Below are 904,060 nucleotides of genomic sequence, written 5' to 3'. Positions count from 1 at the left end.
AGTGCGTCGTGGCCCGCTTGCCGTCGAGGAGTCCGGTCGCGGCGAGCGCGAACGCACCCGTCGAGATGGCGGCGAGACGGATGCCTCGGCCGTGCGCCGCTCGCAGGGCGTCGACGACCGGGGCGGGCGGATCCTCTTGATCGGGGTGGCGGTAGCCCGGGATGAACACGGTCTGCGCCCACTCGAGCGCGTCGAGTCCGTCTGCAACGTGGTACGCGAGGCCGTCGCCGCCCGCGACGAGGCCGGGTGCGGCGCCGCACACGCGGACCTCGTAGGGCATGCTGCGGCGGGTCGTGAACACCTGTGCGGGGATGCCGACGTCGAGCGGCTTCGCGCCTTCGAGCACGAGCACGGCGACGCGGTGGGGGCGTGGGGCCACGGTGGCATCCTCTCGATCGGGCCGCGCTCACCGTTCGCGGCCGCTCGGCGGGCGATGGCGACATCCTGATCATCGCAGCATTCACGCCAAGTCAGCACCGCCGACGCCCGATCGAATCGCCTGATTGTGAGGACTTTTCAGGTATGACGTCTTCGACTCCAAATGGCGCCCCCAAACCGGGGGACATTGACGTTTTCGCGCATACCGAGTTCATAGACTCGCTGTGATCCCGAATCGATCCGACGTTTCGTGCACCTCTGCGACGCGACGGACCACACAGCCGAGCGCCCTCGGCCCTACCCCGGAGGACTCCATGAAGCGCACCTTCAGCGCGCTCGCCGTCAGCGTGCTCGCCGCCGGCCTCGCCGTCGCCGGCGCCGCCATGCCCGCATCCGCCGACGGCGAAGCGCCCGCAACGCCCACCGCGACCGTCGAGGCCGGCAACTGCCTCGTCCTGAACGTCGACCTCTCGGACTACGCGGTCGACCCCGGCACCCCCGCCGTCGAGAAGGTGTCGCACACGGACTACATCTACCTGCCGGTCCACGGCAGCGTGCCGCACATCGCGCACAAGGACGAGGGCGACTTCCTCATCTACGACTGGACGCTCTACTACAAGAGCGGCACCCAGGAGCACGTCACCACCGAGCCGAAGAACGCGATCCCCGGCGTCGCCAACACCGTCAGCGTGACGATCGACGGCGCGGTCCACACCGAAGACTTCGGCAGCGACTTCACCGAGTCCTACCAGCTCGACGACAAGTTCGAATCGAACACCTACACGGTCACGGTGACGGCGTTCGGCGAGACCGAACCCGAGGTGTACTCCGGCACCGTCCCCGCGTGCGGCGTCGGCGCCTGGAACGCCGCCGCGACGTTCGACGCCGAAGCGAAGTGCGGCACCGCGACGGTGAACGTCTCGAATGTCGCCCTCTCGGGCGACAAGATCAACGGCACCGTCTCGGTCGTCCCGTACGTCGACGGCACGGCGAAGGCCGAAGACATCCTCGCCCTCGCCGAAGGCGCGACGAAGACGCTCACGTACTCGTTCCCTGAAGACTCGGGCGACCACAAGGTCGTCGTCCGCACGGGCCCCGCGCACGGAGACACGATCCTCGCGCAGACCCTCGTCTCGACCGACTGCATCGGCAACGTCAAGGTGACGGGCAACCTCCAGGTCGGCGGCGCCATCACGGTGACGGGCGACCACTTCCAGCCCGACACCGAGTACACGATCGAGCTGCACTCCGACCCGCAGGTCCTCGGCACCGTCACGACCGACGGCGCCGGCGAGTTCACGCTCCCGACGACGATCCCGGCCGGCACGCCCGCCGGTGACCACGAGGTGGCCGCACTGAGCGACGGCGTGCAGATCTCGGCAGCGCAGGTCACGATCGCGGCCGCAGCCGCCGTCCCCGCCGCGAACACGACGCCCGCCGCGACCAAGGCCGGCCTCGCCGAGACCGGCTTCAACGGCCTGCCGTTCGCGATCGGCGCGCTCGCGCTCGTCGCCGTCGGCGCCGTCGCGGTCGGCGCGAGCCGCGCCAAGCGCGCAGCCCGCACGCGCGGCTGACGCATCCGGTCATTCCCGAAGGGGCCTCGCGGTGATCCGCGGGGCCCTTCGTCGTCCGCCCGGGGCGCGCACCGGACATCCGTCGCGTCGGCATCTGCGACACTGTCGTCATGCCGGATGCCCCACCCGTCCTCGAACTCGACGACGTCGCGTTCCGCCGCGACGGGAAGACGATCCTCGACGCCGTGTCGTTCACTGTGCGCGCGGGCGAGCACTGGGCGCTCCTCGGTCCGAACGGCGCGGGCAAGTCGACGATCCTCGGCCTGTGCGGCGCGCACACGCACCCCACCTCGGGCGCCGTCCAAGTCCTCGGCGACCGCATCGGCCGCGTGGAACTGCAGGCGCTCCGCCGCCGTATCGGGCATGTGGACCCGAGGCATCCGCTCACGAGTCCGCGCACCGTGCGCGAGGTCGTGCTGACGGGCGTGACGGGCACGATCGAACTGCCGCTGCGCTGGGAGCCGACCGCCGACGAACTCGACCGCGTCGATGCGCTCGTCGACCTCCTCGGCCTCACGGCCAGGCGCGATGCCCGCTGGCCGACCCTCTCGCAGGGCGAGCGCGGCCGCGCGCTCATCGCCCGCGCGCTCGTGTCCGACCCCGAGCTCCTCCTCCTCGACGAGCCGTCGACGGGCCTCGACGTCGCCGCGCGCGAGCAGCTGCTCGAGACGATCGACGACCTCGAGCACTCGCATCCCGACCTCGCGTCGATGCTCGTGACCCACCACCTCGAAGAGCTGCCCGCGTCGACGACCCACGCGCTCCTCATCTCGCACGGCCGCATCGTCGCCGCGGGGCCGGTCGACGAGGTCGTCACGACCGAGCACGTCGCGGCCGCGTTCGAGCATCCCATCGTCGTGGGGCGCGAAGACGGACGCTGGTGGGCGCGGGCCGAGCGCCGCCCGCGTCTCGTCGGCGCCGCGGCCGTCACCGCTGGAGCCCGCTCGTGAGCGGCGAACCGCCGGTCTGGGGCGGCGGCGCACTCGACGAAGGCCCTCTGTGGTCGGGACTCATGGCGTGGACCGGGCTCGTGCTCGGCATCGGCGCGATCGCGCTGGCCGTCTTCGCACCGCTCGGCGCGTCGCCCGCGGGCATCGCATGGGTCGCGGGCTTCGGCGTGCTCGCGATCTGGTTCGGGTGGGCGGGGCGGCTCGGTTTGCGTCGGCGCGCCGCGGAGGCTTCGGCTGCGTCGGATGCCTCGCCCGGGCTGGATGCCACGCGGCGTGCGCCGCTCGGCGCGGCCGCGGGGCTCGTGGGGGCCGTCCTCGGCGTGATCGTCGTCGTGCTGATGTTCTACGCGTGGATCGCCGTGACGGCCGCCGACGGCGGCGTGCAGCTGCCGATCCTGCCCGCGTGGCAACCGTCCGTCGAGGCGCCGACGCCGGGCGAGGTCGCCGCGCTCGTGCGCTCGCACTGAACGGACGGCGCTCGACCCCACCCGGTTTGTCGGACATCGGCCCGTTTGTCGGACGTGGAGCACCAGATGTGTCCGACAAAGGGGCCGATGTCCGACAAACCCGGGGAGTGGGTGCGGCGGGAAATGGGGGCGGGGGGGAGAGGGGAAGAGGGCAGGGCTCAGCCGCGGTCGAACGCCGCGATGACGCGCGCGACCGACGTGCCGAGGTTCCACTCGGTCGCGAGGGCTTCGAGCCGCTCGCGCCGCTCGCCATCGATGGGGCGGATGACGTCGTCGACTTCGGGCAGGTCGAGATCGCGCACGACCTCGACGACCTTGGGCGCGACGTCGAGGTAGTCGCCCGCCGCGAGGAGCTTCGCCCGCACGCCGGCAGACATGCCGGGCGCGCCCGACTCGGCCGCCGCACGGATGCCGTCGAGGTCGACGAACGTCTGCAGTAGACCGGCCGCGGTCTTCTCGCCGACGCCCGCAACCCCCGGCAGCCCGTCCGAGGCATCCCCTCGCATCGCGGCGAAGTCGGCGTACTGCTGCGGCAGCACGCCGTACTTGCCGACGACGACCGCGTCGGTCACGAGCTCGAGGTTGCTCATGCCGCGCGCCGTGTAGACGACCCGCACACCCGCGGCATCGTCGACGAGTTGGAAGAGGTCGCGGTCGCCCGTGACGACGTCGACGGGCGCGGATGCCCCGGTCGCGAGCGTGCCGATGACGTCGTCGGCCTCGTGCTCGGCCTTGCCGACGATCGGCACTCCGGCGAGCGCGAGCGTCTCGCGGATCATGGGGATCTGCGCTTCGAGCGGGTCGGGCACCTCTTCGACGTCGGGTGCGGGGCCCGCGACGACCTCGGCGACGCGGTGCGCCTTGTAGCTCGGGATGAGGTCGACCCGCCACGCCGGACGCCAGTCGTCGTCCCAGCAGGCGACGATACGGGTCGACTCGAACTCGGTCGTGAGCCGCGCGATCATGTCGAGGAGCCCCCGCACGGCGTTCACGGGCGTGCCGTCGGCCCGGCGGATCTTGTCGGGGATGCCGTAGAACGCGCGGAAGTACAGCGAGGCGGTGTCGAGGAGCATGAGTCGGTCGGCCACGTGCCCATCGTTCCACGAGATGTCGCGACTCACACCTCGGCCGATACGCCTCCGTCGAGCCACGTGACCCGGTCGCGCACGTCGGGCCCCGAGGCGTCCAGCACGCGCTCGGCGGCCTCGCGCGGCTCGCGGAAGTGCGACCACTGGTCGCAGTGCACCGGAACGACGCGGCGGGGACGCAGCAACCCGACGAGTTCGGCCGCGCCCGAGGCATCCATCGTGAACTTCAGACCCCCCGTGATCGGGAACCTCACGGCGCCGATGTGCACGACCGCGACGTCGACGTCGAGCCGCGACGCGGCGTCGCGGAGGCCGTCGTACATGACGGTGTCGCCCGTGACCCAGACGGATGTCTCGGGCGCGTCGCCGACCGAGATCGCGAACCCGATCGCGGCCCCCGCGATGGGCCGCGAGAACTTCGGCCCGTGCCGTGCGGGCGTCGCCGTGACGGTGAGCGGTGGCCGCCCCAGATGCTCCTCGCCCGTCTTGCCGCCCTCGGGCGCGATCTCGGCCGTCTCCCACGGCCGCAGTCCGACGACGTGCTCGAGCCCTGCGAACGCGCGCAGGCGCTTGCCGCCGGGGAACGTCGTGATGACCTCGCCCGCACTCGGGAGCATCGCCTTCCCGGCATCGTCGAGATTGTCGGCGTGCTGGTCGTGGCTGAGGAGCACGACGTCGATGGCGCCGAGCTCGGCGAGCGGCAGGTTCGGGCCCGCGGTCTTGACCGACGAGGTGCCCCAGCCGAACGAGTACTTCCGCCCCGGCGGATCGAACGTCGGGTCGACCAGGAGCCGCCAACCCGCCAGCTCGATGAGAAGCGTCGGTCCGCCGATGTGGGTGAGGATCGGGCGATCGGCCATGGCGCGATCGTACGACGATGCCCCGCCCGGGCGATAGACCCGGACGAGGCATCCGTCATGCGTTTCTCGCGCGCGACGCTCAGCGGTAGCTGTAGAAGCCCTCGCCCGTCGCGACGCCGAGCTTGCCCTGGTCGAGGTACTGCTCCTTGACGAGCTTCGCGAACGCCTGCTGCTTGGGGCCGCCCATCGCCGACACGTTGTACGCGGTCGTGAGGCCGACGACGTCGAAGATCTGGAACGGGCCGAGGGGTGCGCCCGTGCCGATGCGCCAGGTCTTGTCGACCGTGGCGGGGTCGGCGATGCCGTCGACGAGGAGGTCGCCGGCCGCGCCGAGGAGCGGCACGAGGAGCGAGTTCAGCACGTAGCCGGCCTTCTCCTTCTTGATCTCGATGGGCTCCATGCCGGTCGAGCGGGCGAACTCGACGACCTGCTCGTACACCTCGGGCGAGGTCTCGGACGTGCCCATGATCTCGGCGGTGTTCATCGCCCACACGCGGTTCGCGTAGTGGAGGGCGAGGAAGCGGTCGGGGCGGCCGGTCGCGGGGGCGAGCATCGACGGGAGGAGGGTCGACGAGTTGGTCGCGAAGACGGTGCGCTCGGGGGCGACGGCGGCGAGCTTCGTGTAGGTGTCGATCTTGATCTGCGGCTGCTCGGGCACGGCCTCGATGACGAGGTCGGCGTCCTTCACGGCGTCGGCGAGGTCGCTCGAGAGGCGGATGCGCGTGAGCGCCTCGTCGGCCTTGCCGTCGGCGGCGCCCGGCACCTCGACCTTGTAGACGGCGGCGAGCTTCGCGAAGCGCGCTTTCGCGGCTTCGATGGCGGCGTCGTCGATGTCCCACGCGACGACGGGGTGGCCGTGGTACGCGGTCTGGAACGCGATCTGGGAGCCGAGGACGCCCGTGCCGAGGACAGTGACGTTGGTGAGTGCGGTCATGTGTGGGTCTTTCTGGTTCGGGTTCGGGTTCGGGTTCGGGTGGACGGGGGGCGGATGTCTCAGGCCGACGTGTTGCGCGGACGCGCGCCCGTCGGGGTCGACGTGAACCGCGCAAGGTCGTGCGCGAAACGGGCGACCTCTTCGTCGGTCCAGTCGTGGAGCACGTCGTCGACGACGTGCTGGAGGATGTCGATGCCGTCGTTGTAGGCGGCCCGGCCCGCTTCGGTGAGCTGGAGCGGCCGGCCGCGGCCGGCCCCCGCTCCCTGAGCCGGACGAAGGGCATCGCCTTCATCCGCCTTCTCGCACACGATGCCGAGGTTGACGAGGTTCGCGAGTTGCCTCGACACCGTCGAGCGGTTGAGCCGGAATGTCGACGCGATGTCGACGGCACGGGCGCCGTCGTGATCGGCGATGTAGGCGAGGATCGACTGGTCGGTCATGCTCAGCTTCACGCGCGCGGTGCGGGCGTCGGCGATGCCGCGACGAGAGATGACGATGAGGTCGCGGAGGATGCCTGAGGCGTCGGCGCCCCGCCTTGAGAGGCCCATCATCGAACCCGCTTACGTTGCATAATGCAACGGTACGCCTACGTGTTGCCTTTCGCAACTGTTGCAGCAGACTAGCGTGGAGCCATGGCGATCGCGACCGCGTTCCGGGCGTCGACCCGGCTGCCGCTCCTGCAGATCCTGAAAGCGGCCGCCGCGACGATCGCCGCCTGGCTCATCGCCGGTTGGCTCATCCCCGGCCCGCTCCCCGTGTTCGCCGCCATCGCCGCCCTCCTCGTCGTGCAGCCGAGCGTCAACCAGTCCTTCGGCAAAGCCGTCGAACGAAGCGTCGGCGTCGTCCTCGGCGTCGTCGTCGCGAGCCTCCTTGCACTCGTGTTCGGCACGGCCTACTGGGTCGTGCTCGTCGCCGTCGTCGCCGCCATGCTCATCGCGTGGGCACTCCGCATGACCCCCGGCACCTCGAACCAGGTCGCCATCAGCGCCATGCTCGTCCTCGCGCTCGGCGGCGCCACCCCCGGGTACCCGGTGCAGCGCATCCTCGAGACGCTCATCGGCGCCGTCATCGGCATCATCGTCAACGTGCTCATCGTGCCGCCCGTCGCGATCGAACCCGCCCGACGCGATCTCGCGCTGCTCGGCGGCGAGCTCGCCGCCTCCCTCGAACGCCTCGCGAACGCACTCGAACAGCCGAGCTCCCCGCCGACCTGCAGGCGCTCCTCATCGAAGCACGCCTCATGCGTCCCATGCGCGACAAGGCCGATGCGTCGATCGCCGCGGGCGAGGAATCGCTCACCTTGAACCCCCGCCGGGGCGCGCACCGCGGCGAACTCGCCGACCAACGCGCCCTCCTCTCGAAGCTCAGCCCCATCGTCACCCAGGTCGTCGGCATGACGCGCGCCGCCGTCGACCTCTACGACCCCTCGCTCCACGAAGAGCCGACCGTCGCCGCGATCGCCGAACAGTTGCGCCGAGCCGCCCACGACGTGCGGCTCGCCGTGCACCTCGCGGACGTCGACCCCGAACCGATGACGTCGGCCATCCCCGCGCTCACGTCGCCGCTCGTCATCGCGCCGCCGCGGTCGGGCAACTGGATCCTGATCGGCTCGATCACCGAAGACCTGCGGCGCATCCGTGAGGAACTGCTCGACGAGGAGTGAGCAGCGCGGCCGCGCTCGCGTCAGCTCAGCAGGTCGCGAACCGCGAGCCCCACTCGAACCCGCACTCGCGGCAATCGAAGACGGGCGCATCGTCGATCGTGAACGCGTCGCGGTCACCGGATGCCTCGACCTCGAAGTCGAGCGGACCGTAGACGATCGCCCGCACCGACGCAGACCCGCAGCGCGGGCACGGATCGTGCTCGACGCGGGCGATCTGCTCGGTGTTCTCGGGCTTCGACCGGAGCTGCTGGACCATGCCCCGCACGATACGCCGGGCCTCCGACATCGGCGGCAGCCGGCCCCGCGGGTCGCTACCCGACCGACGTGCCGTGCCGATCGACGAACTCGGCCACGCGCGGCGCAAGCCCAGCACCGATCTCGTCGGCCGGCCGCTTCCTGCCCTTGACCTCGAACGAGTGGTTGCCGCCGTCGATCCACTCGAGCACGGCGTTCGCGCCGACACGCGCGACGACCTCGTCGAGTTGCGCGTTCGGCACCGCGAACGGGTCGTTCGTCCCCTGCAGGAACAGCATCGGCAGCCGCACGTCAGGGAGGTGCTCGTCGCGCGGCTTCTCGGGCTTGCCCGGCTGGTGCAGCGGATACCCGAGGAAGACGAGCCCCGCGACATCCAACCCGCGCTCTTCGGCCGCCGCCATCGACGCCATGCGCCCGCCGTACGACTTGCCCGCCGCCCAAACCTGCTCGCCCGGCGCGCCCGCCTCGGCGGCGAGCTCGTGCGCCCGCGCCACGATCGCACGCCACGCGTCGATCGCCTCCTGCGGGCGGCCCGGCATCCGCCGCCCGCGCGCCCGATACGGGAAGTCGAAGCGGATCGTCGCGAAGCCCGCCTCGGCGAGCGCGCGCGAGAACCCCGTCAGGAACGGATGCTCCATGCCCGCGCCTGCGCCGTGCGCGACGACGACCGTGGCCCGCGCGCCCGGAGGGCGCTGGGCGACCGCGGGGATCGCCGTGCCGTCGACGTCGATCGCGAACGGGATCTCCTCGGGGGTGCTCATCGCTCCATCGTGCCGCAGGCGTCAGGCGACGGATGACTCGGGGTCGCTCGACACCCCGCGGGCGAGGAGTTCCCCGAGCGCACCGGTCCCGCCCCGGCGGAACGCCGCCCGCTGCCGGGCGGCCCCCGTGCCGACCTGTCGGAGCCGGGCGAGGTACTCGGCGACCGTGGCAGTGTCGCCCGACGCGTCGAGGTACGGCCCGATCGCGTCCCACAGCCGGTCGAGCACGACGCGCGCCTCGACGAGTCCGCCCTCGACGGGGTCGTACAACCGTGCCCGCAGGCCCGCGTGGGCGGAGTGCATGACGGCCGCCGAGAGCAGTTCGGGCGGGATGTCGACCTCTTCGGGCACCCGCCCTTCGGTCGCGAGCGCCCGCTCGACGAGCGCACGGCAGCATGCCGCGACGAGCAGGGAGTCGGCGGCGTCGAGCTGCGCGTCGGCCATCCGGAACTCGACCGTGGGCAGGTGCTCGCTGAGCCGCACGTTCCACGCGATGAGTTCGACCTCGGCCATGCCGCCGAGTCCGAGGATCCGGCTGATGCGCCGGTCGTAGTCGCGAGAGCTCGCGAACCGCGGCGGCGAGCCCGCCGTCGGCCAGCGTCGGAGCTGCACCGTGCGCCAGCTCTCGTAGCCCGTGTCGTAGCCTCGCCAGAACGGCGAGTTGCCCGTCATCGCCGTGAGCAGGGGAAGCCACGGCCGCACCGAGTTCAGCGCGATGACGCCCGCCTCGCGGTCGGGCACGCCGACGTGCACGTGCAGGCCGCTCATCTGGTGGTCGGCGATGAGCCCGTTCATGTCGCGCACGATGCGCTCGTACCGGGGCTGGTGCGTGATCGACGGGAACGGCAGCGCGTCGGGCGGCGTGCCGACGCCCGCGACGATCACCCCGAGCGAGTCGGCCTCGGCGGCGAGCTTGCGGCGGAACGTCGTGAGCGCATCGCGTGCGACCCCGAGATCGGTGAACACGACCGACGCGTGCTCGATCTGCGATGCGAGGAACTCCTGGTGGGTGATCGCCGCCCACTCCGGATCAGCCGCCATGCCCGCGTAGACCCGCTCCGCGACATCCGCCGGTCTGAGCGTCGCCGGGTCGAGGAACATGAACTCCTCTTCGATCCCGAATGTCGTCCGCATCTGGCCCCCGCTCGTCAGCCGGCTTCGTCTTCCTTTCGAGCCTCAGCGATCGTCGCGGCCCAGTCAACCGGTTGCGTGACGGGGGCGTTACGTGCGGGAGACGTTTGAGGCACGGATGTCTCGGGGTCGCCCCGTCACGGCAGCAGCACGATCTTGCCGCGCACGTGCCCCGTCTCGCTCTGGCGGTGCGCCTCTGCGGCGTCGGCGAGCGGGTAGCGGTGGGCGATCTCGAGGACGAACTCGCCGCGCGCCGCGAGGTCGGCGACGAGTCCGATGGCCTCGTGCCGCCACGCTTGTTCTTCGGCGGTGAGCGGAACGGGGCTTCCGCCGCCCCACGCGCGGATGCCGAAGTCGGCGGCGCGCGCACCCTGGACGATCGTCGCGACCCGGTCGTGGTCGGCGACGAGCGCCTTCGACACCTCGATCGCCTCGTCGGTGCCGACGCCGTCGACGGCGACCGTGATGCCGCCGGGCGCCGCTTCGCGCACCCGCTCCTCGAGGCCGGGGCCGTAGGTCACAGGGATCGCGCCGAGTTCGCGGAGGTGCGCGTGGTTGTGCTCGCTCGCGGTCGCGACGACCTGTGCGCCGACGCGGCGCGCGAGCTGGATCGCGGCCTGGCCGACGGCGCCCGATCCGCCGTGCCAGAGGAGGGTGTCTCCCTCGCCGACGGCGAGGGAGCGGAGGACTTGGTAGGCGGTGCCGACGGGCACGGGGATGGCGGCGGCCTGCTCCCACGAGAGTCCGGCAGGCTTCCGAGTGAGGGATGCCTCGCGCGCGACGATCTCGGTCGCGTACGCGCCTTTCGCGCCCGCCACGATGACCTCGTCGCCGACTTGCCAGCCGTGCGCGCGTGCCTCGTCGCCGACCGCCGAGACGACGCCCGCGGCATCCGTCCCGATTCCACGGTAGCCGTCGAGTTCGGGGCTCGACCGCTTGCCCGACCGCAGCTTCCAATCGATCGGGTTGACGCCGACGGCATGCACGTCGACGACCACTTCGCCCGCCGCGGGCACCGCATAGGGCGTCTCCCGCAGTTCGAGCACTTCGGGCCCGCCGAGTCGGTCGTACTGGATCGCGTGCGGCATCGTCGTCCTCCGTCTTGTGCAGGTGCTGGCTCGTGCGGGGCCCGCATCCGACCCCCCGAGAACCAGCCTAGATTCGGATGCCGCGTGGCGCGCCCCGGTCTACGCTGAACGTCATGCGCGGCACCGCCCAGCGTTCCACCCCGTGGTGGAGGCCCGCACTCGCGGGTCTCGCCGCCGCGCTCGCCGCCGCGGGAGCGGGTCAGCTGACGGCCGCGCTCGTCGCGCCCGAGTCGGGTCCGTTCGAGGTCGTCGGGCAGGCGCTCATCGACCTCGCTCCGAAGTGGGCCAAGGATGCCGCGATCACGCTCTTCGGCACGAGCGACAAGTTGGCGCTCCTCACGGGGATCGCGATCGTCCTGCTCCTCGTCGCCGCGGCGGCGGGCGCGCTCGAGGCTCGGCGTCCGCCGTGGGGACGGGTCGTGTTCGGGGTGCTCGCGTTCGTCGGTGCCGTCGCCGCGACCACGCGTGCCGACTCGGGCCCGCTCGCGATCGTGCCGTCGGCCGTCGCGGGTCTCGTGGGGGTGTTCGCGCTCCAGCTCATCGTTGCGCGGCTGCCCGAGGCATCCGCCGCTCGATCCTCCCCGCCCGATCCCTCGGGTACCGAGTCCACGGGACCCGACCGCCGCCGCTTCCTCGCCTGGCTCGGCGGGACCGCCGCCGTCGGCTTGCTCGCCGCGCTCGGCGCGAGCGCCCTGCAATCCGGGCGTCATGCCGTCGACGCGCTGCGCGCCGCCGTGGTCCTCCCCCGCGCTGCCGCGCGGGCGACGGTTCCTCCCGGGGCGGAGCTGAAGGTCGACGGCATCAGCCCGCTCCTCACGCCCAATGCCGACTTCTACCGGATCGACACCGCGCTTCGCGTGCCGGAGGTCGACCCCGCCACGTGGACGCTCCGCATCCACGGCATGGTCGATCAAGAGGTCATGCTCACGTGGGACGAGTTCCTCGCATTGCCGTTCTCCGAGTCGACGACGACGCTCGCGTGCGTGTCGAACGAGGTCGGCGGCAACCTCATCGGAAACGCCGTGTGGCTCGGCACTCCCGTACGCGACCTGTTGAAGCGCGCCGGACCGAGCAGCGACGCCGACATGGTGCTGTCGCGGAGCATCGACGGCTTCACGGCGGGCACCCCGATCGAGGCGCTCACCGATCCGGGCCGCGAGGCGGTGCTCGCGGTCGGCATGAACGGCGAGCCGCTGCCGCTCGCACACGGCTTCCCGGTGCGGATGGTCGTGCCGGGCCTGTTCGGATACGTGTCGGCGACGAAGTGGCTGACCGAGCTCGAGGTCACGCGCTTCGACAGGGTGCACGCGTATTGGACCGACCGGGGCTGGTCGGAACGCGGCCCCGTGAAGCTGTCGAGCCGCATCGACGTTCCCCGGCAGGGTCAGCAGCCATCGGCCGACCGCGTCGTGCTCGCGGGCGTGGCGTGGTACCAGCACGTCGGCGTGCAGGCCGTCGAGGTGCAGCTCGACGACGGCCCCTGGCGCGAGGCGGAGCTCGCGACGGCGATCTCGGCAGACACGTGGGTCCAGTGGCGCTACGAGTGGACGGATGCTTCGCCCGGCACCCATACCGCGCGCGTGCGCGCCGTCGGCTCCGACGGCCAGGTGCAGACCGCCGAGCGGCGCCCGCCCGCCCCCGACGGCTCGACGGGCCTCGACGAGCGCGCCTTCGACGTCGCGTGATTCCCGCACTCCCCCTTCCGCCTTCCCATCTTCCCGCCTTCCCGCGTTCCCGCCTTCCGGCCTTCCTGCCCTCCCGCCCGTCCACCGCTCCTCCCCACCGCCGCGAGGGCACCGTGATTCCCCCTTCTTCGCCGAGCGAGGCGCACACCCGGGCCGAGCGGGAGAGGCTTCCTATGCGGCGACGGCCGGCACTTCGGCACCGCCCGATGGAGCTTCTTGGTCCCACGCGACACTGCGCCGTCGACCCTTCGGCGCTCCGGCACTTCGGCACCGAGCCGCGAAGACAAAAACGCTCTCTGGGGGTGACCTGGAGGCGGGCAGGGCACCGAAAGGTGAGGGTCGTAGCCGGGTGCCGGGGCGGGGGCGATGCGACCAGGCAACAGGCAACAGGCAGGCAACGGGCAACAGGCAACAGGCAACAGGCAACAGGCAACAGGCAACAGGCAACAGGCAACAGGCAACAGCGGCGCATCCGCCCCTGGCGTCCGTTGACGAAGAGGAATTGCGATCCGGAGGCGATCAAGTGGGCACGACCGAGAAGACGATCAAGATCGATGAGCCGACGGCGAGGCTCGTCGACGATCTCGCATACCTGTTCCGCTCGACGAAGAAGTCGATCGTGCGCGATGCGATGCTCGAGTTCGCGGCTGCTCGACGCCCCGAGCGGGAACTCGCCGCAACGGAAGGGCGCGTGACGATCGACTCGCTCACGTTGCGCGAACGCCTTGCGCTGCGACGACCTGAGCTCCTGCGGGAGTTCGCCCGGAACGACGCGACCGAGGTTCGCGTCTTCGAGCTCGACGTCGCAGACGCCGAGCCCGTCCTCCTGGTCGTCACCGACGTCGTCGCAGGGAACGGGGTCGAGGTCATCCTCGAGGAGGTCGCTCGAGGCATCCTGCTCATGCCGATCGAGGTCATCTCGATGACCCGAATGCGGCTTCGGACGCCCGAACGGCTCCCTGAGCTCTACGCGCGGTCGCGGCCGCTTTGACGGGCTCCTACGGGAGTCGCGGCGTGCGCGGAGGCTCGGTGCGGCGTGAGCCGGTCGCCTCGAAGGCGGCGGCGAGGGTCAGGAGTTCGGTGTCGTCGTAGGCGCGGCCCGCGAAAGTGAGGCCGACGGGCATGCCGATGTCGGACATCGTGCCCATCGGCACCGTCACGGTCGGGATGCCGAGGTGGCGGGGCACGAGGTTGCCGTTGGCGACCCACACGCCGTTGCGCCAGCCCAGGTCGGCAGAGGCCTCGTTGACGTCCATGTCGGCGGGCGCGACGTCGGCGACCGCGGGGAACACGACGGCGTCGAGGCCGAGTGCATCCATCCACTCGTCGAGGTCGACACGGCGGGTCGCTTCGAGCCCCGAAGGCCGCCCTCGAGTTCGGGGATGTCGGTGAACGAGTCGACCGGGTGCCGACGCACGTGCTCGGGGTACTCCGCGATGTCGTCGTCGAAGCCCGTGTACCGGTCGGGCAGGGCACCCTCGGGGTGCGGGAAGATGCGCGCACCGTCGACCTGCGCCAGAGCGTCGAGGGCGGGGTCGCCGTTCGCGCGCAAGAAGTCGTCCCATGCCCACGCCGAGAGGTCGACGATCTCACGGTGCAGGTACTCGGGCGTGACGAGCCCGCGCGTCGCGATCGTCGGCGCGCCCGGACGGTCGCCCTCGTAGTTCGACACGACCGGGAAGCCGACCTCGACGACCACGGCGCCGGCGGCTTCGAGATCGCGGCGTGCGGCCTCCCAGAGTTCGACGACCGACTCACGTGTATCGATGCGCCGACCCGTCGGGCCGCCGATGCCGACGTGGTCACCCGTGCCCGCGAGCGGGTCGGCGTTGACGTACATGCGCGGCACGCCGAACCGCTTGCCCGAGAGCGAAGCGCGTGCGGCCGAGACATCCGCCGGTCGCAACGCCGGGTATGACGCGGGCCGCACCTCGGAGGCTCGGGGCAGCTCGATCCACGGCTGTGCGCGCCAGAAGTCCCCCGCGTCTCGGCATCGTCGGCGACGATGACGTCGAGCACCTCGAGGAGGTCGGCCATTGTGCGGGTGTGCGGGACGACGACGTCCATCGTGGGCACGAGCGGCCAGTTGCCGCGCACCGAGATCACGCCGCGCGACGGCGTGTACGCGCACAGCGCGTTGTTCGAGGCGGGTGCGCGCCCGCTCGACCACGTCTCTTCGCCGAGCCCGAACGCCGCGAACGACGCCGCGGTCGCCGTGCCCGACCCGTTCGACGAGCCCGATCCGAACGCGGCCGTGAGGTACGCGGCGTTGTAGGGCGACTCGGCCCGGCCGTACACGCCGCGCTGCATGCCGCCGTTCGCCATGGGCGGCATGTTCGTGAGTCCGAGGCAGATCGCGCCCGCGGCACGGAGCCGCTCGATCGTGAACGCGTCGCGCTGCGCGACGAGATGCTCGAAAGCGGGGCTGCCCGCTGCGGCGGTGAGCCCCCGCACGAGGTAGCTGTCTTTCGCCGTGTACGGGATGCCGTCGAGGGGGCCGAGCACCTCTCCGCGCGCGCGGCGCGCATCGGAGGCCCGGGCCTCGGCGAGCGCGTCGGGGTTCTCGACCACGAGCGCGTTGAGCGCCGTCCCCGTGCCGGGCCGGTCGTACGCCTCGATTCGGGCGCGGTACGCCTCGACGAGTTCGACGGCGGTCGTCTCACCGCGTTCGAGCGCGGCGCGGAGGTCGGCGATGGACGCCTCGACGACATCGAACCCGCCCGCCGGTCGAGTAGGCCGCGACGAAGGAGCAGCCGCATCGAGACCTTCGCCACCTTGCGTCACCGCGCGACCGCCGGCTGCTGCTGCGTGATGCAGTGGATGCCGCCGCCGCGCGCGAAGATCGGCCGCGAGTCGACCGTGACCGCGCGGCGCCCGGGGTAGACGGCTTCGAGGATCTCTCGGGCGCGCGCATCGGCCTCGGGCTCGCCGAACCCGCACGCGATGATGCCGCCGTTGACGACGAGGTGGTTGACATAGCTCCAGTCGACGTAGCCATCGCGGTCGAGGATCGCATCGGGTGCAGGCAGGTCGATGATCTCGAACCGTCGGCCGGCGGCATCGGTCTGGTCGGCGAGGAGCTCACGGAGCTCGCGCGCGATCTCGTGGTCGGGGTGACGGGGGTTCCGCTGCTCGTGCAGCAGCAGCGTGCCGGGCGACGGAATGGTGGCGACGATGTCGACGTGCCCGTTCGTGCCGAAGTCGTCGTAGTCGCGCGTGAGGCCGCGCGGCAGCCAGATCGTCTTCGTCGTGCCGAGCGTGCGCGCGAACTCGGCCTCGACGCGTGCCTTGTCGGCGAGCGGGTTGCGCCGGGGGTCGAGCTGCACGGTCTCGGTCGCGAGCACCGTGCCCTCGCCGTCGACGTGGATGCCGCCGCCCTCGTTGACGAGGAGGCTCGACACGAGCTCGGCACCGACCTCGCCTGCGACGATGCGCGCGTGCTCGGCCGACTTCTGCCACTGCGACCAGGCGGGAGCGCCCCAGCCGTTGAAGATCCAGTCGACCGCGCCGAGCACGCCGGGCCGATCGTCGTCGACGACGAACGTGGGGCCGTGGTCGCGCATCCAGAACTCGTCGACCTCGGCGACGAGGATCTCGATGTCGCCGCCGAGCATGCGGCGGGCGCGCTCGACCTCGGAAGGGTCGACGACGACCGTGACGGGCTCGAACGCCGCGACGGCGTGGGCCACGGCGGCCCAGGCCGAGTAGCCCTCTTCGCGTTCGGCGGGGTGTTCGCCGAGCGTCAGCCCCTCGCGCGGGAACGCCATCCAGGTGCGCTCGTGGCGCGCGGTCTCTGCGGGCATGCGCCAGGTCATGCGAGCACCTCCGATTCGAGCGGGGCGGATGCCCCGGGGTCGGCTTCGAGGTCGGGCGCGGCGGATGCTCCCGACTCGCCCTCACGGCGAGTCTGCCCGTTCACGGCGTCGGGGCGAAGCATCCGATCGCGATACGGGTTGGTCGTGAGCCAGAGCACCGCATAGATCGCGCCGCCGATGACGGGGGCAAGGAGCGCCGAGAGGTCGGCGCCGCCGAGCGCTTGTGCAATGGGACCGACGTAGAGCGTCGTGTTGGCCATGAGCACTGCGAGCGTCGTGCCGACGACCATCGCGACGATGCCGGGCCAGTACCACCCTCCCGAGTACCAGAACGGGCTGCCGGGGCGCTCGTCGTTGAGGGCGACGCCGTCGTAGCGGTTGCGGCGGAGGAAGATGTCGACGGCGTAGACCGCGACGAGCGGGCCGAGGACGGTGACGCTGAGTTCGAGCGACGCGTTGAGCGTGTCGAGGAAGCTCGGGGCGATGAACACGAACCACCACGCCGCCGCGGTCGCGAGGACACCCGTGACGACGACGGTCGTGGCTCGAGAGAGCTTGACGCCGAGTCCTTGGGCGTAGAGCCCGGTCGAGTAGGCGACGAGCACGTTGTTCGTGATCGACCCGAGCACGACGATGCCGAGGAAGATCGGCGTGAACCACGACGGGACGATCTCGGCGATCGCCGTCTGCGGATCGGTCATGTCGATCGAGGTCGCCGCGACGATGCCGAGGCCGCCGAGGACGACCGACGGGATGAAACCGCCGAGCGCGCTCCACCAGATGACGCCGCGCTTGGGCGTCGAGCGCGGCAGGTATCGCGAGTAGTCGGCGCCGGTGCCCCACGAGAGCGGCCCGGCCGCGATGATCGCGTAGCCGAGGAGGATCGCCGCCCAGTGCTCGCCCGTCTCCATCGGAGCGGGCGTGTACGAGAAGTCGGCCGCGCCGAAGATGAAGACCGCGGCGACCGCGAACGCCGCGGCGAGCGCCGCCGAGAACCAGGGCGCGAGCTTCAGGATGGTCGCGTGGCCGTACACGCTCAGGACGAAACTCAGGACGGCGACGACGCCGAGGACGATCCATTCGGCCCACATCTCGAGCTCGATGCCGAGCAGGGCGAGCATGGCGTTGGCGGCGAGCGTCGCGACGGCGATGTTGATGATCTCGTAGAAGAGACCGATCGCGACGCCGAGTCCGCCGCCGAAGACGCGGTTGCCGCGGATGCCGAACATCGCGCGCATGACGGTGACGCTCGGCGTGCCCGAGGCCGGCCCGCTGACGGAGAGCCAGCCGACCGCGAGCCACCAGACGTTGCCGACGATCGTGATGACGATCGCCTCTTGGACGGAGAGACCGAGGAGCATGAGCACGCCGCCGAGCACGAAGTACAGGTAGATGACGTTGGCGCTCATCCACACCCAGAAGAGCTCGCGCGGACGCCCGTGCCGCTCGGCGTCGGGCACGAAGTCGATGCCGTGCTGTTCGACGTGACCGGCGCGGTCGGTGGTCGGTGCGAGGGTGGCCTCGGCGTCGTTGCTCATGGCGTGCTGCTCTCGGATCGGGGACTCGATCTGTATTGATCATGCGATCAATAATTGAGGTGACGCTACATAGACTGGGGCGCGATGTCAAGACGATCGATCGATCCGGCGGAGCTGCCGACCGAGTCGCCTGCTGAGGCTGCGCTCGCAGCGGCGGTTCAGGTGCGTGCCCGCGCGGCCCGCAAGCCGCCCGAGGTCAGGCGCGCCGAGATCGCGGACGCCGCGCGGTCGCTCGCGCTCGAAGCGGGCCTCGCCGCGATCACCCTGCGCGCCGTCGGCGCGCACGTGGGCGTCGCCCCCGCCCTCGTCGCCCACTACCAGCCCAACATGGATCAGCTCGTCGCCGACACCTTCACGGCGATCGTCGCGGCCGAGCTCGACGAGGTCGACGCGCTCGTGCACGAGCGTCACGACCCGGCCGCGCAGCTCGCCGAGCTCCTCGCGACCGTGCTCGACGACGTCCGCGACGACGTCACGCTCGTGTGGGTCGACGGGTGGGCGATCGGCCGGCGGAACGCGCGGCTCGCGCAGGCGGTCAGAGGCCAGATGGATGCCTGGCAGCGGCTCGTCGAGGGCATCCTTGCTGACGGCGTCGCGGCCGGACGGTTCGAGACCGACGACCCTGCGACGGTCGCCCGCCAGCTCCTCGGCATGCTCGACGGCCTCAACGCGCACGCCCTCGTGCACTGGGGCGAGGAGGCCTACCGGGGGGCGCTCATCGCGCGCGCGGTCGAGGGGATGCTCGGCGTTCCGCGCGGCACCCTCGACGCGCGGCCGGCCGCAGAGTAGCGGCGCGAGACATCCGCTCGATTCGAGACATCCGCTCGCGCGTCAGAGACCGGATGTCGCGTGCTCGCTGAGCCACGCACGCGCGACCTTCACGGGCGCCATCGTGAGCCAGGCCTCGGCGACGAGCTCGACGAGGCGGCCGTCGGCGATGCGGTCGAGGCGCACGAGGATCGCGGGCCAGCCGTCGAAGTGCGGCACGGTGAAAAAGACGTCGGGGTCTTCTTCGATGAGCGCGAGCTTCGTGCCTTCGTCTTCGACGCGCACGCCGAGCACGGGGCCTGGCTGCCCGTCGAGGCCGAGATGCGCGAGGTCGACCTTGCGCAGCGGCCGCTCCCACACGAACCCCTTGTCGTGCACGCGCCAGTGCGGCGACCCGAAACTCACCTTCTCGGCGGTGTCGGGGAAGCTCAGCGCGAGCCGACGGACGCCCTCCCAGTCCATGGCGGCAAGCGTAGTCGCGACGGGCGACAGAGCGGCGGATGTCTCGTGCCACGCGCGTTTCGACGTCGATGTCGGCGGCGGCGGATACGGTGAAGTCGTTCCGGAACCCGACCGGACCGACCCGACAGGAGGCGCCGCATGTTCGTCGTCGACGGCGCCGTGACCACGAGCGCGAGCGACCTCAAGAAGGCCTCGGACTGCGAGTTCGCGTTCCTCCGCGAACTCGACGTGAAGCTCGGGCGCGAAACGCTCTTCGCGAAGGACGACGACGCCATGCTCGCCCGCGCGGGTTCGCTCGGCACAGTCCACGAGCTGCAGATCCTCGAGCGCTACCGCGAGCGATTCGGCGACGGCGTCGTCTCGATCGAGCAGCCCGACGTGCGCGACGTCGAGGCGGTCGCCGCCGCCGTGGCCGAGACGCGGGCGGCACTCGAATCGGGCTCGCCGGTCGTCTACCAGGCGACGTTCGCCACCCGGGGGTTCATCGGCTTCGCCGACTTCCTCGTCCGACGCTCCGACGGCCGCTACCGCGTGCAAGACGCCAAGCTCGCGCGGCACGCCCGCGTCACGGCGCTGCTGCAGCTCGCGGCGTACGCCGAGCAGCTCGATCGGCTCGGCATCCCGTGCGACGACACGGTCGAGCTCCTCCTCGGCGACGGGTCGACGAGCGAGCACCGTCTCGACGACATCCGACCCGTCTACCTGCAGCGCGTCGCGCGCCTGCGGCAGCTCGTCGACGAGCGGGTCGCGGCCGACGGTCCAGTCGAGTGGGGCGACCGCCGGTACGCGCACGACGGCCGCTGCCCGACGTGCGAGCTCGAGGTGCAGGCGCACCGCGATGTGCTCCTCGTCGGGTCGCTGCGCACCACCCAGCGCGAGCCGCTCGCGGCCGCGGGCATCACGACGATCGACGAGCTCGCCGCGTCGCACGGCCCGGTACCCGGCATGATCGATTCGACGATCGATAATCTCCGCGCGCAAGCGCGGCTGCAACTCGAGCACGAGGCCGCACAGGCCGAGGCCGAGGCATCCGGCACCGGCTCGCCCGACGATCCGCCGCTGCCGCCGCCCGTCGAGGTGCGCGAGGCACGCGCCCTGTCGGCCATCCCCGAGCCGAACCCCGGCGACCTGTTCTTCGACTTCGAGGGCGACCCGCTCTACACCGAGGGCGAGGGCGGCGAGTGGAACCTCGACTACCTGTGGGGGTGGGTCGACGAGCGAGATCAGTACACGGCACTGTGGGCCCACTCCTTCGCCGAAGAGCGCGACGCCCTCGTGCGGTTCCTCGAACTCGTGAAGCTGCGTCGTCAGGCGAACCCGGGGCTGCACATCTACCACTACGCGAGCTACGAGCGCACGCACCTGACGTCGATCGCCGCCCGCCACGGCATCGGCGAGCACGACGTCGACCAGCTCCTCGCCGACGGCGTGCTCGTCGACCTCTACCCCATCGTCAAGCGCGGCGTACGGGTCGGCAGCAGGTCGTACTCGATCAAGAAGCTCGAGCCGCTCTACATGGGCACCGAACTGCGCGAGGCCGACGTCAAGTCGGGCGGCGACTCCATCACCGAATACGTCCGCGCACGGCAACTCGGCGAATCGGCCGACCCCGCCGACCTCGAGGAGTCGCGCCGTGTGCTCGACGACCTCGCCGACTACAACCGGTACGACTGCGTCTCCACCCGCCGCCTTCGCGACTGGCTGCTCGAGATCGCACGGCGCGAGCGCGTCGCGCCCGTCCCGAACGACTTCCTCGCCGAAGCATCCGGCAAGGTCTACGAGCCGTCCCCGCTCGCGGTCGAACTGCGTGCGCTCGCGGGGCCCGCAGAGCCGGGCGCTCCGCGCGACGCCGATCATGAAGCGCTCGCGCTCGCCTCCGCCGCGATCGACTACCACGCGCGCGAGTCGAAGAGCTTCTGGTGGGAGCACTTCTTCCGCGCTGATCAACCCGTCGACTCGTGGGAAGACAACCGCGAGGTGCTCATCGTCGATCCCACGCGGTCGCGTGTCGTGCAGCCCTGGTACACCGAAGACCGGTGGACGAAGCCGCGCCGCGAAGTCGAGCTGTCAGGTCGCGTCGCGCCGGGATCGAAACTCGGCGTCGGCTCCGACGTCTTCCTCTTCTACGACTGGCCCGCGCCCATGCCGTCGCAGTCGCGACGGCCCGGCGACCGAGCGTGGACGAACGCCAAGATCATCGAGGCCGACGACGAGCGCGTCGTCGTCGAAGAGAGCGGCGACCCCGATATCGAGTGGACGGCCCTGCCGATGGCGATCGCCCCGGGGCCGCCGCCGCCGACCAAGGCGCTCGCCGAGGCGATCGCGGAGTGGGCGTCGGTCATCCCGCGCACCCACCCCGACCCTCCCGCGAATCCCGCGATGGACGTACTCCGCCGACGACCGCCGCGCATCGTCGACCGCGATCCGCTGGCGCCCGTCACGACCGCTCACGACTACACCGCCGCGGTCGTCGCCTCCGTGCGGCGCCTCGACCGTTCCTATCTCGCGGTGCAGGGCCCGCCCGGCACCGGCAAGACCTATGTCGCCTCCCATGCGATCGCCCGGCTCGTCGCCGACCACGGGTACAAGATCGGCGTCGTCTCGCAGTCGCACGCAGTCGTCGAGAACGTCCTCGACGCCGTCGTCGGAGCCGGGCTCGACGCCGCGCTCGTCGGCAAAGCCTTGAAGTCGGGTGACGACTCCGCCGCGCACCGCTTCACGAGCTTCGCCAAGAAAGACGGCATCGTCGACTTCATCGCCCAGCAGTCCGCCGGGTACGTCGTCGGCGGCACCTCGTGGGACTTCTGCAACGTGCGACGCATCCCGCGCGGGTCGCTCGATCTCCTCGTCATCGACGAAGCGGGGCAGTTCTCGCTCGCGTCGACGATCGCGGTGTCGGTCGCCGCCCGCAACCTGCTGCTCCTCGGCGACCCGCAGCAACTGCCCCAGGTGAGCCAGGCGATCCACCCCGAGCCCGTCGACACGTCGGCACTCGGCTGGATCGCCGACGGCCATGATGTGCTGCCCGACGAGTTCGGCTACTTCCTCGCCGAGAGTCGCCGCATGCATCCTGCGATCTCCGCCCCTGTCTCGAAGCTGTCGTACGAGGGGGCGCTCGAGTCGAACGTCGTCACGTCGCTTCGCGACCTCGAGGGCGTCGCGCCCGGACTCCGCGCCATCCCCGTCGCGCACGAGGGCAACACGACCTACTCACCCGAAGAGGCCGAACAGGTCGTCGAACTCGTCCGCGCGCTCCTCGGCCGACGCTGGACCGACGCGACCGACGGCGACGACGGGCCTCGACAGAAGGCGCCCGCGCCGCTCGCCCAGACCGACCTCATCGTCGTGACCCCGTACAACGCCCAACTCTCGACCGTCCGCGAGGCGCTCGACGCCGCCGGCTACACCGAGGTCCCGGTCGGCACGGTCGACAAGTTCCAGGGGCAGGAGGCCGCCGTCGCGATCATCTCGCTCGCGGCGTCGTCCGCGGCGTCCGCTCCGCGCGGGATCGAGTTCCTGCTCCTCAAGAACCGACTCAACGTCGCGATCTCGCGGGCGAAGTGGGCGGCGTTCCTGCTCTACTCGCCGGGGCTCCTCGACGCGCTCCCGCGCAAGGCCGAAGGCGTCGCACAGCTGAGCGCGTTCATCCGGCTCGTCGGGGCCGACGTGCACACGCCCACGGCGGGGTGAACCGGCTCTCGTCGAGGCGCACCTGCCCCGGAGCATCCGCCGACCACGAGGCATCCGGCACCTGGGAATACCGCACAGGGTACCGACGTAGGGTATTCGCATGACCATCGCTTCCCCCGCGCTCACCCCTGCCCGCATCACGATGTACGGCGCCGACTGGTGCGGCGACTGCCGCCGGTCGAAGGCCCTCCTCGACCGCCGCGGCATCGACTACGACTACGTCGACCTCATCGCGACCCCCGAGGCCGCCGACACCGCGAAGGCCATCTCGGGCCGCACGAACATCCCCGTCGTGATCTTCCCCGACGGCGAGCACTTCACCGAGCCGAGCGACGCCGAGCTCGGCGCGAAGCTCGACGCGTACGCCGAGGCGGCCGCGTAAGCCCAAGCGGCCGCGCAAACCTACGGCGCAGGCGCCTGCCGTGCGCGCGCACGCTCACCCGAGCGCGGGGATGACCTCGCGCTCGAACAGCTCGATTCCGGAACGGTCGTACGCCGCTTCGGGGAAGTAGTGGATCGCGTATCCGAGCCCGGCGTCGCGCGCGGCCGAGAGCCGGTCGACGATCTGCTGCGGAGTGCCGACGAGGGCGCCCGCCTCGGACCGGAACGCGGCGAGGTACCGGGCGGTCCCGTCGGGCCCGAGGTACGGTGCCACGCGCGCCTCGACGGCGGCGAGCCGGCGCTCGACGTCGGCCGCGTCGGTGCCGATGATCGTGTTGAAGTTCGCCGACCGCGTGATCGAGTCGAAGTCGCGCCCGAGGCGGTCGGTGTGACCGCGGAGGATCTCGCTCTTGCGGGCGAATTCCTCGATCCCACCGTAGAAGTTGGTGTAGGACGCGTACTTCGCCGCGATGCGGAGGGTGACCTTCTCGCCGCCGCCCGCGATCCAGATGGGGATGCCGCCGGGCTGCAGGGGCTGCGGCTGCACGATCGCGCCGTCGACCCGGTAGTACTCGCCGTCGAGGGTCGCGCTGCCGGTCGTCCACGCCTGGTGCATGATCTCGACGCCTTCGCGGAGCATCTTGAGTCGGTCGGGCACGTCGGGGAATCCGTAGCCGTAGGCCCGCCATTCGTGCTCGTACCAGCCGCCGCCGATGCCCATCTCGACGCGGCCGCCCGAGATGAGGTCGGCGGTCGCGGCGACTTTGGCGAGGTAGGCGGGGTTGCGGTAGCCCATGCACGTGCACATCTGCCCGATGCGGACGCGCGAGGTCGACGCGGCGAACGCGTTGACGAGCGACCAGGCTTCGTGGGTGGCCTCGGTGGGGCTCGGCACAGGGGTCGTGTGGAAGTGGTCGTAGACCCAGATCGACTCCCACGGGGAGCCGTCGCGGTCCGCCGCGGCGGCGACGCCGTGCATCACCTGCCACTGTTCGGCGGGCGCGATGCCCACGAGGTCGTACCGCCAGCCTTGAGGGACGAACATTCCGAAGCGCATGGTCACCACCCTAGAACGATCATCGGATGTCTCGGGGCCAGCCCTGAGGCATCCGCCGCCCTTCGTCCCTAGCGTCGGGGACATGACCCAGAACACGCTGCACTGCGAATTCCACGATTCGGGGTTCCGCGCGACCGCGATCCGGTCGTGCGGCAGTCGGCTCATCCGCGTCGCGGGGGCCGGGCTCGCGCCCTCCGCCGGCTGGAGCCTCGAACTGACCGCCGCGAACCCCGGTGTCGTCGCCCATCCCGAGAGCCTGTGGCTCGGCCTCACCGAGCATGCCCCGGCCGACGGCCGCGCACGTGTGCGCACGGCCGTCCCGGTCGAGGCCATCATCGAGGACTCCGACGCGACCGAGATCGTCGTGCGGTTCGGCTGGCGCGATCCGATCACGGTGCCCGTGATCGAGACCGACGTGACGATCCCGGCGGGTACGGCGCGGCGCGCCTACGCGAGCGCGTAGCGCAGTTCGGCCATCGCAGGCCCCGCCCAGTCCTCTCCGGGAAGGTCGTCTCCGCGGACGGTGACGACTTTGCCGCCCTTGGCGATGACGAGCAGCGCGAGCTGCGGCAGCAGGTCTCCGGCGCGCGTGCCGTCGGCGAGCGCGTCGCCCGAGCCGTGGTCGGCGGCGAACTCGATCGCGCCGGAGTCGCGATCGAGGGTGCCGTTGACCGAGGTCGTGAAGTCGAACCAGAACCGTTCGACGGCGCCGTCGGCGGCTTCGCGGGCGATCGCGGCGAGGTCGCGTTCGACGCGTCCGGCGCTGCCCTCCGCGAGCGCGTGCAGTTGCGTGACCGCCTCGCCGATGTTGAGCTTCGCGAGCTGCAGTCGCAACGCCTCGTCGATCTCGGCTGCGGTCAGCCGGTCGGAGCCTCCCTGCACCGCGATCACGCGACGTGCGTTGCGGGCCCGGTCGATGAAGAGGCTGAGGAGCGGCTCGGCCGCGAACACGAAGACGGGCACCTTCTCATCTGGGTCGAGCTCGTAGAGCGCGTGGCGCACGACGTCGATGATGCGCTTGGCGTAGAGGTCGAGGAGGGTCTTCTTGCCCTCGTCGCCCGTGAGCCGGCTCGCGCCGCCCTGGCTCGCGGTGCCGCGCTGCGATCCGCGCGGGCGCTCCTCGTTGGGCTCGCGGTTGGTCGCCTCGTCGAGGTTCGAGATGCCCTGCGTGTTGACCTCGATCTTCGCGGCGCGGCTCGTCGGCGTCGCGTGCCAGAGCGCCCACTCGTGCGCCGAGACGGTGACGGCGAATGCTTCCTGGTCTTGGCTCGGCGCCCGCAGGAGCTGGCCGAGCGTGAAGTGCGACCCGACGTGCACGGCGTCGTCGAGTCGGTTCGGGAGGATGAAGACCTCCTCGAAGTCGATCGAGACGAAGATCGCCAACGACCGGGCGAGTCCGCCCCACAGCTGCTGGTCGGCGAGGATCGCGTCGCGGCGGGCGCGGAGCGCCTCGATCTCGGCCGCAGACGCGCCACCCTGTTTGACCTGCTCGATCGCTTCGTCGAACGCGCTCTTGACGGCCACTTCGGCGCGTTCGCGTTCGGCGACGACCGGTGAGGTCGACGCGTAGATCGAGATCGCCGGATGGTGCGCTCCGGCGAGTGCCGCGAAATCGGCGGCAGTGGGCAGCTCGTAGTGAACGCTCATTCGTTCCTCCCCCGGGGAAAGCTCGCGCACCGCGACGGCGGTGTCGCATCCCCCAAGCCTATGAAGGCGGCGACCGTTCCGACAGTCCCAAGGTGATGCATTCGAGACATCCGGATGTCTCGAGACACGCCGCCGCTCAGCGAGCCTCCGTCGGTGCGCCCTCGACGTCGCGCTCCCACGCGCGCACGGCGCGTGCCGCGATGAACGGTGCGCGTTGCTCGCCCCACTCGTCGACGGCCGCGAGTTCGGCCTGCTCCTGCGCGGCGACGAACGCCTCGGCGACGCGCTTGCCCGACTCGCGCTGGAGCCCCGCGCGGTACTCGGCGACGTCCACCCTGGGCGCGACCTCTTCGCGGACGGTGCGCAGCCGCTCGGCGGCGCGCTCGCGCTCGGTCGCGACGGTCGCGTCGTCGACGACGCGCGCGACCTCGTCGTAGGCGGTGGGGGCCATGAGGTTCTGCAGGGTCTTCGTGAGGACGGGCATGAGTTCGACGCACACGAAGAGGAGCGCGATCATGAGGTGGGCGAAGCCCAGCATGGGGTTCCGCTCGCCGATGCGCGAGAGGGCGTCGAGCCGGGCGAGCATGCCCGTCGACTGGTCGGCCGCCGCGTCGTACCGGGCGGACTCGAGGTCGCGAGCGGCGGTGAGCCGGTCGAGGTCGGCCTGGTCCTTCGCGAGCTGCTGCTGCGCCTGCGTCACAGCTGTCGTGGCTCCCGCGGCGATGCGCGCTTCGGCCTGAGCCTTCGCGTCGGCCTCGGCCGCCTTCGCGGCGTCGAGGGCGGCGAGCTTGCCGTCGCGATCGAGCTTCTTCGACTGCGTGATGGGCCCGTCGCCGACGATGCCCGTGCCCTCGGTGCCGTCGAGCTCCGACAGCCAGACCCGGTTGGCCTCGTCGTACGCGGCCTGCGCGGCGGCCGTCGCGGCTTGGGCGGCGACGTAGTCGGGGTCGGCGCCGAGGGCGTCGCGGCCGCCGTCGGCGATCGTCGCCTTCGCTGCGGCGACGCTCGCCTCGAGCGCCGGGATGTCGGCGTAGCGGGCGTCGTTCGCCAGTTCCTCCTCGAACGCCTGCTTGGCCTCGAGCGTCATGACCTCGGTCTCGGCCGTGATCTCGCGGTCGAAGACCTGCAGGGTGAGCGGCGTCGCGACGACGACCCCGATGACGAGGGCGAGCGCGATGCGCGGCAGCGCGAGGAGGATGTTCGCCCAGGCGCGCGGCTGCCGCGGCATGCCGACGACGAGCATGCGGTCGATCGCGAGGATCACGAGCCCCCACAGGACGCCCACCGTGATCGCGACCCAGAGCGGCGCGGTGAGCGCGATCGCGAGGGCGAACGACGCGGAGGCCGCCGAGACGGCCGCGGTCGCGATGAGCACGAGGCCCATGGCGAGGTAGCGCGGGCGCTGCGCGGGCGCGAGTTCGAGGATGTCGGGGCGCGCGCCGCCGAGGGTCGCGAGTTCGTCGCCGAGCCGGCTCATAGGCCCCTCCCACCTGACCAGGACTCGCCACGATACTCCCGACGGCCGACGAGGTCACTGGGGGAGAACCCCGAAGAACCCTGAGGGCGAGGCATCCGGATGTCTCGTGCGTGACGATTCCGGATGCCTCGCGCGTCTCAGATCCCGTCGACCGGGTGGTTCGAGCGGATGACCCGGGTGGGGTCGTACGCCCGCTTGACCTGGCGGAGCTTCGCGAGACGCTCCCCGAAGAACGCCTCGGGGTCGCGCACGCGCTCGGCGAAGTTCAGGTACTCGAGGTCGGCGCGCCACGGGTCGAGCGCGGTGACGAGCCGGTCGACCGATGCGGCGAGGGCGCCGATCTCGCCGGGCGTCGGGATGCCGACGCCGAAGACGAGGTACTCGGCCTCGAAGCCCGCCGTGACGCCCGGCTGCGGGAGCCCGAGACGATCGGCATTGGCCCTGGCGGCATCCGGCTTCACCGCACCGCCGAGGTGCCGGATCTCGGCCGAGAGCAGCGTCGAGCCCGAGCCCGGCCCGGCCGCGCGCACGAACGCGCTCACCGTGTCGGCGGAGAGCTCGATGAGCATGAGCCCGTCTCCGTAGCCCGGCACGGGTGCCGGCGGGTCCATGTGGAGCTGGAGGAGCTCGCTCGTCGCCTGCGGGTGCACCGAGTCGATCGTAGGCCCGAGGGCGCGGAGCGGCGCGAGCAGTTCGTCGGCACGCGCGGGCGACTCGAGGATCGCAGCCTCGACGACGACGTACGACTTGCCCGAGAGGAACGCCGGCAGGTCGGGCAGCGGCGGGAACTGCAGCAGACGACCGACGCTCGTGACCGAGTCGGGCACGGTCGTCGTCCATTCGCGCCACGCCTGGAGCACCTCTTCTGCCCGCTCGAACGGGAAGAACAGTGTGCCCGCGACGATCTGCGGGATTTCGTACAGGCGGAACTCGAACGCCGCGACGACGCCGAAGTCTCCGCCGCCGCCTCGCACGGCCCAGAACAGGTCGGCGTCGCGGTCGGCGTCGATGCGGCGGAGCCGCCCGTCGGCGGTCACGATCTCGATCGCGGTGACGTGGTTCGCGGCGATGCCGTACGCGCGGGCGAGCCACGAGAGGCCGCCGCCGAGGGTGTAGCCGGCGACGCCGACGTCGTGCGAGGAGCCCGAGAGTGCCGTGAGCCCGTACTGCGAGACCGCGGCGACGACGTCGCCCCACTGTGCGCCCGGCTCGACGCGCGCGACGCGCTCGTCGGCGTCGACCGTGACCGCCCGCATCTCGCTCGTGCGGACGAGGATCGCGTCGGAGAGGAGGCCCCGGTCGGTGAGCGGGCCGGCGTTGTGACCGGTGGCCTGGGCTGCGACCGCGAGGCCCGCGGAGCGGGCGATCCGGACGGTGTTGACGAGGTCGTCGGCCGACGCCGCCGTGACGACGGCGACGGGCCGCTGGTCGACGGCGAGGTTCCAGGCGGTGCGGTCGGCGTCGTAGCCCGGGTCGCCGGGGACGGCGAGGCGGCCGTCGAGCTTCGACGCGAGGAGCGCGAGGGTCTCGCGGAGGCTCAGTGTCGTCGGCGTCGGGGTTTCGGGCGCGTACGGTGCGTGCGGCGCGACGGGGGCGACGGAAGTGGCGTCGGGGGAGGCATCCGCGATCGTGTCGGTCGCGATGGGCGCAGGGGTGTTCACGGGGTGGTTCCTTTCCGAGGTACGTCGCCGTCCCGAATGCTTCTGCAGTCCGGAGGCCGCGGATGGTCCGGCGGCTCGAGCAACAGGGTCTATTCCAGGCCGAGCGTGCGCCCCGCAGATCAGTGAGTTCCCGCCGGATGTCTCAGGGCTATCCCGGAATACCTCGGAGGGGACATCCGTTGCCCTTGACGATGTCTGCTTCTTTGCCCCGCCTATCCGTGCTCGACCTCATCCCCGTCCGGAGCGGGCAGTCCTCGGTGCAGGCGATGGCCGCGTCGGTCGCGCTCGCGCAGACCGCCGACCGGCTCGGTTACGAGCGCTACTGGTTCGCCGAGCACCACAACATGCCGGCCGTGGCTTCCACGACTCCACCGGTGCTCATCGCGGCCGCCGCGGCGAAGACTGAGCGCATCCGCGTCGGGTCAGGCGGCGTCATGCTGCCGAACCACGCGCCGCTCGTCGTCGCCGAGCAGTTCGCGGCGCTCGAGGCGCTCGCACCCGGACGCATCGACCTCGGCATCGGCCGCGCGCCCGGCAGCGACCCCGTCATCACGCAGCTCCTGCGCATCTCGGGGCCGACGGCTGACGTCGACCGGTTCCCCGACCACATCGCCGACATCCTGAGCCTGCTCTCGCCCGACGGCGCGACGCTGCGTCTCACGAGCGGGCGCGAGTACCCCATCACGGCGACGCCCGCCGCGACCGAGGTGCCGACCGTGTGGCTGTTGGGGTCGAGCGACTACTCGGCGAAGCTCGCAGCGCAGCTCGGGTTGCCGTATGTCTTCGCGAACCACTTCTCGGGCGAGGGTCTCGAGCGCGCGCTCGACCTCTACCGCACCGAGTATCAGCCGAGCGACGCGCACCCGGATCCGCAGACCTTCCTGACGATCAACGCCGTCGTCGCGCCGACCGCCGACGAGGCCGCGGAGCGTGCGCTCCCCCAGTTGCGGTCGATGGCGCGCTTGCGCTTGGGTCTGCCGATGCGTCCGCTCGAGACCGTCGAAGAGGCGCAGGCCGCTCCCTACGACTCGAACGCCGCCGAGCTCATCGACACGATGCGCAAGCGCTGGGTCATCGGCGACGCGGCGTCGGCTCGCGCGTCGCTCGCCGCGTTCGCGGCACGACACGGCGTCGACGAGGTCATGGTCGCGCCCATCGCGGGTTCGTTCGCGCATGAAGCGGCGGCTGCCTCACCCGGGCGCGTGCAGACGCTCGAACTGCTCGCGGGCTGAGCGCGGTCTTCGACCGCAGACATGACGGATGCCCCGGGGCGCGAGCCCCGAGGCATCCGGTTGCTTTCGGCTCAGGCCGCGAGGCCGAGCCGTCGCAGGTCGTCGTTCGACGCGCGATACTCGTCGCCGTCGGCGAGCGTCGTCTCGCGCGGAACGCGAGCGCCGTTCTGCACGCGCGCTCCGACGCCGATCTCGGCGAACGGGCCGAGCAGGGCGTTGCGGCCGATGATCGCTCCTCGGCCGACGTGCGCGTTGACGCCGATCACGGCGCGCTCGGCGACGATCGCGTCGCGGTCGATCCAGGCCCCGGGACCGATCTCGGCGTTGCGCAGCACCTGCGCGCCCGGGTCGACGTATGCCGTCGGGTGGACGAACGCGGTCGCGTCGACCTTCGCCGTCGTGGCGACGAGCCCTCGGCCGTTCGGGTGCTTGCGGTAGCGCCGCAGCACGCCCGAGTCGTCCTCGAACTCGACGTAGTGGATGCCCACTGTCGTGCCTCCCTCAGGGGCGGGTACATTTCCGCCCGAACATCGGTAAAACACCGCGGGAGGCGTTCGCATTCCCTTGCATCGAACGGCTGCGTCGTATCCGACCCGAACGTGCACAGGTTAGGCTTTCCTAAGCCTTTCGAGGCAAGCACCTGCCCGCGTTCTCGCCCGTCGAGGGATCACCCGCATGTCCAGTCCTCAGCTCGCCGCCGAGCCCGCCGCGCGCGCCTCGACGAGCCCGCTGCTCGAGCTCGTCGACGTGCGCATCCGCCACGACGGCGCCGCAGTGCCGACGCCCGACGGCGTCACGCTCGACATCCGCCCGGGCGAGGTCGTGCTCGTCCTGGGTCCGTCGGGGTGCGGCAAGTCGACCCTCGCGCTCGCGCTCGACGGGCTCATCCCGCACGCGGTGCCCGCCGAGCTCGGCGGCACCGTGCGGGTGGCGGGTCTCGACAGCCGCCACCACTCGGTCGGCGCGCTCAGCGAGCACGTCGCGATGGTGTTCCAAGACCCCGACGCGCAGGTCGTCACGGGCACCCTCCTCGACGAGGTCGCGTTCGGCCCCGAGAACGGGCTCGTGCCCGTCGACGAGGTGCTCGCCCGCGCGGAGCGCGCGTTGAAGCTCGTCGGCCTGTGGGATCGCCGCAGCGAGAACCCCGATCGCCTCTCGGGGGGCGGGCGTCAGCGCCTCGCGATCGCGTGCGCGCTCGCCATGGGCTCCCCCGTGCTCGTGCTCGACGAGCCGACCGCGAACCTCGACCCCGCCGGCATCGACGAGGTGTACGCCGTGCTCCGCGAGCTCGCGAGCGACCGTGACCACGCGATCGTCCTCGTCGAGCACAACCTCGACGCCGCCGTCGACCTCGTCGACCGGGTCGTCGTGCTCGACGCGACGGGCAGGCTCGTGATCGACGGCCCCGTGCGCGAGGTGCTCCGCGAACGCACCGACGAGCTGCTCGAGCTCGGCGTGTGGCTGCCCGTGTCGACGCTCGCCGCGCTGCGGCTGCGCGACGCGGGTGTCGTGCTCGATCCCCTGCCCCTCACGCCCGCCGAGCTCGGCGCTGCGCTCGACGCGCAAGCGAAGCTTCCGGCGCCCGTCACGCAGGCTTCCGTGCAGAGCGCTTCGGATGCCTCGCCGGCGATCCGCGTGCGCGGCCTCTCGGTGCAGCGCGGCGGCAAGCGCGGCCCGACCGTCGTGCACGACGTCGATCTCGACGTCGCCGCAGGCGAGTTCCTCGCGATCGTCGGCACGAACGGCGCGGGCAAGACGAGCCTGCTGCAGGCGATCGCCGGGGTCATCCCGGCGCCGCGCGGCACGATCGACGTGCTCGGGCTCGACCCCACGCGCGCCGACGCGCGCGAGCGCAGCCGCCGCATCGGGTTCGTGTTCCAGAACCCCGAGCACCAGTTCGTCGCGGCGACGGCGGCCGAAGAGCTCGATCTCGGGCTCAAGCTCCAGGGCGTCGACGAGGCCGAGCGGGCCGAACCGATCGAGCGGATGCTCCGCCGCTTCGGACTGTGGGATCTCCGCGACCAGCACCCGTTCCTTCTGTCGGGCGGGCAGAAGCGCCGACTCTCGGTCGGCACGGCGCTCGTCGCGGGCGCTCCCGTGCTCGCGCTGGACGAGCCGACGTTCGGCCAAGACCGCGAGCGCGCGAACGAACTCCTCGACATGCTCTCTGGGCTCAACCGCGAGGGCACGACGGTGCTCGTCGTGACCCACGATCTCCAGCTCGTCGCCGACTACGCGACCCGCACGGCGGTCATGGCGGGCGGCCGCATCCTCGGCGTCAGGCCGACCGCCGAAGTGCTCGCGGGGCCGCTCATCGAACAGGCCGGGCTCCGGCACCCGCCGCTCGCACGGGCGACGCGCGGCCTCGAACGGCACCCCGAGTGGCATGGAGTCACGCGGATGTCGCAACTGCCCGCAACCCAGGGCGGACGCTCGTGAGCGCCGCCGCTTCGACACGCTCAGCGAGCAGGGCGCGCTCGACGAACGAGACCGGCCCCGAGGCATCCGCGACCGTCGACCCGTTCGCCGAGCAGCACGTGCCGGCGCATCGCTTCTTGCACCACCTCAACCCGCTCGCGAAGCTCGCGGGGCCGCTGCCCGTCATGGTCGCGCTCATCTTCACGCGCGGCGTCGCGATCCCGACGGTCATCATCATCGGATGCCTCGCGCTCATCCTCGCGGGCGCACGGCTCGGCCCGAAGGCGGCCGCCCTCCTGCTCCTCGGCACGCCCGTCATCGTCGCGCTGCTGGGCGTGAGCTTCGGCATCTGGGTCGACCCGGCGCGCGTCGACGAGACATCCGCCGCGGCATCCGTCACCCTGCTCGAGGTCGGCGACTGGCGCTTCTCGCTCGCGGCCTACCTCGTAGGCCTCGCGACGAGCCTGCGCATCGCGGCGCTGCTGCTCCTGAGCCTTGTGTCGGGCCTCACGACGACGGGCCCCGAGCTCGTGCGCGCGCTCGTGCAGAACCTGCGCGTGCCGTACCGCATCGGCTACACGGCGCTCGCGGCGCTGCGGTTCGTGCCGCGCTTCGGGCACGAGCTCGAAGTGATCCGCGCCGCCCACCGCGTGCGCGGCACCGACCGCGGCCGCGGGCCGATCGCGTGGGTGCGCCGCACGGTGGGGCTCGCGATCCCGCTGCTCGCGAGCGCGATCCGGCACGCCGAACGCGTCGCCCTCGCGATGGATGCCCGCGCCTTCGGCGCCCACGCGACGCGCACCGAACGCACGATCAGCCGCTGGCGGGCGCGCGACACCGTCTTCGTCATCCTCTTCTGGGCGGCTGCCGCCGCCGTCTACTGGTGGGGCCTCACGTCGGGCATCGGCGGACTCACCCCCGATCGAACGGAGGTCGGCCTGTGACCACGGGCTCTCGCTACAGCACCCGGTTCCTGCTCGCGGTCGCCGCGATCGGCGTCGCCGGCGGGCTGCTCAACATCGGCAACGCCTACTTCTTCAACTTCCTCTCGGCGTCGATCCCTGCGCTCGCGGGGCTCGGCACCGGCATCTATCTGCTGCCGGGCGTCGTCGCGCAGGCCGCGACCCGGCGCGGCGGCGCCGCGATCCTCGCGCTCGGCATCGCGGGCCTCGCGCAGGCCGCGTTCGTCCCCGGCGGCCTCGGCAGCGTCGTGTCGTACCTGCTCATCGGCATCTTCCTCGAGATCCCCTTCGCCATCGCCCGCTATCGCGTGTGGCCGACGTGGCTGCACTACGTCGCGACCCTCGTCGTCGTCGCGTTCTACTCGGTGTTCTGGGGCTTCTACTGGAACATCTTCACGCTCGCGCCGCTCATGCAGATCGCGATCCCCGGTGTGCTCCTCGTCACGCAGCTCGTCTTCACGTGGCTCGGCCTGCTGATCGCCCGGCGCCTCGCGAAGACGGGCGTGCTGCGCGGCATCCGCCGGCCCGACGCCGCGGCCGAGTCATCCTCCGCTCCCTCCGCTCCCGCGACTCCCGCCGCCTGATCCCCTCCCGAAAGCAGTCTGAGCGCACATGTCGAAGCACAACAGCCCCCAGGTCAAACCCGAGCGCACGCGCCCCATCGAGGCCGAGGTGCTCGGCAGCGTGCGCGTGAGCCCGTCGTTCCAGCGCGTGACCGTCGGCGGCGGCGAGATCGCCGACCTCGCCGTGCGCGGGTTCGACCAGTGGTTCCGGCTCTTCCTGCCGCCCGCCGAGGCGCCCGAGCTGCGCCTGCCCGACCGCGACGGACTGAGCGGCTACGCGCAGCTGCTGACCACGCCGAAGGCCGTGCGTCCGACGATGCGCAACTACACGATCCGCGCGCTCCGCCCCGCGGGCGAGCACGGCGGCGCCGAGATCGACATCGACTTCGTGCTGCACGAGAACGCCGACGGGCGACTCGAGGGCGTTGCGGCGCACTGGTCGACGACGTGCCGCCCCGGCGAGCGCGTCGGCATCCTCGATGAGGGCATCGGGTTCGACCCGGCCCCTACCGCCGACCGCTTCCTGCTCGTCGGCGACGAGACCGCGCTCCCCGCGATCGCGGGCGTCTGCGGCTCCCTTCCGGCGGACGCGCAGGGCGTTGCGATCATCGAGATCCCGGATGCCTCGGACGCGCAAGACTTCGCCCGGCCCGACGGCGTCGAGGTGCGGTGGATCCCCGCCCCCACGGCGTGCGCCACGGCTCCCTCGCCTATCGCGAGGCCGTCTCTGCCGCCGCGTCGATCGACGACCCCGCGCGCTGGCACGGCTACGCCGCAGGCGAGGCGGCCCTCGCGACGGGCGTCCGTCGCCTGCTCGTGACGACGCACGGTCTCGCGAAGACCGCCGTGAGCTTCTGCGGGTACTGGCGCCTGCCCAAGGGCGCCCCCGCGATCGACGCCGAGCTCGTCTCGGCGTAGTCCGCTCCTCGCGCACCACCTCACCCACCGGAGTCGCTGTGAAGGTCCCCACCCGCATTCTGCTCACGTGCGCCGCGATCGGCGCGGCGGGCGGCGTACTGCTCGTGCCGGTCAACCTCGTCTCGTCGGTGCTCGCGCCGACGGTCCCCCTCGCCTACGCGGCGATCGCGGGCGTCTACAGCCTGCCCTTCGTGCTCGTGCTGGCGCTCCTCCGCCGCCCGGGCGTCGCCCTGCTCGCGGGACTCATCGCGGGCATCATCAACGCGATCCTGACGCCACAGGGGCCGAGCGCGATCATCACGTGCCTCATGGTCGCGTTCTTCCTCGAGATCCCGTTCGCGATCGGGCTCTACCGGTCGTGGAGGGCGTGGATCTTCTACGTCGGCGCGGGCGTGTTCGCCCTCGTCTACGCGCTCTACTCGATGCTGCGCGCGGGCGGCGAGGCGTGGCCGTGGTGGATGCAGCTCGGCTACCCGGTGCTGTGCGTGGCATCCAACCTCGCCGCCGTGTGGCTCGGGCGCCTGATCGCCGCACGCCTCGAGGCCGCCGGGCTCGCCCGAGGGCTCCGCCCTGCGCGCGACGGCGTCACGGGCGCGCCGTCGGCCTCGTCCGACGCACCCGCCGAGGCCGCCCCCGCCGACTGACGCGCCGGGCTTTCGTGCGCGAATCCCGCTCCGAGGCGGCCCGGTAGGGCACCATGTGGCGCGGAGGTGTTGATCCATGACGATCGTGATGCTCGTCGGCGGGCTCGTCCTGCTGGTCGCAGGAGCCGAGCTCGTCGTCCACTTCGGGACGAAGCTCGCGCGCCGCCTGGGAATCTCGCCGCTCATCGTGGGCCTCACGATCGTCTCGATCGGCACCTCGGCGCCCGAGCTCGCGGTCGGCATCGACGCGATGATCCGCGGCGCCGGCTCGCTCGTGCTCGGGAACATCGCCGGGACGAACATGGTGAACCTCCTGCTCATCCTGGGTCTGTCCGCGGCGATCCGCCCGATCGTGCTGCAGCAGCAGAATCTGCGCCTCGACCTGCCGGCGATGGTGGTCTCCGCGGCACTCCTGGTGCTGCTGTCGCTCGACCGCTCGCTGTCGACGTGGGACGGCCTCATCCTGCTCGCGGTCGCCGTCGTCTACACGTGGCTGCTCTTCGCGGCCGCGCGCCGCCAGTCGAGAGCCGCGTCCCCGAGCGATGTCGGCTCGCGCGCCGTCTCGCCCGACCTCGACGAACCGAGAGACGCCCCGCGGCCGCCGGCCGGCCCGGGACGGCTCGTCGCCGACCTCGGCCTCACGATCGTCGGCATCGCGATCGTCGTCGTGGGCGCCGACCTGCTCGTGCGCGGAGCCGTCGGGATCGCCGAGTCGTTCGGGATCTCCGAGACGCTCATCGGCCTCACGGTCGTCGCCGTCGGCACGTCGCTCCCCGAGCTCGCCACGACCCTCACGGCGACGATCCGGGGCTCGCGGTCGCTCGCGGTGGGCAACCTCATCGGCTCGAGCACGTACAACCTGACGTTCATCCTCGGCACGTCGCTGCTCTTCGGTCCGGCCCAGGTCCCCGTGGAACGCCAGCTCGCCTTCTTCGATCTGCCGCTCATGCTCGCCGTCGTGTTGCTGTGCATCCCGGTGTTCGTCACGGGGCGGGGCATCAGCCGGTGGGAGGGCATCGTCTTCGTCCTCGCCTACGCGGCGTATCTGACCTACCTGATCGCGTTCCGCGGGTGAAACGCCGCGTGCGCCGGCCCCCGAAGGGACCGGCGCACGTTCGTGTCGGCTGGTGAGCGGGATCAGCCGCGGGCGGTGTCGACGATCTCGACGACGAAGAGCAGCGTCTGGCCGCCGAGCCCGTTGTCGCTCGGCGCCTCGCCGTAGCCGAGGGCGGGCGGGATCGTCACGGCGAGCTTCGTGCCGACCTTCTGGCCGACGAGTGCGGCACCGAAGCCGGGGATGACGCCGCCCGTGCCGAACGTCGCGGCCTGGCCGCGCGCGTACGACGAGTCGAACGTCTCCTTCGTGGTCCAGTTGAGGCCGAGGTAGTTGACGGTGACCTGGTCGCCGTTCTGCACGACGTCGCCGTCGCCCGCTTCGATGACCTTGAGCAGCAGGTCGGGCGAGGTCGGCACGTCGGGGATGACGACGGTCGGCTCGGCGTCGCCGTTGAAGGTGATGTCGGGGACGTTCTCGGTCCACTCGCCCGGCGTGGGCAGTGCGGGTGCCGTGTACTCGTCGACGACGTCGGCCACGATGACGACCGTGTCGCCGGGAGCGACGCCGATCGACTCGTTGCCCGCGTCGCCGTAGAGCGAGGCAGCCGGCGCGACGGTCACGGTGCGGGTGCCGAACGGCTGGCACTCGATCGCCGAACGGAACGGGTCGAGGGTCGTCGTGTCGCCGATCGCGAGCATCGCGGGCTGCGAGACGAGCAGGTCGCCGCTCGTGCCGTTGAACATCGTGATGATGATGTTCGCATCGGTGCCCGACTTCGCCTCGTCGCCGTCGCCCTCGATCACGACGCTCGTCTGCAGTTCGTCGGCCGTGAGGGGCTTGTCGAACGTCGCGGTGGGGTTGGCTTCGCCGAAGGCGCCGTCGACCGTGATGGCGTCGCTCAGCGGGCCGGACTTCGAGTCAAAGCAGGGGGCCGGGCCGTCGGTGGGGGCGGGCGTCTCGGATGCCTCGGGGGTGCCGCCGCCGGCGCAGCCGGCGAGGAGCAGGGCGGAGGCGACGGCGAGCGCGACGGGCGCGCCGCGGCGCAGAGCGCGATTCATGCGGGGGATCTCACTTCGATCGAGGAGCAGTACCGCAACAGTCTGCCGCGCATTCATCACGTTTGCCTGAATCATCGCAATCGATCGGCTGTGCGCGGCACAATACCCCCATGGGGGAACAGACGATCGCGCCCGAAACCGTCGACGGCGGTGGCGGGCTGGAAACATCAGAGGGGCTCGACGAGGCGTTGTGGAATCCGGTGGCGGCGGCGGTGCTGCTGCGCACTCGGCCGCAGTTCGACGAGCTCGTGCTCGACGTGTGCGCGGGCACGGGGTCGACGGCGGTGCCGACGGCCGAGCTCGTGGGCATCGGCGGGCTCGTCGACGCCGTCGAGCGCGACGAGTCGCTCGCCGCGGTCGCGCGGGAGCGTGCGGGCGACCGGCTGCCGCAGTTGCGGTTCCACACGGCGGATGCCTCGGAGTGGGACACCATGGGGTACGACCTCGTGCAGTGCGCGCACGGCGTGCCGTTCGACGACGCGGGCGCGGCCGCGGGGCATCTCGTGTCGCGGCTCAAGCCCGGCGGACGCTTCGCGGTCGCGCTGTGGTCGCGCGACGCGTTCGCGCCGCTCCCCGAGATCCTCGAGCGCGTGCTCGCCGAGGCGGTCGGCACCGGCGAGGTTCCGGATGCCTCGGACGGCACGGCCGATGCCGACGAGGCGCAGCCCGAGGCATCCGCCCCGCTCTCGCTCGACACCCCCGGAACCCTCGCCCGCTGGCTGCACGACCTCGGCCTCGTCGACGTGCGCGCCGAGATCGCGCCGCGCCATCTCGAGCTCGACGGAGACCTCGCGTGGACGCTCGTGCGCGGCCGCGCGTGGCACACGCCGCTCGTCGACGCGGGCGGCGACCCGCTCGACGACGGCGCGCTCGACGACCTCCGGGTGCGATACCTCGCGGCCGTGGCGGCGTCGGGCGCGACGCGCGTCGACGCCTCGGCGGTCATCGGGGTCGGGCGACTGCCCGGGTGACGCCCGTCCCCTTCGCCTTCGGCAGGTGTCCGACCGCCCGGTAGACTGACCGCACGGATCGACGGCGCGGTGAGGAGACTGGATGATTTTCAGCCTCGTCGCTTTCGGCGCCCTCTCCCTGATCTCGCCGCTCCTGACGAGACTGCTCGGCCGTCGTGTGTTCCTCGTGCTCGCACTGCTTCCCGCCGCCGTCTTCGTACTGCTGCTCACGTGGATGCCCGCGGTGCTCGCAGGCACGCCCGTCGTCGAGTCGGTGCCGTGGATCCCCGCACTGGACGTCTCGCTGACGTTCCACCTCGACGCGCTTGCGCTGCTCCTCGCCCTCATCGTCACGGGCGTCGGCGCCCTCGTGCTCGCATACTGCACGTGGTACTTCTCCGACGACGAGCCCGCGCTCGGCCGCTTCGCGGCCCTCCTGCTCGCGTTCGCGGGCGTCATGCTCGGGCTCGTGACGAGCGACGACGTGTACGTCATGTTCACGTTCTGGGAGGCGACGAGCGTGCTCTCGTACCTCCTCATCGGGCACTACACGGGCAAGAAAGAGAGCAGGGGTGCAGCCCTGCAGGCGCTCACCGTGACGACGTTCGGCGGGCTCGCGATGCTCGTCGGGCTCGTGCTGTTGTCGGTCGCGGGCGGCACGACGTCGATCGCCGAACTCGTCGCGAACCCCGTGACGGGCGCTGCGGGCGAGTGGGGCATCGCGCTCGTGCTCGTCGGGGCGATCTCGAAGTCGGCGCTCGTGCCGTTCCACTTCTGGCTGCCGGCCGCGATGGCGGCGCCGACGCCCGTGTCGGCGTACCTGCACGCCGCGGCGATGGTGAAGGCGGGCGTCTTCCTCGTCGCGCGGCTCGCGCCGGGCTACGCCGACCTCGCCGTGTGGCATCCGATCGTCATCGCCCTCGGCGCGCTCACGATGCTCGCGGGCGGATGGCGCGCGCTCCGCCAGGTCGACCTGAAGCTCCTGCTCGCGCACGGCACGGTCAGCCAGCTCGGGTTCCTCGTGCTCGTGACCGGGTTCGGCACGCGCGACGCGGCCCTCGCGGGCGTCGCGCTCCTCCTCGCGCACGCGCTCTTCAAGGCCGCGCTCTTCCTCGTCGTCGGGATCGTCGACCATGCGGCAGGCACGCGCGACTGGCGGAAGCTCTCGGGGCTCGGAAGGCGGATGCCCGTCGTCGCGACGATCGGGTTCCTCGCCGCCGGCTCGATGGCGGGCGTGCCGCCCCTCCTCGGCTTCGCCGCGAAGGAGGGGGTCTTCGCGAGCCTCTACGAGGTCGCCTACCCCGCCGAGCCGACCGCGCTGCAGGCGTGGGCGGGCCTCGCGCTCGTCGCGGCGTTCGTCGGGTCGGTGCTGACCGTCGCGTACAGCGTGCGGTTCGTGTGGGGCGCGTTCTTCCGCAAGCGCGGGGTGGCCGACACTCCCCTGCACCGCGAGTCGCCGTGGATCGTCGCAGCCCCGGCCCTCCTCGCTGCCGCAAGCGTCGTCGCAGCCTTCGCCGCACCCGCGATCGAACCGCTCCTCGCGGCCTACGCCGACACGGTCGCGGGCCCCCACGACCTGCACCTGCTCCTCTGGCACGGCTTCGAGCCCGCACTGTGGCTCTCGCTCGCGGTCTACGCGCTCGGCGCACTGCTCGTGTGGGGCCGCGCGCGCGTCGCTCGCCTCCAGGCCGCGATGCCGCACATGATCGACTCGGGCCGCGGCTACCTGCACGTCGTATCGGCCGTCGACCGGTTCGCGGCGAAGGTCACGAACGCCATCCAGCACCAGGGCCTGCCGGGCTACCTCGGCATCATCCTGCTCGTCTTCATCGGCGGGCTCGGACTCTCGGCGATCCTCAACACGACGTGGCCGACCGACATCCGGTTGTGGGACTACGCCTCGCAGCCGTTCCTCGCGATCGTCATGGCCGCGGCCGCGATCGCGGCCGCGTCCGTCAAGCAGCGCATGACGGCGGTGCTCCTCGTGAGCGTCACGGGGTACGGGCTCGTCGTGCTGTTCGGCATGTCGGGCGCGCCCGACCTCGCCCTCACGCAGGCGCTCGTCGAGACGATCGTGCTCGTGGTGTTCGTGCTCGTGCTGCGCCGCCTTCCGAAGAAGATCGCGGCGAAGCATCCGCCCGTGCACAAGACCGTGCGCGTCATCATCGGCGTCGCCTCGGGAGCCGTCATGGCCGTCATCGGGTTCATCGCCCTCGGCGCTCGCATCGAGCCGTCGATCTCCGAGGGCCTGCCCGCGCTCGCCCTCGAGGCGCACGGCAAGAACATCGTCAACGTCATGCTCGTCGACGTCCGCGCGTGGGACACCCTCGGCGAGATCTCGGTGCTCGTCGCGGTCGCGACGGGCGTCGCGAGCCTCCTGTTCGTGTCGGGCCGTACGGGGGGCGCTCCGCGCCTCGAGGCGACGGTCGACCGCCGCGACCGGTTGCGCCCGGTACCCGAGAAGGCGTCGTCGATCCGCGCGGCCCGGCCGAGCCTCGCCGAAGTCGAAGACGAGACCGATGCGGCGGGGGAGGCCGCCGAGACGCGTCAGACCTGGCTCCTCGCGGGCCGCACCCTCTCGCCGACGCGCCGCTCGATCCTCATCGAGGTGCTCGTGCGCCTGCTCTTCCACCCGGCGATCATCGTGTCGGTCTACCTGCTGTTCGTCGGGCACAACGCGCCCGGCGGCGGGTTCGCGGGCGGCCTCCTCGCGGGCCTCGCGCTCGTCGCGCGCTACCTCGCGGGCGGCCGCTACGAGCTCGGCGAAGCCGCCCCCGTCGACGCCGGACACCTGCTCGGCGCAGGGCTCCTGCTCGCGGCCGGCACCGCGACGTCGTCGCTCGTCTTCGGACTCACGGTGTTCGAGTCGAGCTGGTTCGAGGCCGACGTGCCGCTCCTCGGCACCCTCTCGATCGGCACGTCGACGCTCTTCGACATCGGCGTGTACCTCGTCGTCGTGGGGCTCGTGCTCGACATCCTGCGCTCGCTCGGCGCCGAGGTCGACCGGCAGGAAGAAGAGCTCGCCGACGAGGAGGTGACCGCATGACCGCGTCGCTCACCCTGCTGCTCGTGATGGCCGTGCTGTTCGGCGCGGGCGTCACGATCATGCTCGAGCGCAGCCTCACGCGCGTGCTCGTCGGGTTCCTGCTCGTCGGCAACGCCGTCAACATCCTCATCTATCTGATGAGCGGCATGCCCGGGCTCGCCCCCATCCTCTCGCCGGGCGTCGACCCCGACGAGATCTCCGACCCGCTGCCGCAGGCGTTCGTGCTCACCGCGATCGTCATCAACCTCGGCATCACGGCGTTCATGCTCGCGCTCATCTACCGCTCGTGGTGGCTCGCGAAGCTCGGCGACAAGGGTGACGAGGTCGACGACGAACTCGAACTCGCCGAGGACGCAGAAGAGACCGAAGAGCTCTTCCGCACGTCGGAGGCCGACGACCTGGCGGTGCAGGAGGTCGTCGAGGCGAGCGACGAAGAGGACGACGCCGACGAGGCATCCGGCCCCGAGACATCCGACCCCGAGGCGGTGCGCCGATGACGATGGCTTCCCTCGCCCAGGCCCTCGTGCCGCTCGTCGTCCTGCTGCCGCTCCTCGGCGCCGCGACGACCCTGATCCTCGGCCGTCAGCGGCGCGCGCAGATGGCCGTCTCGGCGAGCGTGCTGGGCGCAGTGCTCGTCATCGCGGTGACGCTGCTCATGACGGTGGATGCCTCGGGCGAGGGCGTCGTCGTCGCGGTCGGCGCGTGGCAGCCGCCCTGGGGCATCGTGCTCGTCGTCGACCGGCTGAGCGCGATCATGCTCGTCGTGTCGGCCGTCGTGCTCCTCGGCGTCCTCGTGTACGCCGTCGGGCAGGGCATCGCCGACCAGCACCGCGAGACGCCCGTGTCGATCTTCCACCCGTCGTACCTCATCCTGTCGGCGGGCGTCTTCAACGCGTTCATCGCGGGCGACCTCTTCAACCTCTACGTGGGGTTCGAGATCCTGCTGTCGGCGTCGTACGTGCTCCTGACGCTCGGTGGCACGGGCGAGCGCATCCGCGCGGGCGTGACGTACATCATCGTGAGCCTCGTGTCGTCGCTCTTCTTCCTGTCGGCGATCGCGCTCATCTACGGCGCGACGGGCACGGCGAACATCGCGCAACTGTCGGCGCGGATCGCCGACTTGCCCGACGGTGTGCAGCTCATCCTGCACGTGTTGCTCCTGCTCGCCTTCGGCATCAAGGCGGCCGTGTTCCCGCTGTCGTTCTGGCTGCCCGACTCGTATCCGACGGCGCCCGCACCCGTCACGGCCGTGTTCGCGGGGTTGCTCACGAAGGTCGGCGTCTACGCGATCATCCGCACCGAGACGATCATCTTCAGCGACAGCGACCTGTCGACGCTGCTGCTCGTGATCGGGGGGCTCACGATGCTCGTCGGCATCCTCGGCGCCCTCACGCAGGCCGACATCAAACGACTCCTGTCGTTCACGCTCGTGAGCCACATCGGCTACATGATCTTCGGCATCGGGCTCGCGACGCCGCTCGGCCTCGCGGCGACGATCTTCTACGTCGTGCACCACATCACCGTGCAGACGGCGCTGTTCCTCACGACGGGCCTCATCGAACGCATCGGCGGTTCGACGTCGATCAACCGGCTCGCGGGGCTGCTGAGGGCGTCGCCGCTCCTCGGCGTGCTGTTCTTCATCCCGGCGCTGAATCTCGGCGGCATCCCGCCGCTGTCGGGATTCCTCGGCAAGCTCGGCCTGTTCGTCGCGGGCGGCGAGGCCGCGTCGTCTCCGGATGTCCCGGGCGGGCACGCGTGGCTCATCTGGGCCGTGATCGGGGCGGGCGCGGCGACCTCCCTCATCACCCTCTACGCACTCACGCGCTTCTGGAACATGGCATTCTGGCGCGGTCGCGACGAACTCGACGGGTACCACTCGGTACTGCTCGGGTCGGTGCAGGAGTGGCCAGGGGCGGATGCCTCGGCCTCGACGCCGAACGACACCGAGGCATCCGGACCCGTCGCGACCGCGACGCGCACCGCGACCCGCTCCGCTCCCGTGCTCATGCTCGCCGCGACCGCGGCGCTCGTCGCCGTGACGCTCCTGCTGACCGTGTTCGCAGGGCCGCTCTTCGACCTCGCGGGCCGTGCAGCGGCCGGGCTGGTCGATCCGGTCGTGTACATCGGGCTCGTCTTCCCGGGAGGCATCCGATGAACGCGCGCACGACGACGAGGCTCTCGCGGGCGGAAGGCCACGAGCCCGTCTTCTGGCGCTCGCTGTGGAGGCAGCTGCCGCTCCTCGTCGCACTCGTCGTGCTGTGGATTCTGTTGTGGGATCACGTCGACGTGCTCACGGTCGTCACGGGCATCGCGCTCGCGATCGCCGTCACGCGCGCCCTCTACCTGCCTCCCGTGCTGCTGTCGGGGCGGTTCAATCCGTGGCGAGGGCTGCTCCTCGGCGTCCGCATGGCGTTCGACGTCGTCGTGGCATCCATCCAGGTCGCGCTCACCGCGATCAATCCCTGGTGGAAGCCCATGAACTCGATCATCGCCGTGCAACTGCTCACCCGCAGCGACTTCATCACGACCCTGACGGCCGAGGCGATCTCGGTCGTGCCCGGCACCGTCGTCGTCGACATCGACCGCGAACGCGGCCTCCTCTATTTGCACGCGCTCGGCACGCGCACGCGCGCCGACATCGCCCGGACACGCCGCAACGTCCTCGGCACGGAGGAGCGCATCGTGCTCGCGATCGGCACGCACGAACAGGCCGAGTCGATCCGCGCCGAACGGCGGGCGCGGCGCGCCGCTCAGAAGGGAACCTCATGACCTTCCTGCAGATCGTGAGCATCGCCGCCGGGGCGATGTTCGGCATCGGCGCGCTCGCGGCGATCTGGCGGATCATCCGCGGCCCTTCGATCCTCGACCGGGCGCTTGCGACCGACGTGCTGCTCGCGATCGCCATGTGCGGCCTCGGCGCCGAGATGGCGATCAACCGGCACACCGACACCCTCGTCGTGCTGCTCGTGCTCGCGATGTTCGCGGTCGTCGGCTCGATCTCGATCGCGCGGTTCATGGCGAAGCAGGATGTCTCGTGAACACCGCGTTCGAAGTCTTCGCCGGCCTGCTCATCCTCGTGAGCGGGTTCCTCTCGATGGCCGCCGGGTTCGGCATCGTGCGGTTCCCCGACGTGCTCACGCGCCTGCACGCGGCGACCAAGCCGCAGGTGCTCGGCCTCGCGACCGTGCTCCTCGCGATCTTCGTGCGGAACCCCACGTGGGGGGTCGCGTCGACCGCCGTGCTCATCATGGTCTTTCAGCTGCTCACCCAGCCCATGACGGCGCACATGCTCGGCCGATCGGCGTACCGCACGCTCCACGTGCGCCGCGACTTGCTCATCGAGGACGACCTCGGCCGCGACATCGCCGCGCACGCCGACGACTGAGCGCTGCGCTGCCCGCTCTTCGTTGTTCCGATTCGCCCGCCCAGCCGACCCGTCCGCCTCTCTCCCACCCGCGCGCTCGTGTGAGGACGCCAACCTGGGGAACCGTGGGGCGAGATTGCCCGGTTGCCGTCCTCACGGCGCGACCGGGAAAGGCCGGACGAGCGGAAACGGGCGGGGCTCAGCCGCGCCCGGTGAACTCGGGGCGGCGCTTCTCCTGGAAGGCGGCGAAGCCCTCGCGGTAGTCGGCGGTGTCGCAGAGTGCCGCCTGCGCGCGGTTCTCCTCGGCCATCGAGGCCCAGAGCCCGAGCCGGTCGTCGCGGAGGGCGGCGACGAGCCGCTTCGAGGCGACGAACGCCTGGGTCGCGCCGCGGGCGGCCGTGCGTGCGGCGTCGCGCGTGGCATCCAGCACCCCATCGGCGGGGAAGACGCGCGAGAACAGGCCCGACCTGACCGCCTCGTCGCCAGACATCAGGCGCCCGGTGACGATGAGATCCATCGTCTTGTGCGGCCCGAGCCGCTCGACGAAGAGCGCATGGCCGCCCGAGTCGAGGGTCGCGCCGAGGTTCGCGAACGGCGAGCCGATCTTCGCGGTGTCGGCGACGAAGACGATGTCGCTCGCGATGAGGAGGCCGAGGCCCACGCCGAGGCACGCACCGTGCGCGACCGCGAACGTCGGCACGGGCACGCTCGCGATGCGCTGCAGGAGCGGTTCGACGCGACCGCCGAGGAAGCCGAGCACGTCGTCTTCGCGCGGATCGACGCCCGAGATGTCGCGGCCCGCGCAGAACGCGCGGCCTTCACCGCGCAGCACGACGGCGCGCACGACACCCGTCTCGGCGAACCGCCCGACCTCGGCGTACGCCTCGTCGAGCTCGCCGATCGCGTGCTCGTCGAGCGCGTTGAGCTTCTCAGGGGCGTTGAGCGCGATCTCGGCGACGCCCTCGCCGATGAAGATGTCGATCATGGATGTCCCTTCACGCGGCGCCTGCCGCGATCACACGTCGTAGTCGACGACGATGCGCTCGGTCTTGGGGTGCGACTGGCACGTGAGCACGTACCCCGCCTCGACCTCGTCGGGTTCGAGCGCGTAGTTCTCGCTCATCGAGACGCTGCCGTCGATGACGCGCGCACGGCACGTGCCGCACACGCCGCCCGCGCACGCGAACGGCACGTCGGGCCGCACGCGGAGCGCCGCGTTCAAAATCGACTCGTTCGCCGACACGGGGCTCTCGACCGTCGCCGACTGCCCGTCGAGAGTGAACTCGATGGCGAAGGTCTTCTCGCCCTTCGCCACGACGACGGGCTTGCCGTGCCGCGGTTCGGCGTTCGACGAATCGGTCGTGAAGAGCTCGTACCGCACGTGCGAGGCGGGCACGCCGCGCGCGGCGAGGGTGTCGCGTGCAAGCTGCACGAGCTCGAACGGCCCGCACAGGAACCACTCGTCGACCGTCGCCGGCGGGATGAGCACGTCGAGCATCGTGTCGAGCTTCTCGGCGTCGATGCGGCCCGAGAGGAGCGGCGCCGTGCGCTGCTCGCGCGAGAGCACGTGGTGGAGCGCGACCCGCGTGGGGTAGCGGTCCTTCAGGTCGGCGAGTTCTTCGAGGAACATGACGTCGAGCGTCGACCGGTTCGTGTAGAGCAGGCTGAACTGCGCGTCGGCGCTGCGGGCGAGCACCGTGTGGGCGAGCGCCATGAGCGGCGTGATGCCGCTGCCCGCCGCGATGCCCACGAGGTGCTTGCCGTCGAAGTCGGCGAGGGTCGACGTGAACGTGCCCTGCGGGCTCATGACGTCGATGCGGTCGCCCGCCTTGAGCTCGCTGTTCGCCCACGTCGAGAAGCGTCCGCCGAGGTCGCGCTTGATCGCGACCGACACCGATCCCCGCACGGGCGGCCGGCAGATCGAGTAGCTGCGCCGCAGCTCCTGCCCCTCGATCTCGCGGCGGAGCGCGACGTACTGCCCGGGCAGGTAGTCGTACTCGTCGGCGAGGTCGTCCGGCACCGCGAAGGTCACCTCGACGGAGTCGGCCGTGAGCGGACGCACCTCGGCGACCTCGAGCTCGTGGAACCGTGCGCGACGGCGCTTGGGCGAGGCATCCGCCCCGCCGTCCTCGTCGAGCACGGAAGCGCCCCCGACCGCGCTCTTCAAGAACGCCGCGGCGACGGCGGCGTCGGCCTCGACCGACCCGGGGAGCGGGAGCGTCGTCGATCCCAGGTTGCGAGCAGCCATCACAGCACCTTGAAGTAGTCGAAGGGTTCGAGGCAGGTGCGGCACTCGTAGAGCGCCTTGCACGACGTCGAGCCGAAACGGGCGATCTCTCGTGTGTCGAGCGAGTCGCAGCGGGGGCACTTGACGGCCATCTTGAGCCGGATCGGCCCGGCGTCGCGCGCGGGCGCATGGCCGCTCGGCGCCTGGATGCCGTACGTGCGGAGCTTCTCTTTACCCGTGTCGCTCAGCCAGTCGGTCGTCCACGCGGGCGAGAGCGCCATCTCGACCGAGACCTCGGCGTAGCCCGCGTGCGTGAGCGCGATGAGCACGTCGTCGCGCATCGCGTCCATCGCGGGGCATCCGCTGTAGGTCGGGGTGAGCGTGACGTGCACCGCGCCCGCGGTGTCGATCGTGACGTCGCGCAGCACTCCGAGGTCTTCGATCGTGAGCACGGGGATCTCGGGGTCGGTCACGGTCGCGGCGATGTCCCACGCGCGGCGCGCGTCGGTCGCGAGCGGCACAGGACGGGCGGATGCCTCGAGCTGCAGCGCTGCGTCGAGCGCGTCGACGAGCGCTTCGCCGGTCACCACGACGCTCCCGGGTGCTGGCGGGCCAGCACCTGCATTTCGGCGAGCAGCGGCCCGAGGTGTTCGGTGTGGCGTCCCTCGCGGCCGCCCCCCGCGGCCACGAAGCCCGTCGGTCGGTCGAGACCGGCCTCGGCGAGCACGGCGTCGACCGTGCGGTCGAAGCCGGGGACGAGGGTCGAGGGCAGCGGCGCGTCCCCCTGCGCCGCCAGCCGCTCGACGAGCGGGTCGTCGCGGAACAGCTCGTCCGCGTACGGCCACGTGTCGGCAAGGCCGACGATCATGCGCCCACGCGAGTACTCGGTGCCGCCCGCGAGGCGGAGCACCCACTGCACGGCGTGGTCGAGGTGGTAGTCGACCTCCTTCTGCGCCTTCTCTGCGATCGCCGCGAGGGTCGCGTCGTTCGAGTCGGCGAGCGCGCGGTAGAGCTCGACGAGGTAGGCGGATGCCACGAGCTGACGTGCGATCGTCAGGGCGAAGTCGCCGTTCGGCTGCTCGAAGAGCCATGCGTTGCGCCACTCGGGCTCGTCGCGCCAGTAGGCGAGGTCGTCTTCGCTGCGCCCGTCGAACGTGCCCGCGTAGTGCAGGAGCGATCGGGCGTGCCCGATGAGGTCGAGGCCGATGTTGCCGAGCGCGATGTCCTCTTCGAGCTCGGGCGCGCGGGTGATCCACATGCCGAGCCGTTGGGCGAGCACGAGGGCGTCGTCGCCGAGGCGCATGGCGTAGGCCGAGACATCCGCGGATGCCTGTGCGCCCGCGCCTGCCGCAGCCCCCGTGTACTCTTCGGCGAGGTCGAGGGCGTCGACGGTGACGTCGCCGTGGACGTCGTCTTCGAGGTCTGCGTGACTCACAGGTGCTTCACCCCTTCGCTCTTCGTGTAGTAGACGGCGTGCCGGTAGTTCTTGCCCGCGGGGCTCTCGAAGAACGCGCCCTTGCGGTCGGGGTCGCTCGTCGTGACGGCGTCGGCCGGGACGACCCAGATCGACACGCCCTCGTTGCGACGCGTGTAGAGGTCGCGGGCGTTGCGGATCGCCATCTCGTCGTCGGGCGCGTGGAGCGAGCCGACGTGCACGTGGGAGAGGCCGCGGCCCGCGCGGACGAAGACCTCCCAGAGGGGCCAGGCTTCGCCGCCGACTTCGGTGCTCGATCCGGGAGTGGACATCAGGCGACCTTCCCTTCGGCGCGCTCTGCCTGCTTGCGGGCGTATTCGGCGGCGGCTTCGCGCACCCAGGCGCCGGCTTCGTGCGCTTCGCGGCGGCGGCGGAGCCGCTCGTGGTTGGCGGGGCCGCGGCCGGCGAGCACCTCGTGGAACTCGGTCCAGTCGATGGGGCTCATGTCGTAGGCCTGGCGCTCTTCGTTCCATTTGAGGTTCGGGTCGGGCAGCGTGACGCCCATGACCTCTGCTTGCGGTACGAGCATGCCGACGAATCGCTGGCGCAGTTCGTCGTTCGAGAAGCGCTTGATCTTCCACGCCATCGACTGCGCCGAGTTGGGCGACTCGTCGTCGGGCGGGCCGAACATCATGAGGGCCGGCCAGTACCAGCGGTTCACGGCGGCCTGCGCCATTTCGCGCTGGGCCTCGGTGCCCGCCATGAGCTCGAGGAGGATCTCGAAGCCCTGGCGCTGGTGGAACGACTCCTCCTTGCAGATGCGCACCATGGCTCGCCCGTACGGGCCGTACGAAGCGCGGCAGAGCGGCACCTGGTTGCAGATCGCGGCGCCGTCGACGAGCCAGCCGATCGCGCCCATGTCGGCCCACGTCGGGGTCGTGTAGTTGAAGATCGACGAGTACTTGGCCTTGCCCGAGATGAGCTGCTGCATCATTTCTTCGCGCGAGATGCCGAGCGTCTGGGCGGCCGAGTAGAGGTAGAGGCCGTGGCCGGCCTCGTCTTGCACCTTGGCCATGAGGATGGCCTTGCGCTTGAGGCTGGGCGCCCGCGTGATCCAGTTGCCCTCGGGCTGCATGCCGATGATCTCGGAGTGCCCGTGCTGGCTGATCTGGCGAATGAGCGTCTTGCGGTAGGCGTCGGGCATCCAGTCACGAGGCTCGATGCGCTGATCGCGCTCGATGAGCTCGTCGAACGCCTGCTGCGCCTCTTCATCGCCTACGAGCGTGAGCTCTGCGGGTGCGGTCATCATCGACTCCCTGGGTCTTCCGAAATCGGTATTACCAACCGATCGTTCAGTTAGTATATAGTCGGTTCATCACCTCGGCAATGTCAAGGTGAACTGGAGATCTCAACGAGGAGTCACCGAATGACGGATGCCGCGACCGACCGGTCCACGCACGACGCGCGCGCGTCGGCGAACGACGATGCCGGCGTGGCATCCGTCGCCTCGCGCACTTTGCGCGACTACATGCACCTCGACCGCGCCTCGAACCTGCTCGGCATCGTCGTCGAACAGGCCGAACCCGGCTACGCCGTCGCTTCGATGCGGGTGCGCGAAGACATGACCAACGGCTTCGACATCACCCACGGCGGGCTCGTCTTCACGCTCGCCGACACCGCCTTCGCGCTCGCGTGCAATGAAGACGAACGCATCACCGTCGCCGCCGGCGCCGACATCGCCTTCCTGAAGTCGACCGTCGCTGGTCAGACGCTCACCGCCACCGCCGTCCGCCGCGCCCTCTCGGGCCGCAACGGCCTCTACGACGTGTCGGTCGTCGACGAAACGGGCGACCAGGTCGCCGAGTTCCGCGGCCGCTCGATCACCACCAACCGTTCCCTCTGACCGCTGTTCGAACCGGAGACGAAGATGTCGACGACCACCACCACGACTGCCACGAGCACCGCCACCGCCACGACCGCCGCCGAAGCGCCCGTCGTCGAGGTGCTCGCCGAGGCGACCATCTCGGGCATCGAGGCCCCCAGCCCCGACGAACTCGACGCCGAAGAGCGCCTGAGCCGGGCCGAGATCGAGGCGCTCCAGCTCGAACGACTCCAGCAGACGGTCGCGCACGCCTACGAGAACGTGCCGCTCTACACGAAGAAGTTCGACGACGCAGGCGTGCACCCCCGAGACATCCGCTCGCTCGACGACGTCGCGAAGCTGCCCTTCACGACCAAAGAAGACCTCCGCCAGACCTACCCGTTCGGCATGTTCGCCGTGCCCATGGAGCAGGTCGCGCGCATCCACGCCTCGAGCGGCACGACCGGCCGGCCGACCGTCGTCGGTTACACGGCAGGCGACCTCGACCGCTGGGCGAGCCTCATCGCGCGCTCGCTCCGCGCCGCGGGCGTGCGCCCCGGCATGAAGGTGCACAACGCCTACGGCTACGGCCTTTTCACGGGCGGACTCGGCGCGCACGCGGGCATCGAGAAGCTCGGCGCGACCGTCATCCCCATGTCGGGCGGCCAGACGGCCCGTCAGGTGCAGCTCATCACCGACTTCGAGCCCGACGCGATCATGTGCACGCCGAGCTACCTGCTGACGATCGCCGACGCGATGGTCGAGGCGGGCGTCGACCCGCGGCAGACGTCGCTCAAGGTCGCGATCCTCGGCGCCGAGCCGTGGACGAACGAGATGCGCCGCGAGATCCAGCGCCGCATGAACATCGACGCGGTCGACATCTACGGCCTCAGTGAGGTCATGGGCCCGGGCGTCGGCAGCGAAGCCGTCGAGACGAAGGACGGCCCCCACATCTGGGAAGACCACTTCCTCCCCGAGATCATCGACGAAGACGGGCAGCCGATCGCCGACGGCGAGCGCGGCGAGCTCGTGTTCACGTCGCTCACGAAAGAGGCGTTCCCCGTCATCCGCTACCGCACGCGCGACCTCTCGCGCCTGCTGCCCGGCACCGCGCGCTCCGGCATGCGCCGCATCGAGAAGATCACGGGCCGCAACGACGACATGATCATCCTGCGCGGCGTCAACCTCTTCCCGACGCAGATCGAGGAGATCGTGCTCGGCATCGAGACGCTCACGCCGCACTTCATCCTCGAGCTCACCCGCAAGGGCCGAATGGACTCGCTCACGGTGCGCATCGAACGCCACCCCGAACTCGACATCGAGGTGTGCCAGGCCGCCGCCGAGGTGCTCCAGCAGAAGATCAAGGTGCACATCGGCTCATCGGTCGGCGTCGTGCTCGAAGAGCCCGGCACGCTTCCCCGCAGCGAGGGCAAGTACAAGCGCGTCTACGACCTGCGCGACAAGTGAGCGCGGGGCGAGCGGATGTCTCGAGGGCGCGCCGTGGGCGCGTGGCCGACCGAACGGTCGGTTCGAGTGCGAAACTGGGGCGGATGACTGATCAGCACGCCGCACGCAGAGGCCGCCCCGGTTACGATCAAGACGGGATCCTCGAGATCGCCGTCGCGGCCTTCAACCAGTTCGGCTACGACGCGACCTCGATGGGCGTGCTCGCCGAGCGCCTCGGCCTGTCCAAGTCGGCGATCTACCACCACTTCGCCTCGAAAGACGAGATCCTCGAGCGTGCCCTCGCGGTCGCACTCGACGCCCTCGACGGGGTCATCGACGAGACCGACGCCGCGGGCGGTCGCGCCGCCGACCGGCTCGACCGCGTGCTGCGGGGTGCCGTACGCGTGCTCGTCGAGAAGCTGCCCTACGTCACGCTCCTGCTCCGCGTGCGCGGCAACACCGACGTCGAACGGAGCGCCCTCGAACGCCGGCGCGCGTTCGACCGGCGCGTCACCGCCCTCGTCTCGGAGGCGCAGGCCGAAGGCTCGATCCGCAGCGACATCGACGTGCGCGTGGTCGAGCGGCTCCTCTTCGGCATGATCAACTCGATCGTCGAGTGGTACCGCCCCGGCGGGCGCGAGACCGCCGAGCACCTCGCCGACGACGTCGTCGCCGTCGCCCTCGACGGCCTGCGGATGCCGACCGAGAACCGCATCGAGCAACTGCTCGGTTGAAGCATCCATTCGCCCGCCGTTCGGAATGCCCGGATGCCTCGGCGTGCTGTACTGGAACATGAGCGCCACGACGCATCCGAAACGCATCGGCTTCCTCTCGTTCGGCCACTGGCATCCGTCGCCGCACTCAGGTACCCGCACGGGCCGCGACGCCCTCGTGCAGTCGATCGAGCTCGCGGTCGCCGCCGAAGAGCTCGGCATCGACGGCGCGTTCTTCCGTGTACACCACTTCGCGCGGCAGCTTGCCTCCCCGTTCCCGCTGCTCGCCGCGATCGGCGCTCGCACGAGCCGCATCGAGATCGGCACGGGCGTCATCGACATGCGCTACGAGAACCCCCTCTACATGGCCGAGGATGCCGCGGCCGCCGACCTCATCTCGGCGCACGCCGGAGGCGAAGGCCGACTGCAGCTCGGCGTGAGCCGGGGATCGCCCGAGACCGCCCTCGACGGCGCGCACGCGTTCGGGTACGTGCCGGGCGACGGCGAGACCGACGCCGACCTCGCCCGGGCGAAGACCGAGCTCTTCCGCGCCGCGATCGCGAGCGCGGGCGTCGTCATGTCGAACCCGCAGATGACGGGGCAGTCGCGCCCGCTCGCGATCGAGCCGCAGTCGCCGGGCCTCGTCGACCGCATCTGGTGGGGATCCGGCACGCGCGCAACAGCGAAGTGGACGGCCGAGCAGGGCATGAACCTCATGAGCTCGACCCTCCTCACCGAAGACACGGGCGTGCCGTTCGACGAGCTGCAGGCCGAGCAGATCCAGGTCTTCCGAGATGCCTGGGCCGAGGCCGGATGGGAGCGCACGCCGCGCATCTCGGTCTCGCGGAGCATCCTGCCGATCCGGAACGACGAGGATCGTGCCTTCTTCCAGGGCCGCGGGGCGGGGGATACCGAAGACCAGGTCGGCTTCATCGACGGCGGCATCGCGCGCTTCGGCAAGAGCTACATCGGCGAGCCCGACAAGATCGCCGCCGACCTCGCGAACGACGCCGCCGTGCGCGAGGCCGACACCCTGCTCGTCACTGTGCCGAACCAGCTCGGCGTCGACTACAACGCCGGGCTCCTCGAGGCGATCGCCGAGCACGTCGCGCCCGCGATCGGGTGGGCGCGGAAGGGCTGAGCGCTCGCCGGAGGGCATCCGAGGCATCCGGATGTCTCGCCTGACGCCGCCCGCTCGCCGGTGATGTCGCGCAAACGGTCGTCATTCCGCCGGGATGGCGACCGTTTGCGCGACATCACGGAGGGGGCGGGGCCGGGAGGGGCGGGGCCGGGAGGCAGGCAGGGGCATCCGGCTCTTGAGCGGCGGCGCGTGCTGCGGTAACCTACAACCAAATGGTTGTACGTTCTGAACTCACCGATGCAGAGGTCGACGCGATCTTCCAGGCGCTCGCCGATGCGACTCGCCGCGACATCCTCGCGCGCGTCATCGAGCGCGAGCAGAGCGTCTCGGCGATCGCCGAGCGCTACACGATGAGCTTCGCCGCCGTGCAGAAGCACGTCGCGGTGCTCGAACGCGCCTTGCTCGTCACCAAAGAGCGACGCGGCCGCGAGCAGATCGTGCACGCGCACCCGCAGTCGATCGAGCACGCGCGTCGACTCCTCGACGACTACGAACGACTGTGGCGGAGCCGCATCCACCGAATGCAGGACATCCTCGACGAAGGGAACGCATGATGGCGCACATCAGTTCGGTCAAAGACACCGAAGCCCTCACGCTCACCGTGACGGCGGAGTTCGACGGTCAGACCGTCGAACGGCTGTGGCGGCTCTGGGCTGACCGGGAGCAGCTGCAGCGCTGGTGGGGCCCGCCAGGGTGGCCCGCGACCTTCACGCGCCACGACTTCGACGTGCCCGGCACCTCGATCTACTTCATGCAGGGCCCCGAGGGCGACCGGCACTACGGGTGGTGGCGATTCCACGAGATCGCAATGCCCGAGCGGCTGCGCATCGAAGACGGCTTCGGCGACGCCGAGGGCAACCCCGACCCCGAAATGCCCGAGTCGGGCGAGATGATCGTCGACTTCGAACCGACCGACGCCGGGGCGCGGTTCTCCATCCGGTCGGTGTTCAGTTCCCTCGAGCAGCTCGACGCCCTGATCGAGATGGGCCAGGAGGAGGGCATGAAGCTCGCGCTCGGACAGGTCGACGAGATCCTCGCGGAGGACGCCCAGGTCAGGTGAGCGCGGCGGCCGCGAACGGTGGTGCGCTGCGAGGCATCCGGATGTCTCGAGCGCGCGCAGGCGGCGAGTCGCTCACACCTCCCGGTCGTCCGCGTGCCGCGCGAGCCGCGCCCCGTAGCGGTCGGTGAGCTGCACCATGAGGTCGGGGGTGTCGCGGTCGAGGCCGAAGACGTACTCGGGGAAGTCGAGCTCGCGCTGCCGCTCCCAGATCGCCTCGTGCTCGTTCGGCGGGGCGATGAGCGCCGGCGTGCCGACCGCGACCCAGCCGATCGGCACGGTCGTGCCCTCGGCGAGTTCGGTCTTCAGGTGCACGACCGCGTCGATCCGCACTTCGCTGCCCCGCCCGACGACGGCGCCGTTGAAGACTCGGCTGCCCGTCGCGAGGAACACCTCGGGCTCGACCGTCGCCCCCGACACGTAGGCGTGCGGGCCGACGAGGCAGTGGTCGCCGATCACGGCGGCGTTGCCCGAGACACCGCGGATGACGGCGTTCTCCATGACGACGGTGCCCGCGCCGATGCGCACGGGCCCGCCCTCGGCCGTGATGACCGCGCCGTGCAGCACTTGCACGCGTTCACCGAGCTCGACGTCGCCGCTGATCACCGCACTCGGCGCGACCACCGCGGAGGGGTGCAGCTTGGGGCTCTGGCCCTGGTGTTCGTACAGCATGGTTCACGCTAGCGCGATGCCGCCGTGCGCGCCGCCTCGGCCGCCCGCTCGACCCACTTCGGAATCTCGCCGTAGCGCTGGAACGGCACCAGCCGCCCGGCGGCGCTGTCGTCGATGAGCTGCTGCAACCGCGAATCGCGGGTCGCCTGCTGCTTCGCCGTGTTCACCCAGTGCGTGACGGTGCGCCGGTAGGTCGGGGTCGCCGCGAGCCAGAAAGCGGATGCCGCGGGGTCGGCCGCGAGGGCCGCCGCGTGCTCGAGCGTCAGCTCTTGATCGGGATTCTCGTGCGAGTAGACCCCCGTGCGGTCGGCAGTGCGTCGCTCGAACGCCGCGAGGCCGGCGGGATGCATCCGCCCCTCGGCCGTCAATCGCTCGACGTGCGCGACGTTGACCGCCGACCACGTGCTCGCGCGCTTCCGCGGAGTCCACCGCTGACGTACCGCATCTTCATCGATGCGCTGGGCGACCGAGTCGATCCACCCGAAGCAGAGCGCTTCGGGCACCGCCTGCTCCCAGGTGAGCGCGCGGTGCGGCACGTGCTTCTTGTAGAGGCCCATCCACAGCTCGGTCGCGGTGTCGTGGTTGGCCTCGAGCCACGCGCGGAACTCGTCGGGCCCGTCAAAGAAGATCGCGGGGCGCTCGGGCGAGCCGCCGGGAGTGCCGATCGTCGTCATGCGTCGAGTCTCGCACCGGCCGCCGACATGCATGTCGGCGGGATGGGGCAGGCTGGCTTCGATGACGACGAACGCCCCCGCCTCCGCCGCCGCACCCGGCACCGACACCCGCGCCGCGGCGCTCGCCGCGCTGCGCGAACTCGTCGGCCGCGACGACGTCGACTTCCACGAGGGGCAGTTCGAGGCGATCCAGGCGCTCGTCGAAGGGCGCCGCCGTGCGCTCGTCGTGCAGCGCACGGGGTGGGGCAAGTCGGCCGTCTACTTCGTCTCGACCCTGTTGCTGCGACGTGCGGGCGCGGGCCCGACGGTGCTCGTGTCGCCCCTCCTCGCGCTCATGCGCGACCAGATCGCCGCCGCCGAGCGCGCGGGCGTGCGAGCCGTGTCGATCAACTCGACGAACGCCCACGAGTGGGGCGACGTGCTCCAGAAGCTCGACGCCGACGAGGTCGACGTGCTCCTCGTCTCACCCGAGCGGCTCAACAACCCGTCGTTCCGCGACGAAAGCCTGCCTGCGCTCGTCGCACGCATCGGCATGCTCGTCGTCGACGAGGCGCACTGCATCAGCGACTGGGGGCACGACTTCCGGCCCGACTACCGGCGCCTCCGCGAACTCATCTCGCAGATGCCCGCGGGCGTGCCTGTGCTCGCGACGACCGCGACCGCCAACAGCCGCGTCGTCGCCGACGTCGCCGAGCAGTTGGGCGGCTCCGACGTCCTGACCATCCGCGGGCCGCTCGCGCGCGCGTCGCTGCGGCTCGGGGTGCTGCGCTTGCCGAACTCGGCGAGCCGACTCGCGTGGCTCATCAACCACCTCGACGACCTGCCCGGGTCGGGCATCATCTACACGCTCACGGTCGCCGCCGCCGAAGACACCGCGCGCGTGCTGCGCGAGCGTGGGCACGATGTGCGCGCCTACACCGGCCAGACCGACACCGACGAGCGAGCCGAGTCCGAAGACCTCTTGAAGCGCAACGGCGTCAAGGCGCTCGTGGCGACGAGTGCGCTCGGCATGGGGTTCGACAAGCCCGACCTCGGGTTCGTGCTACACCTCGGGGCTCCGTCGACGCCCGTCGCGTACTACCAGCAGGTCGGCCGTGCCGGCCGCGCGACCGAGAGCGCCGACGTGCTGCTCCTTCCCGGCGTCGAAGACCGCGACATCTGGCACTACTTCGCGACGGCGTCGATGCCCGACGAAGACCGCGCTGCGCGCGTGCTTGCGGCGCTCGCCCCCGACCGGCCGACCTCGACGGTCGCGCTCGAGGCGATGGTCGACATCCGCCGCACGCCCCTCGAACTGCTCCTCAAGGTGCTCGACGTCGACGGCGCCGTCGCGCGTGTGCAGGGCGGATGGGTCGCCACGGGCGAGCCGTGGGCGTACGACGCCGACCGCTACCGGCGCATCGCCGCCGAACGCCTCGCCGAGCAGCAGCACATGCTCGACTACGAGACCACGTCGGCGTGCCGCATGGAGTTCCTGCAGCGCACCCTCGACGACGACACCGCCGCGCCCTGCGGGCGGTGCGACTCGTGCGCCGGCGCCTGGTACCCGACGGCCGTGGCGTCCGATGCATCCGAGGCCGCGAGCGCCGCACTCGACCGCGTGGGCGTGCCGATCGAGCCGCGCAAGCAGTGGCCGACGGGCGCCGACCGCCTCGGCGTCTCGGCGAAGGGCCGCATCGCACCCGGTGAGCAGGCTGCCGAGGGCCGCGCGCTCGCGCGCCTCACCGACCTCGGCTGGGGCGGCACGCTCCGCGAGCTCTTCGCGGCAGGCGCAGCCGACGCGCCCGTGTCGCCGCGCGTGCTCGACGCCTGCGTGCGCGTGCTCGCCGAATGGGGGTGGGCCGAGCGGCCCGTCGCCGTCGCCGCGATGCCGTCGCGGTCGAAGCCGCTTCTCGTCGACTCGCTCGCGCGCGGGCTCGCCCGGGTGGGGCGGCTGCCGTACCTCGGCGCACTCGACTTCCGCGACGGCGGGCCGACCGGCCGGCCCGGCGGCAACAGCGCCTACCGGCTCGCCGGGCTCTGGAACCGGTTCTCCGCAGACGCGCTCGACGTGTCGACCGCATCGGGCCCGATCCTCCTCGTCGACGACCTCGCCGACAGCCGCTGGACCCTCACCGTCGCGGCACGCGAACTCCGCCTCGCGGGGGCATCCGCCGTGCTGCCGTTCGCGCTCGCGCTCAGAGGGTGAACGATCCCTATGAGGTGAACCAGAACGGAAAGAGGAGGTTCGGGAACAAGAAGTACCCGACGCACAAGAACATCAGCACGAGCTCGACGATCGCGATCCAGAGCACGAGCTTCTGTCGGGTGCTGCACGCGAACACGAGGGCGAGCACCGCCAAGACGAAGGTCACGGGGGATCCGAGCGCAGCGAGGACCGTCATGAATATGAAGAGGTAGCCGATGGTGTCGTTCGGGAACTCGAGGAACGTCTGGACGAACACGAGACCGGCGAACCCGAGGATCGCGAGGAGCACCGGGAAGCCTGCGACACCGACGAGCGCGATCGCCCACCCTGCGAGCCGGGGATGCGGGCGCGTCTGCGACGGCCGGTGCTGCACAGGCTGAGGCTGAGGCTGGGGCGGCACGGGCTGGGGCGGCACCGGTTGTGGCTGCGGTTGTTGCGGCGGTGTCTGCATCGTCACGCCGCGAGCATAAGCAATGGGACGGATTCGGACGCTCCGCTCTCCACAGGCACGGCGGCGACTGCTACGCGTTCACACCGCCGCCGGCACGCGCTCCTTCGCGACGAGCGTCAAGACATCGTACGAAGCGACGAGTTCGTCGTGCTGGTTCTTCAGCACGGCGTCCCACCGCACTTCGCCGTACTCGTCGGTCTCGCGCGGAGTGATCTGCTTGGCCGTGAGCTCGACGCGGATCGAGTCGCCGGGCGAGACGGGCGTCACGAACTTGAGGTTCTCGAGGCCCGAGTTGGCGAGCACGGGGCCGGGCGCCGCGTCGACGAAGAGGCCTGCGGCCCACGACACGAGCAGGTAGCCGTGTGCGACGCGTCCGGGGAAGAAGGGGTTCGCGGTCGCGGCCTCTTCGTCCATGTGCGCGTAGAAGGTGTCGCCCGTGAAGTTCGCGAACGTCTCGATGTCGTCGAGGGTGACGGTGCGCGACGGCGAGGCGACCTGGTCGCCGACACGGAGTTCTGCGAGCGACTTACGGAAGGGATGCACGTCGCCCGACAGGTCGTACGGTCGGGCGGATGCCCCGGTGTGCCACACGCCCGTGAGGGCGGTGAGCAGTTCGGGCGAGCCCTGCACGGCCGTGCGCTGCATGAAGTGCTTGACGGCGCGGATGCCGCCGAGCTCTTCGCCGCCGCCCGCGCGGCCGGGGCCGCCGTGCACGAGGTGCGGCACGGGCGAGCCGTGGCCGGTCGAGGTGCGGGCGTCGTCGCGGTCGAGGAAGAGCACGCGTCCGTTGTACGCCGCGATGCGCGAGGCGAGTTCGATCGCGACGGCGGGGTCGTGCGTCGCGACGGATGTCACGAGCGAGCCGCCGCCACGGGCGACGAGGTCGGATGCCTCGGCGAGCGTCGAGTACGAGAGCACGGATGCCACGGGGCCGAACGCTTCGACCTCGTGGACGGCGTCGGCCGAGGCATCCGCGAATCGAAGGAGCATGGGCGTGAGGAACGCGCCGTCAGCGGCTTGGCCTTCGCTGCCGTCGGCGAGGCGCACGGCAGGAAGGTCGGTCGAGCCGATGACGAGGGCGCCGCCCGCGGCCTCGAGCTTCCGCACCTGGGCGAGCACGTCGTCGCGCTGCGCGACCGACGCGAGCGGGCCCATCGTGACGCCTTCGGCGCGCGGGTCGCCGACGACGACGCGTTCGGCGAGGCGCGCGCGCACGGCGTCGACGACGGCGTCGGCGGATGCCTCGGGCACGATCACGCGGCGGATGGCCGTGCACTTCTGCCCCGCCTTGGCGGTCATCTCGACGACGAGCTGCTTGACGTAGGCGTCGAACTCGGGAGTGTCGGGCGTCGCGTCGGGGCCGAGGATCGACGCGTTGATCGAATCGGTCTCGCTCGTGAAGCGCACGCCGCCCGTCTGCACGGCGTCGTGCGAGCGGAGGCGTTCGGCGGTCGACGCCGAACCCGTGAAGGCGACGAGGTCGCCGAGCCGCAGGTGGTCGAAGAGGCCGGGGAGCGATCCCGAGACGAGCTGGAGCGATCCGTCGGGCAGGAGGCCCGACTCGACGAGGATGCGCACGAACGCCTCGGCGAGGTACCCCGTCGGGGTCGCGGGCTTGACGATGCTCGGCACCCCCGCAAGGAACGCGGGCGCGAACTTCTCGAGCGAACCCCACACCGGGAAGTTGAAGGCGTTGATCTGCACGGCGACGCCGGGCAGGCGCGTGTAGATATGCTGCCCGAGGAATGAACCGTCTTTCGAGAGCACCTCGGCGGGGCCGTCGACGAGCACCTGGCCGTTGGGCAGTTCGCGGCGGCCCTTCGACGAGTACGTGAAGAGCACGCCGATGCCGCCGTCGACGTCGACCCACGAGTCGCGCTCCGTCGCCCCCGTGCGAGCCGAGATCGCGTAGAGCTCGGCCTTCCGCTCGGTGAGCACGACGGCCATCTGCTTGAGCAGCACGGCGCGCTGATGGAACGTGAGCTTGCCGAGCGAGGCCTGGCCGACCGTGCGGGCGTAGTCGATCGCTCCCGCGAGGTCGATGCCGTCGGTCGACACGCGCGTGACGAGTTCGCCCGTCGACGCGTCGCGCACGTCGGCGGCGTTCTCGAGCACCGACCCCTCCGCCGAGGCATCCGGCGTCCACCACTCGCCCTGCAGGTAGCTGGGAAGAATTCCGGTCATGGCATGTGTCCCTTCGCGCGTCACTGCGCAGTCCAGTCGTAGAAGCCCTCGCCCGTCTTGCGGCCGAGCTTGCCCTCGGCGACGAGTCGTCGCAGCAGGGCGGGCGGTTCGAAGCGCGGGCCGAGCTGGCTCGCGAGGTACTCGGCAATGCCGAGGCGCACGTCGAGTCCGACGAGGTCGGTGGTCTTGAGCGGCCCGACGGGATGCTTGTAGCCGAGCACCATCGCGGTGTCGATGTCTTCCGCCGACGCGACGCCCTCCTCGAGCATGCGGATCGCCTCGAGTCCGATCGCGACGCCGAGCCGCGACGACGCGAACCCCGGGGCGTCCGTCACCACGATCGGGGTCTTGCCGATGCCCTCGACCCACAGACGCGCGTCGTCGACGAGGACCGGGTCGGTCGCGGTGCCGCGCACGAGCTCGACGAGCGTCGACGCCGGCACGGGGTTGAAGTAGTGCATGCCGAGGAACCGCGACGGCCGAGCCAGCACGGTCGCGAGCTCGTCGATCGAGATCGACGACGTGTTCGACGCGAGCACGGCGTCTTCGCCGAGCACCGCCTCGACGCGGGTCAGCGCGTCGATCTTGAGCGCGAGCTCCTCGGGCACGGCCTCGATCACGAGCCCGGCATCGGCGAAGGCCGAGACCTCCGTCACGCTTTCGAGGCGCGCCTCGATGACGTCGGATGCCTCGTGCGTCGTGCCGCGGGCGACGGATGTCGCGACGGCATCGGTCACACGCGTACGGGCCGCGGCCGCGGCATCCGCATCGCGCTCGACGACCGTGACGTGTGCGCCCGCGACGAGGAACGCGTGCGCGATGCCCGCGCCCATGCGTCCGCCGCCGAGCACGCCCACGCGGGCCGGGACGGGAGGGGATCCCGCCGGTCGAGTAGCGCCCGACGCAGTCGGCCGCGTATCGAGACCTGAAACCGCTTCGCTCATCGCTTGGATCTCCGCTCCAGGAATTCGGTCATGCGCCGCACCTTCTCGGGCGACTCGAACAGTTCGGCCTGCGCCTCGAGGTCGACGCGCGGGTGCTCGGCGCGCGGGGCGCGCACGACGCGCTTCATCGCGATCGTCGCGTCGCGGTCGTTCGCGGCGATGCGGTCGGCGAGCGCGTGCGCTTCGGCGAGCAGGTCTTTGGCAGCATGCACGGCGTTCACGAGCCGGGCCGCGAGCGCTTCGTCGGCGTTCAGCACGCGCCCGGTCAGCAGCAGTTCGAGCGCGAGCGCCTCGCCGACGATCTCCTTCAGTCGCCAGCTCGCGCCGGCCGCCGCGATGATGCCGAGGCCCGTCTCTGGGTTGCCGATCTTGAGCGCGGGCGTCGCGAGTCGCAGGTCGGCCGCGTAGGTGAGTTCGGCGCCGCCGCCGAGCGCGTAGCCGTCGATCGCCGCGATGACGGGCATCGGCAGCTCGTTGATCCGGATGAAGCAGTTGGCGTTGATGCCCGCGAGCGCGTCGGCCGCACGCCGCTCGCGCAGTTGCGCGATGTCGGCGCCCGCCGCGAACGTCGACCCCGCGCCCGTGATGATGAGCGTGCGCGGCTCGACCTCGAGTTCGGCGCACACCTCGTGGAGGGCGTCGACCATCGCCTGGTCGATCGCGTTGCGCTTCTCGGGCCGGTTGAGCGTCACGACGACGCGATCCGCCGCGCGCTCGACGAGGATCGGCGCGGCGGTGTCGTCGTCGGAACGGCGCTCGGCCGAGACATCCGTCATCGTCACACCCGCTCCACGATGATCGCGGCGCCCTGGCCGACGCCGACGCACATGGTCGCGAGGCCGTAGCGCGAGGCTTCGCGCTCGAGGCGACCGAGGAGGGTCACGACGAGTCGCGCCCCCGAAGAGCCGAGCGGATGTCCGAGGGCGATCGCTCCGCCGTCGGCGTTGACCCGCTCGGGGTCGAGCCCGAGGCGGCGCATGCTCGCGAGCGACTGGGTCGCGAAGGCTTCGTTGAGTTCGATCGAGCCGAGGTCGGCGACCGTGAGGCCCGCGCGCGCGAGCGCCTTCTCGGTTGCGGGCACCGGCCCGAGGCCCATGATCTCGGGTGCGAGGCCCGCGCTCGTGCCGACGACGACGCGGGCGCGCGGGGTGAGTCCGTAGCGTTCGACGGCTTCGGCGCTCGCGACGACGATCGCCGACGAGCCGTCGTTGAGCGAGCTCGAGTTGCCCGCGGTGACGACCGAACCGCCGGCGACGACCGGACGGAGCCCGGCGAGCACGTCTGCCGTCGTGCCGGGGCGGGGGCCTTCGTCGATCGTCACGGTGCCGGCCTTCGTCTCGACGCCGACGATCTCGGCGTCGAAGCGACCGGCCTCGATCGCGGCGATCGCGCGCTCGTGCGATCGCACGGCGAACGCGTCGGCGTCTTCGCGCGTGATGCCGTCGACGCGCGCGACCTCTTCGGCCGTCTCGGGCATGGAGAAGGTCGCCTTGTCACGGGCGACGAGGCGGGGGTTCGCGAAGCGCCAACCGATCGACGTGTCGTACTGCTCGCCGGGCTTCGCCCACGACTTCTCGGGCTTGCCCTGCACCCAAGGTGCCCGGGTCATCGACTCGACGCCGCCCGCGACGATGAGGTCGGCGTCGCCCGCGCGGATCGCCTGCGCAGCCATCGTGATGGCCGACATACCCGACGCGCACAGCCGGTTGACCGTGATACCGGGCACCGAATCGGGGAGCCCCGCGAGGAGCACCGACATGCGCGCGACGTTGCGGTTGTCCTCGCCGGCCTGGTTCGCGGCGCCGAGGATGATCTCGTCGATCGCCCCCGCTTCGATCGCGGCCTGATCGAGACCGGCGCGCCGCACGGCTTCGCCGACGACGAGGCTCGCGAGGTCGTCGGGGCGGATGCCCGCGAGTGCGCCGCCGTGGCGACCGACGGGGGTGCGCACCCCTCCGACGAGGTAGGCCTCGGCCATGCCGTCTCCTGACTGCTCTGTCATGCGTTGCGGTAGGTCTGTGCGATCGTCCGAGCCGGCCCGACTTAATTACCGACCGAACGTTCAGATAGTAAGTATGGCAAACGGATGCCTCGAGCGCCAGTCTTCGGCCCGATCCGCGCACCAATCGGGGGCACGGTGCGCGCGACTGAGGGTTAAGCTGTTTACAACAGTCGGGTGATGTTTAATCATAGTCAAATGACCACGAGCAGACCGGCACCCCCACTCTTCGAAACGCCTCCGCTCGACGAGCGAGAACTCGCCGTGCTCGCCGAGATCGACGGGATGCGCCAGGCGCTCCGCTTCAAACTCGGTGAGTCCCGAAGGTGGAACGGTTCGCTGAGACGAACCACGCTCGCCAGGAACATCCAAGGTTCCAACAGCATCGAAGGGTACGACGCGCCACTCGATGACGCAGACGCGGTCGTTCTCGGCGAGGATCCGCTCGACGCAGACACCGAGACTCGGCTCGCCCTCGAGGGGTACCGCACCGCGATGACCTACGTTCTCCAACTCGCCCAGGACGACGACCTCACCGTATCCGCCGACCTGATCAAGAGCCTGCACTTCATGATGACGAGCTACGACCTCAGTGTGCGACCAGGGCGCTGGCGGGCCGGTCCGATCTACGTGCAACGCGAGTACACAGGCGAGATCGTGCACGAAGGCGCCGACCTGTCACAAGTGCCGAAACTCATGTCGGCGCTCGTCGCCCAGCTCGGCGAGGACGACGGACCTGCGCTCATTCGAGCCGCCATGGCCCACCTCAACCTCGTCATGATCCACCCCTTCCGCGACGGCAACGGACGCATGGCGCGTTGCCTCCAAAGCCTCGTCCTGGCGTCCGACGGCGGCAGCCTCTCTCCCGTCTTCCTGAGCATCGAAGAGCACCTCGGCCGCAACACCCAGACCTACTACGACGTCCTCGGCCAGGTCGGCGGTGGATCGTGGCAACCAGATCGGGACGCCCGGCCGTGGATTCGGTTCACGCTCACCGCCCACTTGCGGCAGGCTCAGACCATCCAACGCCGCATCCAGGCGATCGAGCGCGTCTGGGTCGAACTCGAACGGCTCACGCGCGACGAGAAGCTCGCCGAACGCACGATCTACGTACTCGTCGATGCGACGCTCGGGTACCGTGTGCGCCGCGCGACATACATGGCGGCGCTCGCGGAAGCCGACGAAGCGGTCAGCGAACAGACCGCGACCCGTGACCTCGCCGCGCTCGCGGACGCGGGACTCCTGCTCCCTCAGGGCGACAAACGGGGCCGAACCTATATCGCGGGGGACACGCTCCGTTCGATCGCCGACCACGCTCGCCGAACTCGCGCCCCGAAGGACTTCAGCGATCCGTTCGGAACCGGATAGCCGCGCACGCTAGGCTCGCCCTCATGCAATGCCGGTGACGCGCTTCCGACCCCCATTCACGCTCCCGCGCCCTCGCGCGGTCGAACGAAAGCGCTCACACCCATGCACGAACACTCTGAACTCCCCCTGCTCGGACGCACCGCCCTCGTCACGGGCGTCTCCCGTCGCCGCGGCATCGCCTACGCCGTCGCCCGCAAGCTCGCCTCGCTCGGCGCGAACGTGTTCATCCAGCACCACCGGCCGCACGACCTCGATCAGCCGTGGGGCGGCGACGACCTCGACGCCGTGCGCGCGGGCATCCGCGACGCGCTCGCGCCCGGAGCGCGATTCGGCGACCTCGGGATCGACCTCGGGGCGACAGCGCGCGAGTCCGAGGCATCCGAGAGATCCGAGCCCGCCGAACGCCTCATCGAGGCGGCGGCCGCGCTCACCGGGCACCTCGACCTGCTGCTCTGCATCCACGCGCGAAGCGGCGACAGCGGGGGCATCCTCGACCTGACGGGCGCGCTCCTCGACGCGCACTGGGACGTCAACACGCGCTCGACCCTCCTGCTCACCGCCGCATTCGCCCGCAGGATCGCCGGCGTGCCGACGCCGAGCGTCGACGCGGCACCGCGCCGCCCCGGCGAGCGCGGCGAACACGGCGCGAGCGCCGCGACATCCACCGACCGCCCCTTCGCAGCGCCGACCGGTCACGTCGTCTGGATGACGTCGGGGCAGATCCACGGTCCCATGCGCGGCGAGGTGCCCTACGCGACGAGCAAGGCGGCGCTCGCGGGGGTCACCTCGACGGTCGCTGCGGAGCTCCTCGAGATCGGGATCCGGCTGAACACCGTGAACCCGGGGCCGGTGAACACGGGCTACCTCGACCCCGAGACGACCGACCGGCCGCTCGATGCGGCGACCGAGTGGATCGCGACGACGCCGTTCGGCCGCTGGGGCAGGCCCGAGGACACCGCCGAGCTCATCGCGTGGCTCTGCACCGACGCGGGATCGTGGGTCGTGGGCCAGGTGCTCACGAGCGATGGAGGCATCGGCATCTCCTGATCAGCCGACTTTCCCGGATCGCGTGACGTGCGCACCGCCCGCCGCTATGCTCGCGGCCATGCGCCCCCTCCGCCCTGGTCCCGTGCTGCTCGCTGCGCTCGCGCTCGGGGCCCTCGCGGGCGGAACGCTCACGGGGTGCGCGAGCATCGCGGCGGGTCAGGCCGCTGCGTCGACTCGGGCGGCCGGCTCGACGGCGACGGCCGCTCCGGCACCCGATCCGGCGGTGCCGCTCACGTGCGCCGACCTCGTCCCCGAGTCGCTCGTGGCATCCGCTCTCGCACCCGCAAGCGGCACGCCGGCGGCGGCCGCCGAGAGCGACTCCACGCCGCAGCCCGCAGTCCAGCCGAACGCGCTCTTCGACGCCGCCGTGCTCGAGGGGCTCGGCGGGCTCGACTGCTCGTGGCGGCTCGGCGACCCGCAGGCCGCGATCGGCAGCGGTCTCGGCGACTGGTCGTACCTCTCGCTGCGGGTGCTTCCGGGTGCGGCCGATCGGTGGGTGCCGGTGTGGGCGGGGGACGCGCCGTCCGAAGACGTGCGCGACATCGGCGGCGTGGAAGCCTCGACGGCGGCGGGCGAAACGGGCTGGCGCCTGTCGGCTCCCGTGGCCGGCGCGTGGGTGCAGTTCGAGATCACCGCGGCCGGGCTCACCGGCACGGGTTCGAAGTACGCGGGAATCTCCGACGGCACGATGCTCGACCGGCTCGCCGCCGTCGCCGAACCCGTGTTCGCGGCGCTCGAATCGGCGACGCCCGAGCAGGCCGCGTGGCCACGTCTCGAGCTCGCGCCCGTCGAGCCGACGTGCACGGGCGATCTCGACGTGGCGCTGCTCCTCGTGTACCTCGGCTATCCGGCGGACACGGCGGTGAGCTACCGGGCCCGCACCCCCGACGCAGTGGCCGCGTCGCTCGACGACGCGATCCGCGCCGACGCGCGGGTGTTCACCTGCGTGCTCCTCGCCGGCGGCCACGGCGTGAGCGAGATCGCGGTCGCACGCGGGTTCGCCCCCGAATCGGGCGTCCTGGATGCACCCGACGGCGACGTCGCACTCGACCCGCTCGCGCTCCCGCCGGGCGGCGACGCACGCGCCTTCATCGGCCCGGCGATGCCGAACGGCGGCCGCACCCCGGTCTACCTCGCCGCGGGGGGCGACCTCTACGAGATCTGGAGCGACCGCTCGAGCGCGATCGCCGACGGCATCGTCGACGCCCGCTGGTAGGCGGCGATCCGCCGGCGATCCGCGTGGCGCAGACGACGAGAGGACGCGGGCGCCTCGCCGCGCGATGCGCGAGCGAGCGTCCGCGTCCTCTCGGAACGCAGGGTTCGGGTCAGGCCTCGGTCGACTCGTCGGCGTCGGCGGCTGCGACCGGCGCCTCGACGTCGATCGGACCGAGATCGTAGAGCACGGCATCGCCGATCTGCACGTCTTCGAAGTCGACGTCGATCTCGGCGCGGTCGAGGAGCTCGGCCATCCGGCGCTGGCGGTTGCGCGGGATGAGCGTCACGACGCGTCCCGCGGCGCCCGCACGGCCCGTGCGGCCCGAGCGGTGCAGGTACGTCTTGTACTCGTCGGGCGCGTCGGCCTGGATCACGAGGTCGATGTCGTCGACGTGGATGCCTCGTGCCGCGACATCCGTCGCGACGAGCACGTCGACCCGCCCGCTCGTGAGCTGGTGCAGGTTCCGCGTGCGACGCGACTGGTTGAGGTCGCCGTGGAGGGCGACGGCACGGATGCCGGCGTCTTCGAGGTGCTCGGTGAGGTCTTCGGCGAACGCGCGCGTGCGGCTGAAGACGAGGGTCTTGCCGTCGCGGTCGGCGAGCATCGCGACGATGTCGCGCTTGTCGCGGTTGTCGATGACGAACACGCGGTGCTCGATCGTGCCCGACGCCTGGTCTTCACCGGCGACCTCGTGAACGGCGGGGTTCACGAGGAACTCGTCGACGAGCATCGCGACGCCCGAGTCGAGGGTCGCCGAGAAGAGGAGCTTCTGGCCGCCCTCCTTCGTCTCGCGGAGGATGCGCTGCACGGGCTCGAGGAACCCGAGGTCGCACATGTGGTCGGCCTCGTCGAGGACGGTGATCTCGATCTCGGAGAGGTCGAGGTGGCCCTGGCGCACGAGGTCTTCGATGCGGCCCGGGGTGCCGATCACGATGTCGACGCCGCGTCGCAGCGCACCGACCTGGCGGGCCTGGGGGACGCCGCCGTAGACCTGGGTCGTGAAGAGGCCGACCGACTGCGCGATGGGCTGCACCGTACGGTCGATCTGGAGGGCGAGCTCGCGGGTCGGCGCGAGGACGAGCGCGCGCGGAGCGCGGCCCATGACCCGCTTGCCGCCGGCCTTGTCCGAGGCCGACCAGAGCTGCATGAGCCGCTCGACGGTCGGCGCGCCGAACGCGATGGTCTTGCCTGAGCCCGTGCGGCCGCGGCCGAGGACGTCGCGGCCCTCGAGCACCTGCGGAATCGTCGCAGCCTGGATCGGGAACGGCGACTCGGCACCCAGCTCCTTCAGCGCACGCACGATGTTGCCGCCGAGCCCGAGGTCGCCGAAGCCGATGCCCTCGACGGCGTCGGCCTGGATGGCCTCGGCCTCGAGGCGCTCGAGCACGACGTCGTCTTCGGGGTGAAGCGGGGGCGCTCGTCCTTGGCGGGGTAGAACGACGACGGGCGGCGCTCGCTGTCGCGGAAGCCCGGGCGGTCGAAGTCGCGGCGGGGGCGCGGTCGTCACGCTCGAAGCGACGGGGGGCGCGGTCGTCGCGATCGAACGAACGCGGAGCACGGTCGTCACGGTCGTAGCGACGCGGCGCACGGTCATCACGATCGAACGAACGGGGCGCACGGTCGCGATCGCGGTCGAAGTCGCGGCGCGGCGCACGGTCGCGGTCGTTCCGATCGAACGAACGCGGTGCACGGTCACGATCGAAGTCACGGCGCGGAGCGCGGTCGTCGCGGTCGTAACGCCGCCCCGACGAACGGTCGTCACGATCGAACGAACGCGACGCACGGTCGCGGTCGAAGTCGCGTCGGGGAGCGCGGTCGTCACGTTCGAACGAGCGAGGCGCACGGTCATCACGACCCGGACGGTCGGCGCGGTGCGGCGTACGCCCGGTCGCTTCGCGCTGCTCGCGCGACCAACGGGGTGCCTTCTTCGAGGCATCCGCCTCTTCGGGGCGGTAGCCCCGGTGGCCGGCGCTGCGCGAGCCGGGCTTCTGGGCCGACTGCCCGCCGCGCGCGGGCGCGCCGCCGGGACGGTAGGGCTTGCGGCCCTTGGCCCGATTGGGATCGAAGTTCGTGTTCTTGGGCATGCTGAGCTTTCTGGGTTGTTCCGAGTACATGGCAGTACGACCGCGCTCGCGCGCGGCACCTGAGAACCCGGAGCTGACGTAGAGCCGGGGCCGTTCACATACGGTGTGACTATCCGAGGCCCATTCGCCTCGAAACCGGCCCGATGGACTCACAAACCCATCCGCGAAACCTCGCGGTGTCCAGAACCGACCCGTCAACGATAGCGGATGCCCCTGAGAAACCGCCTCGTAACACCGCACGCGTACGCTCGCGGCATGCGTGCAGCCGAGGCATCCGTCACCGTCGCCCTCGAATCGCCCCGCCAGCCCGAGGTCGACGAAATGCTGCGCGGGAGCGAGGCCTATTCCTATTCCCTCTACCCGCCCGAGGCGTGCTTCCTCCTCGATGTCGAGTCGCTCGAACGGCCGGGCGTCGCGTTCTACGTCGCGCGCGGCGACGTCGGCGAGGCGCTCGGCATGGGTGCGCTCGTCGACGGCGTCGACGGCACGGCCGAGCTCAAGCGCATGTTCGTGCACGAGTCGGCGAGAGGGCGTCGCGTGGGCACGTCGATCATCGAGCGCATCGAACAGGATGCCTCGGCGCGCGGCATCCGCCGCATCGTGCTCGAGACGGGCACCCGCCACGACGCCGCCCAGGCGATGTACGCGAAGGCGGGGTACGAGGTCGTGCCGCTCTTCGGCCAGTACGTGGGCGAGGAGTTCAGCGTCTGCATGGCGAAGAATCTGGGGTAGCATCGCTCCACCTCGAAGCCCCGGAGCACCAGTGACCCGAACCCGTCCCTCCGGCGGACGCGGAGGCCGGCGCCGCAGCCGGACGCTCCTCGCCGCAGCCGCGATCGCGGGCGCGCTCGGGGCGACGGCGGCGCTGTCGGGCTTCCACCTGCCGCTCAGCGAGATCGACCCCGGCCCCGCGAAGGCGGCGAGCGAGGTCGCTGGGCCCGAGATCATCGGCATCCGCACGTTCGAGGCGCCCGCGGGCGTCGGCGTCGAGCCCGATCTCGAATACGGGGTGCGCGACGACGGCACGCTTCTGACGCTCGACGTGTGCAGCCCGCCCGGAGCCGCCCTCGGGGTGCCGCTTCCCGCGGTCGTGTCGGTGCACGGCGGCAGCTGGGCGCGCGGCGACAAGGCGAACGCCGACTGGCGGAAGGTCTGCCTGTGGCTCGCGAGCGAGGGTTTCATCGCGGCATCCGTGAACTACCGACTCGTGCCCGACGCGACGTTCCCGGCGCAGATCGACGACGTGTCGCTCGCGGTCGAATGGCTCCGCGAGCCCGCGCAGGCCGAGCGGTTCGGCATCGACCCAGCCCGCATCGGCGTGTTCGGCGGCTCGGCGGGCGGCAACCTCGCGGCGCTGCTCGGCGCACGCGGGGAGGGCGCGACCGACACGGGGGCGCGGGTCGCGGCCGTCGCCGAGCTCTCGGGTCCGGTCATGCTCGATTCGCTCGCGGGGGCGAGCGAGTGGTTGCGGGGCATCAGTGCGGCCTACCTCGGGTGCGGAGTCGACGAGGTCGCCAACGTCTCCGACGGCGGATGCGAGCGAGCGGCGGATGCCTCGGCCACGACCTTCCTCGATGCGAGCGACCCGCCCGTCTTCATCGGGCACGCCGAATCCGAGATCATCCCGCTCGCGCAGTCCCTCGGCTACGCGAACGCGCTCGAGGCCGCGGGCGTACCCGTGGAACTCGCCGTCGTGCCGGGCGACGAACACTCGATCGGCATCCTCGACGAGGCGCTCCGCGCCCGGGTCGCCGCGTTCTTGCACAAACACCTGGGCTGAGGCGCGCGGCAAGCGGGGCGCGGGGTCACACGCACGTGCGTGCTTGCGCGATCTGCTCATCCGACGGGCGGCCGTACGGCTCGATGCCCGAACCCGGGACGTCGTAGCCCATCGCGATCGCCCACGCCGTCGCCCACTTCTCGTGGTCGCCGCCGAAGGCGGGGCCTTCGACGATCTCGTTGCACTCCGTGCGCGAGCCCTGCGCGTGGCCGACCTCGTGCGCGACGAGCGCCTTCGCGTTGATGTCGTCGGCGAACGATTCGGCGACACTGTACGTGAGCTCGACCTTCGCCCACCGGCCGCCGCCCGGCCAGAACGTCGTGAGGCCCGAGTACCACTCGGCGCTCGCTCTGCCGTTGACGACGTCTTCCCACACGAAGTCGAGCGGCACGTCGTGCGCGATCGAGCGGGCGAAGTCTTCGACGGGGCCTCGCTCGGCGTACTCGGGCGCCGCCCGTCGGACGCTCTCGGCGTTGTGGGCGGCCTCGACGCCCGCGAGCGCTTCGGCGAGCGCGATGTAGGAGTCCCGCGAGGCGGGCGCCTGGGTCTTCGCATTCTCGACGAGCGCTTCGGCTTCGTCGAGCCCGAACCGCGATTCGCTCGTCGCGTACGGCAGGGCTGCGAGCCTGGCGTCGGCCGCGGCGAGCGCGGCGTCGAGCAGGTCGGTGCGGGCGTCTTCGACCTCCGCGCGTGCGTCGGCGAGTTCGTCGGCCTCGTCGGACATGCGATCGGTGTCGGCGACGAGGGTCTCGCGGAGTTCAGCGGTCTCGAAGATCTCGGCGAGGCTCACCCAGAACGGGCGGAGCGCGCTCTCGTCGTAGGCGATGGGGTCGGGGAGGTCGAAGTCGGCGTCGGCCGCGAGCGCGTCGACGGCGTCGGTGCCGGCCTTCACACGGTCGAGCGGCTCGCCGTCGCCGAGACCGGGGAGCACCGAGCCCTCGAGCTCGTCGGCGGCTGCGGATTCGCCGCGGGCGCGCGCCGCCTCGCTGCGCAGCGCATCGGATGCCGCATCGGCGGCGTCGATCGTCGGCACGGCGTTCGCGATCGCCTCCTGCCGGATGACGTGGAATCCGTAGCCGGCGCCGAGGTACCACGCGGCCGGGCCGACGATCGCGGCGGCGACGATGCCGATGACGAGCCAGGGCGAACGGCGACGCACGGTCGGCGGGGTCGGCATCGTCGTCGGAGGTTCACGGGTCGGGTCGAGCGTCGGCGCGGGCTGGCGGTCGTCGGACACACGGCTCCTTCGCGTTTGGCAGCGGAGGTCGCCCGCCTTCGATCGGCACGACTGTATCCGTTCCGTCCGACATCGAGAAGCATGCCGGGCCGTCGACACCGGGCGTCGACCCTGCGAGGATCACACCATGCCCATCGCCGCCCTCGCGCTCCCGTCGGGCCTCACCGTTCGGCGGCCGATGCCCACCGACCACCGAGCGGTCGTCACGGTCATCCCCGACTGGTGGGGCCTGCCCGCCGACTCGCGGCTGCCGCTCGTGCTCCCGCGACTGTTCTTCCAGCATTTCGCCGATACCTCCTTCATCGTGGAAGACGACGCGCTCGCCGCGTTCCTCATCGGCTTCCGCTCGCAGTCCGACCCGGCGGTGTCGTACATCCACTTCGTGGGAGTGCGGCCCGATCTCCGCGAGACGGGTCTCGCGCGCACGCTCTACACGGAGTTCTTCGCCGAGGCGCGCGCGGCCGGGTCGACGCGCGTCGAAGCGATCACGGGCCCCGGCAACCGCCGCTCGCAGGCGTTCCACCGGGCGATGGGCTTCACCCTCACGGGTGACGCGGAGTTCGACGGCGTCGTCGCATGGGCCGACTACGACGGTCCCGGCGAGCACCGCGTCGCGTTCACGCGCGCACTCTGAAGGTCACTCGTCGGACGGTCGGCACGAGGGCACCGGGCCGACGCGCGCCACGGGGCATCCGAAACGCGCTCGTCACGCCGATGCGGTGCAATAGAGGCATGAGCGAACCGATCACCGTCTCGATCCGCCGCGAGGTCGACCCCGCGCGCATCTCGGAGGCGACCGCGTGGGTGCAGACGGGCGTGAACCTCGCGAACAAGTACCCGGGCTTCCTCGGGTCGGGGTGGGTGCGAGCGGGCGAGCAGTCGCACGTGTGGCACATGCTCTACCGGTTCGCGAACGAGGAGACCCTCGAGGCGTGGGAGCAGTCCCCCGAGCGCACGTGGTGGCTCTCGACGGGTCAGGCGTTCGTGCAGAGCGAGCGGAGCCGTCGCAGGACCGGCATCGAGGGATGGTTCGACGAGCCGCCGACGGGTTCGATCCCGGTGGTGGATGCCTCGGGCGCGGCCCTCGACGAGACGGCGCCGCCGCCCGCCCCGCCCAGGTGGAAGCAGGCGGTGACGATCTGGCTCGGCTTCTTCCCGGTCAACCTCGTGTTCTCGTACCTGATCTCGCCCGTGCCCGGGTGGGATCTGCTGCCGATCGTCGTGCGCGTGCTCGTGACGACGCTCGTGCTGACGCCCATCATGACGTTCTGGGTGCTGCCGTTCGTGACCCGCTCGCTCAGGAGGTGGCTCGCCCCGCGCGCACCCGGCGCACGATGAGCCAGATCACGAACGCGGCGAGCGCGGCGTAGACGACGAGGTCGAGGTAGCCGAGCCATTGCTCGAGCACGTCGTGCTGTCGCCCGAGCAGCGCGCCGAGGCCGATGAGGAGCGCGTTCCAGACGCCCGAGCCGATCGCCGTGAGCCCGATGAACGACCAGAGCGGCATGCGGTCGGCGCCGGCCGGGATCGAGATGAGGCTGCGAACGCCCGGGATGAGCCGGCCGATGAGCACCGACCACGTCTCGTACTTGTGGAACCACGCGACGCCACGATCGAGGTCGGCGCGGCTCACGAGCCGCGTCCACTCGACGAACCGCACGGCGCGTTCGAGGCCGATCCACCGCCCGAGCCCGTACCAGAGGAGCGCGCCGACGACCGACGCGAGCGTCGACCACAGGATGAGCGGCACGAGACTGAGGTCGCCCGACTGGGTGAGGTAGCCCGCGAACGGCAGGATGACCTCGCTCGGGATGGGCGGGATGAGCACCTCGACGAAGACGAGCACACCCACCCCGACGTCGCCGAGCGCCGTGAGCACATCGGCCGCGAAGCCCGTGAGCCCCGTGAAACCGTGATCCGACACGGGCCCCGACGGGTCGGCGGCGGCTTCGGCGACGGCGTGCGCGATCATCGCGGCTCCCCTCCGCCGATCCTGCGCGAGAGCGTCGCGGCGGCGTCGCGCACGGTCGGCACCACCTCGCCGAGGATGTCGCGCTCCGAGTCATCCGGATACGTCACGGCGACCGCCGCGGCCGGCCAGCCGACGTGGTCGACGACGACCGCCCCGACCGACGCGAGGCCCTGCGTGATCTCGCCGTCCTCGGCGGCCCAGCCGTCGAGGCGCACGCGTTCGAGCACCGACTTCAGTCGCCGGTAGGTCCAGGGTTCGGATGCCTCGCCCGCGCGTGCCGCGAAGGCCGACGCGTCGGGGTAGAGCGCCCGGAGCTGCGCGGGCGGAAGCTCGGCGAGCATCGCACGCCCCGTCGCCGTGAGGTGGGCGGGCAGGCGCACGCCGATGTCGGTGACGAGCGACGGGCGGCGCGGAGCGCGCTCCTCGACGAGGTAGACGACGTCGCGGCCGTGGAGCACCGCGAGGTGGCCGCTCTCGCCGAGGCGGTCGACGAGGGTCGCGACGAGGGGGCGCCCGAGGCGCGCGAGCGGTTGCTGGCGGCTGAACCCCGAGCTGAGTTCGAACGCGGCGACGCCGAGCCCGTAGCGGCGTTCTTCGGGCAGGTGCACGACGAACCCGCGCTCCCGCATGACCTGGAGCAGGTGGTACACGGTGGAGCGCGGCAAGTGCAGGGCGTTCGCGATCGTCGCGGCGGGCACCGGTCCGCGTTGCGAGGCGAGGTGGGCGAGGATCGCGAGCGTCTGGTCGGCGGCGGGCACCTTCGACTTCGTCGTCACCCGAGCCTCCCCTCGCGCATCCACCTCCCGTGAGGGGTCGCTCTGGCACGGTTGCGCCATCGCTCAGCCGTGCCAGAGCGACCCCTCTCGCGGAGATTCTGAGCACAGCATACGGCGTGTCCGGTATTCCGGACGGCGACGCGGCGATCGGCGTTTCCGTGTGCACCGGCGGCGGCTGCAATTGAAGGATGAGCATCACCGAGGCATCCGCACGTCCCGAAACGCTGGGCACCGTCACCGTCGGCACCGGCCCCCTCGCGGTCGACGACGTCGTCGCCGTGGCCCGCCACGGGGCATCCGTCGCCCTCGATCCGACCGCGCTCGCCTCCGTCGCCGAAGGCCGCGCGATCATCGAGGGCCTCGCCGCCGACCCCGAACCGCACTACGGCATCTCGACGGGGTTCGGCGCGCTCGCGACGACCTTCATCGCCGAAGACCGCCGCGCGCAGCTCCAGGCGAGCCTCGTGCGCTCGCACGCCGCGGGGTCGGGCACCGAGGTCGAGACCGAGGTCGTGCGCGCGCTCATGCTCCTGCGCCTCTCGACCCTCATGACGGGGCGGACGGGCGTGCGGCCCATCGTCGCCGAGACCTACGCCGCGATGCTGAACGCCGGGATCGCGCCGATCGTGCGCGAGTACGGGTCGCTCGGCTGCTCGGGCGACCTCGCCCCGCTCGCGCACTGCGCGCTCGCGGCGATGGGCGAGGGCGAGGTGCGGATGCTCACGGCCGGCTCGACGAGCGAGGTGACGGATGCCTCGGCCGCCCTCGCCGCAGCCGGCATCGCGCCGCTCCGCCTCGGCGAGAAGGAAGGCCTCGCCCTCATCAACGGCACCGACGGCATGCTCGGCATGCTCGCCCTCGCGCTCCACGATCTGCGGCGCCTGCTGACGACCGCCGACGTCGCCGCGGCGATGAGCGTCGAAGGGCTCATCGGCACCGACGCCGTGTTCGCCGAAGACCTCCACGCGCTCCGCCCGCAACGCGGCCAAGCACGGTCGGCCGCGAACCTCCGCGCGATGCTCGCCGGATCGCCCATCGTCGCGAGCCACAAGGGCCCCGAGTGCACGCGCGTGCAGGACGCGTACTCGCTGCGCTGCGCCCCCCAGGTGCACGGCGCCGCGCGCGACACGATCGACCACGCGGCATCCGTCGCCGACGCCGAGCTCGCGAGCGCGATCGACAACCCCGTGCTCACCCTCGACGGACGCGTCGAATCGAACGGCAACTTCCACGGGGCTCCCGTCGGGTACGTGCTCGACTTCCTCGCGATCGCCGTCGCCGACGTGGCATCCATGAGCGAACGCCGCACCGACCGGTTCCTCGACAAGGCGCGCAACCAGGGGCTTCCGCCGTTCCTCGCGCACGAGGTCGGAGTCGACTCGGGGCTCATGATCGCCCAGTACACGGCCGCCGGCATCGTGTCTGAGCTCAAGCGCCTCGCCGTGCCCGCGTCGGTCGACTCGATCCCCTCGTCGGCCATGCAGGAGGACCACGTCTCGATGGGCTGGGCCGCCGCACGCAAACTCCGCCGCGCGATCGACGGGCTCGAGCGTGTCATCGCCATCGAGCTTCTGACCGCCGCGCGCGGGCTCGCGCTCCGCGCTCCCCTCGTTCCCGGGGTCGCGACGGGCGCGGTCGTCGCCGCGGTGACGGATGTCTCGGGCGGCCCCGGGCCCGACCGATACGTGTCGCCCGAGATCGAAGCCGTCACCGCAATCGTGCGCTCCGGGCCGTGATCGAGGCCGCGAAACGAGGCGCCCCCGAACTGGGGTGAAGCCCCCGGGGGCGGTTGTGTCCGCTCCCCGGCCGGTGCCAGACTGTGGGAGGTCGACTGAACCCGACGTCGACGAAGGAACCTCGCAATGGCAGCGATCGACGAAGCACGTTTCTCCCGGTTCCGAGCCGTACGCGCTCGGCGCGTGATGATCAGCGTTGCCGCAGGCCTCGGAGCGCTCGCGCTCGTGTTCGGCGGGATCGCGCCCGCGCAGGCCGGCGAGACGGAGCCGACGCCGACCGCCGAGCAGCCGACCGACCCGCCGCCGCCCGATCCACCGATCGACCCGCCTGTCGACCCGCCGACCGACCCACCGGTCGATCCGCCGACCGACCCGCCCGTCGACCCGCCGACCGACCCGCCGGTGGACCCGCCGACAGACCCTCCCGTCGACCCGCCGGTGGACCCGCCGACCGACCCTCCGGCCACGACCCCGCCCGCGACCACGCCGCCGGCCACGACGACTCCGCCCACGACGACACTGACGACCACCCAGCCTCCGAGGCCCACGACCCCGGCCCCCGTCGCGACCGGCAGCACGCGCCTCGTCCTCACGGGCAGCGGACCGTTCCTGCAGATCGGCACGCAGATCAGCCCCGACGTGTCGGCCCTCCTCACCGCCCGTGCCACGGTCGACGCGATCGAAAGCGAACTGCGCGACGCGCAAGCGGATCTGAAGGACGTCCGCGCGCAGCAGGGAAGCGCCCGCACGACCGCCGAGCGGCTCGGCAGCGTCGCCTACACCGCCCGGCTCAAGGCCGGCGAGGCGACCCGCGCATCGATGGCGTCCGCGCGCACGAGCGACGCCGCCATGAACTCGATCGGCGCCGCGTTCGGTGCCGGCAAAGACCTGCTCGCGGGCCTCGCCGGGGTGCAGCGAGTCGCGCAGCTCAGCGGAGACAGCGAGCGGCTCCTCGAGATCGCGGGCGAACTCGACGCGCTCGCCGACGAGGCCGAGGCGAGGGCCGCCGACGCCTGGGCGGAGGTCGACAAGATCCCCGTCGGCGAGAAGCAGAAGGATGTCTCCGACACCGAGACGACGCTCGCGAGCGCCGAAGCCGACCTCAAGGGCCTGCAGGAGAAGGTGCAGAAGGCGAACGTCGCATTCGTCGACTCGCTGCCGCTCGACAACGGGCAGCTGTCCGAGCAGGGCTGGTCGGCACCCGTGCGCGGCCGCGTCACCGACGGCTTCGGCCCGCGGCCGAACAAGCCGCTCGCGTCGGTCAACGAGTTCCACCGCGGCACCGACATCGCCGCGCCGTGCACGTCCGCCGTGTTCGCGGCGACCGCGGGCACGGTTCTGCAAGCGGGCCCCGACGGCGGGTACGGCAACTGGATCCTCCTCGACCACGGGTCGGGCGTGCAGACCGGCTACGCGCACCTCGCGAACGGCGGCATCCTCGTCTCGGTCGGTGAACACGTCGAGGCCGGGCAGGTGATCGGCGCGGTCGGTTCGACCGGACAGTCGACGGGATGCCATCTGCACTTCGAGGTGCGGCTCGGCGGCACCGCGGTCGACTCGTTGCCGTTCCTCGCAGCGCGCGGCGTCGCCGTCGGCTGAGTCGCGTCGAGTCGAATCGGGTCGAGCCACGTTCGGCATGTCCGGAATTCCGGACGCCCGGCCCGAGACATCCGTTGCCGCCCCTTCGCCGCTGCGCGACCATCGGAACATGACCGATGCACCCACCGCCGCGCGCACCGTTCGAGCCGCCCGCGGCTCCAAGCTCACCGCCAAGAGCTGGCAGACCGAGGCGCCGCTGCGCATGCTCATGAACAACCTCGACCCCGAGGTCGCCGAGCGGCCCGAAGACCTCGTCGTCTACGGCGGCACCGGCAAGGCCGCCCGCAACTGGGACGCGTACGACGCGATCGTCCGCACCCTCGAAGACCTCGAGGCCGACGAGACGCTGCTCGTGCAGTCGGGCAAGCCCGTCGGCGTCTTCCGCACGCACGAGTGGGCCCCGCGCGTGCTTATCGCGAACTCGAACCTCGTGGGCGATTGGGCGACGTGGCCCGAGTTCCGCAAGCTCGAGGCCGAAGGGCTCATCATGTACGGCCAGATGACGGCCGGCTCGTGGATCTACATCGGCACGCAGGGCATCCTGCAGGGCACGTACGAGACGTTCGGCGCGGTCGGGCGCAAGCTCGGGCGCGCCGACGGCAGCCTCGCGGGGACGCTGACCCTCACCGCCGGCTGCGGCGGCATGGGCGGCGCCCAGCCGCTCGCCGTGACGATGCACGGCGGTGCGGTGCTCATCGTCGACGTCGACGAGTCCCGCCTCCAGCGCCGCGTCGACCACGGCTACCTCGACGAGATCGCCCCGACGCTCGACGACGCGCTCGAGCGAGTGCTCGCCGCGAAGACTTCGAAGGTCGCACTCTCCGTCGGCGTCGTCGGCAATGCCGCGACGGTCTTCGCGGAGCTCCTCGAGCGCGAAGTGCCGATCGACATCGTGACCGACCAGACGAGCGCGCACGACCCGCTCGCCTATCTGCCCGAGGGCGTCGCGATGGGCGAATGGCAGGATCTCGCGGCGCTCGACGCCGTCGAGTTCACGCGCCTCGCGCGCGCGTCGATCGCGAAGCACGTCGAGGCGATGGTGGGGTTCCAGGCGCGCGGCGCCGAGGTCTTCGACTACGGCAACTCGCTGCGCGCCGAGGCGAAGCTCGGCGGGTTCGAGCACGCGTTCGACTTCCCGGGCTTCGTGCCCGCATACATCCGTCCGCTCTTCGCCGAGGGCAAGGGGCCGTTCCGGTGGGCGGCGCTGTCGGGCGACCCGGCCGACATCGCGGCGACCGACCGTGCGATCGTCGAACTCTTCCCCGAAGATGCGCACTTGAAGCGCTGGATCGAGCAGGCGTCCGAGAAGGTGCACTTCGAGGGACTCCCCGCGCGCATCTGCTGGCTCGGGTACAAAGAGCGCCACCTCGCGGGGCTGAAGTTCAACGAGATGGTCGCGTCGGGCGAGCTGTCCGCGCCCATCGTGATCGGCCGCGACCACCTCGACTCGGGATCGGTCGCCTCGCCCTACCGCGAGACCGAGGCGATGGCGGACGGCTCCGACGCGATCGCCGACTGGCCGCTGCTCAACGCCCTGCTCAATACGGCGTCGGGTGCGACGTGGGTGTCGATCCACCACGGCGGCGGCGTCGGCATCGGACGGTCGATCCACGCGGGCCAGGTGCTCGTCGCCGACGGCACCGACCTCGCAGCCGAGAAGATCGCGCGCGTGCTCGTGAACGACCCCGGCACGGGCGTCATGCGGCACGTCGACGCGGGCTACGAGCGGGCGAAAGAGGTCGCGCGCGAGCGCGGGTTGCGCGTGCCGATGCTCGGCGAGGAGGAATGACGCGGATGTCTCGCCTGCTCGTCAGGGGCATCGGCGAACTCGTCACGAACGACCCGCAGCCAGGCCGCGCGGGTGGCCCGCTCGGGATCGTGAAGGATGCCTCGGTGCTCGTCGTGGACGGACGCATCGCGTGGGTCGACGATGCCGGTGATTCGGCAAGTGATGGCGAAGACGAGATCGACGTGGTCGACGCCGGCGGGCACGCCGTGATCCCCGGGTTCGTCGACTCGCACACGCACCTCGTCTTCGGCGGCGACCGCTCCGCGGAGTTCGAGGCCCGCATGTCGGGAACGGCATATACGGCAGGAGGCATCCGCTCGACCGTCGCGGCGACGCGGGCCGCGTCCGACGACGAGCTGCGCACACGACTCGCCAACTTCGTCGCAGAGCTGTACGCCCAGGGCACGACGACGTTCGAGATCAAGACGGGGTACGGTCTCACCGTCGCCGACGAAGCCCGGCTCGCGCGGCTCGCGCGCGAGGTCACCGACGAGGTCACCTTCCTCGGGGCCCACGTCGTGCCCACTGAGTACGCGCAAGGCGGCCCGCTCGGCGAGGCCGGCCCCGATGCCTACGTCGACCTCGTCGTGGGCGACATGCTCGACGCGTGCGAGCCGTACGCGCGCTGGATCGACGCCTTCTGCGAGCGCGGCGCGTTCACGCCCGCGCAGTCGCGCCGCGTTCTCGAGGCGGGCATCGCGGCGGGCCTCGGCGTTCGCGTGCACGGCAACCAGCTCGGCCCCGGCGAAGGCGTTGCGCTCGCAGTCGAGCTCGACGCGGCATCCGTCGATCACTGCACGTACCTGAGCGACGCGGATGTCTCGGCGCTCGCCGCTTCTCGCACCGTCGCGACGCTCCTGCCGGGCGTCGAGTTCTCGACCCGCCAGCCCTACCCCGACGCGCGACGCCTCCTCGACGCCGGCGCGACGGTCGCCCTCGCGAGCGACTGCAACCCCGGGTCGAGCTTCACGAGTTCGCTGCCGTTCTGCATCGCGGTCGCCGTGCGCGACATGGGGATGACTCCCGCCGAGGCCGTCTGGGCGGCGACGGCCGGCGGCGCCGCAGCCCTCCGACGCGGCGACGTCGGCGTGCTGCGCCCGGGCGCGCGCGCCGATCTCGTGCTGCTCGACGCGCCCTCGTACGTGCACCTGGCCTACCGGCCCGGTGTGCCGCTCGTCGAGCGCGTGTGGAAGGACGGCGCCGCCGTTTAGCGCACCGGAACGTCGACCCGCACGAGTTCGGCGGGCCGCGCCCGGTCTTCGCCCTCGGGCACCCTGCGGCGAGCGCTCCAGCCGATGATGGCGACGTCCGCCCAGTGGTCGACGTCGATGCGGCATTCGGCGACCGCGCACGTCACGAGTTCGACGTGCTCACCCGTGAGGCGCGCGACGAACCCGCTGAACTCAGGGTTGTGCCCGACGAGCATCGCCGTCTCGACGGCGTCGTCGATGCCCTGCACGGTCTCGAGCAGGTGCGAGGTCGTCGTCGCGTAGAGCGTCGGGTCGAGGACGACGGATGCTCCGGGCTCGAGCTCGAACGCGGCGGCGAACGCCTCGGCGGTGGTGCGGGCGCGAAGCGCCGTGCTCGAGAGGATGAGCCCCGGCACGACACCCCGGTCGACGAGCCGCCGACCCATCGCGGGCGCGTCGCGCAGGCCGCGCGCGTTGAGCGGACGGGCGTGGTCGGCGAGCGCCGGATCGCCCCAATCGCTCTTGGCGTGCCGCACGAGGAACAGCGTCTTCATCTCGCCAGCCTGTCACGCGCGTGTGCACAGGGCAACGAGCCCATCAGCGGCGCGGCGCGCCGATCCGCCGCGCGCCGCGGGCCTCGCGCTCGCCCGCTCTGGGCCGAACTCTTCACCGCCGCGGCTCGGTGCCGGAGTGCCGCGCGCTCGAGGAAGCTTCGATCACGGACTGTCCCGTCGCAGCACCTCCAAGGCGCAGTGCCGAAGTGCCGCGCGTCTCGGTGGGAAGCACCCTCGTCGATGGGAAGCACCGTCGTCGGTGGGAAGACCCGTCGCCGGAAGTCGGTCCGCGTCGGCCGCGCCCAGGGCGAACTCGCCCGGCAGGGTCAGCGGAGCGCGAGGCCCGCGGCGAACTCGAGCACGCACAGGGCGGCGAGGCGCACGGTGCGGCCGTCGGGGGCGTCGGCCGTCGCGTCGATCTCGACGAGGTCGGCGCTTCGCACGCGCGGGTCGCGCGCGGCAGCGCGCACGAGGGCGCGGAGTTCCCATGCGGCCAGCCCCCCTGGCACGGACGCCGGGCAGGCGGGCGCGACAGCGCGGTCGCACGCGTCGACGTCGACGTCGAGGTGTACGGGTCCGCCCGCGGCACCGGCGACGGCGAGCGCCTCGGCCATGACGTCGGCGGGCGCTCGCCCGTGCAGTTCGTCGCGGTGGACGACGGTGATCCCGAGGTCTGCTGCGCGCCTCGCGTACGCGGCCGAGTTCGCGAAGTCGGCGATCCCGATCTGCACGATGCGGGCCGGGTCGAGCCCGGCTTCGATGAGCCGTCTCACGGGCGACCCGTTCGAGACGCCGTCGCGCAGGTCGTAGTGGGCGTCGATCGTCACGAGTCCGGCAGTGCCGAGGTCGTCTCCCCAAGCCCCGAGCGCCGTCGCGACCGTGACGGAGTTGTCGCCGCCGAGCGCGATGAGGGAATCGGCGCGCACGAGGGCGGCCGCGACGGCGGCGCGCGTGCGCGCTTCGCCCGCGTCACCGTCGGGCTCGTGGATGTCTCCGGCATCGACGATCGGCACGAGCGCGGCGAGATCGATCGGGCCGGATGCCTCGCCGCGGGCGCCCGAACGATCGGGAACGAGTGCCGGGCTGTACCGGCGAAGGGCCACGCGGAGCGCGGCGGGCGTCTCGTGCGCGTTCGTCGGGGAGAGCGAGGTGCGGTGGGCCGGGACCCCGAGGAGGGCGAGTGCGGCACGTTCTCCCGGTGCGAGGTCGGCGAGTGCGGGCCACGCGCCCGCTCGGGGCCAGAGCGGGTCGTGCGAGAGGGCGGCGTCGGCCATGAAGCCACGCTAGCGAGCGAGGATGCCGCGCACCGAGGCATCCGGACTGCGAAGCGTCTGCGATCCCGGACGATGCGTGCGCATCGATCGCGACGAATCGGGAATGCCGGTGCCGAACGTCCCGTTGTGCTGGACGTAGCGATACCCCCTAGGGGTATCTTCGCGGAAGGGGAGACGATGGGGAAGGACACAGGCGTGGAGGAACACGTGGACCACGACATGCACGCCGGCCACGACATGCACGCCGGACACGACATGCATTCGGCCCACACCGGTCACGGCCTGAGCGCGGGCATGCAGGACCACAGCGCGCACGATCACTCCGCGCACGTCGGCCAGTTCCGCCGCCTGTTCTGGATCATGCTCGTCTTCGCGGTGCCGACCGTCGCGTTCAGCACGATGTTCGCGAGCATTTTCGGCTACCCGCTCCCCGACAACGCCCTCATCGCGTGGATCTCCCCCGTGCTCGGCACGGTCATGTACGTCTGGGGCGGCTCGCCGTTCCTCCGCGGAGCATGGAGCGAACTCAAGGCCCGCAAGCCCGGCATGATGCTCCTCATCGGCCTCGCCATCACCGTCGCGTACTTCGCGTCGCTCGGCGCGAGCCTCGGGCTCCTCCCGCACCACCTTGACTTCTGGTGGGAGCTCGCGCTCCTCATCGTGATCATGCTGCTCGGCCACTGGATCGAGATGAAGTCGATCGCGCAGGCGTCGTCGGCGCTCGACGCCCTCGCGGCGCTCCTGCCCGACGAGGCCGAGCGCGTGGTCGGCGACTCCACCGAGCTCGTCGCGCCCGCCGACCTCCGCCTCGGCGACGTCGTCGTCGTGCGCCCCGGCGGTCGCGTCCCCGCCGACGGCGAGGTCGTCGAGGGCACCGCGGCGGTCGACGAGTCGATGATCACGGGCGAGTCCCGCCCGGTCACGCGCGGCCCCGGCGCCCAGGTCGTCGCGGGCACCGTCGCGACCGACACGGCGATCCGCGTGCGGGTCTCGGCCGTCGGCGACGACACGGCGCTCGCGGGCATCCAGCGGCTCGTCGCCCAAGCGCAGGCCTCGACGTCTCGGGCACAACGCCTCGCCGACCGCGCCGCGGGCTGGCTGTTCTGGTTCGCGCTCGCCGCGGCCCTCGTCACGGCGATCGCCTGGACCCTGCTCGGCAGCCCCGACGACGCCGTGATCCGCACGATCACCGTGCTCGTCATCGCGTGCCCCCACGCCCTCGGTCTCGCCATCCCGCTCGTCGTCCAGATCGCGACCGAACGCGCCGCGAAGGGCGGCGTGCTCGTCACCGACCGGCTCGCGCTCGAGACCATGCGCACCGTCGACGCCGTGCTCTTCGACAAGACCGGCACCCTCACGAAGGGCGAGCCCGTCGTGACCGACGCCGTCGCCGCGCCGGGCTTCGACCCCGACCGGGTGATCGCGCTCGCCGCCGCCGCAGAGACCGACTCGGAGCATCCGCTCGCGAAGGCCATCGTCGCCGACGCCGCACGTCGTCAGCTGACCGTCGCTCCCGCGACCGGCTTCACGGCGTCGCCCGCGCTCGGCGTGCGTGCCGTCGTCGACGGTCGCGTCGTCCAGGTCGGCGGCCCCGGCCTCCTCGCCCAGGAGGGCGCGACGCGAATCGAGGCGTCCGACGGATGGCACGCCCGCGGCGAGACCGTGCTCCACGTGCTCGTCGACGGACAGGTCGCCGGCGCACTCGCCCTCGCCGACGAGATCCGCCCCGAGTCACGCGAAGCCGTCGACGCGCTCCGCGCCGAAGGCGTCGAGGTCGTCATGATCACGGGCGACGCCGAACCCGTCGCCCGCGCGGTCGCAGCGTCGCTCGGCATCGAGCGCGTGTTCGCGGGCGTCCGTTCCGAAGACAAGTCCGCCAAGGTCGCCGAGCTGCAGGCCGAAGGCCGGACGGTCGCGATGGTCGGCGACGGCGTGAACGACGCCCCCGCGCTCGCGCAGGCGGACGTCGGCATCGCGATCGGCGCCGGCACGGATGTCGCGATCGCCTCCGCGGGCGTCGTGCTCGCCTCGAGCGACCCGCGGTCGGTGCTCTCGGTCATCGAGCTCTCGAAGGCCACCTACCGCAAGATGACGCAGAACCTCTGGTGGGCGGCGGGCTACAACCTGCTGTCCGTGCCGCTCGCGGCGGGCGTGCTCGCTCCGATCGGGTTCGTCCTGCCGATGTCGGTCGGCGCGATCCTCATGAGCCTCTCGACGGTCGTCGTGGCGCTCAACGCGCAACTCCTGCGTCGCCTCGACCTCCGCCCCGAGGCATCCGCCCGCCGTGCGCTCGCGCGCACGCGCTGACCGCCTCCGACCATGGGCCGAGTCCGCGCACTAGGCTCAGCCCATGGTGGATGAAACGATCGCCGTGCTCGTCACCGGTGCCGAGCGGCGACTGCTCGAACCCGAGGTGCGGCGCGATCCCGAGGCCCTCGAAGACCTCCTCGACGAGAGCTTCCGCGAGATCGGCAAGAGCGGGCGGCTCTGGACCCGCACCGAACTCGTCGACGTCATGACGGGCGCCGACTCGGTCGACGTGCAGTCGGCCGTCGTCACTGGCGAGCACGCCGAGCTCATCGCCCCCGACGTCGTGCTCTTGACGTACACGCTCGACGCCGACGGCGCGCGCAGCCGCCGCAGCTCGCTGTGGAAGGTCGCGGGCGGACGCCCGCGCATGCTGTTCCACCAGGGCACGCCGCTCGGGCCGTTCGTCGGCTGACGGCAGCTCGGCACGCGAACGCACGGCTCGGACGAGCCTCAGCTCGCGCGCACCTCGATGGGGCTCGCCCCCGGCACCCGGTTGTCGACGCGGAACGCGGCGAACTCCGAGCGGTAGCGCGCTTCGGCGTGCTCGAGGGGCCGCCCCGAGGCATCCTTCGACAGCCGCCGCTCGCGGAGCAGCGGCGCGCCCGCCGCGATGCCGAGCGCTTCGGCGTCGAGCCGGTTCGCCGACACGGCGTCGATCGTGTGCCGTGCGCTCACGAGCGGCACGCCGTGCCGGGCGAGCTCGGCCGACACCGAGCACGTGTCGGTGTCGATGCCGAAGAGGTAGCGGCCGACGTCGGGCACGAACGACGCGCGCTCGATCATGATCGGCACGTCATCGAGGAGCCGCACCCGCACGAGGTCGACGACGACCGCGCCCTCGTCGAGTTCGAGGAGTCCCGCGACGGATGACGCGGCCGCACGCCGCTCGAGCACGAGAGTGCGAGTGCCGGGTGTCTTGCCCTCGGCACGCGCCCACTCGGTGAACGAGCGGAATTCGGCGAGCGATTGCGACGGCACGACCCGCCCCACGACGGGGGGCCGACCGCGCCCGCCGACGACGTAGCCGTCGGCCCGAAGCCCCGACAGCGCGCGACGCACCGGACCGCGCGAGGTGCCGAACTCACGGCACAGCGCCGCCTCGCTCGGCAGCGCCATGCCCGCGGGCCATTCGCCGCGTTCGATGCGGTCGCGCAGCACTGCGCGCACACGCTGCGCCACGGGGGCGGTCGTCAAGGCCATGCGATGACCCTACGAATCGGGGGCGAAGGGTTCGGGGGAGCCCGGGAGACGGTTCGGTGAACGGTCGATGAACGGACGGGGCATCCTCGTCACGATTCGCCGAGGTCACGTTCTCAGCGACCCGATGCGAGAGGAGAGCGCGCTCAGCGCACATCGGTCGCGAGCGCGCGGGTCTGCCGCAGCATCGCGACGAACCCGTCGCGGTCGAGCCGATCGGGCGAGGCGAAGGTGACGGCGGCCGCCCCGACCTTCACGCGTCCGAGGGTCGGCGCGAGCCGGCGCACGAGGTACTCGCCGTCGTCGACGGCGTTGACATAGACGCTGAAGTGCTTGGCCTGCGCCGCGAGCCCGACGAGGAACCAGTCGACGGATGCCCCGCGCGGGCGCTCTTGGCGAATGGCGCCGTAGCCGACGATGTCTTGATCGGTGCCGCCCCAGAACACGCCGCGCCAGAGTGCGCGCTCGAGTCCCGCGAACTCGGGCGCGATGAGCGCGTCGAGTGCTCGGAGCGCCTCACCGGTCGCGCCGCCGACGGACGCGAGCCACGCGTCGACGTCGATCCCGGTGCGTTCCACTGCCACCCCCGATCGGAAGCCTAGCGAGCGGACGCGTCAGCCGGCGACGACCTCGTAGCCCGCCTCCTCGACGGCCTCGGCGACGAGCGCCGGGTCGACGTGCAGTGCGCTCAGCACGCGCACCGTCGAGACGCCGCCCGCGACGAGGTCGACCTCGACGCGCTCGACGCCCGTGACGCCCGACACGTCGGCCGTCACGTGCTTGACGCAGTTGCCGCACGTCATGCCCACGACGGCGTACTCGGCGACGACGAGGTCGCGAGCGGCGGATGCCTCGGCGGCGCCCTGTTCGGTCGCCGAGACGACCGGCGCGCAGCAGGCGCAGGATGCCTCGGCGTCGCCCCCGCGCGCGCTCGCGTCCGCGAGCGGGAGGAGTTTCGTCGGGGCGGGTCCGATGCTGATCGACTGCGTCATGCCCTCCACCATACCCCAGTGGGGTACTAGTCCACGCGGCCTGTTCTCGTTTCAGGAGAGGTGACTACTCGACCGTGGCGTCGGCGGCGGGCGCGCCGCCCGAGACATCCGCCGCCGTGTCGCCGCCCGAGGGAGCGGCACCCGCACGCTTCGCCTTGCGCCGCTCGCGACCGCCCTCGACGAGGTCGTAGAGCACGGGCAGCACGATGAGCGTCAGCAGGGTCGACGACAGCAGGCCGCCGATCACGACGAGCGCGAGCGGCTGCGAGATGAAGCCGCCGTGGCCCGTGATGCCGAGCGCCATCGGCAGGAGCGCGAAGATCGTCGCGAGCGCCGTCATGAGGATCGGGCGGAGACGCCTGGATGCGCCGTGCACGAGCGCGTCGCGCACCGACATGCCTCGGTCGCGGTATTGGTTCACGAGGTCGACGAGCACGATCGCGTTCGTCACGACGATGCCGACGAGCATGAGCACGCCGACGAGCGACGCGACGCCGAGCGGGATCCCCGTGATCACCTGCAGGGCGATCGCGCCCGTCGCTGCGAACGGCACCGACACGAGCAGGAGGAGCGGCTGCAGGAGCGAACGGAACGTCGCGACCATGACGATGTAGACGATGAGGATCGCCGCGAGGAGCGCGAGTCCGAGCTGCGAGAACGACTCGGTCTGGTCGGCCGTGACGCCGCCGATCGCGGCGGTCGTCCCAGCGGGCAGGTCGACCTCGTCGACCGCGGTCGAAACGGCGGCGCTCGCGGTGCCGAGGTCGTCGCCCGACGGGGTCGCCGTCACGGTCGCGCTCCGAAGGCCGCGCACGGTCGTCACGGTCGCGGGCCCGTCCACCTGCTCGACCGTCGCGAGCGTGTCGAGGCGCACGGGGCCCGATCGCGTCGGCACCTCGAGCGCGCTGAGCTCGTCGACGGTCGTCGGCGGGTTCTCGGTCGCGAGGTACACCGTGAGGGTCTTCTCGTCGATGACGACCGAGCCCGCCGGCTGCGGCTGCATCGCCTGCGCCACGAAGCTGCCGAGGGCGACCTCGGAGAAGCCCGCGGCCGCGGCCTCCTCGCGGTTCGCGACGACCGCGATGTATGGGCGCCCCTCGGCGAGGTTCGACGTGACCTGTGTGAGCGAGTCGAGATCGCGGAGCGACGAGACCACCGCGTCGGTCGCGGCCTGGAGGTCTTCGGCGTTCGACGCCGTGATGTCGACCTCGATGTCGTTCGATGCGCCGAAGCCGCTCGACGCCGCGAGGGTCACCTCGCCGACGTCCTCCAGGCCGTCGAGTTCGTCGCGCACCTCGGCCTGGAGCGCCTCCTGGTCGGCGCCCTCCTCGGTCGTGACCGAGTAGGTGATCGTCGACCCGCCGCCCCCGCCGAGCGCGGCCGCGAGTCCGCGTCCGCCCGACCCGATCGAGACCTGCACGGTCTCGATGCCGTCGGTGTCGAGGAGCACGCGTTCGACTGGCTCGGATGCCTCGTCGAGGGCGTCGAGGCTCGAACCCACCGGAAGCTCCTGCGTGACCTGGAACGTGTTCTGCCCCGACGAGCCCAGGAAGTTCGTCTTCATGAACGGCGTGAGCGCGATCGTGCCGCCGAGCACGAGCACCGCGAGAAGCAGCGTCACGACGCCGTGCTTGAGCGTCCACTCGATGATCGGCAGGTACCCCTTCTGCAGCCGCGACGGGTGCTCGAGCTCATCGGCGACGTTCGCTGAGCCCGTCGAAGCGGCCGTCGCCCCGGTCGGCGTCGTCTCGTCGACGAACGCGGCGGACGCGGCATCCGCTTGCTCATCGTGCTTGTGGACCTTCGCGGGCTTCAAGAACCAGTAGGCGAGCACGGGCACGATCGTGAGCGCGACGAGGAGCGACGCGAGGAGCGCGATCGTGACCGTGAGCGAGAACGGGCGGAACAGCTCGCCCGTGACCCCCTCGACGAACGCGACCGGCAAGAACACGGCGACCGTCGTGATCGTCGAGGCCGTGATGGCGCCCGCGACCTCCTTGACGGCACGCACGATCGTGTCGGCCTTGTCGACGCCCGCGACGAGGTGCCGCTTGATGTTCTCGATGACGACGATCGAGTCGTCGACGACGCGCCCGATCGCGATCGTGAGCGCGCCGAGGGTCAGGACGTTGAGCGTGTAGTCGGCGGCCTGCAGCCCGATGAACGTGATGAGCACGGATGTCGGGATGGAGATCGCCGTCACAAGCGTCGCGCGCACCGACAGCAGGAAGATCAGGATGACGATGACGGCGAACGCCAGACCCAGCAGACCCTCGGTCGCGAGCGACTCGATCGACTGCTCGATGTACGGCGCTTGGTCGAACACGGGAGTGAAGGTCGCACCGGGGTTCGTCGTGTCGAGCGACGCTTCGAGGTCGGGCAGCAGGTCTTTCACGGCGTTCGACACTTCGACGGTGTTCGCCGCCGGGAGCTTCGTGACCGAGATCGTCAGGGCCGGGTCGCCGTTCACGCGCGAGATGCTCGTGATCGGGTTGTCGACGAGTTCGACGGTCGCGACGTCGGCGATCGTCGGGGGCTCGGTCGGGGCGGATGCGCCGGGGAGCCCCCCTGGGCCCGCCGACGCGGCACCCGCCGACCCGGAGCCGATGAGCGGAAGCGCCGCAATGTCTTCGACGCTGCCGAGCCGGGACCCCGTCTGCACCGCGAACGTCGAGTCGCCGTCGACGATCGTGCCCGCGGGCACGAGCACGCCGTTCTGCTGCAGCGCGTCGCGGATGGCCGACTGCGAGAGCCCCGCGGCGGCGAAATTCGCCGGGTCAGGCGTGATCGTCACGCGCTGGCCGACGTCGCCGACGAGGCTCGCCTCGCGCACGCCGTCGAGGTCGTTGATCTCGCCGAGGGTCGTGCGCGTGATCTCGTCGGAGAGGGCGCTCACGTCGTCGGCGCCCGTGACGGCGACGGCGATCACGGGGAAGTCGTCGAGCGAGAGCGCGATGACCTGCGGGTCGACGTCGTCGGGCAGCTGGCCCTGGATGCGGTTGACCGCCGACAGCAGCTTCTGCTCGGCGAACGCGAGGTCGGTGCCGTAGGTGAAGCTGGCGGTCACGCGCGAGACGCCCGTCGAGCTCGTCGTCGACGTCGACTCGAGGCCCGTGATGCCCTGGATCGCGGTCTCGATGGGCGTCGAGACATCCGTGTTGACGATGTCGGGCGACGCGCCCGGGTAGCTCGTGACGACCGAGAGCTGCGGGAACGCGATCGAGGGCGCCAGCTCCTGCTTCAGGCTCGTGAGCGCGAGACCGCCGAAGATCGCGACCACGATCGTGACGAGCGCGATGAGGGCGCGGTTCTTCATGCTGAGTTTCGCGAGCAGCGACATGGGTCGATTCTCGCAGGGCGCGTGTATCGGAGAGGTCACGGATAGCTGAATGCCGAGCGGAGTTCGGGCGGACGCGGGCCGGACGACCTGTCCGCACCCGCATCGCGCGCAGATGCTGCGCCGCTCCACCCCGTGGTGGCGATTTCCTGCGTCGACGCGATATGGTGCGAACACGGATGGGGGTGATTCGATGCCTGCGGCGACGACGCGACGCACGGGATTCCTCCGTGCCGCCCTGCTCGCAGCCGGGGCATCGGCCGTCTGGCTCGCGCTGAGTCTCGCGTCGGGCGCGCAGAGCGCCTCGGCCGACGACCACCACGACGGCTCTGGACTCCTCGGCGCCGTCGGCTCCGTGCTCGGCGGCGTCTCGAACACGACGGGCGCACTCGGCGACACCCTCGACGGGGTCGTCGACGAGGTCGTCGCGCCCGTGAACGCCGTGCTCGCACCGGTCGTCGCGGCGGTGCCGGCACCCGTCGCCCCCGTCGTCGATCCCGTGGTCGCGGCCGTTCCCGAGGTCGTCTCGGGCGCCGTCGGCACCGCGAACGCGGTCGTCGGCACGGTCGACGAGGCGGCGGTCGGCATCGTGGGCGTCGTTGCGAACGGCGTGACGGATGTCGCAGGGTCGACGCCCGTCGGTTCGGTTCTCGGGCCGATCGTGGGCACCGTCGGACCCTTGCCCGTCCGCGTGCTTCCCTCGCTCCCCGACGTCCCGCTCGGGCCCGGACTCGACCCGTCGACGCCCGGCGACCCCGGCACTCCGAACCCCGGTTCGCCCGGCTCCGACACCCCGTCCGACCCGACGACGCCCGGCGTCGTGGGCTCCGGCCCTGCCGCGCCGTCCCGCTCTCCGGCAGGCGCCGGCCACGGGGCATCCGGTCTGTCGGGCTCTTCGCGGGGCGCCGAGACATCCGCACCTCCCGGCAACGCCGCGGGCTCGCTCGCGCCCGCCTCCGAACCGCGCGCGGCTGCGCCGCCCGGCACCGCTGCGCCCGCGACCGCGCCCGGTTCAGGCGGCTCGGGCTCGGGTTCAGGCGCCGGCGCCTCGGGCGGTGCCGCGGCTCAGGGCTCCGACGCCGTCCTGGCGTCCCTCAGACTCGACGCGCAGGCGTCGCTCGCGCTCTCCTCGGTCGACGACTCCCTGCCGTCGTCGCCGATCTTCGACACGGACACCACTCCCGACTGAGCGGCCACACCCGCCCGACGGGCCGCGCGTTCCGCGCGCCCGGATGACGGCGGACACGGTCACCGCTCCTCGCCGCGCTCTGCACGCTTCGCGTGCCGCGCGCCCAGGAGCTCCGTTCAAACCAGTCAGGAGAAACGCATCATGAACCTCAAACGAATCGCGCTGAGGGCGCTCTACGCGACCCTCTTCACGGGAGGGCTCACCCTCCTCGGCGCGGGTGCCGCCCACGCCGCGGACACGAGCGGCCAGGACGGCCTCCTCTCGGGCACCCAGGCCCTCCTCTCGATCGACCTGCCGATCACGATCTCGGGCAACGGCATCTCGGTGCTCGGCGACTCGTCGTCGACCGGTTCGACGACCTCCACGGCCTCGACGCCTGCGGCGGCGAGCGCGCCCGGTTCGGGCGCGACGACGAGCGGCAGCGACGGGATCGCATCGGGCACGCAGGCGCTCGTCGATCTGTCGGTGCCGGTCACGGTAGGCGGGAACGCGGTGAGCGTCCTGGGCGACTCCTCGTCCACGGGCGCGTCGAACGCGGTCGGCGACTCGGGAGCCGAACCGGGGGCCGGTGCCGACTCGGGCGACGAGGGCAGCGCCTCGACGTCGGGCGACGACGGCATCCTCGGCGGCACGCAGATCGTGCCGAACGTCGACATCCCGGTGACGGTCGGCGGGAACGCGATCAGCGTGCTCGGCGACTCGTCGTCGACGGGCGCGTCGAACGCGGCCGGCGGCGGTTCCGGCGGCGGTACGGGAGGCAGCGGCCCGTCGACCTCGGGCGACAGCGGGCCGGGACTCCTCGACGGCATCCTCGGCGGCACGCAGCTCGCACCCGCACTCTCCGTGCCCGTCACGGTCGGGGCAATGCGATCTCGGTCGTCGGCGACAGCACGACGGAGAGCCCGTCGAACGTCGTCGACCCGACGGGGCCGACCACGCCGACCGACCCCACCGGGCCGACCGACCCCACCGACCCGACCGACCCCACCGACCCGAGCAGTCCGTCGAACCCGGGCGACGGCGGGTCGACGACGGTCTCGGTCGCGGGGCGCTCGCGATCGGAGGGGCCGCGAGCGCGGGGACGCTCGCCTCGACGGGGCCGGACGTGAGCGCTGCGCCGCTTGCGGGGCTCCTGCTCGTCGCCGGGCTGCTCCTCCTCGGAGCTCGCCGGAACGCGCTGCGTCGGTGACGGGTCGCGAGTGACGGCGGCTCAGGGTCGTCGGGGGACGACGATCCCGGCCACCGCGACGTGGCACGGCTCCGCACGTCCCTAGTGCGTGCGGTCGAGCCGGCGCGATCGCAGGGCGGCGCCGGCGACCGGGGCGGCGGTGGTCCCCCGACCGCCGCCCCGGTGCTCCATCATCCGGGGGAACGAACAAGGGAACAAGGGGATCCGATACTGGGGAAACCGCACCACCGCGGCGGTCCGGGCCGAAAGGTCCGGACCGCCGCTTCGTCCACGCCCACACTCACACGCACACCGCCTCGACCCGACGCCGACGCCGACGCTCGCGCAAGGAAGCCTTGCTGCCCGCCATCAGTTGCCGAAGTGCCGGGGCACCCGCAGGGTCTGCACAGTGACCGAAGGATTCCGAACGACCTTCGACAGGCGGTGCCGAAGTGCCGCTCGTCGCCGGAAGGAAGCCTTTGGCGCGGCGGTCGGACGGAGTCCGCCCGGCGGGCGCATCGGGCTGCCGGGCGGCGCGCGGCCGAGCCCAGGTGCGGCTACACGACCTCGGCGAGGAGCCCCGGCTCGGGCGCGACGGGGGCGCCCGCGAGCGACCGCCACGCGAGCGAGAGCGCCCGCACCGCGGCACCCGTCACGTCTTCGGGATAGCAGATCGGGAGCCGCAGGAACCGCTCGAACGCACCGTCGATGCCGAAGCGCGGCCCCGCCGCGATGATGAGGCCGTGCGCCCGCGCCGCGAGCGCGAGCTGCGAACTGACGGGCGCGCCGAGGCCGACCCACGTGACGATGCCGCCGTCGACGTGCGGCACGTGCCACTCGGGGAACGCGTCGGCGAGGAGCGCCTCGAGCCGGTCGCGGCCCGCTCGCAGCTGTTCGCGGCGGAGGGCGAGGATGTCGTCCATGCGGCCCATGAGCCGCGCGACGACCAGCTGCTCGAGGATGGGCGTGCCGAGATCGCCCGGCGAACGCACTGCGAGGAGCCGCCGGATGAGCGGGCGTTCGGCGCGGATCCAGCCGACGCGCACCCCGCCCCAGACCGTCTTGCCGACCGAGCCGATGAGCACGGCGTCGCCGTAGGCCGCGAACGGCAGCGGCGAGAAGGCGCGGTCGATCGAGAGCTCGGCGGTCGTCTCGTCGGCGACGACGACCGTGCCCTGGCGCGCGGCCGCGTCGAGCACGCGCTCGCGCGTCTGCTCGCTCATCGACCGCCCGGTCGGGTTCTGGAAGTCGGGCATGAGGTACGCCATCGTCGGGTTCGCGTGCCGGAACGCCTGCGCGAGCGCCTCGCCCTCGTCAAGGTCGCCGAACCCGGCGGCGGCAGACCCGGCAGAGCCGGAGCCGCCGGCCCCGGCGTCGTGCGGCGACACTGCGACGGGCACGAGCCGCGCGCCCGCGACCCGGAGCGCCTCGTAGGCGTGCGGGTAGGTCGGAGCCTCGATGACGGCGCGGTCGCCGCGGCCGATGAGCACGCGCGAGAGGAGCGCGATCGCGTGCTGCGCGCCGATCGTGACCATGATCTGGTCGGGCGCGGTCGGAAGGCCTCGGGCGGCGTAGCGGGCGGCGATCGCCTCGCGCAGCTCGGGGATGCCGATGGGGTCGAAACCCGCATCGGGCAAGTGGCGTGGCAGGTCGTCGACGGCTTCGCGCGCGACGTCGGCGAGCCACGGCAGTGCCGTCGGGGCTGCCTTCGAGAAGTCGACGTAGTCGGCCGACGGCGGAGCCGGCAGTACGGCGGGCGCGCCGGGAAGACGCGCGACCGACCCCGATCCGCGCACGCTCGTGAGCAGCCCCTGCTCGCGCAGGTGGCGGTAGGCGGCCGTGACGGTCGTGCGGCTGAGGGCCAGCCGTTCGGCGAGGTCGCGCTCGGCGGGCAGGCGCGTGCCGACGGGCACGCGGCCGTCGAGGATGAGGAGTCGGGTGCGTTCGGCGAGGGCACGGTAGACGGGCTCGGTTCCCCTCCACTCGCCAAGGAGGGTTTCGAACGCGCGGGCGCTCAGCGTGGCATCCGTCATGCAAGCCACTCTACGACGATTGGCTATTTGGAGACAGTCCAATCTTGGGATTGGATTGTGCCCATGCTTCGCCGACTCGCCTCCTTCCAGGATCCCGCGCCGATCCTCGCCCGCCGCCTCGTGCAGCTCTTCGTCGGGCTGCTCCTCTACGGCATCGGCATCGCCCTCATCGTCCGCGCCGCCCTCGGCGTCGCCCCGTGGGACGTGCTGACGCAGGGCATCGCGAAGCAGACCGGCCTCGGCTTCGGCACCATCACGGTCGTCGTCGGTGCCATCGTGCTGCTGCTCTGGCTGCCGCTCCGCCAGCGCTTCGGGTTCGGCACGATCATGAACGTGCTCCTCGTCGGCCCCGCCGCCGACCTCGGCCTGTGGCTCATCCCCGAGGGGCTCGACCTGTGGGCGCGCATCGTCATGCTGCCCGCGGGCATCGTCGTGCTCGCGATCGCGACGGGCCTCTACATCGGCGCCGGCTTCGGCCCGGGCCCGCGCGACGGCCTCATGACGGGCCTGCACGCCCGCACCGGCCTCAAGATCTGGATCGTCCGCACGGGCATCGAACTCGTCGTCCTCGGCACCGGCTGGCTCCTCGGCGGCAACGTCGGCCTCGGCACCGTGCTCTTCGCCGTCGCGGTCGGCCCGCTGTGCGGATGGACCATCCCGCTCTTCGCGATCAAGCGATCCGGCGTTCCGGATGCCTCGCCCGCGCGCCGCACGGACGCAGCCCCCGCGGCGCCCGCGGCACCCGCGACCTGAGCCGCCGCGGCCCCCGGGACCGGGACCCCCGGAGGGCCGCGGCACCTTCCTACAGGTTCGCCTCGGCGTAGACGCGCAGCGCGTCGCGCACGAGCTCGGCGCCCGCCCGGCCGCCGTAGTTCGCTGCGAACCGCGGGTCGGCGACGTACCTCTCGCCGAGGCCGAGCACGTATCCGCGCACGTCGCCGCCGGGCGCCGCGGCGGGCGTGCCGGGGATGCCGCGCAGCCACGCGACGTGCCGTGCGGCGAGCGCCTGCGCGTCCGCGCTGTCGGGTGCGAGCCCCGCCTCTGCGGCGGCGATCCAGTCCCGCCCGAGCTCGGCGCTCCGCGCCTTCCACGAAGTCTGCTCGTCGGCGCTCATGCCGCGCCACCAGCGGTCGCTCCGCGCGTACGCGTCGGCCCCCCAGCGCTCTTCGACCTCCTCTCGGTACTGCGTGTGGTCGAATCCGTCGAACATCTCCTCGGCCATGATCGGCCTCCCTTCGTCGAGTGCGTGCATGGTCCTCTCGACCGAGGCGATCTGCCGCGCGAGCCGCTCGCGCTCCTGCCGGAGCCACGCGAGGTGCCCGGCGAGCGCCGCCGTCTCGGGCTGCTCGCCGGCGAGCACGTCGGCGATCGCGGGGAGCCCGAGCCCGAGGTCACGGAGCAGCAGGATGCGCTGCAGTCGCACGAGTGCGGCGGCGTCGTAGTAGCGGTATCCGTTCGCGCCGACGCGGCTCGGCTTCAGGAGCCCGAGGTCGTCGTAGTGGCGGAGGGTGCGGCTCGTCGTGCCCGCGAGCTTCGCGATCTCCTGAATCGAGTGGTCTGTCACACCACCACGGTAAAGGTTGACGTTGCGTCAAGGTCAAGCTCCGAAACATCCGGAATCGCTCGATTCGCTTGCGGCCCGCGCAAACGCGATATATCGTGACCTCTCAGAAACGCGATATATCGTGATTTGCGGAACAGGTCCGCACACAGGAGGAACCGCACCATGTCCATCGAAAAGTGGGTGATCGCCCCGGGCGAGAGCCGCATCATCGACCTCGAACTCGTCCGTCACCTCAAGGTCAGCCTGCTCGGCGGCAAGGTCGACGTCATCGCCCACGACGAGCCCGGCGCACGCGTCGAGATCACGGGCGTCACGGGCAAAGACCTCGCCGTCTCGATCGACGGCGACCGCCTCGAGATCGACCACCCGCAACTGCGGTGGGACAACTTCCTCGACGTCTTCAAGGGCTTCCGCGACAAGGCGCGCGCCGACGTATCGATCCTCGCGCCCCGCCACGTCGCCTTGAAGCTCGGCGTCGTCACGAGCGACGCCCTCGTCTCGGGCTTCGACGGCGATGCCAAGCTCAACACCGTCTCGGGCGAGCTCGTCGTCGACGACCACGACGGCGACATCGAGCTCGCGAGCGTGTCGGGCGAGATCGCCGTCGGCAACCACCTCGGCCGCGTCAAGGCGCACAGCGTCTCGGGCGACATCGTCGTCTCGGGCGCGATCGTGGGCTTCAACGCCGACACCGTCTCGGGCGACATGATCGTCGACTCGACGACGACCCCCTCGCGCATCGACACCAACACCGTGTCGGGTGCCCTCACCGTGCGCTACGCGCCGGGCGCCGGCGCCCGCTACCGCGTCAACACGGTCGGCGGCACCCTCCTCATCGACGACGTGTCGTACGCGGGACTCCTCGGCAAGGGCTTCGAGCGCACGGTCGGCGAGCTCGCGGGCACGTGGCTAGACCTCGGCGCGAACAGCGTCTCGGGCGCGATCTCGATCATGCAGCGGGTTCCCGCGGGCGCGACGGCGCAGTCGAGCGCTTCGGATGCCTCGGGCTCGCCCGCCGACGAGACGCCCGACGCCGATGCGACCGGCTCCGAGGCATCCGCATGACTCCCCCCGTCTTCGCCCACGGGAGCCTTCGGCTCTACCTGCTCGCGCTCCTGGAAGAGCGCCCGCGCCACGGATACGAGCTCATCCAGGCGCTGTCCGAGCGCTTCGGCGGCACGTACTCGCCGAGCGCCGGCACGATCTACCCGCGCCTCGCGAAGCTCGAAGAAGAGGGCCTCGTCACGAAGATCGCCGACGGCCGCAAGACCGTCTACGAGATCACCGACGCGGGCCGCGCCGAACTCGAGGCGCGCCGCCACGAGCTCGACGCGATCGAAGACGAGGTGACCGACTCGGTTCGTCGTCTCGCCGACGGTGTACGCGCCGAGGTCAACGACGCGATGCGCACGCTGCGGGCCGAGCTCGCGAGCGCCGCGGCCGAGGCCAAGCGTGCCGCGAAGGCGGGGTTCGCCGCCGCGAGCGCTGCCGCGGATGCCGCGGCCGGCGCCCCGGGCGGAACGACCGCGAGTGCTCCGGATGCCTCGGGCCCCGCGCCTGCCGACGGCTCGACCACGACCTTCGCGACCGGCGCCTCGGGTTCGACGACGTTCGTCGGGGCGACCGTCGACCACCACGCCGAGGCGCACCGCGCCGCGCAGGAGCTCGACCTCGTGCTGAACGAGTTCCGCCGCGAGCTCCGCACCGACCTCCGCGCTCGTGCGCGCCGCGACCGGGTGTCGGCTGCGACGGTCGAGCTGCTCCGGGCGCGTCTCGCCGAGGTGCGTTCAACCGTCCTCGCCGACCTCGACCGCTGAGCCGCCGTCGAGCCGCCATGTCGGCGGGTACTGGTGTGCTGCATCCATGACAGACGTGACGCTCGTTCCGTGGTCCGACGACGATCTCGCGACGCTCCGACGTGGCAACACGCCCGAACTCACGGCCTTCCTCGGCGGTCCCGAGAGCGACGATCAGTTGGCGGCGCGGCACGCCCGCTATCTCCGCATGCAGGCCGAGGGCACGGCGCGGATGTTCCGGGTCGCGACGTTCGAGCATCCTGAAGGGATCGGCACGATCGGTTACTGGGACGACGCCCACCACCCGGGGGCCGTCGAGACGGGCTGGTCGATCGAGTCGGCCCACCAGGGTCGGGGCGCCGCGACGGCCGCGGTGCTGGCGATGCTCGCCGATGTGCGGGCCGTTCGCGGAGACGCCGAGGTGCGCGCCTACCCGCGGGTCGCCAACGAGGCGTCCAACGCCATCTGCCGCAAAGCGGGATTCGTCCTCGCCGGTCAGGAGGAGTTCGAGTATCCGAAGGGGCACTTCGAGCGTTCGAACGTGTGGGTCTTCCGACCCGTGCGGTGAACCGCTCGCGTTCAGGCGCGCTCGAGCCGCCCGTCGACGTCGGGCCACGGCACGACGATGTCGTCGGTCGGGATGAGGGCCTTCGCGAAGAGCGCGTTGCGCAGCACGATGCCGCCGGGCGAGAGCTGCGCGATCGAGAGCGCGGTGTCGCCGCCGTCGAGCCGCCACGGCTCGGCGAGTTCGGCGATGCCGCGCTCGATCAGCAGGTCTTCGGCGGCGATGTACTCGGTCGGTGCGCCGACGGGGTGCCCGAGCCGGTTGCGCGGCTGCACCGACGACCAGTCCTCGGTGAGCGCTTCGAGGTAGCCGACGGTCTCGCCGTCGTCGCGTCGGACGGCGATCCAGCCGTCGGCCGAGCGGCCGACGGTCATGCGCTCGGGTCGAAGCCGGAGTCCGTGCCGGCGTCCGAGCCCGTGTCGGGCCTCGTCCCCGGAGGACGCCTGCGGGCGAGCACGATGACCGTGACGATGAGCCCGACGATCACGACCCCTGCGACGATGAAGAGCGGCACAGCCCACTGGCCGACGCCCTGCGCGGAGATGGGCGCGACGCTCACGTCGTCGGACTCGTCGCCCACGACGGGCGCGTCGCCGGTCGCATCGGATGCCTCGTCGCCGGCGTCTGCGTCGTCGTGCGCGGGCTGCTCGGTCCACACGCCGGTCGCGTCGGGGCCGACGCCGAAGTCGATCGTGCCCTCGACGGGGTGGCCGTCGCTCGAGACGACCTTCCACCTCGCCTGGTAGTCGCCCGACAGGTCTGCGGGCAGCGTCGCCGAGACCTCGGGCCGAGCACCACGGTCTCGCCGATCTCGACTTGTTCGCCGTGGTGGTCGACGAGCTCGATGACGCTGCCGACCTCGATGACGTCGTCGGAGAAGGTGAGCTCGATCGCGGCGGGCGCGGCGTCGAACACCTCGCCGTCCGCGGGCGTCGACGCGAGGAGCGAGTCGTGCGCGCTCGCGGGCTGCGCGCCCGTGAGCGCGAGGAACGCGGTCACGACGAGTCCGAAGAACGCAAGGAGCACGTACGGGCGACGGGCGGGCATCGTTCGAACGGAGGCGGTCACCCGCGAAACACTAGCAATCGCGTCTGCTCCGCCGCTGGGAGTGCTCACGACCGGCAATCCGGCCGTTCAGTCGTACCCGAGGATCTCGGGTTGGAACTGGGGTCCGGGATCGCCCTCCCACCACCCCAGGGTGTGGTGGATGTGGCGGTGCATGAGGCCGTAGGCGCCGTCGGCGTCGCCCCCGGCGAGGAGGTCGAGGAGCTCCAGGTGCTCGACCGCCCACTCTCCGAGGCGGTTCGACTCGTGCATGGCCGCGAGGCCGACGAGTCGGGTGCGCGAGCGCAGGTCTTCGACGAGGTCCGTGAGGAGCTCGTTCCCGACCATGCGCGTGAGCGTCAGGTGGAACTCGACGTCGGCGTTGAGGAACGCGCGCAGGTCGCCGCTCTCGGCGCCCGCGACGATCTGCTCTGCGACGTGCCTGAGGTCGGCGAGCCGCTCCTGCGGGAACTGCTGGGCGAGGCGACGCATGGCGGGCGGCTCGAGGAGGCGCCGCACCTCGACGAGTTCGCGGAGCACCTCGTCGCTCACTTCGGTGACGCGGAACCCCTTGTTGCGCACGGGTGCGACGAACCCGCGGCTCTCCAGCTCGAGCATCGCCTCGCGCACGGGCGTCGCCGAGACGGCGAATTGCTGCGCGAGCGTCGGCACGGTCAGGAGCGCGCCAGGGGCGAGCTCGCCCGTGATGATCGCCCGTGAGAGCGCCTGCTCGACCTGCGCGCGCAGGCTCCGCTGCTCGGGTCTGTCCGACTTCATAGCCAAGGGGTCCCCTTCTCGGGCTCCGCGAGGACGGGCGCGACCGCATCGGCGCCGCGAAGTCGGGGGCGACGGGCGGGGGCGAGTCGAGCATTCCTTCGGAACCGGTATCCGAGTTCAACCTATCGGTCGGGGCATGATTCGAGGATGCCGGAAGCGCCGTGCGTTCCGATCATGCCGGCGACTCGAACGGTGACTCCACGAGATGCGAGTACCGTCGAGGAGTGACCCGCTCCCGCCTCGCCGCCGCCTTCGGCGGACCGGTTGGAGCGACGGCGCTCGTCGTCATCGGCCTCGCGTGCCAGGAGGTCGGCGCGTCGATCGCCGTCATCCTCTTCCCGACCGCGGGCCCGCTCGGCATGGTCACCCTCCGACTCGCCTTCTCGGCGATCGTGCTCCTCGCCATCGCACGGCCGCGGCTCACGGGACATCCTGCCCGCGCCTGGCTCACCGTCGCCGGCTTCGGGCTCGTCCTCGCGCTCATGAACGCGCTCTTCTACCTCTCGATCGAGCGCATCCCGCTGGGCGCCGCCGTCACGATCGAAGTGCTCGGGCCGCTCGCGCTGTCGGTCGTCGCGAGCCGACGGGCCTCGGCGTGGCTCTGGGCCGCCCTCGCCGCGGCGGGCGTCGCGCTCCTCGGCCAGGGCAGCTTCGGCCACCTCGACCCGCTCGGCGTCGCCCTCGCCGGGGGCGCCGGAGCGACGTGGGCGGGGTACATCCTCTTGTCGGCCCGCACCGGCAGGAGCTTCCCCGGACTCGACGGACTCGCGATCGCCATGACGATCGGCGCGCTCGCGATCCTCCCGTTCGGCATCGCCGCGACCGGCGCGACCCTCGTGCGCCCCGACGTGCTCGCCCTCGGCGCCGCCGTCGCGCTCCTGTCGTCGACGATCCCCTATGCGCTCGAACTGATCGCGCTCCGGCGCCTGCCGGCCGGCACGTTCGCCGTGCTCATGAGCCTCGCGCCCGCGATGGCCGCGATCGCGGGGCTCGTCCTGCTCGGGCAGGGGTTCACGTGGGTCGGCGCGATCGCCGTCGCACTCGTCGTGGCCGCGTCGATCGGCGCCGTGCGCACGAGAGGCGCGCGCCCCGAGGCATCCTCTACAGCATCGCCATGATCTGGCGGGCGATCATGCGCCCCGCGCGGTTCGCGCCGATCGTCGACGCCTGCGGACCGTAGCCCGCGAGGAAGACGCGCGGGTCGCTCCACACCGCGCCCTGGCCGACGGTCACGCCGCCCGCCTTCTCGCGGAGCTTGAGCGGCGAGAGGTGACGCAGCTCGGGGCGGAAGCCCGTCGCCCAGATGATCGCGTCGGCCTTGACCGTCGAACCGTCGTCGAAGACGACGTGGTCGCCCTCGATGCGCTCGAACATGGGGCGCGCGACGAGCAGGCCACGCTCGATGCCCGCGGCGATGCGGCGGTTCTTCGGCACGCCCGTGCCGCTCACGACCGACGGCAGGGCACGCCCCGATCGGGCGGCCTCGTCTTGCTTCGCGACCGCGGCCGACGCGCCCTCGAGGTCGAGCTCCTGCCGGTCGAGCCAGTCGATCGGGCGGCGGGACACCCATGTGAGCCCGGCCGCGACGTCTTCGAGCTCGAGCATGAAGCCGATCGCCGAGGTGCCGCCGCCCACGACGACGACGTGCTGGTCGCGGAAGTCCTCGGCGTCGACGAAGTCGCTCGTGTGCAGGTGTCGGCCCTGGAACTCGCTCATGCCCGGGTAGAACGGCACGAACGGCGACCCCCACGTGCCCGTCGCATTGACGAGGAAGTGCGTGTGCAGGGTGTGCTGCGGCACGGCGGGCGGCGCGACCTCGGAGAACGTGCGGCGGCGACGGCCGAAGAACCCGCGCGTCTTCTGCTCTTCGATCGGCCTCGGCGACAGGTCTTCGTAGTCGATGCGGAGGTCGGCGCCGTCGTTCTGCACCCTGCGCACCTGCATCGGCCGGTGCACGCGCAGATCGAAGTGCTCCTCGAAGCGCGCATAGTAGTCGGCGACGACCTCTTTCGCGGGAAGTTCGCGGTCGGCGGTGTCGAAGCTGAGCCCGAGTTCGGCCATTCCCGGCAGATCGTTGACGCGGTGCGCGGTGCCGAGCCGCAGCGACGACCAGCGGTGCTGCCAGGCGCCGCCGGGGCCGGGCGCGCGGTCGAGGATCACGAAGTCCTCGTCGGCGACCAGTTCGAACCGTCGCAGATAGAAGGCGACCGACAGTCCGGCCTGGCCGGCGCCGACCACCGTCACCTTCACACGCTCGGGTACGTTCGTCACGCGTCTATCTCATCACCTCCGGGCTGTGAGGACCCCCGACTGTCGGGGCTTCCGGCGGTGCTAAACTCCCAGCCAGGGATTGTCATTTATCAGAACGAGCCGGGTGAGGAGTCTTTCCACCCGGCCAGAAGTCGTAAGGGGGTCACGCATGGGGCGCGGCCGTCAGAAAGCCAAGCACACGAAGGTCGCTCGTGAGCTGAAGTACTTCAGCCCTGAGACCGACTACAACGCGCTTGAGCGCGAACTCACGGGTTCGCAGCACGATCATCTCGAAGACGAGCTGTCGAAGTGGGCGGAGTACACCGCCGACGACGACACCTACGTCCCCGGCGACGGCACCCAGCGCTGACCTTGCTCCCTCCGCGGTCGGCGCGAGCCGGCCCGGTGCGGGACGTGTGCGCGACACGTCAGGCGAGCCATTCCGCCGCGCGCTCGACGAAGTCCTCGAGCTCGGCGAGCGTGCCGCCCGGCGTGATCGCGCGCAGCACGACTTCGTCGACCGTGTCACGGTAGGCGTCGAGGGCGGATGCCTCGGAGATCGTCGCGTCGATCGCCCTGATGCCGAGCCGCTCGAAGTTCGCGGCGTACGCGGGCACGCGCTCGTATCCGGCCGCCTCGGCTTCGAGCGCCGGTCGCGCGGTCTCGTCGACGATCGTGCGCACGTAGAGGATGCCTCGGACGGCACGCTCTTCGTCATCGCTCTCTCCCGACTCGAGCCGTGCTTCGAGCGCATCGCGGTGGAGTTCGGCGACGGCGCCGGCCGCGGTCGCGGGCGTCAGCCAGTTGAGCAGCACCCCGTCGGCGTCGATCGCCGACAGCCGCCGCATCTTCGGCCCGAGGGCGCCCACGACGATGCGTGCGTCGGTGCGGGCGCGGAGCGCCCCGATGCCGGAGCGCACGAGCGCCAGTTGTCCGGTCGGCGCCGACCCCGAGCCGATCCCGAGGGTCAGCCGTTCGGCGGGGATGCCGTCGAGGTCGAGCGTGTCGGCCGGGCGCCGGTCGAGCGGGATGACGCCCGTCGCGACCTCGAGGGTCGTGGTCGCGGCGGCCGCGGCGCGGAGCGCCGAGAGCGAGTCGGTGCCCGGGAGGTCGTTGACCCACAGGGTGCGGAACCCGAGCCGTTCGACACGCGGCGCGAGCGCCCGCACGTCGTCGACGGGCGTCTTCGCGTTCAGCCCGATCGAGACGGGCGCGGCTCCGGCGATCATCGCGTCACGCTCGCCCTCGTCGCCCGGTGCGGCTCAGCCCGCGTACGATCCGACGAGCCGCACGGCTCCGCCGTCGACGCCCTTGGCGCCCTGCTCGAACGCCTCGCGCCCTGAGCCCGACGAAGGAAGCGCCGATGTCGACACCGTGCCGACCTGCCACGCGGGCAGGCCGAGCCCGGCGAGCGCAGCGATCGCGGCGGTCGCGGCGGATGCCGAGACGACGGCGAAGAAGCCGACGCCGAGGTTCCACGTGCCCTCGGTCGATTCGAGGGTCGTGCCCGCGAGGTCGTTGAGCACGCGGAACACGGGCGCGGGCGACCACGTCGAGCGGTCGACCTCGGCCCACGAGCCGCGCGGCAGGACGCGAGCGAGGTTCGCCGCGAGGCCGCCGCCCGTCACGTGCGAGAGCGCGTGCACCGACGTGCCGACGCCCTCGGTCTCGAGGAGCTTCACGAGGGGCCCCGTGTAGAGCCGCGTCGGCTCGAGGAGCGCCTGGCCCCACGACGTGCCGAGGTCTGCCGAGACATCCGTGTATCGAATGCCCTTCTGCGACAGGATGTGCCGGACGAGCGAATAGCCGTTCGAGTGCAGTCCCGACGACTCGATCGCGAGGATCGCATCGCCGTCTTCGACCTTCTCGGCGCCGAGCACACGGCTCGCCTCGACGACGCCCGTCGCCGCACCCGCGACGTCGTAGTCGTCGGCGCCCATGAGGCCCGGGTGCTCGGCCGTCTCGCCGCCGACGAGCGCCGTGCCCGTCTCGGCGCACGCGCGCGCGATGCCCGTGACGATCGCCGCGATGCGGTCGGGCACGACCTTGCCGCACGCGATGTAGTCGGTCATGAAGAGCGGCTTCGCCCCGACCACGACGATGTCGTCGACGACCATGCCGACGAGGTCTTGGCCGATTGTGTCGTGGATGTCGAGCGCCTGCGCGATCGCGATCTTCGTGCCGACGCCGTCGGTCGAGGTCGCAAGCAGCGGACGCTCGTAGCCCTTCAGGGCCGAGACGTCGAAGAGGCCCGCGAAGCCGCCGACCCCGCCGAGCACGCTCGGCCCGTGGGTCGCGGCGACCGCCTCTTTCATGAGTTCGACGGCGAGGTCGCCGGCGGCGGTGTCGACTCCGGCCGCGGCATAGGACGAGTTGGCGCTCACCCGTCAAGGGTACCCGGCGAAACGTCCGCGTTCCTCCGGGCGAAGCGTGCGCTCCGGCGTAGAATCCGAGCATGTCCGGGGGGACGCCGTCGTGGGTGATTCGAGAGAACGCGAGTCAGCCGGTGCTGCTCGCCCTGTATCTGCGTGAGGCGCTCGGCATCGCCTCACCGGTCGATCTGCCGCATCTGCGCGACATCGGGCCCGTCGGCCCGCCGCGGTCGACCGATCTGCAAGACGCCATCGAACGGCAATGGCGCGCGTGGTGGGCGATGACGGTCGAACCCGAGGCGCATCCGTCGCCCGTGCCGCTCGAGCTGCTCGACGCGTACGGCACCGAGATCGCGCTCCCCACGTCGGGTGCCGAAGAGCTCGCGGCGGCCCTCGGCCCGCACGCCGAGGCATCCAGAGCCTGGGCCCAATGGGCCCACGACACCTACCGCACCGTGTCGGCGACCCGTCGCGGCGACTCGTACCGCGCCTACGCGGGCACGATCGCCGAGCACGAACGCGAGGTCGGGCGCCGCGCGCACTCATTCGAGCTCAACGTCGAGGTCGTGCCGCTCGTCGAGCCCGGCGTCTGGTGGATCGGCAGCATGACGGTCGCCGTCACCGACTCCCTCCGGGCCGACGCCGCGGCGTTCGACGAGGCGATCCACCCGATCATCGCGGAGCTCGCGTAGGCGGTCGGCAACCCAGGGGCGGATGCCTCGTGGCACACTCGAACGCATGAGCATCTGGTTCGTCGAGCCCGACGTCGAGTACGCGGCCTCCCGCAACACCGAGACCGCCGTGCGCGCGCTCGGCATCGAGATCACCGGGTCGACCGACGACTCCCTCTTCGGACGCATGCCCGTCGACGGGCGCACGCGCCAGCCGGGCGGCGTGCTGCACGGCGGAGCATCCGTCGTCCTCGCCGAAACCCTCGCGAGCTGGGGCGCGAGCTTCACGGTCGATCCCGAGAAGTTCTACTGCGTCGGCATGGAGATCAACGCCAACCACGTGCGACCCGTCGCCGACGGCTGGGTCACGGGCACCGCGACGCCGCTCAGCCGCGGCCGCACGACGCAGGTGTGGGACATCCGCATCACCGACGACCAGGGGCGTCTCGTGTGCGTGTCGCGCTGCACGATGGCGATCCTCGCGAAGCCCTCTCAGTACTGAGACGCGACCGCGTCGACCGCGTCGGCCAGCGCACCGATCGCGGCCTCGAAGCGGTGCTCGCGCGGCGCTCCGATCCCCACGACGATCGCGGGCGCGGCGGCTCCGACGCTCCCGTCGGCGGCGTAGTCGGCGAGTCCCAGCGTGCGAACGCCTCGCGCGGACGCCTCGGCGACGACCCGTGCTTCGGAGACCCCGCGCGGGAGTTCGAGCAGACACTGGATGCCCGCGGCGAGCCCCGACACGCGAGCGTCCGGCAGCCGCTCCGCGACGACCGCCTCGAATCGTTCGCGGCGGGCGCGGTATCGGGCGCGAAGGCCTCGCACGCTGCGGTCGTACGCGCCCGACGCGAGGAATTCGGCGAGCGCGAGCTGCGAGAGCGCGTCGGTCGAGGCGCCGAGGCGCCGCCGTGCCGCGAGCACGGGGGCGCGGAGCGCGTCGGGTAGAACCCCCACGCGAGGCCCAGCGCGGGTGAGAGCGCCTTGCTCGCCGTGCCGCCGTAGACGGTGTGCTCGGGCGCGTGCGGTTGGAACGCGCCGATGCTGCGGCCGTCGAAGCGGAACTCGCCGTCGTAGTCGTCCTCGACGATGAAGCCGCCCGTGCGGTGCGCCCAGTCGGCGAGCGCGGCGCGGCGCGGCCGCGACAGGGGGACCCCGGTCGGGAACTGGTGCGCGGGCGTGAGGAGCACCGCGTCGACGGGCGGCGTCCTGGCGTCGAGCAGGTCGACGCGGGCGCCGTCGGCGTCGAGCGGCAGGCTGACGAGCTCGAGTCCGGCAGCCTTCAGGATGTCCCGGTGCGACGCGTGCCCGTACGCCTCGACCGCGATGCGGTGCGAGCCGAGGTCGACGAGCGCCCGGCCCACGAGGGCGAGCAGGTCGCCGAATCCTCGGGTCACGACGACGTCGGCCGCGCCCGCGTCCACGCCGCGCGTGCGCGCGAGGTACTCGGCGAGCCGCTCGCGGAGTTCGTGGACGCCCTCGGGGGCTCCATATCCCAGGACGTCCGACGGCGGCCGGGCGAGTGCCCGCCGCACGGCCTCAGCCCAGGCCGATCGCGGGAACGTCGAGCCGTCGGGAATGCCGCCGCGGAGGTCGAGGTCGAACCGCGTCGACCGATCCGCCGGCGTTGACGTTCGCGGCGACGGCCGCTCCCGCACCCACGTGCCCGCGCCGACGCGCGCGTCGAGGCGGCCCTCGGCGACGAGGCGACCGTAGACCTCGGCGACCGTGTTGCGTGCGACGCCGAGGTCGTTCGCGAGCGTACGGCTCGGCGGCAACCGCAGTCCTGCGGGGAGCCGGCCGTCATCGACCGCCGCACGCAGGGTCTCCTCGAGCGACGCGGCCTTCCGTCGCGGATCGAGGTCGACGAGAAGATCCAATCCAGAATTGGCCCAGACATCCGCCATGCCATTGGACGCTACCAGCGCCGCGCCCCGTTCCTACCGTGGAGCCATGACCATCACCGAGAATCCCCTCCAGGCCGCCCCCGAGATCCCCGTCGCACCCGCCCGCCGCCTCGACATCGACGGCGTCGCCCCGCGTTCGTCCGCGCCGTGACCGCCCTCGACGACGCCGCGATCGCCGAAGCCGACCGGGTCGGCATCGAACCGCTCCTCCGCGAACTCGTGCGCCTGCGCGCCTCGCAGCTCAACGGCTGCTCGTACTGCGTCGACCAGCACTCGCGCGACGCGCTCGCCGCCGGCGAGCACGACCAGCGCCTCTTCGCCGTCGCCGTGTGGCGCGAGTCGAACTTCTTCACCCCGCGCGAGCGCGCGGCGTTCGCCCTCACCGACGCCGTCACGCGGCTCTCCGAGACGCACGTGCCCGACGAGGTCTGGCACGAGGCATCCGCTCACTTCACCGACGACGAGCTGGCCGCCCTCCTCGCCCTCCTCGTCTCGATCAACGCCTGGAACGAACTGGCCGTCTCGACCCGCGGCTGGCGACCCAAGCTCCAGGCCTGACCCGCCTGATGAGCCGGCCAGGTGCCGGCGGGCCGCTCACCTGAGCGCCCGTCGGCACCCAGCCGGCTCACACGTGCGCGTGTGGGAGAATCGACGCGGCCCGATCGGGCCGAGCACCCACACCCACGAGGAGCCATCGCTCGCATGTGCGGCATCGTCGGCATCGTCTCAACTGAGCCCGTCAACCAGCAGATCTACGACAGCCTGCTCCTCCTGCAGCACCGCGGGCAGGATTCGACGGGCATCGCGACGGCCGCCGGCCCCGTCTTCCACATGGCGAAGGCGCGCGGGCAGGTCCGCGAGGCGTTCCGCACGCGCGACATGCGATCGCTGCTCGGCAACATCGGCCTCGGGCACGTGCGGTACACGACCAAGGGCGCCGCGGAGCGCGAAGAAGAGGCGCAGCCGTTCTACGTGAACGCGCCGTACGGCATCATCCTCGTCCACAACGGCAACCTCACGAACACACGCGAGCTCTCCGAAGACCTCTTCCGCATCGACCGCCGCCACGTCAACTCGACGAGCGACACCGAGATGCTTCTGAACGTGCTCGCGACCGAGCTGCAAGGCCAGATCGAGGGCCTGTCGCTCGACCCCGACCAGGTGTTCCGCGCCGTCTCCCAGGTGCACGAGCGCGTCGAGGGCTCGTACGCCGTCATCGCGCTCATCGCGGGCCACGGCCTGCTCGCGTTCCGCGACCCGTTCGGCATCCGCCCGCTCATCCTCGGCCGCCGCGAGCGCAACGGCAAAGACGAGTGGATGGTCGCGAGCGAGTCGCTCGTGCTCGAGAACGGCGACTACGAGATCGTCCGCGACGTCGAGCCCGGCGAGGCGATCTTCATCACGCTCGACGGCGAGCTCGTCTCGCGCCAGGTCGCGCGCAACCCGCGCCTCGTGCCGTGCTCGTTCGAGTACGTCTACCTCGCCCGCCCCGACTCGATCATGAACGGCATCTCGGTCTACGAGTCGCGGCTGCGCATGGGCGACCGCCTCGCGCAGACCGTCGCGAAGCACGTGCCGCTCGGCGACATCGACGTCGTCATGCCGATCCCCGACTCGTCGCGCCCGTCTGCCATGCAGGTCGCCCAGCAGCTCGGCATCGAGTACCGCGAGGGCTTCTACAAGAACCGCTACGTCGGCCGCACCTTCATCATGCCCGGCCAGGCGCAGCGCAAGAGCTCGGTGCGTCAGAAGCTCAACGCCATGGGAACCGAGTTCAAGGGCAAGAACATCCTCATCGTCGACGACTCGATCGTGCGCGGCACGACGTCGCAGCAGATCGTGCAGATGGCGCGCGACGCGGGCGCCAACAAGGTGACGTTCACCTCCGCCGCCCCGCCCGTGCGCTTCCCGCACGTATACGGCATCAACATGCCGAGCCGCCAAGAGCTCATCGCGCACGGCCGCACGATCCCCGAGGTCGCGGCAGAGCTCGGCGCCGACCACATGATCTACCAAGAGGTCGCCGACCTGCAGGCCGCGATCACCGAAGGCTCGTCGGTCACCGACCTCGACCTGTCGTGCTTCACGGGCGAATACGTCACGGGCACCGTCACCGAGGAGTACCTCGAGTGGGTGGAGCGGACGCAGCTCAGCTGAGTCTTCGAACCGAAGCGAACGGATGCCCCGTCGACGACGGCTCCCGCCGACGGGCGCTCTCCACAGCCCGCTGAGCGACATCCGGCAGTTTGGGTAGGTTGGAAGACCGTGGCCCGAGCGTCCGACGCGCGTCGCGGGAGGCCAGGGGAGGCAGCGGCATGACCGAACACATCAAGGTCGGGGGCGAGGGCATTTCGGCACTCGTCGACGAGTTGGCCCGCGCGCACGGCGAGATGGGTCGCACGCTCGAAGACCTGCAGACCTCGCTCGATCAGCTGTCGACCCAGTGGAGCGGCGCAGCGCAGCACGCGTACGCACGGGCGCAGGAGCGGTGGAGCGTGTCCATGCAGCACCTGCACGACGAACTCGACCGCGCACGGCACAACACGCAACTCTCGAACGAGGCCTTCGCAGACGCCGCGCGGGCGACGCAGCGACTCTGGAGCGAGTGATGACCGAGAACCACCCCGTCGACCCGCGGCTGGTCGCGTTCCTCTCGAACGAACCCGATGCCTGGCTCGTGACCGACGAGACCGAGACGGTGCACGTCTCCGTCGGCGTCGACGGAACGCTCGCGACCCTCCGGCTGACTCCGTCGTGGTGGCGCCGCGTGCCGTCCGAGGAGGTCGGCTCGGTCATCCTCCGTCTGCGCGGGCAGAGCGCCGGCGCCCGCCTCCGCACGATCTCCGAGCTCGAAGACGATGCGGGCGCCGCGCCCGACGACGACGCGCCTCCCGCGCTCTTCCGCCCGCGTGACGCCGGCACCGAGAACCCGGCAGACCTCACCCGCCGTATGCACGACGTGCTGGCGGCATTCGCCGACCTCGATCGCTACCGACGTGAGGTGACGGCGGCAGCGACCGAAAGCGCCACGCTCACGAGCCCCTCGGGCAACGTGACCCTCGAACTCATCGGCGGGAGGCCGCGTCGACTCGCGATCGATCCCTACAACGTGCAGTTCACCTCCGAGCACGCGCTCGCCGCCGATATCGTCGAGCTCTTCCACCGCGCCGACCGGTGGTTCGCAGACCGCCGGCGCGCGGTCTTCGATGAACTGCCCGCCCTCGCCGACGTCGTTCGTTCGGTTCGCGGCCCCGGCCGCGGCTACTGACCGACAACAGCACCGCACCGATTCCCGACCACCAGAACACGGAGGAACGAGATGAGCTACGCGAGTTACGAGGCCGCGCTCAGAGACCTGAGCGCCGACGCCGTTGCGTGGGACGACCTCGCGGAGGCCTTCTCGGCCGTGAACACCATCCTCGAGGGCTGCGGACTCGCCCGAAGGGAGATGGACGGCGTCGGACACATGGTCGGAGCCGAAGGCAACTACAACTCGGCCCTCAGGACCTTCTCCGACCTGGCGGCGGCCGCGCCCGCCACGTTCACGACCATCGCCCAGAAGCTTCGGGACACCAAGCGCACCTACGAGAACGCCGACGGCTACGCGCAGTGGATGCTCGACCAAGGATGAGCGCGAACCAGAGGTCGATGACCCGGAGCACGAGGAGACGCCATGCATGACTTCGTCAACCCGACCGATGAGACCGCGTTCGCGGACCTGATCTCGAACATCAACAACGGCATCGCCGAAACGCAGAGCTCGCTCGACGAGTGCGCCAAGGACTACAACAACAGAAAAGACCACATCGACTGGTGGCACGCCTTCCTCGACTGGTTCGCCCGGCAGATGGAGAAGGTCGGGCAAGAGCTCGAGAAGGCGATCGCGAAGTTCGTGGAGTTCTGCGAGACGATCGCCGACTACATGAGCCCCGGGAACCCGTTCGCCATGTTCGCCAAGAGCAACGAGTGGGCGACGATCAAGCGGAAGATCACCTCGACGAAGTCGCTCGTGACGAGTGACTACCTCCGGGCCGACGACACGTGGAAGGGCGACCCCGGAGACGGCTACTCCGACCTCGCGGGCAGGCAGCGCATGGCGATGGACACGCTGGCCGGCTACACCGACTCGATGATCTCCTTCCTCTCCGACTACGGGACGAAGATCCTCGACGCCTGGATCGAGTTCGGAGCCACGCTCATCACGTACTTCCTCGACCAGATCGACGCGGGAGCATCGTTCATCACCGCCGACCCCCTCGAGTGGCTCGACGCGGTTCCGAAGATCGTGCAGCTCTGCACCAATCTGGCGCGGACCGCCGTCTCCCTGACCGAGCAGCTGGCCGGGAACTTCACGTCGTCGAACCGGATGTCCCTCCAACTCACTCAGGACATGTCGGACCTGAGCGGATTCCCGACCGGCTCCTGGCCGTCGGCGCAGATCGTATGAACATGTCGGGCGGCATCCGGCCGCGGAAGTCACGAACGCTGCTGGCGGCTGCCGCGACGATCGCGGTGTCGATCGGGCTGAGCGGGTGCAGCCCGGCCACCGACCCGGCGTCCGACTCGGCGCCGACGTTCGACCCGAAGCCTGCAGAACTGAGCGTCGAAACGGCGATCTCGAGGTTCTTCTCCTTCCTGTACGACGCCGGAAGCCCTGAGACCGCACTCGAGCGCACCGACCTCAACGTCGATCTCGCGAGCGACCTCGCCCTGTTCCTGACCGACGACGGGTACTTCAACGTCGAGGACCGCACGAAGCTCCTCGATGTCGAGGACATCTCGGTGACCTCCGACGGTGCGCGCGCGACCGCGACCGTGACCTACGAGGTCGCCGGGACCGAGGTCACGGCACCCATCGAACTCGTCCGCACCGACGAGCCGATGGCGAACACGCAACTCGTGGACTACGCGGTCGTGATCCCGACCGACGCCTTCGGCATCGACGCCACGGGCGCCGAGCTCCTCCCGCCCGACACCGTCTACACGATCGGCGAGTACGACGATGACGTGAGCGCGGTGTTCCGGGCGGCGGTCGGCTGGGCCGCCCCCGACGGCACCCTGCCCCGGATCCCGGCGTTCGGCGGCACGTACCCGCTCACGATCACCGTGCCGGGCGACGGCGGCTTCACCGACACGCTCGTGCTGAAGACGTCGACGTTCTACGGCGGCGACGGGACGGATGGCGTCCTCGAGGCGTTCGCCCACGCCCACGGGTTCTGAACCCGGAGGTTCCGACTCGGCGGACGCGGGAGCGCCCGCAAGCCGCGCGGCTACTCGACCGGGTGCGTGTTCTCGTGCGCGACGATCGCCTGGCCGCCGCGGCGTGAGAGCACGCGGTCGAAGACGAGCGCGACGGCCGCGCCGAACGCGGCTCCGATCGTGCCGAGGCCGAGGAGCAGGAAGCCGAACACCTGTCCGCGGTCGAACTGCGCGTTCTCGGGGAACGCGAACGTCAGGATGAGTGCGATGACCGCGCCGAGGGCGACGCCGAGGAGGATGAACCGGCCGTAGCGGGGAGCCCGCCGTACCGCGACGGTCTCGTCGACGGTGTCGGTCGCGAACTCGGGGGCAGCGGCTTCGGCCGAGACGGCGGATGCCTCGGGCTCGACGGGTTCGGACGATTCGGGGGTGCTCACCCCTCCATTGTCCCATCCCGTTCGAGCCCGAGGCATCCTCACCGGAACGCTCGGCCCGAGCAGGCCGCGCGGGTTACGCGGTCTTGTTGCGGGCGCGGCGCACGAGCACGAACGCGAGCGCCGCGAGCACGATCACGAGGAGCGCGATGCCGGCCCAGACGAGCCATGCGAGCGACGGCGCCGCGCTGATCGGCTCGACCGTCGGGGCGTCGTCATCGGCGGCTTCGACCGTCTCGGTGTCGGCGGCCGGCACGACGAGCGCGCAGTCCGCCGCGAGCGGCAGCGAGAAGGTCACCGGGTCGAGCGCTTCACCCTCGGGATAGGTGCCGAACGCTGCGGCGCCTTCGGCAGTGAGCACGGCAGGGATCGCGGTGCCCGTCACGCCGTCGTCGCCCGACTCGAAGCCGCTCGAGAGGTCGAGTTCGGCGAAGCGCACGCCCTTCGCCTCGATCGGCGCACCCTCCTGCGTCGTGCCGTGCACGTCGAGGGTGAGGAACACGTCGCCCGTGCCCGTGAAGTCGAGGCCGGGGTTCGCGATCGTCGTGTCGAGCGCGCCGTCGTGGCCCGTGAAGTGCACCGAGCCGGGGAAGACGACCGCGCCGCGGCCGGTCTTCGCGTCGTACGACCCCGTGCCTGCCGCGAAGGCGAAGACCGTGCCGTCGTCGGTCGCGCCGTCGGCCACCGTCCACGTGCCGTTCGCGATGCCGCTCTCGAGGTAGGTCAGGAACGACTTCTTGAACCCCCACGAGAGGGTTGCGGCGTCGACGGCACAGCGGTCTGCAGCGGCGACGGTGAACTGCACGCCCTTCGCGACCGAGCCCTGGAAGGTGAGCGTGTGCACGCCCGCCTCGAGGGTCGCGGGGATCGCGCCCGTCCACCTCACGACGCCCGAGGCGTCGGCGACGAGGTCGCGGGCGAGCACGACGGGCGTCGAGTAGACGACGACCTGGATCCCCGTCTCGCCGGGTGCGAAGCCGCCGACCGTGACGGTGACCTGCTCACCCGCGGCGAGCGCGGCGAGCGTCGGCGCGTCGAGCTCGACGCCCGTCGTCGCGGGCGGGGTCGCCGGGACCTCGCGCGGAGCGGCTGAGGCCGACGCCGTGACGACGGTGCCCGTGCTGCCGGCGGGGGCCGCTGCGGGCGAGCCGACGACGGCGGTCACCGGTGCGAGCTGCTGGCCCGCACCGTAGTAGCCCTCGAACGCCGAGACGCCCGACGCGAGCAGGGTCGTGGGGGCGCCCGCGAACCGGGTCGCGCCGCCGACGGAGCTCTTCGACGCGGCACCGAGATCGACGCGGGCGAGGTCGACGCGGCTGCCGTCGACCGACACGTTGAGCACGCCCTCGGTCGCCGAGACGACGCGGAGGGTCGGGTTCGCGAACGTCAGGTCGAGCGCGCCCGCGTGACCCGTGAAGCGCACCGCGCCCGAGTAGTCGGCGGAGCCGCGGCCGGTCGACTGGTCGAACGAGCCGCCCGACTGGCCGAACTGGAACACGCCGCCCGAGCGGGTCGCACCGCCCGAGACGCTCACCTGGCCCTTGGCGATCGAACCCGTGACGTAGTCGACGAACGAGTTCGACACGGCCCAGCTGAGCGAGCCGCCCGCGATGGGAGCGGGCGCCGGCGCCGGGTTCTGCGGGGTGGTCGGGCCGGTCGGGCCGGTCGGCGCGCCGCCGAACGTCAGGAGCGTCGCCGTCTCGAACGGGGCGTAGGTCGCGCCCGAGCCCGGGTAGGTGTAGACGCCGTAGCGGCCGTCCTTCAGCGCACCCGTGAACTCCGAGACATCCAGCGTCGTCTCGAACGTGCCGCCCGCGCCGATCTCGATCGCGCCGGCGGCCGCGCCGCCGACGGTCGCGACGTCGGCGGGGTTCAACGCCCACTTCTGCGTCGCGGTCTTGCGGTTGCCCGACGGGGCGCCCGCGCTCGGCTTCCAGTTCTCGGCGAACGAGCCGAACACGACGTATGCGCCGCCGAACTTGCCCGCGAGCGGGGGACGCTTGCCGTTCGTGTCGGCGCCCGACGGGAGGAAGCCGGCGCCGCGCACGGTCACGGTGTCGCCCTCGGCGTTCAGGCCCGTGGTCTTCGAGACCTGCACGGCGGGCGCGAACGAGACGGGCGTGTAGGTCTCGAACGTCGGCTCCTTGGCGCCGCCCCCCGGGTAGGTGTAGACGCCGTAGCGCCCGTCGGCGAGCATCTTGGCGTACGTCGCGGCGACCTTGAGCTGCGTCGTGAAGGTGCCGTTGTCGGCGATCGCGATGCCGCCCGCTGTCGGGCCGCCGATCGCGGGGATGTCGGCCGCGTGCACGCCCCACTTGACGTCACCCGTCGGCCGAGCGGTCGCGGCGACGCCGGCGCTCGGCTTCCAGTTCTCGGCGAACGCGCCGAACGCGACGTACGCGCCGCTGAACTTGCCGGCGAGCGGCGGGCGGGAGCCGATGGTCGCGGCGGTCGGGGTGAAGCCGACGCCGTTGACGGTCACGGTGTCGTCGAACGGGTCGAGGCCGGCGGTGCGGTCGACGAACACGGCGGGGGCGAACGCGATGGGCTCGAACGTCTCGAACGAGGGCGCCTTCGCGCCGCCGCCCGGGTAGGTGTAGATGCCGAAGTGACCGTCGGCGAGCGCCTTCGCGGCGTCGTACGAGAGCGTGAGCGTGGTCTCGAACGTGCCGTCCTCGTTCACGACGAAACCGCCCTTGGACGGGCCGCCGATCTTCGCGAGGTCTTCGGCGTGCACGCCCCACTTGACGTCGACGGTCGGGCGCGCGGTGCTCGGCGCACCCGTGCTCGGCTTCCAGTTCACGTCGAACGCGCCGAAGGCGACATAGACGCCGCCGAACTTGCCCGCGATCGGCGGGCGGGCCGAGGTCGTGTCGGCGCCGGGCACGAAGCCCGAGCCCGTGACGGTGACGGTCTCGCCGTGGGCGTCGAGGCCGAAGGTCTTCGAGACCGTGATCGTCGGGGTGGCGGAGGGGGCCTCGGCCTCGGCGGCTTCGGCGGCGACGCCGGGAACGCTCGGCACGCCGACGGCCACGGCCGGCGCGAATCCGGATGCCTCGGGCTCGCCCTCTGCGGTCGCCGCGCCTTCCTCGCTCGCTTCGGGCGCTTCGGGTGTCTCGTCGAGGGTCGCTCCGTCGCCTGGCGCTTCGTCGCCGGTCGCTTCGTCGGCGGGCGCTTCCTCCGCGCCTGCCGCGTCTGCGGGCGCTCCGACCGATGCGACGGCGGCGTCGGGCGACGCGATCTCGTCGGCGATCGCGGGCCCGACCGTCGAGAGCGAGCCGCCGAAGGCGACCGCGAGGGTGACGAGCCCGGCGAGCAGGGCTCTGAGTGGGCGAGAGGGCGGGTTCGACGGAGTCTTCACGACGCGGTCCTTCTGGGCATGGGGGTGCCGGCGCGATCGCGGCGGCAGGCGACGGGTGAGAGAGCCGCACCACCGCTCGGGAACGCGTAGTGAGGTGAGGCTTGCCTAAGAACTTAGCATGATCGGCAGCAGTCCTTCGAGGCTCGCGCGCTGCCCCGACGCGTGCACGCGCCCGCTCGCTCTCGCGTCCGACCACGACACGGATCCCGTCGCGAGCGCGAGCCAGGTCGAGGCATCCGTCTCGATGACGTTGGGCGGCGTGCCGCGCGTGTGCTTGGGACCCTCGATGCACTGCACGGCGCCGAAGGGCGGCACGCGCACCTCGACGGTGCCGCCGGGCGCGAGTTCGGCGAGGCGCTGCAGCGTCCAGCGCACGGCGAGCGCGAGGGTCGCACGATCGACGGATGCCTCGTGGTCGCCTCCCGCGACCGTCGCCCGCCACTCGGCGACCGCGGCCGCGCCTTCGCCGTCCGCGATCCGTGCCCGTGCCATGCATCCATCCTCTCCCACCCCTGTGACGCCGGGCGAAGCGGCGACGCACCCTCCGGTACCCTTGAGCGGTGCGCATCCTCGTCCTCGGTTCCGGTGCTCGCGAGCACGCGATCATCCTCTCCCTCCTCTCCGAAGAGGCCGGCCACGAGATCGTCGCCGCCCCCGGCAACGCCGGCATCGCGGCATCCCCCGTGTCGACCGAGCGCGGCAGCGTGACGACCGTCGCGCTCGACCAGAACGACGGCGCCGCCGTCGCCGGCTACGCGATCGAGCACAACGTCGACCTCGTCGTCGTCGGCCCCGAGGCGCCGCTCGTCGCGGGCGTCGCCGACGCCGTGCGCACCCGCGGCATCCCCGTCTTCGGCCCGGGCAAGGCCGCCGCGCAGCTCGAGGGGTCGAAGACCTTCGCGAAGCGCATCATGCAGGCCGCGGGCGTGCCGACGGGCGGCGCAGCCCTCGCCGACACGATCGCCGAGGTCGAGCGCACGCTCGACGAGTTCGGCGCCCCGTACGTCGTGAAGGCCGACGGCCTCGCCGCAGGCAAGGGCGTGCTCGTCACGAGCGACCGCGACGCCGCGATCGCGCACGCGGCGCACTACCTCGCCCGGGGCCCTGTGCTCATCGAGGAGTTCCTCGACGGACAAGAGATCTCGCTCTTCTTCCTCTCCGACGGCGACGACGTGCTGCCGCTCTCGCCGGCGCAAGACTTCAAGCGTCTGCTCGACGGCGACGCCGGCCCCAACACGGGCGGCATGGGCGCGTACTCGCCGCTGCCGTGGCTCGCCGACGCCGCCGACGGGCGAGGCGGCACGTTCGGCTCCGAGGCCGCGTTCGTCGACGAGGTCGCGCGCACGATCGCGCTGCCGACCGTGCGGCAGCTCGCCGAAGAGCAGACGCCGTTCATCGGCCTCCTCTACGCGGGGCTCATCCTCACGTCGAAGGGCCTCCGGGTCATCGAGTTCAACGCACGCTTCGGCGACCCCGAGACGCAGGTCGTGCTGCCGCGGCTCGCGACGCCGCTGTCGGGGCTGCTGCTGGCGGCGTCGACGGGCGAGCTCGGGCCGCTCCCCGCGCCCGAGTTCAATCCGGATGTCGCGGTGACGGTCGTGCTCGCAAGCGAGGGCTACCCCGAGGCGCCGGTCACGGGCCGCGTCATCGAGGGCCTCGACGACGCCGCGGCGGTCGCGGGCGTGCACGTCGCACATGCCGCGACGGCGCTCGGCGAGGCATCCGGGCCCGACGCGACCGACGCGCCGCTCGTCGCGACCGGCGGCCGCGTGCTCAACGTCGTCGCGACCGGCGAAGACTTCGCGGGCGCCCGCGCCCGCGCATACGACGCGCTCTCGCGCATCCGCCTCGAGGGCGGGCAGTACCGCACCGACATCGCGGCGCGCGTCGCGGGCTGACCCGGCCTACGCGGCGCTCGCGCTTTCGGTGCCGTCGACTGCGCCACGGGCGACCCCGCGACGCTTGCGCACGACGAGCACGATCGCGACGACGAGTCCCGCGATGACGACCGCGAGGGCGAGGAACGTCCACGGCACGGCCGCCTGACCCACCTCGATCGTCGACACGTCGAGTGCCCCGGCACCGAGCCCGACCCCTTCCGGGGCGACCGTGAGCGCGCCCGTGATCCAGCCGAGCACGGGCACGCCCGTGATCTCGCGGTGCACCTCGATCGTCGATCCGGGCAGCACCTCGGGCAGCTGCACGTCGGCGGCCGAGACCGCGAGGATGCCGAACGGCCCGGCGATGCGTGCCGCCTCGGTCGCCGTGACACGCGTGTTGCCCGTGTTCGAGAGCCGGTAGTCGACGACGAGCGTGCCCGTGCCGAACGGATTCCACGTGCCGTTGAAGCTCGTGCGCACGTCGGTCACGGTCGCAGCGGGTACGAGCTCGCCCGACACGCGCAGGTGCAGTCGGCTGCCGAGCCGCCGCTCGACGGCGATCGTGCCGGTGCCCGCGCCCGTCTCGGCGAGTGCCGTCACGAGTCCGGCGGAGTGGTCGCCCGGACGGGCGTCGGCGGGCACGTCGATGCGGAACGGCACCTCGGCGGCGGCGCCGGGCTCGAGGTGGACGGTGTCGGAGCCGGGAGCGATCCACGCTCCGGCGTCGACCGAGTCTGCGGCGTTCTGCAGGATGTCGATGTCGCCCGTCGGCGTCGTGAACGTGTCGGCGGCGTAGACCGCGAGATCCAGCGGCACGGTGCCCGTGTTGGTCACGAGCAGGGCGTCGTCGATGACGGCCCCCGGGTCGACGTCGTAGGTGAAGTTCGGGCGCCCGCTGCCGTTGGCGTTGTCGACCGTGCGGACGGTCCAGGCGACGTCGCCGGTCGCGGTCCCGGCGGTCTCGGCGGATGCCGCGGTCGTCACGTGCGAGACGGGCGAGACGGGTGAGCGCACAGCGGACGCACCCGGCGCACCCGCCGACTCGGCGACTGCGGCGGTCGGGGAGACGAACGCGGAAACGGCGAGCGCCGCAGCGACAACGGGCGTGACGGCTGCGGCGAGTACGGGGCGTGACCAGGAGCGGCGGGGCATTGCGGAGCTTTCGAGAGTGTGGAACAGGAACTGCGCGGGCTCGGCGCATCCGGGATGCGCCGAGCCCGCGCAGCGGGTCAGCTCAGCGCCGTGACGGTGAGCTTCGTCTTGTAGGCGCCCGGCGCGGTCGTCTTGGGGATGACGAGCTCGAGGTCGGCCCCGATCGTCGCGTTGCCCGCCGAGGTGCTCGTCGCGAGCACCGACGAGGTCGCGAGACCCGCGCCGCCGAGCTGCTTCGAGGTCACCACGGTGCCCGCGGTCACGCCGGCACCGGCGCCCGAGACGGCCGGCGTCCAGCCGAGGTACTCGCCGCTGAACGTCTTCGCGCCGTCGGCGAAGACGCCGACCTGGCCGGAGATGCTCCACGTGTACGCGGCCTTGCCGCCCGTGCGGGTGTCGGTCACGACGATGTCGTTGAGCTTGCCCGTCGCGCGGAAGACGTCGCCCTGCTGGGCGGCGGTGCCGAGGCTCACGGGAGTGGCGCTCGCGAACGCCCAGCCGAACTCACCCGTGGCGGGGTCGTCGACGACGGGAACCTCGACGCCGATCTCCTGCTCGTTCGGGTTCTCGGGCGTGACCGGAGGGGTCTCGAGCGTGTAGGCGACGTGGATCGGACGCGTGGGCTTGGCCGCATCGCGCGCGCCGCCCGACGAGTACCAGTAGCTCGACTGCCCGGTGAGCTGCTGGAAGTCGACGAAGCTCTGCGGGAACGAACCCCAGAACGCCTCGTTCTGCGTCGTCTTCGCGACCTGCGGGGTGCCCCCGACGACGTTCACCGAGACGCCGAGGAAGTCCGGCGTGACCGTGAAGCCCGTGTCGGAGACAGCCGCGCCTGTGATGTCGGCGAGGACGATCTGGGTGGGGGTGAGCGCCTCCCACTTGGTGAGGTCTTCCATGCTCGCGCCGTAGCCGCCCGCGGTCGCGGTGAGCTGCCCGTTGCCTTCGGCGTCGAGCGTGAGCACGGGGTCGGTGGCCGTCCAGTAGGTGTAGCCGCCGTAGAAGACGACCGTGAACGAACCGTCCCACTCGATCTCGACGTTGCCGTCGGCGTCGACCGTGCCGGTGCCGCCGTCGATGACGACCTCGGTGCCGGTGTTGGACGTGGGGCTGCCGACGTTGACAGCCTTGCCGTTGGCGTCGAGGCACTTGGTGGCCCAGGTCGGTGCGACGAGGGCGCCCGTGGCGTCGGGCTTGACGATCGAGACGTTTCCTTCGCTCGCCGAGTAGAAGCCGTCGGCCTGCGTCCAGGGGCGCGCGGAGCCGCTGTTGCCCGCCGCGCCCGCGCTCAGGAAGTTGCAGCCGCCCGCGTATGCGCCACTGCTCGCTTCGTTGGCGAAGCCCCAGCGAAGCTGCGCGCCGGTGAGTTCGCCCTCCTGGGCGGCCGCCGATGCGGGAGCGGTCGCGACGAGCGCGCCGCCGAGCGAGAGTGCCGCGACCGCAGCGACCGCGGCGAGGCGACGCAGGCGGGGGGCCTTCGTCGATGTTGCAGAGTCCACGTGTGGTTCCTTTCAGGTGGGGTTGACGCCACCCTATCTAAGTTAGGTAAGGCTTGCCTAATTAACTTGGCACTCAGCCTGCGCGCCGCCAGGGCACGATCGGCACGCCCGCGAGATACAGGGCGCACAGCACCGCCACGAGGGTCGCGAGCGTCGCGCCCGCGATGGGCAGGACGACGGATGCCCCGTCGCCGGCACCGATCGGCACGAGCGCGTCGCTCGACCGCAGCACGGTCGCGGACTCGCCCGTCGAGGGCAGCGGCACCTGCGCCGCCTGCTGGACCGCGGCTCCGGTCGCGGACGCCGGTCGGGTTCGGAGCGGGTTGCTGATCGACGATCCGCCGCCGGACCCCGACGACGGAGGCGCGGGCGGCACGATGGCGTTCGCGGCGTCATAGCTCACCCACAGCATGGTCGCGGGCTTCGCGCGGTCGCGTTGACCCCCGTCGTGAGCCAGTACCCCGTCTGCCCCGTGATCTTCTGGAACTGCACGAACGACGAGGGGAACGACCCCCACCACGCCGCGTTGTCGGTCGAGCGCACGACCTGTCCGCTGTCGGGCGGAGCCGTCACGCCGAGGTACTCGGGCACGATCGCGAAGCCGCCGTCGGCGATGCTCGCCCCGCGGAGCTCGGCGAGGACGATCGTGCGGGGAGCGATCGGCTCCCATTTCGACATGTCCTCCATGCTCGTCGCGTACCCGCTGCCCGTGGCCGTCAGCTGCCCGTTGCCGGCCGCGTCGAGACTCAGCACGGGGTTCGACGCGCTCCAGTACGTCATGCCGCCGTAGAAGACGACCGTGAACGACCCCGTCCACCTGATCTGCGCACCGCGCGCAGGGTCGAACGTGCCGACCCCGCCGTCGATGACGACCTGGTTGCCCGTCGTGCTCGTGAACGACGCCGCCGAGACGGGCGCCCCCGACGCGTCGAGACAGCGGTTCTCGAACGATGCGAGCCGCCACTCGCCCGCGGCGTCGGGCTTCTCGACCCGCACACTCCCCTCGGACGCCCGGTAGAAGCCGTCGGCGGCGGTCCAGACGCGTGCGCCGCCCGTGTCGCCCGCCTTGCCCGCGCTCAAGAAGTTGCAGCCGCCCGCGAACGCTCCCGAGCCGGCTTCGCCGTTGAGCCCCCAGCGCAGCTGCGCGTTCGTGATCGTGCGACCCGTCTCGGGCGATGCCGACGGCACGGTCACGACGATGTCGAGTCCGCCCGCACCGGCTCCGTCGTCGTCGGCCGCGAACGCCGCGCCGGCGGGCGCCAGCACGAGCCCGAGTGCGATCGCACCCGCCGCGAGCCTCTCGATCACCCGCGATCGGGTCACGAGCGGTCGCCACCCGTCGTCAGCACCTCGAACGGCACGGTCGGATCGGCGTCGCGAGAACCGATGACGGGCGGGTCGGGCAGGACCGCGGTGGATGCCGCCGCGGCCGCGGCCGAGACATCCGTCGCCGTGCGCCGCCTGCGGCGCTTGACCGCGCGAACGATCGCCGTCACGACGCTCGTGACGACGAGCGCCGCCGCGACGAGGATCGCGAGCGCGAGCACGAGGTAGGGCCATTGCTCCTCGGTCGCGGCGGGTGTCGCCGTCACGAGCCCTTCGGCGGCCGTCGTCGTGACATCCGCCGAGGCGACCGCGCCCGACGCGGCGCCCTCGAGCGTGAGCAGGTGCGTGCCCGCGCGCAGGTCGCTCGGCAGCGACAGCACGCCCGCGACCTCGCCGCCGGCGCCCGCCGTGAGCGGCCCGACCGCGGCGACGCCGTCGTCGAGCACCGCGACGACCTGCTCGCCGGGCGTGAACCCCTTGCCCGTGAACGCGAGCGCGCTGCCCGCCTCGGCCGTCTGGGGGCGCGTGCCCACCCGCACCTCACCGGGCGCCGCAGCGACCGGCGCGGGCGCCGCAGCCCCTCCGGCCGCCTCCCCCGACCCGGGAGCCGCGAACCGGATCGGCGTGAACGTCTCGTTGTTGGCGTTCTTCACGCCGTGGGCGCCGATCGTGATGATGCCGCACGTCTCTTCGCGGCAATCGACCTCGCTCGGCTCGCCGTTGCGGTCGAGCGACGTGAACGTCGCACCGGGGATGACCATGTCGACCGTGAACGACCCGTCGGCCGACATGATCGCCTGCGCCGCGGCCTCGGTGTCGCTTCCGGGGAACGACACGAACCGCTGGAAGCCCTGGTTGTCCTTCGACTCCGAGTCGGGCACGTACCGGTAGTCGCTGCCCGTCTGCCCGCCGTTGCTCGGCCGCCACGACCCGCTCGACGGGTTCTCGACCCACCCGAACAGCACGTAGACGCCGCCGAACCCCTTCGGGATCGACTGGAATCCGCTGCCCGAGATCGTCATCTCGGTCGCGTAGTCGGGGTCGGCGGTCGCCTGCCCCTGCGCGTTCGTCACGGTGATGGATGCCGCGGCCAACGCCGGAGCGGCCGCGAGCGGTGCCGCGACGAGGGCGGCTGCTGCGACCGCGGCGAGCGCGGTACGACGCAGGCGGATGCGGACGGCGTCAGGCATTCGGGGTTCCTTCCAGCAGTCGGGAGTGCGTGCGCACGGGCACGACGACGAGGGCGCCCGAGGCGAGGCGTTCGACCTCGACGGGGTGGCCGTAGACACGCGAGACGAGCTCGCTCGTGAGCACGACGTCGGGGGCATCGGCCGCAATGATGCGGCCGCCGTCGAGCAGGGCGATGCGGTCGGCGTACGCCGCCGCGAGGTTGAGGTCGTGGAGGACGACGACCGCCGCCCCGCCGCCGTCGGCGTGGGCGCGCATGACCGAGAGCACGCGCTCCTGATGGCGGATGTCGAGACTCGCCGTCGGCTCGTCGAGGAGCGCGACCCGGCACGCTTGCGCACGCGAGCGCGCGAAGGCGACGCGTGCGGTCTCCCCACCCGAGAGGGCGGTCGCCGAGCGCGAGGCGAAGGCTTCGACGTCGCCGTCGCGCATCGCGGATGCCACGAGTGCGTCGTCTTCGGATGCCTCGGGCGTGCGCCGCCACGGCGCCCGACCCATGCGTACGACCTCGACGACGGGGTAGCCGAAGGCGAGCGCGTTCTGCTGGAGGAGCACCGAGCGCTCGCGCGCGAGCTCGCCCGCGTGTCTTCCGCGGAGGGGGCGTCCGCCGAGTTCGACGTGCCCCTCGTCGGGCGCCTCGTCGCCCGCGAGGAGCGCGAGGAGGGTCGACTTGCCGGCGCCGTTCGGGCCGACGAGCGCGACGATCTCGCCCGCGTGCAGGTCGAGGTCGACGCCCGCGAGCACGGAACGACCCTCACGCGAGAACGAGACGCCGCGCGCCGCGAGCACGGGGGCGGCGACCACGGTTCCGCCGACCACGGGCGCCGTGCCTTCGCCCGCGCTCATGCCCAGCCTCCCGCCGACCGGCGCGCCCGGCGCAAGAGCCAGAAGAAGAAGGGACCGCCGACGAGCGCCGTGAGCATGCCGATCGGCAGCTCGGCGTACGGCACGGCCGTGCGGGCGAGGAGGTCGGCCGCCGACAGCAGCACGGCGCCGCCGAGGGCGCTCGTGAGCACGAGCGCGCGGTGCGCGGGGCCGAGCACCATTCGCATGAGGTGGGGCACGACGAGCCCGACGAAGCCGATGATGCCGCACATCGCGACGGCCGCACTCGTCAGCACGGCGACGACGACGATCGCCGTGATCCGCACGCGTTCGACGCGCACGCCGAGGTGCTCGGCTTGCCGCTCACCGAGCGCGAGGAGATCGAGCGGGCGCGCGAGGGCGACACACGCGACGATGCCCGCGACGGCGAGCGGCAGCACGATGACGACGTCCTGCCAGCGCGAGCCGTTGAGCGAGCCGAGCTGCCAGAACACGATCTGCTCGCGCTGCTGGGTCGTGCCGAGGAAGGTCAGGAGGGCGATCGCCGCGCCGCCGACGGCGTTGACGGCGATACCCGTGAGCACGAGGGTGACGACCTCGGTGCGGCCGCCGGCGCGCGAGGAGCCGTAGACGACGAACGTCGCGATGAGCCCGCCGACGAAGGCCATGACCGCCGCGGTGAGCGGGCCCGCGAAGCTCCAGCCGAACACGATGACGGCGCACGCGCCGACCGCCGCGCCCGACGAGACCCCGACGATGCCGGGCTCGGCGAGCGGATTGCGGAACACGCCCTGCATCACCGCGCCCGCCGCGGCGAGCGCGGCCCCCACGAGCACTGTGAGCACGACGCGCGGGAAGCGGATGAGCCACAGCGTCGCCTCTGCCGCCGGGTGCTGCGGCGTTGCGAGCACGGGCAGTTCGAGCCAGTGGAGGCCGGCGCCGCCGACGGCGCGGTTCCACGCCTGCGCGAGCGAGCCGAGCACTTCGTCGAGCGGGATCTGCAGCTGACCGGTCGTCGCCGAGACGAGCACGGCGACCACGAGCGCCGCGACGAGGGCCGCGGTCACGAGGGTGACGCGAGACATCCGCCTCCTCGCCGTCCGTTCGCCGGTCTCGCCGACCTTGCCCGCCTCGCCCGTCCCGAGCACCTCGGGCGCGGTCGCCTGGGCGCTCACGACGCGGCGTCCGGCGCGTAGATCGCGACCGCGAGCGCTTCGAGCACGGCAGCCGTCTGCGGCCCGAAGCTCAGGATCTGGGTGTCGTCCATGTCGACGATGCGGCGGTGCTTGCCGGCCTCGGTCTGGGCGACGGCAGGCACGTGCTCGAGGAGCCCGTCGACGCCGTCGACCGATTCGAGGCCCTTCGTCATCATGAGGATGAGGTCGGGGTCGGCCGCGATGAGTCCTTCGTCGGTGATGGGGCGCATGCCCTGCCAGCCGATCTCGGTCGCGACGTCGATGCCGCCGAGGGCATCGATGAGGCTGTCGACGCCCGAGCCCTCGCCGAACATGTAGTAGACGCCGGCCTGGCCGCGGACGTAGAGGAACGCCATCCGGAGCCGCCCGTCGGGGGATTTCGGGGTGATCCCGGCGATCTTGGCGAGCGTCTCGTCGACCGTGGCCGTCGTGCGCTCGACGAGCTTCGCGCCGCGGTCGGGCACGCCGAGGGCGGCCGCGACCTCGTCGACGAGGGTCGGGATGCCGTCGATCGAGCGGTGCGGGTCGACGACGACGACGGGCACGCCCGCGTCGCGCATCTGGAGGATGACGTCCCACGGGCCGAGGCTCGTGTCGGTGATGATGAGGGTCGGCGCGAGCGAGAGGATCGCCTCGGCATTGAGGTCGTGGCCGTTCTCGGTGACGAGCGGCCGGTCGGCGATCTCGGGGTAGCCGCTCGAGATGTCGCGGCCGACGACCTGGTCGCCGAATCCGAGCTCGAAGACGACGCGCGAGAGCGAGCCGTAGATGTCGAGGGCGAGGATGCGCGAGGTGTCGTCGACGGTGACGCTCGTGCCCTGCGTGTCGACGACCGTCGCGGGCAGCTGCTGCTTGCCGTCGGTGATGGGGTGGATCGCCGAGTCGGCCGGCACGGCCGTCGAGGGGCCTTCCCACTCGAGCGGGTTCGCGACGGGCGTGACGTCGTCGATCGACGGCGTGACGGGTCCGGCGCCGCCCGTCACGGCGCTCGAGGACGAGCATCCGGCGAGGGCCGCGGCCGCGGCGAGGGCGACGACGACGAGCAGTGGGCGGCGGGCGACTCCGCGCATGTGGAACCTTTCGAGGGGGTGCGCCCGGCCCGCAGCGGGGGCACGTCACCACGTGAACGCGGGCCGGATCAAGGTAAGGCTAACCTAATTCGGCGAAGGGTGCGAAGGCGGCCGGATGGGACATCCGTAGACTTGGGCCCGTGAACGACGAGACCGAATACCCCGGCTGGACGCACGTCTACTCGGGCAAGGTGCGCGACCTCTACGTGCCGACCGCCCTCCTCGACGACGACGACTCGTGGACGGGCGATCCGCTCCACCTCTCGCCCGTCGTGCTCGTCGTCGCGAGCGACCGGGTGAGCGCGTTCGACCACGTGCTCGAGCCCGCGATCATAGGCAAGGGCGCGGTGCTCACCGAGCTCACCCGCTGGTGGTTCGATCAGTTCCCCGACGTGCCGAACCACCTCGCCTACGCCGAGGACGACCGCTACGAGCTGCCCCCGATCCCGGCCGGGATCGCCGACCGTGCGACCCTGTGCCGGACGCTCGACATGTTCCCGATCGAGTGCGTCGTGCGCGGCTACCTCACGGGCAGCGGCTTCAAGGAGTACCAGGCGACGGGCGCGATCGGCGGCCTCGTGCTGCCCGAGGGCCTCCAGAACGGCGACCGCCTGCCCGGACCGATCTACACGCCCGCGTGGAAGGCGCCCATGGGCGAGCACGACGAGAACATCTCGTACGAGCGCACGGTCGAGCTCGTCGGCGAGGTCGTCGCCGAGCAGCTCCGCGAGCTGTCGCTCGACGTGTTCCGCCGCGCGCAAGAGGTCGCCGAGGCGCGCGGGGTGCTCCTCGCCGACACGAAGTTCGAGTTCGGCGCCGACCGCGAGACGGGCATCGTGACGCTCGCCGACGAGGTGCTCACGAGCGACTCGAGCCGGTACTGGGACATCGAGGCCTACGCGCGCACCGATGCGCCGCTCGACGAGCGGCTCGCGAGCTTCGACAAGCAGATCGTGCGCAACTGGCTCGCCGCCAATTGGGATCAGGATGTCTCGGAGCGGCCGCCTGCGCTCCCCGCCGACGTCGTCGACCGCACCTTCGCCCGCTACCGCGAGCTCCTCGACCGCCTCACGGGCGACGCCGTGTAGCGAGCCCATGGCCGGTCGCCGCACGGGTCGGATCCCGGGTCGCACCACCGTCTCGACCACTCGGGTCGAGTTCTTCACCGACGGAGTGTTCGCGATCGCGGCGACGCTCCTCGTGCTCGAACTGACGACGCACGCGATCGGCGAGGTGTCCTCGAGCGGCGCACTGTGGAGCGCCCTCGTCGGGATGACCGACCAGTTCATCTCGTTCACGGTGAGCTTCCTGCTCCTGTGCCTGCTCTGGTACCGGCATGTGCAGCAGTTCGAGGCGATCGCGCGCCTCGACCTCGGGTCGGTGTGGCTCAACAGCCTCCGGCTGCTGTTCGTCGTGCTCATCCCGTTCACGACGTCGATCAACAGCGAGTACACGGGCATCTGGCTCGGCCGGATGCTGCTGCCGCTGAACTACTTCTTCGCACTGCTGTTCAGCCTGCTGTTCTGGGTGGTCGCGTCGCGCCCGGCGGCAGGGCTGCTGAAGGCGGACGTCACGACCGACGAGGTGCAGCGTGCGACGGTCACGGCGGCGTACCGGCTGGGGATCGGTGCGGTCGCGGTCGTACTGTCGCCGTGGATCGGGTCGTGGGCGTTCCTGGGGTTCGCGTTCGATCCGGTGATCGCGCGGTTCGTGTTCGGGGCGCGGACGAGGCATCCGGATGTCTCGAAGCGTCCCGATGATCCGAAGTATCCGGATGCCTCGGATGGCGCTCCCAGCCCGCCTGAGGCATAATAGTTGTCATGACAACCAATGACCGTCCCGCGACCGGACTCCTCGCCGCCGACACCGGCATGGGCGCCGTCACGCTCCGCGTGGCCGACCTCGACGCGATGATCCGCTACTACCGCGACGGCGTCACCCTCGAACTCCAGAGCCACGAAGGCCCCATCGCGGTCCTCGGCCGCGGCACGACGCCGCTCGTCATCCTCCAGCACGCCCCAGAGCTCAAGCACGCCTCGGCACGCCAGGCCGGGCTCTTCCACACCGCCATCCTCTTCGACACCCGCGAAGCCCTCGCGACGGCGATCTTCTCGGTCGCCTCCCGCTACCCCGGCACCTTCACGGGCAGCGCCGACCACCTCGTGAGCGAGGCGTTCTACTTCACCGACCCCGAGGGCAACGGCGTCGAGCTCTACTTCGACCGCGACCGCTCGGCGTGGAGCTGGACCCACGGGCAGATCGAGATGGCGACGATCTTCCTCGACCCCAACGGCTACCTCCGCGACCACTTGACCGAGGCGGGCGTCGCGTCGGCGCAGGCCGACCCCGCGACCGCGCGCCGCGTCGGCGACGCCGTCGTCGGGCACGTGCACCTGTCGGTCGGGGACATCCCGAGCGCCCGCGAGTTCTACGTGAACCGGCTGGGCTTCGAGACGACGGCCGACTCGTGGCCCGGCGCGCTCTTCGTTTCGGCGGGCGGATACCACCACCACGTGGCGATGAACACGTGGAACAGCGCGGGCGCGGGCAAGCGTCAGCTCGCCCTCGGACTCGGCAAGGTCGAGATCGTCGTGCCGACCGCCGACGACCTCGGCGCCCTCGGCGAGCGCATGCGGCACTACGACGTCGACACGCGCGACGACGGCCGCGCGCTCGCGTTCGACGACCCGTGGTCGAACCTCGTCGAGGTGCGCGCGGCAGCCAGAACCCTTCCGGTGGTCGAGTAGCGACGAAGGAGCGTATCGAGACCGCTTCAGCTGAGCTTGCGGTGCGTCATCTCGACGAAGTCGTCGAACGCCTGCGAGTCGACGGGCAGCGGCGTGAGGTCGGGGCGCTGACGCAGCCCGTCGAGCACGATCGAGAGCTGCCGCTCGCGGAACGGGAGGTACTCGTCGCCGTAACGGCCGAGCGAGCCGAGCATGTCGACGAGGACGTTGAGGTCGACGGCGTTGACGTCGGCGCGGAGCGCGCCCTCGGCCTTCGCACGGTCGAGGATCAGGTTGATCGAGTCCTCGAACTGCACGTCGGGCCGTCCCTCGGGGTCGTTCTCGGCGACGCGGCGCATGAGGTCGGGCAGGTAGGGGATCGAGGCCACCCACGCCGACAGCTTGTCGACGAACTGCACGATCGCGTCCCAGCCCGTCTCGGCGGCGAGCACCTCGACCTCGAAGTCCTGCAGCTGGCCGACGGCGTCGACGTAGAGCTCGCGGTGGAGGGCTTCGCGCGTCGCGAAATGGCGGTAGACGGTGCCGGCGCCGACGCCGGCACGGGTGGCGAGCTCGTCGAGGGGGGCGTCGATGCCTCGTTCCGCGAACAGCCGCTTGGCTTCGGCCAGCAGACGCTCGTGATTGCGACGGGCATCTCGTCGGGTCGAGGTCGCAGAACTCATCCGTCGAGAATACTCTGCGGAAGCGCTCTGCTGCCGAGGGTTGCTCATATGCGCAGAAGAGGAAGTTCGGAGATCTGTATCCGAATCGCCCCGGAATTCCGCGGAAGTGAGCGCCTGTCCCCTTCCGCGTAGGCTGGGCTCCGTGGCGGACAGCGACGGCGTGACCGAGATCCCGACTCAAGACACCCGCGACGAGACCGGCGACGAGCCGGGCGTCAGCGACAACACGCGCCGCATCGAGGCATCCGTCGTCACCGACTTCTCGGATCGCATGAGCTACGGCGGCTACCTCGACCTCGACACCCTGCTCGCGGCGCAGCGGCCCATCTCGCGGCCCGAGCACCACGACGAGCTGCTGTTCATCGTGCAGCACCAGACGACCGAGCTGTGGCTCAAGCTCGTGCTGCACGAGCTGTCGACGGCATGCGAGCTGCTGCGCGAGGACGAACTCGCCCCCGCGCTCAAGTGCATCGCGCGCGTCAAGCACATCCAGCGCACGCTCACCGAGCAGTGGTCGGTGCTCGCGACGCTCACGCCGACCGAGTACGGGCAGTTCCGGCACGTGCTCGGCAACGCGAGCGGGTTCCAGTCGTGGCAGTACCGCGCGGTCGAGTTCGTGCTCGGCAACAAGAACGCCAAGATGCTGAAGGTCTTCGAGTCGGATGCCGCAGCCACCGCCGCGCTCACGCGGGCCCTTGAAGAGCCGAGCCTCTACGACGAGTTCCTGCGGCTGCTCGCGCGCGCCGGGTACCCGATTCCCGCCGACGTCCTCGAACGGGATGTCACGACGGCGTGGACCTTCCGGCAAGACCTCGTGCCGGTGTTCGCGGCGATCTACGCCGATACGGCCCAGCACTGGGCTGCGTACGAGACGTGCGAGGAGCTCGTCGACCTGGAGGACAACTTCCAGCTGTGGCGGTTCCGACATCTGAAGACCGTCGAGCGGATCATCGGCTTCAAGCGCGGCACGGGCGGGTCGAGCGGCGCCGCGTTCCTGCAGCGGGCGCTCGAGCTCACCTTCTTCCCCGAGCTGTACGCCGTGCGCACCGAGATGCCGGGATGAGCCGGATGCCTCCCGCCGACGCTCCTCGCAACGGTGCGCCCGACCTCGGGCCGCTCGCCCGCCGCGTGCGGCGCTCGCTCAACGGCGACCACCCCGGCGAGATCGGCACGATGCTGCCGCCGTTCATCGACCACCATGTGCACCTCATGCTCACGGGCGAGGGCGCGTTCGCGGGCGGCGGCATCGCGGGCGTCGTCGACCTCGGGGCTCCGCCCGAGCTCGTCGCGCGCGTCGCCGATCGGGGCGGGATGCCGCGGCTGCGCTTCGCGGGCGCGTTCCTGACCGCCGACGGCGGCTACCCGACGGGGCGCCCGTGGGCGGCCGAAGGCAGCGTCTGCGGCCTCGGCGCCGGCCACGATGCATCCGAAGCTCCCGACGCGGGCGACGCCGACCACCAGGGCCTCCCCGACGCGATCGTCGCCGCCGTCGAAGAACAGGTGCGATTCGGGGCATCCGTCGTCAAGGTCACGCTGCACGCCGATCACGGGCCGGTGCTCTCGCCCGCCGCCCTCGCCGAACTCGTCGCGACCGCGCACGCCCACGGCCTGCCCGTCGTCGCCCACGTCGAAGGCGCCGGCATGACGGCGCTCGCGCTCGACGCGGGCGTCTACGCCCTCGCCCACGTGCCGTTCACCGAAGCGCTCACCGCCCACGAGATCGCGCGCGCCGCCGCGGCCGGACAAGCCTGGATCTCGACCCTCTGGGTCAACGGGTACGGCGCGGGCGGCGAACAGTTCGACATCGCGTCCGACAACCTCCGGCGCTTCCGCGCCGCGGGCGGCCGGGTGCTCTACGGCACCGACCTCGGCAACGGGGAGCGACCGACGGGCCTCGACCCCGCCGAACTCGCCGCGCTCGCAGGCGTCGGGCTCGAGGCATCCGACCTCATCGCGGCGCTCGCCGACCCGTGGCCGCTCGCCGAGGCATCCGACTGGGCCTTCGGCGGCATCGCGACCTTCGTCGCGGGGCCGCCGCCCGCGACTCTCGACGACGTGCCCGGCTGGCTCGCGAGCGCGCGCGTGCTCGCGACCGAAGACCTGGAGGTGCTCGAACCATGAGCCTCGACCCGCTGCTCGCCTACGCCCGCCGCCAGGACCGCGCCGACGGGCTCGCCCACTACCGCGCGCGGTTCCAGGGCGCCGACTCCGACCTCGTCTACTTCGACGGCAACTCGCTCGGGCGGCCGCCCGTCGCGGCGATCGAGCGCATGCAGCGATTCATGGCCGAGGAGTGGGGCGGACGCCTCATCCGCGGGTGGGACGAATCGTGGCTGCGCATGCCGACCGAGATCGGCGATCGCATCGGCCGCGCCGTGATCTGGGCGAAGCCCGGCGAGACGACGATCGGCGACTCGACGACCGTGCTGCTCTACAAGCTCGCGCGCGCCGCCGTCGACGCGCAGGTCGAACGCGACCCCGCCCGCCGCGAGATCGTCGTCGACACCGACAACTTCCCGACCGACCGCTACGTGCTCGAGGGCATCGCGCGCGAGCGCGGGCTCGACCTGCGGTGGATCGACGCCGACACGTCGGCGGGCGTCCGTCCGGGCCAGCTTCGCGAAGCGGTCGGTCCGCAGACCGCGCTCGTCGTGCTCTCGCACGTCGCGTACCGGTCGGGGTTCATCGCGGATGCGCCCGAGCTCACGCGCATCGCCCACGACGCCGGTGCGCTCATCCTCTGGGACCTCTGTCACTCTGCCGGCTCGGTCGAGGTCAAGGCAGACGAGTGGGGCTTCGACCTCGCCGTCGGCTGCACGTACAAGTACCTCAACGGCGGGCCGGGGTCGCCCGCGTTCGCCTATGTGCGGAGCGACCTGCACACCGTGCTGCGCCAGCCCATCCAGGGATGGTTCGGCGCCGAGGCCCAATTCGACATGGGTCCCGACTACGAGCCCGTGCGAGGCATCCGTCGCTTCCTGTCGGGAACCTCGCCCATCCTCGCGATGCTGCCCATGGACGAGACCCTCGCGATGATCGAAGAGGTCGGCATGCCCGCGATCCGGGCGAAGTCGAAGGCGCTCACGGCGTACGCGATCGAACTGTGGGGCGAATGGCTCGCACCGCTCGGCGTGACGCTCGCCTCCCCGCCGACCCCGCCGAGCGCGGCGGACACGTGACGTTCCACCACGACGCCATGCGGGAGGTCACGGCCCGGCTCTGGCAGCGCGACGTCATCCCCGACTACCGCGACCCCGGGGGGCTCCGCATCGGCCTGTCACCGCTGTCGACGAGTTTCGAAGAGGTGCACCGAGGGTTGGATGCCACGCGGCAGGTCTTGCGCGACGTGCTCGCCGAGCGGGCGGGGCTCGGGTAGCCGCGCGCCTCCTCTCCTCTCCTCTCCTCTCGGAGCTCTACGGTGAGTTCTGCACACCGCGGCAGCGTGCGCAGCACCGTCACGTGCAGAACCCACCGCAGAGCGCAACGCCCGGCTGCTTCGCGCCGACGATCGCGAAACGGCCGCTCCGTCCGGGCGGTAGGGCGCCCGGCCGGAGCGGCCGTTCGGTTCGGTTCGGGTCCGCTCGCGGCTTACGCCGTGACGACCGACCCCGCGTTCGCGAGGCGCGCGCGGTGGTTGACGCGGTGGCCGATCCAGAGCCCGATCGCGATGAGGCCGGCGAGGAGGATGCCGAGGCCGAAGGGCAGGAGCGAGGGGACCGTGCCGCTCGCGCCGGCCTCGAGCTGGGCCGCGCCGTCGACGAGCTGGGCGGTGCCGTCGCTGAGGTCGCCCGAGCCGGCCGCGAGCTCGGCCGAGCCGTCGACGAGCGTGCCCGTGCCCTCGTTGAGGTCGGCGGCGCCCTTCGACAGCGTCGCGAGGCCCGAGGCGAGCGACGAGGCGCCCGCCGAGAGGGAGGTCGTGCCCGTGGCGAGGTTCGTCGCGCCGGCGCTGAGGTTGGCCGATCCCGACTGGAGGCTCTGGACGCCCGAGTTGAGGCTCCACGCGCCGTCGACGAGCGACTGCGTCTTGGTCGCGAGCGAGCCGGCGCCGGCGCTCAGCTCGCCGAGCTTGCCCTTGAGGAACTCGGCGCCGCCCGCGAGTGCAGGTGCGACAGGGTCGCTTGCCAGGTATTTCGTGCCGGGCCACTTGTCGCCGTCACCGGAGGCGAGGATGTTGAGTCCGCCGTACACGAGGCCGGCACCGGCCGACGCGTTGATGAGGCCCTGCGCGAGTTCACCGGCCTTGCTCGTCGGCGCGGCCATGCCGTCCACCTCCTGCTCGAGTCCGTTCGCGAGCGCCTGAATGGTCGCAACCGTCGTGGCGTCGGGCGCCTGCGTCGTGGAGAGACCCGCCACGAGCGCCTTGAGCATCTCTGCGTGTTCCTGAGCCTCGGTCGCCGTCTTTGCAAGCAGTGCGCCGTTCGCCGCGGCCGCCTTGACGTCGTCACTCGTGGCTGCCGCCGCGAGCTCGTCGTTGAGACTCTTCGCGCCGGGGATGAGCTGGTCGACGATGATGCCGTTCGCGCCGACCACACCTGCGGTGAAGTCTCCGGTCTTGGCCGCGAGGTCGGATGCGCCGGCCGCCGCGGCGTTCGCGCCGTCGGCGATCTTCAAGGCACCCTCGTCGTAGAGCTGCTGCGCACCGGCGGCGAGGTTCGCCGCGCCGTCTGCGGCGGAAAGCGCTCCCGCCGCGAGCGACTGCGCGCCGGCGTCGAGCGAGGCGGCGCCCGAGGCGGCGGAGGCGGAACCCGTGACGAGCTTGGTCGCGCCGTCGTTCGCGTCGGAGGCGCCCTTGTCGAGCTTGGCGGCACCGGCCGAGAGGTCTTCGGCACCGGCGGCGAGCTGCCCGGCGCCGTCCGAGACATCCTTCGATCCGTCGTCGACCTGGGTCGTTCCGGCGCTGAGCTTCGCTGCGCCGTCGGCGATCTTCGACGTCGTGACGACGTACAGGAAGACCATCGCGGCGAGGAGCGTGCTGAGCACGATCACGGCGATGCGCATGCCGAGGCCGTGCGCGTGGGTTGATCTCGTCATTGAGCACTCCAGTGGGTGGCCTGCGTGCAGGCGTGGTGAAGGGATGCCACGAGCTGTCGCTGTTCGCCGCGTCGGGTAATGGGGCGTTCTCGAATCTTGTTGTCGAAGAGTCAAGAAGACGCGCACTCGGGAGCGGAGCGAATGTAGCAGCGGGATGTCTCGCTGAAAGAAACCCGACGGAAGTTCGGTATTGACTCGCACACAACAAGCCGCTCCAGGCCGATCCGATTGTGGGATTCCTCCATAAATCTCGGAAGGATAACGCTGAACTCTGCATCGAAATCCCAGGTGGGGCCGCCCTTTCGATACCCCCGAACGAGGGGCGGCCCGCGCCCGGTAGAATCGAGGCATCCCCATCCCCCGACACCGGACGGAGAACCGAAGGTGCCCACCATCGTCGTCGACGTGATGCCCAAGGCCGAACTGCTCGACCCCCAGGGGAAGGCCGTCGCCGGCGCCCTCTCCCGCACCGGCCACGAGGGCATCACCGCCGTCCGCGTCGGCAAGCGCTTCGAGATCACCGTCGACGGGCCGATCGACGACGCCGTCAAGGCGAGCGTCCAGCAGATCGCCGAGGAGATCCTCTCCAACCAGGTGATCGAAGACGTCGTCGCGATCCACTACGAGCAGTCGAACGTCGAGCTCGCCGAGGCCGCCGCCGAGGGCGCCTCGCTCGAAGAGGGCTTCGGCGCCCCCGCCGGAGAGACGCACTGATGCGCATCGGCGTCGTCACCTTCCCGGGCTCGCTCGACGACCGCGACGCCCAGCGCGCCGTCCGCCTCGCGGGCGCCGAGCCCGTCGCGCTCTGGCACGGCTCGCACGACCTCGAGGGCGTCGACGCCCTCGTCCTGCCCGGCGGCTTCAGCTACGGCGATTACCTGCGCTGCGGCGCGATCGCCTCGCTCTCGCCGATCATGACCGAAGTCGTCGCGGCCGCGAACTCGGGGATGCCCGTGCTCGGCATCTGCAACGGCTTCCAGATGCTCGTCGAAGCGCGCCTGCTCGACGGCGGGCTCATCCGCAACGACCACGGCTCGTTCATCTGCCGCGACCAGGTGCTCCGCGTCGAGAACGCGACGACCCCGTGGACGAGCGAGTTCACGGCCGGCCAGAACATCACCATCCCGCTGAAGAACGGCGAGGGCGGCTTCATCGCCTCCGAAGAGACCCTCGACCGGCTCGAGGGCGAGGGCCAGGTCGTGTTCCGCTATGTCGACGTCAACCCCAACGGGTCGCTCCGCGACATCGCGGGCATCTCGAACGCGCGCGGCAACGTCGTCGGCCTCATGCCGCACCCGAGCACGCCGTCGAGCCGGGCTTCGGCCCCGACACCGCCGCGGCCATGCGCTCGGGCGTCGACGGGCTCGCACTCTTCACGAGCGTCATCCGCTCGGCTCTCGTCGAGGCGTAAGGCCGACAGAACGAAGGGGCGCGCCCTCACGGGCGCGCCCCTCGTCTGTTCACCCGGTCAGACGCGACCGAGGTCCTGCCAGGGCCCGTACGGGTCGCCCGGCTGCTGGTTGCGCGTCCACCACTTCGCCTTCCAGAGGTGGCCGTTGTACACGACCGTCTCCCCGCCGACGTAGATCCACGACCGCGTCCAACTCGGGAACACGCCCTGCGACGTCGTCACCGGTGCGCCGACCTCGGCCCACGCGCCCGTCGCCGTCGCGCCAGGGGTCTCGCCCTTGGTCCACCACTGCGCCTGGAACGTACGACCGTCGTAGGTGACGAACTCGCCACCCGTGTAGACGGTCGACGCACTGTACGCCGGCGGCTTCGGCGCGCAGTCGATCGCGTCATAGCCCACCGTGTACACCTGGTAGTGACCCCGTCCGTTCGCGTAGTAGTACGCGGCAGCCGTCGACGATCCGGCCACGATCGACGCATCGGTTGCGCTGAAGATCGCATACACCGCGGCCCCCGGCGCCACCTTGGTGAACTTCTTGTCACCGAACGGCGTCGTCAGACGGATGTCGACCGCGACCTGCTCGCCGTTGACCGCGTAGACCGCGACAGCAGGCTTGTCGTTCACGCACTGCGAGCGGGTCGTCACGGTCGACAGCTTCACACCCGTCGGAGCGGGCGTCACGGTCAACGCGGCCGTCGCGACGCCGTGCGACGTCGATCCGGTGAGCGTCACCTGGTACGCCCCGCGACCACGTCATCGGCGAGCGTCGCCGATCCCGAGACCGCGCCGGAGGCATCCGCCGTCGCCGTGCCGAGCGCGAACCCGCCGGGTTCGAGCGTGGCGGTCACGTCTTCACCGGGCAGGAAACCCGCACCCGTGAAGTCGATCGTGCCGAACTCGGCGATCTCGCCCGCGCCGACCGCCGCCGACACCGGCCCGTAGACGCGGAGCGTCGCGGGGTCGGATGTCGCCTGGCCGGCCAGGTTCGATGCGACGACACGGTATTGCGTGCCGTCGACCGACGTCCCGACGCCCGCCAGGGCGAGCGTCGGCCCGGTCTGGCCGTCGACCGCGACCCATTCGTCGCTGCCGGGCGCCTTCGACTGCCACGCGAGACGCGTCGCCAGGTCGGACGACACGGCCGCTCCGAACTCGGCGTCGCCGCCCGCGAGCACGACCGCGTCGGCCGGACCCGTCGCGATCTCGGGCGCCTGCGGGAGCGCGTCGCACAGGTGCATCGCCGTCACGCCGGGACCGTTGACCGTGACCGACACGCGGCCGATGACCTGCTGGCCGATGCCGATGTTGAGCCGGAAGTCGGAGTTGCCGTTCTCACCGTTCGAGAACTCGGCATCGGGCAGGACGAACGTCGCCGTCTTCCACGTGTTCGTGTTCGTGTTCGTCCAGCGCGGGGAGTCCTTGTAGTTCGGGTTCCCCGTGGTGCCCGCCGAGTCGTAGTGGAGGTTCCACGATCCGGTGCCCTGGTCGAAGTACGTCACGTTGACCGTCGCCGCCCGCGCCCCGTTGCCGGGAGCCGCGTAGAGGTCGTCGACCTGGAAGTACATGTAGTTCGACGTGCCAGTCGTCGTGCGGCCGATGAATCCGCCCCGCTCGGCGGGGACGGTCTTGCCGTCGCCCTCGTCCTTCCACGTGAGGCTCGTTCCCGTGACCTCTGTGCTCAACACGCTGCACATGATCGCGTTGCCGTCGGCCGCGAGCACCGCGAGGACGACCGTGCCGCCCGGCAGCTTCTGCCCGTCGGCCGTCTCGAACTCGAACGAGACCGGGTGCGATCCCGACTCGACCGACTCCGAGACATCCACCACCACGTCATCGCGCACCTGGCCGATCGACGGCACCGTGAGCGAACCCGACGACGGCGTGACCGTGACACCGTCGGGCGCGACCGCCTTCCAGGTCACCGGGGTCTCGCCGAGGCCCGTGCCCGCCGCGCCGATCTCGAGGTCGAGCGAGTCGCCCGCGGTCACCGTCACCGGACCGGTCGGATCGGTCAGACCGATCGCCGGGCGCTGGTACTCCGTGTACGAGGGCGAGGCCGCCTCGGGCGACGCGGCCCACGTCTCGTCGGGCTCGTTCGACAGCGTGAAGTCGAGCGTTCCGCCCTGGACCGCGAACGACTGCGGGAGCGCGGTGTGCTCGTACTCCTGCCCGTCGAGGCGCAGATCGGTCACGTACGCGGCGTCGACCCCGGCGCCCTCGGCGTTGATCCGGATCGTGTTGCCGTTGCCGAGGCTGAGCTTCGCGTGCTCGAAGAGCGGCGCGTGAACGCCGAGGTCGGTCTCACCCGGAGTGATCGGGTAGAGACCGAGCGAAGCCCACACGTACCACGACGACTGCGCGCCGAGGTCGTCGTTTCCGGGGGCGCCGCCGGGGCCGTTCGCGAACAGCTCGGTCTGGATGCGTCGCACCTGCTCCTGCGTCTTCCACGGCTGGCCGAGGGCGTTGTACACCCACGGCACGCCGAAGTTGATCTCGTTGCCCGCCCACATGAACGGCACGTTCGGACCGGCGTTGATCTGCTCGAAGAACGCGTCGAGGCGCTCGATCGTCGGTTCGGCGCCGCCCATCGAGTCGATGAGTCCCTTGAGGTTCTGCGGCACGAGCCAGTTGTACTGCGCCGCATTGCCCTCGGCGTAGCCCGACTGGCCGAAGTTGTTCCCGGTCGGGGGAACGTAGCCGGGGCCTGCCGGGAACGCGCCGAAGTCGTCGCGCGGCGATAGGTAACCCGTCGTCGGGTTGAAGATGTTCTGCCAGTTCTGCGACCGCTGGAGGTACTCCTCACGCGTCTCGTCGTCGCCGAGAAGGCCTGCGAGCTGGGCGATCGTGTAGTCGTCGATCGCCCACTCGAGCGTCTGCGAGGCGCCCTGGAGTCCGTGGTCGCCCGCCGAGTCGGCGTTGTTCGGCTGGTAGCCGAGCTCGACGTAGTCCTCGACGCCGCGCCGCTCGTACCATCCCCACCCGACGGGCGCCGACTGCGTCGCGCCCTTCTCCATGATCTCGAGCGCTGCCGCGAGGTCCATCTTCGAGGTGTCGGCGCCCCAGACCGCGTAGTTCACGTACACGGGCACGGAGTTGTCGCCGTTCATCTGCGAGGTGGTGTCGTTCGCGAGCGGCCAGCGCGGCCACCAACCGCCCTGCTGCTGCGCGTCGCGGAGGAGCGACTCGCCCATCTGCGCCGTCTCATCGGGCAGCAGCAGCGCTTGCAGCTGCACGAGCGAGCGGTAGATGTCCCAGTCCGAGAAGTTCGCGTACTGCGTCTGGCCCGGTTCGAGCGTGCGCACGACGTCGTCGAAGCCGATGTACTGGCCGTCGACGTCGTTGAACGTGTTGGGGTGCAGGAACGAGTGGTAGAGGGCCGTGTAGAACTGCGTGAGGTGCTCGTCCTCGCCGCCGCCGACCGCGACCTTCGAGAGCAGCTGACGCCACTGCTCGCGCGTGTCGGCCGCGACGGGCGCGAGGTCCCATCCGGGGATCTCGGCGGCCATGTTGCGGCGGGCACCGTCGATGCTCACGTACGACATCGACACCTTGGCGGTGACGGTCTGGTCTTCGGCGACGTCGAAGCCGAGGTAGGCGCCCGAGTTGGGGCCATCGGCCGACAGCGCGTCGGCCGTGTTCACCCGGTCGACGTAGGTGCCGTGGGACTGGAACGGCCGGTCGAAGACGATGTCGAAATAGACCGTGTACTCGTTGTCGTTGACGGCGCAGAACCCGCCGGTCGTCGAGTAGCCGGCGACCTCAGAGTCGCCGACGACCTCGACGTGCGTGTTCGCGCGGCTGCCGCCGATGCTCGAGCCAGACTTCACGACGATGCTCGCGAGCTGGTCGGCCGGGAACTCGAACTCGAGGAGGCCCGTGCGGGTCGTGGCGGTGAGGTCGACGTCGACGCCGTTCGCGAGGCCGAGCGAGTAGCTTCCGAGCTCGGCGTGCTCGTCGTCGTGCGAGAAGCCGACCGTGCGGTTGCTCAGGCGGTCGGCGTTGGGCACCTGCCCCGATGCGATGGCGCCGGTGACGGGGAGGATCGGGATGTCGCCGAAGGCGGGGCATCCGACCGACGCGTGGTTGAGGCTGAAGCCCTTGATGGTGTTGGCGTCGTAGTGGTATCCGCCCGGGGCGTTCGGGGTGTCTGGGCTCAGCTGCATCATGCCGAACGGCGCAGCCACGCCGGGGAAGTTGTTCACCTCGCCGACCGATTCGCCACCGTTTCCGGTGCCGATCATCGGGTCGACGTAGGCCGTGGGGTCGGCGACGTACTCGACGTCGCCGTCCTCGGCGGAGGCCGGTGCTTGCGCGAACGCCACCAGTCCCGCCGACAACGCGAGGCTCAGGGTGAGCGCCGTCGCGGCGCGCCCCCGCTCTCGCTGGATTCGTGGTCTCCTCATCGCGTTGATCCCCTTTGATCGAATTGACAACGCTGTCATAACACGCCCTGTCTACCGGACGGGAGAGCCGTGCGCAACGGTTTTCCTGCACTACGGTGTGCCGTATGGGAAGGACCATCCCGGCCATCGCCGGCAGTCATCGAGCGCGAGGGGCGGCGTGAACACGACTCCGAACGGTCCCGACGACCCGCAGAACGCGGCGCGCGCCCGCCCGACCCTCGTCGACGTCGCCGCCGAAGCCGGGGTCGCGTTGAAGACCGCCTCGCGCGTGCTCAACCGAGAGCCCAACGTCACGCCCGAGAAGATCGCGCGGGTGCACGCCGCGATGGCCAAGCTCGGCTACCGCCGCAACGACGCCGCCCGCGCGCTCCGAAGCGGCATCACGGCGAGTGTCGGGCTGCTCGTCGACGACATCTCCGACCCGTTCTCGGCGCGGCTCGCGAGGGCCGTCGAATCGGCGGCCGCCGACCGTCAGAGCCTGCTCATGGTCGCCTCGACGAACTACGACCCCGAACGCCACCGCGAGCTGCTCGGCATGTTCATCAGCCGCCGCCTCGACGGCTTCGTCATCGTTCCGACGCCGACCCGCGACGAAGGACTCGAACACGACGCGACCGGCATCCCCATGGTCTTCGTCGACCGCCCGCCGGTGGGGTTCGACGCCGACGTCGTGCTCGCCGACAACCGCGGCGGGGCCGCGACCGCCGTGCGCCACCTCGTCGAGCTCGGGCACCGCCGCATCGCGTGCCTGAGCCACCCCGCCGACAACTACACGGCGGCCGAACGCACCGAGGGCTTCCGTGCCGGGCTCGACGAAGCGGGCATCGCCTTCGACCCGGCGCTCGCCTACGACGGCGAGCCCGACCCTCGCGCATTCACCGCGGCGTATCGCGCGATGAAGCGCCTCGACGATCCCCCCACCGCGGTCTTCACGACGAACAACCGCACGTCCATCGCGCTCCTCACGGGGCTCGGCGGCCGGCTCGAGGGCGACGCGCTCGTCGGCTTCGACGACTTCGAGCTCGCCGAGGCGATGCATCCGTCGATTTCAGTCATCGCCCAGCACCCGACGGCGATCGGCGAGACGGCCGCCGCGCTCCTGTTCGAACGCATCGACGGCCGCGGAGGTCCGACCGAGCACCGCGTCGTGCCCAGCCGGCTCATCGTGCGCGGTTCGAGCACGCCGCCCATGCGATGAAGATGCGAGCGGATGTCTCCTGCCGCACGCCGACCGCATCGTGCGGCCCGAGGCATCCGCCGCTCAATACTGCAGCAGGCTGTACACCTCGAGCCCGTCGGGCAGCGCTGCGCGCCCGCCGAGGCCTTCGAGCTCGATCGCGACCGAGACGCCGACGACCTCCCACCCGGCGCGCTCGACGAGTCTCGCCGCAGCCCCGACCGTGCCGCCCGTCGCGAGCACGTCGTCGACGATGAGCACGCGCGTGCCGGGCGGCAGCTCGCCCTCGTGCACCTCGAGCGCGGCCGTGCCGTACTCGAGCGCGTACTCCTCCGTGAGCACCTTGCGTGGGAGCTTGCCCGCCTTCCGCACGGGCAGCACGCCCGTTCCGGCGAGCACCGACCCGGCCGCGGCGAGCAGGAACCCGCGCGCCTCGACGCCCGCGAGCACGTCGAACCGTCCGGCGAACGGCAGCGTCAGCGACTCGGACAGCGCGTGGAACGCCGGCCCGTCGGCGAAGACGGGCGTGAGGTCGCGGAACAGGATCCCCGGCTCGGGGAAGTCGGGAATGGTCGCGATGCGCGGCTCGACGATCGCGCGGGCTTCAGAGGCATCCACGCCGCCAGGCTAGCGCCGGCGGCTGAGGCGGGTCTGGATGCCTCGGGGCCGCGCTCTGTGCACGAGTGCGTCAGTGCACGAGCGCGCTCAGTGCACGAGCGCGCTCAGCCAGATCACGAGCAGCCCGAGGCTCGCCGTGACGAGCGCCGAGAGCCCACGCATCCACCACGGGCTCTTCCGCCGGGCGGAGGCGAGCCACCCGATGACCGCGAGGATCGCGACGCCGCTCCACAGCGCGAGGTAGTAGCCGACGTACTCGTCGAGCCAGCCGAGCGCCGAGATCCCCAGGAAGATCGTCGGCACGACCATCGCGATGAGCAGGCCCGCCGAATGCGTGACCGACGCCCACACGGCCCGCCCGATCGTCCGCCAACGCGACGGGGTGTCGGCCCACTCCTCCCGGGCGATCGCGCCGGCGTAGACGTGCGCGAGCCAGAACACGATCACGGTGCCGAGGGTGAAGCCGAGCACTTCGGCGTCGGTGTCGTTCTCCCAGCCGATCGCGATGAGCGCGCTCACGAGGATGACGCCGTAGATCGCCGACTCGCTGCGGTAGGCGCGCAGCACGAGACCGGCGCGTTTGGCGAGCCCCGCCGGCAGGCGCGGGCCCGCGACATCCGGAAGCGTCAGCCCGTCGCGCGGCGCGACTGTCGAGACATCCGGCTCCTGCGAAGCATCCACCGACGAACCTCCCCATCGCCCTCTGCCGCATCGTATCCGCCCGCTGGTAATGTCGCGACTGCGGGCGCTCCGCCTCCGCTCGTCCACGGGTCTTCGGGGGGAACCATGACGAGCACCACTCAGCAGGCACCGACCGCGCAGCGCCCGAACTACACGAGCCTCATCGTGAAGGTCGCGGCGATCGTCGTCGTGACGGTCGCGATCGCGGTCATCCCGCCGCCCGAGGGCGTCGAGTCGAACGGGTTCATCATGCTCGGCGTCTTCGTCGGCACGATCCTCGGGCTCATCCTGCAGCCGCTGCCGACGCCGTCGGTCGCGCTCATCGGGCTCACGGTCGCGATGTTCGTCGGGGCGATGACGCCGGCCGAAGCGCTCGCGGGCTTCTCGAACGCGACGATCTGGCTCATCGTCGCGGCGTTCTTCATCGCCGAGGGCTTCCTGCTCACCGGTCTCGGCCGCCGCCTCGCGCTCTTCTTCATCCGCATCCTCGGCAAGTCGACGCTCGGCCTGTCGTACGGCATGGCGATCACCGACCTCATCCTCGCGCCCGCGACGCCCTCGAACACGGCGCGCCTCGGCGGCGTGCTGTACCCGATCATCGCGTCGCTCAGTCGCGAGGAGAACTCGACCCCCGAGTCGGATGAATCGCGCAGGCGCCTCGGCACCTACCTCGCCTTCACGGCCACCCAGGTGAACGTCGTCACGAGCGCGATGTTCGTGACCGCCATGGCGGGCAACCCGATCGCCGTGCAGGCCGCGGCCGATCAGGGCATCGACATCTCGTGGGGCGTGTGGGCGCTCGCGGGTCTCGTGCCCGGTCTCATCAGCCTCGCCGCCGTGCCGTGGATCATGATGAAACTCTGGCCGCCGACCGTCAAGAAGACGCCCGAGGCGCCCGCGCACGCGCGCGCGGAGCTCGCGAAGATGGGGCGGATGTCCCGGGGCGAGTGGATCATGACGGGCACGTTCCTCCTCCTGCTCGTGCTCTGGATCGGCGGGTCGTCGTGGAACATCAGCGCGACCGCCGCCGCGTTCGCGGGCATCGCGATCCTGCTCGTGACGGGCGTGCTCACGTGGAAGGACATGGCGGCGAACTCCTCGGCGTGGTCGACCCTCATCTTCTTCTCGGTGCTCGTCGCGATGGCCGACCAGCTCAACACGCTCGGCGTCATCTCGTGGGTCGGCGACGGCGTCGCGGACGCGGTCGGCGGACTCAGCTGGATCTGGGCGTTCGTGATCCTCACGCTCGTGTACTTCTACGCGCACTACCTGTTCGCCTCGAACACGGCGCAGATCGTCGCGATGTACGCCGTGTTCCTCGGCGCCGCCGTCGCAACGGGCGCGCCGCCCGTGTTCGCCGCCCTCGTGTTCGGCTTCATCGGCAACCTGTTCGGCGCGCTCACGCACTACGCATCGGGCCCGTCGGCCGTCATCTACGGATCGGGCTACGTGAAGGTGTCGGAGTGGTTCCGCTACGCGTTCATCATGAGCATCGCGCTCATCGTCATCTGGACCATCACGGGCGGCCTCTGGATGTGGGTGCTCGGCCATTGGGCGGGCGCCGAGCCGCCGTTCGGATGAGCCGCGGGCTGAGGCATCCGCTCAGCGCACGAGCCAATCGCTCGCCACCCCTCCGAACTCGACCGGGCGCTCGACCCACGGGTAGTGACCGCACTCGTCGATGAAGACGGCGTCGGCGCCGAGCGCCGAGGCGTATGCCTCAACCGGGCGGAAGCCCGTGAGCAGGTCCTCGCGGCCGCCGATGACGAGGGTCGGCGGAAGTTCGGAGTGGAGCACCCGCTCGGCGGCATCGCTCGGGATGTCCCTGAACCACGCGTTCGAGGCGTCGAGGTGCATCTCGCCGACCTCGGCGTGCGCACGTTCGACGGCGGTCCACGCGGCGTACCCGGCCGGCCCCTCGACGCGCCACGACGTCTGGAACTCGTCCTCGTCGGCGGGGTCTTCGCCCAACATCGAGGCGAGGGCCGCCGCTACCTCGGGCTCGGCGCGTCGCCTCGCGAGCTCCTCGCCGTCGTACGCGGCGCCCGTGAGCCATGTCGCGGGCGGCGTGACGAGGAGCAGCGAGCGGATGCGGCCCGGGTGCTGTGCGACCGTCGCGAGCGCGAGTCGCGTGCCCGCCGAGTGCGCGACGAGGTCGAAGGCCTCGAGCCCGGATGCCTCGGCCACGGCGATCACGTCAGCCGTGTCGTTCCACCACCCGCGCGAGAGGCCGCCCGTCGTGGGCGTGCCGCGCGGATGCACGACCTGCAGCGGCCGGACCTCGCCGACACCGGCGAAGTCGCCGAGGTACTCGACGCCGCGGGCCGGCCCGCCCGTGATGAGCAGCGCCGGCTCGCCGGTCGCCGAGCCGATCGTGTGCGTCGCGATGCGGGTGCCGTCGGGCGAGGTGACGAAGATCGGTTGGGGGGTCTGAGGTTCCACTTCTCCAGCGTACGAGGCGCCCAGGGACCACTCTTGTTCCGACGGATAGCGGAATCCAGCGGTCCCGCGGATCACGAATGGTCCGGGCGTGGAGTTGCCGAGGCATCCGCCTACGAGTTCACGATGAGGTTCACGAGCGCGATCGTGCCGACCACGACGACCGTCGTGCGGAGCACCCAGTCGGGGATGCGCCGCCCGATGCGGGCGCCGATGAGGCCGCCGAGCGTCGCGCCGATGGCGAGCAGGGCGACGGCCCGCCAACTGATGTACTCGTTCGCGACGATGATGAAGAGCGTCGCCGAGACGCCGTTGATGCCGACGATGAGCAGGTTCTTCAGGGCGTTGAGCTTCGTGAGCTCGATCGTCGAGAGCAGGCTCAGCGCGCCCAGCATGATGACGCCGAGGGCCGCTCCGAAGTAGCCGCCGTAGAGGCCGAGCACGAACACCGCGGCGATCATGACGATGCGGTGGCGGAGGTTCATCCCCGCGAGACCGTCGTGACCCGGCGCGCCCGGCACACCCGGCTCGTGGACATCGGGGACCCCGTCTTCGATGACGGCCGTCGCCCCGGTCACCGCCGCGACCACGGCGACCCGACGTTTCGCGATCCACCGCTGCAGCATGGGTGCCACGACGACCATGACGATGCCGAGCCCGACGAGCACGGGCACGATCAGGCTGAACGCCTCGGGCGGCAGCACGAGCAGGAGCAGCCCGCCAGCGAGCCCTCCCGCCGCTCCCGCAGGCAACAGCAGCAACGCGAGGCTCCGCTGCTCGGCGATCTCGCGCCGGAACCCCACGGCTCCCGTGATCGAGCCCGCGACGAGCCCGATGCCGCTCGAGATGTTCGCCGTGAGGGGCGGATACCCGAGCATGATGAGCACGGGGAACGTGACGAGGGTGCCGGAGCCGACGATGACGTTGATCAGGCCGGCCCAGGCGCCTGCGGCGAAGATCGCGAGCGACTCCAGCCACATCTCGTCACCCGGCCCGAGACTCAGGCCTTGCGGTGCGCGTGGTAGTAGGCGAGCAGGGCGCGCGTCGAGGCATCCTGTGCGTCGATCGCCGCCGCATCGCCCTCGACCGCGGGCGCGATCTGCAGGGCGAGCTGCTTGCCGAGCTCGACGCCCCACTGGTCGAACGAGTTCACGCCCCAGACGACGCCCTGCGTGAACGTGATGTGCTCGTAGAGGGCGATGAGCTGGCCGAGCACCGCGGGCGTGAGTGCGGGGGCGAAGATCGACGTCGTCGGCCGGTTGCCGGGGAACGTGCGCGCCGCGACGAGCGCGCCCGTCGTGCCCTCGGCCTCGACCTCTTCGGCGGTCTTGCCGAACGCGAGCGCCTTCGTCTGCGCGAGGAAGTTCGACAGGAACAGGCCGTGCACGTCGCGCCCGCCGTCTTCGAGCGGGTAGGCGGGGTTCGCGAACGCGATGAAGTCGGCCGGGATGAGCCGGGTGCCCTGGTGGATGAGCTGGTAGAACGCGTGCTGGCCGTTCGTGCCGGGCTCGCCCCAGAACACCTCCCCCGTCGAGGTCGTGACGGGCGAGCCGTCCCACCGGACCGACTTGCCGTTCGACTCCATCGTGAGCTGCTGCAGGTAGGCCGCGAAGCGGCTGAGCTGCTGCGCATAGGGCAGCACGGCGTGCGACTGCGCCCCGAGGAAGTTCGAGTACCAGACGTTCAAGAGCCCCATGAGGACGGGCACGTTCTGCGCGAGCGGCGTCGTGCGCACGTGCTCGTCGATCGCGTGGAAGCCCGCGAGCAGGTCGCGGAACACCTCGGGCCCGAACTCGATCGCGAGCGAGAGGCCGATGGCCGAGTCGACCGAGTAGCGGCCGCCGACCCAGTCCCAGAAGCCGAACGCATTGACGGGGTCGATGCCGAACGCGGCGACCTTGTCGAGCGCCGTCGAGACGGCGACGAAGTGGTGGGCGACGGCGTTCGTGCGGTCGGCTTCGTCAGAGGAGATGGCTCCGGATGCCTCGAGCCCGGCCCACAGCCAGTCGCGAGCCAACCGGGCGTTCGTCAGGGTCTCGAGGGTCGTGAACGTCTTCGACGCGACGATGACGAGAGTGGTCTCGGGGTCGAGGTCCTTCGTCTTGTTCGCGAGGTCGAACGGGTCGATGTTCGACACGAAACGCGCCTCGATGTCGGTCGCATACGGCTCGAGGGCCGCCGACACCATCACGGGTCCGAGGTCGGAGCCGCCGATGCCGATGTTGACGATGTGGGTGACCTTCTTGCCGGTCACCCCCGTCCACTCGCCCGAGCGCACGCGGTCGGCGAAGGCCGACATCGCGGCGAGCACGGCCTGCACGTCGGCATCCACCTGCTGTCCGTCGACGACGAGGGCGGGCGTCGCGCCCGGCGGACGCCGTAGGGCGGTGTGCAGCACCGCGCGGTCTTCGGTCGTGTTGATGTGCTCCCCCGCGAGCATCGCCGCATAGCGCTCCGCGACGCCGGTCTCTTCGGCGAGGCGCACGAGGGCGGCGAGGATGTCGTCGGTGACGAGGTTCTTCGACAGATCGACGTGCAGGTCAGCGGCGTCGAGGGTGAACCGGGCGGCCCGGTCGGGGTCGGCGGCGAACCAGCCGCGGAGGTCGGGCGCGAACGAGTCGCGGAGGGCGCTGAGCTCGGCCCAGGCGGCGGTCGCGGTGGCATCGACTGGCGTGGTCACGGCATCACGCTAGAGGATTCGGGGCGCCGCCGCCGCACTCGTGACACACGGTCGCGCGCAGACGCATGTGCGAACGCACCGGCCCGCACCGAGGCATCCGCTCAATCATCGCGGTCGCGACCGCGCAGCACCGCGCGCAGCTTCTCGCGGTTGACGCCCGCGATCGCCGTGAGCGGGATGCCCGCTGGGCACACCTCGACGCACTCGCCGTAGAGCGAGCACGGGCCGAACTCCTCCTCCATGGTCTCGACCATGTCGCGCGCGCGGCGCCCGCGCTCGTACTTCGTCGTCGGCAGCACGCTCAGATGCAAGAGCTTCGCGCCGACGTAGAGGTTCGCCGACCCGTTGGGGCACGCCGCGACGCACGCGCCGCAACCGATGCACGCCGCCATGTCGAGGGCGACCTCGGCGGCCTGGTGCGAGACCTCGTGGCTGTCGGCGTCGGGCGCGGTGCCCGCGTCGATCGAGACGAAGCCGCCCGACTCGACGACCCGGTCGAGCGCCGACCGGTCGACCGCGAGGTCGCGCACGACGGGGTAGGCGGCCGAGCGGAACGGCTCGAGGGTCACCTGCTGGCCGTCGGCGAACGATTTCAGCCGCTGGTGGCACGACGGCGTGTTCGCCTCGGGCCCGTGCGGGCGCCCGTCGACCGTGATGCCGCACGAGCCGCAGATGCCCTCGCGGCAGTCGGAGTCGAACGCGACGGGCGAGTCGCCCTGTTCGACGAGTTCGTCGTTGAGCTTGTCGAGGGCCTCGAGGATCGTGAGCTCGGGCTGCACGTCGTCGACCTCGTAGGCGACGAACCCTCCCGCGGCCGCGGTGTTCTCCTGCCGCCAGATCTTGAGCTTGAGCTTCATCGGTAGTTCCTCGTCTCGGGTCGGACCGATTCGAATGCGAGCGGCTCGTCGTGCCGCACGTACCGCGAGCCGTCGCGCTCCCACGCCGACACGAACGCCCAGTGCGCGTCGTCGCGCGCCGCCTCGCCGTCGGCGAGCTGGTGCTCGACCCGGAAGTGCGCGCCGCACGACTCGTCGCGGTCGAGCGCGTCGAGGCACATGAGCTCGGCCATGTCGAGGTAGTCCGCGATGCGGCCGGCGCGCTCGAGCTCCTGGTTGAACGAACCCGACGAACCCTGCACGCGCAGGTCGGCGTAGAACTCGCGTCTGAGTTCTTGGATGAGCCGGATGCCTTCGGCGAGCCCCTCACCGCTGCGGCTCACGCCGCAATGCGAGTACAGGATGTCTCCGAGCCGCCGGTGGAACCGATCGGGCCCCTGTGTACCGCCGATGTCGACGAGGGCCTGCACACCCGTGCGCGCCTCTTCGGCGAACGCGTGCACGCGCGGGTCGTCGCGTTCGAGGGCGGGCGTGCCGAGGAGCCCCGCGAGGTAGTTCGGGATCGAGTACGGCAGCGTGAACCAGCCGTCGACGCACGCCGAGAGGAGCGAGTTCGCGCCGAGCCGGTTGGCGCCGTGGTACGCCCACCCGGCCTCGCCGCCGACGAAGAGCCCAGGGATGTTCGACATCGCGTCGTAGTCCGACCAGAGGCCGCCCATCGCGAAGTGCGCGCCCGGCGCGATGCGCATCGGCACTTCGAGCGGGTTCTCCCCCGTCGCGTGCTCGTACATCTCGAAGAGGTTGCCGTAGCGCTCGACGATGACGGGCTTGCCGAGCCGCGCGATGGCGTCGCGGAAGTCGAGGTACACGCTGTTCTTCAACGGCCCGACGCCGTGGCCGGACTCGATCTCGTCACGTGCGGCGCGGCTCGCGACGTCGCGCGGCGTGAGGTTGCCGAACGCGGGGTAGCGGCGTTCGAGGTAGTAGTCGCGCTCGTCTTCCGGGATGTCGTTCGCGGGCCGCGGATCCGCGGGAGCGACAGGCACCCAGATGCGGCCGTCGTTTCGGAGCGACTCGCTCATGAGGATGGTCTTCGACTGCCACTCGTTGCCGATCGGCAGTGCCGTGGGGTGGAACTGGATGAACGACGGCGAGGCGAAGAGCGCCCCGCGCCGGTGCGCGCGGAACGCGGCCGTGACGTTCGAGTTCTTCGCGAGCGTCGAGCGGAAGTAGACGTTGCCGTACCCGCCCGTGGTGAGAACGACGGCGTGGGCGGTGTGCGCCTCGATCTTCCCGGTCACGAGGTCGCGCGTGACGATGCCCTGCGCGCGGCCGTCGATGACGATGAGATCGAGCATCTCGCTGCGGGTATGCAGATGGACGGTGCCGGCCTTGACTTGCCTGAGCAGCGCCTGCGACGACGCGACCTGCAACTGCTGGCCGGTCTGCCCGCGCGTGTAGTACGTGCGCGACACCTGCACGCCGCCGAACGAGCGCGTCGCGAGCTGCCCGCCGTACTCGCGGGCGAACGGCGCCCCGATCGCCTCCATGTGGTCGATGACCCGCACGCTCTCCTCGGCGAGACGCCAGACATCCGATTCGCGCGCCCGGTAGTCGCCGCCCTTGACCGTGTCTTTCACGAACCGGGCGAGCGAGTCGTTGTCGACCTTGCGACCGCGTGCCGCGTTGATGCCGCCCTGGGCCGCGACCGAGTGCGCGCGGCGCGGGGCGTCGTGGAAGGTGAACGAGTGCACCTCGTAGCCGAGCTCCCCGAGCGCGGCCGCGGCCCCGCCGCCCGCGAGGCCCGTGCCCACCACGATGATCTTGAACTTGCGGCGGTTGAGCGGCGACACGAGCTTGTAGTGGAGCTTCCGATCGGCCCACGCGAGCTCGGGCGCGACCTCGGTCGGCGCCTTCCCGTCGAGCGTCGGCCCCGCCGTCGAGCGGAGCGAGGCGAGCACCTCGGCCTCGAACTCGGGCCGCACGCGCTCGGGCGGGGCATCCACCTCGGGCGCGCCCGCGTCGCTCTCGGCGACCGCGTCCTCGACGGCGGCGCCGTCGAGCTCCTTGTTGGGGTCGTACCGTTCGTCGATCGCTCCGTCGGCGCGCGCGCCCGTCAGCTTCGACTCGGGCTTCTTCTTGCGCCGGAAGATCACTTGACCACCCCTATGAGCACCGCGAACGGGATCGAGATGTTGCCGATCATGATGACGATCGCGACAATGCCCGAGATCGCGAGCGCGATGGCCCGCAGCCGTTTGCCGGTCGCGCCGAGGTCGTGCGTCGCCGTCCAGAGGCCGTGCGACACGTGGAGCGCGAGCACGACCATCGCGAGGATGTAGAACACCGCGACCCACGGGCGCTGGAAGCTCGCGACGAGGTTCGCGTAGGCCGACCCCGCTTCGAACGAGTCGGATGCCGCGGGCTGCGCGCCGATCGTCAGGTCGAGGATGTGGAAGATCACGAACGCGAGCAGCACGATCCCGGTCACGAGCATCGTGCGGGCGGCGAACGAGCGGAGCGGCAGTCCGCGGCGGCGCACGGGCCCGCGCGCCTTGCGCGCACGCGCCGACAGCACGACAGCCGCCCAGACGTGCGCGACGAGCGAGACCGACAGCACGATGCGCAGCGCCCACAACACGCCCTCGTGCGGCAGCAGCGGGTACAGGACCTCGCGCAGCCAGTGCGCGTACGAGTCGAATGCCTCGGCACCCTGGTAGACCTTCAAGTTGCCGATCATATGCACGAGCACGAACGCGGCGAAGATCACCCCCGTGACGGCCATGATGATCTTGAGCCAGAAGCTCGAGATCCACGGCTTGCGGCTGCGCGTCGCAGCACCACCCGACGACGACGTCGGTGCGGTCGAAACCGCCATGGAGCCCTCCCGTCCCCGAACGAGCGTGCCTTCCACCGGCCAGGACCGGATAGGACTCACTCTAGCCACGGAGGTCTTGATCGCGCATGATGACACCGTGGTCGACGACGGTGTCGGCCCGGTCGAAGGAGCCCCCGATGGTCCACAGCACCCTGCCCGATGTCGAGATCCCGGATGTCTCGGTCTACGACTTCCTCTTCGGAGACCTCGACGAGGCGAGACTCGACACGGTCGCGATCATCGACGGGACGACAGGTGCCGAGACGACCTACCGCACCCTCATCGCCCACATCGACCTGTTCGCGGGCGCGCTCGCCGCGCGCGGCATCGGCGTCGGCGACGTCGTCGCGGTACTGTGCCCGAACGTGCCGGCGTTCGCGACGGTGTTCCACGGCATCCTGCGGGCCGGTGCGACGGCGACCACGATCAACTCCCTCTACACGCCCGAGGAGATCGGCAAGCAGCTCACCGATGCCGGCGCCCGCTGGCTCGTGACCGTGAGTCCCCTCCTGCCGGGCGCCTCGGCCGCGGCAGCGGCCCTCGGCATCCCCGACGAGCAGGTCATCGTGCTCGACGGCGCGGAGGGGCATCCGTCGCTCGCGCAGCTCCTCGGCGAAGGCAACCCGGCCCCCGACGTCTCGTTCGACCCCGCGACCCACCTCGCGGTGCTGCCGTACTCGTCGGGCACCACCGGGCTGCCCAAGGGCGTCATGCTCACCCACCGCAACCTCGTCGCGAACGTCACCCAGAGCCGCGCGGTGATCGGCCTCGCCGAGGGCGACCGCGTGCTCGCGGTGCTGCCGTTCTTCCACATCTACGGCATGACGGTGCTCTTGAACTTCGCGCTCCGCCAGCACGCCGTGCTCGTCACGATGCCGCGCTTCGACCTCGCCGACTTCCTCCGGGTCGTGAGCGTGCACCGGACGACGTGGGTGTTCATCGCCCCGCCCATCGCCGTCGCACTCGCGAAGCATCCGCTCGTCGACGAGTACGACCTCTCGAGCATCAAGGTCGTCTTCTCGGGCGCCGCGCCCCTCGATGCCGCACTCGCCGACCACGTCGCCGCCCGCCTCGGCTGCGCCGTGCGGCAGGGCTACGGGATGACCGAGACGAGCCCCGTCACCCACGTCATCCCGCTCGAGCGCGACGACCTGGACCGCTCCTCGATCGGTGTGCTCCTGCCGAGCACCGAAGCCCGTGTCGTCGACCCCGAGACGGGCGTCGACCACGTGCCCGGCGCAGACGGCGAGCCGAGCGAACCCGGCGAGCTCTGGATCCGCGGCCCGCAGGTCATGGCCGGGTATCTCAACAAGCCCGAGGCGACGGCCGACATGCTCGACGCCGACGGCTGGCTGCACACGGGCGACATCGCGACCGTCACGGGCGAGGGCGTCTTCCGCATCGTCGACCGACTGAAGGAGCTCATCAAGTACAAGGGCTACCAGGTCGCGCCCGCCGTGCTCGAAGCCGTGCTGCTCGGCCACGACGCGATCGCCGACGCGGCCGTCATCGGCGTGCTCGACGACGACGCGCAAGAGGTGCCGAAGGCGTTCGTCGTGCCGCAGCCCGGCGCGACCCTCAGCGAAGACGACGTCATCGCGCACGTCGCCGCCCACGTCGCACCGCACGAGAAGGTGCGTGTCGTCGAGTTCGTCGAGCAGATCCCGAAGTCGTCGTCGGGCAAGATCCTGCGGAAGGACCTCCGCGCGAGGGAGCGCGCCGCGCAGGGCTGAGCGACGCGACCCCCGCGGCGGTGGTCGAGCACGCGGATCATGCCCTCAGCCACGGCCGGTAGACTCGTGTGGTCAGGCATCCGCCCCGCGGCATCCGTTCGCCGCCCTTCTTGGAGCTTCGCCACTCGTGACCATCGAAACCCCCTCCACGACCGCTGCGCCGACGACCCCCGGTCCCGAGGCCGCTCGCCTCGACACCGTCGAGGTCGCCGCCGCGACGCCCGAGAAGGAGCAACCGTACGCCGCGTTGGGATTGAAGCCCGACGAGTACGAGCGCATCCGCAACATCCTCGGTCGCCGCCCGACCTCGGCCGAGCTCGCGATGTACTCGGTCATGTGGAGCGAGCACTGCTCGTACAAGTCCTCGAAGGTGTACCTGCGCCAGTTCGGCAAGAAGGTCACGCCCGAGATGAAGCAGCACCTGATGGTGGGCATGGGCGAGAACGCCGGCGTGCTCGACATCGGCGAGGGTTGGGCCGTCACGTTCAAGATCGAGTCGCACAACCACCCGTCGTACATCGAGCCCTTCCAGGGTGCCGCGACGGGCGTCGGCGGCATCGTCCGCGACATCATCTCGATGGGCGCACGCCCCGTTGCCGTCATGGACGCCCTGCGGTTCGGCGCCATCGACCACCCCGACACGGCGCGCGTCGTGCACGGCGTCGTCGCGGGGATCTCGTTCTACGGCAACTGCCTCGGCCTGCCGAACATCGGCGGCGAGACCTGGTTCGACCCGGTGTACCAGGCGAACCCGCTCGTCAACGCGCTCGCCGTCGGCGTGCTGCGCCACGAAGACCTCCACCTCGCGAACGCCAAGGGCGCCGGCAACAAGGTCGTGCTCTTCGGCGCCCGCACGGGCGGCGACGGCATCGGCGGTGCGTCGATCCTCGCGTCCGACACGTTCGCCGAGGGCGGCCCGACCAAGCGCCCCGCCGTGCAGGTCGGCGACCCGTTCGCCGAGAAGGTGCTCATCGAGTGCTGCCTCGAGCTCTTCCAGCAGGACCTCGTCGAGGGCATCCAAGACCTCGGCGCCGCGGGCATCTCGTGCGCGACCTCCGAGCTCGCCTCCAACGGCGACGGCGGCATGGCGATCGTGCTCGACGACGTGCTGCTCCGCGACCCCACGCTCACTCCTGAAGAGATCCTCATGAGCGAGAGCCAAGAGCGCATGATGGCGATCGTGAAGCCCGAGAAGCTCGAGGGCTTCCTCGAGGTCGTGAAGAAGTGGGACGTCGAGACGAGCGTGCTCGGCGAGGTCACCGACACGGGCCGCCTGAGCATCATGTGGCACGGCCAGGAGATCGTGAACGTCGACCCGCGCACGGTCGCCGTCGACGGCCCCGTCTACGAGCGCCCCGTCGCCTACCCGACGTGGATCGACGCCCTCAACGAAGACACCGCAGCTCGTCTTGCCCGGCCTGCGAGCCCCGAAGAGATCCGCGAGCAGTTCCTCCAGCTCGTCGGCTCGGCGAACCAGGCGGATGCCGCGTGGATCACCTCGCAGTACGACAAGTACGTGCTCGGTAACACGGCGCTCAGCTACCCCGACGACGCGGGCATGATCCGCGTCGACGAGGAGTCGGGCCTCGGCGTCTCGGTCGCGACCGACGCCAACGGCCGCTACTCGTACCTCGACCCGCGCCAGGGCGCGAAGCTCGCCCTCGCCGAGGCGTACCGCAACGTCGCCGTCACGGGCGCCGCGCCGATGGGCGTCTCCGACTGCCTCAACTTCGGCTCGCCCGAGAATCCCGAGGTCATGTGGCAGTTCTCGGAGACGGTCGAGGGCCTGAGCGACGGATGCCTCGAGCTCGGCATTCCCGTCACGGGCGGCAACGTCTCGTTCTACAACCAGACGGGCGACGTGCCCATCCACCCGACGCCCGTGATCGCCGTGCTCGGCGTGATCGACGACGTCGCGCGTCGCCTGCCCTCCGGCTGGCAGGACGACGGCCACAACATCTACCTCCTCGGCGAGACGCTCGCCGAACTCGACGGCTCGGCGTGGGCCGGCGTCGTCCACGGCCACCTCGGCGGGCGCCCGCCGGCCGTCGACCTCGGCCGCGAGAAGGCCCTCGGCGAGCTCCTCGCCGCGGCGGCGATCGACGGCATCGTCGACTCCGCGCACGACCTCTCCGACGGCGGGCTCGCGATCGCCCTCGCCGAGGCGGTCTCGCGCTTCGGCGTCGGCGCGCGCGTCGTGCTCGACGAGCTCGCCGCCGACTCGGGCGTCGACATCGCGACGGCCCTCTTCAGCGAGTCGACGGGTCGCGTCATCGTGACGGTGCCGCGCGAAGACGACGTCCGCTTCCGCGGGCTCTGCGAGGGTCGCGGCTACCCGGTCCGCCGCATCGGCGTGACGGATGCCTCGTCGCAGGCCCTCGAGGTCCAGGGCGTGTTCACCGTGTCGGTCGACGAGCTGCGCGGGGTCAACCGTGCGCCGCTCGCCGATGCGTTCGGCCCCGTCGTCGGGTACTGAGCGACACCGAGACATCCTGAAACGTGGGCGGGGCCTGAGCGAATCGCTCGGGCCCCGCTTCGGTCTCTGCGCCCTGAACGCAGGGCGCTCAGTACTGCATGACGATGCGGCCCTCGACCTTGCCCTCCTCGAGACGCTCGAAGATCGAGTTGATGTCGTCGAGGGTCTCGACCGACGACACCGTCGGGTGGATGAGCCCTCGCGCGTAGAAGTCGATCGCTTCGGCGAGGTCTTGGCGCGTGCCGACGATCGAGCCGCGGATCGTGATGCGCCGGAGCACGACGTCGAAGATCGACGCGGGGAACTCCCCCGGGGAAGGCCCACGAAGACGACGGTTCCGCCTCGGCGGGCCATGCCGATCGCCTGCCCGAAGGCCTCGGTGTGCACGGCTGTGACGAGCACGCCGTGCGCGCCGCCGCCCGTCTGCTCCTGCACGGCCGCGACAGGGTCTTCGGTCGCCGCGTTCACGAGGATCTCGGCGCCGTGCTTCTTCGCGAGGGCGAGCTTCTCGTCGTCGATGTCGACCGCCGCGACGCGCAGGCCCATCGCGATGGCGTACTGCACGGCGATGTGTCCGAGGCCGCCGATGCCCGAGATGACGACCCATTGGCCGGGCCGGGCCTCGGTCTCTTTGAGTCCCTTGTAGACCGTGACGCCCGCGCACAGGATCGGGGCGATCTCGACGGGGTCGACCCCGTCGGGGATGCGGGCGGCGAAGCGCTCGTCGACGAGCATGTATTCGCCGAAGCTGCCGTCGACGAAGTAGCCGCCGTTCTTCTGGTTCGGGCAGAGCGTCTCCCAGCCGGTGCGACAGTATTCGCACACGCCGCACGCGCTCCAGAGCCACGCGTTGCCGACCTTGTCGCCGACGGCGAGCTGGGTGACGCCGGGGCCGACCGCGACGACCTCGCCGTACCCTTCATGGCCGGGGATGAGCGGCAGTTTGGGCTTGACCGGCCAGTCGCCGTTGGCCGCGTGCAGGTCGGTGTGGCAGACGCCCGACGTGATGACCTTCACGAGCGCCTGACCCGGCCCCGGTTCGGGGATCGGCACGTCGGTGACGACGAGCGGCTTGCCGAGCTCGGTGACGACCGCGGCGCGCATGGTTTCGGACATTGTTCCCCCTTCGACGAACGGCCCCTCGGCCGTCTCTTCGACGCTAGTGCTTCGAGTGAGGGACGCAAGTGACCATGGTCCTGCGGGAAGATCGAATGGTGAGCGCATCGGGCAAGCCCAGACAGACCTACTCGACCGACTACGCGGCGGCGCACGGGCGTTTCGCGCTTATCCCCGCGGCGTATGTGTTCCTGATTCGCGCGGACGCGGGCGGCGAGGCCGGGGGCGACGCCGACGTGCCGCGCGTGCTCTTGCAGCGCCGCGCGAACACGGGCTATTACGACGGCTGGTGGGCGGCGTCGGCCGCGGGGCACGTCGACCAGGGGGAGACGATCGTCGCAGCGGCGGCGCGGGAGGCGGCCGAGGAGATCGGCGTCGAGATCGACCCCGCCGAGCTCGAACCGCTCACGGCGATGCAGCGCACGGCACCGACCGGACTCGCCGTCGACGAGCGGCTCGACGTGTTCTTCGCCGCGCGGTCGTGGCGGGGCATCCCGACGCTCCTCGAGGGGAAGGCGAGCGAGCTGCGGTGGTTCCGGCTCGACGATCTCCCCGACGACGTCGTGCACCACGAGCGCGCCGTGCTCGACGCGCTGCGCGAGGGAAGGCTGCAGCCGGTGAGCGCGTTCGGGTTCGATGAGGGCGAAGCGATGGATGCCTCGGGGCGCTTGCCGGCCGCAGGCGGCGACGCCGAGGCATCCGACACCCTCGCCTACGGCACCGCATCGCGAGGCGACGTCGCAGAGCTCATCGCCTTCTGGCTGATCGCGGGCGAGAACGACGCGCGGCCGGTCGACACCCTCGACGCCATCGCGCGCTTGATCGAACGCGACCCCGACGCCGTCATCGTCGCCCGGCGTGACGGCCGAATCGTCGGCACGGTCGTCGCGGGGTACGACGGCTGGCGCGCACATCTCTACCGGCTCGCCGTGCACCCCGATGCGCGGCGCGCGGGCATCGCGCGGGAGCTCATGCGGCTCGCCGAGGAGCGCTTCCGTGCGTTCGGCGTCACGCGCGCCGACGCCATGGTGCTCGAGGGCAACGAGCTCGGGCAGTCGCTCTGGACGTCGCTCGGGTACGCGCCGCAGGCGGAGTGGCGCCGTTGGGTGCGCCCGCTGTGACGGGGCGGCCGGCGCGGACCGCTGCCGTGCGGCTCCGCGCGGCGGCGTGCGCGGTCGGATGCCTCGTGCTCGGCCTCGCCTTGCAAGTGCTCGACCGGTCGGTCGCCGTCGACGTCGCGGGCAGCGTGCTCTACGTGCTGCTCGTGGGTTTCATCGTGGTCGTCGCGGCACCCCGGCCGCCGCCGCTCGCGGTCGCCGCGATCGGCTTCGCCGTCGCCGCGCTCGTCGAACTCGCGCAGCTCACCTCGATTCCTGCGGCGATCGTCGACGCGGTGCCCGTCGCCCGGCTCGTGTTCGGCAGCTCGTTCGATCCGCTCGATCTCGTCGCGTACGCGGCGGGCGCGCTGCTGCTCTGGCCGCTCGCGCGGGCGATCGGGAGCGGAGGCGAGCGGACGCGCGGGACGACGCCTCAGAAGATCAGCACACCGGCGAGGTAGCTGAGCGTCATCGTCGCGATGCCGATGAGGAGCGTCCGCCGCAGCGCCCGCCAGATCGACGCACGCGCAGCCGCCGCGATGATGAAGCTCGTCACGATGAGCGACAGGATGACGGCGACGACGACCGCCCAGCTCTCGATGGCACGCGGGTAGAGAAGCAGCACGGCGAGCGGCAGGGCGGAGCCGACCGCGACCGAGAACGCGTTCCACAGCGCACCCGCGAGCGGGAACCAGCCCGGCGTCGGCTCGTCGATGCCGTGTGCGGTCTTGAGGGTCGCCGCGAGCCCGTCGTGCTCGATCATGCGCTCGGCGACCTCGAGGGCGAGCGGCTCTGGTGCCCCGAGCTCCTCGAAGTGGCCCGCGAGGTCGACGAGATCATCTTCCGGCCCCTCGGCGAGGTCCTTCCGGGCGTCGACGATGAGCGCGCGCTCGGCGTCGCGCGCGGCCGCGAGCTCGGCGTACTTCGCGCCGAAGCCGGCGACCGACGCGGCGACCATCGCCGAGATCGACGCGACGAGGAGGGTGCGGCTCGTCGCCCCGGCTCCCGCGAAGCCTTGCAGCACACCGGCTGCGCCGATGATGCCGTCGTTGGCGGCGACGGCGAAGTCGCGGAACGAGTCGCGGCTGAACCAGTACACGTGATCCCTTCCCGGCGGTCAGTCGTCGCTTGCGGTCGGGTGGGCGAGCAGGTCGACGCGCTCGCGCAGATACGGCTCGAACGGCGCGAGCGCCGACGGGTCGCCCGCGCGCCAGCGCACGAAGACCTCGCCGTCCTGCACGACGACGGGCGAGTCGGCGGATGCCGCGGGCTGAGCGCCTGCCGTCGGCGCGGCGGGGCCGGCGGGGTCGACGGGCTCGCCGGGTTCGGCCGGCTCGAGCAGCCGCCCGTCGAGCGCGACCGGCACGGCGTCGAACACGACGGTCTCGCCCTCGGCGATGCCGCCCTTCACCGCGGCCGCCCGGTAGGCCCGGTGCACTGCGACCGAATTCGCCGTGATCGAGCGGATCGCGGGCTTCTCGGCCCGCACGACGTTGCCGTGCGCCCACAGGCCGCCTTCTTCGTCGAGGGCGAGCACGCCGAGCCGCCAGACCCGGCCCATCGGTCGCAGCCGGGCCGACCGCTTCACTCCGAAGACCCGACGCGCGGGCTCGTACTCGGCGAGCACCTCCGTGCGCGCGTGCGCGGCGTCGAGTGCCGCGACGGCGTCGGCCACGGCCGTGCGCGCCCGCGCGAGCGCGTCGGCGCCCGAGACATCCGCACCGCTCGTCTCCTCGTCGCTCACCGCGACCTCCCGACGAGGTCGAGGAGCGCGAGGCCGTAGGCCTCGGCGGGATCGGGATGCTCGAAGATCAGGATGTCCCCCGCGATCTCGACCTCGACCTCGAACGTGTCGGGCAGCCGCCGGAGCTCGCGGAACGTGCCCCGCAGGAGCTCCCGCAACTGGTCCTCGCGCGGCAGCCACACGGCGTCGCCGAGGGTGAGCGAGTCGAGCGCCCACTCGGTCGTGCCGTTGAACCCGAGGATCGTGCCGCTCGGCGTCGCGTGCGACTCGATCGTCATCTCGCTCACCGTGAACGTGTCGGCCTCGATCTCGGCCTCGACCTCGTCGGGCAGGTCGAGCTGGAACCGGTCGCCCGATTCGGGATGCCACACGAGGCCCGCCTCCTTCAAGGCGACGGCGAGTTCGCGGCTGATCATGCCGACAGGTTACGGGGTGGGCGCCGGTTCGGGCACGAAGACTCGACTCCGCCGATCACCGTCGAACGCGCGCGGGCCCCCACGACGCGGCGACGCCCACGACGACGACTCCCGCGACGACCCAACCCCAGCGGGCCCCGAACACGCCGACCGCGATCAGGACCAGCCCGACCGCGGCCGCGACCCCTGCGACCGCGCGCCGCACGCCCGGCGTCGCCCAGGCGCGCGCGGCGAGGGCGCGAAGCATCCGGGTCACCTCGCGTTCAACCGGCGACCGGCCGGGCATCGAGCGGATGTCTCGCGCCCGTCGCCCAGCGCCGTCGGATAGCAGTTCACCGTCGCACTCGCTTCAGATGCCGTCGGACTCGCGAGCCGCTTCGCCCGACAGTTCCTCGTGGTGGCGGATCACCTCGGCGACGACGAAGTTGAACCACTTCTCGGCGAACGCCGGGTCGAGGTGGGCGTCTTCGGCGAGCGCGCGCAGCCGCGCGATCTGCCGCTTCTCTCGGTCGGGGTCGCTCGGCGGCAGCCCGTGCGTCGCCTTCAGCCGCCCGACCTGCTGCGTGAACTTGAAGCGTTCGGCGAGCAGGTGGATGAGGGCGGCATCGATGTTGTCGATGCTCGAGCGGATGCCGAGAAGCTCGGTCAGCGCCGCTTCGCGGTCGTCGGGGGCGGTCATGCAATCGACCCTAGGCGACCGGATGCCTCAGCGCGGCGTCGCCCGCCGGATGACGATGTAGCCGAGCACCGCGAAGACCACGGCGAGCCCGAGCAGCAGCGTGAACACGCCCCACAGGCCGATCGTCGCGAACCACGAGAACACCGCGGGCCACGACCCGCTGAACGTCAGCGCGGCGACCGTTCCGAGGACGCCGACGATCGCAACCGCGGTGAGCGTCAGCATGCCCTTCATGCGCCAGCGCATGAAGATCGTCGTCGCGGCGGCGCCCACGAACAGCACGAACAGCTGCAGCGCGAACGACGAGAAGAAGTCGAACAGCCAGCCGTTCTGCCCGTACCAGAGCGCGTTGAACATGCCCGCGCCGATGAACCATCCGTTCGTCGCCTTCTCGATCTGCACGAGCGTCGCGATCGCGGCCGCCATCTCGGCGGCGACGAGCACGAACATGAGGCTCATGCCGAGCCAGAAGTCGCGTCTGGTCGACGAGAACCCGAGCGCGAACGAGAAGGTCAGCCCGACGGCCTGCACGCCGACGGCGACGAGGTACCACTGCGGCGAGAGCACCGCCCAGCTGTAGCGGGCGCCCTTGATCGTCTCGGCGGCGGGCGCTCCCGCGCCCTGGATGATGAGCGCGATCGCCAGGGAGACGACGAGCGCGCCGGCGAGGATGAGCCACGGCACGCCGAAGAAGACGGACGGCTTCACGGCGAGCAGGCGCACGATGCGCCAGACGCCGCCGAAGCGCGATCGGGGAGCGCTCACCGAGTCGGCGGCGGCGCTGGCTGCGAGGGCGGTCATGCTGCGACCTCCTGTTCGGTGCGGGCGGATGCCTCGGTGAGGTCGGTGCCCGTGAGATGGATGATGAGCTGCTGGAGCGAGACGGGGGCGAGTTCGAGGCCCGCCTCGGCGGCGCGGACGCGCTCGTCCTGGTCGAGCCGCCCGTCGATCGTGACCGACGCGAGCCCGCCGAGCCCTTCGCGGCCGATGATCGTGCGGCCCTCGACGAACCGCTCGACGGACTGCTTCGGCCCGGCGACCGTCGTGGCCGATCCGCGCACCTCGTCGGCGTCGCGGTCGAGGAGGATCTTGCCCTGGTCGATGAGGATGACGTGTTCGAGGAGGTTCGCGACCTCGTCGATCAGGTGGGTCGAGAGCACGACGGTGCGCGGGTGCTCGGCGTAGTCCTCGAGGAGCCGGTCGTAGAAGATGTGTCGCGCGACGGCGTCGAGGCCGAGGTACGGCTCGTCGAAGAACGTCAGTTCGGCGCGGCTCGCAAGCCCGACGATGACGCCGACGGCGGAGAGCTGACCGCGGGAGAGCTTCTTGATGCGGCGCTTGACCGGCAGTCGGAAGTCGGCGACGAGCCGCTCGGCGAATTCGGCGTCCCAGTTCTCGAAGAACCACGGGGCGGCCTTGAACACGTGGATCGGCGCGAAGTCTTCGGGGTAGCGCTGGGCCTCGGCGATGAAGCAGAGCTTGCGCAGCACGTCGCCGTGCTCGGCGGGCGTGCGGCCGAAGACCTCGAGCTCGCCGCCGTTCGGAAAGATCTGGCCCGTGAGCAGCTGCATGATCGTCGTCTTGCCGGCGCCGTTGCGGCCGAGCAGTCCGTAGATGCGGTGCTCGTCGAGGCTGAAGTCGACGGCGTCGAGGGCCGTGAACGACCCGTAGCGCTTCGTGAGACCCGAGACGCGGGCCACGGTGCGGCTCATGATTCGATCCTTTCTGCGCGTTCCGCGCGGAGGAGCTCGGCGAGCTCCTCGACGCCGATGCCGAGCTTCGCGGCTTCGACGAGGAGTGGTCTGAGGTACTGGGCGGAGAACTCGGCCCGTCGGCGCTCGATGAGCACGGCGCGGGCTCCGGGGGCTACGAACATGCCGATCCCCCGTCTCTTGAGCACGATGCCGTCGTCGACAAGGCGGCTCACCCCCTTCAATGCGGTCGCCGGATTGATGCGATAGAACGCCGCGAACTCGTTGATCGAGGGGATCTGCGCGTCTTCCGCGAGGGCGCCCTCGATGATGTCGTTCTCGATCAGCTCTGCGATCTGCAGGAAGATCGGGCGTGAGTCGTCCATGCCGGCCTTACTTCATCGGTTAGTTACGTGACTAACTAACCACTCAACCGGGTGCCTGTCAACCCCTCAGTTCGCACGCGCCCCGGCCCCGGCCCGTCCCGGCCCCGTTCCCGTCCGGCCCCGCCCCGCCCGCCCCCGTTCCCGTTCCGCCAACGGTGGGCTCTGCAGTCCACGGTGATCCAGACGCCACCGCTGACGGCAGAACCCACCTCGAGCGAGCAGAAGGGACGGTCGGCGTGTGTGGCGGCCGGGTCGGCGAGGAAGGGCGGATGTCTCAGGGCGCGTCAGCGCGCGGCGGAGGCCGGAGCGGCGGATGTCTCGCCCGCACGCCGCCCGAGCTTCAGTCGCCCCTGCGCGAAGAGGATGCCGACGAGGACGAGCACCGCCCCCACGGGCTCATGCCACGAGAGCCGCTCGCCGAGCAGGAGCATCCCGAGCGCGACGCCGACGACGGGCGTGACGTACGTGACGGTCGACGTGCCGGTCGGACCCCAGGCTCTCAGCACATTGATGTTCCAGATGTAGGCGAGGCCCGTGCCGAGGATGCCGAGTGCAAGCAACGACCCCACGATCGGCCAGTCGAGTTCGATCGGCGAGAGCGCGATGAACGGGGTCAGCGCCAGCATGACGACCGCCGACACCCCGATCGAGAGGAACGCGAACGTCGCGGGCGCGATCGGCCGCTGGCTCAGGAACTTCCGCTGGTACCCGAACGTGAAGCCGTAGCAGAGGGTCGCGAGGAGACACGCGAGCTGGCCCGCGAGCGAGCCCGTGAGCCCCGCGATCTGCCACGGCGCGATGACGACGAGCACCCCGAGGATGCCGACGCCGACGCCGAACCATCGGCTCGCGCCGAGCCGCTCGACGCGGAACACGAGGGTCGCCATGAGTGCCGTCATGATCGGCGTCGTCGCGTTGTAGATCGACGCGAGGCTCGACGACACGTACTGCTCCGCCCACGCGAAGCTCAGGTACGGCACGACGCACGTCGTGATCGACACGACGAGGAAGTGCACCCACACGATCGGCTCGCGCGGCAGCACGGGGCCGGGCACGCCGTCGGCGCCCGGCACGCGCGGCCGTGTGACGAGCACGATGAGTCCGAGTGCGATGCCGCCGAGCACGGTGCGCGACCACGCCACCTGTCCGAACGAGACGCCGCCGAGCGCGACCTTCATGAAGAGGAAGCTCGACCCCCACACGAGCCCCATCGCGAGGAACTGCACCCACGTCGAGAGGGCGCGCGAGCGAGGGGTGTATGCCTGGGGCTCGGTCTTCACGGCGGCGCGTTCGCTCACCTCTCGACCCTACGTCGGCGCGGATGGCTCGGCTCGCGGGTTCCGGACACGTTGGCGGGAAGCATCCGGAACTCGGCAGTCGCGCGCCGGGAACGCGCGACCTAGGCTGGCGCCATGAGCCACTTCGACGTCATCGTCCTCGGCGCGGGCCCGGGCGGCTACGTGGCCGCCATCCGCGCCGCACAGCTCGGCCTCTCGGTCGGGGTCATCGAGGAGAAGTACTGGGGCGGGGTGTGCCTCAACGTGGGCTGCATCCCCTCGAAGGCGCTGCTCCGCAACGCGGAGCTCGCGCACATCTTCCACGCCCAGGCCGATCTGTTCGGCATCAAGGGCGAGGCATCCTTCGACTTCGGGGTCGCGTTCGACCGCAGCCGCCAGGTCTCGGAGAAGCACGTCAAGGGCGTGCACTTCCTCATGAAGAAGAACGGCATCACCGAGCTCGACGGACACGGCACCTTCCGCGATGCGAACACGGTCGACGTCGCGAAGCCCGACGGCACGACCGAGACGCATACGTTCGCGAACGCCATCATCGCGACCGGTTCGCGCGTGCGGCTCCTCCCGGGCGTCACGCTCTCGCAGAACGTCGTGACGTACGAGCAGCAGATCCTCGCGCGCGACCTGCCGCGCTCGATCGCGATCGTCGGCGCGGGCGCGATCGGCATGGAGTTCGCGTACGTGCTGCGCAACTACGGCGTCGAGGTCACCGTGATCGAGTTCCTCGACCGCGCGCTGCCGAACGAAGACGTCGAGGTCTCGAAGGAGATCACGCGCCAGTACCGCAACCTCGGCATCCCGATCCTGACCTCGACCCGCGTCGACAGCGTCGTCGACTCCGGGACATCCGTCACCGTGTCGTACACCGCGGCCGACGGCCAACCGGGCGCGCTCACCGTCGACCGCGCACTCATCTCGGTCGGATTCGCGCCCAACGTCGAGGGCTTCGGCCTCGAGGCGACGGGTGTCGCGCTCACCGAGCGCGGGGCGATCGCGATCGACGAGCGCATGCGCACGAACGTTCCGCACATCTACGCGATCGGGGATGTCACGGCCAAGCTCATGCTCGCGCACGTCGCCGAGGCGCAGGGCGTCGTCGCGGCCGAGACGATCGGAGGCGCCGAGACGCTCGAGCTCGGCGACTATCGCATGATGCCGCGGGCGACGTTCTGCCAGCCGCAGGTCGCGTCGTTCGGCCTCACCGAGCAGCAGGCGCGCGACGAGGGCTACGACGTCGTCGTCGCGAAGTTCCCGTTCACGGCGAACGGCAAGGCCAACGGGCTCGGCGAGCCCGTCGGGTTCGTGAAGCTCGTCGCCGATGCGAAGTACCTCGAGCTTCTGGGCGGGCATCTCATCGGTCCGGATGTCTCGGAGCTGCTGCCCGAACTCACGCTCGCGCAGAAGTGGGATCTCGGCGCCCTCGAGCTCGCCCGCAACGTGCACACGCACCCGACGCTCTCGGAGGCGCTGCAGGAAGCGTTCCACGGGCTGACCGGGCACATGATCAACATGTAGGGAGTCCGTATGAACTCGGTGCTCATCGTGCTCGGCGTGGTGCTGCTCGGTGCCGGCGCGATCTGGACCCTCCAGGGCATCGGCGTGCTGCCCGGATCGGTCATGAGCGGTGTCGCGTTCTGGGCGATCGTCGGGCCGATCGTCGCCGTCGTCGGGCTCGCTCTGCTGCTGTGGGGCGTGGTGCGCCTGCGGCGCAAGGCGCGTCAGTAGCGCGGCGCCGTTCCCGCAGCACCGCCCCCCCGACGCTCCACTCCTGCCAGCCGCTCTTGCCTCCCTCGAAGTCGCGCAAATGGTCGCGAAGGGTGCGGGTTGACGACCAATTGCGCGACTTCGCGGTCGACCGGTGGCGGGTTGGCGGAGCCTGGGCTGAGGGGAGACCCGCCGAGGGGCGAGGGAGGCATTCAGGGAACTGTTCAGTCTGCCTGAATAATAGGCGTACAGTGGAGGGGTGACCGACTCTCCCGACCTCGACGCGACCGCCGCGGCCCTACGCGTCCTCGCGCGGCGGCTCGACCGGCGCCTGCGCGCCGAGGCCGGGTTCGCCGACTACAGCCCGAGCCAGCTCGCCGCCATGCGGCATCTGCGCGAAGCCGGCGAGGCCGGGCTCACCTCGTCCGAGCTCGCGCGCCTCGAGGGCGTGCGCCCGCAGTCGATGAGCGCGACGGTCGCCGATCTCGTCGAGGCCGGGCTCGTCGACCGCACGGCCGACCCGAACGACCGGCGCGCGACCCGCTTGAGCCCGAGCGCGCAGGCCGACGCGATCGCCGAGACCGCGCGCGGCGCGAAGGACACGTGGCTCGCGAGCGCCCTCGCCGAGCGGCTCGACGCCGATGAGCAGCGGCGGCTCGCCGACGCCGTCGAGCTGCTCGAACGCGTGCTCGGGCCATAGCGCGCGGCCGAGCCATCCATTCGTCTGAAGCAGACCACACCGATGCAAGAAAGCCGAACAACGTGACCCTCAGCACCATCGACCCCGCCGTCGCCCTCGTCGTCATCGACCTGCAGAAGGGCATCGCGAACCCCGGCCGCCAGACCGCGCACCCCGTGCCCGAGGTCGTCGCGAACGCCGTTCGGCTTGCCGACGCATTCCGCGAGCGCGGGCTGCCCGTCGTGCTCGTGACCGTCACGGGCGGGGCGCCGGGTCGCACCGAAGTCGCCCGGGCGCAGGCCGAGGCCGCTGCCGCGGCCGGCACGACGATCCCCGCGTGGCCCGCCGACTTCGCAGAGCTGTTGCCCGAGCTCGAGGCGTCCGACGAGCGCACCGGCGCGAGCACCGCACCCGACATCCGCATCGTCAAGCGCACGTGGGGGGCGTTCCACGGCACGGCCCTGCACGACGAGCTGCAGGCGCGAGGCGTCACGCAGATCGTGCTCGTCGGCATCGCGACGAGCAAGGGCGTCGAGTCGACGGCGCGCGCGGCGCACGAGCACGGCTACAACGTGACCCTCGCACTCGACGCCATGACCGACTCGAGCGCCGCCGCGCACGAGGGCAGCGTCGCGAACGTGTTCCCCGCCCTCGGCGAGACCGGCACGGTCGACGAGGTCATCGCGCTGCTACCGGCAGGCACGGGCACCGAAGCATCCGCCGCGAAGTGACCCGCACGATCGAACCGGGCACGGGTACGGGCGCGACGCCCGCTCCGGGCGGCAAGCCGTTCCCGGCGCGCTTCGTCGCCCCGCTCCTGTGGGGTGCGGCGCTCAACCCCATCAACACGTCGATCCTCGCGACGGCGCTCGTTGCGATCGCGACGGCGTTCGGCGTCGGGTCGGGTCAGGCCGCGAGCCTCGTCGCGGCGGTCTACGTGACGAGCGCGGTCGCGCAGCCCGCGATGGGCAAGCTCGCGCTCGCGTTCGGCCCGCGCCGCGTGTTCGTGGCAGGGCTCGCGATCGTGGTCGTCGCGGGCGTCATCGGCGCGACGGCGCAATCGTTCGGGTGGCTCATCGTGTCGCGAGTGCTCATCGGGCTCGGTACGGCGGCAGGGTATCCGACGGCCATGACGCTCATCCGCCGTCGGGCCGACAAGGTCGGTTCGGGCATCCCGGGCGCCGTGCTGGGCTCGATGTCGGTCGCCGGACAGGTGACGGCCGCGCTCGGCCTGCCGATCGGCGGCGTACTCGTCGGTGTGTGGGACTGGCGCGCGGTGTTCGCGATCAACATCCCGCTCGGGCTCGTCGGCATCGTGCTCGCGCTCCTCTGGATCCCCCGCGACGAGCCGCTCGACGCCGCCGCACGCGACTTCCGCGAGATCGTGCACAGCCTCGTGCGCACGCTCGACCCGCTCGGCATGGTCCTCTTCGCGGGCGCGATCGTCGCGCTCATCGTGTTCCTCCAGGCCGTGCGCGAACCCGTGTGGTGGGTGCTCGGCATCGCGGTCGTGTCTGCGGCGGCGATGGTGTGGTGGGAGCGTCGGGCGAGTCATCCGTTCATCGACGTCCGCATGCTCGCCGCCAACGGACCGCTCGTGCGCACCTACACGCGCCAGTTCGCGACCCAGATCGCGATGTACCTCGTGCTCTACGGGTATGTGCAGTGGCTCGAACAGGGGCGCGGTCTCTCCGCGAGCGTCGCGGGGCTCATCATGCTGCCGATGACGGGCGTCGGCGCGATCGTATCGGCGTTCATCGCGAAACGCGCGCTCGTGCGCGGGCCGCTCATCGGGTCGGCGGCGGTCGTCGTCGCGGGCGGGCTGTCGCTCCTCTTCGTCGACGGCTCGACGTCGATCGTCGCGCTCGTGCTCCTGAGCCTCGGCTTCGGCGCGGTCACGGGACTCACGGGCGTCGCGAACCAGTCGGCGCTCTATGAGCAGACGGATGCCTCGCGCATCGGCGTCGCCTCGGGGCTCCTTCGCACCTCGACGAACCTCGGCGCGATCGGCGCGGCCGCGGTGCTCGGCTTCGTGTTCCCGGCGGATGCCACGGATGCGGGCCTGCACCAGGTGGCATGGGTCATCGCGGCGATCGGCGCCGCCGTCCTCGCGCTCGTGCTCTTCGACCGGCGGATTCCGCGCAAGGTGCGCTGAGCACGGCGCGCGGGCGGGGCATCCGGATGCCTCGAACGCATGCAGAAAGGGCGGTGGCCCCCGCCACCGCCCCTCTGCGTTCCGACCCGGTCGAGGCAGGCGATTTCCTGCCGGGCCGAAGACTCAGACGAGTGCGCGCACGCTCAGTGCTGCACCGCCTTCTCTGCGCCCACGCCGGTGAGCGACCGGACCTCCATCTCGGCTTCCTTGGCGGGGTCCTCCTTGCCCTTGTCGAGGACCGTGCCGAGCCAGCCGAGGAGGAACGCGAGCGGGATCGAGACGATGCCGGGGTTCGACAGCGGGAAGAACGCGAAGTCGATGTCTTCGGTCTTCAGCATCGAAGTGACCGAGCCCGACACGACCGGCGAGAAGACGATCAGGATGATCGCCGACGCGAGGCCGCCGTACATGCTCCAGAGCGCGCCCTTCGTCGTGAAGCGCTTCCAGAACAGCGAGTAGACGATCGTCGGCAGGTTGGCCGAGGCCGCGACGGCGAAGGCGAGGGCGACGAGGAAGGCCACGTTCTGGCCGTTCGCGCCGATGCCGCCGATGATCGCGACGATGCCGATGATGACGACCGTGCGACGGGCGACCTTGACCTCGGAGCCGGGCTCGGGCTTGCCCTTCTTCACGACCGACGCGTAGATGTCGTGCGCGAAGCTCGCGGCGGCCGTGATCGTGAGTCCGGCGACGACCGCGAGGATCGTCGCGAACGCGATCGCCGAGATGAGGCCGAGGAGCAGCGGTCCGCCGAGTTCGAACGCGAGCAGCGGGGCCGCCGAGTTCGGGCCGCCGGGGGCCGCGGCGATGACCGACGGGCCGACGAGTGCCGCCGCGCCGTAGCCGAGCACGAGCGTGAACACGTAGAAGATGCCGATGAGCCAGATCGCCCAGACGACCGACTTGCGGGCCTCCTTCGCGGTGGGCACCGTGTAGAAGCGCATGAGCACGTGGGGCAGGGCCGCGGTGCCGAGCACGAGCGCGAGGCCGAGCGAGACGAAGTCGATCTTCGAGACATCCGAGACGCCGTACTTGAGGCCCGGGTCGAGGATCGCGGGGTTCTCGGCCACCGCGACCGCCTTGTCGAGGAGCGCCGAGAAGTCGAACCCGTTGATCGCGAGCACCCAGACCGTCATGACGCCGGCGCCGACGATGAGCAGGATCGCCTTGATGATCTGCACCCAGGTCGTGCCCTTCATGCCGCCGATGAGCACGTAGAGGATCATGAGCGCGCCCACGACGGTGATGACGAGCGATTGCCCGAGGGTGTCGGTGATGCCGAGGAGCAGCGACACGAGGCCGCCCGCGCCGGCCATCTGCGCGAGCAGGTAGAAGAAGCACACGACGAGGGTCGTCGTCGCGGCCGCGATGCGGACGGGCTTCTGCTTGAGTCGGAACGACAGCACGTCGGCCATCGTGAAGCGTCCCGTGTTGCGGAGCAGCTCCGCGACGAGGAGCAGTGCGACGAGCCAGGCCACGAGGAAGCCGATCGAGTAGAGGAACCCGTCGTAGCCGGTCACGGCGATCGCCCCCACGATGCCGAGGAAGGATGCCGCCGACAGATAGTCGCCGGCGATCGCGGAACCGTTCTGTCCACCGGTGAACGAACGGCCGGCGGCGTAGTAGTCGGCGGCGGTCTTGTTGTTCCGGCTCGCACGGAACACGATGACCATCGTGATCGCGACGAACGCGGCGAAGATGGCGATGTTGAGCCAGGGCTCGCCGGGCGAAGTGGTCGCGGCTTCGAAGTGCAGCATCAGCGGGTGGCCCCTTCAGTAGCGGCGGATGTCGCGGCGGCGCCTTCACGGGCGCCGGCGACGAACTCGCCCGACTCGATCTCGTCCCGCAGGAGTTCGGCCTGCGGGTCGAGCTTGCGGTTCGCGAAGCTCACGTACCAGGTGGTGACCGCGAACGTCGTGACGACCTGGGCGAGGCCGAGGATCATCGCGAGGTTGACGCTGCCGAACACGCGCGTCGACATGAAGTCGTGCGCGTAGATCGCGAGCAGCACGTAGGCGAGATACCAGACGAGGCAGGCGGCGAGCACCGGGAACACGAAGCCCCGGTGGGTGCGCCGGAGCTTCTGGAACTCCGGCGACTGTTGGACCGCGCGGTAGTCGACGGCTTCGAGCGTCGACCGCTCCGCGTTCAGGGCATCGTTGCCCATGGCGTCTCCTTCGAGGGGGGTCTCGGCGGGGCGGCGGCCTCGCCGCTGCGCGCGCTTCCTTGCGTGCAGTGCACTCATCGTGGCGACGGCGGGGTCGGGCCGCGGGCGGGCGCCGCTCGTCGTCGCCGAACGGTGGGTTCCGTGCGACGAATGGCGAGCGGCGGGCGATGAACGACGGCTACCTTTGGGTGCATGCCCGAGTCGATGCTGCTCGCAGCCGCGGTCGGCGTGGTCGCGGGGGCGCTCGCGGTCGGCGTCGTCGTGCTGCTGCGCCGGCTCGTGCTCGCGAACCGCGACCTCGGCACCGACGAGGAGCGGGCGACGTATCGCACACTGCACCTCGCGTCGCGGGCCGCTGCGCACCTCCGCGGGGGGCTCGAGGAGCCCGAGGCGGCTCGTGCCGTCAAGCATCTGCGCGCGCTGCTCGGCGCGCGGAGCGTCGCACTCGTCGACCTGTCGGGCGGGGTCGCGGTCGACGGCGACGACTCGGTGCGATCGGCGGCCGCCGCGATCGCGGCCGAGGTCGCGCAGTCGGGTCGCCCGCAGGTCCGTCGCGGTCTCGCGACGGGAGACCACGAGACGGATGCCGCGGCCGCACCCGTGCTCGTCGGCAAGCGCCCGGTCGGCGCGGTCGTCGCCTTCGAGCCGACCGTGCGCGCGGGGCTCGTGCGGGCGACGGGCGAGGTCGCCGACTGGGTGGCCGCGCAGGTCGAGCTCGGGGAGCTCGACGCGAGTCGGGCGGCCCTCGCCGAGGCCGAGGTGCGCGCGCTGCGCGCGCAGATCAGCCCGCACTTCATCTACAACTCGCTCAACGCGATCGCGTCGTTCATCAACACCGACCCCGCGCAAGCGCGCGAGCTCGTGCTCGAGTTCGCCGACTTCACGCGGTACTCGTTCCGCCGCCACGGCGACTTCACGACGGTCGCCGAAGAGCTGCGGTCGATCGACAGCTACCTTCGGCTCGAGCGGGCGCGCTTCGGCGACCGGCTCAAGGTCACCCTGCAGATCGCGCCCGAGGTGCTCTCGACGGTCGTGCCGTTCCTGTCGATCCAACCGCTCGTCGAGAACGCCGTACGGCACGGGCTCGAGGGCAAAGAGGGCGGCGGGCGCATCACGATCACGGCGCAAGACCTCGGGGCGCTCGCCGAGCTGTCGGTGGAGGACGACGGCGTCGGCATCGACCCCGAGGTGCTCGGCCGGGTGCTCGCGGGCGGGAACCCCGGAGAGCACGTCGGCCTGCGGAACGTCGACGCGCGGCTCCGGCAGGTCTACGGGGACGAGTTCGGCCTCGTCGTCGAGACGAACGTCGGGGCGGGTACGCTCGTGCGGATGCGCGTGCCGAAGTCGCAGCCGGGCCGCGATCTCGGGCGAGAAGAAGGGAGAGACCGATGATCTCCGTGCTCATCGCCGACGACGAGCAGCCCGCGGTCGACGAACTCGCCTTCCTCCTCCGCCAAGACCCGCGCATCGGAGTCATCCATCTCGCGAACTCGGGGTCCGAGGCGATTCGCCTGCTGACCCGCGAGTCGGTCGACGCCGCCTTCCTCGACATCCACATGCCGGGCCTCAACGGCTTCGACCTCGCCCGTGCGCTGCAGCGGTTCGAGCGGAGCCCCGCGCTCGTGTTCGTGACCGCCGACGAGGAGGGCGCCCTCGAGGCGTTCGACCTCGCCGCCGTCGACTACCTCTTGAAACCCGTGCGCACCGAGCGCCTCCACCGCTCGGTCACGCGCATCGTCGAGGCGCTCAAGGTGCCGACGACGACCGCGCCGACGCCCACGATCCAGCCCGAGGTCATCGCGGTCACGCTCGGCGGGACGACGCGGATGATCCGCCGCGACGACGTGCGGTACGTGCAGGCGCAGGGCGACTACGCGCGCCTCCACACCGAAGAGGCGAGCTACCTCGTGCGCGTGCCGATGGCCGACCTCGAACGGCAGTGGGCCGATGCGGGGTTCGTGCGCATCCACCGGTCGTACCTCGTGGCGCTCGGGCACGTCTCGCGCGTGCGCCTCGGCGGCGACCACGCGAGCGTCTCGGTCGGCGGCGCCGAGCTGCCGGTCAGCCGACGGCTGCTGCCGGGGCTCCGCGAGCGGCTCGACTCGACGACGCTGCGGGCGCGGCCGTGAGCGACGAGGAGAAGCCGGCGGATGTCCCGCCCGCACGCGTGCGGGTGACGGCACCGCGCGCGGGCGCGGCATCCATCGCCTCCGAACCTGCGCCGACGACCGACCCGACCGACATCCACGCCGTCTACGTGCGCTCGCTCATCCGCTCGCAGTTGCGGCTCGCGCTCGCGTGCGCGCTCGCGTTCGTCGGCGCGACGGCCGTGTTCGTCGTCGCGATCGTCGCGACTCCGGCACTCGACGAGACGTTCCTCGCGGGCGTGCCGGTGTCGTGGCTCCTCCTGGGGGTCGGCGTCTACCCGCTCGCCCTCGCGGTCGCGTGGCTGTACGTGCGCGCGGCGACCCGGAACGAGTCGCGCTACCGGTCGCTCGCGGGGGACTCGTGAACGCCGCGATCGGGTATGCGGCGATCGCGGGCGTCGCCGTCGTGTCGGCGCTCATCGGCTTCTACGGACTCCGCGTCTCGCGCACGACGAGCGACTTCTACGTCGCGAGCCGCACGGTGAAGCCGTGGTGGAACGCGTCGGCGATCGGCGGCGAATACCTCTCGGCGGCGTCGTTCCTCGGCGTCGCCGGGCTCATCCTGCTCACGGGGTCGGGTGGCCTGTGGTTCCCGATCGGGTACACGGCGGGCTACCTCATGCTCCTGCTCTTCGTCGCAGCGCCGCTTCGCCGCTCGGGCGCCTACACGATCCCCGACTTCACCGAGGCGAGGCTCGACTCGCGCGGAGCGCGGCGCGTCACGAGCGTCCTCGTCATCGTCGTCGGCTGGTTCTACATCGTGCCGCAGTTGCAGGGCGCGGCCCTCACGGTGCGGATCACGACGGGCCTGCCCGCGTGGGCCGGGTCGGTCGCGGTCGCCATCATCGTCGCCGCCGTCGTCGCGGCGGGCGGCATGCGGTCGATCACGTTCGTGCAGGCGTTCCAGTTCTGGCTCAAGCTCACGGCGCTCGCAGTGCCCGTCGTCGCGCTGCTCATCATCGTGGGCGACGGGTCGCCGACGCCCGCGCTGACCCCCGCCGAGGCGTTCCCCGCCGAGGCCGGCCCCGCGTCGCTCGACGTCTACCGCACGGTCTCGCTCATGGTCGCGCTGCTCCTCGGCACGCTCGGGCTCCCGCACGTGCTCGTGCGGTTCTACACGAATCCGGATGGCCCGGCCGCGCGCCGCACGACCCTCATCGTGCTCGGGCTGCTCACCGTCTTCTACCTGTTCCCGACGGCGTTCGGGTTCCTCGGCCGCGCGTTCGCGCCCGACCTCGCCTCGGCGGGCGAGGCCGATGCGCTCATCATCGTGCTCCCCGACCGGCTCGTGCCGGGCCTGCCGGGGCAGTTGCTCAGCGCGCTCGTCATCGCGGGCGCGTTCGCGGCGTTCCTCTCGACGTCGTCGGGGCTCGTCGTCTCGCTCGCGGGCGTCATCAGCCAAGACCTCCTCGGCGGAAGCGTGCGCGGCTTCCGCATCGCCGCCGTGCTCTCGACCCTCGTGCCGCTCGCCGTCGCGCTTGGCACCTCGTCATCGGGGCTCGCGGGCAGCGTCGGACTCGTCTTCGCGTTCACCGCGTCGACCCTCTGCCCCGTGCTCCTGCTCGGCATCTGGTGGCGCGGGCTCACCGCGCGCGGCGCGATCTCGGGCATGCTCACGGGGGCGGTGCTTTCGGGGAGCGCCATCCTCATCGGGCCGCTGCTCGAGACATCCGCCCCCGCCATCGCAGCCGTGCTGCTGCAGCCCGCGCTCTGGACCGTGCCCATCGCGTTCGCCGTGACCGTCATCGGATCGCGGCTCGACCGCTCCCGCGCTCCGCGCACGGCCGACGCGTTCCTCGCGAAGCTGCACGAGCCCGAGGGGCGGTAGCGGGTCTCGATACGCTCCTTCGTCGCTACTCGACCGACGGGGCGCCGAGCACGACCGCGCGATCGTCCCACGCGGCGAGCCGCGCTTCGAGGCCCGCCCGCACGCCGGGCCACTCCTCGACGAGGATCGAATACACCGCCGTATCGCGCCAGCTGAGGTCGGCCCGGCGACGGTGGTGGCGGAGCACGCCCTCGAACGTCGCACCGAGCTTCTCGATCGCCGCGCGCGAGCGCGCGTTCTGCGAGTCGGCCTGCAGCTTCACGCGGCTGAAGCCGTGGCTGAACGCGAGGTCGAGCAGCAGCAGCTTCGCCTCGGGGTTCACCGCGGTGGCCCACACGCGCGGGTCGTACGCCGTCCACCCGATGTGGGCGCCCTCGTTCGCGAGGTCGAGATCGCCGAGGGTCGTCGTGCCGACGACCGTGCCGGCGTCGGGTCCGCTCGCGAGCCGAATCGTCCACGGCAGTGCGCGCGGCCCGGGTACGAACTGCGACGCCGCGAACGCCTCGAACACCGCGAGGTCGCGCGGAAGCCCTGCCGGCCCGCCGCCGAATCCCGATGCGAACACGTCGGGGTGGGCGATCGCGGCGTACAGCTCAGGCGAATCGGCGGGGTCGAGCGGGCTCAGACGGACGTGTCGGCCGACGAGTTCGTCGGCTGCGGGGCGGGTCGCTGGCATCGTCCAAGTCTTCCACGCCGTCATGTGCGGCCACGGTACGTCAAGGCTCTTCCCCCGGCCCTCTCACCGCCATACGATGACGTGGGCGGAACAGCCGCCAAGGACGGCGGAACAGACGCCGAAGAACGAAAGGCGGGGGCTTATGGCTGGTCTCGACGACATCACCAAGAAGGCTCAGGACTTCATCGAAGAGAACAAGGACAAGGTCGAAGAAGTTCTCAAGAGCGAACAGGCCGAGGACATCAGCGACAAGATCATCGGCAGCGTCGCCGACGCCGCGAACAAGGTCACGGGCGGCAAGTTCGCCGACCAGATCGACGACGTCCGCGAGAACATCGACAAGTCGATCGGCACCGAGTAATCGCACTCGCCGATCCGGTCAAGGCGCCCGCCCGCTCACGATGAGCGCGGCGGGCGCTTCCGTCTTCGGAAGGCGGCATCCATGGCTCGAGACCGGCGGATGCCTCGCCCGCACGCCGACCGGATCAGTCGACGAGGTCGTGCAGTTGCACGATCGCGTCGCGGCCGGCGCCGACGCCGATCGCCGAGATGCGCGAGCCGCTCATCGCCTCGAGCTCGCGCACGTACGCCTGCGCGTTCGCGGGAAGGTCTTCGAACTCGCGCGCGGCCGTGATGTCTTCGGTCCAGCCGGGGAACTCCTCGTAGATCGGCTTCGCGTGGTGGAAGTCCGTCTGCGAGACCGGGAGCTCGTCGAAGCGCTGCCCGTCGACGTCGTAGGCGACCGCGACGGGGATGCGCTCGATGCCCGTCAGCACGTCGAGCTTGGTGAGCACGAAGTCGGTGACGCCGTTGATGCGCGACGCGTAGCGCGCGATCGGCGCGTCGTACCAGCCCGTGCGGCGCTTGCGCCCGGTGGTCGTGCCGAACTCGTGGCCCTGCTCGGTCAGGAAGTCGCCCCACTCGTCGAACAGCTCGGTCGGGAACGGGCCCGCCCCGACGCGCGTCGTGTACGCCTTCACGACCGCGATGACCCGGTCGATCTGGTTCGGTGCGATGCCCGAGCCCGTGACGGCGCCGCCGCTCGTCGCGTTCGACGAGGTCACGAACGGGTAGGTGCCGTGGTCGACGTCGAGCATCGTGGCCTGGCCGCCCTCGAAGAGCACGGTCTCGCCGCGGCCGAGCGCCTGGTGCAACAACAGCGCCGTATCGGTCACCATCGGGCGCAGCCGGTCGACGTAGGCGAGCAGCTCGTCGACGATCTCGTCGACGCCGATCGCGCGACGGTTGTAGACCTTCACGAGCAGGTGGTTCTTCTGGTCGAGGGCGCCCTCGACCTTCTGCCGGAGGATGTTCTCGTCGAAGAGGTCTTGCATGCGGATGCCGACGCGGTTGATCTTGTCGGCGTAGGTCGGGCCGATGCCGCGCCCCGTCGTGCCGATCTGGCGCTTGCCGAGGAAGCGCTCGGTGACCTTGTCGAGCGTGCGGTGGTACTGCGTGATGACGTGGGCGTTCGCCGAGATGCGCAGGCGCGAGACATCCACGCCGCGGCTCGACAGCGCCTCGAGCTCTTCGAAGAGCACCTCGATGTCGACGACGACGCCGTTCGCGATGACGGGCGTGACGCCCGGCGTCAGGATGCCCGACGGCAGGAGGTGCAGCGCGTACTTCTCGTCGCCGACGACGACGGTGTGGCCGGCGTTGTTGCCGCCGTTGAACTTCACGACGTAGTCGAGACGCGGACCGAGCAGGTCGGTCGCCTTGCCCTTTCCTTCGTCTCCCCACTGAGCTCCGACAAGTACGATCGCGGGCATTGGTCAGTCGTCTCCGTTCGAGGCGGCCGCGTCGGGGGCGGCGATCGGGTCGCCGACGGATGCCTCGGTCGAGGCGGATGCCTCGGAGGAGACGTACGTCGGCTCGAACGCGTCGCTCGGCGACACGATCGTGATGAGCTGGGTCGGCGTGAACTCGCTCGCGATGCGGGCGGGAGCCTCGGGGTCGGCGGCGGCGAGCTCGTCGGCGACGGTCGTCGCGCGGTCGTCGAGGCCGAGGGCGACGGCGGCGCGCCGCTGGGCGTCGAGTGCGCGCAGGTAGGCGCGGTTGGGCTCGTCGGCCCAGGGCACGGATGATCCGGGCTCCCACCCGCGCGCGGCGAGTTGCTCGCGAGCGAGATCCGCGGCGACGGTCGCGTACGCGAACGCGTCGAGGGCGCGGCCCTCGGAATCGGCGTGGTCGGCCAATTCGGCCCATGCGAGCGGCGAACCGGGATGCGCCCCCACGACGCGTGCGACGGCGTCGCGTGCGCTCGCGTCGAGGGCCTCGCGCACATCGGGTTCGGCGGGAAGGCCGACCTCGTTCTGTGCTGGTGTTCCGTCTGGAGTCACACTCGATGGTATCAATCGGGGTCGCGGGGGCCAGAAGCGGATACGACGCCCCGCCTCGTCCGCTCGCGCGTGTACCCGCTCGGGGCCGAAAGCGGCGGCCCCTTCCGCAATCGCGCCTCATGCGCGATCATGCAGGAAGGGCCGTGCGCGTCCCGGGGAGGATCGCGCTCGCTCTCGGGGGCCGCAAGGGGGATTGCGTTTTGACCGTTCAACGCACGCATCGAGCACACCGCATCCGTTTCGTCGCCTGGGCCGTCGTGGCGGCCCTCCTCGGCACCGTCGCGGTGTCGATGCCGCTCTCACCGCAGCCGTCGGCCGAGGCCGCCGTGCCGACGCCCACGGGCAACAACGCCGTGATCTCGGTGAAGGTCGGCGGAGACCGGATCCTCGTCGCACAGGTCGAGGGGCTCGAGGGAGTGCAGCTCGGCCTGTACGCGACCGCGACCGCGACCGACCCGGTCGACCCCGACTGGGGCGTCTGCGAATCGGACGCCGACGGGGACTGCAACTTCCTCGTGCCCGACACGCAACGGAACACGAGCGGCACGCAGTGCGTCGGCGCCAATTGCGACCGCCGCTTCTGGGTGAAGCAGATCAGCGCCCCCGCCGGATGGACGATGAACACGGCCCTGCGCACCGGCGACAACGCCGGCGCGGCCTCGACGTCGACGCCCTACCGATTCCAGACGGGCACCCAGCTCCGGGCGGGCAGCACCTACCGCTCGAACATCAACTTCATGCTCGACACGGGCGGCAACAACGACATCGCGTCGGGCGGCGTCTGGCAGAACTCGCGCGTCAACCCGCCCCTCCCCGATCGATGCGGTCTCAACATCGCGCTCATCCTCGACCTCTCGCTCTCGATCGGCACGGGCGCGAACCTCACGGCGCTGAAGAACGCCGCCAACACGTTCGCCGACGCGCTCACCGGCACCCCGAGCCGCATGGCGCTCTTCTCGTTCAGCAACGTGTCGCCGTCGCGCAACACGCAGCCGAACAACCCCGACCTGCTGGCCGTGTCGACGACGGCCGGAGCTGCGGCCTTCAAGGCCCAGTACGCGGGCTGGACGACGACGGGCGCCACGAACTGGGACCAGGGAATGCTCGCCGCCGCACTGTCGGGCAGCCTCCCGAACGGCACGAACCATTACGACGCGGCGATCGTCCTCACCGACGGCAACCCGACCGCGTACGGCAGCCTCGTCGCTCCCAGCCCGTCGAACCCGAACGGCACGGGCGAGGGCGCGCAGACCTACAACCGCCTGCGCGAGATCGAGAACGGCATCTTCTCGGCCAACGCCATCAAAGCCAACGAGACGCGTGTGCTCGCCGTCGGCGTCGGCAGCGGCTCGGCCGGCGCGATCACGGCGCTCAATCTGCAGGCGATCTCGGGCCCCGAGAAGTTCGACCCGGCGCTCGAGAACGTCCAGACGGCCGACTACTTCCAGCTCAGCGACTACTCCGTCGCCGGGCAAGCCTTGCGCGATCTCGTGTTCGCCGCCTGCACGCCCTCGCTCTCGGTCGTCAAGCAGATCGTCCCATCGACCACGACCGGGGAAGACATCACGGGTGCGACGAACGCGGGCGCCGGGTGGACGTTCACGGGCTCCACGGCACCGGGGATCTCGGGCTTCGAGAACCCGCTCACGACGACCGACGACGGAACCGGCGCCGTGAACTTCCCGCTCGAGTTCGACCCGGCGGTGGTCAACGCGGACGTCAACATCGAAGAGACCCAGCAGACCGGGTTCGAACTCGTCACCCAAGGGGGCTCCAACGCCGTCTGCACCGAGAAGTCGCAAGAGTTCCCCGACGGCAGAACCATCCCCGTCACGAACACGACCGGCCCGAACGGGCCGGGGTTCACGTTCAACATGCAGCCCGAGACATCCGTCAGTTGCGTCGTCTACAACCGGGCACCCGACCCCATCGCGGACCTGACCGTCTTCAAGAGCTGGGTGATCAACGGCGAGGAGATCGCCCAGGGGTCGCAGCCCACCGAGATCGGCGCCGTGCTCGTCGCGCTCGACCCGGGCGCGACGGCCGTGCGGAACATCGGCTGGGGCGTGACCCAGACCGGGTACGAGGCCGGCGACAGCGTCGCGCTCGCCGAAGGCGTGTTCTTCGGAGGCGACCTCTGCGTGCTCGACAGCTCCGTCGTGACCGAGGTCAACGGGGAGCCGCCCGCGGTGACCGAGTTCGCGAGCGTGCCGAACGCGATTCCGACGCCCGCCCAGACGGACTACGACGTCACCCTCGTCGCCGGCCGGAACACGGTCTCCGTCGTCAACACCGTGACGTGTCAGAGCGAGCTCATCCTCCTGAAGGAGGTGCAGGGCGGCGACGCCGACCCGAACCTCTGGAACCTCGACGCGATCGAACCGACCGGCGCGCTGCCCGGCCCGAGCGGACTGAGCGGTGCCCGGGCGTTCGTCACGCCGGGCGCGACCTATCAGCTCGCCGAGACGCCCCTCGACCCCGCCGGCGAAGCATCCCTCTACGTGCAGATCGACCGACGCACCCCGCCGTTCCAGGCCAACCCGCTGTCGACCGGCTCGATGTTCTGCGCCCTCGTCGACGCCGACCTCGAACCGATCTCGACGACCGTCGACGGCCTCAACGGCGGCGCGACCGTTCCGATCGGCCAGCGGATGGCGTGCACGGCGATCAACCAGACGGCGACGATGATGCTCCGCAAGGTCGTCGTCAACGACATCGGCGGGACGGGCGTCCCGCCTGACTGGAACCTCGTCGCGACCCCCGTCGGGCCGCTCCCCCTGCCGCCCGGCGTCGGCCCCATCAGCGTGCCGGGCAGCGACGCCGAACTCGGGACGTCGTTCAACGTGCGCCCGGGGATCCAGTACGAGATCACCGAGTCGGTCCCGCCGGAGTCACCGCCCGGCTACATCATGTCCAGCCTCGTGTGCGAGATCCTTCCTCCGCCGATGGGGACGCCGAGGACGATCGAGACCTTGAACCCCCTCGACGCCGACCTCTGCACGTTCACGAACACCTTCGCAGGCAGCACCCTCACCCTCGAGAAGGAGGTCGTCAACGACCACGGCGGCACGGCCGAGCCGACCGACTGGACCCTCACCGCGACGGGCACGCTCCGCACCCTCTCGGGAGTGATGGGAGACCCGGCGATCACGAACGCCGACGTCGACCCGGGCGTGTACACGCTCTCCGAGTCGGGCACCCCGGAGGGGTATGAAGAGGGCACGTGGTCGTGCGACGGCGGCACGCTCGAGGGCGCGACGCTCACGATCGGCGTCGGCGAGGCGGTCACGTGCGTGATCGTCAACGACGACCGACCCCCGGGTGGACGGTGTGGAAGTCGAGCGATCCCCCGACGGGCAGTACGGTGCAGCCCGGCACGACGATCACCTACACGATCCGGGCGTACGACCTCTTCGACGGGTTCCAGCCGCCGTCGGACCTCGTCATCACGGACGACCTCTCGCAGGTGCTCAACCACGCGACCTTCGTCGAGGGGAGCATCGTCGCGAGCCAGGGAACCGCGAGCCTGAGCGGCACGACGTTGACGTGGGAGATTCCCGTGCTCGACGTGAGCGCCGCACTGACCTACCGGGTGACGGTCGACGGCGACGCCCACGGGGTGACGATCCGGAACGTCGTGACGGCACCGGGGTCGGAGGTGTGCGTCGAGCCGCCCGAGCCGCCGCAGCAGCCCGAGCCGCCGAACGAGGAGCCCACGCCCACCCAGCCTGTGCCGTCGGTCGCCCCCGCGGTCGCGGGGCCGGCGGCGAGGTCGGCCGTCGGGTCGACCGGCGTCGTGCGGCTCGCGTCCGCGGTCGTCGCTGCGGCGGCCGAGGAGCTGCCGCCCGAGTGCCTGACGACGACGCACCGAACGCCCGGCGTCCCGCCCGCGGTGACCGGCTTCGCCGCGGTGCCGATCCTCGCGATCGGCCTGCTGATCCTTCTCGCGGGCGCCGCTGCGGTCGCGTTGTCGCGTCGCCGGCAGGCGTGAGTTCCCGTTCGGGATCCGGTTGGGGGGACCGGGTCCCGAACGGTGTCGCGCGTGCGGCGCGCCGCGTCCGAGGCATCCGCCCCGAGCCATCCTGCGCTGTACAATCGCGCCGCTGCGAGCGAATAGGCTGGAAGCCATGTCCAAAGTCTTGACCTCCCTGCCCGTCGGCGAGCGCGTCGGCATCGCCTTCTCGGGAGGTCTCGACACCTCCGTGGCCGTCGCGTGGATGCGCGAGAAGGGTGCCGTGCCCTGCACCTACACGGCTGACTTGGGCCAGCCCGACGAGCCCGACGTCGAGGCCGTCCCGGGCCGCGCGCTCCAGTACGGCGCCGAGCTCTCGCGGCTCGTCGACTGCCGTGCCGCGCTCGTCGAAGAGGGCCTCGTCGCCCTCGCGTGCGGCGCGTTCCACATCCGCTCGGCGGGCAAGACGTACTTCAACACGACCCCCCTCGGCCGCGCGGTCACGGGCACGCTGCTCGTGCGCGCGATGATGGAGGACGGCGTCGACATCTGGGGCGACGGCTCGACCTACAAGGGCAACGACATCGAGCGGTTCTACCGCTACGGCCTCATGGCCAACCCGCGCCTGCGGATCTACAAGCCGTGGCTCGACGCCTCGTTCGTCGAGGAGCTCGGCGGCCGTCAAGAGATGAGCGAGTGGCTGACTGCGCGCGACCTTCCCTACCGAGCGAGCGCCGAGAAGGCGTACTCGACCGACGCGAACATCTGGGGTGCGACGCACGAGGCGAAGGTGCTCGAGGAGCTCAGCGAGGGCATCCCCACGGTCGAGCCGATCATGGGCGTCGCATTCTGGCGCGACGACGTGTCGATCGATGCCGAGGATGTCACGGTGCGGTTCGAGCAGGGCCGCCCGGTCGCGCTCAACGGCGTGGAGTTCACGGATGCCGTCGAGCTCGTGCTCGAGGCGAACCGCATCGGCGGGCGCCACGGCCTCGGCATGAGCGACCAGATCGAGAACCGCATCATCGAGGCGAAGTCGCGCGGCATCTACGAGGCGCCGGGCATGGCGCTGCTGCACATCGCGTACGAGCGGCTGCTGAACGCGATCCACAACGAAGACACGATCGCGAACTACCACCAGGAGGGCCGTCGTCTCGGCCGCCTCATGTACGAGGGCCGGTGGCTCGACCCGCAGTCGCTCATGCTGCGCGAGTCGATCCAGCGCTGGGTGGGTTCGGCCGTGACCGGCGAGGTCACGCTGCGCCTGCGCCGCGGCGACGACTACACGATCCTGAACACGCAGGGCCCGGCGTTCAGCTACCAGCCCGAGAAGCTCTCGATGGAGCGCGTGGGCGACGCGGCCTTCGGCCCCCTCGACCGCATCGGCCAGCTGACCATGCGCAACCTCGACATCGCCGACTCGCGCGCGCGCCTCGAGCAGTACGCGCACCTCGGCATCGTGGGCGGCGCCACGGCGTCGCTCGTCGGCGACCTCGCCGCGGGCGAGGCGGCCGAGATCGCGGCCGGCCCCGACGTCACGAAGGCCGAGGCCGAGTTCGAGGCCGCGACCGACGCGGCGAACGAGGCGGCAGCGTTCGACCTCGGCACCGACTGAGGGTTCGGCGCCCAGAGAGCGCGTGTCGAAGAGCGGGCGGATGATTCATCCGCCCGCTCTTCGCGTCTCTCCCCCCCGGTTTGTCGGACATTCAGCGGTTTGTCGGACACTTGCGCGCGATTTCGTCCGACGAACGAGGCGATGTCCGACAAACCCTGGGAGGGGACCAACCCGGAATGGCGATTTAACTTGCACATGAGTGTGCAAGTTCGTAGACTGAGTACATGCAGACCTCCGCCGGCGCGGGCCGCCGCCCTCGTCGAGATGCGGCAGCCAATCGCGAATCCCTCATCCGAGCCGCAGCGCTCTGCCTCGCCGAGTCGCCCGACGCGTCGCTCGAGCAGATCGCCGCCGCCGCAGGGCTCACCCGCCGAGCCGTCTACGGCCACTTCGCCAACCGTGACGAACTCGTCTTCGCGCTCATCGAACGCGGCACCGAGCGTCTGAACCGGGCCGCCGAACCGTCCGCGACCGAGATCTCGGCGCCCGTCGCGATCGCCCTCCTCGGCGCCCGACTCTGGAGCGTCGTCGGGCACGTGCGGCTGCTCGCGAGCATGGCGCTCACCCAGCCCTACGTCGAGCGGGTCACGATCGCACTCGCACCCGTCCGCGAACACCTCGGCGCCGTCGTCGCGCTGGGCATCGCCGACGGCACCCTGCGCGGCGACCTCCGCCCCGAGCTGCTCGAGCGCCTCGTCGAGGGCTCGGCGATCGCCGTGCTGCTCGAGTCGGCGCGCACCGGCATGCCCGACGCCGAAGGCCGACGGGTGGCGATGCTGTCGATGCTCGCCACTGCGGGCCTGTCGTGGCGCGAGGCGGGCGACCTCATCGATGCCACCCCGGCGCTCCGCGCCCGCGAGAACGACCCGGGCGACCCGGGTCCGTACGACCTGCCGTTCGATGCGCCGTTCTCGGGCGCGCGAACGGACACCGACCAGACCGACAACGGCGCCGGCCCCGAATCGTCCCCCATCGGAGTCCTTTCGTGAAGATCGAACTGCGCGCGGTCCAGAAGGGCCGCGACGGCCAGGCGCTGCCCGCGACCACCGTCGAGTTCGAGTCGGGCCGCGCGACGCTCGCGTGCGCCGAGACCGAGCAGCGACCGACCGTGCTCGGCCTCATCGCCTCGGGGCGCATGAAGCCCGATGCGGGCGAGGTGCTCCTCGACCGCAAGGCCGACCGGCGCGGCATCCGCCGCCGCATCGCCCTCGTCGACGCGCCGAGCGTGTGCGACCCGGCCCCCGACGTCACCGTCGCGGGTGTCGCCGCCGAAGAGCTCATGTTCGCGGGCATCCCGGCCAACCCGATCTCGGTCGCGCACTGGCTCGCAGACCTCGGGCTCGGCCATCTTTCGCGTGTGCCGATCGGCAACGTCGACCCCGAAGAGCGACTGCGCCTGCTCACCGAGCTCGCCGTGCTGCGCGACGACGTCGAGGGGCTCGTGATCGTCGCCCCCGACCGCCACGGAGGCGACCCCATCGTGTGGTGGTCGCTCGCGAAGCGACTCGCCGACCGCGGCTACGCCGTGCTCGTCGTCGCGGGCGACGCATCGGCGGCGGCGATCGGCGCGGCCGACATGCTCGGCCGGTTGGGCGCTGACGAAGCCGCGGTCGCAGGCGACGGGGTCGACGCGGAGACCGGCGACGACGACGAAACACCCGAGAACGAAGACGACGCGGATGCCCCGGCCCAGGGCCGCACGGAAGGAGCACTCGCATGAAGGTTCCCCAGATGATCCTCGCCGAACTCCGTCGGCTCCTCTCGACCAAGATGGGCGCGCTCGCGCTCTTCTCGCTCCTCGGCGTGCCCGTGATCTACGGCGGGCTGTACCTGTGGGCGAACCAGGACCCCTACGCGAAGTTCGCCGACGTGCCCGCCGCGATCGTCGTCGACGACGAGGGTACGCCCGCGACGAAGTACGACGACGCCCGCAACGTGGGCGACGAGGTCGCCGACAAGCTCGTCGAGGACGGCGCGTTCGCGTGGGAGCGGGTCTCGGCGTCGGAGGCTCGCGCAGGGCTGGAAGACTCGACGTTCGACTTCGCGGTGACCTTCCCCGCCGACTTCTCCGACGACCTCGCCTCCGTGTCCACCGACGCGCCCCGGCGCGCGGAGATCCGCCTCACGACGAACGATGCGAACTCGACCCTCGGGTCGTCGATCGGGGCGAGCGCGGTCGAGAAGATCCGCGCGACGGTCGCCGAGACGGTCGGCGAGAAGGCTGCTTCGACCCTCCTCGACTCGATCCAGACGATCCGCGGCAGCCTCGTCACGGCGGCCGACGGCGCGACGCAGCTCGCCGACGGTGCCGACGCCGCACGTTCGGGCACGGGCGAGCTCCGAGACGGCGCCGCGCAGCTCGCCGACGGCAACTCGCAACTGGCCACCGGGACCGCCCAGCTGCGCGACGGGACCGCACAGCTCGCAGACGCCTCGGCGCAGCTCGCCGACGGCGCCGCCCAGGTCGCCGACGGCAACGCGCAGCTCGCGGCGACCGCCGACCGGGTCGGAGCCGCCGTGGGCGATGCGGCGGCACTCGTGCCCCAGGTTCGACAAGACCTCACGACGGCGCTCGCCGACCGCGGCGTCGACCAGGCGACGATCGACGGCCTTCTCGCGCAGTTCGACTCGCTCACCGCGCGGATCGGCGAGGGTGACGCCCGTGTGCAGGAGGTCGTTGGCCAGATCGACGACCTCGCGGCAGGCGCCCGCCAGGTCGCCGACGGCAGCGCGCAGCTCGCCGCGGGCAACCGCACCGCGGCCGACGGCGCCGCACAGGCGGCCGACGGCGCCGCCAAGGCTGCCAGCGGTTCGGCGCAACTCCGGGACGGCCTCGGCTCGCTCGGCGACGGGCTCGACGAGCTCGCGGCAGGCGCCGGCACGCTGCGCGACGGTCTCGCCGACGGCGTCGGGCAGATCCCCGATTCGACGGCCGAGACCCGTGCGGCTCAGGCATCGACGGTTGCCGACCCCATCTCGGTCGCGACGAGCTCGGCCGCGCGAGCCGGCAGCTACGGCGCAGGACTCGCCCCGTTCTTCGCAGCCCTCGCCGCCTGGATCGGCATCTACGCGCTCTTCCTCATCGTGAAGCCCGTCTCGAAGCGCGCCGTCACGGCGCTGCGTTCGCCGCTGCGGGTCACGCTCGCCGGATGGCTCACGCCGGCGCTCCTCGGCGCTGTGCAGATGACCGCGCTCTTCACGGTGCTCGCGGTGACGCTCGGGTTCCCGATGGTGCACCCGATCCTGACGCTCGGCATCATGCTGCTCGCGTCGGCGACGTTCGCGGCGATCCTCTTGTCGCTGAACGTGTGGCTCGGCTCGGTCGGCCAGTTCACGGGGCTCGTGCTCATGGTGCTGCAGCTCGTGACGGCGGGCGGGACGTTCCCGTGGCAGACGTTGCCGGCTCCGCTCGCGTTCCTGCACCACATCCTGCCGATGAGTTATGTCGTCGACGCGATGCGGCAGGTCATGTTCGGCGGCGACCTGTCGAGGGCTGCGGGCGACGCGCTCGTGCTCGCGGGGTTCCTTCTCATCGGGTTCCTGTCGGCCGCCCTCGGCGTCACGCGCATGACCCACTCGCGCACGCTCCGCGACCTGCGGCCGAGCCTCATCGGCTGAGCGGGCGCCCCGCTACAACCATTTCCGCGACTTGAAGATGAAGTAGAGGATGACGGCGAACACGACCATGCCCGCGACCGCGAGCGGATAGCCGAACTCCCAGTGGAGCTCTGGCATGTGGTCGAAGTTCATGCCGTAGATGCCCGCGATGAGCGACGGGGCGAAGATGATCGCCGCCCAGCTCGAGATCTTCTTCGTCTGCTCGCTCTGCGCGATGCTCGTCTCGGTGAGGCGCCTCGCCTCCTCGTTCTGGCGCTGCGCGACGAGGGTCGCGTGCACGGTGAGCGAGTTCTGCAGCACCTGCCTGAACTCGTCGCCGCGCTCGACGATGCGGATGGCGTGGTCGCCGACGTCTCGCAGGTACTGCTGCAGCTCGGCGTCGATGCCGTACTTGTCGAACCCCTTCTGCAGGCCCGCGACGATGTCGATTATCGGCCGGGTGGCGCGCTGGAACTCCATGACCTCGCCCGCGAGGTCGTAGATGCGCTTCGTGACGGCCGGGTCGCCCGAGAAGAGCTGCTCCTCGATCTCGTCGATGTCGTTCTCGAGACCGGCGACGACGGGCTGGTACTCGTCGACGACCTCGTCGAGGATCGCGTAGAGCACGGCCTCGGGGCCCTTCGAGAGCAGCTCGGGCTCGGATTCGAGGCGCTTGCGCACGTGGGCGAGATCGGGCGCCTCGGCGTGCCGGATGGTGACGGCGAAGTCGTGGCCGACGAAGACGTGCACCTCGCCGAACTCGACGGTCTCGGTCGCGTCGAGGTAGCGGGCCGGGCGCAGCACGACGAAGAGGGTGTCGTCGTATCGCTCGAGCTTCGAACGCTGGTGTCCCTGGCGGGCGTCCTCCACGGCGAGGTCGTGGAGCTGGAACTCCTCGGCGACGGCGTCGAGTTCGCCGTCGGTGGGTCGGTAGAGCCCGATCCAGGCGAAGCCGTGGTGGGCGGCGCGCTCCTCGAAGGTCTGCTCGAGGCTCGTCGGGGTGCTCACCCGCTTGCCCGCGCGGTAGATGGCGTTGTCGACGACGGTCACACAGGCAAGTGTGGCTCATCCGAAGGTGAAGCAGTACGCCTCCGCTCCGGCTTCGAGGAACTCGACCTCGACGATCCGGTCGGTGATCGCGCCGTGCTGCCGCACGAGCTGGTACACGTTCTGGTCGCGGAGCACCCCGCGGCCGTTCGCGTCGAGGTCGCTGCCGCGCGTCTCGTCGACGAGGTGGCCGTCGAGGAGCACCTGGAACGGCACCTCGGCGCCGGGGACGCGCGGCCCCATGACGAGGTTGACGTCGCGTCCGCGGAAGCGGAACGCGATGCGTCCGGTCGGTCCGTCGAGCCCGACGGCGTGACGCGCGACCGTCCAGGTCCCCGAGAGCCCCCACTCGTTGAGGGAGAGGTGCGGCACCGAGAACTCGTACGGCAGGTCGAGCGGCGAACGCCCCTCGGCTGCGAACCCCGTCGACTGCCCGTAGCCGAGGTAGGTCTCGGGCGAGCCGAGGTGGACCCAGTCGGCTGCGACCTCGAGTCCCTCGGGGCGGACGTCGACGAGGTCGAGATCGAAGGCGCCCGGGCCCGAACCGGCCTCCGCGCCCGCGTCGACGAGGAGGCGCTGGATCGCCATCTCGGTCATCGCGTACTCGCCCTCGCCGAAGTGGTGGAAGCGGATGCGCCCCTCGGCGTCGGCGAGGTAGACGGCCGGCCAGTAGTGGTTCGCGAACGACTCCCACACGCGGTAGCCGTCGTCGATCGCGACGGGGTACTCGACGCCGAGCGCGCGCGTGCGCGCCTCGACGTTCCTGTGGTCGGACTCGAAGCCGAACTCGGGCGTGTGCACGCCGACGATCGTGAGGCCGTGGTCGCGATACTTGGCGTCCCACGCCTTCACGTACGGTGCGGTGCGAAGCCAGTTGATGCACGTATAGGTCCAGAAGTCGACGAGCACGACGCGGCCGCGCAGGCTCTCGGCCGTGAGCGGCTCGGTATTCAGCCATCCGGTCGCGCCCTCGAACGAGCCGATGCGGCCCTCGTACGGCAGGTCGGCGTCGTCGCCCGCGAGGCGGTGCGCGAGGGAGCGGAAGAGGCCGTAGCGCGGTGATTCGTCGTTCATGGGCGCACCTCGATTCGCGCGAAAACTACTCGCGCCCCGGGGCATCCGCAATCGAGTCGCGAACGGATGTCTCGGCAGGATGTCTCGCCCGCGTGCCCTCAGCGACGGGCGTGCGTGCGCACCCACTCGTGCATGACGATCGCGGCGGCCGCGCCGGCGTTGATCGAGCGCGTCGAGCCGTACTGGGTGATCTCGACATGGAGATCTGCGGCCGCGAGCGCCTCGGCGCTGAGCCCCGGCCCCTCTTGTCCGAAGAGCAGCACGCACCGCTCGGGGAGGGTGATCCCGTCGACGGGCACCGAGCCGTCGAGGTTGTCGACGGCGACGACCGGCAGGTCCTGGGACTTCGCCCACCCGACGAAGTCGGCGATGTCGGGGTGGTACATCACGTGCTGGTAGCGATCGGTGACCATCGCGCCGCGCTTGTTCCAGCGGCGGCGCCCGATGATGTGCACGGTCTCGGCGGCGAACGCGTTCGCGGTGCGCACGATCGAGCCGATGTTCATGTCGTGCTGCCAGTTCTCGATCGCGACGTGGAACGGATGCCTCGTGGTGTCGAGATCGGCGACGATCGCCTCGAGGCGCCAGTACCGGTACCGGTCCACGACGTTGCGAGCGTCGCCGTGCTCGAGGAGCTCGGGGTCGTAGCGCGGGTCGTCGGGCCACTCGTCACGGCCGCCCGGCCACGGGCCGACGCCGTGCGCGGGGGCAGCGTCGCTGTGCTCGTGCTCGCTCTCGTCGCCCTGTTCCACACGACCACGTTACCGATACCCCCGCGCGGGTCTTTTCGGTGGACCGAAAAATGTGTAGGTTTTCGGTATGCCGAAAACCCTCGAAGCGGAACAGGTCGCGCACGAGACATCCGCCCGCCGCGCCACCCCGCGCGCCCTCTGGCTGCTCGGCCCCGCCCTCGTCGCGGGCGTCGCCTACCTCGACCCGGGCAACGTCGCGAGCAACATGACGGCGGGCGCGCAGTACGGGTACCTGCTCGTGTGGGTCGTCGTGCTCGGCAACGCGATGGCGTGGCTCATCCAGTACCTGTCGGCGAAGCTCGGCATCGTGACCGGCCGAAGCCTGCCCGAAGTGCTCGGCACGCGCATCCTCAACACGTGGGGGCGGCGCGCCTACTGGCTGCAGGCCGAGCTCGTCGCCATGGCGACCGACCTCGCCGAGGTGATCGGCGGTGCCGTCGCGCTCAACCTGCTGTTCGGCGTGCCGCTCCTCTACGGCGGACTCATCACGGGCGCGGTGTCGATCGGGCTCCTCGTGCTGCAGTCCAGGCGCGGTCCGCGCACGTTCGAGTTCGTCGTCATGGGCCTTCTGCTGATCATCGCGATCGGGTTCGGCGTCGGCGTCTTCGTCGCACCGCCCGACCCCGGCGGGCTCCTCGCGGGGCTCGTGCCCCGGTTCGAGGACACGAACTCGGTTCTGCTCGCGGCATCCATCCTCGGCGCGACGATCATGCCGCACGCGATCTACGCGCACTCCTCGCTCACGCGCGACCGGTTCGTCACGCGCGACGCGCGCGCGACGAAGCAGCAGCGGGCGGATGCCTCGCCCGGCACCTCGACCGCACTGCCCACCGACACCCTCATCCGCGCGACACGCATCGACGTGTCGGTCGCGATGGCGATCGCGGGCACCGTGAACCTCTGCATCCTGCTGCTCGCGGCCGTGAACCTCGCGGGCGTCGCCGGCACCGACACGCTCGAGGGCGCCTACGCGGCACTCGGAGCGACCCTCGGGCCCGTCATCGCGACGCTCTTCGCCGTCGGCCTCCTCGCGTCGGGCCTCGCGTCGACCTCGGTCGGCGCGTACGCCGGGGCCGAGATCATGGACGGCCTGCTCCATGTCCGCGTGCCGCTCATCGCCCGTCGGCTCGTGACGCTGATCCCCGCGCTCGCGGTGCTCACCCTCGGCTTCGACCCGACCCTCTCGCTCGTGCTCAGCCAGGTCGTCCTGTCGTTCGGCATCCCGTTCGCGCTCGTGCCGCTCGTCGCGCTCACCGCGAAGCGGGGGCTCCTGGGGCGGTGGCGGAATCACTGGGCGACGACCGCGGCAGGGGTCGCGGCATCCGTCTTCCTCATCTCGCTCAACGGCGTGCTGCTCTGGCTCGTGTTCACGGGGGCGTGAGCGCACGACCTCGGTAGCGTTGGGCGCATGAGGATGCTGGCATGCCCACGCTGCGGCGAAGCGGTGCTCATGGACGAACTCGCCTGCCGCGCCTGCGGGGTCGCCGTGGCCTACCACCCGCCGACCGACACGATGGCCGACGTGACGGAACCCTCCGTCGAGATCGACGGGCGCTCATGGGCCGCCTGTTCGCGACGCGACTGGAACTGCAACTGGCTCGCGCCGGCCGACGCCGAAGCCGGGCGCTGCTTCAGCTGCGCGCTCATCCGCACTCGGCCCGAATCCGACGACACGCTCGCGCTCGAGCGTCTCGCCGAGTCGATGCTCGGCGAACGGCGGCTGCTCATCCAGCTGAAGCGGCTCGGCCTCCCGGTCGACCCGTGGCACGAGGTCGAGGGCGGGCTCGGGTTCGACCTGCTGTCGTCGTTCTCGCACAACGAGCCGGTGCCGATCGGCCACGCGAACGGGATCGTCACGATCGACCTCGCCGAGAGCCTCGACGCCCACCGCGAGCGGCTCAGGGTCGCACTCGGCGAGCCCTACCGCACGATGCTCGGGCACTTCCGGCACGAGGTCGGCCACTACTTCGAGTGGATCCTCGTCGAGCGCACCGACCCGTCGCCCTGGATCGACGAGGCCCGCGAGCTCTTCGGCGACGAACAGGCGTCGTACTCCGACGCAATCGCCCGCCACTACAAGGTCGGCGCCCCCGAGGGATGGCAGGAGTCGTTCATCTCCGAGTACGCCACGATGCATCCGTGGGAGGACTTCGCCGAGAGCTTCGCCCACTATCTGCATCTCACCGACACCCTCGAGACGTCGTGGTCTGCCGGGCTCGAGCTTCGGCCCGGGCGCGACGCCTACCCGGGGGCGACGTGGAGCCTCGAGATCCGGGAGCGCTACGGCGCCGACGACCTCCCGCAGCTGCTCGAAGACTGGCGCGCCCTCTCGCTCTTCTTCAACCGGGTCAACCGGTCGATGGGCAAGGACGACCTCTACCCGTTCACGATCACCGAGCCCGTCACGCACAAGCTCGCCTTCGTGCACCGGCTGCTCACGAGCCTTCCCGACCTGCCGGTCGCGCCCGACGGGTTCCGCCGCAGTCGCGTCGCATCCGAGCGCACCGGTGCGGATGCCTCGGCGTCGGCGCCTGCGTCTGCATCGGCGCCGGCATCCGCCTAGCCGCGCGCGACCGCCGCCGGCCGGCCCGAGAACTCGTCGATGCGCGCGGCGGCGATCGAGAGCAGGTTCGACACGAGCGTCACGACGAGGCCCGGCTCCTCGGCGCGGAGCCGGGGCATCCGCTCGACCGGCAGTGCGAAGCACTCCGCCTCGGTGTCGGCGACGACGTCGACGACCCCGTCGACCGCGCCGACGAGCGATCGCTCGCCCACGGGCATCCCCGCCACGAGGGTCGCCGCACGCCGAGCCGGATGCCCCGGGTCGGGCACGAGCGCGCTGAGCCGCCCCGACGTCAGCAGGAACAGCCCGCCGATCGGCTCGCCACGCCGGATGAGCGCCTCGCCGGGCGCGACCGCGCGCGGTTCGAGATACGGGACGAGGCGGTCGAACGCCTCGCCGGACAGTCCCGCGAGCGCCGGATGGTCGCGGAGCGCGATGGACCGGGGCGCCGTCGTCGCACCGCCGAGCAGGTGGTCCTCGCACCACTCGAGGGCGCGGTCGAGGTCGGCGAACCTCTTCACCGACGGGCCGATCGGGTCGTCTCCGACCTGGTCGGGCGCAGCGCTGACGAGCAGGCCGCCGCCCCTCGCGGCGAGGAGGTCGCCGAGGTCGACGACGAGGGGCGCGATCGCCGGGTGCAGGACGTCGACATGGCGCAGATCCACGACGGCGAAGCGCGGTTCGGGCTCGGCGTCGAGGATGCTCCGGACGACGAGTTCGGCGGCGACGAAGTCGAGTTCGCCCTGGAGCTCGGCGACGAAGACCTCGGAGCCTCGCCGCGCGATGACCTCGAGGTCGGCGTCGGGCCGTCGCCGGATCGATCCCGAGCCGGCGAGCGTCGACGTCGACCGCAGCGGCGAAGGGGCATGGGTTCCCGAGCGCAGCGGATGCAGGTCGAGCTCGCTCGAGAGCTGCCGGCACACCGCGACCCCGCGCACGCTGTTGCCGTGCCGATCGAGCGGCGGGGAGAACACCGCGATGCCGAACCGGCCGGGGACGACGGCGATGACTCCGCCCGCGACGCCGCTCTTGGCCGGGAGACCCACCGTGAACTGCCAGTCGCCCGCGCTGTCGTACATGCCGCAGCTGTCCATGACGTTCAGGACGTCACCCACCGTGCGGCGCGACACGACGCGGACGCCCGTGATCGGGTTCACGCCGTCGGCGGCAAGGGTCGCGGCCATGACCCCGAGATCGTGCGCGTCGACGAGCACCGAGCACTGACGCAGGTAGGCGTCGAGTGCGGCTTCAGGATCGCCCCGCAGCGCGCCCGACCCTCGCAGCAGGTGCGCGATCGCCCGATTGCGGTGGGTCGTCTCGCGCTCGGACCGGTAGACGTCTTCGTCGAGTCGCAACGCGCGCCCGGCGAAGCCGCCGAAGACGCCGAGCAGGTCGGCCGCGGACTCGGCGCCGTGGCGCTCGACGACGAGTCCTGTCGTCGTGATCGCACCGGCGTTGATCATGGGGTTCGACGGCATCCCTGTTCCCGGATCGAGCGAGATCTCGTTGAACGCGTCGCCCGTCGGCTCGACCCCTACCCGCGCGAGCACCTCGTCGGGGCCGAGCTCGTCGAGCGCGAGCGCATACGCGAACGGCTTCGAGATCGACTGGATCGTGAACTCCGAGCGCGTGTCGCCGACTTCGTAGACCGCTCCGTCGGCGGTGACGAGGCAGATCCCGAATCGGGATGGATCGGCCTTCGCAAGCTCAGGGATGTAGGTCGCGACGCTGCCCTCGTCGAGTCCCGAGTTCTCGTCGAGGATGCGGCGAAGCAGCGCGACGACCGGGGACTCCTGAGTCACGCCTCCCGCCCGCCCCGGGTGGCGGACAGTGCCCGGTCGACCGCTCGGGCGCGCTCGGGAAGCACTGCCGCCTCCGTGTCGAACCGCACCGGCGCGGACCAGCGTCGGCGGCGGATCCATTTCTCCACCTCGACGACGACCGGGAGCAGCAACGCGAGGCCGATGCTCTCGAGCCATTCGACCGCGGTGAGCGACTGGGTCATGAGACCTCGCTGCAGGAAGGGAAGCTCGGTGGCCAGCACCATGAGGATCGCCGGGATCGACAAGATCTTCAGCGCCGACAGGATGGGGGCGGCGAGGCCGCTGCCCGGGTCGCGGCGGAACACGAGCGCGCTCAGGATCGTCGAGAACCCGAGCACGACGAACGCCATCGTCATCGATGCGCTCGGGCGGTCGACGCTGAGCTCGTCGGGGCCGGCGACGAGCGGGATGAGCGCCGAGAGGAACATGACGGCGCCGAACAGGATCCACCGGACGACCGCCCCCCGGTTGGTGATCGTCACCTTCGGGTCGCGGGGCGGCCGCCGCATGAGGTCGGCATCGCCGGGATCGAACGCGATCACCGCGACCGGCGGGATGCTGATGAAGAAGTTGAGGAACAGCACCATGAGCGGCGTGAGCGCGACGCCCTGGTTGATGTCGAACGCCGTGGCGGTGAGGAAGAGCAGCACGAGCGAGATGAGCTGCGTCATCTGGAAGCGCACGTACGCGACGATCGTGCTGTAGATGCCACGGCCGAGTTCGACCGCGTGCACGAGGGTGCCGAAGTTGTCGTCGGTGAGGATCATCCGCGCGGCCTGCTTGGTGACCTCGCTGCCCGACCCCATCGCGACACCGATGTCGGCCTGCTTGAGCCCGGCCGCATCGTTCACCGCGTCGCCCGTCATGGCGACGACGAGTCCGGTTCGCTGCATCACCCGTGCGAGCCGCAGTTTGTCTTCGGGGTGACACGACCGAAGACGTGCAGGTTCGGCAGGCGCTCGGTGAGCTCTTCGTCGGACAGCTTCGCGAGCTCCGCGCCCGACACCGCGCCCGGCCCGAGGCCGAGGTCCTCGCCGATCGCCTGCGCGGTCACCGCGTGGTCGCCCGTGATCATGCGCACGTCGATGCCGGCGCCGAGGGCGACGGCGACGGCGGCCTTCGCCTCGGGGCGGAGCGGGTCGATGATGCCGACCATCCCGGCGAACGTGAGGCCGTCGGCGAGCGACATCGGGTCGGCGGCCATCGCCGCCTCGTCGCCCGCGTCGAGCACGCGCACGGCGAATGCGAGCACCCGGAGGCCCCGCGCGCCCATGCGCTCGTTCGCGGCCAGGAGCTCGTCGCGAACGTCGGCGATGGGCACGAGGGCGCCGGATGTCGGCGCGGTCGCGCACCGCGCGAGCACGACGTCGGGGCCGCCCTTGACGAGCTCGACGAGCCGCTCCTCGCCGTCGAGGACGATGCGATGGAACGTCGCCATGAACTTGTAGTCGGAGTCGAACGGGATCTCGGCCAGCCGTGGGTAGACCCGGCGGGTCTCCGCGGCATCCACCCCCAGCTTCGCGGAGAGCACGACGAGGGCGGCCTCAGTGGGGTCGCCGACGACAGAGCCGTCGTCGCCGACGAGCGCGTCACTGCACAGCGACATGCCGTATGCGAGGCGCGTGAAGTCGGGCACCGGGACGCCGGCGGCCGAACGGATCGCCCCCTCCTTCGCATAGCCGTTGCCGTCGACCTCGAACCAGGCGCCGTCGGAGTAGATGACCGACACCATCATCTCGTTGAGGGTGAGCGTGCCCGTCTTGTCGCTGTTGATCGCGCTCGTCGCACCGAGCGTCTCGACGTCGGCGAGGTTCTTCACGATCGCCCGCGCGTCGGCGAGTTGCTTCGCCCCCTGCGCCAGGAGCGCCTGGACGAAGGTCGGCAGACCGGTCGGGATCGCCGAGATCGCCATCGCGACGCCGAGCAGCAGCACGTCCTCGACCGAGATCCCGCGGGCGAACCCGACGATGACGATGACGGCGACGGCGGCCCAGGCGAAGATGCCGATCACACGCGTCAACCCGTTGAGCTCGCGCTGCAACGGCGAGACGGTGCGGTCCACCGACGCGAGCATGGTCGCGATCCGGCCCATCTCGGTCTGCATGCCGGTGGCCGTCACGACGACGGCCGCGGTTCCTCGTGTGACCGAGGTGTTCTGGAAGAGCATGTTCGCGCGGTCGCCGAGCGTGACCTCGGGGCCCGTGAGGACTGCGGCGTCTTTGCTGACCGGTGCGCTCTCGCCCGTCAGCGCAGCCTCCTGCACTTCGAGGGTCGCCGATCGGAGGATGCGGCCGTCGGCGGGCACGAGGTCGCCCGCCTCGAGCTGCACGATGTCGCCGGGGACGATCCCGCCGGCCTCGATGACCTCGATCGCGCCGTCGCGCAGCACACGCGACCTCGGCACTTGCAGCTTCGCGAGCGCGTCGACGCTCGCGCGCGCCTTAAGATCCTGACCGGTGCCGAGCACGACGTTGAGCGCGACGAGGACGGCGACGAGGAATCCCGTGGTGAGCTGCGCGATGAGGAAGCTCGCGACCGCCACGACGACGAGCATGATGTTCATCGGGTCGCGCAGCTGGCTCGCCGCGACCGCCCAGACCGACGGCGCGCGATCGCCCTTGATCGCGTTCGGGCCGACCTCGGCGAGCCGACGGGCGGCCTCGGTGCCGCTCAACCCGGTCGATGCATCGCTTCCGAGCTCCGCCGTGACCGCCTGCGCCTCGAGCAAGTACGGTGGGGCGACGCTCTCGACCCCGCCCGTCGCCACTTCCACGCCCGACATACCGCTCCCCCTGGCCGTGCCGTCTTCGCCGCCGTCGACCCCGACCGGAGCGGTGGGGCGGCGGCGAGCACAGTTTCGCACCCGCCGCGCGGCTGCACCAGCATCCCTCGCCGTCGAGTCCGGCCGCGCGGGCGTCATCGAGTTCGTGCGCGAGCCGCTCGTCGCCTAACCTGCTGAGACACACCTCGACGAGGAGGCACGATGACCGGCTGGCGTCTGCGCGAGTTCCACAACGACCACCTCGACGGCATCCTGCATCTGTGGGCGGCCCAGCAGCCGTCGGCGCACGAGCCCGTCTACGGCCTCAGTGAGGTCATCGCCTCGTGCCAGAAAGACCACGCGATCGTCGCGGTGCACGGCGATGACGTCATCGGCGCCGTCGTGGGCCGCGCCGCGCACGATCAGGGCTGGGTCGTGTTCTTCGCGATCGACGACGACTGGCGCGGCCAGGGCATCGGCTCGGCCATGCTCGCGGCGCTCGAGAAGCAGATGTCGCCGCACGGGCTCGTGAAACTCTCGGCGCTGATCCCCGAGAACGAGCACCGCATCGATGCGTTCACCAACCAGGGCTTCGAGCTCAAGCACCAGTTGCGCTACTTCGAGCGGCGCATCCCCGTGCAGCGGCAGGAGCTCTCCTCGCTCGCCGAGCTCGGCGGGCGCCTGCTGCCGCGGGGCCTGTGGGAGTCGGTCTCGGGCATGCGCCGCGAGAAGGAGATCCTCGAGCAGCGGCTCGTGCTGCCGCTCGCGCAGGCCGATCTCGCCGACCGGTACGGCGTCATGCCGCCGCGCGCGGTCGTGTTGTTCGGCCCGCCCGGAACGGGCAAGACGACGTTCGCGAAAGCCATCGCGGCGCGACTCGAGTGGTCGTTCGTCGAGGTGTTCCCGTCGCGGCTCGCGGCCGATCCGCGGGGGCTCGCGGGGGCGCTGCGCGAGACGTTCACGAAGATCGCCGAGCTCGAGCACGCGGTCGTCTTCATCGACGAGGTGGAGGAGATCGCGGCGCAGCGCTCGGGCGAGCCGCCGTCGCCGCTGCAGGGTGTGACGAACGAGCTGCTGAAGATCATCCCGGCGTTCCGCGAGCAGCCGGGCCGTCTGCTGGTCTGCGCGACGAACTTCATCCGCGCGCTCGACAGCGCCTTCTTGCGGCACGGCCGGTTCGACTACGTCATCCCCATCGGCCTGCCCGACGAGGCCGCACGCCTCTCGATCTGGCAGCGGTATGTGCCCGAGCAGGTCGCGGGGCTCGTCGACGTCGCGCTCCTCGTCAAGCGGTCGGCGGGCTTCTCGCCCGCCGACATCGAGTTCGCGGCACGCAGCGCGTCGCAGCGCGCGTTCGAGCAGGCGATCGCGCGCGGCGCGAAGGCTCCGGATGTCTCGGGCGAGCCCGCCGGCCCGACGACCGCCGACTACCTCGAGGCGATCGCGGGCACCCGCACGACGGTGTCGCCCGAGACAGCAGCGGCGTTCCTCGAAGACATCGAGGCGCTCGCGCGGGTCTGATCCGCGCCGCCGGTCGAGGAGCGCCCGATATCCTGGGGCCGATGCCTTCCGCCCCGAGTCCCGCGATCGAGGACTACCTCAAGACGGTCTACTCCCACACCGAGTGGCAGCCCGACCCCATCACCCCGTCGGTCCTCGCGGGCAAGCTCGGGGTCGCCCCGTCGAGTGTGACCGAGATGGTCAAGAAGATGGCCGCGCAGGGGCTCGTGCAACACGTGCCGTACGGCGCCGTGCGTCTGACCGATGCGGGCAGGCTGCGGGCGCTCGCGGTCGTGCGGCGGCACCGGCTCATCGAGACGTGGCTCGTGCGTGAGCTCGGCTACGGGTGGGACCAAGTGCACGACGAGGCCGAGGTGCTCGAGCACGCGGTCTCCGATCGGCTGCTCGAGGCGATCGACGCTCGGCTCGGCAGGCCCGAGCGCGACCCGCACGGCGATGCGATCCCCGCGGCCGACGGCACGATTCCGAGCGAGCCGTTCGTGCTGCTCGCCGATGCGGCGGCCGGCCACGTCGGCCGCGTGCTGCGGATCAGCGACCGCGATCCCGAGATGCTGCGCGAGCTCGACCGGGTCGGCATCGGTCCGGGCAGCGAGGTGCGCATCGAGACATCCGCCGAGACATCCGCCGACGCCGTCTCGCTCTCGACGCCCCGCGCACCCGACAGCTCGCCGTTCGATCTCCCCCGCGAGATCGCCACCGCGGTGTGGGTCACCGCTTAGGTCGAGAGATCCTCGCTTCCCCCTCCCGTTCGCGGCCCGACTGGGGCACGATGGGTGAATGGGAACGGCTTTCGCCACGATCTCTCCGCCGCTCGCCGATCTGCAGTGGGCCCGACTGCTGCGCTACGGCGAGCCCAAGTCCACCGTCGCGGGCGAAACGCTCTTCTCCGCGGGAACGCGCTGGTACGACCTGATCCTCATCGAGGAAGGCGAAGTCACTGTCGTCCGCGAACCGTTCAAGTCGCTCCCCGAGGCGGTGGTCATTTCGTTCGGTCCGCGCCAGTTCGTCGGCGAACTCGGGCTCCTGAACGGCCAGAAGTCGTTCCTCAGCGCCCGGGTGACCGCGCCCGGACGCGTGCGGCGGGTCTCTCACGAATCGCTCCAGCGGCTCATGAGTGAGGATGACGAACTGTGCGACCTCCTCCTCCACGCCTTCTGGAGCCGTCGCGAGATGCTGCGGAACGGACCCGCCAAGTTGACCCTCAAGATCGTGGGGTCGTCGAGGTCACCAGAGACCATGGCCTTACGGCGGTTCGCCGAGCGCATGGAACTCGCCCACGAGTGGGCGGACTCCGACGATCCCGAGAGCGCCGCGAAGGCCGAAGCACACGGCATCACGGTCGCCGACCTTCCCGCGGCGATTGTGCAGGGCGAGAAGGTGCCCCGTGCCAAGCCCGGAGCGATCGCCGAACTGCTAGGCCTCGCATACTCGGCCGAAGAAGAGTCGGGGTTCGATCTCGCCGTCGTCGGCGCGGGCCCTGCCGGACTCGCGGCCGCCATCTACGGGGCATCCGAGGGACTGCGCACCGTGCTCCTCGACGCCGTCGCCCCCGGCGGCCAGTCCGCGGCGACGCTCCGCATCGAGAACTACCTCGGCTTCCCGTTCGGTGTCAGCGGCGGAGAGCTGACCTCGCAAGCGTGCCTGCAGGCCCTCAAGTTCGGCGTGCGCATCAACTCGCCGTGCGAAGCCGTGAGCCTCGTCCAGACGCCCGCCGGGCACGAGATCACCCTCGCCGACGGCGCCGTCGTACGCGCCCGCTCGGTCGTCGTCACGACGGGCGTCACGTACCGCTCGCTCGGCCTCGACCGATGGCACGAGTTCGAGCGCGGAGGCATCCATTACGCGGCCTCGGCCATCGAGCTCCGACAGGTCGTCGGCGCCGACGTCGTCGTCGTCGGCGGTGCGAACTCGGCGGGTCAGGCCTCGCTCGCGCTCGCGGCGAACGGATGTCGCGTGCGCCTCGTCGTCCGCGCGGAGGACCTCGGCGCGCAGATGTCGAGCTACCTCGTCGACCGCATCGTCGACAACCCCCGCATCGACGTGCACACGGGCACGCGCGTCGTCGGGCTCGAGGGCGGCGACTCGCTCGAAGCGGTCGCCCTCGACGGTGCGTTCGCGGGCACGGTCGGATGTCGCGGCCTCTTCTGCTTCATCGGCGCACGCCCCGCGACGGAGTGGCTCGACGCCGAACGCGACGACGACGGGTTCCTGCGGACGGGCGTCGAAGTCGTCGACTCCGCGAGCTCGGCCTGGCAGGCCGTCGGCCGGATGCCGCTGCCCTACGAGACCTCGATCCCCGGCGTCTTCGCCGCGGGCGACGTACGTCGCGGGTCGATGAAGCGGGTCGCGGCGGCCGTCGGCGAGGGGTCGAGTGCGGTCGCGTCGGTGCACCGAGCGCTCGCCGCCCTGCGGGTGCCGGCATGAGCGACCTGACGGCACCCGGCGCGGCGCCGCCGCCCCCGCAGGGCACCGAGTGCCGCGACTGCCTCGCCCTCGACGGGTGGTGGTTCCACCTCCGGCGGTGCGTCGAGTGCGGGCACATCGGCTGCTGCGACTCGTCGCCCATGCAGCACGCGCGCAACCACGCGTACGAGACCGGGCACCGCGTCGCGACGTCGTTCGAACCCGGCGAGGACTGGTTCTGGGACTACTTCGACGACGCCTCCGCGAAGCGGGTGCCGCTCCCGCCGCCCGAGTCCCGCCCCGACGAACAGTCGGTTCCCGGCGGCAATGCGCCGCCGAACTGGCGCGAACTGCTCCGCTGACGCGGTCGCCCACCGCCGTGGTGTCCCCTGAATTGGCGGCACGAGATCGCACCTGACCGGTTCGCAGCCGGGTCATGATGTGAGAGCCCCATCCGGCGCAGCGAGGAGCGCGCCGATGCTTCCCGAAGCTCGAGGAGACCCATGGTCGACGACTATGCCGCCGCCGATACCGTCGCGAACTTCGCTGCCGACCTGCGCACACTGCGGCTCGAAGCAGACAGTCCCACGCTCGCCAAGCTCCAGCACGACACGGACATCTCGCGCACGGTGCTCTCGAGCGCGTTCGGGGGCAAGCAGTTGCCCTCGGCCCGCACCGTCGACCGCATCGTGCGCGCCTGCGGCGGCGACGCCGCCGCGTGGGTGCGCCGCCGTGACGAGCTCGCGGGCCTGCACCGCGTCGAGGAACCGGCCGGCCCCGAGGAGCCGGAGCGCGCCGCAGGCGTCATCCGCGAGGCATCCGTCGCCGACCTGCCTCCCGCGCCTCGCACGGGCATGCGTCGAGCCACCGCCGGCCTCCTCATCGCCGCCGCGTTCCTCGTGGGCTCGGGCGTGAGCGCCGGCGTGAGCACCGCGGTCGCGACCTCCTCGATCGAGCAGGTGCGCGCCGAGGCGAAAGAAGAGGCGCGCAGAGAGCTCACCGAGTCGCCCGTGAACCCGCGCGCACAGATCAACGTGCACAACGGCGTCGACCCGGCCCTGACGCCGTGCGTCAACGACGCCGAGGTCGCGACGAGCTCGCCGCGCACGAACAACACCAAGCTCGAGATCATCTGGTCGAACAAGTGCTACGCGGGCTGGGGCCGCGTGACCCGCTATGACGAGCAGATCTCGGGCAATTCGGTCATGGTCGCGATCTACCCCGAGACCGCCCCCAACGGACCCGATCGCCAGGAGGCGACCGAGCACGGCGTCCAGGGCGCGTACACGACGCTCGTCGTGCGTCCGACGCCGCAGACCCGGCTGTGCACGGTCGGGGCCGTCACGGTCGACGGCGCGAGCATCGACCTCGGCGAGCCGCTCTGCATCTGATCGACGCGGTCTTCGCGGAGCGTTCGGAAATTCCGGATGCGCCGCTTCGGACGATTCCGGAGACGGTTCTCGGTTAGCGTGGGCGCGACGGCGCCTGGGGGGGGCGCCGTCGCTTCCCGAGCGCGACCCCGAGAGGACCTCGCCCCGTTGCCGTTCTTCCCGCGCCGCGGCCGCCCGTCCGACGCCGAAGCCGATGCCGGCCGGCTCCGGGCCGTCTTCTTCGAGCGTCATCCGGGGTTCGACGCGCTGCCGCCCATCGCCGGACGCCTCGAAGACGTCGCGCGCGCCGTCGGATTGCCGCAGTCGTTCCTCGACCGTGAGGCCGTCGAGGGCCGCCTGCGCGACACGTTCCGTGCGCTCGCGGTCGAAGCGGGCCTTCGGGTCGGGGACCGCGGCGTGGGCGACCGCCTCGCGCGCGTGCTCGCCGCGGGCGATCCGCTCTCCGACGACGCACTGTGGGACGCGTTCTTCGCGGGCGGCGCCCGCACCGTCGCAGGCGCGGGGCCGGTCGCGCGTGCGTGCGCCGACGGGCGGCTCGTCGAAGTCACGGTGAGCGCGCTCCGACGCGAGCAACTGCTCGGCGGCGCCGACGCGAGCGCGACGCAGACGGGCGAGGCGGAGCGGGCGGCATCCGCACCGCGCGACGCGCACGACGGCGACCGCGCCCGCCTCCGCGACCTCCTCGACGCCGCCGGATTCGAGCGCGTGAACGCCGACCGGTACCACGGCGCGTTCCGCACTCCCGGGGAGTCGACCCGGCCGCTCTGGGTGGATCTCGGCGCCTCGCTCACGGTCTTCGCACCGTTCGCCGAGTATGAGGGCCACACCATCCCCGACCGCTACCACGACCTGCACGGGGGCCGCTACGACATCGAGGGGCACGCCCCGTTCGCGGTGCTCACCGTCGAACTGCCCTGGGAGATCGAGGAGTCGACGTTCCGCCACGAGGCGCGGGCAATCGCGCTCCAAGCCGAGGCGTGGCGTCGGCACCACGTCCCGCGCCGCCGCCCCGACTGAACCGCAGGCGCCACGCCGAGGCATCCGCCTTCTAGTCTTGACGCATGGGACGACGCGAAGAAGTCGAGTGCTGGCTCACCGACATGGACGGCGTGCTCGTGCACGAGAACCACGCCCTGCCCGGCGCCGCCGAACTGCTGCAGCAGTGGGAGGACGCCGGCACCCCCTACCTCGTGCTCACGAACAACTCGATCTTCACGGCACGCGACCTCTCGGCGCGGCTTCGCACGAGCGGGCTCAACGTGCCCGAGGAGCGCATCTGGACGTCGGCGCTCGCGACGGCCGACTTCCTCAAGCAGCAGCTTCCCGGCGGGTCGGCGTTCGTCATCGGCGAGGCCGGCATCACGACGGCCCTCCACGAGGCCGGCTACATCATGACCGAGACCGCCCCCGACTTCGTCGTCGTCGGCGAGACCCGCAACTACTCGTTCGAGGCGATCACGAAGGCGATCCGGCTCATCGACGCGGGGGCGCGGTTCATCGTCACCAATCCCGATGCGACCGGGCCGAGCGTCGACGGACCGTTGCCCGCGACCGGGGCGATCGCGGCGCTCATCACGAAGGCGACGGGCAAGGAGCCCTACGTCGTCGGCAAGCCGAACCCCATGATGTTCCGCTCGGCGCTCAACAAGATCGGCGCGCACTCCGAGAACACCGCGATGATCGGCGACCGCATGGATACCGACATCGTCGCGGGCATCGAGGCGGGACTGCACACCGTGCTCGTGCTCACGGGCATCAGCGACCGGGCAGAGATCGAGAAGTACCCGTTCCGGCCCGACGAAGTCCTCTCGGGCGTCACCGAGCTCGTCGCCGGGCCGGTCGAGAGCGAGCTGTAAGACCGGTTCCGATCGTCCGCATGGCATCACTAGGATGATTCGACTGCCCGCATCCGAGAGCAGAGGCCTTCCGACCACCCAGGAGCCGACGTGTCCACGCCGAACGACCCGAACCAGCCTGCATCCGCGTACCCGCAGCAGCCGCCCGCCCCGAACCCGGCCTACGGCCAGCCCCCGGCGTACGGGCAGCAGACCGCGTACGGCCGGCCGCAGCAGCCTGCCTACGGTCAGGGGGCCTACGGGCAGCCCCCGTACGGCTATCCCGCGTACCAGCCCGTGCCCACCGACCCCGGGCAGCTGCTCAACATCCTGTCGCTCGTGGCGATCTTCGTCATGCCGATCGCGGGCATCTTCCTCGGGGCGTTCGGCCGCAAGCAGTCCCGCGCGGCCGGCTTCCCCGGCACGATGGGCACGGTCGGCATGTGGGTCAACATCGCGCTCACCGCGCTGTCGGTCCTCTTCATCGTCGTCTGGCTCATCTTCTTCTTCGGGTTCCTTGCGACGGCCGGCACGTTGGCCGGCACGTCGGGCGCCTACTGAGCCACGGCGCCCAGCCCTACACCGGGATCTGGAACTCGCGCTCGCGGTTCCACGGTTCGGTCCAGCCGAGCCGGTCGAAGAGCCCGTCGAGCAGCAACGCCGTGAACCCCCACACGAGGTGCTCCCCGTGCTCCCCTGAGCGAGGAACCCGGGCCCGCGCCACTCGACGCCGTCGCGACGCAGCACCGTGACGCCGCGGTTGGCGGGGTCGAGCAGGTCGGCGACGGGCGTGCGGAAGACGTCGGCAGACTCGGCCTCGTCGACGACGCGAACGGGCGACGGATGCCTCCACCACCCGAGCACGGGCGTCACGAGGTGACTCGAATAGGGCAGCGGCAGCGGGTCGAGCGAGCCGAGCACGTCGACGCCTTCGGGGTCGAGCCCCGTCTCCTCGTGCGCCTCGCGCAGGGCCGCGTCGATCGGCCCGCGGTCGCCGGGGTCGACGCGACCGCCGGGGAACGCGACCTGACCGGCGTGGGAACGCAGCGTCGCCGCGCGGGAGAGCAGGAGCACGTCGAGGTCGCGTGAGACGGCGGCCGCTTGCGCATCGTGGTCGCTCGGGAGCCGGTCGAGCACGCCGAAGAGGATGAGCACGGCCGCCTCGCGGGCCTCGAACCCGTCGGGCAGAGGTGCCCCGGCGGGCGTCCACGGCCCGAGTGCGCCCGACCGCTCGGCGAGCTCCGCGAGCTGCGCCCGCGCGGTCACGGGACTCGCAGGGCTCGCCGGTTGCGCGGTGACGGGGTCGACGTCGGCCATGCTCCGAGGCTACGCCGTTCCGTACGGCGGCGCGGCCGAGGCATCCGTCAACGAAGCACGGATGCCTCGGCGCGGCGCGCGACGACCCGCACGCGATCCGGGCTCACGCCGCGTCGCGTCCCGGGAACCGCAGCGGCGGCACCGGCACGTCGAGGTTCGCCCCGCCGCGGTAGCGGGCGGCGATGTGGGTGTCGGGCAGTCGGTCGCCGCGGCCGAAGAGCGCATCTCGGAGCGAAGTCGGCGCCGAGGCATCCGCTTCGCTCTTGAGACGCCCCCGCTTGCGCAACTCGGGCACGACGAGTTCGGCGAAGTCGCGCGCCGTGTCGAACGAGTGGTACTGGCGCAGGTTGATGCCGTCGACGCCGTCTTCGTCGAGCCAGCGCTCGATCTCGTCGGCCACGACCGTCGGGGTGCCGACGACGTGGAAGCGCTCGCGACGGCCCCCCACGAGCCCGTCGAGGAACTGCCCGACCGTGAGGTGCAGCGGCAGGAACGACGACCGGGTGAGCTCGGTGCCCGACTGCTTGAGCGCCTCGGCGATCGTGAGGTCGCGCGGGGCGACCGTGAGGTCGACGGGCAGGCTCGCGTGCGCGAGGTATCCGTCGACGGACGCGTACTCCTGGTAGAGCCGCCACTTGTCGGCGGCCTCCTCCTCGGTGCGCCCGACCACGACGACGGCGCTCGCGATGAACTTCACGTCGTCGGCCGCGCGACCGTTGCGGACCGCGGCATCCTGCATCGACTGCTTGTTGCGCTGGAACTCCTCGGTCGTGCGGCCGCCCGTGAACACGAGCTCGGCGTGCCGCCCCGCGAACTCGGTGCCCGCGGGCGACCCCGTCGCCTGGAAGAGCACGGGCGTGCGCTGGCGCGACGGGTGCACGATGTGCGGGCCTGCGACGCGGTGGTTCTCGCTCACGTGGTCGATGTAGCGCACCTTCGACGGGTCGGTCGCGATCCGCCGCTCGCGGTCGTACACGACCGCGTCGTCGTCCCACGAGCCCTCCCACAGCTTGTAGAGCACGTCGAGGTACTCGTCGGCGAGCTCGTAGCGGCGGTCGTGCGGGATCTCGCCGTCGAGGCCGAAGTTACGCGCCGCGTTCGGCAGGTAGCTCGTGACGATGTTCCAGCCGAACCGGCCCTTCGTGAGGTGATCGAGCGTCGAGGCGCGCCGCGCGAACGCGAACGGCGGCTCGTACGTCGTCGAGAACGTCACGCCGAACCCGAGCCGCTTCGTGACGGCCGCCATCGCGGGCACGACGAGCAGCGGGTCGAGGTTCGGGCTCTGCAGGCCCTCGCGGAGCGCCGTCTCGGGCCCCTCGCGGAACACGTCGTACGCGCCGATGACGTCGGCGAGGAACACCGCGTCGAAGCCGCCCTCCTCGAGGATCTGCGCGAGCTCGAGCCAGTACTCGATGTCGTCGAACCGGTGCCGGTTGTTGCCCGGCAGCGGCCACAGTCCGTGCGAGATGTGGCTGATGCACGCCATCTCGAACAGGTTGAGGATGAGCTGCTTCTTCTCGGTCATCCCTCGGCCCCGCCTTCGGCGTCGGGCTCGGGCACCGCGTAGATGTTCAGCGCGTCGAACCCGTTGAGGTAGTGGTCGCCGAGCACGCGCTCCTTGTAGACACGCGGGTTGTGCGAGACGACCGTGCGGGCGTTGCGCCAGTGGCGGTCGAGCTGCGCGGACCGCTGCACACCCGACGAGCCGAGCGCGTCGAAGAGCAGGGTGGATGCCTCGAGCGCGGCGTCTGCGGCGACGATCTGCGCCTCGTAGACGGCCACCGCTGCGCGGCGCGACGGCTCCTTGTCGTCGGGGGCCGCGACAGCGGCCACGAGCACGCGGGCGGCGCGTTCTGCGGATGCCTCGGCCGATGCCGCGTAGGCGGCGATCCGACCGACGACCTGCTTGAGCTGCACGTCGTCGCGCGCGACGGGCGCATTGGCGTGGGGGTAGGTGCGCGCACGGCTCGTGACCGCGGCCACGGTGTCGTCGCGCACCGCTCGGGCGATGCCCGCGAGCGCCGAGACGAGGACGAGCTGGTACACCGCCTCCTGTCCGACGAAGCGCTGCTCGAAGGGAATCACGTCTTCGTCGGCCACCGCCACGTCGCGCAGGCGCGTCGTGCCGCTGCCCGTCGCGCGCTGCCCGAACCCGCTCCAGTCGTCGACGAGCTCGAGGCCCTCGGCGTCGCGCGGCACGAGCGCGATGACGGGCTCGCCCGACTCGCCGATCGCGAGCACGCCGACGTGATCGGCGAAGATCGACCCCGTGCTGTAGTACTTCACACCGTTGACCCGGAACGTGCCGTCGACCCGTTCGATGCGGGTGTCGCCCAGGATGCCCGCGCTGCCCGTCTCGCTCCAGGCGCCGCCGATGACGGCGCCCGCCCCGATGCGCTCGAGCCACCGGCGGTCGCGGTCGGCGCCGTCAGTGCTCGCGGCGCCGTTGTCGGCCGCCGTCGCGGCGAGGGCCGCGCCTGCGATCCGGTCCTCGACGAACGCGATGTGGTTGCGCCAGAGCTGCGGCTGGTTCGAGTCGGCCGCGCCGAGGTCGACGAGGATCGCGAAGAACTCGTCGATGCCGAGGCCCGAGCCGCCGAACTCGACGGGGACGCGGAGCGCGCCGAAGCCGGCGGCGGCGAGTTCGCGCACCTCGTCGTAGGGGCGGGTGCCGGCACGCTCGTGCTCGGGCGCGCGCTCGGCGATCGAGGCGAAGATCGGCGCGAAGCGCTCGCGCGCCGCCGCGAGGCGGTCCGATGCCACGGCGTCGGCCCGGGTCATCCGTTCACCTCGACCGTCTCGCCCTCGACCGACGCGACATCGTCTGTTGCGCCGTCGACCGACGCGCTGTCGACCGACGGAGCGCTCAGGCCCTCTGCGGCCCAACCGCCGGGCGCGAACGCGCCGCGGTACTTCGCCGCCGGGTGGCGGTCGTTGAGGCGCGGCTCGCCGAAGATCTGATCGCGGAGCGTGCGGCCCGGCGCGTACTCGGTGCGGGCGAGACCGCGCTCGCGGAGCACCGGGAGGACCTTCTCGATGAACTCGACGAACGAGCCCGGGATGACCCAGTTGACGACGTTGATGCCGTCGACGCCGGCCTCCTGCCACTCGACGAGCTTGTCGGCGATCTGCTCGGGCGTGCCGACGAGGCGCGTCGAACGCGAGATGAGGAAGGCGACGTCGCGGACGAGCGGCTCACGATCGGTGATGGCCTTCGAGACCCACTCACCGAAGCCCTTGGCGGTGTTCGTGTCGACGTCCTTGAGGGGCGTATCGGGGTCGTACGTGCGGCCCGTCTTGTCGACGAGCGCCGAGTGGGCGAGGTAGCCGTCGATCGAGACGTACTTCTCGTACTCGGCGGCCTTCGCCCAGGCCTCCTCTTCGGTGTCGCCGATGACGAACGACAGACCCTGGAAGAACTTGATGTCCTCGGGAAGACGGCCCGCCTCGACCGCCTGACGGCGCGTGTCGTCGATGAGCTGCTTCGCGAGCGCCGGGTTTGGGGCGATGATGAACGTCGCCTCGGCGTGCTTCGCCGCGAATGCGCGGCCCGAGACCGACGAGCCGGCCTGGTAGAGCACGGGCGTGCGCTGCGCCGTCGGCGAAGGCAGGTGCGGGCCCTGCACCGAGTAGCGCTCCGACTCGTGGTTGATCTTGTGGATCTTCGACGGGTCGGAGTAGACCCCGCGCTCGCGGTCTTTCAGGAGCGCACCCTCGTCCCACGAGCCCTCCCACAGCTTGTAGGTGACGTCGACGTACTCCTCGGCCCACGCGTAGCGGTCGGTGTGGTCGGTGAGCCGCGGGAAGCCGAAGTTGCGCGCCCCGTTGTCTTGCAGGCCCGTCACGATGTTCCAGGCGATGCGGCCCTTCGAGATGTGGTCGAGGGTCGAGACCTGGCGGGCGAACTGGTACGGGTGACTCTGTGCGACGTTCGAGGTGAGGGCCAGACCGATGCGCTCGGTGTGCGTCGCGAGCGCCGCGACGAGCGGGATGGGGTCGTTCGACGGGATCTGCAGACCCTCGTTGATGTACACGTCGAAGTCGGCGTCGGCGTCGCCGTACACACCCGTGACGTCGGCGAAGAACAGGGCGTCGAACTTCGCGGCCTCGAGGCGCTTCGCGAGGTCGATCCAGAGCTCGACGTTCTCGAAGTCGACCTGGCCCGCGTCGGGCCGGCGCCACTGGCCGTGGTGGATGTGGGAGTTCGTGTTCATCACGAACGCGTTGAAATGCAGCGGAGTGGTCATGATGCGTTCCTCGGTTCGAATTCGGGGATGGACGAGATGAGCCGGCGGGTGTACTCGTGCGCCGGACGGTGGAAGATCTGGTCGGGCGTGCCGGTCTCGACGACGCGGCCGTCCTTCATGACCTGCACCCGGTGGCTCAGGTGCGCGATGACGCCGAGATCGTGCGAGATGAAGAGGTAGCTGAGTCCGAGCCGGCGCTGCAGGGCGACGAGCAGGTCGAGGATCTGCGCCTGGATCGTGACGTCGAGCGCCGACACCGCTTCGTCGAGCACGATGATGTCGGGTGCCTCTGCGAGCGCCCGCGCGATCGCGATGCGCTGGCGCTGACCGCCCGACAGCCGCAGCGGGAACCGCTGCAGCACGGCGTCGGAGAGGCCCACCTGTTCGAGCAGCTCGCGGATGCGCGCAGCGCGTTCGGCGGCCGTCGGATGCGTCGTGCGCGGCACGGCGTCGAGCAGGATGCGCTCGACGTTCCACCGCGGGTCGAAGCTCGACAACGGGTCTTGCGAGACGACCGAGATGCGCGAGCGCAGCGCCCGCCGCTTGACCTCGGCCAGCTCCGACCACGGCTCGCCGAGCAGCGTCACGGTGCCCGCGTCGGCGTGTTCGAGCGCGAGGGCGATGCGGCCAGTCGTGCTCTTGCCCGACCCCGACTCACCGACGATGCCGAGCGTCTCGCCCCGGTGCAGCACGAACGACACGTCGTCGACGGCCGTCGTGACGGTGCCGTCGGGCGTGCGGAAGCGCTTCGTGATCGCCCGCGCCTCCAGCACGACCGAACCGGGCTCCGAGCCGTCGGGCGACGCGCCGTACGGGGCCGCGCCGTCGGTCGCGGCCGTCTCGCGGTGCGCGGCTGCGAGGAGTTCGGCGCCGCCGGGACTCAACGCCTGGCCGCGCGTCTCCTCGCTCGGCACGGCCGCGATGAGGGCACGCGTGTAGTCCTCCTGCGGGTCGCCGAGCAGCTTCGCCGCCGGGCCCTGCTCGACGACGCGGCCGTGCTGCATGACGAGGATGTGGTCGGCGAGCTGGGCGACGACCGACAGGTCGTGGCTGATGAGGATGATGGATGCACCGCGCCGCTTCGATTCCTCGAGGAGGGCGAGCACCTGGGCCTGCACCGTGACGTCGAGCGCCGTGGTCGGCTCGTCGGCGATGATCACGTCGGGGTCGAGCGCGAGCGCCGAGGCGATGAGCGCACGCTGGCGGAGCCCGCCCGAGAGCTGGTCGGGCCGACGCTTGGCGCGCGACTCGGGCTCGGGCACGCCGACCGCCGCGAGCAGTTCGACGACCTTCGTGCGGCGCGACGCACGGTCGCCCCAGCCGTGGAGTCGCAGGCTCTCGGCGATCTCGTCGCCGACAGGTCGCAGCGGGTCGAGCGAGACCAGTGCGTCTTGCAGGATGAATCCGACTTCCTTGCCCCGGATGCCTCGCCAAACGCGTGCCGGAAGGCTGCGCACGTCGCGTCCGTGGAGCGTGATCGCCTCGGCGTGGACGCGGGCGCCGCGGCCCGTGAGGCCGACGATCGAACGAGCGGTGACCGACTTGCCCGAGCCGGATTCGCCGACGATCGCGACGCATTCGCCCGGCCGAAGGTCGAACGACACATCGTGGACGATGTGGCGGACGCCTGTGGTCGTCTCGAACGCGACGTCGAGGTTCCGCACCCGGAGCCGCGGCTCGGGCGCGCCAGCGGGGTTCGTCTGCACGTGCGACTCGTCGACGGCGCCCGCAGGCGCGTCGGCCGAGACATCCGTCTCGATGATGCTCACGAGCGCTCTCCCTTCTCGAGGAACCGCTGGATGTACTGCCCGAGCGTCGTCGTCGTGAGCGCGAGCACGACGATCACGAGGCCGGGGATCACGGTGAGCCAGCCTGCGACGGTGATGTACTGCCGGCCGGCGTCGAGGAGCGCACCCCACTCGGGAGCCGGCGGCGCGATGCCGAGGCCGAGGAACGACAGGCTCGACGCCCACACGATCGACTGGCCGACCGAGAGCGCGAACACCGCGACGAGCGGACGTACGGCGTTCGGCAGGATGTGCTGGCGCAGGATGCGACCGCGCGAGTGTCCGAGCGCGACGGCCGCCTCGACGTACGGCGCGCCCTTTGCCGAGAGGATCTGCCCGCGCACCATGCGTGCGTAACCCGGTGCCGTGCCGATGCCGACGGCGAGCACGAGCGTGAGCGCCGACGGGCCGAGCACGGCGATGAGGAGGAGCGAGAGGAGCAGCGCCGGGAAGGCGAACGCGACCTCGAGCAGCCATCCGGCCGCCGCCCGCACGGGCCGATTGCCCAGGGCGGCGAGCGCTCCGAGTACGACCGCGAGGCTGAGGCTCACCGCAGCCGCCCCGAGGCCGACGCCGAGCGACGCCGCGGTGCCGTAGACGATGCGGGAGTACAGGTCGCGGCCCGCTTCGTCGGTGCCGAGCCAGTGCCCCGCCTCCGGCGGGAGGAGCGCCGCATCGAGGTCCATCGCGAGCGGGTCGTGCGTCGCGAGGACCTGCGGCGCGATCGCGGCGAGCGCGAAGACCGCCGTCGAGGCGATCGCCGCGTACAGCCCCCAGGGGAGGCGGGCGAGGCGGGCGGACGCGCCGGGCTCGGCGTCGAGCGCAGCGCGGGAGGAGACGGCGGTCATGAGGCCCTCCGGAGTCGCGGGTCGATGATCGCGTAGGCGATGTCGACGAGCAGGTTGGCCAGCACGTAGAAGCCGGCGATGAGCATGACGATGCCGATGACGACGGGCATGTCCTGGCTGTTGACCGCGGTGACGAGCACCTGGCCGATACCGGGCCGTGCGAAGACCGACTCGACGACGACCGCCCCGAGAGCGTCGCGCCGAGCGCCCACCCCGACAGGGTCACCGCCGGCAGGATCGCGTGGCGCAGCACGTGCTTCAGCCGGATGCCGAGGTCGCTCATGCCGCGCATGCGTGCGGTGAGCACGAACGGCGCGTCGAGCGCCCGCTCGAACTCGGTGCGGGTCGCCTGCCCGAGGAACCCCGCGAGCGGGATCGCGAGCGTGAGGGCGGGGAGCACGATCCCGATCGGCGACGTCCCGCCGATCACGGGGAACCAGCCGAGCGTCAACGCGAACACGAGCAGCAGGATGATGCCGAGCCAATAGTGCGGGAGTCCCGCCGAAGCCGTGTCGAAGAAGCCGCCCACGGCGCGCGTCGCGGGGCCGCGGCCGGCCGTGAGCGTCACCCAGAGCACCATGATGATCCACGCGAATGCGATCGCCGTGAGCGAGAGCACGATCGTCGAGCCGAGCTGGTCGGCGATGATCGCGACCACCGGACGGTGCTGCTGGTACGAGTTGCCGAGGTCTCCGACGAGGAGGCCCTTGAGGTAGTTCAGGTACTGCACGACCAGCGGGTCCTGCAGGTGGTACTCGGCATTGATCGGCGCGAGCTCGTCGGCCGTGCGCTCGATCGCCTGACCCGCACGGATGTTGAGGATGACGGTCGCCCGGTCGCCCGGGAGCGACGCCTGTGCGAAGAACGCCGCGGTCGCCGCCCCAGGAGCACGAGTACAGCGCCGACGACCTTTCCGGCGACGAGCCGCAAGGTCGCGAGGCCCCGCCCCGGGGCGGCGATGACGGGCGTCGCCGGCCCCGAGACATCCGTGGGCCCCTCCGCGAGCGGCTGCTCGCGGAGACCGGGCTCACTCGGTGAAGTGCGCGTCATAGAAGGTCGGTCCTCCCTGTGCGTGCTCCTGCCAGACGCCCGCGAGCTTGGGCGAGACGGCGAGCGTGGAGAGACGGTCGTAGACGCCGATCGAGAGCGCGTGCTCGGCGATGTAGTCCTGCGCCTGCGCGTAGAGGGCGTTCTGCGCGTCGACGTCGGCCTCGGAGTCGGCCTGGCTGATGATCGCCTGCAGTTCGGGGTAGTCGGTGAACTGCGCGTTCCAGTAGTTCGGGGCGTCGGCGGTGCCGGCTCCGTAGTTGATGTTCAGGATGCCGCTCGTGACGGCCGTCCAGTAGCCGGGGTAGATGTCGCGCTCCTCGGGCTTGCTGTATGCACCCGCGAAGGCCTCGGCCTGCGGGACCGGGATGAGCTCGACGTCGAAGCCGACCTTCTCGGCCTGCTCCTGGACGCCCTGCAGGATCGACGCGCCGTCGGCGTTGATGATCGACCCGGCGAAGTACGGCAGCACGACCTTGAGAGGCTTGCCGTCCTTCTCGCGGACACCGTCGGCACCCTCGGTCCAGCCGGCCTCGTCGAGGAGCGCCTCGGCCTTGTCGACGTCCTGCGTGTACCAGTCGGCCGCCTTCTGGCTGTAGCCGGGAGTCGTCTGGCTCACGCCGCCGTTGCCCTCGTAGGGGATCACTCCGTGGCCGATGGTCTCGACGATCTGCTCGCGGTCGAGCGAGTACGCGAACGCCTGACGCACCTTCTCGTCGACGAAGACGCCCTGCGCCGTGTTGAACGCGAGCTGCTGCGGGCGGCCCGGCGTGACGTACTTGAGGAGCTCGAACCCGGCGTCGCCGGTGGGGTCCCACTGCACGGCCGGGACGTCGTAGATCGCGTCGAGCTCGCCGCTCTTCAGGGCCGCGACGCGCGTCGTGCCGTCGGGGATGAACTTCCACACGACCTCGTCGACGTACGCGCGGCCCGTGTGCTCGGCGTTCGCGGGCGCCGAGGTGTAGTCGGGGTTGGCCTTCAGGACGATCTCCTGGCCGCGGGTCCAGTGGTCGACGGTGAACGCGCCGCTGCCGATGGGCGAGTTGCAGTTGTCCTCGTCGCTGCGGGTTTCGAGCGCCTGCTTGGACTGGATGCCGAAGTACCCCTGCGTGAGGTTGTCGGCGAGGCGCGGGTACGGTGCCGAAAGGTTCACCTGCACGGTGAGGTCGTCGATCGCCTCGGCCGACTTGTAGTACGGGCCGATCCACGCGAGGGCCGTGCTGTTGCCGCCCTGCACCCAGTAGTCGAAGTTGTAGGCGACGGCCTCGGCGTCGACGGGCGTGCCGTCGGTGAACTTGACGTCGGGCTTGAGCGTGAACGTCCACGTGAGACCGTCTTCGCTCGTCGACCACTTCTCGGCGAGCCACGGGACGACCTCGTGGTTCTCGTCGAGGGAGACGAGGCTGTCGAGCACGTTGTAGCTGAGGTAGGCCTGCTCGATCCATCCGCCGAACACGCAGGCCGGCTCCTGCTGGTGGCCGTAGACGATCGTGCCGCCTTCGACGGTCTTGCCGGTCGCGGCGTCTCCCGCTCCCGACGCGCAGCCGGTCAGCGCCATGAGTGCGACGGCGCTTGCGCCGAGCAGTGCGAGCGTGGTCTGACGGTGGGTCATGGTGGGACGGCTCCTTCATGGATACGCCCCGGCGCCGATCGCGCCGGGTGGGATGTCCCATGCTGGGCCGAGTTCTGCGACTCCGCGAACGCGCCCGTCACAACCGCGCCACATGTGAAAGACGACGCGACCGAGGGTCACAGAGCGTCACCGAACGCGTCGCATGACGTCACGTTCGGTCATCGTGCGACGCGCGGAGGAGACATCCGAATGCCTCGGTGCCCGCGATCTTCGGAACGCGCTCGCGTCAGTCGAGCGCGGCGACCGCGACGCCGACGGCCGCCCAGAACCGCTCGACGTCGATTCCCGTCGCGACGCGAGCGTTCGGCTCGCGCCCGAGCATCGCGTCGAGGTCGGCGACCGTCGCGCCGACCGTGTGCGCGCCCTGAAGCTCGACGGCGAGGTGCGTCGCCGTCGTCGTGACGCAGCCCGGGTCGGCGAGCACGGCGACCGCGACGGGGTCGTGGAGCGGCCCGTCGGGCAGCCCGAACACCTCGTCGTTCTTGCGGCAGAAGTACTCGAGCAGCTCGTCGCCGAAGGCGGCGGTGCGGGTGCCGATCGCGGCGAGGCGCGCACGCACGCCCGGCGTCACGAGCGCGCGGTGCGTGACGTTGAGGCCGACCATCGTGAACGGCACCCCGCTGGCGAGCACGAGATCGAGCGCCTCGGGGTCGACCCATGCGTTGAACTCGGCGTACGGCGTGACGTTGCCGCGCTCGGTCGAGCCGCCCATCCACACGATCTCGCGGATGCGCGGCGCGAGGTCGGGCCGGTCGCGGAGGAGGATCGCGACGTTCGTGATCGGACCGGTCGCGATGAGCGCGACGGGTTCGGATGACCCGGCGAGCACCTCTGCGATGAGCTCGGTCGCGCTCCGCGGATCGAGCTCGAACGCCGGCTCGGGCAGCTCGGGACCGCCGAGGCCGTTCTCGCCGTGGATCCACTCGGCGGTCTGCAGGTCGCGCGCGAGCGGCCCCGCGGCGCCCGCCGCGACGGGCACGCCCGCCACGCCCGCGACCGTGAGCGCGATGCGGGCGTTCCGGCTCGTGTGTTCGAGGGGGACGTTGCCGCCCACGGTCGTCACCGCGAGGAGCTCGAGCGACGGATGTCCCGCCGCGAGCCACAGCGCGAAGACATCGTCGTGCCCGGGGTCGCAGTCGACGACGACGGGGACGCGCGCGCTCATCCTGACGCTCAGGCCGTCGGGCCGGGACCCTGCAGCGTGCCCGTGATGGGTTCGCCGCCCGCGCGGTTCACGAAGCAGTAGAACGTGCGCATTCCGGCCGCCCACTGCTCCTCGGTCACGGGGAACGTCCCCTGCACCTGCAGGTCGGGCGCGCCCGCGGCCGCCGCGACGTCGATGACGCCGGGCGCGCGGCACAGCGTCGCCATCTGCGCGCCGAGGTCGGCTTCGCCCGGGAAGGCCGCCGCCGCGTCGTAGGCGAGCGTGCCGCGGTAGACGAGCTGCGCCGCGTGCGGCGCCGCGCAGTCGACGACCGTGAACTCCTCGGCCCACGGGTCGGTGAAGGGGTCGAGGCACTCGCCGCCGAACAGGGTGTCCCACGCGTGCACCCCCGCGGGCTGCGGTGCGGTGGGCTCGGGCGTCGGCGTCTCGGTCGCGGCATCCGTCGTCGTCGACGCGGGGCTGCCGGTCGGGGAGGCCTTGTCGCCTCCGGTCAACCTGGTGCCGACGTAGAAGAGCCCGGCGAGCACGACGAGGACGACGAGCGCCCCCGCGATCCACAGCAGCGGGCGGGGGAGGCCGCCGCGGCCGGAGCCGCCGCCGTTGCCGCCCGAGCCATTGCTGCCCGAGCCGCCGCTGCCCGAGGCGTCGCCCGAGGACGGTCCGTCGCCCGCCGAACGCCCACGGACGGGGCCCGGGCCGGCCGGGAATCCTCCGGTCGGGGCGTCCGATCCGGCCCGGTTCACGGCGCCGAGCGCCGACGCGCCCGCGAGGGGGACTGCAGCGGGAGTCGGATCGGCGGCACCGAAGAAGACCGCGAAGGGATCGTCGGGGTCGGATGCCCCGGCCTGCGCGTGCCGGCGCGGCTGCTCGAGGAGCGCCGTCGGCGCGGGTTCGCGCTCGTCGAACCACGGATCGTGGTCGGGCGCGCCGAGCGGCGGGAGGTCGAGGGCCGCGGTCGCACCCAAGTCGTCGGCGTGCGTGTCGTCGTCTTCGAACGCGCCGTCGAGCGACCAGGCGCCACCCTCGCCTGCGACCGGGGGCTGCACAGCCGCCGCCGCGGCCGCCAGCGCCGCCGCGGCGGCGGGGTCGACCTTCGGGTCGGGCGCATCGGGGTCGGGAACGAGCCGCCACAGGAAGACCGACTCTTCCCCCTCGTCGTCGAAGTCGTCGTCGGCGAACGGATCGTCGACGGCGGGAGTCGTCTGCGCATCGACGGCCGACCACGCGCGTACGCGCGGGGCGGGGGGAACGTCGACGGGCGCCTCGACCGGACCGCCGACGAGGCCGAGGGCCCCGAACGCCGAGCCGAACTCGTCGTCGGCGCGAACCTCGGCGACCGGCGACTCGAGCACGGGGCCGGCGTCGAAGGCGGGCTGCTCGACATCGAGGCGGTCGTCGAATCCGAAGCCCGAAGGCGGCGTCGGCGTGGGCGGGTCGACCGGTGCCGGAGGAACAGCACGTGGCCCGCCCGCGAGGGCGGCGAGGAGATCGTCGACGGGCTCGGCCGGCGCCACCGCGGCCGGCGGCACGACAGCCGGCGGCATCGCGGCGCCCGGAACCTGCGTGCCGGTCGGCTCGTCGGGCTCGTCCCAGCGAACCGAGGCGAACGCCGGGAACGGCGCACGGGGCCGCTGGAGCACCTCGGACTCCGCCTTGCGCTCGGGCTCCGCTGCGGCGAAGCCGCCGACCGGCTCGGCCGGCACGGTCTCGGGCGCTGCGGCGGGCCCCCGGACCTCGAGTTCGGGCTCTGAGATCGCCGACCAGAGTTCGGCGCCGAAATCGGTCTGGCGGGGTGCCGACGCGGCGCCGCCCTCGGGCAGCGGTGTGAACGACTGTCGGGCGACGGGCGGCGGGGTGAAGCCCTCGAACGGCGACACCTCGGGGTCGGGGTCGGGCGGCAGGAGCGGAGCGGGCTGGAAGGCGGGTGCTTCACTCTGCGCCTCGGCGTAGCGCGAAGCCACCCACGGGTCGAGGGGCTCGGGCTCCGCGACCGGTTCGGCAGGGTACGTCGGCTCCGCGGACGACGCGGGCCGGACGGGCTGCACCGGCTCCATCGCCACGGGCGGCACGGGTTCGAACGACTGCGCCGGCTCCGACGGTCGGGCGGGCGCCGAGAGTTGCGCGAAGGCCGCGCGGATGGCGGCTTCGGAATCGAGCGCGCCGTCGCCCCACGTGAGCGCGAACGGCGCCGTCGGCGTGACCGGCCCGGGCGCGGGCGCGGCGAACGGGTCGTTCGCGGCGACGACGGGCGTCTGCGGCGCCCATTGATCGGGCACCGGTGCCTGCGTCCACGAGAACGACGGCCCCGGAGCGGGAGCGGGCGCGGGCGCGGGATCCGGCTCGGGCGCAGGCGGAGGCGTCCACGCGGCGGGCTCGGGCGCAGGCGGAGGCGTCCACGCCACCGGCTCGGGCTCGGACGTCCAGGTCGGCGCAGGCACCGGGGACGGTGCGGCAGGCGCGTAGCCCGAGACATCCGCCGATCCGACGACGGGCAGCGCCCGCGTCGACGCGTCGGGCTCGACCGGCGCGGGCTTCACGACGGGCTCGGCGAGCGAAAACCAGTCGGCGACCTCCTCATGCCGGCGCACCGGCTCAGGGGCCGGCGCCGGAGCCGCGGCGGGCGGCGTCGTGAACGAGGGCGCGGCCGGGGGCGCGAAGGGGTCGTGCCCCTGCGCGAACGGGTCGGGCGCGTACTGTGGCGCGGCAGGAGCAGGAGCAGCGGGCGCGACCGGCGCAGCGGGCGCCTCGGGCGCCGATGCCCCGAACTGCCCGGCAAGCCAATCGGCGCCGTCGCCGAACCCGTCGCCGAATCCGCCGTCGGCCGCACCGGCCCCGTCGCGCCAGGCCATCAGGCCAGTCCCAGGTCTTCCAGTCCGATGGCGGCGAGGTATGGGACGCCCGCCGCTTCGATGACCTCTTTCGCACCCGTCGCACGGTCGACGACGACCGCGACGGCGACGACCTCGGCGCCGACCTTCTGCAGCGCCTCGATCGCCTTGAGCGGCGAGCCACCGGTCGTCGACGTGTCTTCGAGCACGATGACGCGCTTGCCCTCGAGTTCGGGGCCCTCGACCTGCTTGCCGCGGCCGTGGTCTTTCGGCTCCTTGCGCACGACGAACGCGTCGTACGCGAGGCCGCGCGCGGCGCCCTGGTGCAGGATCGCCGACGCGATGGGGTCGGCGCCCATCGTCATGCCGCCGACCGCGACGACGTCGGGCACGTCGGCGATGAGGTCGAGCATGACCTGGCCGATGAGCGGTGCGACGCGGTGGTCGAGGCTCACCTTGCGGAGGTCGACGTAGTAGGTCGCCTTCTTGCCGCTCGTCAGCGTGAAGTCGCCGTGGAAGACCGCCTCGTTCGAGATGTACTCGATGAGGCGGGCGCGGGCGTCGGCCGGTGCGGTGGGGGTGTCGTGCTCGGTCACGCGGACGAGTTTACGTGTTCGGACTCTCCGAAGAAGGTGTGGATGCCTCGCCGCGCCGTATCCGTCGCCACACCGAATCGTGTCTCCACGGCAGGAGCCTCGCCCAGAATCGCGGCTTGACGACCTCGTCGATCGCGGCGGGCATGTCGATGTGGAAGTCGGCGAGCTCCTCGGCGCCGTGGTGCACGACCCGGTAGAGCGCCGACCCGAAGAGGACGCCGAGGGCGATCGACATGACCGAGACGAGGGCCGCGACGAAGTCCTCCATGCCGCGATCCGACCCGATCGCCTCGGTGAGCCCGACGAGGCCCGCCGCCCCCGGCACGAGCAGCCAGAACGCCGGAAGGAACGCGAGCTGCGCCGGCACCCCGTGCTTGAGCGACCCGATCCACAGCACGACGGGCGTCATGGCGAGCGCGCCGATGAAGCCGCTGATCGTCGATCCGGCGAGCGCCTGCCCGACCGTCTGGCCGACGTACGCGACGGCCAGTGCGAGCAGCAGCCAGCCGAACGTGCGTCCCGGGGCGGAGAAATGAAGGAGGTTGCCGGCGGCGAAGAGGAGCACGCCGACGGCGCCGACCCACCACGGCAGTTGCCCGTCGGCCTCGAGCGGCAGGTACGTCGAGCTGCCGACGCCGACGAGCGTGCCGGCGGCGAGGATGCCGAACGCGAGGAGGGCGAGCTGCACGAGCCCCGTGACGAGGCGGGAGGCGCCCGCGATCATCTGGCCGGCCGCGAGCTCGCGCGTCGCGGTCGTGAGCACGCCGCCCGGCAGGAACGTCGCGAGGGGCGCGATCATGAGCCGGATGGGGTCGCCGATCGCGATGTACGGCGCGACGAGGAACACCGCGAGCGCGCACAGGAACGCGGCGACCACGGGGAACACGAGCTGGATCGTGGGCGAGCGGATGAGCTTGCCGAGCCCGAGGAACGCGCCGAGCACGAACGACACGAGCGCGCCCTGCCAGGTCGGCGCGAGGAGCAGCGCAAGGCCCGTCGTGAGGATCGCGTGGCCGAGCACCCGCACGGGCCAGCGGTACCGCGGGCGCATCGAACCGATCGCGTTCAGGCGCGCAATGCCGTCGACGGGCGCGATCGACCCCGTGCGCGCCTTCGCGACGAGGTCGTAGAGGGCCTGGATCTGGTCGAACCGGAACGACGGGTCGAGCGTCGACCGGAGCGCGACCTTTCCCGTGTCGCCCGACCCCGTCTCCACGAGGATGACGGTCGGCAGCACGACGAAGTCGACATCGGACCGACCGTACGCGCGCGCCACTTCGAGCATGATGTCGCGGATGCGGTCGACCGGCTCCATGGCTGCGTTGAGCCCCTCCGCGAGTCCGAGGAGGAACCGGCGGAGCATCGCGTCGTCGGTCGGGCGGACCGACGCACTCACCCGCGTGGGCGGCCCCGAGGCATCCATCGCATCGTCACACGAAGACGAACGACAGGATGACCCCGACGATGATCGCGACCACGATGTAGATCACGTTCGGGAGCTGGAACGAGTGGTCGATGACGAACTTGCCCATCTTCGTCGTGCCGGTCTGGTCGAACGCGACGGTCGCGACCTGGCTGCCGTTGGCAGGCAGCGTGTAGATGCCCATCGCGGCGGGCCAAAGGCCCACGAGGAGCGACGCCGGCAGGCCGATCGTGATGCCGATCGGCACGATCGCGTTCGTCGCGCTCGACTGGCTCGTCGTGAGCATCGCGACGAGGAAGAGCGCGAGAGCGAACAGCAGAGCGCCGAGGAAGGCGCTCGACCCCGACACGAGGGCGCCGAGCCCGTCGACGATGAGCTGGTTGTTCGCCGCGACGAAGGTGTTCGCGAGCCACGCGATGCCGAAGAGCGCGATCGCGCCGACGATGCCCGCGGGGAACGTCGACTGCTTCGGGACATCCGCCGCTTTCACCTTGCACGTCACGAAGATGAGGGCCGCGATGACGCCCATGACGACCTCGATGATGACGGTGACCGACACGCGCACGGGGTCGCCGTCGTCGTTCGTGCCGATGACGGGGCGAAGCGGCTCGAAGAGGCCGAAGAGCACGATGACGCCCACGCCGAGGAGGAAGATCGACGCCGACAGCACGGCTTGGCGCGGCAGCTTGGCGCCGCCGACCGAGTCGGCCGGGGGCTTGATCTGGCCCGCCGCCAACCGCTTCTGGAACTCGGGGTCGTCCTCGAGGTTCTTGCCGTGGCGCACCATGATCGTCGCCGCGACCGCGAGGCCGATGATCGACGCCGGCCACATGATGAGCAGCAGCTTGCCGAGGTCGACGCCCTCGGGCTGGAGGAGCACGACCATCGACGCCGTCGCCGCCGAGACCGGCGAGCACAGGATGCCGACCTGCGACGCGACCGCCGAGATCGACAGCGCCCGCTCGGGCCGGATCTTCTGCTGGTACGACACGTCGTAGATGACGGGCAGCAGCGGATAGAAGATGTTGCCCGTGCCGGCGCCGACCGTGAAGAGGAACGACATCGCGGGCGCGAGGAACACGACCGACTTCGGCCGGGTGCGGATGACCTTCGCGGCGACCGACACCATCCAATCGATGCCGCCCGCCGCCTGCATGACGGATGCCGCGGTGATGACCGTGATGACGATGAAGACCGCGTCGACGGGGGCGCCGCCCGGCGCCTCCTGGAAGCCGAACACGAGCACCGCGACGCCCACGAGACCCCACACGCCGAGGCCGATGCCGCTCGTGCGCGTGCCCATGAAGATCGCCAGGATGACGACGATCAGTTGCGCGATGAGGATCCAGACGTTGTCGTTCATGCGCTCGGCCCCTTCACGATGGGCGCGGTGCCCTGGAGGATCTTCACGGGGAGCTCGGTCTCGACGATCTTCCCGTCGATCGCTTCGACCCGGAGCGCGAGCGGGTCTTCGACCGGGCTGATCGCCGTGACGAAGTTCACCGCGTCGCCCGAGCGCTCGAAGTGCACCGACTGCAGGTTGCCGACGGCGTAGCCCGTCGCGAGTTCGCCGCTGAGCAGCGACGCGTGGAAGAGCGGCCTCCGTTGGTCTTCGGCGTCGTAGTGCGGACAGAAGCTGCCGTGCAGGAACCCGAGCCCCTCGGGGAGCACCTGCAGCGTGGGGCCGTAGCTGTCGGTCGTGCCGCCCTCGAACCAGCAGATGCCGCCCGCCGAGCCGCCCGTGAACACGACGTTCGAGCCCGGATCCTCCCACATGTCGCGGAGGATCACGTCGAGCCCCTGCCGCTTCCACACGTCGAGCATGTTGGCCGTGTTCCCGCCGCCGACGTGGATGACGTCGAAGCCCCTCACGAACGTTGCGAGGTCGTCGACCGGGCGGTGGAAGAGCGGGAGGTGGTGGGGTGCGCACTTGTCGGAGTCGTACGTCGTGTAGAAGCTCACGATGTAGGCGGTGTCGTCGCCCGTCGCGGTGCCGAGGAAGAGCACCCTCGGGCGCTCCTTGCCGGTCAGCTGCAGGATGTAGTCGTGCGTCGGGTCGGCCCGCCGCTCCATCATCGCTTTGCCTGCGCCTGTTGCCACGACGTGTGCCATGTGCGAGCCCCCCTCGGCTTCCCCCTGATGGTCACGTTAGCGAGGCCGCGGGGTCGATGTCGATGACTTGCGGATGTCTCCGCCCGCGTGCTCTTCGCCGGAGCCCCGCCGCGATCAGTCGGCTCGCTCGTGCTTCACGACCGTGCCGGTCGCAGCGTCGAGGTACAGCTCGAATCGCCCGCCCGCCGCACTGTCGACGATGACCTCCCACACGACGATGCCGCGCTCGGTGCCGAGGTCGAGCTCGCGCACCTCGCCTGGCTCGGTTTCGAGCGCGAGCGCGATCGCCTCGGCGGCCGTGAGCGCAGGCGCCGAGGTCTGCTCGGGGTCGAGTCGCAGCGGCTCCTGGCTCACGATGCGCCCGTCGTCGCGGGCGACGTGGAGTTCGACGCCGCTGCCGTCGGGGCGGATCAGACCGACCTCCCAGACGTCGACGCCCTGTTCCCGGCCCGGCCCGAGTTCGACGACGACGCCGCCCTCGAAGGCGATGGCCGCGGCGACGGCGTCGTGGGCGTCGAGCGGGCCTTCGGCCGACTGGCCGGCGGCGGGCTCGTTCGACGCGTCCGGCGCCTCGGTCTCGGTGACCGCGGGCGGCTCTGCAGCCGTCGGCGACGGCTCGCCCGTTCCCGTGCAGGCGGTGAGGAGCGCGACCGCGGCGACGAGCACGGTGGCCGCGCGCAACGCTGCTGCGGGTACGGCGGAGGTGCGGTGATCGGCGTGCATGACATCCCCCCGGAGTCAGTCGGCGTCGTTCCTGGCGAGCCTATCGAGCGTTCGGTGACGCCGCCAGTGAGCCGTGCAGACGCGAAAAGGCCGCTGCCCCGGGTGTCCCGTCCCGGTGCAGCGGCCTTTGTCGTGTGGGGGCTTCGGCCCCGCATCGCGCGTCAGATGCTGCGCGCGAACTGCTCCTTCGGCTGGCGGCGGTAGCCGTCGCGCGCGGTGACGACGAGCGAGCCGACGACGCCGGCGACGGAGACCGCGCCGAGGAGGATGAGGAAGGGGAGTGCGCTGATCATGGCTGATCCTTTCGAGGAAATCTGTGTCGGTCGGGTGTGACCCCGTCGAGCGACATGCCCCGTTGCGCGTGTTCGACGATGTCATTCTCCCGCTGAAAACCAGTTAGAACAAGCTCACAACTCTTCACTGACGATGTAGCCTGTCTACATGGATGTCCGTCGGCTCGACCTGCTCAGAGAACTCGCCGAACGGGGCAGCGTGACGGCCGTCGCCGACGCCACCGGGCGCACGCCGTCGGCCGTGTCGCAACAGCTCAAGGTGCTCGAACGCGAGGCCGGCATGCCCCTCATCCAGCGCCACGGGCGCGGGGTCGTGCTCACGAGCGCCGGCCATGCACTCGCGCGGAGCGCGACGGAGGTCGCGATCGCGATCGAGCGGGCAGAGGCGCTGTGGGACGACTTCCGCAACCACCCGAGCGGCGAGGTCTCACTGCTCACGTTCCCCACCATCGGGGCGACCCTCCTGCCGCGGGTGCTCATCGACCTCGCGAGCGTGTCGGGGCTCGTCGTGCACGCGACCGACCTCGACCCCGAGCTCGACGTGTTCGCCGATCTCGCGAACGACCACGACATCGTGCTCGCCCATGCCATGCCGGGCGACCTGCCGTGGGGCGGGCGGGGGCTCACGGTCGTGCCGCTCCTCACCGAACCCCTCGACATCGGCCTGCCCGCGAACCACCGCCTCGCGGGCCGCTCGCACGTCACCCCCGAAGACCTCGTCGACGAGACGTGGCTTTCGGTGCCCGAGGGGTTCCCGTTCGAACGGATCCTGCACGCCGTCGAGCAGCAGGGCGGCAAACGCATCCGCGTCGGCCAGCGGTTCAGCGACATGCGCATCGTCGAGGCGTTCATCGAGGCGGGCCTCGGCATCGCGCTCGTGCCGCGCTTCACCTCGGGCGCCGTGCCCGAGGGCATCGTATTGAAGCCTCTCCGCGGCGTGCAGTCGGTGCGTCGCATCGTCGCACTCACCCGTCCTGACGTCGCCGAGCGCCTCGCCGTCCGCACGGTGCTCGACGTGCTCGTGACGAGGGCCGCGCAACTCGGTTCGGGTGCCGCAGGCGCAGAGCCCGGGTCATCCGCCCGCCCTTTCGCCGTTTAGGCTCGCAGGATGAGCGACGACGCCATCCTCTTCGACGTGACCGACGGGCTTGCCCGGATCACCCTCAACCGGCCCGACCGTCTGAACGCCGTCGGCCCCGACGCGATCCACCGCTGGCGCGAGATCGCACGCGAGGTGGCCGCGCGCGACGACATCCGTGCGGTGCTCTTCGACGCCGTCGGGCGCGCGTTCTGCGCGGGCGGCGACGTTCGCGCGATGGCCGAGCTCGCGGCGGCGTCACAGGCTGAAGGCGAGCCGGATGTCTCGGGGCGCGTCGTGACCGAACTCGCCGACGTCATCCACGAGGGCCACAAGCTGCTCCGCGATGCGGCCGTGCCCATCGTCGCCGCCGTGCAGGGAGCGGTGGCCGGCGGCGGCCTCGGGTTCATGCTGACCGCCGACGTGATCGTCGCGTCCGAGGCGGCGATCTTCCAGTGCGGGTACGTCGACATCGGCCTGACGCCCGACTGCGGCGTGAGCTGGCTGCTGCCCGAGGCCGTGGGGCAGCGCCGCGCGCTCGAACTCACGCTCACCTCGAAGCGACTGAACGCCGCCGATGCCCTCGCCGCCGGACTCGTGACCGAGGTCGTGGCGCCCGATGCCCTGGCCGATCGCGCCCTCGAGATCGCGCGCACGTGGGCCGCAGGCCCCGGCCGCGCCTACGGCGAGGCGAAGCGGCTCGTGCGCGCTGCGGCCGAGCGCTCGTACCAGGAGTCCCTCGACGACGAGGCCCGCACGATCGGGCAGGCGTTCGAGTCGCCCGACGCGCAGGCGCGCATCGCGGCGTTCACGCGGCGCTGAGCACGCGCCCCTGAGCCCCTGCCTCCCCCTCGGGTTTGTCGGACATCTCGCTGTTTGTCGGACGAGTTGACCTGGAACTGTCCGACAATCGCGCGGATGTCCGACAAACCGGAGGGAGCATGGCCCTCACTCGTGCTGCGGGAACCCCAGGTTGATGCCGCCGTGGCTCGGGTCGAGCCAGCGCGAGGTGATCGCCTTCTCCTGGGTGTAGAACTCGAACCCGTGCGGGCCGTACGACTTCGAGGTGCCGAAGAGCGAGTCCTTCCAGCCGCCGAACGAGTGGTAGGCGACGGGCACGGGGATGGGCACGTTGATGCCGACCATGCCGACCGTCACCTCGCGCTGGAAGCGGCGCGCGGCGCCGCCGTCGTTCGTGAAGATCGCCGTGCCGTTGCCGTACCGCGAGGCGTTGATGATGCCGAGGCCCTCTTCGTAGCCGTCGACACGCACGACCGACAGCACGGGCCCGAAGATCTCGTCGCGATAGACGGCCGACGAGGTCGGCACCTTGTCGACGAGGGTCGGGCCGAGCCAGAATCCGTCGGGGTCGCCGTCGATCTCGATGCCGCGTCCGTCGACGACGACGTCCGCGCCGTCTTCGAGCGCGACGTCGACGTAGCCGGCGACCTTGTCGCGGTGCTCGCGCGTGATGAGCGGGCCCATGTCGGTACCGCGCGTGCCGTCGCCGGTCTTCAGCCCCGACATCCGTTCGCGCACCTTCGCGACGAGCGCGTCCGCGACCGAGTCGACCGCGAGGACGACGGAGACGGCCATGCAGCGTTCGCCGGCCGAGCCGAAGCCCGCGTTGACGGCCGCGTCGGCGGCGAGGTCGAGGTCGGCGTCGGGCAGCACGAGCATGTGGTTCTTCGCGCCGCCGAGGGCCTGCACGCGCTTGCCGTTCGCCGACGCGGTCTCGTAGATGTACTTCGCGATGGGCGTCGAGCCGACGAACGAGATCGCCCGCACGGTCGGGTGCTCGAGGAGGGCGTCGACCGCGACCTTGTCGCCGTGCACGACGTTGAAGACGCCGTCGGGCAGCCCCGCCTCCTGCATGAGCTTCGCGAGCCAGATCGCGGCCGACGGGTCCTTCTCGCTCGGCTTCAGCACGACGGTGTTGCCCGACGCGATCGCGATCGGGAAGAACCACAGCGGCACCATCGCCGGGAAGTTGAAGGGCGAGATGATGCCGACGACGCCGAGCGGCTGCCGCACCGTGTAGACGTCGATGCCCGTCGACACGTTCTCGGAGTACTCGCCCTTCGTGTAGCCGGGCATCGCGCACGCGAGCTCGACGACCTCGAGACCGCGCGCGATCTCGCCTGCGGCGTCGCCCAGCACCTTGCCGTGCTCGCTCGTGAGGATCGCCGCGAGCTCGGGACTCCGGGCGTTGAGCAGCTCGCGGAACGCGAACATGATCTGCTGGCGCTTCGCGATCGACGTGTCGCGCCAGCTCGCGAACGCGGCCTCGGCGGTCTTCACGGCGAGGTCGACGTCGGCGACGCTCGCGAAGCGCACGTGCTTCTGCACGGTGCCGAGGGCGGGGTTGTAGACGGGACCGGTGCGGTCGGATTCGCCTGAGACGGATGCCCCGCCGATCCAGTGCTCGACGGTCGCGAGTTGCGAGCGGGTCGCCTCGCCCGCGTCGGCGGTGGTCGTGGATGTCTCGGTCATTTCAGCTCTCTCCTTCGAGTGCGGTGGCGAGGACGTCATCGTAGATCGCGATCGCCTGGTCCACCTCATCGTCCGTGACGATGCATGGCGGCACGACGTGGATGCGGTTGTCCTGGATGAACGGCAGCAGCTTCCGTGCGAGCAGCCCCGTCTTGATGCGGCCCATCGCCGCGGGCGACAGCGGCTCACGCGTCTTCGGGTCGGCGACGAGCTCGAGCGCCCAGAACACGCCTTCGCCGCGCACCTCGCCGATGACGGCGTGGCGCTCGGCGAGCTCGTCGAGCGCGGGCCCGATGGCCGTCGCTCCGATCTCGCGCGCGTGCTCGACGACGCCCTCGGACTCCATGGCGTCGAGCGTCGCGACGATGGAGGCCATGGCGAGCGGATGTCCCGAGTACGTGAGTCCGCCGGGGAAGACCCGCTCGTCGAAGAGCGCCGCGATGGGTTCGTCGATGATGACGCCGCCCGCGGGGATGTACCCCGAGTTGACACCCTTCGCGAAGGTGATGAGGTCGGGGCGCACGTCGTAGCCGTCGAACGCGAACCACCGGCCCGTGCGGCCGAAGCCCGCCATGACCTCGTCGAGGATGAGGAGGATGCCGTGCCGGTCGCACAGTTCGCGGACGCCCGCGAGGTAGCCGGGCGGCGGCACGAGGATGCCGGCGGTGCCGGGCACAGTCTCGAGCAGGATCGCGGCGACGGATGTCGGGCCTTCGGCCTCGATGACGCGGCGGAGGTGCCGCAGGGCCCGCTCGCTCTCTTCTTCGGGCGTCGTCGCCCAGAACTCGGAGCGGTAGAGGTAGGGCCCGAAGAAGTGGACGTGGCCACGCGCGAACTCGTTGGGGATGCGCCGCCAGTCGCCCGTCGACACGATCGCCGCACCCGTGTTGCCGTGGTACGAGCGGTAAGTCGAGAGGATCTTGTCGCGGCCCGTCGCGAGGCGCGCGAGCCGGATCGCGTTCTCGTTCGCGTCGGCGCCGCCGTTCGTGAAGAACACGCGCTCGAAGCCTTCAGGGGCGCGCGCCGCGATGCGCTTCGCGGCCTCGCCGCGCGCGAGGTTCACGGTCGACGGCGCGATCGTGGTCAGCAATTCGGCCTGCTCGCGGATGCCCGACACGACGGCCGGATGCTGGTGGCCGATGTTGACGTTCACGAGCTGGCTCGAGAAGTCGAGGTATTCGGTGCCGGCGTGATCCCACACGCGACATCCCGAGCCGCTCGCGATGACGAGCGACGAGGTCTGCGACTGCGCCGACCAGGAGTGGAAGACGTGTTCGCGGTCGAGCTCGCGGGCGAGCTCGTCGGTGTCGGTCATGGTGTTCGGTGCCTGCCTTTCGTCGGTGAAGTCGGCCGGACCGGCCGAGGCCGGGCCGCCGGCCGAGGGGCAAAGCAAGCGCCCCTCGGCCGACGGTCGTTCTAGTTTCCGCCCTCTTGGAGCTCGACCTCGATGGGCGACCAGTCCGCGCCCGTGACATCCAGGTCGGGCTCGTCGGCCTTCAACTCGTCGAGCGCCTTCTGGATCCACTCGTTCGACCACGCGGTCGACGGCGGCTCCTCGGTGATGAGGTGGGCGCCGGTCTCGTTGACGGCCGAGAGCGCGCCCTTCACGGTCTTGTCCCACGCCGCCTCGTCGATGATGCCGATGCCGTCCGGCGAGGGCCAGATGAGCTTGTTGGTCTCGTTGACCATCCAGAGCTCGTGGCTCGGGCCCCAGCCGCTGCCGGCCGCGATCGTGATCTCGGACGCCTGCTCGGGGTTCGCCGCCGCGAACACCCACCCGCGGATGACGGCCTTCAAGAAGCGCACCGTCGTGTCTTGGTACTCCTCGTCGCTCTCGAGCCGCTCGGTGTCGGCCCAGATCGCGTCCTGGAGCATGGCGCCTTCAGTGTCTTCGTACGAGATGACGTTGAAGTCCTCGGGCTGGTACAGCTCGCCCGTGTCGGGGTTCACCGTCTCGAGCACCTGCGCGTATTCGTTGTACGTCATCGCCTGGGCCGCGTCGATGTCGTGCTGCAGGAACGCGTTCATGTTGAAGTCCTGCGTGACGATCGACACGCTCGTCGAGTCGAGCCCTTCGGCGGCCATGGCCGCGAAGATCTCCCACTCGTTGCCGAAGCCCCACGAGCCGATCTTCTTGCCTTCGAAGTCGGCGACCGACTCGATGCCCGAGTCCGCCCAGGACATCTGCAGGGTGCCGGACTTCTGGAAGATCTGCGCGATGTCGGTGAGGTTCGCGCCCTGCTCGATCGAGCCGAGCACCTTGGGCACCCACGCGATCGCGTAGTCGACGTCGCCGTTGGCGAGCGCGTCCTGCGGCACGATGTCGCCGCCCGACGGGATGATTTCGACCTCGAGGCCCTCGTCCTCGAAGAAGCCCTGGTCCTGCGCGGCGAAGTAGCCGGCGAACTGGCCCTGCGGGAGCCACTGGAGCTGGAGCTTCACGGGCGTGAGTTCGCGTTCGCCGCTGCCGCCCTCTCCGGGGCGGGACTCGTTGTCGGCGGCGCAGGCCGTGAACACGAGGGCCGCGGTCGCGGCGATGGCGCCGAGCGTCGCGATGCGGCGCCGTCTGCTGTGGTTCATGTCGATCCTTCCGTGGTGCATTTCTCGGGTCGATGGGGATGGTGCGGGATGGTTCCGTTCTCTGGTGCTGGGATGTTCCGGTGCGGGGTGTTGCGGGGGTCACCGCTTCGGGGCGCGGTGGGGCTGGACGAGCCGCTCGAGGGCGAGCGTCACGAGGTAGAAGAGGAGTCCGAGGGCGATGGATGCCACGACATACGCCCATGCCCGGGCGTACGCGCTCGACGCGGCCGACGTGGAGATGAGGCCGCCGAGACCGCCGCGGGGTCCGCCGAAGTACTCGGCGACGAGGGCCGAGATGACCGCGAGCGACGACGCGATGCGGATGCCCGTGAGGATGAACGGGCGCGCCGTCGGCAGCGTGAGCGTGCGGAGCACCTGGGAGCCCGACGCGGCGTACGCCTTCATGAGGTCGCGGTGCACGGGCGCGGTCTGGCGGAAGCCGCGGAGCGTGTTGACGAAGACGGGCACGAACGAGGCGAGCCCGGCGATCGCCTGCCTGCCGAACTGGCTGTCGGCACCGAACATCGAGTTGAGCACGGGCGCGAGGGCGACGATCGGCACGACCGCGAGCGACGCGACGATTGGGGCCGCCATGAGGTCGATCGCGCGCCAGCGCGCGGCGAGGGCGGCGAGGGCGATGCCGAGGAGCGACCCGACGATGAGGCCGAGGAGTGCGTTCGTGCCGGTGATGAGCATGGCCTGGAAGATCGCCGGGGCGTAGGCGACGAACTCCTCGACGATCGCCGCGGGGCTCGGCAGCAGGTAGTCGGAGACGCCGACGACGCTCACGAGGAACTGCCACACGCCGAGCACGATCGCGCCGACGGCGATGGGTACGACGATCCGCAGGACGACCTCGCGGCGCGAGCGCGCGACGGCGGATGCTCCGGGGCGGGCCGCGAGCACGGCGGTCGTCGTGGCCTGCGCGCTCATCAGCGGGTCTCCACTCCGCGCGCCCCCGCGACGGGCGCCCCGTGCAGCGCTTCGCGCACGGCCGTCACCATCTCGAAGAACGAGCGCTCTTCGCGAAGGGCGTCGTCGCGGGACGCACGCGCGCCGCCCGAGACATCCGCCCCCAGTCGCATGTCGACCACCTGCGCGACGCGACCGGGCCTCGGACTCATGACGACGACCCGGTCTGACAGGAAGACCGCCTCGGGGATCGAGTGCGTCACGAACACGACCGCGGCGCCCGTCTCGCCCGAGATGCGCACGAGTTCGGCCTGCATCTTCTCGCGCGTCATCTCGTCGAGCGCGCCGAACGGCTCGTCCATGAGGAGCAGCCGCGGCCGCTCGGCGAGCGACCGCGCGATCGCGACGCGCTGCTGCATGCCGCCCGACAGCTGGTCGGGGAAGCGGTCGGCGAAGTCGGAGAGTCCCACCATGTCGAGCAGTTCCGCGACGCGGTCGCGGCGGGCGGCGGATGCCACGCCGTGCAACTCGAGCGGAAGGGCGATGTTGCCCGCCACGGTCCGCCACGGCAGCAGGCCCGCCTGCTGGAACGCGATGCCGTACTCCTGATCGAGCCGCGCCTGCTTCGCCGTCTTGCCGAACACCCGGATCGCCCCCGACGTCGGCTCGTCGAGGTCGGCGACGAGGCGCATGAGGGTCGACTTGCCGCATCCCGATGGACCGATGAGCGACACGAACTCGCCCGGCGCGACCGTCAGGTGGATGCCCTCGAGCGCCGTCACGGTGCCCGAGCGGGTGTCGAACGTCTTGTCGACGGCCGCGACCTCGACGGCGTACTCGGCAGCGTTCACTGCAGCATCGGTCACAGGGCCTCCTCGGTGCGTCGGTAGTTCTTCAGGATCTGGCCGAGCAGGGCGACCGATCCGGCGGCCACGAGGCCGAGCACGATGGCGCCGAAGATCGGGCCCCACGCCTTCGCGGGGTCGCCCGACGCCTGCCCGGCGAACTGGATGAGGATGCGCCCGATGCCGCCCTGCAGGCCCGTCGACACCTCTGCGACGACGGCGCCGATGACGGCGTTCGCCGCGCCCAGCCGGAGCGCCGGGAGCAGGTAGGGCACGGCGGCCGGGAAGCGGAGCTTCGTGAGCGTCGACCAGTAGCCCGCCGCGTAGGTCTGCATGAGCTCGGTGTGGATGCGGTCGGGCGACTGCAGACCCTTCAACGCGCCGATCGCGATGGGGAAGAACGCGAGGTAGCTCGCGATGAGGGCGACCGACATCCAGTCCTGCCACTCGAACGCGCCGATCTCGACGCGCGACCCCCAGCTCTTCACGACAGGCGCGAACGCGATGAGCGGCACCGTCTGGCTCAGCACGATCCACGGCAGGAGCCCCCACTCGGCGAGCTTCCACCGCTGCATCCCGAGCGCGAGCCCGATGCCCACGACGAGTCCCACGAGCCATCCGGCCGCCGCGATGCCGAGCGTCGTGAGCGCCGCGAGCACGATCACGAGCCACAGCGGCAACGCCTGCGGCGAGCGCGTGACGGGCTCGGCCATCCGCGTGACCATGTCCCACACGTGCGGCATCGCGAGATCGGTCGTGCGCGGCAGCACCCGGAGGCCGCCGATCACGACACCGTCGGCCGGGCCGAACGCCTTGTACGCTTCCCAGACCGCGACGAGCGCGAGGATGCCGATGACGCCCCACAGCCACGCCGACGCTCGGCGCCTGCTCGTCGCCGTCCGGTCGCGGGAGCCCCGTGACATCCTCAGGCCTTCGCCGTGATCTGCTCGGAGAGCGCCGGGATGACGGTCTCGCCGTAGACCCGCAGCGTCTCTTCTTTGTTGTCGTGCTGGAGGTAGCCGGCGAACTGGTCGACGCCGATCTCGGCGAGCTGCTTGAGCTTCTCGATGTGATCCTCGGCCGTGCCGAGCAGACAGAATCGGTCGACGATCTCGTCGGGCACGAAGTCGACGTGGTCGTTGTCGGCCTTGCCGTGCGTGTTGTAGTCGTAGCCCTTGCGCCCCTCGATGTAGTCGGTGAGGGCCTTCGGCACAGTGCCGTCGGTGCCGTACTTCGACACGATGTCGGCGACGTGGTTGCCGACCATGCCGCCGAACCACCGGCACTGGTCGCGCATGTGCTGCCAGTCGTCGCCGATGTAGAACGGTGCGGCCACGCAGAATTTGATGGCCATGGGGTCGCGGCCCGCCGCTTCCGCGGCATCCCGGACCGTCTTGATCATCCATTTCGCGATGTCGACGTCGGCCAGTTGCAGGATGAATCCATCACCCACCTCGCCCGTGAGCTTGAGCGCGAGCGGACCGTAGGCCGCGACCCACACCTCGAGCTCGCTCCCCTTCGACCACGGGAACTGCAGCGTCGCGCCGTGGTACTCGACGGGCCGCGAGTTGCCGAGCTCGCGGATGACGTGGATCGCCTCGCGGAGCTCGGCCATCGTCGTCGGCTTACCGTTCGTCACGCGCACCGCCGAATCGCCGCGGCCGATGCCGCACACCGTGCGGTTGCCGTACATGTCGTTGAGGGTCGCGAACGTGCTCGCCGTCACCGTCCAGTCGCGGGTGGCCGGGTTCGTGACGAAAGGGCCGACCTTGATCCGCTGCGTCTCGGCGAGGATGCGGCTGTGGATGACGTACGGCTCCTGCCACAGCAAGTGCGAGTCGAACGTCCACACGTGGCTGAAGCCGTGCACCTCGGCGAGCTTCGCGAGCTGGATCGTGCGCGCCGCCGGCGGGTTGGTCTGGAGGACCGCTCCGAATTCCATCTGGTTCCTTCCGGTTCCGGTGGTCGAGTCGCGCGGAGCGCGTATCGAGACCCCGTCAGATCAGGTACTGGCTGAGGCCGCGCTTGAGGTAGCGGCCGTCGCCCTTGGCGCCGAGGTAGGCGCCGCCCTCGACGACGACCTTGCCGCGCGACATGACGACGTCGACATGGCCGTCGATCTCGAAGCCCTCCCACGCCGAGTGGTCCATGTTCATGTGGTGGGTCTTGCCCGTGGGGTGGCCGGCGGCGTCTTCGGGGAAGCCGATCGACGTGTGCCCGTTCGGGTCGTAGACGACGAGGTCGGCGTCGGCGCCCGGCTGGATGACGCCCTTCTTCCCGTAGAGGCCGAACATGCGCGCGGGCGTCGTCGACGTGAGCTCGACCCACCGCTCGAGCGTGATCTCGCCCGTCACGACGCCCTGGTACATGAGGTCCATGCGGTGCTCGATCGAGCCGATGCCGTTCGGGATCTTGCGGAAGTCGCCGAGCCCCAGCTCTTTCTGGTCTTTCATGCAGAACGGGCAGTGGTCGGTCGAGACCATCTGCAGGTCGTTCGTGCGGAGCGCCTGCCACATCGCGTCTTGATGGCGCTCCTCGCGCGAGCGGAGCGGCGTCGAGCACACCCATTTGGCGCCCTCGAAGTGGCCCCACTGGGTGCTCTCGGCGCCGAGCTGCTCTTCGAGCGAGAGGTAGAGGTATTGCGGGCACGTCTCGCCGAACACGTTCTGGCCCGTGTCGCGCGCACCCGCGAGCTGTGCGACGGCCTGCTTGGCCGACACGTGCACGACGTAGAGCGGCGCGCCCGTGAGCTTCGCGAGCATGATCGCCCGGTGGGTCGCCTCTTCTTCCATCTCCCACGCGCGAGCGATGCCGTGGTAGAAGGGGTCGGTCTTGCCCTGCTCGACGAGCTGGGCGGCGAGCACGTCGATCGCGGGCCCGTTCTCGGCGTGCATCATCGTGAGCATGCCCGTGTCGCGCGAGACCTGCATGGCCTTCAAGATCTGCCCGTCGTCGCTGTAGAACACGCCCGGGTAGGCCATGAACATCTTGAAGCTCGTGATGCCCTCGTCGGGCAGCTTCTTCATCGCTTCGAGGGATGCCTCGTTGACGTCGCCGACGATCTGGTGGAAGCCGTAATCGATCGCACAGTTGCCAGCGGCCTTCTCGTGCCACTTCGCGAGGCCGTCTTCGATGCGCTGCCCGTAGGTCTGCACCGCGAAGTCGATGATCGACGTCGTGCCGCCCCACGCGGCAGCGCGCGTTCCGGTCTCGAAGGTGTCGGATGCCTCGGTGCCGCCGAACGGCAGCTCCATGTGCGTGTGGGCGTCGATGCCGCCCGGGATCACGTATTTGCCGGTCGCGTCGACGACGCGGTCGGCGGTGGCCGCGACATCCGACCCCAGCAGTTCGCTGCCGGGCTCGAGGAGCGCGACGATGCGCTCGCCGTCGACGAGGACGTCGACCAGCGCGCGACCGGTGGCGCTCACGACGGTGCCGCCTTGGATGAGGGTGGTGGCCATGTTCGCTCCTTCGCGGTCGTTACGGCTTGGCGATCTGCGTGTACGAGTCGGGCCGGCGGTCGCGGTAGAACTGCCAGTCGTCGCGCATCTGCTGCACCATGTCGAGGTCGAGGTCGCGCACGAGGATCTCCTCGTGCTCACTCGAGCCGCGCTCGCCCACGAAATTGCCGCGCGGGTCGATGACCTGGCTCGTGCCGTAGAAGTCGACGGCGAGGTCGCCGTACTCGTTGTCCTCTCGGCCGACGCGGTTGGGCTGGAGCACGAAGTAGCCGTTCGCGACGGCGGCTGCGGGCCCTTCGACCTCCCAGAGGCGGTTCGAGAGGCCGGGCTTGGTCGCGTTGGGGTTGAAGACCATGTGGGCGTCGGCGAGCCCGAGCTCGCGCCATCCCTCGGGGAAGTGCCGGTCGTAACAGATGTACATGCCGACACGGCCGACGGCCGTCTCGAAGACCGGATAGCCGAGGTTGCCGGGGCGGAAGTAGAACTTCTCCCAGAACCGGTCGAGGTGGGGCAGGTGGTGCTTGCGGTACTTGCCGAGGATGGTGCCGTCGGCGTCGACGAGCACGGCCGTGTTGTAGTACACGCCCGTCTGCGCCTCTTCGTAGATGGGGAGCACGGTGACCATGCCGAGCTCTTTCGCGAGTGCCGCGAAGCGCTGCACGATGGGGCCTTCGGCCGATTCCGCGAAGCGGTAGTACTTCTGGTCCTGCGTGATGCCGAAGTACGGGCCGTAGAAGAGTTCTTGGAACGAGATGACCTCTGCGCCTTGCGCTCTGGCGTCGCGGGCGAACTGCTCGTGCTTGTCGAGCATCGAGTCCTTGTCGCCCGTCCAGGTCGTCTGCGTGATCGCCGCTCGAACGATCGTCATCGTGCCTCCTGAGTCGGTCGGCGTCGTTGCCGTCCGCCCGGTCTGCGAGGTGCTCAGTGCCGGGGGTCGTGAACGCCGAAAGGTGGTGGTGCCGAGGATGGTGCCGAAGGTGCTGCCGAGGGTCCTGCTGAGCCGTTCCGGGTGGGGAAACCCGTTCTGTTATTCTTCGGCTTGAACATTTCCCTTTTGTTTCACTTTGTGACGTTGTGGTTACTCATCCTGTCGCTCACTGTCGCCGGAGGCAATGGTCGTGTCGAGTATTCGTGTGGACATCACCGAACTCGTCGCGCTCGCGGCGTTCGACGACACGACCCCCCGCGGCATCGCGGGGGATCTCGCCCGACTCATCACCGCGGGCGAGCTCCGCCGCGGCGAACGGCTGCCCACCGTGCGCGAGGTCGCGGGCGCCCTCGGCGTGAGCCCCGCGACCGTCTCGCAGGCGTGGCAGGCCCTCGCCGGGGCCGGCCTCATCGCGTCGCGCGGACGCGCGGGGAGCTTCGTGCAAGGGGCTGCCGTCGCGGGACCTGCCGCCCGCATGCGCGGCATGGCCGCACCCGACGATCCCGTCCGGCTCGACCTCTCACGCGGCACGCCTGACCCGCTGCTCCTGCCCGCCCTCGGGCCCGCGCTCTCGCGCGTCTCGGCCCGCGCCGAGACCGGCAGCTATCAGGCCGAACCCGTGCTCCCCGCCCTGCGGGACGTGCTCGCGGCATCCTGGCCCGTCGTCGCCGACCGCCTGGTCGTCGTCGACGGCGCGCTCGACGCGATCTCGCGCACCCTCGAACAGGTCGTGCGCTTCGGCGACCGCGTCGTCGTCGAGCACCCCGGGTTCCCGCCGTTCCTCGACCTCCTCGACCTCCTCGGCGCCGAAGCCGTGCCCGTGACCCTCGACGAGCACGGCATCCGCCCCGAGTCGCTCGCCGCCGCACTCGCGCTCCTGCCCAGCGCCCTGCTCATGCAGCCGCGAGCACAGAATCCCACCGGGGCATCCATGACCCTCGACCGCGCCGACGCCCTCTCACGCGTCATCCTCGACGCGGGTGACGACGTCGCCGACCTCGTCATCATCGAAGACGACCACTCGGGCCTCATCTCGACCGCCCCCGACGCGACCCTCGCCATGTGGCTCCCCGACCGCGTCGTGCACATCCGCAGCTTCTCGAAGTCGCACGGCCCCGACCTGCGCATCGCCGCCGTCGGCGGCCCCGAGACCTCATCGAACGCATCGTCGCGCGACGCATGCTCGGCCCCGGCTGGACGAGCCGGATGCTCCAGACGATCCTGCTCGACCTCCTCACCGACGGCCCCGCCATCGACGCCGTTTCCGAAGCGCGCCGCGCGTACTACACACGCCAGCGGCTGCTCGGCGACGCGCTCCGCGCGCGCGGCGTCGACGTCGCCCACGCCGACGGCATCAACCTCTGGATGCCCGTGCTCAGCGAGCGCTCCGCGCTCGTGCAGCTCGCGGCGTCGGGGATCCGGGTCGCCGGCGGCACGCCGTTCCTCGCCGCGAGCGGCAGCGGGCTTCCGGGCGTGGGCGCGAACAGCGGGGCGGATGCCTCGGGGCGCGCGTCTGCGACATCCCGGCGCCGTGCGCCCCTCCCCCGCGACTTCGTGCGCGTCACCGTCGGCGTCGTGCGCGGCGACTTCGAGCACGTCGCCGACGACCTCGCGCGGGCGGCGCTGCACGTCGCGGCGGGCGGGTACTGACGGCGCGACGGCCTGCACTGCCCGGCACTCTCCGTTCACCGCGGGGGCATACTGTCCCACAGGCAGACGCATCGGGGGAGCGAGCATGGACTTCGGCATCCACTTCTGGAACTACACCTTCTCGGGCGGCGACGCCGCGATCGTGCCCGAGCTGACGGCGACCGCGAAGGCCGCAGACGAGGGCGGTTTCGCGCTCTTCACGGTCATGGACCACTGGTTCCAGATGGAGCGGGTCCAACCGATCACGAACCCCATGCTCGAGGCGTACACGACGCTCGGCTACGTCGCGGGCGTGACCTCACAGATCGAGCTCTCAGCGCTCGTGACGGGTGTGACCTACCGCTATCCGGCGCTCCTCGCGAAGATCGTGTCGACCCTCGACGTGCTCTCGAACGGACGCGCCTGGTACGGCATCGGCGCCGCCTGGTACGAGCGCGAGCACCTCGCCCTCGGCGTGCCCTACCCGCCGCTCGCCGAGCGGTTCGAGCGCCTCGAGGAGGCCATTCAGATCGCCCTGCAGATGTGGAGCGACGACGACGGCCCGTTCGACGGCACGCACTTCCACCTCGCCGAGACCCTTGACTCGCCGCACCCCGTGCGGAAGCCGCACCCGCCGATCCTCATCGGCGGCGGCGGAGAGAAGAAGACCCTCCGGCTCGTCGCGAAGTACGCCGACGCGTGCAACCTCTTCGCCGCGAACGACGACGACCTCGCCCACAAGATCGGCGTCCTGCGCGCGCACTGCGAGCGCGAAGGGCGCGACTTCCGGGACATCCGGATCACCGTGCTCGCGGGCGTCGAGCAGGCGGAGCACCCCGACAAGTTCCTGCGGCAACTCGAGGCGTGGGCCGCGCTCGGGGTATCGCTCGTGTCGTTCCGGTCCAGCCGGCACCCCGTCGACTTCGTCACGAAGTTCGCCGACGAGCAGTTGGAGCGGGCGTCGCAGGTCGGGCGCTGATCGGCTGCCCCGGCCGGCCGCCTACGCTGGAACGATGCGGATCACGGTGCTCGCGGGCGGCGTCGGAGGGGCGCGCTTCGTGCGCGGCCTTCGCGAAGAGGTGCGGCGGCGAACGGAAGCGGGCGGGCCCGGGACGACGCCCGACGAGATCGACGTCATCGTCAATACGGGCGACGACCTCTGGCTCGCAGGCGTCAGACTCATGCCCGACTTCGACTCGCTCCTCTACGCGCTCGCGGGCGTCAACGACACCGAGCGCGGCTGGGGCCGCGCGGGCGAGACCGAGCGGGTCGCCGCCGAGCTCCGCGAGTGGGGCGTCGGCTGGCCCTGGTTCACGCTCGGCGACCTCGACCTCGGCACGCACCTCGCCCGCACCTCGTGGCTCCGCGACGGATTGACGCCGACGGAGGTCGGCGACCGACTGCAGCAGCGGTGGGAGCTCGGCGTGCACCTGCGGCCCGCGACCGACACCGAGGTCGACACCCACGTGCTCGTGCGCGACCCCGAGGCATCCGAAGACCCCGACGCCACCCGCGAGCTGCACTTCCAGGAGTGGTGGACGCGCTACCGCGCGACCCTCCCGGCCATCGCATTCCGCCAGCGGAATATCGATCGAGCGCGACCTGCTCCTGGCGTCGCCGAGGCCATCGAGGGTGCCGACGTCGTACTCCTCGCCCCCTCCAACCCGGTCGTCTCGATCGGCACGATCCTCGCGATTCCCGGCATCCGCGAGGCGCTCGCCGCAACAGGAGCACCCGTCGTCGGCGTCTCGCCGATCATCGGGGGCAAGGTCGTACGCGGCATGGCCGATGCGTGTCTCACCGCGATCGGAGTCGAGACCGACGCTGCCGCAGTCGCGCGCCACTACGGTTCACGTACCGTCGGCGGCATACTCGACGGCTGGCTCGTCGACGAGGCGGATGCCTCGGCCGAGGCCGTGCTCGAGGCATCCGGAATCCCGACCCGGGCCGTCCCGCTCTGGATGCACGACCTCGACCGCTCAGCCGCCCTCGCGGCCGACGCGATCGACCTTGCAGCCACGCTCCGATGATCGGGATCGTCCTCCTCGGCCTCGGCGGCGCACTCGCCTACGGCGTCGGCGACTTCTTCGGCGGCGTGGCCGCAAGAGCGCGCTCGGTGTTCGCATCGACGACCGTCAACTACGTCGCGGCGACCGTTGTGCTCGCCGTCGTCGTCGCTGCCACAGGCGGCTCGTGGTCGCCCGGCGCGATCGCGGCCGGACTCGTGGGCGGCGCCTTCGGGCTCGTGGGCTTCGTCGCCTTCTTCGCGGCGCTCGCGGCCGGGCCCCTCTCGATCGTGTCACCGCTCATCGCCCTGCTGAACTCGGCGGTGCCCGTCGCGGCGACGGTCGTGCTCGGCCAGTCGCTCGGGCCCGTCGCGTGGATCGCGATCTCGATCGCGATCCTCGGCTCGGTGCTCATCGGCATCGAACGTGGCGAGCGCGTCGACGGCGTGCGTCCGCGCACGATCGCGTTCGCCGTGGTCGCCGGGCTCGGGCTGGGCTTCGCGGCCGTCGCCCTCGACCAGGCACCCTCCGACGCGGGCATCATCCCCGTGCTGCTCGACGCCGGCCTCGGTGCGGTCGTGCTGGGGAGCCTCGCGGCGCTCGCCCGCGTGCTCCCGCCGGTGCGCCGCGCGCTCGCGTTCCTCGACGAGCCCGACGAGCACGGCGGCCTCATGGAGTCGGCCGTCGCCGCGGAGGGGGCCGACTCCACGGAGGCGCCGCGCCGCTGGCTGCCGCTCGCGATCGCCGCGGGCGTGCTCACGGCGGTCGCGAACATCTGCCTGATGCTGGGTCTGCTCGCGGGCAACGTCGCCGTCGTCGCCGTGCTCATCAACCTCTACCCGGTCTCGACGATGGTGCTCGCCTGGCTCGTCCTGCGCGAGCGCCTCTCGCCCGTGCAGACCGTCGGCGCCGTGCTCGCGGTCGTCGCATCGGTGCTGCTCGGCACTGGGTGAGCCGCGTACCCTCGGTCCGGTGGAACGGGACGAGACGCGGCGACCCCGAGTCGTCATGATGTGCGGGCCGGGTGGTGCAGGCAAGACCACTTACGCCAAGCGCTTGGAGCGCGAAGGCTGGGCCCGCCTGTCGTTCGAGGTGGAGTTCTGGAATCGCGGTATCAAGACAGTGCCCTCCGCCGGGGTCGTCAGCGAGGTGGCAGCAGACCTGAAGGCGCGCTTGCTGCGCCACGTCGCGACCGGGAACGACGTCGTGCTCGACTTCGGCTTCTGGTTCCGGCGACAACGTGATGAGTACCGCGCATTGCTCGCACCGCACGGCATCGTGCCCGAGACCGTGTACCTCGCGACGAGCCTTGAGACGATCCTGAGCCGGATCGGAGACCGACACGGCAGGCGGGCCGACGATTGGCCGCTCACCGAGCAGACAGCGACGGAGTACTTCGAGCGGTTCGAGCCGCCGACGCCTGAGGAGGGGCCGCTCGACGTGGTCCGCTAGCACCGTCTGGACTGCGAAGACCGCCCCGCGCACGTCGTCCCCCACTGCGCGCGGGGCGGTTCTCGGTCCCCCCGAACCGCTCGCACACGCAGGCTATCGGCGCGGATTCCCACTCGTCGATGGGTACTGCTCCCCATCGGCGCGCTAGCATCGGAGCAGACCACCGACCGGATTTGGCCGGTGCAGTGCGCCCGGGATTGGGCCGCGAGTCCTCGTTCACTTCGAGCCGTCTTCTCGCCTGCCTCCTGGAGCCTTCGTGCCGCACTTCTCTCCTTCCGTCCGCCGATCGGCGACTTCGCATTCCGTCGGTCACCGCGTCACGCGCGTCGCCGCGCCAGCCGCCTTCGCCCTCGCGCTCGTCGCCCTCGCCGGCTGCGCCTCGCCCGCGGCGGACGGCGCCGCCGGCACGGCTCCCCCCGCTGACAGCGACACCGGGACATCCGGTTACCCCATCACCGTCGACAATTGCGGCACCGAGGTGACCTTCGACGCCGCCCCCGAGCGCATCGTCACCGTCAAGTCGTCGACCCTCGAACTGCTGCTCGCGCTCGGCCTCGGCGACAAGGTCGTCGGGTCCGCGTTCAGCGACGGCCCGGTGCCCGACGAATACGCCGCGGCCGCGGCATCCATCGACGTCGTCTCCGACAAAGTGCCCGGGCAGGAGGCGACGCTCGCCCTCGAGCCCGACGCGATCTTCGCGGGCTGGGAGTCGAACTTCTCGGCAGAGGGCGTCGGCGAGCGCGACGGCCTCGAGCGGCTGGGCGTGCACACCTACGTCGCCCCGGCTGCGTGCAAGGCCGCAGGGTACATGCCCGATCCGCTCACGTTCGACGAGGTCTTCCGCGAGTTCGAAGAGGCGGGTGCGATCTTCGGAGCGCCGGATGCCGCGGCCGACCTCGTTGCGACGCAGCGCGCCGCGCTCGACGCCATCGTGCCGAACGACGAGGGCCTCACGGCGCTCTGGTACAGCTCCGGCGATGAAACCCCCTATGTCGGTGCCGGCATCGGGGCGCCGCAGATGATCATGCAGGCCGCGGGGCTCGAGAACATCGCCGCCGACGTGCGCGACACGTGGACGCCCATGAGCTGGGAGGCGATCGTCGCCGCGAACCCCGACGTCATCGTGCTCGTCGACGCCGCATGGAACACCGCCGACCAGAAGGTCGCCAAGCTCGAGTCGAACCCCGCGACGGCCGAGCTGCCCGCGGTGAAGAACAAGCGGTACCTCATCGTCGACTTCCCCGCGAGCGAGGCGGGTGTGCGCAACGTCGGCGCGGCGCAGTCCCTCGTCGACCAGCTGAAGCAGCTGCCGTGAACGTCGGTCGAGCAGCGACGCGGGAGCGCACGGAGAGCCCTCCCCAGGTCTCGATGCGCCGATCCGCGCCTGCTCGGCCGGCGCGCGGCGGCCGCGTCGTCATCGCCGGATGCCTCGGCCTCCTGCTCCTCGCGGCATCCATCGTCATCGCGGTGACGATCGGCCCTGCGGGCCTCTCGCCCGCCGACGTGTTCGCATCGATCGGCGCGCATCTCGGCTTCGGCGACCCGACGCTCGGTCGCCTCGACGATGCGATCGTGTGGGAGCTCCGGATGCCTCGCGTGCTGACCGCTGCGGCGGTCGGTGCGGGTCTCGCGCTCGCGGGCGCGGTCATGCAGGCGGTCACGCGGAACCCGCTGGCCGACCCGTATCTGCTCGGCCTGTCGTCGGGTGCGTCGGTGGGCGCGGTCGTCGTGATCGTGCTCGGCGTCGGCGTGCTCCTGCCCGTCGCAGCGTTCGCGGGCGCACTCGCAGCCCTCGTCGCGACGCTCGGGCTCGCGATCGCGGGCAGCGCCGGGGCCGGGCGCGCGGCCGGCGGCCGCCTCGCCCCGACGACGACCGTGCTCGCGGGCGTCGCCGTGACGAGCGTGTTCGGCGCGATCACGAGCCTCGTCATCTTCTGGAGCGCGACGGGCGACAGCTACCGCGAGATCCTCAACTGGCTGCTCGGCTCGCTCGCGGGCACCGACTGGGTGTCGGTGGCGATCGCGGGCGGCGCGCTCGCGGTCATCGGCGTGCCGCTGCTCGCGAGCGCGCGCACGCTCGACGCGTTCGCGGTCGGAGAGACGGGCGCGACGGCGCTCGGGGTGAACGTCGGCCGGTCGCGCGCGCTGCTCCTCGGTGCCACGGCACTCCTGACCGGCGCGATGGTCGCCGTGAGCGGGTCGATCGGGTTCGTCGGACTCGTGCTGCCGCACGCCGTCCGGTTCATCACAGGCCCCGGCCACCGCGCGCTGCTGCCGCTGTCGGCGCTCGCGGGCGCGATCTTCCTCGTGTGGGCCGACACCGGCGCGCGCACGCTCTTCGACCCGCGCGAACTGCCCGTCGGCATCCTGACCGCCCTCGTCGGCGGGCCGGTGTTCGCGTGGCTCCTCATGCGCACGAGGAAGAGCGCATGAGCCTCGACCTCTCCCGCGTGCGCTTCGACCGTGCCGGCCGCACGATCATCGACGGCGTCGACGCGACGATCCCGGCGGGTGCGCTCACGGCGCTCATCGGCCCGAACGGCGCGGGCAAGTCGACGCTTCTGCACCTCATCGCGGCGATCGAGCGGGCGGATGCCGGTGAGCTCGCCCTCGACGGACGGTCGCTGCCGGACATGCGCCGGCGCGAGCGTGCCAGGGTCGTCGCCCTCTCCGAGCAACAGGCCGAGGTCGACGCACAGCTCACGGTCGAGGCATCCGTGCTCCTCGGACGAACGCCGCACCTAGGCGCGTTCGCGGCGCCGGGTACCGCCGACCACCTGATCGTCGCCCAGTCGCTCGCGGCGGTCGGAGCATCCGAGTTCGCGAGCCGGCCGCTCGACTCGCTCTCGGGCGGCGAACGCCAGCGCGTGACCCTCGCCCGTGCGCTCGCCCAACAGCCGACCCTGCTCCTCGCCGACGAGCCGACGAACCACCTCGACCTCGGCGCGCAGTTCACCGCCCTCGACCTGCTCGCCGCGCTCGCGCGCGACGGGCTCACCGTGGTCGCGGCGCTCCACGATCTGTCGCACGCAGCGGCCTATGCCGACCACGTCGTCGTGCTCGAAGGCGGGCGGGTCGTCGCGGCGGGAGCACCCGTCGACGTGCTGACCGCCGAACTCGTCGAGCGCGTCTACGGCGTCCGCGCCCAGGTGCTGCCGCATCCGGTGACGGGCCGTCCGCTCATCGCGGTCGCGAGTGCCGCTTCCGCGATGCCCGCCGTTCAACACGCCTCCCTCGAGGCATCCGAACGGGCGTAACCTGACCATATGGTCGCGACATCCACCACCCGCGCCGAACAGCTCGATTCGATCGCGCTCGAGTTCCTGCACAACTGGAACCGGGGCCGAAGGCTCATCGCCGTCGACAGCGCCTCGCCCGAACAGGCCGCGCGCTTCGCCGACGACGTCGCCGATACCCTCCGCGAACACGGGCAGACGGTGCTGCGCATCTCGATCGACGACGCCGGCGAACAGGTGCTCCGCGACCTCACGATCGCCCCGTTCCGGGCGGGCACGCTCGCGGGGGCGGAGGACCCCGAGACCGTCCTCGTCGTCGACGGGCGACACGTGCTCGACGGCTCGGCGCACGGCCTCTGGAACTTCCGGATCTGGACCCTCACGGGCGACGAACTCCCGCACGCGGCCGCAGACGTCATCATCGACGCGACCGACGAGGATGCCCCGACGCGGTACTTCTACGACTACTGCAAGATCCCGCCGAGCGCGGGCGACCGGAAGATGCCCTGGCGCAGCTTCCCGTAAGCGCCTGCTGGCCAGCAGGTGCAGGATGGCTCTATGAGCGTCTCTCGCGGAACCGCCGTCACATCCGTCGAAGAACTCGAGGAGATCGTGGGCGTGCCCGTGCCGACCGTCGCTCAGAAGGTCCGCGCGCGCCTGCACGAGGTCGATCGCGCGTGGCTCGCGGCGGCACCGCTCGCGTTCGTCGCGACGTCCGACGAGCACGGCGACCTGGATGTCTCGCCGAAGGGCGACCCCGCCGGATTCGCGCTGGTGCTCGACGACACGACGATCGCGATCCCCCAGCGGCCGGGCAACCGTCGCGTCGACGGCTTCCGAAACATCCTGCGGAACCCGCGAGTCGGACTCATCTTCGTCGTCCCCGGCCGCGGCGACACGCTCCGCATCAACGGGCGCGCGACGATCGTGCGCGACGCGCCCTTCTTCGACGAGATGCTCGTGAAGGGGCACCGCCCGAGCCTCGCGGTCGTCGTCGACGTCGAGGAGGTGTTCTACCACTGCTCGAAGGCGTTCCTCCGCTCCAAGACGTGGGATCCGACCACCTGGACCCCCGACGCCGCTCCGCGGCGAGCCGTCATCGCGAAGGCCGTCGAGCGGCCGGACGACGCGCTCGAGGAGATCGAGGCGTACTACGGGCCGTCGTACGCCGAGCGCATCTACGGGTGAACGCTCCGAGCGCATTTCGCCAGGACGCTTGCCCCCGCGTCGCTTCGCCTGCCAGCATCGGCCCATGACCCGACTCCCTCGGCGCATCGCCGGTATCGGGGGCCGCCTCGCCCTTCCCGTGGCCGCCCTCGCTCTGCTCACCCTCACGTCGTGCGCCTCGCCGAGCGCGAACGCCGACGCCGCCGGAGGCGGTGACTCCGCGCCGCAGACTCCCGACTCGTCCTCGGCGTTCGTCTCGATCGCGATGCCCGATCTCGCTCCGTATCCCGAGGGCGATCCGCCGCTCAGCGATGCCGAGTCGGAGGCCCGACGCCTCGAGACCGCCGACCAGCGCTGGCAGGGCGTGCTTGCGCAATACCCGAGCGCGGTGCGACCGGCCGATCCGTTCGCGGGGTACCTCGACGGTGAAGAGCGTTTCGATCCCCTGAAACAGTGCCTCGAAGCGGCCGGCGTCCAGGTCGACATCGGCTACAGCAGCGATCCCGACGCCCCGCCGAGCGTGGGGTGGTCGACGTCGACGGAGGCCCAGGCGATCGCCGCGTTCACCTGCGACTTGACGCATCCCGTGAGGATCACCGCAGCGGGACCGACCAAGACCCAACTGGGGTGGATCTACGACTACCTCGAGGCTTTCTACGGCCCGTGCCTCGAGGCGAACGGCATCGAGGTGGAGCCGCCGCCCGGCCGTGACGTGTGGGTGGAGGTCTACCCGGGCTATGTCTGGTTCCCCTCGGTCGGCAACGACCCGCGCATCCTCGAGCCCGGCGGAGACCTCGCGCTGCGGAAGGCGTGCCCCGACCCCGACACCTACTTGCAGCAGTTGCGATCGGGGAGCTGACCGCCCGAGCGCGGGCTACGCCCCGCGCGCCCGCAGCCGCGGCGCGAGGTCGCGCGCGAACAGCTCCTGGAACCGGCGCTGGTCTGCGCCAGGCCCGTGGAACACGAGGTGGTTGAAGCCCCAGTCGATGTACTGCCCGATCTGCTCGGCGACCTCGTCAGGGTCGCTGCCGACGATCCAGCGCTTCGCGATCTGCTCGATGGGCAGGGCGTCGGCTGCGCGCTCCATCTCGACGGGGTCGGTGATGGAGTGCTTCTGCTCGGCGCTGAGCGAGAGCGGCGACCAGAAGCGCGTGTTCTCGAGCGCGGCCTCGGTCGTCTCTTCGTACGACAGCTTGATCTCGATCATGCGGTCGATCTGATCGAACGACTTGCCGTCGCCGCGGGCGGCGAGACCCTCCTTCACCGCGGGGATGAGCTCGTCGACGTAGAGCGACGCACCCTTGCCCGACGTGCAGATGAAGCCGTCGCCCGCGCGCCCCGCGTACTTCGCCACGGTCGGCCCGCCGGCCGCGATGTAGACCGGCACCGGGGCATCCGGACGGTCGTAGATCGACGCGTCGTGCGTCGAGTAGTACTCGCCCTCGAAGCTCACCTGGCCCTCGTCACTCCAGAGCGCGCGCATCAGCCGCACCGACTCGCGAAGGCGCGCGAAGCGCTCCTTGAACTCGGGCCAGTCTTGTTCACCCGCGCCGCGGAAGCCCGTCGCGATCTCGTTGAGCGCCTCGCCCGTGCCGAAGCCCGCGATGATGCGGCCTTCGTAGAGCACGCCGAGCGTCGCGAACGCCTGGGCGAGCACGGCCGGGTTGTAGCGGAACGTCGGCGTCATGACGCTCGTGCCGATCTTGATCGTCGAGGTGCGCTCGCCGACCGCGGCCATCCACGCGAGCGAGAACGGCGCGTGGCCGCCGTTGTGCCTCCACGGCTGGAAGTGGTCGCTCGTGAAGACGGACTCGAAGCCGTTCGCCTCGGCCGCGACGGCGATCTCGACGAGCTCGCGCGGCGCGAACTGCTCGGCACTGGCCTTGTATCCGAGGGTGAGGGTCATAGGTTCGATCCTTCCACGCCCCGGCCCTTCCGTGTCCGCGGCTGCTCGCCAGCTCGCTGACGTCGCGCAAATGGCTGTCACTCGGGCCGCATGACGACCATTTGCGCGACCTCGGTGAAGAGGTGGGTGGGAGTGGTGCCGGAGGCGGGCCGCGGTCAGCGAGCGGCGAGGCCGTGGAGCACGGCGGACGTCGCGGGGCCGACGCCGAGCGCACGCGCGTCGGCGAGGGCGGCCGCGGTGTCGACGTCGCGTCGCAGGGTCGGCCAGGCCGACGGGTCGGATGCCTCGAGCTCGACGAATCCGGCGGCGGCGTGCTCGCGCGCCGACTCGTGTCCGAAACGGGGCGCGAACGGCACGCCCGCGCGGGCCGTCGCGAGGGTCGTCCCCGTGCCGTCGGCGTCGCGCACGAAGGCGAGCGGATGCCCCGACGCGGCGTCGAGGGCCGCCGCGAGCTCGTCGGCGCGGAGCGCCGGGAGATCCCCGAGGAGCACGGCGACCGAGACATCCGTGCCGCCCGAGGCATCCGACCGCGCCGCCGCGATGCCGTCGGTGATCGCGACCCCGAGGCCGCGCACGGCGACCTCGAGCACGTGCTCGGCTGCCCCGGCGAGCGCTGGTTCGTCGCCCACGACGAGCACGCGAGAGACGCCGGGCGTCGCGAGCGCGACGGCGACGGTGTCGGTCGCGAACGCGCGCGCGAGCGCCGCACGGGCCGCGGGGTCGAGTTCGGGCGCGAGCCGGGTCTTGGCCCGTGCGGGCGACTTGACGGGGATGACGACGGTCCAGCTCATCGGGTGAGCCTCGGCAGCACTTCGCGCCCGAAGACCTCGAGGAACGCCGCCTGGTCGCGCCCGACGTTGTGGAGGTACACGCGGTCGAACCCGAGGTCGAGGTAGCGCTGGATGCCCGCGCGATGCCGGTCGAGGTCGGCGCCGACGATCATGCGCCCGGCGAAGTCTTCGGGGCGCACCGTGCGGGCGAAGTGCTCGACGTCGTAGGGCGAACGGATGTCTCCCCGCGGAGCGGGCAGCCCGCCGATCGGCCACTCGGTGAGGGCGTTGCGCATGGCCTCTTCGTCGGTCGGCGCCCACGAGAGATGCAACTGGAGCACCTTGGGCATGCGCGACGGATCGCGCCCGGCCTCGCGGGCGCCCTCGGCGAAACGCTGCAGCAGCGCCGCGAGGCGGTCGGCGGGTGCGCCCATCGTGATGAGGCCGTCGGCGACGCGGCCCGCGCGCTTGGCCGTGACCGGGCCGCCGGCCGCGACGAGCACGTCGGGCGCCTGCGCGGGCATCGTCCACAGCCGGGTCGTCTCGAGCTTGAAGAACGGTCCCTGATGACGCATGTCACGGCCGGCGATGGATGCCGCGAACAGGCGTTTGATAAGGTCGACGGCCTCGAACATCCGCGCGATGCGCTCGGGCGGCTCGGGCCAGTACCTGCCCACGACGTGCTCGTTGATCGCCTCGCCCGACCCGATGCCGAGCCAGTGCCGGCCGGGATGCATGGCCGCCAGCGTCGCACTCGCCTGCGCGACGACCGCGGGGTGCATCCGGAACCCCGGCGTCGTCACCCCCGGCCCGAAGTCGCCCGTCGTGCGCGCCGCGATGCCCGCGAGCACGCTCCATACGAACGAGGACTGCCCGTGCGCGGGCAGCCACGGCTGGAAGTGGTCGCTCGCCATGACGCCCGTGAAGCCGTTCGCCTCGGCGAGCGCGGCGAGTTCGACGGCCTCGGCCGGCGGGAACCGTTCGAGCATCGCGGCGTAGCCGATGTGGGCGGGCATGACACCATCCTGCCGCGTGCGCGCGATGCCGTGGGCCCGCGAGCCTCAGTCGTTCGGGCTCAGCGGCCCTTCGGCCTGCGCTTCGTCGAAGCCCGCACGGTACCCCTCGTCGTACGCCTCGTCGGCGCCCTGGCGGAAGAGGTCGCGTTCGGCGGGCCGCTGGATGCTCCGCGCCCCCGGCAGGTCGAGGTCGCCCACGAACCGACCCAGCCCGCGCACGACCGCGACGGGGATGCCGGTCGCCTTGCCCTTCACGAGCTCGGCCGCCGCCGCGATCTCGTCGGCGACGCACGGCATCGTGACGACGAGGGGTTTGCCCGAGGCATCCACCGTTCCTCGCAGGTCCTCGAAGACGTGCACGCCCGCCGCGCCGATCGCGATGTCGGTCTGGCCTTCGCGCCACGGGCGCCCGACGGTGTCGCTGATGATGACGCCGACGCGCTCGCCGGTCAGCGTGCGCAGGCCGAGCGCGAGCGCGCGGGCGGAGGCGTCGGGGTCGACCGGGAGGAGGAGCACCGTCCCCTCGCGCGTGTTCGAGGCATCCACCCCGGCTGCCGCCGCGACGATGCCCTGTCGGTTCTCGACGATCCGCGTGACGCCGCCGGGGTGCTCGCGCGAGGCGACGACACGCACCGTCTCGTCGGTGATGGCCTGTTCGCGATCGGATGCCGCGACCACGCGCCCCTCGGACTTCGACACGATCTTCGACGTGACGACGACGATGTCGCCCTCCCACAGGGGGACGGCACCGCAGATGATCGCCGCCAGGTCGGAGCCCGGCTGGATCTCGCCGAGCCCCTCGACGCCTTCGACGCTGTAGCCCATGCGCCTCCCCTCCAGAGGGACATCATCCCAGGTAGCATCCGGACATGGGGAGCGAACAGCCGGGGTCCGACGAGATCGACGCCGTCGACGGGCGCAGCGAGACCGTCCTCGAGAAGGCCGACCGAAACTGGACCGACATCCTGCAGGAGCTGCGCGCCGTGCAGACGGGCACGCAGATCATCACGGGCTTCCTCCTCGCGGTCGCGTTCCAACCACGATTCGAACAGCTCGAGCCGTACGAACACGGCCTCTACCTCGTGCTCGTCGTGCTCTCGGGGCTCGCGACGGTGCTCGGGCTCGCGCCCGTCATCATGCATCGCCAGCTCTTCGGCCTGAAGCAGAAGGAGCGGCTCGTGCACTCGGCGAACCGCCTGCTCATCGGGCTGCTCGTCGTCGTGTCGTTCCTCGCGGCCGGCGTCACGAGCCTCATCTTCGACGTCGTCGTGGGCCGCACCGCCGGGTTCGTCGCGCTCGGGATCGCGCTCATCGTGCTCGTCGTGTTCTGGACGGTCGTGCCGCGCGCGGGACGGCGCGGGCGCTGACCGTCCGCGTCGGTCGTCGCGAATACGCTTGATGCCATGCGCATCGCCACCTGGAACGTCAATTCGATCCGCACGCGCTTCGGCCGCGTCGTCGACTGGCTCGTGCGCGAAGACGTCGACGTGCTCGTCATGCAGGAGATCAAGTGCAAGCCCGAGCAGTTTCCGTACGCGCCGTTCGAGGCCGCCGGGTACGAGGTCGTCGCGCACGGACTCAACCAGTGGAACGGGGTCGCGATCGCGTCGAGGCATCCGATCACCGACGTCGAGACGCACTTCCCCGGCCAGCCGGGGTTCCTGAAGGGCCATGACGGCCCCGACCTGCCGCTCGAAGCGCGCGCGCTCGGCGCGACCGTCGAAGGTGTGCGCGTGTGGAGCCTGTACGTTCCCAACGGGCGCGCGCTCGGCGACCCGCACCTGACGTACAAGCTCGACTGGCTCGCCGCCCTCACCGACTACACGCGCACGCAGACGACCGAGCATCCCGAGACGCCGTTCGCCCTCATGGGCGACTTCAACATCGCGCCGTTCGACGTCGACAACGGCGACCCGACGGTCGTCGTCGGGCAGACCACGCACGTGTCGCCCGAAGAGCGCGACGCCTACTTCACGCTCCTCAACGCGGGCGTGACCGACGTCGTGCGCGACCGCGTGCCCGAAGGACTCTACACCTACTGGGACTACAAGCAGCTGCGGTTCCCGCGCAACGAGGGGCTCCGCATCGACTTCATCCTGGGTTCGGCGGCGTTCGCCGAAGCGGTGACGGATGCCTCCATCCACCGCAATGAGCGCAAGGGCGACGCTCCGAGCGACCACGTCCCCGTGCTCGTCGACGTCGAACTGCCGACCGACGCAGACGACGAGGACTTCGACCGCCCGATGTTCGTGTAAGCCCGTCCTCAGCCCGCCGCAGGCGGCTGGATGAGGTCCCACGGGGCGCCGTAGAGGTCCTCGAAGATCGCGACGGTGCCGTAGGCCTCGTGGCGCGGCGCCTCCCTGAAGCGCACGCCGGCGCGGAGCATCCGCTCGTACTGCGCACTGAAGTCGTCGGTCTCGAGGAAGAATGCGACGTCGTCGCCCGCCTGCATGCCGACGGCGGCCGAGTTCGCCGAGCCGGCGTCGGCGAGCGCGAGCACCAACCCGGTGCCGCCTTCGGCGGGCCCGACGACGACGCGGCGCCAGCCGTTCTCGAAGGTCTCGTCCTGCCGCACGACGAAGCCGAGGGCGTCGACGAAGAAGGCGAGCGCCTCGTCGTGGTCGCGCACGAGGTAGGTGACGTCGCGGAGGCGCACCCCGGTCACTTCTGCCGTCCGGTGAAGTCCTGCATCGACTTGTAGACGCCGAACCCGTCGCCCACGACGACGTCGAACACACGCGTCGGAAGTGCCGCGCGCAGGAATCGAGAAAGGCGAACACTGCGCGGCAGTTCGAGGAGCGGCTTGCCGTCGAGCATCGCCCGCCAGACCCGGTCGACGACGTAGCCGGGTTCGAGCACAGGCGCGAGGAGCGGCCCGGTCGCGCCCGCGAACATGCCCGTCGAGATGTAGCTCGGCGTGACGGTCGTGACCTTGACGTTCGTGTGCCCGGCCTGTTCGAGCTCGATGCGCACCGAGTCGCTCCACCCGATGACGGCCGCCTTCGACGCCGCGTAGACGGCCATGCGGGGGTTGCCGAGGGTGCCCGCCGCGCTCGCGATGTTGACGATCCGCTTCGCTCGGTAGGGGGCGCCGATCATGTCGGGCAGGAACTCGTGCGCGAGATACATGGGCGCGAGCGCGTTGACGCGCATCGTCTGGCGGGTGTCGTCGCCGTTGTCGGTGTCCCAGAAGTAGCGGTTGCCGCGCACGATGCCCGCGTTGTTGATGAGGATGTCGGGGGCGCCGACCTTGTTGCGCACGCGGTGCGCGTGCTTGGCGATCGATCCCATCTCGGCGACGTCGACGACGTCGGAGGTGATGCGAGTCTGCCCCGCGATGCGGGCGGCGGCGGCTTCGAGGTCGCGCACGGTCGCGTCGAGTGCGTCGCGATCGCGGTCCCACAGGGTGACGGATGCCGCGCCTTCGGCGACGGCCCGCTCGGCGTACATGCGCCCCATACCCGCCGCGGCACCCGTGATGAGCACCCGTGCTCCGCGTGCCGTCTTCGTCATGCCTGCCTCGTCATGCGTTTCATTCTGCCGCCTCGTGTTACGTCGTGGGTCGCCGGATGGCGACGGATGTCTCGGGGCGAACTACCGTCGGGGCATCCCCCTCGACTTTGGAGCAGCCATGTCCGCGACCTCAGGCGCCGCAGCGGCCTCGGTCGAGTTCGCCGCGCTCGGCCGTGCGTTCGCCGCCCCGGACGGCGGCCGCCGGCCCGTGCTGCGCGACCTCGACCTCGTCGTCGAGGCGGGCGAGATCATCGCGATCCTCGGCCCGAGCGGGTGCGGCAAGTCGACGCTCCTCCGCCTCGCGGGCGGCCTCGACCGTCCGACCGCCGGTCGCGTGACGATCGACGGCACGGCCGTCGCCCAGTTCGACGTGCGGTGCGCCGTCGGGTTCCAGGAGCCGCGCCTCCTGCCGTGGCGCTCGGTTTCCGAGAACGTCGCGCTCGGTCTGCCGCGCGGCACGTCCCGCGCCGCGGCACGCGAACAGGTCGACCGTCTGACCGAGCTCGTGGGGCTCGCCGACTTCCGCGGCCACCGTCCGCGTGAGATCTCGGGCGGCATGGCCCAGCGGGCCTCCCTCGCCCGTGCGCTCGCGCGCAACCCCTCGGTGCTCCTCCTCGACGAGCCGTTCGGCGCCCTCGACGCGCTCACGCGGCTCAAGATGCAAGACCTCCTGCTCGACGTGCACGCCGCCGAACCGACGACCGTGCTGCTCGTCACGCACGACGTCGACGAGGCGCTCCAGCTCGCCGACCGCATCATCCTGCTCGGCCAGGAGCCCGACGACGACGAACTCGGCCCCGCCCGTCCGGGCGCGGTCGTGCGGCAGACCGTCGTCGTGCCGGGCCATCGTCCCCGCGACCGCGGCTCCGCCGAACTCGCCGAACTCCGCGGGCGCCTGCTCGACGGGCTCGGCATCGACCGGCACGGTGAGGCCCGAGGCATCCAGCAGGTGCCCGGCGTCCCGGCCTTCCCCTACTGACCCGCCCATCCGATCCGACCCCTCCACCCCCACCCAACGAGGAGCCACGATGACCACCACCCGATCCCTCCGCGCCGCGCTCGTCGCGGGCGCCGCCGCGAGCGCCCTCCTCCTCAGCGGCTGCGTCGCGGGCGAGAACGCCCCGGCCGCCGAGCCCGCGTCGACCGCCGAGGCCGGTGAGGCGGTGTCGCTCGAGGGCCAGACCCTCGCGATCGACTTCGCGACGTACAACCCGCTGAGCCTCATCATCAAGGACCAGGGCTGGCTCGAAGACACGGGCCTCGAGGTCACGTGGGTGCAGTCGGCGGGCTCGAACAAGGCCAACGAGGCGCTCCGCGCCGGTGCCGTCGAGGTCGGCTCGACCGCCGGTTCGGCCGCGCTCCTCGCGCGCTCGAACGGCTCGCCCATCAAGGTCATCGACATCTACTCGCAGCCCGAGTGGGCCGCGCTCGTCGCGCCCGCGGGCTCGTCGATCTCGAGCGTCGAAGACTTGAAGGGCAAGCAGGTCGCGGCGACGAAGGGCACCGACCCGTACTTCTTCCTCCTCCAGTCGCTCGCCGCCGAGGGTCTCTCGCCCGAAGACATCACGGTGCAGAACCTGCAGCACGCCGACGGCTGGGCGGCCCTGCAGAACGGCTCGGTCGACGCGTGGGCGGGCCTCGACCCGATCATGGCCGGTGCCGAAGAGGCCGGTGCGACGCTGTTCTACCGCAACGTCGACTTCAACAGCTACGGCTTCCTGAACGCCCGCGAGGACTTCATCGAGAGCAAGCCCGAGGTCGCGCAGGCCGTCGTCGACGCCTACGAGCACGCTCGTGCGTGGGCGCAGGAGCACCCCGAAGAGACCGCGCAGATCCTCGCCGACGTCGCGGGCCTCGACCTCGCGGTCGCGACGAAGGTCATCACGGAGCGCTCGAACCTCGACGTCGACCACGTCCCCGGCGACGCGCAGGTCAAGGTGCTGAAGAAGATCGGCCCGATCTTCGTCGAGCTCGGCGACGTCGCGACGCAGCAGCAGGTCGACGACGCGCTCGACACGATCATCGAGGACTCGTTCGCCACGAAGGCCGACGCGTCGCGCTTCGAAGGCTGACGACCATGACGGATGTCTCGCCTGACGTGACCTCGGCCGACGCCGAGTTCGCCGCCCCCGTGTCGGTCGGTGCGCTCGGTGCGGCCGCGGCCGGAGCCGCCGGCGCCTCGGGCGTCGATCGGCGCGTCGGCGAGGCATCCGTCACCGCTTCTTCCGCTTCCGACGGCGCGCGCACGCGCCTCGTCGACCGCCGCTGGTTCCGCATCGTCGGCGGCGCTCTCATCCCGATCGTGCTGCTCGCCGTGTGGCAGCTCGTCTCGACGAGCGGCGCGGTGCCCGTGTCGATGCTGCCGAGCCCCGAGATGGTGTGGCTCGCGGCGGTCGACCTCGCCGAGCGCGGCCTCCTCGGGCTCTACGTCGCGATCTCGACGCAACGCGTCTTCATCGGCTTCGCGATCGGCGCCGCGATCGGTCTCGTGCTGGGCGCCGTCGTCGGGCTCTCGAGGCTCGGCGACATCCTCCTCTCTCCGACGCTCGGCGCGATCCGCGCGGTGCCGTCGCTCGCGTGGGTTCCGCTCCTCATCCTGTGGCTCAAGATCGGCGAGGAGTCGAAGATCACGCTCATCGCGATCGGCGCGTTCTTCCCCGTGTACACGATCGTCGCGTCTGCGCTGCGGCACGTCGACCGCCAGCTCATCGAGGCGGGCCGCGCGTTCGGCCTCGGGGGCCTCCGCCTGTTCGGCACCGTGCAGCTGCCCGCCGTCGTGCCGTCGGTCGTCTCCGCGCTGCGCCTCGCGCTCGCGCAGTCGTGGCTGTTCCTCGTCGCCGCCGAGCTCATCGCGAGCTCGATGGGCCTCGGCTTCCTCCTCGTCGATTCGGGCAACAACGGCCGCATCGACCGGATCTTCCTCGCGATCATCCTGCTCGCCGTGCTCGGCAAGCTCAGCGATGCGCTCCTCGGCCTCTTCGAACGCTGGGCCGTGCGCCGCTGGGCGTGACCGCCCGCGTGCGCACCGCGCGTCGCGCTCGGGTGTTACGCCCGTGGTCGGCCGCGCGGCAGAGTCCGCGGCGGCGGGGTTAGCGTCGAAGCATCCCTCGATTCCCGTCCGATCGGAGTGCCGCATGTCCGCCCCCATCACGGCCCTCGGCGGCGACGCGGCGGTCTACCCGCCCGACCCCGCCTTCGCCGCGCAGGCCAACGTCGACGCAGCCTTCGTCGAGGCTGCCGCCGCCGACCCGCTCGCGTTCTGGGCGCGCGAGTCTTCGCTGCTCGAGTGGGCGGAGCCCTGGCAGACCCTGCACACGTGGGAGCCGACGGATGCCTCGGGCACGACGATCCCGAAGGCGACCTGGTTCGCGGGCGGGCAGCTGAACGCCGCGGTGAACGCCGTCGACCGGCACGTCTCGGCAGGACACGGCGACCGCGTCGCGTTCCACTTCGAGGGCGAGCGCGGCGACCGTCGTTCGATCACCTACGCCGAACTCGAGCGCGAGGTGTCGCGCGCGGCGAACGCCCTCGCGGCGCTCGGGGTCGAACAGGGCGACCGCGTCGTGCTCTACCTGCCCGTGCTCATCGAGACCGTCGTCGCGACGCTCGCGGTCGCGCGGCTCGGCGCCGTGCACTCGCTCGTGTTCGGCGGGTTCAGCGCCGAGGCGCTGCGATTCCGCGTCGAAGACACGCGGGCGAAGGTCGTCGTCACGAGCGACGGGCAGTTCCGCCGCGGCACGGCCGTCGGTGTGAAGGCCGCGGTCGATGAAGCCGTCGCGGGGCTCGACCACGTCGAGCACGTCGTCGTCGTGCGCCGCACGGGCGACGAGACGCCCGACACCCCGTTCACCACGGGCCGCGACGTCTGGTGGCACGAGGCGCTGGCAGAGGCATCCGACCGCCATGATGCCCAAGCCTTCGACGCCGAGACCCCGCTCTTCATCATCTACACGTCAGGCACGACCGGGAAGCCCAAGGGCCTCGTGCACACGACCGGCGGGTATCTGACCCATGTCGCAAGCACCTTCCGCTCGGTGTTCGACGCGAAGCCCGATTCCGACGTGTACTGGTGCACGGCCGACCTCGCGTGGGTCACGGCGCACAGCTACGTGCTCTACGGGCCGCTCCTCCACGGCATGACGAGCGTCATCTACGAGGGCACGCCCAACACCCCGCACGCGGGGCGGCACTTCGAGATCATCGAGCGCTACGGCGTCACGACGTACTACACGGCGCCCACCCTCGTGCGGTCGTTCATGAGCTGGTTCCCCGAGGGGCTCGCGGCCGGAGCCGTAAACGTGCCCTCAGGCGGCTGGGACTTCTCGACGATCCGTCTGCTCGGCTCGGTCGGCGAGGCGATCAACCCCGCCGCGTGGGAGTGGTTCCGGGCCGAGATCGGCGTGGGCCGCGCACCGATCGTCGACACGTGGTGGCAGTCCGAGACGGGCGCCGCGGTCATGGCGCCGCTCCCGGGACTCTCGACGCTCAAGCCGGGCTCGTCGCTGCACGCGCTCCCCGGCCTCACGACGCGCGTCGTCGACGACCATGGCGACGACGTCGCCCGCGGCCAGGGCGGCTACCTCGTCATCGACGGCACCTGGCCCGGCATGGCCCGCACGGTGTGGGGCAACCCCGAGCGGTACCGCGACTCGTACTGGGCGCGCTTCGCACACCGCGGCTTCTTCTTCTCGGGCGACGGCGCGCGGCTCGACGCCGACGGCGACGTCTGGCTCCTCGGCCGTGTCGACGACGTCATCAACGTCTCGGGCCACCGGCTTTCGACGATCGAGATCGAGTCGGCGCTCGTCGCGCACCCGTCGGTCGCCGAGGCGGGGGTCGTCGGCGTCTCCGACGACACGACGGGCGAAGCGATCGCGGCGTTCGTCGTCACGGCAGACGGTGCGGAACATCGGGCGGATGTCTCGCCCGAGGCCCTCGCCCGGGCCGCCGCGCTCCGCGCGCACGTCGCCACCGCGATCGGCCCCATCGCGAAGCCGCGCGATCTCGTGTTCGTGAAGGAGCTGCCGAAGACCCGCTCGGGCAAGATCATGCGGCGCCTGCTCGTCGACCTCGCCGAGGGCCGCACGCTCGGCGACACGACCTCGCTGCAGGACTCCACCGTGCCGACGCGCATCGCCGAGGTGCTCGCGGGCTGAGACCCGAAGCCGCTCAGACCCGAAGCCGCTCAGACCCGAAGCCGCTGGAACGCCGAAACGGGCGCCGCCCTGGATTCCCAGATCGGCGCCCGTTCCGAGCTGTGGGGCAGGTCAGGCCTTCTTGGCGTCGTCCTCGACGTCGGCCTCGGCTGCGGCGGCCTCTGCGACGTCGTCGATCGCACCCTCGGCCTCGGCCGCGGCGACCTCGGTCGACTCGACGGCTTCGGCGATCGGGGCGTCGGCGACGACCTCGTCGACCGCGGGAGCGGCGGCGACCGGAGCGACCGCGACTTCGAGTTCTTCGACGTCGTCGAAGTCGTCGTCCGCGTCGGCGGGCAGGGCGGGCTCTTCGTCGGACGACGAGAAGGCGCCGAGGCCGATGAGCAGCGCGAACGCGGCGAGCGAGACGACGATGCCGACGATGCCGGCGCCGAGCACGGCCGCGAAGATCTGCACGGCCGACTGGCTCGCGTAGACGTCGATGACGGTCGTCTCGGTCTGGCTCGTGAGCGCGGTCACGAGGGTCGTGTTGGCCTGCGACGTGAGGAGCGCGCCGACGACGGTGACCGCGGCGGAGCCGACGAGTCCGATGGTCGGGAAGAGGAGCTTGACGGCGGGGGACAGGCTGGATGCAGCCATGGAGGTGCCTCGTTTCGAGTGGGAGGGGGCGGGGTGCTCCGTCGAGGCTAAGCGACGACCCTATGCCTTGGCTATGCCTGTTTCGCGGTACGACCGCGTCACCGCATCACGGCGTCACCGCATCGCGCGGTAGCCGGCCCGCTGCTCGGCGCTCAGATGCTCGGTCGCATACGACAGCATCGTGCGCGGCACCCGGGCCGCATACTCGTCGAGGAAGCCGAGGAGGTCGTCGAGACTCACACGTTTGCCGACCTCGCGGAGCATCCACCCCACGGCCTTGCGGATGAGGTCTTCGCGGTCTCCGACGAGCACCTCGGCGACGGCGAGCGCCGGTCGCGAGTCGCCGGCCTTGATCGCCGCGAAGGTCGCAAGGGTCGCGACGCGGCGCTCCCAGAGGGAGTCGGATGCCGCGAACTCGGCGACGAGTGCCGGCATGACCTCGGGCACGGGTGCGATCTCGTAGAAGATCCCGCCCACGAGGTACTCGGCCGAGGCGTCGACGAGGTCCCAGTTGTCGACGCGCCCGGCGCGGACGTGCGCGAGGTACGCCCGGTGCAGGTCGAGCCTCAGCGCGTCGTCGCGCGTGCGCGGGCGGCCCGCACTGCGGAAGCGATCGACCATGACGACGAGCCCGCACAGCCGGTGCTCGTGCACCGGGCTCTCGAGGAGCACGTCGATCTCGGCCTGCGGCAGGTCGGCGAACCGCTTGGCGACCGCCCGTGTCGCAGGCACCGTCACGCCGAGGAACACGTCGCCCTCGCCGTACTCGCCCGGCCCGGTCTTGAAGAACCCCTGCGAGCCGGCCGCCCGTACGGGGTCGGCGCGCTCGTCGAGCGCGCGGACCACGTCGAGCGCGGTGGGCGCCGAGGCATCCGTCGCTGTCACGTCACCCATTCTGACGACGACCGCCGACAGGCGCACTCGAAGCCCCGCACGCGCACGAACGCGGGATCCCGCTCGGGGATCCCGCGTTCGCGACCGATCATTCCGCGCCTTCGCGCGACTCGTCCTGCTTCACCTGGCGCACCTGCTCGGAGGAGCCGGGCGGCGTCGGGGTGGGCGTCTCCTCGGGGCGAGGGGCCGTGGGGCTGAGGTCGTCGTCGACGGTGTCGGCGACCGGCACGCGGAGGTTCTTCTTGTCGAGCCGCATCGACTCGACGGCCGACGGCGGCGACACGAACTGTGTGACCGACGACGGAGTCAGGAAGCGAGAGGCATCCTGCTTGTCCTGACGCAGCGCGTCGGCGACGTACGAGCCGACCTGCGACGGCGTGAGCGTCGAGTGCCGCTGCTGCCACGCGTCGGCGAGCCCCTGCAGGCGGTCGCTCGCGGCATTGATCGCGCGCTCGCGGTTGCGGATCTCGAGACGCAGCTGCGCGGCCTCCGCGCGAGCCATGTCCTGCAGTTCGGTCTGGGACTGGATCTGCGGGGCGGGCTGGGCCGCGCCGTCCTGTCCGCGAAGACTGGCGCATCCGGCGAGGGCGGCGACGCTCAGCGCTCCCACGAGCACCGCGGCGCTCGTCTTCTTGGCGTTCATGATGACTGCTTCCTTTCGGTATCGGGGGATGTCGCTGACGCTACGGATGCCTCGGGGGCACGTCGTCCGGAGCATCCCTCGTCGCGGCGGCGGAATCGGCGCGCGTTCTCGGCCCGGATGGCGCAGCCGCCCCCAGTGCTGTCCGAAACGGCCTCCGGGCTGGCACGCACGCCGGTTCACTGCGCGGGACGGTGGAAATCCGCGCGATAACCCCGCAGAACGCACGATTCCCGCGTTCTAGCTCAACCAACCGGCGCGGTTCGCCTCTTAGCCTTGATGAACGCGGCGATTCCCGTCGTCGCACCGTCCCGCCGCGCACACGGCGGCCAGACCTCGAGGAACGGAGGTTCCCATGTCGCAGACCAGTGTCGACACCATCGTGGGCGAACCCGAGGTCCTCGAGGACGAGGTCGTCACCGCCGCCACGATCGCCCTCGCCGACGGCGTCGAGCACGACGCATCCTGGCTCGCGCTGAAGGACGCCGCGACGACGCTGCAGTCGCTGCAGGTGAAGGACGGCTCGGTCGCCGAGGATGCCGACCGCGCCGAGGCATCAGCCCTCGTCGACGTCATCGTCGAGTCGGTCGCCGCGCTCGCGCCGCGCTTCCCGCATGACGCCGCGTACCTCGCCGCCCTGCAGGCCGACTTCCGCCGCTGGCAGGCCGAGGGGCTCGGCGTGCCCGATTTCCTCGATTCGCTCGTCGAGTTCCAGCCGCAGCAGCACCGCGTCGACGGCGTCCGCCACCTCGTCGTGTTCCCGATGTACACGCAGAACGGATCGCCCGACCGGCACGTCGAGGCGCTCGTCGTCGAGACGATCTGGCCCGAGTTCATCGCCGAACTCGAAGCGGGCCAGTACGGCAACAAGCTGTTCGTGAGCCTGCGCCTCGTCGACTTCACGCCCGGCTACGACACGAACTCGGCCGTGCTCTTCCCCGAGACCGTCGCGATGCGCGAGATCCCGCCGTTCACGTGGGGCGCGATCTTCCAGGACCGCGAGGCCGCCCGCTACCGCAGGGTCGTGCGCGCGGCATCCGAGATCACGAAGCTGGAACTGCCGGCCGACGCCGCCGCCCTCCTCGACGACCAGGAGCTCGCCGAGCGCACGTTCGTGATGTGGGACATCATCCACGACCGCACCCACATGCGCGGCGACCTGCCGTTCGACCCGTTCATGATCAAGCAGCGCATGCCGTTCTTCCTGTACTCGCTCGAAGAGCTGCGCTGCGACCTCACGGCGTTCCGCGAGTCGGTCAAGATCGAGCGGGATGTCACGGCCGGCCCCGTCGCGCGCGAGCACGCCAAGCTCGTGCAGTACGCCGTCATCTTCGACCGCATCTTCCGCTTCGCGATCACGGGATCGCGCGTGCGCAACTACGACGGCCTCGGCGGGCAGCTGCTGTTCGCGTGGCTCCACAAGCAGCACGTGCTCGAGTGGCGCGACGTCGAGCTGAGCTTCGACTGGACGCGCGTCGCCGACGCCGTCGTCGGCCTCGGCGACGCCATCGACGAGCTCTACTGGGAGTCGATCGACCGCCCGAAGACCGTGCACTGGCTGAAGGCGTACGAACTCGTCTCGTCGGTCGTGACGCCGAACCCCGCGTCGATGTGGGCCGAGGGGCTGCCGCGCGAGGTGCTCGCGGGCCCGCCCAAGGGCTACACCGACCTCGTGATGGACGACGAGTTCCCGCTGTCGATGTTCTTCGAGGCGCTCGACAAGAAGATGAAGCCCGTCATCGAGTCGACGGTGGGCATTACGGGCGCGTCGGCCGTTTGACGACGAGAATGACGGCATGACGGATGTCTCCGACATGAAGGATGTCTCGGGCCGCACGGTCCTCGTCGCGGGCGCGACGAGCGAGTCGGGTCGCGCCGTCGCGAGGGCGCTGCTCGCGGCGGGCGCCCGTGTCGTCGTCGTCGGCAGCGATCCCGCGCGCATCGAGGCGGTCGGAGCCGAACTGCGCGACCTCGGCGACGTCGCCGCCGAAGTCGCCGACCTGACCGAGGAAGACGCCGTGCTCGAACTCGCGATGCGCGTGCACGCGCGCGACGGCGCGATCGACGGCGTCGTGCACCTCGTCGGCGGCTGGCGGGGCGGCGGCGGCATCCCGGGGCAAAGCGACGACGACTACCGGTTCCTCGAGCGGTCGTTCACGGCGCTCCGGCACGTGAGCCGCGCGTTCTGGGGCGACCTCGTCGCGTCGACCGCCGGTCGGATCGCGATCGTGTCGTCGGTCACCGTGCTCGCCCCGTCGGCCGGTGGCGCGAACTACACGGCCGTCAAGGCCGCGAGCGAGTCGTGGATGCGTTCGCTCGCGCAGGGATTCGCGAAGGCGGATGCCTCGGCCGCAGCCGTGATCTTCCGCGTGCAGTCGCTCGCAGGCCTCGAGGATCAGCTCGCGGCGTCGGTCGTCGGGCTCTGGTCGACGGATGCCTCGGGGCCCAACGGGTCGGTCGTGACGCTGTCGGCGCCCACCGGAGGCTGATCCTCCTCGGGTTCAGCGGGCGGCGGAACCGGCGCGCCGTCCTCGGGCGCGTCCGGATGCTCCGGCATGGGACCGCCCTCGGGAAGCTGCGCCGGATCGTCGGGGGCCGGATCCGCAGGCGTGGGCTCGTCGGGGGTCGGCTGCGGTTCCTCGGGTGCCGGGTCTGTCGGGGCGGGGGCTTCGGGGGTCGGCGACGGCACGGGCGTCGGCGCGGGCGTGGGAGTCGGCGCCGGCGTCGGCACAGGGGTGGGCGTCGGCGCGGGCACGGGCGTCGGCGGGTCGGGTTCGGCCGACTCGTCGACGCCGATATCGGCCCCGCCGACACCGGCCTGCTCCGCCGGCGGCTCGTGGTCGACCTCGTCGTTCGGCGTGGCGGGCACAACGCCGACCCACTTTCCGATGACGCCGGGCCCGTCGCCGCCGCCGATTGCCGCCTGGGCGCCGATGCCGACGCCGGCCGCGCACATCGCGACGACCCCGAGCGACGAGACGACGACCGCGGCGCGCGTGCGACGCATCCGTTCGCGATATGCGCGCTGCCTACCCGCAGCGCTCGACATCGAGCTCGACTGCTCGAGACGCGCACCGATGCCCTGAGGGCGCGGTCGTCGTCGAAGTCGGAGCATCCCGGCCACCATAGGCGACTCCGGCGCCCCTCACAAGGGGGTGCGTCTGGTGAAGCGGTCTCGGAAGCGTCCTCCCGCGACTCGGGCGGTCGCGCTGCTCGTCAGCGTCGGGAGTCGAGGAATCGCGCCCAGTCGCCCGACTCCTCCTCCTTGCGCCGACGGGCCTCGATCGCCCCGGCGCGCTTGCCGCGCAGCCCGACGCTGAGCGCCCAGAAGTAGCCCCCGACGCCGACCGCAACCAGGAGCATCCCCGGTGCAGGCGAGATCGCCCCCGTCAGCCCGTAGGCGAGCAGCAGCATTCCGACGCTGAAGACGAACCCGACCCACCACCAACGAGCGCCCGCGAGGACGATGCCTCCGGCGACCGAGCCGCCGACGAACGCCACGAGGAACAGGCCCACGCCGACCGCGGCGAGCACGGCGACCGCCGGGAGGTACCGGTCGACCGACGTCTCCCCGGCGTCCGACATCGCGCTCAAGCCCGCGGTCGCGAGCGCCGCCACGAGGAAGCAGGCGATTCCGACGACCAGCGCCGACGTGTTCGCGAGCTCCCATCTGCGAAGCACGGGGAGGTCTTCGCCGGTTCCACGCCGCTGTTCGAGTTTCAGGACCCGCGACCAGACCGCCATGAGCGACCCCGCGCCGATGAGGCCGACCGTGGAGAGGATCAGCGGGACGAGCACCCAGAGGGGCAGCGCCTCGGCTCCGGCCGAGATCGGGATCAGGCTCGCGAGCATCGCGACGACGAGCACGCACAGGCTCCCGACGGTCGCCCACGCAAGCCCCCGCCGGACGCCGATCGCGCGCCGCATCCAAGGGAGGTCCTTCTTCGGCGACGCAGGGGTCTGCTTCGGGCTCACCCCGACACCCTAACCTTCCGGGCCGACCGCTCGATGTATCGGGCCGGTGACGGGAGCACCGCCGGACGATACGCTCACCGCATGGTGCGTATCCTCATCCGGCTCGCGATCTTCCTCGGCACGGCCGCGCTGGCCCTCTTCATCGCAACTCTCCTGATCCCGGGCTTCCGCGCACAGTTCGGCGGCTTCATCCTCGCCGTCATCGTGTTCGCGGTCGTGCAGACGTTCCTCGCCTGGCTCGTCGAGCAGCTCTTCGCCAAGGCGGCTCCGACCGTCGCGGGCGTCGCGGGGCTGATCTCGACGGCGCTCGCGCTGTGGATCGCGACGTGGTTCCCCGGCGGGCTTCGATTCGACGGGCTCGGCGCGTGGGTGCTCGCAGCCGTCGTCGTCTGGATCCTCACCGCGATCATCACATGGGCGGTCGCGAAGTTCCTGCCGTCGAAGACGACGACGCAGCGCTGATCGACGTTCCACCCCTACGTGCTCTCGCGTCCGCACGATATGATGATTCCCTCATATCGTCATGTCGAGGGAGACGCTCGTGCTGAGCGAACCGAACCGCCCGCTCTACGAGGTCAAGGCCGGCCTCTTCAAAGGCCTCGCGCACCCCATCCGCATCCGCGTACTCGAGGTGCTCTCGGCGCAGCCCGAGGCATCCGTCTCCGAACTCATCGCCGCCACCGGCCTCGAGGCCTCGCACGTCTCGCAGCACCTCGCCGTGCTGCGGCGCAACCGGCTCGTCGAAGCCGAGCGGCGCGCGAGCCTCGTGTACTACCGGCTCGCGTATCCGCAGGTCGCCGACCTGCTCCGCGTCGCGCGCGCGCTCCTCGGCGAGATCCTCGCGACGACCGAGCGACAGCTCGTCGAGCGCGACGGGCTCCCCGAGATCCCTCCGGTTCCGAGCGCGGTGCACGCATGAGCATGGATGGTTCGAAGCGGTCGGATGCCTCCCCCGCGCGCGTCTCGTCGGCGCTCCGCCGCGCGTGGTCGCACACGAGAGACCTGCTGCCCGCGGCATCCGACTACCGCGACCTGAAGCGCACGTGGCGCGGCGACCTCCTCGCGGGCGTGACCGTCGGCATCGTCGCGCTGCCGCTCGCACTCGCGTTCGGGGTGTCGTCGGGCGCGGGCGCCGAGGCGGGGCTCGTGACGGCGATCGTCGCGGGACTCGTCGCGGCCGTGTTCGGCGGATCGAACGTGCAGGTGTCTGGGCCGACAGGGGCGATGGTCGTCGTGCTCGGGCCGATCGTCGCTGCGCACGGCCTCGGCGTGCTCGGCATCGTGTGCCTCATGGCGGGGCTCATCGTGCTCGTCGCGGGCGCCTTGAAGCTCGGACGCGCGGTGACCTACATCCCGTGGCCGGTCATCGAGGGATTCACGCTCGGCATCGCGGTCATCATCTTCTTGCAGCAGGTGCCTGCGGCGATCGGAGTCGCTCCGGGGCCGAGCTCGAACGCGTTCCTCGCCGCGGTCGAGGCCGTGCCGACCGCCCGCTGGCCGGAGCTCGGGTGGACGCTCGCGATCGTCGCCGTCGTCGCGCTTATCATGGTGTTCGCGCCGCGCATCCATCCGCGCTTCCCGGGCTCGATCGTCGCGATCATCGTCGTCACGATCATCGCCGTCGTCGCGGCCCTCCCCGTCGACACGATCGGCAAACTGCCTGCGGGCCTGCCCGCGCCGACCTTCCCAGGCGCCGACTGGGCCGTCGTCGCGAGCCTCGTCGGCCCCGCCGCGGCCGTCGCCGCCCTCGCGGCGATCGAGTCGCTGCTCTCGGCGCGCGTCGCGGCCTCGATCTCCGACACGGGCCCCTACGACGCCGACCGCGAACTCGTCGGCCAGGGGCTCGCGTCGATCGCCGCCGGATTCTTCGGCGGCATGCCCGCGACGGGTGCGATCGCCCGCACGGCCGTCAACGTCCGCTCGGGCGGCCGCACGCGCCTCGCCGCGATCACGCACGCCGTGCTGCTGCTCCTCGTCGTATCGTTCGGGGCGGCCCTCGTCGGAGTCATCCCGCTCGCGGCCCTCTCGGGCGTCCTCATGGTGACGGCCGTCCGCATGGTGTCGACCGCGACCGTCCGAAGCGTCGTCGGCTCCACCCGTGCCGACGCGATCGTTTTCGTCGCGACGGCCCTCATCACCGTGAGCTTCGACCTCATCTACGCCGTCCTGATCGGCATCGCCGCGGCCGCCTTCTTCGCGCTCCGCGCGCTCGCCCGGTCGAGCGGCGTGCATCGCGAAGAGCTCCCCGGTCCCGCCCAGCCCGGCGACGAGCGCATCGCGCTCTTCCGCCTCGAAGGCGCGCTGTTCTTCGGCGCCGCCGAGCGGATGCTCGAACGGGTCGGCGACATCCGCGGCATCGAGGTCGTCATCATCCGGATGTCCCAGCTGCAGATCCTCGACGCCACGGGCGCGCAGGTCGTCACCGAGCTCATCCAGGCGCTCGAGCGACGCGGGGTCACGGTGCTCGTCAAGGGCATCCAGACCCGGCACATGCAGCTCGCCGAGCGGGTCGGCGTCATCAAGTCGCTCCGGCACCACAAGCACCTGTTCGACGATCTCGCCCCCGCCGTCGAGCACGCCCGCAGCCATGTGCGGCGCGCGGCCGAGGCATCCGAAAGCGCCGCCCTCTGACGCTGTCAGAACTTGCGCGTGAAGGGCAGCGGCTTGCGCATCCGGATGAGCAGCAGGATCGGGATGAGCACGTACGGCAGGTTGAACACGAGGAACTTCGTCGCGTTGTGCGTGATGAACTCGGGCTCACCGAAGAACTCGACGCCGAACACGATGATGCCCGTGATCGACGCGATCATCGTCGCGTAGATGACGCTCGGCAGCTGGATCCAGTTCCATCCGCGCAGGATCGACGCGATGAGCAGCACGTAGAAGAACGGGTAGACGAACGCCGAGAGGCCCGTCACGATCCGCATCCACACGGGCGGATGCATGAAGAGCGGGTCGGCGTCGTGCGCATACCACCAGTTCGAGTTGACGAAGAAGTTCGACGACGGGTCGGAGAAGTCGACGCCGAGGGTCGGCACCATGTCGCTGATCATGCTCGTGATCGTGAAGAGCGCGAAGATCACGAGGAAGAAGATGTCGATCGGCCGCTCGCGGAGCGGCAGGTTGACGGGCTTCGTCGGCGTCGTAGGGGTGGTCATGGGTGATGAGCGTAGCGACAGTCGCGACATCCGTCGCGTGACGGATGCCTCGGCCGCGCGCCGCGGCTAGCGTGAAACGCATGTCCGAGGCATCCGAAGCGCTCTCGCCCGTCGTCGACGGCGTCGAGTGGGTGCGTCCGCGCCCGACCCGCGCGCAGATCCGCAACGACGCGGTCCTGGCCGCTGCGATCCTCGTCGGCTCGCTCGTGAGCGCCGTGCTCTTCCGCACGGCCGGTGTCGCGCTCGAGCTGCCGGCGTGGAGCGTGCCCGTCTGGGCCGTCGCGATCGCCCTCCCCCTCGCATTCCGCCGCATCGCGCCCGAGATCGTCGCCCTCGTCGTCGCGGCCGTCTTCATGATCGGCGGGCAGATCGGCGTCGGCGACACGCTCTTCGCCAACATCGCGCTCTTCATGGCCGTGTACTCGGTCGGCGCGTGGGGTCGCAGCCGGCTGCGCGTGCTCGTCGTGCGCACGATCATCGTCGTCGCGATGTTCGGCTGGCTGTTCTGGTGGCTCATCATCTCGTCGAACGCACCCGACTACCTCCCCGACCTCTCGCGCAGCGGCGGACCGTTCTCGCCCTACGTCGCGTTCGCGCTCATCCAGATCCTCACGAACCTGCTCTACTTCGGCGGCGCCTGGTACTTCGGCGACACGGCGTACCGCTCGGCTCGTGAGCGCACCGCGCTCGAGCAGCGCACGCGCGAACTCGCCGACGAACGCGAACGCGCCCGCGAACAGGCGGTCGCGCTCGAACGGCTCCGCATCGCGCGCGAGCTCCACGACGTCGTCGCGCATCACGTCTCGGTCATCGGCGTCCAGGCGGGCGCCGCGCGCCGCGTGCTCGACCGCGACCCGGCGCTCGCGGCCGAGTCGCTCAGTGCGATCGAGCAGAGCGCGCGCGAGGCGGTCGCCGAGCTCCACGGGCTGCTCGGCACGCTGCGCTCCGGAGACTCGGATGCCTCGCCGGCGACGGGTCCGATCGACGCGGCACCGCACGGAGTCGACGAATTGCCCTCGCTCGCGAACGAAGCATCTGCGAACGGCCTGCCGACGGAGTTCTCGGTCGTGGGCGATCCGGTGCCGACGAGCGGGCTCATCGGCGTCACGGCCTACCGGCTCGTTCAGGAGGCGCTCACGAACGTGCGGAAGCACGGCGGCGCCGGGGCGACGGCGGACGTACGTGTGCGGTGGAGCGACGACATCCTCGAGCTCGAAGTGTGCGACACGGGTGTCGGGGCGATCGCGACCGCGGGGCGCGCCGGAGGCGCGGGACTCGGACTCGTCGGCATGCGCGAGCGGGTCGCGGCGGCAGGGGGCGAACTCGAGGCCGGGCCGCGCCGCCGCGGCGGGTACCTCGTACGGGCGAGCCTGCCCCTCCGTCGCAGCGAGGTCGGAGCGTGAGCGACAGCGGTGCGGGCACGGCCGAGCCCCGCGACATCCGCGTGCTCGTCGTCGACGACCAGGCGCTCGTGCGCGCCGGATTCCGCACCATCCTCGACTCGGAGCCCGGCATCGTGGTCGTCGGCGAAGCCGCCGACGGCGAGGCCGCGATCGAGGCCGTCGCACGGCTCGACCCCGACGTCGTGTGCATGGACGTGCAGATGCCCGGCATGGACGGGCTCACCGCGACGAGACGGATCGTCGAGGATGTCGCGGGCGGCACCCGTCCGGCGGTGCTCGTGCTCACGACGTTCAACCGCGAGGACTACCTCTTCCAGGCCCTCGAGGCCGGAGCGAGCGGGTTCCTGCTGAAGAACTCGAGCCCCGAACAGCTCATCGACGCCGTGCAGGTCGTGGCCCGCGGCGACGCGCTCCTCTCACCGGACGTCACCCGCGCCGTGATCGCGGCTGCCGCCGCGGGGCGGTTGCGCGGCGCGGTCGAACCCGCGTCCGCCTCTGCCGATCCGTCGCATGCGGCCCTTCCCGGCCCGAACGAAGGGCGACCTGCGACGGATCGCGGCCCGGGGAGCGCGCCGAGCGCGGTCGATGCGCTCACCGACCGCGAGCGCGAAGTGCTCGAACTCCTCGCGCTCGGCATCTCGAACGCCGAGATCGCCGAGCGCCTCTGGGTCGGCGAGTCGACGGTCAAGACGCACGTGTCGAAGGTGCTGCAGAAGCTCGCGCTCCGCGACCGCGTGCACGCCGTCGTGTTCGCGTACGAGCACGGAGTCGTCCGCCCGGGCGCCTGACGCACCTCGCCTGCCCAGTCGCCCCCCGTCGAACAGGTTCCCCCTGAGCCCACCGGCACTTCGGCGCCCGCGGTGCTGCGTACCGATCCCGCGAGAGAGAACGAGTCAGTCGAGCTCGCGGAGCTGCGCCGTGCGTTCGCTCGGGGTGTCGCCCGTGTTGACGGTCCCGCGCGGCTCGAAGAGGACGATCTCGGTCTCGGCATCGGCACGCGGGCAGTGCTGCACTCCGCGAGGGACCACGAACACCTCGCCGGGCCGGAGCGTCACTTCACGGACCGGGCCGCCGCCGCCGCCGTCGCGCAACTGGATCACGAGCGAGCCCGACACCACGAGGAACAACTCATCGGTGTCGGGATGGCTGTGCCACGTGAACTCGCCCTGCACCTTCGCGACCTTGACGTCGTAGTCGTTGACGCTCACCAGCCTGCGCGGCGACCAGTGCTCCTCGAACGAGTCGAGCGCAGCCCGGATGCTTCGGACGTCGTCTTGATTCGTCATCGCTCCACCTCTTGCTCGACCTCGGCCGCGCCATCGGCCCCGAGCTCGTCGGGCGAGTCGCCGGGCGTCTCGGCGTACTCCCGCGACAGCACACGGTACGAGCGGGTCGCGAACGCGGCGAACGCGATGACGACCATGACGAGCCCCGCGAAGAAGAACACGAGTGCGATCCCGCGCCCTGCGCCGTCGCCGAGCAGCCACCCCCACGCGTCGCGGCCCGCGCCGCTCTCCATGTAGGGGATGATCCAGAACTCGGCGATCGGCGCGATGAGGAACGCCGTGACGGGAGCGGCAGCGGCCTCGAACGCCGCCGCGAACCCGAACACGCGCCCTTGCGTGCGGTACGGTACGACCTTCTGGATGACCGTCTGTTCGGCCGCCTCGATCGCGGGAACGAGGGTCATGTAGAGCCAGATGCCCCCGGCGTAGAGCCACCACCAGTCGCGGATCGTGAAGAACGCGCCGAGCGCGCCCATGACCGCGACGAGCACGAGCATCGTGCGGATGGGGTTCTTGCCGAGGCCGAACTTCGCGACCGCGGCGCCGCCGATGAGGAACCCCGTCGCGCTCACCGCGAGCACGATCCCCAGACCTCGACGGGGAAGAGGATGAGCCCGTAGGGATCCATGAGCGCCATGTAGACGCCGCCGATGAGGTTGTTGAACGTCGAGAAGACGATGAGCGCGAAGAGTCCCTGCGCCGCACGGATCGCCCGGATGCTCCCGCGCAGGTCGAACGCCGACGCGGCGTCGTGGGTGCGCTCGGGCTGCTCTTCGGGGATGCGCACGAACGCGAGGTGCGCGAGCGCGAGAAGGGTGAATGCGATCGCGATGGCCAGCGTCCACCCCATGCCGAGCAACCCGACCGAAAGCCCCGAGAACACGCTCGTGACGATGAACGCGATGCCCTGCACCGTGCCGACGAGGCCGTTCGCGTTCGCATGCCGCTCGACGGGCACGAGCAGGGTCACCGTCGTCGAGAGCGCGATGTTGCGGAGGTTCTCGACGACCCCGCCGACGAGGATGATGCCCGTGAACAGCCAGAACCACGGCCCGCCGATGTCGACGAGCGCCGACTCGGGCTGTGCGAGGTAGATGCCTCCGGCGATCGCGAACGCCGCGAACGTGACGATGCTCGACACGAGCATGACCCGGTGCTTCTTGTACCGGTCGACGAGCGTGCCGAACAGGATGCCGAAGACGGCGACGAGCAGCATGTAGGCGCCGCCGACGATGCCCGTCGCGAGCACCGACCGCGTCTCGAGGTACACCCAGAACGTGAGCGCGAACCAGAGGTAGCTCGTCGTCACGTTGGCGACGAGCGTGTTGACGAGCACCTGGATGAACGTGCGCACCCTGGGAGGGTAACTGCGGCCCCCGACATCCGGTAGTCCGTCGCGCGGCGGAGCCGCGGGCCGCAGCGAAGACCCCCCGCGCGACGGATGACGCCGGCTCGAGGCATCCGTAGCTTGAAGCCATGCTCGAACTCGACCATCTCACCAAGCGCTACGGCGACCGGCTCGCGCTCGACGACGTGAGCTTCACCGTCGGCGACGGCCGCCTCACTGGATTCGTCGGCGGCAACGGCGCCGGCAAGACCACGACCATGCGGATCGCCCTCGGCGTCCTCGCCGCCGACGGCGGAACGGTCTCGATCGACGGCTCGCCCGTCACGACCGCCGACCGCCGACGCTTCGGGTACATGCCCGAAGAGCGCGGCCTCTACCCCAAGATGAAGGTGCTCGAGCAGACGGTCTACCTCGCCCGCCTGCACGGCTGGACGGCCGCCGCCGCCCGCCGCAACGCGACCGAACTCCTCGAACGGCTCGGCCTCGGAGAGCGGCTGAACGACACCGTCGAGTCGCTCTCGCTCGGCAACCAGCAACGCGCGCAGATCGCGGCCGCCCTCGTGCACAAGCCCGAGGTGCTCGTGCTCGACGAGCCGTTCTCGGGGCTCGACCCCATGGCCGTCGACGTCGTGCAGTCGGTGCTCGCCGACGCCGCCGCGGGCGGCGCACCCGTGCTCTTCTCGTCGCACCAGCTCGACGTCGTCGAGCGCATCTGCGACGACCTCGTCATCATCGCGGGCGGGCAGATCCGGGCCGCGGGCTCCCGTGAGGCGCTCCGCGCCGAGCACGGCACCGACCGTTGGGAGCTTCTCACGTCGGGCGACGCGGGCTGGGTGCGAAGCATCCCCGGCATCGAGGTCGTGAGCTTCGACGGCGGATGGGCGCTCTTCGAGGCCGAGACGGATGCCTCCCGCCGGGCGGTGCTCGAAGAAGCCGTCTCGCGCGGCGACGTCGTGAGCTTCACGCGCGAGCAGACCACGCTCGCCCAGATCTTCAAGGAGGTCGTGCGATGAGCACTGCGCTCGAAACCCTCACCGAGCAGCGCGAGCCGCGCTTCACCGAGACCGTCGGCCTCGTCGCCTCGCGCGAGATCATGTCGCGCCTGCGCAGCAAGGCGTTCGTCATCTCGACGCTCGTACTCATGCTCGCCGTCCTCGCGTCGGTCGTCATCGGCTCGCTCGTGAGCGCCAACCAGGAGCCGCCGAAGGTCGCCGTCGTGGGCGGGGCATCCGAAGCGATCTCGGGCGCCTCCCTGCGGATCGAGCCGACGGCCGACCTGGGCGACGCCGCGCAGGCGTTGCACGACGGCGATGTCGACGCGATCATCGCGCCGACGTCGGCGCTCGAGGCATCCGGCCTCTTGAACGACGACTCGCTCACGAGCGCGAGCTCCGCGGATGCCTCGGCCGCCGCCTCTGCCGACGCGTTCGACGTGACCGTGGTCGGCCTCGACCAGGTGCCGCGCGACGTCGTGCAGGCGCTCGCGGTGACGCCGCCGTTCGCGGTGCTCGAGCCGGCTCCCGCCGACCCCATGCTCGCCTACTTCGTCGCCTTCGGGTTCGGCATCGTGTTCTTCTTCTCGGCCATCACGTTCGGGTCGACGATCGCGCAGTCGGTCGTCGAGGAGAAGCAGACCCGCATCATCGAGATCCTGCTGTCGGCGGTTTCGGCGCGGGCGCTCCTCACGGGCAAGGTCGTCGGCAACAGCGTCATGGCGTTCGGGCAGATCATCGTCATCGCGGGGCTCGCGATCCTCGGGCTCGCGGTGACCGGTCAGCGCGTGCTGCTCGGCGGGCTCGGGCCGTCGGTGCTGTGGTTCATCGTGTTCTTCGCGATCGGCTTCGTCATGCTCGCGGCGCTCTTCGCAGCGACGGCGGCGACCGTGTCGCGCGCCGAGGACGTCGGGAACGTGACGACACCCGTGACGATGCTCGTGATGATCCCGTACTTCCTCATCGTGTTCGCGAACGACAACCCCGCGATCCTCACGATCATGAGCTACGTGCCGTTCTCGGCGCCGATCGGGATGCCGGTGCGCATCTTCCTCGAGCAGGCGCAGTGGTGGGAGCCGATCCTGTCGCTCGTGATCCTCGTCGCGACGACGGCGCTCGCGATCGTCGTCGGCGAGCGGATGTATCGCAACTCGCTGTTGAAGACGGGGGCGCGGGTGAAGTTCTCGGAGGCGCTGCGCGGGTAGCGCGCTCGGAGCGTGCTCAGCCGCGGAATGGGAGGATGGTTCGGTGACTTCGCAGCTCCATGACCTCTCGTTCCGCGGCTTCGCCTCAGACAACTACTCGGGCGTGCACCCCGAGGTGCTCGCCGCGATCGCGGCCGCCAACGGCGGGCACCAGATCGCGTACGGCGAAGACGCCTACACCGAGCGTCTGCAAGAGGTGTTCGCACAGCACTTCGGCGAAGGGGGCGAAGCGTTCCCCGTCTTCAACGGCACGGGTGCGAACGTCACCGGCATCCAGTCGATGCTGCCCCGCTGGGGCGCGGTCGTCGCGGCCTCGACGGCGCACATCAACACCGACGAGGGCGGCGCGCCCGAGCGCGTCGCGGGCATCAAGATCCTGAACGTGCCGACCCCCGACGGCAAGCTCACCCCCGAGCTCATCGACCGCGAGGCCTGGGGCTGGGGCGACGAGCACCGCGCGCAGCCGCTCGTCGTGTCGATCACGCAGACGACCGAGCTCGGCACGGCGTACACCGCCGACGAGATCCGGGCGATCGCCGACCACGCGCACGAGCGCGGCATGCGCCTGCACATGGACGGCGCCCGCATCTCGAACGCCGCCGCCTCGCTCGGCCTCCCGCTCCGCGCGTTCACGCGCGACGCCGGGGTCGACGTGCTGAGCTTCGGCGGCACCAAGAACGGTGCGCTCGGCGCCGAGGCGATCGTCGTGCTGAACCCCGAGGCATCCGAAGGCCTGAAGTACCTGCGGAAGCTCAACATGCAGCTCTCGAGCAAGATGCGCTTCGTGTCGGCGCAGCTCATCGCGCTCCTCGAGGGCGACCTGTGGCTGCGGAGCGCGTCGCACGCCAACGCCATGGCGGCACGTCTGCGTGACGCCCTCGAGGCGAGGCTCGCATCGGGCGACCTGCACGGGCTCGGCTTCAGCCAGAAGACGCAGTCGAACGGCATCTTCGCGACCCTGCCGGCGGGCGTCGCCGACACGCTCCGCGCGCGCGGCTTCAAGTTCTACGACTGGGATGCCGCGAAGCACGAGGTGCGCTGGATGTGCTCGTTCGACACGACCGAGCAAGACATCGACGCGTTCGTCGCGGCGATCGGCGAGGAGCTGCGGCGGGTCGCGTGACGGCGACCCCGGGTCATCCGGTTCGGAATACTCCCAGCGCGCATGCGTTTGAATGGAATGAGGTCAACGGAGCCCTGGTTCCGATTCCATTTCGAGAAAGCTCCGCCATGACCCTCGTCACCGAACTCACCTCGCGCAAGGCCGACACCTCGGCTCCCCTCATCGACGCGCTCGTCGAGCGTTGGAGCCCGCGCGCCTACGACCCCGCCGCCGAGATCTCGACCGACACCCTCCGCACGATCTTCGAGGCCGCACGCTGGGCGCCGTCGGCCAACAACGTGCAGCCCTGGCGCTTCATCGTCGCGCGCCGCGGCACGGCCGCCTTCACGAAGATCCACGACGCGCTCATGGGCTTCAACCAGGCGTGGGCCGACTCGGCGGCCGTGCTCGTCGTCAACCTCGCCGAGACCTCCGACGACGAGGGCAAGCAGCGCCCGTGGGCCCGTTACGATCTCGGTCAGGCGGTCGCGCACATGACGGTGCAGGCGCAGCACGAGGGCCTGCACACCCACCAGATGGGCGGCTTCGACGGGGCCCGCATCCACGCCGACTTCGACCTCGCCGAGAACATCGAGGTCGTCTCGATCACGGCGATCGGCGCGCTCGGCGACGTCGACGCCCTCCCGAGGTGCTCCGCGAGCGCGAAGTCGCGCCGCGCGTGCGCAAGGGGCTCGCCGAGCTCGTCATCGTCGGCGAGTAAGTCGACGCGGGCTCCCGCCCGCCTGTGATCCGCGCCCGGCGCGAGACATCCGCCCGCTAGAGGATGTCTCGTGCCGGGCGCGTTCTCGTTCGCGTGCCCTGTGGATAACGATGGGCCGGGACATCCGTCAGCCGGTAGCCTGGGCGGCCACCCGACGTCCGTCCCGCCGCAGGAGATTCACGTGACCGACAACGCCACCGCGTTCGCCCCCGGCTGGTACCCAGACCCGAGCAACGAGAAGCCGCTGCGCTGGTACGACGGCCGGGTGTGGACCCGTCATGTCTCGGTCGAGGGCGGGAGTGCTCCCGCCGTCCGGCCGGAGGGCGGCAAAGCCGACGCTGCCCCGTCGCTCCCCGTCGGCTCGAAGGTCTACACGACCTGGATCTGGGTGCTCGCCGCGCTTCCGCTCGTGTCGTACCCCTTCGCCGCCGTCCTCGACTACGCGGAGCGGTCGGGGGCGGGCTGGCTGCCGTCCGATCTCACCTGGGTGGTCGCGCTCGGCTTCGCGGTCTGGTTCGCGGTCCTCGACTTCCGCGCGCTCGGCGACCTCGGGTACTCGAACCGGTTCTCGTGGGCGTGGGTCATCCTCGCCATCTCCGTCTACCCGATCGGCCGCTCGATCCGCGTCGCCCGTGAGGCCGGCGGGCGCGGCCTCCGGCCGCTGTGGATCACGCTCGCCGGTTTCGCGGTGCTCGTCGCGATCTGGTTCGTGCAGGCGGCGGGCGGCAACACCTACGGGTTCCCGATCTCCATCCACACGTCGCACAGCGTCAGCCACTCCGAGACGGTCACCGTCGGCTGACCTGCGGCGCCTCCGCGTCAGCGCCGGGTCCATGCCGGCGCAGGCTACGGCCGCAGCAGCACCTTGACCGCGCGGCGCTCGTCCATCGCGGCGTACGCCTCGGCGGCTTCGCCGAGCGGTAGCTCGAGGTCGAACACGCGGCCCGGCTGGATCGCCCCGACCGCACGTCGGGCAGCAGCTCTTCGATGTACCCGCGCACGGGCGCGACCCCGCCGTTGACGCCGACGTTCGCGCTGAAGAGCGTGCGGATCGGCAACTCGGGCCCACCGTTCGGCACGCCGACATAGCCGACCATGCCACCGGGTCGGGTCGAACGGATCGCCTGGTCCATCGACTCCTTCGTGCCGACGCACTCGAGCACGAAGTCGGCGCCGATGCCGCCCGTCAGCTCTTGCACCGCGAGCACGCCCGCGTCGCCCCGTTCGGCGACGATGTGGGTGGCGCCGAAGTCGCGCGCGAGCTCTTGGCGCTCGCGGTGGCGGCTCATGGCGATGACGGTGGATGCTCCGAGCCGACGTGCGGCGATGACGGCGCAGAGCCCGACCGCCCCGTCGCCGACGACGGCGACGGACGAACCGGGCGTGACGCCTGCCGAGAGTGCGGCGTGGTGGCCCGTCCCCATGACGTCGGCAAGAGTGAGAAGCCCCGGCACTTCGCGGTCTTCGACGGGGCCGGGCACGACGACGAGCGTGCCGTCGGCGAGCGGCACCCGCACACGCTCGCCCTGGCCGCCGTCTGCGAAGGCGCCCTCGCGGTCGGCGCTGCCCCACCAGCCGCCGTGCAGGCACGACGTCGAGACGCCGTTGCGGCAGTTCACGCACGTGTTGTCGCACACGTAGAACGGGGCGATGACGAAGTCTCCGACCTTCACGATCGTGACGTCGTCTCCGATCGCTTCGACGACGCCGACGAACTCGTGGCCGATGCGCCGCGGAGCGGTCGTCGCGGTGATGCCGCGGTACGGCCACAGGTCGGAGCCGCACACGCACGCGGCCACGACCTTGACGATGGCGTCTCCGCCCGTCGACAGGACGGGGTCGGGCACCTGCTCGACGCGGATGTCGTGGGCGGCGTGGATCACGGTGGCGAGCATGATCCGAGCGTACGCCCGCGGCGGCTACGAGGTCTTCCGCAGCGGCGGAATGACCGTCCGGAGCGACCAGCCGAACAGGATGAACATGACCCCGACGCCCATCGCGAGCAGGGCGAGACCATAGGAGATGACCGAGGTGAAGAGCGAAGCCCGCAGGAACGAGCCGTTCATGACGGTGGCCCGCAGCGGGTCTTCGCGATCGAGCTCGGCGAAGGTCTTGCCGCCCGCCATGTCGAGCGAGTGCGAACGGATGACCTCTGCCTGCACGTAGGCGCTGATCGGGCCGCCCACCTGCTGTCCGGCGAGAATGGGCGCGTCGTCGGAGATGGTGATGTTCTCCGAGCGCAACTCGGCCGACACGAAGATCCACGCCGCGATCGCGACGAGGACCATCGCAATGCCGATGATGACGCCGGCCAGCCCCGTGAGCCGCACGACGCGGACCTGCCCTCGGTTGAGCACCGCCGCGCCGCCGGTCTCGAAGTCGTTCTCCGACATGCTTTCCTCCACCCCTGGAACAGCCGATGGCCCAAATCTAGCGCCAGACACGAGATGTCGGCGGCATTGACGAGAATGGTTCGGTGCTCGGTATCCGATCGTTCTGGGCGGCCCTTCCCGTCGAAGGCAGATGGCTGCTATCGACGGTCGCGATCCAGACGCTCGGGCGCGGTCTGACGCTGCCGTTCACGATCATCTACCTGCACGAGGTACGCGGGTTCGACCTCGCACTGTCGGGCACGCTCATGGCGCTCATCGCGGTCACGGGGCTCGTCGTGACCGGGCCCGGCGGCGCGCTCATCGACCGGTTCGGCGCGAAGCCCGTGCTGCTCGCGGGGCTCACGGCGATGATCGCGGGCTGCACGCTCCTCGCGTTCGCAACCGACCCCGTGACGGCGGGCGTGGCGCTCGTGCTCATCGGCGTCAACTTCGGCGTCTCGTGGCCGGGATTCAACGCCCTCATCGCGTCGGTCGTCGAGGGCGAGGTGCGCCAGCAGTACTTCGGCATCAACTTCGCGCTCGTGAACCTCGGCATCGGCGTCGGCGGCATCGTCGGCGGGTTCTTCGTCGACGTGCACGAGCCCGCGACGTTCGTCGCGATCTTCCTGGTGGATGCCGCGACGAGCCTCATTCCGATGGCGCTCCTGCTCGGGCCGCTGAGGCACGTGCGCACGCACGCGGAGCACGAAGACGACGCGGGCGAGGCATCCGACAAGGCTCCTTCGACCTACCTCGAGATCCTCCGACAGCCCGCGGTGCTGTGGATCACGCTCCTCACGTTCGTCGCCATGTTCATCGGGTACGGGCAGATGGAGGCGGGGTTCCCGGCGTTCGCGCGGCAGGTCTCGGGGGTGTCGACGCAGACCATCGGGTTCGCGTTCGCGGTGAACACCGCGGTCATCGTGCTCGTGCAGTTCCTCGTGCTGAAGGTCATCACGGGCAAGCGCCGCACTCGCGTCATGCAGGTCATGGCGCTCACGTGGGCGGTGTCCTGGCTCGTCCTCGGAGCGACGGGGCTCGTGCCCGACACGGTGGTCGCCGCGATCGGCGTGCTCGCGTTCATGGGCGTCTTCGCCTTCGGAGAGACGATGCTTCAGCCGACCGTGCCTGCGGTGTACAACGACCTCGCGAGCGACCGCGCACGCGGGCGGTACAACGCGATCAACGCCGCGGCGTTCCAGGGCGGGGCGATCACGGGCCCGGTCGCTGCGGGGCTCCTCCTCGGCCACGGGCTCGACGCCTGGTTCATCGCCGCGATGGTGGCCGGCTGCGTCGCGATCGCGGTGCTCGCGCTCGCGCTCGAGCGACGGATCTCGCCGAAGGTGAACGGGGTGACTGCAAGCGAGCCCGAGCCCGCCACCGAGTAGGACCCGTCCACGCTTGCGGACACGCACCGCTCACACGTGCGGTACGAACTCCTGCCACGCCAGGCGCTTCTTGCGCCGAGGATCGAGGACGACGCGGTCGACCCGGTCGAACACGAGTGTGCGGCGGTGCCGTTCCTCGTACTCGGGCCATCCCTCGCCGGGTCGCCCGCTCGCCGCGAATGCCGTCCAGTGCCGTTGCATCCGCCGCCCGACCCCGCGGAACATCCGCCTGCCGCCGAGCACCGTGAGCGCCGTGCCGACGGGGGTGTCGAACTTCTCGAACAGGGCGAAGAGCTCGAGCCCGTGCGTCGCGTCGAGCTCGAGGAGACGCGCGGTGCGCGGGGCCGCGTCGAACCGGTACGCGAACACGGGCGCGTAGCGCGAGTGGCGTTCGGCGACCTTGACGCTCGGGTACCAGAACGTGAAGTCGCCGCCGAAGTCGGCCGCGGCCCGCCGCTCGGGGAGGCCCGGGTAGCGGCGCTTGATGGCCTTGCGCGCCGGCTTCTTCGTGTTGGCGAAGATCGCGCGGATGCGCGGCTTCGTCGTCGGGAGGATGCCGATGCGTCCCTCGAAGAGCGACCCCTCGCGGTCGTTCGTGCCGATGATCAGCGGCACGCGGTGGGCGAGGCCGTCGCGGAAGGCATCGAGCGGCCGATGGGGCAAGAAGTCGCCGTCGATGACGGGTGCGAAGCTGATCGTCCCGGGGTACTCGTCGGGCGTGCGCACCGCGAGGGCCGTCGCGGCCTCGCACAGGAGTTCGGTGTCGGCGGTGCGAAGCATCCGGCCCGCTTCGTCGACCGCCTCGCCTTCGACGTCGTCCTCGTCGACGAGCCGACTGAGCTCTGCGACGTACTCGCGCGCCCACGTCGCCGCCGTCTCGGGCAGGTAGACGGCGTTCGCGGGCGACGACTGCGCGATCGCCCGCGCGAAGAGCCCCTCGGCCGCCGGCACGGTCATGAGGGTCGTGACCGCGTTCGCGCCCGACGACTCGCCGTAGAGCGTCACGCGAGAGGGGTCGCCGCCGAAGGCGCCGATATTGCGGCGCACCCACTCGAGTGCGGCGACCTGGTCGCGGAGGCCGACGTTGACATCGAACGGATGCCCCGGCTGCGCGTATGCGCGGAAGTCGAGCCACCCGAGGGCGCCCAACCGGTAGTTGAACGAGACCGAGACGACGCCGTACGCACGCACGAGCCGCTCGCCCTGGTGCGGATACTCGCGCGACGACCCGACGGTGTACGCGCCGCCGTGGATGAAGACCATGACGGGCCGCAGACCGGTTCGACCGGAGCGCCCGGCACCGCCGCCAGCTGTGCCGCGCTCGTCGGGTGCGATGACGTTGACCGTCAGGCAGTCCTCGCTGCGGGCGAGTCGGTCGGGCGCACCGAGGAACTGCCCGTTGCGGCGCTGCGGCGCGACCGGCCCGAACCGGCTCGCGTCGCGCACGCCGCTCCAGCCGGGTGCGTCGCGCGGAGCGCGGAATCGGCCACGGCCCGCGGTCGACGCGGCGTACGGGATGCCGCGCCAGATCCGTACCCCGCGACGGCGGATGCCGCGCACCGCACCCCGGTCGGTCTCGACGATGAGCGAGCGCGAGGCGTCCGCCCGCGTACCGTCCTCCCGCAGCACGAGCATGGCGGCATCGTAGAGGGTCGAGGTGAACCGCGGACGCGCCCCGCCCGATCAGCCTCGGGCGGGCAACTGCTGCAGCGTCCAGCGGTTGCCGTCGGGATCGGCGAACGACACGAATCGACCCCAATCGAGCTCTTCGACGCCGTCGGCCTCGACGCCGAGCCCCCGCAGATGCGCGAGCGCTTCGTCGGCGTCGGGCACGACGACCTGGATCGTGTTCTGGCGCCCGGGCTCGAGGTCGATGCCGAGCCCTTCGCCGATCGCGATCGAGCAGGCCGACCCCGGCGGCGTCAGCTGCACGAACCGCAGGCCGTCGAACGGCCGTTGGTCGTGGTCGGCGTTGAAGCCGATCTTCACGTAGAAGTCCTTCGCCCGGTCGACGTCGGTCACCGGTACGAAGATGAGCTCGATCTTCCAGTCCATCGCGTCCCCCTCCGCTCAGGGGTCACGCTACGCCGGCCCTCCGACATCGCCCGCAGCGAGCAGCGAAGCCGCGAGCGCGCTATTCGACGATCTCGGCGTCGATCACGTCGTCGTCGGCAGACGTCGCCCCCGAGGCATCCGACCTACCCTGCCCGGCCACGCGCGACACGACGAGCCCCTCGCCGTCGGCCGCGAGCTCGACCATGACGTGGTCGCCGTCGCGCACCGAGCCGTCGAGCAGGGCCCTCGCGAGCCGGTCGTCGATCTCGCGCTGCATGAGCCTGCGGAGCGGCCGTGCGCCATAGAGCGGGTCGTAGCCGCGCTCGGCGAGCCAGGCGCGCGCGTCGGGCGTGACGCCGAGCTCGAGGCGCCGCTCGTGCAGTCGCGCGCTGAGCCGGTCGATGTAGAGGTTCACGATCGACGCGAGCTCGGCTTCGCTGAGCGCCGCGAACACGACGATGTCGTCGAGCCGGTTCAAGAACTCGGGCTTGAACGATTGCCGCACGGTCTGCAGCACCGCTTCCTCTTTCTCGGGCCACGAGAGCGTCGGGTCGACGAGGTACTGCGACCCGAGGTTCGACGTGAGGATGAGGATGACGTTCCGGAAGTCGACCGTGCGCCCCTGCCCGTCGGTGAGACGGCCGTCGTCGAGCACCTGGAGCAGCACGTCGAACACCTCGGGATGCGCCTTCTCGACCTCGTCGAGGAGGATCACCGAGTACGGTCGGCGCCGCACGGCCTCGGTGAGCTGCCCGCCCTGCTCGTACCCGATGTACCCGGGAGGGGCGCCGACGAGGCGCGACACCGAGTGCTTCTCGCCGTACTCCGACATGTCGATGCGCACCATCGCGTGCTCGTCGTCGAAGAGGAACTCGGCGAGCGCCTTCGCGAGCTCGGTCTTGCCGACGCCCGTCGGGCCGAGGAAGAGGAACGACCCGGTGGGGCGGTTGGGGTCGCTGATGCCCGCCCGCGAGCGGCGCACGGCGTCGGCGACGGCCGCGACGGCGGGCTTCTGCCCGATGAGGCGCTTCCCGAGTTCGGCCTCGAGGTGCAGGAGCTTCTCGGTCTCGCCCTGCATGAGCTTGCCGACGGGGATGCCCGTCCAGGCGGCGATGACGGCGGCGATGTCCTCTTCGGTCACCTGCTCGTTGACCATGCGCGGTTCGGCAGGGTCACCAGTGCCGCCTGACTCATCGGCCTGCTCGGCCGCCACGATGTCGCGCTGGAGCTGCGCGATCGTCTCGTACTCGAGCTTGGACGCCTTCGGGTAGTTGCCCTCGCGCAGCGCGAGGTCGCGCTGGGTCGTCGCCTCGTCGAGCTGCTTCTTGAGCTCGCCGACGCGGTTGAGGCCCAGTCGCTCGCGCGCCCAGCGCGCTTCGAGCGTCGCGAGGTCGCGCTCCTTGCCGACGAGCGTTTCGCGAAGCTTCGCGAGCCGCTCCTTCGACGCGTCGTCTTTCTCTTTCTTGAGGGCGAGCTCTTCGAGCTTCATGCGGTCGACCTCGCGCTTGAGCTGGTCGATCTCGACGGGGCTCGAGTCGATCTCCATCTTGAGGCGCGACATGGCCTCGTCGATGAGGTCGATGGCCTTGTCGGGCAGTTGGCGCGCGGTGATGTAGCGGTTCGAGAGGGATGCCGCGGCGACGAGTGCGGCGTCGGTGATCGTGACGCCGTGGTGCGCCTCGTAGCGGCCCTTGAGTCCGCGGAGGATCGCGACGGTGTCTTCGACCGACGGCTCGCCGACGTAGACCTGCTGGAAGCGGCGTTCGAGGGCGGCGTCCTTCTCGATGTACTCGCGGTACTCGTCGAGCGTCGTCGCGCCGATGAGGTGCAGCTCGCCGCGCGCGAGCATGGGCTTCAGCATGTTGGAGGCCGCGACCGAGCCTTCGCCGCCGCCGGCGCCCATGAGGAGGTGCAGCTCGTCGACGAAGGTGATGATCTCGCCCTCGGACTCGTCGATCTCTTTGAGCACGCTCTTCAGCCGCTCCTCGAACTGCCCGCGGTACATCGCGCCCGCGACGAGCGCGGCGATGTCGAGCGAGACGAGCTGCTTCGACTTGAGCGACTCGGCGACGTCGCCCGCGACGATGCGCTGCGCGAGCCCCTCGACGACGGCGGTCTTGCCGACGCCGGGCTCGCCGATGAGCACGGGGTTGTTCTTCGTGCGTCGCGTGAGCACCTGACTGACTCGACGGATTTCGGCATCCCGCCCGATGACGGGGTCGAGCTTGCCCTGCTTCGCGAGGTCGGTGAGGTTCACGCCGAACTGTTCGAGCGCCGACTTCTGCTCGTCTTGCGAGCTCGGCGCGCCCTGCATGTTGGCCACGGATGTCCCTTCTTCAAACTTGAGCCTACAAGACTCAACTTTGCCGATGGCTGGGAGTATTCCGGATGTCCCGCCCGGTCGTTCCCCCGCGGATCACGGTAGACGGATGCCTCGGCGCCCGCCAGTGCTCGGCGCGAACGCCGCCCGGACCTCAGCCGACGATCACGTCGCAGTGCCGCTCGGCCTCGCGCGCGAGGCGCCGGTCGAGTGTCACGAGAGGGATGCCGAGCGCTTCGGCGAGGGCGACGTAGCCGGCGTCGTACGCGGTGAACCGGTGGCGGAGTTCCCAGATGCGGCGGCGGATCGCGTGGGCCGGGTGCCTCGTCACCTCGAGCACTTCGAAGGCCTCGACGGACTCGCGGGCGGCCGACTCGGTGATCGTCCGGTGGAGCGCCTGTCTGCGAAGCCCCGAGAGCACCTCGTAGTCGACGACGGTCGGCGCGTGGAGGTCGGATGCCTCGACGAGTTCGGTGATGCGGTCGCCGATCTTCGACCGCAGCGTGTGGAGGATCGCCGCGGCATCGGCCACCACGGGCCCGCGTGACGCGAGCGGCATCAGCGCGACTCGCGCTCGGCGCGGATGGCGTCGACGATCGCCTGCTTCTCGGCCTCGACCTCTTCGGGGGTCGGCGGCACGCCACCACGACGCTCCAGATTGCGCGCCCGCAGCGCCTGGAGGATCTCGGCGTTCGAGCGGTACTCGACGAGTTTCGCGAGCTCACGGGCGACGTAGTCGGACAGCGTCATGCGCTCGGCGGCGGCCCGGGCCTTGAGCTTGGCGTGGACGTCGTCGGGGAGGTTCCGGACTTGCAGCATGCGCGGCATGCTCGCAGGCTACATGTGCTGCACATGCACGGCAACGATTCCCTGTGGATAACGTGCGCCACGAGGCATCCGTGGAGGAGCCGACTCAGCCCGCCGACTCAGCCCGCCGTCTCAGCCCGCGACCACCTCGTCACCGATCATCGTCGTCGCGTCGACCCCGCCGCCCTCGGCGGGCAGTTCGTAGCGAACGGGCATGCCCGCATGGGCCCGCGCGAACCAGAAGCGCGCGACCGGGGCATCCGCCTCGGGCCCGAACCGCGTCTCGAACCTGAGGCACTCGACCTTGCCGATCGGCAGCGAGAGCTCGGCGCCCGTGACGGTCGTCGTCGTCTCGGGGAACGCCGCATGCTCCTGCAGATCGCGCCAGCTCGACCGCTCGCGCTCGACCTCCCCGTCGACCCCGCCGCCCGGCGCTTCGCGCCACCGCTCGATCGTCGCGCCTTCGTCGTCCCCAGCGTGAAGCGGTTGACCCGAACGAACGACGACCCGTGGGCGGGCTCGACGAGCAGCCTGATGGTGCGCCCGTCGGGACATCCGGCCCTGATCTCGTCCGCCGTGAACGGCGTCGGCAGGAGGCCGGGCCCGAGCACGTACGGATCGTCGACATCGGGGCTCATACCCGTCATTCTCTGCCAACCGCGCGTCCGCCGGAATGGGTTGCGCCGTGCGAGGGTTGTCGTGAAGAAGCAACGCGAGAGGGAGATCATGCCGCTTCAGGGAGAGTACGCGCCGAGCACGTCGGAGTGGGCGCGTGTCCAGGCCGAGAAGTTCGAGGAGACCGCGGGCGGCGAGGCGAACACGCTGCGCGGGCGGCCGATCATCGTGCTCACGACGGTCGGTGCGAAGTCGGGCAAGCTCCGCAAGACCGCGCTCATGCGCGTCGAGCACGACGGCGAGTACGCGGTCGTCGCCTCGCGCGGCGGCGCGCCCGAGCACCCGCAGTGGTACTGGAACCTGCTGAAGAACCCGCACGTCGAACTGCAAGACGGAGCGGAGAAGCACGACTACGTCGCCCGCGAGCTCGAGGGCGCCGAATACGACACGTGGTGGGCGCGCGCCAACGAGACCTGGCCCGACTACGACGGCTACCAGACGAAGACCGAGCGGCGGATCCCCGTGTTCGTGCTCGAGCGCGCGCAGGTGCTGTGACCGAGCCGCTGCGGATCGTCTCGCTCCTCTTCCCGAACGTCACGCAACTGGATCTGACCGGGCCGGCCCAGGTGTTCCGGCATCTGCCCGGCACCGAGCACCACCTCGCGTGGCACACGCTCGACCCCGTGCCGACCGATGCGGGCTTCTCGATCGTGCCGACGACGACGATTCAGGATGCCCCGCAGGCCGACGTGCTGTTCGTCCCCGGCGGTCAAGGCGCGTTCGAGCTGTTCGACGACGCGGTCGCGCTCGACTTCCTGCGTCGGCAGGCGCCCGGCGCCCGGTACGTCACGAGCGTGTGCACAGGCTCGTTCGCGCTCGGCGCCGCGGGTCTCCTCGACGGCAGGCGTGCGACGAGCCACTGGGGCTCGCTGCCGCTGCTCGAGGGTCTCGGCGCGATCCCCGTCGCCGAGCGCGTCGTGCGCGACGGCAACGTCGTGACGGGCGCGGGCGTGTCGAGCGGGATCGACTTCGCGTTGACGCTCGCGGCCGAGATATTCGGGCCGGAGGTCGCAAAAGGCGTGCAGCTCGGCATCGAGTACGACCCGGCGCCGCCGTTCGACGCAGGCGCGCCAGGTCGGCCCGAGGCGAACCCCGCGCAGGTCGAGGCCACCCGTGCGAGCGCCGCTGCAAACCGCGGTCCGCTCGTCGAGAAGGCGGCCGCGCGGCTCGCGGAACGCCGGGCCGCAGCGGAGTCGGCCGGGTAGGTCGGGGCGAGTGGATCGGCTCACAGCCCCCGCATCGTGAACGCCCGCTCGAGCTGCCCGCGCACGGGCGGCACGGCGAGGAGGCGTACGAGCGCATTGCGCGCGCGCAAGCGCGCACCCGCGGCAGGCGCGCCCATCGCCATGTTGAAGGCGGCCTGCCGCATCGCGCGGAGCGCGGCACGCCGTCGTGCGCGCGCGTAGTCGACGAAGGGGTCGGATGCCTCGTGCCCGGCCCGCTCGGACGAGCTCGCCGAGCCTCGGAGGGCCGCGGCGATCGCCCGGTCGAGGTGCAGCGCGTCGAGCCAGCCGAGGTTCATCCCCTGTCCGCCGATGGGGCTCACCTCGTGGGCGGCGTCGCCCACGAGTGCGATGCGTCCGGCGGCGAAGCGGTCGGCGATCCGCTGGCGGGCGGTGAAGGCGGTCGGCTCGGTCATCGAGACGGGGTCGACGGATGTCCCGAGCCGCGCCCGCACGATCGTCGCGAGCGCGGCGGGGTCGAACGCCGCAGGCGGCTTCCGGACGAGCGCGACCCAGCGACGACGCCCGTCGGGGAGCGGGAACGACTCGACGACCCCGGCCCGCTCGAAGTGCAGCAGGGCGAGATCCGGTGAGCCCGTGGCATCCGCAGTGTCGGCCATGACGTACTCGGCACGCCCGCGCTCCGCGTGCCAGCCCGCGCCGATCGCGTCGCGCACGGTGCTCCGCACGCCGTCTGCGCCGACCACGACGGGGGCGTGCACCGCCCGCGGCGGCGCGCCCGCGACATCCGGAACCGCGCGCATCGCCACCTCGACGACCCCGTCGTGCTCGCGCACGCCGACCACCTCGACGCCCCGCCGCAGCGCCTCCGGCGCGAGTGCCGCGAGCCGCGCCTCGAGGAGCGCCTCGGTCTCATGCTGAGGGAGCGCCCGCACGGGCTCGCCGCGGAAGTCGAGCCGCCCGAGCACGCGCCCGTCGCACGTCACCGCGCCCGCACGGATCGGCACCGAGGCATCCCGAACCGCCTCGCCCACCCCTGCTGCGTCGAGCGCTGCGAGGCCCGGCGGGTGGATGCCGATCGCCCGCGTCCGATGCCCCGCCGTCGCACGCCGTTCGAGCACGACGACGTCGTACCCGCGCTGCGCGACGAGGCACGCGAGGAGCAGCCCGACGGCACCGGCGCCGACGATCACGACGTCGTGCCGCTCAGGTGACGCGGAAGCATCCGTCATCGGTCGCCGCCAGGCGACCACACCGCCTCGAGCCGCGACGGGAACGCCCGCCGCGCCCGCCAACCCGGCGGCAGCACCGCAGCGAGCTCCGGTGCCGTGAAGCTGCGCCGGATCGACGTGAGCCCGTCGGCGCGGATGAACGTGCCTTTGAGGAGGTTGCGCTCGAACGGCCAGGTCGCCGCCGCGAACCCCGCGTACCCCCACCGCGACCGGGCGATGTCGCCGTGCACCGCGACGCCGCCGGGCGCGACGAGCCGCTCCGAATCGGCGAGGAGCGCCCCGAACGCATGCCCGTCGAGGTGGTGGAGCACGTGGTTCGAGTGCACGACGTCGAACCGCTCGCCCGCGTCCGCGAGGTCGGCCGACGACGCGGCCCGCACGACGAGCCCCGATACCGAGACCGACCGCGCGAACGCAACCGCGCGCGGGTCGGGGTCGATCGCGACCACCTCGAGCCGCACCCCCTCGCGCGACGCCCAACGCAGCATCCTGAGCGGAAGATCGGCGCCGCCCGTGCCGATGTCGAGCACGCGCGTGAGGCTCGTCCGCGAGAGGCGCGGTCGCACCCAGTCCTCGTACACGTCGCGCTGGCCCGACACGATCGCGTTGACGGTGCCGAAGCGGGCGTAGGTGCGGGCGAGCATTTCGGGGTCGGCCGCGGGGTCGTCCATGAGCTCGACGGCGTCTTCGTCGCGCGCGGAGAGCGTGTGTGACATCCGCCGCCCTGATCGCAATTCAGGAAGAATCTCCGCCTCGCCGGCGTGTCCCGACGCCGGCCCCGGCGTGCCTGCCGATCCTTCCTGAATTGCGTCGCGGGCCTTGCCGGCCAATTCCGTCACCCCCGCACGGTCAGGAGCGCCGACTCGACCGTGAGCCCCGGCCCGAACGCCATCGCCGCGACGCGGTCGCCGTCGTGCGCATCGGCGCGGTCGAGGATGTTCCGCAGCACGAAGAGCACCGTCGCGCTCGACATGTTGCCGAAGTCGCGCAGGGTCTCGCGCGCGGGCTCGAGCTGGGTCTCGCTCAGCACCAGCCGCGCCTCGATCTTGTCGAGGATCGACCGGCCGCCCGGATGGATCGCCCAGTGCTCGATCGCCTGCCCCGAGGCATCCGTCTCGAGCGCCTCGGCGAGCGCGGCATCGCCGTCGAAGAGCGGCTCGAGGGCGCCCGTGATGTGGGCGCCGATGATCTGCGGGATGGCGTTGGAGAGCACCATCTCGAAGCCGTGGTCGCCGATCTTCCACGCCATGTCGGTCTCGCCGTCGGGCGTGACGCGGGTCGCGAAGCGGTCGAGGTCGAACGCACGCTCGCCCGGTTCGAGGGGCCCGGATGTCACGATGCCGGCGCCTGCGCCGTCGGCGAAGAGCGAGGTCGCGACGATCGTGTCGGGGTCGTTCGAGGTGCGCAGGTGCAGCGTGCACAGCTCGACGCTCACGACGAGGACGACGGCGTCGGGGTCGGCCTCGCACAGCTGCTTCGCGAGCCGGAGCGCGGGGATCGACGCGTAGCAGCCCATGAACCCCAGGTGATAGCGCTCGACGCCCGGCCGGAGGCCGAGGTCGCGCGCGATGACGAAGTCGGGGCCGGGTGCGTAGAACCCCGTGCAGCTCACGGTCACGACGTGGGTGACGTCGGATGCCTCGATGCCCGGCGTTGCGGCGATGGCGGCCGCGCCCGCTTCGAGGTAGAGCCTCGTCGCGTGCTCCGCGTACAGGTCGTTGCGCACCTTCGTGCCGGGCGAGAGGAGTTCGCCCGCCGCCTGATCGTAGAAGACGGGCGGCTCGCCCGTGTCTCGGGGCGTGTTCGTCAACTCGTCGACGACCGTGTACCGGCGCTCGATGCCCGACACCCCGAACGAGGTCGTGACGAGTCGCTGACCGAGTCGCGTGAGTCCGGGCTGCGCGGCGAAGACCACGCTCGCCTCGTCCTGCACGAGGATCGTCGCGGGAACCGCCGTGCTGAGCCCTCTGAGCGCGACCGTCACGGGGTCAGCCGAGCAGCTTGGCCTTGGCGGCGGAGAACTCGTCGTCGCTCAGGAGTCCGGCTTCCTTCAGTTGCCCGAGTTTCTGCAGTTCGGCGACGATGTCGACGCCGCCTGCGGCAGCCTGGGGCGGGGGCGCGGGCGCGGCGGCAGCCGCGGCAGCCTGCTGTGCGGCGAGTTGCTGCGCCGCAGCCGCGGCCGCGGCATCCATTTGCGCTTGCTGTTGCTGCGCCTCGAACGCGTGCGCTTGCGCCTCCTGCTGGGCGCGTGCCTGCTGGCTGCGCGCCATGCTCCCGCTCACGGCGCTCGCCGTGCCCGCGACGACCGCGGTGCGCGCGGCGAGCCCCACGAGACCGGGACGGCCCACTCTTCTGAACACCGGCATGACTAGGATTCCTCTCCGTCTTCGGCCTCGGCGAGCACGTCGTTGACGATCTGCGACGGGATGCGCTCGATCTGCAGCACCTGCCCGCCCGACGCGGCGAACCGGTCGGCGAGCTTCTTGGCCCACAGCAGCTCGACGGCGAGGAGCGCCGCGGACGACCCGGCTCGACCGCCTCTGCGAGTTCCGCGAGGTCTTCGTCGCCCACGAGTCCGCTCGCCTCGAGGTCGATGCCCGAGATGTCGAGCTCGTCGCCGAGGTCCTCGAACTCGACGACCTCGAGGTCGCCGCCCGCATGCCGCGTCACGATGAGGGCGTCGAGCACCCGGATCTCCCCTCCCTCGACGAGGTCGCGAACCGCGGCGAGGGTGCCGCGGTCGAGCCGCTCCCCGGAAAGCCCACCACGTAGAGATCGACCGGACCGTACTCGAACTGCGTCATCGTTCCCCCTCCGATACGAGCCAAACCTATTCGCGAGGATTCCTCGCCGCCAGTGGCGATCACCCGCGCGGTGTGACTGAGCCCGCAAGAGGGTGTCGCATGAGCGGTCGCCGGGGCTAGGGTGAGGCCACCGGCGGGGGCCGGCGGAGGTGAGCGGCGATGAGCGATCCCACCCTGTTCGGCACTGGCGCAGGACATCCCGGCGGCGTCCCGCGCAAGGAGCGCAAGGCGATGGGCCGGTCGGCCCGCGAGGCCGTGCCTCTCGAAGCCCAAGGACGGCTCGACCCGGCCGACCGCGACCCCGTCGCCGTACTCGAAGCCCAGGCCGAGACCCGCGTGAAAGAGCTCATCTCGCTCAGGTACGCGCGCATGTCGGCTTCGCCGTTCACGTTCTACCGGGGCGCCGCGATGCTCATGGCGATCGATCTCCGCGCCCACCCCGACAGCGGCGTCACGACCCAGCTCTGCGGCGACGCGCACCTCTCGAACGTCGGCGTGTATGCGTCGCCCGAACGCCGCCTCGTGCTCGACCTCAACGACTTCGACGAGACCGCGACGGGTCCGTTCGAATGGGACGTCAAGCGCATGGCGACGAGCTTCGAGATCGCCGGCCGCAACAACGGGTTCGACGACGACGACCGGGCGCGCATCGTCCGCGAGTTCCTCATCGGCTATTCGGACGCGATCGCCGAGGCCGCGGGGCTGCCCGTCATGGCGGTCCACAGCTCGCACATCGAACTCGAACAAGTGCTCGAGCAGGGTGCGTCGCAACTGTCGGAAGACGACCTCGCGCGGGCCCGAAAGGGGATGGCGAAGACCCGGGCGCGCGACAGCCGCCAAGCGGCTCGGTCGCTCACGGAGCGGATCGAGGGGATGCGCCGATTCCGCTCGGATCCGCCCATCCTCGTGCCGCGGCGCGAACTCGTGGCCCACCTCGGGCTGACCGACGCCGAGGTCGACGCCCGCTTCGAGGGCGTGCTCGAGTCGTACGAGGCGTCCCTCCCGCTCAACCGTCGACGGATCATCTCGAAGTACCACGTCGAGGACGCCGCGATCAAAGTCGTCGGCGTCGGCAGCGTCGGCACGCGCGCGTGGGTCGTGCTGCTGCGCGGGAACGGCAAGAACGACGTGCTCGTGCTGCAGGCGAAGGAGGCGCAGCGCTCGGTGCTCGAGCCACCCGACGGCCCGAGCGCGTACGAGCACCAGGGGCAGCGCGTCGTCGAGGGGCAGCAGGTGATGCAGGCGCTCAGCGACGTGCTGCTGGGCTGGGCGTCGGCGACCGGTCTCGATGGGCAGCCGCGCGATTTCTACGTGCGGCAGTTCCGCGACATGAAGGGCTCGTTCGCGCCCGAGAAGATGGACCCCGTCGCGCTCGGCGTCTACGCCCGCTTCTGCGCGTCCGTGCTCGCACGGGCCCACGCGCGCGCGGGCGACGCGGCCGTCATCCATGGGTACGTCGGCGGCGGCGCTCGGTTCGCCGACGCGCTCGGCGCCTTCGCGACGGCGTACGCCGACCGCAACGGCAGGGATCACGCGGCGCTCCTCGAGGCGATCCGCACCGGCCGCGTCGAGGCGGCGGCCACGGTCTGAGACGCGGCGGATGCCGCGTCAGAAGCTCCCGATCCCTTTGCCTACGACCGTGACGCCGAGCACGAGCAGCAGCGCGGCCATGACCGTCGCATTGTTGTGCACGAGCCATCCGCGGAGCGACTCGAGCGGCCCGGCCATGCGCTCCGATGCCGCGAGGTAGGCGATGACGGGCGCCGCGACCGAGATCGCCGCGAGCACCGTGAAGATCGCGATCACGATCGTCGCCTGGCCCCCGCCGAGCCCGGCCGACCCGATCACGAGCCCCGCGCTCGCGGCGAGCAGGAGATTCTTGGGGTTGACGGCCGAGAGGAGCAGGCCGAGCCCGAGCGCGCGAACGCCCGTCAACTGATCGATCGCGCCCATCCACTTGGGCAGCTCGGGCTCTTCGCCCGCCTTCGGCCGCGACCGCCAGTTCCGCAGCGCGAGCAGCAGCAGGAGTACCCCGAGCACGATCTTGATCCAGCCGACGACGGGCTTCGAGGCATCCGGATCATCCCCAGGGAGCACCGACGCGAGCAGGGTGAAGACGATCGTCGCGGCGAGGATGCCGACGACCCACCCGACGAGGAACCCGAGGCTCGTCCCCTTCGCCTTCGGCGAGAGGAGCAAGAGGATGGCGGCGATGATCGGCAACGGACTGATCGCGATGCCGACGGCGAGCGGCAGGATGTCTCCGATGACGGCGCTCATGTGCTCTGTCCTCCCCCTGCTCCCCGCACGACGATAGGCGCGGGCGCGGACGCGAACACGGAGGCTCACCCCCGCAAGGTGAAAGCCCCCTGACAGCGAGCCGACAACGGCGATATGGTGCACTCAGGGGGAACACGGGGATTCGGGCGCCATCGGCACCGAGGCATCCGGCGACTCGGGGAACCCGGCCGTGCGCAGCCGTCGCCCGGCTCGACTCACGATCGAAGGACACCGAATGAACTTCTGGCAGAGCTTCTGGGACGTCATCTGGTGGACGATCTGGATCTTCGCGTTCATCGCCTACCTCTGGGCGGTCATCGCGATCATCACCGACCTGTTCCGCGACCAGTCGCTGAACGGCTGGTGGAAAGCGGTCTGGATCATCTTCCTGCTGTTCTTCCCGTTCATCACGGCCCTGATCTACCTCATCGCACGCGGCAGCGGCATGGCCGAGCGCGCGCAGAAGGAGGCCCGTCAGGCTCAGCAGGCGACCAACGACTACATCAGGCAGGCCGCGGGCACGTCGGCGAGCCCGTCCGACGAGATCGCAAAGGCCAAGGCGCTGCTCGACTCGGGCACGATCACGGCGCAGGAGTACGACCTCCTGAAGGCAAGGGCGCTCGCGCACCCGAGCAACGTCTGACCGCGTGCGAGCGTGTCTCCGCGCTCGCACATGAGTCGGTGAAGGGGGTCGGATGCGAGGCATCCGGCCCCTTCATCATCTTGCGGATGTCTCCTGACGACCGGATGCCTCGCTTCGCAGCACCTCTTCGCTCTCGCCCGTGAGTCGGCGCACGGTGATCGCGCCGCGATCGGGTTCGAGCAGGAGCGCACGGACGAGGAGCGTCAGCGGCACCGAGAGGATCGCCCCGAGCGGGCCGATCACGAACGTCCAGAACGCGACCGAGAAGAACGTGAGCGTGAGGCTCAGCCCGACGGCGTCGCTCACGAACTTCGGCTGCACGAGCACCTGCAGGGTGACGTTGATGAGGCAGTAGATCGCGATCACGAGGAGCATGAGGGGCCACCCGCCGACGACGAGCGCAAGGAGCGCGGGCGGGACGAGCCCGATGACGAAGCCGATGTTCGGGATGAAGTTCGTCACGAACGCGAGGATCGCCCACACGACCGGGACCGGCACGCCGACCGCCCATAGCAGCAGGCCGTCGAGGACCGCCACGATCGCGCCGAACACCGCGTTGACGACGTAGGACCGTCGCACGCCCGTCAGATATCGGGTCGCGATCGCGTCGCCCCTCGCGCTCGCGAACCGGTGGGCGGATGCCTCGGCCGCCGCCGCCCGCAGCCGCGCCGCGTCGATCGTCATGAAGATGACGTAGGCGAGCACGAAGAAGAACCCCGTTGCGAACCCGAGCACGCGATCGGCGATGCCGGCGGCGACCCCGGCGAGCGTGCCGGGGTCGAGCCATCCGGTCGCCGTCTCGGCGGTGGGCGTCGTGAAGCCGAGGCCCTCGAGCCAGGCGAGCACTCCGTCGGCGGCGGCACGCAGCTCGTCGGCATAGTCGGGCAGCATCCGCACGAACTGCGCGCTCGCGTAGACGAGGAGCACGGCGATGAACGCGAGGATCAGGTACGCGACGACGATGACCACGGTCGACGCGACCCACACCGGCAACCCCCGCCGCTGGAGCGGACGGCGCACAGGCTCGGCGATGACCACGACGACCGCGGCGAGCGCCGCCGGGGCGAGCAGGTCGCGCGCGAACCAGACGCCCGCGAAGACGACGACGGCCGCGGCGAGCGCCACGAGCACCCTCGTGGCGTGGGGGTGCTCCTTCAAGGCGTGCTCCTTCGCGCTCGGCCCGATACCGGCTGCGCCGGACCTCAGGCTCGCCGGTCTCAGCCTCCGACGGTATCGGGCGGTTCGGCGAGTGACGCGATCGCATCGCGGTTGGTCGCAAAGATGCGGCGGTCGGCGAGCAGGCCGAGGGCGTCGAGTCGCTCGCGCGCCTCGGTCCGCACGCGGCTGAACGACACCTCGACCCGCTCCCGTTCGAGCCAGACGAGCAGCGCCTCGAACGCCTCGGCGCCCGTGACGTCGATGTCGGTCACGGCCTCCATATCGACGACGAGGTGGTGCACGGGGCCCTTGCCCGCTTGTTCGGCACCCCGGATCGAGCGCTTCACCGCATCGGTGAAGACGCTGCCGTTGGCGAAGAAGAGCGGTGCCGCGAGCCGTACGACGATCGTGCCGGGAGCGGTCACCTCGCCCCTCGCAACCGGGGCGAGGAGCGAGTCCGTCGGGTCGCCGCCCGCCTCGAGCACGTCGATCGCAGGGTTCGCGGCGCGCTTCGCGAGGTTGACGAGTGCGAGGACGAACGCGACGACGATGCCGGCGATCGACCCGACGAAGAGCGTCGTGAGGAAGCACACCGCCCCGACCGCGAACTCGAACCGGTCGAGTCGCCAGAGTCGGGCGAAGTCGGCGATGCCGAGCAGCGGCAGGATCGCGACGCCCACGATCGCGCCGATGGCCGGCGACGGGATGTCCGCGAGCAACGCCGTGCCGAAGAGCAGGAGGAGCAGGGTTCCGACCGCGAGCACGAGCGACGGCAACTGAGTGCGCGAGCCCGACTGGTCCATGGCCGCGGTGCGCGAGGTCGACGATCCCACCGCGAAACTCGCCGACGCGCCCGCCGCGAGATTGCCGAGCCCGAACGCGAAGAGGTCGCGGTTCGGGCTCGTCGAGTATCCGCGTTTCTCGCCGTACGACCGCGAGACGAGCAGACCCTCGGCGGTCGTCACCATCGTGAGGGCGATCGCCGACGGCACGAGCAGGAGCCAGGTCGACCAGTCGACGATCGGCCAGGTCAGCGCGGGCGGCCCCGCCGGCACCTCGCCCAGCACGTCGACTCCCGACTCGTCGAGGTGCAGCAGGACGACGAGCACGGTCGTCACGAGGAGTACGACGAGCGCCCACGGCACCGCCCGGAGGAAGCGCTTCCCGAGGAGGAGCACTGCGACCGACCCCGCGGCGATCGCGAGCGAGACCGGGTTCGTCGTGCCGAGCCCGGCGATGAGGTCCCCGAGTTTTTCGACGAACTCGCCGCCCGAGTCGATCTTCACTCCGAGCATCTTCGCGATCTGGCTCACGAGGATGTCGAGGGCGAGGCCGCCGACGAACCCCACGAGGATCGGCTTCGACAGGAAGTTCGCAAGGAAGCCCAGCTTGAACACCGCGAGCAGCAGGAACATGGCACCGCACAGCACCGCTTGCGCCATCGCGAGCGTCGCGTAGTCAGTGCTTCCCGCGACGGCGAGCCCGCCGATCGAGCTCGCGACGAGCGCCGCCGCCGCCGCGTCGGGCGACGCGACGAGCTGCCTGCTCGACACCGTGAGGGCGTAGACCACGGTGGGCACGATGAGCGCGTAGAGCCCCGCGGTGGGCGGAAGCCCGGCGATCTGCGCGTAGCCGATGTTCAGCGGGATCGCGATCGCGATGAGGGTGACGCCCGCGACGAGTTCGCGCGCGAGGTTGCGGCGGGTGAGTCCCGCAAGCGGACGGGCGATGGTCACGACGATGCTCCCCCTTCATCGTTTCCCAAGCCAACCACTGCGGCCGCGAGTCATCCGCCCGTCCTCACGCCGGGAGGGTGAGGGAGAGCGCCAGCCCCTTGCCCGACTCCGCTCGGTGAGGCAGCCTCGACAGGGTGGTGCCCGGCGCTGGGCATCAGGGGGAGGGGACCCGAAGTGACCGACAACGATGCGACGCCTACGATCGTCGCCCAGCAGCGCGCACTGCTCGAGAGCCTGCCGTTCGGCGACGACGCCGACTTCGCCGCCGCCGAACGCGGGTTCCTCGGCACGCTCGCGGACCCTGAGATCCGCAACGCCGCGGGCAAGGTCGTGTGGGATGCCTCGACGTACGACTTCCTGGTCGGCGATGCGCCCGACACCGTCAACCCGAGCCTCTGGCGGCAGTCGAAGCTCGTCGCGAAGCACGGCCTCTTCGAGGTGGTGCCCGGGCTCTACCAGGCGCGCGGGCTCGACCTGTCGGTCATGTCGTTCGTCGAGGGCGACACCGGTGTGATCGTCATCGACCCGCTCATCTCGAAGGAGACCGCGGCCGCGGCGGTCGGACTCTACCGCGAGCACCGGGGCGACCGGCCGATCGTCGCGGTCGTATACACGCACTCGCACATCGACCACTTCGGCGGCGTGCAGGGCATCGTCTCCCCCGAAGATGTCACGTCGGGAAAGGTGCAGATCATCGCGCCGGCCGGGATGGTCGGGCACGCCGTCGCCGAGAACGTGTACGCGGGCATCGCGATGGGTCGCCGCTCGGGCTACATGTACGGCGCAGTCCTTCCGCGCGGTCCGAAGGGCGCCGTCGGAGCCGGCCTCGGGCAGACCACGTCGACGGGCGAGGCGACGCTCATCGCACCCACCCTCGACATCTCGACGACGGGCGAGACCCACGCGGTCGACGGGGTCAAGATGATCTTCCAGATGGCGCCCGGCACCGAGGCGCCGGCCGAGATGCACCTGTACTTCCCGCGCTACAAGGCGCTGTGCATGGCCGAGAACGCCACGCACACCCTCCACAACCTGCTCACCTTGCGCGGCGCGCTCGTGCGCGACCCGCACGTGTGGTCGCAGTACCTCACCGAGGCGATCGAGCGGTTCGGCGGCGAGGCCGAGGTGCTCTTCACCTCGCACCACTGGCCCACGTGGGGCAACGCCGAGCTCGTCGAGTTCTTGGGGCTCCAGCGCGACCTCTACGCGTACCTGCACGACCAGACCCTTCGGATGCTGAACCAGGGGCTCACCGGCGCCGAGATCGCCGAAGAGATCGAACTGCCGCCCGCGCTCGAGAACGCGTGGCACGCACGCGGGTACTACGGTTCGGTGAGCCACAACGTCAAGGCGATCTACCAGCGCTACATGGGCTGGTTCGACGGCAACCCGGCGCGACTCTGGCCGCACCCGCCGAAGGCGCAGGCCGAACGCTACGTCGAAGCGATGGGCGGCGTTGACCGTGTCATCGCACTCGCGCAGGCCGCCTTCGACGCGGGCGACTTCCGGTGGGCGGCGACCCTCCTCGACCACGCCGTGTTCGTCGCGCCCGACAGCGCGGCCGTCAAGAGCCTCTACGCCGACACGCTCGAACAGCTCGCGTACGGCGCCGAGAACGGCACCTGGCGGAACTTCTTCCTCTCAGGGGCGACCGAGTTGCGCGAGGGGAACTTCGGCACGCCGACGATCGCCGACGCGCCCCAGATCCTCGCCGAACTCACGCCCGAGCAGCTGTTCGACGCCGTCGCGATCCGCGTCGACGGGCCGCGGGCCTGGGATCTCGACCTCGCCTTCGACCTCACCCTCACCGACCTCGACCGCAGCTTCCGCCTGACACTGCGCAACGGCGTGCTCGTCTACGTCGAGCGCCCGCCCGCCGACGATGCGGCCTTGCACCTCACGCTCTCCAAGCCGCGCCTCCTGGCGCTCGCGGCCGGCGACCTCACCTCACCCGGCGTCGAGGTCGAGGGCGATCTCGACGTGCTGCGTCGGCTGCTCGGAGTGCTCGACGAGGGCGACCCGGCATTCGAGATCGTGCTGCCATAGCCGCCGGGACGAGCCGCCGTCGGGTACGGGCTGAGCCCGCCGTCGGGTTCAGCCCGCGTTCGGAGACGCCGTTGCGAACTGGTCCCGCTGCTGCAGCGCCCCCACATTCCGCAGGAACACGATGATCCAGCTGAAGATGAGGATCGCGGCGACGAGTTCGACGGCGGTCAGGTTGTAGTACCCGACGGCGAAGAACACGGCGAGCACGACGATGACCGCGAGGTAGACGAACCCGAGGATGACGAACGCCTTGGGCATCGCGGGCACGAGTCGCGGCAGCCTGATGACGAGGATCGCGTACGCGACCGCCATGCCCGTCGCGACCGTGTTGTGCACCCAGAAGAAGTCGTCGACGTGGAAGATGCCGACGCACGCGAGGAACACGCCGACGACGACGAGCAGGGTCCGCACCGCGTTGCGGCGCTTGACGTCTTCGGCGGACGAAACCGGCAGGGACGCCGTGCCGTAGCGCGCGATCGTCGTCACGATGACGCCCGCGATCACGAGCGTGAGATTGAACGCGAGCGCCGAGAGGTCGTCGGTCATGCCGAGCGCCGAGAGGTTCTTCTGCCACCACAGCGGGTCGCTCGAACTCAGCATCGCCGCGAGCACCCCCGCGACCAGGAACACCGCGAGCACGAGCGAGAGCAGGCTCGGCGTCATGTTCGCACCGCTCAGGAACGCGACGTAGGCGCTCAGCGCGAGCGTCACGGCCCCGAGCACGACGGCCGGGAACGTGAAGACGACGGCGCCGAGGAAGCTCTGCTCGAGCACGCTCGCGAGCGCGATCCACACGAGCAGGGCGATGACGGCGTGCGCGAGCGCGAGGGCGAGCACGTCGAACCAGTGCAGTCGCGCGCCCGTCACCGCGAACGGGTCGGCGTCGGCACCCGCCCGGTGCACGAGCACGCGAGCGACCGCGAACGAGAGCCCCGCGACGATGCCGCCCGCGATGCCTGCGAACTGCCCGAGCGAGCCTGCGCCCGAGATCGCGAGGTCGTGCCCCCAGAACAGCGGCGTCGCGACGACGAACCCGACGACGAACGCGGCCGTGCCGATCACGAGCGCGAACGACTCGATCGACTCGGCGGATGCGGTGGGACGGGCGATGATCTCCCGCCACGACGACGCCTGGGTCGTGCTCACAGGCTGCCTCCTTCTGCCGTCAGGATTCGGCTTCTACCGTCAGGATTCGGTCGGGTCGAGGACTTCGAGCATCGACCCCTGGACGAACCCGGCCCACTCGTAGGCCGCGCGCAAGTAGTCGTCTCGCTGCTCGTCTTCCTCGGGAGTGCCCTCTTCGCCGATGCCGACTCGCTCGGCGAGGATGAGGCGCAGGTCGGTGAGGAACGTCAGCCACCCCCACGCCTGCACCTGGTCGAGCTCGATCTCGACGAGGCGGTCGCCGCCCTCGACGTTCGTCGCGTCGCGCACCTGCTGCGCCGCCTGGCGCTTGCCGTCGACGAGGCTCTCGCGCGTGTACCGCGTGTAGTCGTGCGCGGCCTCCGCGTCATCGGGGTAGGCGTTGGGCAGCAACCGCCCGAGCGCGGGGTCGTCGTCGGTGCCGAGGAGCAGCACCGAGTCGACCTGGTCGGCGAGCTCCGAGAGCAGCATCGCCTCTTCGGCTTCGAGCACGAGCTTGATGCCGTCGCCGCTCCCGCGCCCGGCGACGATCACAGGCCGACCTTCGACACGGTCGCCTGCAGGCCGTACCCGTGCATGGCCTGCACGTGCCGCTCCATCGCCTCCCGGTTGCCTTCCGCGACGACGGCGCGGCCCTCGTGGTGCACGAGCAGCATGAGCCGTTCGGCCTCGTCGCGCGGGAACCCGAAGTAGCTCTGGAACACGTACGTGACGTAGGTCATGAGGTTGACGGGGTCGTCCCAGACGATGGCGCGCCACGAACCTTCGAGCAGGCGCGCGGTCTGCTCGTCGAGTTCGGTGCGTTCGAGGACGTCGGTCACCTGAACAGCCTGACACGGACGGGTGACCGTCGCTACCTGCGGGTCGACACCGTGACCGTGAACTTGGGGTCGCGGGCGAGCTGCCGCGTCGGACCGACGAGTCGTTCGAGCGCGGGCCGGTAGCGCAGGTGCGAGTTCCACACGGCGACGAGCCTGCCGCCCGGCGCGAGCGCGCGACCGGCGTCGGCGAAGAGGCGTTCGGCGAGCGCGGTCGTGACCGCGGGTCCCGCGTGGAAGGGCGGGTTGAGCACGACGAGGTCGACGGATGCCTCGGGCGCGAACTCGAGTCCGTCGGCGCGGAGCACCTCGACGCGGTCGCCGACGCCGTTGGCTGCGGCCGTCTCGCGCGCCGAGGCGGCGGCGGCTGCGGATTGGTCGGTCGCGACGATGCGCGCGCCCGGCAGGCGGCGGGCGAGTTCGACGGCGACGATGCCGGTGCCGCACGCGAGGTCGACGGCGGACGCGGGAGGTCCGGATGTCTCGAGCGCTCCGGATGTCTCGAGCGCGGCCTCGAGGTTCGCGAGCAGGAACCTCGTGCCGATGTCGACGGATGTCCCCGCGAACACCCCGCCGTGGGCGACGATCTCGATGCCGAGCCCCTCGTCGCGGCTCCGCCGCGGCCACGCGTCGCCCCCGTTCGCCGCTTCGCGGCGCGGGCCCGTCGCGATGAGCACCCGCGACTTCTGGCGCGCATGCGAGACATCCACCCGCTCGAACCACCTCAGCAGCACGTCGTTCATGGCGACCGTCATGTGCTTGAGCCGCCCGCCCGCGACGACGACCGCGTCGGGCGCGGCATGCTCGGCGATGAGTCGGGCCTGCTCGTCGAGCGCGTCGAGCGACCGAGGAAGCCGCAGCAGCACGAGCCGCGCTCCGGCGACCAGCGCAGGGTCGAGCGGGCCGACCTCCACGCGTTCGGCGAGGCCGAGCCGCTCGGCGTTCGCGACGATCGCGCGCTCACCGAGGAGCGCATCCTGGTGGGCGCGCACCGCGAGCCCGTGATCGGATGCCACGGCGAGCGCGAGGGCGCCGTGGGTGTCGCCGATCACGGCGACGGGCGACCCCTCGGTCAGCGCTACGAGTTGCCCGACCGCCTCGTCGAGGATCAGCCGATCCGCCGCATCGAACGCGCGCAGCCCGTCGGCCTCGATGTCGGGCCGGCGGCGGAGCGCGTCGAAGTCCATTCGGGCAGCGTACCGACCGCGCTCCCCGCGCACCTCGCACCGCCATCGCCCTCGCCCTCGCCCTCGCCCTCGCTCCGCGAGGGGACGCTTCGGCACGGTCGCCGACTCCCGACACCGTGCCGAAGCGTCCACTCGCATGACCCCCTGGAGGCATCCAGCCCGGTTTGCTACTCTCGCACCCGCATGCGTGACCGGAACCGAACTCCCCCGCGGGGCCGCCACGGAGCGCCGAAGACCGGCGCACCGGTCGCTCCGCGACCCCGCAGGCGCGCAGCCCGAGGCATCCGGAAGTCCGCGGCGTTCCTTGCGACCGCCGCCGTCTTCGGACTCGTCGCAACCCTCGCGATCGCGCCGAAACCCGCACCGTCCGAGGCGCAGTCCGCCTTCCAGCCCGCCTTCGCGGCCGACGCCGTGCAACGCGTCCACGTCGGCGCCGATGTGCAGGCACCGACCGTCTCGCAGGAGTCCTACGTCGCCGCGACCGGGCCCGAGACCCTCATCCAGGGCGGCACGAACCACGACTGGGCAAAGCTCGTGCTCGTCGACGGCGACTTCCCCGTCACCGACGAGAACGTCACCGTCATCCTGCGCTGGATGCGCCAGGAGAACGGCCCGCCCAACTGGTGGAACCGCAACAACCCGCTCAACAACGGCAACGGATCGGGCGGCGGATCGGGCCTCGGCAGCTACGACACGTTGCAGACCGGCGCGTTCTACGCCGCCGACAGCCTGCGCAAATACTCCTTCTACGACGCCATCGAAGCCGCCCTCGAACGCGGCGACGACGCGAACGCGACCGCCCAGGCGATCTGGGCCTCGCCGTGGGCCGGCAGCCACTACGGCAACGGCACCCACTGGTCGACGGCGCCCGTGCCCGTCGTCGAGGCGCCCGCCGACGCCTGGGGGCGCTGAGCGCTACCGGTTCGGCGCCTGGGGCTGCGCCGGTGCCTGGGGCTGCGCCGTTGCATGCAGCACGTGCGCCATCCATCGCGTCGAGAGTGCGCCGATGAGCACGTCGAACCCGACCGTGATGGCGAAGCCCACGACGAACATGGCGTTCCCGACGGCGAGCTTGGCGTCCTCCGCGACCAAGAACTGCGCGGTCTGCAGCGGAAGTCCGACGAGCACCGCGACCGGAATGTGGATGAGGAGCCCGACGCCGAGTCCTGACCAGAGCACCGTGTGCGGCCGCGCGACCCTGTGCCGCGCGAGCACGGCTGCGCCGCCGAACGCGACGCCGACGAGGAGCCCGGCCCCGAGCAGGAAGACGATGCCGAGGATGACGAGCGCGATCCACGCATCGGGCGTGCCCAGAGACGCGACCGCCGCGATCGGCGTGAACGCCACGACCGCGAGTCCGACGGCCGCTGCCGGGAGCGGGAACGAACCCGCGATCACCGCGCCCTTTCGTTGAAGCAGCAAATCGGCGGTCGGCGCCGCCGACGCGAGCGACTGCGGAATCGGCGTCGGGAACCCCGAGGTCGCGAACCCCGGGGTCGGGGACACCGGCTGCTGTGGGACGACCGGCGACGGCACGACCTGCTGCGGAACCGCCTGCGCACCGCCGACCGCACGCCGCCGCCCGCCAAACGCACCCCAGACGAACGCCCCGAGCCCCGCGCTGACGAGCGTCACGATGACGGTGAAGACGATGATCGCGACGGGGTTTCCGCCGAACGGCAGCGCCGTGTCACCGTCGACCGCTGAGTTCGGGCGAGCGACGGCCCAGATCACTCCGAGTGCGAGCCCGTTGACGACGAGTTGCACCGGGAATCCGACCGCGCTGCCGAGCCAGGTGACGGCGTGCGGCGCGGGTTGCCCCACCCTGCGCAGTGCCCGCGGGCCGGTGATGAGGCCCGCGACGAGCAAGGCCGCGCCGAGCACCGTCGGAACGAGCAGGGCCCACAGGTTGTCGATGAACCACGGGCTGCCGCCGGCGACCCCGACGAGCCCGAGGAACGCGGCTCCGACGGGGCCGCCGAGCACGAGCCCCACGAGCACGAAGAACCCGATCACCCCCAGCACGACGAGTGCCGGCATCGTGCCGACCGTGATGCCGACGACGATGAGTGGCAGCACCCACGCGCCGACGAGTGCGTCGGCGCGTGAAAAGCCGGCGCCGCGCGCGCCGAGGACTGTGCCGGCGACGGCGCCATCAGGTGCGATGCGATGCGGGGCGGGCGAAGTCACGGGCGATCCTCTCGGGCGGTGCACCGAAGTATGCCCGATGCGGCGGTCGCCGCGCTCACGGTCTCCACATAGCTCGGCGGGGCGACCGAGTGTCCGGACTCTGCGGCATCGCCCGCACTGTTGCTGCGTGTCGTGGACACTCGCCACGGAAGCGCGCGTCACCCGCGCTCGAGCGGCCTCCACACGACGACGGAGTTCTCGCGGCGCACGCGTGTGCCCGCCTTGATCGTGACGATGTCGCCGGCGGAGCCGGCCGCGAAGACACGTCGGCCCGGGCGGGCGAGCATCTCGTCGGCGAGGGCCTCTTCGAGCTCGCGCACCCGCTTCTTGAGCGCAGAGACCTCGTCTTCGAGGCCCAATACGCGGCGGATGCCCTCGAGGCTCACGCCCTCGGCCGAGAGCTGCTGGATCTCGCGCAGCTGCACGACGTCGCGCATCGAGTAGCGGCGGCTGCGGCCCGCCGTGCGGGTCGGCGAGACGAGCCCCAGCCGGTCGTACTGGCGCAGGGTCTGCGGGTGCATGCCCGCGAGCTCGGCCGCGACCGAGATGACGAACATCGGGCTCCGCTCGTCGAGCTCCACGGCGCTACTCCGACGCTTTCGCGAGCAGGTCGGCGCGCGGGTCCTCGTCGGGCAGATCGGCGACGAACGCCTCGAGCTTCTTCTTCGCGTCGGCCGAGAGGTGCGACGGCACCGCGATCTGCACGATCGCGAGGAGGTCGCCCGTTCCGCTCTTCGTCTCGACGCCGCGGCCCTTGACGCGGAGCACGCGCCCGCTCGGCGTGCCGGGGGCGACCTTGAGCTTCACGGGCTTGCCGCCCAAAGTCGGCACCTCGATCGTCGCGCCGAGCGCCGCCTCGGCGAACGTCACGGGCACGTTGACCCGCAGGTTCAGGCCGTCGCGCTCGAACACGGGGTGCTTCCGCACCTTGACCGTGAGGATGAGGTCGCCCGCCTCGCCGCCGTCGGGCGAGAGCTGCCCCTTGCCGCGGAGCTTGATCTTCTGCCCGTCGGAGACGCCCGCAGGGATGCGCACGGTGATGGGCTTGCCGTCGGAGGTCTGCAGGGTGACCTGCTCGCCACGGGTCGCGGTGATGAAGTCGAGCGTCGTCGTGGCCGTGACATCCCGACCCGGCGTCGGCCCGCCGAACCCCCGGTATCCGCCCGTCGACTGCCCGAACCGGCCGCTGCCGAAGAGCCCGCCGAGGAGGTCGTCGTAGTCGCCGCCGCCTTGCTGGAACGTGAAGCGCTGCCCGCCGCCGCCCTGGCCGAACATGCCGCCGAAGACATCCTCGAAGCCGCCCGCCCCGGCTCCGCCGGGCGCCGTGAACCGCGCGCCGCCGCCCATCGCGCGCACGGCGTCGTACTCCTTGCGCTGGTCGGCGTCGGAGAGCACCGAGTTGGCCTCGCTGATCTCCTTGAACTTCGCCTCGGCGGCAGCGTCGCCCGGGTTCTGGTCGGGGTGGTACTGCCGCGCGAGCTTGCGGTACGCCTTCTTGATGTCGGCGTCGGATGCGTCTTTGGAGACGCCGAGGGTCTGGTAGAAGTCCTTGTCGAACCAGTCCTGACTGGCCAATCGGCACCTCCTTTCTGAAGTCTCGGTGGTGCGTTCGTTTCAGTGAAGCAGAAGGGCCGGCCCCGAGGCATCCACGATATTGCGGATGCCTCGGGCCGGCCTCATGGGGTCACGCGGGCGTCTTGACGACGACCTTCGCGGCGCGCAGCTGGGTCGAGCCGAGCGCGTAGCCCGTCTCGACGACGTCTGCGACGGTGTCGACCTCGACGTCGGGCGAGGGCTGCTGGAAGATCGCCTCGTGCCGGTTCGGGTCGAACGGCTCGCCGACCTCGCCGAACGAGGTGAGGCCGAGCTTCTCGGCCGCCGCACGCAGCTTCGCCGCGATCGTCGCGAACGCCGTGTCGCCCTCGAGGTCGCCGTGCTTCTCGGCCCGGTCGAGGTCGTCGAGCACGGGCAGGAGCACCGACACGGCCTGGCCGACCGCGCGCTCGCGCTCGAGCTCGCGGTTCGCCTCGGTCCGCTTGCGATAGTTGGCGTACTCGGCCGTCACGCGCTTGAGGTCGGCGAGGTGCTCGTCGGTCGGATCCGCCACCTCGGCCTGCGCGGCGTTCAGGATGTCGTCGACCGTGAGCTCGGTGTCGTCGAGGAGCTCGGCGTCGTCAGCGCCTTCGGCGCCGGATGCCCCGGGGTCGGCCGCCGCGGCGGCCTCGCCCGAGACATCCGCGAGGCCTTCGCCCTCGTCGGGGGTCAGGTCTTCTTCGGAAGCCATCGTTACTTCTTCTCGTCCTCGTCGTCGACGACCTCGGCGTCGACCACGTCCTCGTCGGACGAGTCGTCGGAGGCCGTGCCCGACGCGTTCGCGTCTTCACCCGCCGCGGCCTCGGAGGCCTGCGACGACGCGTAGATCGCCTCGCCGAGCTTGGTCTGCGACTGCGAGAGCTTCTCGAACGCCGACTTCACCGCGTCGTCGTCGTCGCCCGCGAGCGCCGTCTTGAGCGCGTCGACATCGCCCTGGACCTCGTTCTTCACGTCGGCCGGGAGCTTGTCGTCGTTGTCCTTGATGAGCTTCTCGACCGAGTAGGCGAGCTGCTCGGCGCCGTTGCGCTGCTCGGCCGCCTCGCGACGCTTCTTGTCTTCGGCGGCGTGCTCCTCGGCCTCGCGCACCATGCGGTCGATGTCGTCCTTCGGGAGGCTCGAGCCGCCCGAGATCGTCATCGACTGCTCCTTGCCCGTGCCCTTGTCCTTCGCGGACACGTGCACGATGCCGTTGGCGTCGATGTCGAACGTGACCTCGACCTGCGGGATGCCGCGGGGCGCCGGCGCGATGCCCGTGAGCTCGAACGTGCCGAGCGGCTTGTTGTCGCGCGTGAACTCGCGCTCGCCCTGGAAGACCTGGATCGCGACCGACGGCTGGTTGTCGTCGGCGGTCGTGAAGGTCTCGCTGCGCTTGGTCGGGATGGCCGTATTGCGCTCGATGAGCTTCGTCATGATGCCGCCCTTGGTCTCGATGCCGAGGCTCAGGGGGGTGACGTCGATGAGGAGGACGTCCTTGCGCTCGCCCTTCAGAACGCCCGCCTGGAGGGCCGCGCCCACGGCGACGACCTCGTCGGGGTTGACGCCCTTGTTGGGCTCCTTGCCGGTCTCCTTCTTGATGAGGTCGGCGACCGCGGGCATGCGGGTCGAACCGCCGACGAGCACGACGTGCGCGATGTCGGCGAGCTTGACGCCCGCCTCCTTGATGACGTCTTCGAAGGGCTTCTTCGTGCGGTCGAGGAGGTCGCTCGTCATGTTCTCGAACTGGGCGCGCGTGAGCGTCTCGTCGAGGTTGGCGGGGCCGTTCTCGGTGAGCGAGAGGTAGGGGAGCTGGATGCTCGTCGACATGCTCGACGAAAGCTCCTTCTTCGCCTGCTCGGCCGCCTCCTTGAGGCGCTGCTGGGCGATCTTGTCGTTCGAGACGTCGACGCCCGTCGACTCCTTGAAGCGCTTGACGAGCCACTCGACGATGCGCTGGTCCCAGTCGTCGCCGCCGAGGCGGTTGTCGCCGGCCGTTGCGCGCACCTGGATGGTCGAGAAGTCGTCGTCCTTGCCGACCTCGAGGAGGGAGACGTCGAACGTGCCGCCGCCGAGGTCGAAGACGAGGATGAGCTCGTCCTCCTTGCCCTTGTCGAGGCCGTACGCGAGCGCTGCCGCGGTGGGCTCGTTGATGATGCGCAGGACGTTGAGGCCCGCGATCTCGCCGGCCTCCTTCGTGGCCTGGCGCTCTGCGTCGTTGAAGTAGGCGGGAACCGTGATGACGGCGTCGGTCACCGTGTCGCCGAGGTACTGCTCGGCGTCGCGCTTGAGCTTCTGGAGGATGCGCGCCGAGACCTCTTGCGGCGTGTACTTCTTGCCGTCGATCTCGGCGGTCTTCCAGTCGGTGCCCATGTGGCGCTTGACCGACGCGATGGTGCGGTCGACGTTCGTCACGGCCTGGCGCTTGGCGGTCTCACCGACGAGCACCTCGCCGTCCTTCGTGAATGCGACGACCGACGGGGTCGTGCGGAAGCCCTCGGCGTTCGCGATGACGACGGGCTCGCCGCCCTCGAGGACGCTGACGACCGAGTTCGTGGTGCCCAGGTCGATTCCAACTGCACGTGACATGTGTGTGTTTCTCCTTCGATGTCAGAGAAGAGCCGGCCGGATGCCCCGGGGCGGCGTTTCTCGGACTGGTGGCCCGGCGATGCCCGCCCGCGGCCGAAAGTCGATTCGTCGAGACTTGAGCCTCAACGGCTCAAGTGTTCCGCAGGGCTCGAAACGTGTCAAGTCGATTTCTGGAAACTTGAGCGCACTTGACTCAACTCTCAGATGTTGCTCAGCATTCCCGGGCATCCACGTCGCCGCCCCTGGCGCCACGCGGACGACGCTGAGAAGGGTTCGCAATAGTCGCGTAGCCTGAAGCGGATGTCCCGAGCCACCGCCCCCACGACGAGCCCGCGCGTGCGCAGGCCCGACGTGCTGCTCGGCATCGGCATCGCAGCGGTGCTCGCGCTCGTCGCGATCAGGCTGCTCGCGCCGCCCGAGACCGGCGACCTGCTCTCGGACGCCGCGCAGGACTTCGTCACCCTCTCGGCGAGCGTGCTCATCGAGAGCCTGCCGTTCGTCTTCCTCGGCATCCTGCTGTCGATCGGCGTGCAGCTCTTCCTCCCGGCCGACTTCCTGACCCGCAGGCTTCCGCGCAACGGCTTCGCGCGCCGCGCGCTCATCTCCCTTCTCGGCGTGCTGCTGCCGGTGTGCGAGTGCGGCAACGTGCCGCTCGCTCGCGGCCTCATCCAGCGCGGCCTGACGGTCGGGGAGTCGATGACGTTCCTGCTCGCGGCGCCGATCCTGAACCCCATCACGATCATCACGACGTATCAGGCCTTCGGGTGGAGCGACGGCATCCTCGTCTCGCGCATCGCCGGCGGTTTCGTCATCGCGAACCTCGTCGGGTGGGTCTTCAGCCGTCACCCGCAGCCGATGTCGCTCCTCACTCCGAGCTTCCAGGCGGCGTGCGAGCGCGAGCATTCGGATGTCTCGGCCAAGCCCCGCCGGGCGGCGCGCATGTTCGCCGAGGAGACGAGCGCCATGCTCCCGGCCCTCTTCGTGGGGTCGGCGATCGCGGGGTTCATCCAGGTCGCGGTCTCGCGCGAACTTCTCATCGAACTCGGTCAGAACCCCGTCGCGAGCGTGTTCGCGCTCATGCTGCTCGCGTTCGTCGTCGCGATCTGCTCGAACGTCGACGCGTTCTTCGTGCTGTCGTTCGGATCGACGTTCATGCCGGGTGCGATCGTCGCGTTCCTCGTCTTCGGGCCGATGATCGACGTCAAGATGCTCGCGCTCCTGCGAACGACGTTCACCGCCCGCACGCTCGTCGCGCTCACCGCGATCGTCGCGCTCGCGACCGCCGCGCTCGGGTTGGGGGTCAACCTTGTGGCCTAATCTCGTCGCCCGATGGAAGGGCGTCGCGCTGACCCTCGTGGGCGTCGTCGCGACCGTGTGGCTCGCCCTCACCGGGCAGCTCGGGCTCTACATCCACCCGCGCTACTTCGAGTTCACGGCGATCATGGCGGTCATCGGTGGCGTCTTCGCGCTCGCGGCGCTCGCGCTCGCACCGCGCGGGATCGACGACGCGCATGGGCACGGCGACGGGCACGTCGAGCATGAGCACGATCACGACCACGAGACGGATGCCTCGTCCGAGACATCCATCGCTCGCCGCACGCTCGGCGCGATCGCCGCCCTCGTGATCGTGGCCGCCTCGATCGTCGCGCTCCTCGTCTTCCCGCCAGCGACGCTCACCGCGCAGACGGCCGTGCAGCGCGACGTCGACCGCACGAGCGCCGACCTCGCGGGCGATGCGCCGAGCCTCACGGGCGCCGATCCGTCGACCTTCACGATCAAGGACTGGGCGCTCCTCATCCGCCAGGTCGACGATCCCGCAGCGTTCGACGGGCAGACGGCGACGCTCACGGGCTTCGTCGCTCCCGCACCGGGCGACCCCGACGACACGTTTTACGTCGCACGCTTCAAGGTGACGTGCTGCGCGGTCGACGCGCAGCCGATCGGCGTGCCCGTGCACCTGCCGGGCTGGAAGGACCGCTTCGTCGCCGACGACTGGGTCGACGCGACGGGCGGTTTCGCGCGCGACCCGTCGGGCGGCGACGGACTCGTGCTCGTGCCCGACTCGGTCGAGCCGACCGACGAGCCGGAGCAGCCGTATGTCTACTGACCCCGACGGCTGGGACGACGGTGGGGGCTGGGGCGATCCGCGCGAGCCGGTCGACCGGCGCGAGCGCGACGTGCTCCGCGCTACGCGCCGAACGCGCGGATCGGGCACGATGAGTCCCGATACGCCGACCGGGCCGCCGACCGACGTCCGCCGCTTCCGCATCGGGCTCGTCGCGACGATCGGCGTGCTCGCCGCGGCATCCGCAGCCCTCGGCTTCGCGAGCCTCGCGCAGGGACCGAAGCTCGTCGATGCCGCCGTCGACGTGCAACGCGTGACGGCGGTCGCGGGATCGCGCGTCGTGCTCCAACTCAACCAGCGTGTCGACCGCGTCGACGGCGAGGTGCACATCAGCCCCGACGAACCGGCCTCGCTCACGGTCGACGGCGATCGCCTCGTCGTCGAGTTCGCCCGCCCGCTCGCCTACGACGAAGACGTGACCGTCACGGTGGACGGCGTCGTCGGCGTCGCCCAGCCGGCCCCCTCGACGATCTCGTACGCGTTCACGACGGCCGACGAACCGATCTACACCCTCGTGCGCCGCAGCCCGTCGGGCGAACCCGACGTCATCCAGCGCTCGACCACGACCGAGCCCGAACCGACCGAGGTGCTCGACGCGCCGCGCCTGCAGTCCTTCGCGCACGCGGGCGACGTCGTGGTCGCCGTCGCGGTCGAGGACGACGACACGAACTCACTCCGCGTCGCGGGCATCGGCGACGACGTGCAGACCGTCGGGCTGCCCGAACCCGGGGTGGTCCGTGACATCGGCGGCTCCACGACGCATCCGCTCATCGCCTTCACGTTCACGGGCCGAGCCGTGCCGGGCGCGAGCGAGCCGACCTATCGCAACGCGCTCTTCACGCTCGACGTCTCGGGGCAGAACGCGGCGCCCGAACCCGTGCTCGGCGCCGACGGTGCCCCGCTCGAGGTCTCGAGTTGGATCTTCGTGCCCGGCACGACCTCGCTCGTCGTGCGCGACGTCGACGGCGCGCTCTTCGTCGTCGACGCCCTCGGGCTCGCGCCGCCCGCGCCGCTCGGAGCACACAGCGAGCTCCGAGGCATCCTGCCCGGAACGACGACCCTCGTCGTCGCCGACCCCGACCGCGGCACCCTCATCGACCTCGCAACCGGCGAAGGCAGCGACAACGTGCTGCCCCGCGCCGAGCTGCCCGACGAGGCGTACCCGGGCAAAGTGCGCCAGCTCGACGCCGACGGCACGCACGTGCTCGAAGTGCTCCTCACGGTCGACGACGGTGCCGGCGGGGTCGCGGCGCGCTCGCTCCTTGCCCGCGTCGACGCCGCCGGAACCGCCGTGCGCTACGCGACCGGCGACGGCAGCCGACTGCTCGACTGGTGCGTCTCGCCCAACGGGCGCCTCATGTCGGTCGAGACCGCCGCGGTCGGTTCACTGGCCGACGGCTACCCGCACGACCCGTCGCTCGTCGACCGGCTCACGACCGTCGTCGACCTCGCCGACGGCCGCGTCGTGCGCGTGCAGAACGGCGGCTCGTCGGACTGGTGCGGGTGAGGCCTTGCGCCCGATCAACCGCTCGCTTATCGTTTGTCAATATTACTGAGAAACGATAAGAGGAGCTCGGATGTCGGCCACTGAAACCGTAGAGCGCACCGCAGAGCGCACGGGCGTCCGGCGCCGGGCACTCCGCATCCAGCTGGGCAAAGGGCTCATCGGCGTGATCGCCGCATTCGCGATCCTGTTCGACGCGTTGGGCATCTTCTCGATTCTCACCGGCCTCTTCTTCATCAACGCGCTCGCCGGCGACTTCGAATCGCACCAGGCGCTCTCGAGCCTGCCGCAACTCCTCCAGGCCGACCTCCGCGAGGGCGCGACCGCAGACCTCACCGACCTGGGGTTCGGCGTCCGAGTGCTGTGCGCGCTGCCCACGTTCGTGCATCTGCTGACCGTGCTGTCCGCGACGATCCTCGTCACCCGGGCCATCCGGGAGATCGCGTCGGGCGACCCATTCACCTCGCGCGGTATTCGCGCGTGGGCCGGGCTCGGCGTCGTGCTCATCGTCGGAGGAGTACTCCAGGGCGTGCTCGACACCGTCGCCGTCAGAGTGCTCAGCACGCTCGCCCGAGCGATGTCATTCGGCGACGACGCCGGCGGCTGGCCGCTCGGCGGCGACTACTCGGCGGTCGGCATCGATTTCCCCGACTGGCCATGGATCTTCCTCGCGCTCGGCGTGGTCGCAGGCACGATCGCCGTCGCGTTCCGCGAGGGGGCCCGCTTGAAGTCGGAGGCCGACGGTGTCGTCTGACCCGACCGCGGCCGGCGAGCAAGACCACGACCATGACCATCGCATCGTCGTCCACCTCGCGGAGGTGCTCGAGCGACGCGGGATGACACTCACCGAGCTCTCCGAACGGATCGGCGTGACGCTCGCGAACCTTTCGATCCTGAAGACGGGCAAGGCCCGCGCGGTACGGTTCACGACGTTGACGGCGATCTGCGAGGCGCTCGACACGACGCCCGGAGAACTCTTCAGCTACGTAGCGAGCGACGACGTAACGAGCGACGACCTCAGCGCCAGGTCAGATGCCCGAGTGCCACGACATTGACGCGATCCCCGAGAGCCGGACCTCTCGCTGACGCATGTCCACCCACCTGCCTATCAAGAGACCGCCGCCTCCACGAGCGCGAGCAGCGGGCTCGGCACACGGTCGACCGGCAGCACGTCGACGAGCTGCTCGGCGAAGCGCAGCTTGCGGCCGGCCGTCGTGCCCGCGAAGCGGCGGAGTTGCGCCTCGACGGGCCGCTCGCGCTGCGCGGGCTGGTTCTGGAACTTCCGGAACAGGTCGAGCTCGCCCGTCGCGAGGAGCACCTCCTCGACGAGATCGGCGCCGACCGCTCGAATCAATTCGTCCTCCAGGTCGAGCACGCACGCGAAGAAGCCGAGCCGTTCGAGGACCTCGACCTCCGAGACGTCGTGCACGGGGCGTGCGAACACCTCGGCGCCGGGGAACCCGGCCTCGAGGAGCATCCGCACCACTGTCGGCAACTCGCCGACGTCGAAGAGACCGAGCACGCGGGGCAGCGGCGAGCCGGCCGGACCGCCGCGCAACCCGGCGAGCGCGTGCCGCAGATTGGTCACGCCGTCCATCGACACGATCTCGACGCCTGCGGCGTGCAGCGGCCGCCCGAGCCGCACGTCGAGCGCCGCGAGCGCCCGCCGGTCGCTCACCCCTTCGACGAGGACGACCGTGCGCTCTGCGTCGGCAGGCGGCGGCATGCTCCGAACCTACCCGTAGACGCGGGGCCCCGCGCGGCGTAGCATCGCTGGAGCCTCGTGCGGCGTGAGCCCGAGGCATCCGGCATCGAGTGAAGGGAGCGAACGATGAACGCAGTCATTGTCGAGCGCTCAGCAGACACCCTTCACTTCGAGGCCGCACGCTAGACCCGCCCGCTCGGGCGCGCGGTGGCCTCCCCATCAGGAGACACCACACCGTGACATCCACACCCTTCGGCGTCGACGCGTTCGACGCCGCCTCCCTCATGTTCCAGACGCAGGAACCGACCGAGGGCCAACGCTGGTCGACGTGGCCGGCGACCATCCCCACCGAGCGCGGTCCGGAGCCGCGCCCCGACTGGGTCGTGACGAGCGCCGCCGCGATCGACACCGAACTCGGCGTCGTCAAGACCGGCAAAGAGGCCGACCTGCACCTCATCGAACGGGCCGTGCCCGGGACCGGCCCATCGGTCATCCTCGCCGCCAAACGCTACCGCGGCCCCGAGCAGAGCGACTTCCACCGCTCGGCGATCTACACCGAGGGCCGAGGCATCCGCCGCAGCCGTGACGTGCGCGCCGTCGAGAAGTCGACGACGTTCGGCCGTGCGGTCGCGCGCGTCGAGTGGGCGACCGCCGAGTTCGCGGCGCTCTCGCGGCTGTGGTCGCTCGGCGCGCCCGTGCCCTACCCCGTCCAGGTGCACGAGACCGAAGTGCTCATGGAGTTCATCGGCTCGGGTCGCGTCGCCGCGCCCCGGCTCGCGCAAGTGCGAGCGGATGCCTCGGAGCTCTACGACCTCTTCCGGCAGGTCGTCGAGTTCATGCGCCTGCTCGCCCGGGCAGGACTCACTCACGGCGACCTCTCGCCGTACAACCTGCTCGTGCACGAGGGGCGCGTCGTCGCGATCGACCTGCCGCAGGTCGTCGACCTCATCGCGAATCCGAGCGGGTTCGACCTCCTGCATCGCGATTGCGTCAACGTGTGCGCGTGGTTCACGCGGCAGCGGCTCGAGTGCGACGCCGAGGAGCTGTTCGGCGAGCTCGTGGGGGAGGTGGGGTTCTAACGGCGGATGTCCCGGGGCCGACGCCTCCGGCCGCCAGCAGCGATCACTGCGAACACGAGTCCCACCGCGACGAACGCGGTGCCGAGCATCGCGGGCACGGCCGGGTCGGCGCCCGTCGACGGGAGACAGCCGGGCCCGTCGGAGCACGGCGGCTCCGGCGGAGGGGCCGGCGCCGGGTTCACGGTGAGGAGCATGGGTTCACTCGCGACGTCGTCGAAGAACGCGCTCGATGCGACGAGCCGGAACCGGGTGCCCGATGCGGCGAGCGTGCCGTCGACGGTGAGGCTCTCGGCTGCGGCTCCGGGAAGGTCGGCCCACGTCGCACCGCCGTCGGTGCTCGACTGCCAACGGCTTCGCTGCCAGAATCCGTCGGCGGTCGCGCCGAACGTCGCCGTCTGCCCCTCCTCGACCGTGAGATCGCCGGTAGCCGTCACCACGGGCCGGGTGAAGACCAGCACCTGGTTGCTTCCGCCGCTCGTCGCGTAGAGGCGCTGCGCTGCACCGTCGCCCGAGGCGACCACTTCGACCGACTCGACGTTGTCGCCGATCTGGACGCGTTCGCCGACGGGCGGGACCGTCGCGTACGACAGGCCGATGATGCCGCCCGTGAGACAGGCGACGTACGCGCGCGAGCCGTCGGCCGTGCCATCGACCAGACGCGGTCCGCAATCGACGGGAACGATGTTGACCGTGCCGGACCCGTCGCCCGCGAACCCCGCGAGGGAGGTCGGGTCGCCCGAGTTGGCGCTCAGCACCCGGTCGACATCGGGCAGGTAGGCGATGCCCCACGGGAGGTCGCCGGTGACGGTGAACCCGCCGAGCGAGAGCGACCCGTCACCTGCGACGTCGACGGCCTGCACGCCTCCGGCGGGCGTCGGCGCGTACGAGGTGAAGTAGATGCTGGTGCCGTCGTCGCGGGCCGCGACCCCGCGCGAGCCGTTGGGCACGTCGATCGTGCGCGGCGGGGCGAGGGGGTCGGCCGTCGAGAACTGGTACTGCGGGTTGAACAGGGTCGCCGCGTAGACGTACTGACCGGCGGGGTCTTCGGCGAGATCGACGAACCCGCCGCCGCCCGTGATCACTTGCGGCGCCGGTGCACCGCCCGCGATGAGGTCGGCGGCCGAGTACACCCGCACCTCGCCCGGGTTGTAGAAGGACACCCACACTTGGGCGCCGTCGGGCGTCACCTCCACCGCAGTCGGGTTGAACGACGCCTCGGGGCCGAACGTGACGACATCCAGCTCGGCGAACGTGGTCGTGTCGTAGACGCGGAGATCGGCGTCGCCGCCATCGCCGCGCGAGATGACGAAGAGGTAGGCGCCGTCGGGACTGGCGTCGAGATCGATGGGGTATCGACCCGAGGGGATGGAGTCGTAGGTGAGGGCCGGGTCGGCTGCAGCGGGCTCGAGCGCGGCGAAGACGAGCGACGCCACCGCGAATCCCGCGACCACCAGGCCGCTGAGCAGGCGGAGCCGTCGCCTCGAACCGTCAGCCATCGACCCTCCCCGCGCACCGTTGATCACTCGATCGATCGTAGACGAGCTGCGCTCGGGTCTTCACCGGACGGTGACCCCCCGTTCATGTGACCCGTCGGGAGTTCCGCGCGCCGCCGCGCGCGAAGGAGTACAGTCTCCGCAGATCGCCGATGATCGACCGCCTGCCCGAGGCGGCGCGGACCGGCGGATGGCGCGGGCCCCGCGGCATCCGTCACCAGCCGTTCACCCGACCGAATGAGACTGACGACATGACCGCCGCTCCCCCTCCCCCCACCGCCGACAGCGGAGCCATCCGCATCATGGGCCTCGACCTGCAGGGCGACCGCAAGGTGCCCCGCAAGCAGGTCTTCTCGTGGGCGCTGTGGGACTGGGCGACGCAGCCGTTCAACTCGGTCATCCTGACCTTCGTCTTCACGGCGCTCTATCTCACGAGCGACAGCTTCCTCTCGCCGGCGGTCGCGGCTCTGCCCGAAGGCGATCCCGCGAAGGACGCCGGGCTCGCCGATCTCGCGAGCGGGCTCGGCTGGGCCGTCACGATCGCGGGCATCCTGATCGCGATCCTCGCGCCGGTGCTCGGACAGCGGGCGGATGTCACGGGGCGCCGCAAGCTGTGGCTGGGCGGCTCGACGCTCCTGCTCGTCCTCTCGATGTTCGGGCTCTTCTTCGTGCAGGCCGATCCCGCCTACTTCGTGCTCGGTGTCGGCCTCATCGCAGCGGGCAGCGTGTTCAGCGAGATCGCGGGCGTCAACTACAACGCCATGCTCGTGCAGGTGTCGACGCCGAAGACGGTCGGCAAGGTCTCGGGTCTCGGCTGGGGTCTCGGCTACATCGGCGGCATCGTCGCGCTCGTCCTCGTCGTCGTCGCGACGGCGTTCGACTGGTGGGGCATGCCGACCGACGACGGCCTCGCCTATCGCGTGATCGCCGTCGGCTGCGCCGTCTGGGCGATCGTGTTCGCGTGGCCGATCTTCGCGTTCGTGCCCGAGGCGCCGCCCGCCGCACACCGTGAGAAGGTGCCGTTCTTCAAGAGCTACGTCGTGCTCTTCCGCGACATCGTGGGCCTCTGGAAGAACTCGCGCCCGACGTTCTGGTTCCTCCTCGCGAGTGCGGTGTTCCGCGACGGCCTCGCGGGCGTGTTCACGTTCGGTGCGGTGCTCGCGGCGGTCGCGTTCCGCTTCACGTCGAACGAGGTGCTCATCTTCGGCATCGCGGCGAACCTCGTGGCGGGCCTGTCGACGATCCTCGCGGGGCTCTTCGACGACAGGTTCGGCGCCCGCGCGGTCATCATCACGGCGCTCACGGGCCTCGTGGTGGCGGCGCTCGCGGTCTTCTTCCTCCACGACTTCGGCAAGCCCGTGTTCTGGGTGTTCGGCCTCATCCTGTGCCTCTTCGTCGGGCCGGCGCAGGCGGCGTCGCGGTCGTTCCTCGCGCGCGTCACTCCGGCCGGCAAGGAGAGCGAGATCTTCGGCCTCTACGCGACGACGGGTCGTGCGGCGAGCTTCCTCTCGCCGCTCCTCTGGGCGGCGTTCATCGGCATCGCGGGCGCGACGTACTGGGGCATCCTCGGCATCGTCATCGTGCTCGCGGCCGGTCTCGTGCTCATGCTCTTCGTGAAGGTGCCGGCGGCGAACGAGCCTGCGAAGGCGACCTCGTCGGCCGCCGCCGAGTAGGGCCACAATGGGGGCATGAGCGCCCCCGTCCTCCTCGCGGTCTCCCACGGCACGTCGTCGCCCGACGGTCAGGCCGCCGTGCAGGCCCTCGTCGACGCGGCGGCGGCAGCGTTGCAGGGTGTCGTCGTGCAGCTCGGGCACGTCGACGTGCAAGAGCCGGATGTCGCGGCATCGCTCGCCGCGCTCCCCCACGGGTCGCGCGTGGTCGTCGTACCCCTGCTGCTCTCGGCGGGGTACCACGTGCACGTCGATCTGCGAAAGGCGACGGCCGACCATCCCGAGGTGCATCTCGCGCCCGCACTCGGCCCCGATGCGCGTCTCGCGCGCGTACTCGCGGGGCGTCTCGAAGATGCCGGGGCGGATGACTCCCCCCACGGCTCGGATGCGATCGTGCTCGCCGTGGCGGGCTCGTCCGACGACCGCGCGAACGACGACTGCCGTGCGCAGGCGAAGCTATTGGCCGACGAGTTGGGCGTCGACGTGACGATCGGGTTCCTCGCGGCGGCGGAGCCGCGGCTCGCGACGGCCGTGGCGGCGGCGCGTACCGGCGACGGCGGCGCGACTCGGGTCATCGTCTCGAGCTACCTCATGGCGCCGGGCTACTTCCACGACCTCGTGGAGCGCGCGGGTGCCGACGTCGTGACGCGTCCGCTGCTCGACGCGCAGCACGGCATGGCCGAGGCACCGGCCCCCGAGCTCGTCGATCTCGTCGTGCAGCGGTACCTCGACGCCCTCGACGGACCCGTCTCGTCATCTCTGTGACGCCATGCGTCATCCGCGTGTGACGCCGTGTGACCCGCCGTTTCGGCCCGCGTCGCGCGTCGTGACGAGCGCGCCTCGACTCCCCTAGGTTCGGTCGCGCGGCGGTCGGCGTCGCGTCCGGGGGCCCGCCTCCCGCGAACCACGAGGGAGGGTCGGGATGACACTCAGCGACACCGAGGCGCCCACGCCCGCCGAGCGGGCGCGCCCCGAGGCATCCGCTCACACCGCCGCGACCGCGGGGAACCGCGTGCGCCCCGCGCGCCCGTCCGCGAAACCCAATGGCCAATGGAAGGTCGACGGCACCGAACCTCTCAACGCCAACGAGGCGTGGAAGCAGGAGGACGGCGGCCTCGAAGTGCGCGAGCGCATCGAGAATATCTACGCCAAGGGCGGCTTCCAGAGCATCGACCCGACCGACCTGCACGGCCGCTTCCGCTGGTGGGGCCTCTACACGCAGCGCAAGCCCGGCATCGACGGCGGCAAGACCGCGACCCTCGAACCGCACGAGCTCGAAGACGAGTACTTCATGCTGCGCGTCCGCATCGACGGCGGCCAGCTGACGACCGAGCAATTGCGCGTCATCGGCGGCATCTCGCGCGAGTTCGCGCGCGACACGGCCGACCTCACCGACCGCCAGAACATCCAGCTGCACTGGGTGCGGGTCGAGGACATGCCCGAGATCTGGCGGCGCCTCGAGGGCGTCGGCCTCGGCACGACAGAGGCGTGCGGCGACGTGCCCCGAGTCATCCTCGGCTCGCCCGTCGCGGGCATCGCGGCCGACGAGCTCCTCGACCCGACGCCGCAGATCGACGAGATCCAGCAGCGCTACATCGGCGACCCCGAGTTCGCGAACCTGCCGCGCAAGTTCAAGAGCGCGATCACGGGCCACCCGAGCCAAGACGTCGTGCACGAGATCAACGACGTCGCGTTCGTCGCCGTCGAGCACCCCGAACTCGGCATCGGCTACGACCTCTGGGTCGGCGGCGGGCTCTCGACGGCCGCGCACCTCGCCGTGCGCACGGGCACATTCGTCGCACCCGAGCGCGTCGCCGAGGTGTGGGAGGGGGTCATCTCGATCTTCCGCGACTACGGCTACCGGCGCCTCCGCAACCGCGCGCGCCTCAAGTACCTCGTCGCCGACTGGGGCGCCGAGAAGTTCCGCGACATCCTCGAGACCGAGTACCTCGGCGACCGCCTGCCCGACGGGCCGCCTGCGCCGAAGCCGCTCACGCAGGGCGACCACGTCGGCGTCCACCGCCAGAAGGACGGTCGGGCGTACATCGGCGTCACGCCCATCGTCGGCCGCATCTCGGGCACGCTGTTGCTCCAACTCGCCGACCTGCTCGAACGCCGCGGGTCGCAACGCCTGCGCACGACGCCGCACCAGAAGCTCGTGCTGCTCGACCTGCCGGCCGACGAGGTCGAAGAGGTCGTCGCCGAGCTCGACGAGCTTGGGCTGCAGGCCCGGCCGTCGCTCATCCGCCGTGGCACGATCGCGTGCACGGGCATCGAGTTCTGCAAGCTCGCGATCGTCGAGACCAAGCAGACGGCGACGAAGGCCGTCATCGCCCTCGAAGAGCGGCTCGCGGGCATCGACCTGCCGCACCCGATCTCGCTGCACGTCAACGGTTGCCCCAACTCGTGCGCGCGCATCCAGACGGCCGACATCGGGCTCAAGGGCCAGCTGCTGCCCGACGGCGACGGCGGACAGACGCCCGGGTTCCAGGTCCACCTCGGCGGCGGCCTCGCCTCGAAGGACCGCGAAGAGGCGGGCACGGGCCGCACGGTGCGCGGGCTAAAGGTGACCGCGACAGGCCTCGCCGACTACGTCGAGCGGGTCGTGCTGCGCTACCTCGACGAGCGCGACACCGAGGCATCCGAGACGTTCGCCGAGTGGGCGCACCGCGCCGAAGAGGAGGCGCTGCAATGAGCGTCGCCCTCGCCCCGCGTGCGACCGCGAAGCGGTCGCACGACGAGCTACGCGCCCTCGCCGAGCGCGGCGCCGCCGAGCTCTCGAGCCTCGCCACGGGCGAAGCATCCGCCGAGGCCGTCGTCGCGTGGGTCGCGGCGAACTTCGAGACGGATGCCGCGGCCGTCGCCTGCTCGATGGCCGACGCCGTGCTCCCGCACGTGGTCGCGGCGGCGCTCCCCGGTGTCGACGTGCTCTTCCTCGACACGGGCTACCACTTCACCGAGACGCACGTGACACGCGACGAGGTCGCCCGCGCGCTCGACGTGCGCATCGTCGACGTACTGCCCGAGCAGACCGTCGCTCAGCAAGACGCCGAGTTCGGCGCCGAGCTGTTCTCGCGCGACCCGGGCCTCTGCTGCGCGCGCCGGAAGGTCGAGCCGCTGCAAGACGCGCTCGCGGGCTACGAGGTGTGGTTCACGGGCGTCCGCCGCGAAGAGGCGCCGACGCGAACCAACACTCCGCTCGTCGTGTGGGACGACCGCAACGGCCTCGTGAAGGTCAACCCGCTCGCGGCGTGGTCGTTCGAAGACCTGCTCGACTACGCGGGCGAGCACCGTGTGCCCGTGAACCTCCTCATGTCGCACGGGTACCCGTCGATCGGGTGCGAGCCGTGCACGAAGCCCGTCGGCGAGGGCGAAGACCCGCGATCGGGCCGCTGGGCCGGACTCGCGAAGACCGAATGCGGGCTGCACCTGTGAGCGGGGAACGCACCGCCGCGCTCGCCCAGTGCGGCGCGCTCGACGCCCTCGACGTGCTCGAGGCCGAATCGATCCACATCATCCGCGAGGTCGTCGCCGAGTTCGAGCGCCCCGTGCTGCTCTTCTCGGGCGGCAAGGACTCGGTCGTCGTGCTCCACCTCGCGGCGAAGGCGTTCTGGCCCGGCAAGGTGCCCTTCCCCGTGCTGCACGTCGACACGGGCCACAACTTCCCCGAGGTGCTCGCCTTCCGCGACGACACCGTCGCACGCCTGGGCCTCCGTCTCGAGGTCGCCTCGGTGCAGGACTACCTCGACGACGGCCGGCTCCAGGAGCGCCCCGACGGCACCCGCAACCCCCTGCAGACCCTCCCGCTCCTCGACGCGATCGCCGCGGGCCGCCACGACGCCGTCTTCGGCGGTGCCCGCCGCGACGAAGACAAAGCACGCGCGAAGGAGCGCATCATCTCGCTCCGCGACGAGTTCGGCCAGTGGGACCCGCGCAACCAGCGACCCGAGCTCTGGAGCCTCTACAACGGCCGCCACACGCCCGGCCAGCACGTGCGCGCCTTCCCCATCTCGAACTGGACCGAGCTCGACGTGTGGCGCTACATCGAGCGCGAGGGCATCGAGCTTCCCCCGCTCTACTACGCGCACGAGCGCGAGGTGTTCCGCCGCGACGGCATGTGGCGCGCGGTCGGCGAGGTGTCGCAACCGCTTCAGTCGGAGACCGTCGAGCGCCGCGTCGTGCGGTACCGCACGGTCGGCGACATGAGCTGCACGGGCGCCGTCGAGTCCGAGGCATCCGATGTCACCGCCGTCGTCGCCGAGGTCGCCCGCACGACCGTCACCGAACGCGGCGCGACGCGCGCCGACGACCGGCTGAGCGAAGCAGCGATGGAAGACCGCAAGAAGGACGGGTACTTCTGATGACGGATGTCTCCACGAGCGCGCCGCGCGTCGCGACGGGTGTCGGCGGCTCGACCCTCTTCCGGTTCGCGACCGCAGGCTCGGTCGACGACGGCAAGTCGACCCTCGTCGGGCGGCTCCTGCACGACTCGAAGGCGATCCTCGCCGACCAGCTCGAACAGGTCGCCCGCACGTCGAGCGAGCGCGGCTTCGGGCAGGGCACCGGGTTCGACTTCGCCCTCTTGACTGACGGCCTCCGCGCGGAGCGCGAGCAGGGCATCACGATCGATGTGGCCTACCGGTACTTCTCGACGGGCGTGCGCAGCTTCATCCTCGCCGACTGCCCCGGCCACGTGCAGTACACGCGCAACATGGTCACAGGGGCGACCACGGCCGACGCCGTCGTCGTGCTCATCGACGGCCGCAAGGGCGTTCTCGAGCAGACCCGCCGCCATCTCGCGGTCGTCGCGCTCCTGCGCGTGCCGCACGTCATCGTCGCGGTCAACAAGATCGACCTGCTCGGCTACGACGAGCAGGTGTTCGCGGATGTCTCGGGGCAAGTGCGCGAGGTCGCCGCGGGCCTCGGCCTCGTCGACGTGCACGTGCTGCCGGTGTCGGCGCTCGAAGGCGACAACGTCGTCGACCGCTCGCCGAACACCCCCTGGTACGACGGGCCCGCGCTCCTCGAACTGCTCGAAGCGCTGCCCGCGCACGACGAGCTCGAGACCGAGTTCGACGCGTTCCGGCTGCCCGTGCAGCTCGTCATCCGTCCGCAGGGCGGGCTCACGCCCGAGCTTTCGGCCGACCCCGAGGCATCCGAGTCGTTCCGCGACTACCGCGCCTTCGCGGGCCGCGTCGCGAGCGGACGTGTGCGCGTCGGCGACCGGGTCGCCGTGTTCCCGTCGGGCATCGAGACGACCGTCGCTGGGATCGACGTGGCTGGGACATCCGTCGATGAGGCGAGCGCACCGCAATCGATCTCGCTACGCCTCGCCGACGAGGTCGACGCCGCTCGCGGCGCCGTCATCGGCGGCGCCGGCACCCTCCCGGCCGGCCGCCGCGAGATCGACGCCGAACTCTTCCAGCTCGACGGGCGCCCGCTCACCGCCGGCGCACGCGTGCTCGTCAAGCACGGCACGCACACCGTGCAGGCGATCGTCGCGTCGATCGACTCGCGCCGCGACCTCGACACCCTCGCCGACGAGCCCGCGACCCTGCTCGAGACGAACGACATCGGCCGGGCCACCCTGAAACTCGCGGCAGACCTGCCGCTCGAACCGTACGAGGCGAACCGGCACGCCGGCTCGTTCCTCGTCATCCATCCCGCCGACGGCGCCACGCTGGCGGCCGGGATCACCCCCGGCTGAGACATCCGTCGACGCCCGGGCGCACCACCGCTCCACCCTCACCATTCGAATCAAAGGAGGCGACAACCGTGAACATCCGCACCAAGAACACCCGCACCATCCGTACCGCGACGACGATCACCGCTCTGGGGATTGCAGCCATGATGCTCGCAGGCTGCGCCTCCGCTGGGGCCGCCGAGCCGCCCGCGACCGACGCCGCAACTGACGCGACTGCGGGTCTCTCGGTCGACGAGATCCACCTCGGCTACTTCGCGAACGTCACCCACGCGCCCGCACTCGTCGGCATCGAGGAGGGCCTCTTCCAAGAGGCGCTCGGTGACGACGTCACGATCACGACGCAGGTCTTCCCCGCGGGCCCGCCCGCCATCGAGGCGCTCACCGCCGGGGCGATCGACGCGACGTTCGTGGGGCCGAACCCCGCGATCAACACGTTCATCCAGTCGGCCGGGGCCTCCGCCCGCGTCGTCGCGGGAGCCGCGACCGGCGGCGCTGCGCTCGTCGTGCGCGACGGCATCGACAAGCCTGCAGACCTCAAGGGCACCTCGCTCGCGACCCCACAGCTCGGCGGCACGCAAGACGTCGCGCTGCGCAACTGGCTCACCGAACAGGGGCTGAAGAACGACACCTCGGGCGGCGGCGACGTGCATGTCACGCCGACCGAGAACGCGCAGACGCTCACGCTCTTCCAGCAGGGCGACCTCGACGGCGCGTGGCTGCCCGAGCCGTGGGTGTCGCGGCTCATCATCGACGGCGGCGCGCACGTGCTCGTCGACGAGACCGACCTCTGGGAGGACGGCAAGTTCCCGACCACGGTGCTCCTCGTCCGCAAGGACTTCCTCGATGAACACCCCGACGCCGTCGAAGCGCTCGTTGCGGGCAACCTCGCGGCGATCAAGTGGATCGACGACAACCCCGAAGAGGCCCCCGAGGTCATCAACGGCGCGATCGAGAAGGAGACCGGCAAGGCGCTCGCGCCCGAGGTGATCACGCGCGCGCTCGACAACGTGACCTTCACGGCCGACCCGGCCGCGGGCACGTTCAAGACGCTCGTCGACCACGGCATCACGGCCGGCGTGCAGAAGGAGGGCTCGATCAAGGGCCTCTTCGACCTGCGCATCCTCAACAAGCTCCTGGAGGCCGACGGCGGCACGCCCGTCTCGGCCGGCAAGCTCGGCGAGGACTGACCGTCGTGACCGACGACCGTTCCACTGCGCCCGGGTCCGCTTCGGCGGGCCCGGGCGCGGGCGCGCCTGCGTCCGGCGTCTCCGCCGATCGTCTCGGCCCGAGCTTCGACGGGAACACACCGCTCCGGGTGCCCGGCCCGCCCGTCGCGCCCGCCGTCAGCATCCGCTCGGTGTCGAAGCGCTTCGGCGCGGGGCCGCTCGTGCTCGACGGCATCGACCTCGACATCGCTCCCGGTGAGTTCGTCTGCCTCCTCGGTGCGTCAGGCTGCGGCAAGTCGACGCTGCTGAACCTCATCGCGGGTCTCGACCGGCCGACGTCGGGCACGATCGACACGCCCGCCGAAGGCTCGGCCGTCATGTTCCAGGAGTCGGCGCTCATGCCGTGGCTGAGCGCCAAACGCAACGTCGAGCTCGCACTGCGCCTCCGCGGCGTGCCCCGGCGCGAGCGCGGCGAGCTGGCCCTCGCCCTCCTCGACACGGTGAACCTCGCGGATGCCTCGGAGAAGCGGCCGCACGAACTGTCGGGCGGCATGCGTCAGCGCGTCGCGCTCGCGCGCGCCCTCGCACAAGACCGGCCCGTGCTGCTCATGGACGAACCGTTCGCGGCCCTCGACGCCATCACCCGCGACCTCCTCCACGAAGAGCTCGAGCGCGTGTGGAAGGCGACGGGACGCACGATCGTCTTCGTCACCCACAACGTCCGCGAGGCCGCCCGCCTCGGCCAACGCGTCGTCCTGCTCTCGAGCCGACCCGGACGGGTCGCGGGCGAGTGGCGCATCGACACGACCGGTCGGCGCATCGAGTCGCCCGAGGTCGCCGCCCTCTCGGTCGAGATCACCGAGAAGCTGCGCAAGGAGATCCGCCGCAATGCCGCGTAGAGACGTGCTCCACGAACCCACGATCACCGAAGCGGTCGAGCGCGTGCGCGCGGCCGAGACATCCGTCGCCGTTCCGAGCGCTCCCGTCGCGCCGACGCGGTCGACGAATGCCGCAGACGAGCTCCGCACGCTGTCGGCCGGTCTCGACCGGCTGCAGACCGACGGCGAACGCCGGCAGAGCCCCTGGCGCGTGTTCACGACGAGCGTGCTCCCGCCCATCCTCTTCGTCGTCGTGCTCATCGCGATCTGGCAGGCGTACGTCGTCATCGCCCAGCCGCGCCCCGACATCGTGCCGAGTCCGCTGCAGGTCGTCGGCGCGTTCGGCGACGCGTGGGAGGCGGGCCGTCTGCAACTCGCCGTCGCGACGAGCCTCGAGCGCGGCGTGCTGGGCTTCCTCATCGCGATCGCCGTCGGCACGCCGCTCGGTCTGCTGCTCGCGGAGTCGCGCGCGGTGCGCCGTGCCGTCGGCCCCATCGTGTCGGGTCTGCAGGTGCTCCCGTCGGTCGCGTGGGTTCCGGCCGCGATCATCTGGTTCGGGCTGTCGGATGCCACGGTGTACTTCGTCGTCCTGATGGGCGCGATCCCGTCGATCGTGAACGGCCTCGTGTCGGGCGTCGACCAGGTGCCGCCGCAGCTCCGCCGGGTCGGCAAGGTGCTCGGCGCGAAGCCGTGGCAGCTCGCGACGAGCGTCGTGCTGCCCGCCGCCCTGCCCGGCTACCTCGCGGGGCTCAAGCAGGGCTGGGCGTTCTCGTGGCGCTCGCTCATGGCCGCCGAGATCATCGCGACGGGCGGCACGATCGGATTCGGCCTCGGCTCGATGCTCGATCAGAGCCGTGAGCTCGCCGACCTCGCGGGCGTCATCGCGACGATCCTGCTCATCCTCACGATCGGCATCCTCATCGAACTGCTGTTCTTCGGCCCCATCGAACGCCGGATGCTCCGCCGCCGCGGCCTGCTCCAGGCGGTGCCGCGATGAGCGGGCCGAGTCGGCCGGCGGGCCGGGTCATCCTCGTCGGCGCGGGCCCGGGCGACCCAGGGCTGCTGACCGTGCGGGGCCTGCGGGCGATCGAGGCGGCCGACGTCATCGTGGCCGACCGGCTCGGCGCCCGCTCGGTGCTCGACGGCCTCGCGGCCGAACGCGCTGCGGCGGGCGACCCGGCGCTCCGCGCCGAGATCGTCGACGTCGGCAAGCTCCCGGGCCACCACGCCGTGCCGCAAGACGCGATCAACGACCTGCTCGTGCAGCTCGCGCGGCAAGGCAAGCGCGTCGTTCGCCTGAAGGGCGGCGACCCCTACATCTTCGGCCGCGGCGGCGAAGAGCTCGCGTTCTGCCAGGCCGCGGGCGTCGAGGTCGAGGTCGTTCCTGGCATCACGAGCGCCGTGTCGGTGCCCGCGATCGCCGGCATCCCGCTCACCCATCGCGGCCTCGCGACGGCGTTCACGGTCGCGACCGGACACGACCAGATCGCCGACCTCGGGGGCGGCCGCGACCACACCGTCGTGCTCCTCATGGGCATCGGCACCCTCGCGAACTCGGCGATCACCCTCGCCCGCGGCGAACGTGGGGGCGAATGTCCAGTCGCGATCGTCGAAGATGGGTATGGGCCCGCGCAGCGGGTCACGATCGGAACGCTCGACACGATCGCCTCGCAGGCGGCGCGCCGAGGCATCCGTTCACCTGCCGTCGTCGTCGTCGGCGACGTCGTCACCTTGAGCCCGTATGCGCCCGAGGCGCTGTCCACACCCGTTCGAAAGGCAACCGAGCTGTGACCCTGAACCTCCGAGTCGCGATCGTCGGCGCCGGCCCCGCCGGCATCTACGCGGGCAACATCCTGAACAACGCCGTCACCGAGCAGGGCGGCGAAGTCGCAATCGACCTGTACGAGTCGCTGCCCGCGCCGTACGGACTCATCCGCTACGGCGTCGCGCCCGACCACCCCCGCATCAAGGGCATCGTCAACTCGCTGCACGAGATGCTCGACGCGGGGTTCATCCGCCTCATCGCGAACGTCGAGATCGGCCGCGACCTCTCGATCGACGAACTCCACGAGCACTACGACGCCGTCATCCTCGCGACCGGCGCGATCCGCGACGCGGCCCTCGACATCCCCGGTATCGAGCTCGACGGTTCGTACGGCGCGGCCGACTTCGTGAGCTGGTTCGACGGACACCCGGATGTCCCGCGCACCTGGCCGCTCGAAGCGGAATCGGTCGCCGTGCTCGGCAACGGCAACGTCGCGCTCGACATCTCGCGCATCCTGGCGAAGCACGCGGTCGACCTGCGATCGACGGATGTCCCGGCCAACGTCTACGAAGGGCTCGCGGCGTCGCCCGTGACCGACGTGCACGTGTTCGGCCGCCGCGGACCCGCCGAGGTGAAGTTCACGCCCATCGAACTCCGTGAGCTCGGCGAGGTGCCGAACGTCGACATCGTCGTCGCCGACGAGGACTTCGCGCACGTCGACCCGGCGCAGGCGCCGAACAACCAGGTCAAGATCATGCTCCGCACCATGGAGTCGTGGCGCACGCGTCCCTCCACGGGCGCGAGCCGCCGCCTGCACCTGCACTTCTACCACCAGCCCGTCGAGGTGCTCGGCGAAGACGGCAAGGTCGCGGGCATCCGTTTCGAGCGCACGACGCCGCTTCTCGGCGAAGACGGCGTGCCGACGGGCGGCGTCGTCGGCACCGGCGAGTTCCGCGACTACGACGTGCAGGCCGTGTACCGAGCCGTCGGCTACTTCGGCTCGCCCCTCGCGGGCGCGCCGTTCGACGCCGCACGCGGCGTGGTCTCGAACGAGGCCGGCCGCGTGATCGACGAAGACGGCTCGCCGATCCATGGCCTCTATGCGACCGGCTGGATCAAGCGCGGCCCCGTCGGCCTCATCGGCCACACGAAGTCCGACGCCATGGAGACGATCGAGCACCTCGTGGCGGACGCGACGGCCGGCGCCCTTTCGGCTCCCGTCGTCGACGACCCCGACGCTGTGCTCGCCCTCCTCGGCGAGCGCGAGGTCGAGTACACGACCTGGGACGGCTGGCTCGCCCTCGACGCGCACGAGCGCGCCCTCGGCGAGGCCGACGAGTTCCCGCGCGAGCGCGTCAAGGTCGTGCCGCGCGACGAGCAGGTCGCGCACTCACGGTCGGGCGCGCTCGCGGGCTGACGCCACCGTCCGCTGATGCCGGGCTCCGTCGGGGCTCGGCATCAGCCGTTTCGGCGCCGGCTCGATGACGAACTCAGGAACAATCCGGCGACACGCCACTGCGACAAGCGTCGCCGCGGCGAGTCGCCGGTTCCTTCCTGAAAACGTGTCGGCCCGCGAGCCGGGGTGACGGACTCACGGGCCGACGACGGCCCTCATGCGGAGGGCCCCGCAGCCGGATGCCTCGCGCCTACGTGTGCGCGAGCTCCACGGGCACCGGCTTGGGCTCGAACCCTGCCGCAGCCACGCGCTCTGGGTCGTGCCGGAGGCACGAGACGCTGCGCCGCGGGTCGTCGCCCGGGACATCCGGTGCCGTGAGCTCGGGCGTGACCGACGTGCACGCGTCCCACGCGAACGCGCAGCGGTCACGGAACGGGCAGCCGCCGCCGAGCTTCGACAGGTCGGGCGGCGAGCCCGGGATGCCCGTGAGCTCGCGGCGCGCGCCGCGGAGCGGCGGGAACGAGTGGAGCAGCGCCGACGAGTACGGGTGGCGTGGGCGGTGGTAGACGTCGAGCGATGCGGCATCCTCGACGATCTCGCCCGCGTACATGATCGCGATACGGTCGGCGATCTCGATGAGCAGGGACACGTCGTGCGTGATGAAGATGACCGAGAACCCGAGGCGTTCACGCAGCTCGGCGATCTGCTCGACGATCTGCCGCTGCATGACGACATCGAGCGCCGTCGTCGGCTCGTCCATGATGAGCACCTGCGGGTCGAGGGCGAGCGCCATCGCGATCATGACACGCTGACGCATGCCGCCCGATAGCTGGTGGGGGAAGTCACGCAGTCGGTCGGGCGAGATGCCGACGAGCTCCAGCAGCTCGGCGGCACGCTCGAGCGCCTCCTTCTTCGACACCTCGGGCCGGTGCGCGCGGATGCCGTCGGCGATCTGCGCGCCGATGCGGAACACGGGGTTGAGCGAGTTCATCGCACCCTGGAAGACGATCGCGAGATCCTCCCACCGCGACGCGCGGAGCGCGCGGTCGTCGAGCGAGAGCAGGTCGGTCTTCGTGCCGTCGCGGTCGGTGAAGAGCACCTCGCCGCCCGTGATGAGACCCGGCGGGGGCAGCAGCCGTGTCGCCGCGTACGCGAGCGTCGACTTGCCGCAGCCCGACTCGCCCGCAAGCCCCAGCACCTCGCCGCGACCGAGGGTCAGCGACACCTCGCGCAGCACGTGCACGGCGTTGCGGTCGAAGCCGTAGTCGACCGACAGGTTCTTGATCTCGAGCACGGGGTCGACGACCGCGGACGGCGTGTGCGCACCCTGGGGGCTGAGGAGCGTCATGCGCGCGTTCCCTTCGTGACATCCGGGGCTGAGGCGGCGCGCTTCGCGAGCGCGACCGCCGAGGTCGAGGCATCCGTCTTCACCTTGCGTTCCACGGGCGTGAAGCCGATGCGGGGCCGGATGCCTCGCTTGCGCAACTGCCGGGCGTTCATGCCCGTCGACCGAAGCCGCGGGTTCACGAACTCGTCGATGCCGAAGTTGATGAGCGTGAGGGCCATGCCGAGCAGGGCGATGCAGAGCCCCGCGGGGATGAACCACCACCACGCGCCGCGCTGCAGCGCGAGCTGGCTCTGCGCCCAGAAGAGCACCGTGCCCCAGTTCCAGTCGCTGCCCGAGCCGATGCCGATGAACGCGAGCGTGATGAGCGAGAGCACCGCGAACGTGACCGTGCCGACGAATCCCGACGCGATGATCGCCGTCAGGTTCGGCAGGATCTCGGCCGTGATGATGCGCCACGTGCGCTCGCCGTTCGCGCGCGCCGCCTCGATGAAGTCACGTTTCCTGAGCGAGAGCGTCTGCGCACGCAGCACGCGCGCGCCCCACGCCCAACCTGTGACGGCGATGACGACGGCGACCGTGAGACCGCCCGCGCTCGGCAGCTGCCCCGCGATGATGATGATGAGCGGCAGCTGCGGGATGACGAGGAACACGTTCGACAGCGCCGACAGCGTCTCGTCGCCGGCGCCGCCGAGGTAGCCCGCCGCGACGCCCACGATGACGCCGATCGCCGTCGCGAGGATGCCCGCGACGAACCCGACGACCATGACGCCGCGCGTGCCGACGATGAGCTGGCTGAAGATGTCTTGACCCAGGTGGGTCGTGCCCATGAGGTGCTGCCACGAGGGCGGCTGCAGCAGCTCTTCGCTCTGCGCGCTCGGGTCGTACGGCGCGATCCACGGGCCGATGATGGCGATGAGGGTGAAGAACCCGAGGATCGCGAGCCCGGTGACGGCCTTCGCGTTCCGCAAGAACAAGAACTGCTGCCCGCTGCCGCGCTTGCGCTTGACGGCGGCCGCCGCGACGACGCCCGTCTGCGGCGCCTGCGTCGGCGCCTCTGCGGCGCGGGTCTCTTCAACGAGGGTCGGATCGATCGTCATCTCAGCCCTCCTGTCGGGTGCGCGGGTCGAGGATTTCGCTGTCTCGACGGAGTCGAAGTCGGCCGGTCATCTCAGCCCTCCTGTCGGGTGCGCGGGTCGAGGAATGCGTAGACGAAGTCGGCCAGGATGTTGGCCGCGAGCACGGCGATCGTGATCACGAGGAAGCATCCCTGCATGAGGGGGTAGTCCTTCGCGTTGACCGCGTTGAACAGCAGGAAGCCGATGCCCTGGTAGGTGAACACCATCTCCATGATGAGCGTGCCGCCGACGATGAAGCCGAGCGAGAGCGCGAAGCTCGACACCTGCGGCAGGATCGCGTTGCGCGCCGCGTAGCCGAACATCACGCGTCGCTCCGAAAGGCCCTTCGCCTGCGCGACCGTCACATAGTCCTCGGATGACACGGTGACGACCATGTTGCGCATGCCGAGGATCCACCCCGAGATCGAGGAGATCACGATCGTGAGCGCAGGCAGGGTGCCGTAGTAGAGCACGGATGACACGAACTCCCAGTTCCAGGCCGGGATGAGCGAGCGGTCGTAGCTGCCCGACGACGGGAACCAGCCGAGCGTCACCGAGAACGTGAAGATCGCGATGAGGCCGAGCCAGAAGTACGGCACCGCCGAGAAGAACGTCGAGATCGGCAGGAGCGAGTCGGCCCACGTGCCGCGGCGCCAGCCGATGCCCGTGCCGATGAGCGTGCCGACGAAGAAGCTGATGATCGTCGCGATGCCGACGAGGCCGACCGTCCACGGCAGCGCCTGCCCGATGACTTCGGTCACGGGCATCGGGAAGAATGCGAACGAGATGCCGAGGTCGCCGCGGAAGAGCGTTCCCCAGTAGTCGAAGTACTGCTGCAGGAGCGGCTTCTGCTCGTCGAGGCCGAACATCGCGTAGAGCGCGGGCATCGCGTCGGTCGGGATCTTGCCCTGGTTCTTCGCGATGAGCGCCTTGACGGGGTCGCCCGGCATGAGCCGCGGGATGAAGAAGTTGATCGTGACCGCCGCCCACGCGGTGATCAGGTAGAAGACGATGCGCCGGGTCATGAACTTCATGCGACGGCCTCCTCGGCGGTCGCGCGTTCGCCGAACGCCTCGAGGACGTCGGTCACCTTCGGGCGGTCAGGCCGGTCGGAGTAGCCCCAGCACGCGGCCTCGCGCACCTGCCCGTCGGCTCCTTCGCCCACGGCGATCAGCGGCGGCACTTCGGCCCGGCACAGGTCGGTCGCGAAGGGGCAGCGCGGGTTGAAGCGGCATCCGCTCGGCGGTCGCACGAGGCTCGGCGCCTCGCCGCGCGCGCCGTGCGCGCGGGCCTCGAGGTCGTCGGGGTCGGGCGCGCTCCGGACGAGGAGCTGGGTGTACGGATGCTTCGGGTCCTGCGTGACCGACTCGCTGTCGCCCTGCTCGACGATGCGGCCGGCGTACATGACGACTGTGCGGTCGGCGAAGTACCGGGCCGACGCGATGTCGTGGGTGATGTAGAGGATCGCGATCTTGAGGCGATCGCGGAGGTCCTTCAGGAGGTTGAGGATGCCGAGGCGGATCGACACGTCGAGCATCGAGATCGGCTCGTCGGCGAGGAGCACCTCGGGGTTCGCGGCGAGCGCGCGGGCGATCGCGACGCGCTGGCGCTGACCGCCCGAGAGCTCGTGGGGGTACTTGTCGACGTAGCGCTCGGTCGGCGTGAGCTGCACGCGCTCGAGGAGTTCGGTGAGGGCCTGCTCGAGGGCTGCGCCGCGCAAGCGGCCGCGGTGGATGCGGAGGCTGCGGGTGAGGATGTACCGCACGGGGTGCACGGGGTTCAGCGACCCGAACGGGTCCTGGAAGATCATCTGCACGCGGCTCACGTACTGCCGGAACGCGCGGCGGTTCTTGGTCTTGGCGTCCTCCCCGTGGAGAAGGATCTTGCCGCCCGTCACGGGCATGAGCTGGGCGAGGAGGCGGGCGATCGTCGACTTGCCCGAGCCGGACTCTCCGACGAGGGCCACCACGCGGCCGCTGTAGAGCGCGAGGTCGACGTCGTCGACGGCGTGGACGACGCCCTTCGAGCGGATGCCGCCTCGCACGGGGAAGTGCTTCTGCATCCCGACGGCCTCGAGGACGGGGGCGTCCGAGGCTTCGGGAGCGGTGCCGGCTTCGGGTGCCGGGCTTACGGGTGTGGAACTCATGACGTCCTTGTCGGTCTCGCGGTCGGGGGTGCGGCGGGCGGTCGCCCGCCGCACCCCGTTCCAACGCTCTCGCGAGGTTACTTCGTCGGCTCGAGCTTCGACAGGATCAGCGCAGCCTGCGGGCCCGTCGGCTGCGGGTTGGCGTAGGGGTCCTCAGCCGTCGGGAAGCCCGTGTAGTTGGCCGTCGAGTACTGCGCGACCGCCGGACGCTGCCAGATCACGAGGCCGGGAGCGTCGTTCACGAACGCCTCCTGGATCGTCTTCATGGCCGCGGCGCGGGTGTCGTCGTCCGAAGCGCCCTTGAACGCGGCGAGCGCGGCCGTCACGTCGGGGTTGTTGTAGCGCCCGAAGTTCCAGTTCGCGGTCTCGCCGAGCGGCACGTACGACGCGCCGTCCATGATGTTCGAGTAGAGGTTCCACGGCGTGGACCCGTTGTCGACCCAGTGCAGGCTCGCTTGGAAGTTGCCGAACGGGATGGTGTCGTTGAACCACGTGTCCTGCACGATCGGCTCGACCGTGGCCTCGGCGCCGAGCTCCTTGGCGCCCGCCGCGATGATGTCGAGGGCCGACAGGTAGTCGCTCCAACCGGCCGGGTTGGTGAGCACGAACGTGACCTTCTCGCCGTCGGGGTCGAGGAGGGCGCCCGAGCCGTCCCACGTGTAGCCCGCGTCGGTCAGGATCTGCTTGGCCGCGTCGACGTCGACCTCGGTCTCCTGGCCCTGGAACTGCGGGTCGATGAAGGCGTCACCGGTCGGGGTCGGCAGACCCGTGACCGACGTCAGCACGGGCCACACGCCGTAGCCGGCCTTCTTCGAGATCTCGGGCCGGTCCATCGTGAGGTTGAGCGCCTGACGGAACGCGACGTTGTTGAACGGCTTCGTCTCGTTGTTCAGGAACAGGACGTCGACGCCGAAGCCGCCGCCCGCGACCTGGTGGAAGTGCTCCGGGTCCTTCGCGATGAACGTGTTCTCGTAGTCGGGGATGAACGTCCAGCCCCACTGCGCCTCGCCCGTCGTGAGCGCGGTCGTCAGGCCGTTGTTGTCGTTGAAGGTGTCGTAGCGGAGTGCGCCGACCTTCGTCTCGCCGCCCCAGTAGGTCGGGTTCGGCTTCATCGTGACCGACTGCGGCGTGAACTTGTCGAGCAGGAACGGACCGGTGCCGATCATCTCGTCGTCGGTGAACTCGACGGGGTTCGCCTCCTTCGACCAGATGTGCTCGGGCACGATGAGGAGCTTGTAGAGCTTGTCGCGGTTGACGTACTGCGACGTCGTGAAGCCGACGACGACCTTGCCGTCTTCGACCGAGATGTCGCCGTACTGGTCGGGGAAGTCGATGTTCAGCTCGGGGTTGTCCTTGCGGAGCTGGATCGAGAACGCGATGTCGTCGGCGGTGAAGTCTTCGCCGTCGGACCACTTGACGCCCTCGCGCGGCGTGATCGTCGCCTGCGTCGAGTCTTCGTTCCACTCGACCGACTCGGCGAGCCACGGGGTCGGGTCGTCGGTCGGGTGCAGCTCGTTGATCTGCATGAGCGACTCGTAGACCACGAACGCGTAGCCGAGCGAGAGCGATGCCGATCCGGTGGCGAGCGGGTTCTGGTTGGGCGACTGCGGGCCGTTCGGCATACCGACCGTCAGGACCTTGGTGCTCGCCCCTCCGCTGTCGCCCGACGGGCTGGCGCTGCAGCCCGTGAAGGCGAGGCCGGCGGCGACCAGAATGGCGCCGGCGGCGAGGATGCTCTTTCTCATTTCCATGCCTCCTTGCATTTCCGTGTGTGAGCGAGTGCTCGGGTGTTGCCTGCGGTATCGACCGCGTTACTGCCGGGTGAGTGCTCCTTCGCCATCGGCGTCGACCGGGACCGAGAGGGGGAGGTCCCGGCTCGAACGACCGATGTGGAGGGTGTAGCGTCCGCGCGGCAGGCGCCACGCGGAACGTTCGGTGTCCCACACCTCGAACGCGCGGCGCGCGATCTCGATGCGGACGTCGGCGGTGTCGCCTGCGGCGACGTCGGCGACGGTGAAGCCCGCGAGCCAGCGGACCGGGCGGTCGCCGGCGGCTTCGCCGTCGGCCTCGCCGTCGTACGAGAGGTAGGCCTGCACGACTTCGCGGGCGTCGCGGGTCGCGAGGTTGGCGATCGTCGCGGTGACGGCGACGAAGGAGGCTTCGGATGTCTCGGATGCTTCGACCGGCTCTGGGAACTCCACGGATGCCTCGCGGTACTCCCATGCGCCGTACCCGAGGCCGAAGCCGAACTCGCGGGCGGGCGTGAGGCCGAGGCGGTCCCAGCCGCGGTGGCCGACGTGCACGCCTTCGGTGTAGTCGATGTACCCGTTCTCGGGGATGCCGTCGGGCACCGGGACATCCGCGTAGTCCGCCGGAAGCGTCCAGGGAAGGCGGCCGCTCGGCTCGATCTCGCCCGTGATCGCGGCGGCGAGCGCGCCGCCGGCCTCCTGGCCGGGAAGCCACCACCAGAGGACGGCGGGCACTTCGTCGAGCCAGGGGAGGATGACGGGCGCGCCGGCGTTGACGACGACGACCGTGCGGGGGTTGGCGGCGGCGACGCCGCGGACGAGTTCGTTCTGACGGCCGGGAAGGTCGAGGTCGGGGCGATCCCAGCCTTCGGACTCGGTCTCTGGGTTGGTGCCGACGACGACGATCGCGAGGTCTGCGGCGGCGGCGGCTTCGATCGCCTGGTCGAGCTCTTCCTCGACCGTGAGGCCGGGGGCGCGGTAGCGGAAGTGGAGGCGCACGAATCGACCGTACGATTCGCCGTCGATGACCTGGAGGTCGGCGACGACGCGCGCGAGCCGGGGCTCGGCGACGTCGATCGCGGTCTCGACGTTGGCGGGATTCGCATAGCTCGAGTCGAGGATGACCTCGGCGCCGACCTCGCGGTCGGACTCGCTCTGCACGACGCCGTCGATCTCGATGCGATGGGCGCCGACAGGTCCGAGGTCGATGACGTGACGGCCGGATGCCTCGAGCGCGACGTCTGCCGTCAGCCGCACCTTTGCGACCCGATCGTCGGGGATCGCGAACCAGAGGGCTTCGGCGTCGGGCAGGAGCACCGAGTCGATCACGGCGCCGTCGGCGTCGAGGTGGTCGATGCGGAAGCCCGGCTCGCCGTCGGGGGTCGTGACGAGCTCGGTCGGCACGAGCGGCGCCTTGAGCGTCGTCGCGCCGCCGCGGTACAGGTCGACCCGAGCGTCGGGGAAGGCGGCGCGGAGCGCCTCGAGGGGGTGGGAGACGTGCGGCGGGGTGACGAACGCGCTGCCGCCGCCCTGGGTGAAGGGGTCGGCCGCGTTGTGGCCGATGAGGACGATGCGGCGGATGTCCGAGGCATCCGTCACCGGGAGGAGGCCGCCCTCGTTCCGCAGGACGACGGTCGACCGCGCCGCCGCCTCGCGCAGGAGCGCGACGGTCTCGTCGCCCGCGGGGTCTTCGGTCGCGCCGCTCGCGTCGTAGGGGAGCACCTCGCCGGCGACGCCGGTGAGGGCGCCGACCCGCTCGGCGAGGCGCAGGATGCGCACGACCTTCTCGTCGATGACCGATTCGGGCACCTCGCCGTTCTCGACCGCGGCGACGAGGGCTGCGCCCCACGGTCCGCCGGGGCCGGGCATCACGAGGTCGAGGCCCCCGAGCGCCGATTCGGCCGTGTGCTTGGTCGCGAGCCAGTCGCTCACGACGACGCCGTCGAAGCCCCACTCGCCCTTGAGGATGCCGTTGAGCAGCGGGCCGTGGGCGGTCGCGGTGGCCTCGACGCCGTCGCGGGCGAGGCCGTTGTAGGCGGCCATGACGGTCCAGACGCCCGCTTCGACGACGGCTTCGAACGGGGCGAGGTAGACCTCGCGGAGGGTGCGCTCGTCGATGCGGGAGAGGTATTCGGTGCGTGCGGTCTCGGTCTCGTTGCCGATGAAGTGCTTGACCGACGTGCCGATGCCGCCGGCCTGGATGGCGGAGACGAATGCGACTGCGAGGCGGGCGGTGAGGAGCGGGTCTTCGGAGAAGCACTCGAAGTGGCGGCCGCCGACGGGGCTGCGCTGGAGGTTGACGACGGGGGCGAGGACGACGTCGATGCCCTTGCGGCGGGCCTCTGCGGCCATGAGGGCGCCGAGCTCGGCCTGGAGGCGTTCGTCCCACGTCGCGGCGGTCGCGCTCGGCGACGGGAGCTGGGCCGACGGGAGGCCGTCTTCGCCCGTGCCGCGCACGCCGATGGGGCCGTCGGAGACCGTCATCGTGCGGAGGCCGAGTTGCGGGAGTTCGGTGATCGTCCAGGTCGCGGCGCCGGTGAGCAGGCGGACCTTGTCCTCGAGCGAGAGGACCGCTGCGAGCGCGTCGAGGTCTATGGACCGGACGTGTGCGATCCTCTCGGGGGATGCGGTCGTCGTTGCACTCACGCCGTGGCACTCCTGTTCCGGTCTCTTCGTCGAGGTGTCATTGAGGTGACGGCAGTCATCGTGACACACTTACTGACTTGTAAGTAAGTGTGATCGGTAACGGTTCGGTAACGTAGCCTCATGGCGTCGGCACCGTCCGACGTGGAATGCTGCACTCATCCGCAGCGAAGAAGGGAACACCGTGGTGGAGTCAGCGGCGAGCGCACCGAGCGCACCGAGCGAGGCACGCGCCAAGCCCGCCGCCGAACGCGCCCAGCGCCCGCAGGCACGAACGCTCGAACGACGCGAAGCCGTGCTCAAGGCCGCCATGAAGGTGTTCGGCGCGCACGGTTACCACAAGGGCGCCCTCGTCGAAGTGGCCGAAGAGGCCGGCATGACCCACGCGGGCGTCCTGCACCACTTCGGCTCGAAAGAGGGCCTGCTCGTCGCGATGCTCAAGTACCGAGACGGCGAAGAGGCCGCGGGCGTGCCGGCACGGGCGCAGACCGAAGGCCCGGCGTTCCTCAAGCACCTCGTCGACACCGTCGAGGAGAACACGGGCCGCCGCGGCGTCGTCCAGGCGTACACCGTGCTCTCGGGCGAGTCGGTCGCCGACGGGCACCCCGCGCACGACTACTTCCTCGGCCGCACCGAAGGGCTCCGCGCCAAGATCGCGGGCGTCTTCGGCGAGGTCACGGGCTCGACCGACGAACAGGCGCTCCTCGACGCGGCATCCACCCTCATCGCCGTCATGGACGGCCTGCAGTTCCAGTGGCTCCTCGACCCCGACACCGTCGAGATGCCGCGCCTCGTCTCGACCGTCATCGACGAGCTCGTCGCGCGGCTCACTCCCGAGGGCTGAGCGCCGACGGCTTCGCGCTGCCCAGCCGCTCGTCGTGCGCGATGCTCGCCGTCAGCGGCGCGGCCAGGCCTCCACGAAGCGTGCGAGCAAGCGCGCGAATTCGGCGCGCTCGGCTTCGGTGAAGCCTTCGAGCGCGGTCTCGACGGCGGCGCGCCGGCGACCGAGGGTCGCCTTCAGGGCCTCGCGGCCCGCCTCGGTGATGACGAGGATGCTTCTGCGCGCGTCCGTCGGGTCGACCTCTCGCCGCACGTGGCCGACGTCGATCGCCGCTTTCGCGAGGCGGCTCGTGCGGGGCTGATCGACGCCGATGCGGGGCGCGAGGTCGCTGATCGACGACGGTCCGGATGCCTCGAGCGCGGCGAGCAGGCGCAGTGCCGCGTGTCCGCCGCGGGCTCCGGGGCCGTGCGGTGCGCCGAATCCGCCCGGCACGCGTCGGCCGTGGTGCGGACCGCCATGTCGGGTGCCGTCGGGGTCGCGCTCGTCGAAGGCGCCTTCGCGACCCTCGCCGCGGCCCGGCCCGAATGCCCACGGCCCGCGCCCGTCGGTCGACCAGGGTCCGAAAGGTCCGGGGCCACCGCCAGGACCGCCGAACCCGCCGGGCCCGAACCCCACTCGCCCTCCCCTGAGCGCCGCGAGCGCGGTCTCGATCGCGGCGATCGGGTCGGAGCCCGTACCTGTGGGTTCGCCGTGAGGGGCTTGACTCGATCCAGACATACATGTCATCCTACATATACATGTCACATGACATGCAAGAGCCGGAGGCTGCGAGAAGGCCGCGGCTCGAGACATCCGAAAGACCGCGCACCGCGCGCCGGGCGCTCGAAGGCCGAGCGCACCGAGGAAAGGAACCACCCCATGACCACCGAGAACACGAACGAGAACGTCCAGTTCCCCACCGACCGCCGCCCCTTCGGCTTCTGGCTGAAGGCCGTCGACCGCCGGCTCTCCGCCGAGATGGAGGCCCTCTTCGCCTCCGACGGCATCACCCGCCGCGACTGGCGCCTGCTCAACCTGCTCGGCGGCGATGCCGTCGACGAGCGCCTCGCCGAGCGGCTCGCCCGCAAGCCCCGCATCCTCGAGCGCCTCGCCGAGCGCGGCTGGATCGATGCCGAGGCGCCCACGCCGACGCTCACCGACGAGGGCCGCACGGCCCGCGAACGGTTGCTCGACCAGGTGCAGGCGCTCCGCGCCCGCGTCGCCGGCGCCGTGAGCCCCGAGGACTTCCAGACCACCGTCGCCACGCTCGAGAAGATCGCGCGCGAGCTCGGCTGGGACGAGAACGCCAAGCTCCCCCGCGGTCGCCGCGGCGGACGCCGCTTCGGGTACGGCCATCCGCACCGCGGGCACGACCACGACGGCTTCGGCCCGGCGCGCTTCGACCGAGCGGGCTTCGGCCCCCGGCGCGACGAGCGCTGCGCCGACGGCGAGCGCCGACGCGGCGAGCGTCCGGCACGCCCGGGCCGCGAGTTCCGCAAGGGATTCGGCCCCGGCTTCGCCCCTGGCTTCCGCCCCGGCTTCGGCCCGGCCGCCGGCCCCGAGGTGCACGTCCACGTGCACGTCCACGAGGGGCGTCGCCACGGGCGCGGCCACGGCCGCCCGGGTCGCCCCGAGCCGCGCGTCTGACGCGAACACGGCTCAGCACGAGGCATCCGTCTCAGGATCTCGCGCGCTGTTCAGGACGATTCTCCGATTCTCTCCTGAACAGCGTTCGATCTCCTGAATTCCAGACGGGCCGACGGCGATGATCGAACACCGCGACAGGGCGGTCGGCGCAGCCAGCGTCGGCCGCCCTTTCGCGTGCCCGTCGAGCAAACGCGCGGCACCCTCACGACACCTGGTGGATCGCGATCTCCTCGAGGTAGCCCATGATGCCGCCCGTGAGCGAGAACGAGAAGTGCAGCGTCGAACCGAGCGATCCGGTCCAGACCGCGGTCACGGTGGGGTGGTCGCTCGTCGTCGCCGACGACGTCGACGCGAGCCCCCACGGGCCGGTCAGCCGCATGCTCGTCTGGTGTCCGCTGAAGCGCAGGGCGACGAGGTAGACGCCGTCGGCGGGCGCGACGAAGTCGACGTAGCCGATCGAGCGGCTGTTCTCGGCGTAGTCCGAGGCGAGGAAGACGAGGTCGTAGGTCGTGTCCCAACGGCCCGGCTGGAACACGTCGAGGCGCGCGGCCGGGTCCCACGGGCGGCGGGCGCTGAGCGCGACGATCGGGGCGTCCAGCAGGTCGAACGGTCGGCTTTCGCGTTCGCGCAGGAGGTCGCGCCACTGGCTGGGCGAGAGGCGGCCGCCTCTCGTGGGCACGGCGATCTTCGCGTCGCGCAGTTCGGCGAGGGCGGTCGCGGCGAACGCTTCGGATGCGACGGATGCCTCGAGTGCGACGGCATGGTCGAGGGCGGCGGATGTCTCGGGGCCGGCGCCCGCCTCACGCACTGGGTCTTCGTGGATGGTCATGTAGGGTCTCCCTCCAGGCTGCGGCGATGCAGCAGAGATCGCGGCATCGTGTTCGTCTTCCGCTGAGGCCACGGTAGGCAGACCGCTCGCCCCGAGACACCAGGGCCAGCCCTGATGCCAGACCCCCCATCCGGGTCTAGCGTCCGCGGCTAGCCCGCCAGCGCCGCGCCCGGCGTGTGCACGAGGTCGGCGAGCGCGGGCTCGGCGCCGGCCGCGACGAGGCGGTCGCGGAACGCCTGTCGCGCTCGCTCGTAGGGTTCGTCGGAGTCGCGGAGGAGGGCGAGCTGGTTCGTCCACTCGAAGAGTCCCTGCACTTCGAAGGCGAACTGCGCCGGGTCGTCGAGGAACGGGAGTTCGCCCGCTGCGACCCCGAATCGTGCCGAAGCCGCGATGTACCCGTGCCATTCGTCGAGTGCGAGCACGATCGCGTCGCGCACCTCGCCGGGCTTCGCGTGGAAGTCGGCGGCCGCGACCGAGAAGAAGCAGCCGCCGGGGAAGACGCGGTCCTGCGAGTAGGCGACCATGCGGTCGAGGAGGGCGAGCACACGGCGGATGCCTCGGGGCTGCGCGCGTGCGGGTTCGATGACGGTCGCGAGGAACCGCTCGCGGGCGGCCTCGACGGCGGCGAGCTGGAGGCGCTCCTTGCTGCCGAACAGCGTCGCGACGTTCGACTTTCCGACCCCTGCGGCGAGCGCGATGCGCCCGATCGAGAGCTGGTCGAGGCCTTCGAGCGAGGCGAGGTCGACGGCGTGCGCGAGCACGGCTCTGCGGGCGGCATCCCCGCGTGCGCGTCGCCCGTCGGTCCCGTTGTCGATCATGCCCTCGATTTTACGCACGATCGTACGTATAGTGACTGTACGAACGTTCGTATGTATTCTTCGGATGCCTCGGCACGGCGTCCTTCGCACCCTCGATCGGAGCCCCGATGCATCCCGTCGCTTTCGCCGCTCGCACCGCCGCGGCATCCGTCGTCGCCGCAGCCCGCGCCGCCGACCGCGTCTCACCCGCGCTCGCCGCACGCCTCGCGCTCCCGCTCTTCCGGGCGACGGGCCCGCGCTTGCCGGTACGGCCGAGCGAACGCGCCGTCCACGAAGGCGCCCGCCGCTCGACCGTCCGCGTCCGCGGCCTCGACCTCGCCGTCTTCGAGTGGGGCACGGGCGCCGACGTCGTGCTCCTCGTCCACGGCTGGCGCGGCCGCGCCGCTCAATTCGCCCCGATCGTGCGCGAGCTCCGCGCCGAGGGGTTCCGGGTCGTCGCGTTCGACGCGCCCGCCAACGGCGACTCCCCCGGGCGCCGCACCGACCTCCGCGACTGGCTCGCCGCGATCGACGCCCTGCAACTGCGGTACGGACGATTCCATGCGATCGTCGGGCACTCGTTCGGTGCCCTCGCCGCGCTGACCGCCGTACGTGAAGGCATCACCGCGGGCGGCGTCGTCGCGATCGCAGGCGTGTCTCGCGCACGTATGCTCGTCGACGCCTTCGGCGGAGCGTTGCGGCTCTCACCGGCCGCGACCTCGTCGCTCGCGTCGCGGTTCGCGGGGCGCGTGTTCGGCGCCCGCGACGAGGCATCCTTCTGGATGCGATTCGACGCTGCCGCGCACCCATTGCCCGACGACATGCCGCTCCTCCTCGTCCACGACGCTTCCGACCGGGAAATACCCCTCGCCGAGGCCGAGCGGCTGCTCGCGGCGCACGGCGACGCCGCTCGCCTCCTCGTCGTCGAAGGCTCCGGCCACTCGCGCGTGCTCGCCAACGACGCGACGCTCGACGCCGTCACCGCGTTCACGACCGGCGGGCTCGCCGCCCTCGATGCGTCGCGCGGCCGAAGCGACCGTGGGACAGTTGACTCATGGCATCGGGGGGCGCCGGTCTGACCTGGTCGTGGCGGAACTTCGCGGTCGGGATCGTCTTCGGCGCGCCCGCCGCGATCGCCACGGCGATCGACCCGAGCGTCGGGCTGCCCCTCGCGGTCGGCGTGCTCCCCGCGGCGATCCTCGGCATGCGCGGGCCGAGAGCCGAACGCGTGCGGATCATCCTCATCGGGTTCGTGGCGGGCGCCTCCATGTTCGTCGGCTCGCTGCTCGCACCCCTGCCGATCGTCGCGGTTCCGGTCATCTTCGCGCTCTGCGTGCTCGTCGCGGGCGCCTCCGCCGACGCACACCGCCGCCTCGCACCGCTGAACCTCGCACTCGGCTTGCCGCTCGTCGGGGCGGGCCTCTCCGTCTCGAGCCCCGCCTCCGGCGCGTTGACGGGGCTGCTCCTGCTCACCGGTTCGGTCTATGCGTGGCTCGTCTCACTGTTGTGGCCCTCGATCCACGACGACGCGCCCCGACCGCCGCGGCGCCTCGCGCAGCGCGCCGCGATGGTCCGCTACGGCGTCCAGATCGGCCTCGCCGCGGCGGTCGCCGCAGCACTCGGATTCGCGCTCGGCGCCGACCACCCGGGGTGGGGCGTCACGGCGGCGCTCCTCGTGAGCCGACCCGACGAAGCGCTCCTTCACTCACGCGGGCTCGCCCGCTCCATCGCCGTGGTCGCGGGAGCAATCGTCGCGTGCGCCGTCGCCGCGTTCGAGCCGTCGGGGCCGGTGCTCGCGCTCCTCGCCGTCGCGGCCCTCGCAGGTGCGGCCGCGACATCCGGAAGCCGCTGGTACGTGACCGCCTTCTTCTCGACGATCATCGTGCTCTCGCTCCTCGAACTGTCGGGCGAGCACACGTCGTCGTACTGGTTCGCCGAACGCGTCGGGCTCACCCTCGCGGGCGTCGCCCTCGCGTTCGCGGCGGCGTGGATCGCTCCCCGGGTCGGACACGCGCTCCGCGCGCGTCACCGCTCGATCGCGCAGTGACCCCGGGGCATCCGGTCGCCCGGTCGCAGCCGGCGCCGAGGCTCAGTTGCCGGCCGCGCCCGCGTCGGTGACGCCGACGTCGGTGCGGTGGAAGTTCTGGAACGAACGCGACGCCGTCGGCCCGCGCTGCCCCTGATAGCGGTTCGAGTAGCCCGCCGACCCATAGGGCTTCTCCGCCGGCGACGAGAGCCGGAAGAAGCACATCTGGCCGATCTTCATGCCCGGCCACAGTTTGATCGGCAGCGTCGCGACGTTCGACAGCTCGAGGGTCACATGCCCCGTGAAGCCCGGGTCGATGAAGCCCGCCGTCGAGTGCGTGAGGAGGCCGAGCCGACCGAGCGAGCTCTTGCCCTCGAGACGCGCCGCAACGTCGTCTGGGAGGGTGACCGCCTCGAACGTCGACGCGAGCACGAACTCGCCCGGGTGCAGCACGAACGCCTCGTCGGGCGCCACCTCGATGAGGTGCGTCAACTCGGGCTGATCTTCGGCCGGGTCGATGAACGGGTACTTGTGGTTGTCGAACAGCCGGAAGTACCGGTCGAGGCGCACGTCGACGCTCGACGGCTGGAGCATCGACGGATCGGACGGTTCGAGGGCGATGCGCCCCAGCTCGAGCTCGGCACGGATGTCGCGGTCGGAGAGCAGCACGGCAGCCAGCCTAGCGAGCGGGCCGGTGGTCGAGTAGCGAAGCCCCGGTGGCCGAGTAGCGAAGCGTATCGAGACCACCGGCGCCGACAGGGGACGGACCGAGCGGCGGTCCTTCCCCTGCGAGCCGGATGCGCCTCAGCCCAGGTGGTGCTCGAGCTCCGCGGCGACCTGTCGGAACGACGCCTCGACACCCGGCACCCCTTGGATCGGGTTCAGGAGCATCCAGTCGTGGATGAGGCCGATGTACTCGACCGTCGTCGCCGCGACCCCGGCTTCTCGGAGTCTGCGGCCGTAGGCGATGCCCTCGTCGCGCAACGGGTCGTTCTCGTCGACGAGGATGAGTGCGGGAGGGAGCCCCTTGAGCTGTTCGAGGCTCGCCTTGAGCGGCGCCGCGTAGATGTCGTTGCGGGTCGCGTCGGTGGGCGTGTAGGTGTCCCAGCCGAACTTCATGAAGTCCTTGGCGAGGAATCTGCCTTCGGCGAAGTCCTCGTACGACTGGGTGTCGACGTTCGAGTCGAGCGCCGGGAAGAGCAGCACCTGTGTCTTGATGTCCGGCGCGTGCTCGTCGGGGTGATCCTTGACGTAGAGGGACAGTGCGGCGGTGAGGTCGCCGCCGACGCTGTTGCCGACGACCGCCACGCGAGTGGCGTCGAGACCGTTGTCCGTCCCCTCGCGACCGATCCACTTGAGCGCCGCGAGGCACTGGTGCAGCTGAGTGGGGTAGATGGCGTCGGGGATCGGCGTGTACTCCACGAACACCGCCGCGTAGCCGGTGGAGACGACCAGGTCGCGGCTGAGGCCTTGGTGGTTGTTGAAGTCCCCGGCGATCCACACGCCGCCGTGAAGGAACAGGATGACGGGCAGGGCGGCGCTCGCCCCTTCCGGGCGTTGAATGTAGATCATCACGTCGACGCCGTCGACCTCGATGTTCTTCTCCTCGACCGTGATCCCGGAGAGATCGCGGGGCGCGGTGGCCTGCAACCCGGCGAGGGTCGCGCGCACCTGGTCGCCGGGAAGCAGCCAGAACGGCGAGGGATCCTTGTTGAGCTCGGCGAGCATGGGGCGGATGCCCGGGTCGATGCGGGGATCCGTCGCGGCGTCGGGGATCGGTGTTCCAGTGCTCATGAGAGTGGCTCCGTTTCTGCTGAATGACATGCCACCGACCGTAGGCTCGGCCTGCAGGGCCGGGCATCGGTCACCTGACCATCCATTGACCTGGACGGTCGCACTACGAACGGTGCGGCGCGTTGGGTCGACGGATAGCCTGCGCCTGTGGAACTGGTGGGTCGGAGCCAGGAGATCGACATGCTCGAGGGGATGCTCGGCAACGTCGGCACCCGCGGCGCGGCCCTCGTCCTGGTCGGGGAGCCCGGTGTCGGAAAGACAGCGCTCCTCGACCACATCGGCGAACTCGGCCGAAGTTCCGGGCTGACGGTGCTCAGCGCCGCGGGGGTCGAGGCGGAACGACGTCTCCCCTACGCAGGGCTGCAGAGACTCCTGCGGCCGATGCGGAATCGGCTCGACGGCCTGCCGTCGCCGCAGAGGCGCGCGCTTGCCGCGGCGATCAGCGCAGAGGAGCCGGACGCACCGAGGAGTTACATCGTCGCCCTCGCGCTGCTCAACGTTCTCGCCGAGGCGGCTCAGGATGCACCTGTCGTGCTGATCGCCGATGACGCTCACTGGCTCGACTCGGAGACGAACGAGGTGCTGGCCTTCCTCGCGAGGCGGATCGGGGCCGAACCGATCGTTCTGCTCGCGGCCGCGCGAGCGGGAGCTCGCTGCAGCCTCGTGGAAGGGCAGTTGCCGACCCAGACGTTGAACCCGCTGGAAGCCGAGTTCGCGGAGTCGCTGATCGATCAGCTTCCCAACCCCCCTCCTGCGTGGGTGCGCCGCCGCGTCCTTGCTGAAGCGGCGGGGAATCCGCTGGCACTGATCGAGCTCCCATCGGCTGCGACCTCGGGCGGCGTGCTCCCTCTGGGCAGTCCGTGGCTCCCGTTGACCGGACGGCTGGAGGACGCGTACGCCGCCCGGGTCGCGGCCTTGCCCGCCCGCACCCGGACGGTGCTGGAGGTCGCGGCGATCGACGACGCCACGGAGCTCGCCGAGATCCTTCGCGTCGCGAGCAACGTCCACGGAACCGAGATCGGGTCCGCCGATCTCCTTCAGGCGGAGACGGCCCACCTGGTGGTGTCGGCCCCGTCGTCGGTGGAGTTCCGTCACCCGCTCGTGCGCTCCGCCATCTATCAAGGTTTGAGCGACGAACGGCGCCGCGAGCTGCACCGCGAGCTTGCATCCGTTCTGAGCGCCGATTCGGATCGGCGTACCTGGCACCTGGCGGCCGCGGTGAGCGGACTCGACGAGGACGTTGCGCTGGCGCTCGATCGAACAGCGATGCGTGCGCGCCGGCTGGGCCACGTCGAAACGGCGGTCGGCGCGCTCGAACGTGCCGCCGAACTGAGCCCCGCCCTCGACCGGCGTGCCGACCGGCTCCTCGGCGCAGCCGATGCCGCGGTGGAGCTGGGCCGCCCTGAGCTCGTCACGAGACTGACCGAGGCCGCCACCCGCATCGACCTGGACGGCCAGCAGCGTGCACGGCTCGCGTGGATCAGGGCCGCCTTCGACGACGGACTGGGCGATCCGGTCTTCGACGCCGCAGGACTCGCGAACCTCGCAGAGTCGGTCGGTCAGCAAGGACATCCCGACATCGCGATCCGGATCTTGTGGAGTGCGGCTCTGCGGTGTTTCTGGACCGAGCCGGGGGCTGCCGCCCGTGCCCGCATCGTGGAGGTCGCCGAACGCCTGCCGGTGGACCCATTGGACGCCCGGCTGGTCGCCATCCTCGGCTATGCAGCCCCTGTCCTGCGGTCGGCAACGGTCGTCGAGCGCATCGAGCGTCTGCTGGATGGACGACCACTCGATCCGGAGTCGGTCCGCCTCATCGGCAGTGTCGCGGCGCTCGTCGGTCGATTGGACATCGCCGTGACCCAGTCATCGGCGGCGATCTCGGGACTCCGGGAGCACGGGCGCCTGCAACTCCTGGCGCGGGCGCTCGCGGCCCAGGCGTGGGCGGCAGCCCAGACGGCTCAGATCGAAGTGGCGGTGCCGGTGGCGGAGGAATCCAGCAGACTCGCCGAGGAGACCGGTCAGCCCTACCTGCACGCGCTCATGCTCGCGACACAGGCCAAAGTCGCCGCCCTGCAGGGAAACCTCTCCCAGGTGGAGTCGTTCGCCGCCGAAGCGGAACGAATCGCGCTCCCCGTCGGCGCTCGCAACGTGCTCGCGTCGGCGCAGCACGCCAGAGCGATCGCGGCCCTCGGCGAAGGCGACTACGAACAGGCGCTCTCGCGGCTTCTGCGCATCCATCAGCCGACCTCGGAGTCGCACCAGCTCGCGCTCAAGTATCAGACCCTCACCGACATCGCCGATGCCGCCTACCACAGCGGTCGACCCGATTCCGCCCTGCCGGTGCTCGCCGAGATGAAGCGAGTCGCAAGGCTGGCGCCCTCCGACGAGCTTCTCGACTCGATCCGGCTTGCGGCGGCGTTGCTCTCTTCGGACGGCGACACTGACGGACGGTTCTCCGCGGCATTGGCGAACGACTTCTCCCACCGGCCGTTCACCCGGGCTCGCATCGAGCTCGCGTACGGCGAGTGGCTTCGCCGTCAGCGAAGGATCGCCGACTCACGTGAGTACCTTCGGTCCGCACGCGAGACGTTCGACGCTCTCGGCACGAGACCGTTCGGCGAGCGCGCCCGTCGAGAACTCCGAGCCGCCGGCGAGCGGAGCCCCGAGCGGCAACCGTTCGTCGCCGAGATCCTGACGCCGCAGGAGTTGCAAGTCTCCCAGATGGCCGCCGAGGGCCTGACCAACAAGGAGATCGGTGCGCGCCTGTATCTGTCCCACCGGACCGTCGGCGCCCACCTCGCCAGGGTCTACGCGAAGCTCGGGATCGCTTCGCGGGGCCAGTTGCACTCGATGGTCCGCTGAGCCGCGAACCGATCGGCGCCGGTGGTCGAGTAGCGAAGCGTATCGAGACCCCCGCCGCCGAAAGCGGCATCCGGCGGTCGTCTTGTTAGGATGGTCACCGCTGCATCCCTCGGATGTCGCATGCCGACGTAGTTCAATGGCAGAACTTCTGCTTCCCAAGCAGATAGCGCGGGTTCGATTCCCGTCGTCGGCTCCATCTGAATCATCGCCGCTCGCTCGGTCTTCACGCCGTCCCGGTACCCTGACCCTCGTGGACGAACAGGTGCGCAACGATGCGCTCATCGCCGAGGAGTTCGCGCGGTACGACCGCGAGCTGCCCCGGTACGAGGCGCTGCGGGCCGAGGTGCAGGCGGACTTCGAGCGTCGGCTCGAAGAGGCCGGGTTCAAGTACTTCGAGGTGACCACGCGCGTGAAGTCGCGGCACTCGTTCGAGCGGAAGGTGCGACGGGCACCCGACGGTGTGGTGAGGGACCTGCTCGGCGCGCGCGTGATCGCGAACTTCCAGGGCGACCTGCCCGGCATGGAGCGCGTCGTGCGCGAGGCGCTCGTCGTCGACGACGACTCGTGGATCGACAAGGGCGAGCTGCTCGCGCCCGATGCCTTCGGCTACCGTTCGGTGCAGTTCGTGGGGAGCATTCCAGACGATGCGGGCGCGCCGACTCGCTTCGAGGTCGAGGTGCAGTTGCGCACGGCGCTCTCCGATACCTGGTCGGAGCTCGAGCACGACTTCCGCTACAAGTCGCCCCGGCAGTTGCCACGCGACGTCGACCGGCTCTTCGCGCTGTCGGCGGCGCTTCTCGAGCAGGCGGACACCAACCTCGACCAGATCCGTGGCCGCGTCGAGGGTCCGGCTCCTGCCGGTGCGCCGGGCGACGGCGCCGGGGAGAAGGGCTACATCGTCCGATTCATCCAGTACGACGGCGACTCCCGCAGCCTCGACCAATCGCTGACGGCGGCGCTCGACGTGCCGTTCGGGCCCGTCACGGGGGCCGGGCGAGAGCTCCGCAGCGTCGTGCGGGCTGCCGGATGGCGGCAGTACGACGAGCTCGCGGCGGGCTTCGCCGAGTACTCCGAGCTGGGGCGGCGCCTTGCGATCGCGTGTGCGAGCACCGAGCGCGGCATCCTGTTGACCGACGCCGAACCGAACCGTCGGGCGCAGTCGTTCCGGGGCATCGGCACGTACTGGACGGCCCTCGCCGCTGCCCTCCTCGCCGACGCTTCCCTGTTCGAGAGTCGCGTGCCTCCCGGCCGGTTGGGCGAGTACCGGACCGTCGCCGCGTACCTGTTCGAGCATCCGGACGAATCGGCCCTCGAGGTGCGCGCGCGCTACCAACGTCTGGCCGCGCCGGCGGGTTCGCTCGAGGATGCCGCGTTCGGCCCGATCCGGCTCGACTGATCCCCACCTCCGGGCGGCGCGACGGCCGAGAGGCGGCCGCGAGACAGGCGCGAGACAGGCGCGCGACGGCTGGAATACGAAGCGGATGCCCCGGTTTCATCGCCGAGACATCCGCTTGCCGCTCGCGCCTAACCCTGCCGCGTCTTGAACCGGGGGTTGAGGCGGTTGATGACGAAGACCCGGCCGCGGCGGCGCACGACCTGCGATCCGGGTTGGTTCTTCATGGACTTGATCGAGTTGCGGACCTGCATGATGACTCCAATTGTCGAGAACTATTCTCATCAACACCGGGTGGGCCCGCACTATGCCCGGCTGACTACGCTGGCCGGATGGCGGACGATCTCCCGCTCCTCGATCTCGCCGGATTCGAAGAGTCGACCGAGCGTGCCTACGTGCACGTGCTCATGCACGGACGAGCGACCGCGCACGAGGTCGCCGAGCAGTTGCAGGCCGACGACGAGACGGCGTTCCGCAGGCTCGAAGACCTCCGCGGGCTCGGGCTCGTCTCACGTCTCGAAGGCGAGTCCCCGACGTATGCCGCCGTCGACCCGCGCTACGCGCTCCGGACCGTCGTCGACCGACTGAGCGACCAGGCACTCCGCATCCGAGAGGCGATCCCGTCGCTCGGCGAGTACTTCGACGCGGGCACGCCCGAGGATCCGGCCTCGCAGCAGACCGTCGTCCTGAGCGACCCCGACACGGTCGCCGCCTGGTATGCGCGACTCGAGCACCAGGCGACGAAGGAGTTCCTCGCGTTCGACCGCCCGCCGTACGTGTCAGCCTCGTTCGACCCGTTCCAGGCGGCCGTGCTCGCACGCGGTGTGGACTGGCGCTCGATCTACACGATCGAGAGCTTCGACGAGGGCTCGACGTGGGAGGAGGTCGAGCTCCTGGCCGAGCAGGGCGAGCAGTCGCGCATCACCGACGAGCTGCCCCTCAAACTCGTGATCGTCGACGGGTCGACCGCGCTCGTGTCGCTGAGCCTCGACCCCGGTCGCATCGAGGCGCTCATCACGCACGCGCCGCCGCTCGTCGCCGCCCTGCACGAGTTGTTCGAATTCCACTGGGCGCGCGCGGTGCCACTGCCCGGTGCCCGCGAGCAGGTCGCGGGCACGACATCCGCCGCGCCGTTGGCGACTGCGGCCGGGCGGCCGCCGACGCCCGAGGAACGCGCCATCCTGACCCTTATGGCGGTGGGCATGAAGGACGACGCGATCGCCCGTCGACTCGGCGTCTCGGCGCGCACGCTCCGCCGGCGGAGCCAGGAGCTCCTCGCCGAGCTCGGCGCCGGCAATCGGTTCCAAGCGGGCGTCGAAGCCGCGCGGCGCGGCTGGCTGTAGCCTCCGACGCGGCGGAGCGCTCTGCTCAGGGGCGGAATGCGACGGTCGGATGTCGCGGCGTAACAGTCTCGTTTCGCGCCGTGGCCGACTCCGGCCGTTGGCCGATTCCGGCCACCACATGCGGGAATCACTCGCTCACACTGGGACGACCGCCGACCCGTCACGGGCTCGGCGGGCCGGCATCCGCATCGAAGCCAAGGACCCATGTGACCACTCCAACCCCCCTCTTCCGCGCCGTCCGAGCGCGGCGCTCCGGCGTCGCGCTCGGCGCAGCGCTTCTCGTGCTCGCGGCAGGCACGGCCGTCTCGCCGCTCACGGCGATCGCGGCCGCAGCCGACGACCTCCCCGCGACGAGTCCGACTGAACCCGCCGGCCCCGACGCATCCGGGCTCGCGCGCGACGCCTCGGCCTTCGAAGCCGGACGCTACATCGTGACCCTCCGCGACGAGGCCGTCGCCACGTACGCGGGCGGCACGGGATCGTTCGCCGCCACGCGAGCGCGCGACGGCGGCGACCTCGACGCCCGCTCGAAGCGGGCCGTCGCCTACGCCGACCACCTCGCCGACGAGCAGACCGCGGTCGCGGACTCGGTCGGCGCCGAGATCATCAGCTCGTACACGCTCGCGACGAACGGCTTCTCGAGTACGCTCACCGCCGAGCAGGCGGCCGCGCTCGACGCCGACCCGCGCGTCGTCGAGGTCGTGAAGGACGAGCTCCTCCACGTGCAGGAGGCCGTGCCGTCGACCGAGTTCCTCGGACTCTCGGGCGACGGCGGAGTCTGGGACGCCACGGGCGGGTTCGCCTCGGCCGGTGAGGGCGTCGTCGTCGGCGTCATCGATACCGGCATCGCGCCCGAGAACCCCTCGTTCGCCGGCGAGCCGCTCGGCGACACGGCGGGCGCCGACCCCTACCGAGACGGCGACGAGATCGTCTTCGACAAGTCCGACGGCGGCACCTTCCGCGGGGTCTGCGAGACGGGCGAGCAGTTCGCGGCCGACGACTGCTCGACGAAGCTCATCGGCGCGCGCTACTTCCTCGACAACTTCGGCGAAGGCCAGATCGGCCCCGACCGTGCCGAGTACGTCTCGCCGCGCGACGGCAACAGCCACGGCTCGCACACCGCGAGCACGGCCGCGGGCAACCACGGCGTGCACGCGAGCGTCGCAGGCCGAGACCTCGGCGAGATCTCGGGCGTCGCGCCCGCCGCGAAGATCGCGGCCTACAAGGTCTGCTGGTCGGGTCTCACCCACCTCGAAGACGGATGCGCCATGGGCGACCTGCTCGCGGCGATCGACGCCGCGGTGGCCGACGGCGTCGACGTCATCAACTTCTCGATCGGCGGCGGCTCGGCGTACTCGACCGTCTCACTGACCGACCAGGCCTTCCTCCGCGCGGCGGCCGCGGGCATCTTCGTCGCCGCGGCCGCGGGCAACGCCGGCCCCGAGGCATCCACCGCCGACAACGCGGCGCCCTGGATCACGACCGTCGCGGCGTCGACCATCCCGAGCTACGACGCGACCGTGCGACTCGGCGACGGGCGTGCGCTCCTCGGCGGATCGATCACCCTGCCCGCGGCCGGAACGCTCGCCGGACCCCTTGTCGCGGCGTCGGCGATCGCCGTCGGCGGCGCCGAGAGCCCGACCCTGTGCGGACCCGACACGCTCGACCCTGCGGGTGCCGCGGGCAAGATCGTGCTGTGCGAGCGCGGTGTGTTCGACCGCGTCGCGAAGTCGGCCGAAGTGGCCCGGGCGGGCGGCATCGCCATGGTGCTCGTGAACCCCTCGCCGAACTCGATCGACCTCGACACCCACTCGGTGCCGACCGTCCACCTCGACGCCGACTCGTTCGAGGCCGTGACCGCGTACGCCGCGACCGACGGCGCGACGGTCACCCTCGAAGACGGCAACACGACGGGCGGTCCGACGTTCCCGACCCCGCAGGTCGCGGGCTTCTCGTCGCGCGGGCCGATCCTCGCCGACGGCGGAGACATCCTGAAGCCCGACGTCGCCGCGCCCGGCGTCGCGATCCTCGCCGACGGCGCGAACGCCGAGGGCGAAGACCCGACCTTCATGCTCATGTCGGGCACGTCGATGGCCTCCCCGCACATCGCGGGCCTCGCGGCCCTCTACCTCGGCGAGCGCCCGAACGCGTCGCCGGCCGCGATCAAGTCGGCCCTCATGACGACGGCGTACGACACGGTGGATGCCTCGGGGTCGCCCGTCTCGGACCCGTTCGCCCAGGGCGCCGGCCACACCGACCCGCGCCGTTACCTCGAGCCGGGTCTGCTCTTCCTGAACGACCTCGACGACTGGCTGGGGTACGTGCAGGGCCTCGGCGCCGCCGACTTCGGCGTCGCCCCGATCGACCCGTCGAGTCTCAACCTCGCATCGATCTCGATCGGCGCCCTCGCCGGCGTCGAGTCGGTCGAGCGCACGGTGACCTCGACGGCCGCGGGCCGCTTCGAGGCGCAAGCGGTCGACATGCCCGGCGTCGACGTGACCGTCGAGCCGAGCGTGCTCGAATTCGGCGGTGCGGGCGAAGAGGCGACGTACACGGTCACCTTCCGTCGCACGGATGCCGCTCTCGAGGAGTTCACGACGGGTGCGCTGCGCTGGGTCGGCGGCGGCTCGGGTGGCGGCGCCGGCGGCACCGTCACGACGCCGCTCGCGGTGCGCCCCGTGCTGCTCAGCGTCCCGTCACGTGCGACGGGCGAAGGCGTCGACGGTTCGGTCGACATCCCCGTCTCGGCGGGCGCGACGACCGACGTGCCGATCGCGATCGACGGTCTCGTCGAAGGTCGCGTCATGCACGGCGTCGGCACCGCGGGCGGCACGCGCGACCGGCACCTCATCGAGGTCCCGGAGGGCACGACGTACGCCCGCTTCGAGCTCGATGCGGCGGACGATTCGGCCGACCTCGACCTTCGCCTGTACTCGTCCGACGGCGCGGGCGGCGGCTGGCTCATGCGCGAGGCGACCACCCCGAGCGCCGACGAGACGCTCATCGTGCCCGAGATGGGCTCCTCGCGATACGTGCTCGAGGTCGACTTCTTCTCGGGCGAGGGCGACCTCGCCTACGACCTCACGGCGTATCTCGTCGGGGGCGACCCGTCGGTCGGCGGCTTCACCGCCGACCCGAGCGTGCTCTCGATGCGGCTCGGCGAGCCCGCCTCGGTCACGGCCTCGTGGTCGGGTCTGGAGCCCGGATCGCGGTACTTCGGTCGCGTGCACGTCGGCACAGGCTTCGACACGACGAACGTCTTCGTGACGACGCCGGGCGAGCCGACGCCGCCCGATGACGAGGAGTTCACGCTCTCGGTCGCGCCTGAGCGGGTGCGCCCCGGCAAGGGCTTCGTCGTCGAGGCGGCCGGCCTCGATCCCGCCGAGCCCTTCACCGTCACGCTCGACGGCGAGCCGTTCGCGCGCGGCATCGCCGGCGACGACGGCCGGGCGGGGCAGAACCCGATCATGCCTGCCGACACGGCCGCGGGCGTTCACGTCGTCGGGATCGACGCGGAGTCGGGCCATGCCGAGGCATCCATCGAGGTCGCCGACTTCCTCGTCGTCGACACCTACGAATACGTCGAGTACCTCGCCGACGGCACCGCGTCGGCAGCCGCCGAGGTGCAGTTCAGCGGCAACGGCACGGCACGTGTCGTGATCGAGAGCGCAGGCGGCTCGATCGCCCTCGACGAGCGGCTCGAGCTCTCGCACGATCCGATGTTCGACTTCGATGTGCGCCGGAGCTCGGCGGCACGGGTGACGGCGGGCGACTACACGATCCACGTGTGGGCGGTCGCGGTCGACGGCTCGCTGTCGCAGCAGATCGACCACCCGTTCACGGTCGAGGAGACGAAGCCGAGCACGGTCACCATGACCGCGAACGCGGCCGACCCGAACCTCGTCGACATCGTCTACGACAACCAGGTCGGGGCGATCACCCAGGCGACCGTCCGCTACAAGATGTGCTCAGGCCCGGTCGTGTTCGCGACGATCTGGATCGACAAGCCCGTCATCTCGGGCACGTACGACATGACCGCCATGACGGGCGTCGACTTCCTGATCGACGGCGAGGTGCTCGCGTCGTACGCGAACACGGGCTCCGCGCGATGCGCGGACGCCCCGAAGATCACGAACGACTTCTGGGCGATCCTCTCCGACGGAACGCTGAGCCCCGAGATCGTCGGCGACGCGCAGCTTCCGGATGCCTCGAGGTCTCCGAGCATCGCCGGACTGGCCCCGACCGCGGGACTTCTGGACTTCACGTCCGGAGAACCCGCGTCGGACGCGATGCTCGCGGCCGAGCCCGACCCCGAGCACCCCGTGACGCTCACCCACTTCAACCGCTACCCGGCCTACAGCAGCGGGTACGACTTCTCGGTGGGCTACGGGTCGAGCATCTACTCCGGCCAGTTCTACTGGGAGGGCGTGCCGCACGACCGGGTCCTCGAACCCGGGCCTGTGATGGCTCGCACGATCCAGGTCGAGGAGGGCGAGCCGTTCTGGGTGCGCGCGAAGTACGAGGTGATCACTCCCGACAAGCAGATCTCCGCCCACCGGCTCATCCTGACGACTGCGGTGACGCTCGCCGAGCTCGCACCGGTCACCGACCCGGTCGATCCCGGTACGCCCGGCGGTCCCGGCGGTCCCGGCGGTCCCGGACAAGGCGGACCGGTCGGGGGCGGCTCGAACTCGCCCGCTGCGGGCGGTGGCCCGCTCGCGTTCACGGGCGTCGAAGCGGGCGGTCTCATCGCGATCGCCGCGCTCATCCTGGCGTTGGGAGGCGTGGCCGTGACCGCGGGCATGCGCCGCAGGCGCCGAGACGGGCGGAGCTGAGTCCCGGGCGATCCCCGCGACGGCTTCTCTCGCAGGCGACGGCGTCCGACATCCCTGGGGTGGTGTCGGACGCCGTTCCGTCGCGCTTCGACGTCAGCCTTCTGCTGGGGCCTCCGCAGGCGGCGCCTCGGCGGGCGGCGCCGTCGCACACCTCGCGAGGCTCGCCAGATTGGCGTTTGCCTGATCGATCGACCACGGCAGTTCGACGAGCGGCGCCTCCGCGCCGTCTGCGCCCGGGGCCTTCGACGCGATCGAGGCGAGCGCGAACGCCGCCTCGCGCGCGAAGTCGGGACCGGCGGTGGAGCTGTTGAGCGTGAGGACGACGGTGAGTCCGCTGCCGGGGTCGGTGAAGGCCGCCGTCACGGCACCCGCGGTCTCTGTGGAGATGCCTCGAAGCGGGCCGTATTCGAGCCCGCCGACGCCTTCGGAGACCCAGGAGGGCTGGTCGGGGATGTGCTCGGTCGCCCACTGCTCGCGCGCGGTCTTCTCGCCGAGGAGCGACCCGGTGGCGAACGCCTGGCTGATCGTGACCGTATCGTCGAGCGTCGAGATCGCCCCGCCCGCGGCGCCCACGCTTGAACTCGAGAGTCGCGACACGTCGTAGCGGACATCGCACACGGGGTTCCCGTCGGCTCCGGGCGGCTGCAGGTATCCGTCGAGCGACGACGCGTCGGCGACGTCGGTCGGCGAGGGGAGTTCGGTTCCGTCGAGCCCGAGAGGCTCGAACACGTACTGCTCGGCGAGGTCGTTCCAGCTGCGGTTCGTCGCGCGTTCGAGCGCGACGCCGAGGAGCAGCAGCCCGGTGCGCGAATAGGAGTACTTCTCGCCCGGCGTCCCGACGCGGTCGAGGGCCATCCCGTTGGAGATGAGCTCGATCTGCGACCAGACCCGCTCGGGGTTGTGCGCGAAGTGCGTCCGAAGCGACGGGTAGTAGTCGGCGAGCCCCGACGTGTGGCGGCAGAGCTGCTCGAGGGTGATGCCGTCGAGGCCGGGGATACCGTCGACATGCTCTGAGACGGGGTCGGCGAGGCCGACGACCTCTGCGTCGGCGAGACGAAGCAGGATGAGGCACGTCACCTCGCCGGTCACCCCCGCGAGCCGGAAGCTGTCGTCGGGCGCGACCGCGGACGCGTGCTCGTCGAAGCTCTCGGTGCCGGCGACACCGCGCCACTCCCCCGCCCAGGGCGCGTCGATCGCGGCGAGGCCCCCGCTCGCGCCGCTCAGCGCGACGGCGTTCGCGAGCGCCGCGTCGAGCGCATCGGAGACCTCGACCGGGATCGCGGCGTCGGTCCCGCCGAACTGCGCCTCCGGGTCGACGGTGCCGCCGATGCATCCGGTCATCGCGAGCGCTACGGCGACCGCTCCGCTCAGCGCCCCAAGCGCTGCGCTTCGCCTTCGAAGTCGACGACCGTTCCCCCGTCGTTCCACGTGCCCCCCTACGTGTGTGACGCTGTGATCATAACCCGGGGGTTCGGGCGCGCGCATCAGCCTCACGGATGACTCGGGGTCACGTTCCGGTACCGATCTCCCGCTCGGCGCCCGACATGAACCGCTCGACGTTGCGGTCGACGATGATGTCGCTCGGCCGCAGCGGGCGTTCGAGGTACAGGCCCTCGAGGCTCGTGAGCCGGCTGAGCGCGACGTACGTCTGCCCGGGGCTGAACACGCGCTGGCCGAGGTCGACGATCGCGGTGTCGTAGCTCGCGCCCTGCGCCTTGTGGATGGTGACCGCCCACGCGAGCCGCAGCGGGAACTGCGTGAACTCGGCCACCACGTCCTTCTCGAGCCGCTTCTGCACGGGATCCCACGAGTACTTGTACTTCTCCCACGTCGCGGGCTCGACCTCGTGCTCGACCCCGTCGACCTCGACGCGCACCTCGCGTTTGAGCGACGTGACGGTGCCGATCGTGCCATTGACCCAGCGGGGCCCATCGCCGCGCACGGCGGAGTCGTTCCTGAGGAACATCACCTGTGCGCCGATCTTCAGCTCGAGCCGTTCGTCGGCCGGGAACGCCCGCCCGCCGAACTCGCCGTTGACCTCGGCGGGGTTCGCGATCGATTGCCCCGGAAGCCGGTGGAGGTGGGTGCGGTTGATGCGCGTGACGGTGTCGTTTCGCGTCGCGAGGGTGATCGCGCCGTGCTCGGGAAGCGGGCGGCGGGCGCCCGTCGCGTTGAGGGCCCCCGCGATCTCGGCGGTCACCTGGCCGTGCCGGACGGCGTTCAGCATGTGCTTGAACGTGTCGTCGTGCTGACGGTGGACCTCGCCGAGTTCGAAGATGCGAAGGGATGCCTCCTGCCAGACCTTCGCGTCGAAGAACCACATCGACTCGTACGTGTCGGAGAAGTACCGGCGCTCGTCGAGGTCGCCCGGCACGGGCGCCAGTTGATACGGGTCGCCGAAGAGCACGACCTGCACGCCGCCGAACGGCTCGGCCCGGCGCTGCCGCGCCTGGCGGAGCGAGCGATCCATGGCGTCCATGAGGTCGGCGTTCACCATCGACACCTCGTCGATGACGAGGGTGTCCATGGCGTTGAGGAGCTTCTTCACGGCGTCGCTCTGCTCGAGCGCGTGGTCTGCGATCACCCCGATCGGGAGCCGGAAGAGCGAGTGAATGGTCTGGCCGCCCACGTTGAGCGCGGCGACACCCGTCGGCGCGCAGATGACGATCTGTTTCTCGGTATGGAAGTTGAGATGCGTCAGGAGCGTCGACTTGCCGGTGCCCGCGCGCCCCGTGACGAAGACGTGCTCGCGCGTGTGCTCGATCGCGTCGAACACCGCCGCCTGTTCTGCGGTGAGGGTGACGTCCGGCACCGGAACACTGTACCTCGCAGCGGAGACGACAGACCGGATGTCTCACACCGCCGCCATGGGCGTGCAACCCGCTCGCCGGGAGTGCCGACATAGACTGTGCCCGTGGGGAGCCGGGAAGCACGTGTCACGCGAGTGCCCTGGCTTTCCATGCTCGGATGGACGGGGATCGCGGTCCTCCTCGTCGGGGCCTTCTTCGCGGCCCTCGGCACCCTCAATCAGACGCTCTACGGAGCGTCCAACTTCGTCGAGCGCTATCTGAACGCGATCGCGGACGATGAGATCACCGCGGCCGCGGCGACGCCGGGCGTCGCCCTGTCGCCCGACGCGCTTGCCGCGCTCGGACTGCCTCCGAACGTGTCGACCGCGATGCTGCGGTCCGGTGTCGTCGCCGACGGGCCCGCCGACGTGCAGATCGTCTCGAACGAAGCGCACGACGACGGCTCGCACACGGTCGTCGCGAGCTACCGGCTCGGCGAGTCGATCGAGCAGACCACGTTCGAGGTCAGCCCCATCGAGCCGCTCTACGGAGTGCTCAATCGGTGGCGGTTCGCCCAGAGCCCCCTCGCCGTCATCGACGTGACCGCCGCGCACAACCCGTTCTTCACCGTCGGCACCCTCGAGCTCGACGCACGCGCGCTCAAGACGGGCGACGAACTCTCCGCCTTCACACAGACCGCCTCATACCTCGCGATCGCGCCCGCCGCCTACGACTTCACGTACGAGTCCGATCTGCTCGTCGCCGAGCCCGTGCACGTGGTCGCCGGGGCATCCGGCCATGTCGCCGCCGTGGTCGACGCCCAGCCGACGCCCGCCTTCGTCGACCGCGTGCAGACCCAGCTCGACGGGTTCCTCCAGAACTGCGCGACCCAGGTCGTGCTCCAGCCGACCGACTGCCCCTTCGGCATCGAGATCACCGATCGGGTCGTCGGCGACGCGAACTGGTCGATCGCCGCGATGCCGGTCGTCACGCTCGCGGCCGGCGAGACCGCGTTCGAGATGCCCCAGACCGCGGGCGTCGCCCACATCTCGGTCGACCTGCAGTCGCTCTTCGACGGGGAGTTCTACACCGAGGACCGGGACGTCTCGTTCACGGTCGCGCTCGACGCATCCGTGAAGAGCGACGGCTCGATCTCGGTGCAGCTGAAATAGGCGCTATCGCTGCGCATCGCGCGCCGCGATCGCCGCGAGCCGGGCGTTGTACTCCTCGAGTTCGGCGTCGCCCGTGCGGTCGGCGTGCCGATCGCGCCGCTTCGACTCCTTCTCGTCGCTGCGCGACCACTGCACTGCGACCGTGATCGCGAGCGCGACGGTCGGGATCTCGCCGATCGACCACGCGATGCCGCCGCCGAGTTGCTGGTCGACGAGCGCGTCGGTGCCCCACCCCATCGCGCCGTACCAGTCGGCGAGGAGGAGACCCGTGCCCATCATGATCGCGAGCCCGAAGAACGCATGGAACGCCATCGTGCCGAGGAGCAGCACGAGGCGGAACGGATACGGCAGTCGATACGGCACGGGATCGATGCCGATGAGGGACTGGACGAACAGGTAGCCCGTGATGAGGAAGTGCGCGACCATCCACACGTGACCGGTGTGGTCGAGCATCGTCCAGCGGAAGAGCGGCGAGTAGTAGAACACCCAGAGCGACCCCGCGAACAGCACCGCCGCGACGATCGGGTTCGCGAGGATGCTCGCGACCTTCGAGTGCACGGCCAGGAGGATCCATTCGCGGCCGCCGCGCGAACCGTCCTTTCGAGGGTGGATGGCTCGCGCAGCGAGCGTCACGGGCGCGCCCGGCACGAGCAGCACGGGGATCGCCATAGTGAGGAGCATGTGCCCGAACATGTGCGCGGAGAAGAGGTACTGCTCGTAGACGTTGATCCCGCCCGAGGTCACCCACGCGAGGAGCAGCAGCCCGGACACCCACAGCACTGTGCGGTAGACCGGCCACGTGTCGCCGCGGCGGCGCAGCCGCCGCACGCCCGCCAGGTAGAAGAAGATGCCGAACCCGCACGCGAGAAGCCACAGGAGGTCGGGGTTCCACTCGGTGAAGTACCGCGAGATCTCGGGCCACGGGGGCAGCGGCACACCGGTGAGGATCTCGGCCGGCGTGCGGGCGAGCGAACCGACGGCGTCTTCGGAGACGGGCGTCGCCGTGCGGGCGAGCGCGGCCGCCGCGCCCGAGGCGAGGCCCATGAACGCGAGTTCGACGATGACGATGAGCCACAGGGGGCGGCGCGTGACGGCCGGGGCCGCCGGTCGAGTAGCGCCCGACGCAGGAGGACGCGTATCGAGACCCGACGCGACCTGCTGCGACATCCGCCCGATGATGAACCGACGCCAGATCGCGCCGAGCAGCCCGAGCCCCACGAGCGCGAACACCTTGACGACGACGAGCGCGCCGTACGGTGTCAGCAGCTGCGGCCAGTCGCCGATGCGGAGCGCCGCGCTCGCGTATCCAGACACCGCGACGACGATGAACGCGATGAGCGCGACGGTCGAATAGCGCGCGAGCACGACGGGCAGCCGCTTGTCGTCGAGGACGGGCTGGAGCACGACGATCGCGATGAGCCCGCCGAGCCAGACGGCTGCGAACACGAGGTGCAGGCCGAGTGCCGTGACGGCAGCGGCATGCCCCGCGGCGCCCGCTGCGTGCCCCTGCTGGGCGAGCGGCACGAGGCTCGCGACCGCGAGCAGCGTCACGAACACGAGTGCCGTGTGGTTGCGGACGGCGAAGCACAGCACCGTGACGGCCGCCGCGACGAGCGTCGTCGTGAGCCAGGCCTGCCCGAGGGGGATCGCCGTCAGGAACTGCCCGAGCTTCATGCCGAACGCCTCGCCGGCGTCGAGCTGCTCACCCGTCACGTCGAGGAACGTGAAGAGGCCCGTCGCGGCGGCCGCGACGGTCATGACGGCGGCGGATGCCGCGGCCAGGTCGAGGGCGCGGTCGAATTCGCGCTTCTCGGGGCTGAGCGCCCATACCGCGAGCACGAGCGAGCCGATCACGCCCGCAGCCGACACGTTGACGAGGAGCTTCGCGATCGGGAGCCCCCACCGCACGGCGGGGCCGGGGTCTTGGATCAGGAGCGGCGCCGCTCCCCCGCCCACGACGAGGCCCGCGACGACGGCGAAGAGCGCGACGACGAGGAGCGCGGCAGGGCCGAGCACGCGAACGGAGCGGGGCACCGCACCAGCCTAGGCGAGGCATCCGAGGGCCCGTGACGCGCACTCACAGGTTCGCGCGGGCACGACGAAGGGCGGGAGGCCTCGGCCGCCCGCCCCTCCTTCGCGATTACTTCGCGGCAGCCTTGAGCTTCGAGCCGGCCGAGACCTTGACCGAGTGACCGGCCGGGATCTGGATGGTCTCACCGGTCTGCGGGTTGCGGCCCGTGCGGGCAGCGCGCGACGTGCGCTCGACGGCGAGCCAGCCGGGGATCGAGACCTTGGTGTCGGAGCCGACGGCCTCGGCGAGCGCGTCGAAGAGACCGCCGAGCACGGCGTCGACCGTGGCCTGGCTCTGGTTCGTCGACGCGGCGATCTTCGCGACGAGCTCGGTCTTGTTCAGCGACTTGTCAGCCATTGAATGTCCTCCTCGGACGTTCGCTGCGATTGAGCAGCTGTGATTCAGAGAATTCGGGAACGATCGTTCAACCGCCCCCGCGGCCGATCAGGCCGCCTTGAATGTAGCAGAGATCCGCGGAAACACGCGGATTTCCGGGCTGAACGGGGCTCTGTGACCCGGCGTGTCGCGTCTGGTTCGCTCACGGCGAAGCATCCGGAGCACTTCAATCGATCCGAGGCATCCTCGCCGTCTGTCGTGCGCGACCTCGAACCGACCCCGGCGACGACGAAGGGCGCCGGCCGAAGCCGGCGCCCTTCGGACGCTGATGCGTGCTGCTTACCAGCTCGACTTGGTGATGCCGGGCAGCTCGCCACGGTGCGCCATGTCACGGAAGCGGACACGCGAGATGCCGAACTTCGTGAGGACACCGCGGGGGCGGCCGTCGATCGCGTCACGCGAACGCACGCGGATGGGCGATGCGTTGCGGGGGAGCTTCTGGAGGCCGACGCGGGCGGCCTCGCGCGACTCGTCGGTGCCGTTCGGGTCGACGAGCGCCTTCTTCAGCTCGAGGCGCTTGGCCGCGTAGCGGTCGACGATCACCTTGCGCTGCTCGTTGCGCGCGATCTTGCTCTTCTTCGCCATGTCTTAGCGCTCCTCTCGGAAGTCGACGTGCTTGCGCACCACGGGGTCGTACTTCTTGAGCACGAGACGGTCGGGGTTGTTGCGACGGTTCTTGCGGGTCACGTAGGTGTACCCGGTGCCGGCCGTCGAACGGAGCTTGATGATGGGACGGATGTCCTGCTGCTTCGCCATTAGAGCTTCACCCCACGAGCCTGGATGTCCTTGATGACGGCCTCGATGCCACGGGCGTCGATCACCTTGATGCCCTTGGCGGACACGTTCAGGGTGACGTTACGACGAAGCGACGGCACGTAGTAGGTCTTCTTCTGCACGTTCGGGTCGAAGCGGCGCTTCGTCCGGCGGTGCGAGTGCGAGATGTTGTGGCCGAAGCCGGGAACGGCTCCGGTCACCTGGCACACTGCTGCCATTGGTCTTTCCTCCAATACCGAGGGGCGGATGCCCCTCCCAAGGTCTCTTGTCTGCAGGCGAATTCCCCGGTCGCCCGGGTAGATACTGGGGATTCGTCTACGTACCGGGCAGTGGAAGTGCCCGGACAAACCTCGATCTTATCAGATCGGCGGATGTCTCATGTACGCGCGCCCGCGCGGTCGGCGCTACTCCCCGCGGCCTGGAGCCTCGTGCAGTCGGCGCACAACCCGAACACGTCGACGACGTGGGCCGCCGCCGTGAAGCCGTTCTCGGCGGCGATGCGCTGCGCCCACGCCTCGACCTCGTCGGCCGCGATCTCGACCGTGAGCCCGCAGTTGCGGCAGATCAGGTGGTGATGGTGGCCGGTCGTCGAGCACGCACGGTAGAGCGCCTCGCCCTCGGGCGACTGCAGCGAGTCGGCTTCGCCCGTTGCTGCGAGGTCGCCGAGCGCTCGGTAGACCGTCGCGAGCCCGATGGGCGAGCCCGTGCGGTGCAGTTCGGAGTGCAGCGCTTGCGCGCTGATGAACCCGTCGGTGCCGTCGAGGGCTTCGCGCACGGCCTCGCGCTGCCACGTGTTGCGCTTCATGCCCGGATCGCCTCCTCCGCGGTCTCGACGGGAATCGCCCGCCGCCTCAACGGTAGCCGTCGAAGCTGTGCCGCACCCAACGAGATGACGAAGAACAGGGTCGCGGCGATCGCGATCGAGGGCCCGGCGGCGACGGCGAACACGCGGGAGGCGAGCACGCCGAGGATTCCGGATGCCGCGCCGATGACGGGGGCGGCGACGAGCACGCCGCGGAAGCTCGACACGACGAGCCGCGCGGCGGCGGCGGGCGCCGCGATGAGCGCGATCGCGAGGATCGCGCCGACGGCGGGCAGCGCGCTCACGACGGTCGCGGCGGTGAGGGCGAGCACGAGGAGTTCGACGGGCCATTCGCGGAATCCCGCTGCGCGGAACCCGGCGGGATCGAAGGTCGAGAACACGATGCGGGTGCCGAAGGCCGCGACGAGGACGACCGCGATGACGGCGACGGATGCCGCGAGCAGGATGTCTCCGTCGGTGACGGTGAGGATCGAGCCGACGAGGAGCGACTCGGGGTGCACGGGCAGGCCCGGGATGACCGCCTGCAGGATGGCCCCGGCAGCGAAGCCGCCCGTCAGCACGATGCCCGCGGCGACCTGCGGCCCCTGGCGCCGGATGCGGCCGATGCCCGCCATGACCGCGACGATGGCGACCGCGGCGACCGCGGCTCCCGCCGGCACGCTGAACCCGAGCGCGGCGGCGATGACGGCTCCCGGGTAGGTGGCGTGCGTGAGCGCCTGCGCGAAGAACGTGCGGCGCCGCAGCACGACGAGCGCGCCGACGAATCCGGCGCCGGCCCCGATGACGACGGCGGCGAGGAGCGCCCGCTCGAAGAAGCCCATCAGCGCGCCGTCCTCACGCGTCCGGCCGCCCAAGCGACGGCGAGCACGAGCGCGTAGCCGACGACGAAGACGATGACGATCGTCGCGCCGGCCGGCACCTCGATGCCGCCCGAGACCGATACCCCGTAGCCCGTCGCGAGGCCGAGCCAGGCCGCGAGTGCGGCGAAGCCGCCTGCGACGGGGAAGAGCAGCCACAGCCGATCGGTCACGAGCCGCGCGACGGCGCCCGGCATGATGAGCAGGGCGAGCACGAGGAGCGTGCCGACGGTCGACGCCGCAGCGACGACGACGAGCGCGACCGCACAGTTGAGCACGAGGTCGAGGCGGAACGCCGAATCCCCCGCGGCGCGGCTCCCGCGCGCGTCGAAGGCGCGGAACAGCTGCTGTTTGAGGGTGACCACGATCGCCGCGAGTGCGACGAGGCTCACGATGATGAGCGGCACGAGGTCGGCGGGCGGGATCGTGAGCACCCGCCCGAAGAGCAGGGTCTCGAGCTGTCCCGCATAGTCGTTCGAGCGCGAGACGACGATGACGCCGACGCTGAACGTCGCAGTGAGGACGATGGCGATCGCCGCGTCATCCGTCACCGCCGCCGTGCGACCCAGCCACGTGAGCACGAGCGCCGCCGCGAGCGCGGCGATCGCCGCGCCCGGCAGCACGCCCTGCATGCCGCCGACCGCGAGGCCGATCGCGAGGCCCGGGAACACGGCGTGCGTGAGCCCGTCGCTGATGAACTCGAGGCCGCGGAGGTTGACGAGCACGCCGACGACGCCCGCGACGACCGCGAGCACGAGCATGACGCCGAGCGCGCGCGCCATGAACGGCAGCTCGAACGCGCCGAACAGCGCGTCGAAGACCTCCATCAATGCCCCTCGTGGCCGGGCACGACGAGGGTGTGCTCGTCGATCTCGATCTCGTTGCCCTCGAAGCACTCCTGCAGGTTGCCGAGCGTGAGCACATCGGAGACCGGGCCGTGCGCGAGCTGCACGCCGTTCACGAGCACGACCGAGTCGCACACGAGCCGTGCGAGCTCGAGGTCGTGGGTCGAGACGAGCACCGCCACTCCCCGGTGCTTCAGCACGCGCAGCGTGTCGATGAGCGCGTCGCGGTTCTGCTGGTCGAGGCCGTTGAACGGCTCGTCGAGGAGGAGCAGCGACGGTTCGCTCGCGAGCGCCCGCGCGAGGAGTCCGCGCTGACGCTGTCCGCCGGAAAGCTCCCCGAACCGGCGCTTCGCGAGCGAGCCGAGGCCCACGGTCGCGAGGGACTCGCGAACGGCCCGCCGGTCGTCGCGGCCGGGCCACCTGAAGAATCCGAGCTTGCGATAGCGACCCTGCATGACGACCTGCTCGAGACTGATCGGGAACTCGGGGTCGAGTTCGGCCGACTGCGGCAGGAATCCGATCATGCCGACGGCGGCATGCGTCTCGCCGAGGTACTCGACCGTGCCAGCCGTGCGGGGCACGAGCCCGAGCAGCCCGCCGAGGAGCGTCGACTTGCCTGCGCCGTTCGGCCCGATGAGCGCGACGGCCTCACCCGGTTCGATCGCGAACGCCAGCCCACCCACCCCGGCGCCGCCGGGTGGGTGAACTCGGCATCGACGAGCCGCAGGACAGGGGTGCTCCCGGGCCGATCGCTCATGCGGGTCATCCTTGCAGGACGGCGGGCAACGCGGAAGGTTCGACGCCCCAGGACTGCAGAATGCGCGTGACGTTGTGGATCTGGCTGCCGATATAGGTCGCCCCCGGGCTGCCCTCGACTCCGAGCGAGTCGCCGTACAGCGCGTCGTCGCCCGAGAAGACCTCGACGCCCGCCTCGCGCGCGATCGTCTCGGCGGTCTTGGGCGAGATGGATGCCTCGGAGAACACGGCCTTCACGCCCGTGGCCTTGATCTTCGCGACGAGCTCGTCGATCTCGGCGGCGCTCGGCTCGGCGTTGTCGTCGAAGCTCGGGATGACGCTGCCGACGAACGTGATGCCGTACGCCTCGACGAAGTAGGTGAAGGCGTCGTGGTTGGTCACGAGGAGCCGCTTGTCGGCGGGCACCTGGTCGACGTTCTCGCGGATCCAATCGTCGAGCGCGGTGAGCTTGTCGAGGTAGGCGGTCTCGTTCGCCTCGATCTGCGCGGCGTCGATGCCGTCGATCTGCTCGAGGCCAGCGGCGATGTTCTGCACCATGACCTCGGCGAGGGCCGGGTCGGTCCAGATGTGCGGGTTGCCCTCGGCGTGCTCGTGCTCGTGGTCCTCGCCCTCTTCGGCGTGCTCGTCTTCGGCGTGCTCGTCTTCGGCGTGCTCGTCTTCGCCTTCTTCGTGCTCGTGCGTGCCGTGCAGCTCGATGCCCGTGCTCGCGTCGATGAGGTCGCCGCTGAAGCCGGACGCGGAGATCGCGTCGTCGATCCACGTCTCGAGCCCGGCGCCGTTGACGACGAGCGCGTCGGCGCTCGCGAGGGCGCGGAGCTGCGCGGCGGACGGGTCGAACGAGTGCGCGCTCTGGTTGGGCTGGAGCAACTGCGTGAGCGTGCCCTGCTCCCCCAGCAGTTCGCGCGTGAAGTCGCCGACCTGGGTCGTCGTCGCGACGATCGAGGGACCGTCGGATGATTCGGATGCCCCGGGGCCGGCGCAGCCGGCGAGGGCGAGAGCGCTCGTGGTGAACAGAGCGCCGAGGGCGAGGGCGGAGACGCGGAGGGGTCGTCGAGTCAGGGTCACATGGTCAGCCTAGGTTTATTGATAATGATTGTCAAAACCACGAACAAGCGTCACTCGACGACGCATCCGCACCGTTCATCGACCACTCATCGGATGCTCCCTGGCGTGTCGCAGCGTTCGATGAGATGGTGAAGCACGTGGAAACGACGACGTCCCCTATCACGTTGGTGCCGTTCACCCTTGCCGATGCCGAGCGCATCCTCGCCGGAGCGGTCGACCCGCGCGACGGCTGGGAGGGCGGCTACGCCTTCACCGACGAGCCCGAGATGCTCGCCGAGTACGTGCAGGCCGTGCGCGACGGGGGAGACCCCGCGCCGTTCGGCCCGTACCTCGTGCGCCGCTCCGCCGACGAAGCGACGATCGGGGAGTGAACGTCTTCGGCCCCGTCGACGACGACGGCGCCGTCGAGTTCGCCTTCGCCCTCGTGCCCGCCGTCCGCGGACAGGGCCTCGCCGTGCACACCGTCCTCGGCGCGCTCGAGGTGCTGCGTGCGGCCGGCGCGACCGTCGCGCGCGCCGAAGCCGAGATCGCGAACGTCCCCGCCCGCCGTGCACTCGAGCACGCCGGGCTCATCGAGGTCTCGCGCGCGCCCGAATCGGTCGTGTACGAGACGCGGCTGTAGCCGAGGCTGCAGCCCCTACAGCCCGTCGGCCTGCACCCGCTCGCCGGCGCCTGCACCGGCATGAAGCGACGGCGGATTCTCGCCCCGCAGCACCTTGAATGCGCGGTCAAGGTCGGCGATCAGGTCGGAGACATCCTCGATGCCCACCGACAGGCGAAGCAGCCCCGGCCAGATGCCGCCGGCGTCGCGCTCGGCCTGGGAGAGCTTCGAGTGGGTCGTCGTCGGCGGGTGCAGGATGAGCGACCGGACATCGCCGATGTGGGTCATCCGCGTGAAGACCTCGACCGCGTTGTAGACGACCTTCGCCGCCTCCTGACCGCCCGTGAGCGTGAACGCGAAGACCGAGCCCGGCCCCTTCGGGTAATAGCGCTGCGCGAGCGCGTGGTACGGGTTCGACGGCAGGCCGGGGTAGTCGACGCTCGACACCTCGGGCTGGCGGTCGAGCCACTCGGCGACGACCTGCGCGTTCGCGACGTGCCGTTCCATGCGGAGCGAGAGCGTCTCGATGCCCTGCTGCACCTGGTAGGCGTTGAACGGCGAAAAGCTCGTGCCGAGGCGGCCCGCGACGACCGAGCGCGTGAAGGCGAAGTTCGCGAGCGGGCCGAACTTCTCGATCCAGGTCGTCGGGTCGCCCGCGACCATCGGCTTGAAGAGGTGCGGGAACCTCTCGGGATGCTTCGACCAGTCGAAGTTGCCCGCGTCGACCGTGACGCCGCCGATCGTCGAGCCGTGCCCGGCGAGGAACTTGCTCGTCGAGTGCAGCACGATGTCGGCGCCGTACTCGATCGGTCGCAGCAGGTAGGGCGTCGGCACGGTCGAGTCGATCGCGAACGGCAGCCCGTGCGCGTGCGCCGCATTCGCGATGAGCTCGATGTCGATGAGGTCGTTCTTCGGGTTCGGGATCGCCTCGCCGTAGAAGAGCTTCGTGTTCGGCCGCACGCGGCGAGCCCAGTCGTCGGGGTCGTTGGGGTCGTCGACGAACTCGACCTCGATGCCGAACCGGCTGAGGTTGCCGCGGAAGAGCGCCCGCGTGCCCTCGTAGATGCTCGGCGTCGACAGGAAGTGGTCGCCCGCGGCGAGCACGCCGAGCAGGCCCACCGCGATCGCCGCCTGGCCGCTCCCCGCGAGCGTCGCCCCCGCGCCGCGCTCGAGACGCGCGATCGACTGCTCGAGCGCCGCGAGCGTCGGGTTGTTCGTGCGCGAGTAGACGTATCCCGCATCGCTGCCGCCGAACCGGGCCGCCGCCTGGTCGAAGTCGTCGAAGATGAACCCCGCCGTGAGGTAGATCGGCGTGATGCGCGCGCCGTGCGCCGCCTCGCCCTGGTAGCCCGCGTGGAGCTGTTCGGTGTCGAAGCCGAACTCGTGGGCGGGCGCGTCGATGAGCGCGTCGGATTCGAGGGACATGCGGGGCTCTCCTGGTGGTGCGGGGTGCGCGGGCGCGCCGGGGACCGCACCGATGCTATTCGAGCAGCAGGGCGGGTTCCTCGATGATCGCAGCAACATCGGCCAAGAACCGACTCGCGACGTCACCGTCGACCACACGGTGGTCGAACGAGCCGCCGATCGTCGTCACGAAACGCGGCCTGACCTCGCCTTCCACGACCCACGGCTTCTGCTTGATCGTGCCCAGTGCGACGATGCCGACCTCGCCCGGGTTCAGAATCGGAGTGCCCGTGTCCATGCCGAACACGCCGATGTTCGTGATCGTGATCGTGCCGCCCTGCATCTCGGCGGGCTGCGTCTTGCCCTCGCGCGCGACGAGCGTGAGCTGCTCGAGCGCCGTCGCGAGCTCGACGAGCGACATCGCCTGCGCCTCTTTCACGTTCGGCACGATGAGCCCGCGCGGCGTCGCCGCGGCGATGCCGAGGTTCACGAAGTGCTTGACGATGATCTCTTCGTCGGTCCACTGCGCGTTGACGGTCGGGTTGCGGCGAGCCGCCCAGATGACGGCCTTCGCCATCATGAGGAGGGCGACACCTTGACGCCCGCGTAGTCGGGAGAGGCCTTCAGCCGCTTGATGTACTCCATCGTGCGCGTCGCATCGACGTCGACGAAGACCGATACATGCGGCGCGGAGTATGCGCTCTGCACCATGGCGTTCGCGATGGCCTTTCGCACGCCCTTGACGGGGATCCGCGTCTCGCGGCCGGCAGGCGCCTCGGGGGTCTGGATGTTCCGGAACACGCTCGCCTGGCTCGCCTCGCGGATGACGTCGTCGCGCGTGATGTCGCCGATCGGCCCGGTTCCGGTGACCTTCGAGAGGTCGACGCCGAGGTCTTTCGCGAGCTTGCGGATCGGCGGCTTCGCGATCACGGGCACCTGCACGTCGCGCGGTGCCGACGCAGGTGCGGCGAGCGCGGATGTCTCGGTGCCGCCCGCCGAGCCCGTCGAACCGGCCTGCACGGGCGCGGCGGATGCCACGGGCAGGGGCGCGAGGTGCTCGTGCGCGCCGCCCGGAGCGGGGTGCCGCCTCCGGCGGCTCTGCACGGGCCCCGAGCTGCCGTGTCCGACGAGGACGGCACCGGATGCCTCGGGCTCGGCGACTGCGGTCGCGGCCGCCGGTGCGGGGGCGGCAGGCGCACCCGCCGAGACATCCGTCTGGATGACGAGGATGGGCGTGCCGACGTCGACCGTCGTGCCCGCCTCGACGAGCAGCTCGGAGACGACTCCCTCGAACGCGCTCGGCAGCTCGACGAGCGACTTCGCCGTCTCGATCTCGACGAACACCTGGTCGAGGACGATCGTGTCGCCGGGGCGACCTTCCACTCGACGATCTCGGCCTCGGTGAGGCCTTCGCCGACGTCGGGCAGCGGGAACCGGATCTCGCTCATTCGTTCACCCTCTCAACAGGTGCATCCGCGTTCCGGCATACGATCCGGAGCGCTCCGAGCGGGCGCGTCATCAGTACGCTAGCGCCCGGTCGACGGCTTCGAGCACCCGGTCGGGACTCGGCAGGAACTCGGTCTCGAGCGAGGCCGGCGGGAACGGCGTGTCGAAGCCCGACACCCGCAGCACGGGCGCCTCGAGCGCGTAGAACGCCCGCTCGGCGACCGTCGCCGCGATCTCGGACCCGACCGACACGTTGCCGTACGCCTCTTGCGCGACGACGAGCCGTCCCGTTCGCTGCACCGAGTCGAGCAGCGGGCCGTAGTCGATGGGGGAGAGGCTGCGGAGGTCGACGACCTCGAGGCTGCGACCCTCCTCGGCCGCGATCTCGGCCGCCTGCAAAAGCGTCGCGACCATGGCGCCGTGGCCGACGACCGTGACATCCGTTCCCTCGCGCACGACCCGGCTCGCGTGGAGCGGCATCCCCGCGTGGTCGAGATTCACCGGACCCTTCGGCCAGTACCGGCTCTTGGGCTCGAAGTACATCACGGGGTCGTTCGACTCGATCGCCTCGCGGATCATCCAGTACGCGTCGTGCGGGTTCGACGGGCTCACGACCCGAAGGCCCGGGGTGTGCGCGAAGTACGCCTCGGGCTCTCCTGGTGGTGCTCGATCGAGCCGATGTGTCCCCCGTACGGCACCCGGATGACGATCGGCATCGAGATGCGGCCCTCGTGGCGGAGCGTCTGGCGGGCGAGCTGGGTGGTGATCTGGTCGAACGCGGGGAAGATGAACCCGTCGAACTGGATCTCGATCACCGGGCGGTAGCCGCGCATCGCGAGGCCGATCGCCGTGCCCACGATGCCCGACTCGGCGAGCGGCGAGTCGAGCACGCGGCCCTCGCCGAACTCCGCCTGAAGGCCCTCGGTCACACGGAAGACGCCGCCGAGCTTGCCGATGTCCTCGCCCATGAGCAGGACCTTCTCGTCGTCGGCGAGCGCATCGCGCAGGCCCGCGTTGATGGCCTTCGCCATCGACAGCGTGTGCACGCCGCGCACCTCGGGCTCGACCGCCCCTGCCGGCTCCGCCGCCTCGGGCGACTGGGCCGTCGTCGCGTCCGTCACGGGCGCCTCCTCGTCGATGCCGAAGGTGTACGTGTCGAGATCGGTCATGCCGGCTCCTCGTCGAGGCTGCGCTCGAATGCGTCGAGCCACGCGTACTCGGCCTCCATCAAGGGGTGCACCTCGCTGTACACGTGCTCGAAGATCTTCTCGCGCGTCGGCCCCGCGAGGTCGAGCGCCCGACGGCGGACGTCGGATGCGACATCCTGCGCCTCTTCGTCGACCTCGTCGAAGAACGCGGTGGATGCCCCGCGCCCCTCGAGCCACGCGCGGTAGCGCGTGATGGGGTCGCGCGTGGTCCACAGGTCGACCTCGTCCTGCGTGCGGTACTTCGTCGGGTCGTCGGCCGTCGTGTGCGCGCCCATGCGGTACGTCACGGCCTCGATGAACGACGGCCCGAGTCCCGAGCGCGCCTCTTCGAGGGCCGTGCGGCTCACCGCGTAGCTCACGAGCACGTCGTTGCCGTCGATGCGGAGACCCGGCATGCCGAAGCCGCCGCCGCGGAGCGAGATGGGGAGCGGGACTGACGCGAGACCGGCACCGAGATCGCCCACTGGTTGTTCTGCACGAAGAACACCTGCGGCGTCTGGTAGCTCGACGCGAACACGAGCGCCTCGCTCGCGTCGCCCTGCGAGGTCGACCCGTCGCCGAAGTAGACGAGCACCGCGACATCCGACTCGGGGTCGCCCGTCGCCGCCGCTCGATCGAAGCTCACGCCCATCGCGTAGCCCGTCGCGTGCAACGTCTGCGATGCAAGGACGAGCGTGTACAGGTGGAAGTTGCCGTTCTCGGCGGGATCCCACCCGCCGAGCGTCACCCCGCGAAGGAGCGACAGGATGTTCACGGGGTCGAGGCCGCGGATCATGCCGACGATGTGCTCGCGGTACGACGGGAAGATGTGATCCTGCGGGCGGGCCGCACGCGCCGAGCCGACCTGCGCCGCCTCCTGCCCGTGGCTCGGTACCCAGAGCGCGAGCTGGCCCTGTCGCTGCAGGTTGGCGCCCGCGATGTCGACGCGGCGGGAGGTGAGCATGTCGCGGTAGAACTGCTCGAGCTCGGCGTCGGAGAGCGCCTCGACGATCGGCAGGAACTGCTCTGCCTCGGGCGTCGCCTGCAGCCGACCCTCGGGGTCAGCAGCTGCAGTGTCGGCGTGGAGAAATCACGATCAAGGGCGGCCACCGTTCCACGGTACTCGCTGGTCCATGCCGCATTCTTGTGCGTCTCCGACAACCTCGCCCGGGGTGACGAGAGGGACCCTACAGCCGAACTCAGGGTGCGAGCGGTGCCAGCGTTGCGATCAACACGTCGTTCGCGGCCTCGTCACCGACGCTCACGCGGATGCCCGCACCCGCGAAGGGACGCGCCACGACGCCCGCGTTCCAGAGCGCCTCGGCGACCGCGTCGGTGCGGTCGCCCGCGGGCAACCAGACGAAGTTGCCGTGCGCCTCGGGCACCGGCCAGCCCGCCTCGACGAGGGCGGCGCGCAGTCGGTCGCGCCGGTCGGCGATGGCCGAGACGCGTTCGAGCAGCTCTTCTTCGGCGTCGGGTTCGAGCGACGCGAGCGCCGCCGCGGTCGAGGCGGCCGTCACGCTCAGCGGGATGATCGTCGCGCGAGCGGCGTCGAGGATCGGCACCGGTCCGACGGCGTAGCCGACGCGGAGGCCCGCGAGCCCGTAGGCCTTCGAGAAGGTGCGGAGGATGACGAGATTCGGGTAGCGGCCCACGAGGCCGCGGCCGTCGACGGATGTCTCGTCGAAGACGAACTCGACGTACGCCTCGTCGAGCAGCACGAGGAGATCGGCGGGCACACGCGCCATGAACGCCTCGAACTCGGCCGCCGTGACGATCGTGCCCGTCGGATTGTTGGGCGAGCACACGATGACGACGCGCGTGCGATCGGTGATCGCATCGGCGAGCGCGTCGAGGTCGTGCCCGTGGTCGTCGCGGTTCGGGACCTGCACGCTCGTCGCACCCGAGACCGTGACGAGACCCGGGTAGGCCTCGAACGACCGCCATGAGTAGACGACCTCGTCGCCGGGGCCTGCCGCCGCCTGGATGAACGCCGCGAGGAGCGCGACCGACCCGCCTCCGACGATGACCTCGTCGGCGCTCGCGCCGAACCGCTCGGCAAGCTTCTCGCGGAGCGAGAGGGCGGTCGCGTCGGGATACCGGTTGATCGTCGCCGCGGTCGCGGCCACGGCGTCGACCACCGACGGCAGCGGCTCGAAGGGGTTCTCGTTGCTCGACAGCTTGTGGCCGTCGGCAGGCGCCGGCCGCCCCTGGCGGTACGGGGGTAGGGCGGCGATCTCGGGACGCAGGCGCACAGCGCTGCGCGAAGGCTCCGGTGCAGTCACGCCCTCCACCGTACCCCCGCACTCGACGTCGCTTCACCGCGCGCCTGCCGCGCGCCTCCGCCGCTCGGCCCGCCGCTCTGCGAGCATGGCTGCATGCGATTCATCCTGCGCGTCATCGTCGTCGCCCTCGCCCTCTGGCTGACGACCTTCATCGTCGCCGGCGTGAGCGTCGTGCCGTGGGAGCAGACGACCGTGGCGACCGTGCTCACCTACCTGCTCGTCGCCGCCATCTTCGGCATCGTCAACGCGATCGTCGGCGGGTTCATCAGGATCGTCGCGTTCCCCGTCTACGTCATCACGCTCGGCCTCATCTCGTTCATCGTCAACGGGCTCCTGCTCCTGCTCGTCGCGTGGATCAGCACCCAGATCGGCTTCGGCCTGCAGGTCGAGAGCTTCTGGTGGGGCGTACTCGGCGCGCTCGTGCTCGGCCTCATCAGCTGGCTCATCGGGCTCATCGTGCGGCCGTCGAAGGGCTGACGGCCGCCCCCTCTTCATAGCCGAGCGCGATCCCGGGCATCTTGCTGAAGTCGGGGTCGAAAGGCGGCGGATCGATCGCCGGCCCCGGAACCACCGTGTGCCTACGCTCCGCGATGAACTCGATCCGGGTTCCGGGCTCGTCGCCGACGAAATCTTGGACGAGTGCCCTCGCCTCCTGTACCTCGGGACTCTCGCTGCGGTCGGCAAGCGCAGCGGTGTCGGAGTACAACGGCATGCTGTGCGCCGCCACCGGGTCGTACTCGCCATCGGGATCGAGCGCGTTGCGATGCAACTCGATCACGCCGGGCGCATGGACGCCCCGGCCCGCGGTTGCCGGCACGAGATCCTCGGCGTGGGCGAAGTTGACGAGCGGCACCTCCCCGGTGTCGGTCTGGGCGGTCGGCGCTCCGAAGGTCACACCCGCGACGGCGTTGAGCGACGGATCCGAGATGAGGTCGGCGACCGCCGCCCCGCCGCCTGAGAAGCCGACGGCCATGAACCGGTCTTCGGGGCTCCAACCGGACTGCTCGAGCGCCGCTCGCACCGCCCGGGACGCCGCACTCGAGTCGTAGCCGGCGAGCGCGGACATGTCGAACCCGCTGTCGTCGGCGACGTCGGAGACGTCGTTCGTGAAGTCGAGGGGCTGACCGCCGGGCACCATGCTCCAGTCGATCGTTCCGGTGACGTAGACGACGAATCGCTTGTCGTCCCCTTCGCCGTACACCTCGACCACGATCTGAGGGTCGCCGTCGTCGGCCTCAGGCACCCGCTCGGCAAGGTCCTCGAACCCATCGGGCGGCGGAACCGTCGCCGGCTTCGGGGCTGCGGCCGAGCGCACTCCCATCAAGCGGTTCGCGGGCGCACCATCGGCCCGGCGCACCGTGATCGGCGTCTCGACGAACGCCTTGCTCCCGACGAGAGCCGCGGCACCGGCGAGGCCCATGAGGATCGCGGCGTTCTGCGGCGTCTCGGTGCGCTGTCCGAGCAGCACGGCGAGAAGCGGAGGGACCCCGGCCCGAGCGAGCGCGACCTCGTCGACGGCTCCGCTCGCCGATCGAACGAACTCGACGAACCACGGCTGGTTCATGAGCTGAGACTGGGTGGCCTTCGGGTCCCACAGTCCGATCGCGGAAGCTCCCCACAGGATGCCTCCGACGACTGCCGCCTGTTCGGCCCAGAGCGGGAAGGTGTACGCCGCTGTCGCCGCCGCCCAGCGCACCCCGAGATCGAAGATGGACTTGATCGCCCGTTCGGTCGCGCCGTAGTTCTTCGCCGCCTGATCGAGCGCACTGCAGAGGTCCTCGCAATGCCCCGCGACCTTGGTGAGTTTCGACTCGGCGTCTCGTAGCGCCCACGTCGGCTCGTACCCGCCGCTCATCGCCGCCACGACATCGCCGAATCCGTCGTGCTCGAGCCCTCGCCTGATGCGGGCGACCCGATCGCACCAGTCGACGACCGTCGTGCGGATCGCGCCGAGACGGAACGCCTCGGCGAGCAGGTCTTCGTCGGCGACACGCGTGCCGCCGCCGGTCGTGATCGTCAGGTCGTCGCTCATTGGCCGAAAGGAGACCAGGCGGTCGGCTCGGTCGACATCGTCGAGATGCTCGCACGAAGTTCGGCGCGAGCGCAGTCGATCTCCCGCGCACCCTGCGCGAGAGCGCCGCGGAGGCTGTCGAGTTGCGTGTCGTACGTCGCGGATGCGGCGGATCGCCAGTCGAGACGCCCCGCGGCCGGCGGAAGCGCCGGGGCGATCGCGCCCACCTCGTCGGCGAGTGCGTCGAGCATGCGCAGATAGCGCCGGGCGGTCTCCGCGCGCGAGGCCGCTTGTGCACCGGGGGAGCCGGTCGCGAGATGTTGGTCGTCGTGCATACCGCGATCCTCGCGGCCGGGCGCGGAGCGCCGGGGAGGCATCGGACGAGATGGGGAGGATGCCACGAGTGCGCGCGTTGTGGAGGATCGGTCGGCGCCCCGACGGTCAGTCGCCCCGCAGCACCTCGGCGAGCGCGTGCGCCCCGATCCGGCCGACCCGTCCGTCGACGCCGATCGTCGAGACGATGGCGAGCCCGAGGGCCACGGCCCAACCGCGGGCACGCGCCCAGTCCGAGGCATCCGTGTCGCTCGAGACATCCACCGACCGACGGAACGCCGCCCGCCCGACCGCATCGAACGTGAGCCACGCGGTCGCGAGGTCGGTCGCGGGGTCGCCCGACGTGAGGTCGCCGAAGTCGAGCACGGCGGCGAGCCCGCCGGCGCTGTCGAGCAGGAGGTTCGCGGGGTGCAGGTCGCCGTGCACCCACACGGGCGGCCCGGCCCAGACGGGTGCGGCGAGGGCGTCATCCCATACGTCGAGCAACACGGCCCTGTCGGCGGCCGATACGTGCGCCGACACGAACGGCGACGCGAGCCGCTCGCGCGTGACCTCGTCGCGCGTCGCAAGCGGCACCCCGCGGTACGGGTTCACGGGCGCGTCGGCGGGCGCCGACACGCGCAGCGCCGTCGTGAACCCTGCGAGCGCGAGCGCCGCGCCTCCCCGAGCGGCAGTGGCGACGGATGCCGCGTCGCGGCCCTCGAGCCAGGTCAGGATGCTCCACGGGTACGGGTACTCGAACTCGGGCACCCCGGCCCGCACGGGCACGGGCACCGCGACCGGCGAGCGCTCGGCGAGTTCGGGCAACCACCGCTGCTCGCCGGCGACCAGCCGGGCGCCGAGCTCGCGGCGAGGCATCCGGACCGCGTAGTCCGTGCCGAGCTGGAAGACCGCGTTGTCCCACCCGTTCGCGACGAGTTCGACCTCCGCCGCGAGGTCAGGGTGCTGCGAAGCGACGAGCCGCGCGACGAGGTCGGCGTCGACCGGGACATCCGGCGGCGGTGCATCCGTCATTTCGTCACCATAGCTGTGGATTGCCTGCTGTGCTGCGCCCCGATCTGCGCCAGAATACGACCCATGACGCGTGCGGATGCCGAGGGGCCCGCAGCGCAGCCCTTCCGGGTGTCCTTCGTGTGCACCGGCAACATCTGCCGCTCGCCGATGGCGGAGGTCGTGCTGCGCAAGCTCGCCGACGACGCCGGGCTTTCGAATGCGTTGCGCATCGAATCGGCGGCGACCGGCGACTGGCACGTCGGCGAGCGCGCCGACCAACGCACGATCGACGCCCTCGAGCGCGCGGGCTACGACGGCACGCACCATCGGGCCAAGCAGTTCGACCCGCAGGTGTTCGGCGAGCTCGACCTCGTCGTCGCGTTCGACCGCGGCCAGGCGCGCATCCTGCGCAACTGGGCGCGTACGGCGGTCGACCAGCACAAGGTGCGGCTGCTGCTCGAGTTCGACCCCGAACTCGCGCCCCTGCAAGACGTCCCCGACCCCTACTACAGCGACTCAGAAACCTTCGATCGAGTTCTTGGGATGATAGAGCAGTCGACTTCGGCACTCTTTCGGCAACTCGCCCCCGCACTCAGACAAGGAATCCGATGATGTCGCTGCCTCCCCAGCCGCTCAGCCCGCTCGACGGGCGCTACCGCGCGGCGGTCGAGTCCCTCGGCGAGCACCTCTCTGAGGCGGGCCTCAACCGCGCCCGGGTGCAGGTCGAGGTCGAGTGGCTCATCGCCCAGACCGACCGCTCGTTCTTCGGCACCCAGCCGCTCGACGACGCGCAGAAGGCGGCACTCCGCAAGGTCGTGGCCGACTTCGGCCAGGCCGACATCGACGAACTTGCGACCCTCGAGGCGACGACCCGTCACGACGTGAAAGCCGTCGAGTACTACGTGCGCCGCCGGCTCGAAGGCCTCGGCCTCGACGCGATCGCCGAGCTCACGCACTTCGCCGCGACGAGCGAAGACATCAACAATCTCTCGTACGCGATCACCGTCCGCGACGCCGTGCAGCAGGTGTGGCTGCCGAAGCTCCGCGGCGTCATCGAGACGATCGCCGCCCTCGCACGCGAGCACCGCGACGCCGCCATGCTCTCGCGCACGCACGGCCAGCCCGCGACACCGTCGACGATGGGCAAAGAACTGGCCGTCTTCGCGCACCGCCTGCGCCGCATCGAGCGCCAGATCGAGGCGACCGAGTACCTCGGCAAGTTCTCGGGCGCGACCGGCACGTTCTCGGCGCACGTCGTCGCAGCTCCGGATGTCTCGTGGCCCACCGTGTCGCGCGAGTTCGTCGAATCGCTCGGACTCACCTGGAACCCCCTCACGACGCAGATCGAGTCGCACGACTGGCAGGCCGAGCTGTACGGCAAGGTCTCGCACGCGAACCGCGTGCTCCACAACCTCGCGACCGACATCTGGACCTACATCTCACTCGGCTACTTCCGTCAGATCCCCGCCGCGGGTGCGACGGGTTCGTCGACGATGCCGCACAAGGTCAACCCGATCCGCTTCGAGAACGCCGAGGCCAACCTCGAGCTCTCCTCCGCCGTCCTCGACTCGCTCGCCGCGACCCTCGTGACGTCGCGTCTCCAGCGCGACCTCACCGACTCGAGCGCGCAGCGCAACATCGGCGTGGGCTTCGGGCACTCGCTCCTCGCGCTCGACAACATCCAGCGCGGCCTGGGCGAGATCGACCTCGACGAGGCGCTGCTCCTCGACGACCTCGACCACAACTGGGAGGTGCTCGGCGAGGCGATCCAGACGGTCATCCGCGCCGAGGTCGTCGCCGGCCGGTCGACGATCAGCGACCCCTACGCGCTGCTCAAAGAGCTCACGCGGGGCAAGCGGGTCGGCGCCGCCGACCTCGCGGCGTTCGTCTCGTCGTTGGAGATCGGCGACGAGGCGAAGGCTCGTCTGCTCGCGCTCACGCCCGCGACCTACGTCGGCATCGCCGACGACCTCGTCGACGCGCTCGATTGAGCACCTGCCGACCGACGACGGAGGCCGCGGCGATTCGCCGCGGCCTCCGTCTTTCGTCCCGCTCTCGGGTCTAGTGCAGCCCGGGCCGGTCTTCGGTGTGCTCGTCGGGACCGCGTTCGGAGATCTCGGCCTGCTCGGACGCGTCGGGCTTGATCGCCATCTGCAGCAGCGCGAGCACGACGAGCACGACGATGAACACGCCGCCGAGGCCGATGAGCGCGATCGTCCAGTCGCGGGTCGCCATGAGCGCGACGGCTCCGACGAAGATCGCGGCGATCGCGGCGCCGCCGACGTACTCGGCCGGACGGAGGCGGTCTTGGCGGCTCGGCTTGTAGGGCTCCCCGGGCTTGGTCACGACTGCTGCTCCGTTCCGGGCGCGACCGCGGGCTTCGGGGCCTGGCTCCACTTGAGGGAGAGGCCGCCGATGACGAGCAGCACGCCGATGATGACGAGGTAGGCCCCCAGGAGACCGACGATGCTCACGGCGTCGAAGGGGAAGAACAGGAACGCGAGGGCCGCGAGGGCGGTGACGCCACCGGCGGTGATCCAGTCGCGCGAGACCGCGCTGCGGCCGCGCACGCGGAGGCCCGCGACGATCTCGAGGATGCCCGTGACGGCCGCCCACGCGATCACGAGGACGACGAGGAAGGAGAGGCTCGCAGGGGTCGCGAGGGCGAGGATGCCCGCGACGGCGGTGACGACGGCGTTGATCGCGAAGATCGCGCCCGCGAATCGGTCGGTCACGAACCGCAGCGACAGGGCTCCGATGAGCACGCCCGAGACGAGCGCCCACGCGCCGAAGACGAAGAGGCCGAGCGTCGGCGAGTGGTCTTGCACGAACGTGATGACGGCGGCGGGCACGAGGGCCAGCACGCCACGGACGACGGGGACGGCCCAGTACGGCGCGCGTACGACGGCGTCGGCACGGGCAACGGCCACGACGACCTCTTTCACTCTCGCTCGGGAACCGTTCAATCCTACGCGCGGCGCGGCTGGGAGCCCGCCGGGCACGGCGGGAGGGCGGATGCCTCGGGGTGCGCCGTGCGGTCGGCTCGCGCCGCGAGGCATCCGGAACTCAGTCGTCGCCGAGGCGATCGAGCACGCGCGCCGACGCCGACCGGATCGCCTGCAACTCGTCGGCGTCGACGACGTCGAAGAACGTCTCGCGGATGGCTCGGGCGTGGTCTCGCATGGCACCGAGCAGTGTGCGCTTGCCCTCGGCGGTGAGTTCGATCCACGTGCCGCGGCCGTCGGTGTCGCACTCGAGGCGCGTGACCAGCCCACGGGTCTGCATGCGCGTGACCTGGTGCGAGACGCGGCTCTTCTCCCACGCGAGGCGTTCGCCGAGCGCGCCGACGCGGGCGCGGTTGTCGGGCGCCTCGAAGAGCGCGAGGAGCACGGTGTAGTCGGCCTGCGAGATCTGCGCGTCGGCCTGGAGCCGGCGGTCGAGGCGGCGCATGAGCTTGCGGTGCATGCCGAGGAACTGCGCCCACGCCTCCCAATCGGCAGGGGGGATCTGGGAAACCTCGGTCATGCCCGACAGTCTACCGACTGTTTGTTGACACGTCACCTTTCGTGGTTATGATGACGTGTCAACCTTTCGAGTCAGGAGACGCACCCCCATGACCGCTCTCAAGATCGGCATCATCATCGGCAGCACCCGCCCCGGCCGCGTCGGCGACCAGGTCGCGAAATGGGTCCTCGACCAGGCCCGCGCCCACGGCGGCGCCGAGTTCGAGATCGTCGACCTCAAAGACTTCGCCCTCCCGCACCTCGACGAGGCGATCCCGCCGAGCCTCGGCCAGTACGCCAACGAGCACACCAAGGCCTGGGCCGAGAAGGTCGAGGAGTTCGACGGCTACGTCTTCGTCACGCCCGAGTACAACCACTCGACGTCGGGCGCCCTCAAGAACGCGATCGACTTCGTCTACGCCGAGTGGAACAACAAGGCCGCAGGCCTCGTGAGCTACGGCTCGGCGGGCGGCACGCGTGCGGCCGAGCACCTGCGACTCATCCTCGCCGAGATCCAGATCGCGGATGTCCGCCAGCAGGTCTCGTTCTCGCTCATGACCGACTTCGAGAACTACACGGTCTTCACCCCCGCGCCCTACCACGCGCAGGCGATGAAGACCCAGCTCGACCAGCTCGTCGCGTGGGCCGGCGCCCTCCGCACCGTGCGCGAGGAGCAGCAGGTCGCGGCCGCGGCCTGAGCCGGGCTGCACCTACCCCCCTTCCGATCGCGAGTGGGCGGTTCGGCACAGTCAGCGACGCCGTGCACTGTGCCGAAGCGCCCACTCGCGGGTTCGGTGGTGCGTGGTGCGGCTACAGCGCCTTGACCGCCGCGAGCACCTTCGCGAGCGAGTCCTTCGCGTCGCCGAAGAGCAGCGTCGTCTGCGGCTCGTACAAGAGCTCGTTCTCGATGCCCGCGAAGCCCGGCCGCATCGAGCGCTTCAAGAACACGACCTGCTTCGCGTCGCCGACCTCGAGGATCGGCATGCCGTAGATGGGCGAGCCCGGCGTCGTCTTGGCGGCGGGGTTCACGACGTCGTTCGCGCCGACGACGAGCGCGACATCCGTCTGCTTGAACTCGCCGTTGACCTCGCTCATCTCCTTGAGCGACTCGTAGGGCACGTTCGCCTCGGCGAGCAGCACGTTCATGTGCCCGGGCATGCGCCCCGCGACCGGATGGATCGCGTACTCGACCTCGATCCCGCGCGCCTCGAGCGCCTGCTGCAGCTCGGCGACGGTGTGCTGGCCCTGCGCGACCGCGAGGCCGTAGCCGGGCACGATGATCACCTTCTGTGCGTACCCGAGCAGCACCGCGACATCCTCGGCGCTCGACGAGCGCACCGGCCGGTCGGACGCCTCGGTCGACCCCGCCGTCGACCCGCCCTTGAACGCGCCGAAGAGGATGCCCGACACGCTCCGGCCCATCGCCTGCGCCATGGCGCGGGTCAGGATCGTGCCCGATGCGCCGACGAGCGTGCCCGCGATGATGAGCAGCACGTTGCCGAGGACGAAGCCCGACGCGGCGACGGCGAGGCCCGTGAAGGCGTTGAGCAGCGAGATGACGATCGGCACGTCGGCACCGCCGACGGGGAGGACGAGCAGCACGCCGACCGCAAGGCCCAGTACGAGCACCGCCACGGCGGCGAAGAACGGGCCGGATGTCACGACCCACGCGCCTGCCGCGACCGCGACGACGAGCACCCCGACCATGAGCAGCGCGAGGCCCGGGAACACGATCGCCTTGGCCGACAGGATGCCCTGCAGCTTCGAGAACGTGATGACCGATCCGGCGAAGCTGATCGCGCCGATGAGGAGCGTCAGGACGATCGCGAGACGCGTCCACCAGTCCGCCGCGTGGGGGAGTTCGAGCAGCGCGATGAGGGCCGCGGCTCCGCCGCCGACGCCGTTCAGCATCGCGACGAGCTGGGGCATCTGCGTCATCTGCACGCGGCGGGCGATCGGCCACGCGATCGCGGTGCCGACGGCGATCGCCGCGAGGATCCACGGGATGTTCTCGAGGCGCGAGGCGAGGAACACCGTGACGACGGCGATGAGGGCCCCGAGCGCGCCGATGAGGTTGCCGCGACGGGCGGTCTTCGGCGACGACAGGCCACGGAGGGCGAGGATGAAGCAGACGGCGGCGACGAGGTAGAGGAGCGACGAGACGACGGGCGGGAAGAGGGGCATCAGGCGTCGGTTCCCTTCTTCGCGCGACCCTTGAACATCTCGAGCATGCGGTCGGTGACGACGAAGCCGCCGACGAGGTTCGCGGTCGCGAGCACGACGGCGAGCAGGGCGACGGCGAGCACCCACGGGTCGTGCGCCTGACCGGCGACGATGATCGCGCCGATGAGGACGATGCCGTGGATCGCGTTCGTGCCGCTCATGAGCGGCGTGTGGAGCGTGCTCGACACCTTCGAGACGACTTCGAAGCCGACGAACACGGCGAGCACCGTGATCGTCGCGAGTGAGATCGGATCCATCAGGCGCCTTCCTTTCGGGATGCCGCGGCGAGCGCCTCTGCGGTCGGCGCATGTCGCACCTCGCCGCCCGCGGTGAGGCACGCACCGGCGACGACCTCGTCGTCGAAGTCGGGCACGACGGCGCCGTCGACGGTCATGAGCTCGATGAGGTTCGCAACGTTCTTCGCGTAGAGGCGCGACGCATCCGACGGCATCGTCGACGCCGCGTCTTTCATGCCGACGATCGTGATCGCGCCGTCGCCCGACGCGGTCGGCACCGAGACATCCGCCCCCGCGACCGATCCCTCGACGTTGCCGCCCGACTCGGCCGCGAGGTCGACGACGACCGAACCCGGCCGCATCGCGGCGACCATGTCGGTCGTCACGAGCCGCGGCGCCGGGCGCCCCGGGATCGCGGCCGTCGTGATGAGCACGTCGGCGTCGGCGATGTGCGGCGCGAGCAGGCGCCGCTGCAGGGCGGCACGGTCTTCGCCGAGCTCCTTCGCGTATCCGCCCGCGGCGTCGGCCGCGGCGTCGAGGTCGAGGTCGATGAACGTGCCGCCGAGCGAACGCACCTCGTCGGCCGAGGCCGCCCGCACATCGTTGGCCGACACGCGCGCGCCGAGGCGCTTGGCTGTGCCGATCGCCTGCAACCCCGCGACACCGGCGCCGAGCACGAGCACCTTCGCGGGCGGGATCGTGCCCGCCGCCGTCATGTAGAGCGGGAAGAACCGCGGCAGCCGCATGGCGGCCTCGAGCACGCACCGATACCCGGATACGAGCGCCTGGCTCGTGAGGGCGTCCATCGACTGCGCGCGCGAGATGCGGGGCACGAGTTCGAGCGCGAACGCCGTGACGCCCGCCTCGGCGAGCGCCGCCACGGTCTCGAGCTCGGACGCGGGCGAGGCGAGTCCGACCGTGATCGTGCCCGGCTTCAACCCGGCGGCCCATTGCCGGGTGAGCGGGCGCACGTGCGCGAACGCGTCGAGCGAGCCGAGGTCGAGCCCGCCGCTCGGCGCGAGTTCGGCGCCTGCGTCGCGGTACGAGACATCCGAGATGCCGGATGCCTCACCCGCACCCTGCTCGACGACGACTTCGAGACCGAGCCCCGTCAACTGCCTGACCGTCTCAGGCGTCGCGGCCACCCGCCGCTCGCCCTCGCGCCGCTCCTTCGCGATGCCGACCCTCACGCGTGCTCCCTCCGAGCGCGACGGCACCGAGGCGGCGCCGCGACGCGTCCACTTGTGGTTCAGCGTAGGGCCGGCGGCCGACTTCGGCACGGCGGCATGCGGTCAGGCCAGCGTCGACGCCGGCTCCCTCCGCACGACCGCGCCGTCGGCGGCGAGGTCGAAGCCGACCGCACGCACGTTCCGCAGCGTTCCCCACTCCGACTCGAGCGACCCCGCACCGGCGTGCTCGAAGCCCGCGAGGATGCCGAACAGCCCGCCGACGACCGCCTCGGAGACGGCGACCGCCGCGTTCGAGTCGCGGTTGGAGACGCCGCGCTCGGCGACGCGGAAGCGGCCGCCGCCGATCGACTCGACGGCCTGCCCCCACAGCGCGCCCGAGCGGCTGCGGTGGATGCGCGACAGGAACGCCGCCGCGAGGTCGGGTCGGCCGAGCCGCGCGAGCCCGAACGACGTGGAGCCGGGCCATCCGGCGAACGCGCCCGCCGCTCCGTGGTCGGGGCGATCCGAGAACGGCGCGATGGGATCGTCGGGCGAGAGCGCGCGCATCCAATCGCCGTCGAGCAGGTGCTCCTCGACGAACGCGACCATCTCGGCGCGCTGCCGCTCGTCGAGCTCGTCGGCGAGATGGGCGGCCACGAGCTCGAAGTCGAGGCAGTGTCCGATCGGATCGTCGCCCTCGGGGTGCGCGATGCGCCATCGGCCGTCGCCGGCGTACTGGCCGAGCACCGCCGCGGTCAGCCGGTCGGCGTCGTCGCGCAGAGCATGGGCTTCGGATGTCTCGCCGAGCCCCTTGACGAGCGACGCGAGCGAGCGGAGCATCCCCGCATATCCGGCGTTGAACGAGACCACGGCGTCGCGGTAGTTGGGCACGCACTCGAGGAGCTCCCACGCGTCGCGGCCGAGGTCGACGAGGACACCCGCGTCGCCCTCGCGGAACGACACCCGGTCGGTGCGCGCCCGCCCGGCCATCTCGCGCAAGTGGTCGAGCACCGACCGGCCGCGCACCGATTCATCGAGGACGGAGCGGTCGCCCGTGATCCCGACGTAGTGCTCGACGATCGTGAAGAGCGCGTGGTCGTTGGCCGAGTAGTGGTTGCCGACGGGGGTGAGCGAACGGGTGTCGAACGAATGCGACGACTCGTACGGCTGGCCGAGCGCGGCGACGATCCAGGCGCGCACGCCCGCCGGTTCGAGCATCGCGCCGATCCGCGCCCACTCCGACTGGTCCCAGTAGAACGTCGTCGTCGCGCCGAGGCGCGGCCCGCCCGTGAGGAACACCGGCCCGATCGGGCTCACGCCCGTGTTGCGCAGGTAGAGCACCAGGAGGATGCCGTAGTAGTAGCCGAGCTCGAGGCCCTCGTCGGGCGACTCGAACACCGGCAGGTATCCCGAATGGTCGGGGTTGCCCGGCGTGAACGCGTTCGCCCACAGGCGACGCCACGACTCGGCGATCGACGCGAAGCGCGCCTCGAACCGCCGTGCGGCCCAGTCGGCGCGGCGGAGCACCTGCTCCTCGTCGTCGCCGAACTCGAGCACGACGCCGAGGTCGACGCGCTCGCCCGGAGCAAGACGCACACTCCACGTCGCGACGCCGCGCTGGCCCGCGACCTCGATGCGGTCGGGGCGGCGCGAGAACGCGAACGCCGACCGAGCGGGGGAAGCGGAGTCCACCACGACCACCGCTCCGCCCCGCTCGGACGCCGTCCACCGCGTGCCCGCACGCCAATCGGACGTGCGGGCGACCTCGACGCCGTCGACCTCAAGCGCCGCACCGCTGCTCGAGACCGACGCCGACACCCGGTACCGCCTGCCGGGCTCGAGGTGGCGCGTCGAACGCATCGGCTCGCCGCCGACGCGCGCCACGAGGCATCCGGCTACGATCGCGAACTGGAGCGAGTCGGGGTGGTTGCCGTGCGTCAGCAGCACGCCGTCGGCGCTGTCGCGCAGCCGGACCTCGAACGTCAATCGGCCGCCGTCGCCGAGCGCGACCGCCGGAAGCCGCAGCTCGTCGTCGGGCGCGTCGACCCGCCACGGCCCGTCGAATCGCGTCGGCCCCGCGGTCGCGCTCGCGGTGCCGACGTCGCCGACGTCGCCCGTCTGCGCCTCGACCCACGCGAACTCGGCGAGCACAGCCGACGGCCGCACCCGCGAAGGCGAGTCCTGCGAGACATGCGCGGGCAACGCCGTCTCGAGGAGCATCGGGGCGTCCTCCTCGTCGCGCTGGATGCCGGGCACCCGCGGTCTCCCGAGCCGGATGTGCCGCGGGTCGTCCGCGACGAGATGGGACTGGCGGGTCGCGTCGCTCACGGCGTCGGCGCGCACGCGCTCGATCGCGTAGTAGTCGTGGCGATGCCCGTCGTTCCACGGCACCCCGTGCAGCCAGCCCCAGTCGACGTCGCTGTGCGCGATGGGCGCGAGGAGTTCGAGGGAGAGCTCGACCTCGCACGAGGCATCCGTCTCGTTCGTCGCCGAAACACGCTGGAACGCGTCCGTCGCCTCGTAGCCGAGCCGTGTGTCGGTCTCGACGAGCACCCCGCCGACGGTCGCCCGACGACGGACGCCCCACGGCGCCCAGTTGAAGGATTCCGCTTCGGGAATGGACCCGTCGACGCGCAGCACGCCCGTGCGGTAGCCGCCCGCGTACGGCGGCACCGCGAGCCACGAGATCGAGGTGAGATCGGCGTTGACGTGCGCCTGCCCCCACTGATTGCGAAGCGAATGCAGGTGGGCGAGGTCTGCGGCGTCGACCCATTCTGCGGAGAGCCGATCGAGCGAGGGCACTCCGGAAGGCAGCACGGTCATCCCTTCGACGCTCCCGACATGAGGCCGTGGATGAACTCGCGCTGCGTCACGAGGTACCCGACGACGGGGATGATCGCGGCGAGGAACATGATGCCGAAGAGCTGCCCGTAGTCGGTCGAGTAAGTGCCGAGCGACTGGTAGATGCCCGTCGTGATCGTCTGCCCCTGCAGCGGGCCGAGGATGAAGAGCGGGTTCAGGAAGTCGTTCCACACCCACAGTCCGAGGAAGATGCCGACGGTCGCCGTCGCGGGCCGCACGAGGGGCATGACGATCGTCCACCAGATGCGCAGTTCACCCGCGCCGTCGACGCGCGCGGCCTCGATGACCTCGCGCGGCACGGTCCGCAGGAACCCGACGTAGACGAATACCGCGAACGACATATACCCGCCGCCGATGTTCGAGAGGATGAGCCCCGGATAGCTGTTCTGCAGCCCGACGGCGTGCAGCAGACTCACGATGGGCTGGAGCACGACCTGCGGCGGCACCATGAGTCCGAGCGCGAAGACGGCGAGCAGGATGCCTCGCAGCACGGGCGTGCGCTCGGAGATCCAGAAGCTCACGGCCGACGCGAGCGGGATGAGCAGCACGAGCGTGAGCAGCGTGACGACGACCGAGTTGAGCAGGCCCGCCTGCACGAGGTGGTCGGGGCGGTCGAGCGCTGTGACGATGTTGTCGAGCGTGAACGGCGCAGGGAGGCCGAGCGGGTTCGCGAGGATCTGCTCCTGGCTCTTGAATGCGCTCGACAGGGCGAGGTAGATCGGCAGCACGAACGCGAGCGTCACGAGCCAGGCCGCGAGCAAGCGCCCGCCGTTGCGTGCCCGGCGCCGGGCCGAGCCGCGCGCGCCGACCGCGCGCACGCCGCGCGTCGGCGCGGGGTCTTCGAACGTCCTGGCGATGACGGTCGCCTCGCTCGCACTCGGGTCCGTGGAAGCGGCGGAAGCGGCGGAAGCGGCGGAAGCGGCGGATGCCACGGTGGTCTCGGTGCTCACAGGTGCGCCTCCCGTCGGCGAAGGAGTCCGGTGGTGCCGTAGGCGATGACCGCCGTGAGGCCCAGGAGGAAGATGGCGATCGCGCTCGCGTAGCCGAAGCGGTTGCTCGTGAACGCGACGTCGATGAGGTAGAAGGCGACCGACTTCGTCGAGTTCGCGGGGCCGCCGCCGGTCAGCACGGCGATGACGTCGTAGAGCTTCAGGGTCGTGATGAGCCCGAGGGTGACGCTGATCGTCACGCCCGGCGCGATCATCGGGAACGTGACGTTGCGGAAGCGGCTGAACGCCCCGGCGCCGTCGACGCGGGCGGCCTCGTACAGCTCGGCCGGCACCGACTGCAGCGACGCCGTGTAGACCACCGTCGAGAACGCGATCGTCATCCAGCTCACGACGACGCAGATCGAGAGCGTCGCGAGCTCGGGCGTCCCGATCCACGACACGGCCGCGTCGGTGAGGCCGAGGTTCTGCAGGGTGACGTTGAGGAGGCCGTTCTGGGTCAGGATGCTCCGCCAGATGAAGGCGACGATGACGCCCGAGAGCACCTGGGGGATGAACACGAGGGTGCGCATGGCTCGGTAGTTCAGGGTCGAACGGTTGAGGAGCATCGCGAACATGAGCCCGAACGCGTTGGCGACGATCGTCACGAACACGACGACGACGAGCGTGAACCCGAGGCTCCGGAGGAGTCGCTGGTCTTGGAAGAGCTCGAGGTAGTTCGCGAACCCGACGAACGAGCTCGCGGGCTTCAGCGGATTGCGGTCGGTGAAGCTCGTGATGACGCTCTGGATGATCGGATAGATGAGGAACGCGACGTACAGCGCGATCGCGATCCACGCGAGCGGTGCGAGCCCGATCCCGCGGCGGCCGAGACGGAGCGGGCCGCCGGTCCGCCGCGGAGCGGCGAGCTGGGTGGACATGGGGATCCTTTCGGACGGGGTGTGGTGGCGGCTGCGCCGCGGGGGCGGATGAGACATCCGGCCCCGCGGCGCCGCCCGGGTGAAGCGGGTGGGAGCGCCTACTTGCCGGTCGCCGCGTCCCAGTCGGCGTCGAGCTGGGCGAGCTGGCCTGCGACGTCGGTGTTCGAGAAGAACGACTGCGAGAGCGCGTAGAACAGGTCGTTGATGCCCGGCGCGAGCGCGTCGTCGTTGTTGACCCAGCCGAACGACGACACCTTCGTGTTGTCGGCGGTGACGAGGGAGTACGTGTCGGTGTAGAGGTCGCTCACGGTCACGCCGAAGTCCTCGAGGGTGAGGTTCTTCATCATCGGGTAGGCGCCGTCGGTCTCGACGAGGACCGCGAGGTTCTGCGGGTCGAGCGACCAGGCCTGCGCGAACTTCGTCGCGTTCTCGACGTTCTTCGAGTTCGCGCTCACCGACGTCGTGCCGCCGATGTTGAACGGGATGACGACCTTGCCGTCGTCGGTCGGCCACGGGAAGGCGCCGATGTTCGCGGCCTGCTCGGGCGTGAGGTAGCTCGACCCCGTGAACCAGCTGCCCATGGGGTACATGCCGCTCTTGCCGTCGATGAAGTTCTGGTTCGCGGTTGCGAAGTCGACGCTGAGGGCGGCCGGGTCGTACGCGCCCTGCTGCACGAGGTCGACGGCCTTCTGCATCGCATCGGCGAACAGCGGGTCGGCGAAGCTCACCTTGCCGTCGTAGCGCTTCTGGATCCAATCGGGGTCCTGACCGAGCACGTCGGCGCTCGCGAGGCCGACGAGCGACATGCTGCCGGCCCACGGCTCGGCGCCCGCCATCTCGATCGGCGTGACGCCCGCAGCCTTGAGCTTCGCGACGACGTCTTCGAACTCGGACCACGTCGTCGGCACCTCGATGCCGTTGTCGGCGAAGATCTGCTTGTTGTAGAAGACGAGCGGGATGACCTGCGAGTTCGTCGGCGGGATGTAGGTCTGGCCGTCGATGTCGTTGCCGTGCGGCTGGAGGAAGTTCTCCTCGAGCCAGGACCGGTCGAACGGCTGGAGGAGTCCGGCCTCGAGGAAGTCCTTGGGGTTGATCGACGACAGGATGTCGGGGAACTGCCCGCTCGCCTGCAGCTGCTTCGCGTAGGCGTTTCGGTCGGCGTCGGGGCTCACGATCTTGTCGACCTTCACGCCCGGCAGGCCTGCCAGTGCGTTGTCGATCGAGGTGTCCCAGAACGCGGCGTCGAGCGCCGGGGTCTCGAACACCATGAACGTGAGGGCGTCGCCGGCTGCGTCGGTCGGCTCGCTGGTCGAGCACGCGCTCAGCGCGACGGCGGCTCCTGCCGCGAGTGCGACGGCCGAGACGAGGCGCGATCGCTTCATGTTCATCCTCCTTGATGAGCGTTGCCGGATGCTTCGACCCGGCGTCTTCGGTGTGGCGGGGTGCCGACCGGTCCGATGTCTCGAACGATTCGGTCCGGTTCCCGAGTTCGTGGTGCTGTGGGGTTCCACGTCTCTCGGTGCGATTATTCCCAAACGATTGACGTATTAGTGGCGAAGGTAGTTCGAGAAACATCGGATGTCAAGGGAAGGGTGCCGAGGCGCACAAGATCGTGATGCGGAACGTCGGATCATGCGTGTTCGTGCGTGCGAGCGGGGTCGCCGGATCAGCCCGAGATGAGCAGCGACGACGGCCGCGGCGACAGCGTCGCGTCGAGCACGAGACTCGCGGCGCCGATCGCCGCGACATCTTCGCCCGCGGCTGCCGGCGCCAGGCGCACCTCGTGGTGGGTCACCCGATCGGGCGAACCCGCGACCTCGGCGCGGATGACGTCGAACACGAACGGCTCGATCCGCCGCCAGTACGGCCCGCCGAACACGATCTCGTCGACGTCGAGGAGGTTCACGAGCGACACGAGCGACGAGCCGATGAACCCGCCCGCCCGGTGCAGCACGCGAAGCGCGCCCTCGTCGTGCGCGCGAGCCAGTGCGAGCAAGGCGTCGAACGAGGCATCCTGAGCCTGGACGACACCCTCGTCGACCGCCTGCTCGACGAGGTACTGCGGCGTCGCGAGGTGGCCGAGCTGCTCACTTCGGCGAACCCGTGGGAGACCCTCGCGGCGCACGACGAGCGTGCCGCCCTCGCCCGCGTTCCCGGTCGATCCGCGCAGCACCTCACGGTCGAGCACGAGCCCGATGCCGATGCCCGTGCCGAGGTAGAAGAACGCGAAATCCCGCAGTTGCTCGTCGCCCACCCAGAGCTCGGCGACCGCGGCCGCGTTGACGTCCTTCTCGAGCAGCACGGGCAGCCCGGTCGCCGCAGCGAGCGCGTCCCGCAACGGCACGTCCCGCCAGCCCTCGAGGAGCGGCGGGTCGAGTACGAGCCCGCGCTCGGCGTCGATCGGGCCGGGCGACGCGATGCCGATGCCGAGGACGGCGTCGCGGTCGACCCCCGACTCGGCGAGGAGCGCGTCGATCGCCTCGGCCATCCCGTCCACGACCGCGCCCGGGTCGGCCGGCGGCGGCGTGACCGAGCGGCTGTGCGCGACCACCTCCCCGCCGAGGTCGAGGAGCACGTACGTCACGACGGCGGGATCGAGGTGCACGCCGACGGCGAACCGACTCGTCGGGATGAGCCTGAGCAGGGTCGGCGGCTTGCCGCGGCCCTGGATGTACGTACCGGCCTCTTCGATGAGCCCGTCGTCGAGGAGCCTCCGCGACACGTTCGACAGGGTCTGCGACGACAGGCCCGTCGCCGTCGCGAGGTCTGCGCGGCTGATGCCCTCGGGGGTGCGGCGGATGACGTCGAGCACGACGGTCTGGTTGAACGTGCCGACGGCCGGCAGGTTCGTTCCGCGTCGCATTCACCCTCGATTCATCCGATGTGTTGCGTCGAGCGTAGCGCGCGAATCGTCGGATGCCGCGGGGTCGCCGCGTCAGGCGGCCCCGACCCGCTCGGGGTGCAGGATGCCGTCGAGCCATCCGAACGCCCTCGCGTAATACAGCTGGCGCGCGCCGACCTCGCAGTGCTGGCCCGCGCCCTCCGCGACCGTGAACTCGAGGTACGCCTTGGGGCACGTGAGCGCTCCGTAGAGGTCTGGCGCGGTCGTCGTGATGGGGTCGTTCTCGGCGCGGCACACGAGCGTGGGGCACCGGATCTGCTCGGCGTAGCCGACGAGCGTGTATCGACGGGTGTCGCGGAAGTAGTCGGCGTACGTGTCGGCGCCGTTCACGTAGAGGCCGCGGCGGAGCGTCCAGCCTGCGGTCGGCTGTTTCGCGAGGTGCTCGACCATCCGCAGGACCGCGTCGGTCTCGATCTTCTCGACGAGGCCCGTTCCGTCGGGGAAGTCGTCGCGGACGCCCTTCGGCAGGTGACCGGCCGCGGCGAGCGCCATGTCGTAGAACCCGGAGTCGGAGATGCACGCCGCGAGCCGGTGCTCACCGCTCGCGGCCCGCGGCGCGAGGTAGCCGCCGAGGCTCAGGCCGACGAGGGCGATGCGGTCGGGATCGACCGTCGGCTGATCGAGGAGCCAATCGACGACGGGCGCGACGACGTGCTCCCAATCGGGGCGGAGGGTGAGCCCCTGCTCGACGAGCACCGACCCCTGCCCGGGCCCTTCGAACGCGAGCACGTCGTACCCGCGCGCGAGGGCCGCGGCGGCGTTGAAGGAGTAGAGTTCCTCGACCGTGCCGTCGTAGCCGTTGACGAGGATGATCGTCGGACGGCGCATCCCGTCGTCGGCGACTCGGTAGTGGTAGCCCGGCATCGTGATGCCCTCGAACGGGATCTCGACCGGTTCGACGGGCGTCGTGAAGTGCGCGATCGCCCGCCGGAATGCGTCGCGCTGCCGCTCGATGCTGTCGACGAGCCGCGGATCGACGGGCTTCGCGAGGAACACCGAGCCGGCGCTGCGGAAGTACGTCGACGCCCGCAAGAACGCGAGCCGCGCCGTCTCGCGCTGCCCGCTCCGCTCGGCGTCCTCGGCGAGCGCGTACGCCCGCTCGGCGGCCGCCTGCCACTCGTCGTGCCAACTCGTGAGGTCGTCGGCGCGCACGCGTCGTGCGATCTGCGTGCATTCGACCAGGTCGGCGCCGCCGAAGAGGGCAGTGGATGCCGCGCGCAGCGTCTGCGCGTCGAAGAACTCGTTGTCGACCGCGAACCGCGTCGCAGATGCGTCCGTCATGCGTCGAATCTACGACGATTCCTCATGTTCTCGGGCTCCGGGTCGGCCGGCTCCGACTCGAGTCCATGCAGTGCGGAACGGAATGGACGACGCGAGGCACAGCACGATGACGAACGACCCGGCGAGGATCGCGGCCCACAGCCCGCGCGGCTCCGAGAGCGCGAGCGCCCGCCCCCCGATCATCGGGACGGTGAGCGCGACGCCCGCTGCGATCACGAGCGCCACGAGCGCGCCGACGATCCGCGCCCAGACCGCACCACGACCCGAGAGGGCGAATCCGCCCGCGATCGCCGCGACGGCGACTCCGACCGCTCCGCCCCCGAGTCCCTGGGTGAGGAAGTCGACGAGCGCGCCCGGCAACGCGAGCGGGACGACGGCGAACGCGAGCGGCGCGAGCCCGAGCCACCGCCAATGCCGGCGCCCGCCTCGCCGCCGGATCGCCTCGGCGAGTCCGAGCAGCGCGCCGACCACGACACCCGGGAGCAGGATCGCGACGAACGTCCCCACCCAGTCGAAGCGCGATGCAGGTCCCGCGATGAGCATCATGTAGGCCCGGAACCCCGACGCCCACGCGAGGCCGCAGACCGCCCCCACCGCGATCGCCGACGCAAAGGCCGGCGGCGGGTCGCCTCGAACACCGCCGTCTCGCGCGAGCGATGCCTCCGACTCGGCCACCATGACCGGAGCCTACGCCCGCGTGCCCGTCCCGGCTTCCGTGCTGGCACGGAGCCGAGACCTAGGATCGGAGCACGGCCCCGAGCGGCGGTCGTAGTCGACGACGCACGGGGAGGGGCGAGGCCGATGGCGGCGGAGGCACCGGGCACGCAAGCGGGGTCGCAGACGCTCAGCCGAGGCATCCGCGTGCTCGAAGCCCTCGCCGCGGCCGACCGGAACCTGTCGATCGACGAGGTCGCGGCAGCCCTCGGCGTGCACCGCTCGGTCGCGTACCGGCTCGTGCGCACGCTCGAGGACCACGGGCTCGTCGCGCGTGATGCGGCGGGGCGGCTCGCGCTCGGCGCAGGCCTCGCGGCCCTCGCCGCAGGAGTCTCGCGCGACCTGCAGCAGATCGTGCTGCCCGAACTCAACGAGGTCGCGAACGAGCTCGGCATGACGGCGCTCCTCGCCGTGCTCCTCGACGGCGACGAGGCCGTGACGCTCGCGAGCGCGTCGCCGCGCCGGTCGGCTGCGGTCGTCTCGTACCGGCCGGGGCACCGCCATCCCATTACCAGGGGCGGGCCCGGCAAGGCGATCCTGCTCGGGATTCCGGATGCCTCGTGGCCGGCCGACGTGGCCGACGGGCTGCGTGCGGAGATCGCCGAGAGTCGTGCCCGCGGCTACGCCGTGAGCCACGACGAGGTCGTGCCGTCGCTCCGCTCGGTCGCCGTGCCGCTCACCCTGCCCGGACAGCCGCCCGCGGCGCTCGCGGTCATCCACGTGTCGTTCCCGCAGCCCGAAGCCGAGATCGCGGCGCGGCTGCAGGCGGCGGCGGGAAGCATCCGGCGTCTCTCCGGGGCATGACGCGACGTGCACGGCCGCCGTGCGCTCAGCGGGCGGATGCCTCCGCCGCCACCCGCTGCGGCAGCAGCGCGCCGCGGAAGAACGCCGCGAGCTCGTCGGTCGCGGTGAGCGGGAGGACGTGCGCGACGTAGTGGTCGGGCCGCACGACGACGATCGCGCCGTCGCGCGAGATGCCGCGCTCCCCGAAGATGTCGACGCCCGGGTCGGTCGCGAAGACGTGCCACGTGTCGACGAGATCGAACGGTCCGACGCGCGGCAGGAACACCGGCGGCACCACGGCGAGGTCGACGCCCGTGTGCGGCTGCTGGTACACGACCTTGACGTCGAAGACCGACCCGCGCTCCGCGCCATCGGGCGTGTGCACGTTGATCGGCGATTCGGGCGAGTCATCCAGCCAGGTCGCGAAGTCGACGAGCGCGGATGCCTCGGCGCCCGTGCCTGCGGCCGCGGCGTCGGCGAACGCGTAGATGCGCCAGCGCCCGTCGGCGCGGTGCTCGTGCCCGAGGTGCACCGGGTTCGCGTCGCACACGCGGACGACGGGCGCCGACTTGAACCGCTTGCCGAGCGGGAACCCCGTCGCGAGCTCCTGGCGGGCGTCGCCCGACACGATCATCGACGGCGCGTACTCGGTCATGAACCCGCCGGGAACTCGGCCGTGCGCACGTAGAAGTCCTCGAGCTCGCTCGGATCGGCGAACTCCTCGGGCTTCTTCGCCATGAGCGTCGACCACTGCTTGTCGAAGTCGATGAGGTCTTTCGCGACGACCTGGCGTTCGGCCGAATAGGTCGCGAGCAGCGACTCGGGCGCGCGACCGTCGAGCACGTGGCCGAGCTTCCAGCCGATGTTCCAGCCGTCCTGCATCGACACGTTCATGCCCTGCCCGGCCTTCGCGCTGTGCGTGTGGCACGCGTCGCCCGTGATGAACACGCGCGGCGTGCGGGTGCCGAGGGCGTCGAGCGAGACGTCGTCGAAGCGGTCGGTGAGCCGGTGGCCGACCTCGTAGACGCTGTGCCACGGCACGTGCTTCACGTCGAGCGTGTACGGGTGCAAGATCTCGTTCGCCTTCGCGATGATCTGCTCGAGCGTCGTCTGCCGCACGGCGCCGTTGTCGTTCTCGGCGACCTCGCCGAGGTCGACGTACATGCGGAAGAGGTGCCCGCCCTCGCGCGGGATGAGCAGGATGTTGCCCGCCTCCGACTGGATGGAGCATTTCGTGCGGATGTCGGGGAAGTCGGTCACCGCGAGCGTGTCCATGACGCCCCACGCGTGATTGGCCTGGTCGCCCGCGAGCGTGCAGCCGATCGCGGCGCGCACGGCGCTGCGGGCGCCGTCGGCGCCGACCACGTACTTCGCGCGGATCGTGCGGTCGGTGCCGTCTTCCCGCTTGAGTCGCACGAGCACCGGATGTCCCACGCTGTCGCCCTCCGCGACCTCGAGCCCGACGAACTCCCACCCGTAGTCGGGGTGAGGCGAGCGGGGGAGTTCGCGGCGAACTCGGCGAAGTAGTCGAGCACGCGCGCCTGGTTGACGATGAGATGCGGGAACTCGCTGATCCCGGCGGGATCGTCGAGCGTGCGGGCCGCGCGGTGGATGCGGGAGGGGTCGTCGGGGTCGGGCTTCCAGAACGCCATCTCGGTGATGCGGTAGGCCTCGGCGATGATGCGCTCGGCGAAGCCGAACGCCTGGAACGTCTCGACGCTGCGCGCCTGGATGCCGTCGGCCTGTCCGATCACGAGCCGGCCCGGCCGGCGTTCGACGAGTCGCGTGACGACGTTCGGGAACTGCGCGAGCTGCGCCGCCGCGACCATTCCCGCGGGGCCCGAGCCCACGATGAGCACGTCGACCTCGTCGGGCAGTTCGGCGGGGCGGTCGATGCCGACGCCCGCGGCGGGCTCGACCCGCGGGTCGCCCGACACGTAGCCGTGGTGGTGGAACTGCTGCACGAGGTGCTCCTCACATCGTTGTGCGGACTTCCCGACGTTCTATTATCGAACTTGGGATTCTCATATCGTGCGCCGAGTGTACCCGCGGAAGCGCGGTGCCGACAAGGTTGCCGCGGCCGAGACATCCGCGCATCATTGCCGTGAGCAATGCTCATCACTTCGTGAGTTGAGGGGTAGGGACCATGGCGGACCCGTTCGCGATCCTGCTGATCCATTTCAAGGGCGACACCGCCCAGCCGTTCCAGCGATCGTGGTACGAGGAGCTCTTCAGCGAGAAGGGCAAAGGCCAGATGCTCCTCTACGACTGGTTCCTCGACGTCTCGCACGGGCGCGCCGACCTCACCGGCACGAAGGTGTTCGGCTGGTACGAGCTCGACCTCAAGATGGCCGACTACACGGGCAGCGGCGCGAGCCCGGCCGCCCGCCAGGCGCAGCAGGACTTCCTCGCCCTCTGCAAGCAGAAGGCGCGCGACGAAGGCGTAGCCCTCGATGACTACCGCGGAGTCGTCGTCGTGCTCAACACCGGGCGCGACCTCTTCGGCGGTCCGGCCGGCGCCGTCGGCGGCGACGACGGGCAGGACCTCGATGTCTCAGGACTCTCACCCGCGTTCATGGAACAGGAGATGACCCACGTCTTCGGGCTCGACCACTCGAAGCGCGCCGACATGCCCGACGTCGAGTACGGCGACTGGTGGGACGCCATGAGCAACCTCACGCCGTACCTCACGCCGAGTCCGACCCGCACCAACCGCAGCGTGCGGGGCGACGCCGTCTACCCCATCGGGCCCGGCCTCAACGCCGCCAACATGCTCGCGCTCGGATGGTTCGACGAAACCCGACTGTGGAAGCAATCGGGTGAGCGGTTCTCCGAGACCGTCGTGCTGCGGCCGCTCCACCGCCTCGACCTCGGCGGCTGGCTCGCCGCGCAGCTCGACGACCTCGTCGTCGAGTTCCGCGTGCCCGACCGGTGGGACGCCGGCATCCCCGGCCCCGCCGTGCTCGTGCACTACTTCGAGGGCAAGAGCTCGTGGCAGGTCGCCGACGGCAGCGGCCGGCTCGGCTGGGGAGTCGGCAGCAGCCTTCGGCCGGCGGATGCTCCGGGCGACGCCGGCGGTGTCGAGTTCGGCTACGGCGACATCACCGTCACCGCGATCGACCCCGTCGGCCTCACCGCGACCGTGCAACTCGACCGGAGCCCCGCCAAAGTGCCGCAGTACTTCCCCGAATGGTGGCCGACGCGCAAGCGCTGGATCGAGGCGGGCGTCGTCGAGATCGGGTCGTTCTTCGGCACCGGCGTCGAGATCGGTGTCGGCCTCGGAGTCGGAGTCGGCGGGGACGGCGGGGTGCTGTTCACGACCGCGGGCGACGAGACCGTGCTGCACTCGCCGAACTTCGAGATCCCGAAGGTCGGCCTGCGCGTCGACGCAGCGCGACTCGCGGTCGACCTACAGCAGGACTTCGAGATCTGAGCGTCACCCCGCGAGCAGCGCCCGCTCCGAGACATCCGCCTCACGCTCGTCGAACTTCGGAAGTCCGAGGTGATCGCGCAACGTCGTGCCCTCGTACTCGCGGCGGAAGACGCCGCGCCGCTGCAGCTCTGGCACGACGTGGTCGACGAAGATCTCGGCGCCCGACGGGAACGCGTCGGGCATGATGTTGAACCCGTCGCCCGCGCCCGCGAGGAACCACTGCTCGAGCGTGTCGGCGATCTGCTCGGGCGTGCCGACCGCGAGGCGGTGTCCGCTGCGGATGCGCTTGACCAGCTGTCGCGGCGTGAGGTTCTCGCGGCGCGCGAGCGAGAGCTGCGCCTCGAGGAAGCCATGACTCGTGCGGAACGAGTCGTCGGGCTTCGGGAACTTGTCCCACGGGAGGGGCGAATCGAGGTCGAGCTCACGCGCGTCGATGCCGAGCCGGCCCGAGATCTGCGCGTACTCCTGGTCGAACGAGAGATGCGAGTCGAGCTCGTCCCAGCGGCGCTGCGCCTCTTCCTCGGTCGAGCCGATGACGGTCGAGAGGCCGGGCAGGAGGCGCACGTGGTCGGGGTTCCGTCCGAAGCCGGCGGCGCGGGCACGGATGTCGCGGGCGAACGCGATCGCGTCTTCGAGGGTCGTCTGCGCGGTGAAGATCGCGTCGGCCCAGCGTGCGCCGAGGTTCTTGCCGCCTTCGGATGCCCCGGCCTGCACGATCACCGGACGGCCCTGCGGCGTGCGGGGGAGCGTGCCGGCGCCCTCGACCGAGAAGAACTCGCCCTCGTGGTCGATCGGCAGCACCGCATCGGGGGCTCGGTCGATGAGGCCGTCTTCGCCGAGACGCGTCGCCTCCGGCGACCACGACCCCCACAGCCTCGTCACGACGTCGATGAACTCGTCGGCGCGCCGGTAGCGGTCGGAGTGGAATGCCGCACCCGTCTGCCCGAAGTTCCGCGCGGCGGCGTCGCCCGCCGTCGTCACGGCGTTCCAGCCCGCCCGGCCGCCGCTGATGTGGTCGACCGACGCGATGCGGCGCGCGAGGTTGTACGGGTGGTTGTACGACGTCGACGCCGTCGCGATGACGCCGATGCGCTCGGTCGCAGCCGCGACCGCGGTGAGCAGCACGATCGGGTCGAGCTTGCCGCCGCCCGCGCGGCCGCCCTGGTATGCGGGGCCGTCGGCGAGGAAGATGCCGTCGAGCTTGCCGCGCTCCGAGATCTTGGCGATGTTCACGAAGTACTCGACGTCGGTCGTCGCCGTCGGCGGCACCTCGTGGAGGTGGGCGGCGGCCGAGTGGCCGCCGAGTCCGAGGATGTTCATGCCGAGGCTCATCTGGCGGGGGCGTGGGTGGTCATGGTCGTGCACCTTCCGTGGGAATGACGGATGTCTCGTGCGGCTGACCTCCGGCCGCGGCCCGGGTCATCCGCCCACATCGTCCTCCAGACGCACGCACGCCGCTTTGTCGGCGCAATGACACGTAAAAAACCCGGACATATCTCGTAAGCACCCTACATATTCAGTAATCTCCACCGCACAACCTCGATTCCGGGCCACCGTGGTGCTCACGCGAATCGGCGACCATCACCGATGCCGACCCCCGACCACGAGCACGACTCGAGAAGGAGACCCCATGTCCAGGCCCTCCACGCGCGGAAGACGCGTGCTGACCACGGCGGCGATCGCAGTCGCGGCCACCGCACTGCTCGCCTCCTGCGCCTCCGCAGGCGGTGCAGCACCCACCGCTGCGCCCGCAAGCAGCGAACCCGTCGAGGGCGGCACGCTCCGCCTGTCGATCTCGGCCGAACCCGGCTGCCTCGACTCGCACTCGATCTCCGCGACCCAGCAGGCGCTGCTCGGCCGGCTGATCTACGACAACCTGGTCACGCTCGACCGCGACGGGAACCTGGCTCCCTACCTCGCCGAATCGTGGGACATCTCCGAGGACGGTAAGACGTACACCTTCCACCTGCGCGATGACGTCACGTTCAGCGACGGGTCCCCATGGAACGCCGAGGCCCTCGGCCTGAACTTCGAGCACATGCGCGACCCTGCGACCAAGTCGCCGCTCGCAGCCGCCTACATCGCCCCGTACGTCGACGGCACCGTCATCGACGAGTACACCTTCGAGGCCCACCTGGCCTACGCGTACACGCCCTTCCTCTACGGACTGGCACAGTCGTGGGTTGCGATCACCTCGGGCAAGGCGATCCAGGAGTCGCCTGAGACGCTCTGCCAGAACCCGATCGGCTCAGGCCCGTTCGTGCTCGACGACTACAAGCCCGGTCAGAGCATCAGCTACGTGAAGCGCGAGGGCTACCACTGGGCCCCCGAGTGGCTCGGGTACGAGGGCGAAGCGCACCTCGATCGCATCGACTTCACGGTCGTGCCCGAAGAAGTCATCCGATACGAGTCACTCGTGAGCGGGCAGTACGACTTGACCGAGGCGCTCCCGCCCCAGAACGCGGCCGCCATCCAGGCGAACCCCGACTTCGTCTACGAGAACCTCATCCGCACCGGCAGCCCGAGCGTGCTCCACTTCAACACCTCGCGCGCGCCGTTCGACGACATCCGGGTGCGCAAGGCGTTCGTCGCCGCCGTCAACCGCGACGCGATCGCGAACGCGATCGGGTTCGGCACCTACAACGTGAAGGACAACTACCTCTCGTCCAAGACCGTGTACTACGACCCCACGACGGAGGGGAAGCTCGTCTACGACCCCAAGGCCGCGGCGAAACTCCTCGACCAGGCCGGGTGGACCGAGCGCGACGCCGACGGGTTCCGCACCAAGGACGGCACCCGCCTGCAGGTCGTCGTCCCGACGACGCAGTCCGCCACGCCGAGCCCGCTGCTCGTGCAGCTCCAGGGCGAGGTCAAGAAGGTCGGCATCGATCTCGTCATCGACCAGGTCCCGCAGGCGCAGCTCTCCGAGCGACGCTACGCCGGCGACTACGACGCGTTGAGCGGCGTCTGGCACACGAACACGCCCGACATCCTCTTCATCCGCTACCACTCGAGCGAGATCACGGGCGAGCGGATCGGTCAGAACTCGTCGTACCTGAAGGACGCCGAACTCGACGAGCTGCTGCAGAAGACGCGTGAGACACCCGACGGCCCCGAGGCTGCAAAGGCGTACTCGGCCGTGCAGCACCGGCTCCTCGAACTCGTCCCGGGCCTCCCGCTCTACGAGAACCAGAGCCAGTGGGCGTACTCGAAGCGGGTCAAGGGGATCGAAGTCGACACGTCGCACCCGATCCCGGTCTTCACCAACGCCTGGATCGAAGACTGACATGTTCGCCCTCCGCCGGATCGGACTGCGACTCCTCCTCGGGGTGGCCGTCCTGTGGGGTGCCGCGACGCTCACGTTCGTGGCCGTGTTCATCATCCCCGGCGACACCGCATTGCTGATCCTGGGTGGGCCGGACGCCCGGCCCACCCAGGAGGCGATCGCCCAGGTGCGCGCCGACTACCTCCTCGACCAGCCGTTCATCGTCCAGTACTTCCACTACCTCGGGAATCTGCTCCAGGGCGATCTCGGCCAGTCGTACCGGCTCCGCATCCCCGTCGCCGAGGCCATCGGTCAGCAACTCCCGTCGACGGCGGCACTCGCGGGCTTCGCAGCGCTGCTCGCGATCACGCTTACCGTGGCGGTCGCCCTCGCAAGCGCCCAGCGGCGGCCCTGGATCCGCGCGATCGTCTCGTCGGCGGAAGTGTTCCTCGCCTCCGTCCCGAGCTTCGTCGTCGGGTTCGCCCTCCTGATCCTGTTCGCCTTCACCTGGAAACTCCTGCCGTCCAGCGGCACGGCCGGGTTCCCGTCGCTCATCCTCCCGGCGGCGACGCTCGCCCTGATCCTGTTCGGCCCGTTGTCGCAAGTGCTCCGCAACGAGCTCGAAGAAGTCTTGGAGCAGCCGTTCGTCCTCACCGCACGCGCGAGGGGGCTCAGCGACTTCGCGGTCCGGATCCGCCACGCACTCCGCCACGCGGCGATCCCGACCGTGACGATGTCCGGATTCATCGTCGGCGGACTCCTCGGCGGATCCGTCATCACCGAGACCCTCTTCTCCCGCCAGGGGATCGGCGGGCTCATGCTCGCGTCGGTCTACAACAAGGACCTTCCGGTGATCCTCGGCGTCGTGCTGCTCTCGGCGGCCGTCTACGTCGTCGTGAACCTCCTCGTCGACCTCCTCTACACGTCCATCGACCCCAGGGTGGTGACCGCATGACTGCGGAAGGCACGATCGCCTCGATCACCGAGGCCCCCGGCAAGTCCGGCTTCCGAGCCGTCACCGACGCGATCTCCCGATCGCGGCTCCGAGGCATCCGACCGGGTGTCGCGCTCTCGTGGGCGTTCATCGCGACGCTCGCCGTCGCCTCGCTCGCGCCGTCGCTCCTCGCACCCGGCGACCCGCTCGAGGTCGATCCGACGCGCACGTTCATCGCGCCAGGCGCCGCCCATTGGTTCGGAACCGACGAGTCGGGCTCCGACGTGTACACCCGCATCGTGCACGGCGCCGGCGCCTCGCTCGTCATCGGCATCACCGCGACCGTGATCGGCCTCCTGATCGGCATCGCCGTCGGCCTGACCGCCGGGCTCGGAAACCGGCTCGTCGAGGCGTCCATCATGCGCGTGCTCGACGTGACGCTCGCGGTGCCCGAACTGCTCCTCGCGCTCGTCGTGATCGGCATCATCGGCGGCGGCACCATCAACGCCATCCTCGCGATCGGCGCCGGAGGCGTCGCCTACTACGCACGCATCGTGCGGGCGCAGACGCACAAGGTGCGGTCGGCGACCTATGTCGAGGCGGCACGGACACTCGGCTTCTCGCGGTCGAAGGTCGTCTTCCGACACGTCCTCCCGAACGCGATCAAACCCGTGCTGATCCTCGCCACCATCGGGATCGGCGGGGCGATCGGCGCCGGCGCTTCGCTCAGCTTCCTCGGCCTCGGCACGCCCCGCCCGCGCCCGAGTGGGGTGCGATGCTCTCGGTCGGCCGCAACTTCATCTCGAACGCACCCTGGCTGATCCTCATCCCGTCCGCGTTCCTGGTGGCGACCGTGCTCTCGATCACGGTCGTCGGGCGTGACCTCCAGCGCCGCTCGGAGGGGCGGGCATGAGCGGGTCGGCCCTGCTCCGCGTCGAGCACTTGGATGTCTCCTTCGGCGCTGCGCATGCCCGCAAACACGTCGTGAAGGATGTCTCGTTCACGGTCGGCCGCGGCGAATGCCTCGCGCTCGTCGGCGAGTCGGGTTCGGGAAAGTCCGTCACCGCGCGGACGCTCATCGGTCTCACGGGGCAAGGGGCGCAGGTGACGGCCGAGCGCCTCGAGTTCGACGGGCACGACCTCAGGCGGTTCTCGGAGCGCGATTGGCGGCGCACGCGCGGCGCGAAGATCGGATTCGTCCTGCAGGACGCGCTCGCCTCGCTCGATGCGCTCCGCAAGGTCGGCGCCGAGATCGCCGAGCCGCTTCGCGCGCACGCGCGTCTGACCCGACGCGAACGGGACGCGGAAGTGCTCCGGCTCCTCGAGCTCGTCGGCGTGCCCGCCCCCGAGGTCCGGGCCGCACAGTACCCGCACCAGTTGTCGGGCGGTCTGCGCCAGCGCGCCCTCATCGCGTCGGCGATCGCCGTCGATCCGCACTTCCTCATCGCCGACGAGCCGACGACCGCGCTCGACGCGACGATCGCAGCACGGATCATCGGGCTGCTCGGCGAACTCAAGGCCGCCGATCGGGGCATGCTGCTCGTGAGCCACGACCTCGCCGTCGTGGCCGCGCTGGCCGACCGGATCGCGGTCATGCGCCAGGGTGAGATCGTCGAGGAGGGACCGGCCGCCGAGGTTCTCGCCGACCCACGGCACCCGTACACGCGAGATCTCCTCGCCGCAGTGCCGTCGCTCCACCCGCGCGGTGCGCGCCTGTCGCGCGGCCCCGTCATCTCCGTCGACCGACTCCGCGCGGTCCGCCGGGACGGCGACGCGGCGAGGGTCGCGGATGTCTCGTCCGAGGTCGCTCCGACGACCGATGCCGGGGCGTCTTCGCCCGTGATCCGTGCCGAGGGTCTCACGAAGAGCTACGTCGGCCCCGACCGGGTCACCCGCACCGTCGTCGACGGCGTGGGGTTCGAGGTCGCCGCCGGGCGCACGCTCGGCATTGTCGGCGAGTCCGGCTCGGGGAAGACGACGACCGCGCGAATCGTGCTGGGCGTCGAGACCGCCGACGCCGGCCGCGTCTTCTGGAAGGGCACCGATTGGACGCTGCTCCCGGCGGATGCGCGCCGAACGGCTCGCCGAAGCCTCCAGGCCGTCTACCAGGATCCCCTCGCCTCGTTCGACCCTCGCTATACCGTCGGCGCCGTCCTCGGCGAGGCGCTCGAAGCCGCGGAGGTTCCCCGCGGATCCGAGCGAGCGGACCAGGCGGCAGCACTCCTCGACCTCGTCCGGTTGCCGACCGAGCTGCTGAGGCGGCGGCCGATCGAGCTCTCGGGCGGCCAGCGTCAGCGTGTGGCGATCGCCCGCGCGCTCGCCGCGAGCCCCGAGGTGCTCGTGTGCGACGAGCCGGTGTCGGCGCTCGACGTCTCCGTTCAGGCGCAAGTGCTCGATCTGCTCGCCGCTCTGCAGGAGGAGCTGGGACTCACCTACCTCTTCATCTCCCACGATCTCTCGGTCGTGCACCACATCAGCGATTCGCTGATCGTGATGAAGGACGGCGTGATCGTCGAACACGGTGACGCCGACGCGGTCTTCGCAGACCCCCGAGATCCGTACACGCGAGAGCTGCTCGCAGCAGTTCCGAGACTCACCACGATCCCGCTGACGAATGGAGTCCTGACGAGATGACCGACACGATCGCCCCGTCCCTCGCGAGCCAGATCCGGTACACACCCGGCTGGGCGAACGACCGAGCAGCATCGCACAAGCAGCGATTCGCCCGAGCGTTCGAGAGCATCGCTTCAGGCGCCGTCGAGCGCGAGCGCTCTCGGCGGCTCCCGTTCGACGAGATCGAGACGCTTCGAGACGCCGGCTTCACCCGTGCGACGCTTCCGGTCGAGCTCGGCGGGGGCGGGGCGAGCGTCACCGAGCTCTTCGAACTGCTCGCTCATCTGGCCCAGCACGATTCGAACCTGGCGCAGATCTTCCGCTCGCACTTCGCACAGGTGGAGCGGCAGTTGCTCGCACCGACGTCGGACCGGCGTTCACGGGTGCTCGAGCGGATCGCGAACGGCGCGATCTACGGCAACGCCTCGCACGAGCGGAGTTCCGCCAAGGTCGGCACCCTCGGCACGCGGATCAGTCGCAGCGGCGACGAGTTCCGTCTCGACGGCGTGAAGTTCTACAGCACGGGGACGCTTTTCGCCGATTGGGTGTCGGTGTCCGCGGTCGACGACGAAGGTGAGTTCGTCGGGGTCGCCGTCGACACATCGGCGGACGGCGTCACCCGGGTCGACGACTGGAACGGGTTCGGTCAGCGCATGACCGGCAGCGGGACGACGACCTTCGAGGGTGTCCGAGTACCCGAGGCCGATCTGGTGCGGCGGGGTGCCAAGGGCGGTCCGGGCCACGGCGGTGCATTCGTGCAACTCGTGCTGCTGGCCGCCCTCGCCGGCATCGGCCGTGCGGTCGTGAGCGATGCGACGGACTTCGTCGCGTCACGGACCCGGGTGTTCAGCCACGGGAGCGCGTCGACGGCGGCAGGCGATCCGATCATCCAGGAGACCCTCGGCGAGCTCAGCGCGCTCGCATTCCAGGCGGACTCAGCGTTGTTCGCCGCGGTTCAGCGCGTGCAGGAGTCGCACGATCTCCAGGCGGCCGGCGCAGACGACGACGCTGTCGCGGCGATCGTGGCGACGGCGGAAGAGACGACCGCTCACGCGCAACTCGTCGTGATCGACGCAGTGCTCGATGCGACGACCCGGCTGTTCGACGTCGGCGGTGCCTCGGCGACCGACACCGCGCGCGCCTTCGACCGTCACTGGCGCAACGCCCGCACGATCGCTTCGCACAATCCGCACCGGAACAAGGCCCGCATCATCGGGGACTTCCTGCTCAACGGCGGTGCGCTCAGCAACACCTGGCAGACCGGCGAATCAGCCGAGTGAGCGTCGGGCCCGGTCATCGGCCGGGCCCGAGCTGGCGCACGGACACGATCGGAAGTCGGATAATGGGCAGAAGAGTACAGTGCATTTCGAATTGTCCAGTGGAGGCGGCATGACGATCGCATCAGACACCGCGATCGACGCGGCCGAACTCGCACGACTCATCGGCAGTCCGCGCGCCGACGACATCCGCCGCACGATCGGCACGTTGATCGAGGCCGGCGATCTCGTCCCCGGGACCAAGCTCCCGACCATCCGCGATGTCGCAGCCGCGCTCGAAACGAGCGTCGGGGCCGTCGCCGACGCGTGGGCCGAGCTTCGACGGGGTGGACTGCTCGACACGCGACGCCGTGGCGGAACGACCGTGGCCGTCCGGCTCGACCGTTCGTCGGGGTCATCGGCGACGTTCGCCCCATCGACCCCCGCCGTGGTGGATCTCGGCCGCGCGGGCGCCGACCCCGCGCTCCTGCCAGATCTCTCGAGCGCCCTGCTCAGCGCGTCCGCATCCGTCCTCACCGCCCCTGTCCTCGGAATCGCTCCTGCGCTCGGCGCCGCGCTCACGTCCCGCCTCTCCTTCGAGCCCGCGCTCCTGATCGCTGCACCCGGGATGCACTCAGCGATGCACCTCGCCGTCACCGCACTGCTTCCGGTCGGCGGAACCGCCGCGGTCGAGGATCCCACCTGCATCCGCAACCTCGCGATCCTTCGCGGACGGGACGCACGCCTGGCGCTGATCTCCTCCGACGCCGAGGGGCCGTCGCCCGACTCGTTCGCCGCAGCACTCGCGCAGTCGCCGAGCATCGTCACCTTCCAGTCCAACGCCGCCGTCCCCCTCGGTTCCACCTTGACCGAGCGGAGGCGCGACGCACTCGCGGCGTTGCTGCAGGCTTCGGATGTCCGGCCGTGGATCCTCGAGGAGGATCCGGCCGGCGGGTTCGCGTCGTCACCGTCTCTCGCCGAGGTGCTCCCGGACCGAGTCATCCGAGTGATCGACTTCGCCCGCGCCTTCGGACCGGGCCTCCAGACCGCCGTCCTCGCGGGCGCGACTGAGGCGATCGAGGCGATCTCCTCGCTCCAGGCGAGCGAAGGCGCGAAGGGCAACCCGTTTCTTCAGCACACGCTCGCCGTGCTGCTCGGCGACCCCGACGTCGACCTGCTCGTGTCGTCAGCCGCCACGACCTACGACCGGCGCAACCGCGCATTGCTGGAGGCACTTTCCTCGCGCGGCATCGCGGCCGGCGGATCGGGTGGCTCGTTCGCATGGGTGCCGGTCGCCGACGAGCGCGACGCACTGCTCGTCCTCGCGAGCCACGGCATTTCGGCGAGCCCCGGTGCTCGCAGCGGGTTCGGGACCGCAGGTCCTCATGTTCGGATCGCCACGACGCGCCTTCCCGATGACGAAGCCGGCGTCGCGGCCGTTGCGGACGCGCTGGCGTCCGCCGCAGCGCGGCAGTTCGCAGCGGAGGAAGAGTGACCGCGCTCGAAGGTCCGGATCGCTCCCGAGAGACCACCTTCACCCAGTCGCTCGCCCGTCTGTATCCGCTGTCGCGCGAGGTCGTGCCGCGCCTCGCACTGGGTCTTGCGAGCGCCGTCGTCGCGAGCGCGCTCGCCCTCGCGATCCCGCAGGTGCTGCAGTGGATCGTCAACGGCCCGTTGTTCGAGTCGAACGATCCGGCCGGCCTGTGGTGGGGTGTCGGCGTCGTGCTCGCACTGGGTCTGGCTGAGGCGGGGCTGCTCACCGCCCGCCGCCAGCTCGTCCTCGCGCCGGGCACGAAGCTCGAGGCGAAACTGCGGGTGCAGCTCTATGAGCACCTCGCCGAGCTGCCTGTCGCCTTCCACGACGAGTGGGGGAGCGGGCAGCTGCTGTCGCGTTCGATGAGCGACATCCGCCGGTTCCGCCGCTGGATCAGCTTCGGCATGGTGATGATCTGCGTCAACGCCATCACGATCGGCATCGGCACGGCGCTCATGCTCTCGTCGAGCTGGGTGCTCGGCACGATCTACGCGGTCGCGGCGGTGCCCGTGCTCGTCGTGAGCTTCCGCTTCCGTCGCCGCTACCGCATCGCGTCGCGGCGCGCGCAAGACCAGGCGGGCGACCTCGCGACGGTCGTCGAGGAGTCGGTGCGAGGCATCCGGGTGCTCAAGGCCTTCGGGCGCGGGCGCGACGCCCTCGACTCGTTCGCGGCGCGCGCCGACGAACTGCGCGAAACCGAACTCTCGAAGTCGCGGTCGCTGTCGACCGTGTCGATGGTGCTGACGCTCCTGCCCGAGACGGCGCTCGCGGTGTCGCTCGTCGTCGGTGCGTTCCTCGTCGCGTCGGGCGACCTCACGGTGGGCGCGATCGTGGCGTTCTTCGCGACGGCCGCGATCGTCAACGGCCCGCTCGGGCGACTCGGCGAGCAGTTCGCGATGTCGATGGACGCGAAGACCGCCATCGACCGCTACTTCGAGGTGCTCGATGTGCCGAATACGATCCTCGATCCCGCGACACCGGTATCGCCGAAGGCGGCCTCGCGCGCTTCCCGCCTCGAGTTCCAGGGCGTGCGGTTCCGGTACCCCGACGCACCCGCCGACGCGCCCGACCTCCTCGACGGTATCGATCTCGTCGTCGAACCCGGCGAGACGCTCGCGCTCGTCGCACTGACGGGCGGTGGCAAGTCGACGCTCGTCCAACTCGTTCCTCGCCTCTACGACGTCACAGGCGGCCGCGTGCTGATCGACGGCATCGACGTGCGCGACCTCGAACGGCTCGCCCTCCGCAGCCACGTGTCGATCGCGTTCGAAGAGCCGGTGCTGTTCTCGGCATCGGTGCGCGAGAACATCCTCCTCGGCGTACCCGACGCGGGCGACGACGTGCTGCTCCGCGCGCTCGAGGTCGCCGGCGCCGACTTCGTGCACGCGCTCCCCGACGGCGTCGACACGCTGGTCGGCGAAGAGGGCCTGAGCCTCTCGGGTGGCCAGCGGCAGCGGCTCGCGCTCGCGCGTGCGATCGCCGCCGAGCCTCGCGTGCTCGTGCTCGACGACCCGTTGTCGGCGCTCGATGTGCGCACCGAGGCGCTCGTCACCGAGCGGTTGCGGGCGACGCTCCGCGAGACGACGACGATCGTCGTCGCCCACCGCCCCTCGACGGTCGCCCTCGCCGACCGGGTCGCGCTCCTCCACAACGGCCGCATCGCAGCGGTCGGCACGCACGCCGAGCTGCTCGCATCGAACGAGCTGTACCGCTCGGTCCTCGCGCGCCAGTCGCGCGCTCGCGAAGAGCGTTGGAGAGAGTCGGATGTCACGTCCGCGCGCTCGGCGGAACGACGACCGGATGTCTCTGCGCCGTCACCTGCGGGAGCGACCCGATGAGCGGCGTGGCGTTCGAAGACGACATCCTGCTTGAACGGGAGCGTGCCCGGTTCGTGCGGCGTCGCTCGCTGCGGCTCCTCGGCAGCCTGTTGCGGCCGATGCGGTGGCGCTTCGCGCTCATGCTCCTGCTCGTCACGACCGCACAGGGCGCGCGCGCGCTCGGGCCGCTGCTCGTGGCATCCGCCCTCGACGCCGGCCTGCCGACGCTCCTCGGAGGCGACCCGACGCGCGTCCTCGTCGACGGCGGCCTCTACCTCACGGCGGCCGTCGCGGGCGGCGTGCTCACGCTGTGGTTCATCCGGCTCAACGCGCGCATCTCTCAGGCCGTGCTCTTCGATCTCCGGAAGCGCGTCTTCCTCCACACGCAGCGGCTGAGCCTCGAGTTCCACGAGACCTACACGTCGGGGCGCATCATCGCACGGCAGACCTCCGACCTCGACGCCGTGCGCGAGGTGCTCGACTCAGGCGTCAACCAGTTGCTCTCGGGCTTCCTCTATATGGCGTTCATCGCCGCGCTCCTGTTCGTGCTCGACCCCTGGAGCGGGCTCATGCTGCTCGTGACGGCCGTGCCGGTGTGGTTCCTGACGCGCTGGTTCCAGCAGAAGTCGCAACTGCACTATCGGTCGACGCGCGTCGCGTCGGCGAACCTCATCGTGCAGTTCGTCGAGACGATGGCAGGCCACCGCGCAGTGCAGGCGTTCCACCGCGAGAAGCGGAATGCCGCCGAGCACGCCCGCCTCGCCGAGGAGTACCGCATCGCCGACCAGCGTGCGGTCGGGCTCATCGGCGTCTACAACCCGGGGCTCGTGCTCATCGGCAATCTCGCGGTCGCGGGCATTCTCGCCGTCGACGGATACCGGGTCTTCGCGGGCGCGCTGCCGCTCGGCGCGCTCGTCGCGGCGGTGCTCTACGCCAAGCGGTTCTTCACGCCCGTCCAAGACATGGCGCAGTTCTACAACTCGATGCAGTCCTCGGTCGCGGCCCTCGAGAAGATCTCGGGGCTGCTCGAGGAGCAGCCGACGATCCGCCCGCCCCGCCAACCTGTCGCGCTGCCGCGCGCGGCCGGCCGCATCGAGTTCGACGGCGTGCGGTTCGCGTACACGCCGGGCCGAGACATCCTGCCTCGCCTCGACGTCGACATCGCGGCGGGCCAGACGGTCGCGCTCGTCGGCTCGACGGGCGCCGGCAAGTCGACCCTCGCGAAGCTCGTCGCGCGCTTCTATGACGCGAGCGAGGGCGAGGTGCGCCTCGACGGCGTCGACGTGCGCGATCTCGCGTTCGCCGACCTGCGTCGCGCGGTCGTCATGGTGACGCAGGAGGCGTTCCTGTTCAGCGGGTCGATCGCCGACAACATCGCGATCGGGCGACCGGGCGCGACGCTCGACGAGATCCGCGCGGCAGCGCGGGCGGTGGGCGCCGATCGGTTCATCGAGCTGCTGCCCGAGGGGTACGACACCGACGTGAACAAGCGCGGCGGACGGCTATCGGCCGGGCAGCGGCAGCTCGTGTCGTTCGCGCGGGCGTTCCTTGCCGACCCGGCGGTGTTGATACTCGACGAGGCGACGAGTTCGCTCGACCTGCCAAGCGAGGCGCTCGTGCAGCGCGGCCTCGCGAAGCTGCTCCGGGGACGCACGGCGATCATCATCGCCCACCGGCTCTCGACGGTCGAGATCGCCGACCGCGTGCTCGTGCTCGGCGGCGGGCGCGTGCTCGAAGACGGCACTCCTGCCGAGCTCGTCGCGTCGGGCGGAGAGTTCGCAGCGCTCCACGCCGAGTGGGAGGCGTCGACGGTCTGAGCGGGGTCACCCCCGCGGCGTCCACCCGACGGGCCGCACGCCCTCGCCCTGCATCGCGCGTTCGAGGTCGGCCTCGGCCGACCAGCCCTGCGCAGCCCCGACCGCGTCGAACCCGCCGCGCGCGACGCGCAGACCGACGTCTTCGTGGTGCATGCGCGGGCCGCCGCCTCGGCGCACCGATGCGCGCACGCTCCACGCGTCGTCGGCATATCCGCCGCCGCGGAACACGCGGTAGTCGTCGTAGCGCGCGGGGTCGAGGAGGTCCCAGCACCACTCCCAGGCGTTGCCGAGGGTGTCGAAGAGGCCGTTGAGGTTCGGATGCTTCCCGCCGACGTTCTGCGGATGCGTGACGCCGTCGAGGCTCGACCAGGCGACCTCGGCGAGCGGCCCGTAGTGGGCGCCCTTCGAGCCCGCCCGGCAGGCGTACTCCCACTCGGCCTCGGTCGGCAGGCGGTAGCCGTCGGAGTCGACGTGCCACGTGACGTCTTCGCCGTCGTACGTGTAGGCGGGCTCGAGACCTTCCCACTCAGAGGCGGCGTTGCAGAACCGGATCGCGCCGAGCCAGCTGACATCGGTCACGGGACGACGCGGGTGGCGGACTTCGGAGGCGAGACCGTCGAGGCCGACGAGCTCGGCGTACTGCTCTTGCGTGACGGCGAACACGCCGATCTCGAACGCTTCGAGGTCGACCGTGCGGTGGAGCTTCCGCCGGGCGTCGTGCAGCGTGACGCTCCCGGCCGGGATGTGCGCGAGCTCGAGATCCTCCACCCCGCCAGTGTTCCACGGGGCATCCGGGGTCGAGCTACGCGAGCGCGCGCTACGCGCGGTCGCGTGCGCGGCTTCGTGCGAAGCGAGGCATCCGGATCTTGCGACGAGGCTCGTCTGCGTGCAGCACGCCCGCCTGCACGGGGATCGGCGCCGTGAACACCGCGTCGACGACCATCGACCCGTCGCTCGGCCCGACGACGGGGATGGGCGTCGTCGGCGTCGCCGTGGTCGGCGAGACGAGCGCGTGCGCGAGGCGGCGGTGCTCGCGGACGTACGCGGGGATGAGCAGCGCGATCGCCCCGAACCAGGCGAGGGGGTTACTCCAGATGACCCCGACGAAGCCGAAGAGCGCGCCGAGCCAGACCGCCGCCGCGACGCGCATGACGAGCTCGATGACGCCCGTCCAGGTCGGGACAGCCGTGTGCCCGAGCCCCTGCAGCGCTCCGCGCACGACGAACAGGATGCCGAGCGCCCAGTACGTCGCGCCGTTGACGGCGAGCATGTGCGCGGCGTCGGCCACGACCGCCTCGGAACCGTCGCCGACGAAGATCCGCACGATGTCGCCGCCGAAGAAGATGAGCAGCACGCCCTCGATGACTGCGACGACGATCGCGATCCACACCGCCTGCTTGACGCCCCGGCGGATGCGGTCGGGACGACCGCCGCCGTGGTTCTGCGCCGTGAACATCGAGGCCGCGAGGCCGAGGGAGGCGAGGAGGGCGACCGCGAGGTTGTCGACGCGCGCGCCCGTCGTGTACGCGGCGACGGCGTCGGCGCCGAGTTCGTTGAGCTTGACCTGCACGGTGAGGGTGCCGATCGAGATGATCGACGCCATGAACCCCATCGGCAGTCCGAGTCGCAGGTGTTCGACGACGTCGGCGCGGGCGACCTTCAAGTCGGAGCGCTTGAGGTGCAGCACGGGCACCCGACGGCGCACGTACTCGAGGCACAGGACGACCGAGACGCCCTGCGAGATGCCGGTCGCGAGCGCAGCGCCGCCGACGCCCCAGTCGAGGGTCCACACCGCGAGGATGACGAGCCCGATGTTGAGGATGCACGAGAGCGTCAGGAAGACGAGCGGCGTGCGCGAGTCGCCGATGGCGCGGATGATCGCAGACAGGTAGTTGAAGAACATGACGGCGGATGCGCCGAGGAAGCTCACTTGCGCGAACGTGGTCGCTTCGGGGAGGAGCTCGGCGGGCGTCTGCAGCAGTTCGAGTGCGGGGCCTGCGATGAGCGGCGCGACGACCGTGAGGAGGAGGCTCATCGCAGCCGTCAGGAGGGTGCCCGTCGCGACCGAGCGGCGGACGGCGAGCTGGTCGCGCGCGCCGAACCCCTGCGCGGTCGGGATCGCGAAGCCCGACGTCATGCCCCACGCGAAGCCGATGAGGAGGAACAGGAGGCTGCCCGTCGCGCCGACGGCGGCGAGCGAGTTCACGCCGAGGTGCCGGCCGACGACGATCGCGTCGGCGAACTGGTACATCTGCTGCACGACGTTGCCGATGAGCAGAGGCACGGAGAAGGCGAGGATGACGCGCCACGGGGCGCCGGTGGTGAGGGACTTGGCCATGGTCGGGTTTCGGGTCGCGCACGGATCGGGGGATCGGTGTCGCGGGCGGCACCACGAGACATCCTATCGAATCGATTCGAGTGAATCGAGCGCGAGCTTCTGCTCTGTGGATGTCTCGGCCTCGCGCCTGCCGCGACCCGCGTCTCGGCGGGTGTTATCGTGCCTGCATGTCGTGGGGCCGGGCGTACTTCGCCGCGCAGGCGATCGCCGGGCCGTCTGGTGGATCGCGGTGTTCACGGTGCCGTTCGTGCGCGAGGCGACGCTCGGCGGCCTCGACCCGGTGCTCGTCGCGGTCTTCGACGTGCCGCTCTTCGTCGGCGCATCGGCGGTCGCGGCTCTGGCGGCAGCGCGGTCCGCCTTGGCCGCATGGTCCGCTTGGCTCGCAACCGGCTGGACCGGTTTCGTCACTGCGTCGCTCGCCGTCTACGCCGCCGTCACGACCGAAGCGGGCTGGGGCGTCGTCGTCATGGCCGCCGCGACCTTCTGCTCGGCCGTCGCACTCAGTCTCGTGCAACTCGGGCGCGTGCCGACCGAGTGGCTGCTCGTCGGCCCGTTCTCGTTCCGCACGGCGCGCGCCGAGGCATCCGTCGCCGTGCACTTCGTCGCCACCGCCGCCCAGATCGTCGTGTTCTGGGGCTTCTTCCTCGTCGCGATCCCACTCGTCCTCGCCTGGCTCGAGGGCCGCTGGCGGATCGAGCTGCCGGTCGTGACACCGCTCCTCGCCGCGCCGTTCGTCACCGTGCTCGGCTTCGTCGTGCTCGCGCTCGCAAGCGCCCTCGGCATGTGGTCGGCCGTCGCGATGTCGACCCGCGGCGGCGGCACGCCCCTCCCGCGCGCGATGGCGAATCGACTCGTCGTCGCCGGGCCGTACCGATACGTGCGCAACCCGATGGCGCTCGCCGGCATCGTGCAGGGCGCCGCCGTCGGGCTCGTGCTCGGCTCGTGGCTCGTCGTCGCCTACGCGATCGCGGGATCGCTCGTGTGGAACTACGCGATCCGGCCGCACGAAGAAGCCGACCTCGAACGGCGGTTCGGGGAGGACTTCGAGCGCTACCGCGATGCCGTGCGGTGCTGGTGTCCGCGGCTCACGCCCGTGCCGGCGAGCGTCGACTCACACGCGTAGCGAGCGCACTCGGCGGGAAGCGCTCGGCTTGACGCGCTGAGCGGGCGGCGCTCAGCGCCCGACGAGCCCCAGCCCCTGCGCGGCATACCGCTCGCCGTGCACGCCCACACGCTGCGCGAGCGTGTCGAGGTCGGCGAGCTCTTCGGCGGTGAACACGAGATCGGCTGCGCCGAGGTTCTCGGCGATGCGGGTCGTGCTGCGCGATCCTGGGATCGGAACGATCCACGGCTGCTGGGTGAGCAGCCATGCGAGCGCGACCTGCGCGGTCGTCGCGCCCTTGGCCTGCGCGAGCACGGCGACATGGTCGACGAGCGCCTGGTTCGCGGCACGGTTCTCGGCTTCGAAGCGGGGGAGTCGCGCGCGCATGTCGCCGTCGGTGAAGGGCACGGATGCGTCGAGCGTGCCCGTGAGGAATCCGCGCCCGAGCGGGCTGAACGGCACGAACCCGATGCCGAGCTCTGCGAGCGCGGGCAGCACTTCGGGTTCGGGGTCGCGCGTCCACAGCGAATACTCGCTCTGCACCGCGGTCAGCGGGTGCACGGCGTGCGCCCGGCGGATGGTCGCGGCGGATGCCTCTGAGAGGCCGAAGTGGCGCACCTTGCCCTCGGCGACGAGCTCGCCGATCGTGCCGGCGACGTCTTCGATCGGAACGTCGGGGTCGACGCGGTGCTGGTAGAAGAGATCGATCACGTCCGTCCCGAGCCGTGCGAGCGATGCGTCCGCCACCGCCCGGATGTGCTCGGGCCTGCTGTCGAGGCCGCCCGTGTTCTTGCCGTTCTCGATCTTCCAACCGAACTTGGTCGCGATGACGACTCGGTCGCGCACGGGTGCGAGCGCCTCGCCGACGAGCTCTTCGTTGACGAACGGCCCGTACACCTCGGCCGTGTCGAAGAACGTGACGCCGAGGTCGACCGCGGAGCGCAGCACGCCGATCATGTCGTCGCGCGTGCCGGGGTTCGGGCCGTAGCTCTGGGACATCCCCATGCAGCCGAGGCCGATGGCCGAGACTTCGAGTCCTTGTCCGAGCGTTCTCGTCATGTGCTCCATCCTCCCGCTGCGCCGGGACCGGGGGGCGGGTTTCGTCATGCGGGGTCACGTCGGCGGCGAGACATCCGAGGCTCGAACGGCTACCGTTCATGCCATGCAGACTTCCGCACGCAACCGCTTCGAGGGCACGGTCTCGGCCGTCAAGCCCGGCGCCGTCAACGACGAGATCGAGCTCACGCTCGCGGGCGGCGAGCGCCTCTCGGCCGTCGTCACCCACGAGAGCGCCGTTTCACTGGGCCTCGCCGTGGGCGCCGAGGCCGTCGCGCTTGTCAAGGCCCCGTGGATCGTGCTCGTGACGGATGCCGCGGGCTACCGTTTCTCGGCACGCAACCAGTTCTCGGGCGCGGTCATCGCGCTCACGCGCGGTGCGGTCAACACGGTCGTCGACGTGACATCCGGAGATCTCGTCATCTCGGCGGTCGTGACGAACGACAGCGTCGATTCGCTGGGACTCGCCGAGGGGGTCGCTGCGACCGCGATCTTCAAGGCGTCGAACGTCATCCTCGCGACGCGCGCCTGACGTCGTCGCCCCTTCGCGGCGCCCGTTCGCCCCCTCCCGAGGCTTGATCGCCTCTTCCCGAGGCCCGTTCGCCTCTTCCCAGCGCCCGGCCCGAAGTCGTAGTCTCGCCCTGAAGATTCCTCATTTTCTCTGCGACGGGCTCTGCGATGACAACTCCCGACCTCTCGACCCGACGACCGGTCACTGCCCTCCCTACCACGGGCCGACGACGATTCGCCGCGGCATCCGTCGCCGTCCTCGCCCTCGTGACCGCACTCGTCACCGTGCCGAGCGCCGCGCACGCCGACGGCCCGACGACGTTCTCGAACACCGCCTCCATCACCATCCCCGACAACGGGGCCGCGAGTGCGTATCCGTCCCCGATCACGGTGAGCGGATTGACCGGCCCCGTGACGGCGGTCACCGTCACGCTCGCCTCGCTCTCGCACCCGGCCACGGGCGACATCGACGCCCTGCTCGTCTCCCCGACGGGTGAGAACCTCGTGTTCATGTCCGACATCGGCCCGTCGGGCGCGGGGGTGCCCGCCACGAACGCGACCCTCACGTTCTCCGACGCCGCCGGCGGGCCGCTCGCGGGAGGCGGCACGGTGTCGAGCGGCACCTTCCGCCCGACGAACAACGACAGCGGAACCGCCGATGCGTTCCCCGGTCCGGCACCGACGCCGTCGGCGCAGACGACCTTCGCGGGAGCGTTCGCCGGCATCGCGGCCAACGGTGCGTGGTCGCTGTACCTCGTCGACGACGCCGCGGGGGACTCCGGCTCCATCGCGGGCGGCTGGAGCCTCACGATCACGACGGCGGCCGCAGCCGTCGCGACCTCCACCGCCCTGACCTCGTCGGCCAACCCGTCGACGACCGGCTCCTCGGTGACGTTCACCGCGACCGTCACCGCGAACGGCTCGGCCGTGACCTCTGGAGCCGTGCAGTTCAGCGACGGGGCGACGCTGCTCGGCTCGCCCGTCACGGTCAACGCCTCGGGCGTCGCGACGCTCAGCACTTCGGGCCTTGCCGAGGGCACCCACTCGATCGGGGCCGCGTACGGCGGCGCCCCGGGTTCCTCGCGAGCAGCGGCTCGCTCTCGCAGCGCGTCGACAACCCGACGACCGTCAACGGCAGCGCGTTCTGCAACACGGGCGTGCTCACCGTGCCGTCCGCCGGCCCGTCGACTCCCTACCCCTCGAACGTCACCGTGTCGGGTCTGCCGACCTCGCTCTCGAAGGTCACCGCGACCCTCAGCGGCGTCAGCCACAGCTCGCCCATCGACCTCGACATCCTGCTCGTCGGTCCTGCTGGGCAGAACGTCATGCTCCTGAGCGACGCGGGCGGCGGCACACCGGTGGCCAACGCGACCATCACGTTCGACGACGCGGGCGGCGTGCTGGGCGCGCTCGCGACCGGCACGTTCCAGCCGGTCGACTCGGACGCAGAGGGCGCGGATGTCTCACTGCCCGCCCCTGCCCCCGTGCACAGCGGCCTCACCGCCCTCTCGACCTTCGCGGGCACGAACCCGAACGGCACCTGGAGCCTGTTCGTCGTCGACGACGCGACGGGCGACTCGGGGTCGATCGCAGGCGGCTGGTGCCTGACCATCACGAGCCCGCCGCCGGCACCGGCGCCGACCTCGACGGTGCTCGTGTCGAGCGTGAACCCGTCGACTGAGGGTCAATCGGTGACGTTCACCGCGACCGTGGCATCGGCCGGCATACCGGTCGCCGGGGTCGGCTTCGTGCAGTTCGGCGTCGACGGCACGCCCGCAGGCGAAGCCGTGCTCCTCGGATTCGACGGGACGGCGACGCTCACGACGTCGGCGCTCGCGGCCGGATCGCACACGATCACGGCCGATTACGGCGGCAGTCCCGTCACCGGCAGCAGCTCCGGCTCGCTCACCCAGGTCGTCGAGGCGCTCCCGCCGACACCCGCCGCAACCTCGACCGAACTCACCTCGAGCGTGAACCCCTCGACGTTCGGGCAGTCGGTGACGTTCAACGCGACGATCACGAGCTCGGGGTTGCCCGTCTCGGGGGCACCGTCCAGTTCAGCGACGGCGGCGCCCCGCTCGGCTCGCCGACCCCCGTCGCCAACGACGGCACCGCGACGCTCACGGGCTCCGCACTCGCGGTCGGATCGCACACGATCACCGCCGAGTTCAGCGGCACGGCAACCTACGCCGCGAGCGGCGACACTCTCACACAGGTCGTCGAGAACCCGGTGCCGGTCACGACGCCGACCGTGACCAAGGTCACCTCGAGCAAGAACCCCTCGGTCGTCGGCCGGTCGGTGACCTTCACCGCGACGGTGAAGACGACGGGTGCGCCCGGCTCGCCCGTGCGAACCGGGACGGTGCAGTTCCGCGACGGTTCGACCCCGCTCGGCGCGCCCGTCGCGGTGCGGTCGAACGGCACGGCGAGCTTCACGACCTCGGCGCTCTCGGTCGGCCCGCACACGATCGCGGCCGACTACAGCGGCACGGCCGCGCTCACGCCGAGCACGGCGACCCTCGTGCAGCGGGTCGACCCGACCGCCACGACGACCTCGCTCCGGTCGAGCGCGAACCCCTCGACGTTCGGGCGACCCGTGACGTTCACCGCGATCGTCAGAGCAGCGGATGCGCCGGGCTGGGGAGCACCGGGTTCGGCCGGCCTGATCTGGGGCGGCACCGTCGAGTTCTTCGACGGCGCGACCTCACTCGGCAATGTCCCGGTGGGTGCCGGCGGCGCTGCCTCGCTCACGACCGGCGCACTGGGCGTCGGCGTCCACCGCATCACCGCCGTCTACGGCGCGTCGGTCTTCGGCGGCGGCTCCTCAGCGGTGCTCTGGCAGACCGTTGCGAAGACGACCACCGCGACGAAGCTGACGCACAGCCCGACATCCTCGCGCCCCGGCGACCCGGTGACCTTCACCGCGACCGTTACGCCTCGCGGCGGCGGCGCGGTCGGCGGCGGGTTCGTCCAGTTCCGCGACGGAAACAGGATCCTTGCACTGGCGGTCGCGGTCGCGGCCGACGGGAAGGCGACCTTCACGACCTCGGCGCTGGCCGCCGGCAGCCACCGGATCACCGCGTCCTACAGCGGTTCGGCCGGCCTTGCGGCGAGCTCGGCCTCGCTCACGCATTCCGTGACCAAGCCGCCGAAGGCGCCGCCCGCTCCTCCGCGCCCGCCGTGGTGGTGGAGGTGGTGACGCACGGTCTCCGAACATCTGCCACGATGACCCGGTGACCCTCGATCGCATCGCGCTCATCTCGGACGTCCACGGCAACCTCACGGCGCTCGAGGCCGTGCTCGCCGACATCGCGGGTCGAGGCATCCATCGCATCTTCAACCTCGGCGACACGGCCGGGAAGGGTCCGCGCGGCGAAGCCGCCGTGCAGCGCGTGCGGGAGGTGTGCGAGGTCAACGTGCGCGGCAACTGGGACGACTTCCTGCGGACGATCCCCGACGACGGCCCCGAAGAGATGGTGTGGTGGCGCGACGAGCTGTCGCCCGAGTCGGTCGAATGGCTCGGAGCGCTGCCGCTCAGTCACGACCTCGTGGTGAGCGGGCGGCGCATCCGTCTGTTCCACGCGTCGGCACAGAGCCCGCACGTGCGCGTGCACTTCCAACACACGCCCGAGCAGTACGCGGCCATGTTCGAGAACACCGACATGACCGGTTACGACGACCCGCTCCCCGATGTCGTCGGCTACGCGGACATCCACGACGCCTACGTCGAGTCGTTCGAGGGCCGCACGCTCTTCAACATCGGCAGCGTCGGAAATCCGCTCGACGAGCCGACGCCGTCGTACGTGATCCTCGAGGGCCTCGTCGAGGCGGCGGATGCCTCGAAGACGACGGATGTCTCGAAGACGACGGATGTCTCGGCGCGCGCACCGTTCGGCATCCAGTTCGTGCGCGTGCCCTACGACGTCGAGGCCGAGATCGCCGTCGCCGACGCGCTCGGGATGCCGCAGCGCGAGGTGTGGGCGGTCGAGCTGCGCACGGCGATCTACCGGGGCAAGCAAGAAGCGGTCGCACTCGCCCAGTGATGTCGCCGGGTCATCCGGTTACGTGTCTCCAGCGCCCGTGACCGCCGAGGGCTTGCCCATGCCGTACAGCTCGTCGGCCCGCCAGCAGTACCAGGCGAGCACGCTGCGATAGGGGCGGTACCCGTCGCCGATGAGCCGCAGCGCCTTCGCGGTCGGTGCCTGCACCCGCCACCCGAGCCCGTACCCGCGCCTGATGCCCAGGTCGCCGACGGGCAGCACATCGGGGCGCCCGAGGTGCACGAGGGTGAAGATCTGCGCCGTCCACTCGCCGATGCCGCGCACGGTGCTGAGGTTCTCGACGATCTCGTCGTCGGTGCGGCCCGTGAGCACGTCGTCGTCGACGGCGACGCTGCCGTCCATGACCTTTGCCGCCAGATCGAGGACGGATGCCGCCTTCGCCGCCGACAGCCCGACGTGCCGCAGCTCGTCGGGGAGAAGCGCTCGATCCGCTCGGCGCTCACGTCGCCGTCGAGGAGCGCGACGAGCCTGCCGTGAATGGCGTGCGCCGCCGACTCTGCGAGCTGTTGGTAGGTGATCGCGCGCACGAGCGCGGCGAAGTTCGACTCGGACGACTTCGGCAGCGAGATCGGCCCGGTCGCCGCGACGAGCGTCGCGATCACCGGGTCGCGCGCCGCCAGCGCACGCGTGCCTTCGGCGAAGGGGTCGGATGCCTCGGGCTCGCTCACTCGTTCGTTCTAGACGCTCGCACGCCGGGCGGCAAGCGGTTCGACCTCCTGCGGTCGCTCCCACACGATCGCGTACCGCCACAATGCGAGCCGCGTGAACCGGCTGCCGGGCAGCACCCCGCGCGCGATCACGCGCATCTCGGCGTACGTGTGCCGCGGCGGAGTCGTCGGCGCCGTATGCTCCCACACTTCGCGCCGGGCGCTCGTGATGCGGTGGGTGACGATCGCCGGGATCTCCCAAGCGGCATCGCGGATGCCTCGACTGCGCGCCAACCCGATGACGACGAGCGCTCCGCCGGGGGCTGTGAGTTCGGCCATCCGGGCGAGCGCCCCACCGGGGTCGTCGAAGTGGTGCAGGGTCGCGATCGATGCGACGAGGTCGAAGGATGCCTCGGCCAACGGGTACCCCGCGAAGTCGCCGCACACCCACCCGACTGCCGAGCCCGGGGCATCCGCCTGCGCCCGCTCGAGCACGCCTTCGTCGTTGTCGATCGCCGTGACGAACTCGACGACGCGGCTCAACTCGACCGCGAGCAAGCCGTCCCCGGTGCCCACATCGAGGGCGCTCCGCGCCCCCCGCGGCACCCGATCGAGCACGACCCGGTGGTACTCGATGTTGTGGTTCCAGCGCTCTCGTCGGGGCAGGGCATCCATTTCGTCATGCCTGTGCCGGATGCACGCGCACCCGACGCGGGGTGAACGTGATCGTGTACCGGTCGTCTTTGGGTGCGTTGAACGCGTCGAGGCCGAGCCCGTAGTGAGCGAGCAGCCGCTCGAGGAAGACGAGGCCCGTGTCCTCTTCGATCGTCACGTCGCACCGCAGTTCGAGCGTGCGCTGCGTGTTCGCGGGGTCGATCCAGAATAGTGTCGCCTTCGGGTTCCGCCGCAGGTTCTTGAACTTCTGGCGCGAGGCGTGAAGCGAGGTGCGCACGACGTCGGCATCGCCCTCGCGGTCGACCAGCGCCCAGATCGCCGATGTCTGCGGGTACCCACTCGACCCGATCGTCGTGAGGGTCGCGACGCTCGGGCCTTCGGCCAGCGCGCGGAAGTCTTCGGGGATCGTAGGGATCGAAGTCATGTGATTCAGGATGTCACGGTGCCCACTCAATCCCGCTTCGCGTACCGCCGCGCGGCGAGCGTGCCGAAGATCGCGATGAGCGCGATCGACCAGATGAGGGTCGTCAAGACCGGGTGCGCGAGCGGCAGCGGCCCGTCAGGAATGGTTCCGTTGCCGAAGAGGTCGCGCACCGCGGTGATCGCCGCGCTGAACGGGCTCCACTCGGCGATGTCGCGGATCACGGGCGGCATCGTCGCGGTCGGCACGAACGCGTTCGAGAGCATGACGAGCCCGAAGATCGGGGCAGACAGTTGCTGCACGACCTCGACGTTGCGGATCAGGAGGCCCATGTAGATGCCGACCCAGCTGAGGGCGTAACCGAAGAACAGCAGGAGGAGGAACGCGGCCGCGGCCGACCAGACGTCGGTGTGGATGCGCCAGCCGACGAGGACCCCGAGGCCCGACATGACCGCGAGCGAAAGCGCCGAGAGCACGAGCTGGCTCCCTGCCTGGCCGAACGGCACCGCGATGCGCTGCATCGGGAGCGAGCGGAAGCGCTCGGTGACACCGTTCTGCACGTCGAGCGCCGCGGAACCCGCGGCCATGATGAGTCCGGTCCCGGCGACGAGGACGAACGCCGCGGGCACGAGCGCTTCGCGATACGCGGCGGCGTCTCCGCCCGCAGCCAGCGCGCCGCCGAAGACGTACCCGAACAGCAGGACCATCGCGATCGGCCCGACGAGGTTCGCCGCGACGATGGCGGGGTTGCGCTTGAGCGCGAGGAGGTTGCGGTGAACGATCGTCCAGCCGTCGGCGAGCGGCCAGCGGGCCGGGCGCGTCGCGTGAGTCGTGTGCGTTGCGTGCGTTGCGTGCGTTGCATGTTCGGTCGTGGTCATCGCTGGGCTCCCGTCAGGGCGAGGTAGGCCTGGTCGAGGGTGGGTTCGTGCAAGCCGATGTCGGCGACCCGAACCCCTGCGCCCGTGAGCGCGTCGAGGATCACGGGCAGGGTGAGCGTCCCCGCGGAGACGAGGCCCGTGATCGAGGTCTCGTCGGGCGTCGCGTCGACGGCGAGGTCGCGCACGCCGAGCGCTTCGAGCACGGCGGCGGCAGAGACATCCGCCCGCTGCTCTTCGAGCACGACCGTGAGCCGCACGCCGATCCGCTCCTTCAGCGATCTGGGCGTGCCGTCGGCGACGATGCGTCCGGCGTCGAGCAGCACGACGCGATCGGCGAGTCGGTCGGCCTCGTCGAGGTACTGCGTCGTGAGGAAGACGGTGGTGCCGTGGCCGGCGAGCTCTTTCACGGCGTCCCAGATGTCGTTGCGGCTTCGGGGGTCGAGACCGGTCGTCGGTTCGTCGAGGAACAGCACCGAGGGCTGCAGGATCAGGCTCGCGAGGATGTCGAGGCGACGGCGCATGCCGCCCGAGTAGGTGCTGACCGGGCGGTCGGATGCCTCGACGAGGTCGTACTTCTCGAGCAGTTCGTCTGCTCGGGCTCGGGCCGCCGCCTTCGTGAGCCTGCAGAGTCGGCCGATGATGCGGAGGTTCTCGCGCCCGCTCAGCCGCTGGTCGAGCGTCGTCTGCTGCGCCGTCACGCCGATCGCGGCACGCGCCTTCTTCGGCTCGGCGACGACGTCGACCCCGCCGACGTACGCCGTGCCCGCGGTGGGCGCGGCGAGCGTCGACAGCACGCGGACGAGAGTCGACTTGCCCGACCCGTTCGCGCCGAGCAGGCCGAACACGGTGCCGCTCTCGACGGCGAGGTCGATCCCGCGGAGCGCTTCGACGGTCTTCGGACCTCGACCGTAGGTCTTCGTCAGCCCTTCGACTGCGATGGCAGGTGCCTGCATGCCGTTCATACAACTCCTTCAGCGATCAGTGCTCGCGGTACGCTCCAATATACTGAACACGGTGTTCGCAGTAAAATCGTGGGCATCATGGATCAGCTGAGTCGGGAAGGGGGAGCAGTGGAAACCGAAGTCATCTGGAACCGCGAACGTGACATTCGCAAAGGCCCGCGACCGACCCACACCCTCGACGAGATCGCGCGGGCAGCCGTCGCCCTCGGCGACGCCAACGGCATCGAGGGCGTGTCGATCCGCGCGATCGCGTCCGAACTCGGCGCGGGCGCGGCATCCCTCTACCGCTACATCTCGCGCAAGGACGACCTCTTCGACCTCATGGTCGACCAGGTCATCGCGGAGCTCGAGCTCCCCGCGTCACCGTCGGGGAGTGGCGGGCGGATGTCACGCTTATCGCCGAGCGCATCCGCGACGTCTACCGCCGGCACCCCTGGTGCGCCGAACTCGCGCCGCACGCGACCTGGGGCCCCCACACGCAGGACTACATGGAGTTCTTCCTCGCCGCGCTCGAACCCACCGGCCTCGACCCGCGCGAACGGATCGAATTCATCGGACTGCTGAACGCATGGGTCGGCACGATCACCGGACTCGAGCGGCAGCCGGCGGCCGAGGACGCGCTCGCCCGGCTGCACCACTTCGCCTCCATGGCGGCCGACCCCGCGCGGCCGCACCTCGCGCGTGCGATCACGTCGCTCATGCAAGCCGACCCCGCCGCGTCGAGTCCCGATCGACTGTTCGAGCGGGGTCTCGACCGGCTCATCCGCGGAATCGCTGTGCGCTGAGCACTCGCGTTTCAGCGCTCAGCGAGGCGCGCCGGGAGGCGCACGCTCAGCGAAGCGCCATGTTCGGCTCACCGAGCGCGTTGAGCCCGGCGCCCGAGATGTTGCACGTGCCGCCGCGGATCGCGCCGTTGTTGTAGGCCTGGCGCACGCAGTTGCGCAGCGCGAGCTGACCCCAGTAGTTCGGGTGGATCGACTCCTGGATGTAGTAGTTCGTCGTCGCCGTCGAGACGGTGCGGATCTGGTTGATCCACTCGCTCTTGTCGACCGCGCCGGGCGCGCTCCACGACCCGACTCCGGTCTCCTCGATGAGCCCGACGCCCTTCTCGCACAGCCGGTGTCCGTTGAACGCCGACGCCAGGTCGAGGGTCACGACGTTCGTCAGGCCGCTCTGCGTCACCCCGTTGCGCACGGCGCCGTTGATCGCGACGAGGGCAGTGTTGTTCGCCCAGTCGGCGTCGCCGTCCCAGAACCCGCAGCCGCCGGTCGACTGGCGCGTGTACCCCGACTGCGAGTACCGGAAGCCCGACGCGGTCGGGATCGGCGACATGTAGTTCTGCACGACGATCTTGTACTCCGAGTCGGCGTAGCCGGCAGTGACCATCGCCTGCCGCACGTTCTTGAGCGCCTGCGCGACGTTCGCCGTCTGCGTGGCGATGTTCGCCGCCGTGAAGTTCTTCACGACCGACGAGTCGTCGCTGCAGTAGTCCTTCCACCACGACGGCGACGCGAGGAAGTCGGCGACGCAGCTCGTCACGATGTCTTTGAACGCGAAGTCGTTGCCGCCGATCGAGACGACGACCATCGTCACGCGGTGGGTCGCCGCGAAGTTCTGCAGCGCGAGCGCCTGACCCTGGTTCGAGCCCGAGCTGTAGAAGTCGAGGCCCGGCTTGAAGTTGCCGTTCGAGTCGGTGAATGTCGCGGTACGGGCACCCGAGCACGACAAGTTCACCCCGTTGACGCCGTCACCGAGGAAGATCTCGGCCGACTTCGAGCGGTGGCAGCGCGTGATCTGCTCGGCGTTGTTCGTCGCGTTGTCGAAGTACGCGGATGACCCGAGCGCGTCGATGTACTTCTCGCCCTTGTTGCTGTTGCCCGCCCACCGGCCGGCCTCGCCGGCGATGTACGAGTCGCCGAGGCTCACCACGTAGGCGTCGCCGCCCGGCGCCGCATTCGCGGCCGGCGCTGTCACGACTCCCGCGGTCAGCAGGCCCGACATGAGAAGGCCCGCGGTCAGAACGCGGGCGGAACGGCGAGAACGGATGATTCGAAGCGGGCGCATCGACGGACCTTTCGAGAAACCAATAGGGGGTGTTCCTCGCGGGACCGACCAGCCGCTTCGCTCCCTCGCACGTGAAATCTGGCAGACGTGCTGACTCCGGGTCAAGAGGCGTAGCGGTGAATACGTAGCGTCATTTGTCGCCTCGTCGCGTCTCGCGCGACGTTCAGGATGCTTCCCGCGCGAAGCGCCTGAGATTCTCAATGGCGAGGTCGAGCGCCGACTCGAGGTACGCGATCGACCCCGTCGCGAGCAACACCGTGACCCCGCCCTGGATCCCGGCGACGAGAGCGCGGGCATGCGCGTCGGCGTCGACGTCGTCGCCGATGAGGCCCGCTTCCATCAGGCGCGTGATGCCGAGGCGCAGCCGCCGCGTCCACTCGCCGAGCAGTTGGGACGACACGGCTTGCGTGGCAGGCGATCGACCGATCTCCGACACGACGACGCGCATCGGGCAACTGTCGCCCTGCTCGCGGTAGCGCGCGAGCAGGGCGTCGCGCCACGCATTCCACGACTCCCAGTCGCCGAGCTCATCGAGGTGCGGCTCCTGATCGGTCAGCACACGGTCGGCCTCGTGTTGCACGACCGCGAGGAGCAGCTCCTCCTTTCCGCCCGGGAAGTAGTGGAAGATCTGGCTCTTGCTCGTGCGGGTCTTGACGAGCACGTCGTCGAGGGTGACGCCGACTCCCTCTTCGCGGATCAGCTCGGCGGTGCCATCGATGAGGAGGCGGCGCGTCGCGGCACCGCGCGATGTGAGACGAGGTCTTGCCGACGGCGCTGAGGTCACGAGCGCGAGTCTGCCATAACTGGACTTGCCGGTCCAGTTATAAATGATCAGGATGTCCCGCATGGAACTCTCATTGACCGGTCGAGCCGCTCTCGTCACCGGATCCACCCAGGGCATCGGCGCAGCGATCGCGCGCGGACTCGGCTCCGCCGGTGCCTTCGTCGTCGTCCACGGCCGCGACGCCGAACGCGCGAACCGCGTGGCGGCACAGATCGACGCGGACGGTGGACGTGCCGCCGCCGTGGTCGCCGACATCGACGGCGGTCCGGATGCCGTGCGCGCACTCGCGGACGCCGCACTCGAGGCCGCAGGCGGACGCCTCGACATCCTCGTCAACAACGCTGCGCGTCTCTCGGTGCCGACCCCGACGGCGCTCGTCGCCGCCGACGACGTCATGGCCTCGCTCCGCGTGAACATCGCCGCACCGTTCCTGCTCACCGGCATCCTCGCGACCCGCATGGCCGCCGCCGGAAGCGGGGCGATCATCAACCTCGGGTCGATCAGCGGCTTCCGCGGCTCCGCGGGATCAGCGCTGTACTCGATGACCAAGGCCGCCATGCACTCCCTCACGATGTCGTGGGCCGCCGAATACGCCGGCTCGGGCGTCCGCGTGAACGCGGTCGCCCCCGGCCCGACCCACGTCGAGTGGATGGGCGACGCATCCGGTCTTCCCGACTCGCTGCTCGAGCGCATGCCGGCAGGCAGACTCGGCCGCCCCGAAGAGGTCGCCAACTCGGTCATCTGGCTCGCGAGCGACCTCGCAAGCCACGTCCACGGAGCGGTGCTCACTGTCGACGGCGGATACACGGCGGTCTGAGCCCCCGTCGGGGATCGGGGCCGGCGGAGCCTGGGTCCCGCGTGGCGAAGCGCCCGGTCGGACCCTACACCTGCGCCAGATCCGCGAACCGCGAGAAGTGCCCGTGGAACGCCACGGTCACCGTGCGCGTCGGTCCGTTGCGGTGCTTCGCCACGATCAGGTCGGCTTCGCCCGCCCGGGGCTGTCGCGCTCGTAGGCGTCTTCGCGGTGGAGGAGGATGACCATGTCTGCGTCCTGCTCGATCGAGCCCGATTCGCGCAGGTCGCTGATGGCGGGCATCTTGTCGGCGCGCTGTTCGGGGCCGCGGTTGAGCTGCGAGAGCGCGATGACCGGCACCTGGAGCTCCTTCGAGAGGAGCTTCAACGCACGCGAGAACTCGGAGACCTCTTGCTGGCGGCTCTCGACGCGCTTGCCGCTCGTCATGAGCTGCAGGTAGTCGATGACGACCATCTTGAGTCCGACACGCTGTTTGAGGCGGCGGCACTTGGCGCGGATCTCGACGAGCGTCATGTTGGGGGAGTCGTCGATGTAGAGCGGCGCGTCGTTGATGCGGCCGCGGGTCGAGGCGATGGTCGTCCAGTCGCGGGAGTCGACCGTGCCCTTGCGCATGTTCTGGAGGGGCACGGATGCCTCGGCCGAGAGCAGTCGCATGGCGATCTCTGCGCGGCCCATCTCGAGGGAGAAGATGATGGTCGGGAGGTCGTTCGTGATGGCCGCAGCCCGTGCGAAGTCGAGCGCGAGCGTCGACTTGCCCATGGCGGGGCGTGCGGCGACGATGATCATCTGGCCGGGGTGGAAGCCGTTGGTGAGGTCGTCGAGGTCGTGGAACCCCGTCGGCACTCCGGTCAGCTTGCCGTCGGTGTGCTTGGCGGCCTCGATCTCATCGATCGCCTGGGTCACGGCGTCGGTGAGCGGCACGTAGTCTTCGGCCTCGACCGAGCCCGTGACCGAGTAGATCTCGGCCTGCGCGTTGTTGACGAGTTCGACGACCTCGCCCTCGCCCGCGTAGCCCATCTGCACGATGCGCGTGCCGGCCTCGACGAGGCGGCGGAGGAGCGCCCGCTCGGCGACGATCTCGGCGTAGAAGCCGGCGTTCGCCGCGGTCGGCACGAGGCTCGTGAGGGTGTGCAGGTACTCGACGCCGCCGGCCCGCTGCAGCTCGCCCGACTTCGTGAGCTCGTCGGTGACGGCGATGACGTCGGTCGGTTCGCCGTGCGAATACAGCGAGAGGATCGCGTTGAAGATGACTTCGTGCTTGGGCACGTAGAAGTCGACGCCGCGCACCGTTTCGACGACGTCGGCGACGGCGTCTTTCGAGAGCATCATTCCGCCGAGCGCGCTCTGCTCCGCGAGGAGGTCGTGCGGGGGAGTGCGTTCGCCGCGTCGGGAGTCGCCGTCGTCGACCGATTCAGCGAGCCCGATGTGCGCGATCGACAACTCCATGACCTCCGATCAGGTGCCCGGGATTGGGCGCGCGTCGCACCCATGATCAGTGATATCTCAAGCCACTGACACCGAGTGATGACCGGGATTCCGAAGACGGTCGGGGACGACTGATTCACGATAGGGACGGGGCATCCCACAGCACAAGCCGCCCTGTGGATAACTCTGGGGACAACGTGGGCGAAACGCCGTGGATCATGTGCACATCACCTGTGGACAACTGTGGAATTGATGTGAATTACACGGGTTGAATTCAGACTTGATCTGGCATTTTGTGTTTCCACACCTGTGGGGAAAAAGTTCTTCAAAGAATCATCCGGCTGTGTGACGCGCCTGTGTACAACCATCTGGAAAACTCGGGACCCTCACTTGCGGGAAAGCAACGGAAAGGTGTACGGAATCATGCCGGAAAACGACGAGAGCGGCGCCGGGCCGAAGCCCGACGCCGCTCTCGCGTCGTAACAGAGCCGTCACGAGGACGACTCGCGGAGACCTACTTCGCGGCGACCACCTGAAGGGTGATCGTCGCGGTGACGTCCTCGTGGAGGCGAACCGTCGCCTCGTGGTCGCCGACGACCTTGATCGCAGCAGGGATCTCGACCTTGCGCTTGTCGATCTCGCCGAGACCGGCAGCCGCGACGGCAGCCGCGACGTCCGAGGTCTTGACCGAGCCGAACAGGCGGCCGCCGAGGCCGGCCTTGACGGTCAGCTTGACCTTGGTGCCCTCGAGCTTGGCCTTGAGGGCCTGAGCGTCTTCGAGCGAGTGCAGGGCGCGCGCAGCGCGAGCGGCCTTGATCTGGTCGACCTGCTTCTGGCCGCCGCGGGTCCACGGGGTCGCGAAACCCTGCGGGACGAGGTAGTTGCGGGCGTACCCGTTCTTGACCTCGACGACGTCGCCGGCCTCACCGAGACCCGACACTTCGTGCGTGAGAATGACCTTTGCCATGATGGTGCTCCTTAGCGGCCCGAGCCGGAGTAGGGCAGAAGCGCCATCTCGCGCGCGTTCTTCACTGCGCGGGCGATGAGACGCTGCTCCTGCACGGAGACACCGGTGATACGACGGGCGCGGATCTTCCCGCGCTCCGAGATGAACTTCCGAAGGGTCGCGACATCCTTGTAGTCGATGACGCCGACCTTGACGGACTTCGCGGGGGCGGCGTTCTTCGCGCCCTTGCCACCACGAGGCTTGCGGCGGTCGCCGCTGCTCTTTCCAGCCATGGTTCTTTCCTGTCTTGTGAAAACGATTCGTGCGACGGATGTCTCGGGCTGCGAGTCATCCGTTCACCGGCCGTGAGGCCTAGAAGGGCGTGTCGTCCCCGTAGTTGGTGCCGGGCGTGTTCCAGACGTCGCCGCCGCCGGAGGCGGCAGGAGCGCTCGGAGCCCACGCGTCGTCGGACTGGCCGCCCCCGTAGGAGCCACCGCCTCCGCCGACACCGCGGTTGGACTGGGCGCGCGTCACGGACGCGGTGGCGTAGCGCAGGCTCGGCCCGATCTCATCGATCTCGAGCTCGATGCTCGTGCGCTTCTCGCCTTCCTTCGTCTCGTACGAACGCTGCTTCAGCCGCCCGGTAGCGATGACCCGTGAACCCTTGGTGAGCGAACCCGCCACGTGCTCGGCGAATTCACGCCACACGCTTGCGCGGAGGAACAGCGCCTCGCCGTCCTTCCAGTCGTTCGCCTGACGGTCGAACGTCCGAGGAGTGGACGCGATGGTGAAGTTCGCGACCGCCAGCCCGTTCTGCGTGTAGCGCAGCTCGGGGTCGGCGGTGAGGTTGCCCACCACAGTGATGATGGTCTCGCCGGCCATGGGACTTAGGCGTCCTTCTTCGCGGCGGAAGCGGCCTTCTTGGCAGCCTTCGCCTCTTCGGCCTTCTTGAACGCGGCGACCTGGGCGATCGCCTCGTCGGCACGGAGCACCTTGGTGCGCATGACCGCTTCGCTGAGGTTCAGCTGGCGGTCGAGCTCAGCGGTGGTCGCGGGCTCGGCGGTGAAGTCGACGACGGCGTAGATGCCCTCGGCCTTCTTCTTGATCTCGTAGGCCAGCTTGCGACGTCCCCAGATGTCGACCTTGTCGACCGAGCCGCCATCGTTGCGGATGACGTTGAGGAACTTGTCGAGGCTCGGAGCCACGGTGCGCTCGTCGATCTCGGGATCGAGGATGACCATCAGCTCGTACTGGTGCATGACAGACCCACCTCCTTCGGACTCAAACGGCCGCAGTATTTCTGCGGCAGGAGGGTGTACATGCGTCGCACGGCAGAGGACCGGAGAATCCGGGCATGCAGGCAACCTGTCAATGGTAACGGATGTCCCGGTCTGAAGCCATTCGAGGCGGTCCGCCACAGCGCACGCCCAGGCTCACGCCTCGCGCGCAGCCCACCATTCGAGCAGGCGCTCGCGCGCGGCATCGGGGCCGATGGGCCCTTCGTCGAGCCGCACGTCCAACATGAACTTGTACGCCTGCCCCACGACCGGCCCCGGCGCGATCCCGAGCGCCGCCATGATCTCCGCACCGTCGAGCTCGGGCCGCACGGCCGCGAGCTCCTCTTCGGCCGCGAGCACGGCGATGCGCTCTTCGAGGTCGTCGTACGCGAACGCGAGCATGTCGGCCTTGCGCTTGTTGCGGGTCGTCACGTCGGCGCGCGACAGGATGTGCAGCCGCTCGAGCTGGTCGCCCGCGTCGCGCACGTAGCGGCGCACGGCCGAGTCGGTCCACGCGCCCTCGGTGTAGCCGAAGAACCGCAGGTGCAGTTCGATGACCCGGGCGACCGCGTCGACCGTGTCGTTGTCGAACCTCAGCGCGCGCAACCGCTTCTTCGCGAGCTTCGCCCCGACGACGTCGTGGTGGTAGAAGGTGACGGCGCCGCCGGCTTCGTACCGACGGGTCGCCGGTTTGCCGATGTCGTGCAGGAGCGCCGCGAGGCGCACGACGAGATCGGGCGATTCGAGCACGCCGCGCGAGACCTCGTACTCGATGGCCTGCTCGAGCACGCGCAAGCTGTGCTCGTAGACGTCCTTGTGACGGTGGTGCTCGTCGCGCTCGAGGCGCAGCGCGGGCACTTCGGGCAGCACTCGGTCGGCGAGACCGGTGTCGACGAGCATCCGGATGCCTCGCACGGGCGCCGAGGTCGTGAGGAGCTTCGACAGCTCGTCGCGCACGCGCTCCGCCGAGATGCGATCGATCTCCGGGGCGAGCGCCGACATCGCCGCAACGGTCTCGGGATCGACCTCGAACCCGAGCTGCGCGGCGAAGCGCGCCGCCCGCAGCATGCGAAGCGGATCGTCGCCGAACGACTGCTCGGCCGCAGCCGGGGTTCGAAGCACCTGGGCGACGAGGTCTTCGATGCCGCCCGACGGGTCGACGAGTTCGAGCTTCGGCAGCCGGAGGGCCAGCGCGTTCACGGTGAAATCGCGACGGGTGAGATCACCCTCGAGGGTGTCGCCGAAGACGACCTCGGGCTTGCGCGAGTCGCCGTCGTAGGTGTCGGCGCGGTAGGTCGTGATCTCGACGGTCTCGCCCGCGATCTTCGCGCCGATCGTGCCGAACTGGCGGCCGATGTCCCAGTGCGCTTCGGCGATGGGCTTCACGATCGCGAGGATCTCGTCGGGCGTCGCGTCGGTCGTGAAGTCGAGGTCGTTGACAGGCCTCCCGAGGAACGCGTCGCGCACCGGACCGCCGACGAGCGCGAGTTCGTGGCCCGCCGCTTCGAAGGCGGCGGCGAGACGTGAAACGGTCGGTGCAGCCGCGAGCTCAGAGAGGCGGTCGAGGGCCGCGGCGACGTGCTGCATGCCTTCAATGTTAAGCGGCGCGACCTGGGAGGCTTCGGTCGGCGGGCGCCGAGCGAGTCCGCAGCCGTTGCCCCGTAGAATCGCACGCATGTCGGACGAGTCGAACACTGCGCGTCGACTGCGCCGACACCTCGATCGGAGGCGTCTGTTCGTCGGCGCGGTCGTCGCGCTCGGCATCGTCGCGACGGTCGGCACGCCGCTCATCGCGAATGCCGGGGATGTTCCGGCGCGCCTGCGCGCGCTCCAGGGGGCGGATGCCTCGGTGCCGGCGTCTGCAGTGACCGAGTCGTCGAGCGAGGGCGCCGCAACCGACGACGACGCGCCCGCCGGGACCGTCGAAGTCCACGTCGCTCCGGTGCTGGGCGCGACGCTCGATCCCGCGTCGCCCACGGTGCTGCAGGTCGAGATCCGCAACGGCACGGCCGAGACGGTCGGCGCCGGCGTCGTCCATCTGTCGCGCTCCGCTTCGCCGTTGTTGACCTCGCCGGCCGCGCTCGAGTCGTGGCTCTCACCCGATCGGGGCGGAGCGCAGCTCGCGGCGCTCGGCGAGGCATCCTCGCCCGTCCTGCTCGCCGGCACGAGCGCGACCGTTTCGTTCCCGCTTCCCGCCGACTTCCTCGGCGATGCGGCCGGCGCCCCAGTCGCAGGCATCGCAGCCGAGGTCGTCTCGGCCGACGACGGCACGCCGATCGCCGAAGGCCAGGCGGCGTTCGCGCTTTCGACCGCGACGGGCGGCGGTCCCCGCCTCTCCCTCATCGCAGCCATCACGGTCCCGTCGAGACCGAGGGGCTCCTCGACGGGGAGTCGCTCGCGACGCTGACCGGCCCGGTGGGATCGCTGACCCGCCAACTCGATGCGCTCGCCGACCGACCGGTCGCGATCGGCCTCGATCCACGCGTGATCGCCTCGATCCGCGCGCTCGGCACCTCGGCTCCCGAGTCCGCGATCACCTGGCTTTCGCGCCTTCGCGTGATTTCGAACGAAGTCTTCCCGCTCGCCTACGCCGACGCCGATCTCACCGCTCAGACGCAGCTCGGCCTCCCGCCCGCCGCCCCGACGACGTTCGATGACGTACTCGACCCGGCGAACTTCGCGACCGTCCCCGGCGACGTCGAGCCGACCCCGGCGCCGGGGCCCGCGTCGCTCGCGAAGAAGGGCGACGCCGAGGCATCCGACCCGATCGCGACCGAGCCGCCCGCCGAACCGACGGTCGCTCCCGGCGGAGTGCCCACGACGGCCCAGTTGCTCGCCTGGCCGTACACGCGCGCCGACCTCGCCTGGCCCGCGCCCGACACCGTCGCCCCGGTGACCTCGCGGCCCTGCGCGGGGCGGGCTACACGACTACGATCCTCGACGCCGCGAACGTGGAACCGATCAACGGCCAGCCGAACGCCGCTGCCGCCGTCGAGGGCGAGTCCGCGATCGTCGCCGACGCGACCCTGTCGGCCGCGCTCCAGGCCGCTGCCGCGGCGACGTCCGACGCGGAGTGGGGCGAGGCATCCGGTCGCCTCTCCGCCGAACTCGCGCTCCGCGCCGCGGCCGGCGAGACGTCGACGCTCGTCGCGACCTTCGCCCGCGACGCGGGCGTGCAGCCCGCGCGCGTCGGCGCGACGCTCGCCGAGCTCGAGCACTGGCCGTGGTCGCCCCCCGCCAACCTCGCCGGTGCGATCGGCGCACCGCCGACCGACCGCACGCTCGTCGACGGTCATCAGGGCGACGGCCGCCTCGGCGGCATCCGACGCCTCTTCGAGAGCGAGACCTCGCTGACCTCGTTCGCCTCGGTGCTCGACGACCCCGACGTCCTCACCGCGCCCGCGCGGCGCTCGCTGCTCGCGCTTCTCGACGTCGCGTGGATCGAAGACCCCGCGGGCTGGTCGACGGCCGTGGGCGAGCAGCTCACCGAGTGGAACGACGCGCGGAACGCGATCAGCGTCGCGCCGAGCAGCCAGGTCAACGTGCTGTCCGCCGGTGCGAACTTCCCGACGACCGTCGAGAACAAGCTGCCGTACCCGGTGAACGTCGTCGTTCACGCTTCGCCGTCGAACGGCCGCCTCGTCATCGAAGAGGACGTCACCGTCACGGTGCCCGCCGAGTCGCGCACGAACGTGCTCGTCCCGGTGAAGGCCGGTGTCAGCAACGGCAATGTCGTGCTGACGGTCACGCTGTCCTCGCCGACCGGCGTTCCGCTCGGGCAGCCCGTGCAGATCCCCGCGAACGTGCAGGCCGACTGGGAGGGCGTCGGCGCGACGATCCTCGCCGTCGTGCTCGTCCTCTTCTTCGGTATCGGCATCTGGCGCAACATCCGCCGTCGGCGTCGCGAGCGCGCCGAGGCCGCCGCGCAGGGCGCCGACGGGGCGTCTTCGGATGTCTCGAGCGACACGGATGTCTCGACTGCACCTGTGGGCTCCGAGGCATCCGAAGCTCCCGAAACCTCTGAATCTCCCGAAGGCCGGAATGACTGACGACCGCATCGGGCGCGCGAGCGTCTTCCTCGCATCGGGCACCCTCGTCTCGCGCGTGCTCGGCTTCGTGAAGGCGATCGTGCTCGCATCCGCGATCGGCGCCTACGGCTCGGTGAGCGCCGACGCGTTCGCGCTCGCCAACGGCCTGCCGAACACGGTCTACGTGATCGTCGCGGGCGGAGTGCTGAGCGCCGTGCTCGTCCCGCAGATCGTGAAGTCCGCCGCGCACTCCGACGGCGGCAGCGGGTACATCAACAAGCTGCTCACGCTCGCGCTCGTGATCATCGGTGCGGCGACGGTCGTCGCGACGGCGCTCGCGCCCGTCCTCGTCTGGATCTACGGGTCCTCGAAGCCGTCGGCGCTGCCGCTCGCGATCGCCTTCGCGTGGTGGTGCCTGCCACAGATCTTCTTCTACGGGCTCTACACGCTGCTCGGCGAGGTGCTCAACGCCAAGCGCAGCTTCGGCCCGTTCACGTGGGTGCCCGTGCTCAACAACGTCGTCGCGCTCGCGGGTCTCGCGGCCTTCGGCCTCCTCTACGGGTTCGACCCGCACGGCGATCGCACGGCCGGCGACTGGACGACCGGGATGATCGCGCTCCTCGCGGGCACGACGACCCTCGGCATCGTCGCGCAGGCGGTCGTGCTGTTCTGGTTCTGGCGCCGCATCGGCCTGCGCTACCGGCCCGACTTCCAGTGGCGGGGGGTCGGCCTCGGTCACGCCGGTCGGCTCGCCGGGTGGACGTTCGGGATGCTCCTGCTCACGACGCTCGCCGGCATCGTGCAGACCCGGGTGCTCTTCGTCGCGACGGGCCAGGGCGCTTCTGTCGCGGCGGTCGACATCGCCTGGCTCGTCTTCATGTTGCCGCACTCGATCATCGCCGTGTCGATCGCGACCGCGTACTTCACGCGCATGAGCGAGCACGCGCACCGCGGCGAACTCGAGACCGTGCGTGCGGACGTGTCGGGCGCGATCCGCGGGATCTCGCTCATCCTCGTGTTCGCGGCCGTCGTGCTCATGGTCGTGGCGTACCCGTTCGGCGCGGTGTTCCAGCCGTCGTTCCAGGCGGCGTCCGGTATCGGCAACGTCATCATCGCGTTCGTCGTCGGGCTGCCCGCGTTCAGCGCCCTGTTCGTCGTCCAGCGCACGTTCTACGCGCTCGACGACACCCGCACCCCGTTCTTCTTCACGCTGTTCCAGGTCGTCGTGTTCTCGATCCTCGCGTCGCTCTGCCTGCTGCTGCCGGTGCAGTGGATCGGCGTCGGCGTCGCGCTGTCGACGTCGATCGCGGGGGCGGCGCAGCTCGTCGTGGCATCCGTGCTTCTCCGGCGCAAGCTCGGATCCCTCGACGGACGCCGGATCGCGGTCGCGGTCGCGCGCTCGGCCGCGGCGCTCGTGCTGCCCGTGATCGCCGGGGTGCTGCTGCTCAACGCACTCGGCGGAACCACCGAAGGCGGTTACGCGATCTCGGGCGTCCTCGGCGCCGTCACCTCGATGGCCCTCATCGGCGCCGTCATGGCCGTGCTCTACTTCGCGGGCCTCTGGATCCTCCGCTCGCCCGAGCTGCGCGGATTCGCCGAACCGCTCCTCGCGCGGCTCCGCCGCGACTGACGGCACACGCTCGCGGCGAGGCATCCGGCGAGGCATCCACACCCCGCCGAAGGCGCTCAGCCGGGCGGAATACCCGCCGCCTAGACTGTGTTCACCATGTCGTGACATCCGTTCGAATCGCGGGTGCCACATGCACGCAAGGAACGCAGGGAGCAGTGTTGCGCGACATCATCATCATCGGCTCAGGGCCGGCCGGGTTCACGGCCGCCATCTACGCGGCGCGCGCCGAGCTGAAGCCGCTGCTCATCGCGAGCTCCGTCGAGATCGGCGGCGAGCTCATGAACACGACCGAGGTCGAGAACTTCCCGGGCTTCCCCGAGGCGATCATGGGGCCCGACCTCATGACCAAGATGCAGCAGCAGGCCGAACGCTTCGGCACCGAGATCGTCTACGACGACGTCGTGGAGCTCGAGCTCGACGGCCCCGTCAAGCGCGTCAGGCTCGGCAACGGCGGCGTCGAAGAAGCCAAGGCGATCATCTACGCGACCGGTTCGGCGTACCGCAAGCTCGGCCTCCCCGAAGAGGAACCCCTTTCCGGCCACGGTCTCTCGTGGTGTGCGACGTGCGACGGGTTCTTCTTCCGCCAGAAGACGATCGCGGTCGTCGGCGGCGGCGACTCGGCGATGGAGGAGGCGACCTTCCTCACTCGCTTCGCCGACAAGGTCTACGTGATCCACCGTCGCGACGAGCTCAAGGCGTCGAAGATCATGCAGCAGCGCGCGCACGACAACGAGAAGATCGAGTTCATCTGGAACGCCGAGGTCACCGCGATCCACGGCGGCGACCAGGTGAACGGCGTGAGCCTCCGCGACACCGTGACCGGCGAGGTCCGCGGTCTCGACCTCGACGGCCTGTTCGTCGCGATCGGCAACGACCCGCGCACCCACCTCGTGCACGGCAAGCTCGAACTCACCGCCGAGGGCACGATCCGCGTCGACGGCCGTTCGTCGCGCACGAGCGTTCCCGGTGTGTTCGCGGCGGGCGACGTCATCGACCCGTTCTACCGTCAGGCCGTCACGGCCGCCGGTTCGGGCACGGTCGCGGCCCTCGACGCCGAGCACTACCTCGCCGCCCTCGAAGACACGAACTCGCCCGCCGAGGCCGAGCTCGAAGCCGAAGAGCTCGACGAGCTCGCCGCCATCAACAACTGACCGGCACCGAACCTCAGATTTCCCACGAAAGGAGAACCACTATGACTGCACGCGCAGTGACCGAGGCCACCTTCGAGCAGGAGGTGCTGCAGAACGACAAGGCAGTGCTCGTCGACTTCTGGGCCGAGTGGTGCGGCCCGTGTCGCATGGTCAGCCCGATCCTCGACCAGATCGCGGCCGAGCACGCCGACAAGCTCGACATCGTGAAGCTCAACGTCGACGAGAACCCGGGTCTCGCCATGAAGTACCAGATCACCGCGATCCCCGCGATGAAGGTCTTCAAGGCCGGTGAGGTCGTCCAGACCGTCATCGGTGCGAAGCCCAAGCCCGCGCTCGAGGCCGACCTCGCCGCCTACATCGCGTAGTCGGCAGGGGCCCTTCGAAGACCCGTCCGGCGCAAGCCGGGCGGGTCTTCTGCGTACCCGGGCAGGTGTGAATCGCACGCGATTCGAGACATCCAATTCGGATGTCGCGGACTGACGGATGTCTCAGCCGGAGGCATCCGTCATTTCCGCCCGATTCCGGTGATTAGCATGAATACCCAAAGCAGAACGGAAATGATGTGACCACCGACGGCGTCCCGCAGCGGACCGGCAACAACCTCGACCCTTGGTACGCGAACTACGCTGAGCGAGCCGCCGGCTTCGCCGCCTCCGAGGTCCGAGCCCTGTTCGCCGTCGCGTCGCGCCCCGAGGTGGTCTCGCTCGCCGGCGGCATGCCGTTCGTCTCGGCGCTCCCGCAGGAGCTCATCCACTCGTCGATGGAACGCGTCATGCGCGACCAGGGCCCGACCGCGCTGCAGTACGGCGGGGGAGCCGGCATCCCCTCGCTCCGCGAACACATCCTCGACGTCATGGGCCTCGAGGGCATCCGCGGAGCGTCGGTCGACGACGTCGTGACGTCGACCGGTTCGCAGCAGGCACTCGACTTCGTCGCGAAGCTCTTCCTCGACCCTGGCGACGTGGTGCTCGCCGAGGCGCCCTCGTACGTGGGTGCGATGGGCGTGTTCCGCTCGTATCAGGCGTCGGTCGTGCACGTCGCGATGGACGACGAGGGACTCGTGCCCGAAGCGCTCCGCGAGACGATCGCGTACCTCCGCGGCCAGGGCCGACGGATCAAGTTCCTCTACACGATCCCGAACTTCCACAACCCGGCCGGCGTGACGCTCTCGGCAGCGCGACGACCCGAGATCCTCGAGATCTGCCGCCAGAACGAGATCCTCGTTCTCGAAGACAACCCGTACGGACTGCTGCACTTCGACGAGCCCGCACCGAACGCGCTGCGTTCGCTCGACCCCGAGGGCGTCATCTACCTCGGTTCGTTCTCGAAGACGCTCGCTCCGGGATTCCGCGTCGGCTGGGCGCTCGCGCCGCACGCGATCCGCGAGAAGCTCATTCTCGCGGCCGAGTCGGCGATCCTCTCGCCGTCGTCGTTCTCTCAGCTCGTCGTGTCGGAGTACCTCTCGACCGCCGACTGGCGTGGACAGATCGACACGTTCCGCGGCGTGTACCGCGAACGCAAAGACGCCATGATCGAGGCCCTCTCCGAATACCTCCCGCAGTTGTCGTGGACGAACCCCAACGGCGGCTTCTACGTGTGGGTCACGATGCCCGACGTGCTCGACTCGAAGCAGATGCTCCCGCGCGCGGTGCGCGAACTGGTCGCCTACACCCCTGGCACCGCGTTCTTCGCCGATGGACGCGGCCGGCACGCGATGCGACTCTCGTTCTGCTACCCGACGCCTGAAGCGATCCGCCTCGGCGTGCGCCGACTCGCGACCGTCGTGAACGGCGAACTCGACCTCATCGACACGTTCGCCGGCACCGGGTCGCTGCAGTCGCCGACCACGCCCGGCATCGAGCTCGCCCCGCCGTCCGACCTCAAGTAGCCCGCCCCAGCGATCGGAGAAAACCCAGATCATGAGTGATTTCACGGATGCTTCGACCGAGCCTGATGCGAACGTCTCAGGCGCAACACCTGCGCCCGAAGCCACGCCCGAAGCGGGCACCGCGCTCGACATCGTCGTGCTCGCGGGCGGAATCTCGCACGAGCGCGACGTCTCGCTCCGCTCGGGCCGCAAGGTCGTCGACGCGCTCGCGGAGGCCGGCCACAATGTGACCCTTCGCGACCCCGATGCGACGCTGCTCCCGTACCTCGCCGAACACCGCCCCGACGTCCTGTTCCCCGCGCTCCACGGCTCGAGCGGCGAAGACGGGTCGCTCCTCGACCTGCTTGCGGGGCTCGACGTGCCGCACGTCGGGTCCGCCGGCGCGGCCGCCCGTCGTGCCTGGTCGAAGCCCGTCGCGAGTTCGCTCGTCCGCGACGCCGGCATCGCAGTCCCCGCGTCGATCGTGCTCTCGCACGAGTCGTTCCGCGAATTGGGGGCACCGAGCGTGCTCCGCGTCGTGCAGCGCGCACTCGTGGGCGATCTCGTGGTGAAGCCCGCCTCCGGCGGCTCGGCGCAAGGCGTGACGATCGTGGCGTCGCCCGACGACCTGCCCCGTGCAATGGTCGACGCGTTCACCTACGCCGACGTCGCAGTCGTCGAACAGCGGATCTTCGGCACCGAGGTCGCCGTGACCGTGGTCGACTCCGGCGACGGCCCGCAGGCCCTCCCACCTGTCGAGATCGTGCCGACCGACGGTGTGTACAGCTTCCAGGCGCGCTACAACGCAGGGGAGACCACCTTCTTCGCTCCCGCACGCCTCGATGCCGAGGTTTCATCCGCGGTCGCCGAGGCCGCGGTTCTCGCACACCGCACGCTCGGGCTCAGCGACCTCTCGCGCGTGGACTTCATCATCGACAGCGAGGGCCGCCCGTGGTTCCTCGAAGCGAACGTGGTTCCCGGCCTGACCGAGACCTCGCTCGTCCCGCTGGCGATCGAGGCCTCCGACCGGAGCGTCCCCGAGGTGTACGACGCGCTCGTACGGAATGCGGCACGCCGGGGCTGAGACCCCGCACTGCCCGACTCTCGAACGCCCGCCGTTTCACGTGAAACGGCGGGCGTTCTCGGTATGCTCCGAGCATGCCTCGCCCGGCGAGCAAGTCTGAACTCCTCTCGCTGAGCGCATCGAAGTACGACGCGCTCACCCAACTCGTCGCCTCGATGACCGACGATGAGCGCGTCGCGGAGTTCGCGTTCGATGACCGTGATCGCAATGTGCGAGACGTCCTCGTCCACCTCGTCGAGTGGCACCGCATGCTGCTCGCGTGGGCTGCGGCCAATCTGGCCGGGGAGCGGAAGCCCTTCCTCACTGCCCCGTACACGTGGGCAACCTACCAGCGACTCAACGTCGAGTTCCGTGACCGGAATCAAGCCGTCAGCCTGCACGAGGCGCAAGCACTGCTCGAGGACTCGAACACCCGAGCTCTCGCACTCGTCGAGTCGCTCAGCGACGAGGAGCTCTTCACCAAGCGATACTTCGACTGGTCCGGGACGACGAGCGTCGGTTCGTACTGCGTCTCGGCCCTCTCGAGCCACTACGACTGGGCGCTCAAGAAGCTCCGCAAACATCGGAAGACGTACGTTTCGCTGTGAATCGATGCGGAGGGCTCCCCTGCACGGGCGCCGATGCGCCGCTCCGACCTGTGCTCTGCTACGCAGCGAGGTCCCACGGCAGATTGGAACGAGACCGTGCACAGCGACGCTCACCGGCCGGCTTCCCGGCTCGCCCGTCGCTCACGGGTCGGCGTCGCCACGGGCGGCGTCCTACAGCGGGCATCCCAAGCACGCGCGCACCGCGCGCACCGCGCGCGCCCGCGCTTGCGGTTGCGGTTGCGTCCGAGCTTCCGTTGCGATGAGGTGAGCGCTCCCGAGAACCAGACGAGCGCAGCTCATCCCAGCCGCTCCGGACTAGAGTCCCTCGAGCTCCTCACCTAGGTCGGTGAGGATCCGGCGCAGGTCCTGGACCGTCGCGAAGTCGATGTTGATCGTGCCCTTCCGAGCGCCGAGGTTGATCTTGACGCGGGTGTTGAGCCGATCACCGAGGCGACCGGCGAGGTCGTCGAGGAACTCCTGACGCTTCCCCGCCGCGGGCTTCGCCTTCGGCGCCTTCGGAGTGCCCGAAGCGATCGCCTCCGCCTGACGAACGGAGAGGTCCTCGTTCACGATCTTGTCGGCGAGCTTGAGCATGGCCTCGGGGTCGTCGAGCATGAGGACCGCGCGGGCGTGACCGGCACTGAGCACGCCGGCCGCGACTTTCAACTGCACCGACTCGGGCAGCTTCAAGAGGCGGATCGTGTTCGAGATCTGGGGTCGCGAACGCCCGATTCGCGTCGCGAGTTCTTCCTGCGTGATGCCGAAGTCGGAGAGGAGTTGCTGGTACGCCGAGGCCTCTTCGAGGGCGTTCAGCTGGCTGCGGTGCAGGTTCTCGAGCAGCGCATCGCGCAGCATCGATTCGTTCGCGGTGTCCTTGATGACCGCGGGGATCGTGTCGAGGCCTGCCGCCTTCGTCGCGCGCAGTCGACGTTCGCCCATGACGAGCTCGTACTTACCGGGCTCGTCGGGATGCGGGCGCACGACGATCGGCTGCAGCACGCCGAACTCGCGGATGCTGTGCACCAGCTCGGCGAGATCTTCGGCGTCGAAGACCGAGCGGGGCTGCTGGGCGTTCGGGACGATGTCGGCTGGGGAGAGGTGGGCGAGACGAGCGCCCGGAACCGCCAGAAGGCCCTCGGCCGCGACGGCACGTTCGACCACGCCGACTGCGGTCGCCGCCGCGGGAATCGCCGCAGTGCCGGCCCCGGCGTCCGATCCGGGGAAGAACACGTCGACCGGCCGGTTCGGCTTCGCCGCGTCTTCGCCGGTGGGGATCAGTGCGCCGATTCCTCTGCCGAGTCCGGTTCGCTTGGTTGCCATCAGTTGTTCTCCTGGGACTGTCGGGCTCCGCGGCGGGCGATCTCGCCTGCGGCTTCTCGGTACGAAAGCGATCCGGTCGACGAGTAGTCGTATGAAATGACGCTCTGACCATAGCTCGGCGCCTCGGACACTCGGACCGAGCGCGGGATGATCGTTGAGAGCGTCTGCGTCGGGAAGTGGTCGCGCACCTCTTGCGCCACCTGCTGCGCCAGATTCGTACGGGAGTCGTACATCGTGAGCAGGATCGTGCTGAGCTTGAGCACCGGATTGAGGTGCTTCTCGATGAGTTCGATGTTGCTGAGAAGCTGCGACAGACCTTCGAGCGCGTAGTACTCGCACTGGATCGGGATGAGCACCTCCCGCGCGGCCACGAATGCATTGATCGTCAAGAGCCCGAGCGACGGCGGGCAATCGATGAACACGTAGTGGTACGGATCGGTCATCTGCGCGAGATGCGTGTCGAGCGCACGGCGGAGGCGCTGCTCGCGCGCGACGAGCGAGACGAGTTCGATCTCGGCGCCTGCGAGATGAATGGTCGCGGGGACGCAATCCAAGCGCTCGTGCTCCGTGGTCGGCCGAACGACCGCGGCGAGTGGCAGGTCTTGAACGAGGACCTCGTAGACGCTCTGCTGCTCAGACCGGTGGTCTACGCCGAGCGCGGTGGACGCGTTCCCCTGCGGATCGAGGTCGATGACGAGCACCCGAGCACCGGAGCGGGCGAGTGCCGCGGCCAGGTTGACTGCGGTGGTCGTCTTGCCGACGCCGCCCTTCTGGTTCGAAATCGTGAAGATGCGGGTCGCGGCCGGGAGTGGAAGCACGGCTTCTTCAAGGGCGATTCGCCGACGCGTTTCTTCGGCAAGTTCATCGGCCAGGGGAGTTCCTCCGTAGATGTGCGATGTTTCACGTGAAACATCGGCGGGTGATTCAGGATGCGCCGTCGGCGCGATCTGAGTTGGCGGCACTGTTGCGGGTGCCGCACCCGCGGCCCGCAGATCCGACGGCGGTGCGGGAACGAACGAGTCGTCGGCAAGAGCCGGTGAACGCTGCTCGGCGGACAGGGATCCTGGGCCCGTAGGCACCGGAAGCGGGTTCGCGTCGGCGGATTCTGCCTGAGCAGCCTCATCGTGCGCGTTCCTGGTCGAAGCGGGGAGGTCGTCTATGGCCCGGCTGGAGGCCTCCGGATCCGTCGCGATCGCGGACGAGTCAGGATCCGTGCTCGGTTTCACGGGAGACGCGACCCGCGTCTCGTCGAGATTGGTCGGCGCGGCAGTCGCCGCCGAAGCGGACGGAGCATGATCGGACGGGACCGGTGCCGACGGGTGGTGCAACGCGGAGACGGTGTCTGCTGCTGCGTCGCCGACGATCTCTCGGATGATGTCTTCGAGGAGTTGATCGGCTTCGCTGTGGCCGGTACTGGCGACCCACCGACTCTCGATGCTCGATGCGACGCCGTCGAAACCCTCCGAGAGTGCCGCTGCGGTCGCGGCATCCCAATCGATCGCGGCCCGCGATGCGGGAACGGGCTGGGTCGGTTCTTCGTTCAGGGCGGGACTCGAATCAATCACGGGGGTCGGGGGCGGGTTCGGTCGCCACTCCTGGGCGGGTTGCCCGACGCCGGTCGACACCCCATCGGCGAGCTCGACGTGATCGTTCGAGCGCGCAGATTCGGATGACTCGCGGCTCGTCGAGGAGGAGGGCGGTTCGACCGACCGCGCCGCGGAACCAGGGTCCGATGGAACGTCGTCTCCCGCCACAGTTGTGTCGGAGGACGGAGGATCCGACATCGACTCTGCGTCGAACAGTTGCTCGATCGTCACCGATTCTGCGGGTACGTCGGACGACAGCATCGTGGGTTCGGCGGGTGCGGTCGAGTCGGAGTGCGTACGCTTGCGAAACCAACCGCGTCCCCCGCCCTGCGCCATACCGACTCTCCCACCGCACTTCATTGGTGTGCTCGATTCCCGGCAAAATCTGGGAAGCGAACCTGACACACAAGCCTAACCGTGCCGTCCGACTTCGACGATCTCGCAACCCGACACAACCAGAAACACTCACCGGCCGCGGAGCAGGGGAGGAGGCGTTTCACGTGAATCATGCGCTGCATACGGGCCGAGCACGCCGTTTCACGTGAAACATGTGCGGGCCGACCACGTGTCGGTAGCACGACGCCGCACTCGTGCATGCGGTCGCCGTCGCCGACGTCACCGACAGGATTCGGCGTCGGGGGCTCGGGGCACTGCCGGTCGCGGGGCGCCCCGGCGCCGCACTTGAACACGTCTCTTCACCGAACGGCAGCGTTCAGAGCGGATCGGGCAGCCTGCCGTCTCGGATGTTTCACGTGAAACACGTGTACTGCGACGAAGGTGGGTAGCAGACGGACGCTGACGACCAGAACGAACCAGCGCCCCGGAAAGCGCAGCTTTGAGCGAGTCGCATTTCTGCGCTGCCCGACCTGCGCATGACGATGAGGCAATGGCCTCTCGGTCGGACGGTGGACCGGCAGCGGGTCCAACGACAACTCGGGCGACTGCGAGAAGTCAGCCGACCGTCGCGCGGTACACCCTCGTCACCTCGGCGAGGACGCCTTCGCCGAGCACGAGCACTTCACCGTCTCGCACCCGGTACTTCCGGATCGCCTTCTCGGCCGAACCGATCTCGCCGTCGACCCCGGCACCCTTCAGGAGAACCAGTTCGCCGCCGGGGCGGAGGAGGGGAGCGGTGATCGGGATGAGGGTGCGAAGCGCGCTCACGGCGCGTGCGGTCACTTGATCGAACGTTCCGTTGAGTTTCGTATCTTCAGCACGTGCACGTAGGACCTCGACGTTCGACAGGCCGAGTTCGTCGACCTGGCGCTCGAGCCATGCGACGCGACGCTCCATCGGCTCGATGAGCGTCAACGAGACATCCGGTCGGATGATCGCCAGCACGAGCCCGGGTAGTCCGGCACCGGAGCCCACGTCCGCGACGCGGCCCGGCCGAAGCAGCGGAGCCATGAGTGCCGAGTTCAGGACGTGACGGGTCCAGAGTCGCGGCAGCTCGAGCGGCCCGATGAGACCGAGTTCTTCGCCGTGGCGCGCGAGCGCCTCCGTGAAGGCGCGGCCCTGCTCGAGGTGCTCGCCGAAGAGAACGGCGGCGGCGGACGGCTCAGGCTCGAGCTCGAGGTGGTCGGTCATCGTTTCACGTGAAACATCGAGAGCGCGAATGAACGCCGCATCACGCGGAGCGCGTGATGACGGTGTGACGGTCGGCGCCCTCGCCGCGCGATTCGGAGTGGAGACCGCGCTCAGCAACGAGGTCGTGCACGAGCTTGCGCTCGTACGACGACATCGGGGGAGGGCTGCCTCGCTTGCGCCGCCCTCGATGCGCTCTGCGGCGCGGGCCACAAGCGAAGCGAGCTCGTTGCGGCGAGCATCGCGTGAGCCGCCGATGTCGAGGATGAGGCGGGAGAACGCGCCGGTCTTCGTCTGCACCGCGAGGCGCGTGAGCTCCTGGAGCGCACTCACCGTCTCGGGCTTCGAAAGGACGCCGAGGTTCGCGCCGCTGCCGGCGTTCACCGAGAGGTAGGCGCGACCGTTGCGCGCATCGATGTCGATGTCACCGTCGAGGTCGCAGATGTCGAGGAGTTCCTCGATGTAGTCCGCCGCGATGTCGCCCTCTTCCTCGAGCTGTGCGATCGTGCGGTCATCGGCCTGCTGCAGGTCGGTCATGCTCATTTTCCGTTCTGGTTGGGTCGGTTCTGCTGCTTCTTCGCGCGCTGCTTGCTCACGGGCTGCTGGCGCTGCGTGACGATGGGCTTCGCGATGTCCGCGTCGATCGAGCCTGACTGCTTGTCCTCGACGACGAGCTTCCCCTTGCGGGCCAGGCGCTCTTCGCGTGCCTTCGCGGCTTCACTGCCAGGCGTCGGCATGTTGCGGATGACGACGAACTGCTGACCCATGGTCCAGAAGTTCGAGACCAGCCAGTAGAACATGACGCCGAGCGGGAAAGCGACACCCGAGAAGGCGAACACGAGGGGGAGCAGGTACAGCAGGATGCGCTGCTGGCGGAACATGGGGCTCGCCTTGGTCTCGGGCGACATGTTCTTCGAGACGATCTGCAGCTGCGTGATGAACTGCGACGCCGTCATGAGGATGATCATGGTGACGGCGATGACGATGACCTGCCACGGGCCGCCGGCGTTCCAAGCGCCGATGAAGGTCGCCTGGAGCGGGGCGCCGAGGAACTCGGAATTGGCGAACGAGTTCGCGAGCTCCTGCGACAGCGCGCCCACACCCTGCTGGTCATGCTGTGCACCGTTGAGCACCTGGAACAGACCGAAGAAGATCGGCATCTGGAGGAGCAGGGGAAGGCACGACGAAAGCGGGTTGGTACCCGTGCGCTTGTAGAGCTCCATCGTCTCGCGCGACATGGCTTCGCGTGAGAACTGGTCCTTCTTGCCCTTGTACTTGTCCTGGATCTTCTTGAGCTGCGGCGCAACCTCGAGCATCCGGCGCTGGCTCTTGATCTGACGCACAAAGATCGGGATGAGCGCCGCACGCACGACGATCACGAGACCGACGATCGAGAGCACCCACGTGATGCCGCCGTCGGGGTCGAGGCCGATGTTGGTCCAGAGCCAGTGGAACGCGACGAGGATCAGCTCGATGGCCCACTTGATGGGCCAGAGCAGAATACTGAAGATATCGGGCATGACGAACCTGGTTCAGGCCTTTCAGCTGTGAGCGTGAGCGTGGTGCTCGTGGGCGGACGCCTCGGGCGCGGCATCCGATGAAGACGGTGTGGAGGAGACCCACGCGGCGGGAAGCACCCAGCCGAACGGGGTGATGCGATAGCGATCGTGCTTCGCGAGGCGTACGTCGTCGATGCCGCCCGGACTCCACGGGTTGCACCGGAGGATCCGCCACCCGGTGAGGAGCGAGCCGATGAGGAGTCCGCGCTGCTGCACGGAACCGAGTCCGTAGGCCGAGCAACTCGGGTAGTAGCGGCACACGTCGCCGTAGAGCGGCGAGATGAGCTTCCGGTAGCCGCGGATCAGCAGCACCCCGAGGTTGCGCGGGATGAGCCAGACGAACAGCAGGATGTCACGCACCGCGAACCTCGTTCGGTACGGGTGCGTTCGGTGTCGACGAGACATCCGCCCGCCGAGACGCCGACGAGCCGCGTGCGACCCTGGGGTCGCTCGCGGCTCGAAGCAGCTCGGTGCGAAGCGTCGTGAAATCGGCGTCGGCCGCTGAGGGAAGCGCTCGGACGACGAGGTCGAATCCGCATGCGCCGCTTGCAACCGACTCGAACGACACGGCCTTGAGCCTGCGGCGGACGAGATTGCGGGTGACCGCGGTGCCGACCTTCTTGGACACGATGAAGCCGAAGCGCGCGTCGGTACCCGCCTCACGTGAGCGCACATAGCTCACGGTGTGGGCACCGGCGACCTTCGCTCCACGGCGCACGACACTTCGATAGTCGTCGGCGCTCGTGATGCGATTCGCTTTGGCGAGCACCGGTCCGACTACGCGGAGAGTTCGGTACGGCCCTTGGCGCGGCGAGCCGAGAGGATCGCGCGGCCGGCACGCGTACGCATGCGGAGACGGAAGCCGTGCTTCTTGGCACGACGACGGTTGTTGGGCTGGAAGGTGCGCTTGCTCATTTTCTTCTCCGGCGGTTCGAATCTCCTCGCCGGGCGCGTCACAGGTGCGATCGACGGGAAAACAGGGTGCCCCGAGGGGCTACGGTCAACTGATTAAAACTACGGCCTTGCGGTCGCGCGGTCAAACCGGCCGCCGATGAGGAGGCGCGGAACGAACCTGACAGTATCCCAACGACCTGCACATCGCCTGTGGAGCGACACGCCCGGAAAGCGGATCCCGTTCGGGGCATTTGTCGGGGACGCGAGGAGTTCGATACGGTTTGAGACCAGTTATCCCCAGCCTAGACCGCGAAAATCCGCGGATCGTGGTGAAACTGCACACAGGCGGTGGATAACGTTGTGAAACTCTTCGCCCAGGCCGTTCGCTCGATGGGGGATCGATGAACGGCGCATACAGGCACCCAGACGAATGCGGGGAACGATGACGGAACAGCCCATCTCAGAGACATGGGCGACGGTCCTCGAACGACTCTCGGTCGACGAGACCATCACCCCGATGCTCCAGGGCTTTCTGAACCTCGTCGAGCCGAAGGGCATCGGCGGCGGCACGTTCTACCTCGAAGTGCCGAACGACTTCACGGCGAGCATGCTCAACCAGCGCATGCGCGTCCCGCTGCTTCAAGCGATGGGCGCGATCGAGCAGCCGAGCCCGGTCACCTCCTTCTACGTCGTCGTGAACCCCGAGCTCGAGGAGCCGCGAGCGGCGGAGCCGTCGGCTGCGCCTCGCGTTCCGGCCGGCATCGCAGGCATCGGCGGCGGAATCGGGGCGGCGGTTCCGGCCGGCTCAGGCGGCGGGCTCGGCTCCGGCGCTCTCGGCAGCGCGGCGAGCGGGTACGCGGAAGACGCGGTCGAGGCATCCGACTTCTCCCAGGCCCCGCACGCCGCGTTCGAGGCATCCGGTGGCGATCGCCCTCGCGACTCGCGTCTGAACCCGAAGTACTCCTTCGACAGCTTCGTCATCGGCCAGTCGAACCGCTTCGCGCACGCGGCCGCCGTCGCGGTCGCGGAAGCGCCGGCGAAGGCCTACAACCCGCTCTTCATCTACGGCGACTCGGGCCTCGGCAAGACCCACCTCCTGCACGCCATCGGCCACTACGCCATGAGCCTGTACCCGGGCATCCGCGTGCGCTACGTGAGCTCCGAGGAGTTCACGAACGACTTCATCAACTCGATCGCGAACAACCGCGGCTCGCTCTTCCAGCAGCGCTACCGCAACATCGACATCCTGCTGATCGACGACATCCAGTTCCTGCAGGGCAAGGCCGAGACGCAAGAGGCGTTCTTCCACACGTTCAACACGCTGCACGACCACAACAAGCAGGTCGTCATCACGAGCGATGTTCCGCCGAAGCACCTCACGGGCTTCGAGGACCGCATGCGCAGCCGCTTCGAGTGGGGTCTCATCACCGACGTGCAGGCGCCCGACCTCGAGACGCGCATCGCGATCCTCCGCAAGAAGGCGCAGTCCGAGCGCCTGCAGGTGCCCGACGACATCCTGGAGTACATGGCGTCGAAGGTGTCGTCGAACATCCGGGAGCTCGAGGGGACGCTCATCCGCGTGACGGCGTTCGCGAGCCTCAACCGCACGCCCGTCGACATGCCGCTCGTGCAGACGGTCTTGAAGGACCTCATCACCGACGACTCCGACAACGTCGTGTCGCCGGTCGACATCATCACGGCGACGGCCGACTACTTCAAGCTCACGGTCGACGACCTGTACGGCTCGAGCCGCTCGCAAGCCGTCGCAACAGCGCGCCAGATCGCGATGTACCTCTGCCGCGAGCTCACGAGCCTGTCGCTGCCGAAGATCGGGCAGCTCTTCGGCAACCGCGATCACACGACGGTGATGTATGCCAACAAGAAGATCTCGGAGCTCATGAAGGAGCGCCGGTCGATCTACAACCAGGTCATGGAGTTGACCGCGCGCATCAAGCAGAGCGGTCGATACCGCTGATCGGATGTCCCTCCGCGGCCGTCTGCGGCCCCCTGAACGGGGTTCCTCACAATTGTGGAAAAGCTGTGGATTGTTAACGAGCAACCGCCTGGCGGCTGTTGACACGGTCGTCGCGCCTGTGGATGACGGCCTCTGGCGAGAAACGGAGGTCCGGTGCGCCCGATCGCAATTCCACACACTGTCCACAGACGCGAGGGGGTGTGATCGGCATCATTCCGCGGATCTCCTGACACCATCCACAGTTCCCACAACGGTTAACACCGTTAAGAGAAAGAGTTAATGATTCGGGGCGCTCGACAACCTCGAAGTCGGGTTCGGTCGAAACTCATCTGCGCAGAGCGGTGCCGATAGCATGGGGTTCGATTCCGCACCTCCACGAAGGAGAACCGTGAAGTTCCAGGTCAATCGCGACGTCTTCAGTGAGGCCGTGTCGTTCGCCGTCAAGCTGCTTCCGCAGCGCACGACGTTGCCGATCCTCTCGGGCGTCCTCATCCAGGCGAATGCCGACGGTCTCGTGCTCTCCTCCTTCGACTACGAGGTGTCGTCTCAGACCGAGATCCAGGCCGACGTCGAAGAGCCCGGCACGGTGCTCGTCTCTGGCCGGCTCCTCGCCGAGATCGCCGGCCGCCTGCCGAACGCGCCCGTACGGGTCGCGACCGAAGACTCGCGCATCTCGGTCACGTGCGGATCGGCGAGCTTCACCCTCCTGTCGATGCCGGTCGAGGAATACCCGTCGATCCCCGAGATCGGCGAGCAGTCGGGCGTGGTCCCCGCTGACGAGTTCTCGGCTGCGGTCTCGCAGGTCGCCGTTGCCGCGAGCCGCGACGACGTCACTCCGGTCATCACCGGTGTGCAGCTCGAGGTGCGCGAGAACAGCCTGAGCCTCGTCGCGACCGACCGCTACCGCGTGGCGATCCGCGAGATCGAGTGGGACGGAGGCGGCGTCGCATCCGAAGAGGCGCTCACGGCGCTCGTGCCGGCCCGCACCCTGCAAGAGGTCGGCAAGACCTTCGGCCACTCCGGCAACATCGCGATCGCAATCACGAGCCGCGACGACCGCGAGCTCATCGCGTTCAGCGCCGAGAAGAAGACCGTGACGAGCCTCCTCATCAAGGGCAACTTCCCGCCCGTCCGACGGCTGTTCCCCGACACGGTCGACAACTACGCCGTGCTAAACACGGCCGAGCTCATCGAGGCGACCCGCCGTGTCGCCCTCGTGCTCGAGCGCGAAGCCGCGCTCCGCTACTCGTTCTCCCAAGACGGCCTCGTGCTCGAAGCGATCGGCAGCGAGCAGGCGCAGGCGTCCGAGCAGGTCGATGCGATCCTCACGGGCGACGACACCGTCGTCTCGCTGAAGCCCCAGTTCCTCCTCGACGGACTCTCGGCTGTGCCGAGCGAGTTCGTGCGCATCTCGTTCACGAAGACCGAGAACCCGAACAAGCCGGGGCCGGTGCTCGTGACGAGCCAGACATCGCGCGAGCAGGCCGGCGCCGACACGTACCGGTACCTCCTGCAGCCGAACCTGCTCCTGCGCTGAGCTCGGCAGCCGCCGACGTCGGCGCCCGCGGGTAGCGTTGTTCGAGTCGCATCAGGTCGGATGCCGGAACGGAGGTCGCGCATGCACGTCGCCCGACTCTCCCTGACCGACTACCGCAATTACGAGACGGCCGACGTCGAGCTCGGCCCGGGCGCCACGGTCCTCGTCGGCCGCAACGGACAGGGCAAGACGAACCTCGTCGAGGCGATCGGGTACCTCGCGACCCTCGGCTCGCACCGGGTCTCGGGCGACCAGGCCCTCATCAAGGCCGACGCCGAAGCCGCGATCATCCGGGCGGTCCTCGCGCACGGTGAACGCCGGGTCCTCGTCGAACTGCAGCTCAACCGCCAGGGCGCGAACAAGGCGCAGCTCAATCGCGGCGTCGTCAAGCCTCGCGAGATTCCGCGCTACGCGCACTCGGTGCTCTTCGCGCCCGAAGACCTCGCGATCGTGCGGGGCGAACCGTCGGTGCGTCGCCGCCTGCTCGACGAACTCCTCGTGCAGCGCTCTCCGCGGCTCGCGGGCGTCATGTCCGACTATGAGCGGGTCCTCAAGCAGCGCAACTCGCTGCTGAAGAGTGCCCGTGCGCGAGGATTGGCCGCCTCGGCGCTGCCGACCCTCGACATCTGGGATGAGCGGCTCGTGGCGCTCGGTTCCGAGATCATCGACGAACGGCTCGCCCTCGTCGCCGAGCTCGCCGAGCCGCTCGCGGCCGCCTACCGCGGGATCGTCGATGCCGATCACGCGCCCGGGCTGCGCCCGGTGCTGTCGATCGACGGGGCGGATGCGGAAGATGTCGGGGACGCCGACGGGGGAGGTCTCGATACGCGCTCCGCGCTACTCGACCAGCGAGAGGGCGGCACTCCGGATGCCACGTCCGCACGTTTCGCCGCGGCGCTCGCCCGGCTCCGGCCGAAGGAGCTCGAGCGCGGGGTCACCCTCGCGGGGCCGCACCGCGACGATGTGCTCCTGTTGCTGAACGGGCTCCCGGCGAAGGGCTATGCGAGCCACGGCGAGTCCTGGTCGTTCGCCCTCGCCTTGCGGCTCGCTTCTGCCGAACTCCTCCGACAGGATTCGTCGACGGGTGACCCGGTGCTCGTCCTCGACGACGTGTTCGCCGAACTCGACCGGCTCCGCCGGGAGAAGCTCGCCGCCGCCATCGGCGACTACGAACAAGTGCTCGTGACGGCGGCAGTGCTCGAAGATGTCCCTGCGCCGCTCGCAGCGCGCATCGTGCGGATCCACGGCGGCCGGATCGTCGACGATGAGCTCGAAGCATCCGAAGCATCCGAAGCATCCTTCGACGCGAACGGGGCGGCCCATGTCTGAAGCGGCGCGCGTGTACCAGCACTTCCGTGAGATCTTCGGTGATACCCGGCCGCGGCCGCGCTCGTTGCGCGCTGTGCCGCGTACCGGAAGCGAGCCGTTCACTCCCGGCCGCGACCCGCGCGCGCTCGGCGATGCGATCGACCAGCTCTCGACCTCGCTCGGCTGGAGCGGCCCGCTGTCGCAGCACGACCTGCTCGCATCGTGGGCCGAGGTCGCGGGCGAAGAGACCGCGAAGCACACCGAGCCGATCGGCATCGAGGGCGGCGTCCTGCAGGTGAAGTGCGAGTCGACGGCGTGGGCGGCGCAACTCCGGCTCCTTCGCACCGAGCTCGTCACGCGCATCGTGGAGAAGTACCCCGAGGCGGGCGTCGAGACGATCCGCTTCCAAGGGCCCGACGCCCCCACCTGGAAAAGGGGCCCCAGATCGGTTCCAGGCCGCGGTCCGCGCGATACCTACGGCTGAGAGGCGAAAAACGGTCGAGTAGGTCGCGTGATCGCCTGAAACGGCCTGTTTCGAGGCTTTCGGGAGGCGCTGTTTGATAGGATCGACTGTCGCTAGAACGACGGTTTGGAGCCTGATTCACCCATGACAGCGGAACCGACGAAGGCCCAGAGTGCGCCCGAATACGGCGCCGATGCGATCCAGGTACTCGAGGGTCTCGAAGCGGTCCGCAAGCGCCCCGGCATGTACATCGGTTCGACCGGGCCGCGAGGGCTCCACCACCTCGTGTACGAGATCGTCGACAACTCGGTCGACGAGGCGCTTGCAGGCTTCGCAGACGACATCGATGTGACGATCCTCGCCGACGGCGGGGTGCGGGTCATCGACAACGGTCGAGGCATCCCGGTCGGCATCCACAAGACCGAGGGTCGCTCGACCGTCGAGGTCGTGCTCACCGTCCTCCACGCGGGCGGCAAGTTCGGCGGCGGCGGATACGCGGTCTCGGGCGGCCTCCACGGCGTCGGCTCGTCGGTCGTCAACGCGCTCTCGACGAAGCTCGATGTCGAAGTGAAGCGCGAAGGCCACGTCTGGCGCCAGTCCTTCACCGTCGGCGTCCCCGACGCTCCGCTCTCCGAAGACGAGGCGATCCCCGAAGACGAGACCGGCACGACGATCACGTTCTGGCCGAGCCCCGACATCTTCGAGACCGTCGAGTTCGAGTACGAGACGCTCCGCGCACGCTTCCAGCAGATGGCGTTCCTCAACAAGGGCCTCCGCATCACGCTCACCGACCTCCGTCACGCCGACGAGATCGTCGACCCGGCCGACGTCGACAGCCCCGACGACGTGACCGCAGGCCCCCGTACCGACACGTTCATCTACGACCGCGGCCTGGTCGACTACGTCGAGTACCTCAACCGGTCGAAGAAGGCCGACCTCGTCAACGACGAGATCATCTCGTTCGAGTCCGAAGACACCGAGCGCATGATCGCCCTCGAGGTCGCGATGCAGTGGACCACGGCCTACACCGAGTCGGTGCACACGTACGCGAACACGATCAACACGCACGAGGGCGGCACCCACGAAGAGGGCTTCCGCGCCGCGCTCACGACCCTCGTCAACCGGTACGCGCGGGAGAAGGGCATCCTCAAGGAGAAGGACGACAACCTCTCGGGCGACGACGTGCGCGAGGGTCTCACGGCCGTCATCTCGGTCAAGCTCTCCGAGCCGCAGTTCGAGGGCCAGACGAAGACCAAGCTCGGCAACACCGAGGCGAAGTCGTTCGTGCAGCGCGTGACGGGCGATCAGCTCGGCGACTGGTTCGACCGCAACCCGATCCAGGCGCGCGAGATCATCCGCAAGGCGCTGCAGGCGGCGACCGCTCGCATCGCCGCGCGCAAGGCGCGCGAGGCGACGCGCCGTAAGGGCCTCCTCGAGGGCGGCGGCATGCCCGGCAAGCTGAAAGACTGCTCGAGCCGCGACCCGTGGAAGAGCGAGATCTTCCTCGTCGAGGGCGACTCCGCCGGCGGCTCCGCCGTTCAGGGCCGCAACCCCGAGACCCAGGCCATCCTGCCGCTCCGCGGCAAGATCCTGAACGTCGAGCGGGCGCGCCTCGACCGGGCCCTCGCCAACACCGAGATCCAGGCGATGATCACGGCGTTCGGCACGGGCATCGGCGAGGACTTCAACCCCGACAAGGCCAGGTACCACAAGATCGTGCTCATGGCCGACGCCGACGTCGACGGCCAGCACATCACGACGCTGCTGCTCACGCTGCTGTTCCGCTACATGCGCCCGCTCATCGAGATGGGCTACGTGTACCTCGCACAGCCGCCGCTCTATCGCCTCAAGTGGACGAACTCCGACCACGAGTACGTCTACTCCGACCGCGAGCGCGACGCGCTGCTCGAGGCGGGCCAGGCCGCGGGCAAGCGCCTGCAGAAAGAGAACGGCGTCCAGCGCTACAAGGGTCTCGGCGAGATGAACCCCGAAGAGCTGTGGGACACCACGATGAACCCCGAAACCCGCACGCTGCTGCAGGTCACGATGGAGGACGCCGCCGCAGCCGACGAGGTGTTCTCCACTCTCATGGGCGACGACGTCGAGAGCCGCCGGAGCTTCATCCAGAAGAACGCGAAGGACGTGCGCTTCCTCGACATCTGATCGGGCGCACAGGTCGCGCACGCGACATCCGCCCCCCGATCGCCGGCCGCGAGAGACGACGAGACTGACGAAGAATGACTGACGAGAACACGACCGAGCCGAACGGCGAAGACGGCCACATCCACGGGAAGATCGACCAGGTCGATCTGAACCTCGAGATGCAGCGCTCCTACCTCGACTACGCGATGAGCGTGATCGTGGGGCGTGCGCTGCCCGACGTGCGCGACGGCCTGAAGCCCGTGCACCGCCGTGTGATCTACACGATGTACGACGGCGGGTACCGCCCCGACCGTGCGTTCTCGAAGTGCACGCGCGTCATCGGCGATGTCATGGGTCAGTTCCACCCGCACGGCGACTCGTCGGTCTACGACGCGCTCGTGCGACTCGTGCAGCCGTGGTCGCTGCGCTACCCGCTCGCGCTCGGCCAGGGCAACTTCGGCTCGCCGGGCAACGACGGCGCGGCCGCCCACCGATACACCGAGACGAAGATGTCGCCGCTCGCCATGGAGATGGTGCGCGACATCGAAGAAGATACCGTCGACTTCCAAGACAACTACGACGGCCGCACGCAAGAGCCCACGGTCCTCCCGGCGCGGTTCCCGAACCTGCTCGTCAACGGCTCGGTCGGCATCGCGGTCGGCATGGCGACGAACATCCCGCCGCACAACCTGCGCGAGGTCGCCGACGGCGCCCTGTGGGCGCTCGAGCACCCCGACGCGACGCACGAGGAGTTGCAAGAGGCGCTCGTCCAGCGCATCAAGGGTCCCGACTTCCCGACGGGCGCGCAGATCCTCGGCATGAAGGGCATTCAGGATGCCTACCGCACGGGCCGCGGGTCGATCACGATGCGTGCAGTGGTGTCGGTCGAAGAGATCCAGGGTCGCACGTCGCTCGTCGTGACCGAGCTTCCGTATCAGGTGAACCCCGACAACTTGGCGATCAAGATCGCCGAGCTCGTGAAAGACGGCAAGATCGCGGGCATCGCCGACATCCGCGACGAGTCGTCGGCGCGCACGGGGCAGCGCCTCGTGATCGTGCTCAAGCGCGACGCGGTCGCCAAGGTCGTGCTCAACAACCTGTACAAGCACACGTCGCTGCAAGAGAACTTCGGCGCGAACATGCTCGCGATCGTCGACGGCGTGCCGCGCACGCTCTCGATCGACGGGTTCATCGCGCACTGGGTCGACCACCAGGTCGACGTCATCGTGCGCCGCACGCAGTACCGGTTGAACGAGGCCGAGGCGCGCGCACACATCCTCCGCGGCTACCTCAAGGCGCTCGACGCGCTCGACGAGGTCATCGCCCTCATCCGCCGGTCGCCGACGGTCGACGAAGCCCGCGAGGGCCTCATCGCGCTCCTCGACGTCGACGAACTGCAGGCGAAGGCGATCCTTGAGCTCCAGCTGCGGCGCCTCGCGGCGCTCGAGCGTCAGAAGATCATGGATGACGCGGCCGAGCTCGAGCGGAAGATCGCCGACTACAAAGACATCTTGGCGACGCCGTCGCGTCAGCGCACGATCATCGCCGACGAACTCCGTGAGATCGCCGACAAGTTCGGCGACGAGCGCCGCACGCACATCGTGCCGGGCTTCGACGGAGACATGTCGATCGAAGACCTCATCCCTGAAGAAGAGATGGTCGTCACGGTCACGCGCGGCGGGTACGTCAAGCGCACGCGCAGCGACAACTACCGCTCGCAGCACCGCGGCGGCAAGGGCGTCAAGGGCGCACAGCTTCGCGCCGACGACGTCGTCGAGCACTTCTTCGTGACGACGACGCACCACTGGCTCCTGTTCTTCACGAACCAGGGCCGGGTGTACCGGGCGAAGACGTATGAGCTGCAAGAGGGAGGGCGCGACGCGAAGGGCCAGCACGTCGCGAACCTGCTCGAGCTCCAGCCCGATGAGCAGATCGCCGAGATCCTCGACATCCGCGACTACGGGGTGGCGAACTATCTCGTGCTCGCGACGCGCGAGGGACTCGTGAAGAAGACCGAGCTCACGGCGTACGACACGAACCGCTCGCGCGGCGTCATCGCGATCAACCTGCGCGAGGGCGACGAGCTCGTCTCCGCGATGCTCGCCGATGAGGGTGACGAGATCCTCCTCGTCTCCAAGCACGGCATGTCGCTGCGCTTCGAGGCGAACGACGAGGCGCTCCGGCCGATGGGCCGCGCGACGTCGGGTGTGAAGGGCATGTCGTTCCGTGGCGGCGACTCGCTGCTCGAGGCATCCGTCGTCGGGTCTTCCGAGGGTCTCGAGAACGAGGCTTCGGATGTCTCGGGGTCGGCGCCCGAGGCCGACGACGTGCCGGGCCAGAAGGTCAGCCCGACCGACACGTACGTCTTCGTCGTGACCGAGGGCGGGTATGCGAAGCGCACCCGCATCGAGGAGTACCGCCGCCAGCAGCGCGGCGGTCTCGGCATCAAGGTCGCCAAACTCTCCGACGAACGGGGCGTTCTCGCGGGGGCGCTCACCGTCTCCCACAGCGACGAGGTTCTCGTGGTTCTTGCCAGCGGCAAGGTGGTACGCTCTGACGTCGCCGAGGTGCCCGCCAAGGGCCGGGACACGATGGGTGTCGTCTTCGCGAAGTTCGCGCAAGACGACAAGATCATCGCGGTCGCGAAGAACTCCGAACGCAACCTCGTAGAGGAAGCCGACGGAGCCGAGGCGGCCGAACCCGAGGCGGCGAAGACCGCGGAAGAGGAGTGATCGTTCCATGAGCAACGTCGCCGACAAGCTCGCACGCAAGTCGACCCGTAAGCCGCCTGCCAAGCAGGTGCGTCTGCGGCTCGTCTACATCGACTTCTGGTCGGCCGTGAAGCTCTCGTTCCTCGTGGCAGTGTGCCTCGCGGTCGTGAACCTCGTGGCGACGTTCTTGCTCTTCACGGTGCTGAACTCGACCGAGATCTTCGACCAGGTCAACTCGATCGTGCGCGACGTCGCCGGCGCGGGCACCGACCTGACGGCGATCTTCTCGCTCGGGAACGTCATGGGCTTCGCGGTCGTGGGCTCGCTCATCAACCTCGTCGTCACGACCGTGCTCGGCGCGGTCGTCGCGGTGCTGTACAACCTGAGCGTCAAGATCACGGGCGGTCTACTGGTCGGATTCACCAACAACTGACCGGATGCCACGGTGTTCGCGCCGCCCGATTCGACCTCGATTCGGACTTTCGCGATCGGTCGGGTAATCTGTCCTACGGCCCGAAACGGCCAAGACCGATTCCGGGCCCGCACCGGTTCCGGGGATATAGCTCAGGCGGTTAGAGCGCTTCGCTGATAACGAAGAGGTCCGAGGTTCAAGTCCTCGTATCCCCACTCTGTTACAACTCCACATCCCGAGTGCTTCGCACTCGTACGGGGCCTTAGCTCAGTTGGTAGAGCGCCTGCTTTGCAAGCAGGATGTCAGGAGTTCGAATCTCCTAGGCTCCACCCCGTCGCCGAATTACCGCACCGCTCGCAACAGAGTGGTGCGGTGTTGTTTCGGCCGGGGCGTCTCGAGGGGGTCGGGGCGCCGGTCGTCAGTGCGTCACGTGCCGTTCAGGTGTGCGCGGTTCACTGCGATCGAACTTCGAGACGTTTGGGGGAAACGTGGACTCGACTACCGTCGTTTCAGGAATCGCATCGATTCGACCGCAGCGCGCAACGCGCCGGAGGGTCCGTCGGCTGACGGCCGCGATCGTCGCGGCCGCAGCGCTCGTCGGGGGAGCGGTGCTCACGCCATGGGCCGCCGCGGCGGTGTCGCCGGCGGTCGGGGTCATCTCAGACGGCGCGACGCCCGAGATCGCGAGCGTGCCCGACAGTGCGAAGATCGAGTTGGGCACGAGGTTCTCGCCGACGACCGCCGGGACGCTCTCGGGTGTGCAGTTCTACCAGAACGTGTCGAACTCGGGCGTGACGAGCGCGTCGGTCTGGTCGAGCACGGGCGCGCTGCTCGCGCGGGTCTCCGTCAACCCGTCGGCTGCGATCGGCTGGCGCACGGTTCCGGTCGACGTCGACCTCACGGCAGGTGCGACGTACACGGTCAGCGTGTTCGACTCGAACGGAAAGTTCCCCGCGACATCCGGTGCCTTCACACGCGATCAGACGATCAACGGCATCGCGGTGCCGGCGAACGCCGGGGTGTACCGATACGCGAACTCGACTGGGTTCCCCTCCTCGACCGCGGGTGCCGAGGGCTACAGCCTGCTCGTCGACGTCGTGTTCACGAGCGACGCGACCGTCGCACCGCCGAGCCCGACGCCCACGCCGACCCCGACTCCGACTCCCGCACCGGAGCCGGATCCGGGCGATGGCGCCGCGGAGCCCGAGCCGGCGCCGGAACAACCCGACGTCAGCACGTCCTTCGGCCCCGACGGCTCCCACTGGCCGGCCCGTACCCCGCACGCCGACGGCGCCCGCACGGTTCGGGTCGCGGCATCCTGGTCTGCCATCGCGTCGGCGATCACCGCGAATGCGAACTCGACCGATCCGGTCGTCGTCTGCGTCTCGCCCGGAACCATCCCGGGCGGGAACGGTTCGGCCTCGAGCTCGAAGGGGGTGCTGCAGAGCATAGGGAACGCCGCGCGAGCGAGCCGCATTCTTGTCACCCCGTGCGATGGTGTCGGGACGGTCAAGGTCGGGACGGGCGCGGGCGTGGCGTTCGTCGGCGTCCGGGGCGTCTCGATCGTCGGCATCGACTTCTCCGCCCAGCCGGTCATGGTCCGCAACTCCGAGTCGTTCGCGCTCGGCTTCACGGAGGTCCCGACCCTGCTGGTGACGGCGAACGCCGACAACGGCGTCCGCGACGTCGAGATCGTCGAGGTCGTTGCGGGTTCCGAGCAGACGAACGGTGCGACGGGAGACCGGGTCGAGGTCAAGTCGGCGGGCGGATTCGACATCGACGGGCTGCGGTTCGCCGGGTTCTACGCCGCCCCGAACTACAAGCCCAACAAGGCGAGCACGCACATCGACACCCTGCAGTTCGTGACGACGTCGGGCGACGGCACGATCTCGAACGTGACGATCGAGGACTCGGCGCTCTTCCAGTCCTCCGACCAGGGCATCATGGCGGGCGGGAACGTCGGCGGCACGATCCGGCACTCGGCCTTCTTCGGCGGCACGACGGGTCAACTCCGGTACCCGATGTACGCGGGTGGCGACCCCATCACGCTCGCGAACCTCTGGCACGGCGCATGGTCGGGTCTCACCGTGACCGACAGCGTCGTCGCCGGATCGATTTCGCCGGCGTACTCGTTCGCGTCGGTGTCGAACTCGAAGAGCAGCGACGGCGCCCGAGGGTTCGGTCGACTCGGAACGCTCACGCTAGCCGACATCGACGCGCTCGTGCCTGTGCCGTCGCCGGCACGCCTCGCGGCGATCTGGAACTGACCCGCGGTCGGCACTCAGTGCCGAGGCATCCGTCCCAACCCCGGTGACAATCCCTCATGTCCGGCGCTAACGTGGGCAGGTCGGAAAGGGGGCGGCCATGTCGTTCATCACGCGAGGCTTCTCAGGACGTGCACACGATCGCGACCCGCGACTGCCACCCGGCCAGACGCTCGTCGAAGACTGGCCGGTGCTGTCTGCCGGGCCGACACCGCAGATCTCGACCGACGAGTGGTCGTTCAAGGTCAAGACCGAGTCAGGCAGTCACGAGTGGAACTGGGACGAGTTCCAGGCGCTCGGCGTCGAAGACGTCACGGTCGACATCCACTGCGTGACGCACTGGACGAAACTCGGCATGGGGTGGCGGGGCGTGCCGCTCGACAAGGTCTTCGAGAACATCGAAACCTCGCTCGACTATGTCATGGCGCACAGCTATGGCGGGTACACGACGAACGTGCCGCTCGACGAGCTGCTCGACGGGCAGGCGTGGGTCGCGTTCGAAGCCGACGGCGAACCGCTCGATCCCGAGCACGGCGGGCCCGCGCGACTGCTCGTGCCGCACCTGTACTTCTGGAAGAGCGCGAAGTGGGTGCGCGGCCTCGAGATGATGAGCGACGACGAGCCCGGCTTCTGGGAGCAGAACGGCTACAACCTGCACGGCGACCCCTGGAAGGAAGAGCGCTACTGGTGAGCGCGCCGCGTGCCGCGTGGCATACGGCGACGGTCGCCGCAGTGCACCCCGAGACTCCGACCGCGAGGCGGATCGAGTTCGACATCTCGACGTGGCCGGGCAACGATGCGGGCTCGCACCTCGACATCCGGCTGACGGCCGAGGACGGGTATCAGGCGAGCCGGTCCTACTCGATCGCGTCTTCGGGCGCGTCGACGCGCGTCGTGCTCGCGATCGCCGAGGTGCCGGGCGGCGAGGTGTCGCCATTCCTCGTCGAGGGGTTGCAGGTGGGCGACAAGGTCGAGATCCACGGTCCGCTCGGCGCGTTCTTCGTGTGGCGTCCGCCGGGGGCGGCCGATTCGACGGCGGATGTCTCGAGCGCGACGAATGCTTCGGATGCGACGGATGCCTCGGGCGGCGCGCTGCGGCCGGTGCAGCTCATCGCGGGCGGTTCGGGAGTCGTGCCGCTGTACGCGATGGCGATGGCGCATGCGGAGGCAGGGGACCCGACGGCCTTCCGCCTGCTCTACTCGGTGCGGACGCCCGTCGATGTCTTCTTCAAGGAGGAAATCGCGGCGTTCCCGCCGAGCGCGATCGACGTGTCGTTCGCGTACACGCGGAAGGCGCCCGACGGGGACGCCCGGCCGCCCGGCCGACTCACGGCCGACCAGCTCGCGGCGGCGGTCTGGCCGCCCGAGCAGAACCCACGGGTGTTCGTGTGCGGGCCGACGCCGTTCGTCGAGTCGATCGCCGACACGCTGGTCGCGGCGGGGCACGACCCGCGCTCGATACGCACCGAACGGTTCGGAGGGGCATGATGCAACTGCTCGATGGAAACGCGCTCGCGGGCGACCTGGCCGAGGTGTTCGGCGACGACCTCACCGATGTCGAGGCGACGTGCGGCGGCTGCGGCACTGCGGCGATGCTCGCCGAGATCGCCGTGTACGCGTCGGCGATGGGTATGGTCGGCCGGTGCCGACGGTGCGACCGCGTGCTCGTCGTCGCCGTGCACCGCGACGGTCGGGTGTCGGCGAGCCTCGCCGGGATCGGCACGATCGAGCGGATGGAGTGAACAGCGCCGAGCCCGAGGCATCCGCCCCGACACATCCGCGCGCATTCAATGGCATCGTTGACACATGACCTACCTCGCTCGCGACGACCGCTACGACTCGATGCAGTACCGACGGACGGGCCGGTCGGGCCTCGACCTGCCGGCGCTCTCGCTCGGGTACTGGCACAACTTCGGCGACGACCGCCCCTTCGAGACGCAGCGCGCGATCAGCCGCCGTGCGTTCGACCTCGGCATCACCCATCACGATCTCGCGAACAACTACGGACCGCCGTACGGGTCCGCCGAGATCAACTTCGGCCGGCTCATGCGCGAGGACTTCGCGCCGTACCGCGACGAACTGGTCATCTCGACGAAGGCCGGTTGGGACATGTGGCCGGGGCCCTACGGGCAGGGCGGCGGCAGTCGCAAGTACGTGCTCGCGTCGCTCGACCAGTCGCTCACACGGATGGGCCTCGACTACGTCGACATCTTCTACTCGCACCGGCTCGACGCGTCGACCCCGCTCGAGGAGACGATGGGAGCGCTCCACACCGCCGTGCAGCAGGGGAAGGCGCTCTACGTCGGCATCTCGTCGTACGACGCCGAGCGCACCCGGCAGGCGGCCGCGATCCTGCGCGACCTCGGGACGCCGCTCCTCATCCACCAGCCCTCGTACTCGATGCTGAACCGCTGGATCGAGACCGAGGGCCTGCTCGACGCGACCGACGAGCTCGGCGTCGGCGTCATCGGCTTCAGCGCGCTCGCGCAGGGTCTGCTCACGGGCAAGTACCTCGGCGGCGTGCCCGAGGGCTCGCGCGCGATGGCCGGGAAGTCACTCGACCCGACGACGATCACGCCCGACGTCGTCGAACGGCTCAACGGGCTCAACGAGCTCGCCGTCGCACGTGGCCAGTCGCTTTCGCAGCTCGCGCTCGCGTGGGCGCTCCGGGACCCGCGCGTGACCTCGCTCGTCATCGGCGCCTCGAGCGTCGCGCAACTCGACGAGAACGTCGCAGCCCTCGGCAACCTGTCGTTCACGGGCGAGGAGCTCGAAGCGATCGACGACCTCGCCGTCAGCGACGCTCGCGTCGACCTGTGGGCCGGTGCCCGCAAGGGCGAGGTCTGAGCGGTCGCCCGATGGTCGCTACAGACGTTGTGGACATCGACGATGTGAATGCCGACGGTGAGTACGCTGGCCGGATGGACATCCGCATCGCGGCGTACGCGGTCGTCATCGACGACGGGCGCATCCTGCTCGCCCACTGGAACGAGCACGGGCGGTCGGGGTGGACGCTGCCAGGCGGCGGCATCGAGGGCGAGGAGCATCCGATCGAAGCGGTGCGCCGCGAGGTGACCGAGGAGACCGGGTACGTGGCGGAGGTCGACCGGCAGCTCGGGATCGACACGATGGTGATCCCGGTGGCGAAACGACGGACCGGTCAGGCCCCGCTCTACGCGATGCGGGTCGTCTACCGCGCGCACGTCGTCGGCGGTGAGATCCGCAACGAGGTCGGCGGGTCGAGCGACGAAGCGCGCTGGTTCCCGCTGGAAGAGGTGCCGCGGCTCAAGCGCGTCGGGCTCGTCGACATCGCGCTCCGACTGAACGCGGCCGAGCCGGCAGACGGCGTGCCGCCTGCGGCGTAGGGCGAGACATCCCGGCTGAAATGAGGAACGGCCCCGTCCAAAGCGGACGGGGCCGTTCGTCGTCGGGATCCCTGCGGTGCGCATGCGCGTCAGAATCCGCGGAATCGGAGGTTGGCGTCGGTGACGTGCGCGAGGTGCGCGGCGTTCGTCTCGGCCTGGATCCGTCGGGCTTCGGCGACTGCCTCGTGCGTGAGGCGGGCCTGGCCGCGGCGGCCCCAGGCGACGAGGGCGAGCCCGAGTCGGATCGCGGCGCGTTCGTGCGCGAGCCGGGTTCGCTGTCGGACGCGGGTGCTTCCGGCTGAAGCGACTGCGGTGAGTGCGGTGTTCACGGTGTTTCCTTCTTCTTCGAGGGTTGCCGGGCGCGCGGGTGCACGCTCGGCGTGGGTGACGTGACGTGAGCGGATGCCTCGGGGCGCGCGCAGTCCGGACCGGTTCACGTCGTGGAGACGAACGCGGTGAGGAGGTGTGCGCCGGTGAGGCGTGAATCGCGGCCGTGCCGGGCCGCTCAATGGCGGGCGGCAGTGTGCGCGGGGCGCGACGGACAGCGGAGCGCTGCGGACGGATTCACGCGGAGGGGCGACGGGGCGACACGGCGAGCCGTGAGGTCGCGGTCAGCTGACGGATCGAGCGGTCAGCAGGCCGTCATGTCGACCGGGGCGAAGCCGTGGCGAACGGCGGGAATCTTCGGCATCATCGGACTTCTCCTCTCTGGATCGACGGAACCAAGTGACGACAGTAGCGGGGGAGTTGGCGGAACCGCAACCCTTTGGCCGAAAGACATCGCAGATCGGCCGGATTTCAGGGTCTGCACTGAGCGGGGTGTCAGCGGAGGCATCCTCGGAGCGTTCCCTGGGCATGCGAAACGGCCCCTCGCCTGGTGCGAGGGGCCGTTTCGGAAACTCAGGACGCGGCGCCGGCTGTCGGCGGCTCGTCGTCGGCGACCCACAGTTCGTCGTCGGCGCGGAACGTCTGCCAGACGGCGTACGCCACTCCGGCGGCGGCGAGGACGCCGGCGCCGATCGCGAGGTAGGCGCCGAAGCCGCGCTTCTTCTCGGGCGCGATCGCCGCGGCAGTGCGCGGCGACACGCGGGCGACCGCGCGCTGGACGCGGACATCGTTCGCGAGGTCTCCGACCGCGAGGATCGAGCCGAGCGCGGTGCCGAGCGTCTTCTCGGCGGTGTCGCCGGCGGCGCGCGCGAAGCCCTTCGCCTGGTCGAGGCTCGGCCGGACGTACGTCTCATAGCCGGTGCGCACGCGAGGTGCGACCTCTTCGCGCGTGAGGTGGCCGAGCTGGCGGCTGGCCTCTTGCGCGACGCTGTTGGCGTGGGCCAGCACGGTCTGCTGGTTCGACCACAGATCCTCGGCACTCTTGCGCAATTGGTTCAGTTCCTTCTTGCGCTTGCGTGACAGGCTCATCCCCGACCTCCATCGATGTGCAGCGAGTGCTTCCATCTTGCCACCGAACAGCCTGGAAACGGGATGGGAGTCGGATGAAGACGCGCCGACGCCCGAATCCGACATGAGAGAATGGCGGAATGCCGATTCCTACCGCGATCGCGACGCTCAACACCACTCTCGGACCGATCCAGGTCGAACTGTACGGACACCACGCACCGAAGACGGTCGACAACTTCGTCGGCCTCGCCACGGGCGCGAAGGAGTGGACGCACCCCGCCACCGGCAAGAAGAGCACCGACCCGCTCTACGACGGCGTCATCTTCCACCGCATCATCCCCGGCTTCATGATCCAGGGCGGCGACCCGCTCGGTCAGGGCATCGGCGGCCCCGGCTACCAGTTCGACGACGAGATCAACCCAGAGCTCGACTTCACCGAGCCCTATGTGCTCGCCATGGCGAACGCCGGCCGCGACCGCTTCACGGGCGGCGGCACGAACGGCTCGCAGTTCTTCATCACGGTCGCTCCGACGACGTGGCTGCAGGGCAAGCACACGATCTTCGGCAAGGTGACGGATGCCGCGAGCCAGGCGATCATCGACAAGCTCGCCACCGTCGCGACCGACGGCCGTGACAAGCCGCTCGAGGACGTCGTGATCGAGTCGGTCACCGTCGACCCTCGCTGACCAGCGAACGACTGAACGGCCGTGACTGACGCTGCGGGCGACCGCACCGGGTACTGCTATCGACACCCCGATCGGCAGAGCTACATCCTGTGCCAGCGGTGCGGCCGCACCATCTGCCCCGAGTGCCAGACGCAGGGCGCCGTGGGCGTGATCTGCCCCGAGTGCATGAAGGAGCAGCGTGCCTCGGCGCCGCGGACCAAGCCCGCGGTGCTGACGCGCGTGCGTTCGGCCGCAGGGCGCGGAGCGCCTGTCGTGACGTACAGCATCATCGGCGTCACGGTCGCGGTGTATCTGCTGCAGCTCATCCCGGGCCTCGGGGTCACGAATCTGCTGTTCTTCTCGCCGATCGCGGTGAGCGATGTCGCGTTCCAGCCGTGGCGCCTCATCACGACGGTGTTCGTCCACTCGACGGCACTGATCTTCCATGTGCTGTTGAACATGTACACGCTGTGGATCTTCGGCCAGCTGCTCGAGGGCCTGCTCGGGCGGTGGCGATTCCTCGCGCTCTACCTCATCGCCGGGCTCGGCGGCTCGGTCGGCGTGGTGTGGCTCGCGCCCCCGTCGACGCAGGTCGTCGGAGCATCGGGTGCGATCTTCGGCCTCATGGGTGCGTTCCTGGTCATCCAGCGACGCCTCGGCGGCAACAGCACCCAACTGCTCGTGCTGCTCGCGATCAACCTCGTCATCGGGTTCGTGCCCGGGTGGAACATCGCCTGGCAGGCGCATGTCGGCGGACTCGTCGTCGGCGCGCTCGTGGGGCTGATCTACTTCGAGACGCGCAAGCACCACCAGCAGAAGCTGCAGGTGTGGTTGCTTCTCGCGCTCACGGCACTGCTCGTCGTCGCGAGCCTGCGGTACGTGTTCTTCCCGCTCGTGGGCTGAGCGAAGTTATCCACAGGAGTTTCCACACCCTGGGGAGAATCACACGGGTGTCATTCCGAAGAGCCGCGAAATCACGGGGTTCTCGGTTCTCCACAGTGTGTGCACAACTGGGGAAAGTGCCCCTCGAAACGCAAATGAGGCGGATGCTCAGCATCCGCCTCATTCGTCGTCTGTGCGGCCGGTCAACGTCGACCGGTCAACGCCATCTGGTCGTCATGAGGAATCCGATGAACGCGATGCCGAAGCCGATGAGGATGTTCCACTGCCCGAGGTCTGCGACGGGCAGCTGCCCCTGCGAGACGTAGAACACGATGATCCAGGCAAGGCCGAGAAGCATGAACCCGAACATGACGGGCTTGAACCACACGGGATTGGGGGCGCCTTCGCCCGCCGTGCTCTCGGCGCGCTCGGGCCGCTGGTCTTTGGTACGTGCCATGCGCGCAATTCTAACGGAGGCGGAGGGGTACTCACAGCCACGCATCGACACCCGACGCTAGACTCCTGACATGTCCGAGACGCGACCCGAGTCCCGGCGCGTCCGCGAGGAGGCCGACCGCCCGCGGCCGCGCGTGAGCGTCGTCGGCGTCTTCGGCGAGCTGCTCCTCACGGCCGGTGTGCTGATCCTGCTGTTCCTCGGCTGGCAATTGTGGTGGAACGACGCGATCATGGCCGGCCAGCAGTCGAGCGCCGCGGGCGACACCTCCTCACAATGGGCTGAAGCGGACCGCGCCACCCGTCCTCCGACCCCGACCGAGTCGCCCGTCGAGCCGGGCGACCCCGTCGTGGGCGATGCCGTCTACGGCAACGGCGAGACCTTCGCCGTCATGTACGTGCCCCGGTTCGACGCCCCGGGCACGTTCGACTCGGTGCGGAACATCGCCGAAGGCACGGGCAACAATGTGCTCAACAGCTTCGAACAGGGCGTCGGGCACTATCCCGGTACCGCGATGCCCGGTGCAGTCGGCAACTTCGCGATCGCCGCCCACCGCAGCGCCTACGGCGGCGGCATGCACGAGATCGAACAGTTCCAGCTCGGGGACAAGATCTACATCCAGACGAAAGACGGCTGGTACACCTATGCCTTCCGCGACTTCGAGTACGTGACCCCCGACACCGTCGACGTGCTCGCCCCGGTACCCCACCGCCCCGACCTGCAGCCCACCGACCGGATCATCACGCTCACGAGCTGCAACCCGCTCTTTTCCACGGCCGAACGCATCATCGCGTACGGAGTGCTCGAGTCCTGGTCTCCCGGTGCCGGCAACCCGCCCGAAGCGATCGCGGCGGCCGTCGCGAGTTGGGGGAGCCGCTGATGTACGGCGCACTCTGGCGTGTTCTCCCCGGACCCTGGTGGCTGCGGGTCATCCTGCTGCTCGTGCTCGCGGCGGCGCTGGTCTATGCGCTGTTCACGTGGGTGTTCCCCGTCGTCGACCACCTCCTGAACCCGATCGACGTCACGGTCGACTCTTGACGCGCATCCTCGTCGTCGACAACTACGACAGCTTCGTCTACACCCTCGACAGCTACCTGCGAGAGCTCGGCGCCGAGACCGACGTCGTCCGCAACAACGCATTCGAGGCATCCGAAGCCGTGACTCGTATCGCCGAGTACGACGGCGTCCTCATCTCGCCGGGGCCGGGTAAGCCGGCCGACGCGGGCGTCTCGATCGCCGTCGTCGGGGCGGCCCGATCGGTGCATTCGCCGCTCCTCGGCGTCTGCCTCGGGCACCAGGCGATCGCCGAAGCGTTCGGGGCGATCGTGACGCACGCCGACGAGCTCATGCACGGCAAGACCTCGCAGATCACCCACGACGAAAGCCCGCTCTACGCCGGCGTCCCGCAACCGTTCACCGCGACCAGATACCACTCGCTCGCGGTCGTCGACGGCACCCTGCCCGACGACCTGGTCGTCACGAGCCGCACCTCCGGCGGAGTGATCATGGGGATCCGTCATCGCACCGAGGCCATTCACGGCGTGCAGTTCCATCCCGAGTCGGTCCTCACCGAGGGCGGGTACCGCCTGCTCGGCAACTGGCTCGCCGAGACCGGGCTCGCCGGCGCGGCGGAGCGTGCGGCGGGACTCAGCCCGCTCTCGCGCACGAACTGAGCAGAGCGAGCGGATGTCTCAGCCGGTGCCCGTGCAGTAGATGAGCTGCACATCGGAGTGCTGCGGCACCGACCCGCCGCCGGGATTCTGCCGAACGACCGGAGATCCCTGCTTCGCGGGACACGAAGAATCGGGAGTCGACACGGGGTTCAGCTGCAGATCGCTCGCACGAAGGTAGTCGGACGCTGCTGAAAGGGTACGACCCGTGAGGTCGACGAGTGTCACCTCGCCGCTCGAGATATTCAGATCGACCGTCGACCCCGCAGCGACCGACGCGCCCGAAGCCGGCGTCGTACCCAAGATCGTCTCGGCTGGAACGTTCGGCGAATCGACGCGGTTTTCGACACCCGCCACGAGACCGACCTCGGCGAGCTTGGCCTTCGCGGCGTCGATGGTCAGATTCTCGAGCGGAGGAACCGCGACAGGCTGTCGGCCCGTCGAGACGTACACCGTCACCTCGGTGCCGACCTCGACCACTTCGTCGGCGGGCGGATCCGTGCGGATCACCTGGCCCGCTTCGAACGCGTCGTTCGCCTCTTGAGCCTGCGTCGGGACGAGCGAGAGCTGCTCGAGCTGCTCGGACGCGTCTTCCCACGAGGTGCCCTCGAGCGCCGGGATCGCGCGCGCGTTCGATGGAAGGTTGTCGGTCGGCTGCAGGTTGAACGCCCAGTACATGACCGCGACGACGATGACGACGACCGCGATGATGCCCGCCCAGATCCAGACCGCAGGCGGGCGGCGCTGCGTGCGTGACATCGTGTCGTCTTCTGTGAGCTGGCGGAGGGCCAGCTCGGACGTCGAGAGCGAGCCGGTCGCGGCACCGAACAGTGCTGCGGTCGGCTCAGGCTCGTGGTGCACGGGGACGCGACCGGAGGCTGCGACGTCGACGTCGGCGCGGAACTCCGCGGCCGTCTGGTAGCGCTGTGCGCGGTCTTTCACGAGCGCACGCAGCACGACCGTGTCGAGAGCAGGAGAGACGCGCGGGTTGATCGCGCTCGGCTTCGCCGGACGCTCGCTGACGTGCTGGTACGCGACCGCGACGGGCGTGTCGCCGCGGAACGGCGGGCGCCCGGTGAGGAGCTCGAAGAGCACGACACCGGTCGAGTACAGGTCGGTGCGGGCATCCACCGTCTCGCCCTTCGCCTGCTCGGGCGAGAAGTACGACGCGGTACCGAGGATGGCGGTCGTCTGAGCGACGGTCGTGGCCGAGTCGGACACCGCCCGCGCGATGCCGAAGTCCATGACCTTGACCTGACCGGCCGTCGTGATCATGACGTTCCCGGGCTTGATGTCTCGGTGGACGACGCCTGCACGGTGCGAGTACTCGAGGGCCGTGAGGATGCCGTCGATGACGCGGACGGCGGCCTGCGGCTCGAGCGGCCCCTCGCGGATGATGTCTTTGAGAAGGCGACCCTCGACGTACTCCATGACGATGAAGGGCAGTTGCACCTCGTGACCCGACGCATCGACGACGGTCTCCTCGCCGGCGTCGAACACGCGGACGATCGTGGGGTGCGCCATGCGCGCGGCCGACTGCGCCTCCTGGCGGAAACGCATTCGAAACGACGGGTCGGTCGCGAGCTGCGGCTTCAGGAGCTTGATCGCGACCTGCCGGCCGAGGCGGCTGTCGACGCCGACGTGCACGTCGGACATCCCGCCGCGCCCGATGAGTGCGCCCACGCGGTAGCGACCCGCGAGGACACGTCCTTCATCGTTCACGGTATCGATCTCGTCTCGGGTCAGGGGGCGGTGATGTCGAACGTGGAAGTCGGCGACTCGGGCGAGCTCAGCTGACCGCAGAAGTACATGAAGTGCGCGGTGAACTGCTGCCCCGGGGTGTTGCCGATGAGCACCGACACGGCGGTCTGGCCGGGGCCGACCGAGGTCTGCGTCGGGTTCGCGCTGCCCGGAATCGTGCCGCCCGCGACCGTGACCGTATAACCGGAGATCTGCTGTCCGGCCGGGCACTGCTGGCCGTCCCACGTGAGCTGGACGGTCGAGCCGGCGTCGACATCGCCCGACGTCGCGCCTGCGATCTGCGGGCCCGACGCCGGCGCGGCCGGGTTCTCGGGAGCGCCGAGGTAGGTCAGCGTGATCGTCGTTCCGGGGGGGACGGGGCCAGACGGGTTGACGTCGGTGACCGTGTTCGCCTGACCGGGTTCGCTCGCCGGACCGCTCTCTTGGCGGACAGTCGCGAGTCCGAGGCCCTGGATCGCCGCTTCGGCCTCGTCGATGTTCATGCCGAGGTACTTGGTGCGATCGATCTGGATCGTGCTGGCAGTGGTCGGCGGAGCCGTCGTCGGCGTCGTCGGAGCTGCGGTCGTCGCCGTCGTGGCGGTCGTGTTGGTCGCAGTGGACAGGCCCTTCCCGCCGCCGCTCGTCGCGAACGCGATGATCGTGCCGATGAGCACGATCGCGAGGATCGCGATGAGGATGATCAGCGGCCAGGTCCACGGGCTGCGCTTCTTGGGCGCGGTCGTGGTCTCGGCCTCGCCTTCGGCGGCACCGGATGACCCGGGGCCGCTCGCGCTCGGAAGCACGGTCGTCGCGGCGGTCGCCCCCGACTGCGGGAGCAGCATGGTGGCTGCGGTCGCGCCTGCGGCGCCGAGCACCGCGGGAACGGCGGCTGCGGCGGAGTGCACGTCGCCGCGGCGGAGCGCCTGTGCGGCGCGCGCGAGGTGCGCGGCCGATTGCGGGCGGTCGGCGGGGTTCTTCGCGATGCACGCGTAGACGAGGTTGCGGACGGGCTCGGAGACCGTCACGGGAAGCTCGGGCGGTGCCTCGTTGATCTGCGCCATCGCGATCGCGACCTGCGACTCGCCCGTGAACGGGCGGCGGCCCGCGAGGCACTCGTACGCGACGATGCCGAGCGAGTAGATGTCGGTGGTCGGCGAAGCCGGGTGGCCGGAGGCCTGCTCGGGCGAGAGGTACTGCACGGTGCCCATGACCTGGCCGGTCGCCGTGAGCGGCACCTGGTCGGCGATGCGCGCGATGCCGAAGTCGGTGATCTTCACGCGGCCGTCGGGCGTGATGAGCAGGTTGCCGGGCTTGATGTCGCGGTGCACGAGCCCTGCCGCGTGCGCGGCCTGCAGGGCTGCAGCGGTCTGCGCGACGATGTCGAGGACCTTGTCGGTCGACAGGACGTGCTCGCGCTCGAGGATGGTCGAGAGCGCCTCGCCGGGCACGAGCTCCATGACGAGGTAGGCGCTGCCGTCTTCCTCGCCGTAGTCGAACACGTTGGCGATGCCCTCGTGGTTGACGAGTGCGGCGTGGCGGGCCTCGGCGCGGAAGCGCTCGAGGAAGCCCGGGTCGCCCAGGTACTCGTCTTTCAAGATCTTGATCGCGACCTGTCGGCCGATGACGAGGTCGGTCGCCTGCCACACTTCGCCCATGCCGCCGATGGCGATCCGGGACTGCAGCTCGTAGCGCCCTCCGAAGGTGAGCCCCGCGCTCGGTCTCATTTGTTCAGCACCGCCTCTAGTACCTGTTTCGCAATGGGAGCGGCGATGAGATTGCCGTACCCCTCCTGACCAAGTCCCCGCCATCCTCCACGAGCACCGTGATCGCATACTGAGGGTTGTCGGCGGGGGCAAAACCGGTGAACCACAAGGTGTAAGGGTCGTCCTCGCCGTTCTCCGCTGTACCCGTCTTACCGGCCACGCTGACGCCGTCTATTCTTGCATTACTCGCGGCGCCGTTCTCGACGCCGTTCACCATCATCTGCACCATGGTTCTGGCGGTTTGCTCACTGATGGCGCGGCCGAACTCCGATCGCTCGAACTCCTGCAGCGGGCGGAAGTCGGGCGCCGTGATCTCGTCGACGAGATTCGGGTTCATGACGATGCCGCCGTTCGCGATCGCAGCCGACACCATCGCCATCTGCAGCGGTGTGGCGCGGACGTTTCCCTGACCGAACGCGCTGAGCGCGGTCTGAGCGTCGTCGAGGCCGCGCGGGTAGACGCTCGCCGCGGTCTCGTTGGGGATCAGGAACTCCTCGTTGAACCCGAACTTCTCGGCCTGTTCGCGGATGGCGGTGTCGCCGAGTTCGACGCCCAGTTCGGCGAAGGGGATGTTGCAGCTGAGCCGGAGCGCATCGGCGATCGTGACGGTCGCGCCGCCGCCGCACGTGCCGCCGCCCGAGTTGCGGACCACGGAAGACGACCCGGGGAGGGTGTAGCTCGCGAGGTTCGGGAAGGTCGAATCGGGGGTGAACCGGCCCGACTCGAGCGCTGCGGCCGTCACGACGAGCTTGAAGACCGATCCGGGAGGGTTCATGTCGCCGCCCGTCGCGCGGTTGAAGAGCGGGTCGGCAGGGTCGTCGACGAGCGACTGATAGGTCTGCTCGACCTGGTCGCCGTCGTGCACGGCGAGCGTGTTCGGGTCGAACGTGGGCTTCGTCACTATCGCGATGATCCGGCCCGTCGCGGGCTCGGTCACGATCACGGCGCCCGTGTAGTCGCCGAGGGCGTCCCACGCGGCCTGCTGGGCCACGGGGTCGATCGAGACATCCACCGATGCGCCCATCGGATCCTGACCCGAGATGAGCCGATTGAGCTGGTCGAAGAACTGGCTCGACGACTGGCCGCTCAAGTACTCGTTGAGCGATCTCTCGAGCCCCGTCGCCTCGCCGTTGACCGGGATGAACCCGGTGATCGGCGCGTAGAGCGGCCCGTTCGCGTAGATGCGCTGGAAGCGGAAGAAGTCGCCCGACGCCTGCGAGAACGCGATCGGCTCGCCTCCGACGAGGATCGGGCCACGCTCGACCGAGAAGCTCTCGTAGAGCGTGCGCGAGTTGCGCGAGTCGTTCGCGAGGGCGTCGGCCTGGACGTACTGGATGATCGTCGAGGCGACGAAGAGCGAGAGGAACATGAGCGCCGACACGATCGTCACGCGTTTGAGTTCGCGGTTCATGCGTCGACCACCAGCCTCGGGTGGTTCCGGATGGTGTCCGAGAGCCTGAGGAGCAGCGCGACGATGATCCAGTTCGCGACGAGCGAGGACCCGCCGGCGGCGAGGAAGGGCGTCGTGAGGCCGGTGAGCGGGATGACCCGCATGACGCCTCCGACGACGATGAACACCTGCAGGGCGAGCGTGAACGCGAGCCCGACGCCGAGGAGTTTGCCGAAGTCGTCCTGGCCGGCGAAGCCGATGCGGAACCCGCGCGCGACGAACAGCACGTAGAGGGAGAGGATCGCGAAGACGCCCGCGAGGCCGAGCTCCTCGCCGAGCGACGCGATGATGTAGTCGCTCTGCGGCACGGGAGTGAGATCGGGGCGCCCTTCGCCCAGGCCGGTTCCGATGAGCCCGCCGTGCGCGAGCCCGAACAAGCCCTGGACGAGCTGATAACTGCCGCCGAACTCCTGATCGAATCGCTCGGGGCTGAACGGGTCGAGCCAGTTGGCGAAGCGCGCGCCGACGTAGTCGAGCGTCTGGCTCGCGACGAGCGCGCCGCCCACGAAGAGCACGAGGCCGAGCACGACCCACGAGACGCGGCTCGTCGCGACGTAGAGCATGACGAGGAAGAGCCCGAAGTAGAGCAGAGCGGTGCCGAGATCGTGCTGGAACACGATGACCGCCATCGACAGCGCCCACACCACGATGAGCGGACCGAGGTCGCGGGCGCGCGGGAAGCGCATGCCGAGGAAGGACTTGCCGACCATGGACAGCGAGTCGCGGTTGCGCACGAGATAGCCCGCGAAGAACACCGCGAGCGCGATCTTCGCGATCTCGCCCGGCTGGAAGGAGGCGAAGTCGCCGATCCCGATCCACACGCGGGCGCCGCCGACCTCGCGGCCGAGGCCCGGTACGAGCGGAAGGAGCAGCAGCACGATCGCGAAGAAGCCCGCGACGTAGGTGTAGCGGAAGAGCACCCGGTGGTTGCGGATGAGAAGCATCGCGCCGATCGCGCACACGATCGCGATCGCGCTCCACGCGATCTGCCGCACCGCGGCGCTGTCCCACCCGGCGTCGCCCTCGGCGATGTCGATGCGGTAGATCATGGCGATGCCGAGGCCGTTGAGCACGGTCGCGATCGGCAGGAGGAACGGGTCGGCGTCACGTGCGACGAACCGCATGGCGACATGAAGCCCGAAGACGAGGAGCGACAGCCCCGCGCCGAGCAGCACGAGCTGCGTGTCGATCGTGCCGAGCGCGCCGAGCTGCACGAGCACGATCGCGCTCGCGTTGATGAGGCACGCGAAGATCAGCAGCCACAGTTCGAGATTGCGGAGCTTCTGCGGGAGCCGGATGCGCCGGACACCGCCCGTGGGCGGGGAGACCGGGGTGCCGACGGGCGGCGTCTGGGTTCGGCGGTCACTCAAGGGACGCCTCCAGCCGCTGGACGATGCGGTGCGCCTCGGAGAGGGACCCTACCGTGATGGTCTGTTCGACGCGCTGCTGGTCGTAGGTGCGGAGGTCGGCGACGTCGATCTGCGTCTCGGTGTGCAGCTCGCTCAGCGAGATCGGGCCGAGGTCTTGCTGGATCCCCTGGAAGATCGCGACCCGGCCGTTCGACTCTCCGACGTAGAAGCGCGTCTGGGTCCACTGGTAGCCGAGGACGAACGCCGCCACGATCGCGGCGACGAGCGCCACCACCCAGAACCCCCACACGAACCGGCGCCGGCGCCGACGACGGATGTCTTCTTCGATGATCTCGTCGAAGTACTCGGCCGAGTCGGGCTCGAAGTGCGTCTCTTGAACCGGGTGCGGACGGAACGGCGTGAGGAAGATGCCGCGCGAGCGGGCGGGCTCGGGAGTGCCGAACGCGAGCGGAGCCGCAGCGGATCCCACGATGAGCGGCGGCGTGTCGGGTGCCGCGGGCTCGCCGATGTCGACGACGACGACCGTGACGTTGTCGGGCGCGCCGCCGTCGAGCGACGCCTTCACGAGACGGTCGGCGACCTGCTTCGCCCCGGCGTCGGAGGAGAGGATCTCGTGGATCTCGTCGAACGGCACGACGCCCGAGAGTCCGTCGGAGCACAGCAGCCAACGGTCGCCCTCGTGGGTGTCGAGCACCATCGTGTCGATCTCGGGAGAGGACTCGACATCGCCGAGCACGCGCATGAGCACCGAACGCCGGGGGTGCACCATCGCCTCTTCCGCCGTGATGCGTCCGGCATCGACGAGGCGCTGAACGAACGTGTGGTCGGTCGAGATCTGACTCAGTTCGCCCGAGCGCAGCAGGTAGATGCGCGAGTCGCCGATGTGGGCGATGACGACCCGCTCGCCTTCGAGGAGGAGCGCGCTGACGGTCGTGCCCATGCCCGTGAGCTCGGAATGCTCGGCGACGGTCTCGGTGATGCGGCGGTTCGCCGAGAGGAGGGTCTGCTCGAGCTCTGCCGCGGCGACGGGCGGGGATGCGTAGTCGCCGTCGGCCTCGGCGATCCGGTGCGTGGCGATCGCGCTCGCGACGTCGCCGCCCGCGTGGCCGCCCATGCCGTCGGCGACGAAGAAGAGCTGCCGGCCCGCATACCCGCTGTCTTGGTTGTTCGCGCGGATCCGACCGACGTGCGAGACCGCCGCGCTCGCTTTGACCGACGCCATCGGCTACCGCCGCAGCTCGAACGTCGTCGCCCCGACCTTCACCGTCGCGCCGAGCGGGATCGGCGTCGGCACCGTCACGCGGGCGCCGTCGAGGTAGGTGCCGTTCGTGGAGTCGAGGTCTTGGATCATCCAACGTCCGTTCCACAGCATGAGGCGCGCGTGGTGGGTGGACGTGTAGTCGTCGCGGATGATGATCGCCGAGTCGCTCGAACGGCCGATCGTGATCTCGTCGCGGCCGAGCGGGAACTCGGCGCCCGACTTGCCGCCCGACGTGATGACGAGCTTCGTCGCGTTCTCGGTCGACGCGTCGTCGGCGCGTCCGACGGGGCCGCCCAACCCGGCGGAGCCGGCGGGTGCGGAGACCGGCGCGGTCGGCGAGGACGAGACCGGCGAGGAGGGGAAGGCGGATGCCACGGGCGCGGGCGCCGAGGAGGCGGACGCCGACGCCGTGTCGGGGAGCTTGCGCACGCGCTGACCGAAGAGGTCGCTGCGGAGGGCGTACACGATTGCGAAGACGAAGAGCCAGAGGAGGAGGAGGAAGCCGAGCTGCAGGACGAGGAGGGTCAGTTCGCTCACGAGGCCGGCCCCCAGAACCCGCCGAGGTCGTTGCGTCGGGTCGCGGCGCCTGTCTCCGCCTTCGCCTGCGCGAGCACGCGGAAGACGATGCGCGAGTGTCCGATCGTGATGACCGAGTCGGGTTCGAGGATCGCCTCGCCGACCTTCTGGCCGTTCACCTGTGTGCCGTTCGTCGACCCGAGGTCGCGGACTCGGGCGCGCGAGCCGTCCCACTGCACTTCGGCGTGGCGGCGCGAAGTGCCGGTGTCGTCGAGCGTCACGTCGGCCTCGCTGCCGCGGCCGAGCACCGTGCGGCCCTTGATGATCGGGTAGCGCTTTCCGTCGACGTCGAGCACGGGCGTCCACGCGACCGCGCCCTTCACGTTCGACGAGTCGACCTGCACCATGCCGACCGAGAGACTCTCGTCGGGCTGCAGCGTCAGCGAGACGCCCCCCGCGAACTGGAAGCGCTGACCGGCCGCGTGCTTCTGCACGAGGTCGATGAGCTCGTCGGTGAGGGCGGGGCCGAGGCGCACCATCCGCTCATGGTCTTCGGGAGACATCCGCACGACGAAGCGATTGGGCACGAGCACGCGGTCGCGCGAGACGACCGCAGCCTTCGTGTCGATCTCTCGCTTCAAGGCCGCGGTGATCTCGACCGGCTGCAGCCCGAGCGGAAGGTCTTCGCGAACGCGCCGTTGACGGCACGTTCGAGACCTTTCTCGAAGTTGTCCAGTAGGCCCACAGGTCTCCCGATCGCTATCGCTGACTTCGCGACAGAATAGCGTGCAGGACTGTGAACGGAACCGCTCAATCGATCGGCATGGATGAATCTTCTTCATCGATGTCGAGCGACAGGTTCGGGATCGACGCCGTCAAGAGGGTTCCGTCGGCGCGGCGCGTGCCCGTGACATCCCGCATCGTCGGCGCACCCACGATGCGCGGCCCCTGGCCGTCGAGCGGCACCTGCACCGGGGCATCCGCCGAAACCGTCACTTCGACGCCCCGCACCCAGACCTTCGCCGAATCGCCCGCCTCGACCGTGAACGTCATCGAGCCGTGCTCGACCGTGACGCGGACGCGCGTGCCGCGGAGCGTCAGCCGGAACGTCAGGGAGTCCCAGCCGTCGGGCAGGCGCGGGTCGAAGGTGAAGCGCCCGCCGTGGTCGCGGAACCCGCCGAACCCGAACGCGAGCGTCTCCCACACCCCGCCCGTCGACGCGACGTGCACGCCGTCGGACGCGTTGTGGTGCAGATCGGCGAGGTCGACGAACAGCGCCGAGCGGAAGTACCGCAGCGCGAGCTCGTGGTACCCGACCTCGGCGGCGATGATCGACTGCACGACCGCCGACAGCGTCGAGTCGCCCGTCGTCAGCGGGTCGTAGTACTCGAAGTCGGCGAGCTTCTGCTCCATCGAGAAGCGGTCGCCCTGGAGGAACAGGGCGAGCACGACATCGGCCTGCTTGAGCACCTGGAAGCGGTAGATGACGAGCGGGTGGTAGTGAAGCAGGAGCGGGCGCCGGTTGTCGGGCGTGTGCTCGAGGTCCCAGAGCTCCTTCTCGAGGAACGCCGAGTCCTGCGGGTGCACGCCGAGCTTCGCGTCGTACGGGATGTACATGTACGCCGCCGCGCGCCGCCAGCTCGCGACCTCGGCGGGCGTCACGCCCAGCCGCTCGACGAGCTTGCGGTACTCGACCGGGTCGTCGACCTGCAGCCGATCGACGGCGAACGCCGCCTGCTCGAGGTTCGCCCTCGCCATGATGTTCGTGTACAGGTTGTCGTTCACGACGGTCGTGTACTCGTCGGGGCCCGTCACGCCGTGGATGTGGAACACGTCGTCGGCGTTCGTGCGCCAGAAGCCGAGGTCTTCCCACAGGCGCGCGGTCTCGACGAGGATGTCGATCGCGCCGCGCGCGAGGAAGTCGCGGTCGCCCGTCGCCGCGACGTACTGGACGAGCGCATACGAGATGTCGGCGTCGATGTGGTACTGCGCGGTGCCCGCGGCGTAATAGGCGGATGTCTCGAGCCCGTTGATCGTCCGCCAGGGGAACAGGGCGCCGAGCTGGTTCAACTCGGTCGCACGAGCACGGGCGGCGGGAAGCATCCGCTGCCTGAATCGCAGGAGATTGCGGGCCGCGAGCGGCGACGTGTAGCTCAGGAACGGCATCACGTAGACCTCGGAGTCCCAGAAGTAGTGACCGCCGTACCCCGAACCCGACACGCCCTTCGCGGCGACGCCGCCGCCGTCGGTGCGCGCACTCGCCTGCGCGAGCTGGAACAGGTTCCACCGCACCGCCTGCTGCATGACCGGCTGGCCGGCGATCTCGACGTCGGAGCGCTCCCAGAAGTCGTCGAGCCACGCGCGCTGCTGGGCGAAGATCTCGGGCACGCCGACCTCGGCCGCCCGGTCGAGGCTGCGGTCGCAGCGGTCGACGAGTTCGCGCGCCGGCACCTTGCGGGCCGTGTGGTAGCTGACCGCCTTCGTGATGCGGATCGGCTCGCCCTTGCGGCCGCGCACCTTATAGATGTGCTTCGCGAGGTCGTCGCCGATCGTGCCCGATTCCGACCATTCGCTCTTCGTGTCGATCGTGTGCTGCACACCGACCGCGATCGTCATGCCCGAGTTCGTCGTCTGGTAGCCGAGGACGTAGCGGCCGTCTTCGTGCCGCTTCACGCGCGGCTGCAGCACGCGATCGGTGAACGCCTCGGCCTTGCGCGGGTCGAACGACGCGGGTAGCTCTTCGGTCACGCCCGAGCGGTACTCGTCGCGCCCGTCTTGACGGTTGAGGATCTGGCTGGAGATCGTGATCGCGGCGTCCGCGTCGAGCAGCTCGACCTCGTAGTCGAGCAGTGCGAGGTGGCGGTCGGTGAAGCTCGTCATGCGGCGGCTCGTGATGAGCACGCGCTTGCCCGACGGCGTGCGCCACTCGAGCGAGCGGCTGAGCGTGCCCTGGCGGAAGTCGAGGCGCCGCTCGTAGTTCAGGATCTCGGCCTCCGTGACGACGAGCGGCTCGTCGTCGACGTACAGGCGGATGATCTTCGCGTCGGGCGCGTTCACGATCGTCTGCCCCACGCGCGCGAACCCGAACGCCTCTTCCGCGTGGCGGATCGGCCACGTCTCGTGGAACCCGTTGACGAACGTGCCGTGCGCGAAGCCGTCGCGACCCTCCTCGACGTTGCCGCGGAGGCCCAGGTAACCGTTGCCGACCGCGAAGAGCGTCTCGGTGCGGCCCTGGTCGGCCTCGCCGAACTCGGTCTCGATGAGCGACCACTCGTCGAGCGGGAACCGGGTGCGGTTCAGGGGGTCGGTGTCGGCGAACCTCATGCGGTTTCCTTCGGTGTTTCGGCGGATGTCTCTAATGCGCGGGATGTCTCAGCGGCGCGTCTCACGGCGGGGATCAACTCGTCGAGCTCGTCGACCACGACGTCGGCGCCGTGCTTCAGGAGAGCGTCGCGTCCGACTCCGCGGTCGACGCCGACCACGAGTCCGAAGTCGCCCGCGGCCCCCGCCTGCACGCCCGACTCGGCGTCTTCGACGACCGCGCACGCCGTCGTCGGCAGACCGAGGAGCGCGGCTCCGCGCTCGTACGTGTCGGGCGCCGGCTTGCCCGGAATGCCCTCGCGCGCCGCGACCACCCCGTCGACCACGACCGTGAACCGATCGGCGATGCCCGCGGCTTCGAGCACCCCGGGCGCGTTCTTCGAGCTCGACACGACGGCCACGAGACATCCGGCCGCCTGCACCGCGTCGAGGAACGCGATGGACGCCGGATACGCGGCCACCCCTTCTTCTGCGAGGGTCGCGTTGAAGGCCTCGTTCTTGCGGTTGCCGAGTCCGTGGACGGTGTCCTCGTCGGGGCCGTCGCTGACGTCCCCCTCGGGCAGATGGATGTCGCGGCTCTCGAGCAGGGAACGAACGCCGTCGTAGCGGGGCTTGCCGTCGATGTAGGCGAAGTAGTCGGCGTCGGTGTACGGCGCCTTCTTGTGCTCCGCGAGGATCGGGGTGAACAGGCGCGACCACGCGTGCATGTGCACGAGCGCCGTCGGCGTCAGCACGCCGTCGAGGTCGAACAGCCAACCGCGGATACCCGAGAGGTCGAGGTCTGCCGGGCCGGTGGGGGACTGGTTCACAGAGGTGGTCCTCTCGTCGCGTGAGGGCGCCGATACCCCTGGAATCGATGGTAGAGCGGATGACTCGTCGGATGCGAGGAGTCTTCGGGAATGCCTTGAGGCTCGCGGGTGAACCCCGCTCGAATGGCTATTGCTCTCGTGAAATGTTAGTCTCGGTTGGCTGACGCGCACCTGTGCGCAGAAGGCATGCGCAAGTGGCGGAATAGGCAGACGCGCACGGTTCAGGTCCGTGTACCTTCGGGTGTGGGGGTTCAACTCCCCCCTTGCGCACCAGAGGGCGGTTCAGGAAAAGGACGCTCCGAATTCAGGAAAAGGCCCCGGTGGGGGCCTTTTCTCGTTTCTGGGCAGTTCCCGCTCGGTGTCGCGGCGGCAGTTAGACCATGCGGTCGATGCTTGGCGTGGTCGGGAGCTTCGCGAGCCTTCGGATGTCAGAATCCGGGCACGACGAATACCCCGGGGGTTGATCCGGGGTATTCGGTGCGGGCGGGCCCGCGGTTGTTCAGTTCGTTGCGCTGTTGTCGATCAGCGGGTTGGGGTTCCGGTGGAGGCGGACTTTCGAGGGTTTGTTCCTCCGCGCCCTCCTCGGTCGGTTCGGGCCAGTACGACCGCGCAAGGTGAGCGTTCTTCGGGGTGAGCGTGACTCGCGCGGCGAGCCGATGGATGAAGCTGATGATCTTGTCCAGGTTCGACGCGACCATCGCGAGGATCGACGCGATCGTTGCGAACGTGGCACCTCGGCTGAGGCGGAAGCCGGCTTCGGCCAAGTTGAACTTCGCTGCCCGCTTGATGGAATCGTTCTGGCTCTCGACGGAGTTTCTGTGTCCGTACCACTTCGTGTGCTCGGACCCCCGAACTCGTACTTCTGCATGTACTTGTACATCTCCGGGGTGGGGTGGACGACGACGGTCTTCTTCGTGATCGGTTTGATCGGTCGCCCGGTCTTCGGGTCGATCGCCTTGGTGAGCTTCGGGTCGGGGTACATGAACTGGTAGCTGCCATTCGGTCGCCTGCCCCCTTGGGCAGCATGCGCCATACTCTGCGGGCCTCGCGGAGGTGCTCGTAGCGCGCCTCGATCGCACGGATGGCTTCGTCGCATCGCTGCTCGGCGGCGGCTTTGGCTTCGTTCGACGTCAGTGTCTTCTTGAGCGCGTTGAGCTCCTTGCGCTCTCGCCGTTCCTCCGCCTTGCAGTTCTTCTCGAGGTCTCGAAGCTCTTCCGGGAGGTAGTAAGGGTAGAGCGAGCCGTCGACGAGGATCGCCTGAGCCTCGGGGATGGTCGCTTGCACGCCGTGCTGGGTGACCTTGTAGTCGAACACGGGAGTGAAGTCGGCTTCATGCAGCCAGATCTGGAGGTCCATCGGGTCCGAGTTCGGCAGGTACGCGAGGTCGGCCATCAGATGCCACGCAGGGTAGCGGGCGTTCAGGTAGCTTTCGAGCAGTTTCCTCCCCGCGCCCTTGATCATGCCGGGCTTGTGGGTGAGCGTTCGAAGAATCAGGAGCGGAAACGGCGCAGGCTCACCGGGTCGGTTGACGACCATGGTGACGACTTCGGCCTCGAGTCCCCAGCAGCGCTTCGACGTGAAGTCGTCTGCCCCGTGGTCTCCATCGCGCTTGCACCACCCGCGTCCGGCGTTGCGGTGCGTCGTCGCCGCTCCGGGTCCCTGTTGCTGTTGCCGTCAGCCCCCGGAACCGGATAGTACGTTGCGTCCAGCGCGAGGTTGCCGAGGAAGCTCTCTTGCGCGCGCGACGGCATCATCTTGAATGTAGCGTCCAGCAGCGCATCAGAGAGCTTCCGCATCCGCGCTTGTCGTCGGCTCGCGGCCTCGGGATCCCGAGTCTCGAGCACTGCGAGTTGCGTCCCGCATAGTGGTGTAGCGCGGTGGCCGAGCTCGTCGCTGAAGACGTAGACGCGGTCACCGTGTGATCCTTCGAGAAGTCTCTTACCTCCACTCGAAAGGCATCATCACGATGACCGCTCCTCATATTGTCGACCCTGCCGGCCTGCTCGGCGAAGCCCTGACCGACGCGTCCCCGGATCTGATGCGCTCGCTGCTGCAGACGATGATCAACGCGCTCCTGTCTGCCGACGCGGATGCCGTCGTCGGCGCCGAATGGGGCCAACGCAGTCCCGGCCGCCAGGCGCAGCGCAACGGGTACCGGCACCGCGACCTCGACACCCGGGTCGGCACGATCGACGTCGCCGTCCCGAAGCTCCGTTCGGGCACGTACTTCCCGGACTGGCTCCTCGAGCGACGCAAACGCGCGGAGTCCGCCCTGATCACCGTCGTCGCGGACTGCTACCTCGCCGGCGTGTCCACGCGTCGGATGGACAAGCTCGTGAAGAGCCTCGGGATCCACTCGCTGTCCAAGTCACAAGTGTCCAGGATGGCCGCTGACCTCGACGAACACGTCGACCAGTTCCGACACCGGCCCCTCGATGAGGCGGGTCCGTTCACGTTCGTCGCCGCCGACGCGCTCACGATGAAGGTCCGCGAAGGAGGGCGGGTGATCAACGCCGTCGTGCTGATCGCGACCGGCGTCAACGCCGACGGCCGCCGCGAAGTCCTCGGCCTCCGTGTCGCGACCAGTGAGACCGGGCCGGCGTGGAACAGCTTCTTCGCCGACCTCGTCGCCCGCGGCCTGGGCGGAGTCCGCCTCGTCACCAGCGACGCCCACCAAGGGCTGGTGGAGGCGATCAGCGCGAACCTGCCCGGCGCTTCCTGGCAACGCTGCCGCACCCACTACGCCGCGAACCTGATGTCCGTCACACCGAAGAGCATGTGGCCGGCCGTGAAAGCGATGCTGCACTCCGTCTACGACCAACCGGACAAGGACGCCGTCAACGCACAGTTCGACCGACTCCTGGACTACGTCGACGGGAAACTCCCCGACGCGTTCGAGCACCTCGACACTGCACGGGCCGACATCCTCGCGTTCACCGGATTCCCCGAGCCACTCTGGCAGCAGATCTGGTCCAACAACCCGAACGAGCGTCTCAACCGTGAGATCCGCCGCCGCACCGACAGCGTGGGCATCTTCCCGAACCGAGACGCGATCATCCGCCTCGTCGGCGCCGTCCTGGCCGAGCAGACCGACGAATGGGCCGAAGGCCGCCGCTACCTCGGACTCGACATCCTCACCAAGTCCAGACTCACACTCGTCCCCGACACCCGCATCGAGGAGGTGACCGACAGCATCCTCGAACTCAGCGCCTAACCCAACAACACGAAGGATCGAGCGCTACACCATTACCAGGGACTTGACCCACGCATGTCGAAGCCACACCCGAGGATTCTGCAGAGCTACGAGAGTTCTACTGGGTCGTCCGTTCGCAGAAGTTCGATGCAGGATGGTGGCTACCGCGACTGAAACGAGCGCTTCAGCTCGACCCGGAACTCGCGACGGAACGGTACATGATCGGCAAAGAGATCGCGAAAGCCGCTGACCTCGATCCCCGCGCTGCACTCGACGTAACCAGGCTCCTCGTGGGTACACGGCAGGCTCACGCACTTGCCGTGCACGATCTCTCTCTCAACACTGTTCCCATCGTGATTGCCCGCGCCCTTGACGCTCACGACGACCAGCTGAACAGCGATGCGATCGCCTTCATGAACGAACTCGGTGAGTCCGGCTACATCGATCTCGCCCGAAAGGTCGAGGCGGCACGAAATGGAACCATCACGAAGGACGACGTGCCTGACTAGCGTCGCTCGCGCTCTTCGAGCCGCGGAATCACCACACGCCCCTCGGGCCTTCGATGCGGCTTGTCGTTCGCAGTCGCTACGCTCGGATGCGTTCGAGCACGAGGAGTCGATGAGTGCGCCTGGAAGAAATCGCAGCGCCGCAGCGTCTGAGCGGAATCGTTCCCGGCAAGGCCGTGAGCGTCCTTGCGGCGTGGATGCACGGACCGAATGCGGTCGAGCTCACCTACCGGGACGACAGCGGCACCCTCGGCCAGGTAGTCCTCTATCGCGCGGACGAGCCTCGTGTCGAACTGCATCTGGAGACAGGACGACCATTCGATGCCGACGCTCGCGATTTCCGCCTCGCTGCGGAAGCGCAGCGGATCATGCTCGCTGGTCTGCATGACCCGATGCTCGCGGTCGCAACGAGTGACGTGCAGCCATTGCCGCACCAGATCCGTGCGGTGTACGGCGAACTCCTCCCGCGCACACCGCTGAGATTCCTCCTCGCCGACGACCCCGGTGCAGGGAAGACGATCATGGCCGGGCTGTACATAAAGGAACTCATCCTCCGCGACGACGTGCGGACGTGCCTTATCGTTGCGCCGGGCGGGCTCGTCGAGCAGTGGCAAGACGAGCTTGCGCTGAAGTTTGGACTCGAGTTCGAGATCCTCGCGCCGGGTGCCGAAGACACGGTGCCTGGGCGGACGGTCTTCGATCAGAAGCCGTTGCTCATCGCGCGGATGGACCAACTGGCCCGGAACGAGGCTTTGCTCGATCAGCTTGAGCAGTCCGAGTTCGATCTCGTTGTTGTCGACGAGGCCCACCGTATGAGCGCTAGTTGGTTCAGCGGCGAGCTCAAGGCATCGAAACGGTTCCAGCTCGGTGAAGTGCTAAGCGACCGGGCTCGGCACTTCTTGCTGATGACCGCCACGCCGCACAATGGCAAGGAAGAGGACTTCCAGACCTTCCTCTCGCTTCTCGATCGGGATCGGTTCGCGGGGCCTGGCGATCGACAGGCGCAGTCCGGTACCACTGATGGCCTGATGCGACGAATGGTGAAAGAGCGGCTAGTCACCTTCGAGGGACGCCCGCTCTTCCCTGAGCGAATAGCAGAGACCGCCTCGTACCGCCTTTCGCATGACGAGCAGTACCTCTACGAGGAGGTCACGGAGTACGTGCGCAACGGGATGAACCTCGCCGACCGACTCGAGGGCAAACGGAAGAACACTATCGGCTTTGCTCTGACCGTGCTCCAGCGTCGATTGGCGTCGAGCCCAGAGGCGATCTTCCAGTCGTTGCGTCGCCGCGCCGATCGACTCGAACGCCTTCGCGCCGACCTCATCGACGGCATCTTGGACGCGCCGCCAAAGGATACCCCGGCGATCCTGCTTGAAGACGACCCTGATATCGACGAGCTCGATGCCGCCGAACTTGAAGAGGCCGAAGAGGAGCTCGTCGACGCGGCCACCGCGGCTCGCACTGCGGCCGAGCTGGAAACCGAGATTCTCGACCTGCGGCGCCTGACCGAGGTCGCACGACGGCTTCTCGCGAGCCAACAGGATGTCAAGTGGCGCGAGCTGCGAGGCGTGATCGAAGGTCAGGTTCTCGCCCACTCGGACGGTACTCCGCGCAAGCTGATCATCTTCACCGAGCACCGCGACACCCTCAACTACCTCGAGCGTCGAATCGTGCAGTTGCTCGGCAGACGCGACGCGGTCGTCGCGATCCACGGCGCGGTGCCCCGATACGAGAGGCGTCGCATCACAGCGGAGTTCACGTCGAACCCCGAGGTGCAGATCTTGCTTGCAACGGATGCAGCGGGCGAAGGCCTGAACCTCCAAGCCGCGCATCTCATGGTGAACTACGACTTGCCCTGGAACCCGAATCGGATCGAACAACGCTTCGGACGTATTCACCGAATCGGGCAGACCGAGGTTTGTCGGCTTTGGAACCTTGTCGCTGAGGACACTCGCGAAGGCGACGTGTTCATTCGTCTGCTCGACAAGATCGAAGAGCAGCGGGCAGCTTACGACGGCGAGATCTTTAACGTGCTCGGCACCTCGCTCGGTGATCTCTCGTTGACAAAGGTTCTACGGGAGGCGATCCGATACGGAGATCGCCCCGAAGTGAAAGCACGCATGTGGGAGGTCATCGACGAGGGCGTTTCGGCAGGGCTTCGTGAACTCCTCGAGGAGGAAGCCCTGGCGAGTGACGTACTTGCGACGAGCGACCTTGAGACACTCCGTCGTGAGATGGAAGACGCGAAGGCGAAGCGCCTGCAGCCACATTTCATCCGGGATGCCTTCCTTGAGGCATTCGATCGACTCGGCGGCCGAATCGAAAGGCGTGAACGAGGACGATACGAAATCAGTCACGTGCCGGCCGCGGTCCGTGAACGTGCAGGCCGCGCGCCGATCGCTCGACGGTATGAGCGGGTGACTTTCGATGTGTTGACGATCGATCTCCAGGCTGCCCCACGGGCGGAGCTGCTTTCCCCGGGGCATCCTCTGCACGACGCGGTACTCCAACTCGTTGTCGACCAGTTCGGAAACGTGCTCGACCGTGGCACGGTGCTTACCTCGGAAACTGTGGCTGAACCAACTTTGCTGGTCGGCGTTCTGAACGAAGTGAAGGACTCGACGGGTGCTTCAGTGAGCAAGCGTTTCGGCTACTCATTCGTCGACGCCGACGGCGCTACCCGCGAAGCAGGAGCCGCACCCTACCTCGACTTCGCAGCGGCTGAGACTTCGCAGCAGCGGCTTGGCGCGAGTATGTCGTGGCTCTCACAACGCGAGCGAGATGCAGTCTCGTGGGTTATTGCCGAGCAGCTGCCCACATTCGCGAGCGAAGCAACTTCGCGGCGGACAACCGAGTTCACACGCCTCCGTGAGAGAGTTGCGAAGCGGCTGAGCCGAGAGGTGAACCGCCTCTACACCGAGGCACTGAAGGTTGACGCCGACGCCGCGGCTGGCAAGAAGGTGCGAGCCTCGAGCGAGACTTTGCGACGGCGAGCCGAGGAACTCGAACAGCGCCGCGAAAGCCGTATTGCGCTGATCGATCGGCAGCTGACGATGTCGCCGGTGTCACCCAGGATTACCGCGATTGCTCTCGTTATGCCTGCCGAAGAGCCTTCCGGAGTCGCAGATCAGATTGCGTCCGCGGATGCACGTGCGCTGATCGAGCGCCGCGGGGTCGATGCAGTGCTCGCGGCGGAGCGATCGCTCGGTCGCATTCCCGAAGAACAGGCCCACAACAACCCCGGCTTCGACCTTCTGTCCCAGCCCGCCGAGGGCGCGGGCATCCGTATCGAGGTCAAGGCCCGCATCGAGGGTGCCGACACCTTCACCATCACCCGCACCGAGGTGCTCACCGCGCTCAACGCCGCACCCGACCACCGACTCGCCCTCGTGCGCGTCAGCGCAAGCGGCGCGCAGCACGACGAAGTGCGCTACATCGGCAACGCCTTCGAGGGCGTCGAACCAGCCTGGCTCACCGACTTCGATGTCGTCTCCCAGAACCTTTCCTGGAATGACTGGTGGGCACGGGGCACCACGCCGTTCTGAGGCGGAGAGCCCGCCCGCCTCGCTCTGAGGCGAAGATTCTTTCGAATGCCCGCGTGTCGCGCGGCCCGGTGTCGTAGGCCAGCCATACGTTGATCTACTACCCAAAACGCCGCCGGGTGCGACCGGCGGCGTTCTCGGGCCTCGTGGATGAGGCGGAACCTGGAAAGTTCACCCGACTCTAGCGAGACAAGCGGCGATGTGCCCAAACGGACACGCCGAATGTCGAGCAGCGAGGCCCCGACGGCCGGACCGAGTCCGGCGGAAAGGAGCCGATAATGACGCTCTTGGATATCCCGACCCGCACCAGCGCCGTGGAGCACGCGCTCAACGAAGCGCGCTCGCGCATCCAGGTCACACCCGAGGAACTCGACGAGGCGCGTCGACGGCGCGACGCGCTCGCCGCTGCGCTCAAGCGCGAGTTCGGCGGGCGCACCTACGTCAACGGCAGCATCGCTCACGGTGACGCGCTCAACCCCCTGACCGACGTCGACCTCGGCGTCGTGATCCCGGACCCGGACGGTCTCTACGGGCCGGGCCTGCGCGGTCCCGGCGCACTCCAGGAGCGCGCGGCCGCCGCGATCCGCCGCGAACTGAAAGACGAGTACCCAAAGCTGCGAGTAGAGCACCTCAACCGCCGTCGCTCCATCCTCGTGCGGTTTGGTGACCCCGTGACGCCCGGCCAGGCAGACTTCACTGCCGATGTCATCACGGCCATCGACAATCGCACGGGTGCGGGGCTCTACATCCCGAACTACCGCACCTGGGATCGCAGCGACCCCGAACGACACACGGAGATGGTGAAGCAGGCGAACGATGCGAGTCGCTCGACGTTCGCGCGCGGCACCCGGCTCATGAAGCACTGGAACCGCAAGCACGACAAGCCGATCTGCTCGTGGAACATTAAGGCCCTCGCGCTCGGCTGCATCAGCGGGTGGGTGACCATGACGGACTACATCAGCACCTGGCTCAACCACGCCATCGAGCAACTGAGCATCGGCGAGACGCCCGATCCCGCGGGGGTCGCCGGGCCGATCAAGATCAACGAGAAGTTCACCCGGCTCCAGGTCGTCGCCGCGTTCCGGCAAGCGAAGGCCGACCTCGATCTCGCACTCCAATATGAGCGGGAGGGCTACCCGATCCTCGCGCTCAACCAGCTCGCCATCTTCTTCGGCGACGAGGCCGTGATGCCCAAGCCCGACCAGGATGAGGTGAAGCGCGTCGCGCGGGAACGGTGGCGCGGGAAGAACCCGTCGCTCGTGTCCACGCCCGCAGCCACCTCGTCCACGTCCGCCTACGGGGATCGCCTCCCGTGCGCTCGTGGGCGTGCTGATGCCCGATCCTGAGTGGTACGGCGCGGACGCCGCCTGGTTCGTTCCGCTCGAACGCGATGCATTCCGGCTGTTCGGCCGTCGACTCCGAGTGGAGTACGCATGGTTGATATTGCTCGACTCGAACCCCTGCGCGGTCGAGCTGAGCTGCGGAACGTGGATCGGCGCCGGCCTCGGGTCGCCTCGCATTGAAGCGGTGCCGCGACGGCGATATCACCTCGATGGGGTCGATGTCGTGGGACGAACGGAACCAGTTCCAGTCGTCGTCGAGTTTCGGCCTCAGCGGTACTTCCCCGGTGGCGGCGTGCGCGACGGTCGGGACTTCCCGGTGGTATACGCGGGAGCGATGCAGAACTCACCGCACCGCTACGAGGACGGCGCGCTGTGTCTGTACTACCCGGACGATCCTCCCGAACAGCGGTGGACGGCTGACAGGAGTCTCGCCGAACTCATCGTCCTGGCGCAGGATCACCTCTTCCTGGAGGACACCTACGCCGAGACCGGCGAGTGGATCGCGCCCCAGGCGGATCACGGTTTCATCGAGGAAGCAAGGCGCACCGCATGAACTGGCTCCTCTCGCTCTTTCCGCCTGCGCCGATCACCTGGGACGGGATCGCCACGATCGCTGCCGCGATCCTCGCCGCGGGGATCGTCGCGCTCGGCTTCCTCCACGAGCGGCGCCAGCACGCGCGTTCGCGCCGCGCGGAGGCATACGCGGGTGCGCTCCAGGCTGTGAGCGACTACCTCGAAGCGCCGTACCGCGTCCGCCGACGGTCAGGTGCCGTCGCGGATCGGTTCGCGCTCACGGCGCATGTCAGCGAGATCCAGTCGCGCCTCGACTTCTACGCCGCGCACCTCGCGCTCATCGCTCCCAAGGTTCTCGACGCCTACACCGCGCTGGTCGCGGCAGCGAAGGCGGAGGCGGGACCGCAGATGAGCGCAGCATGGAAGGCGCGTCCGACTCGACACGACCGGGACGTGCCGCTCGTGGCGGCGTACCCACATCCCCGCGCCGACGCCGCGCGCACGGCGGTGCTCGCGGCGATGAAGGCTCACCCGTGAGCACTCGCGGCGCACCGGGGCATTCCGGCCGCGTCCGACTCCGCAGGTAGGCTCGAAAGTCGCAGTATGACCAAGTGCGAGAGCGCATCTGAGAGGAATCCAGTGGCAGTCAAGCGCAAGCTGATCGAGGTCTCGATCCCGCTCGACGCGATCAACAAGCAGTCGGCGCGCGAGAAGTCGATCCGCCACGGGCACCCGAGCACCCTGCACCTGTGGTGGGCGCGGCGACCACTGGCGACGGCGCGGGCGGTGCTGTTCGCGCAGCTCGTGGATGACCCCTCGGTGCGCGAAGACGAGTTCCTCGCCGAGGCACGCGAGAAGGGCTACGAAGACCCCGAAGGCTGGGTCGGCCACCGCATCAAGCAGGAGCGCGAGCGCCTGTTCGACCTCATCACGCGCATGGTCGATTGGGACAACCTGGGCGATGAAGCCTTGTTCGACGCTGTGCGCGCCGAGATCATGAAGTCCACGAACGGCAATCCGCCCGCGATCCTCGACCCGTTCGCTGGCGGCGGCACGATCCCGCTGGAGGCGCAGCGCCTTGGGCTGGAGGCTCACGCGAGCGACCTCAACCCCGTTGCGGTGCTCATCAACAAGGCGCTCATCGAGATACCGCCGAAGTTCGCCGGGGGCGAGCCGGTGTTCCCCGGAGCGACAGGAACCCGAACCGACTGGCCGAAGGCAACGGGCCTAGCGGAGGACCTGCGACGGTACGGCGAGTGGATGCGCGACGCGGCGCAAAAGCGCATCGGCCACCTCTATCCGAAGGCGAAGCTCCCCGGTGGTGGGGAAGCGACCGTCATCGCGTGGATTTGGGCGCGCACCGTCACCTGCCCGAACCCGGCGTGCGGCATCGAGATGCCCCTCGTGCGCTCATGGTGGCTCGGCAAGAAGAAGGGCAAGGAAGCCTACGTCGTGCCGCGCGTAGTGGACCGGCGGATCGAGTACGAGATTGGGCACGATCCGAAGCTGGCTCCTGAGAAGGACAACGATGGGTCAGTCGGTCGGACTGGAGCGAAGTGTGTCGCGTGCGGCACCGCGGTCCCACTGAACTACATACGCGAGCAGGGACGGAGTGTGGGTCTCGGCCGTGCGCTCATGGCTACCGTCGCTGAAGGCAATCGTTCGCGCATCTATCTGGAGCCGACGGTGGAGATGGTCACCGCCGCTGAGGTGTCGGAACCTGACGAACTGCCGTCGGGCTCCTTGCCGTCGAATCCGCGCGACTTCAAGACCCCCAACTATGGGATGTTCACATTCGCATCGCTGTTCACGAACCGACAGTTGACGGCCTTGACGACGTTCAGTGATCTTGTTGCTGAAGCTCGTGCTCGTGTGGTGGCTGACGCTCGTTCCGCCGGACTGCCGAGTGGTCTTCGCCTCGAGCAAGGCGGCGACGAGGCAGAAGCCTACGCAGACGCGGTAGCCACCTATCTGTCCTTCCCGATCAGCCGCATGGCAAACAAGCTCTCAGCTATTTGCAGTTGGGACTCCAGCCCAAAGATGGAGTCCGTGCGTGGGCTCTTTGCGCGCCAGGCCATACCGATGGCGTGGGACTATGCTGAGGCAAATCCGTTCGCGGGGTCCGGCGGCGACTTCGCCGAAGATGTCGCGTGGGTTGAGCGAGTATTAGATCGGCTGCCGTCAGGAGAGCCTGCGGAAGCCGTCAACGCGGATGCTGCGGCGCGGTCTTACTCGGGTGTCTTGATCTCGACAGACCCGCCTTACTACGACAACATCGGTTACTCCGATCTGAGCGACTTCTTCTACGTCTGGCTCAGGCGCTCGCTTCGAACTATCCACCCGGATCTGCTTGGCACGATGCTCGTGCCGAAGTCTGAGGAGCTCGTGGCAAATCCCTACAGGCACGGTGGCCCTGATGGCGCTAAGGAGTTCTTCGAGAGCGGGTTTGAACATGTCTTCGCGCATGCGCGAGAGACCGCTACCGATGACTACCCGATTACGGTCTACTACGCCTTCAAGCAGTCGGAGACGGACGATCGCGGCGAGGCATCGACGGGATGGGAAACGATTCTGGGTTCGATGGTGCGCGCGGGATGGACCGTCACAGCGACGTGGCCGGTGCGCTCCGAGTTGGGCAACCGAATGATTGCCTCGGGCACCAATGCTCTCGCATCCTCGGTCGTGCTTGCCCTGCGCCCGCGCCCTGCGGATGCCCCCGTAACTGATCGCCGTGGCTTCATCGCGGCGATGAAGCGCGAGCTTGGCCCGGCGTTGCGGGAGTTGCAGCAGGGCGGGATTGCGCCGGTTGATCTTCCACAGTCAGCCATCGGTCCTGGCATGGCGGTGTTCTCGCGGTACGCGAAGGTCATCGAGTCGGACGGCTCCGAGATGACGGTGCGCTCGGCGCTCACGCGCATCAACGAGGTGCTGGATGAGCTGCTGACTGAGCAGGAAGGCGACTTCGACCCGGCGACCCGGTTCGCTATCGCGTGGTATCGCAGCAATGGCTACGACGCCGGGGCGTTCGGCGACGCCGAGAACCTAGCGCGTGCTCGCGCGACGGCGGTCTCGGCGATGGAGCGAGGCGGCATCCTGAGCGCCCGAGCGGGCAAGGTGCAGCTCTACCGCCCCGTCGACCTGCCCGACGACTACGACGTGACGACCGACCAGCACACCTCGGCATGGGAGGCGCTCCAGCACACGATCCGCATCCAGGAGACCAAGGGCATCCCGGCGGCGGGAGCTTTCCTGCACGAGGCGAGCCGCCGATCCGACGGCGCGGTCGACCTCGACCTCGTGAAGGAGCTGGCGTACCTGCTGTTCCAGGTGGCCGAGAAGAACGGTTGGACGAAGGACGCCATCTCGTTCAACGGCATCGCCACGTCGTGGTCGGAGCTGCTCGACTCTGGGCGGACAGCTGCGCCCGTCAGCACGGCTGCGACGCTCGACTTCGACGCGCTCGACGAGTAGCGCTCGCGCGATGCCGAGACACAGCGACGAGTTGACCCCTGTGACCTACCAGGAGTTCATTTCGCTGTGCCGCCGATATGATCGAGACCAGCTCCTTTGGCTGCTCTACCAGGCGTCTCGGACTTGGAATGGCGAGACGCTTCTTTCGAACGGTCGAGTGAAGAACGTGCTGCCATGGACCGTCGCGGGAACCGCCGCAGTCCTCGTCTGCCGAGGCACCAGCGGTGGTAGGAGGCCTACCTACGCCGACGTGGAGTTGATCTGCAACCGCTTCATGCACCTTGTGCAGCCGGGACTGCTGAATGGCATTGACGATCTCGCCCGCGGACTATCTCGCTACGTCTCGCAACAGGCCCCACATCAGCGGGCAGGCCTCGCCGAGCTATCCCGGCCGGTGGCGCTCTACGCGGAGACCGACTTCCCTGACGGCTATGCGCCGCGTGTCATGGTCGACGGATGGGACGACGATCTGCTGGGAGCATCGGTTGCCCGATTCGTTTCCATCGGGTTCTGTCTCTGGGCGGCGGCGCTGCGCGGAAGCCGGTACCCGTTCCCGTGGGACGAGCGAATGCTCTCCGTTGTCGATGACATGGGCGGGATCGAGGTCTTCAGCGCGGTGACCGAGGCGCAGTTCCTCACGGAGATCGACGTCTTCAAGACCGCTCGGCGGGCTGCGGTCGATGCGCCAGGCGGGACGCCGAACGAGCGGTTCGTCCGCGAGCCGTTCGCCTACAACCCTCTCGTGGCGCGGCCGCTGGTCGGCGGAATCGTGCCAGGCGAGTGGATTGCCCCGTGCGTGCAGATGATTGAGCTGCGAACGTCCGTGCAGGGAGTCCTGTACTCGGGTCTCGAACGCTGGGGGCAGCGGTTCACCGACGACGCTGGGCAGCTCTTTGAGCAGTATGTCGGACGCCAGCTACGACTCATCGAGCACGCTGAGGTGATCCCCGAGATCGTCTATCAGGACGGTCGCAACGCGAAGAAGACCATCGACTGGTTCGTGGTGCTCCCAGAGGCAGTGATCCTGATTGAGTGCAAGAACTCCGTCCCGACGGCGGCAGTGCGCGAAGGTCTCGATGGGTTCGGCGACGCGCACCAGCGGCTCAACAAGGGCATCGAGCAGATCAACAAGACCGTCCAGCTCATCAGGGATGGACAACTGGAGCTGTCATCCATCCCTGCGGATCGTCCGCTGATCGGACTCGTGGTGACGCTCGGCAACTTCGACTTCGCCAACGAGGTCTACATCCGCGCTCAGATGACCCAAGCCAACGTCCCGGTCAGCATCGTCGGGGTCGACTTCATAGAGCAGTTCGTGACGCTGGCTGGTGTGGACTGGCCCGGGTTCATCGGCAAAGCAGCGACTCTTGTGCTGCCGACGAACGTCATTGAGGCACGGAACTGGATCGACGGATTCATGCTGGGCGAGAACCCCATCCTCAAGTCGGCGTTCGAATCGCTTCCTGTCATCGCCGCGCTGGGCGAATCGCTCCCCAATACGTCATCTGATGTGTCCTCGAACTCGCCCGAAGCGTCATCGACCACGCCGCTGTCGCAGGCCCCCGGTAGCCTGGGAAGTCAGGAGGACTTCTAGTGGCGACATCAAATCGTGACCGCATTGGGCGGATGTTCGAGATCCTCGCGGAGGCGCTCGACCCGTTCATTGCGGAGGTGCTGGAGCCGCAGATCGGGGACTCCGATTGGGCGCTGGTCGTCAAGCTCGCCGACGAGGAAAAGGGCATCACCGGCAAGGCATACAGCCGGGAAGACCCTGCCGTGCAGCTTCGGATGCTCACCGAGGGGTTGACGGGCCGCGTGAAGAAGGGCTGGTACCCGTTCAAGGGCACCGTCACCCGTGAGCACGAGGCGTATGCGAGCCTGCTGCGCGAGACTCGGAACCAGTGGGCGCACAACGCCTCCTTCGATGACGATGCGGCGCTGCGTGCGCTCGACTACGCCCGGCTGCTGCTCGCCGCGGTGGGACAGGCGTATGCGGCAGACAAGGTGGACGCGATCCGCCTCGACCTGCGGCGAATCGCCACGGGCAAGCAGGACACGCGGGCGCTGAAGTCCTCGACCGTGGTGCCCGGCGCTTCGGGGCTGGCCCCGTGGCGGCAGGTGCTGAAGCCGCGCGACGAGGTGGCGACGGGCAACTTCCAGTCCAGCGAGTTCGCTGCCGACCTCTATAAGGTTGCCCGCGACCCGGGGGCGACGAGCGGGGAGTATTCCGATCCGGCGCAGTTCTTCGCCCGAACCTATCTCACGGAGGGCCTGCGCGACCTGATCGGCCGCGCGGTGAAGCGGCTGGCCGGGGACACGAACGCCTCGCCCGCGGTGAACCTCCAGACGAACTTCGGTGGCGGCAAGTCGCACTCGATGCTCGCGCTGTGGCACCTGGCCGGCGGTCTGCCGCTCGCCAAGTTCCCGCAGGAGGCGCAGGAGCTGCTGACGGCCAACGGCTACCCGACGGAGGGTGTCACCGCGAGCCGGGTTGCGCTCGTCGGCAACCACTTCGCGCCGCAGGGCGAGACGAAGGACGACAGCACTCGCGTGAACACGCTGTGGGGCGAGCTGGCCTGGCAGCTCGGCGGGCGCGAGGCGTATGAGATCGTGCGGGAGCACGACGAGAAGCGCACCAATCCGGGCGGTGACCTGCATGTGCTGCTGTCGAAGTACGCGCCAGCGGTGATCCTGATTGACGAGTGGGTCGCCTACGCGCGGCAGCTCTACGGCCGTGAGGATCTCGCGGGCGGCACGTTCGACACGCAGTTCACGTTCGCGCAGTCGCTGACCGAGGCGGCGAAGTCGATCCCCGGCGTGCTGCTGGCCATCTCGATCCCTGCCTCGCACGACGGCGACGACAGCGGCGAGGTCGCGGGCGCGGCCGAGGAGGTCGGCGGGTCGAACGGCATGGAGGCGCTGAAGCGGCTTCAGAACGTCGTGCGCCGGGTGGCCGACCAGTGGCGTCCGGCTTCGAGCGACGAGGCGTACCGGATCGTGAAGCAGCGCCTGTTCGAGTCGGAGGACGCGCAGGCGCTCGCGCAGATCGCGGCGACCGCGAAGGCGTTCAGCGACTTCTACCAGGCCAACGCGGGGGAGTTCCCCAAGGAGGCCCGCGACCCGCAGTACGGGCGGCGCATCCAGCAGACGTATCCGCTGCATCCCGAGCTGTTCGACCGGCTCTACGAGGATTGGTCCTCGCTGGAGCGGTTCCAGCGCACCCGCGGCGTGCTGCGTCTGATGAACGCCGTGATCCACGCGCTGTGGGTCGGCGAAGACCAGGGACCACTCATCCTCCCCGGCTCGATCCCGCTGGCGGTCGCCTCGGTGAACGCCGAGCTGACGCAGTACCTCCAGGACTCGTGGAAGGCCGTCATCGACGCTGACGTGGACGGCACGAACTCCGAGCCCGCTCGCATAGACAGCGACAAGCCGGTGCTGGGCCAGCGGTCGGTCACCAAGCGACTGGCCCGCACCGTGTTCTTCGGCGCGGCACCGACCATCGGCACCGCGCACAAGGGTATCGACACGCAGCGGGTATTCATTGGCACCGCGGTGCCCGGCGACGTCGTCGGCAACTTCCACTCCGCGTTGACCCAGCTCGGCGACCGCACGACCTATTACTACTCGTCAGCGGGCAAGCACTGGTATGACACCCAGGCCAACATCACCCGTCGTGCGAAGGACGCCGCCGACGCGCTGCACCCCGAGGACGTGTGGGCCGAGATCGTGAGGCGGCTGCGCGGCGAGGAGCGCGCCCGTTCGGACTTCGCGGGTGTGCACGTCGGCCCGACCGACTCGGGCGACATTCCCGACACCGACCAGGCCCGGCTCGTCATCCTGCATCCGAAGTTCCCGCACCGCCGCAAGAAGGGCGACTCGCCCGCGCATGACTTCGCGCGAGCCGCGACCGAGCGGCGGGGCACCGCGAACCGCGCGAACCGCAACATGGTGGTGTTCCTCGCGCCTGACGAGGAGCGCCTGGCTGAACTCGACCAGGCCGCACGCTCCTTCCTGGCGTGGAAGGAGATCGCGGAGAAGGCGAACGAGCTGAACCTCACACCGCAGCAGCTCGCACAGGCCACCGACAAGCGCGACCAGTTCGGCCGCACCGTCGACGACCGGCTCGCGCTGACCTACCAGTGGGTGCTCAACCCCGTCGCGCCCGATCCCGGCTCGCCGTTCGAGCTGGAGGAGGTCAAGGCTGACGGGCAGGCGGGGACCCTCGCCGAGCGCGTCGCTAAGAAGCTCGGCAGCGCGGGCGCGTACTCCACCCAGCACGCGGCCCGCTCGATCCGCCTTGCGCTCGACATCAAGATTCCGGTCGCGTGGTCGGCAGGGCACATCGCCGTCGGCGACCTCTGGAGTCTGTACGGGCAGTACCCGTACATGCCGCGGCTGCGCTCCCGCGAGGTGCTGATCGATGCGATCGACAACCAGCCGCTGCTTTGGCAGAGCGAGAGCTTCGCCCTCGCGGACGGCTACGACGAGGCCACCGGTCGTTACAGCGGACTCTGGCTGCCAGGCGACACCGGGCGTGCGCCCGTCACCGACGCCACCCTCATCGTCAAGCCTGCCCAGGCCGAAGCACAGCGTGCCGAGGACGTGGCCACGATCGCGACTAGCAGTGTGCCCGAGCCCAGCTCGGGCGATCCAGCAGCCGGGGCGACCGCAGCGTACTCCTCGCTGGGGGAGTGGCAACGCCCGCCCCAGCACCCGCGAAGAAGGCTGCGGCGACCCGCTACGTCGGCAGCGCACCGATCAGCGCGGAACGGTACTCGGCCGACTTTGCCAAGATCGCCACAGAGGTACTCGCCAACCTCGCCGCATCCGGCGCGAAGCTCAGCATCTCGATCTCCGTCGACGCCGTTCATCCCGACGGCTTCACCGAGCAGCAGCTCCGCACCATCCGCGAGAACGCCACCACGCTGAAGTTCACCACCAACGAGTTCGAGTCAGAGTGACGGAAGGAAACCACTCGACTGCCAGGGGTGTTTCGTGGTCGTTAGCCGACTCGTTCGTCCAACGCCGGGATCCCAGGGAACAGACGCTGACGTTCAGCTTCTAGGACTTCTCTGACCAGTTCAGCTTCGGAGACGTCGAATGCTTCGGGTGCGGCAGCTGCCGTCTCGCTCACTGCGGCGAAGTCGGCGAACAGCGCCTTCTTGCGCGCGAGGATCTGAGTGACTCGTGCGTCGACGCCTTCCTCAGAGAGCAGCCGGTGCACCTGGACGGATTGAAGCTGACCCATGCGATGAGCACGAGCGATTGCCTGCCACTCTGTGGTCGGCTTGAGTTGCGGCTCGCAGATCACGACAACGGAAGCCGCTTGGATGTTGAGCCCGACGCCGCCGGCGAGGATCTGGGCTACGAGGACTGCGCCACCCTGCGCGGCGGAGAACTCATCGACGAGGTTCTGGCGTTTCGCAGCAGGCACACCTCCGGTGAGCGGACCGAACACACGGCCGGGGAGTGCCGCCGTGACCGCGTCGAGGACATTCAGGAAGTTCGAGAACACGATGACCTTGCGGTCGTTGTCTTCGGCTTCGCGAACGATCTCGGTCAGTCGCGCAATCTTCTCGGAGTCCCTGCCCGTGAGCATGGTCGCTTGCCGCATCGCCTGGAAGTTCCCGGCATACACGGCGTCGCGGTAGCGCGAAGAATCCGTGGACGACATCGGCAACCACTCATCGACTTCGACGAGGTCGGGAAGCTCGGTGAGCACGTCTTCCTGATTGCGCCGAAGGTACGCCGGCGCCACCTGCTGCCGGAACAGTCTCGGGCGCAGATCAGTGGCATCCACAATGAGATCAGGGCGGAGGTAGCTGACGAGATTCCTGAACTCTTCGACCCGGTTCTCGAGTGGCGTACCGCTCAGGAGCACCGCCCGCTCCGCCGATTCGATCAAGGCCTTGCTCCGGGCCGACCGGAGTGCGCCAGGGTTTTTGATGTAGTGAGCCTCGTCGAAGACGACGCAAGCGAGTTCTTCGACCGATGCCTGGCGGGCCTCGAGCCACGCCAACGACTCGTAGGTCGTCACGGCGATCCCGCCGTTCCGCACCCACGATCGGAGTTCGCCGTCTCGTCCCACCCCGTGGAGTCTGTGCGCACGTAGCGTCGACTTGGACTGGATTTCGCGCATCCAGTTCGTGACGACCGCGGCCGGGCAGACGACGATGCCGTGGTGCGCGCCCTTCGCTCGCAGGTGAGCGAAGACTGCAAGTGCCTCGACGGTCTTGCCGAGGCCCATCTCGTCGCCGATGATGACCTTCCGCTGAACGAGTGCGAACCGTGCACCGAAGCTTTGGTACCCGCGGAGCGAGGCTGTGAGGTGGCTGGCGTCGAGCTCGAACCCGCGCACTGCTTCGACGATCTCTTCGGGAAGGCCACCGGCAACCGCGTCCTCGTCTTCAACAAGGAAGCCGAGTTCGTGCAACATGGCGAAGTAGTCCGCCGGGCGTGCGAGAAAGTCATCCCATGCTGTGGCGGAACCTCGCTGAGGGGCCAGCCCACCGATGAGTCCTGCCCGATTCTTGACGGCCTCGACAGCAGCAATGAAGTCAGCGTGGTCGGAGCCGGCATCCATCACGACCAGGCTCGCAAGATCTGACGGAAGCGCCTTTGCCAAGGGAGTCAGCGCCGCCGCGTGCGCGAGATCCGCGGTCGCGTTCTTCGTCTTCCGGGTCGCGTCCCACGATCTCAGCTGTTCAACGAGCTTTCGGGTCTCCGCGCTCGGGTTCTGAATATCGATGCGCACTGGCATTTCCTCGAAGGTCGCCTGCCAGATCGCGCGAGCCGCTCCCTTGATTCGGTGTGCGCTCGTCGCGCCGATGCCTGGAATCGCCTCCAGGTGCGACGAGTACGTGAAGACATCCTGGACAGTGCGTAACCCGGCCTGCGATAGGAGGTTGGTACGAATTCGTTCACGCGTGGCGTCCTTGAGCCTGTCGATCGGCATATCGGCGACGAGTCGATCGGTCTCTGCACGTCGAAGAGCGGTCCCGGCGTCGACGGCCCGTCGGCGATTATCGTCCTCGAGGGTCAGTGTCCGGTTGATCAGATCGACAGCCGCGGACAAGCCGGCCACCGCAGCACCGGGGAGAAGGCTAAGGGGGGTCTTGCTGAGACGTGCCGAGAATCCAACCCACGGCTCGAGCGCCGAGAACGGTTGAACCGAACTGTGTCCTCGTACGCTGTCATCGATGCGTACGAGCGACTGCGGGACGCCGACCGAGTGTCCCCACGAACGGAACTCGGCGAGATATCGGGCGGATGCGGCGCCCTCGTCCTTGGCCTTTCCTCCGCTGAAGATGCGACGGACCCCAAGAAGTGAGCGCACCTTGAGAAGCGCATCCGGCACGGAAGTGTAGAGAGCGTTCAGCGCGTGTTCTTCGCTCGCCGCCAGCTGGGGAAGCTGGGTCGCGCGCGCGACGAGTCCGAGGTCGGCCGCCCGGCTTTGCCCCAGCGGAAGCACGTTCCACTGCCGCTCTCCCTTGCGATCGACACCGACGATCGATTGGCGCAGACGGGTGAATGCGTCATCTGAACCCGTCTGGACGTTTGCTCGGTCGGCGATGATGAGCGCAGCGTGGCGCGACCATGCGGTGACCTCGGTGACGGTCGCCCGCAGCTGGTCGAGCTCTTCACGGTTCATGGGCGCGGACTCAGGTTCTCGGCATGGGGATCGGGGATGATTCGACGGTACCTGAGGTCGCTGGGTGGGGGCAGTGGAGGCACTCGAAGTGGGGTGGACGAGTTCCGGGGAGATGTCGATGCCCCTCTTGTGTCGCATGAGCCTTGAGCCGAGGGGTAGCAGGACGGTTCGCGAAAGCTCGTGGCCATAGCGGTGCCATCGATGCGACCACACGACTGGCCTTCAAGTTGCGTCCCGCATAGTGGTGTAGCGCGGTGGCCGAGCTCGTCGCTGAAGACGTAGACGCGGTCACCGTGTGATCCTTCGAGAAGTCTCTTACCTCCACTCGAAAGGCATCATCACGATGACCGCTCCTCATATTGTCGACCCTGCCGGCCTGCTCGGCGAAGCCCTGACCGACGCGTCCCCGGATCTGATGCGCTCGCTGCTGCAGACGATGATCAACGCGCTCCTGTCTGCCGACGCGGATGCCGTCGTCGGCGCCGAATGGGGCCAACGCAGTCCCGGCCGCCAGGCGCAGCGCAACGGGTACCGGCACCGCGACCTCGACACCCGGGTCGGCACGATCGACGTCGCCGTCCCGAAGCTCCGTTCGGGCACGTACTTCCCGGACTGGCTCCTCGAGCGACGCAAACGCGCGGAGTCCGCCCTGATCACCGTCGTCGCGGACTGCTACCTCGCCGGCGTGTCCACGCGTCGGATGGACAAGCTCGTGAAGAGCCTCGGGATCCACTCGCTGTCCAAGTCACAAGTGTCCAGGATGGCCGCTGACCTCGACGAACACGTCGACCAGTTCCGACACCGGCCCCTCGATGAGGCGGGTCCGTTCACGTTCGTCGCCGCCGACGCGCTCACGATGAAGGTCCGCGAAGGAGGGCGGGTGATCAACGCCGTCGTGCTGATCGCGACCGGCGTCAACGCCGACGGCCGCCGCGAAGTCCTCGGCCTCCGTGTCGCGACCAGTGAGACCGGGCCGGCGTGGAACAGCTTCTTCGCCGACCTCGTCGCCCGCGGCCTGGGCGGAGTCCGCCTCGTCACCAGCGACGCCCACCAAGGGCTGGTGGAGGCGATCAGCGCGAACCTGCCCGGCGCTTCCTGGCAACGCTGCCGCACCCACTACGCCGCGAACCTGATGTCCGTCACACCGAAGAGCATGTGGCCGGCCGTGAAAGCGATGCTGCACTCCGTCTACGACCAACCGGACAAGGACGCCGTCAACGCACAGTTCGACCGACTCCTGGACTACGTCGACGGGAAACTCCCCGACGCGTTCGAGCACCTCGACACTGCACGGGCCGACATCCTCGCGTTCACCGGATTCCCCGAGCCACTCTGGCAGCAGATCTGGTCCAACAACCCGAACGAGCGTCTCAACCGTGAGATCCGCCGCCGCACCGACAGCGTGGGCATCTTCCCGAACCGAGACGCGATCATCCGCCTCGTCGGCGCCGTCCTGGCCGAGCAGACCGACGAATGGGCCGAAGGCCGCCGCTACCTCGGACTCGACATCCTCACCAAGTCCAGACTCACACTCGTCCCCGACACCCGCATCGAGGAGGTGACCGACAGCATCCTCGAACTCAGCGCCTAACCCAACAACACGAAGGATCGAGCGCTACACCATTACCAGGGACTTGACCGGCCTTCAACAAATCACATATACCAATCCAGGTTGATACATGTGATATATTCGGAGCATGACGCAAGAGCAAGGTGGGCGGACCGAACAGATCAACGTCCCTGTTCCGGCCGAGCGGGTTGGCGAGTTCTTTCGATGGTTCGCCGACTGGCTCGAGCTTCGGGCTGATGGACCGGTTCGCGCAGATTCGCAAGGCCCCAGCAGGGCGGATGCATCCGGCCCGCGCCGGCCTCAGGAAGACGGCGACCTGGTGTCAAGAGGTGCCCAATGGTGGCAACTGCTGACTTCGTCAGAGCGCACGATTTGGAGTATGTGGATTGATGCGTCGCCCGGACTAGTTTCCGCCCACGAAATCGTTGAGCGGCTGGGGCTTCGAGACGCGGACAGTATCCGCGGAAAGATCAACCGGTTCGCGGGAAAGGGCGCATCGGTCGGATTCCCGGTCGGCTGGCAGAGCCACGCGATTGATCCAGACAGTGGAGAGAAGCTCTACGGAATCCGTGACATGAACGAGAAACCGTACGACCCGAAGCCCGGGCTCGCGGCGAAGGAGTACACCACCATTCTTCGCGAAGCGAGGGCGCTAGCCGAAGATCAAGAAACGGATGAGAAGAACCAATGAACGACGACAAGATCTGGTACTCGATCGGTTCCGCCTGGCTTGGACACGGCTTTCCCGACGACAACCTTCCCCTTCTCCGTCGAGTGACGAACTCGATCGCGATCGATCACTACGTGAAGCGCCCGGGAAGGAACTATGTGGAGGCCGTCCGCAAGGACGGCGGTAAGCCGCTGAAGATCTACTACGGCTACACAACGGGATTCGCCTCCGAACAAGACGTCCTTGACTCTGCAGGGGACGTTCACCGGTGGCCGACCTCGAAGACTGGACGCAGCTGGGGGATCACGCACCCCGTGAACAACATCCGCGACTGAGGCGGCGGGCACAGGGCTCAGCGGTTACGCCAGCGCGAGCCCTCTTGGCGGCACTGAGCCCGAGGGGTCACATGCGGGCGAGTAGCTCGGCCTTCTTAGCGGCGAACTCTTCCTCGGTCAGTATCCCCGAGTCACGAAGTGACGCGAGTTTCGTGAGTTGATCGGCAAGATCGGGTTGCGCCGGGGCCGCTTGCTCAAGGGGCGCCGATGTCTCCGCAGGTCGCGTTGGGAACCGGTCCTTCACGATGCCGGCAACGAAGGAGAACGCCTGCTCGGTCACTGTGGGCTTCTCGGCGGGTGCCGTCGCTGCGTTGGCCTCGCCGACGGGCTCGACCGGCTCGACACGCTGGGCGCGGAGCACGGTTTCGAAGTGCTTGAACATGGCATCCGGGAGTTTGATAACTGATCGTCTTCCGTCGAGCCAGTCGACACGGACGATGTGCGACGGGCCGACGGAGTCAAATGTCGCGCCAACCGCCGCTGAGGCGGCCTTGCCAAGCTGGCCTGGAAGCACTGCGCCCGCTACGGCCTTGCTCACGGCGCCCACGGCGCTTCCCTTGCCGTCGGGGGTCGTTTCGGTCCACTCGGCAACGTTCTCAGGTGTGAGCTTGCGAAACTTGAATCCCGCTTGAACGACCAGCGTGCTGCCGACCCGGGTTGAAACGACCGCGTTGAGGTAGTCGCCGCCGACGACACGTCCTGTACCCACCATGGCAGAACTCTAACCGTTGCGAAGAACAGGGACCGCACGCTGATGTCTCCTGAGAACCCCCAGAAGGAGGTAGGCGGACTCGCGCTTGGAGGCCGCGTTTCTCCTGCTCTGACCGGGTAAGGGTGACCCGACGGGTGCGTGTCGGCACGGAGTGCTGAACGCGTGGCGTGTGCACAAGAAGCCTGATCCGACGCCGATCCGACGCATGATTCGAAACTTGACTTGATCAGCGTATTCGAAGCGGCGTGGAATGGATTCCGCGAAAGCGTGGAATCGGCTCTACGGGACGCACTTCTGTCCCGCGCGACTACTAGGCAAGCGCCTTTTCCTGAACACCCCACCAGATGCTTCAGAACGGCCCGGGTCGATGACCCGGGCCGTTCTCGTCTTCAGCGGCGTGCGGTCACGATCGTCGCTGTCGCGGCATCGATTGGATCTCGTCATACGCGGCGATCGTGAGACGACCGATCGTCGACCAATCGAGCGCACCGAGGTCGGGGCGCGCCGGGCGCGGGGTGTCTCGGAGCCACTCCATCGCCCGTTCGAGCGTCTGGGCGGTGAAGGGCCCGTCGTACGTGAACACCCATTCCGACCCGACCTCGCGGGCGAGTTCGGGAATGGCGCCGAGGGCGGGTGCGACGACCGGGCGATCCGCGGACAGCGCGAGGATCGCCGAGCCCGAGTTCTGGATCGTGAGGTACGGGAGCACGACCAGGTTCGCAGCCCGGAGCCAGCGGGCCATCTCGTCTTCTGAGAGCCGGCCCAGGTGCATCCGGATACGAGGTGCGTCTTGGGCTCGTGCCGTGAGATCGTCGGCGATCGCGCGCGTCGGCGCGCCCGCGATGATGAGTTCCGTGCCCGGATCGTCGAGTTCGCTGAACGCTTGCAGGAGCGCCGGAACGTTCTTGTAGGCGCGGATCGCGCCGACATAGGCGATGAGCGTGCGCTCGGGATCGATGCCGAGCGCCTGTCTCGCCTCCTCCGCGGTCTGGTCTACGAGGTAGTCGTCCCGGTAGTGCCCATGCGGGGTGATCTTGACGGGCACGTCGGCGAACTCCGGGAACACCTGCTGCACGGACTGGATCGCGTTCTCGGAGAGCACGAGCACACCGTCGACCTCCTGCCCCCACAGGCGGCGCAGGCGGGCACGCATCTCGGGCGTCGACCGTTCCTCGTGCGCCTCCAGGTTGTGCGCCGTCCAGACCAGTCGCGTCCCCCGCGCCCGCGCGACGCGGAGGCAGGCGCTGAAGGTGAAGAGTCGCCATGCGACCTCCCACGGGCGGTGGCTCGTCAGGAAGAGCAGCTCGGGCCAGTGCATGTGGACGATCTCGGGCCCCTGTAGGAGACGTCGAAGGCTGAACTCCTGGACACGCCACCCGTGCGCCTCTACCTGCTCGTAGAGCCTCGCGTTGTAGGGGTTGGCGCTGCGCGTGCGAAACGCGGGCTCGGCGAGGACGGTCTTGGGTCGTGGCATAGACACCGGCCTTTCATTGAGCTTTCGGGTGGAGCTCCATGGGCCACGTCGACCGCATGGCGCGCACAGCATATCGATGCCGTGCGACCGGTCGGATCCGACGCACCGCATGTCGCCGCGGGATGGCGCTCAGCCGAACCGCGTCAGAATGCGGTCGACCTGTTCGGCGTGGGTCGGCCACGGGAAGTCGGGGAGGGTCGGGCGCAGTGTCGCGTAGCCGTGGAGCGCGATCCTGATGGTGATGGCGTCGGCGAGGAGGTCGGCGCTCGCACCCTCGCCCGCGGTCGCGCGGAGCGCGGCGACGAGCACCTCGAACACCTCGTTCCGGGCGGCGGTCGCGAGGGAGACATCCGAGGGTTCGCGGCGCGTGAAGATGAGCAGGTAGCGGCTCGGCTGCTCCTCGGCGAAGTCGAGGTAGGCGATGCATCCGGCGCGCAGGCGCGCGAGCGGTTCGGACTCCGACGCCACGGCGTGCTCGACCCGCACGCGCAGGTCGTCCGCGGCCGACGCGATGACCGCGTCGACGATCGCGTCGCGCCCGGCGAAGTGCTCGTAGATCGAGGGCGCCGCGATCCCGATCTCGCGGGCGACCGCGCGGAGTGTCACGGATTGCTCGGTGCCGGTGCGTTCGATGAGGTCGGATGCCGCGGCGAGGATCTCTTCTCGCAGCCGCCCGCCCTCGCCGCGCCGATTGTTCCGCCGAGGGGCGGTGGTCTCTGCCATACGTCAACCTTACAGGCGTTAGGGGTTGTGGCGAGTCGTCCGGTTGCTTACCTTACGCTTACAACCTTACGCACGTAAGGCTACAATCGAAGGAAGGAACGCACCTTGACCACCACACTCGCCGTGCTCGCGATCGTCGCGTTCGCGACGCTCGCCGGAACCTCGGCGGCGGCTCATGCGACCGAAACGACCGATGCGAGCAGCGCAACCGAACTGAAGGTCGTCACCGTCAAGAACGACACGCTCCGGACCCTCGTGCTCACCGGCATCGAGGAGCCCGACGGCCTCACGCGCCAACCGCCCATCGGCCACCGGCTCGGACCGGGGAGGCGCACGAGTTCGACATCCTGGCCGATCGCGATGGCGAGTGGGCTCGCGCGAACTACGAGATCGTCACGCTGGGGCCTGGCAGTCACGCGATCGGCACCTTCCAGGTGCACCTCGAGACGAAGGACGCCCCGAGCGACAGCGACTCGGACTACTGGGCCTACAACGACTGCAGCTTCGGCCGCGGGTTCAGCGGTGTGTGCACGGCCAAGATGGACGTCGTCACGGCGACCGAACCCGCCACCCCGCCGACGACCTCGTGTTGGGCGCGGCTCGAGCAGCAGCAAGGTGTCGGCGACGAGCAGCGGGTCGTGGCATCCTGCCCGAGTCTCGCCGACTTCACGAAGGCAGAGGCCCGCTCGAACTGGGACCGCGACGACGTCACGACGGGGTGGTTCACGACCGCCGACCGCGACTACTTCTCGTCGTTCCACCACGTCTTCGAGATCCCGTTCCTGCCGCATCAGGCCGAGATCGCGTACGAGAACGACGGCGCCGGCGTGCGGGTCTACGCGAAGACGCGGCAGTGGCACTACGAGGGAACGACGCTCACAGCGGCCGTGCCTTCTGGGGCATCGGGAGAAGTCGTCTTCGCCGAGCGACGCGGAGACGGGACATCCGTCGAAGTCGGTCGCGCGCCCATCGCAACGAGCGACGATGCATCCGTCTCAGGACTCGCCGTGCTCACCGTGCCGTCCTACACGTTCAGCGCGAACAGCGAGCGCACGGTGATCGCGAGCTTTCAGGCGGCGGATGGCACGGTCCACACGTCGCACAAGGTCGTCGAAGTGCGGTAGCCGCCGTAAGGACTCCGTGAGGAAGTTGACCCCGGGACATCCGCGACTTATGGTTTCGGAGGCCGATACGGCCCACGACCCCCAGGAAGGCAGGTGAGCGCGATGTCGAGTCATAGTCGCCGCGCCACCGTGACGCCTTCGGCGGTCGGCATCTCGATGCACTGATCGTCCGCGAGCGCGCGGTGGCGCAGTGCGCGCGAGCACGCGCGCCCCCTGCGATGCCCCGCACCCGATGGGCCCTGACCCTGCGGGCGTCGCTTCGACGCGAGCAATCGAGGTGAACACCATGGCCCTGATCGACAACGCCGTGTACGTCGGCGGACGACGCACCGAGGAACCCGCCGACCCGGAGCAGACCTGCGAGGTCATGCACGACCGGAGCGGGATGGCCTGGAGCGGGTGGTACCGGCCGACTTCAGAAGAAGTGCGCGCCGTGGCATCCGAATTCTCTTTGCACCCGCTTGCGGTGGAGGACGCGCTCAAAGGCCACCAGCGCGCCAAGCTCGAGCGCTACGACGACACCCTGTTCGTCGTGCTGCGGCCGGCGCGCTACCTCGAGGCGACCGAAGAGGTCGAGGTCGGCGAACTGCACGTGTTCGTCGGACCCGACTTCGTCGTGACGTTCCGGCACGCGGAGTCGCCTGACCTCGCCGCCGTGCGGCGACGGCTCGAGGCATCCCCCGACCTCCTCGCGATGGGACCCGAAGCGGTGCTGTACGCCATCGTCGACGCGGTCGTCGACGGGTACGCGCCCGTCATCCTGGGCCTCGAGAACGACATCGACGAGATCGAGGAGAAGCTCTTCGACGGCGACGAAGGCGTCTCGCGACGCATCTTCGCGCTCTCGCGCGAGGTCATCGACTTCCAGCGGGCGACGAAGCCGCTCGTCGGCATGCTCGAGGCGCTCCTGCGCGGTTCCGACAAGTACCTCGTCGATCCCGAACTGCAGCACCACCTGCGCGACGTGCTCGACCACACGCTGCGGGTCGTCGAGCGGGCGGGCGCGTTCCGCTCGATCCTCGAGAACGCGCTCAACGCGCGCGCCACGTTCGTCGCACAGCAGCAGAACGAGGAGATGCGCGCGATGACCGAGTTCAACCTCGCGCAGAACGAGGAGATCAAGAAGATCACGTCGTGGGCGGCGATCCTGTTCGCGCCGACGCTCGTCGGCACGGTCTACGGGATGAACTTCGACCACATGCCCGAACTGCACTGGGCGTTCGGGTACCCGTTCGCGCTGCTGCTCATGGTGGGCATGGGCGTCGGGCTGTACGGGGTGTTCAAGCGAAAGAGGTGGCTCTGAACGTGCCGGTGTGACTTTCGTCCTTCCCCGTTCGCCCTCCCGCCGCGACACTGGAAGGAGGGCGAACGGAAGGAGCCGTCATGAACGACACCCTGAACGACACCGTCCGCGAGCGGCCCCCGACGCGCCAGCTCGACGAGGCGGAGTGCTGGGAGCGGATCGCTGCGGCGCCCTACGGGCGCATCGCCGCGACGGCGGCGGGCGAGGTCGACATCTTCCCCGTGAACCACGCGGTCGGCGACGGCACGATCGTGTTCCGCACGGCGCCGGGCACCAAGCTGCTCGAGCTCACGATCCGGCATCGGGTCGCGTTCGAGGTCGACGGTGCGTCGGAGACCGAGGCGTTCAGCGTCGTCGTGAAGGGCGACGCCGAGGAGTTCGACCGGCAGGCCGAGGTGTTCGAAGCCGAGCGGCTCGGCGTGACGCCGTGGGCGCCCGAGGAGAAGGACCGCTGGGTGCGGATCATCCCGAGCGAGGTCACGGGGCGCGCGTTCGAGCGGTGAATCGCGCGGCGGCGAGCGGCTCGCCTAGTTGTGCGCAGGCGGCGCCTGCCGCCCGAGCTGGTACACGACCGCCTGCGTGCGGTGCTCGACCCCGAGCTTGCGCATGAGCCCCGACACGTAGTTCTTCACGGTCTTCTCGGCGAGCGAGAGCCGGTCGCCGATCTGCCGGTTCGTGAGCCCTTCGGCGACGAGTGCGAGCACTTGCCGTTCGCGCAGGTTGAGCGAGCCGAAGCGCGGATCGTCGTGCTCGTCGGGTTCGGTCGGCGGCCGCAGGCGCGACGCGACGGTCGGCGAGAGCAGCGAACGGCCGGTGGCCACGCTGCGCACGGCGTCGACGAGTCCGGTTCCGGCGATCGTCTTCAACACGTAGCCGGATGCCCCGGCGAGCACCGCTGCGGTCGCCGCGTCGTCATCGTCGTAGGCGGTGAGCATGAGGCAGCGGATGTCGGGGAAGCGCGAGCGGATGTCCCGGCACAGCGTGATGCCGTCGCCGTCGGGCAGCCGCACGTCGAGCACCGCGACATCGGGTTCGAGCGCCGCGATCCGCGCGAGCGCGCGCTCGGCATTGGGCGCCTCACCGACGACCTCGAGGTCATGCTCGCGGTCGAGGAGCTGCGCGACGCCGCGGCGCACGATCTCGTGGTCGTCGACGAGGAAGACGCGGGTCATCGGGTTGCCCCTTCGTGCGAGGCGGACTCGTCGAACGGTGCGAACCAGGTCGCCGTCGTGCGCCCGGGCTCTGAGTCGATCTCGAACCGGCCGCCCCGGGCCTCTGCGCGGTCGGCGACGTTCGCCAGCCCGCTCCGCGGCACAGCGGCGGGCACGCCGACCCCGTCGTCGTCGACGCGCACCCCGACGCCGCGATCGTCGGAGGTCACCGTGACCCGGATCGCGTTCGCCGACGCGTGCCTCACGGCGTTCGTCAGGAGTTCGCGTGCGGTCGCCGCGACGTCGTCGGCGAGCGATCCGTCGACAGTGAGGTCGACCGGCCCCTCGAACGCCACGGCGATCGGCCGAGGCATCCCGCCGCCGCAGTCGGCCGCGATATCGAGGACGCGATGCCGCAGCGATTCGCCGCTCGCACGTCGCGGCGTCATGGCGAAGATGATCGTGCGGATCTGCAGGATCGTCTCGTCGAGCGTTCCGACGGCCTGGCGGATGCGTGCGGCGAGCCGTTCGTCGTCGACGGACTCGGCGATCGTCTGCAACTCGAGCCCCGTGCCGAACAGCTGCTGGATGACGTGGTCGTGCAGGTCGCGCGCGATACGCGCGCGGTCTTCGACGAGGAGCGCGTGCTGACGCTGCTCGCGCGTCTCTTCGAGGAGACGCGCGTTGGCGATCACGAATCCGGCGGTCGCCGCGAGCGCCGTGACGAGCGACTCATCCTCTTCGGTGAAGTACCCGCGCCGCGCGTTCGAGAGGTAGAGGTTGCCGTAGACCTCGGATCGCACGCGGATCGGCACGCCGAGAAAGGCTTCCATGCGCGGGTGCCCCTCGGGGAAGCCGACCGACCGCGGATGCTCCGAGATGTGGCGCAAACGCACCGGATGCGGGTCGTCGATGAGCGCCCCGAGCACACCTCGGCCCTCGGGGAGATGGCCGATGGCCGAAACATCCGCCTCACTCATGCCCTCGTGGACGAACGATTCGAGTCCGTCGCCGTCGGCCGCGATCACCCCGAGCGCGCCGTACCGCGCGTCGACGAGCTCGACCGCCGCCCGCACGATGCGTTCGAGCACGACGGGAACCTCATCGAGTTCGACGACGGCATGCGTCGCCCGCAGGAGGGCCTGCAGCCGGCCCTCGTCGCGAATCGAGCGATCCGACATCGTGCCTCCGGGTGATGACAGCCGCAGAGTATCACCGCAGGATCGGGGCGGCGGCAGACCCGTGGGACCAACGTCCCGGTCGGATGCCTCGGCGCCGCGGATCGTGGGAATCACAGGCCGAGGGTCGTCCGAGGCCGACGACGTCGAGGTGGTCGAGATGCGAGTGCTCATCGGGATCGATGGCTCCATCGCGAGCCGTGCCGCCATCGCCTGGGGCATCGAACGGGCGCGCGAGGGCGGCGGCGACGTGACGCTCCTCTTCGTCGTCGACGACGAATGGGGGACGGTCGGCGCCTCCGGGCTCGCCGAACTCCGCAGCAGTGCCGCGACCCTCATCGAGCACGAGCTCGTCTCTGCGCGGGCGATCGCCGACGCCGTGCCGGTGCACGCCGAGGTCGCGGTCGGCGCGCCCATGCTGACCCTCGCGATCGAGGCGAAGGACTACGCGGTCGTCGTGATCGGCACGCACAAAGTGGGCGTCTTCAACGGCCTCGCCCTCGGATCGCGCGCCCTGCAACTCGCCGCACTGTCGCCCGTGCCCGTCGCCGTCGTGCCCGCGCAATCGGGCGGGCAGCGCACCGGGATCATCGTCGGGATCGGCGGCGAAGCCGGCGAAGACGTGGTCGTGCGGGCCGCCGCAGCCGAGTCGATCCGGACCGACGAGCCGCTCGTGCTCGTGCGGTCGTTCGCACACTCGGCGGCTGCGGGGGAGTGGCCGCTCGATCGGGCGACCCGGCTCGCCGAATCGCTCGTTTCGCCCGCGGGGGTGTCGCAGCAGCGGTCGGGCGCGGCCCCGGGCGAAGCGCTCGCGGTCATGTCGGGCGAGGCCGTGCTGACGGTCGTCGGCCGGCCGACCGCGGCGGGCGCCCACGGGTACCGGCCGCTCGGCCGGGCGAGCGCCGACCTGCTGATGAACCTCCGCGGACCCGCGCTCATCGTCCCGTTCCAGAACGGGCACGAGCGGGCCGGCGGCGAGGTCTGAGAACGAAAGGGAACGGACATGTTCGAGCGAATCGTGGTCGGCTTCGACGGGTCTCCCGACTCGGACGGCGCGCTCGATTGGGCGGCCGAACACGCGGGGAGCGCGCGTCTGCTGATCGTGCATATCGAGCGCGACCGGGAGAGCGGGAGCGAATACCTCAGTGCGACATCGGAACGCACCGGCCACCGGGTCGAGCTCATCGAGGCGGCCGAGCGGGTGCGCGCGGCGCATCCCTCGTTGCAGGTCGACACCGCGACCGAGATCGGACCCGTCGTCGACGTGCTCCGCTCATACCTCGGGCGCGGCACCCTCGTCGTGGTCGGACGTGACGGCGAGCGGTCTGGCCGTTGGTCGGCGGGCGTTCGGCTCGCCGGCTCGCACACGGGCGGCGCGGTCGCGGTCGTGCCGACGGGCGCCGGCGCAGGGGCCGGCGCGACGCGAACGACGGCCGGCGCCGGTCTCGGCGTCGTCGCGGGCGTCGACGGGTCGCTGCCGGGCGAAGAGGTCGTGAGCGTCGCCGCCGATCTCGCCGAGGCGAAGGGCGAGACGCTCACCCTCGTGCACGCGTGGCTGGCGCCCTCGATGTGGGAGGCCGAGCTCGAAAGCTACGAGGGCGAGTTCGCCGAGTACGAGCAGATGCACCGCGACACGCTCGCCGCGGTCGTCGAGGGTGCCGAGGAGTACGAGGTGACCCCGCAGGCGAAGCTCGTGCACGGGCGGCCGGCGGACGTGCTGCTCGATGCCGCCGAGCAGGCGTCGGCCGTCGTCGTCGGCAGTCACAGCGGGTCCGCGGTCGCCCGGTTCTTGCTCGGATCGGTCAGCCACGAGCTCTTGCTCCGGGCGAAGGTCCCGGTGCTCGTGGTGCTGCCCGACTAGGCAGACCCGACAGAGGGAGTTGAGCGAGATGGAATCACGCAACTGGGTCAGAATCGCCCTGTTGGTGGTGCAGGCGTTCGTCGCCGTCACGGCCGCAGCCGGCGGCGTCGGACTCATGATCGGTGCGCTCGTGCCCGAGACGGCGAGCGTGTTGAATCCGGCTCCCGAGTACCTCGAGGGCTCTCCGTTCGCGAGCTACCTCGTGCCGGGGATCATTCTCGCGCTCGGGCTCGGCGGCGTGCACGTCGCCGCGTTCGTCGCGCTCCTCCGACGCGTCCCGGCGGCCCTCTTCATCGCCGCGGCGACGGGATACGTGACCCTCATTTGGATCTTCGTGCAGATGATCATCATCCCGTTCAGCTTCTTGCAGGCGATGTATTTCGCCGCGGGATGCCTCGAGCTCGGGTTCGTGCTGCTGCTGCTCGGCCTCCTGCCGTGGCGGAAGCCGGGCGGTCAGCAGTTCGAGCGCGCTACCGCGGAAGGCGTCAGCCGACCGCGCGGGTCACGAGTTCTCTGACCCGCGCCTCGACTTCGGGGGTCCAAGCGAGCACGGCGTATCCGACGGGCCAGAGGTCGCCGTCGTCGAGGTTCGCGCGGTCTTCGAACGCGATCGTCGCGTAGCGGGTCTTGAACTTCGACGCCTGCTGCATGAAGACGACCATCTTGCCCTCGGTGTTCGCGAACCCCGGGAACCCGTAGTACGTCTTGGGAAGCAGGCCGGGCGCGACATCCGACACCGCTTTGTAGAAGCCCTCGGCGATCGACTTGTCGCTGCCCTCGAGGCCTGCGATGGCGTCGAGCACCTGCTTCTCGCCGGCGGCGCGGCTCTTGCCCGCCTTCTCCTGGTCGCGCAGTTCCTTCGCGCGCTGCTTGACGGCGGCGCGCTCTTCGGCGCTCAGTCCCTCTGATGTGCCGGTGCCGGCCATGATGTTCCCCTTTCGAGAGTTTCCGGAGTTCGGAAGCCTGACGTCAGGCTATTCGGATGCCTCGGCCGGGCGCTTCTCGATTCCTGCTCGATCGGGTGAGCGCGCATCGCCGACGACGCGGAGCAGCAACTGCTCGACGAGTTCGACGAGGTCGGCGTCGGAAAGTTCGGGGAAGCGGCGGAGCACAGGCCCGAGGTCGAGCGCGAGCCAGAACGCGGCACGTTGAGCGGGAGCGGGAGCGTCGCCGAAGAGCAGTTGCAGCGCGCGTTCGGCGAGAGCGTCGAGCATCGCGGATGCCTCGGGGTCGCGCTGCAGGCTCGGATCGCCGAGGTTCAGCGGGCCCTCGCCTCGGTATGCGGAGACGGTGGCGCGCGCATAGCCGGCGGCCAGGCGTGCGGGGCGAAGGGACGGCTCGACCGTCTCGAGCTCGTCGAGAAGTTCGCGCAGTGGTGTGGTCAGTGCGGTGAGCAGTTCGCGGAGGATCGCGCCCTTGGTCTTGAAGTAGTAGTACACGTTCGCCTTGCGCACGCCCATGGCGTCGGCGATCTCCTGGAGGGAGGTCGCGTCGTACCCCCGCTCGGCGAAGAGCCGCCGGGCGGTCGATAGCACCGTCGCCCGGGTCTGCTCGGCCTGCGAGGCACGTGTGGTCGTCACGCGCGCTATGCTATCTCATTAGCCGCATGGCTAATGAATGGAGAAGCACATGTCCGACCTCGTCCTCGTCACCGGGGGAACCGGTTACATCGCCGGATGGTGCATCGCGACCCTTCTCGACCGCGGATACCGCGTGCGCACGACCGTGCGCACGCTCGAGAAGCGAGACGCCGTGCGGGCTGCGGTGGCCCGCGCCGGGACATCCGTCGACGTCCTCGACGACCGCCTCGAATTCGTCATCGCCGACCTCCTCCACGACCACGGCTGGAGCGATGCGCTCGACGGATGCAGCGGCGTGCTGCACGTGGCATCCCCCCTCACTGCCACACGCGACGAAGACGCCGTGATCCGACCGGCCGTCGACGGCACCCTCCGAGTGCTCCGCGCCGCACGCGATGCCGGCGTGCGCCGAGTCGTCGCGACCTCGAGCTGCGGCGCCGTCTACTACGGTCACCCCGAACGTGCGGAACCCTTCGACGAGACCGACTGGACGGTCGTCGGAGGCGGTCCGATGAGCGCATACGTGAAGTCGAAGGCGCTCGCCGAACGCGAGGCGTGGGACTTCGTCGACCGAGAAGGCGGGGGCCTCGAGCTCGCCGTCGTCAACCCGGCCGGCGTCTTCGGTCCCGCACTCAGCGCCGACGCGACGTCGTCGCTCGGTCTCGTGAAGCGCTTGCTCGATGGCATGCCCGGCATCCCGAACCTCTGGATGGGCATCGTCGACGTGCGCGATGTCGCCGACCTGCACGTCCGCACCCTCGAAGCGCCCGATGCCGCCGGAGAGCGCTTCATCGCCTGGGGCGACGGACCCGTGTCGATGTCGGAGATCGCGGAGGTGCTTCGAAGTCGCCTCGGCGGCGCCGCCGCAAAGGTGCCGACCCGGACACTTCCTGATTGGCTCGTGCGAATGGTCGGCCGGTTCTCGCCCGAGGTCGGCGACCTCGTGCCCCTCCTCGGTCAGCGCCGCACCGCGACGAGTGCGAAGGCGCAGCGCGAGCTCGGATGGCATCCGCGCCCGTGGCAGGACACGATCGTCGACTCGGCGACGAGTCTCGTCGAGTTCGGTCTCGTCGGTCCACGGGATGTCCCGTGATGGAGCGCTCCGACCGGCGACGGGTTTCCGAAGGCGACGCCGATCTGGCATGCTGACATCAGCACTCCGGTGCTGGCGGTGGGGCTCGCCGTACCCAAACCTCGACAGCGCTCGGAAGACCGCGATCGACAACAGTCCCTATCTCGTGAATTCGTCATGCCCGAGATAGGAGAAGCGTGCCCGAAACCCCGCCCACCATCGTCGTCGGCATCGCGCCGCACCAACCCGATGCCGTCGTGCAGCATGCGGCCGCGCTCGCCGCTCGACTCGGCGCCAATCTCGTGTGTGCGAGCGTCGACCTCACGCGGTACACGGTCGAGGAATACACCGACGGCTCGACGCGGTCGATCCCCATCGACCCCGACCAGGCCGACGCGGGCGAGGCTTCCTTCGATCCGGCGCTCGAAGCGCACCTCGGCCACCTGCTGAAAGCGACGGATGTCTCTTGGGAGACGCGTGCGCTCGCCGGCGACCCTGCGCGCGCGCTCGCCCAACTCGCCGACACCGTCGACGCGATGCTCATCGTCGTCGGCACGCGCGAGCCCGGGTTGCGCGGCACATTGCACGAGTTCTTCGGCGGGTCGGTCGCCGCGCACCTGGCGCATCGGCAGCATCGGCCGATCCTCATCGTGCCGCTCGCGCCCGTCGGGTTCGAGGCCGCACTGCCCTGGGAAACCGAGTCGTGAGCGGGCCGATCTCGAGCCGCCCGGCCACGAGCCGCCCGGCCCATCTCCAGTGGCGGCTCCTCGGCCTCGTCGCGCTCGGCGGCGTCATCGGCGCGGGCGTGCGCGAAGCGCTCACCCTCGTGATTCCGCACCTCGGCGTGTTCCCGATCGCGGTGTTCGGCATCAACGTCACGGGCGCCTTCATCCTCGGTGCACTGCTCGAAGCACTCGCGCAGCGCGGCCCCGACGAGGGGCGCCGGCGGGCCGTGCGGCTGTTCGTCGGCACGGGCGTGCTCGGCGGATACACGACGTACAGCACGCTCGCCGTCGACACCGCGCAGCTCCTCCGCGCCGACGACTGGCTGTGGGCCGCCGTGTACGCCCTCGGGACGGTGATCGTCGGGGCCGCGGCGAGCATCGCCGGCATCCTGCTCGTCGCGCGGAGCGCGGGACGGGCGCCGGAGCGGGCCGCAGCCGGCGCACACGCCGGGCCCGAGACATCCGCCCTCGACGACGGGGAGGCCGCATGAGCGACATCCTGCCCCTCGTCATCGCGCCCCTCGCGGGCGGAGTCGGCGCGGCCTTGCGGTTCTTCGTCGACGGCGTCGTGAAGTCGCGATCGCGGATCGCGTTCCCGCTCGGAACGGCGATCATCAACCTCACGGGCTCGTTCGCGCTCGGCCTGCTCGTCGGCTTCGCGAGCGGGCGGGATGCCGCAGGGCTCGTCACGATCGTCGGCGTCGGGCTGCTCGGCGGCTACACGACCTTCAGCACGGCGAGCGTCGAGACCGTGCGCCTCGCGCAAGAGGGACGGTGGCGCGCGGCGCTGTTCAACGGGTTCGGCGTGCTCGTGGCGTGCGTCGCAGCCGCCTTCGGCGGGATCGCGCTCGGACTGTTCCTCTAAGCCCCGTGGGGTCGGCCGAAGCCGAGATCGGTCGGCCCCACGGTTCACCCGACTCGCGCTCCCGGCCGCGGTCAGCCGCGCGCGGCCTGGCCGAGGATGAGGCGGGCGATGTCGCGGTAGAGGTCGTCGGAGCCGCGGCCGGTCGAGAAGTACTCGCCGATGGCCCGCGTCATGACCGGGAAGCGCCGCTGGAGTTCGCCGAGGTCGGGGGGCTGCTGCGCGGGGTCGACGGGCGCCTGCTCTTCGAGGACGTAGCCGACCGTGAAGCGCTCGCCGGCGAGCACGGTCAGTCGCGCGCGCTGGAGTTCGACGCCGTGGGCGACGAGTGTCGACATCGCAGCTTCCGAGAAGTCGGCGCGGCGTAACGCGAGCCGCGCGCCCGAGACGACCCGCGCGCCGTCGCGGTGGCGGAGCAGGGCCGCGCGCAGCGCGGAGAGAGCGGCCAGGAGCCATCCGGCCCAGCCGTCGGCGGACGCCGCCTGGGGGAGCGCGCCGATCGCCTCGTCCATGATCGCGTCGGCGAGGGCGTCGAGCAGTTCGGCCTTGCTCTTGACGTGCCAGTAGAGCGTTGGCGCGCGCACGCCCAGGCGGCTGGCGAGGGTGCGGAGGCTGAGGGCGTCGAGGCCCTCGTCGTCGAGCAGGCGGAGCGCTTCGTCGACGATCTGCTGCCGATCCAACGCCACGGTCGCTCCTCACGTGTGCACTCGAACACTGTTCGATGTATGGTATCTCTCTAACACCGTTAGAGAAGGAGTCGACATGAAGGCCGCAGTCGTCGATCGCGTGGGCGGTATCCCGCGCTACCAGGACTTTCGCGACCCCGAAGTCGGGGAAGGCGAGGTCCTCGTGACCGTCGAGGCGGTCGCCGTCGAGAACGTCGACAAGGCGATCGTCGCCGGCACCCACTACACGTCGGGGCCGTTCCAGGCCGCGCTCCCCGCCATCCCGTGCTTCGACGGCATCGGCCGGCTGCCTGACGGAACGCTCGTCGGCTTCGGCGGCGTCACCCCGCCGTATGGAACGCTCGCCCAGTACGCCGCCGTGCCCGCGACGCACGCGGCGCCGATCCCCGAGGGCATCGAACCGCCCGTCGCCGCGGCCTTGTCGTCGGCGATCAGCGCCATGTGCATGCGTACCGCCGGCGGGCTCGTCGAGGGCGAGACCGTGCTGATCCAAGGGGCGACGGGCGTCGCCGGACGCCTCGCCGTCAAGGTCGCCCGACTCCTCGGCGCCGGACGCATCGTCGCCACCGGGCGCGACGACGATGCCCTCCGCGAGCTGACCGACCTCGGCGTCGACGCCGTCATCAACACGGCGGTCGACGATGCCGACCTCATCGAGGCCTACCGCGAGCACGCCGGCGACGGCTACGACGTGGTCGTCGATTACCTCTGGGGCAGACCGACCGAACTGCTCGTCCGCGCGCTCACGCCCGAGAGCTTCGCGATGCCCAAGCCCACCCGGCTCGTGCAGATCGGCGAATCCGCGGGCGCTTCGCTCCAGCTCTCGGCGGACGCGCTCCGCACCTCGGGCCTCGAGATCTTCGGCGCCTCCCGCAACCTCGCGACGGGCATGGCCGCCGCCTACCAGCAGATCGTCGACTGGGTGCGGAGCGGTGAGCTCGTGATCGACGTCGTCACCATGCCCCTGAGCCGGATCGAGGAGGCCTGGACGCGCACCGACCTGCGCGGGAAGCGGCTCGTCATCGTGCCCGACTGAGCGAGGTCGGATCGAGGAGAGAGGCCTCGGCGGGCGGCGCGGTTGAATGGAATCGGAGCGCTCGTCGCCTGCGCGGCGGTCGCCCCGGTCGGGATCGCGCTCGGCCGAACGATCGGAGGGGAGACGGGAAATGCGCATTGCGGTGATCGGCGGATCCGGCCGCATCGGAGCGCGACTCGTGCAAATCGCCCGAGCGGCCGGCCACGACGCGACCGCGGTGTCACGGCGCACCGGAGTCGACATCGTCACCGGTGCGGGGGTCGACTCCGCGCTCGCCGGAGCCGACGCGGTCGTGGACGTCTCACGATCGCCCTCGATGGTTCCCGCGGACGCGCTCGCCTTCTTCACGGCCGGCACCCGCACATTGCTCGCGGTCGGTGCGGCGGCCGGCGTCGCCCACCATGTCACGCTCTCGGTCGTCGCTGCGAGACGGATGCCAGGCGCGGGGTTCCTGCAGGCGAAGGTCGCTCAAGAGGAGCTCGTGCGGGCGTCGGGACGGCCGTTCACGATCGTCGCCGCGACCCAGTTCTACGAGTTCGCGCCCGGTATCGCCGCCTCGGCCACTCGGGGTGACGAGGTGCGACTGCCCGACGTGCCCGACCAGCCGATCGCCGCCGACGATGTCGCCGCCGAACTGCTCCGAGCGCTCGAGGCCGGGCCGCTCGATGGCACGATCGAAGTCGGCGGACCGGAGGTCCTTCGCCTGCCCGACTTCGTCGGACGTGCGCTCGAGGTCGCGGGCGATTCCCGTCGGATCGTCGTGGACCCCGGCGCCCGCTACTTCGGGGCGTTGCTGACGGGGAACGAACTCCTCCCAGGGCCGGCGGCACGGCACGGTGCGATCCGATTCGCCGAGTGGCTCGCGGCGCACTGACGGAGCGCCGCCCGGGGGTCGACGCTCCGTCAGTGATCAGCGGGCCGCTGCCCTGCACCGATCACACGGGATGCGAGGCGGTCTCGCGTTCGAGCCAGTCGCGGTAGGTGAGGGTCGAAAGCCGGGCATCGGGTCCGGGCAGCAGGTCGCCGTCGCGCAGCCGACTGCCGAAGTAGCGGGCGAGCGGGTCGACCTCGACGGGGCGCACGTGGTCGCCGCGGCCGAACCAGCGCTGCACGAAGTCCGCGAGCGGCGCCCGCTCGGGGCCGGCGACCTCGACGGTGCCCCCGGTCGGCGAGCCGAGCGCCGCCTCGACGACGGCCGCCGCCGTGTCGTCGCCCGCGATGGGCTGCATGAGCGTCTGCACGACCTTCGTGTGCTGCCCATCGAGCGCCGCATCGGCGATGCGGGGGATGAACTCGAAGAACTGCGTCGAGTGCACGATGCTGAACGCCCGGCCCGACCGGCGAATGAGCTGCTCCTGCAGTTGCTTGCCGCGGAAGTATCCGCCCCCGCCCGCCGCGAGCCGATCGGTGCCGACGATCGACAGCGCGACGTGGTGTCGCACACCCGCGGCGGCGCCGTAGGTCAAGAGGTTGAGCGTCTCGGTGTCGAAGTAGTCGAGCGAGCCGGCTTCGTCGAGATAGTCGGAGTTCGAGACATCCACCAGGACGGATGCCCCGTCGAGCGCCTCTGCGAGCCCCGTGCCGGTGTAGGCGTTGACGCCCGTCGCCCGCGACGCGGCGACGACCTCGTGCGGGGTCGCCCGCAACTGCTCGACGACCTTCGAGCCGATGAGGCCCGTGCCGCCGACGACCACGATGCGCATGATCGGCTACTTCGCCGGAGCCGCAGCCGCAGCCGCAGCCGGAGCCGGAGCCGGAGCCGGAGCAGCAGCCGGCGGCGTCGCGGCCGGGCTCGCGAGCCACTCGTCGAACGTGAGCGCCGAAAGCCGCGCGCCAGCACCGGGGCTCAGCTCGTCGCCTGTCAGCACCGTGCCGAAGTACGGCGCGTCGGCGTCGGAGACGACCGGGCGTGCGTCGCCGCGCGCGGCGAGGATGCGGCGCACGAACTCGTCCATGGGGATGCGCTCGGGGCCGCCGATCTCGACGATCCCGCCGACGGCGGGCTCTTCGGCGACGCGTGCGGCGGCCGCCGAGACCTCGGCGGCGGCGATCGGCTGCATGATGCCGGTCGACACACGGGCTGTGCCGTCGACGGTCGCCTCGTCGGCGATGCGCGCCGCGAACTCGAAGAACTGGGTGGCGCGCACGATCGTGTACGGCACGCCGCCGTCTTCGATGAGCCGCTCCTGGGCGACCTTCGCACGCAGGTATCCGCTGTCGGGCAGGCGGTCGGTGCCGACGATCGAGAGTGCGACGTGGTGCGCGACGCCGGCCTCCCGCTCGGCGGCGAGCAGGTTCGAGGTCGAGGTCGTGAAGAAGGCCAGCACATCGTCGTCGGCGAACGACGGCGAGTTCGAGACATCCACGACGACGTCGGCGCCCGCGAGCGCCTCGGCGATCCCTTCGCCCGTGATCGTGTTGACGCCCGAGTTCGGCGACGCCGCGACCGCCTCGTGGCCGTGCTCGACGAGGTGCGCGACGACGCCCGACCCGATGAGGCCCGTGCCTCCGATGACGACGATCTTCATGATGTGCCTTCCGTCTGCGGGCGCGGCCCGTCCGCGTCCTGCAAGCTCAGACCGAGGGGCCGGGCGTTCTGTGACGGTTCCAGCGTGCGAGTTTGTCGGGTGCGGTCTGCACCCACATCGCGGTGATCGATCCCGCCTGGTCGACGTCGAGGCCGACGACGGCGACCGCTTCGCGATCGGGTCGGCGCAAGACGAGTGCGGGCGCACCGTTCGCCTCGGCGGTGTCGAGCGAGGCATCCGGATGTCTCGAAAGCAGCGCCGCGAAGACGTGCGCCGTCTGCGCGCGCCCCGCGGCGACGCCGCCCGCGGCGTCGCCCGAGTCGACGACCATGCGCACCGACGCGCTCACGAGTGCCGCGTACGCGACGTCGTCGGCGGCGCGGAGCGCGGCGAGCAGACGCGACGCGACGCCCTCACGCGACACGGGTCGCCACGGCGCTGAGCTTTGCGGGGTTCATCATCCAGAGCACCTGGTCGATTCCCTGATCGGAGGCGACGACGGTGAGCACCGCGAAGGTCTCGCCTCCTTTCGAGAGCAGCACCGCCGGTTGCCCGTTCGCCTCGGTCGACGTCGTCGCGACACCGTCCCAGAAGTGCGTGTGGAACGCCCGCACGAACTTCGCGACCGTCTCGCGCCCTCGCACGGGGAACTTCGACGCGCGCACCGCGCCGCCGCCGTCGGAGTACGACACGACATCGTCGGCGAGCACGCGCTCGAGGTCGGCGAGGTCGCCCGTCTTCGCGGCCCGCACGAACGCGTCGAGCAGGCGCCGATGCTCGGCGGGCGACGCCGGGCACCGCCGCTCGCCCGCGACGTGCTTTCGGGCACGACTCACGAGCTGCCTCACCGATGCCTCGGTGTGCTGCACGATCTCGGCGATCTGCCCGTACGAGTACGCGAACGCCTCGCGCAGCACGTAGGCGGCGCGTTCGAGCGGCGTGAGCCGTTCGAGCACGACGAGCACCGCGAACCCGAGCGCTTCCGCCCGTTCGGCGCCGAGCAGCGGGTCGGCGCTCGTGTCGACGGGCTCGGGCAGCCACGGCCCGATGTACGTCTCGCGGCGGGACTTCGCCGACTGCAGCACGTTGATCGACAGTCGGGTCGCCGTCGTCGCGAGGAACGCGGCTGGGTCGAGCACGACCGTCCGATCGGTGCCCTGCCATCGCACCCACGTCTCCTGCACGATGTCCTCGGCGTCGGCCGCGGTCCCGAGCATGCGGTACGCGATGCCGAACAGTCGCGGTCGCACGGCGCCGAAGACGGCGACGGCGTCGTCGAGGTTCGCGTGCTGGTTCGCGTGCATGGGCGGTTCCCGTCGGTCGGCGTGCGGGCGCGGCATCCGCCCTGTCAACTGAGACCGGACGCCGCGCCCGAATGTGACACCGTCGACTCGCTTGGCAACTGATGCCAAAAGCGCATCAGTTGTCAAGCGTCCGAGTGGTCAAGCCGCCGCGCTCGCCGGAGCGACCGCGCGCACGGCGTCGGCGACGATCGCCGCGACGGCCTCGGGCTGCGAGACGCTCAGCGCGTGCGAGGCGCCCGGGAGCTCCTGTGCGACCTTCGCGCCGGCGCGCTCCGCGCCCTTGGCCGTGACGGCGGCGGGGATGTTGCGGTCCTCGGCACCCCAGATGTGCCACGACGGGCGGCCCTTCCAGCCCGGGTTCTGCGCCTGCACGGCGTCTCGCAGCGCCTGCTCGGTCACGGGCCGCTGGGTCGCCCCCATGAGGCCCGCGACGTTCACGGGCACGTCGGCGCAGAACTGGGCGCGGAACACATCGCGGCGGATCGTGAACTCGACCCCGCCGGTCGAGACCGGGTGCGGCACGATCGCGTCACCGAGCGTGGAGCCCGGCTCGCTCGCCGAGAGCGCGAACGCGCTGTCGCCCGTGTCGGGCGTGAACGCGGCCACGTAGACGAGCGCGGCGACCTGGTCGTTGTCGGCGGATGCCTCGGTGATGACCATGCCGCCGTACGAGTGGCCGACGAGCACGACCGGCCCGTCGACCGAGGCGATGACGTCGCGCACGTACGCGGCGTCGATCGCGAGGCTGCGGAGCGGGTTGGCGGCGGCGACCGAGCGGATGCCCTCGGCGTAGAGGCGCTCGATGACGCCGTTCCAGCTCGCGGATTCGGCGAAGGCGCCGTGCACGAACACGACGGTCGGCTGCTGTTCTGACATTTGGGGGTCCCCTTTCCGGCGACGCCCGCCGAGTGCGGGCGTGCTCACCAACTCCGACCGCGGTTCACCCGGCGGCGTGACGGGGTCGGGGACGATTCCGCGCCGGAATGCCGGAAACGAGACGGGTGTCCCTGAGGGTGTCACGGCGGCGGGTCGAACGTGGTCGAATGCGGTGGGACGCCCTGCCGACGGGCGTTCGGCAGCCAGCGGGGCGAAGGGGGCGGGCCATGTTCGGGACACCGAGGCACCGGTCGCACGGACACGATCACCGGGGCGATGACGCGCGCGCGGACGGCGGCGAAGCCGTCGACATCGGGAGCACGGATGCCGCGTCGGACGACTTCGAGACGGGGGAATTCGAGCTGTTCCTCGACGGGGACTCGCGCGACGAGTGACGCCGCTCAGGCGACGTGCTCGCCGGGCCCCTCGCCGCCGGCGCGCTCGGCGGCCCTGATGATGCCGCGGAGCACGTCGAGCGAACGCTCGGCGCCCTCGCCCGAGAACCCGAAGAGCTCGCTGATCGCGGGATAGACGTGTGCGGCTCGGGCCTTGAGGGCTTCGCCCTCGGCGGTGAGCGAGATGAGCACCGTACGTTCATCGGCGACGCTACGCGTGCGGCGCACGAGCCCGCGCGCTTCGAGACGCTTCAAGAGCGGGGTCATCGTGCCGTAGTCGGACTGGATGCGGGCGATGAGCGCGCCGACGCTCTGGTCGCCGTGCGCCCAGAGGTTCGCGAGCACGAGGTACTGCGGGTACGTGAGGCCGAGCGGTTCGAGCAGCGGTCGATAGGCCGCGGTGACGGCGCGCGCGGCCGAGTAGAGGTTCCAGCAGACCATGTCGTCGAGCTGGACCGGGTCGGATGCTTCGGATGCTTCGGCGCGCTCCATGCGGAGCATCCTATCAACATCTCGTGAACTATTGACTCGTACACGAGGTAATGCGAACCTTGGGATGACCCGTTCCCCACGTCTCCACACGGAGGTACGTCATGCGGACCCATCAGAAGCCCCCGGCCGACTGGCCGCACCCCAGGCAGCCCCTTCGCGCGTGGCGCGGGCACGAGGCATCCGAGACATCCGTCGCTCGTGAACCGGGCGGCGACCGCCTCGCCGACGCCCTCGCAACCTTCGACGCCGTGCGCCCGCGCCTCTTCGGCATCGCCTACCGGATGCTCGGGAGCGTCGCCGACGCCGAAGACCTCGTGCAAGACGTCTGGATCCGCTGGCAGAACTGCGATCGCGACGAGGTGCGAGAGCCGGCCGCGTTCCTCGCGACGACCGCCACGCGCCTCGCGATCAACGCGCTCACCTCGGCCCGCGCGAGGCGCGAGACCTACATCGGGCCGTGGTTGCCCGAACCCGTCGACACGGGCGCGAACCCCGAGCTCGCGGCCGAGCACGACGAGGCGATCGAGCTCGCGGTGCTGTTCCTCATGGAGAAGCTCACCCCCATGGAGCGCGCCGCCTACGTGCTGCGCGAAGCGTTCGGCTACCCCTACGACCGCATCGCCGAGATCATCGACGCGAGCGAGCAGAACGCGCGGCAGCTCGTGAGCCGAGCCCGCAAGCACCTCGCCGACGAACGACGTGCCCCCGTCGAAGCATCCGGACAGCGTGCCTTCCTCGAAGCCTTCCTCGTCGCCGCGCAATCGGGAGACCTCGCGACCCTCGAAACCCTCCTCGCCGACAACATCGTGAGCTACTCCGACGGCGGCGGCATCGCCCAGGCGGCGCGCATCGCGCTCGTCGGCCGCGACCGCGTCGTGAAGTTCGTCCTCGCGGTCTCGGAGTGGTTCTGGGAGGGCATCGACGTCCGCTGGGTCGAAGCCAACGACCGGTCGGCGCTGCTCCTCTCGGCGTTCGGCGAGCCGTTCGCGCTCTTCACGGTCTCGGCGAGCGAGGACGGCATCGACCGGCTCTTCTGGATGATGAACCCCGTGAAGCTCGGGGCGGTGCTGCCGGTCGACGCGTGACGGGGTGATGAGGGATCGTCACATCGGTCGGGCCCGAGCGGTCGAAGCTCGCGAGGCGTCCGACCGGATGCCTCGATCCGCACCGAAAGGCACGACCATGACCGACCACCTCCTCGAACCCGAAGCCCAGGCGATCGCCGACGCGACGGCCAACCCGCCCTACCTCTACCAGCTCGGCCCCGAGGGCGCCAGAAAGGTGCTCGACGACCTGCAGGCCCAGCCCGTCGACAAGCCCGACGTCGACGACGAGTGGATCACCGTCCCCGCCGAGGTCGGCGACGTGCGTGTGCGCATCGTCAAGCCCGTCGGCGCCGAAGGCCCGCTCCCCGTCGTGCTCTACGTGCACGGCGGCGGCTGGGTGCTCGGCAACGCCGGCACCCACGACCGGCTCGTGCGCGAGCTCGCCGTCGGCGCCGACGCGGCCGTTGTGTTCGTCGAGTACGACCGCTCGCCCGAGGCGCGCTACCCGGTCGCGATCGAACAGGCGTACGCGACGGCGCAGTGGATCACCGAGCACGGGGCATCCAAGGGCCTCGACGCGTCGCGACTCGCGATCGCGGGCGACTCCGTCGGCGGCGACATGGCGACGGTCGTCGCGCTGCTCTCGCTCGAACGCGGCGACGTGCACTTCGTGCACCAGTCGCTCTACTACCCCGTGACCGACGCCGGGCAGGACACCGACAGCTACCGCGAGTTCGCCGACGGCCCGTTCCTCACGGCGGCCAACATGGCGTGGTTCTGGGACAGCTACCTGCCCGACCTCGAGCAGCGTGCGCACTACACCGCCTCGCCATTGCGTGCGACGCGCGAGCAGCTCGCCGGCCTGCCCGAGACCTACCTCATCGTCGACGAGAACGACGTGCTGCGCGACGAGGGCGAGGCGTACGGCAGGCGGCTGCTCGACGCGGGCGTGCGCACGACGAGCATCCGGTACAACGGCATCATCCACGACTTCCTGATGCTGAACCCGTTGCGGCCGACGGCCGCGGTTACGGCGGCGCTCGAGCAGGCCGTGCACGTGCTGCGGAAGGCGTTCGGCACCGCCTGACCGCCGGTGCACGAAGAGCGGGAGCCGCCGCCGGCGGCTCCCGCTCTCTCGTGGCTCGCGGGGTGTCTCACACCGGTGTCCGGCCTCCGGCCGCGAAGTCCCACACCCAGTCGGGGTAGGGCGTTGCCGTACGGCTCACGGCCTCGAGCTCGTCGAGATCCGCGGTCGTGAGCTCGAGCTCGACGGCGGCGACGCTGTCGGCGAGTTGCTCGGGCCGACGCGCCCCGACGAGCACGCTCGTGACCGCGGGGCGGCCGAGCACCCACGCGAGCGCGACCTGCGCGGGGCTCGCGTCGTGGCGCGACGCGACGGATTCGACCGCGTCGACGATGTCCCACGCGCGCGCAGGATCCACGGGAGGGAAGTCGGGATAGCCCGCGGTCGCTCGCCGCGATCCCGGGTCGCTCGCGCCCGAGCGCGAGTACTTGCCCGTCAGGATGCCGCCCGCGAGCGGCGCCCACGCGAAGAGCGACACGCCCTGGTCCGCCGCGAGCGGCGCGATCTCGCGCTCGACGTCGCGGCCGAGGAGGGAGTAGTACGCCTGGTCCGAGACGAACCGGGCGGCGCCGAGCCGCTCCGAGACGCCGAGCGCCTTCATGAGCTGCCAAGCGGCGACGTTCGACGCTCCGACGTAGCGCACCTTGCCCTGCCGCACGAGGTCGTCGAGCGCGGCGAGCGTCTCGTCGATCGGCGTCTCGGCGTCGAAGCTGTGGAGTTGGTACAGGTCGATGCGGTCGGTGCCGAGCCGGCTGAGGCTCGCCTCGACCGCGCGCATGACGTGCAGGCGCGACGCGCCCACGTCGTTCGGGCCGAGGCCCGTGCGGGCGCTGAACTTCGTCGCGAGCACGACGTCATCGCGGCGCGAGCCGAGGGCGCGACCGAGGAAGGTCTCGGACTCGCCGCCCGTGTAGACGTCGGCCGTGTCGAACAGGGTGACGCCGAGGTCGAGCGCGGTGCCGACGACCCGGTCGGTCGCAGTCTGGTCGAGGCCGCCGAGGGCGTCGCCGAGCGGCGTGCCGGCGCCGCCGAAGGTCATCGTGCCGAGACCGATCGTCGAGACGTAGACGCCCGTGCGTCCGAGCATGCGGTACTTCATGTGGTGCCTTTCGTGGTGGTTCGGGGGTATTCGTGCGTGGTCACGCGGCGATCGTCGTGGCGTCGGCGCCCGCGAGCGATGCGGCCTTCCGCACCGCCTCGACGAACGCTTCGGGTGCTTCGCGGGGGAGATTGTGCCCCGCGTGCGGAACCCGCCGGTGCACGTGCGGGCCGGTGAAGTGCACGGCGACATCCGCGGCGTCGCGCGCGGGGAAGTTGCCGTCGGCTTCGCCGTCGAGCGTGACCGTGGGCACGGTGATCGGCGGCAGCTTCGCGAGCGCGGCTTCGTGCCGCAGGTAGTCGGGGGCGCCGTCGACGTGGTTCAGCCGGTGCCGGTACGAGTGGATGACGACGTCGACGAAGTCGGGGTTCGCAAACGCCTCGGCGGCACGGTCGAGTTCGGCGTCGCCGAACCGCCACTCGGGCGAGTTCCGCCGCCAGATCACCTCGGCGATTCCGCGCGGGTCGGCCACCAGGCCGGCTCGCCCGCGTTCGGTCAGGAAGTAGAAGAAGTACCAGAAGCCGGCCTCGAGGTCGGGGGAGAGCGGAGCCATCGACGACCGGATGTCCTGCACGAGGTAGCCGTTGACCAAGACGAGCGCGCTCACGCGCTCGGGGTGCAGGGCCGCGGCGACGCACGCTGCCCGGCCGCCCCAGTCGTAGCCGGCGAGCGTCGCCCGGTCGATGCCGAGGGCGTCGAGCAGGTCGACGACGTCTTGCCCGAGCGCCGCCTGTTGGCCGGTGCGGGGCACCGTGCGGTCGACGAACCGCGTTCCGCCGTGGCCTCGCAGGTGGGGCACGACCACGCGGAATCCGGCGTCGCCGAGAAGCGGCGCCACCTCCACGTACGAGTGGATGTCGTACGGGAAGCCGTGCAGCAGCACGACAGTCGGCCCGGCGGCGGGTCCGGTCTCGAAGTACTCGACGTCGAGCACGCCGGCTCGGATGCGTCGGAGCGGCGCGAGCCGCTCGAGTCGGTCGTTCATGTCGTCGCTCCCGTGTTCTCGCAGGCGGTCGATTCCGTCACGGGCGGCGCCCGCGCAAGCTAGGACACGGCGGATGTCTCGGTTGTGACAGCGTCCGGTGTCTCGGCTCTCCCGCGGTCGCGCGTCTGCGTCCACCGCACGTACACGAGGTCGCGTTCACGGACGATCGGTGCGCACGAAGTCGCGGACGAGCCGCTTCGGGCCGCCGACGACGGCCTGTGCGGCGGCGGCGGCCGCGACCCCGAGGACGAGGGCGACGACGTATCGGATCCAGTCGGAGCCGGGATCGACGAGGAGGCCCCCGGCGTTGAACGACGCATGCACGACGGCGGCGAGCAGGATGCTCCGCCCGAGGAGGTCGCCGACTCCGATGAGGAGCCGCAGCCCGGCGCCCGCGACGAGCAATGCCCCGAGGTCGAGGGCGATCGGCCCGGCGCCCCTCGTGTGCGCCGCGAACGCGAGCGGCGCGTGCAGCCCCGCGAAGAGCAGGGCGGTCGCGAGTGCACCGCGCACGAGCCCCCACGCGGCCGTGAGGCGGCGCTGCACGAAGCCCGTCCAGACGAGCTCTTCGGCGAGGTTCACGATGGCGAGGCCCGTGACGAATTGCACGGCGACGGCCCCGGCGGTCGCGGGGGAGGGTTCGGTCTCCGCGCGGAGCGCGGCGCCGAGGAGCCACACCGCGCCCGGGATGAGGACGAGGCCCGCCACGAGCGCCCATTCGGGTCGCGGTATGCGCGGGATGTCTCGCAGCAGTCGCCGCACAGCTCCGGGTCGGCCGGTGCGGAGGCCGTCGCGACGGGCCAGGACGAGCGCGGGCAGGAGGAGCCCGAACACGAGGGTCGCGAGCACGAACGGCTCGGCGGGCAGGCCCGTCGCGACGGGGATCGAGAGGGCGACCCAGCCGACCGGGAGCGCGATCGCGGTGAAGACCGCGACGGGCCGGAGCGAGGGCACGCGGGCGTTCATGCGACCCTCCTCGACTGCTCGCCCGCGAGCTGCTCGGCGAACGTGCGCGCGAGGTCGAGGGCGCGCTCGGTCGCGGCGGCGCGCCGGGCTTCGACGTCGGCGGCCGCGAGGTTCGGCCGGAACTCGACCGACGAGATGTCGGTGATGCCGGCCCAGCGCAGCCAGTCCTCGAAGTAGGTCTTCTGGAAGTCGTTGCCGAACGCCGATCCGCGACCCTCGCCGTAGACGGCGCTCGTGTAGACGACGGTCGCGGTCTTGCCCGTCACGAGCCCCGAGTAGCCGGCGGCGGGGTCGAACCCGAAGACCATGCCGGGCTGGCTGATCACGTCGATGAACTGCTTGGTGATGTACGGGACGCCCGCATTCCACATGGGGAGGCTGAACAGGTAGTGGTCGGCTGCCGCGAATCGCTCGTAGGCGAGCCGGGCTCGATGCCAGGCGACCTCTTGCGCCCCGACGGGGTCCTCGCCCGCGAAGATGCGCATCTTGGCGCCGGCCCCGTCGGGGCCGAAGTCGGGGAGGCTGCCGTCCCACAGGTCCCATTCGTCGACGACGAGGTCGGGCCGTTCGGCGCGCACGGCGTCGAGGTAGATGCGGGCGAGCGCGAGCGACTCGGAGGCGCCGCCGCGAGGCGAGGAGGACAGGTGGAGGAGGGTGGACATTGGCGGATGCTCCGTTCTTGGGGTCTCTCGCACGCTTTTAGGTGCGTGCGCACGCAATAGTATAACTACGTGCGCGCGCACGCAACTGATAGGGTGGGGAGCATGCCGAGTTCAGCCGAACGCACCTGGGCCGCGATCCTGCGACTCAACGCCCTCGTGCTCCCGCGCCTCGACCGTGCGGTGCTGCACGCGACGGGACTGCCGCTCACCTGGTACGACGTGCTGCTCGAGTTGCACGACGCCGGCGGGCGGCTCACGATGAGCGAACTCGGCGCGCGCGTCGTGCTGAGCCGCACGCGGGTCAGCCGGCTCGTCGACGAGCTCGTCGGGGCCGGGCTCGTCGCGAAGGCGGCGAATCCCGACGACGGGCGCTCCTCGTTCGCGGCGATCACGCCCGAGGGGTCGAAGCGCTTCCGCGAGGCCGCGCGCGTCTACCTCCCCGCGATCGAGGCCGAGCTGGCCCGCATCGACGACGCCGAACTCTCGATCGTCGCCGACGGGCTCGAACGCATCCTCGCCCGAGCGCGCGAAGACTGACCGGCGGGTCGGTTCGACCGGGAGTCAGACCGAGTCGGAATCCGGGTCGCGTCGAGCGCGGATGATCAGCACGGCCACGAACGCGCCGAGCGCGGCCCCGAGCGCGTTGCCCACGATGTCCCTCGGGGACGCAACACGGTCGGGAATCACCGCCTGGACGAGTTCGGCCGCGACCGACATCGCGACCGCGACCCAGAACCCCCGCCAGAACCGTCCGAGCCAGAGCACCGCGAGGAGGCCGAGGGGGAAGAAGAGCACGACGTTCGCCGGGAAGTCGACGAACGACGGACGCACCCACCGCCACCCCAGACCGTCGTGCAGCCACGAGTGGACCGCTTGGAAGACGTCCGCCACCGATGGGACGACGAGGACCGCGAGGGCACCGCCCGCGTAGGCGATGGTCGCGATCGTCAGCGCCCTTCTGCTGACGGCCGTCTGATCGGGTGTCACGGCGGCTCCGTTCGCACGTCGGCTCCGGTCGGGGTGTTCTGTGCGACGCTAGCGCACAATGGGAGCATGGCCGCCGATCTCGAGGAACTGAAGCGCCTCCGGCGCGCTCGCGACCGGATGGACCGCGAGTACGCCGAGCCGCTCGACGTCGAGTCGCTCGCGAAGACGGCGTTCATGTCGACGGCGCACTTCAGCCGCCGCTTCCGCGAGGCCTACGGCGAGACGCCGTACTCGTACCTCATGACCCGCCGCATCGAGCGTGCGACGGCGCTCCTCAGGCGCGGCGACATGACGGTCACCGAGGTGTGCGTCGCCGTCGGCTGTACGAGCCTCGGCTCGTTCTCGGCTCGTTTCACGCAGATCATGGGCGAGAGCCCGAGTTCGTACAAGGCACGTGACTTCAGCGAGCTGCAGGTCGTGCCCGGATGTCAGATGATGCTGCTCACGCGGCGACCGAAATCGCCCGGTGAGGCATCGAGCAGGATCGGAGAAGCGCTCGCCGAGGCATCGTCCTAGTTTGGGCGCATGACCGTTTCGATCCGCACCATCCATGTCATCGTCGACGACCCCGACGCGGCCGTCGAGTTCTACCGCGACGTCCTCGGGCTCACCGTGACGAACGAGGTCGCGTTCGACGGATTCCGCTGGGTCACGCTCGTGACGCCGTCGCAGCCAGACGTGCAGATCGTGCTGTCCGAGCCGCATGCGGGCCGCTCGCAGGAGGACGGCGACGCGATCGCCGCGCTGCTCGCCAAGGGCGCGCTCTCGACGATCAACTTCAGCGCCGACGACCTCGACGCGACGTTCGAACGCGTCGCCGCCGCGCCCGCCGCCGAGGTGCTGCAGGAGCCCGTGAGCCAGCCGTGGGGTGCGCGCGACATCGCCTTCCGGGACCCGGCGGGCAACCACGTCCGCGTCGAGCAGGGTTAGCGCGACCCTCGGGCTCGCGGATGCGCCGACCCGAGGATCGCGGGCTGCCCGCGGACCTTCGGGCCGCCCCTAAACCCTCGGCCTCCCACTGGATCGTCGGGCGTGCGCCCGGGGGATGAGGATCCCATGCCGGTCGGCGGTGCCGAAGTGCCGCCGCCTCGAAGGATCGCCGGCCAAGAGCGCGCCCAGGTCGAAGGGGCTGCGGGGGTCGGTGCCGAAGTGCCGCCCATGTCTGGGGGAAAACCTTCTCCCGGGTCGGTGGAGTCGGTGGATTCGGTGGGTCGGCGGTCCGGGAGATCGGCGGGAGGCCCGAGTGCGGTCAGTCGCGGGCGATCGCGCGGTGCACGGATGCCACGGCGCTCGCGCCCTCGCCCGTCGCGGCGGCGATGCGCTTCATCGAGCCGAGGCGCACGTCGCCTGCGGCGAAGACGCGCGGGATGCTCGTCTCGAACGGCAGCGGACTGCGGCCGAGGACCTCCCAGCGGTCGGCCGCGGCGGGCGCGGCGTTGCGCGACGCCGCGCGAGCGGCTGCGACATCCATATCGGTCAGCAGGAATCCGCTGTCGTCGACCGCGATGTCCGTGAGCCACGACGTGCCGGGTACCGCGCCGACGAAGCAGAACAGTGCGTTGGCGTCGACGTCGAGCGTCGCGCCGGTCTGCGACGACGTGAGCGAGATCGACTCGAGGTGGTCGCCGCCGTGGAGGGCCGAGACATCCGTCGACGTGTGCACGGTGATGCGCTCGTGCGCGACGATGCGGTCGACGAGGTACGACGACATCTTCACCTCGATCGAGTCCCCTCTGACGATGAGCGAGACCGTGCAGCCGAGGTCGGCGAGGAAGAGCGCCGCCTGCCCTGCCGAGTTCGCGCCGCCGACGACCGCGACGGGCTTGCCCGCGCAATCGCGCCCCTCGAGCTCGGTCGTCGCGAAGAAGATGCTGCCGCCTTCGAAATCGTCCCAGCGGTCGAGCGGCAGGCGGCGGTAGCGGGCGCCCGTCGCGACGACGACCGCACGAGCGGTGACGTGCTCACCGCCCGTGAGGTCGATGCGGATGCGGTCGGCCCCGTCGTCAGTCACCGACACGAGCCCTTCGACACCCGTCGGCGCAGAGATCCGCACCCCGAACTTGAGCGCCTGCACGATCCCGAGCTCGGTCAGCTCGGCGCCCGAGAGCCCCGCCGGGAACCCGAGGTAGTTCTCGATGCGCGAGCTCGCGGCGGCCTGACCGCCCGGCGCGAGCGCGTCGAGCACGAGCGTCGACAGTCCCTCGGATGCCCCGTAGATGCCGGCCGCGAGTCCGGCAGGCCCCGCCCCGACGACGACGAGGTCGAAGCGGTCGCCGCCGTCGGCTCCGCCGCGGAAGCGGAGGCCGACGGCGTCGGCGAGGAGCCGCGGCGTCGCTTGCGCGATCGTCGCGCCCTGCGTCACGACGACCGGAAGATCGTCCTCGGCGAGCCCCGTCGCCGCGAGCGCCGCGCGCCCGGCGTCGGTCGAGACATCCAGCCAGCGATGCGGCAACTCCATGCGCGTCGCATAGGTGCGCAACGTCATCGAACTCGCGGATGCCGCCCGCCCGACGATCTCGACCGCGCGACCCGCCGCGTTCATGAGCAGCGCGCGGCGCGCGCGGAACGTGCCGAGCAGCAGGTCGGAGAGCGGGCCGTCGGTCGACATGATCTGCTTGAAGGTCGCGTTCGGCACCCGACACACCCGGCCCGCCTCCGAGATGCGCGCCGTGAGGAGCGACGCCTGCCCCGTGAGCATGCTCATCTCGCCGAGGAACTCGCCCGCCTGCCACTGCGCGACCGTGCGCGCGGGCGATGTGCCCGTCGCCTCGCGGACGATGTCGACTGCCCCGGCCTCCATGACGAAGAAGTCGGGGTCGGTGTCGCCGACCGAGAACAGGTGATCGCCGACCGTGACGTCCTCACTCGCGCCGAGCGCGAGCAGGCGCTGGAACGAGGCGCGATCGAGCACGGGGTTGGCGGCGGTGCCGACGGGCACGCGGAAGGCGGCGGTCACGACGCCGATCCTAGGGGCGGCGGTTCGACCGGGGATAGGGCGGGCGGATGCTTCGGGGTAGACGACTCCCGCGCGAGCGGCCACGCTTGGTGGCGGAGGGGAGTCGCACATGGCGTCGCTGACCGACATCGTCGTGAAGTTCGTCACCCAGGAGATCGACGCGTCGAGTCCGCCGCCGCGGGCCGTCGTGCTCGACGAGGACGGCGGGGTGCTCGGCACCGCCCACTGGGAGCCGGCGCTCGGGATCTACGTCATCGAGGGGCCGATGGCGGTGATCGTCGCGTCGGGCGCAGACGCCGGTGGCGATGACATCGCGGTCGGCGGTGCCGACGAGGCATCCGGAATCCCGCTCGTCAGAGCGGGTGCGCGCGTCGGAACCGCGACGCGCCTCGTCGTGGCCGAGGCCTCCCTCGAGGCCGACGGGCCGAACGGCCTCCCGCGCGCTCCGCGCGTCATCGCCGTGCCGCTGCCGCCGTCGGCCCAGCCCGACCCCGAGGCCGCGCTCGGCGACGGCCCCTGGTCGGACCCCGCCGAAGCCGACACCGTCCTCACCGAAGACGGCCGCCACGTGTGCGTGCATCTGCCGCACCCCGCCCTGCCGGGCGTGTACGTGCGGCTGCCGGGCCGCGACTTCCTCGACCTCCACGTCGTCAGGCCGTCGACGTGCACGGTCGGTTCCGACGTGCTCGTATTCTCGGTCGACGATGACGGCGAGCCCATAGCGGAGTCGCTGCTGACCCTCGACGACTCCGTCGCGAGCACGCGCTACAGTGCCTGGCCCGGCTCGGCGTGGGTCGGCGCGAAATGCGCCGGGGAGTGCCCGGCCGACTGCCCGTGCGAGCTGAGGTACGCGAACGCGTAGTCAGAGCAGGACGAGCACGCCCGCGACCGCCGACAGCGCCGCGAGCACGAGCGCGACCGTGATGAGCACGACGTGCACCGTGTAGAACGCCGTGCGGCGGCCCTCGGCGTCGCGCGCCCGCGGGTCGTTCGCGATGCGGGGATAGAACCGCGGCCACGAGACGACGTTGAAGAGGGCGTTCAGGAACAGGACGACAGCTGCGAAGACGTGCACCCGTCGATCGTAGGCGGATGTCGCTGGGCGCTCGCCGGAGGGACGGCTCCGTTACCCGCCGATGACCGGTTCGGAACGCGGGGACGACGAATGGACCGCGCACGTTGACTTGTCACGGAATGGGCCGGAGACTTCGAGCATGGCTGAACCCGAAGACTCCGAACGGCGCAGCATCGACGAGGTCGTGGAGCGACTCGCCGAGCGGTTCCCCGGAGCCGATCGAGCAGAGATCAAGACCATCGTCGAGGCCGAGTACCTCGGGTTCGAGGGCAAGCGCGTGCGCGACTTCGTTCCGGTGCTCGTCGAGAAGAGCGCCAAGAAGCGGTTGAAGGCGCTCGAGCGCTCCGCGTGATCGGGGTGCGCGACGCATTCGTCGTCGTGCGTCACGGTGACCGGATGCCTCTCGCCGAGGCGTCGCTCGCACCGGGCGATGCCGCGCGCCTCGCCGAGGAGCCCGTGGCGAAGCATCCACGATTCCTGTCGGGGCGTGCCGCGCTCATGCTCGCCGCCTCCCGCTTCGCGGGAGTCGATCCGAGCGACCCCGTGGACCTCCGCATCGACGCCCGGTGTCCCGATTGCGGACGATCCCACGGCCGTCCGACCGTGACGGGCGCTCCGCGCCCCGTCTTCGTGAGCCTCGCCCACGCCGGCGGGCGGGCGTTCGCCGTGGCATCCGCCGTGCCCGTCGGCATCGACACCGAACCCGTCGACGTGCCCGCCGAGCGGCGTGCGGCCGTGGCATCCGCCGTGCGCGACCTCGCCCCGCCGCCTGTCGGCGTCGACCCGCTTGCACACTGGACCCGCATCGAGGCGGTGCTCAAGGCCGACGGACGGGGGCTGCGGGTCGACCCGGGGCGGGTCGTCTTCAAGGGCCGCGGCGCGCGCATCGACGGAGGCGAGCAGCTCTACCGCGTGCGCACCCGTCGCCGCGGCGGGTTCATCGTGTCGGTCGCGCACGCCGGCTAAGCGGCCGGCGGCAGCGGCGGCAGCGCCGCCTGCGCGAGCCACCGGTCGAACAGCGCGTCGAGCGAGGCATCCGTGAAGCTCTGCGCCAACGCGCGGAAGTCGGCCGTCGTCGCCGTCCTGTGCGCGAACCGGTGCGTCCACGCTCGCAGGAGCGTGAAGAACGCGTCGTCGCCGAGCGTCAGCCGCACGTCGTGGAGCAGGCACGCGCCGCGCTTGTAGACGCGGTCGTCGAACATGCGGTCGGCTCCGGGGTCGCCGAGGATCAGGTTCTGCGGGGCCGCACGCAGCCCCGCGTGATGCTGCCGCGCGAGCGCGTCGGCTGTCGGGCCGACGGATCGCTCGGCCCACAGCCACTCGGCGTAGCAGGCGAATCCCTCGTTGAGCCAGATGTCGTGCCAGCCCGCGAGGCCGACGCTGTTGCCGAACCACTGGTGGGCGAGTTCGTGCGCGACGAGCCGCTCTTCAGTGCGGTGCCCGTCGAGCTGGTTCGGCCCGAACGTCGCCATGCCCTGCGATTCGAGAGGGATCTCGAGCGGGTCTTCGGTCACCACGACGGCGTAGCTGCGGAACGGGTACGGCCCGAACAGCTCTTGGAAGACGCCGAGCATGCGCCCGACGGGCTCGAGGTCGTGGAGCACCTGGCGCGCGAGCGGCGCGGGGTAGGCGATGACCCAGTCGACGCCCGCCGAGCGGCGCGGCTCGAGGGTGTAGCGGCCGAGCTGCACGGTCACGAGGTAGGTCGCAGTGGGCTCGTCTTGCTCGAACGTCCAGCTGCCGCGCCCGCCCGTGACCGTGTGGTCGACGAGTTGACCCGTCGCGAGCACGGTGTACGCCTGCTCGGTCGTCACACGGATGCGGTACCGCGCCTTATCGGCCGGGCGGTCGTTGCACGGGAACCACGTCGGCGCGCCCGACGGCTGCGACGCGACGAGCACGCCGTCTTCGAGCTCCTCCCACCCGAGCGTGCCCCAGCGCGTGCGCCGCGGCGCGGGGGAGCCGTCGTAGGCGATCTCGACCGTGAAGTCCTCGCCGGGCTCGATCGGCGCCGACGGGCGGACCACGAGGTGGGTGGCCGTCTGCGAGTACTTCGCGGCGGTGTCGCCCGCGAGCTTCACCCGCTTGGCCTTCAGCCGCACGAGATCGAGGCGGATGCTCCGGAGCAGCGTGTTCGCCCGTCCGCGCACCGTCGCCGTGGCATCCAACCGGTTCGTCGCCACGCGATAGCGCAGGTCGAGGTCGTACTCGGTGACCGAGTACTCGTCGCTGCCCGACTGCGGAAGGTAGTTCCGCGACGACGCCGGCTTGCCGCGGCCCATCAGGCCGTTCGCACGTAGCGGCCGACGACGACGTCGCGCCAGGGGCCGATGGGGTTGCCGCTCCAGCGGCCGCGATCGGGCACGCCTTCTCCGCGCATGACGAGCGACGCAGGGCCGACCGTCGCATGCTCGCCGATGCGGGCCGCGGGCAGGATGACGCTGTGGGGGCCGAGCGTGCCTCCGCGCTCGATGACGACTTCGTCCATGCTCATGATTCGATCATGGAAGAGATGCGTCTGCACCACGCATCCGCGATTGACGGTCGCGGCGTCGCCGAGCGTCACGAGGTCGGCCTCGGGCAGCCAGTAGCTGTCGATCCACACGCCGCGGCCGATCTTCGCGCCGAGACTGCGCAGCCACCAGACGAGCGCGGGCGTGCCCGCCATCGCGTGCGCGAACCAGGGAGCGGCGACCATCTCGGTGAAGGTGTCGGACACCTCGCTCCGCCACACGAACGACGACCACAGCGGGTGTTCGCCCGCTTTGATGCGCCCGATGAGGAGCCACTTCGCGATCGTCGACACGGCGGCCGCCGCGAACCCGGCCGCGAGGAGGATCGGCCCGCTGAGGCCGACGGCGGCCCACGGCCCCCACGCCTCGATGACGGCCGCGAGGGCGAGCAGCACGGCGAGGCCGAGCGCGTTCGTGACGATCACGGGCACGGCGCGCAGCAGCTCCCAGATCGTGCGCGCGACGCGCAGGCGGTAGGGCGGGTCGTAGGTGCGGCTCGCGTCGGCGTCTTGCGCCTGGCGGCGGAGCTTCACGGGCGGGGAGCCGAGCCAGGATGTCCCGGCCTTCGCCTTCCGCGGCGCGACCGACAGCACGGCGACGAGCGAGTCGCGCGGCACCCGGTTGCCGCCGGGCGCCATGCCCGAGTTGCCGACGAACGCGCGCGCGCCGATGTTCGCGCGCGCGAGGCGCACGTAGCCGCCGCCGAGCTCGTAGGAGGCGACGAGCGTGTCGTCGGCGAGGAACGCGCCGTCGCCGACGCTCGTCATCGCGGGAAGGAGCAGCACGGTGGATGCTTCGACGTCGCGCCCGATCTCGGCGCCGAGCATGCGCAGCCACGTCGGGGTGAACAGGCTCGAGTAGAGCGGGAACAGGATCGTGCGAGACAGATCGAGGAGTCGTTCGGTGGCCCACACCTGCCAGCCGACGCGGCTGCGCACGGGGTACACGCCCTCGTCGAGCCCGATGCCGAGGAGCCGCACGAGCACGACGACGAGGCCCGCGAGCACGATGCCCGCGACCGCCGTCGCCGGCACGAGGCCCGCGAGGGCGCCGAGCGCGAACTGGGCGAGGTCGGCCGAGCCCCGCACGAAGAGCGCGAGCACGGCGGCGCCCGCCGCGAACGACACGACGGGGACGAGCGAGACGACCGTCGAGGCGACGCCGTACGCCCACACCCACCGGGTCGCGGCCGGAGGCCGCTCGGCGGGCCACCACGCGTGCGACTTGCCGACGCGGATGGCGGGGGATCCGGCCCAGTTCTGGCCGGCAGGGACGCGGCCGAAGACGGCCGAGCCAGGGGCGACGGTCGCGTTCTTGCCGATGCGGGCGCCCGGCATGAGCGAGCTTCGCGCGCCGACCGACGAGCCCGCGCCGACGCGGATCGCGCCGACCCGCACGACGTCGCCGTCGATCCAGGTGCCCGCGAGGTCGACCTCGGGCTCGATCGACGCGCCCGCGCCGATCTCGAGCATGCCCGTGATGGGCGGCAGGGCGTGCAGGTCGACGCCGGGGCCGATCTTCGCGCCGAGGGCGCGGGCGTAGTAGCTGATCCACGGCGCCCCGGCGAGGCTCGCGGCGCCGATCTGATGGGCGACCTGATCGGCGAGCCAGAGCCTCAGGTGCACGCTCCCGCCGCGCGGGTAGTCGCCCGGGCGGAGCCCGGCGAGCAGGAGCCGCGCGACGACGACCGCGACGGCCATCCGCCCCCACGGCGTCACGAACACGAGGAGCCCCACGACGAGCCACGGGATCGACACCTCGGGCAGCGCGTCGAACCCGCCGAGCGGGCGGAGGATCGCGCTCGCCGTCAGCAGGTAGAGCAGCCAGCGCACGCCGTTCAGGATGAAGAGCGGGACGCCGAGGAGGGTCTGCACGACCTGCATGCGGCGCGGGGTCGGCGGCACCTCGTGGGTCGAGGCGGCGGATGCCTCGGGCGACGCCTCTGCGAGGAAGCCCACCATCGACCCGAACCGCGGGTGCGCGTAGATGTCGGCGACCGTCGCGTCGGGGTGGCGTCGACGCACGAGCGAGACGAGCTGGGCGGCCGCGAGCGACCCGCCGCCGAGGTCGAAGAAGTTGTCGTCGGGGCTCGACGGCGCGATGCCGAGCACGCTCCGCCAGTCGGCGGCGAGGGCTTCGGCGACGGGGTCGTCGCCGACGTCGGTCGGCTCGTCGTCTTCGATGGGCCACGGCAGAGCGGCGCGGTCGACCTTGCCCGACGTGCGGACGGGCAGGTCGTCGACGAGGGCGAGCATCGGCACGAGCGCGGCGGGCAGCTCTTCGCGCAGGCGCGCGATGGCGTCGCGGCGCGAGAACGCCTCGCGGTCGGGGACGGCGAGATACCCGACGAGCACGTCGTTGCCCGCCTCGGATTTGCGCACCGCGACGGCCGCGCCGCCGACGCCCGGCAGGTCTTGCAGTGCGGCCTCGATCTCGCCGAGCTCGATGCGCCGCCCGCCGACCTTCACCTGGTCGTCGGCCCGGCCCTGATAGAAGAGCCCGTCGCGGTCGAAGCGCACGAGGTCGCCGCTGCGGTACGCACGCTCCCACCCGAGCGACGGCATCGGCGCGTACTTCTCGGCGTCCTTCGCGGGGTCGAGGTAGCGCGCCAGCCCGACGCCGCCGATGATGAGCTCACCCGACTCGCCGTCGCCGACGGGGCTCCCGTCGGCATCGACGACCGCGACCTCCCATCCCGCGAGCGGCAGCCCGATGCGCACGGGCTCGCCGGGGTGCATGATCGCGGCGGTCGCGACGACGGTCGCCTCGGTCGGGCCGTACGTGTTCCACACCTCGCGGCCCTCGACCGCGAGGCGGTTCACGAGGTCGGGCGGGCACGCCTCGCCGCCGAAAATGAGCAGCCGCACACTGTCGAGCGCGTCGGCGGGCCACAGCGAGGCGAGCGTCGGCACGGTCGAGACGATCGTGATGCGATTGGCGGCGAGCCACGGCCCGAGGTCCATGCCGCTGCGCACGAGCGAGCGGGGCGCGGGCACGAGGCATGCGCCGTGCCGCCACGCGAGCCACATCTCCTCGCACGACGCGTCGAACGCGACCGAGAGCCCCGCGAGCACGCGGTCGGCGGGCGAGATCGGCTCGTCCTGCAGGAAGAGCTCGGCCTCGGCGTCGACGAACGCGGCCGCCGAGCGGTGGCTCACGGCGACGCCCTTCGGCGTGCCCGTCGAGCCCGACGTGAAGATGATCCACGCGTCGTCCTCGGGCCGGGGCGGGGTCACGAGCGGCAGGTTCGCGGTGCTCGGGTGCGGCATCGCGACGGGAAGGATCTCGGATGCCTCGCGGCCGGCGCCTGCGGCAGCGGGGGAGCCCGAGGCATCCGTCGCATACGGAGCATCCGCGTCGTCCGAGACGTCCGCCCGCCCGTCGTCGTCCGTCGACCACGCGACGTACCCGCCGTCGCCGATGACGCCGCGGACGGCCGCCTCGCCGAAGACGAGCGTCGCGCGCTCCTCGGGGTCGTCGGCGTCGACGGGCACGTACGCCGCACCCGCCGCGATGACGCCGAGGATCGCGACGTACAGGTCGCGCGAGCCCGAACGCATGCGCACGCCGACGCGGTCGCCGCGGCGCACGCCCGCCGCGTGCAGTCTCGCGGCGACCGAGATGACGGCCGCCATGAGCTCGCGGTAGCTGAGCGCGCCGGCGGGATCCTCGATGGCGGACGCATCGGGCGACAGCCGCGCGGACTCGCGCAGGATGTCGAGGAGCGTGCGGGGCGCGGGTGCGTCGGATCGGACGATGACGCCACGGGCTTGGTTCACGGGTACTCCAACTGCGCGACGGACGCCGGAGGGCGCGGAACCGCAACGCTACGACCGGCGGGTTACCCGCCGGTGAACGGTCTTTCGATCAGGCCTCGCCGAGCGCGGTGGCGAGGGCGGCCTTGTTCATGCGCGAGTAGCCGACGACACCGGCGGCCTTGGCGCGCTCGCGCAACTCGCGGAAGGTCGGCTCGGCTGCCGGGGCGGGCGCGGGCGCGGCAGCGGGCGCCGGGTTCGGCTTCGGTGCCGCCTTCGGCGCAGGCTTCGCCTTCGGGGCCGGTGCCGCGACGACGTCTTCCTTGACCGCAGGCGCCGCAGGTCCGGCAGCGGCCTCGGGCGAGGCATCCGTCGGGATCTCGATGCGGTGCAGCACGACCGATTCAAGCTTCCCGGCCTCGAGCGCGGCCGTCTTCTCGGCGCGACGGACCGCCTTGGCCGCGAGCTTCTCGGCTTCCTTGATGCGCTCGCGGAGCACCGCGGCGCGCTCGCGCGAGCGAGCGTCGACCTTCTTCGCGGCCTTCTCGGCGGCGTTGACCGCGCTCTTCGCGTCGGCGATGGCCTTCGCCGCCGCCGCTTCGAGCGCTTTGCGTTCGGCCTTGGCCGCAGCCTTCGCAGCGGCGAGCTTGGCCGCGGCCTTCTCGGTTTTCGCCGCTGCGGCCTTCCTGCTCGCGGCCTTCGTCTTCTTGGAAGCCATCGTCGTCCCCTCCCGCGATCCCCCACGGATCGACCCCAATACCGTAGTCCCCGCGGGTGAACAGGGGCGGGGCGTACAGAATCGGGGTCAGCGCGCGAAGGCCCGGCGCAGCGCCTCGGCCTGCGACCGCCAGAACGACCGCGCGACGCCCGACTTGCGGAACACCGCGTCGAACCCGTGGAAGACGCCCTCGACGACCTCGAGCTCCACGGGCACGCCCGCCTCTCCGAGCCGCGCCGCGTAGGAGACATCCTCGTCATGGAAGAGGTCGAGCATGCCGACCCCGATCCACGCGGGCGGCAGCCCGCCGAGGTCGGCGCGTCGCGCGGGTGCGGCGTAGGGCGAGACATCCGGGCCGCCGGGCGCTTCGCCGAGGTACGACGTCCACGCGTAGCGGTTGCTGCCCGTCGACCACATGCGGTGCCCGCGCGGAGGGGGACCGGCTCGCAGTACGGTGCGGTCGTCGAGCATCGGGTAGACGAGGAGTTGGAACGCGGGCGCGAACTCGCCGCGGTCGTGCGCGAGGAGCGCGAGCGAGGCCGCAAGGCCGCCGCCCGCCGAGGCCCCGCCGATCGCGATGCGCTCGCGGTCGACGGCCCGCGCCTCGGCCTCGCCGAGGAGCCACGCGAGCGCCGCGTAGACGTCGTCGAGGCCGGCAGGAGACGGATGCTCCGGTGCGAGCCGATACCGCGCAGCGACGACGAGGATGCCGAGCTCCCGCGCGAAGCGGATGCTCGACGCTTCGTCCTGCTCGGGCGACCCGATGAGGAAGCCGCCGCCGTGGATCCACAGCAGGGCGGGCGACGAGGCCGCCCGCCCCACCGGGTCGTAGACGCGGAGGCGGATGTCGGGTGCCCCCGCCGGTCCTGGCACGACCACCTCTTCGATGCGCACGTCGTCGGGGGCGGTTCCCGTCGGCGGCGTCGCCCGCATGAGCCGCGTCATGCGCGGACCCATCGTGTAGTTCGGCACGAAGCGTGCCGCGCGGAGGTCGGGGTGGAACGGCGAGGGCTTCGGCATCAGGCCGCCGACCAGCCGCCGTCGGACGCGAGCACGACGCCGTTGATGTTCACGCCGTCGTCGGACAGCAGGAACGTGATCGACGCCGCGAGCGCCTCGGCCTCGGCCGCACCCGGCAGGATCGCCATCGCCGACTGCACGCGCTCGGCGCCGAGGGGCGACGCGAACGTCGCCTCGATGTTCGTGATCGTCGCGCCCGGGGCGACGGCGTTCACGCGCAGGCCGCTCGGGCCGTACATGAACGCCGACGACTTCGTGAGGCCGACGACGGCGTGCTTCGACGCCGTGTAGGCGACACCTGCCGCCGAGCCGCGGAGGGCCGCCTCGGAGGCGGTGTTGACGATCGAGCCCTTGCCCTGGGCGACCATGGTCGGCACGACGGCGCGCATGAGCTTCATGGTGCCGTCGACGTTGACCCGCATGACGCGGGTCCACACGGCGTCCGTGAGTTCGCCGATGGGCGTCATGTCGTCCATGATCCCGGCGATGTTGGCGAGGCCGTCGATGCGGTCGCCCGCGGCTTCGACGATGCGTGCGATGCCGGCGTCGTCGGTGATGTCGGCCGTGAGGGCCACGATCTCGGCGTCCGGGTGCTCGGCGGCGAACTCGTCGAGGCGCTCCTGCGAGACATCCACCGCGACGACGCGGCCGCCCTCGCGCGCGACGCGCGACGCGGTCGCCCGGCCGATGCCCGAGCCGGCACCGGTCACGATGACGGTCTTGCCCGAGAAACGGCCGCCGTCGATGCGCTCGGTCCATTCCTCGATCTCGGGGGCTTCGGGTGCGGATGCTTCTGATGTGGATGCCTCGGGCGCGCTCGCCGAGGCATCCGTCGTCTCGACCGGGGCTTCGACCGTGGCCGACGCGACGACCTCGCCCGAGTTCGCGCGCTCGATGAGGCCGTCGAGGATCTCCTGGCTGAACGAGCCCTTGCTGAGCTTGATGAGGCGCTTGATCGCGAGGCGCTGGACGGGCTTGAAGACGTCGGCGCTCTGGCCGCTCTGGGCGAGCATGTCGCGGAGGACGGGGCCGCCGGCGGGGTGCTCGAGCCAGGTCTTGATCGAGTCGTCGGCGGTGAGGGGGCGAGTGGGGGTGCTCATGCGAGTGGTTCCTTCTCTTTCTGCTGCGACACCGTGGGTGCGGCGTCGACATCGGATGCGTGCGCCGCGTGTTTCGCGGCGAGATATCCGAAGACTGCGGCGGGTCCGATGGTCGAACCCGGACCGGGGTAGGTGCGGCCCATGACCGATGCGGTCGTGTTGCCCGCGGCGTAGAGACCGGGGATGACGCGACCTTCGTCGTCGAGCACGCGGGCGTGCTCGTCGGTGAGCAGCCCGCCCTTCGTGCCGAGATCGCCGGGAACGAGCTTGACCGCCGTGAACGGGCCCTTCTCGAGCGGGCCCAGGTTGGGGTTGGGCTTCACGCGCGGGTCGCTGTAGTACCGGTCGTATGCCGTGCGGCCGCGTCCGAAGTCCTCGTCGACGCCCGTGCGTGCGAACCCGTTGAAGCGGTCGACGGTCGCGCGGAGCGTCGCAGGGTCGGCGCCGATCCGCGTCGCGAGCTCCTCGATCGTCGGCGCGGAGACGACCGTGCCGAGTTCGCGCAGCTTCTTGCCGCCCATGAGGAGTGCCGCGAACATGTACCGCTGCCGGTGGCGCTTGTCGACGACGAGCCACGACGGGTTCGCGGGCGTCGTGCGGTCGCGCTCGAGCAAGTGGTGCCCGAAGTCGATGTAGCTCTCGGACTCGTTGAGGTACCGCTCGCCGCGCTGGTCGACGACGATGCTGAACGGGTCGCTGCGCTCGTTGAGCACGAACAGCGTCTCCCCGTCGGGCAGCGGCACGGAGGCGCCCCACCACGCGTCGTCCATGAGGGCGAGGGCGCCGCCGGCGGCACGGCCGACCTCGATCGCCGTGCCGAGGTCGCCTTCGGCCGCCGACGTGTAGCCGGGGATGCCGTGGTAGCGCTCGCGCCATTCGCTGTTGCGCGCGAAGCCGCCTGCGCCGAGGACGACGGCGCGACGGGCGCGGATGCGGACGGGTCCGTCGGGCGTGCCGACCACGGCGCCGATGACGCGTCCGTCGTCGTCCTTCACGAGCTCGGTGACGGGGGAGTTCAGCAGGATCTCGGTGCCCTGGCTCTTGACGACGAACCCGAGGCTCAGCATGAGCCCGCCGCCCATGCCGACGAGGGTGCGGCCCGTGATCAGGCCGCCGAGCGTGCGGAAGACGAGCTTCGCACCGGCGATGAACCCCGACGGCGTCGACCAGGCGCGGGAGAGCAGCCAGACGTCGCCGTTGCGCATGGGGATGGGGATCGCGTCCTTGATGCGCGAGGTGGCCTTCCAGTCGCCGAGCCGCTTGGCGTCGAACGGCACGACCTCGATGGAGCGCCCGATCTTGCCGCCTGCGCGGTCGGGGTAGTAGTCGGGGTAGTCCTTGCCCGAGATCCACCGCACGCCGTGGCGTTCGAGCAGGTCGACGACGGGGGCGACGGCGTCGACGAACGCCTCGCGTCGGGCTTGCGAGCTGGCCGGCCCGATCGACGTCACAGGGCCGATCGCGGCCTCGAGGTAGGTGAGCGCCTCGTCGCGTGAGTCGGCGATGCCGAGCCTTCGCATGACGGGGTTGTTCGGCATCCACAGTCCGCCGCCGCTGCGCATGGTCGTGCCGCCCCAGCGGTCGGTGCTCTCGACGACGAGCGTGTCGAGGCCCGCGTCGGCGGCGGTGATCGCGGCGGTCAGACCGGCGGCTCCGGAGCCGGCGACGAGCACGTCGACTTCGCGATCCCAGGTTCGGGTCATGGTTCCTCCTTCTACCGGACATCATTGTCCGGTAGTACGCTAACATCCATGCCTGAACAGGGGAAGAGTGTCCCCGGGGAGCGCAAGCCGAACCTCGGGCCGAGTGCCGGGCCGTCCAACCGCAAGGCGCTCATCGCGGCCGCCCGCGAGATCTTCGCCGAGCAGGGGTTCGACGCGCCGCTCAACGCGATCGTCAAGCGCGCGGGCGTCGGCCAGGGCAGCCTCTACCGGCACTTCCCCGACCGGCTCGAACTCGGGCTCGCCGTCTTCGACGAGAACCTCGACGCGCTCGAGGGCGTCGCGGCCGAGCCCGACGCGAGCCTCGCGCGCCTCCTCGACACGATCATCGACCAAGCCCTCGTCTCGACGGGACTCATCGATCTCATCTGGCGCCACCGCCGCGACGAACGCGTCGAGCACATCGGCGCGCGCCTGCGCACCGTCATCGTCGAACTCCTCGAGCGAGATCGCGCGGCGGGCCGCATCGGAGGGCACGTCGGCGCCGCAGACGTCGAGCTCGCGGTCACGATGCTGGCCGACGTCGTCGCGCGGTCAGACCCTGCCGAGCGGCAGATCGTCGCGCGGCGCGCGCGCAACATCTTCCGGGCGGCGTTCGCGCCGCGACCCGATCAGACGGCCGTGAAGAGCGTCGCGACGCGGTCGAGCGCGCCGGGCACGAGCGCGTAGTACGCCCACGTGCCGCGCTTGGTGCGGCTCAGGAACCCGGCCTCGGCGAGGATCTTGAGGTGGTGCGAGACGGTCGGCTGGCTGAGCCCGACCGGTTCGATGAGGTCGCACACGCAGGCTTCACGACCATCGGATGCCGCGACGATCGACAGGAGCCGGAGGCGGGTCGGGTCGGCGAGGGCCTTCATCGTGTGCGCGAGCGTCTCGGCTTCGTCGGCGGGAAGCGGCTCGCGCACGAGGGGCGCGCAGCAGGCGTCGGCGGATGTCTCGGCCGGGCCTGTTGCTCGTGCGCTGATGTCGGTCACCTCGAGGAGGTTCATACATCGAAGATAGTCGATATTGACATCCGTCGATAGATGCGGCGATACTCGGCATATCGAAGTTCGTCGATATTCGTCGATGCCCAGTTCGCACCCGTCATCCCGGAGGCCGTCATGACCCTGCTCGAACTCGCTCCGCGGGTCCCCGTGTCCGACCGGCTCGCGACACTCCCCGTCGTGATCGTCGGCGCCGGTCCCATCGGGCTCGCCGCCGCCGCGAACCTCGTCGAGCGCGGCATCGACTTCGTCGTGCTCGAAGCGGGTGACGACATCGCCGACAGCGTGCGCTCGTGGGGGCACACCCGGCTCTTCTCGCCGTGGAAGCACCTCGTCGACCCCGCGTCGGCACGGCTGCTCGAGGCATCCGCCTCCGGCTGGACCGTGCCCGATCCCGAGCGCGCGCCGTCGGGCGCCGAACTCTTCGAGGAGTACCTGCTGCCGCTCTCGAGCCTCGACGCGATCGCCTCGCGCATCCGCACAGGCGTGGAGGTCGTCGCCGTCAGCCGCGAAGGCATGGACCGCACGCGCACGGCGAATCGCGCGCAGACGCCGTTCGCCGTCCGGCTGCGCAACGAGCACGGCGAGGTCGAAGAGCTCTCGGCCCGCGCGGTCATCGACGCCTCGGGCACCTATCGCACGCCCAACTCGCTCGCGTCGTCGGGACTGTCGCTCCTCGGCCTCGACGAGATCGCGGAGCACGTGCACCCCGCGCTGCCCGACGTGTTCGGGCGCGACCGCGCTGCCTTCGCCGGCAGGCACACGACCGTCGTCGGCGCCGGACACTCGGCCGCCAACACGCTGCTCGCGCTCGTGCGACTCGCCCGCGAGGTGCCCGGCACGCGCGTGACGTGGCTCCTCCGCAACGCGAACGCCGTGCGGGTGTCGTCGTCGGCCGACGACGAGCTCGCCGGCCGTTCGGCACTCGGCGCGCGCGTCGACGCGGCCGTGCGACGGGGCGACATCGAAGTCGTCGACCGGTTCGAGATCGTGCGGGCGCGGAAGGGAGCGGCAGGCGCAGGAGGCGCAGTCGCGGTCGTCGGGCATCGCGCCGGCGAACTCGTCACCCACTCGACCGATGTCGTCGTCAACGCGACGGGCTTCCGCCCCGACCTCGACCTCCTCCGCGAGATCCGCCTCGACCTCGACGACATCGTCGAGGCGCCGCGCCGGCTCGCCCCGCTCATCGACCCGAACCTGCACTCGTGCGGCACGGTCGCCCCGCACGGCTTCGCCGAGCTCACCCATCCCGAGCCCGGCTTCTTCATCGTCGGCATGAAGTCGTACGGCCGTGCGCCGACGTTCCTCCTCGCGACCGGCTATGAGCAAGTGCGGTCCGTCGCGGCCTGGCTCGCGGGCGACATGCGCGCCGCGACGAACGTCGAGCTCGTGCTGCCCGCGACGGGCGTCTGTTCGACCGGCGTCGGCCCCGAGGCATCCGGAAGCTGCTGCCGCTGACCGTGGCGCCCGACCGCGGCGGTCGCGGCGCTCAGGCTCCGAGCAGCAGGAGGGCGTGGTAGACGACGTACACAGGCCAGACGATGGCCTGGAGCAGCCCCAGGATGACGCCCCAGAAGCTGCCGTCGGAGACCGAGATGAAGTAGATCGCCGCGCCGATGTAGGCGAGGAAGAAGAAGAACCCCAGGGCGCCCGAGTTGACGGTCGAGCCGCGATTACCGGATGTCACGGGGGTTCCTTTCAACGATCGGCGCCGTGTCGGCGCTCATGCCATTGTCGCGGGATCGCGCTCGCCGGGGAAGGGCGTCGCGCGGGAATCGTGCGGCCTCGAGCCGCTGGCGCGTCTATAGACTCTCGTCTATGGATTCCGTCGTCGAGGTGCCGCCGATCGCAGTCCTCGCCGACCCGACGCGCGCGCGCATCCTGCGGCTCATCCGCGATTCGGCCGACGGCCGTGCGCTCGTCAGCCGCCTGGCCGAGACGCTCGGGCTGCGCCAGCCGACGGTCAGTCACCACATGAAGGCGCTCCTGGCCGACGGGTTCGTCACGCGCGAGCCCGAAGGGCGCGTGGTCTGGTACTCGATCGCGCCCGATCGGTACGACGCGGTCGTCGCCCTGCTCGGCGACCCCGCCGAGGGCGCCCCCGAGTCCGAGCCCGACGTCGATCGCATCGTCGCCGACCTCGCGGTGCGCTTCCGTGGCGTGTTCGGCGCCGAGACGATCGCCGCGTACGTCGCCGAGAGCCGCGACCTCCTCGCGCAGCACGGCGCGCCGCTCCTTGCGTCGCGGACGGCCGCGTTCGCGGCGAGCCGTCTCGCGGCCGTCGCGCGGAGCGAGGTGCGCACAGTTTCGGATGCTTCGCCGTCGGCACCGCCCGAAGTCCTCTTCGTGTGCGTGCAGAACGCGGGGCGTTCGCAGCTCGCCGCGGCGATCCTGAAGCAGCTCGCGGGCGACCGCGTCGTCGTCCGCACAGCCGGGTCGGAGCCCGCGGCCGACGTGCGCGGGTCGATCGTGACCGCGCTCGATGAGATCGGGGTCGGGATCGGCGGAGAGTTCCCGAAGCCGCTGACCGACGAGGCCGTGCGCGCGGCGGACGTCGTCGTCACGATGGGCTGCGGTGACGCGTGCCCGGTTTACCCGGGCCGCCGGTACCTCGATTGGGATCTCGAAGACCCGGTCGGCAGGCCGGCGGCGACGGTACGAGCCATCCGGGACGACATCGACCGGCGGGTGCGCACGCTCATCGCCGAACTCGGCATCTGACCGACTCGCTTAATCCATAGACACTGATCTATGCTTTAGCCATGACCACCGTCAAGCCCACCGTCCTGTTCGTCTGCGTGCACAACGCCGGCCGCTCGCAGATGGCCGCCGGGTACCTCCGCGCCCTCGCGGGCGACCGCGTCGAGGTGCTCTCGGCCGGCTCCGAGCCGAAGGACGCGATCAACCCCGTCGCTGTCGCGGCCATGGCCGAAGAGGGCATCGACATCGCCGGGTACACCCCGAAGGTGCTGACGGTCGACGCCGTGCGCGAGTCGGATGTCGTGATCACGATGGGGTGCGGTGACGCGTGCCCGATCTTCCCCGGCAAGCGATACGAAGACTGGGAGCTCGACGACCCGGCCGGCCGGTCGATCGACGCCGTACGCCCCATCCGCGATGACATCAAGGCGCGCATCGAGGGGCTCATCGGCGAGATTCTGCCCGCCGGCTCGCGCTGAACCACGGATGCCTCGCCCGAATCGATCGGGCGAGGCATCCGTGTTCCGTCTCAGCCGGTTACGCGGCCGTCTTGCGCCGCGTCACAAGAGCGAACACGACGCCCGCGGCGCCGACGACGAGGCCGCCGACGCCGAGCCAGCGCGCGAGCGGGTCGGACGACGACGCGGCCGAGGCATCCGAGTCGCCCGAGGCATCCGCATCGCCTACCGTTCCCGCTTCATCGGATGCCGAAGCCCCGTGCCCGCCGTGCCCGTCGCCGCCCTCCTCGGCGGCCGTCACGACGACCACCGGCGCGGGGCTCTCGGGCTCCGAGCCGTCGTCGGTCGGCAGGTTGGCCCAGTCGGTCGAGCCGACCTCGCACTCCTGCAGCACGGGGAACGCGAGCGTCTCGCCCGCGGCGTCCTCGGGCAGGCGCACCTGCAGCTCGATCGTGTCGCGGAACCCGTCGGCGAGCGGCGTGACCGCCGTGTAGACGACCTTCGCGTCGCGGTCGACGAGGTTCGCGCCGTGCGAGTCCTTCTTCGGCTCGGGCAGGTCTTCGACGACCTTCTCGATCGTCCAGTTCGGGTTCACGGTCGGCGTCACGCGGTCGACGCCCTCGGGCATCGTGAACGTGAGCCGCGTCGTCGGGCTGCCCTCGCAGCCGTGGCCGACGCTGAACGTGATCACGGTGTACGAGCCCTCGGCGGTGCTCGACGGGGTACCCGTCACGTGCGCCGACGCCGCGAGCGGCGCGCCGAGGGCGAGGAGGAGGCCGCCGCCGAGCGCCGCGGAGGCGGCGACGGTCGTGCGGGTGCGGGTGTTCTTGGTGGCGGGGTGGTTCGTGGTCATGGGGTCTGCTCTCTGCACAGGTGTGCGCGCGGCAGCGTCGGAGAAGCGACGCGCGGTCGGCGCGCTCGAAGGTGAGTGGATGTCGCGGGGCGGCCGTCAGGCGGCCGCGAGCACGAGCGGCGGGCCGCGGTGCCGCCAGGAGAGCAGATGCCGGTCGCGGAGCGACGGGGCGGCACGGTCGAAGGCGTCCGCGCGCGCGGCGAGCGGATGCGGTGCGAGGGTCGCGGTGACGAGGGCGAAGGCGATCCGGATGCCTCGGGCCGCGGCCGCGAGCACCGAAACCGCGTGCACGGTCAGCCAGATGACCCCGATCGTCGCGAGCGCCGCGACCGCGTGGGCGACGAGCATCCACGGGCCGAAGTGGTCGACGTGGTCGGCGGCGTGCAGGCTCGGCGTGCCCATCGTCGGCATGGTCGACGCCCACGACGTGACGGCGGCGTGGTGTTCGTGGAGGGCCGACCCCGAGGCATCCGCCTGCTGCATGACGACCGAACCGGCGCCCGTGCCGGGAACACCCGAGCCGAGCGAATACAGCGTGTGCAGCGCGAGCTGCGCGGCGACCGCCGCGAAACCGGCGCGTGCCAGGCGGAACCGCTTGCCGCCCACGGCGAGAATCGAGAACGGCACCGAGAACGCGAGCGCGAGCGCCACCGCGAGCGGTCCGGGCGCGAGCCCGCCGCCGAGGGTGTGCGCGAGCGACGCGACGAACGTCGCCACACCCGCGACCGCCGCACCCCGGGCGACCCTTGCGCCCCGTTCCTCATGCACGGAGACCAGGGTAACCCGGCGCTCCGCGCCCGCGCGTCCGTGGTCTTCCGTGTGCGGGCGTTCGGATTAGGGACCGAGCGATCCGATCGCGACGACGTTCACCCCGTCAGCACGACGATACGAGGCTCCAGTGGCCGTGACCACGGTGAGCACGGGTCGGATGTCGCTGTCCACGTTCTTCGCGAACGCGAGGAGGGAGGCGGCGCCGACGTCGACGGTCTCGGTGGAAGCGCCGAGCTTCATCTCGAACCCCGCCCACGTCCCGTTCCGGAGTTGGATGATCGCATCGACTTCCCGGCCGGCGGAGTCTCGTGCGTGGGAGACCGCTCCACCGAGGGGCTGCGCGAGGACCCGCAGATCGTGCACGACCTGCGACTCGAACAGCTGACCGGCGTAACCCAGATCCTTGCGCAGTGCTCGTGCGTCGCCGCCGACGAGCGCGAGCGCAAGCGATGGGTCGGAGAGATGCCGCTTCGGCTCCTGGCGGAGCGTCGCCGAGGAACGGAGGTGTGCCGACCACGCGGGTTGGTCCTCGACCACGAAGATTCGCGTGAGTGCGTCGAGGTACTCCCGAACCGCGTCGCGCGACAGTGAGGCTTCGTCGCGGGCGAGTGTGGATATCGACGCCTCGGTGCCGACGTTGCGTGCGAGGGCGCCCATGAGGCGTCGAACCCTTCGAGGGTCGCGAACCTTGCCGGCGTTGTCCACGTCGACGGTTGCGACGGTGTCCACGTAGTCGCGGACGCTGTCGATGGCCGAGTCGTCGTCGAGATCTGCGAGCCCGGGCCATCCGCCGCGAGCGAGGCGCCGGAGGACCCCGTCGAGATCGAGCCGCGAGTTGCCGGCGCGCGGTGCTTCCCCGCCGAGCAGTGCCTCGAGCGAGACGCGCCCATCGGCATCTCCGGATTCATACAGTGACATGGTGCGCATTCGAAGCCGAGCGAAGCGGCCGGCTCCGGAATGGCGGATCGCATCTGCGGCCGGGGCGGTGGATCCGGTGAGGAGGTACTGCCCTCGTTCGCCGGAGTCATCCACGGCGCGGCGGACGGCGTTCCAGAGCTCGGGGTAGAGCTGCCATTCGTCGAGGAGACGGGGGAGTGCCCCCTCGAGGACGAGTGCCGGATCGACGGAGATCTGGCCCGGCACGGAAGGGTCGGTGTCGAGTCGGACGGAGCTCGCTGCGCGTCGGCTCGCAGTCGCGGTCTTCCCGCACGCCTTCGGCCCCTCGATGAGAACCGCGCCTGCCCGCTCGAGGGCGGCGTCCAGTTCGCCGTCAGCGACCCGTCGGATGTACGGCATGGCCTGATCTCCTCTCGAGTCGTCAATCTGCGAGCATCACAGTCGTCAATTCGCGTCAGATGTACCCGTCAATTTATCAGAACTTGAGTCGTCAGTTCGTGAACTCGACAGTCGTCAGTTTGCGAGCAGCCGGGCGCCCCGCTCACGCCATCGTGTCGAGGATCGCCGTCAGGTGCTCGAACGTCGTCCGCGGGTTCACGATCGCGAAGCGCGTGTTCGTGCGGCCCGCGTGGGAGCTCGGCACGACGAACGCGCGCTGTTCGTCGAGCAGCCGCGACGACCAGCGGTCGTAGTCGGCCTTCTCCCACCCGTCGCGCTCGAACACGACGACCGACAGCTGCGGCTGCCGTACGAGGGTGAACCCGTCTCGCCGTTCGATCTCCCGGGCGATGTCATGCGCGAGCGTGATCGACGCCGAGATCGCGTCGCGGTAGGCGGCGGCGCCGTACGTCGCGAGCGAGAACCAGAACGGCAGGCCGCGCGCCCGGCGCGTGAGGTGGGCCGCATAGTCGGACGGGCTCCACTCGGTCGACTCGGTCAGCGTGTCGAGGTACTCGGCGTGCTGCGTGTGCGCGCGGCGCCCGAGCTCGGGGTCGCGGTAGATGAGGGCGCACGCGTCGAACGGCGCGAAGAGCCACTTGTGCGGGTCGACGATGACCGAGTCGGCGGCTTCGACGCCTGCGAAGTACGGCCGCCCGAGCGGCGAGAGCATCGCGGCGAGCCCGTAGGCGCCGTCGATGTGCAGCCAGAAGTCGTAGTCGGCTTTGAGTGTGGCGATCGAGGCGATGTCGTCGACGATGCCGAAGTTCGTCGAGCCTCCGGTCGCGACGACGGCGAAGACGGATGCCCCGTGCTCCTCGAGTGCGGCACGCACGGCCTTGCCTTCGAGCGCGCCCGACGGGCCCGACGGCACGGGCACGACGTCGACGTCCATGATGCGACCGGCGGACGCGATCGAGGAGTGCGCCTCGACCGAGCACACGACCTTCCAGCGTGCGGGCGGTTCGGTGCCGTTCTCAAGACGGTGCGCGCGAGCCGCCTCACGCGCGGCGACGAGCGCAGACAGGTTGCCGAGCGTGCCGCCCTGCACGAACACGCCGCCCGCGCCGGCCGGCAGCCCGAACTCGGATGCGAGCCACGTGAGCACCTCGTTCTCGGCGTGGACGGCGCCCGCGCCCTCGAGCCACGAGCCGCCGTAGAGGGCGCTCGCCGAGACGACGAGGTCGAACGCCGTCGCGGCCTTCGTGGGCGCGAGCGGGATGAACGAGAGGTACTGCGGGTGGTCGGTCGTGATGCACGCGGGCGCGAGCACGTGCTCGAAGATCGACAGGGCACGGTCGGCTCCGAGGCCCTTCTCGGAGATCGTGCGGCCCGCGAGGCGCTGCAGCTCGGCCTCGGTCTCGGGCTTGTCGAGCGGGGTGTCGCTCGAGAGGATCCGGCGGCGCGAGTAGTCGAGCACGAGGTCGACGATGCGCTCGTTCTCGGAGGTCACCTCGTGCATGCGGTCGGCGAGCGGTCGGGCGGATGCCTCTGGCGCCGCGCCTGCGGCGGCGGTCGTCGTGGAATCGGCGGTCACGAGGCATCCTCTCGTTCTGAAGCAAACTCATCCGAGGGTACGCGCAACGCTCCGCACACGATCCGGTTCTCTGTGCAGGTATCCTGCGCATCCTCGATGTGAGCGCAATGAATCTGCGTGAACGGATGCCTCACTCGGCGGATCGTTCCGCGGGGTCGGTCATGTCGCCCGTCTCGGGCGTTCCGGGCACGCGCGAGTAGTGCAGTACGAGCGCTCCGCTCGATCCTGCGAGGGGCGGCGCGTCGAGCGCGAACTTCGCCGGGATCACCCCCTCGCCGAACGCGCGCTTCCCGATGCCGAGCGTGATCGGGTACACCCACAGGTTGAGCCGGTCGACGAGGTCGTACGCGAGGAGGCTCTGCAGGAGGTCGGAGCTGCCGATCACGTGGATCTCGTCGTGCAGCCCCTTGATGCGCTCGACCTCGGCCGCGACGTCGTCGCCGAGTTGCTCGGTTCCCGCCCACGTGAGCTCGAGGGGTGAGCGCGACGCGACGTACTTCGGCACGCGATTGAAGATCTCGGCGATCTCGCCGTCGATCTCGGCCGTCGGCCAGTACCCGGCGAAGATGTCGTAGGTCTTCCGGCCGAGCAGGAGCGCGTCGAGCCGCTGGATGCCCTCGTCGACGCTCGCGCCGACCTCGTCGTCGAACATGGGCGCCTGCCAGCCGCCGAACGGAAACCCGCCCTCGGGGTCTTCGTCGGGCCCGCCGGGCGCTTGGACGACGCCGTCGAGCGTCATGAACAGGTCGACGTGCAGTTTCCCCATGCGCCGGAATCTACGGTCGGGGTGCCCGGCCGTCAAGGCGCGGCGCTCGCGTGGGTGTCGCTGTCAGGAGCGGGGTGCATGCTTGACCCCGTGATCGCCGAGCATGCCGCAGAGTGGGCGCCGACGCATCCGACCGATCTGCGCCAGACCGTCGGGAGCCTGCGCCGCGGTCCGGGCGACCCGTCGTTCATGACGGATGCCTCGGGGTCGATCTGGCGGGCGACGCGCACGTCGTCGGGGCTCGCGACGCTGCGGCTCACGCAACTGCCCGAGGGGCGCGTCCGCGCCGAAGGGTGGGGGCCGGGGGCCGGCGACGTCGTCGCGCAGGCGCCCGAGCTCGTGGGCGAGCGCGACGACACGTCCGACTTCGACCCGATCCTCGACGTGCTGCGCGACGCGCACCGGCGGAATCCCGGCCTCCGCATCCCGCGCACGGCCGCGGTGTTCGAGGCGCTCGTGCCCGCGATCCTCGAGCAGAAGGTCATCACGCTGCAGGCGCACGCGTCGTGGCGACACCTGCTCAACCGGTTCGGCGAGGTCGCGCCCGGGCCGACGCCGCGGCCGATGCGCGTCTCGCCCACTCCCGAGGTGTGGGCGGTCGTGCCGGTGTGGGAATGGCACCGTGCGGGCGTCGACCCGCGTCGCTCCGCGACGATCTCGCACGCCGCGCGGTTCGCGTCGCGCATCGACGAAGCGGCGCGGATGTCTCCCGCCGACGCCGCGGCGAGGCTCACCCATTTCCCGGGCGTCGGCCCGTGGACGGCGGCCGAGGTCGCCCAACGAGCCCTCGGCGACGCCGACGCCGTCTCGGTCGGCGACTACCACCTGGCGAACTACGTCGGCCACGCCCTCGCGGGCCGCGACATGACCGACGACGAGATGCTCGAGGCGCTCGCGCCCTGGGCCGGTCACCGCTACCGGGTCATCCGGTTGCTCGGCGCCGCGGGCCTCCGCGGCCGCCCGCGCCGCGGCCCACGCATGGAGTTCGTCGACCACCGCGCCCGCTGACCGGCCTTTCTCCCGCTTCTCTCTCATTTCCTCCCCTTCCGCTTTCCCGCGAAGTCGCGCAAATGGTCGTTTCCGGAGGCGAATGCCGACACTTTGAGCGACTTCGGCGAGGGGTGGAGGGGGCGGACGCGCCGAGCGGGTGAGCGTAGCGCACGCCCGAGACATCCGCCCCCGAGGCCTCCGCCGCTCGAATACGCTGACGGAATGCCTCGCTTCGACCTGGCGCCCGCGGAGCTGCGGGCGTACCGCCCCGAGATCGCCGAACCCGCCGACTTCGACGAGTTCTGGCGCACGACCCTCGCCGAATCGCGCGCGCTCGCGACCCCGCCGACGCTCACGAAGATCGACTCGCCGCTCACGCTCGTCGACGTCTACGACGTGAAGTTCAGCGGCTTCGGCGGCGACCGCGTCTCGGGCTGGTTCATCGTGCCGGCCGGCGCGACCGCGCCGCTCCCGACGATCGTCGAGTACCTCGGCTACGGCGGAGGCCGCGGGCTCCCGCACGAGCGGCTCGGCTGGGCCGTGGCGGGCTACGCGTGGTTCCTCATGGACACGCGCGGGCAGGGCAGCGGCTGGGGCGCGGGCGGCGACACTCCCGACCCGCACGGCACGGGCGCCTCGAGTCCCGGGTTCATGACGCGAGGCATCCACGACCCCGCCGAGTACTACTACCGGCGTGTCTTCACCGACGCCGCGCTCGCCGTCGACGCCGTCCGCTCGCTCGACGCCGTCGACGAGTCGCGCGTTGCCGTCACGGGCATCAGCCAGGGCGGCGGCATCGCGATCGCCGCCGCAGGGCTCAGCGAGGGGCTCGTCGCCGCGATGCCCGACGTGCCGTTTCTCTGCCACTTCGAGCGCGCGGTCGGCTTCACCGACCGCGACCCGTACAACGAGGTCGTGCGCTACCTGTCGGTGCATCGGGATGCCTCGGAGCGGGTGCTCCGCACCTTGTCGTACTTCGACGGGGCGAACTTCGCGCTCCGCGCGACGGCGCCGGCACTCTTCTCGGTCGCGCTCCTCGACCCGATCTGTCCGCCCTCGACGGTGTACGCGGCCGCGAACCGGTGGGGCGTCGGAGCCGAGGTCGTCGAGTACGCCTTCAACGAGCACGAGGGCGGGCAGGCCGTGCAGTGGCAGCGGCAAGCGGAGTGGCTCGCGGCGCGACTCGCGGCGCCGGTCGAGTAGCGGCGCTCAGCCGCGCGGCAGCGCGAGGATCCGCTCGAACGCGGCGTCGGCGACGGGGTCGACGACCTGCGCCTCGGGGTGCGCGTCGTACCAGTCGATGATCTCGCGGGCGGCGCGGTCGAACGTCATCGTCGTGGTGAACTCGGGGACGAGCGCCTTGACCTTGGAGTTGTCGAACACCATCGAGTTCGACTTGTCGCCGACGAGGCCCGGGCCCCATTCGGGGTGGACGGCCGCGATGGTGTCGCTCGCCACGTGCACCAGTTCGGGTTCGACGCCGGCGGCGGCCCCGAGCCATCCGTAGATCTGGTTCCACGTCGGGGCGTGGTCGCTCGTGATGTGGAAGACGTCGCCGACCGCGACGGGGTTGTGCAGGAGCCCGACGAACGCGACGGCGAAGTCGCGCGCGTCGGTGACCGTCCAGAGGCTCGTGCCGTCGCCGTGGACGACGACGGGCTTGCCGGCGCGCATGCGCGCGATGTCGGTCCAGCCGCCGAGGGTCGGCAGGCGGGTGCGGTCGTAGGTGTGCGAGGGGCGGACGATCGTGGCGGGGAAGCCGCGGTCGCGGTACGCGCCCACGAGGAGGTCTTCGCACGCGATCTTCTCGCGCGAGTACTGCCAATACGGGTTGCGGAGCGGCGTCGACTCGGTCACGGGCAGGCGCGACGGCGGCGTCTGGTAGGCCGACGCCGAACTGATGAAGACGTACTGGCCGACACGGCCCTCGAAGAGCTCGAAGTCGGTCTCGATGTGCCCGGTCGTGAACGCGACGAAGTCGGCGACGACGTCGAAGGCGCCGCCGTCGCGTTCGGCGGCGTCGATCGCCGCACGCGCGGCCGAGGCATCCCGGATGTCGGCGACGACCTCGCGAACGCCTTCGGGCAGCGGCCGCTCGGCCGACGTGCCGCCGCGATTCAACACGGTCACGTCGTGTCCGACGGCGACCGCGCGCTTCACGCACGCCGAACTGATGGTGCCGGTGCCGCCGATGAAGAGGATGCGAGAGCTGCTCATGACGTCATCGTGACACGAAGTGGCAAACGGGTGGAATGTCATTGCCGCCCCGCGCGTTCGCCGTTGGTATGACCACAACACGATTCGGAATCATCGGCGCAGGGCACATCGGCGGCACGCTCGCGAAGGGCCTCGTCGAGCGCGGCCACGAGGTCGTCATCGCCAACTCGCGCGGCCCCGAGACCCTCGCCGAACTCGTCGCAGAGCTCGGCCCGCTGGCTCGCGCCGCGACAGCCGAGGAGGCCGCGGAGGCGGGCGAGGTCGTCATCGTCGCCGTGCCCTTCAAGGACATCGAGGGCGTGCCCGCCGCACCGCTCGCGGGGAAGATCGTCATCGACACGGACAACTACTACTGGGAGCGCGACGGCCACGTCGAAGCCCTCGACGAGGGCCGTGCGACGGTGTCGGGCCTGCTGCAGGAGCATCTCGTCGGCGCGAAGGTCGCGAAGGCGTTCAACAACATCCGGTCGGACGAGATCCTCACGACGGGCGCACCTGCGGGAACGCCCGATCGGCGCGCCCTCGCGACGGCGAGCGACTTCCCCGAGGCGGCCGAGTTCGTGACCGCGCTCTACGACGAGTTCGGGTACGACTCCGTGAACATCGGTCCGCTCTCCGAGAGCTGGCGCGTCGAGCGCGACCGGCCCGCGTACGTCTCGCGGCAGAACGCGCAGGAGCTAGAGGCGAACCTCGCGATCGCGCCGCGCACGATCTGACGGATGTCTCGGGGGCGCCCTGTGCTCAGGGGCCACGCCGGGACGGCTCCTCCACATCCGGTCATCCTGAGGTCTTCTCCACAGTCGTTCTGAAGACTGACGCCGAGGGTCTCGGGCATTCATAGGCTCGCGCCATGAGCGACTGGAGCGCGCAAGCGGCCGAGTACCTGCTGGATGCCTCACGCTGTCCCCGCTGCAACGCGCGGCTCGGCGCGGTGCCCGTGTGCGGCGCCTGCGGCGCCGACCTCCGAGGTGAGGTCGGCGCGGGGCTGTACGCTGCCTCCGAGCGGGCCGCGCACGCGGTGCTCGAGCGGGCGAGACTCGTGGCTGCGGTACCGGTGCTGGTCGCAGATGAGCGAGCCGAGGCGCTCGGATCGCGACGCGTCGTCGAGCGGGCGGATGTCTCGACCGGCCCGTCTGCAGCGTCGGCACCGTCGCGGCCGGCACCGGCCCCCGCAGCGGCAGCGGCAGCGGTTGCGGTGGCGCCGGTGGCGCCGGGTGCCGCCTCGCAGATCAGCGTGCAGTCGGTGCTCGCCGTCGCGGGCGCGGGCTTGCTCGCGATCGCCGCCATCGTCTTCACGTTCTTGAACCCCGACGTCGGATTCGGCATGCGCACGCTCGTGATCGCGCTCGTGACCGCGGGCTTCCTCGGCGGCGCGCTCCTGCTGCAGCGGCGCGGAGTGCAGTTCTCCGCCGAGGCGCTCGGCGCGCTCGGCATGGTCTTCCTCGCCCTCGACGTGCAGGCGTTCACCGAGGCGGGTGCGACCGACGGAGTGCGCTGGGCGCTCGGCGGCGTCGGATCGCTCCTCGCGGCCGGCACGATGGTCGTCGCCGCACGCGCCGCGCGCATCCGCACGTGGCTCTGGCTCGGGCTCGTGTGGCTCGCGCTCGTGCCCGCCATGTTCGGCTACTCGGGCGGCGGCTGGTTCGCGGCCTGGGGGCACGTCGGCGTGGTCGCCGTCGCCGCGCTCGCCATCCACGTCCTCGGATGGTTCGGGCTCGCCTTCGGCTCGGCGCTCCGCGCCGAGCGCGTCACGCTCGGGGTGCTCCAGTTCGCAGCCGTCGGTGTCGTGCTCCTCCAACTCCCGTTCCTGTGGTCGCCGTCGAACGCGCTCGCGGTGCTCGGTCGGGCGGCGCTCCTCGCGATCCTCGCGGTGCTCGCCGTCGTGACCGCGCGGCGCTGGCTCAGGCGCACCTGGAGCGCTTTCGCGGGCGTGCTCGCGGCTGCGGCTGCCGCGCTCGTGCCGTTCGCCTGGGTGAGTCTCACCGAGTCGCCGTGGCTCGTCGCCGTCGTGCCGCTCGCCGCGGGCATCGTGCTCGTGGCGACCGGTTGGGTCCGAAGCTCCGAGTGGGTCGCCGCCGCACAGCTGCGCACGGGCGTGCTCGTCGTGCTGCTCGCTTCGGCGCTGCCCGCCGTCAACATCGCCTTCTTCGCGGGCGGCATCTCACTGCTCGACTCGGTGTTCCGTCCGTACGGCGCCGCACGTCTTCTCGCAAGCGAGTCGGGCGCCGACCTCGGACTCGCGGCCCTGCTCGGCCTCGCCGCGGCATCCGCCGCCGTCATCGGCCACGCGTTCGCCGTTCGCCGCGTCGACCCGGCCGGGCACGCGACATCCCTGCTCACGACTGGCCTCTGGCTGGGTGCGGCTGCGGCCGCGGCGTTCGCCGGCTGGACGGGGATCGGCCCCGTCTGGCGCGTGGTGATCGTGCTGGTCGGCGCCGCCGCGGCGACGCTTCTGGTGCTCGTGCCCGGCTCTCGCGTCGCGCGCGCCGGTGCACGACTGCGTGCACCGTTCGTCGTGTTCGCGCAGGTCGCCGTGGGCCAGGCCGTCTTGCTGTCGTGGATCGACGCCGACCTGACCGTGCCGGTCGGCATTGCAGCGGTCGCCGTGCTGCTCATCGTCGCGCGACCGTTCAGATCGCCGGTCCGCGTCGTCCATCACGCCGTCGCCTACGCGTACGCGCTCGTCGTGCTCGCGACCGCGCTCGACCGCGCCGGACTCGAGCTGATCCCCGTGCTGACCCTCGTGACGAGCGCGGGTGCGTTGTTCGCACTCGCCGCGACGCTCACCCCGCGCGTCGACGCCCGCAACTGGTACGCCGTGCTCGGCGTCACGAGCGTGCCGTTCCTGATAGGCGTGGGCTCGGTGCTCGTCGAGCGCAGCGCCTGGACGGCGCTCTCGACCGGCCTCATCTTCCTGCTCGCGTTCACACTCGTGCTCACCCGCCGAGTGGGGCTCAGCCGACTCGTGCGAGCGGGCGCCGCAGCCCTGCTCGTTCCGGCGCTTTCTGTCGTGGTCGTGAGTCTCGCGGCCGGGTGGTTCGCGCAGTCGGGGTCGCCGATCGCGCTTCCCGTCATCGCCGGGATCGTCGCCGTCGCGGTGCCGGCGACGCCCGCGCTCACCGCGCTGCTCGTACGGCGGGGACGAAGCGAGCAGACCGGTTCGGCCGTGCGAGTCGCGATCGAGTCGTCGTCGCTCGTGACCGCCGTCATAGCCGTGCTCCTCTCGCTCGTACGCGAAGCGTCGGGACTCGGCACGACGACCGCCGTGCTCGTCATCCTCGGCCTCGGCGGTGCCGCGGCGAGCGTGTTCGCCGGTCGGCGCTACGGCTGGTGGGCGGCGGCAGCCGCGTGGACCGGAGCGCTGTGGTGCCTCCTCGCCCTGAACGGCGTCGCCGTACTCGAGCCCTACACGCTTCCGCCCGCACTCGCGGCCGTCGTCGTCGGCGTGATCGCCGTCGCTCGCCGCGGCAGCGGCGGACCGCTCGTCGCGAGCGGCCTGGCGGCGGCGATCGTTCCGTCGGTCGTGCTCGTCGCGACGGGGGCCGCAGGCGCCGAGGTGCGCGTCTGGGCGCTCTTCGCGGCCGCGGCGGTCTTGACCGTCGCGGGCGGATGGCTCGGGGGCCGATGGCTCGCCGACTCGGGTCATATCGCCCGGTTGCGCACGACGGCGCTCGTGGCGGCGATCGGGGCGAGCGCGGCACTGCCGTTCGAGGCGATCCGTTGGGCGAGCGGAGTCGACCTCGCGCCCGGCGTCGCCGACGAGCAGGTCATGCTGCCCGTGCTCGGGATCTCGGTGCTCGCTGCCGCCGTCGCGGCGGTCGCGGGCTCGCTGCTTCGGCGCGGGGGCGAGAGAGGTCTGCGCGACGGTGCCTTCGGCCGGAAGCTCGCGGCCTCCGGATGGACGCTCGCTCCGGCATTCGTGTTCCTCGTGGCCGGTCCGATCTTCGCAGTGCGAGTCCACCCCTTCCCGATCTGGACGCTGTGGGGGCTCATGACCGCCCTCCTCCTCACCTCCCTCGCGAGCGTGGTGCTCGCGCGACGAGGAGCGCCGCTCCGCGGCATCCTCCCGCCGTTCTGGTTCGTCTACGGTGTCGCGTGGATCACGGGCGTCGCAGGATGGAGTGCGCGAGAGCTCCGCGTCGAGGTGTTCTCCCTGCCGCTCGGGCTCGCGGTGCTCGCAGCGGGCATCATCGGGATGGGGGTGCAGCGCGAGGCATCCGCACGCCGTTCGCTCGACTCGTGGCCGCTCGGATTCACTCGATCGTGGTGGCTCCTCGGTCCCGGCATCGCCCTGACCGTCCTGCCGTCGATCCTCGCGACCGGCACCGACCCGCAGCTCTACCGGCCGATCATGGTCATCGGGCTCGCCCTCGTCGCGATCCTCGTGGGTGCCACCCGCAAGCTCGCGGCGCCGTTCATCCTCGGTCTCGCGGTGCTGCCGCTCGAGAACGTCGTCGTGTTCGCCGCCCAACTCGACCGCACGGTCGGTGCGATGCCGTGGTGGATCACGCTCGCGACCGCGGGCGGCGTACTGCTCGCGATCGCCGTCGGCTCCGAGGGGAGGGCGAACCAGGGCCGCGGCGTCGTGGCCCGGATGCGCGAGCTCAGGTAGGCGGGCGCGGCACGCACGCGATGTCGGCAGCGTGTGGTCGACTCGCCGCATGGGTTTCGATGCGCGGTTCCTCGGAGTCGAAGCGGCGATGCCGCGAGTCGGGGCGGCGGATGCCCCGGGCTGCGTCGTGCTCGACTACGTGCACTTCACCGTGGTGCTCGACAGCGCGGCGCGGCTGGCACGGGTCACCGGCGTGAACGTCGACGGCGGCTCGCTCGTCGACCTCGCACGCGGCGACGACTGGGAGCTCGACGAGCGGGTGCCGGCCGACTGGCAAGCGGGGCCCGAGGTGTACCGGGCGAACGACCTCGACCGCGGGCACCTCGTGCGGCGGCGCGACCCCGTGTGGGGTGCGCCCGCCGTCGCCGCACGGGCCAACGCCGACAGCTTCCGGTACCCGAACGCGGCGCCGCAGGCGTCGGGCTTCAACCAGTCGAAAGAGCTCTGGCTCGGACTCGAAGACCACGTGCTCGCCTTCGCCGACGCCGCCGATCTTCGGCTGTCGGTGTTCACGGCGCCCGTGCTCGCGGTGGGCGATCCGCCGTATCGGGGCATCCGCGTGCCGCTCCGGTTCTGGAAGATCGCAGCCTGGCGTCGGGGCGACGCGCTCGCCGCGGCAGGGTTCGTGCTCGACCAGTCGCCCGTCCTCGATCGCGACGAGCTCGATCGCGGGGCGCGGGCGGGCGCGTCCGACCCCGATGTCGGCCGGTCCGACGGCGGCGAGCCCGAGCTCGGGCCGTTCCGCACGTTCCAGGTGCCGATCGCCGACATCGCGGCGCTCACCGGGCTCGTCATGCCCGACCTCGTCGATGCAGATCGATTCCCGCCGACGCTGATCGCCGCAGGCTGGCGCCCGATCGAGGATGCCGGGCAGCTGCTGCTCTGACGGCGCGCACCGGGTGCGCTCGGCGCCTGCGCGCCGTAGCGTGGAACCACGGACGACGGCGTCGGGAGGGGCAATGGCGGTCATCGCGTGGATCGGGCTCGGACACATGGGCGGTCCCATGGCAGGACACCTCGTCGAAGCCGGGCACGAGGTGCGCGGGTTCGACCTCGACGGGACGGCGGTCGCGGCGGCAGCCGCGAGCGGAGTGCGGGCGGCGTCGAGCATCGCCGACGCGGTCGCGGGAGCCGACGCCGTGTTCACGTCGCTGCCGCGCAACGAGCACGTGCGCGAGGTCTACGGAGGCGCGGGCGGTGTGTGGGAGTCCGCACCCGAGCACGCGCTCCTGCTCGACACGTCGACGGTCGACGTCGCGACCTCGAGGTGGTGCCACGACGAGTCATCCGCCCGGGGGTTCGCGTTCGTCGACGCGCCCATCTCGGGCGGCATCGCGGGCGCGAAGGCGGGGTCGCTGACGTTCATGCTCGGCGGCGAGGCATCCGCCGTCGATCGTGCGCGTCCGCTCGTCGAACCGATGGCGGGGCACGTCTTCGACCTCGGTGACCCGACGCTGGGCATCGCCGCGAAGCTCGCGAACAATCTCATGCTCTTCGTCTCGCTCGTCGGCGTCGCCGAGGGGGCCCAGCTCGCGGCGTCGCTCGGGCTCGACCCGCAGCGGTTCTACGAGGTCGCGTCGGTGTCATCGGGGGAGTCGTGGCCCCTCCGCACTTGGTATCCGGCGCCCGGCGTCGTCGACTCGAGCCCTGCCGACCGCAACTACGACGCGACGTTCGCGGTCGCCCTCGCCGAGAAGGATCTCGCCTTCGCCGTGGCGGCGGCCGAGGCATCCGGTCTCCTCACGCCTGCGGCGCGCATCGCGCTCGACCAGTTCCGCACGCTCATCGCCGAGGGCCTCGGCGGCAAGGACGCGAGCCTCGTCGCGAAGTTCCCGTCGCCCGAGGGGCACGTCGCGGGGTACGACCCCGACGCCTGACCCGCGGCGGGTGTCGGCAGTCGTCGCGGATGTCGGCGGCCGGACACCGGCAGCGAGTGCCGACACGGGAGAGGGTCGGCCGACGCCGGGCGGCTCAGCCCGCGTGCTGCACGGCGGCGATCACCTCGGAGAGCCGGTCGCGGAGCGACCCGAGTTGGGCGAGTGACATCCCGAGCTTGTCGACGACCTGGGGCGGGATGCCGAGGGCCTGCTCGCGCAGGCGCCTGCCGGTGTCGGTGAGGGTGACGTCGAGGGCGCGCTCATCGCGCGCGCTGCGCGTGCGGGTGAGGTGGCCCTGCGCCTCGAGGCGCTTCAGGAGCGGCGAGAGGGTCGCGGGTTCGAGTTGGAGCGCGTCGCCGAGGTCGCGCACGGTGCGCGGATCGCGCTCCCAGAGGGCGAGCATGACGAGGTACTGCGGGTGGGTGAGGCCGAGCGGTTCGAGGATCGGCCGGTAGAGGCCGATGACGCCGCGGGCGGCGACGGCGAGGGCGAAGCACACCTGGTTCTCGAGCGCGAGCAGGTCGACGGGCGCTGCGGATGTCTCGGGCGACGCGGATGTCTCGGTGCTCATGCCGTCCATTCTGGCCGATGTGTATGCAAGCAGGCTAATAGTTAGTACACTAACGATATGCCGAGACGTGAAGCGAAGACCCGCACCGCGAAGTCCGCCGGCCGCGGCGGCTACGCGGGGTTCATCGACCGACTGAACGCCAAGCTCCTGCCGTACATCGGCCCGCCGCCCCTCGGCCCGTACGACGAGCCCGTCGTCGACGCCGACCACCCCGCACCCGTGCCGACGTGCCCGCTCTGCGGCGAGCCCATGCCCGACCACGTCATCGATCGGTCGGGGCCGCGCACCCAGTTGCACTGCCCGAGCCGCGCGGCCTGAGGGTCGCGGGGTCTCGAGACGCTTCGCTCCTCGACCACCGCGCTCCGAGGCATCCGCCCGACTCTCCCGGCCGCGCGCGAACGCACGCCGCTCGGTAGGCTCGTTCGCGATCGCGGGCGGAGCTGGAGGTGTTCGACGTGCGGTGGCCCTGGCAGCGAAAGCAGGAGCGGTTCAAGCCGTTCGACCGCTCCGCGCTGCCCGAAGTGCAGCCCGCCCCCTTCGAGGAGATGGTGCACGACGGCCTGCTCATGGCAGAGTCGGCGGCCCGCCTCGCCCTGAAGAACCGCTTCGTCGTGCAGGCGCTCCGCGGCGACGAACCCTACGATCCCGCACGGGCGCGCGCTGCCGCGCGAGAGGTGCTCTACGAACTCATCCGCGAGTCCGACGAGACGAGCGAGCTGTCGGCCGACGAGCGCGAGGCCGCAGCCCATCGCGACGGCCGGTCGAAGCACCAGCACGACTACCACCGCGCCGACGCGCTCAACCTGCGGCGCCGCGAGAAGGTGTACGCCGAGATCTCCAACCGGCTCGCGATGCTCCGTGACGACGACATCTACCTGACTGTGCTGGCCGTCCGGGCGCGCGACGCCGCGTGGGACGAGGTGGGCGCGGTCATCGAGCGCGCGCTCGACCGCGAGTGGCCCGTCATCGAGATCGACGCCGAGTACGAGCTCGCGCGCGACGAGCGTCTGCGCGAGCTGAACGACGACCTCGCACGCGAACTCGGCAAGCACATCGCGAAGCGCGAGATGCGCGACGAGCTCGACGACGCGTGGGGCGGCTGGGGCTGAGCGTCGTCGGCTGGGGCTGAGAAGCCCCGGCCGAGGTTGAGGCGGCCCCGGCCGGGGCTGGAACACGGCGTCTCGTCGGGCAGACGGCCGCGGGTCTTCTCGATCAGCCGAACAGCTTCCGCAACCAGCCGATGATCGTGATGACGATGACCGCGATGATCTGCGCCGGGCGAGGCGGCTGCGGCGGGGCGGGCGGCTGCGGCGGCTGCGGGTTCGAGGTCACGTTGAACCGGTAGTCGGCGTGCGTCGACAGTCCCGCCTCGGTCGTGACCGTCAGGCCGAACACGTGGCTGCCGCGTGCGAGCGAGGCGCCCGACCACTTGCCCGAGGAGGCGTCGGGGCACGGCGTCGACCGCCGATCGATCGTGCACGCGTAGGTTGCGATCGGCGAGCCGTCGGGGCCGGGCGCGGCCGTGAACGACAGTGTGCGGGTGCTCTGGCTCCACGCGAAGCCCGAGATCGTCGGCGGCGTCGGGTCGGGTTCGGGCTCCTCGGGCTCGGGCTCTTCGGGTTCGGCCACGTCGAGGTAGAAGGAGAGGCTCGTGGCCGTCTCGTCGACATGCTCACCCGGGGTGGCGAGCCAGGTCGAGACGCGGTACAGCCCATCGATCTCGTCACCGGGGTAGAGCTCGGCGAGCGGGAGTGCCGCGAATCGCTCGTCGGCATCGAGGAACGTCGCGAGCGCGCCGCAGCGTTCGCCGGGCGGCTGCGGGAAGGTGACGAACTCGATCTTCACGCACAGGTCGCCCGCGTACTCGCCCCAATCGGTCTGGCCGCCGATGAGGTACGGCACGAGCTGGGGCATCGCTTCGACGGTCGAGAGCGGTTCGATGTCACGTGCGAGCGCCGCACGGAACCGGTTGCCTGCCGACGGCAGGAACTCGACGGTCAGCGTCGACGACGCGCGCGTGCCGCCGGCCGCCTGCTGCACCACGAGCGGAATCGTGGTCGCGCCGATGTCGCCGACGTCTCCGATCGCCCGTGCGATGAGCACCCACTCGCCGCTCGGATCGTCGAACGCGGCGGTGACCGTGATCTTGCCGTCGAGCAGCACGAGGGTCGTGACCGGAAGTCCCGTCGCGGGGTCGACGATGCCGAAGTTGGTCGACTCGGCGGTGGAGCCCGCACCCGGGGCGATCCGTGCGACCTCGTAGTTCTGATCGCCGCCGACGGCGACGGGGACCTGCACCGAGATGCCGTGGGCCGAGTACGCGACCGTGCCGGACTGGGTCGGTGCGGGAGCGATCTCGGGCGGCAGGAGCGAGGGCCGCGCGGGGTTCGCGATCTCGAAGTGGCGGGTCGTGCTCGCGCCGAACCGGTCGGTGACCGTCACGTCGACGCCGCGGCTCGTGTCGGCATCGACGGGGAGCGTGTACGCGAGTGCGGCACGGTGCTCGGGGAAGTTCTCGGTGCGCACGGTCGAGCAGCTCATGGGGTCGATCGTGAGGCACGGCAGGTCGAGCTCCGCGACGGGGCCGGGCGTGCCGTCGAGCTTCGCGGGCCACTGCACGCTGACGGTGAAGTCGTCGGAAGGGATCTGCGCGCCGAACTGCGCCGAGACCTGCAGGCCGTCGATGCCGTCGTCGGCGAGGGAGAGTTCGAGGGCTTCGACGACCGGCGGCACGATCTGGAACTCGACGAGCCCCCACACGTCGTCGTCCACGCCGTCGGACGGATCGGTATCGTGCATGAGCACGCTCGCGCGGTACCGCCCCACTTCGGTCGGCTTGAACCGGGTGTCGTAGCCCACCGCCGGGTCCTGCACGTTCGACCAGAGCGAGGCGTCGACGTCGAAGCGCTGGATCGTCCACGTGTAGTCGTACCCCGTGGCGTAGCGGTCGAGATCGAAGTGGCCCTCGAGGTCGACGGGGTTCGGCCGGAGGATCACCGTGCGTCCCGGGATGAGCGGCCCGACGGCGGTCGGGACCGGGCCCCCGAGCTCGGAGGTCGAGTTCCCGACGAGCGTCGCGGTCACGAGTCCGCCATCGGCGTCGAGGTAGGACACGGAGTCGTCGGCCCGACTCGAGAACTCGTTGTCGGGGGTGATCGTCGTGAGCGTGAACCCGCCGACCGATGCCGGCGCGCGGGTGGCGAGCACCCGGTTGCCGTCGGGGTCGACGTAGCCGAACTCGAGACCGGGCTTCTCCCCGTCGCCCGTGTCGGTGATCATCCAGCCTTTGCTGAACCGCACGGTCGTGGCGACCCCGTCGACGGGGATCGAAAGCGAGTCCTGCACGCGCGACCCGGCGGAGTCGGTGACGAAGAACCGGAAGTCGTCGGGAGTGGTCGCGTTGTCGGCCCACAACGTGTCGTCGTCGGGCAGGTAGACGCCCGAGAACTTCTTGGTGCTCGCGCCCGTGATGATCTCGTTCACCCGAGCGATCATCGCCGGCGTGCGGTACGACGGGAGGTTCGCGTCGGTGAGGCCGGTTCGAATGGGGAGGCCGGCGAAGTCGCCGGAGAGCTCTTCCAGCCCGAACGGGTCGTCCGCCGCGTCGTTCGCGTCCTCGAGGCTCTCCCTGAGGCTCTGGCCGATCTCTTCGTACTCCACGAGCTGCCAGATCGACACGGCCGTGATGACGACACCGATGACGACGACCGCGACGATGCCCGCCGCTGCTGCGGCGCCGACGGTGGAGATCGCGACGGACGAGGTGACCGACGCTCCCGTTCCGGCGGCGAAGCTCGGCGTGAGGACGGACGAGGCGATCGCTCCGGCGACGAAGGAGGAGGCGGTGACGGATGCCCCGATCGAGGCGCCTGCGACGGCGGCGGCTCCCGCCGCGGCGCCGATGCCGCCCAACGCGAGCATCGCGCGGTTCGTGTCGCCGAGCGAATCCTGGATCGCGGGGGAGTTGAGCCGATCGAGCCCGAGCTCGGCGTAGTGGCGGTACATGGCCCACGCCCGGAAGTGCGCGGCCGAGGGCAGTGCCGGCGCGAAGACGAACGCGCTCTCGAGCACCGTGTGGCGCCGCGCACACCAGGCGATGACGTCTTGCGGGAGGCCGACGGGTTCGGTGACGAACGCGGGGGCCGCCGGAGGCGTGTAGCCGCACTCGGCGGCCTGGTACGAGTTGTACTCGTCGAGCGCCCACTGGGCCAGTTTCTGGTCGGTAGTGGCGAACCTGGACTCGACGAACTCGAGTGCGAGCAGTTCGTTGGCGGTGAGTTCCACGCCGTAGACGGCCTTGTCGGCGATGTCGAGGATGCGGGAGATCATGTAGGCCCGGATCTGGTCGCCCGCGTAGAGCGAGAGGCGACCGTCGGCGGGGACGTCGTAGAGGGCTGCGACGGCGTTCTTGGCCTCCTGCATGAGCCACCCGAGCGCCGAGAACGCGCCGGCCTCGTCGGCCGAGAGGAAGTCTTCGATGCCGCCGACCTGCAGCGGGGTCGGGTCGACGTTCGTCGGCGAGCCGACGCAGAGCGTGCCGGAGGTCGGGTCGTTGCTGCCCGATCCGTCGAGCGGCACGCACTGCGGGGCCGGAAGGGTGGCCGAGTTGCCGATCTGCACGCCGCCGCCGTCGAGGACGATGATGTTGTTGATCACGCCGGGCTCGGCCGTGAGGTATGGGACTGTGGAGCTCGCGATGACGATGTCGTCGCCTTCTTCGGCCGCTGCCGGCGTCGCGGCGAGCGGAGTGACGAGCGCCGCCGCGGCCGTGAAGGTGAGGAGCACGGAGAAGCGCCGCCGCTTCTTGGAGGACGAGTTCGTGAACACGCGGGACACGCCGGATCGCTTCATCGCAGAACCCCTTATGTGGACGTACCATTCCACTTAGGAGAAGAATGGCACTGAACACAGATGGCCCCCATCCCCCGTCTGGGGGGCAAGAGTCCGGGGGCAAGCAGCGCGGCGTCGCGCGAAACGCTCCGACGCGATCGCGAATCGCGAGCGCATCCTCGACGCGGCCGGCGAGGTCTTCGCCGAACTCGGCGTCGATGCGCCGATCCATCGGATCGCCGACCGCGCGGGCGTGGGCGTCGGCACCCTCTACCGGAACTTCGCCGATCGCGACGCGCTCGTGATGGGCTTGTACGAGCGGGCCGCGGACGCCCTCGATCAGGTCTGCGACACGGCCGAGGCGGCGCCCACCGGGTGGGACGCGATCGTCGCCTTCATCGACGGCGTGACCGGCGTCTACCGCGATCGGCCGTGGCTGCGCCCGATCGACCCGACCGTGCGGCGACTCCGCCCGCTCCCGCCGCGGTGGGAGGCCGACGTGCTGCACGCCATCGACCGGGCATGGGCCGAGGGGTCGCTCCGCCGTGACATCCAGGCGACCGACGCGATCTTCGTGCCGCTCATGCTGCAGGCGCTCTTCGCGCTGCCCGAGTCGGTGCGCGAGGTCGTCATCCGTCGGCAGCGGGATCTCTTCCTCGACGCGCTGCGCGCCGACGGCGTACCGCGCCGGCCGCCCGGCGGAGACATCCCCACGGTCGAGGAGGTGCGCCGGAGCCTGTCGGGCTGGCGCGACGGCGAGCCCGCCGCGGGCCGACCCCGCGGCGCTTGACCTCGCCCCACTACTCGCCCGTCGGGTGCGCCTTGGCCCGGTCGATGACCCACGCGTACGCGAACGCGCGCTCGCGCCACGACGCGTAGCGGCCCGACACGCCGCCGTGTCCGGCCGCCATCTCGATCTTGAGCAGGGCGTCGGCGCCGCACTCGCGGAGCTTCGCGACCCACTTCGCGGGCTCGACGTAGAGCACGCGCGTGTCGTTGAGCGAGGTCACGGCGAGGATCGGCGGGTACGAGCTGCCGTGGTGTCCGTCGTGCACGTTCTCGTACGGTGAGTACGACTTCATGTAGGCGTACACCTCGGGGTCGTCGAGGGGGTTGCCCCACTCGTCCCACTCGATGACGGTGAGCGGCAGGTCGGGGTCGAGGATCGACGTGAGCGCGTCGACGAACGGCACTTCGGCGAGGATGCCGCTGAAGAGCTTCGGCGCGAGATTCGCGACCGCTCCCATCAAGAGGCCGCCGGCCGATCCGCCCTGCGCGACGAGCCGGTCGGGCGCAGTGACATCCGTGTCGACCAGGTGCCTCGCGACCGCGACGAAGTCGCTGAACGTGTGCTTCTTCTCGAGCTTCTTGCCGTGCTCGTACCAGAGCCTGCCGAGCTCGCCGCCGCCGCGCACGTGCGCGACGGCGAAGACGATGCCGCGGTCGAGGAGGGAGAGGCGCGCGATCGAGAAGCCCGGGTCGATCGAGTACTCGTACGACCCGTAGCCGTAGAGCAGGGTCGGCGCGGGCGTGCCCGGCTCGACGAGGTCGGTGCGGTAGACGAGGGAGATCGGCACGAGGGCGCCGTCGGATGCCTCGGCCCAGTCCCTGCGCTGGGTGTATGCCGTCGGGTCGTAGTCGCCGAGCACGGGCTGCTGCTTGCGGACGATGCGCTCGCCCGTCTCGACGACGACGTCGATGACGGTCGACGGCGTCACGAAGCTGCCGTACCCGATGCGGAGGAGGGGTTGCTCCCACGAAGGGTTCCCCGAGAGCCCCGCGGCCGAGAGCGCCTCGTCGAAGACGAGTTCGTGCAGGGTGTCGTCGGGCGTCGCGTCGGCCGGCAGACCCTGCGGGGGCACCTTGGCGACGGCGACGCGCGGCAGCCCGTCGCGACGGTACTCGAGCGCGACGAAGTCGCGGAACGCGTCGACGCCCTCGATGCGCATCTCCTCGGAGTGGGGGAGGAGCATCCGCCGCGGCCCCTGCGGGTCTGAAGCGGCGACCGACACGAGCTCGAAGTTCACGGCGCCGTCGTTGTGGGTGATGAGCAAGCGGTCCTTGCCGCCCGCGACGACGTGCTCGACGTCGTATTCGACGCCGTCCTTGCGCGGCCACACGACCGTGAACTCGCCCATCGGGTCGTCGGCGTCGAGCAGCCACGTCTCGCTCGTGATGTTCGAGCCCGCTTCGATGACGACGTACTTGCGGCTGCGCGTGAGGCCGACGCCGAGCCAGAACCGCTCGTCGGGGTCGGTGAAGACCTGGACGTCGGCGGATGCCTCGGTGCCGACCTCGTGCCGCCAGATCGTGTCGGGGCGCCAGGCTTCGTCGACCGTCGCGTAGTAGACGTAGCGTCCGGTGGGGTCGAAGGTCGCGCCCGCGGCGGTGTCTTCGATGACGTCGTCGTAGACGCGGCCCGAGCCGTCGAGCGCGCGCAGGCGCAGTCTGTAGCGCTCGTCGCCGTCGACGTCGACGCCGTAGAGGAGCGTCGTGCCGTCGCCCGACACGTCGAAGCTGCCGAGCGAGAAGAACTCGTGGCCCTCGGCTTCGAGGTTCTCGTCGAGGAGCACCTGCTCGCCGGGAAGCGGCGAGTCGGAGACATCCGTCACCGGGGGCTCCCAGTCGTCGGGGCCCGCCGCGGGGACCCGGCAGTGGATGCCGTACTCCGACCCCTCGACCGTGCGCGAGAAGTACCACCAGTCGCCCTCGCGCGTCGGCACCGAGAGGTCGGTCTCTTTCGTGCGCGCCTTGATCTCTTCGAAGACCTGCTCGGTGAGGACCGTCAAGTGCTCGGTACGGGCCTTCGTGTAGGCGTTCTCCTCGTGCAGATGCGCGACGACCTCGGGGTCGTCCTTCTCACGCAGCCACTCGTAGTCGTCGACGAACACGTCGCCGTGGTGTTCGCGGGTGACCGGGCGCTTCTTCGTGACGGGCGGGGTGAGCATGACCCAACGCTACGCGCTCACCGGCTCAGGCGGTCGAGGGCCGTCGTCGGGGCGGCCCGCACTCAGATGATCGGTCGCGGCGGACGCGTCGAGTTGCCCGGATAGCCCCCGGCATCGAACGGATCGGTCGGGTTGCCCCCGTCGAGTTCAGCCAGGAACTGCTCGACGTCCTTGACGATCTGCGCCTCCTGCCCCTCGATCTCATCGAGCACGTAGCCGAGATCCTTGCCGCCCATCTCGACGTCCCATGCCGTGTTCTTGACGAGCTCGTACAGGAGCCAGCGCAGGTCGTTGAATGCTTCTTTCGGGCCGTACGGGCCGAGGCCGACGTTGTGGGTCCGGAAGACCGCCGACATCGAGATATCGGTCAGGGCGGCCGAAGACGACCTCAGGATCTCGGCGATGGCGGGCAGGTGGTCGCGAGAGATCATCCGGACCTGATCCGGCCGGTAGGCGATCACCGTCGCCCCCTCGTGCTTCGTCTCGACCAGCGACGGCGGGGCGGCGAAGTCGTACGATTCCCTGTCGGCGTTGACATTCGAGAAGTTCGCTTCGAGGTTCTTCCGCAGCGACTCCTCCTCGACCCTGATCGACGAACTGAGCTTCGCGAGCGACGCCTCGAACGTGCCCAGCATGGACTCGAAGTCCGTGCCGTCGATGAGGGCCTGGTCGTCGTTCTCGACCGTGGCGCTGACCACTTCGAGGCCGAGGCCGATCGCCTCCAGGACGGGGCCGGCCCCCGGGTAGAAGATCCCGAGCCCGTCGACCGCCCAGCCCGCGATGTCGAGGGCCAACGGGACGTTCGGGGAGGTTCCGGCGGCCGCGATGCCTTTCGCGGTCGTCATCGCGGTGCCGAAGATCTTGCCGACATCGTTCCGGGCCGTCGTCCAGAGACCCTGCTCGGCGCTCAGCGCGCCGCCGATGATGATCGAGAGGCCGTGGTAGCCGGATACGACGCCCCCGAGCCGGACGACGAACTTCTCGTTGAACTTCCCGACCATGTCGCCCGCCATGTGTCCGAGGTCGCGCTCGACGATCCCGATGAGACCGGGGATCCGACCGGCGCCCGTCTGCTTGCCGTCCGTGTTCGCCACGGAGCCGGAGAGATCGCGGGCGACCGTTCGGCAGGATTCGATGTGCGCGTCGAGTTCGCGTGGGTCGGGAAGGTCGAGGAAGCCTTCGAGCGCGCCGTCGATGCGCTTGCGGATCGTGTCGAACGCGTCACCCCATTGCTCGTCCTGCGCACCCCCGGTGAACCACTCCGCGATGAAGTTGTCGCTCGACCAGTCGCCGCCGCCGCTGCCGTCGGCACGGGGTCTCGTGACCTTCGTGTGGGTGCTGCTCGAGCTGATCTCGTAGTGGTCGCCGTCGATCGACCAGGCGTAGGGCTGCGTTCGCATGTACGCGTCGATCGCGGCTCGCTTGAACTCGCCGACCCGGCCGGCGACGTCCTCATAGACGACAGGAGTCGCGTCCGCCATGTCAGGCCTCCGTCTGCGAGGTCGACGAGGCCGCGCTGGACTCGTCTCGGCGATAGGCCGCTCCCGCGGCGAGCGATGCCGCGGCGCCGAGCCCCGTGACGAGGACCAGCCAGGCGAGCCGGCCCTGGCGGGCCTGTTCGCAGAGCGACTCCTCGGCGAGCTGCGTCGCCGTGATCCGAAGCAGCCAGTCGAGGTCGTCGAGGTCGGGGTCGTCGACCGCTCCAGGGCGATCGACGGAAACGCCGTCCACGGGCAGGAGGAGCGCCTCGCACGCGACCGTGCCGTCGGGGCCGCGCTCGACCTGGATGGGGAGGAAGCCGATCAGGAGTGCTGCGACGACGGTCGCGAGGGCGAGGAACCGGCTGAGCGTGCGAGCCGTCCAGTGCTTCGGAGTGTCGGGCATCCGCTCATGCTAGCCATCGCGGCGACGGCGCAGGTGGGGCCTGTGGGCAACGTGCCGGAGGGCCGCGATGAAGAGGGGATTTCGCTCCGGGCGATCACGCGAGTAAGGTAAGCCTTCGCTCACCCAATCCCTTCTCTCGAACAGCGAGTACCGTGTTCGCCACCTATCTCATCGGCCTCCGCGAGGGCCTCGAAGCCGGCCTCATCGTCGGCATTCTTGTCGCGTACCTCGGCAAGATCGGCCGCCGCGACCTCCTGGCTCGGCTCTGGATCGGCATCGGCATCGCCGTCGCCGTCTCGCTCGGCGTCGGGGCGATCCTCACGTGGGGTCCGTACGCGCTGACCTTCCAGGCGCAGGAGATCCTCGGCGGCACGCTCTCGATCGTCGCCGTCGCGATGGTCACGTGGATGATCTTCTGGATGGGTTCGCACGGCGCGACCCTCTCGAAAGAGCTGCGCAGCCAGGTGGATGCCGCGGTGGACCGCTCGTGGTTCGCGATCGTGCTGCTCGGGGCGCTCTCGGTCGGCCGCGAGGGCGTCGAGACGGCGCTCTTCGTGTGGGCGAACGTCGCCGGAGGCGACGAGCCCGTGCTCGCGACGATCGGCGCCGTGCTCGGCATCCTCACGGCGATCGCCATCTCGTACGGCATCTCGAAGGGCCTCGTGCGCTTCAACCTGTCGCTGTTCTTCACGTGGACGGGCGTGTTCCTCGTCTTCGTCGCGGCGGGCGTGCTCGCCTACGGGATCGGCGATCTGCAGGAGGCATCCGTCATTCCCGGCTGGGGTGCTCCGGCGTACAGCCTCACGAGCGTCGTGCAGCCGGGCGGCGTGCTCGACGTCGTCCTCGGCGGCATCTTCAACTTCACGCCCGAACCGACGTGGGCTCAGGTCATCGGCTGGGTGCTCTACGTCGTCATCGTCCTCTCCCTCTATCTCGGCATGCTGCAGCGTCGCAGTCGCGCCCACGCCCGAGCCGTCGCGCCCCAGGCGCCCGTCGGGCCCGCAGACCCCGCAGCATCCGTCGAATCATCCACCCAGATCAGGAGCACCCCATGACCACTCGTCGCGTCCTCGCGACCGTCGGCACCGCCGGCGTCCTCGCCCTCGCCTTGAGCGGCTGCGTCGCCAAGGCCGACGTCGCCCAGGCCGCCATCGGCGTCGACATCACCGATGACGGCTGCGCCGTCGCCGTCGCCACCGCGACCGCGGGCGCCGTCTCGTTCGCGCTCGAGAACAACGGCACCGACGTCAACGAGTTCGAGATCCTGGCCGACGACCAGCTCCGCATCGTCGGCGAGAAAGAGAATGTGACGCCCGGCCAGAAGGTCGACTTCGTCACGCACCTCGAGCCCGGCACGTACTACACGGCGTGCAAGTTCCAGCAGGTCGGCGCCCCCGTCGGCCTCGCCGAGTTCACGGTCACGGGCGAGGCATCCGCCGCGTCCGCCGACGAGCAGGAGCTCAGCGACCAGGCCGTCACCGAGTACCTCGCATACGTGCGCTCGCAGGTCTCCGAGCTGCTCCCGCAGGTCGAGGAGTTCGCGGCGGCCTACGCCTCGGGCGACGACGAGACCGCCCGCTCGCTCTTCGCGAAGACGCGCGTCTCGTACGAGCGCATCGAGCCCACCGCCGAGGCGTTCGGCGACCTCGACCCGAAGATCGACTACCGCGAGGTCGACGCCGTCGCCGAGGGCCTCGACTGGACCGGCTTCCACCGCATCGAGAAGGACCTCTGGGCGCCGCAGCCGGGCGACCTCAACTCCGACGGCCAGGACGCCCTCGCCGACTGGGCTCCCTCGACGCCCGAGCAGCGCCAGGAGTTCGCCGACGGTCTCGTCGCGGATGTCACCGAGCTCCACGACCTCGTGACCGACCCGTCGTTCACGGTCTCGCTCGCCGACATCTCGAACGGTGCGATCGGCCTCCTCGACGAGGTCGCGTCGGGCAAGATCACCGGTGAGGAAGACTGGTGGAGCGGCACCGACCTCACCGACTTCGAGGCCAACGTGCAGGGCGCCGGCGTGGCGTTCGGCGCCGTGAAGGCGCTCGCCGAGTCGAAGGGCGATGAGGGCAAGGCCCTCTCGACCGAGATCGAGAAGCAGTTCACGGCTCTCGAAGACGCGCTCGCGAAGTACGGCTCGATCGAAGACGGCTTCGTCGAGTACGGCACCCTCACCGACGCCGACAAGAAGGCGCTCTCCGACCAGGTCAACGCCCTCGCCGAGCCGCTCTCGCAGCTCACGGCGACCGTCCTCGGGGTCTGATCCCCGAGCCTCGCCCAGGTTGCGTTCCCGTTCACGCCGTACGATTCCGATGACGATGGAACAGACGGCGTGAACGGGACCATGGGAGAGCACGACACGCCCGGCGCGGCCGGGCACAGCGAGGCGGATGTCTCGCCGCAGACGAACGCACCGACGGCTGACGCCGCGCCCGCTGAGCAGACCCACGCTGAGCAGGCGCACGGCGTCAGCCGTCGCGGTCTGTTCGGCCTCCTCGGCGCGGGCGCCGCGGGGCTCGCGGTCGGCGGCGCCGGAGGCGCTGCGGCGGCGGCCGCGATCGCGGGCGGTGGTGCGAGCGGCGGCGGCTCCGAGGCATCCGTCTACGACTTCTACGGAACGCACCAGGCCGGCATCACGACGCCCGTGCAAGACCGGCTGCACTTCGCGGCGTTCGACGTGTCAGACATGCTCGACCGCGACGGCCTCAAAGGACTCCTCGCCGACTGGACGGCCGCGGCCGCACGCCTGACCCAGGGCCTCGAGGTCGAAGAGGGCGGCGCCGTCGGCGGCAGCGACTACGCCCCGCCCGTCGACACGGGCGAGGCGCTCGGCCTGCACGCGTCGGGCCTCACGATCACGTTCGGGTTCGGGCCGACGCTCTTCACGACGGCCGACGGCACCGATCGGTTCGGGCTCGCCGCCCGCCGCCCGCCGCTCCTCGAACCGCTGCCGCGCTTCCAAGGCGACGCCCTCGTGCCGCAGCTCACAGGCGGCGACCTCGCCATCCAGGCGTGCGCCGACGACCCGCAGGTCGCGGTCCACGCCATCCGCAATCTCTCGCGCATCGCCTTCGGGCGCGCGACGTTGCGTTGGTCGCAACTCGGCTTCGGCCGCACGTCGTCGACGTCGACCGCGCAGGCGACGCCCCGCAACCTCTTCGGGTTCAAGGACGGCACCGCGAACCTCAAGGTCGAGCAGCACGACCTCGTCGACGAGCAGGTGTGGGTCGGGGCATCCGACGAGCCCGCGTGGCTCGCGGGCGGTTCGTACCTCGTGACGCGGCGCATCCGCATGATCATCGAGAACTGGGACCGCGTGCAGCTCGGCGAGCAAGAGATGCTCGTCGGTCGCTCGAAAGGCTCGGGCGCGCCGCTCTCGGGCGGCGGCGAATTCACCGAGCCCGACTTCGAGGCCGAAGGCCCGACGGGCGCGCCCCTCATCGACGTCAACGCGCACGTGCGGCTCGCGCACCCCACGATGAACGGCGGCACGCGCATGCTCCGCCGCGGGTACAACTTCGTCGACGGCAATGACGAACTCGGGCGCCTCGACGCCGGCCTCTTCTTCATCGCCTACCAGCGCTCGCCGCAGCAGTTCATCGACGTGCAGCGCTCGCTCGCCTCCGACGGGCTCAACGAGTACCTGAAGCACGTCGGATCGGCGATCTTCGCCGTGCCGGGCGGCGTCAAGAAGGGCGAGTTCGTGGGGCAGGCGCTGTTCGCGTAGGTCGACGCGGGCGCTACTCGCGCGTGCGCACTTCCCACCGCTCGCCCTCGACCTGCACGAGCACGCCGCGCACGGGCTCGCCGTCGCGCTCGCCCGTGAAGGCGATCGGCGCGAGCGCGTCGTCGTAGAGCGTGAAGTCGCCCGAATAGACGGGGTGCTCGATGCCCAGCCGAGCGAGCGCGTCGGTGCGCGCGCCGCTATCCCACATGCCCGACAGCGACCATGTCATCGCGGCCAGCGCGAGCGCTCCGACGAGGAACGCCACATAGCCGCCCTCGCGCACGGGCTTCGAGCGGCGGCGGGTGCCGACGATCGAGAGCGCGACGCCCGCGAGGGCGATGAGCACGGGGAAGATCAGCGGCCACGGATTCCACGCCGCGATGACGACGGTCTCGGTCACTCCTCACCCCCGCGCTCGCCCTCGCCCGGCTCACCCTCGACGACCCGCCACCGCGAGTCGCCGAGCGGCACCAGCCGTCCGACGACCTTCGAGCCGTCGCGTTCGGCCTCGAAGTGGATGGCGCCGGGCGACCCGCCGACGATGCCCTCGCCCTCGGAGAACGTCGGGTGCTCGTACCCGAGCTCGACGAGGGCGTCGGTGCGCTGCCCCTGGTCCCACGTGCCGCTCAAGAAGCCGAGCAGGCCGAACGCGGTGAGCGCGCCGCCCACGACGAGCACGTACCCGATCTCGCGCGCACCGCGGCGCCCGCGCCCCGCGATCGCGAGCACCGCGCCGACGATCACGGCGAGGGCCGGGAAGACGAGCGGCCACGGACTCCACGGCTCGAGCACGATCTCGGGCATCAGCCGAGCCCGACCCGCTGCCAGTCGAGGTTGATCTTGTCGCCGATGTACACGGTTTCGCCGAAGTCGTGGATCTGCGGGTTCATCCGCAGCAGTTGCTGCTGCGGCAGGTCGAACCGCTGCGCGATGTCGAAGAAGCTGTCGCCGGAGACGACCGTGTAGATGCTCGGCACGCCGTTGCCGTCGACGTCGGTGGGGCCGTTGGCGCCGGGGACCGGGCCGTTGTCGTAGGCAGGGCCGGGCTCGTAGACGGGTGCCGGATCGTTCGGAACCGGCGGGGCCGGCTCGGCGGCGGGCGGCGCCGGCGGCTCGGGTGCGACGGTCGGTGTCACGGGCTGCACCGTCGTCGGCGCCGGCTTCGCCGGGACCGTCACGTAGACCGTCTCGACGGGCTTCTCCTCGCTCGGGAAACAGCCCGTCAGCAGCAGCGGCACCGCCGCGAGCGTCATGAGAAGGGCGGCCGGTGCGGGCAGGGCCGACCGGCGGGTTCGGGTCGGGGTCAACGCGCCTCCTCGTCTCCGGGGGATTCGGTCAGCCTATTGACGAGGGTCGGATGCGTCTACGTCCGCGTTGCGCGTCGCGGAGACGAGTGCCCGGATCCGGCCGAGGGCTTCGGCGAGGGCCGTGTCGGAGACGCCCGCGTAGCCGATGACGATGCCGGCCGGCGGGTCGGCGGGCGGGTCGCCGGGCGCCCGGTCTCGCACGGGCGCCGAGTAGTCGGCGAGCGGCGCGACCGCGATGCCCGCTTCGGCGAGGGCGTCGACGAGGGATGTCGCGGCCGAGGCGTCCGGCAATCGAAGGACCGCGTGCAAACCCCCGTCGAGCCCGAAGAGACCGGACCTCGTCGAGTCGGTCGAAGAGAGCCCGCCGAGCGCCTCCTCGACGAGCCGGCGCCGGTGCGCGTACTCGCGCCGCGCCGCCGCGATGTGCCGCCGCAGGGCGCCCGACGCGAGCAGTTCGGCGACGGCCTGCTGCACGGGCCCGGCGACGGGCGGGGGCGAGTCGGCGCGCACGGCCGCGACCGCGGCGCGGAGCGCCGGGCGGTACGGGAGCACGAGGTAGCCGATCCGCAGCCACGGGCTCAGCACCTTCGAGAAGCTCCCGACGAGCACCGTGCGGTCGTCCCGGTCGAGCGACGCGAGCGCGGGCAGCGGCGCTCCGGTGTGGCGGAACTCGCTGTCGTAGTCGTCCTCGAGGACGAGAAGGTCGCGCGTGCGTGCGAGCTCGAGGAGGTCGAGCCGGTGGGCGGCGGGCAGGCGTCCGCCCAGCGGGTACTGATGGCTCGGGGTCACCATGACGGCGTCGAGGCGCCGGGTGCGCGCGAGCGCCCCGAGGTCGAGCCCGTCGGGCCCGACCGGCACCGGAACGGTCGTCGCCCCGTGCCGCTCGAGCGTGCGTCGTGCGCCCGCATAGCCGGGGTTCTCGACGGCGACGCGCGGCGCGCGCCCCGCGAGTTCGGCGAGGGCGAGGGCCACGAGGGCGAGTGCCTCGGCCGTGCCCGCGGTCACCACGATGTCGTCGGCGGCGCACACGAGTCCGCGCGCCTGGCGCAGATGGTCGGCGATGCCCGCGCGGAGCGCGGCGATTCCGAAGGGCGGCGGGGAGTCGTTCGGGAGCGCGGATGCCCCCACCGCGCGCCACGCGGCCCGCCAGGCCCGCTCATCGAGGCGTGTCGTCGAGGGCTTGCCGGGCGTGAGGTCGATGCGCGGCACCTCGGTTTCAGGAGACCGGAGGCTATTCAGGACCGGATGCCCCGAATCATCCTGAGCAGACTCCGGTCTCCTGAAACGGGAGTCGGCGGCGCCGCCGGGCCGGGCGGAGAACTCGGAGGCGAGCCGCGCCTCGAGTTCGGCGACGCGCGTCGGCGCGCCCTGCCGCGCGTCGAGGTAGCCCTCGCCGACGAGCTGCTCGTAGGCGGCGACGATCGAGCTGCGCGAGACGCCGAGCTCGGTCGCGAACGCGCGCGTCGACGGCATGGGGTCGCCCGGCGCGAGGGCGCCCGAGAGGATGCCTCGGCGGATGCCCTCGACGAGCTGCGCGCCGAGCGGCCGCGCGTCGTCCCGGTCGATGGCGAGGATCGGTCCGTCCATGCCCTCCGCAACCCCCTGACTGGACTGGTCGAATGGTTCACGACTGGTCTATCAGACAGTCCAGTGCGGCGGCCAGTCTGAGAACGTGACCACGATCGACACCGCCCCCGCAGCGCCCACCGCCCCCATCGAGACCGACCGGCGCATCCGCCGCCTCTCCGAGCGGCAGACCTTCGACCGCGCCGAACTCCACCGGCTCCTCGACGAGCAGCTCGTCGGGCACCTCGCCGCGACCCACCACGGCGCGCCGATCGTCGTGCCCATGGCGTTCGCCCGCGTCGGCGACGCCGTGCTCCTCCACGGGTCGACGGGCGGAGGGTTCGCGCTCCGCGCGGCGGCCGAGCGCACGCCCGTCGCGTTCGCCGTCACCTCGCTCGACGCGATCGTCGTCGCCCGCTCCCTCTACGACCACTCGATGAACTACCGCAGCGCCATGATCTACGGCGTCCTCGAAGAGGTCGCGGACGAGGCATCCGCCCTCGACCTCCTCTCCGAGAAACTGCTTCCCGGTCGGAAGGCCGAGGTGCGCGAGAACACGCGCAAAGAGCTCGCCGCGACGCGCGTGCTGCGCCTCGCCCTCGACGACGTCGTCATGAAGATGCGCGCCGCCGGAGCGGGCGAAGCCGAGGACGACGGCGAGGACCACTCGACGTGGGCGGGCATCGTGCCGCTCGCGCAGAGCTGGGGCGACCCCGTCGCCTCAGTGCTGACCCCTGCGGGAACGCCCGTGCCCGATTCGGTGCGAGCGCTGAAGACCGCCACGGCCTACCCGCCCAGACTGTGATCGATCCCGCATGCACCGACCGTGATGCAACGACGCCAGGAAGGAGGTTCGGCCATGCTCATCCTCACCGTGCTCCTCGCCGCGCTCGCCGCAGCGTCCGTCGCAGGCACCGTCATCCAGCTTCGCCGCGACGGCTACCGCCGCGTGCCGACCCGCCTCGCGTGAGACATCCGCCACGCGCCCTCGGCCCCGCGTCCCGACTCGACATCAGGATGCCGGGGCCGTTCCATGCTCGGGCCCTGCTCACCGGAGGCCCGAGACGCCTTAGGCGCTCGCGCGCAGCTGAGGCATCCGTCGCCCGGAAATAGGGCGATCACTCGATGAGGCGAAGGGGCCTTAGAGACGATTCTGAATCTGCCGGCATCAGCCGGACGGATCCCAGGAGGAAGCAATGCAGTACGCAGCCGCGTTCGTCGCAACGCACCAGCACGACCACGACGTCCTCCGTGCCGAGCGCGAACTCGCTCTCCGACGCGACGCCGCCGAGCGGGCGGAACTCGACGACGCCGACGCTCCGGCGGCGAAGAGCGGGCGCCGTCCGTTCGGACGCTCGCACCGCCGCGCGCACGGTCTGCCGAAGCTCGCGCTCCGGTGACCGAACTCGCCGTCGGCGTTCCGACAGCTTCGCAAGGGGCGGATGTCTCGGGCCGCAGTGTCACCGGATGGTGGCAGCATGAAACCGTGACGACCTCGTCGAGCTCAGAGATGGTGGGTCGGCAGGCAGACCTCGCGTGGCTCGAGGGCTTGCTCGACCAAGCGCGCGAGGGCGCCCCGCGCACGGGGCTGCTCGGCGGCGAGGCGGGCATCGGCAAGACCCGGCTGCTCGCCGAGTTCGTCGGTCGGCTCGGGCCCGACGTGCGCGTGCTCGCGGGGCAGTCCGTCGACCTCGGCGACGTGGCCTCGCCGTATGCGCCCGTCAAGGCCGCGCTCCGCACGCTCGTCGCCGACCTCGGGGCCGAAACCGTGCTCGACGCCGTCGGCCCCGGGCGGCCCGCGCTCATCGCGCTTCTGCCCGAGCTCGCGGCATCCGACGCCGAGCGCGGCGCGAGTGCGAACGGCGGCCCCGAGGCCGCCGGCCGACTGCACGAGGCGATCGCCGTGCTCCTCGAGACCGTGTCGCGCGACCGGCCGACCGTCCTCGTCATCGAAGACCTCCACTGGATCGACGCGGCGACGCTCGCGCTGCTGCGCTTCCTCATGCGCGCGCTCACGTCGAGCCGCGTGCTCATCGTCTTGACCTACCGCTCCGAAGACGTCGGCCGGGGGCATCCCGTGCGGGGGTTCCTCTCCGAGATGGAGCGCGACCGCTGGGTCGACCGGCGCGAACTGTCGCGACTGACGCGCCCGCAGGTCAAGAAGCTCGCGAAGCTCCTGCAGGCGAACGCGGCGGGCGCCGCGGCGACCGGTGCGGCCGGCGAGTCGCCGGCCGACGCGGTCGTCGACAACGTCTTCCGGCGCAGCGAGGGCGTGCCGTTCTTCGTCGAAGAGCTCGTCGGCATCGACGAGTGCGACGACGAGTCGGCACTGCCCGACACGCTGCGCGACCTCCTGCTCGTGCGGTACGAACGGTTGAGCGACGAAGCGCAGGCCCTTCTCCGGCTCGTCTCGACGGGAGGCGTGCGGGTGTCGCACGCCCTGCTCGAGTCGGTGTTCGCGGGCTCCCCGGACGACCTCGATCGCGCCGCGCGCGAAGCCGTCGTCGGGGAGTGCTCACGGTCGACGGCGACCAGTACGCATTCCGGCACGCGCTCGTGCGCGAGGCGATCCTCGCCGACCTCCTGCCGGGCGAGCGGGCGCGCTTCCACGCCGCCTACGCCGAGGCGTACGAGCGGCGGGCGGCCGCGGGATCGCGGCGGCTCGCCGCCGAGATCTCCTTCCACTGGCTCGGCGCGAACGACGCCGTGCGGGCGTTCCCCGCGACGATCCAGGCGATGCGCGAAGCACGCGGCGCCGCGGCATACGCGACCGCGGCGCAGCTCGGCGAGCGGGCGATCGCCCTCTGGGACGTCGTGCCCGACGCCGAGGCGCTCGCCGGCGTGGACCGCATCGAGTTCATGGGTCGTACAGCCTCCTACCTCCGCAACGCGGGCGAGAGCGAGCGGGCGCTCGCCCTCATCAAGGCCGCGATCGCCGAAGCTCCCGACGGATCGGTGCACGTGCCGCGGCTCCTGCGCGACCAGGCGATCGTGCTCGGCAGCCTCGGCAAACCCGGGACGGTCGAACTCCTCCGCGACGCGCTCGCCCGCATCGCCGCGTTCGACCAGACCGTGCCCGAGGTGCGCGACCTGCACGCCGCGATCATGACCGCGCTCGCCGGCCGGCTCATGATCGCGGGCGAGATCGACGCCGCCGTCGAGATCGGCGACGAGTCGTACGACCTCGCCGTCGAGATCGGCGCGCTCCGGTCGGCGTCGGTCGCGCGCAACATCGCCTCGATCAGCCGCATCTCGCGCGGAGAGGTCGCCGAAGGCCTCGAAGGGCTCGAAGAGGCGCACGACCTCGCGGGCACCGACGGCACCGCGCTCCTGCGGTACTGGGTCAACGTGAGCGACACCCGCAGCCTCATCGGCGACCACGAGCAGGCCGTCCGGCTCGCCGAGGCCGGGCTCGAGATCGCGCGCGAACAGGGCGTCGAGCGCAGCTCGGGTGTCCTCCTCGCCGCGAACGCCGCCGAGCCGCTCATCGCGCTCGGCGAGTGGGATCGCGCCCAAGCGCTCGTCGAACGCGGGCTGAGCCTCGACCCGCCGCCGCCGTTCAAGGCCTACCTGCAGCGGGCACGGCTCGTCGCGGCGCTCTGGAGCGGCGACGTCGAGGCCGCCGTCGCCGGGCTGCGGGCCGTCTACCCGATGATGGCGAAGGTCGCCGACGTCGAAGTGCAGACGCGGTTCGGCCTCGGGCGGCTCGCCGCCGAGATCCTGCTCGAGGGCGGCGATCTCGCCGGGGCCTGGCGCGAAGCGTCGATCGCGCTCGACGGACCGGCCGCACAGCACGTCGGCTACGTCGCGCTGCACCTCTGGCCGGCTGCGCGAGTGCTCGGCGAGGCGGGTCGCGACCCGGCGCGCGCGGCAGCGGCGGGGTTGGATGTCTCGGCGCTCGCCGGGTTCGAGGGCGACGTGCTCTCGCGGCTCGACGAGATCGCAGTGTGGCCGACGCATACGCTGTGGTCGGCGTTCGTGCGGGCCGAGCTCGCGCACGGGCCGCGTGAAGCGGTCGAAGCGTGGCGGACCGCGGTCGCCGCGGCGGAAGCGTCCCAGGCGTTCGTCTACCTCGCCCCCTACGCGCGGTTCCGTCTCGCCGAGGCGCTCCTCGAGGCGGGCGACCGGCAGGCGGCGCGTATGGAGTTGCAGGCTGCCGCCGACCTCGCCGACGAGCGCGGGGTCGGACTCGTGCGGCGACACGTCGACCGGCTCGCGCAGGCCGCGGGGCTCGCGCTCGCGACGCGGGAATCGGGCGACGACGAGGCATCCGCCGAACCGTCGACGAACGACGTCGCGCCCGAGGCATCCGACCTCGACGACCTCACCGCGCGCGAACGGCAGGTGCTCGACCTCATCGCCGAAGGGCTCAGCAACAAGCAGATCGGCGAGCGGCTGTTCATCAGCGGCAAGACCGCGAGCGTGCACGTGTCGGCGATCCTGAGAAAACTCGGGGCATCTTCGCGCACCGAGGCCGCCGTGCGTGCGCGCGGGGTTACGGTGGCTGAGTGAGCATCATCGACGATATTCCCTTCACGAAGATGGACGGCAGCACGACTTCCCTCGGCGACTTCGCCGGGCAGACGGTGCTCATCGTCAACGTCGCCTCCCGTTGCGGCCTCGCGCCGCAGTACGAGAAGCTCGAGGCGCTGCAGAAGGAGTACGGCGACCGCGGCTTCACCGTCATCGGGTTCCCGTCGAACCAGTTCCTGCAGGAGCTCGGCACGAACGAGGCCGTCGCCGAATACTGCTCGACGACGTGGGGCGTGACGTTCCCCGTCGTCGACCGCGTGCTCCTCAACGGCCGCAAGGCGCACCCGCTCTACACCGAGCTCAAGAAGACGCCCGACGCCGAGGGCAAGGCCGGTCGCGTGACCTGGAACTTCGAGAAGTTCCTCGTCGCGCCCGACCGCACCGTCACGCGGTTCCGGCCGAAGACCGAGCCCGACGCGCCCGAGGTCATCGCCGCCATCGAGGCGGCGCTCGAAGACGCGGCGGCATAGAGCCGTGCCGTCGTGCGGGGCGGCGTGCGCGTGAGCGCGTTCGTCGTGCGCCCGGCGGTCGTCGCCGACGCGCCCGCGATCGCGCGCGTGCACTGGGCCTCCCACCATGAGGTCTATGTCGACACCGGCCGGGTCGCGCGCGACGCCGTCGAGGGCTGGCCGATGCGCGACCGCATCCTCATGTGGACGGCGAACGCCGCGATCTCGTCGGGCGTGTATCCGCCGCCCGAGGGGTTCAGGATGATGGGCGTGCGCGTCGCCGAGGTCGACGGCGAGATCGTCGGCTTCGCGAGCACGAGCGAGCCGCGAGCGGCGGATGTCTCAGTCTCGGATGTCTCGGCCGCCGACCCCGACCGCCCGCGACCGCTCTCGCTCGACGCGATCTACGTGCTCGAAGCGCACCACGGGTCGGGGGTCGGCCAGGCGCTCCTCGACGCGTCGATCGGCGACCGCCCGGCGTTCCTGTGGGTGCTCGACGACAACCCGCGGGCGCAGGCCTTCTACCTGCGCAATAGGTTCGCGCCCGACGGCACGGAGAAGTTCGACGAGTTCTGGAAGGTGCAAGAGGTCCGCTGGGTGCGGTGAGGCGGATGCCGCAATTCGCCGGGTAGCGTAGTCGGGACCGACCGAGGAGCCTCCGCCCGCATGAAACCCGGCCCCCGCCGCAGCATCAGCCAGACCGACATCGTCGTCGCCGCGTTCGAGATCCTCGAGCAGAAGGGCTTCGCCGCCGTGTCGGTGCGCGGCGTCGCTGCGGCGCTCGGCCTCACTCCGACGGCGATGTACACCTATTTCGCGTCGAAGGGCGCGTTGCTCGGCGCGATGGTCGAGGAGCTCATCGCGGGCGTCGGCGAGAATGAAACCGCTGATCCCGGTTACGCGGTCGATCCCCGCGCCTACCTGCTCGAGACCGCCCTCGCGCTCCGCGCGCGCCTGCGCGAGCACGCGGGTGCGATCGTGCTTGTGACGAGCGGTCCCCTCGACGGGCCGCGCGCCGTCGCCCTCCTCGAGCGGCTCGGCGCCGCCTACGTCGTGGCGGGCCTCTCGACCGACGATGCGGCGAGGGCGGCGCACGCGCTCCTCGCGCAGGTGTTCGGGCACGTCGCCGTCGAGACGGCGTGGGCCGAGGCATCCGGCGCTCACGAACCCGTGACCCTCTGGAACGACACCCCGCCGAACCCCATCACCGAGGCGGGCGTCGCGCTGGGGCTGCGCGCGGGCGACGACGGCGAGTTCGAGCGCGCCGCATCGCGCACGATCGACGGATGGCTCGCGGTCGGCGTGCGCTGACGCTCAGTGCCCTTCGCGGTAGTCGCTGAAGAGGTCGGTGGCTTCGTCCTCGAACGTGCCGTCGGGTGCCTGGCAGCCGTCGATCCACAACTCGTGATCGCCCGACGTGCGGGTCGACACCGTGACGGTCGTGGTGATTCCGCCGACGCAGCCGCCGGAGTCGGGCGTTCGGTATGCACCGAGGGAGATGTCGTGGGCGATGAGAAGGTTCTCGAAGTCGGCGGCGGGCGGCACCTGGGAGTGGACTCGGGCGCGAGGCATCCACCGATTGAATCACCGTGCGGGGGAGCGCGCAGACCGCCTGTGCAGAACCGTCACTCGCCCGGCCGGTACGGCGGCACGTAATCGCGCGCGACTTCGAAGAGGAGCCTCGCTCCCCAGCCCGTCGCGCCCTTCGACTTCCACGCGTCGTCGGCGTCCGACTGCATCGTGCCCGCGATGTCGAGGTGCGCCCACGGCGTCTCGCCGACGAACTCGGCGAGGAAGAGCGCCGCGGTCGTCGCGCCGGCGTATGGGCCGCCGAGGTTCGAGAGGTCCGCGACATCCGAGTCGAGCTGCTTGCGGTACGACCGTTCGAGCGGCAGCTCCCACACGCGCTCGTCGACCTCCGAACCCGCCGCTTCGATGAGGTCGACGAGCGCTGCGTCGTTGCCGATGACGGCCGCGAGCGCGGGCCCGAGCGCCATGAGGGCGGCGCCCGTGAGGGTCGCGATGTCGATGATCGCGTCGACGCCGGCTTCGGTCGCGAGCACGAGCGCGTCCATCATCGCGAGCCGACCCTCGGCGTCGGTGTTCTTGACCTCGACCGTCTTGCCGCCGCGCACGTGCAGCACGTCGCCGAGCTTGTACGCCGAGCCCGACGGCATGTTGTCGGTGCACATGAGCCATGCCGTGACCTCGGCCGTGCCTCCCGACGACGACAGCGCCGTGAACGTGCCGAGGATCGCCGCGGCCCCGCCCATGTCCATCTTCATGAGCAGGTGCATGGGGTCGCTCGGCTTCAGGCTGATGCCGCCCGAGTCGTACATGATGCCCTTGCCGACGAGTCCGAGATGGCCGGATGCCTCGCCGGCAGGCGTGTACTCGAGCTTGATCATGCGCGGCTCCTCGGCGCTCGCCGCGTTGACGCCGAGGAGGCCGCCGATGCCGAGGTCGATGAGCGCGGCCTTGTCGAACACTTCGACGTCGAACCCGAAGCGCTCGCCCAGCGCGACGGCGACGTCGGCGAAATCGCTCGCGGTGAGGTGCCCGGGCGGGGTGTTCGCGAGGTCGCGGGCGACCGCGGCGGCGCGCGCGGTGACGAGGCCTTCCGTGGTCCCGGCGGTCGCCTGCTCGAGGGGGCCGTCGCCGGTGAACCCCGATGCTTCTCCGAACCGCAGTTCGAGCCGGGTGAGGGCGGGCTCGCGCGGCTCGCCCTTGAGAGCGTCGTAGCGGTAGCGGCCGAGGAGTGCGCCCTCGACGAGCGCGGCAGCTGCAGCTCGCGGGCCGACGGAGCCGGCGGTCGACAGGGTGAGCGCGACCCTCGCGGCCTTCGGGACGGCGCGGACGAACGCAGCGGCGGCGCTCCGCAGCACCTTCGTGTCGATGTCGGCGGCGGCGCCCACGCCGACGGCGACGCTGAGTCCGGCCGACGCGCGCGGCAGCGCGAGGGTCGTGCCTGGCTTGGCCTCGAATCCGAGCTGCTTCAGCACGGACTCGTCGAGTCCGAGTGCTGCGGAGAGGTCGTCGTCGGCGGAGACGAGCACGCCGACGGCGTCGACCTTCGCTGCGGGCGAGGGCGTCGAGGCATCCGTCACGAAGATCGACACCGCGTCGAAGGCCGCGAGCGACGGGATCGGCGTGAACCCGTCGGGAATGAGCTTGTACGGGCTGCGGGTCATGGGCGGGCCCCTTCCGAGACATCCGATTCGTCGACGGAGTCGTCGTCTTCGATGACGTCGTCGTCGTCGGGTTCGAGCTTTTCGGGCAGGTCGCCCTTGCGGCGGCCCGGCATGCGGGTGGCGGGCACGATCGCGAGGAGCGCGACGCCTGCGAGCGCGAGGAGCGAGAGCTGGAGCGACTGCAGGCGCGCGTGCTCGTTGACCTCGATCGCGGCCTCGAGCTCGGCACCCGAGGCGCGGTCGGCGAGGGCGTCCTCGAGCTGCTCGTTGGTGAGGAAGTTCGCGTCGTCGAAGTTCACCTGCGAGATGAGGTCTTCGCTGATCTCGGGGTGCTCCTCCGCGCCCGCGAGGAGCAGCGCCGTGAGGGTGCCGACGGCGAGCGTCGTGGCGAGCGCGATGCCGACCGACGCGAACGTGTTGTGCACGAGTCCGCGCCAGGCGCCGACGTCGCCCGCGAGCTGCCGCGGCGCGGCCGACAGCAGGGTGTTGAACACGAGCGCGACGATCGAGCCCTGCGCGAGCCCCAGCAGGATGAGCCCCGCGATGATCGAGAGCTGCCCCCACTCGCCCCGCACCGTGAACGCGAGGAGCGTGAGCGCCGCCGCGACGACGATGAACCCCGCGGTCGCGAGCACGCGCGGAGTGAACCGCGTGTAGAGGAACGCGATGAACGTCGACGCGAGGAAGATCGAGAGCGTGTACGGGATGATCGCGAAGCTCGTCTCGAGGCCAGTGCGGCCCTGCACGACCTGCATGTAGAGCGGGATGAGGAAGTTCGCCGCCGACCCCACGAAGAGCATCGTGCCCATGCACAGCGTGATGGCGCGCTCGGAGCCCGTCGCGAGCACCCGCAGGTCGAAGATGCGCGGCTTGCCCTCACGCGTGCGCTTCCGCAGCCACATGAAGAAGAACTGCACGAAGAGGAGGCCCGCGAGGGCGAGGAGCGGCGCGGGCGAGATGCCGAGCACGTCGAACGGAGCGTGGGGGGTCGCGAGCCAGAAGCCCCACGTCGCGAGCCCCGAGAAGCCGAAGCTGATCAGGATGATGCCGACCGCGGCGATGAGCGCGCCGATCCAGTCGATCGAGAGGCCGGGCTGGGCGGGCACCTTCTTGAGCCGGAAGCTCAGCAGGAAGTTCAGCACGCCGAGGGCGACCATGAGCCAGAACGACCACCGCCACCCGATCGTCGTCGCGAACGTGCCCGCGATGAGGAGGGCGAGGACGCCCGCGCCTGGGATCGCGGCGGCGAGGAGGCCGATCGCCTTCGCCTGTTGGCTGCCGCGGTAGTTGACGGCGACGAACACGGTGAGCGCGGGCGCGACGAGCGAGATCACCGTGCCCGCCGCGGCCTGGGCGACGAAGAGCATGGCGGGTGTCGCCGCCGCCGCGACGGTCGCCATCGCGACGGCGTGGATCGCGACGGCGATCTGGAACACGCCGCGCGTGCCGAAGCGGGCGCCGACCTTGGCCCCGAGCAGGATGAACGCCGCCATCGCGAACGTGCCGGCCGTGATCGCGGTGCCGACCGAGGTCGCGGGCGTGTCGAGGTCGGTCGTGATGCCCGCCATCGACACCGTGAGCGCGTTGATCGAGAACGACGCCTGGATCTGGGTGAGCACGACGACGATCATCGGGAGCCACGAGGTGCGCTGCGGGACATCCGTCGATGCGGTGGCGGTGCTGCTCACGTCGACCCCCCGGTCTGCCCGGCGCGAGCGGTCGGGCACGTTCCGACAGTAGCGCCGGTGAGGATGACTCGACTAGAGAGCGGGCGGGGCGGATGGCTCGGGGCTCACCCGCGGTCGCGTGCGCCGTAGGCGCGGATCCACGCGTGCACGCCGTCGGCCATGACCTGCCGGATGCGTTCGGGGGTGCGGCCCGTAGGGGAGCCGTTGAAGGCGAGGAGGGTCGTGAGCGCGTTGAAGTGGTCGGCGGCGAGGCGCGGGTCGTCGGCGTCGACGAGGCCGATCGCGGCGAAGTGGGCGAAGCGCTCGGCGAGGGCCTCTTCGGGTGCGGTCGCGAGCGGGTGCTCGTCGAGGTCGGGCAGCCAGGCGGTGTTCTCGGTCACGAGTCGCACGGTCGCCGCGTAGTCGGTCGTGGCGATCATGGTCGTGCCGACGTCGTCGGCGAAGGCGACGAGGGCGCGCTCGAGGCTCGGCACGTCGGGCAGGTCGGCGTCGTCGGAGAGGTGGGTGTCGAGCGCGCGGTCGAGGGCGGCGACGAGGGTTGCGCCGGCGTCTTCGATGACGCCGAGGAGCAGCCCGCGCTTGTCGCCGTAGTAGTCGTACACGGTGCGCTTGGAGACGCCCGCCTCGGCGGCGATCGCATCCATGCTCGTGCGTTCGACGCCGTCGCGGACGAAGAGCGCGCGGGCCGCGGCGAGGATCGCGGCGCGCTTCTGCGCGTTGCCGTCGCGCACGGGCTTCGCCTGTTGCGTCTGGTCTGCGACGGTCACGGATGCCTCTCCTGCGTGTTCTCCGAAAGTCTACACCGCTCGGTGTACTCAACTACACTGCACGGTGTAGTGTGGCTCGCATGAACACGATCAGCCCCGCGACATCCGCGGATCTCGGACCGGTGTCGGCGCGCCGGCTGAACCTCATCAGCGCCGTCCTCGTGCTCGGGGCGATCACCTCACTCCTCGACACGACCATCGTCAACATCGCCCTCGACCACCTCCACACGACGTTCGGCACGACCGTCGCACAGACCCAGTGGGTGTCGACCGCCTACCTCCTCGCCTACGTCGCCGTCATCCCCGTGAGCGGCTGGGCGGCCGAGCGGATCGGCGCCCGTCGGGTCTGGATCGCGGCGATCAGCGCGTTCCTCGTCGGGTCGCTCCTGTGCGGGTTCGCGGGCACGCTGCCGCTGCTCGTCGCGTTCCGCGTGCTGCAGGGCCTCGGGGCGGGCATGATCCTGCCCGTCACGATCACGATCCTGACCCGCGCCGCAGGCCGCGAGCGGATCGGGCAGGCGATGATCGCGATCGCCCTGCCGGGCCAGCTCGCGCCCATCCTCGGCCCCGTCATCGGCGGCGCGATCATCGAGTCGCTCGACTGGCACTGGCTGTTCTTCGTCAACGTGCCGATCTGCATCGCCGCGCTCGCGTTCGCGCCCAGGGTGCTGCCGCGCGACGCGGGCCAGCGTGGACGCACGTTCGATCTCGTCGGCTTCCTGCTGCTCACGCCCGGCGTCGCCGCGGTCGCCTACGGCATCAGCCAGGCGGGCGGCCCCGACGCGTTCGGCGCCCCCGAGTCATGGGTGCCGCTCGCCGCCGGCGCGGCCCTCCTCGTCGGCTTCATCGCCCACGCCCTCACCGTGAAGCGCGTCGCACCGCTCGTCGACGTGCGCGTCTTCGCCCGCCGCAGCTTCGGCCTCTCGAGCGTCATCACGTTCGTCGGCGGATTCTCGGTGTACGCGATCATGTTCCTGCTGCCGCTCTTCTACCAGCAGATCCGCGGCGAATCGGTCGCTGCGACGGGCCTCCTGCTCATCCCGCAGGGGCTCGGCACGATCCTGTTCCTCGTGCTCTCGCGCAGGTTCCTCGCGAACATCGACGGCCGGTTCGTCGTCGCGGGCGGCGTCGTGCTCACGATGCTCGGCATCGTGCCGTTCGCCCTCGCGGGCACGAGCGGGGGAGAGGTGCTGCTCCTCGCCGCGCAGTTCGTCCTCGGCATCGGACTCGGCGCCGTGAGCCTGCCCGTCATGACCCTCGCGTTCGCAAGCCTCAGCCCCGACGAGACCCCGCGCGGCTCCGCCGCGTTCAGCGTCGTGCAGCGCGTCGGCGCGCCGTTCGGCGTCGCGGTCATCGCGGTCGTCCTGCAGTCGAGAATGGCGGATGCCGCGACCCCCGCCGCGGCCCTGGCCGCCTTCGGCGGCACCTTCTGGTGGGTGCTCGCATTCGCGGCGGTGCCGCTCGTGCTCGCGTGGTTCATCCCGAAGAAGCCCGTGGCCGAGGCCGCACCTGCGGACCCCGCTCGGGTCTGACCGCCCCGACGCGCGTGAGGACGCCAACCCGGGGAATCGGCACACCCGTATCCCCGGTTGGCGCCCTCACTGCGCGACCCTCACCACCGCTGGCGAACGACCTCGGCGAAGCCGAGAAGGGCGTCGATCGGGATCGTCGCGCCCGAGACATCCTGAACCTCGCCGCGATACGTGCCGAAGCACTGATGCGTCTCCGACGAGACGATGCCGAGCGCGGTCTTCGCGACGCGGTCGTGGAAGGGCGTGAAGACGAGGTCGACGCCGGTGCCCGTGATCGTCCACGGGGCGAGGTGGTCGGCCGGGTCGAAGCGCCAGTCGAGTTCGTCCCCGAGCTTCGTGAGCCGGCCGTCGACCGAGATCGCGTTCTCGGTCGAGCCCGTGCCCGCCGTCCAGAGGCCACCGAGCTGCAATCCGAGTCGCACGCCGTGCTCGACGCCCGACGCGGCGCCCCAGTGCCAGCGCATCGAGTACGGCCAGCGCCCGCGGCCGTGGTCGAGCACCGCCCAGCTCTCGCCCGCGGGCACGTCGAACGCCTGGTCGTCGACGACGATCGTGCCGTGGGCGGGGCGTGCGACGTCCTTGACGGTGTACTGGAACCGGCGGGCGCTCCACGGCACGACGACGCCGAGCGCCTCGTGGCCGTCGGGCCGCTCGGCGACGACGTCGACGCGCACGCGGTCGGTGTGCGCCGTGATGCGGGTGCCGCCTTCGATCTCTTCGACGGATGCCTCGATGCCCGGCACGCTCGCACTCGCACGCCCGTCGCCGAGCGACCCGGGCAGCACGACCCCGCGCGTGAGCGGCGTGATCGTCGACCGGTCGATCGCCTCGCCCGTCGCGCGCACGTACACCCACACTTGCGTCATCGTCGCGTAGTCGAGCGCCGCGATCGTGACCGCGGCGATGACGTCGGGCGTCGTGAACGCCCAGTACTCCCATCGCTTGTTGCGGAATCGGGCACGCGTGCCTCGGCCGCCGATGCCCGACGTGTCGTGGAGCGGATGTCTCGACCACCCCACTGCGGCGGGGTTCAGCAGCCCGTCTGGGCCGGTGAGCGAGACGCGCTCGGTGAGCTCGCGCTCGCGGCTATGGGCTGATTCGGGCTGGGCGGTGGCCACGCTGCCTCCAGGGTTCGGGTGACGCCACCGTACCCGACAGGCCCGAACCCAGGAATAAGAACGATCGTTCTGTGTTGCATCAGCCATGAGCACTGTGATCGAGACGGACGGCGCCCGCCGCTCCGAGCCGCGCGAGCGGCTGCTGCAGACGGCGGCCGACCTCTTCTACCGCGAGGGCATCCACGGCGTCGGCGTCGACCGCGTGCTCTCCGAGGCGAACGTCACGCGCGCCACGATGTACCGGCACTTCGCGGGCAAAGAGGCACTCGTCGCCGCTTACCTCGGCCTCGAAGACGCGGGCATCCGTCAGGCGTTCGCCGCGGCCCACGAGCAACTCGACGGCGACCCGCGGGCGCTCCTCGCGGCGATCATCGAGGGCATCGCCGACGACGCCGAGCGCCGTCACACGCGCGGCTGCCCGTTCATCAACGCTGCCGCCGAGTACGCCGATCCCGATAGCGACGTGCGACGGATCGTCGCCGCGCACCGTGCCTGGTTCCGCAGCGAGCTCGAGCGCGACCTCGCAGCGGCCCACGTCGCAGACCCCGCCGCCGCAGCAGCGGCCCTTGTGCTGCTGCGCGATGCGATGTTCGTCGGCAATGCGCTCGACGGGGCATCCGTTCGCGAGGGCTTCACGCGCGAGGCGCGCCGGGTCGCCGGGCTCGACTGACCGGGAGGCGCGGCTTTCGAAGACGCGCGCGCTCAGAGACATCCGGATGCCCCGAACCCGCCTCGAACGCGACGGAGCGCCGACCCCGAAGGGCCGGCGCTCCGCCGATTCACGTGAGCCGGATGCCTCCGATCAGCCCGCCTTCGGCGGAGTGATGCGGATGACGGCAGACGTGTTGTTCTTGCCGGTCTTCTTCACCTCGACGGAGGTGCCGTAGCCGACGCCGGCGTCAGCAGGGTTGCCCGTGCCGAGGACGGTGATGCCGATGTCGGTGCCGAACAGGTCGCGGACCGGCCTGCCGTCCTTGTCGACGATGCGCGTCGTGTACGGCGCGTTGCCGACCGACGGCACGACGACCGACCCGTCGACGTAGCGGTAGTACAGGTCGCTGCCCGTCGTCGGGAGCAGGTCGGGACGGTACTCGAAGCCCGGTACCCAGCCCTGGTCGTCGGTGAACTTGGCCACCGGCTTCTGACCCTTGAACTGCGTGCAGTACTCCTTGTCGTACACCGTGCCGACCGTGAAGCACTCCTTGAAGTCCGCCGTCTTCTCGAGGCCGAAGGCCGCGTTCGACGACTGGGCGCGCGACGGGAGGTTCTTCAGCGCCGACGTGTCGGCAGCCGCCGCCTTGCCCGTACGGCGCAGCGGGTCGAAGTGGCTGTCGACGATGAGCAGACCGCCCTTGGCGCCCGCGCTCGGCAGGGCCGTCAGGTTGTTGCGCACCATGTTGGCGTTGCCGTACGTCGTGTCGCGGTACCAGACCAGCGCGCCGGGAGCGTTGTAGGCGATCTTGTCGACCTTCCACGCGCCCGCTTCGTCTTGGTAGACCGTGTCGTAGCCGTACTTCAGGCCCTCGTCGAACCCGTCGTAGTTGCGCCACTCGACCAGGTAGTACTGCGCGAGGATCGCGTAGCCGGGGTCGACGCGCCAGCCGGGGCCGGTCGTGCCCGCCCACGACGAGACGTCGTTGGTCCAGCCGCCGGTCTCGCCTTCGGCGTACTCGACGTCATCGCTCCACACCGTCTGGTCGGCGCCGTCGACGAGTGCGAAGTCGTCGGCGAACCATCCGCGTTCCTGGAAGGCCGCGTCGGACGCGAACCGCAGGCGCACCTGGACGTCCTCGGCGTCGCCGAACGACGAGAGGTCGATGTACTGGTGGGCCCAGCCCTCGGTCGAACCCGTCAGGCCGTGCTCCCGGCCGAACGAGCCGCGAAGGTTGCCGTTCGGGTCGGAGTAGGTCTCGGGAGTCGTCGCGAGCGAGCCGTCCTCGTTGTACACCGGCTGGTCGGTCCACGTCGCGCCGCCGTCGGTCGAGACCTCGACGAAGCCGAAGTCCCAGTCGAGCTCGATGACGTAGTCGTTCCACATCCAGAACTTGGCGTTCGCGGGCACGTCGCCGAGGTCGCGGGCGAGGCGGATGTCTCCCCAGTCCTGCTCGGTGCCGTTGTACCACATGCCCGTCCCGGAGTGCGGGGTCGCGAGGACGATGTCCTTGTCGGGCAGGTTGATCTTGACGCCGTCCTCCTGGCCCTTGAGCGGCCGGGAGTTCTGGCTGACCGTGACATCCTGACGCCGGTCGCCGGGGTTCACGACGAGCGGGTCGGCCCAGCCGAGCACCCACTTGTCCCAGAGGCCCATGTGCGTCGGCATCGACTGGAAGATCGGACCCGAGTGCGAACCCGAGTTCATGAGGTCCCAGAAGTCGACGTCGGCGTTGCCCGCGTTCGACGTGTCGTACAGGTCGGGCAGGCCGAGGTCGTGGCCGTACTCGTGCGCGAACACGCCGACGCCCGAGTCCTCGGGCTGCACGATGTAGTTCGACACGAACAGGTCGGTGCCGGGGATCGGCGCGCCGCCGGGGACGGCCGAGGAGTGCGCCCAGATGGCGTACGTGCCCTGGTCGCCGCCGCCGCCCGACTTGTCGGCGCCCGCGTGGACGAGCACGACGTGGTCGATGACGCCGTCGGGCTCGTAGAGGTCGCCGTCGCCGTCGCGGTCGCCCTGGTCCTCGATGTCGTAGTCGGCCCACGGGAAGTCGGGCTGCGCCGCCGCGAGGGCCGCGACCGCGTCGATCGGGAGCTGGCCCGGGCCGCGCGGGTTGTCGGGGTGGCCCTGCATGTCCTGCATGGGGCCGGCCTCGAAGACGCCGTCCTCGTTCTCGTGGCAGACGGTCGCGCCGTAGTACGCCTCGGAGTGCGGCACCGTGATCCACGGGGTCGCTTCGCCGTGCACCGTGTAGGCGCCGCGCGACATCTCCTCGTACATGTTCTTCATCGTGTAGCCCGAGATGTCGATGCCGCGCTTGCCGTCGGGACCCTTGAGGTCTTTGCGCACGCGCTCGGTGACGCCCTTGTCGCTGAAGAGCAGCTTGTTGTAGTAGTCCGACGAGAAGTCGGGCACCCACATCGAGTTGTTGTCGTCGCGTGCAAGGTCGGCGGGGTTCGGCAGGCCGTTGTGGAGTGGGCCGCTCTGCACGCCGCCGGGCATGCACGTCGTGGCACCGAACTCGGTGGGCACCTGGAGGCCCGTGAAGTCGTCCTGCGCGTTCTCGTCGAACTCGACGAGGATCGTCAGGAGCTTCGCCTCCTGGGTCTCGTCGGCCTCTTTGTAGTCGGGCTTCCAGTGGTTGCCGTGGTGGGGCTTGCCCCAGCCCTTGCCCCAGCCGTTGTGGCCTCGGTGCCAGTCGCGCTTGAGCTGCTTCGGGCTCTTGCCGGTCTTGATCGACTGCGACTCGAGGTGGGCGAGCTCTTTCGCCGCGACCGGATTGCCCTGGGCGAACTTGCGCTCGACGCCTTCGGCGATCTCGAGCGCGGTCACCTGCTGGGCTCCGCGGTTCGCGGCGGCGGCCTCGTCGCCCGCGGCCACGTCGTCGACGAACGCCTGTTCGACGCGCGGTTCGACGTAGTTCATGTAGTACTCGTCGTCGCCGATGACGGGTGCAGCCACCGGGTCGGGGGCCGCGCTCGCCGGTGCGACGTTGACGGTCACGAGACCCGCCGCAATGAGCGCGACGACCGGGACGGTCGCCGCTGCTCGCTTTCGTGCACGTACGTGTGGTGCAGACATGCATCTCCCCTCAGAAGCCGGAGACGGGGTCGTCTCCCGCGAGTCGTCCGCCGGTAGACGGACGTTCCCGAATCCTGCATCGTGCCCCCCATACGGGGGAAGGGGTTTCTGTGAAATACCTGAGGATTCAGCGCTTTCGTGCGTGAAACGCAAGAAAACTGCGCTGGATGCCTCTGATGCGCACGATTCATCGAATGGCGGCGGGGTTCAGTGAGGCAGCCGGGGCTTTCGGGCCCCCTCTGGCGCGCAGCGCGCACCGCGCCTACGCTGAGATCGGCGGATGTCCCGAAGCAGGGCCGACGCCGCGCACGGCGCCGTGGGGGCGGCGCCGATCGAGTCGAAGGGGGCCGGTCGATGTCGGAGTTCGCCGAAGTGCCGAAGCTCGCCGGAGTCGCGAAGGCGTCGCGCCGCGGGGCATCCGGTCGCACCCGGTTCGCACGCAGGATCGCGACATCCGCGCTCGTGCTCGCGGCCGGGTTCGCGCTCGCCGCTTGCGCGACCGACGAGGGCGGCGCGACCGGGTCGACCTCGACGCCCGAGGTGCTGCCGCCCGTCATGGTGCAGCTCGACGAGATCGACGGCACGACGGTCGAAGTGCCTATCACGAACGTCATCGTGCTGCAGGGCGACGACACGACCTTCACCGCCTGGGAGGCCGACATCGCCGACCCGTCGGTCGCCGAGTTCACGCCCGGGCGCGACGACGGCTCGGCGCAGTTCGACCCCGGCATCACGCCGCTCAAGATCGGCGAGACCGAGGTCGCGCTGAACAACACCGAGTCGGGCGACTCGCTGACCTTCACGGTGAAGGTCGTCGAGACGAGATAGCGCCCCGCGGGGCCTCGCGTCGGCTCAGCCGAGCAGCAGCGCTCGCAGCTGATCGGCCGAGTGCACGACCGCGAACGCGTCGCCCGCCTCGGCGGGGGAGCCGTAGCCCCACTCGACGAGGATCGTCGGCACGCCGTTGGCGAGCGCGCCGAGCGTGTCGTAGCCGCGGTCGCCGACCATGACGGCCTGTGCGGTGTCGATGCCCTGCGCCTGCAGCCGGTGGAGCGCCTCGGCGACGACCTCGGCCTTCGTGCTGCGGTCGTCGTTCTCCTCGGCGCCCGCGATGACCGTGAAGTACTTCGCGAGGCCCGCGTGCTCGAGCACGGCACGCGCCATCGACTCGGGCTTCGAGGTCGCGAGGGCGACGGGAACGCCCGCGGCGTGCAGCCGCTCGAGCACGCCCGCGACGCCCGGGAAGACGGGAGAGGTCAGCAGGCGCTCGCCGTAGTGGTCGCGGTAGACGTTGAGTGCCTCCCACGCCTCGGCGTCGGTGAAGCCCGCCGTCATGCGGAGCGAGTCGAGCAGGGGCGGGCCGACGTACGAACGCAGCGTCGCGTCGTCGGGCACGTCGAGGCCCATCTCGGAGAACATGTGCGCGAGCGAAGCCGTGATCTCGCTCTGCGAGTCGACGATGGTGCCGTCGAGGTCGAAGAGCACCGCAGACCAGGTGCGATCGGGCGCCACGGAAGGTCGGGTTTGCAGGGTCGTGGTCACCGGGACATCCTAGGACGGGTTTCCCTGAGCGTCGCTCAGGCTACGGAAGGACGACCATGGCGAACGACCTGACCGGCAAGACGGCGCTCGTGACGGGAGCCGCGCGCGGCATCGGCCGCGAGGTCGCCCTCGAACTCGCGCGTCAGGGGGCGGATGTCGCGGTCGGGCTTCGGGATGTCTCGCACGACGGCGGGCTCGTCGACGAGATCCGTGCGCTCGGCCGCCGGGCCGTCGCCGTCGCGACCGACGTCACCGTTCTCGACGCCAGTCGCGCCGGCATCGACGCCGCCATCGAAGAGCTCGGCGGCCTCGACATCCTCGTCAACAACGCGGGCGGCGGCATCATGGGCGCCGCGATCGACCTGACCGAGGCCGAGTTCGACGCCGTGTGGGCGCTCAACACGCGCTCGACGTTCTTCCTCTCGCAACACGCCGCGCGGCACTTCCGCGCGCACGGCGGTGGTGCGATCGTCAACGTCGCCTCGCAAGCCGGACTCGTCGCCCTACCGGGCGAATCGGCGTACTGCACAGCCAAGGCCGCCGTCATCCATCTCACGCGCTGCCAGGCGGTCGAGTGGGGCGAGTACGGCATCCGCGTCAATGCCGTCGCGCCGACCTTCATCGAGACCGACGGCACCGCCGCTGCCCTCGGCGACGCCGAGTTCCACGCCGACACCGTCGAACGCATCGCGGCCCTGCACCGCATCGGCCGGGTCGACGAGGTCGCGCCCGCCGTCGCGTTCCTCGCGTCGCCCGCGGCGTCGCTCATCACGGGGCAGACGCTCGCGATCGACGGGGGATGGACGGCGCGCTGAGCGCGGTCTGTCGGTTCCGGATGTCTCGGGCGCGCGCCGATCAGAAGAGCGTCGGCCGCCCGCTGTCGACGCCCTTCATCGCGTCGTAATCGAGCACGACGCAGCGGATGCCGCGGTCTTCGGCGAGCGTGCGGGCCTGCGGCTTGATCTCCTGGGCCGCGAACACGCCCGTGACGGGCGCGAGCAGCGGGTCGCGGTTCATGAGCTCGAGGTAGCGGGTGAGCTGCTCGACGCCGTCGATGTCGCCGCGCCGCTTGAGCTCGACCGCGACCGACGACCCCGAGGCATCCGTCGCCAGGATGTCGACCGGGCCGATCGCCGTCATGTACTCGCGGCGCACGAGCCGGTAGCCGTCGCCGAGGAGTTCGATCTGCTCGGCGAGGAGCGCCTGGAGGTGCGACTCGACGCCGTCCTTCTGGAGGCCGGGATCGACGCCGAGGTCGTGCGCCGAGTCGTGCAGCACCTCGTGGATCGACACGACGAGCCGGTCTTCGGTCTTCTTGTGCGTGACCGTCCACACCTCGACGACGCCTGCCGCGGCCTGCTCGGCGTCGGGGTCGGCCGTCGCGAGCGTGCACGGCGGGCTCATCCAGTTGAGCGGCTTGTAGCTCAGCGAGTCGGAGTGCACGAGCACGCTGCCGTCGGCCTTCACGACGAGCAGCCGCGTCGCGAGCGGCAGGTGCGCCGAGAGCCGGCCGGCGTAGTCGACGGAGCAGCGGGCGATGACGAGTCTCACCAGTCGAGGTTAACCGAGAGGGAGCCCTCGGATCATCGCCGCGACCATGCGGGTCACGTGGGACTCGACGTCGATCACGGCGTGCGCGAGGCGCGGGTCGCTGCGGTAGAGCGCCGCGACCTCGGCGGTCGGGTTCGCCATCTGCCAGACGCCCGCGGTGAGGGTCACGGCGGCCGACAGCACGGTGTCGGCGTCGGCGTGGTCGAGGCCTGTCGCCCGCCCGATCGCCTGCGTGATCCGCTCGACCTCGGCGAGCACGGGCAGCTTGAAGTCGCGGAAGCCCTCGACCGAGACGTTCCGCTCGAGGTTGAGCGGCGCCTCGGCGAGCAGGTCGCAGAAGAGCGGTCGGGCGACGAGGGTCGCCACGAGCGTCGTCGCGACGACTTCGGGCGATGGATGCTCCGAGCCATCCAATTGCGCGACGACGACCGCCGACCACTCCTGCCACCCCGCGACGGTGAGCCGCAGGAAGATCTGCTCGCGGGTCTCGAAGTACCGCAGGAGCGCCGACTTGTGCATGCCGATCTCGTCGGCGATGCCCGTGAGCGTGGTCAGGCGTGTGCCCTCGCGGGCGGCGAGGCGTTCGGCCGCGTCGAGGATGGCCTGCTCCCGCTGCTGCTTGGCCTCGCGGGAGCGCGCCCGTTGGAATTCGCCGCTCATGCAGACATCCTACTAATGAAACGAGGTTGCACTATTACCGAAACAGTGTTTCACTAAATCCATGTTCTCCGCAACGACAGCAACGACCCCCACGACCCCCGCCGCCGACGAGGTCGCCGACCGCCTCGCGATCCGCGCGCTCGTCGATGCCTACGCCCACTTCGCCGACACCCGGCAGCCCGAGCAGCAGGCCGACCTCTACGCCGACGGCGCCCGCACCTTCGTCTTCACACCGGCGTCCGACGAGCCCGTGCAAGTGCTCACGACGCGGGCCGAGCACGTCGAGGGCTTCGGCGTGCTCGAGCAGTACGCGATCACGACGCACTTCAACGGGCAGTCGATCGTCACGTTCGACGGCGCGGCCGGCGCGGATGCCTCGGGCGAGAGCTACTGCCTCGCGCACCACGTGCTCGAAGGCGACACCGACGGCGGCCGGCAGCTCATCGTCATGGCGATCCGCTACCGCGACGCCTTCACCCGCGTCGACGGCGCCTGGCGCTTCGCCGAGCGCCGGCTCCACATCGACTGGACCGAGACGCGGGCGCTCGAGGTGTGAATGAGTGCGGGCGCCGGCAAGAACCCCTGTCGCCGAGCCCGATCGAGGACTACCTTGACCCCGTGGGCATCTACGTGACTGTGCCGGTGGCCGATGTCGAACGCTCGACGCGGTTCTTCACGGCGATCGGCTGGAACGTCGACGAGCGTTTCACAAGCGAACACGGCACCGGCTTCGTCATCGACGACGGCCAGTACCTCATGATCGCCGAGCGCGAGTTCTTCAAGGGGATGATCCGGAGCGACAAGACGCTCGGCGATCCGGCGAAGGTCGCGCTCACCTCGCTCGCGTTCGACCTGCCGAGCCGCGAGGCCGTCGACGAGCTCGTCGCCCGCGCGGAGGCCGCCGGGGCGAAGCTCGACCCGGCCGACGACTACGGCTTCATGTACCAGCGCGGCTTCGACGACCCCGACGGCAACCACTTCGAGCCGTTCTGGGCCGACCCCGACGCGGCGTCGGCCGACTGAGGCATCCGCGCCGCAGCGCCCGCGCTCACGCGGATGCGATGGCGCCCATCGCCCGGTCGAGCAGGTCGCCGAGGCGCGCCTCCTCGCCGACTTCGACCCAGGCTGCGACGGCGGCGTCGACGCAGCCGAGCGCGGCCGCGAGGAGCGCGCTCACGCGCGGGTCGGATGCATCGGCCGCGTCGATCCCGAGGCGTCGGGCGAGTTCGGGGCGGAGGAGTTCGTACTCGTGGGCGTTCTTCTCGCGGTGCCACGCGGCCAGGGTGGGCGTGCCCGTGATGAGCTTCGCGAAGCGCAGCGCCTGCGCGGGGTCGCCGAGGTAGCGATCGATGAGCGGGTCGGACGCGCGGCGGAGCGCGACCCACGGCGCTTCGTCTTCGGGCCGCGCCTGCAGTGCGGCGAGGAGTTCGGTGCCGGCGTCGGCCATGTCGCCGAAAAGCGCGGCCTCTTTCGTCGGGAAGTAGCGGAAGAACGTGCTGCGCGAAATGCCCGCGACGGCGCAGATGTCGTCGACCGTCGTCGCGTCGAATCCTTGCTCGAAGACGAGTGCGACGGCGAGCTGCGAGACCTGCGCACGTACGGCGCGGCGCGTGAGTTCGCGAGCGCCGCCCGCGGCGACCGGTGCGACGGCTGCTGGTTCGACCATACCCAGATGATACTCTGGTCTGTAAGTGACACTGAGTGTCAGTTACGAACCAGAGTTCCGGATGTCATGAGGAGACGCCATGGGATCGCAGAAGGTCATCGTCATCACCGGCGCGAGCGACGGCATCGGCGCGGCCGCCGCACGCGAGCTCGCGAAGCGCGGGCACCACGTCGTGGTCGTCGGGCGCTCGCCCGAGAAGACCGCGGCCGTCGCCCGCGAGATCGGCACCGACCACTTCCTCGCCGACTTCACGCGGCTCGACGATGTGCGCAGGCTCGCACGCGACCTCGACGCCGCCTACCCGCGCATCGACGTCCTCGCCAACAACGCCGGCCGACCTTTCGGCGATCCTGCCAAGACCGTCGACGGCTTCGAGCAGACCTTCCAGGTCAACCACCTCGCGGGCTTCCTGCTCACGACCCTGCTGATGGACAAGCTCGTCGCGTCCGAGGCATCCGTCATTCAGACCACGACCCTGCACGGAGGCAACGTCAAGACGCTCGACCTCGACGACCTCGACTTCGACCGCGCCGGGCTCGAGCCCATCAAGGCGTACAACGCCGTCAAGCTCGAGAACGTGCTCTTCACGAAGGAGCTCGACCGTCGCTACCGTGCCCAGGGCCTGTCGTCGGCGGCCTTCTACCCGGGCATCATCGCGGGCACGGCGTTCGGGTCCGAGACGACGAGCCCGCTGTTCAAGTTCCTCACCGGCAGCAAGCTCGCAATGCGACTCTTCCGCGCGGGCACGCCCGCCGACGGCGCCGACCAGCTCGTCTGGCTCGCCGAGGGGCGGCCCGGCGTCGACTGGGAGTCGGGCGAGTTCTACGTGAAGCGTCGGGCGGGCACGCGCCTCAACCCGCTCGCGACCGACGCCGCCCTCGCGGCGGGGCTCTGGGAGAAGTCGGAAGAGCTGCTGGCGACCGCCGCGACGCGGTGAGCGTCGGCTGTCACGGGCCTTGCCGCGCGGTGAGCGGGGCGGGATGATTCGGCCATGACCACGGTCGATTCCCCGCGCGCCCGCGTGAACGGACCAGTCCTCACGGCGGTCGGCGCCGCTCTCGCGGCGGCCGTCGGCGTGCCGCTCGGCCTCTACGGGTCGATCTTCGGGCCGTTCTACCCGCTCGCGGCTGGCATCGTCGTCGCGCTCGCGGGCCTCGTCGCCGCCGTGCGACGCACCTCCTGGGGCGTCGCGGTCCTCGTCTTCGGCGCCGCGATCGTCGTCGGCGCGGCCGCCTACATCGCGATCGGCCTGCTCACGCCCGACGGCCCGAGCAGCGGCTCGGGGAGCGGCTGCGCGCCCGGCGGCACGTGCGAACAGTTGCCGGGGCCGACTGATGGGCCGCCTCATCGTCTCGGGGTCGATCACCCTCGACGGGTACTTCGCCGACCGCGACGGCTCGATCGACTGGGGGATGCCCGACGAGGCGCTGCACCAGTTCATCAGCGACCGGCTCGACGGCATCGGCACCTACCTCTTCGGCCGTCGGCTCTACGAGGTCATGAGCGTGTGGGACGACCTGGATGTCTCGGACTCGCCCGCGATGGCCGAGTTCCAGCGGTACTGGCTCGACGCCGACAAGGTCGTGTACTCGTCGACGCTCGCGCCCGAGGAGGTGAGCACAGTGCGGACGCGCCTCGAGCGGACGTTCGACGCCGACGCCGTGCGGGCGTTCGTGGAGGCATCCGATCGCGACGTCGAGGTCGGCGGGCCCACGCTCGCTGCGGCGGCCTTCCGCGCCGGGATCGTCGACGACGTCGAGGTCTACGTGTGGCCCGTCATCGTGGGCGGCGGTCTGCCGCTCTTCCCCGACGACGTGCGGCTCGACCTCGAACTCGTCGACGAGCGCCGCTTCGACAACGGCGTCGTCTTCCTCGCGTACCGCGTGCGGCGCTGAGCCTCAGTCGCGGGGAGCGCGCTCCCGCACCGACGGCGCGGCGAGCCCGGCCAGCACGAGCAGCCCCAGCAGCACGAGCAGCGCGTTCAGAATCCCGAAGTGCTGCCCGAGGAAGCCCAGCAGCGGCGGGCCGACGAGGAACGCCGTGTAGCCGATCATGGCAACCGCCGACACGCGCGCGGCCGACTCGGCGCGGTCGGGCACGTCGGCGGCGGCCGACATGCCGACGGGGAACCCGAGCGAGCAGCCGACGCCCCAGAGGATCGTGCCGACGACGAGCATCCACGGCTCGGTGCCGAAGATGAACAGGCCGAGGCCGAGAGCGCCGATGACGGCGAGCGTGCGGATGACGGGCACCCGGCCGAACCGGTCGAGCACGGGTCCGCCGATGACGCGTGCGGCGGTCATGGCGATGGTGAAGACCGTGAAGATCGCCGCGGCGGTCGTCGCGTCCATGTGGTGGCCGTCGACGACGGCGAGGGCGATCCAGTCGTTCGCGCTGCCCTCGGCGAAGGCCATGCCGAGCATGACGAGGCCGATGAGCAGGAGCCGCAGGTCGGCCCACACGGCGAGGTTCTTGCGCACGCGCGTCCAGAAGGTCGTGCGGGGTGCGGCGTCGGCCGAGGCATCCGTCACGCCGTAGGCGTCGCGCACCGGCACGAAGCGCACGGCGACGAGCACGGCGACGACGATGACGACGGCGACGACCGCGAGGTGCGGCGCGACGTCGATTGCGAGGGCGGACGCCCCGGCCGCGAGGCCCGCGCCGGCGACGGTGCCGAAGCTGAAGAAGGCGTGCATGAGGGGCATGACCGTGCGGCCGAGCTCGCGTTCGACCTCGGCCGCGTCGACGTTCATGATGACGTCGACGGCGCCGTTGCCGAACCCGAAGAGCGCGAGGCCGAGGACGACGAGCGGGATCGACGGCACGACCGACGAGCCGATGCCGATCGAGACGAGTCCGACGGCGACGACGATGAGGGTCGCGGCCATGCCCGTGCGCGGGCCGAAGCGGCCGATGACGAGCGGCGCCACGACAAGGCCGACCACCGACGCGATCGAGCCCGCGAGGATCACGAGGCCGACGCCCTGCGTCGTGAGCTCGTTGAAGTCGCGCACGGCGGGGATGCGGGCGACCCAGCTCGCCATGCTGAGCCCGAGAGGAAGAACACGGCGAAGACGGCGTTGCGCCACGCGCGCAGCGCGCGGGGGCTGCGCGCAGGCCCGGGTGTCGCGGTCGCGTCGTCGGTCACGACGTCAACGCTATCGACGGATGCCTCGTGGGCCATGGTCGCTCCTCGGTGACGGGGTTCGGGGTGGAGGAGCCGATGCGGCCGGTCGCGGCATCCTCGTCGGTGTCGAATCGATTCGACTCGAATCGATTCGATGACGATAGCAGGTCGCGGACGACTCTGCCACCCTGCGGCCCGGTCGGGGGTGCACCGGTCGGCCAGGCCGAGAAGGTATCCTCATTACCGAATGCTATTCGGGATTCGGCGAAGGGCCCCCGTTCGCCGCTACGATGGCCGAGTCGTCCGGCACATCCACCGGAAACACCTGCATGAGCCGCCGCACCCAGTGGCTCGTGCCCCAAACACCTGAGGTACCAGTGAAGGCACTCTTCAAGGCCGCGCCTGGCGCGGGGTTCGAGTTCACCGACCGCCCAGAGCCCGTGACGCGCCCCGCCGATGTCAAGATCCGGGTGCTTCGCACCGGCATCTGCGGCACCGACCTCCACATCGAGGCGTGGGACGACTGGGCCGCCGCCGAGATCGCGACCCCCCTCATCCCCGGGCACGAGTTCTACGGCGAAGTCGTCGAGGTCGGCCCGCTCGTGCACGACGTCGCCGTCGGCGACCACGTGTCTGGCGAAGGCCACGTCGTGTGCGGCATGTGCCGCAACTGCCGTGCCGGCCGCCGCCAGATGTGCATCCGCACCCAGGGCGTCGGCCTCCACCGCGACGGCGCCTTCGCCGAGTACATCGTCATCCCCGGCGCGAACGTGTGGGTGCACCACTCACCCGTCGACCCCGAGGTCGGCGCCGTCTTCGACCCGTTCGGCAACGCCGTCCACACGGCCCTCGCGTACTCGGTCGTCGGCGAAGACGTGCTCGTCACGGGCTGCGGCCCCATCGGCCTCATGTCGATCGCGGTCGCCCGCCATGTGGGCGCGCGCTTCGTCGTCGCGACGGATGTCTCGCCCGCACGCCTCGAGCTGGCCCGCGCCATGGGCGCCGACGACGTCGTGGATGTCTCGGCCGAACGCATCGTCGAATCGCAGCGTCGGCTCGGCATGCGCGAGGGCTTCGACGTCGGCTTCGAGATGAGCGGATCGGCGAAGGCCCTCCCCGAGATGATCGAGAACATGAACCACGGCGGTCGCATCGCGATGCTCGGGCTGCCGAGCGAGCCGTACGCGATCGACTGGGGCAAGGTCGTCACCCACATGCTGACCCTCAAGGGCGTCTACGGCCGCGAGATGTTCGAGACCTGGAACTCGATGAGCGCGATGCTCCAGACGAGCGAGGAGCTGCGGGGGCGCGTGGCATCCGTCATCTCCGAGCGCTACCCTGCCCGTGACTGGAGCCAGGCGTTCGACACCGCCCGCGCGGCGGGCGTCGGCAAGGTCATCCTCGACTGGACGGAGGTCTGAGCGTGTACGGATCGGTCAAGGAGCAGCTTCGCGGCGAACTCGACGAGATCGAGGCTGCCGGGCTCACGAAGCGCGAGCGGGGCATCAAGGGCCCGCAGTCGGCTCTCGTCGACGTCGGCGGGCAAGAAGTGCTGAACTTCTGCGCCAACAACTACCTCGGGCTCGCGAACGACCCGCGCATCGTCGCCGCCGCGCACCGGGGCCTCGACGAGTGGGGCTACGGCCTGGCGAGCGTGCGGTTCATCTGCGGCACGCAGGAGCAGCACCTCGAACTCGAGCGCCGGGTCTCCGAGTTCTTGGGGTACGACGACACGATCCTCTTCTCGTCGTGCTTCGACGCGAACGGCGGCGTCTTCGAGACCCTCTTCGGGCCCGATGACGCGATCATCTCCGACGAGCTCAACCACGCCTCGATCATCGACGGCATCCGGCTCTCGAAGGCGCGGCGGTACCGGTACAAGAACCGCGACCTGGCCGACCTCGAGGCGCAGCTCATCGCGGCGTCCGACGCGCGCCGCCGCGTCATCGTGACCGACGGCGTCTTCTCGATGGACGGCTACATCGCCCCCCTCGCCGAGATCTGCGACCTCGCCGACGGCTACGACGCGCTCGTCTTCGTGGATGACTCGCACGCCGTCGGCTTCGTCGGGGCGAACGGGCGCGGCACGCCCGAGCTGTGCGGCGTCGAGGGCCGCGTCGATATCACGACGGGCACGTTCGGCAAGGCGCTCGGCGGGGCATCCGGAGGCTATGTCGCCGCCCGTCAAGAGATCGTCGACCTCCTGCGTCAACACGCCCGGCCGTACCTCTTCTCGAATACGCTCGCGCCCGCGATCGTCGCCGGGACGCTCGAGGCGCTGTCGCTCCTCGCGTCGTCGGGAGACCTGCGTGAGCGGCTGAACGCGAACGCGGCGCTCTTCAGAGAGCTCATGGATGCCGCAGGGTTCGACCTGCTCCCCGGGGAGCACGCGATCGTGCCCGTCATGTTCGGCGACGCCGTCGTCACCGCGCGAGTCGCCGAAGAGCTGCAGAAGCGCGGCGTCTACGTGACGGCGTTCTCGTTCCCCGTCGTGCCGCGGGGCGCCGCGCGCATCCGCGTGCAGCTGTCGGCGGCGCACACCGAAGAGGAGATCCGCCGCTGCGTCGACGCGTTCACCGAGGCCCGCGCGGCGGTCTGAGGCATCCGGCCCCCTGTCATTGCCGCTCTCAGCGCGAGCGCCCCTGCTCGCCGACGCGCGCCGCGAGCGACGGCGGCGCGAGCCGCGACAGGCCGACGAGGGTCTTGTACCGCAGCGACGGGACCGACACCGCCTTGCCGCGCGCTGCATCACGAAGGCCCTGCGAGACGACCGTGCGCGCATCGAGCCACATGAACGGCTTGATGCCCTCCTGGCCCTTCGGCAGTCCCATGCGCGCGTGGAAGTCGGTGTGCGTGAAGCCCGGGCAGACGGCCGTCGTCGTCACGCCTTCGCCGCGGTAGCGGCCGTTCGCCCACCGGCTGAACGAGATGAGCCATCCTTTGCACGCGCCGTACGTGGAGCGGGGGATGAACCCCGCGACCGACGCGACGTTGACGATCTTGCCGCTCCCGCGCGCGAGCATGCCCTGGAGCGCCGCGTGCGAGAGCCGCATGGGCACCTCGACGTGGAGGGCCAGATGGCGCGCCTCGTCCTCGATGTCGTTGGCCGCGAAGTCGAGCGGAAGGCCGAAGCCCGCGTTGTTGACGAGGAGGTCGATCGGGTGCTCGGCATCGGCGACGCGTGCGGTGACGCGGGCGAGGTCTGCAGGATCGACGAGGTCGGCCGCCAGGACCTCGACCGTGCGTCCGGTCTTCGCCCGCACCTCGTCGGCGACGCGCTCGAGCGACTCCGCGTCGCGCGCGACGAGCACGAGGTCGGCGCCCTTCGCAGCGAGCTGGCGGGCGAACTCGACGCCGAGTCCTGAGCTCGCGCCGGTGATGAGTGCGGTTCTGGCCATGCCGGACAGCCTAGATGCGCCCGCCTCCCACTGCGTCCGGCCCCACGGGTTTGTCGGACATGTGCGGCTTTGTCGGACGTGGGAGCGCGCCCACGTCCGACAAACAGGCTGATGTCCGACAAACCCCGAGTTGGGGAGGAAACGCCGAGTTGGGGAGGAACCCCGAGTTGGGGAAACCCCGAGTTGGGGAGGGTTATCGAATCGATTCGAGAACGATGGCCTATGATCGGCGTGTCGGCGATCGCCGACGGCCGCCGCCCCGAGGAGCGACCAGCATGTCCACCGAGTCCGCGCCGAGGCATCCCACCCTCGCCGACGTCGCCGCGAAAGCCGGCGTCTCGGCGTCGACCGCGTCGCTCGCGTTCAGCGGCTCCGGCCCGGTGTCGGATGCCACGAAAGAGCGTGTGCTCGCGGCCGCGACCGAGCTCGGCTACGCCGGACCCGACCCCCGCGCCCGGTCGCTCCGGCAGGGCCGCTCGGGCATCGTCGGCGTCGTCATCGAGGAGCGCGTGCGCGCGGCCTTCCTCGACCCCGTGAAGATCCGGATGCTCGACGGCATCGCCGAGGGCATCGCGCCCCTCCGCGCGGGCCTCCTGCTCCTCACCGACACGGGCGAGGCCGACGCCCCCGTCTCGGTCGAGAGCGCGCCCGTCGACGCCGTCGTGCTCATCGGCTGCAGCCCGCGGCTCGCCGACTCCGTCGCCGCGCTCCGCCGCCGGGGCATCCCGACCGTCGCGATCGAGGGCGCACCGGGCGACGGCATCCCCGAGATCACGATCGATAACACCGCCGCCACCCGTCGCGGCGCCGAGTACCTGCGCGAGCTCGGCCACACGAAGGTCGGCATCGTGACGCTGCCGCTCGACGCGGCGCGCACCCGCGGTCGGGTGACCGCCGAGCTCGAGGCACAGGCGACGAGCACCACGCCGATCGAGCGGCTCGCGGGCGCGCGGGCGGTGTTCCCCGACGCGCGCGCCGTAGCGGGCCGAGCGAGCTCGGTCGAAGAGGGCCGCGCGGCCGCACACGTGCTGCTCGACGTCGACTCCGCCGACCGCCCTACGGCGATCATCGCGCAGAGCGACCTGCTCGCCGCGGGCGTCATCCGCGCCGCTGAAGAGCTCGGCATCGCCGTGCCGGCAGACCTCAGCGTGCTCGGGTTCGACGGCATCACGGTCGACGGCCTGCAGCACGATCTCACGACGCTCGACCAGCCGTCGGTCGACAAGGGCCGTGCCGCGGGCGACGCCGTCGTGCGCATGCTCGCGGGCGAGGAGCCCGAGTCGGTCGCGTTCACGAGCACGCTGCACATCGGCGACACGACGGCGCGCGTGCGCGCGTAGGTGGTCACGGGCCCTCGCCCGAGTGCGGTACCCTCGTACTCGCGCCGATTCGCACGGCGCATGCGGATGTGGCGCAGTGGTAGCGCATCACCTTGCCAAGGTGAGGGTCGCGAGTTCGAATCTCGTCATCCGCTCAGTTGAAGCCGGGTGCATCACGGCGCCCCCGTCACCATCCACTTCGCCCCGCGCGCGCGGAGCGCGAGGGTCACGCAGCGGGCGGCGAGATAGCCGATGACGAACGCGGCCGTCATGAGGGCGAGGGCGACGGATGCCTCGTGCCCCGCCCCGTTCGCCCACTGCACGACGCCGAGCGCGAGCGGGATGTAGACCGCGAGGTTCACGAGGCCGGTCCACGCGAGGTAGCGGGCGTCGCCCGCCCCGATGAGCACGCCGTCGAGCACGAACACGACGCCGCCGAGCGGGGCGGAGAGCCCGAGCACGACGAGCGAGGGCGGCAGCATCGCCCGCACGGTTTCAGACGACGTGAAGAGCGCGGGGAGCACCCACGCGAGCGCGATGACGACGACGCCCGCGACCGCACCCGCGATGAGCCCCCACTGCAGGCACCGCTTGAGCACGGCGCGCACGTGCGAGACATCCTCCGCTCCGAGCCCGCGACCGACGAGCGCCTGCGCCGCGATCGCGAGCGCGTCGAGTGCGAAGCCGAGCGTGAAGTAGAGCGAGATGACGATCTGGTAGGCCGCGAGCTCGTCGGGCCCGAGCGCCGTCGCCGACCACGTCGCGACGAGGAGCGCGACCCGCAGGCTCGCCGTGCGGAGGAACAGCCACCCGCCCGATGCAGCCCCGCGCAGCACGCCGGCGTGGTGCGGCCACGGGCTCGCGCCTGCGCGCGCGGCGTGCCGCCAGACGACTGCGAGGTACACGGCGACCATGCCCCACTGTGCGATGACGGTGCCCGTCGCCGACCCCGCGAGGCCCCAGCCCGCGACGTAGATGAACACGCAATTGAGCACGATGTTGACGCCGAACCCGATGCCGGCGACCCACAGCGGCGTGCGCGTGTCTTGCAGGCCGCGGAGGAGCCCGGTGGCCGCGAACACGAGCAGCATCGCGGGCAGCCCCGCCATCGAGATCGACAGATAGGTGGATGCCTCGGCCGAGACATCCTCGGTCGCTCCGAACGCCCCGACGAGCCAGGGGCTCGCGAACCACCCCGCGACCGCGAGCACGATGCCGATGCCGAGTGCGAGCCAGAGTCCGTCGATGCCCGCCGCGACCGCGCCCCGCTCGTCGCCCGCGCCGAGCCGACGCGCGACGGCCGGGGTCGTCGCGTAGGCGAGGAACACCATGAGCCCGATGATCGTCTGCAGGATCGCCGCCGCGAGCCCGAGCCCCGCGAGCGGCACCGCGCCCAGGTGCCCCACCATCGCCGTGTCGGCGAGCAGGAAGAGCGGCTCGGCGATGAGCGCGCCGAGCGCGGGCACGGCGAGCCGCAGGATGTCGCGATCGACCGCGCGCCGGTCGGCGGCGGAGTCGGAGGGCGTGGCTCTGATGTCGATGACTCCGAGCCTAGGCGGGGCCGGTGACTCCCGTCGGGACGAGCCCATGCGCCGTCGCGAGCTCGTGGAGCAGGAATGCGCGGCCGACGAAGTGAGGCCGACCGGTCGTGAAGCGCCCGTCGGGGACGGCCTGAGCTTCGGGAGGGATCGGCCGCCCGTCGGGGTCGATCGGCTCGGCGATCGGCGCCGAGCCGATCAGATGGTGCAGCACCGCCGCACCTTGGGCCGTGATGCCGCTGAAGGGCGTGCCGGTGACGAGGACGCGAGCCGTCGCGCCGGTCGTCGACTGCAGACGGTACTCGAGGTAGCGGCCGCGGACGTACCCGTGCTCCTCCGTCGTGCCCGTGGTCGCGCGATGCAGTTGAGCCCCGCGAGTGCGGGCGGTCGAGAGGCTGCGGGTCACGCGCGTGATCGAGGCGATCGGCACCGTCTTGGAGCGGATGCGCACCGTGCCGGTCGCGAAGTCGGCGTCCACCCTGGGGTAGACCGCGGCGAGCAGGACGGCGATCGCCACGATCAGCGTCGGGATCGCGATGAGCCCCGCGATGAGCCAGCGGATGTCGGTGAGCAGCACCGCAGGGATGAGCAGGAGGCCGCCGAGCCCAACGCCGAACAGCGCGGTCATGCCGGGGGACTGGGCGAAGCCGCCGAGCTGGATCGTCTGCATCAAGGCTTGTCGACGATCTCTTTGCCGAGCGGGGCGAGCGAGACCGGGATGAGCTTGAAGTTCGCGATGCCGAGCGGGATGCCGATGATCGTGAGGCAGAGCACGAGCCCCGTGAGCAGATGCTCGAGCGCGAGCCACCAGCCCGCGAGGAGCACCCACACGACGTTGCCGAGGAACGACCACGCGCCCGACGTCGGCTTCGACACGACCTGGCGGCCGAACGGCCAGATCGCGTAGCCGGCGATGCGGAACGCAGCGATGCCCCACGGGATGGTCACGATGAGGATGCACATGACGACACCCGCGATCGCGTACCCGATCCACAGCCAGAGGCCGGCGAGCACGAGCCAGATGATGTTGAGCAGCGTCTTCATATCGGGTTCCATCCAACCGCACCCGATGGGTGCGCGCCATGCGTAGTCTGGGGGATGACCGACGCCACCCTCCCCTCGGGCATCCGCCTCGACGAGCTCGACCCCACTGTGCGCGCCCAGGACGACCTCTTCCGGCACGTCAACGGCAAGTGGATCGCTCGCACCGAGATCCCGGCCGACAAGGCGCGCTACGGCTCGTTCATCGAGTTGCACGAAGAGGCCGAGAAGGCCGTGCGCGAGATCATCGTCGAGTCGCAGCAGGCCGAGGAGGGCACCGAGGCGCGCAAGGTCGGCGACCTCTACGCGAGCTTCATGGACGAGCAGCGGGCCGACGCGCTCGGCGTGACCCCCATCGAGCCGCAGCTCGCCGAGGCATCCGCCGTCGACTCCGTCGCGAGGCTGCTCGAGACGACCGGGCGCCTCGAGCGACTCGGCATCGCGGGCTTCGCGCAGCTGTTCGTCGACAACGACCCGGGCGACCCCGAGCGCTACCTCGTGTTCGTCGAGCAGGGCGGCATCGGCCTGCCCGACGAGAGCTACTTCCGCGAAGAGCGCTTCGAGTCGGTGCGCGAGGCCTACCGCGCGCACCTCGAGCGCATGTTCGGCCTCGCGAAGCTCGACGAAGCGGCGGCGCGCGCCGAACGCGTGTTCGGTCTCGAGAAGGAGATCGCGGCGACGCACTGGACGAACGTCGAGTCGCGTGACAGCGAGAAGACCTACAACCTGAAGAGCTGGGCGGATGTCTCGGCCGGGCTCTCGAGGTCGCGCGAGACGCCGCTCGACCTCGACGGCTGGCGCGACGCCATGGGCGTGCCCGAGGGCGCGTTCGCCGAGCTCGTCGTGCGGCAGCCGTCGTTCCTCGCGGGCCTCGGCGCGCTCCTCACCGAAGACCGCCTGCCGGCCTGGCGCGACTGGCTTGCGTGGCAGATCATCCGCTCGTCGGCCGCGTACCTCTCGACCGATCTCGTCGAGGCGAACTTCGACTTCTACGGTCGCACCCTCACGGGCACCCCGCAGATGCGCGAGCGGTGGAAGCGGGGCGTCTCGCTCGTCGAGGGCGCGATGGGCGAGGCCGTCGGCCGGATCTACGTCGAGCGGCACTTCCCGCCCGCCGCGAAGGAGGAGATGGACGACCTCGTCGCGAACCTCGTCGAGGCGTACCGGCAGTCGATCTCGCAGCTCGACTGGATGGGCGAAGAGACGCGGGCGAAGGCGCTCGACAAGCTCGCGAAGTTCACGCCGAAGATCGGCTACCCGGTCAAGTGGCGCGACTACTCGAAGCTCGAGATCACGCCGGGCGACCTCATCGCCAACGTGCGCGCCACCGCCGAGTTCGAGTTCAACCGCGAGCTCGGCAAGATCGGCAAGCCCATCGACCGCGACGAGTGGTTCATGACGCCGCAGACGATCAACGCGTACTACAACCCGGGCTTCAACGAGATCGTGTTCCCGGCCGCCATCCTCCAGTTCCCGTTCTTCGACGCCGACCGCGACGCCGCCGCGAACTACGGCGCGATCGGCGCCGTCATCGGGCACGAGATCGGCCACGGCTTCGACGACCAGGGATCGAAGTACGACGGCGACGGCCGCCTCACCGACTGGTGGACCGAGGCCGACCGGGCGGCGTTCGAGGACCGCACGAAGGCGCTCATCGCGCAGTACGACGCGCTCGTGCCGCTGCAACTCGCGGACGAGACATCCGAACCGCCCCACGTCAACGGCGCCCTCACGATCGGCGAGAACATCGGCGACCTCGGCGGCCTCGCGATCGCGTGGAAGGCGTACGTCATCTCGCAGGGCGGCGACGTGTCGAACGCGCCCGTCATCGACGGCCTCACGGCCGTCGAGCGGTTCTTCCTCTCGTGGGCGCAGGCCTGGCAGTTGAAGCTCCGCGACGAGGAGGCGATCCGTCTGCTCGCGATCGACCCGCACTCTCCCAGCGAGTTCCGATGCAACCAGATCGTTCGCAACATCGACGAGTTCTATGCTGGGTTCGGGGTCGCCGAAGGTGACGCGCTCTGGCTCGATCCGGCCGAGCGCGTGACCATCTGGTAAACCCCGACCGAGCCGATTCGAACGAATTCGCGCGCGCCGCAGCGATGCGGCGGGGAGCGCCGACCGAGACCGAGAACAGAGAAGGACCTCGTCAGTGGTGACCTCGTCGCAGAACTCCGAGCGACGTTCTCGCCATGCCCTGATCCATCGCGGCAAGCACACGACCGAGGGTCCCGCCGAAGACTTCAGCCGCGGCTTCGACGCGCTCGGCGAGCTCGCGCTCGCCGGGGTGCAGGTGTCGGCGCGCGCGACCGACCTCGCGACGGGCCGGGTGCTGTTCTCCGTCGACGACCACGTCGTCATGCCGACGGCGTCGATCGGCAAGGTGCTGCTCCTCGTCGAGGTCGCGTCCCGTTTGAACGGGGCGAGCCACGAGGCGTTCACGGTGCTCGACCGTGCCCCGAAAGACGCCGTGGGCGACTCGGGCATCTGGCAGCACCTGCAATCGCCGTCGCTTCCGGTCGCCGACCTCGCCGCCCTCGTCGGCGCGACGAGCGACAACCTCGCGACGAACGTGCTCATCCGCTACATCGGCCTCGAGGCCGTGCGGGCGCGCACCGAAGCGCTCGGGCTCACGCGCACGGCGCTCCTCGACCTCGTGCGCGACCACCGCGGCCCCGACGACGCTCCGCAGCTCTCGATCGGATCGGCGAAAGAGCTCACGTGGCTGTTCGCCGCGCTCGCGCGCGGTGAGATCGTGAGCCCCGACGTCTCGCAGCGGGTCGTCGGATGGCTCTCGCTCAACAGCGACCTGTCGATGGTCGCGTCGGCGTTCGGCCTCGACCCGCTCGCGCACCGCATGCCCGACCACAACGTGCTGCTCATGAACAAGACCGGCACCGACGGCGGCGTCCGCAGCGAGGTCGGCGTGCTGCGCGGCCCGCGCGCGAGCGTGTCCTACGCCGTGTCGATGTACTTCGCCGACACGCAGCTCTCGAGCCGGCTCGCCGTGCTCGACGGCATGCGCCAGGTCGGGATGGATCTGCTCGAGTACGTGCACTGAGCTGCCGCGTGGCATCCGCCTGCTCGTCGCTGTCCGGTTTCAGGAGATCAGAGGCTGTTCAGGACGATCGGCGGGGTGTGGTCCTGAGTAGCGTGCGATCTCCTGAAACGATGAGGGAGCGGCGCTCAGGAGGCGTCGGGCTGGGGTGGCTCAGCCGACAGGGGCGGATGCCTCGAGCCGCGCGATTCCCGCGAGCACGGCGTCTGCCGTGGCCGGTGAGCCGAGCGGCCTGAAATGCCCCGCGACGGGAACCTCGAGATTCGCGGCGGCGCCTTCGAGTGCGCTCCCGCCCGGGATGTGCGGGTCGAACGTGCCGAACACCGACACGATCCGGCGGTCGACGCCCGTGGCGGCGCGGAGCGCCGCGATCGTCGGGTCGTCGGGGAGGAACGCGCGGATGCTCGGGTCGGCGAGGAGCCGTGCGCGCGGCGAGCCGCCGAACGGGGTGCAGATCGCGACGACGCCGAGCAGGGCGAGCCCCGAGGCATCCGAAGCATCGATGAGCGCCCGCTTGCCGATCAGCCCGCCCTTCGAGTGCGCGACGATGACGCGACCGGCGGCGGGAGCGCGAGTGCGCGCGAGGGCCCGCGCGAGCTTCGCCGCCGTCTCGTCGACGGGCCGACGGTTCACGCCGAGCCCGTGCACGACGCGTACGCGGTGGCCCGCGCGGTTCAGGCGGTCGCCGAGCGGGCGGAGGAACGCCCAGTGCTCGTACACGCCCGGCACGAGCACGACCTCGGGGAGCGACGGGCGGGAGTCGTCGCCCGACCCCCACGCACGCGGCGTCCTCGCGCCCGTGAGCGCTGCGCCGAACACGGCGAGCTGCCGCCACGACGCGTACGCGTAGTCGACGACGAGCCACCGCAGCTTGCGCGCGAGCCCCCGCCGTCCCATGCCCGAAGTCTAGAAGTGCCGGGCGCGGCATAGAGTAGGGCGACATTCGTGCAGGACGAGGAGGTCCCATGAGCCGCATCGACACGTCGCGAGGATTCGCGCGCGGGGTGCAGTCCGCCGTCTACCGGGCGGGGGTGAGCGGCGAGAAGCCCGCCGTGCCGACGACGTTCGCGGGGCTCGAGCAGGGCGCGAAGCGCGCGCTCCCGGCCGACGCGTTCGCGTACCTCGCGGGAGGTGCGGGCAGCGAGCACACGATGGCGGCCAATACGGGGGCGTTCGCGAAGTGGCGCATCTACCCTCGGGTGCTTCGGGATGTCGCCGAGCGCGACCTGTCGATCGAGCTCCTCGGCAAGCGCCGGGCGACGCCGCTCCTCCTCTCGCCGCTCGGCGTCATGAGTCTCGCGCACCCCGACGCCGACATCGCGGTCGGGCGTGCAGCGGCGGCCCTCGACGTGCCGTACATCCTCTCGAATCAGGCTTCGCGGCCCATGGAGGAGGTCGCGTCGGCGATGGGCTCGGCGTCGCGGTGGTTCCAGCTGTACTGGTCGTCGTCGGACGACCTCAACCGTTCGCTCATCGCGCGCGCCGAGGCATCCGGCTGCGAAGCCATCGTCATCACCCTCGACACCCATCTGCTCGGCTGGCGCACGCGCGACCTCGATCTCGCCTTCCTGCCGTTCACGCGCGGGCAGGGCATCGCCCAGTACACGAGCGACCCCGTGTTCGCGCAGCTCGTGCGCGAGCGCGTGCGGCACGCGAAGGTCACCTCGGGTGGCGATGTCACAGACGGGTCGGATGTCACGAGGCCGCTGTCTGCGGAGGCGGCTCGACCCGCCGCGCCGGCCGCGCCCGTGCGCGTGACGCCGAAGGCCGTACGCACCGCCGTCGGCATCGCGCGCCAGGCGGCGGGGTCGGCGCTCGTCGACGGCGGAGGTGTGGGGCGGGCGATGCGCTCGCCGCTTCCGCGGGCCGCGGTCGAGACGTTCCTCGACGTGTTCTCCGACGCATCCTTGAGCTGGGAGGGCATCGCGCGCGTGCGCGAGTGGACCGACCTGCCCGTGCTGCTGAAGGGCGTCGTGCATCCCGACGACGCGTCGCGCGCGATCGACACCGGCATGGACGGTGTCGTGGTCTCGAACCACGGCGGGCGGCAGATCGATCGCTCGGTGCCGACGCTCGAAGCACTGCCCGCCGTCGTCGAACGGGTTGCGGGGCGCGCGCCGATCATCCTCGACTCGGGCGTGCGGGGCGGTGCCGATGTCGCGATCGCCCTCGCGCTCGGGGCGACCGCCGTCGGCCTCGGACGGCCCTACGCCTACGGACTCGCGATCGCCGGAGCGACCGGGGTGAGCGAGGTCGTGCGCAACACGATCGCCGAGTTCGACCTCACGCTCGGGCTCGCGGGGCACACGTCGGTCCACGAACTCGGGCCCGAGTCGCTGCTGCCGGCGGAGTAGCGGGTCTCGATACGCTGCGCTCCTCGACCACCGAGCGGGGTCGCTACTCGCCCGCCGGAGGCGTGCCGGGCCGCGGCCACGGGCGCCGGTCGATCCGTTCGATGCCCGTGTTGAAGCGGTGCAGGTAGGCGGCGAACTCGGCGACCTCGTCGGGTTCCCACCCGTCGAGGATGCGGCCGACTGCGGCGACGTTGGCCGTGCGCTCCTCGTCGAGCGCGAGCGCGCCTTTGTCGGTGATGCGGAACTTCCGTGCGATGCCCCCGTCGGGGTCGGGGATGCGTTCGGCGAACCCGGCCCGCACGAGCGCGGCGGTCTGCCTGTTGAGGGTCGAGGCGTCGAGGCCGAACGCGTCGGAGAGTTCGCCGATCGAGAGCGCGCCGTCGATGCCGATGCGGCTGAGCAGCAGGTAGGCGCTGCGGTCGAGGCGTTCCTCGGCGTTGCGCCGGGGGCGGATCGCGATGAGGTGGCGGCTCAGCAGCATCGTCTCGTACTCGACCTGCGGGATCGCGTCGTCCATATCGCCTCCTTCGCGGCATGCCTGCGGTCTCTGTTCTATCCCATCGGGCGGTTCTCTCCCATCGGGCGGCCGACGGCTGCGTGCGGCGTCGGCTCGAGGCATCCTGAATATGCATTCTACATATCGTGTGTATGATGCATATGTCTCGACAGGGTCGCCGAGCCATCCCCCGATCCCCGCCCACAAGGAGGACGCATGCGCACGTCTGCATCCACCCAGCCACGCCCCGGCGTGCTCATCACCGTGCTGGCCCTCGCCGGCATCGTCGTCTCGCTGACGGCGACCATCGTCGTGCCGATCCTCGGCCAGCTCCCGCAGATCTTCCACACGGATGCCTCGACCACCGCCTGGGCCGTCACCGCGACCCTGCTCGCGGGCGCCGTCGCGACCCCGCTCACCGGCCGCCTCGGCGACCTCTACGGCAAGCGCAAGATCATGCTCGTCGCGCTCATCCCGCTCATCGCCGGCTCGGTCATCGCCGCCCTCTCGGGCTCGATCGAGTGGATGATCGTCGGCCGCGCCCTCCAAGGCCTTGCGACGGGCATCGTGCCGCTCGGCATCAGCGTGCTGCGCGACCTTCTGCCCGCCGACCGGGTCGGCTCGGGCATCGCCCTCATGAGCTCGTCGATGGGAATCGGCGGTGCGATCGGCCTCCCCGTCGCGGCGGCCGTCGCCCAGTACACCGACTGGCGCATCCTGTTCTGGGCGGTCGCCGTCATCTCCGCCCTGTGCGGTGCCGCGATCCTCTGGATCATCCCCGCGACGAAGCCGCTCGCGAAGGGCAAGTTCGACCCCGTGGGCACCGTCGGGTTGAGCGTCGTGCTCGTCGCCCTGCTGCTCGCCATCTCGAAGGGCGCGAGCTGGGGCTGGGGCAGTGCGACCACCATCACGATGTTCGTCGTCGCGGTCGTCGTCGCCCTCGCGTGGGGCTGGTGGGAACTCCGCACGCCTGCACCCCTCGTCGACCTGCGCGTGACCGCCCGCCCCCAGGTGCTGCTCACGAACCTCGCCTCGATCGTCGTCGGCTTCGCGATGTTCGCGCAGTCGCTCATCATCCCGCAGCTCATGCAGCTCCCGGTCGAGACGGGCTACGGCCTCGGACAGACGATGCTGCAGATGGGCTTCTGGATGGCGCCCGCGGGCATCGCGATGATGCTCGTCTCGCCCGTCGGTGCGAAGATCTCGGCCGCGCGCGGCCCCAAGACGACCCTCATCGTCGGCGGCATCGTCATGGCGATCGGGTACGGGTCGTCCGCCCTCTTCATGGGGTCGCTGTGGGGTCTGCTCGTGACGTCGGTCGTCGCGAGCGCGGGCGTCGCGTTCGCCTACGGCGCCATGCCGTCGCTCATCATGGGCGCCGTGCCGCGCAGCGAGACGGGTTCGGCGAACGGCGTCAACTCGCTCATGCGTTCGATCGGGTCCTCGATCTCCTCGGCCGTCGTCGGCGCCGTGCTCGCAGCGATGAGCGTCGACCTCGGCGGCTACACGATCGCCACGGAGGACGGCTTCCGCACGGGCCTGCTCATCGGGTGCGGCGTCGCGGTCGCCGCCGCGCTCATCGCCGTGACGATCCCCGCGAAGTTCACGCCGGGCATGGCCGTGGGCCACGGCCACCACGCCCCGGCGCCCGCCGAGGACGAGGAGCTCGTGGCCGCGGCATCCTGAGCCGTCCGCTGGGTCTCGATACGCTCGCTGCTCGACCACCGGTGGTCGAGTAGCGAGCGCAGCGAGATCCGGCGCCTCAGCGCTGGGCCGTGTCGGCTGCGATCTCGAGCCAGCCCACGATCGCGAAGAGCGGCAGCGCCGCGACCGCGATGAGCTTCCGCCACCAGCGCGAGCGCCACAGGTTGAAGAGCGCGAGCAGGATGCCCGCTGCCGAGGCCCCGGCCCACCCCCACGCCGCGTCGGGCACCGGTTCCTCGATCGCACCGAAGAACCGGATCGCGAGCCACAGCCCGCCGACACCGACGAGGGCGCCGACGACGAGGACGACGATCGCCGTGAACACCCAATGCCACGTGCGTTCGCGACCGAGCAGGTAGACGAAGACGAGCCCGGCGATGACGAGCACGGCGACCGGCACGGGGCCGTCCACGATGCCGAGATCCTCGAACAGATCGGCCATGGCCCCTCCCCAGGCGGTCGTCTTCGGCTCAGCGTAGAGCCGGCGCCCGATTCATGGCCGAAGCGACGCGTGGGATTTCGTAGGATTGAGATGATCCTGCGGGCGCGTCTGCCCGCATCCCCTCTCTCGACCATTGGAGCCACCGTGGCCGCGCCCAGCCGTCTCGACTCAGTCATCACCCTCGCCCAGCACCGCGGGTTCGTCTTCCAGGCGGGTGAGATCTACGGCGGATCCCGGTCGGCGTGGGACTACGGCCCCCTCGGCGTCGCCCTGAAGGAGAACATCAAGCGCCAGTGGTGGCGCACGATGGTGCAGGGCCGCGACGACGTCGTGGGCCTCGACTCGAGCGTCATCTTGCCCAAGCAGGTGTGGGAGGCCTCGGGCCACGTCGAGGTCTTCAGCGACCCGCTCGTCGAGTGCCTGCACTGCCACAAGCGCTACCGCGAAGACCACCTCATCGAGGAGTTCGAGGAGAAGAAGGGCCGCGAGCCCAAGGGCGGCCTCGCCGAGATCGTGTGCGCGAACTGCGGCACGCGCGGCCAGTGGACCGAACCGCGCGCGTTCTCAGGCCTCTTGAAGACCTACCTCGGCGTCGTCGACGACGAGTCGGGCCTGCACTACCTCCGACCCGAGACCGCGCAGGGCATCTTCGTGAACTTCGCGAACGTGCTGCAGACGGCGCGCATGAAGCCTCCGTTCGGCATCGGCCAGATCGGCAAGTCGTTCCGCAACGAGATCACGCCCGGCAACTTCATCTTCCGCACGCGCGAGTTCGAGCAGATGGAGATGGAGTTCTTCGTCGAGCCCGGCACCGACGAAGAGTGGCACCAGTACTGGATCGACACCCGCCTCGCCTGGTATGTCGACCTCGGCATCGACCCCGAGAACCTTCGCCTCTTCGAGCACCCGAAAGAGAAGCTCAGCCACTACTCGAAGCGCACCGTCGACATCGAGTACAAGTTCGGCTTCGCCGGCGGCGACTGGGGCGAGCTCGAGGGCGTCGCGAACCGCACCGACTTCGACCTCAAGACCCACTCCGAGCACTCGGGCAAAGACCTCTCGTACTTCGACCAGTCGAAGAACGAGCGCTGGATCCCCTACGTCATCGAGCCCGCGGCGGGCCTCACGCGCTCGCTCATGGCGTTCCTCGTCGACGCGTACCACGTCGAGGAGGTGCCGAACGCGAAGGGCGGCGTCGACACCCGCACGGTGCTGAAGCTCGACCCGCGCCTCGCGCCCGTCAAGGCCGCCGTGCTGCCCCTCAGCCGCAACGAGAAGCTCTCGCCGCTCGCGCGCGAGCTCGCCGCGACGCTCCGCAAGTACTGGAACGTCGACTTCGACGACGCCGGCGCGATCGGCCGCCGCTACCGCCGCCAAGACGAGATCGGCACGCCGTTCTGCATCACAGTCGACTTCGACTCGCTCGAAGACGACGCGGTGACGGTGCGCGACCGCGACACCATGCAGCAGGAGCGCGTGCCGCTCGCCGAGCTCGAGGCGTACCTCGGCGCGCGGCTGATCGGCGCGTAAGGCGCCGGGCACAGCTCGAGGACAGAAGCAGAGACGGATGCCGCGACCACGCGGCATCCGTCTCTCGCCGTCTCGGCCGGGTGATCGCCGGCCGCCGCTATCCTCGACCCCATGCAGACCAGCGAACCGGGGTTCTTCGACGAGGAAGACGCCGAACGGAGACGCCGAGCGATCGAAGAGGCCGAGCCGTACCGCGTGCCGCAGTGGGGCCAGGCGCCCGAAGACGAGGTGCCGGGGCGAGTGCTGCTCGACCGCACGATCGCGCGCAGCGAGCGGGCGACGCTCGTGCTGCGCGAGATCGGCGTCTATTCGACGGGGTTCGAGGTCGTCGTGGACTGGGTGCTGCGCCGCCGCGACGAGAGCGTGTCCGAGTGGCAGCGACGTGCTCACGGACGGGCCGCGTTCTTCGGGGGTGAGGAGGGCGGCGGCCCGCGCTTCGGCATCGTCGGCCCTGGCGGCGAGAAAGTGCCCGCTGTGGGGTTCGGGACGATGCGCGCTGCCTACGGCCCCGACTCGGACCCGAACGACGCCCCGACCCCGCCGACCGCGATGCCGCGCCATGGCGGCGGCGGCGGGAGCGACCGCCTCTACCGCCTGACCGGCGGGCTCTGGGTGTGGTGGCCCGAATTCCCCGGCGGCGAGTGCCGACTCGTGTCCGAGTGGCGCGATGAGGAGTTCGAGGCATCCGCCGTGCCCCTCGACGGCGACGCGATCGTCGCTGCGCGGGCCGCTGTGCGACCGCTCTGGGAGTGATCCGGGCGGCGTCATCCTGCGCACGGACGGCCCCGGCCGTGCGCTCCGTCAAGCCTCAGCCGCCGTCGCGGATGTCCCGCACGAACGACGTGACGTGCTCGCGGAGCGCCTCGACGCGCCGGTCGCGCGCGGCTTCGCGATCGAAGCCCGTATACGCCATCGCGGGGAGCTTGCGCACGTTGCGCGAACACTCGAAGTCGGCGCACACGAGCGTGCCGATCGTGTCGCCCTTGCGGCCCGCGTCGCCCGCGCGCTTGGCCGTGTAGAAGACGACGTCGTTCGGCAGGTGCACGTCTTCGCACCATGAGCATTGGGGCCGGGTGCGCGTCTTTCCTTCGGCCAGGCGCAGCACGGCTCCGACGAACTCGCCGTCGATCTCGGCGACGACGTACGCCTGCCGGGGCAGTTTCGGATCGCGCCAGCCGAGGAAGTCGAGTCGGTCGAAGTCGAGGTCGGCGAAGCCCTTGGGCAGCGTGAGGTCGGTGCGTTCGCGCTTGGTCGCGTTGACGAGGGACGCGCGGATCGCGGCGTCGGTGATGGGGTGCATGGATGTCTCTCCGCGGGCTGCGCCCGCATGTGTCTCGTGTTCGTTCAGACGCCCCTCGGGGCGTTCAGGAAGCCCGGACCGGGCATGCCGCTGCGGGCCGCGCGGAAGCGCAGCCTCGGGGCGGGGTCATCTGCGGTCGGCGCAGGCGCCGACGACCTCCTGACGCCCAGCGGGCGGAACGACGAGTGAATGCACCAGGACACCCTATACGGGCGAGCCGGACGGGCGCCCGTCACTCCTCCTCGGGCGGCCCTGTCAGCCGCAGTTCTTCGAGGTCGAGGCGTGCTTGCACGCGGCGGAGGATGACGTCGTCGATGCGGCCGCGATTGCGGAGGTCGACGAGTGCGTTCCGCTTGACCTCCATGATCGCGAGCCGCAGCGACTGCTCGGCGGCCGACTCGTCGTCGTCGTGCTGGGCGACCTCGGGGTGGCCTTCTTCGCGGTGGATGAGGCTCAGCCGGTGCTCGAGGTCGGCGCGCACGGCGGCGGCGGCCTCCTCGGAGGTGGACGTCTGCTCGGTGAGTTCGGGCAGCTTCGCGAGGCTGCGCTCGAGGAGGGTCTGCTCGGCGAGGAGTTCCTCGTCGAACTCGCGAGGGTCCTCGGGGAAGCGGGCCCACCGCACGATCGCCTTCATCGGCAGCCCCTGCACGACGAGCGTGAACAGGATGACGACGAACGTCACCCCGATGACGACGTCGCGGCCGGGGAGCGGGTCGCCCGCGGCGGTCTCGGTCGGCAGTGCGAGCGCGGCCGCGAGCGACACGGCGCCGCGGAACCCCGCCCATGCGAGCGGGAACCGCTGCCGGAAGCCGATCCGGAGCGTCCGCTGCACCGGGCGTCGGTCGACGATCCGGATGAGGTACGGCACCGTGTTGCTCCAGGCGAGTCGCACGGCGAGGATCACGACGGCACTGAGGAGGCCGAGCACGAGGGCTTCGACCCAGTCCGACCCGAGCTCGCCCATGAGCGGGTGCAGTTCGAGCCCGATGAGCACGAAGAGGGCGCCGTTCAGGACGTACGTCGCGAACTGCCAGAACTGATACGACTGCTCGCGCATCGCCGCCGAGACGATCCGCGGCCCGAAGTAGCTGAGCAGCAGCCCGCACACGACGACCGAGACGACCCCCGAGACGCCGAGCGCCTCGGCCGGCAGATACGCGAGGAACGGAGTCAAGAGGCTCATCGTCGTGTGCAGCACCCGGCTCGGGCCGAGCACCCGACGGATGCCCGCGACCGCGAAGCCGACCGCGAGGCCGATGAGCGCGCCGAATACGTACGACTCGAAGAACCGCAGCACGGCCGGCCCCGGCTCGATGGGGGTGCCCGAGACCGCCGCCCCCACCGCGAGGGCGTAGATCACGAGCGCCGTGCCGTCGTTGAGCAGGCTCTCGGCACGGGCGATCGTGTCGGAGCGCCGCGGCAGCTTGCCGATGAACGAGCTCACCGCCGTGGCATCCGTCGGCGACAGGATCGCGCCGAGCGCGATCGCCATCGGCCACGACAGCCCGAACGCGTGCCCGACGATCGCGACGACGGTCGCGGTCGCGATGACGAGCACGATCGAGAGCAGCAGGATGGTCCGCAGGTTCGCCCGGATCTCGCGGAGCGACGTGTTGAGCGACTCCCAGTAGAGCAGTGCCGGCAGGAAGAGCAGCAGCACGAGCTCGGGCGGCAGCGCGATGCCGCGAAGGAACGGCAGGAACCCCGCGAGGATGCCGAACCCGATGAGCACGAGCGGCAGCGGCCATCTCGCCCGCTGGCTCAGCACCCCGCCGCCCAGGAGCACGAGCCCGATCGAGACGACGAGGACGAGCGCGTCCATGGCTCACACGATAGCGGCGGGGGCGTGCGCGGCGTCAGGCGTCGAGCCGCCCGGAAGCCCACTCCCGACGCAGGATCGCGTAGATCGCGGTGTCGGTCCACTCGTCGTCGTCGTACTGCTCCCCGAGGAGGGTCGCCTCGCGGCGCATCCCGAGTCGTTCGCAGAGCCGGGCGGATGCCTCGTTGCGGGCGTCGAGGAGCGCCTGCACTCGGTGGGGACGGAGGGTCTTGAAGGCGAAGTCGAGCACCGCCTGCGCGGCCTCGCGCGCGTACCCGTGGCCCTGGAAGTCGGGGTGCACGACCCACCCGATCTCGAGCTGCGCGTTCGCGACGCTCGAGACGCGCAGCATGACATCGCCGATGACGCGGGTGCGCGCCGCGGGCTCGACGACGACGGATGCCTCGCCCGGCAACTCGACCGCGAAGATCACCGCGTCGCCGTCGGCGGCGAGCCGCCGCATGGCCGCGCGTGTGCGCGTGTGCTCGAAGCCCTCCTCGCGGTCGCGCTCGGGCCACGGGATGTAGCGCAACACCTCGGGCAGACGCTGGTACTCCCATACGTCGGGAGCGTCGGATGCCTCGAGTGCACGCAGCACGAGACGGTCGGTCTCGAAGCGTGCCGCGCCGAATGCCTCTGGTTCGAACGGAACCCGCAGCGCGGGGGCCTCGTCGGAGCCGGGCATCGCGGTTCAGCCCGCGCGGTGCGCGTCGTCGCGGAGCGACGGTTCGGCGTGTGCGGCAGGTGCGTCGCCTGCAGCGCCCGTCGCCGCGTCGGCCTCGGCGGCCCTCACCCCGAACAGCGCCTCGACGGCGTCGACGAATTCGCGCTGCCGCCCTTCGCGTGCGAACTCGCGCGAGCGGACCATCGGCGTGTGCAGGAGCACGCCCGCCATGTGCCGGAGCGCCCCTCGACCGAGCCGTCGGCATCGCCGTTCGAGCGCGCCCGCTCGATCTCGGCGTCGAGCACGTCGAACACGTGCGAGCGCAGGGCGACGACCGTCGGCGCCAGGTCGACGGCCTCGACGGTCTGGCTGAAGTCGCGGGCTGCGTCGAGCACGATGTCGCGCGCGGCGTCGGTCGAGCCGAACTCCTCGAGCGGGGCGTGGATCATGATCGTCTCGAGGTCGAGGAGCTCGACGCCGTCGAGTTCGGCGACGTCGGGGTCGACGTTGCGGGGAAGGCCCAGGTCGATCACGAGCTGCCGTCGCTCGGGATCGGCGACGACGTCGCCGCCGATCGTGCGGACCGGCGCGGTCTGCTCGGCGAGACGCGCACGGCCGGTCTCGAGCACCGCGCGGTCGACGACGTGGTGCTCGGCCGTCGTGCACGTGACGATGACGTCGACCTCGGCCGCGACTCGTGCGAAGTCGCCGCGGGCGACGGCCGGGATGCCGTGGTTGTCGGCGAACTTGGCGGCGCGGCCCGACGGCGAGTGCACCGAGACATCCGTCACGCCTCGATCGCGGAGCGCGGCGAGCGACGCGCCCGCGTAGCGACCGGTGCCGACGAGCAGGACGCGCGTCTTCGCCCAGTCGGTGATGCGGCTCTCGGCGAGATCGAGGGCGAGGCGCACGAGGGAGCGGCCCTCGTTGCCGATGCCCGTGCGGTTCTTGACCGAGCGCGACACCTGCGAGGCCCGCTGGAAGAGGCGTTCGAGGTCGCCCGTCGTCGTGCCCTCGGTGCGGGCGCGCTCGAGCGACCGGCGCACCTGGCCCGCGATCTCGCCCTCGCCGACGACGACGGACTCGAGGCCCGACGACACCGAGAAGAGGTGGGCGGCCACGGCGTTGCCGTGGCGGAAGCCGAAGGTCGTGCGCAGTTCGTCGGCGTCGAGGCCCGCGACCTCGCCGACCGAGCGGATGGCGCCGTGCACGGCGTCGACCGGTGATTCGCCCTCGGGCACGCCCAGGTCGACGTACGCCTCGAAACGGTTGCAGGTGGCGACGACGACCGCGCCGTTCACCGCCTCATGGCCCGTGAGGATGCGACGCCCCGCGCCGTCTGCGGTCGCCGAAAGCCGCTCGAGCATATCGAAGGCGGCGTTCTTGTGGCTCGCAGTAAGGCAGATGAGCACCTGAGGATTCTACCGCCGGTCGAACGGTGATCCGTCCACCACCCGGAGGGCGCGCTCAGCCGCGGGCGGCGAGTGCCTGCTCGGGCGTGATGATCTGGATCGGCGCCGTCAGCGGCGGCAGTTCGAGCCCCTCGGCCGCGAGCGCCGCGCGGTGCAGCGCCTTCCACGAGCGCAGCGTCGCGAAGAACGGCGCGTCGACGACCGCGAACGCGCCCGCGCGCTCGGCGCCGATGATGATCGGGAGTTCGATGCTCGAGCCGTCGCGGCGCACGCGCAGGACGAGCACGGGCACCTCGCGGGTGCCCGCGATCATCGAGTCGCTGCGGATGGTGCGCACCTCGCGCCACGCGAACGACGCGGCCCGTTGAGGGCGGCTGCCGCCTCGCCAGAAGGTCACCCCGGACTGGTCGGCGACCGCCGAGAAGCGCGAGGCGAGCCTGCCCGACTCGCCGAGGTCGCCGAGCGCCGACGTGAGCGCCGGGTGGCGGACGCCGCACACGACGTCGCCCGAGAACGCGCGCTCGAGGGCCGCACGGCGCGATCGGCCGCTCGCGAGGGCGGCGGCACGGCGTGCACCGACCACGACCGCGCCGATGGCGCAGGCCGCGAGGAAGCCGAGCGCGGCGGCTGGCGTCGAGACCCGGGGGAGCCGCTCGACCACGTGCTCGACCTGCGAGGAGGCGGCGAGGAGCACCCCGATGACGAGCGTCGCGAGGGCCGCGACGGCACTGATGAGCACGACCTGTCGCGTGCGGGACGGAATGGGCACGTCGTCTCTCTCCGTGGGGGTCGGAGGCGCGCCGACGGCGGCGCGTCGTCGTGCGGGGGACACGACCGAAGCCGATGCTATCGGGGAAGGGCGTGTCCTCGTAAGGGGGGACACCGGGGACTGTGGAGAACTGTGGAGAACTGTCTCGGCTTTGCTCCGAGGAACGCCGAAGGGGCCCGGCCGATCGGCCGAACCCCTTCGTGTCGCTCCTGCTCGGAAGCAGGCCGGACTCAGTGCTCGCGACGCTCGCGACGGCGTCCGAAGAACACCGCGAACGCGCCGCCGAGGAGCGCGACCGCACCGGCCGACCAGGCGAGGGGCGCTGCGTCGACACCCGTCGAGGCGAGGGCAGCGGGTGCGGCGAGGGCTTCGACCTCGGTCGCCGACGCCGACGCCGACGAGACGGTCGGCTCGCCGGCGCCGTCCGAAATCACTGCGAGCGGGGTGATCGAGTCATCCGAGCCGTCGTCGCCCTTGAGCGCGTTCTTGTCGCCTTCGCCCTGCCCCGAGCCATCCGGCCGGCCGCCCTGCTGGCCGGCGCCTTCGTCGTCGCCCTGGTCGCCCGAGCCGACCTGCTGGTCGCCCTGCTGGCCGTCGCCGTTCTCGACCGGCTCCTCGGAGTCGCTTTCGCCGGCAGGCGTGCCCTGGTCGTCGGGCGTGTTCGACTCGCCCTCGCCGACGGAGCCCTTCGAGCCCTTATCGCCCGTTCCCGTCTCGTCGCCGTCGGTCGCGTCGCTCTCGTCGACCGGCGGAAGCGCCTCTTCGACGGGGGGCGCGACGACCGTGAAGCTGCGCGTCACGGTCTGGTTGTTGCCCGCGACGTCGTTGACGCCCGTGCGGATCGAGTAGCTCCCGGGCGCGAGGTCGGTCGGAAGCGTCCATTCGCCGTCGAACGCGTTGTCCGTCGAGGGCTTCGAGCCGAGGGACTTCAGCAGGACGCCGTCGCGGTAGAGGTTCACGACGACCGAGCCGAGCGCGTGCGCGTCGGTCGCGGTGACGTGCACCACGGGGAGCGCGTCGGCCGTGAACTGCGCGCCGTCCTCGGGCGAGGAGACGGTGATCACGGGGCGCGTGTTGTCGACGTCGAAGGCGCCTTGGACGGTGCGGTTGTTGCCCGCGACATCCGTGATGCCGGCCTTGTACGTGTAGGAGCCCTCGGTGAGCGAGTTCGCGGGGATCGTCCAGGCGGAGGCGAAGTCGTTCGCGCCGCCGGCCGACTGCTGGCCGAGCGAGGTCACGAGCACGCCGTCGCGGTAGACGTTCACGACGGCGCCCGTGAGGCCGTGGTCGTCGTGGGCCGTGACCGAGACGCTTGCGCCGACGCTGCTCTTGAACGGCGCGGGCGAGATCGCCGTGAGCTCGGGGCGGGTGTCGTCGACGACGAACGCGCCCTGGACGGTGCGGTTGTTGCCGGCCGTGTCGGTGATGCCGGCCTTGAAGGTGTACTCGCCTTCGGTGAGCGAGTTCGCGGGGATCGTCCAGGTGCCGTCGAAGACGGTCGCGCCGCCCGCCTGCTTCGAGCCGAGGGGCTTCACGAGCACGCCGTCGCGGTACACGTTGACGGTCGCGCCCGTGAGGCCGTTGGCGTCTTCGGCGTGGAGGACGACCTGCGCCTCGCTGCTGCTCTTGAACGGCGCGGGCGAGCCGGCCGTGAGCTCGGGGCGGGTGTTGTCGACGATGACCTTGAGTTTCGTCTCGGTCTTGTTGCCGGCGGCGTCGGTCGCGGTCGCGAGGATCGTGTGGGGGCCGTCGGCGACGGTCGTGGTGTCCCACGTGAAGACGGGCTGTGCGCCGTTCTGCGCCTGGAAGGCGTAGGCGAGTCCGTCGCTGTCGAGGCGCAGGTTGTAGCTCTTGAGGTTCGCGTCCTGGAGGTCGACGTTGATGTCGACCTTGCGCGCGAGCGGCGTGCCGTTGGTCGGAGTGACGATCGTGACGCCGGGAGCGGTGTTGTCGACGACGAACTTGAGCTTCGTCTCGGTCTTGTTGCCGGCGGCGTCGGTCGCGGTGGCGAGGAGCGTGTGCTCGCCGTCGGCGAGCTTCGCCGTGTTGATGGTCTGCACGGCCTGGTCGCCGTTCTGCGCCTGGTAGGCGTAGAAGACTCCCGAGCCGTCGATGCGCAGGTTGTAGCTCCTGAGGTTCGCGTCGCTCAGGGCGACGTGGACGTCGAGGATGCCGCGGACGACCGCTCCCGTCGCCGGTGCCGTGATGACGACGCTCGGTGCGGTGTTGTCGATCGTGAACGGGATGTACTGCGAGCCGCTCGACAGGCCGGTCTTGTCGGTCGCGCCGAACTTGAGGCCGTAGACGCCGTCGGGGTACTGCGAGAGGTCGACGGCGAGTTGCGGGGCGTAGCCCGAGTTCCACGAGTTCGGGGACTTGGTGTTGTCGGTGACCCAGACCTTGCCGGTGCCGCGGTTGAGCTCGATGTAGGTGTACGAGACGTCGTGATCGACGTCCGTGACGGGGACCTGGAAGACCTTGGCCCCGCGCAGCACCGAGCCCGCGACGATGGGGGACGACACGGTCGGGGCGTTACCGGTGCTCGCGAAGGCGGGGGACGCGGTGCCGAGGAAGAGGATCGGGACGGTGAACGCCGCGGCCGCGAGGCACGCCGGACGGGTGATCTTGGGCATGGGTGGGTTCGGGCCTTTCAGGGCGGTCGCTCGGGTGCGACGGTTCGGGTCGGCGCAGGGGTGCGTTGAGCACGCAATCCACGGCGCGGAGTCAACTCTCCGTCACGGGTGAAACGGTGGCAATGCCCCACTTCGAGTGACATGCAAACGCATCGAAATGTTTCGCGATGCCTCGGAGCGGGCTGTGTCCGGCGGAAGCTCGGCGTCGAGGGAGCTGGAGCATGCCGCAGGCGAGTACGGAAGAATGGACGGGTGAACCTCCCCCGAGCCATCCGCTCACCGCCGGCCTGACGTCCGACTCCCGCCTCGTCCGCGCGTACCGCGGCGAACGCGCCGACACGACGCCCGTGTGGTTCATGCGGCAGGCGGGGCGGTCGCTGCCCGAGTACCGCGACCTGCGGGTCGGCACGCGCATGCTCGACGCGTGCCTCGACCCCGCGATGGCGGCCGAGATCACGCTGCAGCCCGTGCGTCGGCACAGGGTCGACGCGGGCATCTTCTTCAGCGACATCGTGGTGCCGTTGAAGCTCGTGGGCGTCGATGTCGAGATCCAGCCGGGTCGGGGGCCGGTGTTCGGGCGGGCGTACGCGGATGCCTCGGCAGTCGCCGAGCTGACGAAGACCGATCCCGCGGCCCTCGACGGCGCTGCCGCGCCGATCACCGAGGCCGTCGAGCGCACGATCGCCGAACTCGCGACGATCGCGCCGACCGGCGGTTCGAACCCCGAAGGCACCGCAACCCCCTTGATCGGTTTCGCGGGCGCGCCCTTCACGCTCGCGGCGTACCTCGCCGAGGGCGGTCCATCGAAAGACCACCTGGCTGCCCGCACGCTCATGCACGCCGACCCCGGGGCGTGGCGCGACCTCATGCACTGGACGGCCGAGCTCACGGGCCGCTTCCTCCGCACACAGGTGCTCGCGGGAGCATCCGCCGCGCAGCTCTTCGACTCGTGGGCGGGCGCCCTGTCGCTCGCCGACTACGAACAGCATGTCGCGCCCGCGTCGGCGCGCGCCCTCTCGTTCGTGCACGATCTGACCTTTGAGACGACGGACGCCTCGGGGGAACCGTCTCGCGCGGTGTCCCCGTCGTGCACTTCGGCGTCGGCACGGGCGAGCTCCTCGGCGCCATGCGCGGTGTCGGCGCCGACACCGTGGGCGTCGACTACCGCGTGCCGCTCGACGTCGCCGCCGAGCGCGTCGGCGCGGGGGTGCCGCTCCAGGGCAACCTCGACCCGGCCCTCCTCGCGGCGCCATGGCCCGTGCTCGAAGCGGCCGTCCGCGACGTGCTCGCACGCGGGAAGGCCGCGCCCGCCCACGTCTTCAACCTCGGCCACGGCGTGCCCCCCGAGACCGACCCGACCGTGCTCACGCGCGTCGTCGAGCTCGTGCACGAGGCGGGCGCGTGAGCGAAGCATCGACCCCGAGCGTCGACCCCGAGTCATCCGACCCGGCGCGCTTGCGAATTGCTGCTGAAAGCGCAGCAATTCGCAAGCGCCCCGACCCCAACGGATCTGCCGATGTCGTCGTCATCGGCGGCGGCGTCGCCGGTCTCGTCGCGGCGCTCGAGTGCGCGAAGATCGGCCTGTCGGTCACGGTCCTCGAACGGGCCGAGCAGCCGGGGGATGCGTCGGCCGCATCGAACTCGCAGGCCTCTCGCTCGACACGGGCGCCGAGTCGTTCGCGACGCGCGGCGGCACCGTCGCCGAACTCCTCGAGTCCATCGGAGTCTCAGGCGACGACATCGTCACGCCGAACCCGGCGGGCGCTTGGCTCGCGATGCCCGACGGCAAGGGCGGCGTGAAGTCGGCGCCGCTGCCGAAGACGGGCGTGCTCGGCATCCCCGCGAACCCGCTCGGCGAGGACGTGCGGGCGATCATCGGCTGGCGCGGCGCGCTCCGCGCGTACACCGACCGGCTGAAGCCCATCCTGCGCATCGGCCGCGCGCACAGCCTCGGCAAGCTCGTGCGTTCGCGCATGGGCAAGCAGGTGCTCGACCGGCTCGTCACCCCCATCTCGTCGGGCGTATACTCGGCCGACCCCATGGATCTCGACGTCGACGTCGTCGCCCCCGGCCTCAACGAGGCGATGACCCGCCAAGGGTCGCTCTCGGGCGGCGTCGGCGAACTCGTCGAGGCGCGCAAGGCCGGCAGCGCCGTGCTCGGCGTCCGCGGCGGCATGCACCGCGTCGTCGATGCGCTGCTCACGGAACTCGCGCGCTTCGAGGTGTCCGTCGTCACCGCTGCCGAGGTGACCTCGCTCGCGGCAGCGGGTGATCCCGGCGCGCCGCGCTGGCGTGCGGTCGCGCGGATCGCGGCGCCCGAGACATCCGAAGATCACAGCGTTCCGGATGCCGCGACCGAGCCCGCTGCGGCCGAGCCGACCGACCTCGTGGTCGACGCGCGCTTCGCGATCGTCGCGACCCCGGCTCGCTCGTCGCGCCCGCTCCTGCGCGAAGCCGTCGACGGCTGGGTCGACGCGGGCGACTGGCCCGAGCCCGCCTCGGTCGAGATCGTGACCCTCGTGCTCGAAGCGCCCGACCTCGACGGCGCGCCGCGCGGTACGGGCCTCCTCGTCGCGGCCGACACGACCGGCGTGGGCGCGAAAGCGTTCACCCATTCCTCGGCGAAGTGGGCGTGGCTCGCCGAGACCGCCGCTCCGCGGCACGTCGTGCGCCTCTCCTACGGGCGCGCGGGCGCCCCGAACCCGCTCGACGGCCTCGACGACGACGCCGTCGCCGACCTCGCCCTCGCCGATCTGTCGAAGCTCACGGGCCTCCGCCTCGACCGGAGCAACCTCATCGAGCTCGGCCGCACCGCCTGGCGCGACGCCCTCTCGCACGCGGCCCTCGGTCAGCGCGAGCGCGTCGAGCAGCTCGAGGAGACGCTCGCCGCCGTGCCGGGCCTCGAGGCGACGGGGTCGTGGCTGTCCGGCACAGGCCTCGCGTCGGTCGTGCCGCACGCCCGCGCCGCGGCTGCGCGCATCCGCCATCTCGCGGTCGCGGAGCGCACCGAGGGCTGACGCCGCCGTGAGCGCATAACCGAAACGGCATATTCTTCCGCCCGACCCTTGCGCGACACCGTGCGGGGTCTACGCTGGAAGTCGTCGCGCCCGTCGCCCGCGACCGGCAGGGGGCGTCCGCGGCCGGGATTGGGGTGCACATGAAGGGCAAGATCCTCTTCGTCGTCGGGCTCGGGGTCGGGTACGTGCTCGGCACGCGCGCGGGCCGCGAGCGGTACAACCAGATCGAGCGCGCCGCCAAGAGCGTCTGGAACCAGCCGGTCGTGCAGCAGGGGGTCGATCAGGTCAAAGACTTCGCGAAGGCACGCGTCGGCGACCTGGGCGACAAGGCGCTCGACGCCGCCAAGTCGTTCATCGGCAACGCGACGAAGGCGTCGGGGGCGTCCGGCAAGGATGTCTCGAACGTCGCGAAGTCCGCCCGCGACACCGTCGCGAAGGGCGCGAACGCCGCGAAGAGCGCCGTCGACGCCGCCGCCGAGAAACTCGACGAGGTCATCGACAAGACCGCCGACGCGGCATCCGACGCCGCGAAGTCGTCCGACTCCTGAGCATTCCGAACGGAGGCGAAGCGATGTCCGCAGAACGCGAAGACGAACGCTCGCTGTTCACCCTGATCGGCCAACTGCCCGACACGGTGTCGAATCTCGTGCGAGCCGAGGTCGACCAGGCGAAAGCCGAACTCGGCTACAAGGCGAAGCACTTCGGCATCGGCTCGGGGTTCTTCGTCGCCGTGCTCGTGCTGCTGCCGTTCCTGTTCTTCTGCCTGCTGGCGGCCGCGATCTTCGCACTCGCGCTCGTCATGCCCGCGTGGGCGGCGGCACTCGTCGTCGCGGGAGCGATCCTCCTCGTCATGGCGGGCCTCGTCGGCATCGGCCTGCTCAACTTCAAGCGCGGCGCCGAGCCGCTCGAATCGATCGAGAGCCTCAAGTCCGACCTCGACGCGCTCAAGGGAACGGGTGACTATGACCGCCGGTACTGACCGACCCGAGTCGAACCGCGACCGCAAGACGCGCGAGCGCAACCTCACCCGCGTGCAGGCCCGTGCGGCGTCGCAGCAGGCCCGCGCCGAGTTCGCGGCGACCCTCAACGCCCTCGAAGACAAGCTCAATGTGCCCAAGCAGGTCGGCAAGCGCGTCGACCGCGCCAAGGCGACGGCGCGCTCGTTCTACGACGAGCAGCCCGGCACGGCGATCGCCGCGGGCGTCGCCGTCGCGCTCGCGATCGGCGGGATCGTCTGGCTCGTCGTGCGCAACGCGACGAAGCCGTAACGCTCCGGATGTCTCCCGCTGACCCTACGGCGGTCGGTCGTGTCGCCGACGCGGTGCGGGCCGAGATCCTCGGCGGCGTGCTCGCCGCAGGCACGCCGCTCCGCGAGGAGCAGACCGCCGCGCGGTTCGGCGTGTCGCGGCACACGGTGCGGGCGGCGTTCCGCCGGCTCGTGGCAGAACGGCTCGCCGAGGAGGAGCCGTACCGGGGCGTCCGGGTCGCGGCGTTCGACCGCGACCGCGTGATCGCGCTGCAGCAGTTGCGGGCGGCGCTCGAGGTCGAGGCCGTGCGCATCGCGCGCGAGCGGTATGGCCCGGTGTGGCCCGCCCCGGTCCTCGCGCCGGCCCGCGCCGCGCTCTCGCGGCTCGACGCGCTCGCGGCGCCTTCGTCGGCAGACACCGAGGCGGATGACTCGTGGCTCGCCGCGGAGCTCGCGCACGCCGAGTTCCACCGGGCGCTCGTCGAGGCATCCGCGAGCCCTCGAATCGTCGAAGCGCACGCCGCGCTCGGCAGCGAACTGCTGCTCTTCCTGCTGCACGTGCGGCCGCACTACAGCCTCGGCGAGCTCGCCGACGAGCACCGGGAGCTGCTCGACGACGTGCAGCGGCGCGGGCCTGACGCCGTGCGCGAGCACCTGCTGCACTCGCTCGCGCTCCTCGTCGGCGAGTGACGCGCTCCCTCAGGGCGCCAGCAGTTTGTCGGACATCGGGGTGTTTGTCGGACGCGAACGGCTGAACTCGTCCGACAATCAGGCGAATGTCCGACAATCCCGCAGGGGCAGGGGCAGGGGCAGGGGCAGGGGCGGGGGCGTCCGGGTGAGAAACCTCGACTTCGAGGCATCCTCACGCCGTTTTGCCAGTTCACAGGGGGAAGGGGAGACTGGGGGCATGTCTTCCCCCGCTGCCGAAGCGGCAGCCGCTGCGCCTGCGAACGAATCCGACGACGAGCGCACGCCCGAGGGTTTCACCCTCTTCGCCGTGCTCCGCCGCGACCCGGCCCGACCCGACGACCTCGACGGTCACGACGTGCCCCGGTTCGTCGCCGAACTCGACGACACCGTGCACGTCGTCGAGAACGAAGGCGTCGTCGTGCGCGGCTTCTACGACGTGTCGGGGCTGCGCGCCGACGCCGACGTCATGATCTGGCTCCACGGCCCGACGGCCGAGGGGCTGCAGTGGGCGCTCCGCGAGCTGCGGCGGGCGCGCCTGTTCCGCGCGCTCCTGCCGACGTGGAACGCGATGGGCGTGCACCGCGACGCCGAGTTCAACAAGCGTCACATCCCGGGCTTCCTGCGCGGCATCGAGCCGAAGGACTGGCTCACCGTCTACCCGTTCAACCGGTCGTACGACTGGTACATCCTCGACCCGGCCGAGCGTGCCCGCATGCTCGCCGAGCACGGCCGCAAGGGCGCCGCGTTCCGCGGCGTGCTCGCGAACACCGTCTCGGCCTTCGCCCTGGGCGACTACGAGTGGCTGCTGCCGCTCGAAGCCGACGAGCTCACCGACCTCGTCGACATGATGCGCGAGCTTCGCGCGACCGACGCGCGCCTGCACGTGCGCGAAGAGGTTCCGTTCTTCACCGGTCGCCGCATCGCGACCGCCGAAATCGTGGAGGTTCTGCAGTAATGGCGCACTACGACGCGATCCTGCTGTCGTCGTTCGGCGGCCCCGAGGGGCAAGACGATGTCATCCCGTTCCTGCGGAATGTGACCGCCGGTCGGGGCATCCCCGACGAGCGCCTTGAAGAGGTCGCCCACCACTACCGCCACTTCGGCGGCGTGAGCCCCATCAACGAGCAGAACCGTCAGCTCAAGGCGGCACTCGAGGCCGAGCTCGCGAAGCGCGGCATCGACCTGCCCGTCTACTGGGGAAACCGCAACTGGGCGCCGTACTTCGGCGACGTCGTGCGGGAGGCCGAGCAGAACGGCCACACCGAGCTCCTCGGCCTCGTGACGAGCGCGTACACGTCGTACTCGGGTGTCGGCCAGTACCGCGAGGACTTCGAGAAGGCGACCGCCGGCACGTCGGTCGCGATCGACCGCGTGCGCGAGTACTTCGATCACCCCGGCTTCGTGACGCCCTTCGTCGAGGGCGTGACGGATGCCTCGGCGTCGCTGCGTGCCGAGGGCGTCGCGCCCGAGCGCACGCACATCCTCTACGTCACCCACTCGATCCCGAACACGGCCGCGCAGGCCTCGGGCCCCGAGTTCGGCGAGGGCGGCGCGTACGTCGCGCAGCACCTGGCCGTGGCATCCGTCATCAACGAGACCGCCGCCCCGGCTTCGCCGTGGTCGCTCGTCTACCAGTCGCGCTCGGGCGATCCGCGCACCCCCTGGCTCGAGCCCGACATCAACGACGTGATCGCCGACCTCGCCGCGGGCGGACTCACCGACGCCGTCGTCATCGTGCCGTTCGGCTTCGTGAGCGACCACATGGAGGTCATGTGGGACCTCGACAACGAGGCCGTCGAGACCGCGGGCGAGCACGGCATCAAGGTGCGCCGCGTGCCGACGCCGGGCGTGCACCCCGCCTACGTGTCGGGGCTCGTCGACCTCGTGCTCGAGCGCGTGAACGACGTCCCCGCCGACGAGCGTCCGCACCTCACCGCGCTCGGCCCGTGGCCCGACCACGCTCGCGTGCGCGCGGGCGAGGTCGTGGCGTCCGCGGAGGCCGACGCGCGATGAGCACGGTCATCCGGGTCGGAACGCGCGGAAGCGCCCTCGCGCTCGCGCAGACGCGTCAGATCGCCGAACGGCTCGCCAAGGCGGCCGATGCCGAGATCGAGTTCGTCACCGTGACGACCCAGGGTGACACCTCACGGGCATCCCTCTCCGAGATCGGCGGCACGGGCGTGTTCGCCGCGGCCCTCCGCGAGTCGCTCCTCGCGGGCGACTGCGACGTCATCGTGCACTCGCTCAAAGACCTCCCGACGGCAGACCTTCCCGGCCTGCGCCTCGGCGCCGTGCCCAAGCGCGCCGACCCGCGCGACGCGCTCTGCGCGCGTGACGGCCTCACGCTCGAGACGCTTCCCGAGGGGCGAAGGTCGGCACGGGGTCGCCCCGCCGCATCGCCCAGCTCGGCGCTGCGCGCCCCGACGTCGTCGCCGTCGATCTGCGCGGCAACGTCGACACGCGGCTCGGCAAGGTCGCGGCGGGCGAGCTCGACGCCGTGCTCCTCGCGGCATCCGGTCTCGGCCGACTCGGCCGCTCCGACGCGGTGACCGACCTCCTCGACCTCGCCGACTGGCCGACCGCTCCCGGGCAGGGCGCGCTCGCGCTCGAGGTGCGCGACGAAGCCGGCCGCGGGCCGCTTCAGCGCGCGCTCGACGCCGTCGACCACCGCACGACGCGCGCCACCGTGCTCGCCGAACGGCTCGTGCTCGCCGGACTCGAAGCCGGGTGCGCGGCACCGGTCGGTGCGACCGCGTTCATCGAGGACGAACTCCTGTTCCTCTCGGCGACGGTGTACAGTGCCGATGGAACACGGAGGCTGTCGAGCTCGCACGCCGCAACCCCCGAGAGCCGCTCGGCCGACGACCTGGCCGACGCGGCGCGTGACGTCGCAGCCCGCGTCGTCGCAGAACTCCTCGGCAACGGCGCCGCTGACCTTGCACCCCCGAGGAGACCCGGTGACCGAATCCGAACCCATGACGGGCGCGATCAACCTGCCAGATTTCGCCGACGGCAAGCCCCTGACCGGATGGCGCGTCCTCGTGCCGCGCGGCGGCCCCTGGGGTGACAGCGTGGCGGCTTCGCTCCGCGCGCGCGGCGCATCGCCGGTCATCGCGCCGATGATCAACTTCGCACCGACCGACGACCAGCCCGCCCTCGAGGCCGCGCTCACGAAGCTCGCCGAGGGCCAGTTCGACTGGGTCACCGTCACGAGCGCGACGACGGTCGACGTGCTCTCGACCTACAACGCCGTCATCCCCGCGACCACGAAGGTCGCCGCCGTCGGCGAGACCACGGCTGCGGCGCTCGTCGCCGCAGGCTACAAGGCCGACATCGTGCCGAGCGAAGACAATTCGGCCAAAGGCCTCCTCGAGGAGTGGGAGGCCGCGACCGAGGGTGCGCGGGGGCTTCGCGTGCTCGCGTTGCGATCGGCGATCGCCAAGCAGGTGCTCTCGATCGGCCTCGCCGAGGCGGGCCACCACGTCGAGGCCGTCGTCGCCTATCGCACCGTCGGCGTCCCCGCCGCGCAGAAGGTCGTCGACGATGTGCGGGCCGGGCGCGTGCAGGCCGTGCTCGTGACCTCGGGCAGCGTCGCCGAGCAGGTGCAGCAGCAGCTCGGACCGATCCCCGAGTCGACGCTCGTCGCCGCGATCGGCCCGCAGACGCAGAAGGATGCTGCGGCCGTCGGCCTCCGGGTCGATGTCGTCGCCGACGAGCGCACCGCCGAGTCGCTCATCGACGCGGTCGTGAACGCGGCGCTCGCGAGCGCGTAGGCGCGCAGCGGCCGCCTCGGCACCGGCCCCGAGACATCCGCTCGCAGCAACCGTTCGGAGACCGGCGCGTAGGCTTGCCGGGTGAGCGATTCGCCCTTCCGTCCGACCCGCCCCCGCCGACTCCGTGAGACCCCGGCTCTTCGTCGCCTCGTCTCCGAGACGCGGCTCGACCCCGCCGACCTCGTGCTGCCGGTCTTCGTGCGCGAGGGGGCCGGCGGCCCGCTGCCGATCTCGTCGATGCCGGGCGTCGTGCAGCACTCGCTCGACAGCCTGAAGGGCGCGATCGCCGAGGCCGCCGAGGCGGGCGTCGGCGGCGTCATGCTCTTCGGCGTGCCCGAGGTGCGCGACGCGATCGGGTCGGGCGCGACCGACCCAGACGGCATCCTCAACGTCGCGACGCGCGTCGCGGTCGAGGCAGCGGGCGGCGCGCTCGTCGTGCAGACCGACCTGTGCCTCGACGAGTTCACCGACCACGGGCACTGCGGCGTGCTCGACGCGCTCGGCCGCGTCGACAACGACGCGACGCTCGAGCGGTATCGCGACATGGCGCTCGCGCAGGCCGCGGCGGGCTCCGAGCTGCTGGGCCTCAGCGGCATGATGGACGGCCAGGTGGCCGCCGTGCGCGAAGCGCTCGACGACGCGGGCTTCCTGAACACGGCGATCCTCGCCTACTCGGCGAAGTACGCGTCGGCCTACTACGGCCCGTTCCGCGACGCCGTCGAGTCGCAGCTGCAGGGCGACCGCCGCACGTACCAGCTCGACCCCGGCAACCGCCGCGAGGGGCTGCGCGAGGCGATCATCGACATCGAGGAGGGCGCCGACGTCGTCATGGTGAAGCCCGCGGGCTCCTACCTCGACGTCCTGGCGGATGTCTCCGCGGCGTCCGAAGTGCCCGTCTGGGCCTACCAGGTCTCGGGCGAGTACTCGATGATCGAGGCCGCCGCCGCGCACGGCTGGATCGACCGCAAGCGTGCGGTGATCGAGTCGGTGCGGAGCATCAAGCGCGCGGGCGCCGACGCCGTGCTCACGTACTGGGCGACCGAGCTCGCGAAGTGGATCCGGGCGGGGGAGGCGGCATGACCACGAACGACGAACTCTTCCTCCGCGCCCAGCACGCGATCCCGGGCGGCGTGAACTCGCCTGTGCGGGCGTTCGGGTCGGTCGGCGGCACGCCGCGCTTCCTCGTGAGCGCGAAGGGCCCGTACGTGACCGACGCCGAGGGTCGCGAGTACGTCGACCTCATCGCGGGGTGGGGCCCGGCGATCCTCGGTCATGCAGACCCTCGCGTCATCGAGGCGGTGCAGGATGCCGCGAGCCGCGGTCTCTCGTTCGGCGCGTCGACTCCCGCCGAGACCGAGCTCGCCGAACTCGTCGAGCAGCGCGTCGGGCCGGTCGAGCAGCTCCGGCTCGTGTCGACGGGCACCGAGGCGACGATGACCGCCATCCGTCTCGCCCGCGGATTCACGGGCCGCGACCTGCTGGTGAAGTTCGCCGGCCACTACCACGGCCACTCCGACGGGCTGCTCGCCGAGGCGGGCTCGGGCCTTGCGACCTTCGCTCTACCGGGGTCGGCGGGCGTGCCGGCCGAGATCGCGGCGCTCACGCTCGTGATCCCCTACAACGACCTCGACGCGGTCGAGGTGGTGTTCGCCGAGCACGGCGATCGCATCGCGGCCGTCATCGTCGAGGCCGCCGCGGCCAACATGGGCGTCGTGCCGCCGCTGCCAGGCTTCAACCAGGCGCTCGTGCGGATCGCGCGCGACCACGGCGCACTCGTCATCTCCGACGAGGTGCTGACGGGCTTCCGCGTCTCCGAGGCCGGGTGGTGGGGTCTCGAACAGGCTTCGGCAGGCACCGACGCCGACACGTCCTACACGCCTGACCTGCAGACGTTCGGCAAGGTCATCGGCGGCGGCATGCCCGTCGCGGCCGTCGGCGGTCGGCTCGAGATCATGCAGCGGCTCGCGCCGCTCGGCCCCGTCTACCAGGCCGGCACGCTGTCGGGCAATCCGGTCGCGGTCGCCGCGGGCATCGCAACGTTGAACGCGGCGGATGCCTCGGTGTACGCCGCGCTCGACCGCAACGCCGGGCTCGTGGCATCCGCCGTCACCGACGCGCTCGCCGCCGAGGGCGTCGCGCACGTCGTCCAGCGCGCCGGCAACCTCTTCAGCTTCATGTTCACCGAGGCCCCTGTGGTCGACTACGACGGGGCGAAGGCGCAGGAGTCCTGGCGGTACGCGCCGTTCTTCCACGCCATGCTCGACGCGGGGGTGTCGCTCCCGCCGAGCGTCTTCGAGGCGTGGTTCGTGACCGCCGCCCACGACGACGCGGCGATCGCGCGCATCGTCGACGCGCTCCCGGCGGCCGCGAAGGCGGCGGCTGCGGCGGCGCCCGCCTGAGGCATCCGCCCGACTCGGCAGGTGCCTTGGCACCCGCCGCGTCCTCTCGCGCTCGGCAATTCAGGACGAACCGACCGCCCATCGGCGTGTTGCTGCGACTGCGGCGGCGTGTCGCCTGGTTCTTCCTGAATTGCGAGGGCGGGCGGGTACCTCGGGGGAGGCGGGTGCGGGGGAGGCGGGTGCCTCGGGGGAGTCGGGTGGCTCGGATGACTCGGGCAACGGACCCGGCGACGTCTCCCGGGTCACCGTTCGGTCACGGGGCGTCGCGCACGGGCGGTGTCGGGCAAGATGGATGCCATGGCGAAGCTTCGCGTGCATGCGGATCGGATCGAGGTGCAACTCACCCCGACCGAGAAGTCGCTCGCGCTGCGCGGCGCCGATGTCGTCATCCAGCGCGATGACATCCGTTCGGCGACGATCACCGACGACCCGTGGATCTGGATCCGCGGCATCCGCCGCCGCGGCACCGAGGTGCCCCTGGTCCTCGCCGTCGGTACGTGGAAGACGCACGGCGGCCACGACTTCGTCGTCGTCAAGGGCAAGCGGCAGGCCGTCGTGCTCGAGCTCGCGGGCGGCGAGTTCAACCGGCTCATCCTGTCGACGGCGCACGCCGCCGAACTCGTCGATCGTCTGAAGGTCGCGCCGACGCCCGATGCCGTCACCGAGTCGATCTCGACCGAGGGCGCCGACGCAGCCGACTCCGCCGACGCAGCCGACTCCGCCGACGAGAACTGATGGCGGCGGCGACGCCGCTGCACGGCCGCATCGAGTTCCCCGTCGACCGGGTGTTGGTCGACCGGCGCTCGCTCGTGGCGACGCTCGTCGGTGTGGCGTTCGCGGTCGGCGCTGCGATCGGCGCGGTCGGATTCGCGGCGCTCGTCATCACGGGGTTCGGCACCTGGTTCACCGCGGCGCTCGTCGGCGGGTTCACGGTCGTGTGGGCCTATGGCGTCCATCTCATGTTCGAGCGCGGCCGCTACGCGCGGGCGCTCGGCGATGCCGGGTACGTGCTCGCGATCTCCGACACGGGCCTCTCGGCCGCAGGGTCGGGCGAGGTCGCGTGGCGGGACATCCAATACCTCGCCGTGCAAGACGTGCGCGCCGCCAACGACCGCCGCCTCCGCACCGCGCGGTGGCGCAGCGTGGGCGGGCTCGCGCAGCAGACGGGCGCCGGCGGCGTCGTCGTCTGGGTCGGCGTGCGCGACGCGGAATCGCTGCGACGACCGCCGATGCCCGCGGTGATCGCGCGCAAGGTCTCCCGGTACGGATCGCGTCGAGCCGCGGTGCGCACGGGCGATCTGAGCGTCATCGTCGACGCCGTCCGCGACGACCGCGAAGCGACCGATCGACTCGTCGGCGCGCTGCGCGACGCGGCGGAGCTCCACGGGGTGCGCCTGCTCGAGCCCGGCGGCATCTGGGGGTTCACGCAGGCGCGACTTGCGATCCTCGAGCCCGCCGAGCAGGCGGCGCTGACCGAGGCGCTCACCCCCGAGATGACCGAGGGCGCGAAGGCGGCGCTCGCGCGAGCGGCTGTTCCCGCGCCGCCGCTCGGGCGGTTCCAGGTCGTCGGCAGTGTGCAGGTCGAGTACGTGCGCGGGCTGAAGCGGCGGTTGTCGATGACGCGGCTCGTCGTGCTGGGGGCGGCGCTCGTCCTCGTCGGGGCGCTCGTGTGGCTCGCCCTCGCGGTGCCTGGCCTCTGGATCTGGCCGATCCTGGTCGGCGCCACGGGGATCTTCGCGAGCAACTCGATCACGTTGCGGATCCGCAGTCTGCGAACGATCGAGAAGGGCGCGGCGGTCGCCCCCTCTCTCGTCGTGACGGACACGGGCGTCTCGGTCTCCGCATCGCGAGAGGTGCCGTGGAGCGAGTTCGTCTACGTCGACACGACCGAAGACCCTTCGCGCGACGTACGAGGTGGCGCCCGTGCGGTGTTCCGGGCGATCGGGCGGGCCAACGGCGCCGGGGCGCAACTCGGCTTCGCCGTGCGCGACGCCCGCGTGCTCGACGGGGTCGACCTCGGCAATCTGTGGCGCGGCCGGACTCGACCCGAGGGCGCGCAGATCGGCGAGTTCGCGCTGCCGCTGCTCGACGGGCTCGGCCCCGAGCGCACCGCGGCCGTGTTCGACGCCGCTCGTCGCGCCGCGCGAGCGGCCGGGGTGCCGGTCGTCGAGGCGCGCGGCGCGTGGGCGGCCGCGGGCGACCGGATCGCGCTCGTCGCCGCAGCGAGGCGCGCCTGAGCGGGCGAAGCGACACCGGTCGCGGCGCGGGCGCGCGGCGTCGGCGCGCGGCGCGGATCGCAGCGCGCTACGCGAACAGGAACAGCACGAAGCCGATGAGCGGCAGCGTGCCCTGGACGAGCGCGGGCTTCAGGTAGCCGGGGCCCGTCGTCGTCAGTACGCCCGCGGCGAGGGCCATGCACGCCGTCGTGAAGAGCACGAGCGCCTTGCCGACGTCGACCGCGCCGGCCCAGAACAGCACGAGTCCGACGATCGCACCGATACCGAGGAACAGGTTGTAGAAGCCCTGGTTGTAGGCCATGGGCTTGGTCGTGTCGGCCGCCGCCTGGTCGGCGACGCCGAACCGCTTCCAGATCGAGGGGCGCGTCCACCACACGCTCTCCATGACGAAGATGTAGCCGTGCAGGAGCGCGGCGAGGGCCACGAAGATCGACGCGATGAGTGCCAGCATGTGGCCGATGCTATGCCCGCGGGTGGCTACGCTCGTGAGACCCGCTCGATTTCGACCGTCACGGGCACGCCGAGGAACCGCGCGACCTCGGCGATCGCGGCGTCGCGCGAGCGCGCTTCGGCGGCGGTGAACCGGCGCCACGGCACGATGCGCACGCTCGCGCGTCTGGCCTGCACGGTGTGCGCCCAGCGCCCGGCCATGGCGCCGTCGATCATGAGCGCATGCAGCGGGAACTCGCTGACGATCGGGTTCCTCGCGTGCAGCGGCGATTGCAGGAACGCGCGCGGAGCGCCGTAGCCCATGATGTATTCGTCGTACGCCTGCAGGAGGTCGACGCGGCCTCCTCCGGCACCTGTCGTTCCGGCGTCGGCGTCGGTTCGCCGGGTGGTCCACTCGGCGGAGACGGATGCGTCGTGCCACAACGCGTCGGCGTCGGCGCCGTTCCCGGGCGATGCCCGGAGCGGTTCGATGCGCCCGCCCGAGCGGTCGCGCGCATCGGCGAAAGCCTGTCGCGCGTCGCCGACGGTGAAGCCCGACCAGGTCGCGAAGTCGCGCGGCGTCGCGGGGGAACGGGTGAGCAGGAACCGCTCGGCGAGTTCGGCGAGAGCGTCGCCACGGTCGCGCTCGGGTGCGGCGGGCACGCGCTCGTCGAACGGCGCGTAGGTGCGCTGTTTGCCCGCCGAGGCGCCCGAGACGATCACCCGTTCGAGCTCGGCGTACATGACGAGGAGTCCGAGTTCGAGGCCCGAAAGGGCGATGCCGGATGCCTCGAGCGCTGCGTGCAGCTCGGGGCGGGTCGAGTGGCGTTCGGCGACCGTCGTGGCGATCACGTCGAGGCCCCGTACGGCGAGATCGCCTTCGATGCCGCCGCGCCGGTACATCCCGCCGTTCTGCCGGTGCACGCGCTCCGCCGAGAGGCCGATCACCCATCGGGCATCGGCGGGGTGGAGGAAGTGCCAGGTCGGTCGCAGCACGTGCGTGCGCAGGATCTCGCCGCGGTCGAGTGCGGAGTTGACGGATGTCGCATCTGGGCGCTGCTCGATCGGCAGGCGCTGCGCGAGGCCCCACTGGGCGGGCAGGTACTCCTGCGATTGCACCGCGACGGCGCGGCGGACGAGCTCGGCGGGCGAGGAGGCCGGACCCGAGGGCACCCGACCCGGGGCATCCGGCCCCGAGACATCCGACACCGCGACATCCGACACCGCGACATCCGCCTTCTTCGAGACATCCGCACCGCCCGCCGTGACCGGACCGCGCAACCCGTGCGCGAACAGCCGCCGGGAGCGGAGCTCGTCGAACTCCACTACGAGACGTCTCCCCGCCACGTCGTGAGGCCGCCGATGATCGTGAGGATGACGGCATAGCCTGCCAGCACGAGGCCGCCCTGCCACCACTCGAGCGACGTCGTCGCGCCCATCCCGGCGACGCTGTAGAACGACGCACCGACGAGTGCGTCACTCGCGGCGCCCGGCAGGAACTTGCCGATCTGCGCCGTGATGTCCGACAGCGACGACACGAACCGCAGGATCGGCTCGAGGAACTGCGTGAACGCGATGACGATGACGATCGCCGCGACCTGGTTCGGCACGACCGAGCCGAGGCCGACGCCGATCGCGCCCCACAGGGCGAGGGCGAGCACGCCGCGCCCGATGAGCGCCCACGTGTCGGTCGAGTCGAGCCCGGTGTCGAGGCCCCACGCGGCGAGGACGCCCGCGCCCGCGCCGACCGAGACGGCGAAGCCGACGACCCCGAAGAGCGCGCCGAACACGAGCTGCGAGACGAGCTTCGCGCTCAGCACGGCGCCGCGGTTCGGCGTCGCGAGGAACGTCGGCGTGAGCGTCTTGTGCCGGAACTCGCTCGTGACCGCGAGTGCGCCGAGGAGCACCGGGAACACATACCCGACCGACGACGCGAAGCTGTACAGGAGCGGCGCGAGGTCGAGTCCGGGCGGGAGGCCCGTGCCGCCGCCCCCGCCTGCGGCGGCGGCCTGCTCGGGGTTCGCCGTCACCCAGCCGAAGAACGCGCCCAGGCCGCCCGACATGAACGCGACGTACGCGGCGAGCACGATGAGGAGCACCCACCACATGCGGGTGGTGAAGACCTTCTGGAACTCCGAGGCGAGTGCGCGCATGTCAGGCCTCCTCGCCGGTCGGGTAGACGGGATGCCCGTCGGGGCCGTCGGGCCCGATATCGCCCACAAGCGTCAGGAACGACTCTTCGAGGCCCGACTTCAGGCGGTGCAGGCTGTTGAGCTCGACGCCGCCCGTGAACGCCGCGTGGCCGACGCGACCGGGGTCGGGCTCGTCGACGATGAACCCGTTGCGCCCCTCGGAGTACGCGAGACCCGCCTGGTCGAGCGCCGCCCGCAGGCGATCGCGGTCGGGCGAGTCGACGACGGTGCTCGGGCTCGCCTCGATCTCGAGGCTCGACAGCGGCCCCGACTTCACGAGCTTGCCGCGCGAGATGATGACGACGTCGTCGACCGACTGCTGCACCTCGCTCAGGAGGTGCGAGCTCACGAGCACCGTGCGGCCCTCTTTCGCGAGCGACTGCAGGAACACGCGGATCCACTTGATGCCCTCGGGGTCGAGCCCGTTGATGGGCTCGTCGAGCACGAGCACGCCCGGGTCGCCGAGGAGCGTGTACGCGAGCGCGAGGCGCTGTCGCATGCCGAGGGAGTAGCCGCCCGCACGCCGGTCGGCGTAGTCGGCGAGGCCCACGATGTCGAGCACTTCGCCGACGCGCTGCTTCGGGATGCCGGTCGCCGTCGCGTACACCGCGAGGTGGTTGCGCGCCGTGCGGCCCGGGTGGAAGCTCGCGTCGAGCGCGGCCCCCACCGTCGCGACGGGCTTCTCGAGCCGCGTGTACGGCGTGCCGCCGAACGTCGCCGTGCCCGCGCTCGCGCGTTCGAGCCCGAGGAGCACGCGGAGCGTCGTGGTCTTGCCTGCGCCGTTCGGCCCGAGGAACCCCGTCACCCGGCCGGGTTCGACGCGGAAGCTCAGATCGTCGACGGCCGTGACCTGGCCGAAGCGCTTCGTGAGCCCGGATACTTCGATGGGGATGCCGCTCGCCATGCCTGCTCCTCGATCGGGGGCGGTTCGCTGCCGCATCGGGTCGCGCCCCGACGACCCAGGCGGCGCCGTGCCGCCACTCGTCACACTAGCGAGAGAGGTCGGCGGGAGGCATCCGTCGCGCGGGGGATTCGGCAGATGAGACGGGGGATCCTTCAGTTCAGGGGCCGGATGCCTCGTGGCGGCACGCCGCCCGCGAGCAGGTCGGTCGCGAGGTCCTCCAACGCCGCGAGGGCGACGCGCTGGGTGAGCGGCCCGTAGGAGACGCGCGCGACGCCGAGTTCCTGAAGGCGCGCGGGCACTGGAAGAGCGGGGAAGCCGATGACGCTGAGCTTCTGCGGACCGAGCCCGTCGACGAGGGCGGCGACGACCTCCTCGCCGAAGTTGCCCGGCACGAACACGGTCGTCGCGCCCTCGGCGAGGTACGCGCGGCCGCGCTCGATCGCCTGCGCGGTGCGGTCGGCCTCGGTGCGCTCGTCGCGTCCGAGGAACGCGTCGGTGCGGGCGTTGAGCGCGAACGGCACGCCCTCGGCGGCGGCCGCGGCGACGATCGCCCGCACGGTCGCAACCGACTCGTCGAGCGGCTTCATGCGGTCTTCGACGTTCGCGCCGACGATGCCGACGCCGATCGCGCGACGCACGGTCTCGCCCGCGTCGCCGTAGCCGTCGTCGAGGTCGGCGCTCACGGGAACCTCGACGGCCGCGGCGATGCGGCCCACCATGTCGATCATGAGCTCGCGTGGGATCTGCCCGTCGGCGTAGCCGAAGCTCGCGGCGATCGAGTGGCCCGCGGTCGCGAGCGCCCGCGCCCCGGGCACGGCCGCGACGACCTTCGCGCTCACGACGTCCCACACGTTCACGACCTGCAGGAGTTCGGGGCTGTGTGCAGGCGGATGAGCTCGGCGCCGCGGGCGGCGGTGGCCGCGGGGTCCGCGGTGGGGGCGGGGTCGGTCATGCCAGTGCTCCTTCGAGGGCTTCGATCAGTCGCTCGACGTCGGAATCGTCGGTGTAGGGCGCGAGGCCGACGCGCAGGCCGCCCGCCTCGCCGAGGCCGAGGTGCCGGGACGCCTCGAGCGCGTAGAAGTTGTGCGACGGCGCGAGGATCTTCTGCGTGGCGAGGGCTGCGGAGACATCCGCCGCCTCGCGCCCCGCGAACGTCATCAGGATCGTCGGCGTGCGGCGGGCCGCGCGCGAGTGCACGGTGACCTCGGGCAGGCGCGCGAGCGCGTCGTCGATGCGGGCGCGGAGCGCCGCTTCGTGGTCGTGCAGGGCGCGGTACGAGGCATCCAATCGCTCACGACGTGAGCCGGTCGCTTCGGCCAGCCCGGCGAGGTGGTCGACCGCCGCAGTCACCCCCGCGAGCGTCTCGTACGGCAGCGTGCCGAACTCGAACCGCTCGGGCACGACGTCGGTCGCGGGCAGCAGCTTGTCGGGGCGGACCGTCTCGAGGAGCGCGGGGGATGCCGCGAGCACTCCGCAGTGCGGACCCAGGAACTTGTACGGCGAGCACACGAAGAAGTCGGCGCCGAGCGCCTGCACGTCGGGCAGCTCGTGCGCCGTGAAGTGCACGCCGTCGACGAACACGAGGGCGCCGGCGGCGTGCGCGAGATCGGCGATGGCGCGGACGTCGGGCATCGTGCCGATGAGGTTCGACGCCGCCGTGACGGCGACGAGCCTGGTGCGGTCGGTGAGGGCCGCGGCGAACGCAGCGGGGTCGAGCTCGCCCGTCGCGGGGTCGAAGTCGACGAACCGGGCGACGGCGCCGACGTGCTCGGCCGCCTGGATCCACGGCCGCACGTTCGAGTCGTGGTCGAGCCGCGTGACGAGCACCTCGTCGCCGGGCTTCCACTGCTTCGACAGGTGCCGGGAGAAGTCGTAGATGAGTTGGGTCGCGCTCCGCCCGTGCACGATGCCGCGCGGGTCGCCGGCGACGAGGTCGGCCATCGCGAGGCGGAACCCCTCTACGGCCGTCTCGGCGTTGCGTTCGGAGTCGCTCGACGTGCCGCGATTCGAGAGCGGCCCGATGAGCGTCGCCCCGATCGCCGCCGCGACCGAGCCAGGCGTCTGCGTGCCGCCCGGTCCGTCGAAGTGCGCCCACCCCGAGCGCAGCGACGGGAAATCGAGCCGGATGCGCGCGACGTCGTACGACATGGCGATGAGCCTAGACCCGGCAGGCAGACGCGCGGCGGCTAGCATGCGAACATGGCCGACCGCCGGTTCTCGGTGAACGCGATCCTCGACGGCGCCGTCTTCGTGTACGCGGGGTGGCGGCGGTCTGGCTCGCGTGGCTCATCCTGTCGGAGTCGTTCGGCTTCGGGTGGTTCGGGATTCTCTTCTTCATCGCGTTCTGGCTCGTCCTCGCCTACCTCGTGCTGCCGCGCTTCCACCGCATCCTCACGACGATCTACGTCCCCGACTACTTCATCGGGCGCGCGCGCACGAGCGACGGCCTGCTCGGCGACCCCGTCAACCTCGCGTTCCTCGGGCCGAGCAGGGCATCCACCGCGCGATGGCCGCCGCGAAGTGGACGCGTGCCGACGACGTCGACCTCGCGACGAGCTGGCGCATCGTGATGTCGACGATCACGCGCAAGAGCTACGACGAGGCTCCCGTCAGCCCGCTGTTCCTGTTCGGACGCAAGCAGGACTTCGCGTATCAGCAGGAGGTCGCGGGCAACCCCGCCAAGCGCCACCATGTGCGGTTCTGGCGGACGCCCGACGGGTGGCTCCTGCCCGGCGGGCACCGGGTGGACTGGCTCGCCGCGGGCACGTTCGACCGCGCCGTGGGCTTCTCGATGTTCACGCTGCAGATCACGCACAAGATCGACGCCGACACCGACGTCGAGCGCGACCACATCGTCCAGTCGGTCACGGCGGCCGAGCCCGACGTCACGGTCGAGCTGCTGAAGGACTTCTCATCGGGGTATCACTCGCGCAACGGCGGCGGCGACACGATCCGCACCGACGGCGACCTCCCGGTCGTCGACGTGCGGCCGCTGTCGTGGTCGGATGCATCGAGGCATTCGGTTGACGCCTCGGGGCGGCCGGATGCCTCGGGGCGCGGCCTGCCCGACGAGCCCGCGCTCGACGCGACCGCGACCGACGACCGCGCCCACACGTTCGCGTCGGGCGCGGCGCACGCGTACCTCAGCGAGACGTCCACCGACGACGGCTGGGCCGACACGGGCGGCAAGCGCCCCGCGTTCGAGTCGCTCGCGGCGCTCGCCGAGCGCGACCGGGTGCCCGCCAGGATGAAGCGGCCGGCTCCCACGGCGCTCGGCGCCGCGCTCATCGTCATCCGGGTGCTCCTCGGCGTCGTGTGGCTCCTCGCCCTCACCCTCGACTGGGACCACGTGCTCCGCGAGGTGGGCCTCACCCTCACGGGCGAACTCGTCGAGGTCTCGCACGTCGCCCGATCGGTCGTGGTGGGCGTCGGCATCGCCGTGCTCGCCGCCGAGCTGGTGTTCGCGTGGCTCGTGTACCGCGGCAGCAACTGGGCGCGCATCACTGTCATGATCGTCGCGATCGCGAGCATCTCGATCGCCGCGGCGGACTACTTCGCGGGCGACGAGGACATCACGATCCGTACGACCCTCCTCACGCTCGCCCTCGACATCCTCGTGCTCCTGGCCCTCTCGAGCCGTGCGGCGCGGGCCTATGCGCGGCGGCCGCGCGAGACATCCGGAGCCTCTACTCCCGAGCGCGAGCGAGTCGTAGGCTGACCGAGGCGGCGGAGCCGCGCGCTCGCCGCGCATCGTTTCGGAGAGGACAGGTCCCGGATGTTCGCACACGACCCCTATGCCCAATTGCACGAGTTGAAGCCCGTCGGCACGTTCACGGTCACGAGCACCGACTTCGCCGACGGCGAGACGCTGCCCAAGCGCTTCTGGGGCGCCGGAGCGGGCGGCGAGGACGTCTCGCCCGAGCTCTCATGGAGCGGGTTCCCGCCCGAGACGAAGTCGTTCGCGGTGACCTGTTACGACCCCGATGCGCCGACCGCGTCGGGCTGGTGGCACTGGGCGGTCGCGAACCTGCCCGCGCGCGTGACGTCGCTCGAGACGGGCGCCGGGGCGTCGGGGTACGAGCTGCCGAACCGCGCCGTGACGATCCTCAACGAGGGCCGCAACCGCCAGTACAACGGGCCGACGCCGCCCGCAGGCACGGGCGTGCACCGGTACTTCTTCGTCGTGCACGCGCTCGACGTCGAAGCGCTCGACCTGCCCGAAGACGGCACGCCTGCGCTCCTCGGCTTCCTCCTGCACTTCCACACGCTCGCGCGCGGCATCATCGTCGGGCTCGCGTCGGGCGACTGATCCCCGGTTCACCCGCCACCCAACCGGTTTGTCGGACATGTGCCCGTTTGTCGGACACTTGCGCCCGAGTTCGTCCGACAAACCGAGTGATGTCCGACAAACCCGCTGGCGTCGTCAGATCAGGTGAGCGAGTGCGCCCCGCACGGCACCGCGTCGCACGACTCGCACACGACGGACTGGATGCGGCACGAGGCATCCGGGCAGTTCGCGGTGCGCTTCGTCGCGGCGCCGCACGCGACGCACGACCCGATGACCGCCGTGTGATCGCCGAAGTCGACCGAGCCGCGCCCGTCGAACACGTACAGCGAGCCCTCCCACAGGCCCTCGTCGCCGTAGCGCTCGCCGTAGCGGACGATGCCGCCCTCGAGCTGGTAGACCTCGCCGAAGCCGCGGCTCGCCATGAGGCTCGACAGCACCTCGCAGCGGATGCCGCCCGTGCAGTACGTCACGACCGGGCGACCCTTGAGGTCGTCGTACGCGCCTGAATCGAGCAGGTCGACGAAGTCGCGCGTCGTGTCCGTGGGCGGCACGATCGCGTTCGTGAAGTGCCCGATGGATGCCTCGAGCGCATTCCGTCCGTCGAAGAACACCACCTCGTCGCCCCGTGCGGCGACGAGTTCGTGCAGCGCGTCGGGGGTGAGCCGCGTGCCGCCCCCGACGACGCCCGCCGCGTCGACGACGAGCTCGCCGGGCGCACCGAAGCTCACGATCTCGTCGCGCACCTTGACGCTGAGCTTCGGGAAGTCGACGCTCCGGCCGGACTCGTCGAGGCCCGTGCCCTCGCTCCACTTGAAGTCGGTGTGCTTGAAGGGGGCGTACTCACGCGTCTTCCGCACGTACCGTTTGAGCGCCGACATCTCGCCGCCGAGCGTGCCGTTCAGGCCGTCCTTCGAGATGAGCAGCCGTCCGCGCAACCCGAGCGACTCCGCGAGGTCGCGCTGCCACAGCCGGATCGCCTCGGGGTCGGCGAGCGGCGTGAACACGTAGTAGAGCAGGATCTTCGCGAGCGGCACCGGCCGAGTCTACGAGGGCGGGCTGAGCGGATGCCTCGGGGCGCGGGCCGCGCGCACGGCTCAGTGCGGCGCGTGGTACTCGGCTTCGCCGCGTCGCCAGTAGCCCTTGACGACGACATGCTCGGGGTCGAGCCCCCAGCGGTCGAGGACGAGCGCGCGTCCCGGCTTCACGACGGCGGTCTCGGCGGCGACGAACGCGAAGACGTCGGCGGCGGATGCCTCGGGGCCGGACGATCCGCGGGGCCGAGTGCGTCGAGTGCGGCGGCGAGGGCTTCGCCCGCGGGGGCGCTGCCGCGGTGCACCCACCTGAGCTCGGTACCGGCGGGCGCCTCGAGCGGCGGCTCGTGCGAGGCATCCGGAACCTCGACGAGCACGAGACCGCGCGGCGCGCTGTCGGCGCCCTGCGCGAACTGCGCCAGGAACCGGCGGATCGCGGGCAGCGCCGTCTCGTCGCCCGCGAGGAACCATCCGGCGGGCTCGCCGTCGAGCACCATCGAGCCGCGCGGCCCGCCGACGCCGACGGTGCTGCCGAGCGGGGCGTCGGCCGCCCAGCGGCCCGCGACGCCGGCGTCGCCGTGCACGACGAACTCGAGTTCGAGCACTCCCGCGTCGGCGTCCCACGCGAGCGGCGTGTACTCGCGGCTCGGGAAGGCGCGGAGCGCGTCGGCGTCGAGTGGGGCCCCTCCGTCGCGGGCGGCGGCCGCGGGGTCGGGGAAGAACACCCGGATGTGGTCGTCGCTTCCGAGCGAGCCGAACCCGCGGAGGGCGTCGCCCTCGAGCCGCACGCGCACGTAGTGCGGGGCGAGGGTGGTGCGGTCGGCGAGGCGTGCCGGACGGAAGACGAGGTCGCGCGGCTGGCGCGCAAGCGTGAACGGCATGGATGCTCCCGTGCGAGATGATCTTGGTTAGGCCACCCTAACTCCTCGAACCTGGGTGCCGGCCCGTCGGTGCTTCTCTGTCAGTGCGTGTTCCCGGTCAGCGCGAGCACCCCGCCGAGCCCGATCATCATGACCCCGCCCGTCGCGGCGAGGCCTTCGGCCCGCTTGGGCGAGCGCGCGAACCAGTCGCGCGCGCCGCTCGCCGCGAGCGCCCACACCGAGTCGCACACGAGCGCGAGCGCGATGAACACGACCCCGAGTTCGAACAGTTGCACGGGCACCGCGCCCGCTCGGAGCGACACGAACTGCGGCAGCACGGCGACGAAGAACGCGATCGTCTTGGGGTTCGTGACGCCCACGACGAAGCCTTCTGCGAGCTGTTTCCAGTGCGAGCGGGTGACAGTGCGGGCGCCCGAGACGGCGGCCGAGGCATCCGCCCGATGCCGGATCGCCTGGATGCCGAGGTACACGAGATAGGCGGCGCCCGCGAACTTCACGATCGTGAAGACGACGACCGACTGCGCCACGAGCGCGCCGACGCCGAGCGCGACGGCTGCGACGAGCGGGATCATGCCGATCGCGTTGCCGAGCACCGACAGCAGCCCGCCGAGACGGCCGAGCGCGAGCGAGCGCCCGATGACGAACAGCACGCTCGGCCCCGGGATGACGATGAGCACGACCGAGGCGGCGATGAAAGCCCCGAGATTCGCGAGCGGCACCATCCCGGCAGGATACGCGCGGTACCGTGGCACGCGTGAGCGACTTCATCTCCGCGACGGTCGCCGACGGCGTCGGCCACGTCACGCTCGACCGTCCGCAGGCGATCAACGCCCTGAGCTACGAGATGATCCGCGAGCTCGCGGCCGTCTTCGACGCGTGGCGCACCGACACCGAGGTGGGGCTCGTCGTCCTCGACGGCGCGGGCGACCGCGGCTTCTGCGCGGGCGGAGACATCCGCGAGCTCTACGGCTACGTGACGGCCGACGAGCACGAGACCGCGCATCAGTTCTTCCGCACGGAGTATCGGCTCGACGCCGCGATCGCACGCTTCCCGAAGCCCGTCGTCGCGATCATGGACGGCATCACGATGGGCGGCGGCATCGGCCTCTCGGGGCATGCCGCGATCCGCGTCGTGACCGAGCGGTCGCGGCTCGCGATGCCCGAGACGCGCATCGGCTTCACACCCGATGTCGGCGGCACGTGGCTGCTCGGCAAGGCGCCGGGTGAGTTGGGCGTGCACCTCGCGCTCAATTCGAGGGTCATGGATGCCTCGGACGCGCTCTATGCCGGATTCGCCGACGCGTTCGTGCCGAGCGAGCGGCTGCCGCACCTTGTGCAGGCGCTCCATGAACGCGCCGACCCGGGCAGCCCAGCCGAGATCGTCATGCTCTTCGACGAGACGCCCGACCCGTCGCCGCTCGCGCTCGCGCGCGGCTGGATCGACGCGTGCTACTCGGCCCCCACGGTCGCCGAGATCGTCGCGCGCCTGCGTGCCGTCGCCGACGGCCGGTGGGATGACGCGGGGCTCGCCGAGTCCGTGAACCTCGACCCCGAGGCATCCGCCCACGCGGCCGCCGCCGCGGCCGAGCTCGAGACGCTCTCGCCGACCTCGCTCACGATCGCCCTCGAGGCGGTGCGCCGTGCTCGCACGCTGCCGCGCCTCGAAGACGCGTTGGAGCAGGAGTTCCGCGCGGTCGCGTGGTTCCTCGAACAGCCCGATCTCCGTGAGGGCATCCGCGCCCAGGTGATCGACAAGGACCGCAGCCCGAAGTGGACGCCGCCGAAGATCGCAGACGTGCCTGCCGGACTCGCCGCGCGTGCGCTCGACGACCGGCGCTACGCGCCCGTGTTCGGATAGCGGGCGCCGCTCAGCGCGCTGCGCGCGCCTGGCCGACGGCCGCTTCGAGCGCGACCCACGAGAGCATCGCGCACTTGACTCGCATGACGTACTTCGAGACCCCGTGGAACGCGATCGCGTCGCCCAGCAGGTCTTCGTCGGGCTCGCCCTCGCCCTTCGACCGCAGCATCTCGCGGAACGCGCCCGCGAGGGCGAGCGCGTCGTCGACGCTCGCGCCGGCGACGAGGTCGGAGAGCACCGACGCCGACGCCATCGAGATGCTGCAGCCCTGACCTTCCCACGCGAGGGCTTCGACGCGCTCGCCGGAGGCGTCGAGCCGCACGCGCACGGTGATCTCGTCGCCGCACGTCGGGTTCAACTCGTGGTGCGAGAAGTGCGGGCCCTCGAGCGTGCCCTCGCCGTGCCGGGCCCGCGAGTGGTCGACGATGATCTCTTGATACAGGTTCTCGAGGTTGCTCACGAGGCCTTCCCTTCGAGACCGAAGAACTTGCGCACGCCCGAGAGCGCGTCGACGAACCGGTCGGCCTCGTCGGTCGTCGTGTAGACGTGCGACGACGCGCGCGTCGTGGCGGTGAGGCCGAGCGCCCGGTGGAGCGGCTGCGCACAGTGGTGGCCGACGCGCACGATGACGCCCGCATCATCGAGCACCTGCCCGACGTCGTGTGCGTGCACGCCGTCGACCGCGACCGACACGAGACCCGCGCGCGGCTCGCCGGGGCGAGGTCCGACGATGCGCACCCCCGGCAGGGCGGCGACGGCGTCGGTCACGCGGTCGGCGAACGCCTGCTCGTGGGCGGCGAGGGCGTCCATGCCGATCGCGTCGAGGTAGCGCACGGCCTCGCCGAGGGCGATGACCTGGGACACGGGCTGCGTGCCCGCCTCGAACCGCTGCGGCGCCGGAAGGAAGTTCGCCTCCTCAAGCGTCACCGTCGTGATCGTCGACCCGCCCGTGCGGGCCGGAGGCAGCGCGTCGAGGAGTTCGGCGCGGCCGTAGAGCACGCCGATGCCGTTCGGGCCGAGCATCTTGTGCCCCGAGAACGCCGCGAAGTCGACGCCGGAGGCGCCGAAGTCGACGGGCCGGTGCGGCACCGACTGGCACGCGTCGAGCACGACGAGGGCCCCGACCCGGTGGGCGAGCTCCGCGACATCCTGAACCGGGGCGAGATACCCCGTGACGTTCGACACCTCGGCGAACGCGACGACCTTCGTGCGCGACGTGATCGCCGCCGCCATCGCATCGAGCGACCATAGGCCGTGTTCGTCGACCCTGACGGGCACGAGCGTCGCGCCCGTGCGCTTCGCGAGTCGCTGCCACGGGATGAGATTCGCGTGATGCTCGGCCTCGGTCACGACGATCTCGTCGCCCGGGCCGAGCACGAACCGGGATGCCTCGGGGGCGCCCAATCCGGCAGCGGCGTCGGCCATGCCGAGCGCGACGATGTTGAGCGCATCGGTCGCGTTCTCGGCCCACACGATCTCGCGGTCGCCCGCGCCGACGAACCGCGCAACGGTCTCACGCGCGTCTTCGAACCGGGTCGTCGACTCGCCGACCGCGGCGCTCGCGCCACGGTGCACGGCCGCGAGATGGTGTTCGAGGTAGTCGCGTTCGGCGTCGAGCACCTGCCGCGGGCGCTGCGAGGTCGCGGCCGAGTCGAGGTAGGCGACGGATGCCGCGGGGCTCGCGCCTGCGGAGAAGTACGGGAAGTCGTTTCGGATGTCGGCGACCGAGCGGCCGCCCACCGAGTCGGAGCCGATGGAAGTCATCCCCTCCATCGTCCCACGGTTCCCGCCGCTACCGCCCGGAGAACGCCCGGAGAACGCCCGGCGGGAGGCATCCGCCCGGCCCTTCACGGGCAGTTGCAAGCCGCAACCGGTAGCGTTGGGCGGGTGAAGACCCACCACCTGCGTACGCACCGAAGCGATGAGAACCTGGTCCGCGAAGGACAGCTGGCCTGGCAGCTCGCGGGTATCGCGACCGACCCGGTCGAACTCGACGACGAGGTCGTCGACATGGTCGTCAACCGCGTCATCGACAACGCCGCCGTCGCCGCGGCCTCCATCGCGCGCAAGCCCGTCGTCTCGGCCCGCAGCCAGGCCCTCTCGCACCCCGTGTCGATCGGCGGCGACGGCGCCACCGTGTTCGGCGCCGACCAGGGCCGCCGCACCTCGCCCGAGTGGGCCGCGTGGGCCAACGGCGTCGCCGTGCGCGAACTCGACTTCCACGACACCTTCCTCGCGAAGGAGTACTCGCACCCCGGCGACAACATCCCGCCGATCCTCGCCGTCGCCCAGCACCTCGCCGCGTCGCGCGGCCTCACGGGCCGCGACCTCGTGCGCGGCATCGCGACGGGCTACGAGATCCAGATCGACCTCGCCAAGGGCATCAGCCTGCACGAGCACAAAATCGACCACGTCGCCCACCTCGGGCCGAGCGCGGCGGCCGGCATCGGCACGCTCCTCGGGCTCGACCAGGAGACGATCTTCCAGGCTATCGGCCAGGCCCTCCACACGACCACCGCCACGCGCCAGTCGCGCAAGGGCGAGATCTCGACGTGGAAGGCGCACGCTCCCGCCTTCGCCGGCAAGATGGCCGTCGAGGCGGTCGACCGCGCACTCCGCGGCGAGACGAGCCCAGTGCCGATCTACGAGGGCGAGGACGGCGTGATCGCCTGGCTTCTCGGCGGGCCCGAGGCATCCTATGAAGTGCCGCTGCCCGACCTCGGCGAAGCCAAGCGCGCCATCCTCGACTCGTACACGAAAGAGCACTCGGCCGAGTACCAGGCGCAGGCCTGGATCGACCTCGCGCGCAAGCTCCACGACGAGTACCCGCTCATCCTCGACGACCCGTCGCGCATCGAGTCGATCGTGCTGCACACGTCGCACCACACGCACTACGTCATCGGCTCGGGCGCGAACGACCCGCAGAAGTACGACGCGGATGCCTCGCGCGAGACCCTCGACCACTCGATCCCCTACATTTTCACGGTCGCCCTCCAAGACGGCGCGTGGGACCACGAGACGTCGTACTCGCCCGAGCGTGCGCACCGACCCGACACGATCGCGCTGTGGAACAAGGTCACGACCGTCGAAGACCCCGAGTGGACGCGCCGGTACCACTCGCTCGACATGAGCGAGAAGGCGTTCGGCGGCAAGGTCGTCATCACGCTCGCCGACGGCGGCGAGATCGTCGACGAGATCGCCGTCGCCGACGCGCACCCGCTCGGTGCCCGGCCCTTCGGACGTAAGCAGTACGTGCAGAAGTTCCGCACGCTCGCCGAGTGGGCGCTCGAGCCCGATGAGATCGAGCGGTTCCTCGACGTCGCGCAGCGCCTGCCCGAACTCGGCCCCGACGAGCTCGTGGGCCTCACCTTCACCGCCGCCCCGGGTGCGCTCGTGGGTGTCGACGTTCCGACCGGATTGTTCTGATGCTCTACTCCAAGAAGACCCCGGCGCAGAAGCGCGCCGACTTCCGCGCCGCCCTCGCCTCCGGCGAGCTGCAGCGCTTCCCCGGCGCGTTCAACCCGCTGTCGGCGCGGCTCATCGAGCAGAAGGGGTTCGAGGGCGTCTACATCTCGGGTGCCGTGCTCTCGGCCGACCTCGGGCTGCCCGACATCGGTCTCACGACCCTCACCGAGGTCGCGGGCCGGGCGAAGCAGATCGCGCGCATGACCGACCTGCCCGCGATCGTCGATGCCGACACGGGCTTCGGCGAGCCCATGAACGTCGCCCGCACCGTGCAAGAGATGGAAGACGCCGGCCTCGCAGGCCTCCACATCGAGGACCAGGTGAACCCGAAACGCTGCGGGCACCTCGACGGCAAGCAGGTCGTCGACGAGCAGACGGCGCTCCAGCGCATCCGCGCCGCCGTCGACTCGCGTCGCGATGAGAACTTCCTCATCATGGCGCGCACCGACATCCGCGCGGTCGAGGGCTTGGATGCGGCGATCGATCGCATCAAGAAGCTCGTGGATGCCGGCGCTGACGCGATCTTCCCCGAGGCGATGCGCGACCTCTCCGAGTTCGAAGCGGTGCGGGCCGCGGTCGACGTGCCGCTCCTCGCCAACATGACCGAGTTCGGCAAGAGCGACCTCTTCACGGTCGAGCAGCTCGCCGACATCGGCATGAACCTCGTCATCTGGCCCGTCTCGCTCCTGCGTCTCGCGATGGGCGCCGCGGGGCGCGGGCTCGATGAGCTCATCTCTTCCGGCTCTCTCGAGCCCAAGCTCGGCGAGATGCAGCACCGCGCCGACCTGTACGAGCTCATCGACTACGAGGGCTACAACCGGTTCGACTCGGGCATCTTCAACTTCACCGTCGAGAAGTAGGCGGCAGGCGGGGCGCCCGCCGCGCCGCATCCCCACCCTCCAACTGAGTGAGGACGCCAACCCGGGAAACCCGGCCGCCGGTTCCCCCGACTGGCGTCCTCACGGCGACCGACGCTGGAGGGCCACCGGCGGAGTACGAGGGAACCACCTCGAGAGGCGGATCTCACCGCGCCACCCGCGACGGGCGAGATTGCGGGCGACGCGTTCGACCAGCTCGACCGGACGGCGCAGGTCGGCCTCGGTCACCTCGGTGACGTGCAGGCCGAGCGATTCGAGCTCGGACTCGCGGGTGCGATCCCGACGCCACTGACGCTGATCGGTGCGGTGATGGTCGCCCTGGTACTCGAGCACTTCGCCGAAGTCCTCGAAGAACTGGTCGACCCGTGCCACGAAGAGGCCGCGCTCATCGTGGATCGTCACGTTGACACGCGGTGTCGGCAGACCCGCGAGCACGACGAGCGCTCGTGTCTCAGACTCCTTCGGCGACTCGGACGCAGGGTCCACGAGCTCCAGCGCTGCGCGGAGCTTCGCGGTGCCTCGCTGGTCGGGAAGCCGATCGACCGCTTCGACGAGTCGAGGCAGCGTAGTCAGACGCATCCGGATCGCGTGGTCGGCGCCCGCGACGAGTTCGGGAACCGAGCACCACCTCGTGAGGTCGCACCACGCGCGTTCGACCGACAACGTCGGTATCCGACCCACGACGACCACATCGCCCGGACGGACCCGGAGGCTTCGCGCCCGGAACCTGCGTCGGCGCACTGCGCGACCCGGTCCGGCGATGGCGATGTCGATCGCTCCTGCGCCGGGCGCGACCCGGAACGGCAGAGGTAGCCCATGAATGTGCGCAGCGGTGGGACCGCAAGCGAACGCGCTCGGCACGGCGAGGAATGCCGCGTCGAGTCGCATCGTGAGCGTGGCATCCACCGGCATGCGGACGCCGCGGATGCTGCGATCGAGGTCGCGCGCACGCAGTCGATCTTCGGATGCTCCGAGGCTGAGTGCCGATCGGACAGTGAACACGTCGGGGAGGTTGCGGGGGAGAGGATTCGCGGGCCGGGCCATCCGTCGACCCAACCCTGCGGGGCCGAATACGCCACGTGTTCGCCGGCGCTCGGTGGACTCGCACCGACCCGGCCCCAGTGTGGAGGAGCCATCCCCAAGCCGACTATGACTGTGAGGACGCGAACCTGGCGAATCCTGTGGCGAGTTCACCAGGTTGGCGTCCTCGCGCGAATCGGGCCGGGGACAGGGCCGGGGCGGGGAAGGCCGGCACAGGGGCATAGGGTGGAAGTCCCGGTGCGACGACGCGCCGTGAGAGACATCCCACGAGGAGCGCGCATGGCCGAGCAGCAGGCGGCACAGCCTGAGATCTACAAGGGACTGGCCGGTGTGCCCGTCGACTACACGGCGATCTCGAAGGTCGATCCCGCGTCGAACTCGTTGCTCTACCGCGGCTACCCCGTGCAAGACCTCGCCGGCGCGGTCACGTTCGAAGAGGTCGCCTACCTGCTGTGGCACGGCGAGCTTCCCGACGACGAGCAGCTCGCCGAGTTCGAGCAGTTCGAGCGCGCGCACCGCGCCCTCGACCACGTCGTCAAGAAGGTCATCGACGAACTGCCGCTCACGGCGCACCCGATGGACGTGATCCGCACCGCGGCATCCGTCATCGCGGCGCGCGATCCAGAAGTGGCGGATGACTCGGCCGACGCCGAACTCCGCAAGGCGAAGCGTCTCTTCGCGGCGTTCCCCGCCGTCGTCGCCTACGACCAGCGCCGCCGCCGCGGGCTCGAACTCGTCGAGCCGCGCGACGACCTCGGCTACTCCGCGAACTTCCTCTTCATGACCTTCGACGAAGCACCCGAGCTCGAGGTCGTCGACGCGTTCGACGTGTCGATGATCCTCTACGCCGAACACTCGTTCAACGCGTCGACGTTCACGGCCCGCGTCATCACCTCGACGCTCTCCGATCTCGGCTCGGCCGTCGTCGGCGCGATCGGCGCGCTCAAGGGACCGCTGCACGGCGGCGCGAACGAGGCCGTCATGCACACGTTCGCCGAGATCGGCACGGCCGAGGCGGTCGGCCCGTGGCTCGATGCGGCGCTCGCCGAGAAGCGCAAGATCATGGGCTTCGGGCACCGGGTCTACAAGCACGGCGACTCGCGCGTGCCGACGATGAAGCTCGCGCTCGACCAGCTCGTCGCGCACTACGACCGCCCCGACGTGCTCGACCTCTACGACGCGCTCGCGAACGAGTTCATCGCACGCAAGGGCATCTACCCGAACCTCGACTACCCGTCGGGTCCGGCGTACAACCTCATCGGATTCGACACCGACCAGTTCACGCCGATCTTCGTCGCGTCGCGCGTCGTCGGCTGGACGGCGCACATCATGGAGCAGCGCGCCTCGAACGCGCTCATCCGCCCGCTTTCGGTCTACGACGGCGTCGAGCGGCGCGAGGTGCCGGCGCGCGAGCCCGTCGAGTAGAGCGCTCCCATTTCGCCCCTCTTCGGGGGCCACGGCGGTCGGATGCCTCGGAGTACTGTCCGCTCAGCGGTCGACGTGGCCCGACGCCCGACCGGGGCCTCCTTCGGAGGATCCCATGCGTGCATCCGCTCGTCACATGCGCCCGCTCACGCCCCGGACGGCCGCGCCGGGAGGCGAGGGCGGCGAGCCGCAGGCGGCGAGCCCGGGGCATCCGAAGCGCTCGAGGCCTACGGTCGCGATCGTCGCGGTGTTCGCGCTCGTCGCGACCGCCGTCGCGGGCGGAAGCCCCGCGTGGGCAGACGAGCCGGCCGACGACACGCTCAGCGGGGTCGTGACGATCGAAGGTCCCGACGGGCCGCCTGCCGAGGGGGTGACTGTCGACGCGATCCCGACGACATGCGGATGGTTCTTCTGCCCATCGATGGTCACGACGACGACCGACTCCGACGGCGGCTGGGAGTTCTCCGGGCTGCCCGCCGCAGACTACCGGGTGCGGTTCTCGGCAGCCGAGTACCGCACGACGTGGGTCGGGGGAAGAAACGACCGGGAGGCCGAGGTCTTCACGATCGGCGGCATGCCGGCTGTGACCGGTCTAGCGACGTGGGTATGGGGCGTGGACATCCCGCTGCGAGGGTATGCCTCGGTGCGGGAAACCCGCGAGGTCCTCGCGGGCATTCGCGTCGATCTCCACCTCGCAACGGCGCCTACGGACTCCGCGCCCGCCTACACGACCCACACCACGCCCGACGGCACGTGGGGCTTGCGAGTCGCCCCAGGAATCTACCGGGTGCACTTCACCGATCCGACAGGCACGTACCCGGATGCCTGGGCCGGCGCCTACCACAGCTGGTACGAAGGCGAGACGCTCCATGCGACCTTCGGGGTCGAAGGGCCGCTCGGCGCTGATGAGTTCTGGGTCGACGACGAGCATGTCGAGAACTGGGCCGAGTACCGCGCCGACGCCGTACGCGCGTCGCAATGGGAGGCGATGGCCCGGCCGAACCTCGTCGGTGTGCCCGCGAACGGCGGCTATGCGACAGTCGGCCAAGGCTTCGAGGTCGATCCCGGTCTCTGGGAGCCGACGCCGGATGAGATCCGCTGCGAGTGGGCGAGCGCGGTCGGGCCCTACGGGTATGGAACTCAGTTCACGATTCCGGTCGGCTTGACCGGCGAGATCTACGCGATCTGCACTCCGCTCAAGAACGGGTACGCTGCGCCTCCGCTGCGCTCCCAAGCCCTGAAGATCGTCGCCGAACTCCCCGAAGAACCCGAGCCCCCGAGGCATCCGTCTCGCTCCTCGTCGTGCGCGGCGACCAGCGACTGTTCGACGAGAACTCGGTCGAGCACGTGACGATCGAGGCGTACGCCGCCGACGATGCGAGCGCGCCCGTCGAGGTCTTCGACGAGGGCGAGCTCCAGACGGGGTCGATCTTCGGCGGTGCCGCGACCGTCGAGCTGCCGCCCGGCGACTACCGCCTGCGGGCGGTGCTCGGCGACGGGTCGGCCGGGTGGTGGGTCGACCTGCTCCCGACGACGAACGACGAGATCTTGGAGATGTTCGCTCACTCGGGACCGCATGCGTTCCGAGAGTTCGAGGATGCCTCGATCGTGCATGTGTCGGACGAGGGCGTCGCCGAGCCGGGGCACGGCGTGGTCCCGATCTTCCCCGAGACGAGTTCGCTGCTCGGCGGCGTGTTCAGCGACTCCGACGATGCGGTCACGGCGGTCATCGCGCCGCTCGACGTGGGCGCGACGATGGAGGTCTTCCCGGTCGGCTCCGACGACGTGGTGGCCTCGGGCGTCGCGGGACCGTCGGGCGTCATCTCGGTCGACGGGCTCGCGCCTGGCGATTACCAGGTGCGCCTCACGGGCGACCGCACGGTCTCGCCCGAGGTCGGCAGCCCCTACCAGGAGACCGTGTCGCAGTGGTGGCCGATGGAGACGGAGCGGTCGGCGGCGAAGACCATCACGGTGACCGAGGCGGGCCTCCACTACGTGGGCGTCACGGCGAACTTCACGACCGAGGACTTCGGCACGACCGAGCCGGGCGACCGTGGCACGATCCAAGGCGAGGCGGCGGTGGACCTCCCGGTCGAGCTCGTGCCGACGCCGAGTCTCGGCGGCGAGGGCGAAGACCCCGTGCTCATCCAGCGCATCCGCGACTACGACCTGCATATGACGAAGGTGTCGTGGCGTGCCGACGGGGTGCCGATCCCCGGGGCAGCGTCGAAGTCGCTCGTGATCCCGCCGACGGCGGAGGGCAAGGCGCTCACGGCGCACTTCACGAGCTACATCCTGTTCGGGCTCTTCCGCGAGGACGCCGAGACTCCGCCGGTCGAGGTCGGGCCGTCGCCGTTCGCGCCCTGGCTCGAGCAGGGCGTGCCGACGATCGCGGGCGACCTCGTGCCGGGGGCGTCGCTCACGGCGACGATCCCGACCTGGCGGCCCGGTGCGAACACGAAGAGCTTCCAATGGCTGCGCGACGGCGTGCCGATCGCCGACGCCACGAAGCGCACGTACAAGCTCACGGGCGCGGATGCCGGCAGCCGTCTGTCGTTCGCCGTCACGGTCGTGAAGCCGGGGTACTCGACGGGTTACCAGGTGAGCGACGAGACCGACGAGGTCGCGATCGGCGCGTTCACGCAGACGCCCGTGCCGAAGGTCAAGGGGCCGTTCCGCTACGCGAACGGCAACCCGCTCACGGTCACGACGGGCACCTGGAAGCCGGCCGGAACCACCGACTTCGCCTACGAGTGGTTCCGCGACGGCGAAGCGACGGGGCAGAACGGAGCCGAGTACGAGCTGTCTCCCGACGACGTCGGCGCGACCCTCACCGTGCGGGTCACGGGCAGCAGGCCGGGGTACGAGTCGGTCACGCTCGACAGCGAGCCGTCCACGGCGATCCTGCCGGGCAAGATCACGAGCGACGCGGTGCCGACGATCACGGGCGCGGCACAGGTCGGACAGACCCTCACGACCGACGGCGGCCAGTGGTCGACGGTCACGGGGCTCGTGCCCGACCTCTCGTACGAGTGGCTGCGGGCGGGCGACCCGATCGCGGGCGCCACCGCCGCGCAGTACACGCTCACGGCCGCCGATCGCAACAAGGTCGTCAAGGTGCGGGTCACGGCGAGCCTGCCGGGCTTCACGTCGGTGACGAAGCCGAGCGTCGGGACGGCGAAGGTCGCGCAGTAGCGAACCGGAGACCCCGGAGGGCATTCGTCGATGCGCACAACGTGCGCGCGAGACATCCGCCCGCGTTCTTGTGGTGTTCCGCCAACGATCGATCCGGATTCACGGATGCCTCGTACAGTCAACGCGTGCACATGCTCTTCCGTACGCTGCTTCACATCCTCTTCCTGTCGAAGCGCAAGCCCGACCTCGGCCACTGGGATGTCGCGCGCACGCGCTTCGTGACGCTGCCGACCGACCTCGACATCAACATGCACATGAACAACGGCGTGTACCTGTCGATCATGGATGTCGCGCGGTTCGACATGCTCGTCCGCAACGGGGTCTGGAAGATCATGATGGACAAGGGCTGGTACCCCGTCGTCGCGAGCGAGACCATCACGTTCCGGAAGTCGCTCAAGCTGTGGCAGCGGTTCGAGATCGAGACGCGCACGCTCGGATTCGACGAGAAGTCGGTCTACCTCGAGCACCGGCTCGTGCGCCCTTCGAAGGGCTCAGGGGGCAAGGAGCCCGAGATCTACGCGCAGGCGTTCATCCGCGGCCGGTTCCTGCGGCGGGCGGGCGGCACGGTGTCGACCGCCGAGCTCAACGAGGCGTTCGGGGCCGATCCCGCGGGCATGGGCCTGCCCGACTGGATCGAGCGCTGGGGCGTCGACGTCGCCCTGCCGCCGCAGCGTGCCGAGGCGCCGTCGGTCTGGAACTGAGGCCGCGGGCCCTCAGTCGCCTTCGACGCTCGCGACGACGAGCTTCGCCTTGTCGCCGAAGGCGCATTCGAAGAGTTCGCCGACTTTGCTGTCGGTCCGCACCCGCGCGGTGAGCCCCGAGGCGATGAGGGTGTTGATGAGCATGCCCTGCGCCATGAAGTCCATGGTGCCCTGGGCGTCCATGACGTCGCGCAGGCGGTCGTAGACGCGCATGAAGCATTCGCGCGCGACGGGGCCGATGCCCGAGTCGTGGCCGAGCAGGAAGCCCTGCATGAGGGCGAGAAGGATGCCTCGGTGCGTCTGCACGAGCCGGGTGTACGCGCCGCCGAGCCGGGCCTGGAGCGACTGGCCGTAGCCTGTGCGGTCGTCGGGTGAGGCCGCGTCGTAGGCGGCGATCTCGGCGTCGAAGGTTGCGAGGATCTGCGCGGTCGAACGCTCGAGCACCTCGATGAAGAGCTGCTCTTTCGTGCCGAACATGCGCACGACGTAGGGCTGGCTGATGCCTGCGGCGCGTGCGACGCGGTCGGTCGTGGCGCCCGCGTAGCCGAGCTCGCCGAAGACCTGGGTGGCGGCGTCGAGGATCAGCTCGCGCCGCTCGGCCGCGGGGATCCGATCGGATTTCGTCTGCACGCTTGACATGTTATCAGCCGATTACTACATTGGCCGGTGTTCTAGTAATCAGTCGATTACCACATGCATTCGCATCGTCCGTCGAAGCCCCGAAGGGGAGACCAATGTCAGCCACCGCACGCCGCACTCCGGTGTGGCTCGCCGTCGTCGCGGCATCCCTGCCGATGTTCATGGCGACGCTCGACAACCTCGTCATCACGAACGCCCTGCCGGCCATGAGCGCCGACCTCGGGGCATCCATCGAAGAACTCCAGTGGTTCGTCAACGCCTTCACCCTCGCCTTTGCGGGCTTCATCCTCGTGGCCGCGGCCCTCGGCGACCGGCTCGGCCGCCGCACGGTGTTCGTCACGGGCATCGCCGTCTTCACCCTCGCGTCGATCGGCGCGGCCGTCAGCACCGAGTCGTGGATGGTCATCGTGAGCCGCGCAGTGCAGGGCGTCGGCGCCGCGGCCGTCATGCCGCTCTCGCTCGCGCTCCTCGCCGGAGCCGTGCCCGCCCGCCTCCGCCCCGCCGCCATCGGCATCTGGGGCGGCGTCTCGGGCCTCGGCGTCGCGCTCGGCCCGCTCATCGGCGGCGCCATCGTCGAGGGCTGGAACTGGCAGGCGATCTTCTGGCTCAACGTGCCGCTCGGCGTCATCGCGATCCCGCTCGCCCTTGCCGCACTGCCCAACACGTTCGGCGCGCGCGTGCGCCTCGACCTGCCGGGCGTCGTGCTCGCGGGCCTCGGCGTGCTCGGCGTCGTCTACGGCATCGTGCGCGGCAACGACGCCGGCTGGGACTCGTTCGAGGTGCTCGCCTCGCTCATCGCGGGCGCCGCGCTCCTCGTCGCGTTCGTCCTGTGGGAGCGCCGCTCCGCGGCCCCACTCCTGCCGCTCCGGCTTTTCCGCGATCGCGGGTTCACGGTCGCGAACCTCACGGGCTTCGGATTCAGCTTCGGCATGTTCGGGGTCGTGTTCATCCTCGTGCAGTTCCTCCAGGTCGTGCAGGGCGCGAGCCCGCTCGAGGCCGGTGTCCAGACGACGCCCTGGACCATCGCGCCCATGTTCATCGCACCGCTCGCGGGCCTGATCGCTCCGCGCGTCGGCACTCGGGCGCTCATCGTCGTCGGGCTCTCCCTGCAGGCCGTGTCGCTCGTGTGGCTCGGCTCGGTCATGACCGCCGACGTCGCGTACGCGACGCTCGTGCCGCCGTTCATCCTCGCCGGTGTCGGCATGGGGCTCGTCTTCGCCCCCATGGCGACGGCCGTGCTCGCGTCGATGCCCGAAGACGACCACGCGAAGGCGACGGGCACGAACTCGACGCTTCGCGAGGTCGGCGTCGCACTCGGCGTCGCCGTGCTCACGGCCGTCTTCGCGGGCGCGGGCGGCGAGCTCACGCCGACCGGCTATGTGGATGCCGCGGTGCCGGCCGTGTTCGTCGGCGCCGCCGCGATCGTCCTCGCCCTCGTGGCCGCGTTCTTCCTCCCGGCCGGGAGGTCGGAGCGGGCGGTGCGCGGGGCGCGGGGTTCGGAGGTCACGGGGTCGCCCGCCGCGCCTGAGCTCGCGCTCGTCGAGTAGCGCGTGCCGCGGGTCGAGTAGCGAAGCGAATCGAGGCCTCGCGAGGGGTCTCGATACGCTTCTTCGTCGCTACTCGACCAGCGGTGGGGAGGGGCGGGCGGTTACGCCCGCGCCTGCCGCGGGATCACGACCTCGCGGATGATGAGCAGGATGCCCGCCGAGATCGGGATCGCGACGAGCGCGCCGAGGAGCCCGAGCAGGGTGCCGCCCGCGAGGGCGGAGATGAGGACGATCGTGCCCGGCACCTGCACGGCCTTGCCCATGATCCGCGGGGTGAACACGTACGCCTCGACCTGCATGTAGACGAGCATGATCGCGAGCACGATGAGCGCCGCGACGGGCGAGACGAAGAGCGACACGATCGTCATGAGGATGGTCGTGAGCACGGTTCCGATGAGCGGGATCAGGGTCACGAAGAGCGCGACGACGCCGATGACGAGCGCGAACGGCACGCCTACGATCGCGAGCAGGATCGTCGAGAACACGGCGTTCATGAAGGCGAGCACGACCATGCCGCTCAGGTACTTGCCGACCGATTGCATGATCCGCTCGGCGTAGCCCGAGATCGTCTCACGGTGCGACGCCTTCACGAGCGAGTAGCAGGCCTGCTTGATGGAGTCGAGCGTCGCGATGAAGTAGATCGACAGCACGACGACGAAGAACCCCGTCGAGACCGCGTTGATGACCGACGCGCCGAAGGCGAGCGCGTTGCCGCCGATCGTCGCCCACAGGTTCGGGTCGGTGATGATGCCCTCGAGGCCGGTCACGAGGTTGCCGAGCAGCCCGTTGGTTGCGGCGTTCGCGCTGTCGAACCATCCGGATGCCTCGACGCGGTTCACGAGCTCGGGGATCGACTGCACGAGCCCGAACGCCTGATTCACGACCGGCGGGATGACGATCCAGATGATCCCGATGACGACGGCGACGAACAGCAGGATGACGACGACGATCGCCGTGCCCCGGCGGAGTCCGCGCCGCTGGAACCACCGGATGAGCGGGTCGAGCCCGAGCGCCACGAACGCCGCGATGAACACCGACAGCACGACCGACTGCAGATTGACGAACGCGATGCCGACGGCGAGCGCGAGCAGCACGCCGAGCGTGACCACGAACCCCCACTGGAGCGGCCGGTGGGCGAAGAGCGATCGGTGCGGCTCATCGGGCGCGGGTGCGGGCGCCGGCGCGGGTGCTGAGGCGGGCGCGGGGGCGTCGTGCTCGGCGGGGTCGGCGTCGTGCTGGGGGGCGGAGTCCACGGGATCAGCTGACGGCATCGGGAACGTGGAGTTCTTTGTAGTGGCGATCGAACGCCGAGGCGTACGCCTCCCAGTCGGGCAAGGGGCGGTCTTCGCGCGCGGCGTCGAGCCGGTCGAGGTAGTAGTCCCACCCCGGCCCGTACTCGACGGCCTGCTTGGCGTCGTGGAGCCGGTGCGCGAACGAAAGCGTCGTCATGCCGCCGGCCTCGAGGAGGTGGGCCGAGAGGCGCATCGAATCGGGCATCTCGCCGATGTCGAGGCTGAAACGGTGCGGCGCTTCGCACTCGAGAATGGAAACGTTCATCCACGGGGCATCCGGGTCTTCGGCCGTCATCTTGAACCGCACCGCTCCCGTCGACGGCAGACCCGTGTAGGTGCCGATCCAGCGCTCGAGGAAGCCCGGGTTCGTCAGGCTGAACCAGACGTCCTCGATCGGCGCACGGAACAGCCGGTCGAACTGGAGGTACAGGCCGTCGGCCTTCAGCAGGTAGTGCCCGGTCGGTTTCGCACCCATCGTGACCCCCCAGTCGTCCGTGGCTCTCAGGCTAATCCCGTCGTGCATGGCAGGGCTAGAGTCGGGGCATGGCTTCGGGCGGCAAGCAAGTCGGGTCGGATCAGGGTGGCGTCGTCGAGAGCAAGACGGGGCTGTGGGGCGCGCTCGCGGGGGTGATCGTCGCGGCGCTCATCGCGGTTCCGCTGTCGGCGTCGTTCTCGTTCGCGACGCATCCGCGGTCGCAACAGCTCTTCGGCGAACGGCTTTCGGAGATGGACCCCGGAGGCTACGTCGCGTTCTGGTGGATCGTGACGTTGCTGCTCGCAGCGCTGCCGTTCCTCGTCGGGTTCGCGGTCGCGAAACTCTCGGCGCGGAGCATCATCGTCGTGGGAGCGATCGTCGCCCTCTTCGTCGTCGCGATCGTCGTGCTCGGGCAGGTGTTCGTCTTCTGAGCTCCTCGCGCTCAGGCGCCGTCGTAGGCCTCGCGCGCCGCGTCGATCTCGGCATGGTGCTCGGCGGCCCAGCCGACGAGGCCGAGCACGGGCTCGGCGAGCGAGCGGCCGAGCGGGGTCGCCGCGTACTCGACGCGCGGCGGGATCTCGGGATAGCTCGTGCGCGAGACGAGCCCGTCGCGCTCGAGGCTGCGGAGCGTCTGGGTGAGCATGCGGTGCGAGATGCCGTCGATGCGGCGCTGCAGCTCGGTGAAGCGCAGTGACCGGTCGTGCAGGAGTCCGATGACGAGGAGGCTCCACTTGTCGCCGAGTCGCGAGAGGACGTCGCGGATGACGGTGCTCTCGGGATGCTCCGCGCTGCACGTCGAGGCGGGGGCATGCGGGTGGTCGGAGAAGGGGTGGCGCGAGGCATCCGTCAGAGTCATGGGGCGTCCTTTCGCGATACGCACCTGGAGGTGCGTGACGCACGGTGAAGTGCGAGGCATCCGTGACATAGAGTCACTGATCGTGCCTGACGCACTGATCGTAACCGACTGACCCGAAACATCCCTGGAGTACCCCATGATCATCGTGCTCTGGATCGCCACCGCGCTCCTCGCCCTCGCCTTCCTCGCCGCCGGCTTCATGAAGGCGTCCACGCCGCGCGAGAAGCTCCTGCCCAAGATGGCGTACATGGAAGACCTGTCGGACGGGCAGGCCCGCGTCGTCGGCGTCCTCGAAGTGCTCGGCGCGCTCGGGCTCGTCCTGCCCGCCGCGACGGGCGTCCTGCCGTGGCTCACGCCCGTCGCCGCGTTCGCGCTCGTCGTCACGATGATCGTGGGCGTCGCGATCCACGTGCGCCGCAAGGAGCCGTTCGTGCCCGCCGCCGTCCTCGGCGTGTTCGCGGCCGTCGTCGGCTCGGGCTGGATCATCTTCGGCTGACCGCGCGACTCCCCGGCGCGCGTGAGGACGCCAACCTGGGATTCGCGAGCGCGAGTTTCCCCGGTTGACGTCCTCACGGGTAGGGATTCTTCGGGAAGGGGGACCCCGGTCAGGCCCCGCGGGCCTCGAGCACGGCCATCGCCGCGTTGTGGCCGCCGAGGCCGCTGACCGCCCCGCCGCGCACGGCGCCCGATCCGCACAGGAGGATCCGCGTGTGCGCCGTCGCGACGCCCCACCGTTCGGCGGGGGTCGCGAGCGCCTGGCCCGGCTCCGCCCACGGCCACGACAGCGACCCGTGGAAGATGTTGCCGCCCGGCATGGCGAGCGCCTCCTCGAGGTCGCGCGTCGTCTTCGTCTCGATGCACGGGTTGCCCGAGGCATCCGTTGCCAAGATGCCTTCGATGGGCTCGGCGAGCACCGAGTTCAGGGATGCCAGCACCGCCGCCTGCAGCCGCTCGCGCAGTTCGTCGTTGCCGTAGCGGTCGACGAGCCGGTCGGGCACGTGCAGCCCGAACACCGTGAGCGTCTGGGTCTCGGTGTCGCGGAGCGACGGGCCGAGAATGGTGCGGTCGCTCAGCGTATGGCAGTAGATCTCGCACGGCAGCGGGTCGGGCAGCTCGCCCGCCGCGGCGGCGTCGTGCGCGTGCTCGAGCTGCGTTGCGAGCTCGTTGATGTGGAACGTGCCGGCGAACGCGGCTTCGGGCGCGACGGTCTCGTCGCGGAGCTTCGGCAGGCGGTTCAGGAGCAGGTTGACCTTGACCTGGGCGCCTTCGGGGCGAGCGGTCGTGGCCGACGAGTCGGCGGAAGCGGCGAGGAGCCCGTCGAGCACCGTCGGCGCCGCGTTGACGAGGATCGTGTCGGCACGCGACATCCGCTCGCCGTCTTCGCCCTGCCACCGCACCTCGCCGTCGGGCGAGACCAGGGTGACAGTGGCGCCCGTCACGAGGGTCGCGCCCGCCTCGCGGGCCGCGCGCGCGAGTTCGCCGCTGACGGCGCCCATGCCGCCGACGGGGACGTCCCAGTCGCCGGTCCCGCCCCGATGACGTGGTACAGGAAGCAGCGGTTCTGGTCGAGCGACGCGTCGCCGAGGCCCGCGAACGTGCCGATGAGGGCGTCGGTCGCGACGACGCCGCGCACGAGGTCGGTCGAGAACCGCTCGTCGATCGCCTCGCCGATGGGCTGCTCGACGAACTCGCGCCAGATGCGGTCGTCGCCGACGAGGGCGCGCGCCTCGTCGCGTGTCGGCAGCGGCTCGGTGAGGGTCGGGAAGAGCGCTTCGGCGATCCGCACGGTGTCGCCGTAGAACGCGTTCCAGGCGTCGGCGTCGATCGCCGCATCGACGCGGTCGAAGGCGGCGACGGATGCCTCGGGGCCGGCCTCGTTGTCGACGAGGAGGCCGCGCGACGGGTCGGCGGGGTCGGGCGTGAACGACGAGTACCGACGTCGCACGAGTGAGATGTCGAGGCCGAGGTCGTCGATGATCCGCTTCGGGAGCAGGCTCACGAGGTACGAGTAGCGCGACAGGCGGGCCTCGACGCCGTCGAACGCCTCGGCCGAGACGGCCGCGCCGCCCAGGTGGTCGCTGCGTTCGAGGAGGAGGACGTCGAGTCCGGCGCGGGCGAGGTACGCGGCGGCGGTGAGGCCGTTGTGGCCGCCGCCGACGATCACGACGTCGTGATCGGCAGGGGTCAGGTGGGACATCCAATGAGCGTAGACGGTGACGAGGGCGCCGGATGACGCGGCGGAGCCTCCTCCGGGATGGAAGGAATCCTCCCGAACGGGTGCCACCCATGCGGGGGTGAAACGGACCGTTTTCTCGTTTGCGGCAAATTACTGACAAGTTAGTAAGTTAACGCTACGCTCCCCGTGCGACCGCGCCGAAGGAGGCGTCGGGCGTGCACCACGCACCATCCGGAAGCAGTTGCCGGGCGACGCGAGAAGCGCTCCCGGCGACGACGTTCAAAGGAGAACACCGTGACGCACCGCAATGAGGCGAGGCATCCGCTCGCTTCGAACCATCCGCCCCACCGCCTCGCGCGCCGCCTCGGCGCCGGAGCGGCGATCACCGCCCTCGCGATCGGAGGCGCAGCCATTCCCGCACTCCCGGCCGCCGCAGACGACTCGGACCTCTTCGGTCCGAACGTCACGATCTTCGACGACACCTGGACCGCCGACGAGATCAGCGCGGCCCTCCAGGCGGCGTCGCAAGAGGCGGAGTTCAGCCTCAACCGCCACCAGTTCTTCTTCAAGCCGGGCACCTACGGCTCGGCGGCAGGACAGAACAACCCGGCGACGGCGACCGATATCGTCAACTCCGAACTCGGGTACTACCAGGCCGTCGCCGGCCTCGGCGCCTCGCCCGAGGACGTGCGCATCAACGGCTCGATCCACGTCGAGCCCGTGCGCGCGTGCGAAGCGACCCCGTGGGACTGCCAGGCCCCCGGCTCGCTCACGCGGTTCTGGCGATCGATGTCGAACCTCACGTTCAACCCGATCCAGCGCCCGGTCGGCGTCGACGCCGACCGCCCGAACAACCAGAGCGGCGTCACGAACGCGCACCAGATGCGGTTCGCAGTCTCCCAGGCCGCTCCGCTCCGCCGAATCAACATCGAGGGCAGCCTCACGTTGATGGGCCGCTACGGCGAGCAGGCGTCGGGCGGCTACCTCGCCAACTCGAAGGTGAGCGGCGAGATCCTGAGCGGGTCGCAGCAGCAGTGGTTCACTCGCAACACGTCGGTGGGCACCTGGAACGGCGGCGTCTGGAACATGGTGTTCTCGGGCGTCACCAACGCGCCCGCGACCGACTTCGGCCCGCAGACCGGCAGCACGCTGCACAACAAGACCAACATCGGCGCCACGCCGATCGTGCGCGAATCGCCGTTCCTCTACTTCGAGGACGACGCGTACAAGGTCTTCGTGCCCAAGGCCAAGACGGAGTCGACCGGCTACGACTGGTCGACCGACGCCTCGGCCGGCGAGTCGATCCCGCTGTCGGAGTTCTTCGTCGTCAAGGAGGGTGCGACGGCTGCGCAGATCAACGCCGCGCTCGCCGACGGCAAGAACCTCCTCATCACACCGGGCGTCTACAACCTCGACGCCGCGCTCGAGGTCGACCACGCCGACACCGTCATCCTCGGTCTCGGCTACGCGTCGCTCGTTCCGACGAACGGCAACGCCGCCATCGAGGTCGGCGACGTCAAGGGCGTCAAGATCGCGGGCCTCACGGTCGACGCGGGCACGACCCTCTCGGACGTGCTCCTGAAGATCGGCCCCGACGGCGCGACGCAGGCCGACCCGGCCGACCCGACGACGCTCACCGACGTCTTCATCCGCATCGGCGGGCCGTGGGCCGGCAAGGCGACGACGTCGATCGAGGTCAATAGCCCCAACACGCTCCTCGACCACATCTGGGCCTGGCGCGCAGACCACGGTCAGGGCGTCGGCTGGACGTCGAACGTGGGCGACCACGGCGTCGTGGTCAACGGCGACAACGTCACCGCCCTCGGCCTCTTCGTCGAGCACTACCAGAAGAACCAGGTCATCTGGAACGGCGAGCGCGGTCGCACGGTGTTCTACCAGAGCGAGATCCCGTACGACCCGCCCACGCAGGGCGCCTACATGGACGGCGCGCGCAACGGCTACGCGTCGTACAAGGTCGGCGACAACGTGCGGCAGCACTTCGCGCAGGGCCTCGGCGTGTACTCGTTCTTCGACCCGCAGTACAACGGGGCGCAGAACATCTACGTCGAGAGCGGCATCCAGGTGCCGCAGCGCCCCGGCGTGAAGATCCAGTCGGCGGTGTCGGTGTTCCTGAACGGCACGGGCGGCATCACCCACATCGTCAACGACCAGGGCGACACCGCCCAGGGCCCCGGCGGCGGTGTGTCGAAGTTCCTCGTCTCGTACGAGACGGCGGTCGACCCCAACGCCCAGAACCTGCAGGTCACGGTTCCGGTCGGGGCGCCCGGCGAGTTCGTGTGGGCGATCGACGGCTCGAACGACATCGTGAGCCTCGGCACGGCGACCGAGCAGGGCGACCACTTCGCGGCCGAGGGCTCGATCAACCCCGTGCGGGTCACCGACACGCGTCGCAACGGCCCCACGTGGTCGGTGTCGGCGCAGGTGAGCGACTTCGACTCGAACGTAGCGTCGTTCTCGGGCAAGTACCTGGGTTGGACGCCGGAGGTCACGGAAGCGGGCGGCGGCACGGTCGCCGGCGCGCCCGTGCAGTCGGGCTTCGTCGCGGGCGACGGCCTCTCGGTCTCGTCGACGCTCGGTCACGCCGCGCAGGGTCACGAGCGCGGCTCGGCCAAGCTCGGCGCCGATCTCGATCTCCGGATCCCGATCGACTCGACCGACGGCACCTATCGGGCGACGCTCACGATCACGGCGCTCAGCTGAGTGCGGTGACCGGATGTCCCTGAGCTGAGGCCCTGGCCCGGGTCGCCCGTCGGCGACCCGGGCCGGGGCTCCAGCCGTCAAGACCGCCGGGGCGGGCGTGCGCAACCGCCCGCCTCGGCCACCACGAATCATCCCGCTCGCCGCCGACATCGAGGAGCACGCCATGTCCGTCCGAGTCATCCAGCCCGCTCCGTCTCGACGTGCGGTCGTGACATCCGCCGCCGCGCTCGCCGTGGCGCTCGCACTCGCGGGCGCTGCGCCCGCCTTCGCCGACGAGGCGACCCCGACGCCCGAGGTCACGTGGGGCGTTCGCGCGGCATCCAACGACTTCGGCGACGCGCGCGAGAACTACGCGTACCGCATCGACGCGGGCGAGACCCTCGACGACGCGATCGTCATCGCGAACTACGACGAGGTGCCGCTCGAGCTCGACGTGTACGCGGCCGACGGCTTCACGACGACGAGCGGCCAGCTCGACGTGCAGACGCGCGACGAGAGCCAGGTCGCGATCGGCAAGTGGACCTCGCCCGAGGTCAACCGGGTGACCATCCCGCCGGGGGAGGCCGTCGAGGTGCCGTTCACGCTCGCGGTGCCCGCGAACGCGGAGCCCGGCGACTACGCGGGCGCCGTCGTCACGTCGCTCGCGCAGCCCGAGGTCGAGAACGGGCTCGCGGTCGACCGGCGGCTCGGCATCCGCATCCATCTGCGCGTGCGCGGCGAGCTCGCGCCGGCGCTCTCGATCGACGACCTGAAGGTCGAGTACGCGGGCACCCTCAACCCGTTCGGGACGGGCGACGCGACCGTCACGTACACGGTGCGGAACTCGGGCAACGTGCGGCTCTCGGCCGACTCGGCGGTGCGGGTCGCGGGCCCGTTCGGCATGCTGCCGGTCGACGCGACGGGCGCCGCGCCCGTGCCCGAACTGCTGCCGGGGGAGTCGTGGCAGGTGAGCGTGCCCGTCGCGGGCGTGTTCCCCGCCTTCGCGCTCGGCGCGACCGTGTCGCTCGACTCGCAGGCGCCCGAGGACACGTCGCCCGCGCCCGCTGCCGTCTCGGAGACGGCCTGGACGCCCGCCGTGCCGTGGACGCTCCTCGTGCTCGTGCTGCTCGTCGCGGCCGTCGTCGTCGCGTGGGCGCTCGTCGGGAAGCGGCGGCGCGCGGCGCGCGCTGCCGCGGAGGACGCCAGGGTGCAGGCTGCGGTCGAGGCGGCGCTGCGGCAGGCGGCGGATGACTCGACGGCGGATGCCTCGGGAGTCGTACCGGATGCCTCCGAGCCCGCGCCTGCCGACGCGCCCGCGTCGGCGGTCCGTGAGTGAATGACGGCATGGACATCGGATTCATCGCGGGCTTCGGCCCCATCGGCACCGTCGACGCGTCGTCGCACACGTTCTGGGCGGGTGCGCTCGACATCTCGTTCCACGAGAACGCGCCCCGCTACTTCCACACCGAAGAGGTCGCGGGCGCCAAGGCATTCGCGATCTGGCCCATCGACCAGGCCGCACAGGCGACGTTCGGCACGCCCGAGTGGCCCGCCGACCGGGCCGTGCCGCAGGCGTGGATCGAGTTCGACGTCGACTCGCCCGCGGCCGTCGCCGACGCCGTCGAAGAGCTGCGGGCGAAGGGCCTCGACATCCTCGTCGATGCGCACGACGAGGAGTGGGGGCAGACGACCGCTCGGCTGCAGAGCCCCGAAGGGCTGCTCGTCGGCGTCAGCTACACGCCGTGGATGCACGAGGAGCCGACGGAAGCTCCCTGAGGCTGTCGACGGGGTCAGGCGGGCAATGACACGACGATGCCCGTCAGCCCCTGCAGGATGCTCGCGACACCCGCCGAGACGGCGTCGAGCGCGCGCGCCGGGGTGACGGCCGAGGCATCCTGCTCGTCGTCGGTGATGCCCGTGCCGCGGAACGTCGCGCCCGGCCAGATCGCCGCCGTCACGTTCTCGGTCGGTTCGCCGAGCTGCGCGCCGACGACGAGGTACTGCTGATCGAGGTGCCCGGCGGTTCCGTACGCGAACTCGTCGACGACGCCGGCGCCCGCGCCGATCACGACGTCGGGCGCCGCGGCGGTCGCCTCGGCGATGCGGTCGATCAGCTCGTCGTCGTTCGCGGCGGTGAGGGTGTCGAGGTCGACGTTCTCACGATCGGCCCAGGCCTCGACCGCGTCGGCGATCGTCGTGGTCGCCGCGCTCTCGTCGGCGACGATCATGATGACGCTGAAGTCGTCGGGCACGTCGATGGTCTCCCACGATCCGGGGTGCGGCTCGATCGTCGCCTCGGGGGTCGGCATGGGTCCGCCGCCGAGGAACGCCGGGTCGACGCCGGCCGCGATGCCGCCCGAGAGCGGAGCGGAGGAGCACCCCGCGAGCGCGGCGACGAGGGCGACGGATGTCGCGGCGCGCGTCGCGGCGGTCGGGAAGCGATGCACGGCGGATCTCCTCGGTTCGGGGCGGGCCTCACGAGGATGCCTCCCGGGGGTGAACGGGAAGCGAACGATGAGTTTCCCCGTGATTCGGATGCCGTTCACCTCCGTGAGTCACGGTGCCGGGGCCCGACCTGAGGAGCCCTCCCCCCCATGATCCGATCCGAACGTGTGCGCCCGACCCCGCGCGGCCTCGCTGCCTCCCTGCTCGCCGTCGCCGCGGCATCCGCCCTGCTCTTCGTCGCGAGTCCCGCCGACGCGCACGGGTTCACCTCGACGGTGTACGCCGAAGCGACCGACACGACTCCGGCGAACCCGACGGACGTGCACGTCGAACTCGACCTCGAGTACGACCTGCTCGTCGTCTCGGCCGCCGAGAACGAGCACGACGATGCGTTCTTCGAACAGGGCATGGACCTCTTCGAGACCGGCCGCGAGGCCGAGGCGCTCGCCGACCACGCCGACACCGTGCTCGCGTACGTCACCGAGCGTTTCACGGTCGCCGAAGGCGGAGCCGCATGCGAGCCGACGCAGCAGGGCGACACGACCGTGCACGAACGCGACGGCGTGCCGTACGCGCTGCTCGCGCTCGACTACGACTGCCCGGAGGCATCCGGCTCCGAGGCATCCGGCTCCGAAGCGACCGAAGACGCGAGCGAACACACGGTCCGCAGCGCCCTCTTCCCCGACGACGAGGGCTATGTGACGGGCACCGAGACGATCCTCGAGTACGACCTCGACGGCCAGGCCGGGAGCGCGGCGCTCGACGCGGGACATCCCGAGTTCTCGACCGGGCAGGCGTGGACCGACCGCTTCGCCGAGTTCTTCGTGCTCGGCGCCGAGCACCTCCTCACGGGCATCGACCACATCCTCTTCCTGCTGGCGCTCATCGTCGGCTCGCGGCGCCTGCGCGACGTCGTGCTCGCGGCGACGAGCTTCACGATCGCCCACTCGATCACGTTCCTCCTCGCCGCCGTCGGGCTCGTCGCCGTGCCCGCCGCGATCGTCGAGCCGATCATCGCCCTGTCGATCGCGATCGTCGCCGCCTGGTACCTGTGGCGGCTGTGGCAGCAGCGAGGGAACGCGCTCGCCCAGCCGGCGAAGCCGACGGCGCGGCTCGGCCTCGACCGTGCCGACTGGACGCGCCTCGCCGTCGTCTTCGGATTCGGGCTCGTGCACGGGCTCGGCTTCGCGGGCGCGCTCGGCATCGACGAACCCTGGTCGTGGACGCTCCTCGGCTCGCTCCTCGTCTTCAACGTCGGCATCGAAGCCGTCCAGCTCGGCATCATCGCGCTCGTGTTCCCGGCGCTCCTCGCGCTGCGGTCGAAGGCGCCGCGCACGGGCATGTGGGCGGGTGCGGCGATCGCCGCGGGCGTCGCGGTCATGGGGCTCGTGTGGTTCGTGCAGCGTGTGCTCGGCATCGAGTGACCGGGGAGACCCGACGCGCGCCGAGACATCCGGCTCTTCCGCCCGTGTCCACCGAACGGGGGCCACTCGTCCACCTCGGGTTCACCTTCGGCAGGAACCGTGAAGCCGCGCTCCGCGCAAACCGAACACCCCTGGAAACACCCATCCGAAAGGCACTTCACCCTCACATGAAGACCACACACGAAGGGGGCTCGCGCGCAGCGCGTGCCACCCGTGCGGCGATCGCGACCGGCGGGCTCGTCTCGCTCGTCGCGGGCTCCGTCGCCTTCGGCGCGGTCGCGGCCAACGCCGCCGACCTGCCCGCGACGCTCATCGGACCGGCGACGAGCTGGAAGTACTCCGACAACGACACGAACCCCTCGCCCGGCGACGACCGCCTGCCGTGGACCCGCGACGGGTTCGACGACTCGGCGTGGAAGACGGGCGTGAGCCCCTTCGGCGCGAAGAACGGATCGGCGACGCCGAACCTCGGCTCGAAGTTCCCCGTCTCGACCGTCGTGAACCAGTACGCCGACCCCGTGGCGAAGACCGACGTGCGGACGTACCACTTCCGCTCGACGTTCGTGCTCACGGCCGCGCAGCTCGACGAGATCGCGAGCCTCACGGGCTCGCTCGTGTACGACGACGGCGCCCAGGTGTTCGTCAACGGCACGAAGGTCGCGGGCTTCGACGACGCACGCGTCAACGCGGCGGCTCCCGCCGACCAGAACCTCATCTGGGCCGGCAGCGGCGCGTCCGACCCGGCGCCCGGCACGTTCTCGGTGCCCGACTCGGTGCTCCACGCGGGCACGAACACGATCTCGGTCGCGCTCTACCAGGACCGCCCGACCTCGAGCGACATCTACCTCGACTTCAAGTCCCTCGTGCCCGTGGCCGAAGAGGCCGGCGCGGCGTCGATCAGCGACATCGTCCTCGGCGTCGGCGGCACCGAGAGCGAGCGCCTCGTGACGTGGTACTCGTCGGCCGACACCGCGCAGGTCGTGCAGTTCGCGCCGGCGGCGCAGGTCGTGGGCGGCGTCTTCCCGGCGTCGGCGACGACCGTCGCCGCGACGGGCGGGCCCACGACCAGCGGCGAGTTCAACCGCGTCGCCACGATCTCGGGCCTCGCGGCGAACACGGCATACGTGTACCGCGTCGGCGCCGAGGGCTCGTGGTCGTCGGTCGAGTCGTTCCGCACGCAGGCGTTCGAGGGCGACTTCGACTTCCTGTTCTTCGGCGACCCGCAGATCGGCTCGTCGGGCAACGTCGCGGGCGACGGGGCCGGATGGCTCGACACGCTCAACGTCGCGACGCAGGCCTACCCGAACACCGAGCTCCTGTTCTCGGCGGGCGACCAGGTCGAGCACGCGGCGAACGAGACCGAGTACGACGCGTTCCTCGCACCCGACCACCTGCGCGAGATCCCCTTCGTCGCGACGAACGGCAACCACGATGTCGGGTCGAAGGCGTACGAGCAGCACTTCGCGACGCCCAACACCGACCGCGCCGCCGGCCCCGGCAACGCCAGCTCGTCCGGCGGCGACTACTGGTTCATCTACAAGGACGTCCTGTTCCTCGACCTGAACTCGAACAGCCGCGACTACTCGACCCACATCCCGTGGCTCCAGCAGACGGTCGCCGAGCACGGCGACGAGGCGAAGTGGAAGGTGCTCGCCTTCCACCACTCGATCTACTCGGCCGGTCCGCACGCGACCGACTCCGACGTGGTCGACCGCCGCAACACCTTCCCGACGGTGATCAGCGACCTCGGCATCGACCTCGTCCTCCAGGGTCACGACCACAGCTATGCGCGCAGCTACCTGCTCCGCAACGGCGAGAAGGCGAACGCCGACGAGCAGGCGGGCGCCGACTCGGTCGTCGCCGGCCCCGGCGGCGTGCTCTACGTCACCGCGAACTCGGCGTCGGGCTCGAAGTACTACGGCCTGCAGGCGGGCGGCTTCCCGTGGCTCTCGGTCTCGAACCAGGAGAACGTGCGCAACTACACGGCCGTCGAGGTCACCGACGCGGCGATCACCGTCAAGACCTTGCGTTCGCAGGCGAAGGGCGACGAGAAGCCGGTCAACAGCGTCGTCGACGCGGTCACGCTCACGCGTGAGAACGACGGCACGGATGTCTCGGAGCAGGTCCAGGTGACGCTGCCCGACGCCGCTCCGGGCGAGTTCGCGTGGAGCATCGACGGCTCGAACGACCTCGTCGACCTCGGCACCGCGGTGCAGAACGGCGACGCGTTCGAGGCGACGGGCGAGATCAACCCGATCCGCGTGTCCGACACCCGCAAGGGCTCGCCCGTGTGGGCGATCTCGGCGCAGGCGGGCGACTTCGCCGCGGGCGGCGAGCACTTCTCGGGCAAGTACCTCGGCTGGACGCCGAAGGTCGTCGAGCAGGGCGGCGGCGCGAGCGCCGGCATCCCGGTCGGGTCGGGCTTCGACGGCGGCAGCGGTCTCGCGACCGCTTCGACGCTCGGTTCGGCCGTCGCCGGCCACGCGAAGGGCGCGGGCAAGCTCGGCGCCGACCTGTTCCTCAAGGTTCCGGTCGAGGCCGCTGTCGGCACGTACACCGCGACGCTCACGCTGACCGCGCTGAGCTGAGCATGATCCGGTCGGGGCGGGCACGACCCGCCCCGGCCGGACCCCTCGCCGCGAGGCATCCGCCCGAGGCGCGCACCCCGAGGCATCCGCTCGAGCCCCTTCCTCGAGACATCCGCACCGCTCCACCGATGAGGTTCCCCATGACCAAGCCCCGCCCCTCCCGCGCCGCAGCCCGAACCGGCGCGGCCTTCGTCGCGGCGCTCGCCGCGGCATCCGTCGTCTTCGCGGCGTCGCCGGCGCTCGCCGCCGACGCGACCGACCCGCTGAACTGGGGCGTGCGCACGGCCGACACCGCGCAGGGTGCGGGCCGCAGCAACTACGCGTACGTGCTCGACCCGGGCACGTCGCTCGACGACGCGATCGTCGTCTCGAACCACGGCGACACCGCCGTCGACCTCGACCTCTACGCGGCCGACGGCTTCACGAGCGACAGCGGGCAGCTCGACCTCGTCACGCGCGAGACGACCTCGACGGCGCTCGGCACGTGGATCACGCTCGACGAGCACACCGTGCACCTCGAGCCGCGCGCGTCGGTCGAGGTGCCCTTCCACGTCGCGGTGCCCGCGAACGTCATGCCGGGCGACTACGCCGGCGGCGTCGTGACATCGCTGCCGACGCCCGAGCAGCGCGAGGGGGTGAGCGTCGACCGCCGCCTCGGCATCCGCGTACAGCTTCGGGTCGGCGGCGAGCTCGAGCCTTCGCTCACCGTCGAAGACGTGCGGATCTCCTACGACGGCGCGTTCTCCCCGTTCGCGACGGGCGACGCGACGGTCACCTACACCGTGCGCAATACCGGCAACGCGCGCCTCGAGGGCGCGCAGCGGGTCGCGGTCGGCGGGCCCTTCGGGCTCTTCGCGGCGGAGGCGACGGATGTCTCGGGGCCGCCGGCACGGGTGCCTCGGAGCCGGATGCCTCGGGCGCCGTCACCGCTCCGGGAGCGCTCCCGGCCCTCCTGCCCGGAGAGACCTGGACGGGCACGGCGACCGTGCCCGCCGTCTTCGCGTCGGGACTGTTGACGGCGTCGGTCGTCGTCACGCCGGGGTTCCCGTCGGAGGGGTCGACGACGAGCGGCGGAGCGCTGCCCGACGTCGAGGCGTCGGCGACCCTCGTCGCCGTGCCGTGGTCGCTCGTCGCGCTTCTCGTGCTCGCGGGGATCGTGTGGGCGGCGATCGTGCTCGGTCGCAAGCGGCGCGCGCGCCGCGAGGAAGCGATGATCGAGGCGGCCGTCGCGGCGGCGCTCGAGGCGCGCGAGGAGGAGCCGACGCCCGTCGCCTGAGCGCTCGAGACGCGCGTACGCGGCGCGCTCAGGCCGTGCGCGGGAGCGTGGCGAGGATGACGTCGTGGTCGTCGATGACGGTCATGGTGTCGCCCTGCACGGTCGCCGAGTCGAGCCGCCCGAGGGTCTGGTCGCCGCCGGGGCACGCCATGAGCGTCGAGGCGACGCCCTTGAACTCGATCGAGCCGTCGTCGTCCTGCTCCCACGTGCCGACGAGCGCGTTGCAGCCGTCGCTGCCCGCGAGGGTGCCGTCGGCGCCCAGCACGAGGTGCGGCTGCTGCGGGTCGTCGGTGCCCCACGTGCCGACCGGGCCGGTGCCGGTGACCGCGGCGCTGTCATCGCCCGACGTCGAGTCGGGGGCGGGCGACGGGGTGAGCGTCGGCGGTACGGCCGCCTCGGGCGAGGCGGAGGTGCGCTCGAGCGTCGCGATCTGCGCCTCGTCGTCGGCGAAGACGGTCATCGTCGTGCCCGAGACACGGGCCGTGTCGAGGCCCGCGAGCGGCGTTTCGACGCCCGGGCACGCCATGCGGGTCGAGGCGACGTCGTTGAAGTCGATCTCGTCGGCTTCGTCGATCTCCCACGTGCCCATGAGGCGGTTGCAGCCGTCGCTGCCCGTGAGCGAGCCGTCGGCCGCGAGCGACAGGTAGGCCGCGTTCTCGGCGGTCGGGTCGCCCCACGTGCCGACGGGGTCGATGCCGCCGCCGCTTCCAGGTGTGGCGCAGCCGACGAGCAGCGCGGCGATCGCACCGGCGAGCGTCGCGGCGATGATGCCCTTGTTCATGGTTCCCGAGTTCCCCTCATGAGGCTGAGGATACGCGGATCGGCTGGAGAAATACCGAGTGAAGTTCGAGTTTGGCCCTCGCGCGAGGCGTCCGACCGGACCGGCTTCAGGCGGGGGCGGCGGCGGCTCGCGCGAGCGCATCCCGCACCGCGATGACCGCGGGCCGCCCGGCGCTCGCGATCCGCGCCGACGAGAAGATCTCGCGGTGCGGGTCGCCCGGCAGTGCCTCGAGCCGCACGCTCGGCTCCTCGCCCGCCCACACGAGGTCGGGCAGGAGCCCCACGGCGTTGCCCGAGCGGATGAGCCGGATGTGCGCGACGAGGTCGGCGGTCTCGAACCGCACGTCTGGCTCGAACCCCGCGGCGCGGCAGAGCTGCTCGGCCCAGCGGCGCGAGGCCGTGCCGGCGGGCTCCATGACCCACGCTCGGCGTGCGACCGCGCGCAGCGCGGCGGCCGGATCGCCGGCGCCCGTGCCGTCACCCGCACCCCGCGTCGAGCCCCGTGCATCGCCGCGCCCGGCCGGGTGCGGCGGCAGCGCGAGCCGGATCGCGTCGGCTGCGAGGGGCTCGCGGTCGAGCTCGAGGTGCATCGGGCGCGTGGTGCCCGGATACTGCTCGGCGACGACGAGGTCGAAGTCGCGCGCCACGACGTCGAAGAGCCCGGCCTCGGGCTCGGACTCGGTCACTTCGACGCGGAGCGACGGATGCTCCGCCGCGAGCAGCGAGAGGGCGCGCGGGAGCACGGCGTGCGCGGCCGACTGGAAGATCGCCACGCGTACCGTGCCGCCGACGGACGAGAGCGAGCGCGCGACATCCGCCTCGGCCTCTTCGAGCCGGTCGAGGATCGCCTTGCCGTGCTCGACGAGGACGAGCGCCTGCGGCGTGAGCTGCACGCGCCGGCCGACCTGCACGAGGAGCGGAACCCCGGCCTCCTGCTCGAGGAGCGAGAGCTGCTGCGACACCGACGACGGGCTGTACGACAGCGCTTCGGCGACCGCCGTGAGCGTGCCGCGACGGCTGAGTTCCACCAGTAGGCGCATGCGCCGGATGTCGAGCAAGACGCACCTCCGAGGCATCCATTCAATCATTCGGAGAACGTGAATGGTATTCTTCGGAATCATTCGCTGTACTGAATGAACGACGAACCGCACACTTGGTTCAAGACGCGCGATTCTCGGCGTCGCCGAACCGAAGGGCAACTACCGTCATGAGCATGACGAACGTCAGCGCAGGCCCCGCCGAGCGCACCGAACAGGTCGAAGGCCTCGTTCGCCGTTGGCTCGCCGAGAGCGCCCGATTCCCCGTCGACCCCGCCGCCGAACGTCTGGCCGGTGTCCTCAAGGATCCCAACGGTCTCGCGTTCACCGTCGGCTTCGTCGACGGCGTCATGCGCCCCGAAGACCTCGGCGTCGCCGGCCGCAACCTCGCCGAGGTCGCGAAGCTCGCCCCCGCCTTCCTCCCGTGGCATCTCCGCGCGGCCATCCGCCTCGGCGGCGTCGTCGCCCCCGTCTTCCCGTGGATCGTCATCCCGATCGCCCGCCGCGTGCTCCGCAGCATGGTCGGCCACCTCGTGCTCGACGCGACCCCCGCGAAGCTCGGTCCCGCGATCGCGAAGCTCCGCGAGTCGGGCAACCGCCTGAACCTCAACCTCCTCGGCGAAGCCGTCCTGGGCGAGCAGGAGGCCGACCGCCGACTCGAGGGCACCTACGACTTCCTCGCCCGCGAAGACGTCGACTACGTCTCGATCAAGGTGTCGAGCGTCGTGAGCCAGCTCTCGATGTGGTCCTTCGACGAAGCCGTCGCCAAGGTCGTCGAGAAGCTCACGCCGCTCTACCGCCTCGCGGCGCGCTCGTCGGCCGGCTCGGCGACGGGCTCAGCGACCGGGGCCAAGTTCATCAACCTCGACATGGAGGAGTACCGCGACCTCGACCTCACGATCGCGGTCTTCAAGGCGCTCCTCGACCAGCCCGAGCTCCTGAAGCTCGAGGCCGGCATCGTGCTGCAGACCTACCTGCCCGACGCCCTCGGCGCCATCCAAGACCTCACGGAGTGGGCCAAGGCCCGCCGTGCCAAGGGCGGCGCGCCCATCAAGGTGCGCGTCGTCAAGGGTGCGAACCTCGCGATGGAGCACGTCGACGCCGCCGTGCACGACTGGCCGCTCGCGACCTACGGCACCAAGCAAGACGCCGACACCAACTACAAGCGCGTGCTGCACTGGTCGATGACGCCCGACCGCATCGACGCCGTGCGCCTCGGCGTCGCAGGCCACAACCTCTTCGACATCGCCCACGCGTGGACGACCGCCAAGGAGCGCGGCGTCACCGACGGCGTCGAGTTCGAGATGCTCCTCGGCATGGCGACCGGCCAAGCCGCCGCCGTGCGCGGCGACGTCGGCCGACTGCTCCTCTACACGCCCGTCGTGAACCCCTCCGAGTTCGACGTCGCGATCGCGTACCTCATCCGCCGCCTCGAAGAGAACGCCAGTCAAGACAACTTCATGTCGGCCGTGTTCGAGCTCGCGAACGACGAGCGCCTCTTCCTGCGCGAACGCGAGCGCTACCGGCGCTCGCTCGAGGCGCTCGAAGGCGAGACGGATGACACGCCCGCGCCCCGCGCGAACCGCGTGCAGAACCGCCGCACCGAGTGGGCCGAGGGTCTCCCGGCCGCGCCCGCCTCGGCGTCGTCCTTCTCCGCATCCCCCTCCGACCACGCGGCCCCCGCGCCCGGCGGCCGCCACGACGACGAGTCGCTCACGAACGTCGTCCTCGGCTTCACGCGCGGCTCGACGGGCGACGACGCCGCGCCGACCGGCCCCGGCGTCACGCCCGGCTTCCGTAACGAGCCCGACACCGACCCCGCGATCGCCGCGAACCGCGAGTGGGGCCGTCGCATCCTCGCCCGCATCCCCGGCTCGACGCTCGGCGACGACACGATCGCCGCCGCGCAGATCGACGACCCGATCGAGCTCCAGCGCGTGCTCGCGACCGTCGCCGACGCCGGCAAGGCGTGGGGCGAGCGTCCCGGCGCGGAGCGCGCCGCGATCCTGCACCGTGCGGGCCTCGCGCTCGCGGCGAACCGCGACCGCCTCATCGAGGTCATGGCCTCCGAGACGGGCAAGACCATCGCCGAGGCCGACCCCGAAGTGAGCGAGGCGATCGACTTCGCGCACTATTACGCCGAGCGCGCCCGCGAGCTCGACAGGGTGCGCGGCGCCGTCTTCGTGCCGTCGAAGCTCACGGTCGTCACCCCGCCGTGGAATTTCCCCGTCGCGATCCCCGCGGGCGGCGTGCTCGCAGCACTCGCGGCCGGTTCGGGCGTCGTCATCAAGCCTGCCGGGCTCGCCAAGCGCTCGGGCGCGGTCATGGTCGAGGCGCTGTGGGAGGCCGGTATTCCGCGCGAGCTGCTCGCGCTCGTGCAGGTGGGCGAGGACGAGCTCGGCAAGGAGCTCATCTCGAATCCGCTCGTCGACCGGGTCATCCTGACCGGCGCGTACGAGACGGCCGAGCTGTTCCGCTCCTTCCGCGAAGACCTGCCCCTCCTCGCCGAGACGAGCGGCAAGAACGCGATCATCGTCACGCCGTCGGCAGACCTCGACCTCGCGGCATCCGACGTCGTGAAGAGCGCCTTCGGCCACGCCGGCCAGAAGTGCTCGGCCGCGTCGCTCGTGATCCTCGTCGGCTCGGTCGCGAAGTCCGAGCGCTTCCGCCGCCAGCTCGTCGACGCCGCGACGTCGATGCGCGTCGGCTGGCCCGAGGTCGCGACCACCCAGGTCGGCCCGATCGTGGAGCCCGCCCGCGGGAAGCTCCTCCACGCCCTCACGACGCTCGGCGCCGACGAGTCCTGGCTCGTCGAGCCGCGGAAGCTCGACGACGAGGGAAGGCTGTGGTCGCCCGGCATCCGCACGGGCGTCAAGGGCGGCTCGTACTTCCACCTCACGGAGTTCTTCGGCCCCGTCCTCGGTGTCATGCACGCGAAGGACCTCGACGAGGCGATCGCCCTGCAGAACGCGGTCGACTACGGGCTCACGGCGGGTCTGCACTCGCTCGACCCGGCCGAGGTCGCGACGTGGCTCGACAAGGTCGAGGCCGGAAACCTCTACGTCAACCGCGGCATCACGGGCGCCATCGTCCAGCGCCAGCCGTTCGGCGGCTGGAAGAAGTCGTCGGTCGGCGCGGGCGCGAAGGCCGGCGGGCCGAACTACCTGTTCGGTCTCGGCGACTGGCAGACCGACTCGACGCCCTCGTCGTCGTCGCTCCACCTTCGCGGCCTCGAGCGTCGCGTGACCGAGGTCATCGAGGCGTCGCAGTCGTCGCTCGAGTACGAGCAGTTCGAACGGCTCCGTCGCTCGGCGCTCTCCGACGAGGTCGCGTGGCTCGAGGAGTACGGCACGGCGAAGGATGTCTCGGGCCTCGGCGTCGAGCGCAACGTCTTCCGCTACCGGCCCGTGCCCGTGACGGTGCGCATCTCGGACGATGCGGCCCTCGTCGACGGCCTCCGGGTCATCGTCGCGGCGCTGCTTGCGAAGTCGCCCGTCGAGGTGTCGACCGCGATCGACCTGCCGGCGGGAGTGCGCAGCGTCCTCGCGCTGCGCGAGATGCCTGTGCGTCGCGAGGGGGATGCCACGTGGCTCGGCGTCCTCGCGAACCGCGAGCCGTGGGCGCACCGCATCCGCCTCGTCGGCGGCGACGCGCGCGCGGTCACGAAGGCGCTCGGCGGGCGGCCGGATGTCGCGGTGTGGTCGCACCCCGTGACCGCGTCCGGTCGCGTCGAACTGCTCCCGTTCCTCCGCGAGCAGGCCGTGTCGATCACCAACCACCGCTTCGGCAACCCGACGACGATCACCGACGGGCTGCTGTAACGCGAGTGTCCGCCGAGACCGGGTATTGACGGTAGGTTCTGCGCTCCGCGGTAGCGTCTGAAGTCCCGCCGACTGCAGAAGCTACCGTTCACGGGTCAGCGCTGCGACGACTCGGGCGCGGAAGGCCCGTCGGGGACCTCCCACTCCGCGTCGCTGGGCCAGCCCTGCGGAATCGTCCCGCTCGTCTTCCGGTGCAGCACACCGTCTTCGTCGACGCGCACGTGGAGCGTGCAAGTGACGCTCTGCCAGGTCGGCCCGCCGGCGAGCCATGCGAGGGCGTTCTTCAGGGGCCGGGTGCGCGCGCCCTCGTTCAGGCGCGCTACTCGCGCCCGCGGTTGCGGCGTCGCGTGCGCTTCGGCGCGCGGCCTCCGAGGAAGGACTCGCCGGGCGAGACGAGGAAGCCCTGCCGCAGCACCTCACGGCCGACGAGCATGCGGAAGCCCATCTCGTCGCGGTTCGAGAGGGTGACCTCGGCGGTCACACGCCGGCCCGTGAGCACGAGGTCGAGGAGCACGACGATCCGCTCGTCGACATGGCCCGACGAGCTGCGGATCTCCCGCCGATCGAACACGGGGCACTCGACCACGACGGCGTCTTCATCGGAGTTCTGCCACGGCTGCACGCCGAAGCGGACCCAGTCCTTGCGGCCGCGGCGGAACTCCTCGAGGTCGAACGCGTGCAGTGACGAGGTGCGCGCACCCGTGTCGATCTTCGCCTTGATCCAGGGGACGCCGATTTCGGGAAGGCTCGCCCATTCGCGCCATCCGGTGATGGTGCTTGAATGTATGGGCTCGCTCACTCGAACCATTCTGTCAGGGGCTCAATCTTGAAACTTGCGATCCTCTCGCGCGCCCCGCAGGCGTACTCCACTCAGCGCCTCAAGGCCGCAGCGCTCCAGCGCGGCCATCAGGTCAAGGTGCTGAACACCCTGCGGTTCGCGATCGACCTCTCGACGGAGGAGCCCGATCTCCAGTACCGGGGTCGCACGCTGAGCGACTACGACGCCGTGCTGCCCCGCATCGGCAGTTCGATCACGTACTTCGGCACGGCCGTCGTGCGCCAGTTCGAGCAGATGGACGTCTACACGCCGAACACGGCGAACGGCATCTCGAACGCGCGCGACAAGCTCCGCGCGAATCAGATCCTCTCGCGGCACAACATCGCGCTGCCGCCGACGGCGTTCGTTCGCAACCGCATCGACGTGCGCCCCGCGATCGAGAGCGTCGGCGGTGCGCCCGTCGTCATCAAGCTCCTCGAGGGCACGCAGGGCATCGGCGTCATCCTCGCCCCGCAGGTGAAGGTCGCCGAGGCGATCATCGAGACGCTGCACTCGACGAAGCAGAACGTGCTCATCCAGAAGTTCATCGCCGAGAGCCGCGGCCGAGACATCCGCGCCCTCGTCGTCGGCGACCGCGTCGTCGCGGCCATGCGCCGCGTCGCGAGCGGCGACGAGTTCCGCTCGAACGTGCACCGCGGCGGCAGCGTCGAGGCAGTGACGCTCACGCCCGCCTACGAAGAGGCGGCCGTGCGGTCGGCGCAGATCATGGGCCTCAAGGTCGCGGGCGTCGACATGCTCGAGGGCGCCGACGGCCCCCTCGTCATGGAGGTGAACTCGTCGCCCGGCCTGCAGGGCATCGAGACGGCCACGAAGCTGGATGTCGCGGGCGCGATCATCGACCACATCGCCAACCAGGTCGCCTTCCCCGAGATCGACGTGCGCCAGCGCCTCACCGTCTCGACGGGGTACGGCGTCGCCGAGCTCCTCGTCCACTCGGGCGCCGACCTCGTCGGCAAGACGCTCGGCGAGTCGGGCCTGTGGGAGCGCGACATCACCGTGCTGACCCTGCACCGCGGCACGACCGTCATCCCGAACCCGCGCAAGGGCGTCGTGCTCGAGGGCGAAGATCGCCTGCTGTGCTTCGGCAAGCTGGAAGAGATGCGCTCGATGATTCCCGAGCGGCGCAAGCGCCGGGCGCGTGTGCGCAAGCTGCCGAAGGAGCCGATCCCGGTTCTTGCGGAGTAGGGCGAAGGCCTCGGTGGTCGAGCGCGCCGCCGCCGGTGTGACCGAACAGCGGCGCGCGCTTTGCGGACAGTGCTCTCGTTCGCGCACCGGTGCCGAAGTGCCGCCCGCCCGAATCTTCCGCGACGGGCGCGCCGATTCTCGGAGCTTCTTCGGTCAATGGTGCCGAAGTGCCGGAGGTTCGGGCCCGATAGACTTCCCGCCCGAGCGCAGCGGGCTCCAGGTTTCGGGCCGACGGGAGCGCTCGCCGGTCGCGTCAGTCGCGCAGCTTGAGTGCGGCGCGCACCATGGCGAGGGCTTCGGATGCCTCGACGCCCAGCCGTGACATCCGTTCAGCGAAGTCGGATGCCGCGAGCTGCGCCTGCTCGTCGACTGGATCGCCGCTCGACGGCACGAAGGTGCCGTGGCGGCCGCGGGTCTCGACGAGCTGGTCGCGTTCGAGCTCGCGGTAGGCCTTGGCGACCGTGTTGACGGCGAGCCCGAGGTCGGCCGCGAGGCCGCGCACGGTCGGCAATCGGGTGCCTGGTGCGAGTTCGCCCGAGCGCACGGCCGCGGCGATACCCACCCGCACCTGTTCGTAGGGCGGCACGGGCGACTGCGGGTCGACGGTGATCATGCGGATGCCTCCGCCGCGTCCTCGGCGGCGAGGCGGCGGGTCATCCGTTCCGCCGGTCGACGCACGATGATCGCGAGCGAGTACGCCATCACCGCACCCCCCGTGACGACGCCGGTGAGGGCGCCGGCGAGGGTGATCCAGGCCGGCATGCCGGGGCTGCCCGACAGCGCCTGCGCGGTCGCGATGAGCGGATAGATCGCGAGCAGGAAGGGTGTGCTGTACACGTTGTTGATCGCGATCGCGCGGAGCGCGTCGTCCCAGACGAGTTCCTCGCGGTTCGCGGCGTGCTGGCGTCGTCGTGCGAGGGCGCCGGCAAGCAGGTCGGCTGCGACGAGCGCGGCGACCGCCGCGAGCATCGAGATCCCGGCCGAGGTGCCTGCGGGGTCGGGGCCGCCCGCGGCCAGCAGAACGGCCGTCGCGAGCGCCGAGAACGTGACGAGGATGCGGGAGCCGATGCGGACGAAGGGGTCGGCGTAGTCGGCTCGCGTGCGTAGGCGGGCAGTCGCGACGCGCGCCCGATCGGGGTCGAGACGGAAGCCCTCGACGACCCCGGCGACGCTCTCGCCGAACTGCTGGCAGGCGACCGCCGCCCACAGCGGCACCAGCGTGAGCAGCAGCGGCGCATCGGTCGGCAGCGCGAACGCGAAGCCGACGCCGAGCGCGGCCCAGAGTGGGATCGTGAGCAGTGAGATGCGCGCCTGCCGACGGAGCCGGTCGGCGATCCGGTCGCCCGTCTCGGCGCTCTCGACGTCGAGGCCCACTTGCCGTGCCACGCGGAGGACGGTGCGCACTTGGCTGTCGCCCCGCATGCGGATGCGGGCGCCCGAGCGGATCGCGATGCCGATCGCGTACACCACGATGCCCGGCAGCGAGACGGCGAGGGGGATCATCGAGTCATCCGAGTTTGTCGCATGACAAGCATTGTGCTGCGACAAACACGAGGCGTCAAGCGTCCGCCTCGCCCTCGCCGTCGTCGCCGACAGCGCGTAGGAGGAATTCGGCGGCGAGCCGGCGGCCGTCGGCGTGGCACCCGGAATCTCCTACGCCGTGCGCGGGGGAGGGAGGACGGGAGTACGGCGGGGGAGGGAGGACGGGAGTACGCCGGGGAAGGGGAGAGGACGGGGCAGGGAGCAGCGCCTACGTCCCGATCCGCAGCGCGGCCTCGACGGCGTGGACGGCGTCGTCGGTCGGCACCTTGAGCCGGCGCGCGAGCGCCGCGTACTCGGCCGCGGCCTCCTGCAGGCGGCGGTGCGAGGCATCCCCCTGCGTCGACACGAACGTGCCCGACCGGCCGCGCGTCTCGATGACGCCGTCGCTCTCGAGCTCTCGGTACGCCTTCGCGATCGTGTTGGGGGCGAGGCCGAGCTCGACCGCGAGCGCCCGCACGGTCGGCATGCGCTCGCCCGGCACGAGGCGGTCGTCCTTCACTGCCTCGACGACCTGCGAGCGCACCTGCTCCGACGCGGGCGCTGGGCCGCCGGCCGCGATGACGATGCGCACCGGCATCAGTCGCGCTGCCGGTTCACGAGCCGCGAGAGCACGATCGCGCTCTTCGTGTGGTCGACGTTCGGCGCGACGCGCACGCGTTCGAGGGCGTCTTCGAGCGACGCGATGTCGCGGGCGCGCATCTGCACGACGGCGTCGGCGCTGCCCGTGACGGTGCCCGCGTAGACGACCTCGGGCACGTCCTGCAGGATGCGCCGGAGCTCGTCGGGAGCGACGGTGCCGCGGCAGAAGAGCTCGACGTAGGCCTCGGTGCTCATGCCGTCGACGGCGGGGTCGACCTGGATCGTGAACGACCGGATGACTCCGTCGGCGACGAGACGGTCGACGCGACGCTTCACGGCCGAGGCGGACAGCCCGACGGACGACCCGATGTCGCCGTAGCCGGCGCGGGCGTTCTGCCTGAGCAGATCGAGAATCGCCCGGTCGAGGTTGTCCATGCTTCGTGAGTGTACGCGGGCAGCCCGAGCCGTCGCAGGCTCGCAGCGAAGGTGAAGCGTCCCCCAATTCGGGGCATACCCGGGAGAAACGCTCGTAGGCTGGATCGGTGAGACTCGAGACCCCCGTCAGAATCGGCGTCCAGGTTCAGCCCCAGCACGCCGAGTACTCCGCCATCCGAGACACCGTCCTGCGCCTCGAAGACCTCGGCGCCGACATCGTCTTCAACTGGGACCACTTCTTCCCGCTCTACGGCGAGCGGGACGGCCTGCACTTCGAGGCGTGGACGATGCTCGGCGCTTGGGCCGAGCAGACCGAGCGCATCGAGTTCGGCACGCTCGTGAACTGCAACTCCTACCGCAACGCCGACCTGCAGGCCGACATGGCCCGCACGATCGACCACATCTCCGCGAAGAACGGCGGCGAGGGCCGCTTCGTCTTCGGCACGGGCGCCGGCTGGTTCGAGCGCGACTACGACGAGTACGGGTACGAGTTCGGCACGCCGGGCACGCGCATCAAGGCCCTCGCGGGCGCGCTGCCCCGCATCCGCGAGCGGTGGGCGAAGCTCAACCCGGCGCCGACCCGCGAGATCCCGATCATGATCGGCGGCAAGGGGGAGCAGAAGACGCTCCGCATCGTCGCCGAGCACGCCGACATCTGGCACTCGTTCGTGCAGCCCGACGAGATCGCCCACAAGGTCGACGTCATCCGCCGTTGGGCCGACGAGGTCGGGCGGGATGTCTCGAGCCTCACGATCTCGAACGAGCTCGGCCGCGACCGAGACGACGATCGGGCCGAGGCCCTCTACGCCGCCGGAACGCGTCTGTTCACGGTCGGCATCTCAGGCCCCGGCTACGATCTCGAGCCCGTGAAGCACTGGCTCGCATGGCGCGACGCGAAGAACGCGCTCGCGGCGAGCGCCGCCTGACGGCGACGCCCGCCGGCTTCAGCGCTGCCTGACGTCGATCGACCCGTTGTCGGCGCGCAGCACGAGCTCGTGCTCGCCCGAGGGGTCGTCTGCGACCTGCGACCGGACGCTGCCGTTGTCGGTCTGCGCGTCGACCCGGAACGAGCCTGCAGGCACGGTCAGGATGATCTGCCCGTTCGAGGTCGTCGCGTGCACGTCCTGCGCGGTCTCGAAGTCGAGCTCGATGCGGCCGTTGTCGGTCTCGACCTCGGTGCGCGAGCCGGCGAGGCCCTTGCCCTGCACGAGTCCGTTGTCGCCGTGGACGACGATGTCGCCCGAGACATCCGTCAGCTCGACGCGGCCGTTGTCGGTCTCGAGGCGCACGTCCTCGGCGGTGCGCACGGTGATGCGACCGTTGTCGGTCTCGAGGTCGACGTCGCGGACGGCTTCGAGGTCGATGCCGCCGTTGTCGGTGTTGCCGCCGACGTCGATGTCCGCGGGCGCGGTGACGGTGTACGAGACGATGCAGCGCGGGCCGCAGCCGCCGAGCACGAGCTCGGAGCCTTCGACGCGGTGGGTGTCGCCGATCGTGCGCTCCTGGCCCCAGTAGCGGACGGTGCGCTCGATCGAGATGCCCGTCGCCGAGGGGTCGCCCGTGATCGAGACGGTGCCGTCGAGCCGGTCGAGTCGGATGCGGTCGACGCCCGCGGTCGTGGCGTCGTCGACGGTCGCCGAGTCGGATGTCTCGTGCAGCGGCCCGAAGTACGCGCACCCCGAGAGGGCGAGCGCGGTGAGCCCGAGGCCGGCCGCGAAGAGCGCGGTGCGGCGTGCGGTGGTGGTGTGCGCGTTCATGATCGTTCTTCCCCTTCGTCGACACCGAAGGTACTGAGCGGTGCGCGGGTGCGTCAGTGGGGGAGTCCCCCGGGTGGGTTCGGGAGAACCCCCGGATCGCGTGGTGGGGTTCCGGCCGGTCACTCGCCGACGATCGCCGCCCAGGCCAGGGTGCCGTCGGGTCGCCACAGCACGCCGACGGTGCCGTAGGGCTCCTCGTAGGTGCCCTCGACGAGGAGTCCGCTTCCGTTGAACTGGCCGAACTCCGTGCAGGTTTTCGCGAGGAGCTGGCCGGCGGCGAGGAGGACGCAGATGTCGACGCCGTTCTCCTCGCGTGCGGCGTAGACCTTGACGCCGTCGGCGCGTTCGCCGATGAGGCGGGTGCTCGCCGTCTCGAGGTCGAAACCGGCTTCGCCGCTCGAGCCGTCGGCCATGTGCGTCGGCACGTCGTCGGGCTCCTGCGGGCGGGTGAACACGCCGACCGCGCCCGTCGAGGCCACGGGGACGGGCGGCAGCGCGCCCGTGTACGAGTTGGTGAACGGTTCGGGTTCGGGCACGTCGGCGTCGGTCGCGTCGCTCGCGCCGGGGTCGTCGCCGCCGAGACGTTCGGTTGGGGTTCCGGATGCCCCGAGCCCCCAGCCGATCGTGAGGCCGACCGCGAGCGCCGCCGCGGCGGAGATCACGGCGGTGCGGTTGCGGCGGAGGAAGCCGACGACCCCGGCCGGTGCATCGGCGGCCTCCGGCGGATCGGCGGTCGCGGCGGCATCGGCGGCGTCGGCGGCGTCGGCGGCGGGGAGCGCGGTCAGCCTCGCCTCGCCTTCGCCGGTCGGTCCTTCGCCCGTCGGTTCCTCGACCGGAACCGCGAGGAGCGCTTCGAGTTCAGCGACGGCCGCGGCGCGCGCGGCGGAATCGGCGCCCGCGCCGTAGGCGGCGCGTTGCAGCCGGGCGATGCGATCGACGTCGCGGTTCGACATCCGACTCCGATGGGTTCTGCGGGTCGAGGTCAGGATGCCTCAGCCGCGGGGCTGCGGCAAGACCCGCCGTTCGGTCGGCGGGCTTCAGCCGACCGCCCAGCTCAGGTCGCCGTCGGGCTCCCAGATGACGCCGACCTGGCCGTAGGGCTGCTCGAAGGTGCCCACGATCGAGAGTCCTCCGGCATCGACCTGACCGTCGTTCGTGCACGTCGACGCGAGCCCCGATCCGACGCCGACGAGCAGGCAGACGTCGAGGCCGTTCGCATGGCGGGCGGCGAACGCGGCGAGCCCGTCGTCGCGTTCGGCGAGGAGCCGCGTGCTCGACGGGTCGAGATCCAGTGCGCCGAGGGAGCCCGCCGCGGAGTCGGCGAGGGCAGCCGGCACGTCGAACGCGGGGTCCTGCGGCCGATCGAACACCCGGATCATGGAAGTCCCGGCGACGGGTCGCGGAGGCTCGACCCGCCCGGTCGAGCTGCCGGACGCGATCCCGGCTGCGTCGAGCGGGCGACCGCCGGTCGGGTGTTCGGATGTCCCGAGGCTCCACCCGACCGCGAGGCCGACCGCGAGCGCGGCCGCAGCCGAGAGCACGGCGGCGCGGTGGCGGACGAGGAACCCGACGAGCCCGGCCGGCCCGCCGGGGCCATCCGCCTCGCGGTCGTCGTCCGCAGCGCGTGCGGACGCGGCATCCGGTTCTTCGCGACCCTCGACCGCGGAGACGAGCGCGTCGAACGTGAACGCCTCGCCGCCGGCATCGAGGCCCCGCGAGTCGCCCGCGATGTCGGCGCCGCCCGGCCGCTCGAGCGTCCCGACCGCCGTCGGCGCCGTGCGCGGCGAGAAGATGGCGGCGAGCTCGGCTGCGGCCTCGGCGCGGGCGGCGTCGTCGGACCCGGCGCCGTAGGCGATGCGTTGCAGGTGCGAGATGCGGTCGGCGTCGCTGTGGGGCATCCGTCTCCGATGCTCGCGGAAGGGCGGTAGGCGTTCCGCCAGGATGCCGCAGTCGTATCGCCGCGGGCAAGCGACCCGCCGGAGTAGGGTGACCGGCATGGGGGATATCGCGCCTGAGCGCGTCGAACGCGACACGACCGGCGACAAGGGGTTCTTCGGTCAGCCGCGCGCGCTCGTGCACATCTTCGGCGTCGAGATGTGGGAGCGGTTCAGCTTCTACGGCATGCAGGGCATCCTGCTCATCTACCTGTACTACTCGGCGACCGAGGGCGGGCTCGGGCTCGACCAGGGCGCGGCGGCGGGCATCGTCGGCGCCTACGGCGGCGGGGTGTACCTGTCGACGATCCTCGGCGCGTGGGTCGCAGACCGGCTCCTCGGCAGCGAGCGCGTGCTGTTCTACAGTGCGGTCGTCATCATGGCGGGCCACATCGCGCTGTCGCTCCTGCCGGGGTTCCTCGGCGTCGGCGTCGGGCTCGTGCTCATCGCGTTCGGCTCGGGCGGGCTCAAGGCGAACGCGACGAGCGTCGTCGGCACGCTGTACAGCGAGCACGACCCGCGCCGCGACGCGGGCTTCTCGATCTTCTACCTCGGCATCAACCTCGGCGCGTTCTTCGGGCCGATCCTCACGGGCCTCCTGCAGGGCACGTTCACCGCCGAGCACGGGTTCCCGCCCTCGCTCGGCTTCCACCTCGGGTTCGGCCTCGCGGCCGTCGGCATGGCGTTCGGCCTCATCCAGTACTCGTTCGGCCGCAAACGCCTGCCGGCCGAGGCATCCGCCGTTCCGAACCCGTTGCCCGCGAAGTCGTTCGGCATCGTGATCGGCATCGGCGTCGCGGCAGTGCTCGTCGTCATCGTCCTCGTCTACACGGGGGCGATCAACGCGCACAACCTCGTCGCGTGGGTCATCGGGGCGACGGTCGTCGCGACGATCGCGTACTTCGTCGTGATCCTCACGAGCCGAGCCATCACGGGCACCGAGCGCAATCGCGTCTTCGGATTCATCCCGCTCTTCATCGCGAGCGTCGCGTTCTGGTCGCTCTATCAGCAGCAGTTCACGGTGCTGACGATCTACAGCGACCAGAAGCTCGATCGCAACCTCTTCGGCTGGGAGATGCCGGTCTCGTGGGTGCAGTCGATCAACCCGATCTTCATCATCATCCTGTCGGGCGTGTTCGCCGCGATCTGGACGAAGCTCGGCGACCGTGCGCCGTCGACGCCGATCAAGTTCGCGCTCGGCACGATCATCATGGGCATCGCGTTCCTGCTGTTCCTGCCGTTCGCGGGCGGCGGGCCGAACTCGACGCCGCTCCTCGCGATCATCGGCATCCTGCTCGTGTTCACGATCGCCGAGCTGCTGCTCTCGCCCGTGGGGCTGTCGGTCACGACGAAGCTCGCGCCCGCGAAGTTCCACACCCAGATGGTCGCGCTGTTCTTCCTGTCGGTCGCGCTCGGCACGGCGATCGCCGGATGGCTCGCCGAGTTCTACTCGCTCGAGAACGAAGGCGTCTACTTCGGAGTGCTCGGCGCCATCGCGATCGTCTTCGGCATCGCGCTCGCCCTCGGCAGCCGCGGTGTCTTGAAGCTCATGTCGGGCGTGAGGTAGGCAGCCCGCTCCGGAGGATCGGTCGGGTCGCGGCGACGATCGGTCGGGCGGGGCATGGGGCGGATGCCTCAGGCTGAAGGCCGACCGAAGGAGAACCATGTCCGTCGACACCGCAGCCACCCCCGCGATCGCGCCGGGCGAGACGAGGACGCGAGCCGCCTGGCCCGCCGTCGTCTCGCTCGCGCTCGGCATCTTCACGCTCGTCTCGGCGGAGTTCCTGCCCGCGAGCCTGCTCTCGCCCGTCGCCGCCGAGCTCGGCCTCACCGAAGGGGCGGCCGGGCAACTGGTGACGGCCACGAGCCTCGCGGGCATCGTGAGCGGGCCGCTCGTCGTGGCATCCCTGCCGCGAGTCGATCGCCGCTGGGTGATGGCGGGCCTCACGGCGCTCGCGATCGTCTCGAACGTGCTCGTCGCCACGGCGGGGAACTTCGGCGTCATGCTCGCCGCGCGGCTCCTGCTCGGCGTCGCGCTCTCAGGCTTCTGGGCCATGTCGCTCGCCGTCACCGCCCAGCTCGTTCCCGCGCACCGGCTCGGGCGTGCCATGACGCTCGTCAACATGGGCGTCTCGCTCGCGACGATCGCCGCGGTGCCCGCGGGCGCGTACCTCGGGGAGATCCTCGGGTGGCGGGCGGTGTTCCTCTTCGTCGCCGCGGCCGGAGTCGTGACCCTCGTGGTGCAGCTCGCGACGCTGCCGTCGGTCGCGCCGAGCGGGGCGCCCGGATTCCGTGCCCTCGGGTCGACCCTCCGACGCAGGGTCGTCGCCCTCGGCATCCTCTCGATCGTGCTCATCGCGGGCGGCCACTTCATGGGCTTCACCTACCTGCGACCGGCGTTCGACACGATCGCCGGGCTCACGCCCGAGGGGCTCGCCGTGCTGCTCGCGCTCTTCGGCATCGCGAGCTTCCTCGGCAATCTCGGCGCGGGCTTCCTCGCCGACCGGCACCTCTCGGCGCTCGTGATCGCCTCTCCCGTCGCGATCGGCGTCGGGACCATCGCGTTCGCCGTCCTGCCGTCGAGCGCGGCGCTCGCCGGAGTGCTCGTGTTCGTGTGGGGGCTCGGCTTCGGGGCTGTGCCGACGATGGTGCAGACCTGGATGTCCCGGGTCGCGCCCGACCGCCTCGAGAGCGCCGGCGGCCTCGTCGTCGCGGCGTTCCAGATCGCGATCACCCTCGGGGCTGCGGTCGGCGGGCTCCTCGTCGACGCCGTCGGCGTGCAGGTCGCGCTCACGGTGGGCGGCGCATCCGCTCTCATCGGCGGGGCCGTGCTCAGCACGGCGCGCGCCGGGAAGCCGCGAGCCTAGGCGGTCGCGTGCACGACCGGTCGGCCCGCTGCGCCGTGCGCGTGGCGGGCCGACCGCTGCCAGCTGCTCGGTGAGACGCCCGCGTGCCGGCGGAACGCCCGGCTGAAGCCCGCGTCGCTGTCGTAGCCGAGTTCGAACGCGATCTGCGCGACCGCCCACCCGTCGCGGAGCATCCCCTCGGCGCGCTCCATGCGCACGCGCGTGAGGTACCGCGCGGGCGTCTCGTCGAGCGCCGTCCGGAACTGCTCGGCGAACTGCGAGCGCGACGCCCGGGCGAGCCGCGCGAGCGACTCGACCGTCCAGTGCTCGCCGGGCGCCTCGTGGATCGCGTCGATCGCTCGTGCGAGGTGCGGGTCGAGGGCGGCGGCGAACCAGCGGCGCGGCTCGTCGCAGCCGCGCTCGAACCAGATGCGCAGGGCGGCGGATGCCACGACGTCGGCGCTGCGGTCGAGGACCGTGTGCGAGCCCGGGCGTCGGTCGACGAACTCGCTCCGCATCGACTCGAGGAGCGACACGATGACGGGCTCGCGGGCGTCGAGACGGCACACGAACAGGACGGGCGGCAGCACGCGTTCGGTGCCGTCGGGGCTGTCGACCGCGAACGTCCCGGTGAGGAGCGAGCCGTCCTCGACGCCTGCGACCTCGACTCCGTCGGGGCGGGTGAGCATCGCGAAGTCGCCCGCGCGCATCGAGATCGTCTCGTCGCCGATACCGAGGTCGACCGAGCCGGAGAGCACGTAGTGGAACCGGATGCCTCCGCCGCCGTCGCGGGAGGAACCGCCCACGACGACCTCGCGCACGGCGACCTCGGAGAGATGCCAGCGGAGCCGTTGGAGCACGTCGTCGATGTCGCCGCCGGCCTGCGCGAGCGCCGGCGCAGTCGGCGCGGCCAACTGGATGGTCGGCGCCTGCGCGAGATCGGTCATGGGTGGTGCAATCGCGCGGGCGGCGCATCCATTCCCGCACGGAGCGGGGAACCGAGCTCAGCCGACGAGCAGCATGGGCTCCGCGACGAGCCTCCCGCGGGCCTGCCGGCGCGCCCCGACGAGGGCCGCGTCGGAGCCGAGCGTCGCAGCGGCGAGCAGCGGCACGCTCGCGAGCACGCCGCCGCCGATCGTCGGACGGTTCTCGCGGAACGACTTCTCGATGTCGCCCACGAGGCGCCCCCAGTACCCGCCGACGACGACGACGGCCGGGTCGAGTGCGGGCGCGACGGCCTGCAGGGTGCGCCCGATCCAGAGGGCGGCGTCGAGCCACGACCAGGTCGCGCGGTCTTCGGATGCCTCGAGGCGCACGAGGAGCTCCTCGAGTGCCGCCGTGCGGCCGCGGTCGGCTTCGAGCCGGGCGAGCCCCGCGCGCTCGATGACCTGCGACGGGTCGGCGACGGTCGCGAGGCATCCGCGCTGCCCGCACTCGCAGCGGCGACCGCTGGGCACGATGGGCAGGTGCGCGAGCGAAGCGGCGAGCCCGTGCCCGCCGCGGAGCGGCCGCCCGTCGACGATGATCGCCGACCCGATCGCGGTGTCGCCGTCGAGGTAGAGGAGGTCGCGGACGCCGAGCGCGTCGCCCTCGGCCGTGGCCGCCGCGATCGCCGCGGGGACGACGGTGACCGTGTCGCCGAGCGCGGGCACGCGGGCGCGGAGCTCCGCGGCGACGTCGATCGGCTCGGGCCCGAACCGGCCGCTGCCGACGACGACCTCGGGAGTCCCCGCGACCGAGCCGTCGACGAGCAGGGTCACGTCGGCGACCGGGAACCCGCCGCGGTCGGCGTACGAGAGCGCCCGGCGCAGCACCACCGAGAGGAGCTCGAGGAGCCCGCCGCGGTCGGCGACCGAGTGCGGTTCCCCGAAGCGCGCGAGTTCGGCTCCGTCGAGCGAGGCGACGGTCGCGATCGCGTCGTCGGCCGTGATCGCGGTCGTGACGAGCACGTGGTTGGCGGCCGCCAGGGCGAGCGGCGTCGCGCGGCCGTCGGACGAGGCATCCGCCTCTTCGGCGAGCACGCCGACCTCGAGGAGCCGAGCCGTCACCGCGGCGATCGCGCTGCGCCCGAGACCCGTCGCGGCCGACAGCTCGCTGCGCGTCGTGGGGCCGTGGTCGACGAGGTAGTCGAGCAGGAGCACGGAGTGCTGCAGTCTCGCGCCGTCGAACGGCGGGTGCTCGAAATCGTGGGACTCGTGGGACGAGGAATCGAGCGGCGTCATGCGGACAGCATGCGCTCAGGAGGCGCCCAGGGTCACGTACCCCGTTCGGGGGGTGCGGTTCGGCGGAGGCGTCGGAGGAACGCGTCGATGTGCTCGCCCATGTCGATCGACGGGTCCATGAGCCACTGCGTCTGCAGGCCGTCGGCCAGGGCGAGGAGCAGCGTCGCGGCGATCTCGGGGTCGACGTCGGGGGAGACCTCGCCGACGGTCTGAGCGCGCCGGATGCCCCGCGCGGCCGCCTCGCGGAACACGCTGTAGCGCTCGCGGAAGTAGGCGTGGGCGGGATGGTTCGGGTCGGTCGCCTCGGCCGAGAGGTTGACGTAGAGCTGCACGAGCCCCGGCACATCGGCGTTGTGCCGGATGAGGCGGCGGTAGCCCTCGATGGTGGGAGTGGGGGCTGCGGCTTCGGCCTCGCCGTCGGAGGCCGGCCCCGGGGCATCCGTCGCCTCCGTCGCGTCGTCGGACTCGACGAAGATGCCGCGGTCGACGTCGTCGCGCGCGCGGAGGATCTCGGCGAACAGCTCTTCCTTCGAGCTGAAGTAGTGCAGGAGGCCGGCTTGGCTGAGGCCGACGGCAGCGGCGAGCTCGCGGATCGATGCGCGACCGTAGCCGTTGCGGGCGATCACATCGAGCGCCGTCGCGAGGATCTCCTCCCGTTTCGCGACGCCTTTCGCGTAGGAACCCCTGGCTGCCATGGTTTCGAGTCTATGCGCGGCGCATCGGACCCGCCCCGGTGGTCAGGCGTCCGCGCGAACGCCCGCGAGCGATTCGAGCAGCGCGAGACCTTCGGCCCAGTCGCCGAGTCCGCTCGCGCCGTTGAGATGACCTCGGGCGCCGACGAAGACGATCTCGGCGCCGACCGCGGCGGCGAACGCGCGGCTCGCCGCGGGCGAGCTGAACGGGTCGTCCTCGCTCGCGACGACGAGGGCCGGCGTCCCGAGCAACGACGGGCGGATGTCTCGGAAGGTCGCCGCAGCCGCGGGGAAGGTCGGCCCGTCGACGTCGGGCGGGGCGACGAGGAGCGCGGCGCGCACCGCGGGGGCGTCGGGTGCGGATGCCTCGGCGATCGTGCCGAGGGCGTCGACCGACGCGAGGCATCCGAGGCTGTGCGCGATCACGACCGCGTCGGCGCCTGCGGCGTGGAGCGCCGTCGTGAGGGCGGCACGCCAGTCGTCGCGATCGGGTGCGCTCCACGACGTCGGCGCGAAGCGCACGAGCGCCGGGTCGGCCGCTTCCCACCGGGTCTGCCAGTGGGTCTCGCCCGAGCCGTCGATGCCGGGAACGACGATGCCGCGCATGGGATGCCCCTTTCGCCTCATGGCCTCCGATCCTCCAGCATCGGCGGCCGCGTGGCATCCGGGCGCGTCTCATTCCGCCATCGTGCGTCGAATTCCCGCCGCGAACGGCTGGTCGGCCGCTGTGGGCAACGCTGGTGTGCGACCGCACCGACCCACTAGGCTCGCGGGGCCGGGCGCCGCCCAGTGAACACCCACCGACCCCCTGCATCGAGGAGTCCCTTCGTGTCCGACCAATTCGACCCGTCCGCCCAGCCGCCCGCGCCTGCGCCGACCGCCGCACCGCCCGCCGCGCCCGCCGCCTTCCCCGGCAAGGGCCTCGGCATCGCGGGCATCGTCCTCGCGATCCTCGTGCCGCTCGTCGGCCTGATCCTCAGCATCGTCGCGAACTCGCAGTCGAAGAAGGCGGGCTTCGCGAACGGCCCGGCGAAGGCCGGCATCATCGTCGGTGCGATCCTCACCGCCCTCGGCGTCATCGGGGGCATCGTCTTCGCGATCGCCGGTGCCGCACTCTTCGGAAACATCGCCGAGATGTGCAGCCAGCTCGGCCCCGGCGTGTGGGAAGTCGACGGCGTCACCTACACCTGCAGCTGACCTGCAGCCCTGAACGAGCGGATGCCCCGGAGGTCGAACCTCCGGGGCATCCGCGTTCTCCGGCCGCGGCCGGCGTTCAGGACTTCGCGAGCGGGGGTTTGGCCTTGGCGCGCGTGGCGGTCGCCGCCGGCGAACCCGCCGGCCGGTTCGCCCGAACTGTGCGAGGCTTCGCCGCAGACGCCTGCTCCGCGGCATCCGCCACCGGCCTTGCGACGGGCTGCAGGCGCGCGAGCTGTGTGACGTGCCGGGGCCCGAGCTCGTCGAGGGTCGCGACCTCGAGGAGCTTCATGGTGCGCTCGATCTCGCCCTTCAGGATCGAGATCGTCTTGTCGACGCCGCGGCGCCCGCCCGCCATGAGGCCGTAGAGGTACGCGCGGCCGATGAGGGTGAAGTTCGCGCCGAGGGCGACGGATGCCACGATGTCGGCGCCGTTCATGATGCCCGTGTCGACGTGCACCTCCATGTCGTTCCCGATCTCGCGCGCGACGTCGGGGAGGAGGTGGAAGGGGATGGGGGCGCGGTCGAGCTGGCGGCCGCCGTGGTTCGAGAGCACGACGCCGTCGACGCCGCGATCGGCGAGAGCGCGGGCGTCGGCGACGGTCTGCACGCCCTTCACGACGATCTTGCCGGGCCACATCTCGCGAATGATCGCGAGGTCGTCGAACGAGATCGTCGGGTCCATCGCCGAGTCGAGGAGCTCGCCGACCGTGCCGCCCGTCGACGAGAGCGACGCGAACTCGAGCTTCGGGGTCGTGAGGAAGTTGATCCACCATGCCGGCCGCGGGATCGCGTTGACGACCGTCGCAGGGGTGAGCTGCGGCGGGATCGAGAAGCCGTTGCGCTTGTCGCGAAGGCGCGCGCCCGCGACGGGCGTGTCGACCGTGAAGAAGAGCGTGTCGAAGCCCGCGGCCGCGGCACGGCGCACGAGGCCGTAGGAGATCTCGCGGTCCTTCATGACGTACAGCTGGAACCAGTTGCGGCCCGTCGGGTTCGTCGCCTTGACGTCTTCGATCGAGGTCGTGCCGAGCGTCGAGAGCGTGAACGGGATGCCCGCGGCCCCCGCGGCGCCCGCGCCCGCGACCTCGCCCTCGGTCTGCATCATGCGCGTGAAGCCCGTGGGTGCGATGCCGAACGGCAGGGCGCTCGTGCCGCCGAGCACCTCCCGCGTCGTGTCGACGACGGGCACGTTCCGCAGGATCGACGGATGGAACTCCACGTCTTGGAAGGCCTGGCGGGCGCGCGCGAGCGACAGCTCGCCTTCGGCGGCGCCCTCGGTGTAGTCGAACGGCGCCTTCGGCGTGCGTCGCTTCGCGATCGCCCGGAGGTCGGCGATCGTGAGCGCCTTCTCGAGGCGACGATCGGTCGGGTTGAGCGTCGGCGCCTTGAAGCGCATGAGCTCGGCGAGCTCGACGGGGTTCGGGAACTGGCGCTTCACCATTCGGAGGAGCTCGCTTTCGTGGCGGGGGCGGGGGTGGATTCAGGGGATTCGGTCGAGTCGGGGGAGATCTCGTCGTAGTAGCCCGAGATGTGGTCGCGGATGCGGTCGCGTGCTTCGGAGGCATCCTTTCGCCGGATCGCCTCGATGATGCGGCGGTGCTCGCCGCGGAGCCGGGCGCGCGTGACGTTCCAGTCGGCGATCTGCTCGGAACCTTCGAGGGCGTAGTCCTCGATGCCGCCGCGGAGGCCCGCCATGGTCGCGGTGATGACCTCGTTGCCCGTCGCGCGCGCGAGCGCGATGTGGAACTGCGCGTCGAGCGCGAGGAACGTCGACGGCGAGAGCCCGGGCGCGTCCATCGCGTCGAGCAGGAGGTCGGCGTCGGTGAGGTCGGGTTCGTCTGTCGCGCTCGCGAGGTCGAAGGCGACGGATGCTTCGAGGATGAGACGCGTGCGGACGATGTCGGCGACGGGGAACCCGTGCGCGGCGACCTGCAACCGCATGAGCGAGGTCATGGCGCCGTGCGGGGTCGCGATGATGATGGCGCCCGCACTCGGACCCGACCCGGTCGCCGTGTGCACGAGACCCATGGCTTCGAGCACGCGGAGCGCTTCGCGGACGCTCGACCGCCCGACGCCGAGGTCGGCCGACATGGCGCGCTCGCCGGGGAGGTGGTCGCCCGGCACGAGGTCGCCCGCGAGGAGGCGGTTCTCGATGTGCTCGAGCACCGTCTGCCAGGCGCGCGGGCTCGCGCTGCCGTTCGCACTCGTGCTCGAGCTCGGCGTGGTGCTCGTCGGCTCGGCCATGAGCCCCCTTCGTCGGCGTGGTCTGACCACGCTAGCACTCGTGGTCGGACCACGCTAGTCCGGTTCGGAGCATCCTGTGCAACACTCACTTGTCTCGACTTGGTAAAGATCCCTTACGAACTCTTCCGTCGGGCATTCCACCGCCCCAGAATCGGCTGTGGCCCCGACCGCGGCGGCCGCACCGGAACCGGGGGGTGACATGTCGACGACTTTCGGTCGGGCACGTGCTGCCGGCGCTTCTTCCGCCGCGGTCGGCGCCGTCTCCGCCGACTGAGCCGTCAGCCCTTCTTCGGGTGCAGCCGCACGCGGTTGCCCGCCTCGTCGAGTTCGATCGCGCCCGCGCGCGACTTCACGAACTCGGTGAACGACCCGAAGCCGAGCTTCCGCTCCTGGAACGACGGATCCATCCGGAGCATCTGGTTCTTCACCGCACCCGTCGGCTGCCAATCCTGATCGTTCTTCGCGCGCAGGAGCTCGAGCGCCTTGAGCAGCAAGCGGCCGGGATTGCGCGACACCGCAGGAGCCGGGTCGGGGGTCTGGCCCGGCGCCTGGAACGACAGGGCGATGCCGGGCGCGGCGTTCGAAGAGGGCGTTCCGGATGTCTCGGCCGCCGCCTTCTCGGCCGGCTCCGCCTTCGCCCGTGGGGCATCCGCCTTCGGCTTCTGCTGCCGCCCGCGTGCAGGCTGCTTCGCGGCCGCAGGCGCGGGCGCCGAGGCATCCGCAACCTGCTCGCCGGCGACCTCGTCGACCGTCGCGACCGTCGCGAGCAGCGCGTCGTAGTCGGCGAACTCGTCGCACGCGGCCGAGAGCGCGCGGCTCGTGCCGCCCGCGACGCCGATGCCGACGACGTACGCGCCGAGGCGTTTCGCCTTCTGCGCGAGCGGAACGTAGTCGCTGTCGCCCGCGACGATGACGATGTGGGTGAGGCCGTCGAGGCGGAAGAGGTCTTCGACCGCGTCGACCGCGAGGCGGATGTCGGCGCCGTTCTTCAGGCCCTTCACGAGCGGGAAGAGCTGGACGAGATCGACGGCGCGGTCGATGAGCTGCCCGCGGTAGCTCGCGTTGACGGGCGTCGACCAGTCGGCGTAGGCGCGCGCGAGCGCGATCGTACCGAACGTCGCGGCGAAGTCGAGCACGGCGTCGACGTCGACCGTCGCCTGCCCGAGCTTCGCCGCCGTCTGCGTGCCCGCGGCGGGAGCCTTCGAACGCGACGTGTCCTTGCGATAGGCGCCGTCGCCGTGGAGCTGGTCGTAACGCGAGATGACGATGTTGTCGAAGTCGAAGTACAGCGCGACCCGGGGTTCCGCCGAAGCAGCCATGGGGCGAGCCTACGCCCGGGTTGTGGACAACCCCTCGCATCTCGCGTCCGCCTGCGGAAAGCTTGAGGGATGGTCGACTACGCGAATCCCCTCCGTCCTGCCGAACGCATCGCGAACAGCGACCGCGACGGCGCCGTCGACGCGCTCGCGCGCTCACGCGACGAGGGCCGGCTCACACCCGCCGAGTTCGACCAGCGCGCCGCCTCGGCCCGCGCCGCGGTCACGTGGGGCGACCTCGCGCCGCTCTTCGGCGACCTGCCGCGCGGCGGCAACGGTGCGGCCGGCGGCGCCTACGCCGGCGCGCCCGGCCCGGCCTACGAGGTCGGCAGCCCGCAGGGCGGCGGCTCGTGGGGCAGCAGCCGTGCGCTCGGCGGGGCGTGGGGCGCGACCATCATGGCGTTCGTGCCGTTCCTCGCGCTCGGCCTGTTCTTCATCGCGGGCTTCGCGTGGGGCGGCTGGGCGTGGTCGTGGCTCTTCTTCCTGCTCATCCCCATCGCGGGCGTCGTCATCTACGGCCCGGCCTCCGACCGGCGCGGGCGGTACTGAGGCTCCTGAGACCGGCGGAACACGGATGCCTCGAGCCCACGCGGGCCCGAGGCATCCGTCGTTCTGCGCTTCCCTCGCTCAGGCCGACTGCTCAGGCTGCCGCCGTCGCGGGCTTCGCGCCCGCCGCGTCGAGCACCTCGAGGAAGGCCTTCATCCACGTGCCGTTGTCGGGCCACGCGCGAGCGGTGACGAGCTGCCCGTCGACGACCCCGCCGCCGTGCTCGAAGACCCCGCCCGCCGTCTCGACGTCGATCGCGAGCTCGGGGTAGGCGCTCGACGTGCGGCCGTCGAGCACGCCCGCCGCGGCGAGCAGGAGCGGCCCGTGGCACGTCGCGGCGACCGGCAGGTCGTGCTCGAAGAAGTGCCGGACGATGCGCTTGGCGTCGGCGTTGTTGCGCAGGTACTCGGGCGCGCGACCGCCCGGGATGACGATCGCGACGTAGTCGGCGGGATCGACGTCGGCGAGGGCGACGTCGGCGTCCCACGTGTGGCCCGGCTTCTCGGTGTACGTGTCGAAGCCGTCGACGAAGTCGTGCACGACGAACTGCAGCTTGCGCTTCACGGGCGCGCCGAGGTGCACCTCGTAGCCCGCCTCCTGCAGACGGTGGTACGGGTAGAACACCTCGAGCGTCTCGGCGGCATCGCCCGTGAGGATGAGGATCTTTGACATGGGGTGGGCACCTCTCTGTGCGTGTCTGCTGGTCGTCCGGGGCGGCGGGCGCCTCGCTCGAGACATCCGCCGAATGCATCGTCGCCCGGCGCCGACCGCGCGTCACCGGCCGTTCGCACTATCTGCGAAACACCGTGGAGATCGCGCCCGAGCGGTCGTAGCATCGTGCCCATGAGCGCAGCGGGGCGCCGGACGGGCGCGGGCATCCAGTCGGCCGAGCGCGCGCTGCGCATCCTCGAACTCGTGGGCGCGGCCCCGAGGGGCTCACTGCAGCGGATGTCTCCGACGCGCTCGGGCTCGGACAGTCGACCACCTACCGGCTGCTCCAGACGCTGCACGGGCAGGACTACCTCGCGCGGCACGGCGAGCACCGGTACATCCTCGGCCGCTCGGTCGACGAGCTGGGGCGTGCGCTGCAGGTGCAACTCGTCGCGACCGAACCCGTGCGGCGCGAGCTCGCGTCGCTCCGCGACGCCGCCGGCGCACCCGCGTACCTCACCGTCTTCCGTGGCGACGACATCGCGGTCGCGCACATCGCCGATTCGCGCGAGCACCCGCGGATCGGACAGTTGCACGTCGGCTTCTCCGAGGCGTCGCACACGACCGCGTTCGGCAAGCTCATGCTCGCGTCGCGCGACGATCAGGCGGTCGCGCGGTTCCTCGAGCGGCGCGGCGCACGCCGGCTCACCGCCGCGAGCATCACGGATGCCTCGGCGCTCGTCGCGCAGCTCGACGAGGTGCGTGCGCAGCAGCTCGCCGTCGAGATCGAGGAGTACCTGCCGAAGCTCGCGTGCATCGCGGCGCCTGTGCGGTCGGCCGCAGGCCGCACGGTCGGCGCCGTGTCGGTGTCGGTGCAGGCGAAGGACTTCTCGGCTCGGGCGCGCGAACTCGAGCAGGCCGTGCGGCGCGGCGCGTGGCGAGTGTCGGCGCAGCTCGCGTGAGCGCTACGAGCGCAGCACGACGTTGAGCGGCTCGTCACCCCGGAGCATCCGTTCGATCTGACGGCGCACGAGCCGCGCCATGCGCGGCATCATCGCGCTCGTCGCGCCGCCGACGTGGGGCGAGATGAGCACGTTCGGCAGGGCGAAGAGCGGATGCCCCGCCGGCAGCGGTTCGGGATCGACGACGTCGAGGGCGAAGCGCAGGCGCCCGCTCGCGGCCTCGGCGAGGATCGCGTCGGTGTCGGCGACCTTGCCGCGCGCGACGTTCACGACGAGTGCGTTGTCGGGGAGCGCGGCGAGGAACTCCGCGTCGACGAGGCCCGTCGTCGACTCGGTGAGCGGCACCACGACGACGACGATCTCGGCGGTCGGAAGCAGGCCGGGCAGTTCGTCGATGCCGTGGATGCGGCCGCGCTCGTCGTCGCGGGCGCGGCTCGCGACTCGCGTGAGCACGACCTCGAACGGAAGCAGGCGGTCCTCGATCGCCTTGCCGACGCCGCCGTAGCCGAGGAGGAGCACCCGCCGGTCGGCGATCGACGCGTGCCGGGCCGGCGCCCACTCTCCGCGCTCGGCGGCGCGCACGAAGTCGGGGATGCCGCGCTGCGCGGCGATCGCGAGCCCGACGGCGAGCTCGGCCGTCGAGGTCTCGTGCACGCTCGCCGCGTTCGCGTAGACGTGCCCCGCGGGGAGTACGTCGGCGACGCCGTCGAAGCCGATCGACTGCGACTGGACGAGCCGCGTCTCGACGCCGGCGAGCGCGCCGAGCTTCGACGAGGCATCCATGTACGGCGGCACGACGATGTCGAGGCGCTCGGCCGGCGGCGGCCCGTCGAGTCCCCACACCACGAGCTCGACCCCGTCGGGCAGCGGCCCTTCCGCGAGGATCGCGTCGCGAAGCGTTGCACCCGGCACCGATACGAGGAGCGTCGTCATCCCTCCATCCTGCCCACCCGCTTGCCGAACGGTCGCAGATTGCCGGTGTTTGCCATCCAGAACCCGCAATCTGCGACCGTTCGGCGAGCGCCGCGCGTGCGCGGGGCGGTGCGCGATGACCGGGCGGTGCGCGATGATCGAGACATGGCCCGCCGCGAGCGCACGCAGAAGTCGGCCGACGAACTCGCCGACTCCCTCAAAGAGCGCGTCTACGCGACCTTCACCGGCCTCGCGATCGTGCTCGTGCAGCAGTCGAACGTCGAGCACCTCACAGCGGGGCGGGCGCTCGCGACCCTCTTCGTGGGCATCGTCGCGATCACGGCGGCGGGCTTCGTCGCCGACATCGTGACCTACCTGGCCGTGCACTCCGCGTTCCCGACGCGCGAGATCGTCGCCGAGATGGGCCGCGTCGCGGGCACGGCGATCGCGTCGGCGGGTGTACCGCTGATCCTCCTCGCGCTGGCCGCGTTCGGGGTGTTCGAGCTCGAAGGCGCGCTGCGCGCGGCATCCATCGTCTATCTCGTGACGCTCGGCGTCATCGGATACCTCGCGGTGCGACGCACGCGGCTGGCCTGGTGGAAGCAGCTCGCCGGACTCGGCGGCCTCGTCGCGCTGGGCCTTGCCGTCGTCGTGCTCCAGCAGCTCGCGCACGGGCACTGAGCGCGGCTGGCGCATCCGCTCGATCCGGACTCTAGGTCCCTCTCCCGGTCACCGCGCGTTCACCGATGCGAAACATCCGCGTAACACGGGTTAGGGTCGAAGTTGCCGAACGCAACGGCGCGTCGACGGTTCCAGGTCGTATCCGACCGCTTCCCGATCTCCCTACGAAAGCCACGCGTGCCATGAACCACTCCGCGATCGAACAGCTCTACACCCAGGTCCTCGCCCGCAACGCTGGCGAGCCCGAGTTCCACCAGGCCGTTCACGAGGTCTTCGACTCGCTCGGCCGCGTGTTCACGAAGCACCCCGAGTACGGCGAGGCGTCCATCCTCGAGCGCATCTGCGAGCCCGAGCGGCAGCTCATCTTCCGTGTGCCGTGGACCGACGACAACGGCCGCGTGCAGATCGACCGCGGCTTCCGCGTGCAGTTCAACTCGGCCCTCGGCCCGTACAAGGGCGGCCTGCGGTTCCACCCGACCGTCACGCTCGGCACGGTCAAGTTCCTCGGCTTCGAGCAGATCTTCAAGAACGCCCTCACGGGCCTGCCCATCGGCGGCGGCAAGGGCGGCAGCGACTTCGACCCCAAGGGCAAGAGCGACGCCGAGATCATGCGCTTCTGCCAGTCCTTCATGACCGAGGCCCACCGTCACATCGGCGAGCACACCGATGTTCCCGCTGGTGACATCGGCGTCGGCCGCCGCGAGATCGGCTACCTCTTCGGCCAGTACAAGCGCCTCACCAACCGCTACGAGTCGGGCGTGCTGACGGGCAAGGGCATCACGTGGGGAGGCTCGCTCGTCCGCACCGAGGCCACCGGGTACGGCGCCGTCTTCTTCGCGTCGCACCTCCTCGAGACCCGCGGCCGTTCGTTCGACGGCGCGCGCGTCGCGGTGTCGGGCTCGGGCAACGTCGCGATCTACGCGATCGAGAAGGCGCAGCAGCTCGGCGCGACCGTCGTGTCGGCGTCCGACTCCACCGGTGCGATCTTCGACCCCGAGGGCATCGACCTCGACCTCCTCAAGGACCTCAAGGAGGTGCGCCGCGAGCGCATCGAGGCGTACGTCGCCGAGCGCGGCGGCAACGCCGAGTTCCGTGCCGGCGCGAGCGCGTTCGCCCTCGCCGCGGAGCGAGGCGGCGTCGACGTCGCGCTGCCCTGTGCGACGCAGAACGAGCTCGGCGAGGCCGACGCCCTCGCGCTCGTGAAGGCCGGTATCGTCGCCGTCGCCGAGGGCGCCAACATGCCCACCACCCCCGAGGGCATCCGCGTCTTCAAGGACGCGAACGTGCTCTTCGGCCCGGGCAAGGCCGCGAACGCCGGCGGCGTCGCGACGAGCGCCCTCGAGATGCAGCAGAACGCCTCGCGCGACTCGTGGAGCTTCGAGTACACGGAAGAGCGCCTCGCGGCGATCATGCGCGACATCCACGACGTCTCGGCTGCGACCGCCGAGGAGTACGGCGCCCCCGGCGACTACGTCGTCGGCGCCAACATCGCCGGCTTCACGCGCGTCGCCGACGCGATGCTCGCGCTCGGCGTCATCTGAGGCGCGGCGGCGGCGCCTCGCGCCGCGCTGACCGCTCGGCAAGCGGATCGCCCGCGTCAGGCGCCCCGCGGTTGCCCGATGGGCCCAGTTGCGGTCGGAAGCTTCGGCAGCGGGATCGGCGAGGTGAGGGCGATCTCGTCGGAGAAGTCCTCGGGCGCGGCGGGCGCACGCCTGCTCGCGGGAGTGACGCCGACCCCCGAGGCATCCGCCGTCTCGACCCACGCGACCTCGAACCGCCACCGCGACTCGGGTGCGCGCACGAGGCGGAGGCCTCGCTTCGAGACGAGCCATCCGAGTCCGATCGCGCATGACAGGAACCCGGCGACCGAGGCGACGCCGAGCCCGGCGCGGGCGTTCATCGCATCGGCGACCCATCCGACGACCGGCGCGCCGACGAGGGTCGAGCCCATGAGCACGGCCGTGTAGATCGCCATCACGCGCCCGCGGACGTCGTCGGGCGTCGTGGTCTGCACGAACCCGTTGGCGGTCGTGAGGAGGGTCACCGAGCTGAACCCGATGAGGATCGTCGACGCCGCGAACGTGCCGTACGTGGGCATGACCGAGGCGATGAGGGCGGCCGCGCCGAAGAGGGCCGCGCCGCCGAGCACGATCCGCAGACGTGCGCGTTCGCGGCGCGCGGCGAGCAGGGCGCCCGTGAGCGAGCCGATCGCGAGGATCGAGGAGACGACGCCGTACTCGCCGGCGCCTTCGCCGAACATGACCGCCATGGTCGAGTTGAAGATCGGGAAGTTCATGCCGAACGCGCCCATGAGGAACACGATCAGGAACACGACCGTGAGATCGCCGCGCGACCGCACGTAGCGGAAGCCCTGCGCGAGCGCGTTTCCGGGGCGGCGCGTGCGCGGGCGCGCCGCGAGCTCGTCTTTGCGAAGCAGGAGGATGGCGGCGAGCATCGCGAGGAACGTCGCCGCGTTGATGAGGAACACCCAGCCCGAACCGACGAGCACGATGAGCAGGCCGGCCGTCGCGGGGCCGATCATGCGTGCGGCGTTGAACGAGGCCGCGTTGAGGGCGATCGCGTTGGCGGCGTCGGCTCCTTGCACGACGTCGCTCACGAACGTCTGGCGTGCCGGTGCGTCGAACGCGTTGGCGATGCCGAGCGCGAGGGCGAAGCCGTAGACGTGCCAGAGCTCGGCGTGCCCGCCGAGGAGCAGGAGGCCGAGCCCGACGGCGAGCAGCATGAGCACGGTCTGGGTGACGAGGAGCACTTTGCGCCGGTCGAACCGGTCGATGACCGCCCCGGTCAGGGGGACGAGGGCGAGCTGAGGGCCGAACTGGAGGGCCATGGTGACGCCGACCGCGGTGGCGTTGTTGTGGGTGAGTTCGGTGAGCACGACCCAGTCTTGGGTGGTCGATTGCATCCAGCCGCCGATGTTGGACACCAACGCGCCTGCGAACCAGAGGCGGTAGTTGTAGCGGCTGAGGGAGCGGAACATCGAACTCACTGGTCGGCGAGCCTCCTGAGGAGGTCGCCGGCCTTGAGGAGGAGGGCGCGTTCGTCGGGGGTGAGCTTCTCGAATCGTTTGGCGAACCACGCGTCGCGGCGGCGGCGGGTCTCGCGCATGATCGCTTCTCCTTCGTCGGTGACGCGCACGATCACTTTGCGGCCGTCGTCGGGGGCGCCTTCGCGCACGATGAGCCCTTTGTCTGCGAGGCAGTTGACGGTGCGATTCATCGACGGCGGCGTGACGCGTTCGAGTTCGGCGAGACGGCCGATCGTGAGGGGGCCTTCGCCCGAGACCCAGCCGAGGGCGGAGAACTGCGACGCGCTCAGTTCGGCGTCGGCGCGTTCTTGGCGGAGGCGGCGCGAGAGGCGCATGACCGCGAGGCGGAGTTCGGTGCTCTGCTCGGCGAGCGGCTTGCGACGCGCGGGAGCCGCGGCGTCGAGAGGAGGGGCGGATGTCGCGGGCACGATCGTTAGCGTAACAAATTAGCCATGCTAAGTAAATGACCGAGGATCTTCCGGCCACGAGTTCGACCCGAGACCGAAACAGCTCCGAAACGGACTGCTGGGACGCTTTCGAGCATGGCAACACTCTTCGACGGGTACACGGCGACGAAGCCCACGCGTCGCCGCGGCGGACCGTCGCCGTGGGATGAGATGTTCCCCGCCGACACCACGACGGTGCGGGGGCCGTACCGAGAGCTCTACCCCGCGCTCGCGCGCATGTCGCAGGAAGAACTGCGCGGCCGAACCGACGCCCTCGCGAGCTCGTACCTCGCCCAGGGAGTGACCTTCGACTTCGCGGGGGAGGAGCGTCCGTTCCCGCTCGACGCCGTGCCGCGCGTCATCGCCGCGAGCGACTGGGCGCTCGTCGAGGCGGGCGTCGCGCAGCGCGTGCGGGCGCTCGAGCGGTTCCTCGCCGACGTCTACGGCCCTCAGCACGCCGTGCGCGACGGGGTCATCCCTGCTGCACTCATCGCATCGTCGACGCACTTCCACCGCCAGGCGGCCGGAATCGTGGCAGCGAACGGCGTGCGCATCCAGGTCGCGGGCATCGACCTCATCCGCGACGAGCACGGCGCGTGGCGCGTGCTCGAAGACAACGTGCGCGTGCCGAGCGGCGTGAGCTACGTCATCTCGAACCGTCGGGTGATGGCGCAGACCCTGCCCGAGCTCTTCACGTCGATGCGCGTGCGGCCGGTCGGCGACTATCCCGCGAAGCTCCTGCAGGCGCTGCGCGCGAGCGCGCCCGAGGGCGTCGAAGACCCCAACGTCGTCGTGCTGACGCCGGGCGTCTACAACTCGGCCTACTACGAGCACACGCTCCTGGCCCGGCTCATGGGCGTCGAGCTCGTCGAGGGCCGCGACCTGTTCTGCTCGGGCGGCCGGGTGTGGATGCGCACGACGGCCGGCCCCACCCGCGTCGACGTCATCTACCGCCGCGTCGACGACGAGTTCCTCGATCCCCTGCAGTTCCGCCCCGACTCGGTGCTCGGCGCCCCCGGCCTCATGCTCGCGGCGCGTCTCGGGCACGTCACGATCGCCAATGCGGTAGGCAACGGCGTCGCCGACGACAAGCTCGTCTACACGTACGTGCCCGACCTCATCCGCTACTACCTCGGCGAGGAGGCGATCCTGCCGAACGTCGACACGTGGCGGCTCGAGGAGCCCGACGCGCTCGCCGAGGTGCTCGACCGCCTCGACGAACTGGTGGTGAAGCCCGTCGACGGGTCGGGCGGCAAAGGACTCGTCGTGGGTCCGGATGCCTCGAAGCGCGAGCTCTCCGATCTGCGGGCGCGGCTCGTCGCCGACCCCAGAGGGTGGATCGCACAGCCCGTCGTGCAGCTCTCGACGATCCCGACCCTCGTCGAGGACGGCCTCCGGCCGCGGCACGCCGACCTTCGGCCGTTCGCCGTCAACGACGGCTCCGACGTGTGGGTGCTTCCGGGCGGGCTCACGCGCGTCGCGCTCCCCGAGGGTCAGTTGGTCGTGAACTCCAGCCAGGGCGGCGGGTCGAAGGACACATGGGTGCTGGATGTCCCGGGGTCGACGGCACCCGTCATCATCCCCGTGAAGGCCGCCGACGTGGGCACGCTCGTGCGCGACCAGGCGACAGGGCGGGCGATGCCGAAGGCGGCGGCGCATCCCGAGGACCGGGGTCCCGAATCATCCGGCTCCCGACACGCCTTCTCGGGCTCGCCGCAGGACGAAGACGCGCCCGTCCGCCAACAGCAGCAACAGCAACAGCAACAGCAGGGGAGGGATGTCTCATGCTGAGCCGCATCGCCGAGTCGCTGTTCTGGATCGGACGCTACATCGAGCGGAGCGACGGCACCGCGCGCATCCTCGACGTGCACCTGCAGCTCCTCCTCGAAGACCCGTGGATCGACGAGGACAGCGCGTGCCGCGCCCTCCTCTCGGTCATGGGCAGCATGCCCAACGACGACGTGCCGCTCGGCCGCGACGAGGTCATCGCGCTCCTCGCCGTCGATCGCCAGCATCCCGCGTCGATCGCGCACTCGGTCACGGCAGCCCGCGAGAACGCGCGGCGCGCTCGCGAGATCGTGTCGGCCGAGCTGTGGGAGGCCCTCAACGAGACGAACGCCCGGATGCCTCGGCGCGTGGCCTCGGACAAGACGCATGAATTCTTCCGCTGGGTGCGCGACCGCGCGGCCCTCGCGATGGGCGTCGTCGACTCGGCGACGAGCCGCGACGAGGCGTGGCAGTTCTTCTCGCTCGGCCGGTCGATCGAGCGGGCCGACATGACCGCGCGACTCCTCGCCACCCGCACCCTCACCGAGGCGAGCGGACCGAGCTGGACGACCCTCCTCCGCAGCTGTGGCGGGTACGAGGCGTACCTCCGCAGCTACCGCGGCGTGCCGTCGACCGAGTCGGCGGCCGAGTTCCTCCTCGTCGACCGGCTCTTCCCGCGCTCGATCATCGCGAGCGTCATCCGCGCCGAGGAGTGCCTGCGCGAGATCGACCCGCGCGCGGGGCGCGTGGGCGTCACCGACCAGGGGCAGCGGCTCCTCGGGCAGATCCGATCCGAGCTCGAGTATCGTCCGGTCGCCGACATCCTGCTCGATCTCTCGGGGAACATGGAGCACGTGCAGGAGGTCGTCTCCGAGGCGAGCGAGGCGATCAAGAAACGCTACTTCCCGGCCGAAGCCGTGCCCGTCTGGATCGGAGAGATCTCGTGAGCCGCCTCCGCATCGTGCACCGCACGGGCTTTTCGTACGCCGAGCCCGCGAACGCCTCGTACAACGAGGCGCGCATGCTGCCGCACTCGGGCGGAGAGCAGTTCGTGCTGCACACGGGCCTCGACATCCGCCCTGGCGCGAGCCAGCACTCCTACCTCGACTACTGGGGCACGCGCGTCTCGACGTTCGAGGTGCTGACTCCGCACCGCGAGCTCTCGGTCACGGCGACGAGCCTCGTCGAGGTGCGGCCGGCGCCGCACCGCGGCCGCTCCGACCTCGACTGGACGTGGCTCGCGAACCACCGCGCCTCGACCATGCCGCTCGTCGAGTTCTCCACGCAGACCGCGGCGACCGAGCCGCCGACCGATCTCGCCGAGCTCGCGGCATCCATCCACGCCGAAGGCGAGGGCGTTTCCGAGACCGCGCTCGAGGTCGTGCGCGCGGTCGGCGAAGCCGTCGAGTACATGCCGGGCGTGACGGGCGTGAACTCGACCGCACGCGAGGCGTGGGCCGAGCGCAAGGGCGTCTGTCAGGACATCACCCATCTCGCGGTCGGCGCGCTGCGCTCGATCGGCGTGCCCGCCCGCTACGTGTCGGGCTACCTCCACCCCGACCCGAAGGCCGGCCTCGGCGTCACCGTCACGGGCGAGTCGCACGCGTGGGTCGAGTGGTTCGACGGCGAGTGGCGCAGCTATGACCCGACCAACATGTCCGAGATCGGCGAGCACCACGTGCTCGTCGGACGCGGACGCGACTACGGCGACGTCGCCCCGCTCCGCGGGGTCTACGCGGGCCCCGGCGCATCCGAACTGTTCGTCACCGTGGAGGTCACGCGCGAGGCGTGACGGCGCCCCGGGTCATCCGGCCTGCCATGATGTGCGCATGGCGACCTTCACCGACGCGCACGGCGTGCACATCCACTACGAGGCGCACCGCGTCGACGAGCCGCACGCGGTGATCCAGCTCGCACACGGCGTGGGGGAGCACATCGGCCGGTACGGGCTGCTCATCGAGGCGCTCAATGCGGCCGGGTACTCGGTGTGGGCCGACGACCACCGCGGCCACGGCGAGACGGGCTTCGAGCAGCACGGAGGTGACCTCACGCGGATGGGGCGGCTCGGGCCGGGCGGGCTGCGGGCGACGATCGACGCGCTCGAGCAGTTCACGGCCATCATCCGCGAGGTCGAAGGTCCCGACGTGCCGCTCGTCTACCTCGGGCACTCGTGGGGGTCGCTCGTCGGGCAGATCATCGTCAACCGGCACGCCGACCGTTACGACGGCGTCGTGCTCACGGGCACCGCGTACCGCACGCTGCGGTGGATGAACGGCGGCGATCTCAACAAGAAGCACGCGATCCCCGGCGGCACGCCGGTCGAGTGGCTGAGCCGCGACCGCGACGTCGCGCTCGCGTTCATGGACGATCCGCACACGACCCATGTGCCGCTCGTGAAGCTCTTCGGCGTGATCGACGCGCTCCGGCTCTTCGGCAAGCCTGCGCGCGACCTTCCGAAGGAGCTGCCGCTGCTCATCATGGTCGGCTCCGAAGACTCCCTCGGCGGCGAGGAGTCGGCGAAGCACCTCGCCGAGGCGTACATCGAGCGCTCGGGGCTCGTCGACGTCGAGTGCATCGTCTACGAGGGCGCGCGGCACGAGATCTTCAACGAGACGAACCAGGCCGAGGTGCGCGCCGATCTGATCGCGTGGCTCGACGAGCGGTACGCGGTCGATTGAATCGGATGTCGCGATGACGGATGTCTCGGACGGCTCGGGTGGCCTCGCCCCGGGCCTTCCGGCATCCGGAGACCCCGCTGACATAATGCTGGGATGACCCGCATCACGATCGAGGACGTCGCCGCCGAGGCAGGCGTGAGCGTCACGACCGTGTCGCACGTCTTCAGCGGGCATCGGCCCGTGAGCGACTCGACGAGCGAGCGGGTGCGCAAGATCGCGCGCGACCTCGGCTATCGGCCGAACGCGATCGCGAAGAGCCTGCGCGTCCAGCGCACGTTCACGGCGATGATCGTGCTGCCCGACATCACGAACCCGTTCTACCCGGCGCTCGCGCGCGGCGTGCAGGACGTGCTGCGGACCGGCGGCTACCAGACGCTCCTCTGCAACACCGACGCACAAGACCGCGACGAGCGGGCGTTCCTCGACGAGGCGATGTCGCGTCGAGTCGACGGGGTGGTCTTCATGGGGTTCCACGTGCCCGTCACCGACCTCGAGCCGCTCGCCGAGAGCGGCATCGCGGTCGTGAACCTCGGCTACGGGCAGACCCGGGCTCCCATCGACATCGCGCGGTTCGACGACCGTGCGGCCGCCGAGGAGGCAGTCGGGTATCTGCTGCGCTCGGCACCCGGGAATGTGGGCTTCATCGACGGCAACGCGAGCTCGCCCGTCGCCGAGGCGCGTCTCCAGGGGTTCCTCGACGCGTATGCGGCCGCGGGAGTCGCCGTACCCGAAGGTCACGTCGTGTCGGTCGACTTCACGCGCGAGGGCGGCCGCGACGGCATGCGCCGCCTCCTCGCGGCGGGTCGCCCGCCGCGGGCGGTCTTCTGTGCGAACGACCTCATCGCGCTCGGCGCGATCGACATCGCGCACGAGCGAGGACTTGCGATCCCGGGCGATATCGCGATCATGGGGTGCGACGACATCGACGCCGCCGACATCGTGACCCCGCGCCTGACGACGGTGCGGAACAGCGCCGACGAGATCGGCCGGACGTGCGGCGAGCTCCTGCTCTCGCGCATGACCGGCGTCTACTCCGGGCCGGGTCGAGAGGTCGTCGTGCCGTACCGGATCGTCGTGCGGGACTCGGCTTAGGTCTCGATTCGGGGTCGGCCCTTGACCTCCGCGGGATGCCTCGATACGTTCATACAAATCGTTTTGTAGATCCGAACCCGAACCGACGGAATTCGACCTCACCCGACGAAGGAGTCAACGATGTCGCGAACCCCTGTTGCGATCGCCGGAGCCGCTGCGACGCTCCTGCTGCTGGCCGGCTGCTCCGCCCCGGCGACGCAGGACGACGCGCAGACGCTCAAGTACCTGTTCGTTCAGCCCGAGAACCCCGAGACGCTCGACCTCGTGAAGGCCGACATCGCGCACTTCGAAGAGCTGAACCCCGGGGTGAAGGTCGACATGGACGTCGTGCCCTTCGACACCCTCCAGTCGGTGCTCGTGCCGCAGCTGCGCTCCGACAGCGGCCCCGACGTCTTCATCTACGATCCCGGCCCCGGCTTCGCGGGTGCGCTCGCCGACGCGGGTCTGCTCTACGACCTGACCGACGCCTTCGCCGACAACGACTGGCAGACCTACCAGTTCGCGATCGACCAGGTCACGTTCGACGGCAAGATCGTCGGCGTCCCCAACGAGATCGAGGAGCTCGGGGTCTTCTACAACAAGGACCTTTTCGCCGAGCACGGCCTCGAGGTGCCGACGTCGATCGACGAGCTCGAGGATGCCTCGAAGTCGCTCCTCGACGACGACATCGTGCCGTTCGCCTTCGGCGCGCTCGACCAGTGGAACGGCAGCCACTCGTTCAGCATGTCGCTCTCGAGCGAGCTCGGCGGCGACGCGGTCGCGGCGATCGTCGACGGCACCCAGCCCATCGACACGCCCGAGACCGTCGCCACGGTTGAGCGGACGTTCCAGGAGTTCCTGCCGTTCTACCCCGAGTTCCCGACGGCGCTCAGCTACGACGACGCCCTCTCGATGTTCTACGCGGGCGAGGCCGCGATGCTCCCGACGGGCACGTGGATGGTCCAAGACCTGTCGGCCAACGCCGACTTCGAGGTCGGGTTCTTCCCGTACCCCGCGACCGAGCGGCAGGCGATCTTCAGCGCGGGCCTCGGCTCGGGCACGTTCGTCTCGGCCAACACGAAGAAGCCCGAGCTCGCGGTGAAGTTCCTCGACTACCTGCAGTCCGAGGAGCGCGGACTCTGGCAGATCGAAAACCTGCAGACGATCCCGGCGTACCCCGTCGACGCCTCGGGCGCCGACATCTCGCCGCTCTTCCAGGGCATCCTCGCCGACGCCGCGGGCGTCGCCTCCGGCGACGGCGAGTTCGGCCTCAACATCGACGTCCGCATGCCGGCGTCGTTCAACGACGTGCTCTACCCGGGCATCCAGGCGGTGCTCACGGGCACCCAGTCGTCGGCCGACTTCGTGAAGGATCTGCAGGCGGCGATCGACGCAGAGGCGGGCAAGTGACATCCGCGATCTCTCTGGGCCCGGCGGTCACCCGCCGGGCCCAGGCCCGGCTCGGCCTCCTGCTCGTCCTCCCGACGCTCGCGCTCACGGTCGTCTTCTTCCTCATCCCGCTCGTCACCGCGTTCTTCTACTCGTTCGTCGACTACGACGGCATCAGCGAGAACCCGACGTTCGTCGGCTTCGGCAACTTCGTCGAGATGTTCAACGACCCCGAGGTCTGGCACGCGCTCGGCAACAACCTCGTCTGGATCTTCTTCGGCACGATCGGGCCGGTCGCGATCGGGTTCGGCATCGCGGTGCTGCTCTCGGGCGTCAAGCGCGGCAGCGTCGTCTACCGACTCGTGTTCTTCTTCCCGTATGTGCTCCCCGGCGTCGCGATCGCGGTCGTGTGGGGCTGGATCTACTCGCCGCGCAGCGGCTGGCTCAACCAGACGCTCGAGGCGGTCGGCCTCGGCGCGCTCCGGCACGGATGGCTCGGCGAACCGGGCATCGCCCTCTACGCCGTGCTCGTCACCGCCATCTGGGCCGTCACGGGGTTCTGTGTCGTGGTCTTTCTGTCGGCGCTCGGCAACGTCGATCCCGAACTCGTCGACGCCGCGCGCATCGACGGCGCCAACGCGATGCAGCGCAGCTGGTACGTCGTGCTCCCGCAGATCATGCCCGTGTTCCTCATGGTCGTGACCCTCACCCTCATCAGCGGGTTCGGCGTCTTCGACATCATCTACGTCATGACGGCGGGCGGTCCGGCGAACTCGACGAACGTGCTCGGCATCTACGCCTACCAGAACGCGTTCACGCTCAACCGCATCGGATACGCGACGACGATCGCGCTCCTCATCACGGCGCTGTCGATCCCGTTCGCGATCGCCCTCAACCGCCTGCAGCGCAGGCTCTCACTCGAAGGGGCCTAGGGATGACTACGCTCGTGGAACGGCCGATGGGCCGCCAGCAGGATCCCGACGGCGGGGAGGCGCACGTGACGGTGACGAGAGAGCCCGTCGCGGGCCGCCGCAAGTCGGGCAGATCGCTCGCCGAGTCCCTCGGTCGGCACACCGTGCTCACGGTGCTCGCGCTCTTCACGGCGTTCCCCGTGCTGCTCATCGTCTCGACGGCGTTGAAGACGCCGGCCGACGTGCGGGTCAACCCGTTCGGCCTCTTCTCGAGCTTCTCGTTCGAGAACCTCGCGACGGCATGGACGGTCGGTCGGTTCGGCGAGTACGCGTGGAACTCGGTGCTGCTGTCGGTGCCGACGACGATCCTCGTCGTCCTGCTCTCCACCGCCGCGGGCTACGCGTTCGCCCGCCTGCAGTTCTGGGGCCGCGGGGTGCTCTTCTCGCTCATCATGCTGGGGCTCCTCGTCCCGTTCTTCACCTACATGATCCCGCTCTACTTCGAGCTCAAGACGATCGGCCTGCTCGACACCCTCCTGGGGGTCATCCTCGTCATGACGACCGGAGGGCTCGCGTTCGGCACGTTCTTCATGCGCTCGTTCTTCCTGAACCTGCCGTCCGAGCTCGAGCAGGCGGCGCGAGTCGACGGATGCTCCGAGTTCGGCATCTTCTGGCGGGTGATGCTGCCGCTCGTGCGGCCCGGCATGCTCGCGCTCGCCGTCTTCATGTTCCTCTACACGTGGAACGAGTTCCTCATTCCACTGCTGTACCTGCCCGGCGGCGAGCTGCGCCCGCTCACGACGGGCCTCTACATGTTCACCGCCGGTCGCGCGATCGACATCGGGCCGATGGCGGCGGGCACGCTCATCACGATCCTGCCGGTCCTCCTCGTGTTCCTCGTCCTGCAGCGACAGGTCACGCAGGGGTTCCTCGCGGGCGCCGTCAAGGGATAGTCCACACGACAGCGGTCGCGGAAGACCGCGGAAGGAAACCATGGGAGTCGTCGTCCAGTTCACCGCGCCCGGAGTCGTCGACGTCGTCGACGAGCCGTCGAAGGCGCTCCGCCCCGACCAGGTGCGCGTGCGCACCGAGTTCTCGGGCATCTCCGCAGGCACCGAGCTCACCGCGTACCGCGGATCGAACCCGTACCTCAACCGGCAGTGGCAAGAGGACTCGCGCCTCTTCGTCGAGGGGTCGAGCACATTCGACTACCCGGTCGTCGGGTGGGGCTACGAAGAGGTCGGCACGGTCGTCGAAGTCGGCGGCGAAGTCGAGGGCGTGCGCGAGGGCGACCGGGTGTGGGGCACCTGGGGCCACCGCTCCGAGGTGGTCCTCGACGGATCGCATGCGGCCGCGCGCATCCTGTCGGCCGATGTCGATCCGATCGTGGGCGTGTTCTCGCAGATCGGCGCGATCGCCCTCAACGTCGTGCTCGACGCCGACATCCACGTCGGCGAGACGGTCGCGGTCTTCGGGCTCGGCGTGCCGGGCCAGCTCGTCGCGCAGTTCGCGAGGCTGAACGGCGCGCGCGTCATCGGCGTCGACGGCATCGCCGCCCGGCGCGAACTCGCGGGCGAGCTCGGCGCCGAGGTCGTGCTCGATCCGGGAGCGGTGGATGTCTCGGCCGAGATCCGCAGGCTCACGGGCGGGCTCGGCGCCGACGCCTGTCTCGAGATCTCGGGCAGCGCGCGGGCGCTCCACGAGGCAGTTCGGGCCGTCGCCTACAGCTCGCGCGTGTGCGCGGCCGGGTTCTTCCAGGGCGAAGCCGCCGGACTCCGGCTCGGCGAGGAGTTCCACCACAACCGCGTGCAGATCGTCGGCTCGCAGATCTCGGGCGTCGCCCCCGCGCTCCAGCACCGCTGGAACGGGCACCGGCTCGCCCGCGCCGCGATCGACCTCGCCTCGTCGGGGCGGCTGCGGGTCGGAGAGCTCGTCACGCACCGTCTGCCCGTGGCCGAGGCATCCGCCGCCTACGAGCTGCTCGCCGAACGACCCGCCGACGCCCTCCAGGTCGTGCTCGGGTTCGACGACGTCGAGGCGGTCAGGGGCGCGGCATGACCCTCCGCCTCGCGGCCCAGGAGCACTTGCTCGACGGCGATACCCTCGTCGAGAAGTACGAGTTCGCGCGGTCCGTCGGCTTCGACGGCGTCGAGCTGCTCGGGCGGGGCGACGGCGAGTTCGCGCGCCGCGCCGACGAGATCGCCGAGGCGCGCCGCGCGGGCGTCGTGCTCGTCGGCGCGACCGTCGTCATGGACCACTTCATCGCCGACTGGAGCGACGACCTCCGTCGCGACGCGCGCGAGCAGTTGAAGCTCATGCTCACGGGCGTCGCCGCCGCGGGCGGTGTGGGCGTCGTGACCCCGAACGCGTTCGGCCAGTTCAGCCGCCACCTGCCGCCCTTCACGCCGCCGCGGCCCGACGACGAGTCGCGGGCGATCCTCGTCGAGGCCGTGGCCGAACTGGGCGACCACGCGGCATCCGAAGGCGTCTCGATCCTCCTCGAACCGCTCAACCGCTTCGAGGACTTCATGGTCAACCGGCTCGCCGACGCCGTCTCGATCATCGAAGAGGCCGGCTCGGCCGGCGCGGGCGTCTGCGCCGACACCTTCCACATGTCGATCGAGGAGTCCGACGTCGGCGCCGCGATCCGGGCCGCGGGCGCGCACATCAGGCACGTCCAGCTCGGCGACAGCAACCGCCTCGAGCCCGGCGCCGGCCACTACGACTGGGCCGAGACGATCGAGGCGCTCGCAGACATCGGCTACGACGGCTGGGTGACGATGGAGTGCGGACTGAGCGGCCCGCCGGCGGAGGTGCTGCCGAAGGTCTCGGCGCTCTTCGCGCACGGAGGAAGGAAGAGCTCATGACGGATGCCCCGGCGTCGGTGTCGAACGACGGCGGCGCGTTGCGCGTGCTCGTCTGGAACGAAGGCGTGCACGAGCGCCGCAACGAGCCGCCGACGATGGAGCGGGACTACCCCCAAGGCATCCACGGCGCGATCGCCGACGCCCTCGAGGCGCGACTGCCGGGCGCGCGCATCGCGACCGCGACGCTCGCCGACCCCGAGCACGGGCTCGTCGAGTCGGTGCTCGAGCAGACCGACGTGCTCCTCTGGTGGGGGCACGTCGCGCACGACGAGGTGAGCGACGAAGTCGTCGCACGCGTGCAGCGGCATGTCCTCGCGGGCATGGGGTTCGTCGTGCTGCACTCGGGCCACCACTCGAAGCCGTTCCGTGCGCTCATGGGCACGACGTGCAACCTGCGCTGGCGCAACGCGGGCGAGCGCGAGCTGGTGTGGACGGTCGACCCGACCCACCCCATCGCGCGGGGCATCCCGTCGCCGATCGTGATCCCGGCCCAAGAGATGTACGGCGAGCAGTTCGACATCCCGAAGCCCGACGACCTCGTCTTCGTGAGCTCGTTCGCGGGCGGTGAGGTGTTCCGTTCGGGGGCGACGTGGACGCGTGGGCGCGGGCGCATCTTCTACTTCAGCCCGGGCGACCAGGAGTACCCCGTCTACCGGCAGGCCGAGATCGGCGATGTGCTCGCCAACGGCGTGCGCTGGGTCGCCCAGCCCGACGTGCCGCGTGCGGTCGTGCCCGTCGAGAACCCCGCCGAGGGCTGGTTCGCGGGCGCCTGAGCGGGCGCGTCGCACGTGGTGCCACCTGACCGACGCGAAGGGGGCGGATGCCGAAGCATCCGCCCCCTTCTTCGTCTCGGGAGGTCAGCCGACCGCCGCCCCGGCCCGCGCGAGCACGGCCGTGCGGCGCGCGAGGTCGGAGATGCGCGAGTGGTCGAAGCCGAACAGCGCGGAGCGCGTGCGGTCGTGGAGCGGCTCGATGAAGTTCGCCGGGAGGCGGTCGGCTCCGAGCACGATGCCCGCGACCGAGCCGGCCGTCGCGCCGTTCGAGTCGGTGTCCCAGCCGCCCTGCACGGTGAGCCCGACGGTCGCGGCGTAGTCGCCCTCGCCCCACAGGAGGCCGGCCGCGATGATCGCCGCATTGTTGATCGTGTGCACCCAGCTGTAGCGGCCGTAGCGCAGCTGGATCGCCTCGATCGCCTGCTCCCACGTGAGGCCGTCGCGGTGCATGCGTTGCACGTCACGCAGGGCCTCGGCGAGGCGCGAGCGCGGCGGCACGTGGTCGAGCGAGGCCTCGAAGGCCTCTTCGACGGTCGCCGCGCCGAAGGCGCACGAGGTGATCGCCGCGGCCCAGATCTCGCCGTAGACGCCGTTCGCGACGTGCGAGAGCGACGCGTCCTCGTAGGCGAGGGCGGCGGCGGCGCGCGGGTCTCCCGGGTTCGTCCAGCCGAACACGTCGCCGCGGATGAGCGCGCCGATCCACTCGCGGTAGGGGTTGCGCACGGTCGCGACGCGCTCGATCGGCACGTTGTTGATGAGGTTCGTGTAGGCGGCGCGCTCGGCCGTGTAGACCTGCAGGTAGGGCAGCAGGGTCAGCCAGGATTCGGCCACATGGTTGCGCGTCAGGCCGGCGCCGTGCTGTTCGAGCAGGTGCAGGCCGAGGATCGGGTAGTCGATGTCGTCGTCGCGCGCCGAGCCGTCGACGTTGCCGCGGGTCGTCTCGGGCCAGTTCTCGCGCAGCTCGAAGCGTGCGGGCATGGGGTCGAGCACAGGGAAGTAGTCGCGGAGCGGCCACGCGTCTGCGAGCTCGAGGTATTCGCGCAGGTGCGTCGTCGTCCAGTGGGGACCCCACTCGACGGGCTTGCCGAGGTTGCAGCCGGCGATGCGGCCGAGCCACGCGCCGTGGATGCGCCGTTCGACCTCCGCGTCGCCCGGGCGCCCCGGCGAGTCGGCGACGGGCAGGGAGTCGAGGATGTCGCCGAGCGACTCGGGTTCCTCGTAGGCCCACCCGGGGGCGCGCTCGGCGTGTTCGAGCGACTCGAGGATGCCCTCGAGCGCCGCCACGTCGTCGGGGTCGGTCGCCGCGAACGCCGCCCGCTGAGCGGTGACGTCGTAGCCGGTCTCGGTGCGCTGATCGAGCTCGTCACTGACGAGGTCGAACGAGCTGAGCGGGTCGTGCACGCTGGGTCCTTTCCCGGTACAAATCCATTTGCATCGCCTCAACTCTGCCTGCCAGGATGGGGGTGTGTCAAGGAAGATCGCAACGGATGCCACGCCCCTCGTCGTCGTGGTCGGATCCGTCAACATGGACCTCGTCTTCACCGGACTCGCGGCCATGCCCGTGCCGGGCGAGACGGTCGCCGCGCGCTCATTCGAGCTGCAGCCCGGCGGCAAGGGCGCGAACCAGGCGTCCGCCGCAGCGGCGCTCGGCGCCGACGTGCGACTCGTGGCGGCGCTCGGGGACGACGAGTTCGGCCGCATCGCAGCGGCCGACCTCCGAGCGCGCGGAGTCTCGCTCGACCACGTCGCGACCGTGCCCGGTCCGTCAGGCGTCGCGGGCGTCCTCATCGACCAGGCGGGCGAGAACGTCGTCATCGTGAACCCGGGCGCGAACGGCGCCCTCGACGGGGCGGATGCCTCGGCCGTCGCCGACCGCATCGGCGCCGAGTCCGGGGCGCTGACCGTGCTCGCGTCGCTCGAAGTGCCCCTCGACGCGATCCGCGCGTGGGCGCGCGTCGCACGTGAGCGCGGGTGGCGATTCATCCTGAACCCCGCCCCGGCACCCGCCGAGCCGCTCGACGACGAACTGCTCGCGCTCGTCGACGTCATCACGCCCAACCAGACCGAACTCGCGAGCATCGGCGAGGAGCGGCTCGCCGCGGTCGTGCCGGTCGTCGTCGTGACCCTCGGCGGCGACGGCGCGGAGGTGCGCGCGGGCGGCACGGTCACGCGCGTCCCGGCGTTCGCGGTCGAACCCGTCGACACGACCGGGGCCGGCGACGCCTTCAACGGCGCGCTCGCCGTCGGGCTCGCGAGCGGCCGGCAGATCGGCGACGCCGTGCGTCTCGCGTGCGCGGTCGGAGCGCTCGCGACCCGCGGACTCGGAGCTCGCAGCTCACTGCCCGATGCGGCAGAGGCCGAGGCGTTCGCGGGCTGACGGGCCTCGATACACCGGCCCCGAGACATCCGGAGCACGCAGAACGGGCCGGGTCGCACGCGACCCGGCCCGTTCCTCATGCGCTACTTCGAGACGACCACCTGCACCTGGTCGCTCGCCGTCTCACCGGCGGCGTTGCGGAACACGACCCGATAGGTGTGCGTGCCCTTCGCCACGCCCGTGAGCTGCACCGTCGCCTTCTGGGCGGCGGGCGTCGCGGCCGTGAGCGTGCCGGTTCCCTTCGACGTCGCGCCCTCGAAGAACTCGTAGGACGTCGCGTTCGTGCCCCACCAGAGATCGGCGGTCAGGGTGAACGAGCCGTCCTTGTCCCAGTTGTCGTGGCTCAGCGCGGGCTTGCCGGGCGCCGCATCCGTGACCTTCACCGTCGTCGAGCCCGTCGCCGTCTCGCCCTTCGAGTTCACGAGCGTCGCCGTGTACACGTAGGTGCCGTTCGGCTTGCCGCGGAACGGCACCGACACCGCCTGCGCCGCAGGGCTCGCGGTCGCGAGGCTCTTGAGCGCGACGAGCTCGCCGTTCTCGTAGAGGCGCAGGACGCTGCCGTTCTCACCCCACCAGAGGTTCATCGTGATGTCGTAGTTGCCGTCGTGGAGGCCGTTCGCCCACCCGCTGTTCGACGACAGCACGCCTGCGTCGGGGCGCTTGCCCGCCCCGTCGCCGGCCGTCGAGACGACCGAGAAGGCGACCGACTTCGCCGTCTCGACGTTGCCCGCGACATCCGACGCCCGGTACTCGAGCGTGTGGTCGCCGCGCGCGTTCACCGCGAACGGCTCGCCGTACTCGGCCCACTCGCCGCCGTCGAGACGGTACTCGACGCGGTCGAGGCCCGAGCCGCCCTCTTCGTCGGCCGAGGCGATCGTCACGGTCGGCGACTCGTACGTCGTGCCGACGATGTTCGCACCCGCGAGGGTCGCCGTCGAGACGGGAGCGGTCTCGTCGGTGTCGCACACGTCGCCGGCGGGGAGCGTCTGCGGCGTCACGACCTGCTCGTGCGCGACCCGCAGGTAGTCGATGCTCGACCCGCCCGCGTTGCCCGAAGCCGCGTTGTTCTGCTGGATCCGGAGTGTGTGCGGGCCGTCGGAGAGCCCCGTGATCGAGAAGAACTTCGTGCCCTGGAACGGCCCGCCCGACTCGTTGCGGCGTTCGGTGTGCACGCCCTTCGAGACGCCGTCGACGAAGACCTCGACCTGCGTCGAGCCGTTCGAGGTCGCCCGGCCGTAGCCCTCGACCGTCGAGCCCGTGAACGTGATCTCGCCGAACCCGCCCTGCGCGGTGCCGCCGTGACGGCTGCCGCCGTAGGCCGACGGGTCGTCGGTCTTCACCCAACCGCCGCCGTAGGTCCATCCGGCGTCGGCGCCATCGACGTAGGTCCAGGCGGGGCCCTCGTCGGCGTCGACGTCGAGGTAGAGCCAGCCGTAGGCGGGCAGGCTCACGGTGCTGTGCGCCGAGCGCAGCCACGGCCCGGGCTCGCCCGTCAACAGGTTGGTCGTCCGCTGCGGGTACGCGATGCCGGTGCCTTCGAGGTTGACCGTGATGCACGAGGCGACGTTCTTGTAGCTGAACAGGTTGAGGGCCGCTTCGGGGCCCTTGACGCTCCGACGGAGCACGGCGTACGCGCGCGTGTCCTGCTGGGTCGGCACGCGGTCGCGGAGCGCGGACGGCGCCTCGGCGGGGGAGTTGTGGAGGGCTTCGGTCACGTCGTCCATGGCGTCGACCTCTTCGGGCGAGAGCACGTCGAGCAGACCCTGCTGGTCCATCGAGACGATCGCGCCGTTGCCGCCCTGCACCGCGAGGTCGAGGGCGCGGAGGCCGTCGGGCAACGAGATCATGTCGTACACCGCGGGCGCGTACGTGCCGCGGCCGAGCAGGCGCCGGTGGTCGATGAACGACTCGTAGTGGGCTTCGAGCGAGTCGACCGTGTTCTCCTGCGGGTAGCGGCCGATGCGGCTCGAGAACGAGTTGAAGTCGTCGTCGGGGTTCACCATGATGTGCGTGTATCCGAGGCGGTCCATGAGGGCCTGGTTCGAGTAGGTGCCGCTGCCCTCGGCGTGGGTGTACACCTCCCAGTCGGGGCGGTACTCGTGCGGGTAGTTCACGAACTCGCGGTTGCGCGCCTCGCCGAGGCCGTCGCCGCCCGACTGGAAGCCCCACATGCTCTGCGGGGCGTCGAACTCGAAGCCCTGGACGCCGTTGTCCATCCAGAAGCGCAGCACCTTCTTGGCGTAGTCCATGGCCGTCGGGCTGGCGAAGTTCAGCGCGGGAAGTCCCCACGTGGTCGCGTACCAGCGCCCGGCGGTTTCGCTGTAGTCCCAGTCGCCGTTGCTCGGGCGGCGGATCTGCGAGTTCGAGGGCGGCGCGGCGTTCGGATCGCTGCCCTGCGGGCGCTCGTCCCACAGGAAGAGCTTCGTCTGCCACGAGTCGATGCCGTCGCGCTTGTCGCGTTCGGCCTGCGTGAAGAGCGGGCTCGAGAAGTCGACGTAGAGGAGGGCGAGGTAGGCGGTGATCGTCATGCCGCGCGCATTGGCGGCGCTCACCATCTGGCGGAACTCCTCGACCGTGCCGTTCTTGGGGTCGGAGTCCATGAAGTCGCCCGTCGCCGGCAGCCCGCGCCAGGCGCCCGTCGAGAGGTAGGGGCCGTAGACGATCATGTTCGTGATGCCGCGGTCGGCGTAGTAGCCGTCCTCGATCTTGTCGGTGACGCTGTTCCAGGTCGTCGCGCCGTAGTCGAACCACTTGTCCATGTAGTCGTACGGCTCGGTCTCGTCGCTGTAGTTGTAGATCCAGCCGCCGCCGTCGCTGAACGGCGTGCCGCCGACGCCCGGGAGGGGCTCGAAGTCGTCGGCCGGATCTGCTGCGGCGGGGAGTGCTGTTCCCGTGATCGCGAGCGCGACGGCTGCCGCGGTCGCTGCCGCCGCTCGCCATCGCGGGGGTCGGTTCGGTGCTCGGTTCATGTCGTCCTCGTCTCCATCGACGGCCGCCGCCCCACCTGTTCGTTCGCGTCGAGGGGTCGACGCGGTCGGACGCGCTGGTCGCGGTCGGCACAGGTACAAAAGGTTTTGCACGCGCAATATCTCGCGATCGCGCCCGCTTGTCAAGAGGCGGATGTCTCGGAGCGACGGATGCCGCGGGGCGCGGGCTACTCGACCGGCGAAGCGGTGTTCGCGCGGGCCTTCGCGCGGGCCTTCGCGCGGGAGCGCGACACCGCGGCCGCGATGAGCCGCCACCCCACGAGGAACACGCCGAGCGTGATCGCGGTCACGATGATGAACGGCAGCGCTGTTCCACCGCCCGTCACGCCGCGCAGCAGCAGCCCGCCCGCGACGGTGATCGCCCAGACCGGCAGACCCGTGCGCACGGGCCGGAGCGGCGCGCGCCACGCGAGCAGCGCGATCCACGCGACGCCGAGGGCGACCGCGAACGGCCACACCGTGCCGAAGAGCCCCGGGAGCACCGCCTCGCCGTGGTTCGCCCGGCCGATCGCCGCGAACACGACGACGAGCACGAAATCGAGGGCGAGCGAGAGGAGGGCGGTTCGGCGCATGGGTCCATCCTGCCCGAGCAGCCTGGGCGCGAAGCGCGCACGCCGACGAGACCGGGCGAGCCCGGGGCATCCGGTCGTAGGCTCTTCTCCATGCCCTCTCTCCACGGCGAGTACAAGGTCCCCGGCGGCAAGCTCGTGGTCGTCGACTTCGACGTCGAAGACGGCGTCATCGTGAACCCGCGGGTGGCGGGCGACTTCTTCCTCGAGCCCGACGACGCGCTCGGCGACATCGACCGCGCCCTCGACGGGCTCGCGGCGGCGTCAGACGCCAAGCAGATCGCCGCGGCGATCTCGGCCGGTCTCCGAGAAGGGGCCGTCATGCTCGGTTTCTCGCCCGAGGCGGTCGCGGTCGCCGTGCGTCGCGCGATGACCGACGCGCGCACCTGGGCCGACTACGAGTGGGAGATCGTGCACGACGCATCCGTGTCGCCGCGCCTCCATCTCGCGCTCGACGAGGTGCTCGCCGCGCGCGTCGGCGAGGGCCGGCGCAAGCCGACCTTGCGGTTCTGGGAGTGGGACGAGTCGGCCGTCGTCATCGGGTCGTTCCAGTCGGTGAAGAACGAGGTCGACCCCGAGGGGGCCGCGAAGTACGGCTTCGAGGTCGTGCGGCGGATCTCGGGCGGCGGCGCGATGATGATGGAGAAGGGCAACGTCGTCACGTACTCGCTCTACGTGCCCGCCGAGCTGGTGCAGGGCATGAGCTTCGCCGACTCGTACGCGTTCCTCGACGATTGGGTGCTGCAGGGCCTCCGCGCGATCGGCATCGAGGCGACGTACCAGCCGCTCAACGACATCGCCTCGCCGCTCGGCAAGATCGGCGGCGCCGCGCAGAAGCGGCTCGGCTCGGGCGCCGTGCTCCACCACGTCACGATGGCGTACGACCTCGACAACGCGAAGATGCTCGAGGTGCTGCGCATCGGCCGCGAGAAGATCAGCGACAAGGGCATCGCGTCGGCCGCCAAGCGCGTCGACCCCCTGCGGTCGCAGACGGGCCTCAGCCGCGCGGCGATCATCGAGAGCCTCAAGCAGACGTTCACGGCGCTCTACGGCGCGACGCCCGGGTCGGTCACGGCCGACGAACTCGCCGAGGCCGAGCAGCTCGCCGAGACGAAGTTCGCGTCGGAGGAGTGGCTCTACCGCGTCCCGTGATGCGAGCCCGACTCCTGCCTGAGCCGCCCTCATGGCCGGCAGGTAGGATGCCCGGGTGGAATGGTGGATCTGGGTGCCGATCGCGGTCGCGATCGTCGCGCTCGTGTGGCTCGCGCAGCGCGCGGGCTGGATCGACCTGTCCGACAAGACCAAGCGCGGCGGCGGCTCCGGCGGCGTGCTCATGATCGGCGACGAGGTCTTCGCGCCGCGCAAGCACGAGGCGCAGGCCGAGCTCGACAAGCAGGCGCGGCTGCCCGTGCCCGCGCCGCTTCCCGGCGACGGCGACAAGGGCATCGCGTTCGCAGCGGATGATCCGGACGACTCGGATGTTCCGGGGACCGGGGCGGATGCCTCGCGGCGCGCGCCTGCGCGAACCGACCGCTTCCGCGGCACCATCCGGCTCGACGTCGAGCGCGACTGAGGCCCGCGACCCTGTCACCCCTGGCAGACTTGGGCGGGTGACGTTCACGGGGCCGAACCGCATCATCCAGGCCGACAACCTCGATGTGCTCCCGACCCTGCCCGACGGCGCGTTCACCCTCGTCTACCTCGACCCGCCGTTCAACACGGGGCGCGCGCAGACGCGTCACGTCACGCGGCATGTGCGGATCGCGGAAGAGGCGGATGCCGCGGACGATGTGCAGCCCGAGACATCCGTCGCCATCACCGGGTTCGGGGGCCAGCGCTACGCGCGCATCCGCGGCGACCTGCGCCGCTACGACGACCGCTTCGACGACTACTGGGGGTTCCTCGAGCCGCGGCTCGTCGAGGCGTGGCGGCTCCTCGCCGACGACGGAACCCTCTACCTCCACCTTGACTACCGCGAGGCGCACTACGCGAAGGTGCTGCTCGACGCGCTGTTCGGGCGCGAGTGCTTCTTGAACGAGCTCATCTGGGCCTACGACTACGGTGCGAAGTCGAAGCGCAAGTGGCCGACGAAGCACGACACGATCCTCGTCTACGTGAAGAATCCCGACGCGTACTGGTTCGACTCGACCGCGGTCGACCGCGAGCCGTACATGGCGCCGGGGCTCGTGACGCCCGAGAAGGCGGCTGCCGGGAAGCTCCCGACCGACGTGTGGTGGCACACGATCGTCTCGCCGACCGGGCGCGAGAAGACGGGGTATCCGACGCAGAAGCCCGAGGGCGTGCTGCGGCGGATCGTGCAGGCGTCGACGCGCGAGGGCGACTGGGTGCTCGACTTCTTCGCCGGGTCGGGCACGACGGGCGCGGTCGCGGAGGCCCTCGGCCGCCGCTTCGTGCTCGTCGACGAGAACCCCGAGGCGATCCAGGTCATGCGGGCGCGGTTCGAGGAGGTCGCGGATGTCTCGTACGAGATCGAGCGGGCGCGGAGCTGACCCCGCGGTCGCACGTGTCGGCGCTCCCGACATCGTCGGCGACCTGCGCGCGAGGATCGCGTCGGGCGACCTGCCCGCCGGTACCCGACTGCCGAGCGAGCTCGAACTCGCCGCGCGCCAGGGGTCGTCGCGCAGCGCCGTGCGCACGGCGCTCGCCGCCCTCGCCCGGCAAGGCCTCGTCGAGTCGCGTCCGGGCACCGGCTGGTTCGTGCAGTCGGCGCAAACGCAGGGATTCGATCGTATGCGGTCGTTCACGCAGTGGGCGGACGGGCGCGGTCGGGAGTCCGGCGGACGCATCGTCGAGCGCGCCACGCGGCTCGCGACCGCCCGTGAGGCGCGGCTCCTCGGCATCCGCACGAGCGACGAGGTGCTCCACACCGTCCGCGTGCGCACCCTCGAGGGACGGGACGTCATGATCGAGCGGTCGACGTGGGCGCCGTGGGTCGTGCGACACGTCGAGGACATGCCCGACGACATTCGCTCGACGACACGACTGCTCGCCGACGCCGGCATCCTCATCACGCACGGCAACCACCGCATCGAGGCCGTCGCGGCGTCGAGCGACGACGCCCGCCTGCTCGGCATCCGGCGATCGAGCCCGATGCTCCAGGTGCGGCGCGAGACCTACGCCGCCAACGGCCGACCGGTCGAATGCGGCGAGGACCGGTACGTGCCGCACACGATCTCCTTCGAGGCCCAGGCCGCGGGCGCGGCCGACCTGCCCGAGGCGAGCTGAGGGCGCCTCGGCGAACGGCCCGCCGCGGGGCCTTTCCTGCCCGGTGTGCACAGCGGGCTGAGCGAATCCGGCGATCCGGGGATTCCGCCGTCGTCGCGCCCATTGGTGTTCATCCTCGCGACATGTGCGGCCGATTTCGTGACACCGTTCCGTTCCCGGACCCCTACGAAGGAAGAACCGTGTCGAAGCCCGACGCTCCGCAGGCTCACGCTCCCCACCCCCATCCGTTCCGTCGCTCGTCGATGTTCGCGGCCGCCGTCACGGCGGCGACCGTCGTCCTCGCGGGCGTCTCGGCTCCCGCGTTCGCGACCCCGCTCGCCGATGCACCCGCGGCCCGCTCGGCCGCCGCTTCGGCTGCTCCCGCCGTTCCGACGACCGCGGCAGTCGGCGAGATCGTCGAGTTCCGGCCCCCGGCCGACCTCGGCGGCGACCTCGTCGTCACCGTGACCGCCCCCGACGCCGTCATCGCGGCCGTGAGCGCCGGCGCCGACGGCGTCTACCGGTTCACCCCAGCCCTCGCAGGCGACTACACCGTCGCCCTCACCGCGACCGATGCGACCGGTGAGATCGTCGAGCAGACGTGGGTCGTCGCGGTCTCCGCCGGGGCGGCAGGCGCCTCGACGCAGCAGACGGCCGGCGACGAGGCATCCGCCACTCCCCAAGCCGCCGCGCAGGCGGCTGCAGCGCCCGCCGCGGGCGAACCCGACATCCGCTTCGCCGCCATCGGCGACATCCACGACAACTGGCCCGAACTCGCCGAGGCGTTCGACTTCTGGAAGGCCGAGAACGTCTCGACCGCGCTCTTCGTGGGAGACCTCACGAACAACGCGACGGCCGCCGAATACGCGGGCTTGCAGAGCACGATCGAATCGAAGGCCGGCCTGGGCATCCGCCTCGTCGCGTCCCTCGGCAACCACGACGTGACCGCCATCTCGTCGTACGACCTGTTCACGCAGGCCACCGGCGGCCAGAAGCCCAACGCCGACTACACGATCGACGGCTATCACTTCATCACCGTCTCGCCTGGCGCCGGGACGCTCGACCCCACGACCGGCAAGCCCTCGACGGCGAACTCGGGCAACTACGCGTACGCCGCCTCGTGGCTCCAGCAGCGGCTCGCGGCCGACACCGCCGAAGACCCTGCGAAGCCCGTCATCGTGCTCGTCCATCACCCCCTCCAGTGCACCCACTACGTCTCGAACGAGTGGTACGGCACGGGCTTGTCGAGCGGCTGCGGCAACACCCTGCAGTCGGTGTTCGACGACTTCCCGCAGGCCGTCGTCTGGAGCGGGCACATCCACACGCCCCAGAACATCCCGACCTCGGTGTGGCAGGGCCAGGAAGGCCGGAGCGGCACCAAGTCGGGCAAGGGCTTCACGACCGTCAACGCGCCGCCCCTCGCGTACTACGAGTTCGAATCGGGCGTCGTCAACACGAGCCCGACGAGCCGGTCGAACGACACCACGCCCGACGACGCCGGCGACAACCGCCAGACGGCGATCGTCGAGATCACCGGCTCGAAGGTCACGATCAAGAACTACGACCTCCTCGCCGACCAGTGGATCGACCAGACCTGGTCGTGGGACGTCGCCGATTCGATCGACACCACCAAGAGCTACGACGAGCGCTTTCCGCTCAACAACACCCACCGCGCAAGCCTCAGCTCGGCACCCGTGTGGCCCGCCGGATCGGCCCTGACCGTCAACGGCATCGGCGACGACAAGGCGATGGTCGCGTTCCCGCAGGCCGTGCCGGCGCCCAACCCCGTGCAGGACATCGTCCACAAGTACCGCTACACGACGGTCGACGTTGCGAGCGGGCAGACTGTCAACACGTTCCTCCAGTGGTCGGGCTTCTACAACCTCCCCATGCCGACGACGCGCAACCACGAGGTGTGGAACCTTCGCGCGGCGCGCGAGTACGAGGTGCGCGTCACTCCGATCAACGCGTGGGGCAAGGAGGGCGCGGCGCTCACCGCCCGCTTCACGACGTCGGGCTCGACGACGCCCGTCGACCCGCCGTTCGACCCCGACGCGCTCACGTTCGACGACCTGCGCGAGAACGTCCCGACTCCCGACCTCCTCGACGTCGGCTTCGTCGGTGGCAAGGCGGTCGACGCGTCGCCCAAGGCGTGGGCGCTCACGGCGGGCAGCGCGGCGAGCATCGTCGACGAGGCCGCCCTCGGCGGCCAGGTCGCCGTCGGCACGCAGGGCGCGGCGACCGCGTTCCGCACGGGCACGTGGAGCGACGCCGACTACGCCGGCCTGCAAGACGGCTTCACGGTCGATGCGACGTTCAAGCTCGATTCGATCGACAAGGCCGTCGGCGGCTACGTCGACGTCTTCGGCGGCATGCAGGGCGCCGGCATCGGCCTCGAAGCCGTGCGCACGTCGTCGTCGACGAGCTACGAACTGCAGTTCTGGTACGCGAGCCCGCAGCCGAAGGCGCTGCTCGACTACGGCACGTGGTACCACGTGACCGGCTGGTACGACGGCACCGACGCCCGCCTCTACGTCAACGGCATCAAGAAGGTCGAGCAGAAGAGCGTCTCCTTCAACGTCAAGCCGACGACCGCTGCAGCCAGGTACATGACGATCGGCGGCGACGCGAACCCGAGCGGGACGCTCGACGACTCGACGTTCAACGGCAGGATCGCGGGCGCCGAGCTCTACAGCGCGCCGCTGTCCGACAAGAACGTGTACCGCGTCGCCAACCGCGAACTGCGACTCCTCGACGCGACGCCGCCGCAGGTTCGCGTCGTGCCCGCGCCGAGCGCCTCGGCGGTCGTCGGCCACCGGTTCATCGCCCCCGCTCCGCAGGCGGTCGACAACTCGGGTTCGGTGAAGGCGGCCCTCGAGGTCACCGACCCGGCAGGCGGCGTGCTCGACGTGACCCGCACGGCCGACGGCCGGTTCGAGTTCACGCCGACCCTGCCGGGCGACCACACGGTGACGTACGTCGTCACCGACGCCGCGTCCCGCCAGGCGCAAGCCGCCTTCACGGTGACCGCCGTCAACGGGTCCGACGCGCTGGCCGACCTCCTCGAACCGCTGCCCGTCGCCGACCTGCTCGACCTCGACTACGTCGGCGGCGCACCCGTCGACCGCTCGCCGCGAGCGCACTCGATCACCAAGGGCAACGCCCCGGTCGCGGTCGACCCCGCGCTCGGCGGGGAGGCGGCCTCGTTCACGGGCAACTCCGCGCAGGGGTCTCGCATCGCCTGGTCGGACGCCGACTATGCGAAGACCGAGGACGGCTTCGCGATCGAGTCGGTCTTCAAGGCGCCTGCGATCACGACCGAGCGCGACATGATCTCGAACACCCAGAACGCAGGCCAGGGCCTCGAGATGCTCCCGGGCACGCAGTCGGGCAGGGTCTCGCCGGAACTGTGGGTGCGCGTCGGCGGCACGTACGTCGTCGCCCGCGCCGAGAACGCCGTGACCGCCGGCATGTGGACGCACGTCGTCGCGACATACGACGCGCAGTCGGGCGCCCTGCGGGTGTTCGTCGACGGACGCCTCGCCGGATCGGCGACGGCATCCGGCGGCGGCAAGGTGCAGAACCCGACGGGGTCGTCGCGCAGCTTCGTGGTCGGCGGCGACATCTCGTCGTCGGGCACGGTCGAGTACCCCTACGAAGGCTCGATCGCGACGGCGAAGATCTACAGCGAGCCGCTCACCGCGAAGCCGATCGCACGACTCGCAGCGCGCGCGCTGAAGTCGCTCGATACGACGGCACCCCTTCTCGTCGTCGACCCGGCCCCCGCGTCGAACGCGATCGTCGGCGCCGACTACTCGGTGCCGCGCGGCATCGCGGGCGACGACTCGGGAACCGTTTCGGTCGCGATCAAGGTGTCGGGTCCGATCGGCGAGAACGTGCCGCTCGAGCCCGGAACGATCGTGCCCCCCGTCGCCGGCGCCTACACGCTCGCCTACACGGCGACCGACGCGGCGGGCAACACGGCGAAGGCCGAGTTCGCGGTGACGGCGACCGACCCTGCACCCGTGTCGACGGTCGCACCGCGCATCGACGGCACGGCCGAGGTCGGCGGTCTCCTCGTCGCCCAGCCCGGGGGTGGGATGTCTCCGGGCTGACGTTCGCCTACCGGTGGACGGCGAACGGCGTGCCCATCACCGGCGCGACCGGCCCCGAACTCCGTGTCGGAGGCGCGCTCAACGGCGCCGACCTCGCGGTCACCGTGACCGCGAGCTCACCGACCAGCGCACCCGGCAGCGCCGTCTCGCCCACGGTCAAGGTGAGCGCCCTGCCCGAGTGGCGGGCCGCCCAGATCTACCTCGGCGGAGAGACCGTGCTGCACGACGGACGCGTCTACGTGGCCCAGTGGTGGACGCAGGGCGTGACGCCCGCCAAGAGCGGACCGAACGGCGCCTGGTCGGAGCGCGGCGTCGAGGTCGCGACGTCGAAGGGCGTCGTGCGGGCCTGGACGGACTCGTGGATCTACACGGGCGGCGAGATCGTCGCCCACGAGGGCCGGCTCTACAAGGCCGGCTGGTGGACCCGCAACCAGGAACCGGGCGCGAGCCCCTACAACGGCTGGACCGACCTCGGTGCGTACTGATCCCACCCGCGGCGGGAGCGCGCGCCTCGTGCGCGCGCTCCTGCTCGTGGTCGCCGCCCTCGCCTTCCTCGTGCCGGCTGCGCCGGCCGCCGCCCACAGCTACTCGGCGACCGTCTATGCGGACGTGACCGAGCCCGAACCGGGTCTCGTCCGCACGGTGCTCGAGATCGAGTACGTGCTCCTCGCGACCGACGGCGCCCGCGCGATGGGCGACGCGGAGTTCGAGGCCGCCGCGTACGCCGACGTGCAGTCGTCGGGCCGCGACCCGTCGAAGCTCACGACCGCGGTGCTCGAGCAGTACTCCGACACCGTGCTCGGTTACGTGCTGCCGCGCTACTCGGTCTCGGTCGAGTCCGATGCGGCCGAGACATCCGCCTGCCCGAACGCGCTCGCAGAGCCCTACGCGATCACGTTGCGCGACGGCGTGCCGCACGCGCGCCTCGTGATCGACAGCGACTGCCGCGATCAGGTGGGCGCCGCGGCCCCCGTGTACCGGATCGGCACCGAGCTGTTCCCGGGCACGGCGCCGGGCGGCAAGACGACGACGATCGTCGAGTACGACCTGCGCTCAGGGTCGGGCGTTGCGAACCTCGACACCGACACGAGCCCGACGGTCACGACGACGCAGGACTGGGGCTCGCGCATGGGCGAGTTCCTCGTGCTCGGCTCCGAGCACTTGCTGTCGGGCGCCGACCACCTGCTGTTCCTGCTCGCTCTCATCGCGGGGTCGCGGCGCTTGCGCGACATCGTGCTGGTCGCGACGGCGTTCACGGTCGCGCACTCGCTGACGTTCGTGCTCGCGGCGCTCGGCATCGTGAGCGTTCCGCCCGCGATCGTCGAGCCGATCATCGCGTTCTCGATCGCGGCGGTCGCGCTGTGGAACGTGTGGGTGTGGCGGCGCGGTCGCGTCGCGAACGCCGGCGTCGGCGCGCCAGTCGACGGTGTCGAGGCTCCGGATGTCTCGGGCGGCGCGCCGTCCGGCGGCGGACTCGCGCTGCGCGAGCGCGTCGCCCTGGCGCCGGCGCCCTCGAAGGCACCGGCATCCCTCGACAGCGCCGCGACGCGCTGGTTCTCGCGGGACGACTGGGTCCGCGTCGCCGTCGTGTTCGCGTTCGGCCTTGTGCACGGGGTCGGATTCGCGGGGGCGCTCGGCATCGACGAGCCGTTCTCGTGGGGACTGCTCGGCGCGCTCCTCGTCTTCAACGTGGGCATCGAGCTCACGCAGCTCGTGCTCATCGCGATCGCGTTCCCGATCCTCCTGCTCGTGCGCAAGCGGCTGACGCTCGTGCCGGTGTGGATCCAGCTCGCTGTCGCGGCGGTCGGGCTCTACTGGTTCGCGGAGCGACTGCTCGCGGGGTGAGGCGCGCGTGACGCGTGAGAATGGATGCGGCGCCTCCGCCCCGTTCGAAGGGATCGACATGAAGTTCCGCGTGTTCACCGAGCCGCAGCAGGGTGCGACCTACGGGCAGCAGCTGGCGATGGCGCTGACCGCCGAACGTCTCGGATTCGACGCGTTCTTCCGCAGCGACCACATCCGCGCGATGGGCGCCGAGGGGCCGGCCGGGGCGAGCGACGGGCTGCCCGGCCCGACCGACTCGTGGGTGACCCTCGGCGCGCTCGCGCGCGAGACATCCACCATTCGTCTCGGCACCTTGGTGACGAGCCTGACGTTCCGCCACCCGGGCATGCTCGCGATCCAGGTCGCGCAGGTCGACGAGATGAGCGGCGGGCGTGTCGAGTTCGGGTTCGGGGCCGGATGGTTCGAGGCCGAGCACGCCGCGTACGGCATCCCGTTCCCGAAGAAGCGCTTCGACCTCTTCGAGGAGCAGCTTGAGATCCTCACCGGGCTGTGGGCGACGCCGTCGGGTTCGACGTTCGACTACCCCGGGACGCACTACACGCTCGTCGACTCGCCGGCGCTGCCCAAGCCCGTGCAGCAGCCCGTGCCCGTGATCCTCGGCGGCGGCGGAGCCGTGCGCCTGCCCGCCCTCGCCGCGCGCTTCGCGCACGAGTTCAACGTGCCGTTCCGCAGCGACCACGTCATCGCCGAGCAGTTCGCGCGCGTGCGCGCCGCCGCCGAGGCGATCGGCCGCGACCCCGGCTCGCTCGTCTACTCGGCCGCCCTCACGACGACGGCCGGGGCGACCGACGCCGAGTATCGGGCGCGCGCCGAGCGCATCGGCCGCGACCCGCTGGAACTCGCCCGCGAGGGCATCGGCGGCACCGCCCAGCAGGTGATCGACCGCATCGCGGGGCTGCGCGAACTCGGTGTCGAGACGCTCTACCTGCAGGTGCTCGATTTCGACGACCTCGACGTGCTCGAGTTCCTCGCGAGCGAGGTGCTGCCGCAGGTCGCGTGAGCGGGCAGCCGCGGATCACCCGGCCCGCCCGCAATCGGGTCAGTCTCCGAACGCATCGTCACCGACTCGCCCACTGCCGGATCCCTCGGGGCACTTCCCTCCCATTCGTGGAGACGGCACGCGTTCACACCGACTGCGTGATGCCTGCCGCGACCGCAGTGCCCACACCGATGACGGTCAGCAGCACGAGCGCGCATCCCGAGCCGGTCGCCTTCGCGGCGGCGCGACCGGGTTCGGTTGAGGTCTTGGGTCGTTGCGCGATGTAGGCGCCCGGCACCGAATAGTGCGCGGCCTGGGGGACCAGCCTCGGCACCGTGATCGGTGCGCCGTCGAGCCAGTCAGCGCTCAGTTCATTCGCACGTGCTGCGTGCAGCTTGAGCTCGGCGCCCAGAGGGGAGCCCACGACTCGCGCCCACGCAGCCACGACACGGCTACGACCAACCTGATGGTCAATCGTCGGGAGAAAGTGGCGCGACGTCGTGGTGGAGAGCTCACCGCACCTCTCGCCACCGAGCCTGACTTCCACGACGTCGCGGGACTCTCCGTTCTTGAGGGTGCGCTCCAGACGGTGGAGGGTGACCAGCAGCAGCCCGTCTCCATCGCGTGGAACGAACGGGCGAATAACGTCGAAGTGTTGCTCTTCGCCCGCTACCTGAAGCGCGCCGCCCCACGGCAGTAGGGAGTATTCGGCGCTCGGCGGGTCATTTTCGGCGATGAGGGCGCGATCCGCCGCATACGCGAACGTGACCCTCGCGTAGAGGCGTTCGCCCTCAGATGTTCGGCGGCGGACCGCCCAGATGCGCGCGGGTGTCACGGCACGGTGTCCCGAGGCGACGATGCGGCGGACAGCGTCCCGGTACGCGTGTGTCTCCTCGCGCGCGATGTACCCGACCACTTCATCATTGATCCGCACGGAGATCGCATCGCCGTCATGGGGGTTGTCAGGTTCGGGCACCAGGGCTGCGGTGGTCATGACCTCGACCTCGCGATCAAGGAGAACGCGTTGACCCAATGCGCGCTCGATTTCTTCGTCGCGGTACGCCTCACCGACTACTTCGTTCCATGGGGATGCATTGCGATCGGCGAGCCAGTAGTCAGTCGGCGTGATCGGTGCCGGTGAGACCGAAACGTTCGGGGAATCCGCTGTCACGCTCGGGTTCATGGGTGCAGCCGCAGGCGCAGGATGGAGATGGTTCGTCCAAGCGGAGCCATCCCACCAGCGAAGTTGCGTCGGGTCTTCAGGGTCGGGGTACCAGGCTGCCGGGGTGGTCACCTGCCGACGGTACCTTGGAACGGTTCCGCGAGGAGCGGCGGATCGGTGCCCCAGATCGGGGCACATTCCCGGCGAATCAAGCTGTGCGCGAACGCGCACTTCCCTTTCTGTGCGCGATCCGTCACACTGAGGGATGTGCGCGGACGCGCACACCTGGAGGTGGTGCCATGCGTGTGAGATCCGTACGAGAGCTCGGCGCGGCCGTCCGCGAGCGGCGAGAGGTGCTCGGCTGGTCGCAGGCCGAGCTCGCTGAGCGTGCCGGGGTGACCCGTGAATGGGTCGTGCGCTTCGAAGGAGGCAAAGCGAGTGTGCGGCTCGACCGTGCGTTCGACCTCATCACGGCACTCGACCTGGCGGTCGACCTGAACGAGCGGGCCGTCGATGCCTGAACTCGAACTCAACGTCTTCCTCGACGGCACTTTCATCGGAGTCGTCTCCCAGAACCAAAGCGGAAACGTCGGCTTCACCTACGACGAGAGCTACCGGCGGCGCATCCACGCGACGCCGCTCTCGTTGTCGATGCCGGTGACGCGCGCATCCCACCCTGCCCGCGTCGTGTTGCCGTTCCTGCAGGGGCTGCTGCCCGACAGCGCGGGTCGCCTCGACGAGCTGGGGCGCGAGTTCCACACCTCAGCTGCGAACCCGCTCCAACTCCTGCGGCACATCGGCGGCGACGTCGCGGGCGCGGTGCAGATCCTCCCTCCGGATGTCTCACCGAGCGATGCCGGCCAGCGTCAGCGAGACATCCAACGGCTCGACGACGCCGCGCTCACTGAACTGATCGCCGACGTCGTCGACAACGCCGATACCTGGGGCACACGCGACGACGGGCGGTGGAGCCTCGCGGGTGCCCAGCCGAAGCTCGCACTGTTTCGCGATGACGACGGCTGGGGCATCCCTCGCGACGCGACGCCGACGACCCACATCCTGAAACCGGCGGTGCTGCCGTATGTCGAACACGACGTGAACGAGTACGTGACGATGACGGCGGCGCGGGCAGTTGGTTTGAGGGTCGCGGATGCCGGTTTGCTCACCACCGACCGCGGCGATCGTGTGTTCGTTGCTGCCCGCTACGACCGGCGCCTCGTCGGCGATCGCTGGCAGCGGCGGCATCAAGAGGACTTCTGCCAGGCGCTTTCAGTCGACCCGGCCCGCAAGTACCAGTCCGACGGCGGTCCGGGGTTCGCGGCGATGGCCCAACTCATCGACACGTTCCCCGGCATCGACCAACGTCGGGCGAGTCAGCGCGCGCTGTTCGATGCGATGGTGTTCAACGTGTCGGCGGCCAACACCGATGCGCACGCGAAGAACTACTCGATCCTCCTCGACGCAGAGCGCGCCGAGCTCGCACCGCTGTACGACCTCGGCACGCACCTCGCCTATCCGTCGACGCGGCCACTCACCTCGGCGATGAAGGTCGGCGATGAGTACCGGCTCGACGCGATCGGCATCCGCGATTTCGTGGGAGTGGGACGCAAGCTGCGCATCCCGGCCGACGAGGCCGAGTCGCGGGTGAACGACATCCGTTCAGGGCTCGCCGCCGCCTTCGCCGGGGCCGCGGCTCAAATCGCGATGCCCGACGAGCGGGCAGTCGCGACGCGCATCGCCGAGTCGGTCGCCGACTACGCGGCGGCCCGCGGATGGATCGACTGACTCTGATCCAAGAACGCAATCCCGACAAGCAGCCCGAGACGATCAAGCTCGTCATGGAGCAGATGGAGCAGATGGAGCAGATGGAGCAGCTCGCGCCGCGGTGCTCGGCTGCGCGACCGACGCCTAACTCGACGCCCGCACCACCAACTGCGTCGACAGCAGCGTCGCGGACGGCACGTCCTCGCCGGCGATGAGCCGCACGAGCGTGCGGGCCATGACCTCGCCCATCTGGAGCGACGGCTGGTGCACGGTCGTGAGGGGCGGCACGGCCATGGAGGCGTAGCGGTCGTCGTCGAAGCCCACGACGGCGACGTCGCCGGGGATGGTGCGGCCGGTTTCGAGGATCGCCGCGTAGGCGCCCATCGCCATCTGGTCGTTGGCGCAGAAGACGCCGTCGATCGTGGGGTCGCGTTCGAGGAGCCTGCGCATGGCGATCGCGCCCGACTCGGGGCTGAAGTCGCCGAACTCCACGAGGTCGGACGTGCGACCGGCGCGGTCGAGCACGTTGCGCCAGCCGCGCAGGCGGTCGACGCCCGGCGGCATGTCCTGCGGGCCGCCGATCGTCGCGATGCGCTGCCGCCCGCGCTCGACGAGGTGCTCGGTCGCGATCTCGGCGCCGTGTGCGTTGTCGACGTCGACCGTGTAGTTGACCTGCTCGCCCGGATCGAGGGGGCGCCCGCCGAACACGACGGGCAACGCCCGCGACACGTGCGCGTACGAGTGGTCGCCCGTGTGATGCGAGGCGACGAGGGCGCCGTCGACGTTGCCGCCGAGGAGGTACTTGCGCGTCTTGTCGGACGCGGCCTCGCTCTCGATGAGCATCGAGAGCGTGTAGTCGGTGTCGGCGAGGGCGAGGCCGATGCCCTGCACAAGGGTCGCGAAGAACGGGTCGTTGAACACCTTCGCCGTCGACTCGGGAACGACGAGCGCGATCGCCTGCGTGCGCCGGCTCGCGAGCGAGCGCGCGGCGCGGTTGGGCACGTAGTTGAGGACGGCGATCGCCGCTTGCACGGCCTCGACGACGTCGGGGCTGACTTTCGGCGACCCGTTGACGACGCGCGACACCGTCGCCCGGGAGACGCCCGCGTGCGCGGCCACCATCTCGAGCGTGGGCGCCGAGCCGCCGCGGGCGGAGGCAGGGGTGCCGCGATCGGCCGTCATGCGAAACCCCTCCCTGTCGCCGGATTCACCCAACGATAGTCGCGGATGCCTCGGACTGGCCCCGTGCGTCGCCTCCTGTGGAGGAGGCCGCGGCCGAGGCATCCGCCGAGACATCCGCCGCGACATCCTGAGACGCCTTGTGCTCCGCGATGAGCTTCGCGTACGCGAGCGCGCTGTCCTTCGGCGTGCGCTCGAACGTGTCGTAGTCGACGCGCACGATGCCGAACCGCTTCTCGTACCCCCACGCCCACTCGAAGTTGTCGAGGAGCGACCACACGAAGTACCCGCGCACGTCGGCGCCGGCGTCGATCGCGCGTCCGACGGCGGCGATGTGGTCGACGATGTACTGCGTGCGCTCGACGTCGTGCACCTGCCCGTCGGGCGAGACGACATCGTCGTAGGCGGCGCCGTTCTCGGTGATGTAGAGCGGCGGCAGGTTCGGGTATTCGTCGCCGAGGCGCACGAGCAGCTTCTCGAGGCCCGACGGGTTGACCTCCCAGTCCATCGCCGTGCGGGGCAGGCCGCGCGTCGGGAAGGTCACGTAATCGCTGCCCGGGAAGGGCGAGCGGCCGGGCTTGTCGGTCGGCCGGAGGCCGGGTCGGGCGTCTTCGGGCAGCGGATGACCCGACACGTTGTCGTCGTGGTAGTGGTTCACGCCGAGGAAGTCGATCGGCTGCGCGATGTGCGCGAGGTCGCCGTCGTGGATGTGGTCTTCGAGTCCGAACTCGCGCACGTCCTCGAGCAGGTCGGCGGGATATGCCCCGCGCAGCATGGGGTCGAGGAACATCCGGTTCCAGAGCGCGTCGATGCGACGCGCGGCCTCGAGGTCGACGGGGTCGGCCGGATGGTTCGGCACGGCGTTCGTGAGGTTGAGCGTGATGCCGAGCCGGATGTCTCGGGCCGCACCCGTGCCGTCGGTCGCCGCCGCGGCAAGCCCGCGCAACCGCTCGACCGCGAGCCCGTGGGCGAGGTGCTGGTGGTGCACGGCCGCGAGGCCGGCGACGGGATCGGTGAGGCCCGGTGCGTGCTCGCCGCCGATGTACCCGATGAGCGACGAGCACAGCGGCTCGTTGAACGTCGTCCAGTGTGTGACGCGGTCGCCGAGGGCGCCGTAGACGGCCTCGGCGTAGTCGGCGAAACGGTAGGCGGTGTCGCGGTTCGCCCAGCCGCCGCGCTCCTGCAGGGCCTGGGGAGATCCCAGTGGTAGAGCGTCAGCCACGGCAGCACGCCGGCGCCGAGCAGTTCGTCGACCAGGCGCGAGTAGAAGTCGAGCCCCTCCTGGTTGACCGCGCGGTCGCCCGGCACGATGCGCGCCCAGCTCGTCGAGAACCGGTACGAGTCGAGGCCGAGGCGCTGCATGAGCGCGACATCCTCGGGGTAGCGGTGGTAGTGGTCGACGGCCCGGTCGGGGGTGTCGCCCTTGGCGACCGCGCCGGGCACACGCGCGTACGCGTCCCAGATCGAGTCCTCCTTGCCGCCCTCGCGGGCGGCGCCTTCGATCTGGGCGGCGGCGGTCGCCGAGCCCCACACGAAGCCGTCGGGGAATGGGGTGGGGAGGGTCATCCCTTCACTGCTCCTGCCATGATTCCGGAGATCAGCTGCTTGCCCGCGATGATGAAGAGAACGAGCAGCGGGATCGTCGCGAGGACCGCGCCCGTGAGCACGATCGAGTAGTCGATGTAGTACCCCGACTGCAGTTGGCTGAGCGCCGTCTGCAGGGTCGGATTCGAGGGGCTCAAGACGATGAGCGGCCACAGATAGTCGGTCCATGCCGTCATGAACGTGAACAGGCCGAGGATCGCCATCGCCGGGCGCGCAGCGGGCAGGCCGACCGTGAGGAACGTGCGGAACTGGTTCGCGCCGTCGACGCGTGCGGCCTCGATGAGCTCGTCGGGGATCGTGTCGACGAGGTACTGGCGCATGAAGAACACGCCGAACGCCGTCACGAGGGTCGGCACGATGACGGCGCCGATCGTGCCCGTCCAGCCGAGCTGGCGCATGACCATGAACAGCGGGATGATGCCGAGCTGCGTCGGGATCGCGAGCGTCGCGATCACGAAGATCATGAGCCCGTCGCGGCCCTTGAACTTGAGCTTCGCGAACGCGTACCCCGCGAGCGTCGAGAACGTCACGACCGAGACCGTGATGATCGCCGAGATGATGAACGAGTTCCACAGGGCGAGCCAGAACGGGATGGCGTCGAACACCTTTTGCGCGTTCGCGAGGAAGTTGCCGCCCGGAACGAGGGGCAGCGTCTCGCCGCGGGTCGCGTTCGTGCCGCTGCCGACGACGAAGGACCACCACAGCGGGTAGGCGCTGCCGATCAGGAACGCCGACAGGAGTCCGTAGGTGAGGAACCCCGGGCGGCTGCCGATGCCGGCGAGCCCGCCCTTCGGGCCGCGACGGCGCGAGCCGCGAGGCATCCGGCCCTCTTCGACCGCGATCGACGCGCGAGTCTCGGTGACGGTCACTGGTCTGCCCCCTTTCGGGCGAGCGCACGTCTCGTGCGACGGTTCACTCGACTGTCACCGGTTGCGATGCGGCGCGAGATGAGGAAGTTGATGAGGCCGAAGCCCACGATGAGGAGGAAGAGGAGCCACGCGACGGCGGATGCCTCGCCGAAGTTCCTGCGGAAGAACGCGAGCTCCCACATGAACAGCACCGTCGTCTGGAACTGCCGGTCGCTGCCGCCGATGCCGCCGGCGGTCGAGACGTCGAACAGTCGCGGTTCGGCGAAGATCTGGAGGCCGCCGATCGTCGCCGTGATGATGACGAAGATGAGCGTCGGGCGGATCGAAGGGATCGTGATCGAGAAGAAGCGGCGGATGCTTCCGGCGCCGTCGATCGCCGCCGACTCGTACAGGTCTCGTGGCACGGCCTGCATGGCCGCGAGGAGGATGAGGGCGTTGTAGCCCGTCCAACGGAAGTTCACCATCGTCGCGATCGCGATGTGGCTGAGGAACGTGTCGTGCTTCCACTCCTGGTCGGGGATGCCGAACACGTTGAGCAGGTTGTTCGCGAGGCCGTCGGCCTCGTTGAAGACGCTCGAGAAGATGAGGGCGACCGCGACGGGCGTCACGACGAAGGGAGGAGCACGCCCATGCGCCAGATCGTCGGCGCGCGGAGGCCCTGGTCGAGGAGGTAGGCGACGACGATCGCGACCGTGAGCTGCGGGATCGAGGACAGCAGGAAGATGCTGACCGTGTTGAAGATCGAGTTCCAGAACATCCGGTCGCCGAGGATGTTCGCGAAGTTCTCGAGCCCGACGAACGGGCCCTGGCCGGTGAGCAGATCCCACTCGTGCAGCGACACGACGAACGTGTAGCCGAGCGGGAACAGGCCGACGAGCGCGAAGAGGATGAAGAACGGCGACACGTAGAAGTACGGCGACGCCTTGAGGTCGAAGCGCGAGAGGCGCTGCCGGAAGGTGGGCTTCGGCTGCGGACCGCGCGGCTTCGACGGCGGGGCGTCGACCGGCGGATGGAGCGTGGTGGTCATGTCGGACCGTTCTGGTGGAGAGCGGATGCGTGGAGGGGGGTGACCGGGTGGCGCCGGCGGTGCCGACGCCACCCGATCATCGGGGGTGGGGACTAGTCGGAGACGAGCTCGTGGAGCAGCTCGATCGCCTGATCCCAGGCGGCCGCGGCATCCACCTCACCGCGGTCGAGGGCCGAGAGCGGCGGGCCGAACACGTTCTCCTGGATCACCGAGTCGTCGGGGCCCTTGAACTGGGCGACGACGCCTTCGGCGCGGCCGGCGAGGATCGCGCCGACGGGCGCGTCGTTGAAGAACGCGTTGGGCGTGGGGTTCGCCGCGAGCTCCTCCTGCGCCTTGATCGTCGACGGGAAGGTGCCCGCTGCGTCGAACTGCTTCACCTGCTGCTCGGGCTGGGTCAGCCAGTCGGCGAGCTTCGCGGCCGCCTCCTTGTGGGCGCTCGTCTCGGGGATCGAGAGGAACGCGCCGCCCCAGTTGCCGGCGCCGCCGGGGAAGACGTCGGCGAAGTCCCAACCGGTCGAGGCGTCGCCGCCGCCGGCCTCGGTCTGACCCTGCACGACGCCGAGCATCCAGCCCGGGCAGACGAAGGTCGCGAAGGTGCCGTCGACGAACGACTTGCCGCCGTTCCAGTCCCAAGCGGACTGCGCGGCGGAGAGGCCGTCCTTCACGGCGGAGCCGAGGAGGTCGAAGCTGTCCTTCAGTTCGGCGTTGTCTTCGACGTTGAGCTCGCCGTCGGACGTGTAGTAGCCCTCGGGGAGCTGGTTCACGATCGAGTTCCAGACGAAGCCGGAGTGGTCGAACCAGGCCTTGCCGGTGGCCTCGTGGTACTGGCGGCCGACGTCGAAGTAGTGGGCCCAGTCGCCCTCGAGGAGCGTCTTGACCTCTTCGCGGTCGGTCGGGAGGCCGGCCGCGGCGAACGCCGGGCCGTTGTAGCAGAGGCCGGTCGGGCCGATGTCGGTGCCGTAGCCGATGACGCGGCCGTCGGCGTCGGTGGCCTGCGCGTACTTCCAGTCGACCCAGTCGGCCTTGCGGTCCTCGATGCCGTAGTCCTTGAGGTCGACGAACTGGTCGGAGACCTCCATGATGGCGCCGAGCCAGCCTTCCTCGATCGCGACGATGTCGCTGAGGCCGCTGCCCGCGGCGATCTTGGTGAAGGCGTCGGTGCGCGCGTTGCCGCCCGTGTCGATGTTCGTCGCCTCGATCTTCACGCCCGGGTTGGCGGCCTCGTACTCCTTGTAGAGGTCGTCGTAGCCGAACGTGCCGAAGGTGGTGATGGTGAGGGTGACGTCCTCGCCCTCACCTCCGGACGAGTCTCCGCCGCCCGCCGAACAGGCGGACGCCAGGAGGGCGATCGATGCCGCGCCGGCGATGGCTGCGACACCGCGGGTGCGTCGTGAGAGCTTCACGGTCACTCCTTTGTGTGCGTGGGATGTGTGCGTTGGATGGGGTGTTGGTGCCCGATCGTGAGAGCGCTCTCTCGCGTCGAAGTGAGAGCGCTCTCACGACTTCAGCCGAAGCTAGGGCATGCTCATGTTCGGTGTCAAGAGAGCGCTCTCACAAGGTGGACGTTTGGCTTTCGCGGCTCCTTCCGAGGTCGGCTCAGTGGTCGCCGTTACACTCGATCCGTGCCTTCCGACGTTTCGACCGACCGTGCGGCGCTCGATCCAGAGACCTCTCGCCGCCGTCTGACGATCGCGCTGCCCGTGAGCGGCGTGCTCGTCGGCGTCGCCGCGCTCGTCGTCGGACTCGTCTTCGGCGGAACGCCTGCGACGGCCGGACACGACGGCGGTCGCGGCCCTGCAGGCGGCTCGGCCGGGACATCCGAATCGGCGAAGCCGCGGCCCCTCCCGGCCCCGACGCCGCTCCGGCCCCGGCTCCCGTCGACACCTTCGATCGCAACGCGCACTCGCTCGACGACCCCATGAGCATCTGGGTCGTCGTCAATCGCGACCGCCCGCTGAACCCCGAGGACTTCGTCCCGCCCGACCTCGTCGAGGTGCCCGTCGCGCACACGTGGGTGCCCGAGATGCGCCAGGAGGCGTCCGACGCCGTCGTCGCGATGTTCCAGGCAGCGGCCGACGAGGCCGGCTACTTCCTGGCCTCGAACAGCGCCTACCGCAGCTACTCGACGCAAGTCGACCTCTACGGCGACGGCGACGACCCGACGACCGCGCCTCCCGGGCGCAGCGAGCACCAGACCGGCCTCGGCATCGACATCGGCACCGAGCGCGGCTGCACGTTCGAGTGCATGGAAGACAGCGAAGAGGGCCAGTGGCTGCGCGACAACGCGTACCGGTTCGGCTTCATCCTGCGGTATCCGGCCGACAAGGTGGATGTCACGGGGTACCCCCACGAGGCCTGGCACTACCGCTACATCGGGGTCGATCTCGCGACCAAGATGCACGAGACGGGCTACACGACCCTCGAGGAATTCTTCGGCCTCCCGGCCGCCCCCATGCCATGAGCGGAGTCGGCGGCGCTGCGATCACGAGTCGGCCCCGCCGAGGCCTCTCCCTCGCAGTGCTCGTCGGCAACCAGCTCCTCGCGGGCGTCGGCGTCGCGTCGGGCATCGCCGTCGCAGCCCTCCTCGCCGAGGATCTGACGGGCACTGCGCTCCTCGCGGGGCTCAGCCAGACGTCGTCGGTACTCGGAGCGGGGATCGTCGCGATCCCGCTCGCGCGGCTCGCGGTCGCGCGCGGACGCCATGTCGCCCTCGCCCTCGGCTACGGGCTCGCCTGCCTCGGAGCGGTCGCCGTCATCGTGGCCGCGGCGACCGCGATCGTGCCGCTCGTCTTCGTCGGCCTCGCCGCGTTCGGGGCAGGATCGGCCGCGGGTCTGCAGGCGCGGTTCGCGGCCACCGAGGTCGCCCGGCCAGGGTTCGAGGCGCGCGCGATGTCGCTCGTGCTCTGGGCGACGACGATCGGGTCGGTCGCCGGGCCGAACCTGTCCGAAGCGGGCGCCGCGTTCGGGCGGTGGGCCGGCCTCCCGCCGCTCGCGGGCCCGTTCGTCTTCTCGGGGCTCGCGTTCGCGATCTCGACGCTCGCGGTCGGGGCGCTCCTCCGGCTCCCGAAGCCCGGCGTGCTCGAAGCGGATGCCGCGGCCGACGCCGATGCCGCAGGCGGGGCAGACGCGCCCGCCGACGCTGCGCCCGACCCTGTGTCCGACCCGGTGTCCGACCAGTCGGCCCGCCCGGTCGGTACGTGGGCAGCGCTCACGACGGCCGCGCGCAATCCGACGTCGCTCCTCGCGCTTCTCGCGATCGTCTGCTCGCACACCGCGATGGTCGCCGTCATGGTCATGACTCCCGTGCACCTGCACGACCACGGCGGCACGCTCGGCCTCATCGGACTCGTCATCAGCATCCACATCCTCGGGATGTACGGCGCGAGCCCGATCATGGGATGGCTCGTCGACCGGTTCGGGCCGATCCCCGTCATCGGCCTCGGGGCCGTGCTGCTCGCCGGCGCGACGATGCTCGGCGTCTTCGCGCCGAGCGACCGGATCGAGCTCGTGCCGCTCGCGCTCGGGCTGTTGGGGCTTGGTTGGTCGGCGGGACTCATCGGCGGTTCGGCCCTGCTCACGGTGTCGGTCGAGCCGCCGCTGCGCGTCCCGCTGCAGGGCGGCTCCGACGCGGCGATGAACTTCGCGGCGGCGCTCGCCTCGGCGTCATCGGGGGCGGTGCTCGCGGCGGGCGGCTTCGCTGCGGTCAACGTCGTCGGGGCGCTCGCGATCGTGCCGCTCGTCGTGGTCGGGGCCGGCGTCGTCGCGCGGACGCGCCGGGATCGCCTGCGGGTCGGGTGAGCCTGCGGGTCGGGTGAGCGCGTGCGCCTTCGCACGCGCGTGAGCGCGCTTTCACGTCGCTCCCAGGCTCTGAGAGGGTTCCTCACATTCTGGGGTGATGGTCTTGTCGTGTCCCCCTAAACGCCGACCCGAATCGCTCCACCGTGCCCCACGAAGAACCCAATACCCCCCTGCGCCATCGCTCCACGTACCGCCCGCCCGCGCCCGATTCGGGCGGGACCGAAGCGGAGCAGCCGGCGCGCCGGGTTCCCAAGCACCGCGCGGAGCGGGTCGGCAATCGGCGGCCCGCCGGCGACGCCACGCCCCGAAGCGGTGTGCGTCGCTGGGCCGCCATCACGTCGGCGACCGCGATCGTCGGGGTGAGCGCGCTCGGCGCGGTCGGCGTGCCCAAGGCGCAGAACCCTGCCTACGCGGACGCCTCGAACGAGTCGGGGGAGCATCCCATGGCGCCCGTCGCCGACGAGGTCCGCGCGGCCATCGCCGCCGACCCGGGCCCCGCCGTCACGAGCGGACTCTCGGTCGCCGCCGTGCCGTTCACGGGCGGCGCGCAAGTCACCGTCCAGGGATCGCAGCTCGACGAGATCACGCAGGTGACCGTCGGCGGCGCCCCCGCCCAGATCGTCGCCGCCGACGCGACCACGCTCACGTTCGCGGTGCCAGCGACCTCCGACACGGCGCTCGGGGACGTGCCCGTCGTGTTCGCCGACGAGACCGGTGAGCCCGCGCCCGTCGGCACCCCCGCGGAGATCGCCGCGACCCAGCAGACCAGCTCCGTGGCATCCGTCGACTCGGCGAACGTCTCGACGGGCTCGCTCGCCGAGATCGCCGCGGCATCCGCGCAGGTGCCGGCCGAGGCATCCGCGACCGCCGTCTTGCCCCGACCCGCGACCTCGCTCACCCTGACCTACACGACCGACCCGCGCATCGACGCGCAGGTCGGCTACATCCTCGCCCACTGGTCGAACTACAACGCCGGGCAGTACCCCGTCATCGACGGGTACGACTGCGCGAACTTCGCGAGCCAGTCGCTCATCGAGCGGGGCTGGACGATGGACGGCGGATGGTTCTACGACGCGAACACGGGTGCCACGTCGCCCTCGTGGACGAGCTCGACCGCCATGCGCGACTGGCTGTACTCCCGCCCCGACCTCGCGACCGCGCTCGACGACTCGCAGCGCGCGCAGGTCAAGGTCGGCGACATCGCCCAGTTCGACTGGGATGACAGCGGCGACCGCGACCACACGGCGATCGTCACGCGCGTCGATCACAACCCCGACGGCAGCACGAAGGTCTGGGTCGGCAGCCACACGAAGGACGTCGACTACTGGGACGTCGACGTCGCCCTCGCGAGCGGCGGCGGCTCGGTGTACTACTTCTCGCTGCGCTGAGCGGGCGCGCCCTGCGTCCCCCGGCGATCAGCCGCCGAGCGCCTCGGTGACGATCCGCTGCGCTTCGGCCTGCACGACCTTCAGGTGCTCGGGCCCCTGGAACGACTCGGCGTAGATCTTGTAGACGTCTTCGGTGCCGCTCGGCCGCGCCGCGAACCACGCGTCGTCGGTCGTGACCTTGAGCCCGCCGATCGCGGCGCCGTTGCCGGGGGCGTGCGAGAGCTTCGCTGTGATGGGCTGTCCGGCGAGCTCGGTCGCGTGCACCTGGTCGCCGTCGAGCTTGCCGAGGGCGGCCTTCTGCTCGGGGGTGGCCGGGGCATCCGTGCGCTCGTAGGCCGGGTCGCCGTATTTCGCGACGAGCGCGCGATACAGCTCCGACGGCGACTTGCCCGTCACTGCGCGGATCTCGGACGCGAGCAGGCACAGCAGGATGCCGTCTTTGTCGGTCGTCCAGACGGTGCCGTCGAAGCGCAGGAACGACGCGCCCGCGCTCTCTTCGCCGCCGAACCCGACCGACCCGTCGACGAGCCCCGGCACGAACCACTTGAACCCGACGGGCACCTCCCACAGGTGCCGCCCGAGCCCGGCCGCGACGCGATCGATCATCGACGACGACACGAGCGTCTTGCCGATCGACGCGTCGTGGCGCCAGCCGCTGCGGTGCCCGAAGAGGTACTCGATCGCGACCGCGAGGTAGTGGTTGGGGTTCATGAGCCCGCCGTCGGGGGTCACGATGCCGTGCCGGTCGGCGTCGGCGTCGTTGCCCGTCAGGATGTCGAAGCGGCCCGCGTTGGCGAGCACCGACGCCATGGCCTGCGGCGACGACGGGTCCATGCGGATCTTGCCGTCCCAGTCGAGCGTCATGAACGCCCACTGCGGGTCGACGCGCTCGTTGACGACCTCGAGGTCGATGCCGTAGCGGTCGCGGATCGCGGCCCAGTAGTGCACGGATGCCCCGCCGAGCGGGTCTGCGCCGATCTTGATGCCCGACCGCTTGATGGCGTCGAAGTCGATGATGTTCTCGAGGTCGGCGACGTACTCGCCGCGGAAGTCGTACGTCTCGACCCCGCTCGGCTCGGCCTGGTTGACTCCCTCGAGGCCGCCCGCGATGAGCTCGTTCGCACGGTTCGCGATCCACGTCGTCGCGTCGGAGTCGGCGGGGCCGCCGTGCGGCGGGTTGTACTTGAAGCCGCCGTCTTGGGGCGGGTTGTGCGAGGGCGTGATGACGATGCCGTCGGCCTCGCCCTCGGCGCGGCGTGCCGGGTCGTTGTTCCACTTGAGGATCGCGTGGCTGAGCGCGGGGGTCGGCACGAAGTCGTCGTACGCATCGGCGAGCACGCGCACGCCGTTCGCGACGAGCACGTCGAGCGCGGTCGTCTGCGCGGGCGCGCTCAGGGCGTGCGTGTCGGCGCCGATGAAGAGCGGCCCCGTGATGCCCTGCGCGGTGCGGTACTCGACGATCGCCTGGGTGATCGCGAGGATGTGGTCCTCGTTGAAGCTCGTCGAGAGCGACGAGCCCCGGTGGCCCGACGTGCCGAACGCGACCCGCTGGGCGGGCACGGAGGCATCCGGTTTCAGGTCGTAGTAGGCGCGCACCAGCGCTTCGACGTCGATGAGGTCGGCTTCGGTCGCCGGGGTTCCTGCGCGCTCATGCATGCGCCCAGTCTGGCAGCGTCGGGCGCGCGCGTCACGGGCGCTTCGTCACATCCGCGGCGGCGGATGCCTCACACGAGCGCCTGGACCGCGCTTGCGAGCGCGAAGATCGCGAGCCCCGCGAGGGCGCCCACGACGGTGCCGTTGATGCGGATGAACTGGAGGTCGCGCCCGACCTGCAGTTCGAGCTTCTCGGTGGTCTCGCGGGGGTCCCAGCGTTCGACGGTCTCGGTGATGACGCCCGCGATCTCGTGCCGGTAGTTCCGGACGACGTAGGCCGCGGCATCCGTCACCCACTCGTCGACCTTCTGCGCGAGCCGCTCATCGGCGACGAGCCGCGCGCCGACCTCGACGACCGCCTGCTGCAGCGCCTGCCGCAACTCGCTCGACGGGTCTTCGAGTGCGGACTCGAGCGTGTGCTTGACGCTCGACCACGCTTCGGCGGCGAACTCGCGCACGCGTCGGCTCTCGAGGAGGTCGGCCTTGATCGCCTCGACCTTCGCGATCGTGGCGCCGTCGTGCTGGAGCGAGTCGGCGAGCTCGGCGAGCCAGCGGTCGACCGCGAGACGCAGCGGATGATCGGGGTCGGCGCGCACGGCGCGCACGAACGCGAGGATCTCGCGCTGCGCTCGGTCGTCGACGAACCGGTCGACGAAGCCCGGCACCCAACGGGGGAGCCGGTCGGACACCATCCGGCCGAATGCTTCAGGGTGCGCTTCGAGCCATCCTTCGGCCTTCTCGACGACGACGTCGATCGCGGCCCGCTGCTGCCCCGCCGCGACGAGCCGGGCGCCGACGCGCCCGATCGCCGGCCCCCACTCGGGCTCGAAGAGGTGGCGGCGCGCGAGGCGCTCGATGACGTCCTCGACGTCGTCGTCACCCAGGAGGGTCAGGATGCCCCGTGCCGCGACGGATGCCTCGGCGGTGAGTCGTTCGGCGTTCGCGGGCTCTGCGAGCCATCCGCCGACCCTCCGCGCGATGCCGATCGAGCGGAGCTTGCCCGTGACGACCTCGTCGGAGAGGAACTCGTGCTCGACGAACGCGCCGAGCGTCGCGCCGATCTCGTCCTTGCGGGTCGGGATGATCGCCGTGTGGGGGATCTTGATGCCGAGCGGGTATCTGAAAAGCGCGGTGACGGCGAACCAGTCGGCGATCGCGCCGACCATCGCGCCCTCGGCGGCGGCGCGCACATAGCCGAGCCACGGGTACCGGTCCTGCAGGGCGAACGCGATCGCGAACACGACGGCGGCGATCACGAGGAGGGTCGTCGCGATGCGCTTCATGCGCCGGAGCGCGACAGCGCGCTCCTCGTCGGTCGGCACGTACCGGACCGCCGGCCGGTCGCTCGTCGTCGATGCGGTGCTCATGCGGTCACGCTAGCGCGACGGGCGCGGCGCGCTGGCTAGGCTGCAAGGCATGACGGATGCCTCGGCCGACCCTTCGGAGACCTACGCGTACCTCGGTCCCGCGGGCACCTTCACCGAGGCCGCGCTCAAGCAGGTGCCCGAGGCCCAGGGCAAGACGTGGCTGTCGGTCAACAACGTCGGCGAGGCGCTCGCCGAGGTCGTCGCCGGGCGCGCGACGGCGGCGATGATCGCGATCGAGAACTCGGTCGAGGGCGGCGTGACGGCCGCGCAGGACGCGCTCGCGACGATTCCCGGCCTGCGGATCGTCGGCGAGTACCTCGTCAAGGTCAACTTCGTGCTCGTCGCGAAGCCCGGCACGAAGCTCGACGACGTCAAGGTCGTGAACGCGCACCCCGTCGCCTACGCGCAGTCGCGCGGCTGGCTCGAGCGGAACCTCCCCGACCACGGGCACATCCCCGCGGCGAGCAACGTCTACGCGGCGACGAGCCTCTTCGACGCCGACTCGAACGCCGACGCGGCCGTCGCGCCTCCAGGCATCGTCGATCAGCTCGACGTCGAGGTGCTCGCGCGCGATATCGGCGACAACCCCAACGCCGTCACGCGCTTCGTGCTCGTGTCGACGTCGAAGGCGATCCCGCCGCGCACGGGCGCCGACAAGACGAGCCTCATCGTGGAGCTGCCCGACGATGAGGCGGGCTCGCTCCTCGCGATGCTCGAGCAGTTCTCGACGCGGGGCGTGAACCTCTCGCTCATCCAGTCGCGGCCGATCGGCGACGCCCTCGGCCGATACCGGTTCGTCGTCGACCTCGAGGGGCACGTCGAAGACGAACGGGTCGCCGACGCGCTCCTCGGCCTCCGCCGGTTCTCGCCGCGCGTGCTGTTCCTCGGCTCGTACCACCGCGCCGACCACCGCGAGATCGAGTACCACTCGAAGTACGACGACGAGATCTTCATCGAGGCGCGCGACTGGCTGCGCGGCATCCTCTCGGGCGAGCCCGAGGCCTGACGCACCCGTAGGCCTTCCACAGCTCGCGATTCCGGATGCCTCGGAGCGCCCCCTCCGATTAGGCTGACGCCACCCGACGGAGGGAGCCGTGTGACCGAGGTACGAGAGAGCATCGACCCGAGATTCGACGCGCGGTTCCAGCGCGGGTACGACGGTGGGGCGGATGCCTCGTCGGCGACGGCGCCGTCCTCGGCGGCGGTGACCGAGACCGACGGGCCAGGCGACTCGCCCGGGCCCTCCGATCCCCTCGAGTCGCTCGGGCACTCCGATCCGATCGAGTCGCCTGGCCCGTCGGTCTCGGTCGCGACGGTCGCGGACCCCGCCGTCGCCGCTGCAGGCCCCGGATGGGAGGTCTCCGACGAGCCGGAACGGCGAGTCGAGGCATCCGCAGGCCGTGGGCTCTCGCGGGCCGCGGCGATCCGCTGGTTCTGGATCATCGCCGTCGTCTCGCTCGTCTGCATCGTGGGCGGCGGATGGGTGTCCTGGACCGTGAACTCCGACCCGACGTACTACACGGGCGCGACTCCCGCAGGCTGGGCGGCCATGCAGCGGCTCCAGGCGTTCGCATTGCCGCTCGCGCAGGCGGGCATCTCGGGCCTCGTGGGAGCACTGCTCGCATGGGCACTGTTCGCGCCGGCGAAGCCGGCCGCGAGGCTCGCGGCGGCCTCGAGCGAGGGCCGGTCGTGAGGCTGCGCCACGCAGCGATCTGGGTGCTCGGCGCCCTCGCGCTCGCCGGGTTCGCCGCCTTCGACCGGGTCTCGGCGTGGACGGAGGAGGTGCAGAACGAGGGGTTCTCGTTGATGCCGGAGGGGCCGACCGACGAGCAGATCCGGTTCCTCGCGTTCCGGCAGATGAGCTACGGCTTCCTGACCCCCGCGCTCGTCCTGCTCGTGTCGCTGTCGTTGTTCGCCCTCGTCGTGATCGGCGCGCGCGCCGTCGCGGTGTGGTGGGCCCACGGCGGCGAGCCCGAGGCATCCGTGGCTCTCGAACCGGAGCAGGCCCTACTCGGCGACCCGCATGACGAGCGCGCCCGGGTCGACGCGGAAGTCGCCGGCGACCACTGACCCGAGTTCGTCGCCGTCGATCTCGAACTCCTGCGCGTCGCCCTCGATGGCGACCGTGACGCGCTTGCCGCTCCCGTAGACCACCTCTCGGCGGCGCTTGCCCCCCGTGAGGTCGAGGAACTGCCGCCCGAGCGCGGTCTTCCGCACCTGGTTCTCCCACGTGATCGTGCGCCACACGAACAGCCACCCCCAGAGGTTGCGCGGCTGCAGCACGACGACGTCGAGCAGTCCGTCGTCGATGGACGCATCGGGCACGAACTCGATGTTGCCGGGCAGCACGCCGAGGTTCGCGACGAGGATGCTCGACGCCTTCGGGTGGTGATGCCGACCGCCGTCGATGCGGTAGCCGACGCGGAACGGCTCGGACGCGGGCAGCACGCGCAGGCCCGCGTCGACGTAGGCGAGCCATCCGACCCGCTTCTTCAACTCGGGATTCGTGTTCGCGATCATCGTCGCGTCGATGCCGATGCCCGCCATGACGAGCGAGACGTGGGACTCGACGTCGCCGTCGGCGCGCGTCACTTCGGCGACGAGCGCGTCGACCCGGCGCTCGACGCCCGCGAACGCGATGACGACGGCGTCGCCCGTGTCGTTGACGGGCAGGTTCAGATTGCGGGCGAAGAGATTGCCCGTGCCGAGCGGCACGATCCCCATCGGCACGCCGCTGCCGCGAAGACCCGCCGCGACCGAGCGCACCGTGCCGTCGCCGCCCGCTGCGATGACAAGGTCGGCGCCGAGCGCGATCGCCTCGCGCGCCTGCCCGTGCCCCGGATCCGCCTCGGTCGTGTCGAGCCACACGCTCGGGGCGTACCCCTGGCGGGCCTCGGCGTGCTCGACCGCCGTCCGGAGGGCTGCGATGCCCTGCTTCGACGGGTTCGCGATGACGACGGCGCGCGGGCGCGAGACATCCGCCTGCGACCCGTCCGCCCCGCTCACGGATGCCAACCTACGACATCGGGCCGGTCGAGGGCGATGCCGACGCGGCATCCGGGCCTCAAAGGCCGCGCGGCTAGACTGACACGCGTGATCGACCCCGTGCTCCTTCGCGAGAATCCCGACCTGATCAAGCATTCGCAGACCCTCCGCGGCGAGCCGACGTCGTACGTCGACGACGCGGTCGCGGCCGATTCCTCGCGTCGCGCGGCGATCACGGCGTTCGAGGCGCTCCGCGCCGAGCAGAACGCGTTCGGCAAGCAGGTCGCGGCGGCTCCGAAGGAGCAGAAGGCCGAGCTCGTCCAGCAGGCGCAGCGGCTCGCGGCGTCGGTGAAAGACGCCGACCGCGCCGTGACAGAGGCCGAGACGGCGTTCGAGGTCGCCGTGCGGAAGCTCGGCAACGTCGTCATCGACGGCGTGCCTGCCGGCGGCGAAGACGACTTCATCGTGCTGCGCGAGGTCGGCGAGATCCCGACGTTCGACTTCGAGCCGCGCGACCACCTCGAGATCGGCGAGAAGCTCGACGCGATCGACATGGCGCGCGGCGCCAAGGTGTCGGGCGCGCGGTTCCACTTCCTGAAGGGCGTCGGCGCCCGCCTCGAGCTCGCGATCATGAACATGGGTCTCGACCGGGCGCTCTCGGCGGGATTCACGCCGCTCATCACTCCGACGCTCGTGCGACCCGAGATCATGGCCGGCACGGGCTTCCTCGGTGCGCACGCCGACGAGATCTACCACCTGCCCGCCGACGACCTCTACCTCGTGGGCACGAGCGAGGTCGCGCTCGCCGGGTACCACCAGGGCGAGATCCTGGATGTCTCGAAGGGCCCCATCCGCTACGCGGGCTGGTCGACGTGCTACCGCCGCGAGGCCGGCAGCGGCGGCAAGGACACTCGCGGCATCATCCGCGTGCACCAGTTCGACAAGCTCGAGATGTTCACCTACATCGACCCCGCCGACGCCGAGGCCGAGCACGAGCGCCTCCTCGGCTGGCAGGAGGGCATGCTGCAAGACCTCGGCCTCGCGTACCGCGTGATCGATACCGCAGCGGGCGACCTCGGCTCGTCGGCCGCGCGCAAGTTCGACATCGAGGCGTGGGTGCCGACGCAGAACCGCTACCGCGAGCTCACCTCGACGTCGAACTGCACGACGTTCCAGGCCCGCCGCCTCGACACCCGCTACCGCACCGAGAGCGGCAAGACCGCACCCGTCGCGACCCTCAACGGCACGCTCGCGACGACCCGTTGGATCGTCGCGATCCTCGAGACCCATCAGCAGGCCGACGGGTCGGTGATCGTTCCCGAGAAGCTCAGGCCGTTCATCGGCGGGCTCGAGGTGCTCGAGCCGGTCGCATGAGCGCCGAAGCGGCAGTGCAGCAGGCGTCGGCGTTCGAGCCCTGGCTCGTCGCGCTCGACGTCGACGGCACCGTCATGCACGAAGACGAGACCATCGACGGCGCAGTCGTCGACGCCGTGGCATCCGCCCGCGACCGCGGCCACCTCGTGACCCTCGCGACCGGCCGCTCGTGGGCGACGACCGCGCCCGTCCTCGACCGGCTCGGCATCCGACCCGACTACGTCGTGTGCGCCAACGGCGCCATCACTTTCGGCCGCGACGACACCGAGCCGAGCGGCTACGCGCGCGTGCACGTCGAGACGTTCGACCCGACGCAAGTGCTCGAGCACATCCGAACGTTCCTGCCCGAAGGGCGGTTCATGGTCGAACTGCCCGACGGCTTCCGCCTCTACACCGCGGGCATGCAGGAGTGGAACCTCGACAACGCGCAAGAAGTGCTGTTCGAAGGGCTCCTCGACCAGCGCGCGACGCGCGTCGTCGTCACGAGCCTCGAGCACGACGCCGACGCATTCCTCGACATCGTCGCCCGCATGGGCCTGCACAGCGTGAGCTACGCGATCGGGTGGACGGCCTGGCTCGACATCGCACCCGACGGGGTCAACAAGGCGACGGCACTCGAACGCGTGCGCGGGTGGCTCGACATCCCCGCGAATCGGGTGCTCGCCGCAGGCGACGGCCGCAACGACCTCGAGATGTTCGCGTGGGCCGGTGCCGCCGGCCGATCGGTCGCGATGGGGCAGGCCCCCGACGAAGTGCGCGCGGCGGCGCGCGAGGTGGCGGCGCCCATCGGCGAGGCCGGGTTGGCTGCCATACTCGATTCACTGCCCTGAGCCACTGCCCTGATCGGTCACGAGTTCCATCGACCCTGACCTGAAGCGAGGTGCGATGTCCGAAGACGAGCTCGAGAGCGAGCCGCCGCGGCACGGTCGGATGCCTCGCCGCGGCGTCGTCCGCCCGATCATCGCGATCGTGGCATCGTCGATCGCCGTGCTGCTCGTCTCGGGGGCGGCCGTCGCCGCCTACCTCGTCGCGGATCTGTACGGCGACGTCAAAGAGCAACCGCCGGTCGAACTCGAGAGCGAGACCGTGCTCGAAGGCATACCCGACATCGGTGCGATGGAGGGCGGCCTCACGTTCCTCCTCGTCGGCAGCGACAAGCGGCCCGAAGACGGCGCGTTCGGAGACCCCGAGGAAGAGAGCGCCGTCCTCAACGATGTCAACATGGTCCTGCACATCGCGCAGGACCACTCGCATGTCGAGGTCGTGAGCTTCCCACGCGACATGCTCGTGCGCGTCCCCGAATGCACCGACCCCGACGACCCCGACGGGGACCCGTTCTCGGCCAGGTCGTCGGTCAAGATCAACACCCTCCTGTCGTCGGGCGGAGCGGCGTGCGTCGCCAAGACGATCGAGCAGCTCACCGGCCTCACGATCCCGCTCGCTGGCGTCGTCGAGTTCAGGGGAGTCGCGGCGCTCGCCGAGGCGGTCGGCGGCGTCGACGTCTGCATCGCCGAGCCCATCGAGGACGAGTACACGGGCACCTTCCTCGATGCGGGGACGCACACCCTCACAGGTCTCCCGGCACTCCAGTTCTTGCGCTCGCGCCACGGCGTCGGCGACGGCAGCGACCTCGGACGCATCTCGAATCAGCAGACCTTCCTCGCCTCGCTCATGCGCACCCTCCAACACGGCGGCGTCCTCAACGACCCCGTGAAGCTGTACTCGATCGCCAAGGCCGTGATCGGCAACATGCAGCTCTCGACATATCTGCAGAACCCGACGACGCTCATCTCGATCGCTCGGACCCTCCAAGACGTCGACCTTTCCAAGGTCGCGTTCATCCAGTACCCGACCGAGTACACCGACGACTTCTCGGCCGTCGTCCCGTCCGACTCCGCGGCAGCGCTGAACGCCGCCCTCCTCGCCGACGCCCCCGTTGTCCTCGACCCGACCGCGACATCGAACGCGTCGTTCGGAACCCAGGCGGGCGAGACGCCGGCCGCGCCGGTCGAGCCGCCGGGTGAGACGGTCGACGGCGACGGCGTCGCCCCGCCGGCCGAAGGCGACGGCGTCGCCCCGCCGGCCGAAGCAGGTCAGGCGCTGCCGAGCGACGTGACCGGTCAACGTGCCGACGAAGTGCGCTGCTCGACCGCGAACGACGGGTGAGCGGCGGCTTCAGAGAGCTCCCAGGGTGCGCTGGGAGGCTTGCTGAAATGCGGGTCGGCTAGACTCGCCCTCGTTCCGCGCGACGAAACGCCGTGTTTGCATGGCGCCGAGTGCGGTCAGGAGGGCTGTCCGAGCGGCCGATGGAGCTGGTCTTGAAAACCAGTGGGCAGCAATGCCTCGTGGGTTCGAATCCCACGCCCTCCGCTGAGAACGCGACCGACAGACGAGAAGGAGCCGAGTGAACGAGGAGTTGCGACCGACGACCCGTCGGGCAGTCAAGACCCCGTCCATCGCGCGGCACGGGAAGCTCAAGCGTCGCAGCGCCTGGAAGACGATCGCGACGATCGTGGCTTCGACCCTCGCCGTCGTCCTCGTGTCCGGCGTCTCGGTCGGGGCGTACGCGGCCATGGATCTCGTGCAGACGGCCAAGCCGACCGTGAAGCTCGAGAGCGAGAAAGTGCTCGAGGGCGTGCCCGACATCGGCGCGATCGACGGCGGTGTGAACCTGCTCGTCATCGGCAGTGACAGCAGGCAGGGCCAGGGGATGGCGTTCGGCGACCCCGATGAAGAGACCGCCGTGCTCAACGACGTCACGATGCTCCTGCACATCTCGCAAGACCATTCACATGTCGAGGTCATCAGCTTCCCGCGTGACATGCTCGTTTCGGTACCCGGCACGTGCGTCGACCCCGATGACCCGTCAGACACCCTCTCGGCGCTCTCGTCGGTCAAGATCAACACCGTGCTCTCCTATGGTGGCGCCGAGAACGGCGGCATGGACTGCGTCGTGAAGACGGTCGAGCAGCTCGTCGGCGTGACGATCCCGTTTGCCGGGGTCGTGCAGTTCCTCGGCGTCGCGGGGCTCTCCGAGGCGATCGGCGGCGTCGACGTCTGCGTCGCCGAGCCCATCGAGGACGAGTACACGGGCACCTTCCTCGAGGCGGGACCGCACACACTCTCAGGCATGGCCGCTCTGCAGTTCTTGCGCACCCGACACGGCGTCGGCGACGGCAGCGACCTCGGACGCATCTCGAACCAGCAGGTCTTCATGTCCTCCCTCGCCCGCAAGGTCCAGTCCGACGGCACGCTGGCCGACCCGGTCAAGCTCTTCGGCATCGCGAAGGCCGTCCTCTCGAACATGCAGCTCTCCTCGAGTCTCGGAAACATCCCGATGCTCGTTTCGATCGCGAAGGCCATGCAGGACGTCGACCTCTCGAAGATCGCGTTCATCCAGTACCCCACGAGCTACGTCGACGGCGGCGGTGCGGTCGCACCGAACTGGCTCGCAGACTCGGTCAACCAGGCGCTCCAGCAGGATGTCCCGGTCGTGCTGCCGACCGTGCAAGACGCCGACTTCGCCTCCGAGACCGACCCCAACGCGGCGCCCCCGGCCGATCCCGCAGCGCCCACCGATGCAGCGGATCCGGCAGCGCCCGCTGACCCCGCGGCCCCCGCAGGACCTCCCGCTGCGGCTCTCCCCGACGGAGTCTCGGGCCAGACCGCGGCTGACGTGCGCTGCTCGTCGGGCCGCACACTCGACGACCAATAGGGCCCCTCGCCTGCTCGAATCGTCATTCCCGGCATCACCGGGTTATGATTGCTGTCGCGTGCGCTCGCGCATGCAAGGAGACGTCGCATAGTCCGGTCGAGTGCACCACCCTGCTAAGGTGGAGTCCCCGTAAGGGGACCAGGGGTTCAAATCCCCTCGTCTCCGCACTGTGATGTCTCAGGACATCGTGAACGGCTGAACCCCGGTTTCGGGGGTTCAGCCGTTTTTGCGTTGGTAGCTGCGGGTGGGGTCGACGGTGATCTTGCGCCGTCGGCTACGGCAGCGGCACGATGTACGAGTCGACGCGGGCGATGAGTCCGTCGCGGAAGGTGAAGAGGTCGTTGAACGCGAACCGGAACGGCCCGTGCTCGGCCGTCGCGCCGCGGCCTTCGCCGGTCGTCACGACGACCGGACCGTCTTCGAAGACGCGATGGACCTCGAGCTCGGGGCTCCCGGTGAATGCGGGGTTCTCGATCTCGCCGTCGAACTCGGCCTTCCCGTGGGTCGTGCGGTGCCCGTGGATGACCCATTCGACGTCGTCGGTCAGTGTGGCGAGGATGCGGGCGTGGTCGCTCGCGCGGAAGCCGTCGAGATACTCCTCCACGAGGTGCCGCTGATCGCTCATGTGGTGAGGATAGCGAGTCCCGGCGGCCGGGCATCCATCGCGCCGCGGGGCCCCGCTCGTAGACTCTGAAGATGATCGCAACGGCGGCGTTCTCATGGGGGTTCACCCTGTGGTTCGCCGCCCTGGGCGGGGCGTCGCTGGTCGGGCTGGCCCGTGCGGGGCGGACGCCCGACGGCGTCTCGTACGCGGCGCACGCGATCATGGCGGGCGTCATGGCGCTCATGCCGTGGGGGTGGTCGGCGGTCGTGCCGCAGGCGATCTGGATCGCCGTATTCGGCGCGTTCGCGCTCTGGTACCTGTCGCTCGCGATCTCGCGTCCGGGCACGCGCATCGGCCCCGGCACCGGGCATCACGCCACGGGCACGCTGCTCTGGTACCACGGCGCGATGATGGGCGCCATGGTGTGGATGAGCGTGCTCGTCGTGCTCGCGGCGGGAGCCGTCGGGGGAGCGTCGGTCATGCATCACGAGTTGGCGATGGCGGGTGGCCCGGGCGCGCTAGATGCGCCGGATGCCTCGGGGCTCGCGAGTGCCGGCGGCGCGGCGGGCTGGCAGCAACCTCTCTGGGCGGCCGCGCTCACGTGGGCGTTCGTCGCCCTGTTCGCGGTCGCAGCGGCGTGGTTCGGCGCGAGGCTCGTGTCGCGGCTCGCTGCAGTTCGTGCCGGGAGCGGCGGTGGGCGAGACATCCCGACAGCCCTTCCTCCCGCCGTCGAGGCGGCCGTGAGCCTCGCGATGGCGGCGGGGATGGGCGTCGCCTTCGCCGCGATGCTCTGACGTGCCCAACGCGGTGGGCTCAGGCGGCCGACTCCACGAATGTCGGACAAGTGCCTGATTGTCGGACGTGTCGGCCAGAACTCGTCCGACAAACAGCCTCTTGTCCGACAAACCCGAAGCGGCAGGGGCGGGGAGCGCAGGGGCAGAGGCAGGGGCGGGGGCAGGCGCCCCTCACCGCACGAGCGGCGTCGCCTCCGTCGGCAGTTCGATCGCGCGGTGGATCGGTCCCGACTCCTTCGAGAGCTGCGCGCCCGACCCGCCCCAGCGGAGCTGGATCATCTGCGCGGCGATCGACACGGCCGTCTCTTCGGGCGTGCGGGCGCCGAGGTCGAGGCCGATGGGCGAGTGCACGAGGTCGATCTCGGCGGGTTCGAGCCCGGCTGCGAGGAGCCGCCGCACGCGGTCGGCGTGCGTGCGCCGCGAGCCCATGGCGCCGATGTAGGCGACGCGCGGGCCGCGGAGCGCGGCCTTCAGCACGGGCACGTCGAACTTGGGGTCGTGGGTGAGCACGCACAGCACGGTGCGTTCGTCGATGCTTCCCTGCTCGATCTGCTCGGCGAGGTACTGGTCGGGCCAGCGCACGACGAGTTCGTCGACGTCGGGGAAGCGGGCGGATGTCGCGAACACGGGCCGCGCGTCGCACACGGTCACGTGGTAGCCGAGGAACCCGCCGAGCTTGGCGAGCGCCGACGCGAAGTCGATCGCGCCGAACACGATGAGCCGCGGTGCGGGCGCGAAGCTGTTGACGAAGACGCGCATGCCCTCGCCGAGCCGTTCGCCGTCGGGCCCGTAGCCGAGCGTCGCGGTGATGCCGCCCGAGAGGAGCCCGCGCACGTCGTCGGCGATGCGCCGGTCGGCGTCGGGGCTGCCGAAGGTGCCGTCGGAGACATCCGGTCTGATGACCATGCGAAGGCCGACGCGCGCGGGGTCGACGTGCTCGATGACCGTCGCGACGGCGACGGGCCGCCCGGCGGCGATGTCGTCGGCGATCTCGCCGAGCTCGGGGAACGTCGTTCGGGACACCCGTTCCACGAAGACGTCGAGGATCCCGCCGCACGTGAGGCCGACGGCGTACGCGTCGTCGTCGCTGATGCCGTACCGCTCGAGGGCGGGCGGCGCCCCTTCGATCGCCTCGGTCGCGAGCCCGTACACGGCGCTCTCGACGCAGCCGCCCGACACCGAGCCGACCGCCGCGCCGTCGGCGTCGACGAGCATCGACGCGCCGGGGTCGCGCGGCGCCGACTTGAAGGTGCGCACGACGGTCGCAAGTCCCACCGTCTTGCCCTCGCGCCACGCTGCGACGAGGGGGTCCAGGATGTCACGCATACGTGCCTACTTCGCCTCCTTGTCACGGTGGAAGATCGAGCCGATCGCGCCCGCGACGAGCGAGAGGCCGTTGACCGAGCCATCCGAAGACTCCCCGGTGTTGGCGCTCTCGTCACCCGACAGGAGCTTCTGCAGGTTGCCCGCGAAGATGCCCATGATCTGCTGCGCGACGGTGTTGATGACGCCCTTGCCCATCGCGGCGGCCTTGCCCGAGAGGGCGATGTCGCCGTGCACGACGCCCGTCGTGACGCCGTCCTCCTCGGTGAGGGTGATGGTTGCGGTGCCCTCGGCGGTGCCCTGTCCGGCCTTCTCGAGCGCCTTGCCCTTGAACGTCGCCACGTGGGCCGCGTCGTCGCGCGAGACGAGCTCGATCTGCCCGCGGTACTGCATCGAGAGCGGGCCGACCTTGACCTTCACGAGACCCTTGTAGGTGTTCTCGTCGACCTTCTCCGAGAGCTCGGCGCCGGGAACGGCGGTCGCGATGCGTTCGACGTCCATGACGGTGTTCCACACGTCGTCGATGGGGGCGGTGACCTTGAAGGTGCTGTCGAGTTCCATGGAGGGGTTCCTTCTTCCTATTCCGGTCAGCGGTGACTCGAGATGGTGGTCGGATGCTTCGGGGCGGGTCTCGTGGCGCGCGGCGCTTCGTCGTCGGCGATCGCCCGCACGAGCTCATGCAGGGCCGAATAGCTGTGCCCGCTCACGAACGCGTCGCAATAGGGGAGGGCGGCGGCCATGCCGCCCGCGAGCGGCTGGTAGCCCGCGGCGGCCTTGCGCGGGTTGACCCACACGATGCGGTGCGCGAGGCGCGACAGCCGCGCCATCTGTCGTTCGATGTCGGCGGGGTCGTCTTGCGCCCACCCGTCGGACAGGATGACGACGACCGCGCCGCGCGCGATGCCGCGCCTGCCGTGCTCGTCGATGAACGCGCGGATGCCGTCGGCGAGGCGCGTGCCGCCCGCCCAGTCCTTCGCGCCCGCGGCGGCGCGTTCGAGCGCGAGGTCGGCGTCGCGCCCCGAGAGGTGTCGGGTGAGGCGCGTGAGGCGCGTCGCGAAGACGAACGCCTCGGCGCGACTGGATGCCACGGCGGCCTGCATGAACGCGAGGAAGACCTGCGTGTACGGCTCCATCGACGCCGACACGTCGCACAGGAGCACGAGCGGGCGCGGGCGGGTCTGCGGCTCCGCGTGGAGGAGCCGTACGACGTCGCCGCCAGTGCGATGCGAGGCGCGCACGGTGCGACGGAGGTCGAGGCGGTCGCGCGCGTGGGGCGAGACGCGCGTGCGACGGCCGGGGCGCAGGGGGGTCGCGAGCACGAGGTCGGCGACGAGCTTCCGGATGCGGTCGAGCTCGTCGGGCGTGAGCTGGGCGAACGACGTGTCGTGCAGGCGCTCGTCGGGGCTCGCCGCGAGGAGGAACGCGTCGTTCCCTTCGTCGGCGGATGTCTCGCCCGAACCGCCGTCGGCGGGCGGCATCGGGCCCGGGGCCGCCAACCGCGCTCCGCGCGCGGTGGGCCGGTCGTCGGCGGCCGTGCGCCGGGTCTGCCGGTCGATGGGCGGGGCGTTCTGGTCGCCGCGCGAGTCGGCGGGGTCGGCGGAGCCGCCGAAGAGTGCGGTGAACACGGCGTCGAAGATCGGCAGTTGCTCGTGCGAGGTCACGAAGACCGTGCGGCACGCCCAGTAGAGGTCGGGGCCCGTGCGCGGCGGGACGAGGCGGAGTGCTTCGACGAGCCATCCCGAGCGGTCGGGCGGAATCGGCAGTCCGGCCCGGCGCAGTTCGGTCGCGAACGCGACGGCGAGCCGAGCGGGGTCGACGGCGATGACGGAGCCGCCGTGGTCGATGGTCGTGAGCTCACTCATCGTCGCCCGCCAGCCACTCGCCGCCGCGCGCGCCGACGAGTTCGAGGTCGTCGCGGTTCTTGACGACCGATCCCCAGGTCGCGGCCGCCGAAGCACCGTCGAGCCGCCCGACGCCGAGGAGCGTGAGCGCCATGACCCAGTCGATGAGCTCGGCGACCCCGGGCGGCTTCACGAGGTCGAGCGAGCGCAGGCGCGCGACGGCGCCCACGGCCTGGACGACGAGCGGTTCGGATGCCCCGGCCACGCGTCTGCGCACGATCTCGAGCACCTGCTCGGGCGCGGGGAAGTCGATCCAGTGGTACAGGCACCGGCGCGTGAGGGCGTCGTGCAGGTCGCGCGTGCGGTTCGACGTGAGGATGACGATGGGCGGCTGGGTCGCGCGGATCGTGCCGAGTTCGGGCACGGTGACGGATGCCTCGGCGAGCGCCTCGAACGTGAACGCTTCGAACTCGGCGTCGGCGCGGTCGATCTCGTCGAGGAGGAGCACTGCCGGCCGCGGCCCGTCGTACTCGATCGCCTGCAGCACGGGCCGCTGCAGGAGGAACTCGCGCGTGAAGAGGTCGGCGTCGGCGAGACGGGTGTCTTGCGCCTCGGCGAGCCGGATCGCGAGGAGCTGCCGTTGGTAGTTCCACTCGTAGAGCGCCTCGCCCGCGTCGATGCCCTCGTAGCACTGGAGGCGGTAGAGCGGCGTGCCGAGGAGGGCGGCGAGCGTCTTCGCGGCTTCGGTCTTGCCGACGCCGGCTTCGCCTTCGAGGAGGAGCGGCTGGCGCATCCGGACCGCGAGGAACAGGGCCGTCGCAAGGCCGGGGTCCGCCAGGTAGTCGCGTCCGTCGAGCCCCGCCGCGAGGGTCGCGGCGTCGGGGACGAGCTCTTCGACCGAGCCCTGAGGGAAGGGCTCGGTCACGCCGACCTCGCGACCTCGGCGAGCAGCGCCCGGTAGTCGTCCTCGGTGTCGACGTCGCGCGGGACGCGCCCTTCGACGCGCACGCGCGCGACCGCCGAGCCCAGCCGCTCGATGAGCCGCCACACCCCGCGGTCTCCGTGGAGCGTCGCGAGCGCGGGAAAGGTCGCGCGCGAGAGCGCGAACGGGTGCCCGATGCCGTCTTCGTAGCGCGTGACCGCGATGGGCGCGTTGCCGCGGCTCGCGAGCACCGTCTCGACGACCTCGGGGCGGATGCCCGGTTGGTCGCCGAGGAGCATGAGGATGCCGTCGAGCGACGGGTCGATGTCCTGGATCGCCCGCGCGATCGACGACGAGCAGCCCGACGTGTGAGCGTCGTTGATCACGACGTCGAAGCCGCTCGTGTCGACCGCAGCCAGCACCTCGTCTGCCGACCCGCCGAGCGCGAGGATCCGCTGCGGGAACGGGAGGCCGCGCACGAGGTCGAGCACCGCGTCGAGGAGCACGCCGTCGCGGTAGGGCAGCAGCTGCTTCGGGCGGCCCAGCCGGGTCGACCCACCCGCGGCGAGGACGACGGCGGCGAGGCGCGGCTCAGACGGCGACGGCATAGCGCTCGGGCTCCTTGAGGTAGAGGGCCTTGCAGTGGCCCGAGCAGAACCAGACCGTGCGGCCGTCGTGCTCGGTGTGCGGGGTCGGGTCGGCCGCGATCACGGTCATGCCGCACACGGGATCGATCGCGGTCGCAGGGCCGGATGCCTCGTGCTCGCCCGTGTACTCGTGCGGGGCGTCGTGCTCGTGGTCGGCGGGGTGCTCGTGCCCGTGGTGCTCGGCGTGCTGGTGTTCGTGCGGCGCCGGCCCCGAGTCATCCGTCGCCCATGCTCCCTCGGTCGCCCGGATCTGCACGATCTCGGCGAGCACCCCGAGGGCGATCTCGCCCGGCGAGCGGCCCCCGAGCTTCAACCCGGCGGGCGTGTGCACACGGTCTCGCAGCGAGTCATCCACGTCGAGCGACGCGACGACCGCGGCGCCGCGCTTGTCGCTCGCGACGAGGCCGATGTAGGGCACGCCGGCCGCGAGGGCGGCCGCGAGCGCGGGCTCCTCGCCCTTGCCGTGCGACGCGATGACGACCGCGGCATCCGTCGAGCCGGGCCGCCACGCCTCGCCGTCGACGAGCTCGACCTCGAAGCCGAGCTCGGCGCCGATGCGGCCGATCGCCTGCGCGACGGGGGTCTCGCCGACGACGACGAGCCGGGCCGCGGGAATCACCGGTTCGAGGAACACGTCGATCGACCCTCCTGAGAGACACGGATTGTGCACTTCGACGGCGCCCTCGAGCTCGGTGCGACCGACGTCGCCTGGGCGCACCTGCAGGAGCAGCGGCTCACCGGATTCGAGCACGCGCAGGCTGAACTCTCGCACCGAGGCCTCGACGCAGTTGCCGCCCACGAACCCCGTCATGGCGCCCAATGCGTCGATCACCGCGACATCCCCGCGCGAGCGCTCGTCGGCCGCTCCGTGCGCACGACCGTGGCCCGCACGAAGGCCTGATGCTGCTCTTCGAGCTCTCGTTGCCTGCTGGCTACGTTCGCGGTGACCGTCATCGGCTCTCCTACTCCCCATGATCACACTGTTCGGGTGCGACCCTGCCCGGTTCTGCAAGATCGTGATCAAGGAGGGATCACACGGGCGGCCTGGCGTTCCCCTGCATGGCGTCCCAGACCCGTGCCGGCGTGCACGGCATGTCGATCGCGGTCACGCCGACGGGCCGCAGTGCGTCGATGACCGAGTTGACGATCGCGGCGGGCGAGCCCACCGTGGCCGACTCGCCGATGCCCTTCGCGCCGATCGGGTGGTGGGGCGACGGAGTGACCGTGAAGCCGGTCTCCCAGTCGGGCACCTCCATGGCGGTCGGGATCAGGTAGTCCATGAAGGAGCCGCCGAGGCAGTTGCCGTCCTCGTCGAACTCGATGATCTCCATGAGCGCCATCCCGACGCCGTCGGTCAGGCCGCCGTGCACCTGCCCCTCGATGACCATGGGGTTGATGCGGGTGCCGCAGTCGTCGACCGCGAGGAACCGGCGCACCGTGACCTTGCCCGTGCCCTTGTCGATGTCGGTCACGCAGAAGTACGCGCCGTAGGGGTAGGTGAGGTTCGGCGGGTCGTAGGTGACCTCGGCGTCGAGGTTGCCGTCGACGCCCTCGGGGAGCTCGATCGTGCCGTGCGCGGCGAGCGCGATCTCTTGGATGGTCTTGCCCGCCGACGGGTCGCCCTTGACGAACCAGCGGCCCTTCTCCCACTCGAGGTCTTCGGGGCGGGTCTCGAGCATGGCCGCGGCGATGAGCCGCGCCTTGTCGCGCACCTTCCGGGTTACGAGCGCGACGGCCGCGCCGCTCACGGGCGTCGACCGGCTGCCGTACGTGCCGAGCCCGAACGGCGTCTGGTGCGTGTCGCCGTGCACGACCTCGATGTCCTCCGGCGGGATGCCGATCTCCTCGGCGACGATCTGCGCGAACGTCGTCTCGTGCGCCTGGCCCTGGGTCTGCACCGAGATCCGCACGACGGCCTTGCCCGTCGGGTGGATGCGGAGCTCGGCACCGTCGGCCATGCCGAGGCCGAGGATGTCCATGTGCTTGCGCGGGCCTGCGCCGACGCCCTCGGTGAAGAACGAGATGCCGATGCCCATGAGCTCGCCGCGCGCCCGCTTCTCGGCCTGCTCCTGCCGGAGTTGGTCGTAGCCGAGGAGCCCCATCGCGTGCCGCATGGTCTTCTCGTACTCGCCCGAGTCGTACTCGAACCCGGCCTTGTTGTCGTACGGGAACTGCTCGGGACGGATGAAGTTCTTGAGGCGCAGCTCTGCGGGGTCCATGTCCAGCTCGATCGCGAGCCGGTCGATCATGCGCTCGACGAAGTACGCCGCCTCGGTCACGCGGAACGAGCACGCGTACGCGACGCCGCCCGGAGCCTTGTTGGTGTAGACCGACGTGACCTTGCCGTACACCGACTCCCACGTGTAGCTGCCCGGGAAGAGGTTGAAGAACCCGGCCGGGTACTTCGTCGGCTGCGCGACGCCGTTGAATGCACCGTGGTCGGCGAGCACGTCGGCGCGCAGGCCGAGGAGCTTGCCGTCCTTCGTCGCCGCGATCTCGCCCTGCATGATGTAGTCGCGCGCGAACGAGGTCGACATGAGGTTCTCGGAGCGGTCCTCCATCCACTTGACGGGCTTGCCCGTCACGATCGACCCGACGATCGCGAGCACGTACCCCGGGTAGATGCCGACCTTGTTGCCGAAGCCGCCGCCGATGTCGGGGGAGACGAGGTGGATCTTGTGCTCGGGGATGCCCGCGACCATCGCGATGACGGTACGGTGCGCGTGCGGCGCCTGCGATGTCTCGTAGATCGTGAGCTCGCCCGACACGGGGTTGAAGTCGGCGACCGCGCCGCATGTCTCCATCGGAGCGGGGTGCACGCGCGGGTAGACGATCTCTTGTTTCACGACGACGTCGGCCTTCGCGAAGACGGCCTCGGTGGCGGCCTTGTCGCCGCACTCCCAGTCGGCGATGTGGTTGTCGGTGCGGCCCTCGAGGTCGTCGCGGATGATGGGCGCGTCGGGCGCGAGCGCCTTCCGCACGTCGACGAGCGGCGGGAGGAAGTCGTACTCGACGTCGATCGACTCGAGCGCATCGCGGGCGGCGTAGCGGTCGTCGGCGATGACGAACGCGACCTCCTGGCCTTGGAAGCGCACCTTGTCGGTCACGAGCACCGACTGCACGTCGTACGACAGCGTCGGGATCCACGCGAGGTTCAGGCCCTCGAGGTCCTTGCCGGTGATGACGGCCTTCACGCCCGGGCGCGCGAGCGCCTCGCTCGTGTCGATCGACACGAGTCGCGCGTGCGCGACGGGCGCGCGGAGGATCGCGCCGTGCAGCATGCCGGGCAGCACGATGTCGTCGGTGTAGTTGCCCTGCCCGCGGATGAATCGGGGGTCCTCCTTCCGCTGGAGGCGCCCGAAGCCGACCGGACGGTTCGGGTCGTCGGCGGGGTGGTTCACGTCGTGGTCGCGTCCGGGCTCGTGGCCGCGGTCGGCGTGGTGACCGTGATGCGTGCGGGGTCCTCGGTGAGGGTCATGCTCCCGCCACCTCCTTCTCGGGTTCTGCGACGGATGCCTCGGTGCCGGCCTCTGCAGCGGCGGCGTCGCCGCCGGCCGGGTGCTCGGCCGCCCACTGCACGGCGCGCACGATCGTCGCGTAGCCCGTGCAACGGCAGATCTGGCCCGAGATCGCCTCGCGGATGTCGGTCTCGGTCGGGTTCGGGTTCTCCTTCAAGAGGGCGTTGGTCGTGAGCATCATGCCCGGCGTGCAGAAGCCGCACTGCAGGCCGTGCTCCTCCATGAAGCCCTGCTGGATGGGGTCGAGCGTACCGCCCTCGGCGAGACCCTCGACGGTCTTCACCGAGTGCCCGTCGGCCATCGCCGCGAGCACCGTGCACGACTTCACGGGCGTGCCGTCGAGCTGTACGACGCACGCGCCGCAGTTCGACGTGTCGCAGCCCCAGTGGGTGCCGGTCATGCCGAGCTCTTCGCGCAGGAAGTGCACGAGCAGCACGCGGGGTTCGATGTCGCGTGCGACTTCGGTGCCGTTGACGGTCATCGTGACGAGCATGCTCAGGCCTCCTGTCCTTGGGCTCGCGCGATCGCCTTCCGCAGCGTGCGCTGCGTGAGCTCGTTCGCGAGGTGACGCTTGTACTCGACCGACCCGCGCTGGTCGGCCATGGGATCGACGGCCTCGCCCGTGAGGCGGCCGGCTTCGGCGATGAGCTCCTCGGTCGGCACCTTGCCGCGGAGCACGGCTTCGGCCGCGGACGCGCGGGTCTCGAGCCCGACGGCAGTGGTGCCGATCGCGACATCCGCCAATGTCCCGTCGTCTGCGAAGGTGACGGATGCTCCGGCCGCGGCGACCGCCCAGTCGCCCACGCGTCGCTCGACCTTCTCGTAGGCGCTCGACGAGCGCGGCCTGATGGGGATGCGCACCTCGGTGAGCACCTCGTCGAACGCGACTGCGGTCTCGTAGGGGCCGACGTGGAACTGGTCCATCGAGAGGACGCGGTCTCCGGATGCCCCGTGTACGACCGCTTCGGCACCGAGCACCGTGCACACCGTCGACAGGTCTTCGGCGGGGTCGGCCTGACAGAGCGACCCGCCGAGCGTGCCGCGATTGCGCACGATGGGGTCGGCGACGACCCGCTCGGCGTCGCCGATGATCGGGAAGAGCGCCTGCACCTCCTCGGACTCGAGGAGCGTGTGGTGGCGCGTGAGCGCACCGACCACGAGCACGTCGCCCTCGCGGCGGATGAAGTCGAGCTCGTGCAGATCGTTGATGTCGATGAGCCAATCGGGCCGGGCCAACCGGAGCTTCATCATGGGGAGGAGGCTATGGCCGCCCGCGATGACGTGGGCGTCCTCTCCGTAGCGGCTGAGCAGTGCCACCGCATCGTCGAGGCTCGTGGCCTTGGCGTAATCGAACGGCGCCGGAATCTGCACGGCGGCTCCTTTCTCGACGCACCTTCGCGTACGCTCCGCGGCTCCGCGGGGCGCTTCTGCGGTTCACGTTGCCTCCGCGCTGATGGAGTGTCAACATCGACATAAGCGAAGGGTTATCAGGCCGATGGGCATGACGTTCAGTCAGTTGCGGACGTTCGCACGGGTTGCGAAGCTCGGCTCGCTCCGCGCCGCAGCGGCCTCGCTCGGCGTGAGCGAACCGGCCGTGTCGACCGCGATCGCCTCGCTGCGCACCGAACTCGGCGACCCCCTCTTCACGCGCACGCCCATGGGCATCACGCTCACCCCCGGCGGACGCGCGCTCGCCGCCCACGCCGAGGAGATCATCGGCCTCGCCGAGGACACCCGCCGCGACGTCAAACACGCGAGCTCGCACGAACGGCAGTTGCGCGTGCTCGCGACGGCCGCGTTCGCCGAGCACGCCGCCGGGCGCCTCTTCGACCTGTTCGGCAAGTGGGTGTCGTCGGACGCCGTCGACGTCATCGTCGAGAGCGCCGACGACATCGCGACCCTCTTGCGCGAGCGCGCGTACGATCTCGCGCTCGGCGCCCGTCCGGGGCTGGCGAACAGCTCGGGGCTCGAGCTCGTGCCGTTCTTCAAGTACCAGCGGGTCGTCGTCGCCTCGACGAGGCATCCGCTCGCGTCTTCGACGGGCCCGATCCCGCTCGACAAGCTGCTCTCGGTGCGGTGGTTCGCGGGCCCCGGCGGGTTCGAGCCGCTGACCGAGGAGGGCCGCTGGTTCGGGCGGCTCTCGGCCCTGCCCGACGTCATCGAGCTCACGAGCGAGACCGACGCGCTCTCGGCCGTCGCGGGCGGCGAAGGCGTCATGCTCGCGCTCGGGCACGTCGCGGCGTCGCGCATCACGGGCGTCGCGGGGCATCCGACCGACGCAGACCGCACGCCCGACCTCGTGCGCCTCGCCGTCGCCGACACGCCCATCTCGGGCCTCTGGTGGGCGACGACCCTCGACGGCGGCCGCGCGACCGACGCCGCCCGCATCGTGCAGCGCCTCGTGACGACCGCCGAGGCGACGACCGCGATCGTCTCGCCGACGGGCTCGCGCGGGCTGTCGCGGCGGGGCAACAAGTTCCATGTCGCGCTGTGGAGCTGAGTGCCGGTGAAGGCCCAACAACTGGGGATGCTTGATGTCGGCGGTCGCCGCTAGCTTCGACACCTGATGCTCGCATCCCTGAGCGAGCACGCGACGTGAATTGGGGCACCCGAGGAATGAGCCACGCAACGCCGGCAGGATGGTACCGCGACGAGTCTGTCCCCGACACGCTGCGCTGGTGGGACGGGCAGGGCTGGACCGAGCATCGAAGCCCGATCCCTGGAGCCCAGCCCGCGACAGTGTCCTCGCCGAAGGCGACGAAGCCGGTCAAGCTCTCGAACCGAGCGGCTCGGGGTCGGCTCGAGGAACTCGAGGCGCTTGTCGAGAAGCACGGGTTGAGAGCGTTCGGCGAGATCGACGCGTACCGTGCGCGCATCGAGGGCGAACTCGCTGCCGCGCGCGCTGCGGCTGCGGCGGAACATGAAGGACTTCGGCGCCAGTGGGATGACTCGATTCGGAAGCTCTCGAAAGACCACGAGAAGTTGACGCAGTCGACGGCGTCGCTCCGCGCTGACATCGAGGAGCAGAAGGCACAGGTAGTCAACCTTCGAGATGCCGCGAGCCTCCAGGAACTCGGCGTATTCGACTACGAGCACCCGGCAGAGTCGTCAGCCGTTCTCTCCGGGCAACTCGAAGTGCTGCGGGCTCAGATCAAGGACGCGGTCCGCGGCGGGCGGGCGACCGTCGCAGCCACCGGCTTCACATTCAACAACTCAGCCGCCAAAGGTCGAAAGTTCGTCAGCGACATGAGCAAGATCCTGCTCCGCGCCTACAACGCGGAGGCGGAGAACGCCGTCAAGATGATGCGCGCGGGCAACCTGGCGGCCGCTCAGCAACGGCTGACCAAGGTCGCCGAGCAGATCGCCCGCCAAGGAACGATGATCGACCTGAGCATCACGCCTTTCTACCAGGGTCTTCGACTCAAAGAACTCGAACTCGCGAACCGCCATCTTCGGACAGTCCAAGAGGAGAAGGAGCGGGAGCGTGAGCATCGTGCAGAGCTGCGAGAGCAGCGCAAGGCCGAGCAGGAACTCGCGCGTGAACACGAGCGTCTCGAGAAAGAGAAGGCCCACTATCTTGCGGCGTTGGCCGCGCTCGAGGCGAAGGGCGACCTCGAAGGGGCCGACCGGATGCGCGAGAAGCTCGCGGATGTCGAACACGCCATCGAGGACGTCGACTACCGTGCAGCGAATATCCGCGCAGGCTACGTGTACGTGATCTCGAATATCGGTGCGTTCGGCGAGCATATGGTGAAGATCGGGATGACCCGCCGCCTCGAGCCGATGGATCGTGTGAACGAACTCGGCGATGCATCCGTGCCGTTCCGGTTCGACGTGCACGCCTTGTTCTTCGCTGACGACGCTGTGGGCGTTGAGAACATGCTCCACACCACTTTCGCCCAGGAGCGGGTGAACAAGGTCAATCTCCGTCGCGAGTACTTCCGGGTGACGCCCACCCAAGTGCTCGATGTGCTCAAGGCGCACAATGTCGAAGTCATCGAGTACACGGTCGAGCCGACGGCGGAGGAATATCGGGCGAGTCTCTGAACCACGATCCCCGATCCTCCTTCCGACGTGCGTCGCGTTGACGCAACTGGGCAACGGGCGAATCATGGGGAGCCTGACGAGCACAGACCCGGGGAGGGCGCGTGGACGAGATCGAAGCGGGCTATGTGTCGTATACGCCGACGGCGGAGCGGTTCGCGCAGGTGGGAGCCGACTTCGACTCCGAGGCGGTCGACGACGCGATCCTCGCGCACCTGAACGCGCGCGTCGCGCCGGGCATCCGCGTGCACCGGAACGGCAAGGTGTTCGCCGACCCGCCCGAACTCGAGCGCGCGAAGGCCGTCGACTGGAAGAGCCTTCTCGAAGAGATCGACCTCGACCAGTTGATCGCCGACAACCCGCCTCGGCGCTGACGGCTCGCGGCGACGGCGGCGAGGCCGCGCCGGGCTGTTGAGCGAGGCCGCTCTTGGCGACGCTCTGCTACAACCGTGCCGCGATGCGCGCCGCAGCCGAGCTCGCGTACTCGACGACCGTGTCGAGCGCCGTGTCGCTGAAGCTCGTGTCGACGTACGGCACCGTGACGACGGCGATGGCCGCGCCGTCGCGGCGCAGCACGGGGAAGACGACGTCGGTGATGCCCGGGTGGGCGGCGTCGGCGACGACGAACCCGCCGTCCTCGCGCAGGGGAGCGGGCGAGGCATCCGCCCCGCTGAACGCACCGTACGCGCTGAGCACGCGCCCGCTCGGCGTCTCAGCCGGGAAGAGCGCGCCGACGCGCACGCGGAATCCGAACTCGGCGGGGCTCTCGGCCTGCGCGACGATGCGAACACGATCGCCGTCGGCGACGCCGAGGTTGCACGACTGGCGCAGGGTCTCGGCGAGCTCCTGCAGCACGGGCTCGGCCGCGGCGAGGAGCCCGCGGAGCGGCTCGCGGCGGTGGGCGAGGTCGAAGAGCTTCGTGCCGAGCGTCGTGAGGCCCGATTGCGGGTCGCGCACGAGGTAGCCGCGGCGTTCGAGGGTCACGAGCACGCGGTAGAGCTGGCTCGGCGAGCGGCCCGTCTCACGCGCGATCTCCTGCTGCGAGAGGCCGCCCGCGCGGTCGGCGAGGAGTTCGAGGATGTCGAGCGCCTTGTCGAGCGCCGGCACAGCGTAGTCGGGGGCGGATGTCTCGGACGGTTCGGATGCCTCGGTGCCGATGATGTCCTCCTCGAGTGGGCTCTGAGGGCGACGCGTCAGGCCGCCGCGCCCATCGCCGAGAGCATGCGGCGTGCGATCTCGCGGTCGATCGCCTCGGGCACGGGCTGTGCGCCCGCCGTGAGACTACCGGCATCGCGGGCGACGCGTTCGAGCGAGAGGGTCTGCAGGAGGAACCCGAGGTCCATCGACTCGATCGAGTTGCCCTTGGGCTCGCGGCCCGCGAGGTTCACCATGCGGCCGTTCGCGAGCAGGGCCACCGTGCGGCCGTCGCCGAGGTCGAAGCGCTCGATCGCGTCGTCGAGCACGGTGCTCGAGGCGGCCCGAGCGCGCAGGCCCTCGACGTCGATCTCCCACGGGAAGTGCCCCGAGTTGGCGAGGATCGCGCCGTCGCGCATGCGCTCGATGACGTCGACGCCGAGCACGCCGGGGCGGCCGGTCGCCGTGATGAAGACGTCGCCCCACTCGGCGAGGTCGGCGACGGGTGCGACGCGGAAGCCGTCCATCGCGGCCTCGAACGCCTTGAGCTCGTCGACTTCGCTGACGGCGACCTTCGCGCCGAACGCCCGCAGGTACTGCGCGATGCCGCGGCCGCACCAGCCGTAGCCGACGACGACGAACCGGTGCCCGATGACCATCGAATTCGTGATGCGCTGGTAGCTCTCGACGACCGATTGCCCGACGGAGTGCTTGTTCTCGCCGATGGCCTTCAGCAGGCTGTCGTTGATCACGATGACGGGGAACGGGATCTGCCCCGAGAGTTCGGCGCGCAGGCGGTCGCCACCCGAGGTCGTCTCTTCGGTGCCGCCGATGATCGTGCCGGTCGCGCCGCGCGCGACGAGCTCGGCCGCGAGGTCGCCGCCGTTGTCGAGGATCATGTCGGGCGCGGCGTCGAGCACGCGTGCGACGTTGCCCGCGTGCGCCTCGATGCCGTCGTCGCGGCGGCCGAAGACGGTGACGCCGTCGAGAGCGTTCAGGTAGTCGACGATGTCGTCTTGGGTCGAGCCGTGATTGCCCGTGCCGACGAGCTCGGCGCCGCCGGCGAGGAGCGTCTCGACGAGCACGGCTGTCTTGGGCTCGAGGTGGAGCGACATGCCGATGCGCCGGCCCGCGAAGGGGCGCGTGCGTTCGAGGTCGGCGCGAGCCGCCTCGAGGAGGGGCATGCGGGAGCGGGTCCATTCGACGCGTTCGGCGCCGCGACGCGCGGTCGAGGTGATGGTCGCGTTCATGCGGCCAGTATTGCACATATGAATAGAAGATTCATGGATGAATCACACGGTCAGTCGCTGACACGCTCAGCCCGAGGCATCCGCCGCCAATCTGAACCCCACATGACTCATACCCGTGTCGATCTGCTGCGGCCGCCGCGCGGCCGGCCGGTACCTGCGGCAGTAGCTGTCGGCGCACAGGAACGACCCGCCCTTCACGACCTTGCGCGGCACGTCGAACGGCTGCCGGGCATCGATGCTGCCCTCGCGCGACCCGCCGCGCGGATCGACCGGCGCGCAGCACGCGCCCGCCTCGTGCCCGCCGTACCAGTCGCTCGTCCACTCCCACACGTTGCCGGCCGTGTCGAAGAGCCCGTACCCGTTCGGCTCGAACGACCCCACGGGCATCGTCGCGCCGTACCCGGGCTCCGCCCGCCACGGGAACTCGCCGTGCCAGTAGTTCGCACGGCGGTCGCCGTCATCGGACTCGGGCCCGTCGCCCCACGTGAACTCGGCCCCGTCGAGCCCGCCGCGCGCCGCGAACTCCCACTCCGCCTCGGTCGGCAGGCGGCCACCGGCCCAGTCGGCGTAGGCCGAGGCATCCTCGAAGGCGACATGGACGACCGGATGCTCCGCCCGCTCGCCGATCGACGACCCCGGCCCGAACGGCCGACGCCAGTTCGCGCCGGGCGTCCACGCCCACCACTGGCTCAGGTGTCTGAGGTCGACGGGGCCGGGCGTGCCCGTGAACACCATCGACCCCGGCACCAGGTTCTCGGCCGGGGCATCCGGAAACTGCGACGCATCCAACGGTCGCTCGGCGACCGTGCGGTACCCCGTCTCGCGCACGAACCGCGCGAACTCGCGGTTCGTGACCTGCGTCGGCGAGATGCGGAACGCGCCGACGCGCACGCTGTGCGCGGGCGCCTCCTCGGGATAGTGCGCGTCGGAGCCCATCGTGAACTCGCCGCCCGCGAGGGCGACGAGATCCGCCGGGATCTCCGTCGGCTGCCGGTCCGCGCGTGCGCTCTCGGTCGTCACGCGCCCAGTCTCGATCAATCGCCGCCCGCGAGGAAGGCCTCGAGCTTCTCGACCGCCTGATCGATGCTGAACGTCGCCGCCCGCTGCCGCGGCGGGTACTCCTGGAAGGTCGCGAGGAAGTCGGTCACGATCTGCTGCGCCCCGAACATCAGGAACACGTTCTCGAAGATCCACTCGTAGTAGCGGTTCGACGTGATCTCGGCCCGCTCGAAGGGGTCGGTTCTGAGGTTGTAGATCTTCGGGGCGCGGAGCGCGGTGAACGGATCGAGCCACAGCGCGAGCGTGCCCTGCGTGCGCTGCTCCATGAAGACGACCTTCCAGTTGTCGAAGCGCACGCCGAGCACGTCGCCGTCGTCGGAGAAGTACACGAATCCCTTGCGCGGCGACTCGTCGACCTCGCCGGTCAGGTAGGGGAGGAGGTCGTACCCGTCGATGTGCACGCGGTAGGTCGTGTCGCCGATCGTCTTGCCCGCCTTGAGGTCGTCGACGACGGTCGTGTCGCCCGCGGCCGCGAGGAGCGTCGGAAGCCAGTCGTGGTGCTGGACGATCTCGTTCGACACGACGCCCGCCGGGATGCGCCCGGGCCAGCGGATCATCTCGGGCACGCGGAACGCGCCCTCCCAGTTCGTGTTCTTCTCGCTGCGGAACGGCGTCATGCCGCCGTCGGGCCAGCTGTTCATGTGCGGGCCGTTGTCGGTCGAGTAGATGACGATCGTGTCGTCGGCGATGCCGAGGTCGTCGAGCCGGTCGAGGAGTTCGCCGACGAGCTTGTCGTGGTCGACCATCGTGTCGTGGTACTCGGACTGCCACCTTCCCGCCTGCCCGATGCTCTCGGGTTTCGGGTGGGTCTTGTAGTGCATGTGGGTCGTGTTCATCCACACGAAGAACGGCGTCTCGGCGGCGACCTGGCGCTCGATGAAGTCCTTCGCGGCCGCCGCGAACTCGTCGTCGACGGTCTCCATGCGCTTCTTCGTGAGCGGGCCGGTGTCTTCGATGCGCTGCTTGCCGCGCGGCCCGTAGCGCCCGTCCTCGGTGTCGTCGTACTCGTCGATCGCCCACGAATGGATGACTCCACGCGGACGTGCCCGTTCGTTGAAGCCCGGGAACTCGACCGGGTCGGGCCAGTTCGGCGACTCGGGCTCCTCTTCGGCGTTCAGGTGGTAGAGGTTGCCGAAGAACTCGTCGAATCCGTGCGCCGTCGGCAGGAATTCGTTGCGGTCGCCGAGGTGGTTCTTGCCGAACTGCCCGGTCGCGTAGCCGAGCGGCTTCAGAAGGGTCGCGATCGTCGGGTCCTCGGCGCGCATGCCGCGGTCGGCGCCCGGCATGCCGACCTTCGAGAGACCCGTGCGGAAGACGCTCTGGCCGGTGATGAACGACGCACGGCCCGCGGTGCAGCTCTGCTCGCCGTACGAGTCGGTGAACCGCATGCCCTCGTCGGCGATGCGGTCGATGTTAGGTGTGCGATAGCCCATGAGCCCGTCGCTGTAGCAACTGAGATTCGTGATTCCGATGTCGTCGCCCCAGATGACGAGGATGTTCGGTCTTCCGTTCGGCATGTCGCGAGCGTAGGACGGCCGAATGTTTCGAGAAATGCTCATCACCCGGGCGGGGTGACGCATAGTCTCGAAGCATGCAGTCGGATGCCGCGGGGTGGGACGCGTTCTCCGAAGCACGCTTCACGCGGCCCTCGCGGGCGGTCGCCGCCCCGCGCGAGCGGGTGAACGCACGGCTCGACGAGGCGGTCGGCGCGGGGCGCACCGCCTTCGTCGTCGCGCCGAGCGGGTTCGGCAAGACGACGGCGGTGTCGAGCTGGGCGGCCGGTCTCGCGGTGCCGAACGGATGGCTCTCGCTCACCCGGTACGACATCGACCCCCACCGGCGCCTCTCGGGGATCGTCGGCGCCCTGCGCCGGGCGGCGATCGGCGCCGAAGACCTCGGGCTGTGCCCGCTCGCGACCCTCGACGCCGGCTCGCGCGACGCCTCGGCGAGCTACGACGCGATCGTCGACGCGCTCGCCGACGCCGTGCGGCCCGTCGTGCTCGTCGTCGACGACGTCCACCGCGCGGGCGAATCCGTGCGGCGCGGCCTGCTCTGGAGCCTCGTCGAGCAGCCGCCCGCGGCCCTCCGGCTCGTCCTCGTCGGCCGGGAGCCCAGGCAGTTCCCCGTCGACCGGCTGCTCGTGACCGGGGCGGCCGCGATGATCGGCGTCGACGAACTGCGCTTCGACGTCGACGAGACGCTGCGGGTCGCCGCCGGCGCCGGCCGCCCGCTCGACGCCGTCGACGCGCAGCGCCTCGTCGCGGCGACCGGGGGTTGGCCCGTCGCCGTTCGGCTCGCGCTCGCCGCGGGGCGCGAGTTCACGGGGCTCGACCCCGCGAGCCTCGAAGCCGCACGCATCGAGGTTGCGGCCCTCGACCCCGTCGCCGCCTCGTCGGCGTCCCGCGCCGTGCTCGCCGACTTCGTCGCCGACGAGGTGCTCGGGGCCCTGCCCGAAGACCTCGCGGACTTCGTCCTCGCCGCGACGACGACCTCCGACGTCGACGCCGCGCTCGCAGCGGAACTGTCGGGCCGGCCGGATGCTGTGCTCCTCCTCGAGGAGTCCGTCGCGCGCGGCCTCTTCGTCGACCGGTTCGGCACGGGAGACCGCGCCGGCTACCGCTGGCACGACGTCTTCGCCTCGACCTGCCGCCAGCTCCTCGAACGCCGCGACCCCGGGCGGGCGGCCGACCTGCACCGGGCGGCCGGCCGGTTCCTCGCCTCGTCCTACCCGCTCCTCGCGTTCGACGAGTCGCTCCGCGCCGGAGACGTGCCGACCGCCGTCGAGACGCTCCGCGCGAACTGGGTGCGGCTCCTCGTCGGCCCGAACGGCGACGCCCTCACCCTCGCGTGCACGCGCCTGCCGGCCGAGTGGCAGGCGCACGCCGAAGTCAGGCTCATCCGCGCTGCCGCGACCGGGCTCGCAGGCGGCCGCGAACAGGGTCAGTCGCTCTACCGCGACGCCGCGGCGGAGATCGACGCCGACCCCGAGGCATCCGCCGCCGTCCTGCGCACCCGCAGGCTCGCCGCACTCTTCCTCGAAGACGATCGCGACGCCCTCTCGAGGGCGGTCGAGACCGTCGAGCGCGACCTCGCGACGCTCGACTCCGCGGAACCCGGATGGCTCGCCGCGAGCCTCCTGCTCCTCGGCATCACGCAGATGTCGCTGCGCTGGGAACCGTCGGCGACGACCCGCACGTTCGAGACCGCCGAGGCGAACGCGCTCGCCGCGGGCGACCCGCTCGTGGCGAAACGCGCGGCGGGCGCGCTCACGTTCGCGCGCGCGTTCCGCGGCGACTTCGTGGAGGCGCGCGCAGTGCTCGAGCGCACGGGCACGCCGTCGGGTTCGGACGCGTGGTTCGGGTACATCGGCAACTCCGAGCACTTCGCGACGGCGTGGATGGCGTACTGGTGCGACGACCTCGACACGGCCCGGGTGCACTTCCGCCGGGTGCTCGAGGGCGGCAGCAGTTCCACGTCGTTCGACGGCTTCGCGCGCCAGTACCTCGCCTACATCGCGGCGATCGACGGCGATGCGGCCGATCGCGCCGAGGCCGCAGCCCTGCTCCGGGGCATGCCCGAGGCCGAGCAGCACGGCATCCCCTGGCCCGCGTACCGGCTCGCGGCGACGGCCAAGCTCGCCGAGGCCGAGGGCCGGATCGACCGCGCGGCGGCCATCGTGCGGAGGTTCGAGCACGTCGAGCAGATCCCCGCGACGACGGTCGTGCTCGCCGAGCTCGCGCGGCGGCACGTCGGCGAGCAGGTTGCGCTGCGCATGCTCGAGCAGATCACCGAGACGGGCCGCGCCTCGTACGCTCGGGCCTCGGCGCTCGTCACGCTCGCGCTGATCCGCCGCGCCCACGGCGATCGTGCGGGCGCGCACGAGCGGCTCGAACGCGCGCTCGAGGTCGCCGTGCCCCAGGGCGTCGCCCGGCCGTTCGCCGACGAGTGGCCCGATGTCCGCCAGTTCATGCTCGAGCACGTCGCGTGGGGCACCGCCTACGGCGACTTCCTGACGCACGCGATCGCCCGCCACGACGACCGCACGGGGCTCACCGAGCGCGAACGCGACGTACTCGGCTACCTGCGCACGACCCTCACGACGGCCGAGATCGCAGCTGAGCTCGGCCTCTCGGTCAACACCGTGAAGACCCACCTGCGGATCATCTACCGCAAGCTCGGCGTCTCCGATCGAAAGGCCGCGGCGAGCACGATCACGTGAGCAGGCGCCGCTTCGCCGCCGCGTACTCATCGTCGTCGAGCGCGCCCGCGGCACGGAGCGCCGCGAGGCGTTCGAGCCCGTCGAGGAGGTCGAGGTCGGGTCGACGCTCGTCGGGTCGACCCTCGCGCACGTCGGGGAAGCGGCCGGATGTCTCGGGCTCGCCCCCGGTCGCGCGGGAGAGCCGGTCGGCGACGGCGAGGAGCCCGGGCCGCCCGTCTCGTCGCCCCTTCGGCATCGCCATCACCCACGTCAGCTCTGCGAGGCCGCGCGCGGCACGCCCGCGGCGACCGCGACTTCGTCGAGCACCGCGCCCGGCAGTCTCCGGGTCGCGACGACCTCGGCGCCGCTCGGTTCGAGGGCGGCCTGGATGCGCCGCGCCCACGTGTGCTCGACGAGGAGCACGAGCACCGACGTGCCGGGTTCGAGGGCGGCGGCGATCCGGTCGAGGTCGTCGTCGCCGATGAGTCCCGTGGCCCCCGCTTCGACGGCGGCGACGTCGAACCCGTCGCCGATCGCGTCGAGGTCGGCCCCCCGCACGACCCCGGCGTGGTCGCAGGTGAGGAGGACGGCGTCGAGCAGGGTGACGACGCCTTGCGCGAGCGTCTCGACGATCGCCCATCGTGCGCGTTCGGGGATCCCGTCGCCAGGGAATCCGATCACGCACAGCTCGCCGGGTCCGAATCCTGCGATCATCCGGCACCCCCTCCGGGCTCGGATCAGATGCAGTCGTTTCTAACCCCGGCGAGTCGGAGGGCGTAGTCCGGTCACCCGCCCCGGGTGAACGCGTAGGGGCGCTCCGCGGGCGCTCGCCTAGCGTGACGAGCGGGGGAGGTGCGGCATGTGGTGGCGCAGACGCACGGACCGCAACGGCGGGGCGGATGTCTCGGACGGCCGCGGCTCGGAGGCATCCGGTGTCTTCGTCGGCACCGGCGCCGGTGCCGACGGCGCGGCCGCATTCGCCGCGGAAGACCCCTCACCCCACCGCACCGCGTTCATCCTCATCGGCCTCGGCGGTGCCGCGCTCGCGTCGTTCGGGATCGCCGCGATCGGATCGGTGCTCGCGCCCGTCCTGCTCGCGCTCGTGCTCACGATCAGCGTGCACCCGCTGCGGGTCGGGCTCGAACGCCGGGGTGTGCCGCGGGGGATCGCGACGGGATCGGTCATCGTCGCCGTCGTGCTGCTCCTCGGCGGGTTCATCGCCGCGCTCGTCATCTCGTTCGCGCAGTTCGCGACGCTGCTGCCGACCTACGTGCCCGAACTGCAGGCGTGGGCGGAGGGGATCGCCGGGTGGCTCGCGGGCTTCGGTGTCGGGCCTGAGCAGATCGAGCTCATCTTCTCGGGGTTCGACCCCGGCCGGATCGTCGAGTTCGTCGGCGGCGTGCTGGGCAACGCCCTCGGGCTCACGTCGGCGTTCGTCGTGCTCCTCACGATGCTCATCCTCATGGCGATGGACGCCGTCTACGCACCCGTCCTCAACCGCGAGATCGGCGCTCGTCGCCCGATCCTCGTCGAGGCGGTGCACGAGTTCACGACGGGGGTGCGCAAGTACATGGTCGTGACGACCGTGCTCGGCGCCGCCCAGGGGCTCGTCAACTGGCTCGCCCTGCTCGTGATGGGGGTTCCCGGGGCGCCGCTCTGGGGCATCCTCTCGTTCCTCTGCAGCTTCATCCCCAACATCGGCTACTTCATCGCGATCGTGCCGCCGCTCGTCTTCGGGGGCTCTCGGGAGGATGGCCGACGGTGATCGGCGTCATCGTCGTCTACGGCATCATCAACGGCATCATCCAGTCGGTCATCCAGCCGCGCGTCGTCGGCAACGCGGTCGCCCTCAGCCAGACGCTCACGTTCTTCTCGGTGCTGTTCTGGGCGGTCGTGCTCGGGCCGATCGGGGCGATCCTCGCGATCCCGCTCACCCTGCTCGTGCGCATGCTCCTCGTCGACTCGAATCCGCGGCTCGCGTGGATCCGCCCGGCGCTCGGCGACTTCGCCGACACCAAGCAGGCGATGGCGGCCGAGTCCGCCGCGGCCGCGCAGGACAAGGCCTCGAAGCGCGCGGGGGGTCGCGCGTAGACTCGATAGGTTCCACGACCTGGGAGTTCCATATGAAACGAATCCTCATTTCCGCCGCAGTCGTCGCCACGAGCACGCTGCTGCTGGCGGGCTGCGCAGCGGGCGGCACGGCGTCCTCCGACTGCACGACCATCAACAACGAGATCCGCGACGTCTCGAACGGCGCGCAGAACACGCTCGTCTCGACGGCCGAGTCGGCCGACATCCAGAGCAACCTCGAGGGCTACTCCGAGCGGATCGTCGCGCTCGAAGACGGCGCGAGCGACGCCGTCAAGACGGCGCTCGGCGCCCTCGACGACGCGCTCGGCAGCGCCGCGGAGTTCGCGGCGACGCTTCCCGACGGTGAAGACGCAGAGCGCGACGGCGACGCGATCGCCGGGCAGCAGTCGGCGATCGCCGACGCGGCCGACGCCGCCAAGGCGGCCTGCACCACCGAGTGATCCGGCGGCACTGAGGAACGGGGCGGATGGCTCGCGGCGTGAAGCCCGAGGCATCCGCCCCGCTTTCGTGCGCGCCCGCGCAGCTCTCCCTCGAAGCCGCGTCCCGATCGCGCGCCGCCGGGCTACTTCGCGGCCGCGCGCTTCTCGGTGTCTTCGCGCTTCGCCGCGATCGACCGCCGCAGCGCCTCCATGAGGTCGATGACCTCGCCGCCCGTCTCCTCGGCGGCGCCCCCGAACGTCGCGGCCGTGTCGAGCGCGTCGCCCTGCTCGAGCTTCGCGGCGATGAGGGTGCGGAGCTCCTGCTGATACTCGTCGACGAACTCGGTCGGGTCGAAGTCGGCCACGAGGCTCTCGACGAGCTGCTTCGAGAGCGCGAGCTCTTTGTCGGTGATCTTGACGTCGTCGCCGAGGTTCTTGAAGTCGGCGGCGCGCACCTCGTCGGCCCAGCGCAGGGTCTGCACCATGAGCACGTCGCCGTGCACGCGCAGGGCCGCGAGGCTCGACTTCTGCCGCAGCGCCATGCGCACGATCGCCGTGCGGTCGGTCGACTCGAGCGTCTCGCGCAGCAGCACGTACGCCTTCGACGACGCCGAGTCGGGCTCGAGGTAGTAGCTCTTGTCGTACATGATCGGGTCGATCTGCTCGGTCGGCACGAACTCGACGACCTCGATCTCGCGGCTGCGCTCGGCGGGCAGGGCCTTGAGATCTTCGTCGGTGATGACGACCGTGCGCTCGCCGTCGTCGTACGCCTTGTCGATGTCTTGATAGGCCACGACCTCGCCGTCGATCTCGCACACGCGCTGATACCGGATGCGTCCGCCGTCGGCGGCGTGCACCTGGTGCAGCGACACGTCGTGATCCTCGGTCGCGCTGTAGAGCTTGACGGGCACATTGACGAGGCCGAATGTGACCGCCCCTTTCCAGACGGCTCGCATGCCCCCAGTACACACCCCCGGATGCCCCGTGGGAACCCCTTGCCCGCAGCCCCGCCCCGAGGCATCCGCAGCCCGCCAGCCCCCTCCTCCCCGTCCCAACGCAATTCAGGAAGAACTCTCCGCTCGTCGGTGTGTCGTCGCTCTCGGACCGGCGTGCCGAACGTTTCTTCCTGAATTGCGGTGGGGACGGGCGGGCAGGAGGGGCCGAGACGGGCAGGATGGGGCCATGGCCGCAGGGGAGGGGCGCCAGACCGTCGAGGTCGACGGTCGCACGCTCGCGCTCACGAACCTCGGCAAGGTCATGTATCCGTCGACGGGCATGACGAAGGGCGAGGTCGTCTCGTACTACGCAGAAATCGCCCCGGTCATGCTTCCCCTCGTCGCGGGGCGTCCGGTGACGCGCAAGCGGTGGGTGCACGGCGTCGGCACGGCGGATGCCCCGGGGCAGGTCTTCTTCGAGAAGAACCTCGCGGGCCATGCGCCCGAGTGGCTGGGCCGCGGAATCATCGAGCACTCCGACGGGCCGAAGACCTATCCCATCGCGGACACCCGCGCCGCCCTCGTGTGGCTCGCCCAGCAGGCCGCGCTCGAGATCCACGTGCCGCAGTGGCGCTTCGCGCCCGACGGAACCCCGGGCAACCCCGACCGCATGGTGTTCGACTTCGACCCCGGCGAGGGGGTCGGGCTCGCCGAGTGCGCCGAGGTCGCGCGGCTCGTGCGCGACATCCTGACGCCCATCGGACTCGACCCGATCCCGGTCACGAGCGGCAGCAAGGGCATCCACCTCTACGCACCCCTCGACGGGCGACAGAGCTCGCAGCAGGTGTCGGATGTCGCGCATGAACTGGCCCGCGCGCTCGAGGCCGACCACCCGAAGCTCGTCGTGTCGAGCATGAAGAAGGAGCTCCGCACGGGCAAGGTGCTCATCGACTGGAGCCAGAACAGCGCCGCGAAGACGACGATCGCGCCGTATTCGCTGCGGGGGCGGTTGCGGCCGACGGTCGCGGCGCCGCGCACGTGGGACGAATTGGATGACCCGGGGCTCGCGCAGTTCGAGTGGCAGGAGGTGCTCGAACGCGTCGCCGCGGGGAACGATCCGGCTGCGGCGCTGGGCGGTGCCCGCCCCGAGGCATCCGGCCCGCTCTCGACCTACCTCTCGATGCGCGACCCGGCGAAGACGCCCGAGCCGATGCCGGCGGCCGTGCCGGTCGTGCCGGTCGCGCAGGCCGGCGCCGCCCCCGCCGACGGCGCGCTCCGCTTCGTCGTCGACGAGCATCACGCGCGCAGCCTCCACTTCGACCTGCGGCTCGAGCGCGACGGGGTGCTCCGCAGCTGGGCGGTGCCGAAGGGCGTTCCGGATGACCCGGGCGTCAACCGGCTCGCGGTGCAGACCGAGGACCATCCGCTCGAATACCTCGAGTTCCACGGCGAGATCCCGAAGGGGCAGTACGGCGCGGGGAAGATGTCGGTCTGGGACACGGGCACCTACACGGCCGAGAAGTGGCGAGACGACGAGATCATCGCAACGCTCAAGGGGCGCGAGGGCGGGCCGCTGCGCGGCTCGGACGGGCGCGGGGTGCGCGTCGCGCTCATCCGCACGTCGGGCGAGGGGCAGAAGTCTCAGTGGCTCCTGCACCGCATGAAGGAGCAGCGGCCGGATGCCTCGGCGCACGCGCCTGCGGCGGCGGCCGCTGAGATCTCCGAACGCCCCATGCTCGCCGTGCCGGGCAAACCCGTCGACGTCGCGCGCGGCGACTGGGCGCTCGAGTGGAAGTGGGACGGCATCCGCATCCTCGCCCGCACCGACGGCGGAGCGGTGCGCCTCACGAGCCGCAGCGGCCGCGACGAGACCGCCCGCTACCCCGAACTCGCCGGGCTCGCCCGGGCGCTCCGCGCCGACGCGCTCGTCGACGGCGAACTCGTCGCCCTCGACGCCGACGGACGGCCCGACTTCGGGCGCATGCAGCCGCGGATGAACGTCACGCGTCCGCGCGAGATCGCCGAACTCGCGGCATCCGTGCCCGTGCGCCTGCTGCTCTTCGACGTGCTCGAGGTCGCGGGCACGCCGACGATCGACGAGCCGTACGTCGAGCGGCGGGCGCGGCTCGAGCGCCTGTTCCGGCCCGTCGAAGGGGTGCCCGTCGAAGTGCCCGCGCTCGCGGCATCCGAAGCCGGTTCCGAAACGCGCGCCGACCCGGGCGTGGTCGAGGCCGCGCTCGCCGAAGCCCGTGCGCTCGGCCTCGAGGGGCTCGTCGCGAAGCGACGCGGCTCGCGGTACCGCCCGGGGGTGCGGAGTGACGACTGGGTGAAGCTCAAGCTCACGCGCACGCAGGAGGTACTGATCGGCGGCTACCGCAAGGGCACCGGCACGCGCGAGGGCCGCATCAAGTCGCTCCTCGTCGGCACGCCGACCCCCGATGGCCGCCTCGAGTATGCGGGACGGGTGTGGTCGGGGCTCGGCGAGCACGAGCTCGACCGCCTGCTCGCGACCTTCGACGGCCTGCACGCGGGCGACTCCCCGTTCGTCGCCGTGCCGCCCGCCGAGGCGGCCGACGCCGTGTGGGTGCGCCCCGAACTCGTCGGTGAGATCGAGTTCTCGGGCTGGACGACGGCGGGGTCGGCAAGGCATCCGCGCTGGCGGGGGCTCCGCCCCGACCTCGACGCCGCCTCGATCGTGCGCGAGCGGGACTGAGCCGCCGGGCTCAGGCCGCCGACCCGGCTTCGACTCCCGGCGCGGATTCCGCGTCCGCCGCCACGAGCGCGATGAGCGCGCGCTCTGCTGCGCCGCGGCGCGAGAGGACGACCCCGCGATCGTAGGCGGTGAACACGCGCGGATCGACATAGCTCGCTTTCGCGATCGCGGGCGTATTGCCGAGGGCGACGGAGGTCGCGACCACGGCGTCGCGCATCGCCGCAGCGCGCGCCCGGGCCGATGACTCGACACCGATCTCGGCGAGCCGTTCGGCTGCGACGATCGTCCCCCGCAGCGTGCGGAAGTCCTTCGCGGTGAAGTCGCCGCCCGTGCGGCGACGGATGTCGTCGTTGACCTCGGCGGCCGTGAGCGCCCGGTGGCGACGGGTGTGCTCGGCTCGCCAGGCGTAGAGGCGGGCGGATGCGGCGCGCTCGCGCGCGAGCGTGACGAACCCCGCGAGCGCCGCATCGCCGACGCTGAGGTCTTGCGCGATCCCGTCTTTCGCGCGGAAGCGGAACCGCACGACGGGCGGGTGGGCCGTCGCGTCGGCACTCGCCGCCCCGCGCGTCTCCACCGTCGCATTCCGCACGAGCAGGGTCGTGAGACCCCGGTGGCGGGCAGCCGCGAGCGATTCCTCCGACCCGACGCGCAATGCTCCGAGGTCGAGGGTGCGGAACGCCGCGGCGAGCACTCGATGCTCTTCGAGCCCGTGTTCGGCGAGGCCGACCGAGAGTTCCCGCTCCGCGGTCAGGCGCGCCTCCGGCAGGACACGTGCGAGCAGCACCATCCGATCGAACTTCTCGATGTCCTGTCGCTCCCGCCAAATGGGGTTGTAGAGGTACTGGCGACGTCCTGCGGCGTCGACGCCGACGGCGAGCAGATGCGCGTTCGCGGCATCGGCGATCCAGACGTCCTTCCACGCGGGAGGCACCGCCAACTCGGCGAACCGGGCTCGATCACGAGCGCTCGCGCGTTCGCCGTGCGGGCCGACATACGAGAAGCCGCCGCCGCGGCGGACCCTCGTCCACCCCGGCGACGTGTACGGCTCGACGCGTGTGAGGCGAGGCATCCGCCGCTCGGATCTGCGGCGACGCCGTCAGTGGTTGCGCAGCGCGTCGATGAGCTCGGGCTTGCGCTTGTCGCTGTACCCGTGGAGGCCGAGCTCTTTCGCACGCCGCTTCAGCTCGGGGACGGTCCAGTCGTCGTACGACCCCGACTCGCCGCCCTTGCGTCCGACCGCACTGCGTCCTCGCGCGGCCGCCGCGTTCGAGATGCGCGCGGCCTTCTCCTTCGACGCCCCGTCTTCTCGGAGCTCCTCGTAGAGCTCGGGGTCCTTGAGCGAGGCGTTCCTTCGTCCGGGCATGATGTGCTCCTTTCGTGCGGGCAGGGTTCGGCGGGGCGAGCGGGCTTCCCCGTCAGAGCGGCTTGCCGCCCGTGACGGGCAGGATCGCGCCCGACACGTACGACGCCTCCTCCGAGGCGAGGTACACGTAGGCGCCCGCGAGCTCGGCGGGCTGCCCGGCGCGGCCGAGCGGGGTGTCCTTGCCGAACTCGGGCAGATGGTCGGGCCAGCCGGTCGCGGGGATCAGCGGGGTCCAGACCGGACCCGGCGCGACGGCGTTGACGCGGATGCCTCGCGGCCCGAGTTCCTCGGCGAGCGCGCGCGTGAAGGCGACGAGCGCGGCCTTCGTCATGGCGTAGTCGACGAGTGCGCTCGACGGGTGGAACCCCTGGATCGAGGTCGTCGTGATGATCGACGAGCCGGCGTCCATCCGCGGCACGGCCGCACGAGCGAGGAACACCGCCGCGAAGAGGTTCACGCGCATCACCCGCTCGAAGTCCGCAGTCGGAATCTCGTCGATGCCGCCGCGCTCGCGCTGGTGCGCGGCGTTCAGCACGAGCAGGTCGAGGCCGCCGAGGCCGGCATGCGCGAGGTCGACGAGCTCGCGGCAGAAGTCCTCGTCGCGGAGGTCGCCCGGCACGAGCACCGGCGTCCGCCCGGCGTCGTCGACCCAGCGTGCCGTCTCGCGCGCATCCTCGTCCTCTTCGGGCAGGTAGCCGATCGCCACGTCGGCGCCCTCGCGCGCGAACGCGATCGCGACGGCCCGGCCGATGCCGGAGTCTCCACCCGTGACGAGCGCGCGGCGCCCCTCGAGGCGCCCGCTCCCGCGATAGCTGTACTCGCCGTGGTCGGGCTGCGGATGCATGGGCTCGGTGAGCCCGGGCGGGCGCTGCTCCTGCGGCACGAATCGGTCCGTCGTGTGCTTGGAGGTCGGGTCGACGAGGTGGCCGGTCATCGTCACTCCTCTCGAGGTCACGCCCACGGTAGGTCCGCCCGGTAGCGCCCTCGACGGGGTTGACAGCCGCCCGGCATCCGTCGATGATCGCGCGCGGCCCATGCGCGCGGCGTAGTCTCCAACGATGGGAACCCTCTACTACGGAGATTCAGGCACGCCGATCGGCATCGAGGATCGCGCACTCGCGCATCTGAAGGTCGCCATCACGACCAAGCTCCGCCGCGGAGAGAGCTTCACCCTCTCGTGGGTGCACCCCGAGGGTGACCCGCTCGGGCGAAGCACCCTGTGGCTGCACCCCGCGATCCCGCTGCGGTTCGTTTTCAACGAGGCGCAGCGTCCCGAGCTCAGCCGGCCCTGGGTCGAAGAGCTCATGCGCTCGGCCAACTCCACAGGAGGCATCGAGCTCGTGCCCGAGCACCTCGACACCGACGCACCCGACGTCGACGGCGACGCGCAGGGGGTCGCGGCGACGCCGAAGTAGGAGAAGACTGCGCGACACGGGGTTCGGATGTCTCGTGCTCGCGCGAGTCCGGGAACCGATCGGTCTCGGCGGAGGGGACGGCCATGGGTGAGGAGCGCATTCCGATCGAGCGGTGGTGGCCGCCGTTGTCGATCGACGGGAAGCATCTCGTGCTCGCGGCGCTCGAACCGCTTCCCGACGACCTCGCGTCGGGCGTCGTCGTCGAACTCGACGGCGCGGTCGTCGAGGAGATCGCGGAGCTCGGCTTCGAGCTCGAGACGCCGGTGCGGCTCACCGTGCAGGAACTCGTGTTCATCCGCACGCAGATCGAGCCCGTCGACTGACGCCTCGGGCCGACGACCGGTCAGTCGCCGGTCAGTCGCCGTCCATCTCCTCGCTCTCGTCGGGCTCGGGCACGTACTGCAGGCCCGCGGGACTGTTCGCCTGCAGGAGCAGCCGCTCGATCCAGATGCGGTTGAGCTTCGGCTGCCGGTTGCCGCTGAACACGAACTGCAGCGGCACCGACGGGTTCAGCCACATCGTCGTGCGGCCGCTGCCGTTCTCGACGCCGTGCTCCCACGTGAGCGAGAAGCTCTCGCCTCGACGCAGCTTGTTGACCACGGCGAAGCGAAGGTGCGCGAGCGTGCGATCGTCGATCTCGATCTCACGATTGGACGAGTTGTAGATCAGTCGGCCCATTCCGGCAGCCTAGCCCGACCGTCCGGGCGTCATCCGGTCTCGCCGTGAGGCGCCGCGACAGGCTTCGACTCGGGCGACCCCCGCTGCCGCAGGTACACCGACGCGAGCACGAGCGCCGCGACCGCGAGGAACTCGCTCTGCCAGTTCTGCATCGACTCGAACCAGAACTGGGAGGTGCCGAGGTACTCCCACATGCCGACGGGCGGCAGCCCGTGGGCGGCGCGGTCCTCGGAGTACGCCGCGGCGCCCGTCGCGGCGTGGAGCAGCACGGATGCCCCGAACAGCACGAAGAACAGGATCGCGAGCGAGTTCTCGTAGACGACGAGCCAGAACCCGCCGCGGCGCACCGGCCACGGCGTCTTCGGGCCGACCTTCGCTTCGCGCGGGTCGTCGTCCTGCGGCACACGCTCGCCCGGAGGCTTCGACTCCGAGGACCCCTTCTGGATGAGGAAGATCGTGAGCACGACGTACGCGCCCATCTGCAGGAACTCCGACTCCCAGTTCTCGAACACGGCCTCGCCGAACGCGCCCGATCCGAGATAGGCGAAGAACCCGATCGGGGCGAGTCCGTGCTCGAGCTGATCGTCGTTGTACACCGCGAACCCGCTGACCGCCATGCCGGCGAAGAACACGACGAAGAGCGCGAAGGTCACGGTGAAGAGGCTGTGCTCCCGGAGCCACCGCGCGAAGGTCATGCCATGAACGATGGTCGGATGCCTCGGCGTGGGCAACCCCCTCGACAGGGCGACTGCGAGGCATCCGCCCGTTCTTTGTCGAGTTCTTGCATGCGTTCGCGTACGATTGCGGCCATGTCGAGACGGCTTGCGGATGTCGCGCGGAAGGTCGGCGTCTCCGAAGCCACCGTGAGCCGCGTGCTCAACGGCAAGCCGGGGGTCGCCGCTTCCACGCGCGACGCCGTGCTCACGGCCCTCGACGTGCTCGGCTACGAACGGCCCACGAAGCTCCGCGGCGAACGCGCCAGGCTCGTCGGGCTCGTCATGCCCGAGCTCCAGAACCCCATCTTCCCCGCGCTCGCCGAGGCGATCGGCGGCGGGCTCGCGCAGAACGGGTTCACGCCCGTGCTCTGCATCCAGACCGCGGGCGGCATCACCGAGACCGACTACGTCGAACTGCTCCTGCACCAGCAGGTGTCGGGCATCGTGTTCGCGGGCGGCGCGTACGCCCAGGCCGACGCGAGCCACGAACACTACGCGCGGCTCGTCGAACTGCAGTTGCCGACCGTGCTCATCAACGCCCCCATCGACGGACTCGGCTTCGCGACCGTGTCGTGCGACGACGCGATGTCGATGGAGCAGGCGTTCGGGCACCTCGTGCAGCTCGGCCACCGGCGCATCGGCATCCTCCTCGGCCCGCCCGACCACATCCCGTCGCAGCGCAAGCACCGCGCTGCGATCGCCATGGCCGCGCGCCACGGCATCGACCTCGACGACGGCCTCGTCGTGCACTCGCTCTACTCGCTCGAGTCGGGGCAGGCGCAGGCGGCGAAGCTCCTCGCCGCGGGAGCGACGGGCATCGTGTGTGCGAGCGACCCCATGGCGCTCGGCGCCGTGCGGGCGGTGAAGCGGGCAGGCTTGCGAGTGCCCGAAGACGTGTCGGTGATCGGCTACGACGACTCGGCGCTCATGAACTGCACCGAGCCGCCCCTCACGACGGTGCGTCAGCCCATCGAATCGATGGGGAAGATGGTCATCGAGCTCCTCATGCGCCAGATGTCGAGCGAGCGCGCGATCGGCGACGAGGTGCTGTTCGCGCCCGAACTCGTCGTGCGCGCGTCGACGGGGCCGGCGCCCCGCGCCTGACCGGCGTCCCCCCCCCCCCCCGCGCCCCCGCGCTCCACTCGTGTTTGTCGGACATCTGCCGGTTTGTCGGACGTGAGAGCGAGCACATATCCGACAAACAGGCGATTGTCCGACAAACGTGGGTGGGTGGGGTGGGGTGCGGGGTGGGGTGGGGACGGGGGTGGATGGATGCAGGGCGGCATGAGAGCGGCGGATGCCTCGTGCAGACGCTTGCTCGGAGTCTGCAAGCCACTTCCGCAAATCGACGCAAGTCGTCGCAATATTCAGTCTGATTGTTGAATAGTTGCATCATTCTGTTGCTGTCATTACGTTGACGTGCATCGACGCCGACGTCCTCCAGACTGCGGCGCGCAGCCCGACGAGGAGACGCAGTGACGATGCCCATGACGGATGCCGGTGCGGATATCCCGACCCCCGCACGGCACCTGCCGCAGGCGCTGGTCGAAGACCCGCTCTGGTGGCGGAGCGCCGTCATCTACCAGGTCTACGTCCGCAGCTTCGCCGACTCCGACGGGGACGGCACGGGCGACCTGCGCGGCGTCCGCTCCCGGCTCGGCTACCTCAAGGAACTCGGCGTCGACGCGCTCTGGTTCAACCCCTGGTATCCGTCGCCGTTCGCCGACGGCGGCTACGACGTCGCCGACTACCGAGACATCCACCCCGCCTTCGGCACCCTCGAAGACGCAGAGCTCCTCATCGCCGAAGCGCTCGAGCTCGGCATCCGCACGATCATCGACGTCGTGCCGAACCACGTGAGCTCGGAGCATCCGTGGTTCCAAGCGGCGCTCGCCGCCGGCCCCGGCAGCCCCGAGCGCGAGCGCTTCTGGTTCCACCCGGGCCGCGGCGAGGGCGGCGACGAGATGCCGAACCACTGGGTGAGCGAGTTCAAGGGCGAGCCGTGGACGCGCACGCTGAACCCCGACGGCACGCCCGGCGACTGGTACCTCCACCTCTTCACGCCCGAGCAGCCCGACCTCAACTGGAACCATCCCGACGTGCGCCGCGAGCACGAGGACATCCTGAGGTTCTGGTTCGACCGCGGCGTCGCGGGCGTCCGCATCGACTCGGCCGCGCAGCTCATCAAGCACCCCGATCTCCCCGACTACCCCGAGAACCCGGGGCCTGGCGAGCACCCGCACGTCGACCGCGACGAACTGCACGACGTGTACCGGTCGTGGCGGCGCATCGCCGACTCGTACGACGGCGCACGCGTGCTCGTCGGCGAGATCTGGCTTCCGGATGCCTCCCGCTTCGCGGCCTACCTCCGCCCCGACGAGATGCACACGGCGTTCAACTTCGACTTCATGTCGCGATCGTGGGATGCCTCGGAGCTCCGTTCCTCGATCGACCTCATGCTCGACGCCCACGCCCCGGTCGGCGCCCCGAGCACGTGGGTGCTCTCGAACCACGACGTCACCCGCCCGGTCACGCGCTACGGCCGTGAGGACACGTCGTTCGCGTTCGCGAAGAAGCGGTTCGGCACGCCCGTCGACCTCGCCCTCGGCACCCGGCGCGCCCGCGCCGCGGCCCTCCTCACGGCAGCGCTGCCGGGCGCGCTCTACCTCTACCAGGGCGACGAACTCGGCCTCCCCGAAGTCGAGTTGCCGCGCGACGCGATCGAGGACCCGATGCACTTCCGGTCGGGCGGCATCGACCCAGGACGGGACGGATGCCGCGTGCCCCTGCCGTGGCGGGGGAGCGAGCCGCCCTACGGGTTCGAGCCGGCCGATGCATCCGCCCCGACCTGGCTGCCGCAGCCGGCCGACTGGGCGCCCCTCACCGTGCAGGCGCAGGAGGCCGACCCGTCGTCGATGCTGTGGCTCTACCGGCAGGCGCTGCGCATCCGCAAGCGCGAGCGCTCGCTCGGCGACGGCGCCCTCGAGTGGCTGCCGAGCGCGCCCGACGTGCTCGTCTTCCGCCGCGGCGACGACCTCGTCTGCGTCACGAACCTCGGCGGCGCGCCCGCCGAACTGCCCGAGCACGAGAGCATCCTGCTCGCGAGCGCGCCGCTCGACGGCGGCCTGCTGCCCCCCGACTCGACGGCGTGGCTCCGCACGAGCGCCGCCGGCTGACCGAACCACCCAGCACCACCCACCGCACCACCGACACAGCACCGAAAGGACAGGACAATGAAGTCACCAGGCAAGGTCGTGCTCGCGGGCATCGCCGCGCTCGCGATGGCGGGCTCGCTCGCCGCGTGCAGCCAGGCATCCGACGAGGCCGGAGGGAAGACCGAGCTCCGCGTCGCCACCTTCCCGCCCGGCGCCGACGAGGCCGCCTACAAGGCCTTCGAGACGCAGGAGCAGCAGTTCGAGAAGCTCCACCCCGACATCGACATCATCGGCGTCGAGTACGAGTGGGAGGGGCCGACGTTCGCCGTGCAGCTCGCGGGCGGCAGCCTCCCCGACGTCTTCACCGTGCCCTTCACCGACTCGAAGACGCTGCTCGAGAACGGCCAGCTCATGGACGTCACCGACGAGGTCACCGAACTCGGGTACAAGGACAGCTTCAACCCGATCATCCTCGAGGGCGTCACCGACTCCGAGGGGCACATCTTCGGGTTCCCGCGCCAGGCGTACGCGATGGGCCTCCACTACAACCGCGACCTGTTCGAAGAGGCGGGCCTCGATCCCGACAACCCGCCGCAGACGTGGGACGAGATCCGCGAGGCCGCGAAGACCATCCACGACAAGACCGGCAAGGCCGGATACGCGCAGATGGCGATCAACAACACGGGCGGCTGGCAGCTCACCGCCCAGACCGTCGCGCGCGGCGGCCGCACCCAGATCGACAACGGCGACGGCACCTACGAGTCGACGATCGACAACGACGGCACGAAGGCGACGCTCGAGTTCCTGCACGACCTCCGCTGGGAGGACGACTCGTTCGGGGCCAAGTTCGACCTCGACTGGGGTTCGATCAACCAGGAGTTCGCGGCGGGCAACATCGGCATGTACACGTCGGGCTCCGACGTCTACACGGCCCTCGTGCGCGACTTCGGCATGGCGCCCGAGCAGTACGGCCTCACGGTCGTCCCGCTCGAGGGTGACGACCCGGGAACCCTCGGCGGCGGCGACATCGCCGTCGTGAGCCCGACGGTCGACGACGCGACCAAGGCGGCCGCGGTCACGTGGATCGACTGGTACTACATGCAGAAGCTCATGAACGAGGACGCCGCGAAGCAGGACGCGAAGGCGCTCGCCGACTCGGGTCAGGCCGTCGGCACTCCCGTGCTGCCGGTCCTCAGCCGCGAGCTCTACGAGGAGTCGCTCACCTGGATCGAGGAGTACATCAACGTGCCTCGCGACCAGATGGCGCCGTTCACCGACGCGATCTGGGACCAGACGCCCGTCGGCGAGCCGAAGGGCAAGACGCAGGAGATCTACGCGCTCCTCGACACCGTCGTGCAGGCCGTCCTGACCGACCAGAACGCCGACATCGACGCGCTGCTCGAGCAGGCGAACACCGACGCGCAGGCCCTGCTCGACGAGTGACGGACCCGGTGGTCGAGCGGCATCACCCCGCCGCTCGACCACCGGATGCCTCGCGCCCGACCCGATACGCACCGAACGACCCGAGGACCGAAGATGACCCTCACCGCCCAGCCCCCGCCCGCACCCGCCGGTGCCGACGAGCCCGAGCCCGAGGCATCCGCCGTGCCCTCCCGCCGCAAACGCGAACGCAACCTGCGAACCTGGATCGCGGGCGGAGGCGTCTGGAACCTCGTGTTCGTCCTGCCGATGCTCGTCGTGTTCGGCCTGTTCAGCTGGTCGCCGATCGTGCAGTCGGTGATCATGAGCTTCCAGAAGACGAACCTGCTGACGCCGCCCGAGTGGGTCGGCATCGACAACTTCGTCGGCGTGCTGACCGATCCGCTGCTCGGCCGAGCCATCCTGAACACCCTGTACTTCGCGGCGCTCGCGCTCGTACTCGGATTCCCGCTGCCGCTCTTCATGGCCGTGCTCATGAGCGAGGTCAAGCGCATGAAGGGCCTCTACTCGGCGCTCGCCTACCTGCCGGTCGTCGTGCCGCCCGTCGTCGCGGTGCTCCTCTGGAAGGTGTTCTACGACGCGAGCCCGACGGGCGTCTTCAACACCGTGCTCGGGTGGGTCGGCATCCCGCCGCAGCCGTGGCTGCAGAGCCCCGCGACGGCGATGCCCTCGCTCGTCATCGAGGCGACGTGGGCGGCGGCCGGCGGGTCGATCATCATCTACCTGGCGGCGCTCCTCGCGGTGCCGCCCGAGCTCTACGACGCGGCCGAGGTCGACGGCGCCACGATCTGGCAGAAGATCTGGCATGTGACCCTGCCGCAGCTGCGGGGCATCCTCTTCATCATGCTCATCCTGCAGGTCATCGCGACCGCGCAGGTGTTCCTCGAGCCGTTCCTCTTCACGGGCGGCGGGCCGAACAACGCGACCGTCACGATCTTGCTGCTCATCTACCGCTACGCGTTCCAGAACTCGCTCGGCGGCAACTACGGCGAGGCGACGGCGCTCTCGGTCATGCTCGCGATCTTCCTCGGCCTCCTCAGCTGGGTCTACTTCAAGCTCACCGACCGTTGGAGCACCTCATGACGACGACCAGCACCACGATCGACGTGCACCGCCGCGAGGGGCTGCGGCGAGGCATCCGTCGTCGCCCGAAGTCCGAGGAGCAGGGAGATCGCGGCATCGTCTCGGACTTCGACCGCCGCAAGCGGTCGACGAAGCTCGGGATGTCGGCCGTGCACGTCTTCCTCCTGGTCGGCCTTGCGCTCGCCGGGCTCGGGCCGATCCTGTGGCTCGCGAAGGCCGCCGTGACGCCCACGCAGGACACGCTGCGACAGCCGTTCGCGCTGTGGCCGAACGGCATCGACTGGGCGAATCTGTCGAGTGCGTGGAACGACATCCACATCGACCAGTACTTCTTCAACACGATCGTGATCGCGGCGGGCGCGTGGTTCTTCCAATTGCTCGTCGCGACGACGGCCGGGTACGCGCTCTCGGTGCTCCGGCCGGCGTACGCGAAGGTGCTCAACGGGCTCGTGCTCGCGACGCTCTTCATCCCGTCGGTCGTGCTGCTCGTGCCGCTCTACCTCACGATCGTGTCGCCGCCCCTGCTCGGGCGCGACTACTCCCTGCTCAACAACTACGTGGCCGTGTGGCTGCCGATGGCGGCGAACGCGTTCAACATCCTGTTGGTCAAGCGCTTCTTCGACAACCTGCCGCGCGAGGTGTTCGAGGCGGCGCGCACCGACGGCGCAGGGCCCGTGCGGCTGTTCTGGTCGATCGTGCTGCCGATGTCGCGGCCGATCCTCGGCGTCGTGAGCGTCTTCGCGATCATCGCCGCGTGGAAGGACTACCTCTGGCCCATGCTCGTGCTGCCCGACCCCGCCGTGCAGCCGTTGTCGGTGCGGCTGCCGGCAGTGCAGAGCCAGACCGAGCTCGACGTGTTCCTCGCGGCGCTCGCGATCGCGACGCTCATCCCGATCGCGATGTTCCTCGTGTTCCAGAGCGTGTTCCTGCGGTCGGCGGGGCTAGGCGGCGCGGTCAAAGGGTGAGTGGATGCCTCCCGCCCATCGTGATCCGTCGCGGATCGCCCCTTCTCGGCCGAGTGAAGGGCGATCTGCGGCGGATCGTGGGCTCGATGGCGCCGACGCGCCCGGGCGTCGGCACTCGATTGGCGCCTTCGCAGACGATGGGTTAGAGTTACGTGGTTGCCTGATCGCGGACGAAGCGGCAGGCGACATCCCATGCGCCCGTAGCTCAATGGATAGAGCATCTGACTACGGATCAGAAGGTTGGGGGTTCGAGTCCCTCCGGGCGCGCGGAAGAAGGCGGTTCGCAGTATGCGAGCCGCCTTCGTCGTCGATGGTGGCCCACGAGTGCCGCGACGATGACGGCGATCATGCACAGCAGTCCGAACAGCATCGGCGGGCCGCCGACCTTCGCGACGGATCCGGCGTGGACGAACACGCCCGAGAACACCACCGCCATCGAGATGATCGCCAGCGTGGCGAGGTCGAGCCATCGCTCCGCTCGCTTCACGGCACGACCCTCTCGGCCGCCCGTCGAGATCGCCCGCCAGACCGCGAACAGGGACAGTTCGAAGAAGCCGAGGCCGATGCCGACTGCGACGACGTACGGAGTCGCCAGCCAGGCGACCTCGGGGTAGCGTGCCGCCGACTCGGCGGCGAGACTCGGAACGATCCAGAACTGCAGGAGTATCGCGCCGACGAGCAGTGCGACGAGGGCGGCGTGTGCGATCGCGGCTGGGCGTGCATCGGGGGTCATGGGTGAAGCCTGCGCGTGAGGAGCGACTCGGCGCATCGGCCCTTCGGATGACCTCAGGTGCCCTTTCGCAGTGCTTGCGCCGGGCATCGTCGACGACCGGCACCGGGAAAGGTTCGCGCTAGCGACTTCTGGAATCGTCTCCGCCGACCACTCGGAATCGGATCGGAGCACATCATGAACTCGACCACACGCCCGCCCCGACTCGCGCGCACGGCTCTCGCGGCGACCGCCGTCGGGGCTGTCGCCGCGCTTTCCGGATGCGCGGGTCTGCCGGGCATCCCCGGTTCGGATCCGGGCCGCGCACCGGGCGCCGTCGGATTCGACGGCGTGCAATCGGCGACCATCCAGATCGAGGCGGTCGGCACGTTCGTCTCGCCCGAGTCGGGCGGGTACGAGGCCGCGGGCCGCGGATCGGGATTCCTCATCTCGCCCGACGGACTCGCCGTCACGAACAACCATGTCGTGGTCGGTGCCGGCACGCTCGACGTGTGGGTCGGCGGCGACACGCGCAAGACGCTCAACGCCGAAGTGCTCGGATCGTCGGAGTGTCTCGACCTCGCGGTCATCCGGCTCGACGCGGAGGACCTGCCGTTCTTCGAATGGCACGAGGGCGAGATCGCGACGGCGACCGATGTGTACGCGGCGGGCTTCCCGCTCGGCGACCCGACCTTCACGATGACGCGCGGCATCGTGTCGAAGGCGTCGACGCGCGGCGAGACCCCGTGGGCCTCGATCGACGAGGTCATCGAGCACGACGCGCGCATCCGCGGCGGCAACTCGGGCGGCCCGCTCGTCGACGCCGAAGGCCGGCTCGTCGGCGTGAACTATGCGGGGAACAACACCTACGACACGAATCTCGCGATCCACCGCGACGAGGTGCTGGCGGTCGTCGGCGACCTCATCGAGGGCCACGACGTGCTGAGCCTCGGGATCAACGCGCAGGCGATCACCGACGAGGAGGGCAACGGGCTCGGTGTCTGGGTCAGCTCGGTCGCGTCGGGATCCGCAGCCGACGAGGCCGGCATCCTGCCGGGCGACCTCGTGACGCGCATGCAGGGCGTGACGCTCGCGACGGACGGCACCCTCGCCGACTACTGCGATGTGCTCCGCACCCACGGACAGGACTCGACGATCGACGTCCACGTCTACCGCCCCTCCGACGGGCTTTACTACCGCGGCCAGTTCAACGGCGACGAGCTCGCGCCCGTCCAGGTCGTCGAGAGCGCTCCGGGCGGGGCCGCGGCGGGCGGCGCGGCGGCGGGCGAGTTCGTGCAGGTGACGGACGACTCGGGCGCGATCTCGGTCGAGGTCCCCGCCTCGTGGGACGACCTCGACGGTGCCGGGTACACGAACGAGTTCGGCACGTGGGCGAGCATCGTCGCGACCCCCGACATGGCGGCGTTCAGCGACACGTGGAACGCCCCCGGCACGTGGATCGCGGCATCCGAGGACGCCGTCGGCGCGCGCTCGGTCGACGCGCTCGTGGCCGATGCGGCCGTGTTCCTGACCCAGCACTGCACGCTCGCGGGCGCCGACGTCTTCGACGACGGCCTGCACGAGGGCAAGTACGAGGTCTACGAAGGATGCGGCGAGCCGGGCGCGTCGTACATCTTCCTCGCGGCGAATGCGAAGAACGGCTCGTACGTCATCACGGTCGCCGTGCAGGCGAACGCCGAAGAGGACCTCGCGGCGATCGACCGCGTCATCGGCAGCTTCTCGGCGAAGTTCTGACCGGCGAGGAGGGGTTCAGGATGTCTCGGCAGCAGTCTCCCGTCTCCGTCGTGATCCTCGGCGGCGGCTACGCAGGCGTCATCGCGGCCAACCGCCTGCGCGGATCGCTGACGCCCGACGAGGCGACGCGCGTGCGCGTCACGATCGTGAACCCGACCGATCGGTTCGTGCACCGGATCCGGCTGCACGAGTTCGCAGCGGGCGGCGAAGACGTCGCGTTCGCGTTCCCGTCGATGGTCGGTGCGGGGGTGCGGCTCGTGATCGGCACAGCCCGGCGGATCGACGCCGACGCCCGCCGGGTCGTCGTCGAGACGGCGGTCGGCCCCGTCGTGGTGCCGTACGACCGGCTCGTGTACGCCGTCGGGTCGTCGTCGGCGGTCGGCCGGGTGCCCGGCGCGGCCGAGCATGCGCTGCCGATCGGCGGCCTCGACGGCGCCGCGCGCGTGCGCGACGTCTTCGCCGCGCCGACCCCGCCTGCACGGGTGAACGTCGTCGGCGGCGGGCCGACGGGCATCGAGGTGTCGAGCGAGCTCGCCGAGGCGCACCCCGCGACCCGCATCGTGCTGCTGAGCAGCGGGCCGGTCGGGGCGGCTCTCCGGCCGGCCGCGCAGCGGCGGATCGTGCGGGGGCTGCGACGGCTCGGCGTCGAGATCGTCGACCACGCGCGGGTGGCTTCGGTGACGCCGGACGGCGCGTCGCTCGAGAACGGGCGCTTCGTCGGCGCCGACGCGACGGTGTGGGCGGCAGAGTTCGATGTGCCGACGCTCGCGCGCGACAGCGGCCTCGCGGTCGACGAACGGGGTCGGCTCCTCGTCGACGAGACGCTCGCCGCACTCGACGATCCGGCGATCGTGGGAGCGGGCGACGCCGTCCGGCCGCCCGACTCGGTCGCCGCGCACCTGCCGATGGGTGCGCGCGTCGCCCTTCCCATGGGGCTCGCCGCCGCCGAGCGGATACTCGCCGAGCTCCGCGGCAGAGCCCCGGAACCTCTCTCGATCGGGCTTCTCGGGCCCTCGATCAGCCTCGGGCGGCGCGACGGCTACATCCAGCCGGCGCGACCCGACGACTCGCCCCTGCCGTTCGCGTTCACGGGGCGGCTGGGCGCCGCGATCAAGTCGTGGGTGTGCCGCATGACCATCAACGATCCGCGGGCCGAACTCTCGCGCCCGGGCGCGTACCGGGTGCGGCGCGGGCCGGCGCCGCGAGCGGTCGCGGCGCGCGAAGACGCGCGCGTCTGACGCGGAGGACGACGGGCCGGATGCCTCGCGGTCGACCCTTGTCACCGCGCCGAACGACCTGCATCCGGGCCGGTCGCCCGCCGTTCAGCGCCGGTCGAGCGCCGGATGCAGGTGTTCGGATGCGAGCGCGACGATCGCCTGTGCGGCGCCGGCCGCGAGGCATCCGTCGATCTCCTCGCCGGCCAGCCGGGCTGCGAGGAAGCCCGCGAAGAACGCGTCGCCCGCGCCGTTCGTGTCGACGACGGCCCCGATCGGGACGGCCGGCGTGCCGAACCGGCGCCCGTCGGCGGCGAGCGCGATCGCACCCTCCGCACCGAGCGTGCAGATCGCGAGGCGGGGTCCTCTCGCGAGGCACGACGCCATGAGGGCCCACGGGTCGTCGGTGCCGTCGTCGTTCATGAAGACGACCTCGGCGGCCCGCACGAACGGCTCGTGGAACGCACTCGCGCCGTCGTAGTCATGGAGATCCGCCCAGACGGGCGCAGTCCACGCGGCCGCCCCCGCGGAGGCGCGACGCGCGAGTACCTCGGCGCCGAACCCGCTCAGGTCGACGACCGCGATCGTCGCCCGGGCCAGCGCTGCTTCGACGGTCGCGAGCGTCTCCGCGTCGGGCTCCGTCGGCGTCGAGACGTAGAGCGAGACGCGTGCTCCCGCCTCGGTCATGAGGTTGACGTGGCGTTCGGTCTCGCCCGACGTGTGGGCGTGCAGGTCGACGCCCGCACCTTCGAGTGCGTCGACGATGCGGCGGCCATCTGCGTCGCGGGCGACGAGGGCGTGCAGTTCGGACGTGAATCCGCCCGCCGCGCCGAGCGACGCGAGATGGAGCGTCTTGCCCGCCGACGTGCCGCCGACCGTGTGCACGGAGCCGGTCGCGAACTGCATGTGCGGCACGGGTTCGGGCAGGCGGTCGAGGACGATGAGGTGGTTCCACGAGGCGGGGCCGCAGACCACGAGGTGCGGAACGGTCGAGGGGAAGTGCGGCATTCGGGCGGGTCCTTTCGGGCGGTCGGGTCGGGGAGCGGCGCAGGCACCGCGCGCGGCGGGGACGGGACATCCCGCCCCCGCCGCATCGCGTCACCCGGGGAACGGGAATCGGCCTTCGGGGTCGTAGCGCCGGCGGATGTCTCGCAGGCGCTCGCGGACCGCGGGCGGCCATGAGGCGTCGAGCTCGTCGAGTCGGTTCGCCCGACCGACGAAGTTGATCTGCGTGCCTCCCGTCGCCCACGGTGCGAGCGCCTCGAACACGCCCTCGACGACCGCGGGGATCACCGTGTCGAGGAGCTCGGGGACCGGTGCACCGACGATGTGCAGCGAGTACGCGGCATCCCGCCCGCCGACCGCGTTGGGCTCTTCGGGTTCGCGACCGAGTGCGCCGCCGAGGTGTCGGATCTCGACGGCGGCGAGCGGCACGTCGGCGCTCGGCCCGACGGCGCGTACGAGCGCGTCGGCGGCCTCCTGGTCGAAGTCGGCCAGCAGGATGCCGCCGTCGGCCACGGGCATCGGATCGACGGGATCGGAGTGGATGGCGCCGAGCTGGGCGTAGGGCAGCTCGCCGACGGCGTCGATGATGGGGTCGGCGACGGCGCGGATGGGGTTGAGCAGTTGCTCGGCGTCGGCGGCCGGGCCGACGTACGCGATCCGGAGGTGCGCGACGAAGCGCCCGCGAAGCGGCTCGGGCAGCTGGGGGAGCGGCGGGAGGCGGAGGAGCGCGATCGAGCTCGTGAGCTCTTCGGGCAGGCCCTTCGACCAGGCGGGGTAGGCGCGCACAATCGCCGGGGCGTCGGCCTCGGCGAAGTAGAGCCCGCCGCCGTAGACGCCCGCGAGCGGGAAGAGGTCGATCTCGACCGAGACGACGACGCCGAACCCGCCCTTGCCGCCCCGGAGCGCCCAGAACAGGTCGGGGTTGAAGCTCGGGTCGGCGGCGATGAGGCCTCCGTCGGCGGTCACGACGCTGATCGAGCGGACGTGGTCGGCGGCGAAGCCGAAGGTGCGGGCGACCGGGCCGATGCCGCCGCCCAGCAGGTATCCGACGACGCCGACGTGCGGCGCGGAGCCGCAGAGGGGAGCGAGTCCGTGGGGCGAGGCGGCCTCGAGCACGTCGGCCCACGAGGCCCCGGCGCCGACGACCGCGGTGCGCGTGGGGGCGTCGATGTCGACCGAGGCGAGCCCGGCGGTCGCGAGCGCGATGCCGTCGACGATGGGGGCGAGGGCGCCGTGGCCGCGGCCGACGACGTACACCTCGAGCGAGTGCTCGTTGGCGAAGCGGACGGTCTCGACGACGTCGTCGACGCGTCCGGCCGCGACGACGAGTGCCGGCGAGTGCACGACGGCGGTGTTGAATCCGGCGAGTGCGGCGCGGTACTCGGGGTCGTCGGGCCCGTAGGCCGTCGCGACGCCCGCGGCGCGGAGTTGGGCGAGGAGCGCGATCGAGCGCTCGGTGACTGCGGACATGGGGTCCCTTCCTTTCGGGATGTCGGTGTCCTCAGTTCTCGCAGGGTGGCCTGTCGCGCGGCTTGCATCTCGGCTCGCGGGGGCGGCGCCGGGTGCAAGGTCGGTGACGGATGTCTCGTCGGCGCCGTTCGCGATGGCCGTGAGGTAGGCGCGCAGCACGCTCGCGGTGTCGAGGCGGAGGTAGCCGTACCCGATGCGCGAGACGAGTGCGAAGACGAGCCCGTCGGTGAGGAGGACGAGGTTCTGCACTTGCTCGGGCCGGGCGTCGACGCCGAGCCGGGCGAGGAAGCCTCGTGCGACGTCGAGCGTCGTGCCCGCGAGGGGCGACGCGCTCGAGAGGATGCCGCGGATGGACTCGCGTTCGACGAGGTCGATCATGAGCGCGTACCGGGCGCGCTGGTCTTCGCTGCGGTCGGCGAGGCGTTGGACGAACCCGTCGAGGACCTCGACGGCGATCTCGAGCCGGTCGGGGTCGTCGGCGTGTTCGGCGGAGCGGCGTTCGAGCTCGGCGAAGACGGCGCCGAGCTCGCGGGCGCTGCGGTCGGCGAGCCGGTGGGCGACGAGCTCGATGAGCGCGAGCCTCGTGGACGCGTAGTAGCTCGTGGAGCCGTTCGGGAGGCCGGCTTCGCGGTCGACGGCGCGGTGGGTGAGGCTTCTGAGCCCTTCTCGGGCGAGGAGCGCGATGGCTGCGTCGGCGATCAGTTCTCGGCGGTTCTCGGCCATGGGCTCCTGCTTCGTCGGATTCGACCTTGCACGGAATCGACTCTACAGGTGTAGAGTGCCCTTGCACGCGATCTCTACAACTGTAGAGACGGTGTCCCCGCCCCTACCGGGTCATTCCCCACACGACCCCGACGGAAGGATGCGATCCCATGCGCACAGCGATCATCGGCGCCGGCATCGGCGGACTCTGCGCGGCGATCGGCCTGCAACGCGCGGGTGCCGATGTCACGGTCTTCGAACGCGCGAGCGCGCTCGAGCCCGTCGGATCGGGACTCTCGATCTTCGCCAACGGTCTGACCGCACTCGACTCGCTCGGGCTCGGCGACGCGTTCCGCGAGATCACGACGACCGAGGCCCGACAGCTCGTCGGCGGCCAACGACGTCCCGACGGCACCTGGCTCGCGAAGATCCCCGACGGCGCGGTCGACGAACTGCGCATCGTGCATCGGGCCGACCTGCACCGACTCCTGCTCGGCGCCCTCCGGCCCGGGACCGTCCGTCTCGGCACGGCCGTGTCGGGCGTCTGCTCCGACGGCCGAACGCTCACGACATCCGACGGACCCGGACGGTTCGACGTCATCGTGGCCGCCGACGGCATCCGCAGCAAGGTGCGGGCCTCGTGGCCGGCCGACCCCGGCATCCGCTACTCGGGCTACAGCACCTGGCGGGGCGTCACCGCCGAGCCCGTCGACCTCCACGGCGAGGCGGGCGAGACGTGGGGCCACCGCGAGCGCTTCGGTCTCGCCCCGCTCGCCGACGGCCGCATCTACTGGTTCGCGGTCGCGTCGATGCCGGCCGACAGCGAGATCGACGACGAGTACGCCGAAGTGCAGCGCCGCTTCGGCGGATGGCACGCCCCGATCCCCGAGATCATCGCGGCCACCGAGCGCTCGACGGTCTTCCGGCTCGACATCAACGATCTCGCGGGAGCCGTGCCGACCTTCCGCCGCGGGCGCTGCGTGCTCCTCGGCGACGCCGCGCACGCGATGACCCCGACCTCGGGCAGGGCGGCGGTCAGGCGATGGAGGATGCTGCGACGCTCGCCGCCCTGCTCGAACGCATCGCGGGTGACCCGTCCCCCGACGCATCCGTCATCGATGCCGCACTCCAGGCCTACGACGGTCTGCGTCGCGAGCGCACCCAGCCGATCGCCAGGCGCGCTCGAACCCTGGGCGCCGTCGCGCACGTGCGAAGTCGTGCGGGTGCGCGCGTGCGAGACGCGGTGTTGCGGATGACTCCCGCCTCCGCACTCCGCCGGCAGCTCGAGTCCGTCCAGACCTGGCGCCCGCCGGCGCCCGTCTGATCGGATCGGCCGTGTCCACCGCGTTCGCCCGCGAATCGGCCGGCTCGCAGGTTCGTCCGGCCCGCACCGCCCACCCGTCGGTCGGGCTCCTCGGGCCGCTCGAGGTCCACGCCGACGGACTCGCCGTGTCGCCGCAGGTCGGGCGGGTGTCGGCGCTTCTCGCATTGCTCGCCCTCAGCCCGGGTCGCGTCGTCTCGGCCGACCGGCTCATGGCACAGCTGTGGGACGACGAGCCGCCGCAATCGGGCGTCGCAGCGCTCTACGTCTATGTGTCGCGGCTGCGCCGCCAGCTCGAGCCCCTCGGTGTCCGCGTCGTCACGCAGGCGCCCGGCTATTTCCTCGACGTCCGCCCCGACCGGATCGACCTCGTGCGCTTCGCCGACGCCGTGCGGCGTGCCGAGCACGCGTGCGGTGAGGAGTCCTGGGCCGAGGCGACCGCAGCCGTCGAGGCGGCGCGCGTGCTCTGGCGCGGCGAGCCGTTCGCGGGACTGCCGACGTGCGACGAGCTCGTCGTCGAGGGCCGGCGGCTGGCACGGGCGCGACGTCGGATCGACGAACTCGAAGCGCGCGTGCTCCTCGGGATCGGCGATGCCGGGCGCGCGGCGGCACGGGCGCGGACGCTCACCGAGGCGGAGCCGCTCGACGAGGGCTACTGGGAGCTGCGGATGCGCGCCGAGCATGCCGCAGGCAACACCGCGATCGCGCTGTCGCTCTTCGACGAGTTCCGAGAGCTCCTGGTCGACGCACTCGGAATCGACCCCGGTCCGCGGGTGCGCGACCTGCACACGTGGATCCTGCGCGACGCCGATGCGGACGCGGACGCCGGCCGGGACGGAGCGGCCACCGGGTCGGCGGACGCGAACTCCGCGACCGACCCCGTGACGGTCGGCCGCACCGCCCAACGCGTCGAGATCGACCGGATGCTCCGAGACGTCCGCGAAGGCCGCGGGCACGTCGTCGTGTTCGAAGGCGGAGCCGGCGTCGGCAAGACGCACCTCGCCGAGCTGGCCGCCCGCAGCGCCGCGCGGGCGGGGATCGACGTCGTCTGGGCGCGCTCCGTCGACGGTGCCGGGGTGCCCCCGCTCTGGATCTGGCGGCAGCTGCTCGGCGCACTGCCGGGCGCCGAGGCATCCGGAGCCGCGCAGCTCGACGAACTGCGCGACCGAGTCACGGACGGCGGGGCCGATCTCGGCGACGCCGCACGCTTCGAGCTCTCCGACGCGATCGTGTCGCGAGTGCTCGCGGCCGCCGCGGCGAACCCGATCCTCCTCGTCGTCGACGACCTGCAGTGGGTCGACTCGGCGTCGCTGCACGCACTGCGACTGCTCGCCGCGCGCACCCGCGAGACGCCGTGCGGACTCGTCGTGACGGCACGCCAACCCGAGTCGCAACGCACCGAGGTCGCGTCGCTGCTCACGGCGTTCGCGAGAGAGGATGCCTCGAGCAGACTGCTCCTCGCACCGTTCTCGGTCGACGAGGTCGCCGAGCTCATCGACGCCCACGAGACCCACGCGGCAGACCGTGCAGCGGCGACCGCCGACACGCTCCGGGCCCGCGCCGAACGGCTCGCCGAACGCACGGGCGGCAACGCATTCTTCGTCACGACGCTCCTCGCCCAGGGCGCCGACGGTCCGCTGCCCGCCTCGATCGCCGAACTCTTCACGGGGCGGCTCGAAAGCCTCGAACCGCCCGTACGCCGACTCGTCGACCTCGCCGCCGTCGGCGGTCAGAGCCTCGACCGGCCCGCGCTCGCGGCGGCGACCTCACTCGCCGGACACGAGCTCCTCGACGCGCTCGAGTCCGCCGAGCGGGTCGGCGTGCTGCGCGCGGCGGACACCGGCTGGACGTTCAGCCACAGCCTCGCCCGCGATGCCGTGCTCGACGCCATGACGGCCTCGCAACGCATCCTCGCGCACGCCGCATACGCCGACGCCCTCGAGCGGGCACACGTCGTCGATGCCGACTCCGTACTCGAAGAGCTCGCCCACCACCGCTACGAGGCCGCCGCAGGCGTGCCCGAGCGTGCGGCCTTCGAGGCGTGCACCGAGGCCGCCGACCGGGCCCGCAGCACGCTCGCATTCGACCGTGCGGCACGGTTCCGCGAGCGTGCGCTCGCGATGCTGCCCGCCGATGCGGACCCCGGCGCGCGGATCGACGTCCTCCTCCGACTCACCGAGGAGCAGCGCGAGGCGGGCGACGTGCAAGCCGCGGCACAGAGCCTCCGGGCGACCTTGCGCCAAGCACAGCGACTGGGCGACCGCGCCGCGACCGTGCGCGCGCTGTCCCTCCTCGGCGGCGTCACGCTCTGGAACTGGCGCCAGCTCGGCGAGGTCGACCGCGAGACCATCGACCTCTTCGACGGCGTCATCGACGACCCTGAGACGACCGACGCCGAACGCGCCGACCTGCACTGCGCGCTCGCGATGGAGCTCTACTACGGCGACGACGACGACCGGCATCGCGGCGTCGAGGCCGCACATCGCGCGATCGAGCACGCTGCGGCATCCGGAGACCCCGCCGTGCTCGCTCGAGCCTCGAGCAGCCGGGTCTTCACCCTCTGGCGGCCCGGCGGCGAAGGCGCGCGTCTCGCGGTGCTCGACCGCTGGCTCGGCCTCCGCGGCGACGCCCGGGGCCCGGGCGACCGCGTGCCGGGGGAGATCGTCGCCCGACTGCACCGCGCCTCCATCCGACTGTCGACGGGCGACATCGCGGGCTTCGCCGAGGACTCCGAGCGCGCGGGGGAACTCATCCCTCGACTCGGACGCACCGAGTTCGAGGCACAGCACGCCGGCCAGCTCGCGTGCGCCGCCATGCTCGAGGGCCGGTTCAACGACGCGCGGGCCCTCATCGACCGCACCTACGACCGGCTCCGACGCACGAGCATCTGGGGAGGCGAGTGGGGGCGAGCCATCCAGACGCTCACGCTCGCCCGGCTCGAAGGCGACGTCGCCTTCGTCGCCGACCGCATCGTCGCGAAAGCCTCGGAAGACGCCCATCGCACGCTGCGGTGGGCGGCGGTGCTCGCGCTCGCCGAGGCGGGAGCCGAGCACGAGGCGCGCGCCATGCAGTCGCGGTGGAACCTGCGCCGGGTGCCCGTGTTCCCGTACTGGGGCAGCGACTTCGACCGTGCGCAGGCCGCCGCGGTCGCCGTTCGGCTCGGCACCCCGCTGCTCACCGACGCGTACACCGCGCTCGCCGAGACGACGGCCCCGCTCGTCGTCGCAGGCACGGCGCTCGCCTGCTGGGGCCCCCGCGATCGGCTGCTCGCCGACATCGCCGAACGTCTCGGCTGGGACGATCGCGCGGCCGAGCACCGGCGCGCGGCGGACCGGTTGACGCGCGACGTCGTCGAGCGCTCGGGCATCTCGCTTCGGTGGTGATCGCCAAGGGCGCGCCGGGCGGATGTCCCGGCGCGCCCTTGCACGTCACCGCAGCCGTCGCCCGCCGCGCCGCTTGCGCGTCTCGAGCACGAGCACAGCCCCCGCGAGTCCCGCGAGCATGGCCGCCGCGACGAGCGCCCGCGCGTCGACCCCGCTCTTCGCGAGTCCGTCGTCGCGCGTCGGCGCGTGCGGGCTGTCCGGCGCCTGCGGCGCCTGCGGGGCTTGCGGCTCTCGTGGTTCTCGCGGCTCTCCGGGCCCATCTCCAGGCGGGGTGGGTTCGCCGGGGTTCTCGGGTTCGCCGGGGTTCTCGGGTTCGCCTGGGTTCTCGGGTTCGCCGGGGTTCTCGGGTTCGCCGGGGTTCTCGGGTTCGCCGGGGTTCTCGGGTTCGCCGGGGTTCTCGGGTTCGCCCGGGTTCTCGGGTTCCTCGGGCTCGCCCGGGTTCTCGGGTTCCTCGGGCTCGCCCGGGTTCTCGGGTTCGCCTGGGTTCTCGGGTTCGCCGGGGTTTTCGGGTTCCTCGGGTTCGCCGGGGTTCTCGGGTTCCTGGGGTTCCTCGGGTTCCTGGGGTTCCTCGGGCTCCTCGCCGACCGGCGCCGCCCACGTGAAGAAGTTCAACTGCAGGCGCGGCGGCGACGCGGGCGACTCGTCGGCGCCCGGCATCGACACGAAGTGCACGTCGCCCGGCGCGAGGGTGTTCGCATACGACGCGTACCGCACGCTCGACCCGTCGTCGACGACGCCGAGAATCGGGCCGTCGTCGAGCTTCCACGCGCTCTGTCCCGAGACGCACCACGTCCATCCGCCGCAGTCACCCGCGCCGGGGAGGGCGACGGCACCGGGGGCGCCGTCGCGGTCGGCCGAGACGAGCGACGGCTCGCCGGTCGAGACATCCACGAGATGCACCTGAGCCGCCGACGTGGAGCTCGCCTTCGCCCACAGCACGACCTTCGACCCGTCGCCGCTCAGGATCGCCTGCTGCGGGCTGTTCGTGCCGGCCGTGTCTTCCGTGATCCAGCGCGTGACCTCGGCGAGGCTCCCGTCCGAGAGGTCGACGACGAACACATCGTGCAGCGCGTCGACGTCGTCGTGCTCGGGTCCGAGGTCGCCGAGCGCGCGCACGAGCACCTTCGTGCCGTCGTCGCTCGCGTCGAGCACCTCGACGGCGACCGGCGCGACCGGTGTCGTCACCGCCGACCCCGTCGCGAGGTCGAACACCGCGATCTCGCCGTCCGCGTCGCCGCGACGCAGAACGCGCGCACCGTCGCCGCTCAGCACCGCGCGACCCCGGCCGGGGACGTCGATCGACGTCTGTTCACCCGCGGCGGTGTCGAACACCGCGACGCCGTCGCTCGTCGTCGTGCCGACGACGAGGTCGCCCGCGTCGCTCACGGCGGAGCGCCAGTCGAAGCCGAGATCCTCGATCGGCAGCGCGACGCCCGAGGCGAGGTCCACGAACCGGTCGCCGGCGCGTGCGAACGGGTGCTCGGGCGCGAGCCGCACGTCGCCCGGGTCGCCGAACGGCAGCGGGAGCTCGTAGTCGCGGCTCGTGCCGTCGTCCGTGTCGGTCACGGTGAACCGGACCGTGCGCGTCTCGGCCGGGTCGCCGAGCGGCGACGCGTCGTGCGCGGTCAGGAGATACCGGCCGCCGTCGCCGACGAACTGCACGTTGCGTCCCAGATCCGCAGGGGCGCGCTCGATCGCGAACGGGGCCCCCGAGACATCCGGAACGAACGTGTTCGCGCCGACCTCGCCGTGGGGCGCGACCGACACCGTGATCTCCCGCACTGCGCTCGCACCGGCCCGATCGGTCACCCGCAGGCGCGCCGTGGCGTCGCCCGCAGCCGGGTACCGGTGCACGAAATGCACGGCACGCTCGACGGAGTCGCTCCCGGGCTCGACGGCGTGGTCGATCGAGTGTTCCCACGTGCCGTCGCCGTCCGCGTCGAGCTCGAAGCGCACGATGCCCTGCTCCCAGTCGGACGCGAGCACGTCGAACCGCGTGTCGTACCCCGCCTCGGGCACGGCGGCCGTGAAGAACGCCTGCACCTCGGGCGTCCGGTTCGTCGTCACCCGCACGGGGATCACGACCTCGCCGGCCTCGTGCAGATCGTCACCCGGGAACCCGATGCGGAGCGGGTGCGACCCGACGCTCGCGTCGACGGGCACGTCGAGCAGCACCGAGGAGTGCCCGTCGACGAGCTCGACGGGGAGGGCCTCGCCGAACCAGGTCGCCGTGAGCGCGACGTCGGGGTTCGCGGGGATGACCCCGCCCGGCCCCTCGAGCACGATGCGCTGGTGCACGAGCGCTCCCTGGCCGTAGGTCGGCGCCTGCTCCGAGCGCACCGTGCCCTTGCCGACGTGGATCGTCACGGTCGCAGCGGGCGACGAGAGCTGCCCGTCCCACACCCGGTACGAGAACCTCACGTCGCCGACGAAGTCGTTCGAGGGCAGATACGTGAGCTCGGGAGCGGTGCCCGCAAGCGTGCCGTGCTCGGGCTGATCCTCGATCGTGTACGTGAGCGGGTCGCCCTCGGGGTCGACGCCGCGCAACGTCACCCAGGTCTGGGTGGCGACGACCGCGTCGAGTTCGAGGTCGGCCGCGATCGGGGCGTCGTTGCCGGGGCCGTCCGAGCCGAGTTCGACGATCGTCGCCGAGGTCGCCTCGTACGGGACGCCCGCGACGTTCACGGTGAACCGGGCGCCGACCGTGCCCTCCGGGAGGGAGTCGAGCCGCGCGGTGTAGACGCCGTCGCCCGCCGTGTCGTCGTCGCCCGCACCGTCGTCGCGGAGCGTCGAGGCGTGCGAGGTCCCGGCCCGGTCGACCGTCGAGGCGAGCACCGCGACGGGCCGCACGAAGTTCGCAGGCACCTGCAGCCGCGCGGTCAGCAGGGCCGTGCCGAAGGCGTCGATCGAGCGGATGTCTCCTGCGAGCGTCGTGGGCGTGCGATCCGCCCACACGGCCCACGGCACTGTGACGGGCGCGGCACCCGCGTTCGCGAAGGTCGCGCGCCAGGCGCCCGACTCGGGAGCCGCGTACACGGCGGTGCGGTGGCTCGTCGCCCCGTGCCGGGCGGCAGGGGAACCCGCTGCTCGCTGCCGACGAGATCGCGCCGGAACTCGCCCGTGATCGTCCCGGGCGCGGCGATCGTGATGCCGACGCGTTCGGCCGGGCCGGGCGGCGCGGTCGTCGCAGCGCTGCCCGACTGCCCCGGCTGGACGGTCGTGCGTCCCGACGAGAGGAGCTGCGGAGCATCCGTCGCGCTCGCGCTCGCGCCCGGCGCCGCCGTCGCGCCGAACAGTCCGTCGAAGAACAGGCCGATCGAGCGGAGCCCCGCTTCGAAGGCGCCGGATGCCTCGAGCGCACGCGCGTCGCGCAGGCGCGGCAGCACGAACTGCGTGAACAGCTCCTCGTCGCCGAGCAGCTCTTCGAGGAGCAGAGGCGCACTCCGGACATCCGCGACCCCGGCGAGGGCCGACCCGATCGTGGTCGCGCCGTCGCCGGGTTCGTCCGTTCCGCATGTGTGCACGGCTTCGGTGCCGCCCGCGGCGGCGAACCGCACACCGTGCGCGTCGGACACCTCGGCGTTGAACCGCGCCACGAGGTCGGTGCGGAACTCGAGGTGCGCGGGGTCGAGGAAGAAGTCGGCGCACGCCGATCCGGCGTTCGGCGTACCGAGCATGAGGAGCTGGGCCACCGTTCGCGCGTCGCCCGTCGGCATGAGTCCGTCGATGTAGGAGCGCGCGACGAGGCCGCCGGTCGAGTGGGCGACGAGGTCGACCTGGGCGGCGTTCGTCACCGCGCGAACCGAGCGCACGTCTGCGGCGAGTTGCCTCGCGTTCGCCTCGATCGTCGCGGAGGCGCCGTCGAGCGCCTGCTGCGAGACGGTGAGCGACCAGTCGTCGCGGACGTCGTCGAGGCGGTCCGCGAACATCGACCAGCCGTCGGGCTCGGCGCCGTGACCGGGGACGCCGACGACGGGACGAGGTTCGACCGCGACCTCGCCTTCCAGGGCCGAGACGACCCCTTCCTCACCGACGAGTTCCATGCGCACGGCGAACGGCTCGCTCAGCTCGCCGCCCGACCACGCGAGTCCGGTCGTGTCCCAGTCGTAGTGCTCCTCGCGGTTGCTGCCCGGGGCGAGGTCGAACGGTTCGCTCTCGTGGACGACTTCGCCGTCGACGAGGAATCGGAGCCGCAGCCCCGTCACGGGTCGTTCGTCGCGTTCGTCGTTGTCGTACGCGGTCGCCGTGAGGCGCACGGCGTTGCCGTCGACCGTCCGGTCGACGACGAGCACCCGGTCGTCGCCGTCGCCCGAGACGAGCGGCTCGTCCATCCGGCCGCCCAGGTCGAGCCGGGACGGCTCGGGCGCCGAGCCGAGCGGATAGAGCACGAAGTCGGTGTGCGCATCGTATTCGCGGAGGCCGAGCGACGCGCCTATGATGCGGGAGTCGTTGATGGCGAGGGCGCCCGAGTACTCGCCGAGTCCGAGGTCGACGGCGTCGCCCACTTCGTGGAGGAGCGACCAGCGGTCGTCGCGGCTCACCCATGCCCGCGTGCGGCCGGCGACCGTGACATCGCCGACGACGTCGCCGCGTGCGTTGAGGTCGGTCGGAGTGCCGCGGCCGAGTTCGGTCGAGCCGAGGTCGGCCGACCAGATCCATGCCGTCGGCTCGACGCCCGCTCCGCTCCAGGAGCCCACCACGCGGCCGTCGTCGCCGAGAGCGGCCGCGACGGTGCGGTCGGTGCCGGGCCGGATCGGTCCGGGCAACTGGGTGACGTAGCCGTCGGCGCTGCGGAACCAGCTCTGCTCGGGGCCGCCGTCCTCCGAGGTGAAGACCATGTCGCCCGAGGCGTTCAGGTCGACGACGAGGCCCGGTCCCTCGAGGTCGGTCGGCACGGCGTCGAGCCCGCTCCAGAGCAGGTCGCGCACGCCCGCGGTGGTGTCGAAGGGCGTGAACCGTCCGACGACGCGACCGTCGTCGGCGATCGCGACGACCTCGGCGATGCCGCCGTCGGGATGCCGCATGGGAGTCCACTCCTCGGCTTCGCCGTCGTTCCAGCACGGAACCTCGCGCGGGCCGGGATCTTCCGACGTGCACATGCCGACGGCGAGGCCTTCGGCGGTCGTGTCGGCGACGCGCAGCACGCCGGGGAGCTTCGCGGGCTTGCCGCCCGAGAGTGCGCTCGCATAGGCGACGTCCCCGAGCGACCAGTAGACGGTGCTCTCGTCGAGGTGCGTGATGCGCGCCGCGCCGAGCGTCGTGAGCGAGCGGGTCGTCCACTCGGGCAGCGTCTCGTTCTCGCGGATGACGACCCGAGCGGTGCCCCGTGTGATCTCCGCGCCCATCGCGAGCTCGAGCTTCACCGAGAACTCGACGTCGCCCGTGCGGTCGTCGTCGTCGTGCACGGGGATCTGCACGACCTTCTCGGTCTCGTCGGGCGCGAACTCGACGGTCCCGGTCTCGGGCTCGAAGTCCTCGCCGGCCTTGGCGGTGTCCTCTTCGGTCGTCCAGCTCACCCGGACGGGCTGGTTGGGCGCCGACGAGAGCGAGACGGGCACTTCGGCGACGCCGCCGTCCTCGGCGACCTCCGCGTCGTCGACGCGTACGCACAGCCGAAGGTGCACGACGACCGTGCCGTCTTCGCGCGTCACACGGTGGCAGCCGTCGGGCGCCGTCGTGAAGTCGCCCGACAGGGCGGATGCCACGAGCACGCCGTAGCTCCCGGGCATCGCGGCGTCGCGGTCCGCGCGCACGTCGAGCGTGCCGCCGAGGCGAGCCGTTCCCGTCACGTGCAGTTCGTCCTGGTGGAGCTGGCCGACGCGGATGCGCAGCGCACCGGTCTGCACGTAAGAGCCGTCGATGGTGAGGCGGTCGTAGGCGGATGCCTCGCCGGGGGCGACGACGCCGTCGTTCCGTACGTCGCCGAAGACGGCTCCCGTGCCCGACAGCTCGCCGTCGGGACCGACGACGAGGGCGGCGACGGGGTCGCCGCCCGTGACATCCACCCCCGTCCGAGTACCGAGGTCGAGCCGCCCCCGGGTCACCGCGACCCCACCCGTCGAGACCAGTTGGGAGGTGCCCGCGAGCGCGAATCCGCCCGTCACGGTCGTCCCTTCCGAAACGAGGAGGCGAGCGTCGTCGCGGAGCTCGACGTCGCCGGCGTCGCCGAACGTCGTCGCCGACATCCAGCCCGAGCTGACGAGTCTTCCGCCCGCGGGGACCGAGAGTGAGACCCCCGAGACGACGGCCTCCTTCGCGACCTCGACGATGCCGCTGAACTCGAGGGCGCCGGCGGCGTGCACGCCGCCGCGGATCCGGACGGTGTCTCCGCGGAGGCGGAGGCTCGAGTCGGCGCTGACGCCGACGAACGCGTCGGCGCCGATCTCGGCGGGGCCCGCGAGGTCGACCGAGGCGCGGTCGAGCTCGAACGTGCTGCGGATCGTCGTGAAGCCCGCCCCGTCGATCACGGCCGACGACCCCGGCAGGGCGACGCCCGACCCGAGGTCGAGCCCTGCCGCGTCGTCGAGGGCGATACGGCTCTCGGACCCCTGCGCGAACTCGAACCGGTCGGCGCGCAACCGTGTGCCTTCGAGCGAGAGCAGGCCTTCGGCGAGCACGAGGCTCGAGGCCGTCGCGTCGCCCGAGGTCGTGATCGACCCGCCGCGGCTCGTGAGCGTTCCCGTGACCGTGAGGTCGCCGACCGAGTCGACGGTGCCGCCGCGCAGTTCGACGTCCTTCGCGGCCGCGTCGCGGTCGAGATGCACGGTCCCGCCGATGCCGAGCCCGCCGAACGTCGAGCCGGGAGCGCCGACGGCGAGCTCGCCGCCCACGGCGACGTCGGTCGTGCCGATCGTCGCCGTCCCGTTCACGAGCATTCGTCCGCGGTCGAGCACGTGCAGGCCGCCGTCGCCCGCGATCGTGCTGCCACCGAACCATCCGACGACCGTGTTCGTCTCGATACGGCCGTCGGCGTCGACCGTCCAGTCGCCGTCGAGGTTGCCGCCGCCCGCGAGGGTGAGCGAGCTCTCCTTGCCGATCACGGCGGCGACGCCCTCGGCCGTGCCGAGCGGCGTGAACACCTGGAGCTTCGACCAGAAGACGTCGAGACGTTCGCCGACGAAGAGGGTGCCCGTGCCGATCACGAGCGCCCCGGCCGTCTGGTGCGCCTCGAGGTGGTCGACCGCGAGCGTCGAGTCGGGCTGCACGCCGAGCGTCGGCTCGGAGGCGCGGTCGTACTCGCCGACGAGCGAGATCTTGCGGGCGTGCGAGCCGTCGCCGACCGAGAGGCGCCCCTCGACGACGAGGTCGGCGTCGGCGGCGAGCCGACCCACGAGCACCGTGCCGTCGGCGGGGATGCGCACCTCGTCGGCGGTGATGCACGCGATGTCGTCGATGTCGGGCGTTCCCGCGTTCCAGTTGCGCTCGTCGGTCCAGTCGCCTCCCGTCGAGGGGCCGGTCCAGGTCGTCGTGCAGTCGGCGGCGTCCACGGCTGCCGTCGTGGCGTGCGTGCGGGCGTCCGCGCGGGACATCCGGGCTTCGAGCTCGTCGATCCAGGTCGGGCGGGCCGATGCGTCGGGGGCATCCGACGCGGCTGACGCGGGCGGATCGTCCGTCGCGATCGCGGCTGGTGCGACCGCGACGACGGCGGGTGCGGCGATCGCGGCGGCGACCAGGGCCGTCGCGAGTCGGCGTACGTGGGCGGCGGGGGAGGCGGTCATGCGCGAGCGATTCCGTTCGGTTCGGCCGCGAGGTCTGCGTCGCGGCGGCTTCGGTAGAGGTCTGGGAGGAAGTGCTCGAATCGGCCGACCTCCTCGATGTTGTGCCGGAGCCACGCCCGTTCCATGCCCGGCACGAAGATCCGCGAGCGCAGGTAGGCGTTGATCGGCAGGCCGAGCGGCGAGCGGGAGCCGACGTCCATGACGCTCGTGTAGTGCGTCGCCCCTTCTGCCCGCGACCACGTGTGCTCGAGCTGGAAGAACATCGCGCCCGCGATGCGCAGGACGAGCCGGATGCCGGTGAGGTCGAGCTTCTCGACGCGGTCGACGCTGTCGATGTAGAACCGCTCGTCTCGCCCCATCGCCTCGATGATGCGGAATCTCGCGCCTTCCGACACGGTTCCGTCGGGCGCGGGGTTGACGAGCCCCCAGTGGACGTGGTCGAGCGGGTGCCACACGCGGTATCGGGGCTGGACCGACCCGTGGTACTCCATCGACTCGCCGATGTGCCCGAACCACCAGAGCAGCATCTCGGGGGTCACACCCACGAGGGGCTCGTGGTCGATCGTCAGTCTGAGCCGGCGGTACGGGAACTCCGCGATCGAGACGCGGCGTTCGTCGAGCGTGCGCAGCGGCACCTCGAGGGGGAGGGGTTCGGGGAGTGGGAGCTTGATCACGATCGTGCCTTTCCTTGGTCGCAGTCGTCGGCGGAGCCCCGCCGCAGTTCCATGGGCGGGAGGTCGACGACGGACGCCGCGGTCTCCTGCATGCCCTCGTAGCGCACGGTGCCCGACTCGTAGTCGAGGTCGAGGATCGCCGTCTCGTCATCGACGCGTTCGAAGCTCGCCATGCCCGACCAGGTGCCGTACAACACGTCGCCGCCGAAGGCGAGCGTCGAGGTCTCGGTGAAGTAGCCGATGTGACCGAGCGGGTCGAGATCGAACACGATCGTGCCGTCGAGTGAGCCGCCGTTGCCGTCGGGCACCCCGAACCGGCGGACGGTCCACTCGCCTTCGGGACCGCCGCATTTCGCGGCCGTGTACCGGACGCCCTGTTCGGTGAAGTCGAGGATCCAGGCGTCGCTCACCCGGTAGACGAGCTCGAGCGTCCCGATGCCGCGGTTCGAGACGAACTCGTAGCGCACGGTGCCGCTCTCGCCGGAGTCGTCGGGCCCGGTCACGACGACGCGGGCGGGGGTGGGGGCGAGCGTTCCACTTGGGTCGACGGATGCCCCGTCGTCGGCCGGTTCCGCGGAAGCGCGTCCTTCGACGCCCGCCCCGTCGGACGTGCTGACGGCGGTGATGTCCTGGTCGAGGGTCTGCCCCGGTTCGGCGAACGATTCGGGGCCCGGGTCGACGATCACGTCGATGCAGGTGCCGCCGCGGAAGAAGCGTTCGACGTCGTCGAGCACGATCCGGCCGAGTCCGGCCGCGACCTCGCTCATCGACCTGACGAACAGTTCCTGCTGCGCATCGGTCGCGTCTCGGCTCGCGCGGCGGATGCCGCCGTCGACGGTGTAGTCGAAGTCGCCGGCGGAGACGTCGTCGGCGGTGAGGGTGCCGCCTCCGTCGAGGTAGGCGCCCGAGGTGCCGTCCGGTCCCGAGGCGAGTTCGTTGAGACTGCCGTCGACGTCGAGCTCGAGGCTCGCCACGCGGGCGTCGTCGTCGACTCGGGCGGTGACGACGACGACGATCCGCAGCGTGCCGCCGTACACGACCTCACCCGTCTTCGCCGAGGTCCGCACGTCGAAGGTGAGCGTGCCCGTGACCTCGCCGCCCGGGGCGGGGCAGGCGAGCAGGTCGGCCTTCGTCTCCCAGCTCACGAGCGGTGTGCCGTTCGGCCCGGTCATGCGGCTCGTCGACTCGGCCGTGAGGCGCCCGTCGGCGAACTTCGATCGCATTCCGAGGGCGATCTCGCCGCCGTCGACGGTCTCGCTCAGGTCCTCGCCGAGCTGCGGTTCCCCGTTCTCGGCGGCGGAGAGCGCACCGCGTGCGACGGTCGGAAGCTGGAGGAGTCCGAGGGAGACGCCGAGACTCGAGATCGGGGCGTCCTCGGCCGTCGCGGTCCGCCGACGCGCGCTCGCGAATTCGATCGCCGGGGAGGTCCCCGTCCGGCTCTCGGCCACGGGAGCGACGTCGACGGTTTCGAGCAGGCGGTCGCTGTGCGCGGCGAGCGACGTGACCTCGTCGGCGAGATCGGAGAGGCCGCCGACCTCGAGCAGCAGTTCCTGCAGTCGAGCGGATGCCTCGGCGACGTCGTGGACTGCAGCGGCACGATCTCGGGGGCCGGCGACGCGGTCGCCGCCGCCCGGCGCTTCGACGGCGGAACAGGCGGCGAGCACGGCGACGGCGAGGGCGGCCGCCGAGGCGGCGGCCGTGCGGAGCATCCGATCGGTCATGCGTTCAGGCTGGCGCGCAGGCCTTGCCGATCGCTTTCGCGGGTCGGCGCCGGTGCGTGCGCGACCGGGTCGGCCCTGAAAGGTGTGCGCAAGGCACCGCCGCCGGCGCGGCCGCGCGACCGGACGCGGCCGACGTGCAGGGGCGGTCGGTCAGGCGACGCCGGCCCCCGAACTGCTGAGAATCCCCCGAGTATTCGCGACGGATTCATTTCTCCCTTTTCCCCGGGTGACCGGCCCCGGTTAGGCTCTGTGCACGTCCGTTAAGCGTGACCCGGGGGTGGGGGATGAGGGCTGGGGTGGTCGACCGACCCATCGGACGGAGGATCGCGGACGCCGTCGCGCGTGGCGCCGTCTCGAACGGCGGTCACGTCGCGGTGCGTCGAGTCCACGTGCTGCTCATCTCGGCGGCGGCCGGGATCGTGCTCGCACGGGCGGCCGACGGCGGTGTCGGCTCGGGGCACGCCGGGGTGCTCGACGGCTTCACCGCCGCATCGGTCGCCGATCTCCTGCCCGCCTTGGTCGGCGCGGCGATCACGGCCGCGGTGCTCCTCGTCGTATCGGGATCGGACGCCGGACTCGCGCTCCTCGACCGGTTGGGCCTCGCGGGCATCGGTGAACAGGCGCGGGCGACGGCGAACGGCGTCGTGTGGGCCGGGCTGGTGCTCCTCATCGTGCACTTCACGCTGCCCGCCTACGCGGCGATCCCCGGCGGGGCGATCGCGGTCGGGCTCGGTCTCGCGACCGCACTCGGCATCGTCACCGCCAAGTTGCACCGGGCCGCGATCACGCACGAGGGGTACCGGTCGTTCAACCTCGTCGCGATGCTCCTCGCGGCGGGCAGCGTCGCGAGCATGAGCCTGACGCCGACGGGGGAGTGGTGGACGCGCAACTTCTCGACGCTCGGGACCTCCGACGATCTCGCGGCGGCGTGCTTCAACGTCGCCGTCACGGTGGCGGGCGCGGCGATGGCGCTCCTCGGGCCTGCGCTCAGTGAGGGTCTGCGCGCCCGTCGTTTCGAACTGCGGCCCGGCGGGCTCATCGTCCTCCGCGTGCTCATCGCGGTCATCGGGGTCTCGCTCATGGGCGTCGGGCTCGTGCCGATCGATCACGACGCCGACCTGCACAACCTGTTCGCGTGCGGTGCGGCCGCGGGCTTCGCCCTCGCGACCCTCGCGATCCGACGCTTCGCCCGCCGGATGCCTCGCGCCCTCGTCGTGTTCTCGTACGCGGCGCTCGTGGTCGAGGTCGCCGCGATGGCGGGCTACGACCTGCTCGGACTCTTCAACCTCACGGTCTTCGAGATCGTCGCGTTCACGCTCGTGTTCGCGTGGCTCATCGCGCTCGTCGCCACGACGGGCCACCACGGGGCATCCGCCGAACGCGATCGCACGCGACTGCTCGGGGTGCACGTCCGATGGCGTCGGCGGGTGCGTCGGGGCGCGTCGATGCGGCACGCTCCGGGGCCCGGAGCGCGCGCGGCCGTGCGACACGGACCCGGACGGCCGGGACGTGCTCGGCACGGACGCCGCGCTCCGCGTGTGCGCGTCGCGGAGTCGTGTCGTCGCACGGCCGGAGCGGGGGCCGATGAACCTCCGGATGTCAGGATGGGCGGGACCTGCGCGGGCGGGTGAAGGGAGTGCCGAGATGACCGACGACGCATCGCAGCGGCCGGCCGAGAGCGCGACGGGCGATCCCGACGTCGTCCGCATCGACGCGCGTTCCCGGTACGTGATCCGGGTCGACGGCGTGACCGCCGGGTTCTCGGCGTTCGAGGAGGAGCCGGGTCGCGTGGTCTTCACGCACACGGTCGTGAAGCCCGAGTTCGAGGGGATGGGCATCGGCAGCCGGCTCGCGAAGGCTGCGCTCGACGACGTGGTCGCGCGAGGCCTCGTGATCGTGCCCGTGTGTCCGTTCATCCACGCGTATCTCCGGCGCCACTCCGAATACGCCGCCTCGGTCGTCGAGCCGCGATTCTGAGACATCCCTCCCCCTATTCGGGGCACTTACCGGTGAGTCGGCCTCAGGAATAGAATTCAGCCAACCCGGGCCGGACCCGAGCCGGCGGGCTCGCCCTGCGATGCCACGAGTTTCTGCGGAACCTACCGCCGACCTCCCGGACACAGCTCGCCGAGCTCAGTTCGGGTCGCTCGGCGGGGCAGGCCTCCTTGTGGGGGTCGCGGTGGGGCGGGAGGTAGGGTTCCCGCTCCACCGTCCTGCACACGTCGTGGGGGCGGCGCGCCCGGGGCTCCGCCGAGCGGATCCGGAGCCGGATCCCCGGCCCGAGAGCCCAGAGAGATCCTGATGTCTCGAGCGCGCGCTATTCGCCGACCGCTCGCCGTTCTTCTCGGGCGCCGGCCTGCGCCGTGCTCTTCTCGTCGCTCTTCTCGTCGCCGACGCGCACGCGCAGGCGGTCGCACAGGACGGTGAGCTGGGCCAGCTCTTCGTCGTCGAGGGCGCCGCCGACGTGGCGCGAGATCGCATCGATGTGGTGGAACGCGACCTCGCGGAACAGTTGGAAGCCCTCGGCGGTGATCGCGACGATCGTGCCGCGGCCGTCGGCCGGGTCATCCGTCTTCTCGAGGAGGCCTCGCGACGCGAGGCGGTCGACGAGTCGGCTGACGCTCGGCTGAGTGAGGAGCACCGCGCGGTTGAGGTCCTTCAAGCGGAGTCGGCGACCGGGCGCGCGCGTGATGTTGAAGAGGACGTCGTACTCGTTGAGCGAGATCGTCTCGGACGGGAACTCGGCGGCGAGGGCGCGCATCACGGTGACCTGCGCGCGGAACAACGACTCCCAAGCTGCGACCGTGCGATTGCGATCTGCCACCATCGGCTCCTCTCGACGTGAAGACTCTCTCACATCTGAGCCGGTACGGAGAAAAGGGTGAGGGCCGGTCGTAGAGGCTGACGACCGGCCCTCTCCTTGCACCAAGAGTGTCCTGCAATCACATTCCGCACCGGCCGCCACAGCAAACAGCCGGTGCACTCACGACTATATAACGGATAGGTAACGAGCACTAGTGCGCCGTCGTGATTGGTCATGCGCTCGAGTGGAGTGAAACCTGCAGGCGCCGCATCAGGTTGGTGGAAACGACTGATCCGGGCGGAGATCCTGGTTCGTACGCTTCGACCGTGGAATTCTTCGTCATCGCCGATCCTCCACGCCTTCTACCTCGTGACCATGGCGATCATGCTCGCGCTCTACGGCGGAAACCCCGCGGTACCATCGAGCATGCTCGACACGGCGGGCGCGATCGAAGCCGGACGTCGCGCGTTCGCCGCGTCCGACTGGACGAAGGCGTACGAGCAACTGGCGTCGGCACGAGCTGAAGCCGCGCTCGGCGTCGACGACCTCGCCCTGCTCACGCGCGCGGCGTGGGTCGTCGGTCGGATTCCCGAATGCCTCGACCTCTCCGAGGACGTCTTCCGCGGATACGTCGACGAGGATCGTCCGAGCGACGCGGCCATGACCGCCCTGCGCCTTGCGCTCGGCTGGTTCACGCGCGGCGACATGTCGGCCGCATCCGGATGGCTCGGACGGGCGCGACGCATCCTCGCCGAACGCGACGACCTCGCCTCCGACCCTGCTCGCGGATACCTCGCCTACCTCGACGGACTCGCCGCACTCGAGTCGACACGATTGCCCGACGACGGCGACCTGCACCGGCTCGCGGAACTCGCGGCGGCGCTCCGCGATCCCGCGCTCGAATCGCTCTCCCTCGCGCTCTCGGGGCTCGTTGCGCTCCGTACCGGGGACACCACGCGTGGGTTCGCGCTCCTCGATGAGGCCATGCTGCCCGTCGTCGCAGGTCGAGTGCCCGTCGAGTGGGCGGGCGACGTGTACTGCACGGTCATTCACATCTGCCATGAGCTCGCCGACTTCCGCCGCATGTCCGAGTGGACGAGCGCCACCGAACGATGGTGCCGGCCGCTCGCGAGCGAGGCGTTCTACGGCGGGATCTGCCGTGTGCATCGACTCGAACTCCGGAGTGCACGCGGCGAGTGGGAGGCGATCGAAGAACAGCTCGCAGCCGAGAGCGAGCGACTGCTCGCGTTCAACGGCTGGGTCGCGGGCGCGGGCTACTACCAACTCGGAGAGATCCGCCGGATGCGCGGCGACGGGGATGCCGCGAACGCGGCCTACGCCTCGGCGCGCGCCGTCGGGGTCGACCCCCAGCCGGGCGCCGCGCTGTTGCTCCTCGAAGCCGGACAGGTCGAACAGGCGTGGGCAGCGGCGATCGCCGCACTCGAGGGACGCGACCGCATCGCGCGCGCCCGCCTCCTGCGGGCGGGCGTCGAGATCGGACTCGCAGCGGGACGCGTGGACGAGGCCGAAGCGCTCTGCCGTGAACTGCGCGCCGCTGCCGCCGACTACGACAGTCGAGGGTTCGCGGCGTGGGCCTCGCACGCGGAGGGGATGGTTGCGGTCGCGCGGGGGCGGCCCGCGGAGGCGCTCGAGCCGCTCGCCGACGCGGCGGCGGCATTCCGGCGAGGCGCGCAGCCGTACGAGACCGCGTCGGTCCTGGCCTGGATCGCGCGGGCGCATGCGCTCGCCGGCTCGCCCGAACTCGCCTCGCGGGCGCACGCGGAGGCGCGGGACATCCTGAATCAGCTCGGCGTCGAGCGACCCGACGACCCCGACCGCGCCGCCGCGACGCGGCCGAACGCGACCGCGACCGCGACTGCGGCGCGCGGCGACGTTTCGGGCATCGCTCCCGACATCGCGCCGCTGACCGCGCGCGAGGCCGAAGTGCTCGAGCAGGTCGCGCGCGGCGCGAGCAATCGCGACGTCGCCGCCGCGCTCTTCATCAGCGAGAAGACCGTCGGCCGCCACCTCGCGAACGTGTACGCGAAGCTCGGCGTCGGCTCGCGCACGGCCGCCGCGGCATGGTGGCGCGACCGGCTGCACGGTTCGCCGTAGGCGCCGCGCACGATCTGCATGATTCCGCCGACGCGGAGTGCGACCCTCGCGCCTAGCTTCGATCGCGAACCGCGCATCGCGGTCTCGAGGAGGAGCCCTTCGGGGCGGAACGAAGGAGCAGGCAGGATGTCTCTCACGATCGACCCGCGGCCGACCGCCCGGGCAGCCGGACCCACGGCCGACGAATTCGCCGAGCGGGCGCTCGGCGCGCTCGCCGGATGGGCCGAGTCGATGGCGATGCACCTCGGCGTGCGACTGGGCTGGTACGCCGAGCTGGCGGCGCACGGACCGAGCACCGCCGACGAGCTCGCGAACCGCACGCACACATCCGCGCGCTACGCCCGGGAGTGGCTCGAGCAGCAAGCCGTCACCGGCGTGCTCTCCGTCGCCGAGCCCGCGGAAGGCGCCGGCACGCGCGATGTCGGCGCCGCGGGTCGGCGCTTCGCGATCGCGCCGGGCGTCGCGGAAGCCCTCACCGACGAGCGGAGCCTCGCGTACATCGGGCCGCTGCCGCGCATGCTCGCCGCCGTCGGCGTGCAGATGCCCGCCCTCGTCGAGGCATACCGCACGGGCGGCGGCGTGAGCTGGGACGAGCTCGGCGACGACGCCCGCCACGCGCAGGCCGACGCCAACCGCCCGTGGTACGACCGGCTCCCCGAGGTGTTCGCCGGCGTCGAGCGCCTCGATCGAGTGCTCTCGCGCCCGAGCTCGAGGGTCGCGGACGTCGGAATGGGCGCGGGCTGGTCGTCGATCGCGCTCGCGAGCGCCTACCCCGACCTGCGGGTCGACGGGTTCGACGTCGACGCGCCGTCGGTCGGCCTCGCGCGGGCGAACGCCGAGGCCGCAGGGGTCTCGGATCGGGTGCGCTTCCACCTCGCAGGGGGCGACTCGATCGAGCGGCTCGGACCGTTCGACGCAGCGTTCGCCTTCGAGTGCCTGCACGACATGCCGAGGCCCGTCGAAGTGTTGCGCGCGATGCGCGGGGCCGTGCGCGACGACGGCCCCGTGGTCGTCATGGACGAGGCCGTCGGCGACGGCTTCGCCGTGCCCGGCGCCGACCTCGACGCGCTCATGTACGCGTTCAGCCTCTTCGTGTGCCTGCCCGATTCGATGTCGCACCCGGGGAGCGTCGCCACGGGAACCGTCATGCGACCCGACACCCTCCGCGAGTACGCGCGCGAGGCCGGGTTCGACGGACTCGACGTCCTGCCGATCGAGGGCTTCGGGTTCTGGCGGTTCTACGAGCTCACACGAGCCGCGTGAGGCGAGGCATCCGACGCATGTAAACGTATGCGACCCGCGAATCGCGCCGACCGTCGTGAGCGACACCGAGCTGTACCAGTCGAAGGAAGGCGGGCGCTGGGCCGTCACGCTCGTCTTCAGCGAGCCCGTCTCCTCGCCCGGCCAGGGCTGGAACGGCAGCGGCACGACCTACATCAAGGTCTACTACCGCGCGAAGACCGACACCATCAAGGCGAAACCCGCGGACCGCTCAGCGGGGCGGCAGGCGATGGCCTGCCGCCCCGCTTCGTCGTTGCGGTGTGGGCCGAGCCTCAGAAGACGTCGGGCGAGGGCGTCGAAGCCTGGCGGATCGAGACGTCGGCGTGGCGGTCGAACCGGTAGCCCGAGCCGCGCACCGTGCGCACGATGTCCTGGTAGTGGGCGAGCTTGGAGCGCAGGCGGCGAACGTGCACGTCGATCGTGCGCTCGCTCGGGATCTCGTCGTCGGCCGAGCCCCACAGGTTCTCGATGAGCTCGTGGCGGTCGATCGTGCGGCCCTCGCGAAGTACGAGGAACTGCAGGAGCTCGAACTCCTTGTATGTGAGACCGGCCGGCTCGCCGTCGAGGAGCACGCGCTTGCGCGAGATGTCGATGACGACGCCGTTGGGGTGACGGTCGGAATCGTCGGAGACGCCCTGCAGTTCGCGCTGCTTGGCGAGCGCGGCGGGGTCTTGGAGGGCGAGGCGCACGACGTCGACGTCGCGACCGCCGGCGCCCTCGGGGGCGAGGGCGACGGCCGCGTAGGTCTCGGCCGACGGGGCGATCTCGGCGGTGAGCGTGCGGAGCGCCTCGACGATGCGGTGGAGGCTCGTGCCGTCGGCGATGGCCTTGGCCTCGTCGATGCCGACGTAGAGCACGAAGCCGCGAGCCTCGGTGCCGTCGGGCACGGCGCGCACGCGCGGTGCGGCGGGGGCGGCCTGCGGCGCAGGCTGGGCGGCGGGCTGCGAGGGTCGGGTGGGCTGGGCGAGCGGGGCCGGCGCGAGCGGGCGGGCCACGGGCTGCGGCGTGTAGGCGACCGGGTGGACCGGGCGGGCGACGGCGGGACGGACGGGAGCGATTGCGAGCGACATGACGAAGTCCTTGTGTGTGCGTGATGCGGCGAGGGTCTCTGAACGACCTCAGCGAATGGCCGGAAGCGGCCTGGTGAACCGTCGGATTCGAACGGTTCGGTGGAGCCGTGCCGACCCGGATGCGGGTCGGCTCACAGACTCGGCGGGAAGAGCGCTGGTCAGCGGCACATTCGACAACACATGGGCGCACGCGCCGACATCATCGTGTCGGTCGTCCTGTTCACCTCGAAGGCGGTCAGGGTGCGTGCGGTGTCGGTCATGGGTGCGAGTCAAGTCGATGCGTCGGGATGTGTCAAACGATGACTCTCCGGTGACGGGGCGTGACGTCGCACGCGGTGCGCGGGTGGGCGAGGCATCCGGCAGGATCGGGACGCGTCCTCCGCCTGCCGAAAGATCCTGCGATAAATCGGCTCAGGAAAAAATCTTCTAGATTCGCACTCGCGGAGTGGCCGGGGTAGGTCGAAGAACCTTCAGGAACGGATGTCTCTCGCCGCACGTATACCGCGTCGACGCGTCTGTGACATCCGAACCGCCCGGAAACCGGCCTCAGACGGTGCCGTACAGACGGTCGCCGGCGTCGCCGAGCCCGGGCACGATGAAGCCGTGCTCGTTGAGCCGCTCGTCGACCGCGCCCAGCACGATCGTCACGTCGAGCCCGTGCAGGGCCTCTTCGACGGCCTTCAAGCCCTCGGGCGCCGCGAGGATGCAGATCGCCGTCACATCGGTCGCCCCGCGCTTCAGGAGGAACTCGATCGCGGCCGACAGCGACCCACCCGTCGCGAGCATGGGGTCGAGCACGAAGCACTGCCGGTTGCTGAGATCGTCGGGCAGCCGCTCGGCATACGTCGTCGGCTCGAGCGTCTCTTCGTCGCGCGCCATGCCGAGGAAGCCGACCTCGGCGCTCGGCAGCAGCTTGACCATGCCCTCGAGCATGCCGAGCCCCGCGCGCAGGATCGGCACGATGAGCGGCTTCGGATCGGAGATGCGCACACCGGTCGTCGTCGCGACCGGCGTCTGGATCTCGACCGGCTCGACGCGCACATTGCGCGTGCCCTCGTACGCGAGGAGCGTCATGAGCTCTTCGACGAGCGAGCGGAACAGCGGCGAAGGCGTGTTCTCGTCGCGGAGCACCGTCAGCTTGTGGGTGATGAGCGGGTGATCCGCAACGTGGACTCGCATAGGCTCGAGTCTATCGACGGGCCTTTCGCGGAGGGAGGGGAGCATGGCAGCATCTGCGGCCGAGCCTCGCCACCGCGAGTGGATGCTCCTCGCCCTCGAAGAGGCCGCCAAGACCGTCGACTCGCAGGACGTGCCGGTCGGCGCCGTCGTCGTCGACGAGTCCGGCCGGGTGATCGGGCGCGGCCACAACGAGCGCGAGCTGCGGCACGACCCCACCGCTCACGCCGAGGTGCTCGCGATCCGCGAGGCCGCCCTCGCACGCGACGACTGGCAGCTGCCGGGCTGCACGCTCGTCGTCACGCTCGAGCCGTGCGTCATGTGCGCGGGCGCGATCCTCGCCGCCCGCATCCCCACGGTCGTGTTCGGAGCCTGGGACGAGAAGGCCGGCGCCGCGGGCAGCGTCTACGACGCGCTCCGCGACCGGCGGCTCAACCACCGGGCCGAGGTGTTCGCAGGCGTCGAGGCCGAGGCATCCGGAGCCTTGCTCGTCGACTTCTTCGCCGCTCGCCGCTGAAGCCGGCGCTCGCGTCGGGCGCAGTCAGGCCGCGGCGCGGCGCGCTTCGACGCCGTCGAGCCACTCGCCGAGAAGAACTGCGGATGCCTCGCCCGCACGCGGTCCGTACGACGCGCGCTCCGCGCGCAGCTGCTCGGCCGTCGTGCCGTACTCGGGCAGCTCGTCGCCCCAGGCGGCGAGCCAGTCCTCGTGGATGGCGTCGTCGACCTCGGGGTGGAACTGCACCGCGAGCAGCCAGTCGCCGCGGCGGTACGCCTGGTTCGGGTACTGCGGGCTCGACGCGAGGAGCTCGACGCCATCGGGCAACTCGTAGTGGTCGCCGTGCCACTGGACGGCCGGCACCCCGGCGAAGTGCCGCACCGGCGAGTCGGCGCCGGCCGCGGTCGGCGTGACCTCGAGCCAGCCGACCTCTTTGCGAGCGCCCTTGTAGACGCGTGCGCCGAGGGTCGACGCGAGCAGCTGCGCCCCGAGGCACACGCCGAAGACGGGGGCTTCGGCGTCGATGCGGGCGCGAAGGAGCGCGATCTCGTCGGCGAGGTAGGGGTGGCGGTCGGTCTCGTAGGCCGCCTCTTCGCCGCCGAGCACGATGACGACGTCGGGCGCGAGCGCGTCGAGCGCCGAGACATCCGTCGTGGGGGTGTCGACCGTCATGACCTCGTAGCCGCGCGCGACGAGCGTGGGCTCGAGGTTGCCGAGGCCGATCGACGGGTCGTGCCGGAGCACGAGGGCGGTGCGGGTCGGACCCGTCACTCGAGCCCCTTGATGACGATCGCGTCCGTCGGCGGAGCCGGCTGGTTCGGGTCGACGTACACATCGGGTTCGAGGTAGATGACACGGGCCGACGGCACGGCCGTGCGGATGCGCTGCTCGATGACGTTCGTAGCTGCCGAGAGCTCGGCGAGCTTCAGGTCGGCCGAGAAGCCGAGCTTCGCGGCGACGAGCAGTTCGTCGGGGCCGAGGTAGAGCGTCTTCATGTGGATGACCCGCTCGGCCTCGTCGCCGTCGAGGATCGCCTTCTCGATCGCGGCGTTGTCGTCGTCGCTCGCGCCCTCGCCGACGAGGAGGCTCTTCGTCTCGATGCCGAGCACGATCGCGACGATCACGAGGAGCGTGCCGATCATGAGCGTGCCGATCGCGTCGAAGACGACGTTGCCCGTGATGACCGTGAGGCCGACGCCGAGGAGCGCGAACACGAGGCCGAGGAGGGCCGCGATGTCTTCGAGGAGGACGACGGGGAGCTCGGGCGCCTTCGCGCGGCGGATGAACTGGATCCAGCTCTGGCGACCGCGGATGTGGTTGGACTCCTTGACGGCGGTGCGGAGCGAGAACGACTCGAGGCCGATCGCGATGACGAGCACGAGGATCGGCAGCCACGCGTTCTCGAGGGCGTGCGGGTGGGTGAGCTTCTCGACGCCCTCGTAGATCGAGAACACGCCGCCGACCGAGAACAGGATGATCGAGACGACGAACGCGTAGACGTACCGCTCGCGGCCGTAGCCGAAGGGGTGCTCCTTGTCGGCAGCCTTCTGCGCTCGTCGTCCGCCGAGCATGAGCAGCAGCTGGTTGCCCGAATCGGCGACCGAGTGGATCGCCTCGGCGAGCATCGAGGCCGAGCCCGAGAAGAACCACGCGATGAACTTGGTGATCGCGATCCCGAGGTTCGCGAGGAATGCTGCGACGATGGCCTTGCTGCCGCCTGATGCGCTCATGCAGGCAATCCTAGGATGGTCGCATGACTGCCGAAGACCCCGTGACGCTGCCCGTGATCGCCTTCCTCGGGGCGGGTTCGATGGCGGGGGCGGTGCTGTCGGGGCTCCTCCGCCCCGGCGTCGAGACGGCCGGCATCCGCACGACGAACCGCACGGCCGAGAAGGCGGCCGCGTCGGCGGCGCTCCCCGGCGTCACGGCGTATGCGACCGAGACGGATGCCTCGGCCAACCGCCTCGCGGTCGCGGGCGCGAAGCTCGTGGTCGTCGCGGTGAAGCCCGCCATGGTGCCCGACCTGCTGCGCGAAATCGCCGATGCGCTCGAGCCCGGCGCGGTCGTCGTCTCGGTCGCCGCGGGCGTCACGGTCGCGACGTTCGAGTCGATCCTTCCCGATTCGGTGTCGGTGATCCGCACGATGCCGAACACGCCCGCCGTCGTCGGCCGTGCCGTCACGGGCGTCTCTGCGGGCACGCGTTCCACGCCCGACGACCTCGCGCTCGTCGAGACGCTGTTCTCGACCGTCGGCGATGTGCTCGTCGTGCCCGAGTCGCAGCTCGACGCGCTCTCGACGATCTCGGGCTCGGGGCCCGCCTACGTGTTCTTCCTCATCGAGCAGCTCACGGCGACGGCGATCGACCTCGGCTTCACGCCCGACGAAGCGGCGCGCATGGTGCAGGGCACCTTCCTCGGGGCATCCGAACTCCTCGCCGCCTCGGGCGAGGAGCCCGCCGAGCTCCGCCGTCGCGTCACGAGCCCCAAGGGCACGACCGAGCGTGCGATCGCCGTGCTCGACGAGGCCGAGCTCAAGGAGACGTTCGACCGCGCGACGGGCGCAGCGCTCGCCCGCGCGCGTGAGCTCGCGGCCGGCGCGTGAGCGACGGCTTGCCCGCCGGCGCGTCGGGGGTCCGCGTCGATCGTGCCCCGCTCGCCCTCGACGGCGAGCCGCGCTTCGCCTGGCGTGGCGTCATGCTCGACGTCGCGCGGCGGTTCCGCCCGATCGACGAGCTGCGACGGTTCGTCGACCTCATCGCGGCGCACGGCCTCAACGTGCTGCAACTGCACCTGACCGACGATCAGGCCTGGCGTTTCGAGGTGCTTCGGCATCCGAGGCTGACCGAGGTCGGCTCGCGCCGGTCTGAGACCCAGCTCGGCCACGGACCCGCTTCGACCCTCGACGGCGTGCCGCACGAAGGCTTCTACACGCAGGCCGAGCTGCGCGGGCTCGTCGAATACGCGCGCGGGCGAGGCATCCGGATCGTGCCCGAAATCGACGTGCCGGGGCACGCGAAGGCGATCCTCGCGGCGTATCCCGAGCTCGGCGTCGGCGCGGTCGGCGACGTTCGCGCACGGAACCCCGAGCCGTGGACGCGGTTCGGCATCGACGACGAGGTGCTGAACGTCGAGGAGTCGACGCTCGCGTTCGTATGCGACGTGTTCGACGAGCTGTGCGGCGTGTTCGACGACGAGCTCGTCGGCATCGGCGGCGACGAGGCGCAGAAGATCCGGTGGCACGGCGACGCGCGCACGCAAGAGCTCATGCGCGAGCGGGGGATCGCGAACGAGCACGAGTTGCAGGCGTGGTTCCTGGCCCGCGTCGCCGCGCACCTCGCCTCCCGCGGACGTCGCGTGATCGGGTGGGACGAGATGCTCGAGGGGCCGGATGCCTCGGGCGTGCCCCGTGACGCGGTGATCGCGTCGTGGCGGGGTCCGGTCGGAGCATCCCTCGCCGCGCGCCGCGGACACGATGTCGTCTTGTGCCCCGACCTCTGGACCTACTTCGACTACCGGCAGTCGTATGCCCCCGTCGAGCCGGTCCCCGTCGGCACCGTGCTCTCCCTCGAAGACGTCGCGTCGTTCGATCCCGTGCCCGACTCGGGGCCTGCCGCCGCCTCCGACGCGCTGCGGGCGCGCGTCGTGGGCGTGCAGGCGAACGTGTGGACTGAGCACCTCGACACGCGTGCGCGCCTCGACTATGCCGTCTTCCCCGACTCGGGGCGTTCGCCGAGGTCGCGTGGAACGGCGGGCCGCTCGACTGGGCTTCGTTCTCCGAACGGCTGCCCGCCTACCTCGCGTGGCTCGACGAGCAAGGCGTTGACTACCGCCCGCTCGCCGGGCCGCGCCCCGACCAGCAGCGTCCCGGTGTGCCGGGCGTGCCGCGCGACCGAGCGTCGCGGCTCGCCGAGCTCGCACGGCTCACGGCGTCGCTCGGCGCGTAGCGCGCGTCGGGGAGGCGCTTTCCCTGCGGCGAGCGGCGGCACTTCGGCACCGGCGCATGCAGATCATGCGCAGGCACAGGTGAATCGGCGAAGCATCCTCGGGCCGGCGGCACTTCGGCACCGGCGCTCAGGTCGAAAGTGCTTCGCCGAGTGCCTGGCGGCGCGGGGTGGCTGCGCGGGGTGGCGGTGCGGCGAAGGGGCGGCTGGGTTTCAGCCGCGCACGAGCAGTGTCATGACCTCGAAGTGGGTGGTCTGCGGGAACATGTCGAAGACGCGCGCCTTCGTCGGCGTGAACGACGGCATGCGGCGCAGGTCTTTCGCGAGCGACGCGGCGTTGCAGCTCGAGTAGAGCACGTAGGGCACGTCGGATGCCTCGAGCCAATCGGCGAGCTCGGGGCCGATGCCGCGGCGAGGCGGGTTGACGACGACGAGGGCGGGCGCGTCGGCGGGGTCGGAACCCAGGGCGAAGGCCGTGGCATCCCCGGATTCGAAGCGCACGCGGTCGAGCGCGGCATCCGTTCGGCTGAGCTCGGCGCTCGCGACGGCCTCGACGCTCGTCTCGATGCCGGTGACTGCGGTGCCCGTGACGGCGGTGCCGGTCGCAGGGCCGTTCCCCGAAGCATCCGCCGCCGTCGCGAGGTGCAGCGCGAACCCGCCGACGCCCGAGTACAGGTCCCACGCATCGTCGGGCGCGAGATCGCGGATCCACTCGCGCGCCTCTCGGTACAGTGCGGCGGCGATCTCGGTGTTGGTCTGGAAGAAGCTCTGCGGCCGCAAGTGCATCGTGACGTCGTTGAGCCGCATCGGCAGGGTCTGCTGCTCGGTGAGCACGATCTCGTCGGCGTCGCCCTCGACGACGGCCTTGTGCTCGGGCAGCAGGTTGACGCTCACGACGCGCGCGTTCGGCAGTTCGTCGAGGAGGGTCGGCAGATGCTTGCGGATGCGCGCCACGGGCTCGGTCGAGCGCAGCACGAACCGGATCATGAGCTCGCCGTCGGGCGACTCGGTGACGATGAGGTGCTTCAGCTCGCCGCGACGGGTCGTCACGTCGTACGGCGCGATGCGCGCGAGACGGATGAATCGTGCGATGACCGGGAACGCGGCGCGATGCCCCGGCGAGCAGATTCCGCAGGCTTCGAGGTCGACCCCGTGCCCGTCGGCGTCGAGGATTCCGATGGTCGGTTCATCCACCGTTCCGCCGACGACCATCTTCGCCTTGTTGCGGTAGCCGCCCTCGCGGCTCGCGACCGGGGGCAGCCACGCCCCGACGCCGAACGGCGCGAGCAGGTCTTCGGCGTGCCGTTGCTTGCCCGCGAGCTGAGCGTCGTACGGCTCGCCCATGAGGGCGCACGAGCGACACACGCCCGCGTCGAAGTACGCGCAGTCCACGCATCAAGCGTAGGCGAGCACCTCGGCGAGCCACTCCGCCTGCCGCTCCCAGTGCACGCTCTCGCCGCCCTCGTGGTGGTTCCACGGGTAGTCGACGAGCTCGGCGGGCGCGCCCCAGTGGTTCTTCGCGGCGTAGACGCCCGACGGCGGTGCGATCGTGTCCATGTGGCCCGTCGAGAAGAGGGCCGGCGCGGTCGCGCGTTTCGCGAACGAGACGCCGTCGAAGTAGGAGAGCGTCTCGAAGATGCGATCCTCGGCGCCGCGGTGGACGGCGAGGTACCGCACGATCTCGGCGTACGGCTCTTCGCCCGTGAGTCCGATGACGCGACGGAGGTCGGAGAGAATGGGGGCGCTCGGCAGCACCGCGACGAGTCCGTCGGAGAGGCCGGCGGCGGCGATCGCGATGGCCCCGCCCTGGCTGTTGCCGACCACGGCGACGGCCGCGGGGTCGATCTCGGGGAACGTCCGAACGGCGTCGATCGCCCGCACGGCGTCGGTGAACACGCGGCGGTAGTAGTACGTCTCGGGGGCGTCGATGCCGCGTGTGAGGAAGCCGGGCGCCGCGGGGCCCGATCCGTGGGGGTCGGGCGTCGCGCCGCCCGTGCCGTACTGCGAGCCCTGACCGCGCGTGTCGACGATGAGCTGCGCGTACCCCGCCGACGGCCAGTGGAGGCGCTCGTGGGCGAGGCCGCGGCCGCGGCCGTAGCCGACGAACTCGACGACGGCGGGGAGCGGCCGCGGGAGCCCGCGGGGGAGCACGAGCCACGCGCGCACGGGGTCGCCCGCGAAGCCCGGGAAGCGGACGTCCTCGACGTCGAAGAGTGCGAGCGGCGACGGCACGGGCGTGCGCACGACCGCGTTGCCCGATGCGCCAGCTGCCTCGGCGGTGGCGCCCGCTGCGCGCGATTCGCGGAGCGTCGCCGCCCAGAACCCGTCGAAGTCGGTCGGCTCGTCGACCTCGGGCAGGTAGGCGCGGAGCGCTTGGAGCGGCAGGTCGAATCGCGGCATTGCGGTTCCTCTCGGCGACGGCGGATGTCTCGGGCCGGGCGTCCCGAAAAACGGAGTCGGAGCGCCAAGTCGGTCTCCAGAATACGATGAAAACGTTGACATCGATCAGAACGCGGGTTATGGTCTACAAGTCTCGCAGGAATCACCGAAACTTTCGAAACCTTTCGAGACGCAGTCCTACCGGATCGAGCGACGCAAGGGAGCGCTTTGTCGATCAACAATCTCGTCGTCACCGACGATGTCGAGCAGGTCGGGGGTGTGCGGGCCGAGCCCGCGACGTCGCCGACCGCTTCGCCGTCGCCGGCGCCGAAGAAGTCGGCGAAGACGACCTGGCGCCGTGCTCTCGCGAAAGACTGGCGGCTCTACTCGCTGCTCCTGCTGCCGATCGTCTATCTCGTGGTGTTCAAGTACCTGCCGATGGCGGGCAACATCATCGCGTTCCGCAGGTACCGCCCGGGCGGCAACATCTTCGGCGACGAGTGGGTCGGCTTCCACTATTTCGAGATGTTCATCAACGACCCGACGTTCTGGCGGGTGTTCTTCAACACGATCATCCTCGGCGCCGTCTGCCTCGTGCTGATCTTCCCGCTCCCGATCGTGCTCGCACTCATGCTCAACGAGCTCCGCTCGGCGAAGTTCAAGCGCATCGCGCAGTCGATCTCGTACCTCCCGCACTTCATGTCGGTCGTCATCGTCGCGGGCCTCGTGCTCCAACTCGTCTCGACGCGCGGCACGATCAACCAGATCATCGACGCCTTCGGCGGCACTCCGATCGACTTCATCCAGAAGCCCGAGTGGTTCCGGCCCATCTTCGTGAGCTCCGAGATCTGGCAGACCGTCGGCTGGGGCACGATCCTCTACCTCGCCGCCCTCACGACGATCGACCCCCAGCTCTACGAGGCAGCCCGCATCGACGGCGCCAACCGCTGGAAGCAGACCTGGCACGTCACCCTCCCGGGTATCGCGCCGACGATCGTCGTGCTCCTCATCCTCAACATCGGCTCGTTCCTCAACGTGAGCTTCGAGAAGGTGCTCCTGCTCTACAACCCGCTGAACCTCGAGACGGCCGACATCCTCTCGACCTACCTCTACCGAGTGGGCATCGGCTCGGGCAGCTTCTCGTACGCGACCGCCGTCGGCCTCTTCGAAGCCCTCATCGGCCTCGCCCTCGTGCTCGGCGCGAACTTCATCTCCAAGCGCGTGACAGGAGCCAGCCTGTGGTGACCGGCAACTTGACGACCAGCATCTCGACGCCGGCCGACCGATCGGTCGCGAAGCTCTTCAAGCCCAAGAAGCAGGGCGGCATCAAGGACTCGCGCGCCTACACGGTGTTCCGCGTCGTCAACGCCGTCGTGATCATCGGGCTCTGCTTCGTGACGCTCTACCCGTTCTTGAACGTCATCGCCGTCGCCTTCAGCTCGCAGGGCTACATCAACGCCGGCCAGGTCAACATCATCCCGCGCGGCTTCAACACGACGACGTTCGTGCAGGTCATGAGCGACCCGATGTTCTGGCGCAACTACGGCAACACGATCCTCTACACGTCGGTCGCGACGGCCATCTCGATGGTGCTCACGACGATGTTCGCGTACGCGCTCTCGAAGAAGCACCTGAAGGGCCGGGCCGTCTTCATCGGCATCGCCGTCTTCACGATGTTCTTCAGCGGCGGCATCATCCCGAACTACGTGCTCATCAACTCCCTCGGCTGGCGCAACTCGATCCTCGCGATCGTCGTGCCGAACGCCATCAGCATCTTCAACCTCCTCGTCATGAAGTCCTTCTTCGAGAACTTCCCCGAAGAGCTCGAAGAAGCCGCCTCGATCGACGGGCTCACGACCTACGGCATCCTGCTGCGGATCGTCCTCCCGCTCTCGAAGGCCGTGCTCGCGACGATGGTGCTGTTCTACGCCGTGACGTTCTGGAACTCGTGGTTCTCGGCCGTGCTCTACATGTCGAAACCCGACCTGTACCCCGTGACCGTGTACCTGCGGAACCTGCTCATGGCGTCGTCGCAGCCGCAGGACTCCGACGAGGGCCTCCAGATCGCGGCGAACGTCAAGGCCGTCACGATGCTCCTCACCGTGCTGCCGATCGTCTGCCTCTACCCGTTCCTCCAGAAGTACTTCGTGTCGGGCGTCATGCTCGGCTCGGTCAAGGCCTGATTCCGCACCGCACCACGTTTCCACCCCGCTCCACGAGTGACCCAACCAAGAAAGGGAACCCCCACATGACACAGCAGACTGGCGCGACGACGCGTCGGCTCCGCCGTCGCGGTCTCACGACCGCGGTCGTCGCCGGCCTCGCCGCCACGGGCCTCATCCTCACGGGCTGCAGCGCCCCCGAGGCATCCGGTGACGCTCCGTCCTTCGACTTCACCGGCAAGGACGTCGGCGCGATGAAGGAATTCGGCGTCGGCGACACGTTCAAGGCGACCGAGCCCGTCACCTTCGGGCTCTTCTACCGCGACCACGAGGCCTACCCCCTGCAGGAGGACTGGCCCATCCTCACGGCGCTGAAGAAGAACCAGGATGTCTCGTTCGACGTCGAGAGCGCTCCGCGCGTCGGCTACGAAGACGCCCGTTCGGCCGCGATCGCCTCGGGCAACGCACCCGACATCATCTCGATCACCTACCCCGGCCAGGAGACCCCGTTCGTCTCGGGCGGCGCGATCCTCCCCGTGAGCGACTTCGTGCAGTACATGCCGAACTTCGAGGACAAGGTCGAGAAGTGGGGCCTGCAGGCCGACGTCGACAACCTGCGTCAGGCCGACGGCAAGTTCTACATCCTGCCCGGCGTCTCGGAGATCGTCGTCCCGCAGTACAGCTACGTCGTCCGCAAGGACATCTGGGACGAGCTCGGCCTCAGCTACGAGCCGAAGACGTTCGACGACTTCCAGAAGGACCTCGCGAAGGTCCACAAGGCCTACCCCGACAAGATGGTCATCTCGGACGAGTTCAACGACCCCGACCCCCTCGGCGGTGCCCTGAACTTCGCCGCGCCGAACTTCGGCACGACGGCCGGCTGGGGCCTCTCGGCCGGTTCGGGCGCCTGGTGGGACGGCAAGAAGTTCGTGTACGCGGCCGCGCAGGACGAGTACAAGGACCTCGTGTCGTACTACCACGGCCTCGTCGAAGACGGCCTCCTCGACCCCGCGAGCGTCACGCAGAGCGATGACGAGGCGAAGGCGCACTTCTTCAACGGCGACTCGCTCGTGATCTCGGGCAACGACCAGTTCCTCTCGCAGGCTCGCAACTCGTTCAGCGAGGTCGGCAACACCGACGCCGAGGTCGCGCTCATCCGCGTTCCCGGCGGCCCTGCAGGCGACAACCTCGCGGCCGGCGGCCGTGTCGACGGCCTCCCGGGCCTCATGATCTCGTCGAAGGCTGCCGACAAGGAGAACTTCAAGGCGCTCCTCCAGTTCGTCGACTGGCTGTACTACTCCGACGAGGGCCTGGAGTTCGCCAAGTGGGGCGTCGAGGGCGAGCAGTTCACGAAGAAGGGCGACGTCCGCACCTTCACCGCTGACTGGGACCGCTCGAAGGGCCTGCTCAACCCGGGCGCCACGAAGCTCCTCAACGTCGACGGCGGCTTCGCCAACGGCGTGTGGATGGCTGCCGAGGGCGGCACGGAAGACCTCCGCACCTCGATGATGCTCCCCGAGACGAAGGACTTCGTCTCGTCGATGCTCACGAAGACGCAGCTCGCCACGGCTCCGGCTGCTCCGCTCAACGAGCTCGAGAACGAGCAGGCCGGCCTCTGGAAGACCGCCCTCCTCGACCTCGTGCGCCAGAACACGGCGAAGTTCATCACGGGCGACCGCTCGCTCGACGAGTGGGACGACTACGTCGGCGAGCTCGAGGCCGCGAACATGGACGAGTACATCGACATGATCAACGGCGCCTACGAGCGCCAGCAGGAGTCGATGAAGGCCGCCGCCGAAGAGGCGAAGGCCGACAAGAAGTAATAAGAGGGCCCATGCCCTGAACCGGGGTCCGGTCGCGTCCTTCGAAAGGCGCGGCCGGACCTTCGGCTGTTCGCACCGCACTGCCACCTCGTCCGCCAGGAGAGTCATGACCGCCACCGTCGCCGTTCCCGCCGAGCCCATCGGCACCCTGTCCGACGCGTGGCGCGAATGCGTCGGCACGGGCCGGTTGAACCTCGCGCTCCGGCACGACTACGTCGAGTCGCTGAAGCGCGTGCAGCGCGAGATCGGGTTCAAGCACCTGCGCGGGCACGGGCTGCTCTCCGACGACGTCGGCATCCACCGGCCATACGAGCACGGCGGCGAGCGGCGCGTGCGTCACGCGTTCACGTACGCCGACCAGATCTTCGATTCGTGGCTCGAGCTCGGCATCCGCCCGTTCGTCGAGCTCGGCTTCATGCCGTCGGGGCTCGCCTCGGGCGACCAGACGGTGTTCTGGTGGAAGGGCAACGTCACCCCTCCGGCCGACGAGCGCGAATGGGTCGACCTCGTCACGGGCGTCGTGCGCCATCTCATCGACCGCTACGGCATCGACGAGGTTCGCACGTGGCCGATCGAGGTGTGGAACGAGCCGAACCTCACGCACTTCTGGCAGGGCGCCGACCAGGCGGCCTACCACCGGCTCTACGAGATCACGTCGAGTGCGATCAAAGACGTGGATGCCTCGTTGCAGGTCGGGGGCCCCGCGATCTCGCCCGGTTCCGACGAGTGGTGGGGCCCGTTCGCCGATTTCGTCGAACGGAGCGGCTCGCCTGTCGACTTCGTCTCGCGGCATGCATACACGTCGGGGCCGTCGCAGCATGTGCCGTTCGGCGTCTACCAGACGCTCGCTCGCCCCGAGACGCTCCTCGAGCAGTTCGACGCCCCGCGCCGCCACCTCGAGGGAACCGCCCTCGCGGGCCTTCCGACGCACATCACCGAGTTCAACACGTCGTACCGGCCCGACAGCCCCGTGCACGACACCGCGTACAACGCGACCTACCTCGCCCCCGTGCTCGCCTCGGGCGGCGACTTCGCCGACTCGTTCTCGTATTGGACGTTCTGCGACGTCTTCGAGGAGGAGAACATCCCGACCTCGATCTTCCACGGCGGGTTCGGCCTGCTCGGCCACCGCCAGCTCGCGAAGCCCACGTACCACCTCTACACGTTCATGGCGCGGCTCGGCGCCGAGATCCTCGCGCGCGGCGCAGACCACCTCGTCACTCGGCATGCAGACGGACGCCTCGCGATCCTCGCGTGGCAGCCCGTCGACGGCACGGATGCCGGGGCCGCGTCGCATTCGCTGCGGCTCGCGCTGCCCGTGGCCGGCCCCGCGGCATCCGTGCACCGCCTTCGCGTGAGCGAGACCGACGGCAACGCGTGGAACGCGTGGCGCGACCTCGGCCGACCCCACCACCCGACCTCGCGGCAGCTCGACCTGCTGCACGAGGCGTCGCGGCCGACCGTCGAGCAGCGCGCCGCGCGCGCGGCGGGAGGCATCCTGAACCTCGACCTGACCCTCTCGCAGCACGAGGTGACCATCGTCGAGATCGACCCTGTGCGCGACGAGACCGAGGCGTGGATCGACGATGCGCGCATCCCCGGGTACGCACAGACGGCCGGGGTACGGTGACGACGATGAGTGAGCAGACCCAGCAGCGACCCGGCCCGTGGAGCGGGCTCTTCGGGCGCATCACTCGCAACGTGTACTGGGTCGTCGTGACCGAGATCGCGTTCGTGCTCGCGTCGCTGCCGGGCATCGCGGGGCTCGTGCTCCTCGAGCCGCACCCGAGCAACATCCCGCTGTTCGCGCTCAGCCTCGTGCCCGTCGGCCCCGCGTTCGCGGCGGCGATCACGACGTTCCGGGCGCGGCAGCGCGACGACGACCTCGTCGTGTGGCCGCGGTTCTGGCGGTCGTGGTGGCGCGACCTCCGCGACGTGCTGTTCGTGTGGGTGCCCGTGCTCGCCGTGCTCACGGTGCTCGGCATGAACATCGCGTTCGGGCAGGCCGTCGGCGCGGGCGGCATCTTCGCGGGCATCTCGATCGTGCTCTCGGTCGTCGTATCGGTCATCGCCGTGAACGCGCTCGTGGTCGTCGCGCTCTTCGGGTTCCGCACACGCGACGTCTGGCGCCTCTCGATCTACTACCTCGGCGCGAAGCCGCTCGTCGCGCTGAGCATCGTCTCGGGGCTCGTGCTAGTGGCGGCGCTCGCGTGGTTCACGACGCCGTGGATCCTCGTCGTGATCGGGTCGCTCCTCGCGGCCGCGGCGCTCGCCAACGCGCGCAAGATGGTCGCCGACATCGAGGAGCGGTTCACTTCGGGCGACGGGGCGGATGCCTCGAAGCCCGCGTAGCTCGTCGCGCTGAGCGCCCGCGCAAGCCTCTGTCCGGCCCGCCGCGTGGGTTTGTCGGACATCGGGCGGATTGTCGGACGGAGTGGTGAGAACTCGTCCGACAATCCGCCCGATGTCCGACAAACCTCTACTATTCAGTGTTGCTATATACCGGTACTCGTGCTTACTATGTACCGGTACTCAGCAACACTGAATAGTCAGGAGACATCGTGGGCGGCAGACAGCTCACCGAACTGCTGAAGGGCACGCTCGAGGGGATCGTCCTCGCCCTCCTCGCCGAGGCTCCCGCCTACGGCTACGAGATCACCGCGCGCCTGCGCGATCACGGCTTCGCCGACCTCGCCGAGGGCACGATCTACGCGCTGCTCGTACGCATCGAGCAGCGCGGCCTCGTCGACGTCGAGAAGGTGCCCTCCGAGAAGGGCCCGCCGCGCAAGGTCTACACGCTCAACGCGCAGGGTCGCGCCGAACTCGACGAGTTCTGGAGGACGTGGGGCTTCCTCGCCGACCGCATCGAACAGCTCCGCACCGAACCGCTCCGCACCGAACCGCTCCGCGAAGGGAAGAACTGACATGGCCGCCAAATGGATCGAGTTCCTCACCGGATCGCTCGACGACAAGAAGGCGTATCGGGCCTACAAGGCGCGCATCGCCGCACTGCCCGAGCCGTACGGCACCGCCGCGAAGGCGTTCGAGCGCTACTTCATGGTCAACGGCGGCATCACCGACGGCGACCCCGGCGTCATGATCACGATGCTGAACGACTTCGCCGACCTGTGGGAGCGCGCCGCCGTCGACGGCACGCCCATCGACGAGATCGTCGGCGACGACCCCGTCGAGTTCGCCGAGGCGTTCGCCGCCGCGTACGCGGGCAAGCGCTGGATCGACAAGGAGCGCGATCGGCTCAAGAAGACGATCGCGGATGTCTCCAAGACGACGGATGCCTCGAAGACGGATGCCTCGGGGGAGACGCCATGACCGCCCTCGCCGGCGCCGCCATCAGCGTCTCGGGCGTCGAGAAGTCGTTCGGCGACGTGCACGTCCTCCGCGGCGTCGACTTCGACGTCGCGCGAGGCAGCATCTTCGCCCTCCTCGGCTCGAACGGCGCGGGCAAGACGACGCTCGTGCGCATCTTGTCGACCCTCCTGAAGGCCGACGCGGGCACCGCGACCGTCCACGGGTTCGACGTCGCGACGCAGGCGGCCGACGTACGCGAGTCGATCAGTCTCACGGGGCAGTTCGCCGCCGTCGACGAGGTGCTCACGGGCCGCGAGAACCTCGTGCTCGTGGCGAAACTGCGGCATCTGAAGCATCCGGGCTCCATCGCAGAAGACCTGCTCGACCGATTCGCGCTCACCGAGGCCGGTGGGCGCCGCGCCGCGACCTACTCGGGCGGCATGCGCCGACGGCTCGACATCGCCATGAGCCTCATCGGCGACCCGCCCGTCATCTTCCTCGATGAGCCCACGACGGGACTCGACCCGCAGGCCCGCCTCGAGGTGTGGCAGACCGTGAAGCGGCTCGCCGAGGGCGGCACGACCGTGCTGCTGACGACGCAGTATCTCGACGAGGCCGAGCAGCTCGCCGACCGCATCGCGATCCTCCACGAGGGGCGCATCATCCAGAACGGCACCCTCGCCGAGCTCAAGCGGCTGCTGCCCGCCGCCGAGGTCGAGTATGTCGAGAAGCAGCCATCCCTCGAAGACGTCTTCCTCGCGCTCGTCGGCGCGGGGGCGAGCACCGAAGGGGGAGACCGATGACCACCTACGCCATCCGCGACACCGCTACCTTGACGGGCCGCTCGCTCACACACATCCTCCGCAGCCCCGACACGATCATCACGACCGCGGTCACGCCGATCGCGCTTATGCTGCTGTTCGTATACGTCTTCGGCGGGGCGATCCGGACGGGCACCGACGGCTCGTACGTCGACTACCTCCTGCCCGGCATCCTCCTCATCACGATCGCGTCGGGCGTCGCGTACACGTCGTATCGGCTCTTCCTCGACCTGTCGGGCGGCATCTTCGAGCGGTTCCAGTCGATGCCGATCGCGCGCTCGAGCGTGCTGTGGGCGCACGTGCTCACGTCGGTCGTCGCGAACCTCGTGTCGGTCGCCGTCGTCGTGGGCGTCGCGCTCGTCATGGGATTCCGCACGGGCGCGTCGGTCGGCGCATGGCTCGCCGTCGCGGGCATCCTCACGCTCTTCACGCTCGCGCTCACGTGGCTCGCGGTCGTCGCGGGCCTCTCGGCGAAGTCGGTCGACGGCGCGAGCGCGTTCAGCTACCCGCTCATCTTCCTGCCGTTCATCAGCTCGGCGTTCGTGCCGACGGCGTCGATGCCGGGGCCGGTCGCGTGGTTCGCCGAGCACCAGCCGGTGACATCGATCGTGGACACCATCCGTGCGCTCTTCGACGGGGAGCCCGTCGGCACCGACATCTGGATCGCGCTCGCGTGGCTTGTCGGCATCCTCGCCGTCGCCTACGTGTGGGCGATCGCGATCTACCGACGCAAGCTCCGGTGAGCCCGAGCCCACCTCAGGCGGCGTTGGTCGGACATTCGGGTGTTTGTCGGACATGGGCGCGCTCCCACGTCCGACAAACACCCGAATGTCCGACAAACCCCGAGGGCGCTGTGCGTGGGCGAGGTGGCTGTGGGGCCCGTGTACTCAGGGAATGACGCGCCCCGAGGCATCCGGAACGCCCGACTTGCGGAAGAAGTAGGTCGTCACCTGGTCCCGCCACTCGCGCGCCGAGCGCTGCTGCTCTTCGAGGCGCTCGGTCACGCGCGCGAAGACGTCGGCGGGCACGGATGCCTCGAGCCCGGCCCAGATCGCGAGCTTCGCGTCGACCGCCGCGGCGCCGTCGAAGTGCGTGTCGTAGATGTGCTGGATGACGGTCTCGCCGCTTCGCAGCACATGCGTGTACGGCACGTGGTGGAAGAACAGCACGAGTTCGTCGGGAACCGTCGCAAGCGACTCGTAGACCTCGCGCCACGGCGACGGGTACTGGCCCGCGTAGCCGGTTCCCGTCGCGACCGTGCGGTTGACGCCCACGCCGTCGCGGTCGGCGAAGTGGTACGTGCCCCACGGGGAATATTCGTAACCGTCGACGGACGGCCCGTAATGGCTGCCGGGCGTCACCATGAACCCGACGCCGAGCGGGGCGGTGTACTGCTCGTAGACGTGCCACGAGTCATCCAGGAGCGAGTGGATGCCGCGGGCGAGCGCCGCCGACTCCGAACCGTCGTCGCCCGACGCGCCGAACGTCAGCGCGGTCCACTCGTCGAGGATCGCTGCGGGGTCGAGCGCGGGGTCCCACGCGAGTCGGCCGTAGGCGTAGAGGTTCGCCTGGGCGAGCGGATGCCCCGTCCAGAACACGTCGTCGCCGACGTTCGAGACGGCCGCGATGCCGCCGCGGACGAGCTCGGAAAGAGAAGAACTCTCAGAACCGAACGGTGCGAAGTCGAGGATCTCGCGCCACATCGGCGCGAGGTACACGGCATGCTTCTGGTGACCCGTGTACTCCTGCGTGACCTGCAGCTCGAGCGCGATGCGCGTGCCGGTCATCGCGGGGATGACGGGCGAGACGGGCTCGCGCACCTGGAAGTCCATCGGCCCGTGCTTGACCTGCACGACGACGTTGTCGTCGAAGCGGCCGTCGAGGGGTGCGAAGTGGTCGAAGGCGGCGCGTGCGCGGTCGGTCGAGCGGTCGCGCCAGTCCTGCTCGTGGTTGTAGACGAATGCCCGCCAGTGCACGAGCCCGCCGTAGGGGGCGAGCGCGCGGGCGAGGAGGTTCGCGCCGTCTGCGTGGTCGCGGCCGTAGGCGAAGGGGCCGGGCTGGCCCTCGGAGTCGGCCTTCACGACGAACCCCCGAAGTCGGGGATCGCGCGGTAGACGTCTGCGGCGATGCGCGCCCAGAACGCCGCGACGGCCGGGTCGAGCGGGTCGGATGTCTCGAGCCCGCCGAGTCGGATGGGCGCGGCGAAGCTCACCGACGCGTGCAGGCGGATTCCCCACGGGCGGAAGACGTCGGCGACGCGGGCGAGGTCGGCGAGATCGTCGCCCGTGATGAGCCGGGCTTCGCGGGCGTGCACGTTGACGTTGTTGATCGCGACGCGGTTGACGCCGATCGACGCCAGGAGGCGGGCGTAGGCGGCGACGCGCGAGAGATCTTCTCTCACACGTCCGTTCTCGAAGAAGATCGACCCGCCCGCGTAGCCGCGCTCGACCTGCCCCATGACGGGGTGGACGTCCATGTTGTCCCAGTGGTCGAGCATGCGGAGGGCGTGCGCCGGGGCGACGGTCGTGGGCGGGAGCGCGTCGTCGAACGCCGGTGCGCCGAGGCGCACGAGGTGGAACCACGCGTAGAGCGCGCCCGGAGGGCCGCCCGCGACGAGCGCGGTGGTGCCGGCTTCACGGGCCACAGCGAACGCCTCGGGGCCGAGCGGGGTCGTCCCCGAGTCATCCGGCGTGCCCAAGGCATGCGAAGAAGACATGCCGATCGAGACATCCGCCCGCTCGCCGTCGCCGACCGCCCGCATGCCGGCCGCCGCAGCCTCGATGCGCACCGCCTCGGGCACCGAGGCGCCGAGCCGCACGGAGCGCCCTGCGAGGTGCGCGGTCGCCTGGGCGGGCAACCACATCGGATGCCACGACGCCGCGTCTGCGTTCACGAGTCCGCCCCTCACCAGTCGTGGATCGTGCCGTCGGCGAGCCGCGCGATCGGCAGGTACGCGGGCTCGTAGTCGAACCGTGCCGCGGCTTCGTCATCGTACGCGACGCCGAGTCCGGGCTCGTCGCCGGGGTGCATGAGGCCGCCGTCGAACGTATACGACGTCTGGAATACCTCGTGCGCGAGCGGCTGGTGGGCCATGTGCTCCTGGATGCCGAAGTTGTGGATGGCGAGGTCGAGGTGGAGCGCCGCCGCGAGCCCGACGGGGGAGATGTCGGTCGGCCCGTGGCTGCCCGACTTGATCTGGTACATCGCCGCGTAGTCGAAGATGCGCCGGAGCCCCGTGATGCCGCCCGCGTGGACGACCGACGCGCGCACGTAGTCGATGAGCTGCTCGCGCACGAGGTCGCGGTAGTCCCACACGCTGTTGAAGACCTCGCCGATCGCGATCGGCGTCGTCGTGTGCTCGCGCACGAGCCGCAGCGCCTCCTGGTTCTCGGCGGGCGTGACGTCCTCCATCCAGAAGAGGTCGTAGGGCTCGAGCGACTTCCCGAGGCGTGCCGCCTGGATGGGGGTGAGCCGGTGGTGCACGTCGTGGAGGAGCAACAGGTCGGGCCCGAACTCGTTGCGGACGGCCTCGAAGACGCCGGGCAGGTGGCGCAGGTACGCCGCCGAGTCCCAGCCCTCCTCGACCGAGAGCCCAGCGCGCTTCGCGGGCTCGTACGCGTACTTCGCGCCGCGCGCGGCACCGGCTTGCACGCCGTACGACTTCGCAACACCCGGCACGGCGACCTGGATGCGGATCGCCCGGTAGCCCTCGTCGAGGCGCTGGCGCACCGAGTCGAAGAGCGAGGGGATGTCTCCGCCCGCCGCGTGTGCGTAGACGAGCGCGCCCGTGCGCGAGGCCCCGCCGAGCAGCTGGTAGAGCGGCATGTTCGCGAGCTTCGCCTTGATGTCCCACAGGGCGACGTCGACGGCCGCGATCGCCGTCATAGTCACCGGTCCGCGCCGCCAATACGCGCCGCGGTAGAGGAACTGCCAGGTGTCTTCGATGAGGTGTGCGTCGCGGCCCACGAGGAGCGGTGCGAGGTGGTCGCGCAGGTACGACGCGACGGCGAGCTCGCGCCCGTTGAGGGTCGCGTCGCCGAGGCCGACGACGCCGTCTTCCGTGGTGATGCGCAGGGTGACGAAGTTGCGCGACGGGCTCGACACGAGCACCTCCACGCTGCGGATGAGCGTGCTCATCGGGCGGCCTCCAGGGGCGAGAGGGACGAGACGGGCGAGGGGTAGCTCTCTTTGGGGAGTCGGTAGGCGAGGTCGATCGCGGCGTCGATCGCCTCGTCGAGGTCGAGCCGGTGCTCGCCGACGAGCTTCGCGAGGTACGAGGCATCCGCTCGCCGTGCGAGGTCGTGACGGGCCGAGATCGAGCAGAACGCGCGCGTGTCGTCGACGAAGCCGCTCGTATTGCGGAAGCCCGCCGTCTCGGTCGTCGCCTCGCGGAAGCGGCGCATCGCGTCGGACGCGTCGAGGAACCACCACGGCGCTCCGAGACGCATACCCGGGTAGGCGCCCGCGAGCGGCGCGAGTTCGCGCGAGTACGCCGTTTCGTCGACGGTGAAGGCGATCAAGCGGAAGTTCGGGTGATGCCCGAACGCTTCGAGCACGGGCCGGAGCGCACGCGTGAACTCGGCCTGGATCGGGATGTCGTAGCCGATGTTCGGGCCGAACCGGCGGGCGTCGGGGCCGTCGTGGTCGCGCAGGATGCCGGGGTGGATCTGCATGACGAGCCCGTCCTCGGCCGACATCGCGGCCATCTGGAAGAGCATGTGGGCCGTGAACGCGCGCGCGCCCGCGGTGTCGAGCGACCCCGCGCGGGCGCAGTCGAACGCGCGCTCGGCCTCTTCCGCCGACAGCGGCGTCGTGTCGAGCAGTTCGTGCCCGTGGTCGGTCGCGCGGGCGCCCGCGGCGACGAATGCGAGCCGCCGCGCGCGGAGCGCGTCGAGGTAGCCCCCATAGGTCGTCGTGTCGATGCCGGCTGCGACCCCGAGCGCGTCGACGTGATCGCCCCAGTCGGCACGCATCGGCTCGATGAACGCGTCGGGACGGAAGGTCGGGATGACCCGGTCGCCCCAGCCTGCCGCGGCGAGGCGCGCGTGGGCGTCGAGCGTGTCGGCCGGGCCGTCGGTCGTCGCGAGGACCTCGATGCCGAACCGCTCGAAGAGGGCGCGGGGGCGGTACTCGGGTTGCGCGAGCCGGTCGGCGAGGTGGTCGTAGAGGGCGTCGGATGTCTCGAGCGACGGCCGCACGGGAGCCTCGAAGACCTCGATGAGCACGTGCTCCATCCACGCGCGGGTGGGCGTGCCGCGGAACGCGGACCACCCCGCGCAGAAGCGGCGCCAGATCGCACGCGGGTCGGTCTCGGCGGGAGGTGTGCCCTCGGGGGCGCCGAGCGCGGGCGCGACGCCGAGGTCGGCGACCGAGCGGACTCCCGCGTCGCGGACCGGGCCGGGGGAGGTCGACTGCGAGACGAGCATGCGCACGAGGTAGTGGTCGGGCGTGACGAAGAGCGCCGCCGGGTCGGGGAACGGCGTGTCGTCTGCGAGGAGTGCGGCGTCGACGTGTCCGTGCATGGATACGATCGGCAGGCGCGCGGTCTCGTCCAGGATCGTGCGGGCGAGGGCGCGCTGTGCCGGATCGGGCGGCAGCGCGCGATCGGGGTGCAGCGACCACGTCGTCGTGGCGTCGGCGCGAGATGCGCCGAGAAGAGGGGTCATCCCTGATGCTCCTTGCGATGTAAACGTTGTTACTCTAGTCATGAACGGCTCGAACGCACACCGCCGGGACTCGACGGAGAGTCCGCACGCGGTCAGGGCCGCAGGGGAAGGAAGGCGAACCGCATGGTCACGGTCCACGACGTCGCGTCGCGATCGGGAGTCTCGATCGCGACCGTGTCGCGCACCCTCCGCGCACCCGACCGGGTCGCACCCGAGACGCGCGAGCGCGTGCTCGAAGCCGTCCGCGACCTCGGGTACCGTCCGAACCGCGCGGCGAGCGGGCTCCGGGGCGGACGAACCGGCGTCATCGGCCTCGTCGTGCCCGACATCGTGAACCCCTACTTCGCGACCCTCACGAAGGGCGCCCAGCTCCGGTGCCGCGAACGCGGCTACGGACTCGTCGTCGTCGACACGACCGAATCCGCCGACGTCGAGGCCGCAGAGCTCGACGCGCTCGCGCCCCAGATCGACGGCATCGTCCTCGCTTCCTCGCGTCTCGACGACGACCGACTCGCTCGCGTCGCCGCGTCGACCCCGTGCGTGCTCGTCAACCGGAGCCTCGACGCCGACGGCGAGACGATCCCCGCCGTCATGCTCGACGAGCGCCACGCGGCCGACGAGGTCTTCCGGTACCTCACCGGGCTCGGCCACACACATGTCGCCTACGTCGGCGGCCCCGCCCGCTCGTGGTCGCAGGCGCGCCGCTCCGCGGCGATGCGCGAGGCCGCCGCCTCCTTCGGCGCCGACCTCGTCGAACTCGGTCCCGTCACGCCCGACGTGCTGGGGGCAACGGCGTCGCCGAGGCCGCCCTCGCGACGGGCGCGACCGCCGTCATCGCCTACAACGACCTCGTCGCCGCAGGGCTCCTCGCGCGCTGGCGCGACCTCGAGGTGCGCGTGCCCGAGCAGGTGAGCCTCGTGGGCGTCGACAACACGTCGGTCACCGAGCTCTTCCTCCCGCGGCTCACGAGCGTCGGCCCCGACCTCCGCGTGCTCGGCGAGACCGCGATCGACCTGCTGCTCGACCGCATCGAGGCGCGCGGCACGGCCGCCGGCGCCTCGGCGAACGGGGCGACCGGCGATCCGGATGCCTCGAAGGGCGACCCCGAGACCTCCGCCGACGCCCTGACGGCGATCGCGGCGCCGCGCGAACTCCCCGGCGTGCTCGAAGTGCGCGGCTCGACCGGACCGGCGCCCGTCCGATGAGCGCGCGACTCACCCGCCGCACCGAAGTGCCGGCGGGCATCGGCGACGACGTGCGCCCCGCGCGCGCGGGCATCGTGCACCTCGGCGTCGGCGCGTTCCACCGCGCCCACCAGGCCGTCTACACACAAGAGGCGATGCGCGCGTCGGGCGATCTGCGGTGGGGGATCGTCGCAGCGACCCAGCGGTCGGCGACGGTCGCCGAGCAGCTGCGGCCGCAGGGCGGACGCTACGGGGTGCTCACGGTCGACCCCGACGAGACGCGGCTCGACCTCGTCGGCGTCGTCCTCGAAGTGCTCACTCCCGCCGAAGACACCGAGGGTATCGTGCGCGCGATCGCCGACCCCGACGTGCACGTCGTGACCGTGACGGTCACCGAGAAGGGATATCCGCAGCGCCCGGACGGAACGCTCGACCTCGCCGCCGACGGCATCGCCGCGGACCTCGCCGCGCTCGCCGCGGAGGAGTCGGGCGGGCCGCTCGGCGAAACGCCCGCGGGCTCGATGATCGGCATGCTCGTGCGCGGCCTCGCCGAACGGCGGCGCACGCACGGCGCGCCCGTCACGGTCGTGAGCTGCGACAACCTCGACGGCAACGGTCGCGTGCTCGAACGACTCGTGCGGAACGCGGTCGAGGCCGCGTTCGAGGCATCCGGCCCATCCGGCGCGGCAGACGCGACCGGCGCCGCCGTCGCGCTGCACGCCTGGCTCGACACCCGCACCGCGTTCCCGTCGACGATGGTCGACCGCATCGTGCCCGCGACGACCGACGCGTGGCGCGAGATCGCCGAGCCCCTGCTCGGTGCGCGCGACGAGGGCCTCGTCGTCGCCGAGCCGACCCGGTACTGGGTCATCGAAGACCGCTTCGCCGGGCCGCGCCCGCGGTGGGAGCTCGCGGGCGCCCGGTTCGTCGACGACGTCGAGCCGTTCGAACGGGCCAAGCTGCGCATGCTCAACGCCGCCCATTCGCTCATCGCCTACCGCGGCGCACTCGCGGGATACGGGACGATCGCCGAAGCCGTCGCCGACCCCGAGATCGCCGCGCTCGCGCGCGGGTACTTGCTCGACGAGGCCGCGCCGACGCTCGCGGGCTTCGACGGGCTCGACCTCTCCGCATACGCCGACGAGGTGCTCGCGCGCTTCGCGAACCCCGCCCTCGGGCACACGATCGAGAAGGTCGGCGCCGACGGATCGTTGAAGCTCCCGCTGCGGCTCCTGCCCGTCGCTGCCGACCGGCTCGCCGCGGGACGTCCGCCCGTCGTCGTCGCCGAGGCCGTCGCGGCGTGGGCCGCGTTCCTCGTCGCGCGCGTCGATGCCGGCGAGCCGATCGCCGACGGGCGCGCCGCCGAACTCGCGGTGATCGTCGCGTCGTCGCAGGTCGGCGGGTCGACGGATGCCCCGGCCCTCGCCGCGGGACTCCTCGACCTCCTGGGTGGGGCTGCGGCGGAGCATCCCGCGTTCCGCGCTCTCGTGACCGAACGCCTGGCCGACCGACTCGGCGCCCTCGTCTGAGCACGCGGCGTAGGCTCGACCCGTGACCGACCCCGCGGAGCGTCCCGCCGAACCCGGCGCGCTCGTGCGCGTCCGCTACCGCAAGTGGGACGGCACGCGGCACTGGCACTACGACGGCGTCCGGCTCGGGCGCGACGAGCACGGCGAGTGGGTCGGGTTCCCCGCGGGCACGCACTACGACCGGCCGGGCTGGCAGTTCGACTCCGAGTGGGAGACCGTCTCGCTCTTCCCCGACGCGGGCTGGACGCCCGCCTTCAACCTCGGGCACCCGCGCGGCACGCGCGTCTACGTCGACCTCACGACGACGCCCGAGTGGACGGCGGATGCCACGGGCACGACGGTCTCGATGATCGACCTCGACCTCGACGTCATCGAGCGCGGCGACGGATCGGTCTACCTCGACGACGAGGACGAGTTCGCCGAACACCGCGCGAAGTTCGGCTACCCCGACGTCGTCGTCGAACGGACCGAGGCCCACGCCGCGGCACTGCTCAGGGCCGTCGAGCGGCGCGAGCCGCCCTTCGACGAGGCGACGCCCGCGCGCTGGTTCGCGGTGCTGCGTGCGCTCGCCGGCTGAATCGCGTCGCCGGGCGGGTCCCTCACGGAGCCGATAGCGTTGCCCCGTGCACCCATCCGACGTCGTCTCGGGGATCGCCGAGGTCATCGGCTGGATCGCCCTCTCGGTCGGCGTGCTGTGCCTCCTCATCGCGCTGCTGATCCGACTCGTCGATGGGCGATGGCTCCCGACCGACGCCGTTGTCACGGGCGGCGGCGGAACGCCGGGCCAACTCGACCCCGACTCCCTCCCCGCGCTCGTCCGCTGGTTCGCGGGCGGCGAGTTCCACGAGCGTGAGCTCGACGAACAGGAGTTCGCGCACGTCGTGAACCGCGACGAGCAGCCCGCCTTCTACTGCGAGCGCGACCCCGGGCACGTACGGCTCAACGAACGGCCGATCGGGCGGCGCATCCTCCGCACCCTCGGCATCGTGCTCGCCTCGATCGGCGTCGTGGCGCTTGCGACGGGCACGATCCTCGAGCTCACGCGGTGATCCAATCGAAAGCCGGACACTACGCCGAATCCGCCGTCTTACTGCTCACCCGACCGAGCCTCGCTCGTCCTCCCAGTCGCGCAGCAGCTCGGGCATCTTGCGGTCGATGAACCGGTAGAACCTCGCCATCTCGCGAGTGCGGGCCCCGGGCGGCGAATCGTCGTCGCCGATCGCGTCGGCGAGCTTGTCGGAGAGCGCCGAGATCGCCGCGTACACGGGGCTCTTCGCCACGAGCGTCGAGTACCAGGCGTCGTCGAGGAGCTCCCACTTGTCGCGACGGCTGCCGGGCTGCGGGATGCGGTGGATGATTCCCACCGTCTGCAGATAGCGCACCGCCCCCGAGATCGCGGCCGGGCTCACCGTGAGTTCGTCGGCGAGCTCGGCGGCCGTCTTGCCGCCACGCTCGGCGACGGCGAGCGACATGAGCACGCGCGCCGGCATCTTGGGGAACCCGGCAGCCGTGAGCACCGCGGCCGATTGTTCGACCGCGGCGCGCAGGGCGTGCTCGTCGCGAGGCATCCACTCAGTCTTTCATCCGCGACCGGTCATCCGCCGCTCGCGATCTCGCGCCGACGCATCGACGCGATCGCGACGACCGCCGCGACGGCGGCGACGCCGAGCAGCCAGAACCCGCCCGCCCAGTCGGTTCCGTCGCCCGCGGGCACGGGGGAGTGCGCGAACGGCGAGAGGTCGACGACCCACTCGGGGAGCCCGAGGATGGGGCCGAAGAGGCCGAGGATCGCGGCCACGCCGACGAGCGCCCATCCGAGCGGGATCGTCGCGCGCGGCAGGAAGGCGAAGACGACGAGCGTCACGCCGAGGAAGAGGAGGCTCACGGGCAGTTGCGCGGCCGCGGCCTCCCAGATGTTCTGGATGACCGTATCGGCGTTCGCTCCTCGGAGGGCGCCGAGCACGCCCGCGACCGCCGAGATGCCGAGCATGCCGACGATCACGATGACGCCGACGATCCAGTACTCGGCGAGCCAGCGCACGCGCGACACGGGTGTCGCGAGCACGAGTTCGGCGGTGCCGTGCACCTCCTCCTGGCGCGCTCGCATGGCGACCTGTGCCGCGCAGCACGCGGCGAGGATGCCGACGAGCGAGTAGAACGTCGCGATGAACGCCTGCTCGAGGCTCGCCTCGTCGCCCACGAGGCTCCGCAAAGTGTCGACGACCTGCGGGGCCTCGCCCGCGAGATCGCCCACGAGCCCCGAGAGCGATGCCGCGAGGAGGCCGGTCGCCGCGCCGCCCGCCGCCCACGCCGCGAAGATCGACGCGTTGAGCCGCCACGCGAGTCCGAGGCTGTTCGAGAGCCCAGGCCCGGCGGTCGCGCGCCCGGCACGCCCCGGCAGAAGGCTCGCGCCCTGGTCGCGTACCGATTGCAGACCGAAGACGCCGGCGATGACCACGACCGCGAACGCGAGGGGCACGAGGAGCGGGACGAGGTCGTTCTCGACGAACGCGCCCGTGAACTGCCCGTACCCGATGGGCGAGAGCCAGCTGGGCCACGCGGGCGTGACATGCAGGAGGTCCTCTGACGGCGTGCCCGCTGCGTCGCCGATGCCGCGCAACAGGTAGGCGGCGAGCACGAACGCGACCGAGATGCCGTTCGCCCCGCGCGAGGTGCGGAAGAGCTGCGCCGCGAGGAGGCCGAACGCGAGGAACGCGACGCCCGTCGCGACCATCGCGGCGCCCGCGACGAACGAGCCGACCGGCTCGAGCCCGCCGAGGATGAACCCGACCGCGACGCCGAGCCCCACGAGGATGTTCGCGATGACGCCCTCGACGACCGTCGCGAGGGTCGGCAGCACACGGCCCGCCTGCGTCGCTGCGACGAGTTCGGCGCGGCCCTGCTCCTCCTCGGCGCGCGTATGCCGCACCGCGAGGAAGGTGCTCATGAGCCCGCCCATGAGCGAGAGCCACGCGAAGATCAGGAAGAACGCGAACGCGCCGTCGCTCACGCCGTTCGGCGTGCCGCGGAAGATCAGGATCGTGCGGGTCGCGATCGCGACGCCGAGGATGTCCTTGCGCTCGGACTCGGTGCCGTAGGTGTCGAACACCGCCCCGATCACGGCGTACGCCAGCAGCGCGATGCCCACGACCCAGAGGATGAGCTGCAGCCGGTCGCGCCGGAGGCGCTGGAGCAGCAGCGCGGTGAACACGCTCATGAGCGGGCACCGGCCTCGGTCGGGTCGGCGTCGGCGGGCCCGGATGCCTCGATCCGGTCGCCGTAGTGGCGGAGGAAGAGCTCCTCGAGGGTCGGCGGGGTGACGGTGAGGCCTTTGACTTCGAGGCGGGCGAGTTCGGGGAGCACGGATGGCACGTGGTCGCTGTCGACCGTGAACCGCACGCGGCCCGCGTCGACGACCAGGTCGTTCGTTCCGGGGATCGCCCGCACCGAGGCATCCTGTGCTGTGTCGTGCACGAACGCGATCTCGGTGCGCGTCAGGTGCCGCAGGTCTGCGAGCGTGCCCGACTCGACGACCTTGCCCGCGCGGATGATGCTGACCCGGTCGCAGAGGTCTTCGACCTCGGAGAGGATGTGGCTCGACAGCAGCACGGTCGCGCCCTCTTTGGCGACCCGGTCGACCTCCTTCGTGAAGACCTGCGACATGAGCGGGTCGAGGCCGCTCGTCGGCTCGTCGAGGATGTACAGGTCGGCGGGCGTCGCGAACGCCGCGATGAGCGCGACCTTCTGCCGGTTGCCCTTCGAGTAGGCGCGGCCCTTCTTGCGCGGGTCGAACTCGAACGCTTCGACGAGCCGTGCGCGCTCGGCGGCGTACGCGGCCTTGTCGTGCGTGCCGCCGCGCAGGCGCGAGAGCAGGTCGATCGCCTCGCCACCCGAAAGGTTGGGCCAGACGCTCACGTCGCCCGGCACGTACGCGATGCGGCGGTGGAGGGATGCCGCGTGCGCCCAGGGGTTGTCGCCGAAGACCGCGGCGGTGCCGCCCGAGGCGCGCGCGAGGCCGAGGAGGATGCGGATGGTCGTGGACTTGCCGGCGCCGTTCGGGCCCAGGAATCCGTGCACTTCGCCCGCGTCGACCCGGAGGTCGAGTCCGTCGAGGGCGGTGGCGCGGCCGAATCGCTTCTCGAGGCCGCGCGCGTCGATCACTGTCGTCATGCGCGCGACGCTACTCCGAATTCACAACTTTGTGAATTCTCCGAACGGATCCGTCAGGACGGATGTCCCTGAGCCTGTCGAAGGGAGCCTGTCGAAGGGGGTTCCGCTCCTGGCGCGCGGTGCCGAAGTGCCGGTGGGCGTGAAGCATCCGCAGTTCTGGATCAGCGGATCGCAGGGTCTGCATGCCGCGGTGCCGAAGTGCCGCCGCTCCGCGCGGCGACACCATGCGTGGGGGGGTGGTGAGTCGGGGACGCGTGATCGGAATGGGAGCTTGCCAGACGCAGATGCGTCTGGTGGCGGCGGAGGCCGCCACGCAGGCGCGACCGTGTGGTCGAGGCATCCTGAATTCCTCGAACCGCTACTCGAGGTTCGCGAACTTCTCGATGTCGCTCTCGGTGCCCGACACGATGATGAGGTCGTGGTTCGTGACGATCGTGTTCTCGGTCGCATACGTGAACGGCTTGCCGGGGCTCTTGACGCCGACGACCGTCACGTTGTGGCGCGAGCGCACGCCCGACTCGGTGAGCGTCTTGCCCCGGATCGGCTTCGGCGGATACATCTTCACGAGCGCGAAATCGTCGTCGAACTCGATGAAGTCGAGCATGCGGCCGGAGAGCAGGTGCGCCGCACGCTCGCCCGCCTCGCGCTCGGGGTAGATCACGTGGCTCGCGCCGATGCGCTCGAGGATCTTGCCGTGCGACGCCGAGATCGCCTTCGCCCAGATCTGCGGCACCTTGAGGTCGACGAGGTTCGCCGTGATGAGCACGGACGCCTCCACCGACGACCCGACCGCGACGACGGCGATCGAGAAGTCCTGAGCCCCGATCTGCTGCAGCGCCTCGACCGACTTCGCGTCGGCGACGACGGTGTGCGTCACGCGCTCCGACCACTTCTGCACGAGGATCTCGTCGGTGTCGACGGCGAGCACCTCGCGGCCGAGGCGGTCGAGTTGCCCCGCTGTCGCCGCGCCGAACCGGCCGAGTCCGATGACGAGCACGGGCGCGTCGTGTCTGATGCGGTCAACCAACGATGGGCCTCTCTTCCGGTCGTTTGAACAGCTGTCGGCGCTGGCTCGCGGCGAGCGCCGCGGCGAGCGTCACGGTGCCGACGCGGCCCATGAACATCGTCGCCGACATGATGTAGACGCCCTCGGGCGGCAGCGACGCGGTGAGGCCCGTCGACAGGCCGCACGTCGCGAACGCCGAAATGACGTCGAAGAGCACGTTCTCGAACGGCGCCTTCGTGATCTGCAGGATGAGCACCGAGGCGACGGCGACGATCGTCGCGCCCCACAGCACCACGCTCACCGAGAGGCGCAGGATGTCTCGGGGGATGCGTCGTCCGAACGCCTCCATCGACTGCTGGCCGCGCGCCTCGGCGAACGCCGCGAGGAACAGCACCGCGAGGGTCGTGACCTTGATGCCGCCCGCGGTCGACGCCGAGCCGCCGCCGACGAACATGAGCATGCTCGCGACGAGCTGGCTCGACCCGTTGAGGGCGTGCATGTCGATCGTCGCGAACCCGCCCGATCGAGTCATCCCGGATATGAAGAACGACTGGAACACCGTTCCGCCGGCGTCGAGCTTGCCGTAGGTCTCGGGGTTGTTGTACTCGAGGACGAGGAACACGAGGGCGCCGAGGAAGAACAGGATGATCGTCGTCGTGAGCGTGAGCTTCACGTGCACGCTCCAGCGGTGCGGATGCCTCCACCCGCGCGCGAGCGCGAAGATGACCGGGAAGCCGAGGCTGCCGAGGAATACACCCGCGAGCAGGAGCGACTGCATCCAGTAGTCGTGCTGGAACGGATCGAGCCCGCCCGGGTTGGGGTTGAAGCCCGTGTTCGTGAACGCCATCGCCGAGTAGTAGAACGCGTACCAGATCGAATGCAGCGGGTCGTAGCCGGCAGCGAACATGCTCGGGAGGAGCAGGAGCGCGATCGCCCCCTCGATGACGAGGGCGCTGATCGCGACGGTCGCGAGGAGGCCTCCGACCTCGCCGAGGCGTACGGCCTGCCGCTCCGACACCGGCCCGGCGTGCAGGCGCGACGGGTTCGTGTCGCTCGCGGCCATGAGCTTCGCGCGGAGGCCCAGGCGACGCGAGATGACGAGGCCGAGCGTCGTCGCGAGGGTCAGCACGCCGACGCCGCCGATGTTGACGCCGATGAACACGAGCGCGTTGCCGAACGGCGACCAGTACGTCGCCATGTCGACGGTCGCGAGGCCCGTGACGCAGATGACCGAGACGGCCGTGAAGAGCGCATCGTGGAGCGGGGTCGCCGTGTCTCCCGCTCGTGCGATCGGCAGGGAGAACAGGAGCGTGAAGACGAGCACGAGCCCGGCGAAGATGAGGATCGCGAATCGCGACGGCGAATGACGGGCGAGATGGTCGATCGCATCCCGGATGCGCCCCAGCCACGTCTTGCTCTCGGGACGCCCTCTCAGGGCGGGCGAGCTGACTCGAGTCACGCGTCCCCTCCCGACGACTCCACCGAACGCGTGTGTCATGGTACTCCCCGCCGCGAGTGGCTACCCTTGCACCATGGCGGACATCTTCGACGTGGTTGCGGACACGACCCGGCGCGACATCCTGGGGGTCCTGCTCGAACGCGAAGCCTCCGACCCGCAGTCCGACGGAGAGATCAGCGTCTCCGAGATCGTCACCGCCCTCGGCGTCAGCCAGCCGACCGTGTCGAAGCACCTCAAGGTGCTCCGCGAGTCGGGGCTCGTGACCGTCCGCGAAGAGGGCCAGCACCGGTACTACCGGCTCGACCGCACGCCGCTCGAGATCGTCGAGGACTGGCTCATCCCGTTCCTCTCCGACGGTGCCGCGGCCGACGCCGCGACGCTCGCATCGGCTCAGGCTCTCGCCGACGAGGAAGAAGCGCTGAGCGACGAGCAGCGCGCATTCGCGTCGCGCATCGGCAAGGCGTTCGCCGCGACCGCGCACGGCGTGCAGGCGGTCGTGCAGAAGCCGCGTCGCTGATTACGCGAGCCGCTTGATCATCTCGAGTTCGCGCCCGCCGGGCTCGAGTTCGTACGGTCGGCTTGCGCCCGTGAGGTGGAAGCCGACCTTCTCGTAGAACGCGATCGCGCGCGGGTTGCGCTCGTGGACCTCGAGCCGGAGCGTCCCGCCGAACCCGGCAGCCCACCGTTCGACTTCGGCGAGGAGGGCGCGTGAGACGCCGTGCGAGTCGCCGCGACGGTCGGGTGCGACGTAGACGCTCACGAGCAGAGGGCCGGTCGAGGCATCCGGAATGTACCCGCCCATGTGCCCGACCCAGCGCTCGCCCTCGATCGCGACGACCGACGTCTGCCCCTCGCTCTCGCCGCGCCGGGCGCGCCCGCGCCAGCCCTGCTCCTCGACGCGCAACGCGTGCTCGAGGGTCTCGCCGTAGGCGAGCGGGAAGTCGCGCAGCATCTCGAGTCGGAGCGCCCGGACCGCCTGCCAGTCGTCTTCGCGGGTCGTGCGGATGACGAGTTCGGAAGCGGGCATCCTTCGACGCTAGCAGCGTGAACGGGTCCTGAACGGAGCGCGCCGTCGGATCGGCTAGACTAGTCCAAGGCTTTCCTGCCTCTCGGCTGCGGCACGCGCGGCCGACTCGATCTTCCAGTGAGGTTTCGATGGGTTCCGTCATCAAGAAGCGTCGCAAGCGTATGGCGAAGAAGAAGCACCGCAAGCTGCTTCGCAAGACTCGCCACCAGCGTCGCAACAAGAAGTAAGTCGCACGCGACTTCGTCGAAAGCGCCGGTCCTTCGGGACGCGGCGCTTTTCGTCGTTTCCGGGCGGGCGGATGTCTCGGCAGCGCGCCTGCCGAGCGCGCGGGCGCGTAGCCTGAGACGGTGACCACGCGCCGCCTGACCTTCATCGGCAAGCCCGGATGCCATCTGTGCGACGACGCCCGCGAAGTCGTCGACGCCGTCCGCGCGCAGCTCGCGGGTGACCCTGCGGCACCCGCCGTCGAGGTCGAAGAGCTCTCGATCCTCGACGACCCCGCGCTCGCGGCGCTCTACGCGGAGGAGATCCCCGTGGTCCTCATCGACGGCGAGCCGCACGGCTACTGGCGTATCGACGGCGCGCGGCTGCGCGCGGCGCTGCTCGCCTGACCCGCTTCGCGGCCCGGGCCCGACTCGCGCGTCGACTCACGTGTCGGCCGCGCAGCGGAACCCGATGTGGGTCGTCGCCGTGTCCTCCGCCTGCGGCGAGCGGGCCGCCGGCCGGTAGCGCAGGCAGTAGTCGGGCGAGCACAGGTGAGAGCCGCCCTTGAGCACGCGGCGCGGGATGCGCGAGCCCGGTTCGGCGGATGTCTCGGCGAGCAGGTTGCCCCTGGCGCCCGCGTCGACCGGGGTCTCGCCCGGCACGAGGTGCCGCGGTGCATAGAAGTCGGTCGTCCACTCCCACACGTTGCCCGTGACATCCGACAGTCCGTAGCCGTTGGGCGGGAACGTGCCGACGGGCGACGTGCCGACGAACCCCGCCGCCCCCGTGTTGAGGTACGGGAACGAGCCCTGCCAGCGGTTGACCATGAGCCTGCCGCGGGGGTGCTCGGCGTCGCGCGGGAACTCGTCGTCGCCCCACGCGAAGCGGGCGCCGTCGAGGTCGCCTCGCGCCGCGAACTCGGCTTCGGCCTCGGTCGGCAGGCGCTTCCCGGCCCACGACGCGTACGCCGAGGCATCCGCGTAGCTCACCTGGACGACGGGATGCCGCAGCCGCTCCGAGACCGCGTCGACGCCGCCGTCGGGACCGAACGGGACTCGCCAGTTCGCGCCGGGAACCCACCGCCACCACTGTCGCCAGTCCCGCAGATCGACCGGGCCCGCAGTCGGCGTGAACACGAGCCCGCCCGGCACGAGGTCGGCTGGATCGGCGCCGGGGAAGTCGGTCGGATCGAGCGCCCGTTCGGCGACCGTCACGTACCCCGTCGCTTCGACGAACGCCGCGAACTGCTCGTTCGTGACGGGGTGCGCATCGATCGCGAACGCGCCCACCTCGCGCTCGTGCACGGGCCCCTCGTCGGGCTGCTCGTCTGAGCCCATGCGGAAGCGCCCGCCCGCGAGGCGGACCATCCGCGTCGGCTCGGCCCCCATGTGCCGACCCTACGCCGGCTTCTTCCCGCCCGCCCCGCTCTCCCGCCCGCGCTCTCCCGCCCCTTCCCGCGAAGTCGCGCAAACGGTCGGCATTCCTGGCGGATGACAACCATTTGCGCGACTTCGGCAGCGCGTGCGGGTGACGGAGTGGGGTGCGCCTCTCCTCCACAGGGCGAGTCCTTCGGGAACGATTCCCGCCCGAACCCGCTCGGCACCGGCGGGGCCCGCGCGGGCGCGAGGCTGCGACGATGAAACCCCACGCGCAGTTGCCCGCACGGTTCCGAGCCGGCCCCTTCACGACGAGTCGGGCGCTTGACGCGGGGGTCGGGCGCGGTCGATTGCGCGGCCGCGACCTCGGACGGCCGTTCCACGGCGTACGGATGCCTCGGGGCACAAACGCGAGCACGATTACGCTCGTCGAGCGCTGCCGGGCGAAGCTCCTGACGATGCGCGGTGGCCAGGCCTTCAGTCACGTCACCGCCTGCCGGTTGTTCAGGATCGTCGTGCCCCGCAGACTCGAAGACGCACGACTGGATGTCTCGGCGTTCATCCCGAACGCGATACCGCGCGGTGCCGGCATACGCGGCCACCGGCTCGCCGCGGGCGGCACGCGGGTCGGGGCGTGGAACGGGCTGCCGGTCGTCGCGCCCGAAGACGCGTGGTGTCAGCTCGCGACACTCTGCACGTTCGAGGAACTCGTCGTCGCCGGCGACTCGCTCGTTCGCCGGAATCACCCGATCTCGACGCTCGAACAGCTCGGGTGGGCGGTCGGGCGACGACACGGCCGGCGGGGGTTCCGGCTGCTCGCCGCCGCGCTCGAGGCGGTGCGCGAGGGAACCGATTCGCCCGAGGAGACCCGGCTTCGACTCGACCTCGTCGCGGCGGGGCTGCCCGAACCCGAGGTGAACGTGCCGATCTTCGACGCCTTCGGGCGCCTGATCGCGATCGGCGATCTCGTGTACGAATCCGTGCGGGTGATCGTCGAGTACGACGGCGATCACCATCGCACCGACGACCGGCAGTACGCCCGCGACCTCGAGCGGATCGAGGCGCTGACCGCGGCGGGCTGGCGGGTCATCCGGTTCACGAAACGCCATCGCGGCGCTGCGCGCGGCGCCCGGATCGACCTCGTGCGCCGGGCGCTCGCCGCTCGAGCGCACTGAAGTCGCGCAAACGGTCGGAATTCCGGGCGGATGAGCACCATTCGTGCGACTTCGGGAGAGGAGCGGCAGGGGAGGAGGGGAGCGGAGGGAAGGAGGCGGAGCGTCGAGGAGGTGCGGCGCCGGCAGACTCGGCGAATTCGAAGGAACGCGCTCTCTAGACTGGACGCCGTGCCTGCCGACCAGATCCATCTCGTGCGCCACGGCGAGGTGTTCAACCCGCAGCGCGTCCTCTACGGACGGCTCGACGGCTACGGACTCTCCGAGCTCGGGCGACAGATGGCGCAGGCGGCGGCCGACGACCTCGCATCGCGGGGGCGCCCCGTCGCGGCGATCGTCGCGTCCCCGCTCCAGCGCACGCGCGAATCGGCAGCGCCCATCGAGCACGCGTTCGGCCTCGAGGCATCCATCGATCCCCGCCTCATCGAGCCCGAGAACCGGTTCGAGGGCAAGCGCATGCTGGGCGAGCAGTCGGCCCTCAAAGACCCCCGGAACTGGCGGCACCTCGTGAACCCATGGCGGCCGAGCTGGGGCGAGCCGTTCCGTTCGATCTCGACGCGCATGCTCGCGGCGATCGACGACGCGTGGCGCGCAGCCGACGGCGGCGACGTCGTCCTGGTCAGCCACCAGCTCCCGATCTGGATGGTGCACCGTGCGCTCGCCGGGGCATCCCTCCCGCACGACCCGCGCAAGCGCCGCTGCGCGCTGTCGAGCATCACGACGCTCGAGCGCCGCGGCGACCGGTTCGTCGAGGTCGACTACCGCGATCCGGCTGCGCCGCTGTCGGCGTCGGCGACCGACGTGGGGGCGGTGTGATGAAGCACCGGATGTCTCGTGCCGCGACCGCGTTCGCAGCGATCGGCGTCTCGGCGGCGCTGCTCCTGACGGGCTGCTCGTCGGATCCGCTCGCCGAACAGTACCGCGAGGGCAGCGGCAAGAACTACATCGCGGGCGACGGCACGATCGCCGAGTTCGCCCCCGAGAATCGCGAGGCCCCCGTCGAGTTCTCGGGCGAGACCGTCGACGGCCTCGAGTTCGACTCGGCCGAGCAAGACGGCAAGGTCATGGTCGTGAACTTCTGGTACGCGGCGTGCGCCCCGTGCCGCGTCGAAGCGCCTATCCTCCAAGAGGTGCACGAGCAGTTCGGCGAAGACGTCGCGTTCGTCGGCGTCAACGTGCGCGACCAGGCGGGCACCGCCGCGCCCTTCGAGGAGAAGTTCGGCATCACCTACCCGTCGATCCTCGACACCGACGAGGGCCGAGTGCAGCTCGCGTTCGCGGGCAAGGTGCCCCCGGCCGCCGTGCCGACGACGCTCGTGCTCGACCGCGAGGGCCGCGTCGCGGCGCGCATCCTCGGTCAGTTGAAGGATGCCTCGATCCTCTCGACGATCGTCACGGGACTCCAGGGCGAGGGCGCCTGACGTGGGCGCGGGCGAACTCGTCTTCAGCGGACAACTGATCGTCGCGATCCCCATCGCGCTCGCCGCGGGGCTCATCTCGTTCCTCTCGCCCTGCGTGCTGCCGCTCGTCCCCGGCTATCTGGGCTACATCGGCGGCTTCACCGAGGCGTCGGCCGAGGCATCCGAAGAACGACGCAACCGGCGCCGGCTGCTCCTCGGCGTCGCCCTCTTCGTCGCGGGGTTCACGGCCGTCTTCCTCGTCTACACGACCCTCGCGGGCGCCGCGGGCGCGTGGCTCCGCGCCTGGCAGGACCCCATCACGCGCGTGCTCGGCGTCGTGCTCATCGTCATGGGGCTCGTCTTCATCGGGCAGTTCACGTTCTTGCAGCGGCAGTTCAAGCCGTCGTGGCGGCCCGCGACGGGGCTCGCGGGCGCGCCGCTGCTCGGCGTCGTCTTCGGTCTCGGCTGGACGCCGTGCATCGGGCCTGCGCTCGCCGCGGTGCTGAGCCTCAGCCTCGACGCGCAGTCGGCCTGGCGCGGCGCGGTCCTCGGCCTCGCGTACTGCATCGGCCTCGGCATCCCATTCCTCCTCGTCGCGCTCGGCTTCGGCTGGGTGACGGGGTCGATGACCTTCCTCCGCCGGCACATCCGCACGATCAACCTCATCGGCGGGGCGCTCCTCGTCGTGATCGGCATCGTCATGGTCTCGGGGCTCTGGACCGTGTGGATGAACGAACTGCAGGGAGTGATGCGTGGCATCGACCTCGTCCTCTGATCGCGCGCACGATCCGCTCCGGCCGTCGGACTACGTCGACGGGTCGGAGGCGACGACGCGCCGAGGAGACCCGGGCGACGGCGACGGCCCCGGCGGCGGCCCCGGCATCGCGCAGCCCAAGCTCGGGCTCGTCGGCTGGCTCCGCTTCATCTGGCGGCAGCTCACGAGCATGCGCACGGCGCTCCTGCTGCTCCTGCTCCTCGCGATCGCGGCGGTGCCGGGCTCGCTCGTGCCGCAGCGGTCGAGCGACCCGAACGGCGTCACGCAGTACTTCAACGACAACCCGCGGCTCGCGCCGATCCTCGACTCGCTGCAGATGTTCGACGTGTACACGTCGGCATGGTTCTCGGCCGTCTACCTGCTGCTGTTCGTGTCGCTCATCGGCTGCATCATCCCGCGCACGAAGCACCACTTCGAGGCGCTCCGCGCCCGGCCGCCGCGTACGCCCGTGCGGCTCTCGCGGCTCGCGGGGTACACCGAGCGGGAGGTTCCCGAAGGGGCTGACGCCGAGGCCGCGATCGCCGACGCCGCGAAGCGGCTGAAGGGCATGGGCTACCGCGTCGAGCGCTACGACGTGCAGGGCGAGCCATCCGTCTCGGCCGAACGCGGGTATCTGCGTGAGACGGGCAACCTCGTCTTCCACACGGCGCTCCTCGGGGTGCTCGTGACGGTCGCGATCGGCGGCGGCTTCGGCTTCGCCGGCCAGCGCGTCGTCGTCGAGGGGCAGTCGTTCGTCAACACGCTCGCGGCGTTCGACTCGTTCAACCCGGGCCGGTTCTTCGACGACCGGCAGCTCCAGCCGTTCCGCCTCTCTCTCGAAGGCCTCGACGCCGTCTACGAGACGCAGAACCCCAACGCGATCGGCCAGCCGACCGACTTCACGGCGCGCGTCACGATCGAAGACCAGTCGGGCGAGGCATCCGAACAGGTCGTCAAGGTCAACGAACCGCTCGTGACGCACGGCACCAACATCTACCTGCTCGGCAACGGGTACGCGCCGACGATCACCGTGCGCGATGCCGACGGCGAGGTCGTCTTCACCGATTCGGTGCCGTTCCTGCCGCAAGACGCGAACCTCACGTCGATCGGCGTCGTCAAGGTGCCCGACGGCCTGCCCGAGCAGCTCGGCATGGTCGGCTTCTTCTACCCGACGCAAGACGTCTTGGACACGGGCGCGTTCACGTCGACCTACCCCGACCTCGTCTACCCCGTGCTGACCCTCAACGTGTGGGAGGGCGACCTCGGCATCGACGGCGGCACCCCGCGATCGGTGTACACGCTCGATCCGTCGGGCATGACCCAGCTGACGGGCGGCGCCACGGGCGTCGATTCCCTGCAGCTCATGCCGGGCGAGACGGCCGACCTGCCGGGCGGGCGCGGGTCGGTGACCTTCGAGGATGCCTCGGGCGGCGCCGCTGCCGACGGCGACTTCTCGCACAGCGTCAAGCGCTTCGCGTCGTTCGACGTGCACCACGACCCGACGCAGACGTGGGTGCTCGCGTTTGCGATCCTCATTCTCGCGGGCCTGCTCACCTCGCTCTTCGTGCCGCGTCGGCGCATGTGGGTGAAGGCCGCGACACGCCGCGACGGACGGGTCGTGCTCGAGTACGCGGGCCTCGCCCGCGGCGAGGATCCAGGCCTCGAAGAGGCCGTCGCGTCGCTCGCCGACGAGCACGCGGGGCCGGTGCCCGCTGCAGTGGCCGACTCGGCCGCGGCCGAAACTCCTGACGACTCCTCGAAACCCACGACGTAAGGTTGTTCCCGTGACCGACACTCTCGACCAGATCTCGCTGCTGTGCGTGTACTCGGCGATGGTGGTGTACGCGATCGCGTTCATCGCCTACTCGATCGACCTCGCTCGACGTGGGTCGGCGGCGGCCCGGGCGGCCGATGCGGCGGCGGATGCCTCGGCTGCGTCGTCTGCCGACGCCGCGCCCGTGCACGTGGGCGTCATCGCCGCGGCCGAGGCTGCGAAGGCGGCGTCGGGTTCGGCGGGCGCGAAGACGTACGGTTCGGATGACTCGGGCGCGTCTGTTTCGGATGCCCCCGCGAAGCGCAGTCGGTGGAAGAACCTCGACGACGAGACATCCGTCAGCTACGGCCGTTCGCCCGCCCTCCGCGTCGCCGTCGCGATGACGGTGCTCGCGTGGGTCCTCCACCTCGCCGGCGACGTCCTCCGCGGCGTCGCCGCGGGCCGCGTGCCGTGGGCCAACATGTACGAGTTCGCGCTCACGGGCACGCTCGTCGTGACGACGGTGTTCCTCGTCGTGCTCCTCGTGTCGAAGATCGACCTGCGCTTCCTCGGCACGTTCGTCACGGGCCTCGTCCTCGTGCTGCTGGGCGTCGCGACCGTGAACTTCCACGTTTCGGTCGTGCCGCTTCCGCCGGCCCTGCAGTCGCTGTGGCTCATCATCCACGTGTTCGTCGCGACGAGCGCCGTCGGCTTCTTCGCCCTCGGCTTCGCGCTGTCGGTCGTGCAGCTCATGCAGTCGCGTCGCGAGGCGACGGCGGCGACGGCCGAGTCGGTCAAGCGCTCGTTCCTCGCGACGCTGCCGAAGGCGAAGACCCTCGAGAACCTCGCCTACCGGGTCAACATCATCGGCTTCATCCTGTGGACGTTCACGCTCATGGCGGGTGCGATCTGGGCCGAGAAGGCGTGGGGCCGCTACTGGGGCTGGGACACCAAAGAGGTGTGGACCTTCATCATCTGGGTCATCTACGCGGGCTACATCCACGCGCGCGCGACGCGCGGTTGGCGCGGGTCGCGGTCGGCGTGGCTCGCGATCATCGGCTTCTCGGCGGTGCTCTTCAACTTCACGATCGTCAACCTGTTCTTCAAGGGGCTGCACGCGTACTCGGGGCTCTGAGCGCGCGCCCGGCCTTCCCGTCTCCGACATCCGAGACCTTCCCGTCTGAGTCATCCCGAATTCAGGAGATCGTTCGCTGGTCAGGAGCGCAGTCGCAATCTGGTCCTGAGGTGCGTGCGATCTCCTGAAACGGTGCGGTGCGCCGCTGCTCGGGTCGGTGCTCACGAGCCGCCGGGCGCGGCATGCGCGGCCCGCACGCATGCGTACGCAAGCGTTTACCCGCGATTTCGAGGCCCGAGATCACGATTCGTACCGATGATCTGTAAGCGCTTGCATTAACGCGCGGCCCGCTGCTACCTTCGCCGGAAGTCGGGGCACGCGGGTGTGCCCGGGAACCAGGAGTCGAGGATGACGCGAAGCGCCATGAAGCGCAGTTGGTTGGCGGCGATCGTGACGGGGGCGCTCGCGGCATCCGCCGCGGTGGCACTGCCCGCCCTGCCGGCGGCGGCGGAGGAGCGCACGTTCGCGCTCGTCGGGAGCCTGCAGGACGAGCTCGGGTGCTCGTCCGACTGGCAGCCCGAGTGCGCCGAGACCGAACTCGCGCCGACCGGTGAGCCCGGCGTCTTCACGGCCGACTTCACGATCCCGGCGGGCTCCTACGAGTACAAGGTCGCCGTGAACGACGCGTGGGACGAGTCGTACGGCCTGAACGGCGGCGGCGACAACATCCCGCTCACGGTCGCGGGCGACAGCGCCGTGCGCGTGACCTTCGACGACGCCACGCACCGGGTCGGCCTCGAACTCCTGGGCGTCCGCGGCGCGTACGACGAGGCATCCGACGCCTCGCTCGTCGCCGAGCCCGTGCGCGAACCGGGCGCCGGCAAGACCTTCTACTTCGTCATGACCGACCGCTTCGCGAACGGCGACGAGTCGAACGACCGCGGCGGTCTCGACGGCGACCGCATGGCGACGGGCTTCGACCCGACCGACAAGGGCTTCTACGAGGGCGGCGACCTCGAGGGCCTGCGCGACAACCTCGACTACATCGACGGGCTCGGCACGACCGCGATCTGGCTCACCCCGAGCTTCAAGAACAAGCCCGTGCAGGGCGAGGGAGCGAACGCGAGCGCGGGATATCACGGGTACTGGATCACGGACTTCACCCAGATCGACCCCCACCTCGGCACGAACGCCGAACTGAAGGCGCTCATCGACGACGCGCACGCGCGCGGCATCGACGTGTACTTCGACATCATCACGAACCACACGGCCGACGTCATCGACTACGAGGAGGGGCAGTACTCCTACGTCGACCAGGCGACGAGCCCGTATCGCACGGCGGGCGGCGACGTGTTCGACCCGGCCGACTACGCGGGCGCGGGCGCCCCGGCGTTCCCGGCGCTCGACCCCGCGACGAGCTTCCCGTACACGCCCGTCATCGACCCGGCCGAGGCCGACGTCAAGGTGCCCGCGTGGCTCAACGACCCGACGCTGTACCACAACCGCGGCGACTCGACGTGGGAGGGCGAGTCGGTCACGACGGGTGACTTCTCGGGCCTCGACGACCTCATGACCGAGCACCCGACCGTCGTCGAGGGCTTCGCCGAGGTGTACAAGGACTGGATCGACCTCGGCATCGACGGCTTCCGCATCGACACGGTGAAGCACGTGAACTTCGAGTTCTGGCAGCAGTGGACGACCGACGTGCTCGACTACGCGCACGAGCAGGGCAAGCCCGACTTCTTCATGTTCGGCGAGGTCTACGACGCCGACCCCGTGAAGCTGTCGCCGTATGTGCGCGACACCGACATGAACTCGGTGCTCGACTTCACCTTCCAGTCGCAGGCGGTCGGCTTCGCGGCGGGCAACTCGGCCAAGGGCCTGCAGTCGCTCTTCGCGGGCGACGACTACTACACGACGTCGCACTCGTCGGCGTCGGCGCTGCCGACCTTCCTCGGCAACCACGACATGGGCCGCGTCGGCTACTTCCTCCGCACGACCGACGCGCCGCTCGCGCGCGACGAGCTCGCGCACGACCTCATGTTCCTCACGCGCGGCCAGCCCGTCGTCTACTACGGCGACGAGCAGGGCTTCGCGGGCGCCGATCCCGGCAACGACAAGAGCGCGCGCCAGTCGCTCTTCGCGACCGAGGTCGACGAGTTCGCGAACCAGCAGCTCGTCACGGGCGAGCAGGCGGGCAGCGTGGACCGATACGACGTGGATGCTCCGCTCTACGAGCACATCGCCGCACTCTCGGCGCTGCGCGCCGCGCACCCGGCCCTCGCGGACGGCGCGCAGATCGAGCGGTACGCCGACAACGGCGCGGGCGTCTACGCGTTCTCGCGCGTCGACCGCGACGAGCAGGTCGAGTATCTCGTCGCCGTGAACAACACGGCGGCTGCGAAGACGGTGGATGTCAGAACGCTGACGGCGGATGCCTCGTATGAGGCCTTGTACGGTGCCGACGGCGGAGAGGGAGTCGCGACGACCCTTTCGAGCAACGGCGACGCCGTGGCATCCGTCACGGTCCCGGCCCTCGGGGCCGCCGTCTACCGAGCCGACCGCGAGGTGACAGCCCCCGCCGAAGCGCAGGCGATCCAGGTCGACGTGCCGACGCCCGGCGCGGGTGTCACGGGTGTGACGCCCGTCTCGGCCGACGTCGACGACGCGACGTGGAGCGAGACGAGCTTCGCGTGGCGCATCGCGGGTGCGACGGGCGACGACGCGTGGCACGCGCTCGGCACCGCTGAAGACACCACGCCGCGCGTCTTCCACGACACGCGCGGCCTGGCGAACGGCACGCTCGTCGAGTACCGCGCCGTCACGGTCGACGCGGCGGGCCACCGCTCGGCGGCCTCGACGTACGCGTCGGTCGGCAACGCCGTGACCCTCGGCGAGACGCCCGAGGAGCCCGAGCAGCCCATCGATCTCGTGACGATTCCGGGCTCGCACAACTCCGAGATGGGGTGCGCGGGCGACTGGGCGCCGGGCTGCGAGCAGGCGAAGCTCACGCTGCGGACCGACGGCGTCTACGCGGGCACGTTCGACCTGCCCGCCGGCGACTACGAGACGAAGGTCGCGATCAACGGCTCGTGGACGCTCAACTACGGCCAGAACGGCGTGCCCGACGGCGCGAACATCACGTACTCGCACGCGGGCGGCCCCGTCACGTTCTACTGGGACCCGAAGACGCACCAGCTCACCTCGACGGCCTTCGGCCCCATCGTGACAGTGCCGGGCAGCTTCCAGTCCGAGCTCGGATGCCCGGGCGACTGGTCGCCCGACTGCCTCGCGACGCTCATGTTCGACGGCGACGGCGACGGCGTGTACACGTTCTCGACCGACGGGCTCCCGTCGGGTTCGTACGAGGGCAAGGTCGCGCACGGCATGTCGTGGGACGAGAACTACGGCGTGGGCGGCGCCCCGGGCGGCGCGAACTACGCGTTCAGCGCGTCCGACGGCAAGGTCGTCGAGTTCCGCTACACGCTCGCGACGCACGTGCTCGAGATCGTCGTCGCCGACCCGCCGCTCGCGGGCACGGGCGAGTCGCGCGCGCAGTGGATCGACGCGCAGACGATCGCGTGGCCCGCGTCGTTCCTCGGCGGGGCGACGGCGACGGATGCCTCGTGGTCGCTCGAACACGCGGCGACCGGTGGGCTCGCGGTGGCCGACGGCGAGGTGACGGGCGGCGACGAGTCCGACCCGGTCGCGCTGTCGCTCGTCGCGGGCGGGCTCACGCCCGCGCAGCTCGCGCGGTTCCCGCAGCTCGGCGGCGGCGCGTACCTCGCACTCTCGACGGGCGACCTCGACCGCGAGACGGCACACGACCTGCTCACGGGGCAGCTCGCCGTCGCGCAGCGCACGGGCGGGGAGCTGAGCGCCTTCACGGGCGTGCAGACGGCCGGCGTGCTCGACGCGCTCTACGGCGACGCCGCGGCATCCGTGTCGCTCGGCGTGACGTGGAAGCGCGACGAGCCGACGTTCCGCCTGTGGGCGCCGACCGCGAAAGACGTCGCGCTCGAGGTCTTCCCGACGGGCGACGACGGGGAGCCCGCACTGACCGCTGCGGTGTTCGACGAGGCATCCGGAGTCTGGACCGTCGAAGGGGCCGAAGGCCCCGGCGGCGAGCCCGCGGCATCCGGCGCCGAATACCGCTGGAACGTGACGGTCTACGCGCCGACGACCGGGAAGGTCGAGGAGAACTCGGTCACCGACCCCTACTCGGTCGCGCTCACGACGAACTCGGTGCGCTCGGTCGCGATCGACCTCGACGACCCCGCGAACGAGCCGGCGCTGTGGGCCGACACGCCCGCGCCCGTCATCCCGCGCGCGGTCGACCGTGCGATCACCGAACTGCACGTGCGCGACTTCTCGATCAGCGACGAGACGGTGCCCGAGAACGAGCGCGGCACGTACACGGCGTTCACGCGCGACTCGGCGGGAACGCAGCACCTTCGCGAACTCGCGCAGGCGGGCATCAACACCGTGCACCTGTTGCCGACGTTCGACATCGCGACGATCGAAGAGCGCCGCGATCTGCAGCAGACGCCCGACTGCGACCTCGCGTCGTTCGGCCCCGCGTCGGAAGAGCAGCAGGCGTGCCTCGACGGCATCCGCGACCTCGACGGCTTCAACTGGGGCTACGACCCGTACCACTACCAGGCGCCCGAGGGCTCGTACGCCGTGAACCCGAACGGCGGGGCGCGCGTCGCCGAGTTCCGTTCGATGGTGGGCGCACTGCACGCGACGGGCCTGCAGGTCGTGCTCGACGAGGTGTACAACCACACCGCCGAGTCGGGTCAGGGCGGCAAGAGCGTGCTCGACCGCATCGTGCCGGGCTACTACCAGCGCCTCTCGGCGACGGGCACGGTCGAGACCTCGACGTGCTGCCAGAACGTCGCGACCGAGAACGCTCTCGCGCAGAAGCTCATGGTCGACTCGATCGTGACGTGGGCGAAGCACTACAAGGTCGACGGGTTCCGCTTCGACCTCATGGGGCACCACTCGAAGGAGAACCTGCTCGCGATCCGGGCCGCGCTCGACGAGCTGACGCTCGCTCGAGACGGGGTCGACGGGAAGTCGATCTACCTGTACGGCGAAGGGTGGAACTTCGGCGAGGTCGCGAACAACGCGCGCTTCGAGCAGGCCACCCAAGGCCAGCTCGGGGGCACAGGCATCGGCACGTTCAGCGACCGGCTGCGCGACGCCGTGCACGGCGGCAGCCCGGTCGACGGCTCGTCGACGTTCACGCAGGGCTTCGGCACGGGCCTCGGCACCGACCCCAACGGGCGACCGGGCACCGCGTCGCAGGCCGACCAGCTCATCGACCTCGCCCACCAGACCGACCTCGTGAAGCTCGGCCTCGCGGGCAACCTGCGCGGGTACGAGCTCGAGACGTCCGACGGCACGGTCAAGCGCGGCGATCAGCTCGACTACCGCGGGTCGCCCGCCGGCTACGCCGACGAGCCCGACGAGGTCATCACCTACGTCGACGCCCACGACAACGAGACGCTCTACGACACGTCGGTGCTGAAGCTGCCGCAGGGCACCTCGATGGCCGACCGTGTGCGCATGAACACGCTGTCGCTCGCGACCGTGGCGTTCGCCCAGACGCCCGCGTTCTGGCACGCCGGCACCGAGCTGCTGCGCTCGAAGTCGCTCGACCGCAACAGCTACAACTCGGGCGACTGGTTCAACCGCATCGACTGGACGGGCACGGAGTCGACCTTCGGGTCTGGCCTCCCGCCCGCGGGCGACAACGAGGACAAGTGGGGCGTCATGGCACCGCTCCTCGCTGACCCCGCGTTGAAGCCGCAGGCGGCCGACATCCAATCGGCCGAAGCGCAGGCCCTCGACCTGCTGCGCGTGCGCTCGAGCGTCGACCTGCTCCAGCTCGGGTCTGCCGCGCTCATCGACGAGAAGGTCACCTTCCCGAACAGCGGCACGGATGCCACGGCCGGCCTCATCGCGATGCTCGTCGACGACACGGTCGGTGCCGACGTCGACCCGGCCCTCGAGGGTGCGCTCGTCGTCTTCAACGCGTCGCCCGCACCGATCACCGAGGCGATCGACGGGCTCGCGGGTCGCGAGTTCGCGCTCAACGCGGCGCAGGCGGCCGGTTCCGACGCGGTCGCGAAGCAGACGACGTGGGATGTCGCGACGGGCACGGTCTCGATTCCGGCACGCACGGCCGTGGTGCTCGTCGACGCGCAGGTGACGGACCCGACGGACCCGACGGATCCGACCGACCCGATCGACCCGACGGATCCGACCGACCCGACCGACCCGACGGGCCCCGGCGTCTCGCCCTCGGTGAGCCTGTCGGTGCAGGCGGCTCGCCCCGGCGACGTCATCGGCATCACGGGCACGGGCTTCGAACCGGGCGAAACGGTGCAGGTGTGGCTGCACTCGACGCCGCAGCTGCTCGTCGCGGCGACGGCCGACGCGAACGGCGCCGTGTCGGCGCGGGCGACGATTCCGCTCGGCACCGAGGTCGGCGACCACGAGGTGCGGTTGCTCGCGATCGAGTCGGGGCTCGAGGCATCCGTCCCGCTCGTCGTGCTCGGCCCGCTGGGGCTCACGGGCACGCAGACGTGGCTCGCGGTGCTCCTCGCGCTCGCGCTCCTCGCCAGCGGACTGCTCATCGTCGCACCGCGACTCGCGCCGCGCGTGCGTGCGCTCGTGAGGCGCACCGAGTAGCCCGCCGATCGGCTGTGCACCGCCCTCACCCGTCGTGGTGGGGGCGGTGCGCTGCGTCCTCACCGACCCCGTTCGAATGTCGGTGGTCGGGCATAGAACTGAACCATGAACTCCGTACTCACCGTCGGGCATCCGACCTCGATCTCGCACGAGTTGCCGCCGTTCGCGCGCGTCGTGCGACGCGTCGGGTTCGCGCTTCTCGCGTGGAGTCGGCGCATGCAGCACGTCGCCCCGACCCACGCCGAGCTCGCCGAGCTCCACGACCATCGTCTCGAAGCAGAGCGTCTCCGGGCCGACCAATACGCGGCGATCGTCCTCGGGAGGCTCATGTAAACCGATCGAGCAGATCGGTCGGCTACTCGCGCTCGGCGAGCACCTCGTAGACGCGCTCGAGGCGGGCGAGCCACCATGCCGCACGCTCATCGTCGGCTTCGTGCCGATCGAGCAGCACGGGGTCGGGTACGACTCGCCGCACGGGGATAGACCCGTTCTCGGGGAAGAGCGGCGACCCCGTGACATCCGCCGCCAGCAGCGACGCCGTGCCGAGCCCGCAGTCGTACTCGAGCGACGGCACGGCCGCCGCGAGGTGGGCGCCCATGGCGAGTCCGATGCTCGTGTCGAGCGCGCTCGAGACGTTCACGGGCAGGCCCGCCGCGTCGATGATCGACAGGGCGCGGTGGACCCCGCCGAGCGGCTGCGCCTTGATCACGAGCAGGTCGGCGGCGCCCGCCTCGGCCACGAAGAGCGGGTCGGCTGCGCGACGCACGCTCTCGTCGGCCGCGATCGGGATGCCGAGGTACTTCGTGCGGATGCCGATCTCGGCGAGTTCGAACACCGTCGCGCACGGCTGCTCGACGTACTCGAGGTCGAACTCGCACATCGCGTGGATCGCGTGCTCGGCCTCGTCGACGTTCCACCCGCCGTTCGCATCGAGCCGCACGCGGCCCTCGGGGCCGAGCGCCTCGCGCACGGCACGCACGCGCGCGACATCCTGTTGCAGGGTCGTGCCGGCGCCCGCGACCTTGACCTTGGCCGTACGGCAACCCGGGAACCGCGCGAGCACGGCGGCGACGCTGTCGGGATCGACGGCGGGCACGGTCGCGTTGACGCGGATCGCGTCGCGCAGCGGCGCGGGCGGCTTCCGCCACCCGAAATCGATGGATGCCTCGAGCCACGCCGATGCCTCGTCGTCGTCGTATTCGACGAACGGCGAGAACTCGGTCCAGCCCTCGGGGCCCTCGAACACGAGCGCCTCGCGAATGTCGATGCCGCGGAAGCGGGTCACGAGCGGCAGGGCGACGACCCGGGCGGTGGCGAGCAGGTCGGCGAGGGGCGGCAGGTCCATGTGCCCATCATCGCCCGCGGTTCGGAGCGAGCGTAAGTAGACTCGCGCGAGTGATCGGCACATCCACCGCACCCCGCTTCCCGCTCGACGTCGACGGTGTCGCGCTGCCTGCGCGAGCCGCTGCGCTGCTCGACGCCGTGCGGTCGAACGTCGTCATCGCCGACGGCGCCATGGGCACGATGCTGCAGGGGCACGACCTCTCGGTCGAGGGCGACTTCCAGGGGCTCGAAGGATGCAACGAGATCCTCAACGTCGCGCGTCCCGATGTGGTCGCATCGATCCACGACGCCTACCTCGCGACCGGCATCGACGCCGTCGAGACGAACACGTTCGGCGCGAACTGGTCGAACCTCTCCGACTACGGCATCGACGATCGCATCGCAGAGCTCGCCGAAGCGGGCGCGCGCATCGCGCGCGAGCGCGTCGAGGCGGCCGAGGCCGCAGACGGGCGGGTGCGGTGGGTGCTCGGCTCGATGGGCCCGGGCACGAAGCTGCCCTCGCTCGGCCACACGACCTACGACCACTTGAAGCAGACGTTCGCCCTGCAGGCCGAGGGCCTCATCGACGGCGGAGCCGACGCGTTCCTCATCGAGACTTCGCAGGACCTGCTCCAGACGAAGGCCGCGGTCAACGGCTGCAAGCAGGCGATCGTCAGCCGGGGCATCCGCCTGCCGATCTTCGTCGAGGTCACCGTCGAGACGACCGGCACGATGCTCATGGGCAGCGAGATCGGCGCGGCCCTCACGGCACTCGAACCGCTCGGCGTCGACGCGATCGGCCTCAACTGCGCGACCGGCCCCGCCGAGATGAGCGAGCACTTGCGGCACCTCTCGAAGCACTCGCGCGTGCCCGTCGCGTGCATGCCGAACGCGGGCCTGCCCGTGCTGACCGCCGACGGCGCGCACTACCCGCTCGAGCCCGGTGAGCTCGCGACTGCGCATGAGCAGTTCGTGCGCGAGTTCGGCCTCGGCCTCGTCGGCGGGTGCTGCGGCACGACTCCCGACCACATGCGGGCGGTCGTCGAGCGGCTGCGGGGAGATGACGCAGACGCGATCCGTCGCGGGATGCCCCTCGGTGACGGAGAAAAGGGCGATCTGCGACGGATCGACGCGCAGTCCGGAGCATCCGCCCGCGACGCGAAGCCCGAACCGGGCGTCGCGTCGCTCTACCAGCACGTGCCGTTCCACCAGGATGCGTCCTACCTCGCGATCGGGGAGCGCACGAACGCGAACGGGTCGAAGGCGTTCCGCGAGGCGATGCTCGAGGAGCGGTGGGACGACTGCGTCGAGATCGCCCGCAACCAAATCCGCGTCGGCGCGCACCTGCTCGACGTGTGCGTCGACTACGTCGGCCGTGACGGCGTCGCCGACATCCGCGAGGTCGTCTCGCGGTTCGCGAGCGCGTCGACGCTGCCGCTCGTCATCGACTCGACCGAGCCCGCGGTCATCGCCGCGGGGCTCGAACTCATCGGCGGACGTCCGGTCGTCAACTCGGTCAACTACGAAGACGGGGATGCCCCCACCAGCCGGTTCGGCCGCATCATGCCGCTCGTGAAGGAGCACGGCACGGCCGTCATCGCCCTGACGATCGACGAGCAGGGCCAGGCGCGCACGGCCGACGACAAGCTGCGGATCGCGTCGCGCCTCGTCGACGAGCTCGTGAGCGAGTGGGGCATGCGCGTCGAGGACATCATCGTCGACTGTCTGACCTTCCCCATCGCGACCGGGCAGGAGGAGACCCGCCGCGACGCGATCGAGACGATCGAGGCCATCCGGCGCCTGACCGAGAAGTACCCCGGCATCCACACGACCCTCGGCGTCTCGAACGTGTCGTTCGGCCTCAACCCGGCCGCGCGCAGCGTGCTCAACTCGGTGTTCCTGCACGAGGCCGTCGAGGCAGGGCTCGACTCGGGCATCATCGACGCCGCGAAGATCGTGCCGCTCGCCTCGCTCTCGGAGGAGCAGCGTAAGGTCGCCCTCGACCTCGTGTGGGATCGCCGCGAATACGATGCCGACGGCAACACGACGTACGATCCGCTCGCCGTTATGCTCGACCTCTTCGCGGGCGTCGACACGGCGGCTCTCCGCGACCAGCGCGCCGCCGAGCTCGCGGCCCTCCCCGTCGGCGAGCGCCTCGAACGGCGCATCATCGACGGCGAGTCGAAGGGCCTCGAAGCCGACCTCGACCTCGCCCGCGGCGAGGGGATGACCGCCCTCGGCATCATCAACGACCACCTCCTCGAGGGTATGAAGGTCGTCGGCGAACGTTTCGGGTCGGGCGAGATGCAGCTGCCGTTCGTGCTGCAGTCGGCCGAGACGATGAAGTCCGCGGTCGCGTTGCTCGAACCGCACATGGAGAAGACCGAGGCATCCGGCAAAGGCACGATGGTCATCGCGACCGTGCGCGGCGACGTGCACGACATCGGCAAGAACCTCGTCGACATCATCCTGACGAACAACGGCTACAAGGTGATCAACCTCGGCATCAAGCAGCCGATCGCCGACATCATCGCGGCCGCCGAGGAGCACGACGCCGACGTCATCGGCATGTCGGGGCTGCTCGTGAAGTCGACCGTCGTCATGAAGGAGAACCTGCAGGAGCTGCAGGCGCGCGGGCTCGCGAAGCGCTGGCCGATCATCCTCGGTGGCGCGGCGCTCACGCGCGCGTATGTCGAAGACGACCTCGCGGGCCTCTTCGACGGCGAGGTGCGCTACGCGCGCGACGCGTTCGAGGGCCTGAGCCTCATGGAGCCGCTCGTGAAGATCGCCCGCGGCGCCGCGCCCGCCGAAGTCGGGCTGCCCGCCCTCAAGAAGCGCATCCACACGGGCGGCTCGAAGCTCACCCTCACCGAGCCCGAGGCGATGCCCGCGCGCTCGGACGTGGCATCCGACAACCCCGTGCCCACCCCGCCGTTCTGGGGCACGCGCATCGTGCGCGGCCTCGCGCTCGCCGACTACTCGGCGTTCCTCGACGAACGTGCGACGTTCATGGGCCAGTGGGGGCTGAAGCCCGGCCGCGGCGAAGACGGCGCGAGCTACGAGCAGCTCGTCGAGAGCGAAGGCCGGCCACGCTTGCGGTACTGGCTCGACCGGATCCTCGCCGAGGGCATGCTCGACGCGTCGGTCGCGTACGGGTACTTCCCGGTCGTGTCCGAGGGCGACGACCTCGTCGTGCTGCACCACGGCGACGACCGCGAGGGCGTGCTCGGGCAGCCGGGGCTGCTCGCGCCCGACGGCGAGTCGCTCGGCGCGGCACCCGGTGCAGCGCTCGGCTCCGAACGACTGCGCTTCCACTTCCCGCGCCAGCGCCGCGACCGTCACCTGTGCCTCGCCGACTTCGTGCGCTCGCGCGAGTCGGGGCAGATCGACGTGCTCCCCGTGCAGCTCGTCACGGCGGGCGCGAAGATCGACGAGTTCACCGCGAAGATGTTCGCCGAGAACCGCTACCGCGACTACTACGAGCTCAACGGGCTCGTCATGCAGCTCACCGAGGCGCTCGCCGAGTACTGGCACGCGCGCATCCGCTCCGAGCTCGGCTTCGCCGCCGACGACCCGACCGACACCGCAGGCCTCTTCAAGCTCGAGTATCGCGGCGCTCGCTTCTCGCTCGGCTACCCCGCGTGCCCCGACATGGAGGACCGCCGCAAGGTCGTCGAGCTGCTGAAGCCCGAGCGCATGGGCGTCGAACTCAGCGACGAACTGCAGCTGCACCCCGAGCAGTCGACCGACGCGTTCGTGTTCCACCACCCCGAGGCGAAGTACTTCTCGGTGTGACGGCCGCGCCGCGCGCCGCCCGGTCGCCCGCCGGGATCGGCTTCGCCCGGCGGAACGCGGCGAGCACGGCGCCGCCGACGACGACGAGCCCGACGACGGTCGTGATCGCGCGCAGGGTGTCCCACGTGATCGACGAGGTCACGAGGGAGTAGAGCAGGAAGCTCCAGAGGTTCTGCGCGAGCGGCGCACCCGACTCGTACGCGATCGACGAGCGGGTGCCGATCGCGAACGGCCAGAACCACAGGTTCATGATGAGGCCGAACAGGTACGACGCGACCACCCCGTAGACGCACAGCACGGCGATCTCGGCGCGGTGAGAGAGCCCGCGGGGGAGGAGCCCGGCGCCCGCCCCGACCCACGCGCACGCGAACATCTGGAACGGCGTCCACGGCCCGAACGTGCCCGTCACGATCGTCGACAGCGCGATCGTCGTGAGCCCGAGGAGGAGCCCGAACCGAGCGCCGAAGGCGCGCCCCGCGAGGATGAGCAGGATGAACACGGCCTCGACGCCGCCGACGCCGGTGCCCGCGATGCGGACGGCGGCGCCGATCGCCGCGAGCGTGCCGAGCAGGGCGAGGGTGTGCGCGCTGCGTACCGACTCGTCGAGCGCCCACAGCACAACGAGGGCTGCGACGGGCGCGAGCGCGAGGGCCGCGACGGGCACGGCGGCGCTCGCCTGCGACGGCACGGCGGCCGCCGCGAGCGGCCACGTGAACGAGGCGAGCGCGACGAGGTTCGCAAGCGTCATGGCGACGAAGGCGGGGTGGATGGCTCGAAGGCCGCGCCGCGAGCGCGGCGGCGTCGAAAGCCGGGCGGATGCCTCGGGGGCGGCGGATGCGGCGGGGAGAACGGATGTCGCGGGCGTGGCGGATGTCTCGGGCTGCGACTCCGTTCGCTGCGGCTGGGCCGCGTCGATTGGGCTTTCGTCGCGGGCAGGTGCTTCCGCCGGCCCGAGCACGCCGCCCGCCATCGGCAGCACCCGATCCGCGAGCGCGGCCACGAATGCGGCGTCGTGCGTCGCGAAGCACACCGCGGCTCCGGCGTCTGCGGCCCGCACGAGCGCCGAGGCGACGAGGGCGCGTGCCGAGGCATCCAGCCCTCGCGTCGGCTCGTCGACGAGGAGCACACTCGGAGTCCGCGCCGTCTGCAGCACGATCGCGAGGCAGCGGCGCTCGCCGACCGAGAGGTCGCGCGGGTGGCGGGCGAGCCGGTCGAGGAACGCCGGCGAGGAAGGGTCGAGCCCGAGGAACGCCGCGAAGCGGGCCGCGGTCGTGCCTTTGGGCAGATGTGTGCGCCGGTCGGTGCGGGCGCACTCGGCGGCGACCGTGGTCGAGGCGAAGAGGTCGTCGGAGGCGTCGGGCACGAGCGCGACGCCGATCCGGCCATGGCTGTCGAGCACCTCGACCGCCCCGCCGCGCGTCGTCGCGAGCGCGACGAGGAGGCTCGACTTGCCGGCGCCGTTCGGGCCGGTGAGGGCGACGAGCTCGCCCGCCGCGAGATCGAGGCCCGCCGCGTCGACCGCGCGCGTGCCGTCGTGGAGGACCGTGAGCTCGCGGGCGCGCAAGACGACGTCGGAGGCTGCGCGGGTGCGGGGACCGAGGAGCGCGAGCCCCGATGCATCCGTCGTCTCCGAGACATCCGCCCCGCTCGAAGCGACCGGCCGCGCGACCCCGCCCGACACCTCGACGCGGCCGTCGCAGACCGCCGCGAACTCGGCGTGCCGGTGCTCGGCGACGACGACGCACATGCCCGCCTCGTGCGCGAGCGCGCCGAGCAGGCCGACGATGCGGGCGCGCATGACGACGTCGAGGTCGGCGAGCGGCTCGTCGATGAGGAGCAGGATGGGGTGCTCGGCGATCGCGGCGGCGATGGCGACGAGGGTCGCCTCGCCGGCCGAGAGGCCGCTCAGGTCGCGGTCGACGAGCGACTCGATACCGACGCGCGCGGCGATCTCCTGCACGCGCGCCGCGACGATGACGGGATCGACGCCGCGGAGTTCGAGCACGAGGCCGATCTCGTCGCGCACGCGCTCTGTCGCGAACCCCTCACGCGGGTGCTGGAGGACGACGCCGACGGTCCGGGCGGTGTCGCGTGGGGGCGTGGCCTCGCGGTCGTGGCCGACCACGACGAGTTCGCCCGAGGTCGTGCCGCCATCGAGGTGCGAGTGCAGCCCCGCGACGGCGCGGAGGAGCGTCGACTTGCCGCTGCCGGTCGGGCCAGCGACGAGCGTGAGCGTGCCGGTCGCGAGCTCGAGCGACGGCACGAGCACGGCGGGCGCCGAGGCATCCCGGTGCGTGATGGCGAGGTCTCGCGCCTCGACCGGACGTTCGCAGACTCCGTCCACCGGATGTCCCGCGAACCCGCGCAGTTCGAGGGCCGCAGCCACGGCCGTGGCCCGCTCGAGCGTCCGTTCGAGCACGGGCGCCAGCAGGCGCGGGCCGCCGCGCTCGCCGCGCAGGCGCTGCGCGAACCGCACCCGCCGCACAGCCTCGGCGAGAGCCGGGAGCCCCGCCCACGCGACCGACAGCATGCGCGCGACGCCTCGCAACGGGCCGCGCCGGGCCGCGCGAGTGAGGAGGCGAGGGACGTCGAAGACGGCGTTGAGCAGGCCGAAGGCGAGGATCGTGAGTGCGATCGGCAGGGCGCTCACGGCGGCGTCGACGAGGCCGTCGAGCGTCGCAGGCCCGAGCAGCACGACGTGCGAAAACGGCCGCGGCAGCGGGATCTCGGGGAAGGGCAGTACCACGGGCCCCGACCCGTCGGCGCCGTGGAACGCGACGCGGTACAGCACCCGCACCCCGACGAACCCCGCGGCGATGAACGCCGCGGCGCGAAGGGGTGCGGGTCGGGACCTCACGGCATCACCGGAAGCGGCGCTACGCGCTCGGCGCGGCCGGCTCGTTGTTGAGCACGAAGAGGAGTTGCACGCCATCGCCGGGCTCGAGCTGGAGGGTGGAGAGCCCTTCCTCGGCGTAGCCCCACTCGCCGCCCGCGGGCTTCGTCCAGAGCGACCAGTAGGCGAACGCGGGCGGCATCGACTGGCATTCCTCGTGAACGACCGTGCCGTCGTCGCCTTCGAGCGCGGTGTCCTCCGACGGCACGCCGTTCACTCGGCACACGATCTGGTCGCCGTACTCTTCGGTGCCCTCGGTCGTGACGCCGGTGGCCGCGAGCGCGTCGGCGGCGCCGATGGCGTCGTCGGCAGAGACGCACCACTCGCCCGAGGGGTCGTCGGAGACATCCAGGTCGCCCGTGTCGACGACGACCGTGACGCCCTCGTCGCCGTCGCACGCGCCGGTCGTCGCGACGCCGGACGCGGCCGGTGCGTCGCTCGCGCTCGGGGTCGACGCGGAGTCGGGCTCGGTCGCAGGTGACGCGCACGCCGACAGCGAGAGCGCGAGGGCGAACGCGGCAGGCACGGCGAAGGCGAGGGTGCGAATTCTGAGGGTCACGCACCCAGCGTAGGGGGGACCAGGGTTCCGCCATCGAGCGTGAAGACGCCAACCGGGGGAATCCAGACGCGCATTTCCCTGGTTGGCGTCCTCATAGCGGTTGGGGTCGGGGCGGACGTGGGGCTGTCGGACGGGCGCAAGTAGGCTGGGAGCGTGAGCGTTTCCGAGCTGTTCGACCCGTCCGAGTGGGCAGAGGCCCCGGCCGGAGCATCCTTCACCGACATCACCTACCACCTCTCGAACGACGGCCGCATCGCGCGCATCGCGTTCGACCGGCCCGAGGTGCGCAATGCCTTCCGCCCGCACACGGTCGACGAGCTGTACCGCGCCCTCGAAGACGCGCGAGTTAACCCGCGCGTGGGCGTCGTGCTCTTGACGGGTAACGGCCCGAGCCCGAAAGACGGCGGCTGGGCGTTCTGCTCGGGCGGCGACCAGCGCATCCGAGGGCGCGACGGCTACCAGTACTCGGCCGAGGAGACGTCGGTCGTTCGCGATCCCGCCGCTGCCGCGGCGACGGGCCGCCTCCACATCCTCGAGGTGCAGCGCCTCATCCGCTTCATGCCGAAGGTCGTCATCGCGGTCGTTCCGGGATGGGCGGCGGGCGGCGGCCACTCGCTGCACGTCGTGTGCGACTTGAGCATCGCGAGCCGCGAGCAGGGCCGCTTCAAGCAGACCGACGCCGACGTCGGCTCGTTCGACGCGGGCTACGGCTCGGCGTACTTCGCCCGGCAGATCGGGCAGAAGTTCGCGCGCGAGGTGTTCTTCCTCGCCGAGGAGTACAGCGCCGAGCGCGCGTACGAGATGGGCGCCGTGAACCGCGTCGTGCCCCACGCCGAGCTCGAGCGCGAGGCGATCGCGATGGCCCGCACCATTCTCACGAAGTCGCCGACGGCGATCCGCATGCTGAAGTTCGCGTTCAACGCGGTCGATGACGGCATGGTCGGCCAGCAGGTGTTCGCGGGCGAGGCGACGCGGCTCGCGTACGGCACCGACGAGGCCGTCGAGGGGCGCGACTCGTTCCTCGAGAAGCGCGACCCCGACTGGGGCCCGTACCCGTGGCACTTCTGATGCCGGTTACCGGCGCGCGATGAAACCGCTCATCAAGGTTTCGGCTTCGGATGTCTCGGGGCTGACCCGTGCGCTCGAGTCCGCGCTCGCCGGGGGGCCTGCGGTCTGGCCGGTGCCCGGTGACGCGTCAGTCGCCGATGCGGTCGCCACCGAGGTAGACGACCGCATCGCCCTCGTCGTCGAGACGAGCGGATCGACGGATGCCCCGAAGCGCGTGCTGCTCTCGGCAGACGCCCTCACGGCGAGCGCCGATGCCACGCACGACGCCCTCGGCGGGCAGGGACGGTGGCTCCTCGCCCTCCCCGGGCACTACATCGCGGGCGCGCAGGTGCTGGTCAGGAGCATCCTCGCGGGCACGTCGCCCGTCGTCATCGCAAGCGCGATCGGCGCAGGCTTCGACGTGCGCGAGTTCGCCGAGGCATCCGCGACCCTCGATCCGCGCACCCCGGCGTACACGTCACTCGTGCCCGTGCAGCTCGCCCGACTCGTCGATGCGGCCGAGCGCGACGCGTTCGTGGCGGCGGCGCTCACGTCGTACGACGCGATCCTCGTGGGCGGGCAGGCGCTCGCCGCGCCCATCGCCGGTCGCGCGGCCCACCTCGGCGCTCGGGTCGTGCGCACGTACGGGTCGAGCGAGACGAGCGGCGGATGCGTCTACGACGGCGTGCCGCTCGCAGGCGTCGAGGTGCGCGCCGACCGCGAGACCGACGAGGTGCTGCTGTCGGGGCCGACGCTCGCCGATGGCTACCTCGGCGACCCCGACCGCACGGCACGCGCGTTCGTCGCCGGTTCAGGAGGCCGCCGCTGGTACCGCACGGGCGATCTCGGCGGGCTCGGCGCCGACGGGCGGCTCCGCATCCGCGGGCGGGCCGACGACGTCATCATCTCGGGCGGGGTGAAGGTCGCGCTCGGCGAGATCGAACGCGCGGTCCGCGCGCTCGACGGATTCCACGACGCCGTCGCGGTCGCCGTCGACGACCCCGAGTGGGGCCAGCGGGCCGTGATCGTCGTGGCCGAGGCATCCGGCGCATTCAAGACACCGGGCGCACTCGAGACATCCGGTGCGCCCGAAGTCACGCTCGCGCGCGCGACGGACGCCGCGGGCCTTCCGCCCGCCGGTCGCCCCGTGCGCCTCGTCGTGCTCGACGCCCTGCCGATGCTCGCGTCGGGCAAGCCCGACCGTGCCGCGATCGCGCGGCTGGCGGCGGAGTAGCCACGCGGCGACGCCGGCACGCATAGCCCGCCCACAGCGTCTCGATAGCCTCCCTCGGTACGATGGCGGGCGTGGCACGCCCGAACGCGCAGCGGCAGAAGTCCGCCTCCTCCCAGCACCCCCGTCGTCCCGGCGCGTCCGGCAACCCCGCGAAGGCGGCGCAGGCGCCGACCGTCGCGCGCGGCCCCGCGACGTTCCGTGACTGGGTGGGCGGCGCGCGGCTCCGCACGCTGCCGCTCGCGATCGCGCCCGTCGCGCTCGGCACGGGTGCCGGCATCATCGCGATCCCGGGCGAGGCGTGGCATCCGTGGCGCGCGCTCCTCGCCCTCGTCGTGGCGCTCGGGCTGCAGGTCGGCGTCAACTACGCGAACGACTACTCCGACGGCATCCGCGGCACCGACGACGTGCGCGTCGGCCCCGCCCGCCTCACCGGATCGGGCGCCGCGAAGCCCAGGCACGTGCTCATCGTCGCGCTCTCGTTCTTCGGCGTTGCCGCGGTCGCGGGCCTCGCGCTCACGATCATCACGCAGCAGTGGTGGCTCATCGCCGTCGGCGCCGTCGCGATCGTCGCGGCGTGGTTCTACACGGGCGGAAGGCGCCCCTACGGGTACTACGGCCTCGGCGAGCTGTTCGTGTTCGTCTTCTTCGGGCTCGTCGCGACGGCCGGGTCGGCATTCGTGCAAGCGCTCACGGTCAACACCGAGGCGTGGGTCGGCGGCGTCGGCATCGGCCTCCTCGCGTGCGCCGTGCTCATGGCCAACAACCTGCGCGACGTGAAGCAGGACAAGGCCGCGAAGAAGCGTACGCTCGCGGTGCTCGTCGGCCCGACCGTGGGGCGCATCCTCTACGTCGTCTTCATGCTCGTGCCGTTCGGCATCGCGTGGGCGTTCTCGCTGCTCTACCCGACGGCGATCCTCGTGCTCTTCGCGCTCCTCGCGGCGCTGCCCGCGTGCGCCATCGTCGTGTGGGGCAAGACGCCGCGTGAGCTCATCACGGCGCTCCAGCTCACGAGCCTCGTCGCGCTCGTCTACGGCATCGGACTCGGGCTCGCGATCGCGTTCTGATCGTGATGGGCGGATGCCTCGTGCGCGCCGCTACTCCGCCGGGCGCTCCCGCGCGTCCTTCGCGTCGATGACGGCGTCTTCGACCTCGGCGTCGACCGTCGGTTCGGGCTTCTCGCGGTGGCGTGCCTCGTAGAGGTCGGTCGCGAGCCGCTCGCGGTAGCCGCGCAGGAGCACGACCGACGCCGCGAAGCCGAACACCGCGGCGACGAGCGCCGAGATCCACCAGGGGACCCCCGCGATCATGAGCACCGCGAACGGCGCCGCGAACAGCAGGATGCGCAGGGCCGTGTACGGGACCCAAGCGGGGAGCGACTTCACGGGTTCAGTGTAGGCACGTCCACCTGTGCGGTCGCTCCCAGCCGAACGTGACTCGAGCGCGCCTATACTCAGGGCATGCTGATCAGGTTCGCCATTCCGCTCCTGGTCGCAGCCGTGGTCTTCATCGTCTACGCCGTCGTGGACTGCGCGCTGTTCGATCGATCGCGCATCCGCGGCATCCCCCGCGGATGGTGGATCGTCGTGATCCTCTTCGTGCCGATCCTCGGCGCGGTCCTCTGGTTCGTGATCGGTCGCGGGCGCGCCCGTCCGGCTCGTGCCGGCGGCGTGGGCCGCGCCCCCGCGTCCCCCGACGACGACCCCGAGTTCCTCCGCCGCCTCGAGCGCGACAGCGAGCAGGACGAACGCATCCGTCGGCTCGAGCAGGAGCTCGCCGACCTCGACTCCGACTTCGACCCGGGCCTCGACGACGGCTCGGGGCACCGCCACCCTGACACTCCCGACGGCGACGGGGCGACCGGCGGCCGACCGAATGCCTGAGCCCGACCTGCCCGCCGCCCCGGCGAGCCGGTACTCGCTCGCCCTGCTGACCGAACTCATCGCCCTCGGCGTGACCGACGTCGTCGTCGCGCCGGGCTCACGCTCGCAGGCGATCGCCCTCGCCGCGGCCGAACTCGAGCGCGCAGAGCTCGTGCGGCTGCACGTGCGCATCGACGAGCGGGGTGCGGGGTTCCTCGCGCTCGGCCTCGCGCTCGAGTCGGGGCGGCCCGCGGTCGTCGTGACCACGTCGGGCGGCGCTGTCGCGAACCTGCATCCGGCGATCGTCGAAGCCCACCACTCGGGCGTTCCGCTCATCGCGCTCACCGCCGACCGCCCGGCCGAGCTCCGAGGCATCCGCTCGAACCAGACGACGGTGCAGCCCGGCATCTTCGCGGGCGCGGTGCGCTTCGAGCGCGACGTCGAGGCGCCCGTCGGCGCCGACGACGAGACCGATGCCGCGGCGAAGCTCGCGAAGCGCGCTTACGATGCGGCACTGGGCGTCGACGATCGAGGCGAACCGATCGTGCACCCTGGACCGGGACCCGTCCACGTCAACCTGCAGCTCCGCGAGCCGCTCTCCTCGGCGATCGGCGTCGACCGGGCTGCCGTCGCCGCGCGCCGCGCCCGCCTCGCCGACCTCGGCCCCGCCCACGTCCCCGTCGGATCGCGCGACGACGGCGGAGCGCTCATCGCCCACGGGCCGCGCACGCTCGTCGTCGCGGGCACCGGCGCAGGCGCCGAAGCCGAGGCCTTCGCCCGCGCGGGCGGGTGGCCGCTCGCGGCCGAGGTCACGAGCGGCGCCCACTTCGGGCCGAACCTCGTCGTCGCCTACCGCGAACTGCTTCGCGAAGAGGGATTCGGCGACGAGGTCGAACGCGTCGTCGTGTTCGGGCATCCGACGCTGTCGCGCGAAGTGCCGGCGCTCGTGCAGCGCTCGGGCGTCGAGGCGATCGTCGTCGCCCCGTCGGGCATCGAGTGGTACAACCCCGGCAGGCGCGTGCGCCGGTTCGAGCGGAGCGTGCGCGTCGAACCGCACGAACAGACGCGCGACGAGCGCGCCTGGACGGGCAGGTGGGTGCACGCGAGCCGTGCACTCGTCGCGCAGGGCGACCCCGAGCCCGAGGCCGTGCGCAGCGGCGTCGACGAGACCGGCCACGTGGCCGACTTCGAAGCCCAGCGCGCGTTCCTCAAAGCGCAGCTCGCTCGCGTGCGCGAACCGGTTTCGCGGCGCCTGCTCGTCGAGTCGATCTGGTCGGCGACCTGGCCGCACGACCGGCTCGTGTTCGGGGCATCCCGACTCATCCGCGACGCCGATCGCAGCGTTCCCGGGCGGAACATCCGCGTGCTCGCCAACCGCGGGCTCGCGGGCATCGACGGCACCGTCGCGACCGCCCTCGGCATCGCGATCGCGAGCCAGCGCGCGCCCGACGCGAAGCCCGGTGTCACGCGCGCGATCATCGGCGACCTCACCCTCCTCCACGACGTCGGCTCGCTCCTCCTCGGCGCCGGCGAAGACCGACCGCGCATCCAGCTCGTCGTCGGCAACGACGGCGGCGGCACGATCTTCGACGCCCTCGAAGTGCGCGACACCGCCCCCGACGACGCCTTCGACCGCGTGCAGTACACGCCGCAGTCGGTCGATCTCTCGCAGCTCGCCGCCGCCTACGGCTGGACCTACCGCCGCGCAGCGACGCGCGGCGAGCTCGAAGAGGCGCTCGGCACCGCCGTCACGGGGCCGACGCTGCTCGAGGTGCCGCTCGCGCGCTGAGCGCGGCGGGTTGCCGAGACATCCGGAGCATCGGCAGGATGATTCGAGACGCGACGCCGCGTCGCGAACCGAAGGAGCGCTCATGGGCCGCGAGACGTACTGGACCGAAGACCCGAACCCGCTCCTCGAGTTCCGGCAGGGGCTGACGCTGACGGACGTCGACCCCGGTGGCAAGCCCGGCTACGCGGGGAACAAGGCCGACGGGCAGCAGGCGCTCGCCGACGGCGCCGAGATCCTCGCCGACCTGCAGGAGCTGCTTTTCGCGAACAGCCGCGCCGCGGGCGACGAACGGCGCATCCTGCTCGTGCTGCAGGCGATGGACACGGCGGGCAAGGGCGGCATCGTCAAGCATGTCATGGGCGCGGTCGACCCGCAGGGCGTCGAGCTCGCGGCGTTCAAGGCGCCGACCGCCGAAGAGCGCGCGCACGACTTCCTGTGGCGCATCGAGTCGCGCACGCCCGGTGCGGGCATGATCGGCGTCTTCGACCGCTCGCACTACGAAGACGTGCTCATCGCGCGCGTGCGCGAGCTCGCGCCGCCCGAGGAGATCGAGCGGCGCTACGGCGCGATCGTCGACTTCGAGCGGAGGCTCGTCGAACAGGGCACGACGATCATCAAGGTAGTGCTGCGCCTGTCGCGCGAGGAGCAGAAGGCGCGCCTCCTGGAACGCCTCGACCGGCCCGACAAGCACTGGAAGTTCAATCCCGGCGACATCGACGAGCGCGAGGTCTGGGACGACTACGACGCGGCGTATCAGATCGCGCTCGAGCGCACGTCGACCCCGGATGCCCCGTGGTTCGTCGTGCCCGCCGACCGCAAGTGGTACGCGCGGCTCGCCGTGCAGCACCTGCTCATCGACGCGCTTGAGGCGATGCACCTGGACTGGCCTCCCGCCGACTTCGACGTCGCGGCGCAGAAGCAGCGGTTGCTCGACGAGGAGTGAGGCCTCAGCCCCCGAACGCCTCGACGATCGGCTGGAACTTCATGACGGTCTCGGCGAGTTCGGCGGCGGGCGCCGAGTCGTGCACGATGCCGCAACCGGCATAGGCGGTGACGGTGCCGTCGGCGTCGACCTGCGCGCAGCGCAGCGCGATGGCCCACTCGCCGTCGCCGTCGCCGTCGACCCAGCCGACCGGCCCCGCATAGCGGCCGCGGTCGAACCCCTCGAGCTCGGCGAGCGTCGCGAGCGCGACCTTCCGGGGCGTGCCCGCGACGGCCGCCGTCGGGTGCACGGCCCGCACGAGATCGAGCGCGGTCGAGCCGTCGCCGAGCGTGCCCTTGAGGTCGGTCGCGAGGTGCCACAGGTTCGGCAGCTGCAGGGTGAAGGGCTCGGGGCTCGCGTCGAGGCGGGCGGTGTGCGGTTCGAGGGTGCTCACGGCGCTCGCGACGGCGAGCGCGTGCTCCTCGCGGTTCTTGGGCGATTCGAGGAGCTGCGCCGCGCGCTCGCGGTCGGATGCCTCGCCCGCACCTCTCGCGGTCGTGCCCGCGAGCACGCGCGCCGACACCTGCCCGTGGTCGACGCGCACGAGCGTCTCGGGGCTCGCGCCGATGAGTCCGTCGACGGCGAACACCCACGTGTCGGGGTAGTCCTCTGCGAGCCGGTTGATGGTCGCGCGCAGGCCGTCGTCTTCATGCAGCTCGCCGACGAGCTGGCGGGCGAGCACGACCTTCGAGAGGTCGCCCGCGTCGATGCGGCGCACGGCCTCTGCGACCGCGGCTTCGTAGGCGTCGGGGGTCACGCTGCCGGGCGCGAAGGTCACCCGCGGCACCTTGCGGCGGGGCGCCGGCTCGGGGATCACGGGGTCTTCGGATGCCTCGTCCGAGACATCCTGCGCCTCGTCGTCGCCCGTCGCGAGCGAGATGCGAGTGACCCACGCGCGCCCGTCGCGGCGGCCCATGACGATCTCGGGCACGAGGAGCACGCTCGTCGCGGCGGACTCGTCGGCGAACGCGAAGGCGCCGAACGCGACGAGGCCCGTGCCGGGAAGACCGACGCGGTCGTCGACGTCGGCGTGGGCGGCGAGCTCGGTCCAGGCGGCGGCGGCGTCTTCGACGCGGGTCGGG

Annotated in this window: 819 protein-coding genes, 8 tRNA genes and 39 pseudogenes (2 of these 866 cut by a window edge); 442 read left to right on the top strand and 424 right to left on the bottom strand. The window is 70.7% G+C overall.

The annotated features are described in order from the left end of the window. On the bottom strand, positions 1–379 hold the 5' end (the start) of the coding sequence (locus tag ET445_RS06065) for a GlxA family transcriptional regulator (protein WP_129189775.1). The gene continues 578 nt to the left of window position 1, outside the view; the window shows 379 of its 957 coding nt (coding positions 1–379); its start codon is at positions 377–379; its stop codon lies beyond the left edge, outside the window. Between the two features lie 313 nt (positions 380–692). Between ET445_RS06065 and ET445_RS06060 the strand changes: the two genes are divergently transcribed. The 3 genes from ET445_RS06060 (at position 693) to ET445_RS06050 (ending at position 3,369) form a co-directional block, all read left to right on the top strand. Next, positions 693–1,952: a hypothetical protein gene (locus ET445_RS06060; protein ID WP_129189773.1), complete on the top strand. Its 1,260-nt coding sequence runs from the start codon at positions 693–695 to the stop codon at positions 1,950–1,952. Between the two features lie 110 nt (positions 1,953–2,062). Then, positions 2,063–2,902 (top strand): ABC transporter ATP-binding protein, encoded by an 840-nt coding sequence (locus ET445_RS06055; RefSeq protein WP_129189764.1) that lies wholly within the window; start codon positions 2,063–2,065, stop codon positions 2,900–2,902. Then, positions 2,899–3,369 (top strand): hypothetical protein, encoded by a 471-nt coding sequence (locus ET445_RS06050; RefSeq protein ID WP_129189762.1) that lies wholly within the window; start codon positions 2,899–2,901, stop codon positions 3,367–3,369. Before ET445_RS06055 ends, ET445_RS06050 begins: the two co-directional genes overlap by 4 nt. Positions 3,370–3,527: 158 nt before the next feature. On the opposite strand, the gene ET445_RS06045 is transcribed toward ET445_RS06050, so the two are convergent. The 4 genes from ET445_RS06045 to ET445_RS06030 all read right to left on the bottom strand — a co-directional run bounded on the left by ET445_RS06045 (position 3,528) and on the right by ET445_RS06030 (position 6,802). After that, positions 3,528–4,457, bottom strand: coding sequence for a 5'-3' exonuclease (locus ET445_RS06045; protein WP_129189760.1), 930 nt, complete (start codon positions 4,455–4,457; stop codon positions 3,528–3,530). 29 nt (positions 4,458–4,486) lie between these two features. After that, positions 4,487–5,317 (bottom strand): MBL fold metallo-hydrolase, encoded by an 831-nt coding sequence (locus ET445_RS06040; RefSeq protein WP_129189758.1) that lies wholly within the window; start codon positions 5,315–5,317, stop codon positions 4,487–4,489. A gap of 79 nt (positions 5,318–5,396) precedes the next feature. Next, complete coding sequence (locus ET445_RS06035; RefSeq protein WP_129189757.1) at positions 5,397–6,251, bottom strand: 3-hydroxyacyl-CoA dehydrogenase; 855 nt, start codon at positions 6,249–6,251, stop codon at positions 5,397–5,399. A 59-nt stretch (positions 6,252–6,310) separates the two neighbouring features. Then, complete coding sequence (locus ET445_RS06030) at positions 6,311–6,802, bottom strand: MarR family winged helix-turn-helix transcriptional regulator (RefSeq protein WP_129189755.1); 492 nt, start codon at positions 6,800–6,802, stop codon at positions 6,311–6,313. Positions 6,803–6,883: 81 nt separating this feature from the next. On the opposite strand from ET445_RS06030, the gene ET445_RS06025 reads away from it, so the two are divergent. Then, positions 6,884–7,555 (top strand): FUSC family protein, encoded by a 672-nt coding sequence (locus ET445_RS06025; protein ID WP_341769742.1) that lies wholly within the window; start codon positions 6,884–6,886, stop codon positions 7,553–7,555. Next, entirely contained in the window at positions 7,501–7,914 is a 414-nt protein-coding gene (locus ET445_RS18435; protein WP_341769741.1) for a hypothetical protein, read from the top strand. The genes ET445_RS06025 and ET445_RS18435 overlap by 55 nt, the downstream gene beginning before the upstream one ends. A gap of 25 nt (positions 7,915–7,939) precedes the next feature. Here the strand turns inward: ET445_RS18435 and ET445_RS06020 are convergent, their stop codons facing one another. The 4 genes from ET445_RS06020 to ET445_RS06005 all read right to left on the bottom strand — a co-directional run bounded on the left by ET445_RS06020 (position 7,940) and on the right by ET445_RS06005 (position 11,149). Further along, entirely contained in the window at positions 7,940–8,170 is a 231-nt protein-coding gene (locus ET445_RS06020) for a hypothetical protein (protein WP_129189752.1), read from the bottom strand. A 55-nt stretch (positions 8,171–8,225) separates the two neighbouring features. Further along, positions 8,226–8,930, bottom strand: a complete 705-nt coding sequence (locus ET445_RS06015) for an alpha/beta hydrolase family protein (protein ID WP_129189750.1) — start codon at positions 8,928–8,930, stop codon at positions 8,226–8,228. Positions 8,931–8,951: 21 nt separating this feature from the next. Continuing rightward, a complete protein-coding gene (locus tag ET445_RS06010; RefSeq protein ID WP_129189748.1) occupies positions 8,952–10,064 on the bottom strand; it encodes a carboxylate-amine ligase in 1,113 nt (370 codons plus the stop codon). A 134-nt stretch (positions 10,065–10,198) separates the two neighbouring features. Further along, entirely contained in the window at positions 10,199–11,149 is a 951-nt protein-coding gene (locus ET445_RS06005; RefSeq protein ID WP_129189746.1) for an NADP-dependent oxidoreductase, read from the bottom strand. Between the two features lie 113 nt (positions 11,150–11,262). Between ET445_RS06005 and ET445_RS06000 the strand changes: the two genes are divergently transcribed. Beyond that, on the top strand, positions 11,263–12,834 hold the full coding sequence (locus tag ET445_RS06000; RefSeq protein ID WP_129189744.1) for a molybdopterin-dependent oxidoreductase: 1,572 nt from the start codon (positions 11,263–11,265) through the stop codon (positions 12,832–12,834). Positions 12,835–13,357: 523 nt separating this feature from the next. Next, positions 13,358–13,825 carry a hypothetical protein gene (locus tag ET445_RS05995; protein WP_165314312.1) on the top strand — a complete coding sequence of 156 codons (468 nt, stop codon included), beginning with the start codon at positions 13,358–13,360 and terminating at the stop codon, positions 13,823–13,825. 7 nt (positions 13,826–13,832) lie between these two features. On the opposite strand, the pseudogene ET445_RS05990 reads toward ET445_RS05995, so the two are convergent. The 3 genes and pseudogenes from ET445_RS05990 to ET445_RS05980 all read right to left on the bottom strand — a co-directional run bounded on the left by ET445_RS05990 (position 13,833) and on the right by ET445_RS05980 (position 18,187). Next, positions 13,833–15,528 (bottom strand): annotated as a pseudogene (locus tag ET445_RS05990) (amidase). Positions 15,529–15,614: 86 nt separating this feature from the next. Next, complete coding sequence (locus tag ET445_RS05985; protein WP_129189740.1) at positions 15,615–16,649, bottom strand: agmatine deiminase family protein; 1,035 nt, start codon at positions 16,647–16,649, stop codon at positions 15,615–15,617. Further along, positions 16,646–18,187, bottom strand: coding sequence for a purine-cytosine permease family protein (locus ET445_RS05980; RefSeq protein WP_129189738.1), 1,542 nt, complete (start codon positions 18,185–18,187; stop codon positions 16,646–16,648). The genes ET445_RS05985 and ET445_RS05980 overlap by 4 nt, the downstream gene beginning before the upstream one ends. Positions 18,188–18,271: 84 nt before the next feature. Here ET445_RS05980 and ET445_RS05975 point away from each other — a divergent pair, with 84 nt between their 5' ends. Then, positions 18,272–18,976 carry a TetR/AcrR family transcriptional regulator gene (locus tag ET445_RS05975; RefSeq protein WP_129189736.1) on the top strand — a complete coding sequence of 235 codons (705 nt, stop codon included), beginning with the start codon at positions 18,272–18,274 and terminating at the stop codon, positions 18,974–18,976. A 42-nt stretch (positions 18,977–19,018) separates the two neighbouring features. On the opposite strand, the gene ET445_RS05970 is transcribed toward ET445_RS05975, so the two are convergent. Continuing rightward, positions 19,019–19,417: an MmcQ/YjbR family DNA-binding protein gene (locus tag ET445_RS05970; protein WP_129189734.1), complete on the bottom strand. Its 399-nt coding sequence runs from the start codon at positions 19,415–19,417 to the stop codon at positions 19,019–19,021. A gap of 138 nt (positions 19,418–19,555) precedes the next feature. Here ET445_RS05970 and ET445_RS05965 point away from each other — a divergent pair, with 138 nt between their 5' ends. Further along, complete coding sequence (locus ET445_RS05965; RefSeq protein ID WP_129189732.1) at positions 19,556–23,107, top strand: TM0106 family RecB-like putative nuclease; 3,552 nt, start codon at positions 19,556–19,558, stop codon at positions 23,105–23,107. Between the two features lie 100 nt (positions 23,108–23,207). Next, entirely contained in the window at positions 23,208–23,489 is a 282-nt protein-coding gene (locus tag ET445_RS05960; protein WP_129189730.1) for a glutaredoxin family protein, read from the top strand. 54 nt (positions 23,490–23,543) lie between these two features. Here the strand turns inward: ET445_RS05960 and ET445_RS05955 are convergent, their stop codons facing one another. Then, a complete protein-coding gene (locus ET445_RS05955; RefSeq protein ID WP_129189728.1) occupies positions 23,544–24,545 on the bottom strand; it encodes an LLM class F420-dependent oxidoreductase in 1,002 nt (333 codons plus the stop codon). Positions 24,546–24,627: 82 nt separating this feature from the next. Between ET445_RS05955 and ET445_RS05950 the strand changes: the two genes are divergently transcribed. Beyond that, positions 24,628–25,008 (top strand): hypothetical protein, encoded by a 381-nt coding sequence (locus tag ET445_RS05950; RefSeq protein WP_129189726.1) that lies wholly within the window; start codon positions 24,628–24,630, stop codon positions 25,006–25,008. Here the strand turns inward: ET445_RS05950 and ET445_RS05945 are convergent. The 3 genes from ET445_RS05945 to ET445_RS05935 all read right to left on the bottom strand — a co-directional run bounded on the left by ET445_RS05945 (position 24,993) and on the right by ET445_RS05935 (position 29,330). Next, positions 24,993–26,192: a baeRF11 domain-containing protein gene (locus ET445_RS05945; protein WP_129189724.1), complete on the bottom strand. Its 1,200-nt coding sequence runs from the start codon at positions 26,190–26,192 to the stop codon at positions 24,993–24,995. The genes ET445_RS05950 and ET445_RS05945 overlap by 16 nt on opposite strands. Before the next feature lie 136 nt (positions 26,193–26,328). After that, positions 26,329–27,669, bottom strand: a complete 1,341-nt coding sequence (locus tag ET445_RS05940) for a DUF4407 domain-containing protein (RefSeq protein ID WP_129189722.1) — start codon at positions 27,667–27,669, stop codon at positions 26,329–26,331. A 137-nt stretch (positions 27,670–27,806) separates the two neighbouring features. Next, positions 27,807–29,330: an FAD-binding oxidoreductase gene (locus tag ET445_RS05935; RefSeq protein WP_243695350.1), complete on the bottom strand. Its 1,524-nt coding sequence runs from the start codon at positions 29,328–29,330 to the stop codon at positions 27,807–27,809. A 191-nt stretch (positions 29,331–29,521) separates the two neighbouring features. Between ET445_RS05935 and ET445_RS05930 the strand changes: the two genes are divergently transcribed. Next, a complete protein-coding gene (locus tag ET445_RS05930) occupies positions 29,522–30,562 on the top strand; it encodes an LLM class flavin-dependent oxidoreductase (RefSeq protein ID WP_129189720.1) in 1,041 nt (346 codons plus the stop codon). A gap of 71 nt (positions 30,563–30,633) precedes the next feature. On the opposite strand, the gene ET445_RS05925 is transcribed toward ET445_RS05930, so the two are convergent. Continuing rightward, a complete protein-coding gene (locus tag ET445_RS05925) occupies positions 30,634–31,050 on the bottom strand; it encodes a transferase (RefSeq protein WP_129189718.1) in 417 nt (138 codons plus the stop codon). A gap of 187 nt (positions 31,051–31,237) precedes the next feature. Between ET445_RS05925 and ET445_RS05920 the strand changes: the two genes are divergently transcribed. From ET445_RS05920 to ET445_RS05895, 7 genes are all read left to right on the top strand, one after another. Then, the gene (locus ET445_RS05920) at positions 31,238–33,001 is read left to right on the top strand and encodes an ABC transporter ATP-binding protein (protein WP_129189716.1); all 1,764 of its coding nucleotides are present in this window, start codon (positions 31,238–31,240) and stop codon (positions 32,999–33,001) included. Beyond that, positions 32,998–33,924, top strand: coding sequence for an energy-coupling factor transporter transmembrane component T family protein (locus tag ET445_RS05915; RefSeq protein ID WP_424922882.1), 927 nt, complete (start codon positions 32,998–33,000; stop codon positions 33,922–33,924). Before ET445_RS05920 ends, ET445_RS05915 begins: the two co-directional genes overlap by 4 nt. Next, positions 33,921–34,526, top strand: coding sequence for an ECF transporter S component (locus ET445_RS05910; protein WP_165314311.1), 606 nt, complete (start codon positions 33,921–33,923; stop codon positions 34,524–34,526). Before ET445_RS05915 ends, ET445_RS05910 begins: the two co-directional genes overlap by 4 nt. 28 nt (positions 34,527–34,554) lie before the next feature. Further along, the gene (locus ET445_RS05905; RefSeq protein WP_279433491.1) at positions 34,555–35,325 is read left to right on the top strand and encodes a siderophore-interacting protein; all 771 of its coding nucleotides are present in this window, start codon (positions 34,555–34,557) and stop codon (positions 35,323–35,325) included. After that, positions 35,247–35,423, top strand: coding sequence for an SIP domain-containing protein (locus ET445_RS18250; protein WP_279433508.1), 177 nt, complete (start codon positions 35,247–35,249; stop codon positions 35,421–35,423). Before ET445_RS05905 ends, ET445_RS18250 begins: the two co-directional genes overlap by 79 nt. Before the next feature lie 38 nt (positions 35,424–35,461). Continuing rightward, a complete protein-coding gene (locus ET445_RS17145) occupies positions 35,462–36,067 on the top strand; it encodes an ECF transporter S component (RefSeq protein WP_165314310.1) in 606 nt (201 codons plus the stop codon). Between the two features lie 76 nt (positions 36,068–36,143). Beyond that, positions 36,144–37,142, top strand: coding sequence for a calcium/sodium antiporter (locus tag ET445_RS05895; RefSeq protein ID WP_129189712.1), 999 nt, complete (start codon positions 36,144–36,146; stop codon positions 37,140–37,142). A gap of 62 nt (positions 37,143–37,204) precedes the next feature. Here ET445_RS05895 and ET445_RS05890 read toward each other — a convergent pair whose 3' ends face one another. After that, complete coding sequence (locus ET445_RS05890; RefSeq protein WP_129189710.1) at positions 37,205–38,182, bottom strand: FKBP-type peptidyl-prolyl cis-trans isomerase; 978 nt, start codon at positions 38,180–38,182, stop codon at positions 37,205–37,207. 110 nt (positions 38,183–38,292) lie between these two features. Between ET445_RS05890 and ET445_RS05885 the strand changes: the two genes are divergently transcribed. The 7 genes from ET445_RS05885 to mnhG all read left to right on the top strand — a co-directional run bounded on the left by ET445_RS05885 (position 38,293) and on the right by mnhG (position 45,563). Next, positions 38,293–39,153: a class I SAM-dependent methyltransferase gene (locus ET445_RS05885; RefSeq protein ID WP_165314309.1), complete on the top strand. Its 861-nt coding sequence runs from the start codon at positions 38,293–38,295 to the stop codon at positions 39,151–39,153. Between the two features lie 82 nt (positions 39,154–39,235). After that, positions 39,236–42,178 carry a Na+/H+ antiporter subunit A gene (locus tag ET445_RS05880; protein ID WP_129189706.1) on the top strand — a complete coding sequence of 981 codons (2,943 nt, stop codon included), beginning with the start codon at positions 39,236–39,238 and terminating at the stop codon, positions 42,176–42,178. Further along, on the top strand, positions 42,175–42,675 hold the full coding sequence (locus ET445_RS05875; RefSeq protein ID WP_129189704.1) for a Na(+)/H(+) antiporter subunit C: 501 nt from the start codon (positions 42,175–42,177) through the stop codon (positions 42,673–42,675). Before ET445_RS05880 ends, ET445_RS05875 begins: the two co-directional genes overlap by 4 nt. Then, complete coding sequence (locus ET445_RS05870; protein WP_243695349.1) at positions 42,672–44,333, top strand: Na+/H+ antiporter subunit D; 1,662 nt, start codon at positions 42,672–42,674, stop codon at positions 44,331–44,333. The genes ET445_RS05875 and ET445_RS05870 overlap by 4 nt, the downstream gene beginning before the upstream one ends. After that, positions 44,330–44,947, top strand: a complete 618-nt coding sequence (locus ET445_RS05865) for a Na+/H+ antiporter subunit E (protein WP_129189702.1) — start codon at positions 44,330–44,332, stop codon at positions 44,945–44,947. Before ET445_RS05870 ends, ET445_RS05865 begins: the two co-directional genes overlap by 4 nt. Beyond that, positions 44,944–45,216 carry an MrpF/PhaF family protein gene (locus tag ET445_RS05860; RefSeq protein ID WP_129189700.1) on the top strand — a complete coding sequence of 91 codons (273 nt, stop codon included), beginning with the start codon at positions 44,944–44,946 and terminating at the stop codon, positions 45,214–45,216. The genes ET445_RS05865 and ET445_RS05860 overlap by 4 nt, the downstream gene beginning before the upstream one ends. Further along, positions 45,213–45,563: a monovalent cation/H(+) antiporter subunit G gene (gene mnhG, locus ET445_RS05855; protein ID WP_129189698.1), complete on the top strand. Its 351-nt coding sequence runs from the start codon at positions 45,213–45,215 to the stop codon at positions 45,561–45,563. The genes ET445_RS05860 and mnhG overlap by 4 nt, the downstream gene beginning before the upstream one ends. 178 nt (positions 45,564–45,741) lie before the next feature. Here mnhG and ET445_RS05850 read toward each other — a convergent pair whose 3' ends face one another. Genes ET445_RS05850 through paaA form a run of 6 tightly spaced genes read right to left on the bottom strand, consistent with a single transcriptional unit; the run spans position 45,742 to position 50,489 of the window. Next, a complete protein-coding gene (locus ET445_RS05850) occupies positions 45,742–46,527 on the bottom strand; it encodes an enoyl-CoA hydratase/isomerase family protein (protein ID WP_129189696.1) in 786 nt (261 codons plus the stop codon). Positions 46,528–46,557: 30 nt separating this feature from the next. Next, a complete protein-coding gene (gene paaE, locus ET445_RS05845) occupies positions 46,558–47,790 on the bottom strand; it encodes a 1,2-phenylacetyl-CoA epoxidase subunit PaaE (RefSeq protein ID WP_129189694.1) in 1,233 nt (410 codons plus the stop codon). Next, on the bottom strand, positions 47,790–48,317 hold the full coding sequence (paaD, locus tag ET445_RS17890; RefSeq protein WP_279433507.1) for a 1,2-phenylacetyl-CoA epoxidase subunit PaaD: 528 nt from the start codon (positions 48,315–48,317) through the stop codon (positions 47,790–47,792). The genes paaE and paaD overlap by 1 nt, the downstream gene beginning before the upstream one ends. A 35-nt stretch (positions 48,318–48,352) precedes the next feature. Further along, on the bottom strand, positions 48,353–49,204 hold the full coding sequence (gene paaC / locus ET445_RS17885; protein WP_243695348.1) for a 1,2-phenylacetyl-CoA epoxidase subunit PaaC: 852 nt from the start codon (positions 49,202–49,204) through the stop codon (positions 48,353–48,355). Next, positions 49,201–49,515, bottom strand: a complete 315-nt coding sequence (paaB, locus tag ET445_RS05835; RefSeq protein ID WP_129189692.1) for a 1,2-phenylacetyl-CoA epoxidase subunit PaaB — start codon at positions 49,513–49,515, stop codon at positions 49,201–49,203. Before paaB ends, paaC begins: the two co-directional genes overlap by 4 nt. Then, positions 49,515–50,489 (bottom strand): 1,2-phenylacetyl-CoA epoxidase subunit PaaA, encoded by a 975-nt coding sequence (gene paaA, locus ET445_RS05830; protein WP_165314308.1) that lies wholly within the window; start codon positions 50,487–50,489, stop codon positions 49,515–49,517. Before paaA ends, paaB begins: the two co-directional genes overlap by 1 nt. A gap of 120 nt (positions 50,490–50,609) precedes the next feature. Here paaA and paaI point away from each other — a divergent pair, with 120 nt between their 5' ends. From paaI to ET445_RS05800, 6 genes are all read left to right on the top strand, one after another. Further along, on the top strand, positions 50,610–51,086 hold the full coding sequence (gene paaI / locus ET445_RS05825; protein ID WP_424922881.1) for a hydroxyphenylacetyl-CoA thioesterase PaaI: 477 nt from the start codon (positions 50,610–50,612) through the stop codon (positions 51,084–51,086). Between the two features lie 24 nt (positions 51,087–51,110). Further along, a complete protein-coding gene (gene paaK, locus ET445_RS05820) occupies positions 51,111–52,511 on the top strand; it encodes a phenylacetate--CoA ligase PaaK (protein ID WP_129189689.1) in 1,401 nt (466 codons plus the stop codon). 83 nt (positions 52,512–52,594) lie between these two features. Further along, positions 52,595–53,224 carry a TetR/AcrR family transcriptional regulator gene (locus tag ET445_RS05815; protein ID WP_129189687.1) on the top strand — a complete coding sequence of 210 codons (630 nt, stop codon included), beginning with the start codon at positions 52,595–52,597 and terminating at the stop codon, positions 53,222–53,224. Positions 53,225–53,282: 58 nt separating this feature from the next. Beyond that, positions 53,283–54,344 (top strand): LLM class flavin-dependent oxidoreductase, encoded by a 1,062-nt coding sequence (locus tag ET445_RS05810; protein WP_129189685.1) that lies wholly within the window; start codon positions 53,283–53,285, stop codon positions 54,342–54,344. Positions 54,345–54,556: 212 nt separating this feature from the next. Further along, the gene (locus tag ET445_RS05805; RefSeq protein WP_129189683.1) at positions 54,557–54,898 is read left to right on the top strand and encodes an ArsR/SmtB family transcription factor; all 342 of its coding nucleotides are present in this window, start codon (positions 54,557–54,559) and stop codon (positions 54,896–54,898) included. Then, positions 54,898–55,404, top strand: a complete 507-nt coding sequence (locus tag ET445_RS05800) for an SRPBCC family protein (protein ID WP_129189681.1) — start codon at positions 54,898–54,900, stop codon at positions 55,402–55,404. Before ET445_RS05805 ends, ET445_RS05800 begins: the two co-directional genes overlap by 1 nt. 72 nt (positions 55,405–55,476) lie before the next feature. Here ET445_RS05800 and ET445_RS05795 read toward each other — a convergent pair whose 3' ends face one another. Both ET445_RS05795 and ET445_RS05790 read right to left on the bottom strand, forming a co-directional pair. Further along, positions 55,477–56,073: a gamma carbonic anhydrase family protein gene (locus tag ET445_RS05795; RefSeq protein ID WP_129189679.1), complete on the bottom strand. Its 597-nt coding sequence runs from the start codon at positions 56,071–56,073 to the stop codon at positions 55,477–55,479. 8 nt (positions 56,074–56,081) lie between these two features. Then, positions 56,082–56,747, bottom strand: coding sequence for a YdeI/OmpD-associated family protein (locus ET445_RS05790; RefSeq protein WP_129189677.1), 666 nt, complete (start codon positions 56,745–56,747; stop codon positions 56,082–56,084). A 61-nt stretch (positions 56,748–56,808) separates the two neighbouring features. Here ET445_RS05790 and ET445_RS05785 point away from each other — a divergent pair, with 61 nt between their 5' ends. Further along, a complete protein-coding gene (locus tag ET445_RS05785) occupies positions 56,809–58,935 on the top strand; it encodes a RecQ family ATP-dependent DNA helicase (protein ID WP_129189675.1) in 2,127 nt (708 codons plus the stop codon). A 7-nt stretch (positions 58,936–58,942) separates the two neighbouring features. On the opposite strand, the gene ET445_RS05780 is transcribed toward ET445_RS05785, so the two are convergent. The 5 genes from ET445_RS05780 to ET445_RS05760 all read right to left on the bottom strand — a co-directional run bounded on the left by ET445_RS05780 (position 58,943) and on the right by ET445_RS05760 (position 64,492). Beyond that, positions 58,943–59,308 (bottom strand): hypothetical protein, encoded by a 366-nt coding sequence (locus ET445_RS05780; protein ID WP_165314237.1) that lies wholly within the window; start codon positions 59,306–59,308, stop codon positions 58,943–58,945. A 156-nt stretch (positions 59,309–59,464) separates the two neighbouring features. Further along, entirely contained in the window at positions 59,465–61,570 is a 2,106-nt protein-coding gene (gene paaZ, locus ET445_RS05775) for a phenylacetic acid degradation bifunctional protein PaaZ (protein ID WP_129189671.1), read from the bottom strand. Between the two features lie 20 nt (positions 61,571–61,590). Continuing rightward, positions 61,591–62,403 (bottom strand): 3-hydroxyacyl-CoA dehydrogenase family protein, encoded by an 813-nt coding sequence (locus ET445_RS05770; RefSeq protein WP_243695470.1) that lies wholly within the window; start codon positions 62,401–62,403, stop codon positions 61,591–61,593. A 107-nt stretch (positions 62,404–62,510) separates the two neighbouring features. After that, positions 62,511–63,290 (bottom strand): enoyl-CoA hydratase/isomerase family protein, encoded by a 780-nt coding sequence (locus ET445_RS05765; protein WP_129189667.1) that lies wholly within the window; start codon positions 63,288–63,290, stop codon positions 62,511–62,513. Between the two features lie 2 nt (positions 63,291–63,292). Next, positions 63,293–64,492, bottom strand: a complete 1,200-nt coding sequence (locus ET445_RS05760) for a thiolase family protein (RefSeq protein WP_129189665.1) — start codon at positions 64,490–64,492, stop codon at positions 63,293–63,295. 201 nt (positions 64,493–64,693) lie between these two features. Between ET445_RS05760 and ET445_RS05755 the strand changes: the two genes are divergently transcribed. The 3 genes from ET445_RS05755 (at position 64,694) to ET445_RS05745 (ending at position 68,144) form a co-directional block, all read left to right on the top strand. Continuing rightward, positions 64,694–65,881, top strand: coding sequence for a Fic family protein (locus ET445_RS05755; RefSeq protein WP_243695469.1), 1,188 nt, complete (start codon positions 64,694–64,696; stop codon positions 65,879–65,881). A 102-nt stretch (positions 65,882–65,983) separates the two neighbouring features. After that, positions 65,984–66,928, top strand: a complete 945-nt coding sequence (locus ET445_RS05750) for an SDR family oxidoreductase (RefSeq protein ID WP_129189661.1) — start codon at positions 65,984–65,986, stop codon at positions 66,926–66,928. A 58-nt stretch (positions 66,929–66,986) separates the two neighbouring features. After that, positions 66,987–68,144, top strand: coding sequence for a hypothetical protein (locus tag ET445_RS05745; RefSeq protein WP_129189659.1), 1,158 nt, complete (start codon positions 66,987–66,989; stop codon positions 68,142–68,144). A 109-nt stretch (positions 68,145–68,253) separates the two neighbouring features. Here the strand turns inward: ET445_RS05745 and ET445_RS05740 are convergent, their stop codons facing one another. Beyond that, positions 68,254–69,993, bottom strand: a complete 1,740-nt coding sequence (locus ET445_RS05740; protein WP_341769763.1) for a DEAD/DEAH box helicase — start codon at positions 69,991–69,993, stop codon at positions 68,254–68,256. 490 nt (positions 69,994–70,483) lie between these two features. Here ET445_RS05740 and ET445_RS05735 point away from each other — a divergent pair, with 490 nt between their 5' ends. Together ET445_RS05735 and ET445_RS05730 are read left to right on the top strand one after the other, a co-directional pair. Continuing rightward, positions 70,484–70,960, top strand: a complete 477-nt coding sequence (locus ET445_RS05735; protein WP_129189657.1) for a GNAT family N-acetyltransferase — start codon at positions 70,484–70,486, stop codon at positions 70,958–70,960. A gap of 31 nt (positions 70,961–70,991) precedes the next feature. Then, positions 70,992–72,008, top strand: a complete 1,017-nt coding sequence (locus ET445_RS05730; protein ID WP_165314307.1) for an alpha/beta hydrolase — start codon at positions 70,992–70,994, stop codon at positions 72,006–72,008. A 25-nt stretch (positions 72,009–72,033) separates the two neighbouring features. On the opposite strand, the gene ET445_RS05725 is transcribed toward ET445_RS05730, so the two are convergent. Continuing rightward, complete coding sequence (locus tag ET445_RS05725) at positions 72,034–73,245, bottom strand: hypothetical protein (protein WP_129189653.1); 1,212 nt, start codon at positions 73,243–73,245, stop codon at positions 72,034–72,036. A 127-nt stretch (positions 73,246–73,372) separates the two neighbouring features. Between ET445_RS05725 and ET445_RS05720 the strand changes: the two genes are divergently transcribed. Beyond that, on the top strand, positions 73,373–73,879 hold the full coding sequence (locus tag ET445_RS05720) for a GNAT family N-acetyltransferase (RefSeq protein WP_208008562.1): 507 nt from the start codon (positions 73,373–73,375) through the stop codon (positions 73,877–73,879). Positions 73,880–73,977: 98 nt separating this feature from the next. Then, positions 73,978–74,583: an antibiotic biosynthesis monooxygenase gene (locus tag ET445_RS05715; RefSeq protein WP_129189651.1), complete on the top strand. Its 606-nt coding sequence runs from the start codon at positions 73,978–73,980 to the stop codon at positions 74,581–74,583. Here the strand turns inward: ET445_RS05715 and ET445_RS05710 are convergent. Together ET445_RS05710 and ET445_RS05705 are read right to left on the bottom strand one after the other, a co-directional pair. Beyond that, positions 74,543–75,217, bottom strand: a complete 675-nt coding sequence (locus ET445_RS05710; RefSeq protein ID WP_129189649.1) for a DedA family protein — start codon at positions 75,215–75,217, stop codon at positions 74,543–74,545. The genes ET445_RS05715 and ET445_RS05710 overlap by 41 nt on opposite strands. Further along, on the bottom strand, positions 75,214–75,975 hold the full coding sequence (locus tag ET445_RS05705; RefSeq protein ID WP_424922896.1) for an IclR family transcriptional regulator: 762 nt from the start codon (positions 75,973–75,975) through the stop codon (positions 75,214–75,216). The genes ET445_RS05710 and ET445_RS05705 overlap by 4 nt, the downstream gene beginning before the upstream one ends. Positions 75,976–76,181: 206 nt before the next feature. On the opposite strand from ET445_RS05705, the gene hutH reads away from it, so the two are divergent. The 4 genes from hutH (at position 76,182) to hutI (ending at position 82,328) form a co-directional block, all read left to right on the top strand. Continuing rightward, complete coding sequence (hutH, locus tag ET445_RS05700) at positions 76,182–77,729, top strand: histidine ammonia-lyase (RefSeq protein ID WP_129189645.1); 1,548 nt, start codon at positions 76,182–76,184, stop codon at positions 77,727–77,729. A 186-nt stretch (positions 77,730–77,915) separates the two neighbouring features. Then, on the top strand, positions 77,916–79,328 hold the full coding sequence (locus tag ET445_RS05695) for a M23 family metallopeptidase (RefSeq protein ID WP_243695468.1): 1,413 nt from the start codon (positions 77,916–77,918) through the stop codon (positions 79,326–79,328). A 109-nt stretch (positions 79,329–79,437) separates the two neighbouring features. Continuing rightward, on the top strand, positions 79,438–81,117 hold the full coding sequence (hutU, locus tag ET445_RS05690; RefSeq protein WP_129189641.1) for a urocanate hydratase: 1,680 nt from the start codon (positions 79,438–79,440) through the stop codon (positions 81,115–81,117). A gap of 5 nt (positions 81,118–81,122) precedes the next feature. Further along, positions 81,123–82,328 carry an imidazolonepropionase gene (gene hutI / locus ET445_RS05685; protein ID WP_129189639.1) on the top strand — a complete coding sequence of 402 codons (1,206 nt, stop codon included), beginning with the start codon at positions 81,123–81,125 and terminating at the stop codon, positions 82,326–82,328. Here the strand turns inward: hutI and ET445_RS05680 are convergent. Together ET445_RS05680 and ET445_RS05675 are read right to left on the bottom strand one after the other, a co-directional pair. Beyond that, entirely contained in the window at positions 82,325–82,861 is a 537-nt protein-coding gene (locus ET445_RS05680; protein ID WP_129189637.1) for a SixA phosphatase family protein, read from the bottom strand. The two genes, hutI and ET445_RS05680, sit on opposite strands and share 4 nt — an antisense overlap. 326 nt (positions 82,862–83,187) lie before the next feature. Next, entirely contained in the window at positions 83,188–84,135 is a 948-nt protein-coding gene (locus tag ET445_RS05675; protein ID WP_129189635.1) for an arginase family protein, read from the bottom strand. Between the two features lie 177 nt (positions 84,136–84,312). Between ET445_RS05675 and ET445_RS05670 the strand changes: the two genes are divergently transcribed. Both ET445_RS05670 and ET445_RS05665 read left to right on the top strand, forming a co-directional pair. Further along, on the top strand, positions 84,313–86,442 hold the full coding sequence (locus ET445_RS05670; protein WP_129189633.1) for a copper-translocating P-type ATPase: 2,130 nt from the start codon (positions 84,313–84,315) through the stop codon (positions 86,440–86,442). Between the two features lie 43 nt (positions 86,443–86,485). Then, entirely contained in the window at positions 86,486–86,857 is a 372-nt protein-coding gene (locus tag ET445_RS05665) for a nuclear transport factor 2 family protein (RefSeq protein ID WP_129189632.1), read from the top strand. A 38-nt stretch (positions 86,858–86,895) separates the two neighbouring features. Here ET445_RS05665 and ET445_RS05660 read toward each other — a convergent pair whose 3' ends face one another. From ET445_RS05660 to ET445_RS05645, 4 genes are all read right to left on the bottom strand, one after another. Next, the gene (locus ET445_RS05660; RefSeq protein WP_129189631.1) at positions 86,896–87,645 is read right to left on the bottom strand and encodes a GntR family transcriptional regulator; all 750 of its coding nucleotides are present in this window, start codon (positions 87,643–87,645) and stop codon (positions 86,896–86,898) included. A gap of 143 nt (positions 87,646–87,788) precedes the next feature. Continuing rightward, positions 87,789–88,220, bottom strand: coding sequence for a DUF1801 domain-containing protein (locus ET445_RS05655; protein WP_129189630.1), 432 nt, complete (start codon positions 88,218–88,220; stop codon positions 87,789–87,791). 36 nt (positions 88,221–88,256) lie between these two features. Next, the gene (locus tag ET445_RS17880) at positions 88,257–88,634 is read right to left on the bottom strand and encodes a heavy-metal-associated domain-containing protein (RefSeq protein WP_165314306.1); all 378 of its coding nucleotides are present in this window, start codon (positions 88,632–88,634) and stop codon (positions 88,257–88,259) included. A gap of 64 nt (positions 88,635–88,698) precedes the next feature. Then, positions 88,699–91,974 (bottom strand): efflux RND transporter permease subunit, encoded by a 3,276-nt coding sequence (locus ET445_RS05645; RefSeq protein ID WP_129189628.1) that lies wholly within the window; start codon positions 91,972–91,974, stop codon positions 88,699–88,701. Between the two features lie 190 nt (positions 91,975–92,164). Between ET445_RS05645 and ET445_RS05640 the strand changes: the two genes are divergently transcribed. Continuing rightward, on the top strand, positions 92,165–93,160 hold the full coding sequence (locus ET445_RS05640; protein ID WP_129189627.1) for a hypothetical protein: 996 nt from the start codon (positions 92,165–92,167) through the stop codon (positions 93,158–93,160). Between the two features lie 141 nt (positions 93,161–93,301). After that, positions 93,302–94,363, top strand: a complete 1,062-nt coding sequence (locus tag ET445_RS05635) for a chaplin family protein (RefSeq protein WP_243695346.1) — start codon at positions 93,302–93,304, stop codon at positions 94,361–94,363. A 522-nt stretch (positions 94,364–94,885) separates the two neighbouring features. Here the strand turns inward: ET445_RS05635 and yczR are convergent. Continuing rightward, positions 94,886–96,361, bottom strand: a complete 1,476-nt coding sequence (yczR, locus tag ET445_RS05630; protein WP_129189625.1) for a MocR-like transcription factor YczR — start codon at positions 96,359–96,361, stop codon at positions 94,886–94,888. A 63-nt stretch (positions 96,362–96,424) separates the two neighbouring features. On the opposite strand from yczR, the gene yczE reads away from it, so the two are divergent. Next, the gene (gene yczE, locus ET445_RS05625; RefSeq protein ID WP_208008560.1) at positions 96,425–97,114 is read left to right on the top strand and encodes a membrane protein YczE; all 690 of its coding nucleotides are present in this window, start codon (positions 96,425–96,427) and stop codon (positions 97,112–97,114) included. A 49-nt stretch (positions 97,115–97,163) separates the two neighbouring features. On the opposite strand, the gene ET445_RS05620 is transcribed toward yczE, so the two are convergent. After that, positions 97,164–97,925 carry a MerR family transcriptional regulator gene (locus ET445_RS05620; protein ID WP_129189624.1) on the bottom strand — a complete coding sequence of 254 codons (762 nt, stop codon included), beginning with the start codon at positions 97,923–97,925 and terminating at the stop codon, positions 97,164–97,166. Between the two features lie 162 nt (positions 97,926–98,087). Between ET445_RS05620 and ET445_RS05615 the strand changes: the two genes are divergently transcribed. Genes ET445_RS05615 through ET445_RS05605 form a run of 3 tightly spaced genes read left to right on the top strand, consistent with a single transcriptional unit; the run spans position 98,088 to position 100,289 of the window. Next, entirely contained in the window at positions 98,088–98,990 is a 903-nt protein-coding gene (locus ET445_RS05615; RefSeq protein ID WP_129189623.1) for a DUF4097 family beta strand repeat-containing protein, read from the top strand. Then, positions 98,987–99,742, top strand: coding sequence for a PadR family transcriptional regulator (locus tag ET445_RS17875; RefSeq protein ID WP_243695345.1), 756 nt, complete (start codon positions 98,987–98,989; stop codon positions 99,740–99,742). The genes ET445_RS05615 and ET445_RS17875 overlap by 4 nt, the downstream gene beginning before the upstream one ends. A gap of 46 nt (positions 99,743–99,788) precedes the next feature. After that, positions 99,789–100,289 (top strand): GNAT family N-acetyltransferase, encoded by a 501-nt coding sequence (locus ET445_RS05605; RefSeq protein ID WP_129189622.1) that lies wholly within the window; start codon positions 99,789–99,791, stop codon positions 100,287–100,289. Between the two features lie 11 nt (positions 100,290–100,300). On the opposite strand, the gene ET445_RS05600 is transcribed toward ET445_RS05605, so the two are convergent. The 4 genes and pseudogenes from ET445_RS05600 to ET445_RS05585 form a co-directional block, all read right to left on the bottom strand. Next, positions 100,301–100,660 carry a hypothetical protein gene (locus ET445_RS05600; RefSeq protein WP_129189621.1) on the bottom strand — a complete coding sequence of 120 codons (360 nt, stop codon included), beginning with the start codon at positions 100,658–100,660 and terminating at the stop codon, positions 100,301–100,303. Then, positions 100,657–100,866, bottom strand: coding sequence for a hypothetical protein (locus tag ET445_RS05595; protein WP_129189620.1), 210 nt, complete (start codon positions 100,864–100,866; stop codon positions 100,657–100,659). Before ET445_RS05595 ends, ET445_RS05600 begins: the two co-directional genes overlap by 4 nt. A gap of 156 nt (positions 100,867–101,022) precedes the next feature. Continuing rightward, positions 101,023–101,333, bottom strand: a pseudogene (locus ET445_RS18605) (copper resistance CopC family protein); the annotation flags it as partial. An 87-nt stretch (positions 101,334–101,420) separates the two neighbouring features. Next, on the bottom strand, positions 101,421–102,107 hold the full coding sequence (locus ET445_RS05585) for a GntR family transcriptional regulator (protein ID WP_129189616.1): 687 nt from the start codon (positions 102,105–102,107) through the stop codon (positions 101,421–101,423). Positions 102,108–102,331: 224 nt separating this feature from the next. Between ET445_RS05585 and ET445_RS05580 the strand changes: the two genes are divergently transcribed. Then, a complete protein-coding gene (locus tag ET445_RS05580) occupies positions 102,332–103,225 on the top strand; it encodes an EamA family transporter (RefSeq protein ID WP_243695344.1) in 894 nt (297 codons plus the stop codon). Here ET445_RS05580 and ET445_RS05575 read toward each other — a convergent pair. After that, on the bottom strand, positions 103,209–104,378 hold the full coding sequence (locus tag ET445_RS05575; protein ID WP_129189614.1) for an NAD(P)-binding domain-containing protein: 1,170 nt from the start codon (positions 104,376–104,378) through the stop codon (positions 103,209–103,211). The genes ET445_RS05580 and ET445_RS05575 overlap by 17 nt on opposite strands. A gap of 148 nt (positions 104,379–104,526) precedes the next feature. On the opposite strand from ET445_RS05575, the gene ET445_RS05570 reads away from it, so the two are divergent. After that, positions 104,527–104,727: a DUF3073 domain-containing protein gene (locus ET445_RS05570; protein ID WP_129189612.1), complete on the top strand. Its 201-nt coding sequence runs from the start codon at positions 104,527–104,529 to the stop codon at positions 104,725–104,727. A 58-nt stretch (positions 104,728–104,785) separates the two neighbouring features. Here the strand turns inward: ET445_RS05570 and ET445_RS05565 are convergent, their stop codons facing one another. Both ET445_RS05565 and purM read right to left on the bottom strand, forming a co-directional pair. Continuing rightward, positions 104,786–105,586: an LLM class flavin-dependent oxidoreductase gene (locus ET445_RS05565; protein WP_129189610.1), complete on the bottom strand. Its 801-nt coding sequence runs from the start codon at positions 105,584–105,586 to the stop codon at positions 104,786–104,788. Positions 105,587–105,619: 33 nt separating this feature from the next. Next, positions 105,620–106,672, bottom strand: a complete 1,053-nt coding sequence (gene purM / locus ET445_RS05560) for a phosphoribosylformylglycinamidine cyclo-ligase (RefSeq protein ID WP_243695466.1) — start codon at positions 106,670–106,672, stop codon at positions 105,620–105,622. Positions 106,673–106,812: 140 nt separating this feature from the next. On the opposite strand from purM, the gene ET445_RS05555 reads away from it, so the two are divergent. Continuing rightward, positions 106,813–107,421 (top strand): zinc-binding alcohol dehydrogenase, encoded by a 609-nt coding sequence (locus ET445_RS05555; RefSeq protein WP_129189606.1) that lies wholly within the window; start codon positions 106,813–106,815, stop codon positions 107,419–107,421. A 46-nt stretch (positions 107,422–107,467) separates the two neighbouring features. After that, complete coding sequence (locus ET445_RS05550) at positions 107,468–107,902, top strand: hotdog fold thioesterase (protein WP_129189604.1); 435 nt, start codon at positions 107,468–107,470, stop codon at positions 107,900–107,902. On the opposite strand, the gene ET445_RS17870 is transcribed toward ET445_RS05550, so the two are convergent. Together ET445_RS17870 and ET445_RS18600 are read right to left on the bottom strand one after the other, a co-directional pair. Next, entirely contained in the window at positions 107,893–108,354 is a 462-nt protein-coding gene (locus ET445_RS17870) for an aminotransferase-like domain-containing protein (RefSeq protein WP_243695343.1), read from the bottom strand. The genes ET445_RS05550 and ET445_RS17870 overlap by 10 nt on opposite strands. Before the next feature lie 77 nt (positions 108,355–108,431). Continuing rightward, positions 108,432–109,304, bottom strand: a pseudogene (locus ET445_RS18600) (aminotransferase-like domain-containing protein); the annotation flags it as partial. A 147-nt stretch (positions 109,305–109,451) separates the two neighbouring features. Here ET445_RS18600 and ET445_RS05540 point away from each other — a divergent pair. The 7 genes from ET445_RS05540 (at position 109,452) to ET445_RS05510 (ending at position 114,524) form a co-directional block, all read left to right on the top strand. Further along, positions 109,452–109,862, top strand: coding sequence for a carboxymuconolactone decarboxylase family protein (locus tag ET445_RS05540; protein ID WP_243695341.1), 411 nt, complete (start codon positions 109,452–109,454; stop codon positions 109,860–109,862). Positions 109,863–110,006: 144 nt separating this feature from the next. After that, positions 110,007–111,461: an amidophosphoribosyltransferase gene (gene purF / locus ET445_RS05535; RefSeq protein WP_129189600.1), complete on the top strand. Its 1,455-nt coding sequence runs from the start codon at positions 110,007–110,009 to the stop codon at positions 111,459–111,461. A 158-nt stretch (positions 111,462–111,619) separates the two neighbouring features. Continuing rightward, positions 111,620–111,913 carry a WXG100 family type VII secretion target gene (locus ET445_RS05530; protein ID WP_129189598.1) on the top strand — a complete coding sequence of 98 codons (294 nt, stop codon included), beginning with the start codon at positions 111,620–111,622 and terminating at the stop codon, positions 111,911–111,913. Continuing rightward, on the top strand, positions 111,913–112,572 hold the full coding sequence (locus ET445_RS05525) for a hypothetical protein (RefSeq protein WP_129189596.1): 660 nt from the start codon (positions 111,913–111,915) through the stop codon (positions 112,570–112,572). Before ET445_RS05530 ends, ET445_RS05525 begins: the two co-directional genes overlap by 1 nt. A gap of 51 nt (positions 112,573–112,623) precedes the next feature. Next, entirely contained in the window at positions 112,624–112,935 is a 312-nt protein-coding gene (locus ET445_RS05520) for a hypothetical protein (RefSeq protein WP_129189594.1), read from the top strand. A gap of 42 nt (positions 112,936–112,977) precedes the next feature. Continuing rightward, the gene (locus ET445_RS05515) at positions 112,978–113,751 is read left to right on the top strand and encodes a hypothetical protein (protein WP_129189592.1); all 774 of its coding nucleotides are present in this window, start codon (positions 112,978–112,980) and stop codon (positions 113,749–113,751) included. Between the two features lie 2 nt (positions 113,752–113,753). Continuing rightward, positions 113,754–114,524 (top strand): hypothetical protein, encoded by a 771-nt coding sequence (locus ET445_RS05510; RefSeq protein ID WP_129189590.1) that lies wholly within the window; start codon positions 113,754–113,756, stop codon positions 114,522–114,524. Positions 114,525–114,574: 50 nt separating this feature from the next. Here ET445_RS05510 and ET445_RS05505 read toward each other — a convergent pair whose 3' ends face one another. The 3 genes from ET445_RS05505 to ET445_RS05495 form a co-directional block, all read right to left on the bottom strand. Further along, complete coding sequence (locus ET445_RS05505; protein WP_208008557.1) at positions 114,575–114,940, bottom strand: hypothetical protein; 366 nt, start codon at positions 114,938–114,940, stop codon at positions 114,575–114,577. Between the two features lie 73 nt (positions 114,941–115,013). Then, on the bottom strand, positions 115,014–118,298 hold the full coding sequence (locus ET445_RS05500; RefSeq protein WP_129189588.1) for an HtaA domain-containing protein: 3,285 nt from the start codon (positions 118,296–118,298) through the stop codon (positions 115,014–115,016). Positions 118,299–118,403: 105 nt separating this feature from the next. Continuing rightward, positions 118,404–118,790 (bottom strand): sterol carrier family protein, encoded by a 387-nt coding sequence (locus ET445_RS05495; RefSeq protein WP_129189586.1) that lies wholly within the window; start codon positions 118,788–118,790, stop codon positions 118,404–118,406. Between the two features lie 68 nt (positions 118,791–118,858). On the opposite strand from ET445_RS05495, the gene purD reads away from it, so the two are divergent. Further along, positions 118,859–120,196, top strand: a complete 1,338-nt coding sequence (gene purD, locus ET445_RS05490) for a phosphoribosylamine--glycine ligase (protein WP_129189584.1) — start codon at positions 118,859–118,861, stop codon at positions 120,194–120,196. 6 nt (positions 120,197–120,202) lie between these two features. Here the strand turns inward: purD and ET445_RS05485 are convergent, their stop codons facing one another. From ET445_RS05485 to ET445_RS05450, 8 genes are all read right to left on the bottom strand, one after another. Then, the gene (locus tag ET445_RS05485; RefSeq protein ID WP_129189582.1) at positions 120,203–121,330 is read right to left on the bottom strand and encodes a DUF916 domain-containing protein; all 1,128 of its coding nucleotides are present in this window, start codon (positions 121,328–121,330) and stop codon (positions 120,203–120,205) included. A 77-nt stretch (positions 121,331–121,407) separates the two neighbouring features. Further along, on the bottom strand, positions 121,408–122,826 hold the full coding sequence (locus tag ET445_RS05480; RefSeq protein ID WP_129189580.1) for a hypothetical protein: 1,419 nt from the start codon (positions 122,824–122,826) through the stop codon (positions 121,408–121,410). Between the two features lie 73 nt (positions 122,827–122,899). Further along, positions 122,900–123,229: a hypothetical protein gene (locus ET445_RS05475; protein WP_129189578.1), complete on the bottom strand. Its 330-nt coding sequence runs from the start codon at positions 123,227–123,229 to the stop codon at positions 122,900–122,902. Next, the gene (locus tag ET445_RS05470; protein ID WP_165314305.1) at positions 123,226–124,149 is read right to left on the bottom strand and encodes a hypothetical protein; all 924 of its coding nucleotides are present in this window, start codon (positions 124,147–124,149) and stop codon (positions 123,226–123,228) included. Before ET445_RS05470 ends, ET445_RS05475 begins: the two co-directional genes overlap by 4 nt. After that, positions 124,146–125,342 (bottom strand): hypothetical protein, encoded by a 1,197-nt coding sequence (locus ET445_RS05465; RefSeq protein ID WP_129189574.1) that lies wholly within the window; start codon positions 125,340–125,342, stop codon positions 124,146–124,148. Before ET445_RS05465 ends, ET445_RS05470 begins: the two co-directional genes overlap by 4 nt. After that, complete coding sequence (locus ET445_RS05460; RefSeq protein ID WP_129189572.1) at positions 125,335–126,186, bottom strand: heme ABC transporter ATP-binding protein; 852 nt, start codon at positions 126,184–126,186, stop codon at positions 125,335–125,337. Before ET445_RS05460 ends, ET445_RS05465 begins: the two co-directional genes overlap by 8 nt. Then, positions 126,183–127,250 carry a FecCD family ABC transporter permease gene (locus ET445_RS05455; RefSeq protein ID WP_129192424.1) on the bottom strand — a complete coding sequence of 356 codons (1,068 nt, stop codon included), beginning with the start codon at positions 127,248–127,250 and terminating at the stop codon, positions 126,183–126,185. The genes ET445_RS05460 and ET445_RS05455 overlap by 4 nt, the downstream gene beginning before the upstream one ends. Before the next feature lie 86 nt (positions 127,251–127,336). Continuing rightward, a complete protein-coding gene (locus tag ET445_RS05450) occupies positions 127,337–128,431 on the bottom strand; it encodes a heme/hemin ABC transporter substrate-binding protein (RefSeq protein ID WP_129189570.1) in 1,095 nt (364 codons plus the stop codon). A gap of 140 nt (positions 128,432–128,571) precedes the next feature. On the opposite strand from ET445_RS05450, the gene ET445_RS05445 reads away from it, so the two are divergent. From ET445_RS05445 to ET445_RS05435, 3 genes are read left to right on the top strand one after another with little or no spacing between them, the layout of a single operon-like run. After that, entirely contained in the window at positions 128,572–129,519 is a 948-nt protein-coding gene (locus ET445_RS05445; RefSeq protein ID WP_129189568.1) for a phosphoribosylaminoimidazolesuccinocarboxamide synthase, read from the top strand. 7 nt (positions 129,520–129,526) lie between these two features. Then, positions 129,527–130,243, top strand: coding sequence for a TMEM175 family protein (locus ET445_RS05440; RefSeq protein WP_129189566.1), 717 nt, complete (start codon positions 129,527–129,529; stop codon positions 130,241–130,243). Between the two features lie 8 nt (positions 130,244–130,251). Continuing rightward, entirely contained in the window at positions 130,252–131,178 is a 927-nt protein-coding gene (locus ET445_RS05435) for a VOC family protein (RefSeq protein ID WP_129189564.1), read from the top strand. 26 nt (positions 131,179–131,204) lie between these two features. Here the strand turns inward: ET445_RS05435 and ET445_RS05430 are convergent, their stop codons facing one another. Next, positions 131,205–131,840, bottom strand: coding sequence for a TetR/AcrR family transcriptional regulator (locus tag ET445_RS05430; protein ID WP_165314304.1), 636 nt, complete (start codon positions 131,838–131,840; stop codon positions 131,205–131,207). A 271-nt stretch (positions 131,841–132,111) separates the two neighbouring features. Here ET445_RS05430 and kynA point away from each other — a divergent pair, with 271 nt between their 5' ends. The 3 genes and pseudogenes from kynA to ET445_RS05415 all read left to right on the top strand — a co-directional run bounded on the left by kynA (position 132,112) and on the right by ET445_RS05415 (position 135,216). Further along, positions 132,112–132,903 (top strand): tryptophan 2,3-dioxygenase, encoded by a 792-nt coding sequence (gene kynA, locus ET445_RS05425; RefSeq protein ID WP_129192423.1) that lies wholly within the window; start codon positions 132,112–132,114, stop codon positions 132,901–132,903. A 5-nt stretch (positions 132,904–132,908) separates the two neighbouring features. Further along, positions 132,909–133,961 (top strand): amidohydrolase family protein, encoded by a 1,053-nt coding sequence (locus ET445_RS05420; protein WP_129189560.1) that lies wholly within the window; start codon positions 132,909–132,911, stop codon positions 133,959–133,961. After that, positions 133,958–135,216 (top strand): annotated as a pseudogene (locus tag ET445_RS05415) (kynureninase). The gene ET445_RS05420 and the pseudogene ET445_RS05415 overlap by 4 nt, the downstream one beginning before the upstream one ends. Before the next feature lie 212 nt (positions 135,217–135,428). On the opposite strand, the gene ET445_RS05410 reads toward ET445_RS05415, so the two are convergent. Then, entirely contained in the window at positions 135,429–136,871 is a 1,443-nt protein-coding gene (locus ET445_RS05410; RefSeq protein ID WP_165314303.1) for a hypothetical protein, read from the bottom strand. A gap of 384 nt (positions 136,872–137,255) precedes the next feature. Between ET445_RS05410 and purS the strand changes: the two are divergent. Beyond that, positions 137,256–137,489 (top strand): annotated as a pseudogene (gene purS, locus ET445_RS05405) (phosphoribosylformylglycinamidine synthase subunit PurS); the annotation flags it as partial. A gap of 95 nt (positions 137,490–137,584) precedes the next feature. Then, positions 137,585–138,282 (top strand): annotated as a pseudogene (purQ, locus tag ET445_RS05400) (phosphoribosylformylglycinamidine synthase subunit PurQ). A gap of 57 nt (positions 138,283–138,339) precedes the next feature. Here the strand turns inward: purQ and ET445_RS05395 are convergent. Together ET445_RS05395 and ET445_RS05390 are read right to left on the bottom strand one after the other, a co-directional pair. Further along, positions 138,340–139,014, bottom strand: a complete 675-nt coding sequence (locus ET445_RS05395) for a carbohydrate-binding protein (protein WP_129189556.1) — start codon at positions 139,012–139,014, stop codon at positions 138,340–138,342. Beyond that, entirely contained in the window at positions 139,011–142,685 is a 3,675-nt protein-coding gene (locus tag ET445_RS05390; protein WP_165314302.1) for a GH92 family glycosyl hydrolase, read from the bottom strand. The genes ET445_RS05395 and ET445_RS05390 overlap by 4 nt, the downstream gene beginning before the upstream one ends. A gap of 157 nt (positions 142,686–142,842) precedes the next feature. Here ET445_RS05390 and ET445_RS05385 point away from each other — a divergent pair, with 157 nt between their 5' ends. Continuing rightward, the gene (locus ET445_RS05385) at positions 142,843–143,883 is read left to right on the top strand and encodes a LacI family DNA-binding transcriptional regulator (RefSeq protein WP_129189552.1); all 1,041 of its coding nucleotides are present in this window, start codon (positions 142,843–142,845) and stop codon (positions 143,881–143,883) included. A gap of 63 nt (positions 143,884–143,946) precedes the next feature. On the opposite strand, the gene ET445_RS05380 is transcribed toward ET445_RS05385, so the two are convergent. Together ET445_RS05380 and ET445_RS05375 are read right to left on the bottom strand one after the other, a co-directional pair. Then, positions 143,947–144,480: an adenine phosphoribosyltransferase gene (locus tag ET445_RS05380; protein ID WP_129189550.1), complete on the bottom strand. Its 534-nt coding sequence runs from the start codon at positions 144,478–144,480 to the stop codon at positions 143,947–143,949. Positions 144,481–144,567: 87 nt separating this feature from the next. Further along, complete coding sequence (locus tag ET445_RS05375; RefSeq protein ID WP_129189548.1) at positions 144,568–145,161, bottom strand: hypothetical protein; 594 nt, start codon at positions 145,159–145,161, stop codon at positions 144,568–144,570. Between the two features lie 105 nt (positions 145,162–145,266). On the opposite strand from ET445_RS05375, the gene ET445_RS05370 reads away from it, so the two are divergent. After that, on the top strand, positions 145,267–146,742 hold the full coding sequence (locus ET445_RS05370) for a DASS family sodium-coupled anion symporter (RefSeq protein WP_129189546.1): 1,476 nt from the start codon (positions 145,267–145,269) through the stop codon (positions 146,740–146,742). A gap of 21 nt (positions 146,743–146,763) precedes the next feature. Here the strand turns inward: ET445_RS05370 and ET445_RS05365 are convergent, their stop codons facing one another. The 6 genes from ET445_RS05365 to ET445_RS05340 all read right to left on the bottom strand — a co-directional run bounded on the left by ET445_RS05365 (position 146,764) and on the right by ET445_RS05340 (position 153,994). Next, positions 146,764–147,603 carry an alpha/beta fold hydrolase gene (locus ET445_RS05365; protein WP_243695340.1) on the bottom strand — a complete coding sequence of 280 codons (840 nt, stop codon included), beginning with the start codon at positions 147,601–147,603 and terminating at the stop codon, positions 146,764–146,766. A gap of 110 nt (positions 147,604–147,713) precedes the next feature. Further along, complete coding sequence (locus tag ET445_RS05360; RefSeq protein WP_129189544.1) at positions 147,714–148,580, bottom strand: sulfite exporter TauE/SafE family protein; 867 nt, start codon at positions 148,578–148,580, stop codon at positions 147,714–147,716. A 20-nt stretch (positions 148,581–148,600) separates the two neighbouring features. Beyond that, on the bottom strand, positions 148,601–150,280 hold the full coding sequence (gene pgi, locus ET445_RS05355) for a glucose-6-phosphate isomerase (RefSeq protein ID WP_129189542.1): 1,680 nt from the start codon (positions 150,278–150,280) through the stop codon (positions 148,601–148,603). Between the two features lie 101 nt (positions 150,281–150,381). After that, complete coding sequence (locus ET445_RS05350; protein WP_129189535.1) at positions 150,382–151,137, bottom strand: succinate dehydrogenase/fumarate reductase iron-sulfur subunit; 756 nt, start codon at positions 151,135–151,137, stop codon at positions 150,382–150,384. Then, positions 151,134–153,101 (bottom strand): fumarate reductase/succinate dehydrogenase flavoprotein subunit, encoded by a 1,968-nt coding sequence (locus ET445_RS05345; RefSeq protein ID WP_208008649.1) that lies wholly within the window; start codon positions 153,099–153,101, stop codon positions 151,134–151,136. Before ET445_RS05345 ends, ET445_RS05350 begins: the two co-directional genes overlap by 4 nt. Before the next feature lie 167 nt (positions 153,102–153,268). Beyond that, a complete protein-coding gene (locus tag ET445_RS05340) occupies positions 153,269–153,994 on the bottom strand; it encodes a succinate dehydrogenase cytochrome b subunit (RefSeq protein WP_129189518.1) in 726 nt (241 codons plus the stop codon). A 137-nt stretch (positions 153,995–154,131) separates the two neighbouring features. On the opposite strand from ET445_RS05340, the gene ET445_RS05335 reads away from it, so the two are divergent. Both ET445_RS05335 and purL read left to right on the top strand, forming a co-directional pair. Continuing rightward, positions 154,132–155,727 carry an AMP-binding protein gene (locus ET445_RS05335; protein WP_129189502.1) on the top strand — a complete coding sequence of 532 codons (1,596 nt, stop codon included), beginning with the start codon at positions 154,132–154,134 and terminating at the stop codon, positions 155,725–155,727. A 133-nt stretch (positions 155,728–155,860) separates the two neighbouring features. Next, on the top strand, positions 155,861–158,203 hold the full coding sequence (gene purL / locus ET445_RS05330) for a phosphoribosylformylglycinamidine synthase subunit PurL (protein WP_129192419.1): 2,343 nt from the start codon (positions 155,861–155,863) through the stop codon (positions 158,201–158,203). Positions 158,204–158,291: 88 nt separating this feature from the next. Here the strand turns inward: purL and adhP are convergent. After that, positions 158,292–159,319: pseudogene (gene adhP, locus ET445_RS05325) on the bottom strand (alcohol dehydrogenase AdhP). Between the two features lie 95 nt (positions 159,320–159,414). On the opposite strand from adhP, the gene ET445_RS18430 reads away from it, so the two are divergent. Both ET445_RS18430 and ET445_RS05310 read left to right on the top strand, forming a co-directional pair. After that, positions 159,415–160,440 (top strand): GNAT family N-acetyltransferase, encoded by a 1,026-nt coding sequence (locus ET445_RS18430; protein ID WP_341769740.1) that lies wholly within the window; start codon positions 159,415–159,417, stop codon positions 160,438–160,440. 26 nt (positions 160,441–160,466) lie between these two features. Beyond that, positions 160,467–160,877, top strand: a complete 411-nt coding sequence (locus ET445_RS05310) for a ribosomal maturation YjgA family protein (protein WP_165314301.1) — start codon at positions 160,467–160,469, stop codon at positions 160,875–160,877. On the opposite strand, the gene ET445_RS05305 is transcribed toward ET445_RS05310, so the two are convergent. The 9 genes from ET445_RS05305 to ET445_RS05265 form a co-directional block, all read right to left on the bottom strand. Further along, positions 160,850–161,515 (bottom strand): VIT1/CCC1 transporter family protein, encoded by a 666-nt coding sequence (locus ET445_RS05305; protein ID WP_129189498.1) that lies wholly within the window; start codon positions 161,513–161,515, stop codon positions 160,850–160,852. The two genes, ET445_RS05310 and ET445_RS05305, sit on opposite strands and share 28 nt — an antisense overlap. An 18-nt stretch (positions 161,516–161,533) precedes the next feature. Next, a complete protein-coding gene (locus tag ET445_RS05300) occupies positions 161,534–162,160 on the bottom strand; it encodes a hypothetical protein (protein ID WP_129189496.1) in 627 nt (208 codons plus the stop codon). Continuing rightward, complete coding sequence (locus tag ET445_RS05295) at positions 162,157–162,576, bottom strand: pilus assembly protein CpaE (protein ID WP_129189494.1); 420 nt, start codon at positions 162,574–162,576, stop codon at positions 162,157–162,159. Before ET445_RS05295 ends, ET445_RS05300 begins: the two co-directional genes overlap by 4 nt. 55 nt (positions 162,577–162,631) lie before the next feature. After that, the gene (locus tag ET445_RS05290; protein WP_129189492.1) at positions 162,632–162,823 is read right to left on the bottom strand and encodes a hypothetical protein; all 192 of its coding nucleotides are present in this window, start codon (positions 162,821–162,823) and stop codon (positions 162,632–162,634) included. Between the two features lie 102 nt (positions 162,824–162,925). Beyond that, the gene (locus ET445_RS05285; RefSeq protein ID WP_129189490.1) at positions 162,926–163,255 is read right to left on the bottom strand and encodes a chorismate mutase; all 330 of its coding nucleotides are present in this window, start codon (positions 163,253–163,255) and stop codon (positions 162,926–162,928) included. A gap of 27 nt (positions 163,256–163,282) precedes the next feature. Further along, the gene (locus tag ET445_RS05280) at positions 163,283–164,056 is read right to left on the bottom strand and encodes an LTA synthase family protein (protein ID WP_129189488.1); all 774 of its coding nucleotides are present in this window, start codon (positions 164,054–164,056) and stop codon (positions 163,283–163,285) included. Beyond that, the gene (locus tag ET445_RS05275; protein ID WP_129189487.1) at positions 164,053–164,967 is read right to left on the bottom strand and encodes an ABC transporter ATP-binding protein; all 915 of its coding nucleotides are present in this window, start codon (positions 164,965–164,967) and stop codon (positions 164,053–164,055) included. Before ET445_RS05275 ends, ET445_RS05280 begins: the two co-directional genes overlap by 4 nt. Then, positions 164,964–165,332 carry a GntR family transcriptional regulator gene (locus tag ET445_RS05270; RefSeq protein ID WP_129189485.1) on the bottom strand — a complete coding sequence of 123 codons (369 nt, stop codon included), beginning with the start codon at positions 165,330–165,332 and terminating at the stop codon, positions 164,964–164,966. Before ET445_RS05270 ends, ET445_RS05275 begins: the two co-directional genes overlap by 4 nt. Before the next feature lie 284 nt (positions 165,333–165,616). Then, positions 165,617–166,543: a DMT family transporter gene (locus ET445_RS05265; protein ID WP_129192417.1), complete on the bottom strand. Its 927-nt coding sequence runs from the start codon at positions 166,541–166,543 to the stop codon at positions 165,617–165,619. 201 nt (positions 166,544–166,744) lie between these two features. On the opposite strand from ET445_RS05265, the gene lpdA reads away from it, so the two are divergent. The 5 genes from lpdA to ET445_RS05240 all read left to right on the top strand — a co-directional run bounded on the left by lpdA (position 166,745) and on the right by ET445_RS05240 (position 171,165). Next, the gene (gene lpdA, locus ET445_RS05260; protein WP_129189483.1) at positions 166,745–168,142 is read left to right on the top strand and encodes a dihydrolipoyl dehydrogenase; all 1,398 of its coding nucleotides are present in this window, start codon (positions 166,745–166,747) and stop codon (positions 168,140–168,142) included. A 9-nt stretch (positions 168,143–168,151) separates the two neighbouring features. Continuing rightward, on the top strand, positions 168,152–168,352 hold the full coding sequence (locus tag ET445_RS05255; RefSeq protein WP_129189481.1) for a hypothetical protein: 201 nt from the start codon (positions 168,152–168,154) through the stop codon (positions 168,350–168,352). Between the two features lie 238 nt (positions 168,353–168,590). Next, positions 168,591–169,031, top strand: a complete 441-nt coding sequence (locus tag ET445_RS05250) for a MarR family winged helix-turn-helix transcriptional regulator (protein ID WP_129189479.1) — start codon at positions 168,591–168,593, stop codon at positions 169,029–169,031. Positions 169,032–169,093: 62 nt separating this feature from the next. Further along, positions 169,094–169,741 (top strand): isochorismatase family protein, encoded by a 648-nt coding sequence (locus ET445_RS05245; RefSeq protein ID WP_129189477.1) that lies wholly within the window; start codon positions 169,094–169,096, stop codon positions 169,739–169,741. Continuing rightward, entirely contained in the window at positions 169,738–171,165 is a 1,428-nt protein-coding gene (locus ET445_RS05240) for an MFS transporter (RefSeq protein ID WP_165314300.1), read from the top strand. Before ET445_RS05245 ends, ET445_RS05240 begins: the two co-directional genes overlap by 4 nt. Before the next feature lie 143 nt (positions 171,166–171,308). Here the strand turns inward: ET445_RS05240 and ET445_RS05235 are convergent, their stop codons facing one another. Together ET445_RS05235 and ET445_RS05230 are read right to left on the bottom strand one after the other, a co-directional pair. Continuing rightward, entirely contained in the window at positions 171,309–172,922 is a 1,614-nt protein-coding gene (locus tag ET445_RS05235; RefSeq protein ID WP_129189473.1) for a solute symporter family protein, read from the bottom strand. Then, entirely contained in the window at positions 172,922–173,332 is a 411-nt protein-coding gene (locus tag ET445_RS05230; RefSeq protein ID WP_129189471.1) for a DUF485 domain-containing protein, read from the bottom strand. Before ET445_RS05230 ends, ET445_RS05235 begins: the two co-directional genes overlap by 1 nt. 192 nt (positions 173,333–173,524) lie before the next feature. Here ET445_RS05230 and ET445_RS05225 point away from each other — a divergent pair, with 192 nt between their 5' ends. The 4 genes from ET445_RS05225 to ET445_RS05210 are packed head-to-tail and all read left to right on the top strand — an operon-like array spanning position 173,525 to position 177,307. Continuing rightward, the gene (locus ET445_RS05225) at positions 173,525–174,724 is read left to right on the top strand and encodes a sensor histidine kinase (RefSeq protein WP_129189464.1); all 1,200 of its coding nucleotides are present in this window, start codon (positions 173,525–173,527) and stop codon (positions 174,722–174,724) included. Then, a complete protein-coding gene (locus tag ET445_RS05220) occupies positions 174,721–175,461 on the top strand; it encodes a LytR/AlgR family response regulator transcription factor (protein WP_129189462.1) in 741 nt (246 codons plus the stop codon). Before ET445_RS05225 ends, ET445_RS05220 begins: the two co-directional genes overlap by 4 nt. Then, entirely contained in the window at positions 175,458–175,844 is a 387-nt protein-coding gene (locus tag ET445_RS05215; RefSeq protein WP_129189460.1) for a DUF485 domain-containing protein, read from the top strand. Before ET445_RS05220 ends, ET445_RS05215 begins: the two co-directional genes overlap by 4 nt. Continuing rightward, positions 175,841–177,307 carry a sodium/solute symporter gene (locus ET445_RS05210; protein WP_129189458.1) on the top strand — a complete coding sequence of 489 codons (1,467 nt, stop codon included), beginning with the start codon at positions 175,841–175,843 and terminating at the stop codon, positions 177,305–177,307. The genes ET445_RS05215 and ET445_RS05210 overlap by 4 nt, the downstream gene beginning before the upstream one ends. Before the next feature lie 25 nt (positions 177,308–177,332). On the opposite strand, the gene ET445_RS05205 is transcribed toward ET445_RS05210, so the two are convergent. Further along, positions 177,333–177,983 carry a GNAT family N-acetyltransferase gene (locus ET445_RS05205; protein ID WP_129189456.1) on the bottom strand — a complete coding sequence of 217 codons (651 nt, stop codon included), beginning with the start codon at positions 177,981–177,983 and terminating at the stop codon, positions 177,333–177,335. 142 nt (positions 177,984–178,125) lie between these two features. On the opposite strand from ET445_RS05205, the gene ET445_RS05200 reads away from it, so the two are divergent. Continuing rightward, entirely contained in the window at positions 178,126–178,344 is a 219-nt protein-coding gene (locus ET445_RS05200; RefSeq protein ID WP_129189454.1) for an antitoxin, read from the top strand. Positions 178,345–178,468: 124 nt separating this feature from the next. On the opposite strand, the gene ET445_RS05195 is transcribed toward ET445_RS05200, so the two are convergent. Beyond that, positions 178,469–179,755: an adenylosuccinate synthase gene (locus tag ET445_RS05195; RefSeq protein ID WP_129189452.1), complete on the bottom strand. Its 1,287-nt coding sequence runs from the start codon at positions 179,753–179,755 to the stop codon at positions 178,469–178,471. A gap of 3 nt (positions 179,756–179,758) precedes the next feature. Continuing rightward, on the bottom strand, positions 179,759–180,325 hold the full coding sequence (locus tag ET445_RS05190) for a DUF3151 family protein (protein WP_165314299.1): 567 nt from the start codon (positions 180,323–180,325) through the stop codon (positions 179,759–179,761). 5 nt (positions 180,326–180,330) lie between these two features. Here ET445_RS05190 and ET445_RS18425 point away from each other — a divergent pair. From ET445_RS18425 to ET445_RS05165, 6 genes and pseudogenes are all read left to right on the top strand, one after another. Continuing rightward, positions 180,331–183,564: pseudogene (locus ET445_RS18425) on the top strand (hypothetical protein); the annotation flags it as partial. 125 nt (positions 183,565–183,689) lie between these two features. Then, entirely contained in the window at positions 183,690–184,316 is a 627-nt protein-coding gene (locus ET445_RS18715; RefSeq protein WP_243695338.1) for a DUF7927 domain-containing protein, read from the top strand. A gap of 136 nt (positions 184,317–184,452) precedes the next feature. Further along, on the top strand, positions 184,453–185,892 hold the full coding sequence (argG, locus tag ET445_RS05180) for an argininosuccinate synthase (protein ID WP_129189446.1): 1,440 nt from the start codon (positions 184,453–184,455) through the stop codon (positions 185,890–185,892). 224 nt (positions 185,893–186,116) lie between these two features. Then, entirely contained in the window at positions 186,117–186,881 is a 765-nt protein-coding gene (locus tag ET445_RS05175) for a TetR/AcrR family transcriptional regulator (protein WP_129189444.1), read from the top strand. Then, positions 186,878–187,612, top strand: coding sequence for a hypothetical protein (locus ET445_RS05170; protein ID WP_208008551.1), 735 nt, complete (start codon positions 186,878–186,880; stop codon positions 187,610–187,612). Before ET445_RS05175 ends, ET445_RS05170 begins: the two co-directional genes overlap by 4 nt. After that, the gene (locus tag ET445_RS05165) at positions 187,609–189,510 is read left to right on the top strand and encodes a YhgE/Pip family protein (protein WP_129189442.1); all 1,902 of its coding nucleotides are present in this window, start codon (positions 187,609–187,611) and stop codon (positions 189,508–189,510) included. Before ET445_RS05170 ends, ET445_RS05165 begins: the two co-directional genes overlap by 4 nt. A 12-nt stretch (positions 189,511–189,522) precedes the next feature. Here ET445_RS05165 and ET445_RS05160 read toward each other — a convergent pair whose 3' ends face one another. From ET445_RS05160 to ET445_RS05150, 3 genes are all read right to left on the bottom strand, one after another. Continuing rightward, on the bottom strand, positions 189,523–190,539 hold the full coding sequence (locus tag ET445_RS05160) for a magnesium and cobalt transport protein CorA (protein ID WP_129189440.1): 1,017 nt from the start codon (positions 190,537–190,539) through the stop codon (positions 189,523–189,525). A gap of 15 nt (positions 190,540–190,554) precedes the next feature. After that, the gene (locus ET445_RS05155; protein ID WP_129189438.1) at positions 190,555–191,610 is read right to left on the bottom strand and encodes a thioredoxin family protein; all 1,056 of its coding nucleotides are present in this window, start codon (positions 191,608–191,610) and stop codon (positions 190,555–190,557) included. A 98-nt stretch (positions 191,611–191,708) separates the two neighbouring features. After that, positions 191,709–192,362, bottom strand: coding sequence for a TrmH family RNA methyltransferase (locus ET445_RS05150; protein ID WP_129189436.1), 654 nt, complete (start codon positions 192,360–192,362; stop codon positions 191,709–191,711). 67 nt (positions 192,363–192,429) lie between these two features. Here ET445_RS05150 and ET445_RS05145 point away from each other — a divergent pair, with 67 nt between their 5' ends. Both ET445_RS05145 and ET445_RS05140 read left to right on the top strand, forming a co-directional pair. Then, positions 192,430–193,743: an Nramp family divalent metal transporter gene (locus ET445_RS05145; protein ID WP_129189434.1), complete on the top strand. Its 1,314-nt coding sequence runs from the start codon at positions 192,430–192,432 to the stop codon at positions 193,741–193,743. Positions 193,744–193,770: 27 nt separating this feature from the next. Further along, complete coding sequence (locus ET445_RS05140; protein WP_243695337.1) at positions 193,771–194,925, top strand: zinc-binding metallopeptidase family protein; 1,155 nt, start codon at positions 193,771–193,773, stop codon at positions 194,923–194,925. Here ET445_RS05140 and glsA read toward each other — a convergent pair. Genes glsA through ET445_RS05130 form a run of 3 tightly spaced genes read right to left on the bottom strand, consistent with a single transcriptional unit; the run spans position 194,922 to position 199,530 of the window. Further along, positions 194,922–196,727 (bottom strand): glutaminase A, encoded by a 1,806-nt coding sequence (gene glsA, locus ET445_RS05135; protein ID WP_165314298.1) that lies wholly within the window; start codon positions 196,725–196,727, stop codon positions 194,922–194,924. The genes ET445_RS05140 and glsA overlap by 4 nt on opposite strands. Next, positions 196,724–197,641 carry a cation transporting ATPase C-terminal domain-containing protein gene (locus ET445_RS17850; RefSeq protein ID WP_243695465.1) on the bottom strand — a complete coding sequence of 306 codons (918 nt, stop codon included), beginning with the start codon at positions 197,639–197,641 and terminating at the stop codon, positions 196,724–196,726. The genes glsA and ET445_RS17850 overlap by 4 nt, the downstream gene beginning before the upstream one ends. Next, entirely contained in the window at positions 197,641–199,530 is a 1,890-nt protein-coding gene (locus ET445_RS05130; RefSeq protein ID WP_243695336.1) for a cation-translocating P-type ATPase, read from the bottom strand. Before ET445_RS05130 ends, ET445_RS17850 begins: the two co-directional genes overlap by 1 nt. Positions 199,531–199,731: 201 nt before the next feature. Between ET445_RS05130 and ET445_RS05125 the strand changes: the two genes are divergently transcribed. The 8 genes from ET445_RS05125 (at position 199,732) to ET445_RS05090 (ending at position 207,220) form a co-directional block, all read left to right on the top strand. Next, positions 199,732–201,030, top strand: coding sequence for an ATP-binding protein (locus ET445_RS05125; RefSeq protein WP_129189430.1), 1,299 nt, complete (start codon positions 199,732–199,734; stop codon positions 201,028–201,030). Between the two features lie 41 nt (positions 201,031–201,071). Further along, entirely contained in the window at positions 201,072–201,749 is a 678-nt protein-coding gene (locus ET445_RS05120) for a metal-dependent transcriptional regulator (RefSeq protein ID WP_129189428.1), read from the top strand. A 58-nt stretch (positions 201,750–201,807) separates the two neighbouring features. Further along, positions 201,808–203,454 (top strand): FAD-dependent oxidoreductase, encoded by a 1,647-nt coding sequence (locus ET445_RS05115; protein ID WP_129189426.1) that lies wholly within the window; start codon positions 201,808–201,810, stop codon positions 203,452–203,454. Next, the gene (locus tag ET445_RS05110) at positions 203,451–203,795 is read left to right on the top strand and encodes a UBP-type zinc finger domain-containing protein (RefSeq protein ID WP_129189424.1); all 345 of its coding nucleotides are present in this window, start codon (positions 203,451–203,453) and stop codon (positions 203,793–203,795) included. Before ET445_RS05115 ends, ET445_RS05110 begins: the two co-directional genes overlap by 4 nt. Before the next feature lie 141 nt (positions 203,796–203,936). After that, positions 203,937–204,824, top strand: coding sequence for a DUF2690 domain-containing protein (locus ET445_RS05105; RefSeq protein WP_129189422.1), 888 nt, complete (start codon positions 203,937–203,939; stop codon positions 204,822–204,824). A 147-nt stretch (positions 204,825–204,971) separates the two neighbouring features. Next, positions 204,972–205,841, top strand: coding sequence for a hypothetical protein (locus ET445_RS05100; protein ID WP_129189420.1), 870 nt, complete (start codon positions 204,972–204,974; stop codon positions 205,839–205,841). Between the two features lie 44 nt (positions 205,842–205,885). Next, positions 205,886–206,680, top strand: a complete 795-nt coding sequence (locus ET445_RS05095) for an HAD-IIA family hydrolase (RefSeq protein ID WP_129189418.1) — start codon at positions 205,886–205,888, stop codon at positions 206,678–206,680. 90 nt (positions 206,681–206,770) lie between these two features. Further along, positions 206,771–207,220 carry a hypothetical protein gene (locus ET445_RS05090; protein WP_129189416.1) on the top strand — a complete coding sequence of 150 codons (450 nt, stop codon included), beginning with the start codon at positions 206,771–206,773 and terminating at the stop codon, positions 207,218–207,220. Positions 207,221–207,236: 16 nt separating this feature from the next. Here ET445_RS05090 and ET445_RS05085 read toward each other — a convergent pair. The 16 genes and pseudogenes from ET445_RS05085 to ET445_RS18245 all read right to left on the bottom strand — a co-directional run bounded on the left by ET445_RS05085 (position 207,237) and on the right by ET445_RS18245 (position 226,678). After that, positions 207,237–207,976: pseudogene (locus ET445_RS05085) on the bottom strand (NUDIX hydrolase). A 103-nt stretch (positions 207,977–208,079) separates the two neighbouring features. Further along, complete coding sequence (locus tag ET445_RS05080) at positions 208,080–209,501, bottom strand: NtaA/DmoA family FMN-dependent monooxygenase (protein ID WP_129189414.1); 1,422 nt, start codon at positions 209,499–209,501, stop codon at positions 208,080–208,082. Further along, positions 209,498–210,757, bottom strand: a complete 1,260-nt coding sequence (locus ET445_RS05075) for an acyl-CoA dehydrogenase family protein (RefSeq protein WP_129189412.1) — start codon at positions 210,755–210,757, stop codon at positions 209,498–209,500. The genes ET445_RS05080 and ET445_RS05075 overlap by 4 nt, the downstream gene beginning before the upstream one ends. Then, the gene (locus tag ET445_RS05070) at positions 210,754–212,223 is read right to left on the bottom strand and encodes an NtaA/DmoA family FMN-dependent monooxygenase (protein WP_129189410.1); all 1,470 of its coding nucleotides are present in this window, start codon (positions 212,221–212,223) and stop codon (positions 210,754–210,756) included. The genes ET445_RS05075 and ET445_RS05070 overlap by 4 nt, the downstream gene beginning before the upstream one ends. Further along, a complete protein-coding gene (locus ET445_RS05065) occupies positions 212,220–213,992 on the bottom strand; it encodes a dipeptide ABC transporter ATP-binding protein (RefSeq protein WP_424922880.1) in 1,773 nt (590 codons plus the stop codon). The genes ET445_RS05070 and ET445_RS05065 overlap by 4 nt, the downstream gene beginning before the upstream one ends. Further along, on the bottom strand, positions 213,989–214,858 hold the full coding sequence (locus ET445_RS17845; RefSeq protein ID WP_243695335.1) for an ABC transporter permease: 870 nt from the start codon (positions 214,856–214,858) through the stop codon (positions 213,989–213,991). The genes ET445_RS05065 and ET445_RS17845 overlap by 4 nt, the downstream gene beginning before the upstream one ends. Beyond that, positions 214,855–215,438, bottom strand: a pseudogene (locus ET445_RS17840) (ABC transporter permease). Before ET445_RS17840 ends, ET445_RS17845 begins: the two are co-directional and overlap by 4 nt. Positions 215,439–215,885: 447 nt before the next feature. Beyond that, positions 215,886–217,517 (bottom strand): ABC transporter substrate-binding protein, encoded by a 1,632-nt coding sequence (locus ET445_RS05055; protein WP_129189406.1) that lies wholly within the window; start codon positions 217,515–217,517, stop codon positions 215,886–215,888. A 247-nt stretch (positions 217,518–217,764) separates the two neighbouring features. Next, positions 217,765–218,703: a nucleoside hydrolase gene (locus tag ET445_RS05050; RefSeq protein WP_129189404.1), complete on the bottom strand. Its 939-nt coding sequence runs from the start codon at positions 218,701–218,703 to the stop codon at positions 217,765–217,767. 8 nt (positions 218,704–218,711) lie between these two features. After that, positions 218,712–221,552 carry a septum formation family protein gene (locus ET445_RS05045; protein WP_129189402.1) on the bottom strand — a complete coding sequence of 947 codons (2,841 nt, stop codon included), beginning with the start codon at positions 221,550–221,552 and terminating at the stop codon, positions 218,712–218,714. Next, on the bottom strand, positions 221,552–222,127 hold the full coding sequence (gene pyrE, locus ET445_RS05040; protein ID WP_129189400.1) for an orotate phosphoribosyltransferase: 576 nt from the start codon (positions 222,125–222,127) through the stop codon (positions 221,552–221,554). Before pyrE ends, ET445_RS05045 begins: the two co-directional genes overlap by 1 nt. Positions 222,128–222,137: 10 nt before the next feature. Then, positions 222,138–223,523 (bottom strand): threonine/serine exporter family protein, encoded by a 1,386-nt coding sequence (locus ET445_RS05035; protein WP_165314297.1) that lies wholly within the window; start codon positions 223,521–223,523, stop codon positions 222,138–222,140. Positions 223,524–223,557: 34 nt separating this feature from the next. Beyond that, positions 223,558–224,913: an anaerobic C4-dicarboxylate transporter family protein gene (locus ET445_RS05030; RefSeq protein WP_129189396.1), complete on the bottom strand. Its 1,356-nt coding sequence runs from the start codon at positions 224,911–224,913 to the stop codon at positions 223,558–223,560. After that, complete coding sequence (locus tag ET445_RS05025; RefSeq protein WP_129189394.1) at positions 224,910–225,662, bottom strand: Type 1 glutamine amidotransferase-like domain-containing protein; 753 nt, start codon at positions 225,660–225,662, stop codon at positions 224,910–224,912. Before ET445_RS05025 ends, ET445_RS05030 begins: the two co-directional genes overlap by 4 nt. A gap of 114 nt (positions 225,663–225,776) precedes the next feature. Continuing rightward, a complete protein-coding gene (locus ET445_RS05020; protein ID WP_129189392.1) occupies positions 225,777–226,385 on the bottom strand; it encodes a PepSY domain-containing protein in 609 nt (202 codons plus the stop codon). Between the two features lie 161 nt (positions 226,386–226,546). Then, a complete protein-coding gene (locus tag ET445_RS18245; protein ID WP_279433490.1) occupies positions 226,547–226,678 on the bottom strand; it encodes a hypothetical protein in 132 nt (43 codons plus the stop codon). Between the two features lie 148 nt (positions 226,679–226,826). Between ET445_RS18245 and ET445_RS05015 the strand changes: the two genes are divergently transcribed. Together ET445_RS05015 and ET445_RS05010 are read left to right on the top strand one after the other, a co-directional pair. Further along, positions 226,827–227,777, top strand: a complete 951-nt coding sequence (locus tag ET445_RS05015) for a LysR family transcriptional regulator (protein ID WP_129189390.1) — start codon at positions 226,827–226,829, stop codon at positions 227,775–227,777. 9 nt (positions 227,778–227,786) lie between these two features. After that, a complete protein-coding gene (locus tag ET445_RS05010; protein ID WP_129189389.1) occupies positions 227,787–228,578 on the top strand; it encodes an enoyl-CoA hydratase/isomerase family protein in 792 nt (263 codons plus the stop codon). A 126-nt stretch (positions 228,579–228,704) separates the two neighbouring features. On the opposite strand, the gene ET445_RS05005 is transcribed toward ET445_RS05010, so the two are convergent. The 9 genes from ET445_RS05005 to ET445_RS04965 all read right to left on the bottom strand — a co-directional run bounded on the left by ET445_RS05005 (position 228,705) and on the right by ET445_RS04965 (position 238,915). After that, positions 228,705–230,249 carry a CoA-acylating methylmalonate-semialdehyde dehydrogenase gene (locus tag ET445_RS05005; RefSeq protein ID WP_129189387.1) on the bottom strand — a complete coding sequence of 515 codons (1,545 nt, stop codon included), beginning with the start codon at positions 230,247–230,249 and terminating at the stop codon, positions 228,705–228,707. A gap of 1 nt (position 230,250) precedes the next feature. Further along, positions 230,251–231,564, bottom strand: a complete 1,314-nt coding sequence (locus tag ET445_RS05000; RefSeq protein ID WP_129189385.1) for an aspartate aminotransferase family protein — start codon at positions 231,562–231,564, stop codon at positions 230,251–230,253. Between the two features lie 101 nt (positions 231,565–231,665). Then, positions 231,666–232,829: an ABC transporter substrate-binding protein gene (locus tag ET445_RS04995; protein WP_129189383.1), complete on the bottom strand. Its 1,164-nt coding sequence runs from the start codon at positions 232,827–232,829 to the stop codon at positions 231,666–231,668. Positions 232,830–232,928: 99 nt separating this feature from the next. Then, positions 232,929–233,762 carry an ABC transporter permease gene (locus ET445_RS04990; protein WP_129189382.1) on the bottom strand — a complete coding sequence of 278 codons (834 nt, stop codon included), beginning with the start codon at positions 233,760–233,762 and terminating at the stop codon, positions 232,929–232,931. After that, a complete protein-coding gene (locus ET445_RS04985) occupies positions 233,762–234,607 on the bottom strand; it encodes an ABC transporter ATP-binding protein (RefSeq protein WP_129189380.1) in 846 nt (281 codons plus the stop codon). Before ET445_RS04985 ends, ET445_RS04990 begins: the two co-directional genes overlap by 1 nt. After that, positions 234,604–235,509, bottom strand: coding sequence for an ABC transporter permease (locus ET445_RS04980; RefSeq protein ID WP_129189378.1), 906 nt, complete (start codon positions 235,507–235,509; stop codon positions 234,604–234,606). The genes ET445_RS04985 and ET445_RS04980 overlap by 4 nt, the downstream gene beginning before the upstream one ends. 2 nt (positions 235,510–235,511) lie before the next feature. Then, the gene (locus ET445_RS04975; RefSeq protein ID WP_129189376.1) at positions 235,512–236,528 is read right to left on the bottom strand and encodes a TIGR03842 family LLM class F420-dependent oxidoreductase; all 1,017 of its coding nucleotides are present in this window, start codon (positions 236,526–236,528) and stop codon (positions 235,512–235,514) included. A 55-nt stretch (positions 236,529–236,583) separates the two neighbouring features. Next, positions 236,584–238,047: a dihydropyrimidinase gene (hydA, locus tag ET445_RS04970; protein WP_129189374.1), complete on the bottom strand. Its 1,464-nt coding sequence runs from the start codon at positions 238,045–238,047 to the stop codon at positions 236,584–236,586. Between the two features lie 19 nt (positions 238,048–238,066). After that, a complete protein-coding gene (locus ET445_RS04965) occupies positions 238,067–238,915 on the bottom strand; it encodes a nitrilase-related carbon-nitrogen hydrolase (protein WP_129189372.1) in 849 nt (282 codons plus the stop codon). A gap of 244 nt (positions 238,916–239,159) precedes the next feature. On the opposite strand from ET445_RS04965, the pseudogene ET445_RS18595 reads away from it, so the two are divergent. The 12 genes and pseudogenes from ET445_RS18595 to ET445_RS04910 form a co-directional block, all read left to right on the top strand. Further along, positions 239,160–240,065 (top strand): annotated as a pseudogene (locus ET445_RS18595) (aminotransferase class I/II-fold pyridoxal phosphate-dependent enzyme); the annotation flags it as partial. Positions 240,066–240,154: 89 nt separating this feature from the next. Beyond that, complete coding sequence (locus tag ET445_RS17830; RefSeq protein WP_243695333.1) at positions 240,155–240,625, top strand: transcriptional regulator domain-containing protein; 471 nt, start codon at positions 240,155–240,157, stop codon at positions 240,623–240,625. Between the two features lie 85 nt (positions 240,626–240,710). Further along, positions 240,711–241,583, top strand: coding sequence for an LLM class F420-dependent oxidoreductase (locus tag ET445_RS17825; RefSeq protein WP_243695332.1), 873 nt, complete (start codon positions 240,711–240,713; stop codon positions 241,581–241,583). 34 nt (positions 241,584–241,617) lie between these two features. Next, positions 241,618–242,634: a 2-phospho-L-lactate transferase gene (gene cofD / locus ET445_RS04955; protein ID WP_129189368.1), complete on the top strand. Its 1,017-nt coding sequence runs from the start codon at positions 241,618–241,620 to the stop codon at positions 242,632–242,634. Beyond that, the gene (locus ET445_RS04945; RefSeq protein WP_165314295.1) at positions 242,631–243,563 is read left to right on the top strand and encodes a DMT family transporter; all 933 of its coding nucleotides are present in this window, start codon (positions 242,631–242,633) and stop codon (positions 243,561–243,563) included. The genes cofD and ET445_RS04945 overlap by 4 nt, the downstream gene beginning before the upstream one ends. 19 nt (positions 243,564–243,582) lie before the next feature. After that, positions 243,583–244,062, top strand: a complete 480-nt coding sequence (locus tag ET445_RS04940) for a P-loop nucleotide/nucleoside kinase family protein (protein ID WP_208008550.1) — start codon at positions 243,583–243,585, stop codon at positions 244,060–244,062. A 256-nt stretch (positions 244,063–244,318) separates the two neighbouring features. Next, on the top strand, positions 244,319–245,377 hold the full coding sequence (locus ET445_RS04935) for a putative F420-0 ABC transporter substrate-binding protein (protein ID WP_129189364.1): 1,059 nt from the start codon (positions 244,319–244,321) through the stop codon (positions 245,375–245,377). A 53-nt stretch (positions 245,378–245,430) separates the two neighbouring features. After that, a complete protein-coding gene (locus ET445_RS04930; RefSeq protein ID WP_129189362.1) occupies positions 245,431–246,495 on the top strand; it encodes a putative F420-0 ABC transporter permease subunit in 1,065 nt (354 codons plus the stop codon). After that, on the top strand, positions 246,492–247,319 hold the full coding sequence (locus ET445_RS04925) for an ABC transporter ATP-binding protein (RefSeq protein WP_129189360.1): 828 nt from the start codon (positions 246,492–246,494) through the stop codon (positions 247,317–247,319). Before ET445_RS04930 ends, ET445_RS04925 begins: the two co-directional genes overlap by 4 nt. A gap of 9 nt (positions 247,320–247,328) precedes the next feature. Continuing rightward, positions 247,329–247,823 (top strand): hypothetical protein, encoded by a 495-nt coding sequence (locus tag ET445_RS04920; protein ID WP_129189358.1) that lies wholly within the window; start codon positions 247,329–247,331, stop codon positions 247,821–247,823. Positions 247,824–247,856: 33 nt separating this feature from the next. After that, a complete protein-coding gene (locus ET445_RS04915; protein WP_129189356.1) occupies positions 247,857–248,486 on the top strand; it encodes a pyridoxamine 5'-phosphate oxidase family protein in 630 nt (209 codons plus the stop codon). Between the two features lie 64 nt (positions 248,487–248,550). After that, positions 248,551–249,324, top strand: a complete 774-nt coding sequence (locus ET445_RS04910; protein WP_129189354.1) for a hypothetical protein — start codon at positions 248,551–248,553, stop codon at positions 249,322–249,324. A gap of 15 nt (positions 249,325–249,339) precedes the next feature. Here ET445_RS04910 and fgd read toward each other — a convergent pair whose 3' ends face one another. The 4 genes from fgd to cofE all read right to left on the bottom strand — a co-directional run bounded on the left by fgd (position 249,340) and on the right by cofE (position 252,982). Further along, positions 249,340–250,371: a glucose-6-phosphate dehydrogenase (coenzyme-F420) gene (gene fgd / locus ET445_RS04905; protein WP_129189352.1), complete on the bottom strand. Its 1,032-nt coding sequence runs from the start codon at positions 250,369–250,371 to the stop codon at positions 249,340–249,342. Between the two features lie 155 nt (positions 250,372–250,526). Beyond that, positions 250,527–251,162 carry a 2-phospho-L-lactate guanylyltransferase gene (cofC, locus tag ET445_RS04900; protein WP_129189351.1) on the bottom strand — a complete coding sequence of 212 codons (636 nt, stop codon included), beginning with the start codon at positions 251,160–251,162 and terminating at the stop codon, positions 250,527–250,529. Then, entirely contained in the window at positions 251,159–252,157 is a 999-nt protein-coding gene (locus tag ET445_RS04895; RefSeq protein WP_129189348.1) for a TIGR03557 family F420-dependent LLM class oxidoreductase, read from the bottom strand. Before ET445_RS04895 ends, cofC begins: the two co-directional genes overlap by 4 nt. Before the next feature lie 45 nt (positions 252,158–252,202). Then, on the bottom strand, positions 252,203–252,982 hold the full coding sequence (gene cofE / locus ET445_RS04890) for a coenzyme F420-0:L-glutamate ligase (RefSeq protein ID WP_129189346.1): 780 nt from the start codon (positions 252,980–252,982) through the stop codon (positions 252,203–252,205). Positions 252,983–253,026: 44 nt separating this feature from the next. On the opposite strand from cofE, the gene ET445_RS04885 reads away from it, so the two are divergent. After that, the gene (locus ET445_RS04885) at positions 253,027–253,524 is read left to right on the top strand and encodes a DUF6328 family protein (protein WP_129189344.1); all 498 of its coding nucleotides are present in this window, start codon (positions 253,027–253,029) and stop codon (positions 253,522–253,524) included. A 36-nt stretch (positions 253,525–253,560) separates the two neighbouring features. Continuing rightward, positions 253,561–254,412, top strand: a complete 852-nt coding sequence (locus ET445_RS04880; RefSeq protein ID WP_129189342.1) for an exodeoxyribonuclease III — start codon at positions 253,561–253,563, stop codon at positions 254,410–254,412. Positions 254,413–254,420: 8 nt separating this feature from the next. On the opposite strand, the gene ET445_RS04875 is transcribed toward ET445_RS04880, so the two are convergent. Continuing rightward, positions 254,421–254,822, bottom strand: coding sequence for a VOC family protein (locus ET445_RS04875; RefSeq protein ID WP_129189340.1), 402 nt, complete (start codon positions 254,820–254,822; stop codon positions 254,421–254,423). Next, on the bottom strand, positions 254,819–255,670 hold the full coding sequence (locus tag ET445_RS04870; protein ID WP_129189338.1) for an SDR family NAD(P)-dependent oxidoreductase: 852 nt from the start codon (positions 255,668–255,670) through the stop codon (positions 254,819–254,821). Before ET445_RS04870 ends, ET445_RS04875 begins: the two co-directional genes overlap by 4 nt. A 118-nt stretch (positions 255,671–255,788) precedes the next feature. Between ET445_RS04870 and ET445_RS04865 the strand changes: the two genes are divergently transcribed. The 4 genes from ET445_RS04865 (at position 255,789) to acs (ending at position 260,826) form a co-directional block, all read left to right on the top strand. Then, positions 255,789–256,649, top strand: a complete 861-nt coding sequence (locus ET445_RS04865; protein WP_129189336.1) for an ABC transporter ATP-binding protein — start codon at positions 255,789–255,791, stop codon at positions 256,647–256,649. A 49-nt stretch (positions 256,650–256,698) separates the two neighbouring features. After that, entirely contained in the window at positions 256,699–257,742 is a 1,044-nt protein-coding gene (locus ET445_RS04860) for an aliphatic sulfonate ABC transporter substrate-binding protein (RefSeq protein WP_129189335.1), read from the top strand. Between the two features lie 5 nt (positions 257,743–257,747). Further along, positions 257,748–258,680 (top strand): ABC transporter permease, encoded by a 933-nt coding sequence (locus tag ET445_RS04855; protein ID WP_208008547.1) that lies wholly within the window; start codon positions 257,748–257,750, stop codon positions 258,678–258,680. A 124-nt stretch (positions 258,681–258,804) separates the two neighbouring features. Then, positions 258,805–260,826 (top strand): acetate--CoA ligase, encoded by a 2,022-nt coding sequence (acs, locus tag ET445_RS04850; protein ID WP_129189333.1) that lies wholly within the window; start codon positions 258,805–258,807, stop codon positions 260,824–260,826. A gap of 111 nt (positions 260,827–260,937) precedes the next feature. Here acs and ET445_RS04845 read toward each other — a convergent pair whose 3' ends face one another. The 3 genes from ET445_RS04845 to ET445_RS04835 form a co-directional block, all read right to left on the bottom strand. Continuing rightward, positions 260,938–261,465: a hypothetical protein gene (locus ET445_RS04845; protein WP_129189331.1), complete on the bottom strand. Its 528-nt coding sequence runs from the start codon at positions 261,463–261,465 to the stop codon at positions 260,938–260,940. A gap of 114 nt (positions 261,466–261,579) precedes the next feature. Continuing rightward, entirely contained in the window at positions 261,580–262,350 is a 771-nt protein-coding gene (locus tag ET445_RS04840) for a DNA alkylation repair protein (RefSeq protein WP_208008546.1), read from the bottom strand. A 97-nt stretch (positions 262,351–262,447) separates the two neighbouring features. Continuing rightward, the gene (locus ET445_RS04835) at positions 262,448–263,002 is read right to left on the bottom strand and encodes a hypothetical protein (protein ID WP_129189327.1); all 555 of its coding nucleotides are present in this window, start codon (positions 263,000–263,002) and stop codon (positions 262,448–262,450) included. Positions 263,003–263,354: 352 nt separating this feature from the next. Between ET445_RS04835 and ET445_RS04830 the strand changes: the two genes are divergently transcribed. Both ET445_RS04830 and ET445_RS04825 read left to right on the top strand, forming a co-directional pair. After that, positions 263,355–264,779, top strand: a complete 1,425-nt coding sequence (locus ET445_RS04830) for a DUF6421 family protein (protein ID WP_129189325.1) — start codon at positions 263,355–263,357, stop codon at positions 264,777–264,779. 16 nt (positions 264,780–264,795) lie between these two features. Then, positions 264,796–265,488, top strand: a complete 693-nt coding sequence (locus tag ET445_RS04825; protein ID WP_424922879.1) for an SDR family NAD(P)-dependent oxidoreductase — start codon at positions 264,796–264,798, stop codon at positions 265,486–265,488. Here the strand turns inward: ET445_RS04825 and ET445_RS17555 are convergent. Together ET445_RS17555 and ET445_RS04815 are read right to left on the bottom strand one after the other, a co-directional pair. After that, positions 265,395–266,006, bottom strand: a complete 612-nt coding sequence (locus tag ET445_RS17555; protein WP_208008545.1) for a hypothetical protein — start codon at positions 266,004–266,006, stop codon at positions 265,395–265,397. The genes ET445_RS04825 and ET445_RS17555 overlap by 94 nt on opposite strands. A 209-nt stretch (positions 266,007–266,215) precedes the next feature. Beyond that, positions 266,216–266,974: a hypothetical protein gene (locus tag ET445_RS04815; RefSeq protein ID WP_129189323.1), complete on the bottom strand. Its 759-nt coding sequence runs from the start codon at positions 266,972–266,974 to the stop codon at positions 266,216–266,218. 81 nt (positions 266,975–267,055) lie between these two features. On the opposite strand from ET445_RS04815, the gene ET445_RS04810 reads away from it, so the two are divergent. The 3 genes from ET445_RS04810 (at position 267,056) to ET445_RS04800 (ending at position 269,605) form a co-directional block, all read left to right on the top strand. Then, the gene (locus ET445_RS04810; protein WP_165314294.1) at positions 267,056–267,436 is read left to right on the top strand and encodes a phage holin family protein; all 381 of its coding nucleotides are present in this window, start codon (positions 267,056–267,058) and stop codon (positions 267,434–267,436) included. A 61-nt stretch (positions 267,437–267,497) separates the two neighbouring features. After that, complete coding sequence (locus tag ET445_RS04805; RefSeq protein ID WP_129189319.1) at positions 267,498–267,893, top strand: ArsR/SmtB family transcription factor; 396 nt, start codon at positions 267,498–267,500, stop codon at positions 267,891–267,893. A gap of 2 nt (positions 267,894–267,895) precedes the next feature. After that, positions 267,896–269,605 carry a SulP family inorganic anion transporter gene (locus ET445_RS04800; RefSeq protein WP_208008639.1) on the top strand — a complete coding sequence of 570 codons (1,710 nt, stop codon included), beginning with the start codon at positions 267,896–267,898 and terminating at the stop codon, positions 269,603–269,605. Between the two features lie 5 nt (positions 269,606–269,610). On the opposite strand, the gene ET445_RS04795 is transcribed toward ET445_RS04800, so the two are convergent. Continuing rightward, positions 269,611–270,132, bottom strand: coding sequence for an EXPERA domain-containing protein (locus ET445_RS04795; protein WP_243695331.1), 522 nt, complete (start codon positions 270,130–270,132; stop codon positions 269,611–269,613). Between the two features lie 80 nt (positions 270,133–270,212). On the opposite strand from ET445_RS04795, the gene ET445_RS04790 reads away from it, so the two are divergent. After that, a complete protein-coding gene (locus ET445_RS04790; protein ID WP_243695330.1) occupies positions 270,213–271,535 on the top strand; it encodes a sensor histidine kinase in 1,323 nt (440 codons plus the stop codon). Continuing rightward, complete coding sequence (locus ET445_RS04785) at positions 271,532–272,323, top strand: response regulator (RefSeq protein WP_129189311.1); 792 nt, start codon at positions 271,532–271,534, stop codon at positions 272,321–272,323. Before ET445_RS04790 ends, ET445_RS04785 begins: the two co-directional genes overlap by 4 nt. A 105-nt stretch (positions 272,324–272,428) precedes the next feature. Here ET445_RS04785 and ET445_RS04780 read toward each other — a convergent pair whose 3' ends face one another. Together ET445_RS04780 and ET445_RS04775 are read right to left on the bottom strand one after the other, a co-directional pair. Beyond that, a complete protein-coding gene (locus ET445_RS04780; protein ID WP_129189309.1) occupies positions 272,429–272,821 on the bottom strand; it encodes a cupin domain-containing protein in 393 nt (130 codons plus the stop codon). Then, positions 272,818–274,175, bottom strand: a pseudogene (locus tag ET445_RS04775) (MFS transporter). The gene ET445_RS04780 and the pseudogene ET445_RS04775 overlap by 4 nt, the downstream one beginning before the upstream one ends. A 122-nt stretch (positions 274,176–274,297) precedes the next feature. On the opposite strand from ET445_RS04775, the gene ET445_RS04770 reads away from it, so the two are divergent. The 5 genes from ET445_RS04770 to ET445_RS04750 all read left to right on the top strand — a co-directional run bounded on the left by ET445_RS04770 (position 274,298) and on the right by ET445_RS04750 (position 278,991). Further along, on the top strand, positions 274,298–275,182 hold the full coding sequence (locus ET445_RS04770) for an ABC transporter ATP-binding protein (protein ID WP_129189307.1): 885 nt from the start codon (positions 274,298–274,300) through the stop codon (positions 275,180–275,182). Then, positions 275,179–276,366, top strand: coding sequence for an ABC transporter permease (locus tag ET445_RS04765; protein WP_129189305.1), 1,188 nt, complete (start codon positions 275,179–275,181; stop codon positions 276,364–276,366). Before ET445_RS04770 ends, ET445_RS04765 begins: the two co-directional genes overlap by 4 nt. A gap of 43 nt (positions 276,367–276,409) precedes the next feature. Further along, complete coding sequence (locus ET445_RS04760) at positions 276,410–277,489, top strand: threonine aldolase family protein (RefSeq protein WP_129189303.1); 1,080 nt, start codon at positions 276,410–276,412, stop codon at positions 277,487–277,489. 107 nt (positions 277,490–277,596) lie between these two features. After that, positions 277,597–278,217: a nitroreductase family protein gene (locus ET445_RS04755; RefSeq protein ID WP_341769739.1), complete on the top strand. Its 621-nt coding sequence runs from the start codon at positions 277,597–277,599 to the stop codon at positions 278,215–278,217. Positions 278,218–278,370: 153 nt separating this feature from the next. Then, positions 278,371–278,991, top strand: a complete 621-nt coding sequence (locus ET445_RS04750) for a DUF2510 domain-containing protein (RefSeq protein WP_165314293.1) — start codon at positions 278,371–278,373, stop codon at positions 278,989–278,991. 44 nt (positions 278,992–279,035) lie between these two features. On the opposite strand, the pseudogene ET445_RS04745 reads toward ET445_RS04750, so the two are convergent. Both ET445_RS04745 and ET445_RS04740 read right to left on the bottom strand, forming a co-directional pair. After that, positions 279,036–280,084: pseudogene (locus ET445_RS04745) on the bottom strand (zinc-dependent alcohol dehydrogenase family protein). Positions 280,085–280,108: 24 nt separating this feature from the next. Next, positions 280,109–280,582 carry an aromatic ring-opening dioxygenase LigA gene (locus tag ET445_RS04740; RefSeq protein ID WP_129189299.1) on the bottom strand — a complete coding sequence of 158 codons (474 nt, stop codon included), beginning with the start codon at positions 280,580–280,582 and terminating at the stop codon, positions 280,109–280,111. Between the two features lie 83 nt (positions 280,583–280,665). Between ET445_RS04740 and ET445_RS04735 the strand changes: the two genes are divergently transcribed. Beyond that, the gene (locus tag ET445_RS04735; RefSeq protein WP_243695329.1) at positions 280,666–281,949 is read left to right on the top strand and encodes an MFS transporter; all 1,284 of its coding nucleotides are present in this window, start codon (positions 280,666–280,668) and stop codon (positions 281,947–281,949) included. A 30-nt stretch (positions 281,950–281,979) separates the two neighbouring features. Here the strand turns inward: ET445_RS04735 and ET445_RS04730 are convergent, their stop codons facing one another. From ET445_RS04730 to ET445_RS04705, 6 genes are all read right to left on the bottom strand, one after another. Beyond that, on the bottom strand, positions 281,980–283,584 hold the full coding sequence (locus tag ET445_RS04730) for a carboxylesterase/lipase family protein (RefSeq protein WP_129189295.1): 1,605 nt from the start codon (positions 283,582–283,584) through the stop codon (positions 281,980–281,982). Positions 283,585–283,632: 48 nt separating this feature from the next. Beyond that, the gene (locus ET445_RS04725; RefSeq protein WP_129189293.1) at positions 283,633–284,004 is read right to left on the bottom strand and encodes a VOC family protein; all 372 of its coding nucleotides are present in this window, start codon (positions 284,002–284,004) and stop codon (positions 283,633–283,635) included. A gap of 79 nt (positions 284,005–284,083) precedes the next feature. Further along, positions 284,084–286,318 (bottom strand): ATP-dependent Clp protease ATP-binding subunit, encoded by a 2,235-nt coding sequence (locus ET445_RS04720; RefSeq protein WP_129192411.1) that lies wholly within the window; start codon positions 286,316–286,318, stop codon positions 284,084–284,086. A 160-nt stretch (positions 286,319–286,478) separates the two neighbouring features. Continuing rightward, entirely contained in the window at positions 286,479–286,883 is a 405-nt protein-coding gene (locus tag ET445_RS04715) for a type II toxin-antitoxin system VapC family toxin (protein ID WP_129189291.1), read from the bottom strand. After that, entirely contained in the window at positions 286,883–287,152 is a 270-nt protein-coding gene (locus ET445_RS04710; protein ID WP_165314292.1) for a FitA-like ribbon-helix-helix domain-containing protein, read from the bottom strand. Before ET445_RS04710 ends, ET445_RS04715 begins: the two co-directional genes overlap by 1 nt. Before the next feature lie 111 nt (positions 287,153–287,263). Beyond that, positions 287,264–287,686, bottom strand: a complete 423-nt coding sequence (locus ET445_RS04705; RefSeq protein WP_208008544.1) for a hypothetical protein — start codon at positions 287,684–287,686, stop codon at positions 287,264–287,266. A 171-nt stretch (positions 287,687–287,857) separates the two neighbouring features. On the opposite strand from ET445_RS04705, the gene ET445_RS04700 reads away from it, so the two are divergent. Together ET445_RS04700 and ET445_RS04695 are read left to right on the top strand one after the other, a co-directional pair. Beyond that, positions 287,858–288,301 carry a nitroreductase family deazaflavin-dependent oxidoreductase gene (locus ET445_RS04700; RefSeq protein WP_129189287.1) on the top strand — a complete coding sequence of 148 codons (444 nt, stop codon included), beginning with the start codon at positions 287,858–287,860 and terminating at the stop codon, positions 288,299–288,301. Then, positions 288,298–289,011 (top strand): DJ-1/PfpI family protein, encoded by a 714-nt coding sequence (locus ET445_RS04695; RefSeq protein WP_129189285.1) that lies wholly within the window; start codon positions 288,298–288,300, stop codon positions 289,009–289,011. Before ET445_RS04700 ends, ET445_RS04695 begins: the two co-directional genes overlap by 4 nt. Before the next feature lie 20 nt (positions 289,012–289,031). Here the strand turns inward: ET445_RS04695 and ET445_RS04690 are convergent, their stop codons facing one another. From ET445_RS04690 to ET445_RS18585, 6 genes and pseudogenes are all read right to left on the bottom strand, one after another. Beyond that, positions 289,032–290,222 carry an FAD-dependent oxidoreductase gene (locus ET445_RS04690; protein WP_129189283.1) on the bottom strand — a complete coding sequence of 397 codons (1,191 nt, stop codon included), beginning with the start codon at positions 290,220–290,222 and terminating at the stop codon, positions 289,032–289,034. Beyond that, positions 290,219–290,938, bottom strand: a complete 720-nt coding sequence (locus ET445_RS04685; RefSeq protein WP_129189281.1) for a methyltransferase domain-containing protein — start codon at positions 290,936–290,938, stop codon at positions 290,219–290,221. Before ET445_RS04685 ends, ET445_RS04690 begins: the two co-directional genes overlap by 4 nt. A gap of 119 nt (positions 290,939–291,057) precedes the next feature. Further along, a complete protein-coding gene (locus ET445_RS04680) occupies positions 291,058–292,206 on the bottom strand; it encodes a type III polyketide synthase (protein ID WP_129189279.1) in 1,149 nt (382 codons plus the stop codon). Positions 292,207–292,210: 4 nt separating this feature from the next. Continuing rightward, entirely contained in the window at positions 292,211–292,588 is a 378-nt protein-coding gene (locus ET445_RS04675) for an SHOCT domain-containing protein (protein WP_129189277.1), read from the bottom strand. Between the two features lie 2 nt (positions 292,589–292,590). Further along, entirely contained in the window at positions 292,591–292,716 is a 126-nt protein-coding gene (locus ET445_RS18590; protein ID WP_424922895.1) for a hypothetical protein, read from the bottom strand. Positions 292,717–292,814: 98 nt separating this feature from the next. Then, a pseudogene (locus ET445_RS18585) lies at positions 292,815–293,114 on the bottom strand (DUF6325 family protein); the annotation flags it as partial. 71 nt (positions 293,115–293,185) lie between these two features. Between ET445_RS18585 and ET445_RS04670 the strand changes: the two are divergent. Next, positions 293,186–294,616: a DUF2252 domain-containing protein gene (locus ET445_RS04670; protein ID WP_129189275.1), complete on the top strand. Its 1,431-nt coding sequence runs from the start codon at positions 293,186–293,188 to the stop codon at positions 294,614–294,616. A gap of 18 nt (positions 294,617–294,634) precedes the next feature. Here the strand turns inward: ET445_RS04670 and ET445_RS04665 are convergent, their stop codons facing one another. Next, complete coding sequence (locus tag ET445_RS04665) at positions 294,635–295,306, bottom strand: GAP family protein (protein WP_129189273.1); 672 nt, start codon at positions 295,304–295,306, stop codon at positions 294,635–294,637. Between the two features lie 235 nt (positions 295,307–295,541). Between ET445_RS04665 and ET445_RS04660 the strand changes: the two genes are divergently transcribed. Beyond that, positions 295,542–295,949: an SHOCT domain-containing protein gene (locus ET445_RS04660; protein WP_129189271.1), complete on the top strand. Its 408-nt coding sequence runs from the start codon at positions 295,542–295,544 to the stop codon at positions 295,947–295,949. Between the two features lie 75 nt (positions 295,950–296,024). On the opposite strand, the gene ET445_RS04655 is transcribed toward ET445_RS04660, so the two are convergent. Then, a complete protein-coding gene (locus tag ET445_RS04655; RefSeq protein ID WP_243695328.1) occupies positions 296,025–297,107 on the bottom strand; it encodes an AI-2E family transporter in 1,083 nt (360 codons plus the stop codon). A gap of 59 nt (positions 297,108–297,166) precedes the next feature. Continuing rightward, positions 297,167–298,843: a SulP family inorganic anion transporter gene (locus tag ET445_RS04650; RefSeq protein ID WP_243695327.1), complete on the bottom strand. Its 1,677-nt coding sequence runs from the start codon at positions 298,841–298,843 to the stop codon at positions 297,167–297,169. A 174-nt stretch (positions 298,844–299,017) separates the two neighbouring features. Between ET445_RS04650 and ET445_RS04645 the strand changes: the two genes are divergently transcribed. Next, complete coding sequence (locus ET445_RS04645; RefSeq protein WP_129189269.1) at positions 299,018–300,889, top strand: alkyl/aryl-sulfatase; 1,872 nt, start codon at positions 299,018–299,020, stop codon at positions 300,887–300,889. 48 nt (positions 300,890–300,937) lie between these two features. Here ET445_RS04645 and ET445_RS04640 read toward each other — a convergent pair whose 3' ends face one another. From ET445_RS04640 to ET445_RS04625, 4 genes are read right to left on the bottom strand one after another with little or no spacing between them, the layout of a single operon-like run. Next, positions 300,938–302,035, bottom strand: coding sequence for a hypothetical protein (locus ET445_RS04640; RefSeq protein WP_129189267.1), 1,098 nt, complete (start codon positions 302,033–302,035; stop codon positions 300,938–300,940). Between the two features lie 39 nt (positions 302,036–302,074). Then, positions 302,075–302,566, bottom strand: a complete 492-nt coding sequence (locus tag ET445_RS04635) for a DUF2017 family protein (RefSeq protein WP_129189265.1) — start codon at positions 302,564–302,566, stop codon at positions 302,075–302,077. Further along, positions 302,563–302,853 (bottom strand): ATP-dependent Clp protease adapter ClpS, encoded by a 291-nt coding sequence (clpS, locus tag ET445_RS04630; RefSeq protein WP_129189263.1) that lies wholly within the window; start codon positions 302,851–302,853, stop codon positions 302,563–302,565. Before clpS ends, ET445_RS04635 begins: the two co-directional genes overlap by 4 nt. 32 nt (positions 302,854–302,885) lie before the next feature. Next, positions 302,886–304,037: a class I SAM-dependent methyltransferase gene (locus tag ET445_RS04625; RefSeq protein ID WP_129189261.1), complete on the bottom strand. Its 1,152-nt coding sequence runs from the start codon at positions 304,035–304,037 to the stop codon at positions 302,886–302,888. Positions 304,038–304,220: 183 nt separating this feature from the next. Between ET445_RS04625 and ET445_RS04620 the strand changes: the two genes are divergently transcribed. Next, on the top strand, positions 304,221–304,949 hold the full coding sequence (locus ET445_RS04620) for a hypothetical protein (protein WP_129189259.1): 729 nt from the start codon (positions 304,221–304,223) through the stop codon (positions 304,947–304,949). Between the two features lie 3 nt (positions 304,950–304,952). On the opposite strand, the gene ET445_RS04615 is transcribed toward ET445_RS04620, so the two are convergent. The 5 genes from ET445_RS04615 to dnaK all read right to left on the bottom strand — a co-directional run bounded on the left by ET445_RS04615 (position 304,953) and on the right by dnaK (position 310,382). Beyond that, positions 304,953–306,227, bottom strand: coding sequence for a hypothetical protein (locus ET445_RS04615; RefSeq protein WP_129189257.1), 1,275 nt, complete (start codon positions 306,225–306,227; stop codon positions 304,953–304,955). A gap of 158 nt (positions 306,228–306,385) precedes the next feature. After that, a complete protein-coding gene (locus ET445_RS04610; RefSeq protein WP_129192408.1) occupies positions 306,386–306,784 on the bottom strand; it encodes a heat shock protein transcriptional repressor HspR in 399 nt (132 codons plus the stop codon). Between the two features lie 28 nt (positions 306,785–306,812). Continuing rightward, positions 306,813–307,802, bottom strand: coding sequence for a DnaJ C-terminal domain-containing protein (locus ET445_RS04605; RefSeq protein ID WP_129189255.1), 990 nt, complete (start codon positions 307,800–307,802; stop codon positions 306,813–306,815). A gap of 109 nt (positions 307,803–307,911) precedes the next feature. Next, the gene (locus ET445_RS04600; protein WP_129189253.1) at positions 307,912–308,511 is read right to left on the bottom strand and encodes a nucleotide exchange factor GrpE; all 600 of its coding nucleotides are present in this window, start codon (positions 308,509–308,511) and stop codon (positions 307,912–307,914) included. Positions 308,512–308,513: 2 nt separating this feature from the next. Further along, complete coding sequence (gene dnaK, locus ET445_RS04595) at positions 308,514–310,382, bottom strand: molecular chaperone DnaK (protein WP_129189251.1); 1,869 nt, start codon at positions 310,380–310,382, stop codon at positions 308,514–308,516. 300 nt (positions 310,383–310,682) lie between these two features. Here dnaK and ET445_RS04590 point away from each other — a divergent pair, with 300 nt between their 5' ends. The 5 genes from ET445_RS04590 (at position 310,683) to ET445_RS04570 (ending at position 315,066) form a co-directional block, all read left to right on the top strand. Then, complete coding sequence (locus ET445_RS04590) at positions 310,683–311,699, top strand: permease (RefSeq protein WP_129189248.1); 1,017 nt, start codon at positions 310,683–310,685, stop codon at positions 311,697–311,699. Further along, positions 311,689–312,489, top strand: a complete 801-nt coding sequence (locus ET445_RS04585) for a TIGR03943 family putative permease subunit (protein ID WP_243695326.1) — start codon at positions 311,689–311,691, stop codon at positions 312,487–312,489. The genes ET445_RS04590 and ET445_RS04585 overlap by 11 nt, the downstream gene beginning before the upstream one ends. After that, positions 312,479–314,014 (top strand): hypothetical protein, encoded by a 1,536-nt coding sequence (locus ET445_RS04580; protein ID WP_129189246.1) that lies wholly within the window; start codon positions 312,479–312,481, stop codon positions 314,012–314,014. Before ET445_RS04585 ends, ET445_RS04580 begins: the two co-directional genes overlap by 11 nt. A 70-nt stretch (positions 314,015–314,084) precedes the next feature. Next, a complete protein-coding gene (locus tag ET445_RS04575; protein WP_129189244.1) occupies positions 314,085–314,765 on the top strand; it encodes a hypothetical protein in 681 nt (226 codons plus the stop codon). Then, positions 314,755–315,066 (top strand): helix-turn-helix domain-containing protein, encoded by a 312-nt coding sequence (locus ET445_RS04570; RefSeq protein WP_341769738.1) that lies wholly within the window; start codon positions 314,755–314,757, stop codon positions 315,064–315,066. Before ET445_RS04575 ends, ET445_RS04570 begins: the two co-directional genes overlap by 11 nt. Before the next feature lie 53 nt (positions 315,067–315,119). Here the strand turns inward: ET445_RS04570 and ET445_RS04565 are convergent, their stop codons facing one another. Beyond that, positions 315,120–315,737, bottom strand: coding sequence for a TOPRIM nucleotidyl transferase/hydrolase domain-containing protein (locus ET445_RS04565; protein ID WP_129189242.1), 618 nt, complete (start codon positions 315,735–315,737; stop codon positions 315,120–315,122). A gap of 215 nt (positions 315,738–315,952) precedes the next feature. On the opposite strand from ET445_RS04565, the gene ET445_RS04560 reads away from it, so the two are divergent. Beyond that, positions 315,953–316,795: a serine protein kinase RIO gene (locus ET445_RS04560; protein WP_243695325.1), complete on the top strand. Its 843-nt coding sequence runs from the start codon at positions 315,953–315,955 to the stop codon at positions 316,793–316,795. On the opposite strand, the gene ET445_RS04555 is transcribed toward ET445_RS04560, so the two are convergent. Further along, the gene (locus ET445_RS04555) at positions 316,792–318,291 is read right to left on the bottom strand and encodes a YncE family protein (protein ID WP_129189240.1); all 1,500 of its coding nucleotides are present in this window, start codon (positions 318,289–318,291) and stop codon (positions 316,792–316,794) included. The two genes, ET445_RS04560 and ET445_RS04555, sit on opposite strands and share 4 nt — an antisense overlap. 248 nt (positions 318,292–318,539) lie before the next feature. Between ET445_RS04555 and ET445_RS04550 the strand changes: the two genes are divergently transcribed. The 11 genes from ET445_RS04550 to ET445_RS04500 all read left to right on the top strand — a co-directional run bounded on the left by ET445_RS04550 (position 318,540) and on the right by ET445_RS04500 (position 330,888). Then, entirely contained in the window at positions 318,540–319,961 is a 1,422-nt protein-coding gene (locus ET445_RS04550; RefSeq protein ID WP_129189238.1) for an MFS transporter, read from the top strand. A 15-nt stretch (positions 319,962–319,976) separates the two neighbouring features. After that, the gene (locus ET445_RS04545) at positions 319,977–320,723 is read left to right on the top strand and encodes a sirohydrochlorin chelatase (RefSeq protein WP_129189236.1); all 747 of its coding nucleotides are present in this window, start codon (positions 319,977–319,979) and stop codon (positions 320,721–320,723) included. Between the two features lie 157 nt (positions 320,724–320,880). After that, entirely contained in the window at positions 320,881–322,653 is a 1,773-nt protein-coding gene (locus ET445_RS04540; protein ID WP_129189234.1) for a nitrite/sulfite reductase, read from the top strand. Then, entirely contained in the window at positions 322,650–323,393 is a 744-nt protein-coding gene (locus ET445_RS04535; protein ID WP_129189232.1) for a phosphoadenylyl-sulfate reductase, read from the top strand. The genes ET445_RS04540 and ET445_RS04535 overlap by 4 nt, the downstream gene beginning before the upstream one ends. Next, a complete protein-coding gene (gene cysD, locus ET445_RS04530) occupies positions 323,375–324,319 on the top strand; it encodes a sulfate adenylyltransferase subunit CysD (protein ID WP_129189230.1) in 945 nt (314 codons plus the stop codon). Before ET445_RS04535 ends, cysD begins: the two co-directional genes overlap by 19 nt. Then, positions 324,319–325,665 (top strand): sulfate adenylyltransferase subunit 1, encoded by a 1,347-nt coding sequence (locus tag ET445_RS04525; RefSeq protein WP_129189228.1) that lies wholly within the window; start codon positions 324,319–324,321, stop codon positions 325,663–325,665. Before cysD ends, ET445_RS04525 begins: the two co-directional genes overlap by 1 nt. Before the next feature lie 68 nt (positions 325,666–325,733). Continuing rightward, a complete protein-coding gene (locus ET445_RS04520; protein WP_243695323.1) occupies positions 325,734–326,849 on the top strand; it encodes an ABC transporter substrate-binding protein in 1,116 nt (371 codons plus the stop codon). A gap of 128 nt (positions 326,850–326,977) precedes the next feature. After that, positions 326,978–327,727, top strand: coding sequence for an ABC transporter ATP-binding protein (locus ET445_RS04515; RefSeq protein ID WP_129192403.1), 750 nt, complete (start codon positions 326,978–326,980; stop codon positions 327,725–327,727). Beyond that, complete coding sequence (locus ET445_RS04510) at positions 327,717–328,703, top strand: ABC transporter permease (RefSeq protein ID WP_129189226.1); 987 nt, start codon at positions 327,717–327,719, stop codon at positions 328,701–328,703. The genes ET445_RS04515 and ET445_RS04510 overlap by 11 nt, the downstream gene beginning before the upstream one ends. Then, complete coding sequence (gene cobA / locus ET445_RS04505; RefSeq protein WP_129189224.1) at positions 328,700–329,497, top strand: uroporphyrinogen-III C-methyltransferase; 798 nt, start codon at positions 328,700–328,702, stop codon at positions 329,495–329,497. The genes ET445_RS04510 and cobA overlap by 4 nt, the downstream gene beginning before the upstream one ends. Further along, positions 329,494–330,888: an FAD-dependent oxidoreductase gene (locus tag ET445_RS04500; RefSeq protein WP_243695322.1), complete on the top strand. Its 1,395-nt coding sequence runs from the start codon at positions 329,494–329,496 to the stop codon at positions 330,886–330,888. Before cobA ends, ET445_RS04500 begins: the two co-directional genes overlap by 4 nt. Before the next feature lie 229 nt (positions 330,889–331,117). Here ET445_RS04500 and ET445_RS04495 read toward each other — a convergent pair whose 3' ends face one another. The 6 genes from ET445_RS04495 to ET445_RS04470 all read right to left on the bottom strand — a co-directional run bounded on the left by ET445_RS04495 (position 331,118) and on the right by ET445_RS04470 (position 339,870). Continuing rightward, positions 331,118–332,215, bottom strand: coding sequence for an ABC transporter ATP-binding protein (locus tag ET445_RS04495; RefSeq protein ID WP_129189222.1), 1,098 nt, complete (start codon positions 332,213–332,215; stop codon positions 331,118–331,120). Then, the gene (locus ET445_RS04490) at positions 332,212–333,312 is read right to left on the bottom strand and encodes an ABC transporter permease (protein WP_129189220.1); all 1,101 of its coding nucleotides are present in this window, start codon (positions 333,310–333,312) and stop codon (positions 332,212–332,214) included. Before ET445_RS04490 ends, ET445_RS04495 begins: the two co-directional genes overlap by 4 nt. Positions 333,313–333,383: 71 nt before the next feature. After that, the gene (locus ET445_RS04485) at positions 333,384–334,364 is read right to left on the bottom strand and encodes an ABC transporter permease (protein WP_129189218.1); all 981 of its coding nucleotides are present in this window, start codon (positions 334,362–334,364) and stop codon (positions 333,384–333,386) included. Beyond that, complete coding sequence (locus ET445_RS04480) at positions 334,361–335,476, bottom strand: ABC transporter ATP-binding protein (RefSeq protein WP_129189216.1); 1,116 nt, start codon at positions 335,474–335,476, stop codon at positions 334,361–334,363. The genes ET445_RS04485 and ET445_RS04480 overlap by 4 nt, the downstream gene beginning before the upstream one ends. Before the next feature lie 77 nt (positions 335,477–335,553). Next, positions 335,554–337,221, bottom strand: coding sequence for an ABC transporter substrate-binding protein (locus ET445_RS04475; RefSeq protein ID WP_243695321.1), 1,668 nt, complete (start codon positions 337,219–337,221; stop codon positions 335,554–335,556). 66 nt (positions 337,222–337,287) lie between these two features. Continuing rightward, complete coding sequence (locus ET445_RS04470) at positions 337,288–339,870, bottom strand: beta-glucosidase family protein (RefSeq protein ID WP_243695320.1); 2,583 nt, start codon at positions 339,868–339,870, stop codon at positions 337,288–337,290. A 181-nt stretch (positions 339,871–340,051) separates the two neighbouring features. On the opposite strand from ET445_RS04470, the gene ET445_RS04465 reads away from it, so the two are divergent. Further along, on the top strand, positions 340,052–340,711 hold the full coding sequence (locus ET445_RS04465) for a TetR/AcrR family transcriptional regulator (RefSeq protein ID WP_129189212.1): 660 nt from the start codon (positions 340,052–340,054) through the stop codon (positions 340,709–340,711). Between the two features lie 51 nt (positions 340,712–340,762). Here ET445_RS04465 and ET445_RS17820 read toward each other — a convergent pair whose 3' ends face one another. Further along, the gene (locus ET445_RS17820) at positions 340,763–341,425 is read right to left on the bottom strand and encodes a MarR family winged helix-turn-helix transcriptional regulator (RefSeq protein ID WP_243695319.1); all 663 of its coding nucleotides are present in this window, start codon (positions 341,423–341,425) and stop codon (positions 340,763–340,765) included. 141 nt (positions 341,426–341,566) lie between these two features. On the opposite strand from ET445_RS17820, the gene ET445_RS17550 reads away from it, so the two are divergent. Then, positions 341,567–342,334: a MarR family winged helix-turn-helix transcriptional regulator gene (locus ET445_RS17550; RefSeq protein ID WP_208008543.1), complete on the top strand. Its 768-nt coding sequence runs from the start codon at positions 341,567–341,569 to the stop codon at positions 342,332–342,334. Between the two features lie 202 nt (positions 342,335–342,536). On the opposite strand, the gene ET445_RS04450 is transcribed toward ET445_RS17550, so the two are convergent. Both ET445_RS04450 and ET445_RS04445 read right to left on the bottom strand, forming a co-directional pair. Next, positions 342,537–343,163, bottom strand: a complete 627-nt coding sequence (locus tag ET445_RS04450) for a hypothetical protein (RefSeq protein ID WP_129189210.1) — start codon at positions 343,161–343,163, stop codon at positions 342,537–342,539. 149 nt (positions 343,164–343,312) lie between these two features. Further along, a complete protein-coding gene (locus ET445_RS04445; protein WP_129189208.1) occupies positions 343,313–343,981 on the bottom strand; it encodes a TetR/AcrR family transcriptional regulator in 669 nt (222 codons plus the stop codon). A 107-nt stretch (positions 343,982–344,088) separates the two neighbouring features. Here ET445_RS04445 and ET445_RS04440 point away from each other — a divergent pair, with 107 nt between their 5' ends. Both ET445_RS04440 and ET445_RS04435 read left to right on the top strand, forming a co-directional pair. Beyond that, entirely contained in the window at positions 344,089–345,039 is a 951-nt protein-coding gene (locus tag ET445_RS04440) for an alpha/beta fold hydrolase (RefSeq protein ID WP_129189206.1), read from the top strand. Continuing rightward, positions 345,015–346,007, top strand: a complete 993-nt coding sequence (locus ET445_RS04435; RefSeq protein WP_129189204.1) for an FUSC family protein — start codon at positions 345,015–345,017, stop codon at positions 346,005–346,007. Before ET445_RS04440 ends, ET445_RS04435 begins: the two co-directional genes overlap by 25 nt. Positions 346,008–346,049: 42 nt before the next feature. Here ET445_RS04435 and dcd read toward each other — a convergent pair whose 3' ends face one another. Further along, complete coding sequence (gene dcd / locus ET445_RS04430) at positions 346,050–346,655, bottom strand: dCTP deaminase (RefSeq protein ID WP_129189202.1); 606 nt, start codon at positions 346,653–346,655, stop codon at positions 346,050–346,052. 135 nt (positions 346,656–346,790) lie between these two features. Next, complete coding sequence (locus ET445_RS04425) at positions 346,791–347,780, bottom strand: alpha/beta hydrolase (protein WP_129189200.1); 990 nt, start codon at positions 347,778–347,780, stop codon at positions 346,791–346,793. Between the two features lie 147 nt (positions 347,781–347,927). Between ET445_RS04425 and ET445_RS04420 the strand changes: the two genes are divergently transcribed. The 3 genes from ET445_RS04420 to ET445_RS04410 all read left to right on the top strand — a co-directional run bounded on the left by ET445_RS04420 (position 347,928) and on the right by ET445_RS04410 (position 352,038). Continuing rightward, a complete protein-coding gene (locus ET445_RS04420) occupies positions 347,928–350,642 on the top strand; it encodes an ATP-binding protein (RefSeq protein ID WP_129189198.1) in 2,715 nt (904 codons plus the stop codon). Between the two features lie 122 nt (positions 350,643–350,764). Beyond that, a tRNA-Gly gene (locus ET445_RS04415) sits at positions 350,765–350,838 on the top strand. A gap of 54 nt (positions 350,839–350,892) precedes the next feature. After that, positions 350,893–352,038 carry a GTP pyrophosphokinase gene (locus tag ET445_RS04410; RefSeq protein ID WP_165314291.1) on the top strand — a complete coding sequence of 382 codons (1,146 nt, stop codon included), beginning with the start codon at positions 350,893–350,895 and terminating at the stop codon, positions 352,036–352,038. A 128-nt stretch (positions 352,039–352,166) separates the two neighbouring features. On the opposite strand, the gene ykgO is transcribed toward ET445_RS04410, so the two are convergent. After that, complete coding sequence (gene ykgO / locus ET445_RS04405) at positions 352,167–352,289, bottom strand: type B 50S ribosomal protein L36 (protein WP_129189196.1); 123 nt, start codon at positions 352,287–352,289, stop codon at positions 352,167–352,169. A 78-nt stretch (positions 352,290–352,367) separates the two neighbouring features. Between ykgO and ET445_RS04400 the strand changes: the two genes are divergently transcribed. Next, positions 352,368–353,378: a helix-turn-helix transcriptional regulator gene (locus ET445_RS04400; protein WP_129189194.1), complete on the top strand. Its 1,011-nt coding sequence runs from the start codon at positions 352,368–352,370 to the stop codon at positions 353,376–353,378. A gap of 206 nt (positions 353,379–353,584) precedes the next feature. Continuing rightward, complete coding sequence (locus ET445_RS17545) at positions 353,585–358,213, top strand: S8 family peptidase (RefSeq protein WP_208008542.1); 4,629 nt, start codon at positions 353,585–353,587, stop codon at positions 358,211–358,213. A gap of 93 nt (positions 358,214–358,306) precedes the next feature. Here ET445_RS17545 and ET445_RS04390 read toward each other — a convergent pair whose 3' ends face one another. Then, positions 358,307–359,554: a serine hydrolase domain-containing protein gene (locus tag ET445_RS04390; protein ID WP_129189192.1), complete on the bottom strand. Its 1,248-nt coding sequence runs from the start codon at positions 359,552–359,554 to the stop codon at positions 358,307–358,309. 166 nt (positions 359,555–359,720) lie between these two features. Further along, the gene (locus ET445_RS04385) at positions 359,721–361,025 is read right to left on the bottom strand and encodes an ATP-dependent DNA helicase (RefSeq protein WP_129189168.1); all 1,305 of its coding nucleotides are present in this window, start codon (positions 361,023–361,025) and stop codon (positions 359,721–359,723) included. 102 nt (positions 361,026–361,127) lie between these two features. Between ET445_RS04385 and ET445_RS04380 the strand changes: the two genes are divergently transcribed. Further along, positions 361,128–362,174 (top strand): hypothetical protein, encoded by a 1,047-nt coding sequence (locus ET445_RS04380; RefSeq protein WP_129189166.1) that lies wholly within the window; start codon positions 361,128–361,130, stop codon positions 362,172–362,174. 3 nt (positions 362,175–362,177) lie between these two features. Here the strand turns inward: ET445_RS04380 and ET445_RS04375 are convergent, their stop codons facing one another. From ET445_RS04375 to ET445_RS04330, 10 genes are all read right to left on the bottom strand, one after another. Beyond that, positions 362,178–364,208 carry a bifunctional copper resistance protein CopD/cytochrome c oxidase assembly protein gene (locus tag ET445_RS04375; RefSeq protein ID WP_208008540.1) on the bottom strand — a complete coding sequence of 677 codons (2,031 nt, stop codon included), beginning with the start codon at positions 364,206–364,208 and terminating at the stop codon, positions 362,178–362,180. A 106-nt stretch (positions 364,209–364,314) separates the two neighbouring features. Then, on the bottom strand, positions 364,315–364,602 hold the full coding sequence (locus tag ET445_RS04370; protein WP_129189164.1) for an HU family DNA-binding protein: 288 nt from the start codon (positions 364,600–364,602) through the stop codon (positions 364,315–364,317). Positions 364,603–364,920: 318 nt separating this feature from the next. Next, a complete protein-coding gene (rpsN, locus tag ET445_RS04365; RefSeq protein WP_129189162.1) occupies positions 364,921–365,226 on the bottom strand; it encodes a 30S ribosomal protein S14 in 306 nt (101 codons plus the stop codon). A 3-nt stretch (positions 365,227–365,229) separates the two neighbouring features. Continuing rightward, positions 365,230–365,397, bottom strand: coding sequence for a 50S ribosomal protein L33 (gene rpmG / locus ET445_RS04360; RefSeq protein ID WP_021760158.1), 168 nt, complete (start codon positions 365,395–365,397; stop codon positions 365,230–365,232). Then, entirely contained in the window at positions 365,397–365,633 is a 237-nt protein-coding gene (gene rpmB, locus ET445_RS04355) for a 50S ribosomal protein L28 (protein WP_056727420.1), read from the bottom strand. The genes rpmG and rpmB overlap by 1 nt, the downstream gene beginning before the upstream one ends. Before the next feature lie 158 nt (positions 365,634–365,791). After that, positions 365,792–366,220: a Fur family transcriptional regulator gene (locus ET445_RS04350; protein WP_129189160.1), complete on the bottom strand. Its 429-nt coding sequence runs from the start codon at positions 366,218–366,220 to the stop codon at positions 365,792–365,794. Next, complete coding sequence (locus tag ET445_RS04345; protein WP_129189157.1) at positions 366,217–367,059, bottom strand: metal ABC transporter permease; 843 nt, start codon at positions 367,057–367,059, stop codon at positions 366,217–366,219. Before ET445_RS04345 ends, ET445_RS04350 begins: the two co-directional genes overlap by 4 nt. Continuing rightward, complete coding sequence (locus ET445_RS04340; RefSeq protein ID WP_129189155.1) at positions 367,059–367,922, bottom strand: metal ABC transporter permease; 864 nt, start codon at positions 367,920–367,922, stop codon at positions 367,059–367,061. The genes ET445_RS04345 and ET445_RS04340 overlap by 1 nt, the downstream gene beginning before the upstream one ends. Continuing rightward, positions 367,922–368,623, bottom strand: a complete 702-nt coding sequence (locus tag ET445_RS04335) for a metal ABC transporter ATP-binding protein (protein ID WP_129189153.1) — start codon at positions 368,621–368,623, stop codon at positions 367,922–367,924. The genes ET445_RS04340 and ET445_RS04335 overlap by 1 nt, the downstream gene beginning before the upstream one ends. 79 nt (positions 368,624–368,702) lie before the next feature. Next, complete coding sequence (locus ET445_RS04330; RefSeq protein ID WP_243695318.1) at positions 368,703–369,761, bottom strand: metal ABC transporter substrate-binding protein; 1,059 nt, start codon at positions 369,759–369,761, stop codon at positions 368,703–368,705. A gap of 167 nt (positions 369,762–369,928) precedes the next feature. Between ET445_RS04330 and ET445_RS04325 the strand changes: the two genes are divergently transcribed. Together ET445_RS04325 and ET445_RS04320 are read left to right on the top strand one after the other, a co-directional pair. After that, the gene (locus ET445_RS04325; protein WP_129189151.1) at positions 369,929–370,132 is read left to right on the top strand and encodes a hypothetical protein; all 204 of its coding nucleotides are present in this window, start codon (positions 369,929–369,931) and stop codon (positions 370,130–370,132) included. Further along, on the top strand, positions 370,129–370,383 hold the full coding sequence (locus ET445_RS04320; RefSeq protein ID WP_129189149.1) for a GNAT family N-acetyltransferase: 255 nt from the start codon (positions 370,129–370,131) through the stop codon (positions 370,381–370,383). The genes ET445_RS04325 and ET445_RS04320 overlap by 4 nt, the downstream gene beginning before the upstream one ends. 15 nt (positions 370,384–370,398) lie before the next feature. Here the strand turns inward: ET445_RS04320 and ET445_RS04315 are convergent, their stop codons facing one another. The 5 genes and pseudogenes from ET445_RS04315 to ET445_RS04295 form a co-directional block, all read right to left on the bottom strand. Further along, positions 370,399–371,787, bottom strand: a complete 1,389-nt coding sequence (locus ET445_RS04315; RefSeq protein ID WP_129189147.1) for an O-acetylhomoserine aminocarboxypropyltransferase/cysteine synthase family protein — start codon at positions 371,785–371,787, stop codon at positions 370,399–370,401. Between the two features lie 55 nt (positions 371,788–371,842). Then, positions 371,843–373,214, bottom strand: a pseudogene (locus tag ET445_RS04310) (dihydrolipoamide acetyltransferase family protein). A gap of 70 nt (positions 373,215–373,284) precedes the next feature. Beyond that, positions 373,285–374,243, bottom strand: a pseudogene (locus ET445_RS04305) (alpha-ketoacid dehydrogenase subunit beta). 134 nt (positions 374,244–374,377) lie between these two features. After that, positions 374,378–375,509 (bottom strand): annotated as a pseudogene (locus ET445_RS04300) (thiamine pyrophosphate-dependent dehydrogenase E1 component subunit alpha). Between the two features lie 89 nt (positions 375,510–375,598). Next, positions 375,599–376,684 (bottom strand): histidinol-phosphate transaminase, encoded by a 1,086-nt coding sequence (locus ET445_RS04295; protein ID WP_243695317.1) that lies wholly within the window; start codon positions 376,682–376,684, stop codon positions 375,599–375,601. A gap of 93 nt (positions 376,685–376,777) precedes the next feature. Between ET445_RS04295 and ET445_RS04290 the strand changes: the two genes are divergently transcribed. Further along, positions 376,778–377,161, top strand: coding sequence for a phage holin family protein (locus ET445_RS04290; RefSeq protein ID WP_129189145.1), 384 nt, complete (start codon positions 376,778–376,780; stop codon positions 377,159–377,161). On the opposite strand, the gene ET445_RS04285 is transcribed toward ET445_RS04290, so the two are convergent. The 3 genes from ET445_RS04285 to ET445_RS04275 all read right to left on the bottom strand — a co-directional run bounded on the left by ET445_RS04285 (position 377,136) and on the right by ET445_RS04275 (position 380,042). Further along, on the bottom strand, positions 377,136–378,716 hold the full coding sequence (locus tag ET445_RS04285) for a hypothetical protein (protein ID WP_129189143.1): 1,581 nt from the start codon (positions 378,714–378,716) through the stop codon (positions 377,136–377,138). The genes ET445_RS04290 and ET445_RS04285 overlap by 26 nt on opposite strands. Next, positions 378,713–379,030: a hypothetical protein gene (locus ET445_RS04280; RefSeq protein WP_129189141.1), complete on the bottom strand. Its 318-nt coding sequence runs from the start codon at positions 379,028–379,030 to the stop codon at positions 378,713–378,715. The genes ET445_RS04285 and ET445_RS04280 overlap by 4 nt, the downstream gene beginning before the upstream one ends. A gap of 106 nt (positions 379,031–379,136) precedes the next feature. Continuing rightward, on the bottom strand, positions 379,137–380,042 hold the full coding sequence (locus tag ET445_RS04275) for an aminoglycoside phosphotransferase family protein (RefSeq protein WP_129189139.1): 906 nt from the start codon (positions 380,040–380,042) through the stop codon (positions 379,137–379,139). 63 nt (positions 380,043–380,105) lie between these two features. Here ET445_RS04275 and ET445_RS04270 point away from each other — a divergent pair, with 63 nt between their 5' ends. Both ET445_RS04270 and purB read left to right on the top strand, forming a co-directional pair. Next, entirely contained in the window at positions 380,106–380,633 is a 528-nt protein-coding gene (locus ET445_RS04270; RefSeq protein WP_129189137.1) for a low molecular weight protein-tyrosine-phosphatase, read from the top strand. After that, on the top strand, positions 380,630–382,012 hold the full coding sequence (gene purB / locus ET445_RS04265) for an adenylosuccinate lyase (protein ID WP_129189135.1): 1,383 nt from the start codon (positions 380,630–380,632) through the stop codon (positions 382,010–382,012). The genes ET445_RS04270 and purB overlap by 4 nt, the downstream gene beginning before the upstream one ends. A 70-nt stretch (positions 382,013–382,082) precedes the next feature. Here purB and ET445_RS04260 read toward each other — a convergent pair whose 3' ends face one another. The 3 genes from ET445_RS04260 to ET445_RS04250 all read right to left on the bottom strand — a co-directional run bounded on the left by ET445_RS04260 (position 382,083) and on the right by ET445_RS04250 (position 383,546). Then, positions 382,083–382,367: an ABC transporter ATP-binding protein gene (locus ET445_RS04260; RefSeq protein WP_129189133.1), complete on the bottom strand. Its 285-nt coding sequence runs from the start codon at positions 382,365–382,367 to the stop codon at positions 382,083–382,085. Continuing rightward, positions 382,364–382,951, bottom strand: coding sequence for a DUF308 domain-containing protein (locus ET445_RS04255; RefSeq protein ID WP_129189131.1), 588 nt, complete (start codon positions 382,949–382,951; stop codon positions 382,364–382,366). Before ET445_RS04255 ends, ET445_RS04260 begins: the two co-directional genes overlap by 4 nt. Positions 382,952–383,087: 136 nt before the next feature. After that, entirely contained in the window at positions 383,088–383,546 is a 459-nt protein-coding gene (locus ET445_RS04250; RefSeq protein WP_129189129.1) for a MarR family winged helix-turn-helix transcriptional regulator, read from the bottom strand. 88 nt (positions 383,547–383,634) lie between these two features. Between ET445_RS04250 and ET445_RS04245 the strand changes: the two genes are divergently transcribed. After that, positions 383,635–384,222: an NADPH-dependent FMN reductase gene (locus ET445_RS04245; protein WP_129189127.1), complete on the top strand. Its 588-nt coding sequence runs from the start codon at positions 383,635–383,637 to the stop codon at positions 384,220–384,222. A 112-nt stretch (positions 384,223–384,334) separates the two neighbouring features. Here the strand turns inward: ET445_RS04245 and ET445_RS04240 are convergent, their stop codons facing one another. The 10 genes from ET445_RS04240 to ET445_RS04195 form a co-directional block, all read right to left on the bottom strand. After that, positions 384,335–385,708, bottom strand: coding sequence for an NAD(P)(+) transhydrogenase (Re/Si-specific) subunit beta (locus ET445_RS04240; RefSeq protein WP_129189125.1), 1,374 nt, complete (start codon positions 385,706–385,708; stop codon positions 384,335–384,337). After that, positions 385,708–386,004: an NAD(P) transhydrogenase subunit alpha part 2 gene (locus tag ET445_RS04235; protein WP_129189123.1), complete on the bottom strand. Its 297-nt coding sequence runs from the start codon at positions 386,002–386,004 to the stop codon at positions 385,708–385,710. The genes ET445_RS04240 and ET445_RS04235 overlap by 1 nt, the downstream gene beginning before the upstream one ends. Next, positions 386,004–387,173, bottom strand: a complete 1,170-nt coding sequence (locus tag ET445_RS04230) for a Re/Si-specific NAD(P)(+) transhydrogenase subunit alpha (RefSeq protein ID WP_129189121.1) — start codon at positions 387,171–387,173, stop codon at positions 386,004–386,006. The genes ET445_RS04235 and ET445_RS04230 overlap by 1 nt, the downstream gene beginning before the upstream one ends. A gap of 102 nt (positions 387,174–387,275) precedes the next feature. Then, on the bottom strand, positions 387,276–389,975 hold the full coding sequence (locus tag ET445_RS04225; protein WP_129189119.1) for a glucosidase family protein: 2,700 nt from the start codon (positions 389,973–389,975) through the stop codon (positions 387,276–387,278). After that, entirely contained in the window at positions 389,972–390,964 is a 993-nt protein-coding gene (locus ET445_RS04220) for a carbohydrate ABC transporter permease (RefSeq protein WP_208008538.1), read from the bottom strand. Before ET445_RS04220 ends, ET445_RS04225 begins: the two co-directional genes overlap by 4 nt. Next, entirely contained in the window at positions 390,961–391,881 is a 921-nt protein-coding gene (locus ET445_RS04215) for a carbohydrate ABC transporter permease (protein ID WP_129189117.1), read from the bottom strand. The genes ET445_RS04220 and ET445_RS04215 overlap by 4 nt, the downstream gene beginning before the upstream one ends. A 98-nt stretch (positions 391,882–391,979) precedes the next feature. Continuing rightward, on the bottom strand, positions 391,980–393,263 hold the full coding sequence (locus ET445_RS04210) for an ABC transporter substrate-binding protein (RefSeq protein WP_129189115.1): 1,284 nt from the start codon (positions 393,261–393,263) through the stop codon (positions 391,980–391,982). Positions 393,264–393,547: 284 nt separating this feature from the next. Beyond that, complete coding sequence (locus ET445_RS04205; RefSeq protein ID WP_129189113.1) at positions 393,548–394,744, bottom strand: ROK family transcriptional regulator; 1,197 nt, start codon at positions 394,742–394,744, stop codon at positions 393,548–393,550. Positions 394,745–394,816: 72 nt separating this feature from the next. Beyond that, entirely contained in the window at positions 394,817–396,064 is a 1,248-nt protein-coding gene (locus ET445_RS04200; RefSeq protein WP_129189111.1) for an alpha/beta hydrolase family protein, read from the bottom strand. A 9-nt stretch (positions 396,065–396,073) separates the two neighbouring features. Further along, positions 396,074–396,742 (bottom strand): hypothetical protein, encoded by a 669-nt coding sequence (locus tag ET445_RS04195; RefSeq protein ID WP_129189109.1) that lies wholly within the window; start codon positions 396,740–396,742, stop codon positions 396,074–396,076. 123 nt (positions 396,743–396,865) lie between these two features. On the opposite strand from ET445_RS04195, the gene ET445_RS04190 reads away from it, so the two are divergent. After that, positions 396,866–397,582 carry an IclR family transcriptional regulator gene (locus ET445_RS04190; RefSeq protein ID WP_129189107.1) on the top strand — a complete coding sequence of 239 codons (717 nt, stop codon included), beginning with the start codon at positions 396,866–396,868 and terminating at the stop codon, positions 397,580–397,582. 25 nt (positions 397,583–397,607) lie between these two features. On the opposite strand, the pseudogene ET445_RS04185 reads toward ET445_RS04190, so the two are convergent. After that, positions 397,608–399,525, bottom strand: a pseudogene (locus ET445_RS04185) (FAD-binding monooxygenase). A 182-nt stretch (positions 399,526–399,707) separates the two neighbouring features. On the opposite strand from ET445_RS04185, the gene ET445_RS04180 reads away from it, so the two are divergent. Beyond that, positions 399,708–400,994: a hypothetical protein gene (locus tag ET445_RS04180; RefSeq protein ID WP_129189105.1), complete on the top strand. Its 1,287-nt coding sequence runs from the start codon at positions 399,708–399,710 to the stop codon at positions 400,992–400,994. Between the two features lie 3 nt (positions 400,995–400,997). Here the strand turns inward: ET445_RS04180 and ET445_RS04175 are convergent, their stop codons facing one another. Then, complete coding sequence (locus ET445_RS04175) at positions 400,998–402,314, bottom strand: LLM class flavin-dependent oxidoreductase (RefSeq protein ID WP_243695316.1); 1,317 nt, start codon at positions 402,312–402,314, stop codon at positions 400,998–401,000. Positions 402,315–402,624: 310 nt separating this feature from the next. Between ET445_RS04175 and ET445_RS04170 the strand changes: the two genes are divergently transcribed. The 8 genes from ET445_RS04170 to ET445_RS04135 all read left to right on the top strand — a co-directional run bounded on the left by ET445_RS04170 (position 402,625) and on the right by ET445_RS04135 (position 414,230). Further along, positions 402,625–404,280, top strand: a complete 1,656-nt coding sequence (locus ET445_RS04170; RefSeq protein WP_129189101.1) for an ABC transporter substrate-binding protein — start codon at positions 402,625–402,627, stop codon at positions 404,278–404,280. Position 404,281: 1 nt separating this feature from the next. Beyond that, positions 404,282–405,214, top strand: coding sequence for an ABC transporter permease (locus tag ET445_RS04165; protein WP_129189099.1), 933 nt, complete (start codon positions 404,282–404,284; stop codon positions 405,212–405,214). After that, complete coding sequence (locus tag ET445_RS04160) at positions 405,211–406,014, top strand: ABC transporter permease (protein ID WP_208008536.1); 804 nt, start codon at positions 405,211–405,213, stop codon at positions 406,012–406,014. The genes ET445_RS04165 and ET445_RS04160 overlap by 4 nt, the downstream gene beginning before the upstream one ends. A gap of 88 nt (positions 406,015–406,102) precedes the next feature. Continuing rightward, entirely contained in the window at positions 406,103–407,827 is a 1,725-nt protein-coding gene (locus ET445_RS04155) for a dipeptide ABC transporter ATP-binding protein (protein ID WP_129189097.1), read from the top strand. Then, on the top strand, positions 407,824–409,086 hold the full coding sequence (locus ET445_RS04150; RefSeq protein WP_129189095.1) for an acyl-CoA dehydrogenase family protein: 1,263 nt from the start codon (positions 407,824–407,826) through the stop codon (positions 409,084–409,086). The genes ET445_RS04155 and ET445_RS04150 overlap by 4 nt, the downstream gene beginning before the upstream one ends. A 109-nt stretch (positions 409,087–409,195) precedes the next feature. Then, positions 409,196–410,557: a GntR family transcriptional regulator gene (locus ET445_RS04145; protein ID WP_129189093.1), complete on the top strand. Its 1,362-nt coding sequence runs from the start codon at positions 409,196–409,198 to the stop codon at positions 410,555–410,557. Further along, the gene (locus tag ET445_RS04140) at positions 410,554–412,434 is read left to right on the top strand and encodes an ABC transporter ATP-binding protein (RefSeq protein ID WP_129189091.1); all 1,881 of its coding nucleotides are present in this window, start codon (positions 410,554–410,556) and stop codon (positions 412,432–412,434) included. The genes ET445_RS04145 and ET445_RS04140 overlap by 4 nt, the downstream gene beginning before the upstream one ends. Next, positions 412,431–414,230, top strand: coding sequence for an ABC transporter ATP-binding protein (locus ET445_RS04135; RefSeq protein WP_129189089.1), 1,800 nt, complete (start codon positions 412,431–412,433; stop codon positions 414,228–414,230). Before ET445_RS04140 ends, ET445_RS04135 begins: the two co-directional genes overlap by 4 nt. A gap of 6 nt (positions 414,231–414,236) precedes the next feature. On the opposite strand, the gene ET445_RS04130 is transcribed toward ET445_RS04135, so the two are convergent. Both ET445_RS04130 and ET445_RS04125 read right to left on the bottom strand, forming a co-directional pair. Next, a complete protein-coding gene (locus ET445_RS04130; protein ID WP_129189087.1) occupies positions 414,237–414,998 on the bottom strand; it encodes a formylglycine-generating enzyme family protein in 762 nt (253 codons plus the stop codon). A gap of 49 nt (positions 414,999–415,047) precedes the next feature. Further along, on the bottom strand, positions 415,048–416,568 hold the full coding sequence (locus ET445_RS04125) for an MATE family efflux transporter (RefSeq protein ID WP_129189085.1): 1,521 nt from the start codon (positions 416,566–416,568) through the stop codon (positions 415,048–415,050). Between the two features lie 172 nt (positions 416,569–416,740). On the opposite strand from ET445_RS04125, the gene ET445_RS04120 reads away from it, so the two are divergent. Further along, entirely contained in the window at positions 416,741–417,691 is a 951-nt protein-coding gene (locus ET445_RS04120; protein ID WP_341769737.1) for a methyltransferase family protein, read from the top strand. 51 nt (positions 417,692–417,742) lie between these two features. On the opposite strand, the gene ET445_RS04115 is transcribed toward ET445_RS04120, so the two are convergent. Next, complete coding sequence (locus ET445_RS04115) at positions 417,743–418,729, bottom strand: aldo/keto reductase (RefSeq protein ID WP_129189083.1); 987 nt, start codon at positions 418,727–418,729, stop codon at positions 417,743–417,745. Between the two features lie 103 nt (positions 418,730–418,832). Here ET445_RS04115 and ET445_RS04110 point away from each other — a divergent pair, with 103 nt between their 5' ends. Then, entirely contained in the window at positions 418,833–419,258 is a 426-nt protein-coding gene (locus tag ET445_RS04110; protein ID WP_129189081.1) for a TOBE domain-containing protein, read from the top strand. On the opposite strand, the gene ET445_RS17815 is transcribed toward ET445_RS04110, so the two are convergent. Further along, positions 419,236–420,222, bottom strand: a complete 987-nt coding sequence (locus tag ET445_RS17815; protein WP_243695315.1) for a hypothetical protein — start codon at positions 420,220–420,222, stop codon at positions 419,236–419,238. The two genes, ET445_RS04110 and ET445_RS17815, sit on opposite strands and share 23 nt — an antisense overlap. Between ET445_RS17815 and ET445_RS18580 the strand changes: the two genes are divergently transcribed. The 5 genes and pseudogenes from ET445_RS18580 to ET445_RS04090 all read left to right on the top strand — a co-directional run bounded on the left by ET445_RS18580 (position 420,125) and on the right by ET445_RS04090 (position 423,279). Next, complete coding sequence (locus ET445_RS18580; RefSeq protein WP_424922894.1) at positions 420,125–420,571, top strand: Ig-like domain-containing protein; 447 nt, start codon at positions 420,125–420,127, stop codon at positions 420,569–420,571. The two genes, ET445_RS17815 and ET445_RS18580, sit on opposite strands and share 98 nt — an antisense overlap. Next, positions 420,562–421,095: pseudogene (locus tag ET445_RS18575) on the top strand (Ig-like domain-containing protein); the annotation flags it as partial. The gene ET445_RS18580 and the pseudogene ET445_RS18575, both read left to right, overlap by 10 nt. Further along, positions 421,035–421,397: pseudogene (locus ET445_RS18570) on the top strand (Ig-like domain-containing protein); the annotation flags it as partial. The pseudogenes ET445_RS18575 and ET445_RS18570, both read left to right, overlap by 61 nt. Positions 421,398–421,487: 90 nt before the next feature. Beyond that, entirely contained in the window at positions 421,488–422,435 is a 948-nt protein-coding gene (locus ET445_RS04095) for an Ig-like domain-containing protein (RefSeq protein WP_129189075.1), read from the top strand. Positions 422,436–422,469: 34 nt separating this feature from the next. Beyond that, complete coding sequence (locus ET445_RS04090) at positions 422,470–423,279, top strand: metallophosphoesterase family protein (protein ID WP_129189073.1); 810 nt, start codon at positions 422,470–422,472, stop codon at positions 423,277–423,279. 18 nt (positions 423,280–423,297) lie between these two features. On the opposite strand, the gene ET445_RS04085 is transcribed toward ET445_RS04090, so the two are convergent. Next, complete coding sequence (locus tag ET445_RS04085; protein ID WP_129189071.1) at positions 423,298–423,639, bottom strand: DNA-3-methyladenine glycosylase family protein; 342 nt, start codon at positions 423,637–423,639, stop codon at positions 423,298–423,300. A 171-nt stretch (positions 423,640–423,810) separates the two neighbouring features. On the opposite strand from ET445_RS04085, the gene ET445_RS17140 reads away from it, so the two are divergent. After that, positions 423,811–423,978 (top strand): hypothetical protein, encoded by a 168-nt coding sequence (locus tag ET445_RS17140; RefSeq protein ID WP_165314289.1) that lies wholly within the window; start codon positions 423,811–423,813, stop codon positions 423,976–423,978. Here the strand turns inward: ET445_RS17140 and ET445_RS04080 are convergent. Genes ET445_RS04080 through ET445_RS04065 form a run of 4 tightly spaced genes read right to left on the bottom strand, consistent with a single transcriptional unit; the run spans position 423,975 to position 426,880 of the window. Further along, positions 423,975–424,619, bottom strand: coding sequence for a class I SAM-dependent methyltransferase (locus ET445_RS04080; protein WP_129189069.1), 645 nt, complete (start codon positions 424,617–424,619; stop codon positions 423,975–423,977). The two genes, ET445_RS17140 and ET445_RS04080, sit on opposite strands and share 4 nt — an antisense overlap. Positions 424,620–424,623: 4 nt before the next feature. Further along, the gene (locus tag ET445_RS04075; protein WP_129189067.1) at positions 424,624–425,043 is read right to left on the bottom strand and encodes a TIGR03618 family F420-dependent PPOX class oxidoreductase; all 420 of its coding nucleotides are present in this window, start codon (positions 425,041–425,043) and stop codon (positions 424,624–424,626) included. 26 nt (positions 425,044–425,069) lie between these two features. Then, the gene (locus ET445_RS04070) at positions 425,070–425,918 is read right to left on the bottom strand and encodes an ABC transporter permease (RefSeq protein WP_129189065.1); all 849 of its coding nucleotides are present in this window, start codon (positions 425,916–425,918) and stop codon (positions 425,070–425,072) included. Then, positions 425,915–426,880 carry an ATP-binding cassette domain-containing protein gene (locus ET445_RS04065; RefSeq protein ID WP_243695313.1) on the bottom strand — a complete coding sequence of 322 codons (966 nt, stop codon included), beginning with the start codon at positions 426,878–426,880 and terminating at the stop codon, positions 425,915–425,917. The genes ET445_RS04070 and ET445_RS04065 overlap by 4 nt, the downstream gene beginning before the upstream one ends. Positions 426,881–426,958: 78 nt before the next feature. On the opposite strand from ET445_RS04065, the pseudogene ET445_RS18565 reads away from it, so the two are divergent. Both ET445_RS18565 and ET445_RS17430 read left to right on the top strand, forming a co-directional pair. Next, positions 426,959–427,138, top strand: a pseudogene (locus ET445_RS18565) (hypothetical protein); the annotation flags it as partial. 17 nt (positions 427,139–427,155) lie between these two features. Next, the gene (locus ET445_RS17430) at positions 427,156–427,665 is read left to right on the top strand and encodes a TetR/AcrR family transcriptional regulator C-terminal domain-containing protein (RefSeq protein ID WP_129189061.1); all 510 of its coding nucleotides are present in this window, start codon (positions 427,156–427,158) and stop codon (positions 427,663–427,665) included. 46 nt (positions 427,666–427,711) lie between these two features. Here the strand turns inward: ET445_RS17430 and ET445_RS04050 are convergent, their stop codons facing one another. Beyond that, positions 427,712–428,881, bottom strand: a complete 1,170-nt coding sequence (locus ET445_RS04050; protein ID WP_208008534.1) for an SGNH/GDSL hydrolase family protein — start codon at positions 428,879–428,881, stop codon at positions 427,712–427,714. Between the two features lie 226 nt (positions 428,882–429,107). Further along, a complete protein-coding gene (locus ET445_RS04045; RefSeq protein ID WP_129189057.1) occupies positions 429,108–429,791 on the bottom strand; it encodes a TetR/AcrR family transcriptional regulator in 684 nt (227 codons plus the stop codon). On the opposite strand from ET445_RS04045, the gene ET445_RS04040 reads away from it, so the two are divergent. After that, entirely contained in the window at positions 429,790–430,545 is a 756-nt protein-coding gene (locus tag ET445_RS04040) for an SDR family NAD(P)-dependent oxidoreductase (RefSeq protein WP_129189055.1), read from the top strand. The genes ET445_RS04045 and ET445_RS04040 overlap by 2 nt on opposite strands. A gap of 64 nt (positions 430,546–430,609) precedes the next feature. On the opposite strand, the pseudogene dnaB reads toward ET445_RS04040, so the two are convergent. From dnaB to ET445_RS04010, 6 genes and pseudogenes are all read right to left on the bottom strand, one after another. After that, positions 430,610–431,982, bottom strand: a pseudogene (gene dnaB / locus ET445_RS04035) (replicative DNA helicase). Positions 431,983–432,481: 499 nt separating this feature from the next. After that, entirely contained in the window at positions 432,482–432,934 is a 453-nt protein-coding gene (rplI, locus tag ET445_RS04030) for a 50S ribosomal protein L9 (protein WP_129189053.1), read from the bottom strand. Between the two features lie 11 nt (positions 432,935–432,945). Then, the gene (gene rpsR / locus ET445_RS04025) at positions 432,946–433,206 is read right to left on the bottom strand and encodes a 30S ribosomal protein S18 (RefSeq protein WP_067947514.1); all 261 of its coding nucleotides are present in this window, start codon (positions 433,204–433,206) and stop codon (positions 432,946–432,948) included. Between the two features lie 79 nt (positions 433,207–433,285). Beyond that, the gene (locus ET445_RS04020) at positions 433,286–433,795 is read right to left on the bottom strand and encodes a single-stranded DNA-binding protein (RefSeq protein WP_129189051.1); all 510 of its coding nucleotides are present in this window, start codon (positions 433,793–433,795) and stop codon (positions 433,286–433,288) included. A 5-nt stretch (positions 433,796–433,800) separates the two neighbouring features. Next, on the bottom strand, positions 433,801–434,172 hold the full coding sequence (gene rpsF / locus ET445_RS04015) for a 30S ribosomal protein S6 (protein ID WP_129189049.1): 372 nt from the start codon (positions 434,170–434,172) through the stop codon (positions 433,801–433,803). A gap of 174 nt (positions 434,173–434,346) precedes the next feature. After that, on the bottom strand, positions 434,347–435,777 hold the full coding sequence (locus ET445_RS04010) for a CCA tRNA nucleotidyltransferase (RefSeq protein ID WP_129189047.1): 1,431 nt from the start codon (positions 435,775–435,777) through the stop codon (positions 434,347–434,349). 88 nt (positions 435,778–435,865) lie between these two features. Here ET445_RS04010 and ET445_RS04005 point away from each other — a divergent pair, with 88 nt between their 5' ends. Continuing rightward, entirely contained in the window at positions 435,866–436,597 is a 732-nt protein-coding gene (locus tag ET445_RS04005) for a DUF6049 family protein (RefSeq protein ID WP_129189045.1), read from the top strand. A gap of 202 nt (positions 436,598–436,799) precedes the next feature. On the opposite strand, the gene ET445_RS04000 is transcribed toward ET445_RS04005, so the two are convergent. Then, positions 436,800–437,072, bottom strand: a complete 273-nt coding sequence (locus tag ET445_RS04000) for a hypothetical protein (protein WP_129189044.1) — start codon at positions 437,070–437,072, stop codon at positions 436,800–436,802. Here ET445_RS04000 and ET445_RS03995 point away from each other — a divergent pair. The 7 genes from ET445_RS03995 (at position 437,028) to ET445_RS03965 (ending at position 444,537) form a co-directional block, all read left to right on the top strand. After that, entirely contained in the window at positions 437,028–438,239 is a 1,212-nt protein-coding gene (locus ET445_RS03995) for a DUF6049 family protein (protein ID WP_341769762.1), read from the top strand. The genes ET445_RS04000 and ET445_RS03995 overlap by 45 nt on opposite strands. Beyond that, positions 438,232–439,848: a murein biosynthesis integral membrane protein MurJ gene (murJ, locus tag ET445_RS03990; RefSeq protein ID WP_129189040.1), complete on the top strand. Its 1,617-nt coding sequence runs from the start codon at positions 438,232–438,234 to the stop codon at positions 439,846–439,848. Before ET445_RS03995 ends, murJ begins: the two co-directional genes overlap by 8 nt. A 158-nt stretch (positions 439,849–440,006) precedes the next feature. Continuing rightward, positions 440,007–440,999: a thioredoxin-disulfide reductase gene (gene trxB, locus ET445_RS03985; protein WP_129189038.1), complete on the top strand. Its 993-nt coding sequence runs from the start codon at positions 440,007–440,009 to the stop codon at positions 440,997–440,999. A 41-nt stretch (positions 441,000–441,040) separates the two neighbouring features. Next, complete coding sequence (trxA, locus tag ET445_RS03980) at positions 441,041–441,364, top strand: thioredoxin (RefSeq protein ID WP_129189036.1); 324 nt, start codon at positions 441,041–441,043, stop codon at positions 441,362–441,364. Positions 441,365–441,561: 197 nt separating this feature from the next. After that, positions 441,562–442,887, top strand: coding sequence for an aminotransferase-like domain-containing protein (locus ET445_RS03975; RefSeq protein ID WP_129189034.1), 1,326 nt, complete (start codon positions 441,562–441,564; stop codon positions 442,885–442,887). 31 nt (positions 442,888–442,918) lie between these two features. Continuing rightward, positions 442,919–443,950, top strand: a complete 1,032-nt coding sequence (locus tag ET445_RS03970; protein ID WP_129189032.1) for a D-alanine--D-alanine ligase family protein — start codon at positions 442,919–442,921, stop codon at positions 443,948–443,950. A gap of 74 nt (positions 443,951–444,024) precedes the next feature. Beyond that, complete coding sequence (locus tag ET445_RS03965) at positions 444,025–444,537, top strand: ClbS/DfsB family four-helix bundle protein (RefSeq protein ID WP_129189030.1); 513 nt, start codon at positions 444,025–444,027, stop codon at positions 444,535–444,537. Positions 444,538–444,852: 315 nt separating this feature from the next. On the opposite strand, the gene ET445_RS03960 is transcribed toward ET445_RS03965, so the two are convergent. The 8 genes and pseudogenes from ET445_RS03960 to rpmH form a co-directional block, all read right to left on the bottom strand. Further along, positions 444,853–445,857 carry a ParB/RepB/Spo0J family partition protein gene (locus tag ET445_RS03960; protein WP_129189028.1) on the bottom strand — a complete coding sequence of 335 codons (1,005 nt, stop codon included), beginning with the start codon at positions 445,855–445,857 and terminating at the stop codon, positions 444,853–444,855. Further along, positions 445,857–446,747, bottom strand: a complete 891-nt coding sequence (locus tag ET445_RS17805; protein WP_279433505.1) for a ParA family protein — start codon at positions 446,745–446,747, stop codon at positions 445,857–445,859. Before ET445_RS17805 ends, ET445_RS03960 begins: the two co-directional genes overlap by 1 nt. 1,647 nt (positions 446,748–448,394) lie before the next feature. Further along, positions 448,395–449,030, bottom strand: a complete 636-nt coding sequence (rsmG, locus tag ET445_RS03950; RefSeq protein ID WP_129189026.1) for a 16S rRNA (guanine(527)-N(7))-methyltransferase RsmG — start codon at positions 449,028–449,030, stop codon at positions 448,395–448,397. A 40-nt stretch (positions 449,031–449,070) separates the two neighbouring features. Further along, positions 449,071–449,570 (bottom strand): annotated as a pseudogene (locus ET445_RS03945) (Jag family protein). Beyond that, positions 449,567–450,547: a membrane protein insertase YidC gene (yidC, locus tag ET445_RS03940; protein ID WP_129189024.1), complete on the bottom strand. Its 981-nt coding sequence runs from the start codon at positions 450,545–450,547 to the stop codon at positions 449,567–449,569. Before yidC ends, ET445_RS03945 begins: the two are co-directional and overlap by 4 nt. A 21-nt stretch (positions 450,548–450,568) precedes the next feature. Next, positions 450,569–450,946, bottom strand: a complete 378-nt coding sequence (gene yidD / locus ET445_RS03935) for a membrane protein insertion efficiency factor YidD (protein WP_341769736.1) — start codon at positions 450,944–450,946, stop codon at positions 450,569–450,571. Between the two features lie 88 nt (positions 450,947–451,034). Then, positions 451,035–451,355: pseudogene (rnpA, locus tag ET445_RS03930) on the bottom strand (ribonuclease P protein component); the annotation flags it as partial. An 8-nt stretch (positions 451,356–451,363) separates the two neighbouring features. Next, positions 451,364–451,501 (bottom strand): 50S ribosomal protein L34, encoded by a 138-nt coding sequence (rpmH, locus tag ET445_RS03925; protein WP_022889115.1) that lies wholly within the window; start codon positions 451,499–451,501, stop codon positions 451,364–451,366. A gap of 421 nt (positions 451,502–451,922) precedes the next feature. Here rpmH and dnaA point away from each other — a divergent pair, with 421 nt between their 5' ends. From dnaA to ET445_RS03850, 15 genes are all read left to right on the top strand, one after another. After that, positions 451,923–453,455 carry a chromosomal replication initiator protein DnaA gene (gene dnaA / locus ET445_RS03920; RefSeq protein ID WP_129189019.1) on the top strand — a complete coding sequence of 511 codons (1,533 nt, stop codon included), beginning with the start codon at positions 451,923–451,925 and terminating at the stop codon, positions 453,453–453,455. Positions 453,456–453,843: 388 nt separating this feature from the next. Then, positions 453,844–454,992, top strand: a complete 1,149-nt coding sequence (gene dnaN, locus ET445_RS03915; protein ID WP_129189017.1) for a DNA polymerase III subunit beta — start codon at positions 453,844–453,846, stop codon at positions 454,990–454,992. A gap of 81 nt (positions 454,993–455,073) precedes the next feature. Then, positions 455,074–456,321, top strand: a complete 1,248-nt coding sequence (recF, locus tag ET445_RS03910) for a DNA replication/repair protein RecF (RefSeq protein ID WP_129189015.1) — start codon at positions 455,074–455,076, stop codon at positions 456,319–456,321. Next, positions 456,314–456,784 (top strand): DciA family protein, encoded by a 471-nt coding sequence (locus ET445_RS03905; protein ID WP_129189013.1) that lies wholly within the window; start codon positions 456,314–456,316, stop codon positions 456,782–456,784. Before recF ends, ET445_RS03905 begins: the two co-directional genes overlap by 8 nt. Before the next feature lie 123 nt (positions 456,785–456,907). Next, positions 456,908–458,926, top strand: coding sequence for a DNA topoisomerase (ATP-hydrolyzing) subunit B (gene gyrB / locus ET445_RS03900; protein ID WP_129189011.1), 2,019 nt, complete (start codon positions 456,908–456,910; stop codon positions 458,924–458,926). Positions 458,927–459,000: 74 nt separating this feature from the next. Then, entirely contained in the window at positions 459,001–461,637 is a 2,637-nt protein-coding gene (gene gyrA, locus ET445_RS03895) for a DNA gyrase subunit A (protein ID WP_129189009.1), read from the top strand. A gap of 7 nt (positions 461,638–461,644) precedes the next feature. After that, a complete protein-coding gene (locus tag ET445_RS03890) occupies positions 461,645–462,049 on the top strand; it encodes a DUF3566 domain-containing protein (RefSeq protein WP_129189007.1) in 405 nt (134 codons plus the stop codon). 120 nt (positions 462,050–462,169) lie between these two features. Continuing rightward, positions 462,170–462,243: transfer RNA gene (locus tag ET445_RS03885), tRNA-Ile, on the top strand. A 41-nt stretch (positions 462,244–462,284) separates the two neighbouring features. Beyond that, positions 462,285–462,357, top strand: a tRNA-Ala gene (locus ET445_RS03880). A gap of 159 nt (positions 462,358–462,516) precedes the next feature. Beyond that, entirely contained in the window at positions 462,517–464,295 is a 1,779-nt protein-coding gene (locus ET445_RS03875) for a DUF4082 domain-containing protein (protein WP_165314288.1), read from the top strand. Between the two features lie 97 nt (positions 464,296–464,392). Further along, positions 464,393–464,983 (top strand): molybdopterin-dependent oxidoreductase, encoded by a 591-nt coding sequence (locus tag ET445_RS03870; protein WP_129189003.1) that lies wholly within the window; start codon positions 464,393–464,395, stop codon positions 464,981–464,983. Further along, the gene (locus ET445_RS03865) at positions 464,980–465,780 is read left to right on the top strand and encodes an FAD-binding oxidoreductase (RefSeq protein WP_243695312.1); all 801 of its coding nucleotides are present in this window, start codon (positions 464,980–464,982) and stop codon (positions 465,778–465,780) included. Before ET445_RS03870 ends, ET445_RS03865 begins: the two co-directional genes overlap by 4 nt. Then, the gene (locus ET445_RS03860; protein WP_129189001.1) at positions 465,777–466,034 is read left to right on the top strand and encodes a DUF6510 family protein; all 258 of its coding nucleotides are present in this window, start codon (positions 465,777–465,779) and stop codon (positions 466,032–466,034) included. Before ET445_RS03865 ends, ET445_RS03860 begins: the two co-directional genes overlap by 4 nt. A 64-nt stretch (positions 466,035–466,098) precedes the next feature. Continuing rightward, the gene (gene mgrA, locus ET445_RS03855; protein ID WP_129188999.1) at positions 466,099–467,139 is read left to right on the top strand and encodes an L-glyceraldehyde 3-phosphate reductase; all 1,041 of its coding nucleotides are present in this window, start codon (positions 466,099–466,101) and stop codon (positions 467,137–467,139) included. Positions 467,140–467,213: 74 nt separating this feature from the next. Beyond that, positions 467,214–467,657, top strand: coding sequence for an NUDIX hydrolase (locus tag ET445_RS03850; RefSeq protein ID WP_129188997.1), 444 nt, complete (start codon positions 467,214–467,216; stop codon positions 467,655–467,657). 89 nt (positions 467,658–467,746) lie between these two features. On the opposite strand, the gene ET445_RS03845 is transcribed toward ET445_RS03850, so the two are convergent. Further along, positions 467,747–467,986, bottom strand: a complete 240-nt coding sequence (locus tag ET445_RS03845) for a hypothetical protein (RefSeq protein ID WP_129188995.1) — start codon at positions 467,984–467,986, stop codon at positions 467,747–467,749. Positions 467,987–468,557: 571 nt separating this feature from the next. After that, complete coding sequence (locus tag ET445_RS03840; RefSeq protein ID WP_129188993.1) at positions 468,558–469,073, bottom strand: hypothetical protein; 516 nt, start codon at positions 469,071–469,073, stop codon at positions 468,558–468,560. 119 nt (positions 469,074–469,192) lie between these two features. Between ET445_RS03840 and ET445_RS03835 the strand changes: the two genes are divergently transcribed. Together ET445_RS03835 and ET445_RS03830 are read left to right on the top strand one after the other, a co-directional pair. Beyond that, the gene (locus ET445_RS03835; protein WP_129188991.1) at positions 469,193–469,738 is read left to right on the top strand and encodes a peptidylprolyl isomerase; all 546 of its coding nucleotides are present in this window, start codon (positions 469,193–469,195) and stop codon (positions 469,736–469,738) included. 21 nt (positions 469,739–469,759) lie between these two features. Beyond that, on the top strand, positions 469,760–470,620 hold the full coding sequence (locus ET445_RS03830; protein WP_129188989.1) for a rhomboid family intramembrane serine protease: 861 nt from the start codon (positions 469,760–469,762) through the stop codon (positions 470,618–470,620). Between the two features lie 196 nt (positions 470,621–470,816). On the opposite strand, the gene ET445_RS03825 is transcribed toward ET445_RS03830, so the two are convergent. Beyond that, positions 470,817–471,056, bottom strand: a complete 240-nt coding sequence (locus ET445_RS03825; RefSeq protein WP_129188987.1) for a cell division protein CrgA — start codon at positions 471,054–471,056, stop codon at positions 470,817–470,819. Between the two features lie 70 nt (positions 471,057–471,126). Here ET445_RS03825 and ET445_RS03820 point away from each other — a divergent pair, with 70 nt between their 5' ends. From ET445_RS03820 to ET445_RS03815, 3 genes are read left to right on the top strand one after another with little or no spacing between them, the layout of a single operon-like run. Further along, complete coding sequence (locus ET445_RS03820) at positions 471,127–471,933, top strand: class E sortase (protein WP_129188985.1); 807 nt, start codon at positions 471,127–471,129, stop codon at positions 471,931–471,933. Further along, positions 471,933–472,091, top strand: coding sequence for a hypothetical protein (locus ET445_RS17135; protein ID WP_165314287.1), 159 nt, complete (start codon positions 471,933–471,935; stop codon positions 472,089–472,091). Before ET445_RS03820 ends, ET445_RS17135 begins: the two co-directional genes overlap by 1 nt. After that, positions 472,088–472,726: an anthranilate synthase component II gene (locus ET445_RS03815; RefSeq protein ID WP_129188983.1), complete on the top strand. Its 639-nt coding sequence runs from the start codon at positions 472,088–472,090 to the stop codon at positions 472,724–472,726. Before ET445_RS17135 ends, ET445_RS03815 begins: the two co-directional genes overlap by 4 nt. A gap of 18 nt (positions 472,727–472,744) precedes the next feature. Here ET445_RS03815 and pknB read toward each other — a convergent pair whose 3' ends face one another. The 9 genes and pseudogenes from pknB to ET445_RS03770 form a co-directional block, all read right to left on the bottom strand. Continuing rightward, positions 472,745–474,445, bottom strand: a complete 1,701-nt coding sequence (pknB, locus tag ET445_RS03810; RefSeq protein ID WP_129188981.1) for a Stk1 family PASTA domain-containing Ser/Thr kinase — start codon at positions 474,443–474,445, stop codon at positions 472,745–472,747. A 20-nt stretch (positions 474,446–474,465) separates the two neighbouring features. Further along, positions 474,466–476,187: a serine/threonine protein kinase gene (locus tag ET445_RS03805; protein WP_129188979.1), complete on the bottom strand. Its 1,722-nt coding sequence runs from the start codon at positions 476,185–476,187 to the stop codon at positions 474,466–474,468. Continuing rightward, positions 476,184–477,637 (bottom strand): annotated as a pseudogene (locus ET445_RS03800) (peptidoglycan D,D-transpeptidase FtsI family protein). The gene ET445_RS03805 and the pseudogene ET445_RS03800 overlap by 4 nt, the downstream one beginning before the upstream one ends. After that, positions 477,634–478,974 (bottom strand): FtsW/RodA/SpoVE family cell cycle protein, encoded by a 1,341-nt coding sequence (locus tag ET445_RS03795; protein ID WP_243695459.1) that lies wholly within the window; start codon positions 478,972–478,974, stop codon positions 477,634–477,636. Before ET445_RS03795 ends, ET445_RS03800 begins: the two are co-directional and overlap by 4 nt. A gap of 64 nt (positions 478,975–479,038) precedes the next feature. Next, positions 479,039–480,268, bottom strand: a complete 1,230-nt coding sequence (locus ET445_RS03790) for a PP2C family protein-serine/threonine phosphatase (RefSeq protein WP_129188975.1) — start codon at positions 480,266–480,268, stop codon at positions 479,039–479,041. Positions 480,269–480,271: 3 nt separating this feature from the next. Next, positions 480,272–480,844, bottom strand: coding sequence for an FHA domain-containing protein FhaB/FipA (locus ET445_RS03785; protein ID WP_129188973.1), 573 nt, complete (start codon positions 480,842–480,844; stop codon positions 480,272–480,274). Continuing rightward, a pseudogene (locus ET445_RS03780) lies at positions 480,841–481,568 on the bottom strand (FhaA domain-containing protein). Before ET445_RS03780 ends, ET445_RS03785 begins: the two are co-directional and overlap by 4 nt. A 65-nt stretch (positions 481,569–481,633) precedes the next feature. Further along, positions 481,634–484,147, bottom strand: coding sequence for a glycoside hydrolase family 65 protein (locus ET445_RS03775; protein WP_129188971.1), 2,514 nt, complete (start codon positions 484,145–484,147; stop codon positions 481,634–481,636). Beyond that, complete coding sequence (locus ET445_RS03770; RefSeq protein WP_424922876.1) at positions 484,144–484,953, bottom strand: HAD family hydrolase; 810 nt, start codon at positions 484,951–484,953, stop codon at positions 484,144–484,146. The genes ET445_RS03775 and ET445_RS03770 overlap by 4 nt, the downstream gene beginning before the upstream one ends. Before the next feature lie 188 nt (positions 484,954–485,141). Here ET445_RS03770 and ET445_RS03765 point away from each other — a divergent pair. Continuing rightward, a tRNA-Leu gene (locus tag ET445_RS03765) sits at positions 485,142–485,226 on the top strand. A 155-nt stretch (positions 485,227–485,381) separates the two neighbouring features. Here the strand turns inward: ET445_RS03765 and ET445_RS03760 are convergent. Then, on the bottom strand, positions 485,382–485,717 hold the full coding sequence (locus ET445_RS03760; protein ID WP_129188969.1) for a hypothetical protein: 336 nt from the start codon (positions 485,715–485,717) through the stop codon (positions 485,382–485,384). A gap of 54 nt (positions 485,718–485,771) precedes the next feature. Here ET445_RS03760 and ET445_RS17130 point away from each other — a divergent pair, with 54 nt between their 5' ends. The 11 genes from ET445_RS17130 (at position 485,772) to ET445_RS03710 (ending at position 502,456) form a co-directional block, all read left to right on the top strand. Then, positions 485,772–485,945 carry a hypothetical protein gene (locus tag ET445_RS17130; RefSeq protein WP_165314286.1) on the top strand — a complete coding sequence of 58 codons (174 nt, stop codon included), beginning with the start codon at positions 485,772–485,774 and terminating at the stop codon, positions 485,943–485,945. A 61-nt stretch (positions 485,946–486,006) separates the two neighbouring features. Continuing rightward, a complete protein-coding gene (locus ET445_RS03755; protein ID WP_129188967.1) occupies positions 486,007–486,648 on the top strand; it encodes a hypothetical protein in 642 nt (213 codons plus the stop codon). Between the two features lie 271 nt (positions 486,649–486,919). After that, a complete protein-coding gene (locus ET445_RS03750; protein ID WP_129192390.1) occupies positions 486,920–488,167 on the top strand; it encodes an IS256 family transposase in 1,248 nt (415 codons plus the stop codon). 197 nt (positions 488,168–488,364) lie between these two features. Further along, a complete protein-coding gene (locus ET445_RS03745; protein WP_129188965.1) occupies positions 488,365–488,655 on the top strand; it encodes a hypothetical protein in 291 nt (96 codons plus the stop codon). Between the two features lie 113 nt (positions 488,656–488,768). Then, entirely contained in the window at positions 488,769–492,200 is a 3,432-nt protein-coding gene (locus ET445_RS03740; RefSeq protein WP_129188963.1) for a helicase-related protein, read from the top strand. 275 nt (positions 492,201–492,475) lie between these two features. Further along, positions 492,476–493,543, top strand: coding sequence for a nucleotidyltransferase (locus tag ET445_RS03735; RefSeq protein ID WP_129188961.1), 1,068 nt, complete (start codon positions 492,476–492,478; stop codon positions 493,541–493,543). After that, positions 493,518–494,093, top strand: a complete 576-nt coding sequence (locus ET445_RS03730; protein ID WP_129188959.1) for a type II CBASS E2 protein — start codon at positions 493,518–493,520, stop codon at positions 494,091–494,093. Before ET445_RS03735 ends, ET445_RS03730 begins: the two co-directional genes overlap by 26 nt. Next, a complete protein-coding gene (locus tag ET445_RS03725; RefSeq protein ID WP_129188957.1) occupies positions 494,090–494,590 on the top strand; it encodes a hypothetical protein in 501 nt (166 codons plus the stop codon). The genes ET445_RS03730 and ET445_RS03725 overlap by 4 nt, the downstream gene beginning before the upstream one ends. A gap of 102 nt (positions 494,591–494,692) precedes the next feature. Further along, positions 494,693–497,524, top strand: coding sequence for a DUF1156 domain-containing protein (locus ET445_RS03720; protein ID WP_243695311.1), 2,832 nt, complete (start codon positions 494,693–494,695; stop codon positions 497,522–497,524). Between the two features lie 40 nt (positions 497,525–497,564). After that, on the top strand, positions 497,565–499,118 hold the full coding sequence (locus ET445_RS03715; protein WP_129188953.1) for a nuclease-related domain-containing protein: 1,554 nt from the start codon (positions 497,565–497,567) through the stop codon (positions 499,116–499,118). 32 nt (positions 499,119–499,150) lie between these two features. After that, positions 499,151–502,456 carry a Swt1 family HEPN domain-containing protein gene (locus tag ET445_RS03710; RefSeq protein WP_208008530.1) on the top strand — a complete coding sequence of 1,102 codons (3,306 nt, stop codon included), beginning with the start codon at positions 499,151–499,153 and terminating at the stop codon, positions 502,454–502,456. A gap of 73 nt (positions 502,457–502,529) precedes the next feature. Here the strand turns inward: ET445_RS03710 and ET445_RS03705 are convergent, their stop codons facing one another. Next, positions 502,530–505,178, bottom strand: a complete 2,649-nt coding sequence (locus ET445_RS03705) for a DEAD/DEAH box helicase (protein ID WP_129188951.1) — start codon at positions 505,176–505,178, stop codon at positions 502,530–502,532. Positions 505,179–505,521: 343 nt separating this feature from the next. Between ET445_RS03705 and ET445_RS03700 the strand changes: the two genes are divergently transcribed. The 3 genes from ET445_RS03700 to ET445_RS03690 all read left to right on the top strand — a co-directional run bounded on the left by ET445_RS03700 (position 505,522) and on the right by ET445_RS03690 (position 507,753). Further along, positions 505,522–506,769 carry an IS256 family transposase gene (locus ET445_RS03700; protein ID WP_129192390.1) on the top strand — a complete coding sequence of 416 codons (1,248 nt, stop codon included), beginning with the start codon at positions 505,522–505,524 and terminating at the stop codon, positions 506,767–506,769. A 106-nt stretch (positions 506,770–506,875) separates the two neighbouring features. Further along, a complete protein-coding gene (locus tag ET445_RS03695; RefSeq protein ID WP_129188949.1) occupies positions 506,876–507,439 on the top strand; it encodes a hypothetical protein in 564 nt (187 codons plus the stop codon). Further along, on the top strand, positions 507,436–507,753 hold the full coding sequence (locus tag ET445_RS03690; protein WP_129188947.1) for a hypothetical protein: 318 nt from the start codon (positions 507,436–507,438) through the stop codon (positions 507,751–507,753). The genes ET445_RS03695 and ET445_RS03690 overlap by 4 nt, the downstream gene beginning before the upstream one ends. A 67-nt stretch (positions 507,754–507,820) precedes the next feature. On the opposite strand, the gene ET445_RS17800 is transcribed toward ET445_RS03690, so the two are convergent. The 3 genes from ET445_RS17800 to ET445_RS03675 all read right to left on the bottom strand — a co-directional run bounded on the left by ET445_RS17800 (position 507,821) and on the right by ET445_RS03675 (position 510,662). After that, entirely contained in the window at positions 507,821–508,465 is a 645-nt protein-coding gene (locus tag ET445_RS17800) for an SHOCT domain-containing protein (RefSeq protein ID WP_129188945.1), read from the bottom strand. Between the two features lie 403 nt (positions 508,466–508,868). Then, a complete protein-coding gene (locus ET445_RS03680; protein ID WP_165314285.1) occupies positions 508,869–509,939 on the bottom strand; it encodes a glycosyltransferase family 4 protein in 1,071 nt (356 codons plus the stop codon). A 129-nt stretch (positions 509,940–510,068) separates the two neighbouring features. Further along, a complete protein-coding gene (locus ET445_RS03675; protein WP_129188941.1) occupies positions 510,069–510,662 on the bottom strand; it encodes a TetR/AcrR family transcriptional regulator in 594 nt (197 codons plus the stop codon). Between the two features lie 434 nt (positions 510,663–511,096). Between ET445_RS03675 and ET445_RS03670 the strand changes: the two genes are divergently transcribed. From ET445_RS03670 to ET445_RS03660, 3 genes are all read left to right on the top strand, one after another. Beyond that, positions 511,097–511,786 (top strand): hypothetical protein, encoded by a 690-nt coding sequence (locus tag ET445_RS03670; protein WP_129188939.1) that lies wholly within the window; start codon positions 511,097–511,099, stop codon positions 511,784–511,786. Positions 511,787–512,072: 286 nt separating this feature from the next. Beyond that, the gene (locus tag ET445_RS03665; RefSeq protein ID WP_129188937.1) at positions 512,073–513,089 is read left to right on the top strand and encodes a magnesium and cobalt transport protein CorA; all 1,017 of its coding nucleotides are present in this window, start codon (positions 512,073–512,075) and stop codon (positions 513,087–513,089) included. Positions 513,090–513,169: 80 nt separating this feature from the next. Next, a complete protein-coding gene (locus tag ET445_RS03660; RefSeq protein WP_129188935.1) occupies positions 513,170–513,592 on the top strand; it encodes a pyridoxamine 5'-phosphate oxidase family protein in 423 nt (140 codons plus the stop codon). Positions 513,593–513,616: 24 nt separating this feature from the next. Here ET445_RS03660 and ET445_RS03655 read toward each other — a convergent pair whose 3' ends face one another. Continuing rightward, the gene (locus ET445_RS03655; protein ID WP_129188933.1) at positions 513,617–514,261 is read right to left on the bottom strand and encodes a response regulator transcription factor; all 645 of its coding nucleotides are present in this window, start codon (positions 514,259–514,261) and stop codon (positions 513,617–513,619) included. Further along, on the bottom strand, positions 514,258–515,421 hold the full coding sequence (locus ET445_RS03650) for a GAF domain-containing sensor histidine kinase (RefSeq protein ID WP_165314284.1): 1,164 nt from the start codon (positions 515,419–515,421) through the stop codon (positions 514,258–514,260). Before ET445_RS03650 ends, ET445_RS03655 begins: the two co-directional genes overlap by 4 nt. A 157-nt stretch (positions 515,422–515,578) precedes the next feature. Here ET445_RS03650 and ET445_RS17125 point away from each other — a divergent pair, with 157 nt between their 5' ends. The 3 genes from ET445_RS17125 to ET445_RS03640 all read left to right on the top strand — a co-directional run bounded on the left by ET445_RS17125 (position 515,579) and on the right by ET445_RS03640 (position 517,796). Further along, on the top strand, positions 515,579–516,403 hold the full coding sequence (locus ET445_RS17125) for a universal stress protein (RefSeq protein WP_165314283.1): 825 nt from the start codon (positions 515,579–515,581) through the stop codon (positions 516,401–516,403). Between the two features lie 18 nt (positions 516,404–516,421). Beyond that, positions 516,422–517,279, top strand: a complete 858-nt coding sequence (locus ET445_RS03645) for a universal stress protein (RefSeq protein ID WP_129188929.1) — start codon at positions 516,422–516,424, stop codon at positions 517,277–517,279. A 64-nt stretch (positions 517,280–517,343) separates the two neighbouring features. Beyond that, entirely contained in the window at positions 517,344–517,796 is a 453-nt protein-coding gene (locus ET445_RS03640; RefSeq protein WP_243695458.1) for a hypothetical protein, read from the top strand. Here the strand turns inward: ET445_RS03640 and ET445_RS03635 are convergent. Continuing rightward, on the bottom strand, positions 517,765–518,205 hold the full coding sequence (locus tag ET445_RS03635) for a hypothetical protein (RefSeq protein ID WP_129188927.1): 441 nt from the start codon (positions 518,203–518,205) through the stop codon (positions 517,765–517,767). The two genes, ET445_RS03640 and ET445_RS03635, sit on opposite strands and share 32 nt — an antisense overlap. A 48-nt stretch (positions 518,206–518,253) precedes the next feature. Then, the gene (locus ET445_RS17535; protein ID WP_208008526.1) at positions 518,254–518,859 is read right to left on the bottom strand and encodes a TetR/AcrR family transcriptional regulator; all 606 of its coding nucleotides are present in this window, start codon (positions 518,857–518,859) and stop codon (positions 518,254–518,256) included. 49 nt (positions 518,860–518,908) lie between these two features. Between ET445_RS17535 and ET445_RS03625 the strand changes: the two genes are divergently transcribed. From ET445_RS03625 to ET445_RS03610, 4 genes are all read left to right on the top strand, one after another. Then, positions 518,909–519,952, top strand: a complete 1,044-nt coding sequence (locus ET445_RS03625) for an SDR family oxidoreductase (RefSeq protein WP_129188925.1) — start codon at positions 518,909–518,911, stop codon at positions 519,950–519,952. Between the two features lie 176 nt (positions 519,953–520,128). Next, positions 520,129–520,638 carry a universal stress protein gene (locus ET445_RS03620; protein WP_129188923.1) on the top strand — a complete coding sequence of 170 codons (510 nt, stop codon included), beginning with the start codon at positions 520,129–520,131 and terminating at the stop codon, positions 520,636–520,638. Further along, the gene (locus tag ET445_RS03615) at positions 520,635–521,147 is read left to right on the top strand and encodes a fluoride efflux transporter FluC (protein ID WP_208008522.1); all 513 of its coding nucleotides are present in this window, start codon (positions 520,635–520,637) and stop codon (positions 521,145–521,147) included. The genes ET445_RS03620 and ET445_RS03615 overlap by 4 nt, the downstream gene beginning before the upstream one ends. Then, positions 521,144–521,521 carry a fluoride efflux transporter FluC gene (locus ET445_RS03610; protein WP_129188921.1) on the top strand — a complete coding sequence of 126 codons (378 nt, stop codon included), beginning with the start codon at positions 521,144–521,146 and terminating at the stop codon, positions 521,519–521,521. The genes ET445_RS03615 and ET445_RS03610 overlap by 4 nt, the downstream gene beginning before the upstream one ends. A gap of 71 nt (positions 521,522–521,592) precedes the next feature. Here ET445_RS03610 and ET445_RS03605 read toward each other — a convergent pair whose 3' ends face one another. Beyond that, a complete protein-coding gene (locus tag ET445_RS03605; RefSeq protein WP_129188919.1) occupies positions 521,593–522,204 on the bottom strand; it encodes a TetR family transcriptional regulator in 612 nt (203 codons plus the stop codon). Between the two features lie 76 nt (positions 522,205–522,280). On the opposite strand from ET445_RS03605, the gene ET445_RS03600 reads away from it, so the two are divergent. Then, positions 522,281–523,240 carry a quinone oxidoreductase family protein gene (locus ET445_RS03600; protein WP_129188917.1) on the top strand — a complete coding sequence of 320 codons (960 nt, stop codon included), beginning with the start codon at positions 522,281–522,283 and terminating at the stop codon, positions 523,238–523,240. A 130-nt stretch (positions 523,241–523,370) separates the two neighbouring features. Beyond that, positions 523,371–524,114 carry an SDR family oxidoreductase gene (locus tag ET445_RS03595; protein WP_129188915.1) on the top strand — a complete coding sequence of 248 codons (744 nt, stop codon included), beginning with the start codon at positions 523,371–523,373 and terminating at the stop codon, positions 524,112–524,114. A 61-nt stretch (positions 524,115–524,175) separates the two neighbouring features. Here the strand turns inward: ET445_RS03595 and ET445_RS03590 are convergent, their stop codons facing one another. The 5 genes from ET445_RS03590 to ET445_RS03570 form a co-directional block, all read right to left on the bottom strand. Next, entirely contained in the window at positions 524,176–524,943 is a 768-nt protein-coding gene (locus ET445_RS03590; protein ID WP_129188913.1) for an SDR family oxidoreductase, read from the bottom strand. Positions 524,944–524,949: 6 nt separating this feature from the next. Beyond that, positions 524,950–525,768, bottom strand: coding sequence for an SDR family oxidoreductase (locus ET445_RS03585; protein WP_129188911.1), 819 nt, complete (start codon positions 525,766–525,768; stop codon positions 524,950–524,952). A 46-nt stretch (positions 525,769–525,814) separates the two neighbouring features. Beyond that, positions 525,815–526,192, bottom strand: coding sequence for a hypothetical protein (locus tag ET445_RS03580; protein WP_129188909.1), 378 nt, complete (start codon positions 526,190–526,192; stop codon positions 525,815–525,817). After that, positions 526,182–527,072 carry an RNA polymerase sigma-70 factor gene (locus tag ET445_RS03575; protein ID WP_129188907.1) on the bottom strand — a complete coding sequence of 297 codons (891 nt, stop codon included), beginning with the start codon at positions 527,070–527,072 and terminating at the stop codon, positions 526,182–526,184. The genes ET445_RS03580 and ET445_RS03575 overlap by 11 nt, the downstream gene beginning before the upstream one ends. Positions 527,073–527,210: 138 nt before the next feature. Then, positions 527,211–527,948 carry an alpha/beta fold hydrolase gene (locus tag ET445_RS03570; RefSeq protein ID WP_129188905.1) on the bottom strand — a complete coding sequence of 246 codons (738 nt, stop codon included), beginning with the start codon at positions 527,946–527,948 and terminating at the stop codon, positions 527,211–527,213. Positions 527,949–528,175: 227 nt separating this feature from the next. Between ET445_RS03570 and ET445_RS17120 the strand changes: the two genes are divergently transcribed. After that, the gene (locus ET445_RS17120) at positions 528,176–528,343 is read left to right on the top strand and encodes a hypothetical protein (RefSeq protein WP_165314282.1); all 168 of its coding nucleotides are present in this window, start codon (positions 528,176–528,178) and stop codon (positions 528,341–528,343) included. Between the two features lie 6 nt (positions 528,344–528,349). Here the strand turns inward: ET445_RS17120 and ET445_RS03565 are convergent, their stop codons facing one another. Continuing rightward, positions 528,350–528,835 carry a MarR family winged helix-turn-helix transcriptional regulator gene (locus tag ET445_RS03565; RefSeq protein WP_129188903.1) on the bottom strand — a complete coding sequence of 162 codons (486 nt, stop codon included), beginning with the start codon at positions 528,833–528,835 and terminating at the stop codon, positions 528,350–528,352. Between the two features lie 101 nt (positions 528,836–528,936). Here ET445_RS03565 and ET445_RS03560 point away from each other — a divergent pair, with 101 nt between their 5' ends. Both ET445_RS03560 and ET445_RS03555 read left to right on the top strand, forming a co-directional pair. Next, on the top strand, positions 528,937–529,920 hold the full coding sequence (locus ET445_RS03560) for an RNA polymerase sigma-70 factor (protein ID WP_129188901.1): 984 nt from the start codon (positions 528,937–528,939) through the stop codon (positions 529,918–529,920). A 97-nt stretch (positions 529,921–530,017) separates the two neighbouring features. Continuing rightward, a complete protein-coding gene (locus ET445_RS03555; protein WP_129188899.1) occupies positions 530,018–530,968 on the top strand; it encodes an alpha/beta hydrolase in 951 nt (316 codons plus the stop codon). 67 nt (positions 530,969–531,035) lie between these two features. Here the strand turns inward: ET445_RS03555 and ET445_RS03550 are convergent, their stop codons facing one another. The 4 genes from ET445_RS03550 to ET445_RS03535 all read right to left on the bottom strand — a co-directional run bounded on the left by ET445_RS03550 (position 531,036) and on the right by ET445_RS03535 (position 534,677). Next, on the bottom strand, positions 531,036–532,064 hold the full coding sequence (locus tag ET445_RS03550) for an aldo/keto reductase (protein WP_129188897.1): 1,029 nt from the start codon (positions 532,062–532,064) through the stop codon (positions 531,036–531,038). 40 nt (positions 532,065–532,104) lie between these two features. Further along, a complete protein-coding gene (locus ET445_RS03545) occupies positions 532,105–533,049 on the bottom strand; it encodes an alpha/beta fold hydrolase (RefSeq protein WP_129188895.1) in 945 nt (314 codons plus the stop codon). 156 nt (positions 533,050–533,205) lie between these two features. Continuing rightward, positions 533,206–534,015, bottom strand: a complete 810-nt coding sequence (locus tag ET445_RS03540; RefSeq protein ID WP_129188893.1) for a CPBP family intramembrane glutamic endopeptidase — start codon at positions 534,013–534,015, stop codon at positions 533,206–533,208. Next, positions 534,012–534,677 (bottom strand): FMN-dependent NADH-azoreductase, encoded by a 666-nt coding sequence (locus tag ET445_RS03535; protein ID WP_129188891.1) that lies wholly within the window; start codon positions 534,675–534,677, stop codon positions 534,012–534,014. The genes ET445_RS03540 and ET445_RS03535 overlap by 4 nt, the downstream gene beginning before the upstream one ends. A gap of 102 nt (positions 534,678–534,779) precedes the next feature. On the opposite strand from ET445_RS03535, the gene ET445_RS03530 reads away from it, so the two are divergent. Then, on the top strand, positions 534,780–535,214 hold the full coding sequence (locus ET445_RS03530; protein WP_129188889.1) for a MarR family winged helix-turn-helix transcriptional regulator: 435 nt from the start codon (positions 534,780–534,782) through the stop codon (positions 535,212–535,214). Between the two features lie 24 nt (positions 535,215–535,238). Here the strand turns inward: ET445_RS03530 and ET445_RS03525 are convergent, their stop codons facing one another. Next, positions 535,239–535,664, bottom strand: coding sequence for a VanZ family protein (locus tag ET445_RS03525; protein ID WP_129188887.1), 426 nt, complete (start codon positions 535,662–535,664; stop codon positions 535,239–535,241). A gap of 66 nt (positions 535,665–535,730) precedes the next feature. Between ET445_RS03525 and ET445_RS03520 the strand changes: the two genes are divergently transcribed. Both ET445_RS03520 and ET445_RS03515 read left to right on the top strand, forming a co-directional pair. After that, positions 535,731–536,180: a helix-turn-helix transcriptional regulator gene (locus ET445_RS03520; protein ID WP_129188885.1), complete on the top strand. Its 450-nt coding sequence runs from the start codon at positions 535,731–535,733 to the stop codon at positions 536,178–536,180. A 9-nt stretch (positions 536,181–536,189) separates the two neighbouring features. Then, positions 536,190–536,594: a VOC family protein gene (locus ET445_RS03515; RefSeq protein WP_129188883.1), complete on the top strand. Its 405-nt coding sequence runs from the start codon at positions 536,190–536,192 to the stop codon at positions 536,592–536,594. Positions 536,595–536,913: 319 nt separating this feature from the next. On the opposite strand, the gene ET445_RS03510 is transcribed toward ET445_RS03515, so the two are convergent. Then, entirely contained in the window at positions 536,914–538,620 is a 1,707-nt protein-coding gene (locus ET445_RS03510; RefSeq protein WP_243695309.1) for an FAD-dependent oxidoreductase, read from the bottom strand. 109 nt (positions 538,621–538,729) lie between these two features. Here ET445_RS03510 and ET445_RS03505 point away from each other — a divergent pair, with 109 nt between their 5' ends. Continuing rightward, positions 538,730–539,482, top strand: a complete 753-nt coding sequence (locus ET445_RS03505) for a hypothetical protein (protein ID WP_129188881.1) — start codon at positions 538,730–538,732, stop codon at positions 539,480–539,482. Here ET445_RS03505 and ET445_RS03500 read toward each other — a convergent pair whose 3' ends face one another. Then, positions 539,483–539,695, bottom strand: a complete 213-nt coding sequence (locus tag ET445_RS03500) for an SCO4848 family membrane protein (RefSeq protein WP_129188879.1) — start codon at positions 539,693–539,695, stop codon at positions 539,483–539,485. Between the two features lie 139 nt (positions 539,696–539,834). Between ET445_RS03500 and ET445_RS03495 the strand changes: the two genes are divergently transcribed. Together ET445_RS03495 and ET445_RS03490 are read left to right on the top strand one after the other, a co-directional pair. Further along, complete coding sequence (locus ET445_RS03495) at positions 539,835–540,047, top strand: three-helix bundle dimerization domain-containing protein (protein WP_129188877.1); 213 nt, start codon at positions 539,835–539,837, stop codon at positions 540,045–540,047. A gap of 44 nt (positions 540,048–540,091) precedes the next feature. Then, entirely contained in the window at positions 540,092–540,661 is a 570-nt protein-coding gene (locus ET445_RS03490; RefSeq protein ID WP_129188875.1) for a 4'-phosphopantetheinyl transferase family protein, read from the top strand. Here the strand turns inward: ET445_RS03490 and ET445_RS03485 are convergent. The 6 genes from ET445_RS03485 to ET445_RS03460 all read right to left on the bottom strand — a co-directional run bounded on the left by ET445_RS03485 (position 540,658) and on the right by ET445_RS03460 (position 550,504). Continuing rightward, the gene (locus ET445_RS03485) at positions 540,658–541,977 is read right to left on the bottom strand and encodes a M1 family metallopeptidase (protein WP_129188873.1); all 1,320 of its coding nucleotides are present in this window, start codon (positions 541,975–541,977) and stop codon (positions 540,658–540,660) included. The genes ET445_RS03490 and ET445_RS03485 overlap by 4 nt on opposite strands. Beyond that, a complete protein-coding gene (locus tag ET445_RS03480; protein ID WP_129188871.1) occupies positions 541,977–545,987 on the bottom strand; it encodes a Pls/PosA family non-ribosomal peptide synthetase in 4,011 nt (1,336 codons plus the stop codon). Before ET445_RS03480 ends, ET445_RS03485 begins: the two co-directional genes overlap by 1 nt. 88 nt (positions 545,988–546,075) lie before the next feature. Then, complete coding sequence (locus ET445_RS03475) at positions 546,076–546,681, bottom strand: histone (RefSeq protein ID WP_129188869.1); 606 nt, start codon at positions 546,679–546,681, stop codon at positions 546,076–546,078. Positions 546,682–546,768: 87 nt separating this feature from the next. Next, positions 546,769–547,701 (bottom strand): alpha/beta hydrolase, encoded by a 933-nt coding sequence (locus ET445_RS03470; protein WP_129188867.1) that lies wholly within the window; start codon positions 547,699–547,701, stop codon positions 546,769–546,771. Continuing rightward, positions 547,701–548,801 carry an SDR family NAD(P)-dependent oxidoreductase gene (locus tag ET445_RS03465; protein WP_129188865.1) on the bottom strand — a complete coding sequence of 367 codons (1,101 nt, stop codon included), beginning with the start codon at positions 548,799–548,801 and terminating at the stop codon, positions 547,701–547,703. Before ET445_RS03465 ends, ET445_RS03470 begins: the two co-directional genes overlap by 1 nt. Next, positions 548,798–550,504 (bottom strand): FAD-dependent oxidoreductase, encoded by a 1,707-nt coding sequence (locus ET445_RS03460; RefSeq protein WP_129188863.1) that lies wholly within the window; start codon positions 550,502–550,504, stop codon positions 548,798–548,800. The genes ET445_RS03465 and ET445_RS03460 overlap by 4 nt, the downstream gene beginning before the upstream one ends. Before the next feature lie 48 nt (positions 550,505–550,552). Between ET445_RS03460 and ET445_RS03455 the strand changes: the two genes are divergently transcribed. Further along, positions 550,553–551,191: a TetR/AcrR family transcriptional regulator gene (locus ET445_RS03455; protein ID WP_129188861.1), complete on the top strand. Its 639-nt coding sequence runs from the start codon at positions 550,553–550,555 to the stop codon at positions 551,189–551,191. On the opposite strand, the gene ET445_RS03450 is transcribed toward ET445_RS03455, so the two are convergent. Beyond that, complete coding sequence (locus tag ET445_RS03450; RefSeq protein WP_129188859.1) at positions 551,134–551,511, bottom strand: ArsR/SmtB family transcription factor; 378 nt, start codon at positions 551,509–551,511, stop codon at positions 551,134–551,136. The genes ET445_RS03455 and ET445_RS03450 overlap by 58 nt on opposite strands. 114 nt (positions 551,512–551,625) lie before the next feature. Between ET445_RS03450 and ET445_RS03445 the strand changes: the two genes are divergently transcribed. Further along, entirely contained in the window at positions 551,626–552,966 is a 1,341-nt protein-coding gene (locus tag ET445_RS03445; protein ID WP_129188857.1) for an FAD-dependent oxidoreductase, read from the top strand. 31 nt (positions 552,967–552,997) lie between these two features. Here the strand turns inward: ET445_RS03445 and ET445_RS03440 are convergent, their stop codons facing one another. Continuing rightward, positions 552,998–553,195, bottom strand: a complete 198-nt coding sequence (locus ET445_RS03440) for a hypothetical protein (protein ID WP_129188855.1) — start codon at positions 553,193–553,195, stop codon at positions 552,998–553,000. A gap of 131 nt (positions 553,196–553,326) precedes the next feature. Between ET445_RS03440 and ET445_RS03435 the strand changes: the two genes are divergently transcribed. After that, positions 553,327–554,229, top strand: coding sequence for a metalloregulator ArsR/SmtB family transcription factor (locus ET445_RS03435; RefSeq protein WP_208008520.1), 903 nt, complete (start codon positions 553,327–553,329; stop codon positions 554,227–554,229). A 41-nt stretch (positions 554,230–554,270) separates the two neighbouring features. Further along, entirely contained in the window at positions 554,271–554,687 is a 417-nt protein-coding gene (locus ET445_RS03430) for an arsenate reductase ArsC (protein ID WP_129188851.1), read from the top strand. A gap of 58 nt (positions 554,688–554,745) precedes the next feature. Here the strand turns inward: ET445_RS03430 and ET445_RS03425 are convergent, their stop codons facing one another. The 5 genes from ET445_RS03425 to ET445_RS03405 all read right to left on the bottom strand — a co-directional run bounded on the left by ET445_RS03425 (position 554,746) and on the right by ET445_RS03405 (position 559,928). After that, on the bottom strand, positions 554,746–555,519 hold the full coding sequence (locus tag ET445_RS03425; protein ID WP_129188849.1) for a YcnI family copper-binding membrane protein: 774 nt from the start codon (positions 555,517–555,519) through the stop codon (positions 554,746–554,748). 96 nt (positions 555,520–555,615) lie between these two features. Continuing rightward, complete coding sequence (locus ET445_RS03420) at positions 555,616–556,287, bottom strand: hypothetical protein (RefSeq protein ID WP_129188847.1); 672 nt, start codon at positions 556,285–556,287, stop codon at positions 555,616–555,618. A 66-nt stretch (positions 556,288–556,353) separates the two neighbouring features. Next, positions 556,354–557,586, bottom strand: coding sequence for an ATP-binding protein (locus tag ET445_RS03415; RefSeq protein ID WP_129188845.1), 1,233 nt, complete (start codon positions 557,584–557,586; stop codon positions 556,354–556,356). A 142-nt stretch (positions 557,587–557,728) separates the two neighbouring features. Further along, positions 557,729–559,087, bottom strand: coding sequence for a pyridoxal phosphate-dependent decarboxylase family protein (locus ET445_RS03410; RefSeq protein WP_129192387.1), 1,359 nt, complete (start codon positions 559,085–559,087; stop codon positions 557,729–557,731). 205 nt (positions 559,088–559,292) lie between these two features. Then, complete coding sequence (locus ET445_RS03405) at positions 559,293–559,928, bottom strand: dihydrofolate reductase family protein (protein WP_129188843.1); 636 nt, start codon at positions 559,926–559,928, stop codon at positions 559,293–559,295. 78 nt (positions 559,929–560,006) lie between these two features. On the opposite strand from ET445_RS03405, the gene ET445_RS03400 reads away from it, so the two are divergent. Both ET445_RS03400 and ET445_RS03395 read left to right on the top strand, forming a co-directional pair. Beyond that, positions 560,007–560,936, top strand: coding sequence for a DNA-3-methyladenine glycosylase family protein (locus tag ET445_RS03400; protein WP_208008517.1), 930 nt, complete (start codon positions 560,007–560,009; stop codon positions 560,934–560,936). A 204-nt stretch (positions 560,937–561,140) separates the two neighbouring features. Continuing rightward, entirely contained in the window at positions 561,141–562,121 is a 981-nt protein-coding gene (locus ET445_RS03395; protein WP_129188841.1) for an acetylxylan esterase, read from the top strand. 6 nt (positions 562,122–562,127) lie between these two features. Here ET445_RS03395 and ET445_RS03390 read toward each other — a convergent pair whose 3' ends face one another. After that, positions 562,128–563,135, bottom strand: a complete 1,008-nt coding sequence (locus ET445_RS03390) for an NAD-dependent epimerase/dehydratase family protein (RefSeq protein WP_129188840.1) — start codon at positions 563,133–563,135, stop codon at positions 562,128–562,130. 68 nt (positions 563,136–563,203) lie between these two features. On the opposite strand from ET445_RS03390, the gene ET445_RS03385 reads away from it, so the two are divergent. The 4 genes from ET445_RS03385 to ET445_RS03370 all read left to right on the top strand — a co-directional run bounded on the left by ET445_RS03385 (position 563,204) and on the right by ET445_RS03370 (position 569,624). Beyond that, a complete protein-coding gene (locus tag ET445_RS03385; protein WP_129188838.1) occupies positions 563,204–563,851 on the top strand; it encodes an NADPH-dependent F420 reductase in 648 nt (215 codons plus the stop codon). Between the two features lie 134 nt (positions 563,852–563,985). Continuing rightward, positions 563,986–567,747, top strand: coding sequence for an SCO7613 C-terminal domain-containing membrane protein (locus tag ET445_RS03380; RefSeq protein WP_129188836.1), 3,762 nt, complete (start codon positions 563,986–563,988; stop codon positions 567,745–567,747). A 49-nt stretch (positions 567,748–567,796) separates the two neighbouring features. Then, positions 567,797–568,633 (top strand): DNA/RNA non-specific endonuclease, encoded by an 837-nt coding sequence (locus ET445_RS03375; RefSeq protein ID WP_129188834.1) that lies wholly within the window; start codon positions 567,797–567,799, stop codon positions 568,631–568,633. Between the two features lie 73 nt (positions 568,634–568,706). Continuing rightward, positions 568,707–569,624 (top strand): NAD(P)-dependent oxidoreductase, encoded by a 918-nt coding sequence (locus tag ET445_RS03370; protein ID WP_129188832.1) that lies wholly within the window; start codon positions 568,707–568,709, stop codon positions 569,622–569,624. Between the two features lie 94 nt (positions 569,625–569,718). Here the strand turns inward: ET445_RS03370 and ET445_RS03365 are convergent, their stop codons facing one another. Beyond that, positions 569,719–570,195 (bottom strand): MarR family winged helix-turn-helix transcriptional regulator, encoded by a 477-nt coding sequence (locus ET445_RS03365; RefSeq protein WP_129188830.1) that lies wholly within the window; start codon positions 570,193–570,195, stop codon positions 569,719–569,721. A gap of 57 nt (positions 570,196–570,252) precedes the next feature. Between ET445_RS03365 and ET445_RS03360 the strand changes: the two genes are divergently transcribed. Continuing rightward, positions 570,253–570,513, top strand: coding sequence for a hypothetical protein (locus ET445_RS03360; protein WP_243695308.1), 261 nt, complete (start codon positions 570,253–570,255; stop codon positions 570,511–570,513). Positions 570,514–570,641: 128 nt separating this feature from the next. Continuing rightward, positions 570,642–571,304 (top strand): hypothetical protein, encoded by a 663-nt coding sequence (locus ET445_RS03355; protein ID WP_129188828.1) that lies wholly within the window; start codon positions 570,642–570,644, stop codon positions 571,302–571,304. 103 nt (positions 571,305–571,407) lie between these two features. Here ET445_RS03355 and ET445_RS03350 read toward each other — a convergent pair whose 3' ends face one another. Then, positions 571,408–575,046 carry a hypothetical protein gene (locus ET445_RS03350; RefSeq protein ID WP_129188826.1) on the bottom strand — a complete coding sequence of 1,213 codons (3,639 nt, stop codon included), beginning with the start codon at positions 575,044–575,046 and terminating at the stop codon, positions 571,408–571,410. Positions 575,047–575,182: 136 nt separating this feature from the next. Here ET445_RS03350 and ET445_RS18560 point away from each other — a divergent pair. Together ET445_RS18560 and ET445_RS03345 are read left to right on the top strand one after the other, a co-directional pair. Then, a pseudogene (locus tag ET445_RS18560) lies at positions 575,183–575,269 on the top strand (hypothetical protein); the annotation flags it as partial. 9 nt (positions 575,270–575,278) lie between these two features. Further along, positions 575,279–575,815: a TetR/AcrR family transcriptional regulator gene (locus ET445_RS03345; protein ID WP_279433489.1), complete on the top strand. Its 537-nt coding sequence runs from the start codon at positions 575,279–575,281 to the stop codon at positions 575,813–575,815. A gap of 10 nt (positions 575,816–575,825) precedes the next feature. Here ET445_RS03345 and ET445_RS03340 read toward each other — a convergent pair whose 3' ends face one another. From ET445_RS03340 to ET445_RS03330, 3 genes are all read right to left on the bottom strand, one after another. Further along, positions 575,826–577,973: a S9 family peptidase gene (locus ET445_RS03340; RefSeq protein WP_129188822.1), complete on the bottom strand. Its 2,148-nt coding sequence runs from the start codon at positions 577,971–577,973 to the stop codon at positions 575,826–575,828. Positions 577,974–578,035: 62 nt separating this feature from the next. Then, positions 578,036–579,454, bottom strand: a complete 1,419-nt coding sequence (locus tag ET445_RS03335; RefSeq protein ID WP_129188820.1) for a hypothetical protein — start codon at positions 579,452–579,454, stop codon at positions 578,036–578,038. Position 579,455: 1 nt separating this feature from the next. Continuing rightward, positions 579,456–579,857 carry a hypothetical protein gene (locus ET445_RS03330; RefSeq protein WP_129188818.1) on the bottom strand — a complete coding sequence of 134 codons (402 nt, stop codon included), beginning with the start codon at positions 579,855–579,857 and terminating at the stop codon, positions 579,456–579,458. 152 nt (positions 579,858–580,009) lie between these two features. Here ET445_RS03330 and efeU point away from each other — a divergent pair, with 152 nt between their 5' ends. From efeU to efeB, 3 genes are all read left to right on the top strand, one after another. Next, positions 580,010–580,912 carry an iron uptake transporter permease EfeU gene (gene efeU, locus ET445_RS03325; RefSeq protein WP_129188816.1) on the top strand — a complete coding sequence of 301 codons (903 nt, stop codon included), beginning with the start codon at positions 580,010–580,012 and terminating at the stop codon, positions 580,910–580,912. Continuing rightward, positions 580,909–582,120 carry an iron uptake system protein EfeO gene (efeO, locus tag ET445_RS03320; protein ID WP_129188814.1) on the top strand — a complete coding sequence of 404 codons (1,212 nt, stop codon included), beginning with the start codon at positions 580,909–580,911 and terminating at the stop codon, positions 582,118–582,120. Before efeU ends, efeO begins: the two co-directional genes overlap by 4 nt. Positions 582,121–582,201: 81 nt before the next feature. Continuing rightward, positions 582,202–583,584 carry an iron uptake transporter deferrochelatase/peroxidase subunit gene (gene efeB / locus ET445_RS03315; RefSeq protein ID WP_129188812.1) on the top strand — a complete coding sequence of 461 codons (1,383 nt, stop codon included), beginning with the start codon at positions 582,202–582,204 and terminating at the stop codon, positions 583,582–583,584. A gap of 13 nt (positions 583,585–583,597) precedes the next feature. On the opposite strand, the gene ET445_RS03310 is transcribed toward efeB, so the two are convergent. Genes ET445_RS03310 through pdxR form a run of 4 tightly spaced genes read right to left on the bottom strand, consistent with a single transcriptional unit; the run spans position 583,598 to position 586,478 of the window. Next, positions 583,598–583,984 (bottom strand): hypothetical protein, encoded by a 387-nt coding sequence (locus tag ET445_RS03310; protein WP_129188810.1) that lies wholly within the window; start codon positions 583,982–583,984, stop codon positions 583,598–583,600. Continuing rightward, a complete protein-coding gene (locus ET445_RS03305; RefSeq protein ID WP_129188808.1) occupies positions 583,981–584,388 on the bottom strand; it encodes a hypothetical protein in 408 nt (135 codons plus the stop codon). The genes ET445_RS03310 and ET445_RS03305 overlap by 4 nt, the downstream gene beginning before the upstream one ends. Continuing rightward, positions 584,388–584,891 carry a LysM peptidoglycan-binding domain-containing protein gene (locus ET445_RS03300; RefSeq protein ID WP_129188806.1) on the bottom strand — a complete coding sequence of 168 codons (504 nt, stop codon included), beginning with the start codon at positions 584,889–584,891 and terminating at the stop codon, positions 584,388–584,390. The genes ET445_RS03305 and ET445_RS03300 overlap by 1 nt, the downstream gene beginning before the upstream one ends. A 33-nt stretch (positions 584,892–584,924) precedes the next feature. After that, entirely contained in the window at positions 584,925–586,478 is a 1,554-nt protein-coding gene (gene pdxR / locus ET445_RS03295; RefSeq protein ID WP_129188804.1) for a MocR-like pyridoxine biosynthesis transcription factor PdxR, read from the bottom strand. A gap of 85 nt (positions 586,479–586,563) precedes the next feature. Here pdxR and ET445_RS03290 point away from each other — a divergent pair, with 85 nt between their 5' ends. The 7 genes and pseudogenes from ET445_RS03290 (at position 586,564) to ET445_RS03260 (ending at position 592,750) form a co-directional block, all read left to right on the top strand. Then, positions 586,564–587,262: a pyridoxamine 5'-phosphate oxidase family protein gene (locus ET445_RS03290; protein ID WP_208008516.1), complete on the top strand. Its 699-nt coding sequence runs from the start codon at positions 586,564–586,566 to the stop codon at positions 587,260–587,262. Positions 587,263–587,653: 391 nt separating this feature from the next. Then, positions 587,654–587,857 (top strand): hypothetical protein, encoded by a 204-nt coding sequence (locus ET445_RS03285; RefSeq protein WP_129188802.1) that lies wholly within the window; start codon positions 587,654–587,656, stop codon positions 587,855–587,857. Positions 587,858–587,967: 110 nt separating this feature from the next. Further along, positions 587,968–588,435, top strand: a pseudogene (locus ET445_RS18555) (ATP-binding protein); the annotation flags it as partial. A gap of 533 nt (positions 588,436–588,968) precedes the next feature. Beyond that, positions 588,969–590,969, top strand: a complete 2,001-nt coding sequence (locus ET445_RS18240; RefSeq protein WP_279433488.1) for a helix-turn-helix transcriptional regulator — start codon at positions 588,969–588,971, stop codon at positions 590,967–590,969. A gap of 29 nt (positions 590,970–590,998) precedes the next feature. Further along, on the top strand, positions 590,999–591,460 hold the full coding sequence (locus ET445_RS03270) for a glutathione peroxidase (protein WP_129192383.1): 462 nt from the start codon (positions 590,999–591,001) through the stop codon (positions 591,458–591,460). A gap of 30 nt (positions 591,461–591,490) precedes the next feature. Next, positions 591,491–592,045 (top strand): GNAT family N-acetyltransferase, encoded by a 555-nt coding sequence (locus tag ET445_RS03265; RefSeq protein ID WP_129188796.1) that lies wholly within the window; start codon positions 591,491–591,493, stop codon positions 592,043–592,045. A 60-nt stretch (positions 592,046–592,105) separates the two neighbouring features. Further along, on the top strand, positions 592,106–592,750 hold the full coding sequence (locus tag ET445_RS03260) for a TetR/AcrR family transcriptional regulator (protein ID WP_129188793.1): 645 nt from the start codon (positions 592,106–592,108) through the stop codon (positions 592,748–592,750). Between the two features lie 3 nt (positions 592,751–592,753). Here ET445_RS03260 and ET445_RS03255 read toward each other — a convergent pair whose 3' ends face one another. From ET445_RS03255 to ET445_RS03240, 4 genes are all read right to left on the bottom strand, one after another. Further along, entirely contained in the window at positions 592,754–593,011 is a 258-nt protein-coding gene (locus tag ET445_RS03255) for a hypothetical protein (protein WP_129188791.1), read from the bottom strand. A gap of 53 nt (positions 593,012–593,064) precedes the next feature. Next, positions 593,065–594,630, bottom strand: coding sequence for a leucyl aminopeptidase (locus tag ET445_RS03250; protein WP_129188789.1), 1,566 nt, complete (start codon positions 594,628–594,630; stop codon positions 593,065–593,067). After that, positions 594,627–596,318, bottom strand: coding sequence for an MFS transporter (locus tag ET445_RS03245; RefSeq protein WP_208008514.1), 1,692 nt, complete (start codon positions 596,316–596,318; stop codon positions 594,627–594,629). Before ET445_RS03245 ends, ET445_RS03250 begins: the two co-directional genes overlap by 4 nt. A 104-nt stretch (positions 596,319–596,422) precedes the next feature. After that, positions 596,423–597,085, bottom strand: coding sequence for a TetR/AcrR family transcriptional regulator (locus ET445_RS03240; protein ID WP_129188787.1), 663 nt, complete (start codon positions 597,083–597,085; stop codon positions 596,423–596,425). Between the two features lie 80 nt (positions 597,086–597,165). Here ET445_RS03240 and ET445_RS03235 point away from each other — a divergent pair, with 80 nt between their 5' ends. Then, a complete protein-coding gene (locus ET445_RS03235; RefSeq protein WP_165314280.1) occupies positions 597,166–598,617 on the top strand; it encodes an MDR family MFS transporter in 1,452 nt (483 codons plus the stop codon). An 80-nt stretch (positions 598,618–598,697) separates the two neighbouring features. Here the strand turns inward: ET445_RS03235 and ET445_RS03230 are convergent, their stop codons facing one another. Next, positions 598,698–599,735 (bottom strand): DUF2804 domain-containing protein, encoded by a 1,038-nt coding sequence (locus ET445_RS03230; protein WP_243695307.1) that lies wholly within the window; start codon positions 599,733–599,735, stop codon positions 598,698–598,700. An 85-nt stretch (positions 599,736–599,820) separates the two neighbouring features. On the opposite strand from ET445_RS03230, the gene ET445_RS03225 reads away from it, so the two are divergent. Continuing rightward, the gene (locus tag ET445_RS03225; protein ID WP_129188781.1) at positions 599,821–600,405 is read left to right on the top strand and encodes a TetR/AcrR family transcriptional regulator; all 585 of its coding nucleotides are present in this window, start codon (positions 599,821–599,823) and stop codon (positions 600,403–600,405) included. Positions 600,406–600,537: 132 nt separating this feature from the next. Here the strand turns inward: ET445_RS03225 and ET445_RS03220 are convergent, their stop codons facing one another. After that, positions 600,538–603,471: an immune inhibitor A domain-containing protein gene (locus ET445_RS03220; protein ID WP_129188779.1), complete on the bottom strand. Its 2,934-nt coding sequence runs from the start codon at positions 603,469–603,471 to the stop codon at positions 600,538–600,540. A gap of 354 nt (positions 603,472–603,825) precedes the next feature. Between ET445_RS03220 and ET445_RS03215 the strand changes: the two genes are divergently transcribed. Continuing rightward, positions 603,826–604,299: a hypothetical protein gene (locus tag ET445_RS03215; RefSeq protein WP_129188777.1), complete on the top strand. Its 474-nt coding sequence runs from the start codon at positions 603,826–603,828 to the stop codon at positions 604,297–604,299. Positions 604,300–604,323: 24 nt separating this feature from the next. Here ET445_RS03215 and ET445_RS03210 read toward each other — a convergent pair whose 3' ends face one another. Continuing rightward, the gene (locus ET445_RS03210; protein WP_243695306.1) at positions 604,324–605,013 is read right to left on the bottom strand and encodes an HAD hydrolase-like protein; all 690 of its coding nucleotides are present in this window, start codon (positions 605,011–605,013) and stop codon (positions 604,324–604,326) included. A gap of 56 nt (positions 605,014–605,069) precedes the next feature. Here ET445_RS03210 and ET445_RS03205 point away from each other — a divergent pair, with 56 nt between their 5' ends. Beyond that, positions 605,070–605,828, top strand: coding sequence for an SDR family NAD(P)-dependent oxidoreductase (locus ET445_RS03205; RefSeq protein ID WP_129188775.1), 759 nt, complete (start codon positions 605,070–605,072; stop codon positions 605,826–605,828). Positions 605,829–605,868: 40 nt separating this feature from the next. Here ET445_RS03205 and nucS read toward each other — a convergent pair whose 3' ends face one another. Both nucS and ET445_RS03195 read right to left on the bottom strand, forming a co-directional pair. Beyond that, entirely contained in the window at positions 605,869–606,564 is a 696-nt protein-coding gene (nucS, locus tag ET445_RS03200; RefSeq protein WP_129188772.1) for an endonuclease NucS, read from the bottom strand. A gap of 9 nt (positions 606,565–606,573) precedes the next feature. Beyond that, complete coding sequence (locus ET445_RS03195) at positions 606,574–607,224, bottom strand: TetR/AcrR family transcriptional regulator (protein ID WP_129188770.1); 651 nt, start codon at positions 607,222–607,224, stop codon at positions 606,574–606,576. A gap of 61 nt (positions 607,225–607,285) precedes the next feature. Between ET445_RS03195 and ET445_RS03190 the strand changes: the two genes are divergently transcribed. After that, positions 607,286–607,780: a nuclear transport factor 2 family protein gene (locus ET445_RS03190; RefSeq protein WP_129188768.1), complete on the top strand. Its 495-nt coding sequence runs from the start codon at positions 607,286–607,288 to the stop codon at positions 607,778–607,780. A 62-nt stretch (positions 607,781–607,842) separates the two neighbouring features. Continuing rightward, positions 607,843–608,247 carry a VOC family protein gene (locus ET445_RS03185; protein WP_165314279.1) on the top strand — a complete coding sequence of 135 codons (405 nt, stop codon included), beginning with the start codon at positions 607,843–607,845 and terminating at the stop codon, positions 608,245–608,247. A 25-nt stretch (positions 608,248–608,272) separates the two neighbouring features. Here ET445_RS03185 and ET445_RS03180 read toward each other — a convergent pair whose 3' ends face one another. Then, a complete protein-coding gene (locus tag ET445_RS03180; RefSeq protein WP_129188764.1) occupies positions 608,273–608,890 on the bottom strand; it encodes a TetR family transcriptional regulator in 618 nt (205 codons plus the stop codon). A gap of 79 nt (positions 608,891–608,969) precedes the next feature. Here ET445_RS03180 and ET445_RS03175 point away from each other — a divergent pair, with 79 nt between their 5' ends. Further along, positions 608,970–609,827 (top strand): SDR family NAD(P)-dependent oxidoreductase, encoded by an 858-nt coding sequence (locus ET445_RS03175; protein WP_129188762.1) that lies wholly within the window; start codon positions 608,970–608,972, stop codon positions 609,825–609,827. A gap of 397 nt (positions 609,828–610,224) precedes the next feature. Then, positions 610,225–610,785, top strand: a complete 561-nt coding sequence (locus ET445_RS03170) for a dihydrofolate reductase family protein (protein ID WP_129188760.1) — start codon at positions 610,225–610,227, stop codon at positions 610,783–610,785. A gap of 3 nt (positions 610,786–610,788) precedes the next feature. Here ET445_RS03170 and ET445_RS03165 read toward each other — a convergent pair whose 3' ends face one another. Then, positions 610,789–611,934 (bottom strand): MFS transporter, encoded by a 1,146-nt coding sequence (locus tag ET445_RS03165; RefSeq protein WP_243695305.1) that lies wholly within the window; start codon positions 611,932–611,934, stop codon positions 610,789–610,791. 460 nt (positions 611,935–612,394) lie between these two features. Here ET445_RS03165 and tdh point away from each other — a divergent pair, with 460 nt between their 5' ends. Beyond that, positions 612,395–613,438, top strand: coding sequence for an L-threonine 3-dehydrogenase (gene tdh, locus ET445_RS03160; RefSeq protein WP_129192380.1), 1,044 nt, complete (start codon positions 612,395–612,397; stop codon positions 613,436–613,438). Positions 613,439–613,440: 2 nt separating this feature from the next. Then, positions 613,441–614,616, top strand: coding sequence for a glycine C-acetyltransferase (locus ET445_RS03155; RefSeq protein ID WP_129188758.1), 1,176 nt, complete (start codon positions 613,441–613,443; stop codon positions 614,614–614,616). A gap of 28 nt (positions 614,617–614,644) precedes the next feature. Here ET445_RS03155 and ET445_RS03150 read toward each other — a convergent pair whose 3' ends face one another. Then, on the bottom strand, positions 614,645–615,415 hold the full coding sequence (locus ET445_RS03150; protein WP_129188756.1) for an SDR family NAD(P)-dependent oxidoreductase: 771 nt from the start codon (positions 615,413–615,415) through the stop codon (positions 614,645–614,647). A gap of 275 nt (positions 615,416–615,690) precedes the next feature. On the opposite strand from ET445_RS03150, the gene ET445_RS03145 reads away from it, so the two are divergent. Together ET445_RS03145 and ET445_RS03140 are read left to right on the top strand one after the other, a co-directional pair. After that, positions 615,691–616,755 (top strand): LacI family DNA-binding transcriptional regulator, encoded by a 1,065-nt coding sequence (locus ET445_RS03145; protein ID WP_129188754.1) that lies wholly within the window; start codon positions 615,691–615,693, stop codon positions 616,753–616,755. Between the two features lie 62 nt (positions 616,756–616,817). Further along, a tRNA-Gly gene (locus tag ET445_RS03140) sits at positions 616,818–616,889 on the top strand. Between the two features lie 18 nt (positions 616,890–616,907). On the opposite strand, the gene ET445_RS03135 is transcribed toward ET445_RS03140, so the two are convergent. Genes ET445_RS03135 through ET445_RS03125 form a run of 3 tightly spaced genes read right to left on the bottom strand, consistent with a single transcriptional unit; the run spans position 616,908 to position 619,316 of the window. After that, positions 616,908–618,323: an MATE family efflux transporter gene (locus ET445_RS03135; protein WP_129188752.1), complete on the bottom strand. Its 1,416-nt coding sequence runs from the start codon at positions 618,321–618,323 to the stop codon at positions 616,908–616,910. Further along, positions 618,286–618,942 (bottom strand): hypothetical protein, encoded by a 657-nt coding sequence (locus tag ET445_RS03130; RefSeq protein WP_129188750.1) that lies wholly within the window; start codon positions 618,940–618,942, stop codon positions 618,286–618,288. The genes ET445_RS03135 and ET445_RS03130 overlap by 38 nt, the downstream gene beginning before the upstream one ends. Continuing rightward, the gene (locus tag ET445_RS03125) at positions 618,942–619,316 is read right to left on the bottom strand and encodes a YccF domain-containing protein (protein ID WP_129188748.1); all 375 of its coding nucleotides are present in this window, start codon (positions 619,314–619,316) and stop codon (positions 618,942–618,944) included. The genes ET445_RS03130 and ET445_RS03125 overlap by 1 nt, the downstream gene beginning before the upstream one ends. Positions 619,317–619,370: 54 nt before the next feature. On the opposite strand from ET445_RS03125, the gene ET445_RS03120 reads away from it, so the two are divergent. Continuing rightward, positions 619,371–621,371, top strand: a complete 2,001-nt coding sequence (locus ET445_RS03120) for a M13 family metallopeptidase (RefSeq protein ID WP_129188746.1) — start codon at positions 619,371–619,373, stop codon at positions 621,369–621,371. 94 nt (positions 621,372–621,465) lie between these two features. After that, a complete protein-coding gene (locus tag ET445_RS03115; RefSeq protein WP_129188744.1) occupies positions 621,466–622,374 on the top strand; it encodes a serine hydrolase in 909 nt (302 codons plus the stop codon). Between the two features lie 150 nt (positions 622,375–622,524). Here ET445_RS03115 and ET445_RS03110 read toward each other — a convergent pair whose 3' ends face one another. After that, a complete protein-coding gene (locus ET445_RS03110; RefSeq protein ID WP_129188742.1) occupies positions 622,525–623,268 on the bottom strand; it encodes a lipase family protein in 744 nt (247 codons plus the stop codon). A 68-nt stretch (positions 623,269–623,336) separates the two neighbouring features. Here ET445_RS03110 and ET445_RS03105 point away from each other — a divergent pair, with 68 nt between their 5' ends. Beyond that, positions 623,337–624,725 carry an alpha-hydroxy-acid oxidizing protein gene (locus ET445_RS03105; protein WP_129188740.1) on the top strand — a complete coding sequence of 463 codons (1,389 nt, stop codon included), beginning with the start codon at positions 623,337–623,339 and terminating at the stop codon, positions 624,723–624,725. A gap of 43 nt (positions 624,726–624,768) precedes the next feature. Here the strand turns inward: ET445_RS03105 and ET445_RS03100 are convergent, their stop codons facing one another. Beyond that, entirely contained in the window at positions 624,769–625,242 is a 474-nt protein-coding gene (locus tag ET445_RS03100; protein WP_129188738.1) for a MarR family winged helix-turn-helix transcriptional regulator, read from the bottom strand. A 195-nt stretch (positions 625,243–625,437) separates the two neighbouring features. Between ET445_RS03100 and ET445_RS03095 the strand changes: the two genes are divergently transcribed. Beyond that, positions 625,438–626,907 carry an MFS transporter gene (locus ET445_RS03095; protein ID WP_129188736.1) on the top strand — a complete coding sequence of 490 codons (1,470 nt, stop codon included), beginning with the start codon at positions 625,438–625,440 and terminating at the stop codon, positions 626,905–626,907. Between the two features lie 76 nt (positions 626,908–626,983). Here the strand turns inward: ET445_RS03095 and ET445_RS03090 are convergent, their stop codons facing one another. Further along, complete coding sequence (locus ET445_RS03090) at positions 626,984–627,367, bottom strand: hypothetical protein (RefSeq protein ID WP_129188734.1); 384 nt, start codon at positions 627,365–627,367, stop codon at positions 626,984–626,986. A 144-nt stretch (positions 627,368–627,511) separates the two neighbouring features. Between ET445_RS03090 and ET445_RS03085 the strand changes: the two genes are divergently transcribed. Continuing rightward, on the top strand, positions 627,512–628,897 hold the full coding sequence (locus ET445_RS03085) for a glycine--tRNA ligase (RefSeq protein WP_129188732.1): 1,386 nt from the start codon (positions 627,512–627,514) through the stop codon (positions 628,895–628,897). Positions 628,898–629,008: 111 nt separating this feature from the next. Next, complete coding sequence (locus ET445_RS03080) at positions 629,009–629,650, top strand: hypothetical protein (protein WP_129188730.1); 642 nt, start codon at positions 629,009–629,011, stop codon at positions 629,648–629,650. Between the two features lie 55 nt (positions 629,651–629,705). Here ET445_RS03080 and ET445_RS03075 read toward each other — a convergent pair whose 3' ends face one another. The 6 genes from ET445_RS03075 to ET445_RS03050 form a co-directional block, all read right to left on the bottom strand. After that, on the bottom strand, positions 629,706–630,197 hold the full coding sequence (locus tag ET445_RS03075; protein WP_129188728.1) for an FBP domain-containing protein: 492 nt from the start codon (positions 630,195–630,197) through the stop codon (positions 629,706–629,708). Between the two features lie 232 nt (positions 630,198–630,429). Next, positions 630,430–632,019: a Na+/H+ antiporter gene (locus ET445_RS03070; RefSeq protein ID WP_129188726.1), complete on the bottom strand. Its 1,590-nt coding sequence runs from the start codon at positions 632,017–632,019 to the stop codon at positions 630,430–630,432. 34 nt (positions 632,020–632,053) lie between these two features. Beyond that, complete coding sequence (locus ET445_RS03065; protein ID WP_129188724.1) at positions 632,054–632,701, bottom strand: GNAT family N-acetyltransferase; 648 nt, start codon at positions 632,699–632,701, stop codon at positions 632,054–632,056. A gap of 104 nt (positions 632,702–632,805) precedes the next feature. Beyond that, entirely contained in the window at positions 632,806–634,092 is a 1,287-nt protein-coding gene (locus ET445_RS03060; RefSeq protein ID WP_243695304.1) for a glutamyl-tRNA reductase, read from the bottom strand. A 55-nt stretch (positions 634,093–634,147) separates the two neighbouring features. After that, on the bottom strand, positions 634,148–634,861 hold the full coding sequence (locus ET445_RS03055; RefSeq protein ID WP_129188722.1) for a hypothetical protein: 714 nt from the start codon (positions 634,859–634,861) through the stop codon (positions 634,148–634,150). 230 nt (positions 634,862–635,091) lie between these two features. Beyond that, positions 635,092–637,494, bottom strand: coding sequence for an Ig-like domain-containing protein (locus ET445_RS03050; protein WP_129188720.1), 2,403 nt, complete (start codon positions 637,492–637,494; stop codon positions 635,092–635,094). A gap of 221 nt (positions 637,495–637,715) precedes the next feature. On the opposite strand from ET445_RS03050, the pseudogene hemE reads away from it, so the two are divergent. The 15 genes and pseudogenes from hemE (at position 637,716) to ET445_RS02975 (ending at position 650,856) form a co-directional block, all read left to right on the top strand. Next, positions 637,716–638,899 (top strand): annotated as a pseudogene (hemE, locus tag ET445_RS03045) (uroporphyrinogen decarboxylase). After that, positions 638,896–639,105, top strand: a pseudogene (locus tag ET445_RS17785) (FAD-dependent oxidoreductase); the annotation flags it as partial. The pseudogenes hemE and ET445_RS17785, both read left to right, overlap by 4 nt. Next, positions 639,060–640,511: a protoporphyrinogen/coproporphyrinogen oxidase gene (locus ET445_RS03035; RefSeq protein ID WP_243695303.1), complete on the top strand. Its 1,452-nt coding sequence runs from the start codon at positions 639,060–639,062 to the stop codon at positions 640,509–640,511. The pseudogene ET445_RS17785 and the gene ET445_RS03035, both read left to right, overlap by 46 nt. Positions 640,512–640,651: 140 nt before the next feature. Beyond that, entirely contained in the window at positions 640,652–641,059 is a 408-nt protein-coding gene (locus ET445_RS03030) for a YtxH domain-containing protein (protein ID WP_208008512.1), read from the top strand. A 23-nt stretch (positions 641,060–641,082) separates the two neighbouring features. Beyond that, positions 641,083–641,490 (top strand): phage holin family protein, encoded by a 408-nt coding sequence (locus tag ET445_RS03025; RefSeq protein ID WP_129188714.1) that lies wholly within the window; start codon positions 641,083–641,085, stop codon positions 641,488–641,490. Continuing rightward, complete coding sequence (locus tag ET445_RS03020) at positions 641,474–641,779, top strand: DUF3618 domain-containing protein (protein WP_129188712.1); 306 nt, start codon at positions 641,474–641,476, stop codon at positions 641,777–641,779. The genes ET445_RS03025 and ET445_RS03020 overlap by 17 nt, the downstream gene beginning before the upstream one ends. An 8-nt stretch (positions 641,780–641,787) precedes the next feature. After that, a complete protein-coding gene (locus ET445_RS03015; RefSeq protein ID WP_129188710.1) occupies positions 641,788–642,447 on the top strand; it encodes a GntR family transcriptional regulator in 660 nt (219 codons plus the stop codon). Between the two features lie 217 nt (positions 642,448–642,664). Continuing rightward, positions 642,665–643,402, top strand: a complete 738-nt coding sequence (gene hemQ, locus ET445_RS03010) for a hydrogen peroxide-dependent heme synthase (RefSeq protein WP_129188707.1) — start codon at positions 642,665–642,667, stop codon at positions 643,400–643,402. Then, on the top strand, positions 643,402–644,460 hold the full coding sequence (locus tag ET445_RS03005; RefSeq protein WP_129188705.1) for a ferrochelatase: 1,059 nt from the start codon (positions 643,402–643,404) through the stop codon (positions 644,458–644,460). Before hemQ ends, ET445_RS03005 begins: the two co-directional genes overlap by 1 nt. Beyond that, a pseudogene (gene hemC, locus ET445_RS03000) lies at positions 644,457–645,514 on the top strand (hydroxymethylbilane synthase). Before ET445_RS03005 ends, hemC begins: the two are co-directional and overlap by 4 nt. Continuing rightward, entirely contained in the window at positions 645,423–646,220 is a 798-nt protein-coding gene (locus ET445_RS02995; RefSeq protein ID WP_129192379.1) for a uroporphyrinogen-III synthase, read from the top strand. The pseudogene hemC and the gene ET445_RS02995 overlap by 92 nt, the downstream one beginning before the upstream one ends. Positions 646,221–646,301: 81 nt before the next feature. Continuing rightward, the gene (gene hemB / locus ET445_RS02990; protein WP_129188703.1) at positions 646,302–647,300 is read left to right on the top strand and encodes a porphobilinogen synthase; all 999 of its coding nucleotides are present in this window, start codon (positions 646,302–646,304) and stop codon (positions 647,298–647,300) included. Beyond that, a complete protein-coding gene (hemL, locus tag ET445_RS02985) occupies positions 647,297–648,619 on the top strand; it encodes a glutamate-1-semialdehyde 2,1-aminomutase (protein WP_129188701.1) in 1,323 nt (440 codons plus the stop codon). Before hemB ends, hemL begins: the two co-directional genes overlap by 4 nt. Positions 648,620–648,916: 297 nt before the next feature. Next, the gene (locus ET445_RS02980) at positions 648,917–649,354 is read left to right on the top strand and encodes a hypothetical protein (protein ID WP_208008511.1); all 438 of its coding nucleotides are present in this window, start codon (positions 648,917–648,919) and stop codon (positions 649,352–649,354) included. Next, positions 649,354–650,856, top strand: coding sequence for a hypothetical protein (locus ET445_RS02975; RefSeq protein ID WP_129188699.1), 1,503 nt, complete (start codon positions 649,354–649,356; stop codon positions 650,854–650,856). Before ET445_RS02980 ends, ET445_RS02975 begins: the two co-directional genes overlap by 1 nt. Before the next feature lie 67 nt (positions 650,857–650,923). Here ET445_RS02975 and ET445_RS02970 read toward each other — a convergent pair whose 3' ends face one another. From ET445_RS02970 to ET445_RS02945, 6 genes and pseudogenes are all read right to left on the bottom strand, one after another. Further along, entirely contained in the window at positions 650,924–651,307 is a 384-nt protein-coding gene (locus ET445_RS02970; RefSeq protein ID WP_129188698.1) for a DUF1304 domain-containing protein, read from the bottom strand. Positions 651,308–651,333: 26 nt separating this feature from the next. Beyond that, positions 651,334–652,611: a winged helix DNA-binding domain-containing protein gene (locus ET445_RS02965; RefSeq protein WP_129188696.1), complete on the bottom strand. Its 1,278-nt coding sequence runs from the start codon at positions 652,609–652,611 to the stop codon at positions 651,334–651,336. Then, a complete protein-coding gene (locus ET445_RS02960) occupies positions 652,611–653,438 on the bottom strand; it encodes an ABC transporter permease (protein WP_129188694.1) in 828 nt (275 codons plus the stop codon). The genes ET445_RS02965 and ET445_RS02960 overlap by 1 nt, the downstream gene beginning before the upstream one ends. Position 653,439: 1 nt before the next feature. Further along, on the bottom strand, positions 653,440–654,381 hold the full coding sequence (locus ET445_RS02955) for an ABC transporter ATP-binding protein (protein ID WP_129188692.1): 942 nt from the start codon (positions 654,379–654,381) through the stop codon (positions 653,440–653,442). 152 nt (positions 654,382–654,533) lie between these two features. Continuing rightward, a pseudogene (locus ET445_RS02950) lies at positions 654,534–655,333 on the bottom strand (isocitrate lyase/PEP mutase family protein). Then, positions 655,330–656,529 carry a cysteine desulfurase-like protein gene (locus ET445_RS02945; protein WP_129188689.1) on the bottom strand — a complete coding sequence of 400 codons (1,200 nt, stop codon included), beginning with the start codon at positions 656,527–656,529 and terminating at the stop codon, positions 655,330–655,332. Before ET445_RS02945 ends, ET445_RS02950 begins: the two are co-directional and overlap by 4 nt. 110 nt (positions 656,530–656,639) lie before the next feature. Here ET445_RS02945 and ET445_RS18415 point away from each other — a divergent pair. Together ET445_RS18415 and ET445_RS02935 are read left to right on the top strand one after the other, a co-directional pair. Continuing rightward, positions 656,640–658,099, top strand: a pseudogene (locus ET445_RS18415) (LssY C-terminal domain-containing protein); the annotation flags it as partial. A gap of 57 nt (positions 658,100–658,156) precedes the next feature. Further along, positions 658,157–658,690 carry a YbhB/YbcL family Raf kinase inhibitor-like protein gene (locus tag ET445_RS02935; protein WP_129188687.1) on the top strand — a complete coding sequence of 178 codons (534 nt, stop codon included), beginning with the start codon at positions 658,157–658,159 and terminating at the stop codon, positions 658,688–658,690. Between the two features lie 119 nt (positions 658,691–658,809). On the opposite strand, the gene trhO is transcribed toward ET445_RS02935, so the two are convergent. From trhO to ET445_RS02920, 4 genes are all read right to left on the bottom strand, one after another. Then, positions 658,810–659,703, bottom strand: coding sequence for an oxygen-dependent tRNA uridine(34) hydroxylase TrhO (trhO, locus tag ET445_RS02930; protein WP_129188685.1), 894 nt, complete (start codon positions 659,701–659,703; stop codon positions 658,810–658,812). Positions 659,704–659,763: 60 nt separating this feature from the next. Beyond that, the gene (locus tag ET445_RS18410) at positions 659,764–659,874 is read right to left on the bottom strand and encodes a hypothetical protein (RefSeq protein WP_341769733.1); all 111 of its coding nucleotides are present in this window, start codon (positions 659,872–659,874) and stop codon (positions 659,764–659,766) included. After that, positions 659,871–660,581 (bottom strand): siderophore-interacting protein, encoded by a 711-nt coding sequence (locus ET445_RS02925; protein ID WP_341769732.1) that lies wholly within the window; start codon positions 660,579–660,581, stop codon positions 659,871–659,873. The genes ET445_RS18410 and ET445_RS02925 overlap by 4 nt, the downstream gene beginning before the upstream one ends. 80 nt (positions 660,582–660,661) lie before the next feature. Next, positions 660,662–661,303, bottom strand: a complete 642-nt coding sequence (locus tag ET445_RS02920) for a LysE family translocator (protein WP_129188684.1) — start codon at positions 661,301–661,303, stop codon at positions 660,662–660,664. Positions 661,304–661,335: 32 nt separating this feature from the next. Here ET445_RS02920 and ET445_RS02915 point away from each other — a divergent pair, with 32 nt between their 5' ends. Beyond that, positions 661,336–662,439, top strand: a complete 1,104-nt coding sequence (locus ET445_RS02915; protein ID WP_129188682.1) for an enoyl-CoA hydratase/isomerase family protein — start codon at positions 661,336–661,338, stop codon at positions 662,437–662,439. A 10-nt stretch (positions 662,440–662,449) separates the two neighbouring features. Here ET445_RS02915 and sufU read toward each other — a convergent pair whose 3' ends face one another. After that, positions 662,450–662,899, bottom strand: coding sequence for a Fe-S cluster assembly sulfur transfer protein SufU (gene sufU / locus ET445_RS02910; RefSeq protein WP_129188680.1), 450 nt, complete (start codon positions 662,897–662,899; stop codon positions 662,450–662,452). After that, positions 662,896–664,212, bottom strand: a complete 1,317-nt coding sequence (locus ET445_RS02905) for an aminotransferase class V-fold PLP-dependent enzyme (RefSeq protein WP_424922874.1) — start codon at positions 664,210–664,212, stop codon at positions 662,896–662,898. The genes sufU and ET445_RS02905 overlap by 4 nt, the downstream gene beginning before the upstream one ends. Before the next feature lie 114 nt (positions 664,213–664,326). Between ET445_RS02905 and ET445_RS02900 the strand changes: the two genes are divergently transcribed. Continuing rightward, a complete protein-coding gene (locus ET445_RS02900; protein WP_129188675.1) occupies positions 664,327–665,865 on the top strand; it encodes an MmgE/PrpD family protein in 1,539 nt (512 codons plus the stop codon). Next, positions 665,865–666,764 (top strand): methylisocitrate lyase, encoded by a 900-nt coding sequence (prpB, locus tag ET445_RS02895; RefSeq protein WP_129188673.1) that lies wholly within the window; start codon positions 665,865–665,867, stop codon positions 666,762–666,764. Before ET445_RS02900 ends, prpB begins: the two co-directional genes overlap by 1 nt. Before the next feature lie 99 nt (positions 666,765–666,863). On the opposite strand, the gene ET445_RS02890 is transcribed toward prpB, so the two are convergent. Continuing rightward, positions 666,864–667,784 (bottom strand): hypothetical protein, encoded by a 921-nt coding sequence (locus tag ET445_RS02890; protein ID WP_129188671.1) that lies wholly within the window; start codon positions 667,782–667,784, stop codon positions 666,864–666,866. 318 nt (positions 667,785–668,102) lie between these two features. Between ET445_RS02890 and ET445_RS02885 the strand changes: the two genes are divergently transcribed. The 4 genes from ET445_RS02885 (at position 668,103) to ET445_RS02870 (ending at position 673,144) form a co-directional block, all read left to right on the top strand. Next, the gene (locus ET445_RS02885) at positions 668,103–669,248 is read left to right on the top strand and encodes a bifunctional 2-methylcitrate synthase/citrate synthase (RefSeq protein ID WP_129188669.1); all 1,146 of its coding nucleotides are present in this window, start codon (positions 668,103–668,105) and stop codon (positions 669,246–669,248) included. 136 nt (positions 669,249–669,384) lie between these two features. Further along, positions 669,385–670,599, top strand: coding sequence for a carboxypeptidase-like regulatory domain-containing protein (locus tag ET445_RS02880; RefSeq protein WP_165314278.1), 1,215 nt, complete (start codon positions 669,385–669,387; stop codon positions 670,597–670,599). Then, positions 670,551–672,443, top strand: a complete 1,893-nt coding sequence (locus ET445_RS02875; RefSeq protein ID WP_129188666.1) for a hypothetical protein — start codon at positions 670,551–670,553, stop codon at positions 672,441–672,443. The genes ET445_RS02880 and ET445_RS02875 overlap by 49 nt, the downstream gene beginning before the upstream one ends. A gap of 131 nt (positions 672,444–672,574) precedes the next feature. Further along, complete coding sequence (locus ET445_RS02870; protein ID WP_129192378.1) at positions 672,575–673,144, top strand: acyl-CoA thioesterase; 570 nt, start codon at positions 672,575–672,577, stop codon at positions 673,142–673,144. Positions 673,145–673,156: 12 nt separating this feature from the next. Here ET445_RS02870 and ET445_RS02865 read toward each other — a convergent pair whose 3' ends face one another. After that, positions 673,157–673,774 carry a TetR/AcrR family transcriptional regulator gene (locus ET445_RS02865; RefSeq protein ID WP_165314277.1) on the bottom strand — a complete coding sequence of 206 codons (618 nt, stop codon included), beginning with the start codon at positions 673,772–673,774 and terminating at the stop codon, positions 673,157–673,159. A gap of 104 nt (positions 673,775–673,878) precedes the next feature. On the opposite strand from ET445_RS02865, the gene ET445_RS02860 reads away from it, so the two are divergent. Then, positions 673,879–675,330, top strand: a complete 1,452-nt coding sequence (locus ET445_RS02860) for a DHA2 family efflux MFS transporter permease subunit (RefSeq protein WP_129188662.1) — start codon at positions 673,879–673,881, stop codon at positions 675,328–675,330. A 101-nt stretch (positions 675,331–675,431) separates the two neighbouring features. On the opposite strand, the gene ET445_RS02855 is transcribed toward ET445_RS02860, so the two are convergent. Together ET445_RS02855 and ET445_RS02850 are read right to left on the bottom strand one after the other, a co-directional pair. Further along, complete coding sequence (locus ET445_RS02855; RefSeq protein WP_129188660.1) at positions 675,432–676,583, bottom strand: AI-2E family transporter; 1,152 nt, start codon at positions 676,581–676,583, stop codon at positions 675,432–675,434. A 4-nt stretch (positions 676,584–676,587) separates the two neighbouring features. Continuing rightward, positions 676,588–677,097 (bottom strand): SRPBCC family protein, encoded by a 510-nt coding sequence (locus ET445_RS02850; RefSeq protein ID WP_165314276.1) that lies wholly within the window; start codon positions 677,095–677,097, stop codon positions 676,588–676,590. 68 nt (positions 677,098–677,165) lie between these two features. On the opposite strand from ET445_RS02850, the gene ET445_RS02845 reads away from it, so the two are divergent. After that, on the top strand, positions 677,166–677,528 hold the full coding sequence (locus tag ET445_RS02845; protein ID WP_129188656.1) for a hypothetical protein: 363 nt from the start codon (positions 677,166–677,168) through the stop codon (positions 677,526–677,528). 11 nt (positions 677,529–677,539) lie between these two features. On the opposite strand, the gene ET445_RS02840 is transcribed toward ET445_RS02845, so the two are convergent. After that, the gene (locus tag ET445_RS02840; RefSeq protein ID WP_129188654.1) at positions 677,540–677,953 is read right to left on the bottom strand and encodes a winged helix-turn-helix transcriptional regulator; all 414 of its coding nucleotides are present in this window, start codon (positions 677,951–677,953) and stop codon (positions 677,540–677,542) included. A 136-nt stretch (positions 677,954–678,089) separates the two neighbouring features. Between ET445_RS02840 and ET445_RS02835 the strand changes: the two genes are divergently transcribed. Further along, entirely contained in the window at positions 678,090–678,449 is a 360-nt protein-coding gene (locus tag ET445_RS02835) for a DoxX family protein (RefSeq protein ID WP_129188652.1), read from the top strand. Between the two features lie 109 nt (positions 678,450–678,558). On the opposite strand, the pseudogene ET445_RS02830 reads toward ET445_RS02835, so the two are convergent. Then, positions 678,559–680,150: pseudogene (locus tag ET445_RS02830) on the bottom strand (phytoene desaturase family protein). A gap of 273 nt (positions 680,151–680,423) precedes the next feature. Between ET445_RS02830 and ET445_RS02825 the strand changes: the two are divergent. The 3 genes from ET445_RS02825 (at position 680,424) to ET445_RS02815 (ending at position 684,605) form a co-directional block, all read left to right on the top strand. Further along, positions 680,424–682,850 (top strand): adenylyl cyclase, encoded by a 2,427-nt coding sequence (locus ET445_RS02825; protein WP_208008509.1) that lies wholly within the window; start codon positions 680,424–680,426, stop codon positions 682,848–682,850. Positions 682,851–683,013: 163 nt separating this feature from the next. Beyond that, positions 683,014–684,165: a WxL protein peptidoglycan domain-containing protein gene (locus ET445_RS02820; protein ID WP_129188650.1), complete on the top strand. Its 1,152-nt coding sequence runs from the start codon at positions 683,014–683,016 to the stop codon at positions 684,163–684,165. An 8-nt stretch (positions 684,166–684,173) separates the two neighbouring features. Continuing rightward, on the top strand, positions 684,174–684,605 hold the full coding sequence (locus ET445_RS02815) for a VOC family protein (protein ID WP_129188648.1): 432 nt from the start codon (positions 684,174–684,176) through the stop codon (positions 684,603–684,605). A 14-nt stretch (positions 684,606–684,619) separates the two neighbouring features. Here the strand turns inward: ET445_RS02815 and ET445_RS02810 are convergent, their stop codons facing one another. After that, positions 684,620–685,276 (bottom strand): hypothetical protein, encoded by a 657-nt coding sequence (locus ET445_RS02810; protein WP_129188646.1) that lies wholly within the window; start codon positions 685,274–685,276, stop codon positions 684,620–684,622. 147 nt (positions 685,277–685,423) lie between these two features. On the opposite strand from ET445_RS02810, the gene ET445_RS02805 reads away from it, so the two are divergent. From ET445_RS02805 to ET445_RS02790, 4 genes are all read left to right on the top strand, one after another. Beyond that, the gene (locus ET445_RS02805) at positions 685,424–686,698 is read left to right on the top strand and encodes a HupE/UreJ family protein (RefSeq protein ID WP_129188644.1); all 1,275 of its coding nucleotides are present in this window, start codon (positions 685,424–685,426) and stop codon (positions 686,696–686,698) included. 167 nt (positions 686,699–686,865) lie between these two features. Further along, positions 686,866–689,286 (top strand): fibronectin type III domain-containing protein, encoded by a 2,421-nt coding sequence (locus ET445_RS02800; RefSeq protein WP_129188642.1) that lies wholly within the window; start codon positions 686,866–686,868, stop codon positions 689,284–689,286. Positions 689,287–689,426: 140 nt separating this feature from the next. Continuing rightward, positions 689,427–690,302 (top strand): WxL protein peptidoglycan domain-containing protein, encoded by an 876-nt coding sequence (locus tag ET445_RS02795; protein ID WP_165314275.1) that lies wholly within the window; start codon positions 689,427–689,429, stop codon positions 690,300–690,302. Continuing rightward, positions 690,272–690,562, top strand: coding sequence for a hypothetical protein (locus ET445_RS02790; protein ID WP_129188637.1), 291 nt, complete (start codon positions 690,272–690,274; stop codon positions 690,560–690,562). The genes ET445_RS02795 and ET445_RS02790 overlap by 31 nt, the downstream gene beginning before the upstream one ends. A gap of 28 nt (positions 690,563–690,590) precedes the next feature. Here the strand turns inward: ET445_RS02790 and ET445_RS17520 are convergent, their stop codons facing one another. Together ET445_RS17520 and ET445_RS02780 are read right to left on the bottom strand one after the other, a co-directional pair. After that, positions 690,591–691,343 carry an META domain-containing protein gene (locus tag ET445_RS17520; protein WP_208008508.1) on the bottom strand — a complete coding sequence of 251 codons (753 nt, stop codon included), beginning with the start codon at positions 691,341–691,343 and terminating at the stop codon, positions 690,591–690,593. Between the two features lie 106 nt (positions 691,344–691,449). Next, on the bottom strand, positions 691,450–692,400 hold the full coding sequence (locus ET445_RS02780) for a LysR family transcriptional regulator (protein WP_129188635.1): 951 nt from the start codon (positions 692,398–692,400) through the stop codon (positions 691,450–691,452). A 155-nt stretch (positions 692,401–692,555) separates the two neighbouring features. Between ET445_RS02780 and ET445_RS02775 the strand changes: the two genes are divergently transcribed. Next, entirely contained in the window at positions 692,556–696,200 is a 3,645-nt protein-coding gene (locus tag ET445_RS02775; RefSeq protein WP_341769730.1) for a proline dehydrogenase family protein, read from the top strand. A gap of 319 nt (positions 696,201–696,519) precedes the next feature. Here ET445_RS02775 and ET445_RS02770 read toward each other — a convergent pair whose 3' ends face one another. Continuing rightward, entirely contained in the window at positions 696,520–697,008 is a 489-nt protein-coding gene (locus ET445_RS02770) for an ATP-dependent zinc protease family protein (protein ID WP_129188631.1), read from the bottom strand. An 18-nt stretch (positions 697,009–697,026) separates the two neighbouring features. Here ET445_RS02770 and ET445_RS02765 point away from each other — a divergent pair, with 18 nt between their 5' ends. Next, positions 697,027–698,223: a RimK family alpha-L-glutamate ligase gene (locus tag ET445_RS02765; RefSeq protein WP_129188628.1), complete on the top strand. Its 1,197-nt coding sequence runs from the start codon at positions 697,027–697,029 to the stop codon at positions 698,221–698,223. Between the two features lie 253 nt (positions 698,224–698,476). Here the strand turns inward: ET445_RS02765 and ET445_RS02760 are convergent, their stop codons facing one another. The 4 genes from ET445_RS02760 to ET445_RS02745 all read right to left on the bottom strand — a co-directional run bounded on the left by ET445_RS02760 (position 698,477) and on the right by ET445_RS02745 (position 700,779). Then, a complete protein-coding gene (locus ET445_RS02760; RefSeq protein WP_129188626.1) occupies positions 698,477–698,836 on the bottom strand; it encodes a GntR family transcriptional regulator in 360 nt (119 codons plus the stop codon). Beyond that, positions 698,833–699,726, bottom strand: coding sequence for a hypothetical protein (locus ET445_RS02755; RefSeq protein ID WP_129188624.1), 894 nt, complete (start codon positions 699,724–699,726; stop codon positions 698,833–698,835). The genes ET445_RS02760 and ET445_RS02755 overlap by 4 nt, the downstream gene beginning before the upstream one ends. 247 nt (positions 699,727–699,973) lie before the next feature. Continuing rightward, positions 699,974–700,336, bottom strand: a complete 363-nt coding sequence (locus tag ET445_RS02750) for a GntR family transcriptional regulator (RefSeq protein ID WP_243695302.1) — start codon at positions 700,334–700,336, stop codon at positions 699,974–699,976. A gap of 5 nt (positions 700,337–700,341) precedes the next feature. Further along, positions 700,342–700,779, bottom strand: a complete 438-nt coding sequence (locus ET445_RS02745) for an Lrp/AsnC family transcriptional regulator (protein WP_129188620.1) — start codon at positions 700,777–700,779, stop codon at positions 700,342–700,344. A 107-nt stretch (positions 700,780–700,886) separates the two neighbouring features. Here ET445_RS02745 and ET445_RS02740 point away from each other — a divergent pair, with 107 nt between their 5' ends. Beyond that, positions 700,887–701,705, top strand: coding sequence for an LLM class F420-dependent oxidoreductase (locus tag ET445_RS02740; RefSeq protein WP_129188618.1), 819 nt, complete (start codon positions 700,887–700,889; stop codon positions 701,703–701,705). 18 nt (positions 701,706–701,723) lie between these two features. On the opposite strand, the gene ET445_RS02735 is transcribed toward ET445_RS02740, so the two are convergent. From ET445_RS02735 to ET445_RS02725, 3 genes are all read right to left on the bottom strand, one after another. Beyond that, a complete protein-coding gene (locus ET445_RS02735) occupies positions 701,724–702,536 on the bottom strand; it encodes a DUF4097 family beta strand repeat-containing protein (RefSeq protein ID WP_129188616.1) in 813 nt (270 codons plus the stop codon). A gap of 119 nt (positions 702,537–702,655) precedes the next feature. Next, entirely contained in the window at positions 702,656–703,489 is an 834-nt protein-coding gene (locus tag ET445_RS02730) for a hypothetical protein (RefSeq protein ID WP_129188614.1), read from the bottom strand. Between the two features lie 84 nt (positions 703,490–703,573). Then, positions 703,574–704,434 carry a hypothetical protein gene (locus ET445_RS02725; protein ID WP_129188612.1) on the bottom strand — a complete coding sequence of 287 codons (861 nt, stop codon included), beginning with the start codon at positions 704,432–704,434 and terminating at the stop codon, positions 703,574–703,576. A gap of 97 nt (positions 704,435–704,531) precedes the next feature. Between ET445_RS02725 and ET445_RS02720 the strand changes: the two genes are divergently transcribed. Further along, a complete protein-coding gene (locus ET445_RS02720) occupies positions 704,532–706,037 on the top strand; it encodes a peptide MFS transporter (RefSeq protein ID WP_129188610.1) in 1,506 nt (501 codons plus the stop codon). A gap of 97 nt (positions 706,038–706,134) precedes the next feature. Continuing rightward, positions 706,135–707,337 carry an MFS transporter gene (locus tag ET445_RS02715; RefSeq protein WP_129188608.1) on the top strand — a complete coding sequence of 401 codons (1,203 nt, stop codon included), beginning with the start codon at positions 706,135–706,137 and terminating at the stop codon, positions 707,335–707,337. Here the strand turns inward: ET445_RS02715 and ET445_RS02710 are convergent. The 4 genes from ET445_RS02710 to ET445_RS02695 are packed head-to-tail and all read right to left on the bottom strand — an operon-like array spanning position 707,334 to position 710,836. Next, positions 707,334–708,263 (bottom strand): helix-turn-helix domain-containing protein, encoded by a 930-nt coding sequence (locus ET445_RS02710; RefSeq protein WP_129188606.1) that lies wholly within the window; start codon positions 708,261–708,263, stop codon positions 707,334–707,336. The genes ET445_RS02715 and ET445_RS02710 overlap by 4 nt on opposite strands. 57 nt (positions 708,264–708,320) lie before the next feature. After that, positions 708,321–709,538: an ROK family transcriptional regulator gene (locus ET445_RS02705; protein ID WP_129188604.1), complete on the bottom strand. Its 1,218-nt coding sequence runs from the start codon at positions 709,536–709,538 to the stop codon at positions 708,321–708,323. Between the two features lie 32 nt (positions 709,539–709,570). Beyond that, positions 709,571–710,233, bottom strand: a complete 663-nt coding sequence (locus ET445_RS02700) for a TetR/AcrR family transcriptional regulator (protein WP_129188602.1) — start codon at positions 710,231–710,233, stop codon at positions 709,571–709,573. A gap of 42 nt (positions 710,234–710,275) precedes the next feature. Next, a complete protein-coding gene (locus tag ET445_RS02695; RefSeq protein ID WP_129188600.1) occupies positions 710,276–710,836 on the bottom strand; it encodes an RBBP9/YdeN family alpha/beta hydrolase in 561 nt (186 codons plus the stop codon). 222 nt (positions 710,837–711,058) lie between these two features. On the opposite strand from ET445_RS02695, the gene ET445_RS02690 reads away from it, so the two are divergent. Continuing rightward, positions 711,059–711,427, top strand: coding sequence for a DUF4190 domain-containing protein (locus ET445_RS02690; protein ID WP_129188598.1), 369 nt, complete (start codon positions 711,059–711,061; stop codon positions 711,425–711,427). A gap of 76 nt (positions 711,428–711,503) precedes the next feature. Here the strand turns inward: ET445_RS02690 and ET445_RS02685 are convergent, their stop codons facing one another. From ET445_RS02685 to ET445_RS02675, 3 genes are all read right to left on the bottom strand, one after another. After that, entirely contained in the window at positions 711,504–712,865 is a 1,362-nt protein-coding gene (locus tag ET445_RS02685; protein WP_129188596.1) for an alpha-hydroxy acid oxidase, read from the bottom strand. Continuing rightward, entirely contained in the window at positions 712,859–713,668 is an 810-nt protein-coding gene (locus ET445_RS02680; RefSeq protein ID WP_129188594.1) for a FadR/GntR family transcriptional regulator, read from the bottom strand. Before ET445_RS02680 ends, ET445_RS02685 begins: the two co-directional genes overlap by 7 nt. A 278-nt stretch (positions 713,669–713,946) precedes the next feature. Then, complete coding sequence (locus ET445_RS02675) at positions 713,947–714,987, bottom strand: NYN domain-containing protein (protein WP_129188592.1); 1,041 nt, start codon at positions 714,985–714,987, stop codon at positions 713,947–713,949. A gap of 69 nt (positions 714,988–715,056) precedes the next feature. Between ET445_RS02675 and ET445_RS02670 the strand changes: the two genes are divergently transcribed. Continuing rightward, a complete protein-coding gene (locus tag ET445_RS02670; RefSeq protein ID WP_129188590.1) occupies positions 715,057–715,533 on the top strand; it encodes a DUF1707 SHOCT-like domain-containing protein in 477 nt (158 codons plus the stop codon). Positions 715,534–715,624: 91 nt separating this feature from the next. Here the strand turns inward: ET445_RS02670 and ET445_RS02665 are convergent, their stop codons facing one another. Beyond that, on the bottom strand, positions 715,625–716,203 hold the full coding sequence (locus tag ET445_RS02665; protein WP_129188588.1) for a DJ-1/PfpI family protein: 579 nt from the start codon (positions 716,201–716,203) through the stop codon (positions 715,625–715,627). Between the two features lie 419 nt (positions 716,204–716,622). On the opposite strand from ET445_RS02665, the gene ET445_RS02660 reads away from it, so the two are divergent. Beyond that, the gene (locus ET445_RS02660; RefSeq protein ID WP_165314274.1) at positions 716,623–717,144 is read left to right on the top strand and encodes an IclR family transcriptional regulator; all 522 of its coding nucleotides are present in this window, start codon (positions 716,623–716,625) and stop codon (positions 717,142–717,144) included. Between the two features lie 3 nt (positions 717,145–717,147). On the opposite strand, the gene ET445_RS02655 is transcribed toward ET445_RS02660, so the two are convergent. Then, complete coding sequence (locus tag ET445_RS02655) at positions 717,148–718,077, bottom strand: 2-hydroxyacid dehydrogenase (RefSeq protein ID WP_129188584.1); 930 nt, start codon at positions 718,075–718,077, stop codon at positions 717,148–717,150. 144 nt (positions 718,078–718,221) lie between these two features. Here ET445_RS02655 and ET445_RS02650 point away from each other — a divergent pair, with 144 nt between their 5' ends. Together ET445_RS02650 and gdhA are read left to right on the top strand one after the other, a co-directional pair. Beyond that, on the top strand, positions 718,222–718,737 hold the full coding sequence (locus tag ET445_RS02650) for a hypothetical protein (protein WP_129188582.1): 516 nt from the start codon (positions 718,222–718,224) through the stop codon (positions 718,735–718,737). Between the two features lie 182 nt (positions 718,738–718,919). Next, a complete protein-coding gene (gdhA, locus tag ET445_RS02645) occupies positions 718,920–720,278 on the top strand; it encodes an NADP-specific glutamate dehydrogenase (protein WP_129188580.1) in 1,359 nt (452 codons plus the stop codon). Positions 720,279–720,334: 56 nt separating this feature from the next. On the opposite strand, the gene ET445_RS02640 is transcribed toward gdhA, so the two are convergent. Together ET445_RS02640 and ET445_RS02635 are read right to left on the bottom strand one after the other, a co-directional pair. Further along, entirely contained in the window at positions 720,335–721,735 is a 1,401-nt protein-coding gene (locus ET445_RS02640) for an MFS transporter (RefSeq protein ID WP_129188578.1), read from the bottom strand. A gap of 5 nt (positions 721,736–721,740) precedes the next feature. Beyond that, on the bottom strand, positions 721,741–722,211 hold the full coding sequence (locus tag ET445_RS02635) for a MarR family winged helix-turn-helix transcriptional regulator (RefSeq protein ID WP_243695301.1): 471 nt from the start codon (positions 722,209–722,211) through the stop codon (positions 721,741–721,743). Positions 722,212–722,325: 114 nt separating this feature from the next. Between ET445_RS02635 and ET445_RS02630 the strand changes: the two genes are divergently transcribed. The 11 genes from ET445_RS02630 to ET445_RS02580 all read left to right on the top strand — a co-directional run bounded on the left by ET445_RS02630 (position 722,326) and on the right by ET445_RS02580 (position 733,685). Then, a complete protein-coding gene (locus ET445_RS02630; protein WP_129188576.1) occupies positions 722,326–724,020 on the top strand; it encodes a circularly permuted type 2 ATP-grasp protein in 1,695 nt (564 codons plus the stop codon). Then, positions 724,014–724,943, top strand: a complete 930-nt coding sequence (locus ET445_RS02625; protein WP_129188574.1) for an alpha-E domain-containing protein — start codon at positions 724,014–724,016, stop codon at positions 724,941–724,943. Before ET445_RS02630 ends, ET445_RS02625 begins: the two co-directional genes overlap by 7 nt. Beyond that, entirely contained in the window at positions 724,940–725,788 is an 849-nt protein-coding gene (locus ET445_RS02620) for a transglutaminase family protein (protein WP_129188572.1), read from the top strand. Before ET445_RS02625 ends, ET445_RS02620 begins: the two co-directional genes overlap by 4 nt. Before the next feature lie 37 nt (positions 725,789–725,825). Beyond that, positions 725,826–726,674, top strand: coding sequence for an alpha/beta hydrolase (locus ET445_RS02615; RefSeq protein WP_129188570.1), 849 nt, complete (start codon positions 725,826–725,828; stop codon positions 726,672–726,674). A 93-nt stretch (positions 726,675–726,767) separates the two neighbouring features. Further along, positions 726,768–727,766: a LacI family DNA-binding transcriptional regulator gene (locus tag ET445_RS02610; RefSeq protein ID WP_129188568.1), complete on the top strand. Its 999-nt coding sequence runs from the start codon at positions 726,768–726,770 to the stop codon at positions 727,764–727,766. A 120-nt stretch (positions 727,767–727,886) separates the two neighbouring features. Continuing rightward, positions 727,887–729,155, top strand: a complete 1,269-nt coding sequence (locus tag ET445_RS02605) for an ABC transporter substrate-binding protein (protein ID WP_129188566.1) — start codon at positions 727,887–727,889, stop codon at positions 729,153–729,155. After that, a complete protein-coding gene (locus tag ET445_RS02600; RefSeq protein ID WP_129188564.1) occupies positions 729,152–730,066 on the top strand; it encodes a carbohydrate ABC transporter permease in 915 nt (304 codons plus the stop codon). The genes ET445_RS02605 and ET445_RS02600 overlap by 4 nt, the downstream gene beginning before the upstream one ends. A gap of 2 nt (positions 730,067–730,068) precedes the next feature. Continuing rightward, positions 730,069–730,998, top strand: coding sequence for a carbohydrate ABC transporter permease (locus tag ET445_RS02595; RefSeq protein WP_129188562.1), 930 nt, complete (start codon positions 730,069–730,071; stop codon positions 730,996–730,998). Positions 730,999–731,038: 40 nt separating this feature from the next. Next, positions 731,039–732,103: a zinc-dependent alcohol dehydrogenase gene (locus tag ET445_RS02590; RefSeq protein WP_129188560.1), complete on the top strand. Its 1,065-nt coding sequence runs from the start codon at positions 731,039–731,041 to the stop codon at positions 732,101–732,103. After that, positions 732,100–732,912 (top strand): sugar phosphate isomerase/epimerase family protein, encoded by an 813-nt coding sequence (locus ET445_RS02585; RefSeq protein ID WP_129188558.1) that lies wholly within the window; start codon positions 732,100–732,102, stop codon positions 732,910–732,912. The genes ET445_RS02590 and ET445_RS02585 overlap by 4 nt, the downstream gene beginning before the upstream one ends. Then, positions 732,909–733,685 carry a ThuA domain-containing protein gene (locus ET445_RS02580; protein WP_129188556.1) on the top strand — a complete coding sequence of 259 codons (777 nt, stop codon included), beginning with the start codon at positions 732,909–732,911 and terminating at the stop codon, positions 733,683–733,685. Before ET445_RS02585 ends, ET445_RS02580 begins: the two co-directional genes overlap by 4 nt. A gap of 84 nt (positions 733,686–733,769) precedes the next feature. Here the strand turns inward: ET445_RS02580 and ET445_RS02575 are convergent, their stop codons facing one another. Beyond that, positions 733,770–735,086 (bottom strand): ADP-ribosylglycohydrolase family protein, encoded by a 1,317-nt coding sequence (locus ET445_RS02575; protein ID WP_208008507.1) that lies wholly within the window; start codon positions 735,084–735,086, stop codon positions 733,770–733,772. A gap of 64 nt (positions 735,087–735,150) precedes the next feature. On the opposite strand from ET445_RS02575, the gene ET445_RS02570 reads away from it, so the two are divergent. Beyond that, positions 735,151–736,062, top strand: coding sequence for a ribokinase (locus ET445_RS02570; protein WP_243695300.1), 912 nt, complete (start codon positions 735,151–735,153; stop codon positions 736,060–736,062). 83 nt (positions 736,063–736,145) lie between these two features. Here ET445_RS02570 and ET445_RS02565 read toward each other — a convergent pair whose 3' ends face one another. Further along, positions 736,146–739,031 (bottom strand): OmpL47-type beta-barrel domain-containing protein, encoded by a 2,886-nt coding sequence (locus tag ET445_RS02565; protein WP_129188552.1) that lies wholly within the window; start codon positions 739,029–739,031, stop codon positions 736,146–736,148. 185 nt (positions 739,032–739,216) lie between these two features. Continuing rightward, positions 739,217–739,621 carry a DUF3054 domain-containing protein gene (locus ET445_RS02560; RefSeq protein WP_129188550.1) on the bottom strand — a complete coding sequence of 135 codons (405 nt, stop codon included), beginning with the start codon at positions 739,619–739,621 and terminating at the stop codon, positions 739,217–739,219. A 90-nt stretch (positions 739,622–739,711) separates the two neighbouring features. Here ET445_RS02560 and lplAB point away from each other — a divergent pair, with 90 nt between their 5' ends. The 8 genes from lplAB to ET445_RS02520 all read left to right on the top strand — a co-directional run bounded on the left by lplAB (position 739,712) and on the right by ET445_RS02520 (position 749,803). Next, the gene (gene lplAB, locus ET445_RS02555; protein WP_129188548.1) at positions 739,712–740,770 is read left to right on the top strand and encodes a lipoate-protein ligase LplAB; all 1,059 of its coding nucleotides are present in this window, start codon (positions 739,712–739,714) and stop codon (positions 740,768–740,770) included. 55 nt (positions 740,771–740,825) lie between these two features. Continuing rightward, complete coding sequence (locus ET445_RS02550) at positions 740,826–741,191, top strand: hypothetical protein (RefSeq protein ID WP_129188546.1); 366 nt, start codon at positions 740,826–740,828, stop codon at positions 741,189–741,191. A 37-nt stretch (positions 741,192–741,228) separates the two neighbouring features. Beyond that, on the top strand, positions 741,229–742,128 hold the full coding sequence (locus tag ET445_RS02545) for a DNA-methyltransferase (RefSeq protein WP_243695299.1): 900 nt from the start codon (positions 741,229–741,231) through the stop codon (positions 742,126–742,128). Continuing rightward, on the top strand, positions 742,094–742,864 hold the full coding sequence (locus ET445_RS02540; protein ID WP_129188542.1) for a GntR family transcriptional regulator: 771 nt from the start codon (positions 742,094–742,096) through the stop codon (positions 742,862–742,864). Before ET445_RS02545 ends, ET445_RS02540 begins: the two co-directional genes overlap by 35 nt. 179 nt (positions 742,865–743,043) lie before the next feature. Continuing rightward, complete coding sequence (locus ET445_RS02535; RefSeq protein WP_129188540.1) at positions 743,044–746,958, top strand: LamG-like jellyroll fold domain-containing protein; 3,915 nt, start codon at positions 743,044–743,046, stop codon at positions 746,956–746,958. A gap of 29 nt (positions 746,959–746,987) precedes the next feature. Beyond that, positions 746,988–747,443: a carbohydrate-binding protein gene (locus ET445_RS02530; protein WP_129188538.1), complete on the top strand. Its 456-nt coding sequence runs from the start codon at positions 746,988–746,990 to the stop codon at positions 747,441–747,443. Further along, complete coding sequence (locus tag ET445_RS02525; protein ID WP_243695298.1) at positions 747,433–748,803, top strand: HupE/UreJ family protein; 1,371 nt, start codon at positions 747,433–747,435, stop codon at positions 748,801–748,803. Before ET445_RS02530 ends, ET445_RS02525 begins: the two co-directional genes overlap by 11 nt. A gap of 58 nt (positions 748,804–748,861) precedes the next feature. Further along, positions 748,862–749,803 carry an LLM class F420-dependent oxidoreductase gene (locus ET445_RS02520; RefSeq protein WP_129188536.1) on the top strand — a complete coding sequence of 314 codons (942 nt, stop codon included), beginning with the start codon at positions 748,862–748,864 and terminating at the stop codon, positions 749,801–749,803. 124 nt (positions 749,804–749,927) lie between these two features. Here ET445_RS02520 and ET445_RS02515 read toward each other — a convergent pair whose 3' ends face one another. Continuing rightward, complete coding sequence (locus ET445_RS02515) at positions 749,928–751,076, bottom strand: DUF2510 domain-containing protein (protein ID WP_243695297.1); 1,149 nt, start codon at positions 751,074–751,076, stop codon at positions 749,928–749,930. A gap of 167 nt (positions 751,077–751,243) precedes the next feature. Between ET445_RS02515 and ET445_RS02510 the strand changes: the two genes are divergently transcribed. Both ET445_RS02510 and ET445_RS02505 read left to right on the top strand, forming a co-directional pair. Continuing rightward, on the top strand, positions 751,244–751,465 hold the full coding sequence (locus ET445_RS02510; RefSeq protein WP_129188534.1) for a helix-turn-helix domain-containing protein: 222 nt from the start codon (positions 751,244–751,246) through the stop codon (positions 751,463–751,465). Beyond that, positions 751,458–752,729, top strand: coding sequence for a HipA domain-containing protein (locus ET445_RS02505; RefSeq protein WP_129188532.1), 1,272 nt, complete (start codon positions 751,458–751,460; stop codon positions 752,727–752,729). Before ET445_RS02510 ends, ET445_RS02505 begins: the two co-directional genes overlap by 8 nt. A gap of 123 nt (positions 752,730–752,852) precedes the next feature. Here the strand turns inward: ET445_RS02505 and ET445_RS02500 are convergent, their stop codons facing one another. From ET445_RS02500 to ET445_RS02480, 5 genes and pseudogenes are all read right to left on the bottom strand, one after another. Then, on the bottom strand, positions 752,853–753,890 hold the full coding sequence (locus ET445_RS02500; RefSeq protein WP_129188530.1) for a LacI family DNA-binding transcriptional regulator: 1,038 nt from the start codon (positions 753,888–753,890) through the stop codon (positions 752,853–752,855). A gap of 25 nt (positions 753,891–753,915) precedes the next feature. Beyond that, positions 753,916–755,453 (bottom strand): annotated as a pseudogene (locus ET445_RS02495) (glycoside hydrolase family 1 protein). After that, positions 755,450–756,313, bottom strand: coding sequence for a carbohydrate ABC transporter permease (locus tag ET445_RS02490; protein ID WP_129192372.1), 864 nt, complete (start codon positions 756,311–756,313; stop codon positions 755,450–755,452). The pseudogene ET445_RS02495 and the gene ET445_RS02490 overlap by 4 nt, the downstream one beginning before the upstream one ends. A gap of 44 nt (positions 756,314–756,357) precedes the next feature. Next, positions 756,358–757,388: pseudogene (locus tag ET445_RS02485) on the bottom strand (carbohydrate ABC transporter permease). Between the two features lie 92 nt (positions 757,389–757,480). Continuing rightward, positions 757,481–758,797, bottom strand: coding sequence for an ABC transporter substrate-binding protein (locus tag ET445_RS02480; RefSeq protein WP_424922872.1), 1,317 nt, complete (start codon positions 758,795–758,797; stop codon positions 757,481–757,483). A 213-nt stretch (positions 758,798–759,010) separates the two neighbouring features. On the opposite strand from ET445_RS02480, the gene ET445_RS17110 reads away from it, so the two are divergent. From ET445_RS17110 to ET445_RS02465, 4 genes are all read left to right on the top strand, one after another. Next, a complete protein-coding gene (locus tag ET445_RS17110; protein WP_165314273.1) occupies positions 759,011–759,310 on the top strand; it encodes a hypothetical protein in 300 nt (99 codons plus the stop codon). Then, positions 759,307–759,849, top strand: coding sequence for a M15 family metallopeptidase (locus ET445_RS17105; RefSeq protein ID WP_165314272.1), 543 nt, complete (start codon positions 759,307–759,309; stop codon positions 759,847–759,849). Before ET445_RS17110 ends, ET445_RS17105 begins: the two co-directional genes overlap by 4 nt. Continuing rightward, positions 759,846–761,186, top strand: a complete 1,341-nt coding sequence (locus tag ET445_RS02470; protein WP_129188524.1) for an MFS transporter — start codon at positions 759,846–759,848, stop codon at positions 761,184–761,186. The genes ET445_RS17105 and ET445_RS02470 overlap by 4 nt, the downstream gene beginning before the upstream one ends. Positions 761,187–761,500: 314 nt before the next feature. Then, positions 761,501–762,574 carry an amidase domain-containing protein gene (locus tag ET445_RS02465; RefSeq protein WP_129188522.1) on the top strand — a complete coding sequence of 358 codons (1,074 nt, stop codon included), beginning with the start codon at positions 761,501–761,503 and terminating at the stop codon, positions 762,572–762,574. A gap of 27 nt (positions 762,575–762,601) precedes the next feature. Here the strand turns inward: ET445_RS02465 and pgm are convergent, their stop codons facing one another. Further along, positions 762,602–764,230, bottom strand: a complete 1,629-nt coding sequence (gene pgm, locus ET445_RS02460) for a phosphoglucomutase (alpha-D-glucose-1,6-bisphosphate-dependent) (protein WP_129188520.1) — start codon at positions 764,228–764,230, stop codon at positions 762,602–762,604. Between the two features lie 68 nt (positions 764,231–764,298). Then, a complete protein-coding gene (locus tag ET445_RS02455; RefSeq protein WP_129188518.1) occupies positions 764,299–765,594 on the bottom strand; it encodes a DUF445 domain-containing protein in 1,296 nt (431 codons plus the stop codon). A gap of 49 nt (positions 765,595–765,643) precedes the next feature. Here ET445_RS02455 and pheA point away from each other — a divergent pair, with 49 nt between their 5' ends. From pheA to ET445_RS02440, 3 genes are all read left to right on the top strand, one after another. Further along, complete coding sequence (pheA, locus tag ET445_RS02450) at positions 765,644–766,600, top strand: prephenate dehydratase (RefSeq protein WP_129188516.1); 957 nt, start codon at positions 765,644–765,646, stop codon at positions 766,598–766,600. A gap of 90 nt (positions 766,601–766,690) precedes the next feature. Then, on the top strand, positions 766,691–767,287 hold the full coding sequence (locus tag ET445_RS02445; RefSeq protein ID WP_129188514.1) for a hypothetical protein: 597 nt from the start codon (positions 766,691–766,693) through the stop codon (positions 767,285–767,287). Beyond that, complete coding sequence (locus tag ET445_RS02440; RefSeq protein WP_129188512.1) at positions 767,284–767,664, top strand: hypothetical protein; 381 nt, start codon at positions 767,284–767,286, stop codon at positions 767,662–767,664. The genes ET445_RS02445 and ET445_RS02440 overlap by 4 nt, the downstream gene beginning before the upstream one ends. Here ET445_RS02440 and ET445_RS02435 read toward each other — a convergent pair. Then, positions 767,602–768,600 carry a diacylglycerol/lipid kinase family protein gene (locus tag ET445_RS02435; RefSeq protein WP_165314271.1) on the bottom strand — a complete coding sequence of 333 codons (999 nt, stop codon included), beginning with the start codon at positions 768,598–768,600 and terminating at the stop codon, positions 767,602–767,604. The genes ET445_RS02440 and ET445_RS02435 overlap by 63 nt on opposite strands. An 87-nt stretch (positions 768,601–768,687) precedes the next feature. Between ET445_RS02435 and serS the strand changes: the two genes are divergently transcribed. The 6 genes from serS to ET445_RS02405 all read left to right on the top strand — a co-directional run bounded on the left by serS (position 768,688) and on the right by ET445_RS02405 (position 773,833). Then, the gene (gene serS / locus ET445_RS02430; protein ID WP_129188508.1) at positions 768,688–769,953 is read left to right on the top strand and encodes a serine--tRNA ligase; all 1,266 of its coding nucleotides are present in this window, start codon (positions 768,688–768,690) and stop codon (positions 769,951–769,953) included. After that, positions 769,950–770,783 (top strand): HAD family hydrolase, encoded by an 834-nt coding sequence (locus ET445_RS02425; RefSeq protein WP_129188506.1) that lies wholly within the window; start codon positions 769,950–769,952, stop codon positions 770,781–770,783. Before serS ends, ET445_RS02425 begins: the two co-directional genes overlap by 4 nt. 55 nt (positions 770,784–770,838) lie before the next feature. Beyond that, positions 770,839–772,119 carry an LCP family protein gene (locus ET445_RS02420; RefSeq protein WP_129188504.1) on the top strand — a complete coding sequence of 427 codons (1,281 nt, stop codon included), beginning with the start codon at positions 770,839–770,841 and terminating at the stop codon, positions 772,117–772,119. A 119-nt stretch (positions 772,120–772,238) separates the two neighbouring features. Further along, a tRNA-Ser gene (locus ET445_RS02415) sits at positions 772,239–772,323 on the top strand. A gap of 34 nt (positions 772,324–772,357) precedes the next feature. Further along, entirely contained in the window at positions 772,358–773,668 is a 1,311-nt protein-coding gene (locus ET445_RS02410) for an LCP family protein (protein WP_129188502.1), read from the top strand. Positions 773,669–773,744: 76 nt separating this feature from the next. Further along, a tRNA-Ser gene (locus ET445_RS02405) sits at positions 773,745–773,833 on the top strand. A gap of 109 nt (positions 773,834–773,942) precedes the next feature. On the opposite strand, the gene ET445_RS02400 is transcribed toward ET445_RS02405, so the two are convergent. Continuing rightward, entirely contained in the window at positions 773,943–774,293 is a 351-nt protein-coding gene (locus tag ET445_RS02400) for a nuclear transport factor 2 family protein (RefSeq protein WP_129188500.1), read from the bottom strand. Positions 774,294–774,364: 71 nt separating this feature from the next. Here ET445_RS02400 and ET445_RS02395 point away from each other — a divergent pair, with 71 nt between their 5' ends. Continuing rightward, on the top strand, positions 774,365–775,066 hold the full coding sequence (locus tag ET445_RS02395; protein ID WP_129188498.1) for a DUF5134 domain-containing protein: 702 nt from the start codon (positions 774,365–774,367) through the stop codon (positions 775,064–775,066). 171 nt (positions 775,067–775,237) lie between these two features. Here ET445_RS02395 and ET445_RS02390 read toward each other — a convergent pair whose 3' ends face one another. The 10 genes from ET445_RS02390 to ET445_RS02350 all read right to left on the bottom strand — a co-directional run bounded on the left by ET445_RS02390 (position 775,238) and on the right by ET445_RS02350 (position 784,688). Further along, complete coding sequence (locus tag ET445_RS02390) at positions 775,238–776,392, bottom strand: XdhC family protein (RefSeq protein WP_129188496.1); 1,155 nt, start codon at positions 776,390–776,392, stop codon at positions 775,238–775,240. Between the two features lie 6 nt (positions 776,393–776,398). After that, positions 776,399–776,950, bottom strand: coding sequence for an SRPBCC family protein (locus ET445_RS02385; RefSeq protein ID WP_129188494.1), 552 nt, complete (start codon positions 776,948–776,950; stop codon positions 776,399–776,401). Positions 776,951–776,976: 26 nt separating this feature from the next. Further along, complete coding sequence (locus tag ET445_RS02380) at positions 776,977–778,251, bottom strand: vWA domain-containing protein (protein ID WP_129188493.1); 1,275 nt, start codon at positions 778,249–778,251, stop codon at positions 776,977–776,979. Further along, positions 778,244–779,155, bottom strand: coding sequence for an AAA family ATPase (locus ET445_RS02375; protein WP_129188491.1), 912 nt, complete (start codon positions 779,153–779,155; stop codon positions 778,244–778,246). Before ET445_RS02375 ends, ET445_RS02380 begins: the two co-directional genes overlap by 8 nt. Continuing rightward, positions 779,152–779,760: a nucleotidyltransferase family protein gene (locus ET445_RS02370; RefSeq protein ID WP_129188489.1), complete on the bottom strand. Its 609-nt coding sequence runs from the start codon at positions 779,758–779,760 to the stop codon at positions 779,152–779,154. Before ET445_RS02370 ends, ET445_RS02375 begins: the two co-directional genes overlap by 4 nt. Continuing rightward, a complete protein-coding gene (locus tag ET445_RS02365; RefSeq protein ID WP_243695296.1) occupies positions 779,744–780,631 on the bottom strand; it encodes an XdhC family protein in 888 nt (295 codons plus the stop codon). The genes ET445_RS02370 and ET445_RS02365 overlap by 17 nt, the downstream gene beginning before the upstream one ends. Then, positions 780,628–780,753, bottom strand: a complete 126-nt coding sequence (locus ET445_RS18235; protein ID WP_279433487.1) for a hypothetical protein — start codon at positions 780,751–780,753, stop codon at positions 780,628–780,630. Before ET445_RS18235 ends, ET445_RS02365 begins: the two co-directional genes overlap by 4 nt. A gap of 77 nt (positions 780,754–780,830) precedes the next feature. Further along, positions 780,831–783,200, bottom strand: coding sequence for an aerobic carbon-monoxide dehydrogenase large subunit (locus ET445_RS02360; RefSeq protein ID WP_129188487.1), 2,370 nt, complete (start codon positions 783,198–783,200; stop codon positions 780,831–780,833). A gap of 73 nt (positions 783,201–783,273) precedes the next feature. Further along, positions 783,274–783,810 (bottom strand): (2Fe-2S)-binding protein, encoded by a 537-nt coding sequence (locus ET445_RS02355; protein WP_129188485.1) that lies wholly within the window; start codon positions 783,808–783,810, stop codon positions 783,274–783,276. A gap of 2 nt (positions 783,811–783,812) precedes the next feature. Next, on the bottom strand, positions 783,813–784,688 hold the full coding sequence (locus tag ET445_RS02350; protein WP_129188483.1) for an FAD binding domain-containing protein: 876 nt from the start codon (positions 784,686–784,688) through the stop codon (positions 783,813–783,815). A 130-nt stretch (positions 784,689–784,818) separates the two neighbouring features. On the opposite strand from ET445_RS02350, the gene ET445_RS02345 reads away from it, so the two are divergent. The 3 genes from ET445_RS02345 (at position 784,819) to ET445_RS02335 (ending at position 787,735) form a co-directional block, all read left to right on the top strand. Continuing rightward, positions 784,819–785,817: a LysR family transcriptional regulator gene (locus ET445_RS02345; RefSeq protein ID WP_129188481.1), complete on the top strand. Its 999-nt coding sequence runs from the start codon at positions 784,819–784,821 to the stop codon at positions 785,815–785,817. A 116-nt stretch (positions 785,818–785,933) separates the two neighbouring features. Further along, positions 785,934–787,364, top strand: a complete 1,431-nt coding sequence (locus ET445_RS02340) for an SNIPE associated domain-containing protein (protein WP_129188479.1) — start codon at positions 785,934–785,936, stop codon at positions 787,362–787,364. A 101-nt stretch (positions 787,365–787,465) separates the two neighbouring features. Then, a complete protein-coding gene (locus tag ET445_RS02335) occupies positions 787,466–787,735 on the top strand; it encodes a hypothetical protein (protein WP_129188477.1) in 270 nt (89 codons plus the stop codon). A 67-nt stretch (positions 787,736–787,802) separates the two neighbouring features. On the opposite strand, the gene ET445_RS02330 is transcribed toward ET445_RS02335, so the two are convergent. The 4 genes from ET445_RS02330 to ET445_RS02315 form a co-directional block, all read right to left on the bottom strand. Further along, positions 787,803–788,468 carry an IclR family transcriptional regulator gene (locus tag ET445_RS02330; protein ID WP_243695295.1) on the bottom strand — a complete coding sequence of 222 codons (666 nt, stop codon included), beginning with the start codon at positions 788,466–788,468 and terminating at the stop codon, positions 787,803–787,805. 86 nt (positions 788,469–788,554) lie between these two features. Then, a complete protein-coding gene (locus ET445_RS02325) occupies positions 788,555–789,745 on the bottom strand; it encodes an adenosylhomocysteinase (protein WP_129188473.1) in 1,191 nt (396 codons plus the stop codon). A gap of 66 nt (positions 789,746–789,811) precedes the next feature. Next, positions 789,812–790,681: a formylglycine-generating enzyme family protein gene (locus ET445_RS02320; protein ID WP_129192371.1), complete on the bottom strand. Its 870-nt coding sequence runs from the start codon at positions 790,679–790,681 to the stop codon at positions 789,812–789,814. 98 nt (positions 790,682–790,779) lie between these two features. Continuing rightward, positions 790,780–792,321, bottom strand: coding sequence for an arylsulfatase (locus tag ET445_RS02315; RefSeq protein WP_129188471.1), 1,542 nt, complete (start codon positions 792,319–792,321; stop codon positions 790,780–790,782). Positions 792,322–792,395: 74 nt separating this feature from the next. Here ET445_RS02315 and ET445_RS02310 point away from each other — a divergent pair, with 74 nt between their 5' ends. Next, entirely contained in the window at positions 792,396–795,023 is a 2,628-nt protein-coding gene (locus tag ET445_RS02310) for a helix-turn-helix transcriptional regulator (RefSeq protein WP_129188469.1), read from the top strand. On the opposite strand, the gene ET445_RS02305 is transcribed toward ET445_RS02310, so the two are convergent. Together ET445_RS02305 and ET445_RS02300 are read right to left on the bottom strand one after the other, a co-directional pair. Then, positions 795,016–795,258, bottom strand: coding sequence for an SHOCT domain-containing protein (locus ET445_RS02305; protein WP_165314270.1), 243 nt, complete (start codon positions 795,256–795,258; stop codon positions 795,016–795,018). The genes ET445_RS02310 and ET445_RS02305 overlap by 8 nt on opposite strands. 14 nt (positions 795,259–795,272) lie before the next feature. Next, entirely contained in the window at positions 795,273–795,716 is a 444-nt protein-coding gene (locus ET445_RS02300) for a DUF6325 family protein (protein WP_129188464.1), read from the bottom strand. 145 nt (positions 795,717–795,861) lie between these two features. On the opposite strand from ET445_RS02300, the gene ET445_RS02295 reads away from it, so the two are divergent. Genes ET445_RS02295 through ET445_RS02290 form a run of 3 tightly spaced genes read left to right on the top strand, consistent with a single transcriptional unit; the run spans position 795,862 to position 797,533 of the window. Next, positions 795,862–796,767, top strand: a complete 906-nt coding sequence (locus tag ET445_RS02295) for an AI-2E family transporter (RefSeq protein ID WP_279433486.1) — start codon at positions 795,862–795,864, stop codon at positions 796,765–796,767. After that, complete coding sequence (locus tag ET445_RS18230; RefSeq protein WP_279433485.1) at positions 796,764–797,093, top strand: AI-2E family transporter; 330 nt, start codon at positions 796,764–796,766, stop codon at positions 797,091–797,093. Before ET445_RS02295 ends, ET445_RS18230 begins: the two co-directional genes overlap by 4 nt. A 32-nt stretch (positions 797,094–797,125) precedes the next feature. Continuing rightward, positions 797,126–797,533, top strand: a complete 408-nt coding sequence (locus tag ET445_RS02290; RefSeq protein ID WP_129188462.1) for a hypothetical protein — start codon at positions 797,126–797,128, stop codon at positions 797,531–797,533. Between the two features lie 122 nt (positions 797,534–797,655). Here the strand turns inward: ET445_RS02290 and ku are convergent, their stop codons facing one another. Continuing rightward, the gene (ku, locus tag ET445_RS02285) at positions 797,656–798,468 is read right to left on the bottom strand and encodes a non-homologous end joining protein Ku (protein WP_129188460.1); all 813 of its coding nucleotides are present in this window, start codon (positions 798,466–798,468) and stop codon (positions 797,656–797,658) included. Between the two features lie 226 nt (positions 798,469–798,694). Between ku and ET445_RS02280 the strand changes: the two genes are divergently transcribed. Further along, positions 798,695–801,160 carry an ATP-dependent DNA ligase gene (locus tag ET445_RS02280; RefSeq protein WP_129188458.1) on the top strand — a complete coding sequence of 822 codons (2,466 nt, stop codon included), beginning with the start codon at positions 798,695–798,697 and terminating at the stop codon, positions 801,158–801,160. A 10-nt stretch (positions 801,161–801,170) separates the two neighbouring features. Here ET445_RS02280 and ET445_RS02275 read toward each other — a convergent pair whose 3' ends face one another. From ET445_RS02275 to ET445_RS02265, 3 genes are read right to left on the bottom strand one after another with little or no spacing between them, the layout of a single operon-like run. Continuing rightward, the gene (locus tag ET445_RS02275) at positions 801,171–802,229 is read right to left on the bottom strand and encodes a DNA topoisomerase IB (RefSeq protein WP_129188456.1); all 1,059 of its coding nucleotides are present in this window, start codon (positions 802,227–802,229) and stop codon (positions 801,171–801,173) included. Positions 802,230–802,256: 27 nt separating this feature from the next. Then, entirely contained in the window at positions 802,257–802,523 is a 267-nt protein-coding gene (locus tag ET445_RS02270) for a DUF7218 family protein (RefSeq protein ID WP_129188454.1), read from the bottom strand. A gap of 52 nt (positions 802,524–802,575) precedes the next feature. Continuing rightward, entirely contained in the window at positions 802,576–803,457 is an 882-nt protein-coding gene (locus ET445_RS02265) for an SDR family oxidoreductase (protein WP_129188452.1), read from the bottom strand. A 124-nt stretch (positions 803,458–803,581) separates the two neighbouring features. On the opposite strand from ET445_RS02265, the gene ET445_RS02260 reads away from it, so the two are divergent. Together ET445_RS02260 and ET445_RS02255 are read left to right on the top strand one after the other, a co-directional pair. Continuing rightward, positions 803,582–803,938 carry a DUF7882 family protein gene (locus tag ET445_RS02260; RefSeq protein ID WP_129188450.1) on the top strand — a complete coding sequence of 119 codons (357 nt, stop codon included), beginning with the start codon at positions 803,582–803,584 and terminating at the stop codon, positions 803,936–803,938. 83 nt (positions 803,939–804,021) lie between these two features. Next, positions 804,022–804,261, top strand: coding sequence for a hypothetical protein (locus ET445_RS02255; RefSeq protein WP_129188448.1), 240 nt, complete (start codon positions 804,022–804,024; stop codon positions 804,259–804,261). 31 nt (positions 804,262–804,292) lie between these two features. On the opposite strand, the gene ET445_RS02250 is transcribed toward ET445_RS02255, so the two are convergent. Together ET445_RS02250 and ET445_RS02245 are read right to left on the bottom strand one after the other, a co-directional pair. Beyond that, on the bottom strand, positions 804,293–804,616 hold the full coding sequence (locus ET445_RS02250) for a DUF7882 family protein (RefSeq protein ID WP_129188446.1): 324 nt from the start codon (positions 804,614–804,616) through the stop codon (positions 804,293–804,295). A gap of 29 nt (positions 804,617–804,645) precedes the next feature. After that, positions 804,646–805,311: a DUF6766 family protein gene (locus ET445_RS02245; RefSeq protein WP_129188444.1), complete on the bottom strand. Its 666-nt coding sequence runs from the start codon at positions 805,309–805,311 to the stop codon at positions 804,646–804,648. A 114-nt stretch (positions 805,312–805,425) separates the two neighbouring features. Between ET445_RS02245 and ET445_RS02240 the strand changes: the two genes are divergently transcribed. From ET445_RS02240 to ET445_RS02215, 6 genes are all read left to right on the top strand, one after another. Beyond that, positions 805,426–806,436 carry a LacI family DNA-binding transcriptional regulator gene (locus tag ET445_RS02240; RefSeq protein WP_129188442.1) on the top strand — a complete coding sequence of 337 codons (1,011 nt, stop codon included), beginning with the start codon at positions 805,426–805,428 and terminating at the stop codon, positions 806,434–806,436. 383 nt (positions 806,437–806,819) lie between these two features. Next, complete coding sequence (locus ET445_RS02235; RefSeq protein ID WP_208008616.1) at positions 806,820–808,508, top strand: glycoside hydrolase family 13 protein; 1,689 nt, start codon at positions 806,820–806,822, stop codon at positions 808,506–808,508. Between the two features lie 57 nt (positions 808,509–808,565). Further along, on the top strand, positions 808,566–809,930 hold the full coding sequence (locus ET445_RS02230) for an ABC transporter substrate-binding protein (protein WP_129188440.1): 1,365 nt from the start codon (positions 808,566–808,568) through the stop codon (positions 809,928–809,930). A 93-nt stretch (positions 809,931–810,023) separates the two neighbouring features. Then, complete coding sequence (locus tag ET445_RS02225; protein ID WP_208008506.1) at positions 810,024–811,010, top strand: carbohydrate ABC transporter permease; 987 nt, start codon at positions 810,024–810,026, stop codon at positions 811,008–811,010. Then, complete coding sequence (locus ET445_RS02220) at positions 811,007–811,975, top strand: carbohydrate ABC transporter permease (protein WP_129188438.1); 969 nt, start codon at positions 811,007–811,009, stop codon at positions 811,973–811,975. The genes ET445_RS02225 and ET445_RS02220 overlap by 4 nt, the downstream gene beginning before the upstream one ends. A gap of 194 nt (positions 811,976–812,169) precedes the next feature. Next, positions 812,170–812,242 (top strand) — tRNA-Arg (locus ET445_RS02215). Here the strand turns inward: ET445_RS02215 and ET445_RS17100 are convergent. Continuing rightward, positions 812,208–812,708, bottom strand: coding sequence for a DUF2975 domain-containing protein (locus ET445_RS17100; protein WP_165314269.1), 501 nt, complete (start codon positions 812,706–812,708; stop codon positions 812,208–812,210). The two genes, ET445_RS02215 and ET445_RS17100, sit on opposite strands and share 35 nt — an antisense overlap. 174 nt (positions 812,709–812,882) lie before the next feature. Here ET445_RS17100 and ET445_RS02205 point away from each other — a divergent pair, with 174 nt between their 5' ends. Both ET445_RS02205 and ET445_RS02200 read left to right on the top strand, forming a co-directional pair. Next, positions 812,883–814,439 carry a S1C family serine protease gene (locus ET445_RS02205; RefSeq protein WP_129188434.1) on the top strand — a complete coding sequence of 519 codons (1,557 nt, stop codon included), beginning with the start codon at positions 812,883–812,885 and terminating at the stop codon, positions 814,437–814,439. A 20-nt stretch (positions 814,440–814,459) separates the two neighbouring features. Then, positions 814,460–815,677 carry an NAD(P)/FAD-dependent oxidoreductase gene (locus tag ET445_RS02200; protein ID WP_165314268.1) on the top strand — a complete coding sequence of 406 codons (1,218 nt, stop codon included), beginning with the start codon at positions 814,460–814,462 and terminating at the stop codon, positions 815,675–815,677. Between the two features lie 84 nt (positions 815,678–815,761). Here ET445_RS02200 and ET445_RS02195 read toward each other — a convergent pair whose 3' ends face one another. Continuing rightward, entirely contained in the window at positions 815,762–816,661 is a 900-nt protein-coding gene (locus ET445_RS02195; protein ID WP_129188429.1) for a carbohydrate kinase family protein, read from the bottom strand. A 90-nt stretch (positions 816,662–816,751) separates the two neighbouring features. Further along, positions 816,752–818,851, bottom strand: coding sequence for an FAD-binding protein (locus ET445_RS02190; protein WP_129188427.1), 2,100 nt, complete (start codon positions 818,849–818,851; stop codon positions 816,752–816,754). Between the two features lie 149 nt (positions 818,852–819,000). Between ET445_RS02190 and ET445_RS02185 the strand changes: the two genes are divergently transcribed. Next, on the top strand, positions 819,001–820,086 hold the full coding sequence (locus tag ET445_RS02185; RefSeq protein ID WP_208008504.1) for an FAD-dependent monooxygenase: 1,086 nt from the start codon (positions 819,001–819,003) through the stop codon (positions 820,084–820,086). Between the two features lie 79 nt (positions 820,087–820,165). Beyond that, positions 820,166–823,534 (top strand): ATP-binding protein, encoded by a 3,369-nt coding sequence (locus tag ET445_RS02180; RefSeq protein ID WP_129188425.1) that lies wholly within the window; start codon positions 820,166–820,168, stop codon positions 823,532–823,534. A gap of 45 nt (positions 823,535–823,579) precedes the next feature. Here ET445_RS02180 and ET445_RS17770 read toward each other — a convergent pair whose 3' ends face one another. From ET445_RS17770 to ET445_RS02160, 4 genes are read right to left on the bottom strand one after another with little or no spacing between them, the layout of a single operon-like run. Next, entirely contained in the window at positions 823,580–826,369 is a 2,790-nt protein-coding gene (locus tag ET445_RS17770; RefSeq protein WP_341769761.1) for an Ig-like domain-containing protein, read from the bottom strand. A 44-nt stretch (positions 826,370–826,413) separates the two neighbouring features. Then, the gene (locus tag ET445_RS02170) at positions 826,414–831,252 is read right to left on the bottom strand and encodes a Calx-beta domain-containing protein (protein WP_129188423.1); all 4,839 of its coding nucleotides are present in this window, start codon (positions 831,250–831,252) and stop codon (positions 826,414–826,416) included. After that, positions 831,249–831,926 (bottom strand): DAPG hydrolase family protein, encoded by a 678-nt coding sequence (locus ET445_RS02165; RefSeq protein ID WP_129188421.1) that lies wholly within the window; start codon positions 831,924–831,926, stop codon positions 831,249–831,251. The genes ET445_RS02170 and ET445_RS02165 overlap by 4 nt, the downstream gene beginning before the upstream one ends. Next, positions 831,923–833,647 carry a hypothetical protein gene (locus ET445_RS02160; protein WP_129188419.1) on the bottom strand — a complete coding sequence of 575 codons (1,725 nt, stop codon included), beginning with the start codon at positions 833,645–833,647 and terminating at the stop codon, positions 831,923–831,925. The genes ET445_RS02165 and ET445_RS02160 overlap by 4 nt, the downstream gene beginning before the upstream one ends. Positions 833,648–833,943: 296 nt before the next feature. Here ET445_RS02160 and ET445_RS02155 point away from each other — a divergent pair, with 296 nt between their 5' ends. Then, a complete protein-coding gene (locus tag ET445_RS02155) occupies positions 833,944–835,278 on the top strand; it encodes a DUF998 domain-containing protein (RefSeq protein WP_129188417.1) in 1,335 nt (444 codons plus the stop codon). A gap of 13 nt (positions 835,279–835,291) precedes the next feature. Then, positions 835,292–835,624 (top strand): GNAT family N-acetyltransferase, encoded by a 333-nt coding sequence (locus ET445_RS02150; RefSeq protein WP_129188415.1) that lies wholly within the window; start codon positions 835,292–835,294, stop codon positions 835,622–835,624. Between the two features lie 340 nt (positions 835,625–835,964). Here ET445_RS02150 and ET445_RS02145 read toward each other — a convergent pair whose 3' ends face one another. Continuing rightward, positions 835,965–836,474 carry a MarR family winged helix-turn-helix transcriptional regulator gene (locus ET445_RS02145; protein WP_129188413.1) on the bottom strand — a complete coding sequence of 170 codons (510 nt, stop codon included), beginning with the start codon at positions 836,472–836,474 and terminating at the stop codon, positions 835,965–835,967. A 351-nt stretch (positions 836,475–836,825) separates the two neighbouring features. Here ET445_RS02145 and ET445_RS02140 point away from each other — a divergent pair, with 351 nt between their 5' ends. After that, positions 836,826–838,565: a LuxR C-terminal-related transcriptional regulator gene (locus tag ET445_RS02140; protein ID WP_129188411.1), complete on the top strand. Its 1,740-nt coding sequence runs from the start codon at positions 836,826–836,828 to the stop codon at positions 838,563–838,565. Between the two features lie 126 nt (positions 838,566–838,691). Further along, positions 838,692–839,828: a class I SAM-dependent methyltransferase gene (locus ET445_RS02135; RefSeq protein WP_129188409.1), complete on the top strand. Its 1,137-nt coding sequence runs from the start codon at positions 838,692–838,694 to the stop codon at positions 839,826–839,828. 290 nt (positions 839,829–840,118) lie between these two features. Here ET445_RS02135 and ET445_RS02130 read toward each other — a convergent pair whose 3' ends face one another. Both ET445_RS02130 and upp read right to left on the bottom strand, forming a co-directional pair. After that, positions 840,119–840,916, bottom strand: a complete 798-nt coding sequence (locus ET445_RS02130) for a winged helix-turn-helix domain-containing protein (RefSeq protein ID WP_129188408.1) — start codon at positions 840,914–840,916, stop codon at positions 840,119–840,121. Positions 840,917–841,462: 546 nt separating this feature from the next. Continuing rightward, positions 841,463–842,095 (bottom strand): uracil phosphoribosyltransferase, encoded by a 633-nt coding sequence (gene upp, locus ET445_RS02125; protein WP_129188406.1) that lies wholly within the window; start codon positions 842,093–842,095, stop codon positions 841,463–841,465. A 43-nt stretch (positions 842,096–842,138) separates the two neighbouring features. Here upp and tadA point away from each other — a divergent pair, with 43 nt between their 5' ends. Further along, positions 842,139–842,609, top strand: coding sequence for a tRNA adenosine(34) deaminase TadA (gene tadA / locus ET445_RS02120; protein WP_208008501.1), 471 nt, complete (start codon positions 842,139–842,141; stop codon positions 842,607–842,609). A gap of 24 nt (positions 842,610–842,633) precedes the next feature. Here tadA and ET445_RS02115 read toward each other — a convergent pair whose 3' ends face one another. Together ET445_RS02115 and ET445_RS02110 are read right to left on the bottom strand one after the other, a co-directional pair. Beyond that, positions 842,634–843,359, bottom strand: a complete 726-nt coding sequence (locus ET445_RS02115; RefSeq protein WP_129188404.1) for a glutamine amidotransferase-related protein — start codon at positions 843,357–843,359, stop codon at positions 842,634–842,636. Continuing rightward, positions 843,356–844,318, bottom strand: coding sequence for a cation diffusion facilitator family transporter (locus ET445_RS02110; protein WP_129188402.1), 963 nt, complete (start codon positions 844,316–844,318; stop codon positions 843,356–843,358). Before ET445_RS02110 ends, ET445_RS02115 begins: the two co-directional genes overlap by 4 nt. A gap of 23 nt (positions 844,319–844,341) precedes the next feature. Here ET445_RS02110 and proC point away from each other — a divergent pair, with 23 nt between their 5' ends. Both proC and ET445_RS17765 read left to right on the top strand, forming a co-directional pair. Beyond that, the gene (proC, locus tag ET445_RS02105) at positions 844,342–845,190 is read left to right on the top strand and encodes a pyrroline-5-carboxylate reductase (RefSeq protein ID WP_129188400.1); all 849 of its coding nucleotides are present in this window, start codon (positions 844,342–844,344) and stop codon (positions 845,188–845,190) included. Beyond that, positions 845,187–846,290: pseudogene (locus ET445_RS17765) on the top strand (beta-N-acetylhexosaminidase); the annotation flags it as partial. The gene proC and the pseudogene ET445_RS17765, both read left to right, overlap by 4 nt. Before the next feature lie 452 nt (positions 846,291–846,742). Here the strand turns inward: ET445_RS17765 and rlmC are convergent. Next, entirely contained in the window at positions 846,743–847,921 is a 1,179-nt protein-coding gene (gene rlmC / locus ET445_RS02095; RefSeq protein ID WP_129188396.1) for a 23S rRNA (uracil(747)-C(5))-methyltransferase RlmC, read from the bottom strand. A 3-nt stretch (positions 847,922–847,924) separates the two neighbouring features. Continuing rightward, on the bottom strand, positions 847,925–848,929 hold the full coding sequence (locus ET445_RS02090; protein ID WP_129188394.1) for an acetylxylan esterase: 1,005 nt from the start codon (positions 848,927–848,929) through the stop codon (positions 847,925–847,927). A 213-nt stretch (positions 848,930–849,142) separates the two neighbouring features. Between ET445_RS02090 and ET445_RS17515 the strand changes: the two genes are divergently transcribed. The 9 genes from ET445_RS17515 (at position 849,143) to ET445_RS02050 (ending at position 857,766) form a co-directional block, all read left to right on the top strand. After that, the gene (locus tag ET445_RS17515) at positions 849,143–850,153 is read left to right on the top strand and encodes an ABC transporter permease (RefSeq protein ID WP_424922893.1); all 1,011 of its coding nucleotides are present in this window, start codon (positions 849,143–849,145) and stop codon (positions 850,151–850,153) included. A 20-nt stretch (positions 850,154–850,173) separates the two neighbouring features. Further along, positions 850,174–851,091 carry a carbohydrate ABC transporter permease gene (locus ET445_RS17510; RefSeq protein WP_424922892.1) on the top strand — a complete coding sequence of 306 codons (918 nt, stop codon included), beginning with the start codon at positions 850,174–850,176 and terminating at the stop codon, positions 851,089–851,091. A 65-nt stretch (positions 851,092–851,156) separates the two neighbouring features. Next, positions 851,157–852,893: an ABC transporter substrate-binding protein gene (locus ET445_RS02080; protein WP_129188392.1), complete on the top strand. Its 1,737-nt coding sequence runs from the start codon at positions 851,157–851,159 to the stop codon at positions 852,891–852,893. A 106-nt stretch (positions 852,894–852,999) separates the two neighbouring features. Beyond that, entirely contained in the window at positions 853,000–854,523 is a 1,524-nt protein-coding gene (locus tag ET445_RS02075; protein ID WP_129188390.1) for a GH39 family glycosyl hydrolase, read from the top strand. 5 nt (positions 854,524–854,528) lie between these two features. Then, complete coding sequence (locus ET445_RS02070; RefSeq protein WP_129188388.1) at positions 854,529–855,245, top strand: DUF624 domain-containing protein; 717 nt, start codon at positions 854,529–854,531, stop codon at positions 855,243–855,245. Positions 855,246–855,454: 209 nt separating this feature from the next. Then, positions 855,455–855,817, top strand: a complete 363-nt coding sequence (locus ET445_RS02065) for a PadR family transcriptional regulator (protein ID WP_129188387.1) — start codon at positions 855,455–855,457, stop codon at positions 855,815–855,817. 1 nt (position 855,818) lies between these two features. Then, positions 855,819–856,223, top strand: coding sequence for a DUF1048 domain-containing protein (locus tag ET445_RS02060; protein ID WP_129188385.1), 405 nt, complete (start codon positions 855,819–855,821; stop codon positions 856,221–856,223). Further along, on the top strand, positions 856,220–857,005 hold the full coding sequence (locus ET445_RS02055; protein ID WP_129188383.1) for an ABC transporter ATP-binding protein: 786 nt from the start codon (positions 856,220–856,222) through the stop codon (positions 857,003–857,005). The genes ET445_RS02060 and ET445_RS02055 overlap by 4 nt, the downstream gene beginning before the upstream one ends. Then, the gene (locus ET445_RS02050; protein ID WP_129188381.1) at positions 857,002–857,766 is read left to right on the top strand and encodes an ABC transporter permease; all 765 of its coding nucleotides are present in this window, start codon (positions 857,002–857,004) and stop codon (positions 857,764–857,766) included. Before ET445_RS02055 ends, ET445_RS02050 begins: the two co-directional genes overlap by 4 nt. Positions 857,767–857,910: 144 nt before the next feature. Here the strand turns inward: ET445_RS02050 and ET445_RS18405 are convergent, their stop codons facing one another. The 4 genes and pseudogenes from ET445_RS18405 to uxaC form a co-directional block, all read right to left on the bottom strand. Beyond that, positions 857,911–858,621, bottom strand: a complete 711-nt coding sequence (locus ET445_RS18405) for a hypothetical protein (protein ID WP_341769760.1) — start codon at positions 858,619–858,621, stop codon at positions 857,911–857,913. 51 nt (positions 858,622–858,672) lie between these two features. Then, positions 858,673–859,499: pseudogene (locus ET445_RS18400) on the bottom strand (alpha-glucuronidase); the annotation flags it as partial. Between the two features lie 428 nt (positions 859,500–859,927). Next, positions 859,928–861,160, bottom strand: coding sequence for a D-mannonate dehydratase ManD (gene manD, locus ET445_RS02040; RefSeq protein WP_129188379.1), 1,233 nt, complete (start codon positions 861,158–861,160; stop codon positions 859,928–859,930). Then, complete coding sequence (uxaC, locus tag ET445_RS02035; RefSeq protein WP_129188377.1) at positions 861,157–862,689, bottom strand: glucuronate isomerase; 1,533 nt, start codon at positions 862,687–862,689, stop codon at positions 861,157–861,159. Before uxaC ends, manD begins: the two co-directional genes overlap by 4 nt. Positions 862,690–862,812: 123 nt before the next feature. On the opposite strand from uxaC, the pseudogene ET445_RS02030 reads away from it, so the two are divergent. The 5 genes and pseudogenes from ET445_RS02030 to ET445_RS02010 form a co-directional block, all read left to right on the top strand. Then, positions 862,813–863,373: pseudogene (locus ET445_RS02030) on the top strand (LacI family DNA-binding transcriptional regulator); the annotation flags it as partial. 2 nt (positions 863,374–863,375) lie between these two features. Beyond that, positions 863,376–863,894 carry a substrate-binding domain-containing protein gene (locus ET445_RS17760; RefSeq protein ID WP_129188373.1) on the top strand — a complete coding sequence of 173 codons (519 nt, stop codon included), beginning with the start codon at positions 863,376–863,378 and terminating at the stop codon, positions 863,892–863,894. Beyond that, complete coding sequence (locus ET445_RS02020) at positions 863,891–865,402, top strand: mannitol dehydrogenase family protein (protein ID WP_129188371.1); 1,512 nt, start codon at positions 863,891–863,893, stop codon at positions 865,400–865,402. Before ET445_RS17760 ends, ET445_RS02020 begins: the two co-directional genes overlap by 4 nt. Before the next feature lie 22 nt (positions 865,403–865,424). Then, a complete protein-coding gene (locus tag ET445_RS02015; protein WP_129188369.1) occupies positions 865,425–865,979 on the top strand; it encodes a DUF402 domain-containing protein in 555 nt (184 codons plus the stop codon). 46 nt (positions 865,980–866,025) lie between these two features. Further along, a complete protein-coding gene (locus tag ET445_RS02010; protein WP_129188368.1) occupies positions 866,026–866,451 on the top strand; it encodes a hypothetical protein in 426 nt (141 codons plus the stop codon). A 45-nt stretch (positions 866,452–866,496) separates the two neighbouring features. Here the strand turns inward: ET445_RS02010 and ET445_RS02005 are convergent, their stop codons facing one another. The 5 genes from ET445_RS02005 to ET445_RS01985 all read right to left on the bottom strand — a co-directional run bounded on the left by ET445_RS02005 (position 866,497) and on the right by ET445_RS01985 (position 872,037). Continuing rightward, complete coding sequence (locus tag ET445_RS02005) at positions 866,497–866,970, bottom strand: GbsR/MarR family transcriptional regulator (protein ID WP_129188366.1); 474 nt, start codon at positions 866,968–866,970, stop codon at positions 866,497–866,499. Positions 866,971–866,996: 26 nt separating this feature from the next. Next, positions 866,997–868,619: an ABC transporter permease gene (locus ET445_RS02000; RefSeq protein ID WP_129188364.1), complete on the bottom strand. Its 1,623-nt coding sequence runs from the start codon at positions 868,617–868,619 to the stop codon at positions 866,997–866,999. Next, positions 868,616–869,572, bottom strand: coding sequence for an ABC transporter ATP-binding protein (locus ET445_RS01995; RefSeq protein WP_208008497.1), 957 nt, complete (start codon positions 869,570–869,572; stop codon positions 868,616–868,618). Before ET445_RS01995 ends, ET445_RS02000 begins: the two co-directional genes overlap by 4 nt. 358 nt (positions 869,573–869,930) lie before the next feature. Then, entirely contained in the window at positions 869,931–870,599 is a 669-nt protein-coding gene (locus ET445_RS01990; RefSeq protein WP_129188362.1) for a potassium channel family protein, read from the bottom strand. Beyond that, positions 870,592–872,037 carry a TrkH family potassium uptake protein gene (locus tag ET445_RS01985; RefSeq protein ID WP_424922869.1) on the bottom strand — a complete coding sequence of 482 codons (1,446 nt, stop codon included), beginning with the start codon at positions 872,035–872,037 and terminating at the stop codon, positions 870,592–870,594. Before ET445_RS01985 ends, ET445_RS01990 begins: the two co-directional genes overlap by 8 nt. Before the next feature lie 73 nt (positions 872,038–872,110). Here ET445_RS01985 and ET445_RS01980 point away from each other — a divergent pair, with 73 nt between their 5' ends. Then, entirely contained in the window at positions 872,111–872,554 is a 444-nt protein-coding gene (locus ET445_RS01980; protein WP_129188358.1) for an ArsR/SmtB family transcription factor, read from the top strand. Here the strand turns inward: ET445_RS01980 and ET445_RS01975 are convergent, their stop codons facing one another. Next, positions 872,555–873,064, bottom strand: coding sequence for a GNAT family N-acetyltransferase (locus ET445_RS01975; RefSeq protein ID WP_129188356.1), 510 nt, complete (start codon positions 873,062–873,064; stop codon positions 872,555–872,557). It lies immediately after the preceding gene. A gap of 128 nt (positions 873,065–873,192) precedes the next feature. On the opposite strand from ET445_RS01975, the gene ET445_RS01970 reads away from it, so the two are divergent. Both ET445_RS01970 and ET445_RS01965 read left to right on the top strand, forming a co-directional pair. Beyond that, the gene (locus tag ET445_RS01970; protein ID WP_003792170.1) at positions 873,193–873,291 is read left to right on the top strand and encodes a 30S ribosomal protein bS22; all 99 of its coding nucleotides are present in this window, start codon (positions 873,193–873,195) and stop codon (positions 873,289–873,291) included. Between the two features lie 120 nt (positions 873,292–873,411). Beyond that, positions 873,412–873,675 (top strand): glutaredoxin family protein, encoded by a 264-nt coding sequence (locus ET445_RS01965; RefSeq protein WP_129188354.1) that lies wholly within the window; start codon positions 873,412–873,414, stop codon positions 873,673–873,675. A gap of 36 nt (positions 873,676–873,711) precedes the next feature. Here ET445_RS01965 and ET445_RS01960 read toward each other — a convergent pair whose 3' ends face one another. Next, positions 873,712–874,656 carry a formylglycine-generating enzyme family protein gene (locus ET445_RS01960; protein ID WP_243695293.1) on the bottom strand — a complete coding sequence of 315 codons (945 nt, stop codon included), beginning with the start codon at positions 874,654–874,656 and terminating at the stop codon, positions 873,712–873,714. 503 nt (positions 874,657–875,159) lie between these two features. Here ET445_RS01960 and ET445_RS01955 point away from each other — a divergent pair. The 8 genes from ET445_RS01955 to ET445_RS01920 all read left to right on the top strand — a co-directional run bounded on the left by ET445_RS01955 (position 875,160) and on the right by ET445_RS01920 (position 887,830). Then, positions 875,160–875,819, top strand: a complete 660-nt coding sequence (locus ET445_RS01955) for an endonuclease domain-containing protein (RefSeq protein WP_243695292.1) — start codon at positions 875,160–875,162, stop codon at positions 875,817–875,819. Between the two features lie 168 nt (positions 875,820–875,987). Continuing rightward, positions 875,988–876,632 carry a histidine phosphatase family protein gene (locus tag ET445_RS01950; protein ID WP_129188352.1) on the top strand — a complete coding sequence of 215 codons (645 nt, stop codon included), beginning with the start codon at positions 875,988–875,990 and terminating at the stop codon, positions 876,630–876,632. Between the two features lie 11 nt (positions 876,633–876,643). Then, complete coding sequence (locus ET445_RS01945) at positions 876,644–877,237, top strand: TlpA family protein disulfide reductase (RefSeq protein ID WP_129188350.1); 594 nt, start codon at positions 876,644–876,646, stop codon at positions 877,235–877,237. A gap of 1 nt (position 877,238) precedes the next feature. Then, complete coding sequence (locus ET445_RS01940; RefSeq protein WP_129188348.1) at positions 877,239–877,991, top strand: cytochrome c biogenesis CcdA family protein; 753 nt, start codon at positions 877,239–877,241, stop codon at positions 877,989–877,991. Further along, the gene (gene resB / locus ET445_RS01935; RefSeq protein WP_424922868.1) at positions 877,969–879,744 is read left to right on the top strand and encodes a cytochrome c biogenesis protein ResB; all 1,776 of its coding nucleotides are present in this window, start codon (positions 877,969–877,971) and stop codon (positions 879,742–879,744) included. The genes ET445_RS01940 and resB overlap by 23 nt, the downstream gene beginning before the upstream one ends. Positions 879,745–879,754: 10 nt before the next feature. Beyond that, positions 879,755–880,858, top strand: a complete 1,104-nt coding sequence (gene ccsB / locus ET445_RS01930) for a c-type cytochrome biogenesis protein CcsB (protein ID WP_243695291.1) — start codon at positions 879,755–879,757, stop codon at positions 880,856–880,858. A gap of 348 nt (positions 880,859–881,206) precedes the next feature. Continuing rightward, positions 881,207–887,497, top strand: a complete 6,291-nt coding sequence (pulA, locus tag ET445_RS01925; RefSeq protein ID WP_129188346.1) for a pullulanase-type alpha-1,6-glucosidase — start codon at positions 881,207–881,209, stop codon at positions 887,495–887,497. 105 nt (positions 887,498–887,602) lie between these two features. Further along, on the top strand, positions 887,603–887,830 hold the full coding sequence (locus ET445_RS01920) for a hypothetical protein (protein ID WP_129188343.1): 228 nt from the start codon (positions 887,603–887,605) through the stop codon (positions 887,828–887,830). Between the two features lie 22 nt (positions 887,831–887,852). Here ET445_RS01920 and ET445_RS01915 read toward each other — a convergent pair whose 3' ends face one another. Next, positions 887,853–888,842, bottom strand: a complete 990-nt coding sequence (locus ET445_RS01915) for an o-succinylbenzoate synthase (protein ID WP_129188341.1) — start codon at positions 888,840–888,842, stop codon at positions 887,853–887,855. Between the two features lie 50 nt (positions 888,843–888,892). On the opposite strand from ET445_RS01915, the gene ET445_RS01910 reads away from it, so the two are divergent. Next, the gene (locus tag ET445_RS01910; RefSeq protein WP_129188339.1) at positions 888,893–892,615 is read left to right on the top strand and encodes a methionine synthase; all 3,723 of its coding nucleotides are present in this window, start codon (positions 888,893–888,895) and stop codon (positions 892,613–892,615) included. Here ET445_RS01910 and ET445_RS01905 read toward each other — a convergent pair. Beyond that, positions 892,530–895,472, bottom strand: a complete 2,943-nt coding sequence (locus tag ET445_RS01905) for an ATP-binding cassette domain-containing protein (RefSeq protein WP_129188337.1) — start codon at positions 895,470–895,472, stop codon at positions 892,530–892,532. The genes ET445_RS01910 and ET445_RS01905 overlap by 86 nt on opposite strands. Before the next feature lie 19 nt (positions 895,473–895,491). Continuing rightward, positions 895,492–896,067 carry a hypothetical protein gene (locus tag ET445_RS01900; RefSeq protein WP_129188335.1) on the bottom strand — a complete coding sequence of 192 codons (576 nt, stop codon included), beginning with the start codon at positions 896,065–896,067 and terminating at the stop codon, positions 895,492–895,494. 153 nt (positions 896,068–896,220) lie between these two features. On the opposite strand from ET445_RS01900, the gene ET445_RS01895 reads away from it, so the two are divergent. From ET445_RS01895 to ET445_RS01885, 3 genes are all read left to right on the top strand, one after another. Beyond that, a complete protein-coding gene (locus ET445_RS01895) occupies positions 896,221–897,135 on the top strand; it encodes a 1,4-dihydroxy-2-naphthoyl-CoA synthase (protein ID WP_129188333.1) in 915 nt (304 codons plus the stop codon). A 19-nt stretch (positions 897,136–897,154) separates the two neighbouring features. Then, on the top strand, positions 897,155–898,348 hold the full coding sequence (locus tag ET445_RS01890) for an AMP-binding protein (RefSeq protein WP_129188331.1): 1,194 nt from the start codon (positions 897,155–897,157) through the stop codon (positions 898,346–898,348). A gap of 62 nt (positions 898,349–898,410) precedes the next feature. After that, on the top strand, positions 898,411–899,412 hold the full coding sequence (locus tag ET445_RS01885; protein ID WP_129188329.1) for a 1,4-dihydroxy-2-naphthoate polyprenyltransferase: 1,002 nt from the start codon (positions 898,411–898,413) through the stop codon (positions 899,410–899,412). 30 nt (positions 899,413–899,442) lie between these two features. Here ET445_RS01885 and ET445_RS17090 read toward each other — a convergent pair whose 3' ends face one another. Further along, the gene (locus ET445_RS17090; protein WP_165314266.1) at positions 899,443–899,730 is read right to left on the bottom strand and encodes a DUF4229 domain-containing protein; all 288 of its coding nucleotides are present in this window, start codon (positions 899,728–899,730) and stop codon (positions 899,443–899,445) included. A gap of 75 nt (positions 899,731–899,805) precedes the next feature. Between ET445_RS17090 and ET445_RS01875 the strand changes: the two genes are divergently transcribed. The 3 genes from ET445_RS01875 to ET445_RS01865 all read left to right on the top strand — a co-directional run bounded on the left by ET445_RS01875 (position 899,806) and on the right by ET445_RS01865 (position 902,939). After that, positions 899,806–900,228: a PLD nuclease N-terminal domain-containing protein gene (locus ET445_RS01875; protein ID WP_129188327.1), complete on the top strand. Its 423-nt coding sequence runs from the start codon at positions 899,806–899,808 to the stop codon at positions 900,226–900,228. Beyond that, on the top strand, positions 900,221–901,996 hold the full coding sequence (menD, locus tag ET445_RS01870; protein ID WP_129188325.1) for a 2-succinyl-5-enolpyruvyl-6-hydroxy-3-cyclohexene-1-carboxylic-acid synthase: 1,776 nt from the start codon (positions 900,221–900,223) through the stop codon (positions 901,994–901,996). The genes ET445_RS01875 and menD overlap by 8 nt, the downstream gene beginning before the upstream one ends. An 82-nt stretch (positions 901,997–902,078) precedes the next feature. Beyond that, positions 902,079–902,939 carry a polyphosphate kinase 2 family protein gene (locus ET445_RS01865; RefSeq protein ID WP_129188323.1) on the top strand — a complete coding sequence of 287 codons (861 nt, stop codon included), beginning with the start codon at positions 902,079–902,081 and terminating at the stop codon, positions 902,937–902,939. 4 nt (positions 902,940–902,943) lie between these two features. Here ET445_RS01865 and ET445_RS01860 read toward each other — a convergent pair whose 3' ends face one another. After that, positions 902,944–904,060 carry the 3' portion of an isochorismate synthase gene (locus ET445_RS01860; protein ID WP_208008496.1) on the bottom strand. Its footprint extends 152 nt past the window's final position, so the window shows 1,117 of its 1,269 coding nt (coding positions 153–1,269); its start codon lies beyond the right edge, outside the window; the stop codon is at positions 902,944–902,946.

This window comes from Agromyces protaetiae, assembly GCF_004135405.1.
GTDB lineage: Bacteria > Actinomycetota > Actinomycetes > Actinomycetales > Microbacteriaceae > Agromyces > Agromyces protaetiae.
Note: the sequence above shows the minus strand (reverse complement) of the source record. Positions and strands in the feature narration are given on the sequence as shown.

What these genes read in the sequence shown, in the direction of transcription:
- ET445_RS06060 (WP_129189773.1), top strand. Translation starts at nt 693, where the DNA reads ATGAAGCGCACCTTCAGCGCGCTCGCCGTCAGCGTGCTCGCCGCCGGC.
- ET445_RS06055 (WP_129189764.1), top strand. Translation starts at nt 2,063, where the DNA reads ATGCCGGATGCCCCACCCGTCCTCGAACTCGACGACGTCGCGTTCCGC.
- ET445_RS06040 (WP_129189758.1), bottom strand. Translation starts at nt 5,317, where the DNA reads ATGGCCGATCGCCCGATCCTCACCCACATCGGCGGACCGACGCTTCTC.
- ET445_RS06035 (WP_129189757.1), bottom strand. Translation starts at nt 6,251, where the DNA reads ATGACCGCACTCACCAACGTCACTGTCCTCGGCACGGGCGTCCTCGGC.
- ET445_RS06030 (WP_129189755.1), bottom strand. Translation starts at nt 6,802, where the DNA reads ATGATGGGCCTCTCAAGGCGGGGCGCCGACGCCTCAGGCATCCTCCGC.
- ET445_RS06025 (WP_341769742.1), top strand. Translation starts at nt 6,884, where the DNA reads ATGGCGATCGCGACCGCGTTCCGGGCGTCGACCCGGCTGCCGCTCCTG.
- ET445_RS18435 (WP_341769741.1), top strand. Translation starts at nt 7,501, where the DNA reads ATGCGCGACAAGGCCGATGCGTCGATCGCCGCGGGCGAGGAATCGCTC.
- ET445_RS06020 (WP_129189752.1), bottom strand. Translation starts at nt 8,170, where the DNA reads ATGGTCCAGCAGCTCCGGTCGAAGCCCGAGAACACCGAGCAGATCGCC.
- ET445_RS06015 (WP_129189750.1), bottom strand. Translation starts at nt 8,930, where the DNA reads ATGAGCACCCCCGAGGAGATCCCGTTCGCGATCGACGTCGACGGCACG.
- ET445_RS06010 (WP_129189748.1), bottom strand. Translation starts at nt 10,064, where the DNA reads ATGCGGACGACATTCGGGATCGAAGAGGAGTTCATGTTCCTCGACCCG.
- ET445_RS06005 (WP_129189746.1), bottom strand. Translation starts at nt 11,149, where the DNA reads ATGCCGCACGCGATCCAGTACGACCGACTCGGCGGGCCCGAAGTGCTC.
- ET445_RS06000 (WP_129189744.1), top strand. Translation starts at nt 11,263, where the DNA reads ATGCGCGGCACCGCCCAGCGTTCCACCCCGTGGTGGAGGCCCGCACTC.
- ET445_RS05985 (WP_129189740.1), bottom strand. Translation starts at nt 16,649, where the DNA reads ATGACCTGGCGCATGCCCGCAGAGACCGCGCGCCACGAGCGCACCTGG.
- ET445_RS05980 (WP_129189738.1), bottom strand. Translation starts at nt 18,187, where the DNA reads ATGAGCAACGACGCCGAGGCCACCCTCGCACCGACCACCGACCGCGCC.
- ET445_RS05975 (WP_129189736.1), top strand. Translation starts at nt 18,272, where the DNA reads ATGTCAAGACGATCGATCGATCCGGCGGAGCTGCCGACCGAGTCGCCT.
- ET445_RS05970 (WP_129189734.1), bottom strand. Translation starts at nt 19,417, where the DNA reads ATGGACTGGGAGGGCGTCCGTCGGCTCGCGCTGAGCTTCCCCGACACC.
- ET445_RS05965 (WP_129189732.1), top strand. Translation starts at nt 19,556, where the DNA reads ATGTTCGTCGTCGACGGCGCCGTGACCACGAGCGCGAGCGACCTCAAG.
- ET445_RS05960 (WP_129189730.1), top strand. Translation starts at nt 23,208, where the DNA reads ATGACCATCGCTTCCCCCGCGCTCACCCCTGCCCGCATCACGATGTAC.
- ET445_RS05955 (WP_129189728.1), bottom strand. Translation starts at nt 24,545, where the DNA reads ATGCGCTTCGGAATGTTCGTCCCTCAAGGCTGGCGGTACGACCTCGTG.
- ET445_RS05950 (WP_129189726.1), top strand. Translation starts at nt 24,628, where the DNA reads ATGACCCAGAACACGCTGCACTGCGAATTCCACGATTCGGGGTTCCGC.
- ET445_RS05945 (WP_129189724.1), bottom strand. Translation starts at nt 26,192, where the DNA reads ATGAGCGTTCACTACGAGCTGCCCACTGCCGCCGATTTCGCGGCACTC.
- ET445_RS05940 (WP_129189722.1), bottom strand. Translation starts at nt 27,669, where the DNA reads ATGAGCCGGCTCGGCGACGAACTCGCGACCCTCGGCGGCGCGCGCCCC.
- ET445_RS05930 (WP_129189720.1), top strand. Translation starts at nt 29,522, where the DNA reads ATGTCTGCTTCTTTGCCCCGCCTATCCGTGCTCGACCTCATCCCCGTC.
- ET445_RS05920 (WP_129189716.1), top strand. Translation starts at nt 31,238, where the DNA reads ATGTCCAGTCCTCAGCTCGCCGCCGAGCCCGCCGCGCGCGCCTCGACG.
- ET445_RS05905 (WP_279433491.1), top strand. Translation starts at nt 34,555, where the DNA reads ATGTCGAAGCACAACAGCCCCCAGGTCAAACCCGAGCGCACGCGCCCC.
- ET445_RS05895 (WP_129189712.1), top strand. Translation starts at nt 36,144, where the DNA reads ATGACGATCGTGATGCTCGTCGGCGGGCTCGTCCTGCTGGTCGCAGGA.
- ET445_RS05890 (WP_129189710.1), bottom strand. Translation starts at nt 38,182, where the DNA reads ATGAATCGCGCTCTGCGCCGCGGCGCGCCCGTCGCGCTCGCCGTCGCC.
- ET445_RS05885 (WP_165314309.1), top strand. Translation starts at nt 38,293, where the DNA reads ATGGGGGAACAGACGATCGCGCCCGAAACCGTCGACGGCGGTGGCGGG.
- ET445_RS05880 (WP_129189706.1), top strand. Translation starts at nt 39,236, where the DNA reads ATGATTTTCAGCCTCGTCGCTTTCGGCGCCCTCTCCCTGATCTCGCCG.
- ET445_RS05875 (WP_129189704.1), top strand. Translation starts at nt 42,175, where the DNA reads ATGACCGCGTCGCTCACCCTGCTGCTCGTGATGGCCGTGCTGTTCGGC.
- ET445_RS05870 (WP_243695349.1), top strand. Translation starts at nt 42,672, where the DNA reads ATGACGATGGCTTCCCTCGCCCAGGCCCTCGTGCCGCTCGTCGTCCTG.
- ET445_RS05865 (WP_129189702.1), top strand. Translation starts at nt 44,330, where the DNA reads ATGAACGCGCGCACGACGACGAGGCTCTCGCGGGCGGAAGGCCACGAG.
- ET445_RS05860 (WP_129189700.1), top strand. Translation starts at nt 44,944, where the DNA reads ATGACCTTCCTGCAGATCGTGAGCATCGCCGCCGGGGCGATGTTCGGC.
- ET445_RS05850 (WP_129189696.1), bottom strand. Translation starts at nt 46,527, where the DNA reads ATGATCGACATCTTCATCGGCGAGGGCGTCGCCGAGATCGCGCTCAAC.
- paaE (WP_129189694.1), bottom strand. Translation starts at nt 47,790, where the DNA reads ATGGCTGCTCGCAACCTGGGATCGACGACGCTCCCGCTCCCCGGGTCG.
- paaB (WP_129189692.1), bottom strand. Translation starts at nt 49,515, where the DNA reads ATGTCCACTCCCGGATCGAGCACCGAAGTCGGCGGCGAAGCCTGGCCC.
- paaA (WP_165314308.1), bottom strand. Translation starts at nt 50,489, where the DNA reads ATGACCGCACCCGCAGAGCTCACGCTCGTAGGCGATGAAGAGGCGCAG.
- paaI (WP_424922881.1), top strand. Translation starts at nt 50,610, where the DNA reads ATGACGGATGCCGCGACCGACCGGTCCACGCACGACGCGCGCGCGTCG.
- paaK (WP_129189689.1), top strand. Translation starts at nt 51,111, where the DNA reads ATGTCGACGACCACCACCACGACTGCCACGAGCACCGCCACCGCCACG.
- ET445_RS05815 (WP_129189687.1), top strand. Translation starts at nt 52,595, where the DNA reads ATGACTGATCAGCACGCCGCACGCAGAGGCCGCCCCGGTTACGATCAA.
- ET445_RS05810 (WP_129189685.1), top strand. Translation starts at nt 53,283, where the DNA reads ATGAGCGCCACGACGCATCCGAAACGCATCGGCTTCCTCTCGTTCGGC.
- ET445_RS05805 (WP_129189683.1), top strand. Translation starts at nt 54,557, where the DNA reads ATGGTTGTACGTTCTGAACTCACCGATGCAGAGGTCGACGCGATCTTC.
- ET445_RS05800 (WP_129189681.1), top strand. Translation starts at nt 54,898, where the DNA reads ATGGCGCACATCAGTTCGGTCAAAGACACCGAAGCCCTCACGCTCACC.
- ET445_RS05795 (WP_129189679.1), bottom strand. Translation starts at nt 56,073, where the DNA reads ATGCTGTACGAACACCAGGGCCAGAGCCCCAAGCTGCACCCCTCCGCG.
- ET445_RS05790 (WP_129189677.1), bottom strand. Translation starts at nt 56,747, where the DNA reads ATGACGACGATCGGCACTCCCGGCGGCTCGCCCGAGCGCCCCGCGATC.
- ET445_RS05785 (WP_129189675.1), top strand. Translation starts at nt 56,809, where the DNA reads ATGACGACGAACGCCCCCGCCTCCGCCGCCGCACCCGGCACCGACACC.
- paaZ (WP_129189671.1), bottom strand. Translation starts at nt 61,570, where the DNA reads ATGACCGGAATTCTTCCCAGCTACCTGCAGGGCGAGTGGTGGACGCCG.
- ET445_RS05770 (WP_243695470.1), bottom strand. Translation starts at nt 62,403, where the DNA reads ATGGGCGCGGGCATCGCGCACGCGTTCCTCGTCGCGGGCGCACACGTC.
- ET445_RS05765 (WP_129189667.1), bottom strand. Translation starts at nt 63,290, where the DNA reads ATGACGGATGTCTCGGCCGAGCGCCGTTCCGACGACGACACCGCCGCG.
- ET445_RS05760 (WP_129189665.1), bottom strand. Translation starts at nt 64,492, where the DNA reads ATGGCCGAGGCCTACCTCGTCGGAGGGGTGCGCACCCCCGTCGGTCGC.
- ET445_RS05755 (WP_243695469.1), top strand. Translation starts at nt 64,694, where the DNA reads ATGTTTAATCATAGTCAAATGACCACGAGCAGACCGGCACCCCCACTC.
- ET445_RS05750 (WP_129189661.1), top strand. Translation starts at nt 65,984, where the DNA reads ATGCACGAACACTCTGAACTCCCCCTGCTCGGACGCACCGCCCTCGTC.
- ET445_RS05745 (WP_129189659.1), top strand. Translation starts at nt 66,987, where the DNA reads ATGCGCCCCCTCCGCCCTGGTCCCGTGCTGCTCGCTGCGCTCGCGCTC.
- ET445_RS05740 (WP_341769763.1), bottom strand. Translation starts at nt 69,993, where the DNA reads ATGACCGTGCGCCTCGCTCGTTCGAACGTGACGACCGCGCTCCCCGAC.
- ET445_RS05735 (WP_129189657.1), top strand. Translation starts at nt 70,484, where the DNA reads ATGCGTGCAGCCGAGGCATCCGTCACCGTCGCCCTCGAATCGCCCCGC.
- ET445_RS05720 (WP_208008562.1), top strand. Translation starts at nt 73,373, where the DNA reads ATGCCCATCGCCGCCCTCGCGCTCCCGTCGGGCCTCACCGTTCGGCGG.
- ET445_RS05715 (WP_129189651.1), top strand. Translation starts at nt 73,978, where the DNA reads ATGAGCGAACCGATCACCGTCTCGATCCGCCGCGAGGTCGACCCCGCG.
- ET445_RS05710 (WP_129189649.1), bottom strand. Translation starts at nt 75,217, where the DNA reads ATGATCGCGCACGCCGTCGCCGAAGCCGCCGCCGACCCGTCGGGGCCC.
- hutH (WP_129189645.1), top strand. Translation starts at nt 76,182, where the DNA reads ATGAGCATCACCGAGGCATCCGCACGTCCCGAAACGCTGGGCACCGTC.
- ET445_RS05695 (WP_243695468.1), top strand. Translation starts at nt 77,916, where the DNA reads ATGATCAGCGTTGCCGCAGGCCTCGGAGCGCTCGCGCTCGTGTTCGGC.
- hutU (WP_129189641.1), top strand. Translation starts at nt 79,438, where the DNA reads ATGACCGATGCACCCACCGCCGCGCGCACCGTTCGAGCCGCCCGCGGC.
- hutI (WP_129189639.1), top strand. Translation starts at nt 81,123, where the DNA reads ATGTCTCGCCTGCTCGTCAGGGGCATCGGCGAACTCGTCACGAACGAC.
- ET445_RS05680 (WP_129189637.1), bottom strand. Translation starts at nt 82,861, where the DNA reads ATGAAGACGCTGTTCCTCGTGCGGCACGCCAAGAGCGATTGGGGCGAT.
- ET445_RS05675 (WP_129189635.1), bottom strand. Translation starts at nt 84,135, where the DNA reads ATGGCCGACGCCGCCCTCTCGCACGACCCGCTCTGGCCCCGAGCGGGC.
- ET445_RS05670 (WP_129189633.1), top strand. Translation starts at nt 84,313, where the DNA reads ATGGGGAAGGACACAGGCGTGGAGGAACACGTGGACCACGACATGCAC.
- ET445_RS05665 (WP_129189632.1), top strand. Translation starts at nt 86,486, where the DNA reads ATGGTGGATGAAACGATCGCCGTGCTCGTCACCGGTGCCGAGCGGCGA.
- ET445_RS05660 (WP_129189631.1), bottom strand. Translation starts at nt 87,645, where the DNA reads ATGGCCTTGACGACCGCCCCCGTGGCGCAGCGTGTGCGCGCAGTGCTG.
- ET445_RS17880 (WP_165314306.1), bottom strand. Translation starts at nt 88,634, where the DNA reads ATGACGCAGTCGATCAGCATCGGACCCGCCCCGACGAAACTCCTCCCG.
- ET445_RS05645 (WP_129189628.1), bottom strand. Translation starts at nt 91,974, where the DNA reads ATGTCGCTGCTCGCGAAACTCAGCATGAAGAACCGCGCCCTCATCGCG.
- ET445_RS05640 (WP_129189627.1), top strand. Translation starts at nt 92,165, where the DNA reads ATGCCTGCGGCGACGACGCGACGCACGGGATTCCTCCGTGCCGCCCTG.
- ET445_RS05635 (WP_243695346.1), top strand. Translation starts at nt 93,302, where the DNA reads ATGAACCTCAAACGAATCGCGCTGAGGGCGCTCTACGCGACCCTCTTC.
- yczR (WP_129189625.1), bottom strand. Translation starts at nt 96,361, where the DNA reads ATGACGGATGCCACGCTGAGCGCCCGCGCGTTCGAAACCCTCCTTGGC.
- yczE (WP_208008560.1), top strand. Translation starts at nt 96,425, where the DNA reads ATGCTTCGCCGACTCGCCTCCTTCCAGGATCCCGCGCCGATCCTCGCC.
- ET445_RS05615 (WP_129189623.1), top strand. Translation starts at nt 98,088, where the DNA reads ATGTCCATCGAAAAGTGGGTGATCGCCCCGGGCGAGAGCCGCATCATC.
- ET445_RS17875 (WP_243695345.1), top strand. Translation starts at nt 98,987, where the DNA reads ATGACTCCCCCCGTCTTCGCCCACGGGAGCCTTCGGCTCTACCTGCTC.
- ET445_RS05605 (WP_129189622.1), top strand. Translation starts at nt 99,789, where the DNA reads ATGACAGACGTGACGCTCGTTCCGTGGTCCGACGACGATCTCGCGACG.
- ET445_RS05600 (WP_129189621.1), bottom strand. Translation starts at nt 100,660, where the DNA reads ATGACCGTCGGCCGCTCGGCCGACGGCTGGATCGCCGTCCGACGCGAC.
- ET445_RS05585 (WP_129189616.1), bottom strand. Translation starts at nt 102,107, where the DNA reads ATGAAGTCGGACAGACCCGAGCAGCGGAGCCTGCGCGCGCAGGTCGAG.
- ET445_RS05570 (WP_129189612.1), top strand. Translation starts at nt 104,527, where the DNA reads ATGGGGCGCGGCCGTCAGAAAGCCAAGCACACGAAGGTCGCTCGTGAG.
- ET445_RS05565 (WP_129189610.1), bottom strand. Translation starts at nt 105,586, where the DNA reads ATGATCGCCGGAGCCGCGCCCGTCTCGATCGGGCTGAACGCGAAGACG.
- purM (WP_243695466.1), bottom strand. Translation starts at nt 106,672, where the DNA reads ATGAAAGAGGCGGTCGCCGCGACCCACGGGCCGAGCGTGCTCGGCGGG.
- ET445_RS05555 (WP_129189606.1), top strand. Translation starts at nt 106,813, where the DNA reads ATGTCCGGGGGGACGCCGTCGTGGGTGATTCGAGAGAACGCGAGTCAG.
- ET445_RS05550 (WP_129189604.1), top strand. Translation starts at nt 107,468, where the DNA reads ATGAGCATCTGGTTCGTCGAGCCCGACGTCGAGTACGCGGCCTCCCGC.
- purF (WP_129189600.1), top strand. Translation starts at nt 110,007, where the DNA reads ATGTGCGGCATCGTCGGCATCGTCTCAACTGAGCCCGTCAACCAGCAG.
- ET445_RS05530 (WP_129189598.1), top strand. Translation starts at nt 111,620, where the DNA reads ATGACCGAACACATCAAGGTCGGGGGCGAGGGCATTTCGGCACTCGTC.
- ET445_RS05525 (WP_129189596.1), top strand. Translation starts at nt 111,913, where the DNA reads ATGACCGAGAACCACCCCGTCGACCCGCGGCTGGTCGCGTTCCTCTCG.
- ET445_RS05520 (WP_129189594.1), top strand. Translation starts at nt 112,624, where the DNA reads ATGAGCTACGCGAGTTACGAGGCCGCGCTCAGAGACCTGAGCGCCGAC.
- ET445_RS05515 (WP_129189592.1), top strand. Translation starts at nt 112,978, where the DNA reads ATGCATGACTTCGTCAACCCGACCGATGAGACCGCGTTCGCGGACCTG.
- ET445_RS05510 (WP_129189590.1), top strand. Translation starts at nt 113,754, where the DNA reads ATGTCGGGCGGCATCCGGCCGCGGAAGTCACGAACGCTGCTGGCGGCT.
- ET445_RS05495 (WP_129189586.1), bottom strand. Translation starts at nt 118,790, where the DNA reads ATGGCACGGGCACGGATCGCGGACGGCGAAGGCGCGGCCGCGGTCGCC.
- ET445_RS05485 (WP_129189582.1), bottom strand. Translation starts at nt 121,330, where the DNA reads ATGCCCCGCCGCTCCTGGTCACGCCCCGTACTCGCCGCAGCCGTCACG.
- ET445_RS05465 (WP_129189574.1), bottom strand. Translation starts at nt 125,342, where the DNA reads ATGCCTGACGCCGTCCGCATCCGCCTGCGTCGTACCGCGCTCGCCGCG.
- ET445_RS05460 (WP_129189572.1), bottom strand. Translation starts at nt 126,186, where the DNA reads ATGAGCGCGGGCGAAGGCACGGCGCCCGTGGTCGGCGGAACCGTGGTC.
- ET445_RS05455 (WP_129192424.1), bottom strand. Translation starts at nt 127,250, where the DNA reads ATGTCTCGCGTCACCCTCGTGACCGCGGCCCTCGTCGCGGCGCTCGTG.
- ET445_RS05450 (WP_129189570.1), bottom strand. Translation starts at nt 128,431, where the DNA reads ATGCGCGGAGTCGCCCGCCGCCCACTGCTCGTCGTCGTCGCCCTCGCC.
- ET445_RS05440 (WP_129189566.1), top strand. Translation starts at nt 129,527, where the DNA reads ATGGCCGGTCGCCGCACGGGTCGGATCCCGGGTCGCACCACCGTCTCG.
- ET445_RS05435 (WP_129189564.1), top strand. Translation starts at nt 130,252, where the DNA reads ATGACAACCAATGACCGTCCCGCGACCGGACTCCTCGCCGCCGACACC.
- ET445_RS05430 (WP_165314304.1), bottom strand. Translation starts at nt 131,840, where the DNA reads ATGAGTTCTGCGACCTCGACCCGACGAGATGCCCGTCGCAATCACGAG.
- kynA (WP_129192423.1), top strand. Translation starts at nt 132,112, where the DNA reads ATGAGCTACGGCGGCTACCTCGACCTCGACACCCTGCTCGCGGCGCAG.
- ET445_RS05420 (WP_129189560.1), top strand. Translation starts at nt 132,909, where the DNA reads ATGCCTCCCGCCGACGCTCCTCGCAACGGTGCGCCCGACCTCGGGCCG.
- ET445_RS05410 (WP_165314303.1), bottom strand. Translation starts at nt 136,871, where the DNA reads ATGACGAGATCAACCCACGCGCACGGCCTCGGCATGCGCATCGCCGTG.
- ET445_RS05390 (WP_165314302.1), bottom strand. Translation starts at nt 142,685, where the DNA reads ATGAGGAGACCACGAATCCAGCGAGAGCGGGGGCGCGCCGCGACGGCG.
- ET445_RS05370 (WP_129189546.1), top strand. Translation starts at nt 145,267, where the DNA reads ATGACGAGCACCACTCAGCAGGCACCGACCGCGCAGCGCCCGAACTAC.
- ET445_RS05360 (WP_129189544.1), bottom strand. Translation starts at nt 148,580, where the DNA reads ATGTGGCTGGAGTCGCTCGCGATCTTCGCCGCAGGCGCCTGGGCCGGC.
- ET445_RS05350 (WP_129189535.1), bottom strand. Translation starts at nt 151,137, where the DNA reads ATGAAGCTCAAGCTCAAGATCTGGCGGCAGGAGAACACCGCGGCCGCG.
- ET445_RS05340 (WP_129189518.1), bottom strand. Translation starts at nt 153,994, where the DNA reads ATGGCGGTTTCGACCGCACCGACGTCGTCGTCGGGTGGTGCTGCGACG.
- ET445_RS05335 (WP_129189502.1), top strand. Translation starts at nt 154,132, where the DNA reads ATGGTCCACAGCACCCTGCCCGATGTCGAGATCCCGGATGTCTCGGTC.
- ET445_RS18430 (WP_341769740.1), top strand. Translation starts at nt 159,415, where the DNA reads ATGGTGAGCGCATCGGGCAAGCCCAGACAGACCTACTCGACCGACTAC.
- ET445_RS05295 (WP_129189494.1), bottom strand. Translation starts at nt 162,576, where the DNA reads ATGATCAGCCGCGAACTCGCCGTCGCCTTGAAGGAGGCGGGCCTCGTG.
- ET445_RS05290 (WP_129189492.1), bottom strand. Translation starts at nt 162,823, where the DNA reads ATGCTTCGCGCCCTCGCCGCGCGCGCCTGGGCGACGCCGGGCGTGCGG.
- ET445_RS05285 (WP_129189490.1), bottom strand. Translation starts at nt 163,255, where the DNA reads ATGACCGCCCCCGACGACCGCGAAGCGGCGCTGACCGAGCTTCTCGGC.
- ET445_RS05280 (WP_129189488.1), bottom strand. Translation starts at nt 164,056, where the DNA reads ATGACCGCCCTCGCAGCCAGCGCCGCCGCCGACTCGGTGAGCGCTCCC.
- ET445_RS05275 (WP_129189487.1), bottom strand. Translation starts at nt 164,967, where the DNA reads ATGAGCCGCACCGTGGCCCGCGTCTCGGGTCTCACGAAGCGCTACGGG.
- ET445_RS05270 (WP_129189485.1), bottom strand. Translation starts at nt 165,332, where the DNA reads ATGGACGACTCACGCCCGATCTTCCTGCAGATCGCAGAGCTGATCGAG.
- ET445_RS05265 (WP_129192417.1), bottom strand. Translation starts at nt 166,543, where the DNA reads ATGGGGCTCGTGTGGGGGTCGAGCTTCCTCTTCATGAAGGTCGCGCTC.
- lpdA (WP_129189483.1), top strand. Translation starts at nt 166,745, where the DNA reads ATGAGCCACTTCGACGTCATCGTCCTCGGCGCGGGCCCGGGCGGCTAC.
- ET445_RS05255 (WP_129189481.1), top strand. Translation starts at nt 168,152, where the DNA reads ATGAACTCGGTGCTCATCGTGCTCGGCGTGGTGCTGCTCGGTGCCGGC.
- ET445_RS05235 (WP_129189473.1), bottom strand. Translation starts at nt 172,922, where the DNA reads ATGCTGCACTTCGAAGCCGCGACCACTTCGCCCGGCGAGCCCTGGCTC.
- ET445_RS05230 (WP_129189471.1), bottom strand. Translation starts at nt 173,332, where the DNA reads ATGGGCAACGATGCCCTGAACGCGGAGCGGTCGACGCTCGAAGCCGTC.
- ET445_RS05225 (WP_129189464.1), top strand. Translation starts at nt 173,525, where the DNA reads ATGCCCGAGTCGATGCTGCTCGCAGCCGCGGTCGGCGTGGTCGCGGGG.
- ET445_RS05220 (WP_129189462.1), top strand. Translation starts at nt 174,721, where the DNA reads ATGATCTCCGTGCTCATCGCCGACGACGAGCAGCCCGCGGTCGACGAA.
- ET445_RS05205 (WP_129189456.1), bottom strand. Translation starts at nt 177,983, where the DNA reads ATGCCAGCGACCCGCCCCGCAGCCGACGAACTCGTCGGCCGACACGTC.
- ET445_RS05200 (WP_129189454.1), top strand. Translation starts at nt 178,126, where the DNA reads ATGGCTGGTCTCGACGACATCACCAAGAAGGCTCAGGACTTCATCGAA.
- ET445_RS05195 (WP_129189452.1), bottom strand. Translation starts at nt 179,755, where the DNA reads ATGCCCGCGATCGTACTTGTCGGAGCTCAGTGGGGAGACGAAGGAAAG.
- argG (WP_129189446.1), top strand. Translation starts at nt 184,453, where the DNA reads ATGTCCAAAGTCTTGACCTCCCTGCCCGTCGGCGAGCGCGTCGGCATC.
- ET445_RS05175 (WP_129189444.1), top strand. Translation starts at nt 186,117, where the DNA reads ATGCAGACCTCCGCCGGCGCGGGCCGCCGCCCTCGTCGAGATGCGGCA.
- ET445_RS05165 (WP_129189442.1), top strand. Translation starts at nt 187,609, where the DNA reads ATGAAGGTTCCCCAGATGATCCTCGCCGAACTCCGTCGGCTCCTCTCG.
- ET445_RS05155 (WP_129189438.1), bottom strand. Translation starts at nt 191,610, where the DNA reads ATGAACGACGAATCACCGCGCTACGGCCTCTTCCGCTCCCTCGCGCAC.
- ET445_RS05145 (WP_129189434.1), top strand. Translation starts at nt 192,430, where the DNA reads ATGCCGAAAACCCTCGAAGCGGAACAGGTCGCGCACGAGACATCCGCC.
- ET445_RS05140 (WP_243695337.1), top strand. Translation starts at nt 193,771, where the DNA reads ATGAGGATGCTGGCATGCCCACGCTGCGGCGAAGCGGTGCTCATGGAC.
- ET445_RS17850 (WP_243695465.1), bottom strand. Translation starts at nt 197,641, where the DNA reads ATGCAGCGAACCGGACTCGTCGTCGCCATGACGGGCGACGCGGTGAAC.
- ET445_RS05130 (WP_243695336.1), bottom strand. Translation starts at nt 199,530, where the DNA reads ATGTCGGGCGTGGAAGTGGCGACGGGCGGGGTCGAGAGCGTCGCCCCA.
- ET445_RS05125 (WP_129189430.1), top strand. Translation starts at nt 199,732, where the DNA reads ATGACCGGCTGGCGTCTGCGCGAGTTCCACAACGACCACCTCGACGGC.
- ET445_RS05120 (WP_129189428.1), top strand. Translation starts at nt 201,072, where the DNA reads ATGCCTTCCGCCCCGAGTCCCGCGATCGAGGACTACCTCAAGACGGTC.
- ET445_RS05115 (WP_129189426.1), top strand. Translation starts at nt 201,808, where the DNA reads ATGGGAACGGCTTTCGCCACGATCTCTCCGCCGCTCGCCGATCTGCAG.
- ET445_RS05110 (WP_129189424.1), top strand. Translation starts at nt 203,451, where the DNA reads ATGAGCGACCTGACGGCACCCGGCGCGGCGCCGCCGCCCCCGCAGGGC.
- ET445_RS05105 (WP_129189422.1), top strand. Translation starts at nt 203,937, where the DNA reads ATGGTCGACGACTATGCCGCCGCCGATACCGTCGCGAACTTCGCTGCC.
- ET445_RS05095 (WP_129189418.1), top strand. Translation starts at nt 205,886, where the DNA reads ATGGGACGACGCGAAGAAGTCGAGTGCTGGCTCACCGACATGGACGGC.
- ET445_RS05080 (WP_129189414.1), bottom strand. Translation starts at nt 209,501, where the DNA reads ATGACCGAGAAGAAGCAGCTCATCCTCAACCTGTTCGAGATGGCGTGC.
- ET445_RS05075 (WP_129189412.1), bottom strand. Translation starts at nt 210,757, where the DNA reads ATGACCCGGGCCGACGCCGTGGCATCGGACCGCCTCGCGGCGGCGCGC.
- ET445_RS05070 (WP_129189410.1), bottom strand. Translation starts at nt 212,223, where the DNA reads ATGACCACTCCGCTGCATTTCAACGCGTTCGTGATGAACACGAACTCC.
- ET445_RS17845 (WP_243695335.1), bottom strand. Translation starts at nt 214,858, where the DNA reads ATGACCGCCGTCTCCTCCCGCGCTGCGCTCGACGCCGAGCCCGGCGCG.
- ET445_RS05055 (WP_129189406.1), bottom strand. Translation starts at nt 217,517, where the DNA reads ATGACCCACCGTCAGACCACGCTCGCACTGCTCGGCGCAAGCGCCGTC.
- ET445_RS05050 (WP_129189404.1), bottom strand. Translation starts at nt 218,703, where the DNA reads ATGAGCGCGCGCGTCCCCGTCGTCGTCGACTGCGACCCCGGGCACGAC.
- ET445_RS05045 (WP_129189402.1), bottom strand. Translation starts at nt 221,552, where the DNA reads ATGGCCTGGCGCGACGGGGCCGGTGCGGCCGACGGCGGATTCGGCGAC.
- ET445_RS05030 (WP_129189396.1), bottom strand. Translation starts at nt 224,913, where the DNA reads ATGAACGACAACGTCTGGATCCTCATCGCGCAACTGATCGTCGTCATC.
- ET445_RS05025 (WP_129189394.1), bottom strand. Translation starts at nt 225,662, where the DNA reads ATGGCACACGTCGTGGCAACAGGCGCAGGCAAAGCGATGATGGAGCGG.
- ET445_RS05020 (WP_129189392.1), bottom strand. Translation starts at nt 226,385, where the DNA reads ATGCACGCCGATCACCGCACCTCCGCCGTACCCGCAGCAGCGTTGCGC.
- ET445_RS18245 (WP_279433490.1), bottom strand. Translation starts at nt 226,678, where the DNA reads ATGATCAGCGCACTCCCCTTCCTCATCCTCCTCGGCGCGGTCTCCGTC.
- ET445_RS05015 (WP_129189390.1), top strand. Translation starts at nt 226,827, where the DNA reads ATGGATGTCCGTCGGCTCGACCTGCTCAGAGAACTCGCCGAACGGGGC.
- ET445_RS05010 (WP_129189389.1), top strand. Translation starts at nt 227,787, where the DNA reads ATGAGCGACGACGCCATCCTCTTCGACGTGACCGACGGGCTTGCCCGG.
- ET445_RS05005 (WP_129189387.1), bottom strand. Translation starts at nt 230,249, where the DNA reads ATGACCGAGACATCCACGACCACCGCCGACGCGGGCGAGGCGACCCGC.
- ET445_RS05000 (WP_129189385.1), bottom strand. Translation starts at nt 231,564, where the DNA reads ATGACCGACACCGACGAGCTCGCCCGCGAGCTCGACCGCGAACACGTC.
- ET445_RS04995 (WP_129189383.1), bottom strand. Translation starts at nt 232,829, where the DNA reads ATGAACCACAGCAGACGGCGCCGCATCGCGACGCTCGGCGCCATCGCC.
- ET445_RS04990 (WP_129189382.1), bottom strand. Translation starts at nt 233,762, where the DNA reads ATGAGCGCGCAGGCCACGACGACCGCCGTGCTCGCGGCCCGCCCCGGA.
- ET445_RS04980 (WP_129189378.1), bottom strand. Translation starts at nt 235,509, where the DNA reads ATGTCACGGGGCTCCCGCGACCGGACGGCGACGAGCAGGCGCCGAGCG.
- ET445_RS04975 (WP_129189376.1), bottom strand. Translation starts at nt 236,528, where the DNA reads ATGGAATTCGGAGCGGTCCTCCAGACCAACCCGCCGGCGGCGCGCACG.
- hydA (WP_129189374.1), bottom strand. Translation starts at nt 238,047, where the DNA reads ATGGCCACCACCCTCATCCAAGGCGGCACCGTCGTGAGCGCCACCGGT.
- ET445_RS04965 (WP_129189372.1), bottom strand. Translation starts at nt 238,915, where the DNA reads ATGACGATCGTTCGAGCGGCGATCACGCAGACGACCTGGACGGGCGAC.
- ET445_RS17830 (WP_243695333.1), top strand. Translation starts at nt 240,155, where the DNA reads ATGCTCGGCCCCGGCTGGACGAGCCGGATGCTCCAGACGATCCTGCTC.
- ET445_RS17825 (WP_243695332.1), top strand. Translation starts at nt 240,711, where the DNA reads ATGGACTTCGGCATCCACTTCTGGAACTACACCTTCTCGGGCGGCGAC.
- cofD (WP_129189368.1), top strand. Translation starts at nt 241,618, where the DNA reads ATGCGGATCACGGTGCTCGCGGGCGGCGTCGGAGGGGCGCGCTTCGTG.
- ET445_RS04945 (WP_165314295.1), top strand. Translation starts at nt 242,631, where the DNA reads ATGATCGGGATCGTCCTCCTCGGCCTCGGCGGCGCACTCGCCTACGGC.
- ET445_RS04930 (WP_129189362.1), top strand. Translation starts at nt 245,431, where the DNA reads ATGCGCCGATCCGCGCCTGCTCGGCCGGCGCGCGGCGGCCGCGTCGTC.
- ET445_RS04925 (WP_129189360.1), top strand. Translation starts at nt 246,492, where the DNA reads ATGAGCCTCGACCTCTCCCGCGTGCGCTTCGACCGTGCCGGCCGCACG.
- ET445_RS04920 (WP_129189358.1), top strand. Translation starts at nt 247,329, where the DNA reads ATGGTCGCGACATCCACCACCCGCGCCGAACAGCTCGATTCGATCGCG.
- ET445_RS04915 (WP_129189356.1), top strand. Translation starts at nt 247,857, where the DNA reads ATGAGCGTCTCTCGCGGAACCGCCGTCACATCCGTCGAAGAACTCGAG.
- ET445_RS04910 (WP_129189354.1), top strand. Translation starts at nt 248,551, where the DNA reads ATGACCCGACTCCCTCGGCGCATCGCCGGTATCGGGGGCCGCCTCGCC.
- fgd (WP_129189352.1), bottom strand. Translation starts at nt 250,371, where the DNA reads ATGACCCTCACCCTCGGATACAAGGCCAGTGCCGAGCAGTTCGCGCCG.
- cofC (WP_129189351.1), bottom strand. Translation starts at nt 251,162, where the DNA reads ATGAGCTGGACCGTCGTCATCCCCGTCAAGTCGCCCGCACGGGCCAAG.
- ET445_RS04895 (WP_129189348.1), bottom strand. Translation starts at nt 252,157, where the DNA reads ATGCCCGCCCACATCGGCTACGCCGCGATGCTCGAACGGTTCCCGCCG.
- cofE (WP_129189346.1), bottom strand. Translation starts at nt 252,982, where the DNA reads ATGGGCTACAGCGTCGAAGGCGTCGAGGGGCTCGGCGAGATCCAGCCG.
- ET445_RS04885 (WP_129189344.1), top strand. Translation starts at nt 253,027, where the DNA reads ATGGGGAGCGAACAGCCGGGGTCCGACGAGATCGACGCCGTCGACGGG.
- ET445_RS04880 (WP_129189342.1), top strand. Translation starts at nt 253,561, where the DNA reads ATGCGCATCGCCACCTGGAACGTCAATTCGATCCGCACGCGCTTCGGC.
- ET445_RS04870 (WP_129189338.1), bottom strand. Translation starts at nt 255,670, where the DNA reads ATGACGAAGACGGCACGCGGAGCACGGGTGCTCATCACGGGTGCCGCG.
- ET445_RS04865 (WP_129189336.1), top strand. Translation starts at nt 255,789, where the DNA reads ATGTCCGCGACCTCAGGCGCCGCAGCGGCCTCGGTCGAGTTCGCCGCG.
- ET445_RS04860 (WP_129189335.1), top strand. Translation starts at nt 256,699, where the DNA reads ATGACCACCACCCGATCCCTCCGCGCCGCGCTCGTCGCGGGCGCCGCC.
- ET445_RS04855 (WP_208008547.1), top strand. Translation starts at nt 257,748, where the DNA reads ATGACGGATGTCTCGCCTGACGTGACCTCGGCCGACGCCGAGTTCGCC.
- acs (WP_129189333.1), top strand. Translation starts at nt 258,805, where the DNA reads ATGTCCGCCCCCATCACGGCCCTCGGCGGCGACGCGGCGGTCTACCCG.
- ET445_RS04845 (WP_129189331.1), bottom strand. Translation starts at nt 261,465, where the DNA reads ATGGCTGCATCCAGCCTGTCCCCCGCCGTCAAGCTCCTCTTCCCGACC.
- ET445_RS04835 (WP_129189327.1), bottom strand. Translation starts at nt 263,002, where the DNA reads ATGAACGCCAAGAAGACGAGCGCCGCGGTGCTCGTGGGAGCGCTGAGC.
- ET445_RS04830 (WP_129189325.1), top strand. Translation starts at nt 263,355, where the DNA reads ATGTCGCAGACCAGTGTCGACACCATCGTGGGCGAACCCGAGGTCCTC.
- ET445_RS04825 (WP_424922879.1), top strand. Translation starts at nt 264,796, where the DNA reads ATGACGGATGTCTCCGACATGAAGGATGTCTCGGGCCGCACGGTCCTC.
- ET445_RS17555 (WP_208008545.1), bottom strand. Translation starts at nt 266,006, where the DNA reads ATGCGTCGCACGCGCGCCGCGGTCGTCGTCTCGTCGCTCGGGGTCGTC.
- ET445_RS04810 (WP_165314294.1), top strand. Translation starts at nt 267,056, where the DNA reads ATGGTGCGTATCCTCATCCGGCTCGCGATCTTCCTCGGCACGGCCGCG.
- ET445_RS04805 (WP_129189319.1), top strand. Translation starts at nt 267,498, where the DNA reads ATGTCGAGGGAGACGCTCGTGCTGAGCGAACCGAACCGCCCGCTCTAC.
- ET445_RS04800 (WP_208008639.1), top strand. Translation starts at nt 267,896, where the DNA reads ATGGATGGTTCGAAGCGGTCGGATGCCTCCCCCGCGCGCGTCTCGTCG.
- ET445_RS04795 (WP_243695331.1), bottom strand. Translation starts at nt 270,132, where the DNA reads ATGACCACCCCTACGACGCCGACGAAGCCCGTCAACCTGCCGCTCCGC.
- ET445_RS04790 (WP_243695330.1), top strand. Translation starts at nt 270,213, where the DNA reads ATGTCCGAGGCATCCGAAGCGCTCTCGCCCGTCGTCGACGGCGTCGAG.
- ET445_RS04780 (WP_129189309.1), bottom strand. Translation starts at nt 272,821, where the DNA reads ATGACGAATCAAGACGACGTCCGAAGCATCCGGGCTGCGCTCGACTCG.
- ET445_RS04770 (WP_129189307.1), top strand. Translation starts at nt 274,298, where the DNA reads ATGCTCGAACTCGACCATCTCACCAAGCGCTACGGCGACCGGCTCGCG.
- ET445_RS04765 (WP_129189305.1), top strand. Translation starts at nt 275,179, where the DNA reads ATGAGCACTGCGCTCGAAACCCTCACCGAGCAGCGCGAGCCGCGCTTC.
- ET445_RS04755 (WP_341769739.1), top strand. Translation starts at nt 277,597, where the DNA reads ATGACCCTCGTCACCGAACTCACCTCGCGCAAGGCCGACACCTCGGCT.
- ET445_RS04740 (WP_129189299.1), bottom strand. Translation starts at nt 280,582, where the DNA reads ATGTCGGAGAACGACTTCGAGACCGGCGGCGCGGCGGTGCTCAACCGA.
- ET445_RS04730 (WP_129189295.1), bottom strand. Translation starts at nt 283,584, where the DNA reads ATGCTCGTGCTGCGGGAGGACGGTACGCGGGCGGACGCCTCGCGCTCG.
- ET445_RS04725 (WP_129189293.1), bottom strand. Translation starts at nt 284,004, where the DNA reads ATGGACTGGAAGATCGAGCTCATCTTCGTACCGGTGACCGACGTCGAC.
- ET445_RS04720 (WP_129192411.1), bottom strand. Translation starts at nt 286,318, where the DNA reads ATGCAGGGCGCGCCGAGCTCGCAAGACGAGCAGAAGTCGGCGCTCGAA.
- ET445_RS04715 (WP_129189291.1), bottom strand. Translation starts at nt 286,883, where the DNA reads ATGCCGCTCGCGTCACGCGGGCCCGTGGTGGCCGATGCCGCGGCGATC.
- ET445_RS04710 (WP_165314292.1), bottom strand. Translation starts at nt 287,152, where the DNA reads ATGCCGCGCATGCTGCAAGTCCGGAACCTCCCCGACGACGTCCACGCC.
- ET445_RS04705 (WP_208008544.1), bottom strand. Translation starts at nt 287,686, where the DNA reads ATGTCCCGACGGGCGCACCATCAGGCTGCTCGTCGAGCCCGCCCACGG.
- ET445_RS04700 (WP_129189287.1), top strand. Translation starts at nt 287,858, where the DNA reads ATGCCGCTTCAGGGAGAGTACGCGCCGAGCACGTCGGAGTGGGCGCGT.
- ET445_RS04690 (WP_129189283.1), bottom strand. Translation starts at nt 290,222, where the DNA reads ATGACGGATGCTTCCGCGTCACCTGAGCGGCACGACGTCGTGATCGTC.
- ET445_RS04685 (WP_129189281.1), bottom strand. Translation starts at nt 290,938, where the DNA reads ATGTCACACACGCTCTCCGCGCGCGACGAAGACGCCGTCGAGCTCATG.
- ET445_RS04675 (WP_129189277.1), bottom strand. Translation starts at nt 292,588, where the DNA reads ATGCCGGTGTTCAGAAGAGTGGGCCGTCCCGGTCTCGTGGGGCTCGCC.
- ET445_RS04670 (WP_129189275.1), top strand. Translation starts at nt 293,186, where the DNA reads ATGAGCGATCCCACCCTGTTCGGCACTGGCGCAGGACATCCCGGCGGC.
- ET445_RS04665 (WP_129189273.1), bottom strand. Translation starts at nt 295,306, where the DNA reads ATGAGCGCCGTCATCGGAGACATCCTGCCGCTCGCCGTCGGCATCGCG.
- ET445_RS04660 (WP_129189271.1), top strand. Translation starts at nt 295,542, where the DNA reads ATGAACTTCTGGCAGAGCTTCTGGGACGTCATCTGGTGGACGATCTGG.
- ET445_RS04625 (WP_129189261.1), bottom strand. Translation starts at nt 304,037, where the DNA reads ATGGACTTCGACGCGCTCCGCCGCCGGCCCGACATCGAGGCCGACGGG.
- ET445_RS04620 (WP_129189259.1), top strand. Translation starts at nt 304,221, where the DNA reads ATGCGTGACCGGAACCGAACTCCCCCGCGGGGCCGCCACGGAGCGCCG.
- ET445_RS04610 (WP_129192408.1), bottom strand. Translation starts at nt 306,784, where the DNA reads ATGTTCGTCATCTCGGTCGCGGCCGAGCTCGCGGGCATGCACCCGCAG.
- ET445_RS04600 (WP_129189253.1), bottom strand. Translation starts at nt 308,511, where the DNA reads ATGGCTTCCGAAGAAGACCTGACCCCCGACGAGGGCGAAGGCCTCGCG.
- dnaK (WP_129189251.1), bottom strand. Translation starts at nt 310,382, where the DNA reads ATGTCACGTGCAGTTGGAATCGACCTGGGCACCACGAACTCGGTCGTC.
- ET445_RS04590 (WP_129189248.1), top strand. Translation starts at nt 310,683, where the DNA reads ATGTCCCGAGCCACCGCCCCCACGACGAGCCCGCGCGTGCGCAGGCCC.
- ET445_RS04580 (WP_129189246.1), top strand. Translation starts at nt 312,479, where the DNA reads ATGTCTACTGACCCCGACGGCTGGGACGACGGTGGGGGCTGGGGCGAT.
- ET445_RS04575 (WP_129189244.1), top strand. Translation starts at nt 314,085, where the DNA reads ATGTCGGCCACTGAAACCGTAGAGCGCACCGCAGAGCGCACGGGCGTC.
- ET445_RS04565 (WP_129189242.1), bottom strand. Translation starts at nt 315,737, where the DNA reads ATGCCGCCGCCTGCCGACGCAGAGCGCACGGTCGTCCTCGTCGAAGGG.
- ET445_RS04555 (WP_129189240.1), bottom strand. Translation starts at nt 318,291, where the DNA reads ATGGCTGACGGTTCGAGGCGACGGCTCCGCCTGCTCAGCGGCCTGGTG.
- ET445_RS04550 (WP_129189238.1), top strand. Translation starts at nt 318,540, where the DNA reads ATGACCGCCGCTCCCCCTCCCCCCACCGCCGACAGCGGAGCCATCCGC.
- ET445_RS04545 (WP_129189236.1), top strand. Translation starts at nt 319,977, where the DNA reads ATGAGCGCCCCCGTCCTCCTCGCGGTCTCCCACGGCACGTCGTCGCCC.
- ET445_RS04540 (WP_129189234.1), top strand. Translation starts at nt 320,881, where the DNA reads ATGACACTCAGCGACACCGAGGCGCCCACGCCCGCCGAGCGGGCGCGC.
- ET445_RS04535 (WP_129189232.1), top strand. Translation starts at nt 322,650, where the DNA reads ATGAGCGTCGCCCTCGCCCCGCGTGCGACCGCGAAGCGGTCGCACGAC.
- cysD (WP_129189230.1), top strand. Translation starts at nt 323,375, where the DNA reads ATGCGGGCTGCACCTGTGAGCGGGGAACGCACCGCCGCGCTCGCCCAG.
- ET445_RS04525 (WP_129189228.1), top strand. Translation starts at nt 324,319, where the DNA reads ATGACGGATGTCTCCACGAGCGCGCCGCGCGTCGCGACGGGTGTCGGC.
- ET445_RS04510 (WP_129189226.1), top strand. Translation starts at nt 327,717, where the DNA reads ATGCCGCGTAGAGACGTGCTCCACGAACCCACGATCACCGAAGCGGTC.
- cobA (WP_129189224.1), top strand. Translation starts at nt 328,700, where the DNA reads ATGAGCGGGCCGAGTCGGCCGGCGGGCCGGGTCATCCTCGTCGGCGCG.
- ET445_RS04495 (WP_129189222.1), bottom strand. Translation starts at nt 332,215, where the DNA reads ATGACGCTCCTCAGCCCCCAGGGTGCGCACACGCCGTCCGCGGTCGTC.
- ET445_RS04490 (WP_129189220.1), bottom strand. Translation starts at nt 333,312, where the DNA reads ATGACGATCGATCCGACCCTCGTTGAAGAGACCCGCGCCGCAGAGGCG.
- ET445_RS04485 (WP_129189218.1), bottom strand. Translation starts at nt 334,364, where the DNA reads ATGAAGTTCATGACCCGGCGCATCGTCTTCTACCTGATCACCGCGTGG.
- ET445_RS04480 (WP_129189216.1), bottom strand. Translation starts at nt 335,476, where the DNA reads ATGAGTTCCACACCCGTAAGCCCGGCACCCGAAGCCGGCACCGCTCCC.
- ET445_RS04475 (WP_243695321.1), bottom strand. Translation starts at nt 337,221, where the DNA reads ATGAGAAAGAGCATCCTCGCCGCCGGCGCCATTCTGGTCGCCGCCGGC.
- ET445_RS17820 (WP_243695319.1), bottom strand. Translation starts at nt 341,425, where the DNA reads ATGTCTGGATCGAGTCAAGCCCCTCACGGCGAACCCACAGGTACGGGC.
- ET445_RS17550 (WP_208008543.1), top strand. Translation starts at nt 341,567, where the DNA reads ATGACCACCGAGAACACGAACGAGAACGTCCAGTTCCCCACCGACCGC.
- ET445_RS04450 (WP_129189210.1), bottom strand. Translation starts at nt 343,163, where the DNA reads ATGACCATCCACGAAGACCCAGTGCGTGAGGCGGGCGCCGGCCCCGAG.
- ET445_RS04445 (WP_129189208.1), bottom strand. Translation starts at nt 343,981, where the DNA reads ATGATCGACAACGGGACCGACGGGCGACGCGCACGCGGGGATGCCGCC.
- ET445_RS04440 (WP_129189206.1), top strand. Translation starts at nt 344,089, where the DNA reads ATGCATCCCGTCGCTTTCGCCGCTCGCACCGCCGCGGCATCCGTCGTC.
- ET445_RS04435 (WP_129189204.1), top strand. Translation starts at nt 345,015, where the DNA reads ATGGCATCGGGGGGCGCCGGTCTGACCTGGTCGTGGCGGAACTTCGCG.
- ET445_RS04425 (WP_129189200.1), bottom strand. Translation starts at nt 347,780, where the DNA reads ATGAGCACTGGAACACCGATCCCCGACGCCGCGACGGATCCCCGCATC.
- ykgO (WP_129189196.1), bottom strand. Translation starts at nt 352,289, where the DNA reads ATGCAGGTCCGCAACTCGATCAAGTCCATGAAGAACCAACCCGGATCG.
- ET445_RS04400 (WP_129189194.1), top strand. Translation starts at nt 352,368, where the DNA reads ATGGCGGACGATCTCCCGCTCCTCGATCTCGCCGGATTCGAAGAGTCG.
- ET445_RS04390 (WP_129189192.1), bottom strand. Translation starts at nt 359,554, where the DNA reads ATGACCGGATGCATCGGCGGCACCGTCGACCCGGAGGCGCAGTTCGGC.
- ET445_RS04370 (WP_129189164.1), bottom strand. Translation starts at nt 364,602, where the DNA reads ATGGCTGACAAGTCGCTGAACAAGACCGAGCTCGTCGCGAAGATCGCC.
- rpsN (WP_129189162.1), bottom strand. Translation starts at nt 365,226, where the DNA reads ATGGCGAAGAAGAGCAAGATCGCGCGCAACGAGCAGCGCAAGGTGATC.
- rpmG (WP_021760158.1), bottom strand. Translation starts at nt 365,397, where the DNA reads ATGGCGAAGCAGCAGGACATCCGTCCCATCATCAAGCTCCGTTCGACG.
- rpmB (WP_056727420.1), bottom strand. Translation starts at nt 365,633, where the DNA reads ATGGCAGCAGTGTGCCAGGTGACCGGAGCCGTTCCCGGCTTCGGCCAC.
- ET445_RS04350 (WP_129189160.1), bottom strand. Translation starts at nt 366,220, where the DNA reads ATGAAGCGCAACACGTGGCAGCGCGAGGCCGTGCGCGAAGCCCTCGAC.
- ET445_RS04345 (WP_129189157.1), bottom strand. Translation starts at nt 367,059, where the DNA reads ATGGGCTTCTTCGAGCGGGCGCTCCTCGCCGCCGTCGTCATCGGGGCC.
- ET445_RS04340 (WP_129189155.1), bottom strand. Translation starts at nt 367,922, where the DNA reads ATGGAGGTCTTCGACGCGCTGTTCGGCGCGTTCGAGCTGCCGTTCATG.
- ET445_RS04315 (WP_129189147.1), bottom strand. Translation starts at nt 371,787, where the DNA reads ATGTCCCTCGAATCCGACGCGCTCATCGACGCGCCCGCCCACGAGTTC.
- ET445_RS04290 (WP_129189145.1), top strand. Translation starts at nt 376,778, where the DNA reads ATGCGATTCATCCTGCGCGTCATCGTCGTCGCCCTCGCCCTCTGGCTG.
- ET445_RS04285 (WP_129189143.1), bottom strand. Translation starts at nt 378,716, where the DNA reads ATGAGCGACGACCTGACGATCACGACCGGCGGCGGCACGCGTGTCGCC.
- ET445_RS04280 (WP_129189141.1), bottom strand. Translation starts at nt 379,030, where the DNA reads ATGCACGACGACCAACATCTCGCGACCGGCTCCCCCGGTGCACAAGCG.
- ET445_RS04275 (WP_129189139.1), bottom strand. Translation starts at nt 380,042, where the DNA reads ATGACGGATGCACCGCCGCCGGATGTCCCGGTCGACGCCGACCTCGTC.
- ET445_RS04270 (WP_129189137.1), top strand. Translation starts at nt 380,106, where the DNA reads ATGACGCGTGCGGATGCCGAGGGGCCCGCAGCGCAGCCCTTCCGGGTG.
- purB (WP_129189135.1), top strand. Translation starts at nt 380,630, where the DNA reads ATGATGTCGCTGCCTCCCCAGCCGCTCAGCCCGCTCGACGGGCGCTAC.
- ET445_RS04250 (WP_129189129.1), bottom strand. Translation starts at nt 383,546, where the DNA reads ATGACCGAGGTTTCCCAGATCCCCCCTGCCGATTGGGAGGCGTGGGCG.
- ET445_RS04245 (WP_129189127.1), top strand. Translation starts at nt 383,635, where the DNA reads ATGACCGCTCTCAAGATCGGCATCATCATCGGCAGCACCCGCCCCGGC.
- ET445_RS04240 (WP_129189125.1), bottom strand. Translation starts at nt 385,708, where the DNA reads ATGCCCCTCTTCCCGCCCGTCGTCTCGTCGCTCCTCTACCTCGTCGCC.
- ET445_RS04235 (WP_129189123.1), bottom strand. Translation starts at nt 386,004, where the DNA reads ATGGATCCGATCTCACTCGCGACGATCACGGTGCTCGCCGTGTTCGTC.
- ET445_RS04225 (WP_129189119.1), bottom strand. Translation starts at nt 389,975, where the DNA reads ATGACCGTGCTGCCTTCCGGAGTGCCCTCGCTCGATCGGCTCTCCGCA.
- ET445_RS04215 (WP_129189117.1), bottom strand. Translation starts at nt 391,881, where the DNA reads ATGTCCACCCAGCTCGCCGCTCCGCGGCGGACCGGCGGCCCGCTCCGT.
- ET445_RS04210 (WP_129189115.1), bottom strand. Translation starts at nt 393,263, where the DNA reads ATGAAGCGATCGCGCCTCGTCTCGGCCGTCGCACTCGCGGCAGGAGCC.
- ET445_RS04205 (WP_129189113.1), bottom strand. Translation starts at nt 394,744, where the DNA reads ATGCGACGCGGAACGAACCTGCCGGCCGTCGGCACGTTCAACCAGACC.
- ET445_RS04200 (WP_129189111.1), bottom strand. Translation starts at nt 396,064, where the DNA reads ATGACGGACGCATCTGCGACGCGGTTCGCGGTCGACAACGAGTTCTTC.
- ET445_RS04195 (WP_129189109.1), bottom strand. Translation starts at nt 396,742, where the DNA reads ATGGTGGCCGAGTCGGAGGCATCGCTCGCGCGAGACGGCGGTGTTCGA.
- ET445_RS04190 (WP_129189107.1), top strand. Translation starts at nt 396,866, where the DNA reads ATGGCGGCGGAGGCACCGGGCACGCAAGCGGGGTCGCAGACGCTCAGC.
- ET445_RS04180 (WP_129189105.1), top strand. Translation starts at nt 399,708, where the DNA reads ATGGCGGACCCGTTCGCGATCCTGCTGATCCATTTCAAGGGCGACACC.
- ET445_RS04175 (WP_243695316.1), bottom strand. Translation starts at nt 402,314, where the DNA reads ATGAACATCCTCGGACTCGGCGGCCACTCGGCCGCCGCCCACCTCCAC.
- ET445_RS04170 (WP_129189101.1), top strand. Translation starts at nt 402,625, where the DNA reads ATGTCCAGGCCCTCCACGCGCGGAAGACGCGTGCTGACCACGGCGGCG.
- ET445_RS04165 (WP_129189099.1), top strand. Translation starts at nt 404,282, where the DNA reads ATGTTCGCCCTCCGCCGGATCGGACTGCGACTCCTCCTCGGGGTGGCC.
- ET445_RS04160 (WP_208008536.1), top strand. Translation starts at nt 405,211, where the DNA reads ATGACTGCGGAAGGCACGATCGCCTCGATCACCGAGGCCCCCGGCAAG.
- ET445_RS04155 (WP_129189097.1), top strand. Translation starts at nt 406,103, where the DNA reads ATGAGCGGGTCGGCCCTGCTCCGCGTCGAGCACTTGGATGTCTCCTTC.
- ET445_RS04150 (WP_129189095.1), top strand. Translation starts at nt 407,824, where the DNA reads ATGACCGACACGATCGCCCCGTCCCTCGCGAGCCAGATCCGGTACACA.
- ET445_RS04145 (WP_129189093.1), top strand. Translation starts at nt 409,196, where the DNA reads ATGACGATCGCATCAGACACCGCGATCGACGCGGCCGAACTCGCACGA.
- ET445_RS04135 (WP_129189089.1), top strand. Translation starts at nt 412,431, where the DNA reads ATGAGCGGCGTGGCGTTCGAAGACGACATCCTGCTTGAACGGGAGCGT.
- ET445_RS04125 (WP_129189085.1), bottom strand. Translation starts at nt 416,568, where the DNA reads ATGGCCAAGTCCCTCACCACCGGCGCCCCGTGGCGCGTCATCCTCGCC.
- ET445_RS04115 (WP_129189083.1), bottom strand. Translation starts at nt 418,729, where the DNA reads ATGACGAGAACGCTCGGACAAGGACTCGAAGTCTCGGCCATCGGCCTC.
- ET445_RS04110 (WP_129189081.1), top strand. Translation starts at nt 418,833, where the DNA reads ATGCAGACTTCCGCACGCAACCGCTTCGAGGGCACGGTCTCGGCCGTC.
- ET445_RS04085 (WP_129189071.1), bottom strand. Translation starts at nt 423,639, where the DNA reads ATGGACGGCAGCGTCGCCGTCGACGACGACGTGCTCACGGGCCGCACC.
- ET445_RS04080 (WP_129189069.1), bottom strand. Translation starts at nt 424,619, where the DNA reads ATGGATGCCCTGCCCCGACGAGAGCGCTGGAACCACAACATCGAGTAC.
- ET445_RS04075 (WP_129189067.1), bottom strand. Translation starts at nt 425,043, where the DNA reads ATGACTTCGATCCCTACGATCCCCGAAGACTTCCGCGCGCTGGCCGAA.
- ET445_RS04070 (WP_129189065.1), bottom strand. Translation starts at nt 425,918, where the DNA reads ATGACCACGACCGAACATGCAACGCACGCAACGCACGCAACGCACACG.
- ET445_RS04065 (WP_243695313.1), bottom strand. Translation starts at nt 426,880, where the DNA reads ATGAACGGCATGCAGGCACCTGCCATCGCAGTCGAAGGGCTGACGAAG.
- ET445_RS04050 (WP_208008534.1), bottom strand. Translation starts at nt 428,881, where the DNA reads ATGTCGGGCCTGCTGACCGCGGGAGTCGTGACAGCGCCGGCCGCGAAT.
- ET445_RS04040 (WP_129189055.1), top strand. Translation starts at nt 429,790, where the DNA reads ATGGAACTCTCATTGACCGGTCGAGCCGCTCTCGTCACCGGATCCACC.
- ET445_RS04045 (WP_129189057.1), bottom strand. Translation starts at nt 429,791, where the DNA reads ATGCGGGACATCCTGATCATTTATAACTGGACCGGCAAGTCCAGTTAT.
- rplI (WP_129189053.1), bottom strand. Translation starts at nt 432,934, where the DNA reads ATGGCAAAGGTCATTCTCACGCACGAAGTGTCGGGTCTCGGTGAGGCC.
- rpsR (WP_067947514.1), bottom strand. Translation starts at nt 433,206, where the DNA reads ATGGCTGGAAAGAGCAGCGGCGACCGCCGCAAGCCTCGTGGTGGCAAG.
- ET445_RS04020 (WP_129189051.1), bottom strand. Translation starts at nt 433,795, where the DNA reads ATGGCCGGCGAGACCATCATCACTGTGGTGGGCAACCTCACCGCCGAC.
- rpsF (WP_129189049.1), bottom strand. Translation starts at nt 434,172, where the DNA reads ATGCACCAGTACGAGCTGATGGTCATCCTCGATCCCGAGATCGACGAG.
- ET445_RS04010 (WP_129189047.1), bottom strand. Translation starts at nt 435,777, where the DNA reads ATGCAGCACGTCGCCGCGGCCCTCGACCGCCTCTCTGAGCTCGCGGCT.
- ET445_RS04005 (WP_129189045.1), top strand. Translation starts at nt 435,866, where the DNA reads ATGTCGGACGAGTCGAACACTGCGCGTCGACTGCGCCGACACCTCGAT.
- murJ (WP_129189040.1), top strand. Translation starts at nt 438,232, where the DNA reads ATGACTGACGACCGCATCGGGCGCGCGAGCGTCTTCCTCGCATCGGGC.
- trxA (WP_129189036.1), top strand. Translation starts at nt 441,041, where the DNA reads ATGACTGCACGCGCAGTGACCGAGGCCACCTTCGAGCAGGAGGTGCTG.
- ET445_RS03970 (WP_129189032.1), top strand. Translation starts at nt 442,919, where the DNA reads ATGAGTGATTTCACGGATGCTTCGACCGAGCCTGATGCGAACGTCTCA.
- ET445_RS03965 (WP_129189030.1), top strand. Translation starts at nt 444,025, where the DNA reads ATGCCTCGCCCGGCGAGCAAGTCTGAACTCCTCTCGCTGAGCGCATCG.
- ET445_RS03960 (WP_129189028.1), bottom strand. Translation starts at nt 445,857, where the DNA reads ATGGCAACCAAGCGAACCGGACTCGGCAGAGGAATCGGCGCACTGATC.
- rsmG (WP_129189026.1), bottom strand. Translation starts at nt 449,030, where the DNA reads ATGACCGACCACCTCGAGCTCGAGCCTGAGCCGTCCGCCGCCGCCGTT.
- yidC (WP_129189024.1), bottom strand. Translation starts at nt 450,547, where the DNA reads ATGCCCGATATCTTCAGTATTCTGCTCTGGCCCATCAAGTGGGCCATC.
- rpmH (WP_022889115.1), bottom strand. Translation starts at nt 451,501, where the DNA reads ATGAGCAAGCGCACCTTCCAGCCCAACAACCGTCGTCGTGCCAAGAAG.
- dnaA (WP_129189019.1), top strand. Translation starts at nt 451,923, where the DNA reads ATGACGGAACAGCCCATCTCAGAGACATGGGCGACGGTCCTCGAACGA.
- recF (WP_129189015.1), top strand. Translation starts at nt 455,074, where the DNA reads ATGCACGTCGCCCGACTCTCCCTGACCGACTACCGCAATTACGAGACG.
- ET445_RS03905 (WP_129189013.1), top strand. Translation starts at nt 456,314, where the DNA reads ATGTCTGAAGCGGCGCGCGTGTACCAGCACTTCCGTGAGATCTTCGGT.
- gyrB (WP_129189011.1), top strand. Translation starts at nt 456,908, where the DNA reads ATGACAGCGGAACCGACGAAGGCCCAGAGTGCGCCCGAATACGGCGCC.
- gyrA (WP_129189009.1), top strand. Translation starts at nt 459,001, where the DNA reads ATGACTGACGAGAACACGACCGAGCCGAACGGCGAAGACGGCCACATC.
- ET445_RS03890 (WP_129189007.1), top strand. Translation starts at nt 461,645, where the DNA reads ATGAGCAACGTCGCCGACAAGCTCGCACGCAAGTCGACCCGTAAGCCG.
- ET445_RS03870 (WP_129189003.1), top strand. Translation starts at nt 464,393, where the DNA reads ATGTCGTTCATCACGCGAGGCTTCTCAGGACGTGCACACGATCGCGAC.
- ET445_RS03860 (WP_129189001.1), top strand. Translation starts at nt 465,777, where the DNA reads ATGATGCAACTGCTCGATGGAAACGCGCTCGCGGGCGACCTGGCCGAG.
- mgrA (WP_129188999.1), top strand. Translation starts at nt 466,099, where the DNA reads ATGACCTACCTCGCTCGCGACGACCGCTACGACTCGATGCAGTACCGA.
- ET445_RS03850 (WP_129188997.1), top strand. Translation starts at nt 467,214, where the DNA reads ATGGACATCCGCATCGCGGCGTACGCGGTCGTCATCGACGACGGGCGC.
- ET445_RS03840 (WP_129188993.1), bottom strand. Translation starts at nt 469,073, where the DNA reads ATGAGCCTGTCACGCAAGCGCAAGAAGGAACTGAACCAATTGCGCAAG.
- ET445_RS03835 (WP_129188991.1), top strand. Translation starts at nt 469,193, where the DNA reads ATGCCGATTCCTACCGCGATCGCGACGCTCAACACCACTCTCGGACCG.
- ET445_RS03825 (WP_129188987.1), bottom strand. Translation starts at nt 471,056, where the DNA reads ATGGCACGTACCAAAGACCAGCGGCCCGAGCGCGCCGAGAGCACGGCG.
- ET445_RS03820 (WP_129188985.1), top strand. Translation starts at nt 471,127, where the DNA reads ATGTCCGAGACGCGACCCGAGTCCCGGCGCGTCCGCGAGGAGGCCGAC.
- ET445_RS17135 (WP_165314287.1), top strand. Translation starts at nt 471,933, where the DNA reads ATGTACGGCGCACTCTGGCGTGTTCTCCCCGGACCCTGGTGGCTGCGG.
- ET445_RS03805 (WP_129188979.1), bottom strand. Translation starts at nt 476,187, where the DNA reads ATGAGACCGAGCGCGGGGCTCACCTTCGGAGGGCGCTACGAGCTGCAG.
- ET445_RS03790 (WP_129188975.1), bottom strand. Translation starts at nt 480,268, where the DNA reads ATGGCGTCGGTCAAAGCGAGCGCGGCGGTCTCGCACGTCGGTCGGATC.
- ET445_RS03775 (WP_129188971.1), bottom strand. Translation starts at nt 484,147, where the DNA reads ATGAGGTTCGCCGACACCGACCCCCTGAACCGCACCCGGTTCCCGCTC.
- ET445_RS03750 (WP_129192390.1), top strand. Translation starts at nt 486,920, where the DNA reads ATGACCGCTCCTCATATTGTCGACCCTGCCGGCCTGCTCGGCGAAGCC.
- ET445_RS03745 (WP_129188965.1), top strand. Translation starts at nt 488,365, where the DNA reads ATGATCGGCAAAGAGATCGCGAAAGCCGCTGACCTCGATCCCCGCGCT.
- ET445_RS03735 (WP_129188961.1), top strand. Translation starts at nt 492,476, where the DNA reads ATGACGCTCTTGGATATCCCGACCCGCACCAGCGCCGTGGAGCACGCG.
- ET445_RS03725 (WP_129188957.1), top strand. Translation starts at nt 494,090, where the DNA reads ATGAACTGGCTCCTCTCGCTCTTTCCGCCTGCGCCGATCACCTGGGAC.
- ET445_RS03710 (WP_208008530.1), top strand. Translation starts at nt 499,151, where the DNA reads ATGTTCGAGATCCTCGCGGAGGCGCTCGACCCGTTCATTGCGGAGGTG.
- ET445_RS03705 (WP_129188951.1), bottom strand. Translation starts at nt 505,178, where the DNA reads ATGAACCGTGAAGAGCTCGACCAGCTGCGGGCGACCGTCACCGAGGTC.
- ET445_RS03700 (WP_129192390.1), top strand. Translation starts at nt 505,522, where the DNA reads ATGACCGCTCCTCATATTGTCGACCCTGCCGGCCTGCTCGGCGAAGCC.
- ET445_RS03695 (WP_129188949.1), top strand. Translation starts at nt 506,876, where the DNA reads ATGACGCAAGAGCAAGGTGGGCGGACCGAACAGATCAACGTCCCTGTT.
- ET445_RS03690 (WP_129188947.1), top strand. Translation starts at nt 507,436, where the DNA reads ATGAACGACGACAAGATCTGGTACTCGATCGGTTCCGCCTGGCTTGGA.
- ET445_RS17800 (WP_129188945.1), bottom strand. Translation starts at nt 508,465, where the DNA reads ATGGTGGGTACAGGACGTGTCGTCGGCGGCGACTACCTCAACGCGGTC.
- ET445_RS03680 (WP_165314285.1), bottom strand. Translation starts at nt 509,939, where the DNA reads ATGCCACGACCCAAGACCGTCCTCGCCGAGCCCGCGTTTCGCACGCGC.
- ET445_RS03675 (WP_129188941.1), bottom strand. Translation starts at nt 510,662, where the DNA reads ATGGCAGAGACCACCGCCCCTCGGCGGAACAATCGGCGCGGCGAGGGC.
- ET445_RS03665 (WP_129188937.1), top strand. Translation starts at nt 512,073, where the DNA reads ATGGCCCTGATCGACAACGCCGTGTACGTCGGCGGACGACGCACCGAG.
- ET445_RS03660 (WP_129188935.1), top strand. Translation starts at nt 513,170, where the DNA reads ATGAACGACACCCTGAACGACACCGTCCGCGAGCGGCCCCCGACGCGC.
- ET445_RS03655 (WP_129188933.1), bottom strand. Translation starts at nt 514,261, where the DNA reads ATGACCCGCGTCTTCCTCGTCGACGACCACGAGATCGTGCGCCGCGGC.
- ET445_RS03650 (WP_165314284.1), bottom strand. Translation starts at nt 515,421, where the DNA reads ATGTCGGATCGCTCGATTCGCGACGAGGGCCGGCTGCAGGCCCTCCTG.
- ET445_RS17125 (WP_165314283.1), top strand. Translation starts at nt 515,579, where the DNA reads ATGCGAGTGCTCATCGGGATCGATGGCTCCATCGCGAGCCGTGCCGCC.
- ET445_RS03645 (WP_129188929.1), top strand. Translation starts at nt 516,422, where the DNA reads ATGTTCGAGCGAATCGTGGTCGGCTTCGACGGGTCTCCCGACTCGGAC.
- ET445_RS03635 (WP_129188927.1), bottom strand. Translation starts at nt 518,205, where the DNA reads ATGGCCGGCACCGGCACATCAGAGGGACTGAGCGCCGAAGAGCGCGCC.
- ET445_RS03625 (WP_129188925.1), top strand. Translation starts at nt 518,909, where the DNA reads ATGTCCGACCTCGTCCTCGTCACCGGGGGAACCGGTTACATCGCCGGA.
- ET445_RS03610 (WP_129188921.1), top strand. Translation starts at nt 521,144, where the DNA reads ATGAGCGACATCCTGCCCCTCGTCATCGCGCCCCTCGCGGGCGGAGTC.
- ET445_RS03600 (WP_129188917.1), top strand. Translation starts at nt 522,281, where the DNA reads ATGAAGGCCGCAGTCGTCGATCGCGTGGGCGGTATCCCGCGCTACCAG.
- ET445_RS03595 (WP_129188915.1), top strand. Translation starts at nt 523,371, where the DNA reads ATGCGCATTGCGGTGATCGGCGGATCCGGCCGCATCGGAGCGCGACTC.
- ET445_RS03590 (WP_129188913.1), bottom strand. Translation starts at nt 524,943, where the DNA reads ATGCGCATCGTGGTCGTCGGCGGCACGGGCCTCATCGGCTCGAAGGTC.
- ET445_RS03585 (WP_129188911.1), bottom strand. Translation starts at nt 525,768, where the DNA reads ATGAAGATCGTCGTCATCGGAGGCACGGGCCTCATCGGGTCGGGCGTC.
- ET445_RS03575 (WP_129188907.1), bottom strand. Translation starts at nt 527,072, where the DNA reads ATGCACGCGAACCAGCACGCGAACCTCGACGACGCCGTCGCCGTCTTC.
- ET445_RS03570 (WP_129188905.1), bottom strand. Translation starts at nt 527,948, where the DNA reads ATGTCAGAACAGCAGCCGACCGTCGTGTTCGTGCACGGCGCCTTCGCC.
- ET445_RS17120 (WP_165314282.1), top strand. Translation starts at nt 528,176, where the DNA reads ATGTTCGGGACACCGAGGCACCGGTCGCACGGACACGATCACCGGGGC.
- ET445_RS03565 (WP_129188903.1), bottom strand. Translation starts at nt 528,835, where the DNA reads ATGGAGCGCGCCGAAGCATCCGAAGCATCCGACCCGGTCCAGCTCGAC.
- ET445_RS03560 (WP_129188901.1), top strand. Translation starts at nt 528,937, where the DNA reads ATGCGGACCCATCAGAAGCCCCCGGCCGACTGGCCGCACCCCAGGCAG.
- ET445_RS03555 (WP_129188899.1), top strand. Translation starts at nt 530,018, where the DNA reads ATGACCGACCACCTCCTCGAACCCGAAGCCCAGGCGATCGCCGACGCG.
- ET445_RS03550 (WP_129188897.1), bottom strand. Translation starts at nt 532,064, where the DNA reads ATGAAGTACCGCATGCTCGGACGCACGGGCGTCTACGTCTCGACGATC.
- ET445_RS03545 (WP_129188895.1), bottom strand. Translation starts at nt 533,049, where the DNA reads ATGAACGACCGACTCGAGCGGCTCGCGCCGCTCCGACGCATCCGAGCC.
- ET445_RS03540 (WP_129188893.1), bottom strand. Translation starts at nt 534,015, where the DNA reads ATGAACGCCCGCGTGCCCTCGCTCCGGCCCGTCGCGGTCTTCACCGCG.
- ET445_RS03535 (WP_129188891.1), bottom strand. Translation starts at nt 534,677, where the DNA reads ATGTCCACCCTCCTCCACCTGTCCTCCTCGCCTCGCGGCGGCGCCTCC.
- ET445_RS03530 (WP_129188889.1), top strand. Translation starts at nt 534,780, where the DNA reads ATGCCGAGTTCAGCCGAACGCACCTGGGCCGCGATCCTGCGACTCAAC.
- ET445_RS03520 (WP_129188885.1), top strand. Translation starts at nt 535,731, where the DNA reads ATGGCCGCCGATCTCGAGGAACTGAAGCGCCTCCGGCGCGCTCGCGAC.
- ET445_RS03515 (WP_129188883.1), top strand. Translation starts at nt 536,190, where the DNA reads ATGACCGTTTCGATCCGCACCATCCATGTCATCGTCGACGACCCCGAC.
- ET445_RS03505 (WP_129188881.1), top strand. Translation starts at nt 538,730, where the DNA reads ATGGCGTCGCTGACCGACATCGTCGTGAAGTTCGTCACCCAGGAGATC.
- ET445_RS03495 (WP_129188877.1), top strand. Translation starts at nt 539,835, where the DNA reads ATGGCTGAACCCGAAGACTCCGAACGGCGCAGCATCGACGAGGTCGTG.
- ET445_RS03490 (WP_129188875.1), top strand. Translation starts at nt 540,092, where the DNA reads ATGCCTCTCGCCGAGGCGTCGCTCGCACCGGGCGATGCCGCGCGCCTC.
- ET445_RS03485 (WP_129188873.1), bottom strand. Translation starts at nt 541,977, where the DNA reads ATGGGCCGCGGCAAGCCGGCGTCGTCGCGGAACTACCTTCCGCAGTCG.
- ET445_RS03475 (WP_129188869.1), bottom strand. Translation starts at nt 546,681, where the DNA reads ATGGCTTCCAAGAAGACGAAGGCCGCGAGCAGGAAGGCCGCAGCGGCG.
- ET445_RS03470 (WP_129188867.1), bottom strand. Translation starts at nt 547,701, where the DNA reads ATGCCGAAGCCCTCGCCGTTCCACCCCGACCTCCGCGCGGCACGCTTC.
- ET445_RS03465 (WP_129188865.1), bottom strand. Translation starts at nt 548,801, where the DNA reads ATGAGCACCCCCACTCGCCCCCTCACCGCCGACGACTCGATCAAGACC.
- ET445_RS03460 (WP_129188863.1), bottom strand. Translation starts at nt 550,504, where the DNA reads ATGACCCGAACCTGGGATCGCGAAGTCGACGTGCTCGTCGCCGGCTCC.
- ET445_RS03455 (WP_129188861.1), top strand. Translation starts at nt 550,553, where the DNA reads ATGCCTGAACAGGGGAAGAGTGTCCCCGGGGAGCGCAAGCCGAACCTC.
- ET445_RS03450 (WP_129188859.1), bottom strand. Translation starts at nt 551,511, where the DNA reads ATGAACCTCCTCGAGGTGACCGACATCAGCGCACGAGCAACAGGCCCG.
- ET445_RS03445 (WP_129188857.1), top strand. Translation starts at nt 551,626, where the DNA reads ATGACCCTGCTCGAACTCGCTCCGCGGGTCCCCGTGTCCGACCGGCTC.
- ET445_RS03435 (WP_208008520.1), top strand. Translation starts at nt 553,327, where the DNA reads ATGGATTCCGTCGTCGAGGTGCCGCCGATCGCAGTCCTCGCCGACCCG.
- ET445_RS03430 (WP_129188851.1), top strand. Translation starts at nt 554,271, where the DNA reads ATGACCACCGTCAAGCCCACCGTCCTGTTCGTCTGCGTGCACAACGCC.
- ET445_RS03425 (WP_129188849.1), bottom strand. Translation starts at nt 555,519, where the DNA reads ATGACCACGAACCACCCCGCCACCAAGAACACCCGCACCCGCACGACC.
- ET445_RS03415 (WP_129188845.1), bottom strand. Translation starts at nt 557,586, where the DNA reads ATGCCGTACATCCGACGGGTCGCTGACGGCGAACTGGACGCCGCCCTC.
- ET445_RS03410 (WP_129192387.1), bottom strand. Translation starts at nt 559,087, where the DNA reads ATGCACGAGGTGACCTCCGAGAACGAGCGCATCGTCGACCTCGTGCTC.
- ET445_RS03405 (WP_129188843.1), bottom strand. Translation starts at nt 559,928, where the DNA reads ATGGGGAAACTGCACGTCGACCTGTTCATGACGCTCGACGGCGTCGTC.
- ET445_RS03400 (WP_208008517.1), top strand. Translation starts at nt 560,007, where the DNA reads ATGCTTGACCCCGTGATCGCCGAGCATGCCGCAGAGTGGGCGCCGACG.
- ET445_RS03395 (WP_129188841.1), top strand. Translation starts at nt 561,141, where the DNA reads ATGCCTCGCTTCGACCTGGCGCCCGCGGAGCTGCGGGCGTACCGCCCC.
- ET445_RS03390 (WP_129188840.1), bottom strand. Translation starts at nt 563,135, where the DNA reads ATGAGCAGCTCTCGCATCCTCTTCATCGGCGGCACCGGCACCATCAGT.
- ET445_RS03385 (WP_129188838.1), top strand. Translation starts at nt 563,204, where the DNA reads ATGACCACAACACGATTCGGAATCATCGGCGCAGGGCACATCGGCGGC.
- ET445_RS03380 (WP_129188836.1), top strand. Translation starts at nt 563,986, where the DNA reads ATGAGCGACTGGAGCGCGCAAGCGGCCGAGTACCTGCTGGATGCCTCA.
- ET445_RS03375 (WP_129188834.1), top strand. Translation starts at nt 567,797, where the DNA reads ATGGGTTTCGATGCGCGGTTCCTCGGAGTCGAAGCGGCGATGCCGCGA.
- ET445_RS03370 (WP_129188832.1), top strand. Translation starts at nt 568,707, where the DNA reads ATGGCGGTCATCGCGTGGATCGGGCTCGGACACATGGGCGGTCCCATG.
- ET445_RS03365 (WP_129188830.1), bottom strand. Translation starts at nt 570,195, where the DNA reads ATGAGCACCGAGACATCCGCGTCGCCCGAGACATCCGCAGCGCCCGTC.
- ET445_RS03360 (WP_243695308.1), top strand. Translation starts at nt 570,253, where the DNA reads ATGCCGAGACGTGAAGCGAAGACCCGCACCGCGAAGTCCGCCGGCCGC.
- ET445_RS03350 (WP_129188826.1), bottom strand. Translation starts at nt 575,046, where the DNA reads ATGAAGCGATCCGGCGTGTCCCGCGTGTTCACGAACTCGTCCTCCAAG.
- ET445_RS03340 (WP_129188822.1), bottom strand. Translation starts at nt 577,973, where the DNA reads ATGCTCACCCCGCCCGTCACGAAGAAGCGCCCGGTCACCCGCGAACAC.
- ET445_RS03335 (WP_129188820.1), bottom strand. Translation starts at nt 579,454, where the DNA reads ATGGCGGACGCGACTCCTGTCGTCTATGAGGACGTCGCCGGCCGGGTC.
- ET445_RS03330 (WP_129188818.1), bottom strand. Translation starts at nt 579,857, where the DNA reads ATGCCCGACACTCCGAAGCACTGGACGGCTCGCACGCTCAGCCGGTTC.
- efeO (WP_129188814.1), top strand. Translation starts at nt 580,909, where the DNA reads ATGACCACTCGTCGCGTCCTCGCGACCGTCGGCACCGCCGGCGTCCTC.
- efeB (WP_129188812.1), top strand. Translation starts at nt 582,202, where the DNA reads ATGGGAGAGCACGACACGCCCGGCGCGGCCGGGCACAGCGAGGCGGAT.
- ET445_RS03305 (WP_129188808.1), bottom strand. Translation starts at nt 584,388, where the DNA reads ATGCCCGAGATCGTGCTCGAGCCGTGGAGTCCGTGGCCGCTCGTCTTC.
- pdxR (WP_129188804.1), bottom strand. Translation starts at nt 586,478, where the DNA reads ATGGACGGACCGATCCTCGCCATCGACCGGGACGACGCGCGGCCGCTC.
- ET445_RS03285 (WP_129188802.1), top strand. Translation starts at nt 587,654, where the DNA reads ATGCAGTACGCAGCCGCGTTCGTCGCAACGCACCAGCACGACCACGAC.
- ET445_RS03270 (WP_129192383.1), top strand. Translation starts at nt 590,999, where the DNA reads ATGGACGGCAGCACGACTTCCCTCGGCGACTTCGCCGGGCAGACGGTG.
- ET445_RS03260 (WP_129188793.1), top strand. Translation starts at nt 592,106, where the DNA reads ATGAAACCCGGCCCCCGCCGCAGCATCAGCCAGACCGACATCGTCGTC.
- ET445_RS03255 (WP_129188791.1), bottom strand. Translation starts at nt 593,011, where the DNA reads ATGCCTCGCGCCCGAGTCCACTCCCAGGTGCCGCCCGCCGCCGACTTC.
- ET445_RS03250 (WP_129188789.1), bottom strand. Translation starts at nt 594,630, where the DNA reads ATGACCCGCAGCCCGTACAAGCTCATTCCCGACGGGTTCACGCCGATC.
- ET445_RS03235 (WP_165314280.1), top strand. Translation starts at nt 597,166, where the DNA reads ATGAACACGATCAGCCCCGCGACATCCGCGGATCTCGGACCGGTGTCG.
- ET445_RS03225 (WP_129188781.1), top strand. Translation starts at nt 599,821, where the DNA reads ATGAGCACTGTGATCGAGACGGACGGCGCCCGCCGCTCCGAGCCGCGC.
- ET445_RS03220 (WP_129188779.1), bottom strand. Translation starts at nt 603,471, where the DNA reads ATGTCTGCACCACACGTACGTGCACGAAAGCGAGCAGCGGCGACCGTC.
- ET445_RS03215 (WP_129188777.1), top strand. Translation starts at nt 603,826, where the DNA reads ATGTCGGAGTTCGCCGAAGTGCCGAAGCTCGCCGGAGTCGCGAAGGCG.
- ET445_RS03205 (WP_129188775.1), top strand. Translation starts at nt 605,070, where the DNA reads ATGGCGAACGACCTGACCGGCAAGACGGCGCTCGTGACGGGAGCCGCG.
- ET445_RS03195 (WP_129188770.1), bottom strand. Translation starts at nt 607,224, where the DNA reads ATGAGCGGCGAATTCCAACGGGCGCGCTCCCGCGAGGCCAAGCAGCAG.
- ET445_RS03190 (WP_129188768.1), top strand. Translation starts at nt 607,286, where the DNA reads ATGTTCTCCGCAACGACAGCAACGACCCCCACGACCCCCGCCGCCGAC.
- ET445_RS03180 (WP_129188764.1), bottom strand. Translation starts at nt 608,890, where the DNA reads ATGGTCGAACCAGCAGCCGTCGCACCGGTCGCCGCGGGCGGCGCTCGC.
- ET445_RS03175 (WP_129188762.1), top strand. Translation starts at nt 608,970, where the DNA reads ATGGGATCGCAGAAGGTCATCGTCATCACCGGCGCGAGCGACGGCATC.
- ET445_RS03170 (WP_129188760.1), top strand. Translation starts at nt 610,225, where the DNA reads ATGGGCCGCCTCATCGTCTCGGGGTCGATCACCCTCGACGGGTACTTC.
- ET445_RS03165 (WP_243695305.1), bottom strand. Translation starts at nt 611,934, where the DNA reads ATGGCGAGCTGGGTCGCCCGCATCCCCGCCGTGCGCGACTTCAACGAG.
- ET445_RS03150 (WP_129188756.1), bottom strand. Translation starts at nt 615,415, where the DNA reads ATGGCCAGAACCGCACTCATCACCGGCGCGAGCTCAGGACTCGGCGTC.
- ET445_RS03145 (WP_129188754.1), top strand. Translation starts at nt 615,691, where the DNA reads ATGTCCACCGAGTCCGCGCCGAGGCATCCCACCCTCGCCGACGTCGCC.
- ET445_RS03135 (WP_129188752.1), bottom strand. Translation starts at nt 618,323, where the DNA reads ATGGGCTCGTCCCGACGGGAGTCACCGGCCCCGCCTAGGCTCGGAGTC.
- ET445_RS03130 (WP_129188750.1), bottom strand. Translation starts at nt 618,942, where the DNA reads ATGCAGACGATCCAGCTCGGCGGCTTCGCCCAGTCCCCCGGCATGACC.
- ET445_RS03125 (WP_129188748.1), bottom strand. Translation starts at nt 619,316, where the DNA reads ATGAAGACGCTGCTCAACATCATCTGGCTCGTGCTCGCCGGCCTCTGG.
- ET445_RS03120 (WP_129188746.1), top strand. Translation starts at nt 619,371, where the DNA reads ATGACCGACGCCACCCTCCCCTCGGGCATCCGCCTCGACGAGCTCGAC.
- ET445_RS03110 (WP_129188742.1), bottom strand. Translation starts at nt 623,268, where the DNA reads ATGGGACGGCGGGGGCTCGCGCGCAAGCTGCGGTGGCTCGTCGTCGAC.
- ET445_RS03105 (WP_129188740.1), top strand. Translation starts at nt 623,337, where the DNA reads ATGAGCCGCATCGACACGTCGCGAGGATTCGCGCGCGGGGTGCAGTCC.
- ET445_RS03100 (WP_129188738.1), bottom strand. Translation starts at nt 625,242, where the DNA reads ATGGACGACGCGATCCCGCAGGTCGAGTACGAGACGATGCTGCTGAGC.
- ET445_RS03095 (WP_129188736.1), top strand. Translation starts at nt 625,438, where the DNA reads ATGCGCACGTCTGCATCCACCCAGCCACGCCCCGGCGTGCTCATCACC.
- ET445_RS03090 (WP_129188734.1), bottom strand. Translation starts at nt 627,367, where the DNA reads ATGGCCGATCTGTTCGAGGATCTCGGCATCGTGGACGGCCCCGTGCCG.
- ET445_RS03080 (WP_129188730.1), top strand. Translation starts at nt 629,009, where the DNA reads ATGCAGACCAGCGAACCGGGGTTCTTCGACGAGGAAGACGCCGAACGG.
- ET445_RS03075 (WP_129188728.1), bottom strand. Translation starts at nt 630,197, where the DNA reads ATGCACCCCATCACCGACGCCGCGATCCGCGCGTCCCTCGTCAACGCG.
- ET445_RS03070 (WP_129188726.1), bottom strand. Translation starts at nt 632,019, where the DNA reads ATGGACGCGCTCGTCCTCGTCGTCTCGATCGGGCTCGTGCTCCTGGGC.
- ET445_RS03065 (WP_129188724.1), bottom strand. Translation starts at nt 632,701, where the DNA reads ATGCCCGGCTCCGACGAGGCCCCCGCGCTGCGGGTTCCGTTCGAACCA.
- ET445_RS03050 (WP_129188720.1), bottom strand. Translation starts at nt 637,494, where the DNA reads ATGCCCAAGATCACCCGTCCGGCGTGCCTCGCGGCCGCGGCGTTCACC.
- ET445_RS03030 (WP_208008512.1), top strand. Translation starts at nt 640,652, where the DNA reads ATGAAGGGCAAGATCCTCTTCGTCGTCGGGCTCGGGGTCGGGTACGTG.
- ET445_RS03025 (WP_129188714.1), top strand. Translation starts at nt 641,083, where the DNA reads ATGTCCGCAGAACGCGAAGACGAACGCTCGCTGTTCACCCTGATCGGC.
- ET445_RS03020 (WP_129188712.1), top strand. Translation starts at nt 641,474, where the DNA reads ATGACCGCCGGTACTGACCGACCCGAGTCGAACCGCGACCGCAAGACG.
- ET445_RS03015 (WP_129188710.1), top strand. Translation starts at nt 641,788, where the DNA reads ATGTCTCCCGCTGACCCTACGGCGGTCGGTCGTGTCGCCGACGCGGTG.
- hemQ (WP_129188707.1), top strand. Translation starts at nt 642,665, where the DNA reads ATGTCTTCCCCCGCTGCCGAAGCGGCAGCCGCTGCGCCTGCGAACGAA.
- ET445_RS03005 (WP_129188705.1), top strand. Translation starts at nt 643,402, where the DNA reads ATGGCGCACTACGACGCGATCCTGCTGTCGTCGTTCGGCGGCCCCGAG.
- ET445_RS02995 (WP_129192379.1), top strand. Translation starts at nt 645,423, where the DNA reads ATGACGGGCGCGATCAACCTGCCAGATTTCGCCGACGGCAAGCCCCTG.
- hemL (WP_129188701.1), top strand. Translation starts at nt 647,297, where the DNA reads ATGACCACGAACGACGAACTCTTCCTCCGCGCCCAGCACGCGATCCCG.
- ET445_RS02980 (WP_208008511.1), top strand. Translation starts at nt 648,917, where the DNA reads ATGGCGAAGCTTCGCGTGCATGCGGATCGGATCGAGGTGCAACTCACC.
- ET445_RS02975 (WP_129188699.1), top strand. Translation starts at nt 649,354, where the DNA reads ATGGCGGCGGCGACGCCGCTGCACGGCCGCATCGAGTTCCCCGTCGAC.
- ET445_RS02970 (WP_129188698.1), bottom strand. Translation starts at nt 651,307, where the DNA reads ATGCTGGCACTCATCGCGTCGATCTTCGTGGCCCTCGCCGCGCTCCTG.
- ET445_RS02960 (WP_129188694.1), bottom strand. Translation starts at nt 653,438, where the DNA reads ATGCGCGCACTCGCCTCGGAGTTCCAGAAGGTCTTCACCACCCGCATG.
- ET445_RS02955 (WP_129188692.1), bottom strand. Translation starts at nt 654,381, where the DNA reads ATGGCGAGCGGCATCCCCATCGAAGTATCCGGGCTCACGAAGCGCTTC.
- ET445_RS02945 (WP_129188689.1), bottom strand. Translation starts at nt 656,529, where the DNA reads ATGTCGTACGACGTCGCGCGCATCCGGCTCGATTTCCCGTCGCTGCGC.
- ET445_RS02935 (WP_129188687.1), top strand. Translation starts at nt 658,157, where the DNA reads ATGTTCGCACACGACCCCTATGCCCAATTGCACGAGTTGAAGCCCGTC.
- ET445_RS02925 (WP_341769732.1), bottom strand. Translation starts at nt 660,581, where the DNA reads ATGCCGTTCACGCTTGCGCGCCAGCCGCGCGACCTCGTCTTCCGTCCG.
- ET445_RS02920 (WP_129188684.1), bottom strand. Translation starts at nt 661,303, where the DNA reads ATGGTGCCGCTCGCGAATCTCGGGGCTTTCATCGCCGCCTCGGTCGTG.
- ET445_RS02905 (WP_424922874.1), bottom strand. Translation starts at nt 664,212, where the DNA reads ATGGAGGGGATGACTTCCATCGGCTCCGACTCGGTGGGCGGCCGCTCG.
- prpB (WP_129188673.1), top strand. Translation starts at nt 665,865, where the DNA reads ATGCTCTACTCCAAGAAGACCCCGGCGCAGAAGCGCGCCGACTTCCGC.
- ET445_RS02885 (WP_129188669.1), top strand. Translation starts at nt 668,103, where the DNA reads ATGGCCGAGCAGCAGGCGGCACAGCCTGAGATCTACAAGGGACTGGCC.
- ET445_RS02880 (WP_165314278.1), top strand. Translation starts at nt 669,385, where the DNA reads ATGCGCCCGCTCACGCCCCGGACGGCCGCGCCGGGAGGCGAGGGCGGC.
- ET445_RS02870 (WP_129192378.1), top strand. Translation starts at nt 672,575, where the DNA reads ATGCTCTTCCGTACGCTGCTTCACATCCTCTTCCTGTCGAAGCGCAAG.
- ET445_RS02860 (WP_129188662.1), top strand. Translation starts at nt 673,879, where the DNA reads ATGTCAGCCACCGCACGCCGCACTCCGGTGTGGCTCGCCGTCGTCGCG.
- ET445_RS02850 (WP_165314276.1), bottom strand. Translation starts at nt 677,097, where the DNA reads ATGGGTGCGAAACCGACCGGGCACTACCTGCTGAAGGCCGACGGCCTG.
- ET445_RS02845 (WP_129188656.1), top strand. Translation starts at nt 677,166, where the DNA reads ATGGCTTCGGGCGGCAAGCAAGTCGGGTCGGATCAGGGTGGCGTCGTC.
- ET445_RS02840 (WP_129188654.1), bottom strand. Translation starts at nt 677,953, where the DNA reads ATGACTCTGACGGATGCCTCGCGCCACCCCTTCTCCGACCACCCGCAT.
- ET445_RS02835 (WP_129188652.1), top strand. Translation starts at nt 678,090, where the DNA reads ATGATCATCGTGCTCTGGATCGCCACCGCGCTCCTCGCCCTCGCCTTC.
- ET445_RS02820 (WP_129188650.1), top strand. Translation starts at nt 683,014, where the DNA reads ATGTCCGTCCGAGTCATCCAGCCCGCTCCGTCTCGACGTGCGGTCGTG.
- ET445_RS02815 (WP_129188648.1), top strand. Translation starts at nt 684,174, where the DNA reads ATGGACATCGGATTCATCGCGGGCTTCGGCCCCATCGGCACCGTCGAC.
- ET445_RS02805 (WP_129188644.1), top strand. Translation starts at nt 685,424, where the DNA reads ATGATCCGATCCGAACGTGTGCGCCCGACCCCGCGCGGCCTCGCTGCC.
- ET445_RS02800 (WP_129188642.1), top strand. Translation starts at nt 686,866, where the DNA reads ATGAAGACCACACACGAAGGGGGCTCGCGCGCAGCGCGTGCCACCCGT.
- ET445_RS02795 (WP_165314275.1), top strand. Translation starts at nt 689,427, where the DNA reads ATGACCAAGCCCCGCCCCTCCCGCGCCGCAGCCCGAACCGGCGCGGCC.
- ET445_RS17520 (WP_208008508.1), bottom strand. Translation starts at nt 691,343, where the DNA reads ATGAACAAGGGCATCATCGCCGCGACGCTCGCCGGTGCGATCGCCGCG.
- ET445_RS02775 (WP_341769730.1), top strand. Translation starts at nt 692,556, where the DNA reads ATGACGAACGTCAGCGCAGGCCCCGCCGAGCGCACCGAACAGGTCGAA.
- ET445_RS02770 (WP_129188631.1), bottom strand. Translation starts at nt 697,008, where the DNA reads ATGGTTCGAGTGAGCGAGCCCATACATTCAAGCACCATCACCGGATGG.
- ET445_RS02760 (WP_129188626.1), bottom strand. Translation starts at nt 698,836, where the DNA reads ATGATCACCGTCGACCCGCAGTCGCCCGTGCCGCCCTACGAACAGGTG.
- ET445_RS02755 (WP_129188624.1), bottom strand. Translation starts at nt 699,726, where the DNA reads ATGATCCCCCTCGCCGTCTCGCTGCCGGGCATCGTGGTGTACGCGATC.
- ET445_RS02745 (WP_129188620.1), bottom strand. Translation starts at nt 700,779, where the DNA reads ATGGACAACCTCGACCGGGCGATTCTCGATCTGCTCAGGCAGAACGCC.
- ET445_RS02735 (WP_129188616.1), bottom strand. Translation starts at nt 702,536, where the DNA reads ATGAACGCGCACACCACCACCGCACGCCGCACCGCGCTCTTCGCGGCC.
- ET445_RS02730 (WP_129188614.1), bottom strand. Translation starts at nt 703,489, where the DNA reads ATGTCGAACCGCGACGTCGATCGCATCGCCCGGCTGCAACGCGCCGCC.
- ET445_RS02725 (WP_129188612.1), bottom strand. Translation starts at nt 704,434, where the DNA reads ATGCCCCACAGCGACGCCGACCGCATCTCGCACCTGCAACGCATCGCC.
- ET445_RS02720 (WP_129188610.1), top strand. Translation starts at nt 704,532, where the DNA reads ATGGGGGATATCGCGCCTGAGCGCGTCGAACGCGACACGACCGGCGAC.
- ET445_RS02715 (WP_129188608.1), top strand. Translation starts at nt 706,135, where the DNA reads ATGTCCGTCGACACCGCAGCCACCCCCGCGATCGCGCCGGGCGAGACG.
- ET445_RS02710 (WP_129188606.1), bottom strand. Translation starts at nt 708,263, where the DNA reads ATGACCGATCTCGCGCAGGCGCCGACCATCCAGTTGGCCGCGCCGACT.
- ET445_RS02705 (WP_129188604.1), bottom strand. Translation starts at nt 709,538, where the DNA reads ATGACGCCGCTCGATTCCTCGTCCCACGAGTCCCACGATTTCGAGCAC.
- ET445_RS02700 (WP_129188602.1), bottom strand. Translation starts at nt 710,233, where the DNA reads ATGGCAGCCAGGGGTTCCTACGCGAAAGGCGTCGCGAAACGGGAGGAG.
- ET445_RS02695 (WP_129188600.1), bottom strand. Translation starts at nt 710,836, where the DNA reads ATGCGCGGCATCGTCGTTCCCGGCATCGACGGCTCGGGCGAGACCCAC.
- ET445_RS02685 (WP_129188596.1), bottom strand. Translation starts at nt 712,865, where the DNA reads ATGGTGAAGCGCCAGTTCCCGAACCCCGTCGAGCTCGCCGAGCTCATG.
- ET445_RS02680 (WP_129188594.1), bottom strand. Translation starts at nt 713,668, where the DNA reads ATGGCCGAGCCGACGAGCACCACGCCGAGCTCGAGCACGAGTGCGAAC.
- ET445_RS02675 (WP_129188592.1), bottom strand. Translation starts at nt 714,987, where the DNA reads ATGGCTGCTTCGGCGGAACCCCGGGTCGCGCTGTACTTCGACTTCGAC.
- ET445_RS02670 (WP_129188590.1), top strand. Translation starts at nt 715,057, where the DNA reads ATGGTCGACTACGCGAATCCCCTCCGTCCTGCCGAACGCATCGCGAAC.
- ET445_RS02665 (WP_129188588.1), bottom strand. Translation starts at nt 716,203, where the DNA reads ATGTCAAAGATCCTCATCCTCACGGGCGATGCCGCCGAGACGCTCGAG.
- ET445_RS02655 (WP_129188584.1), bottom strand. Translation starts at nt 718,077, where the DNA reads ATGACGACGCTCCTCGTATCGGTGCCGGGTGCAACGCTTCGCGACGCG.
- ET445_RS02650 (WP_129188582.1), top strand. Translation starts at nt 718,222, where the DNA reads ATGGCCCGCCGCGAGCGCACGCAGAAGTCGGCCGACGAACTCGCCGAC.
- gdhA (WP_129188580.1), top strand. Translation starts at nt 718,920, where the DNA reads ATGAACCACTCCGCGATCGAACAGCTCTACACCCAGGTCCTCGCCCGC.
- ET445_RS02640 (WP_129188578.1), bottom strand. Translation starts at nt 721,735, where the DNA reads ATGTTCCGCTCCCTCAGCCGCTACAACTACCGCCTCTGGTTCGCAGGC.
- ET445_RS02630 (WP_129188576.1), top strand. Translation starts at nt 722,326, where the DNA reads ATGGCAACACTCTTCGACGGGTACACGGCGACGAAGCCCACGCGTCGC.
- ET445_RS02625 (WP_129188574.1), top strand. Translation starts at nt 724,014, where the DNA reads ATGCTGAGCCGCATCGCCGAGTCGCTGTTCTGGATCGGACGCTACATC.
- ET445_RS02615 (WP_129188570.1), top strand. Translation starts at nt 725,826, where the DNA reads ATGGCGACCTTCACCGACGCGCACGGCGTGCACATCCACTACGAGGCG.
- ET445_RS02610 (WP_129188568.1), top strand. Translation starts at nt 726,768, where the DNA reads ATGACCCGCATCACGATCGAGGACGTCGCCGCCGAGGCAGGCGTGAGC.
- ET445_RS02605 (WP_129188566.1), top strand. Translation starts at nt 727,887, where the DNA reads ATGTCGCGAACCCCTGTTGCGATCGCCGGAGCCGCTGCGACGCTCCTG.
- ET445_RS02595 (WP_129188562.1), top strand. Translation starts at nt 730,069, where the DNA reads ATGACTACGCTCGTGGAACGGCCGATGGGCCGCCAGCAGGATCCCGAC.
- ET445_RS02590 (WP_129188560.1), top strand. Translation starts at nt 731,039, where the DNA reads ATGGGAGTCGTCGTCCAGTTCACCGCGCCCGGAGTCGTCGACGTCGTC.
- ET445_RS02585 (WP_129188558.1), top strand. Translation starts at nt 732,100, where the DNA reads ATGACCCTCCGCCTCGCGGCCCAGGAGCACTTGCTCGACGGCGATACC.
- ET445_RS02580 (WP_129188556.1), top strand. Translation starts at nt 732,909, where the DNA reads ATGACGGATGCCCCGGCGTCGGTGTCGAACGACGGCGGCGCGTTGCGC.
- ET445_RS02565 (WP_129188552.1), bottom strand. Translation starts at nt 739,031, where the DNA reads ATGAACCGAGCACCGAACCGACCCCCGCGATGGCGAGCGGCGGCAGCG.
- ET445_RS02560 (WP_129188550.1), bottom strand. Translation starts at nt 739,621, where the DNA reads ATGCGCCGAACCGCCCTCCTCTCGCTCGCCCTCGATTTCGTGCTCGTC.
- lplAB (WP_129188548.1), top strand. Translation starts at nt 739,712, where the DNA reads ATGCCCTCTCTCCACGGCGAGTACAAGGTCCCCGGCGGCAAGCTCGTG.
- ET445_RS02540 (WP_129188542.1), top strand. Translation starts at nt 742,094, where the DNA reads ATGTCTCGTACGAGATCGAGCGGGCGCGGAGCTGACCCCGCGGTCGCA.
- ET445_RS02520 (WP_129188536.1), top strand. Translation starts at nt 748,862, where the DNA reads ATGAAGTTCCGCGTGTTCACCGAGCCGCAGCAGGGTGCGACCTACGGG.
- ET445_RS02510 (WP_129188534.1), top strand. Translation starts at nt 751,244, where the DNA reads ATGCGTGTGAGATCCGTACGAGAGCTCGGCGCGGCCGTCCGCGAGCGG.
- ET445_RS02505 (WP_129188532.1), top strand. Translation starts at nt 751,458, where the DNA reads ATGCCTGAACTCGAACTCAACGTCTTCCTCGACGGCACTTTCATCGGA.
- ET445_RS02500 (WP_129188530.1), bottom strand. Translation starts at nt 753,890, where the DNA reads ATGACGGCCGATCGCGGCACCCCTGCCTCCGCCCGCGGCGGCTCGGCG.
- ET445_RS02490 (WP_129192372.1), bottom strand. Translation starts at nt 756,313, where the DNA reads ATGCCTCGCGGCTCGCGCCGTCGCGGCCCGAAGGGCGGGCTCGCCGGC.
- ET445_RS17105 (WP_165314272.1), top strand. Translation starts at nt 759,307, where the DNA reads ATGAGCATCTGGGTCGTCGTCAATCGCGACCGCCCGCTGAACCCCGAG.
- ET445_RS02470 (WP_129188524.1), top strand. Translation starts at nt 759,846, where the DNA reads ATGAGCGGAGTCGGCGGCGCTGCGATCACGAGTCGGCCCCGCCGAGGC.
- pgm (WP_129188520.1), bottom strand. Translation starts at nt 764,230, where the DNA reads ATGCATGAGCGCGCAGGAACCCCGGCGACCGAAGCCGACCTCATCGAC.
- ET445_RS02455 (WP_129188518.1), bottom strand. Translation starts at nt 765,594, where the DNA reads ATGAGCACCGCATCGACGACGAGCGACCGGCCGGCGGTCCGGTACGTG.
- pheA (WP_129188516.1), top strand. Translation starts at nt 765,644, where the DNA reads ATGACGGATGCCTCGGCCGACCCTTCGGAGACCTACGCGTACCTCGGT.
- ET445_RS02425 (WP_129188506.1), top strand. Translation starts at nt 769,950, where the DNA reads ATGAGCGCCGAAGCGGCAGTGCAGCAGGCGTCGGCGTTCGAGCCCTGG.
- ET445_RS02420 (WP_129188504.1), top strand. Translation starts at nt 770,839, where the DNA reads ATGTCCGAAGACGAGCTCGAGAGCGAGCCGCCGCGGCACGGTCGGATG.
- ET445_RS02400 (WP_129188500.1), bottom strand. Translation starts at nt 774,293, where the DNA reads ATGAGCGATCAGCGGCACCTCGTGGAGGAGTATCTCGACGGCTTCCGC.
- ET445_RS02395 (WP_129188498.1), top strand. Translation starts at nt 774,365, where the DNA reads ATGATCGCAACGGCGGCGTTCTCATGGGGGTTCACCCTGTGGTTCGCC.
- ET445_RS02390 (WP_129188496.1), bottom strand. Translation starts at nt 776,392, where the DNA reads ATGCGTGACATCCTGGACCCCCTCGTCGCAGCGTGGCGCGAGGGCAAG.
- ET445_RS02385 (WP_129188494.1), bottom strand. Translation starts at nt 776,950, where the DNA reads ATGGAACTCGACAGCACCTTCAAGGTCACCGCCCCCATCGACGACGTG.
- ET445_RS02380 (WP_129188493.1), bottom strand. Translation starts at nt 778,251, where the DNA reads ATGAGTGAGCTCACGACCATCGACCACGGCGGCTCCGTCATCGCCGTC.
- ET445_RS02370 (WP_129188489.1), bottom strand. Translation starts at nt 779,760, where the DNA reads ATGCCGTCGCCGTCTGAGCCGCGCCTCGCCGCCGTCGTCCTCGCCGCG.
- ET445_RS18235 (WP_279433487.1), bottom strand. Translation starts at nt 780,753, where the DNA reads ATGACGGTCACCGCGAACGTAGCCAGCAGGCAACGAGAGCTCGAAGAG.
- ET445_RS02355 (WP_129188485.1), bottom strand. Translation starts at nt 783,810, where the DNA reads ATGCTCGTCACGATGACCGTCAACGGCACCGAAGTCGCACGCGACATC.
- ET445_RS02345 (WP_129188481.1), top strand. Translation starts at nt 784,819, where the DNA reads ATGACGTTCAGTCAGTTGCGGACGTTCGCACGGGTTGCGAAGCTCGGC.
- ET445_RS02340 (WP_129188479.1), top strand. Translation starts at nt 785,934, where the DNA reads ATGAGCCACGCAACGCCGGCAGGATGGTACCGCGACGAGTCTGTCCCC.
- ET445_RS02325 (WP_129188473.1), bottom strand. Translation starts at nt 789,745, where the DNA reads ATGAACGCGACCATCACCTCGACCGCGCGTCGCGGCGCCGAACGCGTC.
- ET445_RS02320 (WP_129192371.1), bottom strand. Translation starts at nt 790,681, where the DNA reads ATGGGCTCCGACGCGCACTATCCCGAGGAGGCGCCCGCGCACAGCGTG.
- ET445_RS02315 (WP_129188471.1), bottom strand. Translation starts at nt 792,321, where the DNA reads ATGCCGAACGGAAGACCGAACATCCTCGTCATCTGGGGCGACGACATC.
- ET445_RS02310 (WP_129188469.1), top strand. Translation starts at nt 792,396, where the DNA reads ATGCAGTCGGATGCCGCGGGGTGGGACGCGTTCTCCGAAGCACGCTTC.
- ET445_RS02305 (WP_165314270.1), bottom strand. Translation starts at nt 795,258, where the DNA reads ATGCCGAAGGGGCGACGAGACGGGCGGCCCGGGCTCCTCGCCGTCGCC.
- ET445_RS02300 (WP_129188464.1), bottom strand. Translation starts at nt 795,716, where the DNA reads ATGATCGCAGGATTCGGACCCGGCGAGCTGTGCGTGATCGGATTCCCT.
- ET445_RS02295 (WP_279433486.1), top strand. Translation starts at nt 795,862, where the DNA reads ATGTGGTGGCGCAGACGCACGGACCGCAACGGCGGGGCGGATGTCTCG.
- ET445_RS02290 (WP_129188462.1), top strand. Translation starts at nt 797,126, where the DNA reads ATGAAACGAATCCTCATTTCCGCCGCAGTCGTCGCCACGAGCACGCTG.
- ku (WP_129188460.1), bottom strand. Translation starts at nt 798,468, where the DNA reads ATGCGAGCCGTCTGGAAAGGGGCGGTCACATTCGGCCTCGTCAATGTG.
- ET445_RS02280 (WP_129188458.1), top strand. Translation starts at nt 798,695, where the DNA reads ATGGCCGCAGGGGAGGGGCGCCAGACCGTCGAGGTCGACGGTCGCACG.
- ET445_RS02275 (WP_129188456.1), bottom strand. Translation starts at nt 802,229, where the DNA reads ATGCCTCGCCTCACACGCGTCGAGCCGTACACGTCGCCGGGGTGGACG.
- ET445_RS02270 (WP_129188454.1), bottom strand. Translation starts at nt 802,523, where the DNA reads ATGCCCGGACGAAGGAACGCCTCGCTCAAGGACCCCGAGCTCTACGAG.
- ET445_RS02265 (WP_129188452.1), bottom strand. Translation starts at nt 803,457, where the DNA reads ATGACCGGCCACCTCGTCGACCCGACCTCCAAGCACACGACGGACCGA.
- ET445_RS02260 (WP_129188450.1), top strand. Translation starts at nt 803,582, where the DNA reads ATGGGAACCCTCTACTACGGAGATTCAGGCACGCCGATCGGCATCGAG.
- ET445_RS02255 (WP_129188448.1), top strand. Translation starts at nt 804,022, where the DNA reads ATGGGTGAGGAGCGCATTCCGATCGAGCGGTGGTGGCCGCCGTTGTCG.
- ET445_RS02250 (WP_129188446.1), bottom strand. Translation starts at nt 804,616, where the DNA reads ATGGGCCGACTGATCTACAACTCGTCCAATCGTGAGATCGAGATCGAC.
- ET445_RS02245 (WP_129188444.1), bottom strand. Translation starts at nt 805,311, where the DNA reads ATGACCTTCGCGCGGTGGCTCCGGGAGCACAGCCTCTTCACCGTGACC.
- ET445_RS02240 (WP_129188442.1), top strand. Translation starts at nt 805,426, where the DNA reads ATGTCGAGACGGCTTGCGGATGTCGCGCGGAAGGTCGGCGTCTCCGAA.
- ET445_RS02235 (WP_208008616.1), top strand. Translation starts at nt 806,820, where the DNA reads ATGACGGATGCCGGTGCGGATATCCCGACCCCCGCACGGCACCTGCCG.
- ET445_RS02230 (WP_129188440.1), top strand. Translation starts at nt 808,566, where the DNA reads ATGAAGTCACCAGGCAAGGTCGTGCTCGCGGGCATCGCCGCGCTCGCG.
- ET445_RS02225 (WP_208008506.1), top strand. Translation starts at nt 810,024, where the DNA reads ATGACCCTCACCGCCCAGCCCCCGCCCGCACCCGCCGGTGCCGACGAG.
- ET445_RS02220 (WP_129188438.1), top strand. Translation starts at nt 811,007, where the DNA reads ATGACGACGACCAGCACCACGATCGACGTGCACCGCCGCGAGGGGCTG.
- ET445_RS17100 (WP_165314269.1), bottom strand. Translation starts at nt 812,708, where the DNA reads ATGACCCCCGATGCACGCCCAGCCGCGATCGCACACGCCGCCCTCGTC.
- ET445_RS02205 (WP_129188434.1), top strand. Translation starts at nt 812,883, where the DNA reads ATGAACTCGACCACACGCCCGCCCCGACTCGCGCGCACGGCTCTCGCG.
- ET445_RS02200 (WP_165314268.1), top strand. Translation starts at nt 814,460, where the DNA reads ATGTCTCGGCAGCAGTCTCCCGTCTCCGTCGTGATCCTCGGCGGCGGC.
- ET445_RS02195 (WP_129188429.1), bottom strand. Translation starts at nt 816,661, where the DNA reads ATGCCGCACTTCCCCTCGACCGTTCCGCACCTCGTGGTCTGCGGCCCC.
- ET445_RS02190 (WP_129188427.1), bottom strand. Translation starts at nt 818,851, where the DNA reads ATGGCCGAGAACCGCCGAGAACTGATCGCCGACGCAGCCATCGCGCTC.
- ET445_RS02185 (WP_208008504.1), top strand. Translation starts at nt 819,001, where the DNA reads ATGCGCACAGCGATCATCGGCGCCGGCATCGGCGGACTCTGCGCGGCG.
- ET445_RS02170 (WP_129188423.1), bottom strand. Translation starts at nt 831,252, where the DNA reads ATGACCGCCTCCCCCGCCGCCCACGTACGCCGACTCGCGACGGCCCTG.
- ET445_RS02160 (WP_129188419.1), bottom strand. Translation starts at nt 833,647, where the DNA reads ATGACCGATCGGATGCTCCGCACGGCCGCCGCCTCGGCGGCCGCCCTC.
- ET445_RS02150 (WP_129188415.1), top strand. Translation starts at nt 835,292, where the DNA reads ATGACCGACGACGCATCGCAGCGGCCGGCCGAGAGCGCGACGGGCGAT.
- ET445_RS02145 (WP_129188413.1), bottom strand. Translation starts at nt 836,474, where the DNA reads ATGGTGGCAGATCGCAATCGCACGGTCGCAGCTTGGGAGTCGTTGTTC.
- ET445_RS02140 (WP_129188411.1), top strand. Translation starts at nt 836,826, where the DNA reads ATGGCGATCATGCTCGCGCTCTACGGCGGAAACCCCGCGGTACCATCG.
- ET445_RS02135 (WP_129188409.1), top strand. Translation starts at nt 838,692, where the DNA reads ATGTCTCTCACGATCGACCCGCGGCCGACCGCCCGGGCAGCCGGACCC.
- ET445_RS02130 (WP_129188408.1), bottom strand. Translation starts at nt 840,916, where the DNA reads ATGTCGCTCGCAATCGCTCCCGTCCGTCCCGCCGTCGCCCGCCCGGTC.
- upp (WP_129188406.1), bottom strand. Translation starts at nt 842,095, where the DNA reads ATGCGAGTCCACGTTGCGGATCACCCGCTCATCACCCACAAGCTGACG.
- tadA (WP_208008501.1), top strand. Translation starts at nt 842,139, where the DNA reads ATGGCAGCATCTGCGGCCGAGCCTCGCCACCGCGAGTGGATGCTCCTC.
- ET445_RS02110 (WP_129188402.1), bottom strand. Translation starts at nt 844,318, where the DNA reads ATGAGCGCATCAGGCGGCAGCAAGGCCATCGTCGCAGCATTCCTCGCG.
- proC (WP_129188400.1), top strand. Translation starts at nt 844,342, where the DNA reads ATGACTGCCGAAGACCCCGTGACGCTGCCCGTGATCGCCTTCCTCGGG.
- ET445_RS02090 (WP_129188394.1), bottom strand. Translation starts at nt 848,929, where the DNA reads ATGCCGCGATTCGACCTGCCGCTCCAAGCGCTCCGCGCCTACCTGCCC.
- ET445_RS02080 (WP_129188392.1), top strand. Translation starts at nt 851,157, where the DNA reads ATGACACAGCAGACTGGCGCGACGACGCGTCGGCTCCGCCGTCGCGGT.
- ET445_RS02075 (WP_129188390.1), top strand. Translation starts at nt 853,000, where the DNA reads ATGACCGCCACCGTCGCCGTTCCCGCCGAGCCCATCGGCACCCTGTCC.
- ET445_RS02070 (WP_129188388.1), top strand. Translation starts at nt 854,529, where the DNA reads ATGAGTGAGCAGACCCAGCAGCGACCCGGCCCGTGGAGCGGGCTCTTC.
- ET445_RS02060 (WP_129188385.1), top strand. Translation starts at nt 855,819, where the DNA reads ATGGCCGCCAAATGGATCGAGTTCCTCACCGGATCGCTCGACGACAAG.
- ET445_RS02055 (WP_129188383.1), top strand. Translation starts at nt 856,220, where the DNA reads ATGACCGCCCTCGCCGGCGCCGCCATCAGCGTCTCGGGCGTCGAGAAG.
- ET445_RS02050 (WP_129188381.1), top strand. Translation starts at nt 857,002, where the DNA reads ATGACCACCTACGCCATCCGCGACACCGCTACCTTGACGGGCCGCTCG.
- manD (WP_129188379.1), bottom strand. Translation starts at nt 861,160, where the DNA reads ATGAGCACGCTCATCCGCAGCGTGGAGGTGCTCGTGTCGAGCCCGTCG.
- uxaC (WP_129188377.1), bottom strand. Translation starts at nt 862,689, where the DNA reads ATGACCCCTCTTCTCGGCGCATCTCGCGCCGACGCCACGACGACGTGG.
- ET445_RS02020 (WP_129188371.1), top strand. Translation starts at nt 863,891, where the DNA reads ATGAGCGCGCGACTCACCCGCCGCACCGAAGTGCCGGCGGGCATCGGC.
- ET445_RS02005 (WP_129188366.1), bottom strand. Translation starts at nt 866,970, where the DNA reads ATGCCTCGCGACGAGCACGCCCTGCGCGCCGCGGTCGAACAATCGGCC.
- ET445_RS02000 (WP_129188364.1), bottom strand. Translation starts at nt 868,619, where the DNA reads ATGAGCGTGTTCACCGCGCTGCTGCTCCAGCGCCTCCGGCGCGACCGG.
- ET445_RS01995 (WP_208008497.1), bottom strand. Translation starts at nt 869,572, where the DNA reads ATGACGACAGTGATCGACGCGCGCGGCCTCGAGAAGCGATTCGGCCGC.
- ET445_RS01980 (WP_129188358.1), top strand. Translation starts at nt 872,111, where the DNA reads ATGGCGGACATCTTCGACGTGGTTGCGGACACGACCCGGCGCGACATC.
- ET445_RS01975 (WP_129188356.1), bottom strand. Translation starts at nt 873,064, where the DNA reads ATGCCCGCTTCCGAACTCGTCATCCGCACGACCCGCGAAGACGACTGG.
- ET445_RS01970 (WP_003792170.1), top strand. Translation starts at nt 873,193, where the DNA reads ATGGGTTCCGTCATCAAGAAGCGTCGCAAGCGTATGGCGAAGAAGAAG.
- ET445_RS01960 (WP_243695293.1), bottom strand. Translation starts at nt 874,656, where the DNA reads ATGGGGGCCGAGCCGACGCGGATGGTCCGCCTCGCGGGCGGGCGCTTC.
- ET445_RS01945 (WP_129188350.1), top strand. Translation starts at nt 876,644, where the DNA reads ATGTCTCGTGCCGCGACCGCGTTCGCAGCGATCGGCGTCTCGGCGGCG.
- pulA (WP_129188346.1), top strand. Translation starts at nt 881,207, where the DNA reads ATGACGCGAAGCGCCATGAAGCGCAGTTGGTTGGCGGCGATCGTGACG.
- ET445_RS01920 (WP_129188343.1), top strand. Translation starts at nt 887,603, where the DNA reads ATGAACTCCGTACTCACCGTCGGGCATCCGACCTCGATCTCGCACGAG.
- ET445_RS01915 (WP_129188341.1), bottom strand. Translation starts at nt 888,842, where the DNA reads ATGGACCTGCCGCCCCTCGCCGACCTGCTCGCCACCGCCCGGGTCGTC.
- ET445_RS01890 (WP_129188331.1), top strand. Translation starts at nt 897,155, where the DNA reads ATGAAACCGCTCATCAAGGTTTCGGCTTCGGATGTCTCGGGGCTGACC.
- ET445_RS01885 (WP_129188329.1), top strand. Translation starts at nt 898,411, where the DNA reads ATGGCGGGCGTGGCACGCCCGAACGCGCAGCGGCAGAAGTCCGCCTCC.
- ET445_RS01875 (WP_129188327.1), top strand. Translation starts at nt 899,806, where the DNA reads ATGCTGATCAGGTTCGCCATTCCGCTCCTGGTCGCAGCCGTGGTCTTC.
- menD (WP_129188325.1), top strand. Translation starts at nt 900,221, where the DNA reads ATGCCTGAGCCCGACCTGCCCGCCGCCCCGGCGAGCCGGTACTCGCTC.
- ET445_RS01865 (WP_129188323.1), top strand. Translation starts at nt 902,079, where the DNA reads ATGGGCCGCGAGACGTACTGGACCGAAGACCCGAACCCGCTCCTCGAG.